Raw genomic sequence first — 922,746 nt, forward strand, 5'->3', positions numbered from 1 at the left:
GATTTTTGGCTGCATGCCTAGCGGCATATGCGGCACTGCGATCTACCTTACTGGGATCTTTTCCACTAAACGCACCCCCACCATGGGCTCCCTTGCCCCCATAGGTATCCACAATAATCTTTCTTCCAGTTAGACCGGTATCACCGTGGGGACCTCCAATTACAAATTTCCCCGTAGGATTAATATGGTACTTTATAGTATCGTTAAAAAGCTTTTGTATTGCCACTGGCAATTGTTCCTTGACCCTTGGAATAAGAATAGAGATAATATCCTTCTTAATTTTGGCCAACATTACATCATCATCCTTATCAAACTCGTCATGTTGGGTAGAAACAACAATAGTATCTATACGTTGCGGAACATTATCATCGGAATATTCGATGGTCACTTGTGCCTTGGCATCTGGCCTTAGATAAGAAATTGCATCTCCTACCCTTCTCAAATCTGCCAAAACCTGCAATATTTTATGGGAAATATCCAGGGCCAGGGGCATATAGTTTTCCGTTTCCTTAGTAGCATAGCCGAACATCATACCTTGATCTCCAGCCCCCTGATCTTCTTTTGCTCCACGATCCACTCCTTGGTTGATCTCTTTGGACTGCTCGTGTATCAAGGAAATAACACCACAGGAATCTCCGCTAAACTTATAATCACCATTGGTGTAGCCAATTTTATTGATAACATCCCTCGCAATTTGCTGAACATCAAGATAGGTGTGGCTTTTAACCTCCCCGGCCAATACCACCTGACCAGTAGTGACCAAAGTTTCGCAAGCCACCTTACTTTCCGAGTCAAAAGCCAAAAAATGATCCAATAACGCATCACTAATTTGATCCGCTATTTTATCTGGATGCCCTTCACTAACCGATTCCGAAGTAAATAAATATGCCATAAATCCTTTCTAAATAAAAATTAATAGGGATTTGACGAAGCACACTAGAGAAGAGTGGATGTTACAGTTCCAATGGAACAGAACAACTTAAACTGCTTTAGCATTTAGTTATGCCGAAACTAATTCAGCACATGAGGTTGCAATCAGTCAAATCCTTCCTCGATATTTTTTCGCGTACAAAAGTACAAGAATTCTTGACGTAACTAAAAATGTTTAACAACAATTTTAAAATTGACCCTAAAAACCTATAAATCGTATTTTACGGTAAATAGGATATAACGGGGTTGAATGAAATAAGAGGAGGTCGTAAAAAATAATTCGTTGGTGCTATCCCTATTCAAGGTATCCGTTCCGAGTAGGTTGGTACCCTTTATTCCAAATTCCCAATGACTATCCCTTTTCTGATAACTGAGGTTACCTTCCAAAAAACTATAAGTATTGTCTATGGTGTTTTCTTTGTCCATATACTTATAGTAATCGTAGTCCAAGGTAAAAATGAAACTTTTTAGAAAGTTGGCGTCAAATTTGGCATAGGGTTGGTTGGTATAAAAGGTAGTATTCCTACCCCCATTATCGTAGTTATTTACGGTATATCTATAACCCACCTCCAAATTAGGGGCATTCCTAAAATTAGTGGCTAAAGAGGAATTATAGTTTTGTGTAAAGGATTCCGATCTCCTTGGCTGAAGGTCAATAATATTATTGGTAGCAGACCATGAAACATTTGCTCCCACAGAGGCCTTTATTTTTCCAAAAGTCCGTTGATATCTACCGTTGGCACTTAAGGATTCGTCTTCCAAATTGGAGTTAATGGTAGTACCAATCCTGTTTATTCCAATAATTTCAGAAGCACTTTTAAGTGCGTCTATTCGTTTCGTATAGGTAATATTTCCAAAAATATTGGTGAAATTGAACATATTAAAACTGAAGAAGTTCAATGATAGATTGTGGTTCAAAGCACTCTCCAAGTCCCTGTTCCCGGAATAAACCGAGTTGTAGTTATTGAGCACGTAGGCCTCCGCAAAGCTATTGACATCTGTAAAAGATCTTGATACCCTGTAATTAAATCGAATGTTTTCGGATTTTTTAAGTTGAACATTTATGTACAAATCCGGCAGCAAAGCGGTTAAATTATCCTCAACAGTAGTTCCCAGCTGTTCGTTTTTGGTACCGTATTGATGCAAGGTAACACCAGGATTAAAGGTGAATATCCCGGCTATCACCTTATAATGAAAACCCAAATACAAATCCGAAACATTATAGGTTACATCGTTGTTGAAGGCGCTGTCGGTAAAAGTCAATGGGGGGCCACCATCCAATATTTGAAAAATACCGGAATTAAAATTCTGATGGCTCTGTGTAGTACCCAGTGTAAAATTTAAATTACTCTTTTGGCCCGTTACCCAATAATAATCCAGCTTCGCGTCCACTTTATTGGTTATGGTATTATTGCCCTGATTAAGGTCATAGATACTCTGATCTTCATCTACCGGAAAAATATCGGTAAAGGCAAAATTATCCCTGATAGCATTATAAAATGGATCTTCATCCTGATAAATATGTTGGGCTTCAAAGGCAAAAATATTTTTTGAATTTAAAGTAGTATAATAAATATTGGCATTTTGATTCACGGAAATAGGCTTTTGCCTCTTAGTTTCCGTAATTTCATCAGTAATCGTGGAAATTGATATAACATTCTCAATTTCATCATCGTCAGATTGCTTCAAAAGTATGTCGTAATCAAATTGGAACCTGTCATTAGGCTTATACTTAGAACTAAATTTTGCCAATCCCAAATGAGCGGTTTGATCTGTAGACGTGGTAGCATCCTCCGTTTCGTTGGAGGAAATATAAACCCTTCTCGTTTGGTCTTCCATTAAGGTCCCGGTATAGGAATAAATACCAAATCCGCTCAAATCCCAATTTTCTTTGGGGGAATAACTAAAATTCACGGCAGCAAACTTGGTATCTATATTTTTTGCCCTATTGTTCTGAAGGCTGGAAAGTCCCAAGCCATCCCCTCCTATATCTATGGAGCTTCCACTTGAGCTGCCCAGATTTCTAAATCCTCCGGTAAAACTCTGGTAATCCCTTCTATTAAAGGGTGCTTCCCCAATATTATTGAGATCGGTAATAATATTAATACTATAATCAGGGCTATAAAAAAAGAGTTTTGGATGTGCCAGATAACTATCATTAGTACCATAACCCGCCGTTATTTCCCCAAACCAAAATCTCTTTTTACCCTGCTTCAACTTAATATTGAGCGCTACATTATCAGTATCATTGGTCAGGCCCTGCATTTGGGTTACTTCGTTAAAATTTCTCAACACCTCTATCTTATCCAATGCATTGGCCGGAATATTATCTGCCGCCAACTTTGAGTCCCCGTCGAAAAAATCCTTCCCTTCTACCATTACCTTGGTCACTTTTTTTCCTTCCACCTCTATTTGCCCATCATCATTTATTTCTACCCCAGGCAAATTGGCAAGCACATCCTTAAGCTTCTTTTCCGTACCTGTAACAAAGGAATCCGTATCATAGACTATGGTATCACCTTTCACCGAAATAGGCATCTCATAGGTAACTTCAACCTCGTCCAATTGATTGGTTTGTTCATAAAGAACAATGTCCTTATTTACATCGGCCGTAGGTGCCGTAAAAGAGAATTCTTCCGTTTTAAAACCCAAATAGCTTACGCGGACGTTAAAATTTGAACCCGCTTTTAAATTTAGTTTATAGAGTCCACTATGGTTTGTAATACCGTAAGATTCCAAGGCCTTGGTTTCTGTATTTATGGCAATGACATTTGCCATATCTACCCCCACTCCGGTGGAATCCTTAACAATTCCCGTAAGGGTAATTTCTTGACCCAAAGCTGCAGAAAAAGCAAAAACAGCTACTAGTACGGAATAAAAACATTTATTGTACATCTAAAAAAAATTAAAATATCTAATGGTTGATAATAAAAAAGCAAAGAACTAAGGCCTGCCACCGCCTCCACCTCTATTTCCACCTCCGCCGCCACCACGACGGAAATTCTCCCGCATTTCGGCCATCTTGTCCTTGGATATTTTATCATATTCCTCCTGGGTAACGTTCTTACCTTTACTTGGAGCCTTTATCTCCTTCTTCTCTGTTGGGTTGAGCACTAATTTTGTACATAGTATAACCGTAACATCATCCTTGACCTCCAGAATTAGGCCTGGTAGTCCCCAATATTCTCCTGGACCTTGATTTACCGGAACATCCGGGGCATACCAAGCGGTTATTTCAATTTCCTTTTCTGTAAATTCCTCCTCCTTATTTTCATCGTTGTCCGCTCCCCTACGAAAAATAGCCCTCATATTGGGCCTCTTAATGGTTCTGGTTGCTGTAGCCTTAAAAGCAGTATAATTACCGATCTGTTTTGTTTCTCCACCGAGTTTCCATTCCAAGATTGGCAATTTATCATCCACCAAAAAAATCTTTCCAAAAAGTTCATTTTTAACCAAATATCTACCATCCCTTACATCTTTATAATAATCACCTCCGGCTCCGCTCATCATTCCAAATCGCCCACCACCCCTTTGGTTGCCAGGCTGCTCCAATCTTTCCTCCTCCTTATAAATAGATGTGGATTTGTCAAAGGTTAAAATATAGGTCCGCTCATTGGCTTCCTTCATCCTTTGCATTATTTCCTTCTTTCTATCCTCCGGTATTTGTCTTCCGCCAAAATCCATATTAACAGTAGTCTTACTAAAATAGGTAGCCTCTCCCTGAAAATCCTGGGCATAAATTCCGAATTGGGATGCAAATAGAATCAAAAAGAAAAAATGGAAATTTTTCATTATTTTACATTTTATATCAAGTTTAAGACTACAACAATTTGATTTGGTTTAATCCAAAATCAATAAAAAATACAAATATCCTGTCCTGTAAGTTTTTTATCGGATTATCATCCAAAGATTTTAACATGCACCCGATATCTTGTATATTGTACCTCTTTATTACAAGTGCAAAAAACACTAACCATAATTACAAACCTATGCATATCGCCGTTGCAGGAAATATTGGGGCTGGCAAAACAACCTTGACAAGATTATTATCCAAACACTACCAATGGGAGGCCCAATTTGAAGATGTGGTTGACAATCCCTATTTGGACGACTTTTACAATCAAATGGAAAGATGGAGCTTTAATCTCCAGATATACTTTTTAAACAATAGGTACAGACAAATTTTACAGATAAGGAAGGGCGGCAAAGACACTATTCAAGATAGGACTATCTACGAGGATGCCCATATTTTTGCCCCCAACCTCCATGCCATGGGTTTAATGACCAATAGGGATTTTAGCAATTACACCAGTCTATTCGAATTAATGGAAACATTGGTACAGCCTCCAGATCTATTAATTTATTTAAGAAGTTCCATCCCAAATTTGGTGAATCAAATCCACAAGCGAGGACGCGAATATGAAAACAGCATTTCTATCGACTACCTAAGCCGATTGAACGAACGTTATGAAGCATGGGCGCAAAGCTATGAAAAGGGCAACCTCTTGGTCATTGATGTAGACAAATTAAATTTTGTGGACGAACCGGAAGATTTGGGCTTGGTCATCAATAAAATTGATGCCGAGATCAATGGCCTTTTTTAAACCACGAACCTAAGAAACCTTATAGGCAATAGAAAAATTACACCTGCAATAGTTCTTATCTTATTTCATCTAAAGGTCTTTGATCACAATTTTTTAAACCCACTTGATCATAAATGCCAGGAAGCAGGCCATAGCCATATTAAAAATATGCCTACAATTATAGCTATTCCAAAGGAAAGCGCAATCCATTTCGCCAACTGTTTGGTACCCAAAATTCCTGCCATAACACCCTTAAAAACCAAATTTGACAAGCTGGCCAAAAGTATAAGTTTCCAACCCGTAGACACGTTTAAGGCATCGATTTTAATTAGCTGCGACAAAGATAGGGTTATGGCATCCACGTCTGTTAGTCCGCTTATTATAGCCACAATATATAGGGCGTCATCTCCAAACTCCTCATTGGCAAATGCTACCGCCAACAATATGGCCCCGTAAAGCAACCCAAATACCAACGCACTTTTAAATTCGGCAGGGTTTTCCGGTTCAGGCATTGTATCATCCTTGGAATCCTTGTTTATACTATAGAACATACCCAGACAAATAAGTGCCATGACTACAAATTCTACCATTAATGGCAGTAGAATTACAGGTAATTTTTCTGGTATTACCACCCCTATCTCTACCATTACCCTGGCCAGGGATATGGCAGAAGCAACGGTGATCACAAAGGCCGCCATTTTGCTTATGGATGCCGTATCTACAGTTTTACGGGCATAACTAACGGTGGTTGCCGTACTACTGATCAATCCCCCCAAAACACCATTGGAAATAATCCCCAACTTTTTCCCGACAAACTTATAAATAAAATATCCCAAGACACTCAGCCCTACTATGAGCGTAATCATTAACCAAATGTTTTGGGGATTAAGCACGTTGTAAGGCCCATAGGTTTTATTGGGAAGAATGGGAAGCACTACCAAGGAAATTCCTGCAAAGGTCATAATAGCGGAAAGATCCTTTTCCTGTAGTCTATTTATAAAACCATGAAGCCTTTCCTTTACATAAAGAAGTACAGACATGGAAACCCCAATTACAATGCCCAACACCCTATCCCCCATTACCAAATAAGCACCAATAGCAAACATCAATAAAGCGGCCACCTCCGTTGTCTGCCCAACATCCGGATTAGTAAATACCTTTATCTTTATAAAATTAGCGGCCACTAGAAGGGAGGTTAGGGCAACACCGAGAACAGGCAAAATAAAAGGGTTTTGATAGTCCCTACTTAAAAACCCCGCCAAAACTCCTAAAATTGCAATCAGGGTAAAGGTCCTTACCCCCGCCAACTCACTATTTGCCTTTTCCCGCTGAAGACCAACCAAAAGGCCCAATCCGAAAGCAATGCCGAGTGTAGTTAAATCGTGATAATCCATTTGCCGTTAAGTATTAACAACTTAAAATGTAAAAACCCCGTTTAAACGGGGTTTTTAATATAGTGCCAAAATATAAGTTTTGCAACTTACTTTTTAATATCTATTTTTTCAATAACCACTTTTTTATCATTTTCACCGCTTACTTGAGTAGTCTTTTCAAATGCTTCCAATTGGGATTTTACTTCCGCCTGGGTTCCTTTGAAGGTTTTTTCCTCAGTAGTGGTTTCACCATTTACCGTAGTGCTATAAGTAATTACAGCCTGTGCCAAATCTGCTGATTCCACATTCATTTCAATCTGCACATCTTGCTCCACTACCCCTGTTTCCATATGTCCTCCCAATATTGGGGCGATTACCAATCCAATTAAACAGGTAAGTTTTATAAGAATATTCATTGAAGGTCCAGAAGTATCCTTAAATGGATCTCCTACGGTATCCCCTGTTACTGCCGCTTTATGGGCATCAGACCCCTTGTAGGTCATTTCACCATTAATTTCCACTCCAGCCTCGAAAGATTTTTTAGCGTTATCCCAAGCACCACCGGCATTGTTTTGGAATATGGCCCAAAGCACCCCAGAAACGGTAACACCGGCCATATAACCTCCCAACATTTCGGCGATCAATTGATTATCACTTCCATAAACCAATTTTCCCAAAAGCACAATAGCAATTGGAAAACCTATGGTAAGTATACCAGGCAACATCATTTCACGTAGTGCAGCCTTGGTAGAAATATCCACACACTTGGCATAATCAGGCTTACCTGTACCTGCCATTATCCCTGGAATTTCCTTAAATTGTCTACGAACTTCATAAACCATATCCATAGCGGCCTTACCAACAGAATTCATAGCCAAGGCAGAAAAAACAACTGGAATCATACCCCCTACAAACAACATGGCCAATACCGGGGCTTTAAAAATGTTGATTCCGTCGATCCCCGTAAAGGTTACATAAGCTGCGAATAATGCCAAGGAAGTCAATGCTGCAGAGGCAATAGCAAATCCTTTTCCAGTAGCTGCCGTTGTATTTCCTACGGAATCCAATATATCCGTACGTTCCCTTACAATTGGATCCTGCTCGCTCATTTCTGCAATACCTCCTGCGTTATCGGAAATAGGTCCGAACGCATCAATTGCCAACTGCATGGCCGTAGTTGCCATCATTGCGGAAGCGGCCAATGCTACTCCATAAAAACCGGCAAAGGCGTAAGAAGACCAAATGGCAGCAGCGAACAAAAGAACCGTTGGAAAGGTAGAGATCATACCTGTTGCCAATCCGGCAATTACGTTGGTTCCCGCACCAGTACTTGATTTTTGAACTATGGCCAATACCGGCTTTGTTCCCAGACCTGTATAATATTCGGTAACGGAGGAGATAACTCCACCAACAACCAAACCTACAACCGTGGCATAAAACACCCTTATAGATGAAATATCCTTTAAACCTTCACCGAAAAACTCCATTTGCATGGTTTCTGGCAACATATATTTTACCAATACAAAACAGGCAATCAAGGTCAACGCAATAGAAACCCAGTTTCCTACGTTCAAGGCACCTTGTACTTCTTTTTCCTTAGCCTCATTGTTTTTTATTTTCACCAACATGGTACCAATAATCGAAAAAATAATTCCGAAACCGGCTATTGCCATGGGCAATAAAATTGGCCCTATTCCACCAAAGGCATCCTGAATGGCACCTCCCATATCCTTAATAACATAATTACCAAGGACCATGGCCGCCAATACGGTAGCTACATATGATCCAAATAAATCGGCTCCCATACCTGCAACATCACCCACATTATCCCCCACGTTGTCGGCAATGGTGGCCGGATTACGGGGATCATCTTCAGGAATACCTGCTTCTACCTTTCCAACCAAATCAGCCCCAACATCGGCAGCCTTAGTATAGATACCTCCACCAACTCTTGCAAACAAGGCAATGGATTCCGCTCCAAGGGAAAAACCGGCCAATGTTTCAAGAACAATTGTCATGTCCTCTGTAGAAGTCCAAGCACCGTTCATAAAAAACTGAAACAATAGAATAAAAGCCGTAGTCAGACCCAATACGGCCAGACCTGCAACACCAAGTCCCATTACGGTACCACCTCCAAAAGACACCTTTAATGCCTGTGGTAAACTGGTACGGGCAGCCTGCGTGGTCCTAACATTTGTTTTTGTGGCAATTTTCATTCCCATATTCCCTGCCAATGCAGAAAAGAATGCGCCAAAAATAAAAGCTACTACAATTAGTATATGGGTAGTAGGCACTATAAAAGAAATTGCGGCCAATGCAACACTGGCCCCTATAACGAAAAATGTCAATAATTTATACTCTGCTTTTAGAAAAGCCAAGGCCCCTTCATAGATATAATCTGAAATTTCTTTCATTTTACCGTCCCCGGCATTTTGTTTTAATACCCAAGACCTTTTTACCGCCATAAAAGCAAGACCTACCAATGCCATAATTACTGGCAAGTAAATAATTATTGATTCCATTTGTTTGATTGTTTGTTATATATTTTGAGGGGCAAAAGTAGTAAAATATGGCAGAATAAAAAAAGCAATATTACTTCCGCAATATTGCTTTTTAACTTTTTAAAAAATTAAGGCTTAATACTTTATACTAACATCCTGTTTTGGCACGTCGCTATCCTTAAACCTCTGTATACATTTTGCCACAATTTCCCTAGCTTCCTGTTGCTCTCCCCAACCACCAACATCAACTTTTTTCTTTTCAAGATCCTTGTAAACTTTAAAGAAATGTTCAATTTCCTTTATTAAATGGGGATTTAATTCGCTTAGATCATTGATCTTATTCCAGATCGGATCGGATACGGGCACACAGATCACCTTTTCATCGGGTCCTTTTTCATCGGTCATATGAAATACGCCAATAGGCTTTACCTCCATTACACAACCGGGAAATGTTGCTTCGGTCACCAACACAAGGACATCCAACGGATCGCCATCCAATGCCAAGGTTTCTGGGACAAACCCATAGTCGGCCGGATACATCATGGATGAAAAGATCATCCTATCGTACCTTATCTTCTTTAGGGCAAAATCGTATTCATATTTGTTTCTACTACCCTTTGGTATTTCGATCAATACATCGAACGACGTAATATCTTCACTGCTCATATGGTTATGTTTAATCTTATAATTTTTCTAAAATAACAAATTAATATCAGGTAGCGGTCAAAAAAGTATATCAGAAATGAAATCCGAAAGACCCAGTTACCCCAAAAGACCTTGCACCAGGGTTTTCCAAATAATTTCCCCTAAAATTAAAATCTATCCTTAAAATCTTTAATATATTCCCCACTCCTACCGAATACTCCCAATATATCTTATCATTTGGAGCTATTAAAGGAATATTTGCCGGAGCGCTCAAGGCCCTGTTTTCATCCGAAAGTTCTCCCCAGACTCCTCTTAGGCCAATTATTTCCCTCAGGTTCCATTTTCTCATAAAGGGAATTCTGGAAAAAAACCTTCCATTAAAATTATGTTCCAAATGTGCCGAAACATAAGTATCGGTAACGAATTCATAAAAATCGAGATTCGAGAAAGTATTGTAAACAGAGAAAAATGTTTGATTTCCCGGAATGGCATTAAGCAATCCCAGTGGAACCTCTCCAAAGGTCTTCCCTGTCTCCACTGTACTTAGTAACCTGCCAAGACCACCCACCTGCCAAGGCTGTGTATAGCTGAACTGAACCTTTTTATAATCGAAATCACTATCCAAGAAATTTTTAACTCCATTGGTATAGGACAAAAACAAGGTACTGTAGTTATCGTTTACATCACGCCTTTCCACGCCGTTTCCTATGGTTTTCTTTCCCGGGGTATATATAAGAATGGTAGAAAGGTCAAATTGATTAATTTCCGACGATATCCCTGTAGGCGCGGAAGGATCTATATAATCCAAACTAAAGGCATCGGGCAAGGCAGAACTGAGTGTCCTATAGGACCCGCCTACTCCTATCCTAAGGTTAGTGACCGGTTCCAGCTCCAGATTAAAAGTTGTAAGATCTATATTGGTAAGGCGGTCATTGGAGCCAACGGTAAACACGGAAGAAGAGGCTATACTCCTTCCCAGCACATCAGTAGTAGCCGTTAAACTAATCCCCAATTGTTCTATATCCCTTCTTTTACCACCCGAAATTATAAACCTAGATTTTTTGTCCACCAGCCATTTTCCGGAAATCCCATATTTAAACTTATCGTCTCCAAACCCATAAGCCAGATAACCCTGCAATCGCCACGGATCATTTTGCCCAAAATAAGTCCGGGCCCCTGCCCTTAGTCGGACACCCTCCGCTTCATTATAGCCAAAAATACTGTACACATCCCCCAGGTCCAAATTCCATTTATCTATTTCCAGATATCCGGACCCCAGGATACTCACTATGTTATAGTAGCTTTTAAACTTGGGCACTGTCTTTAAGGTATCCAACAATTTATAAATCCCTTTTTCATCAGCATTTAAGGACTCCAATCTATTGGCTTCCCAAAAGTCATCTTCCTTATTCAAGACCAAAGGGTCAAATGGGTCGGTTTTGGCCTTATAAAATTCATTGGGTTTGGGCTGATCAAATTTATAATCCCCGTAGACCGTAGTCCTCTTGCCATATACCCCTCTTGAATTTTCCTTTTTATTAAAGCTAAAATCAGACAACATATAATCCCGGGTCAAAAGAAAAACCGAATCATTGACCACATCGAACTCCTGTTCAATATAAATTTCCTTTACCCAGTTGATATTGGCGCTTTTGGTGACGGCCAAATTTATATTCTTCACCGCATAGGTGGAATCGTTCACCCAAAAATCCCCTTTAAACGTAAGTTCATTTTTTCGCCTGGGATAATAAATAATATTATAACACCATTTATTATCTATAAAGGCACTATCCGCCAAGACATAATTGTAGGTATCCACACCTGTCTTAGACAATGGACTGGTAAAACTCTTGTCGAAAAATTTTAAATAATTATTGTAAATATCGTAGTCAGAATAAAGATCCTCAATAAAGGCAATTATAGCCTGATTATTGCTGAAACCAGAGTTCTTGCTCCCCAAAACATCTTCCTTTACCACGGCTGTCTCATTATTGCCATAGACCTTGGAAAAAGTTTCGTTCAAAAAAATGGGCAAATAGGTCTTCCCTGTTATCCGCGAAGTATCCAAATCGTTGAAAACAAATTCCAACCCCCTAAAAACCCTACTCTTCATTAGGGCACTATCTATAGTATTTAGATCGAACTCTACTTTCTCATACTTGTCAAACTGATATTGTTTAAACATATGAACCCCGTTCTTACGCTTTTTGGCCCATATTTTTTTAAGTATATCTATCGCCGGATTATTTTTTTTGTCGGTTTTGCCAAAATAAACCACCACCTCATCCAACTGTTCGCTGGACTCTGTGAGTACAACATTCATGTTATAGGTAACCTTAGTTGTAAGAGTTATTTCCTTGGTTTCGTATCCAATAAAAGACACCAATAAAGTAGTATAGGTATTCTCCGATTCCATATAAAACCTACCGTTGTCATTGGTTATGGTACCTTCTGAAGAATCCTTGAACAGAACATTGGCAAATGAAACGGGTTCACCCGACTCATCCACTACAATACCCCCAACCTTGGTCTGGGAAACAGAGTATTGAACAATAAATAGAAATAAGATTAAAAGGATTCTTGTCATTTTCTCATTTAAAAAGACTTCTAATAAAAAAGCACCTCTCCATTATAGCAAGGAACCGAACGTATAGACGTAACCAAAAGTCCATACTTACCCTTTTAATTAGATTTATAATATAAAAGCTCCGTTAACCCAAAGTCAACGAAGCCATAACATCATTTTTCAGATATGTATTATAATTTGTACATAACCTTCTTTACCGCCTTAACAACATCCTCATGATTAGGCAACCATTCTGCCAATAGCACTGGGGAATATGGTGCGGGGGTATCGGCCGTATTGATCTTGACGATCGGAGCATCCAAATAATCGAATGCGTTGGACTGAACATGATAGGTAATCTCAGTGGCCACATTGCCAAAAGGCCAAGCCTCTTCCAAAATAACCAATCTATTGGTTTTCTTTACCGATTTTAAAACCGCCTCGTAATCCAATGGCTTAACCGTACGTAAATCAATAATTTCTACACTAATATTTTCCTTGGCCAATTCGTCGGCCGCTTTATCCGCTTCCTTAATTATTTTACCAAAGGAAACAATGGTGACATCCGTACCTTCCCTCCTAATATCGGCAACACCTAATGGGATGGTAAAATCTCCTTCGGGCACTTCGCCTTTATCGCCGTACATTTGTTCCGACTCCATAAATATTACCGGATCATTATCACGTATAGATGCTTTCAAAAGACCCTTGGCATCCCTTGGATTGGAAGGAACCACCACTTTTAGCCCAGGGCAGTTGGCATACCAACTTTCAAAAGCTTGGGAATGCGTTGCTGCCAATTGACCCGCAGAGGCAGTTGGACCGCGAAAAACAATAGGACAATTAAACTGGCCTCCGGACATTTGTCTGATCTTAGCTGCGTTATTGATAATTTGATCAATACCTACCAATGCGAAATTGAAAGTCATAAATTCTATAATGGGCCTATTGCCGATCATAGCCGACCCTACACCAATACCGGCAAAACCAAGCTCGGATATAGGGGTATCTATTACCCTTTCAGGTCCAAATTCATCCAACATTCCTTTGGAAGCCTTATAGGCTCCATTGTATTCAGCAACTTCCTCACCCATTAAATAAATGGTCTCATCCCTCCTCATCTCCTCGGACATTGCCTCCTGTATAGCCTCCCTAAACTGTAGTGTTTTCATCTTTAAAATGGAATCTTTATGTTAAAATGCTTAAAGCGCTAGCAAAAGTAGGAAATAATATATCAAAACTAAGAAGTTAATAATTAAAAATACCTCAAAAAAATACTATGCATGCATAGTATTTTAAAAAATTATTGAGTATCTTAGCCACCATTTCTTAATTAACGGTCAACAAAATATTAATATATGAAAATTTTAGTATGTCTAAGTAATGTCCCGGACACCACTTCAAAAATAAACTTCACGGATGGCGACACCAAATTTGACACCAATGGGGTTCAATTTGTAATTAATCCCAATGATGAATTTGGTCTGACACGTGCCATGTGGTTCAAGGAAAAACAAGGCGCCACTGTGCATGTAGCCACTGTGGGCGAGGCCAGCACCGAACCGACCATTAGAAAAGCGCTCGCCATAGGCGCAGATGAAGCAATACGTGTAAACGCAGTTCCCGTAGATGGCTTTTTTGTTGCCGAGCAGTTGGCAGAAATTGTTAAAAACGGAGAATACGACCTAGTAATCGCCGGGCGGGAATCCATTGATTACAATGGTGGCATGGTACCCGGTATTTTGGCCACCTTATTGGGCATGAACTTCGTTAACACCTGTATAAGTTTGGAAATTGACGGCAACAATACCACCGCTACTAGAGAGATCGATGGTGGAAAGGAAAAAATAGCAACTACTTTGCCATTGATAATAGGGGGACAAAAAGGACTTGTTGCGGAGAGCGACCTACGAATTCCGAACATGAGGGGTATTATGATGGCTCGCCAGAAGAAATTAAATGTAGTTGAACCCACTTCTTCCAATAGTGCAACTGCCGATGTTAAGTTCGAAAAACCTGAGCCAAAAGGCAAGGTTACATTGGTGGATGCCGATAATATAGACGAATTGATCAATTTATTGCACAATGAGGCGAAGGTTATCTAAAAGATCTTCCTGCCGTAGGACAGCATCCTATAAAAGCAATGTTTTTATCAATCCAAAAGAAAATAACTTATAGCGCCCATTACTATGTTTCCTTGGAACAGGGCACTTATTAAAAAACATTAACTCTATGTCAGTTTTAGTATATACAGAATCCGAAAACGGGAAATTTAAAAAGAATGCCCATGAGGTTGCCTCCTACGCCTATGAGGTAGCAAAGCAATTGGGAACCACGGCTACGGCCATTGCCATAAATGCCAGTAAGGCCGAAGAGCTGGGAGACTTTGGAATTTCCAAAGTGTTGAATGTTTCCAATGACCAATTGAAAACCTTTAACGCAAAAGCTTTTGCCCAGGTAATTGGGCAAGCGGCAGAAAAGGAAACCGCCAAAGTAATAATTCTCAGTTCCAGTGCGGACACTAAATTCTTAGCGCCAATCCTAACTGCACAATTAAAGGCAGGCTATGTACCCAATGTGGTATCTGCCCCGGAAAGTACCAGCCCGTTCAAGGTAAAAAGAACGGTCTTTAGCAATAAGGGTTTTGCCATTACCGAAATTAGTTCTGAAATTAAAATTGTTGGTGTTTCCAATAATGCTTTTGGGAGCGCAGAAAACAAAACTACTGCCGCTGTTGAAAGTTTTGAACCCAACCTTGGGGACGATTCCTTTACCAGCAAATCTATAGAAATAGATAAGGTAGTTGGAAAAGCCACTATTGCCGATGCCGATATTGTAGTTTCTGGAGGACGTGGTTTAAAAGGACCTGAAAACTGGGGAATGATAGAAGAATTGGCAGAAGTATTGGGAGCCGCAACAGCATGCTCCAAACCTGTCTCCGATCTAGGCTGGAGACCTCACGGGGAGCACGTTGGACAAACCGGAAAACCGGTAGCAAGTAATCTATACATAGCCATAGGCATCTCCGGGGCAATTCAACATTTGGCAGGAGTTAGTTCCTCCAAGGTAAAAGTGGTGATCAATACAGACCCGGAAGCCCCATTTTTCAAAGCTGCCGACTATGGTATAGTTGGCGATGCTTTTGAAGTGGTCCCCAAGCTAATCGAAAAATTAAAGGAATTTAAGGCGCAAAACGCTTAATTTTTGTTAAATTGTGCCCCTTAAAGGGCTGCTCAAACATACTTGGCCTGTCCTGTATTTTGAACAGCCTTTTTTAGTTGATAAATTTCTATGAGTTTAGTTAGATTAAAAATAAAGGGGATTTCCTATAGCCAAACGCAAAATGGCGCGTATGCCCTTATATTGAATGAAGTTGATGGTGACCGAAAACTACCTATTGTTATAGGAGCGTTTGAAGCCCAGTCCATAGCCATTGCCTTGGAGAAGGAAATTAAGCCTCCAAGACCACTGACCCATGATCTTTTTAAGAATTTTGCCGATCGCTTCGATATTGTAATCAAACAAGTCATCATCCACAAATTGGTTGATGGGGTTTTCTATTCCAGTATTATTTGTGAACGTGATAAAATAGAGGAGATCATAGATGCCAGGACCAGTGATGCAATTGCTCTGGCCCTAAGGTTCAATGCCCCTATTTTCACTTACAAGACCATATTGGACAAAGCGGGTATATTCCTTAAATTTTCTTCAAAAGAAAAGGACAAGGAAGATTCTGACGACAGTATAATGGTCGATGAAATTCTTCAGGAAGGAGAAACTGTAGAAATAAATCCAGGTGCTTCCGAAGCTTACAAAGAACTCAGTATCGAGGAATTATATGCCGAGCTGGACAAGGCCGTTGCCAGCGAAGATTATGAGAAGGCGGCAAAACTCAGGGACGAAATCTCCAAACGTAAATAGTTTAGGAATAAATAAGATTACTGGATGAGAAATAAGCTTTGGGTTTTATTTATTTTCTGCTTTATAGCATTTCCATCCCTGGCCCAAGAAATAAGCAACCCAAACTTACCGCAGAATTCTCCCGAAATCATCGCCAATCAAGGGGCATCATTTCAAAGTCTATGGAGAGGAATTCTTGGAATGATATCGTTGATTTTTATTGCCTACCTCTTTAGCAATAACAAGAAAGCCATTAATTGGAAAACGGCGGGAATTGGACTCTTTATCCAACTACTTTTGGCCATTTGTATTTTAATTGGCGAAAAAATAGGTTTCAATGCTTTCGGATATAGATTCGACCTCAGCTTTGTTTCAAAAATCTTCGAAGTTGGAGGAAAAATTTTTGTCAGCATTCTGGATTTCACGAGGGCTGGAAGCAAATTCCTGTTTGAAGGTCTGGTAGTGGACATGGATACTTTCGGTTTTATTTTTGCATTTCAAGTCCTCCCTACGATTATCTTCTTTTCGGCCTTGACATCGGTCCTGTTCTATTTGGGCATTATCCAAAAGGTAGTGCAAGCATTGGCTTGGTTACTGACCAAATCATTGGGGATTTCGGGTGCTGAAAGTTTAAGCGTAACAGGAAATATATTTTTAGGGCAAACAGAAGCTCCTTTATTAATCAAGGCCTATTTGGAAAAAATGACCCGATCGGAAATGCTTTTGGTGATGATCGGAGGCATGGCAACCGTTGCCGGGGCCGTTTTAGCGGCCTATATTGGTTTTTTAGGTGGAGACGACCCAATCCTAAGATTGCAGTTTGCAAAACACCTCCTGGCCGCATCGGTCATGGCCGCTCCGGGAGCCATTGTTATCTCCAAAATTTTATACCCGCAAACCGAAGCAATCAATACAGATGTACATGTTTCCAATGAAAAAATTGGTTCCAATATTCTGGATTCCATCTCCAACGGAACCACCGAAGGCTTAAAATTGGCCGTAAATGTCGGCGCCATGCTACTGGTATTTGTGGCCTTTATTGCCATGATAAATGGTATTTTAAATTGGACCGGCAACATTACAGATCTAAACTCATGGATTGCACTGAATTCGCCCTACGAGAATTTTTCCCTGGAAGCTATTCTGGGAACTATTTTTGCCCCCCTGACGTGGCTAATAGGAGTGGATTCGGTAGATATTATGCTAATGGGTCAGCTTTTGGGCATCAAATTGGCCGCAAGTGAATTTATTGGATACATACAATTGGCCGAACTAAAAAATATTGCCAGCAGCACCCATTTTACCTATAACAAATCGGTGATAATGGCTACTTATATGTTATGTGGTTTTGCCAATTTTGCTTCTATTGGCATTCAGATCGGGGGCATAGGTTCCCTGGCACCAGGACAGAGAAAAACGTTATCGGAATTTGGAATGAAAGCCGTTTTGGGCGGATCTATCGCCTCTTTGCTTTCGGCTACTATTGCCGGTATGATTTTGGGGTAACCATCCTCAATTTTTTACGACGAAATGGTTCGCTTAAGAAGTATTCTCCTATGAACCCCGTTAATAAAATTTAATAACTTAAAACGTTTCCCAATCGTACGGAAGCTAGTTTTGCCTAATTTCGTAATACATTTTTTTTGGATATAAATCTAAAATAGGTTCTCCATATTTTGAAGAGCGTACAGGCTGAAGCTTATGAAACAATACCACGATTTACTAAAACATGTATTGGAAAATGGAACCCAAAAGGGAGATAGGACCGGTACAGGTACCAAAAGTGTTTTTGGATATCAAATGCGTTTTGACCTGGCGGAGGGTTTCCCCATGGTCACAACGAAAAAACTCCACTTAAAATCCATTGTCCATGAATTGCTCTGGTTTTTAAAGGGCGATACCAATATTGGCTATTTACAGGAAAACGGGGTACGCATTTGGAACGAATGGGCAGATGAAAATGGAGATTTGGGTCCTGTTTATGGATATCAGTGGCGTAATTGGAATGGTGATGAGATAGACCAAATAAAAGAAATTGTACACGCCCTCAAAACTAACCCCAACAGTCGCCGCATGCTGGTTTCTGCTTGGAACCCGAGTGTTCTTCCCGACACCTCATTGTCATTTTCGGAAAATGTAGCCAATGGAAAAGCCGCATTGCCTCCTTGCCATGCCTTTTTTCAGTTCTATGTTGCCGATGGTAAGTTGTCCTGTCAATTATACCAAAGAAGCGCCGATATATTTTTAGGAGTACCCTTCAATATAGCATCCTATGCCCTGTTCACACTTATGATGGCACAGGTTTGCGGATTACAACCAGGCGAATTCATTCACACCTTTGGGGACGCACATATTTACAACAACCATTTTGAACAAGTAGAATTGCAATTAAGTAGAGAACCTAGACCCTTACCAAAAATGGTTTTAAATCCAGAGGTAAAGGATATATTCCACTTTAGTTTCGACGACTTTAGTTTGTTGGATTATGATCCACACCCACACATAAAGGGTATTGTGGCAGTCTAGCAAATTACACTAGGCCTGTACCGGGAAGCAAGATATTTAGAATATAATTGCCCCGTATAACGGCAGCAATAAAATAGCCCTTAAACATGGCTGTACATCCACCTTTACTTTTGGTATTCTGTCTAAAAGGTGGAGAAAATACCTTTATAAATCCGACACCATTGAAAGTTGGATTCCAATGGTATCGGATGTAATTTCGTTAAAGTTCCAATACTGAATTCTCAGTTCCGGCAAATTCGTTCCACTGGTAGCGATCGGCCTCAGCTTCGTTTACATAATTGCCATCCACTATATATTTAAACTCGTATGTACCTTCCTTTGGCAAATCGAAAGTCCCCTTGAAGGTTCCGTTTTTTAATTTTTTCAACGCACTACCTTTTGGGCTCCAATTATTAAAATCTCCAACTACAGCCACCTTCTTTGCATCCTCAGCAGGAACAGAAAAAGTTACCTTGCATATTGGCTTACTCTTTAAGTATTGTTTTGTAATTCCCATAACCTCTATATTTTAGATTAAAGCGCAAAATTACACCATTAAATGCCTCATTCCCAATGACCAATATCATTTTTATCATTTTCTTAAAATAAGTTTAACAATTGACCTTCTTTGATAATTTTACTAGGTAAAATTCCTAAGTAACTAACATTGCCTAACTACTTTTTAAGATTCCAATAATCTTATCTATCTCATTTTCTGTATTGTAGAAATGAAAACTTAAACGAATGCCATTTCCACGTTGTGCACAAACCACATCGTGCTCCATAAACTTGGCGAACAAATCCTTATTCCCCCGGATATTGAATATAGAACTATGTACTTTTCTTTTGACAACGGACTCTTCCAACAAACCTAAATTTTCCAGTTCACCCTTTGCCTTTAAAGCAAGTTTTTTGATCTGCTCGGAAATATTATCCATTCCAACTTCATTCAAAAACCCCAAGGAATAGTTTAAACTCCCGAAATTGAAGGTATCCAAATGTCCCGGTTCAAATTGTTTGGCAAAGGAAACTTTCTCCCTACCTTCTATATCCCAACCAGAGGCATTAAAACCTGTAGCTTTAACCTTGAATTTGGCCGGAGCGTCATCTGCAAACATCATAAAACCGTTGCCATAGCCACCTAGCAACCATTTATAGGAACTGGCACCCAGTACATCTATACCGGAGTCTTCAAAATTAAAGCTCTCGGTGCCCAAAAATTGCGTACCGTCCGCAATGATCAATAGATCGGGGAAATCTTTTTTCAAATTCCTCAGGAACCCCAGATCCACCTTAATCCCATTTAGCCACTGAACCAAACTAAGGGCCAAAACATTTATGTTGTCCAATTTTATCCTATCATAAATATTTTCCTCCAAAGCATCCGTTACTTTTAGAAAATAAGTGGCATGCCCCCTACTTTCAAATGGCCAGTTCAGAGAAGGATAATCGCCTTCCAACAGTAAAACCTTCCCTTTAGGTTCCAAGCCTTCCAACAATAGATTGAGTCCAATGGAAAAATTTGGTACCAAGGCCACATTATCGGTTTTGCAGCCAAAGAATTTTCCAACAGAATTTCTAGTTTCCGAGATAAGCCGGTGACCTTCCATCTTCATTGTGCTCCCGCCAATCAGAAAATCCAGGTCATGTTCTTGCCGCCAATCCAGAAGACCGTCATAAAGAAGGCCCGATGTAGCAGTGTTGACATAGGTATACTGACTTAAAACTGGGAATTGCTTGATAAACTTTTGCATATCCAAAGAGGTAAAATTTGTATTTATGGTATCTTTGTCTAAAGATAGGAATTAGGATGTTCTCCAAGAATAAAAAAAAATCACTTATAGAAATAGAACAGCATGAACTACTGGAACATGCCCAAACCAGAATAAAGCAAAAGAAGCGACTTTATAATCATTTTGTTGTGTTTTTGATCGGCAGTGTATTTATGATCATCATCAATAAAATATTAAAGTATGGTGTGGAGTACAACTGGTTTGTCTGGGCCATTACCTTTTGGGCCTTTTTGTTCGCAATCCACATATTTAACGTATTTGTCACCTCCAAATTTATGGGACTGGAGTGGGAAAGGACACAGAGGGAAAAATTGGTTCTGAAACAGAAACAGAAAATATCAGAATTGCAGAAGGAAATAGAAACGGAATTTCCATTGTCCAACATCAATAAAAAAAAAGAAGAGTGAACATTCTATCCATAATAGCCGCCGCTGCAGAGAACAATGCCTTGGGAAAAGACAACGACCTGTTGTGGCATCTACCCGACGATTTTAAACGCTTCAAAAGCATTACTTCAGGGCATAAAATAATCATGGGGCGCAAAACCTTCGAGAGCTTTCCCAAACCTCTACCCAACAGAACCCATATCATCATAACCAGAGATAAGAACTATACTGTAAAACATGAAGATTGCCTGATTGTACATTCCTTGCAAGATGCCTTGAATCTTGTAAAAGAGGACCCCTTATCCTTTATTATAGGTGGGGGTGAAATATACAAACTGGGATTGGAATACGCCAACCAAATTGAACTGACCAGGGTACATGGAACCTTTGAAGCGGATACCTTTTTTCCAGAATTTGACAAATCCAAATGGCAATTGATAAAAGAGGAATACCACCCCAAGGATGAGCGGCATAAATATGATTTTTCGTATTTGACCTACACAAAAAAACAATAAGGAATAAATGACCGCAAAAGGTTAGAAGCTAAAAATTCAGAAACTGTGCCTCATAAGGTACACTTACATCCTTTAAAAAGAATCTTAATACATTAACATCCCCATTGGTAAAAAACTGGTGCGAATTACTTTCACCATCCGGTCCTGCCAATAAATTATTTTGTTGCAATACATTTTTGGTATGTCTGGCCACTCCCTCGCCAGAATCGATAATACTAATATTTTCAGGTAAAATTTCCTTTATCAAGGGAATCAAATAGGGATAATGTGTGCAGCCCAAAACCAATTGATCCATCCCCTGACTCAACATGGGTTTCAGGTAGTTTTGCAACAACTCCCTTGTTTTGGCAGTATTGACCTCCCCTTTCTCGATCTGCTCAACCAGGCCAGTACCAACTTGATCAAGGACCTTTATGCCATTGGCATGTATTTCCGATGTATTATTGAATAGTGCGCTGGATAAAGTTCCCTTGGTAGCCAAAACACCTACTGTTTTGGTTTTAGAGTTTAGGGCGGCAGGCTTAATGGCCGGCTCAATCCCTATCATCGGCACATGGTATCTTTCCCTAAGCTCCTTAATAGCGTTGGTGGTAGCCGTGTTACAGGCAACCACTATAAGCTTACAACCCTTTTGCAGAAGTAGCTCAACGTTTTTTATACTAAGCTGAAGTATCTGTTCCTTTGATTTTTCCCCATAAGGGGCATTCTTACTGTCCGCGAGATAAATAGTAGATTCATAGGGAAGCACCCTGTTGATTTCCCTCCATATGGAGGTACCTCCAATGCCGGAATCAAAAATGCCTATGGGACCTTTATTCATTTAAAATAAAAAGATTAAACAGCCATAAAGTTACATTAATATTGTTTTTAGAAGCAGTTCTTTTCAGGAAATAAAACTGCTCCTTCCCTACAGTATATTTTATTTTCTATGGTTCAATACAACCGAAAGATCAGCTACCTAAAACTTTTTAACCAGCGCTTTTACCTCCTCGAGATCCAACCCGCCATAATTCCCAGAGCTCATTAAAAGAAGTACGGAATTATCATATTTCTGACCAAACACAAAATTTTTGAAATCCTCGGAATCGGTAAAAATCTTTAAATCGTCACGAACAAAGGCTTCAGATATTTGTTCAGGGGTAACCTCCTTAAGCTTCTTTATCCTGACCGATTCAGGCAAATAGAAAACCGCCGCTACATCTGCAGCCTCCAAGGCACCTTTATACTCCTTTAAAAATTCCGGGTTAAAACTGCTATAAGTGTGCAGCTCCAGACACGCAATTAATTTTCTGTCCGGATACTGCTCTTTAACGGCATTGGTCGTGGCCATTACTTTACTGGGTGAATGGGCAAAATCCTTATAGGCGACACAGATCCTACCTTCAGCAATTTTTTCCAATCTTTTGGAAGCGCCTTTAAAGGAGGCAATAGCCTCATAGAAGTCGTCTTCATCCACGCCCATATTTTGACATATCCATTTTGCCCCCGCCAGATTACTAAGGTTATGCCTTCCAAAAACTTCTATAGGCATAGGGCCCTCCGGGGTTTCCAAAATAGTCTGCCCATTTTCAACCGTATATTCAGGAGTGTTATAGGGGAGCTTGCGTATGGCATTTTCAGAGGCTTTTACCACCATATCTACCTCTGGGTCTTCCTCATTGTAGGTAATACTTCCTCCTTTTACAATACTATCCACAAAAATCCGGAATTGCTCCACATAATTGTCATAAGTAGGAAATACATTGATATGATCCCAAGCTATTCCGCTCAACAATGCAATATTGGGTTGGTAAAGGTGAAATTTCGGCCGCCTATCTATAGGAGAGGACAAATATTCATCACCTTCCAGCACTATAAAATCGTTCTCCTCGGTAAGATGTACCATACGGTCAAACCCTTCCAATTGGGCACCTACCATAAAATCTACAGCTTTGTCATGATAATTTAGAACATGCAATATCATGGAAGTAATGGTAGTCTTGCCGTGACTCCCCCCTATGACCACTCTGGTCTTATTCTTGGATTGCTCGTACAGGAACTCGGGATAGGAAAATATTTTCAATCCCAATTCCTGGGCCTTTAAAAGCTCAGGATTGTCGGCCTTGGCGTGCATACCCAAAATTACCGCATCCAAATTGGAATTCAATTTCTCTGGAAACCAACCAAATTGTTCCGGCAATAGCCCTTTGGCTGCCAACCTGGTTTTGGAAGGTTCAAAAATTACGTCATCACTACCTGAAACAGTATATCCTTTATGATGTAATGCCAAAGCCAAATTGTGCATAGCACTGCCCCCTATGGCAATAAAATGAATGTGCATGAAAAGATCGGTTTAAGGGGTAAAGATAATCATTGTTCAAGGCTATCAAAAAAGTTATTGAATGGTTTCAGTTATTCCAAGAACAAATACCGGAAATAGTATTAAAACAATAACTTAAACCTCAATATTTTTTTAATTTAGTGCCAAACAACACTATCCATGAAAATAAAACTTGCCGAAATCGTCCCCAAGGAAATTATGCCAGGCTACCACGGCAAACTCATTCATACCCAAAACATGAGTTTAGCTTTTTGGGAGGTGGAAGCCGGAGCCAAAGTTCCCGAACATGCACACATGAATGAACAGGTAATGCAGGTTTTGGAGGGAAAATTTGAATTTACCCTAGACGGCATTACCAAAACCTATGAACCGGGCGACCTGGTAATAATTCCACCCCACGTTCCACATAGCGGCTTAGCACTTACCCCCTGTAAATTAATGGATGTTTTTAGTCCCACAAGGGAAGAATATAGATAAACAAACCATTGTCCCAATGGGATAGTGTTAAAACCTATTAGCAAGATGAAGATATCACTCAAAAACAAAAAAGCATTGATCGGCGGCAGCAGTCGTGGAATTGGCAGGGCCATTGCCCAACAATTGGCTGCCAGTGGTGCAAGCGTTACCGTCATGGCCCGTAGCGAGGAACAGTTAAAATCCCTGGTTTCCAATTTACCTACGGACAGCGGACAGCAACACCAGTATTTGGCAGTAGATTATTCCAATTTTGAGGCCTATAAGAAAAGTATATCCACCTTCTTTAAAACGAACACGGTAGATATTTTAGTGAACAATACCCAAGGACCGTCCGCAGGGGGTGCCTTGGAGAAAAAGATCGATGATTACCAGGAAGCTTTTGACCTTCTTTTTAAGACTGTGGTATTTACCACAGAACAGGCGCTTAAGGGAATGATATCCCAGAAATACGGTCGTATTATCAATGTTGCCTCAGTTTCAGTAAAGGAACCCCTACCCTATTTGGCTCTTTCCAATAGCATACGTGCTGCTGTAGTTACCTGGTCCAAAACCTTGGCTTCCGATGTAGGCAAATACAACATTACTGCAAACTGTACCCTAACCGGATATTTCAACACGGAAAGACTAAAAAATCTTAACGGTGCAAAGGCCAAATCCTTGGGCATTCCTCTTTCTGAAGTCGAGAATCAAATGCTCTCCCATGTACCTGTGGGACGATTTGGAGACCCCACGGAATATGGCCACTTAGTTACTTTTTTGGCTTCTGATTACGCCTCTTTTATAACAGGGACCAATATTCCCATTGATGGCGGTTTGCTAAAGTCGCTTTAAATGGCCGGTAAATAAACAAAGAATAGTATAGAGGAGCCAAGGCTTCCAAGGGTACTAAAAAAATCCCTGCATTAATAAAGCAACGTTGGTATTCTTTTTGCATCTAGTCACTTCATGGCGTGTTTACTCACTTAAAAGTGTGTTTCACTCATTATGGATTGTAACGCCATGAAATAAACGCCAATTTTGTTATATATACTTATTCAGATGAAAAAAATAGCAACAATATTTACCTTAATCTTATTCTCTCAAATGGCACAATCCCAATCTCCCAACGATTCCTATTCTACCTTATGGCAAAGGGTACAAAAATTGGAGAACGAGGCCATGACCAAATCCGCATTGGACATAGTAGCTTTAATTTCAAAAAAGGCCACAAAAGAGCAGAATTCCGTTCAAATCATAAGATCACTTATCTACACCTCCAAATATGCACTAACCTTGGAGGAGGATGCCCAATTAAAAATTGTACGCGATTTTAAAGAAGAAATAGACCAAAGCCAATTCCCGACCAAAAATATCTTGGAAGGCTATTTGGCAAATATGTATTGGCAATACTTTCAACAAAACAGATATCGATTCTACGACAGGACAACAACAGAGGAAAAAGTAGACAGCATTGATTTTAGAACCTGGGACCTTAGCACTATTTTTCAAGAAATAAGTGTACATTTTGATGCCTCATTGCATAAGCCTTTAGAGTTACAGCAACTAAAAGTGGATGCTTTTAAAGAAATCCTCAATGAACAAAAAGGCTCCGAGACTTATCGGCCCACCCTATTTGATCTTTTGGCCCATTCGGCATTGGATTTTTATAAAACCAGTGAAAATAGCATTGCACGTCCGGCAGATAAATTTGAGTTGGACAATCCGGAATTATTATGCGAGGGAAAACAATTCGTAGAACAACAAATTAACACTAAGGACAAAACTTCCTTACAGCACAAGGCCATAACACTTTATCAGCAACTCTTGGATTTTCATGACACTGCAGGTGAAGCATATATCGATGTTGATATTGAACGTCTTAGGTTTATTAAGGAAAATGCGGTATTTCCCAACAAGGACCAACAATACCTGGAGGTTTTGCAAAATACCGCCGAATCTATAAAGGGCCATAAAAATTCGGCTTTATACCAGTATGAAATTGCCATATTGTACCGCGAATGGGGCAACAGTTATCAACCTAACATAAAGGATGAATACAGATGGAAGCAGAAAGAGGCTATGGCCATATGTGATACTGTATTGGATCAGTTTCCAAAAAGTAGGGGCGCTGAAAAATGTAAGGCACTAAAATCGGAGATTTTATCCAAAGACCTTCGATTGACCGCGGAAAGACATATACCGGTTAACCTACCTTCACGTTTACTATTGGAATATAAAAATCTCCACACACTTCAATTGTCGGCCCGTAAGATTTCCCAAAAGGACATAAAGCAGCTAAACACCCTTTATCCCGAGGAAAAAATATTGGCCTTTATTAAAAAACTCCCGGAAGTCAAGAGTTGGGATGCCCAACTTATTAACGAAAATGACTATCATTCGCACAAAATAGAAATCTTATTGCCAGAATTAAGTAACGGGTCCTACATTATATTGGCCACCCCTTATGCAGATTCGGGCATCAGCTTTGCCTATAGCCCTATCCAAGTCACCAATTTGGCATTGGTGGAGGGAGATACCAGCACGGAACATAACTTTCAAGTAATTGATCGTAACAACGGAAAACCCATATCCGGAGCCACCCTAAAATTCTCCTATCAACAGAACTACGAAAGACCCATCCTGACCAAGACTTTGATTTCCGATGAAAAAGGGATGGTAAACCTACCCCTAACCGATGAGCGCTGGACCAACGTTGATATCCTGATCAGCACCAAAAATGAAGAGGCTTTCTTTGAAGATTTTTATATTAATGCCAAATACGACCAAGGGGAGGAAGACGACCTCTATTCCTGTTTTTTGTTTACGGACCGTAGCATTTACAGGCCTGGTCAACCCCTATATTTTAAAGGGTTGGCTATGGTACAAAAAGACGATAAATCCGCCGTGCTTAACAAAACCAAAATAACGGTGAGCCTTATGGATGTCAATCATCAAGAAGTTTCCCTACAGGAATTTAAAACCAATGATTATGGCTCCATTTCAGGCACATTCATTTTACCCAATAATGGGCTTACCGGAAATTATTATTTGAAATTGGATTCTGACGAAGTTGAAATTAGCGGCAACAGCTATTTTTCAGTGGAAGAATACAAGCGTCCCAAATTTGAAACTTCATTGGAATCCATTACAGAGACCTTTAGGGTCAACGATACTATCTCCGTTAAGGGAAAGGCCAATGCCTACGCCGGAAGCCTTATTACAGATGCCAAGGTAAGCTATACGGTTAGGCGAGTGGTGTATTACCCTAAATGGTATTATTGGCACCTGCCCTATTTTGATGGGGTCCCCCAGGAAATTGCCCATGGCGAAACGATTACCGATGCCAACGGCAACTACGAGATTAACTTCAAGGCCATACCGGATCTAAGTATCGCCAAGGAAAATATGCCCACTTTTAACTATGAGGTTACGGCAGATGTCACGGACCTCAATGGCGAAACCCACAGTGCAACTACCATGGTCAATGTGGGCTATCATGCGCTTACGGCCGATATCCAAATTGAAGATCCATTGGACAAGGACGGCAAAAATCCTAAAATAACAATTTCCACCTATAACCTTAATGGTGAGAACGTTGCGGCACAGGGAAGCCTAAAAATGTACAAATTAAAAGCACCGGGCAATGTCCTAAGACCAAGACCTTGGGCCGCCCCTGATTATGATGGCTTTGGAGAAGCTAAATTCAGGGAACTATTCCCCCATGATGCCTTTGGCAAAGAAGACAACCCAGCCTTTTGGGGTAAAGGGGAATTGGTATGGGAATCTAGCTTTGACACAGGGAAATCCAGGGAAATTGACTTGGGCAACCTAAAAAAGTGGTTGTCCGGAAAATATATCATTGAATTGGAGACAAAGGATAAATTTGGTCAACTTGTAAAGGACATTACACAAACTACTATTTACAGTGGTAAGGACAAGATATTGGCAGACAATCAGCTTTTTCAAATAAAGACCGATAAAAACTCCTATGCCATTGGGGAAAAAGTGAAACTTACTTTGCGCAGCGCCGCGGAAGACCTTATCATATCCTTATTTATTGAAAAGGATCGGAAAATTGTGGCAACACAGCTAATTGGATTGGACAATAATTCAAAGACCATCGAAATTCCTGTTACTGCAGAAGACCAGGGAGGATTTGCCATAAATTATAGCTTCTCGGCATACAATTCCTTTCAATCTGGCAGCCTTTCCATTACTGTCCCCTATCCCAGTGCCGACCTAAAAATTGAAACAGTTACTTTCCGGGATAAGCTTCAGCCCGGAAAAGAAGAAACATGGTCCTTTAATATTAAAGGTCCCAAAGGTGATAAGGTAACAGCTGAACTATTGGCCAGTATGTATGATGCTTCATTGGATGCCTTTAAAGGACATCATTGGAATTTTTCCCCGAATTACAGGGGGCAATATTACTCGAACAGAAATTTGAATGCCTATAAAAGTTACGGTATCAACTCCTTTAATACCTATCTAAATTTTGGAGACAGGTTTACTTATACCCCTCAATATTATGACTCCTTTGATTGGTTCGGCCTACATTTTGGATATGGCTATGCCATGCGCGATAGAATGATGATGAAGAGCAGTGCAGCTGGTATACATAGGGAGGAATTAGCTGACAGCGAAGCCTTGGAAGAAACAGTTATTACCGGCAGTGCTGTACCGGCCCCAGAAAACAATGGGAACAACAACGCAGTTGCCCCTAAAGGGAATGATGGTAAAAGTGGCTTTGACGACATCCAAATCAGAAAAAACCTTCAGGAAACCGCCTTTTTCTTTCCCCAGCTCCTAACCGATAAAGACGGTAATGTCTCCTTTAGTTTCACTACTCCAGAGGCTTTGACCAAATGGAAACTACAGCTACTGGCACATACCAAGACCATGGAAAGTGCCACTTCCACCTTGCAAACCGTTACACAAAAGGAATTGATGGTTACCCCAAATGCACCACGTTTTTTGCGCGAGGGAGATAAAATAGTGATCAGCACCAAAATCGCGAACCTAACCAACAAATTGCTAAGTGGTAATGCCAGGTTGGAATTAGTGGATGCCTTCAGCGGAAGGGATATAACCCAAGAGCTATTGATCAGTGATCCAACTTCCGGAACTCTTATGTCCGAAAATAGTTTTACGATAAATTCCATGGGAAACACCCAAGTGTCTTGGAACTTAAAAATTCCTGAAGGTATTGGAGCTGTGCAGTACAAGATAATGGCCAAGGCCGGTGATTTTAGCGATGGGGAACAAAATGTACTTCCAGTACTTACAAACCGAATGTTAGTTACCGAAACCCTGCCAATGTGGGTGCGGGGCAATGAGAGCAAGACCTTTACTTTGGACAAATTAAAGAACGCCACCTCCACTACCCTAAAGCATCATCAACTTAGTCTGGAGATAACTTCCAATCCGGCATGGTATGCCGTTCAGGCCCTACCATACTTAATGGAATATCCCTATGACTGTAACGAGCAAATATTCTCGAGATACTACGCCAACACCTTGGGAGGATTTATTGCCAATTCCAATCCTAGAATACGACAAGTATTTGACCAATGGGCCAATTCCGATGCGCTGTTGAGCAATCTTGAGAAAAATGAAGAATTAAAATCGATTTTAATTCAGGAATCACCATGGCTGCGCGATGCCCAATCAGAAACCGAACAAAAGAAACGTATAGCAATGCTCTTCGATCTCAACAAATTGAAAAATGATCAAGGCAATACCTTTAATAAACTGGTTCAGAACCAAATGTCGTCCGGGGCTTGGGCATGGTTCAAGGGAGGCCCTGAAAACCGATTTATTACCCAACATATTGTTACCGGACTAGGACACCTTAAGAAATTAACATCGTCCAGTGGAAGTGAGGAAAAATCGGGGATTGGAAAGAGCGTTAATACCAAGGAACAGCAGGTAATAAAAAATGCGGTTGCCTATTTGGACGATGAGTTTGTGAAAGAATACGAACAAATGAAAAAATACGCCACGGACCTTAACGATGACCATTTGAGCCATACCCAAATACATTATTTGTACATGCGCAGTTATTATCCAGAAATAAAGGTTTCCAAAAAAGTAACCGAAATTATGGACTACTACACCCGGCAGGCACAAAAATATTGGGTAAAAAGGGATCTATATTCAAAAGGGTTACTTTCCCTAATTCTCTTTAGAGACGGAAGTACAGCTACCGCCAATAAAATAATTAAGTCCTTGGAGGAAAATAGTATTTTGAGTGATGAATTGGGAATGTACTGGAAAGAAAACAACAATTCCTGGTATTGGTACCAGGCACCAATTGAGACCCAATCCCTGTTAATAGAAGCCTTTTCCGAAATTAAGAATGACGATAAGTTAGTAGATAACCTAAAAATATGGTTGCTGAAAAACAAACAGACCAATCAATGGAAAACCACCAAAGCCACCACAGATGCAGTATATGCGCTACTTTTAGAGGGAAGTGAATGGTTGTCCGTAACCGAAGCTGTAGATGTATGGGTAGGAGGTGAAAAAATTGAACCCTCCAAACTCGAAAATGTTCAAGTGGAAGCAGGAACAGGATATTACAAAAACACTTGGAACAAAAACGAAATAAGTCCAAAAATGGCAGAGGTTCAGCTTAACAAAAAAGGGGATGGCATTGCTTGGGGCGCTTTGTACTGGCAATATTTTGAAGATTTGGACAAAATAACCCCTGCCGATACGCCTTTGAAATTAAAAAAGAAAGTCTTCTTAAAAAAGAACACGGATACTGGGGAGGTATTGTTTGAAATAAATGACAACACACCTTTACATGTTGGGGATCTGGTTCGTATAAGAATTGAATTAAGGGCAGATAGGCAAATGGAATATGTGCATATGAAGGATATGAGGGCAGCGGGGATGGAACCCATCAATGTGCTGTCCAGCTATAAATGGCAAGATGGTCTAGGATATTATGAAAGCACAAAAGATGCCAGTACCAATTTCTTTTTCGACTACCTGCCCAAGGGGATATATGTCTTTGAATACGACCTAAGGGTCAACAATGCCGGGGATTTCAGCAACGGAATTTCCACCATCCAGAGTATGTACGCCCCGGAATTTAGTAGTCATAGCGAAGGAGTGAGAATCCTTATCGAATGACAAAAAAATAAAATATTGTTAAAAAGGTATTGCTTTTTTTCATAAATTCATAAATAACTAACGTAAATTCAAAGAATTATGAACTCTACCTTTTTTATCGCCTTGCGCTTTGTTTTTGGAATTTTTCTGATCGTTTTCGGGACGAATAAATTCTTACATTTTATGCCGGCAGGACAAATGTCCGAAGCGGCTATGAACTATTTTTCAGCCTTAACGAGCACCAATACCCTTTATGTGGTTGCCATAGTGGAAATTCTTTCGGGACTTTCCTTATTGACGAACAAATTTGGAGCCTTAATGATGATCATACTGATGACCGTCTCTATTAATGCATTATTGTTCAATGCATTTTTGGAACCAGGTTCCATTGGCCTAACCTTGGTATTGCTTATTCTTAATATAGTAATGCTGTACGCCTACAAAGAAAGATATAAGGATATCCTGAGACCATAACCTCTATTGATTACATCTAAGAATATAAGAAGCGGGACCCATAGTGGATCCCGCTTCTTATTTATAATATTTTAGCCCTATAACAAATACACTTGCCATGGGTATTACTTTCTACTTTTTGGGGGATATTTTTCAAGAGTTTTGGTTACCAAAGCCTGTATTTTATTCTCCCTTTCACTAGGAGAACTGTTTTCCCTTAGACTACTTACCGCTATTGCCTGCCAAAAAAGTTCATCCTTCTGACTGTCAACAAAATCGAACTGAATCTCCCGTTCCACATTCGCTGCTCCCACAGGAATACCAATAGATACTCCACCACCAACGTTTCTCCCTGTACCGCCTATGCCCACCCCTACTGAATTGTTTCTAGGCGCCCTAAAAGAGCTGCTCAAAATATTTATTAAAAATTCTGGCTCTTCGGATAGCAAAAATCCTTTACCCCGCATAGTGGAATCAATGGCCCTTAATAATCGCCGGGTATCCAATTCGCTTAAACCGGTATCCATGTCCGAAAAGTAGTTATAGGTGGTATATTTAGTATAATCGGTGTCCCTATCATAGTCATAATTTACACGAATGGCACTACAGGAAGCTAAAAAGAGCAAGAGCAAGAGCAAGAATGGGATTATACTTTTCATTATTCCAATTTTTATAAGAGCCTGCTTAAGAAATTGTGATTGCAATTTCCTAAATAGACTCTAAAATAGTGAAAATTATTATTGCCGTTTTCTATGAGAGTAAGTATTCGTTAAAACGCAGGACATTATAACCAATAAAAACGGGCATATATATTCAATAAACCAATGGGACTATTTATTCAACATGGCCCACAATCTGTCCTTAAGCTCCACCAGCCCAATCTGGGCCACGGAGGATATGAACATATAAGGCACATCCTTGAAATCTTTGTCCAGCTCAATTCTCATTTCCGCAATAAGCTCCTCGTCCAGCATATCGGTTTTGGAGATGGCTATCAATCGGTCCTTGTCCAATAATTCCGGATTATATCTGCGCAGCTCGTCCAATAAAATTTCATATTCCTTGGAAATATCCTTGCTGTCTGCGGGGATCAAGAACAACAGGGTGGAATTACGCTCAATATGCCTTAAAAAATAATGTCCAAGTCCCTTTCCTTCGGCTGCCCCTTCAATGATACCGGGAATATCAGCAATAACAAAACTTTTAAAATCCCTGTATTCCACTATCCCCAGATTGGGCTTTAGGGTCGTAAATTCGTAATCCGCAATTTTGGGTTGGGCAGAAGTAAGCACGGATAGAAGGGTAGATTTACCGGCATTTGGAAAACCTACCAGGCCTACGTCGGCCAATACTTTCAACTCCAAAATAAGGTCCAATTCCTCGCCACTTTTTCCGGGTTGGGCGTATCTTGGCGTCTGATTGGTAGCCGTTCTAAAATGCCAGTTACCGCGACCTCCCATACCACCTTCCAAAAGAATTTTTTCCTCCTGATCCTCGGTAATCTCCATTAGAACTTCAAGGGTTTCAGCGTCTTTAATAACGGTCCCCAAGGGCACCTCCAGATAAACATCCTGTCCGTCTGCCCCACTACTGCGGTTCTTACTGCCATGCTCACCGTGGCCGGCCCTAAAGGTTCTGGTAAACTTAAACCCTAACAGGGTCCATAAATTCTTATTGCCACGGACAATTACGTGTCCGCCACGACCCCCGTCACCACCATCTGGTCCACCTTTTGTAATAAACTTTTCCCTATGCAAATGCACGGAACCTTTTCCTCCCTTACCGGATTCCAAGTGCACTTTTACATAATCCACAAAATTTCCTTCCGTCATTTTTTTAGTTTATTGTTCCAAGTTCTATAAACAGGACCACAAATTTTTATAGTCCCACTTTAAACCTAGAAATTATGAGTGGCCAATCCTAAGTACCACTGAGGAGCATTTAAAGCCAGTTCCCCTTAACAGCGAGCATCTATAATGCACCCCTGACTTAGACTGCCTGTAACTCCTCTATTACCTTTGCCAAGCGGCTTGTAATATCTTCTATGGAACCAATTCCGTTGACACTGTGAAATTTCCCCTGGTCATCATAGTAATCCTTTAAGGGAGCTGTTTTTTCATTGTATTCATCAAAACGGTTACGGATCATTTTTTCGTCCTGGTCGTCACTTCTACCACTAACCTTACCTCGTTCCAATAATCTTTGTATCAATACTTCATCATTGGCTTCCAAGGCAATGGTAGCATCGATCCTCATTTCCTTACTTACCAGAAAATCATCCAATGCTTTGGCCTGTGCCGTGGTCCTAGGGAAACCATCAAAGATAAATCCACTGGCATCGGGGTTTTTCTCTACCTCATCCTGTAACATTTTAATGGTAACCTCATCCGGTACCAATTCACCTTTGTCTATATACGACTTAGCCAGTGTTCCCAGTTCGGTACCATTCTTAATATTATAACGAAAGACATCCCCTGTGGAAATATGTTTTAAATTATATCTTTCCTTTAAAAATGAAGCCTGCGTGCCCTTTCCTGCACCAGGTTTTCCAAACAAAACTAGGTTTATCATGTGTTTTTGGTTTAGTTGATATACTGCTCTTAAATTTCTTCCCAATTCATTATAATCCAATCCGTAACCTACTATAAACTTATCCTCGATTTTCATACCGAAATAGTCTATATCATACTCCCCATTATACACTTCCGATTTGTAAAACAGAGTTGCAATTTTAAATTCCTTTACCTTGGTATTGGAAAATAGGTCTATTAATTTTTTAACGGTCCTACCTGTATCAATAATATCTTCGAGGATAATAACACTTCTGCCCTCAATATTTTCCGGAACATCCAATAGCGATTCCACAATTCCAGTGGAAGTAAGTCCTTGATAAGAGCTTAAACGCACAAACGATACCTCACAAGGATGTGGATAGGCCTTTAGAAAATCGGAAACGAACATAAATGCCCCGTTAAGGACACCCACAAAAATGGGTGTTTCCTTCTTGTAATCCACAGCGACCTGGTCCGCAATCTTTTTTATTGCGGCCATAATCTCACCTTCACTAATAAAAGGCTTAAAATATTTGTCGTGTAGCTTAATCAAGGCTAATGTTTTTATAATAAATTCAAGATGCCAAATATAGCACTTTGATTTCTCTTTTTTAAGTGTCCAGGCCTAGTTTCTAAGATTTAGCTGTATTTTTGTTCCTAATATACAATCTACTTTAATACAAGCGAATCATTTCCAATGAACTATTTTTCTTCTGAATTTAAATTAGGAATACTAGGAGGCGGTCAATTAGGTAAAATGCTTTTGTACGAAACAAGAAAATTTGATATCCATACCAAGGTATTGGACCCTTCTGACGAAGCTCCTTGCAAAATAGCCTGCAATGAATTTTTTAAGGGCGATTTAATGAATTTTGATGCGGTTTACGCCCTTGGTAAAAAAGTAGACGTGCTTACCATAGAAATCGAGAACGTAAACCTGGATGCCCTGGAAAAATTGGAGGACGAAGGTTTGAAGGTATTTCCGCCCACGCGTGCATTGCGCATTATACAGAACAAGGCAAAACAGAAACTGTTTTATGTGGACAATAATATTCCCACTGCAGATTTTCAACGCTTTGCCTATAAAAGTGAGATAGAAGACAGTGTTACCAACGGAGGCCTAAAATTTCCTTTTATCTGGAAAGCCACACAATTTGGATACGACGGCCAGGGCGTCAAGGTAGTCCGCAAACTGGAAGATCTAAACGGTCTGCCTTCCGGCGAATGCATTACCGAAGAAATGATAAATTTTAAGAATGAACTAGCGGTAATCGTGGCACGGAGCGCCGGTGGTGAAGTAAAAACATACCCCGTAGTGGAAATGGAATTCCACCCCGAAGCCAATCAAGTGGAATATGTTTTATGTCCGGCGCGTATTGATGCCAAAGTGGCTGAAAAAGCCCAGGAAATAGCACTACAACTCTCAAATAAAATTAAACATGTTGGGCTTTTGGCCGTGGAAATGTTCCAGACCAAGGACGACAAAATTCTGGTAAACGAGGTAGCCCCAAGACCCCATAACAGTGGCCATTACAGTATTGAAGCAAGTTATACCAACCAATTTGAACAACATGTCCGTGCCATTCTGGACCTTCCTTTAGGAAATACAGCCAGTAAAGTAGCCGGCATAATGGTGAATTTGGTCGGTGCAGAAGGGCATACTGGAAATGTGGTCTATGAAAATATGGAGGAAATCTTAAGCCTGGACGGTGTTACACCCCATATTTACGGTAAAAAACAGACCCGCCCTTTCAGAAAAATGGGTCATGTGACCATTGTGAACAACGACATTAAGGAGGCTAGAAAAATAGCCGAACAAGTCAAGAATACTATAAAAGTGATTAGTGAATAAAAATTTTCAATGATATGAGTAAAGTAGCCGTAGTTATGGGAAGCACCAGCGACCTCCCTGTTATGCAAGAAGCCATTGATATATTAAAAGGTTTTGATATTGAGGTAGATGTTGATATTGTCTCTGCCCACCGTACCCCGGAAAAATTGTTCGATTTTAGCAAGAATGCCCATAAAAATGGATATTCCGTAATCATTGCAGGTGCAGGTGGCGCAGCACATTTACCAGGAATGGTGGCATCCATGTCCCCACTGCCCGTAATAGGTGTTCCCGTAAAAAGCAGCAATTCCATTGATGGATGGGACTCTATTCTTTCCATACTACAAATGCCAGGCGGTGTTCCTGTTGCCACAGTAGCACTTAATGGCGCAAAAAATGCTGGAATTTTAGCTGCCCAGATTATTGGAAGCTCGGATAAATGTGTTCTGGACAAGATTATTTTTTACAAAGAAGGCCTTAAGCAAAAGGTCATTGAAGGAGCAGAGGAAATGAAAAAAGTGAACAGCGGACAGTGAACAGAAATCAGTAGGCAGTAATCAGTGGGCAGTAGCAGTTGACAGGTTGAATGATGAAAGTTAGTATATAATGGCAAAAAGAGGCGTTACCAATTACAACATCCAATGGTTCCATAATAATCTTGATTACAGGTCCCCAATATATTTTGAACTGGAATTGCACGGTATGCCAGTACTTAAAAAGGAAAACAATAACTATTTTTGATAATGAAATTTGCCCTAAAAGCGGTCAATGCTATATAGGCATGGACAAACCTTGAACCATGAACCATGAACCTTGAACCTTGAACCTTGAACCTTGAACCTTGAACCTTGAACAAAAATAGTCCTGCCCGCCTCGAAATCAAATATCGAATTAAAAAAATATAATACCCCAATATGAATCCATTATTGACCCCATTTGATACAGCACCATTCTCCAAAATAAAAAATGAACATTTTAAACCTGCATTTTTGCAGGCCATAGAGGATGCCAGGTTAGAAATCGATGCCATTGCAAACTCCAAGGAGGTTCCTACTTTTGAAAATACCATTGCCGCCTTGGATTTTGCGGGACAACAATTGGACAGGATATCCAGCGTATTTTTTAATTTGAATTCTGCAGAGACCAATCCAGAAATTCAGAAAATAGCCCAGGAGGTATCTCCCCTCTTGTCGGAATTCAGCAATGATATTACCCTGAACGAGGATTTGTTTAAGCGGGTCAAAGCAGTATACGACCAAAGGAACGCTCTGGAATTGACCACCGAGGAACAAACCCTTCTCGATAAAAAATACAAAAGTTTTAGCAGGAACGGCGCCAATTTGGCCTTGGAAAAAAAGAAGCGCCTTCGCGAAATTGATGCCGAACTGTCCAAACTTAAGCTTCAATTCGGGGAAAATGTTTTGGCCGAGACCAACAAGTACGAAATGCACCTTACCAATGAGGAAGATTTGGACGGTCTTCCTGAAGGGGAAAAAGAGGCAGCTGCGCAATTGGCAAAATCAAAGGAAAAGGAAGGCTGGTTGATTACCTTGGATTACCCCAGCTATATTCCCTTTATGAAATATTCCAGTAATAGAAAATTACGGAAGGAACTTTCCATAGCATTTGGCAGCAAAGGCTTTCATAATGATGAATTGGACAATCAGAAAAATATAATAAACATTGCCAACCTACGACACGAAAGGGCCAATCTGTTAGGCTATAAAACACATGCCCACTATGTGTTGGAGGAACGCATGGCCGAAACCCCGGAAAAAGTCCACCACTTTCTTCAGGAATTACTGGAAAAAGCAAAACCGGCAGCTGAGAGGGAATTTGCAGAGTTGGAAAATTTTGCCAAGCAATTGGATAAAATAGATCGATTGGAGAAATGGGACGGAGCTTATTATTCTGAAAAATTAAAACAAAAACTGTTCGATCTGGACGATGAAAAGCTTAAACCCTATTTTAAACTGGAGAATGTAATTGCCGGAGTATTTAAAGTAGCTACAAAATTATTCGGTCTGCAATTTGAAGAAGTTTTTGATATTGACAAATACCATCCGGATGTAAAGACGTATCGCATTTACGACAAGGACAAAAATCTAGTGTCCCTATTCTACGCGGATTTCCACCCTAGACCAGGAAAACGTGGGGGAGCTTGGATGACATCCTACAAAGCACAATATGTACAAAACGGGGTTAATGTACGGCCGCATATTTCCAATGTCTGCAATTTCACCAAACCCACTGCCAGTAAACCCTCCTTACTTACTTTTAATGAGGTTACCACCTTGTTCCATGAGTTTGGTCATGGCTTGCACGGTATGTTGGCAAATACGGTTTATCCAGGACTTTCAGGTACTTCGGTATATTGGGATTTTGTGGAGTTGCCCAGCCAAATAATGGAAAACTGGTGCTATGAAAAGGAAGCTCTGGAATTATTTGCCACACATTACCAAACAGGTGAAGTTATACCGATGGAATTGGTGCAGAAAATAAAAGACTCGGCCACCTTTCAAGAGGGAATGGCCACCTTAAGACAAATCAGTTTTGGACTGTTGGATATGTCCTGGCACGGTACGGATCCATCCGGTATCAGCAACGTAAAGGAACAGGAAGTAAAGGCTTTTGAACCAACAGATCTGTACCCAGAATGCCCCGAAACCTGCATGAGCACTTCTTTTTCCCATATATTTCAAGGCGGATACTCCTCTGGATATTACAGCTATAAGTGGGCTGAAGTATTGGACGCGGATGCCTTTGCCTACTTTAAGGAAAAAGGTATTTTCAATCAAGAAGTGGCCACAAAATTTAAGGACAATGTTCTGTCTAAAGGCGGAACTGAAAAGCCTATGGAATTGTACAAACGTTTTAGAGGTAGCGAACCCAAGATAGAGGCCTTGTTGAAAAGGGCCGGCCTGTTGTCCGAGACAGTGAATTAAATGAACAGACAGTATTAAGTGGGCAGTGGCAGTAAGCAGTTGTGGGCTAATTATATTGAAATCGATTTATAGCACTGACAAAAGCAATAACTTATGAAAATAGATGTCCCAGATTGGTTAATTATTCTTGGAGGTATAGGTCAGATTTTCACTGCATTAATCTATCCATACATACGCCACAATGTATTTGATTGGTACAATGATGTAAAACAATTAAAGCCATTAAACCAAGAAATAGCAAAAACCTATGGCTGATACATTCAAGGTCTTAATTTTTCATTTGGACTAATCGCAATCCTTTTAACAGCCGATTTGCAGAATGGTTCACGGTTAGCACTTGCAATGACCGGTTTGATTGCCGCCTATTGGATTGGCAAAGTTGCCACCCAAATTGCATACTACCCAATGTACCAAATCCCACAAAAGACACTGTTCAAAATTGGAAGTTATTTTATGAATGTATTATTTGTTCTATTCGCTTCTGTATTTGGTTGGCTCTTTATCAACAACCTCACACAGCATATCACATTACAATAACTGATTACAATCCCGTATTGTCCTGAATCTTGGGATTTAATTGTTTTAAATGGGCTATAAATGCGCGCTTCTCCTTAGGGGAAATGATGACACTTTCAAATTTATGGTAAAAAACCTCCAGCCTATCAAAGGAAGTGGCCGGTGCACTAATGGGATTTTTGGTAGCCTCAATTTTTGTAATGGAACTTATCAAAATGGAACGATTGAGCAGAAATCCACTCTTGATCCTTAACACGCCATTACCAATTTCATAATAGGTAGATACAAATATGTAACCAATAAAAAGTGCCGGCAACAATAAGTATATGGGGCCAATACTTACAGGGTTTTTTAACAGCTGGAAAATAGGTGTCAAAAGCAAAAGCAGGATTACAACCACCAGTATCCAACCTATTTTAGACTTATATCTTACCATAGCCACTATTTTACCCGGAACCATTTATGGTATGCCAAATTTGGTGATTATTCCAAACCTCTGCCCAGGGTTCAATTGTTGGCCTTAACGGCATCATATCCACCTTCCAGATTAACCACATGGGTAAAGCCCAAAGATTTTAATTTTTCCTGTGCCTTCGCACTGCGTCCGCCCATCTTGCAATAGAGGTATATGGTCTTATTTTTGTCCACTGTTTTAAATTGTTCCGAGAAATCAGCATCATACCAATTAATATTATCGGCATTCTCCAGGTGCCCCGCACTAAATTCTTCAGGGGTCCTAACATCTACCAAAATGGCATTATCCAATAATTCCTGTTTAAAGTCGCTTATTGGCATTTTGTCCTTATTTTCTTGGGAACAACCCGTCTGCAATACTAGTACTACCAAAAAAAGAAATATTGTTCTCATAACTTATTTGCTTTATCAAAAATAAGAATTCTTCTTCAGAAAAAAATCACTTATTTTTGAGACGACAAACAGGTATGACAAAACAAGAATTAAATCCGGACATTTGGGTCGATAGTTATTCCGATTACCTATTCAACTATGCGGTAAGTCGGGTAAGTGATTCTGAAATTGCCAAAGATTTGGTACAGGAGACTTTTTTTGCCGGATTAAAATCTGCAAAAAATTTTAAAGGGGAGGCCACTGAACGCACTTGGCTGATCTCTATCCTAAAAAGAAAAGTAATCGATCATTATCGCAAAATAAATTCCAAAAAGGCGAAATCTATGGTCCGCATCACCCAAAACCCAAATAGTGATGCCGATAGCAACTTTTTGGAAGAACAGGTTGCGGACCCAATGAGTCTGCTGGAAAACAGCCAAATAGAAAACGAAGAATTGGGCATGGCCATTCAGGACTGCATAGCCAAGCTCCCAAAAAAACACGCTTTGGCATTTACCCTAAAAACCATAAACGGACTCAGTACCGAGGAGGTATGTAAGGAGCTCGATATCAATCCGTCTAATCTTTGGGTTATCCTTCATAGAGCAAGAACTGTTCTCATGGATTGCCTGAACAACAATTGGTTCAAGATATGAAAAGCTGTAAGGACGTTGAAATAATTTGTACTAAAGTTCAGTATAAGGAAGCCTCTTTCTTGGAGAAAATCAAGATTAAACTTCACGTATTGTTTTGTAAAACCTGTAAAACATTTTCTAAAAAAAACACCGAACTAACCACTCTCTGCTCTCAAGCCAACATTAAGACGCTTCCTATTGAAGAGAAGGAAAAAATGAAAACGGAGTTAAAATCAAGAACCTAAAAAGACATCCATTACCAAAATACTGGCCCACCAAAAAATCGGAATTGCTTCGACCCAAAAGGAAGAAAAAAATTGGGATTGATTTCTTCTGGTCACCAACATTAATACTGCTAGACCAAGAAATGCCAGACCCTTGCCAAATACCTCAAAAAACGTCAGGTAATCTTTCATAAAAGTCAAAAAGAAAAAAACAACAGCTCCGGCTGCCCCGAAAATCTTTGTTTTTAGGTAACCAAATCTTTGCGGCAAAGTTCTTAGTTCCGGATCGTCATAATCCAAGTCCCTAATTTCGAATGGCAACATTAGAATCAGGACCATTAGAAATCGTTGCACCAACTCTATTGACACATCCCAATCCAATACCCTATCTGCAGCTACAACGGGCAAAACTACCGTTGTACCTGCCCAAACCATAGCCACTATAAAAATTTTGAGCCCCCCCAAACTTCTAAGATTTTTTGCGTTGGGCAACAACGGAACAGCATATAAACTCGTCAGAACCGACAAAACTGCAAGGCCGATCCAAGCTTCAAAGGACACAAAAAAAGAATGGTACAGAGCAAAGCCCCCCGCAATAAAACTTACGACCTGAATATTCTTATGGTAAGTATTGGACACTAGGAAATATTTCTTCGCCTCTACCCCATATTTCACAAAATTGTAGCATGCAATTGTTCCAAAAAATACCAGATACGAAATATGATTGTCCCTGGAAAGTCCAAAAAAAATGCAGGTAATTTCAATTAATGCAAACACTGATAATGCTACATGAATACTGGCATCCAAGTAAAAATGAAATAAGTATCTACGCCAGTTCATAAATCAAAATTAACCAAAGTGTTCATAACCTCTTATTTTAGTTAAAAACTTTGAAGGAGTTGAAGGTGAAAGCTGCAAAATAAACATAAATAATGAGTAATTTTGCTCACCTATATTTTAGATTAAAACTGCTTGAATTTATGAGGACAGACTTATTTGCCTTGCGCCATATCGGCATTAGAGAAGAAGACCTTCCACAGATGCTAAAAACCATCAATGTCAACTCTGTAGACCAGTTGATAAACGAAACTATTCCTGACGATATTCGTATTGCTAAACCCTTGGCCTTGGAGACGCCTATGAGTGAGCACGAGTATTTGTCCCATATTCAAGTTTTATCCGAGAAAAATAAAGTTTTTAAATCCTATATCGGTCTAGGTTACCATGAAAGTATAACCCCTTCAGTGATCAAAAGAAATATTCTGGAAAATGCAGGATGGTATACGGCCTACACCCCATACCAAGCTGAAATTGCCCAAGGGCGCCTAGAGGCCTTATTAAATTTCCAGACCGTAATAGCGGAACTCACTGGAATGGAATTGGCCAATGCCTCCCTTTTGGACGAAAGTACTGCCGCTGCAGAAGCCATGACCATGCTCTTTGATGTACGAAGTAGGGATCAAAAGAAAAACAACGTTTTAAAATTCTTTGTTTCCGAAGAGATACTACCCCAAACATTGTCCCTGTTAAAAACAAGGTCGACCCCACTGGACATAGAACTGATTGTAGGCAAGCACGAAAACTTTGAATTTGGCGATGATTATTTTGGTGCCCTACTGCAATATCCAGGAAAACATGGCCAAGTACATGATTATGCCCCATTTGTGGCCAAAGCGGTTGAAAAAAATATAAAAGTTGCCGTTGCTGCCGATATCTTGAGTTTGGCATTATTGACCCCTCCTGGTGAATTTGGAGCCGATGTGGTAGTCGGAACAACCCAACGATTTGGAATTCCCTTAGGCTACGGTGGGCCACATGCTGCCTTTTTTGCCACAAAGGAAGAGTACAAAAGAAGTATTCCCGGTAGAATAATCGGAGTTACAAAGGACACCGATGGCAAGCCGGCCTTAAGGATGGCTTTACAGACCAGGGAGCAGCACATTAAACGTGATAAAGCTACCTCCAACATCTGTACAGCTCAGGTCCTATTAGCTGTAATGGCCGGGATGTATGCCGTTTATCACGGCCCAAAAGGATTAAAATATATCGCAAACAAGGTTCATTCCACTGCGGTTACATTAGTGGATAGTCTTGAAAAATTGGGATTGTACCAAACAAACACTTCTTATTTTGACACCATAAACATAAAGGCAAGTTCCTCCAAAGTAAGGCCTATTGCCGAAAAATATGAGGTTAATTTCCTATACGTTGATGCAGATACCATATCGATCGCATTGAACGAAGCCACCTCCCTTAAGGATCTACAATTAATAGTAGATATTTTCGCCGAAGCTGTTGGAAAAGAAGCCGTTGTTATCAATGGTCTTTTACCTCAATCCCTTCTGGAGAACAAGCTTGTGCGTACTTCAACGTTTTTGGAGAACAACGTATTCAATTCCTATCACTCGGAAACCGAATTGATGCGTTATATAAAAAAATTGGAGCGAAAAGATTTGGCACTGAACCACTCCATGATTTCCTTGGGCTCATGTACCATGAAATTGAACGCGGCCTCCGAAATGTTACCATTGAGCATGGCGCGCTGGGGAAACATCCATCCTTTTGTACCTATTGACCAAGCGGAAGGCTATCAGATCATCCTTAAGGAATTGGAAAAAGATCTTAATATCATCACTGGATTTACAGGAACATCGTTACAACCAAATTCTGGAGCTCAAGGAGAATTTGCCGGCCTAATGGTCATAAGGGCATATCATGAGTCCAGAGGGGAAGGCCACAGGAATATTTGCCTTATACCTGCCTCGGCACATGGCACCAATCCTGCTTCAGCGGTTATGGCCGGAATGAAGGTAGTAGTTACAAAAACAGACGAAAACGGGAACATTGATGTGGCCGATCTTGCAGAAAAGGCCGAGTTGCACAAAGACAATCTGTCCGCCTTAATGGTTACCTACCCGTCTACCCATGGTGTTTTTGAATCTTCCATTAAGGAAATCACAAAATTGATCCATGATAACGGGGGTCAAGTTTATATGGACGGGGCCAATATGAATGCACAGGTAGGATTGACGAATCCTGCTACCATTGGTGCCGATGTCTGCCACCTAAATCTACATAAAACATTCGCCATACCTCACGGTGGTGGTGGCCCCGGAGTTGGACCTATTTGCGTGGCGGAACAATTGGCACCATTTTTACCAGGAAACCCCGTAATTAAAACGGGAGGAGACAAGGCCATTACGGCCATATCGGCAGCGCCTTGGGGAAGCTCGTTGGTATGTTTAATTTCTTATGGCTATATAAAAATGCTAGGGGAAAACGGATTGACCCAGTCTACAAAGACCGCTATCCTAAATGCGAACTACATTAAAAATAAGCTTAGCGGAAAATTCGATGTGCTCTATACAGGGGAAAGAGGAAGGGCTGCCCACGAAATGATTATAGACTGTAGGCCCTTTAAAGAAAATGGTATAGAAGTTACGGATATCGCAAAAAGATTAATGGATTATGGATTTCATGCACCTACGGTTTCTTTCCCTGTTGCCGGGACCCTTATGATAGAGCCTACCGAGAGCGAAAGCTTAGCTGAATTGGATCGATTCTGTAGCGCCATGCTATCCATTCGTGAAGAAATTGATGCCGCATCTGTTGAGGACAACAACAATGCTCTTAAAAATGCACCACACACCCTGGAAATGATTACCGCTGACAAATGGGAATTTCCATACAGTAGACAACAGGCGGCCTTCCCATTGCCCTATATATTGGAAAACAAATTTTGGCCAAGCGTAAGACGCGTGGACGACACATATGGAGACCGTAATTTAATTTGTACATGCGCTCCCATCGAAGCTTATGTGGAAGCCTAAAAACCTCAACAAAATCAAGCCTTTTAAAGCCTTTCCTTCAATTGTGAAAGGCTTTTTTTTTGGCAAATACAAAAGCGGAATTATCTTGAACATCATATCAAATCCAAAGGATATAAATTGCCGCGGCCCAATTGGTTTATATTTATACTATTAAATTTGCATATTATTATGAACATTGGCATTACTGGCACTGGTTCTTACCTACCATCTATCGTAACAAAGAATTCAGATTTTAAAAATCATGATTTTTTAAATGAGGATGGCACCCCCTTTAAGCATCCAAATGATGTTATTATTCAAAAATTCCAAGGCATTACCGGAATAAGCGAAAGACGCTATGCGGAAGATAATTTAAACACCTCCAATCTCGCTTTTTTTGCAGCAGAAAAGGCAATAGCCGATGCAAAAATTGACAAAGAGGAACTGGACTATATAATTTTTGCCCATAATTTTGGTGATGTTTCAGTTGGCCAAAATCAAGGGGACACCTTACCAAGTTTGGCCACGAGGGTAAAACACCAATTACAGATAAAGAATCCCAAATGTGTCGCCTATGACCTCCTATTTGGTTGCCCTGGCTGGATAGAAGGAGTAATCCAGGCAAATGCATTTATTAAAAGTGGAATTGCCAAAAAATGTCTTGTAATTGGAGCAGAGACCCTGTCAAGAATTGTGGATAAGCATGATCGCGACTCTATGATCTATTCGGATGGTGCCGGGGCCACAATTGTTGAAGCTAGGGAAAATGCCGGCCAAATCCTGTCGCACAATAGCGCAACCTATGCCAATGAGGAAGCCTTTTTTCTCTTCTTTGGTGAATCCTATTCCAAAACCCCCCAAGAAGACACCCGATACATAAAAATGTATGGCCGAAAAATATATGAATTTGCAGTAACCTACGTACCCCAAGCCATGAAAGATAGCCTGGACAATAGTGGGGTGCCTATCTCCGAGGTGAAAAAAATATTCATTCACCAGGCCAATGAAAAAATGGATGAGGCCATAGTAAAACGTTTTTATAAACTCTTCGACATGGAAATGCCCGATGGAATTATGCCCATGAGCATAGAAAAATTGGGAAATAGCTCAGTGGCTACCATACCTACCCTATTTGATATGGTGAAAAATGGAAAAATGGAAAATCAGTCGATAAAAAAAGGAGATGTTGTTATATTTGCCAGTGTTGGTGCAGGCATGAACATAAACGCCATTGTCTATAGGGTATAATCCATAGGCCACTTAACACTTTTTCAAATATCTTTGTTTCTGGTTTTAGGATTAAGCCCTATTAAGCCGTAAAAACATATTAAACAACAAACCAGATCATTGCCGATGTACGAAAGAACCTTCCCGAACAAACGTTTTAAGCATACCCTGGAATTTCTGCAAAAACACATCTCTACCGACCAATCCATTTTAGATCTTGGGGTGGAAAATCCCTTTTCAAAGATTATGAAGGAAAATGGATATCAAGTAGAGAACACAACAGGTGAAGATTTGGACCTGGATTTTTCGGCTGCCCTGACAACCAAGGCGGACGTTGTCACTGCCTTTGAAATTTTTGAACATCTTTTGGCTCCGTACAACATTCTTAGCCAAATTAGAACTGATAAATTGGTAGCCAGTATTCCACTAAGATTATGGTTTTCATCGGCCTATAAAAGCAAGACCGATCCGTGGGACAGACATTATCACGAGTTCGAAGATTGGCAATTTGATTGGTTGTTGGAAAAGGCAGGATGGGAAATTAAGGATAGGGCAAAATGGACCAATCCCGTAAAAAAAATAGGGATCAGACCACTGCTACGTAGTTTTACACCCAGATATTACATTGTTTATGCAGAAAGAAAGAACAGCTCCCAATAGAATCCCTATAGAAATGGAGGCGGAGTGTTCCAATCATTAAAACAAATAAATTTTTAGCGGTGAACTACTATATTATCATTCCTGCCCATAACGAAGGCCAGTATTTAATGGACGCCCTGCAATCCGTGGTTACACAAACCATGCCCCCCAAAAGGGTTGTTGTGGTAAATGATAATTCATCGGACAATACCGAGCAAATAATAGACAGCTTCACTGCCGAACACAATCGTATCTCAAAGATCAATACAAAATCGTCCACTGCCCATTTGCCCGGGAGCAAGGTTATCAATGCCTTTAACAAAGGCTTGGAGCAATTGGATGACGACTATGATTTTATAGTAAAGTTAGATGCCGATATAATTCTTCCCGATTCCTATTTTGAAAAAATAGCCAAAATATTTTCAACAGATGTAAAAATTGGGATAGCAGGTGGATTTGCTTATGAACAGGATAAAAACGGGGAATGGAAATTAAATCACCCTATGGACAAAGACCATGTTCGCGGTGCTTTTAAAGCGTATACAAAGAGATGTTTTAAGGCCATTGGCGGACTTAGAACTGCCATGGGATGGGATACAGTGGACGAGCTACTTGCCCAATACAACGGTTTCAATATCTATACCGATAACAACCTGAAGGTTAAACACTTGCGCCCATTGGGAAATGCTTATAACAAAAAAGCCAAATTACTTCAAGGAAAGGCTATGTACACCCTGAGGTATGGATTTCCAATAACCCTTATTGCCTCTATAAAAATGGCCTTGAAACAAAAAAAACCTAGGGCTTTTTTAGATAATCTTCAAGGATATTTTTTGGCCAGGAAAGAAAAATCGGATTTTCTCGTAAACCCCGCGGAGGGTAAGTTTATTCGCCAGCTACGATGGAGAAAAATAAAAGCCAAACTCTTCCAATAAGAAAAGCTTGGCTTTTTTGTTTTTACAAGAAAACTTACTTTTATTCTATAACCGCTTCAATCGGCTCTCCCGTAGTTCCAGAAGGAGCGTTCATTCCCATTAAGGCAGCTATTGTAGGAGCTATGTCCGGAATTTCGGTTCTATTTACCGTACTCCCCTTCTTAATACCTTTCCCATAAAATAACAAGGGTGCGTGAGTATCGTAGTTCCATGGGGACCCATGTGTTGAACCTGTATCACCGTATTTTCCACTTCCTGGATCGAAAACAAAAAGCACATCTCCTGAACGTTTTTGATTAAATCCGTTCTGAACGATATAAGGTATTCCAGTATTATATTGATTCTGCCACATTTGATTGGCCGTAAACACCTTATAAATACCATCATATTGAATCAACTCCAAAGCCAACTCTTCCTCAACATCATCTATATCCAAATCCAAACTTTTGATTACACTATAATCCAAAAACAACTGATTGTTGGAAGTCTTCTTCACAATATCCGTAGTTCCATAGGTATACTTTAAATATTCCGTTAGTCGGTCGTCCATTTTTTTTGATTCCACTACACCACCGGGAAGTTTCTGATCCCTTAAAAAAGCCGGAACATTGATAGCTGCATGATCTGCAGTTAGAAAAACGGTATATTCACCTGTTCCCACTTTTTTGTCCAAGGTATCAAAAAGACGTTCTAAATCTTGGTCCAAACGTAGATAGGTATCCTCTACCTCCTTTGAATTCACCCCCCATTTATGACCCACATAATCCGTACTTGAAAAGCTTATTGCCAGAAAGTCTGTAAAACTATCGGTTCCAAGAGACTCCTTTTCCACAGCTTCCAAAGCAAAATCAGCGGTTAGACTATTGCCATATGGGGTGCTTTTTAGAATGCTATATTTGCCATTCTTATCCCACAAGCCAACTAAATCGTGAGGAAAGGTTGGAGTGGCCTGACCTTCAAAAAGCCCTTCGTAATTATTGTCATCAACACCACTTTCTATATAGCTATTGATGTCCTTAAGGGTACTCCATGGTTTTTTGTATTTAGCTACACTTTTTTGCGTATTAAAATCAGTGACCCATGTAGGCAATTCATCCATATAATAAGAGCTGGTAATCCAATTGCCTTCAGCCCCACCATCAAACCAATAAGCGGCATTGGCAGTATGGCCACCAGGCAGAACCGCACCTCTATCCTTAATCGCTACAGCAATTACTTTACCCTTCATCTGGGTATGCAACCGTACTTGGTCTGTAATGGTCGTAGTTTGAATCCTATGCGGGGACATTTTTCCAGCATCGGAAGAGGTTCCAACCGAATTATAATTGGGATCTCCAGCGCAATAAACACTTTCATCCGCATATTTATCATACCAATCATTACCTATTATACCATGAACGGAAGGGGTTGTGCCCGTATAGACAGATGCATGTCCTGCACCGGTAACCGTTGGGGCATAATTAAAATGATTGTTTTTGCAATTAAAACCATCATTAACCAGACGCTTAAATCCACCATCACCGTATTGGTTCCAAAAACGTGTCAAATAATCGTACCGCATTTGATCTACCACAATACCCACAACTAATTTAGGGGTTGTTGCGATATTCTGACCAGTAACAGTTTCGCGATCGGATATGTCTTCTACCTTATTTTTTTTTGATTTTCTTTGGGCATTTACCTCAACAGGATTAAACCCTATTATAAGCAGTAAAAGCAATAGTAGCAGACTCTTATTTTGCATTTTCTTATGTTTTAAGGAGCAAAAATATAGAAATAAAACCTTTAAATTTTAATTGGAAGTTAAATGATTCTTAATATTGTTATTTTTACATTCCTAAGCAATATTTTATATTGAATGAATTATATAGCATCAATAGGCAGCTATTTTATAATGATCAAGGAGGTTTTTAAAAAACCCACCAAATGGTCCATTATGAAAACCCTAATATTAAAAGAAATAGACGAACTGGTTTATGGTTCCATGGGTATTATTATTTTCATTTCCTTCTTTATAGGAGGCGTAGTATCCATACAGACCGCCCTAAACATTACCAATCCACTAATACCTCGAAATCTTATTGGATTTGCCACCAGGCAATCGGTAATACTTGAATTTGCCCCTACCTTCACCTCTATAATTATGGCCGGTAAGGTGGGTTCATATATTACATCCAGTATTGGCACCATGCGGGTAACGGAACAAATTGATGCCTTGGAAATCATGGGGGTCAATTCTTTGAACTATCTCGTTTTCCCAAAAATAATAGCAATGTTGTTTTATCCTTTTGTGATTGCAATAGCTATGTACGTTGGTATCTTTGGAGGGTGGACAGCTGGTGTTTTTGGAGGATTTAGTTCCAGTGCGGACTTTGTTGAAGGCCTGCAATTGGACTTTATTCCGTTTCACGTCACCTATTCCTTTATAAAATCGATAGTTTTTGCACTGATTATTGCTACCATTCCATCCTTTCACGGATACTACATGAAAGGCGGGGCATTGGAAGTCGGCAAGGCCAGCACCACCGCTTTTGTTTGGACAAGTGTTGTAATCATCATTGTTAATTACATCTTAACACAATTACTTTTGGGCTAATGATAGAAGTAGACAACTTACACAAATCCTTCGGGGAAAGCCATGTTTTAAAAGGCATTAGTTCCAATTTTGAAAAAGGCAAGACCAATCTTATAATAGGACAAAGTGGTTCCGGTAAAACGGTTTTTTTGAAATGTCTTTTGGGCCTCTTTTCGCCTGATGAGGGCACCATTAGCTATGACGGAAAAATCTATTCCGAACTATCCGCAAGCGAACAACGTAACTTAAGGCAGGAGATGGGAATGGTATTTCAGGGTAGCGCGCTATTCGATTCCATGACCGTTCAGGGAAATGTTATGTTTCCCTTGGGCATGTTCACCAAACAATCAAAATCGGAAATGCAGGATCGGGTAGATTTTGTACTTAAACGTGTAAACCTAGTTGATGCACATAATAAATTTCCATCGGAAATATCGGGAGGAATGCAAAAGCGGGTTGCCATTGCCAGGGCTATTGTAATGAATCCAAAATACTTATTTTGTGATGAACCCAATTCGGGACTGGATCCAAAAACTGCTATCCTAATAGACAATCTTATTCATGAAATTACCCAGGAATACGATATTACTACGGTAATCAATACCCATGACATGAATTCTGTTATGGAAATTGGCGAAAAGATAATTTTCCTCAAAAATGGATTAAAGGAATGGGAAGGCAGTAATAAGGAAATTTTTAAAACGGATAATGAAGCCGTAACCGACTTCGTCTATTCCTCCGAATTATTTAAAAAAGTGCGGCAAATGTATATTGAGGAACGGAATTAACTCGGTTCTTCCCTGACTTGAATCTTGGAATTCTTTAACCTTAGGCGCAACCAATCCGTTAGTTTTTGGGAATCGGTTTTAATTTGCTTGTCAGGCACCCCCTTTTTCCACTTGACATTAAATACTGGGATGGTATCCAGTTTATTAAAATCAGTTGTAATAGTATAGGAAAATCCTAAACTGGTCATATTCTCATAATTGGTCTTGGCTTCGGCACTAATTTCTTGAAAAGGTATCTGCTGTTCAACAAGCTTGCTCATTTTTCCAACTTCCTCCTTTAAAACCTGAATCTGCTGTTCCTTGCTCAGTAATTCTGCCTTTTTGGATTCATAAAGTTCACTAACATACCTCATTTGATCCAATTCCTGATTTTTAGATCCCTGAACAATTTTTAATTCTATATTTTTAAGCTTGTCATAAGTATTTTTTTGGGTATTCCAAGTTGCAATAACATTGTCCGGTATGGTTTCGTTGCCCATAAACACCAGTTCAATAAACCCGTCATCTCCGTGATTGTATTGAATATCGGTCAAATTCTCCAAATATCTTCCTTCTCCAGGTAATTCATAAGGCACAATATTGCTTGCAACGAATTGATTGGCCTGCTTTCGAAACAAAGATTCCTGAAACACATCGTAAAAGGTAAATCCGGCCGGAATCATAACTAAAATCGCCACAGTAGAGGCCATTCTAGCAATAAACCTTCTACGCTGTGAATTGGCATAGCGCACCATAGGAAAACGCAATAGTTTTAGAACCAAAAAAGTAGCCAGGGCAATAAAAATAGTATTTATAGTGAAAAGGTACATGGCACCGGTAGCATAACCAAAATTACCAATGGCCAACCCAAAACCAACAGTGCATAAGGGTGGCATCAATGCCGTAGCAATTGCCACTCCATAGATAACGCTGGCAATAGTCCCTTTTTTGGCCCTGGCAATCACCAATGCCAAACCTCCAAAAAATGCAATAAGCACATCTCTGATGTCAGGAGCGGTCCTAGCCAGCAATTCCGATGATTCATCCCTTAAGGGGAATAAATAAAAGAATAAAAATGCGGTAATAACGCTTAAACCAACCATGACGGCAAAATTCTTCAATGAACGTCTCAAGGTATCTATGTCATTAATAGCCAAAGACAGCCCAATACCCAAAATAGGGCCCATTAAAGGTGAAATTAACATGGCACCGATAACTACTGCAGTGGAATTGGCATTAAGTCCAACAGATGCGATAAAAATAGAGCATATTAAAATCCAGGAGGTATGGCCCTTAAAAGGAATATCTGCAATAATAGATTCTTTGGTGGCCTCCTGATCCGTATTCTTGCGTATATCCAAAAGATCGGCCAGAAATACTTTAACCCCTTCCAAAAGACCCCTAAAATCCCTTTTTATATCTTGCCCGCTACCCTCAGGAAAATCCTGATTCTGGTCTTTATTTAAATTTTCCTCCATAATTAAGCCAGCTGATCTCCAAATTTATCTTTAATTTTCGCAAGTACCTTTTTAATGTCCTGTTCCTTGGATTTGGGATATATGAGCAAAACCTCCTCCTTGTCTACCACAATATAGTCTTTTAATCCGTCAATAACGATAATTTTTCCTTTGGGGGAACGAATCATATTCCCTTTGGAATCCTCCGCCAAAACTTGACAATTCACCAAGGCGTTGTCGTTATCGTCCTTATCCAACTTATCGTATAAAGAGCCCCAAGTACCAAGATCGTTCCAATCAAAAGTGGCCGGTAGAACAAAAATATTACTGGAAGGCTCCAAAATGGCATAGTCTATGGAAACATTCTCTGCCTTGGGATAATTTTCGATTATGAATGCCCTTTCCTCAACGGTGTTGTAATATTTCAATCCACTTAAAAATAAATTGTATTGTTCCGGTTGATATTTTTCAAAAGCATCCACTATAGTTTTTACACTCCACATAAAAATACCGGCATTCCACAAAAAATTACCTTGTTTTATGAAATCCTTTGCCGTTTCATAATCAGGTTTTTCCCTAAATTGAAGAACACTTTTAAGTGATTCCCCATCTTTCTTTTCAAATTCTATATACCCAAAACCAGTATTGGGAAAAGTAGGTTTTATTCCCAAGGTACAGAGCACATTTTCCTTTTCACATTTATTGAAACAGCTTATAACGTCCTTGGCAAATGCTTCCTCATCTTCTATCCAATGATCACTGGGGGCAACTATCATAACAGCATCAGGGTTCTGCTTCTGTATTTTTAAGGCCGCATATAGTATACATGGAGCAGTATTGCGCATTGCCGGTTCCAAAACCACTTGCTCTTGCTTAACCTCTGGCAATTGCTCCAAGACCAATTCGTTATATCTTTCATTGGTCAAGATCAAAATATTTTCAACCGGCACAAATTTTGCCAGCCTTTTAAAAGTCTTCTGTATCAATGTATCCCCTGTACCCAACATATCTTGAAACTGCTTGGGATAAGCAGTTGTACTTATAGGCCAAAATCTGGATCCAACTCCACCTGCCATTAAAACTGCATAATAATTTTTTTTCATAGTGTTTCCCTTAATCTTTTATTAATTCCACCTCTGCATTGGGCTGAAAAAGATAAACCCTGCCGGTAGCTACCTCGATACATTCGTATCGCTTAACTCTTTTATTCTTTTTTTGAAATAATTTTCCATTATATATCCTGAAAACACTACCATGTGGCAATTCAAAAATATAGGATTTTTCACTATCCTGTACATCAAACTGTTTTAGGGCCAAGGATAGGCTAGCGTCCGTATCGCTACTCGCCTTTGGATTTCTAAAATGTCTGGCCAACATGGGCAAAAGATTGGTTGGAAAAACTTCCGGCCTTAAAAACGGCAACATTAGATATTGAAATGTTCTTTTCCACTCCAATCCGTGTGGTTTTATTTTACGCCCATATTTTTCAAAAGCAACCAAATGCGCTATTTCATGAACCAAAGTAATCAAGAATCGATATTTATTCAAGGTGGCATTCACGGTAATCTGATGGGATCCGTTGGGCATTCGTCTATAATCCCCATGACGGGTAACCCGTTGATTCACAATCTTAAGGTGTACCCCGTTTTCCTTAATTAGCTCCATACTTAAACTTACCGCCCTTTCAGGAAGATACTTTTGCAAAGTGTCCTGCATAATAACAAAATTAGAAATTTTAAGATTCCATATAGCCGTAAGTAGAAATTTTATCCAAAATACAATTAACGATACCAAAAAAAATGTATTCAAAAGAATATTTACACTTTTATTAACGATTAAAGACAACTACTTTCCACTAACTTTGCATTCCCGCTGAACAAAGCGAAAAACAAACTATTAATATAATTATGAACGAGTTAAGAACCACCAATAAGTTATTGCTTATCATAGTAATCCCCTTAGTGTTTTACTTACTAAAGCTTCTGTCGTTTATCTTTATCCCCCTCATTTTCTCTATGTTCATAGCTTTATTGTTCCTTCCTATTATGCGTTGGCTCAATAAAAAGAATGTATCCAAGCCTATCAGTATTTTTATTGTTATCCTGATTTTTATCGGGGCCTTAAAAATAGGAGGAGAACTCATTCAACTTACCAGCAAGGAAATACTATCTGCAGACAACGCTTTTTTCCAAAAAGCAGAGACCAAATTGGAAGCCCTACTATTAGGTATGGAAGATTATCTTGGAATACCCTATGCCCAGGAAGAAAACATCATCAATAATTTTATTCCCAAAGAAAGTATGATGAAGAACTTTGGGACGACTCTGGATTTTATCGGCAATACGGTCACCATGATATTAATGACGGTGTTTTTTGTTGTGCTTTGGTTGGCAGAATCAATAAACGTTCAGAAATTAATGAACAATACCATTTTAAAACAAAAGCACACCTCGGTTAAAACATTTGTAAAAGTTGAAAAAGATCTTATAAAATTTATAAAGGTCAAATTTCTAGTAAGTCTTTTTACAGGAATTGGAATTGGATTGGCCTGTGTGTTTTTTGATGTAAGCTTTCCTATTTTCTGGGGACTCTTCGCCTTTGCCATCAATTTTGTCCAAATGGTCGGCTCCATTATTTCCGTAGTTCTATTGGCAGTATTTGCATTTGTAGAATTGGAGCCTACAAGCACACTCTTGTTCTTTGTTCTTTCCATTACCGGAGTACAAGTTTTGTTCGGATCCATACTGGAACCCGTATTTATGGGAAAATCTTTTTCCATTAACATAATTACCGTATTGGTTATGTTGATGCTATGGGGATATATTTGGGGGGTACCCGGATTGATCATGGCAATACCAATTACCGTTTTTATCAAGATTATTTTGGAACAATTCCCACAAACGAAAATAATAGCCAGTCTCATTTCAGGAAACCAACCCTTAAAACCCAAACCCCAAAAAGAAAGGTAGTTGGTTATAATTTAAGCAAGGAAATCAACTCATTCATTTGCTCAAAGGTTTTGGTAACCTCATTTTCAAAATCAGGATCCTCGTTTAAATGGGTATAACCATAAACATCAAATCCTCCTGAGGTAGCCGCCTTAGCTCCCTTTAAGGAATCCTCTATCACCAAGCATTCGTTGGGAGTATACCCCATGGATTCTGAAGCATACAAATAAATAGCCGGGTCCGGTTTCCATTTTCCAATATCATAACAACTGAATATATTGTCTATAAAAAATGAGGACAGACCGGCCGTTGCCAAATTCCTTTTAATTTTTTCCTGTGGCCCACTTGATGCCACACAAAATGGCACTGTCAGTTTACTCAATACCTGTTCAACCCCATCCACTGGTTTCAAATGGGTCGAAAACAATTGGTAAGACCTTTGGCGATATTCTTTTTCAAATCCCAAGGGCAATTGCTTTTGTATAATCGCCTCTACCTGCCTTATACTATCATTTAGAAACCCCCCTTTAAAATGTTGCATGGCATAGGAAATATCTATCCTAGCACCATGTTCATTGGCCATATCCACAAATACCTGGTTGCCGAGCAACTCACTATCTACCAACACCCCATCACAGTCGAAAATAACACACTTGTATTCTTTCATTGGCTATATAAAATTAGGGTGTTGAGTTGGACACCTGTAGTAATTTTCCATTGTAAAGCTTATGGCCGCTAAGTGCAAAGTCCTTGATATATGTAGCCATTTCCAAAGCGGTTGTTGGTGCCTTATAACCAGGAAAAGCTTCCTCCAACATTTCGGTCTGTACGGCCCCAAGAGCCAATACATTAAATGATGGCCCCGATTCCTTGAATTCCTCTGCCCACAATTCTGTCATGGTAATTACGGCACCTTTACTGGAACTATAGGCAGATAATCCAGCAAATTTCATACTGCCCTGAACACCTCCCATAGAACTAATGGTTACCACATGACCAGTTTTTGGCATTAAGGGAATGATTCTCTTAGTGATATTGGCGACCCCAAAAACATTCACTTTATAAACCTCTTCAAATGCCTTCATAGAAGTTTCCAAAAAAGGTTTGTTCAGCAATTTACCTGCATTGTTAATAAGGACATCTACCTGTTTCCAATTATTTTTTATGAACTCGTCCATTTGGAGGTAATCCGACTCATTGGCCAAATCAAACGAAAAGCTGGATATATTATCATGATTTAATTCGGCAATGGGGGTATTATTTCTGGATAGGGCCAACACTTTATGACCCTCATTGGCAAATAACTGTGCCATTTGAAAGCCAATCCCCCTACTACTCCCTGTAATTACAATATTCGCCATTATTTGTATTCTATCTCCCTCACTGGGGCATTAATAATATCTACCAAAACTGGAAGGGTTTTATTTACCAATAAGGCCATATGGTCGAAATCCATGATGGAAACCTCATCGCCCACCTTGTGGTAGTGATCAAAATTGGTAAAATCGAAGGTACAAAAGGTTTGTGAAGGAACCCCAAACTCTAAATGAAAGGGATAATTATCCGATCTTTTAAACAGATTGAATTCCTTTGCAGTTGGGAGAAAACCAACCAAATTCTCCTCGGCATAAGTATTGCAAACTTCCGCTAAATTGGATTGCTCATAACCCGTTACGTACATAAAATAATCCTTTCCTACCAGAGGCACCCCTACCATTTCAAAATTCAGCATGGCATAGAGATCCAAATTCTGATCTTTCAGCTTTTTTGCCAAGTGTTTAGATCCCAAGAGACCTTTTTCCTCACCACTGAATAGGGCAAAAATTACGCTCCGTTTATTATTTTTAAACTTACCAAAATAACGGGCAAACTCCAAAACCGCAGTAGTGCCAGAAGCATTATCATTGGCACCATTGGCAATATTATCTTCGGCCACCGGATCAGCAGTACCTATATGGTCATAATGGGCCCCGATTATTATGTATTCATTTTTTAAGTTTTCGTCAGTGCCTTCAATAAAGCCGACCAAATTGTAAGCCGGTTGTTCAAAATTGGTCAAAGTGTCCCTGTAAGTTTTAAAGAAGGGATCAACCCCATTACTTTTAAAAATAGTTTCAATATAGTCAGCGGCCATTTCTATTCCTTCGCTACCAGTTTCACGACCCTGCAGTTCATCCGATGCCAAATAGGAAATTATGCCCCCAACCCTTTTTTCAGTGGAAAAATCAGAAATTAACGAGGAAACTTCCCCGCTGCCCTGAGCTACGGCAACCTCCTTGGCTATTACACCAGAACCATTGGTCCCTTTTGCCAAACCAACCGACCGATTTATTTTGGCACTACCACAGCCTAATGCCATGGCCAATATGGCAAGACCCAAAATATTTTTCATAAATTGATTTTTATTTCCCATATAAACAAGTTGTATTTTAATCACGATTTATATTAAGGTCAAGATGAATGGTGAATTGGTTTAGCACAATTCACATAAACATCAAGAACCAGATATGGCTTAAAGTTAAAAAAGCATCCTGAAAATCAGGATGCTTTTTATATAATTGTTTAGAGTATTTGATTTAAGCCAACATGGTAACAGGATTCTCCAAATACGCCCTAAGTGTTTGTAAAAACTGGGCTCCGGTAGCTCCATCCACTGTTCGGTGATCGCAGGCCAATGTTACCTTCATAGTATTGCCAACTACGATCTGGCCATTTTTAACTACTGGTTTTTGGACAATGGCCCCTACTGATAATATTGCAGAATTGGGTTGGTTAATGATAGAGGTGAATTCAGAAATTCCAAACATTCCAAGATTAGAAACGGTAAAGGTACTACCCTCCATCTCCGCCGGACTTATTTTCTTATTTCTTGCCTTTCCAGCCAAATCCTTCACCGAAGCTCCTATTTGGGTAAGGGTCATTTGATCTGCAAATTTTAACACAGGAACCAAAAGGCCTTCATCAACGGCAACGGCAACTCCTATATGGACATGATGATTATATCTGGTAGTCTCATTGTTCCATGAGGTATTTACTTGTGGGTGCTTTTTTAGGGCCATAGCACAAGCCTTAACTACCATATCATTAAAGGACACCTTGGTATCCGGTAAGCTATTGATCTGCTCTCTTGAAACCTTGGCATAATCCATATCAACCTCAATGGTCAAATAATAATGTGGTGCGGAAAACTTTGATTCTCCCAAACGCTTGGCAATAACCTTACGCATTTGAGAATTCTTAACTTCCTCAGTCCCCTCTTGCCCTACCGGCAGATTAATTGGGGCCGCAACAGCTTGTGGAGAAGAAGCCTTTTCCTGGGCAGGAACAGCTTTCTCTGCAGCCTTCTGTTTAGGCTGATATTCCTCAATATCCTTCTTTATAATCCTTCCCTGGTCGCCACTACCTTTAACATCCTCTAGATTAATTCCCTTATCATGGGCAATTTTCTTGGCCAATGGCGATGCGAAAATTCGCTGACCATCACTGGCAGTAACCGGTGCAGTTTCCTGACCATTACTGGAAGAAGTTTCAGCCTTCTTTGCTTCTTCAGGAGCGCTTTCTTCTTTGGAATCGGAACCTGCTCCAGCACTCAATACGGCATCAACATCTGTCCCTTTGGGACCTATAACAGCAAGCACAGAATCTACAGCTGCAGTTTCCCCTTCATTGATCCCGACGTACAATAGGACACCTGAATAGAAAGATTCAAACTCCATTGTAGCCTTATCGGTCTCAATTTCTGCAAGGATATCCCCTTCTTCAACCTCATCCCCGACTTTTTTCAACCAAGTTGCTACGGTACCTTCTTCCATGGTATCACTAAGACGAGGCATCTTTATAATCTCTACCCCGTCAGGGATAGTTGCACCAGTAGCTTTAGGTGCTTCCTTCTTCTCCTCCTTCTTGGCAACAGCCTCTGCTTCTTTTTCCTCTTTGGCATCTGAAGATGCGCTGTCGATCAGTCCAGAGACATCCTCCCCTTTTTCACCAATTATGGCCAAAAGCGAATCCACAGGAGCTGTATCACCTTCTTTAATACCTATATATAATAAAGTTCCTTCATTGAAAGATTCGAACTCCATTGTTGCTTTGTCGGTTTCAATTTCCGCCAAAATATCACCTTCTTCAATCTTGTCGCCTACTTTTTTTAGCCACTTAGCAACGGTCCCCTCTTCCATGGTATCGCTAAGTCTTGGCATATTTATTACTTCTGCCATTTACTTATATTTTATGTTGTACAAATGGATAATCCTCTTGATCGTATACCATATCATATAATTGATTTACAGGTGGATAATCCGATTCCTCCGCAAATTTTTCGCATTCAGAAACCAACTTTTTAACCCGAGCATCTATCTCCTTTACCTGGGCATCCGTGGCATATTTGTTTTCCTTAATGGTAGCCAATACTTGGGATATTGGATCTATCTTCTTGTACTCCTCTACCTCCTCCTTAGTCCTATAATGCTGGGCATCCGACATGGAGTGTCCTCTGTACCTATAGGTCTTCATTTCCAAAAAAGTAGGACCTCCTCCGGATCTGGCACGCTCTATAGCCTTGCTCATTTCCTTGGCAACCGTTACCGGGTCCATTCCATCTACTGGTCCACATGGCATTTCATATCCCAATCCAAGTTTCCAAATTTCCGTTGAATGCGAGGTTCTAGCTACCGAGGTACCCATGGCATAACCATTGTTCTCACAGACAAAAACAACCGGCAATTGCCAAAGCATTGCCAAGTTAAAACTTTCATGGAGCGACCCTTGTCTTACTGCCCCATCTCCCATATAACAAAGGGTTACGGCATCCCTTTTAAAATACTTATCGGCAAAGGCCAATCCAGCACCTAAAGGGATCTGGCCACCAACTATACCATGGCCGCCATAAAAACGGTGCTCTTTGGAAAAAATATGCATGGATCCACCCATTCCTTTGGAAGTTCCCGTAACTTTACCATAGAGCTCGGCCATAACCTTTTTGGGATCAACTCCCATGCCTATTGGCTGAACGTGATTCCTATAAGCAGTAATCATTCTATCCTTGCTAAGGTCCATTGCATGCAATGCCCCTGCAAGAACAGCCTCCTGTCCATTGTAAAGATGTAAAAATCCACGAACTTTTTGTTGAATATAGACTGCAGCAAGTTTATCTTCAAACTTTCTCCAGAATAACATGTCCTCATACCACTTAAGGTAGACCTCTTTGGTTATTTTTTCCATTAATTGATGATTTATGTAGTAATTCGCTTTGATCAAAAACAAGTTTAAGATAAAAACGGAAAACAAAAATACATATATAAATCAATAGGAAAAAAATTTAAATCAAAAGCTTCGCATAAAGCGATTATATAAAACAAAATAAGGAATTGTTGAGAAATACCTAAAACTTAAAAATAGAAGGTCCTAAGTTGTTGTCCTAACCCAAGAATGTACTGTTAAAGGCTAAAGGAAGAATGTCGGAAACAGAGTTACATTTTAAGATCTCTCCCGTTTCCCCGGACATAATTATAGATATAGGTCTCTGTTGTTTTATTTCATATTCCGAAATGGACTGCCTACAATTTCCACAAGGGGCGGCAGGTTTATTTACTACAAAATTTTTGGAAGTGGCGCTTATGGCAATGGCCTTGATGCCAATACCCGGAAATTTTGCCGAAGCGTAGAATATGGCCACTCTCTCCGCGCACAGACCAGATGGATATGAGGCATTTTCCTGATTGTTACCAATTACAATTTCATCATTATCCAACAATACCGCCGTCCCAACATTAAATTTTGAATAAGGAGAATAAGCATTCTGCCTAGCCTTTACCGCTTCAAGCATTAAAACTTGGTCCTCCTGTTCCAGTTCACCCATAGATTCATAGACCATTAGATCGAACACCACCCTACGTAGTTTCATAGACAATTAGCGTTATATAATTTAGTAAAAATAAACAAAACCTGCTTGTGGGCAGGTTTTGTAGTAAAGCTATATATTTTTTTACACATTAATCGTTCAAAAATTCTTCTCCCAAATTGAATGTCAGAGAAAATCTAAGTGTATTCTCCAAAGGGTTTCTAACTTGGGAAGTAGAGAACAAATAAGACAGGTCTACCTGAGCCGATTTAAACCTAAAACCAGCACCTAAAGTGAAAAATTTTCTCGACCCCTTTAAATCGCTCTCATTAAAATATCCCGTTCTTAACATAAAGGCGTTCTGGTAGGTATATTCCGCTCCAAGTGCCCATGTAAATTCTTTTAACTCCTCACTAAAGCCATCGGGTGCATCACCAAACGACTTAAAAACCCCTTCAAAAAAAGTGGTTTGCTGATATTCGCCATTATCCGTCCCATCAATCACCCCGTCATCGTTATAATCCTGAGGGGTAGGCACCAATAGTTTATTAAATTCAGTGGTTAACCCAAGTACATTATCCTGGTCCAAAATAAAATCAAAACCTAAACCCCCTTTCAAATTGGTAGGGAGAAAATTTTCTTGTCCCGCATCGTCGTACTTTATCTTGCTTCCTAAATTTGAAATATTGAAGCCGGCCCTCCAACGACCATCAAAACTATTGTAGGCAATTTCCCTGGAACGATAGTACCCGGAAACATCCACAGCAAATGAACTTGCCGCCTTAGAATCCTCACTGCCATTATCCGGCAACTTAAGATTTGAACTAATAAATCTACCCGCAACGGCCATAGAAAAGGTTTCACTTAACTTTAAAGAATAGGAACCATCAAAAGCCAATTCGTTGGGCTTGGCCAATCTGGCCTGATCCCCCGCAAATTGCCTAAGTTCTATTTCCCCCAAGGTAAAGTACCGTATACTTAAGGCAAAGGCACTTCTATCATTGATCTTCTTGTGAAAATTTGCGCTCAACAACGCTATATCGGTAATTATACTTTCCAAATAAGGGGTATAACTAAGGCCAATTCCCATTTCTCTTTCTGCAAAGGCAAATTTTGCTGGATTCCATTGTTGGGAAAAAGCATCTGTAGAAGTAGCCACCCCCATATCACCCATACCGGATGCCCTGGCATCTGCAGCAATGGTCAAAAAAGGTACAGCAGTAGTAATCACCCTATCTTCCTGAGCAGAAACTTTAAACACAAAGAAAAGCAAGAAAAGTATTGATAATTTTTTCATTTTTACTTGTTAAAATTAAGATTTGGTTTCCATAGTTATCCAAAAGAACCCAAATAAAAATATTTCGGTTCATTATAGTCAAACGTCCTTTTTCTGAATATCTTATATAAACCATTAAAAAAAATAGGCATTTAAATACTTTTTACAACAAGATCTTATTTATAGGTATAATCCATGGCTTATATTGTTTCAATTGGATTGATTTTACTTGATATTTTTACAAAGAATTATCTATTATCCATACTATATTAAATTTTAAGTCGTTATTCATGTTAAGCGATGCTCTTTGCATGATAAATAAATGTTTAATTTTTTTTCTTTTAACAAAATATTATGCCTTAAACATCGTTCTAAATGCCGAAAGCGACACAAAATATTAATAAAATATGAATCGCAAACTCCTTTAAATAGAAGTTTGTCCTTTGAACTCAAGTCCTAATTATGAAAAAACAATTCATCAAAGTTGTACTCTCTTGCGCTATTGTAGCTGGTGGTTTTTCAAGCTGTAAAAACTCATCATCCTCTAAAAATGTCTCAAGGGCTACGGGCTGGAATATTAACGCCAAGGAAGGTGGATTTCAGTACAATTCAGACTTTAAAGAGCAGGAAACTGCACCAGGTTTAGTGTTTGTAGAGGGAGGAACCTTTACAAAAGGTCAGGTTCAAGATGATGTGATGCACGAATGGAACAACACCCCTACCTCACAGCACGTGCAGTCTTTCTATATGGATGAGACCGAAGTTACCAACGTTATGTATTTGGAATATTTGGATTACCTGAAAAGTGTTTACCCTCCGGAAGACCCTAAATATGTACATATATACACCGGGGCCTTACCAGATACATTGGTTTGGAGAAACAGGTTGGGATTCAACGAAACCATGACCAACAACTACCTTCGCCACCCAGCTTACGCTGAATATCCAGTGGTTGGTGTAAATTGGATACAGGCTACGCAATTTGCCGAATGGAGGACAGACCGTGTGAACGAGGTAATGCTGGAAAGAGAAGGCTATCTTTCAGAGGAGGCCAAATACAAAGTAATTAATGGTGAAGCAGAAGGTGGCTTTAGCACAGAGGCATATTTAAATAGACCGGAATCCGTATACAACGGACAGATAGACTCTTTACAGGGAAAAAAGAAAAAAGATTCAATTTCTGTGTTTGCCAAAAGAAGCTCTGGGGTTATTTTACCAGAATATAGACTGCCCACTGAGACTGAATGGGAATATGCAGCCCAGGCGCAGATTGGAAGTAGGGAATACAATAACTACAGAGGAAGAAAGAAATATCCTTGGGAAGGAGATTATACCAGAAATGGACAAAGAGTTGGTAGAGGAGATCAATTGGCCAACTTTAAACAAGGAAAAGGAGATTACGGCGGAATTGCAGGATGGTCAGATGACGGAGCAGATATTACTGCGGAAGTTAAGTCTTACAAACCCAATGATTTTGGATTATATGATATGGCAGGAAACGTAGCCGAATGGGTTGCGGATGTATACAGACCAATCGTAGACGACGAGGTTAGTGACTTCAACTATTTCCGAGGAAACGTTTATATGAAAACGGCCATTGGAAAGGACGGAAAAGTAAATGTAATTCGTGACTCCATTGTATATGACACCTTGCCAAACGGTAAAGTTGTAGCCGTAAATTTACCTGGAGAGATAAAAATGGTACCAGTAGATGAAGAAGAAACCTTCTTAAGGACCAACTTCTCATCCAGTGACAACAGAGGATATAGGGACGGTGAACCCGGATCTACAAGATTTTATGATAGATTTAGTGATGATGAGGACGAAAAAGACCAAAAGAAAATGTACGATGCTCCTGTGAGCAAGGTACAGGTAGACTCTACAGGAAATATTTTGAGAGCTTACGACAAATCCAACAACAGAACTTCATTGATCAATGATGAGGTAAGGGTCTTTAAAGGAGGTTCTTGGAGAGATAGGGCCTATTGGTTGGATCCAGCCCAAAGAAGATATTTACCACAATATATGTCAACTGATTATATTGGATTTAGATGCGCCATGTCCAGAGTAGGATCCAAATCCAAAACTAAAAACAAAACACCTAGAGGCAAGAAAGCCAAATAGTTCTAAAAGTTTATTAAATATAAAAAAAGCCCTTTTTAAAAAGGGCTTTTTTTATATCTTAGATTTATGACAATAGAACAATTGCACCAACTCTTTTTAGAGTTTCCCCAGGTCTGCACGGACACTAGAAAAATAAGCCCAAATTGCATATTTTTCGCCCTAAAGGGAGATAATTTTAACGGCAATAAGTATGCCGCCCAAGCCCTGGAAAAGGGTGCTTCATATGCTATAGTTGATGAAGAGGAATTTACCGGAAGCAATAACACCATATTGGTAAAAAATGTACTTACCACGCTTCAAAATTTATCCCAATTTCACCGGAATTATTGCAAAGCAATAGTAATTGGCCTTACAGGAAGTAATGGCAAAACCACCACAAAAGAACTAATTAGCGCTGTTCTATCTAAAAAATACAAAACTATTGCCACAAAGGGCAATTTAAACAATCATATTGGGGTACCGTTAACACTTCTGTCCATTACACCCGATACGGAAATGGCCATAGTAGAAATGGGTGCCAACCATCTTAAGGAAATAGAGTTCTTATGCAAGTTGGCCGAGCCGGATTTTGGTTATATTACCAATTTTGGAAAGGCGCACTTAGAGGGCTTTGGGAGTGAGGAAGGAGTAATAAAAGGCAAAAGTGAACTATACGACTTTTTAACAAGCCATAATAAATCCGTTTTTTTTAATGCGGACGATCCTATTCAAAAAGAGACATTATCCACCGTTATCAAGAAATTTGGATATAGTCAGAACGATAATGAATTCTTCAACATAAAACTTCTTGGTGCCGATCCATTTGTTAAAATTGCCGTAGGTGATATCCATATTACAACTCAGCTGGTGGGCAGCTATAATTTCACCAATTGCTGTGCCGCAATATTAATTGGAAAATACTTTAATGTGGAAATGGACGAAATAAAAAAAGGAATTGAAAATTACATTCCCCAAAATAACCGTTCGCAAATAATCGATAAAAATGGCCACCACATTATTTTGGATGCCTATAATGCCAACCCTACAAGCATGAAGGCCGCATTGGAAAACTTTCAGCAATTAAAGGCAGATTACAAGGTTGCATTCTTAGGGGATATGTTCGAATTAGGCAAAACTGCAAAAAAAGAGCATCAGGAAATTTGCAATATAGCCACCAATATGAATTTTGACCAGGTGTTTTTAATTGGGGAAAACTTTTTCAAGACAAAAAGTGACTATAGCAAATTCAAATCCTTTGACCATCTCAAGGAAACTCTCAACAACAAAACCCTGAAAAACGCCACCATCTTGATTAAAGGATCTAGGGGCATGGCTTTGGAAAGAATACTCGATTTGTTATAAACTTTAAAACCAAAGTATTTTTTGTGGGACATACTGGATTCGAACCAGTGACCTCTGCCCTGTCAAGGCAGCGCTCTAAACCAACTGAGCTAATACCCCATTATCTGCAACAACAGAAAAATAGTCCGCCAAAATTACACCAATTTTAAGAGTTTGAAACTACCTTGGAGAATTTTTTTCAATAAATTGACTCCTGCGGATTCAAAATCGATTTCTCAAACTTTAAAGCAAAAACAGTATACCTTCACAGCAGATTTAAGTTTCTACAGCAACTTGAGAAATAAAACTAAACCCTAATAGGTTGGAATGAAATCCATTACCCCCAAGCCTTCTATTTCGATTTCCCAAACTTAAACACCTCCGAAGGCGTCCTTGCCCTGTCCAAAATGTCTTCCATTTCAGCAACCACCTCTGGAAAATCGGCCGCCAAATTATTCTCCTCACCAGTATCCTTGGACAAATCATACAATTCTATCTTGGCATCCGGGTTCTTTAGAACATCATACTTTACCGCCTTCCAATCTCCCATTCTAACAGCTTGTCTACCCCCTTTTTCATGAAACTCCCAATACAAATACTCGTGTTCTTTCTGTTCACTCGACTTACCCAGCAAAGTGGGCAGTAAGGAAATTCCGTCCAAACCTGGAGTTTCCTTTATCCCCGCTATTTCTGCCAAAGTAGGAAAGACATCCCAAAATGCCGAAACATGGCCCGCAACACTTCCCGGCTTAATCTTGTTGGGCCATTTAACCATCATTGGGACACGGATCCCCCCTTCGTACAAATCTCTTTTATAGCCCTTTAAAAAACCATTGCTATCAAAATAATCGGGATCTGCCCCACCCTCTAAATGCGGGCCATTGTCTGAGGTAAAGATTATAATTGTATTATCCGCTATTCCCAAATCGTTGACCTTCCTAACAATTTCACCCACCTGTTCATCCAGGATACTCACCATGGCCGCAAAGGCCGCATGGCTTTCTGTTTGGGAACCATACCCCCCTATTTTATACTTTGGGCCATCATCTATTCCCTCATATACCTTTTCTGGTAAATATTTACCTCTAAATCTCTTCATCACCTCCTCCGGGGCCACCAACTCTGCATGTGGAATAATAGACGGCACATAGGCAAAAAATGGCCTGTCCTTATTCTCCTCAATAAACTGTAATGCTTTATCATGGATAAGATTAGGAGCATAAATACCTTTTTTCGTGCCAGCATTCTCCGGTAGCACTATGGAGTCTTGATTGGACCACAAATGATAGGGGTAATAATTATGCCCTATCGTCTGACAATTGTACCCAAAAAAGGTATCAAATCCCTGGTTATTGGGATCCCCTTCCGACCCTGGATATCCCAACCCCCATTTACCAAAAGCACCGGTACTATAACCAGCTTTCTTTAAAACTTCCGCAATGGTAAGGGTGCTATCGGGAATAGGAAATTGCCCTTCCGGTTTAATTCCATAATTCCCCCTAACTACCGTATGTCCGGTATGCATACCCGTCATAAGCGCCGATCTGGAGGGGGCACAAACAGTACTTCCGGAGTAATGCTGGGTAAAAAGCATACCCTCGGCCGCCAACTTGTCTATATTGGGTGTTTTAATCTTTTTTTGTCCATACACCCCTAGATCCCCATACCCCAAATCATCGGCAAGGATATAAATAATATTTGGTGGGCCAATTGTTTTTGATACTTCCGCAGAACCTAAATTGGAGGGGCTCTTTTCCATTTTACATGAAGTGAACCCAAAGGCAGCAATTAACATTAACCCAGAAACAACTTTAAAATCCATGACCTTTTCTATTTATTTCAAACATACGCAGAATTATAAAAAGTAGCGTGTTGAAAATATCAAAACCTATTTATAAAATCTCCTATGGTATTATCATTATAATGTAGCAGTCAGTTCTGCCTCGAACTGAACGATAAATTTAAGATCATGAAACCAATATACGGAGCTGATTATCTCTATAGTGATGGATGTATCGCTCAGTGACTCCCTACTGTACTGCCAAATTATATCCTTGGCATCAGGAAAAGCTTGGCCTTCCAATTGATCTGAAAACAATCTATTTAACAAAGTATTCTTAGGCATCCCTGCCACCAATAATCTAATTAGGGATGCTTCAAAATCGCACTTGAACACAGACATATTTTCCTTTTTGGCAGCTTCTATTTCAACCTTGAACCTTAGGGCTTCTGGCTGGGGAAATTTGCCATTAAAGGCCTGAAACAACAGTTGACCAACATTAAAAAATTGTTCGTGCAATGATAAATCCGCATACTCCTCCCACATTTTTTCATGGAGCATTTCATGTGATAAATTGGCAATCTGGCTTTTACTTAAAATATCCTTGAACAAATAGCCCAAAACAATTTCTGCTGCCTCAGGCGGCTCAAAATCTGTTAAGGACAACATGCACATTTCCTTCAAATCTGTAGACGGAATAGTGGCCGTATCCCCAAATTCCATAATATCCAACAGCTCCATATAATTGTTAGGGCTCCAAGCATTGGGCAATTCCCGAATGGTTTCAAACTTTTTAAGTTCAATTTTGAATTTCATAATTTTGTCTTTTCTTGCCGTCTAGGCAACCTAAGTTAAGCAAACGAGGGATATGTCAATACATTTTATTGATTCTAATTGACGTCTTCAAATTAATTCCAATTCCATATAACAATACGTAAAATTAAAAGTAAATTTATCCCTATCACAGGCCTTGGAAGAAACATATAAATGGACTTTAACTTGAAACCATACATCCTCTTTTTAATCAGTTTTATCAATTATTCCATCGTCTTCGGACAGCTGCAAAATACCAAAATAGTGTTTGTTATAGTTGATGGCATTTCTGCTGACGTATTGGAAAAAATAGAAACACCAACGCTCGATACCATTGCCAAGAAAGGTGGCTATACCCGTGCCTACGTTGGGGGTGAAAAAGATGGCTATTCAGAAACTCCGACTATTTCCGCCGTAGGTTATAACAGCCTGCTTACAGGCACTTGGGCCAATAAACACAATGTATGGGGCAACAGCATTAAAGATCCTAATTACAATTATTGGACTGTTTTCAGATATGCCAAAGAAAACAGGCCAGATTTGAAAACAGCTATTTTCTCAACCTGGCTGGACAATAGGACAAAATTAATCGGGGAAGGCCTTCCCCAAACCAACTACCTGAAATTAAATTATCATTTTGATGGGTTTGAATTGGACACGGTGAACTTTCCACATGACGAGGACCGACTTTACATTCATAAAATAGATGAAAAGGTAGTAGATGAAGCTGCCAGGTATATACAGGCTGAAAGTCCAGATCTTTCCTGGGTATATCTTGAATATACAGATGATATGGGGCATCGATATGGAGATAGCGAGCAATTTCACAACTCCATTGCCATAATGGACAACCAAATTGGACGCATATACAGAGCAATGGATTATAGACGAAAGGAATACGGCGAGGATTGGCAAATATTTATCACTACTGATCATGGCAGGGACAAAGAAACGGGCAAAGGACATGGAGGTCAATCCGATCGGGAACGCCTTACCTGGATCGTTACCGATGCCGACGATTTAAATGACTATTTTAAGAACGGAACCCCGGGTATAGTCGACATCTTACCAGCGATGCTCAGAAGCTTGGAAATCTCACCTGAGCCCAACAGGGCGTTTGAAATTGATGGAGTTTCCATCACCGGACCACTTTCCGTAAGTGATTTAAAAGCAAACATTCAGGGCAAGGATTTAACACTTAACTGGAAGAACCACAATAGGGAAAAAAAGCTCAAAGTTTACCTTAGTACGGAAAATGGTTTTAAAAATGGCATATACGACCACTACAAATTGGTTAAAAAAGTGAAGGGGAACACTAATAGTACCAAAATCGATTTAGACAAATATCCTTCCCATTTTTATAAGATTGTGATAGAAGGAAAGCATAATTCCATCAATGCATGGGTAATAGCTAAATAAATAGGACAATTATTCCATGCCCAATTGGACCACTATCCGGAGCACAGTGTTAACTATGGAATAGCACAATTCATTGAAACCGATTGTGCAGAAAATCCTACCATTTATACATTTCCAAATTAAACCATTGATTATAGTCCCTATCTTTATTGAAGATTAAAATGAAATGATAGCCAACTCCTCAAATCAAACTAATTTTTAAATTAAACTGGCAAGCCTTTTCTGTACTAAGGTTGTCCATTTTAGAATAATTATATAATCTATTGAAATAATTGTATAACATATTGCTTCCCCTATTTTCGACATTTGTATAACACCCAAAAAATTATTTATCATGTCACAGATCATAAGCATTATACTCGTATTGAATCTTTGCTTTGCAGGAGGCACCATTTTTGTAATCCTTCATGGAATGTATATTTCAAAAAAAACACGTTCACTGGATATGGACTCTATTCACAATTTGGAAAAAAGAAAAATCAGCGAAGGCCCAAAAAGTCAGTTTTAAGGTTTAAGGACCGAAAACGCCCTAAGCCAACCAATGTGAAGCAAACCCGTGGGGTACGCAATTATTAATCCGTAGTTCATATTAAGACGTAATTCCATCCTTTACACCTATGGTTCACGCTATTCTTACAGCGCCTAAGATTATGGATTTTGCATGCAGGGAAATTAATCATCCGATTTAACAGAACTTTCCCAATTTTACAGTACTTGGCTTATCAGAAACCAAAATGGCAGCCAATTAGTTTGGCACATCTTACCTATTAAGGAATTTCTTATCCAAACCCAGTTTCAGATCATTATATCCAATCAATCTTATTATCAAAACTTGTACGTACAAGTAAAATTCTTATATTTACTAAGTCACTTTTTCAATGACCGTTTGTTGTTTTCATTCAGGTGATGACATTTAGTTACCTGAAAATGCCCGCTTAAAGTGTATAACAGAAGATTCAGAACGGCCAAATTGAAATAAAAAAACACCAATATGAAAATAGCCATATTAGGCTCCGGCTTTATTGCCCGATTTTATGCCGATTCATTACATTCACAAAGACGAAAGGATTATTTGGTGATGGTCTATTCACGTAATGAAAAAAACGCAAAACGGTTTGCAGAGGATTATAACTTGCCACATTACACGACCTCTATGGAAGAAGCCATAGCCCATCCTGATGTTGAAGTAGTGCTCATATCCCTACCCAATCACCTACATGAGGCAGCCGTTCGTGAATGCGCCAAATATAAAAAGCATGTCATCTGCACCAAGCCCTTGGGCCGCACTGCTGAGGAAGCCAAATCTATGTTGGATATGGTTGAAGAAGCTGGAATTTTTGGAGGATACCTTGAAGACCTGTGTTACACGCCGAAATTCCTGAAATCCATGGCAAGCATTAAGCGCGGTGAAATTGGCAAAGTACTCTGGACAAAATCAAGGGAGGCCCACCCTGGCCCACATAGTGATTGGTTTTGGGATAAGGAAAAATCCGGCGGTGGTGCCATCATCGACCTGGGATGCCATTGTGTAGAAATAGGTCGCAATTTTATTGGCAAAAACATAAAACCAATAGAGGTGATGTGTTGGGCCGACACCCAAGTACATCCCATCGACGCCGAAGATCATGCCATAGGGCTGGTAAAATATGCCAATGGGGCCATAGGGCAATTCGAAGTTAGCTGGACCTTCCGCGGAGGAATGGATTTGCGAGACGAGGTAATGGGTACCGAAGGTACTATATGGATAAATAGCTTTTTGCGCACAGGATTTGAAATGTTCACAACCGGAAAAGGAGGTGAAGGCTACGTGGCCGAAAAGGCAGAGTCGAACACTGGTTGGCTATTTCCCGTTGGGGACGAGGCCCACGAACTGGGGTATCCCCATATGTTTACAGATATGTTTACGGCCATTGAAGAAAACAGACCGCCACTTGAAACATTTTATGACGGTTATGTGGTGAACGCCATTTTGGACGCCGCCTATAAATCTGCCGAAAGTAAATTATGGGAACCCGTTATTTTGGAAGATTGGCGAGGCGATGAGCCTATTGAACAACAAAAAAGCTGGAATTCCTATGACGAGGACCACTATATCATAAAAACAGAGGTCCTTCCCAACGGGGACAATAAAGTAATATTAAAACACAAAAAAACCGGTGTGGTAACACAAAAAGTAACCCAAGCCAATAAATAAAGGCCATTCCTTATAAACCCATGGAAAAGAACAATTGTAAAAAAAATATTCAGATTAACCTCCAAGGAACTATTTTGGTACAGCTCGGCTATTTATAGAAAGTATGTTCAGGGGATTAATGTGACTTCTATGCCTACTAACAAGCTAACTTTCCTTGACAATCATAAAAAACACTATGGACTTTAAAAACAGTACATATATAATAATGGGCGGAACCACAGGAATGGGTCTTGCCTCCGCTATCGCTTTAATGAAGAATGGAGCCAACCTTATGGTGGTAGGAAGAAACTTGGATAATAGCGAAAAAGCAAAGGAGATCCTTGGCAAGGGAAGCATTTCCCTGGAAGGTGATGCCACTGATCCAAAAACCATCAAAACAGCAATTAAAATGACGCATAAAGCCTTTGGACCTATCACTGGATTATTTCATGTTGCCGGCGGAAGTGGCCGAAAATGGGGCGATGGTCCATTGGATAAAATAAGTTTGGATGGATGGAACAAGACCATGGAGCTAAACCTGACCTCTTTGATGCTGTCCAACCAAGCTATAATAAACTATTTTTTGAAACATAAAAAATCGGGCACCATCTTAAATATGGGATCGGTATTGGGTTACTCACCTTCACCAAAATATTTCACCACCCATGCCTACGCTGCTGCCAAATCGGCCGTAATTGGGTTTTCCAAGTCCATCGCTGCTTATTATGCCGGGAACAACATTAGAATAAACGTCATTGCCCCCAGTCTTTTTATGACTCCCATGGCCCAAAGGGCCGTGAATGATGAAAGGATCATGGCGTTCCTTAAAACCAAGCAACCCTTGGACGGTGGGCGACCTGGGATTTCTGAAGACATCAACAATGCCGTACTAATGTTCCTACATCCTGATTCAAAGTTTATAACCGGACAAGTTTTGGCCGTGGACGGAGGCTGGACGATTAGCGAGGGCCAATATTCATAAGTTCTCGGAAAACTGTTAGGTACCAGGGGTATGCGGGGCCAAAGGCAAATTAAGCGTTGCCCAAAACCATAATAACTAAAACAATGTAATGAGCGTAACAAAAGAATATCTAGCAAAGGGAAAAGAAATAATCTCAGTTATAGGGGAACAAGAATCGAAGATTCAGGAAGTGGCCCAAATTTTTGCCCAATCCATTTTAAACGGACGGATGGTTCACCTTTTTGGATCTGGTCATAGCCGAATGATGGTAGAGGAAATGTGGCCAAGATACGGATCCTTCCCTGGTTTCAATCCCATTGTGGAACTTTCATTATCCTTTCATAATTTGGTGGTCGGGGCCAACGGGCAGCGCCAAGCTATGTTTCTTGAAAATGTATCAGGATTGGCGGCAAGGATACTTCGGAATTTTGACACTGACCCAAGGGACACGGCCCTGGTAATTTCTTCCAGTGGCTGTAATGTAGTGCCTATAGAAATGGCAGAAGAATTTCAAAAAAGGAAAATAAAAGTGGTTGCCTTGGTAAGCAAGCTTCATTTGGAGGGCAGTACCTCCAAAAAGTCGGACGGTAAAAAACTGACCGATTTTGCCAATATTGTATTGGATACCGGAGCACCTTTGGGCGATGCCATGATTTACTTGGACGGCTTGGATTCCCCTGTGTCCCCCGGCTCTACTTTAGGCGGGGTACTACTAGTAAATTGCATAAAGGCCGAGGTAGCCAAAATCTTGCATGAGAATGGCAAATCACCAAAAGTATTGAGCAGTGGAAAAATAGTTGGAGAAAAACGGGCAGTAGATCTTTTCGAATCTGCATATGATGAACATGCCCACTTAATGGCAAAATTATATCAAAATGTGGGAAACAAATCAGGTGAAAATTAATGGCACGTCATCCTTCTACCGTGTTTTTCAATACAATTTCCATTATTAGTAGATAACTAATTTAAAACATGAACTTTTCAACTGTAATTTCTAAATCGCTTCGTACAGACATCCTGGTTATTGGGAGTGGCAGCGCTGGTGCTACCGCCGCCATTGCTGCATCAAACGGGAAGTATAAAGTAACCCTAGTGGAACGCTACGGTTTTCCCGGTGGCACATCGACCCAAATGCTCGACACTTTTTACGGTTTTTTCACTCCATCGGAATCACCTAGAAAAATTGTTGGGGGCATCCCAGATAAAGTCGTGAATGAATTGGACAGATCGGGCAATATTTTTTTACGACCCAATACCTATGGAGCTGGCACAGGAGTGAATTACAACCCTGAAAAACTAAAACAGGTATGGGACCAACTTTTGATAAAAAGTGGTATTCAATTATTATATCATTCCACCCTAGTGGGAGTGGAAAGCACAGGAGAGGCATCAACCTGCATATTCTTCAATAAGGGAATGGGCTTTTTTTCCATAACGGCAAACCGGGTCATTGATGCCTCTGGTGATGCCGATTATTGTCATTGGGCAGATATCCCCTATGAACGTGCCGGGGAGAAGGAATCCGCCCAAAGTATGACCACCACCTTCCGTATGGCCAACGTAGAACAACAAGAGTATGAGTTGGCAGGAGGAAAAAAAATGTTGAAAGAAAGGATGGCGGAAGCCTTTGAAAAGGGAACTTATGGCCTTCCGCGTAAAGAAGGATCCGCACATGAAATGTGCCAGCCCAAATGCATTTCCACTGTAGCGGTAAAAGTAGTGGACCTGGACCCTTTGGACGTAGAGGGCATTACAAAAGCGGAAATTGAAGGGCGCCGACAAGCCTTTATATTTGAAGATTTTTTTAGGGCAGAGATACCTGGATACAAAAATTCCAAGATCATTGGACTCTCGCATCAAATTGGTGTTCGGGAAACTCGAAGGGTTTTTGGGGAATACCGTCTTACCAAGGAAGATTGTATTGGTGCCAAAACCTTCGAAGATCAGATTTTTCTCTGTGGCGCACCCATTGAAGATCATCGAAAATCGGACGAAGGAGAATCCGAAACTTTTTGGCAATATGTTCCCAACGGGGGAGCCTATGGAGTGCCTTACGGCACTATTGTACCCAAGGAAAGTCAGAACACTTGGGTCGTTGGCCGTTGTTTCTCGGCCACCCATGACGCCCATGCCTCCTGCCGATCAATGGCACAGACAATGAGTATGGGGCAGGCGGCCGGCCTGGCCGCTATAATCTCTATGGATACCGATCAGAACGCAAAAAACATCGATATTAACAAACTACAGGATGGTTTAATACAAATCGGGGCCATCTTGCAAATGCCCGAGAAAGTTGCAGATGCCTCAAGGCACGGATGGAAAAACAATTAACAATTATGTCTCAAGAGTTTTTTAGAACAGTTTTGGGCGATAAGCCAACTTCGGAAATGGGACTCACCTATTCCCATGAACATATCATTATAGACGATAGTTATGTAACTGCTGCCCATCCCGAATTTTTACTCAACGACGTGCATAAAATTTCCGAGGAGCTCAAGAACTTTTATAAGGCGGGAGGCAGAACCGTTGTAGACACCATGCCGGCCAATAGTGGGCGTAATGTTTTAAAATCGGTTGAAGTAAGTCACGTTAGTGGTGTTAATATAATTGTCCCAACAGGAATGCATTTGGAAATTTATTATCCTAAAAACCATTGGAGATATCACTATTCCGAAGATCAATTGACAGAGCTTTTTATAGATGATATTGAAAAAGGCATTGATCAATTTGATTATTCAGGACCATTTGTAAAAAGGACCCAGCATAAGGCTGGCCTTATTAAATTGGCTACCGGGGATGGACCGATAACTCCCCATCAGGAAAAAATCTTTAGGGCCGTCGTAAATGCACATTTGGAAACAGGAGCTCCTATATTAACACATACCAATTTTGGAAAACAGGCCTTGGAACAAGCGAAACTGTTCGAAAAATTGGGGGCAAATCTCCAACATGTAGTGCTTTCCCATGTGGACCGGGCCAAAGAGGAAGATTATAACAGGGCGGTGCTTGATACTGGAGTTCGGTTGGAGTACGACAGTGCCTTCCGCTGGAAAGATTCAGAACCCAATTATACCCTGAATCTTTTGGAAAATCTACTCCCCCAATATCCAGATCAAATTACACTGGGAATGGATATGGCAAAAAATGCTTACTGGAAAAGTTATGGAGGCAGTCCCGGGTTAAATTATCTTATAGAGACCATTCCCCAATTCTTAAAATCCAAAGGCTTGGAAGAGCATTACAAAAAAGTGTTTTTTGACAATCCGAAAAAATTATATGCCTTTTCCCAATCTTAAACCAATAGACTAGGGTCAACCTACAAAAAGTAACTATTTCGAATAGGATACTCCGTAGTATTGCAGTACAGATCGCCATATAAATTAAGATGGGGCCTACTGGTTCTGAACCTAATTGATATATGTAGAATAGGGGCACCAACTGCAATCCCCATTTTTTTGGCAATATCCCCGCTAGCCGGCACCGACCTCAGTTCCTGCTCCGCTCCCATAATCTCAATTAAGTATTCCTGACTAAGGGTCTTAAAAAAAGATCCCTCCACAAATTCTTCTGACCTTATAGGTTCCAAGGCGTTCAAAGCATACCAATTATTCTCCAATACTACAGGTTTGTCGTCTATGTAACGAACTCTTTGAAAATAGACACATTTAGAACTCTTTTCGTCCTCGGATAACGGGAAACCAATAATCGGGTCCCATTCCACAACTTTAGGCTCCACGGTCACTCTTGTCTTTACCTTATAATCCGTTGAGCCCGAAAAACCCTTGACAGACAAGAGTCCTAGATATTTGCCTCTCTCCAGCACTTTACTGCCCTTGCCCTGTTCCTTGGCTATAAAACCCTCTTTCAACAGTTCATCCAATGCCTTTCTAACCGTTGTTCTTGTGGTCCCAAATTGAACACAAAATTCGTTCTCCGAAGGCAAATAACTATCTGGAGGATATTTTTGTGTCTGTATCCGCTTCTTTATATACTCTTGTATCTGATGGTACTTTTTTATCTTTTTCAATTTCCAAGTTCAACTATGACTGACTAATTTACATTATCTTTTATCCATTATCATACTAAAATCCAATAGAATTTTTCCAAAACAAGCAGATATATTGTATGGACAAGTTAAAATAAGCAAAAAATTTAAAACATCTAATTTACCGCAAAAGCTTAGCAGGCATGGCCTGATCACCAAACTATTGTCAAGATAAAAAAACCGTCTATGGCAAAATCAATTATTGTACAGTGTATAAATGTATCCTTAATGAATTATAGTCCTTCAAATAGAAAACAGTCGATCGGTATTCCTTTTTCAGCAAGAAGACCCGTACTACCCTCTTCACTTCCACAAGAATGGATTTTTTCAGTAAAAAGAAACTACTGCTATATTAAAATATGAAAAAAAATCTTATTATTTAAAATTAAATTTTAACTTGTATGCACATGTTGTGAGCTATTTTATATTTTCTATGGGACTTATTAAAAAAATTGGAGGCAGTTTATTAACTAAAGGCAGCATCATGCTTATGATATTCTCATTTGTATGTTGCGCGGACAACAGAATAGCGGACTACCAAACCCCCGTACTTAATTATCAGACCAATATGGAGAATGACTTTATTGTACCGGAAGGTTGGCAGATAAGCCTATGGGCAGAATCCCCCTCCCTGTACAATCCAACAAATATGGATGTTGACGAAAAAGGAAGGGTTTGGGTTACGGAAGCAGTGAATTATAGGGATTTTAACAACGATCCAAAACACCGTTTAAACTTTGAAGAAGGAGATCGGATAATGATTCTGGAAGACACGGATGGCGATGGTATTAGTGACACCTCCAAGGTATTTGTCCAGGATAAAGATCTGGTTGCACCAATGGGGATTGCAGTTGTAGGGAATAAGGTATTCGTATCCTGCGCGCCCACTTTGTTTGTCTATACTGATGAAAATGGCGATGACGTACCCGACAAAAAGGAAGCCTTTCTTACTGGGTTCGGAGGCTTCGATCACGACCACAGTCTACATTCACTAGTAGTAGGTCCGGACGGAAAATGGTATTTCAATACGGGGAATGCCGGACCGCACCGAGTGACGGACAAAGGCGGTTGGCAACTACGTTCAGGTAGCGTTTATTCGGGCGGAACCCCTTACAACGATAAAAATGAACCAGCGCAAGTCAGTGATGACGGACGTATTTGGGTCGGGGGTCTGGCTTTAAGAATGAACAATAAAGGCAAAGACCTTGAGGTGGTAGGCCACAATTTTCGAAACTCCTACGAGGTTGCATTGGACTCATATGGAAATATGTGGCAAAACGACAACGATGATCAAGTGGTCACCTGCAGGGTAAGTTGGCTTATGGAAGGTGGCAACGCAGGATATTTCAACGCTAACGGCAAACGTACATGGCAGGCGGACCGTAAACCTGGACAGGATATTTTCACAGCCCATTGGCACCAGGACGACCCAGGGGTAATGCCGGCGGGAGACAACACTGGGGCAGGATCACCTACAGGAGTGGTCGTTTACGAAGGGGACGCCTTTGGTCCGGAGTATCGTGGAATGCTCCTAAGTGCCGATGCAGGCCGCAACGTAATATTTGCCTACCAGCCGTCTCCGAATGTGGCCGGATTTGATTTGAAAAGGCGCGATTTGATAACCTCTACCCAAGAATCTACAGAAGGTTATGTATGGAACGATATTGATGATGATAAACGCAAATGGTTTAGACCAAGCGATGTTGCCGTTGGAACCGATGGTGCCATTTACATTGCCGATTGGTACGATCCGGTAGTAGGGGGCCACCAGATGATGGACACCGTAGGCTATGGCCGAATCTATAGAATTAGCCCTAAAGGAAAAAATCTTACGATCCCAAAAATAGACCTAAGCACAGTTCAAGGTCAAATTGACGCTCTTCTAAATCCTGCTATAAATGTTCGAAGCCAAGGCTTTGAACAATTACTGGAGCAAGGTGAACGGGTTGTAGAAGATGTGAAGAAAATATTGGATTCAGACAATCCCTATCATCGATCAAGAGCCATCTGGTTGTTGTCCAAACTTGGCAACCAAGGAAATGCCATTGTGAAAAACGTATTAAAAAACGAACCGGACCCCCGATTAAGGACCGTGGCATTTAGGGCCCTGAAAGATGATGCTGAATCCTTTTTAAAATATGCCGCAACAGCGGCCAATGATCCTTCTCCACAAGTGAGAAGAGAAGTGGCCATTTCCCTTCGAGACATACCTTGGAAGGAAAGCAGCACCCTTATCAAGGAATTATTTAAGGGATATAGCGACAATGATCCCTGGTATCTGGAAGCCTTGGGAATGGCCATGGACGGTAAAGAGGAATCGGCCTATGCCGAATTGCTTTCAGATCAGCCCGATGACCCTGTAAAATGGCCCGATGCCTTTGCTTCGCTCGTATGGCGAATACACCCCAAATCTGCTGTCAATGCATTAAAAGAAAGGGCTCTGGCAGAAAGTTTATCCCCAAATCTTAAAATACAATCCGTAGATGCTTTGGCCTTTATTAATGACAGGGATGCAGTCGCAGCTATGCTGGCCATAAACAAATCAAGTACGGACAAAACGATAAAAGAAACCTCCCAATGGTGGCTGGACTTTAGAAAAAATAACGACTGGTTTGCTTTTTGGGACTGGGAAGCGGAAAATGGGGAAGGATTTAGTGTTCCGGATAATATTGCCGAACTCAATGAAATACTTTTGAACCAAGACACCTCTACAAAAAAAAGGATCGAGGCAGGAAAGGAAATGGCGGGCAGCTTGATAGGCGGACGCCTATTAATTAGTTTGGCCGCCAAGGATCAGCTTTCCAATGAAGTTATTAGCGGAATATCCGAGGCTATTTTTAACAATCCCGAATTGGAAATCCGGACATTGGCCAGTGAACACTTTAAAAAATCCGGGGAAAAGCAAATGGCCATACCGGCCATCTTAAAATTGACAGGGGATAGTGGTAAAGGTGAAAGTGTTTTTCTATCAAAATGCACAACCTGTCACAAAAATGGAATTACTGGTAACGATATAGGACCTGACCTGTCTTCAATCGGGGAAAAGTTCGACAAGACCGCCCTATTGGATGCCATTATTCATCCAAATGCCTCCATAGTCTTTGGATATGAACCACTTATGATAAAAACTAAAAGCGGTCAGGCCTTTTTCGGTTTTCTTCTGTCTGAGGGCGAAACCACAGTGCTGAAGGACTTGACCGGAAAACAGATTGTGATTGCCCCCGATGACATAGAGAGCAAGGAGAAAATGAAGATGGGCATTATGCCAAATGCCTTGGCCTTGGGCCTCACTGAACAAGATCTGGCCAATTTATCGGCCTACTTATTGACCTTAAAGAATAGTACACTATAGTTTGAACAATTATTAAAATAACCACATTATGGGTGCTGCAATAACCAGAAGGGAAGTGTTAAAATCCTCCGCCGGCATACTTGGCCTGGGTATGCTTGGGGCCTACGAGGCATTTGCAATGGACAAAAGAAATCGATTTAAGATTGGCGCCTGCGATTGGTCAATTCAGAAAATGTCCGAAGTGAAGGCGATAGAAGTGGGCAAAAAAATTGGCTTGGATGGCGTTCAGATAAGTCTAGGCAGCTTAGCTAATGATATGCACCTAAAGCAAACAAGCATTCAACAACAATATAAAGATGCTTGCCTTGAATATGGCATGACCATAGGTGGAATAGCCATTGGTGAAATGAACAACATCCCCTATAAATCGGATCCACGTGCCGAACTTTGGGTATCGGACAGTATAGATGTGGCCAAAAAAATGAATGTCAAAGTCGTGCTATTGGCTTTCTTCCACAACGGAGACCTTAAAAATGATTTAAAAGGCACACAGGAAACAATTCGAAGGCTAAAAAAAGTGTCAAGAAAAGCAGAGGACAATGGTATTATCTTGGGTATAGAATCTTGGTTGAGTGCCGAAGAACATATGGAAATCATAAGTGCAGTGGGTTCGCCCAACGTAAAAGTATATTATGATGTAGCCAATTCGAACAAAATGGGATACAATATTTATGAGGAGATCCGGTGGTTGGGCAAAAAGCACATCTGTGAATTTCATGCCAAGGAGAACGGTTATTTATTGGGACAGGGCAGAATAGATTTTGAAGAAGTAAAAAAAGCGATAGACGAGATAAAATATGAAGGATGGATACAGATAGAGGGTGCCGTTCCCGAAAATGCCGACATGTTTGATAGTTATGTTTTGAACAATAAATACCTTAGGTCGGTTTTAAAGATATAGCCTTAGGCTTCCCATGCCTCTGTTTTGACTTTTACTTTTCAGAGAAATTTAATAGAATTACCAGATTTCAAAATTCTTCTCCCATCAAGTGGAGTAGGCGAATACCATATTCAAATCCTCCAACAATGCTATACTTCTTAAGAATTCTTAAAAACCTGCTACGCCCCAACCTTTGCGATATTCCCGTTGAAGAAATTTATTGGCCTTAGGCTGATTGGGGAACGACATATTGACCGGATCCCATTTCAGGACCGTATCCGGCATACGTATTGCCACCGTACCCAATAGGATGGCTTCCGTCATAGGACCGGACTGAGCAAAATGTGAATCGTTCTTTTCACTGCCCAAACAAGCGTCCACAAAATGGTGGTAGTGATTACGGTCTTCCAAAGTTGGCATTTGGTAATCTACATATTTGTTTTCTGGCAACAGAACAGGCATTTCTTTATGGGGCATAAGCAGAGCCCCTTCGGTACCTATGAGTAGGGCCGATTCTGCTGGATACGGTTTTCCATGAAAAAGAGCTTGCACTTCCCAAGGCGGGTAAAACTCCCCGTCAAACCATTCTAGGGGTAGAATATCCGATGCTGTAAGCTCATTGCCAGGAAACATCCAGGTGATATGGTCACCCTGCGGCCATGTATCCCCATTTCGTTCCGAAGATTCCTGCCATGAATCCTGAACCCTGGCCATAACGGAAATAGGTGCTTTCAAATCCAAGCCTTTCCAAACAGCGTCCAATATGTGGCATCCGATATCTCCGGACCAACCTGTTCCGAAATCCTGCCATGCTCTCCATATGGCCGGATGATAAATGTTGGGCGCATAAGGGCGCATTGGAGCGGTTCCGGTCCAAAGATCCCAATTCAAATGGGAAGGCACATCCTGACCTTGAGGTGGGCGAGGGCCCGGAAGCCTATATCGCTCAATAGCCTCCGGACGATTAGAGCACAGATAGGCGTGTTTCACTTTTCCAATAACACCATCTTTTAGAATTTGAACCGCTGAACGATCACCCTTGCCCGAGGCATGCTGTGTGCCTAACTGAGTTATTACTCCAGCCTTAATTGCTACTTCAGTTAGCTTGCGAACCTCTGCCACATCATGGCATAAAGGCTTTTGACAATAAACATGTTTACCATTTTGGATTGCCCGATAAGCAATAGCAAAGTGGTTATGATCCGGGACAGTTACATTGACCGAGTCAATATTGTCCCCCTCCTTCTCAAGAAGTTCCCGCCAATCACTATATGTTCGCGCATCAGGAAAAACTTCTGCTGCCTTCTGCAAGTTTTTAGCATCCACATCACAAAGTGCAACAATCTGCACATTGGGATGTTCCTTAAAGTTTTGCAAATCGTGCCACCCCATACCTCCAACTCCTATACAAGCATGCCTTAGCTTCTTCTCTGTGGAGGTAAAACTAACGGCGGAATTCGCCAAAAAAGGAACCGCAAGTGCGGCTGTGGTAATTGAATCCAAGAATTTTCTTCTCGATACTGCAAGGTTCTCGTTAATCATCTGTATAAAAATTTAACCACTTTGGTTGACAAGCATCATAAAGGATTGAAAAATATTATTCCCTAATGGCTTAATAATTAAAAACCCCAAGTAATGGCAAGGTCATGTATTATATAAATTGATATAAGATAATAACTATTATTTAATTTTACCCAACTCCTAGGATATTCTTATTTAAATAATTTAGAATGAGATAGCCAAGAATAGCATAAATTATAGAGTCCCATTCAGAGGCTTTGTAAGCTTAAACTAAATTTAATAAATTAAAAATAATTTTGTTGTACCTATGTTGTACCCGTAAAAAAGAAAAAGCTTTCCAATTTCTTGAAAAGCTTATCTTTGTTACTGTGGGCCCTACTGGGTTCGAACCAGTGACCCCCTGCTTGTAAGGCAGGTGCTCTGAACCAGCTGAGCTAAGAGCCCTAATTAATCAGTATTTAATTCGCTTCTTGATTTCTCCAGAAGCACGCCTGTCTTTCGGTAGGCGGGTGCAAATATAGAATAGTTTTTACTTTCCCCAAAGGAAAAAATAAAAAAAATTACACAATTTCAGCTACAACAAAAGTACTCCCCCCAACAAACACAAAATCGGATTTTTTCGCAACCCTTAATGCAGATTTAAGCGCTTCATTTACAGAAGGATAAGACTCCCCCTCCAAACCAAATTCCATTGCCCGAGTTTTAAGTACCACTTCATCCAAACCTCTCTGAATGTTAGGCCTACAAAAATAATAATGGGCATTTTTTGGAAAAAGAGGTAAAATCTGTTCCAAATTCTTGTCTTTTACAAATCCAATGACCAAATGAAGAGAGGTGTATTCCTGTTGCTTCAATTGATCCAAAACAATGGACAATCCTTCAGTATTATGGGCCGTATCACAAACAACTGTTGGGTTTTCGCCAATAGTTTGCCATCTACCCAGCAATCCCGTATTAACAGAAACATTCAACAAGCCATCAACTATATGTTCCTCCCTAATTTCAAAACCCTTCAATTCCTTAATGGTGGCAACCACGCCCTTGACGTTTTTGGCCTGGTAACTCCCCAACAAGGAGGTTTTATAGTTTCCAGGGATTACTTCCCCTGCAAAAATTATTTTTGAGCCTCTTTCCCTTGCTATATTATTAAAAACAGTTGCTGTCTCTTCCTGCAATTCACTTATGACCACCGGTATCCCTGGTTTAATGATGCCCGCCTTCTCAAAGGCTATTTTGGCAATGGTATCTCCCAACATCTCCACATGATCATAGCCTATATTCGTAATCAAGGACACTTCGGGGATAATTATATTGGTAGAATCCAAACGACCTCCCAGTCCAACCTCTACAATGGCAATATCTATTTTCTCCTTTTCAAAATACTGAAAGGCCATTCCGACTGTCATTTCGAAAAACGAAAGGTCATGTGCCTCAAAAAAAAGCTTATTTTTTTTTATAAAATCGACAACGAATTTTTTGCTGACCGGTATTCCGTTAATTCTGATCCGCTCCCTGAAATCCTTTAAATGGGGAGACGTATACAAACCGACCTTATAACCAGCCTCCTGCAAAATAGAGGCCAGCATATGACTACTGGACCCTTTCCCGTTGGTTCCTGCCACATGTATGCTTTTAAATTTTCTTTCTGGATGCCCTAAATATGCGGAAAGGGCAAGTATATTGTCTAACTTACCCTTAAATGCAGAAATTCCCTTTTGCTGGTACATGGGCAGTTGCCCGAACATCCATTCCAAAGTTTCCTGATAAGTCATTTATAGTCGTCTGTTGAAGTTAGAACACAATGCCTTTGCGATACCTTCAATTAATCTAATTAAAAAAGCAAATGAAATTGTAAAATTACTTTAGGATAATTGATTTTGAGCAATGCGGGATAACTTTATTCCCCCAATTTAAAATTCACCACTACAAAACCAACTTGTTGACTAGGTGCATTGGAATCCAAGTTCCATTGATGCATAAAAGCTGTTTTCTTGGCAGGTTCCAACAAGCAGGGATGGGTATTAGTAGTCCCTCTTTGCCCAGGGGTAGCACTAACCACTTTACCATTTCGGTCCACAACGATTTTCACTACAACCCTTCCTTCTTCATTACATTCTTGTTGCACCTTGCCTTTATTCACCAAAGTTCGTCCATTGAGTCCATAACCTCCCGTACCACTGCCCGACCCGGGACTTCCGTAATAACTGGTTGCATACGGATCGCCGTCTGGCTGGCCTTTATCCCCGGCCTTATTATCGTCACCTTCTCCACCGGAAGCAGTTCCTTCGGATTTATTTATTCCTCCGATCAGCTCATCCAATTTGTTCTTTTTCGCCTGTTGCTCCCTTCTAACCTTTTCTTCGGCCTCCTTCTTTTCGCGGGCAACCCGCTCCGCTTCTACCTGGGCCTTTTTGGCAGCCTCGTCGGCTTTGCGTTTGGCTTCCTGCTGCTGTTTAATTTTTATGGATTCCTCGTTTTCCTGGGTAAGTAATTTTTCGGCAGGTTTCTCCTTGGCTACCTTTTCCTTCGGCACCTGCTCTACCACCTCTTCTACTTTCTCCTCCACAACCTTGGGTTCTTTAATGGGAGTGTTGAGGGGTTCTGATTTAATCTTTTCTTTGGGCTGTACCGTGCCACTACCAAAATTGGTTGTTCCAAAATTGACGGAAATGCCATTTTCTATTGGAGGATCCAAATAGGTGAGTCCAATATAAAAAAGCAATAGCAATAGTACACTCAACAGAATTGTGGTAAGTGTAAATGATTTTTTCTCGTGTCTCGTGTTAAGTAATGACATTAATTTGGTCGCACTGCCAAAATAACCTTGTAATTATTTCTATTGGCAATATCCATTACGTTAACCGCCTCTTTGATGGCAACGCTCTCTTCTGCCCTAAGAATAATAGTAGGTTTCTCCTGCCCTTTTAGTGCCTTTTTTAATTCAATTTCTATATACTGTCCGTTTATCTTCTCGTTGTTCACAAAATATTCCAGGTTCTTATTGATGCTTACAGATACATTTTGGGTATTTGTAGATTTCCCCTTTGCTTTAGGCAACAACAAATCCAACGCATTGGGCGAATTTGCAGTTAGCATAAAGAAGATAAGCAAAAGAAACACTATATCCGTCATAGAGGACATGCTAAAATCTGGGCTAACCTTATTTCTACCTTTTAGTTTCATTTGTTATGTTCTAAATAGGTTCGTTCAATAAATCCAAGAATTCCACCGCATTGGCTTCCATTTTATGCACTACCTTATCCGTCCTGTTTACCAAATGATTATATCCTATGTATGCTATAATACCTACAATAAGCCCGGCTACCGTAGTGGTCATTGCCGTATAAATACCTGAAGCCAAAGAACCCATTTCTGCCTGTCCACCACTGCTTGCCATTTGATGGAATGCCAAAATCATACCAATTACGGTTCCCAAAAACCCGATCATTGGGGCTGCTCCGGCAACGGTAGCCAAAACACTCACATTTTTTTCCAATTTATACACCTCCAGTGTACCCGCATTTTCTATAGCGGTGTTAATATCGTCCAAGGGCTTCCCTATTCTGGATATTCCCTTTTCCGTTAACCTAGCTACCGGCGAATCTGTTTGAGCACACAATATTTTGGCCGCATCCAATTTGCCATTGGTAACATGGTCCCGTATCTGGTTCATAAAATTGCTATCTATCTTAGAAGCTGCCTTGATCGCAAAAATCCGTTCAAAATAAATATACAATGCCACAAAAAGCATTACAAACAAAACACTTATGATCAAGATACTTCCAGTACCGCCATTTACTATTAAATCAATGACAGAAAGCGTCTTTTCCTCGGACACAACTCCCTCTAATCCTGTCTCTTGAGCCAGGTCTTGTATCAATAACATATATTTTCTTTATTTAAGTTGCCTTAATAACGGTCTTTTGTCGATTAAATTATGCGTTCAACACTAAATTTCTAATTAATATAAATCCAATGGCACCGGCAGCAAATCCTAGGAAAGCCAACCATGCTATTTTCTTCAAATACCAGAAGAAGTCAATTTTCTCCATTCCCATAGCAACAACACCTGCTGCAGAACCTATAATCAACATACTACCACCTGTTCCTGCAGAATATGCAATGAAATGCCAAACGGGGTCATCCATTCCTACGGAGAACATTCCTATACTTGCCGCGACCAGTGGCACGTTATCTATTACCGCTGAACCAACACCAAGGAAAAGTACCACCAAATCCGAAACCAATTCCCCGCCGGACTCTGTACCCAACATCGGCATTACCTCATCCAAAGTTCCAGCAAAATGGAACAACATCCCCAAAGATTCCAAAGCCGCAACAGCCATTAAAATACCTAAAAAGAAAAGAATACTTGGCAATTCAATTTTGGAAAGGGACTTATGTACAGGACTGTGATGTGATTCTGCCTCACTTTCACCATCAATGTTGGAGATACTGAATTTAGCACTACTATAAATCTCAGCAAAGGTAGCTACCAAAGCCAAAGAAAGCATCATACCAACGTAAGGTGGCAAATGGGTTATGGTCTTAAAAAAGGGAACAAAAATAATGGCGCCTAATCCCAAATAAAGCATGGTAGCCCCGTATTTGGACTTAGTTGGCTCCTCCTCATCCATGTCAGTATCAATATTCCCAGAAAATGCCTTGTACCTACTCGCAATAAAGGTAGGCACGACCATACATATAATTGAAGGTAAAAGAACGTGTTCTATCAATTGGGCCGCAGATACCTTGTTGGCGATCCAAAGCATGGTAGTGGTTACATCTCCAATGGGAGACCATGCACCACCCGCATTGGCTGCAATAATTATCATACCGGCAAACCAAAGTCTGGTTTCCCTGTCGTTGATCACTTTCTGAAGAATGGTTATCAAAACAATGGTAGCGGTTAGGTTATCAATAATAGCCGAAAGTATAAAGGCCAAAATAGAGAACAACCACAATAATTTTCTTTTGCTCCTAGTTTTTATAAAACCTTTTATGGTTGCGAAACCATCGAAGTAATCTATTATTTCCACAATGGTCATGGCACCTAGAAGGAAGACCAATATTTCTGCCGTTTTTCCAAGATGATGCAGCAAAATCTCATCTATGTGGGTCGCCTCCAACTCCCGGAGCTCGGCATTGACCTCAAAAACGGGCATATGCGCCAAAGCTATAACCGCCCACAACAGAGCCATCATAGCCAAAGCGGGGATTAATTTGTCTATTTTAAGATTATGCTCCAATGTTATTGCCAAGTAACCGGCAACGAATAAAATAATAATAATGGTCTCCATGCTATTATTGGTTTAAATTAATTGTTTCAAAGCAATCTCGAATCCGGTTTTACTGAGATTGACTTTTGTTTTATTTTGGTCAAATATATTTAAAATTGCGTTTCTAATGGTATTTGAAGTGTCATTAAAAATAAGTTCGTCATCCATTGCCACCCTTCCCTCCATAAAATAGGCAAAGACTCGGGCCATTCCGCAGTTGGATATAAAATCGGGAATTAGACTTACCCGCTCATCCGTATACTCCATTATTGGCCCAAAAAATATTTCTTTATCGGCAAAGGGCACATTGGCCCCACAACTAATCACACCTAACCCGGCATTGATCATTTCGGATACCTGATCCTTTGTCACCAAGCGGGATGCGGCACAGGGTACAAAAATCTCGGCAGGCAATTTCCATATTCTATCGTTCATTTCAGCAAACGGAATAATATTATCCGCAAAAAGCTCATTTCCCTTTTTATTTAGAAAGAATGTTCTTATTTCCTCCAAGGAATATCCGTCCTCATTGATCACCCCTCCTGCCCTATCTATAATCCCGACCACTTTAGCTCCCATTTTGGCCAAATAAAAGGCCGCTGCAGAACCTACATTGCCAAACCCCTGTACAATAGCCCTCTTGCCATATACAGAACCTCCATGTATATCATAATAATGTTTAATCGCTTCCGCCACTCCAAAACCGGTTATCATATCCGCAACCGTAAATTTTCTGGCCACCGAGGGCGAGTAGTCTTCTCCTTCCAACACCTTGACAACTCCTAATCTCAACTGACCGATCCTATTTATCTTGTCCGCTTCGGTAGGTCTAAAATGTCCGTTAAAAACACCCTCTTGCGGGTGCCAAACCCCAGCATCCTCCGTAATAGGGATAACCTCTTGGATCTCATCCACGTTCAAATCCCCTCCAGTACCATAATAACTTTTCAACAATGGTGCTACGGCGTGGTACCAACGCTTAAGCACCCCACTTTTTCTAGGATCTTGGGGATCAAAATTAATCCCAGATTTTGCACCTCCAATAGGAGGTCCCGAAACCGTAAATTTCACCTCCATTGTTTTTGCCAAAGACAAGACCTCGTTCATATCCAATCCTTTCCTCATTCTGGTACCGCCACCTGCGGCCCCTCCGCGAAGGGAATTTATTACCGTCCACCCTTCCGCCTCCGTTTCTGGGTCTTTCCAGTTGAAAACAATTTCAGGGGCTTTATTTTCATATATTTTTAATAACTCTTTCATTGCACTTCACAATTAATATATTTGATTTCATTTGCTATTAAGGGCGCCATTTTGCACCCTTCGGTTTATTTTACCAGCCTAGCTAATGTTGTCTCATAATTGTTAAGTTGTTTTACGGATAAAAAAGTTTAAGACCGAACAAATATAAAAATATAGATTAGGTTTTAATGTCTTTATTCCCCATTATTATTCCATTCTATACTCGTATATTTGTAACATTCTCATATTTTTTTCTACACAAATGGATTTTACACTTTCGGAAGAACAGTTGATGATACAAAGGGCTGCAAGGGATTTTGCCCAAAATGAATTGCTACCCAGGGTTATAGAAAGGGATGATGCCCAGAAATTCCCAGCAGAACAAGTAAAGAAAATGGGGGAACTGGGATTCATGGGAATGATGGTAGACCCTAAATACGGAGGCAGCGGCCTGGACACTATTTCCTACGCCCTGGTTATGGAGGAACTCTCCAAAATAGATGCCTCCGCCTCGGTAATCGTATCCGTGAATAATTCCTTGGTATGTTGGGGGTTGGAAACGTTTGGCAGTGAAGAACAAAAAGAAAAATATTTAACCCGTTTGTCCACAGGACAGAGCATAGGGGCGTTCTGTCTTTCCGAACCTGAAGCAGGCAGTGATGCCACTTCCCAAAAAACAACGGCTGAGGATCATGGGGACCACTATGTTCTAAATGGCACCAAAAACTGGATTACCAATGGAAATTCAGCCGAAATATATTTGGTAATTGCCCAGACCGACATCTCCAAGGGGCATAAGGGAATAAACGCCCTTATTGTTGAAAAGGGCATGCCCGGTTTTGAAATAGGCCCTAAGGAAAATAAATTGGGAATAAGGGGCAGTGACACCCACTCGCTAATCTTTAACGATGTAAAGGTTCCAAAAGAAAATAGAATTGGCGAAGACGGATTTGGTTTTAAATTTGCCATGAAAACTCTTGCCGGAGGCAGAATAGGAATAGCCGCGCAAGCTTTGGGCATTGCTGCAGGTGCCTATGAACTGGCACTAAAATATTCGAAAGAAAGAAAAGCATTTGGCACAGAAATAAGCAACCATCAGGCCATTGCATTTAAACTTGCAGATATGCACACGCAAATTGAAGCAGCCAGACATTTGGTCTACAAAGCCGCATGGGACAAGGATCAAGGCAATAGTTATGACTTATCGAGCGCCATGGCAAAACTTTATGCTTCCCAGGTGGCTATGGATACCACCGTAGAAGCAGTACAAATACACGGCGGGAATGGTTTTGTTAAGGATTATCATGTGGAAAGAATGATGAGGGACGCCAAGATCACCCAAATCTACGAAGGCACTTCCGAAATTCAGAAAATTGTAATTTCGCGTAGTATATTAAAAGGATAAAAATCATTAAATTATATTTACCCCTAATTTTTTAAGGGGTAAGACTTAAAAAAAATAAAATTATAAATAGCAGCCCCTAATCCAGACAGGGGAATTAACCAATAAAAACCAATTTTACATTATTAACCCCCTATTAATAGGAAAAAAATCAATATATAAAGCTTAATATTGAGGAAATCCCAATTTAATGGGCTCAAATATCAGAATATGCATTTTTTTTAACGTTGAATTATAAACGTTGAATTTCTTTCGCACTATTTAAGTTTGCACTGCATTAAATGTAAATATTTTGATATTTTTGAATAAATATGATAATTTATGAAGCTGAGAAAACAAGGATTGTACCTACCGGAATTTGAACATGATAACTGTGGCGCAGGATTTATTTGTAGTCTGAAAGGAAAAAAGTCGAATGATATTATTCATAAGGCTTTAGAGATATTGGAAAAACTAGAGCACAGGGGAGCTGTAAGTTCGGATGGAAAAACAGGTGATGGTGCTGGAATTCTAATAGATATCCCACATGATTTTTTTCAGGATGTTTGCAACTTTGAACTTCCTGAACCGGGCAGTTATGCCGTAGGTAATGTCTTTTTACCCCAAAAAGAAAACCAACGGGACTACTGTATCGATGTTTTTGAATCCAACATAAAAAAACAAGGGCTAAAATTATTGGGATGGAGAGATGTTCCTGTGAACAAATCCATACCTGGACGAATAGCTGCAGAGACCGAACCTTTCGTAAAGCAAGTATTTGTTGCTCGAGAGAATGATGAACAAGATTTCTTCCACTTTAATTTAAAATTATTTATAGCCAGAAAGGTTACTGAACATACTGTAAATGCTTCCAAATTGTCGGAAAGCAAATTTTTCTATGTACCCAGTCTTTCCACCAAAATTATAATCTTCAAAGGGCTGTTAATGCCGGAAGACATCAGTTTATATTATAAAGACCTAATGGACCCAAGGGTAGTCACCCGTTTGGCCCTTGTGCATCAACGATTTTCCACCAATACATTTCCTACTTGGGATTTGGCCCAGCCTTTCCGCTATATGTGTCATAACGGGGAAATAAACACTCTTAGAGGTAATGTCTCAAGAATGCGTTCCAGGGAAGAATTAATGAAAAGTGATTGGTTTGGAGACGAAATCAAAAATATTATCCCGATAATATTACCTGGGAAATCGGATTCCGCCACCATGGACATGGTTGTTGAACTGTTGTTAATGACAGGAAGATCTCTCCCTGAGGTAATGATGATATTGGTACCTGAGGCCTGGGAAAAGAATGAGGAAATGTCCGAAGCTAAAAAAGCATTCTATGAGTACCACTCCTGCTTAATGGAGCCATGGGACGGACCTGCTTCCATCCCCTTCACTGATGGAAACTACATAGGCGCCGTATTGGACAGAAATGGATTACGCCCATCCCGATACTCAGTGACCAAGGACGGTTATGTAATAATGTCTTCCGAAGTTGGGGTTGTGGACCTTGAACCGGAAAATATTGAAATGCACGGAAGATTGGAGCCAGGAAAAATGTTCTTGGTAAACATGGAGGAAGGACGCATTGTCAATGATGAGGAAATTAAGGAAGCAATTGCCGTTAAGCATCCCTATCAAAAATGGCTGAACAAGAATTTGGTTCACCTCAAGGATATTCCCTACAACGATTGTCCTCTTTTCTTAAATGAGGCATCGGTACAAAAGAGAAAAGCGGTATTTGGATACACCTTGGAAGATATAAATACCATTATACTTCCAATGGGAAAAACGGCCAAAGAACCATTGGGATCAATGGGGTCTGACACTCCTATCGCTATTTTATCCGATCGTCCGCAACTAATATACAATTACTTTAAGCAATTGTTCGCACAAGTTACCAACCCGCCATTGGATGGTATTCGTGAAGAGCTAATTACAGATATCAGCCTAACCTTGGGAAGCGATCATAATATTTTTGAATTTTCCGAACTTCACTGTAGAAAATTAAAGATTAAAAATCCCGTAATATCCAAGGAGGATTTGGATAAAATAAAAAACTACGATGCAAGTCCAGACTATAAGGTAGTTTCCATTCCAATGCTTTACGACATTGAAAAGGGGCATAATGGCCTTGAAGATGCCTTAGAATCGATTTTGCACCAAGCGGAACAAGCCATTGATGAGGGCGCCAATATCATTATACTATCGGATAGAAACGTTAGTAAGGAAAAAGCCCCTATCCCGGCTTTATTGGCATGTTCATTTGTAAACAGCGGACTTCAAAGGTTGGGCAAACGTTCCAAATTAAGTGTTATTATTGAATCTGCAGAACCAAGGGAAGTACATCATTTTGCCTTACTATTTGGATTTGGCGCCAGCGCAATAAACCCTTATTTGGTAAACGAAATTATAGCGGAACAAATTGAAGAGCAAGATATTACCCAATATTCTTTTGAAGAAGCCATTAGCAACTACAACAAAGCCGTAGGCAAGGGCATTCTTAAGGTGATGAACAAAATTGGAATTTCCACCCTAAATTCGTATAGGGGGTCACAATTGTTCGAATGTATTGGAATAAACACCTCAACTGTAGACAAGTACTTCCCTAACACACCAACAAGAATTCAGGGTATTGGGCTATATGAAATAGAGAAGGAAATTGCAAAGCGTCATCACAGGGCCTACCTAGATAAAGAAATAGCCGCAAATCTAGATTTGGAAATCGGCGGGCAATATCGCTGGAGAAGGGATGGTGAAAAACATCTTTTCAACCCCTTAAGTATTGCCAAACTGCAAAAGGCGGTTAGAAACAATGAGCCGGAATCCTATAATGACTTTGCCAAAATGGTGAACGAGCAATCCAAGGATTTGATGACCATACGCGGTCTTTTTGAATTCTCCAATTACGACCCTATTCCTTTGGACGAAGTGGAGCCATGGACAGAAATAGTAAAGCGCTTTAAAACTGGCGCAATGTCTTATGGATCCATTAGCAAGGAAGCTCATGAAAATTTGGCTATCGCCATGAACAGGATAGGCGGGAAAAGTAATTCCGGTGAAGGTGGAGAAGATGCAGAACGTTTTTACAAGAACCAAACAGGGGACTGGAAAAACAGTGCCATAAAGCAGGTCGCTTCCGGAAGATTCGGGGTTACCTCAAATTATTTGACCAACGCCCAAGAAATTCAGATTAAAATGGCACAAGGGGCCAAACCAGGCGAAGGTGGGCAATTACCCGGACCAAAAGTAAATCCGTCCATTGCGAAAACCAGGAATTCCACGCCATATGTGGGATTGATTTCACCTCCTCCCCACCATGATATATACTCGATAGAGGATTTATCCCAATTGATTTTCGATTTAAAATCTGCAAATCGCGAGGCAAGGATAAACGTTAAATTGGTATCTGAAGTGGGAGTAGGAACGGTAGCAGCGGGTGTATCCAAAGCAAAGGCGGACGTTATTCTTATATCTGGCCATGATGGGGGTACAGGGGCTTCCCCATTAACCTCATTAAAGCATGCCGGACTTCCATGGGAATTGGGAATTGCCGAAGCACAACAAACCTTGGTACTAAACGACCTTAGGAACAGGATAGTCTTGGAATGTGATGGTCAGTTAAAAACTGGAAGGGATGTAGCAATAGCTTGTCTATTGGGTGCAGAAGAGTTTGGATTTGCCACAGCACCCTTAGTAGCCTCAGGATGTATCATGATGCGTGTATGTCATTTAAATACCTGCCCAGTAGGAATTGCCACTCAAAATCCGGAACTGCGCAAAAAGTTTGAAGGCAAGCCAGAGCACGTTGTCAACTATATGTATTTTGTAGCCCAGGAACTAAGGGAAATAATGGCCCAATTAGGGTTTAGGACTATAGACGAAATGGTGGGACAGGTACAGAAATTGGACCGTAAAAAAGCCTTGGAACACTACAAAGCTGCAGGTATAGACCTTACTCCAATTTTATATCAGGTTGATGTTCCAAAAGGAACCAAATTCTACAATACCCAGAAGCAGCAACATGATATTGACAAGTCCATTGAGTTTGAAATTTTGGAAAAAGCGCATCCCGCCTTATTCAGAAAAGAAAAGATCACTTTGGATTTCCCTATCCATAATACCGATAGGGCAGTTGGAGCGATTACCAGTAATGAAATTTCAAAGATTTATGGTGTAGATGGTTTACCCGAAAACACCTTAAAACTTAATTTCACAGGTTCGGCCGGACAAAGTTTTGGCGCATTTGCCACCAAAGGCCTTACTATGATCGTGAATGGCAACACCAACGATTATTTAGGAAAAGGTCTTTCCGGAGCTAAGTTGATTATAAAAGTACCGTACAAGTCCACTCTAAAACCAGAGGAAAACGTAATTACCGGAAATGTTACACTTTATGGCGCAACCTCAGGTGAAGCCTATATAAACGGAAAAGCAGGTGAACGATTCTGCGTAAGAAATTCAGGAGCCCAAGCTGTCGTAGAAGGTATTGGCGACCATGGCTGTGAGTATATGACAGGAGGTACAGCGGTTATTCTTGGTGAAGTGGGAAGAAACTTCGGAGCTGGAATGAGTGGAGGTATTGCGTATATCTTTGATGAAAAAAATACCTTTAGAAAAAATTGCAATACGGAGTCTTTAAACCTTTTAAAAGTAGAGGACGATAATGATATTGCTGAATTGAAAGGTCTCATAGAAAATCACTATAATGCCACACTTAGCCCAATAGCCCAAAGGATTTTGGAAAATTGGGAAGATTGCCTACCAAAATTTATCAGGATTTTCCCTGAAGAATACAAGCAGGCATTGATACGTTTAGAAAAAGAAAAATTAGAAACGATATAATCGAAATATGGGAAAGATAACAGGATTTTTGGAATTCGATAGAAAAGTAGAAGAATACGCACCTGTAGAGGATAGGGTAAAAAACTACAAGGAATTTACGCTCCCAATGAAAGAAAAGGAGCTAAAGGACCAAGGTGCCAGATGTATGGACTGTGGTATTCCTTTTTGTCACAGTGGGTGTCCATTAGGGAATTTAATACCCGATTTCAACGACGCAGTTTACCTTGGCAAATGGGAAAAAGCCGCAGAAATATTGCACTCCACAAACAACTTCCCGGAGTTTACGGGTAGGCTTTGTCCAGCTCCTTGCGAGGAAGCCTGTGTACTGGGTATCAATGAAGACCCGGTAACTATAGAGAACATTGAGAAAAACATTGTTGAGACAGCTTTCAAAAAAGGCTGGGTAGTAGCGGAACCTCCTGCTAGCAGGACTGGAAAAACAGTTGCCGTTATCGGATCGGGACCTGCAGGACTTGCAGCGGCCCAACAGTTGAACAGAGCAGGACACTTGGTTACCCTTTTTGAAAGGGACGAAAAAGTTGGAGGTCTTCTTAGATATGGTATTCCTGATTTTAAGATGGAAAAAAATATCATAGACAGAAGGGTTAAGATTTTAGAGGAGGAAGGAATTATCATTAAGACCGGGGTTCATGTGGGCGTTGATGTTTTGGCCACAGAACTTAAAGATCAATTTGATGCCATTGTACTTTCCGGCGGCGCCACCGTTAGAAGAGGATTGCCTATAGAAGGAGCAGACCTTAAAGGAGTAGTACAGGCCATGGATTTCTTAAAACAAAATAATAAGCGCGTAGACGGAATTAAAGATCTGGGCGAAGAAATAAAAGCTACTGGCAAGAACGTTGTGGTTATAGGCGGGGGAGATACTGGATCTGACTGTATTGGAACCTCTATTAGACACGGTGCCACTTCGGTATCCAACTTTGAAATATTAGGAAAACCTCCAGTAGGACGTCCGGAAGATCAACCTTGGCCATTTTGGCCTATGCGCTTGAGAACCAGTTCCTCACACAAAGAAGGTGTAGAGCGATTTTTTAGCATTTCCACCAAAAAATTTATTGGTGATAAAAACGGTAATTTAAAAGGACTTATTACTTCAGAAGTAGAGTGGATTACACAACCAGGGCAACGACCAATTCTTAAGGAAGTTCCTGGCACGGAAAAGGAGTGGAAATGTGAATTGGCCCTATTGGCCATGGGCTTTACAGGTTCGGAAATGACGGTTGCCGAGCAATTGGGGCTTGAAGCCGATCCACGTACCAACATTAAAGCCAGTGAAGCAGATTATAAGACCAACGTTCCCGGTGTATTTGTTGCCGGTGACCAAAGAAGAGGACAATCCTTAATAGTTTGGGCTATTTCCGAAGGTAGGCAAGCGGCTTATCATGTGGATACTTACCTCATGGGAACGTCCTATTTACCGTTAAAAGGAGAGGGAGACCTACCAAGGGTTTAATATATTTACCGAATATCGGAATAGATCAAGAAATTCCAACCCAATAAATGGGTTGGAATTTTTTTTTGCTTATGTCAAAAGTTAAGGCAAAACATTGCCCAAACTTTTCAAAAATGACTTTGGTGATAAAGACAATTTGCCTTATTAAATCTAGGAAGCTTCTTCGCCTATGTTGATCTCCAAATCGGGGTTTTTTGCCTTAAGGTTTTCAACTTTTTCCGAAGTAACCTGAGTATTCCATAAGTATATGCGATTTAATTTCTGCAACAATTCCAGCCTCTCCAATCCATTGTCCCCTATTTGAGTGCCGTAAAGGTTTAAAACCTCTAAATTTTCAAGTTTCGCCAAAAAGGACAGGCCTTCATCGGTTATGGGATTGGAATGAATGTTTAATCTAACCATGTTTTCAAACTGTCCAATAACCTCAAGATCTTTATCCCCTAGGTTGCGGTTATTCAAATTTAAATATACAATTTGATCTTTTAATGGCAACAGCTGTTCAATACTTACATTTTCCAGGTTCTTTTGGGCCACAAAGCTGACATCCAATAAATAACTCCCTTCACTTATTGTCCTTATAACATAACCCTTGGCATTCAAGGAAGCCACAATCAAAGAATCGGCCGGTTCCACTTTCCTTGCCAAAGAATTCCCCCCATGCCCTTCCAATCCAAGAACCTTGTTCGCAGCCGACAAATAATCGCCCTCGATTTGAAAATCACCCATTTGCCCCTTTTCTGGAGCACCGTTCATTATCCATAATTCCAATAATTTTATCTGCTCCGGGGAAAGTGGTTTTTTGCCATCTGGCGGCATAAAATCATCATGATGCTCCGGAAGGTTTACCCTTCTATAAAGTTCACTTTCTTTCAAATCCCCTATAACAACACCTTGTCCGTTTTCCCCACCTTTTATAATGCGGTCATAAGAGGAAAGAACCAGATCACCTTTAGACTTTCCTGGGTTATGACAACTTACACAATAGTCCGAAAGCATTGGAGAAACAACATCCAGAAATATATCGGCAGAATCCAAGACTGTAACCGGGGGTCTTTTTTCGGGCTTAGGTGGAAGTCCCACCAACTTTCGCAACGGATCAGGGGAGTACTGTGTAAGATAAGAAGCACCATGGGTTAAATTACCCCCCATATGACCGGTATATCCCAGTCCCACTAATAGAAATACCATAAGCCCGGACTGTAATACCACAATCCGTTTTGTTTTTTCCCATACCATAAAAACAAATGCCAATACGGCAAAAACGGCCAGTGCCACCCCCATCCACTGATGGGAATTTAAGGCCTCCGCGTCATAGCCCCCCTGAAAGGACAGCATATAACCAAATACGCATGACAAAATAGCGCTAACTGCTCCTGCACCCATCAAGAAAGGCACCGCGCCCTTCAATTGTGAAAACTTCTTTTTTTTGGCCAGAAAATACATAGAAATACCAACCAAAATAATCCCAATGGGAAGATGGACTATTAAGGGATGAAACCTTCCTATAAAAATAACCCAATCCGATACTTCTGTAATCTGATCCATACTTAAATCCTATGTAATTTATAAGGGTAAACTCCATTGGCATTCCATTGACAGACATATAAATTTTTATCCCCATCCACACAAACGTCATGACAATTCTTGAATACCGTTTGATCTTGCAACATCAACTTAAGTTTTCCATTTTTATATTTCGGTTTGGTCCCGCCTGGATTGGACACTACCTTGTTTTCCCTATCCAAAATAGTAACAAACCCTTTGTTTAAGGCCAAATTATAGTTCCCCTTTTCCATTCCGAAACAGACCCCTGAGTAAATATTATCCCCATCTATGACAGGCCTACTTACAAAGGCGCCTGGCAAATAAAATGTTTCTAAATATTTTCCGTCCAGACTAAACCTCTTAAAGGAATTTTTTATTCGGGCAGTACACAATAAGCTTGGGTTATTGGGATCTCTGGTATCCAAGGTCACCCCATGCACTTGCTTAAACTTATCGGGCTGCAAAAAACTATCACCTCCAAATTTTCTGATAAATTCACCCTGTGAGTTATACTGCAAAATATATTGTGAACCATATCCATCTGCAACATAAATATCCCCATTGGAGCCAATAGCGGTTTCTGTAGGCCTAAAGAACATCTTCCTATCATATTCCCCTATTTTATCTGGAGAATCCAGTTCAAAAACAACATCGCCCTCAAGTGTACTTTTTAGTACCCTTCCACTCCCTGGATCGGTAATATAAAGGTATTCTTCCCCACCTGCCTCATGAATGGTCAGGCCGTGTGCACTGGACAAATTCAATGTCCAACTCCCCAACAACTTCCCAGATCTATCGTAAATCAATACATTATTCTTAGGGTGATCTGTCAACATAAAAAGTCTCCCCTTTCTGTCCATGACCATTTCATGACAGTTATTAACAGGGAAGACCTTGGGATCCAAATTGCCCCATTGGGTTTCCACTTTATATTTAAAATCGCCATGTCCCAAAATTTGTTCCCCAAGTTTGGGTTTTGACGGCAATATATAAAAGGGCACCACTGCTGCTGCCAATAGGGCACTTCCTCCCATAGAGGACTTTTTGACAAATTTTCTTCGCGTAATCATTATGGCCAATTTTATGAAAGAATGTCTTTGACTACATGGCCGTGAACATCTGTTAATCTAAATCTTCTCCCCTGGTGTTTAAAAGTAAGTCGCTCATGGTCTATTCCCAGTAGGTGCAGCAAGGTGGCTTGAAAGTCATGAACATGCACTTCATTCTGGACTACGTTATAGCTAAATTCGTCGGTTTTACCATAGACCATACCTGCCTTGACACCTGCCCCGGCCATCCACATTGTAAAACAACCAGGATGATGGTCCCTACCATAATTATCGGCTGTTAATCTACCTTGGGAAAAACTGGTCCGGCCAAATTCTCCGCCCCAGACCACCAGGGTATCTTCCAACAAGCCTCTTTGTTTTAAATCCTTTATCAGGCCGGCAGTCGCTTGATCTGTACCAAGTGCCTGTTTTTTAATCCCTCCGGGAAGGCCACCATGTTGATCCCAACCCATATGGTACAATTGTATAAATTTCACATCCCTTTCCGCCAAGCGTCTGGCTTGCAAACAATTGGCAGCGTATGTACCAGGTATTTTGGCATCTTCCCCGTATAATTTATAAATATGATCGGGCTCCTCCCTGGTATCCACTGCATCAGGAACCGAATTTTGCATCTTATAGGCCATTTCATACTGATTGATTTTGGACTGTATCTCTGGATCCTTCCAAACATCAAATTGATGGTTATTCAATTGTGAAACGTAATCCAAAGCCCTTCTTCGATCTTCATCATGTACACCGTGGGGGTTGTTCAAATATAGTACAGGATCCTTGCCCGACCTAAATTGAACACCTTGATGATGGGATGGCAAAAAACCATTTCCCCAAGCAGCCGAACTCAAAGGTTGGGCTCCTCCACCTTTGGACAATAGGACTACAAAATTCGGAAGGTTTTTATTGTCACTGGCCAATCCGTAACTAAGCCATGAACCTATGGACGGCCGTCCACTCTGCTGACTACCGGTTTGCAGAAACATTACGGCAGGTTCATGGTTTATGGCATCGGTTCGCATGGAGTTAATAATGCATAGATCATCCACTACTTGGGCGGTATAGGGAAAAATTTCACTAACCCACGCACCCGATTGTCCGTATTGTTTAAAGTCGTATATAGATTTAACCAATGGGAAGGTAGATTGGCTGGACACCATACCGGAATTACGTTGGGTTCCTTGGACAGATGGAGGTATTTCCTTCCCGTGCCATTTTGCCAATTCCGGTTTATAATCAAAGGTTTCCAATTGCGAGGGACCACCGCTTTGAAACAGATAAATTACCCGTTTTGCCTTGGCCGGAAAATGCGTACTGCCCAAAGAGCCGCCCAATAGGTTTTGCGCACCGCCTCCCAAAAGTTCATTCCCATATAAGGATGATGGCCCCATTAGGCTGGCAAGCGCTACAGACCCGAACCCAAGTGCAGATTTCTTTAAAAATCCCCTACGGGTCTCCATAAATTCCATGTGCTTTTTAAAATCTTCCATATTAAATATCTATCTAATCGTATAACCTTCATATGTATTCATCACCCCGTTTACTACCGTAGCCAATGCGGCCAACTTCACCGGGTCTATACCTGCCTTTACTTCAGAGCTTCCTATATTGGTATAGCCTATAGCATCTTCCTTGGCTTTGGAAAAACGCTCCAATTCCTCCTTATGGAATTTACTTAAAACCCCTAGTTCACTATCATTGGGGTTTCTGCCGGTACACATAACAAATGCTTTTTGCAATTGAGCATCTACATCCCCACTATAATTTTCAATTAAATTTTCTGCCACTACCCTAGAAGCTTCCAAATACTGGGGATCATTGAGAAGAACCAATGCCTGTAACGGGGTACTCGTCTGCCTCCGCTTTACAGTACAGACCCCTCTTTCGCCAACATCAAAAATCAACATGGATGGCGGACCCGATGTTCTTTTCCATATGGTATACAAGCTCCTTCTATATAGCCCCTCCCCTGGTTGCTGTAGATATTTATAGCGCCATGGTTTATTGCTTATTTCGTCCCAAAGTCCGTCCGGTTGATACGGATAAACACTTGGACCACCGATCTTGGGGGATAAATGGCCACTTATGGCCAACGCATTGTCCCGCACCATTTCAGCAGACATACGAAAACTTGGCCCCCGTGCCAACAATGCATTTTCTTTATCCCTTTCCAATAGTTCGGGTGTTAATACCGAGCTTTGCTGATAGGTAGCAGACATTACAATTAATTTGTTCATAGCTTTTATATCCCATCCAGATTCAATGAATTTAACCGCCAACCAATCCAACAATTTTGGATGCGACGGCAAATTACCCTGATTTCCAAAATCATCAGATGACGACACCAATCCCGTCCCAAAATGCATCTGCCACAATCTATTCACATAGACCCGGGCAGTTAGGGGATTATTTTCATCAAACAACCATTTAACAAGGCCCAGTCTATTCTTTGGCAGACTATCGCTAAAAGGAAGTACAACTTCGGGCACATCCGGGTACACCTCCGTCCCATGGGAATCGTAAACCCCTCTATCCAAAACATAAGTAGGGCGCGGTTCAGGCAAATCTCCCATGACCATAATTTCCGAAATAGTATCGATCACCTTATTTTTCTTCCTGTTTAGTTCGCGAATATTTTCCTTTACCTTCTCAAGTCCACTATTCTCCCTCAAGGAGTAATGGGATTTTAAAAGGGACCAATTCCTGGTGCTGGAACTATTATTAATAATTTCTGATAGGGTATTGGAATCATAACCATAACTTACTTCCAATGCAGAAAGTTCAGAATTGTGAATTTTAAGCTCATCGATACCTCCATTTATAAAGGTCTTCATATGATTCCTGATTCCCATTCCGAAACCATTGAACCCATAGGTATGCAGATCCGGCTTAAACAATATGGACTTATAAAGGTGGTCTATTTCTACCTCTACCGGTATTTCTTTGCCATTGAGATACATATGAAGTCCGTTTGCTTTCCCCAGTCCATCGTAGGTCACTGCAATATTTGTCCATTCCTTTACCGGTATTTCCTCTTTAGCCTTAATCTGGATGGCATTGGTTGGCCAAGAAAATGCCATAATAAACTTTGGGCGGTTGTTTTCCAAGAACATAGAGTACCCTTTTAGCCCCAATCGCAAATCTTCACAATGATAAAATAAGGCAGCGTCGTCGTATTGGGTATCCGGAAACACACTCAAGGAAATAGAAAAGGGATCGGTCTGGTCAAACCATCCTACCTTCTCCGGCAAGCTAATAGATGTAAAATCATTCAAGAATATACCATTGTTCTTGGCAGCTTTTTTAATATTTGGTTCATTGATAACCGCAGGACCAGAACCGACTACCCTATTTGGACTGACATACTTTTTATTTCCTTTTCCCACGAAAGAATCAAATGGATAATAGGCCGTAAGACTTTTGGAATAATTATTTTCAATTGAACTTCTTATAACAGACGGATTTGCCGACCACTTTTTGAACCCCTCCGGTTCCGAGGATTTCGGAGAATCGAGTTTCTTCTCCGCACTGTTAATATCACTATCAATATATGCCAGAACCTTATCCGCCTCACTGTCCGTTAGAAGAAGTGAAGGTCCCGGTACCTGACCTGGACCGTAGACAGCGGAACCAAATTCATTGGTGCTATTAAAAAAGGCGGACATCTCGTAATAGTTTTTCCGACTTATAGGATCGTACTTATGGTCATGACACCTTGCGCATTCCATACTAAGCCCCATAAAGGCCTTTCCAACACTTAATACCCTATCTGCAACATATTCCACACGATACTCTTCAAAAATAATTCCGGCTTCGGAATTTCTTTTATGCAGCCTATTGAACGCTGTTGCCAAAATGCTTTCCTTGGTCGGTTCCGGTATAAGATCTCCCGCCAATTGTAAGCTGGAAAATTCTTTGTAGGACATATTCTCGTTAAAGGCCTTGATCACCCAATCTCGATATGCACTAAAATCCCTATGCTTGTCATCCAGATAGCCATCACTCTCCGCATATCGCGCCACGTCCATCCAATCCGCTGCCATCCGCTCTCCATAAGCAGGGCTCTGCAATAGCCTATCTACCAACTTTTCATAGGCATACTCTGAGGTATCCTTTTTAAAACTTTCAATTTGTTCCAAGCTTGGAGGTAGCCCAATTAAGTCAAAACTTAACCTTCGAATTAAAGTTTCCTTTGATGCCCGTTCGGACGGATTGAGCTTTTCCTTTTTCAGCCTATCCAGGATAAAATAATCCAGTTCATTATTTGCCCAGTTGTTATCCTTTATCAATGGCAATTCCGGCTTATTAGGCTTTATGAAAGACCAATGAGGCTTATATTCCGCTCCCTGCTCGATCCATTTGGCCAAAATGGCAATTTCTTTTGTTGTCAAGGATAGATTAGACTCCGGAGGTGGCATTTTGTCTGATGGATTATCAGAAAGTATACGTTTAATAAGATCACTGGATGCAGGTCTCCCAGGAACAATAGCAACAGTATTGGATTCTCCATGGGCAGACAAAGCGCTTTCGGCAATATCCAACCTTAGATCAGATTTTTGGTTATCCGTATCCGGGCCATGGCATGCAAAACATTTATCGGAAAGTATAGGTTTCACATGATAGTTAAAATCAATAATATCGGGTGTCTGCGCAAGAGCCAACTCCACTTCCTCCGGAGCACTCCATCCACAGCCACTGAAAACCAATGCCAGATTAATTAATAAATAAACGGTACTATGCTTCATGAAAATATTTGTTGGTTCTTGATCTATTATTCCCTTTAGGACAACGGCCACCATAAAATCTAAGTTTTAGCTCAATAAGTACCAAAAGCATTTACATGCCGGTACAAAAAAGTCTAAACTCTATAATTACCGATATACTTCACCCGCTGTCGCCAGAGCTAAATTCATAATTAAATTCTCGCTCAAATCAAATATATGCATCATTTTTAACTGTTAATGGGTTAATAAACTGTTTTATTAACTGTTAATAATAATTGATTACCTTTATATTTTTAGGGATAATCAATGGAAAATAACAAAGCATATGATAAAACAACTGCCAAAATAATAAACAGTAAATCGTTTGGACATTCCAATACCTATGCCAACCTTCTGCTCTTTTTGGTAGCTAGCACCCTAGAGGAAGACATTCCGAAGGAAACCACCATCGCTTCGGAAATTCTTGGGAAACCCAATTTTGACCCTTCCCAAAGTACCTTGGTAAGGGTTTACATCTATAACCTCCGTAAAAAACTGGCCAAGTACTACTCAAAGGAAGGCAAAGAAGACAAGATTATTGTTCAAATCCCCAAAGGGAGCTACGAAGTTAGATTTGTAGAAAAAAAAATATTGGCACCCAAGAAATCCTATTCCTGGTCCAAGGGCATAACCTTAACCCTTTTATTACTATTCACCATATCCTTGGCATATAATATTTCCCTGTATCCAGGGAAGCACAACACCAACCCAATCAACGAGAATGGTTTATGGAAGGATTTATTTATGGACCAAAAGCCATTAATGGTGTTACTGGGAGACCTTTTTATATACCAAGAGGATAATCCCAAAACAGGTACTCAAAAAATTATTAGGGATCCCTTTATCAATTCTTTAGAGGACTATGACAAATTTATCTTGGAGCAGTCCGAAACCAATATAATCTATGAGCCTTTAAGCTACAGTCTACTTATTTACAATAGCGCATTATGGATCAAAGATCTTAGCGAAATATTTTCGCACAACCAGAAAGATTTTACTATTCGAAATATGGTGCGCTTTAATCCGAAAGAACTCCCAGACAATAATTTTATAGTGATTGGGATGATGAAAACTTTTGGACTATTCAAGGACTACCTAGCAGGTCCCTCGCTATACTACAACAATCAGGATCAGAGTATTGTTTACAGGAATGAGCAAAATGGAAGTGAAACGGTTTACCGTCCGTACGGTGACCCCAATGGACACCATACAGATTACGGTTTTATAACGAAAGCACCAGGACCCAATAATAACAACATTTATTTATTTGGCGGAATATGGGATACGGCAGCTTCGCAGAGTTTAAAATATTTTACCTCCCCAAAACTACTTAAGGAACTGGAATCGGCCTTAATTGAAAAATATGGAAGCCTTCCAAAATATTATCAGATCGTTTTAGAAGTAAAAGGAGTGGACCGAATGGAACTAAGTTCTAAAATAATTCTAATGGAAGAGATTGTACCCTAACAATAGTATATATCTAGATATTCCACAATAAATACACCATTCAAAAACCGCGCAAAAGCAATTGACCAAAGTATGCAACCAATCGAGTAGCCCCTATACTAGGTACCATTACATTTATAGGTACTGAAAGATTGGGGGCATCACATTTTCCAAGTGCCGCTCTCTGCCGTAATTTCCACATCCCACTCCTGTGGTGGATTGTTCTTATATTGCGGATCACTGTCCTCCAATGGAAAAGATTTAACAATCTCCATAAAGTTTTTAAAGCTATTTTCAATTTCTCCAGACTTCAGAATGTCTGCAAGGTTAGAGCGCTCAAAGGGATCTTGTATCAAATCGAAAAATTTTTCAGGTTTACGGTTAGCACCTATGTATAATTTGTACCGTTCGTCACGGAGTACCCTATCCCTGAATTTAAATTGATTTTCCACCCCATTTTCGGTAAGTCGCGCATTGTTTCCGCCACCCATTCCCAATATCCATTTTCTTTCGGAAGCTTCATCCCCCTGCAGCAAAACATTCTTAAAAGACTTACCATCGATTATATGTGAAGCATTCAAATCTGTCCATTTATCCTTTGAGTTAACCCCGGCAATGTCTAAAAATGTTGGAAGAATATCTGTAAAATCGATAAGCGCATTAGATTCTTGATCTGCTTTTATACGTCCGGGCCAACTTACAATAAATGGCTCACATATTCCAGACTCCAAGGTTTTGGATTTACCCCCTTTTACTTGTTCACCTTTGTAAGTACCGGTAATGGATTGTGCAGTACCGTTATCCGTAGTAAAGACAATCATAGTGTTTTCCAACAGACCATTTTGCTTAAGGGCATTAACCAGTTGCCCAACAATCTTATCGGTATAGCGGACCATAGCCTTGTGCTTGCCCAAATTATCATCTGCAGATTCGTCTGGGGTATTTACCAAGGGCGTATGGGTCAATACCATGGGATAATATACGAACATGGGACCTTCCTTGTTTTCTTGTAGAAAGTCGATTATAAAATCCCGAAAAATATCCGGACCAAAAGCGCCGGGATAAGTCTTGCTACCCTCTTTGGTAAAAACATAGGGATCCCAGTATCTTTCAGCGCTCGCCTCGATGCCCGCTTCATAACCTGTCCACATACAATATTCATCAAATCCCACTTTCTCCAACGCATCCGGTTCTACCCGAAAATCATCAATCTGCCATTTACCGGCTATACAGGTCTTGTAACCAGCCCTTTTCATTTCATTTACCAGGGTAGGGTTCTCTGTTTCATCAAAATGGGCACCCCCACCCCAACGCGGCACATCCCAATGGTTGACCCACCCATGCCTAAACGGGTATTGACCAGTAAGCAATGTGACCCTTGTTGGAGTACACTGTGGCATGGAATACACGTTATTGAATTTGAGGCCAGACCTGGCCAATGCATCTATATTTGGAGTCTCTATATCCTCCGCCCCATAGCTACTAATCCATTCCTTGCCCAGATCGTCGACCAAAATGAACAGTATGTTAGGAGGTCCTTGATCCTCGGTGGATTTTGTTTTTACTGCTTCGCCACAACCAACTAAAAAAACAAGGGCAAAAGCACTAAGAATACGTTGTATCAACATGATTGGTTATTTCCTTTATTCTAACATTTTATCATATAAACCACTAAGATCGAGCTCATCATCCATTGTTTTTTGAAGTTCCAATAGATCGGCAAAAAGTGATTTAACCTTTTCCTTGTACTCCGGATTAGCGGCCAGGTCGTTCATTTCGTTCGGATCTTTTTCCATATCGAACAATAGCACCTTATCAATTTTAGGGTAGATCAAAAGTTTGAAACCATCCTTACGGATCATACGCTGTACATTTATATAGGCGCCATAAATACCATTGTAGTGGCTCTCCGCTCTTTCCCCTTTAATGATATCCATAAAACTATTGAACTGTACATAGTCTGGCTTCTCCACACCAGCCAATTCCAAGGAAGTGGCCATAATATCCTGTAAATACACATCCTGGTCCAAAGTTTTTCCCTTGGGAATACCAGGGCCTACCACCATCATTGGAATACGCACACTATGGTCGAACATGCTCTGTTTCCCTATCAAGCCGTGATGCCCAACAGACAGACCATGGTCCGCACCGAAAAAGATATAGGTATTGTCCATCTTACCGCTAGCCTCCAAAGAATCCAAAATCATCCCTATCTGCTCATCCATATGGCTCAACAAGGCATAGTATTCCTGGCGGTGAACCTTTACGGCATATTCCGTTCTAGGAAATGGAGCCAGCGCCTCATCCCGAAGACCTGGTGGATTGCCCATATCATCCTTATATGGATATTCCGGCAAAAAGTTTTCGGGTACCTTAATATTCTCAAGAGGGTACATATCCAAAAAGCGTTGGGGTGCCTGCCGCGGATCATGGGTTGCATTAAAGGCCAGGTACATAAAAAAGGGATCATCCTTTTTGGTGGCCAAATCTATAAATGACAGGGCGTCATCACGGACCACTTCGCTCCAATGTTTGCCCCCTTCCCAAAAACCTCCTTGTAAGGTATCAGTTGGAGACCACTCGGTATCGTCCGGACCCGTTGGCCTGCCATAGCCAACCGGCATATAGTTGTTCCAGTCCTTCATATCCCCAGATTCCGCCTTCCATTTTTTTATGGCAGCACCCAATTCATTACCACGATCTACAGGCATTCCAGGACGTATGTGCCGTGCATCGTTAAAAATAGTTCCAGCAGGGGCCAGTACATGCCATTTACCGGTCATATAGGTGTCATACCCCTGTTTTTGGAGCAGCCTGCTCCAGGTCTGGTTCAAAGCTGTGCTATCCCCTTTGGACCACAATGCGCTTTTATCCTGTGCATTCCAAATATAGGATCCGGAAATGATCATGGCCCGTGATGCCACACAGATGGCCCCATTCCAACCGCCCATATTGTACGCATGGGTAAAAGTAGTGCCTTCGTTTACCAAGCGATCCAAATTTGGGGTATGGACCTCATCAAAACCCAGGGCCCTAATACTTTCAAAGGTCTGATCATCGGCAAATAAAAAAACGATATTGGGCTTGTCCTCAGTCTCGGAGACCTTTTCAGATCCAGATGGTTTACAGGATCCAAGCAAAAATATAGCAAGTAAGGGTACGCAATAAAGTAATCTCATAAAGGTTATTTTTGGTAAGTAAAAATTAATCTCAAAATATTATTTGATAGTGCAGTCGCATATTAGTCCTAGTCGCTAAAATAGTCAATAATCCTTGCCAGAAGCACTCATTAACTGAGATTCCTTCCATTGATTCCAATAGGCAACCATTTCGTTCAACTTTTCGGGCTGCTCATTTACCAGGTTATTACTTTCGCTCATATCATTCCGAATATTATAAAGGGCAAAATGCTGTCCGCCATCATCGCTATAAATCTTGTACTCATTATCTATTAGAGCTGCCTGTCCCTGAAAATCGAAGGCCAACGGTTCCGTTCTTCGCATTACTTCGCCATTTACAATGGGCAACATATCCACCCCATCATAGGGCCTATTACTTTTCTTAAGGTCCACCCCCAAGATATTGGCGATCGTCGGAAAATAATCGGAAGTAAAGCAGGGGATATTCACCTTTGTTCCCGGGCCGATTTTTCCTTCCCATTCCATGATACCTGGGACCCTGATACCGCCTTCATTCAAGCTTCTTTTCCTACCCGTGAGTCCTTTGGTAAGGCCTTGGGTCCTACCAGTAACAGATTTCCCCTCGGGACCATTATCGCTGGTATAGAAGAGTACCGTATTTTCAGCAATTCCCAATTCCCGCAGCTTATCGCGCAAACGCCCCACTTGTTTGTCCAAGGCGGTCAAAACCCCATAATAATGCTGTTGGTCTTCTGAAAGGTCAGCGTAGGGAGCTCTGTCATCATCCCCTGCCAAAACGGGCAAATGGGGAGTATGGAACCAAATAATACTTAAAAATGGTTTATCGTTTTTTACGGCATTTTCTATAAAGGGGATGGCCCTGTCCATGATCACTCTAGAGTCGTCCCCTTCCAGATTTTCCTTGGCAATTTTACCAGGTCCGGTCCAGTAGGAGGTATTGAAAGGTTCCCCTTCTATTAAATTCCCATTTACATCACCTGATGATTGGGGAGGCGTAACCATAGGGTCCCATGTGGGTACTTTGGATTCCGTTACAAAACTAACATCGAAACCATGATCCCAGGGCGGGGCATAGTCCCCATCAAATTTTTCCCTTCCTCCCCTATTGGCCTCCACAATATCGCGCGTCAGGGTGCCCAAATGCCATTTACCAAAATGGCCAGTGGTATAGTCCAGATCTTTGACCATTTCCCCCAAGGTGATTTCCTCAGGTTTTATATGGCCGCAGTTGGCATGGCAAATTCCATAACGTAGTGGATGCCTGCCCGTCATTACGCTTCCACGTGTAGGGGAACAGACCGCAGATGCCGAATAGAAACGTTCAAAAACTGCCCCATTTGCGGCCATGGCATCCAAATTAGGCGTTTTTAGGTGGGGATGGCCGTTATACGCCATATCTCCCCAGCCCTGGTCATCGGCCATGAGCAGGATGATGTTGGGGGTAGGATTTTCTTCTGGACTGGTTTCACTTTTTTTCCGCTCATCTGCGCAACCCAAAAACAAGCTAGCTGTGAATAGCCAACAAAAAACAAATACAAAGTTGCTCGATTTCTGTAAGAATGTTTCTCCCAATTTCTTATTAACCTTTAGATTTTTCGATAGATTTCAACTATAATTTCTCAATATAGACATAATAGGCCGGATGCACCCTATTGTCCTTGTCTATCAATTGGGCTTCCATATCATATTTCCCCGCTGAAACTTTAGCCGTAAAGGATACTTCCTTTATCCCCTTTTCTATCTTAGCGGTTTGATCTATGTCCGCAACATACAGATAGGCCTCTTCAAAATCGGATTTTACGCTGGCCGGCATAGTCCTATCCAGCTCTACGATTTTTTCCTGTGCGGGGAAGGTTGCATTAATTTCCAATCCACTCTCCCTTGGAAATCGGCATAGGCTTATTTTATATTCCCCATCTTCCACGAATTCAATTTTCCATCTTCCAGTAGCCTGGACTGCGCTTGCAGCACCATATTGATGCCACATACCATTAAATTTTCCCGTTAGCATATCATGAGAAGAAATACGACTTGGATTTTCTTGGGGCGACCCCACTTTTATATAGGCATATCTTTCGTTAACGCCCTCATCCATAAAGGACTGCCACCATCTCTCGTAACCTTCGGCCAGTTTTTCCACCACCTCAGGATATTGTTCTATTACATTTTTAGTCTGACTGAGATCATCGTTCATATTATAGAGTTCCGTACCGTTCACAAACCTCCAATTATCATCCATAACAGAGTATTTTCTGTATTTTACCAAGTTTTGAAGTCTTTGTGTATCTATATATAGTGTTCTATTGGGCCAATTTTCGGCGTTACCATAAAGCAATGGCTTTAAACTTGTGCCATCCAAGGGTTTTACCGGATTAAAATCCAGTCCCAATACGTCAACAAAAGTAGGCAACAAATCATACGCCGCAACCAATTTGTCTATGTCCTTTCCACCAGTAAGTTGTCCGTCCGGCCAGCGGATGAAAAGTGGCACTCTATGGCCACCTTCGTATTCACTACCTTTTGAACCCCTTAAACCGGCATCGAAAACCCTATTCCCTCCTGCGGTACCATTATCTGTCATAAAGATCAAGACGGTATTGTCCGCTATCTTCAACTCGTCCAATTTCTTTTGCAACAACTTAAAATTGTCGTCGATATTGGTGATCATCCCATAGAAGCGTTGAAATTGCTCCTGAAGGCCATCGATCCCCTTGTACATATCCAAATATTTCTTTGGCAGGTTCAAAGGACCATGGGGAGCGTTAGTGGCGATATAACAGAAAAATGGGTCATCCTTATTTTCTTCTATAAAGTCCATAGCTTCGGAAAAGAAGACATCGGTACAGTATCCCTTGTATTTTTGGGTTTCCCCATTATGCCAATACGTATCGTCAAAATAATCGTTCCCCCAATAGTCAGGGCCTTGGGTGATACCTCCCCCACCATGCCTAACAACCTCATGAAAACCTCGATCCTCAGGGCGGTATGGATAATTATCCCCTAAATGCCACTTTCCGAACATACCGTTGGTATATCCATTTTGAGCTAATACTTGTGGCAAAATAACTTCGTCCTCAAAAAGCAGGGAACGTCCGGTTATTGTGTGGAATACGTTTATCCTATTGGTATGTCTACCGGTCATTATGGCGCCACGGGTAGGGGCGCAGGTGGTGGACACATGAAAATTGGTAAATCGCACCGACTCTTTATAAAATTCATCGATGCTGGGCGTCTTAATGTAGGGGTTTCCATAGCAACCCAAGTCGCCCATACCTTGGTCATCTGTAATTACAATGATGACGTTGGGTTTTTTCTTTACCGTGCTTTGGGCGTTTGAGGTTAGTGGAAGGACAAATAAGGCTAAAACAAAAACCTGAAAATATCTCATCAAATAACCGTCTGGACGTATCTTGTCTTTAAACATAAATAGATCTAATTTAATTATCATTTCTTTTCGTTTTCATAAATATACTATTCAATTCTAATACTATTTCGTGTTAACAACATCTACTAAATATTGGTTTAAAGAATCCCAAATAATCGCAATCTACTTTAAAAAAGATTCTAAAGTCTATAAATTGGGATTCTTAACCATAAAAATGTTAAACTGCCATTAAATTAATATCCTGGGTTCTGAACAAGGTTTTCATTGTTTCTCAATTCATCCGTAGGTATGGGGAACAATAATTCCCTTGCAGTAAGTGTTGGTCCATACGCAAATGTATGTCCTACAAAGTCCTCAAAGCTTCCTGTGGTCACGTTAAAAGCCTTTCTTAGACGGACCATATCGAACCAGGTTACATTTTCATAGCTTAATTCGTGCCATTTCTCCTTCCAGACTGCTTCCCTAAATTGCTCTTTGCTTAGTCCTGAATATTCAGGAAGTTCAGCTCTCCTTCTAATTTTGTTCAAGGCTTCTTCAGTATCAATGGTAGGTCCGGAAATCTCGTTCTGGGCTTCGGCATAGATCAAAAGTACCTCCGCATAGCGAATTAAGTCCCAATTAAGGTCGCTACTAGCCGTTTCAAGATTGGCCACTATATCAAAATGTTTGTATAAAAAATACCCCCCTAAAACAATGGTTTCGTTCCTATCAAATTTTGAGGTATAGGTAGTATAGTAAAATTCCTTCTCTTCAACCCTTTTATCACCAGCTTCATAGGACTGTATAAAATTCTGATTTGCATAAATAGCCCCAGTCTGCTCAGAATACGCTGAAATGTTCATATTGTAAGGGATTATTAATGGTTGCCAATTTGAGGGGTCCACAAAAGCTTCATATTGCACCATAAAAATATTCTCCCCTATATTGTTACTGGCCGGGTCGTGAAGGTCTGCATAGGTTGGAAATAAACTATATTGATCGGAATCGATTACCTCTTTGGCCTTATCTGCAGCCTTTTGATAATATTCATTTCCTTTTTGTAAAGGATAGCCGGCCATGGTGAGATATACACTTGACAATAGCGATTTAACGGCGCCCAAAGTAACTTTTCCAGTAGTATCATTAAATGGTAATCCAGAAGCCTCTGCCAATGTAAGATCTTCTTCAATTGAAGCATAGATATTCTCAACAGATTCCGGAGAAGCATATAGATTTTCGGAACCTAAATCAATAGGATCTGTAATCAATGGCACTGAACCAAAAATTCTAACCAGGTTATAGTAATAATAGGCCCTTAAAAATCTGGCCTCGCCCATAAGTCTATTTTTCTTGGCTTCGTCCATTGCAATATCAGGAATGTTTGCAATGGCCAAATTGGCATTGGCAATTCCCTTATAGCTACTATCCCAATACGCTTTACCATATGCATTATCAGAGGTATTGGTCAAATTTCTAATAATATTGCTATTGTCGGCCTGTCCCAAATCACTATCGGCAAGTCCTGTTGCAAATTCCAACATTAGCCATGGACTACCCCCATAACTACCTCCTCTAACCGATCTTAAACTGGAATATATGGAAATAACGGCCGATTCGGCATGCTCGGCAGTCTCAAAATAACTTTCTGCCGTAATATTGGTAGGATCAGATTCTTCAAGAAAATCGGAACATCCTGTAGTAAGGAATAGTGAAAAGGCCATAGTAAATAAACCAATTCGTGTTTTTATAGTATTTTTCATTTTTGTCTTTTTTTAATTAGAATGTTGCATTCAACCCGATCATAAATACCCTGGGTTTCGGATATTGATCAAAATTAACCTCTCCTTGTCCAAAAGTATTGTCACTGGTCTGCACCTCAGGGTCATAACCTTGATATTTTGTGCTAACAAAGAAGTTTTGTGCAGAAGTATATACCTTAAGCCTATTGAGTTTTATTTTTTCGGTCATTTCGGAAGGAAAATTGTAACCCAACAAAAGGTTTCTGCCCCTAATAAAAGACCCATCCTGAATCATATGGGAGGTGTCCAAGTTATCATAACCTGCCGATACAGGTCTCCACTGGGCAATTGGTGTATCCTGATTATCAGGGGTCCAACCGTTTAAGACAGTGGATAAGCTATTTGCAATACCTTGGCGATTTTCCTGCGGACGCGTGGTAATATACATGATATCATTACCATACTGGAATTGCAGATCCACCAACAATTCAAAATTCTTATAACGGAAGGTATTGATAAAACTACCGTAGCCGTCCGGTATACCTTTCCCTATAATTGTACGGTCTGCCTGATTGATGACACCATCGTTATTTCTGTCCTCTATTTTTACATCCCCTGGCAACCTGAAATACTTTGCGGCTTCAGCTTCCTCATCGGTACCCCAAGTTCCAAGGTGAACCAATCCAAAGAATGAACCTACAGGTTCCCCTTCCCTAATTATAGTACGGCTAGAGAATATATCACTACCCCCGGAAAGGGCTACCACTTTATTCTTGTTCATGGCGATATTAAAATCGGTTTCCCATGAGAAATCAGTATTTATTATATTCTTGGTATTCAAGGAAAATTCGAATCCTTTATTTTCCATACTACCTATATTACGAAATACCGAAGCATAGCCACTACTTGTTGGTACCGGAGAATTTAAAAGCATATCCGTGGTCAACTTTCTATAGACATCTGCCTCCATGGAAACCCTTCCATTAAAAAGACCCAACTCTATCCCGGCATCTACCTGTTCTGTTTTTTCCCATTGTAAGTTAGGATTGGCCAACCTGTCTATCCCAATACCATTTACTATAGAATTATTAACTACATAAGCGTAGTTTCCAAGACCTGAAAGTGCACCGTATGCCGGAATTTCCGAGTTACCTGTAACACCATAACTAGTACGTAATTTAAGGTTTGAAATTAAAGAAGATTCCCTCATGAAATTTTCCTCGGAGACTTTCCAAGCCAATGCTGCAGAAGGAAAGAACGCATATTTATTGGTAGCTCCAAACTTTGAGGATCCATCTACACGCCCTGTAACCGTAAGTAAATATTTATTTAACAAGCCGTAGTTGATTCTTCCAAAATAAGAATTAAGACCATAAGCATAAGCGCTTGAACTTGGCGTACGTACAACAGACCCCGCTCCCAAATTATCATAACTAAAAAAATCATCTGAAAAATTTTGAGAACCGGCACTAAAACTGGAACTGTTTACATGTTGCCAAGAAATACCCAATAAACCAGTTAGTGAATGAATTTCTGCAATCTCCTTCTGATATGTCAAATAATTTTCAAATTGCCATGACAAATACTCGTTTAATGATCTAGTCGCATATCCGTTGGTGTTAGTCCCTATAAAACTTAGTTCCCTACCTGCGTATTCATTAATTTTTTGGTCGATACTATTAATCCCCAATGATGTCCTTAGGTCCAATCCTTTGGCCAAAGTAATATTGGCAAATATATTTCCAAGCACAGTATTGGTTTTTAGGTATCTCTTGTATTCTTCTGCAACCCTTACTGGATTGGGACCACCTTCCATACCCGGATAATCTGCATTACTGGCCCATGTACCATCAGGGTACTTAACTGGAATAATAGGTATATTTTCTATCATATTCCTTCCTACCCATGAAGCGTGTATAACCCTTTCGTTTTGATTATTATAACTTAAACTACCACCAACCTTTAACCAATCCTTAATGTTGGAGTCAAAAACAAATCGCCCGGAATATCTCTTTAACCAAGAATCCTTCATGATACCCTCTTCGTTCATGTAGCCTAAAAAGGCCCCATAACTTCCATTCTCATTTCCTCCTGTAAAAGATAATTGATGATTCTGGGTAAATGCCGGTCTGGTAACTTCATCCTGCCAGTCCGTATCGTATATTGGATCTCCATTTGCATCGAACAATCTTGGATCGTTCCTTTTTAAGGCAGGATCGGTATATTTACCGTTTGCAAAACCAACGGCATCATACTTTTCTGCGTTCTGGTAAGCAACTTCCTCGATCATTAAGAATTCCTCGGAGTTGAGTACCCCTACTTTTTTGGCGAGCGTACCCAAACTGTAATAACTGTCATAACTAATTCTACCACCTGCATTGCTTCCTCTTTTAGTAGTAACCAAAACAACCCCGTTGGCCCCCCTTGAACCATAAATAGCGGTGGCCGAGGCATCTTTTAACACTTCGACAGAAGCAATATCATTTGGATTGATATAATCGATAGGAGTGCTGTTGTCTGCAAGGCCTGTTGAAACCAATATAACCCCATCTACAACGTACAAAGGATCATTGGCAAGACTTACGGAGGAATTTCCTCGGATTCTTATATTGGATTTACCCCCTGGTCTACCAGAATTAATGGAAACGCTAACCCCGGGCATTTTACCGGATAATGATTGTGTAAGGTTTGAAGTCGGCCGCTCTTGAAGCTCTTCCGAAGAGACAGAACCTACAGCACCCGTTAAATCACTTTTCTTTTGGGTTCCGTACCCTATCAGTACTACTTCATCCAATCCTGCAGCACTTTCTTCCAAACTGACCGCAATAGTCGTTTTTCCATTTAGAGCAATTTCCTTGGTAGCATACCCTATATAAGACACCACAAGAGTTGCATTTTCATTGGCTACCTCAATGGTAAAATTACCATCAAAATCGGCAGTAACACCATTGGAAGTCCCTTTTTCAACGATATTGGCCCCTGGTAAGGGAACACCATCGGCATCCGTTATTACACCGGAAACCTGAAATTGAAATGAGCTTAACTCTTTTGTTGGCTCAACACCCATAATCAAGGACGATAATTCAGAATTAGATTTCTTTGAAAGTATTACTTGTCGGTCATAAGTCTTGTAACTGATATTGGTATTGGCGAAAAGCAAGGCCAACACCTCCGATATTTTTCTTTTTTTGATGCGTAAAGTTACTTTTCGATCCAGATCTATCTGTGCACTCTCATATAAAAACCGAAACTCAGATATTGCTTCTATTTCACTAAAAACCTGTTCTACTGGAACATTATCTAGTTCTAAGGTTATTTTGGTGCCTTGGGCGTAGGTATTTGCCTGAATCTCAAATAACGAAACTATAAGTAAAAAGGTGGTCAGTTTCATCTTCAAGTCGAATTTAGGGAATTGCCAATACGTCAATACCCCCATAAATTTATTTTTCATAATTTTGGTTTGATTAAATGATTTTGAAAAGGTCGTTTGATTATTAGTTCTTAAATCGGGAAATGGTCTCAAGCATTTTCCGATTTTTTTTTTGAACTTCTATATTACATTCAAAAAGTTATGGCATACACAATTGGTTTATTTGGTTAATATTAGTCTATAGTTATCTTTCCGTTTTTTATAGTGTATTGAAAAGAATGTAGCTCCCCAATAGATTTCATTACATCGTCTATGCTCTCAATGTCCACATGAAACCGTGCATTTAAAATCTTCCCGCTCAGAGGTTCATTATTATTTTCAATGACCACATTATAACTACGCTCCAGCTTTTTGGCCATATCCAAAAAGCTAATGTCTCTAAAAACCAGTTCCCCCTTAATCCAACCTGTATAAAGATCTACATCTACTTTCTCTTCATGTGTATCATGGGATACCCTGTTCCAAGCCCCCTTAGTTCCCGGAACTAACACCAATTGATCTTCCGGTCTTAGGGAATTGCTCATACTAACAGATCCCTCTACCAAAACTGTCTTGATTTCGGTGTCCTCTTTATAGGAAGAAAAATTAAATTCGGTTCCCAAAACCTCTACATCCACTTGATCGGAATGTACCACGAATGGATGGTTCTTATCTTTGGCAACCTTAAAATAAGCTTCACCTTCAATAAATACTTCCCTCTTACCTGTGTTTAGGAACTTTACAGGATATTTTATTTTTGTTCCGGAATTCAAATGCACCAAAGTGCCATCTGAAAGCTCTACTTCAAATATTTTCCCAAACGGTATCTCCAATTCATTATAAACCAGATCTTTAATTTCAGAGTCGGTATTATAGCTTATACGGTTACCTGTCTGTATCCCCAATACTTTTCCTGAAGAAGAAACTATCTGCTGGCTATCTCCCTCTTTAATTACTTTGACATTATCCTCTCCAATTTTGAGCTTTATGGTAGATTCAGTGATGGGCAATACATCAACCGAGGGATTTTGCCGAAACATCATATAGCCCAACATTGTGACGCCAACAAAAATTGCCGCATATTTTAGTATAGGTCGCCAAAATGGAAATTTTTGTTTTTTGGGAACCATGGCCCTTTCCATAAACAAGTGCCACTCGGCATCCGTATCCATTTCTTCTAAAAACACCAAAGCCTCTGACACCAGATTCTCATGGAAAAGAGTATTGACAATCTCCTTCTCATCATGGGTAAGATGTTGAAGGACATCAACCTCTATTTGACCGGATTGTTCAATACTTGCCAAAACAGATTTCAACTTTTGCATAAGGCTTATTTGTGGTTCTTTTTTATAAGTTGTCCTGAGCTGTTAATAGGGTGACAGATATTTATATTTTTTTTAGAATTTGATAAATATTTATGACAAATGAAATTAAATTAGTATAATTGACGATACTATTTAACCAATTACACAATTCACCAGACATTAATTGGGCAATAAAGTCCTATATGACCATGACCAAAACCAAGAAAAATTGCACCCAGGAAATGGAGAAGCTCTTTAAAGAGCATTTTCCTATGTTGTGCCTAATCGCTTTTGGAATTGTCAAGGATAAGGACACGGCCAAAGATATCGTACAAGAATTTTATATCTCTTACTGGCAACGAAGGGAAACGGTTTCCATAACCATCTCCTTTAAGGCGTATGCCATTAAGGCAGTAAAAAACTTGAGCTTACAGTCTTTGGATAAAGCTAAAAAAGAAAAATCGCTGCTTCAGAGTCTTGCCTCACCTAAATACGAAGATCCGGAAGATATGGCTGTTTCCCATACCAATGGGAAAATACAGGCACTTCTGAACGAGCTTCCAGAAAGTCGAAAACAAATTTTTATTTCCGCGATTATCAATGGGCAGAGTTACGCTGAAATAGCGGAAACCAAAGGAATTTCCATTAATACGGTAAAAACCCAAATGAAAAGGGCTTACGCATTTTTAAGATCAGAGGCCACAGAAAATTTGTTAAACATTTTTATTTATACTGCCTTTATTTCTCTTCTAATAACAAAGTGAAATTATAGAAAAGAAGGTGTAACGTGGCTTAGCCATGAATGCCTAATCCAAAAATTGATACCTAGTCGGTCGTTACTTTACTACCCCACCAGTCTTCGTTGGGCTCAAAATCTTTGGACAAGAATTTTAGTCGTTCAGCTTCCAAAGCCGGCCAACTTTCGTTTACAATTCGATCATGTCGCTTTTGTGCCAGTTTGGCATTGTATTCAGGATCTTCTGACGGCATATTGGCCCCTACCTCCTTAAGCCATTCATGAAGCTTTTTGCTTAACTTTTTGGCAATATTAGGATATTGTGCTATTACATTGGACTGCTCCCCTGCATCCTTAGCCAAGTCATAAAGTTCTTGGCTCCCATCTTCCCAGTAATGGATAAGTTTCCAGTTTTCTTCGCGTATAATTGACGATGGATTTCCGCCTTGATTGCCATAATGGGGATAATGCCAAAACAAAGGTCTAACAACATCCATTTTCTTACCTTCCAAAATAGTTTTTAGACTTATACCATCTATATGTTGTTCCGATAAGGCATCAATATTGGCCAAATCCAAGATTGTCGGGTAAAAATCGGTACCTATAACCGGAAAATCGCTTTCCGAGCCTCCATTTTGTAGCCAGGGTACTTTAATAAAATAAGGTTCCCGAATACCACCTTCCCATTGATATCCTTTGCCTCCCCTTAAAGGAAGATTACTGGTGGAAAAAGAATCCCCCGAGGCCACTCCACCGTTATCGGATGTAAAGATCACAATTGTATTGTCCTCAAGTCCGGTATCCTTTAATGCCTGAAGCACCACTCCTACAGCATCGTCCATGCTTTCTACAAGCCCGGCATAAATAGGATTATCCTGTACCTGTCTAATAGGTAGGACCCGCTCCATTTTATAACCATTTTCGGCTATGCCCAATGCTTCAGCCTTGCCCCTATATTTGTTCCATTTTTCTTGGGTGGTCTGAATTGGCCCATGTACTGCATAAAAGGAAAGAAAAGCGAAAAAAGTGGAATCCTTATGCTGTTTAATAAAATCTGCGGTTTCGACACCCAAGCGCATACTAAGATTCTCCCCATCAACTTTATTGGGCAATGCCGGATTGTCCCAAGGCGAAAAGTAACCTCCCATAGGACTTCCCTTCTCCCATCCGCCTTTATTGATTTCAAATCCATGATCCTCGGGATAAGATCCTTCAGACCCCAAATGCCATTTACCAGCAAAGAAGGTTTTATACCCCTCCTTCTTCATGGCCTCTGCGATGGTCACATCATTCGCCGGTAGGCTATGTACGTAGTCGGCGGGAAGCAATTTGTCATGACGATTATGGGAACGCCATGCAGTTCCGGATGCAGCTCCTATCCAGTCCGTAATTCCGTGTCTTGCCGTAAATTTACCGGTCATGATACTGGCCCTAGACGGACTACAAACACGGCTGGCAGCATAACCTTGCGTAAACACCATACCTTCTTTTGCCAATGAATCAATATTTGGTGTCTCATAATAACTACTTCCGGTTATACCAAGGTCTACCAAACCCAGATCATCGACCAATATAAAAACTACATTGGGTTTTTGTTTTGGGCTTTCCGGCTGTTGTTGACAGCCAAATAATAAAAATCCTAGAATAAGACAATAGCTAATATTGGATAAAGGCATGTACAAGCGTATTTCTTATGATATTAGTACTTATTAAGGCAAGGGTTTCACCATAATATCCTTGTAATAAACAATACTTTTGGGATCATGGCCTTGTAATGCAAATGTTCCTCCTTTAAGAACCCTGTGCTGGCGTTCACCTTCTGCACGTTTAGGATTTTCTGGTTCCGTATAATCTACCACCACAATATCGTTTATCTTTATTATAATTCTTTTGCCTTCCACTTTAATATATTCGGTATACCATTCATCATCGCCCACATAAGTTTCTATAACATTTACGATGTCGTATAAACTACCTGTTCGTTTCCAATCACTTTGTGAATTATTCACTTGCACCTCATAACCATATACTGGCCAACTGGCCTCTTGGTAGCGGGTATGTATATAAATACCCGAATTGGAGCCAGGCTTGGTCATCACTGAGGCCTTGAATTCAAAATTGTCAAAATCATGGTTTTCAACATCACCTATATAAAATAAATGTGCTTTGGGCCCCTCTACTTTAATAGCCCCGTCCTCTATGGAAAAGGTTTGGGCATTTTCACCTACTTTCCATCCATCCAAATTTTTACCATTGAACAAGGAAATCCAACCCTCATTGTTTTTATCACCCCCGGTTTGCCCTGTAATTGTATTCAAAATTCCTAGGCAGAATACTAGGCTCATTAGATATGCGAAACTATTTTTCATTTTGCCGATTATTTTAGAAGAGACAAGATATTAAAAAATGGGTTACTCAAAAGATATTGTTGGAACTAATTTTGGGAGGTTGTGCGTTTATTGCTGTAATAACCTAAAGGTCAATTTATTTCGGGTAGCAATTGTTCAATTTGAAAATGTACCAATTATTCAATGTAGCAATGTATCAATTGGATAATTTGAAGATGAGACAATTTGATGATTTGAAAATGTGGAAATCCCATTAATACGGAAATGTGGTGATTGTTCGATCTACCAATATAGCAATCGATCAGTAAAACAATTAGGCAATTTGAAGATGGAGCTACGATGTAATAATTATTCAATGTAGCAATGTATCAATTGGATAATTTGAAGATGAGACAATTTGATGATTTGAAGATGTGGAAATTCCATTAATACGGAAATGTGGTGATTGTTCGATCTACCAATATAGCAATTGGTCAATATATCAATTGTTTAATTTGGAAATTTGACAATTGATTGATTTGAAGATGGAGCTACGATGTAATAATTGTTCAATGTAGCAATGTATCAGTTGGATAATTTGAAGATGAGACAATTTGATGATTTGAAAATGTTGAATTTTTCTTAGTACAGCCATGGATCAATTAAAAAATGTACCAATGGACCAATTTGTAAATGGGACAATCTGTTGATTTGAAAATGTAGAAATTCCGCAATAGGGGTGGTTGCTGGAACTGATCACTGCTGCTGCGCAAAGACTCGTGGTCTTGTACGCTGCTGCGCAAAGTCTCCCGACTTTGAGCTCTCTTCCCTTGCAGGGGCGTGCCCATGCTGGGTTTAGTGCAAAAAAAAGCACCTACCGTAAAACGGTAAGTGCTTTCAAAAAAAGGCGGCGGCCTATTAGTGACTGCCCGATACTGCAAGCTTGGCGAAGCAGGAACGGCTGCAGGAACCAATCACGCCATCGGCGTGCCTATTTGGATATATTGCAAAAAAAAATCCCCCCATCGTAAGATGAAGGGACTTCAAAAAAAGGCGGCGGCCTACTCTCCCACTTGGTGTAGCAGTACCATCGGCGCAGACGGGCTTAACTTCCCTGTTCGGAATGGTAAGGGGTGGGCCCCGTCGCCATGGCCACCTAAAACTGTCAGTGTTTTTCCATAACCCTTGGGCCATGGTCTGCCCGAACTGCATTGCAGGGCGGGCCACCTAAAAACTTCTATACTTTAATGTCCGGTACCCTACAGCGGGTGCTGAGCGTAGCCGAAGCATGACATAATAATGGGACAGGGCGGCCTTTTCGGTCGCACTTATGTAAGGTAATCTACAAGAGACGTGTTGTTAAAAAAAGGTTTGTTGCGCCCCGCGGTTTCCCGCGGGACGGCGTTTGCGCAAGCCAACGGGCAATTAGTACCACTCGGCTACGGACATTGCTGCCCTTCCACCTATGGCCTATCGACGTGGTCATCTCCCACGGCCCTTTAAAGAAATCTCATCTTGTGGCGGGTTTCGCGCTTATATGCTTTCAGCGCTTATCCCATCCCGACATAGCTACCCAGCAATGCCCCTGGCGGGACAACTGGTGCACCAGCGGTCGGTCCAACCCGGTCCTCTCGTACTAGGGTCAGGTCCACTCAAATTTCTAACGCCCGCAGTAGATAGAGACCGAACTGTCTCACGACGTTCTGAACCCAGCTCGCGTGCCACTTTAATGGGCGAACAGCCCAACCCTTGGGACCTTCTCCAGCCCCAGGATGTGACGAGCCGACATCGAGGTGCCAAACCCCCCCGTCGATATGAGCTCTTGGGGGAGATCAGCCTGTTATCCCCGGCGTACCTTTTATCCTTTGAGCGATGGCCCTTCCATGCGGAACCACCGGATCACTATGCTCTACTTTCGTACCTGGTCGACCTGTATGTCTCTCAGTCAAGCGCCCTTGTGCCATTGCACTCTGCACACGATTGCCAACCGTATTGAGGGCACCTTTAGAAGCCTCCGTTACTCTTTTGGAGGCGACCACCCCAGTCAAACTACCCACCACGCACTGTCCTCCCATTAGGGAGTTAGGCCCCGGACAAACAAAGGCTGGTATTTCAACAATGACTCCACCACACCTGGCGATGCAGCTTCAAAGTCTCCCAGCTATCCTACACATTGGTTGCCCAAGGTCAATACGAAGCTATAGTAAAGGTGCACGGGGTCTTTTCGTCCCACTGCGGGTAACCGGCATCTTCACCGATACTACAATTTCACCGAGCTCATGGCCGAGACAGTGTCCAGATCGTTGCACCATTCGTGCAGGTCGGAACTTACCCGACAAGGAATTTCGCTACCTTAGGACCGTTATAGTTACGGCCGCCGTTTACTGGGGCTTCAATTCAATGCTTCTCCTTGCGAATGACATCTCCTCTTAACCTTCCAGCACCGGGCAGGTGTCAGGCCCTATACTTCATCTCTCGATTTTGCAGAGCCCTGTGTTTTTGATAAACAGTCGCCTGGACCTCTTCACTGCGGCCACGCTAGAAGCGTGGCGACCCTTCTCCCGAAGTTACGGGTCTATTTTGCCTAGTTCCTTAGCCATGAATCTCTCGAGCGCCTTAGAATACTCATCCCAACCACCTGTGTCGGTTTGCGGTACGGGCTGCTTCACTTGGTTTTCTCGGAGGATGTTAAGCTGGATTATCACCTTGGCCGGAGCCTCAGTGTACTATCGGGGCGTCACCGCTCCCTTCAACGTACTATTCCGTCAGTACGCACCAACGCCACATCCCCGTCACTTTTAATGTGAGCAGGTACAGAAATATTAATCTGTTGTCCATCCACTGCCCCTTTCGGGTTCGTGTTAGGTCCCGACTGACCCCCAGCTGATTAGCATAGCTGGGGAAACCTTGGTCTTTCGGCGTGCGGGTTTCTCGCCCGCATTATCGTTACTTATGCCTACATTTTCGTTTGTAGCTCCTCCAGCAACCCTTACAGATCGCCTTCAGCGGCACTACAATGCTCCCCTACCCCTCTGTACCGAGTACAGAAGTCACAGCTTCGGTGATATGCTTATGCCCGATTATTATCCATGCGGAACCGCTCGACCAGTGAGCTGTTACGCACTCTTTAAATGAATGGCTGCTTCCAAGCCAACATCCTGGCTGTCAGTGCAGTTCCACCGCGTTATATCAACTTAGCATATACTTTGGGACCTTAGCTGGTGATCTGGGTTCTTTCCCTCTCGGACATGGACCTTAGCACCCATGCCCTCACTGCGCACAATCATTTCATAGCATTCGGAGTTTGTCAGGAATTGGTAGGCGGTGAAGCCCCCGCATCCAATCAGTAGCTCTACCTCTATAAAACTATGTACACGCTGCACCTAAATGCATTTCGGGGAGTACGAGCTATTTCCGAGTTTGATTGGCCTTTCACCCCTACCCACAGGTCATCCCAAGACTTTTCAACGTCAACGGGTTCGGTCCTCCACTGTGTGTTACCACAGCTTCAACCTGCCCATGGGTAGATCACACGGTTTCGCGTCTACTACTACTGACTATGGCGCCCTGTTCAGACTCGCTTTCGCTACGGATCCGCACCTGAAGTGCTTAACCTTGCCAGTAAAAGTAACTCGTAGGCTCATTATGCAAAAGGCACGCCGTCATCCCGCCGAGGCGGGACTCCGACCGCTTGTAGGCGTATGGTTTCAGGATCTTTTTCACTCCCTTGTTCAGGGTTCTTTTCACCTTTCCCTCACGGTACTGGTTCACTATCGGTCTCTCAGGAGTATTTAGTCTTGGCGGATGGTCCCGCCGGATTCACACAGGGTTTCACGTGCCCCGCGCTACTCAGGATACCACTATGGATAACGTCCTTTGCCTGTACCGGGCTATCACCGTCTACGGCCCCTCTTTCCAAAGGGTTCCAGTTCATCGCGCATCCAATATCGTGGTCCTACAACCCCACAAATGCCGAAACAGTTATGGTTTGGACTAATCCGCTTTCGCTCGCCACTACTCACGGAATCACTTTTGTTTTCTCCTCCTCCGGCTACTTAGATGTTTCAGTTCACCGGGTTTGCCTCCCTTACGGGATACCATACCTTCAATATGGTGGGTTGCCCCATTCGGATACCTGCGGATCATATCGTATGTGCCGATCCCCGCAGCTTTTCGCAGCTTATCGCGTCCTTCTTCGCCTCTGAGAGCCTAGGCATTCCCCATACGCCCTTATCCAGCTTGTCGCCAGACCTTTATGTTATTCGCGGGCCCAAATTCCGCGGCAGCGTCCTAAGGGCCCTCTCTCGTATTCTTGTACTTTACTTTACTTTTGTGTTTCTTTTTCAGCGTACGCAAAGACCTGAATCTTTTGCGCACCCTGTCCCAATATGTCAATGAACGTTTATCAGTCCGCAGTAACGGTATCCAGACAGCAGTACAAAACTGCTTACTGTAAACCGATTTCTGTTTACTGTTTTGTGGAGAATATCGGAGTCGAACCGATGACCTCCTGCGTGCAAGGCAGGCGCTCTAGCCAGCTGAGCTAATCCCCCGTTTTCCTATAAGTCGGCAGTTGCCAGTCAATAGTCGGCAGGTTTCCCAACTTCTAGAATTTCCAATACTTCAATCTTAATGAACGTTTCAAAACTTTAAACTTTTAAACTTAAAACCTTGAACTTGCAGCATCGCTGCATCGTAGTCTCAGGCAGACTCGAACTGCCGACCTCTACATTATCAGTGTAGCGCTCTAACCAGCTGAGCTATGAGACTCACTATAGTTTTTTATGTTGTAAAAACAGAAATCGAAAAAACGGGCCCTTGAAAAAGCCGACATGGGCAAATTCTCTAGAAAGGAGGTGTTCCAGCCGCACCTTCCGGTACGGCTACCTTGTTACGACTTAGCCCTAGTTACCGATCTTGCCCTAGGCCGCTCCTTGCGGTGACGGACTTCAGGCACTCCCGGCTTCCATGGCTTGACGGGCGGTGTGTACAAGGCCCGGGAACGTATTCACCGGATCATGGCTGATATCCGATTACTAGCGATTCCAGCTTCACGGGGTCGAGTTGCAGACCCCGATCCGAACTGTGACCGGTTTTATAGATTCGCTCCTGGTTGCCCAGTGGCTGCTCTCTGTACCGGCCATTGTAGCACGTGTGTGGCCCAGGACGTAAGGGCCGTGATGATTTGACGTCATCCCCACCTTCCTCGCGGTTTGCACCGGCAGTCCCGTTAGAGTCCCCATCTTTACATGCTGGCAACTAACGGCAGGGGTTGCGCTCGTTATAGGACTTAACCTGACACCTCACGGCACGAGCTGACGACAACCATGCAGCACCTTGTGATCTGCCCGAAGGAGGCTCTATCTCTAAAGCTGTCAGACCACATTTAAGCCCTGGTAAGGTTCCTCGCGTATCATCGAATTAAACCACATGCTCCACCGCTTGTGCGGGCCCCCGTCAATTCCTTTGAGTTTCATCCTTGCGGACGTACTCCCCAGGTGGGATACTTATCACTTTCGCTTGGCCGCCCAGATTTGCATCCGGACAGCTAGTATCCATCGTTTACGGCGTGGACTACCAGGGTATCTAATCCTGTTCGCTCCCCACGCTTTCGTCCATCAGCGTCAGTATATGGTTAGTAACCTGCCTTCGCAATCGGTATTCTATGTAATATCTATGCATTTCACCGCTACACTACATATTCTAGTTACTTCACCATAACTCAAGACCACCAGTATCAAGGGCAATTCTACGGTTGAGCCGCAGACTTTCACCCCTGACTTAATGGCCCGCCTACGGACCCTTTAAACCCAATGATTCCGGATAACGCTCGGATCCTCCGTATTACCGCGGCTGCTGGCACGGAGTTAGCCGATCCTTATTCTTACGGTACCGTCAGAGGGGCACACGTGCCCCTTGTTCTTCCCGTACAAAAGCAGTTTACAATCCATAGGACCGTCTTCCTGCACGCGGCATGGCTGGATCAGACTCCCGCCCATTGTCCAATATTCCTCACTGCTGCCTCCCGTAGGAGTCTGGTCCGTGTCTCAGTACCAGTGTGGGGGATCCCCCTCTCAGGGCCCCTACCCATCGCTGCCTTGGTAAGCCGTTACCTTACCAACTAACTAATGGGACGCATAGTCATCCTGTACCGTAGCCTTTAATGTACAAGCGATGCCGCTAATACATACCATGGGGCATTAATCCAAATTTCTCTGGGCTATTCCCCAGTACAGGGCAGATTCTATACGCGTTGCGCACCCGTGCGCCGGTCGCCGGCGGATAAGCAAGCTTATCCCCGCTGCCCCTCGACTTGCATGTGTTAGGCCTGCCGCTAGCGTTCATCCTGAGCCAGGATCAAACTCTTCATCGTTGATTCTTATATAACTTCGATCAACCCATAAAGGCATTTTTCCCGGCCCGTTATTTCGATTTCTTTTTCTGTGCCGCCTCCCCGTTTCCAAGAAGGCGGCACGCTGTCTTTACAATATATCAATGAACTTTTCTACTTATTTTTTACTATCGCTCTTTCTCTAAGCGGGTGCAAATGTAGCATACTTTTTTTGTTTACACAAAACCTTTTTCGAATTATTTTTAAAAGATTTTTTGTTTCCCCCGTAACAAGCTGATTTGCAGCTAAAATATTTATATAATTTTTTTTGCGTTTTCAGAGACCACCCTAAAAACTCCAGAAAAAATAAACATTGAGCTATGAGAAGAAATTCCAAACCAATCCAAATCGTATCACAAAATCCCTGTAAGGATAATTGGGAGCGGCATAAAAATTATTGCCAGAAAAAGAAGAGTTAAAATGTTCTGCCTTTAAGAATATCCTTGTTTGCTGCACTCGGGCATTAATAAAAAAGTCCAGCATAGGAAAACCTCCCAATTCCTCCTGGTTCTGGGAATAGAATTCTCCCAATACCGGATTATAGGCATCTGCATTATAGGATGTAAAATATTTGAGGGTCACCCCTGTTTGGAAGTATAGGGCCTTTTTAAACCCGAAGTTGGAATAATACAAGGTGTTTCTTGTAACTACTTCCGGCACGTTTAAAACACTATTGCTCTGGGAAACATTTTGATACATTACCGTATTGTTCAGCGCAAACCCCTTCCATTTAAATTCCTTTTCATATTTGACCTTAATAATATTAATGGTACTTCCCTCCTGAAAGGGTTTAATAAACGCCTGTTCCTCTCCTTCAGCCACAGTTTGGGACGGATCCGAAGCAAAGTAGGTGTAATTGTCCAAAGAAGTATATTTAGCCATTAAATCGCCAAAAACCTTGGATTCCAGATCAAATTGAAAACCGTTGTTGTTTATCTTATTAAAATCCCCAGTATGTTGCCAATTGTAATTACTGTAATCACTCTGATATAACAGAACATTAAAATTGGGCATATGCGAAGACGAGTGTATAGAAAATTTAAACTTGTTGTTCTCATTAATGTCATAACTGGCAAAGGCATCCAATAAATTTCCGGACAGATCCCCTGAGATATTGGCCTGGGCCGAACCATTCAACCGAAAACCACCAATCTTCTTTACATATTTGGCCCCGGCAGCGATTTCATCACCCTTTAACTGGCTTTGGATAAGCTGGGTAGGTGTTTGCAATACCGAATTAAAAAAATAATTGTACCCATAATGATTAACAAACCCTGTCAATTCCCCTAATGTCTTATTGGAGAATTGGGCATAGACCTGATTATAGGTAGTTTTTAAACTGGCCTTATCCGATATACCGGAGTCATAGGCCTCTCCAAAATAATCGTTTTGGGCGGTTTGTTTATATTGATAGTATTTGGTCTCATAACTAAACTCATGCCCAAGCGCCAAAGAAGTTGTCCTGATCTTACCCGAATCCTTTTTACTGCCAAACAAAATGTATTGATGATCCAAATAATACCTCTTTCCCAATAGCCGGTTGCTGGCATCTGTAAAAAGTACATCCAACCTGGAACGGTCGCTAAAATCGGAGTCCCCGGATTCAAACTGCAATTCCTTATTGGACAATCCCCCATTTTCCTCAAACAAGGAGTTTTGGGCCGCCCCATGCGCTCTAAAATTGTAGCGCTTATCCTTGGATTCATAATTGGCCGTCATCTTGAAATTCCCGGACTCGGCCTCACTATACTGATATTTGCCCAAGGACCTAAAACCTTTAAATGCTATAGAAAAATTTAATCTTGGTGAGGTATTAAAAGCCAATAAGGCATCCAGTAGCTGTCCTTGTTCAAAAGTGGTCTTGAACATTAGGTCGCTCATAGGGGTCGCCACATTGTAATAATCAATATCCCTAACTTCCATATAGTTATAATGCTTCGCACTGGCACCCAACTTGGGATAGGTATCCTTTACATCAAAATCAACTCCCAATTTATTATAAGGCTGCCCTACGTTGGCAAATGGCATCAGCTCAAAATCGTCCCTCCGCAAAAAATTGTACTTATATTCCTTCTGTATGGAGATCGTAGTATCAAGAAAAGTAGTATCCCTTTCGTAACTTATAATCTTGTAATCCCTAATGGTCACCTCCTGACTCTTATCTTCCCCATTTTTTTTAGGTGGAAGATTTCTGACTCTACGGTCCATTCCGGCCTCCTCGTTCCTTGAGGGGGGAATAGAATCTTCTTGTGCACTAATGGCCTGACCAAAAAACACTATTAAAAGTGTCAACAAATATCTCATGCTACAAACTTACGTCGACAAAGTTAATTTTTTTGTCCTTAATGAAATGTGAAAGTTTGTTTTAACTCATTAAAGTATCAATTTCGATCCATTACATTAATGAAAACAATTGAAGTAATTATCTTCGCCAAAAACATTCAATATCATTATGGAACAATTTTGCCATTCTTACTTTGAAGCCGGAACGGATGAAGCCGGTCGTGGTTGTTTGGCAGGACCTGTAACCGCTGCGGCCGTTATTCTGCCTAAAGATTTTACGAATGACATCATTAACGACTCAAAAATTCTGTCTGCTACAAAAAGGGATATATTGAGGCCAATTATTGAAACAAATGCCTCCAGCTTTGGAATTGCCCATATATTTCCAGATGAAATTGACAAAATCAATATTTTGAACGCGTCTTTTCTCGCAATGCACAAAGCCCTAGATCAATTGGAGACCAAGCCCGAATTTATCATTGTGGATGGGAACAGGTTTACCCCCTACCACAACATCCCCCATGCCTGCATTGTAAAAGGGGACGGCAAATACCTCAGCATTGCCGCTGCATCCATCCTGGCCAAAACCTTCAGGGATGCCTACATGGAGAAAATTCATTTGGAATACCCCATGTACAATTGGTTAAAAAACAAAGGCTACCCCACCAAGGAACACAGAGAGGCCATACGTAAGTACGGTATCACCAAATATCATCGAAAAACTTTTAGACAATTACCAGATCAATTAAAACTGGACGTTTAAAAATCCTAAATTTGTTCAAAGCTTTATTTATGAAATTCAAATTACTTACTGTACTCTTTATACTCTTGATCGCATGCACAGAACAAAGCACTAAGACCTCACCAATACTCTACTACGTTCCCCATAACAGTGCCATTATTATTAAATTAAACGACAAGCCCTCTTTTTCCAGTGAACTGGAGAACAGTGACCTTCTCAAGACCTTATCCCTTACACCCCCCTATACCTCCATACTGGAAAAACTAGAATCCTTAAAATATATCCAGCCCAATGGAGAGAGTATTCTGGCCTTCGTGGAATTGGGAAAGGCAAATTTTGAACTGCTATTAATTGCCCAAAACAGTGATGATCTTTTTCAAATTGAGGATGGCAAGAATAAAGTGGTTGAAAACATAAGTTATGAAGGGAAAAACTTTGACAGCTACACCGTGGACGGGGCCAATTTCTTTTCCACGGTTTTGGAAGACAAAATAATTGTAAGCTCCGCGCAGATGCTGATCGAAAACATTCTTCGCAATGAAAGGGACTTAACAGCTGACGAATCCTTGAATAAATTGTATCAAATCGCCAATAATCAGAGTAGTGCCAATATATTTATAAACACCAATAAAAGTAATCCCTTGCTTAACCACATTTTGTCCGATGGGCATAAAGTGGATATATCCAAGTTTACGGACTGGGTATCCCTGGATTTTAACACCAATAAGGACCACCTAAAACTAAATGGCATTAGCATGGCCAACGATTCTATTATCAATTACAGCAATCTTTTTAAAAACAGTCATGCCCTAACTCCCAAGACGCCCGCTCTGGCCCCAATGGCCTCCGATGCCATTATGGCCTTTACTTTTGACAATTACGAAAACTTTGCCCTAAACCAAAAAAGATATTTGGACAGATCCATTGTTATAGATACCACCTTTAATGCTGTGGAAGAAATTGGATTTGTATACATGAACAAGGAGAAAGCGGTTATTCTGCATACCTACGGTTCCGAGAATATCCTGAACTACCTGGATAAGTTGGAAAAAACTTCGGAAGAATACCAAGGTAATGAAATTGTTGGGCTCTCCAAGTCGGATTTTCTTAATCATTATTTCAACCCACTAATACAGGATTTTGAGGCCAATTATTATACCATCATAGAAAATGCGTTTGTTTTCTCCCCGAATCCGGAGACCTTAAAGACCTTCATTGGAAATTTTAAAAATGTTTCCACTTTTGAAAAAACATCGGTTTACAAAACAGCAAAAGAACAGTTGGCAGACGAATCGTCCATGCTTTTTGTATCCAATGCAGATGGTATTGAATATTTTTTGGATCAATACACGGACAAGGGCATTTCCAAAAACGTTAAAATCAAAGAACTATCCCAGTATTCCTTTGCCGCGCAAATGGTTGCGGATGACAATTTTCATCACACCAACATACTTTTCCAAAAAATTGCCCACGAAACTACATTGAACAAAACCATTCCCTATTTCACCCTGCAGCTGGATACAGAAATAGTGACACCACCTCAATTTGTAAAAAACCACAGGACAAATAAGGACGAAATTATAGTCCAGGACCAAGACAACAACCTCTATCTAATTTCTACGGACGGCAAGGTAATTTGGAAAAAACAATTAAGCGGTAGAATACAAGGACGTGTAGAGCAAGTAGACCTTTACAAAAATGGAAGACTGCAATTGGCCTTCACTACGGATAATCAGTTTATGATTGTAGATAGAAATGGTAAGGACGTGCCTCCCTTTACCTTCTCATACGAAGGTGGCAATTTAAACCCCTTGGCCGTATTTGATTACGACCGCAAAAAAGATTACCGGTTTTTGGTCACCCAGGGAACAAAACTATTTTTGTACAATAGCGCGGGCCAGATTGTAAAAGGCTTTAAGTACACTAAGGCAGCAAACCCCATACTGGGGACACCCAAGCATTTAAGGGTAGGAAAAAAGGATTATTTGGTCATGAAACAGGAAGGTGGAGAATTGAAAATATTATCCAGGACCGGTGACACACGGGTGAATGTATCCAATAAAATAAATTTTTCAGACAATGAGGTTCTTCTGCATAAAAACAAGTTTACGGTTACCGACACCAAAGGCCATCTTTTCCAAATAGATGAAAAAGGAAAAACAACCACAGCCAATCTAAACCTACTCCCAGACCATGGTTTGGATGCCACAAGTAACACCTTGGCGATTATGAACGACAATGTACTGACCATAAGGAGCAAAAAAGTGGAATTGGATCTTGGGGTATATTCCAAACCGAGGATTTTCTATTTGAACGACAAGATATACATCAGTGTTACTGATATTCAGAACCAAAAGATTTATCTTTTCGACAGTCAGGCAGAAGCCGTTTCCAATTTTCCTGTACCCGGGAATTCCAGTATTGATCTCATTGATATGGACAACGACCATAAGCTGGAACTTGTAGCAAAGGACCAGGACAACTCCATCATCGTATACAAAATAAATTAGGAAAAATAAGGAAGCAATATCTCAACCATAATCCTGGATTAAGTAAGCTTTTTCGATTTTTTCGATAGGAAAAATATTCTTTTAATTTCTCATTAATCTTACATTTTAGGGCTTCACTATCCCCTGCCGTATCTCTTTTCTTGCAAACTTTTTTAATGTAAATGTTAACCATTGGTTTTAACGCACCATTAATACATAAAAACAGGCAAGATATACACCTCTGAAGGCACAAGCCTTAAATTTTGTTAATTTTAGTTAATATACTGACCTAAAGTTGATTGAGGTAAAAAACACTGCGAGAACATTAAAATTAAAGATTATGAATCCTTTCAAAATATTCCCCAGAGCAATTCCCGCTTTTCTATTGCTATTCTTCTTTTCCACCGCCCTTCAAGGACAAATATTGAAAAAACTGGGAAAGCGGGCAGAAAGGGCTGTAGAACGGACTGTAGAAAACAGGGTAGACAGGGAAGCCTCAAAAAAGACAGATGAAGTATTGGACAGCATCTTGGAGCCCGGCAGCAAGGGTCCTTCCACCAACCCTCAGGTTGAGAACCCACTACCTCCAGCTGGACAGGAAAATCCGGGAGGTAATATTGGCAATAGTAAAGATATGCCCTCTACGGGTGGCGTAAAAACCATTGAGGTATACAGTAAGTTTGACTATGTACCCGGTGACAAACCTCTGTTTTATGATGATTTCTCGAATGAGTTCATTGGAGATTTTCCTTCCAAATGGAATACCAACGGTGGCGGGGAAGTTGTATCCATAAATGACTCCAGTGAAAAGTGGTTAGAATTGATTTCTGGATACAACATTTATTTTATTCCAGACATACCAAATCTACCTGAGGAATACACCATTGAATTTGATGTAATGGCCCTTGGATTGGACAACAAGACTTCTTCTACGGCATTTCTTAGAGTAGCACTAAGTGATGACGACAAATTTAAGGACGGTGCCAATTTCGTACATGCCCATATCCCTTTTTGCTTATATTCCCCAATAGGCATCACCATGGCCAATCACATTAATAACAAAAGGGAAATATACAGTGTAGTCAAGGCCGATCTAAGAGATGAGATTGTGGACAGACCACATATTTCCGTCGCCGTGAATAAGCAGCGGTTTCGATTATGGGTCAACGAAGAAAAACATATCGATATCCCTAGGATGGTTCCTCAAGGAGCTATATTGAAATCTTTAAAATTTCATATGAACAATTTTAAGGATGGAAAGGAACGTATTTTTATCTCCAATTTGAAAGTTGCAGAAGGAGGGGTAGACCTTAGACGGAAATTGATTTCCGAGGGGGAAGTCTCCACCAATGGTATTTTGTTCGATTCAGGATCGGCCAACATCCAACCACAATCCATGGGAATCATTCGACAAATTTCTCAAGTTTTACAGGAAGAAAACGGAATGAACCTAATGATCATTGGACATACAGACGCCGATGGCCCAGAAGATACCAATTTAAGCCTGTCCCAAAAGCGAGCTGCAGCAGTGAAAAACGCCTTGGTTAGCGTTTATGGTATTTCAGACAGCCGTTTGCAAACCCAAGGCAAGGGAGAAAACGAACCCATAGGGGACAATAATACTCCCGACGGCAAAGCCCAAAACAGGCGTGTAGTTTTCAAAAAAATATAACGTTAAACATATCCATCTTAAATAAAAAATATGAGAACACTTATCCTAATTTATAGCCTTTTCCTTGTTTCCTCAACAGCATTGTCCCAGAACTGTAGTAAATACTACCCAATGGAAGAAGGTACAAGTTTTCAATATACCATGACCAACAAAAAAGGAAAGACAGAAGGAATAACCGACTACTCCATTACAAATGTTGAAAATTCAGGTGGCGTTACTACCGCCACAATGAATATGAAGTTTACCGATGAAAAAGGAAAGGAAATATTTGTATCCGATTACAAGCTTAACTGTACAGGGGATGTAGTCAAGATAGACTACAATTCACTGGTACCGGCACAAATGATGAAACAATATACGGATATGGGGATGGAAATGGAGATTAGTGGAACAGACATAGAGTTGCCCAACGACCTTAGTGTCGGACAGGGCTTAGACGACGCCAATGTAGCCATGTCCATCAAAATGACTGGCATGAACATGAATATTAAAGTGGACCAGCTAAATAGGATAGTGGAAAAAAAAGAAAGTGTCAACACGCCAGCAGGAACCTATGAGTGTTACGTGATAACCCAGGACAATGTTTCTGAGACCATGGGCGTAAAACAAACAATGCAATCCAAGTTATGGCTTGCAGAAGGAGTAGGAATGGTAAAGCAGGAAACCTACAATAAAAAAGGTGATCTTACCACCCAAATGCTTCTCACCAAGTTCAATAACTAAATTGGTAGAATTTAAGAAAAACAAAAAACCGAGGCTTACACCTCGGTTTTTTGTTTTATAATTTCTGCTTCAAAAAGCGTTTCAAAATGCTTCAGCAGCTTTTGTTTCACCTCGTTCATATCCACTTCCTTTTTACCTAGCTCTACATTCAACGAAGTTACCGCTTTGCCTTTGATCCCACAGGGAATCATCAGATCAAAATAGCCCAGATCGGCATTTACGTTCAAGGCAAAACCATGCATGGTAACCCACCTACTGGCTCGTACGCCCATGGCACAGATCTTTCTGGCGAATGGGGTACCTACGTCCAACCAAACTCCGGTTTCCCCGTTGGATCGCTCTGCGTTTAGCCCGTAGTCGGCCAAGGTAAGAATCACCATCTCTTCCAAAAACCTGAGGTATTTATGAATGTCTGTAAAGAAATTATCAAGATCAAGAATAGGGTAGCCCACAATCTGTCCAGGCCCGTGATAGGTGATGTCCCCACCCCTGTTTATTTTGTAGAATTTTGCGCCTTTTTCGGTAAGTACGTTTTCATCTACCAATAGGTTATCCATATCCCCGCTTTTACCCAAAGTATATACATGCGGATGCTCTACAAACAAAAAATGATTGGGCGTTTCCAGCTGGGAGCCCTCCCTCCTATTCTTAATTTTTAAGTCCAAAATAGACTGGAACAATTCTTCCTGGTAATCCCAAGTTTCCTTGTAATCCTTGTGCCCCAAATCTTCTAAGAGAATACTTTTGTTCATCCTGCAAAGATACAAACTCCCACCATAAAGCAAACTACACGCTTTTAGTTCGGATTGTTAAGGATGATCAAGGCGGCGATAACACCGGGCACCCACCCGCAAAGGGTAAGCAGAAAAACGATAATAAAAGATCCGCACCCCTTGCCAATTACGGCCAAGGGTGGGAAAATAATGGCCAACAAGACCCTAAAACAGCCCATGCTTTTTTCGATTTTTGATTGATGCCGTCCTTTGGCGGGACAGATGTACCAATAAGACTAAAAAACAGACATTTTGTTACAAGGAATTGGGAATATTTTGAATACACTGTTTTGAAAACAATCAATTCCAATTTTTGGATTGATAGATTAACGCAGAGTGCCTATATTTGCAGCCTTAATTTATAAGAATATGCAACTTTCGGAACAAGAAGTAATTAGAAGGGAAAAACTTGGCAAGTTACGGGAATTGGGCATCGACCCCTATCCCGCAGCACTTTACCCAGTAAATAGCACTTCTAAAAATGCCAAGGAGAATTATGAGGAAGGCAAAAAGGTAGTTCTTTCCGGAAGGCTTATGTCCAGAAGAATCCAAGGCAAGGCTTCCTTTGCGGAACTACAGGACAGCGAAGGCCGTATACAGGTCTATTTCAACAGGGACGAAATTTGTACTGGGGATGACAAGACCTTGTACAATGATGTGTATAAGAAATTATTGGACATTGGTGACATTATTGGCGTAGAAGGGGAGCTTTTCACCACTCAGGTGGGCGAGAAAACCGTCATGGTCAGGAATTTTACCTTGCTGAGTAAATCCCTACGTCCTTTACCCTTGCCAAAAGTGGATGCCGAAGGAAAAGTCTACGATGAATTTAACGACCCAGAATTGCGTTATCGCCAACGATACGTGGATTTGGTAGTGAATCCAAGCGTTAAGAAAAATTTTATAAAGCGTACCAAGATCACCAATAGTATGCGTCAGTTTTTTAACGATGCCGGCTATTTGGAGGTAGAGACCCCTATATTGCAACCCATTCCGGGCGGGGCTGCGGCACGTCCGTTTATGACCCACCATAACGCCTTGAACATCCCTTTATATTTAAGGGTAGCGAATGAACTTTACCTAAAAAGATTGATTGTTGGTGGCTTTGATGGTGTTTACGAATTTGCCAAGGATTTTAGGAACGAAGGTATGGATCGTACCCATAACCCCGAGTTTACGGTTATGGAGCTTTATGTGGCCTACAAGGATTACAATTGGATGATGGACATGACCGAAAAGCTTTTGGAAAAGGTGGCTATCGATTCCAACGGCACATCCAAAGTAACCGTAGGCAAAAATGAGATAGAATTTAAGGCCCCTTACCCTAGGGTTCCCATTTTGGAAGCCATTAAAATCCATACCGGTTTTGATGTAGCCGGGATGAACGAGGTGGAACTTAGGGAGGTTGCCAAAAAATTAAATATTGAGGTGGATGATAGTATGGGAGTTGGCAAGCTTATCGATGAAATTTTCGGTGAAAAATGTGAACATCACTACGTACAGCCCACCTTTATCACAGATTACCCCAAAGAAATGAGTCCATTGTGCAAGGAGCACAGGGACAATCCCGCATTAACGGAACGTTTTGAACTGATGGTAAACGGAAAGGAATTGGCCAATGCCTATTCCGAGCTAAACGATCCCATTGACCAGCGTGAAAGGTTTGAGGAACAACTTCAACTTTCGGAAAAAGGGGACGACGAGGCCATGTTCATTGATCAAGATTTCCTAAGGGCCCTGGAATACGGAATGCCTCCAACAAGTGGCATCGGTATCGGCATCGATCGATTGGTAATGTTGATGACCAACAATGCCTCTATACAAGAAGTTCTTTTCTTCCCACAAATGAGACCGGAGAAGAAACAAGTAGAGCTTAGCGAGGAAGAAAAAGAAATCCTTGCCATTTTAAAGCCGGAAGGCAAAATGGCACTGGATGAGCTTAAGACCAAAGCAGGCTTAAGTGGAAAAAAATGGGACAAATCCATGAAGGCCCTTTCCAAGCACGAGTTGATCAAGGTAGCCACCGAGGGCGATACTAAAATGGTGCTGCTAAAGAAATAATTAGGCAAAGTTTTCCTTAAACCAATTTTAAAAATCTTTAATGCTTGCAGATCCTTTACCTCTAGGTTGGGATATGTAGGCATTTTTTTATTGTTTAACCTATAAATTTCCCGGCAAACAAATAATTCAACTTAACAATTCTCAAAATAGGCCTTATTTAACAATTCCATGTTCTATTCTTAATTAATACATTTTTTGACAATATTATCTATAGATTCGCATAATTATTCTTATTATTAGTGGAGTTTTATTCAACAAAGTAAAAACCATGAAAAATAAGGCATATTTATTCCTATTGATATTGGGGGCAGTTGTGCTTGTTGTTTCCGTTTGGAATATGTTGCAACCTTCCGATACGGTTGATTTTAGTGCCGATATAAAACCCATCTTAAACAAGAACTGTATTACCTGTCACGGCGGGGTTAAAAAAAGTGGTGGTTTTAGTCTTTTATTCGAAGATGAGGCCTTTGCCAATACAGAATCCGGGACTCCGGCCATTATACCTGGTAATGCTGCCAAAAGTCCGTTTATCCAACGATTAAAGGAAGATGACCCAGAATTACGGATGCCCTATAAGAAGTCCAAACTATCAAAAGAGGAAATTGACCTATTGACCAAATGGGTAGATCAAGGCGCTAAATGGGGCAAGCATTGGGCCTATTCTTTGCCTGAAAAAGTGGAAATTCCGGAAACAACGCAATCCGCAGGTATCTCTTCAGGGGATTCTCAGGGTTTTATCCAAAATGACATAGACCACTTTATTTTAAGGACTTTGGAAAATAACAACTTGGAACCTAGTCCTGCAGCAGAGCGCAATGTAATAGCCAGAAGACTTTCCATGGACATAACCGGACTTCCACCAGACGATTCCTTGTTTAATGATTTTACCGCCGGAAAGATTACCTATGAAAATATGGTGGACGAGCTGTTGTCCCAAGATGGTTATGGTGAAAAGTGGGCCAGTTGGTGGTTGGACCAAGCCCGCTATGCCGATACCAAAGGTTATGAAAGTGATATGGGGAGGACTATGTGGCAATATCGTGATTGGGTAATAAGGGCCTTCAATCAGGATATGCCCTATGACCAGTTTACCATTGAGCAGTTGGCCGGTGATCTTTTACCTCAACCATCCGTTGACCAACTCATTGCAACGGCTTTCCATAGAAACACCATGAATAACGGAGAAGGAGGAACAGATGATGAAGAGTTTAGGGTAGCTGCGGTAATAGACAGAGTAAATACCACTTTTGAGGTATGGCAGAGCACCACTATAGGCTGCGTACAATGTCATAGTCATACTTATGACCCCTTTAAAAATAAAGAGTATTACAATCTCATGGCATTTTTCAACAATTCCAGGGATGAAGATACTTCTGAAGATGAACCTACTCTAAAATTTTATACTCCGGACCAAAAAATGGAGATAAAAAAGATAGTAGATTGGATTTCCAACCACGGCAGTCCCCAAATTGCCGAAAAATATCAGAACTTCCTCACCTACACCGAACCAATTTACCATTCGCATTTAATAAAAAAATTCGAAAATGGTAACGTAGAAGGAAGGCTTTCCTTAAGGGATAATGGTTTCTGTTTTTTAAATAATGTATACACTCAAGGTGCGGGGTATATGTATTTAAAATATTCTTCGGGATTAGACGGCACTACTATGACGATAAGAAAGGATAATGCCGAGGGAGAAATTCTATCCCAGTTTGTCATTAACAAAACTTCTGGCAACTTAGTACGAAAAGTTCCATTTAAAAAAACCAACGAAAAGCTAAACCTTTATATAGAAACGGATAACAATAGTGTCTCACCTAAATCTGCCTTGGGATATTTTACATGGTTTGCCTTTCTTCCCGATATGCCTGATGATCCGGTAGCCGAATATTCTACCATTGAAGATACCTTATTAAAATTATTAAATACAGATACAGCCTCCTTACCTATAATGGTTGAAAACCCGGACTATAGAAACCGGATCACCCAAGTTTTTGAGCGGGGTAGTTGGCTTATGAAAACCGATACAGTACAACCAGGAACTCCCAAAAGCCTCAACGCTTGGAACGATGCCTGGCCAAAAAATAGGTTGGGACTCTCCAGATGGCTTGTCAGTAAGGAGAACCCGCTAACGGCTAGGACTTTGGTCAATAAGGTGTGGCAGCAAATTTATGGCCGGGGCATAGTAGCTTCCTTAGAGGATATGGGCTCCCAATCCGATCCGCCTTCCCATCCAGAATTATTCGATTGGCTGGCTTTAAGATTTATGAACGAGCACAATTGGAGTATAAAAGCCTTGGTGAAAGATATTGTGATGAGCGGCACTTACAGGCAGAGTTCCAAAAACAACGCCAAATTATACAATTTGGATCCTGAAAACCGACTCTATGCCCGCGGCCCTAGAATACGCTTAAGTGCAGAGCAAATTCGCGATCAGGCCCTGGCCGTATCAGGGCTTTTAAGCACCAAAATGTACGGTCCAAGTGTTATGCCACCCCAACCGGATGGTATTTGGCAAACGGTATACAATGGTGGTAATTGGGTGGAAAGTAAAGGAGAGGACAAGTATAGGAAAGGCGTATACACCTATTTAAAAAGAACCAGCCCCTACCCTTCCTTCCTCACTTTTGACGCAGGCAGCAGAGAGGTATCAACGGTACGTAGAACGGTGACCAATACCCCATTACAGGCCTTGGTTACCCTAAACGATCCAGTATATCTGGAAACTGCCTATCATTTGGCTAAATTTATGGGCCAGAGCAAAGGTGTAGACAAAAGCATACGGGAGGGATACAAGAAAGCCGTTTTGGCGGACATTAGCGAAGAAAAATTAAGCGCCTTAAAAGAATTGTACAACAGTTCCCTTTCCGATTTTCAAGAAAAACCAAAGAATGTTAAGGAATTTATTCCTTTTGAAACCGATACAGATGCCAATTTAGCAGCATTGACCGTAGTGGCCAATGCCATTATGAACTTGGATGAGTTTTTAACAAAATCGTAGTTATGAACAGTTTGGACCGATTAATAAAAGAAAAGTTACAACGGGAAATACAGGCAAAGACCCGAAGGCATTTTATAAAGGATTGTGTTGCCGGGATGGGAGGTTTGGCCTTAGGTTCCCTTTTTATGTCCTGTAACTCTTTTCTTGGCAACAATGACAAAGCTAAAATTGCACTAACCGAAAGGGACATCAACCCCTTAGCTTCCATGGCTCCCCCTTTCCCTGCCAAGGTAAAATCAGTTATTTATTTGCATATGGCGGGAGCTCCCTCCCAACTGGAAATGTTCGATTACAAGCCTACCCTTCATAAGCTGAACAATCAGGCCTGTCCGCAATCCTTGTTGGAAGGTCGAAAATTTGCCTTCATCCGCGGAGTTCCCAAATTACTTGGACCACAGGCGGAATTTAAGCAGCACGGGGAATCCGGTAATTGGGTCTCCAACTTTCTGCCCCACTTTTCAAAAGTAGTGGATGAAGTTGCCTTCCTTAAAGCGGTAAATACAGATCAATTCAATCACGGGCCCGCCCAATTGTTCATGCATACCGGAAGTCCCAGATTGGGCAGGCCAAGTATAGGATCTTGGGTCACCTACGGTTTGGGGTCCGAAAATCAGAATTTGCCAGGCTTTGTGGTACTTACCTCCGGAGGAAAAACACCGGATGCCGGAAAAAGTGTCTGGGGCAGTGGTTTTTTACCCTCGGTGTACCAAGGAGTCCAATGCCGATCCAAAGGAGATCCGGTACTTTATATAGACGACCCTAAAGGCATTACCCGAAACCTTAAAAAAAGTACCATAGATGCTATAAACAACATCAATAAAAAAGAATTTGACGAATATTCCGATCCAGAGATCCTGGCCAGGATCAATCAGTACGAAATGGCCTACCGTATGCAGACTGCAGTACCAGAGGTCATGAACATCAACAATGAACCAGAGCATATAAAGGAAATGTACGGGGTGCAACCCGGAAAGGAATCCTTTGCCAACAATTGTCTATTGGCCAGAAAACTCGTTGAGGACGGGGTACGATTTGTACAATTATTCGATTGGGGATGGGACAGCCATGGCGACAGTCATTCCAATGCCGTTGATCTTGGGTTAAGAAATAAATGTACAGAAATAGACAGGCCAATTTCAGCACTACTTCTAGACCTTAAACAAAGAGGATTATTGGAAGAAACCTTGGTGGTCTGGGGAAGTGAGTTCGGAAGGACGCCTATGCAGGAAAACAGGGAAGGAAAAGAAATGGCCTTTAAGGGAAGGGACCATCACGGGGATGCCTTCACCATGTGGATGGCCGGAGGGGGCATTAAAAAAGGTGCTAGCTGGGGACTCACCGATGAAATTGGATTTTCCGCTTTGGAAGGACAGGTCTCGGTACACGATGTGCACGCCACTATGATGCACCTTCTGGGTTTTGACCACGAACAATTTACTTTTGACTTTCAAGGAAGGCCCTTCCGTCTTACCGATGTGGAAGGTCATGTAATACACGAAATTCTTGCCTAAAACACAAATCAACCAAACCAATAAAATGCAATTATCTATCCTCCTCTTTCAGAACTTATCATCTTACCATAGCCAGGTAGCATTTAAAAAAATAGCCCAAAATTGAATAAATAGCTGATCTATGGATGTTATTCAACAATTAATAGGGCGCTTACACCCCCTTGTAGTGCATTTACCAATAGGATTCATTCTTGCCGCCTTACTGTTGCAATGGTATGATAGAAAGAATAATGAATGGTCCAAAATAATTGGAATCCTATTTCAATGGGCATTTATTTTCGCGACCATAGCCTGTATTAGTGGCTATCTGCTTTATAAAGGCGAAGGATATTCCTTTGATACTGTAAAATTTCATTTATGGCTGGGTATTGTTACCGCCCTGTTTTCTCTGTTGATGTATCTTAGGTTGGCAGCACCCTCAAAAATCGATTTTATAAAGCGAGTGCCGGTGGTCCTTTTTTCCTACTCACTATTATTTCTAATATCGTTCACCGGGCATCTTGGGGGAAATATTACCCACGGATCGGACTACCTCATTGAACCTCTGCCCAACAGTATAAAATCCCTATTGGGCGTTGGCCCGGAAGTTTATGAAATGCCTACCCTGGAAGAAGAAAATTGGGAAGAGGCAATACTTTACACAGACCTTGTACAACCCATCCTCAATACTAGATGCGTAAGCTGTCACAACACCAAAAAAGAAAAGGGGGAATTGCTATTGGAGGAAGAAATTGGAATTCTTAAGGGAGGTGAAAATGGGGCGATTATTGAGCCGAACGACCCCGAGAACAGCGCCCTCTACGCCAGATTAATATTGCCACTGGACCATGAAGACCACATGCCACCAAAAGATAAGGATCAGCCCTCCAAGGAAGAATTGGATATTATTAAAACTTGGATAGCCAATGGCAATTCTTTTGACAAGAGTATTGGGGAAATGGGCTTAAAAAAGGAATTGTTCCACTCGTTTTTTCCAAAGAAAAAAGATGACACCTACCCGGACGTAGTGGTTGCAGAAGTATCTGCAGATACCATTTCGGCCATAAAGAATAAAGGCTTCCACGTAGAAAGAGTCAACGAAGAAAGTAAGTTCCTAAAGGTGTCCTGTATCAACAAACCTACTTTTTCGGATGGAGATTTTGAGCTGCTGACTTCGCTTATAAATCAGATCGTATACCTAGACCTGGGTGAAACCCAAGTTACGGATGCCATTTTTGAGAAACTAAGCACCTTGCCCCACCTAACGGTATTAAAGTTGGACAATACTGCGGTAACAGGAAGAAATATAGAAACTTTGGAAAAACTGGAGTATCTTAAAAACTTGAACCTTATGGGAACAAATTTTGAAGAGGTACATCTCCCAAAATTAAAAGAGTTTAAAAAATTACAGATTGTATATCTGTTCAATACCCCTGTTAAAAAACCAGATCAAGTAAGCAAACCGAAAGAAGGGGAATTATTTATAGATTACGGAGGTTACGACCTTCCGAAAATAGCCACAGATTCCATAGTTTTTTAGTTTGCCACTAACCTGGCACTATCAACGTTAAATCCCTGTATTACATCGAAATACTGAAATAAGAGCGGCATTTCCACGTTAGTACTAATAGATCCCAAATCTATTTGTATGAAAAACTTCTACGCAATTGTTTTCATGTCATTTTTTGCACTATCCTGTACCAAAGAGGACGATAAGGAGGGCAACACTCCCGATGAGGAGATAGATTTGACGGCCTGTTTTACGTCAAGCACGGATACCATAGCCCTTGGAGAAGCTTTACAATTGACCAATTGTTCCGAAAATGCCGTTATTTTTTCCTATGATTTTGGTAATAATGAAATAAGCAACCAAGAAAGCCCTTCCGTAACCTATCAGCAAGGAGGCAGTTTTACAATTACCCTAGTTGTCTACGATGACCAAAAACATAGTAAAACCTTTACCAAAACAATTTTTGTGGAAACCCCAGTGGAATCCTATTACCTGTTCCCCGAAATTCCCCTAGGATATAATGGGCTACCAATAGAACTGGGCATTGACCCCCTAAATGGCAATATTTTCTATCTGGAAAAAATCGAGGATCTAGTAAACCTGACCATTTCCAAATTCTACTACAAAGAATTGGGAACCAACCTTATACCTACCTCAAATTATATTGCCGACCAACAGTTCAATACTGAAAATGCCTATGTAAATTTTCTGGGCAACGGTAACAAGAACATCCATTTTTCCCGTACCCTTCCGGAGTTATACGGGTCTCAGGAAGTAACCCTAAATAACAACTGGGCCCTAACAGCTACCTTAAGTTCTGCTACCAAATACCTTTATGGCTATTTAAAAGAAGGTGCAAATTCCATATTCTTCGGAACACAAAAAGACAATGGCACCTATAAAGCAGTTATTGAAAACAGGAATGCCAATGGCGATGCCTTCGATGTACAGTTTAAAACTGTTGGATCCAACAATGCCGTGCTGACCGACATGATCAAGACAAGCACTGGTTATATTGCTTTTGGAGCCACATTCGACAAGAATATCATCCTACCCTTCATTAGCAACTATAGCCCGATTCTAGTGTTTTTCGATTCCAATTTGACCGTTACAAAAACGGCAGAACTTAGTAATTCCGTCTTGGGGACGCAAATCACCGAAGCCAACCATCTAAACGGTGCTTACCACCTCATACAATTGTCCAATAGCAGCTTGGTTGCCTACGGCAATGGCGAGCTCAGCATTACAGATTCGGAAGGAAACCTTATCAAAACCCACTATTTTGATGTAGACAATAAAATCCAAGCAATGATCTCCTTGGGAGATTCTTTTATAATCTCAACAGGCGATGGCTATTTGCGCAAATTCGACCCTACCGGTACGGAAATCAAAAAATTAAATTACAAGGGGAGCTTTATTCCAGAAATATTGGAAATAAACAATAAACTATTTTTTGTTGCCGGTTACCGGACCAAGGATACGATTCTTAACATAGGAGAGCTATCGGTTGTAAAAACATTTTACGGTGCGGTGGACAAAGACCTTAATTTGATAAGCGTGGAGTCCATTTTCAACTAATTGGAAACAATATCACAAAAACTAAAACTACATATCAGTTTACATTTTTATAACTGCCGGAAATAACCTAGTTTAGAACACCATAAACCTCCCATATGGATTTGAGCAAAAAATTAGGATTATTATTAGGCCCTATCTTCTTTTTTATTCTTCTAAATTTACCTAATACCCTAGTCTCCGAAAAAGGCGATGCGGTAATCGCCGTGGCGGTCTGGATGGTAGTTTGGTGGATAACCGAAGCCGTATCCATTTCGGTGGCGGCCCTGTTGCCCCTTATTTTGTTTCCCCTCCTAAAGATTATGCCCATCAACGACGTAGGCGCCAACTATGGAAGTCCCATCATTTTTCTGTTTTTTGGAGGCTTTGTAATGGCCCTGGCTCTGGAAAAAGTGAACTTACATAAACGTATTGCCCTCAACATCATAAGAATTACCGGAACTACACCGAACAAGGTAGTCCTAGGGTTTATGATCGCTACGGCTGCTTTAAGCATGTGGATCAGCAATACCGCAAGTACTGTGGTTATGCTCCCCATTGCCATGTCCGTTATCGGACTTTTGGTAAACGATGCCGATGGCTTTACCAAGGATGATCGCAATTTTGCCCTCAATGTAATGTTGGGAATCGCCTTTTCCGCAAACGCCGGGGGCATAGCAACCGTTATCGGAACCCCGCCAAATTCAATTCTAATTGGTTTACTGGAAAACGAATACAATATTGAAATCTCCTTTCTTAAATGGATGGTTGTTGGATTGCCATTTTCAACCATTCTGGTAACCATTTGTTATCTAGTCCTTGTAAAATGGTTTTTTCCCAATAAGCAATTAAAATTTACAGGTTCCAAACAGATTATTCAGGAAGAATTAAAAAAATTGGGACCTACGAGCCGTAAAGAAAAAATGGTGCTCACTATCTTTGGAATAACGGTTTTCCTATGGATATTTAGAACATTGATCAACAGTATTTTTCCGTCCTTAGGATTATCGGACACCATCATAAGTATGATAGCCGCGGTTTCCCTCTTTGCGATTCCCTTTAACTTTAAAAAAGGTGATTTTATAATTGGCTGGAGTGATACCGAAAAATTGGCCTGGGGAATTCTAATATTGTTTGGAGGTGGACTTGCCCTGGCCGAAGGAATGTCTACAAGTGGTATTGTAGATATGGTGGCAAACGCAATTTCTACTAGCGATATAAGTATATTATTTACAGCATCCCTGTTAATACTATTGATGCTCTTCATGACAGAATTAATGAGCAATGTAGCTTTGGTTGCAGTCCTTGCTCCTGTTGTTGCAGGTATAGCAATAGGTCTTGGGGTTCCTGTACTTTATTTATTGATTCCGGTAACCATTGCCAGTAGCTGCGCCTTTATGTTGCCCATGGCCACGCCCCCCAATGCCATAGTTTTTGCCAGTGGATACATAAAGGTATATCAAATGGCAAGGGTGGGAATAGTTCTTAACCTAATCTCGGTGGTATTGCTTATACTATTGTTCCAATTCGTAATTCCCCTGCTCTTCTAATTTATAGGTTCTATTTAGACGACGGTGCCGGAAAAATCTTAAAAAAAGTAAAGCCTTTGTTTCCACAAAGGCCTTACAAAGCTTAATTCCATTAAACTATAAAAAGAAATTCTCTAATCTAATAGACTTGTACTATGTGAAAATGTTACAACCTCTATGTTATTTTTTTCTTTGCTCCAATAGAATACTGGAATTGGGGCCCTAAGATTCCAAAAGACCTATAATTCCGTTAATTATTTTGTAATTGGGCAATAATTCCAAACCACTTCCAGAATTTAAATTATTTTTAGTTCTTTGAAAGATTAGATGTATTCATAAAAATTGCCCGAAATATGATTAAAAATTTACTCGCGAAAGCGTTATTTACATTTGTACTTATAGGATGCTTCCATACTGTAGAAGCACAAATTTTTAAAAAGAAGGATGCGAAATCTGAATCGTCCGACACCAAGGAAAAATCCAAAAAAGGAGAAATAGAACCCTATGAAAAGGTAATCACCAAAGATGCCAAAACGGATAAGGGCCTTTTTGATGTGCATGTAGTAGATGAAAGTCATTACTACGAAATACCGGACTCCCTTTTTAACAAGGAAATGCTAATGGTAAGCAGAATTTCCAAAACAGCTACGGGTATTGGCTTCGGAGGTGGAAAAATAAATACCAAGGTGCTAAGATGGGAGAAGTTGCCCAAAAAAGTCCTGCTTAGGGTAGTAAGCTATGATATTGTTGCCGCCGATTCACTCCCGGTTAGTGAAGCCGTGGTAAACTCCAATTTTGAACCTGTATTATATTCATTCGATATCAAGGCTTTTAAGAAAGACAGCTTGCATCCTGCTACGGTTATCCAAGTGAACGATCTCTTTGAGAAAGATGTAAATGCCCTGGGCATGCCGGAACATTATCGCAAGGAATATAAGGTTTCACGTTTGGACGACTCCAGAAGCTATATAAGCACCCTAAAAAGTTATCCCTTAAATATTGAGGCAAGACATGTAAAGACCTATGTGGCCAGTAACCCTCCTTCCAATGGAAGTTTGGGGTCTATTTCGATTGAAATAAACAATTCCATGATTTTGCTCCCGGAAGAACCAATGAAACGCCGTTATTTCGATAAACGAGTTGGTTGGTTTGCCAGGGGTCAGGTGGATTATGGCCTGGATGCCCAGGAGAGCAAAACCGTGCGCTTTCTTGACCGTTGGAGGCTGGAAGTGAAAGAAGAGGATATTGAAAAATTTAAAAACGGAGAACTTGTAGAGCCCAAAAAGCCCATTGTATATTATGTAGACAGGGCTACACCAAAAAGTTGGGTTCCCTTTATAAAACAGGGCATTGAGGACTGGCAGATTGCTTTTGAGGCTGCCGGCTTCAAAAATGCTATTTTGGCCAAAGACCCCCCAACTCCCGAAGAAGATCCAGAATGGTCCCCAGAAGACGTGCGTTATTCCGTAGTTCGCTATTTGGCGTCCCCTATTCCCAATGCGAACGGACCCCATGTAAGTGACCCCAGGACCGGTGAAATATTGGAATCCGATATCAATTGGTACCATAATGTAATGACCTTGTTAAGAAACTGGTTTTTTGTACAAACTGCTGCCATTAACCCCGATGCCAGGGGTGTTGCTTTTAAGGAGGAGGTCATGGGCCGCCTAATTAGATTTGTGTCTGCGCACGAAGTTGGCCATACGCTAGGTTTGCCCCACAACATGGGCAGTAGTGTAGCCTATCCAGTCGATTCGCTCCGCTCCGCTTCCTTCACCAAAAAGTACGGTACGGCGCCATCTATAATGGACTATGCCAGATTCAACTATATTGCCCAACCAGGAGACGAGGGTGTAGCCCTTATGCCAGAAATAGGCATATACGACAAGTATGCCATTGGTTGGGGATACCGACCCATTTTGGATAAATCGGACAAAGAGGAAAAGCAAACCTTGGATAGCTGGATCCTAAAACACGCCGGTGATCCATTATACAGATTTGGTCACCAACAAGTAGGAGATGTGGTTGATCCAAGTTCGCAGACCGAAGATTTGGGAGACGACGCCATAAAGGCAAGTGCCTACGGTATTGAAAATCTTAAGCGAATAACTCCAAAACTAATTGAATGGACGGCCGAAAACGGAAAGGAATATGACGATCTAAACACCATGTACGGCCAGGTAATTTCCCAATTTAATAGATATATGGGGCATGTTAGCAATAATATTGGCGGTGTTTATGAGCAGTATAAGACCTATGATCAGGAAGGGGCTGTCTATACCCCTGTTGACAGGGAGCATCAAAGAAACTGCCTGCTATTTGTTCAGGAACAATTATTCCAAACTCCAGAATGGTTGATCGTTCCAAACATTTTTAATAAAATAGAGTATTCAGGTTCAGTAGAGCGCATAAGAAGCCTGCAAGTTAGAACACTGGACAATATATTGAGTTTAGGCAAAATGGCCAGGATGATCGAGAACCAAACTCTGAACGGTACAGAGGCCTATTCCCTGTTGGAAATGATGGGCGACCTTAGAAAAGGGCTGTGGTCCGAAACACGAAATGGGAGCAAAATTGACACCTATAGAAGAAATCTACAAAAGGCACATATTGAAAGGTTGGCCTTTTTGATGACCGCTGACAACGAAAGCAAAAAGGGAGATTCTGGAGGATATCAAAAATCCACGCCGATCAACACCGGTCAGTCCGATATTCGCTCAATTGCAAGAGCGGAATTGAATATTCTTAGAAAAGACCTAAAAAATGCAATCAATAGAACAATAGATCCCATGACTAAGTATCATTTACAAGATGCAGTGGACCGGATAGAATTGATTTTGGACCCCAACGCTTAGATCGATCACAATATAAGATCCACCTGAAATGTTTTAAAAATAACATTCAATATAATTAAAAAGGGCTATTTTAATAGATAGCCCTTTTTTAAACCTAAATTCTATATTTTTCCGTTGAACGGATACCTTTTGACGATTAAATGTAAAATTTAACAATATTTATTTTCCGGCATTTAATATTTTTCCTACTTTCAGACCTTTATTAATACCCCCCAATCTATGTCCTATAAAATAAAAAGCTTATTGTATTTTATTTGTTTTGTAGCTTCAGCTGTTTTGTACTATGCCTTGGAGCCCGAAAATAACAATAAAAACAATAGGGATTCGGCAGAAATCATTGAGCTCCCATCCGATAATTTGGATCTTGACTATCAGTTGGCAAAACTGGAGAAAATTCAGGAATAAGTCCACTTCTGCTCTCTTTTAAAATTCACGACCACATTTATTGGTCATTTTACAACAACTTTAAATAGGTTTCACAACATTGGCCAATTTGGAGGCAATAGATTATATATCTTAGAGGTATAATAAAAACCCCAAATCTATGTCCTACAAAATAAAAAGTCTCTTATATTTTATTTGTTTTTTCGTATCCGCATTGGTTTATAATAATCTGACTGACAATACTGAAGCAAATAAAGACTTGATCTCAATTGAAAAATCGGAAGTTACTACAGAAGCTTTGGCCAGTAACTCTGAAAACCACTTGATAAACGTACAATAACAACAATCCAATAATTTGTTTTGAAAAAGGGCATAAACCAAGGTTTATGCCCTTTTTAAATTTGCCAATACACCTATCCCTAATCCGTTAGGGACTAAATAATTTGCCTTCAACATTACTTATCCTCCCCTCACATCCATATATGACAGCTGTTAAAATTGCCATAAAATAAACCTTCCCGTTAAACCAATCCAATATCATATTGTCCTATATACAAAACAGTAAATAATAAATAATATGAAAAAGATAGTTGTATTAATTGTATTGATGGCCGGTATAACCGCCATGGCACAAAAACCAGAACGAGAAAGAGGCCACAGAGGCGATATGAAGGATATGAGCCCTGAACAAATTGCCACCCTGCAAACGAAGCAGATGACCCTGGCCCTGGACCTTAGCGATGCCCAACAAAAGGAAATTCAAAGTATAAACCTGGAAAATGCCGTGAAACGTTCGGAGAAAATGGATGAAATGAAGGCGAGAAAAGAAAGTGGCGAGGCTAAAAAATTAACTTCTGAAGAGCGTTATGCCATGAAAACTGCCATGCTGGATCATCAGATAGCCCAAAAAGAAAAGATGAAGAAAATATTGAACAAGGAGCAATATGAGAAATGGGAAAAGATGAAAAAAAACCGGGAAGGCCATAGAAAAGGTAGAGGAATGGAGGAAAAGGGCAAAAGGTCTGGAAAATAAAACTTCTTCCCCTCTTTAATACAGAAGGCTAAATAGGCAGATTGGTGTCTATTTAGCCTTCTTACTTTTATTGATCAATGTAGATCCTTGGCAATATTGGCGAGCGCGGCGATGGTCTCGTCCAAATCTTCATAACTTAGGGCATCGTTTAAGAAGTAACTTTCAAACGCACTTGGCGGCAAGTATATCCCCTGGTTGAGCATACCGTGGAAATATTTCTTAAAAACGGCATTGTTGCCTTTGGCCGATGTTTCAAAATCTACCACTGGTTCTTCTGTAAAATGTATAGAGATCATGGAGCCGAACCTATTCATCTGAAAAGGAATATGATTATCCGTCAACACCTTTGCCATTCCTTTTCCCAAGTATTTGGTCTTATCGGCCAAACTCCTAAAAACTTCAGGGTTATTGTTCAATTCGGTCAACATTGCCAATCCGGCACTCATTGCCAAGGGGTTTCCGCTTAAAGTTCCCGCTTGATACACTGGACCATCAGGAGCCAAATGCCCCATGATCTCCTCTCTGGCCGCAAAAGCACCAACAGGCAATCCTCCTCCAATAACCTTCCCAAAAGTAACAATATCGGCATCTACCCCCAATACTTCCTGGGCACCTCCTTTTGCCAATCTGAACCCGGTCATAACCTCATCAAAAATCAGCAATATATCCTCTTGGTCACAAAGTTCACGCAACCCCTTAATAAAATTTTCTTCCGGAATAATACATCCCATATTACCGGCTACGGGCTCAATAATAATGGCGGCAATTTCTCCTTTATTGGCAGCAGCCAAGGCCTTTACACTTTCCAGATTATTATACGCCGCCAAAAGGGTATCCTTTGCAGTGCCCTGGGTAACCCCGGGACTATTTGGACTACCAAAGGTAACCGCCCCACTTCCGGCTTGAATTAAAAAGGAATCCGAATGACCGTGGTAGCATCCTGCAAACTTTATTATTTTGTCCTTTCCCGTAAATCCCCTGGCCAAACGCACAGCACTCATGCAGGCTTCCGTTCCACTGTTTACAAAACGTATCTTATCTATATTGGGGACCATGGAAACCGCCAGCTTTGCCAATTGGGTTTCTATTTCCGTTGGCATTCCGAACGAAGTTCCCTTTTTTGCCTTCTCAATAACCGCATCTATTACGGGAGCATAGGCATGGCCCAAGATGAGCGGCCCCCAGGATGCAATGTAATCTATTAATCTGTTGCCATCCTCATCATACAAATATGCCCCTTTGGCCTCCTTCACAAATACAGGATTACCTCCAACGGCCTTAAAGGCCCTAACAGGGGAATTTACCCCTCCAGGAATATAACGCTGTGCTTCAGCAAATAAAGCACTGCTTCTTCTATAAATCATAGATTATCTAATTTTTTCAGATTTAACCGTCAATTTTTGGCCCTCGGCCAAATTACTATTGTTCATATTGTTCAACTTCATCAATTCCGGGATGGAGACAAAATAGCGCTTGGAAATGGAATATAGGGTATCTCCCTTTTGAACCACATGAATTTTATGTTCGTACTGTTTCGGTTCCTTTTTTACAATTGCCCCAGACTTTACAACCGTCCTGTCATATTTATCCAATTCATAACGCTCTATAAGCGCGATCAACTTATGGGGATATTTACGGTCCGTTGCATAACCGGCCTCTTTTAAACCATAGGCCCACGCCTTATAATCATCGTGATCCAAGTCGAACAAAAAAGCATATCTGGCACGGGAGGACAAGAATATACTATGATCCCTAAAGGAATACATGGGATGGTTATATTTCCTAAAACATTCCCCTTTTTCATCGTCATCATGAAAATCATAATCCCCTTCCCAACCGGTATGGCATTTTATTCCAAAATGATTATTGGTCTTGGCGCCCAGGACGCCTCTCCCTGCACCACTTTCCAGGATGCCCTGTGCCAAGGTAATACTGGCAGGTATACCATAAGCTTTCATTTCAAATTGGGCTATTTCCGCAAAGGTCTCTATATATTCCTCAGTAGAATTAACCGTGAACTTTACAAATTTGCCATTGTCCTCCGGCAAGGCATAGGCTGCCTCAGTTTTGGATTCGTCTAGCGGTTTGGACTCCGGTCCGGTAGTAACTGTAGTGGTCCTTGGATCTGGTTTTTTAGCATAAGTGGTTCGCTTTTTAACACCGCAACTCACTAGAAACAAACCCAATATTGTTGTTAACGCTATTCTTTTTATCATACTTTTATTAATGGAAGATTCTTCTTTTTTAAAACTAAATTCATTCCTGCTATCCCCTGCAGACCACCACTGTGTATCGCCAAAATTTTGGTTCCTGGTTTAAAATAATCATTTTTTACCAAATCCAAAATACCATACAAAAGCTTCCCTGTATAAATAGGATCTGTAGGAATATTGGTCTTGTCCTTAAAATAATTAATAAACCCTATAAGCGCTTCAGAAACTTTGGCATAACCCCCAAAATGATAATCGGTATTGATTTCCCAGTTTTCTTTGGCCGTAAAATTACGAATATCTTTTTTCAAAAAATCACCTTTTAGGGAAGGAAAGCCTATAATTCTCTGATAATGAAGTGAAGAATTAATAATTCCGGCCAAGGTTCCACCGGTTCCTACACTGGAGCAAAGCACGTTAAAATCCTTGTCCTCTGGAGTCAATATCTCCTCACACCCCTTAACGGCAAGCGAATTAGTGCCGCCCTCGGGAATCAGGTAATAGGGTCCCAATTCCTTGTCCAAAAGCTCCAAAAAAGAAGGTTCTGTCTTGCGCCTATACGCCTCCCTTGAAATAAACTTAAAATCCATACCATGTCTATGAGCCTGTGACAAGGTTGGATTAAGCATCCAATTTTGACTTAGTTCCTCCCCCCTGATAACCCCAATGGTCTTAATCCCGAACAAATTTCCGGCATATGCAGTCGCGGCAATATGGTTGGAATAGGCCCCACCAAAAGTTAAAATGGTATCCAAGCCCTTTTGCTTGGCATCTAAAATATTATACTTAAGTTTTCGGTATTTATTTCCGGAAATAAACGGGTGTATCAGGTCTTCCCTTTTTACCACCAAGGAAACCTGTTTTTTGTTTAGAATAGAAAGGTCTACTTCCTGATTTATTGCCTGCACTCCTAGGGCTTTTGACCCCAAAGATATTTAATAAAACTAAAAGTACTTCTCTCTTGCAGATAATATAAATTAGTTTCATTAGCGTAGGCCTCCCTTTCAAAGCTTATATTTTGATAGGCCTTGTAAGCATCAAAATGAATGAGGTACCTTATAATGCCTTCCAATAAATACAAGAAATAAAAGGGGACAATCAATAGTTCCCTTTGTTGCCTTAGGTGTATTTTTTCGTGATTAAGAAGCGTAGCATCCTTTTTTAAAGAAGAGTTCTTCAAAATAATGAAGGGCCACAGGGAGAGACCAACATAGTTCTTGTAAAATAAATGTTTAAAAACTAAAATCATTCTTTCGGATAAATATCACGCATATCAAAGATAAATGGGCAATTCGTAAAAACTTTCCATAATCGACTTACTACGAACAAAATAGGTTCAAATACAAAAAGTATGCTAAACTTTGTTAAATGGATCCCAACTTAAATGACCAGCTTAAATTATTTGGTATAAATCCCATAAATTTACATCGATGAAGAAATTTATACCACTGGAGGAAGGGGATTTTTACCTTTCAGAGGAAGGATACAAGGTTTTTACAAAACAATATCATCTAAAAAGGGGGTATTGTTGCGAAAGTGGCTGCAGACATTGTCCTTACGGCTATAATCAAAAAACGAATGCACGGGGCCATAATTAAGGTATTCGGCATGATTTTTGAGTTTGGTTACATTGAATATTACAAGTACTAATTCAAATATAATAGCTATGAAAAAGATTAAATTTTTAGTCGTTCCGATCATGGTACTGCTCTTCGCCAGTTCCTGCACATCGGTACGTGTATTATCGGATTATGATAAAGAAGCAAATTTTAATTCGTTCAAAACCTATGCCTTTTATAAAACTGGGATAGACAAGGCCCAGATTTCAGATTTGGACAAAAAGAGAATATTAAAGGCCATTGATGCAGAAATGAGCTCTAGAGGTTACGTAAAATCTGAAAATCCTGATATGCTATTGAGCATTTTTACCAAGGAAAGACAACAGGTAGATGTGTACAGCAACTATTGGGGCGCAGGCTTTTATGGTTGGGGCTGGTCCCCCTTTTACTGGGGATCTCCATTTTACGGAGGAAACAATGTTAGCACCAGGACCGAAGGCTCTTTATATATAGACATCATAGATGCCCAGAACAAGGAACTGGTTTGGCAAGGAAGGGGTGTTGGCACCTTGAACAACATTAGAAATATGGAAAAGAAAGAGAAAAGGATCAAAGAATTCGTTTCTGAAATATTGGAAGCCTATCCTCCCGGATCAGCTGTGAATTAAATATTTTACATAGAAAACACTTAATACCTAGAGCATCTTTAGTTGATTTTTTAGATTAAATTCTCCCTAATTCCCTTCCCATTCAGGAAGGGATTTTTTTTTGATTCCCCTCCAAAAGATAGGTTATCCAAAACTGCCATTAAACCATTTTTTAAGTGCCTTTTTACTTTCTTTAGCCATGTAATTACAAAAGGTCATTCTTGGGAGACACGGGCGCATTTTGTATCTTTAAAAGGAATAAAACACAATCTATGTCCTTTGAAAGCAACTTCATATTGGATAAGCTTCCCGAGCATTTGAAGCAATACATAAAACCGCAAAATTATGAGGATTATTCCCCTATAGATCAGGCGGTATGGCGATACGTAATGCGAAAAAATGTAGATTATCTAAGTAAGGTGGCCCATAAAAGTTATTTGGAAGGCCTAAACAAAACGGGGATTTCCATAGACTATATTCCCAATATGTACGGTATGAACCGTATTTTAAAAGAAATTGGGTGGGCTGCCGTGGCCGTGGATGGCTTTATTCCCCCTTCTGCCTTTATGGAATTCCAGGCCTACAATGTCTTGGTCATTGCGTCGGATATTCGACAATTGGAGCATATTGAATATACCCCCGCACCCGATATTATTCATGAAGGAGCTGGGCACGCCCCTATAATAGCCAATCCTGAATATGCGGAATACCTGCGTAGGTTTGGGGAGATTGGATGCAAGGCCATTTCCAGTGCCAAAGATTACGAACTATACGAAGCCGTAAGACATTTGTCCATTATAAAAGAAGCCGAAGGCACCCCTCAAGAGGACATAGATAAGGCCCAAAAGAAAATTGAGGACCTGCAATTGAATATGGGGGAACCCAGTGAAATGGCCCTGATTCGAAATCTTCATTGGTGGACCGTGGAATACGGGCTGATTGGTACTGTGGAGCGACCAAAAATATATGGTGCGGGTCTACTATCCTCTATTGGAGAAAGTGCCTGGTGCATGACCGACAAGGTCAAAAAAATTCCATATTCCCTAGAAGCAGCACATACTTCCTTTGATATAACCCAACCACAGCCCCAACTTTTTGTTACCCCGGACTTTGCCTACCTCAACCAAGTGTTGGAGGAGTTTGCCAACACCATGTCCTTGAGACAAGGTGGCTTAAGTGGCTTGGAAAAGCTTATCAACTCCAAGGAAATGGGCACCGTAGAGCTAAGTACTGGCCTGCAAATATCAGGACATTTTGAGAGTGCCATTGCCCATGAAGGAAAACCGGTCTATTTACAGACCAAAGGCAATACGGCCCTTGCCTACCGTGAAAAGGAATTGATAGGACACAGTATTAAGCAACATCCCAACGGTTTTGGTGCGCCAATAGGAAAATTGAAAGGCATAAATCTTGCTATAGAGGATATGAGTCCCCGCGACTTAAAGGCCTATAATATCTATGAAGGCGAAAAAGTGGACCTTGAATTTATAGGAGACATAAAAGTTTCAGGGGAAATTATTACGGGTACCAGAAACCTAAAGGGAGAAATTATTCTGATTACCTTGGCAAATTGCACGGTTACCCATAATGATAAAATCCTCTTCCATCCGCACCAGGGCTTATACCATATGGCTGTGGGGGAAAATATTGTTTCTGTATTTAATGGTCCTGCGGATTTAAAAAGTTTTGACCTGGTTACGCACAAAGTAACCGACACCACCTTAAAATCGGCCAAAACTGAAAAAAGAAAACAATTGGAACAATTATACAAGCAGGTCAGGGAATTTAGGGAAGGTAAAAATGTAACTATCTCCAGAAACAAAGTCTTCCAGGAAATAAAAGCCAACCACCCAGAAGATTGGTTGCTTTCGGTTGAATTGTACGAATTGGCAAAAAATAATGGCGACGGAATTTTTGCCAAAGATCTGAAAGCACACTTGGAAGCCCTTAAGTTCCAAAAACCACAATTAGGCCATCTGATAGACGACGGACTGGAGTTGGTAGACAAAAGTTTGGTTGTATAAACTAGGTCATTAGTTTCATTTGGATTCCCTATATTTATGCCGCTACCTTTAATAGATCTAAAATGAAGCTCTTAACTTGTTTTGTGTGTGCCTTTTTTATTTTGTCCATGTCCCCTCTGCTATCCCAAACCAATTATGACGAAAGCAAGGTCCCTTACTTTGAGGTGCCAGATCCGCTGACGACATTTAAAGGAAAAAAGATCAAATCGGTTAAAAAATGGGAAAAAGCAAGACGGCCGGAGCTACTTCATTTTTTTGAAAACAATGTATACGGCAAGATCCCCAAAACCCTTAAGATAGACTCCTATAACATTTTGGAACAGGACGACAATGCTCTTAACGGAAAAGCCAAGCGCAAGCAGGTAGAACTTACTTTTAAGAACAATGGCAAAACCTTGAGCTATACCATTTTGCTTTATCTGCCCAAGAATATAGCAAAGGCAGCCGTTTTTTTGGGCTATAATTTTTATGGCAACCATACGATTACGGAAGACAAGGCCGTATTGATTTCATCTGCCTGGGCCAATAACAATGAATCATTCCAAATTGAAAACAACACCTTGACCGAAGAGTCGAGGGGAAAAAGAACGAATCGTTGGGCAGTGGAAAAAATATTGGAAGCCGGTTACGGCCTAGCCACCATTTACTATGGCGAAGTAGATCCGGACAAAAATGATTTCTCGGACGGTATACACAGTCTCCTGTATCAACAAGACCAGAGTCGGCCCAAGCTGGACGAATGGGGCAGTATTGCGGCTTGGAGCTGGGGTATGGTAAGAGCGTTGGATTATTTTGAAAAGGATCCTGACGTAGATGCCTCCAAGGTAATATCTTTTGGCCATTCCCGATTGGGCAAAACATCGCTTTGGGCCGGGGTCATGGATAAAAGGTTTGCAGGGGTAATTTCGAACGACTCTGGCTGCGGGGGCGCAGCCATGTCCAAAAGAGAATTCGGAGAGACCCTAGCGGTTATAAACGAAAGGTTCCCACATTGGTTTTGCGATAATTTTAACCAGTACAGCAACAATGAGGAAGCCTTGCCGGTAGACCAACATCAATTATTGGCTCTTATTGCGCCGAGACCCCTTTATGTGGCCAGCGCCCAAGAAGACCAATGGGCAGACCCCAGGGGCGAGTTCCTTTCCGCTCATTATGCTACACAGGTTTACCACTTATACGATATGGAAGGAATAGAAACCATGGAAATGCCCAAGGTAAACGAGCCCATCCACAATACGGTCTCCTACCACATTCGCACCGGCAAGCATGATGTTACCGACTATGACTGGGAGAACTATATTAAGTGGGCAAATGCTTTTGTGAAATAATGGTCAACAATTCTATTCCGACCCAATTTAATTCAGCAACTTTAATTCATCAAAATTTTGGATGTTCCTATCCCCATAGGACAGTGTCCAACCCATTGAATTGGTAAGTACCAAAAATTTGGAAAGCTCGCTGAACAATCGGTTCTGTGCATTGGACTTTAAGGTAGAGGCCTCTATTTTTTTCAGGAGGGACGCATTAACATTCCGCTTAATTTTGTTGTAGTCCTCGGCATTGAACTGGTTTAAATAGTCTGCAGTAACATCGTAGTATTCAAAATCGGGGTTTATCTTAATTTCAGGTTCCGGGATACTTATTATCCGTAGGGTCTTGGTATCCTCGTTGATTTCGAATTTTACCAAACTTAAATCGTACCCCACAGTTACCTCGGCATTGACCACCACCAGTGCCTTTTTATCGGCAGTAATCAACGGGCCAAATAATTGCTGGGAATCCTTATAATTGTAAACTTCGGCAAAGTGCCCTTCGGTAACGATCAATTTGGAAACGTTATTGATCTGCTCTTGAATAAGCATGGAATTCTCTTTTAAAATCGACTTCTTTTCTTTCTCCTCAGAACAGGAACGAAAAATTAAAACAACAGCCAACGTAAGGATTACCCCGATAAATACTTTCTTCATGCACTAAAATTTCATATAAGGATACTTCTTTTGAAGGTACGTAATTTTTTGATCAAGTGCCTTAAGGAAATCCTGATGCTTTAGTGATTCAGGATTAAAAGGCCTGTGATTTAAGCCACTTTGCACAGCAGCCACCTTTTCCATAGTTGGCCACGCCTCTTGGGCGATCCATACAGAAACAAACTTTTCCCAGATATAGGTAATCGCCAGATCATTGGGATGCACCAGATCATTCCCGTAAAAGCGATAATCCCGAAGTTCGTCCATCATTAGTTCATAACTGGGGAAATACAAGGCATTCCCTTTTTTTATTATTTGATGAACAGCACTGATTAAATGTGCCTTACTTAGTTGATTTTCCAGAATTCCATCCTTTAAATGACGCACTGGCGAAACTGTAAAAACAATCTGGGTTTTTGTATTTATGGTTTGAATCTGGTGTATAATAGCTTCCAAACTTTGTACGATTTTTTCAATTGAAAGTAATTCTTTCTTAAAGGCCAACTGTGGAACCTTATGGCAATTGGCAACTTCTTTTCCACTCTCCTTCAATTGATAGGTCCATGCGGTCCCTAAAGTAATGAAGATGTGGGAAGCCTTGTTTATATATAATTTTGTTTCCGATAAACCCGAGTTTAAGCTACCGAGCAAATCTTCTTTTGCAACAGAGGACAAATCGGAATGTGCATCATAGCATTGCCAGCGCTCATTCAAAAAAAACACTTCTTCCTCTGTGTATGACTCTTCTTGAATTGCCCTGGAAATCAAGTTTTCAATTGCCAAAGGATGAAATAAAACTCCAAACGGATTTTGAAGTGCCCGGAATTTATAATACGCCAGCTTGTCCCCTATATTATTGGCAAAACAAGACCCCAACACTACTAATTGACTGTTATAATCAATCTGATTTTCAGCCTTTTTTAGAGGTATCTGTGTTTGAAGTTTCATTATTTAATTTTAAGCATTACCCTCCTTAAGCAACTCTAAAGCCTTCTTAAGATAATACAACTATTCAGATTCTTACTGCCGCCCTAAACTATATAAGCTTTGGCTTTCTCCAGCACCTCGCCAATCCCAGCTGGATTTTTACCTCCGGCGGTAGCAAAAAACGGTTGTCCGCCCCCGCCACCTTGAATGTACTTTCCAAGCTCCCGAACTATGGTTCCGGCATTCAATTTCCTCTGCTCTACCAATTCTTTGGAGATATAACAGGACAAAAGTGCTTTGCCCTCGTTCTCCGAGGCGAAAAGTAAAAATAGATCCTTTCTGTTCTGGCCCATCTCAAAGGAGATGTCCTTTATTCCTGCGGCATCCAAATCCACCTTCTTGGCCAAGAATTGAATTCCGTTCACTTTGGTAAGTTCATTGAGCAACTCGCCCTTCAAATTTTTAGCCTTCTCTTTTAATAGGTTCTCCAACTCTTTTTTCAACCTCAAATTTTCATCTTGCAAGGCCGTCAAAGCCTTAACTGGTTCCTGGGAATTGTTCAAGAGTTCCTTAATTTCCAAAAGGGTATTATTACTTTCGGAAAAGAAATCCTTGACCGCATCGGAGGTTATGGCCTCTATTCTCCGTATGCCCGCTGCCACAGCCCCTTCCGACCTAATTCTAAAATGCCAGATATCGGCAGTATTCTTCACATGGGTACCCCCACAAAGTTCTATGGATTGTCCAAAACGAATGGTCCTGACCGCATCGCCATATTTTTCCCCAAAAAGGGCCATTGCCCCTTGTTCCAAGGCCTTTTCCATGGGCACATTGCGCTGTTCCTCCAAAGGCAGGCCATTACTTATGCGGGCATTTACAAAACTTTCTATAGATGTAAGTTCATCCGTACTAAGTTTGGCAAAATGGGAAAAATCGAAACGCAGGTATTTGGAATGTACAGCAGAACCTTTTTGTTCCACATGGGTCCCCAGAATTTCACGTAGTGCCTGGTGCAATAAATGCGTGGCCGTATGGTTACATTCGGTTCTCTTGCGTTGCTTTGCATCTACCACAGCCTTAAATTTGCCCCCAGTGTCCTTGGGTAAATTTTTTGCAAAATGGACAATCTCGTTATTTTCTTTTTTGGTATCCAATATATATACCACATCGCCATTGGGGGCTTCCAAATACCCTTTGTCACCAACCTGCCCTCCCCCTTCGGGATAAAACGGGGTTAGGTTGAATACAATCTGATATTGCTCTCCCTCCTTCTTGGAAGTAACTTTTCTGTATTTTACAATTTTTACCGAGGTCTCCAAATTATCATAACCCACAAATTCCTGCTGCGGATCCTCGGCAAGAACGATCCAATCTTCTTTGGACACTTCAGATGCCGATCTGGAACGGTCCTTTTGCTCCTTCATGGCAGTCTCGAAACCTCTTTCATCCAGATCATATCCTCTTTCACTTAAAATAAGTGCTGTTAAATCGATAGGAAATCCGAAGGTATCATAAAGCTCGAAGGCTTTTCTACCATCTATTTTTTTGTCCTTGTTTTCGGCAACTATATTATCCAACAACAATAATCCCTGGTCCAAAGTCTTTAAAAAAGAATGTTCTTCTTCCTTGACCACATTTTCAATTAACTGTTGCTGGTCCTTAAGTTCTGGAAAGGATTTCCCCATGGTATCGGAAAGCACCTTTACCAATAGAAACATAAAAGGTTCCTTGGTGTTCAAAAAGGTGAAACCGTAACGAATGGCCCTTCGCAAAATTCTGCGGATTACATAGCCCGCGCCCGTATTACTGGGCAATTGTCCGTCCGCAATGGAAAATGAAACCGCACGTATATGATCGGCAATTACCCTTATGGCAATATTTATTTCTTCATCCTTCCCATATTTGGAATTGGTAATAGTCTCTATCTCCCTGATTATAGGGGTAAATACATCGGTATCGTAATTGGACTGCACACCCTGCATTACCATGCACAAACGTTCAAAGCCCATTCCGGTATCCACATGTTTGGCCGGCAAGGATTCCAATTGTCCGTTGGCCTTCCTATTGTACTGCATAAAAACCAGGTTCCAGATCTCAACGACCTGGGGGTGATCATTATTCACTAGCGAAGCACCGGATACTTTGGCCTTTTCCTCGGCCGAACGGATATCCACATGTATCTCCGAACATGGTCCACAGGGTCCTTGGTCTCCCATTTCCCAAAAATTATCTTTCTTGTTCCCAAAAAGAATCTTGTCCTTGGCGACTATCTTAGTCCAAAGCTCCAAGGCTTCCGTATCTTGGTCCAATTTATCGGCATCCTCACTTCCCTCAAAGACCGTTACGTAAAGGCTGTCCTTATCAATCTTGCACACTTCTGTTAAAAACTCCCACGCCCAGGCAATGGCCTCGGCCTTAAAGTAGTCCCCAAAACTCCAATTCCCCAACATTTCGAACATGGTATGGTGGTAGGTATCCTTCCCCACCTCTTCCAAATCGTTATGCTTGCCGCTAACCCTCAGACATTTTTGAGTGTCGGCCACACGAGTGTACTTAGGAATTGAATTTCCCAAGAAAAACTCCTTAAACTGATTCATGCCCGCATTGGTAAACATTAATGTTGGATCATCTTTGATGACCATAGGTGCAGAAGGAACAATTTTATGGTTTTTTTCCTTAAAAAATTCTAAAAACTTGGCTCTAATTTCTTGGGATTTCATGTAAATTGGTAAGCTTTTTATATATTTAACGGTTGTTAGAAAACATTTTGCAAATTTGCAAGTTATCTATAAACACGACCACAAAAATAGGATAAATTAGATACATGTCTAAGGTAAAATATTATTACGACCCGGACACCCTATCTTACCGTAAGATAGAACCCAGAAAATCCAGAAGATATAGAAATATTGCTCTATTTTTTCTAGGGTCATTTCTATTTGGATTTTTAGGCCTTATATTGCTCTTAAATACTAATTTGGTAAACACCCCACGCGAACTTTCCTTGGCCAGGGAGGTAAAAAATTACGAACTTCAATTCGAATTGCTGGGCAAAAAAATGGAGCAGATAGAAAATGTACTGGCCAATATTGAGGACAGGGACAACAACATCTACAGATTGTATTTCGAGGCCAACCCCATTCCTGAAGAACAGAGAAGAGCAGGATTTGGAGGTGTAAACAGGTACAAATCCCTTGAAGGCTTCAACAATTCCGATATGATCATCGCCACTACCAAAAGGCTGGATATTATCCAAAAACAAATGGTAATACAATCCAAATCACTTGATGAAATTACCAAACTGGCAGAGGAAAAAGAGAAGTTATTGGCGGCAATTCCTGCCATACAACCTATAAAAAACGAAGATCTTACGCGGATGGCATCTGGTTACGGTTGGCGATCCGACCCATTTACCAAAGCTAGGAAAATGCACTGGGGAATGGATTTCACTTCCCCTAAAGGTACTCCTATTTATGCCTCGGGCGACGGAACTATTACGCGGGCAGACAACAATGCCTCAGGCTACGGGAAACACATAAGAATAGATCACGGTTATGGATATATGAGCCTTTACGGTCATTTAAGTCAGTACAACGTCAAAGCCCGCCAAAAAGTAAAAAGGGGCGACCTCATCGGTTTTGTGGGCAACACTGGAAGATCAGAGGCGCCACACCTTCATTATGAGGTTTGGAAAGATGACGAACGCATTAACCCCATCAACTTCTACTACGGCAGTTTAACCGCTGAGGAATTCGAAAATATGTTGAAATACGCGAACCAAGAAAACCAATCCCTGGATTAATGCACATAGATCTTCCGGAAAAACGATATTATGGCATTGGTGAAGTGGCCGATGCCTTTGATGTGAACACCTCACTTATCCGTTTTTGGGAGAAGGAGTTCGATGTGCTCAAGCCTAAAAAAAACGCAAAGGGCAATAGAAAATTCACACCCCAGGACATTAAAAACCTGCAACTTATCTACCATTTGGTAAAAGAGCGCGGTTTTACCCTGGAAGGTGCCAAAACCCATTTAAAGGAAGATAAATTAAAGACTTTATCTACCTTTGATGTAATCCAAAAATTGGAAAAGGTTAAGGCAGAACTGATCAAAATTAAGAACCAACTATAAATAACACTAAATACACTGATCATGAAAAAATGGTTAATTCCAGTAATTATCCTTGCCGTTATAGGAATAGGTTTGTACCAATGGGCCGTAGGCTTTAACAACACAGCTATTAAACTTAAAGAAACCTCTACCCAGACATGGGCCAATGTGGAGAGCGCATACCAAAGACGAAACGATCTTATTGGCAACCTGGTCAAGACGGTACAAGGTGCAGCGGATTTCGAAAAAGGCACCCTTACAGCGGTGATAGAAGCTAGGGCAAAAGCCACCTCCGTTAGTATAGACCCCACGAACATAACCCCTGAGCAACTGGCAAAATTCAATGAGGTCCAGGGCGGACTTAGCGGTGCCCTAAAAAGTCTTTTGGTAACCGTGGAGCGTTATCCTGACCTGAAAGCCAACCAAAATTTCCTGGAACTGCAGTCCCAATTGGAAGGTACGGAAAACAGAATAAACATAGAACGAAATCGCTTTAACGAAAGCGTTCTGCCTTATAACAATCACATAAAAACCTTCCCCAATTCGGTATTGGCAGGCCTATTTAATTTTAATGAACTGGCTTACTTTAAATCGGAAGCCGGTGCAGAGCAGGCTCCAGACGTGAACTTCGAATTCAACTAAAAACAAGATGTCCAAAGTAGAAGATTTTTTAACGGCCAATGAGGAATTGGAAATAGTGAATGCTATTGTAGAGGCCGAAAAAAATACTTCCGGGGAAATAAGGGTCCATATTGAACCTATGTCCAAAAAACCCCATTTTGAACGGGCCCAAGAAGTATTCCACTATTTAAAAATGGACAATACCAAAGAAGAAAATGGGGTATTGATCTACATTGCAGTACATGACAAGAAGTTTGTTATTTATGGCGATAAGGGCATAGACCGGGTAGTACCCGATAATTTTTGGGACAATACCAAAACGATTCTGGAAAATCATTTTAAAAAGGGAGATTTTAAGCAAGGTATCATAGCAGGAATACTCATGGCCGGCAAGGAATTGGAGACCCATTTCCCTTGGCGACATAATAACACCAACGAATTAAGCAATGAAGTATCTAAAGGGTAGTCTCTTATTCCTGGTATTATGCAGCTTCTCCATAACTGTTGCCCAATTTAAAATTCCCGAAAAACCTAAGCTTCAGGAACAAACTAGCGTTTATGATTATATAAATTTACTCTCTACCGAACAAAAAACCAGTCTGGAACAAAAGCTTATCCGTTATTCGGACAGCACTTCCACCCAGATCGTAACGGCCATTATCTCCTCTACCCAAGGAGAAAATATAAACTTTTTAGGTGCCAACTGGGGCCATGCCTGGGGAATTGGTCAGGCCAAAGAGGACAACGGTATTTTAATTTTATTGGCCAGGGACGACAGGAAAATTGCCATTAATACAGGCTATGGAATAGAGCCCCTGCTAACAGATGCCCTTTCCAAACGCATTATAGAAACTGTCATTATACCAGAATTCAAATTGGGCAACTATTACGACGGACTCAACAAAGGGGCGGATGCCATTTTTGATGTGCTCAATGGAGAATTCAAGGAAGAGCGCAGTTTCGACAAAAGCCCAGGGTTTCCATTTCAGACCTTACTCCCTTTCATTATTTTTATAGTAATCCTCATTATACTTTCCAACAAAGGAAGAAGAGGTGGCGGTAAAGGAGGCAACCGAAAGGGCATGGACCTTTGGGACATTATTGTACTCAGCAATATGGGCCGGGGCGGCTATAGATCAGGGTCTTCAGGAGGTGGCTTTGGCAGCGGAGGCGGTGGTTTCGGAGGAGGCTTCGGCGGTGGCGGCTTTGGTGGCGGTGGCTCCTCTGGGGGATGGTGATTTTTCAATGTTTCAATGTACCAATGTTTCAATGTACCAATGTACCAATGTACCAATGTTTTAATGTAACAATTGCTTAATTTGAAAATGGGTCGATTTGGCGATTTGAAACACATATAACCACAAAATCCACAATCCAGAAACAATTCAAACTAGAGACTAGAAGTAAAAAAAGGCGGAAGTGACCAGTGTCCAAAAGAATGTAACAATGGTTTAATGTGATGATTTGGAAATGGAACAATGAATCAATGTAACAATTTACCAATGTAGTAATGTAGCAATGACTTAATTTGAAAATGGGTCGATTTGGCGATTTGAAACACGTAGAACCACATAATCTTCAATACAGAAACAATTCAAATTAGAAACTAGAGACTAGAAGTAAAAAAAGGCGGAAGTGGCCCATATCCAAAAGAATGCAACAATGGTTTAATGTGATGATTTGGAAATGGAACAATGAATCAATGTACCAATGTACCAATGTACCAATGTTTTAATGTAGCAATGGCTTAATTTGAAAATGGGTCAATTTGGCGATTTGAAACACCTCGAACCACAAAATCTTCAATACAGAAACCCTTCAAACCAGGTACACCTCAAAAACATTAATTGTAATGACCTCTTCTACCTCCAACATCAGGTTTTTTGCCCCCAAACTGATCAAACTTATAGGTAAAGCTTGCCATAAAATATTGCTGCAGCACAGTACCTTGAAAATCCTGAATAAAATCTTCCCCTGTAGTCCTACGGGTATTTATATTTTGATCTAGCAAGTCATAGGCCAAAACCTTTAAAGTGCCCTTGTCATCCAGCACTTGAAGTCCCAAGCTCATATTCCAAAAAAGGGCATCCTTTCTAAATCCTGGACCCACATTGCCATTATAACTATATTTTAAATCATTGCCCCAAATTAAATTTTTGGGCCAATAGGTCGTAACCCTTAGACTGGCATTCTGGGAGGTGAATTTTATATCCTCAACACTTTCCAAATTATAGGTGGTATTGTTAAAGCCTATACCATATCCGGGTTCAATCTCTAACTGTTCCTTATAATTATAGGTAGTTGAAACATAGGGCGTAACATCAAAACTTTTTGCCTTTAATTCCACTCCATTGGTGAAACTTACCTGCCTACCATAACTCAATCTTGGCCTTACATTGAATTTAAGGGTATATAGACTGTCTTTCTTTATTTGCTTGGAATACCCTACACCCCCGTATCCGCTATAATTGCCATCCACATTGGTATAACGGGTAGTCCTTAAAAAATTATCGTCCGTTGTGGAGATAGCAGACACCCTATCCTTTTGGATATCAAATCCGGTATAAAGAAAAATTCCGGTTCTATCCTTCCAATTATAATTATTGTAATTAAAATCAACGCCATGGTTAATACTCGGCAGTAAATTGGGATTCCCTATTACCACGTTCAATGGATCGTTGATATTGGGCACAGGTTGTAATTGATTTACAGATGGCACATTTAGACTGGAGTTATACCTAAGGTAAATACGTTTGTTCTTACCTAAATTATACCTTACTCTAGTCCTGAACAATAAATTCTTATAAGAATTGGAAAAAGAGGTATTCTGAAGAAAGTCTTCATTCTTAAGTTCCGTCATCACATAGGAGGCATCGGCCCTAATATTCAATTTTTCTCCATCACTACGCACTCCAAAAGATGGTGACTGTTGAATATTTCCGAAAGTAAAATCAGAACTCAAGGCGGTATTAAAATCGGTATAACCATTAGTATTGGTATCAAAATCCATTACTTCCTTGGCATTGTCCCTTTGGTCGTTTCTATATTCATAGCCAAATTCCAAAAACAACTTGCTGGTCAAGGGCTGTCTATATTCCACCTCCAGTTCATAGGAATTTCTTTTATTGTCTATCTCCGAAAGTTGATCCAAGTTTTCTACACTTGGGTCGTCTCCAAATATCTCCCGGATAGAATTTAGGTTTGTAGTATTTACATTTTCAGAATTGTCATTGGAAAAATTAAAGCTGACCATTTTTCCAATGGTATCCAGCTTTTTCATAATGCCAAAACGGTTGGAAAAATTTCTTTGATGTCCGTCACTGACCGTTATCCTATCATTTCTGTTGATCAAATCCCCATTTTCATCCGTGGAAATCCTGTTATTACTATTAACGGAATTGGTCCTATTGATGCTCATGGAAGGCTCAACGGTAACCCGAAGGGTTTCATCCACGTCATAGTCTATATTTGCCGCCCCTCGGTTGGAATTGGTAGAACCCTCGAAATTGGATACGTTGTCCGTAAAATATCTACTATCGGGCAAGATGTTTTCCCTACTTGTTCTTTGGTCGTTATAGGAATCGCTATATCCAAAAAAGTAATTGGCATCGATCTTATATTCCCCCTTTTCAGAATTGGCATAACTGGTCCCTACGTTGGATGAAGTGGTTATTCCATTACCGAAATTATTGATTAGACCAGATTCCCGGGCTCCCGAATAGCCCCCGCTGGTATTTCCCACCATATCATAGATCTCATCAAAAGAAAATCCTGAATTGTTAATGTTGTTGGAGCTAGCAATAAAACTTACCCGCTTCTTATCGCTAAAGTAATTGAGCAGTCCGTTTACTTGATATCTTTCATCGGTACCATAACCTGCAGCCATTCTTCCCAAATAGCCTTTATTTTTATCCTCCTTTATGGTTAGATTAATGGTCTTATTTTCACCATCCCCGGCTTCCCCCGTAAACTCCTCGGTTTTGGTTTTGGTATCCATGATCTGGATCTTGCTTATAATGTCTTTGGGTAAGCTTTTGGTTGCTACCTTGGGGTCGTTACTAAAAAAAACCTGTCCGTTTACCAGTACTTGGTCTACTTCCTTGCCGTTCACGGTAATCTTACCGTCACTATCCACCTCTACCCCGGGCAACTTCTTCAGGACATCCTCTACAGAGGCATCTGGCTTTGTCTTAAAAGAATCCGCATTGAATTCCAAGGTGTCTTTTTTTATAGTGATCGGCACCCTATCGCCCACAACAAGAACAGCATCCAATTCCTGCGCCTGTTCCTCCAATTGCACATTCCCCAAATCTACCTGAGCCCCTAGTTTAACTTTAATATAATGAGGTTTGTACCCATTGTAGGAGAAAAATACATTTACCTCCTTGAGACTGGTATCCCCTTCCAGTTCAAACACTCCTTTTTGATCGGATACCGTATAGGAGACCAAAGTACTATCCTTTATAGATTCCGCATAAACCGTGGAGGCTTCCAATGGTGCCTTGGTCATTGCATCTACAATGGTCCCGCTCAACACAAAATCCTGGGAAAATGAAAGGCTAAAAAATAAAATGGAAAATAGAATAGAAAAGTGAAATTTCTTCATTTGGCAATACGGTCTTGGATTTTTGGTTGTATGGTAAGTCCCCAAAAATAACCCTTGACCTACTACTGCCCAAATGGTTAACAGAACTTTAAGACCGTAATAAAAAATTCTTGAAACCGATTTTCACTGAGCCAAGCCTTAGGTGCATTTCATGGGTTTCATTTTGGCCAAATGGACAAAACACCAAATTTTTATATTTCACAGCACCCCGAACAGCCTAAAGAAACAGTTCTGACCCTGCCTGACGAACAGGCAGGCCCGAAACAAAACCATCGGGGAATTTTAGAAAGAAGAAAAATCCAATTTAAATAAGGATATCTATTTCTTTCTCATAAATACCGTAACCGGCACTCCTGTAAAATCGAAATTCTCCCTTAATTTATTCTCCAAAAAGCGCTTATACGGCTCCCTTACATACTGCGGAAGATTACAGAAAAAAGCAAACTGTGGATAGGGAGTAGGTAATTGGGTGCAGAATTTAATTTTCACATACTTGTCCTTATAGGCGGGCGGTGGGTAGTTTTCTATAATGGGCAACATAATATCGTTCAATTTTCTGGTCACTACCTTTTTTTGTCTATTTTCATATACCTGAACCGCGGTTTCAATAGCCTTATAGATACGCTGTTTTGTAAGTACGGAGATAAATAGAATGGGCACATCGGTAAAAGGGGAAATGGCCTCCTTAATTTTCTGGGTGTATTCCTTAATGGTATTGGTTTCTTTATCCTCGACCAAATCCCATTTGTTCACCAAGATCACAATCCCCTTATTGTTTCGTTGTGCCAGCCAGAATATATTTTCCACCTGTCCGTCAAAACCACGGGTAGCATCCAACATAAGAATACAGACATCCGAGTGCTCAATAGCCCTTACAGACCGCATTACGGAATAAAACTCAAGATCTTCGCGAACTTTCGACTTACGACGGATTCCAGCAGTATCTACCAGATTAAACTCAAAGCCAAATCTATTGTATTTTGTATCTATACTATCTCTGGTTGTACCGGCAATGTCGGTAACGATATATCTTTCTTCCCCTATAAGGGCATTAATAAATGAGGATTTTCCGGCATTTGGCCTTCCAACCACTGCAAAACGCGGCAAGTCGTCCTTCTCCTTTTCCTTTTCCGGCAATACCTTTACCAAATCGTCCAGTAGGTCGCCCGTTCCACTACCATTTATACTGGCAATGGTATAATATTCACCAAGACCCAAGGAATAGAACTCCACTGCATCTTCCGCTCTTTTGCTGTTATCTACCTTATTGACCACCAAGAATACAGGCTTATTTACACGCCTCAACAAATTGGCTACATCCTCATCCATTCCGGTAACCCCAGACTCCACGTCCACCATAAAGATGATGGCATCGGCCTCATCAATGGCCAATTCTACCTGCTTATCTATTTCTTTTTCAAAAACATCATCGCTCCCCAGCACATATCCGCCGGTATCGATCAAAGAAAACTCCACCCCGTTCCAATCACTCTTTCCGTAATGACGATCTCGCGTAACCCCACTCACGGCATCAACAATGGCCTCTCTTCTTTGAATTAATCGATTGAAAAAGGTTGATTTGCCTACATTAGGTCTTCCTACAATGGCTACTATAGCACTCATACTTTTAATTTGATGCAAAAGTACTATTTATATCCGAAGAAAAAACAGTATCTTTTATCCTAATTATCAGCCGAATAGTTTGAAAGCCCTACCCAACGAAATTGTACTTAGACCCAGGTTCCAACTTAACCTAAAAGGTCCGGCCCAACCCTTTCTACAATTGTTTCAAGAAGCAGACGAGCCCCCTTTTATTGTTAAAATATCCGATCATCATGTTTTTATAAAGTTCAATAGGGCCGAAACCCATTTTTGGTCACCACAGTTACAAATCGAGATAGTGGACCAGGAGGACGGTAACAGTACTATTTACGGATTGTTTGGTCCTAACCCCACCTTATGGACCTTCTTTATGTTTGTCCATTTTGGAGTTGCCACCCTATTTATCATATTTGGGATTTGGGCCTATTCCAATAAAGCCCTGGGCAAAGAAATAGGCCTTCAGATGGGGTTAATGGCCTTAATGGTCGTAACCTGGATAGTTCTTTATGTATTTGGTAGGATAGGAAGAAAAAAGGGGAAGCCCCAAATGCATCAATTGCATGAGTTTATGCTAAGGCATATTCAGGTTCAAAGTTGAAAGTTTCAGGTCTAATGGAGTTGGCAGTCGCGGTAGACAGTGGGCAGAAACTGGGTCAAAGTTCCTAATTCTAGACTCTGGGCTAAGAAATTTGATCCATTATATTCCTATGAAGTTCCTTCCACCGAGAAGGCCTGTCCCGCGATTTAGGCAAGAGGTTAATGTGGATTCTCCGGCAAATGGCTCTGGAATATAGTCCCCTCCCTAACCCTCCCCCTAAGGGAGGGAACTTGTTGTGAGATATTAAAAATGTTCGTTGTAGGGATTTTCATTGATAATCAATTAGCCCCCCAAGCCCATCTATCAGAAGGCAAGTTACCTACAAATTCAAAAAAAGCTCCTTCCCCTACCAAGGGAAGGTGGATTCTCCGGCAAATGGCTCTGGAATATAGTCCCCTCCCTAACCCTCCCCCTAAGGGAGGGAACTTGTGGCGATTTTTTAAAAATGTTCGTTGCAGGGATTTTCGTTGATAATCAATTAGCCCCCAAGCCCATCTATCAGAAGGCAAGTTACCTACAAATTCAAAAAAACTCCTTCCCCTATTAGGGGAAGGTGGATTCTCCGGCAAATGGCTCTGGAATATAGTCCCCTCCCTAACCCTCCCCCTAAGGGAGGGAACTTGTTGTTAGATATTAAAAATGTTCGTTGCGGGATTTTCATTGATAATCAATTAGCCCCCCAAGCCCATCTATCTAAAGGCAGGTTCACTACAACTTCAAGAAAAACTCCTTCCCCTATTAGGGGAAGGTGGATTCTCCGGCAAATGACGGAGAAGACGGAAGGGGTGCCAGTTAATGGCTCCGAAATATAGTCCCCTCCCTAACCCTCCCCCTAAGGGAGGGAACTTGTTGTGAGTTATTAAAAATGTTCGTTGCAGGGATTTTCGTTGATAATCAATTAGCCCCCCAAGCCCATCTATCAGAAGACAAGTTCACTACAACTTCAAAAAAAAGTTCCTTCCCCTACCAGGGGAAGGTGGATTCTCCGGCAAATGGCTCTGGAATATAGTCCCCTCCCTAACCCTCCCCCTAAGGGAGGGAACTTGTGGCGACATTTTAAAAATGTTCGTTGTAAGGTTTTGATCTATCATCTCCTGCCAAATAGGTGTGTCCACCCTCCCGATATGTATAGGGAGCCCCTAAAAAGGGACTCTGTTGAAGTGAATATTACAAAAAATAATCCCCGAGTATACAAGGCAGATACTCAGGGACTACTTTCAATATAGAATTTATCTACTATTTTATTTCATAGAACGCTATAGTATTGGAGACCTCATTAGTCACTACCACCAAGGCATTTCCGGTAGGACTATCTTCCTTGGAAACGGCCAACAAACCTTCCGGAGCAATATCTGAGGCATCAAAAAGCCAATTCAAATATTCCGGACTGTTGGGGTTGGTGATATCATATACCAAAACTCCGCCAGTGCGCTCCAAACCAACAAACAACAAGGTAGAATTACCCACCTTTAAAGTAGTTACAGATTCTGGCTCGGCACCTTTATCATCACTTCTTCCATCGGCTTTGCCCTCGTCGGCATTAAAATAAGCCGGTTTAAGCTCCAAAGTCTTTCTTCCAATTTCATCCGCACTATCATACACCAAAGCTCCTGAAGTAGACCAGATAGTAAACGATCTGCCACCGTAGGCATAAATTTTATCAAAGTCACCATCACCGTCGGTATCTCCATTGGCGGTAGTAATTTTTAACCTTCCCAAATTTTCCTCCATTTGCAGATCGGCGGCATTGGGGAAAGCTGTTGGGTCCAAGATAATATCCCCTACCCTTTCCTCTTCGGAATATCCATCATAATCCCTGGAATCCCCTTCATTGGCAGTAATAATATAATCCATACCATCCAGCTCGGCAAAAGTAATGGCATCCGGCATATAAAAACCAAGTACCGGCCAATTCTGAAAATTCCCTACTATGCCATCCTTATTACTGGCGTCCATCTTATTTTCCTCAAAAGAATAATCCTTTACCCCTAGACCAAAAACATTGGTTATGGCCTTATTTTTTAAATCCACTACCGCAATACCATTATTTTCCTGAAGCGTAACATAAGCGAACTTACTATCGTCCGAAACCGCCACATATTCTGGCTCCACATCCTGGGCAATACTGGCCGAAGGACCAAATACCCTAAAGTCGCCACCAATTGAAGCTGCATTAAAAGCAGTGAAAAACATAGTGTTAACTTCATTCTTTTGAACGTCCACCACAGAAATAGACCCCTCCGGATCAACAGAATAATCAGCATTCGGTTCCCCTTCATTGGCAGATATAATATATTTCCCATCAGGACTAAAAGCAACCATGTCCGGCAATGCCCCTACATTATATGTGTTTACCAAGGCTTGGGTTTCAGTATGGTAAGTCTGTACGGTACCATTCATCTGCTTATTGGCATTTTCGACAGCCACGGCCAAAAGTCCGTCGTGAACAGCAACACTGTTTGGAGTTCCGGATAATGTAATTGAAGTTAATTTAACCGAGGACGAAGGAGTTGAAATATCCCAAACGGATACTTCGGACTGCACAGGGTTTACGATAAATAATTTATTGGTCTTGGGATCAAAGGTACTGATTTCAGCAAAACCTTCCTCTCCGGCACCGTTGGAAAACCCAGCAATTTTGGCAAAAGTCAGGGTTGATACATCTACATCGTCATTACCGCCACCATGGCCGATATGATCTTTAATACAAGAGGTGAACAGCATTCCACCTACGAAAAGGGTTAAAAGTGATTTTTTCATTTTCTTTGGTTATTTATTTAAGAACCAAAGATGTAAACCCGCTATGAGCTAAGCGTAAAATAAATAATAACTAATTGTTAAGGATCAGAATTGAAGTTAAAGTTAAAGTAAACTAAGAGCGGTAAACGAACTTTTGCTTATAGAAATACATTTAACGGAGTATTAATTGGGTCTCGACTGCTTTTGTGGAAGTATTGTTATACGGTAGCAGATATTTCCCCTCTAAAAGCCCAGTTATAAGGAAATAAACATTAATTTATAGCATTGTCCGGTCGAGCGCAGTCGAGACCTCTTTCTTTTGCGACTTATGAAACTATATTATGTATACATATTACTGTGTTCTGACGGATTAACCTATACAGGCATAACAAATGATTTGGCAAGAAGGTTACAGGAACACCAAATGGGATTAAATAGAACTTGTTTCACCTTTAAAAGGAGACCGCTCAAATTAATCTTTGAACAAGAATTCAATGACGTTATACAAGCCATATATTTTGAAAAAAAGTTGAAAAAATGGAGTAGTAAAAAGAAATTGGCATTGGCCAAAGGCCAATTCAATCTTCTACAAATTTTAGCAGAATGCCGAAACGCTACACATTCCGATTATAAACCAGAAAATGGAAATTAATTAGGTCTCGACTGCGCTCGACCTGACAAACCTCGACTGCGCTCGACCTGACAAACCTCGACTGCGCTACCATTGACGTCTATCATAGAAAACTGTTAATCAGCACTTTGCATTTTCAATGGAGTTATCCCCAACCCTAGTTCTTGTGCCATTCTTGTTACCGCCCTTTGTTTGTTCAAGAGCATTTTCTCTTGGTATTTTTGGATACCGTTCTCCACATACTCCAGTCCCTTTACAAACAATTTCCAGTACAGTTCGGCCAATTTCCTGGCCACTGCCTTTATGGCCACCAATCCTCCCTTTTTGGCCCGTATCTTTCTGCCGAAAGCGCCCAATGCAATGTGCTTGCTGTTGAGCAGGCCTACTGCTGCCTGTTTGAAGATCAGACCTGCCCTTGGGGCTCCCTTGGGTTTGTAATTGCGTTTCATTTTTCCCGAATTGTGTTGTTTTGGGGCAAGTCCCAACCAAGAGGTGAAATGTTTTTCCGATTTCCATTTCCCAAGATCGGTGCCCACCTCCGACAGCAGTTGCATCCAGTTATAATCCGTAATTCCGGGCAGGACGGTAGCATCCTTTCCCTCAAAGATCCCCAACAAGTGTCCTCCCATATTCTCTATATCCGGTCTATTGTGACGGATTGCTTTTCTTGTTCCCTTGGACCTTGGCTTTGGTGTACCGTCCAGGTCCATCTTCTTCAACACCTCTTCCAGCTTTATGTCGCACATGGCAATTTGTTCCCCATAGAAATCATAACAGGCCACGGCTTGGCCCAGTTCGAACAATGCGGCTTCCGAATAATGCCCCTTTAATGATCTTATCACCCATTCCTTTTTTGTTTTAAGTATCCTTTGATCACATAGCAATGCCAGTTTTTCGGCATTCCTTTCGCCTGATAGGATAGCGCGGACAATCCGCATCCCACTTGTCCCGTGGATCTGGCTTATTACTTCCTTCAGCCGGATATTCATCAGTATCAATGCCTTTTGCATATGGCCGATGTGCATCGCACCACTACGGATGTGGTCCTCGCGAAGGCGTTGATAGGCGCGCAGTTCCTGTATCCGGATATCGGGCACGAAACATTTGTTCAGCAGCCCATAACTATGTAATTGCTGTATCCATTGGCAATCCTTTACGTCGGTCTTTCTGCCGGGAACCTGTTTGGTGCCCGCTCCATCGACCAGCCAAACATCCAGACCTTGGGACACCAGTATATCGTACAAAATGACCCAATAGACGCCCGTAGCCTCCATGGCCACAGTTTCTATGCCATGGGCCACCAGATAAACGCCCAGAGCCTCCAGGTCCTGGGTAAAGGTATCGAAGCTTTTTACAGGCAGGTCCTCGATACTCACATACACTTTTTTTGCCCCAATGTCGATACCTGCGGCATGGGTTCTGATCTTTTTCATAGCTATATGATTATAAAACCAAATTGCCTTCAAAAAAAACAAGCTTGCAAGACTACCATACGGACATCAATTATAGAAATTGAGTACCAGATTCGCTTTCCAAATTTTTGAAAATCATGCTCGAACACAGGTAAATAACACTATTCCGACTACGATTATTTTGCAATTCGGTAGATTATGATCCAATTTACGTCATTATTACCGCTTGAAAAATAAAATTTCTTGGGTCTCGACCTGACAAACCTCGACTGCGCTCGACCTGACATAGTTTGTTTAAATCTACCACCTTCCCAAGAGAGTAGTCATTAGAAAAAAAAAGACTGATTCCAGATCCCCATTAATAATAATTTTCTTATCGAATAAGATCTCTACCAAGCAATGTTGGTATGGTTGCAAACATCAAATCATGTTCTATGATTTGAACGATTAAATACACCCTACCCCTGATTATAGCCGAAGCGCTTCAACTGATTGGGATCACTTCTCCAATTCTTGTTTACCTTAACATAGAGTTCCAAATGCACCTGTTTGTCGAAGAATTTTTCCAAGTCCTTACGGGCTTCCACCCCTACCCTTTTTAATGCAGCTCCTTTGTGGCCAATTATAATCCCCTTTTGGGAATCGCGCTCCACCATGATAACAGATCGCATGCGGATAATGTCGTCATCCTCAAAAAATTCCTCGGTATCTATCTCCACAGAGTATGGAATTTCCTTTTTATAAAATTGAAGGATTTTCTCCCTTATGGTTTCGTTTACAAAAAAGCGTTCCGGCTTATCCGTTAATTGATCCTTGGGATAATAGGGCGGGGCTTCCGGCAATAATTCCAAAATCCGTAAAAAGACTTCCTTCACATTAAAATTCTGAAGGGCGGATATGGGATGTATTTCAGCTGTAGGTAATTGTTCCTGCCAATATTGTACCTGTTCCTCTAGAATACCTTGTTCAGAAACATCAATTTTGTTCAACAGAAGCAAAACGGGAATGGTACTATTTTTAATTTTTTCGAAAAAGCGTTCGTCCTTCAGGGCCTTCTCCCCAATTTCCACCATATATAGCAGCACATCGGCATCTTCAAAGGCCGACTTTACAAAGTCCATCATAGACGACTGCAATTCATAGGCGGGTTTAATGATCCCTGGGGTATCGGAAAGTACCACTTGAAAATCGTCCCCGTTGACGATTCCCAAAATACGGTGCCGGGTAGTTTGTGCCTTAGAGGTAATAATGGATAATTTCTCCCCTACAAAGGCATTCATGAGTGTGGATTTCCCCACATTGGGATTTCCTATAATATTTACAAAACCAGCTTTATGCGACATCTTCCCTTTTTAACTTTAATAGGTGCAAAGGTAGTGGAATCCTTCCAGCTATATCATAAATTGCCCTAAAATTACGTAAAGAGTTACGGTGATCAGGCCACCGATCAAGGCATAGGGCAATTGGGTATTAACATGATCTATATGGTCACTGGCAGAAGCCATGGAGGAAATAATGGAAGTATCGGAAATGGGAGAACAGTGATCCCCAAAGACTCCGCCCCCCAACGTCGCCGCCACCACCAAAGCCAGAGGTGCCCCATGAATCTCGGCCATAGGTATGGCAATCGCCATCATTATGGCAAAAGTCCCCCAAGAAGTCCCTGTGGAAAAAGCAATAAAGGAGCTGATCACAAAAATTACGGCAGGCAAAAAGGCCGGCGACAACCAGTCTTTGGACCAATTGGCCACGAACTGTCCTGTTCCCAAGGCATTACAGGCGTCCCCAATGGCAAAGGCCAATAGCATCAACAAGGCGAGGGGCATCAATTCACTAATTCCTTTCAGCACTAGATCTATCATTTCTTTGGTCTTCATGATTTTTTGGGACCTGTACATCACCATAGCTACTAAAATAGCCGTGAGTACGGCGTACAGTACAGAGGAGGAACCGGAACCTTGGCCGATGGCCTTAAAAAGATGGTCCGTAAAAGAGCCCGAGTCCTCCACGGCATCCCAACCCGTATAAGCCAAATTAATCGGCATCATGAATACCATGGTCGCCAGGGGCACTATCATATTATAAGCCTTGGCCTTGATACCTTCTTTGGCCCCATAAGAGGTTACCTCACTGGACAACATAGGTTGAGCGGTGTCGCTAAGCAATTTCCCCGTTTCCCTGGTCCGTTTTTCCGCTTTCGCCATTGATCCAATATCTTTTTTGGTAACTATAACCACAAAAACAATGGCTATGGCCAGGATGGGGTAAAAATTATAGGCTATGGAAGAAAGCATGGTGCTGAAAGGGTTTTCGATGCCCTGGGTAAGCAATAACCCCATGATAAAAGCCCCCCATGCATTAAAGGGAATCAATATGGAGGACGGGGCCGAACTGGAGTCGGCTATATAGGCCAATTTTTCCCTTGGAATCTTTAGTTTATCAAAAACTGGGCGGTAGAGCGTTCCTACCGTTAAGGAACTGATACTGGTCTCCACGAACAACACAATGCCGGTAATCATGGCCATGAGCTGTACTACTACCCTACTGTAGCCACTTTGTTTTTTTTCGAAATAGGCTATTACCTTATTCAGCTCGTTTATAAAACCCTCCACCCCTTTAGAATATTGTATAAACAACAACAAGGCCCCTACCAGGGCGCTGAACATGATAGTCCTGGTATTGCCGGGAGATTTAAAAACATCCACCAATCCTTCAATGGCGGCAAGGGAACCGGTGAGAAAATTAAAGTCGTTGATGATGATCCAGGAAAACCAAATTCCAAAAAGCAGGGCTATATAAACTTGTTTTGTTCTGAGTGCCAGAATAATAGCAATGACTGGAGGTAAGATTGAGAGAAAACCATAGTTATCCATAAATGATCGGGCGAATTAAAGGTGACGGATTTTACTTAAAATCGATACAAAATAGAAAGATTTTGGAAATGGCAAGCTACAACTATAGCTTTTTAAATGTTTGGTAAAAAATTAAACTTATTTTTATTATTTAATTGAAAATAGATTTGGGAAATCATAAAAAGCATGTATCTTTGCAGTCCGAAATAATTCAGTCAGCATTATGGACTGAGGGTTTAGAGCCAAGTTGAATGTTTTGGAAACGCACATCGCGGGATAGAGCAGTAGGTAGCTCGTCGGGCTCATAACCCGAAGGTCACTGGTTCGAGTCCAGTTCCCGCTACTAGGAAAGACAAGGCTTCACAGAAATGTGAGGCCTTTCTTCTTTTATAGGGTAAAACATAGGTAAAACAAATATAGGATCAAGAACAATTGTTGTGTTTATGCAAATATTGTGGTTAATCTATAAAGGAAGAATTCTACGTTTTTGACTCCTCTGAATTGCGCTCTAAAAGCTTTTATTTTTGCATTGAATGATTCCGCCGATGCATTTGTACTCCTGTTTATAAAATAGTTCAGGATCGACCTATAATTGAGCGATATCGTATTAGCAATAGTATTGAAGGCCCTAAAGCCTGTGTTCTCTACGTCTTTGTACCAATGTGCCAGCTTTGTATATGCTGTTTGTATAGAAGTTGCCGTATTGAATATGTTCCTGAGCCCCTGTACCAGGTCGAAGGCCACCTTTATATCCGGATATTGGGCGAACAATATTTTGCTCCTTTCGGATTGGTTTTGTGTCCAATTGTTGGGCGATTTATAAAGGAGATACCTACTTCTGGCCAAGAGCTGTTTTCTAGTGTCCCCATTGCTAAATTCTTTTGGGACGAATGTCCCGTTCTTTGCCCTTGCCTGCTTTATCTGTTGGTTCTCCCGGTCTATGGCGTCCCACCTATGTTTGATGCGGATGTCCTGAAGGGCCTCCAGTGCCAGCTTCTGTACATGGAACCTGTCCGTTACCTGTATTGCTTTTGGGAAGCATTGTTTGGCGATGGTCTTCATGGAGTTGGCCATATCCAGGGTAATTTCCTTGACCTTGGCCCTTTTTTTGGCCGATATCTTTAGCAGCTGCTCAATGATCGGTCCCACCTTGGTGCCGGCGAATATGGCCACTATGGAACCTTTTTTGCCCTTGGCCTTTTTGTTGGTAATTATGGTGTAGAGCTCCCCCTTGGAGAGTGCCGTTTCGTCAATGGACAGATAAGGTCCTATATTCTCTGGAAATATGAGCCACTCCTTGGCATGTGGTCTCTCCTCCCATTGTTTGAACTCGCTTAAATAATCCCGAAACTGTCGCTGTAGTTTTTTGCCGTTGACCCCATAAAATCCGCCAATGGTATGGCAGTCATTAGCCTTGGTACTGACCAAGTACTTTTAAAAAAGCAGCGAACTCAACGGTCATACGAGTCCCCTGTGCCACTAGATCCCAATCTCTTTGCACGGCTTGGCCAGTGGCCTTGTCCAGCCAACGGCGGCGCTTAATGTGGAGATAAACTGACTTTCCCCTTAACGGAAAATCCTGGACGACGATCTCTTTGTGAAAACCATGGGCTATTAAAGTGCGATGTTTTTCCTCTTTCGGGGTATCTTTTTTTTCTTCAAAATATAAATGAAGCGCACCCTCTTGCATATTATGGGAGACTAGGTCAAAATGGGTCGTTAATACTTCTGGCAGTATAAACTTTAATAGGTCCAATGATAATTCCAATGCGATCGTTTTTCTGCAAAGATCTTATTCTATTTTCAATTCACACACAACTTTTAGGATTGATCCCAAATATACCCGAAAATTGATCCATTCATTTTATTTACCTCTAGCTTCCATCCGTAGAAAAAATTAGTGCGCATTAATAAATATTCTACATTCTTCAACTGCAACCACAAAAAAATCACGCGTTAGGCGCAAAATTTTGTATCAAAAATCAAAATAATTACGGCAGGTTTTTATGACCGACATGAATATCGCCGATATGGATTTAAGTCCGGCATTTGTTTTCACTTCGTCAGAAGTAGGGTTTTAAGATGCTTAAAACATAACTTGCTATCTTCTCCGAAGATAATAATATCCAATTCCTTTTAATGATATTTTACTCAAAACGGTTGGGTCGAATTTGTTCCTAATCAAAAGTGAAAATAACTTGCGATTGCGCAAATCCTATGTACCTATATACATATACCCATATATTTATATTGACATATTTGCATATATAGTGACTGGTATTAACATATTTGCGTACATAGTGACTGGAGCAATCCTGGATCAAGTCCAAAATCTGGGTTTTTACCATTTTAAGAATATAATTTAATCAAGCGATATAAGAAGTATTCCGTATTCCTGACTCCCCTAAATTGTGATCTAAAAGCCTTTACTTTGGCATTAAAGGATTCTGCTGAAGCATTTGTACTTCTGTTTAAAAAATAGTTGAGTACAGAGCGGTAATTTAAAGCAATACTATTGGCTACCGTTTGGAAGCTCTTAAATCCTGACTCCTCTACATCTTTGTACCAGTGGGCTAGTTTGGTGTAAGCTACTTTAATATCTATGGCTTGGTTAAAAATATTCCTCAAGCCTTGAACAAGTCCATAAGCTTTCTTTAATTCTGGGTATTCATTAAACAATATCTGTCCCCTCTCTTTCTGATTTGGAGTCCATTTATCTGGGGATTTATACAGTAGATATCTACTCCTGGCCAGGAGTTGTTTTGAGCTGTCACCATTAGAAAAAGTTACAGGTTTAAATTCTTTGTCGGCTACTCTAGATAGCTTTATCTGTTCATTTTCTTGATCCAAAGCTTCCCATCGGTATTTGATACGAAGATCTTGGAGCGCCTCTATTGCCAGCTTCTGTACGTGGAACCTGTCGGTGACCTGTACGGCTTTGGGGAAGCATTTTTTGGCGATGGTCTTCATGGAGTTTGCCATATCCAGGGTGATTTCCTTGACCCTGGCCCTTTTCTTGGTGGGTATCTTCATTAGTTGTTCTATGATAGGTTCCACCTTGGTGCCGGAGAATATGGCCACTATGGACCCTTTTTTTCCCTTGGCCTTTTTGTTGGTGATTATGGTGTAGAGCTCCCCTTTGGAGAGTGCCGTTTCGTCAATGGACAGGTAAGGTCCCATATTTTCGGGAAAGACGAGCCATTGTTTGGCATGCCCCTTTTGCTCCCAGTCCTTGAACTCGCTCAGATAATCCCTGTACTGTCGCTGGAGTTTCTTGCCATTTACCCCGAAGAGAGACCCCAGTTGTTGGCCGCTCAGGGCCGTATTATCCGTTGATCTCTTTTAAAAAAGCAGCGAACTCCTTTGACATGCGGGTCCCCTGTGCAATAAAATCATCCCAATCACGGCTGGTCTTGGTCCACTTTCCATCCACCAGGACATCCCAGCGCCTGCGCTTGAGGCTCAAGCTGACCAGATTGCTGCGGATCGGATAATCATCGATGACCCTGGGCTCCATAAAGCCACTGGCCTTAAAGGTGTGCTCTTTGTAACGCTCCGGTATCTGCTTTTTCTCCTCTAAAAATACAGTCAACCGATTGTCGTACAAGGGATTCTTTATCGGTTTTTGTTCAAAGCCGACGATATCAAAAAAGTCGAGTAATCCCTCTGGTAAAAATAAGCTCAATAACGATAAATCGGTTCCTTTGTCCATCCCTTAAATTTAAAGTGCAAAGAAATAAATTATTCACTTTAGACCCAACTTTTGTTCTTGATCCGTCTTTCCCCCGGACTGGGCCGGGATTGTGAACAAAATCTAACGGAGATCGATTAACTTTAGGTAAAACAGTGAAACAAGAATCCAGACCTTATTGCCCATTGGTTCCCTTGAGCCCTTAGGAAAGTTTGGGCGTGCATGTCCTTGGATAGGGAATTGAATCAACAACTTCTAATGTTAGACTATGATCTGAATGAGCATGCTGAATTCCATTTTCCACAAAATCAAATTGCCATTACAAAGATAATAGATCCCAACGCTGAAAGAATTGATATTTGCTACCGTGAATATTATGTGGCCGGTCTCGAGGACAGGTCAAAAGAACCGGTACGCCGTTTCGCCTGCTTTACCAGGGACCTTCACGAACTGGCAAGGTTCCTCAGGAAATGCCGGATCGAGACCGTGGCCATGGAATCCACAGGCGTGTAATGGTACCACCTCTACACCGTCCTACTGGATCATGGCTTCGAGGTATTCTTGGTGAACGCCCGCCATGTGAAGAACGTGCCCGGAAGGAAGAGCGACGTGAGCGATGCCCAGTGGTTACAGGAACTGCGTGGACTTACAACAAAAAAAAGGAACCACCATTACGGTAATTCCGCTTTTGAATCAAACTTACATTTGCTTCTTTCAAGGTAAAGATACTATATTCATTTTACTTCTTTTGCTTTATCCTTCTCAACATTAGCCCTTTAGTAGTTCACTTTAAAGTCCTATTTCTGCTCAAAAGCAATTATTCAATTTTATTCATAATATTTTCATAAAAGACTAAAAAGTATGATATTTATCATCTTTTAGTAAAACAGGAATTGTCAACTTTGTGAGTTATTTAATTTTCAAAAAAATCAAAAGATGACTTTATCTAAATCTCTACACTCATTTCATATTCCAGTTATGGGATTGGCTTATACGATTGACAGTCCCATTCGTGTGGCCCAATTTGGAATTTCGTCCGTAATATCTATTATTGACGATGAACTTATTGAAAAAATGAATGCCTTTTACAGTAAAAAGTTTAACTTACCATATCAGGAAATATCAAAAAAAGCAGAAGATTATCGAGCCGAACGTATTACGTCCTATTTAAATTTGGTGGATAATATTGTAAAGAGAAAATTCTCAAAATTTAAAACTGAATTATCTGAAAGCAAATTAGCCCTGGATAATTTCATAGCTACTTTACCTAATAAGTCCAGTATTAAAGAGGGGCTTTCCAATTTAATGGATGAAGGATCCGCCTTAAAGGAAAATATAAAAAACTACTTAGAAACACATCTAACAGCTGGGGATATTGATGTGAATATTATGACCAAAATCGATAAGGATAACTTTGTTAAAGGTGAACAATTACATGTAGAATTTAATGATGCACATGCTTCACTACGTGGTTTTGCCAAGAGTAATCTAAGTTCTTCCGTCGTGCTTTCGGCAGGAATGAATCCAAGATTATATAGCTATATCGAAAATTTCAAGGATTTCTTTCCAGATAGTCAAGGGTTTTTAAAAAAGAAAATTATCCTGAAGGTCAGCGATTATCGTTCGGCAACCATTCAAGGAAAATTTTTAGCCAAAAAGGGGCTTTGGGTTTCGGAATACAGAATTGAATCTGGGTTAAACTGTGGCGGACATGCTTTTGCAACAGAAGGGTATTTATTAGGACCCATTTTGGAGGAATTCAAAAACAAAAAGTCTGAATTAATCCATGACACTCACGATGTTTTTGCAAAAGGCTTAAGTGTAAAAGGTTTAACCGTTCCAGAACATCCTTTAGATTTAAAATTCACCGTTCAAGGTGGTGTTGGTACAGCCGAGGAACACGAGTTTTTACTTGAAAATTACCAAGTGGACTCAGTAGGCTGGGGAACCCCATTTCTATTAGTGCCAGAAGCTACCTCTGTAGATAAACAAACACGGGATTTAATGGCAAAAGCCCAGGAAAAGGATTTGTATTTAAGTGGAATTTCACCTTTAGGAGTTCCTTTTAATACTATTAAGGGAACCACCAACGAATTTTTCAAACAAAAACGTATAAACGATAATAAAGCAGGAAGTTCTTGTCCGAAGAAATTTTTGGCCTTGAGCAAAGAGTTTGGTCCAGAGGGTATTTGTACTGCTTCAAAAAAATATCAAGATGTAAAATTAGCGGAATTAGAGGCTAAAAGACTTGAAGTATCTACAAGTATGTATGAAAATGCCAAAGCTAAAATTACCGAAAAAGCTTGTCTTTGTGTTGGTTTGGCCAATGCATCTTATTTAGAAAATGATATTCCCATTAAAGGTCAGGAGCAAGGTGTTGTTATTTGTCCTGGACCGAATTTGGCTTATTTTGATAAGGAAGTCCCACTTTCTACAATGATGCAACATATTTATGGAAATGCGTCTGTGCTTTCCAATGTAAACCGCCCAAACATGTTTGTGAAGGAATTGAAAATGTATGTGGATTATTTAAAAAATGAAATAGCTGCAATTTCAGAAGAAGTAACAACCAAACAAATTAAAAAATGGGTTGCTTTTAAAATAAATTTGTTTGAAGGCATTGCCTACTATCAAAATTTGTTTTTATGTTCACTTTCTAATAAAAACATAAAGATTCAAAATGATCTTCAGTTTTATAAAGAAGAACTAATTGCTGTTGCGATTCCTGAATTAGAAATGGCTTAATTTGAATAGAAGAATGTCAGCTCTGAAATAGGCTAACTATTTCATTTTCCTTTTTTGACCTTACTTAATTCAATACTGGCTGGTCTGTATGGTACAATACATTTCTCTGTAAGTATTCATTCCCATAGAACGGGTCGGAGTAACAAGTCGTAATAACCTACTCATTTTTTGACTCTTTACAAAATCGGTAATTTGTAAAGAGTCTTATTTTTGAAGTATAATTCAGGGGGTCTAAACACAATCCTTGCCCCATGTTCTAAGGGCGAATAGCCAGGAGTTAATATTTTATCGCGAACGGCATATTGAAAAGTTGTGTGGGTAGGATTCATTATTGTCAGCTAATTACACACAATAGCCTATCATTTAGTATACCAAATTCTTTGCACGATTATAGTTTTAAGTAAAATTGTTAGTAGTACCGCCAATAGAATTAAAAAATCTGCACCGATTTTGGTAACTTTACAAAAGTTGTCAATTGACAATACACAGCCTCAATCCATTTTCATGCTAGCTCTGAAACCCAATACAAAAATTCAGCAAGAACTCGTAAACAGTATCGTACATGGCTTTGGAATTATTTTTGGTATTGTTAGTATTCCTATTCTGATAGCCTTTGCCATAAAAAGTAACAATACACCTGGGGTTATAGGCGCAGCTATATATGGATTTTGTTTTTTACAACTTTTTACTTTTTCTACACTCTACCATGGATTTCAGCATGCACAGGCAAAACATATATTTCATATCCTTGACCACATCAGTATTTATTTCCTGATTTCTGGCACCTACACTCCCTTTTTATTAATTTATATGAATAATGCCTTTGGTATTACATTGCTATCTGTATTGTGGGGCCTGACTGCCTTGGGAATTGTTTTTAAGGTTTTTTTTACTGGCAAATGGAATATTATTTCGACGCTCGTTTACATAGCAATGGGATGCATTATGATAGTAGGAGGACGTACTTTTTTTGAATCTATTCCAAGAAGCATATTGACCATGATTCTTATCGGAGGTGTGCTTTACCTTTTGGGAGTCATCTTTTACCTATGGAAAAAATATCCCTATAACCATGCTGTCTGGCATTTTTTTGTTCTGGCAGCTGCTGTTTGTCATTACGTAGCCATTTTGTTGGCAGTGTAACGATGGATAATTTTAACTTACCATCATCTTGTTGGATATTAAATGAAACAGGTAATGAAAATTCTTGAATAGAAATTCAAAGACCCAAGATGATATTATTATCCTCCACAAAGGAATCTTTCAGACAATAGTTCTAATTGTGATTCAGCTTTCGATAAATCAGTTTGAAGTTTCTTATTGTTGTTTACCTATAGTAAGTTGGGTGAATCCATCAACCTTCGACATTATTTTATTCATTACATAATTGATGATTAAATAAGATGGAATTTAATTAAGGTAAATGATGTTAACAAAGTGTCCTAAAAAATGTTCGTGGCTGTTGCAGAACTCGAATGAACATTAATTTTTGCTTTTATAAATGTGCTAAAATCCATAAATTAAAGACATGGAAGGCAGAAAAAATTATACCGTAAAACTCTTCTCCGGTTTCCAGTTGTCGAACCGGATTCCAAAGGAAAATCGTAACAGAAGGCTCCTCGAAACACTTGATCTGAGTTTTCTTTATAAGGATAGGAAAAAACTTTATGGCAAGGCGGGTAACCCTTCGATTGACCCCGTAGTATTTTTTAAGCTACTAATCATGGGATACCTTGAGAACCTGCCGGTATTACCTCCGACCGAAAACTGGTAGAACATTGCTGCATGCGAATGGACGTGCTGTACTTCCTAGTTTTGGTGCCTGCCTAAAGGCCGGCAGGCAGGTAGACGAGGATCTTCCATGGCATACAACGATCGGCAGAACGAGGCAACTTTACCCGGTTTACCTTTTCGGGACATTGTTCATCAAAGTATTTGCCTTATGTGTCAATAGCGGAATGGTATCCGGCCATACCCAGGCGGTAAATTCGGCCCAGATAAAAGCAAATTCATCAATGGAAATTGTAGTGTTTAAAGTGCCGGCCAACTCCCTAGGCAACCACTTGAAAATCCAATGTTACCGGCTGATATTCCTTCTTTTTTATTTAAATAAAACTTAAATAATCTACAATTAATAAAAAATGAAATATCTTGCATCTAATGGGATTATTTGACTTTAGAGATCTAAGCAAAAGAAAAAAGAAAGGCACTATTACTATAGAATGTGAACCTGATGGGGTGCGAATCAATAGTTCATCAATTAGTTTTCCGACAAGTTATAAAACTCTCAAAAACATATTGGGAGATGCCACACGTGTTGAACCTATTAATCAAACCAACAGCAAGGTGTATCTTTGGGATGAATTGGGCATTTACTGCTCATCTGCCGATCCAGATAAGATGCTAATGCTCCTTCTTGTAGAGGACAATAGGTACGGTCTAGGTCACCAACCTAAAAACAACTTCACAGGAACAGTTTTAATTGATGGTGAGGCCATGGACATCTCGTTGGAAAAGGTAAGTAATGATAGACCATATATCATAAGGTCTGTAATCAAAGAAAAGAAGCAGGTTGCCATAGCTCTCGGATGGAATCCTGGTATTTAAAACGAGGATGACCACATTAACTGCGTAAATAAAAACAAGACTTAATCAAAAATAAATCCTTGTAGCAGTTCTAGCCAGAATAGGTGTTCAGCCACTTTTCACAAGACACTCCAGAATCAAGGTATTTACAAGACACTGTAAGGCAACATTGTTGGGTACCTGGATATAACAAGAAAAACAAAGAAGACAGCGACTATTTCAGCAATGGCCCTTCTATCCAGAAGATGTTTATCTCCCACGAAAAATTGAGATTCCAACTCAAAATGCATTTTCTTAATCTTAGAACTCACCTTTTTCTTATCTGGCAATACAAAATAAGCTACAATGTCTCCAACAAGACAATTACCAAAATCCATCAATCTTTTAGATATCAAGATCGAGATATTCCCCATCCGATTCATTTTTTGAACAAACCAAACATTATATCCATTCTAGTACAAAGCTAACTTCTTTAGATTGGCGATGACTTTTATCATCTTTATTTACAAAATGCTGTCTTAATTTTATTAAATTGTTAGTGCAAATGCTAAAGATGATATATTCCCATATTAAAAAAATTGTTTTGCATGCCAATTAAAAGTTACCTGGCCCTTCCTGTAGCCGGAAGAAAAGATGAGTTGATGACCGCCTTAAAAAGTTTTCATCAATGTGAGGTCGTCCCGGCCCAGAATCAAGATGTCCTTGCCTTGGTAACCGATACTTCCAACGAAATGGAGGAAGAAATTCTTAAAGAAAAAATTGAAGCCATAGACAGTCTCAAAATGTTATCCCTAGTCTCCGGTTTTAATACACCGCCTAATTAATATAACTATGTACAAGTCTGCAACAAATAGAAGAAATTTTATTAAGAAAATGGCCATGTTATCAGCCATGACCGCCGCTGCATCCATGTTTCCCGGAATTATATTTGCAAGTGAACAGGAAAAAGGAATTCCTGAAGGTGCCAACCTGGATTGGAAAAAAGGCCCTTGTAGATTCTGTGGCGTGGGATGCGGAATACTTGTGGGCACTGAAAACGGAAGGGCTGTTGCAGTAAAAGGAGATCCCAACTCATCGGTCAATAAAGGATTACTTTGTGTAAAGGGGTATCACCAGATTATGTGCATACAATCCAAGGATAGACTTACACATGCGTTGGTCAAGAAAAATGGCAAGTATGTTCAGACCCCTATCAACGAGGCTTTGGACCTTGTGGCTTCTAAAATGAAAGGAACTATTGAAAGGCATGGTAAGGATTCGGTCGCTATGTACACCTCCGGACAATCCACAATTCCAGAAGGATATATAGCTTCAAAACTAATGAAAGGAGCCATAGGCACCAATAATCTGGATTGCAATGCGCGCCTATGTATGGCAAGTGCCGTAACAGGCTTCCTGACCAGCTTTGGTGCGGATGAACCAATGGGTTGCTATGAAGATATTGATCATGCAGATTACTTTGTAACTTGGGGTAATAATATGGCCGAAATGCACCCTGTATTATTCTCGAGAATGCTGGAGCAGAAATCACAACGCGGTGCCAAAATTATTGATTTTGCCACAAGAACAACACGCTCCAGTACGGCATCGGACAAGTCCATTCTATTTGAGCCCCAAACCGATCTAGCAGTTGCCAATGCCATTTGTTATGAGATTATCAAGAATGGCTGGGTAAACAAATCCTTTGTTGAAAATCACTGTAGTTTTAGCAAAGGGCTCACCAATATGGGATACGGCCTGGAAGACCATTATGAATTTACGGATAAGCCAGAAAAAATAAACTTTGATGCCTATAAGGAGTTTCTGAAAGATTACAGTCCGGAAAAGGTTTCAAAATATTCTAAAGTCTCCGTGAAGGACATTAAATATTTAGCCTCTATTTATGGTGATCCAAATAAAAAGGTAGTTTCCTATTGGTGTATGGGAATGAACCAACATACGCGCGGAACTTGGATAAATAATTTAGTATACAATATACATTTACTAACCGGAAAAATTTCCCAACCGGGGAATGGCCCATTTTCCCTAACTGGGCAACCTTCCGCTTGTGGCACTGCCCGCGAGGTGGGCACTTTTACCCATAAATTACCTCACGGTGTCGTAACCAATAAGGAAGATAGGGAGATGGCCGCAAGAATTTGGAAGGTCCCTGTCGACAATATTCCAGCCAAACCCACCTATCACGCAACTGAAATGTTTAGGGCCGTAGACAGAGGGGATATCAAGTTTATATGGATCCAAGCCACTAATCCGTTGGTTTCACTACCAAAAACGAGCCGTTACAGGCCAGGAATGGAAAAGGATTCTTGTTTTATTGTTGTTTCAGATGTGTTTCCAACGCCTACCTCGGATGTCGCAGATGTTATTCTTCCTGCGTCCTGGCATATCGAGAAAAGTGGACTTTATGGCAACTCTGAAAGAAGAACCCAACATTGGGACAAAATGGTGGAAGGTCCTGGTGAGTCTACAGCAGATGCCTGGATGTTTATCGAAGTAGCAAAACGAATGGGATATGGAAATCTGTTTCCCTATAGCAAAGAAAACCACGTAGAGGAAATATACAACGAATACAGACAGTTCCATGAAGGTGCCAAACACGGTATGGCACCATTGGAAGTTCTGAAAAAAGAATCTGGCGCCATTTGGCCCTATGTAAACGGAAAATCGACCCAATGGCGATTTAACGCGAAATATGATCCTGCCTGTTCCAATGGCAAAGACTTTCATTTTTATGGAAAACCAGATGGAAAAGCTGTGATATGGCAACGCCCTTTTGAAGAAGCTCCGGAAAAACCAGATCAAGAATATCCATTCTGGTTGAATACAGGACGTGTAATTGAACACTGGCACACCGGTTCCATGACCCGCAGAATCCCCGTATTACATCAAGCCATGCCCCATGCCTATGTGGAGTTTCATCCGGATGATGCCAAGTCATTAGGCATAAGAAATGGCGAAAATATCAAAATAACCTCCCGTAGGGGCTCTTGTAAATTACCCGCTTCTATTAACGAAAGAGGACTGCCCACCAAAGGACAGGTATTTGTTCCGTTCTTTGACGAAAATATGCTTATTAACGATGTGACTCTTGATGCTTTCTGTCCCATTTCCAAAGAACCTGATTACAAGAAATGCGCTGTTAAAGTTGAAAAAGCATAAAATATGAAAAAGAGACTGGGAATCATATCATTTTTTGTAATCATCTTCATAGCGTTTATAATCACTTGGAACTATAGTTACCAAGAAGGATTGGAAGAAGCAGACATCCCTACTATTGATACTCCCACTGGAAATTTTATTCCTTCGGAAAGTAATGTTTTTAAGAGGTTCGACAATAAAGGCATGGATTACTCAAATATGCCAATAGACCAGAACCATCAACGTACACTTGAAAGTTACTATGACAACAGGGCTTATCCCGGAGCTCCACCAAGTATTCCACATCCGGTAGCGAAGGATCGAAGCCTGGGAGGTAACACCTGCTTGCAATGTCACCAGAATGGCGGATTTGTAGAAAAATTCAATGCATACGCCCCTGTAACCCCGCATCCTGAGATGATAAATTGTCGGCAATGCCATGTTGCCATAAACTCTAATGATACCTTTAGGGAATTTGCTTTCGCGAAAGTACAACCTCCAAAAGTAGGTGTCGGCGCCAACAATGCCATGCCCGGAAGTCCGCCTATGATCCCCCACCAATTACAGATGAGGGAAAACTGCATTTCCTGTCATTCCGGACCAAGCGCTCCTAAAGAAATTAGAGTCTCACATCCGGAGCGCATTAATTGTAGACAATGCCATTTACCCATAAAAAATGAGAAACTCCAAATGGATGCCAGCACCTTCCTAAGACAATTTAATAGTTCATATGAAGAATAAAACCCTTACATATTATTTTATAGTCCTATTCATTCTGGGGTTCTACTCTTGCAAAGAAGAAGGGGAATATCATTCCATTTCAGATAAGATTGAAGCAGAGGGCAAACCTTACCACGGAAAGCTTAGCTCAGACCCATTATTGGTCGATTCTGAATTAATTACAATTACCGAAGGAGAACATACATTCCTGATACCGGAAAGAAAAGGACAAATAAAATCATTTGCATGTACGGAGTGTCATACAAGACCTGTTGCACAAATGAAGAACTCCGATGCTCAAAAAGCCCACTGGGACATTAAATTGAATCACGCAAATAGTGAGGTAATGAATTGTGCTACCTGCCATAACGGAAATGATATGAACAATCTAAATGCCCTAACTGGCCAAAACATAGATTTCAACCTTAGCTATAAACTTTGTGCACAATGCCACTTTAGTCAGTTCGAAGATTGGAAAGGAGGTGCCCACGGTAAAAAAGTTGCTGGATGGGCACCGCCACGAGCTTCAATGACCTGCGTAAATTGTCATAATCCGCACAGTCCCGGTTTTGAAAAAAGGTGGCCGGTACAATTTAATACCCAAACATTGGAAGAACGAAAAGAAGGTTTAGATCATTAAAAACAAAGGTATGAGTGTTAGTAAAAAATGGTATTCCCTAGATCTAGGTTCAAATAAGAAAAAAGAGTCTTCCGGATCTTGTGGATGTGGTAAGGCCCAAGGTAGTTGCAATAGCCAGAAAGAAGAACTCAGCGCCGATGAATTTTATGAGGCTGCCATCAATGCTTCAATAGGCGAGGAAAGACATAGAGATGGTTTTGAGCAGGTTTTTGATGTAAAGATGGACAGAAGGACTGCCTTTAGAAAATTAACAGCTAGCCTCCTTATAGGAGCCGGAGCAGTTAGCACCTCTTGTAGTGTTATAGTTGACGATGAAACTAAAGAAAAAGCACAAATTGATTGGGAAGAACAGTTTAAGGGAAACTATAAGCTAATGACCGATGACGAGAAGCAAAGTACAATTAATAGACTTATGCGATCGTATGAATTACGTACCGGCAAGAATATTAGTATGACGGCAGAAAATGCCGCAGAAGACGTTCTCTTTGGATATGCTTTTAATATTTCGAAATGTCAGGGGTATATGAACTGTGTAACTGCCTGCGTGGAGGAGAACAATCAAGATAGAAATTCACAAATGCAGTACATCCGTATCCACGAAATGAAAGATGGGGAAGGATTTAAGTTTGATAAGGCAGATGACAATTACTATCACGAAGTTCCTGCAGAAGGTCATTTTTATATGGGTACCCAATGCTTTCATTGCGACAATCCACCTTGTGTGGAAGTATGCCCGGTGCAAGCCACTTGGAAAGAAGAAGATGGTCTGGTAGTCATAGATTATGATTGGTGTGTAGGGTGCCGCTATTGCATGGCCGCCTGTCCTTATGACGGCAGAAGGTTTAACTGGAGCAAACCTGAAGTTCCAGAAAATGAAATCAATAAAAATCAGCACTATCTAGGGAATAGAATGCGCAAAAAAGGCGTAATGGAAAAGTGCACCTTTTGCGTGCAACGTACTAGGAAAGGAAAGAATCCGGCCTGTGCCGAAGCTTGCCCAACGGGAGCAAGAATTTTTGGCAACCTCTTAGACCCTAACAGTACCATCAGATGGGTATTGGAAAACAAAAAAGTCTTTAGGCTGAAGGAAGATTTAGGAACAGAACCCAAGTTCTGGTACTTTATGGATTAACCACCAAAAGGGTAGCAATAGGAAAATTGTAAACAGAACGCTGAGTATAATGATTACGGCCTCTGAGATTGATTTTCAAATCAATATATAATATATAATGGGACAACTAAAAGTATTAAAGAGTTTAGTAATCGATAGTCTGGATACCATTACCAAAGGATCTATGAAGTATCATATTTGGATGGGATTTCTGACCTTGGTGATGCTCATAGGCATGTATTGCTATTCCATTCAATTGGATGAGGGACTCAGTGTTACAGGAATGTCCGACCGGGTAAGTTGGGGACTTTATATTTCAAATTTCACCTTTTTAGTAGGAGTTGCCGCAGCCGCGGTTATGCTGGTAATGCCTACTTATGTTCTTAAGGATATAGACTTTAAACAGGCCGTCCTAATTGGCGAAGGATTGGCCGTAGCTGCCTTAATAATGTGTTTGGCCTTTGTGGTGGCCGATATGGGCGGGCCATCTGTACTTTGGCATATGATTCCTGGAATAGGAGTTTTTAATTTTCCCAATTCGATGTTGACATGGGACGTCATAGTTTTAAACGGGTATCTTTTTATAAATATTAGTATTCCCTTTTATATACTCTTTAGACATTATCAAGGTAAGGAAGCCAAGCAAAAAGTATACGTCCCAGGGGCCGTTTTGTCCGTTTTCTGGGCCGTTGGCATTCACCTTGTGACCGCTTTTCTATACCAAGGTTTACAAGCGCGACCATTTTGGAATAATGCATTGTTAGGTCCTCGCTTCTTGGCATCGGCCTTTGCAGCTGGACCGGCATTGATAATTTTGGTCTTGGCCGTTATCCGATCTTTTACTGCGTTTAAAATAGAAGATAAAACCATCAAAAAAATTGCAATGATCGTGACCGTAGCAGCTCAAATAAATTTAATAATGCTAGTCTCAGAATTGTTCAAGGAATTCTACGCACCCACCCATCATAGCGAAAGTGCCTATTATCTTTTTTTTGGATTACACGGCAAGAACGCCTTGCTTCCATGGATATGGACCGCAATACCTTTAAATATTTTGGCCACGGTAATCCTAACCTTTGGTAAATTTAGAAATAATCTAAAAGTATTGTACTTCTGCTGTTTTATCCTCTTTGTGGCCATATGGATCGAGAAAGGATTTGGCTTAATAGTCCCTGGGTTTATTCCAGGACCTTACGGTAAAATAGTAGAATACCTACCCACTAAAATAGAAATAGGGGTTACAATAGGAATTTGGGCATTGGGAGCATTTGTATTCACTATCCTTGCTAAAACCGCAATAGGTATTGAGTTGGGAGAGTTGAGTTACAAAAACAAAAATTCTTCCGGTTCCTAATTGCCCACTATGAAAAGGTAATCCAGCTATTAGGCCTCTAGACTTTTATATAAAATAAAAAATATTGACATCAGCTGAGCTCAGTACAAGTTTCAACAAACCTACCTGTTGGTCTCATTTTAGCCCAGGGGCTAAAAGCCTTCCCCACCCAGAACTTACATTAATGACAAGCCCGGCCCGACCTCATAATGTGAGAGAATCCTTAGATTGAATGAACACTTATACCATACCCTCCTAACCAAGATGATAGGCAAAACCTAAAGTACAAGACATTTATCCTATAATGCTGATTATTCAACGAATATTAATTCACCGGCACTAATAAATTTCTCTAGTTTTAACACTTTAATCTTTAACCATTCAAGCACCATGTCCGTAATTAATTCCAGGTTTTAAACCAAAACATGATAAAAAGGTCATTTTATAGTTTTATTTGAAAAAAATTGTTTTTCTTTGAGTTTTAATCGTAGACCAACGAGGTCTTCAACGTCCTAAAATGAGAGCACTAAACCAATAAAAAAACTTACCAAATACTATTTTCCTATGGATACAACCAAATCCAAGAACAGCCCTGAGATAAAAAAGAATATCGATTATTTCATGAATACAAAAAACTGGTGGGGGCCACTGGTCTTCATCCTAATTATAAGTTTAGCAGGTGTTGGTATGATAGGCTACCAGACCTACAACGAGGCGCCCCCTATGACAGGCTTCACAACATCTTCTGGAGAAGTTTTAATTGACAAGTCTACCATAGTACAAGGACAAATAGTTTTTCATAAATATGCCTTGATGGAATATGGTTCTTTTTTTGGCGACGGTGCACAACGAGGACCTGATTTCACCGCCGAGGCCATGCACCAGATTAATGTGTACATGAATGAATATTATCAAAAACAATTTGAAGAGTCAGAAAATAGACCGGCTACTGAATACGAGAAACAAGTAATCAATGAAAAGGTAAAACAAGAACTCAAGTCAAACACTTATGATGAAACAGTAAACACCGTAATTTTATCCGATGCTTACGAATTTGCACTGGGAAAGCTGAAGGAATACTACTTAGAAGTCTTCGCAAGTAAAAATCCAGAAAATTCCTTTTCGCTCCCAAATTATATTACAAATACACAAGAAATCGAAAGTTTATCCAACTTTTTCTTTTGGGGAGCATGGGTCTGTGTTACCCAAAGACCTGGGGAGAGCTTTAGCTATACCCATAATTGGCCTTTCGACCCTATAGCTGGCAATACACCAACTTCTCCAGTGATACTTTGGAGTGTTTTAGGGATGTTGGCCTTTATGTTGGTCTGTGGTGTTGTGCTCTATTTTATCGGACAGTACAATCAGTTGTCCAATAAATTCTTTAAACCTTCAACAAAAGAATTGTTGACCCTAAAACGAGTACAAGATTTTGTACCAACAAAAACCCAAAAGGCGTCCTACAAATTTTTCTTGGTTGCCATTATTCTTTTCTTCGTTCAGGTGTCCAGCGGATTTATAACCATAAATGAATTTATTGATTATCTGGGTTATTTTGGGATTAACTTTTCCGAGTATTTTCCAGTGACCGTTTCCAGAAGCTGGCATTTGATGTTATCGCTTTATTGGATATCAACCTGTTGGATCGCATCCTCGATTTTTATTCTTCCCATATTGGCCAAAAAGGAAGTGAAGGGCCAACTCCCCCTTATCAACATTCTTTTTGTACTTCTTTTTATATTGGTTGCCGGATCATTGACTGGAATGGTGTTGGGTCCATTGGGACTTCTTGGAGATTGGTGGCATACTTTTGGACATCAAGGTTGGGAGTTTGTCGATTTTGGGCAGGCCTTTCAAGCATTGTTAATGGTCATTTTCGTGCTTTGGGGAATTGTGGTATACCGAGGTGTGAGACCTGCTTTTATTAAGGGAATGCCATGGAATCTGCCAAATTGGATTTTGTATTCGGTAGTTGGAATTCCGTTATTGTTCATTTCTGGATTTGTTGCCCGGCCGGAAACTAATTTTGTAATCGCCGATTTTTGGCGCTGGATGGTCGTTCATATGTGGGTAGAAGCGTTTTTTGAAGTATTTATAACCGTCATCGTAAGTTACCTAATGGTATTAATGGGTCTGGTGAACCGCAATGCAGCCATTCGGGTAATTTATTTTGCAATAATCCTATTTCTTGGAACGGGACTTCTCGGAATTTCCCATAACTTTTACTGGAATGCAAAACCTGTGGCTACTATGGCACTAGGAAGCATATTCTCCACCCTGCAATTTGTTCCCCTTATACTATTAACCGTTGAGGCATGGCGATTCAAGAATATGCCCCGGATTGCACTAAATGGCGTCAAGCCAAGTGAACTGGGTGATTTTGGGTTTCCAGAGGTCTTCTCCTTTTTAATAGCCGTAAATTTTTGGAACTTTTTTGGTGCTGGAGTATTGGGGATAATCATCAACCTTCCTATTATGAATTATTATGAACATGGCACATATCTGACCGTTAATCACGCACATGCAGCATTAATGGGGGTTTACGGGAATATATCGCTTGCCGCAATGTTGTTCGCTTCCCGGTTATTGTTTAAATCAAACCGTTGGAATAAAAAATTGGTTAAAACAGCATTCTGGTCCATAAATATTGGACTAATGCTTATGGTAATTTTGGATCTTCTCCCAGCAGGAATTATACAATTTAAGGAAGTGGTGGAAAACGGGTTATGGTTTGCCAGATCGGAACAGTTCATCGGGGGAGGTATCTTTAAATCACTAACCTGGTTACGAGCTATTGGGGCCTGTGTTTTTCTATTTGTGGGAGTAATACCGTTGGTATATTTTATGGGTTCAAGGGCAAAATCCTTAAAATCCAGTTCAGATTCAGTAACCCTTCTAGACGATGGGCAATAGAGCTAAGCATAGGCTATTGGGCTACTTGCTATATGCATCAAAGATGCATAACACAACTCTAAATTAAAATAAATGGAGAAAAAAACTTTGTTATCCTTGTGAGTTTGATAATTGCAAGTTTTAAGGTTATTCGAAATCACAATTTGCTTTTTGCAATCTTCAGTAGAAGTTGTTTGAAATTATGAGGCTGTTTTAAATTTTAATCACAAATTTCAAAATAGTCTAATAGTAGTATCGATTTTTATATTTCAAAAGTTATGCAATTATTTTCAATTATTATTGGACTTCTCTTAATGTGCAGCTGTAATAGGGATAATAAATCAAAAAAAGCCTCAGACAATGCCGTGCCCGAACGTGGAGAATTGAGCATAGAATCCCAATTACTTCTTGGCAATAGGCTGTTTTCCGAAAAGACATGTATTACCTGCCATGATCTAAACAAGAATAATATAGGGCCTTCCATCAGAGAAATTATGACTATTTATAAAGAAAAAAATGGGGACATAACCGCATTTTTAAAGGGCCAGGCCAAACCAATTGTAGACACCACCTCTAGCCAAGTGGCCATTATGCAAGCTAATATTGATGGATTTTTAAAAATTGTTTCTGATGAAGAAATGAAAACCATAGCCATCTATATGCTACATGTCGATGAATTAAACCAATAATGACTTAGATTCTAGAATATTGATTTCCAGTCCCTGTGGAGCTCCCCGGAACGTATAATAAAAATGGATTGCACACGGAACTTTCAATGATAAATTGAATGATGCTCCGTCTTTAGGAAAATTTAGTTTTGTAGCTGAATCAAACGTTGATGGAGCCGATATGGGCTATATCGTCTTTGATCAAGGAATTAAAGAAGAATTGAAAATCATAGGTTATTTTTATGACTGGAAACTCTACGATGAAGAGTGGATAAATTGAAGAATGTTGTACCTTTAAATACTGTATCTTATACCTTCGGCCACCACAGTATGGACACAATGTGGGCCTATAGCCAAGACAAAGTTTGGTTGTTCCTAAAGAATTCCATAGAAGAATAACAGATTGCTTCAAAATCCGGTTATGTTTACACTCGACGATTGTGCATTGATGCGAAACCACTTTTAAAAAAATAGGCAACTATTCACCCTTAGTTCAAAAGCTCCCCTTGTTCTGTACCAACACTAAAAGGAAACAACGCGACTTTGAGTAACGGTTGGTTAGCTGAGCGTTCTTTTTCTTTCGGTAAACTTGGGAATAATGTATTGTTAGTAACATTTTTGATAACTCTTTTGAGCAAGTCAGAAAAAACTTGTTGAATAAAAGTATTTTTATAAAAGATAAAATAATCTTTTACTATTTAATTATGTACTGTTATGATTTTCATGTAGTGATGCAAGAAGTACCGGGAGAGATAAGCCTTTGTTTTACCATTTCCGGTTGTCCCCTCCGTTGTGAAGGATGCCACTCTCCCTTTTTATGGAAAGAAGGGAGCGGATCCAAAATATCGACTAGTGCCTATAAGGATATTCTCCATCGCTACTTTGGCTTTGCGTCATGCGTAGTTTTTATGGGAGGCGAATGGCACAAGTACGAATTGATAAAAAAACTGAAATATGCACAAGAACAAGGTTATAAAACATGCCTCTATACCGGATACGAAGAAGTTGATAGCAAAATTATAAAACATCTAACATGGATAAAAACAGGGAGATGGAATAGGAAGTTAGGAGGTCTGAACAGCAAAACCACCAATCAAGTATTCAGAGAGGTTAAAACAAATAAAATTCTCAATCATTTATTCATTTCAAACTAAATAACAGTATGATACGGCTTACAAATAAACAAATTGTAAAAAAAAATGAAATTTATAACCCATTATTTGAAATCAACTAATGCGGCAGATGGCTCCAAGGTAGATTCAAACGCTAATGTAACTTCAAAAAACATTGCGACCATGGAAGCCGAACTGAATAAGGATATAAATATTCAAGTAAATAGGGCTTTGGTGAAACAAAAGATAGCATCCCTTTTCGGAGATGAACTGGCCGTGGAGTATACCCGACAAATAGAATCACATGAAATTTATGTACACGATGAAACCTCGTTAAAACCTTATTGCGCCTCAATAAGTATGTATCCTTTTCTCTTGGATGGCCTTACCACATTGGGCGGTGAAAGTCGGGCCCCAAAACATTTGGAGAGTTATTGTGGGGAGTTTGTAAATCTGGTATTTGCGGTAAGTTCCCAGTTTGCTGGTGCTCTTGCCACGGTAGAGTTTTTGCTATACTTTGACCATTTTGCCTCCAAAGATTATGGAGAAAACTATCTTTCAGAGCATGAAAAACTGATTGCTAACCATCTGCAGCATGTGGTCTATGCAGTAAATCAACCTGCCGCTGCCCGTGGCTATCAATCCGTTTTTTGGAATATCTCTCTCTATGACGACGTTTACTTTGAAAGTATGTTTGGGAATTTTGTCTTTCCTGATATGACCAAACCGAAATGGGAAAGTGTAAAACGCATACAGGCTTTCTTTATGAAATGGTTCAACGAAGAACGAAAAAAGGCGGTACTGACTTTTCCAGTGGTCACTGCAGCGATGTTGGTAAAGGACGGCATTCCGGTTGATACGGATTTTACCGAAATGTGTGCACAGGAACTAAGTGAGGGTAATTCTTTTTTTATCTACCAATCCGAGAACGCCGATAGTCTGGCATCCTGTTGTCGTCTGCGCAACGAAATCAGCGATAATACCTTTAGTTACTCTTTGGGTGCAGGTGGCGTAGCCACAGGGTCTATAAATGTCATCACCCTAAACATGAACCGATTGGTACAACAGGATGCAAATATTGTGGAAGAGGTCAGAAAAGTACATAAATATCAGGTCGCTTTCAGACAGCTTATGGATGAATATGAAAATGCGGGAATGCTTCCGGTGCATCAATCAGGATTTATTTCTTTAGAGAAACAATTCTTGACAATTGGAATAAATGGCATGGCGGAAGCTGCCGAAAGTCGTGGCATTGAGGTGGGCAATAACCCATCCTATAAAAATTTCGTCAATAAATATCTGAAAGCAATCTATCAAGAGAACAGAGCGGCCAAACAAGAATACGGCTATATGTTCAACACAGAGTTCGTGCCAGCAGAAAATTTGGGTATTAAAAATGCCAAATGGGACAGGGAGGATGGCCTATTCGTGCCAAGGGATTGTTACAACTCCTATTTCTATGTAGTAGAGGACGAGAATATTACTTCGTTAGATAAGATAATGCTACATGGCAAAGAAATCATCCAGTATCTGGATGGTGGTTCGGCCTTACATCTGAATCTAGAAGAGACCCCGAACAAAGATGGGTTCATAAAGCTCATACATGCCACGGCCAAGGCCGGGTGCAACTACTTTTGCTTTAATATACGAATTACCATCTGCAATGAATGTGAACATATTGATAAGCGCTCCCTAGATGAATGTAGCAAGTGCAACTCGCAAAATGTAGACCATGCAACCCGGGTCATCGGCTATCTCAAACGGGTTTCCAATTTTAGCTCGGGCAGGCAAAAAGAACATCGATTAAGACATTACCATTTGCAGCATAATGAACGCAATCCGGCAAATAAAAAGATGGAAGAAAAGGCAGAAAGATTGCAAGGACACCAAATTGCTGATTCTGTAAAAAATGAGAAAGTTCTTGAAATATGATGATTATCATCATATTAAATCCCAGGCACATGATTTAATCTTGTCGAAAATTGTTTGAAATAACGAATGATGGCAGTTTCATGGGAAATGGGCAACGTATAAGCATAAAATCCATTTGCCAATAAAAAGCCTTTTAGCCTGCAAGCCATGATTCGTTATTTCAAAAAAGACATTAATAAGTAAAGGTATAATTACTAAATTCTAAATAAAACTGGACGATATTTACCTAGAAATTATTTTGGTTAGTAGTAAATCGTTCCTCGTTGAAAGACCCTCCGATGAAGAATCGGGGCCAAAAGACCGTTTGTTCCAATACAGAGTTGATAATCATCTCAAATATATTTTGAAATATTGACGTAATAGACCTATAATACGATTTGATCAACTGAGAATAAATAAGGTTATTTTACTAAGAAAACTCCCCTTTTAATTCATGCCAAGAAAAGAATTGGTTATATTTAGTTAGCAGTAACGTCATCTATAATGATTCCCGTAAAAGAGGCCATTGAAGTCATAGACAAAAATATAATACCACTTGAGGAAAAGGAAAAAATAAATGTCCAATTCTCTAATGGCCATGTATTGTTCCAGGATGTTTCTTCCCCCATAAATATGCCGCCGTTTCGGCAATCGGCCATGGATGGCTATGCACTTTTACTACAGAATGACGTTACTTATACGATTATTGATGAAGTCAAGGCAGGGGATAATCACAACCCAGTTCTAAAGCCTGGTGAAGCTGTACGGATATTTACCGGAGCAGCTGTTCCAAATTCTGCCAATGCTGTCATCATGCAGGAAAGCGTTATCGTTGAGAATAATAGATTAATACTTCAAAAACCTGTGGTTTTTGGAGAAAATATTCGCCCGTTAGGTGAACAGGTAAAAAAAGGGGGCGTTGCTTTAAGGAAGGGAACTAAGATATCTCCTGCCGCCGTTGGGTATTTGACCTCTTTGGGTATAACGGAGGTAGTAGTTTTTAAAGGACCCTCAATTGCTATTGTGGTCACCGGAAGCGAACTCGTTGAAGCAGGGCATGCACTGACCTATGGAAAAATTTATGAAAGTAATTCCGGGATGCTCCTAAGTGCCTTGAATAGTATTGGGCATACCGATGTAATTATCCATAAGGTAAGCGATGATTATGCCCAAACATATTCCGTTTTGGAAAAGGTGATCGCCCAACATGATGTCATACTAATAACGGGAGGCATTTCAGTAGGTGACTATGATGTAGTGGGCAAAGTACTTCAGGGATTATCCGTGGAACAACTCTTTTATAAGATAAAGCAAAAACCTGGGAAACCATTCTTCTTTGGTAAAAAGAACAAGACCATTGTCTTTGGGCTACCGGGGAATCCAGCGGCCGTATTGAGCTGTTTTTATATTTATATATACCCTGCACTACAAAAGATAAGCGGGGATATTGGTTTTAAATTACCTAGAATAACAGTAAAATCAGGTTCCAATTTTATAAAAAAAGGTGATAATGCCCAGTTTTTAAAGGCAATACTGAAAGATGGCGAAGCAACTATTTTGAAAGGCCAGAGTTCTGCCATGCTACAGACTTTTGCATTGGCAAATGCGATGGTCTATATGCCTGAAGAACAAAAGGAAATTTCAATGGGAGATTTGGTCGAAGTTATTCGACTACCCATTTGAATCAAAAAAATATACTCTATGGATGGAGAATCCATTGGTTTGGATGCGCACTGAAATTACAGTTTTTAAAAGTTGAAGGCCAACAGTCGATATTTGGAACGATCCACCTATTGCTTTTGGAAAGTAAATTTCCAATGATGCCACGCATCATTAAATAATTAATACCATGATGGATATTACCTTTAAAACCCAGACTCTCAGAACTGCCACTGCGCAAGCAATAGTTAGGGTAAGTGTGCCCGAAACCATTAATGCCATTCAAAACAAAACCGTTCCTAAAGGTGATGTTTTTGCCATGAGCAAAGCTGCGGGCTTGTTAGGAATAAAAAGAACGCCGGATTTACTGCCGGATTGCCATCCCCTTCCCATTGAATACGCCGATATAGAATACAGTATAAACGGAATGGAAATTACCATTCTATGTACCGTCAAGACCATTTATAAGACTGGTGTTGAGGTGGAAGCAATGCACGGGGCAAGTGTGGTTGCATTGAATATGTACGATATGTTAAAGCCTATTGATAAAGGGATAGAAATCCATCATCTTAAACTTCTATTAAAAAAAGGGGGCAGATCGTACTTTAAAAACCGGCATGGTAAAGATCTAAAGGCCGCGGTTATTGTATGTTCGGATTCTGTGTCGGCAGGCAGAAAAGAGGATAAGGCAGGAAAAGCAGTGGTTAAAAAGCTCGAAGAGTGCGATGTTGCCATTTTGGATTATATCATTATTCCCGATGAAAAGGAACTCATTCAGGAAAAGGCCAAAGCCTATCAAGTACAGGGAATAGATGTTATTATTTTTACGGGGGGTACAGGTCTCTCCAAAAGAGACTTAACACCCGAAGCATTGATACCTATTCTAGATAGAAGGATTCCGGGTATTGAGGAGGCCATTCGCAACTATGGGCAAGATAGGACACCCTATTCCATGCTATCCAGAAGTGTAGCGGGCACCATTAAAAATAGTTTGGTCTTGGCATTGCCGGGTTCAACCAATGGTGCAAAGGAATCAATGGACTCTATTTTTCCTTCGGTGTTACATATTTTTGGTATGTTGAAAGGGGAGAGTCACGACTGAACTTTAATAAAGAAACGATGATAGCAACCAATTTCGATGAAAAGTATTTTATGTATGAAAACATGGCAATTTGGGAAATTAACTCTATGGAGGATTTCTTCAGCAGCCATACTATGATGTTGGAAATCTTTGAAAATGAATATGGATTTCCATATTCAAAAGAAACCGCCAAGGGAATTAGTTTATTAGACTCAGGTTTTGCAATTGTTGAAAAACTATTGGATTGTTTTAGGGATAAACATTTTCTTGTTTTCTCTGCTAATGATGAAAACCATACCGTTCTCAGAGGTTTGCAGGATAAAAAGGTAATCAATTTCGGAATGGATATTTATGTCCTTAACCCAAAACGGATCTATGTTTTGGAAATGGACAAGACCAAAGACCTACAGAAGTATGATACGTAAGAAATTTATTGTCAATCCATATGACAGACCGTTCGCTAGTCAAAAATAATTTGCGTTACCATAAAATAATTATGGTTTTTGTGGTGCTCATCTATATTTGGGTGCAATACGAATTCAGTTCAGGAAATTGGACTTATAACGATGGTACTCCCAAGATTGTTGGGGAACAGGTGAATGGGCGGGACGAAGGGACTTGGACCTGGTATTATGAAAACGGGAAAATGCAGATGCAGGGAACCTTTCATAAAGGGAAACGCAACGGGTCATGGATAATTTGGGATAGCAAAGAAAATAAAATCAGTGAAAGTTCATATGAGAATGATAAGTTAAACGGAAAGTTCACGCATTGGTATCCAAACGGTAAAATGAAAAGTAATGGATATTATAGGGACGATAGACTTATCGGAAATGTCACATATTACAATGATGATGGCAGCATAAGGGAAATAAAAAATTACTCCGGGGACGAGTAACCAAATTGATTACTCTGGCAGTTCAAATTCTGTTTCCCATTCTTTTCCCGAATCGATAGACTTTAGTTTTACGTTCAGAAAAGAATGATCGCCACGCCTTAAATGCTGTCGGCCAATAATCCTGCTTTCCCCATTGGGAGCATCCTTCGGGTTGATGATATCTCCAATCCGCGGCATAAAGGGATAGAGTATGGTGAGCTTTTCGTCTTCGGTAGAAACCAGTTCGGATGCAATTTCAAAAAGGATTTCCTCAAACTTTTCGGCAAGAATTTCGTCATTGATTTCCTTTTTGGCGCGCTCCGAAATATCGGAAGTCCAGTCGGAAAATTTAACAGTTGTTTTTTCTTTTAGTATTTCCCTGATATAAACGGGAAAAGGCGAACGGATATGCCCGCTGTCGTTGAACCAGTAATTAAATGCCGTTTCAATCATTCCACTATCAGTTATTGGCTTGGTTTTATTATTCATTTTTTAAATTGTATTAAAAAACTGGGGCAACCCAGTGCAATAAACGCCGGATACTTTATGATGGGGTAATTTGTTCCTATTTTTTATAATGTTTTTATGTTTTCAATTTCTCGTTATTTGAGCCACTTATTATCCTCGAAATTATTCCTTTTTGATCTGTGAATTCAGCTATTAGGACACCCGCCAAATGAATTACAATAAATGCTGTTAAATAGTAAATGCCAAGTATATGGATTTCTTCCATTGGCTTTTTTAACCCTTTGGGCCCTATTTCTATTATAAGTCCTGTCGTCAGTGAAGCAATAACGCATAAATAAAAAATGATATACGTCCACTTTTGAAATTTCACCTTTGCCGATAAACCTTTGCCTAGTGGATTTTGAAACTTCATATGTCCAAATGGGGGAAGCATAAAACGAATACTAAATAATCCGACCAGCATATAACCAATATAAATATGCCAATTCCACATAGGTTGTCTTATCCTTTTTGCTAAGTCTATGAGTTCTTCTTGAGATAAGGATTGGCCGGTACCATTAAGATAATCCTGAATGATAGCTGCTACATTATACTTGTTCATCCACGTTAATCGCAAAAATATAGTAATTAATAACAGTAGGAATGAAATAGCTATTGCCCAATGAATTATTCGATAGACTTTGGGATACTCCTTCTTCTCCATAACATACTTTTTTTCAATGATGTACCACGCAAAATAAAAACAATCAACCCCCGATGGATACCATACTTCTATTTTTTTGAAAGCGGGAAGGGTCGGAAAAGTCCTCGAACGAATTCATTCCGCCCCGAATCCTTTTTTTATTCCAAATGGATTCCAATATCAGAGGAACAATGTCTTCCCCGTTTCTCATTGCCGAAAGCAGGTCTGTTTCAGTTCCAGAGAAAAGGCAATTTTTTATTTTTCCGTCAGCCGTGAGACGCATTCGGTTGCAAGTGTCACAGAAAGGATTTGTAACGGAGCTGATGATGGCAAAAGTCCCCATATGGTTCTTCACCGAATAATTTTTGGCGGTATCGTTCACTGCATCCTTCAATTTTATGACATCATCTCCATACTGTTTTTCAATTTTCGTAATAATTTCCTTAAAGGAAACACCTTTGCTCCAGTCCCATTTATTCCCTAAGAAGGGCATAAATTCGATAAAGCGCAGGTGTACATTTTTATCACGGGTCCATGCTACGAAATCGCAGATTTCATCGTCATTTACACCTTTTATAACTACCGCATTAATTTTGACATGAAAGTTTTCCTTCAACAACAAATTGATATTCGAGGTTACCTTATCAAAATAATTCCTCCTACTAATGGAATTGAACCTTTCCTTTTTAAGCGAATCCAAGCTCACGTTGATGGACTTTATACCACTGGATTTAAAGGTACAAAGGCAATCATCTATCAAAATTCCGTTTGTAGTAATTGCAAGCTCAACGGGGAGAAGGGCGAGGTCAGCTATAATTTTTTTTGCATCTTTCCTGACCAAAGGTTCTCCGCCCGTCAGGCGGATTTTCTTTACACCGAGCGAAACAAAAACTTTCGCCATCTCGATTACCTCTTCGGCCGACATAAATTCTGAACGTGGGCGAAGAAGAATTCCTTCTTCGGGCATACAATAAAAACATCGAAGGTTGCATCGCTCCGTTAATGAAATACGAAGGTAATCGTGAACCCGGTTGAACTGGTCAATTATCATAATCAGAATTTTTCCATTTCCTCCCGAATCACTTCAAACTCTTCCTTAGAAATATATTTCAGGGCCAGGGGAAAAAGGGTTTCATCTTCACGATAGATGTGAAGTTTGATAAGCTCTACCAACTCTCGAGAAGTTTCATAGGCAGTATCAAGCACAAAAATCCTGGAACGCTCATCTGCCATGCGGGTTGCCAGACCAAGCAGATTGAAGGCAAGTGCGCCCAATTGAATAAATTTCACATGGTCATCTTCCATCACGTCAATAGCAGTAACCTGTTTTACCCCTTTACTATGCTCGCCTGCCAAGATCAATTTATTATGAAGGATGGGGAACAAAACTTTTTCTTCCTTTCTGTTGTGCGGAAGAAGATCTTCGTCAAAACATTTAAAAAATTTTGAAAACGATCCATTTATTTCTTTGGTGAGATTGTACCCATTAGTTTTGTAGGCAACAATTCCTTTTTCAAATTCCTCGACCACTTTTAGCAGCTCCCTGTGCTCGTCCATAAAGGTTATTATAGCATTGGCCATATTTGCTTCCTGTATAGTAACTTTCCCAGGTTCCTCGTAAGCGTTTGGCGGATCCATAGGTGAATCCTCCTGATCGTCCAATCCTTTCTCGCTCTGCTTTTTTACAGGATCGATTTTTTGCAGTTCTTTAAGATCAAGTCCATTATCTTTTTTTTGATTCCTTTTTAGGATTTCAGGGGGTAATTGCTGCTTTTCTGATTTTCCGGCATTGATCATAACATTATGTTTATTGAACTCAAGACTAGTTAACTATTAAATTTCGGTACTATAATTGAATAGAAAAATGATATTTATCACATTTGTCCTTTCCTATAAAAAAGTTCCTTCGCCAGTTTACGGACCAGTCCGATGAAGGTTGCTGCCCAAGCTAGGAGCGCTACATAGATAAAATATCTTGGGATAGGCAATAAAAAGTCCAGATCCATTGCTGTGGCCATCATATAGGTGCAAGCCGTGTACATGCCCAAAGGGAACACCGCTCCCCAGTATAAGGGATCATACGTTAGAGGGAATTTTTTGTAAAGATGTCTCCACCCGGCCAAAATAATCAACATGGGAATCCACCACGTTCCTGTTGCCCAATAGAAAATAGAAAATCCTTTAAGGAAGGCAAGCGTAGAAAGCAAAAATGGTGCATGTGGGGTGTTGATGATAAGTAAAGAGCCTGCCAATGTCGAAATAGCCATGGCCCCCATATTGATCCAGTAAGGCGGAGAAAGATCACTGGGAGAAAATTTAAAAAATGTATAACGATAAAAGATAAGGGAGATCATCCAAATATATTGCATGCCGCCCCAAAGCCACATGGAAAAAGCAAAGAAATTTATGATAAGTTTATAGGATTCAAAGTGCATGGACAGTTGTGCACTCAAAACTGCGAGTGCCTGTGTAGAGACAACGGCAAGTAGCCAGGCACCGTTTATTCCTTCTTCAAGTGGTGGTTTGTTTTTCTTGATGGTAAAGGTTGTGAAAATGGTATAAGTAATTATCAACCAAAGAACAATTCCGAGGTACCAAAGTATCACTGCAACCTGAAAATTTTCCCATAAAAGGATAAATTGCCCACCCAATATGCAGGTAGCCGCAACAGTTGTGAAAAAACCAACTCCTTGGGTATGGCTGAATAGATCTGCGAGAAATTCTTTCCTGAACAGTATAAAACGCAATAAAGTGAGACTGCACAAAATCACATAGGCAAAAATATTCAACCAAAACAAGCCCATGGCAATCAACGGCATTTCTAAAAAATCAGCGGCAATGGAAACTATACCCGTTGCCATCACCATTGCAAAATAGGATGGTGCTAAATTTTTTATTATTCCTTGCATACCGGTCAAAAAATTATTTTTTGTTTGATCGGACAAGTTGCCTGCAGCCTTTTGTAATTCTTGATCCATAGAAAAGTTTAGAGATGACATTCAACCTTCGCCATTTATATTTTGCGATTATACTATTTTTGATGTGGAGTTAGGTTGGCCTTTTTGATGGCAATACGTTGAAAGATGATGCAAATGATCGCTATCACGGCAAGATACATCCAACAAGTTGTCCATACCCCTGTCCCCTCTAACAGAAAACCGAAAAAAATGGGGTTGAAAAATCCACCTAGCCCACCGATTACACCTACAATACCTCCTACCGTTCCAATACTGCTGGGGTAATAATCAGAAATATGCTTATAAACGGCCGCTGTGCCTATCCCCATCATAATGCCTAGGATAAAGACCAAACTAAAGAAAATCCATTTATTGGCCTGAAAATAAATATGCGTAAAACCCTTTGCCAGCAATTGTCCCTTACTCACTATATCGCCTTTTTGAACCTGTGGTTCCTGCCAAAAGGAAGAAGTAGGGAAGGGAGTGAAGTCCTCGTCTGCATTGTGGAAAATACCCAAACGAACTTCAGTCTGGACGATGTCGCCACCTTGTGTCTGAAGTGTATATACAACGTCATCTATGGTGATGGCATTGGCAGAAACATCAGTGACAATCCCAGGTTTACTGGCCATAATGCCCTGCCCGGGTGCCCGGATTTCCATGCGTGGGGGGAAAAGAAAAAATAAACACACAAGACAAACTCCGAACACCCATATAAGGACCAGGCGTGCTCCCAATTTATCGGAAAGCCAGCCGCCAACTGCTCTAATCAGACCGGCAGGCAAGCTGAAAACAGAAACCATTATTCCCGCGGTAACAATGGACAGGGAATACATGTTCACATAATAGGGAATGAGCCATTGTGCCAAGGTTACAATGCTCCCGAAAACAAAAAAATAATACAGCCCGAAACGCCACACCCTCATTTCTTTTAAAGGTGCCAAACGCTGTAGCATTGTTTTTACTTCGGTCGTTTTTTTGTTTTTAGTGGCTAAAAGAAAAATAATGGCCATGGCCACCAGCATTGCAGCATACAGCTGCGGTAGAATTCGCCATCTTTCTGGATCAGCTCCGTGTTCCGTAAGTTTATTGAGGATACTTGGCGCAAACAATGTTGTCAAAGCCGCCCCCGCATTGCCGATCCCAAAAATTCCGAGTACAGTGCCCTGTTTTTCTTTTGGATACCATAAAGAAGTATAGGCCACCCCTGCCGCGAAAATGCTTCCGGCCATTCCAAAGCCAAAACTCAACAAAAGAAACGATGTAAAACTATTAGCCTGCGATAAAAAGAACATCGGGACAGCACAGAATAACATTATAGCCCCCATTACCCACTTGCCCCCGTATTTGTCGGTGAGTATTCCAATAGGCAACCGAAAAATAGAGCCAACCAATACCGGAACACCCAATAACCAACCTATCTGGACCGGATTCCATTTAAATATATCATTATTGACAAGAAAAGTGACCAGTACACCATTGGTCATCCAGGCAGCAAAACAAACCGTAAACGCAAGTGTGTTAAAAAACAAGATTCTATGCGCTTTACCTGTAGCTACCGTTTCCATGTATATTTTTCGCTTTTTAATTCACAAAAAGTTACCTGCAAAAGTGGAAAAAATGGTACCAACACTTTTTCCATTCACCCATTACCCGCTCCCAATAAAGGCCACCATCGTCATTTCACTTTGTAGGTAACCACCAAATATATTCCCCACAAGACGAGAAGAATCATTATGATAGCTACAATTCCGCTGGATTTGGCCATTCTTTTAAAAATAGGAAAATCAATATCGAACAATTGCAAACCCTCTTCGCCCGCTATCTTAGCTACTTTTCGCATTACAAAAATCGTAGCTATGAATACAACAAGTATTGCCCCTCCAAGAACATAGTACATTACCTCTATGTCCAAAGGAGTGCTGGCCGTACTTTGAGCAAAAGCATCCTGGTAGCTTAACGAAAGAGTTAAACACATTAAAACGGCCAATAATTTCAGTGAGGGATTAAGTGTGGCTTTCATAACTGATTATTTAGATAATTAATTATTCCTTGATTTGTGCCCTTGGCGATGTGCTTTCGAAACCCGGATACGTTTCCTATTCCAATTCCACATTACCTGCTGATAACTTCTCCATGTATAATCAAGTGGGTAGACCAAAAAGTGCATAAATCGTGTGAAAGGAATAATACCGATAAGGCTGAAAGCAGCAATCACATGGATTTTAAGCGAAAGGGAGGTTACGCTGGAAATAGCATCAATTTGTGGGTCGAAAACAAAAATTGAACGGAGATAAGGTGTAAGGAATGCTGCAAACCATGCCGAACCCCAACGGCTTGTGTATGCCACCACCAATCCAGAAATAATTTGCACCAACAGCACTATATATACCACAAAATCCATTTTATTGGTAACCATCTGCACACGTCTATCTGTCAACCGTCTATAAATAAGAAGCATTAGGCCGAAGAAAGCTGACAGACCAAAAACAAAAGCAGTTATTTCCAATATCAGAAGCCTGACGGGCTGTCCGGTCCATAACAAAACACTGGCTGGAAACAAAAAGGCAATCAAATGCCCGAAGAACAGGATTAACAAACCCCAGTGAAACAACTGGCTTCCAAGAAAAAGTTTTTTCCCTTCGAGAAATTGCGAGGAAAGTGAGGAAACCGAGAATGCCCTGTTTTTATATCGGTAAATGGACCCGATGAGAAAGATGGCGAGACTGGTGTAAGGAAATACAACAAATAACAAATAGTCCATAGTTAGTCGAGTTTTTGCAAAGACTCAAAATCCTGCGCCTCTGAGTTTTGCGTATGGTTAAAAGTTTGCAGTGCGGTTTGTTTATTGAAAAAAGAGCGGTGATATGAAGAAGTGAGAACTGTATCGCCCTCCACAACCATTTCTTTCTCACCGAAATCTTTTCTTAAGACTTCGAGCAACGCAGTAAAACAATTTTTATAAACGTTTCCGTGATTGAGTTCTTCTTGGATAATTGCCCTGTGCTTTTTTCGAAGTATTCTCATTTTCATGTCAACTCTTGCGGAATTAAATTCTGTAATCATCTTTTTTACACAGGGAATAAAAATTCTCCATACTAGATCTTCAATAAACCGATCATCTTCGGATTTTGTCATCAAAACGAGAACATTGCAGATATTATCAGGAAGGTCCGTCCCGCAATCATTGTTTATCTTTTGTTGTTCCCCTTGCATGTTCAAAAGAAACGCGCCCCTTTTATAATCTTCGCCAAACATCACATAGCCAAGATCAAGATAGCAGATAGGCTGCACATCAAATGTTTTTGTGAAGAGCTCCTCCCTTTCATCAAGAGGGCAATTGTTCATGAATTTGGAAAATGGATGTAGTTCTTTTCCTGCTTCAGGATAAAACCCGTCAAGAAAATCCTGGACCTCTTTTAGGTGAAGAACGAAATCTTCTTCAGGATATCTAAAAAGGTTTGCGAGTAACGAATAATGTTTCCTGTCTTTCATCTGTCATTAATTTTACCAGCCTCTCTTGGGTTTTTCTTTAAATCCAAATCCGGCCGAACCTTTTACGTCAGCCGTACTTTCAAGCATTTCAATTGATTCTTCCCTGTGTGCGGGCGGAATTACAAACCGCTCATCAAATGTTGCCAAAGACGTCAGCCTAAAAATCGCATCGGCCGTATCGGCTTCCAAACTCACTTCGCCCATTGCCTTATCTACGATTTCCTGCTCCACATCGCCAACGGTAATCTGCCTTCTGTGCCAGCGGACGGCCATCAAACGTTTGAGCACCTCAACAATTTTATCAGCATTCCCGGCCGTAAAAAGATTGGCGAGATATTTTATCGGTAGACGATTGTTTTCAATTCCTCCCCAAAGAAACTGGGTGTTTGATTCTTCATAAACTCCGTCCTTAACGGTTGCCATTCCTGGCATAAGCGCTGGGACATAGAATAAATTCGGCAGTGTCCTGAATTCAGGATGGAGCGGTAGAGCAATTTTCCATTCCTTCACAAATTTATAAACAGGGGATTTCTGGGCCGCTTCAAGGGTCGAGTCGGCAATCCCGTTTTTCCTTGCTTCTTTTATGATTTCCGGGTCGAAAGGGTCCAGATAGATTCCTAATTGTGCATCTACCAATTGGTCGTCCGGTACGGAAGCAGCTTCCTGAATTCTATCGGCATCATACAGCAAAACCCCTAAGTAGCGGATCCTTCCTACGCACTGATGCATACAGGCAGGTGCTTGTCCTGATTCCAGCCGTGGGTAGCACAAAATACATTTCTCTGATTTTCCCGTGTGCCAGTTGTAATACGATTTTTTATAGGGACAAGCAGTAACACACATTCTCCATGCGCGGCAAACCTGTTGATTGATAAGCACCACCCCATCTTCCCCTCTTTTGTAAATGGCACCGGAAGGGCAGGACGCAACGCAGGCAGGATTTAAACAATGATTACAGATTCGAGGCAGGTAAAAAAACGTCATTCTTTCCAACTGGAACATCACCTCCTGCTCTGAAGGGCTGAGGTTTTTAAAGTTTACATCCTGACGTGCATAATCTGGCGAGCCTCCCAAATCATCGTCCCAATTGGGACCTGCCTTGACATCCATGTGTTCTCCCGTTACAAGGGACACAGGACGTGCCGTAGGCTGATCATCGCCTTCGGGGGCCGTGAACAAATCTTCATACTTATAGGTCCAAGGCTCGTAGTAATCGTCCAGGACAGGAAGATGGGGATTGTGAAAAATATTCTTCAGTCCCCTTAACTTTCCGGCTCCCTTGAGCGATACTGAGTTTCCATTTTTCTCCCATCCCCCTTTGTATATATCCTGGTTTTCCCATTTGGTAGGATAGCCGGTACCCGGTTTTGTTTCAACATTGTTCCACCACATATACTCCGCACCTTTCCTATCTGTCCAAACATTTTTACAGGCGATGGAACAGGTATGGCATCCGATACATTTATCGAGATGAAAAACCATTGATACTTGTGACCTGATGTCCATAGTTCTATTTATTAGTATGTTAAAATTCTACTTTGTTCATTTTTCTTACAAGCACGTGGGTATCGCGGTTTGCACCAACGGGTCCCCAATAATTAAGGTGAAATGAAAACTGTGCATAACCGCCCACCATCAAACTTGGCTTTAGGTGCACCCGTGTAAAACTATTGTGGCCACCAGCCCTTCTGCCTCCCCTTTCCTGGGACTTTGGAACGGAGTAGGTTCTTTCGGGGGAGTGATACACAATACAAACTCCGTTGGGAATCCTTGAACTTACGCAGGCGCGAGTACAATAAACCCCGTGATCGTTGTACACTTCGACCCAATCATTGTCCTTGACCCCGATTGCTACTGCATCTTCCTCACTCATCCAGCAGGGTTCCATTCCTCTTGAAAGTGTAAGCATCCTTAGGGTATCCCCGTATGTAGAATGTATATGCCATTTTCCGTGAGGAGTTAAGCAGTTGAACATTTTTGCCTTTCCGTCATTCAGTGTTTTGCGGATGTCTCCATAAACAGTGGGGAGTGGTGAAGGTTTGTAGGTTGGTAGGTTTTCCCCAAAAGCGATATACCCCTCATGATCGAGATACATGGACTGTCTTCCTGTGAGCGTTCTCCAAGGAACAAGACGGTCCACATTATAGGTATAGGCGCAATAGGCCCGTCCATTATTCATTAATCCGGACCAAAGGGCGGCCGTGTTGTATCGTCTCGGCTGCGCTAGTAGATCATTGAAATCGATACGCACATCTTTGCTTCCGGCGCCAAGATCCGCAAGAACAAGCCCTGTTTTCTTTTCCATGTTCTCATATGCACGGACATTCAAATGTCCGTTGGTGAGGGTGGAAAGCGTAAGCACAGCATTTACAGCTTCAATATCTTCTTTTAGCGAAGGATACTCAATCCCATTGATTTTCTGGACATGGCGCTTGTCCTGGTGCATTTGTTCATACACATCATCTACCATAAAAGAAACGCCGTGCGCACCAATCGGTTTTGTTTTTAAATTCGGGCCAAGGGTAATGTATTTATTGTATATCTGTGTGTAATCGCGTTCTACCATTACGATCTTGTGCATAGATTTTCCCGGAACCGGTTCGCATTCCCCTTTGCCCCAATCCTTGATCGTTGGCTGGGAGATCTCGTCTATTGAGTCGTGGGAGAGCGGTACGTTCACGGTATCTTTTACCGGATGGGGCATATATTGCTGTGCCAATTCACTGACTTTCTTGGCGATCAATTGAAATATCTGCCAATCGCTTTTGGATTCCCAGACAGGGGCGACCGCGGGCGAAAGTGGGTGGATGAACGAGTGCATATCGGTTGAATTGAGATCCGCCTTCTCATACCAAGAAGCTGTTGGCAAAACAATATCCGAATAGAGAGCGGAGGTGTCCATCCGGAAATTGATATCGACCACCAAATCCATTTTCCCCTTCGGGGCTTCCCTCCAGATAATTTCTGAAACGTGCTCCTGTGCCACTTCATCGGCTATATCGTTGTGATGGGTGCCGAGATAATGGTTGAGCATATACTCGTGCCCTTTTGCAGAAGACATCAGCGCATTGCCTCTCCAGATAAACCAGTTGCGGGGAAAAGTTATTTCATTATCGCAGTCTGCAATGGCGTAGTTCAGCTTTTTTGATTTCAACTGGTCTACAATGTAATTTTGTATCTCCTCGTCGGTCTTAGCGCCGCTTTTCTCGGCATCTGTAACTACTTCAAGATTATTTTTATCATACTGTGGATAAAAAGGCATCCATCCATTTCTCACCGCCATCACCGCCATATCGGCCGAGTGCATGCCTCCGTATTTGCTGTTATCGGGAATGGAATTGTACTGTGCCTGATTGGCATCGTATCTCCACTGATCGGAATTGATATAGTGCCAGATAGGAGCCTGCTGCATCCTATTGGCACTCTGCCAATCTTTTGCCGCCATGATCGTTCCCCAGGAATCTACGGGGGCTAATTTTTCCTGCCCTACGTAATGGTTCATTCCCCCACCGTTCACTCCGTTACAACCGGTGAACAACTGGGCCTGGATCGCGGCACGGTACATAAGGTTTCCATGGAACCAGTGATTGATGCCGGCACCGGTAATGACCATACATTTTCCTTTGGTCGTCTCAGCAGTGTCCGCCCATTCACGGGCAAACTTAATGACTGTATTTCGTCCAATGCCTGTGAAGATTTCGTTCCACGCTGGGGTATATGCTGCTTTTTCATCCTCGTAATCCTTTGGATAATCACCTGCAAGACCACGCCCCACTCCATAATGCCCCATCATAATATCATAACTGGTGGCGACCGGAACTTTTTTACCGTCAATAGTCTCAATATATTTTACCGGAACCCCTCGATTGGATTTTTTCTTTAACCCAAACTCGGTGTATTCTACTTGCAATACATCATCGCTTTTACTTAAGAGTGTAAGTTCGGGGTCGTACTCCTTGTTGTCTACACCATCCTCATAAAGTAAATTCCATTTTGCGATATTGTCTTTTTCTTTATCCCAGCGCTGTCCCATACCTCCTTTCGGCATTACCGGTTTTCCTGTCTTGGTATCGAGATTTAAAAATTTCCAGTCTCCATTTTCCACCCCTTTATAAGCAGATATCCTATTTGCCCTTAGAAATTTACCCGGCAAATAATGATCTCCTTCTTTGGTGAGTTCCACAAGAAATGGACAATCAGTATAGCGTTTCACATATTCCATAAAATAAGGCACCTGCCTATCAACATGGTATTCCTTTAAGATGACGTGGGTCACGGCCATCCAAAAAGCGCCATCAGATCCGGCATGGCAGGGAATCCATTGATCCGCATGTTTTGCCACCATACTAAAGTCGGGCGACATCACCACCGTTTTGGTCCCATTGTGTTTTGATTCGGAAAAAAAGTGAATGTCAGGTGTTCGTGTCATCCCCAGGTTGGCACCCATAGAAACACAGAATTTGGAGTTGTACCAATCGGCACTTTCACAAACATCGGTCTGTTCTCCCCATACCTCGGGGAAAGCAGGTGGCAAGTCACAATACCAATCATAGAAACTTAGACACGTACCGCCCATCAATTGAAGATATCTGAAACCCGAAGCAAAACTAATCATGGACATTGCCGGAATCGGGGAAAATCCAATAATACGGTCGGGACCATATTTTTTTACGGTATAAAGATTGGCGGCAGCAATCAGTTCAATGACTTCCTCCCAATTTGTCCTTCTAAATCCACCTTTCCCCCTGGCTCTTTGGTAACGGGCCCTGTTGGTTGAATTACTCTGAAGGTTTGCCCATGCTTTAATTGGGTCGCCTCCAGCAGCCATTTTCTCTTCCTTGAACAAGTCCATCAATGCCCCCCTCATCAAAGGATATTTTACACGAATCGGGCTGTAGAGATACCAGGAATAGGAAATTCCCCTTTGGCAACCACGTGGTTCGTACGGAGGAAGGCCTTCTTCAAGCAACGGATAATCAAGCGCTTGTGTTTCCCACACAACGATTCCATCCTTCACATGGATATTCCAGGAGCATCCGCCAGTGCAGTTTACTCCGTGTGTGCTGCGTATCACTTTGTCATACTGCCAGCGGTTGCGGTAGAACTCTTCCCACTTGCGGGTTTTCGGAGAAATAATGTCTTCGATCCAACTCATCTTTTTTATTTTTAGACTTTTATTTTACTCTTTTTTATTTGCTCATCTTGAGTTCAATACGATTTTAGCTGTCGTTCAAATATTCTTTTGTTAACCGCATATTTTTTCCTGTGAAGCCATACCAATAACACTACACCGACCCAAATTAAAAAAGCGATAAACCCATATACCAATAATGGGCTTATCGCTGTTGCTGATTCCGTTCCACTTTCTTTTTCCACTTGGTTGAGAAAAGCAGTCACTGCGAAAATTTCAGCTCTGGTCATGGATTTGTTTTTGTACGCTTCTGTCATGGCAGGAAATGGAGGGGCGTTCAGAATTGCCGTAAGGCCAGCATCTCCACCCATTCGACTGAAAACGGTCGTCAAATCCTTTGCCAGCAACCCACCTGGGATAATTCTGTCCGTTGCAAGATTATGGCAGTAAATGCAGGAAGGTCCCCCATTTTCAAATCTTTGTTCACCGGAAAACAAATCTTGTCCCATTGCGATATCCGATTCCGTTGGTTCAAAAGGAATTACTTCTTCCTCTACGGTTTCTTGAGCGGTCACTTCCGATATTGCCGGACTTTTAATTTTTATGAAGTCAAAAACCGCATTTATTTCGGCATCGGATAACCCCTGATCGGGCATAACTACTTTATTGTATTCCTCAAATATTCTTACGGCCTCGGCATCTCCACTATTTATCAACGTTTGGGATGACCTTACGAACTTTGTAAACCATTCTATGGTAACCCTATCCTGTATATTGGCCAATCCGGGACCAACCAGCCTTTTACTGGTTGTGGTATGACAAGCAGCACAAGTAGATTTAAAAATTGCTTCACCATCCTGTGCTTCGGATAATAGACTTAGAAATAAAAAGGATATCAATAAAAGCGGAGTTGAAGTATTACGTCCCATTGCTATAACTGATTAAAATCACTACTATTTTAATAACCTTTTATCAGAAAAAATATGATAAATATCAGGGTTTCAGCTATTTATAACAATTATAAATAATAAAAGACCTTTTACTATTTTATAAGGACCAGAGGTAGTTTTTAGATATGGTTCTCCCTATTGATTCCAGTTCAAAAAAATACTAAAACCCAAAAGTTTATATGGGAGGAGTTCGTAATATTGTTTTTAATTTTTCCCAATCTATTGGAAAAAACCACAATTCTTCGCCTTTGGCCACCTATTGAAGGTTTTTTAATAACATTGGCACCTTTCCCCCAAGGTATTCTGTTTTGGGCAAAAATGTCATAATTCAGCTCAAAATGCTAAAATAACAGTTATGGGAAAGACTTAAAATAGCTACTAAAACTAAATAAGTATAATCGTATTAATCCCTCAGGGCATCAAAATCTTTTAAGGAAATTACAGTTCCATTGTTTTCAACTTCCTGCACAAGCTTTGAAATCGATTTATCCTTAAAATCGTTCAATATTTTATTCTTAAATGGGGATACAATATAATGTGCCGGACAAGGATTAATGTCATTACATTGGGTAAGTCCCAAAAAACATTCGTCGAACCTGTGGCTTCCATCGATCGAACATATGATATCCCAAAGCGAGTTCTCCTTGTTCCCTTCGTCCAAAAAAAATCCTCCTCCAGGGCCTTTTGTAGAAGATACCAGTCTATCTATTACCAAATTTCTTAATAATTGGGCCAAAAATGGTTGGGGTACTTCAAGCTCTTCCGCAATTTTCTTGGCACCTATCTTATGAGTTTTATCACTTTTTAAAGCCAAGTATAATATCGCCCGAATTCCATATTTACATGCGTTGGAAAGCATACTTATTGTTGATTTGTTCTCAAAGATAATAAAAAGATAATTTTATATGCTTTTATGACATTTATCATTTTTTACGGGGGCTGGAACATCTAACTTTTCCGGTTCAAAATTACTTTTAATCTTATGGATTTAAAAGAGAGAATAAATGAGTTAAGGCAAGAAAAGAATGCCGTAATTCTGGCACATTACTACCAGCGCGATGAGATACAAGAAATCGCTGATTACGTTGGGGATAGTTTGGGGCTTTCACAAAGGGCCGCTGAAACAGATGCATCCATTATCGTGTTTGCTGGGGTACATTTTATGGCTGAGACCGCTAAAATCCTCAATCCAACAAAAAAGGTGCTACTGCCCGACCTAAATGCAGGTTGTTCGTTGGCGGATTCTTGTCCACCTGAGGCATTTTCAAAATTCATAAAGGCGCACCCCGATCACTTGGTTATTACATATATTAATTGTTCTGCAGAAATTAAAGCAATGAGCGACATTGTATGTACCTCCTCCAATGCCCTTAAAATAGTGGAGTCAGTACCTAAGGACAAACCAATTATTTTTGCCCCCGACAAAAACTTGGGACGCTATATAAGTAAAAAAACGGGACGAGACCTATTGCTGTGGGATGGTTCCTGTGTAGTTCATGAGGCTTTTTCCGTAGATAAGCTCTTGGCCCTCTATAAGACCTATCCCGAATCAAAAATAATAGCCCATCCGGAATCAGAGGAGCACATCCTAGATCTAGCTACCTATATTGGCTCCACTTCAGGTATGATAAATTATGTAAAAACCCACCCCAAGGAACAGTTTATTGTTGCCACGGAAGCCGGTATATTACACAAAATGCAACTAGAGGTCCCCACTACCGTTCTTATTCCGGCCCCTGCAGAGGAAGATAACACCTGTGCCTGCAGTGAATGTGCTTATATGAAAGTCAATACTCTTCAAAAAATTTATGATTGTCTTTTAAATGAAACGCCGCAAATTGAAGTTCAAGAAGACATAAGGTTGCGTGCACTACAACCTATTCAAAGAATGTTGGAATTATCTAAATAAAATGGTAAATGCAAATTTTCTTGTTATAGGCTCGGGCGTGGCAGGATTGACCTACGCCGTAAAAATTGCCCAGAGGTTTCCCAATAAGACGGTAATTATAGTCACTAAGGCAGATGAGCAGGAATCCAACACAAAATATGCCCAAGGTGGTGTTGCCGTAGTATTGGATTTAGAGGAAGATTCTTTTCAAAAACACATTCAAGATACTTTGGTTGCGGGAGACGGATTGTGTGATGAAGCCGTGGTTGAAATGGTTATAAAGGAAGGTCCACAACGGCTCAAGGAATTAATGCTCTGGGGTGCCAGTTTTGATATTAATGATTCCGGTAAGCTGGATTTAGGAATTGAAGGTGGACACTCTGAATACCGTGTCGTGCACCATAAGGATATTACAGGGTTCGAGATAGAGCGAGCATTGCTGCAACAAGTTCATAAATTGTCCAATGTCACTGTTTTATCCTATCATTTTGCAATGGACCTGATTACTGAACATCATCTTAATACCCCGGAATCAAAAAATATAACATGCTACGGGGCTTACGTATTAGATCAAAAGACGGGAGATATTATTACGATTAGAGCAGATAGTACGTTATTGGCATCGGGTGGTATTGGTCGGGTATACGGTCATACCACAAATCCAATAATAGCAACAGGGGACGGCATAGCAATGGCCTATAGAGCAAAAGCTGAAATTAAGGATATGGAGATTGTACAGTTTCATCCCACGGCGCTGTATAACAATAAAGATGGACGCTCATTTCTGATTTCCGAAGCGGTCAGGGGGTTAGGTGCCGTTTTACGAAATAAAAACGGACATAGATTTATGCCAGATTATGATAAAAGAGCAGAATTAGCTTCGAGGGATATCGTATCCCAAAGCATAGACAAAGAGTTGAAAAAATCAGGGGATACCCATGTCTTTTTAGACTGCACCCACCTGGATATAGATGTCTTCAAAAATCATTTTCCAAATATTTATCAAGAATGCCTGATCAACCATATTGATGTTGAAAAAGATTGGATTCCCGTTGTTCCCGCTTCACATTACCTATGTGGTGGCATTGTTGTGGATAAGAACGGAAAAACTTCGGTCACCAACCTATTTGCCTGCGGTGAGTGCTCAAGAACAGGATTGCACGGGGCCAATAGATTGGCTTCGAACTCCTTATTGGAAGCTTTGGTTTATGCCCATAATATATTTGAATATCACACTGCACATCCGGTTGATTCGAGATGCACAACCATTCCTGAATGGAATGATGACGGCACAAGCATTCCCAAAGAATATGTTCTAATACAACACAATCTTACACAGTTGCAGGCACTAATGCGGGATTATGTGGGAATTGTAAGAAGCAATAGTCGTTTAACAAAAGCAGTTCGGCATCTTGACCTGATTTACAATGAGGTCGAGGAACTTTATAAAAGCGTAAAAATTAACACTTCGCTCTGTGAATTAAGAAACATGGTGAATGTAGCTCATTTAATTATTCGCCAATCCTTGGAACGAAAGCATAACAAAGGTGGTTATTACAATGTGGACAATGTACATACCGATAAGGATAGTCGGATAAAAGATCTATTGTAAATCTTTACAAAAATTGTAACCATGGAAAAGCATAAGCAAAGTACGGTACCTTTAATATATTCCTGTTCAGGTTGTAGCAATGTGGCGCAATTGGCGAACGATATTGCCGTAAAAATAAATTTCGATGGTATCGCTGAGATGTCTTGTATAGCTGGGGTAGGCGGCAAGGTCAAATCACTTGTTAAAAAGGCCAGGTCCAGTAGGCCGATCATTGTTATTGACGGATGCCCCCTTCAATGTGCCAAAGAGTGTCTGAAGAACATTGACATCGAACCCAATGAGCATATCATTTTAACGGACTATGATCTAAAGAAAAAATATAATACCCGTTTAAAATTAGAGGATGAAACAGATATTTTTGAGCAAATCGTAAAAAAAATAAAAAAGATGTAAACCACAGATACCATTGGCAATCGACAATTACAGTGAACTGTAGTTCACCTTTCCCTAAAATGGACTTCCTCCCCCTCGTTTTTTAGCAAGCAATTGTCCTTATAGGCTATTTGCCTGTCTTAATAAATTCTGATATTCTGACTTGTTAGGGTATAATGCTATTATTCTTTTGGCAGTTTGCAATGCGTTCTCTTTTTGTTTTTCCTGTAAGTACAAAAAGGCCAGGGCATAAAGTATATCCTCATTTTCGGCGTCGACCCATAGACCGCTGGAAAGGATATTTTCTGCTTCCTTTGGTTTTCCAACCTTTTGATATAACAAGCCTAAATTATATATGGCCCTGATATTGGACGGCATTAATCTATGTGCATGTTCCATTTCGATTACAGCATCATTCATTCGTCCCAATTCGGATAGTAGCAGCGCCAAGGAGTAGTAGGAGCCGCCAAATTCTGGTTCCTGTTCAATGATTTCCCTAAAGGCCTTTTCAGCATTCTGGGTATCCCCCAACCTATAATAGAGATTTGCAAGATTACTTCTGATCATGTTGTTGTCTTTGTCGATTTTTAAGGCCTCAACGTATGCCTCCATTGCAAGGTCTAAATCACCCTTCCTTTCGTAATAGGCCGCCTTCCTTCCCTGCCCTCCTGAAAAATCACCATTTATCCGCAAATACGCCATAAACTCCTTTTCAACTTTTCCATATTCCGTCTTGTATTCATTGGGAATTTGAAATTCTCCAACCGATGCAAGTGCATAAAATGCCTTTACCCTGTTGGCCCTTTTCCCGTCCTTCAATCTTGGCAATAAATATTCTGTATAATTCATGGAATTTATTTGGCCCAAAACATCCAAGGCAGCTCCTCGTACCAAGGGTGATTGGTCACTTAGAAGGGCTATAAAAGTATTGAGGTCGTCTTGCACCTGGTAATTTACCAAAACCTTTACCGCGGATGCCCGTGCCATTTCGGGCAGGTCTTGGTCGTGTGCAAGCTCCAATAGGCCATTAGCGGCATCCGGATCCCCAATAATTCCGGGAACCAGCTTTTCCGAAAAATGAACGTAGTCCGGCACTCCATAATTTTTCTTGAACGCCTGCCATGCCCATTGCTCAGTTTTATCCGTATGACATTGGGTGCAGGCATTTGGCGTACTATATTTGATACTTAGGTCGGGCCTTGGGATTCTAAAACTATGATCTCTCCTAAAATCGTTGCCCATATAAAATTTTCCCGGCATATGGCAATTGATACATTTGGCACCTTCCCCCCCGCTTTTGTGGCGGTGGTGATCAACATGATCATATTTGGGCTGATGGCACTGAAGGCATAGTTTGTTCCCTTCAAATTTTAATTTGAGGGAGTGACTATCGTGGCAATCTTTACAGGATACGTTGTTCTGGTACATTTTACTCTGTATAAACGAACCATACACATAATCTTCATCAGAAATTTGGCCATCGGGATAATAGATCGGTGATTCTATCAATTGTGGGAAATAGTGGTCCATCATTGTCCCTTCAAAATTAAACCCTTCAGAAATCTGCTCTCTTCGCATATGGCACCTGGCACATTCATCCACCAGTTTGTGGGCGTTGGTCTTAGCCGTCATTTGCATATACCCTGAAAGGGAGTCATAGGTAGAGCCCAAGGACTTCACTTCGTTTATATGCCTTTTACCTGGGCCATGGCATGTTTCACAACTCACGTTGATTTCAGAAAATTTTGTGCTGTACGATCGGTCGTTAGGATTATAATTTTTTCGGACATTTGTCGAGTGGCAATCCGAACACATATTGTTCCAATTCATCCCCCCCCTAGACCAATGCAACCATTCCGAATGAACTATCTTAAAATTCGGGTACAGATCGAACCATTTATTTTTCTGGGTGTCCCAAGCCGTTCTCAGGCATTGATATCTTCCTTTTGGGAACTGGACAATATATTGTTGAAGCGGCCTGATTCCAAAAACATATACAATTTTGTAATCGTGGTATTCGCCATCGGGACCTTCCGTATTTACATAAAACTCCTTTTCCTTTTGGAAGAACCGGGATGTTATGCCCTGGCTCTTAAACCGTTCCCCTTCAAATTTTGCCAGAATGGTTTTCCTGTTCGCGACCTGCATGGAGTTGTCATGGTCCGAACCCTTCCATGTTTCAAATTCCTTGACATGGCACTCCTTGCAGTTTTTGTTCCCAACAAAATTATTATCATCTATAGATTCTGTCGACGTAAAGACGTCATGGACGATTCCCTCTGTAACCGGAATGTATTTTGAGCTTTGGTCCCTACAGGAATATTGAATAAAAGAAAGGATAAGAAGTAGGTATAGTAAATGCCTTCGGCAAAAAATGAATATATTTTGTAAGTTGGCCATATTTATTCAAAAAATCATCTAGCTCGGATAAAATATGCAATTTCGAAATTACCACGGTCCAATCGTCTCAATTTTTCAAAATGGATATCATCAAACCAAGAATTAAGGAATCTACCCCAATGGGATACCTTTAAAAGTGCATCAACGCAGCCGTAATTCCGATTCCACTTACCGGGATTTGGATCGATTGCAATTTTACCATCTTCTTTTTTTTATTACTCCTAAATAGTTTTGTTTTTTTAGGCAAATATTTTTAATTCCATTCCAAAAGCCGTTTTTGACCTTCCAATTTTTTGATATCAGTAATATCTTGGGACATTTCAACTACTCCCTTATAATTTTTGTCCTTGTCGCGTACAGCGAAATACCTGATGTAAATAGTTCTTTCCTTAAAATTGATCCAAAAACTGGCCTCATCCTTGGTCCCTTTCTTGAATTCTTCCAGTATCCGAAGTACGGTCTGAACACTTTTTGGCGGATGGCAAAACCGAACCTCACGGCCAATAATTCCTTTACTTCGCGGAAAGACCCTTTCTTCCCCTCGGTTATAGAAAATTACCTTGTCGTTCTCATCAACATAAGTAAGGTCTACAGGTAATACCCGCAATAACAAATTTACTTGATCAGGGGTCAAGTATCCCTCATCGTAGTGGAAGGTGTCTTTTAATGAAAAAGTCAACTTTTGTTCACTAAAATCCTGACTTGGATGTACATATCCTTCATTTTCAAGAGGCGGGAAGGGCTTTGGGCGCTGGTGCAACATCCATCCGATTTCTTCATCACCTAGGTAGAATTCCTTCCATTCCTCTTCGGTCAATAATTCCATGGCCTTTGGAAACAACCGTACATCCTCAATCGTCAAAAGGCGTTTGATACCTTCAATTAAATAGGGGGTATTTTCCTTGATCAAAGAGGTATTTCGCTCTTTGTTATATTGATTTATCAAACGAATTTGGTGCCGTAAATTATCATGGAACGACCACATTCCCTGGCTAGGTCCCGTCCATCCGTGTTTTTCCAAATACGGAAATAATTGGTTTTCTTTCCGGGCAAAGCGCTTTTCAATAGTCGCCAATTCATTGAATATGTTAAAATACTTTTGAAAATCCTCAGTTGGATCTGCCTGGTACAATGCCATTAATAATTCCTGGATCAAAGAACTTTCCTCGTAATAGACTTTTAAGGGATGACCTTCCTGTAGTTCCTTTATCACTGGCATAAATGAATTCATAAACTAAATCTTAACCTGTTAGTATTGCCGTTGAGCTTGGTGTTTAATGTTTGTAGTATCTGTTATTACCATGTTCCTTTTGTTCAAGTTTATATTTCGGATTTTAAATACGGAGCCGACCTAAAAGTTTTATATAAGAATATTGACGAATTGTATTCTTCCTCTAATACACTATTATGACTTCGTCGATATTTTATACCAGATATATTTCCCTATACATTCTTGTTCAGACAATACCTTCAATTACCAAAATGAGAAAAATAAAAGACTTTCCTCTTAATTAATTCTTTCGATTCTCTTAAATATTATCTACACAAAGATTCAAAAGAAAAAAAAATTATAATATGATAGTTATCAGGAAATTCAGAAAATATTGGATTTAATTTTGCGCGTTTCTCTGAGTGCCTGGATCTACTTTTTCGATTACGCAGAATACTAAACTGAGTGACCCAGTTGCTGCATGTGATGTATTCAAGGGATTCAATTATCTGGATATTTGGTATTTCAAAATGATTTTTAACATTTACTTCATGTTAACGAAACCAGTAGAATGTCTTTGGATTTGAAAGAAGCCAAAATATAATAGTTACTTCATTACGAACAATCATGTCAACATCAAAGAAGCTTAAAACTAGGGGAACATGTTGCCAAAAATAATTGAATCAAGTATTTCAAAAGGGTTTATCTATCAAGAAAAAAAGTCGACAAATCGGACCATTTAAGCCCATAAAAATCCAAAATATGAGTGCAAATTGAGTGCAAATAAAAAAGCTTCAGAGATTTTAAATTCCTAAAGCTCCATTTTTACTAGTGATGGCAGAAGGATTCGAACCTTCGACCGCCTGCTTAGAAGGTAAATCACAAATTATCTTAAATAATATTGTTACCTTAAAAATAAGATAACGACAAAATTATATCTTATAAAACGTCCATTTGTTTAACCAAAACAAAAAAAGCGACTCCTAAAAATAAGATTTCTTGAGTTGTACAGTCCCTACGACCGAGCCACAGAAAAAAATCCTAGGTTCAATTTTTCATACCTCATAGTGCTAGATCCAAAGTATATTTAGAAGATTACAAATTACTTTTCTAAAAATTTACAACAGCATCCAATGCATCATCAGCTTCCTTGTGAATGAAGTTCGCTTGGTACCCTATCGTAGTTTTAAGATCACTGTGACGGTATAGCTTTTGAAGCATATGCGGACTAATAGAATCTCCGGCAATATTCCCGAAACTGTGACGGGCAATATGATTCGATAGGTTCTTTTCGATACCGCACTGCTTTGCTATACGCTTTAAATATTTATCGAACAACCTACTTGCGTTTCTGATTTTGACAAATTTATCATATTCATTTTTTGGGTTTACATTGTGCAAAAACGGAAAGATATAATCCGAAGATTTGCGCTTCCTTTTATATAGTTCAATAATTATCTTCGCTTTTTCAGGTATTTTAAGGCTAACCGGTTTTTCATTTTTATTCATAGTATAGAACAGACGCCCATCTTTAAAGTCGGACCATCTCATCTCTAACACGTCAGATATTCTGATTCCGGCAAAGTAAAAAGAAAATAACCATACGTTCCGGGTATGCCAGATACTTGTTTGATCCTCCAATTTCAAATCTTCTATCATTAAGACTTCTTCTTTTGTCAATCCTATTTTATGGCCGGAGGTAATTTTAATTTTTTCCTTCTCTCCTGCAAATGGATAATACTTTCTATCAACTTCACCATCAGTAATGACTTGATTAAAAAGGGTGCGAATAAAAATCAATTGGTTTGTAATTGTGCGTGTTTTTTGACCCAAATATGCAGCACAAAAAGATTTATATTTATTCAAAAAAGCCGTGTCGATTTCCTCAAAAGAAAGTGTTTTCTTCTTGGCATAAGCTTTAATGCTGTTAACCATGGAATTTTCCGGTTTACGTCTGAGAACCATTCTTTTTTTACGACGTTCCTTTATCTGTTCGATTACAGATTCCATAGGCTCACTAGAATTTAAATTTAAAAACTCTTCTATGTTGCAAAGAATGGACAGTTCTGATTTCGCAACGGAAAACGTTCCAGCTTTATACTTACGTTCGATTCGCTCTGCTGCAACTTCAAAAAATGAAACTCTATTTCCCTTGCGCTTTACTTTATTCGATATTTGTTTTGTTGATAGATTATCGTCGCTCGTTTCCGCATCAAGAAGACTGGCATGAGCTTCACTCAACTTTTTTTGCAGTAAATTATTTAATCTTGTCGAATTCGGATGCGACTTTTTTATATATCGATCTGTAGGATTCCAATCCTTTTCAAGAACGTAATTCCCTGTAAAGATATAACTAGGTTTACGATTTTTTATCAAGCGAACGGCAATAGGGGCTGAACCATCTTTCTTCTTTTTATGCTTGACAAGTACTATCTTTACTGACGCCATAAGCTTTACTGTTTAGTTAAAGATATATAAAACTTGTCAAAAAAGGGTAAAACATAGGTAAAACATTTACTGCTTTTTAGTGATTTTTTATGGTTTAACATAAAATACAAACCCCAATAAACACTAGCTTTTACTACATATCAGACCATATCCAACCATTACCCCCAAGGCTCATAACCCGAAGGTCACTGGTTCGAGTCCAGTTCCCGCTACTAAAAAAACCAGCTATTTCTAGCTGGTTTTTTTGTTCTAATCAAAAGTGAGGTTTGCTTTGACTTAATCAAACAATTTTGGAATTTTAACATTTTTTATCTACCTTAAGAATCATCTCCCGTGTAATCCAGACATTTCGAACTGGTCAATTTCATGGATCATGACCAATTGTTGTGTTTATGCAAAAATTGTGGTCAATCTATAAAGGAAGAATTCTACATTTTTCACACCTCTAAACTGAGCTCTAAAAGCTTTTATTTTAGCATTAAATGATTCAGCGGATGCGTTTGTACTTCTATTTATAAAATAGTTTAGGATCGATCTATAATTGAGGGATATAGTGTTGGCAATTGTATTGAAGGCCCTGAAGCCCGTGTTTTCTACGTCCTTGTACCAATGTGCCAGCTTTGTATATGCTATTTGTATAGAAGTTGCCGTATTGAATATGTTCCTTAGCCCCTGTACCAGGTCGAAGGCGACCTTTATATCGGGATATTGATCGAACAATATTTTGCTTCTTTCGGATTGGTTTTGCGTCCAATTGTTTGGCGATTTATAAAGGAGGTATCTACTTCTGGCCAATAGCTGTTTCCTTGTGTCCCCATTGCTGAACTCTTTTGGGGCGAATGTTCCGTTCTTTGCCCTTGCCTGTTTTATCTGTTCGTTCTCCTGGTCTATGGCGTCCCACCTGTGCTTGATCCTGATATCCTGAAGGGCTTCCAGTGCAAGTTTCTGTACGTGGAACCTGTCCGTCACCTGTATCGCTTTTGGGAAGCATTGTTTGGCGATGGTCTTCATGGAGTTGGCCATATCCAGGGTAATTTCCTTGACCTCGGATCTTTTCTTGGCCGATATCTTTAGCAGTTGCTCTATGATCGGCCCCACCTTGGTGCCGGAGAATATGGCCACTATAGCTCCTTTCTTGCCCTTGGCCTTTTTATTGGTGATAATGGTATAGAGTTCCCCCTTGGAGAGGGCCGTTTCGTCAATGGACAGATAAGGTCCTATATTCTCAGGAAATATGAGCCACTCCTTGGCATGTGGTCTCTCCTTCCATTGTTTGAACTCGCTTAAGTAATCACGAAACTGTCGCTGTAGTCTTTTGCCGTTGACCCCATAAAACCCGCCAATGGTATGACAGTCATTAGCTTTGGTACTGACCAAGTACTTTTAAAAAAGCAGCGAACTCTACGGTCATACGAGTCCCCTGTGCCACTAGATCCCAATCTCTTTGCACGGCCTGGCCCGTGGCCCTGTCCAGCCAACGGCGCCGCTTAATATGGAGATACACCGACTTTCCCCGTAATGGAAAGTCCTGGACGACGATCTCTTTGTGAAAACCATGGGCTATTAAAGTGCGATGCCTTTCCTCTTTAGGGGTATCCTTTTTTTCTTCAAAATAAAAATGAAGCGTACCACCTTCTGTTTTATGGGCGACCAGGTCGAAGTGGGTTATTAATAGTTCGGGCAGTATAAGCTTTAATAGGTCTATAGATAATTCCAATGTTGATCGTTTTTTTGCAAAGATCTTATTCTATTTTCATTTCACACACAACTTTTGATCTTGATCCAATTTCATTTCAATCCCCCTAACATATTTTGATTGACAATCAGGTAGATGAAGAATCAAAAAAATTGTCCATTGCATTCTTCATATGCCATAATATTCCTTAGGCATGAAAATATTAAGACCTTATTTAATTTTTGCTCTATCATTTTTTATTGCAGCTTGTTCCAAAGAAAGCACGGTTGCTGAAGAGTCCCAAATTCAAAATTTCACGTTAACCGTGGCAGCCAATGAGGGTGGCTCTGTTTCCACCACTGGAGGAACCTATAAGAAAGGGACAGAAGTTACCATAACCGCAACGCCCAACTCAGAATTTTTATTTGATAAATGGTCCAATGGCTCAACGGATAATCCTTTAAAAATCATCATCACCACGGCAATGGATTTGACCGCAACTTTTGAAAAGAAAAATTACACATTGACAATAAATATTGTTGGTGAGGGCACAATAAACGAGGAGGTTGTGAACACTAATAAAGTTGCAACAGATTATGAATCGGGAAGTACCGTTAAACTAACACCTGAACCTTCCGAGGAGTGGATATTCGTAGGTTGGACAGGGGCAGTCGAATCTACCGAAAGTCCTATAGAGATTTTGGTTGATAAAGCCAAACAAATTACGGCCACCTTTGTGCCAGTTCAATATAACCTAATGGTTACTTCAGGGCAAGGAGGGACGGTAGATAATGTTAGTGGTCAATATGATGCTGGTTCACAAATTACAATAACGGCAACAACTGAGAGTGACTTCATTTTTTCACATTGGTCCGATGACTTAGAAGAAAACCCCCGGACAATCACAATTACTTCCGATTTGGAGATTTCAGCCATGTTTCAAGACAAGTCTCAAATAGAAGATGGGTTTTATTTACATATTGGAACTATCATTGAAGGCGAATTTTATGGCTACGATTCAACCTTCGTTTTTGAATATTTAAATAATGAAGCAATTTCATGCGGAACGGCCTATACCGATTTAGCATCCTTTCCCATCTTTAAGGATATTGGTTATGTGCCAGGCCAACCTGATGAAGCACTTTCAGACGTTTTGATCTCTAGAAATAGAATTAATAGGGAATATTTAAATGCTGGCATATTAAATTCTTGGGTTTTAGAAAAAATTGATGAAAGCGAAATTCCAAATAAAAGAACGCATGAAGAAATAATGGCATTGGTCCAAGGCAAAGGCTTTTGGAGTGATCCCGTTTACTCACAGATAGACCCCTTGGTTCCCGAGTCCTATGTACGTGCTTTTTTAGCTGATGCCGAACGGCATGGGCTTGATCTCTCCTTTGTAGATGTAAATCAAATATTAATAGAATTTAGAGAAGAGGGTACAGCAGGAGCTTCACATCTTTCTTGTGTTGATGATGAACGAGTACACCTAAGTTATACAACAGCATTTTGGAAAAGCACCTCCTATTTTGATATTCAGAATGAAAGGTTGACCGTAATGTACCATGAACTCGGGCACGATATTTTAAACTCTGGCCATCCGTCCACAGGTGACATGAAACAATTCATGAATCAGGCATTAGGGGATGTCGGCCCTATAGTATGGGACGACTCAAAACCTATGTTTTCTTTCAGACGCATGGTAGATGATATGTTCTCGGGAGTGGGATTGGATTACCCATGTACCAATGGAGCTATTGATTACTCATCAAATTCCACTAAAAGTTCCAAATCCACGAGGTACTCGGGAGAATGCTTTCCCTTTAAAAAGCAAGACTTACCAATTTTTAAATAGACAAGTAATTACAAAGAAAATGAATTTACTGGCTTATAAGGATGTATTATTTGTAAGCCAATTAGATTAAGTAAAATCAACCGATATTAATGCATCCAAATTCCAGAAGAAATTCCTGTTCCAAAAGAGAAACCAATGCTTTCGGATCAGGATACGATTGAATATTTATTGGCGAATGTCTTCAACATAAAATAGTAGTAAGGCAAGAAACTTTTTTAAGGTTAAGTTGTGGTGCACCCAATGGTGATAATGGAATCTTGAAAAGACAGACCAACATCAAGGCCGGCAGCAACAGCTACAAGGAGATGCTAAAATGGATAGTGCACCTAAGGACCTTATAAGAAATCTTGTCCTATTGCTCGAGGTAGGATTTGTTTCCTATGGTAACAATACCGAACTGAAAATGGTCTTTATGGGCCTCAACACCAGTAATGTTGTGAATAAAAAGGACCAATAGCCCCGTAAGCGGCATAAATTATTAGCTGCTTATAAATCTGGGGCTATAGGAATTCAAGATGAGTTTTAATTGTTAACTTTATAAAGGCCAATAGTTAAACCACCGAAAATGAACCCACTGAAATTAGTCCTTGTTTTTTTATGTTTTACTTTTTCGTTCAATTGTCTTTGCCAAAATAGTACAGCTTCCATTAAGGTTACGGTTACGGATCAAAATACAGGAAAGCCAACGGCGGTACGAGCTAAAATCACCAATTCTGATGGATATGTGGCAGGCATACCAAAGGAGGCTATTTCTATTATGTACGGAAGGGACGACAAAGCGGAACGTTACGGTTTTCAACCAGATAGCACCTATTATATTGATGGCCATTTTAATCTTGATCTACGTCCTGGAAAGTATAAAATTAGCCTATCAAAAGGATTTGAATATCTAGATCAGGCGCACACTATAGAAGTAAAGGAAGGTGGAGGTAATGCTTTTAGCTTTGAAATGAAAAGGTGGGTTAAAATGTCAGATTTAGGTTGGTATTCCGCCGATGACCACATTCATATTCGCCGGTCTCCAAGGGAAAACCCACTAATCTTGAAATGGGTCGAAGCCGAAGGACTAAATGTGGGGATCTTACTTCAAATGGGAGATTTCTGGGCAACTTATTTTTCCCAATATGCATTTGGGGAAGATGGAACATATGGACAGAATGAAAGCTTACTATCTACGGGCCAGGAGGACCCAAGAACCCACCAAATTGGTCATACTATCGCTTTGGTAGCAGATGATTTTGTTAGGCAACAAAAAGACTATTACGAATACGATAAAATATTTGATAAGGTTCATGAATTGAACGGGATAACTGGCTATGCCCATCAAGGTATGTCCTTTAATGGCTCAAGGGGTATGACCTTAGATGTGCTAAGCGGCAAAGTGGACTTTCTTGAACTGCTCCAATTTTGTGTCAATGGGGGCCCTCTGCTTACCCAAAATTACTACCACTTCCTGGATTTGGGCTATAAACTTACGGCCACGGCAGGATCTGATTTTCCGTGGTGTGGTCTTGGCCCTTTATTTGGCACCGAGGATCCTAGTTGGAATGCCCGAATTGGCAATGTCAGGTTTTATACTTGGATAGATGGAAAATTTGAGTATGCATCTTGGAAGAAAAATCTAAAGGAAGGACACACCTTTGTTTCGTCCGGCCCAATGCTTGTTTTTAGTATCGATGATCATCTCCCAGGTGATGAAATTAAATTATCGGCACCCAAAAAAGTCTCCATTAAGGCAAAAGCTTTAGGAAATAAAGACCAAATTCCACTTTCAAAGCTAGAGATTATAGCCCATGGAAAAGTGTTGAAAGAAATAACGCCTAATGGGGATGTTCAATCTTTGGAAAACATGGAATTGAACTTTGAACTAGAAGTAGAAAAAGGAACTTGGATAGCAGCCCGCTGTTTTGCAGGCCCAAATCAAGTTGCCCATACTACACCTATTTATATTACTGTAAATGACGGGGGTTTTCACAACCCAGAAACATTCAATGATTATTTGTCATTAAATGAAAAGTATCTGGATGAACTGGAAACGGAATTGGAGCAACCCAACGATCGGGTAGATATGCGCGCCTGGTGGTATCGAGACCCGTTACAAAAAAGAATTGCCGAAACACGAAAAATCATTGAAACATTGAGGAAGAAATAAAAATCCGAATTAAATAATGATCTTCAGGAGTTCCTATTCGACACGCCCAGAAATGTTTTTTCAACGTAAACGTCATTTTTTTTGTTTGCTTACACCTGCGCTAACTCATTAGCTCAAAGCATATCGGTTTAGTGCCTAATAAAAAATAAAGCAAAGTTGTACCGACTTTTGCATTTAGATGCCAAGATCAAGGCGGAACCAAATACACCATAATTAACCATACATACACCCTAGGCTGAAATAACATTCACGTCAGATAATAAATAAAAAGCCACTTACCCTAAGAGGATTATGCTGTGGTGCAGCTGTGTTGAATTTCACGGAATTCCATGGTTAAACTAGGGGTTTACAACACAACATTAAATATTAAATGCTGATTAACAGCGATTTATATTTCCATTAAATCGTTTAAGTACTGGGTGAGGGGGTGGTGCAGCCGTGGAATTTTTTGCAACTTTGGTATTTTTTACATTATACTTTTAGGGGCCATATACTCATTGGTCCAGCATATAAGTTTACACTTCAACCTAACACAAAGCATTTTTAACCTCCAAAATAAAACTAAACAACTGACCAACAATTTATTATAAACATAAATTGAATATAAAAACCACACTCATTTCTATTACATTTTCTCATAAGGCCAATGGGTATCCACTCCTTGATTGCGAATGAGGCTTTGGAATTTCCGAACCTCTGCGCATCTTGATAAACCACTTATAATTAGTGAAGCCTACTAACAGAGTCCTTAAATAATTTTACAATTTTTTAACCCTATGTAAAAAAAATATAACTTAGGCCTAAAATGCTTTTGCTTCCTAAAAAATATTTTAGCTACTATAAACTGCGTCTCTATGAAAACCTTCTTAAAACACCTCTTAGCCCTTTTTATTGTAGTCAATTTGGGTAGTGCGCTCTACGCGCAAAACGAAAACCCAAGCTTCTCCCATACTATAAAGGAAGAATTGAAGCCATGGACGAACAAGCCATTTTACAATAATCCCAATAATTTTCAATTTGCCATTGTAAGTGATAGAACAGGGGGGCATCGTAAAGGAGTATTTGGAAAGGGAGTTGAAAAAATAAACCTGTTGTATCCGGAATTCGTTATGAGTGTGGGCGACTTAATTGAAGGATATTCCAAGGACAATACCTTGCTAGATGCGCAATGGAAGGAATTTGACAGTATCCTAAATCCGCTCTCCACCCGCTTTTTCTATGTGGCAGGGAACCATGATTATTCCAACGAGGTAATGGCAAAACAGTGGAAGGAACGCTATGGCAAGGACTACTATCACTTTATCTACAAAGATGTGCTTTTCCTTATCCTAAATAGTAACGATGGTGACGGGGTTATGATGAGCAAGGACCAAATTGCATTTTTAAAGGAAGCCATCGCCCAGAACACCGGAGTAAGGTGGACCATGGTTTTTACGCACCACCCTATGTGGGCCTACGGGGACGCCAGTGGGTTCGATGAAGTGGAGGCAGCCTTGAGCAATCGGAAATATACGGTATTCGCCGGTCATACCCACCGATATTTATTCGACGTAAGAAACGATCAAAATCATTATGTCCTGGCTACCACCGGCGGTGGAAGTAGGCTTAGGGGCCCCAAATTTGGAGAGTTTGATCACATAGGATGGGTCACCATGACGGACAAGGGACCCAAACTCGTCAACCTTGCCCTTTCCGGAATTCATGATCATAACGTGAGTACTATGCAAACAAAAGAGCAGGCCGTTTCACTCATTAATGCAACAGATTTTAAAACCTTGGTCATGGCCAAGGAAAGAGAAAGAAAAGCCATTCTACTGCTGAACAATACCTCCGACAAACCCATCCATTTTAAGGGACAATTGTACCATCATCATCAGGTACAGCCCGACTCTTCTCGTTTTCAGCTTAGTCTGCCGCCCATGACTTCCTCTGAAATAGTGATAAAAACTACCCCCTTGGACGTTTCCAAAGCATCCATTTGGGATCCTATGGAACTTGAATGGGAAATGGGTTACGACAATGAATTTATGGAACCGGAATTCAGTTTGAGCGGTACCGAAATAATTGAACTTATGCCCTCCCAAGCCGGTATATCCATGACAGAACAAGACATTTTTATACAGGAGCTACAAGTAGCTTTATCACATCCCTATAATAAAGTTTCCGCAAAATTTACCTTGGATGGTACAGAGATCAATGCCAATACTCCCGAATTTCCGGGGAATCTGACCTTGGATAAAACCTCAATTATTAATGTAAAACTTACGGATGCCGAAGGTTTTGAAAGTGCGGGCTTCCAAAAAACTTATAAAAAGGTAAAGCCGACAGCGGCAACAAGAAAACCAAGGAATACCAAAAAGGGACTCCAGTATACCTATTACGAAGGCAATTTTGATTCTATACCTGATTTTAGTAGCTTGAAACCATTAAAAAGCGGCTCTGTCACCGTATTGGACCCAGAAGAAATCGGAGAAAGATTGGACCACTTTGCCATTCAATATAAAGGCTTTATCAGCGTACCGGAAACGGGAATCTACACCTTTTATTTAAAGTCCGACGATGGGTCCAAACTTTATTTGGATGGTGAACTTTTAATAGATAATGATGGCTCGCACGATACGGCAACAAAAACAGGTATGAAAGCGCTCAAAAAGGGCATGCATCCCGTTCAAATCGATTATTTTGAAGACTTTTTAGGGGAGCATTTGCAATTGGACTTCTCTGGCCCTAATGTGGAAAAGTCGCCCGCAGTGTTTAGGCATTAAGGCCTACTTGTGGTTAGATAATAATCCCATAAATACTTCATTACCATAAACGACTATTGTAAATAGACAAAACACAATTAATCCCATTACATTTTCTCATAAGGCCAATGGGTATCCACTCCTTGTTTGCGAATGAGGCTTTGGAATTTCCGAACCTCTGCGGCATCCTTGTAAACCTCTTGTGGGCTGCTGCCCGTTTTCATTAAAAAGGGCACAAACATCCCTATGGCCTCCCCTATGCTCCATTCCACAGGGTGCAGTCGGTAGCAGCCGTTGGTAAGGTGGGTGGTGCCAATATTTTTATTGACGGGAAATATATTTTCCATCCTTTGCGGTATTAGGGCTCCCAAGGGTATCTGAAATGGAAGGGAAGCAAAGTCGATATAATTATCCCCTCCACTACTTGGGTGCAGATCAATATGATAATATCCTATCCCCACACTATCCCCAAAATCTTTGGCACGGGCTTCGGATTCCGTTACTCCCTGTATACTTGCTCTTTGGGCTTTCCCCACATGATGTTCGGTGATCCTAAACAAAGGCTTTATTCTTCTAGCTTCCCTGATATAGGGATATTTTGCCAGTCCGTCTGTAGTTCCCATTACGTCCGGCCTCAATCTAATTCCCGGCCAACCTTTGCCACCATCGGCCCTGGGGGCTTCGGTTTGTAGCCAATACAAGAGGGACAAACTTAATTGTTTGGCCCTGTCAATATGATATTTTAGTTCTTCATCACTCACATCCACCACATTGCCCAGAAAATAATCGTTCTGGGGGTAATTCACCAAGGTGATATCCCCTGTAAGAAAACCTTCTTTAAAATTATCCTTGGCCAATATTCTGCGATAGTTCCATAGGTTCAGTACCTCCCCCAAGCTATTGCCCTTAGGATCGAACCCTAAATTCTTTGGCTGAAGGGTGCGCGGGTTGGAATAGTTGAGCTCTAACAGTTTCCCTGCCCATGGTTTTTTCATTTCGGGCCTATAGTCGCGCCAAAACCCGTACTCCTCAGGTTTGTCTATGGTCCAATCCTCATTGGGTCTATAATCCATTGCAAAACAGACCGTAAAGGCCTGATTATTGGTTGGGTCGGCTATTTCCGCCGCGTGAAGCTCCCCGGTATCGGATTTGGCTTCCGCCCCGCACACATACTCGGTTCCTGTCATGGGCAATAAATCGCCCAATTCCGTAGCGTCCGCAAAGTAAGTACCCTTTAAATTCCTAATCTCTCCAGATCGAAGGTTTTTAACCCTAACCGATTGTACCCTATTCCCCTTGGTAGAGGCGTCCAAGGCCACCGTTTCCTTTAAAAGGACCAGTTTACCGGCACTGATGTAGGGATCGATCATGGTTTCCAACACCCGTAACGAAATTTTGGGCTCATGGCTAATTTCGGAAACCGATGCATTACCGGGATTGAACCGGTCGTTTTCTGCAAGCTCTGGTTTTATAGGATAGTTATTGCGATAATATCCCCTGACTTTTTTTCTGAATTCCCTATATAATGCTGTGGCACCAAAGTCGTTGATCCATTTATGCTCATCCGGTGGTACGCCCTGTTGTGTTAATTGTCCCCCTATCCAATCGGTTTCCTCGGTCATGATAACGGTAAGGCCATTGCGAAGTGCCCCCAAAGCGGTGGCACAGCCACCGGTTCCCCCACCAATTATTACAAGATCTGCCTCTAATGTCCTCCCTTCTACAATTATATTGTCGACCTTTTTAGAATTTGTTTTCCCATGGGATGCATAAATTGGGTTTAACACCACCAACCCACTGCCTGCAGCCAAATTGCCCAAAAAATTTCTTCTTTTCATAGGTATTAAATTGTGATAATAGCTGTACTGCTTTATATTGAGCAGTTAACAATATTAACAAGAAAGAAAAAATGGTTTCCCAATGTTCCTTTTAATCTAAACTGACTCAAACTATTTTGAGACTAGCTAAAAACGAATATAAAATTGGCTACTGCTTCATTTCTGAACGAACCGATTTAATCCAAGAAGTGTGCAACTGTAATAGTTCATTCAACTTTTCTGGATCGGACTTGGCCAAATTGTTCTTTTCACCAATGTCATTATCCAGGTTCACTAAATACAATTTATCTAAATCTATTTTCTCCCCTTTACCAATGGGCTCCCTTACATTACCTATAAGTTTCCAAGGACCCTTACGTATTGCCCATTGGGCCATTTTGTCATCATAATTATCCAATTGCCAGTGCACCACCTCATGTACGGACTCCTTTTTGTTATCCAGAATAATGGGCATAAGACTTTTCCCATCCAAATCTGCCGCCACTTTGGAATTGGTCAATTCTGCAAGGGTAGGAAACCAATCCATCTCCATACTAAGCTGATCCCTAACTTCATTTGCGGGGATTACTCCTGGATAGCGAATAATGGCCGGTACACGGATTCCACCTTCGAACAGACTAAATTTACTTCCCCTATAGGGTCCTGCATTACCCCCTCCCCAAAAGGCTCTTTCCTCCAAGGAATGTCCATGATCGGATTGAAAAACAACTATGGTATTATCCGCTATACCCATCTCATCCAGATAATCCAGAACTTGGCCAATTTTCTCATCGGTATTGGACACAAAGGCGGCATATTCTTTTCTAGGTGTTGAAAGATCTTTGTAATGGTCCAACCACTTTGTAGTTCCTTGGTAGGGATAATGGGGCGCATTGAACGCCCAATAAATAAAAAACGGCTTGTCCTGCCTGTGGTTGATGACCTGCTTGACTTCTTCCACCATTAGATCTGAAAAATGTTGACCATCATAATATACCTCCTCTGAATTTCTATATAAATCGTGCTTATTGGGGCCAGCCCAATAAAAAGTGTGGGAATAATTATCGATACACCCCCGCTGATGCCCGAAGAAATAATCGAACCCCTGTCCGTTGGGCAAGTTTTGCTCCCTGTGCCCAAGATGCCATTTACCAATTAAGGCGGTATAGTAGCCACTGGGTTTGAGCATCTCCGCCATGGTAATTTGTTCTGTTGGTAGACCGTATTCTCCGCTCCTTTCCGCGTGTTCCGGAATAGGGACATTGCCTTCCAGACCGGCCCGCAAATTGGTCTTACCTGTCATTAGGGCCGCACGAGATGGGGAACAGACCGGCGCTCCTGCATAGAATTGGGTAAACCTTACCCCCTCTTTGGCCAACCTATCCATATTTGGGGTATGAAGGTCGGTAGCCCCATAACTATTTAAATCTATGGACCCCTGGTCATCGGTCATAATAACAATTACGTTGGGTCTGCTTTTTACGGAGGTTTGAGAAAAAACTGCCTGGCAAACAATTAAAAAAAGCAATGTCAACTTAATGCCTTTAGGTTTTTTAAATACGCTCATTTGGTTGATTTAATTATTTTAAAATTTAGCTGTCGCATAAAGATTGTAAAAAATAAATAAACTCTAACAATGAAATGTGGATTTGTTGTGGTGTTTGTCTCCGGCTTAAATATTTAAGGAATTGCATTTACCAAAATACGAGAGGCTTTTAAAGAAGACTATGCGCTTTGGTTTTTACTTTTCAAGTGATTCTCAATCCGAAATTTATCTTTTTATAGTAAAGTGACCTTTGCGTTGACCCTGGGTGAGCCCAACCCAATAATCGGAAGAAGGTAAATTTGCTCTGTTGTATGTTCCTTACCGAGAAGATCTGGCATTAATTTTTTCCACACAAACCCAATATTTTATATCTTAGAAATCAGGAAGTTGGTAACAAATTTTGGTTGCAGTACTTCCAGCCACTCTAACCCAAAGAGATTAGAGGCCAAAAACGTAACAGACATTTAACGCTGGAACCCTTGGAGATTAGGGATGAAAATCTCTTTTACAGTAGCAACATAAAACTTTGTGCATCAACAAGCATTCTTACTTTGGACAGCCATATGGAACTACAACTATAAGATAAACGCTATGACAACAACACCGGAACACGACGAACGAATCGCCACTCTGACTTTTGCCTCGGTATATCCCCATTATATCACAAAAGTGGAACGCAAGGGAAGAACTAAGGAAGAATTACACCGGGTAATAACATGGTTAACAGGCTTTGATGACAAAAAACTGCAAGACCTGATCAACGCTAAAGCGAACTTTAAGGATTTCTTTGCGAAGGCAAAATTGAACCCCAACGCCCCTCTAATAACAGGAGTAATCTGTGGCTATAGGATAGAAGAAATTGAAACTCCCTTGACAAAACAAGTAAGGTACTTGGACAAGTTGGTAGACGAATTGGCAAAAGGTCGAAAGATGGAGAAGATCTTGCGTCAAGGTTAAAAATCAATACCCATTGCCCGCACAAAAAGTAACACTGTCACCACTAAAAGCTAAGTAAACTACCTCGGGGCAAGCCCACGAGACATTGAAAGGAAATTCAATTTTGATTTCGACGCCTGCCTGAATGGAACGGGCAGGCCCGCCTGAACAAATAGGGCAGGCAAGCGTCGGAGCATTTAAATCTCGATTATCGAGTAAATTATACAACCCTAAACCCATAAGGCATCGGATGGAAACTATATAAACTTTGAACGACATCATATAGAACCTTAAAAAAATGAAACCCATAGCCTATATAATTCTAATAGTTTTGAGCATACAGGTAACAAATTCCCAAGAAGTTACTATAGCCGACAGTTTGGAAATCGTGAATAAAATAAATGACTGGAACAAAGCATGGAAAACCAAGGACGTGGCATTGGCCTGCAAATGGTATTCGGAAAATGCCGACTTTACCAACGCATTTGGGTTTAATAGAATTGGAAAATCTGATATTCAAACCTATCTGGGAGAAGTGTTCGGGTTCGACTTTGTAATGGAGGGCAATACGGAACAGACCTCCTTAAAACTCAGAAGGATATCGGACAAAGCAATTTTGGCCATTACCGCAGTTGAAAGAACAGGACAAAAAACAGTGGGTAATAAAAGTTTGGGAACTAGGAATACCACCCATTATCGCTTATTTGAAAAAACCGACCAATGGAAAATTACGGCTCATTTAATCTCTGATGCCCGGAGTACCGAATCTGAAAAACATTAGAAAAAGTTTTTATATCCTATTTTAAATTAAAAGTTAGCCTATATGAGAAAAATAATTTCGTTTATGCACATTTCACTTGACGGTTTTGTAGCCGGACTAGGCGGAGAAATGGATTGGATTAAAGTTGATGAAGAAATATTTGACCATGTCGGTAAGCGCATAAGTCAAGGCGACACTGCAATGTATGGGCGATTAACTTATCAGATGATGGAAAATTACTGGCCTACCGCAGCGGATAAGCCAACGGCGACCAAGCACGACATTGAACATTCAAAGTGGTATGGCAAAGTTCACAAAGTAGTTTTATCAAAAACAATGAAAGACTCGGTCCTTCCTAGCGCACAGGCAGCTTTTGCCAACACTAGTATTATTAACGAAAACCTTATGGACCATATCAATGAAATAAAACAATCCCGCCAAGGCGAGAGTAAGGAAATCTTGCTTTTTGGCAGCCCCACTGCAACACATTCCCTTATGAAACTAAACCTAATTGACGGCTACTGGCTATTTGTCAATCCAATTATTCTTGGGCGGGGCATTCCATTGTTTGCCGACATCAAAGACAAAACAAAACTAAAACTATTGACAACCAAACAATTTAGTTGCGGGGTAACCGAACTGAATTATGTAGTGGACAATACATAGCAACCAACCGAAACTAACAAAGGGAAATTACGGTTACAATAAAATCATGAATGCAATAAATATTTTAAATGCAACAAATAAGTGTTATAAATTCTATTGAAGTGCCGGTGGGCTTTGAAGAAAAAGCAATAAAAGTGAGAGATTTACATTGAATATTTTAAGACTAAACCGGGCTTTGTAAGTTCAACCTTTTACAGAACGATCAACAAGGAGAATAAATTCAATTTTATCAACATAGTGGTGTGGGATTCGTACGAATCGTTTCAAGCGGTGGTAAATAGTGGATTTGCAAATGAAGAGGGGCTTAACGCAGACCATATGAAAGTGTTGGGCAAGGGCTTCCCTCCCCCTATAAAGGTATCACCCGGACAATTTGAAATTATACGGAACGACTAAAAAAATCTGACAATAACTAAGACTTCGTGTGGTCGGTACGGCCAAACATGAAGACCGTGTTGACTGAACCGGGTCCTGTTTTCCCTTACTATGGGGATTGCTAAGGTTTGAGGGAGTCTTTTACATATACCTTGTTGTCGGAGCTGGCCCCTTAATTTGGTGGTCACCTCTTTCGTAGCCCGTTCCGGTGCCCTTTTTGATTTCCTTGGCCCATTTTACTCTCCGGAACGGCCTTTTCCATCCCGCTATTTTAATTTTGGCCACGGGTATCCCGTTACGCTGTTTCGGGCGTTCTTCTTGGGGCGCTATTTTTCAGTCGATCGGACCATGCTTTGGGCGGGCCACGGCTGTCGAATACCGCTACGGTCACCATAATCCCGATCTGGCAGTAAGGACATCGGCAATGTTTCAAGGGAGGCCGTCCATTGGGCACGGGACCGCCCAGGACCTGTTGCAGCAAAGGAAGCAGTGCCTTCTTCCTGGAACTGCTCAGGATCCCATAATGGCGTATACGCACGAACCCCTTGGGCAGGATGTGCAGAGCGAACCTGCGGACGAATTCGGCATCGGTTAATCGCAGTAAGGATATCCTTCCCCCATGCCGGTAATCCTTGACGGTAAAAGTGACGTTATTATTATCTAGGCTCTTTATACGGTGGTCACTGATGGCAATCTTGTGGGTATAGCGGCCAAGATATTCTACTACTTGTGCCGGACCTAAAAATGGACGTTTGCAATAAATTACCCAATTGTGCTTGAACAGGTTTTCGTAGAAGGCCGTGGGTTGTGGTGGAAATTCCTTGCGAAGGGATGCTACAAAACGAGCTCTAAAAACCTTGCTCATTGCCTTTACAGGAAACAAATACTTTCCTTTGTTCCTAGCGGATTTCCATTTGCCCGACCTTGTGGTCCCTCCTCCGGGAACAATGCAATGCAGATGCGGGTGAAGGGACAGATTTTGGCCCCAGGTGTGCAGGATGGCGACCATTCCCGGGTCGGCCCCCAAAAACTTGGGATTGGATGAAAAGCCTTTGATTACCTGCCAGGCCGTCCCGAACAAAAGGCCATAGATCGTTTTGGGGCTATAAAGGCATACCCTGTTAAGCTGCGAAGGAAGGGTAAAGACCATATGGAAATACGGCACGTTCAGCAGTTCGGCCTCCCTTGCCCTTATCCATTGTTCCCTTTTATGCCCCTGGCACTTGGGGCAATGACGGTTCCGGCAACTGTTGTAGCTAAGGTGCAGCTTATGGCAGCCAGGGTTGTCGCAACGGTCTATATGCCCGCCCAATACTGCGGTGCGGCATTTGCGCAGGGCGTGCAGGGTCCTTGACTGCCAGCTATTGGCACAAAGGCCGGCGAGCTGTTCCCTGTTGCGTTCCAATACCTGGGCCACTTCGTAAGTGGCGCGTGACACCGTTACAGATTATAAAGCCGCTCCAACGGGCTGAACGGCCTTTGTCTGCCCAGTTGTGCCACATGCAGGTAGGCAAGCGTGGTCTGGATATCGGCGTGCCCCAACAGGTCCTTTACGCTGATGATGTCCAGACCCATTTCCAAAAGATGGGTCGCATAGCTATGCCGCAGGCTATGGGTGGTGACCTCTTTTTGGATACCGCTGTGTTTGCGTGCCTCGCGAACGATCCATCGCACTCCCGTGGTGGACAGTGCAACGGGATTGCCTTCCCTGTCATTGCCGTTAAAGCACCAGGTGACGGGCCTTTCCGCCCTGATGTACTTCCTTAGGCCCCGGACCTGCATCGCGCACAATGGGACATAGCGGTCCTTCCTCCCCTTGCCCTGGCGTACGTGCAGCATCTTTCTCTCAAGGTCCAGGTCCTTCAGCTGGAGGTTGCAGAGTTCAAAGCTGCGAAGGCCACAGCCATAGAGCATGGCCAGTACCAAACGGTGTTTGAGAAGTTTTGGGGCCTTTAGAAGCTGCCTTACCTCGTTATGGCCTAATACTACCGGTAGCTTCTTGGGCCGTTCTATAGAAGGCAATATGACCCGCATCTCCTTCATTCCCGAGATACGGTAGGCATATCTCAGACCATAGACGGTATGCTTGAAGAAACTCTCCGATGGCGTCTTGTGCTGGGATTTCAGAACGTGCAGGTAATCCAGGACCTGCTCCTGGTCAAGGTCCAGCGGACTGCATTTGAAATGGAGTGCAATGTGTGCCAGGCATCTGGCGTAATTGGTAAGTGTACTTTGGCTTTTGCCGGAAAGCTCGATAGATCGTCTTAACTTATGGTACAGTTCATTAAATCCAGGAACGGAATTACAGGCCCTATCAATAAGGGTACTACTTTTTTTTCATAACTTTAAACTTTATGATTAAACCTATCCTAAAGGTAGTGAACAGCAGGCTAATAACTGCTTGAAGCTACCTTTAGGTTTAGTTCAACAACGTGTTCCACGCTAAGCGAAATCTCCTGATTTCGAACCCAGTTGTGCGAAGTCTCCTGATTTCGAACTCCAATCCACCCATGCACTTCTTAAACCGTAAGGCTTCATTTCCATAGGGCCATTTAATCCAAAGTACTATCTTTAAAGTTTTATTTTAAGCCTAAGCGCAGAACATTATTTTACAAGAAGTACCTCCTATGAAAAACAGCACCCTATTAGCCCTTCTATTACTTATTTGCCACACCTCCTTTTCACAGGAAAAAGAAGAACCCAAAAAAGACAAATGGGATGTAAACACCCCTGCCCTGCCCTTTAAAAATGTATCCATTACTACCAATGAGGGCTCTTGGATAAGTCTGGACGTAAGTCCGGACGGGAGTCAGATCGTTTTTGATATGCTTGGCGATATTTATACCATGCCCATCAGCGGAGGCACTGCCACTTTAATCAGGGGCGGCCATGCCTTTGAAGTACAGCCAAGGTACAGCCCAGACGGCAAACACATCAGCTTTACCAGTGATGCCGGTGGGGGCGATAATATTTGGGTGATGAACACAGACGGTTCCGATGCCGAACAGATAACCAAAGAAGACTTTAGATTGGTAAACAATGCGGTCTGGTCCGTGGATGGGAACTATATTTTTTGCAGAAAACATTTTACCTCGGGACGTTCTCTAGGTGCCGGTGAAATATGGATGTACCATAAAAGCGGAGGAAAGGGCATTCAGCTTACCAAAAAGAAAAACGATCAACAGGATGTTGGGGAGCCTTGGGCTTCGCCAGATGGCAAATATGTATATTATAGCGAAGACGTTTATCCAGGTGGGGAATTTCAGTACAACAAAGACCCCAATAGCCAGATATATGTCATAAACCGTTATAATCTGGAAGATGGGGAAATAGAAAGGGTTACCGGTGGACCTGGAGGTGCCATACGCCCTGTAATTTCACATAAGGGAGATGTAATGGCCTTTGTAAAAAGAGTAAGGGAAAAAACAGTACTCTACCTGCACGACCTTAAAACCGGGAGGGAATGGCCTATTTACGATCAACTCAGCAAAGACCAACAAGAAGCATGGGCCATTTTTGGACCATATACAGGATTCAATTTTACCCCAGATGATAGCTCCATCGTTATCTGGGCCCAAGGAAAAATCAAAAAAATTGACATCAATTCTTTGGACGCTGCCGATATTCCCTTTGAGGCCACGGCAGAACACAAGATTGTGAATGCCCTAAAATTTAAAAACGATGCCGCACCGGATACCTTTACCCCAAAGGCTATCCGAAATGCCGTAACCTCCCCCGATGGGAAAACACTTATATTCAACGCGGCAGGTTACCTGTGGAAAAAATCACTTCCCAATGGTACCCCTGCCCGACTCACCACCGGAACGGATCTGGAATATGAACCCGCATTTTCAAAAGACGGCAAATACCTGGTGTATGTAACTTGGAACGATGAGCATATGGGAGCCATCCATAGGTTGGATCTAACAAATAGCAAAAGCAGCCCTGTAAAATTGACTACTGAAAAAGCCATTTATAGGGAGCCTAACTTTTCCCCCATAAACAATGACCAAATTGTATACCGCGAAGAAGATGGCAATCAGCATCAGGGCTATGTACATACAAAAGAGCATGGAATCTATCTTATTGAAGTAAGTGAATCCAGAAGATCTGGCATTAGCTCCACTAAAAAATTAGTGGTAAAAGAGGGCGAATTTCCGTCTTTCAATAAAGATGCTACTAGGATCTATTACCAAACTGGGGGGTATCTTTTTGGAAAACTGACCAAAACCCTAAAATCGGTCAACCTAGACGGCAAGGAGCCCCGAGAACTGGTAAAATCAAAATATGCCCAACGCCTTATCCCCAGTCTGGACGACAATTGGGTGGCTTTTACCAATTTGTACAAAGTATATATTGCAGCAATGCCCAAGACAGGGAATACCATTGAATTGGATGGGAAGGCCACCAATGTTCCAGTTGCGCAGGTAGCACGCGATGCAGGTATTAGCCTACATTGGTCTTCCAAAAGCGAAAAACTAAATTGGACCTTGGGCGATACCTATTTTAATACCGCCATCAATCAACGATTTAGCTTTTTGGAAGGTGCTCCTGATAGTATTCCGGCAATGGACACTCTAGGCCTTAAAATCGACCTAAGCCTAACATCGGACAAACCCAAGGGTAGAATTGCCCTAAAAGGTGCTAGGCTCATTACCATGAACAATGATAAAGTTATAGAGAACGGTACCATCATTATCCAAGGCAATAAAATTACTGACCTGGGTTCCAGCGATGTGGTCAACATCCCCGCCGATGCCAAAATTTTGGATGTTAGCGGTAAAACCATAATGCCAGGAATAGTGGATGCGCATGCACATCTTAGTCATTTTAGATTTGGCCTGAGTGCCCAAAAACACTGGCCCTATTATGCCAATTTGGCCTATGGGGTAACCACGGCCCACGACCCTTCTGCCAATACCGAAATGGTATTCTCCCAATCGGAAATGGTAAAGGCCGGCACCATGGTGGGGCCAAGAATATTCTCTACCGGGGTAATTCTATATGGAGCAGATGGCGACTTTAAGGCAACGGTAAACAATTTGGAGGATGCAAGATCGGCCATTCTTAGAACCAAAGCTTTTGGCGCTTTTTCGGTAAAAAGCTACAATCAGCCCAGACGGGACCAAAGACAGCAGATTATTAAGGCGGCCTATGAGAAGCAGATAGAAGTAGTGCCGGAAGGCGGGTCAACCTTCTTTCACAATATGTCAATGATTTTGGACGGACACACAGGTATAGAACACAATATACCGGTAGCACCCATTTATGATGATGTACTGCAATTATGGTCGGCCAGCGAAACGGCCTACACCCCCACCCTGATCGTTAATTACGGCGGATTGAACGGGGAGTACTTTTGGTACCAGACTACCAATGTATGGGAAAATGAGAAGCTTTTAAAGTACACCCCAAGAAGCGTTATAGATGCACGCTCCAGACATCGTACCATGGCACCAATAAAAGAATATGAAAACGGTCACATTCTGGTTGCACAAGCTACCAAAAAATTGGCCGATGCCGGAGTAAAAATAAACCTCGGCGCCCATGGCCAATTGCAAGGTCTTGGCGCACATTGGGAACTTTGGATGTTGGCCCAAGGGGGAATGAGCAATATGGAAGCTTTGAAAGCAGCCACTATTAATGGGGCCTCCTATCTGGGAATGGAGGAGCAACTGGGTTCCTTGGAAGAAGGAAAGTTGGCCGACCTTATCGTTTTGGACAAAAATCCTTTGGAGGATATTCAGAATTCCAACTCGGTTAAATACACCATGATCAACGGACGCTTATACGATACTGAGACCATGAACGAGGTAGGAAACTATAACAAGCCTAGAAGCCCTTTCTATTGGGAGATGAGCGACTACGCCCCTGCTTTTGATTGGCATGGGGAAACACATACTGGATGTTCTTGTGAGGTAGGAAACTGATATTGTAGGTATAGGATGGGCTATGCATTGGGTTCGTGTCGGCACGAGCCGAGCTGAGCCAGCAGTGGTTATGGCCAGAAAGCAACCCATTATAATAAATAAAGGCTTGTGGGCCCCACCCCTTCCGGCTTCTCCGATGTCGAAGCCACCTTCCCCTAACCAGGGGAAGGAACAGTTTTTACTTTTCTATCTGTTAATTGAACTAGCAGTTTAATATTAAGTAGGACCCTTCGCTAACAGTGGATGAGACAGAAGGGATTGCAAGCCAAAGATTAATACAAATGCCAATTGTCCCAAAAAATAACTCCGTTGAAGTGACCAATTCGGTCATTTCGAACGAGCGACAGTGAGGAGAAATCACACATATAGCTCAACCAAAACATGATATAATCTCCATACTTATCAACAAACCCATACCTCGACAGCACAGCCATAACTTTAAAAAATCCACTATTTCCGAAAATTTTCAATCCCCAAATAGGCTACATCCTTCTTTTTCAGTAATTTAATAGAAAACATTTTGTGACATGGCTACCTTTCAACTAGATATTAATAATTCTAAACATAAAGTAGAAGTTAACGAAGGTACTTCCCTACTCTGGGTCTTGCGGGAACATTTAGGCCTTACTGGCACTAAATACAGTTGTGGCATAGGTCAATGTGGGGCCTGTATGGTGCATATCGACAATCAGCCTGTCCGGGCCTGTCTTCTTCAAGTGGACAATTATGCGGACGGACAAAAAATTAAGACCATAGAAGGTTTGTCCCAAAATGGGGATCATCCACTACAAAAGGCATGGATCGAAGCCCAGGCACCACAATGCGGCTATTGCCAGTCTGGACAGATCATGCAAGCCGTAGGCCTTTTGGAAACCAATCCCAATCCCACGAGGGAGGAAATAAAAGCCCATATGAACGGTATCCTTTGCCGTTGCGGTACCTACCTACGCATAATTAAGGCTATTGAACTCGCCGCGAAAACTCCAACATCCATTGAAAAATAAAGCCATGATCCCAATAAAAACCGATATCAGTAGAAGGAAGTTTCTAAAATCATCCTCCGGGGTAGCCCTCTTCATTGGAGTAGCTGGTATCCTGCCGCAGTTGATATCCTGCAAAGACCCCAATAAAATTAAAAAACAACTAGCCCAACAGCCCATTACAGCCTGGGTGAAATTGTCCGAGGATGGTCTAATCACCATTTATAATCCGGCCGCCGAAATGGGGCAGGGATCCATGACCTCCTTACCACTTATTTTTGCCGAAGAGATGGATGCGGACTGGTCTATGGTTAAGGTGGAATTTTCACCCCAGGAATCGGAGACCTACGGTTCCCCGGGATGGGCCCCTGGAAGTAAGCTCATGTTTACGGTAGGCAGCAGAACAACTAATAGTTACTACAATGTAATGCGAAAAGCAGGCGCCCAGGCCCGCTATGTCTTAATGAACAGTGCCGCCAAACATTGGGAAGTGCCGATTTCGGAGCTAACAACATCCAATAGTCATGTGCATCACGGTAAGACAAATCAAAAAATCAGTTACGGAGACTTGGTGCCCTTTTTGGAAATGCCCGAGACCCTGCCCGACTACAGCGAAGCACAATTAAAAAATCCCAAGGAATTCCAGCTGATCGGAAAAGACATTCCCCGTACGGAAATCCCTGCCAAAGTGGATGGCAGTGCCATATTTGCGATAGACATCCGTCTGCCAGAAATGATTTATGGCGTTTTGGAAAGAGGTAAACTACACGGTTCCAAACCCAGCCTGACCAATGAAGCCGAGATCCTCGCCATGGAGGGGGTTTTAAGAATAATCCCCTTGGATTATGCCATTGGAATTGTGGCCAAGACCCTGGAACAGGCCTTGAATGCAAAACAAAGCCTAAAAATAGATTGGAGCGAGTCCAAGGCAAGCGGACACAATTCCCAAGAAGTATACGCTACCTATGAAAAAATAGCCTCACAAAATGAAAAAGGCAAGGTGATCATCGAGATTGGGGATGTTGCCAAGGCCAGAAGAACCGCCGCCAAAACTTATGAGGTGGACTATAAGAACGATTATGTATACCACGCCCAAATGGAACCTCTGAATGCAGTAGTGCAGGTTGCCGAAGATGGTGGCAGTGCCGAAGTTTGGGTAGGCAGCCAACAAGGGACGGATACCAAGTTGGGAGTACCTAAAATCCTGGGTATTGCCCCGGAAAAGGTAAACGTACACCTACAATATTTGGGAGGTGGATTTGGGAGAAGAAGCATGAACGATTTTGTAGAGGAATGTACCATACTCGCAAAAGAAATGGCACCACTTCCGGTAAAACTTATTTGGACCAGGGAGGACGATGTTACCTATGGGGCATTCCGGCCGCTTTCCCTACAACGACTAACGGCCAGCACAGATGCTGAAGGGAATATTACTGCGTTTTCGCACTCTGTGGTAGGGGACGGTGGAAACCTAGTGGCCAGTGCCGTGGCCAATGATCATTATGACATCCCCAACCAATTTGCGGAATGGCGGGAAGCCTCCAATGGCATTCGCCTAAAACATTGGCGTGCCGTGGGCCATGGCCCCAATAAGTTTGCCATTGAATCTATGCTGGATGAAATTGCCTGGAAGCAGGGCACAGATCCTTTGGAGCTTAGAAGAAAGTTAATGGCAAAAGCCCCTAGGGCATTGGCTACCTTAGAAAAGGCAGCTGAAATCTCCCATTGGAGCAAGCCTTCAGAGGAGGGCAGGGCCAAAGGCATGGCATTTGTAGAACATGGATCTTTGGGAACGGGGGTCTGTGAAATATCTGTGGACCGTAGTACTGGCATTATCAAAGTGCATCATTTTTGGATCGCCTTGGATGCTGGGGTGGTGGTACAGCCAGACAATGTAAAAGCCCAAATGGAAGGCGGCATCATCATGGGCATGAGCAGCGTGCTCAAAGAACAAATTACCATCGTGGATGGCCAAGTGCAACAATCCAATTACCACGATTACCAACTACTTAGGATTCAGGACATCCCTGATAGTATTGAAACTGTAATTCTAGAATCCTCTGAAATCCCAGAAGGGGTAGGCGAAACGGCTACACCTATGGTGGCCTGTGCCATAGCCAATGCCTTTCTGAAATTGACAGGGAAACCCCTACGCCACCTACCTTTCTCCCCAGAGCGTGTACTTCAAGCCTTGAACAGTTAAATCGTTCCAATAACAGCAGCTTAAAACCCTGGGGCATTATAAAATGGATTTATTTTGATCCCTAAATCGGAAATGTCCTCAAATAATTTGAAGGCTTTTTGTATTTTGGAGGGATGAAATTTAAGTTCGGCCTGCCTCTACTTTTTATCCTTGCTTACATGTACTGCCATGCAGGCTCAAACCTTAAAAATAACTTTGAACACAAGCGATACGATTATTCCTTTACCTTAAAACAGGCAAATGACTCCTTGGCCTCCCTTAAAAAACAAATAGGGAATTTTGCCAAAAAGAGTGACTACAAAAATGCAATTGCCCTCTCCAAGAAATTACTTGAAAAGGCCATAGTTATATCCGATAGCAGCCACATAACCAATGCCTATTGGAGACAAGGATATTATTTCAAAAGACTGGATCAATTGGATTCGTCTTATTTCTACATTGACAAAGCATATTCTATAAATCTCAAATTAAAGGATAGCATAGGTGCGGGAGACCGACTGCTGGACATGGCCAACATCCAAAAGAGTTTGGGCGATTACAACGGAGGGATGATCACTGCTACCGAAGGATTAAAATATTTGGAAGGTTCCAATGAAATAGAATCCATCTCCGGTCTCTACCAAAACATTGCTGTATGCCAAAAGGAGTTGGGACACCCTAAAGAAGCCTTGCGGTGGAGCGATAAAATTTTTAGTCTTCTAAACAAACAGCCCGCAGTTGATATCAGCACCGAAAATCTATACAACATTAAAACCACCAGGGCGAATATCCTGGCAACACTAAAAGATTACGGTACCAGCCTTAAAATTTTGGACAGTATTGCCGCGAACACCCAAGCTAGCAACGCCTCGCAATTTGCACGTGCTATTTGCAATAAGGGCTATTATATGTGGTTGGAAAACAAAAATAACCCTGAGAGCGAGCCCCTACAGTTGGAAGCCTTAAGAATACGGCAAGAACTTAACACGGTTCCCGGATTAATATCCAGCACTATACATTTGGCAGAATATTACTTTGAGACCAATAAGCCATTGGCGTTGGATTTTGCCCAAAAAGCTCTTGCCAACTCGAAAAAAACAAATAATTCTGTCGCTATTTTGGAAGCTTTGGATCTACTATTGCCCCTGAAAAAATCCTTGGACCAGGATGTTTCCGAAGAGGCCATATTTTATTCCAATGTGCAGAATACCCTTGAAAAAACAAAACAAGCCGTTCGCGCTATCTATGCCGCCACAAAATATGACAATGATGCATTGGAAAAAAAGAACCTTATGCTTTTGGCGCAAGTCGCTATTAAAGAGAAACAAAATATTTTGGCCATTTCTGCCACAATTATTTCATTGATCCTGATAGTCTTTGTTGTCCTGTATAAAAATCAGCAAAAAAAGAAAGAACAGCTGGAGATGGCCTATAAGACCGAGTTGCGCCTTTCCAAAAAATTGCATGACGAACTGGGTAATGACATTTTTTACCTTATGACACAGGTTCAAAAAGAGGGCCAGGATATAGCTAACCCACAGAAAATAATAATTTTAGAAGGTCTGGATAGTATTTACCAAAGAATAAGGGATATTTCCAAAGAATTTACGGCCATTGATACCGGAGATAACTTTGGCAAGGAATTCTTCTCCCTTTTAAATTCCTATAGCTCCACTAAAACAAAGTTGATCACCAAGGAATTACCCTCCAACTTCTGGGATAATGTTTCGGCAGAGGCCAAAATTGAAGTATATAGGGTTCTACAGGAATTACTGGTGAATATGAAAAAACACAGCAATGCCTCTTTGGTTGCCATTACCTGCAGTAAGAGCAGCAAACAGGTTGTTATAAAGTATGTGGACAATGGAGTGGGATTTTCCTTAAAAGGAAATTATTTGGGAAATGGGCTTAAGAATGTGGAAAACCGCATAAAAGGTATAAAAGGAAGTATTATTTTCGATTCGAAACCAAACGAAGGTGTCACTGCCACCATAACGTTTGCCATATAAAACACATATGCAATTCAATAGGATATTCGTTTCGGAAGACATAGATAGCAATAACCTAGGGGTTATTACTATGCTTCAAAATTTGGGGTATCCCCAAATTGGCCATTCACAATACTGCGATGAAGCCTTGCTAAAATTAAAAAGGGCTTTGTTGGATGGGAATCCTTTTCAACTTTTGATAACCGATCTTTCTTTTGATAATCCCAGAGATAAAAAAGGCCTACAAAACGGGCAAGATCTCATCGCCGCCATAAAAGAAGTCCAACCCGAAATAAAGGTGATTGTTTTTTCTGTGGAGGACAACCAAAACACCATAAAATCCTTATTCGAGAACCAAAAAATTGAAGGCTATGTCTGCAAGGGATTGAACGGTCTTAAAGAACTAAAGAATAGTATTGAAGCGCTGTCCCAAAACAAACCATTCACCTGCCCCATAGCCACGGCCGTATTACAACAGAAAAACCTTTTGGAATTGGATGACTATGAACAGCAGCTGCTCTTATTCTTGGCCCAAGGACACAAACAAAATGAAATAAGTGCCTTACTAAAAGCAAAGGGAATTGCACCCAACAGTATACGATCTGTAGAAGCCAACATTAGTAAGTTAAAGGATTACTTCAATGCTTCAAACACTACCCAATTGGTCTATATAGCGACAAGTATGGGGGTTATTTAAAATGTACCATCTTTTTACTTCTTTGTTGACCCAACATAATAATTAGAGGGTTTTCTCATTTCCATCCAAATGCACTTGGAAGAATATAATTAAACCTCGAAATCCCTATCAGACATTTTATGCTTCCCTAAAAAGGTAGAGGGGAAACAATTCACAATCAACCTAAACTGTCGGTCAAAGTAGGAAAAAATGTTAAGGCCGGTTTCACAACATACCCCACTAATACTATCGTCCCCTCCCATCCACAATTTGCTGGAGTATCCAATTCCAAATCTGTTATTTAAGGCGCAATTGTCTTGCACCTTGATCTTTTAAAGAATCTATTAAAAGGAGTAATATTCACATCGGCATTAAAATTATCCAAACTCTTATTTTCAGATTTTTTAGTTAAATTCCCTGGAGTTAGACTTATTTTTAATGTGCCTTCCATTTCGGGAACCCTAAAAGAAAAACAACTGATTTACCCGCAATGTGCTTTCCGTATTGGGCTGCCCTACTACCTTATAGTATTTTGCGGTTGACTCCGGAAACTTTATAGAGATTTCATTAAGTTTATCAGGATTAGCCACCTTGGCCAGGTTCAACTTTTTTAATAGGGTCCAATTCTCCTTATTATTGGAGGACCAAACCTCAACATACATCACCGATGATTTCTTTGCTCCGTTACGACTACCACAACTAAGCACCACTTCCTTGATTTTAGGATTTGACGCACTAAAATCAGCAATAGCTATGAGAGGTTTACTATTGAAAGAAGCATAAAATTTCGAAAAATAATAAGTATTGGCGTCATATTTGGCATCGTCGTTCAATATTCTTTCTGCCTCCCCGGTGTAAGAACTTAAAATTCCGGGATGCACCACTTCCAGTCCGTCGGGAACAAGGCCTTTGTCATAAAATACAAAGGTTGAAACCTCACTTGGCAGCCAATTATCCTTGTAAGCTATTGCCTTTACTGTTTTAGATCTTTCTCCCTGCAAATCCATAGTAATTCCTGATTCATAAAGTTCAGATTTTTCATTGGGTTCGGTTTCATCCAAGGTATATCGAATACTAACTCCATTCATTTTATGCCTCAATGAAATACGGTCTCCTGAATTTATTATATTCCTCTCCCCTATTAAGGTTGGTGGTGTCAGGTTCATTTTTTCTTCCGGGTCCGGAATGTACCCCTCATTTATGGTTGCGCCTGGTAATTCCTTAGCCAGTTGCGAAATATCGGCGTCGGTCAATTGGGTGTTCCAGACAAACAATTCCTTCAAACTTTTAATCTCCTTTAAATACTTTAGTGCGGCTACATCAACCGAGGTACCTGCCAAAGAAAGCGACTGTAATTTGGTGTTGGCAACAAGGGCTGCCAAAGCCTCATTGGTAACCTCTGTAAAATTCAATACTAAATGCTCTAAATTATTAAGCTCCCCAACAAATTTTAAGCTATTGTCATCCAGAGGCAAATTGGCTAGATTTAGGTATATCACCTGCTCCTTTATTTTAGCCAAATCGGTCAAAAATTCAGCTTTGTAACTACTTCTGCCATAAATGGCTACTTCAATAGCCGGCGAAGTGGGGGATTTTTGAACTACCGTCCTATAGGGGTTATTTAGATCATCTATAAGTTTAGTGTCCACAAAATCAAATGCATATGCCTCTTTCCCACTATCTCCTTTCAGCCATTTTTCGGTGAGCAGTTGCTTTAAACCGTCTTCAATGTTCAATTGGGCGAACGAAATTTCAGTATCCGCGCCATGGCCAATCCAGCTTTCTATAAGCTCAATTTCGCGACTGGTCAATTGGACCTTACCATCTGGCGGCATATGCTCTTCATCTTCCAACGGCAGTGCTACACGCTGCAGCAACAAACTTTCTTCAGGATTATGTGCCAACCAAACCTCACCATTCTCTCCGCCCCTGGTTATAGCTTCAACATTTGTTAAGTCCAACTCCCCCTTGCTTTTCTGTGGATTGTGGCAACCAGTGCACTTTTTTTCTAAAATAGGTGCAACATAGGCTGTATATATCGGCGTATTTTCATCAATTTTTTTAACCGCTGCACTGGTTATGGGTTCCATTAAAAAATGACTACCATGTGTTAGCCCGGCCCCAAAATGTCCACCAAAAACAACTCCCACAAAGCTGGTGTACAACAAGATTTGGTACACTTTTTTGTGTAGATACGTCAAAACCATTGCATACACCGCAAAACTGATCCCTATTCCAATCCATTTATGCAAGCTCATGAGTTCGGACTCATACCCTTCCAGGGAGAGCAATAGGCCCATTATGGTTGCCAGTACAGTTGTAAAGGAGGTCAGCAATAATAGAAAGTAGTTGATCTTTTCAAAGGAAGGGGGATCTATTTGTTTTCTAAACAGGTTAAGCAATACCATAAGCGCAATAAAGGCTACGGGAAAATGTAACAGCAATGGATGCATTCTGCCTAGCGGCTGTAACCAAAATGGAATTTCCAGATAACTTTCAAAAACCACTAAAAAGGCTAAAAAAATATGCAGAAAGAACAATGTGTTCAAAAAAAAGGGAACGGATTTTTTCATGTTTTTATGCCAAAATATCATTTACTACATGGCCATGTACATCGGTCAAACGAAACCTTCTGCCCAAGTGTTTATAAGTCAACTTCTCATGATCTAGGCCCATTAAATGCATAATGGTGGCATGTAAGTCATGAATGTGTACCGGGTTTTCGGTAATATTATAGCCCAATTCGTCGGTTTTGCCATAGGAAATGCCCGATTTTACACCGCCTCCGGCTACAAAAATGCTGAAGCACCTAGGATGATGGTCCCGACCGTAATTATCCTTGGTCAATTTTCCTTGGCAGTAGTTTGTCCTCCCGAATTCCCCACTCCAAATAACCAAGGTTTCATCCAACAATCCCCTTTGTTTTAAATCGGTAATCAATGCTGCAGAAGCCATATCGACATCTTTGGCCTGACCCTGCATTTCACCTACCAAATTGGAATGCTGGTCCCAACCCTGGTGGTACAATTGTACAAAACGTACGCCAGACTCCGACAGCTTTCTAGCCAATAAACAATTGGCGGCATAGGTGCCTGGTACCATACAATCGGGGCCATACATTTTTTTGATATGGTCCGGTTCTTTGGAAACGTCGGTAATTTCAGGTACCGCGGTCTGCATTCGAAAAGCCATTTCATACTGTTTTATCTTTGCCGGAATTTCAGGATCTCCAAACTCGTCATAACCCAGTTGGTTCAATGAAGCCAAATGATCCAACATGGTACGGCGCGTTTTTCTATCCATCCCATCAGGATTGTTCAAATACAAAATAGGATCCTCACTGGCACTTAATTGTACTCCTTGGTGGGAACTGTCCAAAAAGCCGTTCGACCACAGTTTTGAATATACGCCCTGTCCGTTGCCCTTGCCTTTTGACAGCAATACGCAATAGGCAGGTAAGTTTTTATTTTCACTACCAAGGCCGTAGCTGAACCAAGACCCCATACTGGGGCGATTGCCCACCTGGGCACCCGTTTGCATAAATGTTAGGGCGGGATCGTGGTTAATGGCATCGGTATGCATACTTTTTATGACGCAGATATCATCGGTAATCTTGGCTATGTTCGGAAACAGATCACTTACCCAGGTTCCTGAATTGCCATATTGCTTAAATCCAAACTTTGAGCCCACCAAGGGAAATGATTCCTGCCCAGCCGTCATGCCTGTCAACTTTTGATCTCCTCTTACAGAAGGAGGCAGATCTTGCCCGAACATATCGTTCAACTTGGGTTTATAGTCAAAACTTTCCAATTGGGAAGGGGCGCCATTCTGAACCAAGAGGATAATCCGCTTTGCCTTGGCGGCAAAATGTTTTAAACCTAAGGGCAATTGTTCTTCGACGACTTGTTTACCGGACAACAAATCCGGCATTAACAAGGACCCCAAAGCCACCCCCCCAAAGCCCAGTGCCATTTTACCTAAAAAATGCCTTCGGTTAGTGTTTAGATGGTGTTCAAAAATTTCCTTTTCCATTAGTATTATTTTTTGAGAAGTTGGTTAACTTTTAACTATAGTTTCCTCTAGGTTATATATCGTGTGAATAATTTGCATGAGGGCGGCTACCTTTACGACATCCCTATCTTTAGAGGCCGGAAATTCCCCGACATTTATAAATGCCTCAGCCTGTTTCGTCTCTTTCATGAAGGCGGATTCCTGTTCATTGTAATAGCCCAATAACATTTCCTTTTCTTCGGGCTTGATAGTCCTACATACTATTGTACCAAATGCTTTCTCAATTTTTTCGGCAACCGTACTTTCCTCTTGCATTAAATTTTCGGAAAACACCCGTGCAGATTCTAAAATAGTAGGGTCGTTGAGCGTAATCAAAGCTTGTAAAGGAGTCATTGTAGATTGTCTTTGTACCTCGCACTGATCACGTGTAGCAGCATCAAAAGTAAGCTGTACCGGCGGTAAGGTGGTACGCTTTATAAAAATGTATATACCTCTTTTATAAAGATTACTTCCGTGATCCTGTACATAATTGGCCAAAACACCTCTTCCCGAACTGGCAGCTTCCCACAATCCGTCTGGTTGGTACACTTTAACACTTCGTCCACCTATTTCAGGGTTTAGCAAGCCACTGGTAGCCAAGGCATGGTCACGTACCATTTCCGCATTAAATCGCAAGCGCGACATTCTTGACAGGTATTTATTCTCTGGGTCAACAGCCAGTTTATCCTTACTTATGACCGATGATTGCTTATATGTGGCAGACATGACAATTTTCTTGATCATGCGTTTCATATCCCAGCCGTTCTCCATAAAATCTGCCGACAACCAATTCAACAGATGGACATTGGTAGGCAAATCCCCTTGCATACCAAAATCGCCGGATGATCTTACGATTCCTGCCCCAAAAATCTCTTGCCACATTCGGTTTACAAATACCCTACTGGTCAAAGGGTTTTTGGCATCGAACAACCACTTTGTCAAACCTAAGCGGTTGCGCTCATAGGCACTATCATCATAGGCCAAAACCGATGCAGGAGCTTGGGCCTTTACTTCTTCGCCAACATCGTCATATACGCCTCTATTTAGAATATGTGTGGTTCTAACATCCGGCCTTTCTTCAATGACCATAACGTCTACATCCTCTTCTTCCTTTTTATTAATGAAAGGAAGTTCTTTTTGGACAAGCTCGTCAGTAATTGTAATTATAGGAGCCTCCGCCAATATTTCCCCTTTGTTTTGCCTAGGGGGCATTCTATCAAAAAATGCAAATGTGCTGAAATAGTCCTTTTGTGAAATAGGATCATATTTATGGTCGTGACATTTGGCACATTCCAATGTCAATCCCAAAAATGCCTTTCCAAAGGTATTGGTTCTATCGGTTACATTTTCGACCCTAAATTCTTCTTCGATGATACCAGCTTCCTGGTTAATTTTATGGTTTCTATTGAATCCTGTAGCCAAAATTGTCTCCATATTCTTCTGGGGAACCAGATCGCCCGCCAATTGGTAGGTGACAAATTTCTCATAACTGTAATTTTCATTAAAGGCGTGAATCACCCAATCCCGCCAAGGCCACATGGTTCTCAACTGATCGTTTTGAAACCCGTGCGAATCGGCGTAGCGGGCAACATCCAACCAGTGGCTAGCCATCTTTTCACCATAATGATCGCTGGCCAATAGCTCGTCGACAACTTTCTCGTAGGCATCGGCAGCATCATTCTGGATAAATTTTTTCTGCATTTCGGGTGTTGGAGGCAGTCCTGTTATATCCAAGGAAACTCTTTTTAAGAGTCGTTCTTTATCCGCCATGGGATTGGGAGTCAGGCCCACGTCCTGTAATTTTTGTAGAACAAAATAATCTATTTCATTATTGACCCAATCTGCATTTTTCAACTTGGGCAGCTCGGGTTTGTCAACGGCCACAAAAGCCCAATGAGGTTCATAGGCCGCCCCTTGCTCTATCCACTTTTTTAAAATTTGGATTTCATAGGAAGACAATTTTAAATTGGAATCTAAGGGAGGCATGAGCTCGGTACTGTCCTTTGCCGTTATTTTTTGATAGAGGACCGACTTTTCCAAATTATTGGGAACAATGGCGAATTCGTTTTTCCTGTCCTTGAGCGCCTTAAAGGCCCCTTCAGGAGTGTCTAACCGCAAATCTTCGGCTCTTTTATTGACATCTGGCCCATGACAGGCAAAACATTTATCGGATAGTATGGGACGGACATCAAAATTATAATCCACTACCTCAGGAATTTTTTTCGATGGAATTGCTGCATATTCACCTTTTTGTTTGCAAGAGATTAAGAAAATGAAGAGTAATCCGAGGTATAGTATAATTGACTTTCCCCTGGAATTAAATTTTTGTATCTCGGTATTGCATGCCAATATGGCCAACAAGAACATAATAAGGGTTTTCTTCATTTTGAAATCTTTTTTAAATTCTCATTTAGAATCAGTATTAACTTCAGTCATACTTTGACAAATTAAAAGATTCTGTTCGCAACTATAGTTTGCTGAACCACAGCTATGTATTTAAGCGTTAAAATTCAATGTTCTATTATAATTTTTAAAAAGGTAATGCACTCTTTCAAGTGCATTACCACAATTAACTCAAACTAACTCAACTTTACAAAAAATATACAATTTATTGTTCCAAAAATTAATACCCGGGATTTTGTTGCAAATTTGGATTTACGTCCATTTCAGATTGTGGAAATGGCCATAAATAATGTTTTGCTGGATTAAAAACACGCGGCACACCACTATCAGGCTCAACCAAGGTATTAAGATAGGTTTCGGCCAATTTCCATCGCTTGATATCTCCAAATCTTCTTCCTTCCAAAGCAAATTCGACCCTTCTCTCATTCCAAATTCGGGCTCTCATTTCGTCTTTTGTCAATCCATCCGGGAGGGGTGGCATTTCAATTCCTGGCCTTCCGCGCACAGTGTTGACCGCATCATACACTTCAGTCGTAGGGCCGCTAATTTCGTTTGTTGCTTCAGCGTAATTCAACAACACCTCTGCGTATCTAATTAATATCCAATCCTGTTCGCTCAAAGTAGAATAATCTACTGGAAGTTCTTCTACATCAGCTCCCTTCGTTGGCATATATCCTGTAGATGAGGGCGTATTATAAGCATATGAAACAACCTCGCCCGATGCTTTTATGGCTGGGTCATCGAATGGTTTCAACGTCAATTCAAGCCGTGGATCACGGTTTAATTTATAATTCGCAGGGTCATACAAAGGAGATTCACTAATCGGCAGGCCATCTGTGCATTCAAAGGCATCCCTCAATTCCTCGCGAGGATGCCAGGCTCCCCACCATTCCATTTGAATATCCTGTTGGCTAGAATTATCAGGATTTAAATATCTTGTCGAAAACATAATTTCAGGATTTCCGTCTTGACCGTAAACTAAGAACATGTTTTTAAAATCATCGGAAAGACTAAATTTTCCTTCGGTCATTACCTGATTTGCCGCTGCTGCTGCACCTGACCAATCACCCTGAAAAAGCAGCACCCTTGATTTAAGCGCCAATGCAGAACCTTTTACGGCATGTCCGGTACTACTGTAATCCGTATTGGGCAATTGAGCAATAGCAACATCCAAATCCGCAATAACCTGAGCAATTACCTCAGCCTTTGAACTTTGCGCAACCTTGGCCTCGTCAATGTTTTCAAAAGGTTCGGTATATAGTGGTACACCCCCATAATAATCGGTCAACGTAAAATAAAACAAAGCCCTTAAAAATAGCACCTCTGCCTTATAAACATCTATGGTACTGGCAGGAATAGGAGTTTTATCAATATTGGCCAAGAAAAAATTACATGAAGCAATGCCTCTATAACAATCGGTAAAGACAGATGAAATAAGTCCCCCCGATGTAGCTTCAATAAGGCCTAAGGCCATATTTTGTGCATTCCCGTCACCCCTACTGGCCTCGCCACCAAGTACGTCAAAACTCAGGTTATGAAAATTGAATGTATTAGTATTCAACCGTGAATAACACCCGGCCAAGGCCATGTCGGCATCGTTCTGTGTATTCCAGAATGTAGGGCTGGATATTTCCGTCAAAGGGTTTTTATCCAAAAAATCATTCTCGCATGACATTGTAAAAAGTGCTAATAAGACAATTGTGTAACTTATAACCTTGCCCCTATTTATATATATCTTCATAATATTGTATTTTAAGATTAAATTTTCAATTTAACTCCCATGGTGTATGTTGTCAGCTGAGGGTAAGCCGTAAACCAACCCGTATTGGCTTTTTCAGGATCGGATCCCGGCCACTTGGTGAAAGTAAATAAATTGTCGCCGGACATATACACATTAACGCCTTGCAAACCAATCGTTTGGCATAATTCTTTAGGTATATTATATCCAATAGACAGATTCTTCAATCTGAGATAGGACGAATCCAACAACCAGTAGGTGTTTGGTGTTCCTGTGACAGGTCCATATCCGGTAACAAACATGGCAGGATGAGAATTGGTAGAACCTTCACCTGTCCATCTATTGTTTACAAAATCAACGGTTGGGGGCGATCCCTGCATGTATGGCGTAAGTCCCCAAGCCAAGGTCTGGACATGTGCTTTGGATCCTTCGACTCCCTGAAAAAATAACGATAAATCAAAGTTTTTGTAAGAAAGGTCTACTGTACCTCCATAAAAGGACTTAGGGTATGCTCCTTCTATTACAACCCTGTCATCAGCATTTATGGTACCATTGTTATCCGCATCCTTAAATTTCAGGTCTCCCGGTTTTGGATTGAAAGGATGTATGGGAGCTGCATCGATTTCAGCCTGGTTTTGAAATATTCCGTCGAATTCCACCAAATAATGGGAGTTAAAAGGAAGACCTACCTGAGTAGTGGTATTTCCATAGGTCGGAGACAATATTTCCAATACTTCATTTTTGTAACTGGAATAATTAATACTAGCGCTATAAGAGAAATCGCCAAAACTTTTCTGGCTGCCTACCACAAGATCGATACCGGTGTTTTTCATTTTACCGAAGTTTACTGTTGGTGCCGACAGACCTATACTTGCAGGTACCGGAATCTGATAAAGGATATCATCGGTAACTTTGTTATACCAGTCAAAAGTAAAGCTAAACAAACCATTAAGCATACTAAAGTCAACCCCAATGTCGGTCATGGTGGTTGTTTCCCATTTCAGATTCCGATCTACCATGCGGTTCTGAATAACGCCTGGTTCGGAAGATATAAACGGGTAGGAAGTAGTTGATAAAACTTCTTGATAAGGATATAGTCCAACATTTTGGTTGCCCAATTGGCCCCAAGAAGCTCTTATTTTAAAATTGTCCAACCAATCCACATTTTCCATAAACGCTTCTTCTGAAACCCTCCATCCAGCAGATAAGGAAGGAAAGAATCCCCATCGCGTATCTGGTGAAATTCTAGAAGTGCCATCGTATCTTGCATTGGCCTCAAGTAAATATTTGCCCTGATAATCATAGGTGGCACGACCAAAATATGATTGTATCGCCCATTCCGTTGCCCCTCCTCCGGTAGATTGACCATTGGAAGCGCCGGCATCAAGTTCCTTTAGATCGTTGGTTGGAAAATTAATTCTCTGACCTCTAAGATATCTGTCTTTAAATCCTTCTTGATTATATCCTATCAATACGCTAAGGTTGTGATCTTCAAAGTTCTTGGTAAAATTCAAGGTCGAATAAAATGTAGACAACTTGCTAGTGGTCCATATATCATTTACCCCCAGTCGCCAAGTAGCATTATTATGGGCATATGAACCATCTTTAAAGTAATAGTTATCAACCGCATGCTCGTGATTCTTATATTGATTGTTGTCGATAGTAAGTGCATATTTGGAATTCCAAGTCAAATCTTTGGTTAGATTAATCTCACTGTAAAACTGAGGCAGAACATTGTACCGGGTCTCTGTCATAAGACCACTTGCATCTTGCGCATCAGGGTTTCTTACTGTCCATTCAGCAATATCGGAACTATATCGGGCCACATATCCTGTACTACCATCCGGTAAAGTCATCGTAGGCGTATAATTAGGAGCCGCACCGTATATGGCAAGTATTTGATAGTCCACGTTATTGTCCCAGTTACTTCTGGTTATGTCCTTGTTGACAAACTGTATATCACCCCCGATCTTAATCCAATCATTCAATCTTGAATCAACGGTCACTCGTCCGTTGAATCTTTGATATTCGTAATTACTTGTAATACCGGGTTGGTCCAGATAACCAAGGGATACACTGAAAACAGTGTTTTCATTTCCCCCACTTATGCGAAAAGACTGGTTATTCACAATGGCGGTATTAAAGGTATGGTCGATCCAATTAAAATTGGGATAATTAACCGGGTCGTTAGGATTGTTCCTAAAGCCATCAATTTCCGCTTGGGTAAAGTGTGGGGCTTGACCATTCCTTGCCCTAGCTTCGTTCCAAAATTGCATGTAGTCCGCTGAATTATATAACAATTCAGGTAATCTGCTAGCGCTCTGCGCCTGAATATTTCCGTGATAGTCAATTACTAGACTGCCTGCCTTGCCTTGTTTTGTTGTTATCAGGATAACCCCATTTGCGGCACGGGCACCGTAAATGGCACTTGACGCGGCATCCTTTAAAACGGAAACCGATTCAATGTCATTTGGATCAAGATTGGTCATGTCACCACTTATACCGTTTATTAGCACCAATGGATTACTTCCTGCTCCACTAAATGTGCCTATTCCCCTTATGCGCAAAGTATTGCCTTCATCTCCGGGTTTACCGGAAGACGATGAAACTTGAAGACCAGGAACTCTACCTTGGAGTAAATTCTCAACATTGGCAGATGGCCTTTTGATAAGTTCCTCGGAACTAACCGTTGCTACAGAACCTGTAAGATTTTCCTTTTTTTGCGTGCCATAACCAACCACAACCACTTCTTCCAAACCAGCGGCATCTTCCTCCATACTAACAACAATATCAGTCTGTCCACTTAGAGTAACTTCTTTGGTTGAAAATCCAATATAGGAAACAATCAATACAGCATTTTCGCTTGCTATTTCCATTGAAAATTTACCATCAAAGTCAGCTGTAACGCCATTGCTCGTTCCTTTTTCAATGATATTAGCTCCCGGTAAGGGGGAGCCGTCCACATCTGTCACAGTACCACTTACTTGAAATTGTAATTTCTTGTCCAAAATCTTAATTGAACTACTTTCCACGGAATTCGTTGGACTTTTTTTAACCACGATAGTTCCGTCATCTGTAAAGTTATAAGTAAAACTTAAAGGCGATAAGGCTTTGTCCAATAAGTCCCCAGCTTTAATTACACCTTTTTTTAGGTCAATATTAGGCGAGGTTTTGATTAGGTCATGGCGATAAATAAACTTATAGTCAGTTTGCTTATTTATTAGCCGAAATACCTGTTTGACGTTTAAGGTAACATCAGAATCGATGATGATCTCGGCATTTTGAGCCTCTCCATTTAAAGGACTGAGTGCAAATGAAATCGAACAAAAGAGGAAAATAATGGATTTCATAAAAAGGCGTAAAAGAACTTTGCCAAATAGGCAAGGTGGTCGGTTGGTTAATTTAATTTTCATAAATTTGTAATGGTTTAGTTAAACATAGTTTTAATTAATCTACTTGGACAAAGGCCGTTGCTGTGGAAGGTGCTGGCCTTTTCCTTTTTTATTTAATAATAATTGTTTTATTGGCAATTTCAAATTTTAACTGGCCCTCACTGGTAGCTTCAATAAGTTTAAGAATATCTTCTACCGCATTGGTTCTTTCCAATATTCCCGTAAAGACAAAATTCTTTTGTTTGGCATTCTCAAAAATAACCTCAGTATCATACCATCTTGAAAGTACCGTCATTATTTCCTCCAAGGGTTTTTCATTAAAGGCAAACAAACCTTTTACCCATGAAATTTCCTGGGACACATCAATTTCCTCAATATCTATTTTATCACTTTCATGACTAATTCTAGCCTGTTGGTTGGGCATTAGGGTTTCACTAAACTCACCTTTTTTTATTTTGATTTTCCCTTCAACCAAGGTGGTAGCCATAACCGGGTCATTATTATAGGCCTTAATGTTAAATTCCGTACCCAAAACATCAATCTCTTGGGATTTTGTAAGGACTTGAAATGCAGCGCCTTTGTGTGCGGTACTTGGCGAAACCTTAAAATAAGCCTCACCATATATTAGTTCTACCTTCCGGGTTAGACCTTCGGCAAATGTCACTGGATATTTTAATTTGGTTTCTGAATTCAGCCACACTTCCGTACCATCCGACAATTTGATAAAAAATTGGCCACCTCGAGGAATGGTCAAATAATTGTACAACTGTTCTTTTTCAACTTCATTATTATGCTTTTTTTCAGCATAGACCAATTCCTCCCCGTTACTACTTACCCCACCGGTTTGAAATTTTTTCCCTTTTTCCAGCGCCACCTCATCCCCATTTTCCAGGGTAAGGATGGCCTTATCCGTCCCAGCTACTATAGTTTGTGGCTGTTTAACATCTACTGTCGCAATTTTGTCATCAGTAATATAAGCTAGGTAAAAGACCGTGCCTATTACTAGTAAAACAGAAGCAGTGAAGGCTATTCTCTTGTACAGGTTCATTCTTGCTATCCGCTTGTCCTTTTTAAGCCTGTCCTTAATAGATTCCTTGGCTTTATTAACATCGTATTCTGTCATGGAAAGTGTACTTATATATTGTGTTTTAACAAGACTATTAAAGACTCGCAACCCTTCTGCCGTTTTTAGCAAATCTTCCAATCTTTCCAACTCGGAATGATTGGCCTCCTGATTTAGAAACTTGACGATTATTTTTTCTACTTCGGCCATCTTTAACTCAACAATTATGCATCTAATACGCTCAAATTTTACATACCCCTCTATTTTTTGTGTATTTTTTTTCGATATTCAAAAAAAAATTTTTGTAATATTGAGAATAACCAATTTTAATGGACCACCTAAAAAACCAATATTTAGCCGAAAGATTAATTTCTGGGGATTGCAAAGCCTACGATTTTTTAATGGATACATATTACCAAAGCTTGTGCGCCTATGCCCAGTCTTTGTGCCATGATCATGCCTTGGCCGAAGATATAGTTCAAAACGTATTTGTTAAGATTTGGGTTAAGAGAAAAAAAATTAATCCAGATTTTTCCATCAAGAGTTATTTGTATAAATCCGTCTATAATGAGTTTATTAGTCAATACAGAAAAACTAAACCTGTTCTGTATTTGGAGAAAAAATATTTTGAGGCTATCGATGTGGTGGCGGAAATAGAACCGGAAGAATTGGAGGGCTTAATAAAATTAATGAATGCCGAAATTGATAATTTACCGTCCAAATGCAAAGAAATATTTTTAATGAATAAGAAGGAAGGACTTACCCATACCGAAATCTCGGAATACCTCAACATCTCCATTAAAACCGTAGAAGGCCATATTACACGGGCCTTTAAAATATTGACAGAAAAACTGGGCACCAAAGTGGAAGCCGTGTTATTCTTACTTTTCGATTTCAAAAAACAAAAAAGAAGGTCTTCTTTGGGGTAAAGTCTTAGCAGTCTTTATAATTTGCAGCCGGAAATCAATGAAAACCCGGCATTGGTAAATTAAGATCGGCATTTTCCAAGATCAGTACCCAATCCTGCCCTCTTCCAGAAGTAGGCGGCTTATAGGTCTGAATACCATCGGTGTCCGATGTGCCCAAATGATGGGACACACCATATCTGGGATCGTACCAAATAGCCTTTTTATTTAAACCTGAAATCATTCCCTTGTCCACCGTAAAGGCCTTCCCACTGGGGGTATAGATCATTGCAAAAGAGGCATCCAGTGCCAATACCGCCCTTATGGGCTCACCATTTATTTCCATGCTATTTTTGATCAACTCGGGCTTGGGAGTCAATTTAGAAAAGGAACGTGCCTCCATTAAGGTTTTAAGATGTTTCATTTGAAAGGCCCCAGGATGGTCCAAGGCATCTTTCCACGGTATTGCGGCCCCAATAATTGGACTATTATCCGGCGAATACATCTGCCAAATATTATTATTCCCATAGGTATGTCCGCAAGCCCCTGCAAAAACAGACCAATAGGCCGCCTGCCGTGCGTCATAATCGTCAAAGCGATCCTTTGGATCCGTACCTTTAAAATAAAACCCTACCGGTATACTTTCGTATCTCGGTTCTCCGTCCAAGGTCGGTTTCATGGGCTCTAAAGCATAATCATGCTCCGCATAAAGTCCGTTGTCATGCCCATGTTGACCATGGGAAGATTGATACATATTAAAATCAAGCCACTCGGCATCATGAAAATAATCCGACGACATTCCGGGTCCCCTGGGATGGAAAGTGATAAGCTGTTGGTCATTACTTCCCTGCTTCAGCCCTAGCGCCATTGCCTCCACAATTTTGCGATCATTTTCCGTTCGTATATTTCTATCTCCACCCAATATCCAAATAACAGGTTTGCCCTTATATCTTTTCCCTAAAAACAGTCCAAATTCCTCAGCACTTTCTGCTGTAAAAATGATGTCCTTTTCACTTAGGGAACTCCAATAACTTCCCCAGGTGGGAAGCATTCCCATAACCAATCCCAAAGAACTTGCCTTATCCACTATGGCGTCTACATGCTTAAAATAAGCCTCATTGGGTCTTTTTGGGTCTTTATTGAATAAGGGCAGGTCCCCATTGGCATTAGGAACGGAAATACCGTTCAGTTCTGATAAAATAACTGCCTGTATAACCGTAAAACCTTTATCTGCCCTATTATTTAGATAATGATCTGCCTCCTTCATATCCAGTCTATGAAACAACTCCCAAGCGGTATCTCCCAGGTAGAAGAATGGTGTGCCATCTGATTTTTTAATAAATCTGCCGTTATCACTTATTTGAAGGGATTGCCCAATAACGGATTGAAAATGCAAAAACACCAAAACCAGTTTAACATAAAAAAGTAGTTTTCCCATAACATTACCTAGTAGAATTTTGTAATAACCTCCTAATATCTGAAAATTAAACATTTATTATACAATAAGTGCATAATCCCAAAAATATAAGTCCCCAGTTATTAGAAAAATTTCGGTACATACTTTTCAATAGGATTGTCCCAGCCAAAAAAACAACACTTTTTAATAGCCTATTTTTAAGTCATTGGTTTACTTGCCACAATCATCCTAAGGCTAAGGGCATGGGAATTTTAATTTTTCCTGCCGCCATTAAGACCAACCCTTCCCAACTAATTTATTAGTAATTGTTTCCATCACTCAAATAGGCGGGCAAGTAGTATCTGTGCACTACTCTTAGGTTAATTTTTAGGTTTAAAAAATGCATTGGCCGGAATAGTTTCCCGTTCCAGGCTTGGACCGCTCCATTCCAATTTCAGGGATGATTTTCCCTTCCTAGGGCTCTTGTAGTAAATCCTATAAGGATGAAGTCCGGCTTTTAGTTTAATGCTTCCGCTTTTGGGCGAGTTTTGAAAATATTCATAATCGGCATCAACTACTGCTGCATCGTGGATCCTAAGAAATGCCGCCGAATTTGCCGACATGTAAAAGGTATAATCACCGTCCGAAGGGACTCGGATATACCCCTCAAAGAACATGGCCCCGGAGCCATTACCGACATTTATCACACCGTTTAGCTGATCTACCTTACCTGTTTCAAACTGGTATAGCGTGGCCACTTCAGGTACCCAAGGAAAATCGCCCTTAAAGGCCTTCCACTGAATGCCGCTTTTCATTTCCCCTTCTGGTATAGAAGGAACTGGAACATCATCATATGGTCTTAAAGCAGTACTATTTGGAATTCGGGACCCTAGGACCTTGTCCTTCATCTTTTGCTGCAAACTAGCAAGTTTAGGATCCTTGGCCAAATTTTGGGTCTGCTGTGGGTCCTTTAAAACATCATAAATTTCAAAAGGATCGTTATGCGATTTGATGTCGTAACGCAGTCCAACATAATTTTCAATGCGTACCATCTGCATTTGATTACGTGCACGTCCTTGATGTTCCGGTATAAAATCTGCATAGTCCGGTGTCTTTCCCGGCTGAAAGTACTCTATATAAATATTGCTCTCGGGCTGTGTTCCTTTTCCTAGTAAGGAAGGTAATAAGGATACCCCATCCGAAATAGCAGGTGCAGGAAGTCCAGCCATTTGCGCAAAAGTGGGCATCCAATCATAGGAAATACTAGGAGTTTCAATATGGTTACCTGCCGGGATATTCCCTGGCCATAATGCCAATGTTGGCATTCGTACTCCCCCCTCCAAACAATCGCGCTTTATTCCATCGAAAGGCCCATAACTCTTAAAAAATGTGGGATCTATAGGTTCATTGGCCAAATAGGATTCCTTGGACGGGCCATTGTCCGAGGTAAATACCACCATGGTATTTTCATCAATTTTTAAATCCTTGAGCAGTTGCAGTATATCGCCCACTGCATCATCTATCCGCCTAGTGTCCGTAGCATAACGCTTATACACCTCTGGCCAGGCCAATTGTGCTGTTGCGGGATCCCCGTCATCGTCATAGGTGGCATTGGCATAATCTGGATGCATCCAAGAATCCACTTCTCCCAAAGCGGTATTGATCATTTTCCCCGGCTCTCCCAACCATTGCAGTCCGCCATTCAATCCACCACCTGCCGGATAGGCCTGGGTAGGCAACTCAAGAACGGCATGGGGCGTATCATAGGCCAGATACATAAAAAAGGGTTTGTCGGCATCCTCACTTTTTTTAAAATCAACGATCCATTTCTTAGCAGCGGCCGTAAATAAGTCTGTAGTGTAACACTTGTCAAGGTCATCGGCTATATTAACCCTATTTTCATACACCTCTTTCTTGCCTCTATAAATGCCTTCTTTGGGATAGTGTTCATGGCCATCACCATGGCGTATATACCCCAAGTAATAGTCGAATCCTCTATTAAGGGGGTGTGCCGTCCAGTTAGGTGCCTTGCCTCCCTTGCCCTGCAAGCCCCATTTGCCTATGGCCGCTGTGGTATAGCCCGCGGTCTGCAATACCGACCCCAAGGTATGGTTATTGTCCAAGGCCTTGTCAAACTGATTGTCCCTGATATTGGCATGACCCTGACTACGGCCCAATAACAGCGAGGCCCTGGATGGTGCACATACCGGGGCGGCGGAATAATGCTGCGACATCAAGGCGCCTTCAGCTGCCATTTGATCCAGATTGGGCGTATACTCCCGTGGATGCGCCGCCCCTTTTTCCTTGGCCTTCATATTCTGAAAAAGTACCCCCAGATCCCCATAACCCAAATCGTCGGTAAGGATAAAAATGATATTGGGCTTTTTGTTTTCCCTATCAACTTCCGCTGTTACATTGCTTTGGGCAATTAGCCTATTTATGCCCACAATGAGCATTAGGGCGAATATAATTTTTGAAGTCACTGTTTTATGAAGCATGAGCGGTTTATTTTTCTTGTCCGATTAAAAATGGTTTGGGCAAATTAGCATTAATCTGCTTTATTGAAAACAAATGTGGTCAGCGATTTACCTAAGACCTGTATTTTACTTTTTCCAAATTGAGCATCTGGCATTTTACTAAGATTGTAAGATTCACTGGTAACATAACTCTCGATTTTGGAATTTGATGGTATGTCTATATTTAATTCTAAATGCACAGCAGCAACCTGTTGATTAACTACAACCAGTACTATACTGTCATCAGCATTTTTATAGGCGGATAGCAACACCCCATCCTTTAGGTTTTCCTCTGTACTATAATTATCGTAGGTAACCGAGATCCTTTTGGCCCCGGGCCTGATGAATCTAGAGTAATTGCCAAAGGCCCATAGCAATTTTGAGCCGTAGAAATTCCCATCCTCACTTTCCTTATCAACATAAATAAGTCCATCCTTAAAGTCGTAAGGACTCATAGCCAACCACCAGTGCCAAGCACTGGCATTCGCAATAGTAAGATCGGCATGGATGAGGCGGGCTACATATAGCGCCGTGGGCATGCCCAGATCCCTGCCTTTTCCCTTAATCTCCTCATTGTTCTCCAAAATGCAGTATTCGCTCATCCAATATTCCAAGGAAGGGTATTCCCCTAATTTTTCGATTATTCGTTCCCTTTCCTTTTTAAGCTTCGATATATCCCAGGTAGTAAAATAACTATGGGCCGCGATCTTTGGTGCTACGGATTTTAGATCCCCCACATAATTAGGACTTTCAGGACTAAAAAAAGATGCTATCTGATCGCTTCTATTAGGATGCTTTTCTTTATCCCCTGTTAAATAGTCAATTTGACCGGCTTCGGTAATTTCTATTTTGGAATCTATTTTCTGTTGAGCGAAAACGGAATCGATTACCCTTGTGGCATTGGCCAATTCATTATTGTTCCAAGGGGAACCTTCCTGTCCGCCTTTCCATTCCCATTGTGGTTCATTGAACGGACTTATATAATCAAAATCTACTGTAAGACTGTCCTTAAAATGCTTTAGCACCTTCGCTAGAAAGTTGGCATAATCCACATAATTGTCCGGGGATAAATTTGCGGCCAAGCCATCATTGGAATGTGCCTTATTGTTTCTGGTCATTTGTATGGGCGGACTATTGACAAATGCAATGAATTGATTTACGCCACTTTCCTTTGCCGCCTGAAGAAACCACTGTTGCCCTGCCTGCTTTTGCCAATTGTAACTTCCGTCATCCTGTAAAAAGCCCTCGGCTCTTCTCCATGGATCCTTTATGCAACTTTCTTCAGCTTGGGCCGTACTTCCTGCCCCGATATTAAATCGCCAGGCAGACAAACCGATTCCTCTTGGTGATCCATCCGGATTATTTTCCTTACTAAACAACCACTCGGCCATTTGTTCCTTTTTTTTATGGGGCCATAAACCCGTATACTGTGCGGCCCATGCATCGGAGGCCGCAAAATTGTAAATGGTCTGGAAATGGATATTCTTATTTATGCAAACTTCAATAGCCAGGTCTTGCTGTGCACCCGCCCAATTAAAGGCGCAACAAAGGAAATATATATTCAACCAATTTTTCATCTCTGCTATTTATGGATTTTATAGTAGAAAAAAATACCCCTTTTCATCCTTACCAGCTGGCATACATCTATGAATCGGGATAACACAAATTAATAAAAAGAACCCTATGCAAATGATAGGGCCCTTTAAAAACTAAACTAATCTAACTACTAACTATTTTTTATTCTACACTTAAATAGGTACCTTGATCAAAAGTAAACACTTCGGAAGGTGTCCTAGCTTCCTTAAAAAGCAATTTCATTTCGGCTACTATTTCCGGATAATCCTTGGCAATATTGTTCTCTTCTCCCAGATCGGCATCCAGATCATAAAGTTCCATCTGATCTTCGGTCGATTCAAAAACATTATACTTTACAGCTTTCCAATTGCCTTTTCTAATAGCTTGTCTGCCGCCTTTCTCATGAAACTCCCAATACAAATATTCGTGTTCCTTTTGCTCTTTTTCCTCTCCCAAAAGGGTAGGCAAAAAGGAAACACCATCTAAAGAAGGAGGTACTTCCATATTTGCAATACCTGCAAATGTTGGAAATATGTCCCAGAATGCAGAAACGTGATCTGTTCTGGTATTTGGTTTAACATGTCCTGGCCACTTAACTATAAGGGGAACCCGGATTCCTCCTTCATAAAGATCCCGTTTGGTTCCCTTAAATGGACCGTTGCTATTAAAATAATCAGGATCGGCACCACCTTCAGTGTGTGGACCGTTGTCCGAGGTAAACATAACTATGGTATTGTCGGCAATGCCCAACTGTTCCAATTTGGCCATGATCTCCCCAACTTGATTGTCCAATATATGAATCATAGACACAAATGCGGCATGGGTTTCTTTCTGTGATTCGTAAGGACCATTTCTGTATTCCGGTCCATCATCCACCCCTTCATAAGCTTTTTCTGGAGGAAATTTACCCCTGTATTTTTCCATGATTTCCTCTGGAGCTGCAAGCTCTGCATGTGGTATAATAGATGCTACATAAAGAAAGAAGGGATTATCCTTATTGAACTCTATAAAATCGAGCGTTTTTTCATGTATTAGTTGTGGTGCATAAATCCCTTTCTTTGTTCCTGCATTTTCTTCCAGAACTAAAGAGTCCGTATTGGCCCATAGGTGGCGGGGGTAGTAATTATGCCCCAAGCGTTGGCAATTGTATCCAAAAAAAGTATCGAAACCTTGGTTCAATGGATCCCCTTCCGAACCTGGATATCCTAGCCCCCATTTACCAAAAACTCCAGTGGCATAGCCAGCTTTTTTCATGGCCTCCGCCAAGGTGTAGGTATTATCGGGTATGGGATACTGCCCCTCTGGTTGTATTTCCTTATTGCCACGTACAAAGGTATGTCCTGTGTGCATACCAGTCAACAATGCAGATCTAGACGGAGCACATACCGTACTACCGGAATAATGTTCGGTAAAAAGCATTCCTTGCCTGGCTAATTTATCTATGTTGGGTGTTGTAAACTTTTGCTGTCCATAGGCACTTAAATCCCCATAACCCAAGTCATCGGCCAAGATGTAAATAATATTGGGTTTGGCTACATTTTCCTGAGTGCTGTCTGTTTTGGAGGCCTCAGTTAGCTGACCTTTGTTTTTGCATGCAAATGCACAGGAAATAAGGAATATAAGTAATCCTAAATGGAGAAATTTTTTAGTCATGGTGTTATTATCAATTACATTGGGGCAAGAATACCTAACCCCAAAGTAATTAAAAATTATGCTACTACCTATGGACTTATTATATTTAACTGGATATAAAGTTATATGCCAAATACCTTCCTAAATATGAAGCACTCAATACATCACGCCATTATTGTCGTTTTGGCAATAATCTATTCCATACACTCCTGCAAATCCCCCAAAGAGAACGAGCCAAACAAGGCTCTTCCCAATATAGTTCTAATAAATGTAGATGATTTGGGCTGGAAGGATTTAGGGTTTATGGGCAGTGAGTATTATGAAACACCCCATTTGGACGCTTTGGCAAAAGAAGGTATGGTATTTTACAATGCTTACGCAGGAGCTGCAAATTGCGCCCCCAGCCGCGCCTGCCTCCTATCCGGACTTAATACTCCGCGTCACGGCGTTTATACTGTGAGCCCTTCGGATAGAGGCAATCCAAAGACACGAAAACTTATTCCAATAAAAAACACAGACCACCTAAATGACAGCATATACACACTCCCCCACATGCTAAAGTCGGCCGGATATATTACCGGAAGTTTCGGGAAATGGCACGTAGGGAACGACCCTAAAGAACAGGGGATAGATGTAAATGTTGGCGGAAGTGCCAGAGGAAACCCAGGAAGCGGGGGCTACTTTTCGCCATATAAAATAGATCATATCACCAATGGCCCCGATGGGGAGTATTTAACGGACCGCATTACCAAAGAGGCCATCTCTTTTGTAGAAAAATACAAGGACACCACCTTTTTTCTCTACCTCCCCTACTATACCGTACATACCCCAATTATGGGGAAAGAGGAACTGATTGAAAAATTTAAGGACAAAAAGGGATCCAATGGACAAAATAGGGCCGATTATGCCGCTATGGTGGCCTCTATGGATGAAAACGTGGGCAAACTACTTTCCACACTAAAAGCAAACGGACTGGAAAAGAATACTTTGGTAATATTTACCTCGGACAATGGTGGAATCAGGGCCATATCCGAACAAAACCCCTTACGTGCAGGAAAAGGTTCTTATTATGAAGGAGGAATACGCGTACCTTTACTGATAAAATGGCCTGGAAAAATAGAACCCAATTCCAGCTCTGCCACCCGTGTAAGTAATCTGGACTTTTACCCCACCCTACAAAATATTGTAAGCCCAGAGAAAAAGGCTCTGCTACTGGACGGAATTGACCTTAAACCCATTTTTGAGGACAAAACCCAAGTGGAAAGGGACCTATTCTTTCATTTTCCTATCTACCTTCAGGAATACCAGGGTTTACAGGATGGTAGTCGCGACCCATTGTTCCGTACCCGTCCTGGCTCAGTAGTTATTTCGGGTGATTGGAAACTGCATGAATATTTTGAAGACGGCGCGTTGGAACTTTACCATTTAATAGATGACCCAAGTGAAGAAAATAATGTTGCCGAACAAAATCCGGATAAAACACAGGAACTCCGTAAGAAATTAATGGAATGGCGTGCCACAACCAATGCCAAGGTTCCAAGCCAAAGCAATCCAGAATACGATGCCGCTTTTGAACAACAGAAAATCAAAGAAAAAAGTCTGCGATAAAAATTCCTACTTTCTAGATTGCACGGTCATTTGTTTTAGAAAAGCAATTCATTATCTTAGAAGCTAAACAAATTACCATGCCAACCTACCACCTCAACGTCAACAGTTCCCGAAAAATGGTCGAGACGGAAGCCGACACCCCTTTACTATATGTCCTACGAGACTATCTGGAACTTAATGGTCCAAAATTTGGTTGTGGACTTGCACAATGTGGGTCGTGCAAAATCCTCGTGAACGGAAAGTCCACCAACAGCTGTATGATTCCAATATCCTCTATTGGGGATGCTGAAATAATCACCTTGGAAGGACTTACTACCAATAAAGGTAAGCTACATGCCGTGCAGCAGGCTTTTGTGGACGAGCAGGCTGCCCAATGCGGTTATTGCCTCAATGGTATGGTGATGACCGCGGTTGGACTTTTAAATTCCAACTCAAACCCAGATGAGATGGAAATCAAAACTGCACTGCAGGGTAACCTCTGTCGCTGCGGAACCCATACTAGGATCATCCGAGCTATTAAGACCGCAGCCAAAAGCCTATAATTTAAATCTGCCATGACAGCAATACCACTTACAACCAGAAGAAAATTTATCAAAGACTTGGGCTATATCAGCGTGGGATTTACATTGTTTGGAGCCTGCTCGGGTGTGGAAGACCCCATAATGGCCGCCCGACTAGATTATGATGGGAAACTACCAGGCAGCATGGGCCGTGCCAAAACCGTAAACGCCTGGTTGGAATTATTGGAGGATGGCACTATTAGGGTACTATCTGGAAAAGTAGAATTGGGACAGGGCATCCGCACTGCTATCCAGCAGGTGGCTGCCGAAGAACTGGATATGGATCTGGAGAAGGTACAAATTCATCTGGCAGAGACTGGTGTCACCCCTAATGAGGGCTATACCGGTGCCAGCGCTTCCATTCAGAACAGTGCCATGTCTGTTCGCTATGCAGCAGCTACAGCTAGACAGGAATTATTGCTCTTGGCGAGTAAAAAACTGAATACTGCTGTTGATAATCTATTGCTTTACAACGGCCTAGTTAAATCTAAACAAAACAAAGAATCCTTGACTTTTGCCGAGATACTTGATGGCGAACAGATAGAAAAAGAAGTAATGCTTCCAATTCCCATAAAAGACAACAGGGAACATCGCTATGTTGGCAAAGCCATACCAAGACCAGATATAGAAGAAATGGTAAGGGGGCAGTCGACCTACATTCAAGACCTACGCTTCCCCGGTATGGTGCATGCCAGAGTAGTGAGACCTCCGGGATATACTTCCCAACTGATTTCTTTGGATGACACCGGTTTAAAATCAGAAGTTTCAGGAATCATTAAAACGGTAAGAAAAGGAAGTTTTGTGGGCGTAATTACCGAAAGGGAATACCAAGCTGTAAAGGCAGAACAATATCTGAAGGACCACTCGATATGGACGGCCCCCATACCCTTCCCTAAATCTGAAAATCTCTACGCACATATTAAATTGATTGCCTCCAGCCCGGAAACAGTGAAAAACGAAGGTGATGTGGCAGCAGCATTTGAAGGCAATGAAACCCTTAAAGCAACATATACCAAACCCTATATTAAACACGCCTCTATGGGCCCCGCCTGTGGAATAGCGATGTTTGACGGTGAAATATTGCATATCTGGTCCCACAGTCAAGGAATATATCCCATGAGGGAAGCCCTGGCGACCATGTTGAATATGGAACCCGATAAAATTCATATTACGAGTGTCCCTGGAGCGGGGTGTTTTGGCCATAGCACTGCCGATGATGCCGCCGCCGATGCAGCACTATTGGCCCTGCAACAACCCAACACCCATGTTAGGGTACAATGGTCCAGACATGATGAGCACTTGTGGGATCCCTATGGTCCGGCCATGATCACCGAATTGGAAGCCAGTCTGGATAAAAACAATAAAATAAACTCGTGGAAAACCGAGGTGTGGACCGACTCCCATAGCACACGCCCGAACAAGGATGCCGGAACGGTATTGGCCGCCAGGTATTTGGAAAACCCATACCAGATGAAGTCGAGAGGGTATTTGGGAGGAGGACATAGAAATGCCGATCCATATTACGGCATTCCCAATATTACCGTGAATGCACACTACTATGATGGACCCTTTCGCACATCCTCTTTGCGTAGCCTAGGATCGTTTACCAATATTTTTGCCATAGAATCGTTTATGGACACTTTGGCCGAAAAGGCGGGCCAAGACCCCTTGGAATTCCGACTAAACCACTTGGAAGATAAAAGGGCCATAGGAGTAATCCAAAAAGTGCAAGCCCTTACCAGCGCACAAAATAACGAGGATGGCAAAGGGATTGGGTATGCCTTTATGAGGTATAAAAATACGGACGCCTATATTGCCGTTGCGGCCAAGGTTACGGTGGATAAAAATAACGGTAATGTGGGTCTTATTAAAATGTGGGCAGCTGTAGACGTAGGGGAGGTAATCAATATGGATGGACTCACCAATCAAATTGAAGGCGGGATGATCCAAGCAGCCAGCTGGACCCTAAAAGAGGAGGTAACGTTCAATACAACAGAAATAACTAGTACAGATTGGATAAAATATCCCATTCTAAAATTTTCTGAAGTCCCTGAAGTGGAGGTGGCCATTATAAACCGTCCAAGCGAAGACGCCAAAGGTGCCGGGGAAGTCCCCGTTCCGCCAACGGCTGCGGCAATAGCCAATGCCATCTATAATGCCTCTGCCATACGTATTTATGATCTACCGATAACGCCAGAGAAAATTTTGAAATCCTAAACAGGGAGATGGTCTAGAAAAATCAAGACAGGAGACACCTCTATTTTAGGAATAGCTTTTGATATTACTACCCTAACACCATTAAACTAGGACCTTACCAGGTAATTTCGCTTTCCCAGACTTCAGTCTGATCAGCTTAAAGGCCTGCCCAAGCAGGGATAAATCCGCTTAAAAGACAAAAGGAGCATTCCGTAATTATATAGGAACACTCCTTGGCAGCTATAAAAGCTTCCACATTATGTCAAGGAAGATATTAAATGGGGGAACTTAGTTTATTTCATAACCGTATTTATAATCTATAACAATATCATCGGCATATAATTTACCGTCTTTTTCCTTAACTTTTGCGGATGCCGGTATCATAACCAATAAACGCGAGGACTCCCCTTCAATATTAAAAGTAAAATCGAATTTCGTCTTTTGGGAAATAAACTTACGCTCAACAGCATCGTAAATCTTTAAATCTTTGTCTCCAATTGAGATGATGACCTCTTTACTTTCCGCATTGGGATTGTAATATAAATAACTTGGGTATGCTTCTTCACGATAAAAATCGGTAGCCAATAAATCCAATTGAAGTATATTTTCAATATTGGTTTTGGAAATAATAGCCCCGGCAACACCCACATGACCACTACCGTAAACACTGAATTGGGAAACTTTCGGATTGTCCTTATTCCATTTCATTCCATCACCAATAGCTACTGGTGCCGCTATATCCAAATACAACCCCTCTTCTTCATAATGCGAACTTTTTATAAGGCCTTCATAAGCAATTACGCCTTTAGTGTGTTCTTTCTCTTCAGGTATCGTTTGATGGTCATCCGGTATTTCGTATGGGTAAAACAACCTAGAAGCATTTGCGGCATTTAGCATCCATTTACCGATGGTATTGGCGTACCGTTGATCATAACGCACCAAAGGAACCAGTGGCCACATAGCGTCATAGGTATTCATTAAAAAAGCAAAACCTCCATTATGGGTTGTACTGCCCACTAGCCCGGAAACGTCATATCCATTCCAATTATCCACAAGTACACCCCAACCCTCCCGGCAAGCGGAATTGCCATCAAAGGTCCAATCCAAAACTTCTGAAAAATCATAATTGGTCCCTTGCTCCGCATTCATTCTAGCGGCAACATAAGCCCCAAAAGGCATCAAAATTTCATAGAAATAGTTTTCCTTCTGATTTAAAAGTGCTTCCAAGGATGATTTGGCCCCCTCCAAATATTTTGGATCATTAAATTTTTGGTAAGCTGAATAAAGTACAAAGGCATGACCCGCCGCCGCATCTTGCTGAGTACATATCCATGTCTTATTGGGTTGCATGGTAGCATAATCAAAAAAGGAATAATCGTAGTTACCGTTTAGTACGGAGTCCGCTTCATAAAACTTATCTGCCACTGACTTTAATATGGTATCGTATTCAGTTGCCTGTGGATAAAGATCGGCAACGGCATAGAACATAACATTTGGATAAACATCATACCACCAATCCCTGGCATAGCCACCACCAAGCTGAGCCACTTCGGGTCCGGTATTGTTCATCATTATGTTCCAATTGGTTTCACTATTGTAGTAGTTCTTTAACATCCTTAAATAGTTTTCACCGTTTTGGTTGGTCTTGTCAATGCCCACCAAGCTTGCCCCTAGTACAGACCCAATACTTGCAAGCGATTCGTGAAAAATACCGTCATAATGTTCCTGGCCCTGTCTAACATCGCCCATAGCAGTATAAATCCCGTAGGTTTCTTGGTCAAAATTTTTTCTAGAATTATCCTTCCAAACTAAAGGCCAATATTCCCCTGTTTGATTTTCATCGTATACCTTTTTGTCATAATCTTTTGCCAAGCTGTTAAAATCCAAAATTTTGAAGGGCTTTGGCAGGTTAGGCATGGAATCGATCCTTAGAACACCAACCTGGGCTATCGGATTGGGAACCTCAAACAGATCGGCTTTACTTGCATTTTTACATGAATTAAGTCCAAGAGTTAAAGTTAATAAAAGGACTATATAACGATTAAATATTTTCATTTTCTAGTTTATTTTGTTGCGTTAATAATTGTTTTGCAATTACTATGGCCAATAGTTGCAATGTCCCTATTATTAATAGAGCATATCGTAAAGCGATATCGGCATCACCAAAAAATGCGATACCTAGGAATGTACCAGCTCCTATAAGCCTGCCCACGTACAATCCAAATTCATGATTTAGTATATAGGCAAATTCGTTTCTGTTCTCCAGTTCGGAAAGTAAATCAATAACTTTAAGTTGAATTGGAAAATAGGCTATATCCAAAATAGGTCTAGCGATCAAAAGTAGAAATATAAAAATGATCACTCCAATGGAACTAAACAATAAGGCATTGAACAAGGAAGCCAAAAAGAAACATATTAGACCAAAACTAAAAATAATGTGGCGGTGCTTTGGCTTGGATAATTTCCCTAAAATAAGCATTATAATGGCTGCTATTATTGCTCCTATGGATTGGGCCGTGCCCAATGCCCCTTCCGATGCAAAAAATTTCATCATTAAAATGGCTGGGGCCGTAACTATAAAACCCTGGGCCAACCCTTTTAACAAGGCCATTTGGAGCATTTTATTCCAAAGTTTATGAAACTTGAAATACAGGAACTTCTCGTTCTTCGGCTTTTCGTAGGTTCCAAAATGAAAAATAATTGAAGCAATAATGGTAAAAATAAAGACAGCAACCGTTACAACCTTATATCCTGAATTTACCCCTTCATTAGTACTACCATTGCCAGTCATTAGATACCATCCTATAACAATAGGTACCAAAACTGCGGTGGTGGTATAAAAGAACGTGTCAAGTCCATAATAAAAATTTCTAGTTCTATCCGATGTAGTCGCAAGTACTAGATAATCCCTATTGGACCAATAAAGACCAAAAGACATCCCCATTATAAGTCCAGCCGAAACCAATCCTGAATAAGAAATCTCTTTTAGCGACATCATAAAAACCATGGATACCCCGCTTAGCAACATCCCCAAAGAAAATAATCTTTTAATGTTTACACGGTTAAGTAAATACCCGTTAATATAAAAAGTAATGGGTATACCCGTATATATGGCCAATTGATACAACATCACCTTTGATGGATCATTGGAGTTCCTCATGATGTAGGATGCCACAAAAATATCTATAACAGGCATAACAAATGCATAGACCAAATTTGTTAGGATCAATATTTTAGCACTCCTTGAAAAATCCTTTATTCCAATTTTAGCAACAACTCCCATTATTTCTTAAGTGATTTTAGTATTGATTCGATAGAAAGAGTTGCCAGGCATACGTGTTCATCCGAAGCTCCGTAGTAAACACTTATTTCGTCCCCATTCACCAAATGGCCGTTGGTAAAAACTACATTGCCAAAAAAACCTGTTTTTTCATACTCGGCCAATGGTTCCATTATAGGTTCCTCAGACCTTGCAATTACAATTGAGGGATCCTTTAAATCCAGCAACAAAGCCCCCAAACAATATCTATTTTTTTCCGTTGCCCCATGATAGATAGCCAACCACCCATCTTTGGTTTTAATAGGTGAGGCTCCAGCCCCTAGCCTTTTGCTATCAAATTTGGAGGTTCTGGTTTTGGAAATGCATTTGTGATTTCCCCAATGAATACCATCAGGCGATTCAGCTATCCAAATATAATTACCGCCCAATTCCGGACTACTAGGCCTATGCAGCGCATAGAACTTATTATTAATTTTTTCTTCAAAAATGGTACAGTCCTTATTGTGCGGACTAAATATCATGCCTTTCTTATCAAAATCCTTCCAATCCCTGGTAGTTCTCAACCCTACACCCACCCCATTGGGGCTGACCATGGTATATGTCAGGTAATAGACCCCATCAACTTTTGAAACCCTACAGTCTTCAATACCATAACTTTCGTATTCCCCTTCACCGAACAGTGCCGGATATTCCTCCAGCTCTGAGAATGTTATTCCATCATCGCTAAAAAGTAATCTAAGATGGGAAATGGTAGTTAGGTAATCCACTCCGTCATAATTGATGACCCTGGCATCTGAAGCATCCAACTTGGGGTCATCCAGCTTAAAATCCAAAATTTCTACCTTTCCAAAATCGTTATAAAAAGGGACGGATATTAGACCGTCTTTTTTGACAGTTCTTTCGGCAACACGAACTAGTAGTCCAATTTTTCCATTAAATTCGAATGTCCCCGGATTAAGCAAACATTCAATAAGCATATTCTTATTGCTTGGCTTTAAATCTTTGGGCGACAATAATGGATTTTCACTATATCTATTTGCAATATCTGTCATATTCCGTTCAGTTCTAGGTTGGGTAAAGTTTTTGAAAAGAGAAGTAGTATATAGAATTCATACTACTTCTCAACTCCAACAAAACTTAACAATCAACTCAATAATTTATGTTTTTGATTTGTTTTAATAACCTGGGTTCTGGGTAATTGTTCCTCCAGACTTATCAATATCCCTTTGTGGTATTGGGAATAAATAATTATAGTCTTGGAAATTTCTCCCCAAATCGGATAATACGGTTTTTGCCGTTCCCCATCTTTTTAAATCATTGAACCTATGGGATTCAAAACCTAGCTCCACTCTTCTTTCAGACATTATCCATCCTAAAATTTCGACTGCATTTGTTGACGCAGGTCTATCTGTTAATGTACCTAGAGGTACTATAGAACCGTCTGCAGTAGCGCTGTTCCTAGCCCTAGTTCTAATTTGGTTTATAATGTCGACCGCTCCTACATAATCCCCTGTTTCATTGAGTGCTTCTGCTTTCCATAGCAGGACATCGGCGTAGCGGATATAGACTTTATTGCCATAATCTATCATATCTGTGGTAGATCCTATTATCTTGAAAGAACGTTTATCGTCAGGATTGGCAGTAGTGGTATATAGCAATCTTGGGTCATTTGCTTCAAAGGCCGCCACAAAATCATCCGTTGGTGCAAAAAATCCCCAACCAATAACAAATCTCAATCCATTAGTATTGTTAGGCGTTTCGTCTGAACGATGATCGTAGGCAAAAATCACTTCATTGTCAGCGAATTCCATTTCGGCGTTAAAACTATCAAAATAATTAGCATTAAGACTGTAATTTCCAAGGGCATCCAATTCCGCAATCGTGCTTAGCACCGAGGACCAATTCTCATTAAATAATGCAACTTTTGCCTGCAATGCAATTATGGCTCCTTTGGAAACTCTCCATGGTTCTGCCGGATCGGGGTACTTGGCGTTGGTTGCCAATGATTTTGCCAGGGCAATATCGGAGTTCACCTGGTTCATAACCTCTTCTTTTGGTGCTCTAATGGCTACGGCCAAGGCTTCCTCAAAAGAATCTGGAGTTGCACTAATTAAAGGTACATCGCCAAAATTATTCACTAAATCAAAATAGTAGTAGGCCCTTAAAAAATGTGCTTCTGACAAAAGTTGATTTTTTCGGGCATCGGTCATGCCTGCCGATTGGACGGTAGCCGCATCGGATAAAAACCCTATTGCCAAATTGGCCCTGTTTATTCCAATATAGTCATAAACCCAAATTCCGTTAAAAGCTTGGTTTTCCGGTGTAAAAGTGTAGTTGCCCACTTCATCCATCCAGGGCTGATCTCCATCCGGATTCCATTTTTTATTCATGTCATTGGATGCGATATCCTGCAATACAATGTCATTTCTAAATACGGTCCCCAAATCCCATCTCCAACCTGGAATAACACCGTTCAGAGTGTTTTTTAAAGGTTGGTATATTGAGCTTACCGAAGCTTCAAGGGTCACCAAAGCCAAGTCATTGTCCACGATGTCCTCCGTTAGTAGCCCAATTGGCTCTTTTTCCAATTCATCCATACAACCCACTGCAAGTGATGATATGAAAAGGACAATTAGTATTCTGTTAAATATATTTTTCATGATTACTATTTTTTTAAATTAAAATTTAACGTTTACACCAAACATGAAGGATGTAGAAAGTGGGTAGGTACCCTTATCTACTAAATCCGATGCTTCGGGATCCAAACCTGTATAATTGGTAGAGGTAAGGAGATTTCTACCGGATATATAAAGTCGTGCGCTGTCAAACCCTTGAACGCCATCTATGGTATAGCCAATTTCAATATTTTTCAAACGGAAATAGGATGCGTCTTCAACAAAAATACTTGAGACCTTGCTACTACCATTATCCTCAAAAGCAACCCTTGGAATACTATTGGTGCTGCCTTCTCCGTCCCAAGCCCCTAAAATAGCCGCGGTGTAATTAAAAGGCCTTGTATCAAAATCTATGATCTTTTTCCCGTCATTATACCTGTCAATACCCTCTACTCCCTGAAAAAGCATGGACATGTCAAATCCTTTGTATTCTCCTGTTAGGAAGATACCATAGGTAAGATCCGGGATAGAGGATCCTATAAATTCGCGATCAAAATCCGGACTTATTTTCCCATCCCCATTAATATCCTTGAACCTAATGTCCCCTGGTTTGGAATTCCCTTCCAAAAATAAATGACTATCTATTTCTGCCTGATTCTGGTAAATCCCTTCCATTCTATATCCGTAATAAGCATCCAAAGGCTGACCAACTACCGTTCTGGATTCGTTATTGACTATATTGGGCACATTTGGATGCAATTTTTCAACATTATTTGTTACTGTTGAAAGGTTAGCGTTGATATTATATTTAAACTCTCGTTCTGAATTTCTAAAATTGACTGAAAATTCAAATCCCTTATTGCTCACCTCACCGGCATTGACTATGGTTGGCTGCAAATCGCCAAGGAAACCAGGTAAGCCTATAGGTAACAATATGTCCGTTGTGCTTTTGTCAAAATATTCCGCTGTAACACCGACTTTGTTATTAAAAAGACCCAAGTCGATTCCAAAGTTGGCCTGAGTGGTAGTTTCCCATTTTAGATCGGGATTACCATAGCGTACTTTTCTAACAATGCCTTCCGTTTGTTCTATTAATTCAGCGTAAGTGTAATTGTCTATATTTTGATTCCCCAGTTGACCCCAACTAGCTCTTAATTTTAAATCGGACAGCCAATCTACTTCGCTTAAAAAATCCTCCCTTGATAGTGTCCAACCTCCAGAAACCGATGGAAAATATCCCCATCGATTATTTTCGGCAAACCTTGATGAGGCATCCGCTCTTAAATTGGCGGTTATCATGTATTTATTGTCATAGGAATATGTAGTAGACCCAAAATAGGAGAACAGAGCAGATTCAGTACCTGCACCTGCGTTATTTTCGTCCAAGCCTTCACCTCCATAGGACAAATATCTAAACTCGTCTATGGAATATGGGAAACGCGCCCTGCTGGCAACGATGTCCGACTCTGTCTGTGTAACATATTCGGTACCGACCATAGCACTGAAGTCGTGTTTTTCACCGAACGACTTATTGTAATTTAAGGTATTACTAAAAGTTAGGGCCAAAGATTCCCCTCTTCTTTCACTTAGATTATTGGGCCTGTTCCTTCTTCCCAATCCTTGATCTATTGCACTTCCACCACCATCATCATCTCCGTAATTCTCATTAAATGTTTTGTCATGAAAAAAGGTAAGGTCTACCCCTACATTGGATCTAAAGGTTAATTCTTTATCCTTTAAAAAAGAATACTGACCATATATGTTGCCGAAAGTTTTGAATATTCTGGTCTGGTCATCTGAAAAATAAGCTTGCGCAATGGGATTTCCGACCATTTCGTACATAGTTCTGTTCAATCCTTGATCATAACCGGTAGCTGTAAAGAAAGGCATATCGGTAAAAGGATCTCTTTCGGAATAGGTTGGATCATTTACATCTTTAAAAACGGGTATTACGGGAGCCCTTAACAGCGCAAATCGTATTAAACTTTCTCCTGTAGAAGGAACTTTGTCCTGGGTTGATGAAGACAATTGAACATTGGTCCCAATCTTTAATCTATCCGTTAGGTCGGCGTTGATATTAGATCTAAAATTCAATCTTCGGAATTTGTCATTATCATAAACCACTATACCATTTTCCCCATAGTATCCCAAGGATGTCAAAAATTGAACATTTTCACTACCTCCGCTGGCAGACAACTGTAGGTTTTGGGAACTTCCTCCCTCGAAGAGTTCATCCAGCCAATCGGTATCACCAAAATCTGCCCTGCCCCTATCCGCAGTATATGGATTTGCTCCGGTATATGTATTGTTCCAAGCTTTCTCAGTAGTGTTTATATATTGTTCGGCATTGAGCATGGTAGGTAAGTTTGAAGCGGATTGAACACCATACCAGTACTCGGCCTCAAGCTTCATTTTTCCTGCTGAACCACTTTTAGTGGTAATCAGGACAACACCAGCAGATGCCCTTGAACCGTAGATGGATGCAGCCGCAGCATCTTTTAAAACCGACATGGTTTTTATATCGGACTGGTTCAAAAAGGTAATATCCCGAGACGGTACCCCATCCACAATATATAATGGATCGTTATTTCCAATAGTACCTACTCCACGGATACGAACTTGAATCCCACCACCTGGGGCTCCGCTACTGGAGGCAACCTGTACCCCAGCAACTTGCCCCTGTAATGCTTGGGCAACATTGGAGGTTCTGGCTTTGTTCAAATCATCCACATCCACTACGGAAATTGCCCCGGTTAAAGTAGATTTCTTTAAAGTGGAATACCCTACAAGAACAACTTCATCCAAAGCATTTGCATCTACGGACATGGTAACATTAATTTGGGTTTGTCCATTGACCGGAATCGCCTGGGTCTTATAGCCTATATAGCTAAACAACAATACCGCATTGGTATCCACATTCGAAATGGTGTAATTGCCGTCAAAATCTGTAGAAGTTCCTATGGAGGTTCCTTCTATAATTACGTTTACCCCTGGCAGGGGACCTTCATCATCCGAGACGACGCCGGTAATGTTTTGTGCCAGCAGGGAGCTTCCAAAAAGAATGGCTCCGAGAAAAGTTAGCTTACTAATACAATTTTTCATCATCATAAGAATTGTTTTAAATTTGGTTAATCAAGTTGAGCACTTTTTTTACTCCTAAAAGCAAGTCGGAATAAATTATAACCTGCCTATAAATAGCCAGTTTCAAGTTGAAGTAAAATTAGAAGTAGGGTACACCAAAATGTGTACACTATTTAATCAAAAGTGTACACCAAATTGTAAAACGTTTAAAATGAGAAGATTACATATGTTCTACAAACTAGACATAGCCTTAAGCTGATAATTTTTTGGAGTGATACTATACATTTTCTTAAATTCCCTATAAAAATAGGAACGGTTGTTGAACCCGGATTGATAGCAAACCTCCGAGACCGTAAGTGTATTTTTTCTCAAGAGCGCCGCCGCATGTTTTAATCTTACGGTTCGTATAAGGTCCCCGGGAGAAAAGCCGTATATATATTTAATTTTTCTATAGAGCTGTGAACTACTAATTCCTAATTCTTTCTCTATGAACAAACTTTGAAGGTTTTCATTTTCTATATTGTTATGAATAATTTTCAAAACCTTTTTCATGAAGTCCTTATGTTCATCATGCTCTAAAACATTCGTAAAGCTATCCATTGGTGTTTCCTTGGATAGATATTTTAGCATCACCTCCTTTTCTTCCAGGAGATTTTGAACTTTCACCTGCAAATAATCTGGATGAAAGGGTTTGGGAATATATGAATTTGCTCCACTTTCCAATCCTTCAATACTATGAATGACAGAATTTTTGGATGTAAGCATAATAAAAGGAATATGACATGTAAGGTTGTTGTTCCTTATTTTTTTACATAATTCCATTCCATCCATTTCCGGCATCATAAGGTCACTTATAATCAGATCTGGCATTTCCTTTTTCATTAATTCCAAAGCCTCGGCCCCATTATTGGCTGTTAGAACATTATATTTATCTATCAATAGTTCTTTTAAAAATACCCTTACATCTTTTTCGTCCTCAACAATCAAAACAATTTTACGTTTATTTTGAAGAACATCAAGTGATGTTAATTTATTTGAAATATCTTCAGAATTGCCAGATCCATCTTCCAAAATGTTTTTTAGGTGATAGGATATATTTACCTGCCCGGAATGCTCTTCCAATTCAGTATCCTTAAAGCTCCCCTTGTTACAGGGAAGCAAAACCTTAAATGAGGTCTCTTTCTTGACTTCGCTCGTAACCGTAATCTCACCTTTCAAAACTGTCACCAAACTTTTTACATATGCCAATCCTATCCCAGTCCTAAACTTATCGGTATCCGTATCCTTACTCTCATCCAACAATACAAATCTTGTAAATACGCGCTCCAATTTTTCTTTGGCAATACCCTCTCCAGAATTGGATACTATAATATTAAGAATATCGTAATCGTCCTCAATAAATAACTTTAGATTAATATTTCCATTTTCTGGAGTATATTTAAAGGCATTGGACAAAAGGTTAAATACGATCTTCTCAATTTTATCCTTGTCGAACCACCCCTGCAATAAGGATGGCATTTCCAATTCGTATTCAATATTTTTCTGAATGGCCCATTCATCAAATAATTCGGCAATTTGCTCTATTAAATTCACTAGATCGAATTGCTTTACTCGCACCTCCACATAATTGCTTTCCGCTTTTCTAAATTCGAGTAATTGTTGTGTTAAAAAGAGTAATCTAGATGAGTTCCTTTCTATCATATTTATAAACCTCTGGTTCTTTTCACTTAAACCCACCATTTCTGATAGTTTTTGAACAGGTCCGGTAATCAAAGTCAAAGGAGTTTGGAATTCGTGTGCTACATTGGTAAAGAAAGTAAGACGGTTTTGATGAATTTCTTCTTCTCTTTTTTGATTGATAATATTTTGTTTTAAAGATTGTTTTTTTTGATAGTAACTGTAAATCAAAACAAGCAATAGAAGGAAAAGTAGCAAATAGACAGCGTATGCCACATTTGTTCGCCAAATAATGGGATCGATCTTAATATCTATTGCTTTTGTGGGATTGCTCCAAATACCATCGCTATTGGTCCATTTTAACAATAGTGAATATTTACCAGGTGGTACATTCGTAAAGGAAATATTTCTTCGGTTGTTGATGTACACCCATTCGTTGTCAAAACCTATAAGCTGATAGGCATATGTGCATTTTTCACTGTGAATAAAGGTTAGGGCTGCAATGTCAATGTCGAAATAATTCTCATCGTGCTCCAAATTAATAGATGGAAAGCTGTTGCCGTTTGGGGAGACCACCAGATTTTGATAGTATGGCTCCTTCATATTTTGACCACTTATTTTATCAATAAGAATATCGGGAACAAACGGATCTTCTTCTATTTCCGAAGGCAAAAAATAGTTAAATCCTTTAATTCCCCCCATAAATACGTAATCAGAGTCGGCACCTTTATAAAAGGCTCCATCCGCAAACTCATTGTTTTGTAAACCCTCATTTTCGGTAAAATTGATAAATCTGGATTCATCGACTACAAAATTGGAAAGACCATAATTAGTGCTTATCCAGAGGTTTGATTTTTTGTCGGAAATAATTCCATGGATAGTATTATTCGGCAGGCCTTCATTTACGGTATAACGTCTAAAATATGCTTCCCCATCACTTCCTATTTCCTGCAATAAATTCAACCCGAAACTTGTCCCTACCCATAGATTATCTTTTAAATCATTATAGAGGCATAAAATATCATCATTGGATAGGCTGCGCAGTTCGTTCCTTTTATTTTTGAAAACCTGGAATGAGTCTGATTCCTTATTAAAAAGGTTCAACCCCCCTAACCGTGTACCTATCCATAGTTCCCTGTCGTTCCTTGGAAGGATTGAGAAAATAATATTACTGCTTAGCCTGTTTTCTTCATATTCCCCTGCGACATACTTCTTGAATTCAGAAACTTTTAGTTTATCTCCATAGCGCTGAATCTTCAGGCGAATCATTCCATAACCATTGGTACCCAACCATATAAAGCCATTTTTATCCTGAAAAATAGCATAGGTCGACTTAAAGTATTCACACTGATTACTTTGCAAGATTTGGGACCAATTTACAAGTTTTGACCTTTTCAAATCAAAAACATCAATTCCCTCTCCATCCGTTCCGATAAAAATTAAGTCATCTTGTCCTTTATGCAATGCATAAACTGAATTGTTGATCCCGCTATTATTTTGATTATAATTTTCATACGGCAAGGACTCATTTGAATTCTCATAAAATTGGGGAGGAAAGCGGAACAATCCTTTTCCTTTAGTGCCTATCCAAAAAGAATTTCCCTCAGACTCTGTAAATGTTCTAATAATACCATCACTGAATTCCGGAACTTGCGACTTGGTAACTAAATGAAAGGATTTTCTGAGCGGATATAACTTAAAAATACCCTCCCCATCGGTACCTACCCAAATAACGTTTTCATTACCTTGAAAGACAGTAGTTATCTTTTGCTCTTTAAGATATTTTTGCCAAGGAAGATTTACTCTTTTTCCTAAACTATCAATAATTAAAAACTCCGATTTATTGGACAGTAGGAGTCCCTCGGATATAGATCCTATTATGTTTTTAACATTCCTTTCATCAACTTCAACCGATCCTTGATCCAACAATGAGGAAATGTCCATCTCACCTGTCTTTGAGATAATACATAACTTTTCATTTTGTAGGATTTCGAACCCATTTACATTTTCAGCAACCAACTCACTATTTGATATCCTTTTTTGAGCATTTTCCCCGGGAGTTATTTCCAATTGGTACAATTCACTATTGTCATATAGAAGAAGTAGATCCCCTGAAGGTGTGAACACCATCTTTTTAACCGCCTCGGAGGGAAGATTAAAAGAATTCAATTGTATAAAACCATCCTCGAAAAAGTAGCCTATACCCCAGTCCTTTATTGCACAGAATACTGTTTTGGAGGAATCCAAAGCAATCGTAAATTCTGATTCCGAGACTGGAGGGTTGTTTATTCTTGAAAAATAAAAACGCCTAAAGGTATTTGTTCTCTTATCATAACTATTTATTCCATGAATGGTCGACACCCATATTTGACCCGTCTTGTCCTCAAGAATATTAAGTATTACCTGATTACTTAAGCTATTCTCATTATTCAATTCGGGGCGAAATATTTTGAATTTACTCCCGTCATAGCGATTTAAGCCATCCCAGGTCCCAATCCAAAGCAAGTTGTCCGAATCTTGAAAAATTGCATTGATGGAACTGTTTGATAGGCCGAGGGAATTATCTATTTGCTGTAATTTGTATTTTCTTTCTGGATGGATTAGAGCACTTTTTGGGTTATTTTGGCTAGCTGCAGAGGAATTATTCCAAATTTTAATCGTAGAATTATCGGAATTAGAAGTTGCATTTTGAGCAAAACCGATCGTTGTGCAAAAAATAAAAACGAATAGGGGGGTTGTTCTTACATTAAAAAATCGCATAAAACAATATAAACTAAAAATGATAAGGAATAAGGGCAAGAATTAAGAAAATCGTAAAATAGGCACGAATATAACCTGATTTTGGCTTTAAAACATCCCCACAGCCATTTTAATGAAAATCTTCAACAGTTATCTTTGCCCTACCAACCAATTTCTTATGTAACAATGAATAAGCCATTTAACAAAAAAATTGGGCGGGATTATACCCCGCCTAATTTTTAAGAGTGCCCTAAATGAGTGTTTCTAATACTTCTTGCTCTGTTCAACATACTTATCATCCAGCTCTTTGGAATCCTTATATTTTACCCTAAGCTGGGCGAGTTTTTCCTTGAGCTCTTTCACGATTTCCGCATATTCCGGATCATCATAAACATTGTTCAATTCCTTTGGATCTTTTTTGCGATCATATAATTCCCATTCATCTACATCATAATAAAAATGGGCCAGTTTGTATTCCTTGGTCACTATACCGTAATGGCGTTTTACCATATGCACACTGGGATATTCATAATAGTGGTAATAAACGGCTTCCCGATTCCATTGGTCAGATTTTCCTTTTAACAATGGCATAAGGCTTTCACCTTGCATATCTTCCGGTGCAGTGATTTGGGCCGCCTCCAAAAAGGTTTGGGCAAAATCCAGATTCTGTACCATTTCCTCCTCTGTGGTTCCCTGTTTAATTTCATTGGGCCAACGGATCAACAAGGGAGTCTTAAAGGACTCATCGTAAATAAAGCGCTTGTCGAACCAACCATGCTCCCCTAAATAGAACCCTTGGTCTGAGGTGTAGACCACTATGGTATTTTCGGCCAAGCCATTCTCGTCCAAGTAATCCAGTACCCTGCCCACATTGTCATCCACAGAGGAAATACTTCCCAAATAGTCCTGCATATACCGCTGGTATTTCCATATCATTTTTTCCTCGTCCGTCATGGTAGGCCATTTCTCTTTAAATTCTTGGTTTATTGCGTCTATAATAGGTTTGTACTGCCTCTTTTGTTCCTCGTTTCCGCGATTGAATTCATTGTTCACATCGGCTTGGGACCCTTCAACAAATGGCTCCACGTCTCCCATGGCCTCCAAGGTTTCTGGCCATATCTTGCTGTCATGACTATATTGCATATGGTACAACAAATTCATTTCGGCAGTTTTGGCAGCGGTACCTCTATTGGAATAATCATCAAATAAAGTTTCCGGTAGGGGAAAGGTTTTTTGGGTGTACTCCTTAAACTTATCTGCCCTTGGCCACCAAGGTCTGTGCGGGGCTTTGTGCAAATACATTAAAAAGAAGGGCTTGTTGGGATCGCGTTTTTTATCCAACCATTCCAAACTCATATCCGTAATGATATCCGTTACATAGCCAGTAATAGTGGTATCTCCCTTTTGGGTAATAAAGTCGGGGTTAATATAATGTCCTTGGCCCGGTAAGATCATAAAATCGTCCACTCCCTTGGGATTGTTCCCAAAATGAAGCTTCCCGAACATGGCCGTTTGGTACCCCGCCTTCTGAAAAATTTGCGGAAAGGTAACCTGGGTGGTATCAAAGGGATTGTGATTATCTATTTTCCCATTAATATGGGTATGTTTTCCGGTAAGTATAGTGGCCCTGGAGGGTGCACAGATAGAATTGGTAACGCTGGCATTTCTGAACAACATGCCCTCCTTGGCCAAACGATCAATATTTGGGGTTTGTATCAAATGATCGCTATAGGCACTAATGGCCTGATAGGCGTGATCATCGGACATGATAAACAGGAAGTTGGGCTTCAGTGGCTTCTGCTCTTCTTTCTCTGCACAGCTATGCAAACTCAAAAGACATAATGTAAAAAGGGAAAATAATGGTAGTACTTTCATAAAGAATGATGGTTTAAATAAGATCACTAATATAGGAAACAAAAAATATATTTGATTTTGACTTAAGGTCTTACAAAAATTAAAGAACCAGCCAAAACTGTATGCCCTTCTAACGGAACCTCTTTAATTTCTTCCTTCGGAAATCGAATAGATACACGGTGAATAAGAATGGGATAATTTTATGAAACAACCTTTTTATGTTGAAAATACGGTACTCTTTAGATTTTTTCACCATTAAATAAACCAATTAAAAATCAGCATCATAAATGGTAAAGCTTCGAATAGCACCTTTATGTTCCACGCTCTTATAGGAAAGCCTAAGTTTATTTGTTCTGATTTTTTCAAATGTCTGAATTCGTTTCCTTCCAACACTTTGTCCTTTTGCGATACTTACCCATTTCCCCTTAATATAGGCTTCCACATTGTACTCCTTTATAAATTGTCCTAACCGCAGTTGTTCTTCAATTACCAAAAGGTTGATGGTTTTCTTTTTAGGAAGATTAATAAAAATTTCACTGTTCTGTGAAAGATCTGTTGATTCTGCCCTGCCCATGGGGTTGGAATACACTTTGTCTATTGATACACCCAAATCCTTTAATCGTTGTACTTCCGGTTCAGGAATTAATCCATTGGTATCCGGTGTCATATTGATTAGGATATTGGACCCTCTGCCTATGGTTTCCAGATATACTTTTTTTAAGTAGTCCAAACTCCTTAAAGTACTATCGGAATTAGGGGTCCAAAACCACTTCTCCCTAGGATGTATATTGGCCTCAGCTGGTATCCAACCTGCATTTTGCGGCCCTACCCAGTGGTCAAATCCCTCCCCGGGCTCCAGAACATTCCAAAGCGGGTAAGCAGCCCAACCTTGCTCGCTGCCCGACCATCGCACATCTGGTTTTGTACCGCCCATAACCACCGCATTGGGCTGCAAATGTTCCACCATAGTTCTAATGGCATCGCCATAAGCGGTACCTAATGGCTTCATGGTTTTGGGATCCACAACATCCCAGCCGAAAGGATCATAGGCACCATCAAACCACACATAAGATACTTCACCATAGTTGGTCAACAATTCCCTCAATTGTTCCAGAAATACAGGGAAGTATTGATGAATATCACCTACCAACTTTCTTTCCCCTTGGGGATCGGGAGTACTGGTTACCCCAAAATGTTTATCCCCTCCAGATATATATAGTCCAATTTTAATATAATTGTTCCTACAGGCCTCAACAAATTCCGCAACAACATCTCCCTTACCATTTTTCCATGGTGATTTTTTAACGGAGTAATCAGTGGTTTTCGTGGGCCATAAACAATACCCATTATGGTGTTTGGCAGTTAGAACAATGTGTTTTGCCCCAAAGGATTTGGCCGTCTTTACCCATTGTTCGGCATTTAATTGCGACGGATTAAAAAGATCCGCAGCCGGCACACTCATAAAATCCGATGCTATATACGTAGCTGGACCAAAGTGAACAAAAGCACCCATCTGTCTTTCTTGATAGTCTAATTGCTGGGGAGTAGGTTTTCTGCGTATCCCTATATTGGAAGCTTTGGTATTCTCCAGATTGTTCTGGGGCGATATCAGAACCGGAGTCCAATCCCCTTCATGTTCTGGGGGCTCTGAGGAATCTTCATCGGTTTTTTTAAAAAAATGCTCAAATAATTGTCTGGGTGCCCCATCATAGGTTGCCCATTGTAAATCTCCTGCTGTAGTCTGGTCACTTCCTGTAAAATAAAGAATAGTTCGCCCTTCAAAATAGCACAGTTCAACATCGGAAGCATTACTTTCACTAATACTTGGGTCTATTAAAGGAATATTTTTATGGGTAGGATCAAAGCTTATAAATGGTCTCCCAGCCGGTGCATCCTCCCAATGAACCAAATCTTTGGAGCGTGTAATTCGGGTTTCATATCCAGGCTTCAAAGCCTCCAAATAAAGTGTATAATACCAGTCCCCTTCGTAATATAGGGCAGGGCCGCCCACATATTTATCCACACCATACAGGGCTTCGGGAATTGCTTCCCATTTTGTAAGGTCGGTCGATTTCATATACCTGAAGGTAAACGGCTTCCACCGCTTATCATTGGTTTCATAAAGCAGAATAAACTCATTTTTGCCCCGGCAGACTGCAGTGTTAAAAAAAAATTCTCCCTCGGCCGCCCGCAGTACCACTTGGGGTTTGGTCCAATTTTTTAGATCTGAAGAACTTGTCATGGTAATCTCTGTAATATGCCGCCAAGGCTTGCCCTCTCCGTAGTTACCGGCAAAAACATAAACACGATCGTTCCAAACCAGAGCGGTACCAAACCCGTGGTTCTTTAATGGCACCGAAACAATATTGCCGGATTCCACCTCCCTGATACGTACCTCATCCTCATGAAAATAATCCCCTGGCTTGGTCCCTGCAATGTCCCAAAACCGCTGGTTATTCTCCAAGAGGTAAAGTTTGTTCCCAAAAACAAAGGGGGAGGTTTCTACCAAGGGAGACCCCAGTCGCCCCCTCTTTTGAATAGGATTTTGAAAGGTATTTTGGGCCAACGAAGTACCGCCCAGCAATGCCATCATTAAACCACAAAGGATATGTTTAAATAAGACCATAATATGATTATTTATAGAAAATAAAGCTAAGGCTAAAACCAGTAATTATCTACATAGATTTAACCTTATAACAATGTATTTTTTACCCAACCATATATACTATTGGCCTCTATCAAAAATTAATGGTCCTCCAAAACTATTGTAAACCAATACCTTTTTTAAACAGAAAAAAGGGCGTCTAAAAAGTATTTCAACCCCTCCATAATTAGCGTATTTGAGAATAGTTCTCCGTTACCTACCCGAATAAAAAAGAGGCTGTCTTGACTTTTTAGACAGCCTCTTTCTTTTAGAGATAGACCATTTGGTTTTATCTATCCCAACCTCCTCCCAAGGCCCTATACATGCCTACCTTGGCCAACATTTGGTCCTTTTTGGTCTCTACAAGTTCCTCACTGGATTCGAGGGCATCCCGCTGGGTCAAAAGTACCTCCATATAGTCTGCCCTGGCCGACTGAAAAAGTCGAATGGAAATATCGATAGACTCCGTAAGTGCTTGAACCTGCCCTACTTTTAAGTCATAGCTCTTGTTAAGATTATCAATATTGGACAGTTGATTGGCTACCTCGATATACGCATTTAAAATAGCCTTTTCATACTCATACACTGCCTGTATTTGCCTAGCGTTGGCATTGCCATAGGCTGCCTTAATTGCATTTCTATTGATTAAAGGAGCCACTACATCCCCCACTACGTTATACAACAAAGATTGTGGTGTACTAGTCAAAAATTTCGGTTTAAAGGCCTCCAATCCAACACCTGCCTTTATCCCTAAGGAAGGGTAGAAATTGGCCTTGGCCACTTTAACATCCAACTTAGCTGCAGCCAGTTCATATTCTGCCTGCCTTATATCCGGTCGGTTCTGCAACAATTGGGATGGTATGCCAGGATTAACGGCAGCAATCTCTTTATCTACAAAACCTTCGGAATTCCTCAAAATAGGCTGTGGCGACCTACCGATTAAAAAATTAATCTTATTCTCAGTCTCTACGATCTGCTGTTGTATGCCGTATTTTTGACTTTGATTCTTTAGCACCTCTGCCTCAAACCTTCGTACGGCCAACTCCGTTGCCCTCGCCGCTGTTTTCTGAAGCTTCACCATGGCAAGGGCATTTGTTTGAATGGCCAAGTTTTCTTCAACAATAGCCAATCGACTGTCCAAAGCCACTAGCTCGTAATAGGAAGCGGCTACTTCGGAAACCAGGTTGGTCACCATAAAATTCTTTCCCTCAATAGAGGAGAGATATTCGAAAACAGCAGCTTTTTTAGCGTTTCTCAGCTTTTTCCAAACATCCACCTCCCAAGAAGCGTAAGCACCGACCATAAAATTTGATAGAGGTTCTGGAAACTCCTCCCCCTCCTTAATTTCAAGTTGCTCCTCTACAGCACCATTTCTAGTATAAGCACCCACTTTTTCAACTTCAGCTCCGGCCTGAATATTCACAGAGGGCAGATATTCCCCTTTTCTGATCCTGACCTCATTTTTAGCAATCTCTACCTGTTGAAGCATTATATTCAGCTCCTGATTTTTCATCAAGGCTGTATCTATCAGCGCGCTTAGATGGGGGTCCGAAAAAAAATCCTTCCATTGGATACTTGCACTGTTCAGGCTATCTTCCAATTGATTTTGATACCTCTCCGGCACATCTGAATTCTCTTCCAACATCGTTTTTGATGGTACACAGGAATACAATGTTATAACGGCGAGTATATTTAGCCCGCACACCCCGATCTTTTTTATGGATAATATTCTCCTATTTTTCATCCTCTTGTCCTTTGGTTAGTTTTTTCAAAAGTTTAGTAATCTCCCTTATTTTGGCCCTAGTCCTACTTTCTCCCTCACTGGTACGCATTAATTCTTCGGAAAAAGGTTCACTGGCCTCATCTTTGATCAGATTCCTTCCTTCTGCCATACTGCCAAAAATGTAATAAAGTCCTGGTATAACCAACACCCCGAATAGTGTACCTATGAGCATTCCGCCCAAGGCCGACCCACCGATGGTCCTGTTTCCAATGGCTCCAGCTCCGGTAGCAACGACCAAGGGAATCAAACCAGCAATAAACGCGAATGACGTCATTAAAATGGGCCTAAAACGGGCGCGGGAACCTTCTATGGCCGCTTCAAGAATACTGGCACCCTGCCTATGTTTTTGCACGGCAAACTCAACTATAAGCACCGCGTTCTTGCCCAATAGACCCACTAACATAATTACCCCTATCTGGGCATAGACATCATTGGCCAAGCCCATCATTCGCAATAACGCAAATGAACCAAAAACACCGACAGGCAACGATAGAATAACGGCAAAAGGCAATAGAAAGCTCTCATATTGAGCCGCTAGCACGAAATACACAAATATCAATACAATGATAAAAATGTATAGGGATTCATTTCCTCTTTTGGCCTCATCGAACGAAAGCCCTTCCCAAGCAATGTCATAGCCCCTGGGCAGGGTTTGGGCGGCGACCTCTTTTATGGCATTGATAGCGTTCCCAGTAGTATATCCGGGCGCAGGAAGCCCATTGATCGTGGCCGAATTATACAAATTGTAGCGCGTAATCTCATTGGGGCCCAAACGTTTTTCCATGGTCATAAAGGCAGAATAAGGTACCATTTCCCCTTCTTCATTTTTTACGAACAATTTTTCCAAATCAGATGGAAGTGCCCTATACTCAGGGGCCGACTGGGTGTAGACCTTAAAGAACCTTCCGAACAGTATAAAGCCCTGTTCATAGGTACTTCCGATCAAAATATTCAGGTTTTCCATGGCCTTACCTATAGAAACCCCTTTTTGCATAGCAATCTTATTATTGATTTTAAGTTCGTATTGGGGATAGTTGGCCGAGAAAAAAGAGAACAATCCTGTTAATTCTTCCCTTTTGGCCAAAGCGTCCATAAAATCATCATTTATCTTTCCAAAACCATGATAATCCGTGGAATTGGTCTTATCCAATAAACGCATGGAAAATCCGCCCGAAGAGCCAAAGCCGGGTACCGCTGGCGGCTCAAAATATTCAATCCTAGCACCAAGATTTTGGGTTTCCTCTTCCAATTCCTCCATGATTTCATGTACGGAATGATGGCGCTCGGACCATGGTTTTAAATTGATGAGACAGGTACCGGCATTGGATCCCCTACCCTCCGTCATAATCTCATAACCCGCCAAAGAGGAAACAGATTCCACCCCGTCCATTTCTTCACAGATCTGCTGCAATTTACGGGCAACATCATTGGTCCTTTCCAAAGTGGCTCCTGGTGGCGTCTGTATAATGGCATAAATCATCCCTTGATCTTCATTGGGAATAAATCCTGCTGGCAGCGATTCGTTCGTAAAAAATATCCCCGCGCAAAAGGCTAACAAAATTCCAAATGTGACGATCCTTCTGGTTACGATTTTATCCAATAGTTTTACATAGGTTCCCGTAAGACGTTCAAAGCCCTTATTAAACCATGCAATAAACTTATCCACGGGCGATTTCCTCTTGGGTTTCCCATGATTGTTTTTTAACATTATAGCACATAATACTGGGGTAAGGGTAAGGGCCACAACCGCCGATATTACAATGGATCCGGCCATAGTAATGGAAAACTGTCTGTAAAACACCCCTACGGGACCGGTCATAAAGGAAATGGGGATAAATACGGACACCATAACTAAGGTAATGGCGATAATAGCTCCACCAATCTCACTCAACACCTCTGTGGATGCCTTATAAGGGCTTAGATTCTGCTCCTCCATTTTAACATGTACCGCCTCGACCACAACGATGGCATTATCAACAACGATACCAATGGCCAGTACCAAAGCAAATAAGGTAATAAGGTTAATGGACAGCCCGAATAGCTGCATTACAAAAAAAGCACCAATCAATGATACCGGCACCGCGATGATAGGGATCAGAGTAGAACGCCAATCGCCCAAGAAAAGGAAAACAACTATGGCAACCAAAATAAAAGCATCGCGAAGCGTATGGAGTACCTGTTCGATTGAGGCATCCAAGAAGTTGGCAACATCATAGCTGATCTTATAGTCCAATCCGGGAGGAAGGTCTTCTTTAAGCTCCAGTAATTTTGATTTAACCTCGTCAATAACATCCTTTCCATTGCTGCCCAAAGTCTGTTTTAAGATAATGGATGCTGATGGGCGACCATCCAAATTGGAATAAATATCGAAGAATTCGCTACCAAGTTCCACATCGGCCAAATCACCCAAGGTAATGGTCTCCCCCTCCGCATTAGCACGAACTATAATATCCTTGTATTGTTCCGGTTGATTGTATCGCCCTACGTAGGTAAGGACATATTCCAAAGACTGGGATTTAATTCCGGAACTTTGCCCGATCCTTCCTGGCCTGGCAATTATGCTCTGGTCCTGCATGGCCTCCATGATTTCTTCGGCAGATACATTGTAGGCACGCATACGATCCGGTTTTAACCACACCCGCATGGCGTACTTTCTACTACCCAATATCTGCGCACTGGCAATACCGTTGATACGTTGTATTTCGGGTATAATTTTAGTATAGGCATAATTGTAAAGAAACTTTTCATCGTTATGCTCGTCTTCGGCAAACAGGTTTACGTACATCAACATACTGGGTTGTACGGGGGTTATAATCACCCCTTCCTTTTGCACCAATTCGGGTAGGTTCGGCATTACCTGATCCACCCTTGTCTTTACCATTACTACCGCCGTATTGGGGTCGGTTCCGGGTTCAAAAATAACACGAAGTGTACCTTCCCCCGCACTAGTGGCATCCGATGCCAGATAGCGCATGCCCTGAACACCGTTAATGGCCGTTTCTAATGGAATAAGCGTTGAATTTACCAATACATCTGCGCTTGCACCTGGATACGCTATAAATATATTAACGGTAGTAGGTGCTATTTCGGGGAATTGGGAAATAGGTAATTGTTTAATGGCCAAAAGGCCGGTAAAAACTATCATGACTGATATGACTATGGCCAATACCGGTCTTTTTATAAATTTTTTAAACATTTTTTGTGAAATTAGGTTAGGTATAAAAATTAATTACCGAAGGGGTTTTTCTTGTCCTCCTTGCCCTTGGATGGGATAAAGACCTATACTTTGTGCAATTAATCTTTAAGTTTCCTATAGGTTATAATTACTCGGCGTAAAGTGATAAGTTGTTTATAACCGATTTTGGTTCAATAAATTCGGTTTCTACATGGTCCCCGTCCTTTACCATACGAATGCCGTCAAGAATTATTCTATCTTTCTCAGAAAGTCCCTTTTCAATGATAAAAAGATTAGGTAGTTCTCCGGCGATAGCTATTTCCTTCTGTTTTACTACTGCCTTATCATCAACTACAAAAACATATTTTTTATCCAAAACCTCAAAGGTGGCCTTTTGCGGAATAATAAGCGCGTTGGTATGGGGTACCTGCATAATTATGCTACCTGTTTCCCCATGGCGTAAAATACCCTCGGGATTGTCAAAAGTTGCCCTAAAAGCAATGTTACCGGTCTCATGGCTAAACTCTCCTTCAATGGTTTCAACAATACCAGTCTGATTAAAGCGTTTATTGTTGGCCATTAAAAGTGCCACCTCTTTTTTACTATTTCGATCAACACTGGTAATGTAATCCAAATACTCTGCCTCGGGCACATTGAAATAAACCCACATTTTACTATTGTCCGATAGGGTAGTCAACAATTCCCCTTCATCCAAAAGACTGCCTTCCCTAACATGCAAGTGATCCATAATACCATCAAACGGAGCTTTAATATTAGTGAACCCTAGATGGGTCTCCGCAAGCATAACTTCTGCTTTGGCCTTTTCAAAATTAGCCTTTGCCATGGCCAGCTCATTTGCAGAAACTACATTGCCATCGGCCAATAATTTAGTATTCTCATATTCAATTTCGGCCACCCGAGCTTCCGCCGTGGCCTTTTGAAATTCCGCCTCATATACATTGGGCATAATATGGAACATTTGTTGACCCTTTTTTACGGATTGACCTTCATCAACCGAGATTTCCTGTAAATAGCCCTTTTCCAGTGCACGGACCTCAATATTTCGAATGCTATGTATTTGGCAGACATAGTCTTTTACAACCGCGGTATCTTTTTTTATTGGACTGGTCACGAGATATTTGGTTTCCTCTCGTTTTTCATGTTTTTCGGAGTTACAGCTTAATTGGCTCAGTAGTAAACACACGCCAATAATCATGGGGGATTTCCTCATAATCTTAATTTTTTAAAATGAATAATTGGTTTTTTAGCAAATAAAATGCCCAGTAAGTCCTTCTAAAATAGCTTCGGGCTTACTCAATTTTGATTAAGAACAGTACTTAAAAAAAAGGGGGGACAGCCCCAATAGAATTAGGTACTGTCAGATTTCCTAAATTCTGAAAACTTGGAATCTAATGTACCGCTTATAAGGAGTAGTAAAAGCGTGGGTGTCAATGTAAGCGAGGTCATTTTCCAGATTGGAAGACAAATACTCCCATATTTGGGCATAAAAAATGGCAGTTGCTAGACCACCATAAATTAAATTTGTTTCCGGAGATAAAACAATTTCATCGCTCTCCTCCTCCTCTTCCTCGAAATCCGCAACTTCCGCCACAAGTAGCTTTTGAACTTCAAGTACAGAAGTATCCGCAAAAACAACAGGGGCCAATTCTTCCTCAAACTCACAGGGAAAGCTTTCGGAAGCTGCTAAATTTAAAATTGAAAAATAACGATCAACTTCAAAATTTGTATGGGCATAAATAGTGTTGAATCCATTTATTAAAAGGATACAGGGAAGTAGAATATATTTTTGTAATGCCCGATTCATACGGGAATCAAAACTAGAACTTGAATTTAACACTCACAAGTGGTAGTTGTTAAAATTAAAACGAGACACATTATTTTTATGAAAAACGAAGGCCTTTCATCTTGAAAATCAATTAATACTAATTTCAGATTCCAACTTTTAACAATTAATCATAATAATCTATCAAAAGCCTACTTATCCAATCCAATAACCCAAAAACAGTATTATCACTCTTTTTTCACTGCCCATTTTATTCCTTCTATAAGATGCTGACGTCCAAAATCAGTATTTAATGAACGTATATCGTGCCCCAACTCAGTATAGAAAAATCTTCCTCCGCCCCAAACCCTGGTCCATGCTATAGGATGATCTTTTCCCATGGCCACGCCTCCTCTAGTCTTGAAGTACTCCCTAACTGGTTCGTAAGTTGACTCGTCTACCCGGAGTAACACCTGAACACCCGGCATACCGGTAACAGACTGGGTATGGTTGGTCCAATCCGCCTCGTACCAAAACTCTTTGCCCATCCCCTTAACTGCAGGATGATCCATAGCTTTTGAATCGACCACCACTTTCGCTTTTAGGAATTCAGAATCACTATTAAAATCACAACCGCCCAATTCCATTATCCAGGGCCAATTTTCCTGATGCACCAACAATGCATGTAAACCAACAATTGCTCCTCCGTCTTTATACCATTCCTCTATGGCATTGCGTTGATCTTCATTGAAAACTTTGTCCAGTACATTTGCATTGTTAAACAGCAATACATCATAATAGCTCAGCTTTTCCTTGGATATATCATTTCCAGTTTCACTTACATCTATCTGCATATTGTGTTCGGCACCGAGCCTTACGATCCACCCATTTACAATGGGAATGTCAGGATGACGGAACCAACCTGTACCAGAAAAAAGTAAAACCTTTAATGTTGTTCCCTCTCCCATGGCATTGCGTTCATGCATTTTCTTTTGATGGTCAACATCAAAATGCTCTTGCGCAAACAATTGAAAGGTTGACAAAAAGATTAACCATAAAAAGATGGTTGAAACAATATGGGTTCTTTCGCTTTTCATAATTCTTTTGATGTAAGCAGATGTTTACTTAACATCTGTTTCAATAAAAATAAGTGTTTTAAATAAGATATTACTTATGATTTCTAAAGATAAAAATACTTCATTCATAGACCTTAAAACTGCTAAAAAAAAACAATACGGATATAGAAGATTTGCTATATTGGGAACTTTAACAACAATCAAGTACCAAAAATAACCTGCCATAAACTCAAACCGTACAACCTAATGTTTAAAATTAATCATAGCATAATTCTCAACACTTGTGCAATCCTTTTTTGCACCATCACTATCATAAGTTGCCAAACAACACCGAAAGAGGAGCTGCCCCCCAATATTGTATGGATCACTTCTGAGGATAATTCCAAACACTATCTAAAGCTTTTTGACGAGAATGGTATTGCCACCCCGAATATTGAATCCTTGGCAGAACATGGCCTGATATTTAATCGTGCATTTTCCAATGCCCCGGTCTGCAGTGTTGCTCGGTCCGCGATTATATCCGGTTGCTACGGACCGCGTATAGGAGCTCAATTTCATAGAAAGATCGCTACTGTCCCCATGCCCGATTCACTAAAAATGTTTCCTGCCTATCTAAGGGAGGCAGGTTATTACACTACCAATAATAGCAAGGAAGATTATAATATATACAAAACCGAAGGAGTTTGGGACGAGTCTTCAAAGAAGGCAAGTTGGAGAAACAGGGGTGAAAATCAACCTTTTTTCCATGTTTTTAATATTGGGGTCTCTCATGAATCCAGTATGCACTTTTCCGCCGAAGACATGGAAACCAACACTCCTGAAACGGATCAAAACTCTTTTGAAATTCAACCCAACCACCCCAATACTGATTTATTTAAATACACCAATGCCCTATACCGCGACAAAATTAGGGAAATGGACCGCCAGGTTGGGGAAATAATCAAGGAACTAAAGGAAGATGGCCGCTTGGATGATACCTTCATTTTTTACTATGGGGACCATGGAGGTGTACTACCGGGAAGCAAGGGTTACCTCTATGAAACGGGACTCCATGTTCCCATGGTAGTCCACGTTCCCGAAAAATACAAACACCTTGTAAATAGTCCTGTTGGCAGCTCCGTAAACGGTTTTGTAAGCTTTATTGATTTGGCACCAACAGTATTAAACCTTGCAGGCATTGATATCCCGAAAGAAATAGATGGAAAGGCCTTTTTAGGCAAGGATATAAATGCTGAAGAGTTAAACTCACGGGATGAGACCTATAGTTATGCAGATAGGTTCGACGAAAAATATGATATGGTAAGGGCCGTACGAAAAGGGAAGTATAAATATATTAGAAACTATCAGCCCTTTAATTTTGATGGCTTAATGAACAATTATCGTTACAAGCAATTGGCTTACCAAGAATGGCAGTCTTTGTATGACAAGGGAGAGCTCAACGAAATACAGTCGGCCTTTTTTGAAAACCGTTCGCCAGAAATGCTTTTTGATATTGATACCGACCCCTATGAAACCAAAAATCTGGCCAATGATCCAGAACATAAGGCTACACTATTGGACCTTCGAAACAGACTCAACACATGGTTAAAAGGAATGCCAGATCTTTCTTTCTACCCTGAACACCATCTGATCGGCGAGGCGTTTAACAACCCGGTGGCCTTTGGACAAAAACACAAAAAGGAAATTGAAAAATATATGGAAATTGCCGATCTAGGCCTTTTGAACTTTAGGGAGGCAGAAAACTCTTTAACCCAAGCCTTGGATTCATCCGATCCCTGGGAAAGATATTGGGCCATTATTGTCTGTAGTACATTTGGGGAACGGGCTATTGGTATGGAGGCAACAATAAAGGAAATCTCTACCATAGACTCGGAACTCATCAACAAGGTGCGTGCTGCCGAATTCCTGGGTATCGTAAAGAAATTGGACCCATCCTTGGTAATGACAAATGCTTTGTACGCTTCAGAAAAACCAAGTGAAGCCCTACTGATCTTAAATTCGATCGTGTTGATGACATCGAGCAATTACAACTATAATTTTGATATTGAGCGCGATAAGATGTCCAAAGTGGTTACCGAGGATCCTGAGGTTATGCGTAGATTGGAATTCCTAATCGTCCAATAGAAATATCAATTGATTTTGTTGACTTGGTTAAATTAATAAAAAAGAGGCATTATCACGGTTTTACAATATTTCCAAATGCCGCCAAAGGACAACTTACGGTAGTCATATACAAAGGATTTTGTGTGTGTCCTGAAGGATGAAAACATTCATAGGGAGCTCCGTATTCCGGGCCCTTTCTAAAATCGTTCTGACGTAGATCATCTATGTACTCCTTGGCCAATTGCTGGGCAAGTCTAAAATTGGTTTTGGCTATGGCATAACAAACCCATCCTGTGGGAGTGCCCCAATAGGCCCCATTCTGGTAAGTGTTTTTCTTTACCATTGAATATTCCCAGGCTGTGGAATCACTATAGTCATCCGTAGTCAAAATATGTCTAATATTGCCATTATAGGACAAGTGGCCATTTTCATAGGCTTGGGATAAGAATCGGCTTGTTTTTTCCGTTTCCTCTTGGCTCAAGATATCGTAATATAGGGCCAAGGCCGTAGACCATACGTCAGGCTGATTTCCTTTTCCTGTTGACGCTTTTAGCATACCCCTTTCATCCATAAACAATAGCGGTATTGCCTCTTTGATCTTCCCGGCGATTAATTGATATTTATCCGCTTTTTGTTGGTTGTTCAGTTTTTCAAACAATTCGGAAAGCTCCAAGGCCGCCTTAAATTTCAATATGGACGGATAACAAAGATCGCCCGTAATGGTCATAACATCCCTAAACCCAAAATCGATGCCCCTAAAGTTGTCAGTGGTGGTAACAATATGATCTTCCAATCTCGATGGTGGCACATTAAATGCAATTTCGAGTCGGTCCATAAGGCTCATTCCATTTATTTTCTGTTCTAAAATGGTTAATTCCGACGTGGTTTTAATAAAGTAAAAGGCCATATGCACAAAGAAAAACTGATCGCCATAGGGTGGGGTCCTACCAAACTCTGGAGTGCCCTGTTCTTCAAAACTATAGGTACCCGGAAAATATATGGGCAGTCCGTCGTCCATACGGATATGATCTGCTATGGCGCCAAAGGGAATTAAAGCCCCATTTTTGGTAATCCATGTCCTATCCGCTTGGGTAGACGCTGTTAACAGTAAGATATGTCTTTGTTCCTCCCTAGAAATAAATCCAGACTCCAAAGACATGGCATAATCCCTGATCCAGAAGGCCGGATAACTCCCCCTACCTCCTGGCTTAACAAGTATTCCCCCTGTATTGTTATTGCCCATTTGATCCGCAACCCGTTCTCCGGGGTAAATGCGGGAACTATCAATAATGGTTTCGGTTAGTGTTTTTAAAAATTCTAAATCCCCATCATTCAAAATAGCGTCCTTGGGCGTAACCATGGATTGTCCATGTCCAAGTAATATTATTGTTAGGAATAATAAGGGGAAAACTGTGCGCTTCATATGATTTGTTAGAGTATTTAAATTAAATTCCATTGACCCCTGAATTACAAGGATCAAACTCCAAATAGAAATTATATTCCCAAAACTTATTAGGGATTGTATCACACTAAAAATAAGCCAACTAAAATTTATTATCTTAACCTAAGAAAAGGGAATTTTCCTAAATTTAACCAAACAATTTTTATCCGTGTGCAAATCTTGGAGAACAAGCGTCACCAAGCTGCCCCGCTAAATTTATTTAGGCAACAGATAATGACGATATTCTGGGTTTGGCACATATCAAACAAAAAAGAATAAGCATGCAGACTATATTGGGTGCCGGAGGACCAATAGGTATTGAACTGGCCAAAGCACTAACAGCATATACCAGCAAAATAAGGTTGGTAAACAGAAATCCCGTAAAGGTAAATGAAACCGATCAGCTATTAGCTGCAGACCTTTCGGACAGAAAAAAAGTCTTTGAAGCCGTCCAAGGTTCTTCCGTTGTTTATGTCACGGTCGGATTTCCTTATAATCTTAAAATTTGGCAGCAAAACTGGCCAAAATTCATTAAAAATGTCATCGACGCCTGTATAGAAAACAACAGTAAATTGGTGTTTTTTGACAATATCTACATGTACGATGCCAATTTTTTGGATGGAATGGATGAGGAGACACCAATAAATCCTTCTAGCAAGAAAGGCAAAGTACGTGCAGAAATTGCTGCCATGATCATGGACAAAGTCAAAGAAGGTCAACTAGAAGCTTTGATTGCCCGTTCAGCGGATTTTTATGGCCCCAGTATCAAAAATTCCAGTATGTTGACGGAGACCGTATTTAAACCCTTAAGTACAGGTAAAAAAGCCAATTGGATGGCTTCCTTAAACCACAAACATTCCTTTACATACACGCCTGACGCGGGCAAGGCCACTGCCCTTCTGGGAAATTCAGCGGAGGCCTACAATAAGGTTTGGCATTTACCCACCGCAAAGAATCCGTATACAGGAAAAGAGTGGATAACAGCCATTGCAAATGAAATGGGGGTAAAGCCCCGATTTCAGGTTGCCAGTAGCTTAATTGTAAAGATACTAGGGATTTTTATGCCCATAATGAGGGAAATGCCCGAGATGATGTATCAATACGACAGGGACTACGTTTTTAATTCGGATAAATTCAATAGCCATTTTGAATTTAAAACAACTAGCTATTTGGAAGGCATCAAAGCAATTGTAAAATCTGATTATAAAAAAGAACCTGTAAAAAATGATTCCTGATTTTATGCTTTTTATCAAGTTTGGGTGAAGAATAATTACGGTGCCATTCACTTGTATGTTTGGCTCTCAATTTTTTAACAATTGTAGAATGGCACCGTTGCAATCCAAAATAATCCTTAAAATTTATGGTTGAAAAATTGTCTATATTCCGGGCAAGATTGCCTGTGGCACTATATTCTTAACGGGCTTTATGCTTTTTAAATAGGCGTATATAGCCTTTAGATCCTCATCTGGCAATTTCGAATATCCTTCCCATGGCATTGGGGGCAATAGTGACCTACTATTGTCCAGTCCTTTGTATTTCCCCTCTTTTATGGACTTTACAAATTGCTCCTCGGACCAAAACCCTATACCCGTAGCATCCGGGGTTAAATTACCGGCAAAGGAGGTGCCCCAAGGTCCAATTGCTGCAGTTCCGTTCATATTGAAAAGCACGTATCCCCCTACCGACTGGGGATCATATTCAGGCAAAGTTTCATTGGAATCATGTCCAGACAGCAATCTGTTGGGATCCGGTACAGGACCCCTTGGGGTCATAACTTTTGGGGAGTGGCAATCGTTGCACCCTAAGGTAGCCACCAAAAACTCCCCGCGTTCTATCCTATCGGCGGCGCTGGGCAGATCTGCTTTTGCCAATTCCTTTTGTTTGGGAGAGTTGCAAGCGATTGCCATTATACCAAGAACGACAAACGCAAAAATTGTTTTTTTCATGAACTTTTAATTTTGATTTTACATTAAGGATATTTGGGCATTTAGTTTTTAATCCGACGCCCATATAAACATGGTACAGAGATTTAAATACACTTGACAAAGGAATAAAGAAAGTGTGATGCCGACAATCACATATTTATGTGAAAATTAATAGCCAAAAACCAAAGAAGGAAAACTCCGAAGAAGTACAACAATAAAATTGCTATCTTACCATATTGAACAAACCTCTATCAATGAGCCGTAATATCCCACTTCTCCAAGACAATTTTAACGGGCTACAGCACCTTGGTGTGCCCGTTTCAAATCTTGAGGCTTCCATAGCGTTTTATAGATCGCTAGGATTTAAAAGAATTATGGCCTCACAAGTAGATGTGCCTGAAGAAAATGACACCATACTCGTAGCCATGATGGAACAAAAGGGAGTAATTATTGAACTATATCAGGTGACCAGGAAGGAGATGGACGAACTTAGATCGAGGAAAGATGGCCATGTAGACCATATTGCCTTTGATGTGGCCGATGTGGACAAGGCTTTTCACGAACTAAAGGAAGCCGGTTTTACCATGGTAGAGGAGAAACCCGTTTTCCTGGACTTTTGGGAAAAGGGCTGCAAATATTTCGCAATAAGGGGTTTGGATGGGGAAAAACTGGAATTCAACCAGATTATGTGAAACTTCTTTACTCTCCGAATTTATTTGAGTGAAACGCCCTTAAAAATAGGAACCAAAAATTCCTAATTGGAAATATTAGTCTACTCGTATTGACATAGATAGGAAGTTTGACCTACCGATTTCACTTTAAAAGAAGTATTTGCCGCTACTTTAAAAGAAGTGCCCGACTTAAAGGATTTCCATTCCGTTTCATTTGGCAGTAGGGCTATTAGTTCCCCTTCTACTACAATCATATTTTCTTTTGCGGAAGTGCCAAATTCATATTCGCCGGGCTCCATTACCCCTATGGTAGATTTTCCTGTAGCGGAGGTGTACCCTAACGATTTTACCGTTCCTTCAAAATATTCGTTGCTCGAGATCATATACTTTCTTTTTATCAAATAGGTCGCAAAGATAAAGAAAGGAAGTTCAGAATAGCAATATCCTCTATTTTTTAAACCTGCCAAGCCACTACTTTGGGGTATATAATTTCAATCCTTAAAAATACTACTCATAATTAGAACCTTATTATTGACAGGCATAGCAAGGGCCGTTTTTTAGATTTTTCAGATACAAAATACTGTTTGCCAATTGATTATTAGTTTATACAGAGCTTACAGAAAGTAGGCGCAAAAATTTAAACACTGGCGTAACAACACAAAAATTCCCTACATTTAAACAAGCAATTCCATAAAATAGAGAATTTATTTAAAAAATAAGAATGAAATACATTTTCACTGTGGCTATACTATTATCCACAATTAGCCTATGTTCCTTTACCTACAAACCCACTAAAACTTCTGTAAGTATCCAAGGAGAGCAGTTTTACATCAACAATCAAATAACCTATAAAAATAGATACTGGAAAGGCAATAAAATTGAAGGCTTACTTTTTAATTCGCGAATGGTCCAAGGAATATTCGATGATCTTAATAGCAACACCCGGGATAATTTTAAATATCCGGATTCGGGCAAATGGGATGCGGATAGGAACACCACAGAATTTGTCAACGCCATGAAGGATTGGAAGGCCCATGGCCTGTTATCCTTTACCCTTAACCTGCAAGGCGGAAGTCCGTTGGGCTATGGCAATCACGGGTGGATCAACTCAACCTTCGACAGTTTGGGCAACCTAAGGGAAGATTACCTGACTAGACTTGAAAAAATATTGAATAAGTCCAATGAACTTGGCATGGTAGTTATATTGGGCTATTTTTATTTTGGTCAGGATGAACAATTAAAAGATGAACAAGCTGTAGTAAATGCAGTTGATAACATATCAAATTGGATTTTACAAAAAGGCTATAAAAACATTCTGATAGAGATTAATAACGAATGTGATGTTAAATATGACCATACCATATTGCAGCCGCAACGCGTCCATGAATTAATAAAAAGGGTTCAGGAAATAAGTGGGAACAAACTCTTGGTAAGCACCAGTTATGGCGGTAATAAAATTCCCTCCTCAGAGGTTATTGCCGCCTCGGATTTTGTGCTATTACATGGCAACGGGGTAAATGATCCAAAAAGAATAGAAGAGATGGTTGCATTGGTTAGACAATCCGAAAGTTATTCTGCCAAGCCCATACTATTCAATGAGGACGATCATTTTGATTTTGACAAGGAGTCCTATAATTTTCTCTCTGCCACAGAATCGTACACTTCATGGGGTTACTTCGATTTTAGAATGAAAGGGGAGGATTATTCTGCAGGTTTTCAAAGTGTCCCAGTGGATTGGACTATTAGTTCAGATCGAAAAAAGGCTTTTTTCAACAAACTAAAAGAAATTACCGGGTATTAACGAATCGTTATTTTACTGCTAGATCAGAAAAGCCATTTCCAAAAACAGCATGAATTTAGATAACACCAATAGGTCTTTATTACCCTGATATTAGGAATTGTCTATTTGAAGCATTGCCCACAGTTAATAACTTAAAAAAATGACGGAGAAAATAGAAAAGAATTCCAAAGAAACGGAATTAAATAATACGGCATGCAAAAACTGTAAAACTCAATTTAAGGGTAAATTTTGCCCCAATTGTGGCCAATCTGTCTATGAATTTGAAAAGCCATTTCGTTTTTTGATCGTTGATCTCGTAGGGAATATTTTCGCCTTCGATACTAGGTTATGGAAATCCATGTCATCCTTAATTTTTCGTCCAGGTAAATTTGTAGAGGAATATCTCAATGGCCATAGGGCAAGGTATATGTCCCCCTTTAGGCTCTATATATTTGTAAGTTTCTTATTCTTTTTATTATTGTCTATTTATGCCGGAAGTCAAATTCAGATCAGTGAAAAAGTCAGAAATGAAATAAATTTATCATTCAACGGTCAAATAGACTCACTTAATCCAGAGACCGATTCCCTAAAAACTAACGAAATAAATATTAGCGATAGATCTGTTAGCCCAAAGAAATTGACCAATGCCCTTTCAAAGGTTCTAAATAACCCCAAAATGTACATGGACAGTTTTCTTAAGTTTGTATCATGGTCCCTGTTTTTTCTTATGCCCGTTTACGCCTTCTTCCTATGGCTGTTATTTAGAAAAAGTAAAAAGTATTATTACAGCCATCTTGTCCTTGCCATTAATCAACATACTTTTGTTTTTCTCCTATTTGTACTTATAATTTGCTTTAAACTTATATTCCCAATTCGGGCATATTATCCCGAGAATTACCTAATAGCCTCCATTCCTATTTACTTATTTTTCGGCAAATTACATCTCTATAAAAGGAGCTGGTCAAAAACTCTATTAAGAATGATTACCATTCTTATTTTTTATGGAATCGCACTTTTCATAACCTTATTTATAACATGGAATTTTTGGATAAAAATGGAGTTACTATAATAAGTATTTATTGTAGTTTATTAGTGACTTAGACTTTTATACCCAAATTGATGGAACACATATTAAAATGAAAAAATTGAACTTCATCTTATTACTATTGATATTATTTTCATGGCATACGTACGCTCAAAATGAGATAGCATCGAATTCAGATTACTTGAAGGACATTAAAGTAGAACTCACCAAAAAATGGCCCAACAATAGGACTATCAATTTGGTTTTTCACGGTCATTCGGTTCCAGCGGGCTATTTTAAGACCCCAATTGTCAACACCTTGGAATCCTACCCTTTTCTAGTGTTACAAACAATAAAGCAACACTACCCCTTTGCAGTAGTTAACATGATTAATACTTCCATTGGCGGAGAGAATTCTGTTTGCGGGGCGGAACGATTTGAGCCCGAAGTCCTGATCCACAACCCAGATGTGCTTTTCTTGGATTATGCCTTAAACGATACCGGGATCGGACTGGAAAAGTCCTATGAGGCCTGGAACAATATGATCCAAAAAGCTTTGAAGAGAAACATTAAAATAATACTTTTAACTCCCTCCCCTGACCAACGCATAAACATGTTGGAAGCAAATAATGTACTGGAACAGCATCAAAAACAAATTCAAAGCTTAGCAAAGGAAAATGGGATCGGCCTTGTGGATAGTTTCGAAATATTCAAAGAAAAAGCGATTGCTGGAGACAGTATTTCAAAATTTATGTCGCAAGTAAATCATCCAAATGCTGAAGGGCATAGACTCATTGCTGATGAGATCAACATGTATTTTGAATAACAGGTAAAATACTTGAGTGGGCCTTCATATAGTTTGAAACAAAAAATAATACCCCTCCTGAATGGAATACAGCACTAATAATTTGCTGAAAAAATGAATTCACCAATAATTAATTCCTTTAACGTTATGACCAATAATCGAGATTCAGCACTGGAAATAAAAAAAGAACAGTTCAAAAATCTCGGTTATCAGCTAATAGATAAGATAGCTGGATTCTTGGACACAATTGATGAAAAACCTGTTACCCTGGGAGAGGGACCCCAAGCACTACAAAAAATACTGGGCGTTTCTTCCCTTCCGGACAACGGTAGTGACGCAAAAGATATTATTTCCAATGCCACCGATTTATTGATGGACCATTCCCTGCTCAACGGGCATCCAAAATTTATGGGCTATATTACCTCCTCCCCTACACCTATCGGCATGCTGGCCGATTTATTGGCGGCTTCGGTAAACCCCAATGTGGGTGCACATATTTTGAGCCCCATGGCCACAGAAATTGAAAGGCAAACCGTACAATGGCTGGCTGAATTTATTGGGGTCGGGCCAGACTATGGCGGAATATTGGTAAGTGGAGGCAACATGGCCAATTTTACTGCATTTTTAGCAGCGCGAACTGCCAAGGCCCCAAAAAACATAAAGGAAGACGGCCTGACCTCAACTTCAAAAAAATTATTGATCTATTGTTCAAAAACTACACATACCTGGGTGGAAAAAGCAGCTATTCTTTTTGGCCATGGTTCAAAGTCTACCAGATGGATCCCAACCGACGCCTCCAATAAAATGGACAACGATCTCTTGGAAAAAGCCATAAAAAAGGATTTGAAAGATGGCCATCAACCATTTATGATTGTAGGAACTGCAGGAGATGTAAGTACAGGGGCTGTAGATAACCTAAACGGCATTGCATCTATATGTAAGACTTATAATTTATGGTTCCATATAGATGGGGCCTATGGCATACCTGCCGCTATTGTTCCAGAATTAAAACAAATGTTCCAAGGCATTAAAGAGGCAGATTCCTTAGCACTGGACCCGCATAAATGGCTCTATAGTCCCTTAGAAGCTGGGTGTACCCTGGTCAAAAACCCCAAACACCTTACAGACACCTATAGTTCGCATCCCGAATATTATAATTTTAGCAAAAACGAACAGGGAACAGCTCAGAATTTTTATGAATATGGACTTCAAAACTCACGTGGATTTAGAGCTTTAAAAGTTTGGATGGCATTAAAACAATTAGGAAGAAATGGATATTTAAAAATAATTCGAGAAGATATTGAACTGTCCCAATTACTTTTCCAATTGGCAGTAAATCATGAGGAATTGGAAGCTATAACCCAGAATTTGAGTATTACCACCCTGAGGTATGTGCCATTTGGTTACGGGGATAAATCCGATGGGAATGAAAAATATTTAAACACCTTAAATGAGGCCCTATTGGATAAGCTGCAACTAGGTGGCCAGGTATTTCTCTCCAACGCCATAGTAAATCATAAATATTGCTTACGCGGCTGTATTGTAAATTTTAGGACCTCTAAAAAAGACATAGAGGAAATCATTGAAATAATAGTTAGGGAAGGAAAGGAAATGCATCAAAAATTAACCACAAAATAAGTTAAGATTGAATCAATGGGTTTGGTCCCAACCTAAATGGAAACTAAATTTAACTATCATTCAAACTGCATTCAAAAAAACCTAATTAAATGACAGCAAAAGACAACCACATCAACTATGTAGAGCTCAAGGCCAAAGACCTTGAAAAAACTAAAAAATTCTACACTGCAGCCTTTAATTGGACCTTTACGGACTATGGCCCTACCTATATCGCCTTTTCGGATAGTGGATTGGAAGGAGGATTTGAAAAGACTGAAAATGAAATAGTGAACGGTGCCCTGGTAATTTTATATCACAAAAATCTTGTGTTCGTAAGGGATAAAATAATCGAGGCTGGTGGTGATATTACCAAGGATATTTTTTCTTTTCCAGGAGGTCGTAGGTTCCATTTTAGTGACCCTTCCGGCAATGAGCTTGCAGTATGGTCGGATCAATAGAGGTATCATCGACATTCTATAACAACCGGTTACAAAAGGTCGATTCTAAGTAGATATGATTCCCCAACCTTGTTAATCCCCCAAAGTTTTCGCATATTTATATATGGGATTTTTTAATCATTAAACAAGTTTCCAAAAATGATTCCATTTAACACGGCCTAAAGCCGACTTTATGAATCCAGAAGCCATAAAAATATCGAGAATAACAAATAAGACCGTTTCTGAAAAGGACGGAAAATATTATTCTGTTTTTTGGATTCAGAACGGAGTAAAATCCCTTGAAATAGACAGGGTTTCCTACAATAATGTATCTAATTCAATTTTCTTTCTTCACCCTAGTATCAATTGGAAAATTTCAAAAGAAAATAGCACCACATCTTCCGGATATATACTGTACTTGTCTAAGGAAATACTGGACAATCCCTTATTGAGCAAACTACATATAAATGAAATCAGGCTTTTTACCACGGAGGAAATCCCCAAAATCAATTTATCCCCGGGTATTGAAAAAAGAATTCAGTCTATTTTGGAAATGCTTGATGAACTGATCGGTTCTGAACTGAACCATAAGGACGATGCCATAATTTCCCTCTTGAATACCATTTTTGTCTATTGTGATGGTCAGTGCAATATCAAATCCGTTATTTCGGAAAACGATGCAAAAAAGGCAATCGTCTATAAATTCAAAAAACTGGTGGACAAGTGGTTTGCCAAGTACCATAAAGTGAGTGACTATGCGGATCTGCTCAATGTTTCAGACAACTATTTAAATGAATGCATAAAAGAAACCATTGGTGTAAATGCCAAGGCGGTTATAACCGAGAAAAGAATAATGACTTCAAGGCACGCTTTAAAATTTACGGATAAGACCGTAAAAGAAATATGTTTTGAATTGGGCTTCTCCTCCCCTGATTATTTCAGCTATTTCTTTAAAAAGCACACTGGGGTCACTCCGTCTATGCTCAGACAGAACTAAATCCTATAAAATCTAAGGATTTACCCCGTTTTTCGCATTCCCTTGCGCTACCTAATATTGTAAGTTGCTACTACTAAAAACAATATTATGGACAGGAAAAAATTTTTAAAGACAACAGGAGTAGGATTGGGATTTGCGTTGGTCCCAGGATTGGTACAATGTCAATCATCAACTGGAGATGGCGACTATTCGGATAAATTGGTACCCAAGGTCATCAGGGACGAAGAAGGAAATGCTTTAAATGTAATAGGGGATATACAAACACATAAACTTGTTGGTAGCGAAACTGGAAACCAGATTGTGGAATGGGTAGACAATGTTGAACCAGGGGTAGGTATACCTCCGCACATCCATACCCGCGAAGATGAAATCTTTAGAGTCATTAAAGGGCAGGTAGAAATAATGGTTGATGGAACCACCACAATTTTAAATGAGGGCGATGTGGCCTTTGCCCCAAAAAACATCCCTCATTCCTGGACAGTTGTGGGTACGGAAAAGGCCAAAATGATTACCTCTGCCTTCCCTGCAGGGATAGAACATATGTTCACTGAATTATCCCAATTACCACCTGGACCCCCAGACTTTCCGAAGGTTGCAGAGATATGTGCAAAACAGGGCATTACCTTTGTTTAATTTCAGAATAAAACAGAACTAAGGTCTATTAGCACCTTCTAAAAACACAAGCGCGAAGGGTTTAAAACCAAAATATTTTATTCATAAAAACCGTAGTCAAGCAGCCCAAGGCGCGACTATGGTTTTTTACTTTTTGCCCACCTTGTCATTACCGCACATTAGCCATTTCCAATGAACATATAATGTATTGGAATGTCAGTGGAATTAAGAATTCTACTTAATTGGAAGAGTTGTTTTCAAGGCTCGATTGCCCACAATGGAAGCTCTGAATTTACCTAAATTCTACTTTACGGAAATTTGCCTAAGCTGCCCTAAAAATTCCGCACTGAGCCCAAAATAAGTTTGCCAAGTTAAAAGTGATTGAGAAAAACTTCTTAAACCTTACAAAATATTTAATACGTTCCCCAACTTTGCACGCTAGATATTACGTACATTTAATAATCTATTTTTTACAATGGAAAATTGTTTCTTTTCCCATGACGCAGATACTACACCAATGTAGCCATGGCATTATTATGGGGATAATTTTACCCCAAACACAGTACTAATTACCACCCTTTCACCTTATTTTCAACTGGAGCAAATAAGATACAATTCAATTATGATGGACAGGTTAATCGAAATAATATTGCATACAGATGATGCACTTTTGGCCTTGGTGGCCGATAATGTTTTTAATGCCTATCTTCTACTTTTTTTTATAATCATGCTCGAGACCGGCCTTATATTCTTTCCATTTCTACCGGGGGACGGCCTTTTATTTTCCGCTGGAGTGGTAGCCGCCTCTACGAATTTAAATATTTGGATATTGCTGGTAATACTTATTATAGCCGCCATTATCGGAAACCATTTAAATTTTACCGCTGGAAAATATTTGGGCGAAAAGTTGGAACGAAGTAATAATTATTTTCTAAAAAACTACTTGATGAAAAGCTTGCCCAAAGCACAGAAATTTTATGACAAACACGGGGGAAGAGCCATAATTATAGGTCGCTTTTTCCCGATCATTAGAACCTATATTCCTTTTTTGGCCGGTATGGTCTATATGGATCGCCGTTTATTCTTAAAAAATACCATTTTAGGTGCAGTATTATGGATAAGCCTTTTCTTATTAACAGGTTTTTTTGTCGGAGAAATTACTTGGGTCAAGAATAATTATGGACTAATCTTCCTATCCTTAATAATAATTACTACTGTGCCACTAGTATTTTCCTTATTATTAAGGAAGAAATCAAATTCTAATTAATTCAATTAAGTAAGCATGGGATTTTATCAATTTAAAAAAACACAGGAAATCAATGCCAGTTTGGAAGAAGTATGGAAATTTATTTCCGACCCCGCCAATCTAAAAAAAATAACCCCGGATTATATGGGCTTTGATATCATTTCAAACGATGTACCATCCGAAATGTACGCCGGTATGATTATAAGCTACAAGGTTTCACCCTTGTTCGGAATAAAGACAACATGGGTAACCGAAATTACCCATTTAAAGGAAAATAGTTATTTTGTGGACGAACAACGGGTTGGACCATACAAGATATGGCATCATCAGCATATGATACAGCCAATGGAAAAGGGGACCCTAATGACAGATATTGTAAGCTACCAACCTCCTTTGGGACTCTTGGGGAGTGTTGCCAACACCCTTATTATAAAGGGAAAGCTTAACGAAATATTCGACTATAGGACCAAGGCATTGGATGAAATATTTTAAAAAGTGTCTCTCACTTAATTATTGAATTAAGCTAAATTTGGGGTGTTCTGTCATCATAGTATTTGGCAAAGAAATCTTCGTCAAGACACCTTGAAATGGACTTTATTCACAACAAATTTGATTAAAGGGAAGCAACGCTCTTCTTCAATATAAATTATATCTTATTAATTATCAATATTTTAGGTTGTAAGCAAATGAACGGAAAATCCACTATAAAAATCCAAGAAGGCAAAGTAGGAATGATCGGATACGGTATGTTATCCTCATTGGAGAGCCTCGAGGAAATTCTAGGTAGAAAATATGAAGATCCTATCTATTGGATACATCTTAGCGGTCTGCAGCGTGCATGGAATTTTGTAGCCCCCAATAACGATCCAAATTTTCCCGCAGAATATATAAACTATGAATCCTTTTATCTAAAAAATAACAGCGCCATACCTTACGAAAAGTCTATTTTTTTAAATATTATAGAGAATAAGGACATACGATTAAACTGTACTTTGTATTTCTTGACCCATGAGGAATTGGCATTGTTCGATCAATTTGAATTAGGGTATACTCGAATTGATGTAACGGATCGTGTTGAAGAATATAATTTTGAAAATGGCAAAGTCTATGCCTACAAGGCGCTGCCTGAATACGAGTATGATGACATTAATGACGGTGACAAAAGCATCATAGAAAAACGTTATTTAGATTTAGTATTGGCATCCTATGATAAATTGGGAAAAGAACACAAACTGGAATTTGAACAATCCACATTACCCCATGACCCCAAATTGGTGGCACCTGTAATACATAGGAAGATAAGGGAATAGGGTTTACAGGATTACGAAACACCTATTCGTATACTTAAGAATAAGGAACGCTTATTTTAATTCCTATGTTGAGCATAAAATACTGCTTAGCAAACCATTACATATGGAATCATTCCGTTCTAACAGAATAATTTACGGCGCTGTTTTAATATGATATATTTAAAAAATAGCTACATTTAATAGGCTCTATTCTCTAACAAAAAAATTGGGCCAACTCCCTCCCTCAGTATTAGAGCATCTCCCTTTTTGAATTTTACATTTAAACGTCATAAAATGAAAAAAATGAAATTCGCCCTGTTAGGTGCAATGGTTTTTTTGGGTCTTATATTTATTGGCACTAGGCCATCCAATGGTCACTTTAGGGAGATAAAGGAAAGGACAATTACCAATCTCTATGATGCCTTTGGTAATAATCCGAAACTTACAAAAGACTTTGGATTCTCCTGTATCACAAATTATAGGGGCAAGACCATACTATTTGATGCTGGTGGGAATGCCGACATTTTCAAGGACAATATTTCCAAACTAAATATAGATTTATCCCAGATAGATATAGTGGTTGTCTCCCATGGACATTTTGATCATTTAAACGGACTTGATTATTTGTTAAAAATTAATCCAACAGTAAAAATCTATTTTCCATTTGATATTTTTTGGGGTGCCGATGTAGCATTTGATGCTACAGGTCAAGAACCGCTAATAAAAGATTCCTTGCCAACGCGTATGCAGTATTTTGACGGAGGGGACACCAAATTCACCATTGAACAAACTGGCAGATTTTGGAATTCTAACATGGAATACATAAAATCCTCCAAAGAAATTCTTCCAGGATTAACGTTAATTGTAACCAATTCATCCTATATGGGATATTTTTCTTGCTATCCTGGAAAAGGTTTTGTGGAAGGCGGATTCGACCAGGAAAAAGAGGCTTGTAAAAACACCAATCTTCCTGAATTGTCCTTGGCCTTGAAAACGGCAGATGGACAAGTGCTTATTGTTGGCTGTTCGCATACAGGGATAGAAAATATCCTTCAGAAAACACAAGAGGTAACCCAGGACAAAATAAGTTTGGCCTATGGAGGCTTACATATGCTACCATTTAATAGAGAACAAACAACTAAACTGGTGAAAGTAATAAAGAATGAATTTAAGGTAGAAAAAATTGCCCCCGCACATTGTACAGGCCATCTCGCCTTTAAAATTTTGTCCAACTTTTATGGCGAAGACTATATTTACGCAGGTTTAGGCGAAACAATAGAGTATTAATTAACAAAGAAACAATAGAGCAATCCAGACTTGATCCGATCCCTTTTTAAGCCTTGGATTACCGCTTAAGATTCGGTATCCCTGTTATCCTAGAGATGATCACCCTTTTCCAACTTGATCTTTTTTCAAATACAATTTGTCAAAAATATTAATCAAAAAGTGGACGGACACGATGAACAAAAGTATAAAGAGATATTCATTAAAAAAGTTATCCTTGGGAGGGAAACTGGGGACGTATATTTTAAAGGAAACTAGATAGTTTATATAACAGCTGAACCCCAAAAGCAGCAAAAACCGCCAATCTTTTAGACCTCTTAGATATACTCTGACTCTCAAAAGCGATAACAATTCCTTTCCAAACAATTGCCCGGCCATAGGCAATAAAAAAATAAGTGGCAAGGCATATAATCTGGTTTCCCTGGCCAAGGCAGCTACCATTACAATAGGTGTATTAATTACCACTGCCAGTAAAAAAGCCTGAACGTAATTTTTTTCCAATGCAGTAAAGACCTTGGGCTTATTGCTCATATAAAGAAAATATAGACCAGGACCTAAAACCAAGAAAAAAGAGACTATAGATTCTACAGAACTGGCATAAGTCCCAAAATTTTGAAAATAACAGCTCAGCCTGTTGGCGGCCACCTCTGACGTTTCTTTCCAAATATCTGTAGTCCACAAAAATGTCCCCAAATAAATTGCGTATAGCGGAAGGGGAACAAATAGCAGGAGCAATTTTCTTTTTACGGACATGGACCACATATTCTTGGCCTTTAAACTAAAACCTGAAAAAATAATGGCCAATCCGGGCATAAGAAATACAGTACTTTCCCTGGCAATAATTGCCAATAAAAATATAGGAATATAATATAACCACTTTTCACGGATCAAGGTCAAAATACCAAGCATGATCAAACAATACTGAAGAGGCTCATCATAACTGAAGACGGGTGGAAAAAAGGCGAATAGAATAGAAAATGTCAAAAAATAAGACACTTGGTTAAATAATGCCTGCCCCTTGGAAGCATTAAGTGCAATGGAAAGGATATATACCAACAATCCACTGAAAAACAGCAATAACAGGTTTACCAGTACAAAGGACTCCCCTAGGGTAATTCCAAAAATACCCGAGGACCCTTCGATTAACATGGATGTCAGCGGGCGTCTGGCAAAGGGTGCAAATTCCTGATGATATCTAATTTGGGAAGCTAAAAAAACATTGGAAAGTTCGGTGTTGTTTTCATTCAACATACTATCTGAAACTGGTAACATGTGAATACCGTAGATCAGTAGCACAAACAGAAAACTAATAAAATACTGCAAATAGTTTTTCATACTATAATTACCAATGGTAAGGCTTAAAAGTAATCAAAACATTAGTTGGTTGTCATTATGCCAAAAATTTATTCTATCCTTAACTTGAAAACATAGTTATCACCTGGGGCATATTAAAAGGTGGGATTTCCATTACCTTGGCATCGGGACATTTTCTTGATCATTACCTATGTTGTTGTCTTTTCTATACTGGTGCAGGGTTTAACTGTAGGAAAACTGGTGAACAGGTTATCCCAACTGAACTAATTTTTCGGTTATAGCAGTGACTGCAAAGCCAGCCAGGCCATTAATCCACCTCCTGTTTCCAATGCCGATTCATCTATATTGAAGGTTGGGGTATGTAAGCCAGAGGTAATGCCCTTTTCCGTATTCCCTACGCCCAACAAATAAAAACAGGCCTTATTTTGTTGGGAATAATAAGCAAAATCCTCGGCAGCCATCCATAAATCCAGGTCTTCCACATTGTTAGACCCAAGGTAGTCTATTGCTCCCTTCTTCATAGCATTCGTCAATTCCACATCATTTTTTAAATGTGGGTATCCCCTTGGTATATCTACTATGCATTCTGCTCCCATACCTTCTACGATGGATTTCACCAAATTAGTGAGTTTTTCAATCGCCTCTGTCCTCCATACCTCATCATAGGTCCTAAAAGTACCCTCAATGGTTACCTTGTCCGGGATAACATTATTGGCACCATCCCCAATAATACGACCAAAGGACAAGACGCTGGGAGTTTTGGGCGATGCCATTCTGCTAACCACCTGCTGGGCCGCCACAATAACATGGGATGCAATGAGAATAGGGTCTATACATTCTTCTGGCACGGCGGCATGACCGCCTTTTCCAATAATGGTGATATAAATCTCATCCATACTGGCCATAAATAGTCCAGATCTAAAACCTACTTTCCCGGCAGGAAGGTTGGGCATTACGTGTTGTCCTAAATGGGGAATTGGCCCCAAGGCATTATAGGCAGTCTCTTTCATTACCAAGGTAGCCCCACCGGGCATCAATTCCTCCCCTGGTTGAAATAATAATTTTACCGTTCCAGAAAAATCTTTCCTAAGCTCCCAAAGAATTTTAGTGGTCAGCAAGAGGGAAGTCATGTGTACATCATGTCCACAGGCATGCATAATCCCATTATTTTGGGAGGCGTATTCCACAGTATTTTCTTCTTGTATGGGAAGGGCATCCATATCTGCCCTTAAAAGGATGGTTTTGCCCGAAGCCTTTCCATTTATTGTAGCCATTAAACCAGTTTTGGCAACAGATTCAATTTCGGTGATCCCAATTTCCAAAAGCCGTTCCCGCACATAGGCACAGGTGTGGTGCTCTTGAAAGGAAAGTTCGGGGTACTGGTGCAGATGCCTCCTTACCTTAACAAACTCTGAAGAGTGTGCCTGGGCCAATTGTTTTATTCTGTCCTTAATATTCATATAACTACTGTTATGCTACAATATTACAATATAAATCCGTGCATTTTCAGGGACAAAAGACGGAAGGGATCCAGCACAGAACATAAATCCTTCCAACATTATTCACCCCTTCCGTCCAACTCCACTAAAACGTGGACCGGGACACCTTCCCCTTCTAGGGGAAGGAACCCATTATTCCATATTATTTCTAACATTATCCCGTATTTTATTAAAAACAAGAATAACATAACTTATGCTCCTACCCTTGCCAAGGGAAGGCGGCTTTTGGACCTTTTTCAGGGACAAAAGACGGAAGGGATCCAGCACTTAACAAAAATCCACCCACCGTTCATCACCCCTTCCGTTCCTCTTCACTTGAGGTGAAGCGGAACACCTTCCCCTAGAAGGGGAAGGAACCATATATTTTTATTCATTAATAAAATACTCGCATATTTCTTGTAAAACACTTGGCAAATTTTCAAAAACCATTTTATTTTCAAATCGCACAACCTTGAAACCATTTACATTGAAAAAGGCAGTTCTTTTCTCGTCATAATCAATAGCTATTAAATTGTTATGAACCTCCCCATCCAATTCTATTATCAAATTTTCCCGTGCACAATAGAAATCTGTAATATAATCCCCAATACTATGTTGTCTCCTAAATTTCCTGCCTTCCAATTTTTTACCCTTTAATTCATTCCAAAGAAAGGCCTCTGCAGAAGTCAGGCTTTTTCGAAGCTTTAATCTATTGATTTTGGTTTCAGGTCTATTATGTATTTTTTTAGGCTTCATATCTATCCCAAATATAATAATCCTTTTGCTCCTTCCCTTGGCAAGGGAAGGTGGATTTTGGACCTTTTTCAGGGACAAAAGACGGAAGGGATCCAAGACAGTACATAAATTCTTCCAACATTCATCACCCCTTCCGTCCCCTTCTAGGGGAAGGAACCCATTATTCCATATTTTTTCTAACATTATCCCCTATTTTATTAAAAACAACAATATCTTTTGCTCCTTCCCTTGGCAAGGGAAGGTGGATTTTGGACCTTTTTCAGGGACAAAAGACGGAAGGGATCCAAGACAGTACATAAATTCTTCCAACATTCATCACCCCTTCCGTCCCCTTCTAGGGGAAGGAACCCATTATTCCATATTTTTTCTAGAATTATCCCGTATTTTCTTAAAAACAACAATATCTTTTGCTCCTTCCCTTGGCAAGGGAAGGTGGATTTTGGGCCTTTTTCAGGGACAAAAGACGGAAGGGATCCAAGACAGAACATAAATCCTTCCAACGTTCTTCACCCCTTCCGTCCCACTCCACTAAACGTGGACCGGGACACCTTCCCCTTCTAGGGGAAGGAACTTTTTAATTTATTACAAGTGAAAAATTCTCTTTAATCTTCAACAATAGATTTGACAAATCCTGGACTGTTCCACTTCTTGTATTCTCCAGGGATGTCTTCTACCATAAACGCCTCCAAATCAGGTGTTTTTTTGACAATATTCATACCTTCCTCAATTCCCAAAACACTTAAAGCGGAAGCATATGCATCTGCCATGGTCCCATTGGGTGCTACAACAGTTACCTGGATATTATTGCTCAACGCCATACCATTTTTAGGATTGATGATATGCGAGTACCGCTTCCCATCTATTACCGCATACTGATATAAATCTCCCGAGGTGGCTACGGCCTGATTTTTAAGCTTAACTTTTTGGAATACTTCTTCCCCGTTTTCACTGTAATAACTAAACCCCAAAACCCAAAATTCCCTATTGGGCGGGGGCCCACTTACCGTAACGTCTCCACCCATATCTACCAAAGCCGCATTTACACCATTCCTCTTCAACAGGCTAATGGCCTCATCGGCAGCAAATCCTTTTCCTATCCCGCCAACGTCCAATTGCATTCCTTCTTGTTTTAACCTTACCGTATTGCCGGTCGGGAATTCCACCTTGCCGTAACCGGTTCTTTGTTGTGCGGTCTTTATTTCAGCTATTGAAGGAACTTGCCTGTTTTCCCTAGCTTTTTTCCATAGTTCAATGAGTGGGCCAAGGGTAATATCAAATGCCCCATTTGTCCTTTTGGCATAGTCCCCTGAAATACTCATGAGGCGAAATAGGTCTTCACTCACAGCCACATTCATATTTGGACTTTTACCAAGGAGGTTGATTTCGCTTTGTGGAAGATAATTGCTTAGAGTGGCATTCAATTCATCTATCCTCCCGAATACCAGCTGTGCTATGGAATCCGCCTTTTGCCTGTCATTATAATAAAACACCAGACCAATTTGGGTCCCCATTTGTTGGTGGGTATACTCATACCTTGTCTGGGCCGTCAGTAACGAATGAAAGATAAAAAGACTAATGAAAAAATGAAGATGCAAAGCTTTAGACATAGTTCTGATGGTAAATTGTAAATCCGATTACGAAATTACTCTTTACTCTCCACAATAGTATCTTTCTCTATAAATTCAATTTTTAGTTCTGGATCAATTCCGTAGTCCAAATGTAAATTGGGCAATGCTTCTTTCAGCTCAGTGAGTCCCCCTTCAGAAATTTTGGTCTCCCATACATAAAGACTTCTAAGACCCTTGAAATCCTTTAGAACAGCAACACTTTCATCACTAATGTTCGTTTCATATGCCTTTAGGACCCTTAAACCCGTATTACCAATTAACTTCTTGAACTCTGTATCTGTTACAGGAGTTCTATCTATCTCCAACCATTCCAAATTCTTGCACATGGCCACTAGGTCCATTTCCTTTTGACCAATAGGGATTCCGCTCAGATCCAATTCTATGATATTATTGGAAATCCGCTTTAAATCTGTAATATTTTTAGGATCGTATTCTGGAGGTAAGTACACGGAAACGCTCAGCGCCTGGGAATTACTGGCTATCCTTTTAATGGTAACATAATCCGAGGCCAAATTTTGAAGGGTACTGTCCGCTACCTTGGGAAGTTTTGCCCATGAATTTATTGTTCCGGGTTCCATCATCTTTCTAACCATTCCTACCAATGGTTCATCGTTATCCAAATGGCTTAATTTTAGGGTATCAGAGGCTCCCAAGGCTATCCAACGTTCCAATATTTGTATTTCGTTATCGGACAATGGTTTCTTGCCCTCAGGCGGCATATGTTCCTCATCTTCCATTGGCAAATGTAAGCGCCTGATAAGTTCACTCTCCCCTGGATTTCCAACCACCAAAGCGGGGCCACTTTCACCTCCTTTGATAAGCTCGCTTATACTGGTCATTAAAAGCTCCCCCTTAATTTTATTCGGATTATGGCAGGCTACACAATTATTGTCCAACACCCTGTATACTATATGCTCATAAATCAACGGGTTTTCTGGAATCTTCTCCAATTTTTCACTTCTAGGCAAAGCCAAAAAGTCTTCCCCATGTGTAATCATTCCCCCGTAGTGGCCCGTGAGTCCTATTAAAACAATCAATACCACCTGTATTCCCTTCACCAAATAAGTCTGCTGTAAATGATTGGTACTCACCCAATACCACACAACTGCCAAAATAGCCACCCCGGCCCCCATCCATTGGTGCCAAAAAAGAAGGTCGCCCTTGGGTACGGATTCAGTCCCCAAAAAGAATCCCGTAATGGCGGTAACCAGCGCGGAAAGTGTGGCAACCGTAAGTAACAATTTAGGAACTATTTGATTGAAAAGACCAATAACAGCGGCCATTAATAATAATACAATTGGAAAATGCAGGATTAAAGGATGCCAGCGACCCAACCAGGCTACGAGGCTTGGAAGATCAATAAAAGATTCAAAAATTAAACAGAAAACTAGAAATACAGTAAGACCGAAAATAACATAATCGACCCAAGGAGAACTATTTTTTTGAGCCATATACTATGTTAAGATATCATTTACAACATTACCGGCAACGTCTGTAAGCCTAAAGCGACGTCCCTGATATTTATAAATCAATTGTTCGTGATCCAGTCCTAAATTATTCATGATAGTGGCATGGAAATCATTGATATGAACAGGATTTTTAACAATATTGTATCCAAATTCATCAGTCTCCCCATAAGTTATACCGGGCTTTATACCGCCACCGGCCATCCAGATACTGAAGGCCCTAGGGTGATGGTCCCTACCGTAATTTTTTGGATCAAAATTACCTTGACAATAATTGGTCCTTCCAAACTCCCCGCCCCAAATAACCAAGGTGTCCTCCAACATGCCACGTTGTTTTAAATCCAGGATAAGGGCAGCAGATGCCTGATCCACATCCTTGGCCTGTCCGGCCATTTCATTCGGTAGATTACCGTGTTGGTCCCAACCTTGGTGGTATAACTGTATAAAGCGCACCCCATTCTCAGCCAGCCTACGGGCCTGAAGGCAATTGGCCGCATAAGTCCCGGGTACTTGGGAATCCTCCCCATATAATTTAATGATGGATTCCGGTTCTTTTTTAATATCCATAACATCGGGCACCGACATTTGCATCCTATAGGCCATTTCATATTGGGCAATCCTTGATTCTATCTCGTCGTCGCCCGTTTCAACATGATGTATTTTATTCAATGAAGAAACATGGTCCAACAAATGGCGCTTATCGGAACGCGAAATTCCATCGGGATCGTTCAAATAGAGAACAGGATCCTTCCCTGAGCGCAACAGTACCCCTTGATGCTTGGAGTCCAAGAATCCACTGGACCAAAGCTTGGAATATAAGCCTTGGCTATTTCCCTTGCCCCTTGAAGTAAGCACAACAAAAGAAGGCAAATTTTGATTTTCACTTCCCAACCCATAGCTCATCCAGGAGCCCATACTCGGCCTCCCCGATTGCTGACTTCCCGTTTGAAAAAAAGTGATGGCCGGATCGTGGTTTATGGCCTCGGTATGCATACTTCTTACTATACAGATCTCATCGGAAATTTTGGCAATATGCGGAAAAAACTCGCTTACCCATGCTCCACTTTTACCATGTTGGGCAAACTTGGCGGCCGAAGGCATTAAGGGAAATTTATCCTGGCCAGAGGTCATACCGGTAAGCCGTTGGCCGTTACGGATAGATTCTGGCAAATCTTCACCCATACGTTTGGTAAGGGTAGGTTTATAATCAAAGGATTCCAACTGGGACGGAGCCCCGGATTGAAACAAGTAGATTACCCGTTTCGCTTTTGGGGCAAAATGGGGAATTCCTAATGGCTGACTCGCCAAAGGTTTAGGGCCACCCTTAAAAAGGTCCGGGATCAACAAAGAGCCCAAAGCCAAAGAACCGATTCCTACACTTAATTGCGAAAAGAAATGTCTACGGTTTACCTTGAGCGGATTTTCAGAATTTGTTTTGTCGTCTTCCATGATCATTATTCTTTGGTAATTGTTTCATCTAGATTGTAGATTACCTGGGCCGTCAACATCAGCGCGGCCGTTTTTGCCGGATCGGTATCCAATCTTTTATATTCTCCCTGGGCAAGCAATTTTTCCGCATTCTCCCTGTCGTTCAAGAACTTGTCCAGGGCATCGGTATAATATTCCTCCAAGACCTTTTTTTCCTCTTCCTTGGGGTTCCTTACCAAGATACGCTGAAATACGGTGGTGACCCACTGTTCCGCATCTTTTGTATCAGTAATGGTATTCTCCGATAGTACCCGGGCCGCCTCCAACATCTGCACATCGTTCTGCAATGCCAGGGCCTGCAATGGGGTATTGGTCTTTTGGCGCCTCACCTCACAGATATCCCTGTTGGGCGCATCAAAAATGGACATGCTCGGTGGTGGAAGGGTCCTTTTCCACAAAGTATACAGGGAACGCCTGTACAATTTATCGCCTTCGTCGGCAGTATAAGTCGTAAGAACACCTCTATTGCCACCTGCATTGGTTTCCTCCCATAGTCCTGGGGGCTGGTAGGGCTTTACACTTGGCCCGCCTATTTCCCTGTTCAGCAGACCACTGGTGGCCAAAACGTAATCCCGTATGATCTCACCGCTCATCCTGAACCTGGGGGCCCTGGAAAGCCATTTATTATCCGGATCCGCCTTTTTGGATTCCTCGGTAGCAATGGAGCTTTGCTGGTAGGTAGCGGAGAGCATTATTTTCTTCAAAAGGTATTTTATGTCCCAATCGTGCTCCATAAAATCCTTGGCCAGCCAGTCCAACAATTGCGGATGGGTGGGCAGACTGCCCTGCACCCCAAAATCTTCGGAAGTTTCTACAAGTCCCCTCCCGAACAACATCCCCCAGATCCTGTTCACAAAGACCCTTGCCGTTAGGGGATTGTTCTCATCGGTCACCCATTGGGCCAGTCCCAATCTGTTTTTGGGAAGATTTTCGGAATATGGAAGTATTATTTCCGGGGCATTGGGCGTTACTTCCTCTCCCGGACTATCATATTCCCCACGGTCGAAAATATAGGTCGTTCTGGGCATGGAATCGTTCATGACCATCACCTTGACGTCTTCACCTTCGGCCTTGTTGATAAAGGACAGGACCCCATTGGTCTCCTCATCGGTAATGGTTATATAGGGTGCGTCAGCAAAATATTTCTGATTTGCAGCCTGTACAGCATCCATACGTAACCCCTTTTCATCCACATTGTTGAAAAAGGAATAGATCTGATAATAGTCCCTTTGGGATAGCTGGTCGTATTTGTGGTCATGGCATTTGGCACATTCCAAAGTAAGCCCCAAGATGCCCTTGCCCAAGGTATTGGTGCGGTCCACCACATAATAGGACTGGTACTCCTCCTGGATGACCCCGCCCTCCTGGGTGATAGGGTGGTTCCTGTTGAAACCCGTGGCCAGCACCTGTTCCTTGGTGGCATTGGGCATCAGGTCGCCAGCCAATTGCTCCGTCAAAAACTCATCATAGGGCATGTTGTTGTTAAAGGCATGGATCACCCAATCGCGCCAGGGCCACATGCTCCTATAGCTATCGTCCTGGTAGCCGTGGGAGTCCGCATACCTGGCCACATCCAGCCAGACCTGCGTCATACGTTCCCCATAGCTCGGGGAGGCCAAAAACTCATCTATGGCCCGTTCCAATATGTCCCCGGAGGTATTGTTGAGATATCTTTTCACCTGGTCCGCATTGGGGGGCAGGCCCGTAAGGTCCAGGGCCATTCTTCTGATCAGCGTATGCTCCTCCGCTTTCAGGGAAGGGACCAGGGCGTTCTCCTCCAGTTTCTCCATGATAAAGGCATCGATCTCATTTTGTGCCCAATCCGCCGATTCGGTCTTGGGCAGCTCCGCCTTCTTGGGAGGGATAAAGGCCCAGTGCTTATCGAACTTGGCACCCTGTTCTATCCATTTCTTCAAGAGTTTCTTTTCATAGGAATTAAGTGCCAATTGTGAATCCGGTGGGGGCATCAGCTGTTTTGGATCGTCCGAGACCACGTGCTGGTACAAGAGACTGTTGGCGGGCTTTCCCGCTACAACGGCATATTTTCCGGGATTCTCCGGTAGTTCCGAAAGCGCGGCCTGTTCAAGGTCCAGACGCAGGCCCGCCTTTCGCTTGTTGGCATCAGGACCATGGCAGGTATAGCAGTTGTCCGACAGTATGGGCTTTATATGAAAGTTATAGTCTACGACCTCAGGCAGCTTCTGATCGGCATACCCATCCCCAGAGGATTTGAAAAGCCCCGATTTGAAGGCGAACAACAGTGCCACCAGGCCCAATAAAATTAATCCTATGATAATTTTTTGTTTCATTTGGGAACTTTATTTTCATCTATTGAAATTCCAAGAAGTAAAAGCCAAAAGCCCAAAATCCTCAGTTAAGAAGATACAACTTCTCATTTTACATATATTACATTATTTATACTAAAATAGTAACATCTTTTTAAATAAGGGTTTAAAATTTTCATAATTAACTTGGCTATTTTAATAATATTCAAGAAAACTCTACTTAACATTCCTGATTCAACACTATCTTCCTATTCCCAATATTTTTGATAAACGATATTAATTGGTCTACGACTAAAAAAATGAATCCTTTCAAAACTTAATAATTTCAATTTCAGTCATCATCACTCTTTGGTAATTGTTTCATCTAGATTGTAGATTACCTGGGCCGTCAACATCAGCGCGGCCGTTTTTGCCGGATCGGTATCCAATCTTTTATATTCTCCCTGGGCAAGCAATTTTTCCGCATTCTCCCTGTCGTTCAAGAACTTGTCCAGGGCATCGGTATAATATTCCTCCAAGACCTTTTTTTCCTCTTCCTTGGGGTTCCTTACCAAGATACGCTGAAATACGGTGGTGACCCACTTTTCCGCATCTTTTGTATCCGTAATGGTATTCTCCGATAGTACCCGGGCCGCCTCCAACATCTGCACATCGTTCTGCAATGCCAGGGCCTGTAATGGCGTATTGGTCTTTTGGCGCCTCACCTCACAGATATCTCTATTGGGCGCATCAAAAATGGACATGCTCGGTGGTGGAAGGGTCCTTTTCCATAAGGTGTACAGGGAACGCCTGTACAATTTATCGCCCTCATCCTGTACATAACTGGTTAGTCCGCCTCTGTTATTCCCTGCATTAGTCTCCTCCCACAGCCCTGGGGGCTGGTAGGGCTTTACACTTGGCCCGCCTATTTCCCTGTTCAGCAGACCACTGGTGGCCAGCACATAGTCACGTATGATCTCCCCGCTCATCCTGAACCTGGGGGCCCTGGAAAGCCATTTATTATCCGGATCCGCCTTTTTGGATTCCTCGGTAGCAATGGAGCTTTGCTGGTAGGTAGCGGAGAGCATTATTTTCTTCAAAAGATATTTTATGTCCCAATCGTGCTCCATAAAATCCTTGGCCAGCCAGTCCAACAATTGCGGATGGGTGGGCAGACTGCCCTGCACCCCAAAATCTTCGGAAGTTTCCACAAGTCCCCTCCCGAACAACATCCCCCAGATCCTGTTCACAAAGACCCTGGAGGTCAAGGGATTGTTCTCATCGGTCACCCATTGGGCCAGTCCCAATCTGTTTTTGGGAAGATTTTCGGAAAAGGGAAGTATTATTCCCGGGGCATTGGGCGATACTTCCTCTCCCGGACTGTCATATTCCCCACGGTCGAAAATATAGGTTGTTCTGGGCATGGAATCGTTCATGACCATCACCTTTACATCTTTACCTTCGGGCTTATTGATGAAGGACAGCACGCCCTTGGTCTCCTGATCGGTGATGGCGATAAAGGGGTCGTCCGCAAAATATTCCTTTCTATAGGCATCGCCAGCGGTTTTCTGAAGACCTTTCTCAGCAACATTGTTGAAAAAGGAATAGATTTCAAAATAGTCCCTTTGGGACAGCTGGTCGTATTTATGGTCATGGCATTTGGCACATTCCAGGGTAAGGCCCAATATTCCCTTGCCCAAGGTATTGGTGCGGTCCACCACATAATAGGACTGGTACTCCTCCTGGATGACCCCGCCCTCCTGGGTGATAGGGTGGTTCCTGTTGAAACCCGTGGCCAGCACCTGTTCCTTGGTGGCATTGGGCATCAGGTCGCCAGCCAATTGCTCCGTCAAAAACTCATCATAGGGCATGTTGTTGTTAAAGGCATGGATCACCCAATCGCGCCAGGGCCACATGCTCCTATAGCTATCGTCCTGGTAGCCGTGGGAGTCCGCATACCTGGCCACATCCAGCCAGACCTGCGTCATACGTTCCCCATAGCTCGGGGAGGCCAAAAACTCATCTATGGCCCGTTCCAATATGTCCCCGGAGGTATTGTTGAGATATCTTTTCACCTGGTCCGCATTGGGGGGCAGGCCCGTAAGGTCCAGGGCCATCCGCCTGATCAACGTATGGTCCTCCGCCTTTTGGGAGGGGGCCAGGGCGTTCTCCTCCAGTTTCTCCATGATAAAGGCATCGATCTCATTTTGTGCCCAATCCGCCGATTCGGTCTTGGGCAGCTCCGCCTTCTTGGGAGGGATAAAGGCCCAGTGCTTATCGAACTTGGCACCCTGTTCTATCCATTTCTTCAAGAGTTTCTTTTCATAGGAATTAAGTGCCAATTGTGAATCCGGTGGGGGCATCAGCTGTTTTGGATCGTCCGAGACCACGTGCTGGTACAAGAGACTGTTGGCGGGCTTTCCCGCTACAACGGCATATTTTCCGGGATTCCCCGGTAGTTCCGAAAGCGCGGCCTGTTCAAGGTCCAGACGCAGGCCGGCCTTTCGCTTGTTGGCATCAGGTCCATGGCAGGTATAGCAATTATCCGATAGTATGGGCTTTATATGAAAGTTATAGTCAACCACCTCAGGCAGCTTCTGATCGGCATACACATCCCCAGAGGATTTGAAAAGCCCCGATTTGAAGGCGAACAACAGTGCCACCAGGCCCAATAAAATCAATACTATGCTAACTTTTTGTCTCATAAGGAAACTATCTTATTATATGGGCTATTTCATAGTTTTAACATCTTTAATAATGCATTTTATATATTGAAATAAATTAATCATTAATATACCGTCATTACATCCCCATTATTATGGCGGGTCGATTTTCTTTTTTGGCAAAACTTGCCACCTCATCTTCGGTTATTGCTGTTCCCCAAGCGTATACCCGTTCCAATCCTTTCATTTTTATAAAATTCTCAAAACTGGATGCGGTAATTTTAGTCTGATATAGATTAAGGCCAGTTATACTTTGAATCCCTGTAATTTCAGAAATACCTACGTCTGTTATCGGATTTTTTTCCAGCTCAACTTTTTGAAGGTTTTGAAATTGACCGATGGTTTTTAAATGCCTGTCCTGCACATCATTGTCCTTGAGGGAAAGCCAGATAATGTTGTCCTTCATTGGAAGAAGCTTTTCCAGCTTTCCGTCCAATTCAGTCCTGTTCCCGGAACTAATAAAATTAGGGGGCAGCACAACCTCGTACAGACCGGATTCAAATATTAATTCCCGAACTTTGAACCCTTCACCCATAATACCCTTCAATATTTCCTCATTTATTTGGCTCACTTTAGGCAAGGGTATTCCACTTTTACCGGTCACATCTTCCAAGCCCAACATGTTAGAGGCAATACTCGTTATCTCTTCAGGAGTTTCCAAATCCCCCATTTTTATCTTAAAGTCCGCATTGGCCTTTTCTATCCAGAATGACAGAATTGATTTCTCCTCATCAGTAAGGGGAGTCTTACCTTCAGGAGGCATATAATCCTCATGGTGGGGATCCAGCATTGTACGTCTAACCATCTCGGACTTAGCAACATTTCCAGCTATAAAAACCTCCCCATTCTTACCTCCTTTTTTGATAGCAACGGAATCCTGAAAGGAGAGTCCTCCCTTTTTCTTGCTGGAATTATGACAACTATTGCACTTTGTTTCAAGGATAGGGTTTACCAGATAATCATAGACAGCGGCTTCCTCCAATTTTGCAATTGGGGGCAGCACCACTTTTTCCGTTCTTCCAAAAGGAGCATATTTAACCAAATAATCGCTTCCATGGGTCAAATTACCCCCATAATGACCGGTAATAGCCACCAAAATAACCACAAGGGTCAGACCAGCTATATTGGCCTTTAAACCTTTTAATTTTGGTATATGAAGCTTGCCTGAAAGAATGGACCATGCTAGAAATGCGACCAGAGTAGTTGCTATTCCAAACCAAAAATGAGTATCCAACATATCCTGCTCATAGTCCCCGCTCAAGGAGAGCATATACCCCAGGACACTGGCTACAGCGGCACTTATGGCTCCACCCAACAAGGCAAATTCAATTGCCATGGAAACCGCGAAATCCCTTTTCCAACGCCCATAAAGTTCCAAGACAAAGGCAAAAATTAAGAATCCAATGGGTAAATGCACCACTAGTGGGTGAAATCTACCTAAAAACAATATAAAATCCGGTACGTTACTTTCCATTCCTAATTTTTAAAAAATACAGCCAACATGTTTTTACTTTTTGCATCAAGTAAGAATATCTTTCACCACATCCCCATGTACATCAGTAAGTCTAAACCTACGTCCTTGATGTTTATAGGTCAATCTTTCGTGATCTATTCCAAATAAATGTAATAAGGTAGCCTGAAAATCGTGGGTATGTACTGGATCTTTGATAATGTTATAGCCAAAATCATCGGTCTCGCCATAGGTGAATCCCGGTTTCACCCCTGCCCCTGCCATGAACATGGTAAAGGCCTTCGGATGGTGGTCACGTCCGTAGTTCGTTTCAGTGAGCTGACCTTGGGAATAGACTGTACGTCCAAACTCTCCGCCCCACACCACCAAGGTATCTTCCAGCATGCCCCGTTGTTTTAAATCCTTTATCAAGGCCGCGGTTCCCTGATCTGTATTTTTGCTCTGGTATTTTACTCCCCCTGGGCAATTGCCATGTTGATCCCAACCTTGATGGTATAATTGAACAAATTTCACATCCTTTTCCAATAATTTACGGGCCATCAAACAATTTGCCGCATAAGTTCCGGGGTTTCTACTATCGGGACCGTACATATCAAAAATATGGTCGGGCTCGTCCGAGGTATCCGTTACCTCGGGTACGGAGGTCTGCATTCTATAGGCCATTTCATACTGTGCTATCCTAGCATTGATTTCGGGATCTCCAAAGGCGTCATAGGCCATCCCATTCAATTTTTTCAAATAATCCAGCATTTGTCGGCGGTCATTTCCGTCATAATTCTCAGGGTCTCCCAAATAAAGTACCGGGTCCTTGCCCGATCGGAACTGTACCCCCTGATGTTCTGTAGGCAAAAAGCCGTTGCCCCATAAACGGGAGTACAAGGGCTGCCCAGAACCATTTTTGGAAACCAAGGAAATAAAAGTAGGCAAATTATCATTGTCCGACCCTAATCCGTAGCTGATCCAGGAACCTATGGATGGTCTTCCCGGTTGTTGACTTCCGGTTTGAAAAAAGGTTATTGCCGGATCATGGTTAATGGCATCGGTATGCATTCCCTTAATAAAGCAAAGATCATCCACAACCTCGGACAAATAGGGCATTGCATCACTGACCCACGCCCTAGATTCCCCATACTGCTTAAAATTTAGGGTAGATGCGGCAATGGGAAAGGCCGTTTGATCGGCGCTCATCCCAGTAAGGCGCTGCCCGGCCCTTATGGAATCTGGCAAGTCCTTACCAAACATATCCTTTAGCTTAGGCTTGTAATCGAAAAGATCCAATTGCGAAGGACCACCACTTTGAAAAAGGTACACTATGCGCTTTGCTTTTGGCAGATGATGTGGCAAACCCAATTTATTTTTAGTGAAGGCACTCAAGGAATTCCTTTGGGCAGAGGCTGGATCCACAGCACTCCACATCTTTTCCGTATTCAATAGGGAACCAAGGGCCATGGCCCCAATACCAAGGGAGGTCTTTTTAAAGAACTCCCTTCTATCCCATTGTTTTTCGATGCTCTGAAGATCCCGATTATTAGATCTTAATTTATCATGATGATCGCACATACCCTCCTATTTAATTCTGCAATTCTTTAACTTTTTATCTTTTAGTAATACAGGCGTCGGCATTCATAATGGTGTTGGCCACCACGGCATTGGCGGCAACCAAAGCCTTATCATCAACATTCTCCAATTTAAATTCACCTGTATTCAGCCATCCTTTTGTTCTTTCCAAGTTGGCCGCAAATTTCTTATATTCATTCTCCTGAAGTTCAACCAGCAATCGCAGCTCATCCTCCTTAATTTTCCTCCCGGTAAGCTGCCTAAAAACATTGGAGATGGCCAATTTTAAATCTCCCAAATCGCTCATACGCTTGCCCAAGACCCTGGATGCTTCAATATAAGTTGGATCATTCAGCAATACCAAAGCCTGTAACGGGGTATTGGTCTCCTGTCGCTGAATGGTACATACATCCCGCGCTGGAGCATCAAAGGTGGCTAAAGTAGGATGGGGTACGGAACGTTTCCATATGGTGTACATACTTCTTCGGTAAAGTTTATCCCCGGTATCCTGCCTGTAGGTAGCGTTGTTCACCCTCCATAGCCCTTCCGGTTGGTACGGACTTACACTTTCCCCTCCTATGGTTTTGTTCAGCAATCCGGAACTGGCCAGGGCATTATCGCGTAGCATCTCTCCGGATAGCCTTTTAGAAGGTCCTCTTGCCAAAAGTCTGTTGTCGATATCCATTTCCATCAATTCCTCACTTACCATGGAAGATTGTTGATAGGTATGCGACATCACTATCAATTTTTGAAATGCCTTAACATCCCATCCCGAATCTCTAAATTCCAAGGCCAGCCAATCCAGTAATTTGGGGTGACTTGGCATTTCGCCCTGGTTCCCAAAATCCTCCGAAGTCTTTACCAGACCATACCCAAAGTAATGTTGCCAAAACCTGTTCACCGCCACTCTTGCAGTAAGGGGATGGTCCTCATGAAACAACCATTGGGCAAATCCCAATCGGTTTTTTGGATAATCCTCGGGCATGGGTAAAATAGCTTTAGGGGTATTGGGAAACACTTCCTCTCCCCTGGCGTTATACACTCCCCTATCCAAAATGTAGGACGGCACCGGTTCAGCGGTTTCCTCCATGACCATTACCTCTTTTACCTTTTCTACACTATCCACATAACTCTTGCGCAATTCTGCCAGTTTCTGGTGCTGTAATGTGGTGGCTTGGGAAACCGACTTCAAATAGTGCTCCTGCAGTAATTTTTTATCATTGGAGGCAAGACTTGCTTTCTCCCTTTTTAGCAATTCATCTAGTAGAGGATTATTGGCAAGTTGCATTACCTCCACGGCCGACAAATCCCTATCATACACCCTTATCTCATCTACCACAGCTCCTTTTATTCCCTTACCCCTTAATCTTGCCCCCAATTGCAAGCCTGGTTCATTGTTATTCCTAAATAGAATGTCCTTGTACAGATTATCCGTTTTCACAGTGGTCTCCATCTCCTTACTATTAACAAACAACCTATAACCTTCGGCCTTGCTGGAACCATCATAAGTAATGGCAAAATGCACCCATTCATCCCTGGGAAACCCTTCTTTTGTAAGCTCTACAATGGCATTATTGGGTGCCGTATGCGCCATCATGAGTTCCAATTTATTGTCCACAATCTTTAGATGATAGCCGCGCCAATTGTACAAAATGGCTCCATCGCCCTTGTGGAAAATGTTCCCATTCTCGATATTCGAGGGTATATTTGCCCATAGGCCTATACTGAAGGCATCATTTCTTCCGAAAACAGCTGTCTTTCTCAAATCAAGCCAAGTATCTCCATCCAACAATACTCCTTTGCCCTGTTTTCCTTCGGATAAATTTATTTTTTGTCCTTCCGTACCTTCCCGCTTCATGGTTCCCCTATGCTTTGGGTTGATGACATTTTGCAAACTTTGATCATTTAGATTGAAATAAGCTGTTAATCCGTTTGAAGGAATTTTTATATCTATGGATTGGTATTGCTCTTCCAATAGCCATTTATCAAAATTGACAGCCACTTCCTTCTCTTCCATTTTTTTGATCTCCCCTTCGGTTTCTTCAATTAAACTTTCCATATAGGACAGTACCTTTTCCTCTTCTTCGGTGGTCAACATCAAGGTTGGAACCGGAGTGGCATCATTCCAAGAAATCTGCCCCGATTCGTTCACATTATTGAAAAAACTGGTGAGTTCATAAAAATCCTTATGTGATATGGGATCATATTTATGATCGTGGCATCTGGCACAGGCTACGGTTAACCCCATAAAGGCTTGCCCGGCCGTACTTGCCCGGTCTACCGCATATTCTACCAAAAACTCTTCACTTACAATACCCCCCTCCATATTTTGCGGATGAACACGGTTGAAGGCTGTTGCCAAAATAGTTTCCCGAGTAGGATTTTCAATAAGATCACCTGCCATTTGCCAGGTTATAAACTGTTCATAGGACATATTTTTATTGAAGGCATCAATAACCCAATCACGCCAAGGGGACATATCCCGATATCGATCAACACTATATCCGTGAGTATCCGCAAACCTCGACAAGTCCATCCAATCCAAGGCCATTTGCTCTCCAAAGTGGGGAGAGTCCAATAATTTGTCCACTACCTTTTCGTAAGCCTCGGGAGAAGGATCTTTCATAAAAGAATCCATCTCCTCCAAAGTTGGCGGTAATCCCGTCAGATCCAGATAAAGTCTTCTCAACAATAATTCTTTGTCCGCTTTTGGAGAGAACTCCAATTTACCCTGCTCCAAACGTGCCAAAACAAAATTGTCGATAGGATTTTGTACCACACCTGCCCTATCCTGGACTTTTGGGACATCGTATTCTTTCGGCTTTATAAAAGCCCAATGATCTTTATATTCTGCACCCTGTTCTATCCACTTGATCAAGATTGCCTTCTCATGGTCCGATAACGAAAGATGGGAATCCGGTTCCGGCATTACATAGTTGGGGTCATCTGACATAATTCTGTGGAAAACCTCACTTTTATTTAAATTCCCAGGCTTTAAGGCAAATTTTCCTGGAGATTCCTTCAGCTCCTTATAGGCAGCTTCAGAAGTATGCAATTGAAGGTCGGCCTTTATTTTTGCCTTATCCGGGCCATGGCATATAAAACATTTATCCGAAAGAATGGGCTTTACATGTAGATTGAAATCCACTTTCTTAGGTAATTTATCATATTCAAGAGATACCAATTCAGGTATTTCCGGACCTCCACAGGAAAAAAATAATAAAACCCAAGTGAAAATTAAAAGCTTCTTAATTATTACCATATTCGACCTGTCTATTTGCTACCTTTTCAAAGATAAAATTTAAGGATTCATAACGCAGGTCCAAATCAGTTTAAGTATTGCACATTTCCGACATTAACATCCTGACAAAACCTATTCCTTACTATAAAATTTATTAAATTAGTAGTGAATTAATCGGTTTTTGGATAAACATATATTGATTAATACTGTTCTAAATCCGACAAAAGACTGAGCTATGTCCAAAATTCTTCAATCCCTAAAATTAGCCCTATTGAATGTAGGTTATGCAAAACTTGGGCCCCTATGGGATTATGATGATGTTATTAGCCCATTTATCAGACTATATTACATTACTGAGGGAAGTGCCATGGTTTATCACAGCAATGAAGCAATTGAATTGAAACCTGGGCATATATACATCATCCCAAGCTATACCTTTGGCAGATACAAATGTGATGAATATCACGAACAATATTATATCAGTTGTTTGGAAGAGATAAAAAATGGCTATTCCATATTTAATTTTAGCAGTTTTATTTTCGAGTCAAAAGCCAATCCAATGGACTTGTATTATTTTAAGCGCTTGTTGGAACTAAATCCGAATAGGCAGTTGGAAAATAACAACCCAAAAGTATATGACAACAGACCCACCTTGATGGATTTTGAAAAGAGGAACGAAGAATTAAGTCCTTCAGCCTATATGGAAACCCATGCCATTTTGGAGATATTGATATCCAGGTTTATAAAGGATATGAACACCCAATCCACTAAGAGTAATGTGAAAAAAGAATTTGGTATGGTCTTAAACTATATCCATGAAAATCTCCACGAAAATTTGACCGTGAAGCAGCTGGCCGACTTTTGCCATCTAAATACAGATTATTTTTCAAGGGTCTTCAATGAAAGTTTTGGCATGCGCCCCAATAAATACATTCAATCCAAACGTATAGAAAGAGCACAATTGCTATTGCTTTCCACCAACAATTCCCTGAAGCAAATTGCAGAAAAAGTGGGATTGGAAAATCTCTCCTATTTCAATAGGATCTTTAAGAGTCATACCGGGGTAACGCCAGGAATTTTTAGGGAAGAGCGATTGCAAAAATAATATTGCACACGCGCCCACCTATTCATTTCAGAACCAAGGATTATCACAATACAAATAAATCCAGAAATATAAATTCAATAAAAGAGCCAATCCAAATATCTGGAGTAGGCATCCCTATCCTTTGGCAAAGACCAAATCGAAATCGATAGTAACATTATCACCCACTATTATTTGACCAAACATTGCCGTTGGCGGCTCCATATCGTAATCCTGTAATTTTATCTCCTTGCTTCCCTTAAACATATATTTCCCGCCAACTTCCTGAAATTCCGATGTTATTTCCACCGCTTTTTCAACACCGGCAATATTAAGCATCCCATGAATCTTAAAAGTATTTTCCGAATCGGCGGTTTTCTTTATTTCCTGAAATTTAAAGGACACTTCAGGATGCTCTTCCATCTTCAGTGCAGCATGCATCTTTTTATCCATCGCCGCTCCACGTTCACTTTTAATTTGGGCCACCTCCACTTGAAACAAGAGATTATTTACAACACCAGCCTTCACTTTCATGGATCCCTTCATTGAATTGGCCGTTACGGTCCAATCGTGAATGGTAGACGAACCATTAATTTTGAGGACACTTTCTTTGGACAGCGTATATGATTCTTGGGCATAACCGGCTAAAACCAGAAATGATAATAGTATGAACAGTGTATTTTTCATGTGCTAAATTTAATGATTTGTTTTCAAAAGGTTTCTACGGTTGTTCCTACTCGTCCAGCACAATTTGCCAAAACTGTTTTTGCTCCTCTTTTGAAGGCTGAACTTTAGGACTTACCAATCTAAATCCAATAAAGTTGGAATCCGTGTTCCACCAAAAACTTTTTGGGATCTGTGGATCCCTTTTTTGTAATTTTAAACTGGACACGATCCTGGCAGACGACCTAAGTGTCTTTGCGTCATCGTCCCAAGACCCTCCTTTGATTACCCTGGGATGTATTACGGTAGGTTTTACCCAAGGGTTCTTGGATTCGGTAATAGCCAAGGCATTTTCCTTGTATTCATCCAAAGTCCATTCCGAGACATTTCCGTGCATATCATACAATCCCCAAGGATTTGGCAGTTTGCTTCCCACCTTGGCATAATGATTATCGGAGTTTTTATAATACACGGCATATTCATCAATTTTGGAAATATCATCACCAAAGGAATAGGCCGTATTGGTCCCGGCTTTGGCGGCGTATTCCCATTCCGCTTCTGTTGGCAATCTATAGAACCTGCCTGTAACGGTACTCAACCACTTACAGAACACCAAGGCGGAATACGCGGACATACTTATGGCAGGATACCCAACCTTTCCCATACCATAGGAAGGATCCTCGTAGGGAGGACTGGGCCTTGTAATGGCATCTATGCCTTTTAACTTGTCAGCTTCCAAGTTCTCGAACAAATTTTTATTCTGCTTAAAGAAAAGCTCAAAAACCTCCCAACCCAGTTCATATTTTCCCATATAAAAGGCATCCAATTCCACAGTCTTCATTGGCCCTTCATCGGCCTTTCTGTTTACTTGGTTTTCTGGGCTTCCCATCATAAATGTCCCTTCGGGTATCAATACCATATCAAAAGAAATATCGGTAGCCGGAATTTTCTCAGTAAAGGCCTCGCTAACGGATGTTTTGTTATCCGTTTCGGCCACAACCGCCTGTGCCGATTTACAGGACTGCAAGGAAATCAACAAGAAACATAGTGAAAGAAAATTAAATAGATGCAGATTAAATAATCTAGAGGTAAGTTTTAGCATTTGATAAATTAGTTTAGGTTGATGGGCTAAAAATATTACAATTTTTCTAAAGAGCCATCCATATGACGTAATATACCTCCAAAACTCAAAATTTATAAGGTTATAACCCCTAAAACACCTATTAATTTTTGTATTATTGAATATCAAAAAACTACACTGTCATGAGAATAAAAATCATATCTCTTATACTAATCTTCCTGATTTGCAATAGTCTTTCCTATGGGCAATTACAAAAAATAGCCTCTGTGGAAGGAATAACGGAATACCAAATGGATAATGGCCTTAAAGTACTTCTATTTCCCGATAATTCGTCACAGACCATAACGGTCAACATTACCTATCTTGTAGGGTCCAGACATGAAGGTTACGGAGAAAAAGGCATGGCCCACCTTTTGGAACACATGGTTTTTAAAGGTACCCCCAACCATCCGGATATTCCCAAAGAGTTGAGCTCGCATGGTGCGCGCCCCAATGGGACCACCTGGTTCGACAGGACCAATTACTTTGAAACCTTTAATGCCACTGATGAAAACCTGGATTGGGCCTTGGACCTGGAGGCCGATCGTATGGTGAATTCCTATATAGCCAAAAAAGATTTGGAATCAGAATTCAGTGTGGTACGCAATGAATTTGAAAGTGGCGAAAACGACCCATCACGTGTTCTTATGCAGAACGTTATCAATGCCGGTTTTATATGGCACAACTATGGTAACAGCACTATTGGAAATAGATCCGATATAGAACGCGTTCCCATTGAAAACCTACAGGCATTTTATAAAAAATTCTACCGTCCGGACAATGCCGTTTTAATGGTTACGGGCAAATTCGATGAAGCCAAAACACTGGACTTGATCGAAAAAAAGTTCGGTAAAATTGAAAAACCAACCACTCCATTAAGGGACTCCTATACCGAGGAACCGGCACAGGATGGTGAAAAAACGGTACATCTCAATCGCGTTGGCGATCTACAGATAGTATCCACCATGTACCATACCCCGGCAGGCTCACATGAGGATTATGCCGCCATTTCCATTATTGAAGATGTACTGGCAGACGAACCCTCGGGAAGGCTCTACAAAGCCTTGATCGAGACAAATAAAGCCTCCTCTATATGGTCTTTCTCCCCTTTTACCAAAGAACCGGGTTTTTTATATATCAACGTAGATGTACCTTCGGACAAGAATGCCGACGAAGTGGAAAAAGTACTAAAGGAAACTTTAGATGCCGTAAAAACCACACCCATCACCCAAGAGGAACTGGATCGAGCCAAAGCCAATCTTTTAAAACGAACCGATCAAATCTTTAGAAATTCTTCCTACTTAGGAACCTATATGAGCGAATTTATTGGTGCTGGTGATTGGCGATTGGCATTTATACAGCGGGATAGAATTGAAAATACCAGTCTTGAAACCGTAAATGAAGTTGCCAAGAAATACCTGATTACCACAAATAGAACCATAGGCCGATTTAATCCTACCAAAAAGCCCGAAAGAATAGAAATTGAACATACGCAAAATCTTGATGCCCTTGTATCAAACTATAAAGGCAAGGAGGACATGGGTACAGGTGAGGCCTTCGATGTTTCCTATGATGCCATACAATCCAGATTGGACCAAGGCCAACTTTCCAATGGCATTGCCTACGGTATTATAAAAAAGAGCAACCGCGGCAAAACCGTCCGACTTAGTTTTAGCATTAGAAACGGAAATGAGGAATCGCTTATGAACAAAGGGGTTATCCCCTCTTTTACCGCTAGTCTACTTAACAAGGGTACCCGATCCAAGTCTAGGCAACAGATCGAGGACGAATTGAGCAAACTAAAATCTTCGGTATCCTTTAGAGCCAGTAATGGGAATGTTTATGCCAATGTAGTTTCTACCGAAGAAAACCTAATGGCCACCTTGGCCCTAATGTCGGAAATGCTCAAAACCCCTTCCTTCGAGGCCTCGGAATTGGAAAAATTAAAAACAGAGTCCTTGGCATATTTGGAAAGTAATAAGACAGAACCACAATTTTTGGCTTCTAAAAGACTATCCGTAATAAACAATACATTTCCAAAGGGACATCCTTTATATGCCATGACCGTTGAGGAAGAGGAGGCCGCCATAAGGGTGATCACCGTAGAGGACATTAAAAGCTTCCACAAGGCATTTTATGGTTTGGGCAAATCCATTCTAGTAGGTATAGGGGACATGCAGCCGGAGCAAATAAAAACCTATATGCAAAAAGAGTATGCCAACTTCAAGAGCAAAAATACCTACGCCAGGCTAAAAGATCCTTTTACCGAATCCCCGGAAGTAAATGAAGACATTCTTACCCCAGACAAGAAGAATGCTATGACGCTTGGAAACCTTAACGTTAAAATTAGCCAAGAGGATGAAGATTATGCCGCATTAAATATGGCAGCCACCATACTGGGAGGCGGTTTTCTTAATTCGAGGATTGCGGACAGGTTAAGACAGAAGGACGGCGTTAGTTATGGTGCAGGTGCCGGATTCCAAGCAGATTACAATGCGGACGACCAAAATTCATCCATGTACCTCTACGCCATATACGCCCCGGAGAACTATGACAAGGTACAATTAGGCTTTAAGGAGGAATTGGATCGTTTTATTAAAGACGGAATTACGGAGGAAGAATTGAAGAATGCCGTAAACGGCTGGGTGCAGGAGGAAAATGTTTCCAGAGCAAAAGATGCCGAACTGGCCGGCCTGGTAAACAACAACATTTATTACAATCGCACCATGGAATTCCAAAAAAACTTGGAAGAAAAAGTGAAGAGTCTAAGCGTAAGCGATATCAACAATGCCATTCTTAAATACATTAAACCCTATAAGAATTGGACGGTAATCAACGCCGGGGACTACAAGAAATAAGCATAAACTATTTTACCTGCTTCTAATTGGACAGTTTAAAAACCAACATTTTTAGACTGTCTTTTTTTTGAAGGAATATCAGGTTTGAGAATGAAACTATTGTCCAATATTCAAAGCCTCAAATGCAATTAGCTCCCCCTCGTCAAAAACCGGTGTAACCGAGATAGGATTACAACAAACCTCACAATCTTCCACATAGGTCTGTCGGGAAATGGAAGGATCCAACAGCATGGATATTTCTTCCCAGCAATAGGGACATTGAAAGAAGTGTTCGTACATGGATCAATAGTTTAATTACTTAAACTTTCTAGCTATTAATGAGAGCTTTGCTCCAATTGGAAATGAATATAATTGGATTAAAATTCTACCGATAACAACTGTCCTGTTAATTGTAACAGCTGTAATTCGGCCAACTTGGCATCGTATTTGGCCAAATTCTTATTGGTCTGGGCGTTGAGCAAGTTTATTTGTGCCTGCCTAAATTCTATGGACGTTATCCGTCCCAATTGAAATTGTTCCTTGGACCGCTCAAAATTATTTTGGTTGGTCACTACGTTCTGTTCCTGGATTTTAAATATCTGTAACCTGTTCTCATAGATCCCCAAGGCATTTAAAATATCCCTATCCACTTCAAGTATTACCTGTTCCTTAAATATTTCCTGATTTTCATAGGCTATTTTGGCATTTTTAACCCTTACGGTTGTACCGCCTCCATCGAACAAATTCCATGTAAGACTGGCCCCCAATGCAAAATTTAAACTGTTCCTATTGCTTCCAGGTATAATTTGTCCCGGAAGAAATGAGGTGGCAGCACTTTGGTTCAAATTCCACCCATAGCTACCGCTTAGCCCCAAAGTAGGCAGATATCCAGATCTGTTGACCTTAATATCATACTCGTTTATGGTTATATTGCGCTCTGTTTGAAGTATGGCCACATTGTTTTCTTTCGATTGGGCAATATAATCCTCCAACTGTAATTTAGGAATAAAACTCACCAAGGTATCCACTACGAATATTTCATTGAGATTTTGATCGAGAACCACATTTAAATCCCTTTTTGCATTGGCCAAGTTCTGCTGAACGTTCATTAAACTAATACTATCATTGGTAACATCTACCTGGGCATTAAGGATATCCAATTTTGTATTCTGTCCATATTCAAAGGAATATTCCGCCCTTTTGATCCGGTCTTTGGAAATTTCCAAGGCCTGCCTTAGAACATTCTCGTTTTCGGTAAGCCTGGCAATTTCATAATACACACTAAATAATTGGAGAATGGTATTTTCTATGGTTTCCCTAGCTTGTAATTCTGATAATTGATACTGCTCTTTTAATCGCTTAAAATTATAGAGTCTGCCCATACCATCAAACAGCGTATAATCTAAACGAAGAGCGGCATTGTAGGATTGTGATTCAGCATCATTGATCTCCAAATCTGGCCTGGGGCTCCCATTGGATTCAAATTGACCAGGGTACTCCGTATTACTGTTCAATTCGTTGTACGTGGCACCAGCTGTACCCGTAAGGGAAGGCAAGTAACCAGAGTTGAGGATACCCGCATTATTATCCGCCATGGCCACCTGATTTTTGGCAACCTTAATTCCAAAATTGTTTTCCAAGGCCAATGATACAGCTGCATCTTTGGACAATAACCTCTCCTGAGCACTTACAACTCCGCAAAAACCAATTAGCAGGCCTGCGATTATATATTTATATCCCATTTACTTCTTGTCTTCCAATTCGTTAGATATTGCGATGTCATCCTCTAACGAAGTTGATATTTCCGGAGAATGACCATTCTGCTCATGTTTTTCAAAATTTTGCATATGACTTTCTTCCATTTGTTCCTTTATTGCCCGTTCAACTTCTTCTTTGGTCACTTTTTTTCCAGTAATCAACCATTTGGTGCCAACTTTCATTTTATTGCTAAAGGCCAGAAACAAAGGCAGCATCAATAAGGTCAATACGGTCGCGTACCCAATTCCATAGGCAATGGATATAGCCATGGGTTTCAAAAATTGTGCTTGTCGACTTTTTTCCAATAACAAAGGTGCCAAACCGGCAATAGTCGTAATGGAAGTAAGAAATATAGCCCTAAACCTAGATTTACCGGCTTCATAAATGGCATCATCAAACTTCATTCCTTCCCTAAGATTACCATTAAATTTTCCAATAAGCACCAAGCCATCATTTACCATAATTCCTATTAAGGCAATAATCCCCAACATAGACAAAACGTTGATAGGAAAATCATGGATCCAGTGGCCCCAGGCCACGGCAGTGATACTAAAAGGCACCAAAATAATCAAAAGTAGAGGTTGACTAAAACTCCTGAAGGTAAAGGCTATAGTAATATAGATCAACAGCAAAACGGAAAGGCCCACAAATTTTAAAGACCCAAAAAGCTTTTGGGTTTCTCTGTTCTGCCCTTCATAGGATGCAGTTACAGTAGGATATCTAGAATGGATATCCGGCATAATAACCGTCCTTATTTCATTCATAATATCGGTGGCACTGGTAGTCTTATCATCTTTAATATCAGCAGAAACCTGAATTTCGCGCTGACCCTCCAAATGGTTAATAGCCACATCTCCCCGCACTATAACGTAACTTGCAATTTCCTTTAAGGGTACCTTACTTCCACTGGGAGTACTAATCCTCATATCGTCCAAATCGTTGATGGACGAGCGATCGGAGCGGTCGTAACGCACCCAGACCCGGATTTCATCCTGTCCCCGTTGAAAACGTTGCGCCTGGGCCCCAAAAAATCCTGCACGCACCTGATTCATAACACTTCTAAGATCCAACCCCATTAAATAGGCATTCTCCTTCAGCTCCAGCCGTATTTCCTTTATTCCTGCAGGATCATTGTCCGCAACATCCTTTAAAAGGGCATTGTTCTGCAAAATAGCTTTAAGCTCCTTTTTGGCCTCTTTTAATTCCACAATATTATTGCCCAATAGGGAAACAGAAACAGGGCTACCCCCAAAATTACCCCCAGAACCATAGATGAGACTTTCTACCCCAATAACAGGACCTACCAGTTCCTGCAATCTATTGGTAATCAAATCCGACCGTATCTCGTCTGGCCTTTCTTCCCCAGGCAAAAGATTAATGTCCAGCGAGGCCGTGGAGGAGCCGGGCCCTACTTTCCTAATCATGTTTTCAAAAAGCTTTTTACCAGTACCCTTTAAGTATTTTTCCGTCAGCTCCTGATCCACAATTTTGGCCTTCTCCTCAATTAGGCTAATTATGGAATCGGTTACCCTTTCATGGGTCCCATTCGGCATAAGCAAGTCTACGGATACCCGATCACTTGCCACCCGTGGAAAAAACGCAGTTCTGATTATTCCACCCCCAATGGAACCGAAACTTAAAAACAGTAACATTACGAATATAGAAAACATCAGAATTTTATAGCGGAGCGAAAAACGCAGAACGGGGCCATATAACTTATCCCTCATCCATACCATAAGTTTATCTCCCCATTCATTGATGACCCTTAATTTTGCAAATACCTTAGCTATTCCCTTTTTAGGCTTATTGTCCAAGGGCTGTAGGGCTTTTGAATGGGCCAAATGGGCAGGTAGAATAATCAAGGCCTCCACCAAGGAAACCACCAAAGTAAGTATCACGATTACGGATACCTCACCAAAAAATTCGCCAATCCTACTATCCAAGAACAGGAAAATAGAAAATGCCAATATCGTAGTAATGATGGCCGAAATAATTGGAGGCAGTACCTCCATAACACCATCAACAGCCGCTTGTATGGGGGGCTTCCCCTTCTCGTAGTTCTGATAAATGTTTTCGGCGATCACAATACCGTCATCCACCAAAATACCGATTACGATAATCATTCCAAAAAGGGACAAAACATTGATGGTTACATCAAAGAATCCGGCAAATACAAACATTCCCAAAAATGCTACCGGTAAGCCAAAGGCCACCCAAAACGCCAATCTGGTATTAAGAAACAGCGAAAGGAAGATGAGTACCAAAATCATCCCCATAATCGCATTTTCGGTCAACAATTGAGTACGTTGTGTTAGTGTAACGGACTGATCACTGACCACACTCAATTTTACGTTGTTATGTTTTTGATTATACTCCTCTATATATTCCTTTACCTTTTCGGATGATGTTATTAAATCTTCCGTATTGGTACTTGTAATAGCAATATTTACAGCTAGATTTCCATTAAAATATGTAGCATTGGGCGTTTCCGAAAACCGATCCCTTATGACTGCCACATCCTTGAGGCGTACTGTTTGTCCGGACGCATTGGCCCTGACGATGACATTTGATAATTCATTTCCATAATACGACCTATTGTTGGCCCTGATCAGAAATTCCTCCGCATTAGTCTTAATATTACCCCCGGTAACCAAAATATTGGCATTAGAGACGGCTTGGGCTACCTCGTCAAATGACACATTATAAGCCAAAAGGCTATTCTCGTTCACCGCAATCTCTATTTCCTCAGCAGGATATCCGGTAATTCCGATCTGGGAGATGCCCTCCATAGCCCTAATATCGTTCTCCACCTGCCTGCCTATCTGCTTCAATGCAGACAAACTTATATTTTCACCACTTATGGCAAAACTAATGGTCTGTCTTACCGCCTCCAACTTGGAGACCACCAAAGGCTCCATACCCGTTGGGAACGAAGGCACCCTATCAACGGCATTTTTAACTTCCAAGAGCATAAAATCTATATCCCTGCCCTTCTCTATCTCGACATTTATAATACCACTGTTTTCCCTTGAAGTGGAAGTAACCCGGTCCACACCCTCCAAACCTTTTAGGTTATCCTCTATCTTAAGAACAATACCTTCCTCCACTTCTTGTGGGGAAGCACCTGGATAGGTTACATTTATACTAATATTTTTGGAATCAGTAAGCGGGAAATATGAGGATTTTAATGACAATGCCCCTACTATACCAAAAATAAGGAAAGCCACAATTATGACATTTACGGCTACATGGTACTTAATAAAATAGGCTATAATATTCCTCATTAGTTTTGATTGTTGGTTACTTGGTCTTTAAATACTTTTACCAACATTCCAGCATAGGCTCCCATTACCGGTTTGGATAGAATTGTTATTCCCTCGGGAACATCCTTTAAAACTACACTATTATCCGAATAATAAACAGGTTTAACCGGTATCAAATCCAGCACGGAGTCCCTGACCACAAATATTTCTTGGGTTTCCAGCAATAAACTTCTGTTTATTTCAATGGCATTTGGCTCTTCCTTGGCTTTTAGATGGGCCTCTAGGTACATCCCTTCCCTAAGGTCCGGATCCTTCACCTCTATAAAAGCCGTAATGGTCTGGGAAGCCAGATCTACCCGACCGTTAATTCTCGTAACTTTCCCTTGATAGGTTTTGTTATTATCAATACTTTTTAACTGCACTACCTCACCAACATTCAATAGATCGCTGTAGGTCTTGCTGATGGCGACTTCCAATTCGTAATCATTGGTATTGATAAATTCTCCCAATTTTTGCCCAGACCTGACCAAGGTACCCTCTGTGACCAATGCTTCGGTCAAAACCCCATTAAAAGGTGCCGCAATAGTATACTTGGCCAAACGTTGCTCTAAATTTTTTATAGTGTAGTAATTGGTCAATATACCTCGCCCGGAAATAAAATATTTTTCTTTGTCCGTATTCATTTCCGGAAGGGGAGGAACACTTTTATTTATATCAAAATTGGCCAGAAATGATTGCCATTTATCAAATATCTCCGGATAGTCCAATCTAAGATCGGGCATTATGGAAGTGATTAAATTGTATAAATTACTTTTGGAGGATTGAACGTTGGCGTAATATTCAGCAGCGTCTATCCTTATAAGTATTTCTCCCGCCCTATATTCCTGTCCTGGTTTAAATAGTTTATTCCCAGATTTAAAAACCCCTTGGACTTCAGCATAGAGCTCCACCCTTCTTTTGGCTACAAGATTTCCGTTTGCCGGAACAATAATTGGCACATTACCATTCTTGACCGTCTCAACCATAACCGTTTTTACCACCTTCTCTGGTCGTGGCTTTGGAGTAGTCTTACTATTGACAATATATTTTGCACCAAAAAAGGAGCCTATTATTAGGAGGCCCCCAATAATAGATAATGCAATTTTTCTAGAATTCATATAGGGTTTATAAGTTGGTTTGACTGCAAAACTATCTATTAGTTTAAGGGATACTTGTTAAATGTATCTTAAAGTTCCGAAATACGGCATTAATCCAAAAAAAAAGGAATACAAATTGTATTCCTTCTAACCAAACCAACTTATTTTTAAGTAATTACTATTCCTCCATTTCATCCTCAAACTTCGTATCTGCCATTCTTGTTTTAATGACATCAAAATCCTTATACTTATTTTCTTTTTCTACTTCTACCTTATCGTAATCAAAGACAAGGAACTGACCAGAATTCATGCTTTCCAAATTATCAAAAGAGAAAATATTGTTATTCTGAATTTGAAGGACCTTTAGGCTGCCCAATTGCCCAAACTCTTTGGGAATTTCCCCGCCAAGTTCATTGTTTGCCAGTACCAGCTCTTTTAATTGTCCCAATTTGCCCAATTCACCAGGGATAGAACCGTACAATTTATTTTCAAAAAGTCCCAGACTCTCCAATTTTGATAGTTCTCCCAAAGAGTTAGGTATGCGCCCTGTAAGTTCATTGCTGGACAAATTAAGCTCCTTTAAGGTTTGAATATTTCCAAGACTTTCGGGTATTCTTCCACTTAAGAAGTTATTGAAGGCAGAAAGTTTAACCAAGGATTTCATATTCCCAATTTCTGATGGTATTTCACCCTCCAACCTGTTCATCTCCAGTTTCAACACCTCCAATTTACTTAATTGGGCTATACTTTTTGGAATTTCCCCACTTATGACATTAAAGGCAAGGTTTAGATTTACCAAGTGTTTCAAATCCCCTATACTTTCTGGTAGGCTACCGACAAGGTTATTCCTGAAAAGGTTAATATCCACCACATGCCCGTTTTGGACCGTCACCCCAAACCAGGTGTCAACTGGGGCATTAACATCCCATGTAGTATTCCATTTTTGACCTTGGGTGCTTTTGTAAAGTTCCAATAACACGTTTTTTTCGCTTTTTGGAACCATGGCATTTGCCGCAGTGGCAAATACTATACAAAATACAATCACTCCAAAAAAGCACGCTCTATGTAATTTTTGTTGTATCATATAAATAATCTTTTAATTAAAACTATCCTCAAATCTGGTATCAGCCGTTCTAACGTCCTTATTACTATTTATTTTATTAAGATCAAAGTTTCTGTGATTACCTCCATCAAAATCAAAAAGGGCAAAATTATTATTGGCTGCATCGTTGCTGAAATCATTTCCGCCAAATCTATTATTTTGAAGTTGTACCAATTTTAGATTGGGAAGGCTCAAGATATCCTCAGGGAATTCTCCACGGAATCGGTTCTCCGCCAAAACAAGCATTTTTAGATTGGTCAGGTTTTCCAGACTCTCTGGCACTTCACCACTAAAATTGTTATCGCCCAACTCCAAACGTTCTAAATATTTTAAATTTCCAAAGGTCAAAGGAATAGAACCACTTAATCCGTTATGGGAAAGCAATATTACCCTTAGCCTTTTAATCTCACTCATGCTTTGGGGCAATTCTCCAGAAAGGTCATTATAAAACAGATCCAGTACAAGAAGTTTTTCCAGACTCCCAATATTTTTAGGTATCCCTCCTGTTATCTTGTTTTTACCCAACCTTAGCACAACCAATTTTTTTAATTCCGTTATACCTTCCGGAATACTCCCTCCTATATTATTTAGAGCAAGGTTCAATACCTTTAAATTCTTTAGGTCGCCTATTGAATTTGGTATGCTCCCCCTAAGATTGTTATTCATTAAATTAACGGATACCACCTTATTGTTCTCTAGGGTTATACCCTCCCAGCTAGCAACCGGGGCATTCAGATCCCACCCCTTGGTCCAGGTATCGCCCTTAGCACTGTTATAGAGGTCTATAAGCGCATTTTTTTCCAGATCAGAAACCTGCCCGGACAAAAATTGCCCAATTATAACCATAAATAGCATAAATATGCTTTTTCTCATATTTTCACTTTTATCCTAAATAAGGAATAAGATTTACCCTACAAAATAAGGTTATTGTCCGTCAAACAGCAAAAATACTCGATGAAAAAAGCTAGAAAGGCCCATATTTGTTGTGAAAGTGCCAAAAGTTGTGGTGAGAGAAATTCAACCACTTGGATTTATTTCCTACAAAGAGATTTCTTCGAGTTCCAAAGTGATATTTTCCCAAGTTTTCATTAGGCTTTCGAGGTTCTTTTTTTTCTTTTGATATGAATCGAAAAAATTGGCCTTTGCAATTGTTGCATCATAATTCATAAGTAGGTCATGATCAATTGCAGCTATCTCTTTTTCTAAGCTGGCAATGTCACTTTCCGTTGAACTGAGCCTATTTTTTAAGGATTTTATCTTTTTTTGATCTTCGAAATCGATGTGTTTCTCCTGGGGTTTTTCTTTTTTATGAACTACTGTTTGCTTCTTTTCTATAGCCCTGAAATCATCAACTTTCCTCTGTTCCAAATAGAAATCGATATCCCCAAGATATTCTTTGATGCTACCATCCTTAAATTCATATACCTTGTTGGTAAGGCCTTGCAAAAAATCCCTATCGTGACTCACCAATATCAATGTTCCATCAAAATTCTGAAGTGCCTGCTTAAGCACATTCTTGGATTTAATATCCAAATGGTTTGTTGGCTCATCCATAACCAACACATTAAAGGGCTGTAGTAACATTTTAGCAAGGGCCAATCTATTCCGCTCACCTCCGGATAGTACTTTTACATATTTCTCCACCTCATCGCCCCTAAATAAAAAAGACCCTAATATATCCCTAACTTTACTTCTGTTCTTTTCATTGGCCGCATCTATCATGGTATCCAAAATAGTCTTTTCCCCATCCAAATATTCTGCCTGATTTTGTGCGAAATAACCGATTTGAACATTATGCCCTAATTTTAGATGCCCCTTATGATTCAAATCTCCCACCATTATTTTAGCGAGAGTGGATTTCCCTTGCCCATTTTGTCCAACAAAGGCCGTCTTGGAGTCGCGCTCTATCAATAGGTCTATTTTCTTTAAAACATGGTTATCCCCATAACTCTTGGACAGACCTTCTATTTCTGTTACAACTTTACCAGGGGTAACGGAAATTTGAAATCTTAGGTTCATTACACTATTGTCATCCTCATCAACCTCTATCCGCTCCATTTTATCGAGCTTCTTGATCAGGGACTGTGCCATGGAAGCCTTTGTGGATTTGGCCCTGAACTTTTCAATCAGTCTTTCCGCCTGCTGTATTTCCTTCTCTTGGTTTTTCTGGGCATTTAGCTGCTGTTGCTTTATTTCGTTCCTTAGTACCAAATATTTGGAGTAGGGCTTATTGTAATCATATATCCTTCCCAAGGAAATTTCAATAGTCCTATTGGTAACATTATCCAAAAACATTTTATCGTGGGAGACTATCATTACACCCCCTGGATAATTCTTCAGGAAATTTTCCAACCAAATAATTGATTCTATATCCAGGTGGTTTGTTGGCTCATCCAACAAGAGCACGTCATTGCTCTGTAACAAAAGTTTTGCCAATTCTATCCGCATCCTCCAACCTCCGGAAAAGGTTTCTGTTTTACGATCAAAATCCTCACGTTTAAAACCCAGACCCAACAATACTTTTTCGGTTTCGCCCTGATAGTTGTACCCTCCCAATATCTCATAATGATGGGTTACATCGTTCAAGTCTATAATTAATTGATTATAGGCCTCACTTTCATAGTCGGTACGTTCTGCCAACTGATGGTTAATCTCGTCCAACCTCAACTCCAAAGCTTTTATTTCCTCAAAGGCCTGATGCGCCTCTTCCTGCACCGTCCTACCTAGATCAAAATCGATATCCTGTCTCAAGAATCCCATTTTAAGATCCTTATCAGAGGCTATAGTACCCGAATCTATGGGCATATCCTTTGATAAAATTTTCAAAAGCGTAGATTTCCCTGCTCCATTTTTTCCTATTAGACCAACTCGATCTCCGGAATTTAAACGGAAAGATATTTCTTCAAACAGATATTCTCCTCCAAAAGAAACGGAGAGATTGTGGATATTAAGCATATTCGGTGACTATTGTTACACTAATTAATGCTACAAAAATGTAATTTTGTAGAAACTTTTTGCAAATGTTAAAAAAAGGAAACAAACTCTACAGCATTTTAACAGGAACTTGTCCTAAATGTCATGAAGAGAGTATGTATCAGGACAAAAACCCATATCATTTGGGCAATATCTTCAAAATGAACGAGCGTTGTTCGCATTGCGGAACCAAATATAAAATAGAACCCTCTTTTTTTTACGGGGCCATGTATGTTAGTTACGGTGTAGGTGTAGCCTTTGCCGTAGCCGCTTTCGTAATTGCCTTTTTATTTTTCAAAGCTACCTTGATAAATACATTTATTGCAATCATTGCTACAATGATCGTATTTATGCCATTTATCATTAGGGTATCGCGAAACATCTGGATCAATTTCTTCATAAAATACGACCCAAAGGCCACCACTAAGATCAATTCCTAAAATGCTTCTTGGTAAAACGGCATAGGTCCATTTCGGGCACAATAGCCTCTTTATTTTCTATTAAGGCATAAAGTTGCATGGACGCCATTGGGGCGATCATTACCCCACGTGAACCCAGACCATTGAGCAAATACATATTTTCATGTTCGGGATGCCTGCCTACTAATGGCTTCCTATCACTTACCGTTGGCCTAATTCCCGCCACATGGTCAACAACTTCATAAGGGCATTTTAGAAAAGTATTCAACTTTTGCAAAAGCTCCTGTTTACATTCTTCAGTGGGAGTATTGCTTTTATCTTTCCATTTATAGGTAGCCCCCACCCTATACATATCACTGCCCAAGGGAATAATAAAAACGGACGATTTTATAACCCTCTCCTCTTTTAAGGCCGGTGCCTTGATCGTCAGTAATTCACCTTTGGTACCGTTGAGCGGCAAATAATTAAAATACGGGTTGTTTTTTAACCCAAATCCTGTTGCAAAAACTATGTTTTTAGCCTTTGTACCTTGATATTCCACAAATCCGTCCTTTAACGTTAGGGCCTTAAAATCAAAGGTTTCCCTGAGCAATACATCTTTATCCCTCAGATACTTGCCGTAGTGCAATAGTAAAACGGCAGTATCTATCCTTCCCGTATGCATTACCTCCCCATAGCCATAGGGCGCTTCAATATTGGGATTATGGTTGGTAAGTATTTTTGGGGCCACAAAGAGGCCCAAATTTGGTTTGTCCGAAGCTTCAAACCAAAGGTTCTGTTCGTTTATACTGGCAAAACGCCTCAAGATCGGAATTTTGTAATCCAGCTGGATATTTAATTTCTTTTCCAATTCGGAATAGAAAGGAATAGCCAAATCCAACTGTTCTTTGGCATTCCATGCCAATGTAAAACGTTTAAGGGTTACAGGATTATAAAGTCCGCCTGCTACCACGGAAGAGGTTTGGGAATCATCACTGATTACTTTAAACGATTTTTTATTGCTCTCCAATACTTCGCAAAAGGAAATACCGGCCAAGCCCAGACCCACAATTAGATAATCTACCATTTTGCAAAAGTAGAGAAGGAATTCCAAACCTTCATCAAATTGAATTATTAATCATCCTACTTTCTAGAAAAGCAACTTTCTTAACGGCTCAGTGATTTAAAGTAATCTCCAAATCCATTAAAAAAAGAAGCGCCACATCTTACGAAGTGGCGCTTTGCTTTATATGTGAATTGGAATATTATTAAGGCTAGTAGGCCCACATATCTTGTTCCCTATCTCGGATAACCTCCTTAATACGTTTGGATTCCAATAATTGGAACAAGGCATTATCTGCAATATAGTCCTTAACCTCACGGTCTCCATGCACGTTATCTTCTTTATAGATCGTTGCATTGAATCTTCTTGCGTTCAACAACATATCAAAAGAAATAGGCTGCGCGGAATTCCGTTGGTTAAACACTTTGGCTTCATGTAATATCTGTCTGGCACTAGGATACCATACCCAGAACAATGGAACTTTTGCCTCGGCCAAATCCATAGATTCATCATCTATAAAGTTAACGTCTGGAGCTACAGGTGCAATACCCAACAATCGGTATTTTAGTTCACCCAATCTTTTGTCGAAATACCAGATTCCTTTAATAAGGTATTCCTCCAAATCGGCAGCAGTAAGGTTCCTACGATTAATATATTCAGGAGAAATAGGCTCTCCTGCATTAAATTGCTCGTATCCGTAGTCCGTAGTATCTACTTTTTGTAAAGTTGCAGCCAAATCGCTGAACTTTCTTTTTTCGGTAAAATAAGAGTCTACATAAACATCTGTCAATTTACCATTCTTAATGTTTTTGATCAACACATCATACAATGACCTTCTGTCCGGACCTATATCAATAGTATCCAAAGGATAATACAGCGGAAAGTTAACACGCTCGTCCAAGTCGATTACCTCCCAAACGGTTTTGGACCAGAGAATGTCCCTGTCATCCACGTAAGCGTAAGGTAAAGGAGCGTCATTATCTTTAGCAATTTGTGCTTCTGTCTTCTTCCCTATCTCTTCCGGTAATTTGGCATTTAAAATATTTGCCTGGGCGGAAATAGACAATGGCAACAGGACCACTACTCCAATTAATAAAACATTTTTCCAATTCATCTGTTTAAATTTATTGTTTTTAATCTTCAGCCCCACTAAGGTTGGACTGGTGAATTAGCCATAGCAAACATTCTTTATTTGCCATGGCCATTTCACAACATTTTTACTAGTTTGTAATCTCCACAACAACAGGAGATACCTTTTTAAGCTTATAGCTTTTGTTATTTGTAATATACGCTTCGATATCGAAAATCTGTACGGCATCACCTCGGCTTGCTCTTTTAAGGGCAGACTTGGCTCTAGCGTCCAATTTGTTACCATTAACATCTACCGTTGGCTGTCCTGGAACTTTAAATTTAAATCCACTAACCGCAAGGTTAAGATCAAAATCAAAGTCTTCCAATAGAGCTCCAATAGTAGATATCTCTAGGTTGTTTTTACCCATTTTAGCACTTCCGGATTCTCCTCTTACAGAACCTGAAGGTCTTGGAATATCCTTAATCCTAAACTCGGATGAAGTTTTGATCATTTGACCATCAGGCAATTTACCGGAAGCAGTTATAGAAACAGTTCTTCCTGTACCAGGATTCATAGCGTATTTACTTCCACTCTGCTTACTAAGTCCTGGAGCGGATGCGGATACATTGTTATCCGGAATACCAGGAATGGATATGGTTATAGGGTTGGAAACACCACGATAAACAACATTCATTTTATCAGCAGAAATTACAGCTGCATTGGGCTTGGTAATAGTGGCAAATGTAGAGGATACTGGCACTTCTGTACGCTCTCCATCCTGCATAAACACCAAGTTACCTTCAATCTTATGATCACCAGCACTTCCAGCACTTACGGTCAACCTTACCTTACCGTCCTCGATTACATAATCGGTACCTTCACTTAATTTTCTACCATCTAGGGTCAAGTTAACTTCGTTAGGTTTTGTAGTAGCATCTTTACGACCCAATACAATATTTCCTGCAAATTTTTCACCTGCATAAAAAGCAGATTTTTCTTGCTCCAACAAAGTGGTATAATTGGTCATGGAAACCTCACTGCTCAACTGTCCTTGAAGCATAGCTTTTAAAGCATCTTCCTCGGTAGCCTTAATATCGGCCTGAAGTGAAGTGATCTTGGTCAAAGAAGCAACCAAAGGATAACCTTCAAAGTTATAGTTCAACCAATCTTGTTTGGAACCATCCCTTTTAGTAACCTTACCATTATCATCTCCAGTTTCGAACCTAGAATTTACAGAAGACTTTACAGACTCCAATTCCTTAGGCATTACTGCAGCGATCTGGGTACGATAGTTTACCAAGCGATCCAAGAACTCTTTACCATCCGCTCCAAGTTGGTCTCCTTGGAAAAAACGTTGATCCAAATAATCGGTCTTGTCCATAACTTGATAATCTTTTGGATCCTCAACATCGGCCATCATCTCCTTTTTCAAGTTTTCCAAGTATTGGTAATACTCAGCAGACAATTCCTTTATTTTCCTGGCATCCTCCAAAAGAGGGCCAAATTTCTCAGCATTTTCAGATGCTTTGGTTTCAAGACCACTTAGGAAAGCCGTATTGTTTTCCGTGGTTTTTATGTTAGAAGCTTCTAACTTTTCGTTCATAAGACCGAAAGCCGATAGAACTTCTTTTCCCATATTTAAGGCCAACATCGCGATGAAGATCAAGTACATTAGGTTGATCATCTTCTGACGTGGTGTTGCTTTTCCTCCTGCCATTTTTCTAATTAGTTTTAATTATTAATTGATTTGGGTTTGGTTATTGAATTGTAACTAATTAGTTTCTATTCATTGCAGATAACATACCACCGTAAACTCCGTTCAATGAAGAAAGGTTGGTAGCCAAAGATTCCATTTGCTCTTTAAGGGCGCTAGAATTCTGTACCACTTCCTCGTTGATAGAAGCTTGTCTGCTTGCACTTTCCAATTGTACTTTGTAAAGACTGTTCAAAGATTCCATTTGAGCGGCAGCCTGTACCATTTCATCAGAATACTTCTTAGTAGATTCCATAGCATCAACAGTTGGAGCTATACCTTTGGCAGCACCTTCAAAGTTTCTAATGCTAGATCCAAGACTTTCCATAAGGTTGGCATCTACACCGGCTTCTTTTAACAAATCATCCAATTTTTTGGATAAAGAAGCTTCTGCCTCTTTCATTTCAGCTTTGGAATTGGATTTTCCAGAAGCAGCACCTCCGTTTAATTCCGGGTACACCAATGACCAATCGTATTCGTCATCTACTGGTTCAAATGCACTGATAGCAAAAATTAATGCTTCGGTAATAAGACCGATTGCCAATAACAATCCTCCCGTAAGTGGGCCAAATTGCCAGTGAAGGATCTTAAACAATGCTCCTATAATTACTACAGATGCACCAAGGCCGTAGGCCATGTTAAATAATTTCTTAGTTGATTTTGACTGTGCCATAATTTTAAATTTAATTAAGTAATGTTAATAATAAGTATTTGGTTTAACGTTTGATTCAATATAAAGGTCTTCTTTATTTTATATTTTAATTGGTAGAGTCTTCCTCTCCCATGTAATCCTGTACGGTTCTAAAACCGATATAACTACGTGCCGAATCCTGGTATTCGTAATCCCTGGTGCTTACCTGTAGGAAATAAGCAACATCTTTCCAAGATCCACCTCTTATAACTTTTCTTGCGTTTTGGGTAGATTCCGCATTGGGGTTCATAGTGGACACATATTCATAGGAATTTGGGTCATAGCTACTATTGGTCCATTCGGAAACGTTACCTGCCATATTGTAAAGGTTATAATCGTTGGGCTCATAGGCCTTTGCCTCTACTGTATACAAGGCTTGATCTGCCGCGTAATCCCCACGTTGTGGTTTAAAGTTGGCCATAAAACACCCGGTATCACTAATTACATACGGTCCACCCCAAGGGTAAGTTCCTCCTTCTATACCTCCTCTTGCAGCATATTCCCATTCCGCTTCGGTAGGTAATCTAAAGCGGTTGACAAATTGCTTGCCCCTACTTTTTTGATCATCGTTCTTGAACTTGGTCCTCCAGTTACAAAAGGCCTGTGCCTGTTGCCATGTAACCCCAACTACAGGGTAGTCACTATAAGCATCGTGCCAGAAATAATCATTGTGCATTGGCTCATTATAGGAGTAGGAGAAATCCTTTATCCATACCGTAGTATCCGGATAAATTTCAAGTTCTTCCTGTTTTATAAAATTCTTTCTACTTCCCTTTTTGGCACGGGCCGCAGCCTCAATATCCATCCAGGTATATTTGTATTTCAATTTGGTAACATCTACATGGCGTTGGCCATTATAGGATTCCTCTTGGGAAATATACAATGAATCCATTACCTCGGCATAATACTCGTCCGGATATTTGGATGTATCCCAGATTAAGTTCTGTTTTCTGTCCAATGCCCTACCTTCGTAGCCTGTTTCTCCCATACCTGCATAATTGTTCAACATGTACTTATCGTAGGCAGACAATCTTGTGGTATCGGCATCCTTAAAGGCATAGTCCCCTATACCTCCATCTTCAGGTCCCAAGCCCAACTCATCGGCCAAAATAGCCAAACGGGTTCTTGCAATGGAGTCTTTTACCCATTCTACAAATTGACGATATTCACTATTCGTAATTTCAGTATCATCCATGTAGAAAGATCGAACAGTTACAGTCTTTGTCGGGGCGTTTAGTACCTTAGCCTGATCTTCCTCACTCTTACCCATGATGAATGCTCCTCTAGGAATCAATTCCATACCATAGGGTTTTTCGGGATACCATTTTTTTCCTTGAGCTCCGACCAGCTCTCCTTTTGTTTTGGACCCACAACTTGAGAGTAAAAAAACAAATGCTATAGATGACAACAATAGCTTCTTCATACGTTAGGTTAAATTTCGATTATGATTATAAATGCAAACACAAGTATTATTCTCTAAAACTTATTTTTAAATAATTTATTGTATAAAAATTGTTTTTATACAATAAATTTATTATTTCAATTAAACCCTTTTTTGTAGGCTTTAAACCACCGCTCAGGAATATTTTGATTACATGCATCCAGATAATCCAATTCAGTGCATGGTAATAACGCGGGTGAATTTGTTTTAGTATGTGAAGTTAAAATTGAAGGTACCTCTACCCACCATCTTTCGCTGAGATGGCTTTTATAAAAGATAAGGGACTCATCTTCCGTAGGTACGGTATACTTGGTGAAGTCGTTACTATTACTATTGGGAGTCTCTTGGATCCTAAAGTTTAGGCCCTCTATAAAATACCATATTATTTGGGCAACAAGTTGAAAGGATTGATTGCTATTTTCGCATTCGTATATCCCAAAAACCGATACATTGTCACTAATTCCGGCATATCTTGCTATGGCACAGATTTCCCTTCCGGTAAAACCATTGGGAGAAAAGTTTCTGGAATACCCTATATCTGCCGCACGTATGGCACGTGCATCCAAACTAACCACATGGGCATTCCGTAGCACCGGCTCCGCCAAGGTTATATTGGAAATTAATTCACCCAACCTATAGGAATCAAAGAAAAGACGCTCCATTAGGTCCAATTCTTCTTGGGAATTAAAATAACTTTGATAGCCAATATTGGAGAAATTAAATAAATTATTAGGCTTTTCGGTAATTATTTTACTCATATAGGAATGGGAAGAAATAAGATCTTCGTCCATCCCAAAGTCGAACCTACTGTCTATGGACACTAGATTAACCATATTTTTAAGACCGTCAAAGGCCCTGTATGTAGGATAGGTAATGTCTTGTGTTGCACCAATGACAATGGGGATAATATTCTCTTCCAGTAGGCCGGCAACTATTTCCTTTACCACAAAATAGGTATCCTCTACAGTCTCCCCCTCTTCAATATCTCCCAAATCTATGATGGAGGAATTCCAGTTCCCCATCATCAAATTATACAACTGTAGTCTAATTTCGGAAATATCCAGGCGCTCCGGTTTTTTCTCAAAAGCATTTCTAGATTCATTGACCCCTAATATAGCTACACTTACATTTGCCAGCACCGGAAGACCATGCCGTGCAGTGTGCATATATATGTGTTTCCCCAATGCTTGGGCCGGAAGTAATTCGCAGTGGGCCAATACCCTGTCACTTACGGGTACTAAAAAATCGAATGCCATATTATTTTTTAGCCTTAGGTTTTGCTTTGGTTTTTTTCTTAGGTGTCTTTTTCTCTATTAATTCCTGCGCATCCTTAAGGGAAATCTTGGTAGCATCCACATCCTTGGAAACCTCCACCTTGATCTTGCCCTTGATAATACTATGCCTGCCCCATCTGGCCTTTTCTATTCGAATCCCTTCTTCTGGCCATTCTTGGACCAATTTATCGATTTCTTTTTGTTTTTTGGCCTCTATAATCTCTTCGATATCCTGTTTTGAAAGAGTATCAAAATCATATTTCTTACTAACATTAATGAACATTCCGTCCCATTTAATAAATGGACCAAATCTTCCGACCCCTTTGGTAACCTCTTTATTCTCATAAATTGCAATAGGGGCATCCGCTTTTTGTTTTTCCTTGATCAGTTCCACGGCCCGATCCATGTCTATCTCCATGGCATTTTCATCCTTGCCCAGAGAAACAAACTTTTTACCAAACCTTATATAAGGACCAAATCGGCCCACATTGGCTTCTACATCTTCCCCTTCATAAACCCCAAGTTTTCTTGGCAATTTAAACAGGTCCATAGCTTCTTCGTAGCTAATAGTATTCAATGACTGGTCCGGTAACAAACTGGCAAACAATGGTTTTTCCTCATCATCTACGGTACCTACCTGTACCATAGGCCCAAAACGGCCCAATCTAACCGAAACCTGTCTTCCCGTCTTGGGATCTGTCCCCAAAACGCGCTCGCCACTGGCCCTATCCGCATTCTCCTCCACATCCAAAACCTTGGGATGAAAATCCCCATAAAAATTCTTCAATACTTTTTGCCAATCCTCATCACCCGAAGCAATCTCATCAAAGTCTTCTTCCACTTTAGCAGTAAAATGATAATCCAAAATTGTCTCAAAATGTCCTACCAAAAAGTCGGTTACTATTATTCCAATATCCGTAGGCACCATTTTCCCTTTATCGGAACCCACATTCTCCTTTAAATCCTTTGTGGTCAGCTTATCGGATTTCAGCAGTAGCTGTACATAATTTCTTTCGGTGCCTTCAACGGTTCCCTTTTCTACGTAACCCCTATTCTGAATAGTGGAAATCGTAGGCGCATAGGTAGACGGTCTTCCTATTCCAAGTTCTTCCAATTTCTTTACCAAGGAAGCCTCTGTAAATCTATAAGGTGCCCTGGAAAAACGTTCTGTTGCCGTTATATAATTATTGTGGAGTTTTTCACCCTCTTTCAGAGCCGGAAGCATTCCTTCCTGCTCTTCACTTATATCCTCATCATCGGTACCTTCCAAATAGACCTTCAGGAAACCATCAAATTTAATTACCTCCCCGTTGGCCGTAAATTCTTCCTTGTGGGTATTGGCCTTTATTTTAACATTGGTACGCTCCAATTCGGCATCACTCATTTGAGAAGCCAAGGTACGTTTCCATATAAGTTCGTATAATTTGGATTGATCCCTTTCCAATGATGGGGACTGATTGGTCATCTCCGTAGGACGGATGGCCTCATGTGCCTCCTGTGCTCCTTTGGATTTCCCTGTAAAATTTCTGACCTTACTGTATTCCTTACCGTAATTGCTTATAATAGCATCCTTTGCAGCATCAATGGCATCTTTGGATAGGTTAACGCTATCCGTTCTCATATAGGTTATTAACCCAGCCTCATATAAGCGTTGTGCCACTTGCATGGTCCTTGAAACTGAAAAATACAATTTCCTGGAAGCTTCCTGCTGCAATGTTGAAGTTGTAAATGGTGCTGCAGGCGATTTTTTAGCAGGTTTCTTATCTAGGCTGGCAACTGAAAAATTTGCCCCAATATTTTCTTTTAAGAAAGCTTCAGCCTCTTTCTGGCTGACATAGGTCTTGTTTAACTTGGCAGTAAAAATACTACCCTCATTGGTTTTAAACTCCGCCGATATCTTAAAGGCTGCTTCTGGATTAAAAGCTTCAATTTCCCGTTCCCTTTCTACTATTAATCTCACCGCAACGGATTGAACCCTACCCGCAGATAAACCGGGTTTAATTTTTTTCCACAAGACTGGGGAAAGTTCGTATCCCACCAATCTGTCCAAAATCCGCCTTGCCTGTTGGGCGTTCACCAAATCGTAATTAATTTCCCTAGGATTTTCAATCGCCTTTTGAATGGCAGATTTGGTAATAGAGTTAAAAACTATCCGCTTTGTTTTATTCTTGTCCAATTTTAACTCCTCTGCCAAGTGCCAGGAAATTGCCTCCCCTTCACGGTCTTCATCACTGGCAAGCCATATAGTATCCGCTTTGTCCGCCAAGTCCTTAAGCTTTTTAACAAGGGCCTTTTTGTCCTTGTCAACAATATATTTAGGCGCAAAATTATTGTCCACATCCACTCCTAATTCCTTGGAAGGCAAATCGGCAATATGTCCAAAACTGGACTCTACCTTATATTCCTTACCTAAAAATTTCTCAATTGTTTTTGCTTTAGCCGGGGACTCTACGATTACTAAATTCTTTGCCATTAACTAGTTTTTGGTGACACAAAAGTAATTGAATTTTTTAATTTGATGCCATACCCTAGTTAGTATGACCAAAAATTAGCAATGGTGGGAAGTTAATTTAAGATTGAAAGTTCATGGTTTAAGGTTCAAAAAATAGTAGGCAGTAGCGGGTTGAAAGTAGACAGACTTTGTACAGCAGGTTGTCCTTCCCCAAACTTCCCGCCCAAAAGTGGGACAGGCACACCCAAGGAGGGGGAGTTAAAATTTTCCGTCATTGCGAGCCTGCCCGGTCGGACAGGGAGCTATGGCGACGAAGCAATCTCTTCAAACAATTGACAGATTGCCAGGCTTCGCTCGCAATGACGAAATCAAAAAGGCTCCTTCCATTGGCAAGGGAAGGTGACTTCTCCGACCTGAGGAGGAAGGACTACAACCAATAGTTTGCCATAGACTATCTATGTTAGGAAATAACAAGTAGCAGTTGGTAGTGACAGTTGGCAGCTTTAAAATTCAAGGTTTCAGGTATAAAGTCTAAACCCAAAATCTAAGGTCTCATTGTCCAATATTTTAATTCTCAATTCCAACATCCAGTATGTGGCTTCGACTACGCTCAGCCACCAAATAGGTGTTCGGAAATAGACCGAAGTCGAAATCGGAAGATGTTCCAACTTACAACTAATGTCTCAATTCTAATATCTAGTATCTAGCACCTCAAACCCAGTATCCCATTCTACAGGGATTAGTTAAGCTTAAATGTGCTGATCAGCTTTATTTTATTCTCCAGATACTCATATTGATATAGAACTTCTTCCCCGATCATCAGTAAATTATCCTCCATGGGAATAACATCAAAAGTATCTATATCCTTAAAATGGTTAAGTTGTACCAAATCCTGAACATTGGACTTATCATAGACCTTAAGTCCTGATGCCCCATCGCACACAAATAATTTTTCATCCTTTACTCCAAGGCCATAAGGACCGTCCATAGGATAGCTCTTTACCAATTCAGGGTTGGTGATATCCGAAATGTCCACAATAAAAAGTCCACTCTCCGTTGCACCGCACATATTGCCGCCCCTTAAGGTTACATAGGCGTAATCCCCATCAACCACAACAGGATCACAGGCCGTACCGTGTTCAAATTCGGAAATCAAGCTAGGAGTGGCCGGAGAAGAAATATCATAAATATACATCCCCCTCATACTTCCTAAAAATAATTGGTCTCCCCTGTTAAAAATAGTTTCAATATCAAAACCGGCATATACGTCATCCAGATCCTTGGGGTTTTCCAGATCCTCAATATTGAATACGTTTATATTATGACTGTCCACAGCGTACAAATAATCATTTACGATCTTAAAGCGTGCCAAGGATCCGCCCTGCCCTGTTGGGGCCGAATTCTGGGCGGCATTGGACAGCATTACATCAAACTCACGTGAAAAATCCACCTGCACTTCTTCAATCAACCTTCTCTCCTTCACCGTTTCCCATCCGATCACAATGTCATTTTCATAATCTATATCCTGCCACTCATAAATATCTACCTCAAACGGAAAAATCACGTTGTCCCTCAAAACATTTTCCAAGCGGTTAACCGTTTTAATATTATTGATGTCCGATATATCCAATACGATCAAATCCGTAATACTATCCGCATATAGGTAATTACCCTTTACAGAAACATCTACGTTGCCCGGTATTTTAATAAAGGCTATTTTCTGGGGAGCTTTGGGATCGGAATTATCAACTACATGAACCCCTTCATATTTCTCATTGACAAATATATAATGGCCGTAAACATAAATTTTTCCGGATTCATCCATGGGAATAGGAGCTATAACATCTATGGCCTTTTTAAAATCGGCCTTACTCATCTTTAAAGGTTTGGCCACCAAGTACTCCGCATATTTACCGTCATCCTCGTCATTACAGGAAATAAACCCAAAGGCAGTCAACACAAACAAAAGTAGAATCATCCTTCTCATACCAATATAATTTTGCGGGGTCACCATTAGTGAGATGTCCCCTGACCCAAAAAGTTGCGTGGATTTTTGATAAATATTTAACTGTCAATATGTCATATTTAGCCATATAATACTATCTTTGCACACTCTTAAAGATGAGGTTGAATGCATAATAAAATGGAGAAGATTATAGATGAATCCGTACAGGGAACTGCCATAACCCTTGCTAAAAAAGAAAATAGCACTAGAAAACTATACATAGAAAGCTATGGCTGTGCCATGAATTTTTCGGATAGTGAAATTGTTGCCTCCATTCTTTCAAATGAAGGCTTTAGTACGACACAGGAATTGGAAGATGCCGACTTGGTATTGGTCAACACCTGTTCTATTCGGGAAAAAGCAGAACTTACCATTCGCAAGAGGTTGGAAAAATTCAATGCCGTAAAACGGCACAGGCCGCACATGAAGGTGGGGGTTCTTGGATGCATGGCCGAAAGGCTAAAAACCAAATTGTTGGAAGAGGAGAAAATTGTGGACATGGTAGTAGGTCCGGACGCCTACAAGGACCTACCCAACCTTATCCAAGAGGTGGACGATGGCAGAAATGCCGTAAACGTTATCCTGTCCAAAGAAGAAACCTATGGGGATATATCGCCGGTACGCCTCAATTCGAATGGGGTTACCGCCTTTGTATCCATTACCCGTGGATGTGACAATATGTGTACTTTTTGTGTAGTGCCCTTTACACGTGGACGTGAACGCAGCAGGGACCCACAATCCATACTGCAGGAAGTAAACGACCTTGCCGATAAGGGGTTTAAAGAAATTACCCTATTAGGGCAAAATGTGGACAGCTACCTTTGGTACGGCGGCGGATTGAAAAAAGGATTCGAAAAAGCGTCGGAAATGCAAAAAGCCACAGCTGTTGATTTCTCGAACTTATTGGAGATGGTAGCCTTGGCGCAACCAAAAGTACGTATCCGATTTTCCACTTCCAACCCTCAGGACATGACATTGGATGTGGTTAGAGTAGTAGCAAAATATCCAAACATCTGTAATTATATTCATTTACCGGTGCAAAGTGGCAGTAACAGGATCTTAAAGGAAATGAACAGATTGCACACTAGGGAGGAATATCTTGAACTGGTGAGGAATATTAAGGAAATAATCCCAGATTGCACTGTCTCACAGGACATGATTACAGGATTCCCTACCGAAACGGAAGAAGATCATCAGGATACCCTTTCCTTAATGAAAGAGATTAAGTATGATTATGGTTATATGTACGCCTATTCGGAAAGGCCAGGGACGGCCGCAGCCAGAAATATGAAAGATGACGTACCCCAAGAGGTAAAAAATAGACGACTCACCGAAATTATTGCCCTTCAAAGGGAACACAGCCATTTTAGAAGCAAACAACAGCTTGGAAAAACAGTTGAAGTTCTAGTAGAGGGATCCTCCAAAAAATCCGATTTGGATTGGATGGGAAGGAACTCCCAAAGTTTTGTGGTGGTATTTCCAAAGGAAAACTATAAAATAGGCGATTTTGTGAATGTCGAAATTACAGATTGTACCTCCGGCACCTTAATAGGAAGGCCATTGGGGCTATCCAATAACAATTAAATAATGGAATCGATTCAATCAATAAAACAGCGCTTTGAAATCATTGGCAATGATGTAAAACTTAATCGTGCCATTGAAAAGGCCATTCAGGTGGCACCAACGGACATTTCCGTATTGGTTACCGGGGAAAGCGGTGTTGGTAAGGAGGCCATTCCAAAAATCATACACTCCCTTTCCCATAGAAAACATGCCAAATACATTGCGGTAAACTGTGGGGCCATTCCCGAAGGCACTATAGACAGTGAACTTTTTGGTCACGAAAAAGGGGCTTTTACAGGAGCAACAGCTACTAGAAGTGGATATTTTGAGGTAGCCGATGGCGGTACCATTTTTTTGGATGAGGTCGGGGAACTTCCCCTTACCACCCAAGTCCGTCTCTTGAGGGTTTTGGAAAATGGCGAATTTTTAAAAGTAGGATCTTCCCAGGTCCAAAAAACAGACGTCAGAATAGTGGCCGCTACCAATGTTAATATGTTTGAGGCCATAAAAAAGGAAAAATTCAGGGAAGACCTGTATTATCGTCTTAGCACCGTAGAAATCAACATACCGCCCTTACGGGAACGCAAAGAGGACATCCATCTATTATTTCGGAAATTTGCTTCGGATTTTGGGCAGAAATATAAAATGCCTACGATTCGCTTGGATGACGATGCGGTGCAACTCCTTTTAAAGTACAGATGGCCGGGAAACATCCGTCAGTTAAGGAATATTGCGGAACAGGTTTCTGTATTGGAGGAAAGCAGGCTCATAACTTTGGCCACCTTAAATAGTTACCTGCCCAATTCAAGCAATAGCAACTTGCCCGCCGTAATAGGCAATGAAAAAAAAGAAGGCGATTTTAGTACCGAAAGGGAAATATTGTACAAGGTACTTTTTGATATGAAAAGCGACTTGAACGATCTAAAAAAATTGACACTGGAGCTGCTCAAGCACGACAGCGAAAAAGTACAGGAAGAAAACGAAAATCTTATCCGAAAAATCTACGGGGATGAGGAGGAGGAATATACCGAACAAGAGGAAAGCCCCAATAAAATTTTACAGCTTCCTGAACCCTATACAGAAAAACCGATAGTCAAAACTCCCCAGCAAGAAGACAAGTATCATTTCGCTGAGGAAATACAAGAGGAAGAAACCCTATCTTTACAGGACAAGGAAATAGAGCTCATTAAAAAATCCCTGGAGAGGAATAAAGGGAAAAGAAAGGCCGCTTCTGCGGAATTGGGCATCTCGGAACGCACGCTGTATAGAAAAATAAAACAGTACGACCTTTAACAGTAGGCAGTAGGCAGTAGGCAGTAGGCAGTAGGCAGTAGGCAGTAGGCAGTAGGCAAAAAAATAAAAACAGAGAATCCAGAAAAAAACTAATGAATGTTTAAAGCAAAAAATATTATAATTCTACTGGTATTAACAAGCTGTATTTCTGGTTGTGGTATTTACAACTTTACCGGAGGCGATGTGGGAACAGCCAAAACCTTCCAGGTCCCATATTTTCAGAACTACGCTTCCCAAAATCCGGGATCTACCTTTGAACCGGGAATGGATAGGGATTTTACCTTGGCCCTGCAGGATTTAATTTTAAATCAGACCAGTTTGGATCTTGTTAAATCCAATGGGGATTTATTGTACGAAGGAGAAATTGTGGAGTACCGAATTTCTCCCATGTCGGCTACCTCCCAACAAACCGCGGCGCAAAACAGGTTGAGCATTGCGGTAAATGTAAGGTTCTTTAACAACACCAAAGAGGATGTGGATTTTGAACAACGATTTTCATTCTTCTACGATTATCCGGCCAATTCCCAATTGGCGAGTGTTAAGGATGAGGCCCATCAGGTTATATTTGAACGTATTACCCAGGACATTTTTAATAAATCATTGGCAGATTGGTAAATTATGAACGTACAGGACTTTACATATTTATTACAAAACCCAGACGAAGTGGTTTCCCCTGTGCAGACCAACCAACTGGAAGATGTGCTGGCAGAGTATCCATATTTCCAAGCGGCAAGGGCCATGCACCTTAAAGGCCTTAAGAATCTCAACAGTTTTAAATACAACAACGCCCTTAAATTAACTGCCGCCTATACCGCAGATAGGGATATTCTTTTCGATTTTATTACCTCAATAGATTTTCTGCAAAATACAATCGCCGATTCTATTTTGGGAAAATCCACTGCTTTAAATGATACGCCAACAATTTCCGAAGAGATCGTATCGGAATTTAAAAAGGAAAGTGCGCTAATAGAAGAGTCGGAAGACGAACCCTTGCCAAGGACGGTAAAGGACGCCGATGACATTTTGGATCCTTCACTTTTTTCCTCCAAAGACCCAAAAATAGACAAGTCTATTTCGGAGAATAAAAAAAAAGCTGAAGAGACACTGGAAATCGGGAAACCTTTAAATTTCACCAAAAAAGAGAAATATTCCTTTGGGGAATGGCTTCAATTGACTTCACACAAGCCACCAAAGCCAAAATCCGAACCCAATACCCCGAAAAAAGAAGCCTCTAAACCCGAGGTGAAACCAACTCCAAAAGCAGATAAACTAAAAAAGAAAAAATTTGACCTAATCGATAAGTTCATTGAAACAAACCCTAAAATTGTACCCAAAGAAAGCACGGCAAAAGTCCCTATAAAAGACTCCCTTAGCTTTGATAAAAACGAGTTGATGACAGCCACTTTGGCCAAAGTATATTTGGAACAAAAGAAGTACAAAAAGGCTATTCAGGCCTATAAAATTTTAAGTTTGAAATATCCAGAAAAAAGTAGTTTCTTTGCAGACCGAATTAAAGCGGTAGAAAAGATACAACAAGAAAATAATTAAATAATGAATACGACATTTACAATATTCTTGGTCCTGATCATCTTAGTTTGCATCCTATTGATGCTCGTAATTATGGTGCAAAACCCTAAAGGTGGCGGATTGTCCTCATCCTTTGGCGGAAGCGGCAACCAAGTTGTTGGAGGAGTAAAGAAAACAGGCGACTTTTTGGATAAGAGTACTTGGACATTGGCAACCATATTGGTTGTCCTAATTTTACTTTCCAATGTAGCAATAAAGGGAAGCTTCAGTGATTCCGATTCGAAATTGCTTAACGGCGACCCTATTGAAACTACTGCGCCGGATGCTTTACCAGAAACACCAATAACTGCCCCTGCCACTAATGGTACAAATACTACTGACAGTGCCCAGTAAGAAGAAAAAACAAATTTAAAATATAAAAAATGCCAGCTTAAGTGACAAGCTGGCATTTTTGTTTAACAAAGTGTCAGTTTTAAGGTAATGGCATAATTTCTGCCTACAATAATCAAACTTAAAAACATAAAATCTAAATAATATGGCTAAAGTTAGCATTAAACCATTAGCAGATAGAGTTCTAGTAGAACCTATGGCTGCCGAAACAAAGACTGCATCTGGTCTTTACATCCCTGATACCGCAAAGGAAAAGCCGCAAAAAGGCAAGGTAGTTGCCGTTGGACCTGGTACTAAAGATGAAAAAGTGACCGTTAAAGTTGGCGATACGGTGCTATACGGTAAGTATGCCGGTACTGAGCTTAAGCTTGAAGGTACCGAATATCTTATGATGCGCGAGAGCGACATATTAGCAATTATATAATATTGCTCTTGTTCCCTGAATGATGGGAATAATTCCAAACAACAAACTAAAGAGTATAACTAATTTCATTCCTTTTTACTTAGGAATGATAAATGAAATTAAATTATGGCAAAAGATATAAAATTTGATATCGATGCAAGAGACGGCCTAAAAAGAGGTGTCGATGCATTGGCTAACGCAGTAAAAGTAACTTTGGGACCTAAAGGTAGAAATGTAATCATCAGTAAATCGTTTGGCGCACCAAACATTACCAAGGATGGTGTTACCGTAGCCAAAGAGATTGAATTGGCTGATCCTCTTGAGAATATGGGTGCCCAAATGGTAAAGGAAGTTGCTTCCAAAACCAATGATTTGGCAGGTGATGGTACTACTACCGCAACCGTACTTGCACAAGCTATCGTAAAAGAAGGCTTAAAGAACGTTGCTGCAGGTGCCAATCCAATGGACCTCAAAAGAGGTATAGACAAAGCTGTGGAAGTTATTGTTGAAGACTTGGCAAAACAAACCAAAAAAGTGGGCGATTCTTCAGAAAAGATAAAACAAGTAGCCGCTATTTCGTCCAATAATGACGAAACTATTGGTGACCTTATTGCCCAAGCTTTCGGAAAAGTAGGTAAAGAAGGAGTTATCACTGTAGAGGAGGCCAAAGGAACGGATACTTATGTTGATGTTGTAGAAGGTATGCAATTCGACAGAGGATACCTTTCTCCATACTTTGTTACCGATTCTGAAAAAATGACAGCCGATTTGGAGAATCCTTACATATTACTATATGATAAGAAGATTTCTTCCATGAAGGATTTGTTGCCAGTTTTGGAGCCAGTAGCACAATCAGGAAAACCTCTTTTAATTATTGCAGAAGATGTTGACGGAGAAGCTTTAGCTACTTTGGTAGTGAACAAATTAAGGGGATCTTTAAAGATTGCTGCTGTTAAGGCACCAGGATTTGGGGACAGAAGAAAGGCAATGTTGGAAGACATAGCTATCCTTACAGGTGGAACCGTAATAGCCGAAGAAAGAGGCTTTACAATGGAAAATGCTACCTTGGACATGCTAGGTACTTGTGAAAAAATAACAATTGACAAGGACAATACAACAATTGTAAATGGCTCAGGTGACCCAAAAACAATTAAGACAAGGGTTAACCAGATCAAATCCCAAATAGAATCTACCACTTCCGATTACGACAAGGAAAAATTACAGGAGCGTTTGGCCAAATTGGCCGGTGGTGTTGCTGTTCTTTATGTTGGTGCTGCTTCTGAAGTGGAAATGAAAGAGAAAAAAGACAGGGTAGATGATGCCCTTCACGCAACAAGAGCTGCTGTTGAAGAGGGAATAGTTGCCGGTGGAGGCGTTGCTTTGGTTAGGGCCAAATCTGTACTTGCCAAAATCAAGACCGAAAATGCTGACGAGGAAACAGGAGTTCAAATCGTTGCCAGAGCAATAGAATCACCTTTGAGAACCATCGTTGAAAACGCTGGAGGAGAAGGATCGGTAGTAGTTGCCAAAGTTTTGGAAGGCAAAGGAGATTTTGGTTATGATGCCAAGTCGGAAAAATATGTGGAAATGATCAAAGCGGGTATTATTGACCCTAAGAAAGTAACAAGGATTGCATTGGAAAATGCCGCTTCTGTTGCTGGAATGATCTTGACTACAGAATGTGCCTTGACCGATATTAAGGAAGATGCTCCTGCAGGCCCACCAATGGGTGGCGGTATGCCAGGAATGATGTAAATATTAAAATTTACATCCATAAAAAAAACCGCATTTGGAATACCAAATGCGGTTTTTTCTTTTTAGTAGGATCGTACAAACAACTTACTTTTTTTAATGATGCTGCCCATCATCGGTATTGTCCTCACGATACTTGCAACAAGGGTGCACTCTTTCATAAGCCTCTTCGGTAGCCTTTAACTCCTTGGTATCATGACCTACCCCAACTATTGCGGTTTTTATTTCCATTGAATTCGTTTTTCGCTCATCGATTATCAATGACAATTGATGTGTAGGAATATCCCATAAGGCATATTTAACCCCTTTTACGGCCAAGGCCGCTTCCTCGATTCTCTCCTTGCACATAGCACATTTTCCATTGACCTCGAAACTCATCTTCTTGTTTTTCTCTTGGCCATAGCCCGATAAGGTAAACAAGGCAAAAACGGCTCCTAAAATTATATTTCTCATATCTCTACTTTTTAAGTTGAATAATTGATTTTAAATAATACTATAATTTATACCTGAATCCGGTATAAAACATCCTGCCCATTATGGGCGCATATATTATGCTGGTATCAAAATTGGTACCAAAAGGGTCATCGGCACCTACCACAGGGTTATCCTGCATAAAATTAGTCAAATTTTCCCCTCCCAGATATATTTCAAATTTGTTGTTAAATACTTTAGTGATCTGTGCATTCATTAAACTATAGGATGGCGAATACTCCATGGAACTATTCGCGATATATGGCAAACGCTGCCTACCCAGGGCATGAACCGTATAATCCATACGCCATTGGGACCCGTTTTCTTTAGGAACTGTTATATACCCAAGATTGGCAAAAAATCGATGTTGGGCCTGTAAAGGTTTTTGCAGGGCGCCGCTTATGTAATCGGTTTCCACATCATAAAATTTATACGCCGTCCTTAATTCTAAATTCTTTAAAGCCTCATAATTTATTTCAAATTGAAAGCTTTTGGCCAAACTCTTTCCCTCCAGGTTATAAAACGACACTTCCAAAGGATTCTCCCAATCCACCACCACTTGATTTTTAAAGTTGGTAACGTAATAATCCAATGTTATGTTTCCTGTTCTACCGAACAAATTAAATCCCTGTATATAACTGGCACCGTAATTCCACGCATCTTCGGGATCCAACCCATAAATACTGCTATCATCCCCAAGAACCCTTATCTGTCTTGCGGAGGCAAATAATTGTTGGTTTTCCGCAAAGATGTTGGCCGCCCGTTTTCCACGGCCAAAAGACCCCCTGAAGCTCCCTCTATCCCATGGCATATAGCGCAGGTGCAATCTGGGCGTAACAAAAGTGCCTAAATTATTGTGGTTGTCCACCCTTATGCCCGCAGTTAAGCTCAATTCTTTTAAATTGTCATAACTATATTCAAAAAAGGCTCCAATAGATTTATCCACCCTCGAATAATCTTGAGTTTTCACCATTTCCCCATAGCCATCATAAGCAAAGGTAAGGCCTGTTTTAAATTTGCTCTTGGTATCTCCAATTATGGAGTTGAACAGTAAGTTGGAGTAGACACTTTCGTGATCGATATTATATTCATTAAAACCAAAATAAGAATCCTGTTTATGGATATTGTAGGCCGTTTGAAAACCAAGGCTCTGAAAGGGTAGCTCTGGAAAAACATAACCCAATTTCAACGAAGTATCAAACCTTCTGGTATTTATTTCACCTCCCCATGAATTGGTAGTGAATTTATCAGTGCCGGGCACAAAATTTGTCTGTCCCACCTGTTTTTCATCATTCAAAAAACGAAGGTTGATAAAACTAACCCAACCGGTACTTGGGTTTTGGTATTGCCACCTATTCAAAACATTAATTTGATTGCCCAAGGGCGCGTCCAAAAACCCGTCCCCATTACCATCTTCCTTGGCATCCCTTCGGTTGCCATGGAGATAAAGTCCTGTACTCCAATTATCAGTCAACTGCTTGTTCAAATGGGTGTTTAACTCTAACCTGCCATTCAAATTGGCATACCCGTTAACAAATACAGCCTTATCCGTTAAGGGTTTTACCAATTCCGTATTTATCTGACCAGAAATACTTTCGTAGCCATTGACCACACTGCCCGCCCCCTTAGTTATCTGAATACTCTCTACCCAAGTTCCAGGGGTAAAGGTAAGTCCATAGGCCTGGGAGGCACCCCGTACCATTGGGATATTCTCTTGGGTAATCAATAAATAAGGACTGGTAAGTCCCAACATTTGTATTTGCTTGGTACCGGTCAAGGCATCAGAAAAGTTAACATCTATGGCCGGATTGGTTTCAAAGCTCTCGGAGAGATTGCAGCAGGCCGCTTTTAGTAATTCGGCACTATTAATGGTAACCACATTCTGTGGGCTAAAATAGGATTTCTGTACGGCATCCCGCTTTTTTTTAACCACCACCTCGTTTAAGGCATTGGAGGGTTTTAGCCAGTGATTTACCGTTTTAGGGGAATCAATGAACAAGGTGTCCGACTCAAATCCCACATAGCTGATGACCAGTTGGTTATTCTCCTTTTTGAATGGAATTGCAAAGCTCCCGTCCGTCTTGGTAATGGTACCTGTCTGGGAATTCAACCAGTAAACATTGGCTCCCGCTAGACCCAGGCGCCTATTTTCAGGATTGTCCTCCATGACCATACCCTCAATATTGTTCTGGGAGATGGCCAATAATGGAAGCCATAAAAACATACTTACAAAAAAATTCTTCACTTGATATATTTTAATATTAGTAGATAATTGAAATCAACAAACCATCGAATTCTCCAATTACACAAAATGGAAAACCGAGGTCACTACCAATAAAAAAATCAAATGAGAAAAACTTGGTCCAAGACATGGATATCTTTTACCAGTATGGGCGGTGGATAATCGGCATGGGGAACATAGCGCTGCTCCCTTGGCTGAAATAAGTTTAAATAATAGGAAGTAATGGCCACCAATAAATACTGTTGACCCAAACTAAGGTCATCATAGGAAATACTTAATTCGTCCTGTCCCTGAACCGAAATAATTTCATCACTACAGCAACTATTGGAATCTTTATTAAGGGCTACATTATCTTTTGACAAAGGCCTTTCCATCCCGCATGTGTCCGCTTCATGAAAGAAAGCAATATCAACCAAGTAGCCAAAGCAAAAATGCTTCTCCACGGTCCAGGAAACGGTGGAGACCAGCATAAAAAATGCCATTAACAGGGCCAATATTTTATGGATCATTACTTTCATCAAGGCAAAAATAATCAAAAGTTACAACTCTATATTTTCCTTCTACAACATTAACTAAAATTTAGGGCAAAAATTGTCCAGATCAACAACAGATCATAAGTTTCAATAGCTTATGGTCCAAAGGCTTTATAAATAGCCCTATTTTTGCAAAAAATTATCACATGCTTAGCACACTAAGACCAAAAGTTTCGGGAATTATAAACAGTACCCAAAATAGTACAACCGAAAAAATGCAGGCCATTTGCGAATTGTTAAAAGAGAATGTCCCCCATTACGATTGGGTAGGGTTCTATTTCAGAAACGGGGATAAGGAAGAGCTTAAACTGGGTCCATATGCCGGGGAACCTACAGACCACACCATAATTCCTTTTGGCAAAGGAATTTGCGGACAGGTAGCAGTCTCCAACCAAAACTTTGTAGTTCCGGATGTAAAGGCCCAGGACAACTATATAGCATGTAGTATAACCGTTAAGGCGGAAATAGTAATTCCGCTATTTTTAAAAGGTGTAAATATTGGCCAAATCGACATAGATTCCAACACTCCGGACCCATTTTCCGAAGAGGACGAGCGCTTTTTGGAATTCGTAAACCAAGAGGTGTCAAAAATTCTTTAAAACTTTAGGGCGATTGTTAATAAACGTGCTGATTTTTAAGCACAAAAAAATTACTTTTGTGTCCTTATAATCCATAACAACAATCACAACAAAATGAGTACCACTAAAAAAGCTTCCTCAGCCTTAATATCTGTTTTTCATAAAGATGGCCTAGAACCATTGGTAAAAAAGTTTAATGAATTGGGAATTACCATCTATTCTACAGGCGGCACCGAAACATTCATTAAGGATTTAGGGATTGATGTAGTACCCGTGGAGGACGTTACAAGCTATCCGTCCATATTGGGCGGTAGGGTTAAAACATTGCACCCAAAGGTATTTGGTGGTATTTTGAACCGTCAGGACAATAAAAGTGATCAGGAACAATTGAAGGAATTTGAAATTCCCCAATTGGATATAGTCATTGTAGACCTCTATCCTTTTGAAAAAACTGTTGCCAGTGGAGCTTCAGAACAGGATATTATTGAAAAAATAGATATAGGCGGTATCTCTTTAATACGTGCGGCCGCCAAGAATTACAAGGATACACTCTGCGTTTCCTCTATGAACGATTATGACGAAGTTCTGGAAATGATTACCAAAGGAAATGGCAGCACTACTTTGGAAGACCGCAGACGTTTTGCTACAAAATCTTTCAATGTGTCATCACATTACGATTCTGCCATCTTTAACTATTTCAACAAGAACCATGAAGAGGCCGCGTTTAAATTAAGTGAAACCAACGGACAGGTGTTGCGCTATGGAGAAAATCCCCATCAAAAAGGATTTTTCTTTGGTGATTTCGAAGCAATGTTCAACAAACTTCACGGAAAGGAACTTTCCTATAACAATTTATTGGATGTGGATGCCGCGGTTAACCTTATCCAGGAATTCAAGAACGATGCCCCCACCTTCGCCATATTAAAACACAATAATGCCTGTGGTCTTGCAACCAGGCCTACAATTCACCAGGCCTATGTTGATGCTTTGGCTGGAGATCCGGTTTCGGCTTTTGGCGGAATATTGATCAGCAATGTTGAAATAGACAAACCAACGGCCGAAGAAATACACAATCTGTTTTGCGAAGTAGTGATTGCCCCTAGCTATACCCCAGTGGCCCTTGACATCTTAAAAGGGAAGAAAAACAGAATCATTTTGGTACAGAATGAGGTTGACCTTCCAAAAATGACGGTTAGAACTTGTTTGAATGGCGTTTTAGTGCAGGAAAAAGATGAAAAGACCGACAAAATTGCCGACCTTACCAATGCTACCAATAAAAAACCTACGGATAGGGAACTGGAAGATCTAATCTTTGCTTCAAAATTGTGTAAACACACCAAGAGTAACACTATTGTTCTTGCTAAAAACAAACAATTGTGCGCCAGTGGAACAGGCCAAACTTCTCGTGTAGATGCCCTAAACCAAGCTATCCACAAAGCCCAGTCCTTCAATTTTGATCTAAATGGAGCGGTATTGGCCAGTGATGCCTTCTTTCCTTTCCCGGATTGTGTAGAAATTGCGCATAAAAGTGGAGTAACCAGCGTTATACAGCCTGGAGGTTCCATCAAGGATCAACTTAGTATCGATTATTGTAATGAAAATGGAATTGCAATGGTAATGACTGGCACACGTCATTTTAAACATTAATTTTATTACTTTTAACGATCAAACTGACATTTAAACCGAAATATAACAACATATAATGGGATTCTTTGATTTCTTAACCGAGGAGATTGCAATAGACTTAGGTACTGCCAACACCCTCATCATTCACAACGACAAAGTGGTGGTAGACAGTCCATCTATTGTAGCCAGGGACAGAATAAGTGGCAAAATCATTGCCGTTGGCAAGGAAGCCAATATGATGCAAGGAAAGACCCATGAAAATATAAAGACCATCCGTCCCTTAAAGGATGGGGTTATTGCCGATTTTGATGCCTCTGAAAAGATGATCAATATGTTCATCAAGAACATACCTGCGCTAAAGAAAAAGTGGTTTCCACCGGCCTTGAGAATGGTTATCTGCATCCCTTCGGGAATTACAGAGGTTGAAATGCGTGCCGTTAAGGAATCCGCTGAACGTGTTAACGGTAAAGAGGTCTACCTTATTCATGAGCCTATGGCGGCTGCCATAGGTATCGGCTTGGATATAATACAACCCAAAGGGAACATGATCGTTGACATAGGGGGTGGTACAACTGAAATTGCAGTAATTGCCCTGGGCGGAATTGTTTGCGACAAATCGGTCAAGATTGCAGGAGACGTTTTCACAAACGACATTATCTATTACATGCGTACGCAACATAACCTTTATGTTGGGGAAAGTACAGCAGAGAACATAAAAATTACCATTGGTTCGGCTACCGAAGATCTACAGACCCCTCCGGACGAAATGTCCGTTCAAGGAAGGGATCTACTAACCGGTAAACCAAAACAAGTATCCATATCATACCGGGAAATAGCCAAGGCCTTGGATAAATCCATACTAAGGGTAGAAGATGCCGTTATGGAAACCCTATCGCAAACCCCTCCGGAACTGGCAGCGGATATCTATAATACAGGTATTTATTTGGCCGGTGGCGGATCCATGTTAAGGGGACTTGACAGGCGTTTGTCCCAAAAAACCGATCTACCGGTATATATAGCCGAAGATCCTCTTAGGGCAGTAGTAAGGGGTACCGGTATTGCTTTAAAAAACTTGGAGCGATATAAGAGTATTTTAATTAAATAGTTTATTTACCCCCTACAATCAGCACTACCTTTTTAAAAGGTTACGAATAGCAAACAGGCTTTAATTCCTTATTGGGCAGTTGCCCAAATAAGGTTTTACAAAACAATTTAAGTGAATGCGGCAGATTATCAACTTTATATTAAGATATAAAAATTTCTTGCTCTATCTTTTCTTGTTGATCATATCCTTGGCGCTTACCGTACAATCCCATTCCTATCACCGTTCCAAATACTTTAATTCCTCGAACTGGTTAACAGGAAATATCTATGAGACCACAAGCAATATAACCACCTATTTTGGCCTTGGAGAGGAGAATAAAAAATTAGTAGAGGAAAATAAGCGATTGCGGAAGCTTCTTTTTAACCAAAAAAAGGAAGATTCCATGAAATTGGACACGACCAATATTACTTACAGAGTGGTAGCTTCCCAAGTAATAAAGAACAGTTATAGCCTGCCAAGAAACTATATTACGATCAAGAAAGGAAGTGCAGATGGGATAAAACCCGATATGGGCGTAATAACCGCCAATGGCATCCTTGGAATAGTAGAAAATACGTCTAAAAATTTTGCCACGGTACAGAGTATTTTGAATACCAAATCCAGGATCAACGCAAAAATTAAGAACACCAACCATTACGGTTCATTGGTTTGGGATACCAAGGACTATAACACCGTACAACTTGCCGACGTTGAAAGATTGGTACCTGTAAAAATTGGGGACACCATAGTTACGGGTGCCAGTTCCAGTATCTTCCCGGAAAACATACCCATAGGAGTCATCAAGAATTTTGATCTCAACAATTCACAAAGCTCATATAGTATAGACATTAAGCTCTTTAACAACATGGCCGCAGTCAGGAGCATTTATATCATAGAAAACGTTCAACGGGAGGAAATAATAGAATTAGAAGCCAAGACCAATAATGATTCGCAATAGCTACTTTATTAACATAATTAGATTTGTACTATTAATTTTGGTACAGGTATTGGTTTTTAATAAGCTCAATTTTTTTGGATATATAAACCCTATGGTGTATATTCTATTTCTCTATTGGTATCCCATTAAGGAAAAAAGACAATTGTTCCTACTGTTAAGTTTTCTCCTGGGTTTCTTAATAGATTTATTTTCGGACACCGTTGCCATTCATGCAGCAGCCACCGTTACCATTGCCTATTTAAGACCAACCATAATGCGCTTTTGTTTTGGGGTAAATTACGAATTTCAAAATTTTAAACTAACCAACACAACTAGGGCACAACAAATTACATTTTTAACGTTATTAATTATAATACACCATTTAGTTTTCTTTACCCTGGAAATTTTCAGTTTTGAAAATACACTGTTAATTTTGAGGAAAGTATTGGCTATCAGTATTGCCACCTTAATATTGTGTTTACTATTAAATTCACTTTTTAGTGTTAAAAAAGAATGAGAAAAATCCTTTTGTCCTCCATTATATTACTGGTTGGAATAACTTTTATCGGCAGATTGTCCTATCTCCAGATATTTAGTTTTTCCCCCAATCAGATATTGGAAGATCCGGCGATAAAAGCAGTTTATGATTATCCGGAAAGGGGTTATATATACGATAGAAACGGAAAACTTCTGGTGGCAAACCAACCGGCCTATGACGTAATGGTCATTCCAAGGGAGGTAAAGCCATTGGACACCCTAGAATTTTGCAAGCTATTGGGAATTGACAAAGATAGGTTTGTGTCCCAACTAAGAAAAGCCAGGGTCTATTCCCCTAGACTTCCCTCTGTTTTGGTACCTCAGCTATCCAAAGAGGACTACGGAAGGCTTCAGGAAAAAATGAGGAGATTTGAAGGGTTCTACATTCAAAAAAGATCACTTAGATATTACGACACCAATAGTGGCGCCAACGTTTTGGGATACATCAGCGAAGTCAACGAATGGGATCTGGAAAGAAACCCGTCCTACGCTGCGGGAGAATTAAAGGGAACTACAGGCATTGAAAAGGAATACGAGACCATCCTAAGGGGACGAAAAGGCGTAAAATACATACAAAAAGACCGGTTTAATAGAGATATTGGCCCCTATAAGACCGGCACACTGGATACACTCCCAGAGCAGGGAAAACAAATAACCGTTACCATAGACAAAATTCTACAGGAATACGGCGAAAAGTTGATGACAGGGAAACATGGGGGAATAGTAGCTCTAGAACCGGCCTCCGGTGAGATATTGGCCTTAATTTCAGGACCAACATACGACCCGGCACTATTGGTAGGCAGGGAAAGATCAAGGAACTACAGCAAATTGCATTATGATACCATTTCAAAGCCCACATTTGACCGTTCCATCTTGGCCTCTCAATCCCCTGGATCGCCATTTAAGACCATAAACGCCCTTGTTGCCCTACAAGAAGGTGCCATTACTCCCGAAACTACTTTTCATTGCTACAACGGTTTCTACGTAGGCAAAAGAAAAAGAGGCTGCCATTGCGGAGGAGGAACACGAAATTTAAATTCTGGCATATACCTATCATGTAATGCCTATTTTGCAGGGGCTTTCCGCAAAATCTATGACCAATTTCCAACTTCTGCAGAAGGTATGGATGCATGGGAAAAACATGTAAAAAGTTTTGGATTGGGAACCTTTTTGGGATATGACCTCCCCACGGGTAGACCGGGACGAATACCCAACAAGGAATATTACAACCGAATTTATGGAGAAAATAGATGGTCGTCCTCCACTATAATATCCAATTCCATAGGGCAAGGAGAGGTAGAGGTTACCCCTATTCAACTGGCCAATATGACCGCTGCCATCGCCAATAGAGGACATTATTTTACCCCACATGTGCTTAAAAAAATAGGGGGCGACGCTATCAGTATCCCAGAATTCACAGAGGCCAAACATACTTCTATTGATAAGAAATATTTTGAACCTGTTGTACAGGGAATGGCCGAAGTATACAAAAAAGGTACGGCCGCAAGGCTCCAAATAGAGGGAATAGAAATTGCTGGCAAAACAGGAACGGTAGAAAACTTCACAAGAATCAATGGGGAACGCACCCAACTAACGGACAACTCTGTTTTTGTTGCCTTTGCACCCGTGGACAATCCAAAAATAGCCATAGCCGTGTACATTGAGAACGGATACTTTGGATCGCGGTATGCGGGTCACATTGCTTCCCTTATGATTGAAAAATATCTAAAGGGGGAAATAACGAGGGTAGACTTGGAAAAAAGAATGCTTGAAAAAACATTGGAAGAAGAATATGCGAAGCCCTATAGCGGACAACCCTTTAAAATAAATGAGCGTGTCTGGTAAAAGTGTCCTTAAGCGCTTGGATTGGTTTAGCGTTCTAATTTACATTGCCCTAGTTTTTATTGGTTGGATAAATATTTATTCCAGTACCTTTACCGACGACAACCCCTCCATATTCAATTTTTCCTCATTACATGGAAAACAATTGTTTTTTATAGGAACAAGTGCGCTCTCCATTATTATTATCCTGGCTTTGGAAGCCAATTTTTACGAACGATTTTCCAGTCTGTTCTACATTATATCCATAGTATTGCTCTTGGGCCTTTTTATATTTGGCAAGACCATTGCCGGGGCGACCTCTTGGTACGACCTCGGTTTTTTTAACCTTCAACCCTCTGAATTTGCCAAAGTTGCGACCGCACTTGCCCTGGCAAAATATTTAAGTGACATACAGACAGATATAAAGCGGCAGAAAGATCAATTGATTGCAATTTTAATTATTTTGATTCCCGCATTCTTGATCATTCCCCAGCCAGATCCAGGAAGTGCCCTTGTCTTTTTTGCCTTGATCTTTGTAATTTTTAGGGAAGGCCTTCCCCTATACTATCTCGGAATAGGGTTTATGGTAATTCTTATATTTATCTTGACGCTGATGTTCGGTACTATTTGGGTAGCCATAATCCTTGGACTTTTATTGGCGCTGTTCCTATTGTTAAAAAAGCCTTCCTTCAAGGTACCTATAATACCGGTTGCCCTTATCTATGTGGCTATTGTTCTATTCTCCCTTTCAGTCAATTTTGTATTTAATTCCGTTTTTGAACAAAGGCATAGGGATCGTTTCAGTCTTTGGCTTCGATTGGAAAAGGACCCCAAGAAATTGGAAGAGATTCGTAAGGACATAGGCTATAATACCTATCAATCTGAAAAAGCCATTGAATCCGGCGGCCTATCGGGCAAAGGATTTTTAGAGGGAACGCGCACCAAAGGCGATTTTGTCCCCGAACAACATACAGATTACATTTTTAGCACCGTAGGCGAGGAATGGGGATTTATGGGTACTGCCACTGTGGTAATTCTTTTCACAACATTACTATTACGACTGGTCTACCTATCCGAACGCCAAAAAAATGACTTTAGCCGTATGTACGGTTATGGGGTCATCTCCATATTGTTTGTACACTATTTCATAAATATTGGTATGGTTACAGGGGTTTTGCCCACCATTGGAATACCCCTGCCTTTTTTTAGTTATGGAGGTTCCGGATTGTTATTTTTTACTGCACTATTGTTCATTTTCCTAAAATTGGATGCCAATAGACTAAACGAACTGACTTAAAATCTCCAACCGCTGGTATTTAAACCAGCCTCCAAAAAATCCTCTTGTTCATCGGGCAAATCGGTAAAGAAATCTATCCCCGTCATTTTTTCAAGAGAATCCACAGGAACCGCAAATTGATACAATTTTGCGCTACTCTCCTTATTGGGAAAGAGAAACCCTATAATCTTTAGATTATCCCCCTGTCCTTTGGCCACGATCTTATAAAAATATTTTGGAACGGCCACATCCTCCTCCCCTATACTGGGCAACCCCCTTTCCAAAACTCCCGCAGTTACAACAAATAATGGACCATCCTTCTTGGCCCAATACCTCACCTGCTGCTCCAACCTATTCCAGACTCCTGCGTTAAATTCCCTATCCTGTGGAGTAATATTGCTCGTGTAAAAAGTTTCGTTATAGGCATTTTTGGAGAATCTGCGATCCCCGGCCGGACATAAATGCCCCCTATCATATCCCGAGCCTTTGTAGTTCCTCCAATCTGCCGATCTACTACTCACCTTAGGATCCTCAAGAAAAAGTGGTCTTTTCCTATCATCATAGGTTAAGTGCGATTTCTCCAATACATAGGCCACCCACTCCGCCTGTTCATAACCTTCATTATAGGACAGGGCAAAATGGGCATGCTGTACTATTTCACCAGTGGTGGAACTAGGCCATAGCCATTGCGGAATTTCCGTCCTATCTCCCTCTCCTTCAGGCAAGGAATAAGGGGCGGGCGTATAAAAATTATCGAATATCCAAAATAGGACCACACAAACCAGCAACAGGGTGGTATAAATTATCCTATTTTTCCTATATTTATTCATAGTGTAAATATAGATTAAAACTACCATTCGGGAATTTCCATAGGTGTAAGTATTGGTCTTTTTGTACGACCAATTTTGTGCATAAAAATGTTGATGGACCAATCATTTCAACACTCCCAATGCCACTAAAGACAAATATTTTATACAATACCGATTACTATATAAACAATAAAAAAGAAAGGAAAATATACATGTTAACTTGGAAAGATATTATTAATTATAGTGTTAAGGGAAACCCACTGCCCGATAAAAGAGTGGAAAAAACAGAAGAGGAATGGCAAGACCTACTAACTCCGGAACAATTTAGGATTACAAGAAACAAGGGAACCGAAGCACCACATAGCGGTGCGCTTTGCAGTAGCCATGAGGCGGGGAAATATAGTTGTATATGTTGTGAAACCCCCTTATTCGATTCCACCATAAAATTTAATTCGGGCACGGGCTGGCCAAGTTTTACACAGCCTATAAAAGAAAACGCCATTAAATACCACAAGGACACTTCTTTTGGTATGCTAAGGGTAGAAGTAATGTGCAATACCTGTGATGCCCATTTGGGGCATGTGTTTCCGGACGGACCAGAACCCAGTGGCTTGCGTTATTGTATTAATTCAGAATCTATGAAAATAGTTAAAGAAAGGGTATCAGATGAGCAGTAAAAAATTAGAGATCGCTACCGTAGGAGGTGGATGCTTTTGGTGCGTTGAAGCCATTTTCCAGGAAGTGCGTGGTGTACAAAAGGTAATTTCGGGATATACCGGCGGAAATGCGCCGGGCAAGCCTACCTATAGGGAAGTATGTTCCGGCCTAACTGGCCATGCGGAAGTGGTACAAATAACCTATGACGCCAATATCATCTCCTATGAGGACATCTTGGTCATTTTTATGACCACCCATGACCCTACCACCTTAAATAGACAGGGAGCAGATATAGGGACTCAATACAGATCTGTAATATACTATCATAACGACTCCCAAAAAGAAATTGCCGGGTTGGTCCTAAAGGAAGTGGCGCCATATTACGAGCAGGCCATTGTTACGGAAATAAGTCCTTTGGAAACTTTTTATGAGGCCGAAGAATATCATCAGGATTATTATAGAAATAATCAGTCGCAGGGCTACTGTAGCGCCGTTATTTCCCCAAAAATAAGCAAGCTTAGAAAAATGCATGCCGATAAAATTAAAAGAACAAAAGTTTAGGCACACCAACTATTGGCATAGCCTATTTTGGGAATAATTACAAGGGCATCATATAGGAGATAAGGTAAGGCCAATAATTAATCGTGGCCCGTTCCATATTTATCCAATACAGCGGGCATTCTAAAACAATTCCGCTTAATTTGGAAATTACAATCATCAAAATTTATAGGGAGTATTGAATGCAAAATAACATTAACACAGATAATTTGACCGTAGTGCACGAAAAAGATAACAATAGATTTACCATGGCTATTAATGGCGAAATTGCCAAGGTGGTATACCAGTTACGGGATCATAAAATGTATTTGACCTATTCCGAGGTACCCTTTAAACTTAGGGGCAAAGGATATGGCAAGGAACTAGTGGAGCGCAGCTTTGAGCAGTTGACCAAAGAAGGATATAAGGCAGTAGCGGTATGCTCATATATAAAGGCTGTTGCCAGAAGAAGTGAAAAATGGAACTCGATAATTGAATAAACATCTTATGAACCTTAACATTAAGGATACCTTTAATACTGAACTCCCTGCCGACCCTGTCCGCGAAAATACAAGAAGACAGGTCATGCAGGCATGCTATTCCTATGTAAAACCAAAATCGACTGCAAACCCTAGTTTGATCCATGCCTCCAATGAATTGGCCGAAGATCTGGGGCTGACCCAAGACGATCTAAGGTCCGAGGAGTTCATTAGTATTTTTAGTGGAAACTCGGTAGTACCTGGCACCAATCCTTATGCCATGTGCTACGGTGGTCACCAATTTGGTAATTGGGCCGGACAGCTGGGAGATGGCCGTGCCATTAATTTATTCGAAGTTAACCACAATAATAATCAATGGGCGCTACAACTTAAGGGCGCAGGGGAAACCCCTTATTCCAGAACCGCCGACGGACTGGCGGTATTGCGTTCCTCTATTAGGGAATACCTTTGCAGCGAAGCTATGTATCACTTGGGAGTACCCACTACAAGAGCACTATCACTAGTACTTACAGGAGACCAAGTACTAAGGGATGTACTATATAATGGCAATCCTGAATACGAAAAGGGAGCCGTGGTTTGCAGGGTGGCACCCTCTTTTATACGCTTTGGAAATTTTGAAATTCTTGCGGCCAGACAGGATAAAAAAACCTTAAGAACACTCACGGATTACACCATAAGGCATTTCTTTCCTAGTATAAAGGAGGGTAGCAAGGAAGCTTATCTCCAATTTTTTAAGGAGGTTACCAACAACACCCTTGATATGATCATCCACTGGCAACGCGTAGGTTTTGTGCATGGGGTAATGAATACAGATAATATGTCAATTCTTGGTCTCACTATAGATTACGGCCCCTATGGATGGCTGGAAGGTTACGAAGATGGTTGGACCCCCAATACCACAGACCGGCAGTATAAGCGCTATAGATATGGGAATCAAATAAACATTGGCCTATGGAACCTTTATCAATTGGCAAATGCCCTTTTCCCCTTAATAGAGGATGCCAAAGCGCTTGAAGGAATATTAACGGAATACCGTAATAATTATTCCACAAAATATCTCTCGATGATGAAATCTAAAATTGGGCTTTTCAATAATGATGAAAATGACGCAGAGCTTTTGGGCAGATTGGAAGACAACTTACAATTGACCGAAACGGATATGACCATATTTTTTAGAAATCTAAACCGTATTACAATAGATAGTTCTACAAATGAAGACTTTTTGAACCCAGTGATGGATGCCTTTTACGTAAAAGAAGAAGTCAAGGGCGATATCTTGAAAAAATGGAAGTTATGGTTTACCAAATACGTAGATAGATTACAAAAGGAAAATATAAGCGACCGGCAGAGAGCGGAAAAAATGAACGAAGTAAACCCAAAATATGTCCTGAGAAATTACATGGCTCAACTGGCCATAGATGCTGCGGACAAAGGGGACTACTCCCTCTTGGATGAATTTTTCCAATTATTAAAAAATCCGTATCAAGAGCAAAAGCAAGCAGAAAAATGGTTTGTTAAGCGACCGGAATGGGCCAGGCACAAAGTAGGATGTTCCATGCTGTCCTGTAGCTCATAGACTAAGAACACCATTAACGCCTTGGAAATAATATGCTCTTAAAATATATAAAAGCCATTCCATTGGGCTACTCTATCGTCCTGTTCCAAAGCAAAAAATATGCCCTTACCCGAACAGATTTCAATGAAGGAAGGAGTACCAAAGTCTATGCAGAGGAGTTGGGCGGCAAAGATTTCATCAGTTTTAACTTTTATATTTCGGAAAAGGGTGAGCAGTTAAAGCCCTGTGAAATGCCGGCCGAAAAGGTGATCTATTTTTTAACCAATTACCACTTATTGCAATAAGTAACAAGATAGAAAATTCATAAAAAAAGAAGCTGTCTCATTAATAGAGGCAGCTTTTTTTTTTTGGATCATTCTTTGAAATAGCTTGATTATCTTGTATAAATGCTAGGTTTTTGCTACATTACTGTTGCAATATTACTACCAAATGAAGCGCAATTTCAAGGAGTACAATCAACAACAAAATTGGCTTTTTCCTCCCTCTATTGAAGAATTAATTCCAGAAGACCATCCGGTTCGGATTGTCAATGGAGTTATCGAACATCTGGATCTAAAGCCACTAATTAGAGCCTATAGTAAAGACGGTCAGCCAAGTTATCATCCAAAGATGATGTTGAAGGTAATGGTCTATGCGTATATGGACAATACCTATTCTACCCGTAAGATAGAAAAGGCCATGCGGGAGAACATTAACTTCATGTGGCTCTCCAATAAGCAGGTGGCTGACCATAATACCATAGCCAGGTTTAGAAGCCAAAAGCTAAAGGATGTTTTCAAAGATATTTTTAAGCAAGTGGTATTATTGCTGGCCCAGGAAGGCCTTGTGAAGTTAAAAGAAGTTTATACCGATGGCACCAAAATAGAATCCGTAGCCGGCCGTTACACCTTTGTTTGGGGCAATGCCCTTAAAACCCAAAAAGAAAAGATGGCCCGGCAGCTCGAAGAGATGTGGGAGTATGCTCAAAGCATTGCTGATGAAGAGGATACCGATCCTACTCCTCCAGATTTTAAAAAAGTCGATAAGGAGAAGGTAGAAAAAACAGCTCAAAAGATTGACAAGATCCTCAAAGGGAATCCTAAAGCCAGCTCTAAAGCAAAAGCAAAAGCCCGCTATATTGCGAAAAATTTTCCTGCCAACCTGGAAAAATATGAGCAACAGGAGCAACTCCTTGGCAACCGAAGCAGTTATAGCAAAACAGATCCCGATGCTACTTTCATGCGAATGAAAGAAGACCATATGAAAAACGGGCAGCTTAAGCCAGGCTACAATGTACAGATCAGTTCCGAAGATCAGTTCATCCTAAATTATACCCTACACCAGGACACCAATGATATTCATACCCTACGGCCTCATCTTGAGAATTATGAATACCTCTATCAAAATCTTCCAGAAACTCTTACTGCTGATGCTGGTTACGGAAGCCAGGAAAACTATGGACTACTCTCTGAAAAAGGAATCAAAGGCTATGTAAAATTCAACACTTTTGATAAAGAACAAAATAAGGCAGGAAAAAAGCGTAAGGAAAAGGCTCCCTTCCACCGGGACCAACTTTATTACAATGAAAAGGAAGATCATTATGTATGTCCGATGGGACAGCGGATGGAGAAAATAGCCCAAGCAACAAAGACCACCAAATCAGGCTACAGGCAAACAGTAAGTAAGTATAGTGCAAAAAATTGCAATGGGTGTCCAATAAGGAATGTTTGTTTTAAAGGAAAATACAATCGGGTAATAGAACGTAACCATGCCCTGGAGCATTACAAACAGAAGGCTAGAGAGCATCTTTTATCTGAACTAGGAGAAATAAAGCGTAGAAAAAGAACGGCTGATGTGGAGCCGGTCTTTGCCCATATCAAATCTAACCGAAATTTTAAACGATTTACCCATCGCGGGTTGGATAAAGTGGAATTAGAGTTCGGATTACATGCCCTGGCGCATAATATGAGAAAGAAAAGTGCCTAAAGCACTTAAAATCTCCTTCCAAAAAATTAAAATGGCCTACTTCATGAAAAAATTCAGATGAAAATCTATAAAAAATAAAAACCGCCTCATTTTAGTAAACGAGACGGCTTCTTTAATTTATTATGATTATCTACAATTAGCCTTTTACACTGGCCAATTTAGAATTCTTTATGTTATTCAATTTAAGATCCTGCAAAACGTTAACAGCCTCCTCTACATAAACATCCTTGGCCAAATCTTTATGCCAACGATCACGCTTTTCCCTTAGTACAGAGTCTTGCGTAAACAACTCCTTTTCATATTGCAAAGATTCAAAGCTTAAGTGAGAATCGTAATCCGAGATGGTCTTAAAATACTTGGCTTTTTCCTTATCCAATTCCAAGCCCTTCTTATATTCGTCATATTTCAAAGAGACTACGGTTTCATCCTGTGCTTTTTTGATCCACTGGGCATTTTCCTCTATCAATTTTATTTGATTGTTCTGGGCCATTCTTTTAGTGCTGCTGGCAATAGTGGCCTCGTAATCAATATAGCCATCCCAAGGAGTATACTCCGCTGGGGAAATTTTATCCCAGGTCAAGGGATTTTCCTGATCCCTTTCCCCTAGGTCTATATAACTATAACGATCTGGAACAACAACATCGCTCTTAACCCCTTCCAATTGGGTAGATCCCCCATTTATTCTATAGAATTTTTGGGTAGTCAACTTAATAGCCCCAAGATCACCGTGCTCATTGCCTCTTACAATATTCTCCAAGGGAATTACATTTTGAACAGTTCCCTTACCGAAGGTTTGTTTGCTACCTATAACTACACCTCTTTTATAATCCTGAATGGCCGCAGCCAAAATCTCGGATGCAGAAGCAGACAATTCATTTACCAAAACTACCAATGGACCGTCCCATTGAATACGTTCGTCCTTATCATTGTAAACTTCAGGTTTTTTATCGGTAGACCTTACCTGTACAATTGGTCCGTCCTTAATAAACAACCCAGCCATTTCAACCACTGTTTTAAGGGATCCGCCACCATTATCACGAAGATCCAAGATCAACCCCTCCGCTCCTGCTTCTTTTAGTCTTTCTACTTCCTGCGCCACATCCGTAGCGGCGTTTCTTTCATTATAGTCCTCAAAATCCACATAAAACTTGGGTAGATTGATAAGTCCATATTTTTGATTACCCTTAATTATGGCGGCAGATTTGGCATAGGACTCTTCCAATTCCACCACATCCCTCGTAAGGGAAATTACCACAAGGGAACCATCTACTTTTCTAACCGTCAAATCTACGATAGTACCTTTAGGGCCTTTTATAAACTTTATGGCATCATCCAAACGCATACCAACAATATCCACTGGTGCTTCCCCATTTTGACCTACTTTTAATATCTCATCACCAACTTCCAATTGCTGATCTCTCCATACGGGTCCACCGGAAATAATTTCTACAATTTTGGTCTGATCTTTTTTCTTTTGAAGTCGGGCACCAATACCTTCAAATTTACCAGACATACTGGTATCAAATTTTTCTTTGTCGTCCGGAGCAAAATAGAAGGTATGTGGATCAAATACTTCAACTATGGTGTTCAAGTATTGTACAAACCAATCCTTACGTTCCAAATCATCTACAAAATCGAAATAATCATCCAGGGTATTCTTGGTAGATTCCCTTGCTGCCTTTTCAGCCTGCTCCGGAGTTAATGGTCCGGCAGCTCTGTTTTCGTCTTCAAAAGCCACAGGCTCATCCCCATCAGTTCCCGCCTTGGCAGATTCCTTGTTCAAATTAAGTTTGGAATCGTAAGTGCCCAAAGTGGCATATTTTAACTGCTTTCTCCAACGTTCTTTCAAATCTTTGCGAGAGTCCACATATCCTTGACCATCGTAATTGATTTCAATGGTTTCGTCCACCGAGTAATCAAAAGGTTCATCCAAAACCTCTTTATAGATCTCCTTGGCATCTTCCATTCGCTTCAATAGGCGTTGGTAGACCATATCAAAAAAAGTTATATCGGTATTCTTTATCTGATCATCCAACTGAAACTTATATTTTTCAAATTCCTGAATATCGCTTTCCAAAAAATATCTTTTTGTGGGATCTAAAATATCCAAAAAGCCTTCAAAAACATTAACAGAAAAATCATCGTCAATATCTTTTGGCTGGTAATGGCCGCGTTCCAATACATAGGTAATAAGATCCAACAATAATTTGTCCTTGTCATCAGTTTCAAAAGATTTGTTGGTAAAACTGCATGAAGCTACGGCAACAAGCATTACAATCAATGCGTAGGCTAAATTTCTTTTCATCTATTCTTTTTTATTGTTTTTCCACATTTGGAGTAATTTTTTAAATAGAAACCACCCCTCCTTTTTGTTATCTTACAATCATCTAAAATTAATCAAACCACCTCTGCAATCCAAGTTTTGCCTTTTAAAAGTGGTCTAATATGCCAATTACTCTAAGATAACGAAAAAATCGTGCCATATTATACCTATATGCCATTAATCTTTTGTTAATATCTCAATTGCCTAGGACACTGACAAAGGTTGGAAGTATACTGCCATTTCCATAAATTCAGTGCAAAATTTCATCATACACCCTTCTTAATACAAAAAGCGATAATAGATTAAAAACGTATTTTTGCAGCATAAATTATATACCATGACGAAACCTTTGATCCTTGTGACCAACGACGACGGAATTACAGCCCCTGGCTTAAGGGCATTGATTGGATTTATGATGGAATTGGGAGAGGTAGTCGTAGTGGCCCCCGACAGTCCGCAATCGGGGATGGGGCATGCCATAACTATAGACAACACCCTTTATATAAAAAAGATCAAAGTAGATCTGGAAAACGGTGCAACTGAAGAATACAGTTGTAGCGGAACTCCGGCCGACTGTGTAAAACTTGGCCTTCAGGAACTCCTGGAAAGAAAACCCGATCTATGTGTAAGCGGTATAAACCATGGATCCAATTCCTCTATCAATGTTATTTACTCCGGTACTATGAGTGCCGCTATTGAAGCCGGAATTGAAGGTATACCTGCCATAGGCTTTTCCCTTTGTGATTATTCCTGGAACGCCAACTTTGAGGCCAGCAAGGAGGCAGTTCAAAAAATAGTCCGGGAGGCCCTAAGCAATGGCATTCCCAATGGGGTTGTGCTCAACGTTAATATTCCCAAAACCGACAATAAGGCACCCAAGGGTATAAAAATTTGCAGGCAGGCCAGAGCCAACTGGAAAGAAAAATTTGACAAAAGAACCAACCCCAGTGGAAAGGAATATTATTGGCTTACAGGCGAGTTTGAACTTTTGGACAAGGGAGAGGACACGGACGAATATGCCCTGTCCCAAGACTATGTTTCAGTAGTCCCCACGCAATTTGACCTAACGGCACACCACGCAATTCAAAATATTAACAATTGGAAACTAAATGATTAAAAAAGAAATATTAATTGGATTAATAGTTGGTCTAATTGCCAATACGCTTGGAACTTTATTATATATATTGATCTTTTCGGACTTTGGCATCGTAGAAACCTACCAGGCCGCCGTTCAACAGGGACATATAGGAAGTTTATTGGCGCTAGGGGCCATTCTAAACTTAGTTGCCTTTTTTGGTTTTTTAAAAATTCGTAGGGATTATAGGGCAAGGGGTGTTATGATCGCCACCCTATTAACCGCTATGCTAATATTGTATTACAAAGTTTTTTAGCATCGGGCTTGGGGCTATCCAAAGCAATAAATGGCAGAACTACTAATGAACCACAGAAACTGAACAGATGAAATACTATATCATCGCTGGCGAGGCATCGGGCGACCTGCATGGCTCCAACCTCATAAAAGCCCTTAAAAAACAGGATTCGGATGCCGACATTCGCTGTTGGGGCGGCGATCTAATGAAGGCCGCAGGAGGCGACTTGGTAAAGCATTACAAGGAAATGGCCTTTATGGGCTTCCTCGAGGTGATATCAAATATCAACCAAATTTTTAAAAATATCGCCTTTTGCAAAGAAGATATCAGCGATTTTAATCCTGATGTAATTGTCTTTATAGACTATTCCGGCTTTAATCTTAGAATAGCCTCTTGGGCAAAAAAGAACAAATTTAGGACCAATTATTATATTTCTCCGCAAATATGGGCCTCTCGGGAGGGCAGAATACATAAGATAAAAAACGATATTGATGCCATGCACGTAATTCTTCCTTTTGAAAAGGAGTTTTATGAAAAAAAACACCACTATCCTGTTAATTTTGTTGGCCATCCCCTTATAGACGCCATAGGTGATATTCCCAGGACCAGCGATAAAAAATTTAGGGAAGAGAATAATTTGGATTTGCAAAAACCTATTATTGCCCTTTTGCCGGGAAGCAGAAAACAGGAGGTTCAAAAAATGCTTACCCTTATGTTATCGGTTACAAAATCTTTCCCAAAATTTCAATTTGTAATTGCAGGGGCTCCCAGTTTGGATCTGGAATTTTACCAGCCCTTTCTGAAATCGTCCCAAGTAAGTCTTATTTCCAACAAGACCTATGACTTATTAAGCCTATCCTATGCCGCCCTGGTGACCAGCGGCACGGCCACCTTGGAAACGGCCCTTTTTAAGATTCCACAAGTAGTCTGTTACCGTGCCAATTGGATATCCTATCAAATTGCCAAAAGGATCATTACCCTTAAGTTTATTTCCCTTGTTAATCTTATAATGGATAAAGAAGTAGTAAAGGAACTTATCCAAGGTGATTTGAATACCAAAAACCTAACCAAAGAGCTCGATAAAATTTTGAACGGACCCGAAAGAAAGAAACAATTTGAAGCTTATTACGAATTGGAAAAAAAACTAGGAGGCAAGGGCGCCAGTGAAAAAGCAGCATCACTAATAATCCAAAGTGCCCAAATGGATCATTGAAAATTTTTGTTGGTTCGTTGAACAATGGTTTACCCTAATTTTAACCACCGCAAAACCCAAAATCTTATAGATGGAAAAGGCAATTATTGACGATTTAATTGGAAGTAGTCATAAGGGTTTTCCGAAAAAAATGACGGATTTTAAATTAATTATTTAAATTTGATATCCAAGAGCACTAACTTTTACTTGGATGATCCAAAGATTTCTTTCTTTATTCCTAATTACATTACTGGTTGGCTGCGGAGCGGCTAAGAAAAAAACTACCTCGCGCGAAGAAAGAAAAATAACCGTGGAAGCTTCCGAAAGACCAACCGAAATAAAAGGCGAGACTCCTTTAGGCGGTGAATCCATAAACAAACCCGCGAACAAAATAAGTGAGCAAATCATAAATACTGCCCTGACGTTTTCGGGCACCCGCTATAAATTTGGAGGCACTACCAACAAAGGTATGGATTGCTCCGGATTACTTTACGTTGCTTTCGGGGAACATGATATTCAATTGCCACGAGCCTCTTATCAAATGGCAGAGGAAGGACAAAAAATAAATTTAAAGGAGGTCAGCAAGGGCGACCTACTTTTTTTTGGGACCTCCAGAAGAAAGAACAACATAAACCATGTAGGCCTGGTAGTACAGGTAGACGGGGATGATATAAAATTCATCCATTCCACCTCATCCCGAGGTGTTATAGTTTCCTCTTTGCAGGAGGGTTATTGGAACTATGCCTTTATCAAGGCTGCCCGGATCCTCTAGGATGCGTCTGCTGCAGTTTACAACCGTAAAGCTTACCTTGTGCCTGATCTGTGGAATCTTAATTGGATATTACCTGGGTCCGTCTCTTCCACTATCTCTTTCCTTAACCGCAGCTTCATTAATCCTATTGGGAGTTGTATTTGCCTATTACCATAAACTGCCCACCTTCCTTTTTGCATTTTTCACTGGACTTTTGGCCATAGCCATAGGCATATTAAGTTTAACCCTAAGGGAGTCCCACAATCTTGGCCGGCACTACAGCCAACAAAATCTTGACAAAAATAGGGCCTACACTTATAAAATTCGTGAAGTATTAAAACCCAATGGCTATTCGGATAGATATGTGGCCAATGTTATTGGCATGGACAGCTTAAAGGTTAGCGGTAAAATACTATTGAATATAGCGGTAGATTCTTCGGTTAAGCCCCTTATGGTAGATGATGAAATATTGGCCTACACCACCCTCTACCCTATTGCCCCACCACTAAACCCACATCAGTTCAATTACAAAAAATACCTTTCCAATATTGGGATAGAACATCAGGTAAAACTTGAAGGGCATGAATACTATTTAAGGCCACAGGCTTCCACAACCATCTTTGGAACAGCTTACAGAATAAGGGACCATATCATTCATAATTTAAAAAAAGAGGACTTTGGTGCTGAAGAATTAGGTGTTATCCAGGCACTTCTACTTGGGCAACGGAATGAAATAACGGCAGAAGTCGACACGGAATATAAAGCTGCAGGAGCCTATCACATCTTGGCATTGTCCGGTTTACATATCGGAATCCTTTTGGGATTGTTCCATTTTTTACTTAGGCCATTGGAACTCCTGCCAAAAGGGAGAACCATAAAATTGGTTGTTATTGTCCTGCTATTATGGGCATTTGCGCTCTTGGCCGGACTTTCTGCCTCCATTCTAAGGGCAACAACCATGTTCACCTTTGTAGCCTATGCCCTGTACTTGAACAGGCCTACAAGTCATTTTAATATTCTGGCCCTGTCACTGTTCTTTATTTTACTGCTGTTGGATCCGCTACTACTATTTCAGGTAGGGTTTCAATTAAGTTATGCCGCTGTTTTTGCAATTGTATGGATATATCCCTTATTGCAAAAACTTTGGATTCCCCAATACTGGATTATAAAAAAAGGATGGGAGCTGGTTTCCGTAAGTATTGCCGCCCAACTTGGGGTATTCCCTATAAGTCTATTTTACTTTCATCAATTCCCAGGACTGTTTTTAATTTCAAGTCTATTGATCCTTCCTTTTTTGACATTCATTTTAGGGTTTGGAATATTGGTAATAGTTCTGTCCCTGGCCAACAGTTTACCACCTGTTCTAGTAACCATCTACGATACTGTAATACGCTGGATGAATTCGATTATTGGACTGGTTGCCCAGCAGGAAAATTTTCTCTTTAGAAATATTTCTTTTGATACGATTCAGTTAATTCTCAGTTATGCCATTATAATATCAATGGTAACCGTCTTTATTAAAGTCTCCTACAAAAGGGTAGTCGTCTTCCTAGTGTTTGTCCTTTGCTTTCAATCTTATGTCTTGGGCATTGGACATCTTGCACAAGACAAGGAATCCTTGGTGATAGGACATCTTGGCCGTAATAGTGGCCTAATCCATCAAACAGGACAAAAACTTACGGTATTTAGCACCAACCCCGAAGCCACTGCTCGAATGGCCAACGATTATGCCATTGCCCAAAACATCATAGAGATGCAACATCGACCTATAAAAAACAGCTATCTAATTGGAGGGAAGAGAATGGTTATTCTGGATAGTGCCAATATGGCCCTTCCAAAAAATTATGAGGTATCTACCTTAGTATTGACCCAATCCCCAAAAATAAATTTAGAGAGGCTTTTGGATTCTATTGCACCCAATATTATTATTGCAGATGGCAGCAACTATAAAAGTTATATATCTCGATGGAAAGCCACATGCCATAAAAAAAAGCTGCCCTTTCACCATACGGGCGAAAAAGGTGCATTTATATATACTTGGCAGTAGTTATCTTATGCCGTGCATTAATTTCTTCAAGAGTGGGTTTAAAACGATTGAAATAAGTCCAACTCCCACGGGAACCAAGGTGAAAATCAAAAAGAAGGTACCCATGGAGTATTGTTCGGAAATCCTATCGATCATCCCGCCCATAGTTCCAGCAGCCTTTTGCCCGATAGCAATGGCCAAATACCAGATCCCGAACATAAACCCGATCATACGTGCAGGCACAAGTTTGCTTAAATAGGAAAGTCCTACCGGGGAGATACACAACTCACCCATGGTATGTAACAAATACGCCAAAATTAAAAATATCATGCTGACAGATGCGGTCTGTGCCCCAGAAGGTATCCCCGATGCTCCAAATGACAGAACTGCGAAGCCCAATCCCAATAAAATAAGACCTATACCATATTTCATAGCGGCACTGGGATTATATTTACTTTCCCACCATCTGGAAAAAAATGGTGCCAGGGTAATAATAAAAAATGAATTTAGAATACCAAACCAAGTGGCATCTACCTGATTACCTTCTTGGGAAAATTTATCCATAATCCTATAGATAACCAATACCCAGAGCCCAATAAAAGCAATGGCCAATACAATATTTGACAAGCCTATACGGGTGAAAGTCTTTTTTGCCAATAGTAGCAGCACCCAACTTATTATTGCCAAAGGAACTGTAGTTAACAATGCATCTACTACCTTAAATATCATGGCCGACTGACCAACGAGTTCCCTATTGGTATAATCTCTGGCAAAAATGGTCATAGACCCCAAGGATTGCTCAAAAAAAGCAAAAAAGAAGACCGTAAAAAACCCAAAAATCGACACAGCTATAATTCGATCCCTTACCACAGGTAGGTATCTGGCTATTCTGGTAACCAACAAAACTAAAAATAACAACAAGGAAAAAAGGATTACCACATTGGTACCACTAAGATTCCCTAGGCTAAATGGCATCAAGTTGGTACCTTGTATTTTTTCAAAGGGATCGTTGAACAAATAGAGCAGTCCTCCAATGGACGATAAAACGATCAACACCTTATCGAAAAGGGTGAAGGGATTCAATTTGGTTTCTACCTCATTGTTCCCTTGCTTTCCTTCTTTACTATCAGCTTCATTTGCGGATATGTCTGTTTCCCCTTTTTTAAGGGGTTTGGCACCAATATTCCCAAACAAATCCTTGGCCAACCAAAATTGGAACATACCCAGCATCATAAAAATACCTGCTAACCCAAAGCCCCAGGACCAACCGAAGTTTTCGGCCAAATACCCACAAAGCATCATTCCAAAAAATGCGCCAGCGTTAACACCCATGTAGAATATAGTATAGGCACCATCCTTTTTGGATTCCTTACCGTGGTACATTTCGGAAATAATAGAAGTAATGTTGGGCTTAAAGAACCCTGTACCAATTACCAACAGGGCAAGGCCCAAATAGAAAGCGGCGGTAGTTTCAATGGCCATAGCGGCATGGCCCAAGGTCATTATTAAACACCCAATAACCACTGCCACCCTATAACCGGTTATTTTATCTGCTATCCAGCCGCCTATAATAGGAGTTAAATACAAAAGTGAAGCATAGGTGCCTATTAAGGCCAAAGCGTGTTCCCTTGGCCATTCCCAGCCAGGATTATCACTTATAATGGGCGCCGTTAAAAACAACACCAATAAAATACGCATCCCATAAAACGAGAAACGCTCCCACATTTCGGTAAAAAACAATACAAATAGTCCTGCTGGATGCCCAAGAACCTTGTCCTTAAATAGATTTTCAATATCGGTATTCATATACAACAGAATTACAAATTATTAATTTTGGGATCAACAACAACTTACTACTGTATTGAATAATAGAACAAGTTTTACAGCCTATTCATAAAATCCAAGGGACTAATATACAAATTGCCGATTTAAGTCATTATTGTGCAATTCTCTTCTCATTATCTTCGGCACCATGTGTCAAGGCCTTTAATTTTTTCAAGAAAAGTCTAATAAGCAATCCGAAAAGAATACAGAAAATGGCTATTCCTGTAAATACGCTATACTCTCCAAGATGTGAAGCGGATTCTCCCAGTAATCCTGCAAGTTTATTTCCTAAGCCTGTTGTTGCAAAATATAGGCCCATCATTAGGGAAGCGTATTTGGCCGGTGCCAATTTGGTAACAAATGATAAAGAAACAGGAGAAAGACTCAACTCGCCCACTGTATGGAACATATAAGCCAATACCAACCAATACATGGCTGATGACCCAGAGCTTTCAAACTGGGCTGTTGCCGCAGTCATAAACAAAAATCCAGCCCCCATAATGATCAGTCCAGCGATCATTTTAAAAAGTGAGGAAGCTTCCTTTCCTTTCAATTTACGATTGGCCCAGAAGTTGGCAACCGCAGCACCAAGCACAATAATGAAAAAAGCGTTCAGGGATTGGAACCAAGAAGCGGGTACCTCCCAACCCATCAACATTCTATTGGTCTTTTCCGACGCATATATATTCATTAACCCCCCTGCTTGTTCAAACGCTCCGAAAAATACGATTACCATTAAGAAAGATAGGATCAAAACAATTACCCTGTCCTTTTCCATTTTATTAAGAGGTCTCTTCAAAGCCTCCTGATCTTCAACATTCGTAGATTTCCCGAGAAAGTCGCCCACTCCCACTAGATATTTCTGACCAAGAACAAACTGTAAAAGGCCCAACAGCATACAGATACCAGCCAATCCGAATCCATAATGCCAGCCATAGACCTCTCCTACATACCCTACAATTAAACTGGAAAGGAAAGCGCCTATATTTATACCAATATAAAATATGGTAAATCCTTTATCCCTTCTAATATCACCTTTAGGGTAAAGACCACCCACCATAGTGGAAATATTTGGCTTTAACATGCCCACTCCGGCGATAATAAAACCAAGTCCAGTATAAAAAGCCCACATCTGTTCTATTGCCAATATACTGTGACCTATAACCAATAGCACCGCACCCACAATAACCGCTTTCTTCTGCCCAAGCATCCTATCCGCTATAATTCCTCCAGGAATAGAAGCCACATAGACCAGCATAGTATACCAACCATAAAGTGCCAGAGCTTCCATATTGGTCCAACCCAAACCAGGATTTCTATCGGTAGTTTCGGTAATTAAATACAATACCAGAATGGCCCTCATCCCATAATAGGAAAATCGTTCCCACATTTCAGTAAAGAATAGGATGTAAAGTCCGACCGGATGGCCGAATAATTCTTTTCGATGCACTTGTTTTGCGGTTGTTTGCATAAGTATGATTTATGGATTATAGATTTTCTTTTATGAAATCGGTCATTTTTGTGTACAGGTGTAGGCGGGTGTTGCCTCCAAATATACTGTGATTTTTATCAGGGTAAATCGCCCAGTCGAATTGCTTGTTGGCCTGCACGAAAGCTTCTACCATCCGCATCGTATTTTGAACATGCACATTATCATCCGCTGAACCATGAACCAATAAATACTTGCCCTTTAAAAGTTCTGGATAATTAAAAGGGGAGTTTTCATCATAACCACTTGGATTTTCATGAGGTGTACGCATAAAACGCTCCGTATAAATGGTATCATAGAACCTCCACGAGGTAACCGGTGCCACCGCAATTGCCATTTCGAAGGTATCATTCCCTTTTAACAAACAATTGGTAGACATAAACCCTCCATAACTCCAGCCCCAAATTCCTGTCCTTGATTCGTCAATATACGACAGTTCACTTAACTTTTTGGCTGCCGCTATTTGATCTTCCACCTCATATTTTCCTAATTCCTTATAAGTTACCTTTTTAAAATCAGCTCCTTTATACCCGGTACCCCTTCCATCTACACATACAACAATATACCCTTCATTGGCCAACATTTGAAACCAATAATCATTGGAATCCATCCAGCTATTCGAAACCTTTTGAGAACCTGGACCGCTATATTGGGTCATAAATAAGGGGTATTTTTTAGTAGGATCGAAATCATGTGGTTTTATCATCCACATATTCAGCTCATGACCATTAATGGCGATGGTGGAAAATTCCTTTGAGTTAATCCTATAATCCTCCAATTTAGATATTAACCCCTGGTTATTTAATATATCCTTTACTTTTTTTCCATTCAGGGCATCATGTAAGGTATATTCCGGAGGGGTGGATGCATTGGAGAACGCATTGACAAAATAGGTAAAATCAGCACTAAAATCGGCAGTATTCTGCCCTAATTTGGTAGTCAGACGTCTTTTATTCTTTCCATTGCTACGGACACTGTAGACATCTCGATTTATTGATCCATTTTCCGTGGATTGATAATAAATTAGATCTTCATTTTGATCATAACCATAAAATTTGGTTACCTCCCACGGACCTTTGGTAACCTGATTCATTAACTTACCTTCAACATTATACAGATAAATATGTTTAAACCCATCCTTCTCACTGGTCCAGATAAAGCTGTCATCGGCCAAAAAAGTAAGATCATCAGTAACGCTGACATAGGCATCATCCGTTTCCTCCAGTATAATACTAACGGTATTATTCCTTGCATTTACAGCATATAACCTGAGTTTGTTTTGATGTCGGTTCAAGGTCTGAACGCTAAGAAAATTGGGGTCGTTCATCCATTTAATTCTAGGGATATAATATGGATCATCCAAATCGACCTTGGTAATGTCGTATGTGTCCACATCCACAATATGGAGTGAAACTTCCGAATTGACCTCTCCTGCCTTGGGATATTTAAATTTTGTTTGTGTCTGGTAAAGATTGGCGCCGTAAACATCCATAGAAAATTCAGGAACCTTGGTTTCATCAAATCGAATGAATGCCAATTTAGAACCATCTGAATTCCACTCAAATGCCCTTACAAAGGCAAATTCTTCCTCGTAGACCCAGTCCGTTATCCCATTGAGTATCTTATTTTTTACACCATCCAATGTAAGTTGCTTGGTATAATTGGCAGCTATATCCCAGACAAAAATATTATTGTTATATACATAGGCCACCTTGCTGCCATCAGGAGAAAGGGAAGGTTCCTGAATTTTTAAATTTGAAACAGCGGAGATTTTTTTTGATTTCAGGTCGTATACATAGAAATATCCCAAGGTAGATCGCCTGAAGATAGGCTCTATTGCCGTGGCCAACAATAATTTGGATTCGTCCTCACTAAACTCATATGAGCTAAAAAACGGGACCGAGGCGGAAGAAGAAACAATGGTTTCCAGTTTTTTTTGCGTTTTGTAATCGTACTTCTCAATAGTTGATATTCCTAGACTCCTGTCTATATTCAAAATGGTATATTGCTTCCCATTATCCATGGACTGCAATTTATCCAAGCTTTCCACTGTAAAGGTACCATCATAAATTTCGCCAATAGCAATCTGTTTGTTTTGGGCTGAGAGTATTGAAAAATTGCACAGTAATAAAACAATTATCAATAGCACGGGGAATTTTCTCACAAATAAATAGGTTTAATTCAATTATTATTAGTTGAAAAACACGATACAGGATTTCAGTATTTTCAAAAATTTATTCAAATCTCCAAGTTTACTAAAAAAATAACAAAAGATGACTGTTTATAATGAAAAAATAACATTTTGTAATGGATATTTATCCTTTATTGGAGCTCGAAAGTTTTGACACCTTATTACTATCTTTGCCCAAAGTAACTATAAGCTCAATGACCAAACCAATTGAAGGATTCTCCAAACTGTCCAAAGAGGATAAAATTAACTGGATTGCCGAACATTATACCCAAGATAGTGCGAAAAGCGTCGCTATTTTAAAACAGTATTGGAACGATGATGAAAAATTGCAGAAATTACATGACGAATTCATTGAAAACACCATCACCAATTTTTATTTACCCCTAGGAATTGCACCCAATTTTCTCATAAACAACAAGCTCTACGCTATTCCAATGGCCATTGAAGAAAGTTCTGTGGTAGCAGCCGCCAGTAAAGCGGCAAAATTTTGGCAGTACCGTGGGGGTTTTAAGACTACCGTTCTGGGAACGGAAAAAGTAGGTCAGGTACATTTTATGTATCACGGCGATACAGAAAAACTCATCGCATTTTTTAAGCTTGTACGACCAAGATTGATCAACAGTGTTGCCCCCATTGTTAAAAACATGGAAAAACGGGGAGGGGGAATCAAGAGTATTGAATTAAGGAATAAAACATCGGATTTGGATGATTATTTCCAATTGCATTGCACTTTTGAAACCTTGGATGCCATGGGTGCCAATTTCATAAACTCCTGCCTGGAAGGGTTTGCCCATTGCCTAAAGGAGGAAGCTCAGCAATATGCAGAATTTACGGATAGTGAGAAAGATATTGAAATAGTCATGAGTATTCTTTCCAATTACATCCCCAACTGTGTGGCAAAGGCAGAGGTTAGTTGTCCTGTTTCCGATTTAAAAGGCCACCACGGAATTTCCGCCGAGGATTTTGCAAAAAAAATGGTCCGTGCCGTTAATATTGCTAAAGTGGAACCCTATAGGGCCGTTACCCATAACAAGGGGATCATGAATGGAATTGATGCCGTAGTTTTGGCTACAGGAAACGATTTTAGGGCTATAGAAGCAGGTGCCCATGCCTATGCATCAAAAGATGGACGCTATACCAGCCTTACGCACGCCAGTATGGACAACGGAATCTTTAAATTCTGGATAGAGATTCCCTTGGCCCTGGGAACTGTCGGTGGCCTAACCACCTTACATCCACTGGTAAAACTCGCCTTGGAAATATTACAAAATCCTACTGCACAAGAACTAATGCAAATTGTAGCGGTAGCAGGCCTTGCTCAAAACTTTGGTGCCGTGCGCTCCTTGGTAACCACAGGCATTCAACAAGGACATATGAAAATGCATTTATTGAATATATTGAACCAGTTAGGAGCTACGGAAGAAGAAAAAATAAGATTGGTGGACTATTTTAAAAAGCATACGGCCTCCCACAGCGCAGTAGTGGTAGCTTTTGAAGAGTTGAGAAATAAAAAATGACAAAACAATATTATAGTAACGGAAAACTATTGATTACTGGGGAATATCTGGTTTTGGATGGTGCCCAAAGTTTAGCGGTACCTACCCTTTACGGACAATCACTTTCTGTAAAAGAGACCCAGGATAAGTTGCTGACTTGGAAAAGTTTGGACGATAAAGGAAAACCCTGGTTTGAAAGTGATTATGAATTGGAGGACTTTGACCCAGTTACCAAAAACACAGTTTCCGAGGAGGCATTGGCTATTTCGGTTACCCTCAAAAAAATTCTCTTGGAAGCAAGAAAATTGAACCCTAGTTTTTTGAGCACTTCCCAAGGCTATGAAATTACCACGGCGCTGAACTTTCCAAGGGAATGGGGTTTAGGGTCATCGTCTACCTTGATCAACAACATTGCCCAATGGGCCCAAATAGATGCCTATGTGCTTCTGTGGAACGCTTTTTCGGGCAGCGGGTACGACATTGCCTGTGCTCAAAACAACTCACCTATTATTTACCAATTAAAGAACAGCAGACCAATTGTACATTCAGCATCCTTCAACCCTACATTTAAGAGCGACCTTTTCTTTGTATATCTAAATCAAAAACAAAACAGTAGGGACGGCATTGCGCAGTATCGGAACAATGAATTCAACGCCTTTTCCGCCATATCTCAAATTAATAGTATTACCCAGCGAATATTGACCTGCACGCGGCTGTCCCAATTTGATAAGCTTATTAAAAAACATGAATCAATTTTAAGCGAGATCCTAGGAACGCCCACAGTTAAAGAACGATTGTTTCCTGACTTTAAGGGGGCAATAAAAAGTCTAGGGGCCTGGGGAGGAGATTTTATATTGGCAACGGGCAACAAGACCACTCCGGATTATTTTAAGGAAAAGGGATATGCCACAGTTATTCCTTATTCAAAAATGGTAAAATAGCCAGACTACGTACGTAGGGATAAAACCGAAATTCCAAAAACAACAAAGCCTCCCGTTCGGGAGGCTTTGTTGTTTTATAAGGAACTTACGTTCTACTAATAAAATGTTGCTCTTTTATCCTCTATTGTGGACGACTCCTTTAAGGCATTGTACACGGCGAAGTTTACTCTGCCGGCAGCACTGGCCTGTAAATTATTGGCATAGGTACTGTAGTTATCCAATTTGGCAGCTTCTTCTTTTTTGGTGACCGTCAACATATATACGCCACTATCTCCTTTAATTAAACCAGAGGTTGCCCCTTGCTCCATGGCAAAGGCAGTACCCACTACAAAAGCCTCCGATCCTGCACCTGGAATAATAGGTGACTTCATGGTCAAGGCAGAAGCCGTGGAAGCTATAACATTATTATCCTTAGCGAAATCTTCCATAGATTTACCTTTATTGGCTTCTATGATTTGTGCCGCCTTTTTTTCCTTTCGTATTTTTGGAAGTACCAAAGCCGAAGCGTCTTCCACGCTCATAAGTCCTTCAGCATACTTTGCAGTCAACCTCACAACGGCATATCCGTTGTTTATATTGAACCTTTTAACCTCGCCCAATTTGGTGTCATCGTTAAAAGCCCATTGAACAATGGCACGTTGTGCCGAAAGTCCTGGTAGGTTTTCATCCATTTCCTTAATTTTATTTACCGGCCTTACCACAAAATTACTTTCCTTGGCAGCAACGGCAAAATCCTTATCCGAGATAGTTTCCATTTCAAATTTGGTAGCCTCGGTGAACAAAGTATTGATAGTTTCTTCGGACGGCTCTATTTCCCTAGCCAAAGTAGCTATTCTAACAATATCCTGTTTGTCATCTATCTTAACGATGTGGAATCCAAAATCTGTCTCTACCAAACCTATGGCTCCAACAGGATTACTAAATGTGAAATCGTTGAACGGTGCTACCATTACCCCTTCCTGATTATATCCAAGGTCACCACCTTGGGGCGCAGAAGGTCCGTCTGAATTATCCCTGGCCAATTCGGCAAAAACAGTCCCAGCCCGCTTTGCCTCTGCCAACAATTCCTTAGCCTTTGCCTCAGCTTCCTCTTTGGTGCGGGTAACCTCTGGATTGGCACGTTGGGCGCCTGCATAAGAAATTAGGATATGACTTGATTTTACTGTACCATTTGCCTTTCTATCCATCATTTTGGAAACCTTAAAGTAATCCCCATCGCGATAAGTACCGAACATACTTCCCTTTTCCAAGGTCATAAGTGTATCCGCAAATTTAGCAGGTAAATCTTTCTTTGCCTTATAAATGGTATCGTATTTAATATCCGAATTTCTATCCAAAAAGGCAATCATATCAGTTGTATTCCTGAAACCTTTAATGGTATCGTTTGCGTCTTTTTGAGCATTGTACTCAACGCGATCCTCCATAAGTTTGTTAATTTCTTCCTTTACGGCATTCTCATCTTCCAAGGAAGGCTTTTCCTCGAAATATACGAACTCCACATCCCTTGACCTATCTTGTTTATAATCTTTCTTATGATCATTGATATAGGCCTCGATCTCTTTCTTGGTAACCGCTATGGACGAATCCGGAATAGAGGAAAAAGGCACACGCACATACTTAATATCCACTTTATCATTGGCCAATTTATAATCCAATTCCCCTTCTTTCAAGGTTGAGCCTACACCTGCTTTTATTAGGTTAAAATAGGTCTGTTCCTTTGCATTCTGAATTATAGCCTGTTCATCCTGTAACCACAAAGCGTAACGACTTGGATTGTTAGCTTTCCAATCGGCCACAGCCTCCCTAAACTTATTTTCATCGAAAACGCCACTGGCGTTGTGAAATTCAGGGTTTTGAACATATGAAGGAATAGTTTTAATGTAGTTTATTATCTGATCCTGTTCTATATTGATACCCAACTCCTCAAATTGCTGAGCAAGAATGGTATTCCTAACTTGTCTATCCCAAACTTGATTGACCAGTTGCATTGAAGAAGCAGTTGGACCGGCCATTCTAGAATACGCCTCCACATCCCTTCTAAATTGATCTATGGAAATTTCGTCCCCATTGATCTCCGCTACGGAAGAACCAACCTTTCCACCCCCCAAATCATTGCTGCTGAACACTCCTGAAATTACGAATGCAAACAAAGCCAAACCAATGATTAAAATTAAAACGGTAGTTCGTTTCCTTATATTCTCTAAAATTGCCATTATGTAAACTGTTTAAATTTATCCCGTTACTATCGGGAGGCGAAATTACTACTTTCTTTTGAAATAATAAAAACTAAAAAAAACCAAAAAAAATCCCTCAAATGCCTATTCATCGTCAAGCACCACCAAGGATACCATATCTATTTTATTACTCGAAACTTCCAACACCACAAAAAGGAAACGGCCGATCTTAATCTCGGAGTTTTTTTCTGGAATCTCTCCGGTTTCATTAATGATCAAGCCTCCCAATGTTTCGTACTCATCGCTTTCCGGAAGCTCCAATTTATATTGTTCATTAATATAATCTACTTCCAGTCTCCCAGAAAACTTATAGGAATTATCATTTATCTGCTCCTCATGCAGGTCTGTAGTGTCATGCTCATCCTCTATGTCACCAAACAGTACTTCCACAATATCTTCGACAGTCATTACTCCCGAAGTGCCCCCATACTCATCCAGAACTACCGCGATACTCTTCCTTTTTTTGGTCAATATATTTAGGATATCATTGATTAGCATTGTTTCCGGAACAAATTCTACGGGCAACAGGATACTTTTGATGGTTTTGGGTTTCTTAAAAAGCTCATAAGAATGCACATAACCAATAATGTTATCTATGGTATCCTTGAACACCAATATTTTAGAATAGCCCGTTTCCGTAAAAAGCTTTGCCAAATTTTTAGGGGTCTCGTGAAGTTCCACCGCCGCAATCTCTGTTCTTGGCACCATTACTTCCCTAGCCTTGACTCCTGAGAACTCCAAGGCATTCTGGAAAATTTGTATCTCGGAATCCACCTCATCTTCCTTTTCCACAGCTTCCATTTGTTCGGTAATATAATCTCCCAATTCTATTTTGCTAAAGGCCAATTGCACCTCGTCCCCATCTGTCTTAAAAAGCACCTTTAGAATTATATCGGAAATCCAAATAACGAAATCCGAAATTACAGAAAATAATACATAGAAAATATAGGCAGGTATTGCCAATAACCTAAGCATAGTGTTGCTGTAGATCTGGAATAATACCTTGGGCAAAAACTCTGCGGTCAATAAAATAATCAGGGTAGATATAACGGTTTGGGTCACCAAACTGAAATCGGTAAGCATTAAACTTAAAAAGCCACCGGGGGTCGACTCGATTCCCGCAAATAGGCCCATAAGAAGATCTCCCATAAAAAGTCCGTAGACCACAAGGGCAATGTTATTGCCAATAAGCATGGTGGCAATGAACTTGGAAGGTTTTTTGGTAAGGCGGGTCAGTACTTTGGGCAAAAACCCATCCTGCTTTTTTTCTATTTCTATGTGAATTTTATTCGCAGAAATAAAGGCTATTTCCATTCCTGAGAAAAAAGCCGAAAACAGCAATGAAATAACAATGATAATGACAATATATGCCTCCAAGACTATTGTTTATTGTTTTTTTGACGCTCTTCGAACCTTTTTCTATAGGTTTTCTTAAAAATAAACATACCTATGGAAACAATTCCGAAGAAAACAAACAAATAGGCCCTTTGCCTATCTATGTTCCACTGTTCATAAACCTCAAAAACGGATACTACCGCCACAGCCAAATAAAGGTATTCCGTATATCTTAAAATCTTAATCATTCTTTTTTTCTTTTATACTCATATAACCATAGGTCTTATTAGCATTAAAAAAACTAAAATCCCTATTAAAGTCCATTCCCTCACCATCCATTATAGTTCCTTCCTCCGGATTGGTATATTTAAATTTCCGTTGGGTAAAAATCCAATCATTGGACCTATCCCAATATAATTGCGGTGCCTCCAATTTTTTACCATCACTGGATTCCATAACCACATTACCCTGCAAATCTATTAAATTAGTACTGGAATAAATAATTCCGTAATCTGCGGTAACCGTATTCTTTTCTCCTTTTTCATCAAAAAACTCCAAAATGAGTCCATTGGGAAAAGTTGTATAAGGAAAAGTCAGGTTGTCAAATTCATTACTGACGGGGCTTTTAAGTACAGCAATTACATGTGCAGTAACAACCCCTTCATTTTTTTCAAGTTCATCGGTCTCCGTATAAGTTAAGGTAAATTCCTCCGCAACAGCACTTGGAAATATCTTTTTTATTGCCTCGTCTCCAACCCTCTTATAATTGTCTGCGCAGGAATAAAAAAGCATTGCCATAGAAAATACTATGGCAATGCTACTTAAATTATATAAACCTTTTTTTTTCATCTTATAGGTTGGGCACTTTTACACTACCACCTACCCAACAAGAGAAACTTACTGTTTTACCGGCCATTCCGGAATTAAATATATCCGTTTTAGACGGTGCCTTGGCTGAATAACTTGCAGCTGCCTGACCTGCCCTACCACTTAAAGCTGGATCCACACGACCTGCTTGACGGGCCAATTCAGCAGCTTTCCAATAGATAGCCCTTTTCTCGAAAGGAGTACTACCACATTCATTGGCACTACCGGCATACAAACTGGCAATCAACAAATAGGCCTTACCATTGGAAGGATTGGCATCTATAGCCTTTTGCGCATAACTCCTTGCTGTAGATTTACTGCCTCTTCTGTAGCTAGTTGCTATTTTATAGGCGATGTTGGATTTCTTCCTGGAATCGGTTTCCAGCTCCAAAGCCTTGTTGAAATCCGCAATGGCACCACTGGTATCCCCAGCATTGTTCTTAAGGGCACCACCATACATATATGCACTGGCGGAAGGCTCCAAGGCCAATTGCACCTCAAATAGTTTCTTGAACATTGGATCTTCGGTACACTCTTTACTGTACATTCTACCAACAGCTCTCTTAACCCATGTAATATCTCCCTTTTTGGAATCAAAATTCTTTTGATATAAAGGAATTAAGTTTTCACAATTCGCCAAAGCTCCCAATTTACTGTCTATACTTTCCGCTATTTTACCATAGCTTTCAGAATAACTGTTATAAGAACTCAATTGCTTTTTCTCTTTTGAGGTCAATGTACCGGCATCTTCCTTAGGAAGAAGTTTGGTTATAACCTCTGTAAGCTTATCATTTTCTTCATCTATCTTTTCGGTAATGTTGTCGTATTTTTCAAATACTTCCTCCAATTCCCTTTTGCCGGCGCTGTTTAAATCTACCAAGCTAGAGAAATATAAATATAAGGCCTTAGGGTTTTTAAAATTTGCTTTATCCTCTGTAAAGGCTTTGTCCAGCTGAGTGTAGATTTCCTCATCGGTAATCATTTTCTCATCGTACTTCAACAATACCTTATCTATAATGGTCTCCGCAACGTCTGTTTTGGCTGGAAAGTACTTCATCCTATTATCATAAAGTTCCATTAAGGCATTAATATTGGCAGTTTTATCTGCCCCGGTGGATTTTTCAAGCCTATCCTTTAGAATTCGCTCACCGTATAATATATTGGCCCAATTTAAGGTAGGACAATTATCATATACCATTTTCCATGGCGTATAAGCAGCCTCATAGTTCTTAACTTTTACATGCTCTGTGTAAATGGAAAGATTGGTCATACACTCCGGGTTTTGAGCTTGGGAATGCCCTAAACCCACAAATCCCATGGCGGCTATCGCTGTGATGTAGAGTTTCTTTTTCATCTGTCTGTTTATTTTAAGGTGGTTAAAGTAATAATTTTTAATTAATTTTTCTCGGTATGAACCATTTATCGTTTAAAGATAAGCCCACATTAACTTTGAAATAACTTTCTTCTACTAAATCCCCATATTTGGTTCCTCTTTTACCAAGTTCAAAGCCGATGTTAATATTTGAAAGACTACGACTCATACTACTCAGTGGTAAACCTAATCCAAAAGTTATGCCAAAATCATTAATCTCCTTATTATCTACCACTATTCCCGATTTGGATACCTTTGCTCCGGCCCTGTAGGTCAATCTTTTCATATAACTGGTAAAAGAGGTGTAATCAGGAATATAATATCCTCCAAGCCTATAGGTCTGTGCATTTTGGTATTCCAAATTACTGGCGGGTGTAAGTTCGTTCTCAAAAGAGCTTAACTCCTGAAAACTGTACTCTGCCCCTAAAAACCACTTTTTATCTTGACCATAACCCACCCCCAATGTGGCGGTAGTTGGAATCTGCACCCCTGTACGTGCCAAGCCCTGAGCTTCCAAATCCACTTCCGTCACTTCAATATCCCTACCACTAACGGTGGAGAAGGAACCTATGGTCCTAGTATTTTCAGAAACCAAATTGGCCTGGGTATTTACTACAATGCTGGTAAAAAGAGTATGTTTTTCTGTTATGGCCGGTGTAAAACTGGCTCCAAAGTTAAAATCGAAGCCTTTAATTCTAGATTCAATCTTATTGAAAGAACCAAACTGTACATCTTCAATAGTCTGATAACTATTGGTATTCTGGTTCCCAAAATTAAAATTACTGGTTACCCCTAAACTAAAGTTTTTGAAAAGTTCATATCCTACAGAGATATAAACCCTGTTCAACCCTCCTTCTCCATTAAACGATTCGGTTACAAGTCCTTGGTCGGTGTTTCTTTCGGAGAGAAAATTGTACCCTACGGAGGAATACGGCATAATACCAAAACCAAGACCAAAGCCTTTGCCCAAATTAACCCCTAAAGACAGGTAGTCCAAATTTGAAATGGAGGCATTTTCCTTGGAATCGTTACTTTCAAACCTGTACTCCTTACGCGATAGTCCCGCTGTGTAGGTCGTTAATCCCAATTTACTGTATGCTGCGGGATTATTAAGATTGATGTGAATACTATCTGTATAAACACTCAACCCGCCCATCATTTGATTCTCCACTGTGCCGGTAGCCCTTAAATCCCCAACACCAAAATAAGAATAGGGGGAGGCAGTACTATTCTGAGCATATATGCCTACCGAAGTTACGCATAAAATTGCAATAATAAAATTTTTGATCATCTAGCGCTTGTTGTATTCTAACAAATGGTATAACCCCAACAGGAGAAATTTAGAATGCGCAAATATGGTATTTTTTAATCGTTTTGACAAAAATTGAGCATCACCTCCTGTTAAAATAACTGTTAAATCGACAAATCTACTTCTATATTGATCAATTGTACCGTCAATTTCGTTGCAAATTCCATTAATTACACCACTATGCATACTAGTTTCAGTACTATTTCCAATAAAGTCTATTATGGCCTTTTTTTTCAACATGGGCAATTTGGACGTTTGTTCGTGCATAGCTTTGTACCTCATAGCTATTCCAGGCGAAATGGCCCCTCCCAAATATTCCCCATAGTCGTTAACCGCATCATAGGTAACACAGGTACCCGCATCTATGACCAGGGTATTTCCTTTGGGGTTATGATAAAAGGCTGCAGTTGCAAGGGCAATACGGTCCACACCTAGGGTCTGGGGAGTAGCATATGAATTCTTAAAGGGGGTTTTGGAGGTGTGACTCAGGACATGAACTTTACAAAAAACGCATAACATGGCTATTTCCTCATGGCTCATGCCTCCTACGTTGGATACAATGGCATTTTGAATGAGAACGTACTCGGCAAAAATAGATTTAACATTTTTTGCATAATCCGCATTGGGAATTTTTCGATAGGAAATAATTTTACCATTATCGAAAACCGCCATTTTTACTAGGGAATTACCCACATCTACAATCAAGTTCATACTGTAAAGATCAAAAAACTTTAAAAAACAAAAACCTTTTTTTTCATTTTTGTTTGTATATCCTAAAATTGAATTTATATTTGCACCCGCTTACAGCATTTGGTGCCTTAGCTCAGTTGGTAGAGCAATGGACTGAAAATCCATGTGTCCCTGGTTCGATTCCTGGAGGCACCACTTAGAAAAACCGCATTTATCTGACATACAAGATATTGCGGTTTTCTCCGTTATATAGGGTGCTCGCAAGGGTGCTATTAACTCTTTTTTGACTGCAACTAAAAACAAATTACGAATTATATTTATTATTCTTCAGGACATTTCAGTTAGTATTTTTTCTAGAACCAAGGGGGTACCTAAAAAAAGGATCAAATTTTAAACTTTTAGCTAGGGGGTACCTTCATAAGTTGTAACAGAGCCTACTATCAAAACCGAATTATTAAAAAATCCTAAATTTTTTTACTAGTTTCAAATCCCGTAATTTGAGTAAATTGTAATACAATGTATTACTACATCCAAATGCTCATCAGTTTTGGATAAATAAATAGTCTTTTTCCAATACCTCAGGAAAGGAAAACAGATATTGGCTATTTCGGAGTGATGGTGCCACCTGTTTCGGTCAAACAGTGCCACTTTGAAAGATCTTTCAATAATACAAAAAAAATGTGTTAGACGTTTTTTATAATTCCTTTTCTTAAGCTTTCCCCTTTTAGGTCCAACCTATGTGAGGAGTTCACGATTCTGTCCAATATGGCATCCGCAATGGTACTTTCCCCTATAATATCATACCACGCGGATACGGGTATCTGGGAGGCTATAATGGTGGAGGCCTTTTTGTAACGGTCGTCGATGATATCCATCAGGGCCTCCCGGGCGTGGTTGTCAAAGCTCTGCAGCCCAAAGTCGTCCAGGATCAACAGGTCCGTTTTCAGGATCTTGTCCAGTTCCTTGAGATAGGTACCGTCCACTTTGCAGAGTTTCAGTCTTTTGAGGAGCCTGGCCGTATTGGCGTATATGGCCCTGTGTTCCATCATACATGCCTGGTGCCCCAGTGCCTGTGCCAGATAGCTCTTGCCCGTTCCAGAGGCCCCGGTGAGGATGATGTTTTCCTTCCGGGCCATAAAATCCAAGGTTCCCAGGCGCGCGAACATGTTCCTGTCCAGGTTGCGCTGTTGGGCATAGTTCACCTCGGCCAGGTTGGCGGACTGAGCGAACCCCGCCTGTTTCAACAACCGTTGGATCTTCCTGTTCTGGCGGTCCTCCCACTGGTGGTCCGTGAGCAGGGCCAGGTATTCGTCCGCGGTAATGTCGGCCACGGCGTTGTCCCTTACATGTTGTAAGTGCAGTTGGGCCATGGCCGTAAGGCGCATCTGTTTCAATTTTTCGATTGTCTGTTCATTGTTCATAATATATCGGCTTTAAGTTAATCATCATTGATAAGCGGAGGCGCCACGTATGTTCCCGTGGTCCGGGATGTGGCTCTTGTCCTCTTCGAGGTCCCGGTAGAACAGGGAGCTTTTGTCCAAATTGTTCCTCAGTATGTTCCTGATACGAATATATGTGGCGGCATCCGCCTGCAGGGCCCTTTTGCAGGCATTGTCCAGGCGTTCCGAGCCATAGGCCCTATGGAGCTGTATGACTCCCATTGCCCTTTTGTATCCTATTTCCGGATAGTCCCCCTTGGCAAGTATTTCCTCCACACAGCCCAGTACATGGTCGCCATGGCGGGCCGCTTTCCTTTTAAAGAACTCCGGGCTCCAGTCACTGTAGTATTTATGGGTGCTGCTAAGGTGTTCTTTATTGGTATTATAGCTGCCTTTTTCCGGATGGCGCCCGTGCAGCGCGATCCGCCGCTGGTGGTAGTACACCTCCACCATGGAACCCGTATAGTGGATGGTGGTCTCCTTTCCGATATAACGGTAGGGCACGCTGTAATAGCTCTTGTCCGGGGAGAAGTATACATAGCCCATCTTCTGGACCTTGGCCCTGCGGTAATCCTTTAGCTCGTACGCACTCCCGGGCAGGGGCTTGAGGTATTCCCGTTCCACGGATTGGAACAGCTCCCTGCGGCTGGCCTCCTTTCGTTTGAACAATAGATCGTTATAGGCCCCCAACAGGCGTTTTATCTCCCGGTTCAGGTCGGCCAGGGAGAAGAACACCATTTCCCGTATCGGGTAATAGATGCGCTGATAGGCAAGGTGCACGGCGTTCTCCACCAGGGCCTTGTCCTGCGGGGAATACCCCCGGGCGGGGTTTATGGCGCAGTTGTAATGGCGTGCAAAATCCTTGAAGCTCCGGTTGATATCGGCCTCATATCTGCTGGCCCTGGTCACCGCGGATTTCAGGTTGTCCGATACGATGGCCTTGGGCACGCCACCGTAATAGTTCAGGGCATTGGTGCAACAAGCGATCAGGTCTCCCCGTTTTTGGCTCCTGCAGGCCTCCACATAGGTATACTGGCTATTGGGAAGGATGGCCACGAACACTTCCACCGGGATTACTTCCCCTGTGGCCCTGTCGACGATATGGAGCTTCTTGCCCGCGAAGTCGATGAACAGTTCCTTGCCGGGGTCGTGCTCGAGCTTCATCGAACCTTTGGCCTTGGCATATTTGCGACGGTAATGTTCCAGGAACTGGGTATAGCCATAGGGGTCCTTGGCCGTTTGCACATAATCCCGGTAATGGTGGAGGAAGGTAAATCCGGGATGGTTCCTAGCTTTGTTGATTCCCTCAAAAGACCGCATGAGCTCTTCGTAGCGCTCATTGTCTATGGTCGTATGGGATGGGAAGAGGGCCTCCAGGGCCCCATTGTCAAGGGCCAACAGTTCCTTAAGGGAACGGTCGCAGGCCACGAAAAGGCGCATATAGGTATTTACCGTATTACGGGATATCCCCAGGGTTGCACCTATCTTTCGGTTGCTCAGCCCATCGAGGTGCAAAGAAATAATCTGTTTCAGGTCCATTGGATCAAGTGTATTGGCCATATCGCTTGTTTTTAAGCGACAAGGTAATTGTTACTTGATCTTTCAAAGTGGCACAAAACGAAACGTTATACGTCCCGTTCCCGACAAAGGTGGCACGGATAGAACCGAAATCACTGGCACAAAACGAACCGAAACGGATCGGGCCGCAGACTAAAAGTGGCACAGTTCAAACCGAAATGCCTGGCACTATAACTCCGAAATGGGTGGCACAAAACGAACCGAAGTATCCAGATATCAATCTTCAAATTTAAAGAACAATTAAATATCCTTTAATGGCATAAAACATCCTTTAATTCATAAACCATTGCCGTTGATCTAATATATATTCCGTAATTAGGATTACCATTATTATTTTCCAATATTGAAGGCATAATTAGCAATTAAAATTCGATATGGAACTAATTAAATTAAAAGTAAAGGAAGTTGCGGCCAAAGGTGATTGCGCAAAAAGAATTGTTGATAGCTTTATTGAGTCCTGCATTAGGCTAGATGCCTCGATAATCGAACCTTTAATAGCTGAAGACCAGTATTTCGACGAAATTGACAAGTACCGTTTTTTGATTTCTTTAAAACAGCAATTTGATTGGGCTGTCCAACGGGGCGCTAAAGAAATAAAAATGACTAAAGGGAAGTGTGAGATGTGTGTTATAGGCCACTCAACTTACGAATTTCATGCCCACCGTCATGTTCCTGAATTTGCATACATTATTAATACAAAACAAGATAAAATTCAAGATATCTTTCTATGCAATCTAAGTTCAGGATGGAAAACGTTTTCGAAATGAAACAGCCAATTGAATACATTTCATGGCAATCCGAATAAATCCAAAAACTTTATTTATCACAGTCTAAAGCTAATTGCAACACATTAACAAATGCTTTACAGGACATATGTAGGTGATTTTTGAAGTAATCTGGCATATTCTTCTTCCATTCCCATAGCTCTTTAATCTTAATTTCATCTCGGCAGTTTTCTTCAAGAACATCCCTAAATGTAGTTTCAAACTGATAATAATGAACTATTTCTTTACGATGCTTGTTAAATTCAACAAAGTCACCATGACGAAATTCCTTCAGTTCCAGAAAATTAGTATTATTTTGCAATTCTGGCCTTTTATTTAACTCATCAATACATTTCGCAAAATTCATTTGATATTCCGCCAAATCCACCTCCAGATAATATCCTAAAACATCACCTATTCTATCCCAAAAATTATACAATTTTTCGAAACTGCAACTAACGTTCATTGAAAAGAGCCAATCACAACCCTTTTGATTATAAGTAAAAAGCTTTTCCCCTTCAAACATTGTCCATTCATTGAGGGGATTATTTATATATGGAAGATAACAATATAAAGATGCAACAAAATATTTAAGGTCATTATTACAATTCAGTAAATCATTAAAAACCTTATTCTTTTCAAGCTTTGGGAAATTTGGATTCTCCTTTTTCAATGATAAGAATTCCATAATATTTGAATCTTCAAAGACGTAGCCGTTATCTGTAAGGCTTATTAAATTCTTTGTTACAAAATAGGATGAAACCTCATTATAAAAACTCTCTATATTCTTCATTATTCTAGTATTAACATTAAGGCAGAGAGGCTTTATTGTTGGCACTCATACCAATAATTTCAATTGCCCTTAAATAACTTTCATACACCAAATCTAATTTAGCACCTAACAATTTAAATTCTTGCTTTATTGTATTATCGGTTATGCGAAATAATTTCATTTCAATTTGACCTTTTAGCAAATAGAAAAACACTTTTGTTGCTTCTTGCTGAAACTTATCATCAGTCAAATGGCACTTTAAATTAATCTGCTTTAAAAAATTTACAGCTGTTCGAATAGTCTCCGTTCCTGGCAACAAGCTCAAGGATATGCAATGCACACAATGATCATATTTATTTGGTTTGGATTTCAATTTGTTTTTAAACTCATTAAAAAGCATCTTAGAATCTACCGTAAATCCAATGTACTTGTTTTCAATAAATGAACTCAGACAATCACCTTCTTTACCCTCACAAGACTTCACATATATTTCTGAACTTATGTTCCTTAATGAATTCAACGGAAATAACTTCAAATAGAACGTGTCATCAGTAATCAAGATTCTGTTTTCATTTTCAATTGCCAATGAATAATTTTCAATAATTATTGTATCGAATATTTCATTTTCGATTGGATGTTTTAATTTTCTGATTATATCCAATTTACTTTCCACAACCGATTCAATACAATTCAATTTTATCCAATTGAGTAGTTTATTAAGATACTCGATATTACTGTTAGTGGCATTTTCCGAATGGAGATAAGGCTTGACTTCATCATGTGTAATTCTTAGACTCATCTTTTCCTTCGGTTCCGTAATTTCTCTTTTCAATACTCCCCTAATAAAATCTACACTCCCTTTTGCAATAAAGAATTTATTTTGGAAGTTTGTTTTCAATTTCTCTGAAATCTTTTGAAGTATTATTAATGAACTAAAGTCAATTACAAATTCTTTTCTTTCATAATCATGTTCAGAAGGATACATAGTTATGGGCAATTGAACTATCCCGTCACGAGACAAAACTAAGTCAAAATAGCCGCCAATATAATTTGAAGAATAAACCTGAATTATCAACTCAGTGAATGAAAGTTCATAGTTGTAATACTTTTTTAGAGCACTTTCAGTTTCATCCTTAATAATGGTTCCCTTAGCCCCAAAAAGGCTTTTAAATGTTTCATGCATGCCCTCAATGGTGCCATCTTTGAAATCAAATGACTGCAGTGGAATGCCAGAATATGGATTTGACTTTACCTCCTCTAATATCAAATCATGCAGGTAAAGATACTTATCCATTATTCTAACAACCTTTATCGTTTCAAGTGTGTTAACGATTGGTCTTTGCATACTTACTGTATCACCTACTTTTCGTCCCAATAACTTATCTGCTAAATCATTACCCTCTTGAATTTTTACAAAATTAGTTTTACCATCTAATATGTATTTTACATAACACCCCTTTTTAACTACTTCAAATTCTTTAATAATTCCACTGGGTATTTTAATAGTAGAAAAAATAAAATCCAATCGAGCCTGTATATTTTCTGTTTTGAAAGCTGCATTGAAAATTAACTTTAAACCTTCCTCATAAAATTCATTCTCGATTAAAATGCTACTAACGATTCGAACATGTTGATATATTTTAAAATCATAATTCTGCAGGAACTCCGCTAATTCAGCTATCTCTTTTTTAAATTTTTTAGGATTAATTTCATTCAATGCAATTAACTGTAATGTCATAAACCCCTCATCATCTTTTTTATTCTCTAAAAAGTACTCACAGATTTCTTTACACTCAATCCAATTAGGAAGTTGCCTGTTTAAATCAGCCTCTATCCCAAGAAGCATATCATCAAAAGGAAAAGAAACACGCCATTTTTTCAGCAGATATAATAGCTTACTATGATTACCACATGATTTTTCTAAACTTAAAATATAATAGTATAAATCCCTTGATTCATATTCCTCGGATACATATTTGGAAAAAACCTCATTAGCTAAATCATACTTTTCACTTTTATAATAAATGAACGGTAAATAGAATAGAATAATTGATTGAGATTTAAGTAATGGCTCCTCTATAGATTGAAGGAATTCGAATTGCTCCGAATCTAACCTACCCTTTTCGAAATCGATAAAGCACTTAATAAACTTTCTTAAAAAATCCAATTCATAACTTTTTGATTCTACAAAAAGGGTTTCGTCAAACTCGTCAAGTTTTTGTATTAAACTCAACATATGAATTATATTAAATACCAATTCCGCATTGTTTAAATCTACATGCTTTATTAACAACAACAACTCCTTTACTGTGACAATATAATCCTCATAATATTCACGCTCCAGCTCACAAAGTGCTTTAATATTTAATAAATCTATATCCCCATTATTTTGATCACCAGCAATTTCAATAGCACCGTCCAAATCCTTAATTTTATATAACGAATTCACCATTAAAATTGTCACAAATCTATCACGCTCCTTCAATTTTGAATATGCAATTTTCATGTTAAATACAGGGTCATTTTTTTTATTTATGGAAAACTCTGTGAACCAATAAAAAAAATATAACCGATTTATATCCTTTTGCATTTCGGCAGAAGACATCTGTTCTAAAAAATGATTTAGAAATCCATTCAACAATTTAATCTGGTTTGATCTTGTTTTAGGATTTGGTTGTGAATTAATAATAGTACTCCTAAATAATTCAGACAAAACGGTCTGGATAATAAAATACCAATTCTTATAATTTTCTAAAGTAACTTTTGGAAAGGTTTCAAAATATTTGGTTTCTGGAAATATTCTATATTTCTGATATAGCTCACCTGTGACTTCAAAATTTGAATTTGCGATAATATTAAAGTAGACTATCCTTTTAAAGTCTAAATTTTGAATAACTTGATGTGGGATTTTGGAAAATACTTCGGCAAGATTCAAATCTCCAGATAATATAACTTCTGTAGCCCAAGCTGTTGGATTATATTCGTCAATTGATTTTAATTTAAGAATCAGTTTTCTAGCTTCACTAAAATTATTGGTTTTAGCGTATGAATAACATGCTCGCTCAATCACTTCGATGGAAGTATTGCCTAAACTATGCGCCATAATACTGCACTCGTACATCTCTGTGGCAGAACCAAGCATTCCGAAGCACTGGGCTTTTAAAAAATTTAAAGTTGAAAGCAAGTTATTGGATGGTTTAACATTATGGAATATGAAGCTTTCTTCCATTTTATTTAATAAATCCAGAGCCGTTTTTGGCTTGAATTTGGAAATACTTTCTTTATATGCTCCAATTTGTCTTTTCCACTCTTCCTCCAACTTCCCACCATTAGAAGGAAGGTTATTCTCTAACATCTGAGCCATATCAGATATTTTCTGAAGTATGACCACGTTATCATCCTTAATCGTCCCGAGTTGAGAATTTATGATACCAAAATTAGTATTTGATCTTATTCCTGAAACATAATTAAATGCCGCACTATGAGCCGCTAAATGCTTTGCATAGTTTTCACAAAAGCTTTTAAATTCCCTATCTTCAATTAAGTCTATGTCACTATCGAATTCCAAATATTTTTCTACTTTCTGCTTGACAAATTGTCTTTTCCGTTTACGAATACTTTCGTTGGGAGCCCAACTTTTTAATGCCTTTTCAAAAGTTTTGTCTAACTCATCCGCCACCAAATTACCTGTGTGAAACTGAGATACAATTTGAGGTATTTTAAGAGCAATACCAATACCTTTTAATATAACTGACGTAGAAAGAGGCTCCATGAAACACTGACTTATTTGTTATCAATAAATTTTGATTGAGTGGAACAACCAATACCGATAAATTTATAATTAACTACATTATTAAACAATCTTATAACAACAGAAAAGGCATAGATATATAAAAATTATTTACCTATTAATAACAGTTACTAATCCATCTAGATAATACAGATGAATAAAAAGTAACATGTATTATATATTACATTCTCCCCTAAGCCGTCATTGGATATGAATGACCATAACAGTTCATTAAATGTATAAATTTATTTTTTAGAAGTATCATAATCTCGCTTTTGGATTTATTCAACTGTAATGAATCTAAATATTCATGGCATTGTCTTCTCCTCTTATAATATGTATTAGTACTTACCCGCTGTTTAAGGTTTATCCAATAGTGAGGATTTGTGTAGTTCTTTAGCATATTTATTTGCCCTGTTTTAAGGGCGTTTCTCATTATTTGGCTATCAACTATCAGAAGTTTATTGAAACGATCTACAAGAAAGCCATAAAGACTATAGTAAGACTCAATGTCTCTTAAGTCTGCCAACGAAAATATTCCCAATCTTTCTAAAACTCTTTTCTTTATAATTTTAACTTCTACTCTCAATATAAAATCCTTACATCCGTATTGTTTAGATTTATTGTAAATCTTAATCGAATAATCACTTTTTCTAAATTCCTTATAATCGCCTCTATTATTAAATTTTTCACTTACATTATGGTCTTCAAAATCAAACATCAAAAGACTATTCTCTATAAATACTTTTGGATCATAACTTAATGGAATATTAAGCCCAAATTCTAGATTTGTTAATTTCGTATACTGGGGCTTAATATTCAGTTCAGAACATAGTATCTCAATTGAATCAAGGGTTTGGCAATAATCAAAATCGTTATAATTTTGCATCCCCCTCAGACAATAGGAGTTGTACATTTTATGTAAACTCCCTTTGATATAACTATAATTTTCTGTCATTTTAATTTCCATATTGTGGAATCGTCCAGATTTAGGGTATTCTTTGGCCTCTCCTGTAACTATGTCATAAATTGACATTAATTTCGTTTTTTCATTTGTAATTGTTGTATGGTCAAAACGTTCCTTGTCCAACAAATAAAATCTTATAAAATCCATATCTAGGTTATAGTTTTATAATTAGACAATTGAATTTTCTCCATTATGTCTTCTAAAAGATATAGCGGTTTTCTCCCAATTTTATGTGTGGGTTTTAGAATTCCCTTCTTGTTGTGGTTGTGTAATGTTACCAAAGAGATGCCTAACATCTCTGCGACTTGTTGCCGACTTAAAAACTGTTTTTTCATAGTAATTATTTTAATAATTTATTACGAAATTAGGTTTAGCAAATCGAATAGAAAACTAAGGAGTAGCAAGGAGTAGCAGTTAATTCAATCTGCTAATATATGAGCGTAAAACGAATCTGTTTTGGAGTACAAAGGAGTAGAGCAAATTAGAAGAGATCAACTATTGCGTCTATTTCAATAGCATTTGCAGGAACGCTTTTATTATTTTTGAGTCCAGAAAATAACTCCCCATTGTTATTTGACAATAATTTTTCAGCTGTTTGAAAATAAGTATGCTTTAGAAGCTTTTCTTTAGCATTCAACTGTCGCAGAAAATAGCTTAATGAATTGGTAGCCCCTACCCAAATTAATGGATTGGCAAAAATTTGCAATCCTCCCTTGAACAACTTAAACAGGTCTTCCGCAGTTGTGTCTTTATGAAAATAATTAGGAATTAATTTTTGACTTATTTTATCAAAATTTGCAACAAATGACTTCGAATCGTATAACCTAAAAGTATTGGCCAAAATGGCATCAAAAAAGGTTTTCAACTCTTCATCAGTAAGATTACAAACTAGATAGTTATTGGGATTCAATCTACTTATTCTCCAATCCAACTCCGCTATCAATTCAGTGGTACTCCTTTTAACACGCATTAAAAGACTATTCCAATCTAAACTAGGTGCAATTATCCTTCCTTCTTTGTATGGGCTTACTTCTAAACTTCCTTTTAAATAGTATATACATCGTGCATAGGTATGCACTAAATCAAAATCATTTTTATTAACGAAAAACAGATGGGATTTTCTCAATTCTAAATGAAATCGTTCAAACAAATAATCTATTTCCTTAGCTAATTTATCATTATTAACAAAACTTATTTCCTCTTTAGTAAGAGTATAAACTTCATCAACAATCTTTCTTTTATAGAATGGTGGGTTACCGAATCTATCCGATATACCCATTATTGATGGGGCGGACTGCGTCAAAAAGTAATTGAACAACCACCCTTCAAAAAAAAAGACACTAGGTATAGTAAACAAACTACCTAGTAATTGATTTTCTGTAATTCTATAATCGTTAGATGACGGAAATTGATAGACACTTGCTTTTGATTTATCCAATGTTACTATATGTTTAAGCCAGATTAAAATAACCACTTTGAGCAATTTTTATTGCTCTTTGCTCCTTTTCAATTCTGATATATTTGTAGAACTCCCTTTCTGTAGAATGACCACTAAAGTGCATAATATCATAAATGGACATTCCTTTTTTATACATATTAGTGCAAAAAGAACGTCTAGCGGTGTGCGTACCGATTAGTTTGTATTTCATGACTTCATCAACATGCTCTACACCCCCTTTTGTATATGAATTGCTAACCATATCATTTAGACCAACTTTACGACCAACTTCTTTAATAAACTCATTGATATCCTGTTCGTTCATTTTAGGAGGTGGGTTATTATCATATTTTGATAGAATCGCCTGTGTTTCATGTGTTATAGGGCAAAAAACTTCCCTTCCTGTCTTTTTCTGCTTTATTTTAAAGAATCGTACACCATCTTTTATAAGATAGTTGGCTTTGGTCAACCCATTGTAATCACTCACCCTTTGACCTGTATAACACCCTATAAGAAATATATCTCTGGCATGACCCCAATTGCGATAACCCGAAAAATCATAATCAGCCATTTTTTTCAACTCCAGTTCATCTAAATATATTGCTGTTGTCTGTTCTTTGGGGGCTTTAAAAGCACTATTGGTATAAAATAAGTTTTTATTTAACCCATCTTGGGTAGCACTATTTAAAAATGACTTTAAATTCTTAATATGTTTACCAATTGTATTTAAAGACTTATCATCATTTTCTAAAAACTCCAAAAAACCATAGTAAAAATCAATATCAATATCCTCGAATCGCAAAGCATTATTATATTCTTTTAATAGCCTGTTAGTCTGTTTATAGGAACGAAGTGTGACCTTTGCAATCTTTCCTTCCTTTCTGTCTAAAAACTTATCTATATACTCATAAAAGGATAATTCTCTAATTTCTTCTTCTTGTGTTTTATTGGTTATTTCATCCAACTTCCGTCGTAATACTTCTTTATTGATAATACCCTGCCTTGATTCTATAGCACTTACCGTCTTATATAATTCGGTTTCAAGGGTGTTCAATAAATCATTTACATAACCACTATTTATGAGATGCGCCTTATTCCTTACTCGCTGTTTTTGATAATCCCAGTCATTATAGCATGAAGAATACCCTGTCGAGTATTTAAATCTCAGTTTTCCATAGCTAAAATGTAACATCAACAAGGATTCCTTTTTAGGATTCTTAACCAATTCTTTCAGTGCATCCTTGAATGCAAATCGTATCCGCCCCTTTGACCTTTCTACAATTGCCATAGTATAATCTTTCCACAAATATAGGGATTAAACTACTCAAGGGTGCTAATAAGGGTGCTATTTTCGACGAACGAATTGGAATTCAGATAAACTCTAATTAATCGAAAAACTCCGTTAACTCCTAATAATGTTAACTCTATTAGACAATACTAATAAATCAAAATTAATCAGCATTAAGGCAGAAGTGGTACTGGAGGCACCACCTCAAAAGCCCTTGATTTTCAAGGGCTTTTTTTATTTTACTCCTTCTATTGCTTCGCTTTAAGGGCGGCTACCGTAACTACTGAACACTTAATTAATTGGAACTGGATATTTGTCCAAGTATACTGTTTCACTTTTCCAAAAGTTCCGTTAGGCTCAATGTCTCCCAAATTATGCCTTCATAAGCACTTTCTTGGCCACCTTCGTAAAAGATACCAATATTTTTTCCATCCATAGCGGTTAAATCGGAATAAGCCGAAGGGCCGGAATAAATTTGTTTGGCAAAGGGCCAAGATTTTCCATCGTCCTTACTTAGCCTAATCGTCATATTTGCTCTTTTTTTATCATCGGCAGGATTGGCAAAAAGGACATATATCTGCTCCTCTACGTCCAGACGCAAGGTACTGGCCTGACAAATAGGCTCAACCAGCGCTTCATGATGGTGCATGTCTTTCCAAGATTCACCGCCGTCATTGCTGTAGGCCAATTGCCTACTAACCATTTTTCGATCGTAATTGCGCATATTCAACATTAGACTATGATCTGAAAGTTCCACCACTTCACATTCATTAACCTGATCCCGAGGACTAATTCCTCCCAACTCCCATGTGCTCCCATGATCATCGGAAAAAATAACATGGGAGTAATATTTCTTGGTAACAGCCTCAATATGATCGCATGCAATCACCAGCCTACCCTTGTATTTGCCCCCTAGAATTTGGATCCCAGACCCCGGACCTGTGGCATACCATGTCCAATTGGGCAATTTTACATCCGAAGTAATTTCTTTTGGTTTACTCCAACTTTTACCATCATTGGTAGATTTCAAAATAAAAACCCTTCTAGTATCCCCACTCTTTTGGTCAATAATATCCGACTCGTGATCCGTTCCCAAATTCCAGGTAGACAATAAGAAAATATTCCCTGTAACCCTATCCACTACAGGGGAAGGATTTCCACAGGTATTTCCCTCATCGTGCCAAAGCACTTCCAATTTGCCCCAGGTTTTTCCACCATCCGTTGACCGTTTCATTACCAGATCAATATCTCCGGTATCACTACAACCATTTTTTCTACCTTCCGCAAAGGCCAACAATGTGCCATTATTGGTTGTAACTACAGCGGGAATACGAAAACATTTATAATCTTCATTACCTCCTTCAAAAACAAAATTCAATGCCTCCAAACTTTCCTGTTTTTCTTTTGGAGCCTGGGAAAATAAGGGAGATACCCAGAATATTAACAAGAGAATTAATAAACATCTATTTTTTAATCTGTTGGAATAAATCATTCTGTTACTTCTTATAGGTTTTAATAATTAAAATATTGTATCATAAAATAATACAAGTCCTATTTTTTTTCCAAAATCTGCCCCTTGGCCAACAGGACGCCCCTTAATTTATCATAGTCCACTTCCTGTACCACGGCATTTTCATCGATAGCCAGCACTGCTGCCGCGGCAGCCGATTGCCCCAAGATCATGAACACTGGCTCCATACGTATAGATCCAAAGGCGATATGACTGGAAGATAAACAAACCGGCACCAAGAGATTCTTACACTCTTCCTTTTTTGGCACCAAGGTCTCATAGGAAATAGAGTAAGGCCCTTTGGTACTTACCCCTATATCCCCTTCGTTTTGGACAAAACCATCTGGTTTCACATAGCGCTGCACGTTATGGGAATCCATGGCATAAGATCCCATTCCTACTGGTTTTGGGGTAGGACTTCTCTTCAATAGTTCATTTTCCGTCATAACGAACTCCCCTATCATCCGCCTTGCTTCCCTAACATAGATCTGGTGTGGCCAGTTACCGTTATCAGTAAATTCATCCTTTGCCAATCCCCATTTTTGCATCTCGGTCTGTATGTCCTCTGGGACCCTGGGGTCGTTGGCCACAAACCAAAGCAAGCCTTTTTGGTAATTTACATGCTCCTCTATGATTTCCTTCCTTCTTTCGTAACTTCCCTCTGGGTAATCATAGTTCATACCTATATTATCGCTGCTAAGCGGTCCGTGGTTGTTGGTATCCGTTTTATGGTTGGGGACGGCATCAAATTTCTCGAACCAATCCTTTCTTCCTGTTTCGAAGACCCTGGCCAAGAGTTCATAATTCAAGGGATCATAATTGTCTGGTTTTGGAAAAGGAATCCTATTTTCAGGATGATTGGTCATGCACATACGGAAACAATAGGCTTGGATTTTATCGTCTCCACTATACTTTTCGCCTGGGTCCTCTCCCGAAACCCTAGGAAGGAGGCCGCTGCTTGGGTCGCCCGGCACTACATAAGGGGATATATCTGACGCAAACCAGTGTTTGTGGTGCAAGACCCCGGTTTGAACCCCGTTCCACTCCTCACCATATACCTCTTTACCTTCACGGCCCACGTGATAACTTACGCCTGCCGCGGCCATAAGGTCTCCTTCATAAGTAGTGTCCAAGAACATTTTCCCAGAGTACTTTTTACCTGACAAGGTGGTAATTGAAACTATATTCCCATCCTTCATCTGTACCCCGTTTTTCCTATCCAGCCATTCATCGCGGTCTACGCGGATCTGCTCCTCGGCCACCAAATCTTCAAACACTTTTTCCGCTACATGGGGCTCAAAAATCCACATGGTCCTGTTCTCACCATCCATGGCAATAGTACCCTGGCCTTTGTTCCCGTACTCCTCTTTTTTCTGCCAGTTCCATGCTTCAGTAGTGTTGTAATGTTGCCAGACCCTGTGGTAAAATTCCCTGGCCAGACCCCCTATCACACTTTTGTCACCTGTATCCGTATAGCCCAAGCCACCTGATGACAAGCCTCCCAAATGGATATCCGGGGAAACCACAATAACCGATTTTCCGGAGCGCTTTGCTTCTACCGCTGCGGAAATGGCAGCAGAGGTACCGCCATAGATAATAATATCGGCCGTTGCTATTGGTTTAGTCTCTTCTCCCGACTCTTTACATCCAGTTAGGCCCATAATTCCAAATATGAACAGGGCAAGGGTTAAATTAATAATCTTTCTTTTTTGCTTCATTCTGTTTGGTAGTTAAATTTGATCTAAGAAAATTATAATTTATTTTAGCCTTTGACGATCTTTTAGAAGTTGCTCCTTTAAATTAGGGTAAGGCACTTCCTGAACACTAACATTGGCATCTATGGCAAGTACTGCCGCCGTGGCCGCTGATTGCCCCAGGACCATAAATACAGGCTCCATACGGATGGATCCAAAGGCAATGTGCGTGGAACTTACACAGACAGGGACGATAAGATTTTGGCATTCCTCCTTTTTGGGTACCAATGCTCCATAGCTAATGGGATAGGGCTTAAAACCATGTGCCTCCACATTGCCCTCATTCTGCACATATCCATTGGCATCCACATATCGTTGTACGTTGTGCGAATCCATACCGTAGGCGGCCAACCCAATGGCATCCTCTGCCACTGTTAATGCCTCGCAGTTTTTCTGGGTCATAACATAATCACTGACCATCCTCCTTGCCTCACGCACATAAAGCTGTTGTTGCCAACCATCGGCCCTTTCAAATTCGTCCTTGGTAGTACCCCATCTGGATGCCTCCTCCCTGACCTCGGCAGGTATCCTTGGATGATTGGCCAGGGTCCACATAAGTCCCATCTGGTAGTTCCTATGGTCCTCGATGATCCTTTCTCTTTCCGCATAGCTGGCCTCAGGATAATCATAGTTCCTGCCAATATAGTCGGTAGAAAAGCCGAACTTGTTGTTCGTATCCGTTTTTCTATTGGGCATACTGGAATTGATCCAGGGCAATAATGAATTGCCATAGCTGTACATCTCCCTTATGGGCCCCTTTCTGGCTTCGTAATTACGGAAAAGAAGTTCATAATTTACCTCGTCATAATTTGCCGGTTTCTGGAAAGGTATACGGTTTTCAGGGTGATCCGTAAGACACATCCTAAAACAGTAGGCCTGTATTTTCTTATCGCCTTCCCCCTCCAGGCCCGGCTTTTCGTTAACATTTGGCAGGAGTCCGGATATGGGGTCCCCTTTTACAACGTATGGATCTACCCCTGGGATAAAGTTGTGGTTGAACGCATTTCTGGAAACAAGGCCAGTCAAGGAGGTATTTATGCTATTGGCCTGTACCCCGTTCAAGGTTTCCCCATACTCTTCGTTGCTTTCCCTGCCCACGGCATAGGAAACCCCGGCCGAGGCCATCAGATCCCCTTCATAGGTGGCATCCAGAAATACCTTGCCTTTAAAAATCTTACCACTTTCCATGGTGATCGACTCTATCTTACCAGCTACTTTTTTGACCCCGGATTCCCTGTTGAGCCTTTCGTTGTAGACCATCTTAATTTTCTCCTTGTCCATCATGGACTTATAGACGGAAAGGGCAGCAGAGGGCTCAAAGGTCCACATGGTAGCCTCTCCTTCCTCGGTACGGGTTTGGCCCCCATCCTTATAATCAGATCTTTTTTCCCATTTCCAATTTTCAGGATCATCGTAATATTTTTTTATGTTCTCATAGAACTCTCTGGAAATCCCGCCAATGGCCTGTTTGTTCCCAATATCGGTCTGGCCCAGGCCTCCGGTGGTAAGTCCGCCAATGCGATTGGTTGGCTCTATGAGCACAACGGACTTGCCCATTCTACTACTTTGTATGGCAGCGGATACCCCGGCAGAAGTACCCCCATATATAACAATATCATACTTTTTGGTCTGACCATTAACTACCATGGTCACAAAACTCAATAACAAACACCAAATTAATTTCATAGAATAATTTATTACTTTTTTAAGGGAATTTTATACAAATATCTCTGCCCTTCAATTTTATATATGCCACAACTAAAACCTAAATTCCATTAACAGTAAACTAAAAAATTAGGGATTGGTCCTTGGGTTCCAAGGGTAAAAAATCGACATCCAAAAAACCTCCACTGGCATTATCATCGGTTACTATTTGCGGTTTTCCTTTAATCGATTCCACTGAAAAACGATGGATATGACCTGCAAATACACCCAATAGATTTGGAGCGGAAAAGACTGCCCTATGAAAATCGAAGGTAGTTTCCGAATGACCTGCTTCTGGCCATTTTAATCGTCCTTCCAACTCAAAATTCTGATCGGAAGAAGCCCCCCAATCAGGATTGCCGCATCCGAAGGAAATAGATCTCCCTGGGGCGTACATTGGTATATGCACCAAAAGCACTAGCGGTACCTCGCTTGAAACCTGTTCTTTAAAAAAGTCCAACTGCTCCTTATTTATCTGATAGGTGGAATTGTCGATCGCCAAGAATCGAATTCCTTTTATATCGTATGCCGCCATTAACGGATGATTGCCTTGATATAAGGGAAGCAATCTTTCCTTGATCCATTTGTCCCTCAAATCTTCCAGTGTTCCCTCCATGCCCTCATAATGCCAATCGTGATTGCCAGCGACATAAATATAGGGGATATCCACTTCTTTTAATTTGGCCAGCACCCATTCAACGGCAGCTTCCGATGGAAAACTAAAAATATCTCCAATTAAAGTGATCAAATCCGCCTTGGATTCTTTAGCGAAATCCAAAGCTGCTGCGAATGCCAGTTCCGGGTTTGTCGCTTCTCCAGTTTTAAAATGTTTGGTCTGATTGTAGGCCTTGGCCATACGTCCACTGTACATGGCGTACGGAACACCGCGCTCGTCGTCCATAAAGAGGTGAGTGTCGGCTATATGAACAATCTTTATAGATTCCTTGATAGCCTCTGAAAAAAATTGAAGCTTGTTTTCCGAAACAGTAACACAAAATGGGATACCTTTTTCGAAGGGCTGCACAGGCATATCCTTTGACGAATACTTGGTAAGCCCCAACCCTATTGATGCTGTGGCTGCATTCTTAAAAAATAATCGACGTTTCATCTATTCGCAATTGTTATTTTATACCATCCAGGAAAGGCTCTAAAAATTGGCCCAAGCTGTATTTAATGGTTAAAATAACATAAATAACAATACCTCCGAATTTCAGAAGATCATAAAACTAAATTCCCTGCAAGCTGCTTCAAGATAATTTCGGACAACTTTGCTTGAAATTTGGCATTGCTATGACGCACCTTTGCATTGATATAATTTAATTGTGCCGTCCTAAATTCGATGGTTGGGATGATACCGATTCTGTATTTCTCTACAGTAATCTCCATATTTTCCTGGGCAATGGCCTCATTTTTGCCTTCCAATTCTATGAGGCTAATATTGGTCAGGTAGGTTTGATAAGTGGTATTCACCAGGGACATTAGTTCTTGTGTTCTTTGGGCAATGGCCACTTCCGAGTTTTCAATTTGAATCTTGGCTATTTTCTCATTTCGATTTTGATTAAAACCATCAAAAACATTCAGGCTTGCACCAAAACCATAGTTCCACCCCCTTGAATTTGAATTGGTGGTAAAACCCAAACTGGATTCGGTACGTCCAAAATTATAGCCTGTACTGGCAAAAATGGTAGGATAGCGCAACGCCTTGGTTTGTTTTAATTCCAGTTCACTTATCCTTTTGTTGATCTGTTCCACCTGAAGGGTCGGGTTTTCTTTCTCCACTAGGGTTTCTAGTTCGGGCAATTGCAGTGCTTGATCTACAAAAATTTCGGGTACTACCTCAAAATCGATCTTTAGATCACGTGCCAGATATTCGTTCAATTGAACCTTGGTATTAACATATAACTCCTTTTGCCGCTGCATTAAGGTTTCATCCGTATTTAAATCTACCTGGGCGTTAAGCACTTCCAATTTTGAGGCTTTCCCAATGGTAAAGCGATTATGGGCCAGATCCACCCTTTGTTCAGAAATAATAATGGTACTGTCCAAAGCCGTAAGTTGCTGTTTCTGCTGTACAAGGTCAAAGTAGGTAATCATCACCTCTCCTACCTTGTTAAGGATTACCTGTTTTAATTGGGCCTCTCCCAATTTCTGGGTTTCTTTTAGCTGCTCATAATCCGCAAACATTCTTAAACCATCAAACAAGGTCCAATCCATGGCAATTCCGTAGTTGAGACTATTGTTTTTGGCATTGTCCCTTTCCACAACACTTCCATCAGATCTGGTCTGGCTTAAATACTGCACGCTATTATTATCGATTAAATTTAGGCCTACCTGAGGAAGCATCCCTGCATTTCCCACACTTACCGAAACCTCATCTATTTGCAGTTCATTGGCCGCAATCTTTATCTGATAATTGTTCTCCAAGGCAATTTGGACGGCTTCCTCTACTGTAAGAATATCCTGCGCATTAATGAGGTTGGTTAAGCTAAGGAAAACAAATAGTATGGTAGCGTAATTATAGTTGTACATTTTAATAGGATTCGAGGACTTTAAACTCAGGATGTTGTTTTTTCTCCCTGGACCATAGGAAATACAAGGCCGGGATAACAAATAATGTCAGCACCAAGGAAAACATGGTTCCGCCAATAATTACGACCCCCATACCTATACGGCTGGTTGAGGCCGCACCTAAGGACAAGGCTATGGGCAAGGCTCCCAAGGCAATGGTTAGACTGGTCATGAGAATGGGTCTTAATCTGGATTCCGAGGCTTTTAAAACGGCCTCCAATTTAGACATCCCTTCTTCCCTAAGTTGATTGGCAAATTCAACTATCAAAATACCATTCTTGGTAACCAGTCCAATCAACATTATGGTACCTATTTGGCTAAAGATATTCCAGGTCTGGCCAAAAAGCCATAGGGAAAACATAGCCCCGGCCACGGCCATAGGCACTGTTAGAATTATAATTATTGGATCTATAAAACTTTCAAATTGGGCAGCCAATATCAGAAATATTAGAAGCAGGGCAAGGCCAAAAGCAAACAGGGTATTGGAACTGCTCTCCACAAAATCCCTGGATTCCCCACCTAAATCCGTAGTAAAGCTTTCATCCAGTACTTTTTCCTTAATTTCTTCCATGGCGGCTATCCCATCGCTAAGGCTTTTCCCGGGAGCAAGGTTTGCAAAAACCGTTGCCGAAGTATACCTGTTGTTGTGAAATAACTGGGGCGGACTACTATGTTCTGTTGTGGCAACGAGATTGTCCAATTGAATTAAGAGACCGTCCTTGTTCTTTACAAATATGGAAGTAAGATCCAAAGGTGCGTCTCGGTCCTTTTTGTCGAATTGGCCAATAACCTGATATTGCTTACCATTCATTAAAAAATATCCAAACCGTTGCCCGCTGAGGGATAATTGCAAAGTTTGGGCCACGTCCAGTACCGAAACCCCTAAGCTTTCCGCTTTTTCCCTATTTATGGTTACATAGAGTTCGGGTTTATCAAATTTCAGGTTTACATCGGTAAAGGAAAAAGTTTCACTTTTTTCCGCTTCCTCCATGAATTCCGGAATTTTTTCCTTGAGCTTTTCAAAATTCTGCGCTTGTATTATATATTGTATTGGCGCTCCTCCACGGCGATTTACTGCTATTGTTGGCCTCTCTGACACATTGGATTTTCCGCCAACATAAGCTTTTGCCCATCTCCCAAGATCCTCTGCTATTTCCTTTTGTGACCGCTCCCTTTCATTTGGTTCTACAAGTGCAATATTTGCACGGCCACTATTCACCGAGGAAGTTGTGCCGAAGCCGGGGGAAGTGAGTACCAAACTCACCTTTTTTTCCGGGATAGAGTCGTTGATCAGGTTTGTAATATCATCCATTAGGCGATCCATATATTCATAGGAAGAACCTTCCGGCGCTGTAACGCTCAAACGAATAAAACTACGATCGTCATAAGGGGCGGTTTCTTTTTGAAGCAGTCCATAGAAAAGGGCAATAAGGCCTATACATGCCAATAATATTGGAAAACTCATCCATTTCCTTTTCATAAAAGCGCCCAATGCATTTGCATAGGATTCATTCATTTTCACAAAATAGCGCTCCGTGAAATTATAGAATTTGGAATGGCTCTGCTTCCCTGGTTTTATTAGATATGCGTTTAGCATTGGAGTCAAGGTAAGGGAGACAAAGGCAGACACCAATACCGCCGAACCCAGGACGACTCCAAATTCCCTGAACAACCTTCCCACAAAACCCTCTAGGAATATAACGGGGAGGAAAACCGCCGCAAGGGTAATGGATATGGATATTACCGCAAAGAAAATCTCGTTGGATCCTTTTATAGCAGCCTCGATGGGGCTCATCCCGGCCTCGACCTTCCGATATATATTTTCAGTTACCACAATTCCGTCATCCACAACAAGTCCGGTGGCCAGAACAATGGCCAAAAGGGTAAGGACATTTATAGAAAATCCGAACAACCACATAATAAAGAATGTAGCTATCAAAGATACCGGTATATCTATCAACGGACGCATTGCCATTGACCAGTTTCTAAAAAACAGATATATGACCAAAATTACCAAGATAATCGATATCAACAAGGTTTCTGCTACTTCGGTAACCGCCTTTCTTACAAATACAGTATCGTCTATTACAATGTTTAATTTAAACCCTTCGGGCAAATCCTTTTTTAGCTTTTCATATTCCAGATAGAATCTGTCGGCAATTTCAAGATAATTGGTGCCGGGTTGTGGTACAACGGCTATAGCGACCATAGGCTGACCGGAATCGCTCATCTTGGTTTCCATGTTTTCCCCTTCCAAAGAAGCCTTACCAATATCGCTCAGTCGCACTAATTTTTCACCATCGGCCCTGATAATAATATTATTGAAGCCTTCCTCAGAATCCAAGTTACCAATGGTCTTTACCGTTATTTCCGTGTTATCACCTGTCAATTTCCCTGAAGGCAGTTCCACATTCTGCGCCAACAACGCAGTCCGTACTTCTGCCACGGTTAAACCGTAGGACGCCAATTTAAAAGGGTCTATCCACAGGCGCATGGCATATCTACGTTGCCCCCATATTTGAACACTACTGACCCCTGGGATGGTCTCTATTCTTTGTGATATCACATTTTCGGCATAATCCGAAAGCTCCAGTATATTTTTACTATCGCTCTGAATGGTCATTGAAAGTATCCTATCCGCATCGGCATCGGATTTGGAGACCACTGGAGGGGCATCAAGATCATCGGGAAGACTTCTTACCGCTTGGGATACCTTATCCCGGACATCATTGGCAGCGTCCTCTAGGTTTTTATCGAGATTAAATTCTATACTTATGGAACTAGATCCCTGAATACTGGAAGATGTAATGTTCCTAATTCCATCAATGGAATTTATGGCCTTCTCCAAGGGTTCCGTAATCTGGGATTCAATAATATCGGCATTGGCCCCGGAATAATTGGTACGCACAGATACTTGGGCGGGATCTATGGATGGAAATTCACGAACTCCCAAATAGGTAAAGCCAATAATTCCAAATAAAATTATGACCAAATTCATTACAATGGTAAGTACCGGGCGCTTAATGCTTAATGTTGATAAACTCATTGTTCCGCAGTAAGAGATTCAGTTTCCTTTAACAATACCTTTACCGGAGTACCATCCTTCAAGGCCATAACCCCATAGGTAAGTACAGTATCCCCAACCTTTAACCCTGAAACGACGCGCACGGAACTGCCTGTCCTAGCCCCAATTTCAACATCTATCTCTTTGGCCTTGCCATTCACGACGATAAAGATTTTTTTACCATTCTGAACAGGAATCAAAGATTCACTAGGTACCAATAAGGCATCGTTGACCGTTTCCAAGGGTAAAATTACATTGGCAAAAGCGCCAGGAAAAAGTTTGCCCCCAGGGTTTTCGGCCGTTGCCCTCATTTTTAAGGTTCTGGTGGCAACCTCCACCTCTGGTTCAATTGCATATATTTTTGCACTGTATTCCTCTTTGGAATCGGCCGTTGTGAAAGTAAAAGAAGTACCAACCTTTATCTGGGTAGCATATTTCTCTGGAATTGAAAAAGTGATCTTTAGTTGATCCGTATTCACCAGTTTTGCTACGGCCGTTGCCGGATTAACATAGGTGCCTTTGGAAATAGATCGAAGTCCTATAATTCCAGAAAATGGGGCTCGGACGGTTGCCTTTGATAATTGGGCAGCTATCAATTCCGATTCTGCACTGGCCGATTGAAAATCGGCACTGGCAATGTCATATTCCTCTTGACTAATGGCTTGCTTTTCCAATAAAAGTTTTGCCCTTCTTTCATTTTCGGCAGCCAGCTTCTGGGCGGTCCGCACTTTGGACAATTGCGCTTGCAATTCAATATCGTTCACCCTGAACAATACCTGACCTTGGGAGACCTTAGTCCCCTCCACAAAATTTATACTTTCAACAACGCCTGATACCTCACTTCTTATCTCTATTTGCTCATTGGCCTCCAAGGTACCTGAAAGGGAAACATTGTCATTAAATTCTTGGGGACGAAGGACCATGCCCGAAACAATCGGGACTGAACTGGTGCTGGCCGAACTTCCTGATTTTCCTGCTTCGCTATTCTGCAAAATACGATAGGCTACCAAGCTCCCTAGTCCAAATAGCAATAAGGTATAAACGAAGTATTTTATTTTCATAATTTTTCGGAGATAGCAACCAATATTAAAAACATGAACAACACTCTAACAAATCTAATTCTTATGACCAATTTTTAAGAATAGTTAAACTTTATTTAACAGTGATTAACATAAAAAGAAACTTTTATATAAGATGTTTGCGATAAACCTAAAAAAACACAAAGTTTCTTGAAGATTTCTAGTCAGATTTATCTGCCATTCAATAACATTGAATATAAAATGCGATATGAAAGTTTGAAAAGAGGAGCACTTTATTTATCTCCACCCAAAAATTACCCCTGCCCCAATCATGACAGACCTAGACCAATATTTAGTATTAACTGAGATTTTATCGTTACCAAATAGATTTTATGGGGCTTATAGAAAATTCTTTCAATTTCAATTCCATTTCCCCTGGATTTGAAATCAATAAGGTCCGGTAAAATTCGTTGGGAAAGAACTGGCAGGTCATCACGTATTGCCCACGATTAATAAAAATCTCATCAAAGGAAGTTTTCCCCGAAAGTGACCTATCCATAATAAATTGTTGGCCCCCCATACGATATCCTCTGGGTAATATTGATAAAACAGATGGTACACCCCTAGGTGATAGACCAAACCATTTGGATCGTAAATCCATTTTCCGGTGGGCTAAAATGAAATTGTGGGCGGTGGGTTTCCTGATAAAGTCCCAGTTCGGTATCAACATCTTTTACAGGACCTAGTTTTTTCTCACCCTTGCACGACAAAAGTGCCAACCCCAGAACAACCCAAAACAACTTGATACGGTACTTTTTCAAAGCTACAGTTTTAATAATAATAGGGAAAATATAGCCGTCCTGAAACGTTCCATAAACGAATTTATATCCAAGACCCAATATTGCACTCTTTTTCAAATTAATAAGCACCGCAACCTACAGAAGGAAATATGCAAAAACTGATCTATGTCATATGAATTCATATAAATACATGGTAACTTATATTTAAAATACTGTGTCATGGAACCAAAAAAATATCCTAGGGCAGATTTAAACAGAAAAAGTGGACTTTTCTTTGTAATTGGCCTAGTTATAGTACTGTTTGTAGTATGGAGGGCTTTGGAATTAAAAACGTATCCCAAGGCAAATACTGCCATTGAGCAATTGACGGTAACAGATTACTTGGACGAGAAAGTACCGGTTACCGAGGCTTTGAATGTTCCACCACCTCCCCCTCCTCCAGCAGCGCCCGAAGTTATAGAAATTGTTGAGGATGTGGCCGAAATAGAGGAAACGGTGATTCAGAGTACAGAAATAAATCAGGAAACAATAGTGGAGGAGGCTCCATTGAAAGTTGAAGATATAGCAGTGGTGGAGGAAGAAGAGGAAGATGTTGAAGTGCCTTTTGCCGTAATCGAAAATGTCCCTGTTTTTCCCGGATGTAAAGAAAGCTCCAACGAAGCTCAGAAAGCCTGTTTCCAGAAAAAAATCCAAGAACATATTATGAAACAGTTTACCTATCCCGATGTCGCAGTTGAGTTGGGCATTGAAGGAAAGGTATATGTTCAATTTATTATAGACAACACCGGTTATATAACCAATATAAGAACAAGGGGGCCGGACAAATTATTGGAAAAGGAAGCCCACCGGATTATTGCCGCGTTACCGCAAATGACACCAGGAAAACAACGGGGCAGGGCCGTAAAGGTTCCCTATACCATTCCTATAACTTTTAGGCTGCAATAAGGAAAATAACAAGTCAGCTTCATTTTTGAAAATCCATTTTTATTTGAATTAAGAACCTAGGATTTGGCCCTCTTATAACTGCTAAGTTGTTGAGGCCCGTCCAGTAATATCCTAACAATCTGAAGGGTGCCATCGTCCTTTGTAGCTATTTCCCATTTTATTAGGGAAATGGTTCCCTTTTGGATCTCCAGCCCGGTAATACTCCGCGGATGAACACAGCTACCGTCATTGAAAAATGGAATTTCCCCGGGAGCAGGAAATCGGGGCCTGTGGGTATGGCCCACAATCGTCAGCATTTCATTGTTGGCCAAAATCCATTTTTTTATGCGCCTTTCAATTTTAATAAGCTCCTTGTAATTTTTTGCGGGACTTGTAGGATCGGCAATACCCCATACTTGCAATGGCTTCCATAAAACACGCACCAAGAACCTGCCCCAGCGCCAAAAAGTATAGTTCCACCAATCTGCCTGGTGCCCATGGGTCAAAAACAACTCTTGACCACTATCGTTATGTTTTAAAATTATAGCTTCGTGATAGTTAATGTCTTCAAACAATTCTTTATTGCAATTATCAATAGGCTCAAAATAGGATGATAGATTCCTTTTTACATACAATGGATCTTTATAAACCATGTCATGGTTCCCCCAAATCATATGGAGTCTTTTTTCTAGATGAAATTGCTTTAAAAGCTTATAAACGTTCTTGTGTGCAGTAAAAATGGAATCAAAGTTGATATTTTCCCAAAGTTCATCTCCGTCCCCCAATTCACAGTACATAAAGCCTTCTTTAAAGTAATGCCTTAGGGCATGAAAATATATATTGCGGTTATTGGCAAATTCGTCCGCAAAACTACTATCTCCCCTATGGCAGTCACTGAAAAGAATAATTTTGGAGCTATCGTCAAAAGGCAGGACTTTAGCATTTTTATAAGCCCTGGACAATCTGGCAGATGAGGTCATTTCTTTTAGGTTAATAGTTCATACTAATATGTGTTGGGACATGAGGAATACTCTGAACAACATCAACAAATTACCCATACATTTATTCCAAATGTACTTGAAAGGATAAATATCCACAAAAAAGAAGGATATTCCATAAGTGTCGAAAAAATGAAAAAAAGCATTTTCTTTTGTAACTTTACGCCCTTAACAAGGACTAAGGTGAGTAATGAAGGGATTATCTGAAAAAATATCACCATTGGAACATCATTTAAGCTTTAATAAATTATTGAAGCAGTACGATGAAATGGCAGAAAGCGAGGATTCGTTTTTGGCCACCAAGGCACGATATATTTTGAATGCCCAAGCTCCATATCCGGAATTGCGTGATGGTTTCAAAGACATCACCCTGTTGGAAAAATATAAGGACGTAATTCAAATAATTTTACAGGATTTGTTTTCGTCCGTACTTACCACCAACGAAATAAAAACAGCTTCTTCTCCATATACGGACATCATATTTAATTCCAGTAAGCGCTTTGAAAAAATATTGGCAGCTGCCGGACCAAATTATCTACCGAAAATCAGGAACCAAGAAGAAGAGGTGAATTATATCATGGCCTGTGTAGTCATCCTTAACTTTTATTACGGATTCAACTTAGATTTCAAGAGACCATTTTTCTACGATATCCCGGATGCCAATGGCGTAATGAGACATTACCGCATTTTGTACAATGCCGATTTTATAGAAATCCTTCCCAATGGGACCCCATTGGAAATTACCCAGGAAGACGTAGACAAGTTATTGGAAAATATAGACAATGTGGATCTTTGGAAACAAAAGATACCGCCCAATAGTTTTATGAGCAAAGGTTTTGTAATCTCGAATATGTTCGATGTTACTGCGGAGCATTCTATCTCCGAAATAAAATCCAACTTGATCATTAATGATAAGAGTGGGGGTAATTTCATTAAAGGGGTGGAAGAGACCTTTAAGTCTTTATTTGGCTTGCCAAATATGCGTATTGGCTTCTCGGTCTACAATTCCAAAGAAGAACAATTTGAGAGGGTTTCAGTAAATGGAATAAATAGTTTTATTTTACAAGAGAAGCAAGTTGAAACGTGCAATGAGGCCCTTTGCAAGTCCTCATATAGTAAATTAATTGATCAAAATCACTGTTTTGTAATAAGTGATGTAGACAAGTATTACAAGCTTTCAAATGGTATGCCTCCATATAAATGTTTGCACGATCAAAAAATTAAAAGTGCCCTTTTATCTCCCATTGCCAAAGATGGACAGTTACTGGGGGTATTGGAGCTGGTCTCTGATAAGGCCAATGACCTGAACAGCGTAAATGCCACGAAATTGGACGATGTAATTCCCTATATCGTTTCCGCGGTATTACGTTCATTACAAGAGGAGGAAAATTTGATCGATGCGGTTATCCAAAACGAATGTACTTCTGTGCACCCTTCCGTTTACTGGAAATTTAAGGAAGAGGCAAAGCGCTTCATATTGGATGATATGGAAGGCCTGCAGCCCTCTTTCCGCGAAATTGTTTTTGATGAAGTATATCCCTTATACGGACAGGTAGATATCCAGAATTCCTCCCAGGAAAGAAATATGGCAATCCAAAGGGATCTTATGATCCAGTTGTCCGAAATTAAACAAATAATGACCGAGGTTTGGCAAAAATATGGTTTGCCAATTTACGAAGAACTTATATTCAGGGTAGACAATCACCTAGATGAGATAAAAGAGGTCTTACATACCAATAGCGAACAGGCCATTTTCGATTTTGTACAAGAAGAAATAAACCCAGTGTTCTCCCATATCAAAAAATCCGATACCCACATTCAAAATCTTTTGCTTTCCTATGAGACCAAAATAGATAAGGGAACTGGTTCCTACTATGATCACAGAAAAAATTATGACCAAAGCGTAATGCTGATCAACAAAAAGTTGGCATCTGTAATCGACAGCAAGCAGGAAGAGGCACAGCAAATGTACCCACATTATTTTGAGCGTTACAAGACCGATGGTGTAGAGCACAATATGTACATAGGGGATTCCATAACAGGATCAAGGGCCTTTGACCTACTTTACCTTAACAACCTTAGGTTGTGGCAGTTACAGGTTATCTGCGAAATGGAAAATAAGCATTACGACCTTAAATCCAAGTTGCAGGTACAATTAAATGTGGCATCACTTATTCTAGTCTATAACGGCTCTTTATCCATTCGATTCAGGATGGATGAAAAACGTTTTGATGTTGACGGCACCTACAATGCCAGGTATGAGATTATAAAAAAACGAATCGATAAATCCTATATTAAAGGCACCAATGAAAGATTGACCCAAGCCGGTAAAATAGCCATTGTCTATTCACAAAAAAAGGATGAGCTGGAATACTTGCGATATATTAGGTTCCTTAAGTCCAAAGGTTATTTCAGCGGCAAGGTAGAAATTGTTGAACTGGAAGGACTCCAAGGAGTTTCCGGCCTAAAGGCCATAAGAGCTTCCATTTTATACAAATCCCACAAAGAAAAAGGCAAGACCTATACCTACGAGGACTTAATGCTGGAATTGAACAAATAACATTGGTCATAAACCGCGATCCGGACCAAAATACTTAAAAGATACGACAAAGGCAATTACAGAAACAATCATTCCTATAATAAAAATAGTATAGGTCCAACGCAGTATTTTATACTTCCTGTTCAATACCAATCCAAGATAATATAAATCCTTGGTCAGTGAGGAATAGATATAATCCTTGTCCTGTACCAATTCGTTTATAGCCCATTGATAGTCCTCCAATTTCATTTTGTGAAAATTTCCAAAAAACAACAAGTTTACCTTGCGTTGCTTTACATCCTCCTTGGTAAACTCGCCCTGGGTAACATTTGGTCTTGTTGCAAGAACGGCAAGTACCATTGAAACTACACTAAAAACAACAAATAACAAGGTGGGATAGATTAAGTAATTGTTGGACGGATTGTCCAGTTTGGTCATAAGGTTGGACAACACCAAAGATATAATAATCGCATTAACCGAGAGCAGGATATTAGCCTTGGTATCAGCAATATCACTGAGCATTAAATGATTTTTTAGAGTCACCCGAAACAAGGTCTGTATACCCCTATCCGGACTTTCGCTCTTGTATTTGGCCTTTAACTTTTCCTTCTTCACTAAATTTTCCTCCGCTTTTTTTCCCTTAATAAGCCTTCTTATATTTTTATTCTTTTCTTCCTGCCAATTTTGGAGGGCATAATCAGTATAAAAACGCTGTTCCGTTTGAAACATCTTGAGGTTGGCCTCCCGCCATTCCTTTTGTGTATAGGTTGCCAATCCTAAAATATCCAACTCTTCCCTAAGTAGTTCAGCAGTTTCCAAATAACTCTTCTTTCCGAAATGGGAGCAATCAGCGTCCCTGATAATTTCTTCCAAGAGGTTTTGGGGCTCATAGAACCTTTTGGTGGCCATAATGAGGCTACATACACGATCTACTTTTTGTTTATCGTATTCCTGCCTACCTAAAAATTCGCGTGTTATATCACAACTGGTCTCTTCGTGATTCTCCGAACCTTCTGTATATCCAGTATCATGCAACCAAGCGGCCAATAGCGCTATTTCGTTTTCCTTCTCTCCCAAATCATAGAAGTTCAATAATTCTTTAGTACTTTTAACAACCCGTTGCGTATGGCTTAAATTGTGATATAAATAACTGGAGTCTAGCTTAGTAGACAATAAATCAACAACAAAATTTTCAGTTTTTTCGAGGATTTCCGACATAAGAGTTAATTATGACCCACAAATTACAAAATTTTGATTTCTAAACAGATGTACATGAGGAAACATTACTTACTTATAATAATACTTTTTCTATTGGTAGGCTGTGCCACATATAAAACGAAATATGTGGAGAGTTCCACCGTTGGGAACATATCAGGCGACAGTGAATTATTGCACACTTTTTATTTGATAGGGGATGCGGGTAAATCTCCAATGAACGATCAAAGTGAAGCACTGAAGGCTTTCCAAAAGGCCTTGGGAAAAGCCGGCAAAAATAGTACTGCCCTATTTTTGGGCGATAATATCTACCCTGCCGGAATGCCCAACAAAAAGGATTCCACCCAAGCCTATCTGGAAGCTAAAAACAACTTGGATGCCCAACTGGAGACCCTGTCCCAATTCAAGGGCAATCCCATATTTATTCCTGGAAACCATGATTGGTACAATGAAGGTCTGGAAGGACTTGAAAGACAGCAAAAATACATCCAAAAAAAATTAGATAGCAAAGAAGTCTTTTTTCCCGAAGATGGCTGCCCGATAGAGAAAATATATATCAACGATAAAATAGTGCTTATCGCCATTGATTCTGAATGGTACTTGACCAATTGGGACAAACACCCCAAGATGAACGATAAATGCGAAATAAAGGACCGTGAAACCTTCTTTGAGGAATTGGAAAGCCTTATCAAAAAAAACCGGGACCGGACTACCATATTGGCCATACACCACCCCATGTTCAGTTACGGGCCACACGGCGGACAGTATTCGGCAAAGCTTCATCTAAACCCTGCAGGCGGCAAATTTCCCTTCCCCGTTTTAGGTTCTTTTGTAAACCTTATCAGAAAAACAAGCGGAGCCTCCTATGCCGATCTCCAGAATAAAAGATATACAGAATTAAGGAATCGTCTGGTAACCTTGGCCCAGTATTCGCAGAAAGTTATCTTGACTTCGGGCCATGAACATACCCTTCAATATATTGTGGAGGACAATACCCCCCAGATCGTTAGTGGTTCCGGGGCCAAGGAAGGGGCCACAAGGCTATTGAACGGCTCTAAATTCTCTACTGGAAGAATGGGTTTTGCAGAATTAAAAGTATACAAAGATGGTTCCTCCGAAGTAAGATATTTCGGTGTTGGGGAAAATAATGATCCCGACCTTCTGTTTTCTACACAGGTACTGCCTCCGGATAGAAACGAAAATTACATATTTAACGGCAATGATTTTCCAAGGGAGGTAAAAGCGTATGTTTACTCTAAGGAAGACATTGAAAAAAGTAAGTTTTTCAAAACTATTTGGGGCGAAAGGTATAGGAAGTACTACGCCATGGAAGTAAACGCCCCTACCCTTAGACTGGATACTTTGTTTGGAGGTTTAAAACCTGTCCGTAAAGGCGGTGGCAACCAATCCAAATCCCTGAGATTGTCAGATAAAAATGGAAAGGAATACGTAATTAGGGCAGTTAAAAAAAGTGCGGAAGTATATCTACAGGCCATGGCCTTTAAGGATAAATACGTTTTGGGAGAATTTAAGGATACCTATACCGAGAAACTTTTAATGGACTTTTATACCGGGGCTCTACCGTACGGCCTTCTTACAGTGGGAACCCTTTCGGACGCCATTGACCTCTACCATACCAACCCTAAATTATACTATATCCCAAAGCAATCTGCCTTAGCAGAATTTAATGGGGAATTTGGGGATGAGCTTTATATTTTGGAAGAACAGGTGGGCGACGGTCATGGGGAATTGGGCAGTTTCGGATATGCCGATAAAATTGAAAGTACCTGGGACATGATCGATAAAATTAAGCGGGACGAAAAATATGTAGTCAATACGGACAGATACTTAAGGACGCGATTATTTGATATGGTCATGGGCGATTGGGATAGGCACGACGACCAATGGCGCTGGGGGGAAGTGAAGGATAAGGAAATAGGAAAGATTGTTTTTGAGGCCATCCCAAGAGATCGGGATCAGGTGTATTCCATTTGGGGAGATGGGGCGCTGATGGGGGTTGCAACAAGAATAATTCCTGCCCTTCAAATGATGGAAGGATTTAATAATGACATTAGAAATGTGGAAGCATTTAACAAGAGTGCCTATGGGCTGGATGTAACCTTATTGGCCGAAACCACAAAAACCGATTGGGAGAAGGAAGTACAATATATACAGCAAAACCTAACCCCAGCGGTAATAGACGAAGCATTTAAAGCCTTTCCCCTAGAGATTTTGGACGAAAATATCCTTAACTTAAAGAGCATACTTCTATCCCGGATAAACAACCTTCCCAAAATTGCCGAGGACTACTTTTTGGCACTCAACCAGTATGTTGTCATAAAAGGTACCGATAAGGATGATTGGTTCGAAATTAACAATTTGGCCGAGCAAGAAGTGGAAATCAAAGCTTATAGAAAAATAGACGGAAAAAAGGAAAAGCTTTTTTTTCAGAAGAAATTCAACCATAATATAACCAAGGAAATTTGGATCTATGGTTTGGACGATGATGACATCTTCGAAGTCGAAGGCGGTAAGGGGAACAAAATAAAAATTAGGCTTATCGGCGGACAAAACAATGATGTTTATGACATATCTGAAGGCAGCAATACTTGGATTTATGACCATAGGTCCAAAAAAAACACCTTCAAGGAAATCAAGGGGGCAAAGCTGCGACTTACCAACGATTACGAGACCAACACTTATCAGCCACTTAAACTTAGGACTAGCACACGCCAGATAATACCGACCATCGGATTCAATCCCGATGATGGTATGAAGCTTGGTTTTAATGCCTCAAATACCTTTTATGGACTACGACAAAACCCTTATACTACCCAACACAGTTACAATGCCGCCTATTATTTTGCCACCAATGGCTTTGAGTTGGGCTATAAAGGAGAGTTTGCCCATATATTAGAAAACTGGAATTTGGAACTGGCCGCCCGCTTTACAAGCCCCAATTTTAGCGTTAACTTTTTTGGAATCGGAAATGAGACCGAAAATTTCGACGATACTTTGGAGATGGATTACAATAGGGTAAAAATTCAAAACTTAAGTTTTTCTCCTTCCTTGATTTGGCGTGGACAGCTGGGGGCAAAATTCAGAACTGGAATTTCTCTTGAAAGTCTGGAAGTGGAAGAAACCGAAGACAGGTTCGTGAACACCTTTTACCTGGCCAACGGGGAGGAGAACAGGAACAGTTTTATAGGAGTTGATGCGGAATACACCTATGAAAATTTGGACAATGACGCTTTCCCTACTATGGGAATGACAACTGGACTGCTCTTGGGTTACAAGGCCAGTTTGGAGAACCAGGATCAGGCCTATGCCTATATAGTTCCCAGTCTTTCCTTGGATCATAAATTAGTATCCAATGGTAGATTGGTCCTTGCCTCCAAATGGAAGGCCCATTTTAATTTAGGGGACGACTACGAATTTTACCAGGCAGCCAGTATAGGTGGGATAGATGGACTTAGAGGTTTTAGAAACCAACGATTTTCCGGTAAGAGCAGTTATTACCAGAATACAGACCTTAGATACAGTCTTAAAAGCCTAAAAACAGGATTATTGCCCGTTACCGTGGGAGTATATGGCGGTTTTGACTACGGAAGGGTCTGGACTCCCAACGAAAATTCCGATCTATGGCACACCTCCTACGGAGGAGGATTTTTTCTTAATGGAGCGGATGTGATGACGGCGAGGGTAGCCTTGTTCAACAGTGTTGATGGGCCAAGATTTTCCTTCGGTATTGGTTTTGGCTTTTAATTTAGAACGGTAGATTTTTTGATTTCGGGTTAGTTGCCCAACACAAAAGAATATAGATTTCTTCCCGTTTTCGCAGACTCCTCGTCCGATAGCAATAAGGTATTGTTATTGGTAAAGGAAACGGATTCCAATTGTGTATATACGCCCAGATCTATCGTTTTTAGTGTCCCACTGGAAATAAAATTGTCCATTACAAAATTCGTAAACACCCATAATGTACCATTGCCCAACAGCACTATAGTCTTACCATCAGGAGATATATCGGCAGAGGTTATTTGCCTATTCCTCTTGCCTTTCGGAGGAATAAAGGAACCCAAATATTGGGCTTTGTGCTTGCCCTCTAAAGCAGGTACTTTGTACAATAAGGCTTCTCCGTTAAATGGCTGGGTCCTGTTTTTGGTGATGATGTAGAAATTGTTCCGGTAATAAAAAAAAGCCTCGGCATCATAAAGCATTTTATTCTTTTTGGGAGGAAAATCTTTCTGCTCAGGGTAATTAAATTCAATCTTTTCCGCCTTAATATCATCCCCATTTTCTTCATTGGGATCGGGAATTTTATAGATAGCCAAATTCTTTCTGTCGTTGCCATTATTGCCAAAATCCCCAATAAAAACATTACCATTTTCATCATTTGCCATATCTTCCCAATCATGGTTTTTGGCATTCTTTACTTTTAATTCCTTTACTAAGTCACCTTTATAATTCACCTGATAAATTTTATCGGGATTACCTCTGTCCATAACGAACCAAACCGTTGAGTCCTTGGCAGGGACCATTCCTGAATTCTCGGTCAATTTATGGGGAAGTTTGGTAACATAGGTCAGTTGTCCATAATTACTGGCACAGCTGATTATTGTTCCCCAAAGCAGCAATAACAAGTATTTTTTCATGCAATTAAAAATTTAATCATCTAAATGGGGAACTAGCAAATTAGTCCTGCTTATGCGTATATTCTATCATTCTTTTAAGGGCATATAGATTTCAGCTATCCAATCCAATTCGTTTCCTCCGAAATTTGGGTTGCTAAAAAATACCTCAATAGGCCTTTCCCGCACCTCCATCCCATTCTTCTTGGCATAATCCAACAAGGCGTACCAAGCACGATCAGAGGTAATATAGTTTCCGTTATAAATGGCTTTTATCGCCCTAAGGCCCTCAAATTTCTTATACTTTATAATGTCATTTTGGGGAAGGCTATCACTCTTAATAATGGGATAACAAAAATTATAGCTAATACTGTCCAATTTCCTGTTCCAATCGGTAATTTCCAGAAATGGTCTTCCGTTTAGTTCAACATTGTTGTCCACAAGCACAGTACTTAAAATTGGATAATTCTGCATCATTCCTTTCGCTTTGCCCAACTGTGAAGCCTTTATGGGTATATAGGCACAATAGGTATCCGGAAGCTGTTGTAGCGTATCAACAACAGTAACCTTAAATTTTTCCAAATGTTCCGTTAGCGCATTGTTGAAATCCAACACAGTACTCTTGGTCCGTTTTTCGAAACCCGTATCGAAAAAAGGAATTTTCAATCTATTCCCCAAACTATGATCTACATCCTTTATGTACACCTTTATCTTAGTAGTTGAATCATTGACAGGGGTTATTTTCCATTGATATTGGAATATGGAATCATTGAATTTTAATTGCTGATCGATATTCAAAAAATCCTTTTCTTGCAATAGCACAGTATTCTTATTGGTATTGCCCCACACTTTTATGCTCTGATTAATGGTCCCAGGGAATGTCTTGGATACAATGGATACCGAATAATCATAGGGTTTTATAAACAAATACCAAACCAATGATCCCAGAAGAAGGAAAGCTACTAAATAAACAATTTTGTTTCTCACTAATTGTAATTTTATGCTGGGTAAGTAATTCTTGAAACCTTTGGGAATGCTGATTTGAATCCAGTCTAAAAACTTACTTGGACACCAGTTCCTGATTCCCGTTCATTTCCAGTTTATCCACAATAAATTTGCCCAAACTCCTGCCTTGTCCTACCCCGACTTCCACTGCGGCCCTATAGTGTATGCCCCCGTACATTCTACTAATGGCAGCTTCATCTGCAGCCTGATTAAAAGAGGTGAAACTTCTTATAGGCAGACCAAAAGGTATTTCGGTATCGTCATCAAATGCAAAATTATCCCCAAAAATACTGGTCAAGGCCGTAGCTGCCGCACCAGAAACCACGGAGTGTCCGCTGGTGTACTCAGGGAATGGTGGCGTTTGAAGCACAGGTGCCCAGTTTTCATCTATATACTGATTTATTACAGTTTCCGGACGTATTAAATTAGAGCGGTATTTTTCGTCCCAACAACTTATAAAGGCATCGGCTATTGCCATTGAGGTTTTGGTATAGGCAAATACGGTTTTATCAAAATCCGAGTTTGTTTTTTCGCAGGCAATTTTGGTAATCCCAATCCAATGGGCCCCTGGTGTAATCTTCTTTGTTGCGAACATTAAATGCCCCCTGGTTACGGAGACATAGGGGTTACAATCCCAGAATTTTGCAATAGCTATCTCTTCCGAACTATCCCCTTTGGCAGTAATCTCTTTACTAATATCGTACACCTCTTTTACTTCCCTGTAAAAGTCGGACCCTTTATCCATAGAAAATGCCGGTGGTGGTGCTGGTACAAATTGATTTGCAGAGTCAATAACAAACGGCCTTATTTTACTCCAATGAGGCTCTATCCCGTCCATATAAGCCGGTGGGGTGGGTTGCCAACGCGAATCATCGTCCGTGTTAATAGTAAACTTGGGCATAGTCCTAGTCTGCTTGTAATTGTCCTTGTCCAACCAATCCCCTATATGTTTTGCCACGGCCAGACCATATTCCTCAGAGTTCTTAAAGATGGTCAAGTTTTTTTCCTGCCAATTTGCATATAAACTATCTCGATGCACCTCAATCTTATCCTCGGAAAAAATTAAACGCTTACTTATTTCCATATGCGCTATTAGGGCCGCCATTTGATAATTGACAGGCTTATCCTCCACTGGAACAGGAATAGGGGTCAAATCTGTAACCTGCCCTACCAACGATTTGTAATCACTATTGTTAAGGGCCACAATTTCATATGCCGCTATATTGGGATAAGCAAAAATTCTACTGGCCACTGGGGGTGAAAAAATATCATGGATCATAACTTCCGTGACCTTATGGATAGACCTATGGAGATCCTGGGAAGTAATAATTATAGGCTCTTCCTTTTTGTTGCATGATATTACAACCGCAAATAATACAAATAATCTTAAATATAGTTTCATCTTAATCTTTTTATCCAAATAATAATATTAGATCTCCCTTAATCGCCCAAGTCATAAACCTGAGCCTTATCATCATTAAAGGTAACCAAGAGATAGGTCTTACCGTTTAAATCTATCATCTTCAAATGTCTAACAGACTTAAGTTCCAGTTCCAGTCCTAATTTGTTCCCCAAAATTACATCATTTTTATCCTTTATCAGTGCTCCTGAGAAGGAATCCAACCTGCCGTGATATGGCTTAATCCCAAAATAGTTCCCTGCTGCCAGAATTTCCGTATTCCCGTCCTTATCAAAGTCATACTCTACAAATGCCCTTATTGGGGCAACCTGTAATTCCGATTTAAAGGGAACAAATGAATATTTCCCATCATTATTCTCCAAATAACCAGATTCTAGGGTATTTACTTCTAGAACGGTACTATTTTTAAGGGCATTTTCATCTAGAACCTCTTCTATGGATTTTCCGGCAAAGGACTTATAGGTCAAAAATTTCTTTCTCAGGCCTACCATTTGGGCCGATAGTTCATCCAACCCTTCCAAAGGATAATATTGGCCATTTTTTTCAATAGCCACTACAGTCTCCGTACTTCCGTTCTGGTCAAAATCCGAATAAAACATTTTCATTGGATATTTATCCGATGCTTTAAATTTGGTGTTGCCTCCCCAATTTCCCAGTAGATAATCCATATCCCCGTCCTTATCTATATCAAATGGGATTATACATTCCCATAGTCCGTTATAAGGACGGTCCAAAGGTGAAGTTTCTATCAATTGCCCCTTATTGTTCTTAAAGAATTTTGGCATCATCCACTCCCCTACCACTATTAAATCCAACACGCCATCATTATCAAAATCTGTCCAAACTGCATCCGTGACCATTCCCAGCTTTTGCAGTTCCTTGTTTTCTACAACAGTGAACCGACCTTGATTGTTTCTTAGCAAAAAGGAATTGGGGATATTTCCAAAATCGTTGGTTATGGCGTTATTGCCTATAAATAAATCCAAGTCCCCATCATTGTCAAAATCACTTTCCCTAATTACAGCTGCATTTTCAAAATATTCCGGCAGAACAGCAGCTTCAAAGCCTGTACTATTTTGAAGGTAATAACTATCTGTTAAGGGAGGCATTTCGTTATAAAAATCCCCCCCTCCGGTACCTATAACCAGATCGGCCATCCCGTCTTTGTTGAGGTCCGCTATTAGGGCCGTAATATCCTCCTTTATGGAATCGTTCGCAATATTATCTATTCGCTTTTCCAGATAGGTAGTATCCCCTTGTAAAAATATTCTGGACGGAATGTATTTGGAACCTCCAAAGAATAAATCTTTTTTTCCATCCCCGTTCAAATCCCCAAAGGCCAATGCCGGACCACGATCCGATATTTGATAGGGGATCAATTTTTGTCTGTTGATATCCAGATAATTGTCCTCCACATGCTCAAAATTGATTCCCAAATTACCTGTAACCTTATGGAACATCTTTTCGGAAGTAGGCGATAGCGAATTATAATTGAAGGGTTTTGTATTTTCCGGGGAAATAACCAAGGTTTGATTGGTAGCCACTTCTTTTATGACCTGAAAGGTCTTATTGGGCCAAACAATTTTTATGGAGTCTATCTTCTCCTGTTTTCCAAAACCAAAATGGACCATAGGTTCGGAAGAGGCCTGGAACCCCCTAACGGTATACAATTCCTTATACTGCAATTGCCCATTTATATAGGCAAAAACTTTGGTGCCTATACCTAATTTATTCTTTTCCGTATAATTAAACCTGAGTTTTAAATAATTGGCTTTGGTGTCCGTTTTATTGATATACAATGCCGCTGGACTGTTAAGGGTATTGGTTATAAGGTCCAGATCACCATCATTGTCCAAATCTGCCATGGCCGTAGCCCCGGAAATCAGGGTGTCCTTTGCGGTCCATATTCCGGACATATCCTGATACTTCATGTCCTCCCCGCCTTTAAAAACATAATTATGCGTCACCCCGGACGGCATCATATTAATGGCTTGTTGGTCCACAAGTTTGGTATTGTTAAGCTTGTTTTTTATTTGTTCGTCCGAGGCGAATTTTATAAAGTCGAGGTCGTTGGGTCTTTTGGGAATCCCATTGGAAATAAAGATATCCTGTTCCCCATCTTGGTCATAATCCCCAAAAAGTGCACTCCAACTCCAATCGGTCGCTGCAATTCCGCTTTGTATTGCCGTTTCGGAATAGGGCGCATTTTGCTGGTTTACAAACAGCATATTCCTGGAATATTGGTAATGGTACCCAAAACGGGATACCCTTAGAATCTGGGTTTGGGTAAGGTCGTCCCCCTCAGATGACTTTAGGACCTTTTCATCTTCAGGGAGCATGTCCAAAGAAATAATATCTGGCCAACCATCATGGTTAATATCGGCTACGTCATTCCCCATGGAAAATTTGGTAGTATGTCCAAAATAGCTCCGCAATTGTTCGGAAAATGTTCCATTACCGTTGTTGATGTAATAATAATCGTCCTCGTGAAAATCGTTCCCAACATAGATATCCGGATATCCATCCTGATTAAAATCGGCTATGGCAATGCCCAGTCCGTATCCATTGGCACCACCGTATATGCCAGCTTCCTCGCTAACATCTACAAAAATACCCCCATCATTGCGCAACAGCCTGTCCCCGGATTGGGCATTTCTCTTTTGCCGTACTTCGGCCTTTCCATAAGATTCCTGGGTATGTACGGCATGATTGAGCAGATACATATCCAAATCCCCATCCAAATCATAATCCAATAAGGCGGCGGAACTGCTGTAAGTATCAAAATCGAGTCCAAATTCGGCTGCACTTTCCGTAAAGGTATTATCCCCATTGTTAATATACAGCTCGTTGTGTCCGTTAAAGCCATTAATACCCACAACGGCGCAGACGTAGATATCCAGGAGTCCGTCCCCATTAATATCCCCCATAATGGCCCCCGTATTCCAGGTACTGCCCCCAGCTACACCCGCAGTGTCCGTAATATCCCGAAACTTTAGGTTCCCCTCATTGAGGTACAATCTATTTTTGACTTGGTTTCCGGAAAGAAAAACATCGGGCAGTCCGTCCCCATTAATATCCCCAATGGCTACTCCGCCACCATTGTAGAAATAGAGATAGTCAAGAATATTCAGATCATCCGACTCCGTAACGGTATTCTGAAAGTTAATCCCCGTTTCACTTGGCGATGGGTTCCTGAAAACTTCACCTTCCCTAGGGCCACAACCCAAGAGAACCACTGTGAATAAAACAAAAAAGTTATATCTACTCATCCAGTGCAAAAACTTTTGGTTTGTTATCATTAATGGCGGCAATTACGAACCGTTTACCATTGCTGTCCTGAAACTGTTCAATATGTTTCACCTCCTCTTTTATTAAAAACCCGCTTTCATCGTAATTCTGCCATTTAAAATCCAATTTTTCATTGCCCAAAAGTATACTTCCAAAATTGGCATCCAGGCGTGAATATTGAGGTTTGAATTCAAAATTATTACCGCCCATAATCAGGTCCAAATAGCCGTCGCCATTAACATCGGTACAGGTAATTCCGCAAACGCAGGACAATTGTACCCGCCCTGGTAACTTTTTTATGGTAAATTTTCCTCCCCCTTCATTAATGGCAATTACCGATTCCTGTATAGTGCCCTCCTTTACTATGGATTTATCAAAGGTTTCGCCAGAAAACAATTCCCCGATCGTTCTTTTCGCATATTCGGAAGCTTTGAGGTTTTGCTTTTTCAAGGCCACCATTTGGGTCGTCAACTCTTTCTTTTGATGAATGGGATAGTCCTTCCCTTCAAAATTTCGCGTGGTAATTTGTTCAATGGTCCCATTATTATCAAAATCATTGACCCACAATTTCATGGGATTTTCCCTAGAGCAGGAATAGGGCACATTATTCCCCTGATTTCCCAAAATCAAATCATAATCGCCATCATTGTCCAAATCTTCTGCACTTACTACATTCCACCATCCTGTTAAACTATCCAATGCAGTATTCATCTTGGACATTCTCTTGCCGGAGTTTTTATAGATTATGGGCCTGCCCCAATCTGCCACGGTTATTAAATCTTTCTTCTTGTCACCGTCCATATCTACCCATATAGCGTCTGTTACCATGCCAGCCTGTTTGGTATCGTAAGCCAGACGTTCTGTAGCATCCGCAAAAGTACCGTCTCCCTTATTTTCAAGGAATAAATGGTCCGGATCCAAACCATAATTCCCTACAACATTCCTAGAACCTATAAAGACGTCCATATCCCCATCATTATCAAAATCATGGGGCGCAATCACGGCTATATTTTTAAAGGTACTTGGCAAAATTTGGGATGAAGCCTCAAAAACCCCTTTTCCATTGTTAATATATAGCCTAGCCCTATAGAGTTTTTCATCACCTACCTGATTTCCGCCATTACCTACCAAAAGATCCATATCCCCATCACCATCTACATCCAAAAAAGCCGCCGCGGTATCCTCTAGTGCCACATCTTTTTCAAAGGCTTTTTGCACGCTGGCCGTTAAATTTCCATTGCCCTTATGAAGATAGAGTACCCCTGCCTGGTTGGCCCCACCTCCAATAAAAACATCCTCATTACCATCACCATTAACGTCCGCCACAGCCAAGGCCGGTCCTTCTTGGGAAAGCATTTTAGAAATCAGCCCCTCGTAATCAAAGTCATTGTAATTATTCTCTTTGTGCACCAAAAGCTTGGAACTGGCCAATTCTTTTAGGAGTGGATTAACACTTTTATTATTCGGCACAAATATATCCTGGGCCTCGGAATTCTTAAGGGTCAGGAATTGATTGGTTTTAATATTGTTGAATTTTTGGGTCTGGTCGTCGGGCCAAATTACCTGTAGGGAATCAATGGAGGTATTCTTCCCCAGACCAATGGTCATTACATAGTCTACCGAAGATTGAAACCCTCTGGAAGGCATTAATTCCTGTACAATTACCTGGTTGTCAAAATAAAGTTTTACGGTAGTACCAATGGCAAATTTGTTCCCGTCCCTGCCTTCAAATTTTAATTTAAGATAATTGTTTCCGGACTTTTTTTCGCTGTGGTTCTCATAGACAAAGGCCTCCATATTAACATTATTTACCACAATATCCAGATCTCCATCATTATCTAGATCACCATATGCAGCTCCATTGGACATACTGGGCAATTCCAAGCCCCAATTTTTGGTTTCATTGGAAAATGTTATGTCACCATTGTTCCTATAGGCGTAGTTAGGCTGGGGGGCAATGGGCATTTTGGCTATAATGGAATCTATGGATTGCTTCTCCCCTGTGAGTGCCATTTCCTGGATAATTTCGTTGGCAAAGAAGTCAACAAAATCCAGATCCGTTAGATCGTGATTAATCCCATTGGTTATATAAATATCCTTTAAACCATCATTGTCCATATCGAACATTAGTCCGGCCCAGCTCCAATCGGTTTTGGCAACGCCACTGTAATAGGCTATCTCGGAAAACGTATTATTTCCATTATTTAATTGAAGGGTGTTCTGTATGTACTGCTGGTAAAAATCCTTGCTCTGCTTTAATTTAAAAACGTTGTAGCCTTCAAACTCCATGACAGATTTCACCCTTTGGTCCCCTTCGGGCAACATATCCGTAATAAAGATATCCGCATAGCCGTCATTGTTTATATCGGCCATGTCTATTCCCATTGCGGATAAACTTAAATGGGAGGTCCATTGTTCAATTTCCTCCTTAAAAGTTCCATCCTTTTGATTGATATAGAGGTAATCCCTTTCGTAAAAATCATTTGAAACATAGATATCCGGATAGAGGTCCCCATTTATATCACTGACCATTACCCCAAGTCCAAAGCCTATTAAACTTCCATAAATGCCAGCTTTTTCACTAACATCCACAAACTTGCCGTTGTCATTTCTAAGGAGCATATCACCCACACCCTTAAAGATATCGGGTACTCCGGCCCAATCCTGGGCCCTTACCTCGCGTTGTTCCGCATAGCCAAGACTACTTACGGGTACATTACTGTTATTTAGGATATAGGCATCCAGATCCCCGTCCTTATCGTAATCAAAAAATGTGGCGTGTGTAGAAAAACCGGTCTTGGCCAAATTATACTCAGCTGCCTTCTCGGTAAAGGTAAGATCTCCATTATTTATATACAGGTCATTGTCATGGTTATTACCCTCCATATTACCCGCATTACTTACATAAAGATCCAATAAGCCATCATTATTAATATCTACCATGGTTACCCCTGTAGACCAAGGTTTATTACCCTGTACCCCCGCTTTCTCGGAAATATCCTCAAATTGGAGCCCCCCTTTGTTCAAATACAGTTTATTGGGAACCATATTCCCGGTAAGATAAATATCGGGCAGGCCATCGTTGTTAATATCACCAATTGCCACTCCGCCGCCATTGTAGAAATTTCGATACTTAAAAATATTAAAGTTTTTCTGGTTCACCACCTTGTTTACAAAGTCGATACCTGTTTTTTCCGAGGCCAATAAAGAGAATAAGGAATCCCCGTTACCCTCGACCACTTTATCAACTTCTTTTTTTTGGGAACAAGACCCCAACAATAGTGCTACCGTTAAAATAAGGCTTCCCCTTATTATAAGTTTACCCATATATCTTTGTGATTATTTTTTTGAGATGGCCTTAATATCCATTCAATATTTTCTACGGCTACTTACCATTTTAATTTCAATCCATTTTGCCAATATTTTTTCCAGCCAGTAAGGAAAAATAAATTCCATAAAGTACATGGCCTTTTTGGACCTCCATTCAAAAGATCTAAAATCGTTATGAAAGCTGGTATTCAAAGGGAAAAAACCACCCTTTAAACATAGGGACCAAGATAAATAAAGTTGAATAATTTACAGGTGTAATCAATGTTAATAATTGATATTTTTTTGCGCTTCCCCGATAGAATTTTGATTCACCCTGTAAGTGGATTTTGTGATAAAGTAAATATACATGCCATATATTATAAATAATCCAATATATTTAGCCCAACAATCAATTAAACTCGAAACTATAATGTTAGGAATTCTTTCTTTCGTAGGCTTTACCCTTTTAGTGGCACTTATAGCCTACTTGGCTACCCGAAAAACTGATGAAAGTTCCTCCGACGGTTATTTCTTGGGAGGCAGAAGCCTTACCGCCGGAGTAATAGCAGGTTCTTTACTGTTAACAAATCTTTCTACGGAACAAATTGTAGGTCTTAACGGGAGTGCCTATACCGATGGTTTATCGGTAATGGCCTGGGAAACCTTGGCCGCAATTGCCATGGTAGTAACGGCCGTATTTCTCTTGCCAAGGTATTTAAAAGGAGGACTTACCACCATTCCACAATTCTTGGCAAAAAGATTTGATGTAACTACCAAAACCATTACCTCCGGTCTCTTTTTAACCGGCTATGTGGTAGTACTTTTACCTGTTATCCTATATTCCGGATCCGTAGCAATAAGTGGTATGTTCAATGTTCCCGAACTTTTGGGGGTTTCAGATTCCACCGCCTTGGTATTGTGTATTTGGGGAATTGGAGTCATTGGGTCTATTTACGCAGTTTTTGGTGGACTTAAAGCTGTTGCAGTTTCGGATAGTATTAATGCCGTTGGCCTCATTGTTGGGGGGATCTTAATACCCATTTTTGGATTGATGGCCATAGGGGACGGAAATATGTTTACCGGTCTTGATAATTTAATTACTTCGGATGCGGCTCGATTTGACTCTACCGGTGAAGCCGGACAGGAAGTGCCATTTTCTACGATTTTCACAGGAATGATGCTGGTACAGCTTTTTTATTGGGGCACCAACCAACAGATTATCCAAAGAGCTTTGGGAGCCAAAAATTTGGCCGAGGGTCAAAAGGGATTATTGTTGGCTTCTTTTTTAAAGATTCTGGGTCCCTTAATTTTGGTGTTGCCCGGAATGATTGCCTACTATTATTTTGATGGCAGTTTAGCTTCCAGTGACCTTGCCTATCCAGAATTGGTACGTGCCGTATTGCCTAAACCTTTGGTCGGATTTTTTGCAGCTGTCCTGTTCGGGGCCATATTGAGCTCCTTTAACAGTGTGCTCAACAGTTCGGTAACCTTGTTCGGAATTGATATATACAAACAGCATATAAATAAGGAAGCCCCTGAAAAAACGGTGGTAAAATACGGTAAGATATTTGGTATTTGTTTGGCATTGGCCGCCATGTTCATAGCGCCAATGATAGCCAATGCAGGTAGCCTGTTCAATTACCTTCAGGAAATAAACGGTATATACAGTATTCCTATTTTCACGATTATTGTGGTGGGCTATTTAACCAAGAGAGTGCCTGCCATAGCGGCCAAAATAGGGATCTTTTCAGGATCTTTATTATATATTATAAGTCAGTTTATCCTTAAGGGCCAGTTTGTGGAAAAAGCGCTGGAATCGGCCAAGGCCTCAGGCATTACCGACCCTGCCGCATTGAAATTAGTAGAGGCCGATGCTTATCCGCACTTTTTACACATCATGGCTATTTTGTTCGTTACCAATGCCGCAATAATGCTTGTTATTGGAAAATTTTACCCAAGAAAAGAAGACTTTGAATTGGAATACACCAAACAGGTTTCTATAGAGCCCTACAAATATGTAAACCATGTAGGGATTGCCATTTGCGTTATAGTAATTGGAATTTATATTTATTTTGCCAAATAGTTTCTTGGCAATTGCGCCAAACAACTTTACCGCATAAAAAAGAGGGCTGTTCAAATGAACAGCCCTCTTTTTAGTATAAACCTAAACCAAATTTTTAGTAACCTGGATTCTGAACCAAATTGGGATTGGAAAGCAAAGCCGTTTCCGGGATAGGGAAAAGATTCAGATTTGGATCTCCCGTTACTTCCTTTAAACCCCAAGGAGCGGTAAATTTATCAAATCGAACCAAATCGTTCCTTCTCCAAAATTCTATATATAGCTCCCTACCTCTTTCTGCCAATAATACATCCTCTGTAACACTGGGTAAATCTGGGGTATTCGTTCTAGCTTGTCTCAATTCATTGACCATTGAAGTTATATCCCCTCCCATACGCATCATGGCCTCTGCCTTCATCAAATGGGCATCGGAATATCTAAAAAGAATCTGATGTTGTCTAAAAGAGTTAATTTCCCCTCCATCATTCGGGTGGTATTTTAGAATTCTTACACCATCAGCTTCTCCATTTCCTACCAAGGAGGTCAACTCTTTTTTCAATATTAGATCGCCACCCTGTCTATTTTTCAATTTAGTCCCGTCTTCATTGTACTGTTGATTGATCAAAAAGCCGTATCCCAGACCTAAATTAATATTATCCGCATTGGACGCATCTGGCACCCATCCTCTACGTTCCTCTTGGCCATCACCTACATAATTGGTATTGGGATCGCCTTCAAAAGAGTCATAGAATTCGGCCAAGGTAGAAAACCCATTCCAGCCACCACCTGTATTGTCAGGGGAGTTCATATTGTAATGCATACTGTTCCATATCCTCGCTCCAATATCACTCTTTAAAAAGAAAATGGTCTCAATATCATCCGAGGATTCGAATATTTGAAAATACCCCGTTTCTATTCCAAAGCCCAAATCCGCTATTTCGTCAACAGCATCTATTACTTTTTGCATATTGGCATCATCCGCGGTGCCCCCGTTATAGATATGGGAATTCAAGTATAATTTGGCCAAAAGAAAATTTGCCGCCGCCTTTGTAGCTGTTCCCGTATTAGCAGTACCTGGACTACCATCGGGCAAGCCTGGCAATGCCGCCAATAAATCCGACTCTACAAAGCTGAAAGCCTCACTTCTAGTCAACACCCTTGGATTAATTTCAGGACCTTCGTCCACTTCCCTAAAAGGCACGGATCCAAAAAAGTCCATAAGAAAAAACATATTAAATGCCCTTAGGTATTTGGCTTCCGCCAATACTTCTGCACTCGGACTACTTTCTATAATCTCGCTTGCCCTAAATACATTCTGATTTAAATTGTTCCAGGCATTTTTTATAAACAAATGCGCAGGGGTCCAGGTATGGGTATGCAACTGTCTCCAAATTCCATTATCACCCCAGTCGGTTCCACGTGTTGGAATCAACAACTCGTCCGTTGTTACTTCGGACATGGCGTACATGGTTTCTTGGGATGCAAAATCTCCACCCACTTTGTTATAAAGGTCACTAAGAGAGGAGGCCGGATTGGCCACTGGTGTAAAACCGCCACTAGTGGCCTTAGTTATGATCGAATCCGTTTCTTCTATCTCCAAATTGGTACAGCCAACAAGGCCTACCAATACAAATATGGAGCCGAAAAAGGGTTTCATATATTTTTGTATGTTCATAATGCTATGATTAAAAAGTTACGTTAAATCCTAATGTGTATGTTCTGGGTCTTGGGAAGGCACTATAGTCTATACCCGCAATAGGCAGACCATTTAATAGGGCAGCACTTGCAGGCGCCACACTCACCTCTGGATCAAGACCGGAATAATCTGTAATCACAAAAAGGTTCTGACCTGTAAGACTAAGTCTCATAGACTTGAACAAGCCATCCTTTAAGGGAACATCATACGAAATGGAAGCTGTTTGCAGTCTCACAAAATCTCCTTTCTCCAAGAATCTTGTAGAAACCGAAGCTTCTGCAAATCTGCCTTCCTGTCCTGCCAATTCCACCACATTCTGGGTTACATTATTACCACTCCCAATGGCACCTCCCGTAAAAAAGGCGTTGGCGGTGTTATTATAAATGTAGTTGCCAAACTGACCATTAAAATACATGGAGGCCGACCAGTTTTTATAATTCGCAGAGGTAGAGAAACCTCCTGTGAAATCCGGTAATGCACTTTTACCCACGAACTGTTGGTTATCCACCCCGCCTTCATGTACTGGGTTACCGTTAGCATCGAAGCCTGTAAACTCCCTTAAATAAAAGGAATACAAGGGTTGTCCTGAGGCCAAGCGTTGGGCGAAAGCGTTGGATAGACCGGCGCCACGAATGGTTCCTGCGGCAATCTCTCCATCGAAATCTGTAATTTCATTTTTATTATATGCTACATTAAACCCAGCAGTCCAACTGTAGTCTTCTCCTTGTAAAATATCGTAATTTAGGGAGAATTCAGCTCCTTGATTCAACACAACGGCATCCAAATTCTGGAAAAAAGTAGGCTGAGGGGAAGGTTGTGCTGCCTCTATATTAAGCAGTAAGTCCCTAGTCTCCTTACGATATACATCAATCGATCCGTTAAAGCGATCATTGGCAAACCCAAAATCCAAACCTACGTTATATTGGGTAGTCTCCTCCCACTTTAAATCGGGGTTGGCAAACTCCACGGTTGAAATACCAGGAACGTTAACGGCCCCTCCATCACTTATATTTGGATCACCGTTGGTAGTAGTGGAATATCTTTCCCTACGAGCGAAACGACCATATCCCAAACCATCCTGGTTACCTGTAATACCATAACTCAACCTAAGTTTTAAGGTAGACATGGCATCGCCCATAAAATCTTCTTCATTTATCTTCCAACCAAAAGCTGCGGATGGAAAAATACCATATCGGTTATTTTCACCAAAACGAGAAGAACCATCGGCCCTTACCGTTGCCGTAAACAGATACTTACTAGCTATACTATAATTGGCCCTGGCAAAAAAGGATTGCAACTCGTCCGTATTATCAAAAGTATTGGTAAAAATAGATTTTACTGGAATGGTAATCTCCCCAAGGCGATCTGAAACCGGCTCTGGAAAAAGTCTGTTTACAAAAAGATCGGCATCACCACCAGAAGAATAACCATATTGCTGGTAAGAGCCAGAAATCATGGATTCAATCTTGCTGGCCGCGTCAGTTAAATTCCTGGCCATGCTGTTCAAATTGGTTGTGGAATAACCCCAACCTTCAACATTTCTACCTTGGGTATTGAAATCCTGATAGGAGAAACCTCCCAGCACATCCAGTACCGAATTATCGAATTCTTTTTTGTAAGACAATGTCAATTCCAATAACCTATTCTCCAAATCAAGGTCGTTTATGGTACCTCTACCATTACCACCGGCACCACGGCCTACATTAAAGGATTTACTCCCCAATTCAGCTTCACGTGTAGAATTGGATTTATCGTAACCTACGGTAGCTTTGGCCGTCAAGTCTTCAACAATATCATATGAGGCCGAAAAATTGATCAGAAAACGATCTGTATAGGTTAAACTCTGCCAGTTCTCCAACAAGTTTAATGGGTTGATCCTATCCCCTGGGTTGAAGCTACTGCTAGCAGGCCAGGTAGGATTGGCAGAATAAGCTGCACCCAGCATATCCCCAGTAGATCCAGCACTACCACTCAATGGCGGTGCCTCGTCATTTACCCTTGAAAGGGTAGTTTGCAAATCCAACCTTAACTTATCGTCAAAAACTCTTTGGGAAAGATTAATTCTACCAGTAACCCTCTCCTGTGAGGATTTTGGTACAATCCCAAATTGTTTCCCATAGTTGAATGTAGCCCTCACATTACCCGATCCATAATTTTGGGAGTAGGCAAGGTTGTTATTGGTAGAAGATGAATTTCTAGTTACCAATGATTGCCAATCCGTGTCATTCCCCAAATCGGTAGCAGTTCCTCCAAAGGCAGAAACAGCAGATAGGAATTCGCTCCTATTCAATAAATCGAAATCATTGGCGGGGGAAGAAAAACTTAGATCGGAAGAAAACTCCCAAGTACCTCCCTGTGCTCCGCCTTTACCGCTCTTGGTAGTAATGATAACCACCCCATTGGCACCTCTGGAACCATAAATAGCAGTTGATGATGCATCCTTTAAGATACTCATGCTCTCAATATCATTTGGATTCAAAAAGCTTAGCGGGTTTCTCGCCGAACTAGATCCTACACCAATATCCGTACCTTCAGAAGAACTGCCTCCAGAAGGAAGTGGAACACCATCGACCACGAACAAGGGATCGTTATTGGATCTAACCGAAGAAGTACCCCTAATCCTGATAGCAACACCAGAACCAGGCTCACCACTTCCTTGGGAAATTTGAACCCCAGCGGTTTTACCCTGAATCAATTGTTCGGGAGACGAAATAACCCCTCCGTTAAAATCCTCGGAAGTTACTGCGGAAACAGCACCGGTAGCATCCTTAACAGTTGTAGTACCATAACCAATGATCACTACTTCCTGCAAGGCCTGTGCATCTTCTTCCATCATAATATTTAAAGTGGTCTGGTTACCTACTGCCACCTCCTGTGTTTTGTAGCCGATATAGCTAAAAACAAGGATGGCACTTGCATCCACATCACTTATGGTAAAATTACCATCAAAATCCGTTTGTGCGCCAGTGGTAGTTCCCTTTACCACGACACTGGCTCCCGGTAAGGGGCCACTGGAATCAGATACAGTACCTGACACCTCTTGAGCTGAAGCTAATCCAAAACACAAAAATGTTCCAAATAGCAAAAAGCTTTTAAGTAATTTAAGCTTCATACATTGTTAGTTTTAATTGAGTTAAATAATTGATAGTTGTAATTGAGTTTAATAGTAATTGAGTTCAATATGTCATAAAATTTACCTTTCCATTATCGAAGATAAATAATAAAAAGTCGATTTATTGTGATATTTCTATTTTTAACGTCTAAAATTTAACTAAAACGTTTTCGTTATATTTCGTTCTTTCCAGTTTAAAATAAAAAGCAAAACAACCTACCATTGCCCCTTTGGTGATGTATCAATTGTTTAATATTGTACGAATATACACCATTTTTTATTTCAATGGTATTTTGACAAAAATATGTACTATTTAAACAAATGCTCAAAATAGATTTCAATCCTTAGCTGAATATACTATTTTTACATCTTGTTATTTAATATTCCAATTTGTGCCTAAGGAGTACAAATACTTTTGTGTTTTTAGTAGTATATTCACTTGAAAAAAAATTCACCTTTGAAAAGAAAAATCACCCTCAAACATATTGCAAGGGAATTAGGGGTTTCCATTTCTACGGTTTCCAAAGCATTGAAAAATAGTGAGGAAATTGGATCGGACACAAAAGAGAAGGTCCAGGCTTTTGCCAAGTTATACAATTACAAGCCCAACAATATTGCTATCAGTTTAAAAAACAAGCGGACTAAAAATATTGGGGTCATTATTCCGGATATTGTACATCATTTTTTTACCACAGTTTTCAGGGGAATTGAAAAATACGCCAATGCCAAAGGCTATAATGTCATCGTCTGTGTCTCCGATGAATCTTTCGACAAGGAGGTTATAAATATGGAACTGCTTGCCAATGGGAGTATAGACGGGTTTATTATGGCCCTTTCTTCCGGTACACAATTGAAGAACGACTACAACCATTTAAAGGAGGTTACCGAACAGGGCATACCCTTGGTATTATTTGATCGTGTTGCCGAAGATATAAAATGCGACAAGGTAATCATCAATGATAAAAAGGGTGCATATAACGCAGTAACCAAATTTATAAAGGACGGCAGGAAAAGAATAGCCCTAATTACTTCTGAGGACTACATAAGTGTAAGCAGGGAAAGAGCTGCGGGGTATAAGGAAGCATTGTCCGACAATGGCATAGAATACAATGAAGATCTGATATTAAAATTTCCTTCCATGGAAATCAATGAAAACACCATTGAAGATTTCTTTGAAAGGGAAAAAGTAGACGCCGTGTTGAGCGTAAATGAAATATTTGCCATTCACAGTATGCGCTATGTACAAAGTAAAGGCTTAAAAATTCCTGAGGATATTTCCTTTATTGGTTTTACAGATGGGCTTCTCTCTAAATATGCCTCCCCTGGACTTACCGCTATTGCCCAACACGGTGAACAAATGGGAGAAATAGCGGCAGAAATTCTTATAGACAAGGTAGAAAACGATATGGAGGAAGAAACCTATGTTACAAGGGTTTTGGAACCCACCATGATAGAACGCGGATCAACCGTTAATTAGGAACCAAACACTTAGTTGCAAGACCAAAATTATCCATTTACTGCAGGAAATTTGGCAACATTGCCCTTAAGCCCATATACTGCCCACCTAAGGTCATTTTCCCTACATTAAACATTACTTTTTATGGGCCGACCAAATTTTAATTAATATCTTAAACCAATGAAGAAAACTGGATTTATATTTGATTTGGATGGTGTTATTGTGGATACTGCCAAATACCATTACCTGGCCTGGAAAAAATTGGCCAATGAATTGGGCTTTGAATTTACGCAAGAGCAAAATGAACTATTTAAAGGGGTAAGTCGCAAAAGATGCCTGGAAATCCTATTGGAAATTGGGAAAATCAAGGCATCACAAGAACAGTTCAACAGATGGTTGGTGGAGAAGAATGAGGATTATTTATCACTAATAGAAAAAATGGACGCATCGGAAATATTGCCCGATGTACAAAGGGTACTGAAGTTCCTTAAAAAGCACAACATGCCAATAGCCTTGGGGTCTGCCAGCAAAAATGCCCGTCCAATTTTGGAAAAAGTAAACCTAATGGATTATTTTGATGCCATTGTAGATGGCACACAAGTAACCAAGGCCAAGCCCGATCCCGAAGTTTTTTTGTTGGCCGCAGTACAAATGGGCGTAAATCCCAAGGAATGCGTAGTCTTTGAAGATGCGGTTGCCGGAATAGAGGCCGCTAACAATGCAGGAATGTTAAGCATAGGCATTGGAGAAGAAAAAGTGCTTTCCGAGGCAAAATTTGTGTTCGCAGATTTCACTGAAATGGATGATAATTTCCTAAATCGGCTATTAGCACAAACTCCGTGACGAACATTCACAATAATTAATTAATTTGGTGTCTTTCTATTTGGAATCTGATATTGATCAACAAAACCCCATTGAGATAACCGAGAAACACTAGCACAATGAATCAAGATTATATAAAGCCCGATAACTGGTCTATCATAGAAGAAGGATTTGAAAAAGAAAGAGTAAAATCCTCGGAAAGTTTATTCAGTCTTGGAAACGGTGCTATGGGGCAACGCGCCAATTTTGAAGAAAAATACACTGGTCCTACTTTTCAAGGTAGTTATATTGGTGGGGTGTATTACCCGGATAAAACACGGGTAGGCTGGTGGAAAAACGGCTATCCGGAATATTTTGCCAAGGTATTGAACGCTCCTAACTGGATCGGCATCAATGTTCTTGTCAATGGAGAGACCTTAGATCTGAATACCTGTAAAAATGTACAGAATTTTCGCAGGGAATTAAACATGCAGGAAGGTTGGTATACGCGGAGCTTTATGGCTACTTTGCCCAATGATACCACTATAGAGGTATTGATTACCCGTTTCCTTAGTTTGGACCATGATGAAGTTGGCGCCATTAAATACCAAATTAGGGCCATAAACCAAGATAGCTCTATGGCCTTCCACCCCTATCTAGATAGTGGAATTACCAATGAGGATACCAATTGGGACGACCAATTTTGGAACACCACAGGGGTTACAACGGAAGGTTCCCAAGCCTTTATTGAGGCACATACCATGAAGACCAACTTCGCTACCTGTACTTTTATGGAATCCAGATTGTACCATAATAACGAAATGGTAACGGAAAAACCCTTGGAAGCTTTATCAGATACTACCGCAGTACATCACTTTAAAAAGGATATTAAAAAGGGAGACACCCTTACACTTGTAAAATTTGGGGGCTATACGGTTTCTACCAATCATAAGCCCAGTGAACTGGTATCGGCTGCCAAAGAAGCTTTGCAAAAGGTAATCGAAATAGGATTTGAGGCTTTGTTGGAGCAACAAAAGAAATCCTGGGCCAAAATCTGGGAAATGAGCGACATTACCATTGAGGGCGATGTAAAGGCACAACAGGGAATTCGCTTCAATATTTTTCATTTAAACCAAACCTATCTGGGCAAGGATTCCAGACTTAATATTGGCCCAAAGGGATTTACCGGGGAAAAATACGGCGGAAGTACCTACTGGGATACCGAGGCCTATTGTATTCCCTTTTACATGGCCACCAAAAATAAAAAGGTGGCAAGAAACTTATTGACATACAGGTACAACCATTTGGAAAAGGCCATTGAAAATGCCAGAAAATTAGGTTTTGTAAATGGAGCGGCCCTATATCCCATGGTAACCATGAACGGCGAGGAGTGCCATAACGAATGGGAAATAACTTTTGAGGAAATACATCGTAATGGGGCCATAGCCTTTGCCATTTATAACTATTACCGCTTTACAAGTGATTATACCTATATCCCGGAAATGGGGCTGGAGGTCTTGATCGGAATTGCCCGCTTTTGGCATCAAAGAGCCACATTTTCTACCCAAAAGAACAAATATGTAATTCTTGGGGTCACCGGTCCCAATGAATACGAAAACAATGTAAACAATAACTTTTACACCAATTATATTGCAAAGTGGTGCATTAATTATACGTTGCAGGAACTACAAAAAGTTAAGGATGGCTATCCGGATGATTACCACAGAATAATAGGAGTGACCAAACTTTCAGAAAATGAGACCGAGGATTGGGCCAAGGTGGCGAAAAAAATGTACTTCCCCTTCGATGAAAAATTGGGCATTTATTTGCAGCAAGATGGCTTTTTGGACAAAGAGCTTATCCCTGTGAAGAAATTAAATCAAAAAGAGCGCCCTATAAACCAAAAATGGAGTTGGGATAGGATTTTAAGGTCCCCATACATAAAACAGGCAGATACCCTTCAGGGATTTTATTTCTTTGAAGACCATTTTACTACGGAAGAATTGGAAAAACACTTCGATTTTTACGAACCTTTTACCGTACATGAATCTTCGTTATCACCATGTGTCCATAGTATTCAGGCTGCAAAGCTGAACAGAATGGACCAGGCATATGCTTTTTATCTGAGAACTTCCAGATTGGATCTAGACGATTATAATAAGGAAGTAAAAGAAGGACTCCATATTACCTCCATGGCCGGTACCTGGATGAGCATAGTGGAAGGTTTTGGAGGTATGCGGATATTGGAAGACAAACTATCCTTTACCCCAAGAATACCAAAGCAATGGAAATCCTATTCCTTCAAGGTAAATTTCAGGAATAGAATTCTCAAGGTAAAGGTTACGGAAAACGAAACCACATTTGACCTGGAAGGTACGGACGAGATGTCTATTCGGGTAAATGGAAAACGTGTGGTGTTGACTGCTGGCCAGAAAACTTATTCCTTGGTCAACTAAGTTCTCCGTAGTACCAAGAGCCCCTAAAAATTAAAAAATTCGGATTATTTTTTAAGAAACTTTAAATATTATAGCCAAAAGTTGCTCCCAGTTAAAAATTTTTGACAAAATTGACTCTAATTCCAAAAACAAGTATCATTATTGCACTGAAAAGCTAAGCAGCACATAGGTTAGGCTTTTTGTTCCGAAAAGAAAGCACAAAATGAAAGAGACCACTGAAATTAGAAAAACAGTTGTTTATCAAGTATTTACCAGATTGTTCGGGAATACCAATACCACCAATAAACCATGGGGGACCATTGAGGAAAATGGAGTGGGCAAATTTAGTGACTTTACACCAAAGGCTTTAAAAGAAATCAAGGATCTGGGGGTAAGCCATATTTGGTATACGGGTATACCCCATCATGCCCTTATAAGGGATTATACCGCATACGGCATCTCCAATGACGACCCGGATATTGTTAAGGGCAGGGCGGGTTCGCCATATGCCGTTAAGGATTACTACAGCGTTAACCCCGATTTGGCCAATGATCCGAACAATAGAAATCAGGAATTCAAGGAACTGTTAACAAGAAGCCATAAGGCGGGCCTAAAAGTTATCATAGATATAGTTCCCAACCATATTGCCAGAAAATACGAAGGGAAAAACAACCCCAAAGGGGTGGTGGATTTTGGCGCCAAGGACAATACCAATGTGGTCTACCACAAAGACAATAATTTTTATTACAATCCAGGGGAATCATTTTCGGTCCCGGATTGGAGGAATGGCTACCTGCCTTTGGGAGGGGAGAAAAGCAACATGCCCGATGGAAAATATACCGAATCCCCGGCAAAATGGACTGGAAATGGTTCCCGCATGTCCAAACCCGATTTTAATGATTGGTATGAGACTGTAAAGATCAACTATGGTATTAGCCCGCACGGCCATAGGGATTTTACCACGCTGCCAGAAGATTTTGGCCATAAAAGCTTTTCTGAACATTTTGAATTCTGGAAAAACAAAGAAGTGCCAGATTCCTGGATAAAATTTAGGGATATTGCCCTGTACTGGTTGGACGAAGGAGTGGACGGATTTCGTTATGATATGGCCGAAATGGTTCCTGTAGAATTCTGGAGCTTCATGAACTCGTCCATAAAAATGAAAAACCCGGATGCATTTTTAATGGCGGAAGTCTATAATCCACAGCTGTACAGGGATTATATATTTAAAGGAAAAATGGACTATCTCTACGACAAGGTAGAGTTCTATGACTCCTTAAAGCACATTATGCAGGGACACGGGTGGACAGACCATATCCCTGTGGTACAAAACGGACTCATGGATATTGAGCACCAAATGCTACATTTTCTGGAAAACCATGACGAGCAGCGTATTGCCTGTCCAGAATTTTTGGGAAATGCCGAAAAAGCAAAACCTGGTATGGTGGTTTCCGCAACCATAAGTACCTCCCCTACCATGATCTATTTTGGGCAGGAAGTAGGTGAGCCGGCTGCCGAAAGTCCTGGATTTGGATCCCCAAGTAGAACCTCTATCTTCGATTATGTTGGGGTTCCCCATTTTCAACGCTGGGTAAACAATAAAAAATTTGATGGAGGGCAATTATCCCCGAAAGAAAAAGAATTAAGGACATTTTACAAGAACTTGCTCAATTTCACCATTAACAGTAGTGCTTTAATGGGAAAATACAAGGATATTCATTTTTATAACAAAGATCATACGGAATATTATAATCATCGGGTTTTATCATTTGTTAGGTGGTCCAAGAATGAAAAACTCATAATTATTTCTAATTTTGATGCTGGTCAAACCTTTGGGTTCGATCTAAAACTACCGAGGGAAATTATTAGGGAATGGGGGTTACAGAATAGCACCTACCTATTTAAGGACGCATTGTTCAAAGAAAAAGAGTTGTCCCTAAATGTAGATAACGAAATAGGCCATATAAGAATAGATATACAACCCTTGGAATCCTTAATATTAAGTTTAAATTAGATTTATAGTATTACATTATGAAAACATCATCAATAGTTGGAACTTTCTTCTTATTTCTATTAATTATAAGTTGTGACAATATGAACAAACCCTTGGTTATTGGCCATAGAGGTGCCATGGGGCATGAAACGGAAAACACCTTGGCGTCCATACAAAAAGCAATGGATCTGGGTGTAGACATGATAGAAATAGATGTCTTTAAAATAAAAAGTGGCGAAACGGTAGTCTTCCACGATAAGGAGGTGGAAAGGCTAACGGATAGCATTGGAAATATAGAAGATTATAATTTTGAAGACCTGCAGAAATTAACTTTGATCGGCAATCATAAAATACCTACCCTGCAGGATGTCCTAAACTTAATAGATAAAAAAGTACAGTTAAATATAGAACTCAAAGGTGCCAATACAGCCGACAGGGTAAATTTTATAATGAACTACTACGTAAAGGAAAAGGGGTGGCCTATGGATAAATTTATAATTTCCAGCTTTAGATGGGACGAACTTAAGACTATGCGTACGCTCAATGCCGAAGTACCTATTGCAATCCTTATAAGCGGTGACCCATTGAAAGCTTTGGATATTGCGCAAGAATTGGAGGCGGTGGCCATAAACCCTTATTTTGAGGACCTGACCCTAGAGAACGTAAACGAAATAAAAAAAGCAGGATTCAAGATTTATCCTTGGACGGTAAATGAGCCCGAAGAAATTGAAGCCGTAGAGAGATTAGGAGTGGATGGTATTATCACCAATTATCCAGAACGCATTAATTAATGTTCGATGTAATAGTTTTAGGAGGAGGTGCCGCAGGTTTCTATGGTGCCATACATATAGCGGAACGCAACCCCAAGTTGAAAATAGCCATCTTGGAACGAGGCAAAGAGGTGCTTACCAAGGTAAAAGTATCCGGTGGAGGGCGCTGCAATGTTGCCCATGCCGAATTTGACCCTAAGGAAATAACCAAAAATTATCCTAGGGGGGAGCGGGAACTTGTAGGACCATTTCACACCTATTGTAGCGGTGACACCATGGCCTTCTTTGAAAAAAGGGGCATCCAATTGAATATTGAGGGGGATGGGCGAATGTTTCCCGCTACCAATTCGTCCCAAACAATTATAGACTGCTTTCTTCAGGAAACGGAGCGTTTGGGCATTAAAGTCCTAAAGAACAGTTCCATTGTTGGGATAACATCACTGAACGAAAATGAGGAAAATGGGGATTACGCCTGGGCAATCAAAACAATTCGAAACACCTACCAAGCCAAAAAAATACTGGTCGCTACGGGCAGCAATCCTAAAATATGGGAACTATTAAGACAAATGGGTCATACAATAGTAGCCCCTGTTCCTTCGCTTTTTACCTTTAATATCCAGGATGAAAGAATAACTGGCATACAAGGGGTAAGTACCAATGCCAGTATCAAGATAATTCCCTCCAAGGTCAACAACGGAAAATTTAAGGCGGCCTTAAAAAAATATTCCATCCAAACGAGCGATCTGGAATCCGAAGGGCCACTATTGATTACACATTGGGGAATGAGCGGTCCGGGTATCTTGAGGTTGTCAGCCTGGGGGGCGCGGATATTGAATGATTTGAATTATAAGTTTTCTATAAAAGTAAACTGGCTTCCTGCCTATCATGAGGAAGGATTATTGAGACAGCTTCAACAAATTAAGGAAGTTGAAGGAAAGAAAACCATTTTGCGCACCAAAGCATTTGACCTGCCAAAACGCTTGTGGGGCAGTTTGGTAAAGGCAGCGCAAATTTCCGACACGGATAAATGGGCCGATATTTCCAAAATTCAACTACAAAACTTAGCAAAGCAGTTAACTGGTTCCAAGTTTAGGGTAGATGGAAAAAGTACGTTTAAGGAGGAATTTGTCACTGCCGGAGGGGTGGACCTAAAGGAAATAAATTTTAAGACCTACGAAAGCAAAATACTCCCTGGGCTCTATTTTGCCGGGGAGGTAATAAATGTAGATGCCATTACAGGCGGATTCAACTTTCAAAATGCCTGGACCGGAGCCTATATTGCCGCCCAGGCAATTGCCAAACCCTAATTAAAGGGCTAACTCAACAATAGCATCAGCAAAGCGGCCAAAATAGCTCCAATAACTGGACCTACAATGGGAATCCAAGCGTAGCCCCAGTCGCTGCCGCCCTTGCCCTTAATGGGCATTATAGCGTGCATTATTCGGGGACCCAGATCCCTTGCCGGATTAATGGCGTAACCTGTGGTACCCCCCAAGGAAAGCCCAATTCCCCAAACCAAAAAAGCAACCGGCAGGGCGCCCAAAGACCCTAGTCCGATAACCGTTTCCGTATCGGTTATGGTAGCATCTGTAAAATATAGTACTACAAATACCAAGGTAAAAGTACCTACTACTTCACTAAATAGATTGTTAATGGGATTTCTTATGGCCGGAGCTGTACAAAATACAGCTTTCTTGGTGTCCTGGTCCTCTGTGGCATCAAAGTGATCCTTGTAGAAGAGCCAAACGATCAAAGCCCCCAACATGGCCCCTATGAATTGTCCCAAAACATAAATGGGAACCACAGCCCATTCAAATTTTTCGGCCATGGCAAGGCCTATGCTTACGGCCGGATTTAAATGTGCCCCGCTATAGGGTGCCGCCACTGCCACCCCAACGTACACGGCCAGTCCCCAAGCGGTGGTAATGACCATCCAGCCGGCATCGTTGGATTTTGTTTTGTTCAGGATTACGTTGGCAACAACCCCGCCCCCTAAAAGGATCAGGAAAAAAGTGCCGATAATTTCAGCAATAAATGGAGTCATAGTTGGTTGGTTTTATATTTAATCGTTTAGTTTGGACCAATATTCTACAGCATCAATGGCCCTGTACCAGCCTTTAATATTTTGTTCTATTTCTTTTCTTTCCGTTGTGGGATCAAAATTGGCATCGATTTGCCAAATTTCCTGAATCTCTTCCAGACTTTCCCAGAATCCGACTGCCAAACCGGCCAAATAAGCCGCTCCCATAACCGTAGTCTCTATCACTTTTGGCCGTACAGTGGAGGTATTGAGCACATCGGCCTGAAACTGCATCAGTAAATTATTGACGGTAGCTCCCCCATCTACCCTTAATTCTTTTATGGAAATTTTGGAATCTGCTTCCATAGCCTTTAAAACATCCATGGTCTGAAACGCAATGGATTCCAAAGCCGCTCTAGCAATATGGGCATCCGTACTGCCCCTGGTAAGTCCAAAAATACTTCCTTTGGCATGTTGGTTCCAATAGGGCGCTCCTAAACCTGCAAAGGCAGGCACCAAATAGACTCCCTCGGTACTGTCTACAGAAGCAGCCAGCTCTTCTACATCTTCGGACTTCTTTATAATTTTTAAGCTGTCCCTTAGCCATTGTACCACGGCACCAGCAATAAAAATACTTCCCTCAAGGGCATAATGGGTTTTTCCATTAATGGACCATGCCACTGTAGTTAGGAGATTATTCTCCGAAACAATGGGTTTTTCACCAATATTCATTAACATAAAACAACCGGTACCATAGGTATTTTTGACCATTCCCGGTTTGGTACACATTTGTCCAAATAGTGCCGCCTGTTGATCCCCTGCGATTCCGGCAATGGGTATTTTACTGGCAAAGAAATTGGGATTGGTGCTACCGTATATTTCACTGGACTGTTTTACCTGTGGCAGCATACTCTTTGGAATGTTAAAAAGCTCCAACAGCTCATCGTCCCATTCCAATGTATTTATATTGAAAAGCAATGTTCTAGAGGCATTCGTAACATCCGTAATGTGCAATTCCCCCTTGGTCATGTTCCAAATTAGCCAAGAGTCTATGGTTCCCATAATCAAGTCTCCAGCTTCCGCCTTTTTTCGGGCACCTTCCACATTGTCCAATATCCATTTTACTTTGGTACCTGAAAAGTAGGAGTCTATGACCAAGCCGGTTTTTTCCCTTATCAGCTTGGATTTCCCTTGACTTTTTAATTCATCGCAGTAATTGGAAGTCCTCTTGTCCTGCCAAACGATGGCATTGTATACTGGCTTTCCAGTTTTCCTATCCCAAACTACTACCGTTTCCCTTTGGTTGGTAATTCCTATAGCCGCTATATCGGCACCATAGATTCCTTTTTTTGTAGTTGCCTCCGCTGCCGTGCTGGCTTGGGAAGACCAAATTTCCAGTGGATCGTGCTCAACCCAACCGGGTTTCGGAAAATATTGGGTAAATTCTTTTTGGGCCACCGAAACGATGTTACCTTTTTTATCAAAAACAACGGAACGGGAACTCGTTGTACCTTGATCCAGCGCCAAAATATATTTTTCCATATTGGTAGGGTATATTTTAAATGGGTATCAAGATAACAAAATATAGGCACTAAATTTGAAAAATTAATAATCAAACCTATTACATTTCAACAAACCTGTTTATTGGCACCAAACCAAAAAGTGGTGGTTATGCCATAAACCCCCGAATATTTCCATTCCAAAATATTGTTATTTTTATCCATCAGTGGTAAAAAAGGGTAATGATGACAAACTATATTGTACTGCTTAGGGGAATCAATGTAAGTGGACAAAAAAAAATTAAGATGTCCCAGTTAAAAGCAATGCTGGAATCCATGGATTTTTCTGCGGTAAGCACCTATATCCAAAGCGGTAATATTGTTCTAAAAAGTTCAGCTTCATCTTCCAATGAAGTTTCCAAAATCATCAAAAATGGCATATACAAGGCTTTTGGCTTTGTGGTCCCTGTTTTGACCTTGACCCTGCCTGAGCTGGATGAAATCCTTAAACAATCCCCATTTAGGACACTCGATGAATCAGAATCCAAAAAATGGTACTATGTGCTCTTGCAAGAAACTCCCAACAGGGAATTGACCCATAGTCTACAACAGCAACAATTTCCCAGTGAACGGTTTATAATTACCAATAGCTGTGTCTACCTCAGTTGTGACCAAGGCTATGGCAAAACAAAATGCGACAATAATTTTTTTGAAAAAAAGCTTCAGGTGACCGCTACCACAAGAAACCACAGGACCATGATGAAGCTATTGGAAATGGGGAGTCAAATCAGTAATCAGTGGTCAGTAGTCAGTGGTCAGTGGTCAGGGGTCAGTGGTCAGTGGTCAGGGGTCAGTAAAAAGAACAATTATCCATTTGGAGTTTTCATTTACCCCACTTCATATATAGCAAGGAAAATAATGTTAATTCATTTCCCAAATCTTATAATTAAGGGCCGTGGCAAAACATACCCAAAGCAGGTACGGAATCAATAACAAGGCGGCAGTCTGGCTCACCACTTTAAACCATTTTATGGTAAAGATCAAAAGCACCAAAAGTGCCAATATAACCAGTAAGGCAGCGAAAGGGTTCTTAAATCCAAAGAAAATTATACTCCAGAGGGCATTGAACAGCAACTGTATCCCGAAATGGTATAAGGCTGTTTTTACCCAAATATGATAAAACCCTTTTGCCCAAACAATCCCGGCGGCCACTCCCATCATAATGTAAAGTACGGTCCAGACCGGGGCAAAAATCCAATTGGGCGGATTAAAACTTGGTTTATTCAATTCCAAATACCAGTCATTTACAGAAGATTGTGTAGCAAAACTGGATAAAAAGCCAATGGTTAAACATACGGTTACTGAAATTGCTATATAAGTAAGTTGCTTTTTCAAGGGTTGGTTGTTTACGCTCTAAATTAACAATTTATTTTAACAGGATCTACAGTAAAACTACTTAAAACCTATCTTTGCACAAATTGTTTGCAATATGACCGATAAAGACTTTATCCCTTCCATTTATACTACAGACAAGTCGGAAGGAAAAGTTACTTATAAATCGCCCAGTAATATCGCCTTGGTAAAATACTGGGGGAAAAAGGAACATCAGATTCCCGCCAACCCATCCATCAGTTTTACCCTGGATACCTGTGCTACCACTACAACGGTCAGCTATAAAAAATTAAAAAACAAGGCATCCAACTTTTCTTTTGACCTTCTTTTCGATGGCAAGCCCAAAGAGGATTTTAAACCCAAAATAAATACCTTTCTTAAGAGGACTGAAGCCTATTTGCCCTTTTTAAAGGCCTATCATTTTACCATAGAAACCTCCAATTCCTTTCCCCACAGCAGTGGCATAGCCTCCTCGGCCAGTGGAATGTCGGCCCTGGCACTGTGCCTTATGGAACTGGAAAGGGAACTGAACCCCAATATGGATGCTGATTTTTTTAAAAGAAAGGCTTCCTTTTTGGCACGATTGGGATCTGGGAGTGCCTGCCGGAGTATTGAAGGGAATATAATGCAATGGGGAGCACATAAAGACACCCAGGAGAGCTCCGATCTCTACGCCATTAAATATCCCAACAAGGTACACCCGATTTTTAAGAACTATCAGGATTCCATCCTCTTGGTGGACAAAGGATCCAAACAAGTGAGCAGTAGTGTTGGCCATAATTTAATGCACGATCATCCTTTTGCGGAACAACGGTTCGACCAAGCGCATAAAAATCTGACCAAATTAAAAAAGGCTTTTGAAGAGGGAAATTTATTGGAATTTATCAAAATAGTAGAAAGTGAAGCCCTCACCCTACACGCCATGATGATGACCAGTATGCCGTATTTTATATTGATGAAACCCAAGACCTTGGAGATCATCAATAAAATATGGGCCTTTAGGGCCTCGTCCAAAACCCATGTATGTTTTACATTGGATGCAGGGGCAAATGTTCATGTGCTATATCCTGAAAACGAAAAGGAAGAAGTTTATCAATTTATTAATAATGAGTTGGTTGCATATTGTGAAAACGGGCAGTATATTTGCGATCAAATTGGAAATGGGGCAAAAAAGCTGTAATTTTCATATGGAAAAGGAATAATTAATAGTGGTATATTACGTTAATTATTCAATTGCAATTGCTGTTATTTTAATGCCTTTGCAAGAATTTAAATTATTTATGTTTATCTTAAAGAAATGAAAGGACCGTTATTTTACTCTAAAATTTTACTTTTTGGGGAATATGGAATCATCAAGGATTCCAAAGGACTTTCCATACCCTATAATTTTTTTAAGGGGGCACTAAAATCTAAAAACAAGAATTCTGAGGCGGCAAAGAAGTCGAACGCCAGCCTTAGGGCCTTTGCAGAATATTTAGAAGACCTACAGCAGAAGGACCATGAATTGGTAACTTTTGATCTGGAGGCATTGAATAAGGATGTAGCCGACGGAATGTATTTTGACAGTTCCATTCCGCAGGGATATGGCGTAGGTAGTAGTGGCGCCCTAGTGGCGGCCATTTACGATAAGTATGCCATTGAAAAAATTACCGTTTTAGAAAACCTTACCAGGGAGAAATTGTTAAAATTGAAGACTATTTTCGGAAAAATGGAATCGTTTTTCCACGGTAAATCTTCAGGCCTTGACCCTCTAAACAGTTATTTAAGCCTACCCATTCTTATAAATTCCCAAGACAATATAGAATCTACCAGCATTCCATCCCAAAACTTGGATGGCAAGGGAGCAGTATTCCTGTTGGACAGTGGCAGTACGGGTGAAACCGCGCCCATGGTACATTTGTTTATGGAACAAATGAAGCACGAAGGATTCCGGGCCATGCTAAAGGACCAGTTTATTAAGCATACGGATGCCTGCGTGGAGGACTTTATAAATGGGAATGTTAAATCCCTTTTCGGAAACTTAAAACAGTTGTCCCATGTGGTACTGGACAATTTTAAGCCCATGATACCGGTGGAATTCCATAAACTTTGGAAGCAGGGAATAGATACCAACGACTATTATTTAAAACTATGTGGTTCCGGTGGCGGAGGTTACATTTTAGGGTTTACCGAAGACATCAATAAAGCCAAAAAAGCCCTGAAGGGCTATAATTTAGAAGTAGTATACAACTTCTAACCATCTCCTTTATGCTTAGTAGAAAAAACAAGCTCTTGCTATTAAAGTTTCTGAGCCTGTTTTCTGTGGTCAGGGGATACAACATTCTTATGATCATTTTGGCTCAGTACCTGGCCTCCATTTATATATTAGCTCCCCATTTGCCCTTGCGCAAGGTGGTTTTTGATGGCAACCTGTTCGTTATTGTGCTCAGTTCTGCCCTGGTCATAGCGGCAGGATATATCATCAACAATTTCTACGATGCGGAAAAAGACCTCATCAACAAACCTAGAAAGAGTATGCTGGATCGTTTGGTAAGCCAACGGACCAAGCTCAGCACTTATTTTGTATTGAATTTTCTTTCTGTATTTTTTGCCAGCTATGTTTCCTTTAAGGCGGTTGTATTCTTTTCTGCCTATATTTTTGGCATTTGGTTCTATTCCCACAAATTAAAAAAAGTTCCTTTTTTGGGCAATTTCGTTTCCGCCACTCTGGCCATTGCTCCATTTTTTGCTGTTTTTGTGTACTACAAGAACTTTGACACTGTAATTTTTGTGCATGCCCTTTTTCTTTTCCTTTTGATTTTGGCCAGGGAAATGATCAAAGACCTAGAAAATATGGCCGGGGATATGGCCCAGAACTATAAGACCATCCCCATATTGTACGGGGCAAAATTCTCCAAGACCTGTATCTCCATTTTAATAGGACTAACACTGCTTCCCGCCTTTCTCCTGATCGAATATTTTGATGTAGGTTATATGTACCTCTATTTTATAGGCTGTATTTTTTTTCTTTTGGGGTTTTTGATCCTATTGGTAAAATCCAACAGCAAAAAACACTACGTATGGTTGCACAACATCCTTAAGTTGATCATCATACTGGGAGTGTTCAGTATTTTATTGATCAATGTTGACCTGGTATTGAACAGAATACTCTAAGAATCACTAATAACCTCTTCAATAGCTTATACATACCATTTCCTTTGCTACCTTTGCAATAAATTATAGTACATATGAGTAGGTCAGATTCAAATAACGACAAAAAAGCATCAGGAAGACAAGGAGGCACTTTTAGAAAAAAGAGCCATGCACGGGGCAACGCACCTATAAGAAAGAAGACGGAAGCAAAAGCACCGTCCGATCCCAATGTAATGCGACTAAATCGTTATGTAGCCAACTCTGGCGTATGTTCGCGTAGGGACGCGGATATTTATATCTCTGCCGGAAACGTCACTGTAAATGGCAAGCCAATTACCGAAATGGGCTACAAGGTAAAACTAACCGATGAAGTAAAATTTGATGGCCGTTTGTTAAATCCGGAGAAAAAGGAATATGTACTGCTGAACAAACCCAAGGATTTTGTTACCTCACCAAAGGACGAGCACGGAAAAAGAACTGTAGCCTCTTTAATTTCCAATGCCTCCAAATCCAAACTCTCGGTTGTAGGGAGAATGGACAAGAATACTACCGGACTACTGTTGTTTACCAATGATGGGGAAATGACGAAGCGACTTACAAAACCTAAAAATGGACTTCGTAAAATATACCATGTAGAGCTTAACAAAAACTTAAGGGGCGAAGACCTTATTAAGATCAAGGAAGGCATTACTATAGACGAAAGCGTGGTTAGGGTAGATGACATTAGTTTTATTGAAAACGCCCCCAAGCGCGAAGTAGGCATAGAACTTAAGAGCACCCGTAACAAAATTGTACGCCGTATTTTTGAGGAATTGGAATACGAGGTCGTAAAATTGGATAGGGTAGTTTACGCCGGATTAACCAAAAAAGATCTTCCCCGTGGGCACTGGAGACATCTTACACCACAGGAAGTTATTAATTTGGGGATGATCAAATAAGGACAAAAGTCCTTTTCAACAGCTTTATTTATTCAATTATTGGGCACATCCCATTTTTAATTTTCAAAAGTGGTATTTGTTGATGCTTTGTTGTTCCCTAATTTGAGCTTGAATTTTGTTTCCTGAGTAGTGTGGTAAGCTGTTTTTGATTGAAGGGATTGCTTCGATAATGGCGATAATCATCTTGCCATTAAGTCCTCCCCCGCTGTGCAAAGTCTCCCGACTTTGCACTTCATAAACCCATCTGCGTAAAACAACTGGCTTTTCGTTTCAATCCCTTCCGTCTTCTCCTCCTTTGGTCAGAGAAGCCACCTTCCCTTTACTTCGGCTCCGCTCAGCACAGGTCCAAGGGAAGGAAACTTTTGTGATCTTCATTGCAAGTCAAGCTGCATATCGACAGGCGAAGTGCAGCAAGCTGTTTTGATTGAAGGGATTGCTTCGATAATGGCGATAATCATCTTGCCATTAAGTCCTCCCCCTAGCCCCCTCCCAAGGAGGGGGATTTGATTTGTAACATAATTATCCAATACGTTCACACTTCTTGAAGAAAGTTATAAGGTGACTTTTCTCCAGAATAATAAGATTTCTACATTGCGAAGAAGGTCGATTTCTAATAGCTCCCCCTCCTTGGGAGGGGGCCGGGGGGAGGTCCAAGGAAAGAACTTTTAGTCACGTGTATCCAAATTTACTTATCGTCGTAGAGAGTTTATTAAGACTTGGTTCCATATTAAGTTACCAAAAATTGTAATTGACTATTTTTGGATTATAGTGAAATACTTTAAAACATTCCAGATTAATGCCCTGCGAATAAGGGTCTGACACTAATGACGTAAACATGTCGTATAAGAGACGTTATTAAAACTATTAACGTGGATTACTTTTACATCAAATAAAAATCATATTAAATGAGCAATTTGAATATATCACAACGAGTTAAAGAATTGAGAGGTAGTAAAGGTATGTCCCAAGAATTACTGGCCGAAGAGTCTGGTTTGAGCCTAAGAACTATTCAAAGAATAGAGAATAGCGAATCGGAACCTCGAGGGGATACTTTAAAAAGATTAGCAATTGCACTGGATACTTCTCCCGATGAAATTATAGACTGGAAAATTCTCGAAGACAAAGGTTATTTGACACTAATGAGTTTATCGGCACTGGGATTTTTGTTCTTCCCGATTTTAGGGATTATTCTTCCCTTAGTTTTTTGGATACTGAAAAAAGATAAATTGAAAAATGTAAATGAACTTGGCAAGTCGATTTTAAATTTCGAAATCACATGGTGCCTACTTCTATTCTCCTATTTTATTATACTATTTTCTGGGTTCTTGGGGGTTATAATGGGATATTTAGACAACCCCGTAGGACCAGCAAGTATCTTAAAACTATATCTTCCGGTAATAGTTCTTTACAGTTATAACATTACCATAATAATTTTAAGCACTATCAAAGTCTCTAAAAACAAAAGACACAGCTACATACCTGCCCTTAAGATTTTCAAATAAATTTCCATTAACGAGACGCTTTTCAACTGTTATGCGAAGTGCAGCAATCTGATTTTTTTGAAGGGATTACTGCACTTCAAACTATCTGTTATAGTCACTTCAGCAGAGTCTCTTTTTCGGACTCCCGATAGCTATCGGGAGAGAAGTCGCACACAATTGGTCTTTCCCGAGATCTCTAGATGCCAGTAGGTCTCGACTTCGCCTGCCTTGCCTGCAGGCAGGCTCGACCGGACAACTTTCATGTCATTGCGAGCCTGTTTGCCCTCAGGCTGTTGAAACACTACACTCCATTGTTTTATGGAAGAGATAGCTAGAAGAAGGCAACTCACGGATCCCCTTAAAACAGAAATGACATGAGCTAAATTGCACAAGTAGCAATTACCATATCGTGTGCGACTTCTCAATCGCCCTGAAATTGGGCTCATGTCGAAGTGACTAATACGTCCACTTTTCACTGTACACTTACCACTGACTTCTGTTAACTCAATACTGTCTACTGCACGCTCTATATTGTTAATTGTTGATTGCAAATCGTCCATTACCCAAAGTTGAACCTTGATGCAATAATGGATGAAAAGGAATTGCTATATTAGATATCTTATTAGGAATTTTATTCCTCAAAGCCGTGTCTTTTAAAGAACCAATGATCCAAAAAATAGACCATTCCGAAATTTCCTATGCAGCAAAAATTCACGGACTTTTTCAAGCATCCTACAGCATAGAGGCCGAATTATTGGGTGTAACGGATTTCCCTCCTTTAAAAAGAAGCATTGTAGATTTTCTAAATAGCGACACCCTATTCTACGGAATATGGAAAGGGGGTGTTTTGGCCGCTGCAGTTGAGATAGACCTTCTTGAAAACACGCTTGATATCTGTAGCCTGGTAGTACATCCAAAATATTTTAGACAGGGCATAGCCCAAAAACTAATGTTGTTCCTAGAAAATTATGACGATTCGGAGACCCTTATTGTGGAAACCGGTTGGGCCAATACTCCGGCAATAGCTTTGTACAAGAAGTTTGGCTTTAATGAGACAAGTCAATATACAAATACCGGAGGCATCAAAAAAATATGTTTTAGAAAAACAAAATTGGAAAAATGACAGGAATTAAAACTGTAACTAGCTTCAAAATTCTAGCGCTGATTTTTACGAATTTTTGCGTTGGTAACGCCATCGGCCAGAGTCTGACCAATACCAAAATCAACGGCTATAGGGGCATTTGGTTCCAATTAAATCAGAAGTACGAGTATGGGGACAAATACTCGGGTGCCCTAGGCACCTATACCGCAAAGCATGTGCCTTTGGCCATTTATGCTCCCGAAGTTGATAAAACCTTCTTTGTCTATGGGGGAACTCCTTCAGAAGACCAACGTTACTTGCTCTGTATGATCGGGGAGTTTGACCATAAAACGGAAATGGTTTCCAAACCCACGGTAGTCTATGACAAAAATGGGGTAGACGACCCCCATGACAACCCCTCCATCTTAATCGATAATGCTGGGTATATTTGGGTATTTATCAGTGGAAGGGGCACCACACGACCAGGTTATAAATACAAAAGCAAGATGCCATATTCCATAAAGGAATTTGTGCAGATTACGGAAGAGGAAATGACCTACCCACAACCTAGGTACACCGATTTTGGCTTTTTTCACTTTTTTACAAAATATACCGGGGTACGCCAACTATATTTTGAAACCAGTAAGGATGGAATCACTTGGACCGATGATAAATTACTTGCCGCTATCCCGGAAAAAGAAGGGGAAAAGTCCGGTCATTATCAAGTCAGCGATATTTATAATGGCAAGCTTTTGGGTACCTTCATTAATAGGCACCCCAATGGCAATGTGGACAAAAGAACCGACCTGTATTATATGCAATCAATGGACTTTGGCTCCAGCTGGACCACCGTCAATAGCATAGAAACACCTCTTCCTTTGATAGATCTGGACAGTCCGGCCAAAGCGGTAGACTACGCATCCCTAGAAAAAAATGTGTATCTAAAGGATATGGGCTACGATGCCAACGGAAATCCAGCCTGCCTCTATATTAGAAGCAACGGACATGAACCGGGTCCAAAAAGCGCCCCTTACGAATGGTGTATTACCAAATGGAACGGTGAGCAATGGCAAACTGCTGTGGTAACCACATCCGACCATAATTATGATATGGGGAGTCTCTTTATTGGAGAGGACGATTGGAAAATTGTTGGTCCAACGGAAAAAGGTACCCAGGATTGGGGCGTTGGAGGGGAATTGGCCCTATGGCAGTCCCAAGACCAAGGGGAAACTTGGAAAAAGATCAAAATATTAACGGAGCATAGTGCCTTGAGTCATTCCTATGTACGAAGACCTGTAAATTATAAAGCGCCGTTTTCCTTTTTCTGGGCGGACGGACATTCGCACCAACCTAGCAAATCCCAACTCTATTTTGGCAATTTTGATGGCGACATATGGAAAATGCCCTATAATATGACTGAAGAATATGAAATGCCAATTAAGGTCAAATGATTAACTTAGGGCATCAATAGAACCAAATGAAAGCTATAATATGTGAGGCCTATGGTCCTCCCGAAAAGGTGGTTAGAATAACCGAAAGGCCAACACCCTCACCCAAGGACAATGAGGTCCTCATAAAGATCAACGCCACTGCGGTGAACGACTACGACTGGAGCCTGGCTTTGGGCAAGCCTTATTTGATCCGGTTAATGTTTGGCCTCCTTAAGCACAAACAAGGGCTTTTGGGAATGGAATTGTCGGGCATCGTTGTGGCCCTGGGTGCAAAGGCTACGAAATTCAAGATTGGGGATGCGGTTATGGGAGACACCTCGGAATATGGATTTGGTACCTTTTCTGAATATATCAGCATCAATGAAAAGGCGGTAATCCCGAAACCCCAAGCTTTAAGTTTTGAGGAAGCCGCAGCCATTCCCCATGCCTCCTGTCTGGCGTTACAGGCTCTAAGGGACCTAGGGAAAATAAAGGAAGGCCAAAAAATTCTGATCAATGGCGGTGGCGGTGGTGTAGGAACCATCGGCCTTCAACTGGCCAGACTTTATAATTGTGAGGTTACCGGAGTGGATTCCCAAGAGAAATTGGCCATGATGACATCGCTCGGTTATGATTATGTAATCGACTATAAAAAGGTAAATTTCACCAAAGCGGGGGAAACCTACGACCTCATCCTGGATTGTAAGACCAATAAGGCTGCCCTCTCCTACCTCAAAGCCTTAAAACCTAATGGAAAATATGTGACTATTGGCGGCAAATTGTCCGGTTTATTAAAAGTACTGCTGTGGGGCAAGATTATACCACTATTCTCTTCCAAAAAATTAAAGGTACTCGCCTTAAAATCGAACTTTGGTTTAGAATATATCTATGAACTATTGGAACAGGGAAAAATCAAATGCCAAATAGATGGTCCTTATCCTTTGGAAGATGCATTGCGATTGATCCAATATTTTGGAGATGGAAAGCATAAGGGAAAAATAGTAATGAACATCAATCCCTAATCCACAAAAAATGAATCCTATTACCGACCTCGTTGGGAACATAGAACGTAAAGGGTTATGGACCAAACAGCTGGAACTGGACAGGAACCACTTTTTAAAGAAACAGGGCAGCATAGACACCAACCTCTACTGGGTGGTACAGGGGAGTTTAAGAATTTATGTGGTGGAGGAAAATGAGGAACACACCATTAGGTTCGGCTATACCCATAATTTCATAGCCGCACTGGATTCCTATTTGGATGAGAAACCTTCCGATCTCCATATACAGGCACTAAAAAAAACCACCGTTAAAGTCATTGACAAGGCCACTTTTATGGAGTTTATGCAATCCTCCCCAGAGAATAGTACCACCTGGCAACTAATGCTGGAGCAATTGGTATTACAGCAGATGGAAAGGGAACGGGATATTTTAACCGTGTCTCCCTTGGAAAGGTATAAACGGGTTCTGAAACGTTCTCCCCAACTCTTTCAGGAAATACCACACAAATACATAGCCTCCTATTTAAGAATGACCCCTGAAACGCTTTCCAGAATTAAAAAATCTTGATTTCGATCAATGTTTTAAAATAATTAAATGCCAAATTTTGCCATAAAAAATAAAGTCATGCTTTCTAAGAATTTATTGCAGGATTTGTTGGAGCGTACACAGGAAATTAAACATAAGGCCGAAGGCTTCAAAACCTTGCCCTTGGAAACCTTGAACTGGAAATCCTCCCCTGATAGTTGGAGTATTTTGGAATGTTTGGAACATTTAAACCGCTATGGGGATTACTATATTCCCGAAATTGAGAAGCGGATAACAGCATCCCAGTACAGGCCTGCGGAAATATTCAAAAGTGGCTGGTTGGGCAACTATTTTGCCAATGCTATGCTTCCCAAGGAAAAGCTGAACAAAATGAAAACCTTTACCTCCATGAATCCCAAGGGCAGCAGCCTGGACAAGGAGGTCATCACCAAATTCATTGCCCAACAACAAGACTTAATCAATGTATTAAAACTGGCCTCACAGGCAGACCTCACCAAAACCAAAACAGGCATATCAATTTCCAAATGGATCAAACTTAGGTTGGGCGATACCTTTAGGGTGGTCATCTACCACAACCAACGTCATATGGCACAGGCGGAGAAGGTATTGAAGGAGGCTGGCAGCATGTTATCTGTTTAAATCAAATTCCCTCCCTTTAGGCCCCGACTTCGCATTCCTTATGGTAGGCAAGCCTGACTGAAGATAGGCAGGTGCAGCGCTGCAATCTGTTTTTTGAATACCGAGACTGCTAATAATTTGAGATGAACATATTACTGTAAAGTCCTCCCCCTAACCCCCTCCCAAGGAGGGGGAACTTGATTATCGACAAAATTATCCCTGCTGTGCAAAGTCTCCTGACTTCGCACTGGAAAAACCAAGACTGTACAAGGTCTCGACTCCGCCTGCCTTGCCGTCAGGCAGGCGACCGGACATTAATTGGTCCTTGAGAGTATGATTTCCGCCAGGCAGGCATAGCGTGGCAATCTGTTTTTAGTTTATCGAGACTGCTAATAATTGGAGAAGAACATCCTACTGTGAAGTCCTCCCCCTAACCCCCTCCCAAGGAGAGGGAACTTGATTCTCGACAAAATTATCCAAGGCGTTCTCATTTAATGAAGAAGGTATTAAGGAGGTCTTTTACAAGTGTAATAACATTATTATAATGTGAGGAACGTCGATTTACAGAAGCTCCCCCTCCTTGGGAGTGCTTGTCCCGCTTTAGGGCTGGAGGGCCAGTGGGAGGTCAGTCCGACTCAGGTCCAAGGGAAAGAGCTCTTGTTTTGTCATCCCCACATGAACTTTGAACCTGGCCCCTTGAACCCCTTATAATGCCAACAAAACAACAAAAGTGTATTAAAAGAAGGTTAATTTTTGAAAAACCACTTCCATTTAAACAACTCAAAAACAACACTTTATATCCTTACACTAAACAATTTTGAAAATAACAAAGGTTTATCCAAACCAAATATTTACTAACTTGAAGGTTGAATTTTAAGTACAGGGCAATCGGCCTTCTTCCTGAGGATCTTAAATACCGAATAACAGCGCATATAATTTTTTAACCCAAAATAATAACAATGAAAAAAGTATTGTTTTTAACTGGAGATTTCACTGAAGATTATGAAACCATGGTCCCATTTCAAATGCTGGAAATGGTAGGGTACACCGTACATACCGTTTGCCCGGACAAGAAAAAGGGGGACATCGTTAAAACGGCCATACACGACTTTGAGGGAGACCAGACCTACACGGAAAAGCCAGGCCATAATTTTGCCTTGAACTACAGCTTTGCAGATGTAAATGTGGACGATTATGACGGTTTGGTAATTGCCGGAGGTAGGGCTCCGGAGTATTTGAGATTGAACAAAAAAGTGCTGGAAATTGTACAACACTTTTTCACCACCAACAAGCCTGTTGCCGCTATCTGCCATGGTATCCAAATTTTGACCGCTGCAGGAGTTGTAAAAGGGAGAAAACTTACCGCCTACCCTGCTGTGGGGCCAGAAGTAACATTGGCAGGAGGGGAATTTCAATCCATTCCCGTAGACGGGGCCTTTGTAGATGGCAACCTTGTTACCTCCCCTGCCTGGCCGGCCCACCCCAGTTTTATAAGGGAATTTTTAAAAGTAATGGGCGCTAAGATCCAATTATAAAGAGTTTAAATAATAGTGACCTAGGCCCAAAGGGTTTGGGACTTGCAAAATAGTAAATATCCAATAGGCCCACTTGTTTAAGTGGGCCTTGCGGATTTAAGAAAACGAACGCACAATATCCTTTTCAACATATTTATTTTATTAGGAAACAATGAAAAAAATAGTTCTTTTGGCTGCTGTTTTAATCTGCAGTTTTTTCTTCGTATTTGGTCAGGAGAACCTGTCTCAACCTTTCAAAGATTGCAATATAAAAGGAAGCACAACCATTTATGATTACCAGGCCAAAAAATGGATTTCAAGCGATATTGAGAATAGCCACAAGGGCACTTTGCCCGCTTCCACCTTTAAAATCATCAACACTTTGATTGCCTTGGAGACCGCTGTGGTTAAAAATGAAAATGAAATAATTAATTGGCCCGGGGCAACGGACACCATTAAATACGGTTATCGCCCAGATATTTATCACGATATGTCCATGAAAGAGGCTTTTAAAACCTCGGCTGGTTGGGTATATGTAGAATTGGCAAAAAAAATTGGAAAGAAAAAATACAGGTAATATTTGGAGGCCTCCAATTATGGCAATGCCAGCCTGTCCATAAACGATGACGATTTCTGGAATTTTGGAGGTTTGGCCATTTCTCCTGCCAATCAGATAGCCATTTTAATCGGGGTGTATGAGGAAACCCTACCCTTTAAAAAGACTTCCTTTCAGATCTTAAAAGATATGATGGTAGAAGAACACACAGCAGATTATACATTACGCGCCAAAACTGGCTGGACCAGGGAAGGCGGCAAAGATACCGGTTGGTGGGTGGGTTATTTGGAACGAAGTGATAATGTCTATTTTTTCGCTACCAGATTGATCAAAAATAGGGCCGATAAAAATTCCGATTTTGGGGCTTGTAGAAAAGAAATTACCAAGACTATCCTTCGGCAATTGAAGATGTTGTAATAAGTTTCTTAAGATAGGTGAAGCCTACCGCCTGATACGTCAATGTAGTCACCTGATTTGCGAAGTCCCCGCGCTGGCGCGAGCGTCACGCTCGTGCCAACAAAACTTCCTGCTGTGCAAAGTCTCCTGTCTTGGCACTTCCGCACAAAACAACCAGCCTTTGGTTTCAATCCCTTCCGTCTTCTCCTCCTATCGTCAGAGAAGCCACCTTCCCTTAACCAAGGGAAGGAGCCCTTTGATTTCGACAATGGACATTTGACAAAAGACCTTCATGCTGTGCAAAGTCTCCTGACTTGGCACTCCATAAAACCAAACTCTACAAGGTCTCGACTCCGCCTGCCTACCGTCCTTTAGATTTGTATTATAAATATAATCTATAATAATGTTGAAAAGAGGGGGTCCGGGGGAGACTCATAACTTTTAAAATGTTCATAAATTTAATGTAAAACAAAAAAGAACGGGGTGAACTTTCCTGCCGCAAAGGTTTGTGACCTATTGCCTGTATCAGTCCCCGTTCTTCTAACCGGTTGCCAAGAACCATATAGGATTTCAGCCAGATCTTTTAAAGGTCTTAGTTTAGGCAACCATATTAAAACATTATAAAATTATGAAAATAAAAGATGTAATCGGTATCGATGCCAGTAAATTGACACTGGATTGTTGCCTTCACAAAAGTGGGGCCCAAGAGGTTTTTGAAAATACTCCCGAAGCTATCGTGTTTTTGGTGGATTGGTCTATAAAAATTAGTGGCCTGGCCAAAAATGAGCTTTTGTTCGTTTTTGAGCACACGGGCCTTTACACCCATCAACTTGTCCGTTATCTGAGCGAACAGGGCTATTACTTTCTCTTGGTCCCTGGGCTGGAGATCAAACGGTCCCTGGGCATTGCCAGGGGGAAGGATGATAGAGCGGATGCAAAACGTATCGCCCTTTACGGATATCGCATCCGGGAAGAGGCAAGGCCCTATCAAATGCCAAAGGAATCTTTGATAAGCCTGAAACGGTTGATGTCCATGCGCAGAAAACTGGTTTCACAGCGCGCAGGGCATATTGCCACTCTAGGGGAACAAATAAGAGTGCTGAACAATGATCTGGGGCCCATATTGCTACAGGTACAGCGCGATATTATCGGGGTACTGGATGTGCAGATAACCAAAATAGAAAAAGAACTCGATAGGCTTATCGAGCAGGATCCAGAACTGCAGATTATATATCGGTTATTGGTCAGCATCAAGGGCATCGGAGCGGTAACGGCCCGGTTCATGATCGTTCATACCGTTGGCTTCACAGCTTTTAAATCGTGGAGGAAATTCGCCTCCTATTGTGGCATTGCCCCTTTTCCCAACAGATCGGGGACCAGTATAAGGGGAAGGACCAAGGTAAGCCAACTGGCCAATAAGGAAGGCAAGACATTGCTGAATCTTTGCGCCGGTTCCGCCATTCAATGTAATCCAGAGATGAAGGCCTATTATACCCGAAGAATAGATGCGGGAAAAAATAAAATGAGTACCCTGAATATAATAAGAAACAAATTATTGGCCAGGGCATTTGCAGTAGTGGTAAGAGGGACACCGTATGTCAACACCATGGGGTATATATCCTGAACTATAGAAAAAATTTATGAGAAAAAATTTGTTTTAACCATAGGATACAGGCAGACTCGTGCCTAAGTAACTTGGTGTACAAAATACCTTGGCTTACGTTTTCAATCCCTTCCGTCTTCTCCTCCTATCGTCAGAGAAGCCACCTTCCCTTAACCAAGGGAAGGAGCCCTTTGATTTCGACAATGGACATTTGACAAAAGACCTTCATGCTTTGCGAAGTCTCCCGACTTCGCACTGGAAAAACCAAGACTGTACAAGGTCTCGAATCCGCCTGTCTTGCCGTCAGGCAGGCTCTCAATGACGGATTGATTTTGAGTGCAAATAATCACAATAAATCTTGAGACTTGAGACCCCGCGCTGGCGCGAGCCTGCCTTAGTAACTTGGTGTACAAAATGCCTTGGCTTAGGTTTTCAATCCCTTCCGTCTTCTTCTCCTATTGTCGGAGAATCCACCTTCCCTTGCTAAGGGAAGGAGCCTCTTATTTTTTACATTGCAAGCTTTTTACTATTTACTGCTCACTGACCACTGTTTATTATTTAAGAAATCTTGTCCATTTTCTTTCTGATCTCTGACAGACACAGATTGCCAAAACTACCTTCATGGCTGTGACGTATATCCCTTTTGGGAGTAAAGGTGCCCTCGTTGATTTCCTTGCCCATTTTCTTATAGGCATCACGGAAGGGCATACCGCTCAATACCAGCTCGTTCAGGGTATCCACACTAAACAGATAATCGTATTTGGGATCGTCCAGGATACTTTCGTTAACCCGAATCTCCTTTAAACTAAAGGTCATAATTTCCAAACAGGCCTTTAGGTCCTGAATGGCGGGTACTATAACCTCTTTCACCAATTGCAGGTCCCGGTGATAGCCACTGGGCAGGTTGTTGGTGATCAAGATCAATTGGTTGGGTATGGTCTGGAGTCGGTTACATTTACCCCTCACCAGTTCAAACACATCCGGGTTTTTTTTATGGGGCATAATGCTGGAGCCTGTAGTAAGCTCATCCGGAAAGGAGACAAAATTAAAGTTCTGGCTCATATACAAACAGATGTCCATCGCCATTTTGGACAGGGTGGCGGCTATACTGCTCATCCCAAAGGCTGCTGCCTTCTCAACCTTGCCCCGGCCCATCTGGGCAGCCACCACATTATATTTCATGGTTTCAAAGCCCATTTCCTCGGTAGTAAAACTACGGTCTATAGGGAAGGAACTTCCGTAACCGGCGGCACTACCCAAGGGGTTTTGGTCGGCTACCTTATAGGCGGCATCCACAAAGTAAAGATCGTCTACCAAACTTTCGGCATAAGCAGAAAACCAGAGTCCAAAGGAAGAGGGCATGGCAATCTGCAAGTGTGTATAGCCCGGCAGCATCACCTTCTTATGCTTGTCCGCCAAATTTAATAAGAGGTGGAACAAATCCTTGGTTTGGTCCTTGATCTCTGTTAATTCGTTCTTTAGGTACAAATGCATGGCCACCAAAACCTGATCGTTCCTGGAACGGGCAGTGTGGATTTTTTTACCGGCATCGCCCAACCTTAGGGTAAGCAAAAACTCGATCTTGGAGTGCATGTCCTCAAAACTGTCCTCTATGGTAAAAGTGCCGTCCTCTATGGCCTTGGCAATCTTATCCAGTTCAGTTACCAGAGAATCGGTCTCCTTAAGGGTCAAGAGACCAATTTTGCCCAGCATTTTGGCATGCGCCTTGGAGGCGATTACGTCGTATTTTGCCAAAAGCAAATCCAGTTCCCTATCATTGCCCACCGTGAAATGGTCTATTTTTTTGTCGGTGCTAAATCCTTTGTCCCAAAGTTTCATCTCTTGTCTTTTATAGTTTTTTATTGGTCAATTACAATAACAAATCTACATTGTTAATTGTTAATTGCTTATTGATCATTGTTTATTGATCATTGTTTCAGAAATCCTTGCAAGATCTTAATATACAAATCTATTCCTTCTTCTATTTCTGCTACATAAATAAATTCGTCAGCAGAGTGACTACGGGTGCTATCGCCAGGTCCTAATTTTAGGGACTGACAATATAATGCTGCCTGATCCGACAGGGTAGGCGAACCATAGCTGCTTCTGCCCAAAGCCAAGCCCGATTTTACCAAGGGGTGGTCCTTATTAATGGAAGAAGAGTTTAAACGCAAGGAACGGGGCTTTACCTCACAGGGAGCTTCGGCAGTAAGTATGTCCGCTATTTCCTTGTTGGAGTAACAGTCGTTTACCCGTACATCTATCACCAAGTCCACATTTCCTGGCACAACATTGTGCTGATTACCGGCACTTATCTGTGTTACCGTAAGCTTTACTTCGCCCAATACTTCCGATACCTTGGGGAACTTATAGTCCTTAAACCACTGCAATACCTCTATGGTATTGTAAATGGCATTATTATCGTTCGGGTGGGCAGCATGGGATGGTGTTCCGCTCACCTTGCCTTCAAAAACCACCAAACCTTTTTCAGCAATGGCTAAATTCATCAAGGTAGGTTCCCCTACTATGGCTACATCTATTTTTGGAAGTATCAACAACATACTGTTGAGTCCGTTAGGGCCGGAACTTTCCTCTTCCGCAGAGGCCACGATCACTATATTATGGCTAAGGTTTTCCTGGGCATAAAAATGGGTAAAGGTAGCGATCAGGGATACCAGGCAGCCCCCGGCATCATTACTTCCCAGACCGAATAATTTGCCATCCTCAATATGTGGCAGAAAAGGATCCTTGGTATAGGCCGAATTGGGCTTTACCGTATCGTGGTGGGAGTTGAGCAGCAGCAAAGGCTTGCTCTCGTCATAGAATTTGTTAAAGGCATATACATTGTTCTTCTCCCTTTTAAAAGGGATATCAAAGTGGTTAAACCATGCTTCAATGGCATCTGCCGTCTTATCTTCTTCGGAGGAAAACGACTGAATTGAAATCAGTTCCTGTAACAATGCAATAGCCTTTTCCGTAAGTTTTTGTTGATCCATGTTTATAAGGTAATGGTGGTAAATAAAGTAGCTTTAGGGTTTAACATATCCAAATCCCCAATACAGACCTTGCCCACATTTTTATTTAGCGCATGGAAGCAGTTTTCCAATTTTGGAAGCATGCCATCCGCTATAATTTTCTGTTTCAATAATTCTTGATAGTTGCCCGGTTCCAGGTGTTTTACCACAGAGGTCTCGTCCGTAATATCCATCAGCACCCCTTTCTTTTCAAAGCAGTAGTAGAGGGTGGTGTCATAGTTTGCGCTCATGCCAATGGCCACTTCCGAGGCAATGGTATCAGCATTGGTATTCAGCAATTGCCCTTCCTTGTTATGGGTAATGGCACAAAATACAGGCACAAAGTCGGCCTGCAACAATTTGTCTATAGCCCCTGCATTTACTTCCTCCACATCCCCGGCAAAACCGTAGTCTATTTCCCGTACTGGTCTTTTTACGGCGCGGATGGTATTGCCATCGGCCCCGCTAAGTCCTATGGCGTTGGTACCCCTGGCCTGCAATTGGGCCACAATATTTTTGTTGGCCAAGCCGCCGTAGACCATGGTGATTACTTTTAGCCCCTCTTCATCGGTAATACGTCTCCCGCCTACCAATTTGGATTCTATCCCCAATTTTTCAGCGATTTGGGTGGCCAGTTTTCCGCCCCCGTGCACCAAAATTTTAGGTCCTTCCATGGCTGAAAAGGAATCTAGGAATTTGTTGAGTTCGGTTTCGTTCTCAATAACGTTCCCGCCAATTTTTATTATAGATAATTTTTGTTTCATCTCTTTTTTTACTTTCTGCTTGGGACGCTTGATCGTTTTGTCCTTAGTTTAGGGTTTCAATCCCTTCCGTCCTCTCCTCCTATCGTCGGAGAAGCCACCTTCCCTTGCTAAGGGAAGGAGCCTGTTAGTATTTCAAAATATTTTATTACTCAAATTAATCAGCTCACACTTCGTAAAGTCTCCTGACTTGGCACTCCATAAAACCAAACTCTACAAGGTCTCGACTCCGCCTGCCTACCGTCAGGCAGGTTTGAAATCCCTTACTTTTAATCTAATCAAGAGTTATCTCATTACTCCTTAATCCTGGCTTTCAGAACCCTCCGGCTTCGCTTGTGGCGAAGCCACCTCCCTTCGTCTGAAGGGAGGAGCCGTGTTAACATTTTAAAATCATATTTTTTACTCTAACCAAACAGCTCCCCTCTTGGAACGAAGAGGGGAATGAATTTTCTGCTTTTTGGCAGAAAAGAAAGGGGAGTTTGAAATCCCCCACTTCTGATTTTATCTCGACACCTCTTTATTCATAAATACTGACTATCAGAACCCCTCCGTCTTCTCCTCCTATGGTCGGAGAAGCCACCTTCCCTTTACTTCACTTCGACACAGCTCAGCACAGGGCCAAGGGGAGGAGCCTGTTAGTATTTCAAATTATATTTATTACTCAAATTAATCAGTTCCCCTCTTGGAACGAAAACCCGAATTACCTCCTTATTCCTTATTCCAAGTCTTCAAAACCCTCCATCTGAAAGGAGGAGCTTTTATTAGGCTTTAAAATTATCTTTTATTTCACTTAATACCGATTCTAAATGATCAAATACCATTTTGTTTTCAAATCTTATCACTTTGTAACCCATTTTATTGAAATAGGCAGTTCTTTTTTCATCATAGTCCATGGCCTGGGGATTGTTGTGGATTTCTCCATCCAACTCCACAATTAAACGCTCTGCCGCACAATAGAAATCCACCACATATTTTGAAATACTATGCTGCCTAGTAAATCTTCTGCCCTCTAGTTTACGCGAACTTAATTACTTCCAAAGAAAGGCCTCGGCCGGAGTAAGTTTTGAACGTAGCTCACTCCTGAATCCCGCAAGTTCTTTTTTCGTATGTAGCTTATCCTTTGTCATTGCATTTTTACAGCTCGCCAAACTTTCGTCCTTATTCCAAAATCCGCGCTTTCAAAACCCTCCGGCTTCGCTTGTGGTGAATCCACCTCCCTTCGCACTTCGACTCCGCTCAGCACAGGTCTGAAGGGAGGAGCCCCTTATTTTCGTCATTCACTGTTCACTGCCACTGTATACTGACTACTGCTCACTGTTTACTGTTTACTGCCAACTGACTACTGTTCACTGCCAACTGTGCCTAAGCACCCAGACTCTCCAGCAACTTCTTTAACACAATTTGTGCGGAAAAGGTCCTATTGTTGGCCTGTTGTATGACCAAGGAATTGGGCCCGTCAAGAACCTCATCGGCTACCACTACATTACGTCTTACGGGCAGACAGTGCATAAACTTGGCCTTTCCCAATTTTTTATTGGTCATGGTCCAATTTTTATCCTGGTTCACCACCTTGCCATAATCCTGGTAGCTGCTCCAATTTTTAACATAGACAAAATCGGCATCTTCCAAAGCCTTGTCCTGATCGTATTCTATTTTGGCCCCCTTGGTTACCTCAGGGTTTAAATCGTATCCTTTGGGGTGGGTAATCGCAAAATCGGCATCCTGCAAATGCATCATCTCCACAAAGGAATTGGCCACCGCATGCGGCAATGCCTTTGGGTGCGGTGCCCATGATAAAACCACTTTTGGCCTTTTCTTTGTATTGTTTTCCGCCAAGGTAATGGCATCTGCCAAAGCCTGTAAAGGATGGCCCACCGAACTTTCCATATTCACCACCGGTATGCCCGCATATTTCTTAAAACCGTTCATCACCACTTCGGCCTCGTCTTTTTCCTTGTCGGTCAAAGAGGCAAAGGCCCTAATAGCTACTATATCGCAATATTGCGCCACTACCTGGGCCGCTTCCTTAATGTGTTCGGAGGTGCCCTGATCCATGATAGTACCATCGCCATATTCCAACGCCCATCCTTCACTTCCAAAGTTCATTACTATAACTTCCATCCCCAAGTTCATGGCCGCTTTTTGCGTACTTAAACGGGTTCTTAGGCTGTTGTTAAAGAATAACAAACATATGGTCTTGGCCTCTCCCAAGGCTTTAAATTGAAGCGGATTCGCCTTTAATGATCTAGCTTCTTCTACCCATTGTGGTAGGGAATCGATATCTTTTAAGGATAAATAGTGTTGCATTTTTTTATTTTATGGTTGTAAAAGCGGTTTTGTTTTCTAGGGCATCAATAATAAAATTGTCCTGTAGGCCATTTACGATCCAGGTCTCTACATTGGCCTGTCTGGCTATATTGGCCGCCTCGATCTTGGATTCCATTCCCCCGGTACCATGGGAGGATTTGGAGCTGCTGACCTCCTTTTGCAGATCGTCCAAGTTGCTCACCAACCTAATGGTTTCGGGCTTCTTATTAATAAACGACTCCTTGGTGTAAATGCCATCGGTATTGGTAGCAATGATCAAAAGATCTACCTTCATCAAGGCTGCAGTCAATGCCGCCAATTTATCATTGTCTCCAAACTTGATCTCATCGGTCGCTACCGTATCGTTCTCATTAATGATGGGGATAAAATTATTGGCTACCAGTACGTTGATGGTATTGCAGATATTTTCTTTGGAAACTTCCCTTTCAAAGTCGGAATAGGACAAAAGGCATTGGGAGGTAAACAATCCCAACTCCCTGAAGTTCTCCTGAAAAATCCGCATTAAATGAGGTTGTCCAATGGATGCCAAGGCCTGTTTAACAGTAATCTCCTGCCCATTGTGTTCCAATTTCACGAATTGCTTGGCTGCGGCAATGGCCCCGGAACTTACAATGATGAATTCGTAACTGTCCTTAAGTTTTGCGATCTGCCTACCAATATCCTCAATTTTTCCCCTGGAGATATGGTCCGTTTCCTTGGTGAGGGTATTGGATCCTATTTTTAATAATATTCTTTTCTTCTGCATGCTCTTTTTTTTAGACCTATTGTTCAGGTCTGGCTACTACCTTATTTGTCCATCGCCCTTTACATACCATTTGTTGGTCACCAAATGCTGTAGGCCAATGGGCCCCCTTTGGTGCAATTTATCGGTGCTGATGGCCAATTCTCCGCCCAGTCCAAATTGTCCCCCATCCGTAAAACGGGTAGAAACATTATGATATACTGCCGCGGAATCTACGGAATTCATAAAAAGATCGGCCTCTGGCCCTTCTTCCGTAACAATAACGGCGGAATGCCCCCCACCATAGGTATTTATTTTCTCAATGGCTTCTTCGGTACTGCCCACTTCCCCAATGAGGATCTTATAATCCAAAAATTCTTCAAACCAGCTTTCCTCTCCAGTAATTTCGGAAGTACCCTCTGTTTTGGCCAGGCTGCTATCTACCAGTATTTCTACTTTCTTCGCCTTTAATTCAGCTATCAAATCTTTTATAAAAGCTTCCTTGTTGGGCAATTCACTATCTACCAACACCTTATCCAAGGCATTACAGGCCGAGATCTTTGTGGTTTTGGCGTTGAGGATGATGGACATTGCCTTTTTTAGGTCCGCCTTTGGATGAACGTAAAGAAAGTTATTTCCCCTACCACTGACAATCACGGGGCAGGTAGCATGTTTTTTGGTAAAAGCGATCAGCTTTTCCCCTCCACGAGGTACAATCAGGTCCAGCTTTTGGCTAGGTTTTTCCAAAAATGCCTGGGTCTGCTCCCTGTTGAATTCCAAATAAGTGACCCATTCCTTGGAAATACCGTGTTGCTCCAAGGATTTATGCCAAAAATTCACCAACACCAGATTGCTCTGTAGTGATTCCTTGCCACCCTTCAACAGAATCTTATTGCCCGATTTAAAGGCAATGGCTGCAGCTTCTATGGTAACGTCGGGCCTGGATTCATAAATGATCAGGACCGTACCAAAAGGGGCCGTTTTATTACTTACCTGCATCCCATTTTCATGGGTAAAATTAAATCGCTCCAAGCCCAAGGGATCCTCTTGTACTGCCAATTGTTGCAAGGATAGGATCATGCCGTCAATTTTGGCATCATCCACTTTGAGTCGGTCGTACATGGCCAAATCATCTCCCTTATAGGCCTCCAGGTCATTTTTATTGACCTCGAGAATGGTATTTCGTTCCCCATCTATAAGCTGTGCCATAGTACTGAGCACCGCATTACGTTGGGATATGTCTAAATACAAACTCATGCCAATTCCCTTTTTAGGGCATCAAAAAAATGATCCAAATTTTCCTTGGTAATATTCAATGCCGGCAACACCCTCAATACATGTTTGTCACTGGCACCGCCGGTGAACATATGTTGGTTATGAATGAGTTTTTTTCTCAGTTCTGCCACTTCAAAATCAAATTCCAATCCCAGCATCAGTCCCATTCCCTTTACTCTTTTTACTTGTGGGATAGCAGCTGCCTTTTCCTTGAAGTATTCAAAGAGATGGGCAGCATTTTCTATTAAATTTTCCTTTTCAATGACTTCCAATACGGCCAATCCTGCGGCACATGCCAAGTGATTGCCCCCAAAGGTGGTTCCCAACATGCCGTAGGAAGCCTTGATGCTTTCATGGATCAGGACCCCACCAATAGGAAATCCGTTGCCCATTCCCTTGGCTACGGTAACAATATCCGGTTTGATGCCGTAATGTTGGAAGGCAAAAAATTTACCACTTCTGCCATAACCACATTGCACCTCGTCCGCAATCAGCAAAGCCCCGTTTTCCTTAGAAAGTGAAGCTATATTTTGATAAAACTCCTGGGACGGCTGATCCAGACCTCCAACCCCTTGAATGGTCTCTATAATTACACAACATACATCCCCTTTGGAAATTTCGTTTTTAAAAGCGGCCAAATCCTCGAAAGGAAGTATGGTTACCTTTTGTTGCTTGTTGATGGGTGCATTTATTTTTTCGTTGTCCGTGGCGGCCACGGCAGCAGAAGTTCTCCCATGGAATCCGTGTTTAAAGGCAATTACACGTGATTTTCCTGTTTGGAACGATGCCAATTTTAAGGCATTTTCGTTGGCCTCTGCCCCAGAATTACAAAGAAACAGATTGTAATCCTCACAGCCAGAAAGTTTTCCCAGTTTATTTGCCAAGGCCTCCTGAACAGGATTCTGGACGGCATTGCTATAAAAACCGATCTTATCCAACTGCTCCTTTAATCTTTGTACATAATGCGGATGGGAATGCCCTATGGAAATTACGGCATGTCCACCGTAAAAATCCAAATACTCCTGGCCTTTTTCATCGGTAACTACGATTCCCTTGGCCGAAACGGGAGTAACGTTATATAATGGGTATACATCAAATAATTCCATCTTCTATATTGTATTATGAACCTCCCTTGTATAAAAACCTTGCAGGTCCAAGGTAGAGGTTATCCTTTTTTTATTTCGTTTATCTTGTCAAATGAGGCTACTATTCCCCTGATCAGTGAGGAGCTTAACCCTTGGTGTTCCATTTCGTTCAATCCGGAAATGGTACATCCCCTTGGAGTAGTTACCTTATCTATTTCATTTTCCGGGTGACTGTCAGATTCTATCAACAAACTAGCAGCCCCATTACAGGTATGCATGGCCAATTCCTGTGCTTCCTTGGCATCGAATCCCAATTGAATGGCCCCTTGAGTGGTAGCCCGTATCAATCGCATCCAAAACGCAATTCCACTGGCACAAATCACGGTAGCGGCCTGCATCTGGTCTTCCGGAATTTGCATGGAATGCCCCATACGGTTAAAAATGGCCTTGGCCAGGTCTATCCGCTTGGCACCTTTCTCATTACTACAGATACAGGTCATGGATTTGCCTACGGAAATAGCCGTATTGGGCATGGCACGGATAATATAGTGATCCGGCCCAATGACTTCTTCCATTATGGCAATACTAAAACCGGTAATGGTAGAAATTATAACATGCTTGTCTGTAAGGATGTCCTTTACCTCCCCCAAAATCTTTACAAATTGCCCGGGTTGTACCGCAAAAATAAGGATGTCCGATTTGGCCACCGCTTCCCTATTATCCGTAGTGGTGCTAACAATTCCATATTTTTCAATTTCCTTAAGCCCACTAAGATTTCTCTTGGTAAGGACCATGGAAGTGGCCCCATTAGTGCTCAAAATGCCCTTGGCGATGGAAAGACCTAAATTACCTGCTCCAATAATGGCTATTTTCATTCCTTATTCGTTATTTGCTTCATTCCCTAAACCTAGGGAATTCAATGATTGGTTAATTTATATTTTGGTCGGTTTTAATAATGTTCATAACCCTAATTGGACCACCACACTAAAATACGCCTGCTTTTAATTGCAGCCCTTCCGTTTCCTTAAAGCCGAACGCCAAGTTCATATTCTGTACAGCCTGCCCTGAAGCCCCTTTCAACAAATTGTCTATGGCCGAGGTAATCAGCAGGGTATTATTGTGCTTGTGCAAATGAATATGGCATTGATTGGTATTCACCACCTGTTTTAGGTTGATGTCTTCCTCCGTCACCTGGGTGAAGGCGGCATCCTTGTAAAATTCGCTATACAATTCATAGGCCTCTTCCAAACTCCCATCAAAATCGGTATAGGCCGTAGCCAAAATCCCCCTGGTAAAATTCCCCCTGTTCGGCAGGAAGAAAATTTCCCCGGTATTTTCCTGAAGACTGTGGAGACTTTCATTTATTTCCCCTAAGTGCTGATGCGTGAATGGCTTGTACCAGGATACGTTATTGTTCCTCCAGCTAAAATGTGAGGTAGCCGAAAGGCTTACCCCCGCCCCTGTACTACCGGTTACGGCATTGACATGTACTGGCCTGTCCAATTTATGGGCCTTTGCCAAGGGTAAAAGCGCCAATTGGATTGCAGTGGCAAAACAACCAGGGTTGGCAATATATTTTGCCTTTTTAATTTCTTCCTTTTTCAGTTCGGGCAAGCCGTAAATAAAAGTTTTTCCGTCTAGAACGGCATCGACCTCCAACCTAAAATCATTACTTAAATCTATGATTTTGGTGTCTTTGGAGAACTCGTTTTCCTTTAGAAAACTGGTGGAGTTCCCATGCCCAAGACATAGAAATACCACATCCACATCCTTATTGATCTCCCCTGTAAATACAAGATCGGTTACCCCCAACAAATCCGGGTGGGCCGTGGTAATCTTTTTACCCGCCCTAGTGGTACTAAAAACAAAATCTATAGTTGCATTGGGATGGTTAAGTAGAATTCTGATGAGTTCCCCACCAGTATACCCTGAACCACCTATAATTCCTGCCTTAATCATTATTCTGATTTACGTGATTGTATATTTTTCCGGAATTGGAAAGTATTTTTATAAAGCCTTTGGCATCATCCGCAGACCATCCTTTGTTCATCTCACCATAGCTGCCAAAGGAGGCGTTCATAAGATCGTGCGGAGAGGATATCCCGTCCAGTTCAAAACGATATGGGTGCAGGCTAACAAAGACATCACCGCTTACGTTCTTCTGGGTATCGGTCAAAAATGCTTCGATATTTCGCATAACCTCATCCAAATAATTCCCTTCGTGCAACAACATGCCGTAGAAATTGCCCTGCATTTCCTTTTGGTACTGTTGCCATTTGGTTAAGGTGTGTTTTTCCAACAAATGATGGGCTTTGATAATGATCAGGGAAGCAGGTGCTTCAAACCCTACCCTACCTTTAATGCCAATAATGGTATCCCCAACGTGGATATCCCTACCAATGGCGTATTTGGAAGCGATGGCCTCCAATTTTACGATGTTGTTCACAGGGGTATCGTTATCGCCATCCAACGCAATTAATTCCCCCTTATGGAAAGTAAGCTTTACTTGAGTGGGCTCTGTTTCTTGCAATTGGCTTGGATAGGCAGTATCCGGTAAAGACTTGTGGGAGGTAAGCGTTTCCTCGCCTCCAACGGAAGTACCCCATAAACCTTTATTGATGGAGTATTTTGCCTTTTCCCAAGGGTAATCTACCCCATTCTGCTTTAAATATTCAATTTCTACCTCCCTGGCCAATTTATTATCGCGTATTGGGGTAATAATTTCGATCTCCGGCGCAATGATCTGGAAGATCATATCAAACCTAACCTGATCGTTCCCTGCTCCTGTACTACCGTGGGCAATATATTTGGCACCAACTTTTTTGGCGTAATTAACAATTTCAATGGCCTGAACAATTCGCTCCGCACTTACCGATAAAGGATAGGTATTGTTCTTTAATACATTTCCAAAAATCAAGTACTTTACTACTTTTTCATAAAAAGTGTTTACAGCATCTATGGAAGTGTAGGAAGTGGCCCCCAATTCCAAGGCCTTTTTATGAATGCTATCTATTTCTTCCTTTGAAAACCCCCCAGTATTTACACTTACGGCATGTACTTCAAAACCTTGATCCTTTGACAAATACTTGGCACAATAGGAAGTATCCAAGCCACCGCTATACGCTAAAACTAATTTCTTCATGCTAAACTATTATTATTTATATTTTCACAGCAGTACTTTACAACTACTTTGTTTTCTTATTTAGGAACAGACTTTCCTTTATACTTTTTAATCTTTGAAAGGCTTTGGAATTCAATTTTTCCTTGGGCTCCTTCTGAGCCTCCTTGGCTTTGGTTTCCGGATCGTACAGCATTCCGGTACAAAGACACATTTTCTGTTCTGTCCTGGTAAGGATATCGAAATTCTTACAGGTCTGACAACCTTTCCAAAACTCCGGATCGGTAGTAAGTTCCGAAAAAGTGACCGGCTTATAGCCCAGTTCATAGTTCATCTTCATCACTGCCAAGCCCGTAGTGATCCCAAAAATTTTGGCATTGGGAAATTTACTTCTGGAAAGTTCGAAAATCTCTTTCTTTATTTTCTTGGCCAAACCTTGATTCCTGTAATCAGGATGCACTATAAGACCCGAATTTGCTACAAATTTTTCATGTCCCCATACCTCAATATAACAGAAACCGGCAAACTTATCGCCGTCCAGGGCAATAATGGCATTGCCATTATGCAGTCTTTTTTGAATATATTCAGGAGTACGCTTGGCTATCCCTGTACCGCGCACTTTGGCCGACTCTGCAATGGTTTCGCAGATGACCTCGGCATATTTAAAATGGGAATCATTAGCAATAACAATCTTCATTGAATGTTGCTTTTAAAATTAAAATTATAATTTATTTTTTTTGAGAGGGAAATGGACTCACCTATTTCCATAAAAGAAGCGCACCCTTACGGGCGACGACGTGTAGGCGTAAATGAATAAGCAAGGTTGGACACCTTGTTTACGTTAAGTATGTAATATGAGTTATTCATTATACCATCAAAAGTACAAATAAAAATGAATTATTGGGATTGATGTGTCAATTTTTACTAAAAAGTATCTTTTTGTTATGTAATCTAACAATTTCATAAAACATAAAACCATATACTGCAATATATTCAACAGATAACAACCAATAATTCTCCTTAAACCCTGCATTGGAATAGGCCCAGTAACTTAATATCACAGTCAAGGACCAGACCAAGGGAAATCTAAACTCGGTAAACAGGCTTAAGACCACCAAGAAAATAATATACCAGGGGTGCACGGTAGCGGACAGAAAATAATAAATAGTCAGCACCCACAACATTGAAGTCAATAGGCTTGAAATCTTTTTATTGTCCCTAAAAAACGTAAACAAGGCCACAGAGGCAATGACGACTATAGGTGTAATTTTCCCATAATCCTTGATGAGTTCCCACGGCTTGGCATCAAAACTTACAGCCACCTTTTTTATGGCATTGTATAGACCGGCATTGAATTCAAAATTGGAGAACCATAGCCCTACAGTCTCCATATAATTGTCGGCAAAATCAGGGGAATAGAACGGAAGCACCAAAAGTGCGGTTGTTATACCCACAACAGCATAGAAGAGCATGCTTTTCTTAAACCCAAAATATTTTAGAAACAAGGGCAGAAATAGTAAAGGCACCAATTTTATAGAGATCGATAGCGCATAAACAATAGCCGCCAACAGCCATTTTTTACTGCATAAAAGATACATGGACCATATGAAAAAGAACAACATTACCCCTTCAAAATGCAGATTCCCGGTAAGTTCCAAAACAACCAATGGGTTTAGGAAATACCAAAAGATGAGATGGGTAGATTTATTGAGCTTCTGCAATAATTTGCGACCGAAATACAGAATTCCCAAATCGGAAATAATTATAACGGTCCTCATGACCAATACACTTCCTACCACGCTCTTTCCTGACAGCCAGGTGGACATGGCAAAAATAAACTGGTTCAATGGAGGATAATTACTGTAATTTGATGCGCTGAGGCTTCCCATGCCACTTACCAATTCTGCAGCATTGTGCATAAGTTGGCCATTCTGAATTATCAAGTCCTTGGGAAGATGAAGATAAGGACTCAACCCATTGTTTATCAACTGCCCATCCCATATAAATCTATAAAAATCCTGGGAAAGATTGGGTTCGGCAAAAAGTAGCATTAATCGGAAGATCGTTCCGGAAATTGTCAAAAATTTGAAGTTCCATTTTTCAAACTGAATCAGTTTATAGCACAAAAAGAACAAGGCCAAATATAAACTCAGCAGCTTCACAAAATCGGTCCGATCCAAATGATGACCAAAGGAAATATAAAAGAGGATACTAAGCAGCACCATTAAAATTGGAATCCTGTGAAGTTTCCAATAAGAAATGGCCCTTTGGATCATAGAAGTCTGGTAGTTTTTGGTCACTTTAATAATTCAGCAATCTCCCAAATTTAAATGAAATTATCAAATAACAGCGCTTTCAATTTTGATTTTAGCAATGAAACCCTTGTTTTTCTGAAATTCACGAATGTAAGTAGCCGAGATAGCGGCTCCAATAACCGCGTTGGAGTAGGCCTATCTCTTTCTTAACTAATGGTTTAAGGATCTAAACCTGTTCAAGGATTTCAAAATTAAAAAAGCCCTGTTCCTTAAAAAGGACAGGGCTTTTAAATAGCTTTTGTAAATTTTATTTAGGCTCTTGCCATAAGGGATTTGAAGAATACATAACCAAAGCCCAAAAATAACATGAAATGAAATGGGAAAAGCCCGAAATCGTTCAAAGGAATGGCACTATACATTCCAAAAAGGAAGTAAAGCATTAGGGCCGCTTCCAAAATCATATTGGGAGAAAGTTTGGTAGCCAAATATTTATTCCCTTTCCAGCTATCCGTTATACTGTTCAAATTGAATTTTGGGGTCCTGACAAACTCAGATCTTTTGCCCATATGCCCTTCCAGGACCGCAATGGAGTTGTGTAAAGAAAATCCGAGCGCCACAGAGAAAAACGTAAAGAAGATTCTTATATAGTCCACAAAATTATCAAAACTACTGCCCTGTATACTCTTATAGGTAAACCAATAACAAACGAATAGGATTACGGTACTCAGAATAAAGAAGGAGGTAGCCTCAAAAACCCATCCTAAGTGACCATAGGTATTCTTTATATACATCATGGGAATACTTAAAAGTGCCACCAAAAATACGCATAGGAACATGGAGCTATTCAACAAGTGCATTACCCCGTGAAACTTGGTCTTGAACGAAATGTTCTTGGCAGAAATAACGCTCCAAACAGTTTTTCTGAAGTTTTCGGCCCCACCTTTGTTCCAACGAAATTGCTGGGAACGGGCAGCACTGATTACTACAGGAAGTTCTGCAGGTGTCTCTACATCCTCCAAATACTTAAACTTCCAATTCTTTAATTGGGCACGGTAGCTAAGATCCAAATCCTCGGTCAGGGTATCACCTTCCCAGTTACCAGCATCCAGAATACATTCTTTTCTCCAGATACCAGCGGTACCATTGAAATTTATAAAATGTCCTTTGGCATTACGTCCTACCTGTTCCAATGTAAAGTGGGCGTCCAAGGCAAAAGCCTGTATACGGGTCAAAGTGGAATACTCCCTGTTTATATGCCCCCATCTTGTCTGCACCACACCAATTTCCTGATCTTTAAAATAGATAACAGTTTTCTTCAACCAATCACTGGAAGGCAAGAAATCCGCATCAAAAATGGCAATAAACTCCCCTTTGGCCATATCCAGACCTTCCTTTAAGGCACCTGCCTTATAGCCTTGCCTATTGGTCCGTCTAATATGCTGTATATCCAGTCCTGTTTCCTGAAGCGCTTTTATTCTCTTGGCAGTGTCATGTACGGAATCGTCCGTAGAATCGTCCAAAACCTGGATTTCCAACTTGCTCATGGGATATTCTATTTTGGAAATATTGTCCAATAAACGCTCTACTACATACTCCTCATTATATATAGGAAGTTGAATGGTAACAAATGGTATTTCTTTTGGATCCAATAAATTGTATTTTGGAGCCTCCTTATTTCTCCTTTTATATCCTAAATAGTTGACCAGTAAATTAAGCTGGGCCAGACTATAAAAGAATATCAATAGTAATGAAATACTGTAAATCGCAATGATAAAGTAAGTAATTGTTAGTCCCATATTATTTTAAACTGTATTTAAATATCCAACCTAGGATTTTTACGCCTGCAAAGATAGTACCTTTTACCGTACCTGATACTTTTGATATGCCAATTCTTTTTTTATAACGCACTGGTACTTCGGTATATGTAAAACCCTTTTTTAGAACCTTCAACTGCATTTCCACGGTCCAACCGTAGGTCTTATCCTCCATTTCCAGCTCCAAAAGCTTGTTGTACTTTATGGCCCTAAACGGACCCAAATCAGTATACGAAGCTCCAAAGAACCATTTCATTAAAGTGGTGGCCAAGGCATTTCCAAAAACCTGTTGTGGGGTCATTGATCCTTCTTCCCTCAACGCCTTTGTCCTGGCCCCAATAACGAAATCCACATCGTTTTCCACTATGGGTTTTACCACTTTGGAAAGTTCTTCGGGATAATCCGAATAGTCTCCGTCCATAAATACGATAATATCGGGTGTTTTGGATTGTTTGGAAATATAATTAATTCCCATAAGGCAGGCATAACCATATCCCATCCTATCTTCGGTGAGAACAGTGGCCCCGGCCTCCCTTGCATTCAGAGCCGTATCGTCCGTGGAATTATTATTTACAACAATAATTTCAGAAACATTTTTTGGGATCTCTTTTATGACATTCGCAATGGAATCAGCTTCATTGTAGGCAGGGATAATTACTTTTATATCGGTCATTAGCGTATTTGAAGGGTCATTCTTATTTATCCAATATTACGTCTTGGGCATCCATAACTTTAACAAGCCAAAAAACAGCGCAAAGGTATCAATACTTTCATCAATCCAAGGAGCTCCCCCATAGGATTGCAACAATTATTTCAACACCCTCAAAAGGATTATTTTTTATTGACCAGATCCATTAGATCAACATCGTTCCCCAACAGAATTTCAGTAGGGTTTATTCTTCCTTTTAGTGGTCCGTTTTCCAATTTTAGGACCCCTCTTGGACAAACCGCGGAACAAATACCGCAACCCACACAACTGGACCTAATAATGTTTTCCCCTTTTTGGGCGTAGGCCCTGACGTCTATCCCTTGCTCACAGTAGGTAGAACAATTACCGCAGGAAATACATTGGCCCCCATTGGTGGTAATCCTAAAGCGCGATTTAAAGCGTTGTACAAATCCCAAATAAGCGGCTAAGGGACAACCAAACCTACACCATACCCTATTTCCAAAAATGGGATAAAACCCGGTACCTATTACTCCTGCAAAAAATGCACCGATCAATAGACTATAGGTATTCTGTACAGTCTGTGTTTTTAAACCCAACACCGTGCCAGACCCTGTAAAAAAACTATAGAGCGTCATCACGGTCATTACCACGGCAAAGACCAATACCCCGTGCACCAACCATCTTTCAACTTTCCATGAAAAAAGGGATTTGCTGGAATGCTGCCTGTAAGGATCCCCCAGGGTTTCAGCCAAGCCGCCACAACCGCACACCCAAGAACAGTACCATCGTTTTCCAAAAAAATAGACCATGACAGGCACAATTACCAAGGTAAGTGCAATACCCCAAACTAGAATAAATAGTCCGATGCCCCCACTGTTCAACAAGGATTTTAAATTCCATTGAAAAAAGAAATCGTAATCCAACGGAAAGGCATTTTTAAAATCGTAGTACGGCATTTGTAGCCTTACCATTATTTCCGGAATCAAAAAGGCAAAGACTATTTGAAAGAACAGGACCGAGGTTGTACGCACCGTTTGATATATATTATGCCTATACTTAATATACATGCGCACGGCCATTACGGACATTACCGTACAATACATAAATCCGTACACAAACCAATGTCCGGCAGGATTTCCGCTTAAAAATTCGCTGATGGGATCCACTAGGTAAGTCCAGTTTACGGCATATTCCGAACGAAAATATAGTACCAAATAAAAGGAAACCAGAAAAACAAAGACCATCCAGGCAATCCACCCCCTATTGGTGGCATTCTCATGGTAAATACCATTATTCTTAATCCCTTTTTTACCCAATAAAACTATATTGGGAACAATAAAAAGCAAGGATCCCAGTATCCCAAGACCGAAGGTCAAGAACCACATAAGCCCCTTGTTTTCCACAATAAAACCATTTCCCGAGACTTTGCCCACTGCGGCGGCCATATCATGCGCCGCCGTATAAATTATCTTTTTATATTCCTTCTCTTTTCTATGCTGGGCATTGGTCGCTTCAAGAATCTGGGTTATTTGGGGCGATAAAGAAAGCATGCCATGGAACTCTTGCCCCACCACATCTTCTTGAATACGCTGAATAAAGAGTTCGCTCGAAATTCCCTTTTCCTGAATTATTTGATCCAAAGCTGCAGGGGTTACCTTAAAATCACCCATAAAAGGCAAAACGGTAAATATGGTAAGACCGATTAAAAAAATGAAAAGCCCTATTTTTTTTATTATTTGCATCTTAAAATCTTATACATTGCTAAAAATTCGTTTCCAACTTTTCTTCCTGGGGGTAATATTGGCACTGTATAGTGCATTATAATGGGAAACGATGTCTTCCTCGTATTGGGCATAGAATTCAGGATCAAAATTGGCGTCCTTTAAATATTCCATCACATAATCCAAGCTTCTTTTCTCTGTAAGCCATCGGTCCAAAATTTCGTGACGCATCCTAATTCCAAAAGTATTGATCCCCAAAAACTGTTTGGTATCCTTGTTGAAGGCGATGGTGACACATATCTTCTCCTTGGAATGCCGCCAATGAAAATGTTGTTCCTGGTCCTTTTTGGATTTTTCGCTAAATACCCAACCATAAGTTTGATACTCTATGTCCAAAAATTTGGCTGAATTAAACCAATGCCCGGGGTTATAGGCCCTTTTGTTTCCGCAAATGGTCTGTGCCAAAACTTCTCCCATCATTCTGCCCGTATACCAAACTGCCTCCACCGGCCTACGGTTGCCAATGGCCTCATGTTGCTCGGCGCAGTCCCCTATAGCATAGACATCCACAATATTGGTTTCCAAAAAATTATTGACCTTTACCCCTTTCCCTGTCTCTATTCCTGAGCCTTTTAGGAAGTCGATGTTTGGACTAACCCCCGCTGTTAAACCCACCACTGTACATGGGATTGTTTCCCCCTTGTCCGTAACCACGGCTTTTGCCCAACCATTTTCATCCGAAATAATTTCCTTTAGATTGGTATCCAGTTTCAGGTCTATATGGTGTTCCAGAATGTGTTCATTGATCATTTGCGATTCCCCTTCGGGCAGGACCCCGTTCCAAAAGCTGCTTTCGCGTACCAAAAAAGTTACTGGTATATCCCTGCTCTTAAGCATTTCTGCCAATTCGATCCCAATTAATCCACCCCCTACGATTACCGCCCTTTTACAGACTTTATTGTTAGGCGCATTGGCCTCCAACAATTCCAGATCCTGTTTGGAATACAATCCCTGCACCCCCTTCAAATCCTGTCCGGGCCACCCAAATTTATTGGGTTTGGAACCTGTGGCAATAATCAGTTTATCGTACTTAATTTCCTTTGTGCTTTTTAATATGAGGGTTTTATTGGCCGTATCTACTTTTGATACATATCCATTGACCAAATCCAAACGATTTTTCTTCCAAAACCAATTCTCGTAAGGCTGGGTATGCTCAAACTTCATATGGCCCATGTACACATACATCAATGCCGTTCTGGAGAAAAAATATTCGCTCTCAGCTGAAATAATGGTGATTTTTTTGTCGGATAGTTTTCGAATATGGCGCGCTGCCGTAATTCCAGAAATTCCATTACCAATAATAACAATGTGCTCCATAGGATTTCGGTTGATAAGTACTAGGTCGTAGTTAAAGATAATAACTTAATTGTTCTTCTTTAATTTAGAATTATTTAAGACTACGGAAATCACCTTTGATCAGGCCAGGAAGTAAAGTTTCTACAACAAAATTGGCTGGGAAGCCCAATAGTCCTTATACAGGACATTATATATATACAAACAGCCTTGAGATATGGAAGTAGTTTAATACGACGGCAGGATTTACTAGCTTGCCTTCTCCAAGGTAAAGGAAAATTCGGACCCTATATCGAGTACACTTTCTACGTAAATCTTCTCGTTGTGGGCCTCAATAATATGCTTAACAATGGCCAATCCCAGACCAGAACCACCTTCGGCCCTACTCCCACTTTTATCGACCCTGTAAAATCTTTCGAAAATTCGGGCAAGGTGTTGCTTGGATATCCCCTCGCCGTTGTCGGTCACCCGTATAATGACCTTGTTTTTAATTAAATTCTCTACACTTACCTCGGTGGTACCGTTCTGCTGCCCATATTTAATGGAATTGACCACTAGGTTGGTGACTACCTGTTGTATTTTCTCCTTATCCGCCTTAACGTAGATGGGATTCTTATAATCCATATCAAAAGTCAGGGTAATATTCTTTTTAGCGGCCTTCATTTCCAAAAGATCAAAAACATTCTGTACCAGTTCCAAAATGTCAAAATCTTCTATCTTCAAATTTAGGTCACCAACTTCCAATTTGGTTATAAGATCCAAATCCTTGACAATGTAAATAAGTCGCTCCACACCCTTGTTGGCCCGTTGAAGATATTTTTTTCTAAGGCTTTTATCATCCATGGCACCATCCAAGAGGGTTAAAATATATCCCTGTACCGTAAATAATGGTGTTTTTAATTCATGGGACACGTTACCCAAAAAATCCTTTCTATATTCTTCCCGGATTTTTAACGTATCTATTTCAATCTTTTTGTCCTTGGCAAACTTCTCTATTTCATCTGTCAAGGACCGCATGTCGGTCGTAATGGTCTTGGGGGCCAAAGAGGTGGACTCCAATAGGGATACGTCGTTATAAATACGCTCAATGTTACGGTAGATAAATTTTTCTATCCTCAATTGTACTACGAGAAATGAAATAAAGCAGGAAGTCACCAAAATGACCGCTAGGAGCCCCCAATCCATGGAACCACTGTTCCACAAATAAATCCCCAAGACTGTAGTTAATAGAAATGAAATTAGAATTGTGGTACGTAGGGCAAACCTATACGATTTTTTAATCCTCGTTACCATTATAGCACAAACTTATACCCTACCCCTTTTACCGTTTTAAAATGATCATCACCAATTTTTTCGCGCAATTTTCTAATATGGACATCAATGGTCCTACCGCCTACTACCACTTCATTGCCCCAAACCTTGTCCAGGATAACCTCCCTTTTAAAGACCTTATTTGGCTTGGAAGTCAATAGTGCCAAGAGTTCAAACTCCTTTCTGGGAAGAATAATTTCCTCTCCCTGGTTAACAATTTTATATTCCTCCCTATTTATGGTAATCTCACCAACTTTAAAGATATCCTCTACCTCTTGCTCCTCATTCTTAAGCCTTCTAAGCAAAGCCTTTACCTTGCTTACCAAAACCTTTGGCTTAATGGGCTTTGTTATATAATCGTCCGCACCCGCATCAAATCCGGCCATTTGGGAATAGTCTTCGCCCCTGGCCGTGAGGAAGGTAATCAAGGTATCCTCCAAACCTTCGGTTCTTCTTATGATCTCACAAGCCTCAATGCCATCCATCTCGGGCATCATTACATCTAAAATAATTAAGTGGGGTTTCTTCTTTTTTGCCTTGGCAACCCCTTCAGCACCATTTTTTGCAGTGAAAACTTCATACCCTTCGGCAGATAAATTATAACCTACAATTTCTAGAATATCCGGTTCATCATCCACCAAAAGTATCTTAATGTCCTTTTTTTTCATGCCTTAATTTTTTTGTCTTTAAACGGCCATATGCAACCTACATTCCTTTGGAGGCGGTTACTGTAATCTATCACAACATATAATTGTGACCTATTTAAACATGCCCGTTTAACCATAATATTTATTGGTTATTCGCGCCAAAAGTAAAGATAATACTATTACACGAAACCTCTTAACATGGATTTAATATAGTAACATTTAGATAACATTAAGTCAACAAACTATTAATCTGAGGGTAACAGGACTTTTACAGTTAGGTTATTTATTTGCCATGTTTAAATAAAACAAGTGAACTCGAAAAAAATGAAACCGAAAAATTCAATTGAAATGAAAAAACTATTATTATCCGCGTTGGCCATAGTTGCCTTAGCATTTACATCTTGTACCAATGATGATGAGCCACCAATAGCGGAAGCAACGGCTACCTGTAATGATGGAATTCAAAACCAAGGAGAAACCGGTGTTGATTGTGGTGGACCTAACTGTCAGCCATGTACCGTGGCAACAGCCACCTGTGATGATGGAATCCAGAACGGAGACGAAACTGGTGTGGACATAGGAGGTTCTTGTGCAGAAATAATTACAGTATCCGGAGAAATATCTGCCGATACCACATGGACTGCAGACAATATATATATATTGGCCGGTAAAGTAGTTGTTGGGGTAGGAAAGACCTTGACCATAGAGCCAGGTACAATCATTAAAGGTAAGGCAGGTTCAGGTTCCTTGGCTTCTGCTCTAATTGTGCAAAGAGGATCCAAGATTATGGCCGTAGGTACTGCCGAAAAGCCAATTATCTTTACCTCCGAAGAAGACAATATAGGTGTTGGACAAACCGCCGGAACCAATTTGGACGAAACTGCTAGAGGAAAATGGGGAGGATTAATTGTATTGGGAAGAGCTACAGGTTCTTTTAAAAACGATGTTACTGAAGTACAAATAGAAGGTATTCCTGCCGATGATACCTTTGGACTTTACGGTCCTGGTGATGCATTGAACGACGATGATAATTCAGGTGAATTGGAATACATCTCTATACGTCACGGTGGTGCCCTTATTGGAGAAGGAAACGAGATAAACGGTTTAACCTTAGGTTCTGTAGGTCGTGGTACAAAAATAAACCACATAGAAGTTGTAGGTAACGTTGATGATGGTATCGAGTTCTTCGGTGGAACCGTTGACGCATCCAACCTAGTAGTTTGGGCACAAGGAGATGATGGTTTGGACATTGACCAAGCATATTCGGGTACCATAGACAATTCGCTAGTAATTGCAGGAGAGGCTTCTGACCACGCCTTTGAAATTGACGGTCCAGAAGGTTCCATTACAGGTTCTTTTACTCTTCAGAACACTACTATTGTAGGAAGCGCAACAGCCGCTGACGGTGAATATGCAGATTACAGAAGTAATGCTATGGGTACTACCAAGAACATCTATGCCATTGGATTCCAAGCTGGAAAAGATGTGGAATTGGATGCCAACGATGTAGCCCAGAACTTCTTGGATGGCAAATTGACCTTTGAAGCTTGGCAAGTTGTAGGTTTCAACAACAGTATTTTCTCAGAGAAGGTATTGAAAGATGACGCCGGAAACGATGTGCAATCAACTATCATCTTAGATCCAACATTTACGGAAAGAGCTGCCACTTGGACTACCCAAGTTACCGCTGGTGCCGAGACTGTAGGTGCAGATCTTAGTGTTTTTTCTTGGACCTATGCATATGCCAAAACAGGTTTGAGTTTCTAATTAGGAATAAAACACCCCTATAAAATAACAACCATGCTCGCCATATTCATTGGCGGGCATTTGGTTTATTACGATTTAATTATCATTTACTTATGAAATATTCACTTAGACTTTCAACTTTTGCTTTTCTTTTTTTTCAATTCATTTTTTCACAAACTGGCGAAGTAACCGGAACATTGATCGACGCAGATTTTCAAGATCCAATACCTTTTGCCAACATACTGGTCCAAGGGACCACTAAAGGTACCACCTCAGATTTTGACGGTAATTACAAACTTGCCCTTGAAGAAGGTACCCACACCCTTACTTTTTCATTCCTAGGTTATAAAACCGTGGAAATAACAGATGTGCTTATCAAAGCGGACGAGATTACCACTGTAAACGTAACCATGGAAACCTTGGCCGAAGGCCTGGATGAGGTAGTGGTATCCGTAAGCGTTAAAAAGAATACCGAAACCGCTGTATTGGGCATCCAAAAAAAGGCGGTAAACCTTTTGGACGGACTATCGGCCGAAGCCTTTAAAAAATCGGGTTCCAGTGACGTGGCAAGTGCCATAAAATCGGTGCCAGGGGTATCGGTTCAAGGTGGAAAATACGTTTATGTACGAGGTTTGGGCGATCGCTATACCAAATCCATATTGAACGGAGTGGATATTCCAGGATTGGATCCGGACAGAAACACCATACAATTGGACATTTTCCCTACCAATATCATAGACAACATCCTGGTTCTTAAATCTGCATCTGCAGACTTACCTGCAGACTTTACAGGTGGTATAGTTGATATTGTTACGAAAGACTATCCTACCAAAAAAGAGCACAGTATTTCGTTAGGTGGCAGTTATAATCCGGACATGCACTTTAATGAAAACTATTTGGACTATAAAGGAAGTTCTACCGATTTCTTAGGATTCGACAACGGTAACCGAAGCGTTCCCATTAACCGAAATCAGGATATCCCCAGTACTTTTGAATATGATCCGTTATTAACGGCCATTACCAAAAAATTTAATCCAGTACTATCCGCGATGAAAGCAAATAGTGCAATGGACTATAGTTTTGGGTTCACTACGGGCAATCAATACAACGTGGGCGAAGGAGAGAACAGGTTGGGCTTTTTGGCTTCCCTTTCCTATAAGAACACCACCACCTTTTACGAAGGGGCCGAAAACAATTTTTATAGAAGAAACGCGGACACTTCTGTATTTGAACTGGAAACGGATAGAACACAAACAGGTGATCTAGGTCGAAACAATGTATTGGTAAGCGGCCTATTGGGAACCTCTTTTAAGACAGAAAAATCCAAATACAAACTTAATCTCCTTCATATTCAGAACGGAGAATCTACAGCAGGTTATTTTAGCCAGACCCTGAATTTCACGGATTTTATCAATTTCTCAAAAGATAACCTGGAATATACCCAACGTTCCATCACCAACGCATTGCTTAGTGGAATACATTCTAGCGAAGATGCATCATGGACAACAGAATGGGCACTTTCCCCTACCATGTCCAAGATCCAGGACAAGGATATAAGAACAACATCTTTTAGGGTAGAGGATGGCGTATACTCCATACCCCAGAACAGCCAGCCAAAAAGAATCTGGAGGGATCTGGAAGAGATCAATGCAGTTGCCAAATTGGATTTTACCAAAAAATATGACTTTCTGGAAAAAGATGCCAAACTAAAATTTGGTGCCTATGGCTCTTACAAAACCAGGGATTTTAGCATATTGAACTTCGAAATTGAAAACAATGGTTCAACTACCAAGTTTAATGGTGTTGCGGACAATATCCTTTTGGAAGAAAACCTTTGGACAGTAGACAACAACTCCGGATCGTATATTGATCCCGACCTCTCGGTTGCCGAACCGGCCAATACCTATGAGGCGGCTCAACAAAATATAGCGGGTTATGTATCCAATGAGTTTAAACTTGGACAGAAACTGAGAACTATCCTGGGTGTTAGGGTTGAAAAATTTGAATCCAAATATACCGGTGAGGACAATAAGGATGTTAATGACCCTGAAAAGGTTATTTATGACAATGAGACCATTATAGACAAGTTTGACCTTTTCCCAACAGCCAATTTAATATATGAACTTACGGAAGACGTTAACCTAAGAGGATCCTATTCCAGAACTACTGCTAGACCTTCCTTTAAGGAAGCTTCCATAGCCAAGATTTTCGATCCCTTGTCCAATAATACCTTCATCGGAAACATTAACCTTGATCCAACCTACATCAACAATTTCGATTTTAGGGTTGAATGGTTTGGTGAAAGTGCCGAGATGATTGCATTGAGCAGCTTTTATAAAAAATTCACCGACCCCATTGAACTTACGTACTTTGAATCGTCATCCGATAACTTTACCCCACAAAACCTTGGTGATGCGGACGTGATCGGATTGGAATTTGAACTAAGAAAAAATCTAGGTTTCATTGCAGCACCACTTCAGAATTTTAGTCTAAATGTAAACACCTCGATCATTAAATCTACCCAAGTTTATAGCGAAAGTGAGCGTAATCTTAGAACGCTAGGACTGAGGGATGGTGAAACTTTGGGCAATGACAGGGAGTTGCAGGGGCAGTCGCCTTTCCTAATCAATTCCGGGTTAAACTACGAAGGAGCCGAAAACGGGATCCAAATGGGTGTAAACTACAATGTACAGGGAAAAACATTGCAGGTAGTGGGCAACGGATTTGTACCGGACGTGTATACCATGCCCTTTCACAACCTAAACTTTAACTTCTCCAAGAGCTTTGGCGAAAACCAAAATCAGAGTGTTAGTTTTAAAATAAGCAATCTTTTGGATGATGACGTGGAAAGTGAATATGAGTCCTACAAGGCTGAAAATAAGACCTTTTCCAAAAGAAGTCCTGGAAGATCATTCTCATTGGGATACAACATTAAGTTCTAAATTTAGATAGTTATATTTAATAAAAAGAGGTCGGATTCTATGTTTTTTAACTTGGAATTCGGCCTCTTTTTGCATTTCATCGAATTTTTAAGTATAATTTTAGCTGCCGCCAACGTGCTGCACCTAAAATTCTTACATTTACGGTATATTATTTGTTGTAAAAGTTTCTATGAAGCAACTCTACTTAGTTATAGCCTTACTTTTTATCTCTATTTCCTTTGGACAGGATCCTAAAGGCAATGTGGGTGGAGGGGATATTCCTGGGTTTAAGATATATCCCAATCCTGTGACCAATGGCAGGGTATATATCAGTACTTCCCTGAACGCTCCAAAACAGATTTTAATTTTCGATATATTTGGATCCCAAGTACTGGAAACTACCATTATTGGTTCGGAACTAAATGTAAATGATTTGGATGCCGGTGTTTACATGCTAAGAGTAAACGAAAAAAACAAAGTAGCCACAAGAAAGCTGATTATTAAATAGTGTTTCCAACTTTTAACAGCTACACAACTTACCTAATGATCTGATTTATAACCCTTATTACCTTAATTCAATACTTTTAATAAGGATACACATACAAAAATCACTCCTTTACAACATTTATTATTACTTCCTTATTTATTTTCCTACGTTTACTGTATTGATCCCAAATCAATACTAACCTATGAAAATATTTTACACCCTACTGTTCATGGTATTTTCTATGGCCGTTTCTGCACAGGAATTCGTTGAAGAGCCGTTAGACAGAACTACCCAAGCAAATACTTTCAAATTATACCCCAATCCGGCCTATCAGGATGTGGTCTATATTACCACAAAGCATAATGGGGTAAAGGATGTAGTAATCTATGATGTCTTCGGAACCATAGTTTTAAAGGACCGGATAACCCATACCCTTTTGAACATATCAAAATTGGCTCCGGGAGTTTACGTATTACAAATTACCGAAAACAGGGTAACGATGACCAGAAAGTTGGTCGTGAAATAAACCCTCTTAATGGTACTTTTTTCTTTCTATGCACCTCTTCATCACAAATATTTGACTATAACCTCTTAATCTTCATTTACTGAAGTTAGGTAAGGCCGGCTTCATGCATCTCCCAAAGGGAGATTTAAGTCTATGCCAATAACAGGTATTAAACCTCAGGGCAAGCCTTGAACCCAATAATAGGAATCGACCCAAGGATCGAGGTATTGAACCTAGATCCCGCCGAAAAAGGCGGGATTAGTTCAACTTGCAATTTTCAGTGCGTCTTACTGACTTCTCAAAATTGAGTTTCACTAATAAAACCATAAAATAAGGTTTCCACTCTGTTGTTATCATTACTTTTGTAGAAGTGATTAAGCATATGCCTCTCGAAAATATTTTTACAATTTCAACGGACGAAGAATTCAATGCCATGGCATTGAAAACATTTCAGGTCCAATATAATGAAAACTTGGTGTATCAGGAATTTTGCCGTCACTTAGGGAAGAATGTGTCCACCGTTAAGACCCTTGAAGATATTCCCTTTCTGCCGATAGAATTTTTTAAATCCAAAAAAGTAATATGTGGTTCATTTACGCCCCAGATTACCTTTACCAGTAGTGGCACTACGGGAAGTGAGGTAAGCAAGCATCACGTAAAAAACTTGGAACTATACGAGAATAGCTATCTAACCGCATTCAGACACTTTTATGGGGATATAGACGACTATTGTGTGCTGGCATTGTTGCCCTCTTATCTGGAAAGGGAGGGTTCTTCCTTGATCTATATGGCCAACGACCTTATCCACAAAAGCAAGCATCCAGACAGCGGCTTTTATTTGGATAATCTTGACAGTTTGCAAAAGACCTTGGTTGAATTGGATGCCCGTAACACTAAAATATTACTGCTAGGTGTTTCCTTTGCCTTATTGGATATGGTGGAAGAATTCCAATTGAAACTAAAGAATACGGTAGTTATGGAAACAGGTGGCATGAAAGGGCGCAAAAAGGAATTGATACGTGAGGAGTTGCACCAACTATTAAAAAACGGTTTTGGAGTGGAGGCCATCCATTCGGAATATGGCATGACAGAGCTTTTGTCCCAGGCCTATTCCCAAGGCAATGGACGCTTCTTTGCCCCTAAATGGATGAAAGTCTTGATACGTGAAACCGAAGATCCTTTAACCTTGCAAAAAGCAGGTAAAACGGGAGGTGTAAATATCATTGACCTGGCAAATATTCACTCCTGCAGCTTTATTGCCACTCAAGACTTGGGAAAAGTGCATACCGACGGAAGTTTTGAGATATTGGGAAGGTTTGACCATTCCGATATTAGAGGCTGTAATTTAATGGTATTATAAGCCCAAAATCTTGGCATCCACAAAAAAGGTTGTGGCTATATTTATTTCATAATCGGACGATAAAAACTCATCGGTAACCGTTTTTAGCCTTAAAGTATAGGAATCCTTTTTAATATATTCCTTTAAATCTTCGGCCGTGGTTACCAGTTCCAATTGTTCCCCAACAGTAGCCGCTACTTCCTCGTTCCATGCTATCTTAATCTCCGGCAAATCGTCTGCGGACATATAAATGATGATCGATTCCAAAAAACTAAAGTCCTCCCCATCAGGAACCTCAACGGTCATAATCAATTTCTTCAGGACAATTTCCTCTATAAGGTCTTTTCTGGTGTCGTTTACCTCAAACTCGGCTGAAGAATTGGTCTCTGTTTCAGGGGTAAAGACATCAAAAGGTAAATCTACTCCTGTTGATGAAGGTATAACCACTGTTTGATCATAATCCATTTCAAATTTGGTAAGCTCATCCAGTTTGTCACAAGAAACAAAAAGAGATACTAAGGCAAAAAACAAAAAATACTTCTTCATAGGATCCAATTTATTAGGCTAACGGGTTTCTCCTAATTTTATTGGGGTAACCAAAAAAAATATAGTGTTTATTTAATTACCAGTACAAAATAATTCTTCTTCCCGCGCTGCAGCAAAACAAATTTATTGTTGATCAGATCTTCTGTAGAAATGATATAATCTTCTTTGACTTTTTCCTTGTTAACAGAAATGGAATTTTGCTTCAATTCGCGTCTAGCTTCCCCATTAGACCCTAAAAAACCGGTTTTTGCCGCCAAGGCCCCAATCATATCCAGGCCAATATCAATGTCCTCCTTGGATACCTCCGCCTGTGGCACGCCTTCAAACACATCTAAAAATGTCTTTTCATTCAGTTTTTTTAAGTCGCTCGAGGTCGATTTTCCAAAAAGAATATCACTTGCCTTTACAGCATTATCCAGATCTTCCTGCGAATGTACCATTACCGTTACCTCATCGGCCAAACGCTTTTGAAGCACCCTTAAATGAGGGGCATCCTGATGCATATTAACCAAATTTTCTATTTCTTCCTTAGGTAAAAAAGTGAAGATTTTGATATATTTTTCGGCATCCTCATCCGAGGTATTCAACCAATATTGATAGAATTTATAAGGGGATGTTCTTTCAGAATCCAACCAAATATTGCCCCCTTCCGACTTCCCAAATTTGGTGCCATCGGCCTTTGTAATCAAAGGACAGGTAAGGGCAAATCCTTTACCGCCTCCAATTCTACGGATAAGTTCGGTACCTGTGGTAATATTTCCCCATTGGTCACTACCTCCCATTTGCAGGGTGCAATTGTGCTCCCTATAGAGATGTAAAAAATCATATCCCTGCACCAATTGATAGGTGAATTCCGTAAAGGACATTCCTTCCTTAGCTTCGGCCGATAATCGTTTTTTTACGGAATCCTTGGCCATCATATAATTCACCGTAATGTGCTTCCCTACATCCCGAATAAATTCCAAAAAGGAAAAATCCTTCATCCAATCATAGTTGTTCACCAGTACAGCACTGTTATCCATTCCACTATTAAAATCCAAAAAACGGGAAAGTTGTTCTTTTATAGCGGCCTGGTTATGCGCCAAGGTAGCCTCATCCAGCAAATTCCGCTCTGTAGATTTCCCTGAAGGATCACCGATCATCCCGGTTGCTCCCCCGATCAGCGCATAAGGTTTATGGCCTGCCAACTGAAAATGACGAAGCATCATAACCCCAACCAAATGTCCAATATGTAGTGAGTCTGCCGTTGGGTCAATTCCCACATAGGCAGATTGCATTCCGCTTAACAAATGTTCTTCCGTACCGGGCATTGCATCGTGCAACATTCCTCTCCAAGTTAATTCTTCTACAAAGTTCGTAGTCATGCTTTAGATCTTCTAATTCAATAATAGTCGCAAATATAAAATAATAGGTCGTTTAACTCCTGCCAAAAAAGGAATAAATTGGAGCCAATTGAGTAAATTTGCGCCATGATTTTAGTCACAGGAGGAACTGGTTTGGTAGGAGCACACCTTCTTTTGCACTTGTTGCAGTCGGGTGCCACGGTAAAAGCCATCCATAGAGAAAATAGCAACCTAAAAGAGGTTGAAAAGGTATTTGGGTATTATACCGACCAATCCCACAAACTGTTTCAAAAAATTAATTGGGTAAAGGCCGATCTTAATGACCTCCCAGCCTTGGAAATTGCTTTTGAAAATGTGACACATGTTTATCATTGTGCGGCCTTAATTTCCTTTAACCCCAATGATTATGATCTATTGCGTAAAGTAAATTATGAAGGCACTAAAAACATTGTCAATCTTTGTATTGCCAAGGGTATCCAAAAATTGTGCTATACCAGTTCCATAGGTGCCATAGGGCGGACGGTAGGTAACCAAGAGGCTACTGAAGAAACGGATTGGAATTCCCAACAAAGCAATGTGTACGCTATGACCAAGATGGATGCGGAACTGGAAGTTTGGAGGGGTGCTCAGGAAAATGTTCCTGCAGTTATAGTAAATCCAGGGGTTATCTTGGGCCCTGGGTTCTGGGAAACGGGAACAGGGATTTTATTTAAAACCGCTTATAAGGCCCGTAAATACTATCCGCCAGGAGGAACAGGCTTCGTTACAGTAAATGACGTGGTCCAAATAATGACCCAATTAATGCAGTCGTCCATAACCAATGAAAAGTATATCCTTGTGGCCAAAAACCTGACCTATAAAGAAATACTACGCACGATTACGGCAGCCTTCGGCAAACCAGAACCTAGCAAAGCCATTAAATTTTGGCAACTGGAGGTGTTTAGAAGATGGGATTGGCTAAGGAATATTTTCTGGAACAGTGGAAGAAAACTAACCAAAAACTCGGTTGAATCCTTACGTAAGAACCAATTGTTCAATGCCGACAAAATACAAAAACAACTAGGCTATTCCTTTGAGGCCTTGGACGGCATTATAGAATTTTCCTGCAAAAAGTTTATGGAAGAGAATCCTTAGTATTAACTGGTTTTTTTTTGAGTTCGGGGTTCGACTTTTCTTTGGCTTCCATTAAAGAATCCTGCTTCTGCTGCCTTTCATCTTCAAAAAACTTTTCATCCTTCTCCAACCTATCTTTTACCTTGGTGTAGATGGTCTCGTATACAGTGGGCATAGAGGCATAGTAAGTGTCGCTTTTTACAAATTGGACGCTGTCTATCCCATACTTGGTATAGATATACCCCATTGGCTCAATGTCATATTCGTTTAAAATGCTTTCGTTAATTATCTTACCGGCATTTAACAATGAAATATCGTATAAAATGGTGGCCATTTTATCTTCCGGAATAAGGTTTTCCGGCTTCTCAACTACCTTTTCATTACATGAAAACAACAGCCCCAAAAAAATGACAACTATATATTTTAGCATTACTCTCTATTAAAAGTTAACCTCCTGGCTTTTCGCTCTTCCGAAAAATTGCCATTCTCATAGGCCAAATGCCCATTTACAAATGTATGGGTTATCCTGGATTTAAACGAGTTACCTTCAAAGGGAGACCAACCACATTTATAGGCTATATTTTCCTTGGTCACGGTCCAGGAATCATTAAGATCCAACACCACTAAATCGGCATAAAATCCTTCCCGAATAAAACCACGTTTTTTTATCTGAAACAACTTTGCCGGATTATGGCACATTTTCTCCACAATTTTCTCCAAGCTTATCTTTCCATCATGATATTTCTCCAACATTGCGGGCAAGGCATGTTGCACCAATGGGCCTCCCGAGGGAGCGGAAGTGTAAACGTTGTTCTTCTCTTCTAAAGTATGTGGTGCATGGTCCGTGGCAATGACATCTATACGATCATCCAATAAAGCCTCCCAAAGTTGGTCCCTATCCGCAGCAGTTTTAACAGCCGGATTCCATTTAATTAGAGTTCCTTTGGTATCGTAATCCTCTTCCGAAAACCAAAGATGGTGAATACAGACCTCAGCAGTAATTTTTTTATCCTCCAATGGAATATCGTTCCTAAAAAGCTCGGTTTCCTTTCCTGTAGATAGGTGAAAGACATGAAATCTTGCCCCTGTTTTTTTTGCCAAGGCAATGGCTCTGGAAGAAGAAAGATAACAGGCTTCGGCACTCCTGATCAAAGGATGGTATTTTACGGGAATATCATCCCCATATTGCGCCTTATATTTGGCAAAATTTGCCTTAATGGTGGACTCATCTTCGCAATGTGCGGAAATGACCATCTCCGTATTTCTAAATATTTTTTCGATCACCTCTTCATTGTCTACCAACATATTGCCCGTAGAGGAACCTAAAAAGAGTTTAATCCCAGAACAGGCATTCTTATCCAATTTTTTTATCTCTTCCAAATTGTCGTTGGTACCGCCAAATAAAAAAGAGTAATTGGCAAAAGCAGAATTTCTAGCCATTTCAAACTTATCCTCCAAAGCCTTAATGGTAGTTGTTTGGGGATTGGTATTGGGCTGTTCCATAAAGGAGGTTATTCCCCCGGCAACGGCTGCCCGACTTTCCGTGGCAATAGTGCCCTTATGGGTTAGACCAGGCTCCCTAAAATGTACTTGATCGTCTATGGCTCCAGGTATTACATATTTCCCTTCCAAATCCATTACCTTGGCGGCACTATCCGATGAAATTTGATCCTCAATTTTAAGAATAAAATCGTCCTCCAACAGTATATCTGCAGGGAATATTTTATTGTCATTAACGATTTTAGCGTTTTTTAAAAGTATTCTTCCCATCTTAAAATTTCTTTTTGTGAAACAAACTGCGCAACTTCATCTGTAGTACCCCAAAAACGGCCTCATTAATAATGGAAGCACTCATTTTTGATTTTCCCCTTATTCTATCGGTAAAAATAATAGGCACCTCTTCAATCTTATAATCTTGAAGATGGGCCCTGAACTTCATTTCGATTTGAAATGCATATCCAATAAATTTAATGGAATCCAAATTGATGGTTTCCAAAACCTTTCTCCTGTAACAAACAAATCCGGCAGTAGGGTCGTGCACCCTCATTCCGGTTATCAATTTCACATAAAATGAAGCACCATAGGACAACAGTATTCTATGCAAGGGCCAATTTACTACATTAATTCCCTTTTTGTAACGCGATCCCACAGCTACATCCGCCCCTTCAATACAGGCTTGCCGCAGCTTTATAAGATCTGTTGGTGCATGTGAAAAATCGGCATCCATCTCAAAAATATATTCATATTTCTTTTCTATGGCCCATTTAAACCCATGGATATAGGCCGTTCCCAAACCAGATTTATCCCGTCTTACCTCTAAAAATAACTTATTTAAATATTGCTCCTGTAGAGCTTTTACCGCATCGGCCGTACCGTCAGGAGAATTATCGTCAACGACAAGGATATGAAAATCCTGCTCCAAAGCAAAGACGGAATGAATTATGAGCTCAATGTTTTCAATTTCATTGAAGGTAGGAATAATGACCAAGCTATCCGCCATCTAGGTATTGCAATTTTAGCAAAAATAGTATTTTAAAAACTGTAGTGAAATATCCGGAACGTTTTATGATTTTTTTAAAGACTCCATATATTTACGAATGTATGGTTTTGGTCTTTAAATTGAACCGCTTAACAGTACTGTCTTAGGACTTCCGAGAAAAAATTGGAAGCACTATATATATTGAATTCAATAAATGGCGGGATTGGATAACACAGTGTGCAAGGGTAGACTTACAAGTCCTTTTTATAAGGGGATAGCACTATTAAAGTTAAGGGTATATTAATTAACGGAATATAATACCCAACTAATAGGTTTCTTATCTTTAGCGCGGAATTGGTTCTAAAAAAGCTTAGGTTTGGACTGATTTTTTGTTCGATATAAAAAACAATAATTACACCATACTTGAATTGAAGGATTCAATTACATTACTTGCAACACTAAAGGGAATGAAATTTACGTTGTTAGCAATAATATCACCCAAGAATAAGGCCGTATAAATGGAAGCTATATTAAGAAATGATTATACTGTAGATTGGATAACCATTATCCTATTTTCCAGTATCTTTTTTATGGTACTTGCAAAAACTACTTTTTATAGCCGTTTCTTGAACTATATCATCTTACCGTTCAACAACAAATATATCTTTCTTTACCAAAAGAAAGACAAACTATTTAATTGGTTCAGTATTTTTTTCAGTATTTTTCAATTGCTAAATTTCTCTCTTTTCCTATACTTTGCTTATACCATTTTTTTCAAGATTCCGGAAGGGCAACAGTTCGTTGCCTATAGTATTATTTTTATATCGCTTTTTCTATTTTTTACCATTAAAATACTCTTGCAATTGGGCAACGGTTTTATATTTAATATCAACAAGATTATTGCCGAAATAATTTTCAAGAAACTCTCCTATCTCAACTACAGTGGCATTGTAATGCTATTTGCCAATCTTCTGTTAAATTTTGTTTTCAGGGAGTCAAAAGCAGTAGTTTTTATAAGTCTTTTGTTAGTATTCCTTATAAACGCTATTGGTTGGACTACAACATTGAGAAATCATCAAAAATTCATCGCCAGTAATTTTGTGTATTTTATTTTGTACCTTTGCGCTCTTGAAATAGCACCAATTATTATAGTTGGAAACTATCTAATAGATCGAAACCTATGAAAGTAAAAACGATTTTGGTTTCACAGCCAGAACCTAAGATGGAAAACTCCCCCTATTCCAAGCTTATTGATAAGGAGAAAATAAAGGTAGATTTTAGACCTTTTATCCACGTGGAAGGCGTTGATGCGAAAATGGTACGACAACAAAAAATTGACCTTAAGAATTTTACCGCCATTATTCTAACCAGTAGGAATGCAGTGGATCACTTCTTTAGGATCGCGGAGGAAATGAGGTTCAAGGTTCCCGATACGATGAAATATTTTTGTCAGTCAGAGGCAGTAGCCTACTATTTACAAAAATACGTTGTATACCGCAAGCGTAAAATTTATGTTGGGAAAATGAATTTTCCAGATTTAAATACTTTGTTCAAAAAATATAAGGACGAAAAATTTTTATTACCATCCTCTGACGTTCTTAAACCTATTGTTCCCGAAACACTAAATAGTTTGGGAATAGATTGGACCAGGGGCATTTTTTACAGAACGGTAATCAGTGACCTTTCAGATTTAAGGGATGTGTATTATGATGTATTGGTATTCTTTAGCCCTTCCGGAATTGAATCGCTATTAAAGAATTTCCCTGATTTTAAACAGAACGAAACCAGAATAGCGGTTTTTGGAAATTCAACGGTTAAAGCAGCCACGGAAGCAGGGTTAAGAATAGACATTCAGGCCCCCACCCCGGAAACGCCTTCTATGACCATGGCACTACAGAGATACATTACCAGTGTAAACAAGAAATAGTTATTGCCAAAAAATTAATTTAGCAATACCAGATTATAAAAAACCCCGAGGCAAGCCTCAGGGTTTTTCTTTTAGAATGCATATCGCTGCGGTCCTCCACGCCTTATTTCCTCATTGGCATAGACCTCGAATTTCTTAAAGTTTTCTCTAAAGGCATTGGTCAACTTAAAGGCGGTTTTGTAATAGGCCTCGTCATTGTTCCATGTTGCCCTTGGACTTAGCACACTTGTAGGGACTCCAGGACACTCCCTAGGCTGTGCCACTCCAAAAACGGAGTGGATATGGTATTTATCATAACTGTACAGTCCCAGTTCGCCACTTAAGGCCGCATGGATCATGGCCCTGGTATATTTCAATTTCATTCTGGTACCCACCCCATATGGGCCACCGGTCCATCCTGTATTTACCAACCATACATTTACCCCTGCATCCAACATTTTTTTACTCAGCATCTCTGCGTATTTGGTTGGATGCAATGGCATAAACGGCGCTCCAAAACAAGCCGAAAAACTTGGTACTGGTTCTACCACCCCTGCCTCGGTACCGGCCACCTTGGCCGTATATCCCGAAATAAAATGATAGGCTGCCTGACTAGGGGTCAACTTGGAAATAGGAGGCAATACCCCAAAGGCATCCGCAGTTAAAAAGAAAATATTTTTTGGGTTCTTACCAATAGATGGCACCTGTATATTGTCTATATTATAAATTGGATAACTTACTCTGGTATTTTGGGTAATGGAGGTATTGGCAAAGTCGACCACCCCATTGGCATCCAATACCACGTTCTCCAAAAGGGCTCCTTTCTTTATGGCTCCGTAAATTTCAGGCTCATTTTCTTCCGAAAGATTAATGACCTTGGCATAACAACCTCCCTCAAAATTAAATACGGTATTTTCTTTGGTCCACCCATGTTCATCATCTCCGATCAATTTTCTATGTGGGTCTGCCGATAATGTAGTCTTTCCAGTTCCGGAAAGGCCAAAAAAGATTGCGGTATCCCCATCCTCGCCCACGTTTGCCGAACAGTGCATGGGAAGGCAATTCTTAAATACCGGAAGAATAAAATTCAGCGCAGAAAATATTCCTTTTTTAATTTCCCCCGTATATCCGGTACCTCCTATCAGGGCAATTTTACGGGTGAAATTAAGAATGGCAAAATTATGCTGCCTTGTCCCATCTTCCTCTGCCTTTGCCATAAATCCAGGTGCATTAACCACAGTCCATTCCGGATCAAAACCTACCAACTCTTCTTCGGTAGGCCTTAAAAACATATTGTAGGCAAACATATTGGACCAGGGATATTCATTAATTACCCTGATGTTCGTCTTGTAATCATCGTCGGCGCATGCAAAACAATCCCTTACATAAAGTTCCTTTTCATTGAGATATTTTATGACCTTGTTGTAAAGAGCATCAAACTTTTCGCTTTCAAAGGGTATATTTACATTTCCCCACCAAATTTTATCGGCCGTAATCTCATCCTTTACAATAAATCTGTCCATTGGAGACCTACCCGTAAATTCGCCTGTATTAATTGCTAAAGCCCCGGTAGAGGAGGTTACGCCCATACCCTTTTCCACTGTAATTTCATGTAGTCTTGACGGTGCCAATTGATAGTGAATTTTTTTACTTGTTATACCATACGTCTCCAACGCAATCGATTTAGTTGAGGGTGTTGATGAATTCATAATAGTTGAGTTTTATTAGAAAAATATAAGTGCTCTTAGAGCTTGTTAGTTTTATGTGATGGTTTTTGATTAAGAACCCTAATGCCCAAAAGTATCCAGCCCGTAACCAGGAGAACACCGCCCAGGGGAGTCAATAGTGCTATTTTCTTAAAATCAAAACTCGACAATTCATTGATTGCCAAAAGGTAAATTGAAAAAGAAAAACATACAATTCCAACCACTATAAAGTAATAAATCAGCTTTTTACGCTCATTGACCAATAAGTTGCTACCTCCCAAAAGCAATAGGAACAGAGCGTGGTACATCTGGTACCGCACCCCGGTCTCAAAAGTCTCAATTGCCTTGGCATCTACCATTTTTTCCAAACCATGTGCCCCAAAAGCACCTAAAAGAACCGCCGTTAGACCGAAAAATATACCAGTGACGAAAATTGTTTTGTTCATAACTTATTAAGGCTTATTCCTTACAAATATAACAATTTGATACCTTAGTATCCGTGAAATAGAAAAGTAAAAAACCAATGCGTAGAAAAATACTTGTTGTGGGCACCGGAAAATCCACTGCATATTTGTTGGATTATTTATTACAAAAAGCAGAGGCGGAAAATTTACATATTACTATTTGTGACTTAAATCCGGAAGTCCTTCCCGAAAGGATAAAATTACATACCTCCTGTACTATTCTTAAATTGGATATCTTCAATGATAAGGAAAGAAGTAATGCCATAGAACAAGCGGATATAGTCATTTCCATGCTCCCTGCCCGTTTTCATATCAAGGTAGCAGTGGATTGCATTCAATTTACAAAACATTTGGTTACGGCTTCTTATATAAGCGATGAAATAATGGCCTTGGACCAACAAGCGAAAGAAAAAGGCCTGGTTTTTATGAACGAAATTGGACTGGATCCCGGTATAGACCACATGAGTGCCATGCAGGTGATAGATAATATTAGGGAACGCGGTGGCAAAATTATACTTTTCGAATCTTTCACAGGGGGGTTGGTAGCCCCTGAAAGCGACAATAACCTGTGGAACTATAAATTTACCTGGAACCCCAGAAATGTTGTAGTGGCCGGTCAGGGCGGGGTAGCCAAATTTATTCAGGAAGGCACCTATAAATATATTCCCTACCACAAATTATTTAGAAGAACAGAGTTCTTGGATGTAGAAGGCTATGGGAAATTTGAAGTATACGCCAACAGGGACTCTCTAAAATACAGGGAAGCCTACGGGCTGGAGAACGTACTTACACTGTATAGGGGAACCATGAGGCGGGTAGGTTTTTCCAAAGCTTGGAATATGTTCGTGCAATTGGGCATGACCGATGACAGCTATACCATTGAAAATTCTGAAGGAATGTCTTACCGGGAATTTGTAAACTTATTTCTACCTTATTCACCTACCAATACGGTAGAATTAAAGCTGCGGCATTATCTTAAGATAGACCAGGATGATATAATGTGGGATAAATTAATGGAACTGCACTTATTCGATTCCAAAAGGAAAATTGAATTAAAAAACGCCACTCCCGCACAAATATTACAAAGAATACTGGAGGATAGCTGGACCTTGGACAGTACGGACAAGGATATGATTGTTATGTACCACAAATTTGGGTACGAAATTAACGGTAAAAAAAAACAGATAGATTCCAATACAGTCGTTATAGGGGAAGACCGGACCTATACGGCAATGGCCAAGACCGTTGGGTTACCGGTAGCCATGGCCACGATATTAATATTAAATAAAAAAATCACCACTCCAGGTGTACAATTACCAATAAGACGCGAGGTCTACGAGCCTATTTTAGAGCAACTTAAAAGCTATGGAATTCGCTTTAAAGAATACCAGGTACCTTACATGGGCTATAACCCCGACTCTGTTGCTAGTTAAGATGTAAAAGCATTTTGGTATCTTTATATAGAAATTGAAGTAGAACCCATGAAATCCAATAACGAAAACATAAAAATTGATGGTATCGACAAAAAGATACTAAGATTTTTGATGGCCGATGCCAGAAAGCCCGTTTTGGAAATTGCCAGAAAAATTGGAATTTCAGGTGCTGCCATTCATCAGAGGTTACGAAAATTGGAAGCTTCAGGTTTAATTGCAGGCTCTAAATTCATTATCAACCCCAAAGTTCTGGGATATACCACCATGGCCTACATTGGTATTTACTTGGACAAGGCCATGAGCAATCCGGTGGCGGTTAAGGAACTTGAAAAAATTCCGGAAGTACTGGAATGCCATTATACTACAGGAAATTGGTCCATTCTTATAAAAGTGCTTTGCAGGGACAACGAACACCTTATGCACGTACTTAACAGGGATATACAGCAGATTGAAGGGGTATCAAGAACTGAGACCTTTATTTCTTTGGACCAACAAATAGACAGACAAATAACGATATAAAAAAAAGGACATCTAAAGAAGTCCTTTTTTTTATATAATTTATCATAAGTCTTAGTCCCTACCTCCTAGAACCTGCATAGCCCAATAGACCAAGGTTGCCAAAGATCCTATGGCGGCTACCAAGTAAGTTCTGGCAGCCCATTTTAAGGCATCCTCAGATCCTTTGTACTCTTCTTGGCTCACCATATTCTTGTTCTTTAACCAGGCTAGGGCACGGTTACTGGCATCGTATTCAACCGGCAAAGTAATAAAGCTAAACAAAGTAGCCAGCCCCATCATTATTAGACCTGCAACGGCCACCCAATATCCAAGACCAACTCCTGCTGCGGCTCCCAACATAAGCCCCCCAAAGACTACCCACATAGACATGCCTGAGGTAACACTTACCACCGGCACCAATTTGGAACGCAAGGTCAACCATTCATATGCCGTAGCATGTTGTACCGCATGTCCACATTCGTGGGCCGCAACAGCGGCTGCCGAAGCGTTTCTTTGATTGTACACCCCTTCACTTAAATTTACCGTTTTATTTACCGGATTGTAGTGGTCCGTTAGCATTCCTGGTGTAGAAATAACCTTTACATCCCTGATTCCGTGGTCTGCCAACATTTTCTCGGCAATTTCGGCACCGCTCATACCATTGCGCAAATGCACCTTGGAATAGTGCTTAAATTTGCTTTTTAGTTTATTACTAACCAACCAACTTACCAAGGCAATAGCACCCAGCAATATATAATACATCATCATAACAATTCTATTTTTAAGATTAATCCAATATACTAAAGTTTCCTTTTCTTAATACCAAGTAATTCTTTCTTTTCTAACAATCAAAAACCCCGCCAAATTATGACGGGGTTATATATATGACAAAATGTACGGTCTAGTCATTTATTGCTTGCCATTTAAAGGCTTCCAAAATCTCTTTACGTATTACCTTTGCCCTTAATATATTCAACCCTTTTTGCAGGGAGGCATCCTCCTGACAGGCCTTTTCCCAACCCAAATTGGCCAATTTTAATACGTAGGGCAAAGTTACATTGGTCAAGGCCATGGTTGAAGTATATGGAACTGCCCCTGGCATATTGGTAACGCAGTAATGTACCACATCATCTATAATATATACCGGGTTCTCATGCGTAGTGGGCCTCGTGGTTTCCACACATCCCCCTTGATCTACTGCTACATCCACAATTACGGTACCTGGGCGCATATCCTTAAGCATATCGCGAGTAATGATCTTTGGGGCTTTGGCTCCCTTTAACAAGATGCCCCCAACAATTAGATCATGGTCCTTAATGTGTTTCCTTATATTAAATTCATTTGAAAATTCCGTGACTACATGGCTCGGCATTACATCATTTACATAACGAAGTCGTTTCATGTTAACATCCAAAATAGTAACATGTGCCCCAAGTCCGGCTGCCATTTTAGCAGCTTGAATTCCTACCACACCGGCCCCAAGTACCAAAACCCTTCCCGGTGCCACTCCAGGAACTCCACCAAGTAGCACCCCTCTTCCTTTTTCTGGTTTCTCCAAGTATTTTGCCCCCTGCTGTATGGCCATTCTGCCAGCGACTTCGGACATGGGTGTCAATAAAGGCAAGGTGCCATCTTCATCTTCCACGGTTTCATAGGCTATGCAAATAGCTTTACGATCTATCATGGCTTCGGTAAGGACCTCACTAGAGGCAAAATGAAAATAGGTAAAAACCACCTGCCCCCTTTGTACAAGTGCATACTCCTCCTTTATAGGCTCTTTTACCTTAACAATCATATCGCTCATAGCATAAACATGGCCTATAGTGTCCAAAACAATGGCGCCCACCTGTTGATAATCGCTATTTGAAAATCCGCTGCCATCACCGGCACCGGTCTGCACGTATACCGTATGATTATTTCTCACCAGTTCAAAAACCCCCGCAGGCGTCATGCCCACCCTGCTTTCATTGTTTATAATTTCTTTAGGAATCCCGACTTTCATTTTCAATTCTTTTTTTAAACTAAATGGAGCTAACACCTCTTCCACTTAAGTGGCATTATTCCTGACCATTATTACATGATGGCAAGAATTCCAAAAATGGAACAAAAAAATATAAGAAAAAAAGAAAACCCCTTAAATAAGGGACAAGAATATAGATTATTGCACTTTTCACATTATGTGTACGAACCCATTAAAAATGGCGCACTATTAACAGTACCATATAACAAGAAATTTTAATTGGGAAATTACCTGCTATTTGTATTTTAACTTAAGGACAATCATTACAAAAAGTAATACCGCAGTAATAAAATTGGCCAATATCATAGGCACACTTTCATGGTAAATACCATAAATCAACCATAGCACCACACCAAGAAACATGGCCATATACATGGTCAGCGAGATATCCTTGGTAGATTTATTCCTCCACGTCTTATGTACCTGTGGCACTATAGAGTAGGTAGTAAGTACGGCCGCCACGAGCCCCATGATTTCTATGTTCTCCATGCCACTAGATACAATTTTGTGGGCAGACCCCACAATGCGAATTTTTATCCAATACTATTACCAAAATCAACTTAAGCCCTGGAACAATCTCCTTATCCAACTATATTGACAATTTTTCCTGGGACCACAATCACCTTTTTAGGGGCACGCCCCTGGAGTTGTTCCTGTGTTTTGTCATTGGCCATAACGGCAGCCTCAATTTCCTCTTTGGAAAGATCTGCCGGCAATTCCAATTTAAAGCGTACTTTTCCATTGAAAGAAATAGGATACTCCTTACTACTCTCTACCAAATACTTCCCTTCAAATTTAGGGAATGGGGCAGTTGCTATAGAGGTCGTGTGTCCCAATTTACTCCAAAGTTCCTCCGCTATATGCGGAGCATATGGTGAGACCAACAGGGCCAACGGTTCCAATATTTTTTTACTATTACATTTTTGGGCGGCCAACTCGTTTACACATATCATAAAGGTAGCCACCGAGGTATTAAAGGAGAAATTTTCTATATCCTCCTCTACCTTCTTGATAGTCTTGTGCAAAGTCTTTAAATTATCTGCTGTAGGTTCGGCATCGGTCACAGTAAAAGCTCCTTCATTTCCCCCGTGGAACAAACGCCACATTTTCTTAAGAAAACTGTGGACCCCTGTAATACCCGCAGTATTCCAAGGTTTGGATTGCTCCAATGGCCCTAGGAACATCTCGTACAAACGCAGGGAATCTGCTCCGTACTCCTGACAGATACTATCCGGACTTACCACATTGTATTTGGACTTGGACATTTTCTCTACCTCGCGACCTACAATATATTTCCCGTCCTCCAAAATAAACTCGGCATCCTTAAAATCGGCATAAAGAGGATTTTCCTTGAACTTTATCAAATCCAATTCATCTGATGGATTAACCAAAGCCACATCTACATGAAGTGGTTGTACCGTTTTGTTGTCTATTCCTATCAAGTTTTTCGATACCAGGGTATTTTCACCTTCCAACCTATAGACAAAAGCACTGGTTCCCGTAATCATCCCCTGATTGATCAATTTCTTGGCAAACTCGGGTTTTGGCACGATGCCTTTATCGAACAAAAACTTCTGCCAGAAACGGCTGTACAGCAAATGTCCGGTAGCATGTTCACTACCCCCAATATATAAGTCCACATCCTTCCAATAGTCAATTGCCTCTCTGGAAAATATGTCATTTCCATTATTGGGATCCATATAACGGTTAAAGTAGTACGAACTTCCCGCCCAACCTGGCATGGTATTCAACTCCAATGGAAATATGGTTTTATGATCTATTAACTCATTACTTACCACTGCCGACTTCTCTACGTCCCAGGCCCAAACCGTGGCATTGCCCAATGGGGGCTCCCCGGTTTCAGTAGGTAAGTATTTTTCAACTTCAGGTAATACAATAGGCAAATGCTCCGCACTGATCATTTGGGGCATTCCGTCCACATAGTATACTGGAAATGGCTCCCCCCAATAGCGTTGGCGACTAAATACGGCATCGCGCAACCTGTAGTTGATCTTTCCTATTCCCTGTTCCAATTTTTCCAATTCGAAAATGACACGTTTTACGGCCTTTTTATAAGGTAGTCCATTTAAGAAGTCGGAATTGGCAATAACGGTCTTTTCCTTATCAGTAAAGGCCTCTTCGGAAATGTCCACTCCTTCAAAAATATTGGGAATGGGAATATTGAAATGCTTCGCAAAATCGTAATCGCGTTGATCTCCACAGGGAACGGACATTACCGCCCCAGTACCATAACCGGCCAACACATAATCCCCTATCCAAATTGGAATGGGCTCCTTGCTAAATGGGTGTTCCGCATAAGCTCCCGTAAAGGCTCCCGTAATGGTCTTTACATCGGCCATACGATCGCGCTCACTGCGTTTGGCCGTAGCCGCAATATACGCCTCCACTTCCTCCTCTTGCTCAGAAGTGGTTATTTTGGCAACCAATTCGTGCTCCGGGGCCAAGGTCATAAAACTTACCCCAAAAATGGTATCGGGCCGAGTGGTGAAAACCGAAATTTCCATTTCTTTCGAATTGACCTCCCCCCGGCCCCCTCCCAAGGAGGGGGAGTTTAGTACCGTCTCAATTTTTGAAATTACCTCATCAATATTGTTGAGTACTTCATCATTGGTAAACCTTATTACGGTATAGCCTTTTTTCTGTTCCAACAACAATTGCCTTTCCGCATCCTCGTTCAATTGATATTGGTGAATTTCTCCATCAACCTCCACGATCAATTCCTTTTCAAGGCAAACGAAATCAACTATATACCTAGAAATTGGATGCTGTCTCCTAAATTTCGAATTCAAATTTCTATTTCTTAGAGCTTCCCATAGTAAAGCTTCAGCCTTTGTGGGATTCTTACGCATTTCTTGAGCCCTTTCCAATAAAACTCCGTAAATGTCAGAATCGGCCGTATGAAATTTTGGTGAAGACGAATCCGCCCCCCCTCCTTGGGAGGGGGCAGGGGGGAGGACCCTAAACGTAACTTCTGCCCCTTCTGACCTGCCTATCCAATTGGTTTGGGAGTCCTTTAAGGGCTGTGGCCAATCTACCATAGCCAAATCGTCCAACAACCTCTGGGCATAGGCGGAGATACGCATACTCCACTGGGTCATTTTTTTACGCATAACAGGATGGCCCCCTCGCTCGGAAACTCCATTGACAATCTCGTCGTTTGCTAAAACCGTACCCAAGGCCGGACACCAATTCACTTCGGTCTCCGCCAAATACGTTAACCTATATTCCAATAAAACTTCCTGTTGTTCCTTTATTGTAAAGGCTTTCCAATCGGCTGCCGAAAATAGGGTTACATCTTCATCACAAACAGCATTTACACTTTGGTTGCCCTCTTTTTCAAAAATAGCGATCAGACTGGAAATATCTTCCGCCTTATCGTTGTCCTTATTGTACCAAGAATTAAAAAGTTGGATAAATATCCACTGTGTCCATTTGTAATAATTGGGATCGGAGGTACGTACTTCCCGACTCCAATCAAAAGAAAAGCCAATTTTATCCAACTGCTCCCTATATCTGTTGATATTGGCCTCTGTGGTAATGGCTGGATGCTGTCCTGTCTGAATGGCATATTGCTCCGCAGGCAGTCCAAAAGAATCGTACCCCATTGGATGCAGTACATTAAATCCTTTGTGCCTCTTATAACGAGCATAAATATCGCTGGCTATATAACCCAAGGGATGCCCTACATGCAAACCGGCACCTGAAGGATAGGGAAACATATCCAGTACATAAAACTTTTCCTTTTGGGAATCATTTTCTGCTTTAAAAGTGTGGTTTTCAGCCCAAAATCTCTGCCACTTTTCTTCAATCTTCCTGAAATCGTAAGTCATCCTATATTGTTTGTCTTTAAATCCGGCGCACTAAGGGTACACACTCCATTTATTTAATGCAGGGCAAAAATAAGTTTAATCTATGAAAGCAAAAAGATATTATCGACATACCTACCAAAGCAAAAGTGCTGCATTGATCGTATCATATAAACCACCCCTAGAGATAGCAGCATTAAACTTTTGTGCCTGGAATATTCATTGCCCTACTACTGGCAAGGACAAAAATTGCAATTGAATTTCCCAAACACTGAAATTTCGTAGGACAACACTTTATATTGAAATTGATTATGAAACAAGCCTCAACCATTTCTAATTCAATTTACTTTCCTATTTTTACATATTGATTTTCAACTATGAGTACATCTTTTGAACGTTTTCAAAAAAGAAAGCTTATCTCCTCTTATTTTTCTGTGGTCCTAAGTATTGGCTTGGTACTTTTTCTATTGGGTATATTGGGACTTTTGGTACTGAATACCAAGAAACTGGCCGATCATTTTAAAGAACAGATCACTATATCCGTATTTCTTAAGGACAATGCCAAAGAAGTAGAGGTTGACCAATTGCAAAAAAGCTTGGCCATGGCAGAATATACCAAAAAAGCCACCTATGTTTCCAAGGAACAGGCAGCAGAACAGCACAGTGAGGAAATTGGAGAGAATTTTTTGGATTTCTTGGGGTATAACCCACTTAAGAACTCCATAGATGTGCAACTTAAGGCCGATTATGTTTCTACAGAGAAGATTGCCGAAATAGCAGAGGAGATTTCCAGTAGGGACTATATTGAAGAAGTAAGCTACGACAAACCTTTGATTACACTGTTAAACGATAATGTAAAAAAAATTAGTTTCTGGATACTGGTCGCCAGTGGCGTTTTTACTTTTATCGCGGTCTTATTGATCAACAGTTCCATCCGACTTTCCATTTACTCCAAGCGCTTTATCATAAAAACCATGCAAATGGTTGGGGCCACTAAGACTTTTATACGCAGACCCTTTATTTGGACCAACATTAAACTGGGGGTTCTTGGAGCGGTCATAGCCTTAATTGCACTAGGCTTTGTAATATATTATGTAGATATAAATTTTCCGGAGCTCAACCTTTTTCAAGACCCGACAATTTTGGTATTTCTTTTTGCAAGTGTCTTCTTTTTAGGGGTCTTGATTTCCTTTATTAGCACATTTTTTGCAACACAACGTTTCTTAAATCTTAGAACAGACGATTTATATTATTAACTTTGCGGCATGAGTAAAAAACAAAATAGTAATCAACCACAAAAGCCTAGACAGGAATTTATTTTTCAGAAGAAAAATTACCTTTTTATGTTTATTGGTTTGGCATTGATTAGCCTAGGATTTATCCTTATGAGCGGTGGCGGAAGTGACGATCCCAATGTTTTTAATCCTGAGATTTATAATTTCAGAAGAATACGCTTGGCCCCTACATTGGTGTTGATAGGCCTGGGAATAGAAGTTTACGCCATTCTGTTGAATCCGCATAAGAAGAAATAAATTTTGGACATATTTGAGGCTATTATACTTGCCATTATTGAAGGCATAACCGAGTATTTACCGGTTTCTTCAACTGGACACATGATTATTACATCTTCCTTTTTTGGTATTGCACAGGAAGATTTCACCAAATTATTTACTATCGTTATCCAATTGGGCACCATACTTTCTGTTGTGGTACTGTACTTTAAGCGATTCTTCCAAAGCATCGATTTTTATTATAAGCTATTGGTCGCTTTTATTCCTGCGGTGGTCTTGGGCCTGCTCTTGAGTGACGTAATAGATGCCTTACTGGAAAGTCCGCTTGTAGTGGCCTTTTCCTTGGTCATAGGGGGATTGATCCTTCTTAGAGTGGATGAGTTATTCGGAAATTCGGAGAACACCGATATTTCATATGCTACGGCTTTTAAAATTGGACTCTTCCAGTGTTTGGCAATGATTCCTGGTGTATCCAGAAGTGGTGCCAGTATTGTTGGAGGTATGACCCAAAAACTAACCAGGACTGCAGCGGCAGAATTTTCATTCTTTCTGGCCTTGCCCACCATGTTGGGGGCTACCCTTAAAAAGAGTTATGACTATTACGATGCCGGCTTTACCCTTACCACCGAACAAATAAACCTATTGATTATAGGAAACGTAGTTGGTTTTATAGTGGCCCTTTTCGCAATTAAGACCTTTATTGGGTATTTGAGCAAACACGGCTTTAAGATATTTGGCTACTACAGAATAGTAGTAGGCATCGCAATCATTGTCATCCATTATTTTATAAGTCCGTTAACGGTAATGTAATGACAAAGGAAGACTTTTTAGAGGGGCAGGTATTATTGATAGACAAACCGCTTGGTTGGTCATCTTTCCAGGCTGTCAATTCCTTAAAATGGAAAATCAGAAAGAAATTTCAACTTAAAAAAATTAAGATAGGCCATGCCGGGACCCTGGATCCGTTGGCGACAGGATTATTACTCATCTGTACAGGAAAAGCCACCAAAACCATAAACGAACTACAGGGTCAGGAAAAAGAATATACGGGAACTATTACCCTTGGCGGCACAACCCCGTCCTATGATCTGGAAACCGAAATAAACGAAAACTTCCCCATAGATCATATTACCAATGAATTGATCCACAATACTACTGCCAAATTTATAGGGGACATAGAACAAATTCCACCCGTTTTCTCGGCTCTAAAAAAAGACGGCAAAAGACTTTACGAGTACGCCAGGGAAGGTAAGGAAGTAGAGATAAAAAAAAGAGGGGTCACCATTACAGAATTTGAAATTACCTCTATAGAACTGCCAATGGTACAGTTTAGGGTGGTCTGCAGTAAAGGCACCTATATTAGATCTTTGGCGCATGATTTTGGAAAAGCACTGCAATCCGGAGCGCATTTATCCTCGTTGAAAAGAACCAAAATAGGGGATTACAACGTAAATAAAGCCATAACCCCCGAGGAATTTGGTAAATTACTGCAAATCGACAGTTAAACTTCGATATTACAAGTGGTAACCTAACCGTTCGTCGATAATTTGAAATATTTTTGATAAAACGTGGTTATATCACTATGAATTTAAACCGTAAACAACTTTCTTTCTTAATAACATTCTTTTCCATGGCCTTGGTGGTGTTGGGTTTATACAACATCCATTTGGGACAGGAAGAAAAAGAAGAGTATGTTATTGAATTAAGTTTGTTGGAAGAGGAGGATCTAGAAAAGCCAATTGAAGAAGAATTAAAGGAAATGCAAGAAATGGCCAAGGCAGATCCCGTTAAAAGTCATATGGCCTATAATGAGGCCAATAAACCAAGTTTCGGCAATCCTGAACCACTCAAAACATTGGAGGAAATATTGGAAGAACAAGAGCTGTCCTCCGATAGTGATGATCCTACGGACTATCTTAGCTCCGACTCAGAATATGCCGCAAGAGTAAAGGAATTGGCCAAGAGAAGAAGGGAAAAACAAGAACTATTGGGAGAAAAGGAAGCCAGTAAGGAAGTAATGACCAACAATTTGGCCAAAAGAAGAACTTCCATTTCCTACTCCTTGGTGGACAGAAGGCATACCAGCCTTCCCATACCCATTTACACCTGTATAGAAGGGGGTAAAGTAGTCATTAATATTAAGGTCGACCCACTAGGAAAGGTCATAGAGGCCGATGTAAACAAAAAAAGTTCCAGTACCCTGAATGGCTGTCTTGTGGATAACGCCATTGAATACGCCTTAAAATCCAAATTTAATACTGGAGAAAAGGCTGAACAAATGGGCACCATTACCTATCTATTCCAAGAAAAGCAAAGATAAAAGGTCGCTCACGGTATTTTGTCCCTTATCCTTATTATACCAGAGCTGTAGATCCTGTTTAAATTCTGCCGTCAACTTCCCGTGCTTACTTTTGTAGTCCTGCACCATTTTGGCAGCAATGGAGGGCCGGGAACCCCATTCCCCTATAACCTTGCCCGTAGTATCATCAATGGAAATCAGTTTTGGAATGGCCATAGCCCCATTGGACAAAAACTGCTCCATTAGGTCCAGATTTTCATCGCGCAATACAAGTCGTAACGAAATATTCTTGTTTAAATCCGTAATCTTATTCATTACAGGTAGTGTCTGGGCAGCATCGCCACACCAACTCTCAGTAAGCACCAACCAGGTAGTTTTTTTTACTATCCCTTTTATTTTGGCCTCGGAATCAGCATCAATCTTAATGGTTTTGTCCAAACGTTTCATTCGTTGATCGTTCAGACGTGTAAAATCATTATGTTCCTGACTTTCTATTGATCCAGTGGATTTTCCCTCCAAAGCCAAATTGGTTACCATTAACCTGTAATCTAAATAAGCCATGGAAGAGTTTATACCCTCCCGAACCAATTGTTGTTTTGTTTTCCGTATTGTTTGTTCCATAAAATGTAAAAACTATTTGCTTCAAAATTAGCCCTTCCCAAGGCAGCATTTGGTAACAATAGTTACATTGGTAGTATAACCCATGCAATACTTACATAGACAAATGGTAAAGGGAAATATTAGTGGTTCAAAGCCCGTTTTTTGATCATCCCACCTTTAGTGTCATTTATACTATTCATGACAACAAAAGCGTTTGGGTCTATCTTTTCCAGTTCGGTGTTTAATTTACTAATCTCCAATCTGGTAATTACGGCATAAATAATGTCGTACTCATTGTGGACACCACTCTTGCCGTAACCGCCATGACCCTTATAAATGGTAAGGCCCCTTCCTAGTTTTTCCGTAATCATTAGTCTAATCTCCTCACTACGGGCAGAAATGATTGTGACCCCAGTGTACTCCTCGATCCCATCCACCACGAAATCCAAAGTTTTCGAAGCCGATAAATAGGTCAACATGGAATAAAGGGCTGTCTCCAAAGAAAGGAAATAGGCAGCCGCCAAGAATATTATAATATTTATCACAATAATATTATCCCCAATTTTGGTCCTTAATTTCCTGCTCAGATAAATGGCCAGTACTTCAGTGCCATCCAAGACACCACCTCCCCTAATGGAAAGACCTATTCCGGCCCCCAGGAAGAAACCTCCAAAAACCGCTACCAACAGTTTGTCCTCTGTCACTTCCGGGAAGTGTACCGTGGCCAAAACTATGGCCAGACCAATAATTGCCAAAGAGGCCTTGATGGCAAATTGTTTGCCTATCACCTTAAAACCAAGAAATATAAATGGAATATTAACAAGAATAATCAATATGTATAAGGGTATTGACGAGATTTCGGAGATCAAAAGTGAAATTCCCGTTGCCCCACCATCAATAAAGCTATTGGGCAATAGAAAACTCTCCAAACCAAAGGCTGCAGAAAAAATCCCCGCAATTATAAACAGGGCATCATGTATGTCCGCAAAAATCCCAACCCTAAACCTCCGGGATTTCTTCCAATAGGAATAGAGGTTGGATCTAAAGTCATGACTCTTTTTCTTTTTATCGGGCATATTCTAAAATTAAAATAAGATTTATTAAAAACAAAGACAGATTATAACGCTGCCTTCCATAAAAAATTCAATGTTTTAAAAGAAAACAAACTGCGTAATTACTGCGCTGTGAAATTAGAAAATCAAATTTTAATAATGGAGATCCCTTGGGTCATAAATGAATTTAATTTGCACCCCACTGATTCTCCCACATGGTTATGCTACCAATATACTATCTTTACCAAGCGATTATAACTTCCCATGAAAAATCTGTTCCATATACTTATAAGCCTTTTTTGCCTTTGCGCAATGCGCGGTCAAAGTGAGATAGACCAAGCTTTAAGGAAGTTCAACAATAAGAGCGTGCCTTATATAACAGCGGAAAACTTAAGGGGAAATACCCCGTTTCTGCTCTTGGACACCAGAGAAAAAGAGGAATTTGAGGTAAGCCATTTAGCAAAGGCCGTATGGGTGGGCAATAGGAATCCTGATGTGGACAAAATAATATCGATTGTTCCCAACAAAAATAAGCCTATCGTTGTCTATTGTTCCATAGGGGTTCGATCTGAAAAAGTTGGGGAAAAGCTTTTAAAAAAAGGCTATACCGAAGTCTACAACCTTTATGGCGGTATTTTTGAATGGAAAATTAAGGGTTTTCCCGTTTATGATTCCATTGGACAAGAAACGGATAGGGTGCATGCCTATAACAGGCATTGGGGCAAAATGTTGAACAATGCCACTAAAGTTTATGGACACAGAAAACACAACAACTAAAAACCTATAATGACTAAAGGCATTATCCGGGCCTAGAGGGTAGGAAAAGGGCATATCCCATCAAATTCTCAATTTCCAACCTATAATTAAGTAATGAACACCAACCCATAACGACCATTAAGTTCAAGTCCATTATATTAAAGAGATATTCGATAGTCAAAATGAACCACCGCAAAGATTTGCTTATCATATTTACACGCAATCCCGAACTGGGCAAGTGCAAAACCAGATTAGCGGCAACAGTGGGCGACGGGATTGCCCTAAACATATATAAATTTTTACTTGATCACACCAAGAATATTACCCAGGGTTTAAATTTCAGGAAATGGGTTTGCTATTCCGATGATATATGGGAAAATGATATTTGGGATAAATCCGTTTATGAAAAAAAAGTACAATCCGGCAATGACTTGGGAGAGCGCATGTACAATGCCTTTAAAGAGGGATTTAATGCAGGCCATGAAAGAATAATTATCATTGGAAGTGATATGTACGATTTGAACGAAAATGATTTGTTGGAAGCCTTTCAATTATTGGATCAGCATGATTATGTAATAGGTCCTGCCATTGATGGCGGCTATTATTTATTGGGGATGAAAGTCTTGAGCCCCAATCTGTTTAAAGATAAAACCTGGGGCACTGATACTGTATTGAAGGCCACCTTAGAGGATTTGAAAAATAAAAACTACAGCCTGTTAGCTCCTAAAAACGATATTGACTATTTTGAAGATATCAAGGATATTGAAATCTTCCGAACCTTTTTAAAAAATTGAAATTATATGACAGGTAAACTACTTAAGGAATCTACTGATTATCTAATAGGAAAAGGCTTTGAAGCTCCTGAAATTGGCATTGTACTGGGAACAGGTTTGGGCAAACTGGCAGATGAAATTGAGAATCCTATAGAAGCACATTACAACCATATTCCCTATTTTCCCTTGGCTACCGTAGAATTCCATTCCGGTAAATTAATCTATGGAATCTTGGAGGGCAAAAAAGTTGTAGTAATGCAGGGAAGGTTCCACTTTTACGAAGGATATGACCTTTTGGACGTTACCTACCCTATTAGGGTAATGGAAATGCTGGGAATAAAAAAACTATTTATATCCAATGCTGCCGGGGCCATAAACCAAGATTTTAAGAAAGGTGACCTTATGCTCATCGAAGACCACATTAACCTTCAAGGTGGATCTCCCTTAGCATTTAAAAACGTGAGCCAATTTGGAGATCGTTTTACCGATATGAGTGAGCCATATGACGTTCCTATGCGCAAAAGTTTGGAAAAAATAGCCGAAAAGGAAAACATAAGCCTGCAGAAGGGGGTTTACGCTTCTGTTGTTGGACCTCAACTGGAAACCAAGGCAGAATACCGAATGCTAAAAATTATTGGGGCCGATGCCGTAGGAATGAGCACCGTGCCAGAGGTAATTGTGGCCAATCACCTAAAATTGCCGGTAGTGGCCGTATCCGTACTAACGGACGAATGTGACCCTGACAATCTAAAACCCGTAAATATTGCAGAGATAATTGCCATTGCAGGGAAAACGGAACCAAAAATGATAAAATTATTTAGGGAACTGATCAAGGTAATATAATTAGTAGTGAGTAGTGAGTAGTGAGTAGTGAGTAGTGAGTAGTGAGTAGTGAGTAGTGAGTAGTGAGTAGTGAGTAGTGAGTAGTGAAGAAAAAAAATCATAATCCTGAGGACAAATTTTTAAGCATACAGACATGAGTTATTTAGAAGCAACAAATGAATTATATAAGAATGCGGCATTGACCCCAGATGTTGGACTGTGCTGTACCACCAATCCAATTTGGCAATTCCCAGGATTGTCCATCCCAAAAATTATGCAGAAGATGAACTACGGTTGTGGAAGTACGGTTTCTGCCCAGGATCTGGTCAACAATCCAAAGGTGCTATATGTAGGGGTCGGAGGTGGAATGGAGTTGTTACAATTTTCATATTTTTCCAGGCAAGTAGGCGGGGTAACTGGAGTTGATGTTGTGGATGAGATGCTGGAAGCTTCCAAAGAAAACTTCAAAATTGCGGAACAGGAAAACCCATGGTTCAAGAGCGAGTTTGTAAACTTGGTAAAAGGAGATGCCCTACACCTGCCTATTGAGGACGAAAGTATTGATGTTGCGGCTCAGAACTGTCTGTTTAACATCTTTAAGACGGAAGAGTTGAAGAAAGCGGTTGCGGAAATGTATCGCGTATTAAAACCTCATGGAAGATTGGTTATGAGCGACCCCATATGTGAACAGCCTATGAACGAAACCCTGCGTAACGATGACCGACTAAGGGCTCTGTGTTTAAGCGGTAGTATCCCTTTGAAAGAGTACATAAAGGTATTGACGGATGCCGGTTTTGGAACCATTGAAATTAGGGCGCGAAAATCTTACCGCGTTCTCTCTCCCAATCACTATCCTACGGAGGATTTAATCTTTATTGAGTCTATTGAAATTGCCGCGATAAAAGACCCCATGCCCCAAGATGGCCCCTGCGTTTTTACAGGCAAAACAGCCATTTATTACGGTAATGAAGAATATTTTGATGATGAAAACGGCCATGTTCTAATGCAAAACCAGCCTCTGGCGGTATGTGACAAAACTGCAGCTGCCTTAGAAAAAAGCAATGCCGAAATTCATATAAGTAACAGTACTTGGCATTATAATGGTGGAGGCTGCTGTTAATCATGATATTGATGTAAGGTTTAATGGGCCGGGCACACTAATTAGAGGTAAATAATATTTCCATGCATCTTAAATTATCGATACTTCTGATCCTTCTACTAACGAAAAGTGTTGTTAGTTTTGTGCCTTTACCAAGGTCTATTGAAAATTTTCCCATGGATATGGTTTGGCAATTAGACCATTCCCAATGGGATATTTTACTTAAAAAGCATGTAGACGATACAGGAAATGTTGACTATAAAGGCTTTGCGCAGGATATAAATGCCTTACAGGATTATTTGGATTATTTGGCCAAGAACCAGTCAACGGATAAGGCACACAAACCCGAAAAACTTGCTTATTACATTAACCTTTACAATGCCGCTACCGTAAAACTTATTTTGGACAATTATCCTACCAAAAGTATTAAGGACATAAAAAATCCTTGGGGGAAAGATATAGTGCAAATGGGTACTGAGAAGATTTCTTTGGGCAATCTGGAACACAAAATACTACGCAAAATGGATGAACCGCGAATTCATTTTGCCATTAACTGCGCCTCTTTTTCCTGTCCAAAATTATTGAACACGGCTTTTACTGCTACCAATCTTGAAAAACTTCTGGAACAAACGGCCATAGATTTTATAAACGACCCCAAAAGAAATGTGCTCACAAAGGAAAAAGCCTCCCTGTCCGAAATTTTTAACTGGTACAAAAAAGATTTCACCAAAAATGGCTCCTTAATAGATTACCTTAATAAGTATGCCTCCCAAAAATTGACTTCCGATACCAAAATAAGTTATTTGAACTATAATTGGGGACTAAATGAAATTGAGTAATTCCATAACCCTGAGCATCATAATCCCAACCCTAAATGAGGCTGCCCATATTGGCCATTTGTTAGAACATTTAAAAAAGAACAGCAGTCCCAAGAACATCAAGGAAATAATTGTGGTTGATGGCGGCAGTACGGATGGCACCCCAAGCTTGGCAAAAACTTTGGGGGCAAAGACCATAACCTCAGAAATGGGGCGTGCAAAACAAATGAACAAGGGCGCGGAATTGGCCACAGGCCATGTCCTTTACTTTTTGCATGCCGACACCTATCCGCCAAAAAATTTTGACCTTTATATTCTAAATGCAATTCATAACAATATGTCTTCGGGTTGCTTTAGGATGAAGTTTGATACCTCCAAAAAGTTTTTACGATTCTTCGCCTGGTTTAGCAGAATAAACAACCAACTATGTAGGGGCGGTGACCAATCTCTATTTGTTCTCAAGGACCTTTTCCAAAAAACAGGAGGCTTTAATGAGAAGTATATTATCTACGAGGATACGGAATTTATCGGCCGCCTTTACAAAACATCAAAATTCAAGGTATTGCCGCAACATGTAGTAACCTCGGCCAGAAAATATGAACAGATTGGAACCCTTAAATTACAATATCATTTTGGGATAATCCACCTGAAGAATTTGCTGGGTGTTGGCCCCGACCAATTGTACCGCTATTACAATAAAAATATTGCCTCTTAAATTTCCTTAATTTTTAGTGTCAAAATCCAATAAGACCCCTTCTGAAATCCATTTGGCAAGGGCTTGTCTATTGTCAGGGTCCAAGATTCGCTTTTGGTCCTTTTTGTTTTTAATATTCCCAATTTCTATATAGGCCATAGCCGGCAAGGTGTTCTTGACCAAATATAACCCACTTCGGTCTGCAAAGGTACCTTCATAGTTCCTATTGGGTTGATATTGTCTGTATTTATTTAAAAAAGTCTCATGGATACTTTCCGCCAATCGCTTGCCGTTCTTACTGTTCTCATGATGATAGAAAAAGACGTCTATATTCTGTCCCCTGCTACGACTATCTACATGGGTCACTATTAACCTTTGATATTTACCAGCATTTTCCTTATAGAGTTTGTTCACTATATCAACACGCTGCTTTAACCGCAATAATTGGTTTAAAGGTATTTCCTCATTGGGATAGGCCACCTCATCCCTATCTATTTCCAGAACGCGCTGATCCCTTATGCCATCATTGGAATCCCTGATAATAATGTAGGTCTTGGCCCCATGGGATATAAGCTCCTTGGCCAAACGCAGCGTAATATCATAGGCATACTCGTCCTCGGCTATAATTTTGCCCTCATATTTTTCAATGGCACCAGGGTCCGGTCCGCCGTGACCCGATATTAAATAATAGATGGCACCCTCTAACTTATTACTTTTTATTTCCGTGGAAGCGTAATCCTTACCAAAAATATCATCGTTGAGGATATTGGATACCGTTTTAATTTCGGTGGCCTTTTTTACAACGGATTCTTCTATGGGAACTGTATCTACAGGTACGGGAGGTATAATGTATTCCCGTCCCTCATAAAGATGCATACTATCCCGTAAATTATCTTGATTAAGATCTACAAAATGTCCGTAATGCCTAACCGGATTCATCCCTTGTTTCCTGAGAATGGAATAAATACCATCTCCCCTTTCCGCAATTACGGTTTTAACCGAAGTTTGGGAAATTAAAGGGAGCCATATTAAAGCCCCGATCCACGATAAAATAAAAGTTCTTTTGGCAGACACGATGTATATTTTGTACAAATATTATCAAAAATACTGCCCAATTCCAAAAACAATCCAAAATGAGGGAATTCTTGGGCTGTTTCTGCCCAGAATTTAGCTTTAGCTTCTTATAGCAAAGCAATTATTAATCAAAGACCCGATAAATTTGGAATAGGGCTTCAATAAATCTTGTAAAAACTCTTTATTACCTCTTGTGCCGGTTTATTTTGGGGGGTAAATCGATTGTCATTAATACCGCCGGCCTTTTCATGATCAATAAACCATTTCCAAACGAATCCTCCTGCAAACCAATCTTCGCTCCAAAATTCTTCAAAAATAGCCTTGGTTGCGTTGGTTTGGGCCTCAAGATTTACATCGTCCTGGCTATGGTCTACCAACCAAGGTTTCTTGGCAGCATAATTATTGCTCCTATAGCCGTATTCCGTAAATATAATTGGTTTATTTTTCGCCATGGATAAGGATTTTATTTTCTCCTTGTGCGGTTGCCACCCCTTTCTCAATTGTTCCACGGTGGGAGTTTTCTCATCGCTCAGCGGAAAGTAGGCATCTATCCCAATAAAATCCAAATCCTCCCAAAAAGGGGTTCTTCCATATTCGTCCCAATTGGCAGCATAGGTAAGTTTTCCTTTATAAACACTTTTGATCTTTTTGATCAGTTCCGTCCAGTATTCCGGCCTGTGACTAACAAATTGCTCCAACTCGGTCCCAATACAAAATGCGTCCGCATTTGTTTCCTGGGCTAAAGTAGCATAAGCAAGTATAAATTTATCATAAGACGCTTCCAAGGCCCTCCATTTTTCTTCTGAATCCATTTTTAAATTACCGGTAAATGCTCCCCTGGAGATCCAAATCTGTGGTTTCAACATTACTCTTAAACCATTCTGGTGTAATATATCTATGTATTGCCTGGCTCCGGTCCTTGTTTCCCCGAACCATTGTCTGGAGGTGTCGAATATTATTTCTGGCGAGCCTGTATCCCTAATAAATCCAAAGGGCATAACCGCTGCACATTTGGCGTTTACATTCCTAACGGCATCCACGTGTTCTTGGGCTACCTTTTCCCGAGAAGCAACAAAGCTAACACCATTGAATTTCTCCATTGCTTGGCCACTACAACCAAGTTGTAATAACAATAAGAAAAGAAGTCCTAATTTTTTCATTTAAATAGTTTATAGCCCTAATTTACTCCTTTTCTAATTCATTATAAAAATTAACTGGTTAAGCTTTATTAAATGTTGGCTGCAACTTTAAAAATTTATGCTTCCCCATTAATTACGGATAACATTGAATAACGAACCACTACTTCCTAAGAAACAAACTTAGATTTCCTTAGCTTTGCCAAATATTTAAACTAATAGTACGAGTGGGAAGTAAGAATAAGCTGAAGCGATTCAAGGAGAATGAAACTTTTAGGAATGTAATTCAACCCACTAGGGAAGAAATTACCAATGGTTCTTTTTCACTAAAGGGGCAATGGAATGAATTTTTTGGCAATAACAATCCCTTGGTTTTGGAATTGGGCTGTGGAAAAGGCGAATATACCATTGGGATGGCCAAGCAAAACAAAAACAAAAACTTCATTGGTATAGATATCAAGGGAGCCCGCTTTTGGAGAGGTGCCAAAACGGCTATTGAAGATAATGTATCCAATGCTGCTTTTTTAAGAACCCAAATAGAATTAATTGACGGTCTTTTTGCTCCCGATGAAGTTTCTGAAATCTGGATTACCTTTCCAGATCCCCAAATCAAATATAAACGTACCAAACATAGACTTACCAATGAGGTCTTTTTGGATAAATATAAATTGATTCTTAAGCAAGATGGTACCGTTAACCTAAAAACCGATAGCGAATTTATGCATGGCTATACCTTGGGCCTTTTACACGGTAAAGGTCATGAAGTGCTCTATGCCAATCACGACATCTATAAAAACGAAGGTAGCCCCAAGGAAGTATTGGAAATACAGACTTTCTATGAAAAACAGTATCTTGATAAAGGAAAGCCAATCACCTATATCAAATTTAGAATAAGGTAAACCATGGAGCATTTGCTTACCCTTTTTTTTGCTACTTTCTCTGCGGCCTTCATGGCCACGGTACCACCCGGTCTATTGAATATGAACGCTGCCAAGATAAGTGTGGAAAAGGGTAAGACCAACGGTATTATTTTTAGCTTGGGGGTGTCTACCATGATCATTATCCAGGCCTATATTTCTGTTCTGATTTCCAAGTTTCTATTCAAAAACCCGGAGATCATAGACCTACTCTTAAAAATTGCCCTAATTGTCTTCGCTTTTTTTGCCATCTACTTCTTTGTAAAAGCCAAGAAAAAAAAGCTGAATCGACCTAAAATTGTAAAGGTTAGCAAGAAAAATAGTTTCTTTAAAGGAATATTATTGGCGGCCCTAAATTTATTGACCATTCCTTATTACAGTGGCCTAAACGCCATGTGGAACGCCTCAGGATGGATACAATTCCAATTTCGTGATATAGCCACATTTATCCTCGCTGCTGGTTGTGGTACTTTTACGGTACTCTATCTCTATACGGTCTACTTCACCAAATTGGAGACCAAAAACAATGGGTTTTCAAAAAATTCAAATTATATATTAAGCGCCTTAATGATGCTTTTATTGGTAATTACCTTAATCCGTATTTTTTATACCTGATGAAACCCGAAAATGAGAACTTCTTTGAAAAAGTATATGCAGTGGCCAGGCAAATACCATTTGGGCGGGTTACCTCTTATGGAGCCATCGCCAAATATCTAGGAACCGCCAGAAGTGCCAGAATGGTAGGCTGGGCCATGAACGGCTCCCATAAAATTGGAGATATCCCGGCACATAGGGTAGTTAACAGAAAAGGGCTCTTAACAGGGAAACATCATTTTGAAGGCACCAATTTAATGCAGCAGCTATTGGAAAATGAGGGAATTAAAGTGGTGGATAATCAAATCGAGGATTTTGAAAATCTCTTTTGGGATCCCTGGCAGGAATTGAAGTAATTTTCTTGATTACAATTACCGATAATATTGGATAAATCGCAACATATAAAGCTTACTTATTGCCTTATTTTACTTTTCAATTACCTTCCTTCCTAATCTCGCTCCTAAGCCCTATCTTTGTAATTTAGAATCAGTTTTAATAATAACTGAATAAGAATGGTTTAGGATGAAAATAGATAAGAAAGACATACTTAAAGCCCTTGAAAACATAACTGTGCCTGGAGAAGGACAGAATATGGTGGAGAGTGGCGCGGTTAAAAATATTATGGTTTTTGGGGACGAGGTAGTTGTTGATATTACCATTTCCAACCCTAGTTTGCAGGCGCGAAAGAAAACCGAAGTTGAAATTTTGAAAGTGATACACGAGAAGGTATACAACAAGGCCAAGATCACCGTTAACGTAAAAGTTGATGCCCCTGCTGCCAAGCCTAAGGTGAATGAGATAAAAGGAAAACCCATCCCAGGGATCAAAAATATTATTGCGGTCGCTTCCGGAAAAGGAGGCGTAGGGAAATCCACGGTCACGGCAAATTTGGCCGTCACATTGGCTAAAATGGGGTTTAAAGTGGGACTATTGGACGCGGACATTTATGGTCCTTCCATGCCCATCATGTTCGATGTTGCCCAAGAAAAACCTTTGGCCGTAAATATTGAAGGAAAATCCAAAATGAAGCCCATAGAAAACTATGGCGTAAAACTCCTGTCCATTGGCTTTTTTACCCAGCCCAATCAGGCAGTAATCTGGAGAGGCCCAATGGCAGCCAAAGCGCTCAATCAAATGATTTTCGATGCCCATTGGGGAGAGTTGGATTTTATGTTGCTGGATCTTCCTCCCGGAACAGGGGATATACATTTAAGCATTATGCAATCCTTACCAATAACGGGTGCCGTGGTAGTAAGTACTCCGCAGGAAGTAGCCCTGGCAGATGCCCGTAAAGGTGTGGCCATGTTCCAACAAGATTCCATAAATGTACCCGTGTTGGGAATAGTAGAAAATATGGCGTATTTTACACCAGAGGAATTGCCCAACAACAAATACTATATTTTTGGAAAAGAAGGTGCCAAGCACCTGTCCGAGGATTTAAATGTTCCTTTTTTAGGCGAGATACCTTTGGTACAAAGTATTAGGGAGGCCGGAGATGTAGGAAGGCCAGCGGCACTGCAAACGGCAACAGCAATTGAAACCGCTTTTGAGGAACTTACAAAAAATGTGGTACAGGAAGTGGTAGATAGAAACAAAAGTTTACCTCCAACAGAGGCTATTAAAATAACTACAATGGCAGGTTGTTCGGCTGTTAAAAAGAAGTAATTATGACATCAATAGAACTTAAAAACAACGTTGAAAAGGCTTTGGAGGAAATCCGTCCTTTTTTGCAAAGTGATGGAGGGGATATTTCCCTAATTTCCATAGACAATGATAATTCGGTTAAGGTAAAATTGGAAGGAGCCTGTGTAGGCTGTTCGGTAAACCAAATGACCCTAAAAAGCGGGGTGGAAATGACCATAAAAAAGTATGCCCCTCAAATACAAGAAGTCATAAATGTGGTGTAATAAGCTGACTTTTGTCATAATCCAATCCTAATTCCTTTTTTAGCTTTGTAGCTATTTTAAGTTCCTTTTTCCATGATTAAAACAGATATTCTGATTATAGGTGCAGGCCCAACCGGTCTTTTTGCTGTTTTTGAAGCAGGCCTGTTGCAGCTTAAATGCCATCTAATAGACGCATTACCACAAGCAGGTGGACAGTGTTCCGAAATATATCCAAAAAAGCCTATTTACGATATCCCGGGATTCCCAGAAGTTTTGGCTGGAGATCTGGTAAATAATCTTATGGAACAGATAAAAGCGTTCCAGCCCGGATTTACCTTAGGAGAGCGGGCAAATACTATTGAAAAATTGGAAGATGGAACCTTTTTGGTAACTACCAATAAAGGCACCAAGCACAATGCCCCAATCGTGGCAATTGCCGGGGGCCTTGGCAGTTTTGAACCTAGAAAACCCTTGATAGACAGAATAAAGGATTATGAAGACAAGGGTGTTTCCTATTTTATAAAAGATCCCGAAGTATATCGCAATAAAAAAGTATTGATTGCCGGTGGTGGTGATTCTGCCCTGGACTGGAGTATCTTTTTGGCCGATGTTGCTTCGGAAGTAACTTTGGTACATAGAAGAAATGAATTTAGAGGTGCTTTGGATTCTGTAGAGAAGGTACAGTCCTTAAAAAATCTTGGAAAAATAAATCTTATTACCCCTGCAGAAGTGGTGGGCCTAAAAGGCTCAGGGAAATTAGAAGCCGTAGTAATCAATAAATCCGGTGATCAGGACGAAGAAATTATCAAGGAAGTAGACCACTTTATCCCCTTGTTCGGGCTATCTCCCAAGCTGGGACCCATTGCGGATTGGGGATTGGAAATTGAAAAGAATGCCATAAAAGTGGACACTTTCGATTATCAGACCAACGTTCCAGGAATTTATGCCATTGGGGACGTAAATACCTATCCTGGAAAACTAAAATTGATCCTTTGTGGTTTTCACGAGGCAACCCTAATGTGCCAAAGTGCCTACCAGCGTATTTTCCCGGACAAAAAATATGTTATGAAATATACCACCGTAGGCGGTGTATCCGGTTTTGATGGCAGCAAAAAAGAAGCCCCCAAGGCAGTAGTAAAGGCCATTGATTAAAAAAAACCCTTAAATCCTAAAGTAAATCCCTTAAATTTGCTGGCTATTAGCAAAAAAGAATATTTCTGGCATGAGCGATGTTAAAATAAAAATTAAGGACAGGGATGGGGTTGTACACGAGGTAGACGCACCCACAGACATGAATATGAATCTTATGGAAATAGTTCGTTCCTACGAACTAGCTCCCGAGGGAACCATTGGAATATGTGGTGGTATGGCCATGTGTGCCTCCTGCCAATGTTATGTGGAATCTGACCACCAATTGCCCGAAATGTCAGATGATGAGGACGCCATGCTTGCCGAAGCTTTCAATGTAAAGGACAACAGCCGCCTAGGTTGCCAAATTCATATAACAGAGGATTTGGAAGGCCTGGAAGTGGAGTTGGCCCCTGAGAGTTAATTGTTAAAATGTATGCGCATCTCCGGGAATGTAAGGTTCTCGGATCCTACAATCCAAAATGTTTTCTGCAAGGCGTTTGGGTGCTAAATATTAGCATCCTAATATTAACCTGGGAACCTAATACTGCCCATAGCCATTAAATCCTGGCCTGGTAGGTAAATAAGTTAAAGTACCTTCCTTCTTTTGCAATAAGCTCATCATGAGTCCCTTTTTCTGCAATACGACCATCTTCTATAACCAATATTTGATTGGCTTTTCTAATGGTGCTCAATCTGTGGGCGATGACAAAAGTAGTCCTACCCTCGGTAAGGGTGGCCAAACTTTTCTGAATCAGTGCCTCACTTTCCGTATCCAGATTGGAAGTAGCTTCGTCCAATATCAAAATTTTTGGATTGGCCAAGACCGCCCTAGCTATAGCGATACGTTGCCGCTGTCCGCCGGAGAGCTTCACTCCGCGTTCCCCAATTAGCGTATCCAACCCTTTTTCAAACCTATCAGTGAATTCATCCACATAAGCCGCCTTAACAGCCTTTAATACTTCTTCCTCAGTTGCATTGGGCCTAGGGAACATAATATTTTCCCTAATGGTACCTTCAAACAAAAACTCATCCTGCAAAACAACCCCCAAGTTTCGGCGAAAGCTGCTCAAATCAACTTTAGAAAGATCCTGACCGTCCACGGTTATGGTCCCTGAAAGGGGATTTAAAAAGGTTGCCGCCAAACCGGCAATGGTAGATTTTCCTGAACCGGAGCTACCCACTAGAGCTACCACATTGCCCGATTTCACTTCGAAACTAACGTTGTGTAATACATCCTTATCCTCCTCGTAGGCGAAAGAAACATCATTAAATGCTATATCCCCTTTTATTTTTTCAAGAACAATCGTTCTTTCCTCTTCATTGGCTTCCGGCACCATATTCATTAGTTCTTCCGTACGGTCCAGACCTGCAAGTGCCTCAGTAAGCTGGCTCCCTATGTTGCTCATTTGCACAATAGGCGCTATCATAATTCCCAAGACAAAGGTGAAGGACAAAAAATCCCCTAGACTCAAGCCTTCATACATTATTTTATATCCACCGATACCCATAATTCCAGTAGTGGCAATTCCAATAAGAAAAGTGGATGAACTGGTCATAAAAGCAGTTGCCGTTAGACTCTTTTTTACATTTTGAAACAACAGCTCCACCCCGCTCTCAAAAACCTTGGTCTCCTGCTCCTCCGCATTAAAGCCTTTAATAACCCTGATTCCGCTCAAGGTTTCTGTAAGCCTCCCTGTAACCTCGGCGTTTATTTTACCCCTATTTCTAAATATTGGTCTTATAATCTTAAAGGCTTTTAAGGCTATAAAGGCAAAAATGGCCAATGGAATAAAGGTAAAGAAGGTCATAGACGGACTAATCCACAACATGTAAACCAAGGCGCCTATGGCCGTAATACTTCCCCCTACCAATTGTACCAATCCTGTTCCAATAAGATTACGGACCCCTTCCACGTCCGACATTATTCGAGAGACCAAAGCCCCAGATTTTGCATTATCAAAAAAACGGATCGGGAGCGAAAGAACTTTCTTTTGTACCTGTGCCCTTAATTCCGAGATAAGGTATTGTGCCTGTACACTCAATATTTTTGTCAACAAAAATGATGTTACGGCCCGCACCAAAATAGACAGTATTACCAAACCGACCAATATTTTGAGCATGGTCATATCCTTGTTCGGAATAACATCGTCCATAAAATATTTTAGGGAGATAGGGCCAACAAAATTTGCGGCGTTGCTTATGACGATCAAGAACAGACCTATAAAAACTAAATTGCGTCGAGGCCAAATTATTGTTTTAAAGGCGGTAAGAATACTAACTTTTTTATTGGACATTATGAATTATATTTTGATTGCGGGGATTTGTAAGGTATAAATGTAATTAAAGTTATTGGTAGGCGAACCATGAAAACTATCACTGTTACCAACTTAATTATGGCCAACAGTTAACATTAAAAAAGTAAAAATAACCTAAGATTTGATCTTGAATAAGAATAGAAGGAAATTATCATCAATCAAAAACAGGAAGTACTACCGGATAAATTACATCTACAAATCTCTTATAGGCCTCCCGGGAAGGATGCAGGCCATCCCCTGCCACTAAATCGGGATTGGACAATCCATTTCGTGTAATGTCCGTAATATTTACAAAAGGCACACCCTTCTGAAGGGCAGTAGCTTCCGCAAAGCCATTATATTCATCAATTTCTTTGGAAATTTTATCGGTATTTCTGCCTTCTCCAAAGGGGGTATACGCATAATCTGGAATGGAAACAACAACAACATTTTTTGGATTGCCATAAGCCAGGGCAATGGCCCGTTCCAACAGTTGGGGAAACTCCTTTTTATATATTCTGAAAGGTTTACCTTGGTATTGGTTATTGACCCCAATCAAAAGGCTTACCAAATCATAGGAAGGCAATGCGGTTCCCCTGTTTATAGCATCCCATAAGTTGTCTGTGCGCCATCCTGTAACGGCTATTATTTCGGTATTGACCGTTACTTTTAGACCCTGCTCCAATCTATGCTTCAACTGTATTGGAAAGCTTTCTGCAGTAGTAACGCTGGCACCAATGGTATAACTATCGCCCAAGGCCAAATAATTATATGTCCCCGATTCGTTTAAATGTGGTCCATTCAAATCATTGGAAATGGTCGAAGGCAGCTCTGTATCCAAAATATTGTCCGTGGAAGGTTCAAAAGCGGACAACTCCCTTTCTTGGGAACATCCAAAGAAAACAATAGCAATGACAAATAACAATGATAACCGCATCAAAAGTGTTTTACATTATTTACGAAAGACAGGCTTAAGAGGTTTGTTCTAATCTAGAAAAGATGAAATCTTCTTCTAAATCCCTTAAAGACGAACTCAAAAAAGAAATGCTCAATTAAAAAAACCAACCATTTGGGATGATGACTAAAATCCGGAACCTTGTTGTATAAGTGCTTTTTAATTAATCCTTATTTCTTTTAGAATTCCTAAGCAATCTTAAGGAATAAGGGATTAGGATAAGCAGTAGGTTAATAATCAACAAATAGTAATATCCTTTCATATTGGTCAGTGTTTGTGTTTACTTATTGCCTTATTCCTTTATAATAATAATGGTGGCTTTAGACCCTGTGGATAAATTCCACATATTGGAATGAATCATTTTACCTTCATCATCATAAACATTAACTTGGGCCGTATTGGGACCTGAGGTACCTTGATTAAGTGCCTCGAAATCAATTCTATTAAAACCCTTCTGCAAATCTAGGTTAATTCCTTTAAAGGAACCTGTTAAAAAAATATTGGGTTCCACCACCTTATCGTTGAGCAATATTCTTACCCTGTCACCATCAACATATTCATGGTCGCGGCAAACAATACCTACAAATTTCCCATTGCTTTTAATATCTCCCAAATACATGTTCCCAAAAAACGTTGAAGAACCTTCCTTTTCCTTTTCACCAACTTTTGGATCTATTTTTAAACCATAGCCAGCCTGTACCAATTCCCTGTCCGGAAGCATCTTGACATTTCTGGCGGTAAGGGAATCCCTAAGATTGGTAGTAGGTTTTAAGGTAATAATGGATGGCATTTTCAAAGCTGTACCCTGATTGGGATTTTCCCTAACCCCTCTATCCCCTTCTATTTTTAGAGGATTGGTGGTAGGAAGATCGGTTTGGGACATACCCAAGTGCGAAAATAGAAATAGAACGCAAAATAAAAATACTATTCTCATATGGCCATTTAATGTACCTATCAATTGCAAAAATATCAAATACCTTGCCATGTGTCACTAAAATGCTGTTAAATTCACTGCATAACAAAAAACCGGTTTAAGGACAAGCTTAAACCGGCATTAACAATCCAGGGGGAAATTCCCTAAGTTTTGACCGTATCTACAGGACCCAATTGGGCATGTTCGTTCTCAGTAAACAAACGGGACTTTATAACAAAGCGCAATCCCAACGGTATTTCCAAGGAAAAACTGGAGCCGCGGCCTTTGGTTACATCTATGGTCAATTGGGTATGTTTCCAATATTCAAATTGATCCTTCGACATATAAAAAGGACAATCTGCAATATCGCCCAGATAAACATCGGTTTCGTTAAGCATTAATTCCCCTTTCGGAAAGCACATGGGCGATGACCCATCGCAACAACCTCCACTCTGATGGAACATTAACTCCCCATGCTGGGACTTTAGCTCCTCCAATACCTGCCTTGCATCTTCTGAAATCAATACCCTTTTGACCATAATTATTTTACTCTATTTCTTAAAAGAATCCCAGTGCTTTTTTGTCGTAGGAAATAAGCATATTTTTAGTTTGCCTGTAGTGGTTCAACATCATTTTATGGGTTTCCCTACCTATTCCTGATTTCTTATATCCTCCAAAGGGAGCATGTGCCGGATAGGTATGATAGCTATTTACCCAAACGCGACCGGCTTTAATTGCCCTGGCCACCTTGTACGCCTGATGGGTATCCCTTGTCCATACGCCAGCGCCCAGACCATATAATGTATCATTGGCAATTTCAATAGCCTCTGCCTCATCCTTAAAGGTTGTTAGGCACACAACAGGACCAAAGATCTCTTCCTGAAAGACCCTCATTTTATTGTTTCCTTTTAGAATAGTCGGCTGAATATAATAACCCCCTTCCAAACCTTCATTATAGGCTGCATCACCACCGGTTAGTACTTCACAGCCCTCCTCCTTTCCAATTTTGATATAATTCAGGATTTTTTCATATTGATCATTGGAAGCCTGTGCACCCATCATAGTTTCAGGATCCAGTGGATGTCCCAGCCTTATTTTGTTGGTACGGGCCACAACTCGCTCAATAAATTTTTCGTAAATACTTTCCTGTACCAAAATACGGGATGGGGAGGTACATACTTCGCCCTGATTAAAGGCAAACATTGCCGCTCCTTCCAAACATTTGTCGAAGAATTCATCATCTGCTTCCATAATGCTTTCAAAAAACACGTTGGGCGATTTACCCCCCAATTCCAAAGTAACCGGAATAATGTTTTTGGAGGCGTACTGCATAATCAACTGCCCGGTAGTTGTCTCGCCAGTAAATGCAATCTTGTTTATTCTGGGATTGGAAGCCAATGGTTTACCTGCCTCAATACCAAATCCGTTCACCACATTAAGTACCCCTGCCGGCAATACATTTTCTATAAGTTCCATTAGCACCAGGATTCCCACCGGAGTTTGTTCCGCCGGCTTTAGGACTACGCAGTTTCCGGCTGCCAGTGCAGGTGCTACCTTCCAAGCTGCCATAAGAAGTGGAAAGTTCCAAGGAATAATTTGTCCAACAACCCCTAAAGGTTCAGGAATGTTCAAAGATACCGTATTGGCATCCAATTCACTTGCAGTGCCCTCCTCTGCCCTTATAACCCCCGCAAAATAGCGAAAATGGTCTATGGCCAAAGGTAAATCTGCAGCCATGGTTTCCCTGATGGGTTTTCCGTTATCCCAGGTTTCGGCCCGTGCCAAAACCTCCAGGTTTTGCTCCATTATATCCGCAATCTTCAACAATAAATTACTTCTTGATGCTGCGGAGGAATTATTCCATTCCGGGGCTGCAGCCCATGCGGCATCCAACGCCAGTTCAATATCCTCAGCGGTAGATCGGGCTATCTTGGTAAAACTATTGCCATCTACAGGTGAAATATTATCAAAATACTCCCCTTTGATGGGCGACACCCATTTACCGCCTATAAAATTTTCATACTGACTTTTAAATACTGGTCTTTCGACCCTATTCTGTGTTGTGGTCTTTACATCTCCCATGATCGTATATTTTAAATTAATATTAAATTTCATTTTGCCAATCGTATTGGCCGAGCCATATTGTAAGTGTAAGTGGCTTGTTTTCAAATGTATGAAGCGTTTTCGTTAAAATTCTGACCCATTCTATCAATAACATGAACTATCCTATCAATAATTGTTTATATCCCAATTTGAGGTGATTAATTTTGTATTTTTAACAAAATAAGCTCATTGAATAATAATTAATGACAATTTAAATATCTCTGGGATGCAGCTATCCAACGCCTACTTTAACCATAGAAGATTGGAAACTTTGGTCGAGAATCAAACGACCTATACGTTGAACAATGCTGCCATGCACGTTTTTGAAACCCATCAGCAAGCGGAACAAATATTGCTCCAATTTGATCAGCCAGTCCTGGCAAGTATGCTAAGTGGCAAGAAAATTATGCACCTTAGGGACCATGAGTCATTTAACTTTTTACCTGGTGAATCTCTTATACTGCCATCCAAAGAAATAATGTGTATAGATTTTCCCGAAGCAAAGGCTACCAACCCTACCCGTTGCTTGGCCATGGCCATTTCTGAGGATAAAATAAAACAGATGTTGAGGGTAATGAACGAAACCATGCCCAAATTGGATGGGAAGGAATGGGCATTGATGGATTATAATTTTCATTTTACAAATGATATTGGCCTCTATCAAATTTTACAACGATTGCTCTTTCTATTCACAGAAAACCATCCGTCCAAGGATCTCTTTGTAGACAATATGCTAAGCGAACTAATTGTTCGGATTTTACAGAGCAATGAGCGCAAAATTTACACGGAACAAACGTTGGAGGTCAGTAGCAACAGTAGGTTGGGGTTTATAGTCTCCTTTATTCGCGAAAACATATACAAGCCCTTAAGTATTGAAACATTGAGCAAAAAGGCCCATATGAGCGAGTCCCATTTTTACAGGGTCTTTAAAAATGAACTTGGCATTTCTCCTGTAGAATTCATTAATAATGAACGAATTAAACTAGCTGTCAGTCTTTTACAAGATCCAAAACGCACTATAAAAGAAGTATTCATGGAATGCGGTTTTGAAAGCAGATCGTATTTTAACCGTGTGTTCAAGAGAAAGAAAAATGTTTCCCCTAGCGAATATCAAGCCAATGTGGTTAGGGAAAAGAGATATTGAAATTGGCGGATCGGCCTGTTGATTACCCCCACACCTTTCTTAGAAACCGAATAAAATTTTTATACATTATATTCTCTATATCCATTTCCGAATAACCTTTTCTTAATAGTAATCCAGGTATCTTCTGTAGATCTGCTATCGTATTTATGTCACTAGGACATTGCTCTTTTCCAAACCCTCCATCCAGATCGGTCCCTATACCAACGTGCAGGGAATTTCCTGCCAGCTGGCAAATATGGTCTATGTTGTTGATCATTTGGTCCAAGGAAACATCCATTCCCTTTGGGGTTGAAGTACCCCTCACCCAATTGGGAACCATCATCCAAGCGTCCAGGGCTATACCTATTACACCGTCCCTGCCAATAAGTTCCAATATTTGCCCATCAGAAAACTGTCTGTTATGATCCACAAATTTTCGACAATTGTTGTGGCTTGCCCAAACGGGACCATTGTATACCTTCATGGTTTCCCAAAAGCTAAGATCGCATAAATGGGTAGCATCTAGAATTAGGTTTAACCGCTCTATTTCTTTTAATAGCTCCTTGCCTTTATGGCCAATGCCTCCAACCGAATCCGTACCATGCGCGTAGGTGCCGGGACCATAATGGGCCGGTCCAATGGCCCTCAGGCCTTGCTCATAGGAACGCTCCAAATGACTTGGGGTAATTATGGAATCTGCCCCTTCCAAACTAAGGATATAGCCGATCGGCTTTTTGTCCATCCCATTTTCCCATAGCTCCAAATGTGCATTCAATTCTTCCGTATTCCTAATTTGGACCATTTCCCCAATTTCTTCCATGGCCCTGTACCAAGCCAACTGCCCCTGGGTCTGGGCCCAGGCCTGGTAGGGAGAGCTCCACCCGGGCAAGGGGTTTTCCTTCTTTACATACCTAGCTATTTGGGTACCCACACATAGGCCAATATTTCCCTTTCGCATAGCATCAAAAGACACCGTATTATTGGCCCTATCCGGTTTATCGGTCATACCCAGTTCACTTTCCCTAATATCGGCCACGGTCCTTGTTAGGTCCCTGTTCCATTCCATGGCATTCATGGCCAGATCCAAATGGGCATCAAATACGAACATATTATAAAATTTATCCCAACTTAAGGCCAATCCGTTAATTATTGGTCCATTTAAAAGAGAGGTTTATATATTTATTTTAAGGTTTCTTGCAGCTACCTGCCAGGCACCGATTATCCTCCTATCAACTGCCGTTAGGACTTCCTTATATTTGGCAACAGTTGGGCAAATATGCACCGGAATGGCATAGGCGGCGTCCCCTACTGTAAACATTTCATCATTGGGGCATTGTACAATTAAATGTTCTTCGCTTTGCCCTATTTGGGTGCAACCATCCCCTTCCAAAAACATTACCCTAGGAAAATTCATTTCTGAAGCCAAATGCTTATGTCCCAAATCGAAACAGACCAAATTTGAGCTTGGCTTACTGATTACCCTGGTCAACAAAACAGCGGCCGGCAGGAAATCCATATCCTTATAGGAGGCAGCATACCCAGCATCCCATAAAAGTGTAGTTCCTGGGCTAGTTTCCACACCTTCGCGCTTTAAATGGATGGGGAAAGTTGGAGAACCGCCGGCCACAATGGTGGGAATGGGGAAACCCAATTCCTCCAAAGATTTTTTCAAATCCAAAACCGCTTCAAAATCCTCATTGCATTTCTGCTCTCTTTCAAACAGATCTTTGTTGTGGATATGTCCGTCGTACACATGCAATCCTGCAGCCTGCAAATTAGGGTCCTTATATATTTTTTTATACAATTCCACAGCATCGGCATTGGGCAGAATACCGGATCTATTCATCCCATTGTTAATATCTAACCAAAGTGACACAGAAATGCCTTTGTCCCTTGCAATTTTACCGATTTTTTCAACAATCCGGGTATCATCAACAATTGCCGAAAAAGTACTATTGGGGAATTCCGAAATCAGTCTAAAAAATCGGTTTATATTGGGACCTACCGGTTGTAATGCTATTAGAATGTCTGCTGCACCGCAATTTCCCAAAAGTTCGGCCTCGGCAATGGCGGCACACTTAAATTTTTGAATACCGTGCTTTAACTGTAGCTGAACAATCTCTGCGGTTTTATGTGTTTTTATATGGGGCCTAAGGTGACGGGTACCACCGGCCATGGCAATCATGGTCTTAATGTTTTGTTCTATCCGCTCCGGATAAACCAAAAGGGCAGGGGTAACTATATTCTCCGTGTCCTTAATTCTATACCATTCTTTGTTCATTACAACATTGGGGTTATCATCAATGAAGCTCAAACATTGCCTCTACCTCTACAGGAATATTACCGGGTAACATCATCCCAACAGCACTGCGTACGCCAATACCATTTTCTTGTCCAAAAACATCGGCCATCAATTCACTAAACCCATTTATAACAAAGGGTTGTTTTCCAAAATCCGGAGTAGAATTTACCATCCCAAGGACCTTTACAACCCGTTTTATTTTGTCCAAGCTTCCAAAATGTGTCATAATCGTGGAAAGCATAGTAAGGCCCACCTGTCTCGCTGCCAGTTTGGCTTCATCGGCATTCATATCAAAACCTGCTATCCCGATCATTAAAGATCCATCGTTTTGAATTGGACCCTGGCCCGAAACATATAAAAACTTGTCTACTACCAAAATAGGCCTGTAAACACCCGCCGGTTTTGGTGCCGGGGGAAAAACCAATCCTAATTCCTTAATCTTTTCTGTGGGTGAACTACTCATAACTGATACATTAATTAAACAAACAAACTCAAAATCATTACTCCGATCAATCCCATTACACCCACGGTGGTTTCCATAACTGTCCATGTTTTTAAAGTATCCTTGATGGAAAGGTTAAAATATTCCTTGAACAACCAGAATCCTCCATCGTTTACATGGGAAAGCATTAGACTCCCGGATCCTATGGCGAGGACCATTAATTCCGGACTTACCCCGGCAGCGCCAATAAGTGGCATTACTATACCTGCAGTCGTTAAACCGGCCACCGTTGCCGAACCCACACACACCCTAATAACCGTGGCCACAAACCAGGCCAACAAAAGCGGTGAAACACTGGAATCCTTTAAACTGTCTGCAATATACAAACTTACCCCACTATCTATTAAAACCTCTTTTAGCGCCCCTGCTCCTGCAATAATAAGAAGAACCATGGTAATCCCCGAAATAGAGCTGGACATAGACCCCATAATATCGGTCATACGTTTGCCCCGGGCCAAGCCCAAGGTATAAATGGCCACCAATACAGAAATCAACATTGCTATTACTGGATTTCCCAAAAAGTTGACAAAAGGCATAAATCCATAATCCTTGGGAAATAATAGATCGGCTATGGTGGAAAACATTATTAAAATAATGGGAAGAAGGGCCGTAAAAATACTGATGTTTATCCCTGGCATTTCTTCTTCAGTAAGAACAGTAGGGTTTACAAAATCCTTTAAGGGAGTAGCCTTGACATTTTTAATGGTACGCGAAAACCATGGTCCGGCAACCGTAATGGCGGGAATTGCAATGATAATGCCATACAAAAGTGTCTTCCCCATATCTGCCTCGAACATGGCGGTAATGGCTGTTGGGGCTGGATGTGGCGGAAGATAGCCATGTGTCACGGACAAGGAGGCTATCATTGGAAGGCCCACATATAAAAGTGGCAATCCCGTTGAGGCGGTAATAGTGAATATCAAGGGGATCAATATCACAAAACCAACCTCATAGAACAGAGGAATACCCACAATAAATCCGGTCAACACCAATGCCCATTGAATATTTTTAACACCAAATTTGGCCACCAACTTGGTGGTTATCTGCTGGGCAGCGCCGCTATCTGCCACCAGCTTGCCCAACATGGCTCCCAATCCTAAAATCATCACCAAGAAACCAAGGGTATTACCTATTCCGTGTTCTATGGATTTTACCACCTGGTCCAGATCCATTCCTTCCGCGATCCCTACGGCAAGCGATACGATTATAAATGCTATAAAGGCGTTAAGTTTAAATTTTGCAATGAGTAAAAAGAGGAGAAATAACCCCAGAATAACAATAAGTAATGGCATAGTATTGGTTTGGTATTTAATTGAATACAATTCTTAAATATACTATATCGACCAAAAAATTAATATCCTTTTTAATAATAAATTAAAATTTATACAAAAAACTTAAGGAATAGGTATCCCGATAATTGGAAAAACCAAGAGACATTTGTTCCTTTTTAGGTGGTTTTGTAAAAATATAAGTGCTGCCAATGCCAATGGCAGCACCGGCAAATACATCCCAAAAATCATGGTAACCGTCCGGGCCTTCCGTTCTACTTACAGCAACGATACTTGCCAGTAGATAGACCGGGATACCATAGTTCCAACCATACCTGCGCTGTATAAATGATGCTCCGGAAAAAGCGGATGAAGTATGACCGGAAGGAAAGGAATCATACAGTTTTCTACCTTCAGGCCTTTCTTTTTTGGTGAAATGTTTTAAGGAATACGTCAAGGCCATAGTAGTACCGTACGAGAAAGCCAATTTTTTGGTACCCTTGTAATCCTTATTTATCAAAGTCATGACCCCCGCGGTTAAAGGCAGTGCCAATTGAAGTACGTCGCCGGTATCTTCCAAAACATATTCCCATTTCTCATGTCCCCCCTCTGTATCCTGGGAATAACAGGCAATGGTTATAAAAAAATATGCACATACAAAGATTAAGGACAATTTTTCCATCGATCTCTATTATTGTAACAGCTTCAAGATAACTAAACCACTCTGCACTGAAAGTGCAGAGGTTTTCTTTACAAGGGACTGAAAGTCCCTGGGACTATTCCAATATAAAATTGGAATTATCCGAACCGTCCCGTCTATGATGCTCCAAATAATCATTGACCATCTTATCGGTTACATTGCCCGTACTCCAGACTCCATAACCGCTCGCCCAAAAATGCTGACCCCAATAGCGCTCCTTTAAATGAGGAAACTCCTGTTGGAGCTTTCTCGATGTCCTGCCTTTCATTTGTTTGACCATCGAACTTACATTCATCCTAGGGGCGTATTCAACGTGCATATGAACATGATCGGAGCTCACCACTCCTTTCATAATCTCAATCCCTTCAGCTTCACATATTTGCATGAGAAGCTCACGACAACGCTTCTGAACATCCCCACTTAATACCTTATATCTATACTTGGTAACCCAAACCAGATGACAAGTCAACCGGATAACGGTATGCGATCCCTTTCTCAATGTATGACCCATACCCCTAAATTATGTATTTTTTCGCAGTACTAAAGTGCTGCAATAAATTGCAGGGTTTTACTCCCTAACCTGAGACCAATAAAAGTTATTAAACCTCAGGGCAATCCCTGAACCCAACAATCGGAATCGACTCTAGGTTCGAGGTATTGAACCTAGATCCCGCCGAAAAAGGCGGGATTAGTTCAACTTGCAATTTTAAGTGCGTCTTACTGACTTCTCAAAATTGAGTTTCACTAATAAATAATCCTTGCCATTATCTGCAGATTAAATTAAGCGCATTATTATTTTCAGCTGCTTTGTAATTTTCGTAACTTTAAGTATATCTGCCCTTTACAGAATTGGGAATTTAGAATTCAATTCTGATGTTGACAATGGACTGTGGAAAATAACAACTAGTTTCCCTAGCGTCCAAATAGTTTTATAGGAGTTTATTACAAATTTTACACCGCAATTATCATGGCACCACCTTTCGTTCTTAGTATCCTTATTGTATTGTTTTTATTGGCTGGAATACGAGTAGTCTTCGAATACAAAAGAGCATTAAAATTTAGATTTGGCAAGTACATAAAGACCTTACAACCTGGTTTTAGGTGGATTATCCCCATAGTGGAGACCATTCAGATTGTTGATATCCGTGTTATTACCATCAATATTATATCCCAAGAAGTAATGACAGAGGACAATGTCCCCTGTAGTATTGACGGTGTGGTCTTCTTCAAGATAAACGATCCGGAAAAAGCCGTTTTGGAAGTGGAAGAATATCGCTTTGCTATTACCCAATTGGCCCAAGCGGCATTAAGGGATGTTTGCGGAAAGGTTGAACTGGATACCATTTTATCCAAACGTGAGGAAATGGGAAAGAACATCAAGGCCATTGTTGAATTGGAGACCAAAGAATGGGGTATAGAAATTATAGATGTTAAAATTAAGGACATTCAATTACCTGAAAACATGAAGCGTATGATGGCCAACCAAGCAGAGGCCGAAAGGTCAAGAAGAGCCCGAATTATCTTGGCCCTTGCCGAGGAACAGGCCGCAGGTAAATTATTGGAAGCGGGTAAATTGATAGATCAGTCGCCTTCCGCTATAAAACTAAGGCTTTACCAAACCCTGTCCAATATAGCGGCAGAAAAAAATTCCACCATCCTATTCCCCTTCCCTGAAGAGGTTTTGCCCAGAAACCCTGTGAAAAAACCCAAAAACAAAAAGTAGGTAAATCCCATTATTAAAATTGATCTTTCTTTATCTTTAGAAAAAGTTTGAATATTAAAAATGGAAAAACATAGATGTGGCTGGTGCAAGGGCGATGCACTTTACGAAAAGTACCACGACGAGGAATGGGGAGTCCCCATAAAGGAAGATGACCTGCTTTTCGAATTTTTGATTTTGGAAACATTCCAGGCCGGTTTAAGCTGGATTACCATCTTGCGAAAAAGGGAGAATTTTAGACAGGCATTTGATCATTTTGATTACAAAAAAATAGCTAAATACGGGGAACCGAAAATTGATTCCTTGTTACAGGATGCCGGAATTATTAGGAACAAGCTCAAAATAAGGGCCACTGTTACCAATGCCCAAGCTTATATTGCCATCCAAAAGGAATTTGGAAGTTTTAGTAATTATATCTGGGGATTTGTCAATGGCCAGCCCATTAAGAACAATCATAAGGATTATAAAAAAGCCCCGGCGCATACCCCATTGTCCGACACTATAAGTAAAGATTTAAAAAAGAGGGGGTTCAAATTTGTGGGAAGCACCGTTATTTATGCCCACATGCAGGCGACCGGCATGGTAAACGACCACGAAATAAATTGTTTTAGATATAATGAAGTATAGCTATATCACCTTAATGCTATTATTGATGCTTGGCTTAAAATGTTTTTCCCAGACAAAATTTGAACGGGAGCATCGTATTAAAAAATCGCAATTTCCTACTATTAACATGGACAGCCTGCCCTTGGAGAACACTAAATACATAAGGTACTACCGAGAAGTGGACACCTCCAAAATTACCTATACCCTAAAATTTATGAAAGGAAAAATGCAGTACCATATAGATTACAACGAAAAGGGAGCCCTTCAAAATACAGGATTCATGGTAAAGGAAGTTGATATACCAACAGATACCTATGCCAGGATACGTTCTGAATTGAATACAAATTTCCAAAAAACAAAAATTAAATATATCCAACAACGGTACCCTGGATCCTTGGAGAATGTTCTAAAAAACACTTTTCAAAATCTAATGTTGCCCAGTAATACCTACAAAGTAATGGTCAGGGGCAATAAAACGGAAAAAAGGGAAGACTATATTGCAATTTTTGATGCGGAGGGAAATTTGGAGCATATAGCGAGGGCCTTACCACCCAATTATGATCATGTGCTTTATTAAAAGGGCAAGGAATTAAATGTAACACCCTAGCCTTTAAGTATTTTTATAAATTGCTTCCTTGGTATTTCTTCAGCTCCAAGGCTTTCCAAATGTGCCGTGTAAACCTGGCAATCGATAAGTTTATATTCCTTTTGCTGCAACTCCTTGGCCAGACTTATAAATGCGAATTTGGAGGCATTACTCTTTCTACTGAACATACTTTCTCCACAAAATACATTTCCAAGGTCTATGCCATAAAGGCCTCCTACCAAATTATCGCTTTCCCATACTTCAATGGACTTGGCAATTCCCATTTGATGCAGTTTTAAATAGGCACTTTTCATTTCAGGGGTAATCCATGTTCCTGCCTGCCCTTTGCGCTTTATGGCAGAACATGCATTAACCACCTCTTCAAATTGTGTATTCCAAGTAATCCCAAACTTATTGGATTTTATAACTTGGGCCATACTTTTCGAAATCTTTATTTTGTTCGGAAATAGCACCATTCGTGGATCAGGACTCCACCAAAGTATCATGGAATCCTCATTAAACCAAGGAAATATTCCATTCTTATAGGCTAATAACAATCGCTCCGGGGACAAATCGCCCCCCACGGCCAATAATCCGTCATCATCGGCTTTTTCAACATCCGGAAACAGTAAACGATGATTAAGGAGAAACATTTTGAAGTTGATTTATGACCCTAAAATTAAGAAAACCTATCCGGTTACAAACTGAATAGGTTTTCCTTTTTTTGAAATTACACCCCCGTTATAAACGGGTATAATTCTGCTCCATAAAACTTTCGACCACTAATTAAAATGGCAAATCGTCATGATCATCATCATTGATATTGTCCGCTGGTTCAAAAGCATCCATCGGAGGTACCGGAGGCATTCCTGGTGCATTTGCTTCCTCCTGTAAACTTTCTATTCTCCAACCTTGTATGGAATTAAAATATTTGGTTTCCCCTTGTGGATTCACCCATTCCCTACCTCTTAGGTTAATACTTATTTTGACAGCCTGACCAACTCCAAAATTATTTAAAAGGTCGCATTTATCCTGTACAAATTCAACCATAATATGTTGTGGATACTGCTCCTCCGTAGTCACCACTACTTCCCTCTTTCTAAATCCGTTGCTCCCAAATGTTTGGGTCTCACCTACCATTTTAATTTTCCCTTGTACTTCCATTTTGCTATTTATATAATTCTACTTTGTATTCTTTTTTTGTCAATATTAAGCATTTTGATCAGGAACACCTAAAACAAAATATCCCATCTCGATTTTTAGGGGTTCAGCCCTTAATATAATGCTGGCATCATTCTGTCCAATTCCCTATCCCTATTACTATCCAGAGAAATCAATCCTAAAGACCTCATGATAATTCTGCTAGGTGGGCATCTCTGCCAATAAAACCTTCCACGCAGAGAGCACATCCTTATTTTTTAACAACTCTTGGGCCCGTGCATGGAGTAAAGCTTCATCACCTGAACTCAATATGGATCTTAGATCCACATTGGTATCAACGTATTGCCTTACCTCTTCCTGGGAGGGCAATTTTTCTATGTTGCCCAACATACCCAAATCGTTGCCGGTAAGTATATTGCTCAACCTAATGTGTTCAGGGATTTGATCAACCCCAATTCCTAAATTGGAAACCGGTTTGGGCACTTCAAACAATCCCATATTGGCCCTGCTGTACCAGTTACCCCCCATCCGGGCTACTTGATCTATTTTAAATTGATCAATGGCCCCATTTTCATCCAAAATATCGGCATCTACATGTATTTTCAACACCTCTGAAAAGATAAGGTTACCTGCTCCGCCCTCCTTTCCCAGAGGTTCTACCTTAACGACCTTGCACTCAAACTGTACAGGTGATTCCGCCACCCTAAATGGTTTTACCAAATCTGAAGACAACATGGTTAACCCGGACTTGATAAATTCGTTCTCGCCCTCCATGTACTCCGTGCTAGCCAAGGACATTTGCTGCACCATATCATAGTTCACTACATTAATGACCACTTCCCTATTTTTAAGCACATTCTCCAAGGTATGTTTAGTGCTATTGTCCCTTACCCTACGGGAAGGAGAAAATATTAAAATAGGAGGATTGGAACCAAAGACATTGAAAAAACTAAAAGGTGATAAATTAGGTCTGTTCCTATCATCAATAGTACTGGCAAAAGCAATGGGTCTTGGTCCAACGGCACCCAATAAATACCCATGCAATTTAGCTGTAGGTACTTCTGAAGCCGTTATGGAAACCATTTTTTTCATAGCGGATAAAGGTACATAAAATGTAGGCAAAATGAAATAAAGAGGCAGATATCAAAATAGAATATCTTTGTCCAAATTGCGTTATATTTAAGTATAATTTTATAGATGGATGGATTTTAGTCCTAAAAAGAAAACTTCGAACCTTCTGTTATTAATAGCATCCTTTGCTATTGTGAGCTTAATACTGTGGAACACCAACAGTTTTTTCAAGAAGTTTAAGGAAGAAGAGCGCCATAAAATGGAAATTTGGGCCACGGCACAATCCGAATTTTTATCCCTTCCCGTTGACGCCGACCCAGGTAATCTGCACATCAAAATATTTCAGAACAACACTTCCACTCCCATGATACTGGTAAACAAGGACAGTACCATAAAAGTGAACAATATGCCGGGAATCCAGAAAACGGACACTGCTTTTATCCACGGAAAAATTAACAAATTCAAGTCGGAAAACAAACCTATCTCCATTGAGTACAAGGGAGAAAATTTGGCCACCCTTTATTACGGGAATTCCGAAGTACTCACCAAGTTAAAGTATTACCCCATTGCCCTTTTGTTGATCATCTTCCTTTTTGGAACGGTAATCTATTTTTTGTTCAAGACCAATAAAACCTCTGAGCAGAATAAACTTTGGGCCGGAATGGCCAAAGAAACGGCCCACCAGATAGGAACCCCCCTTTCCTCGCTCTTGGGATGGAACGAATTATTGAGGTCCGAAAATATTAATCCAGAAATTACCAAGGAAATAGACAAGGATATAAACCGATTGGAAACCATAACGGAACGTTTTTCAAAAATTGGCTCCCTGCCCATCCTTAACGAATACGACATTGTTGAAGAAACAAAAAATGCATTTGATTATTTAAAATTAAGGAGTTCCAAACTCATTCAGTTTTCGTTTAATTCACAAGTAGACCATGTACCTGTGCTTTTAAATAAGGCTTTGTACAATTGGACCATTGAAAATTTAGTGAAGAACGGTATAGACGCCATGAGGGGCAAGGGTAGCATTGCCATTGAAATAGTTCCAAACGGCAACTGGGTAAAGGTCTTAATTTCGGATACAGGAAGTGGTATCCCAAAAAAGAATTTTCAGACCATATTTAATCCAGGGGTCACCTCTAAAAAAAGGGGATGGGGCTTAGGGCTTTCCTTGGTAAAAAGAATTGTAGAAGAATACCACAAAGGCAAAATTAAAGTACTGAACTCCACAAAGGACGGTACTATAATGCAAATTACATTTAAAGTTAAAAATTAAGGTGATGGCAAAGGAGAAATTAGTTGTAATTAAGCAAGCGGATTTAACGAACAATTGTCCCGAATGTTTTAATCAGGAATTGAAGTTGACCTTTTATCAAAGACATACCTATGGTAAACTTTATGACAGGACCACTAAGGACATCACCCACGAAATTAAATGCAAGAAATGCGGTTCCATGATCTATCCGGTAACCTGGACCGAGGACATAGAACGGGTTTATGATTATTACCAAAAAATGATTGCCCCGGACCGTGCCTCCATACGTTTTACAGCACTGTTTTATATCTTAACACTTCTACTACTAATAGTAGTTGCCGCCGGGGTTTATATTGTCTTGGAAGGGATTATATAATATTGGCCTTAATTTTTTCCGCTATAGCCGTAAAATCCTTTGGCGTCAACGAAGCTTTATGCTGAAAAGTGGCATCCCTCATTCCGTTCAAAGGAATTAAATGTACATGCACGTGGGGAACTTCCAAACCTATTACAGTTAGACCTACTCTATTGCAAGGTACACTAGCTTCAATGGCCAAGCCTATTTTCCGGGAAAAGGCCATCAGCCCCAGATAGGTTTCCTCATCCAGGTCCAAAAGTTTGTCCACCTCTTTTTTGGGGACACATAAAGTATGCCCCAGTGCATTGGGATTAATATCCAAAAAGGCATAATAATTATCGTCTTCGGCAATTTTATAGGACGGGATTTCCCCGTTTATAATTCTCGTAAAAATTGATGACATATATCTGAACTTAAATCAAATTAAAAGATAGTACAAATATTTTAAACCATACCTAACTACCTATACATTGTATGCTTTAAAGCGCCTTGCCCCAACAATGAAATTAAATACAAGCGCATTAAAAAACAAAGACCTCAACTGAAAAAATCAATTGAGGCCCTATCTTATTTTTAATATGTTCTATCTGGAAATTTCCAAAATTTCAAATTTCAATGTTCCATTGGGAACTGTGATTTCTGCGGTTTCCCCTACTTTTTTGCCCAACAGCCCCTTACCTATGGGCGAACTCACAGAAATTTTTGCCGTTTTTAGATCAGCTTCACTTTCTGCCACAAGGGTATATTTCATTTCCATTCCGTTATTCATGTTCTTCAGTTTAACGGTAGACAGCACCAGCACCTTGGAGGTGTCCAGTTGCGATTCATCTATTAACCTTGCATTGGCCAAAGTCTCTTCCATCTTGGAAATTTTCATCTCCAACAAACCTTGTGCCTCCTTGGCGGCATCATACTCGGCATTTTCAGACAAATCCCCTTTATCCCTGGCCTCTCCAATTGCTTGCGACGCTTTTGGACGCTCAACATCCTTAAGGTAATTAAGTTCATCTCTCAATTTTTTTAGCCCCTCTGCTGTATAATAAGATACCTTACTCATAAGTTCTACATTAAATAAATAGGAAAATCCTCTTTTTTTAAAGAGGATTTAAGACAAATATACATAAATTTTGTTCAATTTTGTTTAAGTTATTTAAATAGGCACAGCGGTATGAAACGCATATTGGGATTATTATTTTTATTTTTTTTATTGTCCTGCGACAAGAACTCCACCAATAGAAATCCGTACCTACAGGAAATTAGCTTTAGGTTTGATCTTAATCTTAACCTACCCCTATACAGTTCATTGACCAACACAGGTAGCGCCGTATATGTGGGAAACGCCGCAGTAGGTACCCGAGGGGCATTTGTCATCAATACCGGATTTAATTCGTATATGGCCTGGGAAGCCAGTTGCCCCAACCATGCCCCCAACGACTGTTCCACAATGTCATTAAATGGACAGCTGGTTACCTGCTCCTGTGAAGGTTATCAATACCATTTGTTTACAGGACAACTAATTGACAGGCCGGAGGACGGCAAGACTTATCACGACCTACTTTTTTACCGCGCCACCTATAGCGGCAATTCCGTAATCATCTCCAATTAACAACCCTTAGATCTGACCTAATATTTTGTCCATTATCCAGCTGGTATGCAATCCCGACTTCCCAGTTGAAGGATGCTCCCTGTTTTCCAATAAATGCGCCCGTATGTTTTCCACATGGAATTGTTGCACGTGCTTAGGATGATCAATAAAGAGATTTTGAGTACCCTTATCATTGCTTAGGACGACATCCCCTTCATCAAACACGGGAAAGGATATTTTACCGGTACTGCCAATAATCTCCACATTATCCACCCTTTCATAAGTGCCAAAATTCCAACTGCCTTCGCCAGTAACTCCATTTTTGTATATCCAACAAGCAGCGATGGCATCTTTTGCGGTATATAATTTTTGCTGATTTGTACTTACCCCAAAGGCATTTTCAATATCCCCAAGATAAAACGAAAACAAGTCCAACCCATGGCTGGCCAAATCATCAAAATAACCCCCAGGTGCCATTTCACCATCAGTCCTCCAATTGTATGTTTTGTCAAGATCTTCCGTACTTGGAGGTTTGGACAGATGCCAACGGATATGTCTTACATCTCCAATCTCACCCTTATCCAGCCATTCCTTAATTTTTAAAAACCTTGGCAAGGAGCGCCTATAATACGCCACAAAAAGTGGCAATTTTCTTTCACTAAAAACATTGTATATCTCCAAACTGTCCGCATAGCTTGGTGCCATGGGCTTCTCTACGCAGCAAGGCTTCCCGGCCTCTGCCACCATTAAGGCATAATGCTTATGGGTGTCCGGGGGTGTAGCAATGTACACCGCATCTACCTCTGGATCCCCGATCAAGTCCTCTGCTTTTGAGTAAAATTTTGGAACACCATGTCTTTTGGCATAGTCCTCCGCCTTTTCTTTATCCCTGCGCATAACGGCAATCAATTGAAAATCTTTGGTCTGTTGATAAGGTGGTCCGCTTTTTACCTCAGTAACCGCTCCACAACCAATTATTCCCCATCGCATTGGTTTCGCGTAACTAGTATTGTTCATTATTTAGAATTTTCAGGTTTTTGGTTATCTACATGCATCACAAAAATAAGGGTTAAAATATGAATAAATCGACCCAAATTCCCTGATTCATCATAAATATGTAAAGAATGTTCCAATATTATGAAAGATAAAATAATAAAGGACAATCTTCCAATTGAATCTATAAGAATACCGGCTAAAATATCTGGCAAGAAAGACAACATATAGCATTTTTAATTAACCGGCCATAATCAACTTCACAATTCTTAACTCTACTTAATGGTATTTTACCAATACTTAGGGTTGCTCTAAATTTTGGCAGATAAAATTGGAAAAAGACATAGTTTTTAAATAGATTTATAAAAAAACGGGGTAACATTAAGAATACTTCAATGTACTTCTTAATAATTTAAGAACTGTTTTGTTAATCATAGACCAAATTCCAATTTATAATATCACCCTTAAAACCTTAATAAAATGAAAGCCAAAATAATTTGTACGTTTCTGATAGTGAATTTTATTACGTTAAACATGTTTGCACAAGATCCCGTACTTAAAAGTGCTTTTAACGGAAAAAATCTGAAAGGGTGGGTTGTTCCTGAAAACAACATATGGTGGTCCGTGGAAAACGGAATATTACGAGCCAAAAGTGGTCCCGATAAAAAGGGATCTATTCTATGGACCGACAAGGAATATACCGATTTTGTAATAGAAACCGACTTCAGATATGATGAAGGAACGGTAGATACAGGGATTTTCCTCAGAAACGACAAGGAACAGATACAAATGGGGATTTCGGGCTCCTTAAAGCGTGATATGACCGGCTCTCCCTATATTGTAGGAAAAAAATATCCCGTAGAAGCCCAAAACGTCAAGGAAATTCTAAAGCCCAACGACTGGAATACCATAAAAGTGATAGCTATTGCAGGGTATTATGAAGTTTGGCTCAACAACAAGCATGTCATGAGCTACACCTCCGACAGTTATGTTAAATCTGGACCCATAGGGTTGCAACTACATCCAAACACCGAAATGACCGCCAGCTTCCGTAACATAAAGATTGGAAAAATGTAATTGAATTATTAGCTCTAGGAACAAATTAATCTAATCAAATATCGACCAACAAGAATGAACACAAGAACATTACTTCTTAAATCTGGTTTAAGCAGTGTTTTAGCCCTCTTATTTATGGTGTCCTGTAAACAGGCCAAGTCTGATAAAACGGCCGGGGCCAACATTCAACCCAAGGCAGAAAAAAGGATAAAACTGGTCCGCAACGACCAAGAAAAAAAGGTGGATGTATTTATAGATGACAATCTATTTACCTCCTACATCTACCCTACCAACATTAAAAAACCCGTGCTATATCCTTTGGTCACCCCAAAGGGCACCAAGATTACCAGAAAATATCCCTTAGAGCCGTCTGTGGGCGAAAGAGTGGACCATCCGCATCACGTAGGGGTCTGGTTTAATTACGGCGATGTTAACGGATTGGATTTTTGGAACAATTCAGATTCCATTAAAGTAGAAAAGAGAGGAAGTTACGGTACTATTCTTCACAAGGAAATACTGGGCATGGAAGACGGCAATGAGGAAGCAAGCCTAAAGGTTTCCATGGATTGGGTTTCCAACGAAGGAAAAGTATTGCTTAAAGAAAACACCACTTTTATTTTTAGAGGTGATCACGATGAATATTCCATAGATCGCATCACCAGGCTTTCTGCCCCCAACGAAAAAGTAATTTTCAAGGACAATAAGGAAGGGGTCCTCGGCATTCGGGTTACACGCGAATTGGAACATCCCTCCGACAAGCCCGATATTTTTACCGATTCCAATGGAATCCCTACCGGTGTCCCTGTACTAAACAATGAAGGTGTTAATGGAAATTACATTAATAGTGAAAATATTGAAGGGAACGACTGTTGGGGAAAAAGATCGAATTGGGTAAATTTAAGATCCAACATTGGTGATGAAAAAATTTCCCTTGCCATCTTGGACCATACTTCCAATGCCGGCTATCCTACCTATTGGCACACCCGCGGCTATGGCCTTTTTGCCGCCAATCCCCTAGGACAGGAAGTCTTTAGCGATGGAAAGGAAGCCTTAAACCTAAGCCTGGACCAAGGTGAGGAAGTTACCTTTAGACATAGAATTATAGTAGCTAGTAAGAATTTGGAAAAGGCCGAGCTTGATGCGGAATTTGACAAATTTTCAGCACAATAAATTGCTGCACGTCTTATCAAAAAAATAATCATCAATACCATTAATAAAACTTAAATATGGACAACAGAAGAGACTTTATTAAAAAAACTACCCTTGCCAGTACAGGCGTTGTTGTGGGGGCATCTGCCTTTTCCGCAAAATCTTACGGGAACATTATGGGTGCCAACGACCGTGTGGTCCTAGGGTCTATTGGTGTCAGGGGTCGTGGAAGTAATTTGTTGGAAAATTTTTCCGAGATGTACAATGATGGAGTACATATTAAAACCGTTTGTGATGTTGACTCTGCCGTTTTGGGCGACAATGTAAAAATGGCTGCCAAAAACCAAAAAGGCAACAAACCAGGTACGGAGGAAGATATGCGCCGTGTATTTGAGGACAAGGAAATAGACGCTGTAGTCGTGGCTGTTCCAAATCATTGGCATGCACTGGCCACCATCTGGGCCTGTCAGGCCGGAAAACATGTATATGTTGAAAAACCTAGTTCCCATAATGTATGGGAGGGAAGAAAAATGGTAGAGGCCGCACGAAAATACAATCGGGTAGTCCAGGTAGGATTCCAAAACAGATCCATAAGCAATGTTATGCAGGCTATGGATTTCTTACATCGTGGTGGTATTGGGGAAGTATTTTTATCCCGAGGCACATGTTTTAAACCCAGGGATTCTTTTGGAATTACCCCAGATAGTGTATCACCTTCAACCTTGAACTACGATCTTTGGCTGGGCCCGGCCACCTATAGGCCTTATAATGAAAAAAAGGGACACTATAATTGGCACTGGCACTGGGATACCGGCAATGGCGACACAGGCAACCAAGGGCCACACCAATTTGATATTGCCCGATGGGGCCTGAATAAAAAAATACATCCGGTAAAGGTTCAGTCTATGGGAGGTATTTTTGGATTTACACCACAGGAATGTTCGCAGGAAACACCAAACACCCAAACTTCCGTATTTGAGTATGGGGACGGAAAAATATTGGAATTTGAAACTAGGGGCAGATACACCAATCATGAGGCCAATTTAGGAGTTAAAATTGGTAATATGTTTTACGGAACGGAAGGGTGGATGGAAGTAAACGGATCTACCTGGAAAGCATACAAAGGCAAGGAGACCGAACCTTTTGCAGGTTCTGAAATGGCCGGAAGTGCTGCCGTTGGTGGTGACACCTCCTTTTTGACCGCCCCCGATAGCAAGGGACATTATGGCAATTTTATAGACGGGGTACGCTCAGGAAACCATCATGATTTAAATTGCGATATAGAGACAGGGCATATGTCCACTGTGCTGCCATTGATAGCAAATATTGCCCTGAGGGTCGGGGAAACCTTAAAATTTAATGGGGAGTTCGAGAAATTTATAAACAATGAAGAAGCCGATCTTATGCTTACCAGAAAGTATAGATATCCCTATATAGTGCCGGAAAATGTATAATAGTCACGAACTTCTTTTATAGAAATAAATCCTATTTAATTTAATAATACTATTCTTGGGCGTATTATTAAAAATGAAAAAACCACGATGTTGGTACAATTGTACTAACATCGGGGTTTTAAGTTTCCGAATAAAGCGGTATACCTCCCTTAAAAACTTATGGATGCCCCTAAGAGAAAATTAATCCCTGCCTGTGGGTAATAACCGGCTCCTTCATAGGTCGTAATGGTATCGGGCACTGAATAATCGTCATCAAAAGTATAAAAGTATCCATTGGACACAAATAAGGAATCGAAGATATTATTGACCAGTCCAGATAAAACGATGCTCTTAAAAAACCCGTTGGTAGTGATCTCATACTGTACATTAAAATCGGTTTGCGAATACGAATCCAACTTGGAACCTTCGGAATCTATATTACCCATATATTGCTCTCCAACAAACTTGGTCAACACGCTAAATTGAACATTTTCCTTAGGCTGATAGGTTAAAACGTTTCCTACAATAATATCTGGCGAAAAGGAAATACGGGTATCCCCAAGTTCTTCTAGTTCTCCATCCCGCTGAAACACAAAATCCCTGTTTCTGTTTCTGCTCAATGCCACATTGGGCCGTATTTTAAATTGATTCCCCAAAGCTATGGTGGCATCCACTTCCAAACCTAAACGGTAACTGTCCCCAACATTGGCTCGTAAAGGGGCTCCAACATCATTTAATTCGCCAGTGAGCACCAATTGATCCTTATAACCCATAAAGTAAACATTGGTATTCAATTGCACATCTGGGGAAATATAGCGCCATCCCAACTCATAATCGTTCAATTTCTCCGGCTTTGGGCTACCACTTTCATAGTCATTTCTATTAGGCTCACGATTGGCCCTGGCATAAGAGAGATAAAAATTATTGTTCATGTTTAGATCGTAGGTAATCCCAACCTTTGGGTTGAAAAAATTAAAGGTATCATCTACGATTCCTGTGTCTTCCCCATTGGCTGTATAGCCTATGGTCCTATACTGTAAATCCCCATAAGCACTCCATTGGTCGCTAAATTTATAATTCGCCTTGGCAAAAAGATTTAGATCCGTTTTAGTGGAACTATCATCATAATATCTGTCTTCATAATCCTTATTGTTGGAAAAACGGGCCCAAATAATTTCCCCAAAATGGCTTCCTTCATATTTGTTCCAACCTCCTCCAAGAATTAAATTCAAACTCTCTTGGTCATAATTGACAGAAAAAGTGGTACCGTAAAAATCATTGTCCAGCCAACGCCTTCTTATTAGATCGGTCTTATCCACTTCTTCCCCATCAACCATTATAGGCTCAATTCCATAGGTGCTAAAGTCATCGTTTTCCTTGTACTGTTCAAAAAAACCTCTTCCCTTGGTAAAATGAAATGCCAGATTGGTATTCCAATTATCCGCAATTTGTTCATTCCAATGCAATTGAAAATGATTTTGCCTATAATTATCCTCTTCGTGGTCGTAGAATTGGGTATTTCCATTTTCATCGGTATAGATTCCCGCAGAATTAAAGGTTCTGTCAGACTCCAATGTTTCTGCATCTATCCCGTTCCAAGCCTGATAGGTAATTTCATGTCCCCCGAACAACAATGCCTTTACCAAAGTATTGTCATCCACATAGGACCCTTGCAGAAAGTAGGAATCCAATTCGGAAGAAGCCCTATCAATATAACCGTCCGAGGTTATTCTGGACAAACGTCCTGCAATTTCAACATGATCGTTCAAAAGACCGGTGCTAAACTTCAAATTGTTCCTGAGTGTTCCAAAGCTGCCTATAGAAGACGAAATTTGACCAAAGGCCTCGTCGGAAACGGCATCGGTCAACAAATTTAAACTGGCTCCAAAGGCTCCTGATCCGTTTGTTGATGTTCCTACCCCACGCTGCAATTGCAAACTTTCTGTGGAAGAGGCAAAATCGGGCATGTTTACCCAAAACGAACCGTGTGATTCCGCATCGTTGTAGGGAATCCCATTAATGGTAACATTTACCCGTGTACCATCACTACCACGGACTCGGATTCCTGTGTAGCCTATACCGGCCCCGGCATCGGAAGTGGTAACCACTGCTGGCAGAAAATTCATAAGGATAGGAATATCCTGCCCTAAATTTCTAGGTTTGATCTGGTCTTTGGTCAGGTTGGTGAAAGTTACCGGAGATTGTTTGGTAACCCGAACAGCGGATACCAATACCTCATCCAAGGCAATTTCTTTTCCTTCCAAAGAATCTTTGGGTTTCTCTTGGCCAATCGCCAAAAGCGTAGTCGCTACGATAGCGACAGTTGTGAACATAGTTTTCATCCGTAATACATTTGTTACGAATAAAAGGGGCTATTATTCTTGTTAAAAATTGATTTTTGTTTTTTTCCGATTACAAAATTGTATCGAAAATAAAACGTTGGAAATTCCAAAACGCGATTTTCGCATCCCTTGGCAGCATTACCTGCCCAGGTTCCTTGGGTATAATCTCAGCCTGACCTAACAAGCACCCCTTTGAGACGGGCGCAAATTTACATACGACCATTCTAATATCATAATAAAAAGCAATAAATAATTAACTATAATTTATAGACCAATGGGACTTGAAATACGTAAATTAGAATAAGGGCCGCAAAAAATGGAATCATTAATGAACAAGACAAAGAACAAATTCACCTTTAAAATAATGTTCAGCTATCTAATGCTTGGGATATTGACCCTGGTAGTGGCCTATTTTATATTTTCTGAAATAAAGGTATTTGTATCTACAGACACAGCAACGGAAAACGATGCCAAATTACTAAAAACAGGCTCCCTATTAACAGAACTATATGAGGCGGAAAGTCTTTCCAAACTGGCACTCCAAAAAAAGACCCCAAAAAGCTTTACGGCCTATGCCCAAAAGATAGATTCCATTTTTATCACCATAGACTCCCTTAAACTTCTTACAGTTAATGACTACCAAAAGGAGATGTTGGATAGTGTGCAGGGGCTTCTTAAAAAAAAGGTATTCAACAGTAATGAATTGCTGCGCTTAAAAAGAAAAAGCGAAACCAACAATTCCATAGACAATGCCCTCAAGGAATTTAGCAAAATTGAAGAGTCTCTTGGAAAAATTACTCCGGAAAGCCTAAATCCCAATTATTCGGACTTACCTCCTGATGCTCAGAATACCTTAAAAAAATGGGCAGAATACCTAAGTGAAAACGTCCCAAAAGACACCAGTAACATTCCTGTTGCCCAACGGGTAGATTCTGTTTTAACGGTTTCCAAATCGCTTTTGGCAGAGGCCAAACAGAGCAATACCAAGGCCTTGCGTTCGGTAGCACAGAAAGAATTGCAATTAAGCAGGGCCGATCTGGAAATTTCACAACAACTACGCAGTATTATTTCGGCCTTTGAACAGGAGGTAATTACAAAATCCTACAACGACAACCTAAAAAAACAAACCGCCCTAAAAAGAAGCCTGCGTGTGGCAGGTTTTGCCAGCTTGCTGGGTATAGCTATTGTGGGACTCTTCACTTTCCTAATTACCAAAGATTATTGGAAGGTACAACTGTACAGACAACAACTGGAGAAAGAAAAGAAATTTTCCGAATCCCTTTTAAGAAGTCGGGAACAATTAATTTCTACGGTTAGCCATGACCTGCGAACGCCATTGAATACCATAACAGGTTATTCCGAATTAATGGAAAATACCGGGCTTTCCGGCAAACAGGTGTCCTATTTAAAGAATGTAAAATCCGCTTCCAAATATGTGGATAGTCTGGTAAACGATCTATTGGATTTTTCCAAATTGGAGGCAGGAAAAATAAAAATAGACCAGACGGCATTTATACTTTCCGACCTTATCAGGGAAACTGCCGAAAACCTCAAGGAAATACATTTGAAGAAACCCATAGAACTACAGGTAATAATCGACAGGCAATTGGATAAGCCCGTTTTGGGAGATCCATTTAGGATAAGACAAATTTTGACCAACCTAATCGGCAATGCCTATAAATTTACCAATGAAGGTTTCATAAAGGTTGAAGCCAAGGTGCTAAACGAAGCGAACGGAAACTATCACACCTTAATCCAGGTCACTGATACTGGCATAGGGATTAAAAAAGAAAAACAAGAACACATTTTTAAAGAGTTTACCCAGGCAGAGGACCATACGGATAAAAAATATGGCGGTTATGGTCTAGGTCTTACCATTTCCAAGAAACTGACCGAACTATTGGGTGGAGAAATTAGCCTCCATAGCGAGGAAAATAAAGGAAGTACATTTTCGGTTGAAATTCCTCTCGAGATATCAAAAAAACCTTTGAACTCCCCTAAGAAAATGGAAATCAGCCCAAAAGTGGAGTTGTCCCTTCTTATCATTGATGATGACCCTGCCATGCTAAAACTGCTCAAGGAAGTCTGTCAACATTTGGGACTCGCTGCCCATACCTACAATAGTTTTGATGATGTTTCAAAAACAGGGACACTTGGGTACAACATGGTTTTGACCGATATACAAATGCCCAATATAACGGGTTTTGAAGTATTGGGCAAACTACAAAACGGCACCTATTCGCATTATGCCGGGCAACCCATAGTAGCCATGACGGGGCGGAAAGATCTAAAAAGGAAGCAGTATATTGAAGCAGGTTTTTCAGATATCCTTCAAAAACCCTTTACCAAAGATATGTTCTTGGAAGTATTGAGCAACTTGTTCCCCCAAGCAGTTCGTAAAAAAGCTGAAAATACAGAAAAACCTAATATCGCCTCCGGTTCAAACTTATTCCACTTGGGGGTTATTTCCTCTTTTTTAGGAGATGATGATGAAGGCATAGCCGAAGTTTTGCAGACCTTTATTACCGATACCAAAACCAACATGGAAAAACTGAAAGTGGCGGTAGATGATATGGATATTAAGACGGTGAATGTTGTTTCACATCGAATGCTCCCCATGTTCAGACAATTAAACAGTAAGGAGATAGTTCCAATATTAGAGCAATTGGAGATTTTGGAAATTGGCCAATGGGAACCTAAGGTCTTGAAACAAACCTACAGGGACCTTCAGAATAAGTCCACCGTTTTGATCCTGGCCATTAAATCATATTTGGCTACAAGTCCAAATTATAGTGATTAATTTTGTTGTATAGTGTTTTTCTTGTGATCTGAAGGAGTTTGGCCGCTTTGGATTTATTAAAATTTGATTGTTTCAAGGCCTTTACTATTTGTTCCTTCTCATAATCGGCCTTGGAAAAGTTATCGACTTTAGCATTGCTTTCCTTACTCTTATATACTTCTTTGGGCAAGGCAGCTTTCTCTACCATATCCCCACTGGTCAACAGAACCGCCCTTTTTATAACATTCTGCAATTCACGTAGATTTCCGGGCCAATGATATTGCTTAAATATATCCTTTACATCCCCCGAAAAACCTTGCACTACTTTTCCCAAGGATCGGTTGGCCTTTTTCAAAAAGAAATCAGCGAAAAGTGGTAGGTCTTCAAAGCGTTCCTCCAAGGACGGGATTTCTACAGAAAATTCGTTGATCCTATGAAAAAGATCTTCCCTAAAACTACCGTTTTCAACAGCCTCTGTTAGGTCTTCGTTTGTGGCCGTTACAATTCGGATATCTACCTCTATCTCCTTGTTACTACCAACTCTTTTAATTTTTCTTTCCTGTAGGGCCCTTAACAACTGTATCTGGTTTTCATAGGAAAGGTTCCCTATTTCGTCCAAAAATAAGGTACCCCCATTGGCCGCCTCAAAATGTCCCTTTTTATCCTCCACTGCTCCAGTAAAACTTCCTTTAACATGCCCAAAAAATTCACTAGTGGCAATTTCTTTGGGAATGGCACCGCAATCTACGGCCACAAAATTGTGTTCATTGCGCTTACTATTATCGTGTATCGCCCTTGCAGTTACCTCCTTTCCTGTCCCACTTTCCCCTGTAATTAAAACGGACATGTCCGTAGGGGCCACCAGCTTTATGTACTCGTGCAATTTTTTGGAAGCCTCACTTATTCCAATAACAACCCTATCGTCCTGGGGATCAACTACCAAATTTTCGCTTTTATGGCTATCCTTTGGCGCACTATCCAATTGCCTCTCGGTCTCTTGGTTTAAGGCGCTTTTAATCTGCATTAGAATTTCCTCTGGAGTAAATGGTTTGGAGATGTAGTCGTAGGCACCTTTTTTCATAGCCTCCACGGCAGAACCAACCTCGGCATAACCGGTCATAACAATAACCTGTGTCTTTGGATTTACCTCCTTGATATCGGATAAAAGTTGAAGCCCATCATAATTGGGAAGTCGCAAATCTGTTAAAACTAGATCATAGGTGCTTGCCTTGAATTTGGTCTTGGCATCCTGGGCAGTAAAACTTTCGTCGACATCGTAACCGTTTCTAATCAAAAACTTTTGAAGCATTTGACAAAAAGCGGCGTCATCTTCAATGATAAGGAGTTTGGGCATACCTTTCTATTACAATTTACTATAGATAGTAAAAATACCATAAGAAAGTTAGTTGCCTTTAAAAATTTTCATAAAAAAAAGAGGGGGATTGTATAAAACAATCCCCTCTTACCAAACCAACTTGATACAAAACAAATAATTCAAGTTTTACTATAGTTCTATCCAGTTACCGTCTTTATCGGCATACAAAGTACCTGTAGTACCATCCTCCAAAGTTACTTCCAACTTATATTGCTCCTGTTTATTTACATAAGCTTTACTGATGGTCCCCGAAGGATAGTCAGTAGAAACAGCTGTTGCAACCGCTTCTGGTAAATCACTTGTTTCTATTTCAGAGAAGTCGTCCTGAGCTATTGCAGTCTGTGTAGTTACTTGTGCTACATCTTCACCTGCTTGAGCAAATGCGGTTAGACTTCCGAATGATAATACTGCTACAAAAAATAATTTTTTCATGATTTTCATTTTAATAGTTAAACTTGTTATACCTATTGAAAATATGATACCAAAATTCAACGAACACTTAAAATATACGTAACCACCTATATATGTGTGTGTTATGATTTGTGCACAAAAAATTGAACTGTGTATTTATGGGTATCAAACTTTTTTAATGGGTAAAAACTAAACACTATTTCTCATGTATCCTTTTTGTATGCCAGAAACAGATTCTTTATTACCTAATAATTAATTGTGCCAAATCGCCAATCAAATGACAATGCCATCAAGTTACCGCCATATTTCACCTTATAAAACACCAAAAACAAAAATTGGGATCGTTTAAACGATCCCATTATCATTGGTATGCCCAATAATATCATAATAAACACATCCTATCTTTCTATCCAATCCCCATCCTTATCGGCATATATGGTACCGCTATTGCCTTCCTTCAAAATTATATCCAACCTGAATTGTTGGAAATTGTTAACATAGGCCTTATTGATAACCGCAGAAGGATAATAGGTGTCTATTGCCTTGGTCACTGCTTCGGGCAATTCTGCAGCACCTATTTCGGAGAATTTATCTTGGTTAATGCTCATTTCCGTAACCGCCCCTGTTGCTGCTTTGTTCTCTTGAGCACAGGCGGTTAAACTTGTTATTGATAATGCAATTCCAAAAAATAGCTTTCTCATGATTCTTATTTTAATAATTATTACCATTACCAATGGAAAAACGATACCGAAATCAACAAAAAACCTTCATTACCCTGACTTTCAATAACTTAAAGTAGTTTTGCTATTACACAAAGACTGTGTAATAATGGGTATTAAGGGATTCAATTGTGTTAAAATTACACACCATAACCTCAGATAGGGGAACAATGACAACTTGAAAACCCATGAACAGGACTAAATATGGCAACGGCCAACACTATTCTACTAAGACTTAAATAATAGTTGGGTGCCACTTTCCAATAGAAACGCATAAGGGCCACCATAAGGTAGCCCTGCTAATTCAAATAACTCATATAACTCACTTTACCAATGCATTACATATCTATCCAGTTGCCTGAAGCATCGGCATATAATTCGGAATTGGTTCCATCTGAAAAAGTAACCTCCAACTTATATTCAGCCTCTTCATTTACATATGCTTTGTTTATTACGGCTCCGGCATGATCCTTCTCCAAAGCCTTTGTAATTGTGTCGGGCAATTGATCAAGATCTATTTCAGTAAATTCTTGAGCAATAATTACTTCCATAATTCCATCGTGAAATATTGGAGGTGAGGCCAAAACTGGACTTAAACTTCCCATTGCCATCGCTGTGGCAAAAACCAAGCTTTTCATATCATTTTTCATATCTCTAGTGTTTTGTGTGAATACTATTTGTTTCTCACAGCAGATAGAAGGAAAATTATGCCAACAATCAAATTTCAATAATTAAATATACAAGACATTGACAATCAGTCATTTATGCAAAATCTATTATTTATAGGGAATGTATAAATATGTATAGCACCGCAAAAAGTGTATAAAAATTATACACTTTTTGGGTACAATACCTGATATATTTGTGGGAATGGGAAATAGTCCCATATGTGGTCCATAAATCTATTTTACCTGATGAGCAGGTTTTAATAGGTCGTTGACCGTTTTTACAGGATTAAAGGTCACCAAGGGAACTTCTACAAAAATAGTATTCCAAAAGGCCATGGCACCGTTCCATAGACCTGGCAATTCCAAAGCCTTTAGATCTTTTCCTTCTTTTGTTTTTTGGGTGATAAAACCTTGTTTGGCATCTACATAATTGAGCAAATTAAATTTCTCTCCCTTATAATTTCTTACCCCGCAGACCAAATCTACCGGGTTAAAGTGGGTAGAGTTCTTTAAGATATCGACCTGTGCCGGATTATCCATATCTACTTGTGCAGATTCTATAATTTGAAGTGAAATATGACCGTGGGCATCCCTTATCCAAAACGGACCGCCTCCAGGTTCGCCTTCATTCTTGACCATTCCACATATACGAATGGGACGGCTTATCTTATCCTTTAAAATTTCTATTTGCTGTCCTATACTAAAACCCCCAAATTTATCTGAGAATCGGACATTTAAATCCTTTTCCAAAAACGATTTTATAGTTTCCAATATTTCAGAAGTTAGATTATCCCCGTCCAATAGCTTGGCATATTCAAACGCCTTGCTTTGTAATTCCAACAACAGTCCGGCCAATATCTTTTTGCTTTTGGCAACATCGTCAGAAAATCTTGGAACCACCACATTATCAATATTCTTTATAAAAATAATGTCCGCATCCTGCTCGTTCAGGTTCTCTATCAAGGAACCGTGACCAGCTGGCCTGAACAACAGGGAGCCATCCGAATTTCTGAAAGGTTTGTTGTCCAAAGTTACAGCGATAGTATCCGTAGAAGGCTTCTGAAAGGAATAGTTAACCGTAAAGGAGGTTTTAGCATCCTTTGCCACACGCTCCCCGGCAGTCTTAAATTCTTTGTTGAACATTTCGCCATGCTGCTCAGAAATGGTAAAATGTAGATTTGCCTCGTTATTCACCTGGGCGTAGGCAATAGCCTCCTTTAAATGTTCCTCGAAAGGTGTGGCGGTGTGCTTGCCATAGTCATGAAAGGGCAAAAGGCCTTTTGGGTAAAATCCGAAATCCAAGCCTTCAGGCAATAACATCTCCTTTACAAAAAGGTACTTTTCCTCATCCTTGGAGCTTGTCTTACCAGCTATCCTTTTTTGAATAAGGTCATAAAAGGCAAAATTTTTATACCCATCAAAGAAGGCCTTCACATCCTTATCCTTGGTTCTGTCCAAATAGGCCTCGAATTTTTCGGCTTTGGGATCATAGGTATCCAAAAAATTGAACATTGCCTTGAACATTCGGGATGCAGCACCGGAAGCCGGTACAAATTTCAGAAGTGAAATTTTCTTCTTTGCATCCTCAAATTTTTTAATAAGCCCTTGCTCCTCAGCCTCGGAAAATTTGGAAATGCCATCGGATACTACCGCGGCCTTTTCCAATCTCACAAAAGGAATACCCTCCTTAAATGTCTCAATTTGACCAAGAACTTTTTCTTTAGAAATACCCTTCTTTTCTAATTGTTTTTTGTCTGCTTCCGTTAATTCCATTATTTTCTCAATAGTTGGTTAATGTAGTTCTGGGCCGTTATCAGCCTTGTTTTTTTATCACCCTTTAAGATAATAAAATTCCTGTTATATTTTTCCAAAGTATCCTTGAAATAAAGAAACATTCGTTCACGGTCATTTGGTTTATCCCTTAGGTCATCCTTTTCCCACGGAATGTCTATATAGGTCAGAAAATAGATATCGTAAGTGTTCTGCAATGCGTAAGTCTCCAAAACTGGATCACAATATCCCAAATAGTAGGCTTCGGAATAAACTTTGGTCTCCAAAAGATCGGTATCGCATATTAAGACTTCATTAGCCTTCTTGGTCAGGGAATTTTCCAATTTGATCTGTCCCTCAGCTATGGGCAATAAATCTTTTGGCTCACAGGTTTTCCTTTCTTTATCCCATTTGTCCTGAAGGTATTCACGTGCATATTCCGGTACCCAAACGGTATTGTAATGCTTGGCCAAATCTTGGGACAAGGTTGTCTTTCCCGTAGATTCCGGTCCAAATAACACTACTTTAATAATACTTGAGGGCTCTTGTTTAAACTTTTCTTCCATGCAAGGTATCCGAAAATGGCAATAATAGTGAACAATAAATATTGCAGAGATGTAAATATAAGTCCTTTATAAAAATATAATGGAACCGATATTACATCACCTATAATCCAATATACCCAATTTTCAAGTTTTTTCTTGGCCATGAGCCACATTCCTACAAAGAATACGGCCGTTGTAAAGGTGTCTATATAAGCTGTCCAACTATCCAACTTATCAAATACCACGTATACAAAAACAACAAATAAAATAGTAGCAACAAATAAAAAAACCGTCCATTTTTTCTCTTTGGGGGTCGTTGTAGTTATGGGAATAAAATGGGTCTCATCTACCTTTCTAGTCCATATATACCATCCGTAGACACTCATGGCGAAGTAATAGGCATTGATCAGCATATCTCCCAATAACCCAAAAACAAAAAGGATATATACAAACAGCCCCGTACTAAGGATTCCTGTAGGGAAAACCAATATATTTTCCCTCATGGAGTACCAAACACTTAAAAATCCGAAAAACACCCCTACCATTTCCAAAATTATCAAATGGGTAGAAGTATCTTGGTACTGGGCAAAAATCCATTCAAAAATGGGGCTCATAGTTACTCCGGTCAGATTTTAGAATTTTCATTTTTATCAAACCACTTTCCAACAATCCCAATGAAGATTTGTTTCCACATTCAAACCTTACTTAAACACTGAAGTTATATACGTGATCCAATAGGTTTATTTTGGTGATTTTAGCAAGGCTTTAAACAATTAATGTTGATCAAAAATAGCCTTTCCCAATAAAAATATTAGGGTTTTTCAGAAAAAATACTTCGGAATTGGTAGGATTATCGCATTTATTCCCGAACAGACAACTAACTAAATCCAAGATTATGAAGCAGTAATATTGGCTATAATAAGACTGGCTGTAAAGATTGCAGCCCACTAATTTTTAATGGCATACACACAGGTATATCCCTCAAACTCCAAAAATATAATATTGTAGTGGGAGGCCTTTCCCTTATATAGAATGGTGCCAGTAGTCTCTGAGTCGGACAAAGAAAAATCCGTAATATCTATATGGTGCAAAAAACTTAGGCCATGTTGGGCATATATCTTGTACAAGGATTCCTTTGCTCCCCAAACAATGGTAAGTTTTCTTACCAAGGCATCCGCATTTGCCACGGTTTTGTATTCCTCCAATGGGGTATACTTGTTTGCTATCCTTAGAATCTTATCACGTTGCATTTCAATGTCGATTCCTACCTCTTTGGTATCCGAAATAATAATTCCCGTAAATTCGTGTGAATGTGTAATGGAGATAAACTTGCCATCTGTCAAATGCGGTTTGCCCGCATCATCATAAAATAGATCGTGATCAACATAACCCTCTATTGCCATTAAATGTCTTATACTCAGGAACCCCCTTCTATGCAATTCCGACTTCATTCCCATCATACGTTTTTGGCAATGCGGAGTAAGCACAACCCCTTCAGAAAGTTGGGATTCCGTTTCTTCAACTTTCCAAATCAAGACTTTAGCATCGTCCCCAACTGTTATTGTTTTGTAAAGAGGCATTAGATTATTTAAGTTATTACTACCTTTGCAAATGCAAAATACAAGTATATTGTTCTATTACTAAAATAAAAATAAAAAAGGAGAAGAAATAGGCTATTCGAAGATATTCTTCATTTAAATTGTTTTTAATTTATTCTTCCGATTTATTTTCAAACGAATACGAGCAACTAACTATAACAAAAAAAGTTTATGAGTACTAAAACCATTCCTTACGTACCCTATAAAGTAAAAGACATTGGCTTGGCCAAATGGGGAAGAAAAGAAATTGAACTTGCGGAAGCCGAAATGCCCGGACTAATGTCCTTAAGGGAAGAGTACGGAAAAGAACAGCCTCTTAAAGGCGCCCGTATTGCCGGGTGTTTGCATATGACCATACAAACAGCGGTACTCATCGAGACCTTGGTTGCCCTTGGCGCAGAGGTGACTTGGAGTTCATGTAATATTTTCTCTACCCAAGATCAGGCTGCTGCTGCTATAGCCGCAGCCGGGGTTCCTGTATATGCATGGAAGGGAATGAACGAAGAAGAATTTAATTGGGCCATTGAACAGACCTTGTTTTTCGGAGAAGATCGTCAACCCTTAAACATGATCTTGGATGATGGGGGAGATCTTACCAACATGGTATTGGACAAATACCCAGAATTGGCTTCAGGTATCAAAGGCCTTTCCGAAGAGACTACCACTGGTGTTCATAGGCTTTATGAAAGGGTAAAAAAAGGAACCTTGCCAATGCCCGCCATCAATGTTAACGATTCTGTTACAAAATCCAAATTCGACAACAAATACGGTTGCAGGGAAAGTGCCGTAGATGCTATTCGCAGGGCTACGGATACAATGCTTGCGGGCAAAAGAGTTGTAGTTGCCGGATACGGTGATGTAGGAAAAGGTACAGCAGCTTCTTTTAAAGGAGCGGGTTCTATTGTTACAGTTACCGAAATTGATCCAATTTGTGCCTTACAGGCAGCTATGGACGGTTTTGAGGTAAAGAAAATGGATACAGTGGTTGGAAATGCCGATATCGTAATAACCACTACCGGAAATAAGGATATTATTCAGTCGCAGCATTTTAAAGCGATGAAAGACAAAGTAATAGTGTGTAATATTGGCCATTTCGACAATGAAATAGACATGTCATGGCTGAACAAAAATTACGGCCATACCAAGGATGAAATAAAACCACAGGTTGACAAATATACCCTTGAAGGAAAGGATATTATTGTTTTGGCAGAAGGTAGGTTGGTAAACTTGGGATGCGCTACCGGTCATCCAAGTTTTGTAATGAGCAACTCCTTCACCAACCAAACCTTGGCGCAAATGGAACTTTGGAACCATAGTGACAAATACAATAATGACGTATATATGCTTCCAAAACATTTGGACGAAAAAGTGGCCGCTTTGCACCTATCCCGATTGGGAGTGGAATTGGAAACTTTAAGACCGGAACAGGCAGAATATATTGGAGTAACCGTTGAGGGTCCTTTTAAGCCCGATTATTATAGGTACTAGACTGCCTTCTTGTTTGGAAAGATTCAAGAATCCATTATAATACAAAACCAAAATCCTTATCACTCAAACAGATAAGGATTTTGATTTTTTAATTCCTACACCAACTTAATGAACATACTCTTAACCGGAGCTACTGGAACCTTAGGTTCTAGAGTATTATTTTCGCTTTTGGAACTTCGCTTTCAAAGTATAGACAACATTTACCTCCCCGTTCGTAAGAAAACTTCTGTTGGACCTGAACAACGAATCATAAATGTAGTTTCAAGTGAGTTCGCAACAGATTTTGTAAAAAAGAACCTTCCTGAAGTCTTAAAAAAAATAGTCACGGTAGATGCGGAAAAATTATTAAATCCGGCTTCTTTTCTAGGAAATAATAAGTTGGATTATTTTATACACTCGGCCGGGTATGTCAATTTATCAACTGATCCTGCCGCCAAGGAGGAAATATTCAATCAAAATTTACAGTTTACCAAAGATATATTCGATACCTATTGCAGCCATATTGTAAAATTCGTCTATATAAGTACGGCATTTGCCGCAGGAAATATAGGTGGATTATTGCACAACGATTATACCAACATAAAAAACGGTAATTACCGCAATCATTACGAAGCCTCCAAACACGCTTCGGAAAAGTTCCTGTTAAAAGCTGGTAGGGCAAAAAATATTCCAATTCAAATTTTGCGGCCCAGTGTGCTTGGGGGAAATATTTATGGGAGCCCAAATTATTTTATATCAAAATACATGGTCTTTTACCTTTTTGCGAAGTTTTTTCACAATAGCAGCTCGAAGGACGCCATACGTATTACTACCAAAACGGACACTGGGTTAAATATTATTCCAACGGACTATGCCGCTCAGGTAATTGCCATGGTGATTTCTAAAGAAATTCAACAATTGAACATTGTTAATTCCAAAGAGACGAACATGAAAAAAGGCATTGCCAAAATTTTGAAGGTCGTAGGCTTCTCCAATTTTAGTTTTACCGAAGATCAAATTAATACCTCAACAGGATTTTCTTCAAAGTTGGAAGAGTTTTACTACGAAACCATTGGACTGCATTTACACCCCTACATGACCTCTAAACCCAATGAATGGGACACAAGCCTATTGGAGAGTATCTTGCCCATACCTAACTACAACCTAGTGGATTATTTATCTGAAACAGTTGCTTTTGCCAAGGCCAAGAATTTTAGAAATCAGAAGTGGTAAAACAAATATAGTATTCAGTATAGTATGTAAAAACAAAAAACTCTTTCCAACTAAGGAAAGAGTTTTTTAATACTTAAAAGCTGGAATGTATTAAGCCTCAAAAGGCTCAATAGAAACATAGGATTTACCTCCTGCTTTCTTTTGGAATTTTACAAGACCGTCTACCCTTGCATGCAAGGTATGATCTTTTCCAGCATAAACATTTTCACCTGGGTTATGTTTAGTACCACGTTGTCTTACAATGATGTTCCCAGCAATGGCAGCTTGTCCACCATAAATCTTAACGCCCAAGCGTTTTGATTCTGATTCCCTACCGTTTTTAGAACTACCTACACCTTTCTTATGTGCCATGATATATTGTTTTAATTCTTGTTATTAACTTAAAGCGGCAATCAATTCTGCTTTTTTCATTGAAGAATAACCTTCAACTCCCTTAGCTTTTGCCAATTCTCTTAGCTCTGCAACCGTATTTTTACTCAAATCCTCGGTAGCTTTAGCTTCCTCCTTCTTTGGAGCTTCTGCTTTTACCTCTGCTTTTTTAGCAGCAGGTTTAGCTTCTTTTTTTGGTTCCGCCTTTTTCTCAGATTTTTTGGCTCCAGAGGCAATAATACCTTCTATTACCAATTCAGTCAAATATTGACGGTGACCGTTTTTCTTTTTGTAACCTTTACGTCTTTTCTTTTTAAAGACAATTACCTTATCACCTTTTAGGTGCTTAATGACTTTAGCCTCAACAGCGGCTCCGTCTATAGCTGGGGCGCCAATTGTTATGTTACTACCATCTTCCAACAAAAGAACGTTATCAAAGGTTACTTTGCTACCTTCTTCGTCTTGTAAACGGTGAACATACACTTTTTGGTCTTTCGCAACTTTAAATTGCTGCCCTGCTATCTCTACAATTGCGTACATAGCTTGTGTTATTTATAAATTTAAGAACAAGCCTAATATTTACTTAGGCGGGTGCAAATATACTCCTAAATCCTTAATCCACAAGTGATTTTTGAGATTTTTAAACCGATTTTCTTTTGAGGTTGTTCGAAGTCTTGAACAACTGCATAAATGACAGGGTCAGAACCAAGGTAGTTGCAAAGCCCATAATGGCCACGGTAAAGAAAACAATACCCTCCGATGTGTTATAATCGCGGAACCATACTTTGGAGAGTTCATCCAAAAATCCCAGATTAATCTCCGTAGCATAAAAGGCGAAAAACAATGTAAAGATCAATGTCCCTACAAAACCGGTAACAATCCCCGCCGTAAAACCTTTGCCATAATTAAAGGATGGCCCTTCCTTGAGCCTAAAATATTTTATGGCCTCATATATCCCGAATCCCGTAATTACACCATTAAAAAGACTATAAAAAATATTGGTGTGAAGATTAAAAAGGGACAACAATAAGAAATAGGCAATTAATGAGCCGCTAACAGCTATGCCAAACCTAATAGGGAGTGCAAATTGTTTCATTGTATAGAATTTTCTAGGTTATGCATTTAATTTACAGAATTTTAATGATTTATGCACGCAAATTAACAAGGAATTGATTTTATAGTCGATTTTAGCCCCGAATCACATTAAACCCTCCGCACAATTCCTTTATTTAAAGGTTAAGTGGATTATTCCTTGCTCAAAAGCTTGTTAATGAAATTGATATTATTGGGGATATGGGCCAAAATTTGGTTGAATTATCATCAAAATAATTCAAGTGTACAAAATAACACCTGTCGATTTTCGCGAAAATGGGATTCGATTGCAGTTATAAAACGTTCACAATTCAGTATCTTTGATATCTTATAAAGTAATGGTGCCGACCATTTAAAAAAACGTCCGCCCAACTTAAAAAATTATCTTAAAAGGCCACTTTAGCCACGCGTAACAACATTAAACTTTACCTGATGATAAAAAAATTAACCCTTATCCTATCCGTCGTAATAGCGGTTGCCTACTCCTGTAAAGATGAAAACAAGGAGAATTCACAAATGAAAGGCGTAATGGCTATCCATGATGAGGTAATGCCAAAAATGGGGACTATAGGCAAATTAGTGGCACAATTGGACGAAAAAATTACGAACGATGCCTCTTCCGACGACTATGTAGCTGCCAGAGAGGAATTAAAGGCTGCACACAAGGCTATGATGGACTGGATGAAAAGCTTTGGCGATAGATTTGATGGCGACGAGATACTGAACGGAAAAGCGTTGACGGAAGAAAAACAAAAATGGCTGGATGAGGAAGAGACCAAAGTCAAGGCCCTTAAGGATCAAATAAATTCCAGTATTAAGCAAGCGGAGGACTTATTACAAAACAATTAAAGCAATACTACTCCGTCCAGCGTAAGGATTCAATAATTTTGCGAATATCCTTTTGCAGATGTACCGCAGCTGGCAAAATAGAATCATAATTAGGTTGGGCATAAAAATACAATGACCCGGTTACGAAGTGCTTTGTACTGTCCGTTACATAAAACTGGGATTGCGAAGCTGCATTACCCTTTACTTCATAATACATTCCATATACCTTGTGAGGTTCGTTAACAACGGGTTCCTCATAAATACCGTCGGCCTTCACAACGTGCTCGTAGCTTAGTTTTTGAGCATCGGTAAGCAGTTTGTCCAAATTGCCGTTCACCGCCTTATAATTAATAAAAATAGAACCTTTCATAAGGGGGTAGTCCAATGTAAAGGAGGTATTGGACTCGGATTTCAATTTGGCCATTTCATTGTATTTGACAGAAAAGTGTTCTGTTTCCAAGATTGCTTCCTTACCCGCGGGATATTCCAGCCTAAGCATTGCCTTAGGTTTCGGCAAAACGTCGTCCTTACATGACGATGCAAGACACAATAATAAAACAATAAGTCCGAGGTTAAGCTTCATGGGGCAATGTAATTTTTATTTGTTTCAATCGCTTTTTATCCAAGCTCTCCACAATAAATTGATACTCTTTGAACATTACCACCTCACCTCTTTTAGGAAAACTTCCTGCAATTTCCAGGACAAAACCTGCTACCGTTTCGGACTCGCCCTTTTTCTCCTCAAAATCGTCCTCATCCTCAATTTTGGCCACTCTATAAAAATCCTTCAAAGCAGTTTTGCCATCGAAGACAAAGTTAAAATCGTCCAGCTTAGAGAAAATTAAGTCCTCATCATCAAACTCATCACTGATATCCCCTACAATTTCCTCAATAATATCTTCAAGGGTAACTATTCCCGAAGTACCCCCGTACTCATCTACCACAATGGCCAAATGATTTTTCTTGGTCTGAAAATCCAGCAACAGGTTGTCCAGTTTCTTGTTCTCAGGGACAAAATAGGGCTCCCTGATCAACGACATCCAATTAAAGGTTTTTCGGTCTATATAAGGCAGGAGATCCTTAACATAAAGTACCCCCAGTACGTTGTCCATATTCTGGGAAAAAACTGGTATCCTTGAGTAGCCATGGGTTTTTATCTCCGCCAAAACTTCCAAAAACTTCATTTCTTCATTAAGGGCAAAAATATCAATCCTAGGTCGCATCACCTGTTTGGTATCCGTATTTCCAAAAGAAACGATCCCTTCAAGTATTTTCTGCTCTTCCACGGTAGTATCCCCCTCGGAGGTGAGCTCCAATGCCTGGGACAAATGACCCACGTTAAGATTGGATTTCTGTTTGCCCAATTTGTTATATAGGAAAATGGTAGCGGACCTCATTGGCAAACTTAAAGGCGAAAACAGAAAATCCAGTACCTTTAAAGGAAAAGCCATGAAAAAGGCGAAGGTAAATCTATTGCGATTGGCGTATACTTTGGGTAAAATCTCCCCAAACATCAATATTAAAAAGGTAACCACTACTACCTCCAAAAGAAAGCGTACCGGAACAAGTCCTAAAATAACATAGGTAATATCGGCGAAAATGGTGTCGCCAATATTATTGAACAATAATACCACCCCAATATTTATGGCATTGTTGGCAATCAATATGGTGGCCAAAAGTTTTTTGGGGCGATCCAAGAGGGCTACAATAATTTTTCCTTTGGCCGTCTTTTTTTCCTCTATCTCATTAACATCGGTTTGGGATAGGCCAAAAAAAGCCACTTCAGCCCCAGAAATAAGGGCAGAAAAAGACAATAAAATAAAAAGGAATGCGATTTTAAAAGCAAAACCGCTATCGACTGCAATAAAATTCAATAATAAACTAAGGGGGTCTGGGTCCAATAGTCAGTCTTTAAATTTAATTAATCTAGAATGGTAAATCATCTTCCTCTTCAGGTCCGTTGTTACCTAACGGCTCATTAACCTTATTTGTTGTGGCAGTTGTACCTTGCTGTGGTTGATTCTGGCTGCTTGCCTGGGCATTGGCCATACTTTCCTTTTTGGTGGTCAAAAAGGTAAAATCCTGAACATGAACCTCGGTAGTATACCTGGTATTCCCATCTTCCCCTTGCCATTGACGGTTTTTAAGTCGGCCTTCCACGTAAATCTTGTCCCCTTTACTTAGGTATTTTTCACATATTTCAGCTGCCTTGTTCCGAACCACTATGTTATGCCAATCAGTATTGGTTACCCTTTCCCCTGTCTGCTTATTGGTATAGGTCTCATTGGTAGCCAATGGAAATCTCCCAATACAGTTTCCACCTTCAAAAAAGTGAATTTTAACCTCATCTCCCAAATGCCCAATCAGCATTACCTTATTTAGTGTTCCGCTCATAACTCAAATTAAAGTTCAAAAGTACTAAATTTTAAACGTTTTTATAAAATCTGCAATTAAAACTGGAACAGGATATTTATGAAGTTCAGCTATTTGTATTCCATTTTCAAGATTGGATTCAAAGGTGATGATCCAAAACCGGGTATGCAAATGTTGGTGCGAAAGTTTATGAACTATTTTACTTTCATTGTAAAGGTATATTTCCGAGGGTTCCTGCAACGATACCAATTCTTTCAAATTCCCCGCAACTTCTCCCTGATCAATATACTTTTCGGATTCCAGCAATGGAAACTCATATAAGTTTTGCCAAATACCATTTCCCTTTCGCTGTTGCAGTAAAGTCTGTTTATTTTCGTCTACCAATACCAAATAATTGAAATACCGATTGCGCACCTTATTCTTTTTTATTTTTACCGGTAGATTATCAATGCTATTGGTAGCGAAGGCCACACATGATTTTTGCAGGGGACAGCTACCGCAGTCCGGATTCCTTGGCGCACATTGCAGGGCTCCGAATTCCATAATTCCCTGGTTGTAGTCCCTTATATTTTTGGCATCCATAATGCCTTTTGCCAATTCTTTAAAGTATAAAATACCCTCCGAACTGTTTATGGGCAGGTCTATACCATAATATCTGGCCAAGACCCTATAGACATTTCCATCTACTACAGCTTCTGGACGGCCAAAGCAAATTGAGGCTATTGCAGAGGCGGTATAATCGCCAATACCTTTCAACTGCAACAGCTCCTTATAGGTATCTGGAAATTTTCCATTATATTTTTCTGTAATTATTTTTGCAGTGGCATGTAAATTTCTTGCCCTTGAATAATACCCCAACCCTTGCCACAACTTAAGCACCTGCTCTTCGGATGCCGCAGCCAAATCCTGCACTTTGGGGAAAGCCTCCACAAACTTCATATAATAAGGTATACCTTGCGCTACACGGGTCTGTTGCAGCATAATTTCCGACAGCCATATGCGGTAAGGCTCCTTGGTTCTACGCCAAGGCAGAAGCCTTTTATTTTGCTCGTACCACTCTAAAATAATTCTGGAAAAGTTCATTTACTAGGGCCTAATTTACAAAAGTAATGGTTTACCCACTTAAAATTAAGTTCCTTAGCAAGGAAAGATTGAATTTAATTCATATATTTGCATCCCGAAAAAAAAATTCTTTAGAAATTTATTTAGTTAAAATGACGAAAGCGGAAATTGTAACGAAAATCTCAGAAAAACTGGGAATTGAAAAAGGAGATGTGCAAGCAACTGTGGAATCTTTCATGGATGAGGTAAAAACATCTTTAGAAAGCGGAGACAACGTATACTTAAGAGGTTTCGGCAGTTTTATCATTAAAACAAGAGCTGAAAAAACAGGTAGGAACATATCCAAAAATACTACCATTAAAATCCCCGCACACAACATCCCTGCCTTTAAACCGGCAAAGGTTTTTGTAGAAGGTGTAAAAAGTAATGTACAAGTCAAATAAAATATTATTAATCTAAAAAAGTAGACCTCTATGCCTAGTGGTAAAAAAAGAAAAAGACATAAGGTAGCTACCCACAAGCGTAAAAAACGCAGGAGAGCTAACCGACACAAGAAAAAGTAGTTGTAACAACTACTTTTTCCTTTTATACGTTCCTTGACATAGAAATTCGTAAAAGAATTTCGACGGGTTTATACAACCTGTACAAATTATTGTTTAATCATTTATCCCCACTTGATCTATTGAGTGGCGGGATGAATATAAATTAATTCAGGTGAATAGAGAATTAATCGTAAGATCTAGTTCCAATGCCGTTGATTTTGCCTTGCTAAAGGATGGAAAACTCACTGAATTACACAAAGAAGAAGACAGTAACGACTTTGCCGTTGGCGATATTTTAATTGCCAAGGTGAGAAAGCCGGTAACTGGACTAAATGCAGCCTTCGTAAATGTAGGGTACGAGAAAGATGCCTTTCTACATTACCACGATTTAGGGCCGCAACTAGCTTCTATGTTGAAATTCATTAAAAAAGTTAGCACTGGGAAACTTAAGGACTATTCTTTAAGTAATTTTCAGTTTGAAGAAGATATTGACAAAAATGGTAGCATCAATGATGTTATTAAAGCCAATCAATCCTTACTCGTACAAATAGTAAAGGAACCCATTTCCACAAAAGGACCACGAATAAGCTCTGAACTTTCCATAGCTGGCCGATACTTGGTCATGGTCCCTTTTTCCGACCGCGTTTCCGTTTCACAAAAAATTGAGAGCAAAGAAGAAAAAGATAGGTTAAAAAGACTCGTAAGGAGTATTAAACCAAAAGGGTTTGGCGTTATTATCCGAACAGTAGCAGAAGGCAAAAAAGTAGCAGAACTAGACAAAGACTTGCAGAATTTACTGAACAAATGGTCAGTAATGTGCAATAAGATCCAAAGAGCACCGCATCCATCCAAGGTTTTGGTAGAGCTTACAAGGGCTTCCTCCATACTTAGGGATGTTTTTAACGATTCCTTTACAGGAATCCATGTTGATGACGAAACGCTTTTTGAGCAAGTAAAAGATTATGTGCATGAAATTGCACCAGAAAAAGAATCTATTGTAAAATTGTATAATTCTACTGTTCCCATATTTGAAAAATTTGGGATAGAAAGACAAATAAAAACTTCATTCGGCCGCACGGCCTCCATGAGCAAAGGTGCCTATTTAATTATTGAACATACGGAAGCGCTACACGTTATAGACGTTAACAGCGGTAACCGTTCCAATAAGGCCAAAAATCAGGAAGACACAGCCCTAGAAGTAAATTTATTGGCCGCCTCCGAAATCGCAAGGCAATTACGTCTGCGGGATATGGGAGGAATCATCGTGGTAGACTTTATCGACATGGGTAAGGGCGAACACAGAAGACGCCTTTTTGATCATCTTAGGGATGAGATGAAGGACGACAGGGCCAAACACAAAATACTACCCCCAAGTAAGTTTGGACTTATACAAATTACAAGACAACGGGTCAGACCCGAAATGAACATTAAAACAAGTGAGGAAAATCCAAATGGCTCCGGCCAGGAGGTAGAGGCCCCAATTGTTTTGATAGACAAGATAAATGCAGATCTGGAAAAACTCTTAAAAGGTCCGGCAAAGGATAATGGAATTATCTTAAACATACATCCATTTATTGCCGCCTATTTAACCAAAGGGTTTCCATCCATACGTTCCAAATGGTTTTTGGAACACAAAAGATGGGTTAAAATTCAACCCAGGGATGCCTATACGTATCTTGAATATCGTTTTAAGAATAAAGACGGTAAAACTATATACTAACAAAAAAGCGACTTCCGAAACGGAGTCGCTTTTTTTTGTTTTAAGGCATTAAATTGCCCAAACTTCCTTATAAAATCAATCTACCCTTGGAGTAACAATTATATTCCTAAATTCTATAGGACCGTGATCGCCTTGAAAGTACAATGGTCCTGGCTCACCTTCCTTGCTGTCCAGTGCTCCTCCGGTAATTCCAGGGATAATTTGATCACTGATCACCGTGGTTCCGTTGGCCACCACAGTCACCCTTCTACCGATCAAGGTAATATCGTATTCCTGCCATTCTCCAGGTCCCTTGGCCGCAACCTCACTAGGCGTAAGAAAGCCGTATACGCCACTGTATTCCACATCCGAGGGCTCAGCCCCTTTGCTATCCATAATCTGCACCTCGTAGCGCCCACGTAGATAAACCCCACTATTACTTCCTTGGGGATATTTAAACTCCAAATGCAATTTAAAATCGTTGAACTTTTGATCGGAAACCAAATTGGAACCCGATTTAGGGCTTTTTAACACCCCTGATTCCGCGATCCACTGGTTTTCTCCCATAGCCTGCCATCCACTTAAATCCTTTCCGTTAAACAATTTAATGGGCTTGCCCCACTTTGGGTTCTTGGTATACTCCAATTGAGGGGCACGCGTAGCCACCCAATTATATGTTTGGCCGTTGGTATACAACATAGTACCTTTTAAGACATCCCCGTTCATACTTCCTTCAAACTCCATATAGGTATTGCCATCTTCCCATTGGGGAGGAATGGCAAAACTAAATTTTCCGTCCTTCATTTTTACCTCGGAAATTGGTCTGGCACTACCCATGGCATAAACAAAACGGCCTACCAAAGTTCTTGAACCTGAGTGGCGGATTTCCAGCCAAGAAGGAAGTTCTTCCCCCTCTGGGGAAATAACCATATCCCAACGCCCCTCTATTGGATTTATTTGTTGGGCAAAGGACAAAGTAGTAGAAGCCAGTATAAGGCCAAACGCTACCACGTACATCTTAAATCTATTCATTACAAAGATTGTTTTTTATGAATCGTAAATATAATTACAATATGCCTATTGCACCAATTAACGTCCCCAAAAAAACCTAACTGATAACCCAGGAATTTTAGGGCCTTGAATTAAATAACGGGCTGGATTTTTCAATTCCACAAACCACCGTATATTTACAGAAATACTCCGAAGAATTTACAGGAGCAATTGTGCATCCAGAGCCTTATTAACCTAATGATTTCACCAAAAAATTCCTTTTCCGTAGACGAAGCCACCAGAAAATTGGAAGGGTATTGCGCCTATCAGGACCGTTGCCATAAAGAGGTAATTTCCAAACTAAGGGAAATGAATATGATTCCCCAGGCCATAGACCTAATTGTGGGACACTTGATTCAAGAGAATTTTTTAAATGAGGAACGTTTTGCCCGTAGTTTCGCCAGGGGGAAATTCAAAATAAAAAAATGGGGTAAAAACAGAATTGTAAACGAGTTGAAGCAAAGGGATATTTCCAAATATAATATTACCATGGCCCTGAAGGAAATAGAGTCCAAAGAATACTTAAATACCTTTAATGTATTGGCCAAAAAACGTTTGTCGGAAATAAGGGAGAAGGACCTACAAAAAAGGCGAAAAAAACTTGCCGATTATCTTTTGTACCGTGGATGGGAAAGTGGAATGGTCTATGAAAAAGTTTATGAATTGGTTCCCAATAACTAAAATAGACCTTCAGCCCCCTCTTTAGAGAGAGGGCGAAAGATCATATACTTTAATTAAGATTAAAGGAAGCTCCCAAACTGAATACAAACTGATTGTGCAGTTCTTCGGCAGGGGTTAAAGTTTCGGTTTTATATTTTGCAAGTGGTGCGCCTATTTCGGTAAATACTCCAAAACCATCGCTAAAAAAGTAGCGGATACCCAAATGACCACCAAAATTCTTAAGCCCTAGGTCCAATCCAGGGTATATATCAACGTTGTCCCCTAACTGAAAAACACTGCCCAAATTGGCATTGAACCTTGCTTTAAGGTCTATTCTGTCCCCAAAATCGGCATTGATCAATTCTTCCACCCCCAAAACATAAGAGGACGACAGACCCAGTGAGAAGTTTTCTCCCAAACCATAATCATAGGCAACTACAATTCCGGTACCATTGTCCTGAAAATTGGCCCCTATCTGAAATTTCATATCTTCTTTACCCTCAAAAGCCTGTGCATTAACAGATAACACTGCCAAAACAAATACCAATGCAAACAATAATTTTCTCATAATTATCTACTTAATATAATTTTATTTAAAGGGGACAAAGATATTCCTTTCCTTACACATAACACCTAGGACAACTGTTTATTTGTCCTTTCTATGGCCTGTTTGTTCTTCCAATCTATCCACTCCTGCCCTTTTATTTTTCGCATCATATTATCGTAGTAGCGCATAACCAATACATTGTAGAAGGCCCGTCCCAAATTCGCCGGATTTCTGGGTATAGCCCTTAAACTCATAGAAAATCCCGGGCTAATGTATTTCATATAATGCCAATACCCTTCCGGCATATACAAGACCTCCCCATGTACCAAATTAGTTTTGTATCCCGTGGCATTTTGTAATGCCGGCCACATGTCATAATCCGGATTGGAAAAATCTATACTCTCATGGGTAATCAACGAATGTGGTACTTTATACAAGTACTTGTTTTCCGACTGGGGGAATAGAATAATTTCTTTCCTCCCCGCGAAATGAAAATGAAAAATGTTGGCCAGATCAATGTCGTAGTGCATAAAGGTATGGGAATTGGTCCCTCCAAAAAAAAGCATGGGCAGACCTTTCATTAAGTTAAGGCCAAAATCTGGAAATGTATAGTCCTTTTGAAGCTCAGGAACCTCCTTAAGAATATTCCATAAAAAAATTCGGTATTTTGTAGGCTCCTTTTGCAAAAGATCCAAATAATCGGACATTTTCATGGTGGCGTGGGGCTCGTTAAATCCGTCCTTATGATGTACAGGTCGATCATCATACAGCGGAACTACCTTGTTTCCGGCCACCTGTCGCATATATTCAAAACTCCATTTGGAATAGGCTGGCCATTCCTCAATACACTTTTCTATAACCACCGGTCTCTGTGGCCTAAAATAGTTGTTGAGAAACTCTTCTTTGGTAATATTCGCTACCCTTGGAATCTCCTTTAAGTTCAAAATAACTTGATTGATTAATCTAGCAAAGTTAAAAAACCAAAAATAATTTTCTTGGTAATTTAATCTAACACAGGATTACTCCGTTAGATTGGCCTTCTTTTTAGCGGCTTCGTTCCTATCTATGGTATGTCCCGGCCTGGTCCATTTTGGCTTTTCGCCCTTGGCCTGGTATTGGGAATCCTGGGCTTCAACAGTTTTAGGTTGGGAAACCTTAGTAAAAGCCTTTTGTGGGTTTAGCCCCAAAAGTTTAAACATAGCCATATCCTCATTTACGTCTGGATTGGGGGTAGTTAACAATTTGTCCCCAGCAAAAATAGAGTTGGCGCCTGCAAAGAAACACATGGCCTGCCCTTCCCTACTCATTTGTGTACGCCCGGCTGACAAACGTACCTGGGTTTCGGGCATTACAATACGGGTAGTGGCCACCATACGTACCATATCCCATATTGGAATAGGAGGCAAATCGGCCATAGGGGTACCCTCTACGGCCACTAGTGCATTTATAGGCACAGATTCGGGTTGCGGATCCAAGGTGGATAGCGCCACCAACATACCGGCCCTATCTTCCAAAGCCTCGCCCATACCAATAATACCACCGCTGCAAACCGTAACATTACTTTTACGTACATTGTCTATGGTATCCAAACGGTCTTTAAAAGCACGGGTAGAAATTACATCTTTATAATAATCCTCTGAAGTATCCAAATTATGGTTGTAAGCATAAAGTCCGGCTTCTGCCAAACGATGCGCTTGGTTCTCGGTAATCATTCCCAAGGTACAGCAAACCTCCATATCCAGTTTGTTAATGGTACGTACCATCTCCAATACTTGATCAAACTCCGGTCCGTCCTTAACATTTCTCCATGCAGCCCCCATGCACACTCTGGAGCTTCCAGCCGTTTTGGCACGTAACGCTTGGGCCTTTACCTGGGAAACGGACATTAGGTCGTTGCCCTCTACCTTGGTATGGTAACGTGCTGCCTGTGGACAATATCCACAATCTTCGGGGCAACCGCCTGTTTTAATAGACAACAAGGTAGACACCTGCACCGTATTGGGATCATGGTTTTTCCTGTGTACAGTGGCCGCCTCGTAAAGGAGCTCCATAAACGGTTTATTGTAAATATCCAGTATTTCCTGTTTGGTCCAGTTATGTCTTACTTCGCTCATACTTTTTAGTTCTTGGGGCTTTCCCCGACTTCCTTTTCCTGTCCTGCAAGGTGTAGACCTACAAGGTCATTAAGACCTTGCAGGTCCTCCTTTTAGGTATCAAAGGAAGTCGGGGTCGGGCTTTTCGCTTTATCTTTTTTGTTCACCTTCGCAAAGCTTGGTAAACATAAAAAGGATGCCGCTTCAATCCCTAAGCCAACATTTATTTAGGGGTCAAAAATAACCTAATATCTGCAGAAATTACAATATTCCATTCCTTAATTCATCGATTATTGCATTTTTCAACCGCTTTTAAAACTTTAGTTAGCCAGGAACGGACACAGAAATAGCTTGTATAAATAATAAAAACCCTCTTAAAAAGAATTAAGGAATACCTACAAGAACACTCACCGCATTTCCCCCAAAGCCCACTGCATTGACCATTACTTTCTTAATATGTTTCGGCATAGCATCGTACTTCACATATGGCACTCCTATAAACTCTTGGTGTAGCAACATCAACACCGCCAATTCCAAACTCAACATCCCAGAGGCACCAAATGAATGCCCTACTTTCCACTTATTGGTGGTCAGGGCAGGCATGTCCTTTCCAAATATTTTTTTGATAGCCGCTACTTCGGACAAATCCCCTTTAATGGTTCCAGGGGCATGCATTACCACCGCATCCACCTCATTGGGAGCGGTCTTTCCCAATGCCATTGCCATAGACCTTTGAAAACATACGGCATCAGAGGAAATGGAAATATTATGCTCCAATATTTCGGTAGCATATCCCAAACCTTCAATGCGGGCAAGGGCATTATCCAAATTACCTTTCTCCAAACAGGCCATAGAGGCCGCCTCTCCCAGAACCATACTGTTCTGTTTTTTGTCCAGGTCAAAAGCGCGACAGGGATAACCTTCCGGATCGTTCCGTTCAAACCTGGAATATATCTTAAGTGCTTTCATTTGTGCAATGGTAAAGGGTGTCAAAGGTGCCTCGCTACCCCCTACCAAAAATTTATTGGCCATGCCGCTTTTTAGCCATGCCACCCCGTTCAAAAGGGAATGTAAGGCCGTGGAACAGGTAATAGAATGGGAAATTTCCGGACCTTGGGTCTGCAGATCATGCGCCACCCAAGAGGAAATATTTCCCAAAGTGGTGGTAGGGGAAGACAAGGTAGAGGCTTCGCCCTTTTGAATAAATTCTTTGTGATACTTTTCAAAAAGGGCAGTTGCCCCTCTGGATGAACCAATGTTTACCCCAAAATCGCCTTCCTCCCATCCCGCTTGCGAAATGGTTTCCCTAGCTGCATAAATAGCGTATAACACGGTTGGGTCCAAATTCTTATACTTGGTATCCGAGTTGGCCAAAGTCAATATCCTATGCTGCGTATCCTCCGTCAAGGAAGCTCCCCAAGCGGTTATATTTTCATAGATTTTCTCCCCTAAAAAATGGTCCGGACGTTTATAGTTTTCCCATACCTCCTTTAGGGATGTTCCCAAAGGAGAGATAGAGGACAATGCCGTGATATAAATAGGCTCGTGTTGCATTAATTAAAATTTTTCAAGTACATCCCTTATACTGTCGTATATTCTTTGCATTTGATCTTTGGTAATAATGTAAGGTGCCGAAATATAGATGGTATTGCCCAAAGGGCGCAAAAATACCCCGGCATCCATAAAATGCTTAAACAGTTTATCCCTAACATTTCCATAACGCTCCATAACAATATTAAGATCCAAGGCGTATATTATTCCGGTCTGTCTGGTGGCAGCTACCTTGGGATGATCTTTTATTTGGGCATCAAACTCTTGGTGCCATTGTATTATTTGACCTATATTTTTCTGAATCTCTTCAGACTTAAGCAGTTCAATACCCGCCAAGGCCGCGGCACATGCCAAGGGATTTGCGGTATAGGTATGCCCATGAAAGAGTCCCTTGGCAATGTCATCGCTATAAAAAGCATCGTAAACATTCTGGGTACAACTTGTTACGGCCATAGGCAGCATTCCCGCCGTCAAAGCCTTGGACATACAGATTATATCGGGCTTTTCCGTCATATAATCCGAAGCAAAATGCCTTCCGGTCTTCCCGAAGCCTGTCATTACCTCATCGGCAATAGCCAAAACCCCATGCGATTTTATCACTTTTAAAATTTTTTCCAAATGCTCCGCTTTGTGCATTTTCATGGCTGCAGCTCCCTGAACCAATGGCTCATATATAAATCCGGCCACTGCATCAAGATCCATGGTATTTTCCAATTCATGCAAAAGGCCCTCCAAATTGGCATCCGTAGGAACTGGAATCCTTTTTACCTCAATAAAATAATCCTCAAAGGGACCATTATATACCGATAGGCCGGAAACGGACATGGCGCCAAAGGTATCCCCATGGAAACCATCTTCAAAAGCCATCAGAACAGCCCGCTTTTTTCCCAAATTATGATGGTACTGTAAGGCCATCTTTATCCCTATCTCCGTTGCAGTGGAACCGTTATCGGAAAAAAACAATTTCTCCTGGTTTTCCGGCAGCAGTGAAATCAGGGCTTCAGAAAGTGCTATGGCCGGTTCATGGGTAAATCCGCTAAAGACCACCTGATCCAATTGCTGCATTTGCGCATACACCTTAGCAATAATGGCATCATTGCAATGACCATAGACGCTGGTATACCAAGAAGATATGGCATCTATGTATTCCTTGCCGTGCTCATCAAATAAAACCGCCCCTTTTGCCTTGACAATGCCAAGCATTTTGGGATGCAGTTTATGTTGGGTAAGTGGGTGCCAAAGGTGTTTTTGATCCCTTTCCGAAAGACTTTTCAATTGAATATCCTTTTTAAATAGAGGTGCAAAGATGGGGAATAATGAGTAAAAACACTATCCCTATCCCAATTCATTTAAGGTGAATATACATCCCATTATCCCCTTTGGATCCAAGGAATAAATTTTTCGGCCAACGCTCTTACCAGGCCATAAGAGCGGGCCTTAATTGTTCTGCGTATTTTTTGACCACTTCCTTTGTTAAGGTAGCTTCTTGACCAATTCTGCCCAGGACAGGCACTCCTGTAATTTTAGTAATAATATCTTCAGACGCCTTATTAGGCTCCCCATTAAATAGTATGGCAACATCATAGCCCTTCAGCAACAGCCATTTAATAGTCAACAGAGAATGATTGATACTGCCCAAATAATGCTTCACCACAACAACTACATGATAGGTAGGCATAATAATATCCAATAAGGTATCGGAATCGTTCAGCGGCACCAAAACGCCACCCGCCCCTTCGATCACCATATGGTTCTCCGTTTTGGGCTCCTGTATTTTATTGTGATCTATATAAACCCCTTCCAAGGCAGCGGCAGCATGTGGACTCATTGGCGCCTTTAACGAGTAGCTACTCTTATGCAATACCGTTTTGGTATTGGAGATTAGGTTGGAAATGGTTTCACTATCGGAATCGTCCCCAGTTTGAACGGGTTTCCAGTAATCTGCTTCCAAGGCCTCGACCAAGACTGCCGAGGTAATTGTCTTTCCTACATCTGTTGATATTCCTGTTACAAAAAATTGTTTCATTCTAGCTTGGTTCTGTTATAAACTCACAATTTAGACATTTATACTTTCTTTTTTCAAAAAATGGAAAAAGTTTATAAAAAATCCCTTTCCTGTTATAATAAATCTCCATTCTCTCTGCCTTGCAGTTGGGACAACGCCTAAAATTACCATGGTCATCCATGGCATAGGCCCTAATTTCATTGTAGATTTCCGTAGCTTTTTCCTTATCGGAATAATATACTTGCAGCTTCACACCGCCTATGGCATTACTGATCAGGGGGTCGGAATTGAGGGTATTCTCATCCCTTAGAAATACGGGGATACCATCGGCCTCCAATCGACCTTTTAAAATCTGAACGTCGGCTACATACTCAAAGGCAGCCAAGGTGTAAAATTCTGGATTCATCTCTTATCAAATAATTCGGCCAATATTAAAAGTACATCCTTAATTTCATTTTTTGTATTAAAACTATGCAAACAAAACCGCAATCGTTCCTGACCTTTTGGTACGGTAGGCGACATAATGGGTTTTACATCAAAACCTCTATCCTGCAACTGTAGCGACCAATTTTTCACCTTTTCATTGCCTTCCACCAGACAACAATGTACGGCCGAATTACTGGGAATAAAACAGGCTTCAAGGTCATAATTCTTTAACTGATCCTTAAAAAAACTAATATTGGCACTAAGTTCCTGCTGCTCCCTGCCTGAGGCAGATAAATGTTCACAAGCCGCCAATATCGTTGCCAACGAATGAGGGGGCATTCCGGTAGTATAAATAAAACTGCGTGCAAAATTTACCAAATAACTTTTAAGCGCATCGCTCCCCAATATTGCAGCGCCATGGCAGCCCATGGCCTTGCCGAAAGTGACAATCCTGGCAAATACCATGTCCTGCAATCCCAATTCATTTAGAAGTCCCTCTCCCCTTTTACCAAATACCCCAACTGCATGGGCTTCGTCCACTACCAAATAGGCTCCTTTGGAAGCACACAATTCCACCAATGCTTTTAAATCCGGAGTATCCCCATCCATGGAAAAGACTGATTCCGTAACCACATAAATATCGCTACCAATTTTTATTTCCCGGACACGGTCTATCTGCCGACTTAGAACTTCCAATTGGTTGTGTTTAAACTTATAGCTCTGTGCAAGGCCCATTCCAATACCATCCCTTATACTGGCATGTGAGAGTTCGTCATAAAAAACAACATCTGTACGCTGTGGCACGGCACTAAAAAACCCTATGTTGGCATCGTATCCCGAATTGAAGACCAATGCCGATTCCGAGCCGAAAAAGCTGGCCAGCACCTCTTCCAATTGCCTATAAAGTCCGTTATTACCGGTTAACAGCCTGGATCCAGTAGCGCCATTGGCCCAGGCACCCTTTTTTTCCAAAAGTTTGGACGCCTTAATAAATATGGCCTCATTTCTGGCAAGTCCCAAATAGTCGTTGGAGGAAAAATCGATCAGGCCCTTGGGCATAGGCAACATCCGAAGGGCGTTATTGTCCTGCCTTTCGGTTAGTTTTGCCATCAATTTTTTTGGGAATTCCGTCATATTGCAAATGTAGCATATCCTGTATTTATATAGTATATTCGTTTATACAAAGCCTTGGAAAATAATAATGCGGGAACCTTATCCTTGTCCAGGTTTCCCGACAATAAAAAAGTATCGAAATCAATTTGTATGAAAATCAATATTTTAAGCCTCTTTTTTCTTGCCATTAGCCTTGGCCTACAGGGCCAAACAAATCAATATAGTATATCTTTTGAAAATGCCGAACACCACGAAGCGGAAATTACAGCCTCCTTTCCATCACTGAATCCCGGTGTACTTTCTGTGCGTATGGGCCGCTCCTCCCCTGGACGCTATGCCCTGCACGAATTTGCGAAAAATGTATACAATTTCAAGGCCACGGACAGCAAGGGAAAGGCTTTGGAAATTACCAGACCCAATCCCTATCAGTGGAATATTACTGGCCATGATGGAGAAGTAAACATAAGCTATACCATTTTTGCCAATCGAGGGGATGGCACCTATGCCCAAATTGATGAGACCCATGCGCATCTGAATATCCCTGCCACCTTTATGTACGTGACCAATTTGAGCGATCGGAAAATAGAAGTGGATTTTAAGGTAAGAAAAGACCTCAACTGGATGGTGGCCACCCAAATGCCGCATGTTTCGGGCAATATTTATACGGCACCCAACTTACAGTACTTTATGGACAGTCCCACAGAGATCAGCAATTACAGCATTCGCCAATTTGTGGTAGACAATAACGGTACCCCACAGAACATACAATTTGTATTGCACCACAACGGAACGGAAGCGGAGCTGGACACCTATTTTGAGCAGGTAAAAAAAGTGGTTTTGGCCGAAAAGGAGGTCTTTGGTGAACTCCCCAACTACGACTATGGAACTTACACCTTTTTGGCCTGTTATATCCCCAATGCCTCAGGGGATGGCATGGAACACAGGAATTCTACCATTCTTACGGACAGGGAAGGCTTGGCCGAAGGTGGAATGAAGAACAATATTGGCACCGTTGCCCATGAATTTTTTCACTGCTGGAACGTGGAACGTATCCGGCCAAAGGCCTTGGAACCCTTCAATTTTGCCGAGGCCAATATGAGCGGGGAACTCTGGTTTGCGGAAGGTTTTACAAGCTATTATACCAATTTTATTCTTTGTCGCGCGGGCATCATCACCCCAGAGGATTATGTAGAAGGCCTAACCGGAACTTTCAACTATGTTTGGAACTCTCCGGCCAGGCAATTCTTTAACCCTATTGAAATGAGCTACCAAGCTCCTTTTGTGGACGCTGCCACTTCTGTGGATCCGGTGAACAGGGAAAACACCTTTATTTCGTACTATTCCTATGGCAGTGTATTGGGACTGGCCCTGGATCTTTCGTTGCGACAAAACGGACTCAATTTGGACGATTATATGAAATTGGTGTGGCAGACCTATGGCAAGAAGGAAATTCCATATACGCTACAAGACCTACATCAAACATTAGTGCTATATGCGGGAAAGGAATTTGGAAATGCATTCTTTGATAGTTACATATTTAAAAGTGAAATGCCTGATTATGCTGTATTGTTTGCCTCGGTAGGAGTAGTTTTGAAACAAGCTATGGACAAGCCTTATTTTGGAGCGAGTGTAAGTATCAACCAATTTGGATCTGGAGTTATTCAACGGAACACCCCAATAGGGAGTCCGGCCTATACCGCAGGGTTGGACTCCGGGGATGTTATTACCGCTATCAACAACGTTCCGCTGACTGCAACACAGAGTTTTAACGACATTATAAACCAATATAAAGTAGGAGACACGCTACTAGTAGCCTATACCCGCTATGGCCTTCCAAAAACTACTTCTGTAATTCTCTCAGGAAACCCAACCTATAGCATACAGTTAATAGAAAAGGATGGTGGCAAACCGAACAAACAAGTGTTAAAAAATAGAAAGGACTGGTTAAAACTGGATTAAATGGAAATAAAATTCACCCGCTGCACCTCAAAATCGGAATTGCAGCAAATCTTGGACCTGCAACAAAAAAACCATTTACAAAATGTGAATGCAGAAGAAAAGATTAAGGAAGGCTTTGTCACTGTTTCCCACACCTTGAAAATCTTATCGGAAATGAATGACGCCTGTCCACACATCATTGCCAAGGACCAAGAAAAGGTAGTGGGCTATGCCCTTTGCATGCACCCCCGTTTTGGTAATGACATTGAGGTATTGAAGCCCATGTTCTTGGAGATAGCTTCCGTGGTACCCAAAACTGAATCCTTTATAGCCATGGGTCAAATCTGTATAGACAAGGAGTACCGGCGACAGGGCATTTTTAGAAAGCTGTACGAAACCATGAAGAAATCCATACAACCTGAATTTAACAGCATCATTACAGAGGTTGACGCCACCAACCTGCGTTCCCTTGAGGCCCATTACGCAGTTGGGTTCAAGGAACTGAAAGCCTACCATGCCGGGGGACAGGATTGGAAGTTGATTGTTTTGAAATAATGACTTTTTGAGAAATTAAGAAGGAATAGGGCACGAGCCGGAGTTCCTGGGGCCCGCCCGTGCCATTCAGTCAGGCGTGACACTGAAGCCTGAGGGTATAACCTAAGAATTGTCTATGTTACCAATTTTTGGTATTTTTAAAATAAAAATAGTTAAGATGAGTAAGAACACATCAATATCACTCGGAAATCATTTTGAAGAATTTGTCAATGATGAAGTTAAATCTGGGAGATACAGTTCTGTTAGTGAAGTAATACGCTCCGCATTAAGGTTATTGGAGCATGAAGAAAAAAAAGAAAGGGAATTGATTAAGGCTCTCGAGATTGGAGAAAGAAGTGGGTTTGTGGACAACTTCGATCCTGAACAACATCTGAAAGACTTACATCAGCGACACTTATGAGTAACAACAGATTTCGAATCAGTAAACAAGCAACTAATGATTTAAACGACATTTGGATCTATACATTCCGAAAATGGTCCAAAGACCAGGCAGATAGATACTATAATTTAATTATTGAAGAAATTGAGTTTGTTGCAGACAATTTTATGACTGGAAAATCTGTGGAGCAGACTCGCAAGGGCTATCGGGTAACCAAAATAAAATCGCATCTAATTTTTTACAAAAAAGCTGAAGACGGCATTGTGGAAATCATCAGAATTCTACATCAAAGAATGGATATTAAAAAGAGGCAGTCATAACGATATACACATTATAATAATCCAGTGAAAATATTCATGTTTCTTACAAATTTTAAGAGCTTTAGGATTAATTTTTAAATCGATTCACATTTCTATCCCACTAATCGGAATCCACATAAGTCCCGCGCAAGCGCGAGCCTGTATTAGCCAGGTAGGCATGTATTTGCCATATTATAAATCAAAAACTCAATTCCCTAACCGGCACTACTACGGAGCTTGAGAATAACGAATTCCCTTCCCGCAACATGGACATTGATGTTTAATGCCAAGTTTTTATATATTTATAAGGTCTGCAAGATTTTTTCTCAAAATGCTGACCCAAAGCTTGTGCCCATGATAAAATATTCCTTTTTAACAATCTTCTTCTTCTCATGTTTATTTTTAGCATATGGACAGGCAGAAAATGTAATTATCACCTCCAAAAAGAAAAAAACCCAAGTAAAAGCAGACAAAAATGGGAAATTGCTTGTAAATGTATCCCCAAAGGATGTCCTCGAATTCAAAGCCCAAGGCTGGGTGAGGTATAGCGACTTCGGGGCCACAGGTGACGGAAAAACAGATGATATGAACGCCATTGCGGCCACCCATGCCTTTGCCAATCTTCACGGCCTTATGGTGAAAGCTGACGGGGGTTATATCTATTACATTGGAGGAAGAGAGCGTACAGCGGAGATCCGAACGGATACAGATTTCGGTACAGCTTCCTTTATTATTGATGACACCGAAGTCCAGAACCACAGGGCCTCTGTTTTTTTAGTGTCCTCCCAGCTGCAGCCCTTTAAACTGGATGGCATAACCTCACTTAGGAGAAACCAGGAGAAAATAGACATTATCCTGCCCCAAACCTGTCTTATTACGGTCACGAATTCCAACGTAAAGCACTATATACGCTATGGGCGGAACCAAGACAATGGCTCCCAACAAACGGATATCTTTGTTGTTGACAAAAACGGCAATGTGGATTTGGATGCCCCGATTATTTGGGACTTCGAACAGATTACCAAAGTAACCGCCATTCCCTTGGACACCACAACGCTTAACATAAGGGGAGGACGTTTTACTACCATTGCCAATAAGGCCGAATCCAAGTACAACTATTATAGCAGAAACATTGCCGTTACCCGTTCCAATGTGGTGATCGATGGGCTGGAGCACCACGTTATTGGAGAAGGAGATCAGGGTGCGCCCTATGGCGGCTTTATAAATATCAGTGACTGCGCCTATGTAAGGATGAAGAATACGATCCTCACCGGACGCAAAACCTACCGCACAATCGGCTCGGCCGGGAAACCGGTCTCCATGGGTTCCTACGACCTACTGGTAAACCGTGCCCTCAATGTAACTTTAGAGAACTGCGGGCAAACCAATGATATCAATGACAATACCTATTGGGGGGTAATGAGTTCCAACTACTCCAAGAACCTGGTCTATGACCATTGCACCTTTTCCCGCTTCGATGCCCATAAGGGGGTGGCGAATGCCACGATCCGAAACTCCACCCTTGGCCATATGGGGATCAATGCCATTGGTAGCGGTGTCCTGACCGTTGAAAACAGTACCATTCGAGGTAGAACCCTGATCAATTTGCGCGAGGATTATGGCAGTACGTGGCAGGGAGAAGTAGTGATTCGCAACTGCGCATTTGTACCCGAAGGGGGCAAGCCCTCCAGCGCCAACATTATAGGAGGCTCCCACTCCGGGCAGCACAATTTTGGCTACCCCTGTTATATGCCGGAAAGGATTACCATAGAAAACCTTCATATAGATGACACCAATCACAAGGAAGATTATCAAGGGCCTGCCATTTTTAAAGATTTCAACGAAGAAATGACGGACGATTCGTATATAGAGGAATTTCCCTATATCAGAACCAATGAAATAATTCTAAAGAATGTAACCACGGCAAGCGGCAAGGACCTAATTATTAGTAGTAATCCATACATGTTCAAGGATGTGAAGGTGCATACTGATTAAGGAGCTCAATATTAGAATATTTTATTCCATGGCGTTAACATACTTGAGTCGGCTGAAATACTTGCCTAAATGCGAGTACACTCTTGAACTTCAACATTATAACAATGACCTAAATTGAAATTTTTCATCAATTTTGCGGACTGTCTTGCTATTCCAATTTGGAAAATTGAACCATAGTTGTAAATAGGGAATAAATTTTGATATTTAACTAACATGTATTTACTTTGTAATAACATTTAATAAAATTATGGAAGCAACTATAATCAAAATAGGAAATTCAAAAGGACTTCGTCTAAGCAAGACAATTTTGGAAAAATACAATATAAAAGACAAGGTGGAACTTATTCTTGAAAAAGGACATATCATTCTCAAACCTATTACTATACCTAGAAAAAACTGGGACAAAGAATTTAAAAAAATGAACGATAATGGAGATGACAAATTACTCATGAATGATGTTTTCGAAGATGAAAATCTAGAAGAATGGATTTAAAGCAATATAACATCGTTCTAGTAAATTTAGATCCGACAATTGGAAGTGAAATAAAAAAAACAAGACCTTGTGTTATTATCTCTCCAGATGAAATGAACAAATATTTAAATACAATTGTCCTTGCACCAATGACAACTATTTTGAAAAAATATCCAACAAGAGTTTCGGTAAAACACCATGGTAAAAAGGGAATGGTTGCAATCGACCAAATCAGGTCCGTTGACAAAACAAGAATAATCCGAGTTTTTGAAAGCCTAACCCAAACAGAAATAGAAAAATGTAAGGAGATAATAAAAGAAACCTTTGTTGACTAACAATATAGACCAAATGCACTTGAATGGATCAATACATCAATCCTAACTGCTAAAATGAAAACAGCCTACCTCAAAATACATGAAAACAGATACTAGAAGAATACAACCAACTAATCAAAAACTAAACCGCGACTCAAATTCCCCTGCTAGCGCGAGCATCATGCTCGTGCTATTCCCAATAATCGACTTAAGATTAAAAGGATTAATAGCACCAATTACCAAATCATTACGTTTAGCTAGCAGTGTAAGTAAGAAAACCTCATCAATGAGGTTTGAACATCTTATTATATGTAAAAGAATATAAATATTGAATTTTTAATACTTTTATATTTAATTGCATATAATTAAGTACTATTACAAAATTTTATATCTAATTACATATAATGAAACAGTTGGCGGAATTTGTGAAAGAACGCAGAAAAAAAGTTAATCTTACTCAGGAAGAATTCGCGGAACGTGCAGGTGTTGCATTAACGGTAGTGCGCAAAATTGAACAAGGAAAAACAAATCTAAATTTAGATAAGGTAAACCTAGTACTCCGCATGTTTGGGCATGAATTAGGTCCTGTGAATAGTAGAATATTTAATAAATGAACTAATAAAGACACTTTTATGTGAGACAATATGAATTGGCCAACAGAAGTGATGTTCGCACCTCACCGCACAAAGTGTTATGCCTTTGCGCTATACTCGCCATGAGTTTAGCGATGAAATCCAGACTATGTTAAGCCCCTGTACTCCATAATCCCGTGCCGTTATTTCAAGAAACCCAAAAGCACTGCACATACGGTTATCCGCAAGGCAAACATGCGCGGATTTTATTTCTTTACCATCATAAGACAATAGCCCATTCTTATGCTTGTCAAAAGTTTGATCAATAATCAACAATATTTGAGTTCAAGGGATATTTTGGAACTTGATCTACGTACTGAACATGAATAATAAAAATTACTATATTAGAAGTTTGTAAACACACTTGGTTGTAGTATTCCCCCCATTGTACACCACAGAAATTTAATAGAAAAACGATAAATTGTACGTTGTAGTAAATATTTGATGCCGCTATAATAGAAATATAGCAACAAATAACTTTATTCCTACGTTACCCGCAAGCTAAAAAAAACAAAATATGGAATCATCTGACTGGATTTCTTTAGGAGCAATTATCGTTTCAACGATAGCACTTGGAGTTTCAATAATTGCAATCTGGAATACCCATTTCAAAAAGTTCACACCAATTTTGACAGTTGGTAACTGCAAGTTCAGAATTTATCCTATAAAAAGTGAAGGCGAAAAATGGTATTTACCAAGTTTTAATATTCCCATCAGTTTTACAAATAATGGAGCTCAAATTGGAAAGATTGAAGATATTAGAATAAAAATATCATTTCCTGAACTTCCAATACCTAATCATTATGAAATTTTTGAACCTAAATGGATTGTAGATGGTAAAAAACTAACGAATAATAGATTTGAATGGATTGATAATGCTGTTCTCGAAGATTGGATGCCAACAGTTATAGTTTCAAAAGAAACTAAAATAAAAGAAATTGTTTTTGAAACAAGATGGGAAGAACCAGTTATTCAAAAAAAGATGCTCTGTATTTTAGAAATAAAAATTGACGATAAGCCTAAATGGATAAAAGCAGCTGAATGGAATTACTTTTTGGATGAGAAAAGATGGTTGAATTTAGCGGAAAGAGGAACCGCATACATATCGTCGCCAAAGCCGACACAAACTAAAGATGTTTCAATTCAACCTGCTGATTTACATAAATATACCGGAACTAAAGAACCATTACCTAAATTGGATTTGAATCACGCACCTTCCTATCTTGATTACAAAAAAGACGAAAAAGCCAGCGGGTAATTGAGTAGACGGCTCCGCCGTTGACTGACGGAGTGCGCCTCTCACACCACCGTACGTACGGGTCTCGTATACGGCGGTTCGTAAATTGATGGGTTCAATTCCATGTAAAGCTTTAACATTGCTTGGTAGCCCCTGTTTTGAAGTCTTTTGAGGGTAATAGTGGAGTTCAAAATTGGACTCTGGGCTACTGCCCAACCTCCTTTTCTTGTTCTACTCCACGCATATGCATGGTCTTGGTCTACACCCAATCGGATTAGGTTTTTCCTTTTCCTCTCGGGCTTCTTCCAGTCTGTCCATATGCAATAGCGCAAACGATTCCTAAGCCATCCATCCAAATCACGAAGTTTGCCATGGATACTTGTTCCCCGGAAATAGTTTAACCATCCCCGTTGGATTTCGTTTATCTTGGCAACCCGCTCATCGAAACTCATGGGCTTGGTTTTAGCGGTTATCGTCTTTACCCTCATTTTTAAACTCTTCCATGCTTTTTCACTCACTACCAATTGGTATTTGCCCTTCTCCCCTTTGATATAGGTGGGTACGAAACCAAAACCCAAGATGGTGAACTGCACTGGCTTCCTTACGCCACTTTTCTCCCGGTTTACCGCGAGTTTAAGTTTCGTCTTTAGGTACTTTGAGATTGCTCCCATCGTTGCCGTTGCATCACTTCTTCGTCTGGTGTAGACACTGAAATCGTCGGCATAGCGAACGAACCGAAGTTTCCGTCTGGTCAGTTCTTTATCCAGCTCGTTGAGCAGGATGTTGGACAATAACGGACTGATCGGGCTTCCCTGTGGGACGCCTTTTCTCCTCTTTTCAAGTTTGCCATTGATCAAGATCGGTGCTCGTAACCATTTACGTATCAATTGGAGCGTAATTTGACATTTTACCTTTTGGTAGAGCAAGTTCAAAAGCAGGCAATGGTCTACTTCATCGAAAAATGTCTTTAGGTCTATATCTACGATAAAACTATACCCCTCATGGATATATTCCAGAGCCTTGCCAACTGCTTGGCGGGCATTTCTGTTGGGGCGGAATCCATAACTATAGGCACTGAAACCATTTTCAAATTTAGGCATCACAACTTGTGATACCGCTTGTTGGAGCAACCTGTCGGTTACTGTTGGGATTCCCAAGAGACGGGATTTCCCGTTTGCCTTGGGAATTTCCACACCAAGAATGGCTTGGGGTCGGTACTTTCCTTGCTTTACCGTTTGGAGTATGTGCAACTTGTTCTCTCGCAGATACTCTGTGAGTTCCGTTGTTTTCATTCCATCGATTCCTGCACTGCCCTTGTTCGCAATTACTTGTTCTAGGGCTTTTTGCAGATTGTAAGGATGTACTACTTGTCCAATCATTTTTTTGGTTTACATTTTCTTTGACCTGTCTTCGTTACAGAGGGCTATCCGCCTAGGGCGGATTCCGTTCTGCATTGAAGACCAATTTACGTTTGGCCCTTCCTTTGCTTGTGAGACCTCGGATTTATCCATCCGCTCGTTTCTGTAAAGTACTATGACCTCTGCTGACTTCTCTACCTAACCAACTCGTAGTTGTAGAGACCTCCCCAGGTAATGGCATCTTCTTTCCCCCGATTCCTGCCGTATCTACATAAATGCACCTTTTGTACTCATTGGGCGTTACAATGATGTGCTTGCTTACCCATGCATAAATGCCTCATATACGGTTCCTGTCCGTCAGTACCGAGCTTTGTAGTCTCGCTTCCTTCAGATGTAACCTCGCAGTTACCACCCTTGCGACTTACTAATGGTTCAAGGAGTTACCCCTGCCCATAAGGGACTTGCACCCTCTAGATTAATACCATATCTTAGATATGATAAAGATGCCCATGCTGGGCACACACACCGTGTATAATTAATGGCTAGTTTTAGCTTGCTTACGAAAATCCTCGCGGATTTTCTATTCCGTTTGTATTTGCTAAATTAGGTGCTTAAACACGCCACTAATTATACACATCAACGTTCTCGGTAAGCAAAAGAAAAAAAATGACCACACTAAAAGATAAAGTTGAATGGCATATAGATAATGGAAGTCCTGAAGATTTAAGCAGGATGATAATTGAACTATACGAAAAAAACAACCAAGAAGCTTTATCTCATGTAATCATGCTTTCATTATGTGATTTTGGTGGAATCACTCAAAAAATGGAATATCAGAATATCGCAGCATTAGGAACATTGCATTGGGGTATTGAAGGATTGCAAGAATTGACGAAAGCTACGATAGAAAAAGGTGGTTTTAGGGCTTTAAATAATATTTCGAGGTTGATTAGTCATATTTCAAGTAGAACTCTAAATGATTTCCTTTTCTCGAAATTTAATTTCGAATCAATTAAGAAATTGGAATTGGAATCTGATAATTACAAAAATACTGAATGGGTAAAAACAGCTAAAGAATGTTTAATTACATTGGCAAGAGAAGCGGAAAAAGATGATAAATTTCCGATTGGATTAATGCAGAATCTTGGATTTTCAATAAATGAACAAGCTCAAGAACACATGTTTGCGGCATTAATGGCAAGGTGGTTCAACTTAGATAGGCATGGCATAGAGAATTATTTAGAACTTGTAAATCTAATCGGCAAAGATGAAATCGACTATCAAAATTACTTAAAAAAGAACCCATACATTCTTGAACCATTTCATTCACAAATATGGTCAAAGCCAAGATTTGGAGAATCCTTAATTCCTGATTTTTTAATTCGCTCAATGGACGATTCATATACAGTTGTTGAAATAGAAAAAGCAGATTTTCAAATAATGACAAAGGCTGGAGAGTTATCTTCTAAAGCCACTCATGCTAAAAGACAAGCTCTTGATTTCAGAGATTGGGCAATCAATAATAATCTATATGCCATCAAAAGATTTCCTGAAATTTACAGACCATTTTGTCTTGTTGTTATTGGTAGAGAATCTGAATTAGATGAAATGCAAACTTTACGTTTAAAACAAGAAAATGAATCAACACAGGGAATATTGAAAATAGTTGGATTCGATTGGTTGTACAAAAGAGCAAAAGCCACTTTCGATAATATCGTAAATTATGGGTTTGAAAGAGATAAATATAACGAAACAATAGAAGAAGAATGAAGCCAGCCGAGAACAAAGCATACAACGGTCATGTCGGCTAAACGCCGCCACGCCGTGTATGCGGGACGTTGGCAATAATGTGAATAAACTCAAGAACAATCATTGAATGAAAGTACTTCTAGATACTAACATAATTATTCACAGAGAAGCCAACAGAGTAGTAGAACACGCAATTGGACAACTTTTCAATTGGATTGATAAATTGCATTATGAAAAATACATTCATCCAATTACAATCTCTGAAATTGATTCTTACCAAAACAAACAAGTAGTTGCAGCTTTTGCAATAAAATTAGATAGCTATAATAGAATTAGACATCAACTTCCATTTTCGGAAAATGTACAAAGAGTAAGTACAGAATTTGATGTTAATGACAATGACATTAATGACACTCATCTATTAAACGAAATCTATGAGAGAAGGATAGATTTATTAATAACGCAGGACAAAAAAATACATGCCAAAGCTTCTAAACTTGGACTTTCAGACAAAGTATTTAAAATTCAATCATTTCTCGAAAAGGCCACATCTGAAAACCCTGAATTAGTTCAATACAATGTCCTTGCTGTTAAAAAAGCTGACTTTGCAGAAGTTGACATTAATGACAACTTTTTTGATAGTTTCCGAGAAGACTATAATGAATTTAATAATTGGTTTAAATCAAAATTTGATAAAGTTTGTTATGTATGTTACAGCGACAATAACTTAACTGCATTTCTTTACATAAAAGTTGAGGAAAAAACGGAAAACTACTCTGAAATAAAACCAACATTTGATAAGAAAAAAAGACTGAAAATTGGAACCTTAAAAGTAATTAGCAATGGATATAAAATTGGGGAAAGATTCTTGAAAATTGTCTTTGATAATGCTATTCAATATAAAGTTGATGAAATATATGTTACGATATTTGATAAAAGACCAGAGCAAGGACAGTTAATAGAAATGCTTAAAGGTTGGGGATTCAGAGAACACGGAATAAAATCCACTAAAAATGGAGATGAAATCGTTTTAACAAGACCTTTTGGAAAATCACAACCAATTAACATTAACAAACCAAAACTAACTTTTCCATTCTTTTCTAGAAATACAAGAAAATACATAATCAAAATAGAACCTGAATATCACACGGAATTATTTCCCGATAGTATTAATACAAGAGAAGATGAGACTAAATATACAGAAAACGAACCACATCGTAATAGAATTGGCAAGGTGTATATCTCACATTCTCAAGACAGACATCTTCTAGCAGGAGATATTGTAATTATTTACAGAATGGGAGACACAAAGCCAAAAAAATATTCAAGTACTGTAACATCAATATGCATTGTAGAGGAAGTTATCGATGGATTTTCAGACTTTGACGAATTCTATAAGGCTTGCTATAGAAGAACAATGATTAAAAAGGCAGATTTAGAGAAAGACTGGTGGAATAAATATCCCAAATATAGACCTTTTGTAATAAAATTTCTTTATGCTCACTCTTTTCCGACGCCAAAGCCAACACTCAATGATTTGAACAGAATTGGCATAATTCCTGACATCATGAATATGCCACGTGGATTTATAGAATTAAATAACAATCAATTTAACAAATTAGTTAATTTTGCTTACAACCGAAAATAATATATGAAAGTCGTTTTATCAATTAAACCAGAATATGCCTTTAAGATTTTTGATGGCTCTAAAAAATTTGAATTTAGAAAAACCATATTTAAAAATAATAACGTAAAATCAATAATAGTTTATGCATCATCGCCAGTGCAAAAAGTAATTGGCGAATTTGAAATCGGTAAAATCTTCAATAATGACCTCGAAACACTTTGGAACTTGACAAAAGAACATTCGGGAATTTCAGAAGATTTTTTTTATGATTATTTTTCGGAAAGAGAAAAAGGGTTCGCTATTCAAGTTAAGAACATGAAAAAATATAAAGTACCTAAATGCTTAAAAACAGATTTTAATTTACATCCTCCACAATCTTTTGCATACGTGAAATAAAATACTATTGTCAAAACCATGTATATAATTAATTGTTTGGTTGTAATCTACATAAGAAAATCCTTCCGGATTTTCTATTCGGTTCTTATTTCTTAAATCACATGCTAAACCACTCAACTAAGCATTGACAATGACGTTCCCACCAATGTACTAAATCTGTAAAAACTTTATTAGGAAATTATCACAAAAATTGGGGACTGTTGGGCTCAACAGACCAAAAAAGTACTGGTAATAGAAAATGAAGCTTTTACTTCAGGAGAGGGCGAAGTGGATCCTAGAAAACTTATAGAAGACTTTATCATTTACCCCAATCCAACCAGTGGGGAATTCATTGCCGATATAACCCTATCTGAAAGAGGAAACATAAGCATCAAAATCTTCAACTTCACCAACAACGCCCTAATGGCTTCTCAAAAAGCCAGAGGGGAATCTTCCTATACCATTCCTTTTGATATCTCTGGATTGCCCTCTGGGGTATATGCAGTTCTGCTGGAGACCCCATTTGGCAATTCCCTAAGAAAAGTAATCCTAAAATAAAATATTCAAAAGAAGAGATAAGGACCGATTTTTTTCCTGTCAAGTTTTACATGTTGTAACTATAGTTGTATATCCCTATATGGTTGTTTAAACAGGGAAAATCATATAGTTGGATATATTATAACCCTGTTTAAAAGAAGTGGAATCCAAAATTTAAGGCCAATGCAACCAATTCTAGTATTGATTTGAAAAGGCCCAAAAAATAAGGCCCTAATTAGGGATGCCCCAAAAAATGTAGGAAAGAACTCTAAAATTCATGAATTTTAGAGTTCTTTTTTTACTAATCCGCAACAATCCATTTTCCTTAAGATATATTTAACGATTGTATGTTCTATGCTTTTAACTCGGCCGGGCATGCAATTAAAAACAATTAACTAACTAAAAAATTTATTTATGAAGATTACACTAGGTAAATGCCTATTGCTGGCGGGAGCATTTTTATGTTTCGGTCTGGCGGGGGCACAAACAGTGACAGGAAATGTTTCGGATGGATCCGGACCCTTGCCTGGGGCGAACGTGTTGGTAAAAGGTACAACCAACGGAACCCAAACAGATTTTGACGGTAACTACACATTGGACAATGTAAGTAGTAATGCCACCTTGGTTTTCAGTTATATTGGTTTCAAAACCATGGAAATTGGTGTAAACGGAAGAACAACAGTTGACGCCGTTATGGAAGAAGATGCCAGCGAACTGGAAGAAGTGGTATTGATCGGTTACGGTAGTCAGCGAAAATCGGATCTTACCGGTGCCGTAGGGCAAGTAGACGCCGATCAGCTTCAGGAACGTCCTGCCACATCCCTAAATCAAGCCTTATCAGGTAAGATTGCCGGGGTGCAGGTGAACACCAACTCGGGTCGCCCAGGTGGTAAATCCAACATTAGGGTTAGGGGTTTTAGTTCTATAAACTCTTCCAATAACCCGCTATATGTTATAGATGGGGTTCAGTTACCTCAAGGTAATCAAGCTAACTTTAGTTCGGCTATTGATTATCTAAACCCGAATGATGTAGTGTCTATTGAAGTATTAAAAGATGCTTCCTCAACTGCTATCTACGGTGCTCGTGGTGCCAATGGTGTTATTCTGGTGACCACTAAAAGAGGTCGCGCTGGACAAGGTAGGGTTACTTACGATGTGGAGTACAGTGTAAACCAATTTGGTCCCAATAGGGCCAAGGTTTTGAATTCCGAGCAATATGCCATGATAGAACAACTTTCATGGGAAAACACCCAGAAATTTGATCCTGCTGGATGGGCTGCTGGGAACTATGCACAGTACGAGCCAAGACTAAAAAGAGCAAATCCCAATGTGGCTTATTTGTTTGATAGTGACGGCAAGGCAATCTATGATACGGATTGGTCCAAAGAAGTGGTACAACATAAATTATCACAAAACCATCAGGTTGGTTTTTCAGGGGGTAATGAAAGAACAACATATGCCATCTCCCTTGGTATTAGGGATGAACAAGGTCTTTTGAAAAACACATATCTAAAGCGCTATTCAGGACGTTTTTCTATTGATGATCAGATTAAGACCTGGTTAAAGATCGGAGGTTCCTTAAGCTATAATAACCAGACAGAGAATTTGGCCGATACCAATGACCAAGTTCCACGTAGAATGGTGGAAGATTATCCTTTTTACCCCGCTCCTTTTCATACGGGAGGCCCCTTGGAAGGCTTATATGCCAATAACAGAGACTATCCCTATGCAGAAGGTACCCGAAATTCCGTGAACTGGCTAGATAATAATGAGTATATCTTAAATACCCAGACAACGGCCGGAAGTTTTTATACCAATCTTAACTTTACCAAAGAACTGGAAATGAGAACTGTAATCGGTGCCAATATCCTTACCCAGGAAAACAATGAATTCCGAAACAGTGTACTGGACAACAATGCGGTAGCAAGAGCTCAAGCAAGCAACGAAAAGCAGACATTTTGGTCTATTGAAAACTACTTGACCTATAATAAGGAAATCAACGAGAACAATTCCTTGACCGCTTTATTGGGGGTGTCTTGGCAACAATCCAATGAGTTCTTTGTAAATGCTGATTCCAGAAACTTCCCTACAGATTTCTTTCAATATAACAACCTGGGTGCAGGATCGGATAATATAGCAGTACAATCCAATGCAAACAGGGAAGCATTGAATTCCTATTTTGGACGATTGAATTATAATCTCTATGGCAAGTATCTATTTACGGTTACGGGTAGGGCAGATGGTTCCTCAAAATTTGGAGACAACAATAAGTTTTCCTTTTTCCCCTCAGCAGCAGTTGCCTGGAGGATTTCGGACGAGGATTTTCTTGTAGACAATGCCCTTATTTCCAATCTAAAACTTAGGACCAGTTATGGGGTTACAGGTAACTCTGAAATACCACCCTATTCTTCCTTGTCTCTTTTAAGCTCTAACTACGCTACCATATGGAACGATAGCCGTGTTGGTGGAACCGGTCTAAATAGATTGGCGAATCCAGATTTGAAATGGGAAAAGACCGCGCAGTATGATGTTGGATTAGAATTAGGTTTATTTGACAATAGAATTAGCTTGGAAGCTGATTATTACTACAGGAAAACCACAGATATGCTTTTGGATGCCCCTGTACCACAATCCAGTGGGTATGCTACCATTAGGAGAAATGTAGGGTCCATGGAGAACAAAGGTCTTGAACTAGGGCTTTCCACTAAGAACATAGCCACGGCAAATGTAACATGGAATACCAACTTTAATATTTCCATGAACAGAAATAAAGTACTTTCCTTGGCTACACCATCGGATATCTTTGGTGTTGGTGGACCTGGAATAACCAACGAAACCAGTATTATTAGGGTAGGTGAGCCAGTAGGTGCCTTCTGGGGCCTTACCCGTTTGGGTACTTGGGGTACAGATGAGGCCGCTGAAGCCGCTAAATTTGTTAGTTATAGAAACGGACTTACCATTTTACCTGGAGATATAAAGTATAAGGATTTTAATGGGGATTATATTATTAATGATGAGGATAGGTCCATTATAGGAAACGGTTACCCAACAGCATGGGGAACACTTACCAACTATGTTTCCTATAAGAACATAGATTTTACCTTGGAACTTCAATATTCATGGGGTAACGATGTCATGGATATGAACCTTCACTCCAGTGAGGATAGGCAGGCGCTTGCCAATAGTTACACTACAGTATTGGATGCCTGGACTCCTGATAATCAAGACACCATGATTGCCCAAGTTAGGGATACACGTGCTGGTTATGTGACCAATGTGGATTCGCATTGGGTAAAGGATGGTTCCTTTGTTCGTGGAAGGAATATTATGTTAGGATATACTTTTGATCAAAATTTGGTTGAGAGTATGCATTTGAATAAATTGAGACTGTATGCTTCGGCACAAAATTTCTTTTTGTTGGTGAATGATGAACTACTTGGAGATCCCGAGGTAACCCCTATTCGTGGTGGTGAGGGCAACAATGTCTTCTCTCAAGGAATGAAGTGGCATGAATATCCCAAATCGACAACATTCGTTATTGGTCTGCAAGTCGGTCTGTAATTAATAAAATTTAAAATAAGATATTATGAAATTTGATATAACAAAACACATTGGAAAGTTTTACCTCTGTTCGCTAATGTTGCTTACAACAGTGGGTTGTTCCGATTTTTTGGATGAATCCGATCCATCAAATCTAACGCCGGACAGTTTTTACACTACGGCCAAACATGCCGAATCGGCTATTGCTGCTGTATATGCGGATGCTAGGTTTGTGGGTGATGGTGCGGGAATCTTCTCGTCTAACTGGCAATTATTGGAAGCGGTTACAGGTACGTCTACCACGCAGACGGCCCAGAACTCAGATTTGAACAACTTGTATTCCCTTTCCTACGATGCAAATACATTACATATCAGGAATTGGTGGAGAGGAGTTTACAAACTTATTGCCAATGCCAATTTGGTACTAGAAAATGTCCCCGGTATTGATATGGATGAGGCGCAAAAGAACAAGGTCTTGGGAGAGGCACGATTTTTTAGGGCCTGGGGTTATTTTTATGCAGTTAGACTTTGGGGTGATGTTCCTCTAATTACCTTGCCGCAGAGCGCAACGTCTGAAGATTTTAATCCTACCCGTAGTCCACAGAGTGCGGTCTACGATCAAATTGTGGCCGATCTGTTGGCTGCTGAAGGTGCAGGATTATCATGGACTGATGACAGTGGCAGGGTATCCCAAGCTGCGGTAAAATCTTTATTGGCCAAGGTGTATCTTACCATGGCGGGAAGTCCGTTAAATGAAACGGCCCGCTATGCCGATGCCGCCAGTAAGGCCAAAGAGGTAATCGACAATGCTGGAACATTAGGTCTTTTTGATACCTACGGCGAGGTTCACGATGAAAATTTGGAGAACATGGTTGAACATGTTTTCAGCCTACAATACAATGATGAGGTGGCAGGAAACCCTATGGGCAATATGTTCCCTAATTTCCAACCAGTAACCTATAGAGGACCATCCGGAACGGGAAGTACCGTACCCGAAATTGAGTTTTATAACTCCTATGAGGCCGGTGATCTAAGGACAGTCGACCGTGAAGGCTGGTTTTACAGCAGTTACTATACCAATGGTAGTGGTGAACTTTTTGATTTGGGTGCCCCTTATATATTCAAGCACTTCAACGTTACTGCCAACGGAACCTTTGGTGTTCCGGGTACTGCAAAGGACAACCTGAATATGCCGATAATTCGCTTTGCCGAGGTGCTATTGATCTATGCGGAGGCTTCCAATGAGGCAACAGGTCCCAATCAGGATGCGGTTGATGCCTTGACTAGGATAAGGGATCGTGCCGAGTTGACAACCCCTCTTCTAGGAGCTTTCACCCAAGCTTCCTTAAGGGAGGCCGTATGGAAGGAAAGATGGCATGAGCTGTGCTATGAGCAGATTACATGGTTCGATATGGTGCGCCTTAGAAAAGTGTTGAACAGTGAAACCGGTACTTTTGATGATTTTGTAGGACATGTTAACCTTAGTTCGGATCAGACGCTGCAGGAGAAACATTTGTTGTTCCCTCTTCCTGAACAGGAAATGATCAACAATCCAAATTTAACACCACAGAACCCTGGTTATAATTAATAAACCCTATGGCTATATGGTTTGACAATTTTGTTTGAGTTAATTAGTTTTTGTAATTTTAAAAGGCAGTATCCTCACGGATACTGCCTTTTTGTTTTGCTTAAGATTTGGAAAAATATACTGTGGGCATGGCTAATAAACAAAGGCCCTATATTGGCTTAAATATTGTCTACAGCTCATTGTGTTCTAGTCTCTTTGCACCTTATATATGATCATATTATGATACTAGATTCTTTTTGCCAAATGGGTCCATTATTAAAAGGCAGTAATATCTGGCCTGAGCGCAAAGTATTAATATATCCACCATTGGTCGTAGGACCAACAGCTAACACTAAAATGCACAAGATAACGTGCTACCCTATCTTTTTTAGTTTATAAGAAGGTAGTTTCGGAGATTTGCTTTTAATTTCAAAAGCGTTATTAAGTTCATTGATAAAGTTGGAAGGAAGAATACCCAATCGCTTTTTAAAAGCGGCATTAAAGGTGTTCAAGTTGTTGTATCCTAGGGAAAAGGCAATATAACTTAATTTGCTGTTTCTGAACTCTATATCCTTTAGTAATTTTGGGAGTAAATAGTTTATTCTTAGTTCGTTGATATAGTTATTGAAATTTGATTTTTTTTCTTGATTTATGACCTGGGATAGGTATTTGGGATTGGTTTTTAGTTGTTCCGAAAGTTGATGTAAATTACAATTTGGATCTAAGAAAAAACTTTCCTTTTCCAATTTATCCAATTTGGTCAGAATAATATTCTTAATATCCTTATCTATTCTAGGTTGTGTTTTAGGGATATCCGCACTTTTTCTTTCAACGGACCATTGGGTTTCCATATTTTGGAACCCACTTATTTTTTCGCTCATTCTTAGCTGTATTTCCGCCAGATCTATAGTTCTTAGCAATAGTAGTCTATTTTTCTTCCTTACTTTAAGGTAAGAATAAATGGAAATAGTACTAATAATAAAAAGTAAAATGAGTACAATGATAATGGCCCGGAACTTTGCCCTCTGGGCTTGATTTTCCAATTCCAATATTTTTTTATTCTGCAATACCTCCTTTATTTTTCTTTTAGTCTCCAGAATAATGATCTTTTGTTCCTTTTCATTGGTAAACAATGAATCGTTTATGGCCTTATATAGGGATTTATAATCATTGGACTTCGAGATTTGATTGGTTTTTTCATACAGTTGGCCCAAAACATAACTATTTCGTTTTACTACATCAAAAGCATCAATGTTTTCGGCAGCTTCAATGCTTTTTTCATAATTGGATATCGCCTGGGCAGTGTCTTTGGCCTGCAAATATAATTCCGCCTGTACGGTAAGTGCCCGTGGTATCCTAAAAAGGTAATTATTTTCAAAATTAATTTCCAAGGCCTTTGAAATGTGGGTCAATGCCTTTTCGTGTTCCCCTATGGACATGTAAATATTGGCCATATTGCTGTGTACGGATGCCAATATGTAGCTCCCGGCAGGAGGGAGTTTTTTTTCTATTTCCAGGAAAAATGCATAAATTTTCAGGGCTCCCTTAGGGTCGTTCAATTTCGCCGTCATACGGGCAATTTCATCTATTTTGGGGTAGATATATTGCGTTTTTTTGAGTTTAAGGATGTAGTGTAGTCCTTTTAAGCAATAACTTAGGGATTTTGAATAGTTCTCTATTCTGAGGTAATAATGGGATAAAGCGGAATTGGCCTTCATCAAAAGATAATCGTTTTTGCTTTTTTCTGCGCTATCCAATAGTCTAAGACCCGTTTCCAATGCTCTGTCATACTCCCCTCGCTCCGAATAGATGTATGACTTTAGAGTCATAATATCAGCATAGATTTCTGGGTATGTTGCAGCGCCAACTACTTTTTGAGTTTCAAGGACCATTTTCATGGACTCCTCAAAATCACCTAGGACAAACAAGAAATAGGCCCTGTTGTAGTTCGCCTTGAGTACTCCTTCCTTATATGCCAATTTCTCCGACAGGACCATGGCCTGATCGTTATATTTGTTGGCCATTTCGGCAGATTTATAAATGTAGGCAGTGTATAAGCTTAGTAAGGTTAACACTTTTTCCTTGCCTTGGGCATATTCATTTTTGTCGAGCAAAAACTCAATATCTAAAAAATCCTCCTTGTAGCTATCCTTATTTTTTACAAGACTATGTACTGCATTTAAATAGGAGTCTACGGAATCTACAGGGGTTTCATTTGCGCTTAAAGTATTAAACAGAAAAAATAGAATAATAAAAACTGTAGTTTTGGTTAAGTTATTCATGGTTTATTTTTTTTATACTAATTGCATTTGGGGGATTTTGATTGTAAAAGACCCTTGTCTTCAATTTTGCGTTTATAATGGGACCGCCTTGGAGGTGGAACAATTAAAGCCTAAAATAGAATTGGGCCTTTTATAACAAAAGGCAATATAGTATTGATAAATATAGTAATAGATATTTAAATATAATATAAATATAAAGATAGGTCTGTATTAATTATGCAAAGGTTTGCACAAACTCCTATTGGGATAAAATGGGAGTCTTGGTCTCGAAGTCAATGATATCTTGTATATAATTGGTTGACCGAGCCCTTTTTTTAACATATTTAGGAACCCATTATAGTTAACCCAGTCCCTAATCCCGCCACATATCTTTGTTATAGATAGCTATTAAATGGGTCCTGATATTAAAGGAGGTTTCCAAACTATCTCGGTCCAACTGCACCATCATGGCCTGGGAAGGGGTGGTGGGCATATGGCAGGTAATACAATTATTGGCCTTTATATGCTTATCCATCACTGTATTGGAACAGACCGTTTCCCCTTCTGTATGGCAGCTTATACATTTACTATTAAAATAATCGGTATTCCCCCTTTCTTTCCTATGGGGGTCGTGGCAGGTGCTGCAATCCATAGTTGCCGTTTGTTTAAAACATTCACTAATGGTTAGAAGGCCGTATTGATTGCCATGAACGTCCAACTTTTGATCTGGGTTACTGTTGTCCACATTTTTGGTATATTGGTTCAGGTCCTCCCCCGGAAAATAAGAAAAAGAATTTCCTTTCAAGACAATGCTTCTTGGTCCTGAATGGCATTGGGCACATAGATCCAAGCGCTGTTGGCGGTTTAGATCCTCTATTTTTAGGGTAAATTTGGCCTCCATTGCCTCGGGATTCTCCCTGTGAAATATTACATGCTTGGCAGACGGGCCGTGGCAACGCTCACAATCTATCCCGTAAATCATTTGAGATTTGTCAAACCGATTTCCTTTGGGTGACGGTTCTACACTTTTAGCAAAGGTGATATGGCATTTAAGACAGGCATCCCTTATGGGTCTTGGCTCATCGTAATAGGTAGGATATCCCGGACTGTTAACCCAACTGTCCGTAGGAGTATAATAGGAAGCTTGCAATTGATATAATTCGTCATTATCCCAGGTGAGGTACGACTGCCCCCTAACTCCGGATCCAATAACAATATCGAATTTTGAAGGCGCAATTTCGGTGCTCCTATTCTTTATCTTGGTATGTTGATAAAAATATTCCCCATTCTTCAACATTTGAAACTCCACCGCCTTTAGGTCCAAAATATTTGTACCCTCCTTGAAACTTCCCTTAATATTGGATGAATCCGCTATGGCCCCACTATTAAAATGTGCCGTATTCAAATGAGCGTTATAAATGTCCGCATGGCACTCCATACAGGTTTTGGAACCTACAAAATGTTCCCCGTTTCCATGGGTTGCCAGGACTTGGGGATTGAAATATTCCGATTCCTTTGTTCCATTTTTACAATGGAACACCAAAGTAGTTAGCCCCAACAGCATAATAACCATTATGGAATTCCTAAAGAACTTTCTATTGATTATAGCCATATAAAACCCCTGCCCTTTACTTTTCTATATTGAAATAGACCCAACATTTTAGTGTTGGGCCTATCGATAATATCATTTGACTAATTCACCTTGATCATTTGCAGGAAATCATCATTTTTGGCCACCAGCAAATGCTTTTGTCCATTTACGGTAAGGAGTTCCATTCCCCTTACATCACCTACTATTTTAAGGCCGGACTCCATCATGGTCTTGGCCATAAAATTTCCACTGCCATCCCCTTGAAGGTAGAGTCCAAAACTAGCATCTCCCCTGGGCGTTTCCACCTCGGCATTATACAAATTACCTGCCAAGACCACATCCAAGTTTCCGTCCTTGTTGAAATCGTCTACCACAAATTTGTTGATACTTGAAATCTGCGCCAATTGGGGCAATGGCCTTGCGGTAAACACCCCATTATTGTTCTCCAGATAAATACTGGCAAAGGAAGTAATCTCATAGCTCAAGGACTCCTCCAATAATTTGTCCGTGTAAATCTGATTTAAGGTAGCGCTTGCAAACGAGTTATAATCCTGGAACTTCACCTTTATTGCTGGCATTTGTTCTGAAGAACATTGTCTTCCCCGTACAGGGAATTCCGTTTCCCCTTTCTTATAGCTCAGTACTATGTCCGAAGTTTCATTGCTGTCAAAATCATTTAAATACACTTTAAAGGGCGACTTGGAACTGGCCTGATATTTATAGTTTTTACCCAAATTCCCTACTACCAAGTCCAAATCCCCATCATTGTCAAAATCCCCTTTTTCTACCGAGAACCACCAGCCCGAAGTATTGCCTTGAACCAGTTGATCGGATACATCTTCAAAAACACCTTTTACATTCCTATAGAATTTGATGGGCATCCATTCCCCAACGATTACCAAGTCTTCCCATCCGTCATTGTCAAAATCTATCCAGCTTGAAGAGGTTACCAGTCCCAAGGACTTCAACCCTGGAAGTACTTTTTGGGTAGCATCCACAAATTTCACCCCTTCTGGGGTACTTACATTTTCCAAAATATAGGAGTCTGCCGGGTATGGATATTTCTTGGGAACCAATCTTCCACCTACAAACAAGTCCAAATCCCCATCCTTATCATAATCGGATACAGAAACATTGAGCCCACTAATTTTGGTATCCGGAATGGCCTGCTTGTTGCGCTGAAATTTACCATTGCCCAAATTCTCATAAAAGCGATCTTCATAGCCCAAGGAATTGGGTTTAAATTCATTGCCTCCGCTGGCAATATAAAAATCATTGTCCCCATCATTGTCAGCATCAAAAATTACAATTCCAAGATCCTCATAGTACTTATCACCAGCCAGATCTGGAATAACCAATTCAGAAAAATCACCCATGGTATCCTGTATGAAAACAGATACAGGCTGACCTACAGCTCCTCCAACAATATAATCGTCCAATCCGTCCCCATTTAAATCCCCAGTAGCCAGTGAAGGACCCAAGGTAGAATTTTTGTGTGGTAACAGTACTTCTACTTCAAAATCATTGAAAATGTTTTCGGTATGTTTAAAAATATTCGGCGTATCCAATGTTTCAAACTGCGTTGAGCCCTCCGCCTTTATTTTCTGGGAAGAGGCAACCCCAGATTCCCCATACCTAATGGCAAGCCTTTGATTGGCCTTGACTTGATCAAGTTTGGTCGTTGTCCCATTTGGCCAAGCAACCACTATACTATCTACCTGCTTAACTTGCCCCAATCCAAAATGAAGTAAAGGCGTTACGGATGACAGATACCCGCGTACTGTATTGTGCTCTTGAACCTGCAGACCATCAGTTGTATATACGGAGACCTTGCTTCCATTGGGCAGCACCTTCCCCTGACCTTTTAGATCCAAGGTCAATTGATTGCTGCCAGAGGAATTATTGCGGTAAATACTGGCAGTATCTTCCAAATTGTTGATAACCAAGTCCAAATCCCCATCATTGTCCAGATCAGAATAGGCCACCCCATTGGAAAAAGTTTTTTCCTGAAAACCCCATTCTTCCGTCTTCTTGGTAAAAGTTAAGTCCTTATTATTGTGGAATATATAATTGCTCAATTTTTCGGAGGGCAACTCTTCCAAATATTTCAAAAGCCCCACTTCCTCCTCTTTGTTCTTGTAGTTGGGATCCTTCTCCATTTTATTAAAGAACTCCCTATGCTTGGCATAAAAATCCTTGTTATTTACATCCCTACGGATGCCATTGGTAACAAATAGATCCTTCCATCCATCATTATCAAAATCGGCCATAAGTCCGCCCCAACTCCAATCGGTAGAGGAAACCCCGGCCATTCTGGCCACATTACTGAACAAGGGTAGCTCACCAGCACTATTTCCATTATTCATTTGCAGGGAATTCTGCATGTATTGGTGGTGAAGACCAACATTAACAGATTTATAAAAAGCTGCAGGGTCCATGGAAGACATATTGGCCTTAGATCTAAAGTTGTCTTCGGCGGACATATCCAATTGAAAAATGTCCATGAATCCATCGTTATTGAAATCTGCAATATCAGCACCCATTCCAAAGAAGGAGATTTGTTGTAAACTGGTATTGATCTGATTGGTAAAAGTTCCGTCCTGGTTATTGATAAACAAAAAATCGGGGGCATTGAAATCGTTGGATACAAAGATATCCGTATAGCCGTCATTGTTAACATCCGATGCCACAACACCCAAACTAAGCCCAAAGGAACTTAATCCCGCTTCCACGGTAACATCTGTAAACTTGCCATTGTCATTGCGATATAGTCTGTCGGAATCCTTTATTTCATGATTGTCCAGCATATATTGATAATATTCCACCGGAGCTGTAAAGCTTGTAGGAGGATAATTAATGACGTATAAATCCAGATCTCCGTCCTTGTCATAGTCAAAAAAGGTAGACTGCATACTAATCCCATCACAGTCAATTCCGTATTCCGCTGCCTTTTCGATAAAGGTGTTATCTTGATTATTAATGTACAGCACATTATTATTAGGGCCATTTTTTCCGCCTACAGAGCAATAGATATCCAAATACCCATCCTGATTGATATCTACAAAAGTGGTTCCGGAATACCAACGTTCGTCACCCGTTATTCCAGCACTTTCAGAAATATCCTCAAACTCAAGATTTCCCTTGTTCAAATACAGCTTATTGGCTACCATATTACCTGTGAAAAAGATATCCTCTAGTCCATCATTATTTACATCACCCACTGAAACGCCTCCCCCGAGATACATGTAAGGGTAGGTAAAATAGTTATACTTATGGGTTTCTGTAAGTTTATTTTTAAAATCTACACCGGTCTTGGCAGCGTCCAATTTGGAAAACAATTGTGTTGACTTTGGTTCACAGGATACTACCAACAGTGCCAAAAAAATAAAATAAATAAATTTCTTCATCATAAATCTGAATTGACATAATACTCCTAAAATAAGAATAACCCCGCACATAAGTGCTAAGGGTTATTCAATATAATTGTTAATTAATATTTATTGTTACTAATAACCCGGATTCTGGATTATTGAAGGATCCTTATCGATCTCTTCCTGTTTAATAGGCATAAAATAAACGTGATCCCGCCAAATTCTATTTTCAAAAACAATGTTTGTGGGCCTGTAGACATAATTAAATAAGGACGTATCCTTTCTGTAATCCGTTACAGTGGTTCCCGGCTTTTGAGTGGCCTGAATCAATATTTGCTGTACCTGTTTATTAAGGGATTGTGGACCTTCCAACCATCGTTTCATGTCAAAGAGCCTTGCATCCTCATTTACTAATTCCTTATCCCGTTCCCTTTTATAGAGTTCCAATAATGCCGAACCTGATGCCGTCACCGCTGGTAAGCCATTTCTAAATCGGAGTTTGTTCAACCAAGTTATGGCTTCCCCTTCTTCCCCCAGATTGATATTGGCCTCCACATAATTCAGTAATACCTCGGTATATCTAATATATGGCGCATCTACTTTTTGAAGGTCGTTCGGCCATGAAGCAGGTGTTCTAGGGTCAGAAAATTTCCTGAAATAATACCCAGTTCGGGAACCGTTCCAATCCTCTATAGGACCTTGACGGGTATCAACACCATTTATAATGGTACCATCGGACAAGGTATAATAACCGGTCTGGAGTTCATTAAATTTATCAAATCTAACTACGTCATCAGTTCTTTGCTTCCAGCCACCACCATCATAAAGGAAGGTGGAATAGAAACGTGCTTCACGATTGTCATAAGGCGCTGCGGCATGTGCAGGATTGTCCCAATCAAACTTAGTGCCATCGGCAAAATCGTATTTGGAAACCAAGGCTTCTGTAGGTGTAGTTCCTGCCCATTCGTGATAACCGTTAGGTCCATGGTACAAGGCCACCATTCCAGGTCCTTGGGACCATCCGTCCCCTCCTGGATAGGTCCTGGAACCAAATCCAAATTCCTCAACCAATCTTCCCCAAATAAAATCTTGATTCTCATCTCCCTGAAGCCAAATATCCTCATAATTTTGAATGGCCTCTTCCTGTGAGGCTGGAGAAGTATAATCCAATTTATATCCTATTGTGGCATCCAATAAGGCCTTGGAAGCCACTTTAGCAGCTTCCCACCGTTGCAATTGGGAACCACTAGTCCATCCGATCAATTCAGGATTGCTATAGGAAGCAATGGTAGAAACCCCAGAGTTTTTGGAAGGCTCGTACAAATCACTTGCTACATGGGTCAGTACTCTGGACTTCATAGCCAAAGCAGTAATCTTATCTGCCCTTGCAGGATCTCTAGGTGCCTCTTCCAATAAATCTATAGCCCGGTCCAAATCCGATAAAATTTGGTTCACGGTTTCCGCAAAGGTAGCCCTAGGGTTGTTGGATTCGCTTTCCAAGGTCAAAGGCTCCAAAGTTAAAACCACGCCACCGAACTGTCTCATTAATTGGGTATAAAAGTAGCCTCTCATAAAATAAGCTTCACCAAGCAATCTATTTACCAACGCGGCTTCCATCCCTGCCTCATTAAGGGTAAGTTTTTGGATAGCATTATTGGCACTTCTTATAAAGGGATACAATTGTGGCCAACTGAACCATTGCATGTCCATAAAGTTACCCGCTGGGTTCATTTTACCTTCCGTATAACCATCCACTCCCCTACCTGGGTGTGTAAAAACGGCCTGATCCGTAAAGGCATCCGTAGTCTCCTCACGGGTAAGGGTTCCTGCCCATGTTCCTTGGTACAGATCCAGGACCGCGGCCTCCGCTAATTTAGGATCGGACCATACACTTGTATCCGCAACTTCACTCAGCGGGGTAGTTTCCAGAAAATCCTCGTTACATCCCACAAAAAGAAATCCGAAGGCCAATAAGGCTGTAATTTTTAAAACATTCTTCTTCATCTTTATATTTTTTTAAAACGTTATTTGCAATCCGGTCATTATTGTTTTCAACATGGGGTATGCACCACCATTATTGACCGCTCCTCCACTAGCATTCCTAGTATTACCTACGTCAACACCACCCTGGGTTACCTCTGGATCAAAGGGGAAGTCGGTAATCGTAATCAAGTTAGTACCCGACACTGAAATACGCAAACTTTTAATTCCAAATTGTTTAATTAAATCCTCATCTATACTATAGCCAAATTCCAAGGTTTTTAACCGGAAAAAATCCCTGGTTATAAGATAGGCATCAGTTTGTCCAGAATACCATTGATCACCACGATCCGCCAGTCTAGGACCATAGGCATCTGGATTATCCAAGGACCAGGCACGATCACGAACATCCCGTTGAACATTGGCTAGGGTACCGGACATAAAACTCCACTCGTACGTATTGTATCCACCGGCCGAACCTGTCCAATACATATTAAAGTCCAAGTTCTTATAATTAATCGCCGTATTCCATCCAAATTGGGTATCCGCAAAGGCACTACCCCCAACTCGGGTCTTGTCCTCCGGTCCTATCTTTCCATCACCGCTAATATCCCGAACTCTAGCATCACCTGGCTTTAACAGCGGAGTTACCCCACTGTAATCCAAGGTTTCGGCATCAATTTCAGCCTGGGTACGAAAAACCCCGTCAAATTTATAAAGAAGAGGTCTTCCAATCTCCCCGCCAGTTTCACGCTGCCAAGGCCTGTCAGCTAAATCGGGCTCATCAAAGAATACTAACTTGTTGTTGGAATCACTAAAGTTAAACGTTAAATTATAACTAAACCCAGAATCATTTGCCCCGTTAAGCCCCATGGTAATCTCGTAACCAGTGTTTTCAAACTCCCCTATGTTTACGGCCGGTGCGGCAATACCACTATATTCCGGCAATGTTTTTAAAGGGGTGGTTAAAATATCAGTCCTTGAGTTTTTGTAGATATCAAAACCAAGTGTTAATTTGTTGTTCCAGGTTCTCAAATCGATACCAGCGTTTTGTGAGACGGCCGTTTCCCAAGAAATATCGGGATTTGCCACTTTGCTCTCATATGCCGTAGTATAAACAGGACCTAAACCTGTAGCAGACAATTCATAGGTTGCAAGATACTGAAAAGGCTCCACATTATCATTACCCAACTCTCCATAAGAACCTCTTAGCTTTAAGTAATCAATAAAAGGCAATGCCTTTTTAATGAAGGATTCTTCGGAAACAACCCAACCTACAGATACTCCTGGAAAGAATCCAAACCTATTATTTTCAGGGAATAGGTAAGAACCATCATACCTAAACAAACCTTCAACTAAATACTTGTTCTTGTAGGTATAATTTAGACGGCCATAATAGTTTAAACGGGCGGTCTCATAACCATTTCCAAAGCTATTTTGCCCCTCATTACCGCCTAAGTCCAATTGTGCCAAATCACTGGAAAGGAAAAACCTTCTGAAGGCTCCAAAGAAACTCTGCTCGGATTCCTCACGGGTAACACCCCCCAGCAGTTTAAGATAATGATTACCAAAATCCTTCTCATAAGAGGCATTCAATGATGCCGTAAAATCCGTTAAAGTAGTATGCTGTTGGTTTAAACTTGGATCACCTGGACCACGCTGGGCGGCGGTCAAACCAGAGGAGTTTCTATTTACCCCATCCCAGGTATAAAGCGTCCATGGACGATTCCAGTTCTTGTAATCATAATTCATTTTATCATAAGAAATGGTACTCATTAACTGCAGGCCTTCCACTCCAGGAACTTCAAAAGTTATTCCCATATTACTTTGAACATAGTTGGTGCTTCTATCTGTATATCCAGGACCATCCGTAACCCTTATAGCCGGGTTGTTACCGTTTTCAATATCAGGCCCATATTCACCGGAAGGCCAGAAAGCCGGGAACCAAGGATATTGTCTTACCAAATCGTTGAAAACATTCCCTGGTGAATTGGTAGCTGTATAATTCTCCTCCTGACGGGAATAAAGTCCAACATTCATACTTAAATGATCATTGATCTTTGCATCTAGATTCAACCTAAGATCGTACTGTGTATACCCTTTTGGGGCATTTTTAAAGTTTACATCCTGTCTCAAGTGGCCTAAGGAGGCAAGATATTTAACGTGCTCCGTACCTCCGGAAACCTGTAGGTTCTGACGCTGAATAGGCGCTCCCCTTGTAGTTACCTCCTTCATCCAATCGGTATCTGGATACAACCATGGGTCGTTTCCTGCGGCCGTCTGTTGAATTCGATCGTTGGTAAAGGTTGGATTCACGGTCTCACCATTGTCAGATCTTACGTATGGTGCACCTCTGCCGGCATGGGCAGCATTCCATTCCCCTACGGGTAATTTATACACATTAAGTACGTTTACCAAATCCATATATTCTGCACCCGTTAACATATCAGGGGTTGTAGTGAAACTTTGCAGACCATAATTAGTGGTAATTTTTACCTCAGGCGCACCCACTTTACCGCGTTTGGTAGTTACCAAGATTACCCCATTCGCAGCCCTTGCTCCATAAATGGCCGCAGAGGCATCCTTAAGTACCGAGATGCTTTCTATATCGGCAGGGTTGATCCTAGTAATACCTCCTGCCCTATCTGGGATACCATCAATAACCACCAAGGCCGAAGAGTTGTTAAAGGTATTGGTACCACGCACCCTAATCCCCGTATTTTCCGCTCCCGGAGCAGCGTTACCAGTATCAATGTACAGCCCGGCAACCTTACCCGCAAGTGCCGTTCCCAAGTTGGGGGATGAAGATTTTTCCAGTGCTTCCCCACCTACCGTAGCTACAGATCCAGTTAAAGTTGACTTTTTCTGGGTGCCGTAACCAACTACTACTACTTCCTCCAACTGACTTGCATCCTCTTCCAAGGTAACACTTATTGTAGATTGACCATTAACAGCTACTTCCTGGGTTTTAAAACCAATATAGCTAAATATCAACACCGCATTGTTGGCAACACCCGAGAGGGTATAGTTCCCATCAAAATCGGTTTGGGTACCATTGGTGGTACCTTTTACCACAACACTGGCCCCAGGCAATGGTCCGTTAGCATCGGATACTACCCCTGAAATAGTTTGTTGTACCTCAGCCAAATTAATTGGCTCCTCGGTCCTAAAATTTGCAAATGCCTGCACACTGCTCAGCGCCATGGCAAACATCAAAACCAAAAGCTTTCCTTTGAGCTTCCCTCTTTGAATGATTTCTGTTTGAACAGAAAACCAGGTTTTTTTCTCCATAATGTTAATTGTTTTGTTAGTTAGTTAGTTACAAGCGGTTTAATAAAATTATCATTATTAATTATTTCAAATTGGCGCATAAAAGCTCCCAAAACAAATTGTCATTACACCCTCTAAAGCGAGGTACTATACGTTAAATGTCTGTGGAAATCCTATTATTCCAAAAATGAATATTAAAATCAAAGCCATGCCACTTCAACCTGGATTTTAAATCAATAAATAATAACTGTAAAAAAAACACTTACTTAGCAAATATATTAATTAATATTAAACTTTTGTTAAGATACCACAATTTTATGTTAAAAAAAATTGCAAGATGTTAAATATCCTCATAATAATTTGAGGGGACAGCCATTTAACAAGCTCTTGAGAGCCTCCAATCTCCTTAGGGCGAGTAGGCATACCATAAATCCCATTTATTGCCTATATTAGTGGTATAGCCACTCCCCTATAGGCCGTCCCCAAGCCTTTTATTGAAGAAGATATTATCCATAAAAACTAAAAAAAATTGAAACTAGGTGCCTTTTCAATTAGTCTTAATGTTAAAAATATTAACAATTCCAAAGCATTTTATGAAAAACTCGGATTCTCCGTTTTCGCAGGGGATATCACCATGAATTATCTGATCATGAAAAATGGAAATGCCTTGGTGGGGCTATTTCAAGGCATGTTTCCTAACAACATCCTTACCTTTAATCCAGGCTGGGACGAGAACGCCACAGCTCTACCCTCTTTTGACGATGTTAGAAAAATTCAGGCCCATCTAAAAAGCAAAAATCTAAAATTGGAGCAGGAGGCAGATGAAAAATCGACCGGACCGGCAAGTATTATGCTGACGGATCCCGATGGCAACCAGATTTTGATAGACCAACATGTTTAATTTAGCCAATGGTCAATTCTAATATGTAGGCAATGGACTTAAACTTTACCACCAACACCATCCCATAAAAATGAAACCTCTAATAGTCCTGCTAGCCTCGTTTTTAATAGTCTTGCTCGTTTTATATTTTAGGCGGAAGCAAATAAAATGGCAATTGGCCGGACAAATCGCCATGGCCGCTATGTTGCTTTTTACCTCTTTGGGACATTTTATGTTTACCGAAGGGATGGCCGCCATGATGCCAGAATTTATCCCCCTAAAAAAGGAAATGGTCTATTTTACTGGAGTCATGGAAATTCTATTTGCCATTGGATTGCTTATTCCAAGATTGACGACCCCTACGGCATGGTTGCTAATGCTATTTTTTATCCTCATACTTCCGGCCAATATTAAAGCGGCCGTGGAAAATATAAATTATCAGACCGGGGAACTGAATGGTAGCGGCATTGATTATTTGTGGTTCCGAGTGCCACTACAGATAATTTTTATCCTCTGGGTCTATTTCACCACTTTAAAAAAAATTGAATAGTGCCTTACACTTTAGAGTCTTGGCCTCTGATTAAAATAAATATAATTGATCATAATACCCATGAAAAAATATCTTCCCATTGTATTGCTATTACTAATTAGTGGGTGCAACAAAGCCAAAGTAGCTTTTAACGGTCAAAAAGATTACGCTCCAAACATCACGGAAGTCCAGTCCCAAAATATTTTTGCGGAGACCAAAGACTTCCCAAACAATACCCAGTTGTCCTTAGCCATCATAAAGGACGGGACTACTAAATTCTATGGTGTAAAGCGTGAGAACGACACTATATTTACTATTAATAATCATGATGGGGTTTTTGAAATTGGCTCTATTTCCAAGGTATTTACAGCTACCTTATTGGCGGATATGGTGGTAAACAATCAACTTGGCCTGGATGACAATATCAACGATTATTTGGAATGGCCTTTAAAAGATGGTGTAGAAATAACCTTTAAACAGTTGTCCAATCATACCTCAGGACTTCCAAGACTGCCTACCAACCTTCTATTGGATTCGGTGGACCTGGAGAATCCATATAAGGACTACGATGATCTAAAATTGAAACAATATTTGACCCAAGAGCTACAACTCAGCCAAAATCCAGGGGAGAAATCGGAATATTCCAACCTGGGCGTAGGATTGTTGGGTTTTATTTTGAGTGAAATAGATAGTACCTCCTATGAAAACCTACTCCAGTCCAAAATATGTAGTAAGTACAATATGGGCCATACTACAACAAATAGAAACCTTATTAAGGCCCAACTGATCAATGGCCTGGATGTAAATGGCAAAGAAACTCCCAACTGGGATTTAAATGTTCTAATGGGTGCTGGCGGGATTGTATCTTCGGTTACCGACTTGTCAAAATTTGCGCAAGCGCAATTCAATGATTCCAACCAAGTATTGGCATTGACCAGAGAACCTACCTTTAACCTACAGGCCAATAAAGCCGATATTGGATTGGGCTGGTTCATTCAAAAGAAAATAGAGGAGGACTGGATTATGCATAGCGGTGGAACTGGGGGCTATAGATCCCATATGGTTCTTGATATAGCGAACAAAAATGGCGTAATTATTCTCTCCAATATTTCAGCCGCAGATAAAAACAGTATGAACATCGATAACCTTGGCACACGCCTAATGGGAACACTTAAAAAATCCCATTTAATGGCCCAACAATAACGCATAAGGGAAATACGACAACCCAAAGGCAAAAAAGGATTTTCCTTACTTAATAGTTTTTATATATTTTTAAGTCTCCTACCTATAATAATTATTGAATACCTGCCAATAATATGTTTATGTCAACCTAAAAAAATATGAACCATTTTTTTATTCCTTTTCTCTTATTTCTATCCGTTAGCAGTACAGCCTATGCACAAAAAGAAAAACTGAACATCATAGTTTTTATAGCTGATGATGTTAGCTGGGACGACCTTGGTTGTTACGGGAACACACAGGTTAAAACCCCGAACATTGACCAACTTGCAAAAAACGGATTAAAGTTTGATAATTTCTATTTAACGGCAAGCTCATGTAGCCCCAGCAGAAATTCCATAATTACAGGGAGATACCCACATAATACCGGAGCTGCCGAATTACATACCACGCCTCCCTTAAACATGGTATCCTTTCCTGAGTTATTGAGGAACAACAACTATTATTCGGTCATGGCCGGGAAGTTTCATATGGGCCCTTATGCCAGACGTGGATTTGATATGATGTTTGAGCATCGCAATGAGAATGGGGATGGGGGTGAAGAAAGTTGGCTAAACTCCCTTAAGAAAAGACCAAAAACCAAACCCTTTTTTATGTGGTTCGCATCCTATGATGCCCACCGGGATTGGGGACCCAACAAATTTTCGGGAACACACCAACCCAACCAATTGGAACCCCCATTCTATTTATCCAATGGAGACGAAACAAAAGCCGATTTGGCCAAATACTATGACGAAATTTCAAGGTTCGATTTCTATATTGGAGAGGTGGTCAAGGAACTGAAATCACAAAAGGAGCTGGACAATACCTTAATAATTATTATGTCCGATAATGGACGGCCATTTCCCCACAGTAAGACAAGGGTCAATGACCGTGGTATGAAGACTCCCTTTGTTATGCATTGGCCCAACGGAATAAAAAATAAAAATACCTCGAGTAAAAGCCTAATAAGTGCCGTGGATATCGCCCCCACAATATTGACACTTGCGGGCATTGATAGCCCCGACCATTTTCAGGGCCATAGTTTCGACCGACTTCTAACCGAACCAGACCTCCCTTTCCGCAATTATCTTTTTGCCGAGCACAATTGGCACGACTATGAAGCTCACGAGCGTATGGTCAGGAACGAAAATTATATGTATATATTAAATTCGAGACCCATGCAACCACAAAACGGACCGTTGGATGCCGTGGGCAGTCCGTCCTTTAAGGAATTGGAAATCTTAAAAGACCAAGGACAACTTTCTGCCATACAGGCAGATGTGTTTATGGCACCCAGACCCCATGAAGAACTTTATGATTACAGTAGGGACCCCCTACAATTGCTCAATGTGGCCTCGCTACCCGAGTACGCGGAAACACTAAAAAGCATGAGAAATATTTTAAGCGAGTGGATGACGGAAACTGGAGATAATATCCCCAAAAACCTAACCAAGGACTGGTATCTTAAAGAAGCCGGATTAATAAAAACGGAGTTTCATAATATTAGGGGAGAAATGCCCGGTCAGAAGTTAAATGCTACAAAAAATAATGCAAAAGGGGCATTTTAGGCTAGATTATTTGCAAAAATATTATTTCCCAAAGAAATATGGAAAGTAATGGCCTAAAGGTCTTGTCCATAATTCCAACGATAAATGGCAAAGAATATAGAATGGCTTTCCCAATGGCCCATAAGTTCCATATATTTAAAGAATAAAATTCACATTAAAAATGAGCAACAAGCAATTGACCATCACCGCCAGTATTTTGGCAAAAACCGAAAAACGCGAATTTGTAAAGCAAGCCCTATTAAAACTTATACCTCCTACCCTTAAGGAGGAAGGCTGCCTAAACTATGATCTGCACCAGGACAATGAAAACCCTGATCGTTTTTTCTTCTATGAAAATTGGAACAGTTATGACCATTGGCAACAACATAACAACAGTGCACATATAGCAGCACACAGAAAGGCTACCGAAGGCGCCGTAGTGGAAGTAATTATAGGTCAGTTAACTCCGGTTAGTTAAATGTTTTGCATTTAAAAATGTAGTATCTTTCAAGGACCACGGTAAACACATTTACTGTGGTCCTTAAGTAATTTATAAACATGAAAAAATACGCTACACTATCCCTTTGTTTCATTCTATTGACGCTTACGAGCGCTTTGGCCCAAAAAGAACCAATAAAATTGGGAGTGGTTGGCCTTACCCATGGGCATGTTGGCTGGATATTAAATAGGGAAGCCAATGAGGATATCATTATGGTAGGTATTGTAGAAACCGATCGAAATCTGGCCCAGCGTTTATCGGAAAAGCACGGCTTTCCCATGGAAATGGTATTTAATACCATGGAGGAAATGATCGCTGCAGTTAAGCCCGAGGCCGTAGCCGGCTTTGGTAACATTTACGACCACCTTGCCATTGTGGAAGCCTGCGCTCCCAAAGGCATCCATGTAATGGTAGAAAAACCCTTGGCCGTTAGCTTGGATCACGCCAAAAAGATGGAGGCCCTTGCCAAAAAACATAAGATTCATCTTCTCACCAATTATGAAACCTCTTGGTATCCCACCAATGTAAAGGCCTATGAACTGCTCCATAAGGGCACTATAGGCGCTCTTAGAAAGGTTATTGTAAGGGACGGACACAAGGGGCCGAAAAAAATTGGGGTGAGCCCCGAATTTTTAAATTTCCTGACCGATCCCAAACTCAATGGAGGTGGTGCCATTATGGACTTTGGGTGCTACGGAGCCAACCTTATGACCTGGATACAACAAGGCAAAAGGCCCAACTCGGTTACCGCAGTAACCCAACAGCTACAGCCAGAGAACAACCCCAAGGTCGACGATGATGCAACCATAATACTTACCTATGATAGTGCCATGGCTATTCTGGAGCCTTCATGGAACTGGCCTATTGGCCGTAAGGATATGGAGATCTATGGAGAAAAAGGAGCAATATATGCCGATAACAGACATGACCTGCGATTACGGATTTCGGAAGGATACAGTGGTTATGATGAGGAAACTTTTAAACTAGGGGAAAGGGATGCCCCTTATGACGAACCCTTCGCCCTGTTCGCTTCCGTGATTAGAGGAGAAACCACCTTGGATAGGTACGACCCCTATACTTTGGAAAACAATATGATTACCATGGAAATCTTGGAGGCTGCCGTTCAAAGTTCAAAATCGCAACGCACCATCCAACTTAAAAAATAATTTTCTTGAAAAGCGATATCAGAAAACAAAATCGAAAAAAAGTTGTATCTTATTGAAAATTAGGTTCGTATATCCTACACCCTCTTCCCGACCGGCATAAATTACCTTTATACCCCCATTGTTGTGTTGAATTCTAAAGCAATTGGAAATGAGGATTACGATTCTTTTACCTGTGGTGCTTTTTGCAATTACAGGTTTTGCCCAGAACAAACTCCCTATAATAGATATGCACTTGCATGCCCTCCCTGCTGCACTTAACGGACCGCCGCCTACTGCCATCTGTGCGCCTCCGGAAGAAATGCCCGTTCATGACCCTGCAAAATCCTGGGCAGAGGGCTTCAATCAATATCTCAAAAATCCCAAATGCGAAAATGCAGTGTGGGGCCCCGTAACCGATAAAGAAGTTATGGACAATACCTTGGAGATTTTAGAAAAAAACAATATTTATGGAGTAACCAGCGGGTCCTTGATAGATGATTATATGTCCGTTGGTGGAGATCGTATAATACCAGCATTACATTTCAATTTTTTTATGACCGATAAGACTCCAGAAAAAGTACGGGAATTCCTGTCGTCTGGAAAATACAAGGTATTTGCTGAAGTAGCCATCCAATATAACGGTGTTTCGCCCAGTGACCTAAGATTTGATCCTTATGCCAAAATTGCCGAAGAATTGGACATTCCCATAGGAATACATTTGGGTACCGGACCTCCCGGTGCGGCCTACCTACCGGGAGTTGGGAATTACAGGGCCAAACTACACAGTCCCTTAGTGGTAGAAGAACTGCTAATGCGCCATCCAAAACTAAGAATCTATTTAATGCATGCAGGGTATCCTATGATAGATGATCTTTTGGCCGTGCTTTGGACCCATCCGCAGGTTTATGTTGATGTAGGGGTAATTTGTTTCGCTATTCCCAGGAAAGCCTTTCACGAATATCTTAGACGTATTTTTGATGCAGGATTTGGAAAAAGGGTAATGTTTGGGTCGGACCAAATGAATTGGCCCAAAACTATAGAGGTTGGTCTAGAAGCTATCAACACAGCTGATTTTCTGGATATCCAACAAAAAAGGGACATTCTTTATAACAATGCAGCAAAATTTCTCCGCCTTAGTGATGAGGAAATTGCCATACATCACGGAAAAAAAACTGATTAACCACACAACACTGCCTAAGATGAATTCAACATAAAAAATAATTACAAGACATTGATTTCGTGTAAATTAAAAAAATACTACTGTCCCCTCGAGAGCCTTCCTAGAGAAGGCAGGCGGAGTCGAGAGGTTATTGTACTGTGACGATTTTTAATTGAGGTCTCTCCCGATAACCATTGGGATGCGCCTGTCTACTTACAGGCAAGCTAGACAAAAAAAATAATCATAAATAGCTCATTAACCATTAAATATAAATCGAACTAACGTTGCCTAATGTATTTTTTGGGCGTTCCCTCCTTCGTCGGGCGGGCCCTTGGCTATATCCCTGGCCTTGCTGCGGGGATGCCGCCGCGGTCCCTAACGCTTTTCAAAAAACCTAAAGTTATCACTTGTAAAATTCCAAGTTTATTGGAGGATATAGATGAAATAAAACTTCGAAATCACAACACAACCCAAATCTAAAAAAGTTGCAAATACCGAAATCTAAAGATCTACCCACTTAAAATCATTGGGCACTGTTGCATCAAACAACTCAACGTTCAAGGTCTTGGCCGTAGTTTTCCCCATAGCAAATGTGGCTCCCAGATCCAGCCCCTCATAAATGGTAAAGCTTCTGTTGCCCTTTGTCCACAAATTTACCTCATAGGTATAAGACTTATTTTCCTTTAATTGTCTAAAAACGGATACATATATTATTTTGGGCAATGTTTTCCATCTACCCAGACCTATAGGTCCCACACGATACTCTTCCTTGTATTTCTGATTTTCAAGATCGAAGAAAATACTCTTTATATTTGAAAATATAATTCCCTGGGCCATACAAACTGTGGCAATATAAAGTACACCAAAATTCCGGCTGTCGTGCCTTCCGTCCGATGGGACAATTTCGTACCCAAAAAAGAACATGGCCAGCAAAATAATGGCCAAGGTATAGAAAACGGAAGCTATCACGGTCTGCCATAAGGGCCTTACTCCCTCAGAAATTATGATCTTACTCTTGTCCATAGGCCTTAAAACGACAAAAGCCATACGAAACGTACAGCTTTTGCTTAATTTATTTTTGGCATTAAACTATGTTAATCTGCCAGTACTATTACTTTATTGTTCTTCATTTCAACAGTACCACTGCTAATTGCAAGGATGGTGTCGCCATTGGAAGCTTTGGAAAATTTGTCCCCATAAACTTCGTCCATTACTACATTACCCTTTATCCTTACCTTTCCTTCTTGTAGCAGGGAAACGATAGGGGCGTGGTTGTTCAACATTTGAAATTCACCATCAATTCCAGGAACCGTTACTGCAGTAACTTCTCCGGCAAACAAAGTAGCCTCTGGTGATACAATTTCTAGATACATATTTTTATCGGTATTCAGTATTCAGCACTCAGTATTCAATGGTATCATGCCAATTGTTAACTGATTACTGCCTACTCATTTACGCTTCAGCAAGCATTTTCTCTCCAGCTTCAATAGCCTCTTCTATGGTACCTTTAAGGTTAAAAGCAGATTCTGGAAGATGATCCAACTCGCCATCCATAATCATATTAAATCCTTTAATAGTTTCCTTAATATCTACCAATACCCCTGGGATACCTGTAAATTGCTCCGCTACGTGGAATGGCTGGGAAAGGAAACGTTGTACACGTCTTGCCCTACCTACGGCCAATTTATCCTCTTCGGACAATTCTTCCATCCCCAAGATGGCAATAATATCCTGAAGTTCTTTATAACGTTGCAATAACTCCTTTACCCTTTGGGCACAGGCGTAATGATCTTTCCCTAAAATTTCGGCGGTCAAAATCCTTGAAGTTGAATCCAAAGGATCCACCGCTGGATAAATACCCAACTCAGCAATTTTACGTGACAATACCGTAGTAGCATCCAAGTGGGCAAAGGTTGTTGCCGGAGCTGGATCCGTTAAATCATCCGCAGGTACGTATACCGCCTGTACGGAAGTAATGGAACCTCTTTTGGTTGATGTAATACGCTCCTGCATGGCGCCCATTTCTGTTGCCAAAGTTGGTTGGTAACCTACCGCTGATGGCATACGTCCTAAAAGGGCCGATACCTCGGAACCTGCTTGCGTAAAACGGAATATATTATCTACGAAGAATAGAACATCCTTTCCTTGGCCTTCACCTGCACCATCACGGAAATATTCTGCAATTGTCAAACCAGACAAGGCCACACGTGCACGTGCTCCAGGAGGTTCGTTCATTTGTCCAAAAACGAATGTCGCTTTGGAATCCTTCATTACTTTTTTATCTACTTTGGATAAATCCCATCCGCCTTCTTCCATAGAATGCAAGAAATCATCCCCGTATTTTATAATACCGGACTCCAACATCTCGCGAAGCAAATCGTTCCCTTCACGGGTACGTTCCCCAACTCCTGCGAATACAGAAAGTCCACCATGTCCTTTTGCAATGTTGTTGATCAATTCTTGGATAAGTACCGTTTTACCAACACCCGCACCACCAAATAAACCAATCTTACCACCTTTTGCATAAGGCTCTATCAAATCGATTACTTTAATTCCAGTAAACAATACTTCCGTAGAAGTAGATAAATCCTCAAATTTAGGAGCATCCCTGTGAATTGGAAGACCGTCTTTACCAGCTTTGGGCAAATCCCCAAGACCATCAATCGCATCTCCAATTACATTAAATAGACGACCATATACATCGTCACCTATTGGCATCTGGATTGCGCTTCCTGTTGCTTCAACGGCAACTCCCCTACTTAATCCATCTGTAGAATCCATAGAAATAGTCCTTACCGTATTTTCACCTACATGGGACTGTACTTCCAAAATCAACTTGGAACCATCTTTATTAATGATTTCCAAAGAATCATAAATCTTGGGAAGGTCCGCTCCGGACTGAAATTCAACATCAACTACCGGGCCGATGATTTGGGAAACTTTACCTGTAACTTTAGACATTACTTGAGTATTTACGTTTTACTGTTATCTTTAAAATAAAAACAGCGCGACATACCGCTTTGTTTTTAAGGCTGCAAAGATATGTTTTCCATTCTTAAAAAGAAATTGTTTTTTTAATTTTTATGGAAGAACTGAGGTATCCTTTTTACGTTTGCCAAAAAATACTACTTTCCACTCCTTTCTTAGCTTTTGCTATTCAACATGAATAAGTTTTCAAATACTAACCAATATTAACTTAAACACAAAAAAAGCACCTTAAATAAGGTGCTGTATATCTGTTTAAATTAACTATATTCTATTGAAGTGTTGAAGAATAATTTGTTGGATAGTCACCTATATCCAACAAAGAACCAGATGCCTCAAAATTAGAACCATAAGTAACATCTATGGCTTTCATAAATTCATTAGCTATCAAAGCATAACCTCTAGATGTTGGATGAACACCATCTAGAGAAAATGCCCCACCCGTAACCAATTCGGCCGTTAATATAAAATTACCACTGCTAAATCCTCCATCTGCCAATTTGTTCATTAAACCATTGGCATCAACCAAACCTAAACCTGCTTGAGTAGCAGTTGCTGCGATAGTTGCATTAAATGCAGTCGTTGCTGCTGCTATCTCTGCTTGTTCACTTGGCAATAAAACCCATTTATCAGCTAATGGTAAGGACACCCCTTCTACCGAAAATTGCCCTGCCAATGCTTGGGATAGTCCCTGGGACATTAAAAATGCTACTGAACTGGTGTTTACCGTACCAATAATAGATGAACTAGGCAACACCAACAAATCGTCTGCTGTAGCCTGCCTTGCTTGTCCGTAAGCTAAACCAAAAAGATCGGCTACCACAGGGGCGGCTTCAACAGGCAAACCAAATGATTGCACAAAGGCAGGAAAGGTAGGACTTGCCTTCAATACTCCTGCAATTTGAGCTGATAAATTAATTAAGGATTCATCGTTAACCACAACCGCACTTGCCTCAGTCGTTGAAAAAACAATCTGTCGGTCTGTTGCGTTTGGAATTCCTTGACTCTCCAAAAAAGCAAAAACCTGATTCAACTGACCAAATACACCATTTAACGTAGGTATTTGATCAGTATAAGATTGTAAACATTCATCATTAGGGTCTAAGGGATTATAGGGTACTGTTGTAAAATGTGGAATACTTGATACATCTGGAATATTTGCCACAACACCTTTTGCGCCACCTGCCGTAACTGCTCCGACCAAGGTTGCATAAGTTTGATTGAAACCAACTCCAGGTGCTCCATCCAATGGGGTGATAGCACTAGATCCGTCTCCGCCAGAAAGCGCATAACCTAAAACATCATTAATCCCAACCCAAAGTGTAAAAAAGGTCGGTGATTGTGCAATAACATCACCTAAAACGCTAGCACTGGGATCTGAAGCCATTCTTATAAAATAAGGATTTGCCAAGCCTAAGGAAAGATTTGCCAAACTGCCATATCCTGGAGCCAATAAATGGAAACTTTTTGCGCCAGGAACACCCATATTATTAAATGGCCCGGTTGGATTATTTAATACAAAATCTGTAGTAGAACCAGTTGCCTGAGTATTGGGATTGTTAGGATCAATTCCAAGAACAACAGGGCCAGTATTATCAGGGCATGCTGAATTGGTATCAGAATAAAAATAGAGTCTTGGAGCGAATAGGTTCTTTCCAGATTGTGGATCTAAAACAGGATTTCCTCCTAATAAAAGTCCTCCAATATTATCATTCGTCAACGGTTGGGAAAAATTACCACCGCCAACCAATGAAAATTTTTGCGACAATAGATTAGGAAAAGAATTTTGCTGTGATGCAATAAATAATGCATTATCGGAGAAACCAGCCGTAAATGAATTTCCTATAGCTACATATTTGGAAAAATCGGCAGAACCAGCGGTCAATGCGGGCTTTGCCTCCTCTTCCGCAACAGCGTTCAAATCTACATCTTCTGGATCGTTACAATTAGTAAACAAAATCAGTAAAGATGCTAAGAATATATATTTTAAATTTTTCATGTCAAATTATGATTTGATTTTAGTTTAGTTATTAATTGTCCAAGATAGGTAGTACATAGACCCAATAAAACCTGTTCCGAAGGCAGTAAAATACTCCTTGCCGGTAATGTTGGTTCCACCTAACTTAAAGGAAGATTTGATGCTTGGAACAGTGTAGCTAATTTGAGCATCAAGTGTATGGAATTCCGGCACAACACCATTGCCAAAAGTGGCTTCCCAAAAATAATCATCACTAAATCTGTATGCTAGATTAAAGCCAAAGTTTTTGAATAATTCCTCATTCCCAAAATTGGCTTTAAACTTATGTTCCGGGGTATTAAAATTCAACATAACATCTGGATTTGCTTCTCTATCAAAATCCAACTTTGTAAAAGTATAACTACCTCCTAAATCAAAATTACCTAGTACTTTCATGTCCAAACCAATAGAAGCTCCGTAAGAGTTAACATCGGCATCAGTATTGGTATAGGCACTATAGCGCTGAATATCATCGTTTCGGATAGCATCTATAGAGAGATTGCCATCACCTGCAATACCATAAAAAGGTGCATCAACAACCTCTTGAGAAATGAAGTCTTTATAACTATTGTAATAGGCACTAAAATCAACTACAAGTTTATCTATCTTTCCTCTATACCCAACCTCAATAGACGTAACCTGTTCGGGTTTTACCAATTCCGGATTTGAAACCTTTAAATCAGCCACGTTATCCGTAATCTTAAAGGTCTCCACTGACTGCGCTGAATAGGCATTTTCATATGCCGCTCTTCCTGTTTGTACTACTGATGCGGGCTGGCCTGACAATTGACCGGTTGAACTTACATCATAGGTGTCAGAATAACGGTTCAAGTTTTCAGGTGCGGAACCAACTAAAATTGCTCTTCCTGCATCTAACCCAATAAATAAATCTTGCGTGGTCGGGTTTCTAAATCCTGTTTGCACAGAGGCTCTAATGTTGTGATCTCTATTAAGTGTTAAACCAGCAGAAATACGTGGTGATATGAAGCCATCAAAAAATTCTGATTTATCATAACGTGCCGATCCTGTCAATTTTATGCTTTTCACATCGGAAAGTTCAATCTTTTTTTGAATTTGGGTATAAATACCATATTCCGAATAATCTATTGGGCCATCAGTATCAGTATATATTGTACCGCCAGAATTTAAACTGTATTTTCTATAGGATCCTCCAATTTGAATTTCAGCAACATCAATCAAATGGCTAAAATTATAATTACCATCAGCATGGTAATATTTAGAGGCATCTTGAAACTTAGAACCCGTTGATAAATCGGGATCATTTATGCTTTTATTAAATGCCGCATCAAATTGCGGTGTTCCTGGTAGGTAACGCCCCGTGTCTGCAACGGCTCTAGCCTGTGCATGTTTTTGATCAACTGTTAAACCAGAAGGGTTGCCAGACAATTCTATTCCAGCATAAGTTGCTATATAATCCCCAAACCAATCTTCATCGGATTTCCAAGATCTGTTAATGTTAATCCCAGTAAACACCATATCATAAGAGTCTCCTGCTTTGTCCCCTACAACATATCCTCGTAAAAAGAAATTGTCATTTTTAATTTCCAACTTATGTTGCTCTTGAAAAAAACCATTGATATTATAGCGGTTTGTTCCTTGATAAATAGTAGTACCAGTACCCACTTTACCCACATAAGAAAGCTCAAGGCTGTTGTCTTCAATTGGGCGATAGTATAATCCCCAATCTGCTTTAATACTTTCTGCGTTATAGTTGGTTAAATCACCCTCATTGTAACCTGTTCTACTTACCTCTACATCTGGAATAATTCCCAAGCCAGAGGCAGATCTAATGTTCGTGGAAACTTCATCTCCGTATACATTAATTCCATCATAGTTATAATTGGCCCTTGTCCTAGATGGATCGAATTTATCAACCTCACTAGTTGCGGCCCAATCTGTACCTTTTAAATATCCGAAATTTACTTTACCAGCGAATTTGTCCGAGAATTTATGAGCCGCACGAATACCAAAATCAGTATACGGATTAGTTCCTGCCGACTCTTGAGAGGTGACACCTCTTTTTATAGATACACTAATTCCTTCATGATCAAAAGGGCTTTTACTACGCATAAAAAGTATCCCGTTAAAGGCATTGGCACCATAAAGTGCCGAGGATGCCCCGGGTAGTAATTCAACACTAAGAACATCTGTCTCAATCATCCCTACTAAGTTTCCAATAGGAAAATTTAATGCCGGAGTAGAATTATCCATCCCATCCACCAATTGCATAAATCGAGTATTGGCAAATGAAGCAAAGCCCCTAGTGTTTACGGATTTAAAAGTTAAACTGTTAGTGTTTACGTCTACACCTTTTAAATTTTCCAGGCCATCATAGAAATCGGCCGAAGCAGTATTCTGGATTTCACTAAGCCCAAATCTTTCCACCGTAACCGGGGATTCAAAAACGCGCTCTGGAGTCCTTGAAGCTGAAATTACCACCTCGTCCAAACTTGTCTGTTCCTCGTTTAAAACAACCGAAATAGTCTGATTGTTTTGGGTAATATTAGCAGTAGAAGCCACAAATCCAATACTGGTAATATTCAATGTAAACGGGGGGTTCTCAGAAGTGTTCAATATAAAATTCCCGTCAAAATCGGATACAGTTCCGATGGCTTTGCCCATAATTACAATGTTGGCTCCAGGTACTGGGTCATTATTTTGATCCACCACATTCCCTTTAATAATTGTTTGTGAATGCGCCAACATTCCAAACATGAAAAAGAATAATAGAAGCGTTGATCTCATAAAGTCTTGAGTTAAATTAGTATCAGTTAATGGTAAGATATCACCAATAGCCAATATACACTAAATTTCAATTTGACAATAAGAAAATCAAATAAATTATGCATGCATAGTATTTTTTAATCAAAATTTAACATTTTTTAATAAAAATTTGCCAAAATATTAGTCGATAAAAAATGACATCCATAAATAACAGCCCTTTTTGGCCATCATCTATGGATGTCATTATAGTTTTATTAAGAAGTAATCTATTCCACCGTAACCGACTTGGCCAAGTTACGGGGCTGATCTACATTACAGCCTCTCATTACCGCAATGTGATAAGATAATAACTGAAGCGGAATAGTAGTCAATAGAGGCGTTAAACTCTCCAAGGTTTCCGGGATTTCAATGACATGGTCCGCCAGTTCCTTAACCTGAACGTCGCCCTCTGTAACTACAGCAATAATTTTGCCTTTTCTAGATTTAATCTCCTGTATATTACTTACCACCTTTTCATAATGCCCCTTATTGGTTGCAATAACCACTACGGGCATATGTTCATCTATAAGGGCAATGGGCCCGTGCTTCATTTCCGCCGCAGGATAGCCCTCGGCATGTATGTAACTAATTTCCTTTAATTTCAAAGCACCTTCCAAAGCAACGGGAAAATTGTACCCCCTTCCCAAATAAAGGCAGTTCGTGGAATCTTTATAAACATTGGATATTATTTCTACCAAAGGATTGGAAAGCAAAGCCTTTTCAACCTTGGAAGGAATATTTTCCAATTCGCTCAAGTGCTCATGGAATCTCCTATTATCAAATATTCCCTTTTCCTTGGCCAATTTTAATGCCAAAAGGGTGAGTACCGTTATTTGTGTTGTAAATGCCTTGGTCGAGGCCACCCCAATTTCGGGCCCGGCATGGGTATAGGCACCAGCATCGGTTTCCCTAGCTATGGAGGAACCAACAACATTACAGACTCCAAATACAAAGGCCCCCTTTTCCTTTGCCAGTTTAATGGCCGCCAGTGTGTCTGCCGTTTCCCCAGATTGGGAAATGGCAATAAGAACATCCTTATCGGTTATGACCGGGTTTCTATAGCGGAACTCTGAAGCGTATTCCACTTCTACAGGAATCCTGGCCAAATCTTCAAAAATATATTCTGCCACCAATCCGGCATGCCAAGAAGTCCCACAGGCCACAATAATAATACGATTGGCATTCAGGAACTTTTCCAGATTATCATCTACGCCCGCCATTTTGATAATCCCTTCCTTAGCCCTAAGTCGGCCACGATAGGTATCTAAAATAGCCCTAGGCTGTTCGTAAATCTCCTTTAACATAAAGTGATCAAAACCGCCCTTTTCAATTTCCTCAAGATTAAGTGCCAATTCTTGGATAGAAGGATAGGCAATTGCATCGTTTTTTATTTTTCTCAATTTAATTTCCTTCCCCAATCTAATGACCGCCATTTCCTCATCCTCCAAATAAATGGCATTGTTGGTGAATTCTATAAAAGGCGATGCATCGGAGGCAATAAAAAATTCGTTCTCCCCAACACCTATGGCCAACGGACTACCTAATTTGGCTACTACTATTTCATCTGGTTTTTGCTTGTCAAAAACTGCAATGGCATATGCCCCGACCACCTCATTCAAAGCAATCTGCACAGCCTTACCAAGCTTAACCCCTTCCTTGCGCTTTACTTCCTCTATAAGGTTTACCAACACTTCCGTATCGGTTTCTGAAGAAAAAGTATAGCCCCTTTTTGTTAATTCCTTCTTTATAGCATCATAATTCTCTATAATCCCATTATGGATAATTACCAAATCTCCGGAATTGGAATAATGTGGATGTGAATTAACATCATTTGGGACACCGTGTGTTGCCCATCTTGTATGGCCTATACCCAGTTTCCCCTCTAAGGAAATGGTACTTTTGGCCTTATTATTTAGATCCTCTACCTTCCCCTTGGTCTTGGATAGGTTTATTTCGTTGCCGTCATACAAGGCTATACCCGCACTGTCATAGCCTCTGTACTCTAAACGTTGAAGTCCTTTTATAATAATGGGATAAGCATCCCTATACCCAATATATCCTACGATTCCACACATATTTTAAAGTTTAATGGTTAGTAATTAACAAAAGGTTATATATAACAAAGTTAGCACCTTGTTATATAAAACCTTTTATCTTTTAGTTAATTAACGTAAAAATACTATAAGTGGTATTTTTCTGGCTTTTAATTTGCCCGGGTATAGAAAATTTCGAGTTTTAATTTTTTCCCCTCCTGCCCACTGGGTAAGTTATCACTACCATAAAGGACTGTCCCAAATGGGTTAATTGAGGACATTACAGGTACCTGTCCCTCCGTATTATTGGCAAGCATGGCCTTTCCGGTGGTTGAAATCCTTATGTCCGAGGTCAATGTCAAATTAAGTGTGGTATTGGTAGAATCCCGCACTATTAGGTCGTTGATATAATTGGTAATCTTTATTTTATATGTCTGTCCTTTGCCGCTTACCCTGTTTAGACCTCCATCATAGTTCGTAAAATTGCCAGCGTTGTAATCCTCTTCAGATTCCAAAAATTGATTATAGACTGGTCCATTGGTATTGTCCTTGAACAAATACAACTTTGAAGGTTCAATAACACTACCGGCGGCGTCCAAAGTATTTCGATCTACGTAAAACACCAAATTTGCTTCATTTATGATCCAATTCTTGGATTTGATCTGATTGATGATCTCGTCTCCATTTATTTCGTCGAAAAGTTTAATTTGGGCAAAGCTTCCCGCCCCACCTTTTAGGTAGATCTTGGAAGCATTTTCCCCATTGTCCAGTCCGCTTGTAATTTCATCGGGATAGGCCTCATTAATGAAGGTATTTACGGCATTCCCTATAACTGCTCCTGTACTAGTATCGCGCCTAATGAAATTTAGAACAAATTCCTGCTCGTTCTCAATAATAGTATCATCTGCAGAACTGGTTACACTATCATATTTATATTTTATGGTAATATTTCCCCGTGTTATATCCAACAACACTAAAACATCATCAGGAACCGATAAATGGACACCTCTGAAAAATTCCGAAAAATTCGCCTGGCTCAACAACTCCGAATCACCTTCCTTATCCAATATATTTTGTTGAAAAAATGCCGGATTTAAAGCTACCCTAATTCCAGGGGCAATCCTAGTTGGTGCTTCCTCGGATTCATCTACATCCTCGGTTTCTGGATCGTCTTCCTTAAAGATCAATTCTTCTACATTCTTAACCTCCACAGTACCATCGAACAAAAGGTCGGATACAAAGGTGGGCGAAAACTGTTGTGATGAATAATATTGTTGCGCTTCCTGAAAATTGGTGTTGGGATCCAAATCCCTCAAGAAATAGGTAGATCTTTCAACTTTAAAATTAAATGATTCCGGAATATTTCCGTTGGCATCAAAAATACTATCCAAGTCATATTTTACAGGAAATCTGTTCACTGCAGTATCGTCGTCCAAATTGTCATTGATGCCATCGCCGTCCGTATCCTGGTTTAAGGGATCCGTCCCAAGCGATTTTTCCTGGATATCTGTTAAGGTATCCCCATCACTATCACTATTGGGATCCTCTGGGTCGGCATCATAGGCATCGGCCACACCATCAAGGTCGAGGTCTCCCCTTGGATTTGTCAAAAAAGGTATGAAAAGAATAACCTCTTCCACCGTCTCATTTTCTTTTATGGTAAGGGTACTGGAATCTGTATCGGCAGTTTCTTCCACTGATGCCGAATAATTTCCAAAACTGGGATTGGCAAAGGACAACTGTACCTGAGTGGTTATACTGGCCTCGGTCTTTCCATATATTGGGTCTGTATAATTCCCTAATTGATAAGCCGGTAATTTATTGGTCCTTACCGCCTCTATCTTTTTATTGTAGGCAAAAACATCGTAAACTGCCTTGCCGGCCGTAAATGGTTCACCACCTACTACACCACTACCTACGGTAGTCAAGTCCTCCTCACAGGACCCCAAGACCACAACAAGCAATATACCCACCATTGTAGGCAATTTTAATCTGTTCAGTAAATTCATTTAGATTATTTTAAAACTTTGGTGTTATAAAAATTCACGTAAGCTTCCTCAAACTCCTGTAAAGGAACAAATGGCAAAACAGGTTTTTCGAGCTTGGATATGTAGTCTTCCAAGTCGGCCGGAATATTTTCTGCGGCTAAAATAACAGCATCGGCATAATCCACAGCAACTTTTAACAAATTATTATAATTGGGCTCCTCAAGCGCTTTTATACTTTCTTCAGGAACACCGTCGAAGGCAATCTTTTTAATGAGGTCTTTATCCAATGTACCATCAAAACCTTGCCCATAAACAGACATGATGATCTTGCTTTCGGAAAACAAAGGCTCGTCGGCATAGAATTTTTTCAGATATAGTGGCAACAAAGATGCCATCCATCCATGAACATGAATAATATCCGGAGACCAATTCAATTTCTTGACCGTTTCCACCACACCTTTGGCAAAGAAAATAGCCCTTTCGTCATTATCTGGAAATAATTTCCCATCCTCATCGGTAAAAGTTGCCTTTCTTTTAAAGTATTCATCATTATCAATGAAATAAACCTGAATACGCTCTCTAGGGATAGAGGCCACTTTTATGATCAATGGCATATCCATATCATTAATCACCAAATTCATTCCGGATAATCTAATTACCTCGTGCAATTGATGTCTACGTTCATTGATATTCCCAAACCTTGGCATAAAAATCCTTATCTGGCCACCATTGCTATTGACCATTCTTGGGGTTTCGTAAGACATTAAGGAAACTTCGTTCTCCGGAAGATAGGGTACTAATTCTGAAGATACAAACAATATCTTTTTGCCATTCATAAAAGCAATATTTTATTAATAGAGTAAGAGAAAGTGCAAAATTACAAAAATTATGCAGATTAGCAGTAATTATAGTAAGTTTGCTCTCTTTTAAGTAAAACGAATGCAGCTAATTACCACTAAAAAGGAACTTAAGTCCTATCTAGACTCCCATGAAAAAACCAAAACAATTGGTTTTGTCCCAACCATGGGGGCATTGCACATGGGACATATGGCCTTGGTTAAAAGGTCGGTCGAAGAAAATGACCTTACCTTGGTTAGTATTTTTGTTAACCCTACCCAATTCAACAACAAGGAAGATCTGGACAAGTACCCAAGCACTTTGGAGGCCGATATGGCCCTATTAAAAAGAGTTTCCGATAGGATAACGATTTTTGTCCCTTCCGCCTCCGAAATTTATTCTGGAGAAATAACCTCTAAAACTTACGATTTTGAGGGTTTGGAGAATGTTATGGAAGGTGAATTTAGAAAAGGACATTTTGACGGTGTAGGAACTATAGTTGAAAAGCTATTGCGCATAATATCACCAACCAGGGCATATTTTGGGGAAAAGGATTTTCAACAATTGCAAATCATCAAAAAACTAGTAGAAATCACAAATTTACCCATAGAAATTATAGGCTGCCCCATAGTAAGGGAAGCCAACGGACTGGCCATGAGTTCCAGAAACGAGCGATTGGACACAGAATTGAGGCAAGAGGCCGGTTTTATATACAAAACCTTAAAAGCTGCCAAACAAAAATTTGGCACGAAAAGTGCTAATTTTACAGTGGATTGGGTAAAAAAGCAATTTAATTCCCATCCAAAACTAAACTTGGAATATGTTAAAATTGCAGATGTAGACCAATTGAAACCTGTTAAAAGAAAAAACAGAAATGTGAAATATAGAGCCTTTATCGCCGTTTATGCGGGAGATGTTAGGCTTATAGATAACATTGCCCTTTAAAATTGAAAACCAATTCCATAATGCCGACCATAATTAAATTGGAAATCCAATTGGCATAAATGCTTAACTTTGTCCCATGCAAATAGAAGTAGTAAAATCTAAAATACACCGCGTGAAAGTAACGGGTGCTGACCTTAACTATATAGGCAGTATTACCATTGATGAAGATCTAATGGATGCGGCCAATATTATTAGAGGCGAAAAGGTACAAATTGTCAATAACGACAACGGAGAAAGGCTGGAGACCTATGCTATTCCCGGAACCAGAGGTAGTGGCGAGGTAACCTTGAATGGCGCTGCCGCCAGAAAGGTGGCTGTTGGCGATGTTTTAATTCTAATAACTTACGCTACCATGGATATTGAATTGGCCAAAAAATTCAATCCATCCTTGGTTTTCCCCAATGAGGAAACCAATCTATTGTCCTAATTTTGAAGTCTTCCATCAAGAATACGTTAAAAACAATTCTCCCCATCCTGCTGGGAGTTTTTTTAGTATGGTATTCCTATTATTCCACCTCTGAAAAGGATAGGTCGGAAATAATACATTACATAAAAAATGCAGATCTTTTTTGGGTCGGGGTATCCGTTTTTTTAGGGATCCTTACACACCTTTCCAGAGCTTTAAGATGGAATTATCTGTTGCAGCCATTAGGCTATAAGCCAAAACTATTCAACAATATATTGATCATATTAACGGCCTATTTTACAAACCTGGGGATCCCTAGGTCCGGAGAAATATTGAGGGCCACGGCCCTGGCCACCTACGAGCATGTTCCTTTCCAAAAAGGATTTGGAACCATAGTCACAGAAAGGGTCATCGATTTGGTAATGCTATTCCTGATTGTGGCCATTGCGCTCTTCCTTCAAACCGATATAATATGGGGTTTTCTTCAACAAAAAGGTTTTAATCTAATATACTTGCTAGCACTAATTGGTTCAGGGCTATTGACCCTATCCCTGGGGATGTACGTAGTAAAAAAATCAAATTCAAAATTTGCCCTAAAACTAAAAACATTTTTGCGAGGCCTTTTGGAGGGTATCCTCAGTATTTTTAGAATGAAGAATAAATGGAGTTTTGTTTTACACACCTTATTCATTTGGCTAGCCTATATAGCAATGTTTTGGGTAATAAAATATACGGTTCTGGAAACCGTGGACCTAAGCGTAAGTCAGCTACTGGTTGCCTTTGTGGCAGGTGCATTTGCCATGTCTGCCACCAATGGCGGTATAGGCATTTATCCTATTGCCGTTAGTAGCGCCCTGGCAATTTTTGGTATTAGTAAGGTTTCAGGGGATGCCTTTGGATGGATTATGTGGATTTCACAAACTTTAATGATAGTAGTTTTTGGCGCAATATCTTTTCTGATTTTACCGTTATGGAACAGAAACAAATAGTCTTCTATTGCCCAAATTCTGTTCTATGCAACGTTTTTTTACTCTATTGGCCTTATTCGTCTACTTTGGCAGCAATGCACAGGTAACCCAAGAAATATTCGAATCCTTTAAGTTACAGGAGCGCAGGGATGTACAATACTACTTCCCAGAAACCTACACCGCAGAAAAAAAATATCCTATCATTGTTGTTTTGGATGGGGAATACCTATTTGATCAGGTGGTGGCCAACGCAAAATTTTACAGTAATTTCCATGGCATGCCCGAAGCTATTGTAGTAGGCGTAAATCAATCCAAAAATAACCTAAGAAATCAGGATTGTGGCTTTGAGCCCGATAGTGGGCTGCCCACCGAAAAAGGCAAACTGTTCTTCGAATTTTTGGGAATGGAACTTATTCCCTATTTGGAAACCAAATTCAGTACGGCTCCCTTTAAAATGTTCGTGGGATACGATATCACTGCTAATTTTGGTAATTTTTATCTCTTTAAGGACGATTCCCTTTTTAACGCCTATATAAGTATTTCACCTTATTTGGCCCCAGAAATGGAAACAAGGGTGCCTTCGCGACTATCTGTGATGAAAAAGAAAATATTCTACCAATTGATCTTGGAGGGCGAAAAAAGTGAAAATAGTAATAGAGTATTGGCGCTGAACCAAACATTAAAAGGTATGGAATCTGATAATCTCCGTTATTTCTTTGATCAGTATGAGAATGCCGACCACATTTCAGTAGCCACCTACGGTATTGGAAAAGCCTTCGACAATATCTTCGGCATGTTCAAGCCCATAAGCCCAAAAGAATACAAAGAAAAGATTCTAACCCAGATTGGACCTGTATTTGATTATTTGGCGGACAAACAGGCTTCTATAGAAAATCTATTTGGCTTTAGAAAAACAACCAGTCTAAACGACATTATGGCCATTTATGCCGCCTCCAGAAAAAAGGAGGATTTTGAATCCTTGAAGCCCTTATCAGACCTCTGTAAAAAAGAGTATCCCAATACCATGTTGGGCTTTTACTTTGAAGCTGAATATTACGAGCAATTGGGCGAACCTAAAAAGGCCCTTAGGACTTTTGAAAAGGCTTTTGGCATGGAAGAAATAGATTTTCTTACCAAAGAAATGGCTTTGGAAAAAATTGATGCCCTTAAAGCAGATTTTGGTTACTAAAAAGGCTTTTGCACAAAGGCTTGGATAATATAAAAAACTTCAAGCCTGAAAGCTTGCAGTGCTGCATTGGTTGTTATCCACATGGCCATCAATCCCTCTTGTTGGGGAATACTTCTTCCTATTACTTATTTAACTTAAATGCACATGGTATCATTTTAGACTAAGCGTGCAAAACCCTACCTCCTTTTCAAACTTCTTATTACCTTAGCGCAAACCATAATTTAAAGAATGGCCAAAACAAAGACCGCTTTTTTTTGTCAGAACTGTGGAACCCAATATGCCAAGTGGGTAGGACAATGTGGAGCATGCAAGCAATGGAACACCGTTGTGGAAGAAGTAATCCAGAAAGAGGAAAAAGTATCCTGGAAAAGTACTACCCAGCCCTCAAAAAAAATTGCAAAGCCATTAAGGGTCAATGAAATTAGTACCGACAAGGAAATAAGGCTCAACACTTTCGATTTGGAGTTCAATAGGGTCCTAGGAGGTGGATTGGTCCCTGGCTCCCTTACCCTTTTAGGAGGGGAACCGGGTGTAGGCAAAAGTACTTTATTACTGCAGATAGCCCTAAAGCTCCCTTACAAAACCTTATATGTTTCCGGAGAGGAGAGCCAAAAACAAATTAAAATGCGGGCCGATCGCATTCACCCCAATAGTGAAACTTGTTTTATCCTTACCGAGACCAAAACACAGAATATCTTTCAACAAATAGAAGCTACTGAGCCCGATATTGTGGTCATAGATTCCATACAAACCCTTCATACAGATTATATTGAGTCTACTGCAGGCAGTATTTCCCAAATACGGGAATGCACGGCAGAACTCATCAAATTTGCCAAGGAAACGAATACCCCCGTTATCCTCATTGGCCATATCACAAAAGATGGCACCATTGCCGGACCCAAAATATTGGAACATATGGTAGATACCGTATTGCAATTTGAGGGCGATAGAAATTACGTATACCGTATCCTAAGATCTTTAAAAAACCGCTTTGGATCTACTTCGGAATTGGGAATATATGAGATGCAGGGAAGTGGTTTGAGGGAGGTCAACAATCCGTCCGAAATCCTAATTTCCAAGAACGATGAAGGATTAAGTGGTACATCCATTGCATCTACCGTAGAGGGCATGCGCCCACTAATGATAGAAATACAAGCCTTGGTAAGCACCGCCGTGTATGGCACGCCACAGCGTTCTACCACAGGTTACAATGCCAAGCGATTAAACATGCTTTTGGCCGTTCTGGAAAAAAGGGCCGGATTTAAGTTGGCGGCGAAGGACGTTTTTCTCAACATCACCGGAGGAATTTCTGTGGACGACCCCGCCATTGATCTTGCCGTTATTGCGGCCATCCTCTCCAGTAACGAGGACATTCCTATAGAAAAAGGGGTGTGTTTTGCTGCCGAGGTAGGTCTTGCCGGTGAAATAAGGCCGGTACAACGTATAGATCAGCGTATTTTGGAAGCCGAAAAATTGGGTTTCAGCACTATCTATGTTTCCAAAAACAATAAGATCACCTTAAAAAACACCCAAATTAGAATACAATTGGCCTCCAAGATCGAAGATGTAGCCAATAGTCTATTCTCCTAGTGCCCGCTTAAGTATTCGCTATTTTTTTGAATTGAACATTCTTGCCAAAACCATCATCAGAACAACAACTACAACAATTAAGCCTAGTTGCCAGAAACCTACTTTTAAAAAATTTATCGCTATCATATCCTCAGGGAGCTGGGTTTGGAATTTCATTATGTATGGCCTCAATACCCTTAAGTACTTCCTCGCTTAATTGCACCTCTATACTCCCTATATTTTCCTTAAGCTGATCCATTGTGGTAGCACCAATTATATTGGAAGTCAAAAATGGTCTCGAATTTACAAAGGCCAATGCCATTTGTGCCAATGACAAGCCGTTTGCCTGAGCCAGGTCATAATATTTTTCGGTAGCCCGGACGGCCGGTTCACTACTATACCTATTGTAATTTGGAAAAAGGGTTACACGGGCATTCTCGGGCTTTCTTCCTCCGAGGTACTTGCCGCTCAAAGTTCCAAAGCCCAATGGCGAATAGGCCAACAAGCCTAAATTCTCACGATGCGATATTTCTGCCAATCCAACTTCAAAAAGCCTATTTAAAAGACTATATGGATTCTGTATGGTAATCATTCTAGGCAAACTGGCATGTACCTTACTTTCTTCCAAGTACCGCATAGCTCCCCATGGGGTTTCATTGGAAATACCCACATGTCTAATTTTTCCCTCTCTCACAAGATCTCTTAAGGCTTCCAATATCTGATGGATATTGTCCTCCCAATGGTCATTGATACTGTGCTTATATCCTCTTTTTCCAAAATAATTGGTTGTCCGATCTGGCCAGTGCAGCTGATAAAGATCCAGATAGTCTGTTTGCAAACGGGAGAGGCTTCCCTCAACGGCCAATTTAATAGTGTCGCGATTAATGCCCGTGGTTCTGATGAACTTGGTCATTTCAGCTTTTCCTGCAATCTTGGATGCCAAAATTATCTTATCGCGATTCTTTTTCTTTTTAAACCAATTTCCTATAATTCTTTCGGTGTCCGCATATCGCTCCTTTGTGGCTGGAATGGGATATAATTCTGCCGTGTCAAAAAAATTAATTCCCTGCTCCAAGGCATAGTCCATCTGCTCGTGACCTTCTTCTTCTGTATTCTGTCGGCCCCAGGTCATGGTACCAAGACATATATTACTTACTTCAATATCGGTATGGGGGAGATTGGTATACTTCATTCAGGTGATTTTTGAGTGTAAAAAAAATAATTAATAATAACTAAAGCAAATAAATGTCCCAACTCTTGTTATATCACTCAATTTGGGTCAACAATAATACCTGCGGAAATGAAGATATACCAGTAGTAGCCACCACCTTGGCCATTTCATTGAAATTAAACATAAAGGACCCCAGCATTACATCTGGCCTCCTATCTCCATTAAAATCCGCTACTTCCATAGTTAACCATTTACCATATAAGGCGTCTGGATGAAAAGATGCGGTATATTTCATATCTCCGTTGTTCAATAAATAGACGAAGCTTTCTCTTGGGTCTTTAAGATCGGCATAAAACGATACGCCCACTATGTCCAAATCCCCATCATTATCAAAATCCCTAGCCACGGCCTTACTGCACCCGTACATGGGATAAAAGAATGTCTCCTTAAAATTGTTATGTCCGTCGTTCAAATATATTCTAAGTCCTTGGTAAGGTTTATCCACATTGGAATAATCCCAGTTGTCTCCATTGGTAAGCAAAATATCTTGAAATCCGTCATTATTAAAATCGGCCAATTCAAAATAACTCACTCCATGGACCGGGGAGAATTCCAATACCTTCTTTTCCTCAAATTCTCCCTGTCCCTTGTTGTAATAAATGGAAATTTGTTCATAGGCTTGGGCCATCAAGACAACGATATCAGGTTTTTGATCCCCATTTAGATCTTTGATCGCTACCATTCGGGCCCCAGGCAAATTACTTAATACATGTTCCTTAGAGGGTTCAAAATTATCGAACCATGATAATTTTCCGCCGTAATTCCCAAAGCTACAAACCACTACATCCTTTTTATTATCTCCGTTTAGATCGGCCGAAGCAAAGTGAACCGGTCTTCTTAGTTTTGAAATAGCTATAGTAGCACTTTGGTTATTCTCCCTTATTTTTAAATTGGCCAACCTTCCCAACTCCTGATCGGAAGGTCTAAATTGCCCTATGGTCAAGAGCAAGGGATCTGAATTTTCGTTAAATTCAATGTGCGAGGCAGGACTATTCAATAACCAACTATTACTTATTTCACCCGTATTTTTAAGGGCGTAAAGATTATTGTTGTCGCCAATATATAGTTCCGACGATGCTTCATTAAAGTTGAGCAATGACACTTTTGGAAGCTTGTTGTCCCCGATGGTTATAAATTGTGATTTAAAAGGGGCCTTTTCTTTGGTATGACTAACGGTTACTTGCTGCGACTCCAGTTTAATCGGGGCATTTTGAACATAATAATCTACAATCCTGTCCCAATCTTCCTTTAGAATTAATGGAGCATCGGGATATATATTTAGATTCCTTACAATACTTTCATCTATAGGATCAAGGTCTTCAAAAGGATCGGTTCCATTTGTCTTAATGCCCAAGCGCATACCCATATTGGGCAGAACACTCTTCTCCCAAGTATTCCTATCCAATAAACCTGGCTCCGGAAATGTATGGCACATTTGACAATACCGTACCGCCAATTCCTTGCCTGATGACTTTAATTTGGGTTTTTGATTCTGTGGAGGGAATATGCTTTCACCTTGAAAAAAAATAGCTAAACAAATTAATGATAGGCATAGCGCATAAATCAATCGAGTAACACTAAACATTTTCATGCCCGCTCTTTTTAGTCAAATTAAATTAGCAATATTCCCTTGCCGATCAAAGTACCAAGGATGGAAGATTAGGCCTAAAATTATAATTTAATTCTAATATACTCCCCGTTCCAATATACTTTAATAAAGCAATCACTTCACAATTGAATGACTACAAAATCTATGTTCCAAGCCTTTATTCTCCTAACCCAACTCCACGAGAATAGGACAATGGTCACTATGAACGGCCTGCGACAAAATAACGGAACGTTTTAGGCGGCTCTCCAATGGCCTGCTTACCAATCCATAATCCAATCTCCATCCCTTATTATTGGTACGGGAGTTTGCCCTATAGCTCCACCAGGTATAATTATCGGGTTCCTTGTTAAAATGCCTGAAGCTATCTATAAACCCACTATCCATAAAATTGCCGATCCACTCCCTTTCCACGGGTAAAAACCCCGAAACATTTTTGTTCCTAACCGGATCATGGATATCTATTGCCTCATGACATATATTATAATCCCCGCAAATAACAAGATTAGGTTTGTCCTTTTTTAAATGATCTACATAGTCTTGAAAATCGGCCATATATTGCAGTTTATGATCCAATCGGGCTATATTGGTTCCTGAGGGCAAATAAAGGCTCATGACAGAAACCCCATTAAAATCGGCCCTAAGATTTCGCCCTTCAAAATCCATATAGTCTATTCCCGTTCCGTACTCTACATGGTCCGGTTGTAATTTGGCAAGAATTGCCACACCACTATATCCTTTCTTTTGGGCACTGTACCAGTAATGATAGTGGTAACCCAAGGCCTCAAAAACTGCCAGGTCCAATTGATCCCGATTGGCCTTGATTTCTTGCAAACAGACCACATCCGGATTTACTGTTTTTAGCCAATCCAAAAATCCTTTGTTCACCGCAGCCCTGATTCCATTTACGTTATAAGAAACAATTTTCATTTAAATATATTTATCCGGCACCTACCTTTCTTAAATTCCAAAGGAAAGCCAGTGACCTTTAATTTACTTCAATATCAATTTTTCCAAAATAAGGCTAAAAATAGCCAATGTTTTTTGTAACCGAAAAGACGGAGCAAAATAGTTGATATTTATACTTATTTTAAAGTACCCAATTCATGGACCCTTTTAATTTCAATAGAAAAAATCAGATAATATTCCTTAAGTTTGAGACTTAAAATAAATGCATGAAATCCTCCTTACAATTTCTATTTGCCATAATTTTTCCATTTGTATCAAATGCACAGGAACCCATACAAAGAGATAGCATCACTGAATTGGACGAAGTAATACTTTTGGATTCCCTTCAATCGGCCACAGATAATGGCATTATAGCTACTAAAATTATTGGCCCCAAGGTATTTCAGAACTATAGTCCCGTAGATATGGTTTCGGCAATAAATCAAATATCCGGAGTTTATATATTATCCGGGGCATTGAACACCAATAGGATTACCATAAGGGGGGTAGGCGCAAGAACATTGTTCGGAACCGATAAATTAAGACTTTACTATAATGATATCCCAATTACAAACGGTTCAGGTTTCTCAACCATTGAATCTTTCGATTTGGAAAATCTAAGTTCGGTAGAGGTAATCAAAGGTCCAAAAGCGACTAATTATGGTGCTAATTTGGGAGGTGCAATTTTACTGAATTCGAAACAGCCTACCAACAAGTCCACCTATTTCAGAAATAACTTTACAATAGGCTCCTACAACCTAGTTAAGAACAATCTCCAGTTTAGCCTTAAAGAGAACAAGATCGCTCTAAACCTACATTATGGCTATTTGGAGACCGATGGCTATAGGGAAAACAACAAATTTAAACGCGAAGGTCTACTTCTGGATTTAAATTATCAAATAAATCCCAAAACCAACATTGGCCTTCTCTTCAACCATGTTGATTACAACGCCCAGATACCTAGTTCTTTGGGAGAGACCGATTTTAAGGAAAACCCCACCAAGGCCGCATTTACATGGAAATCTGCCAAAGGATACGAGGATAACAAATATAGTCTGGCAGGCCTGACCTTAAATCATGCCTTTTCAGATAAATTGAAAAACACCAGCAGTATTTTCTATTCCTATTTGGATCATTACGAGCCCAGACCATTTGGAATTCTGGAAGAATACACCAACGGTTATGGTTTCCGGACAAAGTTCGCCGGTGCTTGGACTACCAATGAATCCAGGATCGACTACAATTTTGGTGCAGAATTATACAAGGATGAATACCAATGGAGCGAATTTGAAAATCTATATCAAGATAACAACGGACAAGGAAGTTTACAGGGCGATCAATTTGCCGATAACAAGGAGTTTAGGCGACAGTTCAATGCTTTTGGGAATCTACTTATCCCTTTTGGGAAGGCTTTTTCTACCCAAATTGGGTTAAATGTAAATAAAACCTATTACGACTTCAGGGACGAATTTAATCAAGGGGCGGACAATAAGAGTGCAGAAAGGGATTTTGACGCCATTGTGCTACCCAGCCTAAACCTCAACTATAGTTTTTCAGCAGTAAATTCAATTTATGCCAATATAAGTAGAGGTTTTTCCAATCCCACAGTGGAGGAAACACTAACACCGGAGGGCGTTATTAACCCTGATATAGCCCAAGAAACGGGTATGAACTATGAAATAGGCACTAGATTTCGCCTTCTAGATCGAAGATTAAATCTAAATATGGCCATTTACAGGATGGATATCAAAAATTTATTGGTGGCTCAACGAGTAGGCGAGGATCAATATATTGGCAAGAATGCGGGCAAGACGCAACATCAGGGTTTGGAGTTGGATATGGAATATAATTGGGATATTACCTCCAAGCTAAGGGTAACCCCTTTTATTAGTTATACTTACAACGATCACAGTTTTGTGACCTTTGTAGACGAGGACAACAATTATTCTGGAAATCCATTGACAGGGGTACCCAAAAACAGGTTGAACTCTGGTCTACAAGCCCAACTTAATAATAAATTTTATTGGTATTCCACCCATCAATATGTAGGGGAAATTCCTATGACGGATGCCAATAGTCTCTACAGTGAAGCCTTTAATGTAGTGAACAGTAAAGTGGGATATAAAAATCAGTTGGGTAAAAAGCTATCGATGGACATAGCCTTTGGGGTCAACAATATCTTCGATGTCAACTATGCCCAATCCGTACTTATCAACACAACGGGATTTGGCGGGGCCGAGCCTAGGTACTACTATCCCGGAAACGATAGAAATTACTATGGTAGTCTGAGGTTGGGATATTCCTTGTAAAAGAAAAGGTCTAAAAAGTTGAAAAAAATTGGGTTAAACCAACAAGTCAACTTAATAGACCTTAAATATCCTATCTTCTGAAATTAAGCCATTCGCTGTAGCCAACTTTTCATATCCACTTCCTTATGGATAATTGCCTTGACATCCGCAATGGCCACACGTTGTTGTTCCATGGTGTCCCTATAGCGTATGGTCACTGTTTTATCTTCTAGAGACTGGTGGTCTACGGTGATACAAAAAGGCGTACCATTGGCGTCCTGTCTTCTGTAACGACGGCCTACGGCATCTTTTTCGTCGTATACCACATTAAAGTCCCATTTAAGGTCATCTATGATTTCCTGGGCCAATTCGGGCAAACCGTCTTTTTTTACCAAAGGCAATACTGCAGCCTTCATAGGTGCCAAAACAGCCGGTAATTTAAGTACTGTTCTAGTAGTGTTGTTATCCAACTCCTCTTCTACCAAGGAATTTGAAAAAACGGCCAAGAACATACGATCCAGACCTATGGAAGTTTCAACCACGTAAGGAACATAACTTTCATTAAGTTCAGGATCGAAATACTGTAATTTTTTACCAGAGTATTTTTCGTGGCTTCCCAAGTCAAAATCGGTTCTGGAATGAATCCCTTCCAATTCCTTAAATCCAAAAGGAAATTTAAATTCTATATCGGCCGCGGCATCTGCGTAATGCGCCAATTTCTCGTGATCGTGAAATCTATAGTTCTCGGGCCCCATGCCCAAGGACAAATGCCAGGCCATCCTTTTTTCCTTCCAGGTTTCGTACCATTCCTTTTGAGATCCGGGACGAATAAAAAATTGCATTTCCATTTGTTCAAACTCCCTTTGACGAAAGATAAACTGTCTTGCAACGATCTCGTTTCTAAAGGCCTTGCCTACTTGGGCAATCCCGAAAGGAATCTTCATTCTTCCGGTTTTTTGAACATTTAGGAAGTTTACAAAAATACCTTGAGCTGTTTCTGGTCTAAGGTACAGATCCATGGCACTATCGGCGGAAGCCCCCAATTTGGTGCCGAACATTAGATTAAATTGCTTTACGTCCGTCCAATTCCTTGATCCGGACAAGGGACATGCAATTTCCAGTTCCTCAATTAGATTTTTCACATCTGCCAAATCCTCGTTCTCCAAGGATTTTCCCAAACGCTTCAAGATGGTATTGATCTGTTCTTGGTAACCGACCACTCTTGGATTGGTTTCCAAAAATTGTTTTTTATCAAAGGCATCCCCAAAGCGTTTTTCCGCCTTGGCTACTTCCTTATCTATTTTAGCTTCAATTTTAGCGGTATAATCCTCCACCAAAACATCTGCGCGATATCTTTTCTTGGAATCTTTGTTATCTATTAATGGATCGTTAAATGCATCTACGTGCCCGGATGCCTTCCAAACGGTTGGGTGCATAAATATTGCGGAATCGAGCCCCACAATATTATCGTTCATCTGAACCATGGCTTTCCACCAATATTCGCGGATATTCTTTTTTAACTCGGCCCCATTTTGGGCATAGTCGTATACGGCACTTAGTCCGTCGTAAATTTCGCTGGATTGGAAAACGTATCCATACTCCTTTGCATGCGAGATTACTTTTTTAAAATCGTCTTCTTGTTTCACCATTTGGCAAAAATATAATATTAGTGGAAAATGAAGAGATTTATTTCAATTGAAATTCAGAAGTCGCCAATAATTTTTCATTCTCGAAAACATTTAGGGTATAGGTTCCTTCCGCCAAAGATCCTTCCGGTACGGAAATAGCATCGCATACGCTAAATTCCTGCCCCATAAAGACCAGTTCTACGCGTTTGCTATAGATATTTCCGTTTACGGAAATGGTATTGGCATTATCCTCTATAACTCCCATATTAGGGCTTAAGAATTGAAAGTATATTACCCGTTCCTCATTTTTGGAATTGGGATTTCCCATAACGGTAACACAGCCCCTTAGTTTGGATATGATATTCGCCTTATTTGTCTTTATATGTTTGCCAGATCGAAACCTAAAACCACTACCCTCCGAGTTTTCCAATTTTAGATAGCTTTTGGTCTTAAGCTCCTGACTAAGTTCTTTATTCTTTCTCCTAAGTGCAGCTTCGGCCTCCGCCAATGAACTGCTCTTTCCCCTGAGTTCCTCGATCATCTTCCTAGTTTCCTCATATTTGTCCCCAAGGAGCATATTGTTATACTTAAGGAAATTATTTTTTAATTTAAGGCTATCATTTTTAGCCTCGAGCTTTCTAAGTTCGGTTTTGTATTCCTTTAATTTTTCGACCGTAAAATTTAAACGTCCCACGGAATCCAACAACTGTTGCACCCTATATTTTGAATCCTGTAATTCTATTTCATTTACCTCATTAAGCGCGGAGAGCCTATCTACATCAGATTTCATCAAAGTAAGGTCCTTAACAAGCAATTCCTTCTCTTGCTCCAAAAAACTAATGCGACTTTTGGATTGGGCATAACTATAATAGAAGGCAATAAGAATACCCAGTATAATAGCTGCCAAAGCGGCAAGTATTATCTTATAATTAAATTTATTATCTTCAGTATCCATCTAAAAGCATGCGTATTAAGTAGGTTAATAGTAATATAGATTTGTGTATTCCAAGATCTCAAATATACTAAACGATATCAACACGGTCCTTCTACCTAGGCTATGTTTTGGATGTAATGCTCTATTATATAGAGGAGAAGAACATGTGTGTACCGTTTGTCGAAATCAATTACCACTCACCGAGTATACTTTTAACGCTGTAAACCCTGTTGACCGTATATTTTATGGAAGAATTAACATTGTTAAGGCCAGTTCTTTTCTGTTTTTTACTGAAAAGGGAATTGTAAAAAGTATAATTCACTACCTAAAATACAAAAACCAAGAGCAAATAGGTGCATTTTTAGGGAATTGGTATGGTCTTATATTGAAGCAAAACAACTTTCTTAACAACATTGATTACGTAGTGCCCGTTCCGCTTCACCAAAAAAAACTAAAAAAAAGAGGTTACAACCAAGTTTCCCTGTTTGCCAAATCTATAGCGGAACACATTGGCGCCCAATACCTTGAAGGCGTACTAATTAAAACGGCCAACACTAGGACCCAAACCAAAAAATCAAGAATACTAAGGTGGCAGAACAAACAGGCTCTTTATGTTTTAACAGACCACGATATATTAAAGGATAAAAATGTGTTATTATTGGACGATGTAATTACCACAGGGGCTACCATGGAGGCCTGTGCCACAGCCTTATCTTCAACAAAGGGAATTAATATATATGTTGGCTCCATGGCCATAGTACCTTAATTTTACAATTCTCCAAATTAGTTGTTTCTTTGTTGAACATTTTCATTACTGCTATGATCCAACGCATTTTAGGGTTTTTATTTCTGCTTTTAACCGTATCTGCCCTTGTACAGTGTGCTCGTAGAGGTGCACCCAGTGGAGGTGATAAGGATATTACGCCGCCAAAATTGGTAAAGGCAGAGCCCAAGAACATGTCCATAAACTTTGATTCAAAAAAAATTCGATTATATTTTGACGAATACGTTAAGCTCAAGGATATTGAAAAGCAACTTATCGTTTCCCCGCCTTTAAAGTACACTCCCTTAATATCCCCACAAGGATCGGCCAACAGATATGTGGAGGTTATCATAAAGGATACCCTAAAAGCAAATACCACCTATACCTTAAATTTCGGCCAAAGTATAATTGACAATAACGAGGGCAACCCCCTTAGCTATTTTACTTATGTGTTTTCAACAGGGCACTATATAGATTCCCTAACAGTATCTGGCGTGGTCAAGGATGCATTTAACAAGAACGCCGACACATTTATTAGTATAATGCTATATGAAATAGATAGTGTTTACACCGATTCTACCATCTATCGGCAACCACCAAATTATATTACCAACACCTTGGACAGTACTCCCATTTTTCATTTAAAAAATCTCAAGGAGGGAAAATATGCCATGTTTGGGGTAAAAGATGAGGCCAAAAACAACATATTCGATCAAAAAGTCGATAAAATTGCCTTTATAAAGGACACCATAAACCTTCCAACAGATTCCGTTTATTTACTGACCATGTTTAAGGAATTGCCCGACTATAGTATTTCAGTTCCCAATTTTGCAGCTAAAAACAAGATCATTTTTGGGTATCAGGGCAATGCAAAAGATATATCGATTAGAGCCCTGAGCAACATTCCGGATACTGTAAAGACCAAAATCACCAAAGAGCGGGAAAAGGACACCTTAAACTTTTGGTTTACTCCCTTCGCAGCAGATTCCTTGGTTTTTACAGTTGCCAATGAGAAAGAAAGCCTAATTGATACCTTTACCGTTAAAACAAAAAAAGTTGGTTTGGATACCCTTGTTGTACAGCCCAACCAAAGAGGGAGCCTGGAGTTTGGAACACCTTATTTTATAGGGGCCAATACTCCAATTTCCCGTATAGACAGTTCAAAAATCAGTTTGTCACGCAAGGATTCGACCCAGGTAAAATTCATGACGGCCTTGGATACTGTGGGCAATAAAATTGATTTTGATTTTGAAGTGGAGCCCAACGAAAATTACAACCTGGAACTACTCCCAGGAGCAGTAGTCGATTTTTTTGAAACCGAAAATGACACCATATCCATTAAACTGTCTACCAAAAGTTATGCAGATTTCGGGAATTTAAGACTTACCTTGGACGGGGCTGTCAACTACCCTTTGATAGTACAATTAACAGACGAAAAAGGGGCTACCGTAAAGGAATTGTTCGCCAATGAAGAAAAGGTCTTTGAATTCACCAATATTAAACCGGCAAAATATCTTATCCGGGTCATATTCGATAGTAACGGTAATCAAAAATGGGATACTGGAAATTACCTTCAAAGAATTCAGCCAGAAAAAGTCACCTACTACCCCAATGTATTGGAGGTAAGGGCCAATTGGGAATTGGAACAAACCTTTACCCTTTCAAACTAAAAAGGTCCCGATCTTCCAAAAACTTTAGTTTTTCCCTCGCCTCGGAAATATGTTTTTTATCCAAAGAAACATAAAGTACCTTTTCCTCCTTCGAAAACACTATTGGTTCGCCAAAGACATCGTTTACAGTGGAGTGGCCTGGATAACTATGTCCGGTATTATCCGTTCCCGTCCTGTTTACCCCTATTACATATGCCATATTTTCAATGGCACGTGCTTTTAACAGGGCATCCCAGGCATTAATTCTTGGCTGCGGCCAATTGGCAACATAAATAAGTATATCATAGTTCTCCGTATTCCTTGCCCAAACAGGAAAGCGAAGATCATAACAAATAAGCGGGCAGATCCTAAAACCTTTGAAGTTGATCACGATCCTTTTTTCACCTTTGTTATATATCTTATCCTCACCGGCCAGGGTGAAGGTGTGTCGCTTGTCGTAAAAGGTCGATTTTCCGTCGGGCTCCACAAACCAAAGTCGGTTATAATAATGCCCGTCATCAAAATAGACTAAACTACCGGCTAAGGCCACATTTTTTCTCTCCGCTTCCTTTTGCATCCATTTTACCGTTTCTTCCCCTTCCTCCTTGGGGACATTCCAAGGAGTCATGGTAAAGGCCGTGGTAAACATTTCAGGAAGTATCACCAAGTCTACCTCCCCGTTTAAGGTGTCGAGCTTTTTGGAAAAGTGTTCCCTATTCTTTGTTGGATTTTCCCATGCTAACGGGGATTGTATAAGTGCTACTTTAAGTTCCATTTCTATCTGCTATTGCTCTAATAAAAATATTCTTACGGATAATTCCAAATGACCAGTTTATACAAATACAGAAATTCTGATATCAAGCATGAACTGCTCCCGTAAATCTTTAAATCTATTCTAGGCCTTTTCCAGTAAAGCAATAAGCGATGGCATTCCTTGCATTTTGGCATGATCAAAAGCGGTAAGCCCCCTTACGTCTTTGATTGTCGTATCTGCTCCTTTGGCCAAAAGCATTTTAGCAATCTCCTCCCTATTGAATGTTGCAGCATAAATGAGACAGGTAGCCCCCATGGTATTGCGTTCATTAACACTGGCCCCTTTATCTATGAGCTTCTTGGCAGTATCTGTATAGCCTTTAAAGCATACACCCATCAAGGCCGTATTGCCAGAGGCATCCTTGGCATCTATTTTAGCGCCCATTTCCAATAAAAGATCGGTAATTTCCTCTTGATCGTAATATGTAGAAAGAATAAGGGGAGTAGACCCCCTTTGGTCTTTACTATCCAAGAGCAAAGGGTTTTTCTTCAACATGGCCTTTACCTCATCGAAGTTACCGTTTCTAATTTCGTTAAAGAAAAATTCGTTCATATGTAAATGCCATTAGTTAAATGTATAAAAAAACAATCACTTTAGTGAATTGAAATTATAGTTTAAAATTGTAATTCCTATTAAAACGAATAAAACACATAACATACGCTATAAAGCACCTTATACAGAAAAGGAATAATACTTATTCCTTAATAGTTCATAACCTTTTGCCCCTTGGCCAAACATTCGATAAAAACTCCAATTCATTTATAATTTGGATCCACAGGGAACATTTCACATATTCAATACAAGAAATTCGTAGTCTTATAGGAATTTTTTCGCCATTCACAATTTATAGGCATATTCCTACGTTTTCTTAATAAATTCCCCTAAAAGCTTAACAATTTTGGACACATTAACGCGTACGATTACAATAGAAGAAGCCCCTATTGCCATTGCCACATTAGATACTAATCTCTGTTTTATAAATTGTTCCACTCCATGGCAACAAGAGTTTACAACCCATGATAAAAATATTTTTGGAAAATATTTTTTTGACGTTGTCCCAAGTACCCCTGCGTTATTTCGAAAAATCCTAGAAAATAGTTTTTCCATTGACGATAACATTGTTGAGGAACAAAAACATATTATGCCGGACGGTAGCAATAAATGGTATCAATGGAATATTAAACCTTGGAAAGATACAGACGGTACAATTGGTGGCCTAATAATAACCTGTACCAACATTACCAAGATAAAACGCTCTAAAGACTTATTGATCGCGGCCGAAAATGTAGCCAAAATGGGAGGTTGGGATTTGGATATGATTACCAATACCATTCATTGGTCCAGAATTACAAAGCAGATACATGAAGTGCCCTTAGATTATGTACCGTGTTTGGAGACAGGTATAAATTTCTATAAGGAAGGGGAACATAGGGAAAAAATTACCGAGTTGATTCAAAACGCCATTACCAACGGAGAAGAATGGGATACCGAATTACAGATTGTTACCGCAAGAGGTAAAGAATTGTGGGTAAGGGCCAAGGGAATGCCAGAGTTTGTCAATGGAAAATGTGTTAGACTTTATGGAATATTTCAAGATATAGACAAAAAGAAAAAAGCCGAAATCAAGAATGCCCAAATTAAGGAAAGGCTAGATTTGGCTACAGAAGTGGCCAATATAGGAATTTGGGAATACAATTTGCATAAAGATGAGCTTGAGTGGAACGATGAAATGTTCCCTCTATTTGGAGTAAAACGCAAAGACTTCAAGGGCAATTTCGAATCCTGGAAAGCCACCGTACATCCAGATGACCTAGAGCGATGCTTACAGGAATTTGACCTGGCCGTGTCCGGAATAAAAGATTTTAAAACCGTGTTTCGAATCGTCCATCCAGATGGCACTATAAAACACATTAAGGCCAATGCCGGTATTTTCAAGGACAATGAGGGAAAAATAATTAAAATGGTTGGGACCAATTGGGATATTACTAAATTGGTGAATACTCAATTAAAATTAAACAAGAATGAGGAGTCTTTTAAGGGGTCCTTTAAATCCTCTGCGGTAGGAATGGCACTGGTGGCAAAGGATGGTACTTGGATGGATGTAAATGACAGTCTCTGTAATAGTCTAGGCTACACTAGAAACGAACTGTTAAAACTTACCTTTCAAGATATTACACATCCCGAAGATCTAAAGAATGATTTATCCCAACTACAAAGGTTATTGGATGGGAAGATTAATAGTTACCAATTGGAAAAAAGATACTTCCATAAAAAGGGAACAATCGTATACGTTGTGCTCACTGTTACTGCCGTTAAGGATATAGAAGGTAATATTTCCCATTTTATTTCCCAAGTCGTGGATATTACAGCAAAAATTGAAGCCCAAAAGAAATCCGAAGAGTTCTTGGAATTAACTAAAAGTCAAAATGATAGCTTATTAAATTTTGCCCATATTGTTTCCCACAATCTACGCTCACACTCTTCCAATCTTTCCATGTTGTCCACTTATTTACTAGAGGAGCAAGGAGAAAGTGAAAAGAAGGAAATTGAAGCAATGATAATGAACGCATCGGAAAGTTTAAACGAAACGGTAATGCACCTAAATGAAGTTGTACAGATTACCACCGAAGCAAAAGGCCAATTACAGGATGTTAATTTAAATCACATAGTTAAAAGCGTTGAGAAGAATATTAGTGCCCTCCTAAATCAAAAAAATGTAGAATGCCACATCTCCATAGACCAGTCAATTAAAGTAAAAGGCATACATGCCTATCTAGACAGTGTTCTTCTAAATCTTTTTACCAACAGTATAAAATACAGCAGCCCCAATAGAATTCCAAAGATTATGATTGAGGCCACCAAGACCGGAAAGTTCATTACCTTAAACTTCAGGGATAATGGACTGGGAATCAACCTTGAGCGACATGGAAAAAAGCTGTTCGGAATGTACAAAACGTTTCATGAACATGAGGATTCCAAGGGAATAGGACTATTTATCACCAAAAATCAAATAGAGGCAATGAACGGAAAAATTGAAGTGGAAAGTGCCGTTGACAAGGGAACACTTTTTAGAATCACCTTGGTTGCCGCATAAAAATGAATCAACAATGGGAAAAATTGAAAGTAGTTGTATCATAGATGATGACCCAATTGCCATATATGGCATTAAAAAGTCGATGAAGGAAATCGATTTCTGCAACACGATAGTAGTCTATAAAAATGGACAGGATGCCATAGACGGATTGAACAATATGGTCGCCGAAGGGATAGCGCTACCTTCCATTATTTTATTGGACCTGAATATGCCCATTATGGATGGATGGGAATTTCTGGATGATTTTATTAAAATTCCGAATAACAATACCAAAGCAGTAACTATTTATATTATCAGTTCCTCTATAGATCCAAGGGATGTAATTAAGGTCCAGGATTATAGTTTGGTAAGCAACTACATATTGAAACCAATAAAATCCGCAGATCTGCTTAAATTACTGTCTGATGGTAGTAACAGTTAAAATTACCTAATGCCCGGATTAAAATTGTCTGGAGCGTTTTGAGGTTCATTGATAGTACCCGCTTCTCCGGTATCATTATATATTGTCCATTCGCTGGGAGTATAAATTGGATTAGCTTCCATGACATCTCCATTTCGTATTGCCCTGCCATCTTCAAATTCATGGTTGGTGCCAGACCCATCCTCGCCAATAACTCCAAAAATGTCTATTACAGTCCCAAAAGGATCCACCAATTCCAAATTATCATCCCCGTTGGAATCTGCAGGACTATTAATAGATACACTATGGCTGGGAGGGAAACCGTATACGTTTTCGAACTCTGAGGCATTGGGAGAAATAACAAAGGTACTATTGCCTTCAATTACAAATCCCGACAAATCTATGGTAGAACTTATTTCCGTATTATCATTAGTGTACCTTCTTAGAGTCCATCCCTTTAGATCAAGAGGTTCCGAATCCGAATTATAGAGCTCTACGAACCTTGCTCCCACATTGTTATCCGGATCCGCCAACTCGGAGATAAAAATCTTTGTTGACGTAAATTCATCCACCAAATCCTCACACCGAATATCCGTAAAAGCAATATCCAAAGTATCCCTTATTACCAATTGATAATCTTTATTGTCCTTTATTAAAACCCCGGTTATGGTTCCATTCCCTTCTGGCAAAAGCTTGGCCTGAAAATCGGAATACCCACTGTTCAGTAGTTCAAGTTCCAAATCCTCACAATTGATCAAGTTCCTTATGGTTTCCTCCTCTTTAATCGCAAAGGTTTGTCCCAATTCTGCCAACAAAATTTCCATATTCTCAAACTGTACCAAGGTGCTTATCATGGAATCCTCCAAATCATTAATACCGACTTTTTTTGGTTGGAGCCCTCCCAATGGATCACAGGATTTAAACAAATGCTCCCCAACTATGGCCGCAGGTAAACGCCCCACAGCGGGGTTGCCAAAAGCACTAAAAACGCCCCCCAATTTAAATACCCCTTTGCTCATCCCCAAATAAAGCCCCTTGGTTTTTATAAGAATTTTAGAGCCCACTTCATAAAACAAATGCGAATCCCTTATATCAATTTCCAATTGCAGGCCCTGAGTGGGATTGACTAAATTGTCCTGGATGTGCAATGTTCCAAAAAAGTTGCCTGCCAGGTCTGAAGATACTACATACCCTTCTATAACCCAATCTTCCTGAATTTGTATCAATTCATCCACATACAGCGCCTTAAAATCCCCTATGCTTAAATTGGCCGAAAGCTCAGATGTACAATCGCTTTTGGGAGTCTCAAAATTTGCATCCTTAACACAGGCCATTAGCAGGTATAAACCCAGAAGGGAAGCAACGCATTTAATATTGTTGATCCTGAAATTCATTGTTCCATTATTTCTCTCCAGTCCAATTACAAAAGGGAATTTTAAAAACTAATAGCAAAATTTATAAAATACGTACGTCCATAGCCATACCAATATTTGGGTGCAAATGAAGGGCTGCCGCTTAAGTTATCCTGTTGCAACTGTCCAAAATTACCGTTCCTGCTTTGTTCGTATCCTCCTGTTCTAAAAACTGCATCAAAAACATTGTTAATACTCGCAAAAACACTTATATACTTCCCCTTTTTCAACCAAGATTTACCCCCTACCATATTCAACAAATAGAAATTATCCAATTTATTTTGGGACAATAAGCGTTCTACATTTTCATCCGTAGCCTCTGGAAATGCCGAACCAGTATCTGGATCCAAATAAAAACTCTGTGTCCTTGTTATCGTAGAAATACTGGCATAATTATTCCCCAAATAATTAGCGGTAGCTCCTATCCACCAATATTTGGGATCTCGGTATTCCACCCCTAGGGCAAATGCCTTTTGAGGCCCTTGGGGCAACTTGTAATCCTTCACCTTTGCAATTCCTAAATCTATATTGCCTTCAGGGCCAAGGATATCTTCCTCTGCTCCGGCCGTATCAAAATTTATGGTTACAAAAGGGTCACTGGCATAAAGAAATTTGCCTAGGGCAGCCACTAGGGATAGTTTCACGGCTGAAGAAAGCTGATACTCCAATCCTATTTCCGTCCCTAAATGAAGTTTGTCCAAATCCGTAAGGACTTCCTGAACAAAATCGCTGCCCACCCCTGCATCTACAAAGAAAAAATTAATATCTGTAATATTCTGAAATCGGGTATAATAGCCGGATACGCGTCCGGTTAAATTAGGTAGTCTTATATAATAGTTGAGATCTGTAGTTGTAATTGTTTCGCTTTGAATATCATTTACCACCTGGTTATTCTCCCTAGGATTTATAAAAACATTTTGATAAACCGGGGGCTTGGTCAGATACGCCCCGTTCAAAGCAACCCAATGCCTACCGTTAAATTTATAGGTTAAACCCCCTTTGGCCCCAAAATTGGAAAATTCAACTTTTTCACCCTTTCCGAAGGAGGTATTCAAAAAACGCTCATTCCTAAATTGGCCGTCCCTTTGATAATTGGTTGAGGTATAATTAGCCCCAAAAAACCCGTCCCACTTGGGATACCGTATAGCAAATTGGGCAAAAGCGTCATAGACTTCAGCTTTAATATGATAATGGTAGTTGAATAGATTGGATGTTGTTTTATTTAGACTACCATCCAGATCATTTTTTGTGTTGGAAAACGGATCTATATCCTCATGATATTCAGCCCCCAACAAATCGCTGATTTCCGCATAGTTATCCGAGTCCAAATTGGTATAATGCCCGCCAAAATCAATTTTCAGGTGATCATTTAGGGCGTAATTACCAATCGTGGAGACATTAAACTGTTGGTCCTCATTGGTATCCTCATAGTAAATATAAGCCGCTTTGCCCTGGACAGACAAACTGGAATTTGCCTGGTATAGATCGTTCCAATTTAACTGTGGATTATTCAGGAATCCGTCTTTGGCCCTATTAGCGCCAATAAAATTGGCTCCAATAGGACTATTGATATAATAACTTGGTAAATATCTGTAATAAGTCTTATCCGGATTTGGGGCATTATAGTATCCCAACCTACCCTTGGAATTGGTTCCAAATTGATAGGATAACCCCGTATTTAAAGTAAATCTTTTGGTGGTATAAAAATGATTCAACATAAAAATGGGATCCACAATTTTCCGCTCCCTGGAGTTCCTAATTTTATCGTTTTGAGTACCCCAATAAGGGTTATATCTATTCCCGGCCAATTGAAAAACTTCCTCGGTTATAGCGGAAGACCTTCCCCGACGATTGGAAGCCCAAATGCCTGTTAGATTGATGCTGTTTTTGTCATTCAATTTGTATTCAAAAGCACCAAAAAAAGAATATGCATCGTACAAGGTACCATCAATATAACCCTCCTTTGCCCATCTTCTAGAGGCCGAGACACTGTAATTGATGCCTTTTTGAGGCACACCGGAGGAATAGGTAGCCATAAATCGGCCCGCATAAGTTCTGTTGGAGGCCGAAGAAGACAAACGCATCCCTTTCCTAAAAGTGGATGGCCTGGTACTAATATTTGTTGTACCCAAAATACCTCCAAAGGAGTAATCCGATGCCTGTAACCCATGGGTAAATTCCTGATTTCTTGTAACATCGTTAAGGCCTCCCCAATTATTCCATTGAGGACGACCGTCCATTAATTTGTTCATGGGAATACCGTTTAGGAGGATAACACCATTTTCCGATCCATAGCCCCTTACACGAAAAAATGCCTGACCAAAATCGAATGCCGCCCTATTTAGAAAAATATCCTTGGTCGCCTGTAACATGCCCGATGTCATTGAAATGCTTTCATCTTCCAACAAGTCAGAATCCGTTAACGTAATTAAGTTGTCTGTTTTCTCCTGGACAATATCACGATCCAAAAAAATAATTCCCAGATCCAAATCTTCAGAACCTATAGAAATGGGCATTCTTTTGATTAGATAATCTTGGGCGGTAATAGATAGTATATAATCTCCGGGCTGTTTTAGCGAAAGCACAAATTTCCCATCGACGGGATCAGGTTTTACAGGAGCAGACCCTGAAATTTCAATTTTTGCATATTCAATGGTTTCTTGGGTTACCATATCCCTTACAAAACCCTTAACATAGTAGATTTCCTGTGCATAACCCCAGATGCCCTGCAGTAATAAAAAGGATATTGCCAAACCATTTTTCATTCCTGAAGATGAAATATTTTAACAATTTGGTTATAAGATATTAATAATTAACAGTATATTCTTATTTTATTTCAAGAAAAGTTAATGTATTGCTTACAGTATTCAAGAAATAATGTAATCCATGAGTATTACTTACACCTTATTTGTGACCTTTTTTACATTTAGCGGTGTCCTAGCACAGGAGGCTAAGACGTATAAGATTAGAACTGTGGCCTTTTACAATTTGGAGAACTTATTTGATACCGTTAACGACTCATTGACCTTTGACGACGACCGCACTCCGGATGGAAAGGATAATTGGACCATTGAACGCTATAACCATAAAATTTACAATATGTCCAAGGTATTGTCGGAAATAGGGAATCCCGACACCCAAACTTCCCCAGATATTATTGGGCTATGTGAACTGGAAAATAGACAGGTAGTGGAGGACCTGATAAACCATCCCCATCTTAGGGAGAAGGATTATGGAATAATTCATTACGATTCCCCAGATGAGCGAGGCATAGATGTGGCCCTTTTATATAAAACAGAAGCCTTTTTGCCCACTTCATTTGTCAGTCTCCGATTATTGCTCACCAATGAAAACGACTATAGGGATTACACCAGGGATCAATTGGTAGTAAGTGGCCTTTTAGACGGGGAGGAAATGCATTTCATTGTAAATCACTGGCCTTCAAGAAGCGGAGGGGAAGCTAGGAGCAAGCCCAATAGAATAGAGGCTGCCCGACTAAATAAGAGGATTATAGATTCCATTTCAGAGTTGAGTCCAAAAGCAAAAATCATTAGCATGGGCGATCTTAACGACGACCCAATAGATGACAGTTTAAAAAAAATATTGAAAACCAAGGGAAAGGTCGCAGACTTGGAAAATAGCGATCTTTATAATCCTATGGAAATACTCTATAAAAAAGGAATAGGCTCCTTGGCCTATAGGGACCGATGGAACCTATTTGATCAGATTTATTTCACTGCCAATATTGTTCAAGAATCACCGGACCAATACCGTTTTTGGAAAGCAGGGGTTTATAGTCCGTCTTACCTAATCGACAAAAAGGGCCAATACAAGGGATATCCATTACGTACCTATGCAGGAGGAAACTATATTGGTGGTTACAGTGACCATTTTCCTGTATATATCCACCTAATAAAGGCTGTAGACTAGATAATTATTGCGGAAGCACAATATTGATATTTCTCCACTTTACCTTAATTCCGCCCCCGTCATGGATCTGAAGGGCAATAGAACCTTTACCTGCACCAATTTTATCATCGGTAATGCTTACCATTTCCGTACCATTGAGCCATGAAGTTAATTTATTGCCAGAGAGCTTTATTTTCATCGTATTCCACTCCCCTTCCTTGAGTACCTTATCCTTTTCGGGATCGGGTTTAATTAGCCATCCCCTGCCATAGGACTCATAGACACCACCTGTATCATGGCCCGGGGGTGCAACTTCTACCTGCCAACCACTAACTTTGGTGCCGTCCACAGTAGACCTCACGAACACGCCACTGTTCCCATTTGCTTCCTGCTTAAACTCCAAGGTAAGTTCAAAATCATCGTAATATTTATCCGTGGCCAAATAACCATATTGTTTGTCCGGTCCACTCTCGGAAACAAGAAGTCCATCTTCCACGTACCATTTTTCTGTGCCGTAGATCGTCCAGCCCGATAAATCTTTGCCATTAAACAGCGACATTTCCTGAGAGATGGCAGGAATGGCCATAAGGGCCAGAACAACAACTACTAAATTTTTCATGTGGTACATAAATTAGGTTTATGATTTATTGATATTTCTAATTTGTTAGGATTATTACAACGGCCAATAGTCCGTCATTTGTCCAAGGAACCTTAATACCCCCAAGGACAATTGATCAATTGAGCCATTGTGCCCAGGGAATTCTGCTAAGGATGAGGATCAATCCCAAACCATAAAAAATGGTAATGGTCTTAAATTTTCTTTTGCCTTCCAAAACTTTCTTGTGTTTGGACCAGCCAACCGTAATAAAGACAACTGCAATTATGTTGATAAATGGATGTTCTACGGCCAATAAACGGGATGCAGAGTTTAACCCACCCATGCCCAATGTTTTAATGGCATTCAATCCATTCGAAGACACAAAATAGAGTACCAGGCCCACCAAGAGTTGCAGATGTGATAAAATTAGCGCAAATAGGCTAATTCTAAAATCCTTTCTCAGTGTGAAATCCTTATTTCCTGTCCACCCCAAAATACCATTGGCCACGGCTAAAAATAATACAGCCAATACCACATAGGCAAAATAAGAATGTAAGGCGAGAATCCATTGATGTGCTAATCCGTAATCTTCCATAGTTTTTATTTTAATTTATAAATGTAAGGAATTTTGGGAATAAAAAAACCCCGCTTAATAGCGGGGTCGTCATTTTTTGCTTTTATTGATACTTAGAAGTTATAGCGCAAATTAAAGTTCCAAGTCCTACCATAACCAAACCTAACTCTGTTATCGGTATTTACACCGTTCCAAACATCATCTCCCGGTTCAACATGTGTGTTATCACTTGAACTTTCCAAATATACCTCATCAAAGACATTGTTAATGTTTAAACGGAACTGAATGGATTTATTGTTGTCCTTTCCGACCAACATACGGTAAGAGAGTCCGGCATCCATAGTGTCATAAGATGGCAATTTAATAGCACCTCTGTTGTTGGCAGTCGAAAATTCGGAATCCCCAAAAAGTGTAGAACCGTATAAATTGTCATAAAGATTCCAGTTGGCATCCAATTTAAGTCTTGGCAATATTTCGTAGTCTCCACTAATACCTGCAGTAAACTGTGCAGCCTGACCTATTTTTACACCATCTATATAACTAGGGTCTCCCGTAGAAATTATATTTCCGTTTTCATCAGAGGTGGTGGTGGTAACATTCCCGTCATACTCCCAATTTCCAATGGACACAAATCCCTGAAAATTCAACCCGTCCGCAGGGCGTGCAAACACTTCCAATTCTACACCGGAATGTACCTGCTTTAAAGGACTTGTCTGAGTGAACTCGTCCACGATATTATCATTATTGGTATCATCGGAACTATATTGTATCCTATTGTCCCAAATAGTGTAATACACGTTCAGGTTGGCAGATAAAATATCGCCCATAAACTTATATCCACCTTCCAATCCTGTAATCTTCTGATTTTCGGTTGCCAAAGGATTCAATTCATTTGAATTTCTATCGTCTATATACAGATCACTGTGATAGGGCTGACGCGAGTAGTAACCAGCATTGGCAAATATTGCGTTTTGCTCGGATAGGTTATAGGCCACACCGGCCTTAACGTTAAATCCTGGGTTGTTTACTTTTTCCGATTCTTCGGATTGCCCTTCATTGGCTGCATTCAAAAATTCCTCCCTGATATGGGATTGTGTAGAGGCGGACCCTTGAAAGAAGGTAGAAAAAGCACCTTTGGAATACTCCAATTGTCCAAAAACACCTGCGTAGTTTATCCTTTCCTCATAATCATAACCAAATCTTTGGGAGTGGTCATCATTGGGGTTAAAGGTTATATTCCAAGGATTAATACCTCCATAGGCATTGGTAAGTTCGTAGGCACCTCCGTTGTAATTGCTGGAAGCTGATACCGAATTAACCCCTATAAATTCCCTTACATCCCTAAAGTGGATTCCGTTGTACAAACGAACATCCGCCCCAATGTTGAAATTAAGGTTTTCATTGATTTGCTTATTGAAGTTGGTTACCAAACCTCCCCAGTTATGGTTGTTGTTGGAACCTCTGGCATATAGTGCTTCCCCTGTATTTCTATCTGTAATTAATTGGGCAAAACTCCCCCTTCCTATTGAACCATACAATACGGTAGACAAAGAGGCAGTATCGTTAAAAGTCAAGTCCCAGCTTAGGTTGGCTACCGGTTTGTGGTAAATATTTCTACCACCTGGGTAAGCGCCCCCATTTAAGGTGTTAGGACTGTTGACATCTGGAGTATTCCAAGAATTGTATTTTCTTCCATTATCCAAAAAAGTCCTAAGATTGTCGGATCCAGCGGCTGCATGCCATTGTGGAGCACCTGTTATCAAAAAGTTGAAGATGTTATTTTCATTGGGAACATAACCAAAGGACAAGAAATAAGTCTGACCTTGACCTCCTGTATTATTCACATAACCATCTCCTTGCCAATGGCCCAACATTGCAGCAACAGACAAGCCATTTTCCATTATCCCGGTTGAATAATATCCTGTGGTCTTAATATAATTATCATTGGCAATCATAGATTGAAAAAAACCTCCTTCGCGTTTGTCCAAAGTTTTGGTCACAATGTTTACCGTACCTCCAACAGATGAAATGGCCAATTTAGAAGATCCCAATCCCCTCTGTACCTGTACGGCATTGGCAATATCCAATACTCCGGACCAGTTGGACCAGTACATTTTTCCATCTTCCATCCCGTTGATAGGCTGTCCGTTTAACAGGAATGCCGTATTGGTCTGATCAAACCCCCTTAAGAACATTTGACCATCTCCAAAACCACCTCCCTTAACGTTCTGAACTGAAGGCGTAGACTTTAATAACTCAGGTAAATCCCAGTTTCCTGTTTTCTCCCTAATTTCCCTTGCCTTTATGGTAGACACTGCTATGGGCGTTTGTCTGTCCTCGGCCAAATCAATAATTCCAGAGCCCACAATAACCACTCCTTCCAATTCCTGTGCGTCCGGATTTAGGGATATGGTACCGATGTTGCCGACTGTTGTGAAATTTACTTTCTTACTTATAAATCCGATATAGGAAATTACCAAAGTCCCAGAACTTTGGGATACCTCAATGGTAAAATTACCATCAAAGTCTGCGGCAACCCCAGTGGTGGTTCCCTGAACCATAATATTCGCTCCGGGTAAGGGATCACCAAAATCGCCATCTACTACAGAACCAGTAATGGTTCCTTGGGAAAACCCTATCGCCGTTAACAAAAATGCGGCAATAGCAAAGTACATTTTTTTCATTTTTCTAAGAGTTAATTAGTTTCAAATAATGGCTGCAAAAGTGAGTAAATTTTTACAACAATACATTACTTTAATGTTAAATTAGTAGGTGCAAATTTAACATTAAAAACCTTAATAACTCCTGAAAGACAGTAAGTTAATACTGTTTATTGGGAATTGGCAAAATTGCCAATTATTTCTTAAATAAATTTAAAAGATTTAACGTAGAAGCGTCATGATTCGCAATTGTGGACCCCTCAATATCGTTCAATATGGCAGTAGCCAATTGCTTGCCCAATTCTACACCCCACTGATCGTAACTAAATATGTTCCAAACAATGCCCTGAACAAATATTTTATGTTCGTACATGGCAATTAGGGACCCCAAACTCTTGGGGGTTAGCTTATCTATTAATAAGGTATTGGTAGGTTTGTTTCCTTCAAAAACTTTAAATGGCAGGATTTCCGAAATCTCTTTTTCCGAAACCTTTTTATCCTCCAATTCCTTTCTGACCTCTTCAGCAGTCTTGCCGTTCATTAGTGCCTCGGTTTGCGCAAAGAAGTTGGCCATTAATTTATTATGGTGGTCTTTGTCTCCGTGCAAGGATTCCTTGAATCCAATAAAATCGGTAGGAATTAATTTAGTCCCTTGATGGATCAATTGAAAAAAGGCGTGCTGGGAATTGGTACCAGGCTCTCCCCATATAATGGTTCCGGTCTCATAAGTTACCCTATTTCCGTTCCTGTCCATACTTTTCCCATTGCTCTCCATGATCCCTTGCTGTAAATAGGCCGAAAACCTACTTAAATATTGGGTATAGGGAATAATGGCTTCTGTCTCGGCCCCGTAAAAATTATTATACCAAACGCTTATGAGCGCAAGGATAACCGGTATGTTCCCTTCAAAATCGGCAGTTGCAAAATGCTGATCCATTTCATTGGCTCCAACCAACATGGCATCAAAATTTTCGTATCCCACGGCCAGGCCAATAGATAATCCCACGGCACTCCAAAGTGAAAACCTTCCGCCAACCCAGTCCCACATAGGGAACACATTATCTGCGTCAATCCCAAATTCCGAAATCTTCTCAGCATTGGTTGAGACCGCGGCAAAATGCTTGGCTACATCTGCCTGAGTAGCATGTTTTAGAAACCATTTTTTTATCGTTGTGGCATTGCTTAGGGTTTCTTGGGTAGTGAAAGTCTTGGAAACCACAACGAACAATGTTGTCTCAGGATTTAGTCCCTTTAGGGTTTCGTAAACATGATCACCATCCACATTGCTAACAAAATGCATTTTTAAATGGTTGCCATAAAATTTTAGGGCTTCCACTACCATGGCAGGACCCAAATCCGATCCGCCAATACCAATATTGACCACATCGGTAAAGGCTTTTCCGGTATATCCCTTTTTAGATCCGGAAATTACCGACTCCGTAAAAGATTTTATCTTTTGTTTCACCTCGTAAACTTCCGGGACAATGTTAACCCCATCTACTTTGATGATATCAGATTTTTTTGCCCTCAAGGCCGTATGAAGAACCGCCCTTCCTTCCGTTTGGTTTATAATACCGCCTTCAAACTGTTTCTGGATAGCGTCCTTCAATCCAACTTCATTTGCCAATTGCAAAAGTAGTTGAAGGGTTTCTTCAGTAATCCTATTCTTTGAAAAGTCTACGAAAAATTCGTTCCAGCGAATGCTGTGTTTCTTAGCCCTATCAGAATTCATAGCAAACAAATGCTTTAAAGAAAGATCGGTATTCTCTTTATAATGTTGTGAAAGTTTTTTCCAAGCTTCTGTTTTGGTCGGGTCGGTATTCTGTAAAGCCATTTTAGTCGTTGAGTGTTAGCAAATCTTCTTCTGGTAATTCTATATATTCAATACAATCCAATTGACTTTTCTTAGGCCCTACAAAATCCAAATAAGCTGTTTTTAGGCTATCCGCTATGGGTTCGGCAGCCGGTAATTTTTCCTTCAACGGATCTACCTGGTGCCCATTTTTCCAGAATCTATAGCAGACGTGCGGGCCACCGGTATTGCCAGTCATTCCTATCCAACCTATGACATCGCCCTGCTTCACAAAATCCCCTTTCTTCACCTTCTGGTTCTTCATATGAAGATACTGGGTACTGTAGGTGCCATTGTGCTGAATTTTGACATATTTCCCATTGCCACCTCTTCTAGTAGATTCGGTAACCGTGCCATTGGCCGTGGCCAGGATAGGTGTTCCAATTGGAGCTGCATAATCCGTTCCCCTATGTGGCCTTACCTTATAACCATAATAGGCAATTCTTCTGTTTAAATTATACCTGGATGATATTCTGCTAAACTGAACTGGCGACTGCAAAAATGTACGTCTAAGGTTTTTGGCCTGATCGTCATAATAGTCATTGATGTTTTTGGTAGAATCTGACACAAAATTAAAGGCGTAAAATGGCTCCCCATTGTGCTCAAAATAAGCAGCCTCTATTCCGCTGGCACCTGCATAAATGGTATCGTTAATATACTTTTCCTTGTAGATTACCTTGAACCTGTCCCCTTTTTGAAGTCTAAAGAAATCTATGGTCCATGCGTAAATTTCAGATAAACTGTTCGTAACGTTGTAATCAATACCCTGTTTCAATATTGCTTCGGACAAAGAGGATTCAATAATTCCAGAAGCTTCACGCTCCACATATTTTACCTTTTGCTTTTTCCTATAGGCCAGGACGCTGTCCCTAAAATCGACCACCGTATAGTTAATGGGATCATTTTGATAGATAAACACCTGTGCATTATTAAGGGTGTCCTTGGACTTCAAAATAAGATAAGGTTTTCCAACAACTATTTTTCTAACATCGAAAGTATCCCGAAAGTGTTCTGAAACTCTTGCTATCTTGGGATATTCAACACTATTCCTCAGCATTAGCTCACCGAAGCTGTCTCCATTTTTAACCGTATCCCGCAAGACCTCAAAATCGTCAAGGTTAAACCCAAACTCTTTTACAACAACAGGTTTTTTTATGGTTACCACCTCTGCTATTTCCTCATTAACAGGTTTGTCGTCCTTACATGAAAAAATTAATACTAAACTAAAAATTAGGCCCCAATATTTTTGCATTGTTATTCTATACTTTTTCTGGGTTAAAGATATGGTCTACCCATTGTTTTCCCCAATTATTTAACTCTTGTTTTGTATACAATTCCGGAAAAAATACAACTTTCTGGAAACTTGGAGGCAAATATTCCTTCCAATTTGTTCCACCGGTGGCATCAATTTGTGCGTTGTCCTTGGTCAAATAACGATATGCCGACCCCATGTGCATCAGTGGCCAATTTATATTAGCATTAACGTCTAAAGCTTTTAACGCTTCAACCAAGGTTTTATTATCCTTACTTTTCTGTGGCAATTGTTGGTATTTATGATATATAGTACTGTTGTTCACCTCATTGGCTATACGTATCAACCTGGGAGTGTAACGATATTCGAATTGCTTTAAGGTCAAAGTTTTCTCACCTGTAACCACATCCGTAGCCCCTTTTTTCCAATAAATATGCTCATATAATTCCTCAATTGAATTTTTTGAGGAAAAATTATCCCGTTCTGAGAAATGCACTAGATTCTCCATAGGGGTAGCATATAGCTCTATCATTCTATATTGTGCAGATTGAAACCCACTGGCCGGAAGTAGCGCCATTCTGTACTGCATAAACTGTTCCCGCTGCATACCTTTTATCATAACACTAAAGGAAGATATCAAAACCTTGTAGTAACTATTGATACGATTTGCCTTCTCAATAAAAAAGTCAACATCCTGGGTCTTATCATCCACAATTTGCTTTTGCTCATGCAGGATAAGTTTAAAGTACAATTCGGTAATCTGATGGTACATTATAAAAATCTCCTCGTCCGGAAAATGTGTTCTGGGCACTTGGATGCTGAGCAGGGTATCCAAATGTATGTAATCCCAATAAGTAAGATATCGCTGGTATAAAAGACCGTCCAAATAAGAGCTTAAGTCCTGTCCAGAATCCTTATATTTTTCTTCTAGTTTGGAAATCTGGGAATCAATATGCTCTTTATTCATTTTAATCCATTATTATTTTAAATTGATGTTTGAGTCCGTTATATCCGTCCAAATCCGCCTTTATGGACCCAACACTCAAATCCGCCTGTATTCTTATGGGGATTCTATTACTGTCATTGGACACCCAAAGCGACAGACTTTCCTGTTCCTTAAATACCCGTCCGGATTGTACATAAGGCCTAAACTTTAAACATTCGACCTTCCCATACTTTGTTCTTAAGACCTCCTTGCCCAAGTATTTAAGCTTAAACTTAAAGACACCGTCATCATCGTACAAGAGATCCAATTCAATAGACTCACCTTCTATAAGATCTTCTACCTTGTAGTTGTTACGGAGAAAATAAAAGGCCGAAACCAAATCCTGAATACCCTCTTGAATGGTAAAATTAAACTTTTTATCCTTTTTTTTATCGTTTAAGACAGCAATATCCTTGTTGTGGTCAAAATTAACCTCAATATCCTTGGTATATCCGCCTTCATCAATTTTTCTTATAAATTTATAGGGCTTGCCATCCTTTTTATCAAAAAAGCTCTCATAGGTGTCATCCACCTTAAAAAATATACTGGCAAAACCAGTAGTTTTACCGTTCCCGACCACATGATAGACCGGAACCCCGTCCAATTCATGGGATTTTACCTGTAGTGTGGCGTAACTTGCATTTAAAAATCCATAATGTATTCTAAACTTTAGCCATTCCCCTATTTTAAAAGCCGATGTATTTTCTGTATTTTCAGGTATAAGAAACCCGCCTTCATTTTCCAGTTGTTGAACCTGGGAATTGATAGTTAATCCAAATATTAAAACCAGTACAATGCAAATCTTTTTCATCTGTTCAAATTGATCTAATTACAGTAGGCATTAATGTACTTTCTGCCTATCAAATACATAGGCGATCTTGATTTTGATGGCTAAGGCCTTTAATTGCAATAGCCTATGTAACACCTCATTACTCCTGTAAAATTAATAAAAACGATTTTACTTTTCTTTTATTTGATATTACTAAAACAAAATTTGTTCCAAAAATTAGCTCACAAAAAAAGCCCAGTCGTAAAACTGGGCTTTTCCTAAATAACCAACCAAACTTTAAATTATGAAAAACCAATACTTAAAGTTGTAAGGGAACCACCCCTTACGAGGACAAATTTAATACATGATTCGCTTTAAAAATAAGATTTAACTTACTTTAACGATTCTATTAACACTATTTAATAATTAGATACCTAAAATTAGCAAAAAGTTAAGAAAAAGGGGCTTTTTATAAGGTTCCTCGGGACTCTTGTTCCCGCTCAATAGCTTCGAACAATGCCTTAAAATTACCCTTCCCAAAAGATTTTGCTCCTTTCCGCTGGATTATTTCAATGAACATGGTTGGCCTGTCCAAAATAGGTTTAGTAAAAATTTGGAGCAAATACCCCTCATCATCCCTATCTATTAATATTCCGAGCTCACTCAAAGGTACCAAGTCCTCGTCTATGGCACCCACCCTATCCAAAACATCTTCATAATAACTGGAAGGTACATTAAGGAACTCAACCCCCCTATTTTTTAGAGCGCTCACTGTTTCAATAATATTGTCGGTCGCCAAGGCCATATGCTGTACCCCTGCACCGTTATAAAATTCTATATATTCCTCGATTTGGGATTTCTTTTTTCCGTCTGCCGGCTCATTTATCGGGAATTTGATCCTTCCGTTTCCATTGCTCATTACCTTGCTCATAAGAGCGGTATATTCTGTTGATATATCCTTATCGTCAAAGGATACCAATTGGGCAAAGCCCATTACTTTGGCGTAGAACTGGCACCACTTGTTCATTTCGTTCCAGCCTACATTGCCCACTATATGGTCTATATACTTCAACCCAACATCCGCTGGTCTATAAAAGGGTTTCCAAGGCCTAAATCCCGGCATAAATGCCCCCTTATAGTTCTTGCGTTCCACAAAAACATGCACCGTTTCCCCATAAGTATGGATGCCGGATGTAACCACCTCCCCGTCTTTATCCCTTTTTGCCCGGGGCTCAAAGTAACTTTCGGCCCCGCGTTTCATTGTTTCCACGTAACTCTCCCGAGCATCATCTACCCACAATGCGATTACCTTTACCCCGTCACCATGAGCATCTATATGCCTATTGATATCCCCGCCAGATTTTAAGGGTGAAGTTAATACCAGTCTAATTTTGTCCTGTTGTACCACGTAGGAAACCCTATCTTTTAATCCTGTTTCCAATCCTGAATAAGCCAGGGGCTGAAAACCCCATGCCGCCATGTAGTAATAAGCGGCTTGTTTTGCGTTGCCCACATACAGTTCTACGTAATCTGTGCCCAGCAGTGGCAGAAAATCCTGAGCTTCCAGATTTTCCTTTGTTAGTTTTAAAGAGGTATTATCAGTAGTTGCCATAGTAATAGATTTTTGAATAGAATTAATACATAATTAGCCAAGTCCTTAGCCAGTAAAAGAAGGTAGTCCAAACGGTCTAAAACAAAAGTTGGACAACCTCCAAATCGTGTTAAATTACCACATAGCCCTAAGATGGGCCGTAATATCAATTCTAAATTGTAGCATGATCTGAATCGTGTTTAACAAATATCGGAATAAATGTTGGCTTTAAGTGTTAAGAGTCTTCCTTTGATGTCAAAAAACCCACCCAAAGACCAAATTTAAAACCAATAACCAATACTAAAAAAGAAGTGGTTTTCCTTAATTTGGGGAGAATAGGAATAAATCACCTGGATTGGCCCAATAAAGGATTCGAACCCATATCCGAGTGCATAACCTGAAAACTCAGGAGCTTTGAACCAATCTGCTGTTCTAAAAAGGTCATCGCCCACATTGGCCACATTTGCTGCCAACAGTATATGGTTCTTGGGAACAAACTCAAAATCCAGCCTGCCGTATGCCTTTACATAACTATTACCAACCAAACTTAAAAAATCGTATCCGTAAAAAGGCACAAAATTATTTATTAAATGGTTCCCAAATCCCCCCAACACAAAATCGAGAGAGGTAATCGGAGATATGCCCCACTTAAACCCTCCTTCAGTCTCCAGGTTTAGATATAGGTTTCTCGCCAATGAAAATGCTCCGCCCATCCTTGCCTTGCCTATTGAAAATTCCTTAAAATTATCGTTAAAATCAGATGACAGGATATAAAAATGAAAGTCCCCGTCAAAGAATAACCCTTTGGTGGGAAAATAAATATCATCATAGGTATCAAAGGTCAGCTGTCCGTAGGTACTATAATAATTACTATTTTCAAAATAGGTTCTCTTATTTGTGGAGGTAGAAGTACTAATGGTGTCCAATTGCCCTAAAGTTTTAGTACTCAATTTCAGTAATTTATGTTCCAGCCCTATGGTAAAGGCAAACTCTTCCTCTATTACAGTCTGTAAATACACCTGATTGGTTAGATCTGAGGCACTTAGGTTTATTTTTCTGATATTGGAACTATTATCTACATCAAAGTTGGATTTAATAAGATCAAAATTTATTTCCTTATTAAAATCATCAAACCTAGAGTTTATTCCAAAACTCCAATAAAAGCCCTTGTCCACATAATACTCCAAATTGTACCTTAGATTGTCACCAATGATAAAATCTACCGAGGCCACATCATCATCCATTAAAACATTCTTCCTGGTTAGATTTACGATACCTGCACTTTTGTAGAGATCATCAAAATGAACCCCTAGACGAATGAACATCTTATCAGGATTTTCTTTTACATTCAATAGCAGACCCACTCCGTTCCCATTATCGAGCAATTGATATTTTATGCTTCTAAAATTACCAGTGGCAGACAAATTATTGACCCCCTGCTGCAATTTTTCAAATGTTATATTATCATCGACGTTAAATCTTAATTTACCCTTGATATATGCCCTGGAATAATTGTAATTCCCTTGAATCATCAATTCATTGACTAACAGCGTGTCCTTTACCCCGGCAGCTATAATCTTCGGCCACTTAATATTGGGGGCTTTGGAAATTTTCATCAATTCATCCATATGCAATCTAGCCGCTTCCTCACCCCTATCTATTATTACTTTTCCCATGTCAAAATCGATTACCGAGTAATCTTTGATATCCGGGGTAATATAAATATCGGTTTGGGCCGATTTCTTTTGCATATCCCTAACCGTTCTGTAATTATTGATCTGTAGTAGTATTTCCGTAGCACTCAACAAGGATTCCCTATCGGACAGGCCATGCTGTACATCCACACCTATTACCACATCGGCGCCCATCTTCTTCAATTCGCCTATGGGGTAGTTATTTACCACACCCCCGTCTATCAATACTCTTCCATTGATCTCTACTGGTCTAAAAAGTGAGGGAAACGTACCACTGGCTAGAATTGCCTCGGGCAAATAGCCTTTATCCAACAATATCTGATCCCCAGTTTCCACATCGGTGGCAACACATAAAAAAGGGATTGGAAGTTCGCTAAAATCATCAACTTCCTTAACATGGTACAACAACCTAACAAACTCATTGTAAATACTTTGCCCTCCCGATATGGCCTGGGGAATGGAAATTTTAAACTTGTTGAACGGAAGAGTAAGGGCATATCTTTCCGAATCTTCCTTCTCGTAAAATGTTTTGGCGCTTCTGGGAACGTTGTCCTGGATCAATGACTCGAAATCGGTACTTTTAAATATAGAATCCAATTCCTTTGCAGAATAACCCGAAGCGTAGAGCGCCCCAACAATGGCACCCATACTGGTTCCTGTTATATAGTCTATTTTAACCCCGGCCTCTTCAATAACCTTAAGGGCCCCAATATGCGCCAACCCTTTGGCGCCGCCCCCACTCAAGACCAGCCCAACTTTTACATCCTTATTTTCCAACCGTTCCTGGGAAAGGATGAGCAACGGAAAAATCAACACACAATATATAAGAAGCGACTTTAGCATAAAGTTAATAAAGTGGTTTAATGAAAGGTTTCATAAATTTTCTTGGCTTTGGACATTCCAATGGTTTGGGCCAAATTCTCTAAACTGGCCTCTTTTATCCTTTTTACCGATTTATAGTTTTTCAACAACTCTTCCACGGTTTTATTCCCTATCCCTTCTATACTTTCCAATTCCGAATTAATGGCAGCCTTACTTCTCTTGTTCCTGTGAAAGGTTATCCCAAATCTATGGGCTTCATTCCGCAACTGCTGAATTATTTTCAGGGATTCGGACTTTTTATCCAAATATAAAGGAATAGGATCTTCCGGGAAGTAAATTTCCTCCAATCTTTTGGCGATTCCTATAATGGCTATCTTCCTTCTTAATCCAAGGGCATCCAAACTTTTAAGGGCAGATGACAGCTGCCCCTTGCCTCCATCAATAACAATAAGTTGTGGCAAAGACTGTTCCTCTTCCAAAAGTCGCTTATAGCGTCTAAAAACAACTTCCTCCATCGAGGCAAAGTCATCCGGACCTTCAACCGTCTTAATATTGTAATGCCTGTACTCCTTTTTTGAAGGTTTTCCATCCCTAAATACAACACATGCCGCCACTGGGTTGCTACCCTGGATGTTGGAATTATCAAAACACTCTATATGTCTGGGTTCCATTGAAAGTCGCAAATCCTTTTTCATTTGCCCCATTATCCTATTGGTATGTCTGTCCGGGTCAATAATCTTTATTTGCTTAAACCTATCCTGTCTAAAAAATTTGGCGTTGCGTTCCGATAGCTCCAAGATCTTTTTTTTATCTCCCAGTTTAGGTACTACCACCTTCAGGTGCGACTCCAAGGTAACCTCAAACGGCACGTAAATCTCCTTTGAATGGGAATTGAAACGCTGCCTAATTTCAATAATTGCCAATTGAAGTAAATCCTCATCCGTTTCATCCAATTTCTTCTTGATTTCCAAAGTATGGGAACGTATAATGGAGCCATGGGACAATTGCAGAAAATTTACATAAGCAAAAGCCTCATCGGAAATTATAGTAAACACATCCACATTATTGATTTTAGGATTTACAATGGTGGTCTTTACCTGATAGTTTTCCAGAACCTCTATCTTATCCTTTATGAGCTGTGCCTCTTCAAACTTCATCTCTTGGGCCAGTAATTTCATTCGACTTTTAAAATAGTAGAGTGATGACTTAAAATTACCCTTTATAATCTCCCTGATCTCCTGTATTTGCCGGTTATACTCCTCCTCGGATTGATACCCTTCACAAGGCCCCTTACAATTTCCCAAGTGGTACTCCAGACAGACCTTATATTTGCCACCGGCGACTTTATCATGCGCAAGGTCATAGCTACAGGTCCGCAGAGGGTAAACACTTTTTATCAGATCCAACAAAGTATGAATGGTTTTCATACTTGTATACGGTCCAAAATACTCCGATCCATCTTTGATTAATTTCCTAGTGGGAAAGATTCTTGGAAACTTTTCATTTTTTATACAAATCCATGGAAAAGTCTTATCATCCTTAAGCAAAACATTGTACCTAGGACGGTATTTTTTAATTAGATTATTTTCCAACAATAGCGCATCGGACTCGGTAGGCACCACTATGTGCCTAATACTTCTAATTTTCTTTACCAGAACACGGGTCTTTCCTTGCTCGTGCGTTTTATTAAAATAGGAGCTAACCCTTTTTTTTAAATTTTTAGCCTTGCCAACATATAAAATCTTGTCCTCCACATCATAAAACTGATATACCCCGGGAGTGGTAGGAAGCGAACTTAGCTGTACTTCAATAGGTATATGGGCCATGTATTCAAATAAATTTATGCTTCACTAAGGAAAATTACTGTGTTTTTCCCAAAGGACACAAAGATTATAGTATTTTAACTCCGCAGCTAGGAACCCTAGGAGAAATTTTGATAACCTTCCACTTTATGATTGCATTCCTCTAGCAAAAAGTAAAACTTCCCATAGTCTAAATCCAACCTTCAATCCAACAAAATTCGATAAGTCAAAAATAAATATCGATTAAATACACCATTTCAAAAAATTAACGTTATCGTACACTATTTTATAACAAGTTGATAAACAGCATTTTACGTAAAATAGAAGGCAAAATACTTTTGACAAATAATTCAGAATCCAAAATATTTGTTAAAAATGATGCATTTCATCGATAAAACGATACCCTTTGTGGAGCTTTTTATATTTTTTTATTTATATTTAGAAAATTAAAATTATTTAACGCATGGACAACTATATAATAACCTTGGGCACATACTTAATTCTTATGCTTTTTTTCAAAATTTATTACGCAGTGGCCTCCAAGGAATAGTTTTCCTAATTAAACCCTTTCCCCAAGAGCCCCGAGTTTAACCAACCCCCTATGTTGAAAAAAGATTTGCGTTTAATCTACTCCGAACGCCGAGAAAATCTTACTTCACAAACAATATTAGATTCAAGCTTATTGATAGCTAACCGGCTGCTTCAAATACCCATTTGGAATTATTCCTATTATCATCTATTCCTTTCCATAACCGAGAAAAAGGAAGTCGACACCAGTTTTATAATGTCCATTTTACAAGGTAAGGACAAAAATATACTGCTTCCAAAAATTGTGGATAGCCAAAATCTTGTCAATTATTTACTTACCGATAGTACACCTATAAAAAAAAATCGCTGGAACATCCCTGAACCGGTAGACGGAATTGAAGTGCCTCCTGAAAAAATAGATGTTGTCTTTCTACCGTTAATGGCTTTTGACGAAAAGGGTCACAGAGTTGGTTACGGCAAAGGATTTTATGATGTGCTACTGAACAAGTGCAGGCCTGATGTTGTGAAAGTAGGACTCTCGTTTTTTAAGGCTGAAGAAAAAATTGTGGATATAGAACCCCACGATATTCCTTTAAATTTTTGCGTTACTCCTGATCGGACTTATCAGTTTTAGCTTCCTCAGAACTTTCTCCAAAAGCTTTTTTATTAAATACAATTAGTATACCCACACCGGTACTAATTGCGGTATCCGCAATATTAAAAACGGGTTCGAAAAAACGAAAATTATTTCCGCCAACCACTGGCACCCAATCTGGCCACACGGAGTCTATCATAGGAAAGTAGAGCATATCTACCACCTTGCCGTGAAATATACTACCATAGGGTTCTGAAGAAAATGCCGTGGCTACCTGGGAATAGCTATCGTTAAAGATCATGCCGTAAAAAACAGAATCCAATATGTTCCCGAGGGCCCCTGCAAAAATGAGGGATACCGCCAGTATTAAGGTTTTGGAAGAATTCTTTTTTATGGTATCGAACAACCAATAACCTATCCCAACAATAGCAAACAATCTAAATATAGTAAGTACCAGTTTTCCTACTTCATCAGATATGGGCAATAAATCGCTTAGTTTGGTTCCCCAAGCAGCCCCTTCGTTTTCTATAAACAAAATCTTGAACCAACTAAAGACATCTACCGACTCGCCCAAAACAAAGTTTGTCTTAATATATACTTTGCTTATCTGGTCTATAGCCAGAATTGCTATTATGATTATTAGGGATTTCTTTAAACTCATTATTTAAAAAATAGATTCGGCAAAAATAAACATATTATTCGGTTTTCCTTATGCTGATATTTCCTGTTACCGAATTCAAGGTAAAATGATCATCTCCAGAGGCAATCACTTCCCGTTTAATTTTACCATATTTTGTGGAAGCCATAATTTGGGCGTTATTAGTAATTAGCTCAATATTTCCACTTTGGGTATTGATTTCCACATTTTCCCCTCTTCCATTTAAGATGCATTTGCCATCGGACAAACTAATTTTTAGCTTGGCATAATCCCCTGTAACACCAACATTGGTGCTGGTACCATATACGTTAACATCTAGGTCTTTGGGGATTGATATCTTCAAGGAAATGGAAATGACCTTGTGGGCACTTAATTTATCATTTGGAAAAACAAAATTGGGCTGAAAACCGGTACTGACCAATACTGTTGTTCCCTGTTGTTTTACACTTACCAATAAATCCTGTAAATACTCGCCATCTATTGAAGCCTCAACCGTTATTTTTGGACTATCCACAGTTTCCAAAGCAAGGGAAAAACAATTCCTGACATCGATCTGAACAAAAGAGAAATTGGGATTTTCAATGGCTTTGACGACCTTTTTTTGGGCCTGTAAAGTACAACTTCCCAATAGGAAGAAAACAAAGGCAACTAGTCTCATATAATAAAAAAACGCCTATGAAGGCGTTTTTATTTAGGATTGCATATTTTTCGCTTCAATACTCAGCGTTGCATGTGGCACTAGCTTAAGTCGCTCTTTGCTGATCAGCTTTCCAGTAACTCGGCAAATGCCATAGGTTTTGTTCTCTATACGCAACAAGGCGTTCTTTAAATCCCTGATAAATTTCTCCTGACGAATGGCCAATTGCGTATTTGCTTCCTTGCTCATTGTTTCAGAGCCTTCTTCAAAAGCCTTGAATGTTGGGGACGTATCATCCGTTCCGTTATTGCCATCATTCATATAGGAACTCTTTAAAAGTTCCAAGTGACTTTTAGCTTTTTCAATTTTTTCCTCGATAAGTACTTTAAACTCGTTTAAATCCTTATCCGCGTACCTTACTTTTAATTCTTCGGCCATAATCTTAATGTTTTACTATAAACAATCTGGTATTAACTTCGTCAAAAGCCACTTCAATTCCATTGTCCATGCTTTCTTCAAAATTAAGTTCTGCTGCCAAGGTTTCGGTCTTAATATATGCCATATTACTTTCTACCGCGTCCTGGACAAATCCATTTTTCAATAATTTAATATCTATTTTATCTGTCACTTCAAAACCGGATTCCTTTCTAAGGTTTTGAATTCTATTGACTAGTTCCCTAGCAATACCTTCCTTTCTAAGGTCCTCATTGATAGATATATCCAAGGCCACCGTTATTGGACCTGAACTTGCTACCAACCAACCTTCAATATCTTGGGAGGAAATTTCTACATCTTGTAACTGTAAAGTAATACTTTTATTATCAAAATGCAGTAAAATTTCGCCTTCCTGTTCAATTTTCTGGATATCATTTTGATTTAATAGCGCTACAGCACTTGCAATCAGCTTCATATCCTTACCAAACTTTGGTCCTAAAGTTTTAAAGTTTGGCTTTATTTGCTTAACCAAAATTCCGGATGCATCATCCAAGAGTTCTATCTCCTTCACGTTCACTTCGGACTTTATTAAACCGGCCACAGCTTCAATTTCCAACCTTTGTTTATTATCCAATACCGGAATCATTATCTTTTGCAAGGGTTGCCGTACTTTAATCTTCTCCTTCTGACGAATGGACAGGACCAAGGATGAAATAGTCTGCGCCTTTGCCATTTTACTTTCCAATTCCTTATTTACCAATGAGGCATCATATTTAGGAAAATCGGCCAAATGTACACTTTCAAAAGGCTCTTTCTGTGTCGTAATTGTTAAATCTTTGTATAGTCTATCCATGTAAAATGGAGCTACTGGTGCAGAGAGCTTTGCCACGGTGGTCAAACAGGTATACAATGTTTGGTAAGCCGATATCTTATCTTGTTGATAGTCCCCCTTCCAAAAACGCCTTCTACTTAAACGCACATACCAATTGCTCAGGTTCTCCTGCACATAGTCCGATATGGCCCTTGTTGCTCTGGTGGGCTCGTAATCTCCATAGGCCTCATCCACTGTTTTGATCAGGGAATGCAATTCCGATAAAATCCATTGGTCTATTTCCGGTCTTTCATGCAAGGGAATATCCGCTTCCGAATAATCAAAACCATCTATGTTGGTATAAAGGGCAAAGAAAGAATAGGTGTTGTACAAGGTACCAAAAAACTTACGTTTTACCTCTGCGATACCCTCTACGTCGAACTTTAGATTATCCCACGGATTTGCATTGGATATCATATACCAGCGAGTGGCATCTGCCCCAAATTCATCCATGGTTTCAAAAGGATCCACTGCATTGCCCAAGCGCTTGGACATTTTCTTACCTTCTTTATCCAGCACCAAGCCATTGGAAACAACATTTTTATAGGCTACAGAATCGAATACCATGGTGGCTATAGCATGCAGGGTGTAAAACCAACCACGGGTCTGATCGACCCCTTCGGCTATAAAATCGGCCGGAAAAGTCTTTCCCTCATCTATTAAATCCTTATTCTCAAAAGGGTAGTGCCATTGGGCATACGGCATGGAACCACTATCGAACCAAACATCTATAAGGTCGCTTTCGCGTTTCATTGGTTTTCCAGAGGGCGACACCAAGGTTATTTGGTCCACAATATTTTTATGCAGGTCTATTTTGTCATAATTGTCCTCGCCCATGTCGCCTACAACAAAATCTTCAAAAATATCCTTTTCAAGAATTCCTGCCTTTAAGGCTTTTTGCATTTCTTCCTTAAGTTCGGCCACAGAACCTATCATCAATTCTTCCTTGCCATCTTCCGTACGCCATATAGGTAGCGGAATTCCCCAATAACGGGAACGGGACAGGTTCCAATCATTGGCATTGGCCAGCCAATTGCCAAATCTTCCCTCTCCGGTAGCCTTTGGCTTCCAATTGATGTTCTGGTTTAGATCGAACATCCTATCCTTGATATCAGTGACCTTTATAAACCAAGAATCCAAGGGATAGTAAAGTATAGGTTTATCCGTACGCCAGCAGTTTGGATAACTGTGAACGTATTTTTCCACCTTAAAGGCCCTGTTCTCTTCCTTTAATTTAATGGCTATTTCAACATCTACGGACCGCTCCGGGGCCTCGCCATCATCATAATATTCATTTTTTACATACTTACCGGCGTACTCTCCCATTTCTGGCCTAAATCTACCCTGTAGATCTACCAAAGGAACTGGATTATTATTTTCATCCAAAACCAACATAGGGGGCACCTCCGGTTCAGCGAGTTTGGCCACCAAGGCATCATCTGCCCCAAAAGTTGGTGCCGTATGAACAATCCCCGTACCGTCTTCCGTGGTAACAAAATCTCCAGTGATGACCCTAAAAGCATTTTCTGGATTTTGATAAGGCAGTGCATAGTCCAACAGTTGCTCGTATCTTGTCCCAACCAAGTCCAGTCCTTTTGTTTCAGCTACTATTTGGTAAGGGATTTTCTTGTCCTTTGATGAAAAGTTTTCAAAATCGGCATCGCTTTCCGCTACAAAAAATTTGCCGCTAAATTGTTTTCCTACCAAAGATTTGGCCAAGACAACATGCATGGGCTCAAAGGTATATTGATTGAAGGTCTTCACTACAACATAATCAATCTTAGGACCAACGGTCAATGCCGTATTGGATGGCAGGGTCCAAGGTGTGGTGGTCCATGCCAACAAGAAAACATCACCACTTACTTCCTGCAAATTCTGAGGCAAGGTAGTTTTATCCGCTTTAAACTGTGCTACTACGGTAGTGTCCGTAACATCTTGATAGGTACCTGGTTGATTTAACTCGTGCGAACTTAATCCGGTTCCTGCCTTTGGAGAATAGGGTTGAATGGTATAACCCTTATAAATAAGTCCTTTGTCGTAAATCTGCTTGAGCAACCACCAAACAGATTCCATATATTTGGATTTGTAGGTGATATATGGATCCTCCATATCTACCCAATATCCTACCTTTTCGGTCATGGCATTCCAAACATCGGTATACCTCATTACCGCCTTCTTACAGGCTGCGTTGTATTCTTCAACGGATATTTTGGTGCCAATATCTTCCTTGGTAATTCCCAATTCCTTCTCCACACCCAATTCTATAGGGAGTCCGTGGGTATCCCATCCGGCCTTGCGTCTAACCTGAAACCCCTTCATGGTCTTATAACGTGGAAAAATATCCTTGATGGTCCTGGCCATTACATGGTGAATACCAGGCAATCCATTTGCAGAAGGTGGTCCTTCATAAAAAACAAAACTATCCTTGCCTTCCCTGCTTGTAACACTTTTCTCAAAAACATTGTTCTCCTTCCAATAGTGCAATACTTCCTCAGCGACTTTCGGTAAATCTAATCCCTTGTATTCTGCAAACTTCATAATAACAGCTTCTAATGCTACATTTTAAGTTTGCAAAACTAATGATTTTTAGCGTAAAATGATTCTGTTAAAAGCAAAAAGCCCCTTTGAAAAGGAGCTTTTTAAATATTTTAGTTGTTGTTAAAATTATTTTGTCCCGGTTACGGTAACATTTGCGCTTATTTGAAGGGCCGAGCTTACCTCTATAGCCCCTAAATTAAGACCTGTGGTCGACTCTACATTCAACAAAGCATTGAAGTAGAACTCGCTATTGTCATCTTCCTTGTAGGATGCAAAAATTAATTCGTATTCCCCTTCCTCCAAGAAATCCAGACTATAGGAGCCACTTAAGTTTTTTACTTCTGCACTGGTTACGGCATTGGCAAAGGTAACTTCGCTCTCCCCTTTTCCCTGTGTTTCAACATCGGCGTTGAATGTTCCTTTTTCATAGGCATAAACAATAATCTTGTCCGATGTGTTATTGGCATCGTTGGCACTCCCTGAAATTTTTCCGGTCAATTCTGCGTTTACCGTTCTAATTCCTGCAGTAAGCTCTGCCATGGTAACAAAATTGAAATCGCTGGACAATCCATCCTTCTCTTCCTTAATAGTTTTCCTAAGGTCAAAATCTATCACGATCACATTGGTAGCATTTGCCAAAACTTCAAACTTATCAGTAATGGTAATTTTGTTGGAAGAGGCCATTAAAGCATCTTTTTCCCCATTGGCCTTTTCTACGTAACAACCTGGAGCATCCCCGTTCACATCCTTGTCAAAATCCAATTCGAAAACGATACTGGAATAAGATTTTGCCTGTAGGTCCAAGTTCCCTAAAGCTTCGGTTTTACCATTTACCAAAGCGGCAAGGTTTATTGTTGTTGCAGTGAATCCCTCTAGAGACTTTCCGTCTACGGAAACGTTGGCAATGGTAACAAAAACCGCTTCAACCTCGGCGTTATCTATTGGTGCATCGGTAACTTCAAAGGATGTATTATACGATTCCCCCTCCATGGCAGCATCGTCGTTTTTGCTACATGACATCATCCCTACTAAAGCTATTAAAGCTAATCCTGAAATCTTTAAATAATTCTTCATAATAATTTAGTTTTAAACATTTGCCTATATAACAATCAAGACCTGTCTTCCCCTACCTACAAAATCTCCTCCAAAAATTGATTCTTACCTAGAAACCTGATTTACAGAAACCTAAACGCTTAATTTTCTTACATATTTTTTTAGTATTGGAGCCATAAATATGGTCTTTATCTCCAATTTTTACGTATATATCGGTATCAGGTTCACATTAATTTCTAAAACTAACAACATGAAAAAAGTAATTTTAAGTTCAATTTTGATGATAGCTCTCAGCATTTCATTTGTATCGTGTAGAGAAACAAAGGATAAGGCCAAAGATGCCATGGAAGAAACTAATGAAGCTTTAAAAGAAGTTGGAGAGGATATGAAGAAAGTCGGGGAAGAGGTAAAAGGTGCTGCCTCAGAAGCCATGGATGATGCCAAAGAAATGGGAGAAGATATGAAAGAGGCCGGTAAAGAGGCCATGGATAAGACAGGTGATGCTGCCAAGGAAGTAGGTGAGGATATTAAGGGTGCCGCTACTAAGGCTGCGGACAAGACCAAGGCAGCTGCCAAGGAGGCAAAAGAGAAAATACAGGAATAGTTATCCTATTTTCATTAAAACTTAAGTCCGGTATTCATGTACCGGACTTTTTTTAGAACGTATAGCCCACACCCAAAATTAAATTGATTCCCGGCGCCACGATTCCGGAGGAATAGGAACGATATCTTTGATCCGTAAAATTTTCCAAATTTGCGGTAAATTTTAAGGCGTGGGAGAGTTGATACTGTGATCTAAAATTTAAGGTATACCAGGATGGGGAATAAGGATTGCCATCCGCATCAACTGCATATATATAGTCCTTTGTTTTTTCGGACATGGCCAAATCCCCAAAACTAATTTCTCCGTTAAAGTTGGCAAAGAGATCGGTTTTCAGTTTTTGGTTCTTCCAAACAATATGGAAATCGCCAAAAGTTGGAGCCACATGTCTACCCGGTGTATCCGTACCGTCCTGCTCTTCCTCTATCCCTTCTGTAAAGGTAAGGTTGGCGTTCACAGACAGGTTTTCGGTTAAAAAAGCGTCCAATCCAAATTCAAAACCATATACATAGGCCTTTGCCGCATTCTGTATTGCCTGGACATTATGTAATTCCCCATTGTACATAATTTCACTGTTCCCATTAAATTGAAAGTCCCGACGTACAAGGGCATCTACCAAATAAGTATAGAAGGAGGCTCCTTTTAACATAAGTCTATCATTAAAATTCTTCTGGATTCCTACCTCCAAGTTATAGGCATACTCCGGCTCCAAATCTGGATTGGGAACTACCACGGACCCAGGCTCCGAATCAAATATCTTACCAACATCATCTATGTTCGGGGCCCTAAATCCTGTAGATCCATTGAAGGTCAACTGCAAATCCGCTTTTGGAAACCAACTAAATCCCAAGCTTCCTGTTAAAGCCCCCGTACTAAGATCGGCATCATTAAAAGGAAAAGAATAAAAGGTTTGGTCAAAAATTGCATCGATCCAAACATGGCTATATCTAAGCCCGGAAAGAAAGGTAAAGTTGGGCTTGGCCCTTAGTTCACCACTAATATAGCCCGCAAGAGTTTGCCAGGTAGAATTGTCGGGGTACCTGGATGCACTAGGTGAGGTAACCATGGTCTCTAAATTAAACTCATTTCCTGCAGATCCAATTTTATTAAATACGTATTCCCCCCCATAGTAAAGCCTAAGATTTCCAATACGTTTATTTTCAAAATCGACGTTAGCAGAAATAGCATCCACATTCTCCTTGCTTCCATACCTTATATCATCCCCAAAACCCCTATCGTTCCTACTTTCCACAAAATTTTGATAGGCAGTGGTTATTTTTAATCCATCATAGAACTTCCCCTTGCCGTTTTTATAAAATTGCAGGTTCCCCATAAACCATTTCTGAGGACCATAGGACCATTCCGCCGAACGTAGGCCAAGTCCATCCTTGGACGGTCTAATAAGCCTGTCATATCTGGAATAATCGGAAGTTTCGGAATAATATGCGCTTAGATTTATATTCCAATTGCTATTGGGCCTAAAGAGCACTTTTTGCATTACATTGATTTGATCATACCCAGTGGGTACCTGCTTTTTGGCGTTATCATTTTCCTGTAACCTGTCCTGCCCATTTTCCGTAACCACGTAATTGTTCCTTAAGTAGGAATTTGGCCCATGGGAACCCATTTTAAGATCTCCAAAGTTGTTATAGGTAAGGCTGCTCAAGAACGCCCATTCCCTTTTGCCCAAATTGAAATCTACATGAACCGTATTTTCGTTATTCGCGGAAGAATACCTGTAATTTGATTTTCCGAAGACCTCTAAACTATCGGTCTTGGAAAATTGAGGATTGTTGGTGTAAAAATTCATGACCCCTCCAATGGCATCAGAACCGTAAATTACAGATCCAGGACCAAAAATCACTTCAGTACTCTTAATGGTAAAGGGATCTATTGAAATCACATTTTGAATATTACCTCCCCTGAATATGGCATTGTTCATGCGGACTCCGTCTACGGAAAGCAACAATCTATTGGTGGCAAAACCCCTTATCATAGGGCTACCACCCCCAAGCTGACTTTTCTGGACAAAGACTTTGCCGCTATTTTGAAGGAGATCTGCCGAAGTTTGGGAAGCCGTAAACTCTATGGTTTTGGCATTCATCAGCGATATTTTTTGAGGAATGTCCTTTTTCTGCTGCTCCCATTTAGAGATAGACATCACCACCTCATCCAACTGCTCCGCAATCAAAGCCAGGTAGAGCTTTCCCTTTCTGACTGCGTGGGACTTGGTGCTTCTATAGTTTTGGTAGCCAATATGCGTGAAGGTGATCCGTTCGCCCAGATCAAATTTAGAAAGGTCACATTTGCCGTCAAAATCGGAAAGGACCGTTCTGGATTTATCCCAATTATAAACAATAACGTTGGGAATCGGCTGATGGTCTTCCTCGTCCAAAATAACAATTTCCTGCCCCGATGCACCTGTAAATATTAGGAGGACAACTATGAAAACTATTTTTTGCATATCAGCTAAAAACTTCATTTAACACGGCCAATGACTTCGGTTTTCTAAATCCCTGCAAATGTAATTCAAAATAAAGGACAAGATTTTTCAAGAGCTCCTGACGGTTCTTTTTGTTAAGTTTAATAGTATGTATTGCATCAAAATTTATGCCCAAAAGCTTTTTAAAGTGTTTTAAATTCTCCCCTTCCACGATTGGGTTTAATGATGGCGCTATTATAAACTCTCCTTCCAAAAGGTCAAAGTACATATAGGCCATATTATTGGTGTCCGGATAAAAACCAAAATACTTGGTCAAAGACAGTAAAAAATAGAGGTGAAAATTGGCAAATTCATCATGGGCGTCCAACCACTGCAAGGCCGCTTCAATAAAGTTGAACAGACCTTCATTGGCCTCTTCCTCATGAATACTGTTGCCCAACATTTCTGCCAAAAAAAATGTTAGGGCATTCTTGGCAATATCCGTATGCAGGGACTGATAATGATAACTAACCTTGGCTTCGGTAATCCTTTCCAAGGTTCCCTTGTTCTTATGGGACGCAATCAGATCCAGTTGAAGCAAAGGCTGAAAGTAAGCAGTTTTCAACTTCCCTTTTTTTGAAGCAAGAATCCCTCTCAATAGATAGGATTTTATTCCATCAGAAAAAGTAAATATCCGGACAATTAAACTGGTATCCCCATATTTAATAGATGTTAAAACAATTCCTTTGGTAGCAACCTGCATTACAAATATATATTGGAACAAAGATAATACAAAGAGACCCTTAAGGTCATGAAAACCTTAAGGGTCTTGGAAATCACTTGGATTTCATTTTCAAATACTGGCCAATGCCGTGATACTTTGTAGACTTATAGAACCTTAAATTACTCCCTGCGCCAACATGGCGTCGGCAACTTTTACGAACCCGGCAATATTTGCCCCTTTTACATAGTTGCAATAGCCATCTTCGTCCATTCCATAATCTATGCAGGAATCATGAATATCCTTCATTATTTTTTGAAGACGTTCATCTACCTCTTCACGGGTCCAACTAATACGCAATGAGTTCTGCGACATTTCCAAACCTGAGGTGGCCACCCCACCTGCATTGGATGCCTTTCCCGGAGCAAATAGTATTCTAGCTTCATGAAAGGCATGTATTGCTTCAGGGGTCGATGGCATATTTGCTCCTTCGGCCACACAGATACATCCATTCTTTAGTAAAGTCTTGGCATCATTCCCATCCAACTCATTTTGGGTTGCACACGGCAAGGCTATAGCGCATGGCACTTCCCAAGGCGTCTTTCCTTTATGGAATTCTGCAGAGGTATACTTATCCAGATAATCGGATATTCTTCCTCGATTTTTATTTTTGATTTCCATAACGAAGGCCAGTTTTTCCTCATCAATACCCTCTTTGTCGTAAATATAACCGCCAGAATCCGAAAGGGTAACTACCTTACCTCCCAATTGGATTACTTTTTCAGCGGCATATTGGGCTACGTTTCCAGAGCCGGAAATAACCACGGTCTTCCCTTTAACATCATCCTTCTTGGATTGCAACATACTCTGGGCAAAATAAACGGTACCATATCCTGTTGCTTCAGGTCGTATTTTGGACCCCCCCCAAGAAAGACCCTTCCCGGTCAAAACCCCGGTAAACTCATTTCTGATTTTTTTATACATCCCGAACAGGAACCCTATTTCCCTTGCACCAACACCTATATCGCCAGCAGGAACGTCTGTATTAGGTCCAATGTGCCTACAAAGTTCCGTCATAAAGGCGTGACAAAAGCGCATTACTTCATCATCCGATTTTCCTTTCGGATCAAAATCGGACCCTCCTTTTCCACCCCCCATAGGCAAGGTGGTTAGGCTATTTTTGAAAACCTGTTCAAAGGCCAGGAATTTTAGAACACTTGCATTTACAGTAGGATGAAACCTAAGCCCCCCTTTATAAGGACCAATGGCAGAATTCATTTGAATCCTATATCCTCTATTTACATGTATTTCACCGTCATCATCTACCCAGGAAACCCTAAAGGAAATTAACCTTTCCGGCTCCACCATTCTTAATAATATATTCTTGCCATTGTAAATTTCATGATTACTAATGTAGGGAATAACTGTTTCTGCAACTTCTTGCACAGCTTGTATGAATTCCGGCTCATGGCTATTACGGCCTTTTACCTCTTCCATAAAAGCATTTATCTTGTCTTCCATAAAATGTGATTTATTGCTAATTGTTGATAAATATTGAGTTTGAAGGCAAAATTATAGTATTTCTATAATGTAAACCCTATTTTTTTCAAAATTTGGCAAAATATTTATTCTATAGCCTGACGCAAATCCTCAATTAAATCTTCCTTATCCTCTATACCCACACTAAGTCTAATTAAAGCATCTACCACTCCACTTTTTTCCCTTTCCTCCTTCGGAATGCTGGCATGGGTCATGCTGGCCGGATGCCCGGCCAAACTTTCCACCCCGCCCAAGGATTCCGCAAGGGTAAACAGCTCTAGTTTTTCAACAATTTTAATGGCATCTTGAAAATTGCCCCCTTTTGGAACAAAGGATATCATTCCCCCAAAATCCTTCATTTGGCTTTTTGCCACTTCATGATTGGGGTGATCAATAAACCCAGGCCAAAAGACTTTTTCAATTTTTGGATGATTTGCTAAATACTCCGCCACCGCTCTTCCGTTTTCGCAATGTCGCTGCATCCTTACGTGCAAGGTTTTTATTCCCCTAAGTACCAAAAAGCTGTCCATTGGCCCGCACACCGCACCGCTTGCATTCTGAATAAAATACAATTGTTCCGCAAGTTCCTTGTCTTTGACCACCAGAGCTCCCAGGACAACGTCGCTATGTCCCCCAAGATATTTTGTTGCCGAGTGCATTACAATGTCGGCCCCCAGATCCAAGGGCAGTTGCAGATAAGGCGTCGCAAAAGTATTGTCGACCGCCAGTAGAATTTTATGTTTTCTTGCCAATAGGGAAACCGACATAATATCAATAATATTCATCATTGGATTAGTGGGGGTCTCCACCCAAATAAGCTTGGTTTTAGCACTAATGTGTTTGGCTATCTCCTCCGTATCCTGCATCCCAACAAAATGGAAAACGATGCCAAACTTTTCAAATATTTTTTTAAAAATCCTATAGCTGCCCCCATAAAGGTCACTGGTGGAAATAACCTCATCCCCAGGGCTCAATAATTTAATAACCGCATCAATAGCCGCCAATCCACTGCCGAAAGCCAAACCATAATTCCCGTTTTCAATACTGGCCAAGGAATTCTCCAGTGCCGTCCTAGTTGGATTGGCACTTCTGGAGTATTCGTATCCCTTATGGCCGCCAGGTGTACTTTGGGCGTAGGTAGATGTCTGATAGATGGGGGGCATAACAGCACCATAGGCCTCATCGGGAGCCTGACCTCCATGAATTGTCCTGCTATTGAATTTTAATTGTCTTTTACCCATAACTAAATTTCTATACACAAATGTACCTTTATCTTTTTGGGAATACAATGATATTGTAGCTTTGTACCTTTCTAAAACAATCGCTTTAATGAAGATTAGATTCGCCTGTTTATTGCTCGTTTTATTTTTATGGAATTGTGAAAAGGATGATCGGCTCACTTTTGAACCCGTCGATTTTATAACTGAAAATTGTAACAGTTGTCCAAAGGTAACCATCCACATTCCGAGAGCTCTGGACGACAAGCCTATAAGCAACATTATAAACAGTTCGGTACAAGAAGAGGTAATATCCTTGCTTATTTATGATGATGAAATAGAAGCTACCAATATAGAGGAGGCTATCCAATCCTTTAAGAACGGATATTTGGAATTAAAAAAAATGTATCCCGATGAGCCGGTTGGCTGGGAAGCCGATATTGAAGGCAAAGTAACCTATGAGGATAAAAATATCCTGACCATTCAGGTCAATTCCTATTCCTTTACCGGTGGGGCACACGGTTTTTCCTCCACCCGATTTTTAAATTTTGATAAAGTAAAAGGCCTGGAAATGGAAACCATGGAATTATTTAAGGATCCCTTGGAATTTCAAAGTTTTGCCGAGGCCAAATTTAGGAAACAAGAAAAAATTCCAGATACAGGCTCAATAAACGCCACTGGGTTTATGTTTGAGGACGACATGTTTTACCTTCCGGAAAATATTGGGTTTACCCAAGAAGGCCTACAGTTGTTCTACGAACAATATGAAATTGCCTCCTATGCGGACGGCCCAATTATTTTAACCCTGAAATACCAAGAAATTGAGCCGTACATAAAATTTAAAAAGGAATTATAATAGCGGCCTTAAGATACAAGCTTCATCAAGGATAAAATAGCCCCAAGATGAAGTCCTTCGTGATACACATTGAAAATAATGGCATCATCCACTGAGCTTAAGGTAACATTGGCACTGGTGGTATATTCCGTATAACCCTTAAATAGTCCTTTCCCATAGTCTTCTTGCATCCATTCAACAGTGGCCAATAACAAATCTGAAACTTCATTAATCTCCTCCTCTGTAGCAGTACCATCCGGCAAAGTGCCCTTCTTAAATTTTTCCACCAAGGCATCATTCACCCTCATGGGTTGTCCACTGAATTTATAGACCAATAGTTGTTGGGTAACCACCACATGGGCAATATTCCACCAAATATTGTTGCGGAAGCCTTTGGGAATTTGAAGAAGAACCTCCTTTGGAGTCTCCTTTAAAAATTTATATAGCCTTTTTCTGTTTTGAAGTGTTACTTCAAATGCGTTTTCCAAAGTTGACATATTTTTTGGTTATAATTTTTTTACAATTGCCGCTAAAAATAGTACAATTCAATGTAATTGGGTTTCTTTGCAGGGCGAAAATATATGGAGGAACAGATTTACAGGATGAAACCGACATGATTAAAATAATCCTTTCCCATGGCATTCGATAGTTATTTTAATCATAAACGGTTACATGTGACCTCTAAATACTATAAAAAATACACATGAAAAAGATATTTCACCTGAGTACTTGTGATACCTGCCAAAGGATTTTAAAAGAGTTGGAACCACCCAGCAATTTTATACTTCAAGATATAAAAAACGAGACTATTACACAGGACCAACTGGAAAGCATGGCCCAATTGTCAGGGAGCTACGAAAGCTTGTTCAGTAAGCGGGCGCGACTTTATAAGGAGCGAAATTTAAAAGAACAAAAATTATCCGAAGAAGACTATAAAAACCTTATCCTTGAGCACTATACCTTTATAAAACGCCCGGTTGTCATTATTGACAACGATATTTTTGTGGGAAATAGCAAGGCTGTTGTGGCTGCAGCCAAAGCAAAAATTAATTCGTGAGTAGACGAACCCTTGCTATCTTGGCCGCCTTGGGGGCGACCACCATTTATGGTATTAACCATACCATCGCCAAGGGGGTGATGCCTACCTATGTAAAGCCATTTGGATTTATTTTCCTGCGACTTTTCGGAGCAACCCTGTTATTCTGGGGAATTTCTTTTTTCGGTCCAAAAGAAAAACTGGAACGGAGGGACTGGGGCAGATTACTCGTTTGTGCCTTTTTTGGAATGGGCATTAATATGCTTTCTTTCTTTAAGGGATTGGACCTTTCCACCCCAATCAATAGTGCTGTACTCATTACCATTACTCCAATACTTGTTGTGATATTATCTGCACTATTTATCAAGGAAAAAATTACCCTTCAGCGGGGCATTGGTGTTTTCTTGGGCTTAATAGGAGCCTTGGCATTAATTTTATTTGGTGCTGAAATTAGACAGGATGCCACTAATATACCTTTGGGCAACATGCTTTTTATTGTTAATGCCACTTCCTACGGGCTGTACCTTATTCTAGTAAAGAAATTACTGGAAAAATACCACCCGTTCACCCTTATGAAATGGATGTTTGGAATCGGATTTATCATTACACTTCCCATAACATACACAGAATTTAAGGAGATACAATGGAGCAATCTTCCTGTGGAGGCACTTGGTGCCATTGCTTTCGTAATCATTGGAACTACCTTTTTGACCTATTTGTTCAATGTATTTGCACTTACACAACTAAAGGCCTCAACAGTTGGTGTTTTTATGTACCTGCAACCCTTGATAGGAATTATATTTGCAATTGTGGCCGGCAAGGACCATCTTACTTTGGTTAAGTTTTTGGCAATAGTCTTGGTATTGATCGGTGTATATCTTGTAAGCAAAAAAGTTAGACCAGGTCCTTAGGACGCACCGAAAACTTACGGGTATCCTCTTTGGTAAGTACTTTAAATCCGTCTCCCTTTGGCACCTTGTTAAAAGCCCCAAGAAACTCATGACCCAAACCGGTAAGGGTTCTTGTTTTTAAATCTATCCAAGCGCCCATAATCTGACAATGGGCAAAGTTCTTTCCATGGCCATCGTAAAAATTATGATGAAATTCAAAGAACATACCGTCCTCACTAAGTCCCACCAACTCCAAGGAAACCTTTACCGGCTTTCCTAAAAATGCTTCCTTAAAATAATAGACATGCTCATGGAAAACCACGGGACCAATATTGTTCTGCGACATTGTCTTTTGGTTAAAGCCTATTTCCAACAAGAAAGACATCCTTGTATGGCTCATAAAATTTAAATAGGCCGAATTGGCCATATGGCGATTGGCATCTACATCGCTCCATCGAATTTCGAATTCTTTTAAATACATCCTTTTTATTTAGTACATTTGAATTATTATGCATGCATAATAATTCAAATGTACTGTTTTTTACAAAAATTTAAATATAATAGTCACTAACTTTTAGGTTATCCAAGTATATCCAATTCTTTAAAAACATAATCCAAATGAGCAAAAAAGCTGCTTTTATAAAAGAACTAGCGTTACCCGTGGTAGCAGCACCCATGTTTCTTATATCTGGCCCGCAATTGGTCATTGAATGCTGTAAAAATGGAATAGTCGGTACTTTTCCCGCTCTCAATCAGCGAAGTACGGAAGGTTTTGAGGATTGGTTGGTAGAAATTAAAACCGAATTAAAGAAATATGAAGAGGAAACTGGCAAGAAAGCCGCCCCCTATGGCGTGAATCTAATTGTACACCCTACAAATCCAAGATTGGAAGCGGATTTAAAAGTTTGTGTAAAACATAAAGTCCCTTTAATAATTACCTCGCTAGGAGCAGTGTCCCAGTTAGTCAACGCCATACATAGTTATGGCGGTCTGGTATTTCATGATATCATTAAAAAAAGACATGCCGAAAAAGCTGCCGAAGCTGGGGCAGACGGATTAATATTGGTTTCCGCTGGAGCTGGAGGCCATGCAGGCACCATAAACCCCATGTCCTTGGTTGCAGAAATAAAGAAATTTTACGACAAAACCATTTTACTATCTGGCTGTATCAGTACCGGAAGGGATATTGCCTCGGCCCTACAAATGGGAGCGGATTTGGCCTATATGGGCACTAGGTTTATAAACACCAAAGAAAGTAAGGCCTCGGAGGAATATAGACAAATGATCATAAACGCCGGGGCCAGTGATGTGGTCTATACTGCTGCAATATCAGGGGTACACGCCAACTTTTTGGGAGCCAGCTTAAAGGCTGCAGGAATTACGGAAGAAGATTTAAAAAAAGATAGAAAGATAGATTTTGGGAAAGAGCTGAATACCGAAGCCAAAGCCTGGAAAACAATTTGGTCTGCCGGACAGGGAGTCACCACTATTAACAACGTAGAATCCGTATCAGAACTGGTAGCCAATCTTAAATCCGAATTCAAATCGGCCATTGAAGACCAGATCAAGGTTTTGGAAATTTATCCAAAAGAATAAATTTCGCTTCTAAAAATATAGTACTCAGGATACTTCCTATAAAAGTAATTCGTAGATTAAACGTTGAATTGTGGCATAGACGATACTATACTTAAGTACAAAAACCATCAATTCTAATATTGATACAACTTCCCTACACCATTTAAACCCGATAAACAGGACCAAAACCCCACTGCCCTAAGTACAAATAGCGGACTTCACCCCCTGCGCAAAACATTAAGTTAATTTATGTTAAAAAATACCAATTCATCAATAAAATGTGATATACAATACACATTATAGAAATTTAACATTGAATTTTTATCAAAAAACTTTTCTTGTAAAAATATATCACTATATTCGTTAACGTTAACGAGCAAAAGTTAACGTTTAATGTTTAACTAACTTTTCAAAACTCAAATTATGAAAAAACAAATGAATGAAGCAATTCATGCGCGACGGGGTGTTCCTGTTTGGAAGAAAATCTTTCTGCAGCTATCCTTACTGGCGTTTTTAGGAGTGCACAGCACCTCTTATGCAATTACGGACCCAGACCTGTCCATTCAACAACAGGTTAGCGGTACCGTAACAGATGATGCAGGCATACCTCTGCCTGGTGCAAGTATTGTAGTTAAAGGAACAACTGTTGGTACAGTGGCCGATTTTGATGGTAAATATACCATTAATGTTGCCTCCAATGGCGTATTGGTATTTAGCTATGTAGGCTTTCAGCCCAAAGAAATTGCCGTTAACGGCAAAACCACCCTCAACGCATCCTTGGAAGTTGATTCCAGCTTATTGGATGAAGTGGTAGTGGTGGGATATGGTACCCAAAAGAAGGGCGAGGTTACAGCGGCAATTGCCTCTGTAGATGCCGAACAATTGGGTATTGTCCAAACCTCTAGTAGTATTGATGCCGTTAAAGGGCAAATTTCCGGGGTAGACATTCAGGCTTCTGGAGGAAGACCTGGACAAACCTCAACTGTGCGGATTAGGGGTAGAAGATCTATAACCGCCTCCAATGACCCGCTATACGTAGTGGATGGAATTCCATTAATTGACGGTTCGGAATCAATGTCCGATATTAACCCCCAAGATATTGCATCTATGCAAATTCTAAAGGATGCGGCCGCTACAGCTGTTTATGGATCTAGAGGGGCAAACGGAGTTATCCTAGTATCTACCAACCGTGGAAAAGTTGGTAAGACCCAAGTTCGTTACAGTAGCCAGATTGGACTTACCTCTGCTGCTCGATTGGTAGACATGATGAACGGACAAGAGTACGCGGAAATGAAAAGGGAAGCTAGACGTTCATCTTGGAACGGAACCATCCCTGCAGATGTTGACGTGTTTTTTGATCCAGTGGAATTAAAGTCCATTGAAGAAGGAAGATCAACTGATTGGATTGATTTGGTAGTAGGGAATGGATATCAGACCAATCACCAATTGGGTGTGAGCGGAGGATCAGAGAATACCACTTTCAATTCTTCAATTGGTTATTTTAAAGAACAAGGTATTATAAGTAACCAAGATTATGAGCGATTTTCCGGAAGGATCAACATCGATCACAGAATCAATGATATATTTAAAGTTGGGGCATCCTTTCTAATTTCGAATTCTATACAGAATTGGGGTTCCAACGCCACTATGGGTGAAGCCTTGGCCATAAATCCTCTGGGGGTTCCCTATGATGATGAGGGCAATCTATTATTCTTGCCCACCAATGATGGGATACGAACCAACCCTTTGAATGAACTGGTAGATGGTGCCTACATAGATGAAAGAAAGTTTACACGTATTTTTGCGCCTATCTTCTTGGATATAAATATTGCCGAGGGATTAAATTGGACCACCACCTTTGGTCCTGATATTCGTCTAGGAAGACGAGGACAATTTAGGGGTAGTTTAACCAATGACAACAGAGGTGGCCCAGGAGATGCTTCAATTACGCATTTTGATACTTTTGGATATACCTTGGAGAATTTATTGACTTTCGATAAGGCCATTACAGACAATCAAAATTTAAAAGTAACCTTGTTACAGAGTACGCAAAATTCGCGATCTGAATTTTCCATCGCATCCGTGACAGGCATACCCTATGAATCACAAGCTTTTTATAATTTAGGATCTGCAGATAACAGTATTGTAGATTCTTCCTTATCAGAATGGACGTTGAATTCATTTATGGGTAGAATAAATTACGATATTGCTGGCAAGTATCTGTTCCAGGCCTCTTTAAGGGCGGATGGCTCCTCAAGACTGGCGGAAGGTAACAAATGGAAATACTTCCCTGGCGTTTCCGCGGGTTGGAGAATATCACAAGAGGACTTTATGGCAGAATCGGCCATCTCCGAGTTAAAACTTAGAGCTTCTTATGGGGAAGTGGGTAACACTTCCGTTGCTCCCTATCAAACTGCCGGAAGGCTGCAAGGAACCGCCTATGCCTTTGGAGAGGAATCCGCCCTTGGTTTTGCACTTTCGGAAATACCCAATGCAGCTTTGGGCTGGGAAGTATCGAAAACCTTGGATATAGGTGTTGATTACGGCCTCTTTAATGGACGTATCAATGGTGCAATAGATTGGTTTAGAACAAACACAGTGGACATCCTGTTAGACAGAAGTCTGCCATTTACCTCAGGTTACAACAGTGTTTTACAGAACATTGGCGCCACACGTACCCAAGGTTTGGAATTTGCGGTAAGTGCCGGTATCTTGGACAATCCAAATGGATTCTCCTGGAAAATGGATTTTAACGTAGCCGGTTATAAAGAAGAAATTGTTGAATTGGCCTTAAAGGATGAAAATGGAAATCCGGTAGATGACATTGGGAACAATTGGTTTATAGGGCAACCGATCAGAGTTTGGTACGACTATGAGAAAATAGGCATTTATCAAGCGGACGAAGAGGCTTTGGCCAATTCCCAAGAGCAAAAAGTACCCGGGGAAATCCGACTTAATGATTTAGATGGCGATGGACTTATCACCCCTGATGATCGTAAAATTTTAGGCACAGATACCCCTGATTTTTACGGAGGTTTTAACAATAAGTTCTCTTATAAAGGGTTGGAACTAGGCGTTTTCTTCTATTTCCGTCAAGGTCAAACAATACGATCGGACTTTCATGCCAGCAACAATTCCTTGTTTGCCCGTTATAACAATTTGGATGTGGATTATTGGACAATAGACAATCCTACCAATGCCAATCCAAGACCCAACGAGAATCAGGAAAGCCCAAGAAACGGGTCTACCCTTAGGTATTTTGATTCTAGTTTTATCAAACTTCGTAACGTGTCATTAGGGTACAACCTCCCAAATTCAATTACGGAGAAACTAGGGATGCAAGAACTAAAATTAACACTTTCGGGCCAGAATCTCTTGATTATTACAGATTACGAAACCTTTGATCCAGAAGTTTCCGAAGATGCTGTTTCGGCAGGTAGCGGGATAGTACCTAGCAACAAAATGTATTCCTTATCCTTAAGCGCCAAGTTTTAATGTCTAGCATAAACACGGTTAAAAAAATATAAATTTAAAATATCATGAAAAGAAAAATATATTATATATGGTTTTTGGCCCTTGGGCTCTTGACCCATTCCTGCTCCGATTCACTCGATGAGGAATTGGTAACCGACGTCTCGGCAGCATCCTACTATACTACGGAAAAAGGACTCGAAGATGCCGTTAAAGCAACTTACTCCTTCTTAAAACCCTTTTATGGACAAGAGATGGGCTTTGCGATGACTACTTTTGGAACAGACATCTGGACAAACGGTGCAGATGGTGGCCATAAAGTTTTCAACTTTTACGATACTGGGCTTAACAGTGCCGAGAGTTATGTGCAGGAATCTTGGGCCACTTGGTACAGGGGAATAAATCAAGCCAATGGTGTTATCAATCGTTCTGCAGATGTAGACATGGATGAAACGCAGAAAAACCTGCGAATAGCGGAGGTCCGTTTTTTAAGGGCATTGTATTATTTTCAAGTAGTGACTACATTTGGTGATGCCCATCTTAGCTTGGAGGAAACAGAAGGCGTACAAGTCGAGGCCAATAAAACTGCCCAAGCAGAAATTTATAGCCAAGCCATTGTACCTGATCTGGAATTTGCCATTGGCAACCTTCCCAACTCACAGTCGGACTACGGACGAGCTACAAAGGCTGCCGCAGAATTCCTTTTAGGGAAAGCATTATTGACACGCAGCTACACCTCATTTGCAGATGGTAATGACGCATCTAGAGCGGAAACACTTTTCAGTAACGTCATCAACAATTATGGTTTTTCCCTATTGGACAACTATGCCGATCTATGGGATATTACAAATGAAGGAAATAGTGAAATGGTTTTTGTTATTCCTAATTCCAAGGCGCAGGTAGACAGCGATATTGACCCTTATGGTCATCGCGGGCACTTGTATTTCCTAATGGAATATGATGTTAGGCGTGGAATGACCAGAGATACTGAAAATGGCAGACCATGGAAAAGACACCGCCCTACGGATTTTATGCTTACCCTATGGGATAGAGACATAGATACGCGCTATGACGCTTCGTTTAAACATGTATGGTACGCCAATAAGAATGAACCGGCTGCCGAAGCCAGTGGAAGTGAACCAGCAAGGGCTGCCTTATCTATTGGTGATACGGCCATTTATATTCCAGGCCCTGGAAAGGACATGGATTGGCCACAAACGTTGCAAGACACTAAGCCATATATAGTTATTACCAACGACGAATATTCCGAAAGGTTATTTCCTTCCATGAACAAATGGATAGACCCGACCCGACCTGATCGTCAGAAAGTAAATGGGCAACGAGATTTTATCTTGATGAGATTGGGTGATGCCTATCTGCTGCGTGCAGAAGCAAGACTAAAACAAAGTGATCCTTCCGGTGCTGCACAAGATATTAATGTAGTAAGAATGCGGGCTGCCGTACCTGGACAAGAAGTGGCAAGTCAGATAACCGCAAGTGATGTAGACCTGGACTTTCTCTTGGACGAAAGAGCACGAGAGTTAACTGGCGAAGGCTGGAGATGGTGGGATCTGGCCCGTACCGGAAAATTAGTGGAACGCACTAGGATGCACAATCCAGGCGCTGCTCCCAACATACAGGATTATCATGTTGTAAGACCTATTCCACAGGAACAAATAGACAGGACCTTGGGAGGTTATCCACAAAATCCCGGATATCCACAATAATTATAAGTAGCCTTTGAGTTAGTACTGAAATAGGCCTCCAAATATTTGGAGGCCTATTATTTTTGTTGATATTTGAACAAAACTTAAAGTGTTGGGGTGAGATGGTTTCCTAATTCAACTCACTATTCTCCTGCACAATTATTTCTACAGGGACATCCATATTTAAATCTGTAGGGTCCTGTTCCGTAAGGAATTTAAACATTCCCTTAATAGCAGTATACCCTTGAACATCCGGCTTTTGATTGATCAAAAAATCAATCTCCTTCTTTCTGAGACATTCCAGATTATCCTGATGTAGGTCAAAGCCCACCACAGAAACATTGGAAACATTATAGGTCTTAAGAATATCCGGTATTAAATAAGATCTTGAATTGGTCACAAAAATGCCTTTGCGCCTCGGATCCTTGAACCAGTTCTCTATTTCAGGATTAATTTCGAAAGGGCGATCTATAGGATGATTTATGGTCATAATAGAAATTGGCTTTCCCTTGAAATTCGTTGCAAAGAATTCCCTAAAGCCATTTTCCCTTTGTTGATTATTGGCGTGCAATCCCCTATCCGTTACAATATTGATTACAAAATAGCGTCCCTCGGTCCCAACCAGCCCATGTAAAAGCCTAGCCCCCACCATTCCGGCTTTATGTGAGTTCTGCCGAATAAAGTAGGAAGGATAGTCCAGTTTTATCTCCGTGTCCATAAAGACTACAGGAATCTTTTCGGCCTTGGCCTTACTTAAAAGATTGTTGCATTCCACCATAAAAAATGGAACCGTCACCAGGGCGTCATATTTTTTATTTATAATGGCATCGCCCATTTTTATAAAGGAGAAAGGATCGGTAAAATAGTAATATGAAACAAGAATACCCATCTCACTTAATTCCTCCACTGCCTTTTCAATGCCTTTTTTAGGAAGTTCCCAATAACTCCAATTACTGGAGACCTCTGGTATAAGCACCGCAATTTTTAGTTTCTTACGGCCTGCCAAATTAAGGCGACTGGCCACCGTATTCTTTTTATAACCGGTTTCCTTTATAATGGCCTTTATTTTTTCGCGTGTTGCCTTGGATACCCCGGGCCTATCATGTAACACCCTATCTACAGTACCAATGGAGACATTGGCCAGCTTGGCAATTTGTTTAATTCCTATTAGATCGTCCATAAAAGGGGGTATCTTTAATTTACAATGGTATCATTGCAAAAAATAAGGGCTAAATTACAATTTGTATTTATTCACAGCCTGCCTAAAACTATTTTTTTAAAGTGTATTTCCATTTCTCTTCCTGGGTGCAATTGCAACCCAACCGGACCTTGCAGATTGGCGTTATCCATTGTATAATTCATAACTTCCTCTCCATTTAACCAAACGGTGTACTTATTGTTCATTGCACGTGCCTTGATCGTATTCCAGCCCTTTAAACGGAGCAACTTATTTACATTCTTAGCCTCCACTGGATAACTGGCACCTGGTACATATGGCGACCCGGTCATATCCCTTTTTAGGGAGCCAGATATGCCAATTTGTATCTGAGGGTTATTTTTATCCTCGCCCCGCATAAATATGCCGGAATCAATGTTCCCACTTATCATTTTAAAATCCAATTGTACTACAAAGTCATTATAACTCTCCTTGGTCCAAAGTATGGAACCCTTTTTTCCCGGATTATTCTTGGCTATTATCTTTCCGTTCTTGACGGTCCATTCCCCTCCATCCGGAATTTTCCAAGATTCCAATGCCTTGCCGTTGAACAAGCTATACATGGTTGTCCCTTCAGAATTCTGGGCCATTCCAATGTTGCCAAAAGTCAGAAAAAGCAATAAAATTACAATATATTTCATAGTAGAATTATTAGATTTTGCTAAAATCAGAAAAATATCCGTTCAGTGAATCTTCTGTCAATTGCTCCCCGTTGTGCACCAAAATGGTGTATCTAAAAGTAACGGATTCCCCTTTGGCCAAGGTGAAATTCAATTTTTCCTTACCTTCCGAAAACACCTCTTGTCCCAAGGGATTGGCCGCAAAAAGTCCGTATCCTCGAGCATGCCAATAGGTAGGATACCCCACATTACCGGGATGATCCATTATGGTTACCGAAACAGGCTCATCCGCAATCTTTCCGTATAAAGTAGTCCATTTGGCCCTAGTTCCCCAGGCCTCTTCTCCCGTCTTTCCTTCGCTGGTTAAATAATTGCCATTAACACCTTCGTTGTTCAAAACCTTTACTTCTGTCGGTATCCCGTTGGCATCCATAAATATATCGGGTCGATCGGAAGGAAGCTCTAGCCCTCTGGTCACCCTGATGGCAATCATTCCCTCTTTATTGTCCTTAAAGGATACATCTTCCAAGGCTTTCAGGGTAGTGGTCCTAATAATCTTCCTGGTATCCCCGTTTTGACTAAAGGCAAATTCCGTTGTTTCTTCCAATAGATTTTTATTATCGGAAGTATCCCAGCTAGCCTTGGTGACTAGGATACCCTTTTCTGCATCGGTTTCCACGATCTGCCGATGGTTGATGGTTCCATATTTATGTTTATCCTCTTCTTTTATGGCATAGGAATTGTTCCAAAAATCCAATCCGTTTACATCTCCGTAATTAAACCATATCCCCACATGGTGCGGATGGTCCACCCTTTCCCCCTCTACAGGCTCTATCGGGAATCCCCTGGTTATTTTTTTACCGCTTTTGGTAATTACCGGATACAGAACGGGTTTAGGAGTTTTTCCATCGTATATGTAGCTTGTAAATAAATTTCCATCTATTAGTACGTTTACCTTTTGGTTGTTTTCATCTGTAGTAAAGGTGACTTGATCCATCTTTGGTGAAGATTCCTCAACATTCCCCTTTTCTACCTTATCCTTACAGGAAGAAATTACCATTAAAATGAGAATACAACCTATATTGATTTTATTCATGCTATTGATGTTTTAAGATTAATATTTGAAGACATTATCACCGGCCAAAACATCCTGAGCCTTCTCATCGAAAGTGGATTTTAATCCCGTCCTAAGGGCTGCGGTAGTCATTATGTTGGCAATGGAATGATTGTAGGCAGCATCTATTGGACCATTTGTTTCCTTTCTGCTCCTTACACATTCCATCCAATTCAACATGTGCAAAGAGGTCATATTATCTGCACCAGTATCTGCAGAGGTGACCACTTGTACAGCACTATCCGATAGATCAAATTCTGGTAATTTATTCTCTTGCATTCCCATTTTATTGGCATGGGAAGCATTTAATCCACCATTGGGACTCACCTTATTGGTATCCAAGTTCAATTCTCCCCCATTGGAATAATATATTTCCTTGGTACCTCCTGCGGAATTGGTAAACCTGGAAGAATATACCACTTGGAAACCTTTGGAAAGGTCATCCAATGGGCCATAATCGAATACCGCCGTCATGGTATCGTAATTTTTTCTTCCGTCTTTCCATAGATAGATTCCTCCATTCGCAGCAACACTACGCGGATGGTTTAATCCCGTAAACCAGTGAACAGTATCGATCTGGTGGGACATCCATTGTCCTGGAATTCCTGAAGAAAAAGGCCAAAACAATCTATACTCCAAATATTTTCTAGGATCCCAGGCCTCATAAGGTCTGTTCATTAAATAACGCTTCCAATCCGTATCCGATTCCTTGATTTGACTGGTCAATTCAGGCAATCGCCATCTGTCAGGCTGATTTACGTTCCAACTCATTTCAACCATCACAATATCACCAAATTTACCCGATTTAATATAGTCGTTGGCCGCGTGGTAATTTTTCCCGCTTCGCCTTTGTGAACCAATTTGAAATACGATTCCCGAATCTTGGACTGCCTTTTTACCTACCCTGGCATCATCCATAGTTTCGGCAAAGGGTTTTTCTACATAAACATCCTTTTTTGCATTGGCAGCTTGCACGGTGTGCAAGGCGTGTTGGAAATCTGGAGTGGAGATTATGACGGCATCAATTTTATTTTCGTCATACATTTCGTCATGGTTTCTCCAAATCCTCATCTTTTCCCCGGTCTTTTCCTTTAGGAAAGCAGCTCCTTCATCCCTTCTGCGGTTCCAAATATCGGAAACGCCAACAATTTCAAAGTTCTGTTTTTTGTGATGGCCCAGGAATGCTGGTATCAATGCCCCTTTGGCCCTATTGGAAAACCCTGCAATTCCTACCCTTACCCTATCATTGGCGCCAATGATCTTACTGTAACTTTTGGCACTCATTGAATTAACCCCTAAGGCTATGCCTCCTGAGGCCAAAGCCGTTTTCTTAATAAAATTTCTACGTCCCTCACTCATAATTCTAATATTTTCAATTGAACCTAATTTAAAACTCACGTACTTTTATACTTCTAAAAGAAACATTGTCCCCATGATCCTGTAACAGGATCAAACCTTCTGGGATAACCCCAAAATTTTCCCATTTCTCGTATTTACTTTTTTCCACCAATGCCTTAAACATTTGACTAAACCTGTCAAATTCCACAACCTTCACATTATTTAGCCAATGCTCAACATGGCCGTCCTTAACAACAATTCGCGCATTGTTCCATTTATCTACCCCATTAAAGTTCTTGCCCCTAGAGTTTTCCAAGTTTTCTGCACGGATAAGATCATATAAGGATCCCACGGTCCTATTACCATTTTTTCCCATTTTTGCATCAGGATGCTCCTTATCGTCCAATACTTGAAATTCCAGACCAATGGCCGAACCTTCGCCCTTATTAAGCTCAGGATCTACAAAATATTTAATTCCGCTGTTGGCACCTTTGGTCAATTTAAAATCCACACTTAACTCAAAATTGATAAAAGCCGCCGTTGTTACAATATCCCCTCCATTACGCGACTCTGCACCTCCAGATGAAAGAACACTTAAAGTACCGTCTTCCATTACCCAACCTTTCTCTGGAAATGAATTCAGTTTGGCACCTCGCCATCCTTCCGAAGTTTTTCCATCCCATAACAATCGCCATCCCTTTCTAACTTCATTTGGGGTTAGCTCATTTTGCAAATAGCTTATTTCCGGGGCATATAGGGCCACATTATTACGCTCCTCTTCCAGATCGGAAGTTTTGATCCTAATATTCTTCCATTTCACTATTTTGCCTTCCAAACTGGCATTATGAATGGAATGTACCTGAAAAGCAATGAATCCACTTGCGGTAACATCATCTACAAGATTTGCACACTGTATTCCGTTTATCCAAGTCCTTATATTGTTACCGATGGCTTCAATTCTATAATGATTCCATTCCCCAGGTTTAAAAGCATTTTGCCCCTTAACGTTCCTGGATAATGGATATAACCACCCGCGTCTTGCCTCGTCATAAATTCCCCCAGCCCATTTTCTATCGCTGGTTTCAATTTCACATTGGTATCCATGTACCCTCCCATCCATATATTCGGGAAGGCTCAAACTTCTAAATTGAACTCCGGAATTGAGTCCGTTTTCCACAAACACATCAAACTCCAAAACAAAATCACCATAGGCCTTTTTGGTGGCCATAAAACTATTGGGGGTATTCAACCTGGAGGTCCCAATCATTTCCCCATTTTCAATTTTATACTTTGCGTTCCCGTTCAATTGTTCAAAATTGGAGAAATCCTTCCCATTAAAAAGTGTTTCCCACCCATCTTGGGCAAAAGCATTGAAAAAAGCAAAGTGAAGCATTGCTACCAAGACTATCTTGGTCAGTTTCCTATTAGCCATAACATTTAAGTATTATTTTCGTTAACGTTAACGAAAATATAAAAATATGTTGAAACAACAATATTATAATTCACAAATTCATACATATAATTTATAATAAGAATGAATTTGGTAAAATAACCATCCAATTAATTTCATATTCCAAAAATATAGGCCCCTAAAATGACAACCCTGTTTATACAGTCAACCGATCTTTGATAAATTATGGGATTAACTTATCTTGTCAACCAATCCATAAAATAACACCCCAAATTCATTCAGAATTCCATTAATGCCAATAATCACATCTACATACAACCCTCCATTGCTTTTTAAAAGTGGCCATTTCTCCACAATCTATTCCGGATTGATCAGAAAGGTCAATGGACTGGCCCAAATAAGGGAACGCTTAGAGCTGAGCGATGGGGATTTTTTGGATTTGGATTGGAGCTACGCCCAAAGGCCCTCAAAAGGAGTGGTAATACTTCTGCACGGTCTGGAAGGCAATGCACAAAGACACTATATTACCGGTAGCGCTAAACAGTTCAATGCTATTGGCATAGATGCCTGTGCCGTTAACTATAGAGGTTGCAGTGGTGAAACCAATAGGCTTTTCCAATCTTATCATTCCGGTGCCACGGAAGATTTGGAAGCCGTAATAAACCACATACTTAAAGAAAAAAAATACGCTAATATTTACTTAAAGGGGTTTAGCCTAGGTGGTAATCTAACCCTAAAGTATTTGGGGGAAGGAAGGTCCGTACCTAAAGAAATAAAAGGGGCGGTCGCAATCTCTGTTCCCTGCAACCTGCATAGTTCATTATTGGAGCTATTGAAACCAAAAAACGTAGTGTATGCCAAACGTTTTAAGAAACATCTTATAGAAAAACTGCGTGCAAAACAGCTGCTTTTTCCAGATAAAATAAGCGATCCGGATATCGCCAATATAAACAACCTAAAGGATTTTGACGACGTCTATACCAGTCGGGCACATGGATTTAAGGATGCCATTGATTATTATCAAAAATCCAGTTCACTTCAATTTATACATGCCATTAGAATCCCCACACTTATTATAAATGCACAAAATGATTCCTTTTTAGGGGACCAATGTTATCCTTACAAGGAAGCTGAACAAAATAATAGTGTACATTTTGAACTCCCCCAATACGGAGGCCATGTTGGCTTTTATGGCGAAAAAAATATCACCTATACTGAAAAAAGGGCATTAAAATTCGTTGAAGAATTATAATAAAATAATCTATTTATTATCTTCGTGAAATAATATACCTAAACGATGAGAAAATTATTTATCCCTTTGGCCTTAGCTGGATTAATCCTTAGCTGTGGCGAAAAAAAAGAAGAAAAGAAGGAAGGTTTTGAAATGAACCGTACCAAAAAAGAAGTCAAAGCGGAACCTGTAAGTGAGGGAGTACCTGTAGACATGAACAACAAAGGTGTTGGACCTATTAAATCTGTAACATTCGCAGATGAAATAGATGCCGAGCTGGCAGCCAAAGGACAAAAAACATTTAGTACCATTTGTGTAGCCTGCCATATGGCCGAGCAGCGGTTGATTGGACCTGCACTTAAAGGTGTTTTTGAAAGGAGAAGCCCAGAATGGGTTATGAACATGATCTTGAATCCAGATGGTATGCTTAAGGAAGACCCAATAGCCAAGGCCTTACTGAAGGAGTATAACAATGCCGTTATGTTAAACCAGAATCTTTCCGAAGATGATGCCCGTGCGGTAGCAGAGTATTTAAGGACTCTATAGTACAAGATTCATAAAAAACAAAAAGCGCTTGCATCAATAATTAAGTTGTTGCAAACGCTTTTTTTATATAGAATTATTATTCTGTAATAAATATCATAAGGGTAAAACTATAGCTTATCCACCACCACCTTGTAAGTAGGATCTTCTATTACATTGACATCTATAATTTCGTTGGCATTCTCCAATAACCTTATACAGTCGCGACTTAGATGTTTTAGATGCACTTTTTTACCCACCTTGGCGTAGCGTTCCGTTAATTTGTTCAGGGCCTCAATTCCAGACATATCTGCCACCCTACTTTCCTTAAAATCGATAATTACTTCGTTGGGGTCGTTCTGTATATCAAACTTCTCGGCAAAGGCGGTTGTGGATCCAAAAAACAATGGTCCATAAATTTCATAATGTTTTATACCGTTTTCATCTATAGATTTTCTGGCTCTAATACGTTTTGCATTTTCCCAGGAATAGGCCAAGGCGGAAATAATTACCCCGAACAATACGGCAACGGCCAAATTATGGGTAATGGCAGTAATCAAGGTCACCAAAACCATTACGACAACATCGGAGGTAGGCATTTTTCTAAATGTCTTAAAACTTGCCCACTCAAAAGTTCCAATGGCTACCATAAACATTAGTCCAACCAAGGCGGCCATAGGCAATTGTTCTATTAAATTGGAACCGAACATTATAAACACCAACAACATTACCGCAGCGGTGATTCCCGACAATCGGGCCCTGGCGCCGGCCGAAGTATTGATCAGACTTTGTCCGATCATAGCACAACCACCCATCCCGGATAAGAATCCGGAAAAAATATTGGCTGTTCCCTGGGCTATACATTCTTTGTTACCACTTCCCCGAGTATCGGTAATTTCGTCTATTATATTTAAGGTAAGTAAACTCTCAATTAAACCAACTCCTGCTACAATGGCCGCAAAAGGTAAGATTATTTTTAAGGTTTCCAGTGTAAATGGCAAATTGGGTATGGACAAGGGAGGAAATCCTCCTTTAATGGATTCGCCTTCAGCCATTGTATCCGCTACTGTAAGTGTATCTATTCCAAAGCCCAAAACAATGGCCGATACTACAACGATCGCCAACAAGGAAGAGGGAACTGCCTTGGTTATTTTTGGGAAGCCCCAAATGATCAACATTGTTAAAAGGGTTAATCCGAGCATGGTCCAAAAAGGCATCCCCGACATCAATTCGGAAGTTCCCTTTACATAAAAATTAGGGAACTGGGCCATAAAAATTATAATGGCCAGTCCGTTTACAAATCCGAACATAACAGGATGTGGCACCAGGCGTATAAATTTACCCAACTTTAAAACTCCGGCCATTATTTGCAATAGCCCGGCAATGATTACGGTAGCAAAAACATAATTCAAAATAGTCTCTGGAGTAATCCCTGGGAAAGTATTCTTCAATTCCAAAATTAATCCCACAAAAATAACCGCCACGGCACCTGTAGCCCCGGAAATCATTCCTGGTCTACCCCCTAAAATAGAAGTTACCAATGCTAGCACAAATGCTGCATATAATCCTGTTAACGGAGAAAACCCAGGAATCAGTGCAAAAGCAATTGCCTCGGGAACCAAAGCTAGGGCCACGGTTAAACCGGACAAAATCTCGGTCTTATAATCTACTTTTTGCTTAAAATCGAATAGATTTAAATACTTCTTCACGTTTTTGTTTTTGAGGGGGCAAAAGTAGTGGATTTTCTTGTTTTACAGACCATGATATGCCTAAATGTGACATTTACAACAAATTACCAGGATTGAAGCCCTAATAGTTTCTCACCCAAAGTAGTTAATTCAGCAGTTTTATATTTGGTTTGTTCCCAATTCCTGGGATCTCCGGGAAAGGCATAACCTTCTGGAGCCAATCTATTTCTCCAAGCGTTGATACGCCAGGCCCGGAGAGGCCCGTTGTCTTCTTCCGCCGGCATCATAGAAATATACTGGGCAATACGCACCTTGTCTTTAGAAAGATTGGGCCTTATTCCATGAGGTTGGGTACTATTAAAAATCAAAAGATCCCCTGCTTCCATTTTAACCTTAACTATTTTGTCCTGTAAGGCGCTTACGTCTGGCTTAAAACGATCCCTTTCGTTGGGCTGGGTCAGTTTCCAAGTATCATAATTCCTGTATAACCAGGGGATGCATTGAAATCCTCCCATATTTTCATCGGTCTGGTCTACCAAGGCTAAAACGCCCTGCACATTCTGGGGCCTTGTTTCCGGGTCGTAGTCCCAGTGTATAAACCCTTTTTGTTGAAATCCAGGTCTAATTGGGAAATTTAGATTGGCCCTGTCTATGGTTACCCAAAGTTTTTCAGTTCCCCAGACATCCACGAAGGCATCATATATCTTCGGTTGCTGTCTATTGTTCCATAAATGCTGGTGATTGTACACTTCTACCATTCCAGTTCCCGTTAATTCCTTCATTTTCATCTCTGCACGTGGTAGAGTATACCATGTCTCCGGATCGTCGGGATCCTTTTCTTCAAACTCCCATATAAAATTGGCTGTTATCTGTGCTTGATCTTTAGAAATGACATTTTTGACAACGATGTATCCGTTGTGCAACCAAAATTTCCAATCCTCCTCACTAAGTATCCGTAAAGGTTTTCCATTACTTCTGTCGCTCAAAATAATTTTGCTGGTGGTTGAGGTAGATGGGTTGCCCGGTATCTCCGCATGGGGATTCCCCTTTTTCGAATTAGTATCCTTGGATTTCATTTCCTTTACTTTTTAAGGTAGCGTATAGTACCTTAAATTAAGGAATTTAATTGAAAAAAACTTAGTTGGACGCTAAACGGATTGTGGAATTGCTCCTATGGAATGTTCAGAGAAAATGATGAATAAAAAAACCGCCTTGGGCAATTACTCCAAGACGGTCTTTAACTAAATAACCAACCAAAAACTTCCTTATATTGTCACCGTATAACCTTACGGCAATAATTATATCTTTCTTTTTCTGACCACCTTCATGGTCCCATATTGGGTTTTAGTCCTCTTTCTGTCCACTTGGGAAATTCCAGATTTCAAATAGGTAATAAATCCCCTTCCCTTAAACTTGTAAACTGTTCCACTAGAGGAATGATACAGCTCTATTGTACTATCATTAATAACGTACAACTCAAAGTAATCATTGCCCATAAAGTCATAATCCAGTGTTAAAGTTTTGAGCGTTTCATCGTTATAAACGTCGAATAATGAATACTCCCCACTATAATCCCATAAAACATCGTCCAAATGCATCCCACTGGGGTCTACCGAGGAATTAAACATACTTCTGTTTCCGTCAATATAGAACTGTAAATAATTTTCCGAATCGAAATCGTTCACTAATCCTTCCTTACTCGTAGCTACCTTTTCCCAAACATCATATTCCTGCAATAGATATTCAATATTGTCATAAAATACCATGTCATAATCAAAGTTATTTCTTTGATATCCCTCCAAATAATATGAAGTTCGGCTATGGGAATCATATAATTCAATGGTATTGTTATCCACAACGAATACCTCCAAGCTCCAAAATCCGTCCACATCATGGTTAATTTGCAGCCTTTCACTGGCCGTATTGAAATAACCAACATCGAGTCCAAAGCCGTTTCCTGTTTTCCCAATACCCACTATATTATTATTGGCAAAAACGGTTTCACCCACAAATGAGATGGTGAATGCACGTTGTAAAAAAGGAACCTCCCCATTACCGGAAGTAGCATTTATATCTACATACCAAAGCTCGTGGGATTTTAATAAGGCATTGACATTGAGAAAGGGTTCATCAATATATTCGTCTTCAATAATAACTTCGGTTTAACAACCTGTAGCCAAAACAGCCAGGGTTAAAGTTGTAAAGAGTAGTTTTGTAGTTCTCATTTTATATAGTTTGATGTTACCTATACCAGTAAAACAATCATTATGCCAACAATATAAACTATTGTTAATCAACAAATTATAATCATCAAACACTTAAAAATATTTACAGGAACAAAAACTTGGGTTTCCAATTTAACACCAAAACTTATACCGATGGTAATAAATTCTTGTTTTGAATCTCCAAAAAACAGTCCTACATTGCCATAGATTTTAATGAGCCACGTACTCTTCCATATTAATACCGGAAAACTGATGGTCCATTGATTTTTTTAATTAGGAGATAACTTGGTTATTGGGTCTTGGCATACAACAAGAAATATTAAATAAATGAAAAACAATATAAAATTTGCAATGTTGGGTGGTGGTAGTTGGGCAACTGCCATTGTTAAAATGTTGACAGAGAATGCCGATGTGGTTAATTGGTATATGCGCAATACCGATGCTATTGAACACATTAGGACACAGAAACACAACCCCAATTACTTAAGTTCGGTAGAATTTCATACAGAACAATTAAACCTCACGGACAATATTAACGAGGCTGTTGCCAATGCCGATGTCCTTATTTTTGCCATTCCCTCCGCTTTCTTAGAAAACGAATTGAAGCATTTGACCGTAGATATCAAGGACAAAATTATTTTTTCCGCAATAAAGGGTATTGTGCCGGAATCCAGTTTGATCGTGGGAGAGCATTTTCATGTCAACTATAACATTCCTTTCGAAAATATTGGGGTCATTACAGGACCATGCCATGCCGAAGAAGTTGCTTTGGAACGTTTGTCATATTTAACCATAGCCTGTGCAGATACAGAAAAAGCCAAATTAGTGGCCAAGCACCTAAGTAGCGACTATATTAAAACCAAAATATCCGACGATATTATAGGTACGGAATATGCAGCCATGCTAAAGAATATTTATGCCATTGCTGCAGGTATCGCCCATGGCTTGGGTTACGGAGACAACTTTCAAAGCGTACTCATGAGCAACTCCATAAGAGAAATGAAGCGGTTTATAAAACGGGTACATAAAATGAAGCGTAACATTAACGACTCTGCCTATTTAGGAGACCTTTTGGTAACGGGCTACTCCGTTTTTAGCCGTAACCGTATGTTTGGAAATATGATCGGTAAAGGTTACACCGTAAAAAGTGCCATGATGGAAATGAAAATGGTGGCCGAAGGTTACTATGCTACCAATAGTGCACATCTAATAGTTTCCAAACACAAGAATAAATCAAAAACGCCCATTCTAAATGCCGTTTATGAAGTGCTATATGAAAATAAAAGCCCGAAAAAGGTTTTTAAGGAGCTCACCGAAAAGCTGGATTAGCCTTATTATTTAACTCCCTTGGGCCTCCAAAGATTACTTTAACCACTGCCCCTAAATTCGGTCCAGCGAAAAATTGGAATGCTCATCCATTTCTCTTTCCAAGGTTTTCCGGTAGGAGTTAATGACCTCATCGTCCAGTTTATATATAGTCTTGAACTCTGCCAGGATGGGTTCCATCAAATTCCTAATACTATCTATATCAAAATATAATCTTCCAGTTCTTCGTATAAAAAAATCCATAGGAGTTTGTACCATTTCATTTTCTATGGTAAACTTTAACTCGGCCTTTGCCATACCCAACACATGATCATCTTCCTTCTGTTTTGCATAGTACTGCAAAATTGTTTCGGTCTGCTTTCCATAATTGGTTACCAAATACCAGGCATCATAATGGGAAAATCCCTCAGGGGTTAGTCTTTCATGGATTTCGGCAATATATTTCTTAACATATTTATACTTTTTAAAATCATTTCCACATAGAGGAATATGATCCGTATCCGAATCCTTTACACTAATACCATAATCTTCTTCCATTTTTTTGGCCACCCTGTTCACTACACGCTCCGCCATTTTACGATAGCCCGTTAGCTTTCCACCGGCAATACTTATGAGGCCGGTATCTGAGGTAAAAATTTCATCCTTTCGCGATAATTCCGAGGCAGACTTACCTTCTTCATGTATAAGTGGCCGTAGTCCTGCCCATGAAGAGATAATATCTTCCATTTCCAAATTTATCTTTGGAAACATATTATTTACGGCAGATATCAAATAAATAGCATCGGCCACATCCGTTCTTACGCTATCCTTGTTCTCATTAAAATTGGTGTCCGTAGTGCCTATATAGGTAATCTTGCCCCTAGGAATCGCAAACATCATGCGTCCGTCCGGGATATCAAAATAAACGGATTGCTTTATAGGCAATTTTTCATAAGGAAAAACCAAATGTACTCCTTTGGTTAGGTGCAGACGCTTTCCTTTTTTGGAATTGTTAATCCCCCTAAGTTCATCTACCCATGGTCCTGCTGCGCTTATGACATATTTGGCCTTTATTGGGAATTCAGTATCCAAGACCGTGTCCTTTACTTTAACCCCTGCAACCATATCCTCCTCATAAATAAAGTCCGTAACCTCTGCATAGTTTAGGGGCATGGCACCATATTGTAGGCTGGTCTTTATGGTCTCCATGGTGAGTCTGGAATCATCTGTCCTATACTCCGCATAATACCCAGCGCCTTTCAATATTTTTTTTGGCAACAAAGGTTCCAATTTCAGGGCTTCCTTCTTTTCCAACATTTTGCGTTTATCATCTCCCGTTACCTGGGCCAAAATATCATAAACCTTTAACCCAATGGAAGTAAGCCATTTGCCATAAGATCCATTTTCTATCAATGGTAGCAACATTTTCTCCGGCAGCACTAAATGTGGTGCCAAATTATGTACTATGGCCCTTTCGGAACCCACTTCTTTTACCAACCAAAAGTCGAATTGTTTTAGATATCGCAATCCGCCATGAATCAGTTTTGTTGATTTACTACTTGTGCCAGATGCAAAGTCGTTTTTTTCAACCAAGGCTACTTTTAAGCCTCTGGATGCAGCATCCAAGGCAATCCCACCACCTGTAATACCTCCACCTATAACCACCAGATCAAAGGTCTCCCCCTTTAGTTTGGCAATTGTTTTTTTTCTATCCAAATTAGAAAAGCGAATATTTTTTGTCATCTTTTTATACGGTATCGGTTTATTGCGGCTATATTAATCTTAGTTTGACCAATGTCATTAAAGGTAATTGATTATAGACCCAAATCAAAGGACAATTGTTATTCTATGGTTATTATTATAACAACTTCATTACCTAGGGCATCAACTGCCATAATTCCATGTTCTCCAGGTATGGGCATCAATCCTATTTCGTGATAGTCTGTGGTTTGTCCAATAAATTTCTCATCCAAATACCAATAAACCGGTGTTTCCGGTTTAACATGGGCCAACTTAACTACCAATTCATTCTTCTTACCTTCAAAATTTCTTGCCAAAGTAATTCTACTTCCGTTCCTTGGATATATGAACTCCATTGCCGCAGTATTGGTTTCCCTACAATTTTCTAGAAAGGGAGGCAAGGTCTTATAGGAAGGATGTCCCTTTTTATAATAGTATTCCATTAGCGGGGGCAATACAAACCATGATTCGCTGAACATTTCTGACAAATCTGCACAGGAGGAATTGACCCTGAACTGCTTTTGAACATTTAAATGCACCCATTGATGATAAGCACATGCCTGGACAAAATTTTGCTTTCTTGGGATAGAAATAACTGTTTTAGGGCATATGTCGGTAGCCAGGTAACCGCTTTCCGAACATACTTTAATTTCAGTAAACTCATCCTCAGGCTTTTGAAACCAGGTAGACCTGGGCAGCAGATCGAACACATCGAATAAAATTGGTGCGGCACTGCTAAGCCCGGTTACATTTGGTCTTCCTTCGCCATCCGCATTTCCTGCCCAAATCCCAACTACGTAGTCTTTGGTAATGCCAATGGCCCAGGCATCCTTGTTTCCAAAACTGGTACCCGTTTTCCAAGCTATCTGCCTGGAGGAATCAAAAAACTCCCAGGATTCACTGCCCTCGGGCCTATTGACCTTCTTCATGGCCTCAAAGGTAAGATAGATACTGGCCGCATCAAAGATGGTCACCTCGGTAGATTTGGCACCGAAATCTACTTTGGTTTCAGATGTTGGAATTGGTTCTACAAATTCCTTTGTATAGTATTCACTGGAGGTGGCATTAAAATGGTTTACGGTTGATGCCAAGGAGGCGTAGGTCTTGCACAAATCCCATAGATTACTTTCTGCCCCGCCTAGAATTAACGTTAATCCATAATGATCGGCAGACTTATCCAGGCCCCTTAAATTAAAGAAATCCAGTTGATCCCTGAATTTTTGAAGTCCGTAGGAACGTAGCAAGCGGACCGCAGGGATATTTAGGGACTTGGCCAAAGCTTTATCGGCCTCCACGGCGCCACTATAGCTTTCGTTAAAATTCTCAGGGGTATAACCTGCAATTTGGGTCGGAACATCCGGTATTAGCATACCGGGCAACAATTCTCCCGCATTCATCATGGCGGTATACAACAAAGGCTTTAGTACACTCCCGGTACTGCGATTGGCCTGCACCATATCCACATCCTTTTCGTGTTCGTTGTCCGTTGGTGTGTTACCTACATATGAAAGTACCTCCCTGGTTTTGACATCCATCAACAGAACTGCCGCATTGTAAACCTGATTCTGCTTCAAGCTTTTGTAGTGCTTGTTTATAATATTGTTTATACTGCCCTGTAGGTTTTCATCCACATGGGTAGAAATTCTCTTCCCCTTATATTTTTTGGCCAAATATTGAACCAGATGGGGAGCTGTATCCGGCAGTTGAAAAGGCTTTTTGGGCAATTCTTCCAAAAGCGAAAGCCGGTAAGTAGTACTATCTATATAATTATTATCCAATAATTTATGAAGTAACCTATTTCTCTTGTACAGCAGTTTTGAATGATTCTTTCCAGGGTAAATCAAACTTGGGGCATTGGGCAATACGGCCAAAGTAGCTGCTTCTGCCCATGACAATTGATTGGGCTGCATACCAAAGTAACGCCAAGCTGCTGCCTCCAAGCCTACGACATTCCCACCAAATGGGGCATGACTGGCATATAATTTTAGTATATATTTCTTGGAATATCCCAGTTCCAACCTTGTAGCCAAAACCAGTTCCCTAACTTTTTCCCAATAGGTCCGTTTTTTGTGGTTACGGGACAAACGTATCACCTGTTGGGTAAGGGTACTGCCCCCCCTTACTGTTTTCCCTGCCAAAATATTAGCTAAAAAAGCTTTGCCTATGGAAATAGGATTAAAACCGGGATGCCAATAAAAATGGGCGTCCTCAAAATTTAAAATACAGGTCTCAAATTTGTAGGGCACACTATCCACCACTGGGAATCTCCATTGCCCGTCCTCGGCAATAAGTGCTCCCAAAAGTTTGCCCGATCTACTCTCAACAACGGTAGCATGGGGGGTACGGAATAGTTGTTTGGGCAAACAGAAATAATAGGCAATCAACAGTAATATAAGGATAAGTAACTTCTTGGGATGCCTTTGAATTAGCCCCTTCAACCGTTGTAAGGTTGTTGCTGCCTTGTCTGGACCCTTATCCGTTCCCAAATTCATATTCCCTTTCCACCAGACAAATACGGACCTTATACCATTTGTACCATTCTTCCCTTCCCTTTTTTTGGGCAAATAAATGATCTGCCTGCATTTTCCAATTCGCAATGGCACCCAAACTATCCCAATAACTTACGCTGATCCCCATTTGGCCCCTGGCGCTTTCAAAGCCTAGAAAGCCTGTCTGACTTTTTGCCAATGACTCCATCTGATGGGCCATTTCCAAATACCCTTTATCTTCTTCCGTAGTGATAGAAGTAAATATTACAGCGTAATATGGATTATTAAGTTCCATATCTATATAATGTACTCCTTTTCCAAGAAATAGCTTACCAAAGCTTCTTTCATTAATACGGATTGTTCGCCGGCCTTTAAAGGGGGCAACTCTTCCTTTATGCTATAATGTGGCCAGCCATCTTCATCAAAAAAATCGAATTCATAGTACCCGTATGGTTCCAACAACCTACATATAGCTATGTGCATTAGATTTAATTTTTCATCCTTCTTATAGGTTTTATGAATTTGACCCAATTCCTGGACTCCAACCAGATATATAATGGCATCCAATTCCAAGGGATCGTTGTCCGCAAATTGGGCAGACAATTTTTTTACCAAAATCTCCCATCTATCTTTTAATTGTGTATCTCTAGACATCGTAATTTATCTTAATTTAAATCTATTGTTGGATTCACTTATCCAGACAGAATAGAATTGTTCAAAGGTACAAATCAAAGTTTTATATTTGTCAAAAGACTTTTGTATGGGTGTATTGGATATTATTATTGGACTACTATTACTATATGGCCTATACAAAGGAATTAGAAATGGTCTACTCGTGGAATTGGCATCATTGATTGCCCTTATTGCAGGTTTGTACGGCGCCATTCACTTTTCCTACATCGTGGGGGAATATCTTTCAGAAAAAATGGAGTGGAACGAGAGATACATGAACACTATCTCGTTTTTGATCACCTTCTGTATTATTGTCCTTGTGGTAAATATTGCTGGAAAACTATTGACCAAAATTGCCGATTTTGCCATGTTGGGATTACTAAATAAAATAGCTGGAGGAATATTTGGAGCACTCAAGGTTGCTGTAATCCTAGGCGCCCTATTGATATTTTTTGACAGGACCAACAATCAACTTGGGTTTATTAAACAAGAATCAATTGACGAATCCAGACTTTATATGCCCGTAAAGGAAATAGGGGCCCTTGTTTTTAGCAAGGTGCTTAAGGAAAACGGGCCTCTTGATGTTGAACCACCACAAGATAAGGATAAAAACACCTTCATAAAGGTGGGTGTGTAATTATATCATCCTAAGGCACCAAAAAAATAATTTGGCAACCATAGGATGATATAATACTTCACTCAATAACAATTAATCGGTAGCTTCCATTTTGGTATAGGTAAATGTAACGTCTGTTTGTACAGTTAGCCCATTCACATCTGTTATGTTATAGTTGGAAGTAGTGGTAAATGCCGTTTTGCCTTCATTGAAAACAATTTTCAAATTTTGAGCGGAACAATTTCCAATCAGACCTAGGATATCACCGGAATGCTTCCAGGTACCCTCAATCTTAAGCTTGTTACTACAGTTGGACGCATTTTGACCTTGGGCAAATTCGTAGGCACGCCCTGGTCCGAAAGTATATTCCGCATCCTTTTCGCAGTCCGTATATTGCACATAAATATCCTTTTTAGGATTCTGCACATCGTCTTTGGTAATATCTACTTCCTTTACCGCCACAATGGCCGTCAATTCCCAGGTTCCGAGCAACCCATTTTCCGCCTCAGTGAGCGCTCCTTCATAATCAGCAGGACATTCAACGGTATTATCCGTGCTACAACCTACCAATAAGACGTTAAATGCAATTGCCCCAAAGAGCCCAAACCAAATTATTTTTTTCATATGATATCATTTATATTTTATTCATAAATGCAAAAAATACAAAATGGTTGCGTAAAGGAACATTCATTTTTTTAGGACCAACACAAGTAATTACTGCACAACTTCTACCCATTGGCCCTTGGCACGAACGGCATAATCATAGTCGTACATGGCCTCTGCCTGTATGCCGGGCAAGTAATATCTTCCCAAGTAAGAGGCGTTCAACAATACCCTGAACACTTTTGTTTCGTTCTTCTTCATGTCAAAATAAAAATTGGCCCTATCATCCCTCAAATCCGTATAAGTCACTTCGTTTTCATCAAAATCGCCAAAATCCGTGAACCTGGTATTTACTATTTCCCAGCCGCTAGGGAATATTTCGGACAGTGCCACATTTTTGATCAATTCTGCCTTGGTATTGGTAAGCGATACTTCCGCGACAAAATCCGTGCCCTGCATCATGGAAGATGGGTCCAACTTAATGCCGTTCCTTCCCTTAAAGACCACATTGGCCACCAAATTTCTTTGCAACTCCCTCTCCTCACCTACAGGCAAAATACCACTCTTTATTAAACTCACATAAAGCAAATTTTCACCAGTATTTTTTATATTAATGGAATTGGTCCCCGTTTTAATGCCCAATCCGGTATTGGCCAAGGTTTTGTCCGTGTTAATAGTGATATTGCCTCCATTAACAGCTATGCTGGCCTTAATTCCCTTGCCCCCTATCATATCGGCAAATTTTGCCAGTGCCAAGAGGCAATAGGCAGTACTCTGGGTACTCATCCATTGATCCGAACTTAAACGCTGAGCCAAATTTCTGGCCATTTCCTGCGCCTTTACCTTATCATTTAAAAGCACAAAGGTTTCCAAGGCCATGGCCCTATTGCGATCGGAGGATCCATAGGTCTGGTATTCATATTTACCTTCTGAAAAATCATAGTTTGCAGATTTAATTATTTGTTGGGCCACAGATTCCTGGCCAACAAGTCCGTAGGCCGCCGCCAAGCGGAATTTTCCTTCATTGGACAGGTTGGTTGTTTCCCTTAATCTGTTCATTGACGCAATATCCGCATTCCCTGAAAGAGCCAAGGTATATAGGCGATATGCCTGGGCCAAATCGGAATACACTGTTCCTGATCTCCATTGTCTAGCTATATCCTGTTGATAATTCACCCAGGAGGACTTAAATCCTAAAGGCAAGACATATCCTTTTTTATCGGCTTCCAACAAAAAGTGGCCCACATAGGATGAACTCCAATCATCGGCATAATTTTGCCCCGGCCAATAGGCAAACCCGCCATTAGGGGTTTGATAGCTACCAACCCTTTTTATGGCACTTTCAATATTTTGCTGTACCTCTTTTTTCTTAGCTGTGTTAATATCGAAGATATCAGCAATAAACAGCTGGGGAAAAGCACTAGAGGTGGTCTGCTCCAGACACCCATGCGGATATTGGATCAAATATTGCATTCTTCCATTAAAATTCATGGGTGGCAGGGTAGAGAATTCCACCTCTGCATTATTACTTCCGGGAATACCAAAAGTTTCAAGGTCTATTTTTCTGCTACTGCCGGCCTCCAAAACCATATCCTCCGTAACCGTAGTCAATGGATTAGGGTTTACCACATCTATAGGCACCTCAAAAGATGCCCTTTCCCCATTACCCGAAGCCTCAACCACAACCTTGCCGGTACCTTTAAAATCGGCTACCTTTAACTGAAAATAGGCCATTTTTTCATCAGGTTGGGTGAAAGAAACACTTTGTACGGTCTTCCCTTCTATTGTAAAAGAAGGATCCGGTTTTATTTGTAAAGTCACTTCCTTTACTTTGTTTTCCATAGCAAAAACCGTTATCGGTAAGGTTACCGTCTCCCCTGGAGTGATTTTCCTTGGTAAGGAAGCCAATACCATAAGTGGTTTTCTTACGGGGGTTGCTTTTTCTGCCATGCCATAGGCGGCTTCCCCTGAATTTCCAGCTATGACCATAGTCCGGACTGAACCAACATATTTAGGGATGTCTATTTTATGTGATTTTGTCTCCCCTTTATTCAAGCTAAAGGGACCCAAATAAACCACCATAGGTTCAAAGCGGTTGGCCTTTTTATTTTTGGCACCGGCCAATTCTCCGTCCCCACCTATAGCAAAGACCTGATTTATTCTTCCACCAAAGGCACCGATGACATCATCGTACACGTCCCAACTCCTTACACCAAGTGCTTCCCGTGCATAAAAAGTATTCCATGGATTTGGAGTTTTATAACGGGTAAGGTCCAGCAAGCCTTCATCTACCATGGCAATACTATAGGTCATGGCCCTACCTTGTTTCTCATATACTTTGAGGGTTATACTTTCCTCAGGCTTTAAGACATCCGGCATAGCAATTTCCGGTTGCAGTCTGGTCAAAGGATCTTCTACCAATATTGGAACTACCCCATACATCCGTATAGGGGAATCGTTTAAGGTAGTGGAATGCGGCTGAAGCAAACTAATATTGATATAAACATTGGGTGTATACAATTCGGATATAGGAATTTCAAATTTTGTCTCACCATTGTCGGATTCCACCCATTGCGAATGCAATACTTCACTACCATTTTCAACGGTAACCAATGCCCTGCCTCCTTCCGAACTAGGAAAGGTTACGGTAGCCGTTTCCCCTACCTTATAAACTTCCTTGTCTGTAGAGAACACCAACATAGTGGCGGCAGAAGGATCGTTTTTCATACTTTTTCCGGCCCATCCCGGCCAGTCTACATAAATTGTTTTACCAGTTGCATGCCCTCCCTTTGGGTCTTCCACCCTCACCAAATAGCGGCCCCAATCGGGATATTTTAACTCAAAATTAAATGATGCCTTACCACTGGAATCGGTACTTACGGTTTCCTCCAATACTCTTTCCTGATATTCACTACTGCTAAAATTGGAAAGATTATCGGCTGAAGTCTCCCACCACCATCTCCAACCTACTTTATAAATAGTTACTTTTAAATTGCTGGTGGCTTTGGCCTTGCCCATTTCATCTACCGTTACCACCTCAAATTTATGGGGCTGATCTGTGAGCAACATTCCCCTTGTTTTGTAGCCTTTGGGCACATTAAGGCCAACATAGGTATTAAAGGGCGAAAATTGTTTTGTAAAGACGTCCGTACTAAAATCGCCCCCATTTTCATAAACCTTGGTAATAAATGCTGCCGTAAGCATTCCCGGGGCCTGACTATTAATTTGTGGATTTAACGAAAAGGCTGCTTTACCTTCGGCGTTGACGGCACTATTAAAAACTAATTGATCCTCTGTGGCAAACGCCCTTGTAGGATCATCAAAAACATAAGCCGGAAAGTTCTTAAAAGTTGTAGTCTGTACATTGAACTTTGCCGTAATATCCGCTTTTAGGTTTTTGGCCACCGCACCGTGAAGCCAAGCCACTTCCAGCATACCTTTAATGGGTTTACCACCGGACAAGATCTCATTCTCAAATGCTGTCTTAATCTTTAATCTATTTGGCTTGATGGTTTCAATCTTGATCGTTTTTGAAAAAGTTGCCCCTCCCACTGAAACTTTCGCCATCCAATTACCAGTAGGTGCATTTTCATCAGTCTTTAAAACGAAACTATAAAAATTGTTCAGGGAATTTGTCCTCACTTCCCGGTGCACCACCTTGTTATAGGGATCCATCAATTCCAATTTCACGGGATGCCCTACAGGGAGTTTATTGGCCTTATCATTCAGCATAAACGAAAGAAAAAGTTTGTCGCCAGGGCGCCAGACTCCCCTTTCCCCAAAAATAAAACCTTTTATTCCCTTTTGTAGTGCAACCCCATCAACGTTAAACTTACTTACGGACAGGGCGTTGCCATCATTTAATTTAACATAGGTCTTTTGACCACTGCTCTCAGCTACCGCAAAGTAAGCCAATTGATCGGTATCAAATAGAGACGTACCATCCAACTCCGTTATTACCTGCCCAATGGACTGTTGTTGGTAATTATAAAAAGTTACCTTGGCCCCGGCAATGGGTTCAGTGTTTACAATATTATTGACCGCTACAAAATAACTCTTGTTCAACCCTTGTTTTACAGTTACCCCCAGATCCGAGGCCAATACATTGGCTCCTACCGTTTTATCATAGTAATAGGAAGTATGGCAAGGGTTATCCCGTTGATTCCAGTCATAATCAAAGTAATAATCTTCATAGTAGGATTCCACTCCGTCCCATGAGCTGTTTTCAGTTTCCTGATCAAAATCATCTTCCGATGGGGCTTGCTGTTCAAAATTGGTGTCCTCGCATTTGTACAGACTATAAGAGGGTTTAAAATCAAATTCGACCCTATAAATAGCCCCTACCTCAGGTGTAATAAGTGTTCTTAAATCAATAGCATGTGCCGACCATTTACCACTATTACTTCCAAGACCGTTTTCTAAATCCAATTTCTTGGTGGCTATGGGCCGTGCCACTGTTTTTAGGTTGTAACTGCCGTTAAGATCATTGCCTTGTAAGAACTGAAGAATATTGCTCTCAAAAATTTTATAGACGCTTAGGTCGACCGACTTCAGATTAACCGCCTCAAAATTAATTTTTAGATTATTCGAGGATGGTAAAATTGTTCCATTGGATAACAAACGAACCTCCGGTTTTATTTGTTCAAAGGCTACTCTTTCTGTAAGCTTTGTTTTAAGCTTGTACCCATCTACACTTTCAATACCCTCAAAAACCTCGAGCCTTAGTGTTGTGCTCAACTCTTTGGAAGGATATATCTTTAGAGTATTGCCCTCTACATTGTATTTTAGGTTGCCATCGCCTTCCAGCACTACTAGCCCCTTGAAGTTCTGTCCTTTTTTTAAGGGATCCGAGAAATTGATGTTTATGATCTGATTTTCCCCTGTTTCCAAGCCAACATCGAGTATAGTAAAATTACTCTTGCCCGATATTTTTATAGTATTTTTTCCTGCACTTTCAATATCCATACCGGTTCCGTCCCACACAACCTCCAAATCCGTATCCTCTGTGAATCGCTGAATGCTATCTATCTTAAAATGAAATTGGGTTCCTTCTGCTATGGATGAATCAAATTTAACAGGGACCATTTTCCCTTTCTGTTTTACATCCAACAATTGCTTGGCCTTTTCCAAACTTAATTGATCGGCACTTTTCAATTGTCCTTCCAAATATTGATAATCCTTGGAATAGGACTGTAGGGCCTGGGTATACACATTAAACTGTTGTTTCAATGTTTTCACCTCGAAATTAAACTTGCGCAACTCTTTTGGGACCCCGGAAATAACAGATCCCAGATCCAATGTAAACCCATAACTACTATCTTGCTGAAAACCGGCCTTGGGTACAAAAGCAATGGTTCTACTATCCAAGGCTATCACCTTGCCACTTGTCTTGGGAAATACAACCAATAAATCGCCATCCAATTCCTTTCCGCTTTCCCATGAATCAACAGGACGGCTCAGCACAACCCGTACATCTGCCCTTACAGAAATTATTCCATGGGACACTTCCGTTATATATTCCTGATAAAGATTTAAGTTATCTGCTGGAGTTTTGCCGGTCTCTTTTTTCGGGTTACAACCAAGGATGAAAAGAAATATTAGGGCACGGAAAATTACTTTCATGAAAAGAACCAATTTAGTACAGTAAAGATAAAAGGTTTTCCTTTTGTGGAATATTTTTTGATCCAATTAAGCGCTGCAAAAATTTATTTACCTCTCATTTCAATTCCAAGCTTAGCCCCGAAATCCCAAATACTATATGTGCATCGAAAATATAACTCTAAGTCCATTATATAAGTAATCCTTGGATTACAGGATGTATATTGTGCTATGCATTTCGTCGAATAAATCACTTAATTCAACTTCTTGCTAAATAATTTTTTTAATATTACAACCGTTGGTTACGAGAAGCCGATTACGAGAACACAAGAATTCCCCATTCTTCCCTTTCTTCCTACTTACAAATAGAACATTATATGAAAATGAAATTGCATTATTTTGCAATGCTTTTGTTCGCATTTGTAGTATTCTCTTGTAGCACAGAGTCTATAGGACCGGCAATTAGTCCCGAAGTCGAAAATGCGGTTGAAGTGGAGCAGGAATTACTGGGAATCGTCAACGACCATCGTATTTCCTTGGGCTATAACGATTTGGATTTCAGCTCAGTGGCATATCAGTTTGCCAACAAACATACAGACTACATGATAGCCAAAGGATCTATCAACCATGACAATTTTAGCGCGCGTGCATCGGATATTTCCCAAGCAGTGAATGCCTCTTTTGTCTCTGAAAATGTAGCAAAAGACTACGATTCCGCCCATGAGGCCTTTCAAAAATGGTTGGCCAGTTCTGAGCATAGAAAAACTATGGAAGGTGAATTTACGCACACCGCTGTAAGTGTAAAGAGGAACACAGACGGCAAACTATATTTTACACAACTCTTCTACCGATAGTCCTCTTAAAAGCAGTTTACTTTTATTATTTTTGATGTTATACCGTGTTTTAATATTTGATAGCGTATCAGTTGCTATTGAAAGTTAATGGGCGGCAGCATAATATTAACTTCAATTTGATAGACTATGTCCATAAAGCAACCATTCAATCTAAATAAATGGATTTCCGAGAACAGGGATACTTTAAAGCCTCCCGTAGGAAATAAAAACCTCTACACGGAATCGGGAGACTACATTGTTATGGTTGTTGCCGGCCCCAATGCCAGAAAAGATTATCATTACAATGAAACAGAGGAGCTGTTCTATCAATTAGAAGGCAATATTGAGGTACATATTCAAGAAAACGGCCAAAAAAAGACCATGCAATTGGGACCTGGTGACATGTACCTGCACCCGGCCAAAATACCTCATTCCCCCGTTAGGAAAGAAGGGTCTATAGGTTTGGTTATAGAACGTAAGCGGGCCGAGATGAACGTTGATGATGGCTTACTTTGGTTTTGCGATAACTGCAACAATAAACTTTATGAGGTATACTTCACCTTAAATAATATTGAAAAGGACTTTTTGGGGCATTTCAAAACCTTCTATGGTTCTGAAGAACTTAGAACCTGCAGCAATTGTGGCACTGTAATGCCCGTTGACGAAAGATTTATTGCCAAGGAAGACCAATAGACGACATCCCTATTTAGTGTTACTTCCCATATCCTGAGATGGGCTAAAAAACCGCAAATCCGGTTTTAAAACATTTATGGTTGGTTATACCATAGACTGCACATTAATTTGTAAATTTGAAAAATATAACAATTAACGATAAAATAGTTATAAATGTCAAGAATTGCGCAAGAATTTGGAATCCAAGAAGCCCTGAAAAAATTAGGCGTCGAAGCTATAAATAATGGAACCTCAACAGGTTCGGATAATTTTTCTTCCGGAGAGGAGTTAAGCTCATACTCTCCAGTGGATGGTGTTCTAATTGCCAAAGTAAGAACCACCTCCAAGCAGGACTACGAAAAAGTAATGGATGCGGCCACCAATGCATTTAAAATTTGGAGAACAAAACCCGCACCCCAAAGGGGGGAAATAGTGCGACAGTTTGGAGATAAACTTCGTGAACTTAAGGAACCTTTGGGAAAATTGGTTTCCTATGAAATGGGAAAATCATATCAAGAAGGCTTGGGAGAGGTACAGGAAATGATTGATATCTGCGATTTCGCCGTAGGTCTATCCAGACAATTGCACGGACTTACCATGCACTCGGAAAGACCTGGACATAGAATGTACGAGCAATATCATCCTCTAGGGGTGGTCGGCATAATCTCGGCGTTCAATTTCCCAGTGGCGGTATGGGCCTGGAATACAGCCTTGGCATGGATAGCCGGAGATGTATGTATATGGAAACCCAGTGAAAAAACGCCCTTATGCGGTGTGGCATGTCAAAACATAGCCGCAGCAGTATTTAAGGAAAATAACCTTCCCGAAGGTATTTCCTGTTTGATCAATGGCGACTATAAGGTAGGCGAATTTATGACCCATGACAAAAGGGTGCCTCTAATTTCTGCCACAGGGTCTATACGCATGGGAAAAATAGTAGCCCAGGCAGTGGCCGCCCGATTGGGAAAATCACTTCTTGAACTTGGAGGAAACAATGCCATTATCGTAACCCCTGACGCGGACATAAAAATGACCGTTATCGGAGCTGTTTTTGGGGCCGTTGGCACGGCAGGCCAACGCTGTACCTCCACACGAAGATTAATCATACACGACTCTATTTATGACAGGGTAAAAGATGCAATAGTTACTGCCTACAAACAATTGCGAATAGGCAATCCATTGGATCAAAAGAACCACGTAGGTCCCTTGATAGACACCGATGCCGTAAAAATGTACCAAAAGGCACTTAAAAAAGTGGTGGAAGAAGGAGGCAAGCTAATTGTTGAAGGAGGGGTGCTGCAAGGGGAAGGATTTGAAAGCGGATGCTATGTAAAACCAGCAATTGCCGAAGCAAACAACAATTTTGAGATCGTGCAACACGAGACCTTTGCCCCAGTGCTTTACCTATTAAAGTATTCAGGGGATGTTGAAAATGCCATTGCCATACAGAACGGAGTGGTCCAAGGACTATCTTCGGCAATAATGACAAATAATCTAAGGGAGGCGGAACGCTTTTTATCAGCTCAAGGTAGCGATTGCGGTATAGCGAATGTCAACATTGGAACTTCAGGAGCCGAAATAGGAGGAGCTTTTGGAGGGGAAAAAGAAACTGGTGGAGGCCGTGAGTCTGGCTCGGATGCCTGGAAAATCTATATGAGAAGACAGACCAACACCATTAACTACACTACCGAATTACCTTTAGCCCAAGGGATAAAGTTTGATCTTTAGAATTCAACCTATGAAAAAACCCGCTATGTACTGGTTTGTATCCAGTACATAGCGGGTTTTAAACTAACCAACCAAATTACATCCTGAAGAATAGCTCTATACTCCAAGACAAAACGTTTATAATTGATCGTTGGCTAAAATATAAACCCGTAGCCACTTGAAAATTTCCCCTCCCCCCGAATAGGTCCATTAGAAATAGCTGCGGGTTTAACCAAACTAACTCAAATAATTATGGTGAAAAAGACCTATTTCAATGCCGGAACTTAGTCGGGAGAAATAAGGTCTTTATAATTCTAATATTTGCGCTAAAGTCTACATTTCATTCCATGATTAAAAGCAAAACTATATGGATGGTAATAAAATGTGTATAATTGGTACATTTTGCAACTGCTGCCCTAAATTTTCGTACCGACATTCCAGAATAAAGTAGTTTAATCATAGGGCGGAAACATTTTTTTACAACCGGCCCTAAACAACATTATCTTTCTAAATTTTGCCAGAAATTGAGTTAACTTCCCTTAGGCGAATTATTTTGCTAACTATTTGATACGGAATATTTAATAACATTTTTTTAACATTTAAGGGAATTTTTTAATACATTTAGGCAAAACCCTAACAGCTATTCGAAATGTCCAAAAAAACAACCAATTTATTGGGTATTGTTATTGCCATTGTTGCTGGAACCTATTTTAACCTTATGTTGTGCAATACATGCATAACCAAAACAGAGGATACTCCCTCGGTTGAAAATACAGAGGATATCACTAAAAATAGTATCCTGGCTGATAAAAAGAATGAGCCTCAGAACCTTGAACAAAATAACTAACCCAAAACAATAAAGCATATGGAAAACCTTAGTATTTGGTGCTGGTTTATACCCGCCGTGGTAGGCATAGTCTGCGCACTATTTGGCTATTTAATTGGAAAAGGCAAGAATTCCCAAATAGACCACACTTCAGAATTAAATTTACTAAAGGACAAAAACGCAAAACTGGAAACCGATCTGGCGGCATGCAACAAACAACTATCCCAAAAAGTGGAGCTTGTTGTTCCTGCCAAACCCGTGGCCCCAATAGCCGCCGCAGAAGCCCTACTTCCATTTAATGCACAGGCAGCAAAAGCTGCCTTAGGAAAAACTGTAAAGCGAGACGACCTAAAGATCGTGGAAGGAATTGGACCTAAAATTCAACAACTTTTCAATTCTTTTGATATTAAAACATGGAAGGATCTGTCCGAAACTGCCGTCGCCAAATGTCAGGAGATACTGGACAGTGGAGGTGCGCGTTATAAAATTCACGATCCTGCCTCATGGCCTATGCAGGCAAAAATGGCCTACGAAGGCAAATGGAAAGAATTGCACAAATGGCAGGAAGAACACAAAAGAGGAAAACTATAATAAATACAGTCTTCTTAATACTGGGCTTCAGTTAAATCATAAAAATTGTACATATACATATTACAATTATGTCATAGGTCTATTGGCGGTAAAAAATATAATAAAAACACACCCCATTCAGGTGCCTAAATGGGGTGTTTTTGTCTTTTAGCACTCTAATTGCTAGACCATTCTTCCGTTGGCTTCCACCCACTTGAACCTATAATTGTCCTCAGGGAATTTCATCCTGCTAGCGATTCGCTCCAATCTATCCGGTAATTTCATTAAATAGTCCCTTGCCCTTTCCGCATCATCGTTAAGACTTCTAATACTATCCAATTCCCAATAGCTGTTCAATTTTTTCAAGATATCAATATAGTCCTGAGCAGTATAAACCCCTAATCTTTGTGCACAATTTGAGAAATTCTCAAAAGCAGTCCCTATGCTACCTCCAGACTCCCTTAGGAAATGGGCCGGCATTACAATTTTCTTCTTCATCATATCGGCAAAGGCCAACATCATTTGACTAGGGTCGTTTTCAAATATTACCTTAACAAATTCCCTATAGGCCAAATGATGGCGCATTTCGTCTCCTGCGATAATAGTACACATTTTACCAAGAAGCGTATTGCCTCCCTTTTTACACATTTGACCCACCCTTTTATGCGAAATATTGGTGGCCAACTCTTGAAAAGAGGTGTATACAAAGTTTTTATAAGGATCTCTATCCGTTCCTATATCAAAACCATCGGCAATAAGATGCTGGGTGGTTATTTCCATTTCCCTCATATTTACCCTTCCGGCCAAATAAAGGTATTTGTTAAGCACATCTCCATGTCTATTTTCCTCGGCGGTCCAATGACGCACCCATTTGGACCAACCATTCTTGTTTTCACCATGTTGATCTATTCCTTCTACGTCCATTAACCAAGATTCATAGGTAGGCAATGCCTCCTCGGTAATGGTATCCGCTACCAAGGTGACCCAAAGATCATACCCCAATTCCTTGGCTTCCTCACGTATCTGGGTTACGTGATCCATAAAGCCTTCACTTTGTGTGTCAGGCAAAAAATCCGTGGGTTGCCAAATGTCTTGTATTGGAATAAGGTACTGGTCTATAAAACCATCCACCTTACCCTCAATGGACTTCATCACTTCTATTCTAACGTTCTTATTAGACATTCTTCAAATTTTATGTAAATATCCTTAATAATCTTGATAATCTGTGCCAAAGGAATGTAAAATTTAGTTTCTTCCCGTTTCGGAGGGATAAAACAAATATACCGGATCACTTTGCCAATATTGCTTTGAGGCTACGTCCATTATCGTCAATGGCCCTCTAAAGGCCGCCCCCGTATCCACATTCCAAATATTGGCAGCATTCTTTGGAGTTGTCCTCCCAATCCTTGTTACCGGAGTATGGCCAATAAAAATCTCCTTGTAATGTGTTAACCTTTGAGGGTAAAATTCATCCTCTTTGGTCAGCGATGGGTCCAAAGACAATGCCAATTCCCAAAGGGTCCTATCCCAATAATAGGTTTTGGTAAAATACTCGTGGCCCACACCCCTTAAGTTAGTAAATCCTGCGTGGATAAACAAGCGATTTTCAGCGTCCAGAATATAATTATCCAAATTATCGTAAAACTCAATGTGGGCTTCCTTAATATCATCCCCCACCAACCGATAAGAATTCTGGGTAGCACTCCCTCCATGTTGCAGCCAAACGGGATTATGATCGCCACTTTTTAACCAATCGTTGCATAGTTCATCATGATTTCCCCTTATGAACGAGCAATTATGTGTTAGCCTAAGCTCCATCAAAAAATTTACCGTGTTCACAGCATCACTCCAGCCATCAACATAATCCCCCAAAAAAATAAGATGGTCACTGGGACTAACTTTCGCCCTTAACAATACTTGTTGCAAGGCCTTTAACCCAGAATGTAGGTCTCCGATTACCAATGTTCTCATTTGGCAAAAATCGCAAATACCACTTTAATATCCATAGCAAATGAACTAAAAATGGATTTACAGGGATAATTTAAGTACAAATCATATAATCAATGGATAATTCGCAGTAAATTAACAATGCAGTTAACCAGATTGAACCGATTGAAAACATATAGCCCAAAATAAAAGACCTGCAAGCCTCCAGAAGCGGGAATTCCATTTAAATCCATAGTTGTCAAAAAATATAATTTGACAAAAAGTATAATTTATTTGTTAACTTTTTCCTGTTGATAAATCACTAACTACTTGATTATCAATTATTTGATACTATTTTCTTGTAAACTTCTATGATAATTATCATGTTTTGCTTTCTACTTTTTTTAATACTTTTGTTCTTAATTCCAATTTTATTACAACCCTTAAAAATCATTATATGCCAACTAAAATCGCCCAAGGACCGCAAAAGACCTACAGTCAGGAAGAAGCCTTTAATGCTTCATTAGAATATTTCAAAGGTGATGACCTTGCGGCCAGGGTATGGGTAAATAAATATGCTCTGAAAGATTCCCAAGGGAATATTTATGAGCTGACCCCAGATGATATGCACCACAGGATAGCGAACGAGATTTCCAGAATTGAACAAAAATATCCAAACCCTCTTAAAGAAGAGCAAATTTTTGACCTCATCAAAAATTTTAAATATATAGTCCCCCAAGGTAGCCCAATGGCGGGCATTGGTAATCCTTTTCAGATTGCATCCCTATCCAATTGTTTTGTAATAGGCAATGAGGGGCAGTCCGATTCGTACGGGGGAATCATGAAAATAGACCAGGAACAGGTACAGCTTATGAAGCGCCGCGGCGGAGTTGGTCATGATCTATCCCATATACGCCCCAAGGGATCTCCTGTAAAAAACTCGGCCTTGACCTCGACCGGCCTGGTGCCATTTATGGAAAGGTATTCCAATACTACCAGGGAAGTGGCCCAAGATGGTAGAAGGGGAGCGCTAATGTTATCGGTCTCCATAAATCATCCGGATGCCGAAGATTTTATAGACGCTAAAATGGAACAGGGTAAGGTAACGGGAGCCAATGTTTCCGTGAGAATGGACGATGATTTTATGACAGCAGTTGAAAGTGGACAAGCTTACACCCAAAAATTTCCTATCCATAGCCCCAACCCTAAAGTTTCCAAAACAATAGATGCGCAAAAACTATGGAGCAAGATAGTACATAACGCTTGGCGATCGGCAGAACCGGGTATTTTGTTCTGGGATACCATAATAAAGGAATCCGTACCGGATTGTTATTCAGATTTGGGTTATAACACCGTATCTACCAATCCCTGTGGCGAAATTCCACTATGTCCTTATGATTCCTGTCGTTTGTTGGCTATTAACCTCTTCTCCTATGTAGATCAACCTTTTACAGATAATGCAAGCTTTAATTTTAAACTATTTAAGGAGCATATTGCGGCGGCCCAACGTATTATGGACGATATTATTGACCTTGAATTGGAGAAGGTAGATGTGATCCTGAAAAAAATAAAAGAGGATCCGGAATTGGATGAAACAAAAGCTGTGGAATACAACTTATGGACCAACATCAAAGAAAAGGCCGAACAAGGAAGGCGAACAGGAATAGGCATTACCGCAGAAGGAGATATGCTGGCAGCACTTGGCCTACGTTATGGCAGTGAAGAGGCCAACCAATTTTCAATTGAAGTACACAAGACTATTGCCCTGGAAGCCTATAGGGCCTCGGTACATACCGCCAAGGATAGAGGTGCCTTTCAAATTTTTGATGCGGAAAGGGAAAAAAACAACCCCTTTATCCTGAGACTGAAGGAAGCCGACGAAAAACTGTATTACGAAATGTTGGAATACGGCCGAAGAAATATAGCGCTATTGACCATTGCACCCACGGGTACCACAAGTTTAATGACCCAAACCACCTCTGGTATAGAACCGGTTTTCCTACCTGTATACAAGCGCCGTAGAAAAGTTAACCCTAATGACAAGAATGTTCGTATTGATTTTGTGGATGAAGTTGGGGATTCTTGGGAAGAATATTTGGTTTTCCATCATAAATTTAAACAATGGATGTCCGTCAAGGGAATTGATACAGAAAAAAATTATTCCCAAGAAGAGTTACAGAAGATTGTAGAAAGTTCGCCTTATTTTAAAGCCACTTCCAACGATGTGGATTGGCTGAGCAAAGTCCGTTTACAAGGTGCGGTTCAAAAATGGGTAGACCATTCTATAAGTGTCACTATAAACCTTCCAAACGATGTATCCGAAGAATTGGTCGGCAAACTCTACTTGGAAGCTTGGAAAGCAGGTTGCAAGGGTGTCACTGTTTACCGGGATGGTTCCAGATCTGGTGTTCTGATCTCCAATGACCAAAAAAAATCGGAAAATGAGGAATCCCTCACCCATTTCCCCACAAAACGTCCCCAAATTTTGGAGGCCGATGTGGTGCGACTTCAAAATAACAAAGAAAAATGGATCGCTTTTATTGGCTTGATAAACGACCAGCCCTATGAAATTTTTACCGGTATGGCCGATGATGAGGACGGTATATTAATTCCTAGATGGGTGAACAACGGATTGATCATAAAAAGTAGAAATGAGGACGGTTCCTCAAGATATGATTTTCAGTATAAGAACAAAAGAGGCTATAAGACGACCATAGAAGGACTATCCCATAAATTTAATCCCGAATATTGGAACTATGCCAAATTAATTTCGAGTACCCTTCGTCATGGCATGCCTATTGAAAAAGTGGTAGACCTTATCAATAGCCTACAACTGGACAGTGAATCTATCAATACCTGGAAGAATGGGGTAGCAAGATCGTTGAAAAGATATGTTGCCGATGGCACGGAGGCCAAGGGCCAAAAATGTGATTCCTGTAATTCCAAAAATCTGATATACCAAGAAGGATGCCTTACCTGTAAGGATTGTGGTTCGTCCAAATGCGGATAAATCATTTTAATTTATAGTCTTAATTCAAAAAGTTACGCCCCTAAATACTAGCATTTGGGGGCGTTTTTAGTATAACTCCGTATTTCTATCTATTTTAGATCAATCATTTAAAAACAAGGCATGAAAAACGTTTTCTGTATTGGGGAATTATTAATAGATTTTGTAGCGGAAAAACAAGGGAGCGATCTAGCAAAAGCCCATAATTTTACCAAAAAAGCAGGGGGTGCCCCGGCCAATGTGGCCTCGGCTATAGCCAAGCTGGGGGGCAAAAGTTTTTTCATTGGCTGTGTAGGCAAAGATCCCTTTGGCACTTTTCTAATCAACACCCTAACGGAGGGGCAAGTGGACGTTTCCCTGGCGCAGCGTTCCGATACTTTCACTACCTTGGCCTTTGTTTCCATTGCAGAGGACGGGGAGCGCGATTTTGTTTTTAGCCGTGGGGCGGACAAAGAATTAACGCACGACATTAGATTGAAAAATCTATTTAAGGACCAGATTGTACATTTTGGGGCAGCAACCTCCTTCCTAGGCGGTAGTTTGGAAGAGGCTTATTCGCTCTATTTACAAGAAGCTATATCCCACAATAGTTTTATATGTTTCGACCCTAATTTCAGGGCAGACCTATGGAAAGGAACTGAGGAAATTTTTATCCAAAAATGTCTCCCTTTTGTAGAAAAATCGGATTTGTGCAAATTTAGTTTGGAAGAGGCCCAATTGCTTTCAAAAAAAGAAGATTTAAAAGAGGCCTGTACTTTTTTACACCAGTTGGGCACAAAAATAATTACAGTTACCCTAGGTGGGGAGGGGACCTATTTAAGCACACCTTCAATTCAAAAAATAATTCCAAGTATAAAGGTAAAACCGGTTGATACCACGGGGGCGGGAGATGCATTTATCGGATGTTTATTAAAACAGATTTCCCTTACTACCAATCTGGACGCACTCCTAGCCGATTCCGGATTGTTGGAAAAAATGGTTCAGGATGCCAACAAGGCCGGAGCTATTACCACCCTTAACTATGGGGCCATAGAATCCTTGCCTTCCCAAGAACAAATAAATCAGGTTTAAATATAATGGTCGTCACCCCCTAATTATACTTCATCTTTCTAATGATACGTAGCGATTCCTTTATGGATTGATACACGGGAAGATTATATTTTTTCATGATAGGCTTTACGTTTTCCATGATATCCTTGGCTTCTTCAAAGCCATTGACATAGCAAATTAGAAAAGTATCGGACAACAGATCCAAATCCCTTACTTCGTTAGGGGTCAAAGGAATTTCCTTTTCAATTTTTTTAAGCATGGCCACATTGGCGTTGTATATATGATGAAGTGTTTTCTTGTCATATAAGGGAGGTTCAAATATTAAATCGCTTTGAATGGTATAGGTGCCATTATCCATGAAAGTTATGACAACTTTTTCCAAGGGGTAATATTTCTGTTGACTACTTAAGCCCAACTGCACATATTCTATGGTAGTAAAGGAATTTTCATCATAAGCTATCGTAATTTCGTCGAATTCCGAAAAAAACAACTTTACCTGTTCATTGATCAATTCTATGTCGACACGGGAATAATAGGTTTCATTTTTTACTTTTTTTTGATGCCCCGCCCAACAAACCACAAATTGCTCCTTAAAAACCTTGTAATTACTTGTAAGATCTTTGTGCCTTTCGTTCAAAAAATCGATTACCCCATCCAAGGTAAGTTCAATATTATTTTTGGCATGCTTTTCTATGGTTGCCACAATACCCGCATTAACATCCGTCAATTGAATGCCATAAGCCTTTGGCATACTTATGCTACCGTCCCTAAAAAATACCGATCCCCCATAATACTTCCAGATGTTCTTTCTCAGGGAACAAACCATCCCATTGGACTTTATAGTTACCAGACCAACCACTTTGCCCATGGGCAAATGCGGAAATGGAATGTTTTCATATGTAATCCGTGGGGGATTGTCCAAATAGGCGTTTACCAAATTCTGAATCTTGCTGTCATCAAAAAAATCGACCCCTATAATTTCATTGTCCTCATCCTCGACCCCAATAACGATAAAAGAATTGTTTTGAGGGTTGCTATTGGCAAGTGCACAGACATGCTTTAAAAATTTAGCCTTTCCTTCCCTCTGTCCAATATCAATAAAGCGCTTTTTATCATAAAAACTATTTTCATCATTATGGGCAAGTAGGTTTTTAACGAGCAGGCGTTTATTGATCATAATTCCTTATTGACAATAGTGGCACTCGCTTGTGCCGTAGGCAAAATTAATAAATCAGCAATGTTAACATGGGAGGGTCTGGTAACCATAAAATGGATGACATCTGCAATATCTTCCGGTTGCAGCGGCTTATATCCCTTGTAGGTGGCCTCGGCCCTGCCATCATCGCCCTTAAACCGCACCTTGCTGAATTCCGTTTCCACCAATCCCGGATTAATGGCCCCAACGCGAATGCCGTGTTTATTTAAATCTATTCTCATCCCTTGGTTTAGGGCATCTACAGCATATTTACTGGCGCAGTATACATTCCCCATTGGATACACTTCCTTCCCCGCAATGGAACCAATGTTTATAATATGTCCCGCTTTGTTTTTGATCATTTTTGGCATAATGGCTTTGGAAACATACAAAAGGCCTTTAACGTTTATGTCCAACATAGCTTCCCAATCATCAATATTTCCCTCCTCAATAGAGTCCAGACCATGGGCATTGCCGGCATTATTGATTAGAATATCAATATTGGAAAACTCCTCCGGAAGAGAAGCAATGGCTTCAAAAACTGCTTTTTTATCCTGTACATCAAATTCCAAAATGAAAACTTTGGTATGTCTGGACAGTTCCTTTTTAAGTTCGTTCAAGCGCTCTTTTCGCCTGCCACAAATAACTAAATTAATCTTATTGGAGGCAAAGAGTTTGGCGGTAGCAAGTCCAATTCCGCTTGTAGCCCCGGTTATAAATGCTGTTGGTTTATCATTACTAGTAATACTCATAAAAATTAGTTCTATATTTTATTTCTTTCAATGCTTTTAATAGGCAGCCAATAGTTCATTTGCCCTTCGCTCCATGTAGGGAACAAAACCATTCTTTCTGTCTTTGGTCTTTGTTTACAGCCTTTGCAACATGAGTCATCAAATTAGCAAGAGCGACACTTAATAGCTGAATTTACACTCAGCTATTTCAGATATGGAAAAGACATTTTTAAAAGCCGATTCATAGCCAAGTGCTCCATAAAAATCAGCCCAATTAAAAGTAGTATTTCCCTGTGCCCAGCTATGACCAATTAACATAGATCCTTCCCTGTAGAACGCTTCTTACCCCAATTGACACAAGTAATTGTCCCTGTAACGATTTTGAAATAAGATGTTTTATTTTTCATATGTTTGTGAAATTATGAATAATTCCCTTAAATAGTTCATAAAACTGGACCCATTGCTTAACTTTTAACCATACATTAACAGCCAATAACTAAATAAATTTTCAATTTGCATCCACTTTTGGAGTAAACCACTGAAAACAAAACAAAACAAAGGATTATATGGAAGAAAATACTTCGGTAGATATCAGTGCCGTGAACGAGAAAATTGCCCAGGAAAGTGCTTTTATAGACCTACTTATTTTAGAAATGAACAAAGTAATCGTAGGTCAAAAACATATGGTTGAACGATTGCTCATTGGACTTTTAGGGCAGGGCCATATTCTTCTGGAAGGTGTCCCTGGTTTGGCCAAAACCTTAGCTATAAACACCTTGGCAAAAGCGGTACAAGGAAGCTTTAGTAGAATTCAGTTCACTCCCGATCTTCTACCGGCAGATGTTGTTGGTACTATGATCTACAACATGAAATTGAACGATTTTTCCATTAAGAAAGGTCCCATATTCGCCAATTTTGTTCTGGCAGATGAAATTAACCGTGCTCCTGCAAAAGTGCAATCGGCCCTTTTGGAAGCCATGCAGGAAAAACAGGTCACCATAGGTGATGAAACTTTTACACTGGACAAGCCTTTTCTGGTAATGGCTACCCAAAACCCGGTGGAACAAGAAGGAACTTACCCCTTACCGGAAGCCCAGGTGGATCGTTTTATGCTAAAGACAGTTATAGATTACCCCAAACTTAGCGAGGAGCAATTAATTATTAGGCAAAACCTTAAAGGTGCCTATGAAGAGGTAAAACCTGTGGTTAGTGTTAAGCAGATTCTTAGTGCCCAAAAGGCGGTTAGGGATGTGTATATGGACGAAAAAATTGAGAAATACATTCTGGATATTGTTTTTGCCACCCGATACCCGGAAAAATATAATTTAGAAAGCCTAAAGCCTTTGATCAGTTTTGGAGCTTCGCCAAGGGGTAGTATAAATTTAGCCGTTGCTGCCAAATGCTATGCCTTTATTAAAAGACGGGGCTATGTAGTTCCCGAAGATGTACGGGCCGTGATCCATGACGTTTTACGCCACAGGATTGGCATAACCTATGAGGCCGAGGCAGAAAACATTACTTCGGAAGAAATAATAAACAAGATCGTAAACGAAATTGAAGTACCTTAATCAGTCTACAGTTATCCGTCTACAGCTTTGGGTCCTTAACCCCTAAAACTGTAACTGAATACTTTTTACTGCAAACTGCAAACTGAAAATGGATACCAAGGAATTATTAAAAAAAGTTCGCAAGATCGAAATAAAGACGAGGCGTCTTTCCGACCATATTTTTGGCGGGGAATACCACTCGACCTTTAAGGGAAGGGGTATGACTTTTAGTGAGGTGCGCCAATATCAATTCGGTGATGATGTTAGATCCATAGACTGGAACGTAACAGCGCGCTATAACGAACCTTATGTAAAGGTATTTGAGGAGGAAAGGGAACTTACCATGATGCTTATGGTAGATGTGAGCGGCTCGGAACTTTTTGGAACCAGCAATCAGTTTAAAAAGGAAATTATTACCGAAATTTCGGCTACGCTGGCATTTTCGGCACTTCAGAACAATGATAAAGTTGGACTTCTTTTGTTTACCAATGAAGTGGAACTTTACATTCCGCCTAAAAAAGGAAAAAGTCACGCCCTTAGAATAATACGGGAATTGCTGGAGTTTTCACCCAAAAGCAACGAGACCGATTTGGGAACTGCCTTGAAATTCCTTACCAACGTAATGAAAAAGAAGGCCATCGTTTTTGTACTCTCGGATTTTATTACCGAGGACTACCTTCAAACCTTGCGTATTACAGGTAAAAAGCACGATCTTACCGGAATTAGGGTATTTGATGAAAGGGAAGAGACCATCCCAAATTTAGGTATGGTACAAATGCAGGATGCCGAAACGGGGGCTATTCAATTGGTGAATACCCAGTCCAAAAAAGTAAGGATGGCCTATGGCAAACACTATAGTGAGCGCGTTGCCTATTTTCAGGAGACTTTTACCAAATCTGGTTGTGGGGTGTTGAGTTGTAGGGTGGATGAAAGTTATGTAAAGAAATTATTGGGCTATTTTAAGAGAAGAGGTTGATTTAAATGAGGAACTTAAATTTGAGCATTATAAATAGTTATTCGTATTTTCTACGATATATTACATTGTGTCTACTATTTGCCTCGACACAAGGTTTTTCCCAAAATACCCCCACCATTGTGTCTGGGGTGGATACTACCTATATAAAGATAGGAGAACAGATCAATTTTAAGGTCACCGTAGAAACAGATTCTACCGCCCAGGTAATCTTCCCGGAAGGCCAAACCTTTTCACCATTGGAAACCGTGGAAGCATTAAAGACCGATACGGTAAAAAAATTGGATAGGATGACCCTGCAAAAAATCTATGCCCTTACCCAATTTGATTCCGGTTCCTATACCCTTCCAAGACAACAGATTATGGTAAACGGAAAACCGTTCTTTACCGATTCTATAAAAATTGATGTTGCCACCGTAGCTGTCGATACCTTGGCACAGAAGATGTACGACATAAAACCCATTATAAATGTAGAAAAATCGAACGGGGCACTTTGGAGAATTCTCCTATGGGTGCTCGGCATTTTAATTTTGGTCGGGGCAGCATTATATTGGTTCGTTTTCAGAAAAAAGCCATTGAGCGAGGAGGAAAAAGTAGCCCTATTACCTCCTTTTGACCGGGCTATCCTTGGTTTAAAACAATTGGAAAAATCAAAATATTTAATTCAGGACGATTATAAATCCTATTATTCCGAGTTAACGGACATTGTAAGATCCTATCTGGAAGAAGACGTTCATGTCACCGCACTGGAAAGTACTACGGACCAATTGATAGAAAAATTGGAAATGATGAAGGATGCTGGACAGTTGAAACTGGACCAAGAGACCATACAACAGTTTAAAAAGGTATTACAGACCTCCGATTTGGTGAAATTTGCAAAATCCAAGCCGGAGTCCTCCGTAGCCGAACAGGATAGAAAATCTGTGGAGCAGATTGTGATAAAGACCAAAGAGGCCATTCCGGAACCCACCGAAGAGGAGTTATTGCAAAGGGAAGAATATTTAGAAGAGCTGGAACGCAAAAAACAGAAGAAAAAAATAGTAATTGTTGCTGTCACTGCGGTCCTTGTGTTATTATTTTCCACTGTAGCGGCAATAGGTTACTACGGATTTGGACAGGTAAAGGATACCGTTTTGGGCCACCCGACCAAGGAATTACTTGAAGGTGAATGGGTACAAAGCGATTACGGTTTCCCCCCGATAAGTTTAAACACCCCAAAAGTTTTGTTGCGACAAGCGGTAAAACTTCCGCCGGAAGCCCAAGCTTCTATTAAAGAAATGCAGGCATTTGCCTATAGGAGCTCTATTGGACTGTTTACCATTGGCGCCACCTCTATTACTTTGGCACAACCCGAGGAACCGGATTTTGAAAAGGCCTCCGAACAGATTTTGAAAAATTTTGAAAATCAAGGTGCCAGGAACATCACTACCAAGCAAGAAGCTTTTTCTACCCTTACAGGGGTTAAAGGGGTTAAACTTTACGGAAGTGGAAAATTTGCAGTGCCCGAATCCAAAGAATTGATTTCCGGGAACTATGTGGTCCTATTTTTTGGAGGAAAGGGTTTTCAGCAAAATGTAATCTTGACGTGGTTGGAAGATGACCACTATGCAGACCAGATAGTTGACCGAATTTTAAACTCAGTAGAAGTAAAAACGAGCTTATAGATGTTTGAGAATATTTCCTTTGCGAACCCACAATTTTTCTGGTTGTTACTACTACTTCCAGTGGCAATGCTCTGGTATTTCTTTAAAAGAAGGGAACAGACTGCTTCCTTAAAAATGTCCAGCATCAAGGGCTTTCCCAAAGGTAGCATCTTGCCCAAATTAAAACCGGCGCTGTTTGTTATGCGCTTGTTGGCATTGGCCGCCATCATAGTTGCCATGGCGCGACCACAGACCGAGGATATCTCCACAAGGACCAAGACCACTAAAGGAATCGATATTGTTATGGCCATCGATGTTTCCTCTAGTATGTTGGCAAAAGATCTAAAGCCGTATAGATTGGCAGCACTCAAAAAAGTAGCGGCCGATTTTATTAACGAAAGACCCAACGATAGGATAGGCTTGGTGGCCTACGCAGGGGAAAGTTATACCAAAACGCCAATTACAAGTGATAAATCTATAGTTCTAAGGGCTTTGGACGAAATAACCTATGGGCAATTAAATGATGGGACAGCTATTGGAATGGGACTTGCCACCTCTGTCAACAGACTTAAGGAAAGCAAGGCCCTGAGCAAAGTAATTATACTTCTCACAGACGGAGTAAACAATTCGGGATTTATAGAACCCCAAACTGCCGCAGATTTGGCGGTGGAGTTCGGCATAAAAACCTACACTATAGGCATTGGCACCAACGGAAATGCCATGACGCCCATTGCATATAATGCCGACGGATCCTTTAGATATGGGATGCGGGAGGTGGAAATTGACGAAAGCCTTTTAAAATCTATAGCGGAAACAACGGGCGGGCAGTATTTTAGGGCCACCGACAATGAAAAACTGGAGGCCATTTACGAGGAGATAAATAAGTTGGAAAAAACAGAGGTAGAGGAGTTTAAGTACTACAAATACGAAGAAAGATTTAGACCTTGGGTCTATTTGGCAGGGGTTTTGCTGTTGTTGGAATGGCTGGCAAGGAACACTTTGTTCAGGAGTTTTATTTAATATCAAGTATCTAGATTTAGAGGGAATTGATTTAAAAAGGAAGAATACAAAATGATTCAGTTAGACGAAAAATCATATTTATATCTGTTATCCATCATTCCTGTGATGGTAGTTCTTTTTGTGCTCCTACAAATCTGGAAAAAAAGAACACAGAGAAAATTTGCGGACCTTAGCCTTTTAAAGCGATTGACCCCGGACAGGTCCAATTTTAAATCCACATTAAAACTAATTTTTGTTCTCTTGGGGATAGCCTCTTTGACCATGGCATTGGTGAACCCAAAGATAGGTACCAAATTGGAAACAGTTAAAAGGGAAGGGGTCGACATAGTGTTTGCAGTAGATGTTTCCAAAAGTATGTTGGCCGAGGATATAGCCCCCAATAGGCTGGAAAAGGCCAAACGTCTGGTTTCCGAGATTATCAATCAACTGGCGAGTGACCGAATAGGGATTATTGCATATGCCGGACAGGCATTTCCCCAACTCCCTATAACGACCGATTATGGGGCTGCCAAAATGTTCTTGCAAAACATGAACACGGATATGCTTTCCTCCCAAGGAACGGCTATTGATCAGGCTATTGAATTGGCATCGACCTATTATGACGATGAGGAACAGACCAACCGTGTACTTTTTATTATCTCGGACGGGGAGGACCATTCTGAAGGAAATGTATCCAATGCCGTTGAGAATGCCACTAATGAAGGCATAAGGGTATTTAGCATTGGGGTCGGAAAAACAAAAGGAGCACCCATACCCCTTAAAAGAAACGGTATTGTTGAAAGTCTAAAAAAAGACAACCAAGGCGAAGTGGTCATTACAAAATTAAACGAACAAGTACTTCAAGAAATTGCCGATGAGGGCAATGGAGAATACATAAACGGGGAAAACACGGAAGAGGCTGTTGCTTTTATTAAAGAGCAATTAAACCAGATGGACAAGAAAGAATTTGAGGCCAAACAATTTGCCGAATTCAAAGATCAGTTCCAGTGGTTTTTGGCCGCGGGCCTTTTATTCTTATTTTTAGACATTTTTGTCCTGGATAGAAAAACGAAGTGGCTTAAAAAATTAAATCTGTTTAACGAGCGATAAACGCAGTAGGAATATGAAAAAGATAGCATTTATCATTATTTTGATCGGAAGCCTTGTCCAAGCGCAGGAAGTGGATAAGGAAAAGGAAAAATCACTTAAAATTGCCACCAACTATACTTGGGAGGGAAATAAGGACCTGTCCGAAAGCAATTTTGTAAATGCCGAAGCCAATTATAGAAGGGCTATCTCCAAGAGTGCGGAAAACAGTATTGCTCCCTATAATTTGGGAAACGCCTATTATGAAAACGAAACCTACAGCGAGGCCTTTGGCAGATTTAAGCAGGCGGGAGAAAATGCCACTAACAAAAAGGAGAAGCACATGGCCTACCACAACATGGGCAACGTCTTTATGAAAAACAAAGAATACCAAAAAGCGGTAGACGCCTATAAAGAAGCATTAAGGAATGATCCTACGGATGAAGAGACCCGCTACAATTTGGCCCTGGCCAAAGAAATGCTAAAAAAGCAACAGGAAGAAGAACAAAAAAACGATCAGAATAAGGACGACCAGAACCAGGATGACCAAAAAGATCAGAAGGACCAGAACCAGGATAAAAAGGAAGGGGACCAGAACGAAGACAATAAAGGTGATCAAGAAGAGGAGAACCAGGGCGACAAGAAGGAAGAGGGGGATAAAGGTGAGCAAGAGAAAGAAGACAATAAAGAAGGCGAAGGAGATAATGAAGAGAAAAACGACGAACCCTATAAAGCAGAAGAACAGAAACAACAACAGCCAAGACCTAACCAATTATCTCCTCAACAAGTAAAAAATTTGTTGGAGGCCATGCAGAACGAAGAGAAAAAAGTACAGGAAAAAATTGATGCTCAAAAAGTAAAAGGAGCAAAAATCCAAAATGAAAAAGACTGGTAATCCCCGTGAATATTAAAAGATACATATCGTTATTTTCATTGTTGTTTCTCGGCATACTCTCGTATGCCCAAAATGATGAAACCGTTACCTTCGAAATGAATCTCAGCAAGGATGTGTTGGGCATTAACGAACGTCTAAGGGTAGACTTTACCATGAACAGGGATGGGGATAATTTTGTTCCTCCGGATTTTGAAGGTTTCAGGGTGCTTATGGGTCCTTCCCAATCCATTAGCTCCTCATGGGTGAACGGGGTAAGAAGCTTTTCCAAAACATACACCTACACCCTGGCACCTACGGCAAGGGGAAAATTTACCATTAAGCAGGCCACGATTGTTATTAAGGGTGAAACTTATAAATCCCTCCCCAAAGAGGTGGAGGTTACCGCCGCAGTCGAAAGACCGGACGGCGAAAAAACGGTAGATGATGTTGCGGACGAAAGCTTGCATTTAGTAGCTGAAATATCCAAAACCAGCCCATACTTAAATGAAGCTGTTACTGTAGTTTACAAACTTTACGCAAGTCCTTCTATAGACGTCACTAATTTTAGGGCGTTGGACAACCCTAAATACAACAATTTCTGGAGCCAGGATATTCCGGTTACCAAATACGATGTACAGAATACCACCTTTGACGGCAAGTCATATAGATCCGTAATCTTAAAAAGGGTAGTTTTATATCCGCAGAAAACTGGAGAATTGGAAATTGAGCCACTTTCCCTGGATGTAAGTCTACAGATTCCTACCAATAAGCGGGATTTCTTTGGAGGAAGGATATTTGCCCAAACCAACAAGACCGTATCCGCTGGCAATAGGAAAATTAATGTGAAACCTTTACCTACAGAAGGAAAACCGGCAGATTTTAGTGGTGCCGTAGGAGAATTCCAATTTTCTGTAACCACAAGTAAGACCCATCTTAATGCATCAGAATCCCTGCAGGCCAAAGTTGCCATAAATGGTAAGGGCAATTTAAAACTTTTTGAAATTCCAGGTTTAAATCTTCCAAGCTCCTTGGAAGTATATGATCCAGAGTTCAACGAAAGTGTTCGTACTACCCTGTCCGGTATGGAAGGAAATGTAAGCAATAGCTACACTGTAGTCCCCACATTCAAGGGCAAGTATCCCATTCCCAGTATAGCTTTTAGCTTTTTTAATCCTAAGACTGAAAAATACCAAACCTTGAGTTCAGGAGAAATTATGATTAATGTACTGGAAGGCCCCTCAAGCGGAGCCGCAGATATCACTGGTCCTATTTCCAATAATAAACAAAGGGTTGTGGCTACGGGGGATCAATTTGTTTTCAATAAAATAAAACCAAATCTAACTGCCATCAATAATCAATACTTTTTTGGTTCTACCAGCTTCTTTCTTTGGTGGCTACTACCGGTTTTATTAATTCCTTTGGCCATCCTATTTGGCAAAAAAAGAGAGGCCATTGCCAGTGACGTGGAAGGAAACAAAATTAAACGTGCCAATAAATTGGCGAAGAAATACCTATCTGCGGCCAAAAAGGCATTAGGGTCCAAGGACTCGTTTTACGTGGCCCTGGAAAAGGCATTGCACAATTATTTGAAGGCCAAACTTAAAATTGAGACATCAGAATTCAGCAAGGATAAAATAGCCTCATTACTAAATGAAAAAAATGTAGACGAAGCAACACGGGAGGGCTTTGTAGGATTACTGAAAAATTGTGAAATGGCTAGATACAGTCCTTTCTCTGATGTTCAGATGCAACAGGATTACAATAAAGCGAGTGAGGTTATTTCACAACTGGATAAACAAATTTAAGCAATGGTACGTGTATTAACTATTTTAGCCTATTTGGTATGTACCTTGGGATTTTCCCAGAACGAACAGCTATTTGAAGAAGGTACGGCCTTGTACAACCAAGGAGAGTATACAAAGGCTGCGGATAATTATTTAAAGATATTAGAGAATGGGGAGCATTCGGCCGAACTCTATTTTAATTTGGGAAATACCTATTATAAACTTAACAAAATTGCCCCTAGTATATATTACTATGAGAAGGCATTATTATTAAAACCAAATGATCAGGATATTAGGAACAACCTGGCCTATGCCCAAAATATGACTTTGGATGCCATTGAACCCCTGCCACAGACCGCTATTTCCAAAATGTACAATAAACTTACATCATATCTCTCGTTTGACCAGTGGGCCTATGTAGCAATTGGCTTTATGATGCTCTTTGTATGCTGTTATATAGCATTTTATTATTTTAAATTTTCTACCCAAAAACGAATAGCCTTTATAAGCAGCCTAATTTTTCTGCTCTTCACGGTATTGGCTGTAGTTTTGGCCTATTTACAATTCTCCAAATTTGAATCGGAACAACCTGCTATCGTATTTACGGAAGAAGTTGGTATTAAATCCGAGCCCAACAACAGGAGTCAGGCTATTTTTACATTGCATGCGGGTACAAAGGTCAATGTACTTGAACAATTAAATGACTGGAAAAAAATTGAAATTGCCGATGGCACCACGGGCTGGATTCCATCAGATGATATAAAAGTACTCAAAGATTTTTAATATTTCTTTAACGTCTAATAAAACCGTTGGTGTTATATTTGTCATAATTAGTAATACTATGAAAGTTTTCGCTCGTGTTCTTTTGCTTTCCCTTTGGCTATTTGCCATAGTGGCTCCGAGCGCAATTACTTTACTAGATATTGACAATCCCGTTATTGTAACCAACCTTAACGAAGAAGAACAGCAAGAAACCGGTAAGAAATCTCCCTTACAGGAAAAGTTCGTAAACGATAGTTTTACAGATTTTTCTTTAATAGCCCTGTCCCAAAAATCTTTATTGGGTGTATACCACCCTATGGGACATGTTAACTTCACCCAAAAAATCCTTCTACCACCACCTGAACATATTAGTTAATCCTATCAGTTAAGTAAAACTTTTTCGATTAATTAAAAACTTGTCCTTGATTCCCATTAAGGACTAAATTATTTTTTATATATGTTCAAAAATATTAAGAGCGACCTTCCCGCAAGTGTCGTAGTATTCTTTGTTGCACTGCCCCTATGTTTGGGTATTGCCTTGGCCAGTGGCGCCCCCTTGTTTTCAGGTTTAATTGCCGGTATAATCGGCGGTATTGTAGTTGGAGCGCTTAGTGGCTCTAATATTGGTGTTAGTGGGCCAGCAGCCGGTTTGGCCGCTATAGTGCTAACTGCCATTGGAGCATTGGGAAGTTTTGAAAACTTCTTGGTTGCCGTTGTACTAGGCGGAATCATTCAGTTGATATTCGGAATTCTAAAAGCTGGAATTATTGGTTATTATTTCCCTTCATCTGTAATAAAAGGTATGCTGACCGGTATAGGTATCATTATAATACTTAAACAAATTCCACATTTTTTTGGTTATGATCCGGACCCCGAGGGCGATTGGGCCTTCTTTCAAGTGGATGGGGAAAACACCTTCTCGGGAATCCTAAATACCGTAAACAATATTAGCCCTGGCGCAACGCTAGTGGCCATAGTGGGCTTATCCATATTATTGTTATGGGATAAGGTACTTTCCAAAAAAGGAAAGATTTTTCAGCTTATCCAAGGACCTTTGGTTGCCGTTGCAATAGGTATTATTTTCTTTGTCCTTACACAGAACAGTTCAGTTTTGGCTATTTCTTCCGATCACTTGGTAAGTGTACCCATTCCTGAAGATGCCGCCTCATTTTTCGGACAGTTCAGTTTCCCAAATTTCGCTGCAATCACAAACCCTGATGTATGGATTACTGCCTTTACCATTGCTTTGGTTGCCAGTCTAGAAACCCTTTTATGTGTTGAGGCCACCGATAAGTTGGACCCGCAAAAAAACGTAACCCCTACCAACCGTGAGCTACTTGCACAAGGCACAGGCAATATTATATCCGGATTAATTGGGGGACTACCAATAACCCAGGTAATAGTTAGAAGTTCGGCCAACATTCAATCTGGTGGAAAATCAAAACTATCGGCCATATTCCACGGTTTCCTGTTACTTATTTCGGTTATTCTTATTCCAAGATTATTGAATATGATTCCGCTATCGGTTTTAGCGGCCATACTCTTTATCGTAGGCTTTAAATTGGCTAAACCGGCCCTTTTTGTTAAAATGTACAAATTGGGATGGAAGCAGTTCGTTCCCTTTTCGGTTACCGTATTTGGTATCATATTTACCGATTTGTTGGTTGGTATCAGCTTGGGTCTTGCAGTAGGTATTGTGGTTATCCTATTGAAAAACTATCAGAACTCACATTTCCTTCATATTGAAGATGTAAGTAATGGAAAGCACAAGATAAAAATGACCCTTGCAGAAGAGGTTACCTTTTTTAACAAAGGAGCCATTCTTAAAGAATTGGATAGCCTGCCTAGGGATACCTACTTAGAGATTAATCTACTAAAGACAAGATATCTTGATCTTGATGTAATTGAAATTCTAGATGATTTTTCGGTTAAGGCAAAAGAGCGCAATATAGATATACAATTAATCTCGAAGCGCGGGGTAGTTGAAAACCCACCGAGTTTTACAGAATTCTTTAGAACAAGACCAAAATCTAAACTAAGTTTAAGCTAAAGGGTATGAAAAAAAATAAACATAAAATAGCAATATTCACGGATTTACAAGGAGACATATCCAGTCTAATAAAAAGTGCCGTTAGTTTGGCCCAAGTGATCAAGGGGGAAATTGAAATCCTCAAGGTAACAAAGCCTTCGGCAGTTATTGGAAAGGAAAACCAATTATCGGCCATGCGATCATTAAATCGTGAATATATTCTGACGGATAAAAAAATGAAGGATATTTTGTCTCCTATAATTGATAATTACGGGATACCTGTTAATTATTCCAGTACCTTTGGGAATATTAGAAATGAGATTGATAGGTATCTACGCGAAAACAACCCTGACATTATAGTCTTGGGAAGACATAAGAGCAAACATTTTAATACGGCCGAAAACAGAATAATCAACTTTGTTCTAAGTGTTTTTAAGGGCACAGTCTTGATCGTTTCACATGACAAAGGTCTTGAACCGGGTACGAAGATAAGTATAGGGTCCCTTAATTGTTCCGAAGCGGTATTTAACTCGTCCTTTATTGATGAACTCTTTTTACATGCAAACAGTACTTTGAAGGCCTTCAATATTGTTGAATCTTCAGATGTTCTGCCACAAAAAGGCAGTTCCATAGGGCGGAAGACCATAAACTATGTTTTTGATCATAACGAAAATACGGTGAATAATCTTCCTGTCTATCTATCCATAAGTAATATTGATCTCTTGCTTTTGGATGGAGGCATTAAGGAAAAAGACGATATTTCCAGATTGTTAAATACATACGATATGGTAAGGAAATCGGATATTAATCTTTTGGTAACAGGGGAAAAACACACCCATTATAACTTTAACACAACACTAAAAATTGCATAATTAAAATATATAAATATGAAAGCACATACAAGAGAGACCCAAGCAACAATGACACCTAACAAGGCGTTGCAATATTTAAAAGAAGGCAACCAAAGATTTCAAGGCAACTTGAAAGCCAATAGAAACCTACTTGAACAAGTTAACGATACAAGTGAAGGCCAATTTCCGTTTGCAACCATTTTAAGTTGTATCGACTCCAGAGTTTCTGCAGAATTGGTCTTTGACCAAGGCCTAGGTGATATCTTTAGTATTCGAATAGCCGGTAACTTTGTAAATGAAGATATTTTAGGTAGTATGGAATTTGCCTGCAAACTTGCAGGAACCAAACTGATCGTTGTTTTGGGACACACAAGCTGTGGTGCCGTGAAAGGAGCTTGTGATCATGCAAGATTGGGTAATCTTACCGCCTTGATCAACAAGATAGAACCAGCAGTGGAGGCCGTTACGGAACCATCTGATGAGAATTTAAGAAATTCCAAAAACCTTGAATTTGTAGATAGAGTTGCTGAAAAGAACGTACATTTAACCATAGGAAATATACGCAAGCATAGCCCAGTTTTAACCGAAATGGAAGATAATGGGGAAATAAAGGTTGTTGGTGCCATGTACGATGTGTCCAATGGTGAAGTTGTTTTCTACGATTAATACACCCAAGGACAAGGAAGGCCAATGTTGCTATATTGGCCTTCTTCCAATTGAAACCAAAAGTTGGTTTTAATCTTAAGTGATTGTCGCTTAAACTAACCTAGCATTAAATATAAGTTTATGAAAAATCTTTTTTCAAATTTTAGAGGAGACCTTTTTGGTGGAATTACCGCAGGTATTGTAGCCCTTCCCTTGGCATTGGCCTTTGGTGTTAGTTCCGGGCTCGGGCCAAGTGCCGGACTCTATGGAGCTATATTCATCAGTTTTTTTGCCGCACTTTTTGGAGGAACCAACACTCAGATATCTGGTCCCACAGCCCCAATGACTGCCGTGAGTATGGTAGTTATTGCCGGTATCGTGGCAATTAATGACGGAAGTATAGAAAAGGCACTTCCTGCCATTCTAATTGTATTTCTATTGGCAGGCCTTATGCAGATAGGCCTTGGTCTCTTAGGTATTGGCAAGTACATTCGCTACATCCCATACCCGGTAGTTTCCGGTTTTATGACCGCAATTGGTGTAATCATTTTGGTAACCCAAATTTTACCGGCTGTAGGGTATTATCCTAAAGAAGATGAAGAGTATGTATCACAATACAAACCAATGGCCGAAGAAATCATATTGGAAAATATTCTTAAAGAAGAGGCTGGCGAAGGCATTCTAGTTTTGGAAGATTTTGAAGAAACAATCAAACGCTCGGAAGGAATTACCCAAGATGATATAAACAAAGAAGCAAGCACCCTGGCCAAAAGTGAGGCATCAGGGGTTTTCGGGACCCTAAAAGTCCTTCCCAGGGCCTTACAAAACATCAATTGGCTGGAACTTATCTTGGCACTATCCACAATTGCCATTATTTACGGTTTTAAAAGAATTACAACTGCCATACCAAGTGCATTGGTAGCCCTAATCGTCGTTTCGGGCGTGGCATACGGATTCGGATTCAACTACCGGCCTATTGAAGAAATACCTAGCGGTTTCCCAGTTCCTTATCTTGAAATATTCACAGGATTTAAACTCAGCTCCGTAACTCCATATATCTTTACTGCATTGACCTTGGCCTTATTGGGAGCCATAGATTCTCTCTTGACCTCTGTAGTAGCCGATAACATGACCAAAACAAAACACCAACCCAACAAAGAGCTTGTAGGTCAGGGTATAGGTAACAGTGTAGCAGCTATTTTTGGGGGTATTCCAGGAGCTGGCGCCACCATTCGTACGGTAGTAAATATAAACGCTGGAGGTAAAACCAAACTATCGGGTATGGTTGCGGGTGTACTGCTTTTAATAATTCTTTTAGGCCTAGGCCCAGTTGCATCTCAAATACCTGCAGCTGTACTTGCCGGTATATTGGTTACTGTAGGTATAGGCGTTATGGACTATAAAGGCTTAAAAGCCATTCCAAGCTTACCAAAAGACGTGAGCGTTGGTCCAATAAAGTTAAGTTCTGAAGTTATCATAATGCTTGTTGTACTTGTTCTTTCTTCTGTATGGAATTTGGTTTATGCAGTAGGTGTTGGTCTGGTAATTGCTTCACTAATGTTCATGAAAAAAATGGGAGATCTAACCGCTGAAAGGTCAGATGTAAAAACCCTGGAACATGAAAAAGGGTGGGCAGATGAAGCCAATTTTCCGAAACATTTAAAGGAAAAAGTTTTTATTAAGCACATCAAAGGTCCACTATTCTTTGGTTCCACAAGTGAATTTCAAGTATTGGCTGACCAAATTCCAAGATCGGCTTCAACGGTTATTATCCGAATGGACCGTATGCAGTATATGGATCAATCCGGACTCTATACTTTAGAAGATGTACTTATAGATTTACTTAATTCCAACATCGAGGTATTATTGGTAGATGTACTGGATCAGCCACGTTACATGATGGAGCGTGTAGATCTAATACCCGATTTGATACCAAAAGAACGTATTTTTGACACCTTCGATGAATGTATAAAGTACTTGGACAAAAAGAATAATTTTAAGAAGGTGGAAGCTTCAGCGTAGGTTCTACGCCAATTTATGATGAAATATGTAGTCGGTAATGCCGTAAATATCTTAAATTTGCGGCATTAGCCGAACAGCATGATCGATACCATAAAAAAGCACATTACCGAGGTAGAAAATTTTTCTTCTACCGATATAGAGGCCATAGAGGCCTTCCGTATTAAATACCTAGGAAAGAAAGGATTGTTCAATCATTTTTTTTCAGATTTTAAGAACGTTCCGAACGAGCAAAAAAAAGAGTTTGGAAAAACTGTCAATTTACTCAAAACCGTTGCTACCGAAAAGGTAAATGCCTTAAAGGAAGCCCTTGAAAACAAGAAAGAGGAAAAAGGGATTTATGGCGATTTAACAAGACCCGGAGAACCTTTGGGACTTGGAACACGCCATCCAATATCGATAGTCAAAAATCAGATTATAGACATCTTTTCGCGCATTGGCTTCAATGTCTCGGAAGGTCCGGAAATAGAGGATGATTGGCATAATTTTACCGCTTTGAACCTTCCGGAATACCATCCGGCAAGGGATATGCAGGACACCTTTTTTATACAAACCGATCCGGATATTTTATTGCGTACCCATACCTCATCGGTACAAGTGCGCTATATGGAAAACAACAAACCCCCTATAAGGACCATTTCTCCAGGCAGGGTTTATAGGAACGAAGCAATATCCGCACGTTCCCATTGCTTCTTTCATCAAGTGGAAGGGCTCTATATAGATAAGGACGTTTCTTTTGCGGATTTAAAGCAAACGCTACAATTTTTTACTACCGAATTGTTCGGAAAATCTAAAATAAGGCTTAGGCCTTCCTACTTCCCATTTACCGAGCCCAGTGCCGAAGTAGATGTTTATTGGGGGTTGGAAACCGAAACGGATTATAAAATGACCAAAGGAACTGGGTGGTTGGAAATCATGGGCTGTGGTATGGTAGACCCCAATGTACTTACCAATTGCGGCATAGATGCCAATGAATACTCCGGTTTCGCTTTTGGTATGGGGATAGATAGAATTGCGCTTTTGTTACATCAAATATCGGATATTCGACTATTGAGCGAAAATGATATGCGCTTTTTGGAGCAGTTTAAGAGTGCTTTCTAATGCTAAACCCGGAATTCCAACAAATGATGTGACAATCACATAATAGGGTACACAATTTGGACAAGAGGTCCACAATTAGAATGTAGTATTAACATAATTTCACCAACCACTATAGTCGGTAAAATTCTGAATTATTCTCTCTACAATTGAAAAAAGATATAGAAATTCCTATTGCGAAAAATGTACATGTCGCCATTATACATGAATGGAACGATGAATTCTTGGAAAAAAATTGGAATGCCTACCTTATCAACGACCGGGATTCCAAGATTGAAGCTGTCATAGCTGTTTCCAACGGCTATGAAGGAGACCGGAAAACTTCCACCATGAGACATGGACTAGGAGACATTCCGGCCAAAAGCTTTCGCAAAATAGAAATACTCCAAGAAGATATACTGGCTTTTAACAATGAATTCTTTGTTACTTTTTTCGCCGATGACAAACTTTACGAGAAACGCTTCCTCTTTGAAAAATACTCCATAAGCGAATCCAATCTAGGTCCTGTCCCCGTTATGGAATTGGAGGGTATTATGCCAAATAATATTTAAAACACCTACATTTTCGCATTAACAAAATATTAACCCCTTATTGGTTCGGTTTTTACCGAACCAATTGTACATTTACCAAAAATTTTCATCTATAGTGGAACAAAACTCCGAAATAAAGCAACTTACAGAAGAATTAGGCGTTTATTTTGAAAAAAACAAACAGTTATCTCCCTTGTCAGCCAGAATATTTTCCATGTTGATTCTTACTGAAAAAGATGGATTGGGCTTTGATGAGCTTGTAGATGGCTTGGATTCCTGCAAAAGCTCCGTATCTACCAATTTACAGCTTTTACAAACCCAGGGAAGAGTGGTATATTTTACCAAACCTGGAGATCGTAAACGTTACTTTAAAATTGCCCCCAATGACATTTATGTACAATTGGACAAAAAGATAGCGCAATGGGAAAAAGAAAAAAACATCCATCTTAAAGTTCATAATTTCAAGAGAAAGCTATATCAAGAAAAGGATATTCCCAAGGAAAAAAACCGCGGTCTTGAATACACCAAAAATTACGCCTTATTTATAGACGATTTTATTAAAAACCTCATTCAACTTAAAGAAAACCTTCAAAAAACATTTAATTCCGATACCCTATGAAAAAAATATTTTTTCTGATTGCGCCAGTAATGTGCCTTGTTTTATTCGTCAATTGTGGCGAAGACAAGACCGCTCAACAACCACCGGCGGCGCTGCCCTTTCCTACTATTAAAGTGGTGAGGACCTCCGTAGATAATTTTGTGAGTTATCCTGCCAGTATAGAAGGCATCGTGAATAGCCAAATAAGGGCCAAGGTAGCGGGTTATGTACAGGAAGTATTTGTTGATGAAGGAGAAATGGTTAAAAAGGGGCAGCCCTTGTTCAGGTTGGAAACCCAGTCCCTATCACAGGATGCCGCAGCCGCCAAGGCCCAAATTAATGTAGCCCAGGTTGAAGTAGACAAACTAAAACCCCTGGTGGAAAAAAATATAATTAGCAAAGTACAACTGCAGACCGCTATGGCCAATTTAGAACAGGCCAAAAGCAATTATAAGAGTATTACCGCCAATATAGATTATGCCAACATTAAAAGCCCTGTAAACGGCGTAGTGGGTTCCATCCCGTTTAGAAAAGGAAATTTGGTAAGTGGGCAGGATTCCCAGCCTTTGACAACCGTATCGAACATTGAACAAGTTTATGCCTTTTTTTCAATGAATGAAAAGGATCTTTTAGGTTTTATCAAAAGTATAGCAGGAGAAACTTTGGACGAAAAAGCCAAAAACCTTCCCAAGGTACAATTGAAATTAGCCGATGGTTCCATTTATGGTCATTTGGGTCAAATAGAGACCATTGGTGGCGAAATAAATCCTAATACGGGTACTGTACAATTTAGGGCAACGTTTCCAAATCCACAGGGACTTCTTAGAAACGGCAGCAGCGCCACCCTACTCTTATCTGAAAAATTAGAAAATGTATTGGCTGTACCGGCACTTTCCACCTTTGAGCAGCAGAATAAAAATTTTGTATATCTGGTACAGGGCGATACCTTGGTCACCAAAGCTATAGTTCCTCTTGCCAATGTAAAGGGATTAACTATTTTGGAGGGTCTGAACGAAGGCGATCAGATCTTGGCCAAGGGTGTTGGCTCCGTGCGTCCGGGAACAAAAATTATTCCCCAATTAACAAGCTTGGATAGTATTTTAAACTCCTTCGATAAAGTTTTTAAATAACGCAATATGCTCAAAACATTTATTGAAAGGCCAGTCCTTTCAACAGTCATATCAATTATAATAATGCTGTTGGGTATTTTAGGCCTATCCAGCTTACCCGTTACGCAATATCCTGATATTGCTCCACCTACTGTGCAGGTTTCCGCCAACTACCCTGGTGCCAACGCCGAGACAATTTTGGAAAGCGTAATTGTCCCGATAGAGGAACAAATCAACGGAGTGGAAGGTATGACCTATTTAACGTCTTCTGCGAGTAATGACGGTAGTGCCAACATAACTGTATATTTTGAACAAGGAGTTGAACCGGACATTGCGGCGGTGAATGTTCAAAACAGGGTTTCCAGGGCAAATTCGCTTTTACCCTCAGAGGTAATAAGATCTGGGGTAATTACCCAAAAACAGCAGAGTTCCGCACTAATGTACGTTGCCCTGTATTCTACCAATCCCGATTACGATGATACTTTTGTACAGAACTACCTAAACATTAATGTTAAACCAGAAATTCAACGAATTAATGGCGTAGGTGCCGTAAGTGTTTTCGGTGCAAAAGACTACTCCATGAGGGTGTGGATAGACCCGGTAAAACTAGCTTCCTATGGCCTTACAACTACCGAGGTAGTCCAGGCCATTAATGAACAGAGTTTGGAAGCAGCTGCAGGGTCCCTAGGTCAAAATACTGGGCAGTCCTTCGAATATGTTATTAAATACAAAGGTCGATACAAGTCCGCGGAAGAATATCAAGACATCATAATTAAAGCGCTTGATAACGGCCAATTTTTGCGTTTAAAGGATGTTGCAAAAGTTGAACTTGAAGCGTTTTCATATAGTTCTACATCGAGATCCAAGGGTTATCCCGGAATCAACTTTGGAGTTTTCCAAACCCCTGGTTCCAATGCACAGGAGATTATAGAAAAACTCTATGTTGAACTAGATCGCTTACAGGAAAGTTTCCCCGAAGGGGTGGAGTATCTTATTAATTACGATACCAATAAATTTCTTACTGCGTCCATCAACAAGGTGAAAACAACACTCATTGAAGCCTTTATCTTGGTATTTTTGGTGGTATTTATCTTTTTGCAAGATTTTAAATCCACACTTATCCCGGCCATCTCGGTTCCGGTTTCCATCATTGGAACATTTTTCTTTCTGGGGGTTTTGGGTTATTCCATAAATCTACTTACGCTATTTGCACTTATTTTGGCCATTGGAATTGTAGTGGACGATGCCATTGTGGTCGTTGAGGCCGTTCATGCCAAATTGGAAGAAGGATACAATGATGCCAAGACCGCTACGGTTTCTGCCATGAGTGAAATTAGCGGGGCTATTATCTCCATTACCCTTGTAATGGCAGCGGTATTCATTCCAATTACATTTATTAAGGGTCCTTCCGGAGTATTTTATGAACAATTTGGTATAACCCTAATCATTGCCATTCTCATATCGGCAGTAAACGCCTTGACTTTGAGTCCAGCCTTGTGTGCCATTCTATTAAAACCGCACTCCGAAAAAGACAAAAGAAAAGGATTTCTACAACGTTTCTATACAGCTTTCAACATAGCATTTAAAGCCACCTCAGACAAATACATAAAATCACTCGGCTTTTTGGTAAAACACAAATGGATTACTGCAGTTATACTTGTAATAGCCGGTGCCGCCATTTGGTGGGCCAACGAAACAACCAGAACCGGTTTTGTACCTACAGAGGACAGAGGTGTGGTATTTATGAATATGGAACTGCCCCAAGCGGCCTCACTGGACAGGACTTACAGTGCTACTCAAGAACTATATGAGCAAATAAGCAGTATTAAGGGTATCCGTACAGCATCCCTAATTAACGGAAGAAACTTTTTTTCGGGTTCAGGAAGTTCTTATGGTATGGGCTTTATTATTCTGGAAGACTGGGAAAATAGGGATACCGAAGATACTTCAATTGATGCCATTTTAGGGCAACTCTATGCTAAAGCAACTTCCATTCCCGATGCCAAAATTATATTTTTTACCCCGCCAAGTATCCCCGGATTTGGGGCGGTAGAAGGGTTTGAAATGCGATTACTGGATCGTTCTTCCGGTAGTTTAAAGGACTTGGACAATGCCGCCAATGAGTTTATTTCTAATTTAATACAACGTCCGGAAGTAAGTTTTGCCTCCAACTCATTTAGCACCAATTTTCCTCAACTTCAAATGGATATTAATATCCCGAAAGCCAAGGAAGCCGGAGTCGGTGTGAGCAATATACTTACTACCCTACAGGGTTATATAGGCGGATTTTATGCTGCCGACTTCAGCAGGTTCGGGAAGCAATTTAGAGTATTCGTGCAAGCTGACCCCGAGGATAGAAAAGACATTGCCAGTTTAAACAGTATGTTTGTTAAGAACGATAAAGGGGAAATGGCACCGGTTTCAGAATTTGTTACCTTAAATAGAGTCTATGGCCCACAAACTGTTAGTCGTTTCAACTTATTTAATGCCGTGACCATCAACGGTTCCGCAGCCAAAGGATTCAGTTCCGGTGACGCCATTAAAGCGGTAAACGAAGTAGCCAAGGAACATCTTCCAAATAACTATGAGGTTGCCTTTTCGGGTATTACCCGTGAGGAAATTGCCTCAGCGGGTCAATCGGGCGTAATATTCCTACTTAGCATCGTGTTTGTATATTTCTTTCTGTCGGCACAATATGAAAGTTATTTATTGCCATTATCTGTACTATTATCCTTGCCGATTGGGGTAATGGGCGCCTTCCTGTCGACAAAATTTGCCGGTTTGGAAAACAATATTTACTTCCAAATCGCCTTAATTATGTTGATTGGGCTCTTGGCAAAAAATGCCATCCTTATCGTGGAGTTCGCACTTCAAAGAAGAAGGCAAGGACTTTCATTATCCGAATCGGCCATTCAGGGAGCCAAAGCTAGATTAAGACCAATTTTAATGACTTCTTTTGCCTTTATTCTCGGGTTGATGCCTCTTGTACTGGCAAAAGGTGTGGGAGCAGCCGGAAATAACGCCATTGGAACAGGTGCCGCGGGAGGTATGTTAATAGGGACTGTATTTGGTGTCTTTATTATCCCTGTTCTCTTTATAGTCTTTCAGTGGTTACAAGAGAAAATTACAGGAGTACCTGTTGCCGTTAAGGAAACGGGGCCAGCCAAATCATTACCAAAAGAATCATAAAATTAGAAGTGGGTATGATTTAGGTTTGTCCAAAATCAAAGGAAATTTACCTTAAAAACAATAATTATCAGTTAATGAAAAATATATTTGCCTATAAACTTTCCGTACTCCTGCTGCTTGCATTTACATTGCAATCCTGTTTTGTTGCGAAAAACTATGACCGGCCCGATTTACACGAAATTGACAGGCTGTACCGAACAGACCATGTTGCTACCGACAGCGCTTTAACTGCTGTACTTTCCTGGAAGGAACTTTTTACGGACCCGTTGCTTTCCGAATATATAGAAGAAGGGCTCCAGAACAATTTGGATATCCGAATAGCCTTACAGCAAATCGCTGCGGCCGAATCGTATATGAAGCAGGGTAAAATGGGCTATTTGCCCTCCTTGGATGCTAAAGCCTCCATGACCCATCAGGAACTGGCCCCGAACAGTCAATTTGGATCATTTTTTAGTGGGTCCATTGAACAGTTCGAACTCACGGGAAATTTATCCTGGGAAGCCGACATTTGGGGCAAGATCCGAAGTAACCAAAGGGCTACCCAAGCGTCCCACCTGCAAAGTATGGCAGCCCACCAGGCAGTAAAAACAAGGCTAATTTCGCAGCTTGCGTCCAATTACTATCTGCTGTTGGCCCTGGACCAACAGCATAAAATTACCGAGGAGACCATAGAAAACAGAAAGAAAAGTCTACAAACAATACAGGCGCTCAAAGAAGCAGGCAATGTAACCCAAGTAGCAGTAGATCAAACAGCGGCTCAATTATACAATGCCCAAGCCCTGCTTATCGATATTGAAAAGAACATTTTTAGAACAGAAAATGCGTTTGCCATACTGTTGGGCAAGCCCGCCACGCATATAGATCGCACTTACTTGGGAAACCAAACCCTAACCCGGGATCTAAACATTGGCCTTCCTGCCCATTTATTGGCTAACCGGCCAGATGTGCTTGCTGCGGAATTCAGACTAATGAATACATTTGAACTAACCAATGTGGCCAAGAGCAGTTTCTATCCTTCCCTGACCTTAACAGGAACTGGAGGACTACAAAGTTTGGAATTCAAAGAATGGTTTAGTTCCGGATCCTTGTTTGCTACTCTTGTGGGTGGAATTACCCAACCTATCTTTAACAAAAGAAGGATAAGAACCCAATACGAAGTAGCCAAGGCCCAGCAAGAAGAAAGCCTATTGAACTTCAAGAAAACACTTTTGACTGCAGGACAGGAGGTATCAAATGCGCTATACGAATATGAAGCTGAAACCAAAAAATACGAATTCAGACAAAATGAGGTAGAATCTTTACGCAAAGCAGAACTTAATTCCGAAATACTTTTAAACAATGGGTTTGGAACTTATCTCGATTTGTTGACCGCTAGACAAAATGCCTTGAATGCCGAACTAAACACCATTGACAATAAATTACAACAACTGCAGGCAGTAGTGGAGCTATATAGGGCTTTGGGTGGTGGTTGGAAATAAACTGGCCTACGTATGGAAAGCAAAGAAGAGTTCTTGGAATTTGCCATTTCCAAATTTTTGAGATATGGGAGTAAACGATTTACCCTGGATGACCTCTCCCATGAAATCGGAATTTCCAAAAAAACCATCTATCAGCACTTTACCAACAAGGAGGCCTTGGTCTATGAAAGCCTTGGGTTTTTATTGGACAAGATAAAAGCCGAGGTAACCCAGAGTGTGGAACAAGTCAGATCCAATCCTATTTTGGGAATCATTATGATATATAAAATAGGGTTGGAATATTTAAAGTTGTTTAGTCCCACCTTTTTGGAAGGAATTAAAAAATACTACCCCAAGGTTAATGAGCAGTACCATAACTTTAAAAATCGGGAAATAAACGGGCTAGTACTTTCACTACTGAAAACCGCCCAAAAAAATGGCCAGATCAGGCAAAACGTTAATGTTGAACTCAGCTGCCAACTGTATCTGAACCACTTGGAATCTTTACTTTTTCAATCCAATAACCTGTTCGATCAGTACAGCAATAGGGAACTTTTAGAAAATTTGATCATAAATTATATCAGTGGAATTGCAACAGATAGCCACCTTGTAATGGAGCTATCTTAACTTAAATCCCTTGGCAGCCCACCAAGGATGTATTTCTATGGCCAAGCGTCCCGCCTTCACCATGGGATCCATATTGGCCAGGCTATCTGCCATTTCTTGGGTAGGCACATTGTAAATGGTAATACCACGTATATCCCCATTATCACCAAAAGGACCCGAAATATCGGCATAACCTTCCTCGTACATTCTTCCCAAATGGGCCAAATGAAGGGACTGTAGACTATCTGCCTCCGCCTTGGATTGGGAGCGATTTGGACCACTTTTTAAAAAGGCAATGAAATATTGCTGCATCAAAATGGTATCCATGGTCTTTTCATCTATATAATCGAAAGTTTGAAATCCCTGTGATTCCAAACGCTTCTTCAATTGAGCCACGGAAATCTCCGGTTCAGCAACTTGCTGGGCTATTTTTACGCTTGGCAGCCCTCCCGAATCCTTACAGGAAAATAACTGCCCGAACAATAGTACAACCAATAACAAGCTTATTTTTTCCATGTCTTAAAAGGGTTTTTACTCAACTGTGAATTGTAGTATCTGACATCTGCAGTAACCTCATCACCCAACCATTGGGGCTTCAAAAAGTCCTCATCTTCATGTTCCAATTCAATTTCTGCTATTATCAATCCCGAATTATCACCAAAAAACTCGTCCACCTCAAATATGTGTTTTCCAACCTCAATATAGTATCTCAGCTTATCTATTACCCCAGGCTCGGACAATTTAATCAAGGCATCCGCCTCCTTAACAGATATTTCCTTTTCCCACTCAAAACGTGTGGTGCCATTGTGATTGCCCTTTCCCTTTACGGTCATATATCCCTTGTCTCCCTTGATCCTTACCCTTACCGTTCGTAAGGGATCCGTATTTAAAAAACCTTGTACAATTCTTTCCTTTTGAACAGCGTCCGTTTTATAAGCTTCGGACTTAACCAAAAATTTACGCTCTATTTCTATCATGTATACTAGTCGGTTTCGGATGTATTGGAATGGCTTTGGTATATCTTTTTAATTTCATCAGATTGAATCCTAACACTGTCATAATTATTGTTGGCCAACCAAACCATGCTGCCCGCAATAACTTCTGGGTCAATGGACCTATATTTTTCCAAGGGTCCTACCAATACAAAATTAAGAACCTTCATAAACTGCTTGGCCAGCCATTCCCCTATCCGTTTCTCCTCCCGCTTACCTCCTATTAGCGAGGGTTGTAAAATATAGGTATTTGGAATGCCACACTTTAAAACGGCTTCTTCCATTTCCCCTTTTATCCTGTTGTAGCTAACACCGCTTTTGGAATTGGCCCCCATGGACGAGATGACCATGAATGTTTCAATCCCATTTATACGGCTTATTTTGGCCGCCGAAACCGGAATCCCAAAATCGATCTTTCTGTACATCTCCGTATCCGGGGTTTTAGCCTTGGTAGTACCGATACAACAAAACACTTCATCCGCAAGAAAATTGGTCTTATAGCTCTCCAAATTTAAGAGGTCTACCAAATGTTCTTCCAATTTTGGGTGGGAAAATCCAATACTGCTCCTAGAAAAGAGTCTTATTTTTATATATCGTTCATCATTGAGCAACATCTGCAATAAACACCCACCTGTTAAGCCGGTAGCCCCCAATATAATAGCCGTTTTCTCCTTTAATTTAATTTGTCCTTTCCCCATGGAGCATGTTTAACATTTTAGGTGGGGCCTTATAGCACCAACTTGTTATAAATTTACGGTATGAAATTGGATTTTCCACAACGAAAAATAATCCATGTAGATATGGACGCGTTTTACGCCTCCGTGGAACAAATGGACAACCCTGCTTTAAAAGGCAGGCCTTTGGCCGTTGGTGGGGCCGAAAAAAGGGGTGTGGTTTCCGCTGCCAGTTACGAGGCAAGGAAATTTGGGGTCAGGAGCGCAATGAGCGGTTATTTGGCGAAAAAGAACTGTCCAGATTTAATATTTGTACCTCCGCGTTTTGAACGTTATAAGGAGATTTCCCTTAAAATTAGAAATATATTTTTCGATTATACGGATTTGGTGGAACCGCTTTCATTGGACGAGGCCTATTTGGACGTAACAACGAACAAAAAAGGTAATCCATCGGCCTCCCTGATAGCAGAAGAGATTAGACAGCGAATTTTTAACGAAGTGGGCCTCACCGCATCGGCAGGAATATCCATTAACAAATTCCTGGCCAAGGTTGCAAGCGACTACAATAAGCCAAATGGTCAAAAAACGGTTAATCCAGAAGAGGTAATATCTTTTTTGGAAGAATTGGAAATTAGAAAATTCTATGGTGTGGGAAAGGTTACGGCGGACAAAATGTATCATCTCGGTATTTTTACAGGTAAAGATCTTAAGCAGAAATCGGTTGAATTTCTAAGGGAGAATTTTGGTAAAAGCGGCGATTACTATTACCATGTGGTAAGAGGAATCCACAATAGCGAAGTAAAGCCCAATAGAATCCCCAAATCTGTAGGTGCGGAACGTACTTTCGATGAAAACCTGAGCAGTGAGGTCTTTATGCTCCAAAGATTGGAAAACATTGCCACGGAACTGGAAAAGCGCCTAAAAAAATCGAAGATATCGGGGAAAACGGTAACCTTAAAAATAAAATATAGCGATTTCACCCTTCAAACACGGAGCAAGACCCTACCCTATTATATTGCCGACAAATCCTTGATATTGGAGACTACCAAAGAACTGCTTTACCAAGAGAAATTGGAAAATTCCGTTCGCCTTTTGGGTATATCCCTGTCCAATTTAAACACGGAAAAAAATGAACCTTTGGAGCAAAAGGTGCTTACCGTACAACTCAAATTCGACTTGTAACGATAAAAAAAACCTGTCCGGTTAAAAAATCCAGACAGGCAGGCCTTTATAAATATATTAGGTATACCGATTCTAAAAATTGCAGCTTTCTATTTGTGAAACACGCAAGGTATTCACCATACCCTTATCCTTTATTGGCATCGCTGCCAAACTGATCAACATGTCCCCTACTTCTAAAAACCCTTTCTGACAGGCCATTTTATTGACATCCTCAATAGTTTCGTCCGTAGACACATACTTATCGTAATAAAAGGCCTTTACTCCCCATAACAAATTAAGCTGTGTAAGGATTCTTTTATTGGAGGTAAATACCAAAATGTGGGCCTTTGGTCTCCAAGCAGATATTTGGAAAGCTGTATATCCACTGTTGGTCAAGGTCGAAATAGCCTTGGCTTTAATTTCATTGGCCATATTGGCGGCATGGAAACAAATGGATTTGGTAATATATCTATTTGTCCTAACCTGAGGTGGTTCATGCGGCACCTTAATTAGGTCTGAATTTTCTACACTTTCCAAGATACTGGACATCTTTTGTATTACCTGCACAGGATAATTTCCAACGGATGTCTCCCCTGAAAGCATTACGGCATCTGCCCCATCCATTACCGAGTTGGCCACATCATTCACCTCTGCACGGGTAGGTGTAAGGCTGGTAATCATAGTTTCCATCATCTGGGTAGCAATAATCACAGGTATCCTGGCCTTTTTGGCCCTTAGCACCAATTGCTTTTGAATAAGGGGTACTTCCTGTGCCGGAACCTCAACTCCCAAATCCCCTCTTGCAACCATTAATCCATCACAATACGCTACAATCTTATCGATGTTTTCTACTGCTTCAGGTTTTTCAATTTTTGCAATAATTGGAATTTTGTGCTCGGAATGTTCCTTTATAATATTCTGTAGGTCTATTAAATCCTGACTAAACCTTACGAAAGAAAGTGCTATCCAATCCACATCTTGTGAAATGGCGAAAATAGCATCCTTAATATCTTTTTCTGTTAGAGCTGGTAAAGAGATGTTGGTATTTGGCAAATTCACCCCTTTTTTGGACTTTAAAGGCCCACCTTGGATCACTTTAGCCTTAACTTCATCCTTAGAATTGGTAGAAATAACCTCGAACATCAACTTTCCATCATCTAGCAAGATACGCTCACCCGCTTTAACATCTTTTGGAAAATTGGTGTAGTTCATATACACTTTCTCCGCATTTCCTTCAAAAGGTTTCCCCGTAACAAAAGTTATTTCGTCTCCCGGGGCAACTACCACTTCACCTGCCATTACTCCGACCCTTAATTTTGGTCCTTGTAAATCCGCAAGAATAGAGGTGTAGGTACCTAATTCCTCATTTAAATCGCGAATCATCTGTATGCGTTCTGCAACATCCTTATAATCGGCATGGGAAAAGTTTATCCTAAAGACATCCACTCCAGCCTCAATCATGTCCTTTAGAACACTCTTCGTACTAGTAGCTGGTCCGAGGGTCGCTACTATTTTTGTCTTTTTATTTATTGGCATTATTTTAAAATATTAAATTATTTTTAGATTTTAGTTTACTTGCATCAACCAAATAGGCTGTTATGACCTTCGGGATAGTTAGTACAGACTTCAAAATATAATCTTCCACGTCCAATTCGTCGTGTTCTATCTTTAAAAAGTAGTCCACATCCCTATATTCAGGAACCAAATGATATTTTGTTAAAGTTGGCTGATCCTGAAATAGATTTGCTACACTTAACACCTCTTCCTTTACATCATTATTGCTAACAAATGTGTAATAGCGATCATTAACTTCATCCCTCCAATCAAAAATTGGGAAGGAGCCACCTTGCGACAAATCCAAATCGCTCACGGACCTCTTCAAATTTGTTTTAAGGCAAGAATTAAGTGCATATACCAGCATAAAATCTTCTATACTGCTGTGCAAAGCGATTAAAGTAAAAGTTTCTTCATAAAAATCTTCCGAAATTTTGTGTATCGCTGCCATACTTTCCGTGAAAGGCGTAAATATAGGATTAATAACGAAACTAGCCTATCCAATCCAAGTATAAAACGTTGTTCAAACTACGAAAACGTTGGAGTTTGATAAAATTTTATAAGCCTTGGTCAATTGTCAAGTTTTTCGTCCAAATTTTAGCCGTGATACATTAATTTGGGGATTTTCACTCATTGGATTTATCCATTTTGTCCTGTAAGGCAAAATAAGCCCTCTTGGAAGCACGTTCCTCAGCCTTCTTTTTTGAGGTTGCCCTGGCTTTGGCCACAATTTTGCCCCCAATGGATAACTTTACTGCAAAATGCTTAATAACATCATTTCCCGTATCCTCGTAGATATCGTAATTAAAAGATTTTTTTTGTTTTTGGCACCATTCTATTACCAAGCTTTTATAGCTTATGACCTTACCCTCCAATTGTTCAATATCCACATAGGGGTCTATAATTCTTTTGCTAATAAACTTTTCGCAGAATTTATACCCTCTATCCAAGTATATGGCGCCTACCAAGGCTTCAAAAACATTTCCGTGTATATTATCCCCAAAACGGGATTTGGGAATTCTACTCTCTACAAAATCGATTAGTTTAAGATCCTTCCCCAACTCATTCAGGTGTTCCCTACTAACAATTTTAGATCTCATCTTGGTAAGATATCCTTCGTCCCCATCCGGAACCTTGCTATATAAGTGCTTGGAAATTATGGTCCCCAGCATGGCATCCCCTAAAAATTCCAAGCGCTCATAATTCATAGGAAAGCCAACCTTATCCTTTCTGTTGGCAGAGCGATGAACGAACGCTTTTTGATAAATTTCCAGGTTTTTTGGCTTAAAACCCAAAATTTTTTTCATTCCCAAAAAAAAATCCCCATCCTTTTTTGAATGGGAATTAAATAAATTGGAAAAAGCGTTCATATTATGAATTAGCTAATTTTTTTAAATATCACACATGCATTATGTCCCCCAAATCCGAAAGTGTTGCTCAATGCAACGTTTACCTCTCTTTTTTGTGCCTTATTAAGGGTAAGGTTCAATTTGGGATCAATATTGTCGTCTACAGTAGTATGGTTGATGGTAGGGGGTACCAATCCATGCTCCATGGCCAATATAGAAGCAATGGCCTCAATAGCACCGGCAGCACCTAGAAGATGACCTGTCATGGATTTTGTAGAGTTTATGTTTATCTGGTGCGCATGCTCTCCGAAAACCTTGGTTATCGCCTTTAACTCGGCAACATCACCTAAGGGAGTAGAAGTACCATGTGTATTTATGGCATCCACATCTTCAGGTTTTAATCCGGCATCCTTTAAGCAATTCTCCATTACCCTAACAACTCCAATTCCGTCAGGATGTGGTGCCGTCATATGGTAGGCATCACTGGATAAACCTCCACCAGCTACTTCCGCATATATTTTTGCTCCCCTGGCTTTTGCGTGCTCATATTCTTCAAGGATCAAGGCTCCCGCCCCTTCGCCCAGAACAAATCCGTCCCTAGTGGCATCAAATGGCCTTGAAGCTGTTTCTGGGCTCTCATTACGTGTGGAAAGTGCATGCATTGCTCCAAAACCGCCCATTCCGGCTATGGTAACCGCTGCCTCACTACCACCAGTAACTACAACATCACAATATCCCAAACGTATAGTGTTCAAGGCATCGATTATGGCATTGGCAGAGGACGCACAGGCCGATACCGTAGTATAGTTAGGACCCATAAAACCATGCTTAATAGATATATTTCCAGGAGCAATATCAGCAATCATTTTTGGGATAAAGAATGGATTAAAACGTGGCGTTCCATCTCCAGCAGCAAAATTTAAAACTTCGTTTTGAAAAGTTTCCAATCCTCCTATGCCAGCTCCCCAGATTACCCCAGTTCGAAACTTATCTATCTTATCAAGATCCAATCCTGAGTCTTTTATGGCTTCATCTGATGAAATGAGTGCATATTGGGCAAACCTGTCCAACTTGCGGGCCTCTTTTCTATCAAAATAATCTTCAGCATTATAGTTCTTTAATTCGCATGCAAATTTTACCTTAAACTTCTCTGTATCATAATAAGTAATAGGGGCCGAACCACTTTTTCCGTTCTTTAGGCCTTCCCAATACTCTTCAATATTATTGCCAATAGGTGTCAAAGCACCTAGACCAGTAACCACAACTCGCTTTAATTGCATTGAACTAAATTTTTGTTTAACTTATTAAGTTAGGTGTAAATTAAAAAAAATTATCCATGCAGCGTCTTTACCACATGGATAATTTTGAAACTTGTTCAAGAAATCATAAAATTACTTGGCTTCTTCTATATAACTTATAGCTTGACCAACTGTAGCAATGTTTTCTGCTTGATCGTCCGGAATTTGAATATCAAATTCTTTTTCGAACTCCATTATCAACTCAACAGTATCCAATGAATCTGCCCCTAGGTCGTTGGTAAAGCTAGCTTCGGTTACAACTTCGTTCTCATCAACACCTAATTTATCTACGATGATAGCTTTTACTCTTGATGCAATGTCTGACATAATAATATCGGTTTTAAAAATTTAAATTGATGGCAAAAATAAAAAACTTTGGTTTAATAACACTATTTGTCGTTAAAATGTGATGTAATTTAATAAAATTAAATACAAGAGTGCTATTTTAGCCCAAAATTATTTTCTGTCCTAACCCCAAAATTATACATGAAAAGGATTGTCCTATTTGCTTCCGGCTCTGGTTCCAACGTTGAAAACATAGAACAATATTTTCGCGACAATTCCGAGGTTTCCATTAGCTGTGTACTATCCAATAAAAAGGACGCCAAAGTTTTTGAAAGGTGTAACCGGTTAAATTTGAATGCCTTATATTTTAATAGACATGCCTTCTATAGCTCGGACTGTGTTTTAAATATCCTTAAATCCCTTAACCCGGACCTTATTGTTTTGGCAGGATTTCTTTGGAAGATTCCAGATAACCTTATCTGCAGTTATCCCAATAAAATAATTAATATTCATCCCGCATTGCTCCCCAAATACGGAGGTAAGGGAATGTACGGCATGCATGTTCATGAAGCGGTTAAAAGCAATAATGAGACGGAAACGGGAATAACCATCCACTATGTAAACGAGAATTATGACGAAGGAGCCATCATTAAGCAGGCAAAGGTTGCTTTAAGCCCAAATGATACCCCTGAAATGATTGCAGAAAAGGTCCATCAATTGGAATATGGGCATTTCCCGAAAGTGATAGAACAGGTTTTAATGGGGACATAATGGCCAAAAAAGAAAAATTCTATACCGTGTGGAAGGGAAGTCGACCAGGAATATACACCAGCTGGAAAGACTGCAAAGCTGCTATCTCCAACTACAAGGGAACCCAATATAAATCCTTCCCAACATTTGAGGAAGCAAAAAAGGCCTACAATGGCAATTACGATGATTATAAGGGCAAAAAAAACACCTCCTCCACACTGAGCAAGGAGCAAATTAGTAAAATAGGCGATCCCAATTACAATTCCATTTCGGTTGATGCTGCCTCTAGCGGTAATCCGGGTATCATGGAATACAGGGGAGTAGATACAAAAACCAAAAAAGAACTTTTTAAACAGGGACCATTTAAACAAGGTACCAATAATATTGGCGAGTTTTTGGCCTTGGTACATGGGCTGGCTTTTCTAAAGAAACAGAATAGCGACAGGATAATATATACTGATTCCAAAACGGCCATGAGCTGGGTCCGGAAAAAAAGCTGTAATTCCAAATTGCCAGAAACCCCTGAAAACAAAGTGGTCTTCGATCTGGTAAGACGCGCCATTAGCTGGCTTGAAAAAAACACCTACACCACTACCATAGTTAAGTGGGAAACCAAGGCCTGGGGTGAAATTCCTGCAGATTTTGGTAGAAAATAGGGATATCATCATTTTTTAAAATTTGATTTCCAATGCTGTGGATTTGGCAGTTCAAAAACCTATCTTTGCAGCAAATTTCAAAATTTAATGGGTAAACTTTTAATCGTAGGAACAGTCGCATTTGACGCTATAGAAACCCCTTTCGGCAAAACCGATAAAATTTTGGGAGGGGCAGCCACCTTTATTGGTCTGGCAGCTTCCCAGTTTAGAGTAAAATCTGCCATTGTTTCTGTTGTGGGCGAAGATTTTCCCCAAGATTATTTGGATCTTTTGACCGAAAAGAATATTGATATTTCAGGCCTACAGGTTATTAAAGGTGGTAAAACCTTCTTTTGGAGTGGCAAATATCACAACGATCTTAATTCCAGGGATACCTTATCCACAGAATTGAATGTACTGGCCGACTTTGCTCCGGTAGTTCCAAACAATTTTAAGGACGCAGACGTATTAATGTTGGGAAATTTACACCCGGACACACAACTGAGCGTAATTAATCAGATGGAAGAACGACCAAAGCTAATAGTACTGGATACCATGAACTTTTGGATGGACCATGCCCTTGATGAATTGAAGGAAGTTGTAAAACACATAGACGTGATCACCATTAACGATGAAGAGGCCAGACAGCTAACCGGAGAGCACTCCTTGCTAAAGGCTGCGGAGAAAATACATCTTATGGGCCCTAAATTTGTGGTCATAAAAAAAGGGGAACACGGCGCATTGTTGTTTCACAATTCCCAGGTATTTTTTGCCCCAGCGCTGCCCTTGGAGGAGGTTTTTGATCCAACAGGTGCAGGAGATACCTTTGCAGGAGGCTTTTCTGGATATTTGGCGGAATCCGAAAACATTAGTTTCAACAATCTAAAGAGTGCGGTTATACACGGTTCCAATTTAGCCTCATTTTGTGTTGAACGATTTGGCACTGAAAGAATGGAAAAATTAGATAAGAAAGAGGTCAACGACAGGTTGCTCCAATTTAAGGAGCTTACCCAATTTGATATTGAATTACAATAAATATGTGCCCTAATTTTACAGGGCATTTTTAATTTAAAGTTACCATGAGCGACGCTATAAAGCATGAATGTGGAATTTCCCTGATTCGGTTATTGAAGCCGTTGGAATATTATCAAGAAAAGTACGGTTCTGCCTTTTACGGGGTAAACAAGATGTACTTGATGATGGAAAAACAGCATAACCGTGGCCAGGATGGTGCAGGTTTTGCCAGTATTAAATTGGATATGGAAGCTGGCGAACGGTATATGAGTCGGGTACGCTCCATAGACCAACAACCCATACAGGATATTTTTGCCCAAATAAACGATCGTATAAACACTTCTTTTAAAGAAAATCCGGAATACATCAATGATGTGGCCAAACAGAAAAAGCATATTCCCTACATTGGGGAAGTTCTTTTGGGTCACGTACGTTACGGAACTTTTGGAAAAAACAGTATAGAGAGTGTACATCCCTTTTTAAGACAAAACAATTGGATGCACCGTAACCTGATCGTTGCCGGAAATTTTAACATGACCAATGTTAATGAACTTTTCGACAACCTTGTACAAATTGGACAACACCCGAAGGAAAAAGCCGATACCGTTACGGTAATGGAAAAAATTGGGCATTTTCTAGACGATGCAGTTGCTCAACTTTATAAGGATATTAAAAAAGAAGGCTTTAACAAGAGGGAAGCCTCCCCATTGATTGCGGAAAGATTAAATGTTGCTAAGATTTTGAGAAGAGCGGCCAAAAATTTTGATGGTGGTTATGCCATGGCCGGCCTTTTGGGACATGGCGATTCCTTTGTTCTAAGAGACCCTGCAGGAATTAGACCTGCGTATTACTATAAAGACGATGAGATTGCTGTGGTAGCCTCCGAAAGGCCTGCAATACAGACAGTATTCAACGTTAATTTTGACGACGTTAAGGAATTGGACCCGGGACACGCCATCATCATCAAAAAAAATGGCAAGGTTAAGATCAAGAGAATTTTAGAACCTACCGAAAGAAAGGCCTGTTCTTTTGAACGTATTTATTTCTCTAGGGGAAGTGACAAGGAAATATATCAGGAAAGAAAAATGTTGGGAAAACTGCTTTTCCCACTAATCCTGAAATCGATAGATAACGATATAAAAAATACCGTATTCTCCTATATCCCCAATACTGCGGAAACCTCCTTTTTCGGAATGGTAATCGCAGCACAGAACTACATGAACAAAAAGAAAGAAGAACAGATTCTTTCTATTGGAAGAAAAATAACACGGGAAGAACTACATGAGATCTTGGAAGTGAGGCCAAGAATAGAGAAAGTGGCCATAAAAGATGCCAAACTCAGAACCTTCATAACACAGGACAGCAGTAGGGACGATTTGGTGGCACACGTCTATGATATCTCCTATGGATCTGTGAAGGAAAACGACAATTTGGTAATCATAGATGATAGTATCGTGAGAGGAACCACTCTTCAAAAGAGTATCCTAAGAATTTTAGACCGACTATTGCCGAAGAAAATTATAGTTGTCTCATCGGCACCTCAAATCCGATATCCTGACTGCTACGGAATAGATATGGCCAAACTGGAAGATTTTGTTGCATTTAAGGCCGCTTTGGCCCTTCATGAAGAAAGGAATACTATGCACCTTGTAGAGGAAATCTACAAAAAATGTCTGCAACAAACCAGTACACATGATTCTGAGGTAGTAAATTACGTAAAGGAATTCTATGCCCCTTTTACGGCAGATGAGATTTCGGACAAAATTGGACAATTATTAAGTCCGCCAGATATTAAAGCCCAGGTTCAGGTAATTTATCAAAATATTGAAAACCTACATGAAGCCTGTCCCAAAAACCTGGGAGATTGGTACTTTACCGGCAATTATCCCACACCCGGTGGTAACCGCGTAGTAAACAGGGCGTTCATTAACTTTTTCGAAGGCAAGAACGAACGGGCATACTAAACATTTCATCGATGAAGGGTAGGTTTTTATGCACTTAATCGATGAAATACACTCTTTAACGTCTTTTTGATCAGAAACCTGCAGTGCACTTGTACTTTAGTAGTGCCATAGCATAAGTAGGTTAAGTTCATGGTAAGATTTGGGGCAAAAAAGGTGGAGACTTCTCCACCTTTTTTATTGGTACCAATTCTATATACAGACCCCGCTGTATTACATCCTATATAATCTACTGTTTATCGAATAAGAAGTATTTCAACTTATTAAAGAGACATTCATCTAAAACCTTTTTTCCACAGCATACATTACTCTACTTTTGGAGGACCATAGCATAAGTAGGTTAAGTTCATGGTAAGATTTGGGGAAAAAGGTAGAGCTATGCTCTGCCTTTTTATTTTTGCCCAAATCTGTAATGATATTATAGAATAACGAACTTCCCCAAAAAACAAATTGATTTTTATGGGACGGTTCCCTAATTGCAACAGAAAGTATTTTCGCTAAAGGTGTTTGCCCCTCTCCCATCCATATTTTTCCAAATACTGCTTCCCACTCTCTATGGCACCATCCTCTAAGCTAGTGCCCATGGTGTCGTTCCAACGATTTAAAAATCCGAACAAAGAAATGACCCCCAACATTTCCACTATCTCTCCTTCATCCCAATGTTTATATAAGGCTTTTTTTATTTTAGAATTCATGGTATTGGGTACCTGGGAAGCCGCCAATGCAAAATCCAAGGCCGCCCGTTAGGCCTCTGAGAATGCAGAATGCGTCCTGTACTCCCAAATATTATCCAGTTGCTCCTGCTCCGCCCCATAACGTTCTGCGGCACTTATTGCATGCGCTTGACAATACCGACAACCAGTGGCGTTACTGCTTACCCAGGCCATCATTCTTTTCAAAGCCGAGCTTACCCTTCCTTCATTTGCCATCACCGCCATATTTAAATTAATAAATGCCTTGGAAATAGCGGGCCGATGCTGCATGGTCAATACCGAATTAGGACAGAAACCCAAAGTTTCATTAAAAATTTCAGCCAACTTTTTGGTCGCTGAATCATGATCGGCATCTAAAGGGTCTACAAGGGACATGATTTGTGAATTATGCGTATTTTTGACCTATACAAGTAACGAAAAAAACACCTACATGACAAATCAAATCACTACCAAATGGCTTGGTAATATGGCCTTTGAAAGCAATAATCCGTCCGGAAACAACCTAATTATAGATGTAGCCCCTGAAAATGGGGGAGAAGGCATGGGATACAGGCCTAAAGCCCTTATGTTGACCGCTTTGGCCGGCTGTTCCGGTCTGGATGTTGCTTCCCTAATTAAAAAAATGAAATTGGAGGTGGAAGAGTTTAGAATAGAGACTATTGCCAACCTAACCGAGGAGGACCCTAAATTTTACGACAAGGTAGTGGTAGAGTATCATTTTACTGGAGCTAACCTCAACGAAAAAAAATTGCAAAGAGCGGTTGATCTTTCCGTTGAAAAATATTGTGGGGTAATGGAAATGTTCCGTCAATTCGCAACCTTGGAGATTAAGACTTATTTTGATAAATAATAGTTTCCTTTCTTCTTTTTACTATGATCCAAAGATTTCTATATCTGTTAGCCGGTTTTATACTGGTACAACAAAACTTGCATGCCCAAGCTACAGAAAATATAATATCCCACATCCAGGAAACCATTGTTACCGATCCGTCAAAAGGTGAAAATAGTTATAAGCATTGGGCCGTTTTTCCTCCCAAAAACAAGGAAATTCGGCAGATAATCTTAAATCTTACTTTTGAATGCCCTGACAATATGCGCTGTGCAGACTGGGATTATGTTGACCATATTAAAGTGAGGCAAAAGAATGACACCACCAACTATGAAATTGCTAGAATGCTTACACCCTATGGCGGCAGATTTCAGGAAGATTGGCGATTTGATTGGAAAGTGGACATTACGGATTTTAGTCCCATTTTAAGGGATAGCCTCGAGGTAGATTATATACATACAGGTTACGAAGACAATAAGACCCGCGGATGGAAGGTTACCGTAGATTTTGAAATTACTTATGGGACTCCCGTTGCCGAGCAACTGGCCATACATAAGGTCTACGATGGCAATTATAGTTATGGAGATAAATCAGATCCCATTGAAAATCACTTGGTACCAGTTGCTTTAAAGGCCAGTACCCAATCCTCCTTTGGAAAGGTAAAAATTCATCAGACAGGACATGGGATGGATGCCAATGGCTGTGGGGAATTTTGTGACAAATACCGTGACATACTGTATAACGGCAAGGTAATCGATAGAAAACAATTATGGATGGAATGTGGAGATAACCCCTTATATCCACAAGCCGGGACCTGGATCTTTGACCGGGCCAATTGGTGCCCCGGTTATTTATTGCAACCAGATGAGGTAAGTTTTGACTTAAATTCAGGACAAGAATTTACCATTGACCTTAATATGGAACCCTATGAAACGGAAAAGCCAAGTGCAAAAGAACTTTTAGTGGCCTATGTTCTGGAATATGGCAAGATAAATTCCGAAAATGACGTTGCTTTAGTGGATATCATATCCCCTTCCAACGAAAAAATACACAGTAGAAAAAATGAAACGGGAGCTTTTCCCATTATCCGGATAAAGAATAATGGCCAGAACAATTTAAAATCTTTGGTAATAAATTATTTTCTAGAGGGGCAGAAACCAAAAGAATTTAAATGGAAAGGAGACATTCCTTTTGGGGAAACCGCCCTATTAACCTTGCCCGAAGAGATATTTAGTGATAAAGAGTCTACCCGCTTTTTTGTAGAATTAAAAAGGCCTAATGGCAAAAAAGATGGTTACGGTTTGGATAATTCCAAAAGCTCAGTCTATACCAAACCCAATATCTTGCCCGAGTCCGTTATTATCTATTTTAAGACGAATAAAAAGCCCGGCCAAAATGAATATTCCGTTACCGATAGCTACGGAAAGCCAATATTCAAAAGAGATAGTGTAGATCTTAAACCTTACACCATCTATTCGGATACCCTGAGACTTCGAAAGGGTAACTATACTTTTAAGTTACATGATAAAGGAGGGGATGGACTTGAGTTTTGGTTCAGGGCAAAGGATGGCAATGGTAGCGTTAAACTATTGGATACTTTGGGGCAGGCCATAAAACATTTCAATTCCGACTTTGGGAGCCATATTATGTATAACTTTAGAGTAGAACCTGGGGTTACCTATCATTTGGACAATGAACCATCCATAAATATGTTCCCTGCCAGAACCGAGGGTCCAGTAACATTGGATTATTTTGCCAATGACGAAAAAAATGTGGAGGTCATTATTACCCAACAGGAAGATGAGACAAAAATAGTGGAAACCCATACCTACTTAAATTTCAAAAAGGGTATTTTTACATATGACCTCTCCTATTTGCCTAAAATGCGCTACTATCTAAAAGTTGTAATAGACGGCAAAGAAGTATTTAAAAATAGAATTAGGCTAAAGGAGTAATTACCATGCGATGGACCATTAAACCAAAACCCGAACAACCACAAATTGACGCGTTAGCCGCGGCCCTAAACGTGGAAGATCTGGTAGCGCAACTATTATTACAGCGTGGCATTGCCAACTATGAGGATGCCAAAAGGTTTTTTAGGCCACAGCTTTCAGACCTTCACGATCCTTTTTTAATGAAGGATATGGACAAGGCCGTGGAACGAATAGAAAGGGCCATTGCAGAGCAGGAAAATATTTTGATTTTTGGTGACTACGACGTGGATGGCACTACGGCAGTAGCCTTGGTTTCCTCCTATTTGGAAAGCACCTACCCCAACGTGGCCACCTATATCCCGGACCGATATAACGAAGGCTATGGGGTTTCCTATCAAGGTATAGATTTTGCCGAGGATAACAGCTTTTCCCTAATAATTGCCTTGGATTGTGGGGTTAAGGCCATTGAGAAGGTAGAATATGCAAAGGAAAAGGGTATCGACTTTATTATCTGTGATCACCACAGGCCAGGGAATACTTTACCAAATGCAGTAGCTGTTTTGGACCCTAAAAGAGCGGATTGTTCCTATCCTTATGACGAACTTTGTGGCTGTGGGGTAGGATTTAAATTGATCCAGGCATTGGGGAGCAATAAAGGGGAAACTATTGAAGATTTAGTTCCTTATTTGGATTTGGTTGCTACAGCCATAGGGGCAGATATAGTGCCCATTACAGGGGAAAACCGGGTTATGGCCTATTGGGGGCTGCAAGTAATCAACCAAGATCCGAGAGCCGGTTTTAAGGCGATCATCAATCAGATAAAAAAACAAGTCCTTACCATTACAGACGTGGTTTTTATAATTGCTCCGCGAATTAATGCTGCAGGGCGCATGGAGCACGGGCAACACGCGGTTAATCTGTTAAAGGAAACCGATTTGGCACGGGCCGAATTTTTTGCCGCCGAAATAGAGAAATACAATACGGACAGAAGAAACCTAGACCAGATCATTGCCCAAGAAGCCCTATTACAGATACAAGAAAACAAAGAAGAGGAAGGTTTTACCTCAGTGGTATACAATGAAACCTGGCATAAGGGGGTAATCGGAATTGTAGCCTCCCGTCTCATTGAAACTTATTATAGGCCCACTTTGGTCTTTACAAAGAGCGGCAATAAATTGGCAGCCTCTGCGCGATCCATCAAAGGTTTCGACGTATATGAGGCATTGGAGGGCTGTTCCGATACCATTGAACAATTTGGTGGGCATATGTATGCCGCCGGATTAACTTTACTTGAAGAGAATTACGAGGCCTTTAAAGCCAAATTTGAGGAAGTGGTTGCCAATACCATGGATCCAAATCTAATGTCTCCTGAAATTATGGTAGACGCCATAATTAACTTGGATCAAATTACTCCAAAGCTGATGCGCATTATTAAACAATTTGCCCCCTTTGGCCCAGGAAATATGACCCCTACTTTCATGGTAGAAAATCTTAACGATACCGGCTACGCAAAAGTGGTAGGACAAGAAGGAAAACATTTAAAATGTAAGCTTTTTGATAAAAATAACGGCTCCAGGAGGTCGGGAATTGATGCAATTGGGTTTAATTTAGGTAAGCATTTACCTACGGTATCAAGCAAAACCGTTAGCGCCGTTTTTACATTGGATGAAAACGAATGGCAGGGTAAAATAGCCCTTCAAATGAAGTTAAAGGATCTAAAAGAACATGATAGTTATCAATTTTAATTTTTTGATAACTAAAATGCATCAATAAATTGTACAATTAACAGGCTGCAACTACAAATTTTAGTACGAATTGTACTATGCCAAGCAGGTAAATCAACAGTATTCCGATTTTCCCTCTAGATGGACCGAAAAATCTCTTGTATTTCAGCTTAAGGAAGACTCATATTTCTTCAGGGATAAGGAAGACCCATCAAATTCGCCGTAAGTAAAATAGGAAATCCAATCCCCTAGATTCACATAGATTGAATTATCATTTAAGGGTATTTCCAAAGGCAGGTGCCGATGCCCAAAAACAAAATAATCATAGTGCTGCTGTTCCAGTTTCCGTCTACAGTATTGCACCAGCCATTCGTTCTCCTCCCCAAGAAATTTAATATCCTCATCCCCGGAAATCATTTTGTTCTTTACGGAAAGATATTGGGCCAGTTTTACGCCAAAATCGGGATGCAACCAATTATACAGCCATTTGGATACGGGGTTGGTGAATACTTTTTTCATCCGCTTGTACCCTTTGTCCCCAGGACCCAAACCATCACCATGTCCAATTAAAAATGACTTACCATTTAATAAAAAGGATTGTGGTTCGTGATATACAGGAATGTTCAACTCCTCTTCAAAATATCCGTTCATCCATAAATCATGGTTCCCCACAAAATAGTATACCGGAATGCCCGAATCGGTAATTTCTGCCAATTTCCCCAAGGTACGGGTAAAGCCCTTGGGCACTACCGTTTTATACTCGAACCAAAAATCGAAAAGATCCCCAAGGAGAAAAATAGCGGAAGCATCCTCTTTTACGGTATCCAACCAAGCCACAAACCTCTTTTCTCGTGGAAAACTAAGGTCCTTGGTAGGAGCCCCCAAATGATTATCACTAGAGAAGTATATTTTCTTGCCCGCGGGAACGTCAATAGTTTTCATGCAGGCCTTTTTAATTATCAGAAGCGTACCACTCTGCAAAGGAGGTGTCGGTTTCCTGTAGCTTTAAAGAATGTAGGCTGATGTTTTTTGGCAATCTGGCCTTTATTCTATCTGCAAAATCCAAAACCATATTTTCACTGGTAGGTTGATAATTGGCCAATATTACATTGTGCCCCCTATCCGTTAGTTCCTGTGCCAATTCCACATGCGGAGTATTTTTATTAAAAACTGTAGCATGGTCAAATTGATCCACAATCTCTTCCTTCACAATTCTCTTCAAATCCCCAAAATCTATGACCATTCCCAATTTTACGTGTGCAGTATCGGTAATAGGCTTCCCTATTACGGTTACTGAAAGCTTATAACTATGCCCATGTACATTTCTACATTTACCATCATAACCGAACAAGGCATGTCCAGTTTCAAAATTAAACTGTTTGGTAATACGAATGTTGCCCATATTATTTATTTGGACTGCAAAGGTAATTTATTCTGGGAAACTAATCATTGAGTATGGGCTGTGTCCAAGCAGATTCGTATTTGATGTCCTCTATTGGGTTTTTCTGAAGTTTTGTAGAAGATATTTTACTCCTTACAAAGAGTATATCATCCGTTAGCTCGAAACTGGCAGAACCGCCCTTCACAGCCTTCAACTCCTTGACTTCGGTTTCCCCTTTAAGACATCCAAGAAAAGTTATATTATATTCAATACCTGTTTCCGGTTCCACTTCCACCTTCAAGGTCTTGTCTCCAAATTCCAAAGTTTTAAGGGTAACCCCAGTGGTAGAATAGAAGTCGCCCCTTTCCATAGCCTCTATCAATGAGGGAGCAGACAAGGTATCGGACTGTACCATTACCCAACCCCTGCCGGAATTACTCCATTTATTACCCATTTTATGGTAATTATGGGAATCATCGGTTGCCAAACCATACATAATGGGTTTTTTGGCCGTTATATAGGATATATTGATCTGATCCCACATTTCCTCCGTAGAAATATGTGTTGAATCTCCCATATTATGAACCATGGGATGACCGTTGTACACTTCAAAAAAGCGCTCTCCCTTCAAGGATATCATGTCGTCAAGACTAATACTGTAATAAAAGTTGGGATGATTTATATGTGGCATAATAGGAACTCCCGTTTCTTTCCGTTGTTTAAGTACCGCATCCAGATTGTTCTGCATGACTTCCGAAATACTATTACCCCCCTGGGGATCTATTTTTTCCTGAATATTGCTAGCGTTCATATGTACATGTTTGTCCTCGTACCTGTCCGTAATTTCTTCCGAATGAATGACTAAAAATTCTTCCGCTTTCTCAAAAAGATCCCTATACTCCGTATACGTCTTTAATTTTACATGCACCTTTCCGGAGTCCGTTTTATGCTCTACCCAATCCTCCCCATAAGTTGCCAAATAGTTCTCAAAGCTTTTTTGATAAATGGAATCTTCCCTGACCTGTATCCATTTTTCCTCCATAGAAACGGTATTATGGTCCGATAGGGCAATGAATTGATAGTCGTGCGACTTATACCACTCCAGAATAGTCTCAGGAAACTCGTCCCCATCGCTCCAGAACGAATGGGTATGAAGATTACCTTTGTACCACTTTTTATTTACAGCTGTATCAGTACTTTTATTACTATCTCCACAGCTTTCCATTAGAAAAGCCATAATTAACAAAATAGAGGGTAAAACATGTTTCATTTATAGAGTAATTTGGAAATTGAAGCCCAAAAGTTAATGAAAATGTATTAGAAATCAGGGAATAAGCTAAAAATCAATAATAAACATTACAATTAAATAATAAACGTTTAGGGACAATTAAGACACACTTAACATGCTGTGTAAAACCAATAGCATTTTCGTCTATTTTTGTCCGATTTTTAAAACCATACAAACTTGGCAGAACTATTTGAACAACTGGAGTTTAAGGAGAATCCTCTTTTTGAAAAAGTGATAGATGATATCCTAATACAGAAATACAGTATTGTAGATGATTTTTTCTCTCCGGAGGATGTGGCCCAATTAAGGGATTCACTCCTGGCCAAATATGAGGAGGATCAATTTAAAAAAGCAGCTATAGGAAATCGTGTCAATGAATTGATCATAAAGGCAATCCGTGGCGATTTTATCCTGTGGATGGATGAAAGCAGTAAGGATATACTGGAACAACAGTTTTTTCTAAAAATTAATGAATTGGCCAATTATCTGAACAAGACCTGTTTTATGGGAATCCTATTCAAGGAATTTCACTATGCCATATATCCTGAAGGCACTTTTTACAAAAGGCATTTGGACACTTTTCAGAATGATGATAGGCGTAAACTTTCCATGGTCTGTTATCTAAATGAACCAGATTGGGTGGCAGATAAAGATGGTGGTGAATTGGTACTATACTTACCCACGGAAAATGGGGAAGAGGCAAAACATATTGCCCCCTTTCCGGGAAGGGTCGTTATTTTTGAAAGTCAAGAATTGGAGCACGAGGTAAAACCTGCCCATCGCGAACGACTTAGCATCACTGGGTGGTTAAAGACCAGATAACCGACTTATCTTTTATATTTTCTATTGTTTTTAATTCGATTAACGAAATAAACTACCAATAAAACCAAGGCTAGTAGAGGGAAAACGAAGTTCCCGTTCAAGAACGATAAAATATCCATTAGAAAAGTTTTAAAAAATAAAACGGTGAACTGTTCCAGTTATTGCTTCTTCACAAAAAACGCCACAATCGCCGAAGTAACGATTCCCATGGTCAATGCACCAAAAAGACTTTGAATGATATAGCTATTCAAATTAAAATAACTCTCCGCAGCTTCTTGATCCATTTTCCCCGAATCCACCACAAAATTAATAATATTTGTAAAATATTCAGGTGTAATAAAATTACTCGTAATGTATTGTGTCAACGGACTTATTACGGCAATGATCACACTTAAAATGATACCACTGATAAATCCCTGTTTCCAACTCATTTTTCCATTGTAATCCACCTTTCTTTTGTCCAATAGGGCCAATACATAAACTGCTATAGCTATGATAGCAAAAAAGTTGGTATATATAGCGTGCTTTTCTATGAGTACATCGTGCCAGCCCATAGATTTCTCAAAGGCCATCCAAAGCAGGGTTGCCAATGCAAAAATAATGGCCCATTTAATTTCAATGCGGAACTTGCTCATAATCTATTTATTTTTGAATTTTTCCAATGCTTGCTTAGTTTCTTCAGAGATTGCCAAACGTCCGGTTATTTCTGCCCTGTTGGTCAATAAAGTGTCCCAATGTCCCGTACCTTCCCAGAGCACTTTTTTCCATTCCTCCATAGCCTCGGGATTATACTTGGCCAATTTTTCCGTAAAAATATCCAATTCCTTGTCCATTTCATCCTGTTTATCAAAGACCTTGGAAAACAGCCCCTTTTCCTTTGCCCAGTAGGCATTTTTCCACTCATTGGGGGAAAGCGACAGTTCCGACAAGCCGGCAACACCAATTTTTCGCTGTACCGCTGGTGCAATCACCAAAGGCGCTATACCGATGGTTAGTTCTGATAAGCGAATGGAAGCCGCTTCTACGGCAAATACGTAATCGCAGGCAGCTATAATTCCTACCCCTCCGCCAACGGCTTTACCTTGTACCCTGCCCACTATAAGCTTTTTACAGGTCCGCATGGCATTGATAAGATGGGCAAACCCACTGAAAAATATTTTACCTTCGGATAAATTGTCCACTTCCAATAATTCATCAAAGGAGGCTCCGGCACAGAATGCCCTATTCCCTTCAGATTTTATTAGAATTACCGAGACCTCCTCCTTATTGGATAATTCCACCAAGGTCTTGGTGAGCCTTTCCAATAGTTCCGATACAAATGAATTGCTGGCAGGATGTCCAAATTCTACTGTGGCCACACCATTGACGATGCTGGTATATAAACTTCCGTTAGATCGGCTAGTGCCCATATTATTATGGTTAGTGGTATTCAAATTAAATATTCCTACACCTTCGAAATTTTTCTAAAAAAACAAAGTGCGGTGTTTCAAATTTAAACGTTTTGAAGTAGCGGACGAAACTTTCGCCTAAATTTCCATACCAAGGCCCCACCACGAATAAACATCCAAAGAGTAAAGGCTATCCATATGCCATAGAGGCCCCAACCCAGGAATTTTCCAAGAAAGAGTATAGGAACAAAGCCTAGGAAAGTGGCCACCAATAAAACATTCCTAAGGTATTTCATTTCCCCTAAACCTTTAAAAAGTCCGTCGAAAACAAAGGCTACCATATTCATTGGAATCCCAAGAATAAGGATAAAAAATATGGAATAGAAGGCTTGCAATACCGTTAGGTCATTGGAAAATATACGCCCAATGGGCCTATAGAACAAGAAGCCCACCGCAGCAAGTATCAAGCTTATCACAAAACCGTAGAGCATTATTTTTTTCGCCAAATCCCAAAGTCCGTCATAGTTTTTGGCACCCAATAGCTTACCTCCCATAATATTCCCGGCAGCACCATAGCCATCAATAAAAAAAGCCGAAAAAAGCCAAAGATTAATAGCAATGGTATGTGCCCCTATATACTTGTCCCCTAGGGCAGTTGCCTCCCTAACTGCCAAAATTAAGGCAATGTTCAAGGCAAGAGCCCTTACAAAAAGGTTTAGGCTCATGACCACCAATCTACCCAATTCCGGGTGTAGGGGGAATTTAAGTCTAAGGCTGATATTTGTTTTTGTAACCAGGAGTACAAAGGCCATGACAGCCATTATACCTTGGGCAATTAAACTGGCCCATGCCGCCCCTTCCAAATACATGGGGGAAATAATCCCTTCCACCCCATATACCAAAATAAAATCCAATATTATATTTAAAACAGCTCCGGTAATGGCAATCAACATAGGATAATAGGTATTCTGCAAACCTCTAAAAATTCCCATAACGGCAAATACGAACAAGGTTAAGGGAAAACCCCATACCCTTATGGAGTAGTAAGAAATACAGAGCTCCAGAATTTTACCGGAAGCGTTGAGCAAAACAAATATTTCCTCCACGACAAAAACGGTAGAAAGGAGAATCACAATACTCAACACAATGTTCAGGAAAATGGCTTGTGCCGGAAGGGTTTTAACCCTTTCCAACTTGTCCGCGCCCAAGTATTGTGAAATTATAGCGGAAATGGCGCTACGTGTCTGCCCCAATATCCAAATCAACATAGACAAAAACGAACCCACTATTCCTGCTGCCGCCAAGGACTCCATGCCGTCTTGGGGAATGTTGCCTACTATGGCCGTATCGGTTATAGATAGTATTGGTTCTGCAATGCCCGCAATAGTAGCGGGAATGGCAAGATTATTAATCGTTTTAAAATTGATCGGGGTCTTCAAAAAAGAAATATTTTATAAAATTAGCTCATAACAATGAAAGGGAAATTCACTCTGTTTGGGGAAATATATATCCCCAAGCTGCTGATACCCCCGGGCCTAATAGAATTTATTATTGCGGCTATTTTTACTAAAGGTATCAAGCCTTACGGAAATAAACCCGCCTTTACGGGCATAATCCTCTGCAAAATTCATTAAATCCTGGGCATAGCCTTTTCTTTGTTTTTTAGGATGCACTGCCAAGCGATGAATGTAAACATTGTTTCTATTGGGCGTTAACCAATTAATGGGATAATATTCCACATCCATTAGCGTGGACACTACTATTGTCCCAATTATTTCATCATTTTCCTCCAAAACATAAAGTTCCTTACGGGCAACATCCTTTTCAAAGGCTTCTTTAGAAGGATAATACTCGTTCCACTGATAAATGCCCTGGTCTATCATGCTTTTTCCACATGCCTGTGTAATATTCAGAATATCCGGAATTTCCAATATCTTTGCCAATCGAATCATGAACGGTTGAATTTAATTTGTAAATTTATGCTATTCATGAATAATGATATCAAAATAAGGGAAGATACCCTTATTTGGTAATAACCAAGATGTTTAACTACGCCATGTCTGACCAACAAACAAGTATAGGCGCTAAAAACAATTAATACTGAACCGATGAAAAATATCCTTGTTCCTATAGGAACCTCTGAAAATGCCCATGAAACATTACAATATGCGGTGGATTTTGCTACCGAATTTGACTCCAACATTTATGTAATGGAAGTATTTAGTGTAAGTTCCAGTGCCAGCAGTTTGGCCAATATCAGGGAAAAACTGGACGAGCGCACCAAGGAGCACATAAAAGGGGTCATAGACAAAGTGGATGCGAGGAATATTAACATAAAGATTGCCACATATAATGGTGATATTGTTGATGGACTTAAGGATATTGACAGGGATTTGGGGATTGATCTAATTATTTTGGCCCCCAGGAGTAATGACATCCAAGAAGAATATTACCTAGGAAATACTTCCGGAAAAATAGTTAAACAAACCGATATCCCTACCCTTATTGTACCAAAAGGGACCGTTTTTAAACCGTTTAAAACAATTTTGACCGCCTTTAAATCCGGAGTATTAAAGCAGAAAAGTATTTTATACCCATTGGTTGAAATCAAGAAAAAATTCGATTCCAAGGTGAGCCTGTTGTTTGTAAAAACCCCTGGCTACACTAAGGAAGACCTTAAAATAAACATGTCCTTAATGGGCCTGAGTTCTGAACTTACCCAATCTGAAAACCCATCGACCTATTTGGGGGTTCTGCAGCATTTTGAGGCCAAACATCCAGACTTATTATGTGTTTTTAGGAGAAAAAGGGGATTCTTTAAAAAGCTATGGGAAAGGAACACAATCCTTAAATCGGAATTTTATGCCCCGGTACCTGTTTTGGTCCTAAGTGTAAAGAAAGATTAAGAAATTTGGAATTAGCTGTAATTGTACTTTGATTATGTTGGAAAAAGTATTTTCTTTGCGGCAGCCAAATTTGGGGGATTAGCTCAGCTGGCTAGAGCGCTTGCCTGGCAGGCAAGAGGTCACCGGTTCGACTCCGGTATTCTCCACTCAACAAACACAGGGCTTCCAAGAGATTGGGAGCTTTTTTATTTTCCCTAAAATTGAAAAAAGGCTCACTTTAGGCTCACTTTTTATTTTTAACAGAACTTTAACTATTTCTTACTCCATTTGATATTGTTTATTATCGTTTAATTGAAGATTTTAAGATTGCATGAAGATGAAACCTTAAAATTTAGAGTTCAATCAATGTCTTGAAAATTATTTAGTTTGCACTTGCCTTATCCTATTCGATAAGAAATCCGATTTTTATACCAGTCAAAATTTTAACAATATACAATCGATGTACTTTAAATATAATTCACTTGACTTACCCATTTCTCGGCATATATTTTAATTAACCCGCTAATTTGGATCAGTTATTTTGAATTTTTTACACAACATTGTTTTATTTCCTACATTTATTGTATCTTTTTACAGGTTAATTCCAATTGTTCCTTTTTTCTCCCCGTTAATTATTCTTGGTCCATACCATCCAAGAATCACATTTACTGTTAAATGCGATAATTACGAGCCAAGTGTAGTTCATGTAAAGAATATTCAAGACTAATCGGTCTTCATTTATAAACCATCTTCAAAGCCTAAAATTTCATCTGGATTTTTGGGTTATTTTGAGATATTGTAATTGGAATACAGATGATGTTTGGTACCAACCATTTTCCGAATTACCGACAGCTCGATCAAATGGATTGTGGGCCAACATGTGTCAAGATCATTGCCAAACATTATGGAAAGGAATACAGTTTAGATTATCTCAGACAGATTTCAAACTTACGAACGGGTGGTGTATCCTTGGCCGGAATATCTGAAGCTTTGGATAATATAGGATTCGACACTGTCGGAATACGAGCTGACTTTGTAGAGTTGGTAAAAGATGTTCCGCTACCGGCCATAGCTCATTGGGAAAACAATCATTTTATTGTAGTCCATGGCACGTCCAAAAAGCTTATTTATGTATCCGATCCCGCTATTGGGTTGGTTAAATATAGCTACAGAGAATTTGTTGAGAAATGGGTTGGAAAACAACATGGCAAGGGCATTCTTCTACTTATTGAACCTAATCGCCAATTCCTTAACAATCAAGAGGATGGTACTTCTCCATTAGGGCTGCAATATCTTTATCATTATCTGTTGCCCTATAAAAAGTACATAGGGCAATTGTGTCTTGGCCTTTTACTAGCAACGATAATACAGTTATTACTTCCCTTTCTAACCCAAAGCCTTGTAGATTATGGCATAGACTATGAAAATTTAAGTTTCATCTACCTTGTAGTAATAGCCCAGGTTTTTCTTTTTTCGACTCGGCTGGCATCCGAAATTATCCGGGATTGGCTTCTGTTGCATATGTCTACGCAAATCAACATTGCAATGATTTCTGATTTTCTGGATAAATTGTTACTTCTGCCCATTACCTATTTCGATTCGAAGACCAAGGGCGATTTTATGCAGCGAATCTATGATCACCATCGAATTGATGAATTTTTAGGTGGTCGTTCCCTTTCCATTGCCTTCGATCTGTTCAGCATACTGGTCTTCGGATTGGTGTTAGGTTACTTCAATACCGATGTTTTGTTGATTTTCATGATAGGAACATTCCTATTTGGGTTTTGGACGCTCTTGTTTTTAAAGAGAAAGGCCTTCTTGGATCATAAACTGTTTAACCTGAACAGACAAGATCAGTCACTTTTAATTCAATTGATATCTGCAATTAGAGAAATTAAGCTCAATGGATCTGAGCAACGGCGGAAATTGGAATGGAAAAAGGTTCAGGCAAAGTTGTACCGTTTAAAAACCAATATTTTAAAAGTTGATCAAGTTCAGTTAAAGGGAGGCTATTTGCTAAATGAAATGACCAGTATTTTAATAATATTTTGGTCGGCAAAGGCAGTGGTTTATGGGGAAATTACGCTGGGGACTATGTTGGCCATTCAATTTATTGTAGGCAGTCTTTCCATCCCAATATCAAACACTTTAGACTTTATAGTTGGGCTACAACGTGCCACTCTGTCCCTTAAGCGCCTGTCGGAAGTCCATTCCCGGCATATTGAAGTTTCCCCAAATGGAACCAATGTCATAGTTTCTGGAGATATTGTCATTTCCAATGTGGACTTTGGATATGGAGAGAGTGCCTCAAAAAAGGTTTTGGATGACGTATCTATCATCATACCCAAGGGGAAGACTACGGCTATTGTCGGGCAAAGTGGTTCAGGAAAAACAACCTTATTGAAATTATTGCTCAAATTATATGAACCTAAAAAGGGTAACATTAAAATAGGAGAAGAGCACTTGAAATTTGTAAATGCTAAAAAGTGGAGGGAACATTGTGGCGCAGTTCTTCAAGATGGCAGTTTATTCAATGATACTTTGGAAAGGAATATAACCGAATCGGGAGGAAACAAACCTACAAATAGGAAACGTTTGATAGAAGCTGCGGCTATTGCAAATCTTACCGACTTGTTAGAAAATCTACCCCTAGGGTATGATGCCCTAATTGGAGAACAGGGCAGTATACTAAGTGGAGGTGAAAAACAACGCTTGCTAATTGCGAGGGCTATTTATAAAAATCCTGACTATATCTTTTTTGATGAGGCAACAAGTGCCTTGGATGCCGAAAATGAGAAGGTCATTTCCGAGAACCTAAAATCTTTTTGCATGGATAAGACCGTTGTAATTGTTGCCCACCGACTTTCAACTGTGCGTAAGGCAGATCAGATAATAGTCATGGACAAAGGAAAGATTGTGGAAAAAGGTTGCCATCACGAGCTCATAAAGTTGCAAGGAAGATATCATGAACTAATCATAAACCAATTATAGGTCTTATGAAAGACTACGGTATGTACATATACGAGGAGGAAGTTTACTTAAAAAAAGATCCCAACTGGATATTAAGATGGGGTATAGTTTTGGTATTTGGTTTTTTTGTCTTTGCAGTTGGGTTTGCTTACTTATTTTCCTATAATGAGAGTATAACGGCATCAGTGATATTGACGACTACTGAACCTCCAGTACATATAAGGGCAAAAAGGACGGGAAGAGTGGTGGAAGTAACCTTTGATGCAGGTGATATTGTTACCAAGGGTGCAGTTTTAGGAGTTATGGAAAACACTGGGGATGTCACTGATATTATCGCACTAAAAGAAAAACTTTCAGAGGAATATCCCCTGGTTATGAATTTAAAGTCCTTGTCAGATCAATTTCCAAGTCATCTGAGGTTAGGCAGTCAAATCCGTCCTTTTTATAATAGATTTCTCAATGCCTACCGCAACCTAATTTTTTATAATGCCTTTGGTAATGAGGCTTTGGAGGAATCTCAATTACAACAACAGCTTATAGGGCAAACCAAAAGCATTGAAAACAAAATAAAAGAAATTAATGGTATACAGCGGGATCTTGAGATAGCCAAAACCGACTTTGATCGTTATCAAGACCTTTTCAAAAAGGGAGTGATATCCATGCAGGATCTTGAAAATAAGGAAATTGGATATTTGAAAACCCAACGGGAATATGGTAACCAAGAACAACAATTGAACCAATTGCGACTGCTTTGGGCTAGTACTCAAAACCGTAAAATGCAGTTTGATAATTCCCATATAAAAAATGAGGGCATTTATAGTTCCAAGTTAGAGTTGGAGCAAGAGGAGTTAATTTCTGCCTTATACGAATGGGAGGAACAGAATCTTTTGAAGAGCCCTATACAAGGTCGAATCTCTTTTTTCGAGGTTTGGGGCAAACATCAAAACATAAAAGAAAATCAAGTGGTATTTACAGTGGCCCCGAAAGAGAGCCAAGAGCTGTTGGGTAGGTGTCAAGTTCCTATTCGCAACTCTGGAAAAATAAAACCGGGGCAACGTGTCATTATAAAATTGGAGAATTACCCATATAGGGAATGGGGCACACTTGATGGAGAAGTGAAAATAATTTCGGAGGTGCCCACCAAAGGTGAAAACGAGGGCTATGTGGTGTATGTACAGATTATGGATCTAGAAACATCATATGGAAAGATATTGGAATTTAAACAGGAAATGATTGGAAGTGCGGAAATAATTTTAGAGGAAATTACACTTCTTGAACGAATTTTTTATCAATTCAGACACCTCTGGTCACATACGAAACAATGATGGGAGATAGCGTAAAATATCGAATTCTAGGATTAGACTTTATGATAGGTTCGGTATTCTTATGTTCAATTTTAACATTGTCTTTTGCCCAGGAAGCCGGAACGCCTCAGGATACACTTTTTTGGGATGTGGATTATTTATTAAGCAGGAGCTATGAAAGTCTTATGGATATGCAAGATGAGGCTTATGGAAACAAATCTCTACAAAGACTTCGAGTTCTTACAGAAGTTCATGCCCGTAAAGCTAAAAATGAGGCCAATCCTATTGAATTGGCCAATGCTTATTATTATAGAACCATTATTGAGGAGCCTGAATTGGCGGTTTCCTATGCGGATTCAATTATTCTAGCGACCAAGGATAGTGACCATTCGGAACATCCAACCTTTGGCTATATTCTTAAGGCAATTATCTATTATGATAAACGGGATTATCAATTGGCAATGCAAAATTATATAACCGCATATAACCATGCCGTGAACAAAATGAATTTAGAGGACCAAATTACCTGCTCTATGGCCATTGCTGCCATACGCAACCTTAACGGTCAACCTCATGCCGCAGCAGATATTTATACCAGAACGTTGAAATTATTAAAAAAGGAGAAAGATTATGAACATACACATTACGAGGATTATATGCTATTGATGTATAACCTTACCCTTGCACACCTACGATTGTCCCAGTTGGACTCGTCACGTCTGTATTATAATATTGGAATAAAAAAGGCAATAACAAATAATGACAGCATGGAATATCGTGATTTCGTCCTGGTAGGTGCGCAGTTGGACTACTATGGGGATGATTTTCAAAAAGCTAAAGATACTTTGTTAAAATATACCCATTTGTTGGATGGAAATAGCCAGGCCATGAAACTTTATTATTTAGCTAAAATTGCCCAGCAAACGGGAAACAATAACTTGGCCATTCGCTACTTTCAACAAGTCGATTCAATTGTAGAGGAAACCAATAAACCATTTGATGCTATAAAAGATGTATATCAACAATTGGTTATGCATTATGGATTAAATGATGATCAGCAACGGGAAATTGAGTCCATCGAAAAACTTATTTATTTTGATAGTTTGATGACAACTGAGCAAAAAGGAATTATTCAACAGGCTACGGTAGCATATGATCTTCCCTATCTGAAACAACAAAAGAAAAGGGCTGAGGAGCAGCTTAAGGCCAAAAATTCCATGAATCTTGTATTGGGTATTATGACGTGTCTAGCTTTTTTGGCCGGAATACACTTTTATGTTAGGGCTAGAAAGACCAAAAAAATAGTCAGAAGATTGTTGCAAGATTCCAAGTCGGTTAAATCTTCTTCCAAAAAGGTAGGTGTCCACCCAAATTCCGTTCCCGAAGATATCCGGAACGACCTTCTATTGAAATTGGAGGCATTTGAAAAGTCCGACCTTTATTTGAGCAAAGATTTGGATATGGCCCAATTGGCTCAAGATATGGACAGTAATACCACTTATTTGTCCACGATTGTAAATCATTACAAAGAAATGAGTTTCCCCAATTATTTAAAGGATCTAAAAATTACTTTCGCAATTGAAATGCTTTCCAAGGATCCCCAACTCTTGAAATACAATTATCAGGGATTGGCCGACACCTTTGGATTCAAAACTGGGGAATCTTTCTCTAAAGCATTTTATGCCAAGACGGGGGTATATCCTTCCAAGTTATTGAAGGAACTAAAGAATAGAGAAAATGCACGTCATTTATAAATGGTGGTTTATGTTATCTGGAGTATATGTAAAATCGGACTAACTTGGTTTGGCACAATTATTTGTTAATCTATAAATTCAATGTCATGAGAAAAAAAATGGAAGACTACAAGAAAAGAGCTTTAAAGTCACTTACCAAAATCAAGGGAGGTGTAGATGGACCTATAGATACGGATAAAATAAAAAGGCCAAAAAGAGGGCACAGAGATTAAGGCTAAGATATAATTTATGATTAGGGACCAATTCAACCGGTCTTAACTTTCTATGTTGAAATGTGAAAATTATGGGAAGACCAACATTATTATTTTGTGGACTATTTTGCTTCCTACTTTCATGTAGCCAAAAGAAGCCTATGCCCATATGGAAATATCCTGAAATTTCCCCCACACCTGAGGTTCAAGACTACTTTGGAAGAACGGTTACAGATAGTTACCATAATCTAATGGATCTAGAGGATAGCCTTGTGCAGAACTGGTTCAAGGTCCAAGATTCCTTGGCGGAAGCATACTTTTTAAACAATGACCTTACCACCCAATTTAAAACTCGCTTTCATGAATTGGAAGGCAGGACAAGCGGTGATATCCGCATGATCCGAACAGATGAAAATGAAAATTACTACTATTTGCGCTATGATGAATATAAGGATATCGATGTGCTTTTTTACAGAGAAAAGGGAGGCAATTTAGAAACTGAACTTTTTGATCCAAGCAGCTATACTAACGAAAAGCGAAATATAAGTTATTTGGAACCCTCCTATGATGGCACAAAAATAGCTATTGGCTTGGACCCAAAAGAGGAATTTACCTCCACAATTCTAATTTATGATGTGATAAACAAAAAGTTCTTAAAAGACAAAATAATCCATATAAATCCGGATTTTGGTGAAATTGAATGGCTGCCTGATAACTCTGGTGTAATCTACCTTTATTTTCCTATTGTTGAAAAATCCGATCCCAATTACAAAAAACACTCGTTTTCTGTTATCCATTATTTAGGAGATAATCCTGAAAAACGAACTCCAATATTTGGTTGGGATAAGACCTTGGAAATAGCATCTGATTATTATCCTAAAGTAAAAATAGGGTCGAGTTTGGACTCCTATATTGTTGGGTATGCTGCAAAATCTGGAATTTTTTATGATAGTTTTATTGCCAAGATGACAGATGTAATGCTTGGCAAGCCCAAATGGAAACCGTTTTTTAAAGCATCCGATAAGATTTATTACAATCAAGGGGAGATAAGAGAACAATATTTTATTTATCGCAGAGCTACGCCTAACGGTAATGAACTTTGCCAAGTTGAAATAGGTAATCCCAATTTCAATAATCCACTAATTCTCGCGACCGGAAGCAGGGAAAATCCCATTACCCAATTTGAGGTCACTAAGGACCATATATATTTTGTTCGTGAAAAATTTGGGGTCGAAATTTCAATTTTTAAGATTGATAATCAGGTAAATATTACTCAACTGAACCCACCTTTTGTTCCTGGATATGCAGCTTTTTTTGGAGAGTCGGTTGCACATAAAAATATTGGTATAGGTATGGATGGATGGACTTCCAATTATATTCGTTATTGTATAAATGACGAAGGAGATTTTACTAATGAGGGCATTTTGGATTCCCCTCAATTCCCGGAATTTGAAGATTTGGTAAGCGAACAAATTATGATCAATTCCCATGATGAGGTTGCGATTCCATTGTCTTTGGTTTATAGAAAGGATATGAAACTTGATTCCAATAACGATGTGTTTATCTATGTTTATGGGGCTTATGGTGAAAGTATGAGTCCATTCTTCTCGCCTACATATCTAGAATGGGTTAAGCAAGGGGGTATTCTTGCTTTTCCACATGTTCGAGGGGGAGGTGAAAAGGGGGAAGACTGGCATACTCAGGGGATGAAAGAATTAAAATACAATTCTTGGAAGGACCTTATTGCTTGTACGGAAGCCTTGATAAACAAGGGGTATACCCGCAAGGGATTGATATCCCTTTATACCAACAGCGCCGGGGGGATTACTGCTGGGATGGCCGTTAATGAACGTCCTGAACTTTATACTTCCTTTATTGCGGAAGTACCAAGGATGCATCCCTTTGGTCTAGAATCTGCCACTACGGCCAGTAGCACTAGCTATATTGAATACGGTACAATAAAAGATAGCCTGGAGTGTCTTGGTCTTATACAAATGGACCCCTATATAAATCTAAAACAAGACAAATACTACCCGGCAACCTTACTTATGCCAAGCAACAGTGATGACCGGATACCCCTATGGGATAGTGGTAAATATATTGCCAAACTTCAAAAATACAACCTCGCCGAAACTCCCATAATAATGGATATTGACTATCAGTCAGGACATGAGAATTCATCGAACTACGACCATGCAATAGAGGCCAACGCTCGGATATTTAGCTTTGCGAAGACTATTATGAAGCATTAGTTAAATCGTTTTTCTTTGTTTTCTTCGGTTGGTTGATAATTTTAAGGTAAACATAGTATGTTCTTGTGGTACTTTTAATTTCTTCAGTGAGGTCTTCATAAGACCATTTAAATAAGGATTAATCTTATGCTTTATATTGATGATTAACAGATAATTTGATTGAGAATCGATATTTTTTTAGTTAATATTTTGACCATATAATTATTTTGTTATATTTGTAGGACAAAAGGGATTTATAGGAATAATATGAAGTCGAAACTAACAGTTACAACACTCACCGATCAGGTTGAGGCAAGTATTATCGAATATATTAAGGATAACAAACTTGTTCCTGGTGATCCCCTTCCCAATGAAAAAGAATTTGTTGAAATGTTCAGTGTGGGTCGAAATGTGGTAAGAGAAGCCATGAGCCGTTTGAGAATGTTGGGAATTCTGGAATCACGCACGAAACGAGGTATAATAGTGAAGGAGCCTCCTTTGTTAAACGGATTCAAGAAGGTATTGGACCCTCAGCTTCTAAGTGTGCCTACCATTAAGGAACTGATGGGGATGAGGATAGCAATGGAAGTTGGGATTGCGGAGTTTTTATTCACAAATGTTACGGATAGGGATATTGCAGAACTGGAAAATATTATTTCAAGGCAACAGGCAATAGGCATAAATAATTTGTCCATTGAGGATGAAATGCAATTTCACCAAAAAATCTATGAGATAGCCGGAAACAATTTTATTCTGCATTTCTATGAATTAATGCAACCTGTTTTTGTATTCGCCAAACATAATTATGAGAGCTATTTTGAACCGATAAACAAGAAACTTCAGGAAAGTGATGGAGTCGTTACCCATAGTGATTTATTACAGGCCATAAAGAATAAGGATAAAAATTTATATCAGGAAAGAATCAGAAGGCACTTAAGACCTTATTGGGAGTTCTTGTATAATTATAATAATATAAAATGACAATAAAGAAAACTAAAGGATTAATTGCCGCACCGTTTACTGGAATGAACGCGCAGGGAGGAATTAATATAAACAAGGTTTCATCCTATGCTGCCCACTTGAAAAAAATGAAAGTAAAGGGTGCATTTGTGGCAGGAACCACAGGGGAAGGATTGTTTTTGAGCGATAATGAGAGGTTGGACGTGATCAATGCTTGGGTTGCGTGTAAGGAAAATGATTTTCGTGTAATAGCACATGCCGGAAGCACGAGCTTGGCGAGTGCAAAAACTTTAGCCTACGAATCCGCCAGGGCGGGAGCTGATGCGATTGCAATAATGGGCCCGCCTTTTCTTGGGCCTAACCAAGAGGAAAATTTAGTAGAATTTTGTGCTGATGTGGCATTGTCAGCTCCTGAGATCCCTTTTTATTATTACCACATGCCTTCTCTTTCTCGTGTAAATGTTTCGATGGCAAAATTCTTGAGCCAAGCCAAAAATAGAATTCCAAACCTTGCAGGAATTAAATTCACAGACAATAATTTGATGGAAATGTCCAATTGTCTTTCCGTGGATAATGGTAAATGGGATATTCTCCATGGTTATGATGAATTGCTTTTAGCAGGATTGTCCTTTGGAGCGGAAGGTGCCGTTGGGAGTACCTACAATTTTTTAGCACCATTGTATTATGGTATTATTGAAGATTTTGAAAATGGTAAAATAAATGAGGCAAGGGAAAAGCAGCGTAAGTCAATTGAATTTATTGGCATACTAATCCGATATCATGGAGCATTGGTTTCGGGTAAAGCAATTATGGGATTAATCGGGGTAAGTTGTGGGCCATGTAGAAAGCCCCTTGGGAATTTAACTCCCGAAGAAACGCGGAATTTGGAACGTGAACTTAGTGATTTGGGATTCTTTGAAATGATCGAATCTTATTAGTAAAGCTTTGCAGGTAATTATTAAAGCTAGATTATAAAAACAGTAAAAGTTTTTATAATAAAAAAGCCCCACGTTGGAGCGTAGGGCCAGTATTAACTCAAAAAAAGTATGAATTAATTTAAACACTTCAAATTTATGAAAAATATTACTTATTCAACTTCGAATAGGTACTTTGTTCTTTCTGCATTGAGAAAGACAATACCTATTAACTTGCCTTTAATTATATTTTGTTTTTTGACCTCGGGTCTATTCGCACAGGAAACTATTACTGTGAATGGTTCGGTTTCTGATAGCCAAGGGGTTCCTTTGCCTGGAGTGAGTATTGTTCAGAAGGGCACTACCAATGGGGTTACTACCGATTTTGATGGGCAATATAGTATTAATGCACCATCAAACGCCACATTGATTTATACTTATATAGGTATGTCTTCCCAGGAAATACAAATTAACGGTAGACAGGTGGTCAATGTGGGTCTTCAGGAATCCACAGAAAGTCTTGATGAAGTGGTAGTTGTTGGTTTTGGTACCCAATCCAGATCACTCATGTCAAGTTCAGTATCTAAAATCAAACAAACCGAAATTCAAAATAGTCCTGCAGTTAATCCAGTTCAGCTATTGCAGGGTAAGGTGGCAGGCCTAAGTGTAAATGTTGACTCGGGCCAGCCTGGTTCCGGAGCAGCTGTTTACATTAGGGGAGGTACCCAAACGGATCCACGTTCAGGAGCCAATGAACCTCTTTATATAATTGATGGCGTTTTTAGGGAAGATCTTAATGGTGTTAGCCCTAGTGACATCAAATCCATTGAAGTTCTAAAAGATGCGGCCTCGACAGCTATATATGGTGCCCGTGCTGCCAACGGTGTTATCTTGGTTACAACTGTTACTGGGAAGGAATCTGGAAAAGGGCGTATTAACATACGTTATTCAACAGGAGTTGATCAGCAAGCCAAAGACTATAATTGGACAAGTGTAGAGGATTATCTAAGGGTATCAAGATTAGCTGCCCAGAAAGGGGTGAGTTTAAACAGTCCGGGAGCTAGGCTGACAAATGCAAACTTTGGATATTCTGTTCAGGAACTATCGGAAAAAGGGGAATTTGGTTTTGAACGTATTGCTCTGACCTATTTGGACGATTTGACTTCTTTGGAAGGGCAGGCATATGTAGATGGTTTATTGGCCAATGGCTATAGAACCATGACGGATCCAGTCACAGGCAGGGAGCTGATATTTATTGATAATAAACTTAATGAAATTAGGGTCAGATCTGCAATTACACATGATATAAATGTAGGAATGTCAGGTTCGTCGGAAATGGGTAATTATAACATTAGTGCCGGTTATTTGGATCAAGAAGGTGTCGTAATCGGAACAGGTGCGACTAGATTTAATACTTTAATGAATGGTACTTTTAATATTAATAATAATCTAGCTGTTAATGGACAATTCACCTATCAATTCAACGATATTGACCAGCCCAGGAGCACCAACAATACCATCAATAGATCTTCTAGGTTGCCGCACACCTATAGAATTTGGAATGATGATGGTACTCCGGCATTAGGAGAAAGTACTGGTTCACCAAGAAATATTTTCCATGAATTGTACTATCAGGATGACGAAAGAAAACAATTTAGGACGAGCAGTAAAATTGGCCTGGACTGGAATATTATAAAAGGACTTTCTTTTTCACCAAGTGCTTCTGTTTATAGGTTGGAAAGCAACGGGAATTTATTTGAACGGGCTTCCAGAGAAGTTACCAATCGGGCAATGTCCAGATTTAATGATACGCAAAACCAGGTGATGCTCGATGGTTTATTGAAGTATACGAATACTTTTAATGAAAAGCACAATTTGGATGTGTTGCTGGGAACCCAATATGTTAAAAATCATTTTGAAAGTTTTAGTGGTAGTGGAAGTAATGCCCCTACTGACCTAATATCAACGCTAAATGCCTCGGAGACGGAAAGAGAAAGAGTAACTTCCGATATTTCTACCAACAAGTTGATGAGCTTTTTTGGAAAACTGGATTATAATTTTGCAAGGAAATACCTTGTAGGTTTTAGCATCAGGCGAGATGGATCCTCAAGATTCTCAGAAAATAATAGGTTTGGTATTTTTCCTGCGGTATCCGCGGGTTGGAATTTGCATCAAGAAGAATTCTGGAAATCGGATTTGTTAAGTAAGGTAAAAATTAGGGGTAGCTGGGGTAAAGCCGGTAATGACAACTTAGCTCTTTCGGACACTCAAGGTGGGTTTTCTTCAACTTCCTACGCCTTGGGCAGTGCTGTTAGGATTTCCAAACTTCCAAATCTGAACCTAAAGTGGGAAACGACTACACAAACTAATATCGGTTTGGACCTGGGCATAGCCAAGGACCGTTTCAATATTTTAATCGACTACTACAATAAGGTTACTTCGGACAGATTGCTAAATATGCCTCTTCCGGCGCAAACAGGATTTAGTAGTATCAGAAGTAATTTTGGGTCCCTAACCAATCAAGGGGTGGAAATGGAACTGAGTGGAACCATTATAGCCAAAGAAAATTTTTCATGGAACTTGGCCGGGAACCTTGCATATAATAAAAGTGAAGTTACCAAATTACCTGATAACGAGTTTGATAAAAACCGGAATGGAGGGCTTATTATTTGGGATGAAAATGGCAACGAAACCAGGGTTGGAGGTCTTGCGGAGGGTGAAAGACCCAATGGAGTTTGGGCCTACGAAATGATCGGTGTTTATGCAACGGACGAAGAAGCGGCAAATGCACCTGATGATCAAGTAATGTCAGGATACTATAGGTCACAATATGGAGGAGCTAAAAACGGCGGTGATGCAATTTGGAAAGATGTCAATGGTGACAACATTATAGATTCTAGAGACCAGGTATTTATGGGGTATGTCGATCCAAATTTTCGTGGGGGAATGGTGAATACTATATCCTATAAAGGGCTTTCGTTGCGATTGGTGCAAGATTGGGCTACTGGTCACGTCATTTGGAACAATTTTAGAGCGAGATCAAATGCAAATTCCAGAAATAATGTGGTAACCAATACCGATGTTCTAAGTGATGCCATGTGGAAAGAACAAGGAGATATTGCTACTTTACCCAGATATGATAACGCTTCTGGTGCTGATAACGGACCGGGCAATCATCATAGACAATCCAATATATATACAAAAAAAGGTGATTATTTGTCATTCAGGGAAGTATCTCTAAGCTATTCATTTCCTAAGGATATAAGCTCAAAATTAGGGATGAGCAATACTAGTCTCGGATTGGAATTTTACAATTTGGGATATATAACCCAATATGACGGTCTAACACCAGAACAGTTTGATGGCACGGACGAGGGAATATATCCAAGACCCTTTCAAATAAGGCTAAGACTAAATGCTTCATTTTAAGTAAAACGAAAAAAATAATTTGATTATGAAACACGTATATAGATTTTTTATGTTTCCCATTCTTTGTGGGCTTTTAATCGGGCTTGTGGGATGTGAGGATGTTTTGGACACAGAAGTACCTTCAGATATCGTTTTTGGAAATTTCCCGGCCAACGGACAAGAGGCTCAGGCTTTATTGCTAGGAGCTTACAGAGATCTTAAGGACGATTACAATAGTACAGCATATCACGAAGATCGGGGAGATGGTTTTGATGTTGGGGTAATTGGCACGGTATCAAATGCCTGGGGTCAAAATATTACTTCAACCAATGGCCCTTCATGGACGGGTTATTACGGTGCCTTGAATAATATCAATTTCTTGTTGTCGGTAGCGGATGACATTTCTTTTTCAAATGAAAACGATAGGGATAAATTAAAGGCAGAGGCTTTGTTCTTGAGAGCTACATATTATTTTTATATGGCCAGAATTTGGGGTGATGTTCCACTGCTCACTGAACCAGTTCTATCACCTGATGCAGAGGTAATAGGAAGAACACCAGTTGGTCAGGTATTTACTCAAATAAATCAAGATATTTCAGAGGCCATAACATTATTTCCCAATGATGGTTTCGGGGACAAAAATTTTGCTTCCAAACCGGCCGCATATGCATTGCAGGCGGATGTAAAAATGTGGACAGGCAAAGTTTTGGGTGGAGGTGTCGCCGATTTTGATGCGGCTTTATCTGCTATTCAGAAAATTCAGGATCAAGGCGCTTCACTATTGGATTCCTTTAATGATGTATTTGACACCAAGAAGAATGATGAAATAATTTTCGCAATTTTCAATGACAGGGACGAAGTCAATAACCACTATGCTAGTACATTGTCCGTTAGGGATGTTAATTATGATCCTGTAGCCAGTCCCGATATTCCTGGTAGCAGTGCTAATGTTAGGCATAATTATTCACCAAGTGAGAGGACTCGGGATTTATTTACAAGTAGTACCGATGTTAGGACAGATAGAACCTTTTTGCCATTTTATTTGGAAGTGGATGGACCTATAATTTCTTATTCCCAAACCAGGTATTATGGAGAAATTATTGATGGAGTCCGCTTATTTACAAATGACTTTATCATTTACAGATGGGCGGATATGTTATTGTTAAGGGCTGAGGCTTACGCTGCAAAAAACGATTTAGAAAATGCCGTCATTGCTTTAGACTTGGTGCGAAATAGAGCGCAAAATGAGGACTATTCAGGTCCTTTGGATCAAAATTCTGTAAATCTTGAGATATTGGCAGAAAGGGGCAGGGAACTCTTTTTGGAGCCAAAAAGATGGTGGGATCTAAGAAGATTCCATGCAGACGGTACCATTGACGTGTATGATTTTGTTCCCAATTTACAAGGGCTAACAACGCCATTGTATTGGTCTGTGAGTCAATCAGTAATGGCTGAAAATACTCTAATTGAACAAACAGAAGGGTATGATTAATTACCGATTCCTTCCTTTAATGGGTAGAATATTGAAAACTAGTAATGGTCCTAAAATTGATGAAAAATGAAAAAATTTCTAAAGTTGTCCTCCTTTATCATTACTCTTTTGATGGTCACAAGTGGATTATCTCAAGTTTCTGGTAAACTAGGTTTTGATATACCTATAATTGATTTGGATGGTGAAGATAGCATCCAAATTGTCGTAGACAGGGAAAAAGACCAATATCTTGGACATCCGACAACTGTTCTCCTGGAAGATGGTAAGACAATTATCTGTGTGTATCCGAAAGGTCATGGAAAAGGTGGAATCGTAATGAAAAAATCCATCGACGGAGGCAAAACATGGTCTGATCGCTTAAAGACTCCTGAAAACTGGTCCACGAGTAAGGAGGTTCCAACCATCTATCCAACAACCGATGCTAATGGAAAGGATAGGTTAATTATGTTCAGTGGTGCCCAACATCGTTTTCAGGAAGTTATTCGAATGGCGGTATCAGAGGATCAGGGTGAAACTTGGAGCGAATTGAAGGCTATTGGGGATTATTCCGGAATCGTGGCCATGGCGGATTGTATTCCCTTAAAAGATGCTGGACATTATCTGGCTACTTTCCATACCCAGGGTCCAGAAAAATCCATGATCTTATATCAGGTTGAAAGTATGGATGGTGGACTTACTTGGGAAGAACCTAAAGAGTTGTATAGGGCTTCAAGCCATCATCTTTGTGAAGCTGGATTGATTTATAGTCCTGACAAAAGTGAAATAGCCATGTTGTTACGGGAGAATGCCAGAAACTACAATAGTCAGATCATGTTCAGTTCCGATGAAGGAAAGACTTGGAGCAAACCAAAACCGATGCCTGGAGCTCTCAACGGAGATCGTCATCAAGGGATTTATATGCCTGACGGGAGGTTATTGATACAGTTTAGGGACAATACCCCGCGCAATAGACCAGGAAATGTGCTTAGTCCTACCGAGGGTGATTGGGTTGGATGGGTAGGAACTTGGAGTGATTTAAAAAATGGATATGAAGGTCAGTTCCGAATTCGGTTTAAGGATAATAAAAAAGGTTGGGACACTACCTACCCTTCAGCTGAACTATTGCCTGATGGTACTTTGGTCTGTACAACATACGGGCACTGGGACGAAGGGGAACAACCTTATATACTATCCTTTAGATTTAAAACAGACTTATTGAATAAAAAACTGATGGAGCACAGCAAGAGCGCATTGGACAAAATCCAAAATGTCATGGAATAGGCTATATTTTGTTTTAACATTAAGATATATAAACACAATATTGGAAAAACATGCCAGACATTATTGGAATTGAAATTACCGTTGAGTTGATATAAGTGATAATGGTAATTGTCGAATTTAGATTTCAGAATTGAATAGATTGAGTTGAGTTAGGTTAGTTTGTTTAATTGAAGCAGAGGGTAACTTCTGCTTCAATATTCTCACACGGATTTTTTTGTTAGTTTTCCAAGTTTTGTATTTGATAACTTGATTGAAACTAAGTTGATCTAAAGACTATGGGTAGGCATTACTTTATGAATTTATTAGTTGTAATAATATGGGATGGAGAAATAGATACAATATGAAAATTACATCGAGAATTTTTAGTATAATCATGGGCTCACTTGTGTTAACCCTCTCATCTTGTCTGTCTAAAAACCCAGAGAAAGGAATACAAAAAGATTCAAGACCCAATATATTGATAGTGATGGTGGATGACCTTGGGTTTTCGGATATTGGCTGCTATGGAAGTGAAATACCCACACCTAATATTGATCGCCTTGCGTTTAATGGATTATTATATACCCAATTCCGTAATGCAGCAAGATGTTGCCCTACGAGAGCAAGTTTAATGACCGGTTTATATCCGCACCAGGCCGGTATAGGACATATGATGAACGATTTGGGACATGAAGGTTATAGAGGAGATTTGAGTCCCAACACTGTAACTATTGCCGAAGCCCTGAAATTAGTTGGATATAATACCTATATGGCCGGCAAATGGCACCTGACGCGTTTTACGGATCCAAAGGGGGCTTCCCATAATTGGCCGCTTCAAAGAGGGTTTGATAAATTTTATGGTACATTGCCTGGTTATGGCAGTCAATACAATCCTGCAGGATTAATGGAGAACAATGATTTCAAGGAGCCTAAAGGGGATTTTTATTACACGGAAGCGCTAACTCAGAAATCAATTTCTTATCTAGAAGAAGCAAGCATGAGCAAAAGCCCTTTTTTTCTGTATTTGTCCTATTCGGCCCCTCACTATCCTCTCCACGCCAAGGAAGAGTTTATAGCTAGGCATAGAGGAAGATTTTCAAAGGGCTGGGACAGTTTGCGCATCCGACGATTTAATAATTTAAAAGACAATGGTATACTTGCCTTAACCACAAAATTATCGGAGCGGGATGGAATGGGAATACCTTGGGAGGAAGAACCGAATAAGGCTTGGCAAGAATCTAGAATGGAGGCATACGCGGGCATGATTGGGCATGTAGATCAAGGTATTGGAAGTATTTTATCTGTACTTGAGAAGAATGGACAATTGGGTAATACCATTATTTTTTTTCTTTCGGACAATGGAGGTTCGGCCGAAGGCCATCTAAATAACACAGTGGAACGATGGGGAACTCCTTGGGAAAGTTCGTTGATTCCAGAAAAAACTAGAGATGGTGAAAGGGTTATCTCCGGTGATTTTGTTGGTTTGGAATTGGGGCCAGAAAACACCTTTGGAAGCTATGGCCCTAAATGGTCCAATTTATCCAACACTCCATTTAGAATGCATAAGAATTGGGTCCACGAAGGGGGAATATCCACTCCGTTTATAGTTCATTGGCCAAATGGAATAGTTGATCAGGGAAAATTACGTAATCAGCCCGGGCATATCATGGATATAATGGCAACATGTCTGGAAGTCTCGGGGGGAACACATCCTTCGGAATATAATGGACATTTTATAAAACCGTTGCAAGGAGTAAGTCTTGTGCCAACATTTGATGATAATCCCCTGAACAGAAATGAGCCTTTATTCTGGGAACATGAAGGAAATAGGGCAGTTATCAAAGGAAAATGGAAATTGGTTTCCGCTTATCCGGGCAGTTGGTCCAATATGATGGAATTTAAAAATAAAGGAAATTGGGAGTTGTACAATTTGGATACAGATCGAACAGAAACCAATAACCTATCCAAGTTGTATCCTGATCTTGTAGAGGAGCTATCCAATGCTTGGCAGCATTGGGCCAATAAGAATGGTGTTGTAGATTATAAGGAACTGGACTTGGAGATTTATTAAAAACAATTCAAACTAAACAATGATATTGATGAAACTAAAAAATACAAATTCGGTAATAAAAATGATGCCACTATTTCTTCTTACAATCTTAGGGAGTTGTAAAGAGCAAGTGGAAATAAGCCAAAATCTTACTGTCAAAACGTTTAACTATCCTGTGTTAAAGGAAAAAAACGATAATCCAATATTAAGAATTCAAATGGATTCAGAGAAGGAGGGAGAAACTGTAAAAGCCATACAGTTGAATATGGGAAATACAAAACCAGAAAACCTTAAAAATATTCGGGTTTATTATACAGAAAGGGATTCGTTGTTTAATGAAAAGGTATTGTATGGAGCCTCTGCAACAATTCAAAAATCCTCACTAATTAACGGAAACCAAAACCTTCAAAAGGGAACCAATTATTTTTGGGTATCCTACGAATTGGCCGATAATGTTGATCTGACCGATAAGGTATATGCCAATCTAGATTATGTCACCATCGGGGAGAAAAAACTTGGAGTATCAAATAATAAGGAAACAAAAGCCTTACGCCTTGGAGTGGCAGTCAGACAACATTGGGATGATAATGTACATACCTATCGCATTCCCGGGCTTACCACAACTAAGGATGGTTCTTTGTTAGCTGTTTATGATGTTCGTAGGGAATCAGGAAGGGATTTACAGGGGCATATGGATATTGGTGTTAGTAGATCCATTGATGGCGGAAATTCCTGGGAACCTATGCGCATAGCTTTGGATATGGGAGAATGGGGCGGACTGCCTCAAAAGTTCAATGGGGTTAGCGATGCCAATATTTTGGTAGATAAGAATACTGGGACGATTTATTTGGCCGGGCTATGGATGCATGGCGTTATCAACGTTGAAGGCGTTTGGCAAGAAAACCTAAATAAAGAAAGTGATGCATGGAACCATCAGTGGCGGACCAAGGGTTCCCAACCTGGTTTCGGTGTTAAACAGACCAGTCAATTTCTGATCACTAAAAGTACTGATGACGGAAGGACATGGAGTGATCCCATTAATTTAACAGAGATGTGCAAAGATCCCAAATGGTGGTTATGGGCACCGGCACCTGGTCATGGAATAACGCTAAAAGATGGAACTTTGGTTATTCCAACCCAAGGCAGGGATGAAAATGGATTGCCATTTTCAAATATTACCTACAGTAAGGATGGTGGGGAAACATGGAAAACAAGTAATCCCGCATCCCATAATACTACCGAATGTATGGCAGTTGAACTTTCAAGTGGAGAAATTATGCTGAACATTAGGGATAACCGTAATGGGGAGAACAAATCGGAAACCAATGGTCGCGCCATTATGATTACCGATGATCTTGGTGAAACTTGGACCGAACACCCTACATCCCATGGTGCTCTCATAGAACCCAAGTGCATGGCCAGTATCCATCGTCATGATTATACGGATAATAAAGGGGATTCAAAGAGTATTTTAGTGTTTTCCAATCCTAATTCCAAGTACAAGAGAATCAAGCAGACCATCAAAGTAAGTTTGGACGATGGTAAAACATGGCCCAAGGAGTACTGGATAGAATTGGATGAAGGACGTGGTGCTGGATATTCTTGTATAACTTCGATAGATAATGACCATATTGGAATTCTGTACGAAGGTAGCCAAGCCCATATGACCTTTCAAAAGATCAACATTAATGAACTAATCAAAAAGTATGACTAAAAAGGTCTTATTGAATAATAATAAGAATATTCAGTTTTGGGGCTATTTATTATCTATCATATGTTTTTTCATTTACTTTAAAGCCAATTCACAGGATAGGTATTTTGAGTATTCCCATTTTCCGAACCTGCCGCCAAACACAGGACAAAAAGTTCAGCCAGGTCTTGCCGGGGCATATACTGGTATAGACGATGATTTCTTGATTGTGGCAGGAGGAGCCAATTTTCCAGATAAACTTCCATGGGAAGGTGGAACAAAAACCTATTATGACGAAATTTTTATTTTAAAGAAAAAAACGGACGGCACTTTTCAATGGGAAACTAATTCAAAAAGAATACCATTTTCTTCAGGATATGGTGGAGCAATATCCACTAACAGGGGCTTGCTTTGCTTTGGTGGAAACAACTCTGATAGCACTATATCAGACAGTTGGTTTATTGATTATATTCCTGAAACAGGAGAAATAGAAATCAGTCAAGGACCTATTTTACCAGTGCCGCTAACCAATTTCGCTTTTGCCAAAGTTGACAATGATATCTACGTTGCTGGTGGAATTTCTGAATTTGGCGGAGCGTCAACCAACAGTTTTTACAGATTGTCTATAGGGGATAATAATTTTAAAGACTGGAAATGGGAATTACTGTCGTCATGGGATGGTGATCCTAGAGCCTTTTCAGTCGGTGTTGGCCAAAGCAATGGTTTAGAGAATTGCTTTTACCTTTTTTCCGGAAGGAATATTGATCCACAAGGGGAATGGAAAGTACTTGCTGATGCACATGTGTACAACCCCACTATAAAAAAATGGCAAATTATATCTAAGGGTATAGACAAAGAATTTAAGGTCATGGCGGGCACTGCTTTTCCAGTAGGTGCAAGTTCTATTATTTTCCCATCAGGATCTGATGGCAATCTGGCAATTGAGGAAATTGATATTAAGAAAAGAATAGAACACTTGGAAAGTCGATTGGTAAATGGCGAAGATGTTGGTGAAGTGTTACAACTGGCTAAACTGAAATTGACCAACCATCTGAATAATCACCCTGGATTCGGAAATAAAGTATACGGTTTTAACACCATATCCCAAGAGTTCTATGAAATAGAAGAAATACCACAAACTGGTCAGGTAACAACTAGTGCAGTGGCATGGGGCGGGGATATCGTAGTGCCATCAGGGGAGGTAAGGCCTGGTGTTAGAACTCCAGAAGTACTAAAAATTACAATTAACAAGGATGCAAAGCATCTTGGAATAATCGATATGTTGGTCATTGGTCTTTATTTTTTAACCCTAGCTTGGATGGGATATTTTTTTTCCAAACGTCAAAAGAGTACTGAAGATTATTTTAAAGGCGGAGGTCGAATTCCTTGGTGGGCAGCCGGATTGAGTATTTTTGGGACCGCTTTGAGCGCAATAACGTTTATGGCTGTACCGGCAAAAACATTTGCTACAGATTGGTCTTATTTCATGCTCAATATGACCATTTTTTTGGTGGCACCTGTCATTGTGTTTTGGTTCATTCCTTTTTTTAGGAAGCTCAATGTTACTACAGCATATGAATTTTTGGAATCTAGATTTAATCTTACCATAAGGCTTCTGGGTAGCCTGTCCTTTATATTGTTTCAAATTGGTCGTATGGGAGTGGTCATGTTTCTTCCTTCCATTGCCCTGAATGTGGTTACTGGTATCGATATTTTTGTGTGTATTTCCTTGATGGGAGTAGTTAGTATGATTTATACCATTTATGGTGGAATAGAAGCTGTAATATGGACTGATGTTGTTCAGGTTATCGTTCTACTTGGTGGAGCTATATTGTCTTTGGTTTTAATGGTCACCTCTATAGATGGTGGGTTGAAAGAAATCCTTGAAATGGCAAAGGAAAATGACAAATTCAATATAATAGATTTGGATTTGTCCCTTAAACAGCCAACTGTATGGGTTATGTTATTGGGGGGGATATTTGCAAATATAACTACCTATGGTTCGGATCAAACTATGGTACAGCGTTACTTGACCACCAAGACCCAAAAAGAAGCCCAAAAAAGTGTTTGGACCAATGCCATTTTGACCATACCGGCGACTCTTATATTCTTTTTCGTTGGCACAACTCTGTTCGCTTTTTTTAAGAATTATCCTAGTGAACTCAATCCGACTTTTGAAAATAATGATGCTATATTTCCTTGGTATATTGTTTCCGAGTTACCTACTGGTATTTCAGGATTATTGATCGCTGCAATATTCGCGGCGGCAATGAGCAGTTTGAGTAGTAGTATGAATTCGGCTGCCACCTCATATGCTACGGATATTCATTTTCGGTTTGGATGGAATAAGAAGACCAATGAATTGAAAATTGCTAGAAAAGCAACATTAATGATAGGGATAATTGGGACAATTTTTGCCATTATGATGGCCACGGTGGATGTAAAATCTCTTTGGGATGAATTTCAAAAGGTTCTAGGCTTGGTTATAGGAAGTTTGGGTGGTGTTTTTCTACTCGGAATTTTTACCAAAAGAGCGAATTCAATTGGAGTTTTGATCGGTATTGTTGTAAGTATTATGGTTCAGGTTTATGTTGGGGTTACTGAACCCGTTCACATATTAGTGTATTCAGCCACAGGGGTGATTTCATGTTTTTTCGTGGGATACGTAGCAAGTTTATTTTTTGCCAAAGATTAATGTTTATCAATTTTTCAAAGTGGTTCCCCACTAATAAATCTTTGAAGTTACGGAATCTTCAAGAGGTGATAAGGAGCTCAAAATATAAAAGTGGTTCTTTAAATCTGTTTATTCTTTGTCATGCTATTCATCTTTATGGGATGGATCCACTTAGTAATTTTTGTTCACGAAATATTAAACACTTATACCTTTTGCAATATTCCGGAAACTATAGACACATCAATGCCAAGTTTAATTCATTTGCCAATCGCCCTTGATTTATAAATGGCAACATAGCCTTTATAAATGACGCCTTGGAGAACTTTTTTTTCCTTACTTTTTTCATGAAATTTAGAAAGTATTGAAGGGATACTTGTATTTAAATATTCTTTCTATCCTATTGGTAAAAGCTTTTCTAAAGGCAATTAAATGGAGTGGATTAGGTCACAGGAGCAAATTGAATCGGAACTGTTTCAGATTGAACAGTCCTTCTTCAATTCAATGGTTTCCTACGATAAGGCTATTTCTTATTGCCAACATATTTTGGAGGAATATCGTATTGCTGTTGTTTCCAATGGCTTCCCTGACGAAGAAGCTGAAATTCAGTTTTTTAAAAAGGATAAACCGTTCCTTTTTGGTCTTCTTCTACAATATAATCACCAGCTTTCTTTTGAATTGAATTTCCCTAATATCCCCTATGGCGGGAATGATGATATTGTCAATAAAAAAATAGAGGAAGTAACTGCCTTTCTCTCAAGCCATAAGGATATGGTCCTATACCTTGAACTGCAAAGTAAAACATTCGATTCTCAATTTTTCCTAAGAAAGAACAGGGGACTTTTTACTTACCCAGGTCGTCATGACCATAGTTTTGATTCCGAATTTTGTACTTCCCATGATGGACTGATTGCCAATATAGTTGGATATCAAGGTTTCCTGCAATTTCTTCAACAAAAAATGAGTACTTCTATGCCCTTTCCAGAAACACGTCATTCCAAAATTAATTGGACAGGATCCAAGATTGCCCTTACGGAACTTGGCTTTGCCCTGTTTTATAGTGGTGCCGTTAATCACGGCAATGCCAGTTTAAAATCTATAATTCAATTGTTGGAGCAGGTAACGGGAACAGATCTAGGGGATTATCACCATACCGCAATTCGAATCAGGAACCGGTCCCAACGCACCAAATTTATGGATAAACTTAAAATTTCCTTGCAGAATTGGATGGCCAATCTGGACGAATAAAAAATGTCAGGTCATAGTCAATTGACTGTTTAACATTTCAGGACGAAATAACTCAAATTATGCCAAATTTTGTCCGGATTAGGGGTATTTTTCTGCTCATTTCTTCATATTTAATGCAATAATCAGTTATGTCAACTGGCTATGACTTGGCAATTTATTCCAAAACTCCTTTTCAACTTTGTATCCGAACCACAGACAACTACAATTAGGTAGCATCTGTATTAAATCATTCACTATGCCAACAGCTATTATCACTACGGACGATCTGCGGGAATTTAAACTAGAGCTTCTCGCCGAGATCAAGGAATTGTTGAACGCCAACCAGGCTAAAATAACAAAGAAGGTATGGCTTAGAAGTACTCAAGTTATGGACATGTTACAGATCAGTATGACCACCCTTCATGGTCTCCGGGTTAAAGGAACCCTACCTTTTATCAAAATAGGGGGGCTTATTTTCTATGAAGCTGGGGACATTGAAAAAGTACTTATGGAGAATGCCGTGAAACCCATAAAGAAAAAGAGATGAATTATATAAAACATTTAAATTCTGTCTTTAAACTATTTACACGGGATTCACGTCTAAATCCAACACATATCAGTCTTTATATGGCACTGTTCCAGTTTTGGAATATCAATCGTTTTCCTGAGGTTTTTTATATCAACCGGGAAGAAGTTATGGTTATGGCAAAAATAGGATCTAAAGCTACTTATCACCGCTGTCTACGAAGATTGCATGATTGGAAATACATTAGGTATTTGCCCTCGCATAATCCCTATAAAGGAAGCCAAATACAGATGCTCAAATTTGGGACAAGTAGTGGTTCAAATACTGGTACAAGTAGTGAACAAGTAGAGGGACAAGCATTAGTACCTTATATAAACATTAATAAACAAAATAAAAACATTAATAAACATAAGCTACCCAAAAATGAAAATGAGGTTTTGGATTTTTTTAAAAAAGAGAAATGGCCCGCTAATGAAGCAAAAAAATTCTTCAACCATTACAATTCTATCGGGTGGAAAGTGGGCGGAAAAATACCGATACTGGATTGGCATTCTACGGCCAAGAACTGGATGTTAAAGGGCGAAGAAATACAAAAAGAAAAAACGGTGCCCGGACCGTCCCAAAAACGGGACAACTTAAAAACCACTAAAGACAAGGACTATGGACAACCCCTCTAAAATAATCGAAGACGGTACGGAATATACCCTTGGTGTGTTCGACGGGAAAGAAGTGCTCTATGATTTCGACAAGATCTTGATTTACTTGAACGCCAAAGGAAAACTGCTCTTTGGCACGCAATTCCAGATTTTTGACCGGGATAGGGACATCGTATTCAAACTGTGCAATTACTTCATCAATGACAAGGACTTTTGCAATAAAGAGAATATCGACCCCACAAAAGGTGTTCTTCTTACCGGTCCAGTGGGCTGTGGCAAGACAAGCCTAATGAAGTTGATCCGCCATCTTGTACCGAAGCAACGCCCTTACCAAGTGATTCCCTCAAGGAATATTACATTCAGTTTCAACCATTTGGGCTATAAGACCATCGAAGAGTTTGGGAACGGTAGATCCTACTGCTTCGATGATCTGGGGATAGAGCCGATTGGCCGCTACTATGGCAGGGACTGCAACGTGATGGGCGAAGTGCTATTATCCCGATATGAACTGTTTCTTCAGACCAAGGGGAAGGTCAAGACCCACGCCACCACAAACCTTAACGCCGAGGAACTGGAAGAGCTTTACGGCAACCGTGTCCGCAGTCGGATGCGCGATATTTTTAACCTGATCGCATTTGATAAGAATACTAACGACAAACGCAAGTAATTATGAAACTGGCCACATTTAATATCCAAAACCTTTTCCATCGGGACCGGACCAATTCGGAAAGAACATTCGGCAAATGTATGTCCGACTGGGTCAATGAACTCGATGGCCTTCTCAAGAAAAACGATCGGCACGGATCAAATGCCGAGCGTATACAAGAACTTAGCTTTTTGCTCGGGTTCGACAAAACATATCACCAACCTTATGCGGTTATGCGCAGCAGGGCCGGCTATCTTTTTCTAAAGGGCAAAAATTACTCCAAGGAGCTGGCGGCCAATGAGATTACCGATTGGAACGGTTGGGTCTCCCTCCGGACCGTCCCTATCAAAACATTGGCCGTAAAAAATAAGGCAAGGGTGATAGCGGATATCGATCCCGACATTTTACTGTTGCAGGAAATTGAGGACAGGGCGTCCTTGGAAGAGTTTAACCAGGAGTTCCTCCCCGAGATGGGTTGTCGTCCTTTTGACGAGATTTTCGTGGTGCAGGGGAACGATAAACGTGGGCTGGAAATGGCCATAATGACCAAGAACGGATATAGATTGCAATCTATTAGAAGCCATATCTACGATCAAGATGAAAATGGAAATCCACTCTTTAAAAAAGACCTATTGGAGTATGAGGTCAAGACCCCGTCCGGTACTACATACCATCTTATTTCCGCGCATTTTCAGGAGCTCACGACAGATATCGATAAAACCGATCGTATGCGAAAGGCCCAGGCTAAGAAAGTAGCAGAGGTTTATAAGGGTTTGCAAGAAGATGGTAAAACTAATATTTCCATTGCTGGGACCCTGAACGACGTCCCTTACAGTGACTGCCTCTCCCCCCTACTCCGAGATACCGATCTTAGGGATATTACCAAACACCAATCGTTTAACGTTGATATTGACAAGGGAAAGGATGCTAGTTACTTTCGTCTTGGGGCATATCGAATGGGGGTCAATATTAAGCAGAAAGATTATCTCTTGCTCTCCCCGGAACTCTTTGGAAAAGCCGAGGCAGGTGGTCTCAATCGTAAGGCCATATGGCCATTAGAAAAACCGATGTGGTCCGTGTATTCAACCGTCCAGGAAAAGTCACAGGAAGCAAGTGGGCATCCTGCGCTTTGGGCGGATATCAAGATTTAGGTTTTCTAATGCCATTGATAGCAGCTTTGAGTTCCAAGGCTATCGTTAGGAGCAATACTCTAATATTCCGGAATACGGCAGTAAACATTTCTTGCATACCATTATTTTGATAGGATTAAACTTTGAAGAACCGACAATGCAAGTGCACGGATATTTCCTTCCTCGCCCATATGCATTGCCTCAACTGAGTTGGATAAAAAACCAAACTCCACAAGCACGCAAGGAATCTGCCGGGACCCTTCCCTAAGAACCTGAAAGTTGGCAAACTTTACGCCACGGCTTTTAAAGCCTAGATTTTTTTGATTGGCTTTTTGAATGTTATATGCCAATAAAATAGATTCATTGGTATGTTCCCCCTTTCGATCGGAAACATAGACTTCAATACCCTTTGCATTGGGGTTTTCCGAATGATTGCAATGCAGGGAAATAAATATATCGGCATTCAGCCTTTTTGCCAATTTTGTCCTTTCACCCAAAGAAATCAAGGTATCCGTATATCTGCTCAGGTATATTTCAAGGGCATTATCAAAGAGATTTTGGTTATATCGCACCATTTCCTTGGCAACTTTCAGCACGACATTCTTTTCAATAATGCCATTGGTTCCCGTAGCACCGGAATCCGTTCCTCCATGACCCGGGTCTATGACCACTACCTTTTTGGAACTTTCTTTGAATTGGGAAAATAATGCTCTTGGGCTCCATAAAATACCTGCCACAATCAACCCTATAAAAAATCGACTTTGAATGGTCATCACACTTTTATTTTTGAACAATTTGCAACGTTTTTCTCCTTTCCTTAGGAATCTTCCAAAGTTTAACAAGATTTCGAGTTAAAGTTTAGAGATTTCCTTCTCTAAGCTTCTTTTCTCAATAGATTTCACAAAATTTATATATCACGTCCAACTCGGACGGCAAACTAAACAGGCATAGGGATTTAATAACAAAAAACGAACAGTTATGAAAAAATCACTTTTTATGTTAATGGGATTGCTGCTTATGGCAATGCCCACTTTTGCACAGATCGGTGGTATCGAGGATTCTGTAAACGATGTTTCGGACACCATCAGGACCATCTTTCCAATAATTTTAGGCGTCATCTTCCTTGTCGGTTTCCTTTTCAATGCAGGACACTTCTTTGGCGAAAACGCAGATCTAAAAAAGGGAATTACTAGAGTTCTTGTATTTGTCCTTATCGCCGGTGCGGTAGTGGGCATATTTACCTATCTAATTTCAATCGTGGTATAGTGAAGCGGTTCGAAGTATATAAGAATATCAGGAAACAGGCGGTCATTTTTGGACTGCCCATTTCACTTTTTGCCCTAATGATGATGTCCATACTTGCGTCATTGATGGTCATCATCTTCTCGTTCAGCTTCGGGATGATTATAGGCATATTTATTTTTAATGCTGCGCTCTACGTGGCATTGACCCGAATTACCAATAATCCACAGCTATTTCAGACGGGGAAGGTTTTCCCAAGAATTATAAGTAATAAACGAAATTCCGACCTCGGTTATGAATAAGATCAATCTTTCGGCATATCGGCCAATTGTAGATATTAAGGACCATATCGTTTTTGCCAATAATGGCAATGTAGTCCTATGCTATGAAGGAAATCTACCGGAAATCTACACCTTGTCTGAAAAGGATTTTGAGGATATGCACGGTGCCTGGTTTCAGGCCTTAAAATCTTTGCCCGTTGGAACTGTAGTTCACAAACAGGATGTCTACCTCAAAAAATCCTATTCCTCGGAGCAACTTCCGAATGCAACTTTTTTGGAAAAGGCCACACACGAGTATTTTAAGGGACGTGGTCATATTGAACATCGTTGCTATTTGTTCTTCATATTGACCAAAAACAAAGCACTTAACAACCCAAAATACGTCAATCCCTTCCGAAAAGTTGCAAATGGAATTGTACAGGAACTGGATGGCAACATTAAAAGCTTCGTCAACTCCGTAAGCGACTCGGTTTCCTTTATAAACAATAGCCGGAAAGTATCTCTCAGAACATTGAATGAAAATGAAATCGTAGGTCTCACAGAGACTTATTTCAATGGCTTCAACGAAGGCTTTGATACCGATATTTTACTGGATAAGAAAAGTGTCAATATTGGTGAAAACCATTTTGATGCCCTGGCCATCAATAGTGAACTGTGCTTTGGCGAAAGCGTACAGAGCAGTAAGACCAATGAAAAATTCACTTCTGACGATTTTGTGTTTCATCAAGGGTTTATTGATGGCCTAGGGCTTACGCTAAATGAAAACCATATCGTCAACCAAATCCTGTATTTGGATGACAAACAAAAGTGGCACAAGCTGCTCGATAAGAAAATTGAGGAACTGAACAAGAGTTCGAATTTTGGTTCACAGAACAAAGTGGTTCTTGGAAAGATCCAGCACATTCTTGACCAAATCAATGCCGATGATAATGCGCGGATTATCCGTGGTCATCTCAATATTGTCTATTGGGCCAAAGAATCCAAAGAGCTCGACAAAATAACGTCAATGATAAAGACCGAATTCAAGGAACTGGATATTATCCCCTACTATCCCCGTGGCGAAGAGCGCAAAAATTATATATTGAACAGTTACTGTTGCTTCTCGTCCAATTTCTCGAACAACGATCTGTACGTTACCGATTTGAAACACGCGCTGTGCCTGTTCATAAACAACACGAATTATAAATCTGATACTACCGGCATCATCTTTAATGACAGGGAACATAATATTCCAGTTCTAAAGGATGTTTGGGACGAAAGAAAGAAACGCATAAAGGCAAGGAACTTTGCCATTTTCGCACCCACAGGCGAGGGAAAATCCTTTTTGGCCAATAACATCCTGCGTCAATATTTTGAAAGTGGCGTTCGTCTGGTCATTATAGATTTGGGGGGCTCGTATACCAAATTCGCAAAACTCTATCCCGAAAAATACACGGTGCTTCGCTACGAGAGCGGAAAGAATTTGGGCATCAATCCATTTTATATCAGTAACCAAAATGACCTGACACCGGAACGTCTTGAAGATCTGTCCGTGTTCCTTTTTGAATTGTTCGCTTCGGATCTAAAAGTGACCAAGGCACAATCGGTTTCTATCAAGAAAATACTGCGCCATTATTACGATAGCACTGTGGAAAATCATTCATTGGAAGGTTTCTATAACTTTATCGAAAAGAATCGGGAAGACCTTCTAAATACCCTTAAAATCCATCCCGACTACTTCAATGTTATAAGCTTCCTGCACGTAATGTCCGAGTACGTCGGCGATGGTCTATATAGTTTTCTTTTTGAGGTAAGTGAAGACCAAACCTACAAAATCGAAGACAAACGATTGATAGTTTTTGAACTGGATGAAGTCAAGGACAACAAGGAAATTCTGTCCGTAATGTTGAAACTGATAAAATCCGCTATCCAAAGAACTATATGGAAAAACAGAGCAGAAAAAGGAATTATCCTTTTCGACGAGTTTGCCAAACAACTGAAATTTGAAAATGTACTGGAAAGTGTGGAATTCTATTATCAAGCTATCCGTAAACAGAACGGTGCAATTGGTATTATACTGCAATCCATTAATCAGCTGCCCAACAATTCTACCTCTGCAAGTATTCTGGAAAACACACAAATCATTTATAGCCTTAACAATGAGAAAGGATATAACGAACTGGTCAAAAGGCTTAACCTTTCCAGCCACGACCTGAACCAATTAAAATCCATTAAGAACAATCTTTCCGGGCCAAGGAAGTACACCGAAATGTTCATCAAAATAGGAAAGGAAAGCAACATTTTTCGGCTCGAAGTCCCAAAGGAGGTCTATGCTGCCTATCTAACGGATGGACAGGAAAACGAGGCCATAATGGCGATTTACGAAAGGACCCAGAATATGGAAGAAGCCATTAAAGAATTCACATCTAAAACATAATAAAATGAAATCACAGATTCACGAATACCAAAATAAATTTTTAGCGATGAGTAAAACAAAAATCCTAATTATCGCAATGGCATTTATTTTTTTATTGCCTGCACCTGCCATGTGCCAAGGAATACCGACTTATGACAACACCAATTTCATCAGCTTGGTAAAACAACTTATAGAATCTGGTAAGCAGACCGCGAACATTATCAAAACCGTAAAGTTCTTGAAAGCACAAAAAGAAAATTTTGAAAAGGTCAACGATGTGGTCAAGCAATTAAGAGCCGTGCGACAAATAGGACGCAATAATCAGCGCCTTATCGATGTGATGCAGGATGATTTAAGAAACATCCTTGATAGCCCCTACATCAAACCCGAGGAAGTGGCAAGGGTTTCGGAATCGTTCACTGCAATAATAGAAAATTCTTTGGACACCATGGATTTTATAGACGAAATCCTATCCAGTGATTATCTTAAAATGAGCGATGCCGAACGCGCCGAAATTCTAAAGGAAAAAGAGCTGGAATCTAAAGAAATGGTTTCCAATATCACTACTAAAACAAGACGCTACAAGGATATTATTTCCTTCAGGAAAATGCAGGATAAAATCAATAACCGCGAAACCGAATATTAAAGATGACGGCGACCATCATATTAGGGATAGGACTGGAATATATAGATACTGTTTTCCAGACCATACAGAACAGCAGCTTCTCGGAATACACTATTGCAGGAATCAAAGCGCTTGCTGTTCTGTTCTTTCTGGTCAATATCCTTAAAAAATATAATGAAGGGATTGCGGATAAGGATGGCTACACCTGGGGATTAAACCCTGGAGAATTGGCTAAGAATTTTGCAATAGTTGTATTGGTCATTTTTTCATCACAAGTATTGGGATTATTTGATGGCATTTTAGTAGCAATTGAAGGGCAATATCGCGGCACAGCACCAGCACTATTGCCATTACAGATGCAGGACATTCCCATAGAGGAGGATATCAACTTTATAGGAGCAGCGCAAGCAGCTATGGCATTGCTCTATGAAGCCCTTATAACGCCACTATATGGTTTTAAAATATTCGCCTTTATCATAAGTATCATTCTTTGGATTTTGGATTTGTTTATCTATCCATTATTTCTTGCAGAACGATATTTTCTATTGGGAATAATGCAGGCATTGTTCCCATTGGTCATAAGCTTGGCAGTATTTGAAAAATTTCGATCACTGGCCTACACGTTTTTCAAATTGTATGCTGCAGTTTATATGCTCGTACCCGCCTTCTTTTTGGTCAACATATTTGTGAATGCCATTTACACCGAAATCAATACCAATTTCTGGACAAATCTTTTTGGTACGGATGTAGGTCAAGGCTTTTTTGCCCCTGTGGTACAGCTTGGATCTGTGGGTTTCATTGTCTTCCTGAAATTCAAATTATACAGGCGCGCCACGTCTTTTACCCTTAGATTGTTTACTAGCTAATTTAACTTAAAATGAAAACAGCATACAAGAATATTTATAACGTCCTAAAGCTAAACCGATTCATCGTTTTGACGGTCGTCTTTTTTGCTTTGTTGTCCAGCACCTTTTCGGTTTGGATGGCTTTTACGGCCAATAAAAATGCGCTTAATAGTGCGTTTGCCATCAATACCGATGGGAGTATCATTCCGTTAAAGCTTGTAACCCAAAAAGAGAATATCAGGGTCGAAGCTTTGGCCCATTTGGAACTGTTCCACAATTACTTCTATAATATTGATGCCAGTAACTATGAACGTAATTTAAAAAAAGCACTTTGGCTAGGTAATAGTTCGGTGGATAATCTCTATCGCCAAAAAAAAGCTGATGGTGTCTATAATCGATTATTGCAATATTCCTTGGTTCAAAAAGTGCTGAGCATCGATTCACGGATAACAGAAAATAATGGTTCCTATGGCTTTACGACTACGACCATTTTTGAAATCAATAGAGGGTCTATAATCGACACCTATGAACTTGTTTCCACTGGCAACCTAGCTATGGTCGATCGAAACTTTCCAAACAATCCACATGGCCTATTGATTACTGACTTTTTCGAGAACACTTTAAAAAAACTTAACGATGAAAATAGAAAAAAATAAAATTGTCTTTGCTGCAGTCCTGGCTGTGATATTCCTGTTTCTAATTTCCTATTCGGTAATGGTAATGGGCGATGATGAAAGTGAAAATGAAAACCTGGAGCAAACCTTAGTGCCCGATTTGGAAGAGAATCAAAAAGAATACAATTCCAAACTGGATGCCATCAATGATTTGAAAGAAGTGCGTGAGAACAATGCGCCGAGTATTTATAATGAAAAACTGATTGATTCCCTTGGCTATTATAATCCAGATCTCCCTGAACTTGAAAAAGAGCATATTGTGGATAGCATCTATGCAGCAGGGAAAATTAAATATTCTAAATCGTCCTATCAGAATCTTGGGGAAAGAAAAATAGGCCCCAAAAAAGTTCAGGAAATAGATTCCGCGGAAATAAAACGGGAACAAAAGATTGAAAGCAAAGAACTGGGTTTGGAGCATCAATTATTCTTTGCTGCTTCGCCTAAACCAAACGACATTTCAATTATCGGGAATACGGATGCTACGATTTATGCAGTGGTCGACGGCGACCAAGTAGTCCAGGCCAATTCACGATTGCAGATGCGGTTGACCAACAGAGCGACTATCAATGGCAAGGTAATTACTAAGAATACACCTGTTTTTGGTTTCATCAGCTTTCAGCCCAATCGTGCCCTGATCGAAATTGAAAATATTGACCATCTTCCTACCAAATTAAAGGCCTTTGATGTTCAGGATGGTAGTGAGGGGATCTATATAGAAAATAGTTTTCGGGAAGAAGTAGGCACCGAAGTCCTGAACGATATTATTCATGACATTAATATCCCCAGCGTTCCCCAGGTGAGCGGTGTGACCAAAGTACTTCGACGAAAGAATCGAAACGTAAAAGTTACCGTACTGAACAACTACAAACTGATTTTAAAACCAAAGCTATGAGAACATTTATATTAATATCTACTATACTAATTTTCGCTTTTGCATTTCGATTATGCTTTGCGCAAGCTCCAGCACAACAGGCAATAGTATTGGATACTATCTACGCTAATGACCAAAAGAATGTGGCACTCTTTTTTCCCGATCCCATTCGCCAAGGAATTACTGGGTCCGATAACTTCATCTTTACCTACAATCGGGAAAAAGAACAATATTTCGGTTTGCTTCAGGCAAAGCCCGGAAAGGAAAGCAACTTGCTGGTAGTCAATAGAAATGGTTCAATTTTTTCGTATATTGTAAGGTATAAAAAGGAGCTTTCCAAGCTGAATTATTTTATACCGGATTCCAGTAGTATAGGCAATGAAAAGCCTCAGGCCCAAGTAATTGTCAGTAAAGATTCACTTGTGGATACCATTGACAACAAAACGTTTTATTACAAGAAAATTTGCGCATACCTTCTAAACCAAAAGCAGAAAATAGGGAAGTTAAAAAAGGGTGGCGAAGATATCCTTTTAAGTGTTGAAAATATTGTTTTTGATACCGAAGAACTCTACTTCGTTATCCAGATTGAAAACAAATCTACTTTGGATTACGATTTGAATTTCTTAAAACTCTCGGTTGAAACAAGACAGAAGGGAAAAAGGAAATCTTTACAGAAACTATTCTTGAAACCACTGTTTAAACACCACCTGCCTTCAAGGATCAAGAAAAGCGAAACGGCAAGATTGGTGTACGTCGTTTCCAAATTCTCTTTGAGTGATGACCGCATCGCTGTCCTTGAGTTAAATGAAAAGAAAGGAGAACGAAATATCGAGCTAAAAGTCTCACATAGATATATTAATAACCCAAATTAAAATATTATGAAAACATTGATCACTTCCATATTGGCATTCTTGCTGATCGCCTGTTCTAATAAACAAGACCTATCTCATACAGAGACAGTGAAGATAGTTGTAGAAAGTTTCTACGCCAAAGACAACACTACTTTAAAAAAGCATACCACCTCTGATGGTTATAGTGGTTTAATAATGATTCAGAATTTGGTTCCCGATGAGGAAAAAGGTGCCAAAGTTGAAATCCTGGATGAGGCCATTGAAGGTGATTTGGCTTGGGTGAAATACAATACTTCCTATGACAAAAATCCTGGGGTTTTTAAACTGATTAAAGAGAATGGCCATTGGAAGGTAACCAGTAAAGGACCTAGGGAAAAGGGTCCCTTTTGAAGGCACTAACAAATTATTTAAATACATCCTTTATTTGAATGGATATTTCGGAGTGATGGTTTCAAACAGGAACCAAAAGTGGCACTATTGCACCGAAACCGGAAGCACAAAACGAAAACCGAAGTATCCACAAGGGAGGAGACCAACAAGTGGTCCATGCCAGTAAGGAACTGGGGAATCATTCTATATCAGTTCCTGACGATCCCTGCTCGGCCCGTCAGGCGGATATGAAAAAGGGTCAGACTTTAGATAAAAGTCCAACCCCTGTTATTTTAAACGTGCACATGTTTACGGGATAGTGTCCTTTTCACCATCATCAATTTCAAGCCTTGCTAAAAGAAGTATTTGAACTTAAAAACATTTGCGAATCTTCCGTCATGAACTAAAGCTTCAAAAATATCACCCGGGGTTAACTCTTTAAATAAGTTCATATCCTTCTCTCCAAATACCATTAATGTACAATCCTCACAGCGGATCTTGATTAATGTGGGGTTCACCTTATCCCACCCAGTATACCTGTCAATTGCATCATTGCCATGAATGATCTCCCGTATTTGTAACCTCACTTTGTGTACACCGGGATTAATAGTTTCTAAAATCATCCTTAATTTGAATTTTTATAAACCTCACTTTGTAGTTAGTTCCTCTTATTTTTTAATTTTCAGTCCTTTTGGTCTATTTGTAATATCAAATATTCCGGTATTTCCAAGAATTAATATAATTCCTGAAGAAGCTCTATCTTCATATTCTTCATTTATGAACGTCCGAGTAATCTTCCCGTTTTCGAGTAAATGGTTTATTGTCTTCTTGAAAATCTCAATCTTAATTTTTTGAGACCTTTTATTTGATGTAATTCGTTTAATTCCTGACCAATCTACCTTTTCGATTTTGTTTGTTTTTCCATCATCTCTTTTAATTGTTTTTCCTTCCAAGGGCATTACATAATTTTCCCAAATGTTTTCAAACGAGTTTGATTTAGTACTTCTTTTAGTTTTTTTGGAATTCTGAACTGCAGGAACGTGAATAATCTCAATTTTCAACTTCTTGGCAACTTCAAGGGCATTATAAATTGTCCTGCCATCTGTTGCAATGATTGCTTTAGTACAGTCAAAATAGTCCTTTGCACCGTGAAGTTCCATTACCATTTGTCTGTTTATTGGTCGATTCGAGCCACCATACATCTTTACTTGAATTGCAATTTTTTCTTTGCTTTTGGTTGCAAATACATCAACACCGTAGTCGTTTGAATATTGAGAAACGGTAGTTTTGTAACCTTTGGTTTCAAAGTGCTCTGCTACAATATGTTCATATTCATCAGGTCTCATCCCGTCAAGTTTGCAAATGGCCTTACACCGAATTGTTTAATGTATTCGCTCAATAGTTGTTTTTCAATTTCTCTTGGGTCGTCATTCGGTGTTGGCTTCCAACAAAAGATTAATTCGCTATGGTTTTTAAGTTGCCAAATTAGCCTCCCTCCCCAATGTCCAACATTTTTAGTTTCTCCAAATCTCAGGTATTGACCAAGTCTTGAATTTAATGTTGCCGTTCCTGTTAGACTTCCTGCCTTGCCGATATAAACTACTTGGGAGTTCTCGACATGGTTGCTTTTTAGTACTGAAATCGAAACATTTGGGTCTTTTCCCTTAAAAAAACCTCCTACTCCTGGATTAATGAATTCTACTTTCTCAGAAGTCGGATTAATTATAAGATAAACCCCTTTAATTTTTGGAATGCAGGACTTATCACTCCATAATTCATGCACTGTTCTAAAGCCTATAAATCCGTTTCTCTTGATACTATTAATGTCATTGAAATTCACAATCCTTATACTTGAATTTTTGAATCTAAATTCTTTTCATTTTACCATTAAGCTGGAAGACGTAGCCAAAAGGTCTTTTTTCTTCAGATGCAATTCTGCAAATATCATCCCAATTTTTAGCAAGAGCCTGCACCATTTGCCAAACACTTAGTCCGTGCTTTTTAGACGGGCCACGAAGAAAGAACATTCCAACACCATTCTTTTGATATAATTCCAATTCGTCTTTTCTTCTTGAAATGTTTAAATCTTGGGTAATTACACAACTACGTTCCTTACCTACTTTTGGAATCCATTCCTTATCCTCAGCCCCATAGTTAAATGCCTCTGGCAAAAATTTAACCGTAATATCATACCCGGTTTTTAAACCCTCTGGAGATTGAATGGTATCAAAACCATGGGCCAAATGTCTGGGCATATTTTCATCCAAATAAACAATCATGCCGCTTTACAATATTCTAATGCATGATTTACCTCCGCTTCCGAAATCTGATATACATGTGCTATATAAGCTATGGGATCGCCAGCCTTATGATGATTATATATTATTTCTGGATAAATATTTTTACCATCAATTACTGGATGGCCAAATCGTCTTTTAGGGTCTACTAAAATTGATTTATCCTTTCCTATTGGCCAAAATCTCGATGCAAGGTTGTCTTTGTCAAATTCAAGATTAATAAAGAATATTTCTATTAAGTCTAGATTAAATTGTTTGGTTCCGTTTAACTCAATTATACCATCGATAGTTTTTAAAAAAATATGTTTTCCATCTGAGTTTATTCCTTTAAGAACTTCTTTTCTGGCAAATGGAAAAGCGGTTGAATACATTTTACTTAATTCCCTATGAGCTTCTAAAACCTGCCTAGGTTTCACACCTGCTTCAGAGAAACGCATCATCACATAAAATTCGATAAAAGTATGAAAGCTTACTGCTCGTTTACCATTGATGTCCCACGAATATTTTGAACCGAATTCCTTGCCAATTCGTCCATCCCAATATTTGTTCATCCAAGTATAAACCTTACGATATGGAACACGAAGAATTATCGCTATCTCACTAGCGGAGTAAATGCCTGACCCTATTTTTGGTTTATTCTCGAAGTTCATTGTTTTATTTATAACTCAAATTTACAAAATAAATGAACTCAATAGACTCATTACACCGAGGTAGAGAATCTCCTATATTTTTATTTTGTTCATGCTCACAAGATGACGCTTTAAAAAGACCAAAATATTCTGACCCTACATTATATATTAATTTGTCGGGTAGTCCGTATTCATTTCAACTCCTTGATAGCATCAATTAAACCGTAATACAACAAATTATCTGCCACCCTAGCTTCAGGGTGCGCATATTTAATAAAGAACTTACCTGTTTCATACTCATAGTATTTCACACCTCTAGTTGTATGCATCCATAATTTGTCCTGTGCGAAAGGAATTAGCGTGTGGAAAAAATTAGAGGTTTGAGTTCCACATGCAATTATTAAATCAGGTTTTAGTTGAGGATTGTTATAATACAATTTAAATTGCCTATTTAAAAACTCTTTGTCTTTTGATGAGTCCTCCCAAAGGGACTTAGCATTGGATGTATGCCCACCAGGTGTTTTCTTAATGTTCATTACACCAATAAACCTTAACCACTCTTTTCTAATCTTTATATTTTTAATAGGCTCAATTTCATCCCATTTGAATTCCTTTTTCATGTTATGAATGCCGCATGTCCATTTGGCAATATTATCCCAAGTCTGGGTTCTGCCTCCATTTCTAACAAATTCCTTTAGGTTAAAGCCTTCCTTAGAGTTTACCTCCTTTAGTAAAAATAGAATCTTTATGTCCGCATTTAAATAAGATTTTGGTTCTACAATACCATCCTCACTTAAATTAGGGGTAGTCTTTCTCCATTCGTTAAATAATTCTTTTTCCTGTTTCTCTATGGAGGCTATCATAATTTCATTTTTAAGCCTTTTCCGGCAATCGATCTGAATGTTTTAGTTTTCTATCTAATTCCCTTAAATGATTGGCTGTAATTGTAGTCCATATATCTCTATAGGATTTTCGATTATTATCTTTTAAAAATTTATTTATATACTCACCTGGGCCATTATATAGCACCTCCAATGTACCGTCAGGCTCTAAATGTACAGCTATAAAATGTTCCAAATCTATATTATGCGGGTAGCTGAAATTGTATGCCATACTGGCCTTTATTTGAACCTTTTTATTAGTTGGCCTATGAAAGCCATCATATCGGTGTTCATTCTTACCATAAAGTTCAATATCAAATTTTTCACTTACCAAGGCTTCACCAATATCCCCGACCAAACGACCATCTAAGGAGAAATCTAGCTTGCCTTTATATCTCTCTTTTAAAGAAGCTGTAATATCTAATAATTCCTGTATTTCTTTCACTACTCAAAAGTAATTTTATGGACTAAGTTAGATTCTCCTGAAGCATAGCTGAAAATTTTGAGGTTTTAACTTTTGCATTTTTAACTATGTCAGCTGCCATAACTATTTCATTAGTTGTGAGATCTCCTCCTGGTTTTTTTTGACTAATTTTATGAGTAGTTGCAATTAAAATTAAATAATCTCGTCGTTCTTCTAGTAAATCCTTGTATGCTCCATTTTTACTTCTTCTATTTAACCCTATGGTTGCAATAGTTTTTTTTCCTCTATGCCTTCTATCCTTTCCGTAAGCGACTTCTTTTCTAAATCCAATTAATTGTCGAGGATTTTCAAAGTACGGATTGATAAAAAATGGTTTCTCCAATCTAATATCATAATGATGATTTAAAGCTCTTCTTTCAGGATTTCTAACAGGAAAATAATTTTTTTTATGTCTTTGATTGCAAATTTGACAAACAAGCAATAAATTACTCCAATCGTAAGCTAGCCAGTAATAACCAGGCCTATTGAAGTCATCGGTTTCATTTTGACGATAACCACCTTTAGGCCGAAAGTGTTCAACATCACCATAGGATATACTAATAATATTTTGTTCACAAAATGCACATTTCCCATTTTGATCAATTCTTAATTGTTCTTTGATATTCGCGCTTGCATAAATATTATTTTCAAAAGTAAATGTTTCAGTACCCTGGTCAAAATCATTTGGGGTCATATCATAATTATTGCACATATTATATGTCCCATTGCTTAATTTACAATTTCCTTGTTGGTCTAAAACGGATGGAATAGCTCGGTTTTTTTTAAGTTTTATCATCTATTTTTTCTGTTATTTTTCTAATAAGTAACATCGCTTTTATGTCATTTACTGTTTCACCTGTTGGAAACACCCCAAAATCATTTTGAAATTCTTTTAATTTTAATTCATCACTTTCAGTGATTTCTTCCTTTTTCAGTATTTCCTCACGTGTTTCCATGTATATATCAAGATTGGAAGGACGTGCAGTCGGCAGATCAAAGTATTCACTTACTAGAACCTGGTCAATTCTCCAATTCTCTACAATGTGATTTCCATCATCAATAACCACATTATCACCTTCTTTTCTAAGTAGGAGTAAATTTGCATTTTTGGTGTTTTGTACAATCAATGGACTATGGGTTGCAACCAAAATTTGACTATTAGCGTCATCAAGATTAAACTCCTTTAAAAGATTTATAAATTGACGTTGCCAAATAGGGTTTAGATGAGTGTCAGGTTCATCAAAAATATAGAGACTATCAGATTTTCCGGTAAGCAATAACAGACCTAAAATAGTTAGGATTTGTTGCTCACCTTCGCTTAATTCTTTAAAATTATGATTAATGCGAGCTCCATTTTTACTGATAACTGAGTCAATTTCCTTAATTATTCCAATGGTATCAGCGGCATGTAATACATCAAATAAATCAGCTGGAGTTGGAAAATCTTTAGCCAGGTCATCTTTTAAACTGTCAAAGTTTATTTTATCCAATAGCAGAATTTCTTCATTATTTTTATCGTCAACATAGGCCGTTGGTAAACTGGTAGAAGAGTTGTTATCATATAAGAGTCTTAGAAACTTATCGAGTTTACCCTGAATTCCCCAAAATGGATTTTCAACATCATTTTGTATATTTTCAACAAGTAAGTCTGCATTTTTATCTGGATAATTTTTAGAAAACTCCGGATTTTTAAATGTAATATTTACTTTAGTATTGGCTTCAACTCCAACATATTTTTGGAATAGCTCCTTTATTTTTTCAGCATATTCCTTATCGTTTTGAAACACCCAAAGTGTAAAGAATAATAATTCTCCAAGGTTCTGGTCAGTAAAGAAAAACTTACCCAATGTTGGGAATTTGGAGTTCTTATTATTTTTGATATTGTTAATTCTTTTCTCTGCGTGTTTTCCGAATAAACCTTTAATTCTTTTGTTTTCTCCGGAGTAATATCCAATAACAAAGTCAGGTAGATATAGATGCTTATTTACTTTTAATTGATTAAAGGTCAGTTTAATGTCGCGATTTATATTTAAGTCATGCCTTTCAATTAAAAGAGAACTACTGTTTTTTTCTATTGTAAGTATAGAATCACGACACTCATATTGAATTTTAAATAGAAAGTAGATATTGGTTTTGGCAGAAAAAAAATAGTCCTCATTTGCAGCTAGGTCTAATTCCTTTAATATTAAAACAATAATCTCCAATAGGTTAGATTTTCCCAAACCATTTTGTCCTATTATTAAAGATGTTAGCCCTTTATTAAACGTAAAGGTTTGATTCTTTAAATTTTTATATTCAGATACCCAAAGACTTTTTATTTTCACTTTCTCCCTTTGTTTTTCTTTAATTCTTCTATCTCTTTTAAAAGATTAACTGCATCTCCATCACTATCCAACTGCGCTACCAACTCCCCTTTAAAGGCTTTATGCAGTATAGCTTGTGGCAATGTATCTATTTTAGTTTTTAAGGATTGGTATTGTTGTTCAATGGCATCTGCTTTGGTAAATAAACTTTCTACGCGACGGACGATTTCCTCTTGCTCTTCTATGGGTGGAATTGGTATTTCAAATGATCTACATTGAGTTAATGAAATATTTACTTGCCCTACAACCCCTCTTGTTTCATTAACCAATTTATTTACTGATGAACCTTCACAGAGGAAATAGTACAAAAATTTATTATTCAAACACTCTTTGACTCTAAATAAGGTGATAGCTTGGTTAATATTACATTCAGGAAATTCTTCAGGTACAATTGCAACTTTATTTAATGGTGGACCTACAATATTCATCAATACATCATTTGGAAAACAAATTGACTTTTTACATTGTGAATTTTGAATTTCTTCAGAAATAAATTGAGGCTTATAATCAAATGAAATTTGTTGATTTACAATATTATAAACTTTAAAAAATGGAATTCCAGATTCAGCAAAATTACTTCCTCTTGGAGTTCCCCCACTTTGTACCTTTTCACAACAATCTTTTGCAAATTCTACTTTCCAGTCATTTAATTGTTTCCCCTCACGCCATTCCTCCGTCAACTTACCGGTAACTGCTTGTGTCAACACCTGCTGCCTAAAATCTTTTAAAAGTTGTGGTATGTGCTCCAAGCTTTTTTGCATGGTCGCCACCTGAGCCATTAATGTATCGACTTTGGCAACGATACGGTCTTGCTCAGGGCGTGGTGGGAGAGGAATTTTAACTTCCTTTAGGATTTTATAATGTCGGCTGTATCCCAAGTCTGGTATAGATAAAGCTTTGAGGTAATGAAAAAAAAATTTTGAGTTGAAATTTTCATTTGGTTTCAAAATCTTAGTTCCATCAGCTCCAACTGCGAACTGGAAGTCTACATATTTTATTATCCTTGTGTGGTCACCGAATATTACGATGGGTAATTTTCCTTGATATATTTTTTCAGCATCCTCAATATAACCAGAAATTAAATCTTCTCCTTGGTCTACCACAGGAAATGTTCCTGACAATGCTAGACCTTTGGTTTTATGCTTAATATATTTTGGTGTTTTTTCTAATGAAACTTCAAAAGGAATTGTATCCCATTTCTTGTGTAGTATTGGTTGTACTTTTTGAAAATCAATATCTCCTCTACTAGCCATTATCCCAATTCCTTTATCATCGCCTGCAACTGCCGGGTAATGGTTTCTAACTCCGTTAAGGCCTCTTTGGCAATCTGTACTGGTTCCCCCAAATGTTCTCCATTGCTAACACTATCATCCGCTATTAGCCCTAAATCCAAGGAATCGTTCTTTTTGGCTATGGTTTCGAGGTCAATATATTGCCAGCGCTCGTTGGTAATCCTTTTTCTAGAAGTCTCGTCAACGGTACCGTCAAATTCATTCGATAACTTTTCGGGTTTTACCCCTCCTGTATAAGCCTCTATAAACTCATTAAAAGCCGTTCGGGTAAACGGGGTACGTTTGCCATAACTGGGCACATTGGTACGCATATCATAAAACCATACCCCCTTGGTATTTTCTGTTTCAGTAGTGCCCCTGGTAAAAAATAGTACATTGGTCTTTACCCCTGCAGCATAAAATATCCCTGTGGGTAGCCTTAGAATGGTATGTAGGTTACATTTGTCCATTAAATCACGACGTATTTTTTGTCCGTCGCCATCCTCAAACAATACATTATCAGGTAGCACAACGGCAGCTCTTGCCTTACCGTCTTTCTTTAAACTTCTATAGATATGCTGCAAAAAGTTGAGCTGTTTGTTACTCGTAGGGTAGGTAAAGTCGTCCCGAGTAGGGCGTTCACCCCCTTTTTTGGTACCAAAGGGTGGGTTGGCCAATACACCATCAAAATTATTAAGGTCTTTGCCCATTTCAGTAAGCGTATCACCTAAAATAATTTCACTTTCCATGCCGTGTAAACGGGCATTCATCAAGGCCAAACGGTGGGCATCGCCTACCAACTCTACCCCACTAAAGGCCTTTTCTACCTGAAACTTTCGGTCCTTTTCACTTAAATTGAAATAGTTGTCATACTTGGTCCGAAGGTATTCATCGGCAGATATCATAAAACCAAAAGTACCTGCTGCAGGGTCGTTCCATCGTTCTCCCAATTTTGGAGACATGAGTTCTACCATAACATTGATCAATGGTCGTGGCGTAAAGTATTGTCCGGCACCACTTTTCTTTTCACCAGCATTTTTCTCCAATAGGCTTTCGTATATGTCGCCCATAACATCACGGTCTGTCTCCTCATACCAGTCCAAATCATCAATGGCCTGTACAAGGGTGTTAAAATTTACGGGTTTGCGAAGACTGGTAGAAGCGTTGGCATAGATTTCTTTAATGCCAGCACTGGTGGTTTCATTACTCACTTCCGCCAAAAAGCTGCGATACCTTTGAAAAGCCTCGTTATTATCGGTCTCTTCCACAAAAGAACGCCATCTATAATGTTCCGGAATATGCTGCTCAAAGTCCTTAACTTCGCTTAACTTAAGGAATAGGATATAGGTTAATTCGTTCAAATACTGGTGATAGGTAACACCATCATCCCGCAATACATTGCAAAGGTTCCAAAGTTTATTTGCTATTTCGTCTGCACTCATTTATAATCTTCTTGTATTAAGTTAGGCAACATATAAATTATCATTGATGGTCTTTAATAAGTCATCCAATTGTTGCTCAAATTGTTTGTTTATTCTGTTGTAGCCACCTTCACTTTTAAAAGGTTCCTTGTCCAAATCTTCCTTGGTCAGTATGGTTTCGGCCAAAAGTTGTTTTTGAAATCGATCCAACCATTTTTGTTGAATTCTGTTCCATGGTTTCATGTTATTCACCTTCTCAAAAGCACGGTTTACCCGTTCTTCATGCCCCACTAGATCAATATCCAAGGAAAGTGTGCGAATGTAAGCAATAATATCTGCCGCTATGTCCTGATTCTTTACATCTCGCCACGCGGCATTAAGCGTTTTTGCATTATAACCTTCTTGGTCCAATAATAACCGTAGTTCCTTTAATGATTGCCTGTCCAAAGTACTGGGGCTGGAAACGATCACCTTCAGGGCGGCTATCTTGTTTTGATTTTCCTTTAGGAACTTTTTGAAATTCTCAATATAATCTTCTGGTTTTTTGGCATTGCCATAGTCCCTATCCGTTCCCAGATATTCATCGGCATGGTCTGAGATAAGCTGATGTTTTGGACGATACACTTTCTTGTCCAAATAATTCCAAAGCCCTTTAAATTCTTTGATAATTGCCTTTACTTCTTGGGCACTGGCATTTTTAATGGCTTGTATCACTTCTTTAGGCTCCTTACCACCTGCCATATAGATAAATTCCTCTAGACTATCCTCCTCAATTTTTTTTCGTTTACGTTGCAATTTCGCAATCAGTTGCTCCCCTTGTGTTTTTATCCGTTCGTCTGAACTGATATCGTCCAGTTCGTTTACCAACTGGGTAAAAGAGGTATTGGGGTTAGAGACGGGTTTCATTTGGGTGTAGTCCTGAAGGGCTTCGTGTACCCTGACAGCATCGAATATCTTAAAGTCTTCTTTATTAATTTCGGGACACAAACGGGTTGCGCGGCCAATCATTTGTTCATATAAAATACGGCTTCCTACACGGCGTAAAAACACCAGATTACAGATTTTGGGAACATCTATACCAGTGGTCAATAGATCTACAGTTACCGCAATATTAGGAAACTTCTCATTTTTATATTCCTTGGTCAATTGTTCTGGATCATAAGCTGCACCCGTAATTTTTTGAATGGCCTTTTGAGGGACTTCCAAACCGATGTTTTCAAATTCTTCATAAAGCATATCCACGATCATATCGGCATGGGAATCACGAACGGCAAAAATCAAAGTTTTTTCCTCGCTATCAGGATCAAGGTGTTTCACTAATTCCTGTAACACCTTTCGGTTATATTCTGGGGTAATAACAAGTTTATTGAATTGTTCTATTTCTACCAAAAGATCGTCCTCTAATTCAGCCAGTTCCTCAATTTTGTTGGTTTCTGGATTAAATACCTTGGGTCGCTCCCCTTTTTTCCAAAGGATACCTTCTTCGCTTAAGCGTGTTTTGATACGGTATGGTGGCTCATGATCTGATAGAAAACCATCAATAACTGCTTGGCGATAAGAATAAGAGAAAACAGGTTTCCCGAAAATCTCTGTGGTATGCAAAGCAGGTGTAGCCGTAAGACCGATAATGTAAGCGTTAAAATATTCGATGACCTTTTTATATTGACTTACGTAATCATCTTGATTTTTAAATTCTAGGTCTTCCTCATCCAACTCTTTGTCCAGATTATATCCTCTGTGAGCTTCATCTATGATTATGCAATCATAGGTATCAATTGAAAGACCATCATTTTCTCCATAGAATAATCTCTTAACCATACTTTGAACGGTTGCAAAATGTAAACGGGTCTCTGAGTCCGGTATAAGGGTTTTTGTATATTCCATTTTATAGACCTCAGAAAAGGTATTGATGCCCTCAACTTTATTGTCCTGGTAACTTCCAAATGCCTGTTGAGCTAATAGCTTTCTATCCGTAAGGAACAGGATGCGCTTGAATCTATTCGATTTTATAAGTCGGTACGAAAGTCCAATCACTGTTCTGGTCTTCCCTGTTCCTGTTGCCATTACTAACAAGGAACGATGCTCCTCGAAATTGGTGGTAATATTTTTTTCTACATTTTTAATGGCTTCTATCTGATAATCCCTAAGTCCTAAACCATTGGTATCTTGTAAATAATCATAATCACTAAGTTCAAGCTTTTTATTTTCTGCTTCAATATCACGCTCGTATAGGTCAACCAATCCTTTGGGTGAGAACCAACCCCGAAGCGGTTTGGCGTGACTGCGTTCGTTGCGTATATCCAGAAACCAAATACCACTTTTTGTTCTAATTTGTTCTAGATAGTCACGGCCGTTCGTCGAGAATAAAAACGGGACCTTATACTCTTGCCATTTCCCTAAAGTTTCAAAATCTTCCGATTCAACCAAGCGTTTAGCATAAATGTTTGACTGCCTTAAATTGGTAGAGATGTCACTGGCGTATTTTTTTGCTTCAACAATTGCATATAATGTTGTACCTACAAACAGAGCATAGTCCGCCCATTTACCATCACAGGGCCATTCGGCTATGGCCATATTTCTCCCTTTCTGCGGTAGTGTTTTATTTGTTTTGTTATTCAATAATAGGGTGTCGCACTCCCAACCCGCTTCCTTCAGTTTCGGGTCTATCAATGTAATACGGGTATCTTCTTCGGTCAAATCAAGATTTCGAGCCCTATTATCACTGCGTTGTTTTCTAGATTCAACCTCCTCCTTACTCTTATTGAGTTCTGCAATCTTGTTCTTATAATTCGTTAATTCCTTTGATAGCTTTTCAAGCTTTTCTGAAAGTGCATCTGATGCAGTGTCTTCCTTTTCAGGAAGGGTATAGGACGTTATTTCTATATAATCCTGTTCATAGGTTTCATAGAACCATTTGGCCAACTGAAAGCATTTTTTTAGGATAAAATGTGCCTCTTGAAAGGAGCCAATACCATCATGACTGGCTTTGTTGCCCGATTTGCGAACGGTATGCAGAATGCTTGCAATAATATCCGGGGCAACATTCACATTGGCCAAACGATATATTCTATCGTTCTGTGAGCCTGAAAACTCGCCTAATTCTTCAAATTCCCAAACTAATTGGCTCAGTTTTTCAGAAAATAAGCGGGACTTAGCCAATGAAGAACTGGGGTCAATATAGATTAACTTCTCGGAAAGTTCGCTGATAGCGAATAGGTTTGGGTATTGCTGTTGAAGAAAACTAAAATTGGTATTCATTAAGTTGGTCTGCCCTGATATAATATTACTAAAACTACATTTTATATGGTTTAGGGGGAACTTCGTTTATTGTGAGAATAAATATACAATTCTAAACTATAGAATCATCTGATTTTTCATTTTCTTCTAAAATGAATCGCCTGGGTAGTCTTAACCAACAGAATGGTTTATTAGAATTATGATTTCTTTAAGTGTAGCCCTACCCGTTTTTTGGACTTTTAAAAAATCAAACTTAGGTGCTGTTCTTTTTTATTGCAATATTGGCGATTATTTTTATTTTACGAAATAATCCGATAGTTGCCCGTTATGTCTTAATTCTTCCAATAATTCATGCTTATATTTTTTAATTTTATTGTAAATTTCAATAGCATAGTCATCTTCATCAGACCTAAAACTTATCATTTGACTATCAGAATTAAGATATCTTAATGTAATTCTAGAAAATTGTTTGTTATCCCTACCAAATCCATTTTTGTCAATTTGAATTGATTGCAAACCTAAGATCAAAACTGTGATTAATTCTGAATTTCTCGGCTTTATTTCTAAAGTGTATTCCATAATTGCCTTATCCTCAAAAATTCTACAACGTTATTAACTAAATATTTTTTCTATGTCTAATATAGTCAATCTTTGGTTTCGTGAATTGCTTGTTGATCAATTGGATTAATACAATTGATTTTGATAGGAATTCACCAAATTTTCCTTCTTGTAATAAGGTCTTTTTTTTGCTAACCTCGGGCAAGCACCGCTCAACATCTGATTTCGCGTTGAACAAGAGTTTCCTTCCTTTTGTGATATTAGTAATTTGATCCTGGAGGCGTAAATGGTGGTCTTGATTAAATTTAAATAGGTGGATGCCTAGTCAATATTTGTGTTCTTTTATGCTTCTTTTTCAGTTTTAGATTTAATAGGCTGGAGTTATGAAAAGGAGCTCAATTTGGTGTGCTTCTTTTCTAGGATAATTTTTAAAGGCTTTCCATATCTTTTAATCTTAGGGTTAAAGTTACACATCTGGACGCAGGTTGTAGGTGTGGTGAGCCTGTGGTGCATCTATGGTGTTTTTATATCCACATGGGGTTCTTAGTGATGTAATACCAATGAATCTTTGGTAAAAGGCAGGGGTATCCAAGTGGTTCAGGTGTGGTGTTTTTAAATATCCTTTTTTGTTATAACCCTATACTCAAGTTCTTTAAACCTTGTAGTAATCCTTTTTATTTTATTAAGGATTGTATCAATTCCTCTTAATGAAAATTCATTGTCTTGTAAAGCTTCAAAAACTAGAAGGTCGTTAGCCGTAGATTTAACCCAATCTACATCTGTTTTATACCCAAAAAGAGCTAGGGCATCCGTTTTAATCACGAAATTTTTTAGATGTCTCTTGTCGATATTCATGGTGCTACATGAACCTATAATTATAATTCTGCCTGAACATTTGTCCTCCAATATTTCAGCTAATTCATTAAGGGTGATAGCACGATCTACCAGGTGTACTAGATTTTCGGTACCATGAAAGGCGAGGTATAGAATTGGGTAATCAGAATAGGCCTTCAGGCTCCATCGTTCCAAATAATACTCCAATTCAGTTGTGGTGGCGCAATTTTTATGTATATATTTTAAAGTTTGGTGACTTTCTAGTAATTGTAGTACGGGCTCTATGGTAGACCGTTGTTTGAGATTGCTGTCCCACAAGCCTTCTAGGCAAAAAACATTTTTTGTCTCTGTGTTTTTCCTCATAATAGTCTGAAAAGTGTAAGGTAGTTAAAATAGGGTTGGCCCTTATATTAAACACGTTTTGACATATAAATTACTACTATGTCGTTCTTATTGCATAAGCGATCTGTCAATAAAGGTGAACAATTCTTGATTAACTTGTATGTAGGCTGAATTCAAAATATTTTTTGCTGTTCTGTAGCCACCGGTATTTGGACGCGAGGTAATTTGTCCAAATTCTTCCGTTATTCTTTCTTTCATTCCATTTTCATAGTTATAAATCATAACAGAATAACCTGCTACTGCATTCCATTTCCCTTCTGGAAAAATTCCCCATGCAAATTTGCCATTTGAACTTCCTATGCCAACTTTCACGTCAGCCCCGAATGCAGCGTGATAAGCGGAAATTGCAATTTTAATTGTGAGTCTGTTGTCTTCTGGGTTTTGGTAAAATCTATCACTACCTAATACATTGAAATTAGCTGAAGGATATGTTTTACGAATAAGGTTTGTGAGATTTTCAACTATTATCTCACTTTCACATTCTACTCTACTATTGGTTGTAATAATCCTTGTATCGAATAGAACAAGGTCAATCTCCTTGTTTTCAAGAAATCCAGTTCTCTGAGTAGCTATTTGTTCTTTTTGACACCACACATACATTTTCTGGGAAAATAAACTGGTAGATAGGAATAATGATAATAGGGTAAGTTTAACAATTTTTTTCATATTATAATTATGGTCGTAGTTGAAATTTGGTTGTTTGAATCATCCTCTTATTAAAGATTCATTTAGCTGATAGACAATCATTTGTTAGCAATGATTTAAATATTGTTTTAAAGATTCAATACAATCATCTAGCTTTTTGAAGCTCATATTCTTGTCATATGTGGAATACGAATAGTGATTATTTTTTGAACTATAAATTATGCTACCTTCTCTTTCTCCTGGGAATTGAATTCGATATTCAATAAATTTTCCAGTTGTAAATGACCATCCATTGGTTTCTCTATCTATTTTGTATCCAGACGAAAGTTCAGTATTAGACCAATTTTTTAAATCAATAGTTATTTGTCCTTGAATACTTCTTTTTGTCTCACTGTTAATGTAATTGGAATTTAAGAATTCTATAATACTCTCAATAGAGTTAAGTTCACTACCATATTTTGTTTCATTTACTAAAAAAACATATTCCTCATTACTATCAATTTTTAAAGCAAGTATGTTTTCATCTAAAAAACCGTGTTTGAATAAAAAACTGCCGTCACTGCTATCAATTAAAAGAGCTTCCTTTCCTAAGTACTCCCATTTTGCTTTAGAGACTAAACCATTTTTAGAAATCAATAATTCACAATTATCTCTAAAAATATAGACCATTTTAATATTGTCATTATTGTCAATGACCACCCAATGGTTATTGGTTAACATAGTTGTGTTATCTAGCTTTTGAGAAAATCTCTGAATTTTAGGTATTATATCTGCTAAATAGGTTTTCATTTTTCTTTTATTTCAGCTAAAAATTGAGCACTGCTTTTGATTATCCTAATCAATAGAACTTCTAATATAGCAAATCTTTAATCTGCGAGAATGACTATCGTTTATTTGAACTTTTCAATTTTATCAATCTCAACGATTATTTTATCTGGAATCACACTATCATCAAACATTCTGAAAAAATGAATTGCAGTTGTATGAGCAATTTGATTTGCGCTTATTGTTTTGTCAGGTATGTCCCCATCCTGTTGCCAAGTAAAACATGAATGCTGAATTGCATTAATTCCGGGGTACTTAGCTCTAAATATTGCGATGAACTTTTTCATAATTATATCCTTTATTTGAACTTTTATAAAGATAATGATTTTGAGTTTTGAACTGTGCGAGAAAAAGCGAAGGCTACATTAAAGTCTGACCGATTGAAAGAACATACCCCAAGTACAACGCCCCAAATCAAGGTGACGGGCCAGGAAAATCGGCCTGGACAGGAAAAACGATACAAGAAGATCGAAAAGGAACCCGGACTGACAAGGGAAAATGATCTTTGATCACTTTAGGGACCCCACGGGACCTCGATAGCCATCTGGGAAACTCCTTTAAACCATGGCAATACCCATAGTACGGGGAAACCGGACCCGGTTCAGTCAACACGGCCTTCATGTTTGGCCGTACCGACCACACGAAGACTTAGTTATTGTGTACAGTTTTTACCAGTCATCTTTTTTCTCTTTACCAAGGATATAATTTTTCAGACTTTCATTAAGTACATTGAAATAATTCTCTATTCTTTGGGGTGATTCACCAAAGTTTTTGACAAGTTTTTTGTCGGTTTTAAAATTCGGTATTTTCTTGTAATCAGCTGTTCCGTATTCATTGGAAGTAGTCAGTGATATTAAGTCAAATTTATATTTACCATCTTTAAATGCTATTTCAATAACATAGTCGAGTGGCATATTCATTTTTTTTACGACAAGCAAATCAGATGAAATTCCATTAATTCGGACTTTTTCATTTTCAATTTTCATTTTTAGAACTTTATCAGGATTCTTATATGTTTCTTTTATCCAATTTATTGTTTTACTATAAATTTCGTTTGCGGTCTTTCCTTCAACTTTAGTAACGATGTAGTCATTTATTCCGTTCTCCGAATATTCAAATTTTTCAGGATATTCTGTTTGTCCAAATGTGAATAACGAAAGCGTTAGAAATACTGCGGTTGTAATTAGTTTATTCATCCTTTTTGTTTTTCAAAATTGTACACAACGTTCAGGCTATGATTTCGGTCTGGGAAATCCAATAGGATTTTTCAAGATTGGAATCGGGCCAGATTGAAAGTAGTAATTTTTTTTAGACTAAAAAGCAAGACTGAATTATAGGCATTGTTGAACTAAACCTAAAGGTAGCTTCAAGCAGTTATTAGCCTGCTGTTCACTACCTTTAGGATAGGTTTAATCATAAAGTTTAAAGTTATGAAAAAAAAGTAGTACCCTTATTGATAGGGCCTGTAATTCCGTTCCTGGATTTAATGAACTGTACCATAAGTTAAGACGATCTATCGAGCTTTCCGGCAAAAGCCAAAGTACACTTACCAATTACGCCAGATGCCTGGCACACATTGCACTCCATTTCAAATGCAGTCCGCTGGACCTTGACCAGGAGCAGGTCCTGGATTACCTGCACGTTCTGAAATCCCAGCACAAGACGCCATCGGAGAGTTTCTTCAAGCATACCGTCTATGGTCTGAGATATGCCTACCGTATCTCGGGAATGAAGGAGATGCGGGTCATATTGCCTTCTATAGAACGGCCCAAGAAGCTACCGGTAGTATTAGGCCATAACGAGGTAAGGCAGCTTCTAAAGGCCCCAAAACTTCTCAAACACCGTTTGGTACTGGCCATGCTCTATGGCTGTGGCCTTCGCAGCTTTGAACTCTGCAACCTCCAGCTGAAGGACCTGGACCTTGAGAGAAAGATGCTGCACGTACGCCAGGGCAAGGGGAGGAAGGACCGCTATGTCCCATTGTGCGCGATGCAGGTCCGGGGCCTAAGGAAGTACATCAGGGCGGAAAGGCCCGTCACCTGGTGCTTTAACGGCAATGACAGGGAAGGCAATCCCGTTGCACTGTCCACCACGGGAGTGCGATGGATCGTTCGCGAGGCACGCAAACACAGCGGTATCCAAAAAGAGGTCACCACCCATAGCCTGCGGCATAGCTATGCGACCCATCTTTTGGAAATGGGTCTGGACATCATCAGCGTAAAGGACCTGTTGGGGCACGCCGATATCCAGACCACGCTTGCCTACCTGCATGTGGCACAACTGGGCAGACAAAGGCCGTTCAGCCCGTTGGAGCGGCTTTATAATCTGTAACGGTGTCACGCGCCACTTACGAAGTGGCCCAGGTATTGGAACGCAACAGGGAACAGCTCGCCGGCCTTTGTGCCAATAGCTGGCAGTCAAGGACCCTGCACGCCCTGCGCAAATGCCGCACCGCAGTATTGGGCGGGCATATAGACCGTTGCGACAACCCTGGCTGCCATAAGCTGCACCTTAGCTACAACAGTTGCCGGAACCGTCATTGCCCCAAGTGCCAGGGGCATAAAAGGGAACAATGGATAAGGGCAAGGGAGGCCGAACTGCTGAACGTGCCGTATTTCCATATGGTCTTTACCCTTCCTTCGCAGCTTAACAGGGTATGCCTTTATAGCCCCAAAACGATCTATGGCCTTTTGTTCGGGACGGCCTGGCAGGTAATCAAAGGCTTTTCATCCAATCCCAAGTTTTTGGGGGCCGACCCGGGAATGGTCGCCATCCTGCACACCTGGGGCCAAAATCTGTCCCTTCACCCGCATCTGCATTGCATTGTTCCCGGAGGAGGGACCACAAGGTCGGGCAAATGGAAATCCGCTAGGAACAAAGGAAAGTATTTGTTTCCTGTAAAGGCAATGAGCAAGGTTTTTAGAGCTCGTTTTGTAGCATCCCTTCGCAAGGAATTTCCACCACAACCCACGGCCTTCTACGAAAACCTGTTCAAGCACAATTGGGTAATTTATTGCAAACGTCCATTTTTAGGTCCGGCACAAGTAGTAGAATATCTTGGCCGCTATACCCACAAGATTGCCATCAGTGACCACCGTATAAAGAGCCTAGATAATAATAACGTCACTTTTACCGTCAAGGATTACCGGCATGGGGGAAGGATATCCTTACTGCGATTAACCGATGCCGAATTCGTCCGCAGGTTCGCTCTGCACATCCTGCCCAAGGGGTTCGTGCGTATACGCCATTATGGGATCCTGAGCAGTTCCAGGAAGAAGGCACTGCTTCCTTTGCTGCAACAGGTCCTGGGCGGTCCCGTGCCCAATGGACGGCCTCCCTTGAAACATTGCCGATGTCCTTACTGCCAGATCGGGATTATGGTGACCGTAGCGGTATTCGACAGCCGTGGCCCGCCCAAAGCATGGTCCGATCGACTGAAAAATAGCGCCCCAAGAAGAACGCCCGAAACAGCGTAACGGGATACCCGTGGCCAAAATTAAAATAGCGGGATGGAAAAGGCCGTTCCGGAGAGTAAAATGGGCCAAGGAAATCAAAAAGGGCACCGGAACGGGCTACGAAAGAGGTGACCACCAAATTAAGGGGCCAGCTCCGACAACAAGGTATATGTAAAAGACTCCCTCAAACCTTAGCAATCCCCATAGTAAGGGAAAACAGGACCCGGTTCAGTCAACACGGTCTTCATGTTTGGCCGTACCGACCACACGAAGTCTTAGTTATTACCACACGTTTTTAATTAAATATTTCATTAAAAATGTCATTAACGTCCTTAGCAACTGAAATGTCTAATTTATTGTCGGTTATCTGTAGTTTATTGATGTTTTTTCTAGCTGACCAGTCAACAAAAAACTTACTTTCGACTCTCTCTCCATTTAAAGTCTCTTCGTATTTCTCATTAAGTTCTTTTATTCTAGAGTCAAACAATTCCATTTTTTCACTTGATTCAGTTCCATAAAGTAATTCAGATAAATTTTTCATATAATTTTTGTATTATGATTATAGGACAAAGATATGAAAAAAAGGAATACGATAGATTTTAACTATTGAAAGTAATTTCATAATAGTATTTAGCTATTCATCTCCTTGGTGGGGTAATGCAACATTTAGACTGAATTTTATGCGAGATGTTGTTTCATTCGTCAAGTTTTCAGAAGTTGATGCGCCAAGGTTAAGGACTTGTATCTTAAGTCCTCCGCCGATTTTACTTTCTTCTTCGTTCGATGCTGTAACTGCTACATCAAAATCAATATTCGTTAAACTCCGTCTACCATCTTTTCCGTCTTTTCTCCAAATCGATGTTGTCAGGTCGTGGTCTTCTATGCGTTCCATTATAACGGGATTAATAATTGCTCCATTAGATTCAGCAAATTCCTTTGTATCATTAACGGATTTTATAATAGATTTTATAGTAGTTGTTATAAATTGGTCTAATTCCATAATGTTTTTCTCAAATGTGTGGTAACGTACGGATATAGTAACAAGTTACTATATTTCTGTTTTGTGAGTACTTCTAGTTTGTTGATTTATTAATCCTTTATTTGAACTTCTACTGCTCGTTATGATCATTCTCCCATTCTTTAATATAAATATCCAGTTGTAACAATACCCAATTTACTTTTTCCATATGGAATTTTTCAGGATCATATTTGCCATTGATAGCGACAAGCTTACTTTTTACCCATTTTTTATACTCTTTATATTCAGGGTGCTTGGGCTTGCCCATAATCTTCAAAAAGTCATAAAAACCTGGTAGGCCGCCAACATCCTCCGGGGGGCAGCCCAGCTCGCCAGCGCAACAGACTGGAAATGGAATTGTCAAATCAACTATGATCATTTCCAGAGTCAAGGAATGTTCCCAGTAATCCCCGAAATCATATAGATAATGCAATTCCTGGCCTTTGGATTTTAGAACGTCACAGATTTTTATCCTTTGAGAATCTATTACTTCATGGGGACCATTAAATCCATCGTCCTCAAATTGTTGGCCGATACGATAGCTATCAATAGTGAATTCGTATAGGTGATAGTTCTCCCACCCCATAACAATTTGAACAATATGGTGAAGCCTGTAAAAAGTGATATCGGATGGCACCAAAAATTCCCGCCATATTTTGGGATTACTACCTTCTAACTCAATTCGAAATTTAAAAACTCTACTCAATTGTCAATCCTTTATTTGAACTTTAACCGACTATTTTTAAATACTCTCTCCGAAAGTTAGCAAATTATTGTCTGGGTCAAGAATTGAAAATTCCCTTTGTCCCCAAGGTTTTATTTGAAGACTTGCATTTGGATGAATACTCGTTCCGTTGTCCAACAATAATTGGTGAAATTTTTCAATGCCATCTACTCTTATATAAACTTGCCCGTAATTTTCTTCCGGATTCAGTGCTTTGAACTCAAAAAAGTGGATTTGAATATTGTCTTTTTTAAGCATCAAGTAACCATCATAGTCTGCACTTCCAAATTCTTGAAAATCTAATCTGTTTAAATAGAAATTCTTGGTAATCGTTTTATTGCGCATTGGTAATTTTGGATTGATGTCTGTAAGCATAATATCGTTTATTTGAACTTTTCAATTTTATCAATCTCAACGATTATTTTATCTGGAATCACACTATCATCAAACATTCTGAAAAAATGAATTGCAGTTGTATGAGCAATTTGATTTGCGCTTATTGTTTTGTCAGGTATGTCCCCATCCTGTTGCCAAGTAAAACATGAATGCTGAATTGCATTAATTCCGGGGTACTTAGCTCTAAATATTGCGATGAACTTTTTCATAATTATATCGTTTATTTGAACTTTCGATAACTATTTAGCTCTCTCCTTATATACAATTTTGATTATTTGATTTTTTTTGCGGGTATTTTATTCCCATTTTGAATTACCTCTAAACTTTTAACTTGTTGTTCTTCAATTTGAAAAGTTATTTCAATGCCGTCTATAGGTGAGAAAAAATTGACATTACTTTCGGGATATATGGTCGATTTTTCTTGTCCGGTACCTCGAGCAAATAATTGTGACCCCTCTAATGTTAATGTGATAAAGAAGTTAGGTTCAATCTCATAAACTCCAATATATCTTTTTAGTATCTTTTCTGGTAATTCAATCGCATCACTTTTGAATTTTAATTCAGCTAAATCTGATTCAGGATCGAGCAGGTTCAAACCAACATCATCTGCACCATTTGTTGAATTAGTTAGCAGTACCACTCCCTGCCCCGACTCTTTTACGAATCCAGCAAATGCTCTGTATCCACCTGTTCCTCCATTATGCCATATAATATCACCATTGGACCCCTCCTTAATATGCCACCCAAGACCAACCGACATTTCACCAGCTTTATGGTGTCTAACTTTATGTGTTAACTCCATTGCTTTAGTTAATTCAGTATTTGTATACCCTATATTGGCAGAAATAAAATTAGCCATATCAAATGTAGAACTTCTGATTCCTCCTGCACCCGCCAAAGTTGGTATATCCCAATTTTCAACTATTTGCCCACCACTATGACCTAATGCCAAATTCTCTCTCATTTTCTCTGTAAGTACGATTCTGGTATCTTTCAATTCTAACGGGCCAGCGATAGTTTTAACCATCAGTTCTTCATAGGTAGTATTCTTGTTTCTTGCAAGGAGATTACCCAAAAGCCCCTGAGCAAGATTTGAATATTCATATTCAGAACCTACTGCTCTGATTGGCGTATAGTTTGAGATGAACTCGTACATCTGTTCAATTGTATAATCCAAGTAGGGATTGTTAGGATTTGATGGTGCGAAATTGTCTGGCATTCTAGGAAGCCCAGAAGTATGGTCTGATAGATTTCCAAAAGTAATTTCCGTATCACCCATTACCGGAATCTTTATACTATCCGGGAGAAAGTCATTAATTTCATCATTAAGCTTAAGTTCATCATCCAAAACTTGTTGTGCCAGGAGTATTGCTGTAAAAACTTTTGAGATTGATCCTATTTCATAAACAGTGTTTCTATTGACCTCCATCCCGTCATCCGCAGTTTTACCAAAATTGAAATATTGAATGCCTGATGAATCGATTAAAGCTAAAGCCATACTGTGATTAATACCTTCTTCAATTCTTTTTTCAATAGCCTCAACTACTGCTACCGGTAGATTTTTATTGTATAACTGTTTTGATTTTTTTTGGCAATTATAGTTAACAATTGCCAATAGAATAAACACTAGAATGATTTTATATTTCCTCATAATTTATATCATAAAGCATATCCCCCTTTCCAGAAAATCTAAAAGAGGATTGTAGCTCAATAATTTATTTACACTGGATTATCCTTTATTTGAACTTTTGCATTGCATCAATTACCAACTTCGCTTTAGATGGATCTAGTTTCTTTAAAGATTCTAGCACTTCACCATTAAAGTTAAACTCCGATAATAAATCATCCGATTCAGATCCACTTATTTTACCCTGTTCTTTCAAAGAAAAAAGTAAGTCTCTAAATTTCTTAAAATTATAATCACTCATATTTAGCTATTTGCTTTGTGAATTCTTCGTTTATTTGAACTTTTCTTTTCTCCGAATATCCGTTTTATTTTAACTTTACACGAAGAGGAGGTATATTTAAAGAGGCTTGTCATAGAAAGCATCATCAATATTTCCAACCCAATCATTTAATGCTTTATAATGATGATGAAATATTTCTTGAATACTGTTTTCATCATTGTTCATTATATTTTCAACATCATGTAGTTCTTCCCAAATCCCTTGATTATATACCCCTATAATCTTAAAAGCGATTCGTCCGCTTGCATTATAAACCATTGCGCTTGTCTCAAAAGGCAGTATTTTGCCTAAATCTTCAAATAATGACAATGATTTCTTAAACGTTATTCCGGCAGTAGTAATCATATTTCCGGATTTGAAGTCCAATCTTTCAAATAATACAGGGACTGTTTGCCCCTTTGCCTTTTCCAAAAAAACTTTTTTCAAAAGAACGGGGATTTTGAATACGATTTGACCGTCAAACTTATCTACACCGCTGACGGGTGGAATTAAACGAAAGTCCATAGTTGTTGCTAAAAATTAAATGTTGTTTTAATATAATCACGTGAAAACATTTTTGGGCTTTATACCAGTTTAGTTCTGCTAAGTCTAATGAAAAAAGATAAACGTTTGACATATCAGTTGTATAAACTTTAGTGACTTCATAACCTCCATGTCTCACACTTTCCTTAATGGAAAACGTACTAGCAGTGTTTATCAAAAAAATCTCCCGCCAAAATATCCCTTATTTATGTAAATGTTCAGTGACCTTCTTGTACTGTTGCCCCATCAACAGAATTGTATGTTATTTTATATTGCTACATTGTCTTTTTTTTTGAACTTTGAAGGAAGATACTAAAAATTCCGTCACAAATTAAACTCTTTACAAAAGGTGCGATCTTTAAAGAGTTTAGATAATATTTAAAAAAAATCAGATATACTTGAGGTCAATAATCAGTTTTAGTGTTGGACATTTGATTCTTATAAGGTTAAACAATGACGCTGATTGCTATTCGGAGGTACTTGATTCGGTTGCTTCTTGATTAATATGGAAACAAATAATTAGTGCCACTCAGGTTTTTGTTTTTAAAGTAAAATTTACTTAACCATTTATCTTAGTTTATTAAAAATTCAATTTTCTTTTTATCAATTAAAACGTTTGGTGTATTTGTAGTATATTACTGAAATAGATTGATTGTTGAAACCAAAAAGCTAATAAATAAACTGTTATATGAGATATTTACTATTTGAATATGGAGAGTCACCAACTTATATGACGGACATCCCTCCTGTAAAATATGATTATGACAAAAATTTAAATGTTTTGGAATCTAACAATACGCCTGCCATAAGTGTTTTGGATAATTGTGTTACTGAGACAGGTACTAAGGTTCATAATGAGTCCGCAGATAGTGATAATAACTTCCCTCTGAATTTCGGAACTGAAACTTTTACATTAGTTGATACTGAGCAATCTGATTCTGATGAGGATTCTATTTTACTTTCATCTTCTTTAATAACAATGACGACTACAAGGGTGGAAATGGAGAGCACAGATTCTGATTAAAAATGATATTAATAATATCACATAAAGAGGATTACACTTCCGACTACCTAATCAATATTTTAAACAAGAGAGAAATTCCTTATCATAGGTTAAATACAGATGATATTGGTATAAAACACGATATAAACTATCAATCTGGTTCAAATATTAGAATATCGATAGATGGCTATGAAAATTTTAAATCCATTTGGTTCAGAAGAACCAAGTCTCCAGATTTTTCATTTTCAAATGAGAATGAAAGGGCTTTTTTCGTTAAGGACTTCAAAGCATTTCTAAATAACCTATGGTCCTCCCTTGATATAAAAAACTGGATTAGTCACCCTAATAATATTGATAAGGCAGAAAATAAGCTATATCAATTAAAGATAGCTAAGAGTATTGGTTTTGACATCCCTCAAACTATCGTTTCTACGGATAAGGAAAAAATTGAATTATTCTTCAAGGAAAATAATGAACAAGTTATCATAAAACCTTTATTTGGTGGTCGATTTTTTGAAAATGGAAAAGCAAAACTCATTTTCACAAATAAGGTAAAAAAAGAGCATATATTGAATAGGAAAGATTTCATTTCTTTTCCAATGATTTTTCAACAAGAAATAATTAAAGAATATGAGCTCAGAGTTACTGTCGTAGATGACAAGGTGTTTTCTGCTAAAGTAGATTCTCAATCAAATGTTAGTACACAACTTGATTGGAGAAAAGATAGAACACAGTTCACCAAATATAATTTACCGGAGAGTATTACCGAAAAATGCAAAGAAATTGTAAGAACATTGAATCTGAAATTTGGCGCTATAGATTTGATAAAAACAGATTCAGGCTATGTTTTTTTGGAGATTAACCCAAATGGTCAATGGGTTTGGATCGAAAACGATACAGGACTGAAAATCTCTGACGAGATAATTAAGCTTTTAACTAAATAATATGTTTGAAAAAGAAGATAAAAAAGAGTTTATGTATAACAAGGATTTGCTAGATGATTATATCAATTATCTACTGAGACTATTTCAAAACGAGGATAGTCGATTGAATATTATTGAGAATAAAGTATCACAATTAATAAGTCAATCAGGATTAATAATTTCTATTATTTCATTCATTATTCCGTTGTTTTACGATAAACTTAATTGTCTAGATTTAGGATTCAAGATTGTTTTAGGGTTAATGTTTGTTCTAACAATAATTTTTTTAGGACTGTCCATATTTAAAGCAAGTGGTATATTTAAAATATATAAATTTAAGTATTCTGATAGTTCAGTAGAAACTCTGAAAAAGAATTTCGAAAAAAGCGAAAGTTTTAAGGAAGAGTATATTTCAGACTTAATTTATAGTATCAACAATAATAAGGCTTTAAATAACACTAAAGGTTCAATACTAATTTGGGCAAATAGATTTTTTATTTATGGAATTTATAGCTTAATTCTATTATCATTTTTGCTCATCATTGGATACTACTTTGTTTAATTTCTGTTCGTTACATCTCGTAAAGAAATACAAAAGAAAAAGTATGAGAAAGGTGTTTTTCATTGATCCTTTATTAGAACTTTAACCGACTATTTTAAATACTGTCTCCGAAAGCTAGCAAATTTAAGAAAGCATCCTTTTTTTTTTTTTTGAACTTTCAACGTATCGGTGATATGTAGTGGACGCAGCGATAGCAAGTCTGATCTTATATCACTTGTTACACCTCGTTATTCAAGTGTTTCCATTCCAAATAGGGCTTGAGTTATTAACCGATTTAAAGATTCCAAATTTCCTTGATGCCCTTCGTTCAGAGCTAAATAATATAAATCAGTGTCATCAATTATAATCTTGTGTTCAATTTCAAATAGTTCAGATGCTTGTTGATTTAGAATGAATCTTGCGACTCTCCCGTTACCATCAAGAAAAGGGTGAATTCTTAAAAATTGGTGATGAAAATGGACTAATGCACTTATTTTGTTAGTTGGACTATCTTTCTTAATCTCTGTATAATTAGTTCTCCACCATTCCAGAAGTCCAGTTGTTTCATCAGCTACTATTTCTGGTTCTGGCGGTATAAAAGTGGCATTTTCTATTCCAGTTGCAGTTGGACTTCCAATCCAAACTTTTTGTGTCCTTAATTCTCCTAATTGTGTTCCTTGTTCTCCAAATAGAAGTAATTTATGGAGTGTGCAAAGTTCCGCTAAATCTAATTCACTCGAATTTATGTCACCTTTAGGAAATACTACTTTTATTTTATCTCTTCCACTTCTATCATTCTTCTTCACTAAGTCACTTGTACTTAGAGTGGTTTCATATGTCATGTTTGCGACTCGCTCAATTCTTTTAAGAGGAGACTTTATTGAGCTGAATCTTTTTCCAATTTCATCTAAAAGATATTCAGATTGTTTGTCAAGTAACTTTTTCAAAAAGTTGTTTTGTTGCGAGAAAAAACTTGTTTGTTCTTCCTTATTCATTTCAATTCCAAAAAGTTCAAGCCTAATCCCGTACCCCATTGGACTATTTAAGAGAGCTACTATTCTTTCTTTATGGTATATTATGGCTTTCTTATCTTGCTGTGATGCTAATTCAATTAATTCTGTTCGTTCTCCTGGAGTAATATGTTGGTTAGTTATAAATACTATTCCATCTGCATCGTTTTTGTGGACTCCTTCCAAATCATGGTTGAATTTATCTTTAATATCCTTAAATGCCTTTTGATCAATCCCAAAATAGCATGCAGCAATATAGTCCCATCCATTCTTTTCACAAATGATATCCTTAAGTCCGTCTGGACCCCCTAATGGACATTGAGGATCGACAGATTCAAAGCCTTCCATGATTAGAATTTTGGCTCCCAATCTCTCAGCTTGGACATTTCCTCCTCTCCAGTTTATTAAATGTATTTCAGTACGCATATATATTTTCTAATGAGGTGTAACAACGGGATAGCATCAATGATGCCATCGTTTATTTGAACCTTGACTTCAGCTTAGTTCTATATTGTCACCAGTGCTTTCTATAATTTAATTTCGTAATAGTCAATTTCATATCGATTACATAATTGCCTTTCCGAATCGTTTAATTTCCATGCAACAATAGTTGCCTTAATTTTAGAATATGTCAAAGGCTTCTTGAGTTGAGAGCACCTTAAAACTCGATACTTAATTGCTTGTTGTATTCCGGGCAAAACATTGTCAAGTTCAATTTCCACAACTGTATTGGTCTGTCCATTTAGAGGTTCAAACAAGATGTCAACAAGGTCACCAGAAGTAAATTGATGCTCTATTTTTGCAATAAAATTTTTGGAGGATAATCCAATAAGAGAAGGGTTTTTGGCTATGTATTCCTTTAATTTTTTATGAGCAGGGCTTTCTCCTCCTTTTCCATATTTTCGTTTTAACATGACCTTCTTTGTATAACTGCCCTTTATCGCTCCTTCTACTATGGGTCTTTCAATTGCATAATCTGGGAAGTCCGATTCCAATAGCTTTAAAATCATTGACTGTGTCGATGCATTTTGAACTACTTGAACTAAATCATGTAAGATTGTTGCAACCTGCTCATCGGCTAAGTATCTGAATCGTCCTTGTTTCCAGTCAGGTTTGGATGAATTATTATTGTTTTTGTGATAAAGCCAAAAATCAAGTTCCTTTGCTTCGTCCAATGTTAATCTCAATGATTGGTTTTTCTGTCCAATGATTTGATGGTGGTCATCAACCAGATCTTTAATCTTAAGAAATCCAACAATTTTTCTCTCCGATTCCGAAGTAGAGGGAAAACAGGTCGTTAATATGGCGATTTTTCCTTTGCCCGTTCTCAACATTCTAAATGGTTCACCTGTCTTGAATTTATTTCCGGGATTCCAAGTCCATGTTTCAAATAATGTACTTTCATTACATGGGTAATCCTCAACTGGTCCTTTGAAACCTCTCTTATAGTACTTTTTGCACGAGCATGCAGGTTGACTGCACCATCGTCCTCTCCCTTTTTCTACATTGTAAATGATGTTTTGTATTTCACATCTTTGCTTAAAACCAACAAAAATGTCCTCATCACCATTGTTGTAAATTAAATTACATGCTATATTTTCCATTATCGATATCTATGGTATCTGTGCTTTTCATCCTTGATTTTAATGCATTCTATTTCAGAAATTATGCGCACATGAATAGGCTTTTTTTCTCCAAACTACAACATATACATAAATTAACACTAACTATTCTATTATGGAAATATGTTAATTTGAACTTTTACGTATCTATGTTAATAATCCTTTTTTGAACTTTAGTCTTTCTGTTTTCTTAAATAAAAACCATAAATGATACTCAGAATTAAGTAAATACCAATCCCTAGAACAAATGCATTGATATTTACATTGCCATCTGTTGAGATATTCAAAGCTTCTGTTATAATACCTCCAGATAATAAACTAACTATTAACCTTACCCACCATTTCTTTATTAGAATCATCCTTTATTTGAACTTTTAGTTAGGAGTTCTTTGTTGTAAACTGTGCTTATAAGTCCGATACTTTTCTTTTTAACCAATTCATAAAATCCTCTCTATGATATTCTTTCCATTCATTTGTCAGAAGGTACTCAGTTTCTCGGGTTTTAATTGGTTTTGCATAATATCTCGGATTTCCGTTTATCAGTCCGTTTTCTTTCAGAGATATTTTTTTGTCCACTTTTTTTAGAATAGGAAAGATTACGTTAAAAGTAAATTTAGAGTAGTCTTTTTTCATTAAGTTTTGAATTTCATTTTCAGAAATTAAATCCTTTTCTAATATTATAGACATTGTATTCTTAACTAATTTTCCAATTTTTAATTTGTCAAGTTCTTTCTTTTCACTTTCTGATATTTCCATAATTCGGCTTTACTTTCTATGATTTTTTCAAATACGTACTGTTTTCGGCATGTTTACAACGTTTCAACTAAAAACTGGACGGGTAAAGTAAACCATTGCTTGCTGTCTCGAACTAAGCCTAATCTTATTTTTTTGATTTAATTTTTGCTTAGCAAAAAGGATAAGATTCTGCGTCTTCATAAAATTAGGAAAAGCTTTCGACTAAGACCGAGCCCCGTATTGTTTTTAGTTGTTGTTATGTTGTAACCAGTTTAATTTAATAATTCAATACGTTTTTTACATTCCCGTTTTTACAATACTCAATTGTTTCTCCTTTCAATTGACCATTTTTAAATCTCCATTCAAATATCTTTTCCCCACTTTCATAGTATTCAGTTGAAATTCCTTCTTGTATGCCATTTTTATAACCAATGTCAACATTTTTCTCGCCAGTTGGATAATAGCCAATACCACTAATTATAATATCATTCTTAAATTCCCAAATGATTGCTTTTTCTCCAGTCTTAAAGAATCTGGTTGCAGTTCCGTTTTTTTCTCCATTTTCATAATGCCATTCAGAATATGTTCCGTCCTTATGGTATTCTTTTGTAATTCCATTCAACTGGTTGTTTTTGTGATTCCATTCAAATTTTAAATCTCCGTTTTCATAGAATTCTTTTGTAATTCAGATTACGTTTGAGTAAAAAGTCCAGAATAGTTTAAGATTAATTAAAAATAAACTCAACCGCTTTTTTTCCAAAAGGAGAAAGGTAGAGATGTTGAAAGGCATTGCTGCCTTTATAGGAATTTGATGTAGTGTCATGTTCAAAAACCCCTAAATTTCTCAAATCATGAGCCCAAAAATCAAATTCGTCAATTTCAAAGCTTTCTAATAAGTTCTTTCGTTTAACTTTTATGGAATCCCTAACCCCTTCATTATCTATCAAATCATAATCTAACAATCTTGTTTGGTAATCTGAGTATGTTTCGTTCTTACTAGATTTATTCATTCCGTTGTCAAAATCTTCTCTTAGGCGTCTTCTTTCATTGTCAAATTTTCCGATTATAGATTTATATTTTAGTTCTTCAAAGTACCAATGCTTGAGTAAGATTATGTGGTTTTCATTCAAGTTTGAAACTAGGTCCAAATATTTATCTACTAGGTTATAAGAAACAGGATTTAAAATTTGGTTCGCAGCCAGTTTCTTGAATCCTTTTAGTTTGAATTGAGAATTTGTTTGACTTACTTTTATTAACACTCGTTCAAAGAAATCTCCAAAATCTTCACTATCAACAATCTCAATATCAAAATCTGGTTTAACTTTTTTTATATAATCAGAAAATGCTAGAATGAAGTTTTCTGAGCGTTTTAGTTTAAGTCTGCCTCTAATTCCAAAAAATGTCTCCGTTATTAATGTTACTGCTCCAGTACCTAAAATAGGGTCTCCAGTAAGAACTCCAGCAGAAGCTGCGATTAAAACTTTAGACAATGTAGTCGCACTTTCTGGTAAAATATCTTTGTCCTTGTTTTTATTGGATTTCATTAATTATTTGAAGTTTTGGCTATTTTAAAAATAGTTGGTAACGGGAGTCTGCGCAGCAACCCCATTTTTGATAAAAATAATAACTTCTAGGTTAGTTTAAGTGGATTATGGGAAGTATTGTCGTACCATAAATTTGGGACCTGAAGATTTGGTATATGGACCAGTAGGCTTAAATGGTCCAGAATTGGATGGTATATGGTCAACAATGGAAGTCCAAGCCCTTTTAGCCTGTTCTTTAGCTCTTTTGAGCCAAGTATGGACATAAGTCTTTTAAGGTTGTAGCAGATCATGATCAGGTTAACCTCGGAGAGGACATTTTCTTTACCCTTTATCAGGGTATAGGTGAAACCCCATTGTCTTTTCAGGGTCCCGAACTGGTGTTCCGTAATCTGTTGCCTAAGTCTATAGTATCCTGGATTTTCTTCCACTCTTTTTTGATTTTCTTCCAGGGCCTCTTGATAAATGGACCGCTCGATAAATCGTCCGTTCCTGTTTTTTGTACAGAGGTCCCTGAGGCCACAAGTTTTGCACGCCAGTCTGTTCTTGTAGTGTTTTATCCTGTGTCCCGCCTTATTGTAAATGGTACCATTGGTGTCCAAGGTCTTGCCAGCCGGGCAGGTGTAGGTGTCCTTTTCCTTATCGTAAACAAAGTCGATCATCGGGTAAAGTCCGTTGTGCTGTGAGGAGTGTTCCTTTGGCGAGGAGTAGGGCGTTATCCCGTTTTTGGTACATATGTCCAAATGCTTTGCCGTGGTATACCCCTTGTCGGTCAGGGTATTCATGTTCTCTACGCCCAATAGTGCTTTGGCGTCCAATGCCATGGGGGAAAGTGCATGGGTGTCGTTCACGGTCCCGGTATCGTTGTTTACAAAGAGCTTGTGCCTTGCATCACAGCCCGCTTGTACGCAATAGCCCACATTGATGATATTGCGGTGTAGAACCACGGCCTTGGCATCGGGGTCGGTCAGGCTGATCTGGCGCTCACCGCTCCCTTGCAATTGTCTTTCGATGTTACGGTAATTTTCTTTTTTGGATTCTTGGAACGCTAGCTTGTTCTCGATTTCCTCTTGGTCCGCACCACAGTCCCCTTGGTCCAGCTGTTGTTGGTACTCCGTTATCTTGGCGTCGATATATTCGATGTGGCGGTCGATCTTGTTCTGGTTGAAATTGTTCTTGAGGGCATTTTGGGCCCTGATCTTGAAAGAGTCGATGGCAATGGTCTGCCCCTCGATGAGTTTCCAATCTTTTAACAGCACCACAAAATATCGAAAGGCCTGCTTAAAGGCCTTGGGATTGTCCTTTCTGAAATAGGCGATTTTCCTGGCCGATGGCCTTAGTCCCCTCAAGAGCCAAATAATCTCAAGGTTCACCTTGCAGGCATGTTCCAATTGGCGCGAGGTGCGCAGTCTGTTCTTATATCCGTAGAGATAGAGTTTGAGCATATCGGAGGAACGATAGGGCGGCCTTCCCTCGTCATTTAGAATGGCCTTGAAGCCCAGTTGGGCAAGTGGCAGGATATCCACGAACATATCCACTATCCGCGCCCACGAATTGGGGCCCACTTCGGATTCGAAGTCCATCATTATAAGTTGGTCCCTATTGAAACCATTGATAAAATCCATAATTAAAGTGTTGGTTTACAATACTTTAAGATAATTAATTTTTGGATTTTTCACAAGTAAAAAGGGAGGTTTTTGCGCAGTCTGACGGTTTGTGTATGAATCTGTAGCTTTGGTTTGCGTGATGGCTTTGCGGGGCTATGATTTCATACATATTGTTAGGTGCTTTTTTTTATTTTCTCTTTTAATTTCTTTACATATTTAACAAGTTCCATAACATCCTTCTCTTTTGTCACTATTCTTTGGTTAACTTGGTATGATTCATCTTTAGATCTTTCAATGTATTTTGAATCTACGATTCCTTCAGTATGTTGAAGTAGGTGCCTTCTCTGGAATAGAATATTGATTCTTTCCAATTCGTTAGAAGATAGCCAGTCTGAATAAGATTCATTTATAATCTCTTTCCATAATGCCTCACCAACATCCAATTTTTGAAATGCATTAAATGGAATTTTTGATTTTGCATAAGGGTGCTTAGAATATGTTACTTCACAAAATCTTTGAAAAGCGACAACACAATCTAAAAGTCCTTTCTCAATTAATGACCGACAAGTGTTTTCAGCTTCGTCCTCACTAACTGCGGTTACAGCAGTTCTAACTATTTCAATGTTTTCAATGGTCTTTTCTATCGTACTAACCGTGTTATTAAATGTTTCTTCAGCGGAATTGTGTCCACAGCAAGGACAGAAAAAACCACTTCCGATTACAGCGTATCTGGTTTCACATTCAGAGCAAGTGATTTCCTGTTCAAGTTCTTCAAGAGCGGGTATTGGCAATATGTAAGTGTTAGAATTACCTGAAACATTCATGGTCATTTTAATAAATGAATTTCTGGACTGCTGTCTATTGAAAGCCCTAGCATCATCCTTCATTGCCTTATTAATTCGCCCAGTAATTTGTCTAATTGCATTTTGGTTGGCCTCCTCTAGTTGTTCTGATGTCCACCAACTATCTGAATTGGCTTTATGTCCGCACTTTGGACAAAAAACTTCCTCGTCACTTACCTTGTTGACCCAATCCTCCTCGTAAACTTTAAACCTATAAAGACATTCTTCATTTGGACATTCTTTATCCAAGTAACCTTTGTCATCAGCGTTAATAGTAACGGAGACTTTTCCTTCTTTTTGTATTTTATCCAGTTCTTTTAGAAGTTTCTCAAACATGGTTATAAAAGCTTGATTGTAATTAATGTGATGATAATTATTAGGATTGCAATTCCAATAATTCCTTTTAGTCTATCGGACTTCTTAAGAGAATCAATGTGATCAATACATCTGTCATACGGTAGAAAGAACCCTCTCCAAGCATGATCAGGGGTGGATAAACACCAAAGTGTTTCACTTTCTTTACATTTATACGTATCGAAATAAACAGATTTATGAGACTTTCCCTGATCATTAGCTCTGATGGATTTACCATTACCCAATTTGAATGTCAATTTTTTATCGAATTCTAAAAATTGAGCTTCCGAATCAAAATTACTTATCTCTATGTTGAAGCAATTGTCACACATTTGATTTTCCTTATTGCACCTAACGTACGAATATAGTAACAAGTTACTATATTTCTGTTTTGTGAGTACTTCTAGTTAGTTGATTTATAAATCCTTAATTTATTGTCTGCATTGTAAGGACGAAGCTTCCCTTTAAGCCCTCTATGCCTTAAATACTTGTAATATGTTGCTCTAGAAATATTCACTCTCTGGCAGATTTCAGAAACAGTTAATATACCCTCTTTAAAGTACTGTTCGCAAATTATGGCTTTTTGTTGATTTTTATTACTAATTCCCGTAGGTGCACCTAATATTTTACCCCTTGCTCTCGCAGAGGCCAAACCGGCCTTCGTTCGTTCAATGATAATATCCCGTTCTAACTGTGCTAGGGCAGCGAACATGTTTACAATGAATTGGGAATGCGAAGACTTGTCCGTAGTGTCCAAAAAAGGTTCGGTAATGCTCCGGAACTTGACCCCTTTTTCATCGAGTTGGTTGATGAAGTTTGTAAAATGAATCAAGCTTCTGGCCAGGCGGTCTAATTTCCAAACGACAATAGTGTCCCCTTCACGGGCATAGTCCAGAAGTTTGCTTAAGCTTTTACGTTCTTCTTGAGAACTGGAAACCTTATCCGTATAAATGTTCTTTGTATCAATGCCTTCTTTTAAAAAGGCATCCAATTGCAAATCTAAATTCTGCTCTGCAGTACTTACCCTAGCGTATCCAAAAACCATGACCCAAAGTTTAAATAAACCTCAAAATACAAACTAATTATTTAGTATGGTACTTTAAACTATTTAAAATCAATAAATAATGTAAGGCTATAAAGTTCAATAAAAGGGTCGTTTAAATTTACTTGACTCGTTCTATAAAGGGTGAATTAGCGAAACTAAATGTGGTAGTAGTGTAACCCTCAATTTAAGCACATCATAAAGTATTATCTGGCAATCTTACTCAAATATCGATCTGGCCTCATTGTAGATTCTATCAAAATTAGCTTCCAGATCAGATTTGGAAAATTGTTTGGAAGGTTTAGGAAGCTCCCGTTGAATGTCCTGTAATTTAAATTGGACCTTTTTGTCCTTTCCATCTGCATAAGTGATAAACTCGCCTTGTTCCAATCGAAAAAATACATCCGCTCTATTTTTTGGAATTTCCTTTTCTCCTGTGGTTACTCGTGTATCAAAGTCGAGACTATGGCCTCGACTAACACTCTTGGTCGGGTCTTTGATAATCTCAAAAAATCGTTCATAATATTTTGCGGTGTCAGGGTCATTGACTTTGCCAAAGAACTGATAGGAAAGATTGCTCAAAATGGCCCTGCTTGCCTTATCACCGTACATCATATCATTTTGAATCTTGTCCTGCATTACATAGATTGTTGTTATGTCATAACTCCTTAACGTTGCCGGAATACGGTGCATGTTCAGAAGTTTGATGGTAGGGGCTTCCTCCATCAACAAAAAAGAAGGTCTTGAATTTCGAACGCTCATTTGTTTGGTTATGGTGTGGATAATAGTGGCAATTATAGGGGAATACGAGGTTTCAAACCTAGGATTGTTCACCACGGAAATAACGGCAGGATTATCCTTGTGATTGATATTGAGCGGCACTTCATCCGCTGACAGGGCCATAAATATTCGTGGGGTACTTATCCTTTTTAATGCATTACTTAACGTACCTTTCACCCCTGCGGTCTGCCTGTCCGAATCCATACCACTGATAAAAGCATCGGCCATTCCTTTTGAGATTATATTGGACTCCAAAAATGTAATAAGGCTCTCAGTATCCAGATAATGGTATATGGCGATGACATGTGGCAAAGTGCAATATTCGGGATAGGAAGATTTCAGTCTCCAGATCAATCCACCTATCAAACCTTCCGCAGCATCGTGGAAAAACTTGGTAGCGCCAATCGAAACGGAATCTTTCTGTTCCAATAGGTTTTCTATCAGCACCCTGGAAACCTCGTTTACACTTTCCGGATTCTCCAAATATCGAGGTGCTATGGGATTCACCCGATGAATGATTTTATCAAAGGAGATTACTTTAAACGGGATATCGGAATCCTTGAAAATTGGATACGCCATTTCGGTAATCTCAAAATCCTTATAATCATGAATGATGCCACTGAAACCATGTCTTTGAAAATGTTGTAAGAAGCCATAGACCACACTTTCGGTCTTACCACTTCCGGCAGATCCTATAATGGAAACGCCCCGTTTGATATTATTGATTTTAAAACTTCCCTTGGTAGTTTTGAAATTGACTCGATATTTATCATTAATGGAGACAGGGTTATCCGTTTTATGAAGAAAAACATACATCACTGTATTGATCAGTAACAAAGGACATGCTAAATAAAGTATCCCAGAAATCAATGGCATTAAATGGGTAACTTCTGCCAAAATCCAAAAAACGAGTAAGGTATTTAGGCCAAAGGCAAATCTGATGGTCTTAAACAGCATATAGAATACAATACTGACTAGGCCTATGATGATGATTATCATAAAAGGATGCACTGCTTCCATACCCTTCTTTTAGATTCCTATGGAACTCGATTTGATGGCCACCTCTACCCCTTGTCTAAGTTTATTGAAAACTTTTAATGCCATTTGAGCCTTATTGATAGGGATGCTGCCCATTATAGGTAGGCCGGTCTCCCGTATTATTTTAAAGGCAATAGCCTTTTCGTTAGTGGGCAACCTCATCAAGGAATTAAAGTAAATTTTCGGATTATTGATAAACTCCTTTCGGGCACTATATTTCTCTGAAAAGCTTCTTTGGTAATCAAAGGTCTTATCAAAGGTCTTTTCGGCCCTATCAAAAAATTGGTCCCTATCAAATCCTCTTTTGACCATCTTGCCGTTCAATTCCGATTCGGATGCCTTGTATTTGCTCCCTGGTGATAAACTAAAGGAATTGGAAGCATCCCTTCGGCTCATGACGATATGGATATGGCTTTGGCTCCCCTCCTTAAGCATTCCCTGTACGATCCGTTGACCATTTTGTTGGTGCGGGGCCTCGTGTTCCAATCTATTGATCTGCCTTTCCATTTTTTTGATGTTCCCCTGCATGGTCCCGTTTTCCACCTTTCCGATGTTATTCTTTAACTGAAGTATTTTTGTAGCATAAGGCTGGTTTTCCCGAATCTGCTTATCCGTTCCCTTAAATGTCCGTTGATGCTCAATCTTAGCGTAGTATTTTATATCATTGACCGTAACGGGCTGTCCGTTTATTTCCCGGTTGAAGCATACCACATAATCCTTCATCAGTTCCCGGGTATATACCTTAAGGTCTTCATTTGGGTTTTGTAATGCTTTAAGTTCATACCTGGATGGGCTCACCGTAATGGAATAAAACCTTGGTTCGGTCTTTTCCAATTTAGCGGTGTTGCCATCGATTTCCCTTACTACTTCTTCAGCGGAAATTTCTTCGTCGTGTTGATTGAAGAAATGTTCCATGTCCTCCTGCTCCACCCCTTGGTTTTCCTTTCCTAGATAATCGACGAAACCTGCCGAACTTGGGGAATAGGAACCCCCGAGTTTTTGTGCCGTAATAGTGATGTACATAGTGCTCTTTATTATTGATTTTATTTATTACGCTTGTGAAATTTTGGTTGATTCTCCTCTTCTTTTTTCTTCTCCAAAATCAAAATTTTCTTTTTAGGCTCTTCAATTTCGAATAAGGATTGGATCATTGCCACGGTAGGTTTGGTCTGGTTCTTTTCCATATCCCGCATAATGGCTATGGCCGCATTGATGCGCTTCTTCAAGGCCTGTTCAATGGTCCTTCCCGTCGGTCCAAATTTTTCCCTAGGGGAGATTTCGTTATAAAAGAAAAAATCGAGCATAGTGGTCATGGCTTCCGTATGGGATCTAAAATGGGTGCGTGAAAACGTTTGAAAACGCTTGGCTGTTTTTCGCTTGAACCTGATTGTGATAAAAGAATCCATTTTATAGTTTTTTCAAAGCATTTGACGCAATTACACCCCTGTTTATAGGCTATTTCAAACCATTTGACGCAAATAGTAAAAATCCTATAAACTTCAAAATTTTTAAACAACTGACAATCAATGGTATGAGTGAAAAATTAAATATGTAACGCGGCTTTGCCCGTTACCCTCTTGCTTCTCCTTTTTGTCATGCTAAAGCGTGACAAACTTTCGAACCATTCAATAGTAATTTAATGGCTCTTTATGGTAACTGAAAACAGTTAGGATTTTTTAAGATTTAAAAAACTGGAATACCCTGATATCCATAATAAAATGGCGAAACCTTTACGAATACCTCATTGCTATAGCCCAAAAAAGCCCTTGAGTTTCAAGGGCCTTTCCAATTCAATAGTTGAATTACAGGGTTGAATTAAATACTGAAAGTGTAATGATAGGAATATAAATCTAGTATCGCTTCTTTGGAAGATACAAGCAAACGTTCCAGGGTTTCCTTGCTCAAATCGGTAAAATTAAGATAGACCATAGCATGGGATTTAATATTCGCTCGGGAGCATCAATGTATTGTCTACAAAGTACAACCGCAATTCGTCCAGTGGAAAATCCGTAATCCGGTACCGGTGCGATTCAAGAATATTGTCGTTGCCATCACTGTAAATTATTTCTGCCTCATATCCAGAATGATCCTGTTTTTCCTGGGATAGTCTTTTAAAGTCCACGGTTATAAAACTGCTTAGATTCATGAGGCTTTTTGCCATGATCGAAGCATCGGTAATCAGCCAATAGCATTCAGTGGCATTTGCCAAATACTTGATTCCTTCCGTATATCTTGTTCCCGTCAATGGGATTTGGTACAACATTTCCGAACCGTGAAAATGTTGCAATCCCCCTAATATTTCATTAATTTGTGCTTTCATTGTAATTTCGTTTTAGAAGTTAATAATGAAAAGATCAAGAGGGCGTTTAATTTCGGGAACGCCCTCTTTTGTTTAAAGGTTACTCGGCATCATTGCCGATCTTGGTTCCCAACAAAAGGATCTCTTTTGCTTCCACCTCGGTGACATACCCTTGGTTCCCATCGTCAGTAGTGTAAGTTCGGGTCTTTAGTTTCCCCACTACACCGATTTCATTGCCCTTACGGGCATATTTCTCGATAATTTCGGCAGTCCTTCCCCAAGCTACGACCCTATGCCATTCCGTGCTTTGGGTTTTCTCGCCTTTTTCATTTTTGTAATACTCATTGGTGGCAAGAGAAAAACGGGCTACTTTCTTCCCACTTTCCAAAACGGTTATTTTGGGATCCTCTCCCAGGTTCCCGATCAACTGAACATGATTTCTGATAGTACTCATAATAAAAGATTTATAGATTAAATTGGCTGCCCGACCCTCAGACAGTTTACGTTTATATTTTTTCAAATGATTTACTTATTATATCTGAAGCGTTTTCCTTTTATAGTTTCTTTAACTTTGTTCCCGATTCCTTTTTGATGTTTTCGTAAGATTTCATAAGATTCGTTTTAGATTTACTTCCCATAGAGCCGCAGCTGTTACCTTTTTTTGTTGCTTACAGGCTTACAATATTCAGGCTAGGTAAGGCGTATAAATAGTGGAGCGAAGCAAAACGGTTTATGCCGCCGCCCTAGAATGAATGTTGTTTTTTTGCTGTCAAAAAAAGGTAGGGACTGTCGCGGTTATGGAAGGAAGTCTAATTGTCCTTGTGAATTAGGAAAACTTTGGAAGTGGAGCCTAATGCAAAAATGCAATTCCGATTAGGCGAACGCTATTCACGATTTTGGCTAGGTAATGAAGTGTTCCTTCCCAGCATAGCGGGAAGGATTAACGGAATGGACAGCCGAAATTGGGGATTGTGTTCAAGACATTTGTAGAGAAGCTCTTTGCCCTAAATGGAGTGAAACGCAATGAAGTGGCAATGTGCTGAACGGGTTATGTGAGCGGATCATTCTTTTGACTTAGGAATTAAAGGACGGCAAAATTCCTTTTTTATTCCGGGGCAATAGGGTAGAAGGAGATATCTTAAAATAATTATGTCTTCAATCACTTACAATCTTAATTTTAAAATAACGTGAGTTCGATATAAGGATTACCCAATTCTCTGGAGGTTATCGATATTAATGTTCGGTTTTGTAAGCCACATGATTTAAATTATGTGCCCAAACGAACATTAATAAAAAAAATCGTGACTGAAAAAGAGAAAATGCTTAAAGGAGATTATTACGATTCAAGAGATTCGGAATTGTTAAAAATGTATCATAAAGCAAGAAAATTATTAAAAGAATACAATAATCTCAATTCAGAATTAACCCCCGAACGTGAACGAATTTTAAGCTAACTTTTTGAATTTAAAGGGTCGGGAGTTTGGATTGAGACACCATTTTTCTGTGATTATGGAGAAAATATTTCAATCGGAGAAAACACATTCATCAATACGAACTGTATGTTTTTGGATAATAATAAATTAACCATCGGAAAAAATGGGCTGATTGCACCTTATGTTCAAATATATACTGCGACTCATCCATTAAAAGCATCAGAACGAATAATTGGAAACGGAAACGAATCTCGTTATCTGACTTCAGCAAAACCAGTTACAATTGGCGACAATGTTTGGATTGGTGGGAATTCTGTGATTTTTCCAGGCGTAACGATCGGTAACAATGTGACAATTGGAGCGGGAAGTGTTGTAACGAAAGATATTCCTTACAACGTTTTAGCATTTGGAAATCCTTGTGAAGTGAAAAAGGAATTAAAATGAAAACGTGTGACAGTCGAGTAGGTAAAGGGGAAAGGACTAAGACTTTACTCAATCTTTGACCGTTTTCTCCTTCATCCATACTGGTGTTGTGTCCGATTTGTGATTTGCGCCAATTATGTCTTTGTAAAGTTCAGGTCTTCGAGCATTCTTGTATCTCCAACCTCCTGATAGTTGAATTTTTTCTTTTGTGATTTTTGAAATCGTTATGTCGTTTTCAAAGGATTTTATTTCGGATAAAACTTCTCCAAATGGGTCGATTATCATCGAATTACCATTTTTCAGATGTTCACCATCATAGCCAATCGGGTTCGTAAACGCATAGTAAACTCCATTGTCGTAAGCCCTTGCAGGTAGCCAACGCATTAACCAGCGCCGACCTTTTGGCCCGTCAAATTCCATTCGTAATGAAACAGGGTCGTCCTCACGATTTTGCCAATATTTGTCGGCTACATAATCCCGATGTGGCATTGCGGATGGTGTACAGCCTGTAACATGTGGCGCGAAAATTAATTCCGCTCCCAAAAGGCTTGTTGCCCTAACGTTTTCAATGACGTTATTGTCATAGCAAATCAAAATCCCGCATTTCCAACCGAGTAAGTCGAATACGCAATATTCCTCGCCAGCGGACATATATTTATTTATAAAAGGATGTATTTTTCGATACTTCGCGACCAGTCCATCTCCCGTAACGCAGATATAAGTATTGTAAATTTTATCGCCAGATCTTTCCACTAGACCTGCTAAAATCGGTATGTCCAATTCTTTGGAAATCTGAATCAATTCCTGTGTGCTTTTTCCATTTGGCACTTCTTCCGCTAAGTCTGTTATTTGTTCCAGGCTTAAATCCTTTGTATAGGTGTAAGCGGTAATTGACATTTCGTGAAAACTGATTAAGTCCGCTCCTTTGGATTTTGCTTTTTTCGCAAGTTTACGGATTACCGATAAGTTGTATGCTTTAGCTCCATCCTTCGGTTGAAATTGTGCTACTGATATGTTCATGTTCTGATGTATATTTTATTTTTGTGGTAGTAATTGAGCTATCCTATATTTGAACTTTTAAATCTTCTTAAGAATCACATCTCCACTATTTGCTATGGCTTTAGTGTATTGAATGTATTACACAGAAGATGAATTTCGAAGTTACCAAAAAGATTTAAGAATCGTACTTGAAGTTAACCTACACAATCCTTAATGAACCTAAAGTATCATAAGGAGATATTCTCCCAAGCCTCATCTATCATTTGCTCTAACCCGTATTCTGGCCGCCATCCAAGTAAAAATTTTGCTTTAGTGTTATCAAGCCAGGTAGAATGATATTTCGTTTCCATCTTTACCGATTTAATCTTACAAGTTTTTAAAAGGTAATCGGCTGCTTTCCTATAATTAAATGGCTCATCCATAGATATATTAAAAGTTTGCTGTTTTGCCTCGATGTGATCCAAGGAGATGCATATAGCGGAAACAAGGTCGTTTAGATGCACAATATTCCTTTTCATTGGGTTTCCATTAATATCGAGCATGAGAGGAATGATATTCGCTTTTTGATATTCCAACGCGGTTTGGGCCTTAATCATTTTATGCCATTCAGGTACACCTAATACCTGTTTCCCAAATGAAAGGTGCTTCTTTAAATCTTCACCTTGCATTATCCATGGCGCACGAAGACAGGTGCCATCAAGGTTGTATTGCACGTAATATTGTTGCAGCATGGTTTCCTCAAGTACTTTTGACAATGCATAACATCCAGGATAGGCTGAATGGGTCTGCTGCTCATTTATTGGGCTTTTGTACGGATAAAAATAATGTCCCACGGATGCATCTCCACCAATCAATATAAAACGTTTGAAACCACTGGCATTCCTACAACTTTCCAGTAACCAGAATAATCCCTTTATCGCAACATCCATAATTGTTTCAGGATCTTCCTTAGTGGTGGCCAGGTGGACCACATGGGTGATATCCTTCATGGCCTTTTGCACAGTTGCCATGTCTGAAATTGAACCATGGATAACCTCCAAACGGTTATTTGGAGTTAAACTGCGATGATGACATAAGGCTCTTATGGTTCCTTTTTGTTTTGGGTCACCAAAAAAAGCACTTATAAAAGCCCGTCCTACCTTTCCGGTGGCTCCGGTAACCAGTATTTTTTTTTCAAACGCTTTCATACTTATTTGATATTGTTTGTCCCAACGTTATGCTCTTAAAAATTTCCATTTACAGAGCCTATCGACAATAGGGTCGCTGGTTGCGTCCAAGATCTCTATTTAGGATATATGTCTTCAAACGGAGAGATAATTTAACGGTTCAAAAAGAACTATTAAGTAATTCTTCATTATCATTTTGATAATGGTATGAGCTCTACACGTCTAAAAAAGATTTCAGCTGCTTCGGATTGTATTTGGATGCGTCCTCTAGAAGGCTTTACATTAGTTGCTTTGTTAACCAAGGTCCCGTTAAGAAAAATAGTGATTTCATCATCTTTGACCTCACATTCCAAAAGGTTCCATTCCCCCACTGATTTTTCAACATCGTTTATGCCCCTAAAATCGATTACGTCTCTCCAATTTGGGTCACGGCCAAACCAGTTGATTCGATTTTCATTTATTGTCACCAAACGGCCGTTTGGTTGAAAAACAAATGAACTTCCTTGTTTTTTGTTTGCCACGGCACATGTAATTTGAAATTTATCACTCCCATCGCCCACCACTATAAAATCACCGGTACCGCCTTCAATTATTTGGCATTCTATGGAGGTCATCCATATTCCCTGCTTACTACCGTCCTCTCCTTGTGAGTGCAATAAAATACCACAGTCTCTTGCATTTTCCAGCCTAGGTTCGTGGGTTGCCATACCCCATTTAAATTCTGTGATAAGCCTATAATCTTTATATTCTTTATCAGTAGTAATACATCCCCATTCTTCTCCAGAAATCCGTATCATCCCATCTTGGACCGTAAAGACTTTCTTTGGGTCATTGTCGCGGCCACGATTTTGAAGAAAAGGATACCATCCGTCTAAATTTTCCCCATTAAATAATTCTATAGAAGCATTTTTCACAATGCTATCCATATAAGTTGACTGTTGGTTATCTTGTGCAAAAGATATGGCGCAGTTGCTAAAAATTGCAAAAATAAATATTAAAGTTAATTGTTTCATAAGTTGAACATTTATGGTTATAACTTATTAATAATGAGTACTTAGGGGTTAGTAAAAATTGGATAACCACATACGGTTATAACTCATATGTCTAAAAGAAATATCAATTCTAATAAGTGACATTAAAAGTATGATAAATTTAGTAGATTGGACGATGCCAAACTAATAAGATGACCTATGTTAACAGATGTTTGAGTCGTTTTGAATTAAAAAATATTAAAAATCAATGAGGCTGCCTAAGTGCCTTACGGTTTTTTTACGCTCTCTCATTGGGGCCTCAAGAAACCAGGTTTCTATAAAATTTACTGTAGTTGGATACATCCCAATTGAATTGAATGTCTAAAAGGATTGATAGCCACACAAGGTTAAGACAACAACAAAAAGGCTCCTAAAGGTAGGAGCCCTTCTTCTCAAAACTAACTCAACAACTAATTATAAAAATTCTTCAATTTGGAACAATTTCCCAGTACCTATCCTGACTTCTAAAGATTACACCTTAGCTTTTTTTCAGCACTATTGGCTTGTGTCCTTCTTTGGTCCTGAAATAAAAGATCAATATCAGATAGCAAGCCAACATGATAATTGGAAACACAATGACCTTGGCCAAGGCTCTTTGTGTTCCCTTAATTTTTTAGATCACCGACTAGGAAATTCGTTTCCATAAGTTACCGTTTTAACCAACAATCCCCAATGGCTTGGTTGTTTTCCAATTTCCTCTAGTAAAATCCGGAAACTCCTGTGGTGCCCCATTCTGGGCCACGGACACCTCACTAAGAGTCCCCACTGCACTCCAATAGCAACCTTCATAAACGTTTTGATCCAAGGGTTCACCTTTTCTTAAGCATTCTATTATGCGGTAACGCATAATAAAATCCATACCGCCATGGCCTCCCATTTTGGTGGCCAATTCTCCCAAACGTACATATAATGGATGTTCGTACTTTTCAAAAATCTTTTGTAATTGTTCCCCTTCTGCATACTCATGATGGCTATCAGGACCTCCTTCTACCCCGCCCTCCAAGGCAATTCTGGTGGGGAAACCTGTTAAGGTTCCTTTTGTTCCCTGTATTAGATTATGTCTGGTGTATGGTCTGGGGCTAGTTTCGTCCCATTGTACCATAATAGTCCTTCCCAGGTCAGTTTTAACGATCGATGTATTTATATCCCCCCCTTTGAAATCTAGCTTATTCCATTGGTGATCTGACTGGAAATTTTTAGCGGCATATAGGTTGCGTCCTTTGCCTGGTGACGAAAAGGAGTTTATGAATTTAAAATTATCCTCGCCTCTGGCCAAATTCATGTACTGGGCAACAGGCCCAAGTCCATGAGTAGAGTATAGATTACCATCGCGATTGGCATAATGGTAAGTTCGCCATGATCCTGTTCCCCGTTCTACCTCATTCATTTGCGATCGTAATTCGTGAATATAGGAAGCTTCCCCATGAAGCAATTCTCCAATAACCCCTTGTCTGCACATATTTAAGTAGAGGAGTTCTTCCCGGCCATAATTAACGTTTTCCATCATCATACAATGCTTCTGAGTCTTCTCTGATGTGTCCACTATATCCCACATTTCTTCCAAGGTCAGGGCAAGAGGTACTTCCACAAAAACGTGTGCACCACTATTCATGGCTTCAATCGCCATGGGCGCATGTAAATCCCAAGGAGTGCAGACGAAGACCGCATCCGGTTTTTCCTTTTTTAACATTTTTTTCCAATCGTTTTCCCCTTTGGTGTATAAGGTGATATCCTTATGGCGGGTACCTCCGCCGTTCTCTTTACAAATGACTGCGGATTTTTCGGCCAGATCCTGATATAAATCGCAAATGGCTACCACTTCAGTACCTTCGATTGCGGCAATTTGCTGGGCATGCCCAGATCCGCGACCTCCAACACCTATAAATGCACATTTCACAGTTTCCAATTTAGGGGCGGAAAAACTGCCCATATAAATAGCTCCCGGCTTAGGGTTAGAAATTTTATTTAAATTGTTGTCAGTTATGGAATTTGACCATGCAGGGGCCATCGCCAAACCCATTCCTGCTATGGATGTTTTTTTTATAAAGTTTCTCCTGTTTGAATTCATAGTCAATATTTAATTATTATTAATTTTATGATTTTTGTATTTCCGGTATTTTAGTATCGCCATAAACAAATACTTAACACTCTATCAAAGCACTTCCTAGTTGTTATGTGCATATGTATATTGGGTTGCCTCATGCTCATAGACCCTTTACTCACAATTCCCAAAGAAAGCCCTTCCTTGGGTAGGCATACCCTCCAATTCTTACCCTAAAAAATTTAGAGATGGAGCATTTCCAAATTTTATAATTTACTTTAACTTCCAAATTTCATTTCCTAAAAACTGATATTCTTGGCAGACTTAAGAATCCAAAGACCTAATTGAAAATCTTGGAGGTTCTCGTTTAAAAAAAGTTATATCTGGCACTGTTCATTTTATCTATATATTTTACTGGATACTACTTGAAAATTGTCCATAATTTAGTCTCCATTATCCTATGCTGATAACTTCGGTGTTTTAACTTTCTTAGGTAGCACAAAACATTAAATTCCATTAGCGGAAAACATCTTTAACCATTTTTTTGCATTGTGCGAAAATATTTTGTCCACAACTTCCTTCGGAAGTTTTAGTCCCTGAAATTCTCCATTTACCAAATCACTCGCTATCTTGTCATCAGTAACGAAATATTGCCAGTCGGACAACCATCTTTCATGTATTATCCGCTGAATTTCATTAGCATTACCTTCTCCATCATCTTGCAAATCCGTGGCGTATAGAAGACGATCTTGATATGTTATAAAAAATGCACGTACCTTTTCTCTATTTTCGATAGTTTGATAAAAAACTTGACCCATTCTGGCCGCGAGATCTACACTCATGTTAGGAAACCTGTCCAATCGTTTGGCCAGTTCGTCTACACTCCACTCTATACTCCCGATGTGAGCACCCATAAAAACCAGATTGGGGTGTTTTTCCAGCATTCGATCTCGGGCCGCAATCTGTTCCTCATAGGAGGGCAGTTCCGGATGTTTATACATGTGGTACTGTGGATGTTCTGCAAAGTAGCTCCGATCGTTGTTCGTTGTCATTTCATCTAGCGGAAGCCAACAGTTTTTAGGTTCGCCCAAATGTCCCACTAGAGGTATTTTTTTACTTGCCAAATAATTGAAAATAGTATCTAGCTTAGGGTTATCGACCATTATCAGTTGATCGTTCTTATCTCGAAAAACCATCCCTATATTCTTCCAGACCTTAACCGCAATTGCTCCTTCTGAAAAACACTTGTCAAGCCATGCAATGGTGTTCTTTGTAAAGTCCGGATTGTCCCAATCTTCTATAGAAAAGGAAGTGGCAATCTCAAATTCTTCAGGGTTATTTTTTTTCTGTGCTATACAATAATCGTACTGTTCTTTGATGTATTCCTCACCTTGGGAAAGATCGACCACAATATTTAGAAGACGAAAATTATCCTTCTTTGCCTGGTTTGCAAAACTGTTCCTATCCGTCATAACATGGGTATGCACATCAATTTTATCTATTTTGCCAAAGTCGTTCAAGGAATAAAATTCCTTATTCTCCTTACAGGATTGATGTAACACGAACAATGCTAAACACCCTATTATTTTCATAGTTCCAAAAAATTTCATTTTCTGCTTAAAACGAATAATTTCCATAACAAATTTTTTATACTTTAACAATAATACCATGACCAATATCACTAATCCCATAAATTGCTTTTCTTTCCATGAATATATCCTGGGCTTATTTAATTCTATAAATGGACCGTCTTTCCAGTAAGAACAGATTCATCACAAGCAAAGGCAATTCGCAAACTATTTACAGCATCCTCTAAATGAAGTGATAAATCTATATCTTCTTGTATAGCTTTATAGAAATAGCGTTGTTCCCTCGTACAGAGTTCTTGATGATCAGGCTCATCCTTCAAATTTATCCAAGTATCCTCCTTTATAAATTGATTAGTATCATCTAATGATGCATAATGACAACGTATCGATTCGGTTTTGGTATGTGATTCCACCGAGTCAGATTTTCCTGTACCAGAAGCTTCCTTGGCCAAAATGGAAACCGACCCTTTTGGCCCAAAAACATCCTTTATAAAAAAAGCAGTTTCACTAATCATTGGTCCCCAACCCGCTTCATACCAGCCAACCGACCCGTCTTCAAACCTAATTTGTAACTGACCATAATTATAATTGTCTTTGGGAATATCTTCTGTCAATCTAGCGCCAATGGCACTTACTTGAATGGGTTTAGAACCGGTCATTTGACACATGACATCTATATAATGCACTCCACAATCCACTATTGGGCTTAGACTTTTCATTAAATTACGATGTACATCCCACATTGTACCCTTGCTTTGCTGATTAAGGTTCATCCGCATTACCAAAGGTTTACCTAAATTATGGCTTAATTCCACAAAACGCACCCAAGAAGGATGGTGCCTAAGTATATAGCCTACAACTACCTTTTTTCCCGTCATTAAGGCTACATCCGCTACACGCTTGGCACCTGCTACCGTATCGGCCAGGGGCTTCTCAATAAATACATGACAACCCCTATTTAAGGCTTCTATAGCAAATTCTTCATGAGTATCGGGATAGGTAGATATACATACTGCATCGGGATTACTTGTTTCCAATGCCACTTTTAAATCAGTGAACAGTGGATATCCCCCCCCTAACTTATGGTTTAGGACTTCTTTACTCATACCGGTGGAAACTAACCCGCAAATTTCAAATTCTTCTAAAGTATGATAAGCTGTTGCATGCGATGCACCCATATTTCCACAACCAACTACTAGAACTTTTACTGGCCCGCTTTTATTAATCATAATATTTTATTTTTAATTATAATGGCGCTCATCATATGGATAACTTAAATTTCTGTTTTTAGATCAGACCCATCGACCAACTCCTTTTAAACTTTTTTTTCCGCTTTGGATAAAATGTTCTGCTCCTTGTAATCTTCTTTTATATATCCAACTAATTTTTCCTTAAAGAAAAATAAGAACGTTAAACCGACCATTAATGCAATTATTGCCGGTACTAGCCAAATGGTTTCCCATTGGTAGCTCATTTTGCCTTTGATGTTTACAAGAAAGTTATCGGTTATCGCACCGGAAACAAAAGAACCTATAAACATTCCAACACCATAAGTAGCAAAAGTTATAAGTCCTTGGGCAGCGTTTCTAAAAGCCGGTTTGGCCTTTTTATCAATGTAAATCTGACCAGAAACAAAAAAGAAATCATAACATATACCATGCAAAATAATCCCAAAATATAGCATCCAAATTCCTGAACCTATATCCCCATATGCAAACAATAGATAACGTACTACCCAAGCAAACATACCTATAAGCATCATTTTTTTAATTCCGAGCTTCATAAAGGCAAGGGGCATTAATAACATAAATAAGAATTCGGATACTTGACCCATGGTCATCTTGCCCGCAGCATTTTCCATACCGATATCATTCAGAAAAGGATTGGCAAAATTGTAGTAAAAAGCTAATGGAATACAAATGATTATTGAGCTTAAAAAGAATACAACAAAAGAACTCTGTTTAAATAAAACCAAGGCATCCAGTCCCAGGATGGAGGAAATACTAGCACTTTTCCCCGAAGGAGGGGTGCTTGGCAAAAAGAAGCTTATGATTCCTATGAGGACAGAACAATATGCCGCTATACGAAACGTCATATAGGAATACTCCAATTCCATGAATCCTATTAAGAGCCCGGCAGCGATCCATCCTACAGTACCCAAAACCCTAATGCTTGGAAACTCTTTTCCTGGATCCTTCATTTGAGAAAAGGAGATGGAATTCGCCAGTGACATTGTGGGCATGTACAGCAATGTATAAAGTAAGATCAACCACCAGAAATTTTGAAAATTGTCTATCGTACTTATATAGTATAAGGTAACAGCACCCATTAAATGTAAAATTCCCAATACCCTCTGGGCGGCGAAGAACCGATCAGCTATAAGCCCAACGAAAAAAGGCGAAAAAATAGCTGCAATAGATAAATTTGCGTAAGCAGCTCCAACTTGAGAAGGATTGGCATCCAATGAGGACAATAGATATGTCCCCATTGTAACATACCAAGCTCCCCAAACAAAATATTGAAGTAGCATCAGTACGGATAAACGTAGTCTGATTGATTTATTCATTGTGGTTTTTAGGTAGCAATTTTAAACTTATGGACTTTGTTTCCGGAAAGGAAACGGCTATTATTTTAGTTCTTGAATATTGATATTCTTCCACCTCACTTTTATTCCTCCTCCACTATGAATTTGTAAAGCAATAGACCCTCTTCCTTCTCCAATTTTATCATCGGTTAGTTCAACCATTTGCTTGCCGTTCAACCAAGTGACAATTTTATCTCCCTTGGCCTCTATACGCATATGGTTCCAACCATCTGGATTAAGGTTTTTCTCATCCTTGGGGTCGGGTTTAATAATCCATCCCCTACCGCCTTCCGTAGATTCATAAATTCCTCCAGTATGTAAATCTGGCGGTGCCACCTCTACCTGCCAACCTCTAATAGTTGTTCCATCTTTACCTCCAACATGCGAGCGTATAAAAATTCCGCTATTGCCATTGGCTTCCAATTTAAAATCAAGATCTAAAATAAAGTTCTTATAAGGCTTGTTTGTAGAGAGATATCCATACTTTTTTTCAGGACCACTCTCACAAACTAACTCTCCACTATCTACATACCAATACTCCGTACCGTGTTTAGTCCATCCAGATAGGTCTTTACCATTGAACAAACTCTTACTCCCTTGTGCGTAAAAAAAACCTGTGCTAAATAAAAATGCAAAAATTAAATACTTCATGATTTATTGTTTTTATGTTTATACTTTAAAAATCATCCATTACTTTGACCCAATATTTTTCTATCTCCTCTTTGGAGGGCACTTCCTTTGGTCTAACAAGCCTAAAACCTACGAATGGCGCATCCGTTAACCACCAAATACTTTTTGGCATTTGGGGATCTCGCTGTTTCCATTTGTTGGAGGAACCGCGGCGATTTGCGGAACGTAGATCAGTACCATTATCCATCCATGAGCCCCCGCGAACGGATCGGGGATACAGTGTGGTAGGCTTGAAATAGGGGTTTTCCACAGTGTTTCCTTTCATTTTTTTGAAGTAATCCTGGCTGTATTGGTCTGCAGTCCATTCTGATACGTTCCCGTGCATATCGTATAAACCAAAGGCATTCGGTGCCTTGGTCCCTACTTTTTTATATCCTTCTCCACTGTTCGCCTTAAACCATGCAAATTTGTCGAGTTCCTTTGGGTCATTTCCAAAATAGTACACGGTTTTAGATCCTGCGCGGCAGGCATATTCCCACTCGGCTTCCGTAGGTAAACGATAAAAATGACCCGTTTTTGTAAAAAGCCATCTGGCGTACATCATGGCAGCATACTGGGTCATGTTAATCGCCGGAAATCCCTGTCTTCCCATCCCAAAGCTCATATCTATGTACATCGGAGTAGCGCCAGACACCCCATCTACCATAGTCTTGGAACCATCTTTCAGCGTGACTTCCCTTGAATTCATATTTACAGACTTCTCGTCTAGGAATTGACTGTACTGTTCCCATGTTATCTCATAGGCTCCCATCCAAAATGAATTTACCTTAACCTCCTTTTGAGGTCCTTCATCACTGCTTCGACCAACTTCATTAGGAGGACTTCCCATTAAAAAGGTTCCTCCATTTATAGGAACCATATTGATAGTTATTTCCGATCCTGGAATTTTTTCCGCATAACGCCCGAATCCGGAACTTTGCGATTCATTAAGAATTGTGCTGCCTATTAAAAAATAATTGACCACCGCCAAACCAATAAGCCATGAAAAATAACGCATATATCTTTTATCAACTTTAAATTGAACATATTACCTAAACCAAGGGTCAATGACCCTTTATAATTACTACCCAAAAAATTGAGCTCAATGTATGCTGTACTAATCAGGCAAAGACCTTTTCATTTGTGTCCATACACGAAGTGCGTGATAATCCTAAAAACGGATTTCAAACTGCTAACGAAAATTACTTAACTTGATTTTGAATTGAATCTACTCAATTCAATCGATAGATCGTTGGTGTATTGTATGGGTCATACAAAAATGAAATTATACTTCAGCTAATTATATTTTTTGAAATTTCTACTTATTTATTAAGTTCACGGGCCATTTGCTCTGCAGAAGTTACCCCTGGAGGAAGCTCTATCACTTTAAAATTCCTGAAATGAATTTCCGCTCCCTCCGATTCAAGACACAGATAGCCTTTCTTTTGCGTGGATTTAGAAATACCATTTACAAATTTTCCGTTGACGGAAAGCTTTATAACCCCATCTACGCATACTACATCATACGTATTCCATTCTCCTTTTCCCTTACACCGGTTTTCAATGGACTTGCTCCGTTCCCCTCTTGGATTATCTGGAATGGTAACGACTCCGCCTACTCCCCAAACTTCACCATGAACGTAGGCAATTGGTGGCATAATACCGTCTTTTACGTGTAGGTCCACCCAATCCAGTTCCAACATTTGAATTTCAACGCCATCCGGCAAAACCGAATCTCCTTTAGGGTCAGCACCACTCCAAGCAAAAACACCAGAGTTGCCTCCTGCCTCCATATGTTTCCATTCTACGTGTAGAATGAAATTCTCATATTGTTTCTCCGATCGTACAACACCTATAGGGTGTCCCAAGTTTACCAATACGCCATCCGCACCCACGGTCCATCCTTTTTTTACGGTATTAACATTTATCCATTTAATGATGGATTCATCTTCTGATTTCCCCGATATCATATTTTCCCAGGTGTTCGATTTACCAAATTCAAATTCAAACTTTTCATTCTGGGCGTTGGCATGGTAAGCCGTTATTAAGAGCAAAAAGGCCGATAAATGGGCAACGGTACACTTTCTTATACTATTCATGTTCTTTATAATTAACATTAGTTTTATCAATAATAAATGTAAATTGGACTTCACTTAGTAAACACTTTTCGTCCAAAATAAAATAGTTAATTTTGAAACGAAAAGTGGCACCAAATTGTTAACACGTCAAATTCACGAGACCTACAATTTTTATACCGGCTTGGCGGGACCGGGAATTGCTATTCCGGGTCCCTCAAATTTTAAATCCCAACTGTATTCGTTATTATCCGGACCTAGGGAGACCATAGAATTAATGGCCTCATCCCAAGTAATAATTTGACCTGAATAGGCGGCATCCCTGCTCATTATGGCCATCAATGTACTATTAGCAGCCATTTCGCCATCGTTGATAGCATCTCCCTTACGAATAGAACTAAAAAAAGCATCATGTTCCGATTGGTACATATCGTTTCTCTCCCCTTCGTACTTCCAAGCATTTTTACCCCATATTTCGTGTCGATTTCCCTCATAAAAAGCATTACCTTCTGAACCAGCGACTTCTACAGAATTTCTAGATGACCCTCCAGTTAATTGCCGTGTAGCCACATTTCCTTTTAAACCGCCTCCGTAATCCAATTCTACAGAAAAATGATCATATATATTGCCATACTTTTCATCGGTACGCCACTGCCTTCCACCTACACCAGAAGCGGATAGCGGCATTCTTTCTCCCATAGCCCACGAAATCATATCCGTGCTATGAACGAACATTTCAACAATAAAATCACCGCCCAACCAATTGTAATAATACCAGTTGCGCATTTTATACTGCATATCGTTCCAATCCGGTTGTCGGTCTTTATACCACAATTCTCCGCCGTATCTTGTTGAAGAAATGGATTTAACTTCCCCTATTTCTCCATTTAGAACTTTTCCGAAAAGCGCTTGTTTCTGAAGGTCATATCTAAAGCACAGGCCAGAAACTATAGATAGATTCTTTTCTTTGGCCTTTTTTGCTGCTTCCAAGACTTTTCGTATACCCGGACCATCCACAGCAACCGGTTTCTCATAGAACACATGCTTACCGGCGTCTATGGCTGCAGTGAGGTGCGCTGGTCGAAATCCCGGGGGAGTGGCCAAAAGTACCACATCTACACCGGAATCGATTAATTTCTGATAAGCATCAAAACCTACAAATTGAAAGTTTTTTTTCACTTCTGCTCTTTGTCCATGAGCTTTTTTTAAAATTTCTAGGGAACTTACCAACCTATCTTCGAAAGCGTCCGCCATGGCATGCAAAACGGTGTCGGGATCAGCCCTTAAGGCCTGTACGGCCGCACCGGTACCTCTCCCCCCACAACCTACCAATCCTACTTTCAATACTTTATTCTTTGTAAGGAATGGATTTGCAAAGCCAGCGTTTAGGGTCGCCGCACTAAAAAGTGTAGCGGCCCCTGCCTTTTTTATGAACGCTCTTCTGTCTGTGCCATCTATTGATACAATATCTTTCATAGCCATAATATTTATTTAGTATAACCCGGATTCTGGGTAATTACGTCGTTAATATCCATTTCGCTCTGAGGAATAGGCCAGCAATAGTCTCTATTTTCATTGAAAGTAGCAACCCTTCCATAGTCCAAAATTACCCATTGTCCTGAATCATCCTTATAATACATTCCTTGCACCAACCCGGCCTTTACGTTACCAATCTTCCAACGATTAATATCAAATAAACGCAAACCTTCAAAAGCCAATTCCCGTGCTCGCTCATCCCTAACAATTTCTCTTAATTCCACTTGCGACTTTCCCTCTGGAATTGCAGGCATATTAACAGTTTGTCTTTGTCTTACTGCATTTATAGCATCATATACCGATTTATCTATTTCGTCCAACTCTATTTTAGACTCTGCATACATCAATAAAACATCTGCATAACGCATCAAAATCATATTTATGTCACCAAGATTTGAATTAGCAGCAAACGACTCATAGTCCACCCACTTCTTTAAATTGTAACCATTAACCGTAGCAAATTCAGTACTATTTGTCTTATCCGGGGTAGTACTACTTGGCCAAGAATTATATATGCCATTTCCTACAGGCTGTCCCGTATAATACGCAATATAGTTCCATCTTGGGTCTTTGTTCTCAAAAGGATTATCAGGATTCACAGGTCCTATGTACTCATACTTTTCAAAAAGACCGTTCATTGGCTCAACTCCAGAACTTCCCCCCAAAGAAGCTGCAGAATAACCAAATGCATTATAAGTATCTCCACCTACTGCGAATTGCCTGTCAAAAATTACCTCTGAGGAATTTTGTCCTATGACTTGGAACAATTCTTGATAATTAGGGTAGAGATCATAAATACCCAAATTCATTACCGCCATGGAGGCGTCTCGGGCAACCTGAAAATTATTGTTACGGATCGCCACTCTCGCCAGCAAGGTTAAAGCAGCTCCCTTGGTAACTCTGCCTACGTTATCTCCCGTATAGCTTAATGGCAATGCATTGGAATCTATAATATCATTCAGTTCATTTGTAATAAAAGTGACAATCTCTTCCCTTGAATTGGTAGGGCGTTGATCATTTATATCAATTACTTCAGTGATCAAAGGTACATTACACCATAAACTAGAGAGTTGCGTATAATAATAGGCCCTAAGAAATCTGGCTTCCGCGGTTATTCTTGCAATTTCAGCTTGATCACCATTTACAACTTTAACAATATTTGCAACAACATCGTTTGCCCTTCTGACACCTATATAATACCGATTCCAAATGCCCGTAATTGTACTGTTGGAAGGGTCAATTTCACCAAAACGTACATCATTAAATGTAGGAACATTGGAATATTTGTGATATCCAATATCAGTAACACCATCCAAAGCCATAACCATTTGCGTACCATCCAATTGGGCATACACGGCATTAACAGCTAATTCCGCATCGTTTACTGTAGACCAATATGTAGTTTCCGAAACTGCACCCGTTGGTTCTAAATCTAAACCATCATTAAACCCTTCACTACATCCCGTTAACAAGGCAATAACAGCGAGGAATAATAAACTTTTTATATTATTATATCTTTTCATAATTTTTTTTTAAAATACTATGTTTAAACCTAAGCTCATGGTCTTTGTTTGTGGAAAGAACTGACTTCTACCTCTAGGGGTTTCAGGATCAAAAAGATTTTGGGCGGAAAATGTGACCATATTTTCTCCAGTTACATAAATTCTAAAGTTCGAAAAAATATTCTGGTCAATCGTATATCCCAATTGAAAGTTTTTTAGTCTTGCATATTTAGTATCTATCAACCAGAAATTCGATTTTACAATATCCCAATTGTTACCAGCTCTCGCTATCGGCCATGTTCCATTAGGATTTGTAACTGCGTCATAAGCGTTATCTGCCATTTCCTTAGGTATAAAGTTCTGATAAGCAGGCCCTTCCACTAAAGCACCATCCAACGTATGATATTGCTTTAGCACACCTTGCCAAAACATAGAAAAGTCAAAGCCTTTGTAGGAACCATTAAACCTAAAACCAAATTCATACCTAGGATCTTCATTTCCAATAATAATCTGATCTCCTCCGGGAGCAAGTGATTGTGATATAACCCCGTCGTTATTCACATCTTTGTAAATGATATTGCCAATTCCTGCAAGGGAACTTAAACGAGCGGGATACTGATCTAAATCGGCTTGGGTACGGTAAAGACCTGGTGAATCCAACCCTCTTAACGTATTAATAGAGTAACCCTCTTGCCATACCGTAAAACCATCAGGGAAATAAGGCCCTGCTCCATTCAAATCTTCAATCTTATTGATTACATCGGTAAAGTTAACACCAACTGAGTAATTGAAGCCATTGTCTGGTTTATAGGCACCCTGGTAATTTAAACTAATCTCGTAACCGTTATTTGAGACTGCCGCTGCATTTTGAACAGGAGCTCCTACCCCAATTGTACTGGAAATAGGCAATTGCAATAAAATATCATCTGTATATTTCCAAAAATACTCAGCCACAAATTCCAATCTGTTCTGCATAAAAGAAACATCAAGTCCAATATTTGTAACTGTTGCCGTTTCCCAAGTAATATTTGGATTTCCGGCCTGGGTTACAGCTGACCCGGAAACAGGGGTGCCACCAAATTGATAACCCTGATTCAGGTTGTATGTGTTTCTAAATTTATTGAGGCCAATATTCTGATTTCCCAATTGTCCCCAAGACCCTCTTAATTTGAGATTGCTGAGGACCGCACCATCTGACAAGTTTTCCATAAAAGACTCATTGGTTATATCCCAACCTGCCGAAACCGAAGGGAAGAAACCGTATCTATTACCATCTCCAAACCTTGATGAACCGTCAATTCTCAAATTAGCTTGCAACAAATAACGATCGCCAAAGGAATAGTTTACTCTGCCAAAAAAGGAACGAAGACGCCATTCTTCACGATATCCACTTATCTGTTGATTATCGGCTCCTCCGGCATTCAAATCTCTAAGATCATTGTTGAAGAAACCTTCCCTTTTTGCCGACACATATTTTAAGTTATTGTATATTTCCTCGTATCCAATAAGAGAACTAAGATCATGGGCACCAAATGTTTTTTCATAATCCAAGAATAACCGCTGGCTCAATTCACTTTCCTTAACATTAGCTTCGGTCAAACTATTGGTAGCAAACCAGCCTGATACCGTAGTGGGCTCCCCAGTAACGTAATTTTTCATTCCAGCTAGGCTATTCATAAAGGTCGATGTTCCTTGGTTATTATTTTTGAAGGTTACATTTCCCTTAAGGGTAAGGTCATCTGTGATCGTGTAATCAAATCCACCCTGTGCCACCACATCGTTCGAAATCCTTTTTGTTTCGCCCTCACTGGCCATTGCAGCGGCATTCCACTGTCCTGAAATTAGATCATAGGTACCATCAGGATACTCCATCACCACATTCCTGTTCATATGAAGTAGCGCCTGAACAATCTGTTGTCCTGCTATTCCGGAAGAGTTGATTGCATGTCCTGGCCCAGAAAAATCTCCGTTCCGGTACATAAGTCCAACCTTAAAGGTCAGTCTATCATTTGCATACAAATCCGCATTGATAAGCATACTAGTCCTTTTATTGTTGAAGTTTTTGATGACACCATCGGTATCGCTATAATTTAGTGAAGCAAAGATTTTTCCAATATCACCTCCACTAGAAATTGAAAAACCTTGTTGGTTCATTAGAGCACCGTTTCTGAAAATTCCTTCTTCCCATTTGGCAAATGGGTATTGTAAAGGATTGGTACCAGCAAGTACATTCGAAATATACTCCTCGGAATAAGTGGGATTTGCCCCTGCATTTATCTGTGCAGTGTTTTCCAACCTCATCCATGACTCATCATCGGCTTTTTCTGGAAAAAAACTTGGCTGCTGAAAACCAAATAAAGTGTTATAGGACAACGTTACCCCAGTTGAAGCTCCGCGTTTTGTAGTCACAAGAATAACTCCGTTTGCCGCTCTGGATCCGTAAATAGCAGCAGAAGCTGCATCTTTCAAAACTGAAATCGATTCTATATTTTGGGGTTCGACAGTACCAAGGGCCTGCTCAATACCATCTACCAAAACTAGGGGATTGGAATTGTTAAGTGTACCAACCCCACGAATCCTTATTTTTACATCTTCCACGCCAGGTGCACCTCCCGAATTAAAGACAGTTAAACCTGGCACTTGTCCTTGTAAGGCATTCGCTGTATTCGTTACAGGGCGTTGGGCAAGTTGATCCGTTGGTATAGTACTGATTGCCCCAGTAATCTTTTTCCTACTTTGGGTTCCATAACCCACTAAGATTACCTCATCCAATCCGGCAGCACTCTCCTCCAATGATATATTGATACTAGATTGGCCATTAAGACCTATTTCTTTAGTAGCAAAACCAAGGTACGAAATCACCAAAATGGCATTATCATCATTTATGGAAATAGAAAAATTCCCGTCAAAATCAGCCTGTGTACCATTAGTTGTACCTTTTTCAAGAATGTTTGCACCCGAAAGTGGTGCCCCGTTACTGTCTACAACAGTCCCACTTATAAATTTTTGTGGTTTCTCAATCTTATCAATTTTAGGAATTAGAGCGGACTTAATCTGCATGCCCGAATCCATTTTTTTTAAGATAATCTGTCTATCTATTATTTTATAGGAAATGTTTTTACCACGAAACAAATCAGTCAAAATCTTATCGATTTGTTGTTTGTTGACATGTAGGGAAACGAACGTTCCAGAATAGATAACATCTTGGTTGCCCAAAAACTTAAATTCACTTTTGGCCTCAATCTCTTCTAGTACCGCCATCAATTCTACCGAATCTAAGTCCAGCGAAATCCTTGCATTTTGGGAATAGCTATTGGCCTGAATCTTAAAAAGGGCGATAATTAAAAAAAGAGTGGTCAATTTCATTTTTAAACTGATATTGGGAAATAATGGATATATTTTGCCCAAACGAATAATATTTTTATTCATACTTTTGTATAGGTTATGTGGTTATTAAATTAATCACCTTTTACTATCGGGATATGTTAGAGCATATTCCGATTTTTTTTGTTTTAAGGTGTGCTAAAAATGAATTTCAATCATAGGCATTAAGTTTTTATGGTTTATTAATTATAATTTCATCCCCTACCCTTGTGAATGTAAAGGGAATACTACTCTGAAAATAAGTCATTACCTGTTCGATTGTTTCCGTATCGAACTTTGCAAAAAATCGTTGACTATCTAGAAAATTGTAATTATTTGTAATCGATACATTATAATGTCTTTCCAATACTTTTAAAATTTCAGGGAATGGCCTTACCTTAAAAATGATTTGTCCATTTATCCAAGACGTATATTCATTAACGTCGATTATGGCAATTTCCATGCTATTTTTAGATTTATTCCATGTGGCAATATGTCCCGGAGACAGTAAGAATTTATTGTTATCTGCACCTAATTCACCTACCTTATACACTTCGACAGATCCTTCAACCAACACTGCACTAGCAGCTTCATCGTCTTGATATGCACTTATATTAAACTTGGTTCCCAACACGCGAATATCAATTTCATCAGTATTAACTATAAATGGAGCCGTTTTGCTTTTGGTCACTTCAAAGAAGGCCTCACCCTTCAAAAAAACCTTTCTATCACCATCTTTTAAGAATTTAACAGGATACTTAAAACTTGTACCTGAATTGACGTGGACTACTGTGCTGTCTGATAAAACCAACTTTATTTTCTTTCCATAGGGAACAACCAATTCATTATAAGTAAGAGTTTGATTTAATGGATTCTCCGAGTCTCTTTCCTTCACATTCTTATAATCTAATTCGCCTCCATTTTGTTTACCTATGACCTTGCCGGCACTATTAACAATTTCTAGACTACCATCCTCCTTGATCACTTGAATTTTGCCATTCTCTTGTTTTAAAGTAATAGAGTTCTCATCAATATAGGTTTCATCCGAATTTCCAATAGTTAAATACATAATATAACCTAGGCCCAACATACCTATGAGAACGGCTGCCCTTTGAAACCATACAGAATTTGAACGTCTTTTGTTTATACTATGGCCTTCTAGTTTATTCAAAAGTAAAGAATACTCCTTTTTCAAATCTACCTCTTGCAAACCCAAGTTGATATAATAGTGCCTTTCTAAAATAGCTTTAAATTTGGTTTGGTTTTTTTCTTTTTCCAACCAAATCCTTAATTTCTCTCTTTCGACACCATCAATGGAATCGTTTAAATATTTGTCTATTAATTTTATCAATTTACTTTTCTGTTAATTATTTGACACATTAAATTGCGTATTCATATCTAGAACGAATAGAAAACAAATAACCCTTAAAAAAATTGAAAATATTGTTCATATTTGTAAAAAACTAGGTAAATTTATAAACCAAACCTTATATTCAAAGGAGACATTTCATCAAATATGCTGCACAAAAAAGATGTCTTTAAAATAGTATTTGAGAAACTTTACGGACCATTGCTAGCGTATACCAAAACACTTACCAACAATCAGGAACAAGCCAAGGACATTGTCCAAAATTGTTTTATTACTTTATGGCAAAAACGTCCCGATTTATTGGAAAGTCCCACATTGAAGAGCTTTTTATTCACCTCCGCATATAATTCCTTCATAGATCTATACCGAAAAAATCAACGAAAAAATAAAATCTTGGATGATCTGAAATATAGCATGGCCAAGGAAAGTATAATTGAAGAAGACACTAACGTTGATTTAAAGATTAAAAAATTATTACGAATTATTAGCGAATTGCCGCCCAAGTGCAAGGAAATATTAATACTTAATAAAAGGGATGGTTTAAAATATAAGGAGATTGCTTTGATACTTAATGTGTCCGAAAAAACCGTGGAAAGTCAGATGCGTATTGCATTTAAAAAGATTAGGGAAGAATTTAAAAATGATAAGCAATTTTTTATAGTAATTATAAATGGGGTTTCTAAGTATTTAGGTTAACTACCACTACTTTATTTTCCAATGTGCTAAACACTAATTGCGCTTTTGAAATGAGATTGTTAGGTCCTGAAAACTTAAAGTTTTTCGACCTTATTAATGAAAACTGCTTGTAGATTGCATTGAAATTATAACTAACAATAGTGAACACAAAACTGAACACGTTTTGGAACACCTTTTTATAAATTAGCAATTGGGAGGTCCCGTATTTAGGGAGTTGTGAAAAACAAGCGGAAATTCACAAATCGTCAACCAAAAAATAGCACTTTGCAAAGACACATGATACTGGCCTACACTTTACTGGTTTGAATCCCCTAGAAAATTGTCGATTATCAGAAGAAATATGGTTTCCCAAATAAAAACTACGATAACTACACAGATTTTGATGAAATTAAAGAAAATAAGGACAATGATGCAGTATACATCATAATCCCTAATGTGCTCCATAAAGATTTCACTATTAGGGTTTCTAAGGCCGGAAAGCATGTGATATGCAAAAACCATTGGCCATCAACGCCAAAGAAAACTTAGAAATGGTAGATGCTTGCAAAATGGCCTAAGCAAAATTGTTGATAGGATATTTAGGATGAACTTTGAGCCCAAAACTTTAGAGGTGATACGTATATACAAAGCGGAAGAATTCGGAAAAATCATTTCTTTCAAGACCTATCAAGCTTTCGGATTGGTGATCCAAGACATGTCGGTTAAATTAGAAATTGGCCGAAGAAGGTTCTATGATGGACATTGGAATTTACTTCATTAACGGTGCGAGATATATGGTGTACGTGGAGCCCATATGGGTTACGGCTCAGGAAACAAAGACCGATCCAATAAAATTCAAGGAAGTTGTTGACTAGACCATAAAGTACCCAAGGGGCTTCCATCAAAACGTGCAAATGGATGAAATAGCCCGTAAATATTGGAGAACAACTTGCCAAATGTGCCACTTGACCATGAAGAAGGGGTTAAGGGCATGAAGAAAGTGGACGACATATCTAAAGTGGCAAAAATGGGAGAAAATATTATTTTTATAAAACATGAATAGCACCGAATTAATTTCACTATTTTGGCATCTATTTAAGTATAAAATGCCGTTCCTACCGAGGGAGCAGAAATCAGTAAACAACTACTAAATGAAAAGAAGAAAATTCATGTATGCCGCTATGGCGGCAGGCGCCTTACCCATGACCACGATGGCCAATCCCACCGTTTTAGCAATGGAAAATGAAAAGGAACTATATGAAATCAGGACTTATGAGGCTAAGTTCGGGGGTAATAAACAATTGCTCAAGGATTATTTAAATCAAGTACTCGGTCCATCCTTGAAAAGACTGGGGGCGAATAACTTTATGATTTTGGGCGAATTGGGTAATTCGGACCCAACCAAACTTTGGGTAATTATTGGATATCCCAACGGTAATGCCTTTCTAAAAGCCCAAAACTTGCAAAATGATGCAGGATACAAGGCAACCGCAGCCGAATATAATGCTTTGACCCAAGATCAAACCCTTTACAACCGATTTAACTCGTCCTTGTTATTGGCTTTCGACGGAATGCCTAAAATGGTGGATCCGATTAATGGGGCGCCCCTATTCGAGTTAAGAACTTATGAGGGATACAGTGAAGATGCAGTACGGCGTAAGATAAAGATGTTTAATGAGGGGGAAATTGACATATTTTTGGAGACAGGTCTCCATCCGGTATTTTTCGGAGAAATGATTATAGGTCCTTACAGGCCTTGTTTAACCTATATGATTAATTTCAAGGATATGGAAGAACACGACGCCAACTGGAAGAAGTTTGGTTTACATCCGGATTGGAAAGCTATGAGCGGTATGGATGAATACTCCAATACGGTATCCAATATCAGAAAAGTGTTTTTGAAGCCTTTATAGTACAGCAAATTTAAACCTAAAATAATGAGTATATTTTCGTCCAAAACATTTCTATTTATAAAATATTTAGGCTATATGCTGATGGTGTTACTACTGCTTGCCTCCTGCAAGGAGAATGGTAAAAATGGGGACAAGTCATCCAATTTAATTATAAGTCCCGATAATGCAGGTTTAACGGTTCCAAAAGGATTTAAGGTAATCAAGGTTGCCGATTCCATAGGGAAGCCTAGACATATCGCAGTTGGTGCCAACGGAGGTATTTATGTTAAATTAAGGCAACCGATCAATGGCAAGGGCATCCTATATTTAGAGGACAACAATGGTGACGGTATTGTCGATACGGAAGAAGGATTTGGGGATTATGGTGGTACAGGAATTTATTTGGACAATAATTTCCTTTATGCATCCTCCGATGAGGCCGTTTTTCGCTACCCGATTAATAGTGCGGGAAAAGTATCCAACACCACTCCAGATACTTTGATAACAAATTTGATTGCAGGAAGGACTCACGCCACCAAATCAATTACCCTTGACGGTGCTGGAAATATTTATGTCAATATCGGGGCGTATTCAAATGCCTGCCAGGAACAGGATAGAACTATTGGTTCCCCAGCCATGATGCCTTGCAAGATCCTTGATTCGGCAGGGGGGATTTGGCGATTCCGTGCAGATAAATTTAACCAATCCTATGGAGAAGGCTTAAGATTTGCTACAGGCCTGCGTAACGTAATGGGATTGGATTGGAACAAGGAGATAAATAAGTTATTCGTGGCCCAACATGGCAGGGACATGCTGAATACACTTTTTCCAGATCTTTATGATAGTAAAACCTCCGCAGAACTTCCTGCCGAAACCATGTATATGCTCGAGGAAGGCGATGATGCAGGCTGGCCTTATATATACTACGACCATCTCCAGAAAAAAAAGATACTGGCACCTGAGTATGGGGGCGACGGCACAAAAACCGGTGGAGAGAACGCCTTAGATCCCGTGGCAGCTTTCCCTGCCCATTTGGCGCCTAACGCCCTACTTTTTTATACTGGTGACATGTTTCCTCCAAAATACAAGAATGGTGCTTTTATAGCCTTTCATGGTTCATGGAACCGAGCACCGGAGAAGCAAGCAGGTTATATGGTTGCTTTCGTACCCTTTGAAAATGGAAAACCAAATGGTGATTGGGAAGTTTTCGCTGACGGTTTTGCAGGCCAAGACGAAATTTTTGCCCCAGATTCTGCTAACCATAGGCCAACTGGCTTGGCGCAAGGACCTGATGGATCATTATACGTTTCTGATGATCAAGGAGGGACATTGTTCAGAATTATTTATAACGATAATTAGTTAATGCTTCTAAATGTAAATCTTGGATGGCGTTGTTTTTTTGTTTTTTTGCTCTGTATTATTATGGGATGCAATGAAGTAAAAAAAGGAAAAACGAACATTTCTGGAAATGATAATCCGATTATTCTAGAAGTTCCTGAACCTGAGATCGAAGCCAAGGTTGTTGCGCAAATATTACAGGGTGAAAAAGTGTATATGCAATACTGTTTGGTATGTCATCAGGAGACTGGGGGCGGTGTTTCTGGGGATCAAGAACAAAAGTTGGGTCTAAAGTGAATAATTTATTTCTTTGCACTTTAAATTTAAGGGATGGACAAAGGAACCGATTTATCGTTATTGAGCTTATTTTTACCAGAGGGATTACTCGACTTTTTTGATATCGTCGGCTTTGAACAAAAACCGATAAAGAATCCCTTGTACGACAATCGGTTGACTGTATTTTTAGAGGAGAAAAAGCAGATACCGGAGCGTTACAAAGAGCACACCTTTAAGGCCAGTGGCTTTATGGAGCCCAGGGTCATCGATGATTATCCGATCCGCAGCAATCTGGTCAGCTTGAGCCTCAAGCGCAGGCGCTGGGATGTCCTGGTGGATGGAAAGTGGACCAAGACCAGCCGTGATTGGGATGATTTTATTGCACAGGGGACCCGCATGTCAAAGGAGTTCGCTGCTTTTTTAAAAGAGATCAACGGATAATACGGCCCTGAGCGGCCAACAACTGGGGTCTCTCTTCGGGGTAAATGGCAAGAAACTCCAGCGACAGTACAGGGATTATCTGAGCGAGTTCAAGGACTGGGAGCAAAAGGGGCATGCCAAACAATGGCTCGTCTTTCCCGAAAATATGGGACCTTACCTGTCCATTGACGAAACGGCACTCTCCAAAGGGGAGCTCTACACCATAATCACCAACAAAAAGGCCAAGGGAAAAAAAGGGTCCATAGTGGCCATATTCTCCGGCACCAAGGTGGAACCTATCATAGAACAACTAATGAAGATACCCACCAAGAAAAGGGCCAGGGTCAAGGAAATCACCCTGGATATGGCAAACTCCATGAAGACCATCGCCAAAAAATGCTTCCCCAAAGCCGTACAGGTCACCGACAGGTTCCACGTACAGAAGCTGGCAATAGAGGCGCTCCAAGATCTTCGTATCAAATACCGATGGGAAGCTTTGGATCAAGAAAATGAACAGATAAAGCTATCTAGAGTAGCCGACAAAGAATTTAAACCTGTAACTTTTTCTAATGGTGACAGCTCAAAACAACTCCTGGCCAGGAGTAGATATCTACTGTATAAATCCCCAGATAAATGGACTCCAAATCAGAAAGAGAGGGGACAGATATTGTTTAATGAATACCCAGAATTAAAGAAAGCTTATGGACTTGTTCAAGGCTTGAGGAATATTTTTAACCAAGCCATAGATATTAAAGTAGCTTACACCAAACTAGCCCACTGGTACAAAGATGTAGAGGAGTCAGGATTTAAGAGCTTCCAAACGGTAGCCAATAGTATTGCTTTAAATTACCGCTCTGTACTCAACTATTTTTTAAACAGAAGTACAAATGCTTCAGCAGAATCCTTTAATGCCAAAGTAAAGGCTTTTAGATCACAATTTAGGGGAGTCAGGAATACGGAATACTTCTTATATCGCTTGATTAAATTATATTCTTAAAATGGTAAAAACCCAGATTTTGGACTTGATCCGTTTCTGGCCTTAATCCTCCCTTGCAGGACACTGAATATGTCTTAGGAGAAAAAAATCGGTTGATTGAAATTTTAACTAAAGGGTCCAATGTTGGTTTGTCAATAAAAGGAAACACCTATTCCAACGCCATGCCTGGGTTTGGAAACTTAAGTGATGATGATATTGCGAATGTGGCAACTTACATACGCAATAGTTTTGGAAATAGGGCTGACCCGATTACAAAAGAAGAAGTATCCCAGTATAAGCTTGTGTACGATTAAATGCCAATAAACTTTGCGCAAGTGTCCTTTTAATTTTATTTGGCCTCAAACATGATAATCAAAAATCAGCGTAGTTTTATAAAAAGAATGCTCGCTTTTACAAGATGCCAAATTTCAAATTTAGAACAATAAATCACCAAATTGACGAATTTTCTTTAGAACATTAAGAATAAAGAATAGTTCACCTAAAAGATTAATTTCAAAATCTATATCATGGATCTAACGACTTTTAAATTATTAGAATCCAATTTTCATTGAATAACTACTTAGGAAACAACAAGCTCATTTGCCTCATCCAACACATTATTTGTAAAGCTTTTCAAATAAATTTCTGTAGTCCTTAAAGAATTATGCCCTAAGCCTTCACTTATAATCTCGGTTGATATCCCCATATATTTGGCTATAGTGGCCCAAGAATGACGGATTGTATAGGTAGTAAATGCCTCTTCTATACCCGCATCATTGGCGATGATTTTAAGGTAACCGTTCATTCTTCTTCGTAAGGATTTGTATTTTTCATAACTCTTTGTACTTCCATCATAATTCGCAGGGAATAAATAATCATTTTCCGTTTTGTCCCGTAAATAGAAACATAAAATTTCTTTAAGTTCATCCGTAATACGAACAGAGAGCTGGTCTCCCGTTTTACTCCTTCCATAGAATATACGGTCATTGACAAGGTCCTTTACCTGAAGTTTTACCAAATCTACAAAATTCATTCCCCTACAGTTAAACATGATAAGGGTATAATTTTTGGCATGCCAGATTGGAGATCCTTTTTTATAGTTCAGATTCCTAATCTTCATGAAATTCATTTTTACAATTGCCTTCTTTTTAGTGCGTCGGGTAGTAGGTATTCTAAAGTGTTCGAAGGGATTTTTTTTTGTCACAAATTGATCTTCTTTGATAGCACTATTATAAATTGCCCTTATAGCCCGCATATAGGAGCTAATAGCATTATTTGAATTGCCTTTTGACTCATGTTCTATTTGAAAATCTTTTAAAAATGTGACATTGATTTCATCCAATCTCAGTACTTTATTAAGGTTAAATTTGTTGAAAGCATTTATCCCATTATTGTACCATTCGGCAGTACCAGGTTTATTGGATTTCAATTTTCTGTCGATTATTACCTTTCCCCATTCAGATAAGGTAAGTCCATTTTCCACTTCTTGCCGTATAGTGATATCATTGGTTTTTTTCCAAGCTTTTCTTATAAATCCAACTAGAATATCAGGTCCAATCAAATCTATACTTTCATCAAGTTCAACAATAAGCTTTCTTGCAATATGCAGTTTGTCATAAATAATTTCGTTGACTTCGGAACAGTCAAAATGTTCATTATTGGCAGCAGATTTTTTAATTTTCATCAATTTATCATCCCAGGCACTGGGTGAGGTACTATATGATAGACGAATAATTCTTGTTTTACGATGAAATAGACGAATCGCTATTGGAAATAGTCCAGTACTTGCACTTTTTGCCGATTTTCTTGTGTCCAAAACTAATCTTACCTTGGCCATTTTTCTTGCTCTTTTCTTAAAGTTAATGAAAAATAAGGCTCACTTTAGGCTCACTTTTTCTTCATACCATTTGATATCAAATGATAAATAATAATTCTAAATGCTTATAATTTATTGACAATCAATAACTTATATAATTATTTAGAATAAAACATATTAGATAATTTGAGTCTGGCAGGCAAGAGGTCACCGGTTCGACTCCGGTATTCTCCACCAATAAACACGAAGCTTCAAGAGTTTTTAACTTTTGAAGCTTTTTTCATTTGCACGCAATTTGCACGCGCAATATGTTAAAAATTAATTTGATATCAAATGATATTATTTGGTGTCTAATTATAACAAATGTGTTTCATAGCCTTTTTGTTTTCGATATTCAATACATATTTTAGATCCTTCAAAGGTTAAAATGGGATTTACTAAACAACTCCAATGGCCTCAAGAAATTCTATGTGAACTTAATGATAAATACATTTTGAAAAGTTTGAACCTACTACCATATTTAGTTCCGTAAAAGGTGAATTAACGAAACTACTAAATGCAACGACAAATGGAAC

General features: G+C 40.0%; 736 protein-coding genes, 7 tRNA genes, 3 rRNA genes and 9 pseudogenes (1 of these 755 running past the window's edge). 346 read left to right on the forward strand and 409 right to left on the reverse strand.

Features of this window, described 5'->3' with window-relative positions; translation table 11 throughout:
- The 3 genes from metK to U735_RS0118025 all read right to left on the reverse strand — a co-directional run.
- Nucleotides 1–892, reverse strand: partial view of a methionine adenosyltransferase gene (metK, locus tag U735_RS0118015; RefSeq protein ID WP_031445160.1) — the 5' portion only. The gene continues 365 nt to the left of window position 1, outside the view; the window shows 892 of its 1,257 coding nt (coding positions 1–892); it begins with the start codon at nucleotides 890–892; the stop codon falls past the left edge of the window.
- Between the two features lie 245 nt (nucleotides 893–1,137).
- The gene (locus U735_RS0118020; RefSeq protein ID WP_031445161.1) at nucleotides 1,138–3,825 is read right to left on the reverse strand and encodes a TonB-dependent receptor; all 2,688 of its coding nucleotides are present in this window, start codon (nucleotides 3,823–3,825) and stop codon (nucleotides 1,138–1,140) included.
- 48 nt (nucleotides 3,826–3,873) lie between these two features.
- Complete coding sequence (locus U735_RS0118025; protein WP_031445162.1) at nucleotides 3,874–4,722, reverse strand: GLPGLI family protein; 849 nt, start codon at nucleotides 4,720–4,722, stop codon at nucleotides 3,874–3,876.
- A gap of 197 nt (nucleotides 4,723–4,919) precedes the next feature.
- Between U735_RS0118025 and U735_RS0118035 the strand changes: the two genes are divergently transcribed.
- The gene (locus tag U735_RS0118035) at nucleotides 4,920–5,534 is read left to right on the forward strand and encodes a deoxynucleoside kinase (protein ID WP_031445163.1); all 615 of its coding nucleotides are present in this window, start codon (nucleotides 4,920–4,922) and stop codon (nucleotides 5,532–5,534) included.
- 107 nt (nucleotides 5,535–5,641) lie between these two features.
- On the opposite strand, the gene U735_RS0118040 is transcribed toward U735_RS0118035, so the two are convergent.
- From U735_RS0118040 to U735_RS0118060, 5 genes are all read right to left on the reverse strand, one after another.
- A complete protein-coding gene (locus U735_RS0118040) occupies nucleotides 5,642–6,907 on the reverse strand; it encodes an MgtC/SapB family protein (RefSeq protein ID WP_031445164.1) in 1,266 nt (421 codons plus the stop codon).
- 86 nt (nucleotides 6,908–6,993) lie between these two features.
- Nucleotides 6,994–9,408, reverse strand: coding sequence for a sodium-translocating pyrophosphatase (locus U735_RS0118045; protein ID WP_031445165.1), 2,415 nt, complete (start codon nucleotides 9,406–9,408; stop codon nucleotides 6,994–6,996).
- Between the two features lie 114 nt (nucleotides 9,409–9,522).
- The gene (locus U735_RS0118050; protein WP_031445166.1) at nucleotides 9,523–10,053 is read right to left on the reverse strand and encodes an inorganic diphosphatase; all 531 of its coding nucleotides are present in this window, start codon (nucleotides 10,051–10,053) and stop codon (nucleotides 9,523–9,525) included.
- Between the two features lie 70 nt (nucleotides 10,054–10,123).
- A complete protein-coding gene (locus U735_RS0118055) occupies nucleotides 10,124–12,619 on the reverse strand; it encodes a DUF5686 family protein (RefSeq protein WP_031445167.1) in 2,496 nt (831 codons plus the stop codon).
- A 170-nt stretch (nucleotides 12,620–12,789) separates the two neighbouring features.
- On the reverse strand, nucleotides 12,790–13,770 hold the full coding sequence (locus U735_RS0118060) for a pyruvate dehydrogenase complex E1 component subunit beta (RefSeq protein WP_031445168.1): 981 nt from the start codon (nucleotides 13,768–13,770) through the stop codon (nucleotides 12,790–12,792).
- A gap of 186 nt (nucleotides 13,771–13,956) precedes the next feature.
- Between U735_RS0118060 and U735_RS0118065 the strand changes: the two genes are divergently transcribed.
- The 5 genes from U735_RS0118065 to U735_RS0118085 all read left to right on the forward strand — a co-directional run bounded on the left by U735_RS0118065 (nucleotide 13,957) and on the right by U735_RS0118085 (nucleotide 19,024).
- Nucleotides 13,957–14,703: an electron transfer flavoprotein subunit beta/FixA family protein gene (locus tag U735_RS0118065; RefSeq protein ID WP_031445169.1), complete on the forward strand. Its 747-nt coding sequence runs from the start codon at nucleotides 13,957–13,959 to the stop codon at nucleotides 14,701–14,703.
- Between the two features lie 127 nt (nucleotides 14,704–14,830).
- Complete coding sequence (locus tag U735_RS0118070) at nucleotides 14,831–15,799, forward strand: electron transfer flavoprotein subunit alpha/FixB family protein (RefSeq protein WP_031445170.1); 969 nt, start codon at nucleotides 14,831–14,833, stop codon at nucleotides 15,797–15,799.
- 90 nt (nucleotides 15,800–15,889) lie between these two features.
- Complete coding sequence (locus tag U735_RS0118075) at nucleotides 15,890–16,519, forward strand: bifunctional nuclease family protein (RefSeq protein ID WP_031445171.1); 630 nt, start codon at nucleotides 15,890–15,892, stop codon at nucleotides 16,517–16,519.
- 24 nt (nucleotides 16,520–16,543) lie between these two features.
- A complete protein-coding gene (locus tag U735_RS0118080; RefSeq protein ID WP_031445172.1) occupies nucleotides 16,544–18,004 on the forward strand; it encodes a NupC/NupG family nucleoside CNT transporter in 1,461 nt (486 codons plus the stop codon).
- A 195-nt stretch (nucleotides 18,005–18,199) separates the two neighbouring features.
- Entirely contained in the window at nucleotides 18,200–19,024 is an 825-nt protein-coding gene (locus U735_RS0118085; protein WP_031445173.1) for a thymidylate synthase, read from the forward strand.
- 199 nt (nucleotides 19,025–19,223) lie between these two features.
- Here U735_RS0118085 and U735_RS0118090 read toward each other — a convergent pair whose 3' ends face one another.
- Together U735_RS0118090 and U735_RS0118095 are read right to left on the reverse strand one after the other, a co-directional pair.
- A complete protein-coding gene (locus U735_RS0118090; RefSeq protein ID WP_031445174.1) occupies nucleotides 19,224–19,520 on the reverse strand; it encodes an isoamylase early set domain-containing protein in 297 nt (98 codons plus the stop codon).
- Nucleotides 19,521–19,674: 154 nt separating this feature from the next.
- Entirely contained in the window at nucleotides 19,675–20,757 is a 1,083-nt protein-coding gene (locus U735_RS0118095; protein WP_031445175.1) for an aminotransferase class V-fold PLP-dependent enzyme, read from the reverse strand.
- A gap of 56 nt (nucleotides 20,758–20,813) precedes the next feature.
- Between U735_RS0118095 and U735_RS0118100 the strand changes: the two genes are divergently transcribed.
- Both U735_RS0118100 and U735_RS0118105 read left to right on the forward strand, forming a co-directional pair.
- Nucleotides 20,814–21,203: a 2TM domain-containing protein gene (locus U735_RS0118100; protein ID WP_031445176.1), complete on the forward strand. Its 390-nt coding sequence runs from the start codon at nucleotides 20,814–20,816 to the stop codon at nucleotides 21,201–21,203.
- Entirely contained in the window at nucleotides 21,200–21,697 is a 498-nt protein-coding gene (locus tag U735_RS0118105; RefSeq protein ID WP_031445177.1) for a dihydrofolate reductase, read from the forward strand. The genes U735_RS0118100 and U735_RS0118105 overlap by 4 nt, the downstream gene beginning before the upstream one ends.
- Before the next feature lie 28 nt (nucleotides 21,698–21,725).
- On the opposite strand, the gene murI is transcribed toward U735_RS0118105, so the two are convergent.
- Together murI and U735_RS0118115 are read right to left on the reverse strand one after the other, a co-directional pair.
- Nucleotides 21,726–22,517: a glutamate racemase gene (gene murI, locus U735_RS0118110; protein WP_031445178.1), complete on the reverse strand. Its 792-nt coding sequence runs from the start codon at nucleotides 22,515–22,517 to the stop codon at nucleotides 21,726–21,728.
- 138 nt (nucleotides 22,518–22,655) lie between these two features.
- Complete coding sequence (locus U735_RS0118115; RefSeq protein ID WP_031445179.1) at nucleotides 22,656–24,017, reverse strand: UDP-N-acetylmuramate--L-alanine ligase; 1,362 nt, start codon at nucleotides 24,015–24,017, stop codon at nucleotides 22,656–22,658.
- Between the two features lie 159 nt (nucleotides 24,018–24,176).
- On the opposite strand from U735_RS0118115, the gene U735_RS0118120 reads away from it, so the two are divergent.
- The 4 genes from U735_RS0118120 to U735_RS0118135 all read left to right on the forward strand — a co-directional run bounded on the left by U735_RS0118120 (nucleotide 24,177) and on the right by U735_RS0118135 (nucleotide 32,066).
- Complete coding sequence (locus U735_RS0118120) at nucleotides 24,177–24,494, forward strand: cupin domain-containing protein (RefSeq protein ID WP_031445180.1); 318 nt, start codon at nucleotides 24,177–24,179, stop codon at nucleotides 24,492–24,494.
- A gap of 45 nt (nucleotides 24,495–24,539) precedes the next feature.
- Nucleotides 24,540–25,325: an SDR family oxidoreductase gene (locus U735_RS0118125; RefSeq protein WP_031445181.1), complete on the forward strand. Its 786-nt coding sequence runs from the start codon at nucleotides 24,540–24,542 to the stop codon at nucleotides 25,323–25,325.
- 207 nt (nucleotides 25,326–25,532) lie between these two features.
- Nucleotides 25,533–31,613, forward strand: a complete 6,081-nt coding sequence (locus U735_RS0118130) for an alpha-2-macroglobulin family protein (RefSeq protein WP_031445182.1) — start codon at nucleotides 25,533–25,535, stop codon at nucleotides 31,611–31,613.
- A 78-nt stretch (nucleotides 31,614–31,691) separates the two neighbouring features.
- A complete protein-coding gene (locus U735_RS0118135; protein WP_031445183.1) occupies nucleotides 31,692–32,066 on the forward strand; it encodes a DoxX family membrane protein in 375 nt (124 codons plus the stop codon).
- Between the two features lie 104 nt (nucleotides 32,067–32,170).
- Here the strand turns inward: U735_RS0118135 and U735_RS0118140 are convergent, their stop codons facing one another.
- From U735_RS0118140 to U735_RS25365, 3 genes are all read right to left on the reverse strand, one after another.
- On the reverse strand, nucleotides 32,171–32,704 hold the full coding sequence (locus U735_RS0118140) for a DUF4136 domain-containing protein (protein WP_031445184.1): 534 nt from the start codon (nucleotides 32,702–32,704) through the stop codon (nucleotides 32,171–32,173).
- Nucleotides 32,705–32,875: 171 nt separating this feature from the next.
- The gene (obgE, locus tag U735_RS0118145; protein WP_031445185.1) at nucleotides 32,876–33,877 is read right to left on the reverse strand and encodes a GTPase ObgE; all 1,002 of its coding nucleotides are present in this window, start codon (nucleotides 33,875–33,877) and stop codon (nucleotides 32,876–32,878) included.
- Between the two features lie 157 nt (nucleotides 33,878–34,034).
- A complete protein-coding gene (locus tag U735_RS25365; protein ID WP_083260643.1) occupies nucleotides 34,035–35,150 on the reverse strand; it encodes an adenylate kinase in 1,116 nt (371 codons plus the stop codon).
- Nucleotides 35,151–35,294: 144 nt separating this feature from the next.
- Here U735_RS25365 and U735_RS0118155 point away from each other — a divergent pair, with 144 nt between their 5' ends.
- From U735_RS0118155 to U735_RS25610, 5 genes are all read left to right on the forward strand, one after another.
- Nucleotides 35,295–36,449 (forward strand): 5-(carboxyamino)imidazole ribonucleotide synthase, encoded by a 1,155-nt coding sequence (locus U735_RS0118155; RefSeq protein ID WP_031445187.1) that lies wholly within the window; start codon nucleotides 35,295–35,297, stop codon nucleotides 36,447–36,449.
- Between the two features lie 14 nt (nucleotides 36,450–36,463).
- Nucleotides 36,464–36,964 (forward strand): 5-(carboxyamino)imidazole ribonucleotide mutase, encoded by a 501-nt coding sequence (purE, locus tag U735_RS0118160; RefSeq protein WP_031445188.1) that lies wholly within the window; start codon nucleotides 36,464–36,466, stop codon nucleotides 36,962–36,964.
- 70 nt (nucleotides 36,965–37,034) lie between these two features.
- Entirely contained in the window at nucleotides 37,035–37,169 is a 135-nt protein-coding gene (locus U735_RS26090; RefSeq protein ID WP_262482705.1) for a hypothetical protein, read from the forward strand.
- A 173-nt stretch (nucleotides 37,170–37,342) separates the two neighbouring features.
- The gene (locus U735_RS0118170) at nucleotides 37,343–39,373 is read left to right on the forward strand and encodes a M3 family metallopeptidase (RefSeq protein ID WP_031445189.1); all 2,031 of its coding nucleotides are present in this window, start codon (nucleotides 37,343–37,345) and stop codon (nucleotides 39,371–39,373) included.
- 93 nt (nucleotides 39,374–39,466) lie between these two features.
- Complete coding sequence (locus U735_RS25610; RefSeq protein ID WP_157365031.1) at nucleotides 39,467–39,628, forward strand: hypothetical protein; 162 nt, start codon at nucleotides 39,467–39,469, stop codon at nucleotides 39,626–39,628.
- A 286-nt stretch (nucleotides 39,629–39,914) separates the two neighbouring features.
- Here the strand turns inward: U735_RS25610 and U735_RS24700 are convergent, their stop codons facing one another.
- Together U735_RS24700 and U735_RS0118190 are read right to left on the reverse strand one after the other, a co-directional pair.
- Complete coding sequence (locus U735_RS24700) at nucleotides 39,915–40,325, reverse strand: PH domain-containing protein (RefSeq protein WP_034248834.1); 411 nt, start codon at nucleotides 40,323–40,325, stop codon at nucleotides 39,915–39,917.
- Between the two features lie 71 nt (nucleotides 40,326–40,396).
- Nucleotides 40,397–40,756: a rhodanese-like domain-containing protein gene (locus U735_RS0118190; RefSeq protein ID WP_031445192.1), complete on the reverse strand. Its 360-nt coding sequence runs from the start codon at nucleotides 40,754–40,756 to the stop codon at nucleotides 40,397–40,399.
- Nucleotides 40,757–40,830: 74 nt separating this feature from the next.
- Between U735_RS0118190 and U735_RS0118195 the strand changes: the two genes are divergently transcribed.
- Nucleotides 40,831–41,391 carry a sigma-70 family RNA polymerase sigma factor gene (locus U735_RS0118195; protein WP_031445193.1) on the forward strand — a complete coding sequence of 187 codons (561 nt, stop codon included), beginning with the start codon at nucleotides 40,831–40,833 and terminating at the stop codon, nucleotides 41,389–41,391.
- Between the two features lie 212 nt (nucleotides 41,392–41,603).
- Here the strand turns inward: U735_RS0118195 and U735_RS0118205 are convergent, their stop codons facing one another.
- Entirely contained in the window at nucleotides 41,604–42,434 is an 831-nt protein-coding gene (locus tag U735_RS0118205) for a UbiA prenyltransferase family protein (protein ID WP_031445195.1), read from the reverse strand.
- 140 nt (nucleotides 42,435–42,574) lie between these two features.
- On the opposite strand from U735_RS0118205, the gene gcvP reads away from it, so the two are divergent.
- The 4 genes from gcvP (at nucleotide 42,575) to U735_RS0118230 (ending at nucleotide 48,204) form a co-directional block, all read left to right on the forward strand.
- On the forward strand, nucleotides 42,575–45,424 hold the full coding sequence (gene gcvP / locus U735_RS0118210) for an aminomethyl-transferring glycine dehydrogenase (RefSeq protein WP_031445196.1): 2,850 nt from the start codon (nucleotides 42,575–42,577) through the stop codon (nucleotides 45,422–45,424).
- Nucleotides 45,425–45,592: 168 nt separating this feature from the next.
- Nucleotides 45,593–46,651, forward strand: a complete 1,059-nt coding sequence (locus tag U735_RS0118220) for a 3-oxoacyl-ACP synthase III family protein (protein WP_031445197.1) — start codon at nucleotides 45,593–45,595, stop codon at nucleotides 46,649–46,651.
- Nucleotides 46,652–46,756: 105 nt separating this feature from the next.
- The gene (locus U735_RS0118225; RefSeq protein WP_031445198.1) at nucleotides 46,757–47,290 is read left to right on the forward strand and encodes a class I SAM-dependent methyltransferase; all 534 of its coding nucleotides are present in this window, start codon (nucleotides 46,757–46,759) and stop codon (nucleotides 47,288–47,290) included.
- A 59-nt stretch (nucleotides 47,291–47,349) separates the two neighbouring features.
- On the forward strand, nucleotides 47,350–48,204 hold the full coding sequence (locus tag U735_RS0118230) for a glycosyltransferase (RefSeq protein ID WP_031445199.1): 855 nt from the start codon (nucleotides 47,350–47,352) through the stop codon (nucleotides 48,202–48,204).
- A 40-nt stretch (nucleotides 48,205–48,244) separates the two neighbouring features.
- Here U735_RS0118230 and pafA read toward each other — a convergent pair whose 3' ends face one another.
- On the reverse strand, nucleotides 48,245–49,948 hold the full coding sequence (gene pafA / locus U735_RS0118235; RefSeq protein WP_031445200.1) for an alkaline phosphatase PafA: 1,704 nt from the start codon (nucleotides 49,946–49,948) through the stop codon (nucleotides 48,245–48,247).
- 114 nt (nucleotides 49,949–50,062) lie between these two features.
- Here pafA and U735_RS0118240 point away from each other — a divergent pair, with 114 nt between their 5' ends.
- Both U735_RS0118240 and U735_RS0118245 read left to right on the forward strand, forming a co-directional pair.
- On the forward strand, nucleotides 50,063–50,800 hold the full coding sequence (locus tag U735_RS0118240; RefSeq protein ID WP_031445201.1) for an MlaE family ABC transporter permease: 738 nt from the start codon (nucleotides 50,063–50,065) through the stop codon (nucleotides 50,798–50,800).
- Nucleotides 50,800–51,567 carry an ABC transporter ATP-binding protein gene (locus U735_RS0118245; protein ID WP_031445202.1) on the forward strand — a complete coding sequence of 256 codons (768 nt, stop codon included), beginning with the start codon at nucleotides 50,800–50,802 and terminating at the stop codon, nucleotides 51,565–51,567. The genes U735_RS0118240 and U735_RS0118245 overlap by 1 nt, the downstream gene beginning before the upstream one ends.
- Here U735_RS0118245 and U735_RS0118250 read toward each other — a convergent pair.
- Genes U735_RS0118250 through U735_RS0118260 form a run of 3 tightly spaced genes read right to left on the reverse strand, consistent with a single transcriptional unit; the run spans nucleotide 51,564 to nucleotide 54,719 of the window.
- On the reverse strand, nucleotides 51,564–53,024 hold the full coding sequence (locus U735_RS0118250) for a DUF389 domain-containing protein (RefSeq protein WP_031445203.1): 1,461 nt from the start codon (nucleotides 53,022–53,024) through the stop codon (nucleotides 51,564–51,566). The two genes, U735_RS0118245 and U735_RS0118250, sit on opposite strands and share 4 nt — an antisense overlap.
- A gap of 2 nt (nucleotides 53,025–53,026) precedes the next feature.
- A complete protein-coding gene (locus U735_RS0118255) occupies nucleotides 53,027–54,106 on the reverse strand; it encodes a mannose-1-phosphate guanylyltransferase (protein WP_031445204.1) in 1,080 nt (359 codons plus the stop codon).
- 10 nt (nucleotides 54,107–54,116) lie between these two features.
- Nucleotides 54,117–54,719 (reverse strand): SprT-like domain-containing protein, encoded by a 603-nt coding sequence (locus U735_RS0118260; protein WP_031445205.1) that lies wholly within the window; start codon nucleotides 54,717–54,719, stop codon nucleotides 54,117–54,119.
- Nucleotides 54,720–54,910: 191 nt separating this feature from the next.
- Here U735_RS0118260 and U735_RS0118265 point away from each other — a divergent pair, with 191 nt between their 5' ends.
- A complete protein-coding gene (locus U735_RS0118265; protein WP_031445206.1) occupies nucleotides 54,911–55,972 on the forward strand; it encodes an AI-2E family transporter in 1,062 nt (353 codons plus the stop codon).
- A 4-nt stretch (nucleotides 55,973–55,976) separates the two neighbouring features.
- On the opposite strand, the gene U735_RS0118270 is transcribed toward U735_RS0118265, so the two are convergent.
- The 7 genes from U735_RS0118270 to porV all read right to left on the reverse strand — a co-directional run bounded on the left by U735_RS0118270 (nucleotide 55,977) and on the right by porV (nucleotide 63,087).
- The gene (locus U735_RS0118270) at nucleotides 55,977–56,618 is read right to left on the reverse strand and encodes an HAD family hydrolase (RefSeq protein WP_031445207.1); all 642 of its coding nucleotides are present in this window, start codon (nucleotides 56,616–56,618) and stop codon (nucleotides 55,977–55,979) included.
- Between the two features lie 13 nt (nucleotides 56,619–56,631).
- Entirely contained in the window at nucleotides 56,632–57,312 is a 681-nt protein-coding gene (locus tag U735_RS0118275) for an SDR family NAD(P)-dependent oxidoreductase (RefSeq protein ID WP_031445208.1), read from the reverse strand.
- Nucleotides 57,312–58,343, reverse strand: coding sequence for a M28 family metallopeptidase (locus U735_RS0118280; protein WP_031445209.1), 1,032 nt, complete (start codon nucleotides 58,341–58,343; stop codon nucleotides 57,312–57,314). The genes U735_RS0118275 and U735_RS0118280 overlap by 1 nt, the downstream gene beginning before the upstream one ends.
- Before the next feature lie 184 nt (nucleotides 58,344–58,527).
- A complete protein-coding gene (locus U735_RS0118285) occupies nucleotides 58,528–60,168 on the reverse strand; it encodes a pyruvate dehydrogenase complex dihydrolipoamide acetyltransferase (RefSeq protein WP_031445210.1) in 1,641 nt (546 codons plus the stop codon).
- 4 nt (nucleotides 60,169–60,172) lie between these two features.
- Nucleotides 60,173–61,171, reverse strand: a complete 999-nt coding sequence (pdhA, locus tag U735_RS0118290; protein ID WP_031445211.1) for a pyruvate dehydrogenase (acetyl-transferring) E1 component subunit alpha — start codon at nucleotides 61,169–61,171, stop codon at nucleotides 60,173–60,175.
- A 196-nt stretch (nucleotides 61,172–61,367) separates the two neighbouring features.
- Nucleotides 61,368–61,853: a cytidine deaminase gene (cdd, locus tag U735_RS0118295; protein WP_031445212.1), complete on the reverse strand. Its 486-nt coding sequence runs from the start codon at nucleotides 61,851–61,853 to the stop codon at nucleotides 61,368–61,370.
- Nucleotides 61,854–61,941: 88 nt separating this feature from the next.
- On the reverse strand, nucleotides 61,942–63,087 hold the full coding sequence (gene porV / locus U735_RS0118300; protein WP_031445213.1) for a type IX secretion system outer membrane channel protein PorV: 1,146 nt from the start codon (nucleotides 63,085–63,087) through the stop codon (nucleotides 61,942–61,944).
- Between the two features lie 441 nt (nucleotides 63,088–63,528).
- On the opposite strand from porV, the gene gldJ reads away from it, so the two are divergent.
- Nucleotides 63,529–65,190, forward strand: a complete 1,662-nt coding sequence (gldJ, locus tag U735_RS0118305; RefSeq protein WP_031445214.1) for a gliding motility lipoprotein GldJ — start codon at nucleotides 63,529–63,531, stop codon at nucleotides 65,188–65,190.
- A 66-nt stretch (nucleotides 65,191–65,256) separates the two neighbouring features.
- Complete coding sequence (locus tag U735_RS0118310) at nucleotides 65,257–66,531, forward strand: UDP-N-acetylmuramoyl-tripeptide--D-alanyl-D-alanine ligase (RefSeq protein WP_031445215.1); 1,275 nt, start codon at nucleotides 65,257–65,259, stop codon at nucleotides 66,529–66,531.
- Between the two features lie 24 nt (nucleotides 66,532–66,555).
- On the opposite strand, the gene U735_RS0118315 is transcribed toward U735_RS0118310, so the two are convergent.
- The 3 genes from U735_RS0118315 to U735_RS0118325 all read right to left on the reverse strand — a co-directional run bounded on the left by U735_RS0118315 (nucleotide 66,556) and on the right by U735_RS0118325 (nucleotide 69,106).
- A tRNA-Val gene (locus tag U735_RS0118315) sits at nucleotides 66,556–66,630 on the reverse strand.
- Between the two features lie 232 nt (nucleotides 66,631–66,862).
- Nucleotides 66,863–68,332 (reverse strand): arylsulfatase, encoded by a 1,470-nt coding sequence (locus tag U735_RS0118320; protein WP_031445216.1) that lies wholly within the window; start codon nucleotides 68,330–68,332, stop codon nucleotides 66,863–66,865.
- 96 nt (nucleotides 68,333–68,428) lie between these two features.
- The gene (locus U735_RS0118325) at nucleotides 68,429–69,106 is read right to left on the reverse strand and encodes a hypothetical protein (RefSeq protein WP_031445217.1); all 678 of its coding nucleotides are present in this window, start codon (nucleotides 69,104–69,106) and stop codon (nucleotides 68,429–68,431) included.
- Nucleotides 69,107–69,367: 261 nt separating this feature from the next.
- Here U735_RS0118325 and U735_RS0118330 point away from each other — a divergent pair, with 261 nt between their 5' ends.
- The 7 genes from U735_RS0118330 to U735_RS0118365 all read left to right on the forward strand — a co-directional run bounded on the left by U735_RS0118330 (nucleotide 69,368) and on the right by U735_RS0118365 (nucleotide 76,952).
- A complete protein-coding gene (locus U735_RS0118330) occupies nucleotides 69,368–70,522 on the forward strand; it encodes an alkaline phosphatase family protein (protein WP_232233285.1) in 1,155 nt (384 codons plus the stop codon).
- A gap of 334 nt (nucleotides 70,523–70,856) precedes the next feature.
- Entirely contained in the window at nucleotides 70,857–71,030 is a 174-nt protein-coding gene (locus tag U735_RS25615; RefSeq protein WP_157365032.1) for a hypothetical protein, read from the forward strand.
- A gap of 483 nt (nucleotides 71,031–71,513) precedes the next feature.
- Nucleotides 71,514–72,716 carry a Gfo/Idh/MocA family protein gene (locus tag U735_RS0118345; protein WP_031445220.1) on the forward strand — a complete coding sequence of 401 codons (1,203 nt, stop codon included), beginning with the start codon at nucleotides 71,514–71,516 and terminating at the stop codon, nucleotides 72,714–72,716.
- A 175-nt stretch (nucleotides 72,717–72,891) separates the two neighbouring features.
- Nucleotides 72,892–73,677, forward strand: a complete 786-nt coding sequence (locus U735_RS0118350; RefSeq protein ID WP_031445221.1) for an SDR family NAD(P)-dependent oxidoreductase — start codon at nucleotides 72,892–72,894, stop codon at nucleotides 73,675–73,677.
- An 88-nt stretch (nucleotides 73,678–73,765) separates the two neighbouring features.
- A complete protein-coding gene (locus U735_RS0118355; RefSeq protein WP_031445222.1) occupies nucleotides 73,766–74,560 on the forward strand; it encodes a sugar isomerase domain-containing protein in 795 nt (264 codons plus the stop codon).
- A 68-nt stretch (nucleotides 74,561–74,628) separates the two neighbouring features.
- Nucleotides 74,629–75,987, forward strand: coding sequence for an FAD-dependent oxidoreductase (locus U735_RS0118360; protein WP_051892235.1), 1,359 nt, complete (start codon nucleotides 74,629–74,631; stop codon nucleotides 75,985–75,987).
- Nucleotides 75,988–75,992: 5 nt separating this feature from the next.
- Nucleotides 75,993–76,952 (forward strand): phosphotriesterase family protein, encoded by a 960-nt coding sequence (locus tag U735_RS0118365; RefSeq protein WP_031445224.1) that lies wholly within the window; start codon nucleotides 75,993–75,995, stop codon nucleotides 76,950–76,952.
- A 20-nt stretch (nucleotides 76,953–76,972) separates the two neighbouring features.
- Here U735_RS0118365 and U735_RS0118370 read toward each other — a convergent pair whose 3' ends face one another.
- Nucleotides 76,973–77,683, reverse strand: coding sequence for a GntR family transcriptional regulator (locus U735_RS0118370; protein WP_031445225.1), 711 nt, complete (start codon nucleotides 77,681–77,683; stop codon nucleotides 76,973–76,975).
- A gap of 502 nt (nucleotides 77,684–78,185) precedes the next feature.
- Between U735_RS0118370 and U735_RS0118375 the strand changes: the two genes are divergently transcribed.
- Together U735_RS0118375 and U735_RS0118380 are read left to right on the forward strand one after the other, a co-directional pair.
- Nucleotides 78,186–81,053, forward strand: a complete 2,868-nt coding sequence (locus tag U735_RS0118375) for a PVC-type heme-binding CxxCH protein (RefSeq protein WP_232233286.1) — start codon at nucleotides 78,186–78,188, stop codon at nucleotides 81,051–81,053.
- A gap of 28 nt (nucleotides 81,054–81,081) precedes the next feature.
- Entirely contained in the window at nucleotides 81,082–81,954 is an 873-nt protein-coding gene (locus U735_RS0118380) for a sugar phosphate isomerase/epimerase family protein (protein ID WP_031445227.1), read from the forward strand.
- A gap of 147 nt (nucleotides 81,955–82,101) precedes the next feature.
- Here the strand turns inward: U735_RS0118380 and U735_RS0118385 are convergent, their stop codons facing one another.
- The 8 genes from U735_RS0118385 to U735_RS0118420 all read right to left on the reverse strand — a co-directional run bounded on the left by U735_RS0118385 (nucleotide 82,102) and on the right by U735_RS0118420 (nucleotide 89,993).
- The gene (locus U735_RS0118385; RefSeq protein WP_031445228.1) at nucleotides 82,102–83,475 is read right to left on the reverse strand and encodes a Gfo/Idh/MocA family protein; all 1,374 of its coding nucleotides are present in this window, start codon (nucleotides 83,473–83,475) and stop codon (nucleotides 82,102–82,104) included.
- Between the two features lie 348 nt (nucleotides 83,476–83,823).
- Nucleotides 83,824–83,898: transfer RNA gene (locus U735_RS0118390), tRNA-Val, on the reverse strand.
- 116 nt (nucleotides 83,899–84,014) lie between these two features.
- Nucleotides 84,015–85,226 (reverse strand): bifunctional folylpolyglutamate synthase/dihydrofolate synthase, encoded by a 1,212-nt coding sequence (locus tag U735_RS0118395; RefSeq protein ID WP_031445229.1) that lies wholly within the window; start codon nucleotides 85,224–85,226, stop codon nucleotides 84,015–84,017.
- A 125-nt stretch (nucleotides 85,227–85,351) separates the two neighbouring features.
- Nucleotides 85,352–86,251, reverse strand: a complete 900-nt coding sequence (locus U735_RS0118400; RefSeq protein WP_031445230.1) for an energy transducer TonB — start codon at nucleotides 86,249–86,251, stop codon at nucleotides 85,352–85,354.
- Nucleotides 86,251–86,637 carry an ExbD/TolR family protein gene (locus U735_RS0118405; RefSeq protein WP_031445231.1) on the reverse strand — a complete coding sequence of 129 codons (387 nt, stop codon included), beginning with the start codon at nucleotides 86,635–86,637 and terminating at the stop codon, nucleotides 86,251–86,253. Before U735_RS0118405 ends, U735_RS0118400 begins: the two co-directional genes overlap by 1 nt.
- A 10-nt stretch (nucleotides 86,638–86,647) precedes the next feature.
- Complete coding sequence (locus tag U735_RS0118410) at nucleotides 86,648–87,340, reverse strand: MotA/TolQ/ExbB proton channel family protein (protein ID WP_031445232.1); 693 nt, start codon at nucleotides 87,338–87,340, stop codon at nucleotides 86,648–86,650.
- Nucleotides 87,341–87,389: 49 nt separating this feature from the next.
- Nucleotides 87,390–88,754, reverse strand: coding sequence for a sodium:proton antiporter NhaD (gene nhaD, locus U735_RS0118415; RefSeq protein ID WP_031445233.1), 1,365 nt, complete (start codon nucleotides 88,752–88,754; stop codon nucleotides 87,390–87,392).
- Between the two features lie 12 nt (nucleotides 88,755–88,766).
- Nucleotides 88,767–89,993 (reverse strand): Glu/Leu/Phe/Val dehydrogenase dimerization domain-containing protein, encoded by a 1,227-nt coding sequence (locus U735_RS0118420; RefSeq protein WP_031445234.1) that lies wholly within the window; start codon nucleotides 89,991–89,993, stop codon nucleotides 88,767–88,769.
- 241 nt (nucleotides 89,994–90,234) lie between these two features.
- Between U735_RS0118420 and U735_RS0118425 the strand changes: the two genes are divergently transcribed.
- The 3 genes from U735_RS0118425 to U735_RS0118435 all read left to right on the forward strand — a co-directional run bounded on the left by U735_RS0118425 (nucleotide 90,235) and on the right by U735_RS0118435 (nucleotide 97,678).
- Nucleotides 90,235–91,377: an acyl-CoA dehydrogenase gene (locus U735_RS0118425; RefSeq protein ID WP_031445235.1), complete on the forward strand. Its 1,143-nt coding sequence runs from the start codon at nucleotides 90,235–90,237 to the stop codon at nucleotides 91,375–91,377.
- Between the two features lie 318 nt (nucleotides 91,378–91,695).
- Nucleotides 91,696–96,204 (forward strand): glutamate synthase large subunit, encoded by a 4,509-nt coding sequence (gene gltB / locus U735_RS0118430; protein ID WP_031445236.1) that lies wholly within the window; start codon nucleotides 91,696–91,698, stop codon nucleotides 96,202–96,204.
- Between the two features lie 7 nt (nucleotides 96,205–96,211).
- Nucleotides 96,212–97,678 (forward strand): glutamate synthase subunit beta, encoded by a 1,467-nt coding sequence (locus tag U735_RS0118435; RefSeq protein WP_031445237.1) that lies wholly within the window; start codon nucleotides 96,212–96,214, stop codon nucleotides 97,676–97,678.
- Between the two features lie 150 nt (nucleotides 97,679–97,828).
- On the opposite strand, the gene U735_RS0118440 is transcribed toward U735_RS0118435, so the two are convergent.
- Genes U735_RS0118440 through U735_RS0118455 form a run of 4 tightly spaced genes read right to left on the reverse strand, consistent with a single transcriptional unit; the run spans nucleotide 97,829 to nucleotide 105,083 of the window.
- Complete coding sequence (locus tag U735_RS0118440; protein WP_031445238.1) at nucleotides 97,829–99,223, reverse strand: c-type cytochrome domain-containing protein; 1,395 nt, start codon at nucleotides 99,221–99,223, stop codon at nucleotides 97,829–97,831.
- Nucleotides 99,224–99,225: 2 nt separating this feature from the next.
- A complete protein-coding gene (locus U735_RS0118445; RefSeq protein ID WP_031445239.1) occupies nucleotides 99,226–100,293 on the reverse strand; it encodes a twin-arginine translocation signal domain-containing protein in 1,068 nt (355 codons plus the stop codon).
- Nucleotides 100,294–100,304: 11 nt separating this feature from the next.
- On the reverse strand, nucleotides 100,305–101,774 hold the full coding sequence (locus U735_RS0118450) for a DUF1501 domain-containing protein (RefSeq protein ID WP_031445240.1): 1,470 nt from the start codon (nucleotides 101,772–101,774) through the stop codon (nucleotides 100,305–100,307).
- Nucleotides 101,775–101,783: 9 nt separating this feature from the next.
- A complete protein-coding gene (locus U735_RS0118455; protein WP_232233287.1) occupies nucleotides 101,784–105,083 on the reverse strand; it encodes a DUF1553 domain-containing protein in 3,300 nt (1,099 codons plus the stop codon).
- A gap of 231 nt (nucleotides 105,084–105,314) precedes the next feature.
- Between U735_RS0118455 and U735_RS0118460 the strand changes: the two genes are divergently transcribed.
- On the forward strand, nucleotides 105,315–106,514 hold the full coding sequence (locus U735_RS0118460) for a hypothetical protein (protein ID WP_031445242.1): 1,200 nt from the start codon (nucleotides 105,315–105,317) through the stop codon (nucleotides 106,512–106,514).
- A gap of 140 nt (nucleotides 106,515–106,654) precedes the next feature.
- On the opposite strand, the gene U735_RS0118465 is transcribed toward U735_RS0118460, so the two are convergent.
- The 7 genes from U735_RS0118465 to U735_RS0118495 form a co-directional block, all read right to left on the reverse strand.
- Complete coding sequence (locus tag U735_RS0118465) at nucleotides 106,655–108,121, reverse strand: sulfatase-like hydrolase/transferase (protein ID WP_031445243.1); 1,467 nt, start codon at nucleotides 108,119–108,121, stop codon at nucleotides 106,655–106,657.
- 15 nt (nucleotides 108,122–108,136) lie between these two features.
- Nucleotides 108,137–109,672 carry a sulfatase-like hydrolase/transferase gene (locus U735_RS0118470; protein WP_031445244.1) on the reverse strand — a complete coding sequence of 512 codons (1,536 nt, stop codon included), beginning with the start codon at nucleotides 109,670–109,672 and terminating at the stop codon, nucleotides 108,137–108,139.
- 84 nt (nucleotides 109,673–109,756) lie between these two features.
- Nucleotides 109,757–111,226 carry a sulfatase-like hydrolase/transferase gene (locus U735_RS0118475; protein ID WP_198036664.1) on the reverse strand — a complete coding sequence of 490 codons (1,470 nt, stop codon included), beginning with the start codon at nucleotides 111,224–111,226 and terminating at the stop codon, nucleotides 109,757–109,759.
- 37 nt (nucleotides 111,227–111,263) lie between these two features.
- Nucleotides 111,264–113,102 carry an arylsulfatase gene (locus U735_RS0118480; RefSeq protein ID WP_198036665.1) on the reverse strand — a complete coding sequence of 613 codons (1,839 nt, stop codon included), beginning with the start codon at nucleotides 113,100–113,102 and terminating at the stop codon, nucleotides 111,264–111,266.
- Nucleotides 113,103–113,272: 170 nt separating this feature from the next.
- On the reverse strand, nucleotides 113,273–114,778 hold the full coding sequence (locus U735_RS0118485) for a RagB/SusD family nutrient uptake outer membrane protein (protein WP_031445247.1): 1,506 nt from the start codon (nucleotides 114,776–114,778) through the stop codon (nucleotides 113,273–113,275).
- A gap of 16 nt (nucleotides 114,779–114,794) precedes the next feature.
- Nucleotides 114,795–118,208, reverse strand: coding sequence for a TonB-dependent receptor (locus U735_RS0118490; protein WP_198036666.1), 3,414 nt, complete (start codon nucleotides 118,206–118,208; stop codon nucleotides 114,795–114,797).
- Nucleotides 118,209–118,360: 152 nt separating this feature from the next.
- On the reverse strand, nucleotides 118,361–119,491 hold the full coding sequence (locus U735_RS0118495) for a FecR family protein (protein WP_051892237.1): 1,131 nt from the start codon (nucleotides 119,489–119,491) through the stop codon (nucleotides 118,361–118,363).
- A 182-nt stretch (nucleotides 119,492–119,673) separates the two neighbouring features.
- Between U735_RS0118495 and U735_RS0118500 the strand changes: the two genes are divergently transcribed.
- On the forward strand, nucleotides 119,674–120,234 hold the full coding sequence (locus U735_RS0118500) for an RNA polymerase sigma-70 factor (protein WP_031445250.1): 561 nt from the start codon (nucleotides 119,674–119,676) through the stop codon (nucleotides 120,232–120,234).
- Nucleotides 120,235–120,295: 61 nt separating this feature from the next.
- Here the strand turns inward: U735_RS0118500 and U735_RS0118505 are convergent, their stop codons facing one another.
- The 8 genes from U735_RS0118505 to U735_RS0118545 all read right to left on the reverse strand — a co-directional run bounded on the left by U735_RS0118505 (nucleotide 120,296) and on the right by U735_RS0118545 (nucleotide 131,228).
- A complete protein-coding gene (locus U735_RS0118505; protein ID WP_031445251.1) occupies nucleotides 120,296–121,882 on the reverse strand; it encodes a sulfatase in 1,587 nt (528 codons plus the stop codon).
- Between the two features lie 33 nt (nucleotides 121,883–121,915).
- Nucleotides 121,916–122,575: a 3-keto-disaccharide hydrolase gene (locus U735_RS0118510; protein WP_031445252.1), complete on the reverse strand. Its 660-nt coding sequence runs from the start codon at nucleotides 122,573–122,575 to the stop codon at nucleotides 121,916–121,918.
- Between the two features lie 1,006 nt (nucleotides 122,576–123,581).
- A 5S ribosomal RNA gene (rrf, locus tag U735_RS0118515) occupies nucleotides 123,582–123,693 on the reverse strand.
- A 245-nt stretch (nucleotides 123,694–123,938) separates the two neighbouring features.
- Nucleotides 123,939–126,779 (reverse strand): 23S ribosomal RNA (locus U735_RS0118520).
- A 233-nt stretch (nucleotides 126,780–127,012) separates the two neighbouring features.
- Nucleotides 127,013–127,086, reverse strand: a tRNA-Ala gene (locus U735_RS0118525).
- Nucleotides 127,087–127,229: 143 nt separating this feature from the next.
- Nucleotides 127,230–127,303, reverse strand: a tRNA-Ile gene (locus tag U735_RS0118530).
- 79 nt (nucleotides 127,304–127,382) lie between these two features.
- Nucleotides 127,383–128,906: ribosomal RNA gene (locus U735_RS0118535) — 16S ribosomal RNA — on the reverse strand.
- The 16S, 23S and 5S rRNA genes sit together here with 2 tRNA genes alongside, the layout of an rRNA operon.
- Nucleotides 128,907–129,242: 336 nt before the next feature.
- Nucleotides 129,243–131,228 (reverse strand): putative porin, encoded by a 1,986-nt coding sequence (locus tag U735_RS0118545; RefSeq protein WP_031445254.1) that lies wholly within the window; start codon nucleotides 131,226–131,228, stop codon nucleotides 129,243–129,245.
- 148 nt (nucleotides 131,229–131,376) lie between these two features.
- On the opposite strand from U735_RS0118545, the gene U735_RS0118550 reads away from it, so the two are divergent.
- The 4 genes from U735_RS0118550 (at nucleotide 131,377) to U735_RS0118570 (ending at nucleotide 136,833) form a co-directional block, all read left to right on the forward strand.
- Nucleotides 131,377–131,970 carry a ribonuclease HII gene (locus U735_RS0118550; RefSeq protein WP_031445255.1) on the forward strand — a complete coding sequence of 198 codons (594 nt, stop codon included), beginning with the start codon at nucleotides 131,377–131,379 and terminating at the stop codon, nucleotides 131,968–131,970.
- Nucleotides 131,971–131,999: 29 nt separating this feature from the next.
- The gene (locus U735_RS0118555) at nucleotides 132,000–134,459 is read left to right on the forward strand and encodes a hypothetical protein (RefSeq protein WP_031445256.1); all 2,460 of its coding nucleotides are present in this window, start codon (nucleotides 132,000–132,002) and stop codon (nucleotides 134,457–134,459) included.
- A 319-nt stretch (nucleotides 134,460–134,778) separates the two neighbouring features.
- Nucleotides 134,779–136,110, forward strand: coding sequence for an OmpA family protein (locus tag U735_RS0118565; protein WP_051892239.1), 1,332 nt, complete (start codon nucleotides 134,779–134,781; stop codon nucleotides 136,108–136,110).
- 30 nt (nucleotides 136,111–136,140) lie between these two features.
- Nucleotides 136,141–136,833 carry a TapB family protein gene (locus U735_RS0118570; protein WP_031445259.1) on the forward strand — a complete coding sequence of 231 codons (693 nt, stop codon included), beginning with the start codon at nucleotides 136,141–136,143 and terminating at the stop codon, nucleotides 136,831–136,833.
- Nucleotides 136,834–136,868: 35 nt separating this feature from the next.
- Here U735_RS0118570 and lipB read toward each other — a convergent pair whose 3' ends face one another.
- Complete coding sequence (gene lipB, locus U735_RS0118575; RefSeq protein ID WP_031445260.1) at nucleotides 136,869–137,585, reverse strand: lipoyl(octanoyl) transferase LipB; 717 nt, start codon at nucleotides 137,583–137,585, stop codon at nucleotides 136,869–136,871.
- A 44-nt stretch (nucleotides 137,586–137,629) separates the two neighbouring features.
- Nucleotides 137,630–137,785 (reverse strand): YqaE/Pmp3 family membrane protein, encoded by a 156-nt coding sequence (locus tag U735_RS25370; protein WP_072860763.1) that lies wholly within the window; start codon nucleotides 137,783–137,785, stop codon nucleotides 137,630–137,632.
- Between the two features lie 190 nt (nucleotides 137,786–137,975).
- Here U735_RS25370 and lysS point away from each other — a divergent pair, with 190 nt between their 5' ends.
- The 9 genes from lysS (at nucleotide 137,976) to U735_RS0118640 (ending at nucleotide 153,023) form a co-directional block, all read left to right on the forward strand.
- Nucleotides 137,976–139,667, forward strand: a complete 1,692-nt coding sequence (lysS, locus tag U735_RS0118590; protein ID WP_031445261.1) for a lysine--tRNA ligase — start codon at nucleotides 137,976–137,978, stop codon at nucleotides 139,665–139,667.
- Nucleotides 139,668–139,935: 268 nt separating this feature from the next.
- Complete coding sequence (locus tag U735_RS0118595; RefSeq protein ID WP_031445262.1) at nucleotides 139,936–142,668, forward strand: PSD1 and planctomycete cytochrome C domain-containing protein; 2,733 nt, start codon at nucleotides 139,936–139,938, stop codon at nucleotides 142,666–142,668.
- Between the two features lie 2 nt (nucleotides 142,669–142,670).
- Complete coding sequence (locus U735_RS0118600) at nucleotides 142,671–144,179, forward strand: DUF1501 domain-containing protein (RefSeq protein WP_031445263.1); 1,509 nt, start codon at nucleotides 142,671–142,673, stop codon at nucleotides 144,177–144,179.
- A gap of 121 nt (nucleotides 144,180–144,300) precedes the next feature.
- The gene (locus U735_RS0118605) at nucleotides 144,301–145,698 is read left to right on the forward strand and encodes a c-type cytochrome domain-containing protein (protein WP_031445264.1); all 1,398 of its coding nucleotides are present in this window, start codon (nucleotides 144,301–144,303) and stop codon (nucleotides 145,696–145,698) included.
- 108 nt (nucleotides 145,699–145,806) lie between these two features.
- Entirely contained in the window at nucleotides 145,807–147,246 is a 1,440-nt protein-coding gene (locus U735_RS0118610) for a PKD domain-containing protein (protein WP_146032830.1), read from the forward strand.
- 95 nt (nucleotides 147,247–147,341) lie between these two features.
- Nucleotides 147,342–148,772, forward strand: a complete 1,431-nt coding sequence (locus U735_RS0118615) for an SLC13 family permease (RefSeq protein ID WP_031445266.1) — start codon at nucleotides 147,342–147,344, stop codon at nucleotides 148,770–148,772.
- A 332-nt stretch (nucleotides 148,773–149,104) separates the two neighbouring features.
- Nucleotides 149,105–151,606, forward strand: coding sequence for a zinc-dependent metalloprotease (locus U735_RS0118620; protein ID WP_031445267.1), 2,502 nt, complete (start codon nucleotides 149,105–149,107; stop codon nucleotides 151,604–151,606).
- A 219-nt stretch (nucleotides 151,607–151,825) separates the two neighbouring features.
- Nucleotides 151,826–152,011, forward strand: coding sequence for a hypothetical protein (locus U735_RS0118625; protein ID WP_031445268.1), 186 nt, complete (start codon nucleotides 151,826–151,828; stop codon nucleotides 152,009–152,011).
- A 556-nt stretch (nucleotides 152,012–152,567) separates the two neighbouring features.
- Entirely contained in the window at nucleotides 152,568–153,023 is a 456-nt protein-coding gene (locus U735_RS0118640) for a DUF4890 domain-containing protein (protein WP_031445270.1), read from the forward strand.
- A 74-nt stretch (nucleotides 153,024–153,097) separates the two neighbouring features.
- Here U735_RS0118640 and hemL read toward each other — a convergent pair whose 3' ends face one another.
- Genes hemL through U735_RS0118655 form a run of 3 tightly spaced genes read right to left on the reverse strand, consistent with a single transcriptional unit; the run spans nucleotide 153,098 to nucleotide 156,141 of the window.
- A complete protein-coding gene (hemL, locus tag U735_RS0118645) occupies nucleotides 153,098–154,387 on the reverse strand; it encodes a glutamate-1-semialdehyde 2,1-aminomutase (protein ID WP_031445271.1) in 1,290 nt (429 codons plus the stop codon).
- A 3-nt stretch (nucleotides 154,388–154,390) separates the two neighbouring features.
- Nucleotides 154,391–155,239 (reverse strand): glucosaminidase domain-containing protein, encoded by an 849-nt coding sequence (locus U735_RS0118650; RefSeq protein ID WP_031445272.1) that lies wholly within the window; start codon nucleotides 155,237–155,239, stop codon nucleotides 154,391–154,393.
- Complete coding sequence (locus tag U735_RS0118655; protein ID WP_034248595.1) at nucleotides 155,236–156,141, reverse strand: 1-aminocyclopropane-1-carboxylate deaminase/D-cysteine desulfhydrase; 906 nt, start codon at nucleotides 156,139–156,141, stop codon at nucleotides 155,236–155,238. The genes U735_RS0118650 and U735_RS0118655 overlap by 4 nt, the downstream gene beginning before the upstream one ends.
- Nucleotides 156,142–156,663: 522 nt before the next feature.
- On the opposite strand from U735_RS0118655, the gene U735_RS25795 reads away from it, so the two are divergent.
- The 4 genes from U735_RS25795 (at nucleotide 156,664) to U735_RS0118685 (ending at nucleotide 160,791) form a co-directional block, all read left to right on the forward strand.
- Nucleotides 156,664–156,831 carry a DUF5522 domain-containing protein gene (locus U735_RS25795; RefSeq protein WP_180994043.1) on the forward strand — a complete coding sequence of 56 codons (168 nt, stop codon included), beginning with the start codon at nucleotides 156,664–156,666 and terminating at the stop codon, nucleotides 156,829–156,831.
- A 68-nt stretch (nucleotides 156,832–156,899) separates the two neighbouring features.
- The gene (locus U735_RS0118670; RefSeq protein ID WP_031445275.1) at nucleotides 156,900–157,460 is read left to right on the forward strand and encodes a DUF4136 domain-containing protein; all 561 of its coding nucleotides are present in this window, start codon (nucleotides 156,900–156,902) and stop codon (nucleotides 157,458–157,460) included.
- Nucleotides 157,461–157,711: 251 nt separating this feature from the next.
- Nucleotides 157,712–159,463 (forward strand): aromatic amino acid hydroxylase, encoded by a 1,752-nt coding sequence (locus tag U735_RS0118680; protein WP_031445276.1) that lies wholly within the window; start codon nucleotides 157,712–157,714, stop codon nucleotides 159,461–159,463.
- A 62-nt stretch (nucleotides 159,464–159,525) separates the two neighbouring features.
- Nucleotides 159,526–160,791, forward strand: coding sequence for a glucuronyl esterase domain-containing protein (locus tag U735_RS0118685; RefSeq protein WP_031445277.1), 1,266 nt, complete (start codon nucleotides 159,526–159,528; stop codon nucleotides 160,789–160,791).
- Between the two features lie 27 nt (nucleotides 160,792–160,818).
- On the opposite strand, the gene U735_RS0118690 is transcribed toward U735_RS0118685, so the two are convergent.
- The 3 genes from U735_RS0118690 to alaS all read right to left on the reverse strand — a co-directional run bounded on the left by U735_RS0118690 (nucleotide 160,819) and on the right by alaS (nucleotide 165,077).
- Entirely contained in the window at nucleotides 160,819–161,430 is a 612-nt protein-coding gene (locus U735_RS0118690) for a DUF4230 domain-containing protein (protein ID WP_031445278.1), read from the reverse strand.
- A gap of 3 nt (nucleotides 161,431–161,433) precedes the next feature.
- Nucleotides 161,434–162,378 carry a GSCFA domain-containing protein gene (locus U735_RS0118695; protein ID WP_031445279.1) on the reverse strand — a complete coding sequence of 315 codons (945 nt, stop codon included), beginning with the start codon at nucleotides 162,376–162,378 and terminating at the stop codon, nucleotides 161,434–161,436.
- A gap of 83 nt (nucleotides 162,379–162,461) precedes the next feature.
- On the reverse strand, nucleotides 162,462–165,077 hold the full coding sequence (gene alaS / locus U735_RS0118700; protein ID WP_031445280.1) for an alanine--tRNA ligase: 2,616 nt from the start codon (nucleotides 165,075–165,077) through the stop codon (nucleotides 162,462–162,464).
- Between the two features lie 104 nt (nucleotides 165,078–165,181).
- Here alaS and U735_RS0118705 point away from each other — a divergent pair, with 104 nt between their 5' ends.
- The 5 genes from U735_RS0118705 to U735_RS0118725 are packed head-to-tail and all read left to right on the forward strand — an operon-like array spanning nucleotide 165,182 to nucleotide 168,326.
- Nucleotides 165,182–166,159, forward strand: coding sequence for a M23 family metallopeptidase (locus U735_RS0118705; protein ID WP_031445281.1), 978 nt, complete (start codon nucleotides 165,182–165,184; stop codon nucleotides 166,157–166,159).
- Nucleotides 166,159–166,488: a MerR family transcriptional regulator gene (locus tag U735_RS0118710; protein WP_031445282.1), complete on the forward strand. Its 330-nt coding sequence runs from the start codon at nucleotides 166,159–166,161 to the stop codon at nucleotides 166,486–166,488. The genes U735_RS0118705 and U735_RS0118710 overlap by 1 nt, the downstream gene beginning before the upstream one ends.
- Before the next feature lie 21 nt (nucleotides 166,489–166,509).
- Nucleotides 166,510–167,109: a LemA family protein gene (locus U735_RS0118715; protein WP_031445283.1), complete on the forward strand. Its 600-nt coding sequence runs from the start codon at nucleotides 166,510–166,512 to the stop codon at nucleotides 167,107–167,109.
- Nucleotides 167,110–167,116: 7 nt separating this feature from the next.
- Nucleotides 167,117–167,554, forward strand: a complete 438-nt coding sequence (locus tag U735_RS0118720; RefSeq protein WP_031445284.1) for a TPM domain-containing protein — start codon at nucleotides 167,117–167,119, stop codon at nucleotides 167,552–167,554.
- A complete protein-coding gene (locus U735_RS0118725) occupies nucleotides 167,535–168,326 on the forward strand; it encodes a TPM domain-containing protein (protein ID WP_031445285.1) in 792 nt (263 codons plus the stop codon). The genes U735_RS0118720 and U735_RS0118725 overlap by 20 nt, the downstream gene beginning before the upstream one ends.
- A 605-nt stretch (nucleotides 168,327–168,931) precedes the next feature.
- Here the strand turns inward: U735_RS0118725 and U735_RS0118730 are convergent.
- Entirely contained in the window at nucleotides 168,932–171,694 is a 2,763-nt protein-coding gene (locus U735_RS0118730) for an outer membrane beta-barrel protein (RefSeq protein WP_031445286.1), read from the reverse strand.
- A 171-nt stretch (nucleotides 171,695–171,865) separates the two neighbouring features.
- Between U735_RS0118730 and U735_RS25620 the strand changes: the two genes are divergently transcribed.
- Entirely contained in the window at nucleotides 171,866–172,006 is a 141-nt protein-coding gene (locus U735_RS25620; protein WP_157365033.1) for a hypothetical protein, read from the forward strand.
- A 6-nt stretch (nucleotides 172,007–172,012) separates the two neighbouring features.
- Here the strand turns inward: U735_RS25620 and der are convergent, their stop codons facing one another.
- Nucleotides 172,013–173,317: a ribosome biogenesis GTPase Der gene (der, locus tag U735_RS0118740; protein WP_031445287.1), complete on the reverse strand. Its 1,305-nt coding sequence runs from the start codon at nucleotides 173,315–173,317 to the stop codon at nucleotides 172,013–172,015.
- Nucleotides 173,318–173,396: 79 nt separating this feature from the next.
- Here der and U735_RS0118745 point away from each other — a divergent pair, with 79 nt between their 5' ends.
- On the forward strand, nucleotides 173,397–173,894 hold the full coding sequence (locus U735_RS0118745) for a hypothetical protein (protein ID WP_031445288.1): 498 nt from the start codon (nucleotides 173,397–173,399) through the stop codon (nucleotides 173,892–173,894).
- Between the two features lie 1,236 nt (nucleotides 173,895–175,130).
- On the opposite strand, the gene U735_RS0118765 is transcribed toward U735_RS0118745, so the two are convergent.
- A complete protein-coding gene (locus U735_RS0118765) occupies nucleotides 175,131–176,654 on the reverse strand; it encodes a choice-of-anchor I family protein (protein ID WP_031445291.1) in 1,524 nt (507 codons plus the stop codon).
- A gap of 307 nt (nucleotides 176,655–176,961) precedes the next feature.
- Here U735_RS0118765 and U735_RS0118770 point away from each other — a divergent pair, with 307 nt between their 5' ends.
- The gene (locus U735_RS0118770) at nucleotides 176,962–177,285 is read left to right on the forward strand and encodes a GIY-YIG nuclease family protein (RefSeq protein ID WP_031445292.1); all 324 of its coding nucleotides are present in this window, start codon (nucleotides 176,962–176,964) and stop codon (nucleotides 177,283–177,285) included.
- A gap of 95 nt (nucleotides 177,286–177,380) precedes the next feature.
- Here U735_RS0118770 and U735_RS0118775 read toward each other — a convergent pair whose 3' ends face one another.
- From U735_RS0118775 to U735_RS0118785, 3 genes are all read right to left on the reverse strand, one after another.
- A complete protein-coding gene (locus U735_RS0118775) occupies nucleotides 177,381–178,697 on the reverse strand; it encodes an IS110 family RNA-guided transposase (RefSeq protein WP_031443213.1) in 1,317 nt (438 codons plus the stop codon).
- A 437-nt stretch (nucleotides 178,698–179,134) separates the two neighbouring features.
- Nucleotides 179,135–180,019 carry a GTPase Era gene (gene era / locus U735_RS0118780; protein ID WP_031445293.1) on the reverse strand — a complete coding sequence of 295 codons (885 nt, stop codon included), beginning with the start codon at nucleotides 180,017–180,019 and terminating at the stop codon, nucleotides 179,135–179,137.
- Nucleotides 180,020–180,067: 48 nt separating this feature from the next.
- Nucleotides 180,068–181,549 (reverse strand): Na+/H+ antiporter NhaC family protein, encoded by a 1,482-nt coding sequence (locus U735_RS0118785; RefSeq protein ID WP_031445294.1) that lies wholly within the window; start codon nucleotides 181,547–181,549, stop codon nucleotides 180,068–180,070.
- Between the two features lie 249 nt (nucleotides 181,550–181,798).
- Between U735_RS0118785 and U735_RS0118790 the strand changes: the two genes are divergently transcribed.
- Nucleotides 181,799–181,871, forward strand: a tRNA-Met gene (locus U735_RS0118790).
- A 98-nt stretch (nucleotides 181,872–181,969) separates the two neighbouring features.
- Here U735_RS0118790 and U735_RS0118795 read toward each other — a convergent pair.
- The 4 genes from U735_RS0118795 to U735_RS0118815 all read right to left on the reverse strand — a co-directional run bounded on the left by U735_RS0118795 (nucleotide 181,970) and on the right by U735_RS0118815 (nucleotide 185,240).
- The gene (locus U735_RS0118795) at nucleotides 181,970–182,956 is read right to left on the reverse strand and encodes an ISAon1 family transposase (protein ID WP_051891851.1); all 987 of its coding nucleotides are present in this window, start codon (nucleotides 182,954–182,956) and stop codon (nucleotides 181,970–181,972) included.
- Nucleotides 182,937–183,296: an ISAon1 family transposase N-terminal region protein gene (locus U735_RS0118800; RefSeq protein WP_031442440.1), complete on the reverse strand. Its 360-nt coding sequence runs from the start codon at nucleotides 183,294–183,296 to the stop codon at nucleotides 182,937–182,939. Before U735_RS0118800 ends, U735_RS0118795 begins: the two co-directional genes overlap by 20 nt.
- Before the next feature lie 581 nt (nucleotides 183,297–183,877).
- Nucleotides 183,878–184,846 (reverse strand): ISAon1 family transposase, encoded by a 969-nt coding sequence (locus U735_RS0118810; protein ID WP_455550045.1) that lies wholly within the window; start codon nucleotides 184,844–184,846, stop codon nucleotides 183,878–183,880.
- Between the two features lie 7 nt (nucleotides 184,847–184,853).
- Entirely contained in the window at nucleotides 184,854–185,240 is a 387-nt protein-coding gene (locus U735_RS0118815; protein WP_031443504.1) for an ISAon1 family transposase N-terminal region protein, read from the reverse strand.
- A 291-nt stretch (nucleotides 185,241–185,531) separates the two neighbouring features.
- Here U735_RS0118815 and U735_RS26025 point away from each other — a divergent pair.
- The 5 genes and pseudogenes from U735_RS26025 to U735_RS0118845 all read left to right on the forward strand — a co-directional run.
- Nucleotides 185,532–185,858 (forward strand): annotated as a pseudogene (locus U735_RS26025) (IS110 family transposase); the annotation flags it as partial.
- Nucleotides 185,859–186,155: 297 nt separating this feature from the next.
- Nucleotides 186,156–187,964: a hypothetical protein gene (locus tag U735_RS0118825; RefSeq protein ID WP_031445295.1), complete on the forward strand. Its 1,809-nt coding sequence runs from the start codon at nucleotides 186,156–186,158 to the stop codon at nucleotides 187,962–187,964.
- Between the two features lie 504 nt (nucleotides 187,965–188,468).
- Nucleotides 188,469–189,107: a PAQR family membrane homeostasis protein TrhA gene (trhA, locus tag U735_RS0118830; protein WP_031445296.1), complete on the forward strand. Its 639-nt coding sequence runs from the start codon at nucleotides 188,469–188,471 to the stop codon at nucleotides 189,105–189,107.
- A gap of 385 nt (nucleotides 189,108–189,492) precedes the next feature.
- Nucleotides 189,493–189,738 (forward strand): transposase, encoded by a 246-nt coding sequence (locus U735_RS0118835; protein ID WP_031445297.1) that lies wholly within the window; start codon nucleotides 189,493–189,495, stop codon nucleotides 189,736–189,738.
- A gap of 386 nt (nucleotides 189,739–190,124) precedes the next feature.
- Complete coding sequence (locus tag U735_RS0118845) at nucleotides 190,125–190,571, forward strand: DUF7738 domain-containing protein (RefSeq protein WP_031445299.1); 447 nt, start codon at nucleotides 190,125–190,127, stop codon at nucleotides 190,569–190,571.
- Nucleotides 190,572–190,696: 125 nt separating this feature from the next.
- Here U735_RS0118845 and U735_RS0118850 read toward each other — a convergent pair whose 3' ends face one another.
- Complete coding sequence (locus tag U735_RS0118850; RefSeq protein ID WP_031445300.1) at nucleotides 190,697–190,963, reverse strand: hypothetical protein; 267 nt, start codon at nucleotides 190,961–190,963, stop codon at nucleotides 190,697–190,699.
- Nucleotides 190,964–191,137: 174 nt separating this feature from the next.
- Here U735_RS0118850 and U735_RS0118855 point away from each other — a divergent pair, with 174 nt between their 5' ends.
- The 14 genes and pseudogenes from U735_RS0118855 to U735_RS0118930 all read left to right on the forward strand — a co-directional run bounded on the left by U735_RS0118855 (nucleotide 191,138) and on the right by U735_RS0118930 (nucleotide 207,713).
- Nucleotides 191,138–191,374 (forward strand): hypothetical protein, encoded by a 237-nt coding sequence (locus U735_RS0118855; RefSeq protein WP_031445301.1) that lies wholly within the window; start codon nucleotides 191,138–191,140, stop codon nucleotides 191,372–191,374.
- Nucleotides 191,375–191,381: 7 nt separating this feature from the next.
- The gene (locus U735_RS0118860) at nucleotides 191,382–193,709 is read left to right on the forward strand and encodes a molybdopterin-dependent oxidoreductase (protein ID WP_031445302.1); all 2,328 of its coding nucleotides are present in this window, start codon (nucleotides 191,382–191,384) and stop codon (nucleotides 193,707–193,709) included.
- A 3-nt stretch (nucleotides 193,710–193,712) separates the two neighbouring features.
- Complete coding sequence (locus U735_RS0118865; protein WP_031445303.1) at nucleotides 193,713–194,429, forward strand: nitrate reductase cytochrome c-type subunit; 717 nt, start codon at nucleotides 193,713–193,715, stop codon at nucleotides 194,427–194,429.
- On the forward strand, nucleotides 194,419–195,048 hold the full coding sequence (locus U735_RS0118870; RefSeq protein WP_031445304.1) for a cytochrome c3 family protein: 630 nt from the start codon (nucleotides 194,419–194,421) through the stop codon (nucleotides 195,046–195,048). The genes U735_RS0118865 and U735_RS0118870 overlap by 11 nt, the downstream gene beginning before the upstream one ends.
- A 10-nt stretch (nucleotides 195,049–195,058) precedes the next feature.
- On the forward strand, nucleotides 195,059–196,180 hold the full coding sequence (locus tag U735_RS0118875; protein WP_031445305.1) for a 4Fe-4S dicluster domain-containing protein: 1,122 nt from the start codon (nucleotides 195,059–195,061) through the stop codon (nucleotides 196,178–196,180).
- A gap of 97 nt (nucleotides 196,181–196,277) precedes the next feature.
- On the forward strand, nucleotides 196,278–197,513 hold the full coding sequence (gene dsrP, locus U735_RS0118880; RefSeq protein ID WP_031445306.1) for a sulfate reduction electron transfer complex DsrMKJOP subunit DsrP: 1,236 nt from the start codon (nucleotides 196,278–196,280) through the stop codon (nucleotides 197,511–197,513).
- Between the two features lie 543 nt (nucleotides 197,514–198,056).
- Nucleotides 198,057–200,405 carry a nitric-oxide reductase large subunit gene (locus tag U735_RS0118890; RefSeq protein WP_031445307.1) on the forward strand — a complete coding sequence of 783 codons (2,349 nt, stop codon included), beginning with the start codon at nucleotides 198,057–198,059 and terminating at the stop codon, nucleotides 200,403–200,405.
- A 257-nt stretch (nucleotides 200,406–200,662) separates the two neighbouring features.
- Nucleotides 200,663–201,073, forward strand: a complete 411-nt coding sequence (locus U735_RS0118895; RefSeq protein ID WP_031445308.1) for a c-type cytochrome — start codon at nucleotides 200,663–200,665, stop codon at nucleotides 201,071–201,073.
- Nucleotides 201,074–201,705: 632 nt separating this feature from the next.
- Entirely contained in the window at nucleotides 201,706–202,206 is a 501-nt protein-coding gene (gene nrdG, locus U735_RS0118905) for an anaerobic ribonucleoside-triphosphate reductase activating protein (protein WP_316933023.1), read from the forward strand.
- An 8-nt stretch (nucleotides 202,207–202,214) separates the two neighbouring features.
- Nucleotides 202,215–204,096: pseudogene (gene nrdD / locus U735_RS24710) on the forward strand (anaerobic ribonucleoside-triphosphate reductase).
- Between the two features lie 483 nt (nucleotides 204,097–204,579).
- Nucleotides 204,580–205,758, forward strand: coding sequence for a molybdopterin molybdotransferase MoeA (locus tag U735_RS0118915; protein WP_031445310.1), 1,179 nt, complete (start codon nucleotides 204,580–204,582; stop codon nucleotides 205,756–205,758).
- 166 nt (nucleotides 205,759–205,924) lie between these two features.
- Nucleotides 205,925–206,836, forward strand: coding sequence for a bifunctional molybdenum cofactor biosynthesis protein MoaC/MoaB (gene moaCB, locus U735_RS0118920; protein WP_031445311.1), 912 nt, complete (start codon nucleotides 205,925–205,927; stop codon nucleotides 206,834–206,836).
- 17 nt (nucleotides 206,837–206,853) lie between these two features.
- On the forward strand, nucleotides 206,854–207,240 hold the full coding sequence (locus tag U735_RS0118925; protein ID WP_031445312.1) for a hypothetical protein: 387 nt from the start codon (nucleotides 206,854–206,856) through the stop codon (nucleotides 207,238–207,240).
- A 20-nt stretch (nucleotides 207,241–207,260) separates the two neighbouring features.
- Nucleotides 207,261–207,713 (forward strand): toxin-antitoxin system YwqK family antitoxin, encoded by a 453-nt coding sequence (locus tag U735_RS0118930; protein ID WP_084681119.1) that lies wholly within the window; start codon nucleotides 207,261–207,263, stop codon nucleotides 207,711–207,713.
- Between the two features lie 9 nt (nucleotides 207,714–207,722).
- Here the strand turns inward: U735_RS0118930 and U735_RS0118935 are convergent, their stop codons facing one another.
- The 13 genes from U735_RS0118935 to U735_RS0119000 form a co-directional block, all read right to left on the reverse strand.
- A complete protein-coding gene (locus tag U735_RS0118935) occupies nucleotides 207,723–208,181 on the reverse strand; it encodes a hypothetical protein (protein ID WP_031445314.1) in 459 nt (152 codons plus the stop codon).
- A 94-nt stretch (nucleotides 208,182–208,275) separates the two neighbouring features.
- Nucleotides 208,276–208,863, reverse strand: coding sequence for a cytochrome b/b6 domain-containing protein (locus tag U735_RS0118940; protein ID WP_031445315.1), 588 nt, complete (start codon nucleotides 208,861–208,863; stop codon nucleotides 208,276–208,278).
- Nucleotides 208,864–208,906: 43 nt separating this feature from the next.
- On the reverse strand, nucleotides 208,907–209,893 hold the full coding sequence (gene moaA / locus U735_RS0118945; protein WP_031445316.1) for a GTP 3',8-cyclase MoaA: 987 nt from the start codon (nucleotides 209,891–209,893) through the stop codon (nucleotides 208,907–208,909).
- 2 nt (nucleotides 209,894–209,895) lie between these two features.
- Nucleotides 209,896–210,639, reverse strand: a complete 744-nt coding sequence (locus tag U735_RS0118950; RefSeq protein ID WP_031445317.1) for a hemerythrin domain-containing protein — start codon at nucleotides 210,637–210,639, stop codon at nucleotides 209,896–209,898.
- A 77-nt stretch (nucleotides 210,640–210,716) separates the two neighbouring features.
- Nucleotides 210,717–211,820 carry a tellurite resistance/C4-dicarboxylate transporter family protein gene (locus U735_RS0118955; RefSeq protein ID WP_198036667.1) on the reverse strand — a complete coding sequence of 368 codons (1,104 nt, stop codon included), beginning with the start codon at nucleotides 211,818–211,820 and terminating at the stop codon, nucleotides 210,717–210,719.
- A 53-nt stretch (nucleotides 211,821–211,873) separates the two neighbouring features.
- Nucleotides 211,874–213,367, reverse strand: coding sequence for an MFS transporter (locus U735_RS0118960; protein ID WP_031445319.1), 1,494 nt, complete (start codon nucleotides 213,365–213,367; stop codon nucleotides 211,874–211,876).
- Between the two features lie 110 nt (nucleotides 213,368–213,477).
- Nucleotides 213,478–213,822, reverse strand: coding sequence for a hypothetical protein (locus U735_RS0118965; protein ID WP_031445320.1), 345 nt, complete (start codon nucleotides 213,820–213,822; stop codon nucleotides 213,478–213,480).
- 18 nt (nucleotides 213,823–213,840) lie between these two features.
- Nucleotides 213,841–214,563 carry a respiratory nitrate reductase subunit gamma gene (gene narI, locus U735_RS0118970; RefSeq protein ID WP_051892244.1) on the reverse strand — a complete coding sequence of 241 codons (723 nt, stop codon included), beginning with the start codon at nucleotides 214,561–214,563 and terminating at the stop codon, nucleotides 213,841–213,843.
- Between the two features lie 2 nt (nucleotides 214,564–214,565).
- Nucleotides 214,566–215,294 carry a hypothetical protein gene (locus U735_RS0118975; RefSeq protein ID WP_031445322.1) on the reverse strand — a complete coding sequence of 243 codons (729 nt, stop codon included), beginning with the start codon at nucleotides 215,292–215,294 and terminating at the stop codon, nucleotides 214,566–214,568.
- Nucleotides 215,295–215,306: 12 nt separating this feature from the next.
- Nucleotides 215,307–216,800, reverse strand: a complete 1,494-nt coding sequence (gene narH, locus U735_RS0118980; protein WP_031445323.1) for a nitrate reductase subunit beta — start codon at nucleotides 216,798–216,800, stop codon at nucleotides 215,307–215,309.
- Nucleotides 216,801–216,819: 19 nt separating this feature from the next.
- Nucleotides 216,820–220,449 carry a nitrate reductase subunit alpha gene (locus U735_RS0118985; RefSeq protein ID WP_031445324.1) on the reverse strand — a complete coding sequence of 1,210 codons (3,630 nt, stop codon included), beginning with the start codon at nucleotides 220,447–220,449 and terminating at the stop codon, nucleotides 216,820–216,822.
- 53 nt (nucleotides 220,450–220,502) lie between these two features.
- Nucleotides 220,503–221,354 carry a c-type cytochrome gene (locus U735_RS25090; protein WP_031445325.1) on the reverse strand — a complete coding sequence of 284 codons (852 nt, stop codon included), beginning with the start codon at nucleotides 221,352–221,354 and terminating at the stop codon, nucleotides 220,503–220,505.
- Nucleotides 221,355–221,778: 424 nt separating this feature from the next.
- Complete coding sequence (locus tag U735_RS0119000; protein ID WP_031445327.1) at nucleotides 221,779–222,234, reverse strand: RrF2 family transcriptional regulator; 456 nt, start codon at nucleotides 222,232–222,234, stop codon at nucleotides 221,779–221,781.
- Between the two features lie 123 nt (nucleotides 222,235–222,357).
- Here U735_RS0119000 and nadA point away from each other — a divergent pair, with 123 nt between their 5' ends.
- From nadA to U735_RS0119015, 3 genes are read left to right on the forward strand one after another with little or no spacing between them, the layout of a single operon-like run.
- Entirely contained in the window at nucleotides 222,358–223,284 is a 927-nt protein-coding gene (gene nadA, locus U735_RS0119005; protein WP_031445328.1) for a quinolinate synthase NadA, read from the forward strand.
- Between the two features lies 1 nt (nucleotide 223,285).
- Nucleotides 223,286–224,875, forward strand: coding sequence for an L-aspartate oxidase (nadB, locus tag U735_RS0119010; protein WP_031445329.1), 1,590 nt, complete (start codon nucleotides 223,286–223,288; stop codon nucleotides 224,873–224,875).
- Nucleotides 224,876–224,896: 21 nt separating this feature from the next.
- Nucleotides 224,897–225,268 (forward strand): putative zinc-binding protein, encoded by a 372-nt coding sequence (locus tag U735_RS0119015; protein WP_031445330.1) that lies wholly within the window; start codon nucleotides 224,897–224,899, stop codon nucleotides 225,266–225,268.
- Between the two features lie 99 nt (nucleotides 225,269–225,367).
- Here the strand turns inward: U735_RS0119015 and U735_RS0119020 are convergent, their stop codons facing one another.
- From U735_RS0119020 to U735_RS0119040, 5 genes are all read right to left on the reverse strand, one after another.
- Complete coding sequence (locus U735_RS0119020) at nucleotides 225,368–227,647, reverse strand: tetratricopeptide repeat protein (protein WP_051892246.1); 2,280 nt, start codon at nucleotides 227,645–227,647, stop codon at nucleotides 225,368–225,370.
- A gap of 253 nt (nucleotides 227,648–227,900) precedes the next feature.
- Nucleotides 227,901–228,878, reverse strand: a complete 978-nt coding sequence (locus tag U735_RS0119025; protein ID WP_031445332.1) for a DUF438 domain-containing protein — start codon at nucleotides 228,876–228,878, stop codon at nucleotides 227,901–227,903.
- 1,089 nt (nucleotides 228,879–229,967) lie between these two features.
- A complete protein-coding gene (locus tag U735_RS0119030) occupies nucleotides 229,968–231,305 on the reverse strand; it encodes a tyrosine-type recombinase/integrase (protein WP_031445333.1) in 1,338 nt (445 codons plus the stop codon).
- Nucleotides 231,306–231,695: 390 nt separating this feature from the next.
- Complete coding sequence (locus tag U735_RS0119035; protein WP_051891802.1) at nucleotides 231,696–232,682, reverse strand: ISAon1 family transposase; 987 nt, start codon at nucleotides 232,680–232,682, stop codon at nucleotides 231,696–231,698.
- Nucleotides 232,663–233,022, reverse strand: coding sequence for an ISAon1 family transposase N-terminal region protein (locus tag U735_RS0119040; protein WP_031441962.1), 360 nt, complete (start codon nucleotides 233,020–233,022; stop codon nucleotides 232,663–232,665). The genes U735_RS0119035 and U735_RS0119040 overlap by 20 nt, the downstream gene beginning before the upstream one ends.
- Before the next feature lie 172 nt (nucleotides 233,023–233,194).
- On the opposite strand from U735_RS0119040, the gene U735_RS0119045 reads away from it, so the two are divergent.
- The 4 genes from U735_RS0119045 (at nucleotide 233,195) to U735_RS0119060 (ending at nucleotide 239,752) form a co-directional block, all read left to right on the forward strand.
- The gene (locus tag U735_RS0119045) at nucleotides 233,195–234,835 is read left to right on the forward strand and encodes an InlB B-repeat-containing protein (RefSeq protein WP_031445334.1); all 1,641 of its coding nucleotides are present in this window, start codon (nucleotides 233,195–233,197) and stop codon (nucleotides 234,833–234,835) included.
- 313 nt (nucleotides 234,836–235,148) lie between these two features.
- Entirely contained in the window at nucleotides 235,149–235,292 is a 144-nt protein-coding gene (locus tag U735_RS25625; protein ID WP_157365034.1) for a hypothetical protein, read from the forward strand.
- Between the two features lie 108 nt (nucleotides 235,293–235,400).
- Nucleotides 235,401–236,987, forward strand: a complete 1,587-nt coding sequence (locus tag U735_RS0119055; RefSeq protein ID WP_034248601.1) for a CehA/McbA family metallohydrolase — start codon at nucleotides 235,401–235,403, stop codon at nucleotides 236,985–236,987.
- An 854-nt stretch (nucleotides 236,988–237,841) separates the two neighbouring features.
- Nucleotides 237,842–239,752 carry a PA14 domain-containing protein gene (locus U735_RS0119060; protein ID WP_031445336.1) on the forward strand — a complete coding sequence of 637 codons (1,911 nt, stop codon included), beginning with the start codon at nucleotides 237,842–237,844 and terminating at the stop codon, nucleotides 239,750–239,752.
- A gap of 86 nt (nucleotides 239,753–239,838) precedes the next feature.
- On the opposite strand, the gene U735_RS0119065 is transcribed toward U735_RS0119060, so the two are convergent.
- Both U735_RS0119065 and U735_RS0119070 read right to left on the reverse strand, forming a co-directional pair.
- Complete coding sequence (locus U735_RS0119065; protein ID WP_031445337.1) at nucleotides 239,839–241,569, reverse strand: FAD-dependent oxidoreductase; 1,731 nt, start codon at nucleotides 241,567–241,569, stop codon at nucleotides 239,839–239,841.
- A gap of 148 nt (nucleotides 241,570–241,717) precedes the next feature.
- A complete protein-coding gene (locus U735_RS0119070) occupies nucleotides 241,718–243,115 on the reverse strand; it encodes a sulfatase family protein (protein WP_051892248.1) in 1,398 nt (465 codons plus the stop codon).
- A gap of 570 nt (nucleotides 243,116–243,685) precedes the next feature.
- Here U735_RS0119070 and U735_RS0119075 point away from each other — a divergent pair.
- The 3 genes from U735_RS0119075 (at nucleotide 243,686) to U735_RS0119090 (ending at nucleotide 245,456) form a co-directional block, all read left to right on the forward strand.
- Nucleotides 243,686–244,051 (forward strand): DUF2200 domain-containing protein, encoded by a 366-nt coding sequence (locus U735_RS0119075; RefSeq protein ID WP_031445339.1) that lies wholly within the window; start codon nucleotides 243,686–243,688, stop codon nucleotides 244,049–244,051.
- Nucleotides 244,052–244,328: 277 nt separating this feature from the next.
- A complete protein-coding gene (locus U735_RS0119085; RefSeq protein ID WP_031445341.1) occupies nucleotides 244,329–244,811 on the forward strand; it encodes a YybH family protein in 483 nt (160 codons plus the stop codon).
- Between the two features lie 42 nt (nucleotides 244,812–244,853).
- The gene (locus tag U735_RS0119090; RefSeq protein WP_031445342.1) at nucleotides 244,854–245,456 is read left to right on the forward strand and encodes a dihydrofolate reductase family protein; all 603 of its coding nucleotides are present in this window, start codon (nucleotides 244,854–244,856) and stop codon (nucleotides 245,454–245,456) included.
- Nucleotides 245,457–246,126: 670 nt separating this feature from the next.
- Here U735_RS0119090 and U735_RS0119095 read toward each other — a convergent pair.
- Together U735_RS0119095 and U735_RS25380 are read right to left on the reverse strand one after the other, a co-directional pair.
- Nucleotides 246,127–247,269, reverse strand: a complete 1,143-nt coding sequence (locus tag U735_RS0119095; RefSeq protein WP_031443686.1) for an IS91 family transposase — start codon at nucleotides 247,267–247,269, stop codon at nucleotides 246,127–246,129.
- A gap of 2 nt (nucleotides 247,270–247,271) precedes the next feature.
- A complete protein-coding gene (locus tag U735_RS25380) occupies nucleotides 247,272–247,874 on the reverse strand; it encodes a tyrosine-type recombinase/integrase (RefSeq protein ID WP_316933024.1) in 603 nt (200 codons plus the stop codon).
- A 584-nt stretch (nucleotides 247,875–248,458) separates the two neighbouring features.
- Between U735_RS25380 and U735_RS0119105 the strand changes: the two genes are divergently transcribed.
- The 5 genes from U735_RS0119105 (at nucleotide 248,459) to U735_RS0119130 (ending at nucleotide 257,608) form a co-directional block, all read left to right on the forward strand.
- Complete coding sequence (locus U735_RS0119105) at nucleotides 248,459–251,761, forward strand: amidohydrolase family protein (RefSeq protein ID WP_031445343.1); 3,303 nt, start codon at nucleotides 248,459–248,461, stop codon at nucleotides 251,759–251,761.
- A 527-nt stretch (nucleotides 251,762–252,288) separates the two neighbouring features.
- Nucleotides 252,289–252,765, forward strand: coding sequence for a (2Fe-2S)-binding protein (locus U735_RS0119115; protein ID WP_031445345.1), 477 nt, complete (start codon nucleotides 252,289–252,291; stop codon nucleotides 252,763–252,765).
- Nucleotides 252,766–252,769: 4 nt separating this feature from the next.
- Nucleotides 252,770–254,944, forward strand: a complete 2,175-nt coding sequence (locus U735_RS0119120) for a xanthine dehydrogenase family protein molybdopterin-binding subunit (protein WP_031445346.1) — start codon at nucleotides 252,770–252,772, stop codon at nucleotides 254,942–254,944.
- 113 nt (nucleotides 254,945–255,057) lie between these two features.
- Entirely contained in the window at nucleotides 255,058–256,932 is a 1,875-nt protein-coding gene (locus U735_RS0119125) for a sensor histidine kinase (protein ID WP_031445347.1), read from the forward strand.
- A gap of 7 nt (nucleotides 256,933–256,939) precedes the next feature.
- Nucleotides 256,940–257,608 (forward strand): DNA-binding response regulator, encoded by a 669-nt coding sequence (locus tag U735_RS0119130; protein ID WP_031445348.1) that lies wholly within the window; start codon nucleotides 256,940–256,942, stop codon nucleotides 257,606–257,608.
- 440 nt (nucleotides 257,609–258,048) lie between these two features.
- Here the strand turns inward: U735_RS0119130 and U735_RS0119140 are convergent, their stop codons facing one another.
- The 6 genes from U735_RS0119140 to U735_RS0119165 form a co-directional block, all read right to left on the reverse strand.
- On the reverse strand, nucleotides 258,049–260,160 hold the full coding sequence (locus U735_RS0119140; RefSeq protein ID WP_180994037.1) for a c-type cytochrome domain-containing protein: 2,112 nt from the start codon (nucleotides 260,158–260,160) through the stop codon (nucleotides 258,049–258,051).
- Nucleotides 260,161–260,164: 4 nt separating this feature from the next.
- Nucleotides 260,165–261,619, reverse strand: coding sequence for a DUF1501 domain-containing protein (locus tag U735_RS0119145; RefSeq protein WP_031445350.1), 1,455 nt, complete (start codon nucleotides 261,617–261,619; stop codon nucleotides 260,165–260,167).
- A gap of 24 nt (nucleotides 261,620–261,643) precedes the next feature.
- Nucleotides 261,644–264,022 (reverse strand): PSD1 and planctomycete cytochrome C domain-containing protein, encoded by a 2,379-nt coding sequence (locus U735_RS0119150; protein WP_083260602.1) that lies wholly within the window; start codon nucleotides 264,020–264,022, stop codon nucleotides 261,644–261,646.
- A gap of 238 nt (nucleotides 264,023–264,260) precedes the next feature.
- Nucleotides 264,261–265,781 (reverse strand): RagB/SusD family nutrient uptake outer membrane protein, encoded by a 1,521-nt coding sequence (locus U735_RS0119155; RefSeq protein WP_051892251.1) that lies wholly within the window; start codon nucleotides 265,779–265,781, stop codon nucleotides 264,261–264,263.
- A gap of 17 nt (nucleotides 265,782–265,798) precedes the next feature.
- The gene (locus tag U735_RS0119160; protein ID WP_083260603.1) at nucleotides 265,799–269,191 is read right to left on the reverse strand and encodes a SusC/RagA family TonB-linked outer membrane protein; all 3,393 of its coding nucleotides are present in this window, start codon (nucleotides 269,189–269,191) and stop codon (nucleotides 265,799–265,801) included.
- 88 nt (nucleotides 269,192–269,279) lie between these two features.
- Nucleotides 269,280–270,443 carry a FecR family protein gene (locus tag U735_RS0119165; RefSeq protein WP_031445354.1) on the reverse strand — a complete coding sequence of 388 codons (1,164 nt, stop codon included), beginning with the start codon at nucleotides 270,441–270,443 and terminating at the stop codon, nucleotides 269,280–269,282.
- Between the two features lie 119 nt (nucleotides 270,444–270,562).
- Between U735_RS0119165 and U735_RS0119170 the strand changes: the two genes are divergently transcribed.
- Complete coding sequence (locus U735_RS0119170; RefSeq protein WP_031445355.1) at nucleotides 270,563–271,162, forward strand: RNA polymerase sigma factor; 600 nt, start codon at nucleotides 270,563–270,565, stop codon at nucleotides 271,160–271,162.
- Between the two features lie 34 nt (nucleotides 271,163–271,196).
- Here U735_RS0119170 and U735_RS0119175 read toward each other — a convergent pair whose 3' ends face one another.
- The 4 genes from U735_RS0119175 to U735_RS0119195 form a co-directional block, all read right to left on the reverse strand.
- On the reverse strand, nucleotides 271,197–272,576 hold the full coding sequence (locus U735_RS0119175) for a glycoside hydrolase family 140 protein (RefSeq protein WP_083260607.1): 1,380 nt from the start codon (nucleotides 272,574–272,576) through the stop codon (nucleotides 271,197–271,199).
- A gap of 338 nt (nucleotides 272,577–272,914) precedes the next feature.
- On the reverse strand, nucleotides 272,915–275,032 hold the full coding sequence (locus tag U735_RS0119185) for a sulfatase-like hydrolase/transferase (protein ID WP_031445358.1): 2,118 nt from the start codon (nucleotides 275,030–275,032) through the stop codon (nucleotides 272,915–272,917).
- A 50-nt stretch (nucleotides 275,033–275,082) separates the two neighbouring features.
- The gene (locus tag U735_RS0119190) at nucleotides 275,083–276,627 is read right to left on the reverse strand and encodes a glycoside hydrolase (protein WP_034248609.1); all 1,545 of its coding nucleotides are present in this window, start codon (nucleotides 276,625–276,627) and stop codon (nucleotides 275,083–275,085) included.
- Between the two features lie 160 nt (nucleotides 276,628–276,787).
- Nucleotides 276,788–278,278: an arylsulfatase gene (locus U735_RS0119195; protein WP_034248612.1), complete on the reverse strand. Its 1,491-nt coding sequence runs from the start codon at nucleotides 278,276–278,278 to the stop codon at nucleotides 276,788–276,790.
- A gap of 126 nt (nucleotides 278,279–278,404) precedes the next feature.
- On the opposite strand from U735_RS0119195, the gene U735_RS0119200 reads away from it, so the two are divergent.
- From U735_RS0119200 to U735_RS0119210, 3 genes are all read left to right on the forward strand, one after another.
- Nucleotides 278,405–279,865, forward strand: coding sequence for a sulfatase (locus U735_RS0119200; protein WP_031445361.1), 1,461 nt, complete (start codon nucleotides 278,405–278,407; stop codon nucleotides 279,863–279,865).
- A 77-nt stretch (nucleotides 279,866–279,942) separates the two neighbouring features.
- Nucleotides 279,943–280,407: a (2Fe-2S)-binding protein gene (locus tag U735_RS0119205; protein WP_031445362.1), complete on the forward strand. Its 465-nt coding sequence runs from the start codon at nucleotides 279,943–279,945 to the stop codon at nucleotides 280,405–280,407.
- 12 nt (nucleotides 280,408–280,419) lie between these two features.
- The gene (locus U735_RS0119210) at nucleotides 280,420–282,642 is read left to right on the forward strand and encodes a xanthine dehydrogenase family protein molybdopterin-binding subunit (protein ID WP_031445363.1); all 2,223 of its coding nucleotides are present in this window, start codon (nucleotides 280,420–280,422) and stop codon (nucleotides 282,640–282,642) included.
- 267 nt (nucleotides 282,643–282,909) lie between these two features.
- Here the strand turns inward: U735_RS0119210 and U735_RS0119215 are convergent, their stop codons facing one another.
- The 13 genes from U735_RS0119215 to U735_RS0119275 form a co-directional block, all read right to left on the reverse strand.
- Nucleotides 282,910–284,676: a hypothetical protein gene (locus tag U735_RS0119215; protein WP_031445364.1), complete on the reverse strand. Its 1,767-nt coding sequence runs from the start codon at nucleotides 284,674–284,676 to the stop codon at nucleotides 282,910–282,912.
- On the reverse strand, nucleotides 284,663–285,904 hold the full coding sequence (locus U735_RS0119220; RefSeq protein WP_051892253.1) for an MFS transporter: 1,242 nt from the start codon (nucleotides 285,902–285,904) through the stop codon (nucleotides 284,663–284,665). The genes U735_RS0119215 and U735_RS0119220 overlap by 14 nt, the downstream gene beginning before the upstream one ends.
- The gene (locus tag U735_RS0119225; RefSeq protein ID WP_031445366.1) at nucleotides 285,904–286,953 is read right to left on the reverse strand and encodes a glycoside hydrolase family 130 protein; all 1,050 of its coding nucleotides are present in this window, start codon (nucleotides 286,951–286,953) and stop codon (nucleotides 285,904–285,906) included. The genes U735_RS0119220 and U735_RS0119225 overlap by 1 nt, the downstream gene beginning before the upstream one ends.
- 123 nt (nucleotides 286,954–287,076) lie before the next feature.
- Nucleotides 287,077–288,561, reverse strand: coding sequence for a RagB/SusD family nutrient uptake outer membrane protein (locus U735_RS0119230; RefSeq protein ID WP_031445367.1), 1,485 nt, complete (start codon nucleotides 288,559–288,561; stop codon nucleotides 287,077–287,079).
- Between the two features lie 18 nt (nucleotides 288,562–288,579).
- The gene (locus tag U735_RS0119235; RefSeq protein ID WP_031445368.1) at nucleotides 288,580–291,624 is read right to left on the reverse strand and encodes a SusC/RagA family TonB-linked outer membrane protein; all 3,045 of its coding nucleotides are present in this window, start codon (nucleotides 291,622–291,624) and stop codon (nucleotides 288,580–288,582) included.
- Nucleotides 291,625–291,828: 204 nt separating this feature from the next.
- Entirely contained in the window at nucleotides 291,829–296,034 is a 4,206-nt protein-coding gene (locus U735_RS0119240; RefSeq protein ID WP_051892254.1) for a hybrid sensor histidine kinase/response regulator transcription factor, read from the reverse strand.
- 243 nt (nucleotides 296,035–296,277) lie between these two features.
- On the reverse strand, nucleotides 296,278–297,888 hold the full coding sequence (locus tag U735_RS0119245; protein WP_031445370.1) for a sulfatase/phosphatase domain-containing protein: 1,611 nt from the start codon (nucleotides 297,886–297,888) through the stop codon (nucleotides 296,278–296,280).
- Nucleotides 297,889–298,135: 247 nt separating this feature from the next.
- Entirely contained in the window at nucleotides 298,136–300,493 is a 2,358-nt protein-coding gene (locus U735_RS0119250) for an alpha-L-fucosidase (protein ID WP_084681121.1), read from the reverse strand.
- A 307-nt stretch (nucleotides 300,494–300,800) separates the two neighbouring features.
- Nucleotides 300,801–302,255 carry a TolC family protein gene (locus tag U735_RS0119255; protein WP_031445372.1) on the reverse strand — a complete coding sequence of 485 codons (1,455 nt, stop codon included), beginning with the start codon at nucleotides 302,253–302,255 and terminating at the stop codon, nucleotides 300,801–300,803.
- Complete coding sequence (locus U735_RS0119260; protein ID WP_031445373.1) at nucleotides 302,245–305,490, reverse strand: efflux RND transporter permease subunit; 3,246 nt, start codon at nucleotides 305,488–305,490, stop codon at nucleotides 302,245–302,247. The genes U735_RS0119255 and U735_RS0119260 overlap by 11 nt, the downstream gene beginning before the upstream one ends.
- A gap of 127 nt (nucleotides 305,491–305,617) precedes the next feature.
- Nucleotides 305,618–306,700 carry an efflux RND transporter periplasmic adaptor subunit gene (locus U735_RS0119265; RefSeq protein ID WP_031445374.1) on the reverse strand — a complete coding sequence of 361 codons (1,083 nt, stop codon included), beginning with the start codon at nucleotides 306,698–306,700 and terminating at the stop codon, nucleotides 305,618–305,620.
- A gap of 156 nt (nucleotides 306,701–306,856) precedes the next feature.
- A complete protein-coding gene (locus tag U735_RS0119270; protein WP_031445375.1) occupies nucleotides 306,857–307,294 on the reverse strand; it encodes a hypothetical protein in 438 nt (145 codons plus the stop codon).
- A 206-nt stretch (nucleotides 307,295–307,500) separates the two neighbouring features.
- The gene (locus tag U735_RS0119275; protein ID WP_031445376.1) at nucleotides 307,501–308,349 is read right to left on the reverse strand and encodes a ThuA domain-containing protein; all 849 of its coding nucleotides are present in this window, start codon (nucleotides 308,347–308,349) and stop codon (nucleotides 307,501–307,503) included.
- A gap of 225 nt (nucleotides 308,350–308,574) precedes the next feature.
- Here U735_RS0119275 and U735_RS0119285 point away from each other — a divergent pair, with 225 nt between their 5' ends.
- A complete protein-coding gene (locus tag U735_RS0119285; protein ID WP_034248614.1) occupies nucleotides 308,575–310,452 on the forward strand; it encodes a sulfatase family protein in 1,878 nt (625 codons plus the stop codon).
- A 52-nt stretch (nucleotides 310,453–310,504) separates the two neighbouring features.
- On the opposite strand, the gene U735_RS0119290 is transcribed toward U735_RS0119285, so the two are convergent.
- Entirely contained in the window at nucleotides 310,505–311,854 is a 1,350-nt protein-coding gene (locus tag U735_RS0119290; protein ID WP_146032824.1) for a hypothetical protein, read from the reverse strand.
- A gap of 299 nt (nucleotides 311,855–312,153) precedes the next feature.
- Here U735_RS0119290 and U735_RS0119295 point away from each other — a divergent pair, with 299 nt between their 5' ends.
- Nucleotides 312,154–313,107, forward strand: coding sequence for an NAD-dependent epimerase/dehydratase family protein (locus U735_RS0119295; protein ID WP_031445380.1), 954 nt, complete (start codon nucleotides 312,154–312,156; stop codon nucleotides 313,105–313,107).
- 141 nt (nucleotides 313,108–313,248) lie between these two features.
- On the opposite strand, the gene U735_RS0119300 is transcribed toward U735_RS0119295, so the two are convergent.
- Nucleotides 313,249–313,818 (reverse strand): c-type cytochrome, encoded by a 570-nt coding sequence (locus tag U735_RS0119300; protein WP_031445381.1) that lies wholly within the window; start codon nucleotides 313,816–313,818, stop codon nucleotides 313,249–313,251.
- A 233-nt stretch (nucleotides 313,819–314,051) separates the two neighbouring features.
- Here U735_RS0119300 and U735_RS0119305 point away from each other — a divergent pair, with 233 nt between their 5' ends.
- Complete coding sequence (locus U735_RS0119305; protein ID WP_031445382.1) at nucleotides 314,052–314,489, forward strand: VOC family protein; 438 nt, start codon at nucleotides 314,052–314,054, stop codon at nucleotides 314,487–314,489.
- A gap of 80 nt (nucleotides 314,490–314,569) precedes the next feature.
- Here the strand turns inward: U735_RS0119305 and ppnP are convergent, their stop codons facing one another.
- Nucleotides 314,570–314,851 (reverse strand): pyrimidine/purine nucleoside phosphorylase, encoded by a 282-nt coding sequence (gene ppnP / locus U735_RS0119310; protein ID WP_031445383.1) that lies wholly within the window; start codon nucleotides 314,849–314,851, stop codon nucleotides 314,570–314,572.
- A 338-nt stretch (nucleotides 314,852–315,189) separates the two neighbouring features.
- On the opposite strand from ppnP, the gene U735_RS0119315 reads away from it, so the two are divergent.
- From U735_RS0119315 to U735_RS0119365, 11 genes are all read left to right on the forward strand, one after another.
- Nucleotides 315,190–316,269, forward strand: a complete 1,080-nt coding sequence (locus U735_RS0119315; RefSeq protein WP_031445384.1) for a hypothetical protein — start codon at nucleotides 315,190–315,192, stop codon at nucleotides 316,267–316,269.
- A gap of 139 nt (nucleotides 316,270–316,408) precedes the next feature.
- Nucleotides 316,409–317,317, forward strand: a complete 909-nt coding sequence (locus U735_RS0119320; protein ID WP_031445385.1) for a DUF3667 domain-containing protein — start codon at nucleotides 316,409–316,411, stop codon at nucleotides 317,315–317,317.
- 67 nt (nucleotides 317,318–317,384) lie between these two features.
- The gene (locus U735_RS0119325) at nucleotides 317,385–318,098 is read left to right on the forward strand and encodes an SGNH/GDSL hydrolase family protein (protein WP_031445386.1); all 714 of its coding nucleotides are present in this window, start codon (nucleotides 317,385–317,387) and stop codon (nucleotides 318,096–318,098) included.
- A gap of 93 nt (nucleotides 318,099–318,191) precedes the next feature.
- Nucleotides 318,192–319,715: a pyridoxal phosphate-dependent decarboxylase family protein gene (locus U735_RS0119330; protein ID WP_232233292.1), complete on the forward strand. Its 1,524-nt coding sequence runs from the start codon at nucleotides 318,192–318,194 to the stop codon at nucleotides 319,713–319,715.
- A gap of 89 nt (nucleotides 319,716–319,804) precedes the next feature.
- Entirely contained in the window at nucleotides 319,805–320,152 is a 348-nt protein-coding gene (locus tag U735_RS0119335) for a VOC family protein (RefSeq protein ID WP_031445388.1), read from the forward strand.
- A gap of 172 nt (nucleotides 320,153–320,324) precedes the next feature.
- Nucleotides 320,325–321,128: a helix-turn-helix domain-containing protein gene (locus U735_RS0119340; RefSeq protein WP_031445389.1), complete on the forward strand. Its 804-nt coding sequence runs from the start codon at nucleotides 320,325–320,327 to the stop codon at nucleotides 321,126–321,128.
- Nucleotides 321,129–321,215: 87 nt separating this feature from the next.
- Nucleotides 321,216–321,761: a cupin domain-containing protein gene (locus tag U735_RS0119345; protein ID WP_031445390.1), complete on the forward strand. Its 546-nt coding sequence runs from the start codon at nucleotides 321,216–321,218 to the stop codon at nucleotides 321,759–321,761.
- A 601-nt stretch (nucleotides 321,762–322,362) separates the two neighbouring features.
- Entirely contained in the window at nucleotides 322,363–323,007 is a 645-nt protein-coding gene (locus U735_RS0119350) for a VTT domain-containing protein (protein WP_031445391.1), read from the forward strand.
- A 15-nt stretch (nucleotides 323,008–323,022) separates the two neighbouring features.
- Nucleotides 323,023–323,478, forward strand: a complete 456-nt coding sequence (locus U735_RS0119355) for an SRPBCC family protein (RefSeq protein WP_031445392.1) — start codon at nucleotides 323,023–323,025, stop codon at nucleotides 323,476–323,478.
- Between the two features lie 194 nt (nucleotides 323,479–323,672).
- Nucleotides 323,673–324,296, forward strand: a complete 624-nt coding sequence (locus U735_RS0119360) for a hypothetical protein (protein ID WP_031445393.1) — start codon at nucleotides 323,673–323,675, stop codon at nucleotides 324,294–324,296.
- A gap of 273 nt (nucleotides 324,297–324,569) precedes the next feature.
- On the forward strand, nucleotides 324,570–325,562 hold the full coding sequence (locus U735_RS0119365; RefSeq protein WP_051892255.1) for an MBL fold metallo-hydrolase: 993 nt from the start codon (nucleotides 324,570–324,572) through the stop codon (nucleotides 325,560–325,562).
- 99 nt (nucleotides 325,563–325,661) lie between these two features.
- Here U735_RS0119365 and U735_RS0119370 read toward each other — a convergent pair whose 3' ends face one another.
- A complete protein-coding gene (locus U735_RS0119370) occupies nucleotides 325,662–326,894 on the reverse strand; it encodes a hypothetical protein (RefSeq protein ID WP_031445395.1) in 1,233 nt (410 codons plus the stop codon).
- 89 nt (nucleotides 326,895–326,983) lie between these two features.
- Between U735_RS0119370 and U735_RS26030 the strand changes: the two are divergent.
- A pseudogene (locus tag U735_RS26030) lies at nucleotides 326,984–327,140 on the forward strand (cation:proton antiporter); the annotation flags it as partial.
- An 8-nt stretch (nucleotides 327,141–327,148) separates the two neighbouring features.
- Here the strand turns inward: U735_RS26030 and U735_RS0119375 are convergent.
- The 10 genes from U735_RS0119375 to U735_RS0119430 form a co-directional block, all read right to left on the reverse strand.
- A complete protein-coding gene (locus tag U735_RS0119375; protein WP_031445396.1) occupies nucleotides 327,149–328,333 on the reverse strand; it encodes a M20 metallopeptidase family protein in 1,185 nt (394 codons plus the stop codon).
- Nucleotides 328,334–328,738: 405 nt separating this feature from the next.
- A complete protein-coding gene (locus tag U735_RS0119385; protein ID WP_316933025.1) occupies nucleotides 328,739–329,290 on the reverse strand; it encodes an endonuclease domain-containing protein in 552 nt (183 codons plus the stop codon).
- A gap of 419 nt (nucleotides 329,291–329,709) precedes the next feature.
- Nucleotides 329,710–330,714: an FAD:protein FMN transferase gene (locus tag U735_RS0119395; RefSeq protein WP_051892256.1), complete on the reverse strand. Its 1,005-nt coding sequence runs from the start codon at nucleotides 330,712–330,714 to the stop codon at nucleotides 329,710–329,712.
- Between the two features lie 35 nt (nucleotides 330,715–330,749).
- Nucleotides 330,750–332,018: a c-type cytochrome domain-containing protein gene (locus U735_RS0119400; protein ID WP_031445401.1), complete on the reverse strand. Its 1,269-nt coding sequence runs from the start codon at nucleotides 332,016–332,018 to the stop codon at nucleotides 330,750–330,752.
- 171 nt (nucleotides 332,019–332,189) lie between these two features.
- Nucleotides 332,190–333,650: a DUF1501 domain-containing protein gene (locus U735_RS0119405; RefSeq protein ID WP_031445402.1), complete on the reverse strand. Its 1,461-nt coding sequence runs from the start codon at nucleotides 333,648–333,650 to the stop codon at nucleotides 332,190–332,192.
- 5 nt (nucleotides 333,651–333,655) lie between these two features.
- Nucleotides 333,656–335,998 (reverse strand): PSD1 and planctomycete cytochrome C domain-containing protein, encoded by a 2,343-nt coding sequence (locus U735_RS0119410; protein ID WP_031445403.1) that lies wholly within the window; start codon nucleotides 335,996–335,998, stop codon nucleotides 333,656–333,658.
- A gap of 317 nt (nucleotides 335,999–336,315) precedes the next feature.
- A complete protein-coding gene (locus U735_RS0119415; RefSeq protein WP_031445404.1) occupies nucleotides 336,316–338,658 on the reverse strand; it encodes a PSD1 and planctomycete cytochrome C domain-containing protein in 2,343 nt (780 codons plus the stop codon).
- 97 nt (nucleotides 338,659–338,755) lie between these two features.
- Nucleotides 338,756–340,150, reverse strand: coding sequence for a DUF2231 domain-containing protein (locus U735_RS0119420; RefSeq protein WP_031445405.1), 1,395 nt, complete (start codon nucleotides 340,148–340,150; stop codon nucleotides 338,756–338,758).
- 45 nt (nucleotides 340,151–340,195) lie between these two features.
- On the reverse strand, nucleotides 340,196–341,707 hold the full coding sequence (locus tag U735_RS0119425) for a DUF1501 domain-containing protein (protein ID WP_031445406.1): 1,512 nt from the start codon (nucleotides 341,705–341,707) through the stop codon (nucleotides 340,196–340,198).
- 34 nt (nucleotides 341,708–341,741) lie between these two features.
- Nucleotides 341,742–344,966, reverse strand: coding sequence for a DUF1553 domain-containing protein (locus U735_RS0119430; protein WP_031445407.1), 3,225 nt, complete (start codon nucleotides 344,964–344,966; stop codon nucleotides 341,742–341,744).
- A gap of 214 nt (nucleotides 344,967–345,180) precedes the next feature.
- On the opposite strand from U735_RS0119430, the gene U735_RS0119435 reads away from it, so the two are divergent.
- Nucleotides 345,181–346,050 carry a helix-turn-helix domain-containing protein gene (locus tag U735_RS0119435; protein WP_031445408.1) on the forward strand — a complete coding sequence of 290 codons (870 nt, stop codon included), beginning with the start codon at nucleotides 345,181–345,183 and terminating at the stop codon, nucleotides 346,048–346,050.
- A gap of 114 nt (nucleotides 346,051–346,164) precedes the next feature.
- Here U735_RS0119435 and U735_RS0119440 read toward each other — a convergent pair whose 3' ends face one another.
- Nucleotides 346,165–346,713 carry a YceI family protein gene (locus U735_RS0119440; RefSeq protein WP_031445409.1) on the reverse strand — a complete coding sequence of 183 codons (549 nt, stop codon included), beginning with the start codon at nucleotides 346,711–346,713 and terminating at the stop codon, nucleotides 346,165–346,167.
- 46 nt (nucleotides 346,714–346,759) lie between these two features.
- Nucleotides 346,760–347,791, reverse strand: a complete 1,032-nt coding sequence (locus U735_RS0119445; protein ID WP_034248617.1) for a formylglycine-generating enzyme family protein — start codon at nucleotides 347,789–347,791, stop codon at nucleotides 346,760–346,762.
- A 161-nt stretch (nucleotides 347,792–347,952) separates the two neighbouring features.
- Between U735_RS0119445 and U735_RS0119450 the strand changes: the two genes are divergently transcribed.
- Nucleotides 347,953–350,667, forward strand: a complete 2,715-nt coding sequence (locus U735_RS0119450; protein WP_083260605.1) for a M16 family metallopeptidase — start codon at nucleotides 347,953–347,955, stop codon at nucleotides 350,665–350,667.
- A gap of 96 nt (nucleotides 350,668–350,763) precedes the next feature.
- On the opposite strand, the gene U735_RS0119455 is transcribed toward U735_RS0119450, so the two are convergent.
- From U735_RS0119455 to U735_RS0119485, 7 genes are all read right to left on the reverse strand, one after another.
- Complete coding sequence (locus tag U735_RS0119455) at nucleotides 350,764–350,946, reverse strand: CPXCG motif-containing cysteine-rich protein (protein WP_031445412.1); 183 nt, start codon at nucleotides 350,944–350,946, stop codon at nucleotides 350,764–350,766.
- A 77-nt stretch (nucleotides 350,947–351,023) separates the two neighbouring features.
- On the reverse strand, nucleotides 351,024–352,388 hold the full coding sequence (locus U735_RS0119460; RefSeq protein WP_031445413.1) for a TolC family protein: 1,365 nt from the start codon (nucleotides 352,386–352,388) through the stop codon (nucleotides 351,024–351,026).
- A complete protein-coding gene (locus U735_RS0119465; RefSeq protein ID WP_034248619.1) occupies nucleotides 352,389–355,688 on the reverse strand; it encodes an efflux RND transporter permease subunit in 3,300 nt (1,099 codons plus the stop codon).
- Nucleotides 355,688–356,824, reverse strand: coding sequence for an efflux RND transporter periplasmic adaptor subunit (locus U735_RS0119470; protein ID WP_031445415.1), 1,137 nt, complete (start codon nucleotides 356,822–356,824; stop codon nucleotides 355,688–355,690). Before U735_RS0119470 ends, U735_RS0119465 begins: the two co-directional genes overlap by 1 nt.
- Before the next feature lie 157 nt (nucleotides 356,825–356,981).
- Nucleotides 356,982–357,887 (reverse strand): leucine-rich repeat domain-containing protein, encoded by a 906-nt coding sequence (locus tag U735_RS0119475; RefSeq protein WP_034248622.1) that lies wholly within the window; start codon nucleotides 357,885–357,887, stop codon nucleotides 356,982–356,984.
- 12 nt (nucleotides 357,888–357,899) lie between these two features.
- Nucleotides 357,900–358,778 carry a leucine-rich repeat domain-containing protein gene (locus tag U735_RS0119480; RefSeq protein ID WP_031445417.1) on the reverse strand — a complete coding sequence of 293 codons (879 nt, stop codon included), beginning with the start codon at nucleotides 358,776–358,778 and terminating at the stop codon, nucleotides 357,900–357,902.
- Nucleotides 358,779–358,943: 165 nt separating this feature from the next.
- Complete coding sequence (locus tag U735_RS0119485; RefSeq protein ID WP_031445418.1) at nucleotides 358,944–360,860, reverse strand: ABC-F family ATP-binding cassette domain-containing protein; 1,917 nt, start codon at nucleotides 360,858–360,860, stop codon at nucleotides 358,944–358,946.
- A gap of 65 nt (nucleotides 360,861–360,925) precedes the next feature.
- Between U735_RS0119485 and U735_RS0119490 the strand changes: the two genes are divergently transcribed.
- Nucleotides 360,926–361,318 (forward strand): DUF983 domain-containing protein, encoded by a 393-nt coding sequence (locus U735_RS0119490; RefSeq protein ID WP_031445419.1) that lies wholly within the window; start codon nucleotides 360,926–360,928, stop codon nucleotides 361,316–361,318.
- Here the strand turns inward: U735_RS0119490 and U735_RS0119495 are convergent.
- From U735_RS0119495 to U735_RS0119530, 8 genes are all read right to left on the reverse strand, one after another.
- Nucleotides 361,308–362,363, reverse strand: a complete 1,056-nt coding sequence (locus U735_RS0119495) for an NAD(P)/FAD-dependent oxidoreductase (protein ID WP_031445420.1) — start codon at nucleotides 362,361–362,363, stop codon at nucleotides 361,308–361,310. The two genes, U735_RS0119490 and U735_RS0119495, sit on opposite strands and share 11 nt — an antisense overlap.
- Nucleotides 362,364–362,550: 187 nt before the next feature.
- Nucleotides 362,551–363,453 (reverse strand): type IX secretion system ring subunit PorN/GldN, encoded by a 903-nt coding sequence (gene porN / locus U735_RS0119500; RefSeq protein WP_031445421.1) that lies wholly within the window; start codon nucleotides 363,451–363,453, stop codon nucleotides 362,551–362,553.
- A 106-nt stretch (nucleotides 363,454–363,559) separates the two neighbouring features.
- The gene (gene porM / locus U735_RS0119505) at nucleotides 363,560–365,128 is read right to left on the reverse strand and encodes a type IX secretion system motor protein PorM/GldM (RefSeq protein WP_031445422.1); all 1,569 of its coding nucleotides are present in this window, start codon (nucleotides 365,126–365,128) and stop codon (nucleotides 363,560–363,562) included.
- 58 nt (nucleotides 365,129–365,186) lie between these two features.
- Nucleotides 365,187–365,837, reverse strand: coding sequence for a type IX secretion system motor protein PorL/GldL (gene porL / locus U735_RS0119510; protein WP_031445423.1), 651 nt, complete (start codon nucleotides 365,835–365,837; stop codon nucleotides 365,187–365,189).
- Nucleotides 365,838–365,922: 85 nt separating this feature from the next.
- The gene (gene porK, locus U735_RS0119515; RefSeq protein WP_031445424.1) at nucleotides 365,923–367,278 is read right to left on the reverse strand and encodes a T9SS ring complex lipoprotein PorK/GldK; all 1,356 of its coding nucleotides are present in this window, start codon (nucleotides 367,276–367,278) and stop codon (nucleotides 365,923–365,925) included.
- Between the two features lie 116 nt (nucleotides 367,279–367,394).
- Complete coding sequence (locus U735_RS0119520; RefSeq protein ID WP_031445425.1) at nucleotides 367,395–368,552, reverse strand: formimidoylglutamase; 1,158 nt, start codon at nucleotides 368,550–368,552, stop codon at nucleotides 367,395–367,397.
- A gap of 1 nt (nucleotide 368,553) precedes the next feature.
- Entirely contained in the window at nucleotides 368,554–371,043 is a 2,490-nt protein-coding gene (topA, locus tag U735_RS0119525; protein ID WP_031445426.1) for a type I DNA topoisomerase, read from the reverse strand.
- A gap of 718 nt (nucleotides 371,044–371,761) precedes the next feature.
- The gene (locus U735_RS0119530; protein ID WP_031445427.1) at nucleotides 371,762–373,009 is read right to left on the reverse strand and encodes an LVIVD repeat-containing protein; all 1,248 of its coding nucleotides are present in this window, start codon (nucleotides 373,007–373,009) and stop codon (nucleotides 371,762–371,764) included.
- A 156-nt stretch (nucleotides 373,010–373,165) separates the two neighbouring features.
- Here U735_RS0119530 and miaB point away from each other — a divergent pair, with 156 nt between their 5' ends.
- From miaB to groL, 7 genes are all read left to right on the forward strand, one after another.
- On the forward strand, nucleotides 373,166–374,611 hold the full coding sequence (gene miaB, locus U735_RS0119535) for a tRNA (N6-isopentenyl adenosine(37)-C2)-methylthiotransferase MiaB (protein WP_031445428.1): 1,446 nt from the start codon (nucleotides 373,166–373,168) through the stop codon (nucleotides 374,609–374,611).
- Nucleotides 374,612–374,614: 3 nt separating this feature from the next.
- Nucleotides 374,615–375,883 carry a sigma-54 interaction domain-containing protein gene (locus U735_RS0119540; RefSeq protein WP_031445429.1) on the forward strand — a complete coding sequence of 423 codons (1,269 nt, stop codon included), beginning with the start codon at nucleotides 374,615–374,617 and terminating at the stop codon, nucleotides 375,881–375,883.
- Between the two features lie 96 nt (nucleotides 375,884–375,979).
- Nucleotides 375,980–376,498 (forward strand): LptE family protein, encoded by a 519-nt coding sequence (locus U735_RS0119545; RefSeq protein WP_031445430.1) that lies wholly within the window; start codon nucleotides 375,980–375,982, stop codon nucleotides 376,496–376,498.
- Nucleotides 376,499–376,501: 3 nt separating this feature from the next.
- The gene (locus U735_RS0119550) at nucleotides 376,502–377,431 is read left to right on the forward strand and encodes a hypothetical protein (RefSeq protein ID WP_031445431.1); all 930 of its coding nucleotides are present in this window, start codon (nucleotides 376,502–376,504) and stop codon (nucleotides 377,429–377,431) included.
- Between the two features lie 3 nt (nucleotides 377,432–377,434).
- Nucleotides 377,435–377,803, forward strand: coding sequence for a preprotein translocase subunit SecG (secG, locus tag U735_RS0119555; protein ID WP_031445432.1), 369 nt, complete (start codon nucleotides 377,435–377,437; stop codon nucleotides 377,801–377,803).
- 142 nt (nucleotides 377,804–377,945) lie between these two features.
- Entirely contained in the window at nucleotides 377,946–378,224 is a 279-nt protein-coding gene (locus tag U735_RS0119560; protein ID WP_031445433.1) for a co-chaperone GroES, read from the forward strand.
- Nucleotides 378,225–378,329: 105 nt separating this feature from the next.
- Nucleotides 378,330–379,958, forward strand: a complete 1,629-nt coding sequence (groL, locus tag U735_RS0119565) for a chaperonin GroEL (protein WP_031445434.1) — start codon at nucleotides 378,330–378,332, stop codon at nucleotides 379,956–379,958.
- Between the two features lie 93 nt (nucleotides 379,959–380,051).
- On the opposite strand, the gene U735_RS0119570 is transcribed toward groL, so the two are convergent.
- The 3 genes from U735_RS0119570 to U735_RS0119580 form a co-directional block, all read right to left on the reverse strand.
- On the reverse strand, nucleotides 380,052–380,408 hold the full coding sequence (locus tag U735_RS0119570) for a heavy-metal-associated domain-containing protein (protein WP_031445435.1): 357 nt from the start codon (nucleotides 380,406–380,408) through the stop codon (nucleotides 380,052–380,054).
- Nucleotides 380,409–380,448: 40 nt separating this feature from the next.
- A complete protein-coding gene (locus U735_RS0119575; protein WP_051892258.1) occupies nucleotides 380,449–382,650 on the reverse strand; it encodes a TonB-dependent receptor in 2,202 nt (733 codons plus the stop codon).
- A gap of 119 nt (nucleotides 382,651–382,769) precedes the next feature.
- Nucleotides 382,770–383,186: an HYC_CC_PP family protein gene (locus U735_RS0119580; RefSeq protein WP_031445437.1), complete on the reverse strand. Its 417-nt coding sequence runs from the start codon at nucleotides 383,184–383,186 to the stop codon at nucleotides 382,770–382,772.
- A gap of 161 nt (nucleotides 383,187–383,347) precedes the next feature.
- On the opposite strand from U735_RS0119580, the gene U735_RS0119585 reads away from it, so the two are divergent.
- From U735_RS0119585 to rodA, 7 genes are all read left to right on the forward strand, one after another.
- Nucleotides 383,348–383,800 (forward strand): GAF domain-containing protein, encoded by a 453-nt coding sequence (locus tag U735_RS0119585; protein ID WP_031445438.1) that lies wholly within the window; start codon nucleotides 383,348–383,350, stop codon nucleotides 383,798–383,800.
- A gap of 93 nt (nucleotides 383,801–383,893) precedes the next feature.
- A complete protein-coding gene (gene purH, locus U735_RS0119590; protein ID WP_031445439.1) occupies nucleotides 383,894–385,426 on the forward strand; it encodes a bifunctional phosphoribosylaminoimidazolecarboxamide formyltransferase/IMP cyclohydrolase in 1,533 nt (510 codons plus the stop codon).
- Nucleotides 385,427–385,481: 55 nt separating this feature from the next.
- Nucleotides 385,482–386,510 (forward strand): rod shape-determining protein, encoded by a 1,029-nt coding sequence (locus U735_RS0119595; protein ID WP_031445440.1) that lies wholly within the window; start codon nucleotides 385,482–385,484, stop codon nucleotides 386,508–386,510.
- Nucleotides 386,511–386,625: 115 nt separating this feature from the next.
- A complete protein-coding gene (mreC, locus tag U735_RS0119600; protein WP_031445441.1) occupies nucleotides 386,626–387,447 on the forward strand; it encodes a rod shape-determining protein MreC in 822 nt (273 codons plus the stop codon).
- Nucleotides 387,434–387,943, forward strand: coding sequence for a rod shape-determining protein MreD (gene mreD, locus U735_RS0119605; RefSeq protein ID WP_031445442.1), 510 nt, complete (start codon nucleotides 387,434–387,436; stop codon nucleotides 387,941–387,943). The genes mreC and mreD overlap by 14 nt, the downstream gene beginning before the upstream one ends.
- Entirely contained in the window at nucleotides 387,940–389,808 is a 1,869-nt protein-coding gene (locus tag U735_RS0119610) for a peptidoglycan D,D-transpeptidase FtsI family protein (protein WP_031445443.1), read from the forward strand. Before mreD ends, U735_RS0119610 begins: the two co-directional genes overlap by 4 nt.
- The gene (gene rodA, locus U735_RS0119615) at nucleotides 389,798–391,081 is read left to right on the forward strand and encodes a rod shape-determining protein RodA (RefSeq protein ID WP_031445444.1); all 1,284 of its coding nucleotides are present in this window, start codon (nucleotides 389,798–389,800) and stop codon (nucleotides 391,079–391,081) included. Before U735_RS0119610 ends, rodA begins: the two co-directional genes overlap by 11 nt.
- Here rodA and U735_RS0119620 read toward each other — a convergent pair.
- The gene (locus U735_RS0119620; protein WP_031445445.1) at nucleotides 391,078–391,890 is read right to left on the reverse strand and encodes a DNA/RNA non-specific endonuclease; all 813 of its coding nucleotides are present in this window, start codon (nucleotides 391,888–391,890) and stop codon (nucleotides 391,078–391,080) included. The two genes, rodA and U735_RS0119620, sit on opposite strands and share 4 nt — an antisense overlap.
- A gap of 191 nt (nucleotides 391,891–392,081) precedes the next feature.
- On the opposite strand from U735_RS0119620, the gene msrB reads away from it, so the two are divergent.
- The 6 genes from msrB to U735_RS0119655 all read left to right on the forward strand — a co-directional run bounded on the left by msrB (nucleotide 392,082) and on the right by U735_RS0119655 (nucleotide 397,104).
- Nucleotides 392,082–392,546 (forward strand): peptide-methionine (R)-S-oxide reductase MsrB, encoded by a 465-nt coding sequence (gene msrB / locus U735_RS0119625; RefSeq protein WP_031445446.1) that lies wholly within the window; start codon nucleotides 392,082–392,084, stop codon nucleotides 392,544–392,546.
- A complete protein-coding gene (gene msrA / locus U735_RS0119630; RefSeq protein WP_031445447.1) occupies nucleotides 392,536–393,087 on the forward strand; it encodes a peptide-methionine (S)-S-oxide reductase MsrA in 552 nt (183 codons plus the stop codon). The genes msrB and msrA overlap by 11 nt, the downstream gene beginning before the upstream one ends.
- A 179-nt stretch (nucleotides 393,088–393,266) precedes the next feature.
- Nucleotides 393,267–393,563, forward strand: a complete 297-nt coding sequence (locus tag U735_RS0119640; RefSeq protein ID WP_227021031.1) for a GNAT family N-acetyltransferase — start codon at nucleotides 393,267–393,269, stop codon at nucleotides 393,561–393,563.
- A gap of 7 nt (nucleotides 393,564–393,570) precedes the next feature.
- Nucleotides 393,571–395,139 (forward strand): protein adenylyltransferase SelO, encoded by a 1,569-nt coding sequence (locus U735_RS0119645; RefSeq protein ID WP_031445449.1) that lies wholly within the window; start codon nucleotides 393,571–393,573, stop codon nucleotides 395,137–395,139.
- Between the two features lie 32 nt (nucleotides 395,140–395,171).
- Complete coding sequence (locus U735_RS0119650; RefSeq protein WP_031445450.1) at nucleotides 395,172–395,423, forward strand: hypothetical protein; 252 nt, start codon at nucleotides 395,172–395,174, stop codon at nucleotides 395,421–395,423.
- Nucleotides 395,424–395,568: 145 nt separating this feature from the next.
- Nucleotides 395,569–397,104: an IS1182 family transposase gene (locus U735_RS0119655; RefSeq protein ID WP_031445451.1), complete on the forward strand. Its 1,536-nt coding sequence runs from the start codon at nucleotides 395,569–395,571 to the stop codon at nucleotides 397,102–397,104.
- Between the two features lie 136 nt (nucleotides 397,105–397,240).
- Here U735_RS0119655 and U735_RS0119660 read toward each other — a convergent pair whose 3' ends face one another.
- On the reverse strand, nucleotides 397,241–399,409 hold the full coding sequence (locus U735_RS0119660) for a carboxy terminal-processing peptidase (protein ID WP_031445452.1): 2,169 nt from the start codon (nucleotides 399,407–399,409) through the stop codon (nucleotides 397,241–397,243).
- Between the two features lie 355 nt (nucleotides 399,410–399,764).
- Between U735_RS0119660 and surE the strand changes: the two genes are divergently transcribed.
- The 5 genes from surE (at nucleotide 399,765) to U735_RS0119690 (ending at nucleotide 404,787) form a co-directional block, all read left to right on the forward strand.
- Nucleotides 399,765–400,544: a 5'/3'-nucleotidase SurE gene (gene surE / locus U735_RS0119665; protein WP_031445453.1), complete on the forward strand. Its 780-nt coding sequence runs from the start codon at nucleotides 399,765–399,767 to the stop codon at nucleotides 400,542–400,544.
- Nucleotides 400,537–400,818 carry a hypothetical protein gene (locus tag U735_RS0119670; RefSeq protein WP_031445454.1) on the forward strand — a complete coding sequence of 94 codons (282 nt, stop codon included), beginning with the start codon at nucleotides 400,537–400,539 and terminating at the stop codon, nucleotides 400,816–400,818. Before surE ends, U735_RS0119670 begins: the two co-directional genes overlap by 8 nt.
- Nucleotides 400,819–400,885: 67 nt before the next feature.
- Nucleotides 400,886–402,010, forward strand: a complete 1,125-nt coding sequence (lpxB, locus tag U735_RS0119675) for a lipid-A-disaccharide synthase (RefSeq protein WP_031445455.1) — start codon at nucleotides 400,886–400,888, stop codon at nucleotides 402,008–402,010.
- A 190-nt stretch (nucleotides 402,011–402,200) separates the two neighbouring features.
- Nucleotides 402,201–402,761, forward strand: coding sequence for a C40 family peptidase (locus U735_RS0119685; protein WP_031445456.1), 561 nt, complete (start codon nucleotides 402,201–402,203; stop codon nucleotides 402,759–402,761).
- Nucleotides 402,730–404,787 (forward strand): ComEC/Rec2 family competence protein, encoded by a 2,058-nt coding sequence (locus U735_RS0119690; protein WP_232233293.1) that lies wholly within the window; start codon nucleotides 402,730–402,732, stop codon nucleotides 404,785–404,787. Before U735_RS0119685 ends, U735_RS0119690 begins: the two co-directional genes overlap by 32 nt.
- Here U735_RS0119690 and U735_RS0119695 read toward each other — a convergent pair whose 3' ends face one another.
- From U735_RS0119695 to U735_RS0119705, 3 genes are all read right to left on the reverse strand, one after another.
- On the reverse strand, nucleotides 404,788–406,572 hold the full coding sequence (locus U735_RS0119695) for a peptide MFS transporter (RefSeq protein ID WP_031445458.1): 1,785 nt from the start codon (nucleotides 406,570–406,572) through the stop codon (nucleotides 404,788–404,790).
- 130 nt (nucleotides 406,573–406,702) lie between these two features.
- Entirely contained in the window at nucleotides 406,703–408,061 is a 1,359-nt protein-coding gene (locus U735_RS0119700) for a peptide MFS transporter (protein WP_031445459.1), read from the reverse strand.
- A 16-nt stretch (nucleotides 408,062–408,077) separates the two neighbouring features.
- The gene (locus tag U735_RS0119705) at nucleotides 408,078–410,243 is read right to left on the reverse strand and encodes a S9 family peptidase (RefSeq protein ID WP_031445460.1); all 2,166 of its coding nucleotides are present in this window, start codon (nucleotides 410,241–410,243) and stop codon (nucleotides 408,078–408,080) included.
- Between the two features lie 221 nt (nucleotides 410,244–410,464).
- Between U735_RS0119705 and U735_RS0119710 the strand changes: the two genes are divergently transcribed.
- Both U735_RS0119710 and U735_RS0119715 read left to right on the forward strand, forming a co-directional pair.
- Nucleotides 410,465–411,787, forward strand: coding sequence for a hydroxymethylglutaryl-CoA reductase, degradative (locus U735_RS0119710; RefSeq protein WP_031445461.1), 1,323 nt, complete (start codon nucleotides 410,465–410,467; stop codon nucleotides 411,785–411,787).
- Nucleotides 411,784–412,707, forward strand: coding sequence for a GYDIA family GHMP kinase (locus U735_RS0119715; protein WP_031445462.1), 924 nt, complete (start codon nucleotides 411,784–411,786; stop codon nucleotides 412,705–412,707). Before U735_RS0119710 ends, U735_RS0119715 begins: the two co-directional genes overlap by 4 nt.
- A 95-nt stretch (nucleotides 412,708–412,802) precedes the next feature.
- Here U735_RS0119715 and U735_RS0119720 read toward each other — a convergent pair whose 3' ends face one another.
- The 7 genes from U735_RS0119720 to U735_RS0119750 all read right to left on the reverse strand — a co-directional run bounded on the left by U735_RS0119720 (nucleotide 412,803) and on the right by U735_RS0119750 (nucleotide 420,535).
- Entirely contained in the window at nucleotides 412,803–414,920 is a 2,118-nt protein-coding gene (locus U735_RS0119720) for a peptidylprolyl isomerase (RefSeq protein WP_031445463.1), read from the reverse strand.
- A 105-nt stretch (nucleotides 414,921–415,025) separates the two neighbouring features.
- A complete protein-coding gene (locus U735_RS0119725) occupies nucleotides 415,026–416,318 on the reverse strand; it encodes a hemolysin family protein (protein ID WP_083260695.1) in 1,293 nt (430 codons plus the stop codon).
- A 2-nt stretch (nucleotides 416,319–416,320) separates the two neighbouring features.
- Nucleotides 416,321–416,524 (reverse strand): hypothetical protein, encoded by a 204-nt coding sequence (locus U735_RS0119730; protein ID WP_031445465.1) that lies wholly within the window; start codon nucleotides 416,522–416,524, stop codon nucleotides 416,321–416,323.
- The gene (gene lptC, locus U735_RS0119735) at nucleotides 416,517–417,125 is read right to left on the reverse strand and encodes an LPS export ABC transporter periplasmic protein LptC (RefSeq protein ID WP_031445466.1); all 609 of its coding nucleotides are present in this window, start codon (nucleotides 417,123–417,125) and stop codon (nucleotides 416,517–416,519) included. The genes U735_RS0119730 and lptC overlap by 8 nt, the downstream gene beginning before the upstream one ends.
- A gap of 1 nt (nucleotide 417,126) precedes the next feature.
- The gene (locus U735_RS0119740; RefSeq protein WP_031445467.1) at nucleotides 417,127–418,497 is read right to left on the reverse strand and encodes a tetratricopeptide repeat protein; all 1,371 of its coding nucleotides are present in this window, start codon (nucleotides 418,495–418,497) and stop codon (nucleotides 417,127–417,129) included.
- Nucleotides 418,498–418,534: 37 nt separating this feature from the next.
- On the reverse strand, nucleotides 418,535–419,806 hold the full coding sequence (locus tag U735_RS0119745) for a membrane protein (RefSeq protein ID WP_031445468.1): 1,272 nt from the start codon (nucleotides 419,804–419,806) through the stop codon (nucleotides 418,535–418,537).
- Entirely contained in the window at nucleotides 419,807–420,535 is a 729-nt protein-coding gene (locus tag U735_RS0119750; protein ID WP_031445469.1) for a type III pantothenate kinase, read from the reverse strand.
- Between the two features lie 101 nt (nucleotides 420,536–420,636).
- Here U735_RS0119750 and U735_RS0119755 point away from each other — a divergent pair.
- Nucleotides 420,637–420,709: transfer RNA gene (locus tag U735_RS0119755), tRNA-Phe, on the forward strand.
- A 488-nt stretch (nucleotides 420,710–421,197) separates the two neighbouring features.
- Here U735_RS0119755 and istB read toward each other — a convergent pair.
- Nucleotides 421,198–421,935, reverse strand: coding sequence for an IS21-like element helper ATPase IstB (gene istB / locus U735_RS0119760; RefSeq protein WP_031442494.1), 738 nt, complete (start codon nucleotides 421,933–421,935; stop codon nucleotides 421,198–421,200).
- Nucleotides 421,936–421,959: 24 nt separating this feature from the next.
- Entirely contained in the window at nucleotides 421,960–423,513 is a 1,554-nt protein-coding gene (gene istA, locus U735_RS0119765) for an IS21 family transposase (protein ID WP_031442493.1), read from the reverse strand.
- 392 nt (nucleotides 423,514–423,905) lie between these two features.
- Between istA and U735_RS0119775 the strand changes: the two genes are divergently transcribed.
- Nucleotides 423,906–424,298, forward strand: a complete 393-nt coding sequence (locus U735_RS0119775; protein ID WP_031445471.1) for a hypothetical protein — start codon at nucleotides 423,906–423,908, stop codon at nucleotides 424,296–424,298.
- Nucleotides 424,299–424,347: 49 nt separating this feature from the next.
- Here the strand turns inward: U735_RS0119775 and U735_RS0119780 are convergent, their stop codons facing one another.
- From U735_RS0119780 to U735_RS26150, 15 genes are all read right to left on the reverse strand, one after another.
- Nucleotides 424,348–425,088 carry a Cthe_2314 family HEPN domain-containing protein gene (locus tag U735_RS0119780; RefSeq protein ID WP_031445472.1) on the reverse strand — a complete coding sequence of 247 codons (741 nt, stop codon included), beginning with the start codon at nucleotides 425,086–425,088 and terminating at the stop codon, nucleotides 424,348–424,350.
- A gap of 16 nt (nucleotides 425,089–425,104) precedes the next feature.
- Nucleotides 425,105–428,839 (reverse strand): PIN domain-containing protein, encoded by a 3,735-nt coding sequence (locus U735_RS0119785; RefSeq protein WP_031445473.1) that lies wholly within the window; start codon nucleotides 428,837–428,839, stop codon nucleotides 425,105–425,107.
- 211 nt (nucleotides 428,840–429,050) lie between these two features.
- Nucleotides 429,051–429,971 carry a hypothetical protein gene (locus U735_RS0119790; RefSeq protein ID WP_031445474.1) on the reverse strand — a complete coding sequence of 307 codons (921 nt, stop codon included), beginning with the start codon at nucleotides 429,969–429,971 and terminating at the stop codon, nucleotides 429,051–429,053.
- 2 nt (nucleotides 429,972–429,973) lie between these two features.
- The gene (locus U735_RS26200; RefSeq protein ID WP_031445475.1) at nucleotides 429,974–430,159 is read right to left on the reverse strand and encodes a helix-turn-helix transcriptional regulator; all 186 of its coding nucleotides are present in this window, start codon (nucleotides 430,157–430,159) and stop codon (nucleotides 429,974–429,976) included.
- A gap of 146 nt (nucleotides 430,160–430,305) precedes the next feature.
- Nucleotides 430,306–431,262, reverse strand: a complete 957-nt coding sequence (locus U735_RS0119800) for a hypothetical protein (protein WP_157365035.1) — start codon at nucleotides 431,260–431,262, stop codon at nucleotides 430,306–430,308.
- 13 nt (nucleotides 431,263–431,275) lie between these two features.
- Nucleotides 431,276–432,550 carry a tyrosine-type recombinase/integrase gene (locus U735_RS0119805; RefSeq protein WP_031445477.1) on the reverse strand — a complete coding sequence of 425 codons (1,275 nt, stop codon included), beginning with the start codon at nucleotides 432,548–432,550 and terminating at the stop codon, nucleotides 431,276–431,278.
- 331 nt (nucleotides 432,551–432,881) lie between these two features.
- A complete protein-coding gene (locus U735_RS0119810) occupies nucleotides 432,882–434,042 on the reverse strand; it encodes a sialidase family protein (RefSeq protein ID WP_034248627.1) in 1,161 nt (386 codons plus the stop codon).
- Between the two features lie 59 nt (nucleotides 434,043–434,101).
- On the reverse strand, nucleotides 434,102–435,778 hold the full coding sequence (locus U735_RS0119815) for an FAD-dependent oxidoreductase (protein ID WP_034248631.1): 1,677 nt from the start codon (nucleotides 435,776–435,778) through the stop codon (nucleotides 434,102–434,104).
- Nucleotides 435,779–435,817: 39 nt separating this feature from the next.
- Nucleotides 435,818–437,500 (reverse strand): FAD-dependent oxidoreductase, encoded by a 1,683-nt coding sequence (locus U735_RS0119820; protein ID WP_031445480.1) that lies wholly within the window; start codon nucleotides 437,498–437,500, stop codon nucleotides 435,818–435,820.
- A gap of 100 nt (nucleotides 437,501–437,600) precedes the next feature.
- Nucleotides 437,601–438,626 carry a metallophosphoesterase family protein gene (locus tag U735_RS0119825; protein ID WP_034248633.1) on the reverse strand — a complete coding sequence of 342 codons (1,026 nt, stop codon included), beginning with the start codon at nucleotides 438,624–438,626 and terminating at the stop codon, nucleotides 437,601–437,603.
- 110 nt (nucleotides 438,627–438,736) lie between these two features.
- Nucleotides 438,737–440,047, reverse strand: a complete 1,311-nt coding sequence (locus U735_RS0119830; RefSeq protein ID WP_031445482.1) for a TolC family protein — start codon at nucleotides 440,045–440,047, stop codon at nucleotides 438,737–438,739.
- A gap of 1 nt (nucleotide 440,048) precedes the next feature.
- Nucleotides 440,049–443,132 carry an efflux RND transporter permease subunit gene (locus tag U735_RS0119835; protein ID WP_031445483.1) on the reverse strand — a complete coding sequence of 1,028 codons (3,084 nt, stop codon included), beginning with the start codon at nucleotides 443,130–443,132 and terminating at the stop codon, nucleotides 440,049–440,051.
- Nucleotides 443,129–444,211 (reverse strand): efflux RND transporter periplasmic adaptor subunit, encoded by a 1,083-nt coding sequence (locus U735_RS0119840; protein WP_031445484.1) that lies wholly within the window; start codon nucleotides 444,209–444,211, stop codon nucleotides 443,129–443,131. The genes U735_RS0119835 and U735_RS0119840 overlap by 4 nt, the downstream gene beginning before the upstream one ends.
- Before the next feature lie 450 nt (nucleotides 444,212–444,661).
- Nucleotides 444,662–444,790, reverse strand: a complete 129-nt coding sequence (locus U735_RS26145; RefSeq protein ID WP_305765141.1) for a hypothetical protein — start codon at nucleotides 444,788–444,790, stop codon at nucleotides 444,662–444,664.
- A gap of 2 nt (nucleotides 444,791–444,792) precedes the next feature.
- Nucleotides 444,793–444,990 carry a hypothetical protein gene (locus U735_RS26150; protein ID WP_305765140.1) on the reverse strand — a complete coding sequence of 66 codons (198 nt, stop codon included), beginning with the start codon at nucleotides 444,988–444,990 and terminating at the stop codon, nucleotides 444,793–444,795.
- Between the two features lie 198 nt (nucleotides 444,991–445,188).
- On the opposite strand from U735_RS26150, the gene U735_RS0119855 reads away from it, so the two are divergent.
- A complete protein-coding gene (locus U735_RS0119855) occupies nucleotides 445,189–445,914 on the forward strand; it encodes an energy transducer TonB (RefSeq protein WP_031445487.1) in 726 nt (241 codons plus the stop codon).
- A 56-nt stretch (nucleotides 445,915–445,970) separates the two neighbouring features.
- Here U735_RS0119855 and U735_RS0119860 read toward each other — a convergent pair whose 3' ends face one another.
- Nucleotides 445,971–446,873, reverse strand: coding sequence for a metallophosphoesterase (locus U735_RS0119860; protein ID WP_031445488.1), 903 nt, complete (start codon nucleotides 446,871–446,873; stop codon nucleotides 445,971–445,973).
- A 208-nt stretch (nucleotides 446,874–447,081) separates the two neighbouring features.
- Here U735_RS0119860 and U735_RS0119870 point away from each other — a divergent pair, with 208 nt between their 5' ends.
- Nucleotides 447,082–449,451, forward strand: a complete 2,370-nt coding sequence (locus U735_RS0119870) for a hypothetical protein (protein ID WP_031445490.1) — start codon at nucleotides 447,082–447,084, stop codon at nucleotides 449,449–449,451.
- 6 nt (nucleotides 449,452–449,457) lie between these two features.
- Here U735_RS0119870 and U735_RS0119875 read toward each other — a convergent pair whose 3' ends face one another.
- On the reverse strand, nucleotides 449,458–450,648 hold the full coding sequence (locus U735_RS0119875) for a Pycsar system effector family protein (protein ID WP_031445491.1): 1,191 nt from the start codon (nucleotides 450,646–450,648) through the stop codon (nucleotides 449,458–449,460).
- 54 nt (nucleotides 450,649–450,702) lie between these two features.
- On the opposite strand from U735_RS0119875, the gene U735_RS0119880 reads away from it, so the two are divergent.
- Entirely contained in the window at nucleotides 450,703–454,410 is a 3,708-nt protein-coding gene (locus tag U735_RS0119880) for a metallophosphoesterase (protein WP_103103998.1), read from the forward strand.
- A 29-nt stretch (nucleotides 454,411–454,439) separates the two neighbouring features.
- Here U735_RS0119880 and U735_RS0119885 read toward each other — a convergent pair whose 3' ends face one another.
- The 5 genes from U735_RS0119885 to U735_RS0119905 all read right to left on the reverse strand — a co-directional run bounded on the left by U735_RS0119885 (nucleotide 454,440) and on the right by U735_RS0119905 (nucleotide 464,316).
- Nucleotides 454,440–455,300, reverse strand: coding sequence for a hypothetical protein (locus U735_RS0119885; protein ID WP_031445493.1), 861 nt, complete (start codon nucleotides 455,298–455,300; stop codon nucleotides 454,440–454,442).
- Between the two features lie 66 nt (nucleotides 455,301–455,366).
- Nucleotides 455,367–456,263: a transcriptional regulator gene (locus tag U735_RS0119890; protein WP_031445494.1), complete on the reverse strand. Its 897-nt coding sequence runs from the start codon at nucleotides 456,261–456,263 to the stop codon at nucleotides 455,367–455,369.
- 73 nt (nucleotides 456,264–456,336) lie between these two features.
- Entirely contained in the window at nucleotides 456,337–457,683 is a 1,347-nt protein-coding gene (locus tag U735_RS0119895; protein WP_031445495.1) for a vanadium-dependent haloperoxidase, read from the reverse strand.
- A gap of 38 nt (nucleotides 457,684–457,721) precedes the next feature.
- Nucleotides 457,722–460,970, reverse strand: coding sequence for a VCBS repeat-containing protein (locus U735_RS0119900; RefSeq protein WP_031445496.1), 3,249 nt, complete (start codon nucleotides 460,968–460,970; stop codon nucleotides 457,722–457,724).
- Nucleotides 460,963–464,316: a VCBS repeat-containing protein gene (locus U735_RS0119905; RefSeq protein ID WP_031445497.1), complete on the reverse strand. Its 3,354-nt coding sequence runs from the start codon at nucleotides 464,314–464,316 to the stop codon at nucleotides 460,963–460,965. The genes U735_RS0119900 and U735_RS0119905 overlap by 8 nt, the downstream gene beginning before the upstream one ends.
- A 412-nt stretch (nucleotides 464,317–464,728) precedes the next feature.
- Here U735_RS0119905 and U735_RS0119915 point away from each other — a divergent pair, with 412 nt between their 5' ends.
- Nucleotides 464,729–466,381, forward strand: coding sequence for a solute:sodium symporter family transporter (locus tag U735_RS0119915; protein WP_031445498.1), 1,653 nt, complete (start codon nucleotides 464,729–464,731; stop codon nucleotides 466,379–466,381).
- A gap of 94 nt (nucleotides 466,382–466,475) precedes the next feature.
- On the opposite strand, the gene U735_RS0119920 is transcribed toward U735_RS0119915, so the two are convergent.
- Complete coding sequence (locus U735_RS0119920; RefSeq protein WP_051892259.1) at nucleotides 466,476–468,032, reverse strand: RagB/SusD family nutrient uptake outer membrane protein; 1,557 nt, start codon at nucleotides 468,030–468,032, stop codon at nucleotides 466,476–466,478.
- A gap of 10 nt (nucleotides 468,033–468,042) precedes the next feature.
- Nucleotides 468,043–471,165: a SusC/RagA family TonB-linked outer membrane protein gene (locus tag U735_RS0119925; protein WP_031445500.1), complete on the reverse strand. Its 3,123-nt coding sequence runs from the start codon at nucleotides 471,163–471,165 to the stop codon at nucleotides 468,043–468,045.
- A gap of 457 nt (nucleotides 471,166–471,622) precedes the next feature.
- On the opposite strand from U735_RS0119925, the gene U735_RS0119930 reads away from it, so the two are divergent.
- From U735_RS0119930 to U735_RS0119955, 6 genes are all read left to right on the forward strand, one after another.
- Nucleotides 471,623–472,642: a LacI family DNA-binding transcriptional regulator gene (locus tag U735_RS0119930; RefSeq protein ID WP_031445501.1), complete on the forward strand. Its 1,020-nt coding sequence runs from the start codon at nucleotides 471,623–471,625 to the stop codon at nucleotides 472,640–472,642.
- A gap of 159 nt (nucleotides 472,643–472,801) precedes the next feature.
- Nucleotides 472,802–473,464, forward strand: coding sequence for a beta-phosphoglucomutase (gene pgmB, locus U735_RS0119935; protein WP_031445502.1), 663 nt, complete (start codon nucleotides 472,802–472,804; stop codon nucleotides 473,462–473,464).
- A gap of 98 nt (nucleotides 473,465–473,562) precedes the next feature.
- Complete coding sequence (locus U735_RS0119940; protein WP_031445503.1) at nucleotides 473,563–475,878, forward strand: glycoside hydrolase family 65 protein; 2,316 nt, start codon at nucleotides 473,563–473,565, stop codon at nucleotides 475,876–475,878.
- Between the two features lie 202 nt (nucleotides 475,879–476,080).
- Nucleotides 476,081–477,871, forward strand: a complete 1,791-nt coding sequence (locus U735_RS0119945; protein WP_031445504.1) for an alpha-amylase family protein — start codon at nucleotides 476,081–476,083, stop codon at nucleotides 477,869–477,871.
- A 17-nt stretch (nucleotides 477,872–477,888) separates the two neighbouring features.
- Entirely contained in the window at nucleotides 477,889–478,641 is a 753-nt protein-coding gene (locus U735_RS0119950; protein ID WP_031445505.1) for a glycerophosphodiester phosphodiesterase, read from the forward strand.
- Complete coding sequence (locus U735_RS0119955) at nucleotides 478,641–479,927, forward strand: BaiN/RdsA family NAD(P)/FAD-dependent oxidoreductase (protein WP_031445506.1); 1,287 nt, start codon at nucleotides 478,641–478,643, stop codon at nucleotides 479,925–479,927. Before U735_RS0119950 ends, U735_RS0119955 begins: the two co-directional genes overlap by 1 nt.
- A gap of 8 nt (nucleotides 479,928–479,935) precedes the next feature.
- Here the strand turns inward: U735_RS0119955 and U735_RS0119960 are convergent, their stop codons facing one another.
- Nucleotides 479,936–480,664, reverse strand: coding sequence for an MIP/aquaporin family protein (locus U735_RS0119960; RefSeq protein WP_031445507.1), 729 nt, complete (start codon nucleotides 480,662–480,664; stop codon nucleotides 479,936–479,938).
- Nucleotides 480,665–480,682: 18 nt separating this feature from the next.
- Nucleotides 480,683–482,182 carry a glycerol kinase GlpK gene (gene glpK / locus U735_RS0119965; RefSeq protein ID WP_031445508.1) on the reverse strand — a complete coding sequence of 500 codons (1,500 nt, stop codon included), beginning with the start codon at nucleotides 482,180–482,182 and terminating at the stop codon, nucleotides 480,683–480,685.
- A gap of 200 nt (nucleotides 482,183–482,382) precedes the next feature.
- Between glpK and U735_RS0119975 the strand changes: the two genes are divergently transcribed.
- Nucleotides 482,383–483,132 carry a DUF1697 domain-containing protein gene (locus U735_RS0119975; RefSeq protein ID WP_083260530.1) on the forward strand — a complete coding sequence of 250 codons (750 nt, stop codon included), beginning with the start codon at nucleotides 482,383–482,385 and terminating at the stop codon, nucleotides 483,130–483,132.
- Here the strand turns inward: U735_RS0119975 and U735_RS25390 are convergent.
- Nucleotides 483,061–483,534, reverse strand: coding sequence for a TspO/MBR family protein (locus tag U735_RS25390; RefSeq protein WP_069857896.1), 474 nt, complete (start codon nucleotides 483,532–483,534; stop codon nucleotides 483,061–483,063). The two genes, U735_RS0119975 and U735_RS25390, sit on opposite strands and share 72 nt — an antisense overlap.
- Before the next feature lie 94 nt (nucleotides 483,535–483,628).
- Between U735_RS25390 and U735_RS0119985 the strand changes: the two genes are divergently transcribed.
- The 13 genes and pseudogenes from U735_RS0119985 to U735_RS0120050 all read left to right on the forward strand — a co-directional run bounded on the left by U735_RS0119985 (nucleotide 483,629) and on the right by U735_RS0120050 (nucleotide 497,849).
- A complete protein-coding gene (locus U735_RS0119985; protein ID WP_031445510.1) occupies nucleotides 483,629–484,711 on the forward strand; it encodes a diphosphomevalonate/mevalonate 3,5-bisphosphate decarboxylase family protein in 1,083 nt (360 codons plus the stop codon).
- Between the two features lie 117 nt (nucleotides 484,712–484,828).
- Nucleotides 484,829–485,767 carry a mevalonate kinase family protein gene (locus tag U735_RS0119990; RefSeq protein WP_031445511.1) on the forward strand — a complete coding sequence of 313 codons (939 nt, stop codon included), beginning with the start codon at nucleotides 484,829–484,831 and terminating at the stop codon, nucleotides 485,765–485,767.
- Nucleotides 485,768–485,778: 11 nt separating this feature from the next.
- Nucleotides 485,779–486,684, forward strand: a complete 906-nt coding sequence (locus tag U735_RS0119995; protein WP_031445512.1) for a geranylgeranylglycerol-phosphate geranylgeranyltransferase — start codon at nucleotides 485,779–485,781, stop codon at nucleotides 486,682–486,684.
- A gap of 74 nt (nucleotides 486,685–486,758) precedes the next feature.
- Nucleotides 486,759–487,601, forward strand: a complete 843-nt coding sequence (locus tag U735_RS0120000; RefSeq protein WP_031445513.1) for a pseudouridine synthase — start codon at nucleotides 486,759–486,761, stop codon at nucleotides 487,599–487,601.
- A 905-nt stretch (nucleotides 487,602–488,506) separates the two neighbouring features.
- Nucleotides 488,507–489,103, forward strand: a complete 597-nt coding sequence (locus U735_RS0120005) for a helix-turn-helix domain-containing protein (protein ID WP_031445514.1) — start codon at nucleotides 488,507–488,509, stop codon at nucleotides 489,101–489,103.
- 643 nt (nucleotides 489,104–489,746) lie between these two features.
- Nucleotides 489,747–490,205 (forward strand): GNAT family N-acetyltransferase, encoded by a 459-nt coding sequence (locus U735_RS0120015; protein WP_031445516.1) that lies wholly within the window; start codon nucleotides 489,747–489,749, stop codon nucleotides 490,203–490,205.
- A complete protein-coding gene (locus tag U735_RS0120020) occupies nucleotides 490,202–491,614 on the forward strand; it encodes a BNR-4 repeat-containing protein (protein WP_051892261.1) in 1,413 nt (470 codons plus the stop codon). Before U735_RS0120015 ends, U735_RS0120020 begins: the two co-directional genes overlap by 4 nt.
- Nucleotides 491,615–491,640: 26 nt before the next feature.
- Nucleotides 491,641–492,615 (forward strand): NAD(P)-dependent alcohol dehydrogenase, encoded by a 975-nt coding sequence (locus tag U735_RS0120025; protein ID WP_031445518.1) that lies wholly within the window; start codon nucleotides 491,641–491,643, stop codon nucleotides 492,613–492,615.
- A 10-nt stretch (nucleotides 492,616–492,625) separates the two neighbouring features.
- The gene (locus tag U735_RS0120030) at nucleotides 492,626–493,162 is read left to right on the forward strand and encodes a Crp/Fnr family transcriptional regulator (protein ID WP_031445519.1); all 537 of its coding nucleotides are present in this window, start codon (nucleotides 492,626–492,628) and stop codon (nucleotides 493,160–493,162) included.
- A gap of 57 nt (nucleotides 493,163–493,219) precedes the next feature.
- Entirely contained in the window at nucleotides 493,220–493,780 is a 561-nt protein-coding gene (locus U735_RS0120035; RefSeq protein ID WP_031445520.1) for a DinB family protein, read from the forward strand.
- Nucleotides 493,781–494,718: 938 nt separating this feature from the next.
- On the forward strand, nucleotides 494,719–495,294 hold the full coding sequence (locus tag U735_RS0120040) for a DJ-1/PfpI family protein (RefSeq protein WP_031445521.1): 576 nt from the start codon (nucleotides 494,719–494,721) through the stop codon (nucleotides 495,292–495,294).
- Nucleotides 495,295–495,445: 151 nt separating this feature from the next.
- A pseudogene (locus tag U735_RS26205) lies at nucleotides 495,446–496,246 on the forward strand (penicillin-binding transpeptidase domain-containing protein).
- A 607-nt stretch (nucleotides 496,247–496,853) separates the two neighbouring features.
- Complete coding sequence (locus U735_RS0120050; protein ID WP_031442240.1) at nucleotides 496,854–497,849, forward strand: IS110 family RNA-guided transposase; 996 nt, start codon at nucleotides 496,854–496,856, stop codon at nucleotides 497,847–497,849.
- A gap of 537 nt (nucleotides 497,850–498,386) precedes the next feature.
- Here the strand turns inward: U735_RS0120050 and argH are convergent.
- The 19 genes and pseudogenes from argH to U735_RS0120145 all read right to left on the reverse strand — a co-directional run bounded on the left by argH (nucleotide 498,387) and on the right by U735_RS0120145 (nucleotide 519,922).
- Entirely contained in the window at nucleotides 498,387–499,667 is a 1,281-nt protein-coding gene (gene argH, locus U735_RS0120055) for an argininosuccinate lyase (RefSeq protein ID WP_031445522.1), read from the reverse strand.
- 89 nt (nucleotides 499,668–499,756) lie between these two features.
- A complete protein-coding gene (locus U735_RS0120060; RefSeq protein WP_031445523.1) occupies nucleotides 499,757–500,824 on the reverse strand; it encodes a M20 family metallo-hydrolase in 1,068 nt (355 codons plus the stop codon).
- Nucleotides 500,825–500,826: 2 nt separating this feature from the next.
- Entirely contained in the window at nucleotides 500,827–501,606 is a 780-nt protein-coding gene (argB, locus tag U735_RS0120065) for an acetylglutamate kinase (protein ID WP_031445524.1), read from the reverse strand.
- A gap of 758 nt (nucleotides 501,607–502,364) precedes the next feature.
- Nucleotides 502,365–502,616, reverse strand: a pseudogene (locus U735_RS24725) (endonuclease domain-containing protein); the annotation flags it as partial.
- A gap of 349 nt (nucleotides 502,617–502,965) precedes the next feature.
- Entirely contained in the window at nucleotides 502,966–503,910 is a 945-nt protein-coding gene (locus tag U735_RS0120075; RefSeq protein ID WP_031445525.1) for a Rossmann-fold NAD(P)-binding domain-containing protein, read from the reverse strand.
- A gap of 4 nt (nucleotides 503,911–503,914) precedes the next feature.
- Nucleotides 503,915–504,676: a glutamate 5-kinase gene (gene proB / locus U735_RS0120080; protein ID WP_031445526.1), complete on the reverse strand. Its 762-nt coding sequence runs from the start codon at nucleotides 504,674–504,676 to the stop codon at nucleotides 503,915–503,917.
- Nucleotides 504,677–504,712: 36 nt separating this feature from the next.
- The gene (locus U735_RS0120085) at nucleotides 504,713–505,909 is read right to left on the reverse strand and encodes a glutamate-5-semialdehyde dehydrogenase (RefSeq protein ID WP_031445527.1); all 1,197 of its coding nucleotides are present in this window, start codon (nucleotides 505,907–505,909) and stop codon (nucleotides 504,713–504,715) included.
- Complete coding sequence (locus tag U735_RS0120090; protein ID WP_031445528.1) at nucleotides 505,906–507,033, reverse strand: aspartate aminotransferase family protein; 1,128 nt, start codon at nucleotides 507,031–507,033, stop codon at nucleotides 505,906–505,908. The genes U735_RS0120085 and U735_RS0120090 overlap by 4 nt, the downstream gene beginning before the upstream one ends.
- Nucleotides 507,034–507,092: 59 nt before the next feature.
- On the reverse strand, nucleotides 507,093–507,887 hold the full coding sequence (gene proC / locus U735_RS0120095; RefSeq protein WP_031445529.1) for a pyrroline-5-carboxylate reductase: 795 nt from the start codon (nucleotides 507,885–507,887) through the stop codon (nucleotides 507,093–507,095).
- A 109-nt stretch (nucleotides 507,888–507,996) separates the two neighbouring features.
- Nucleotides 507,997–508,971 (reverse strand): N-acetyl-gamma-glutamyl-phosphate reductase, encoded by a 975-nt coding sequence (argC, locus tag U735_RS0120100; RefSeq protein ID WP_031445530.1) that lies wholly within the window; start codon nucleotides 508,969–508,971, stop codon nucleotides 507,997–507,999.
- A complete protein-coding gene (gene argG / locus U735_RS0120105; RefSeq protein WP_031445531.1) occupies nucleotides 508,964–510,154 on the reverse strand; it encodes an argininosuccinate synthase in 1,191 nt (396 codons plus the stop codon). Before argG ends, argC begins: the two co-directional genes overlap by 8 nt.
- 43 nt (nucleotides 510,155–510,197) lie before the next feature.
- On the reverse strand, nucleotides 510,198–510,827 hold the full coding sequence (locus U735_RS0120110; protein WP_031445532.1) for a GNAT family N-acetyltransferase: 630 nt from the start codon (nucleotides 510,825–510,827) through the stop codon (nucleotides 510,198–510,200).
- A 217-nt stretch (nucleotides 510,828–511,044) separates the two neighbouring features.
- Complete coding sequence (gene mptB / locus U735_RS0120115; RefSeq protein ID WP_316933030.1) at nucleotides 511,045–512,430, reverse strand: polyprenol phosphomannose-dependent alpha 1,6 mannosyltransferase MptB; 1,386 nt, start codon at nucleotides 512,428–512,430, stop codon at nucleotides 511,045–511,047.
- Nucleotides 512,431–512,696: 266 nt separating this feature from the next.
- Nucleotides 512,697–514,181 (reverse strand): cellulose synthase family protein, encoded by a 1,485-nt coding sequence (locus U735_RS0120120; RefSeq protein ID WP_031445534.1) that lies wholly within the window; start codon nucleotides 514,179–514,181, stop codon nucleotides 512,697–512,699.
- A 1-nt stretch (nucleotide 514,182) separates the two neighbouring features.
- Complete coding sequence (locus U735_RS0120125) at nucleotides 514,183–514,872, reverse strand: glycosyltransferase family 2 protein (protein WP_031445535.1); 690 nt, start codon at nucleotides 514,870–514,872, stop codon at nucleotides 514,183–514,185.
- Nucleotides 514,873–515,030: 158 nt separating this feature from the next.
- Nucleotides 515,031–516,611 carry a 4Fe-4S binding protein gene (locus tag U735_RS0120130; RefSeq protein ID WP_031445536.1) on the reverse strand — a complete coding sequence of 527 codons (1,581 nt, stop codon included), beginning with the start codon at nucleotides 516,609–516,611 and terminating at the stop codon, nucleotides 515,031–515,033.
- A 9-nt stretch (nucleotides 516,612–516,620) separates the two neighbouring features.
- Nucleotides 516,621–517,967 (reverse strand): NAD(P)/FAD-dependent oxidoreductase, encoded by a 1,347-nt coding sequence (locus tag U735_RS0120135; RefSeq protein WP_031445537.1) that lies wholly within the window; start codon nucleotides 517,965–517,967, stop codon nucleotides 516,621–516,623.
- A gap of 225 nt (nucleotides 517,968–518,192) precedes the next feature.
- On the reverse strand, nucleotides 518,193–519,128 hold the full coding sequence (locus U735_RS0120140; protein WP_371514377.1) for a sensor histidine kinase: 936 nt from the start codon (nucleotides 519,126–519,128) through the stop codon (nucleotides 518,193–518,195).
- Between the two features lie 107 nt (nucleotides 519,129–519,235).
- Nucleotides 519,236–519,922, reverse strand: coding sequence for a response regulator transcription factor (locus U735_RS0120145; RefSeq protein ID WP_031445539.1), 687 nt, complete (start codon nucleotides 519,920–519,922; stop codon nucleotides 519,236–519,238).
- A gap of 327 nt (nucleotides 519,923–520,249) precedes the next feature.
- Here U735_RS0120145 and U735_RS0120150 point away from each other — a divergent pair, with 327 nt between their 5' ends.
- The 5 genes from U735_RS0120150 to U735_RS0120170 all read left to right on the forward strand — a co-directional run bounded on the left by U735_RS0120150 (nucleotide 520,250) and on the right by U735_RS0120170 (nucleotide 526,920).
- Entirely contained in the window at nucleotides 520,250–521,668 is a 1,419-nt protein-coding gene (locus tag U735_RS0120150) for a hypothetical protein (protein WP_031445540.1), read from the forward strand.
- Between the two features lie 92 nt (nucleotides 521,669–521,760).
- Nucleotides 521,761–524,589 carry a TonB-dependent receptor gene (locus tag U735_RS0120155; protein WP_031445541.1) on the forward strand — a complete coding sequence of 943 codons (2,829 nt, stop codon included), beginning with the start codon at nucleotides 521,761–521,763 and terminating at the stop codon, nucleotides 524,587–524,589.
- Nucleotides 524,590–524,758: 169 nt separating this feature from the next.
- Nucleotides 524,759–525,076, forward strand: coding sequence for a T9SS type A sorting domain-containing protein (locus U735_RS0120160; RefSeq protein WP_031445542.1), 318 nt, complete (start codon nucleotides 524,759–524,761; stop codon nucleotides 525,074–525,076).
- A 181-nt stretch (nucleotides 525,077–525,257) separates the two neighbouring features.
- A complete protein-coding gene (locus U735_RS0120165; RefSeq protein ID WP_031445543.1) occupies nucleotides 525,258–525,581 on the forward strand; it encodes a T9SS type A sorting domain-containing protein in 324 nt (107 codons plus the stop codon).
- A 361-nt stretch (nucleotides 525,582–525,942) separates the two neighbouring features.
- Nucleotides 525,943–526,920 carry a long-chain-fatty-acid--protein ligase gene (locus U735_RS0120170; RefSeq protein ID WP_031445544.1) on the forward strand — a complete coding sequence of 326 codons (978 nt, stop codon included), beginning with the start codon at nucleotides 525,943–525,945 and terminating at the stop codon, nucleotides 526,918–526,920.
- Here U735_RS0120170 and U735_RS0120175 read toward each other — a convergent pair.
- A complete protein-coding gene (locus tag U735_RS0120175; RefSeq protein ID WP_031445545.1) occupies nucleotides 526,915–527,445 on the reverse strand; it encodes a hypothetical protein in 531 nt (176 codons plus the stop codon). The two genes, U735_RS0120170 and U735_RS0120175, sit on opposite strands and share 6 nt — an antisense overlap.
- A 68-nt stretch (nucleotides 527,446–527,513) precedes the next feature.
- Nucleotides 527,514–528,809 carry a tyrosine--tRNA ligase gene (tyrS, locus tag U735_RS0120180; protein ID WP_031445546.1) on the reverse strand — a complete coding sequence of 432 codons (1,296 nt, stop codon included), beginning with the start codon at nucleotides 528,807–528,809 and terminating at the stop codon, nucleotides 527,514–527,516.
- Nucleotides 528,810–528,914: 105 nt separating this feature from the next.
- Between tyrS and U735_RS0120185 the strand changes: the two genes are divergently transcribed.
- Entirely contained in the window at nucleotides 528,915–529,922 is a 1,008-nt protein-coding gene (locus U735_RS0120185) for an NAD-dependent epimerase/dehydratase family protein (RefSeq protein WP_031445547.1), read from the forward strand.
- On the opposite strand, the gene U735_RS0120190 is transcribed toward U735_RS0120185, so the two are convergent.
- From U735_RS0120190 to U735_RS0120200, 3 genes are read right to left on the reverse strand one after another with little or no spacing between them, the layout of a single operon-like run.
- Nucleotides 529,903–530,331, reverse strand: coding sequence for a DUF4296 domain-containing protein (locus U735_RS0120190; RefSeq protein ID WP_034248647.1), 429 nt, complete (start codon nucleotides 530,329–530,331; stop codon nucleotides 529,903–529,905). The two genes, U735_RS0120185 and U735_RS0120190, sit on opposite strands and share 20 nt — an antisense overlap.
- On the reverse strand, nucleotides 530,331–531,671 hold the full coding sequence (locus U735_RS0120195; RefSeq protein WP_031445549.1) for a dihydroorotase: 1,341 nt from the start codon (nucleotides 531,669–531,671) through the stop codon (nucleotides 530,331–530,333). Before U735_RS0120195 ends, U735_RS0120190 begins: the two co-directional genes overlap by 1 nt.
- Before the next feature lies 1 nt (nucleotide 531,672).
- Nucleotides 531,673–532,401 (reverse strand): polyprenol monophosphomannose synthase, encoded by a 729-nt coding sequence (locus U735_RS0120200; protein ID WP_031445550.1) that lies wholly within the window; start codon nucleotides 532,399–532,401, stop codon nucleotides 531,673–531,675.
- A gap of 497 nt (nucleotides 532,402–532,898) precedes the next feature.
- Here U735_RS0120200 and U735_RS0120205 point away from each other — a divergent pair, with 497 nt between their 5' ends.
- Together U735_RS0120205 and U735_RS0120210 are read left to right on the forward strand one after the other, a co-directional pair.
- A complete protein-coding gene (locus U735_RS0120205; RefSeq protein WP_031445551.1) occupies nucleotides 532,899–533,564 on the forward strand; it encodes a DUF4271 domain-containing protein in 666 nt (221 codons plus the stop codon).
- Nucleotides 533,561–534,307, forward strand: a complete 747-nt coding sequence (locus U735_RS0120210) for a uroporphyrinogen-III synthase (protein WP_031445552.1) — start codon at nucleotides 533,561–533,563, stop codon at nucleotides 534,305–534,307. Before U735_RS0120205 ends, U735_RS0120210 begins: the two co-directional genes overlap by 4 nt.
- A 71-nt stretch (nucleotides 534,308–534,378) precedes the next feature.
- On the opposite strand, the gene pckA is transcribed toward U735_RS0120210, so the two are convergent.
- A complete protein-coding gene (gene pckA / locus U735_RS0120215; RefSeq protein ID WP_031445553.1) occupies nucleotides 534,379–535,995 on the reverse strand; it encodes a phosphoenolpyruvate carboxykinase (ATP) in 1,617 nt (538 codons plus the stop codon).
- A 35-nt stretch (nucleotides 535,996–536,030) separates the two neighbouring features.
- Nucleotides 536,031–536,438, reverse strand: coding sequence for a DUF423 domain-containing protein (locus U735_RS0120220; protein ID WP_031445554.1), 408 nt, complete (start codon nucleotides 536,436–536,438; stop codon nucleotides 536,031–536,033).
- A 77-nt stretch (nucleotides 536,439–536,515) separates the two neighbouring features.
- Between U735_RS0120220 and U735_RS0120225 the strand changes: the two genes are divergently transcribed.
- The gene (locus U735_RS0120225; protein ID WP_031445555.1) at nucleotides 536,516–537,889 is read left to right on the forward strand and encodes a saccharopine dehydrogenase family protein; all 1,374 of its coding nucleotides are present in this window, start codon (nucleotides 536,516–536,518) and stop codon (nucleotides 537,887–537,889) included.
- A 48-nt stretch (nucleotides 537,890–537,937) separates the two neighbouring features.
- Nucleotides 537,938–538,408 (forward strand): Lrp/AsnC ligand binding domain-containing protein, encoded by a 471-nt coding sequence (locus U735_RS0120230; RefSeq protein WP_031445556.1) that lies wholly within the window; start codon nucleotides 537,938–537,940, stop codon nucleotides 538,406–538,408.
- A 51-nt stretch (nucleotides 538,409–538,459) separates the two neighbouring features.
- On the opposite strand, the gene U735_RS0120235 is transcribed toward U735_RS0120230, so the two are convergent.
- The 4 genes from U735_RS0120235 to leuS form a co-directional block, all read right to left on the reverse strand.
- Nucleotides 538,460–539,155: a zinc metallopeptidase gene (locus tag U735_RS0120235; protein ID WP_031445557.1), complete on the reverse strand. Its 696-nt coding sequence runs from the start codon at nucleotides 539,153–539,155 to the stop codon at nucleotides 538,460–538,462.
- Between the two features lie 133 nt (nucleotides 539,156–539,288).
- The gene (ald, locus tag U735_RS0120240; protein WP_031445558.1) at nucleotides 539,289–540,389 is read right to left on the reverse strand and encodes an alanine dehydrogenase; all 1,101 of its coding nucleotides are present in this window, start codon (nucleotides 540,387–540,389) and stop codon (nucleotides 539,289–539,291) included.
- 252 nt (nucleotides 540,390–540,641) lie between these two features.
- Nucleotides 540,642–540,896 (reverse strand): SemiSWEET family sugar transporter, encoded by a 255-nt coding sequence (locus tag U735_RS0120250; RefSeq protein ID WP_031445559.1) that lies wholly within the window; start codon nucleotides 540,894–540,896, stop codon nucleotides 540,642–540,644.
- Nucleotides 540,897–540,988: 92 nt separating this feature from the next.
- Complete coding sequence (leuS, locus tag U735_RS0120255; protein WP_031445560.1) at nucleotides 540,989–544,258, reverse strand: leucine--tRNA ligase; 3,270 nt, start codon at nucleotides 544,256–544,258, stop codon at nucleotides 540,989–540,991.
- 353 nt (nucleotides 544,259–544,611) lie between these two features.
- Here leuS and U735_RS0120260 point away from each other — a divergent pair, with 353 nt between their 5' ends.
- The 5 genes from U735_RS0120260 to U735_RS0120280 all read left to right on the forward strand — a co-directional run bounded on the left by U735_RS0120260 (nucleotide 544,612) and on the right by U735_RS0120280 (nucleotide 548,065).
- A complete protein-coding gene (locus U735_RS0120260; RefSeq protein WP_031445561.1) occupies nucleotides 544,612–545,490 on the forward strand; it encodes a cell division protein FtsX in 879 nt (292 codons plus the stop codon).
- A gap of 9 nt (nucleotides 545,491–545,499) precedes the next feature.
- A complete protein-coding gene (locus tag U735_RS0120265) occupies nucleotides 545,500–545,766 on the forward strand; it encodes a DUF3098 domain-containing protein (protein WP_031445562.1) in 267 nt (88 codons plus the stop codon).
- 3 nt (nucleotides 545,767–545,769) lie between these two features.
- Nucleotides 545,770–546,555 carry an undecaprenyl-diphosphate phosphatase gene (locus U735_RS0120270; RefSeq protein WP_031445563.1) on the forward strand — a complete coding sequence of 262 codons (786 nt, stop codon included), beginning with the start codon at nucleotides 545,770–545,772 and terminating at the stop codon, nucleotides 546,553–546,555.
- On the forward strand, nucleotides 546,555–547,250 hold the full coding sequence (truB, locus tag U735_RS0120275) for a tRNA pseudouridine(55) synthase TruB (protein ID WP_031445564.1): 696 nt from the start codon (nucleotides 546,555–546,557) through the stop codon (nucleotides 547,248–547,250). The genes U735_RS0120270 and truB overlap by 1 nt, the downstream gene beginning before the upstream one ends.
- A gap of 77 nt (nucleotides 547,251–547,327) precedes the next feature.
- Nucleotides 547,328–548,065: a hypothetical protein gene (locus U735_RS0120280; RefSeq protein WP_031445565.1), complete on the forward strand. Its 738-nt coding sequence runs from the start codon at nucleotides 547,328–547,330 to the stop codon at nucleotides 548,063–548,065.
- Here the strand turns inward: U735_RS0120280 and U735_RS0120285 are convergent.
- Together U735_RS0120285 and U735_RS0120290 are read right to left on the reverse strand one after the other, a co-directional pair.
- On the reverse strand, nucleotides 548,042–548,665 hold the full coding sequence (locus U735_RS0120285) for a thioredoxin family protein (RefSeq protein ID WP_031445566.1): 624 nt from the start codon (nucleotides 548,663–548,665) through the stop codon (nucleotides 548,042–548,044). The two genes, U735_RS0120280 and U735_RS0120285, sit on opposite strands and share 24 nt — an antisense overlap.
- Before the next feature lie 119 nt (nucleotides 548,666–548,784).
- Nucleotides 548,785–549,720: a YitT family protein gene (locus U735_RS0120290; RefSeq protein WP_034248649.1), complete on the reverse strand. Its 936-nt coding sequence runs from the start codon at nucleotides 549,718–549,720 to the stop codon at nucleotides 548,785–548,787.
- 288 nt (nucleotides 549,721–550,008) lie between these two features.
- Here U735_RS0120290 and U735_RS0120295 point away from each other — a divergent pair, with 288 nt between their 5' ends.
- The 6 genes from U735_RS0120295 to U735_RS0120320 all read left to right on the forward strand — a co-directional run bounded on the left by U735_RS0120295 (nucleotide 550,009) and on the right by U735_RS0120320 (nucleotide 554,679).
- On the forward strand, nucleotides 550,009–550,473 hold the full coding sequence (locus U735_RS0120295) for a rhodanese-like domain-containing protein (RefSeq protein WP_232233294.1): 465 nt from the start codon (nucleotides 550,009–550,011) through the stop codon (nucleotides 550,471–550,473).
- Between the two features lie 161 nt (nucleotides 550,474–550,634).
- Entirely contained in the window at nucleotides 550,635–551,246 is a 612-nt protein-coding gene (locus tag U735_RS0120300) for a TIGR04282 family arsenosugar biosynthesis glycosyltransferase (RefSeq protein ID WP_031445569.1), read from the forward strand.
- 6 nt (nucleotides 551,247–551,252) lie between these two features.
- The gene (locus tag U735_RS0120305; RefSeq protein ID WP_031445570.1) at nucleotides 551,253–552,068 is read left to right on the forward strand and encodes a purine-nucleoside phosphorylase; all 816 of its coding nucleotides are present in this window, start codon (nucleotides 551,253–551,255) and stop codon (nucleotides 552,066–552,068) included.
- Nucleotides 552,069–552,201: 133 nt separating this feature from the next.
- Nucleotides 552,202–553,167 (forward strand): arsenosugar biosynthesis arsenite methyltransferase ArsM, encoded by a 966-nt coding sequence (gene arsM / locus U735_RS0120310; RefSeq protein WP_031445571.1) that lies wholly within the window; start codon nucleotides 552,202–552,204, stop codon nucleotides 553,165–553,167.
- Between the two features lie 62 nt (nucleotides 553,168–553,229).
- Nucleotides 553,230–553,985, forward strand: coding sequence for a DUF547 domain-containing protein (locus U735_RS0120315; RefSeq protein ID WP_031445572.1), 756 nt, complete (start codon nucleotides 553,230–553,232; stop codon nucleotides 553,983–553,985).
- Nucleotides 553,972–554,679 (forward strand): TIGR04283 family arsenosugar biosynthesis glycosyltransferase, encoded by a 708-nt coding sequence (locus tag U735_RS0120320; protein WP_031445573.1) that lies wholly within the window; start codon nucleotides 553,972–553,974, stop codon nucleotides 554,677–554,679. The genes U735_RS0120315 and U735_RS0120320 overlap by 14 nt, the downstream gene beginning before the upstream one ends.
- Nucleotides 554,680–554,685: 6 nt before the next feature.
- Here the strand turns inward: U735_RS0120320 and U735_RS0120325 are convergent, their stop codons facing one another.
- Together U735_RS0120325 and U735_RS0120330 are read right to left on the reverse strand one after the other, a co-directional pair.
- Nucleotides 554,686–555,732, reverse strand: a complete 1,047-nt coding sequence (locus U735_RS0120325; RefSeq protein WP_051892262.1) for an N-acetylmuramoyl-L-alanine amidase family protein — start codon at nucleotides 555,730–555,732, stop codon at nucleotides 554,686–554,688.
- A gap of 158 nt (nucleotides 555,733–555,890) precedes the next feature.
- Nucleotides 555,891–556,892: a glycoside hydrolase family 113 gene (locus U735_RS0120330; protein WP_031445575.1), complete on the reverse strand. Its 1,002-nt coding sequence runs from the start codon at nucleotides 556,890–556,892 to the stop codon at nucleotides 555,891–555,893.
- A 203-nt stretch (nucleotides 556,893–557,095) separates the two neighbouring features.
- Between U735_RS0120330 and trmB the strand changes: the two genes are divergently transcribed.
- From trmB to U735_RS0120365, 7 genes are all read left to right on the forward strand, one after another.
- Entirely contained in the window at nucleotides 557,096–557,767 is a 672-nt protein-coding gene (trmB, locus tag U735_RS0120335) for a tRNA (guanosine(46)-N7)-methyltransferase TrmB (protein WP_031445576.1), read from the forward strand.
- A gap of 3 nt (nucleotides 557,768–557,770) precedes the next feature.
- Complete coding sequence (locus U735_RS0120340) at nucleotides 557,771–558,400, forward strand: LysE family transporter (RefSeq protein WP_031445577.1); 630 nt, start codon at nucleotides 557,771–557,773, stop codon at nucleotides 558,398–558,400.
- On the forward strand, nucleotides 558,400–558,735 hold the full coding sequence (locus U735_RS0120345; RefSeq protein ID WP_031445578.1) for an MGMT family protein: 336 nt from the start codon (nucleotides 558,400–558,402) through the stop codon (nucleotides 558,733–558,735). The genes U735_RS0120340 and U735_RS0120345 overlap by 1 nt, the downstream gene beginning before the upstream one ends.
- A 166-nt stretch (nucleotides 558,736–558,901) precedes the next feature.
- Nucleotides 558,902–560,044 carry an Mrp/NBP35 family ATP-binding protein gene (locus tag U735_RS0120350; RefSeq protein ID WP_031445579.1) on the forward strand — a complete coding sequence of 381 codons (1,143 nt, stop codon included), beginning with the start codon at nucleotides 558,902–558,904 and terminating at the stop codon, nucleotides 560,042–560,044.
- Nucleotides 560,045–560,046: 2 nt separating this feature from the next.
- A complete protein-coding gene (locus U735_RS0120355) occupies nucleotides 560,047–560,286 on the forward strand; it encodes a NifU family protein (protein WP_031445580.1) in 240 nt (79 codons plus the stop codon).
- Between the two features lie 72 nt (nucleotides 560,287–560,358).
- A complete protein-coding gene (locus tag U735_RS0120360; RefSeq protein ID WP_031445581.1) occupies nucleotides 560,359–561,417 on the forward strand; it encodes an NAD(P)/FAD-dependent oxidoreductase in 1,059 nt (352 codons plus the stop codon).
- A gap of 70 nt (nucleotides 561,418–561,487) precedes the next feature.
- Nucleotides 561,488–561,817 (forward strand): 2Fe-2S iron-sulfur cluster-binding family protein, encoded by a 330-nt coding sequence (locus tag U735_RS0120365; RefSeq protein WP_031445582.1) that lies wholly within the window; start codon nucleotides 561,488–561,490, stop codon nucleotides 561,815–561,817.
- A 136-nt stretch (nucleotides 561,818–561,953) separates the two neighbouring features.
- Here the strand turns inward: U735_RS0120365 and U735_RS0120370 are convergent, their stop codons facing one another.
- The 5 genes from U735_RS0120370 to U735_RS0120390 all read right to left on the reverse strand — a co-directional run bounded on the left by U735_RS0120370 (nucleotide 561,954) and on the right by U735_RS0120390 (nucleotide 567,640).
- The gene (locus U735_RS0120370; protein WP_031445583.1) at nucleotides 561,954–563,690 is read right to left on the reverse strand and encodes an ABC transporter ATP-binding protein; all 1,737 of its coding nucleotides are present in this window, start codon (nucleotides 563,688–563,690) and stop codon (nucleotides 561,954–561,956) included.
- A 175-nt stretch (nucleotides 563,691–563,865) separates the two neighbouring features.
- Nucleotides 563,866–564,627, reverse strand: coding sequence for an SGNH/GDSL hydrolase family protein (locus U735_RS24730; RefSeq protein ID WP_034248651.1), 762 nt, complete (start codon nucleotides 564,625–564,627; stop codon nucleotides 563,866–563,868).
- A 310-nt stretch (nucleotides 564,628–564,937) separates the two neighbouring features.
- The gene (locus tag U735_RS0120380; RefSeq protein ID WP_031445585.1) at nucleotides 564,938–565,579 is read right to left on the reverse strand and encodes a hypothetical protein; all 642 of its coding nucleotides are present in this window, start codon (nucleotides 565,577–565,579) and stop codon (nucleotides 564,938–564,940) included.
- Between the two features lie 143 nt (nucleotides 565,580–565,722).
- Entirely contained in the window at nucleotides 565,723–566,097 is a 375-nt protein-coding gene (locus U735_RS0120385) for a DUF779 domain-containing protein (protein WP_031445586.1), read from the reverse strand.
- Nucleotides 566,098–566,116: 19 nt separating this feature from the next.
- The gene (locus U735_RS0120390; RefSeq protein ID WP_031445587.1) at nucleotides 566,117–567,640 is read right to left on the reverse strand and encodes an aldehyde dehydrogenase family protein; all 1,524 of its coding nucleotides are present in this window, start codon (nucleotides 567,638–567,640) and stop codon (nucleotides 566,117–566,119) included.
- Nucleotides 567,641–567,887: 247 nt separating this feature from the next.
- On the opposite strand from U735_RS0120390, the gene U735_RS0120395 reads away from it, so the two are divergent.
- Nucleotides 567,888–568,805, forward strand: a complete 918-nt coding sequence (locus U735_RS0120395) for an AraC family transcriptional regulator (protein ID WP_031445588.1) — start codon at nucleotides 567,888–567,890, stop codon at nucleotides 568,803–568,805.
- A 22-nt stretch (nucleotides 568,806–568,827) separates the two neighbouring features.
- On the opposite strand, the gene U735_RS0120400 is transcribed toward U735_RS0120395, so the two are convergent.
- The 6 genes from U735_RS0120400 to tnpA form a co-directional block, all read right to left on the reverse strand.
- A complete protein-coding gene (locus tag U735_RS0120400; RefSeq protein ID WP_031445589.1) occupies nucleotides 568,828–569,892 on the reverse strand; it encodes a dipeptidase in 1,065 nt (354 codons plus the stop codon).
- Nucleotides 569,893–569,955: 63 nt separating this feature from the next.
- Nucleotides 569,956–571,065 carry a D-TA family PLP-dependent enzyme gene (locus U735_RS0120405; RefSeq protein WP_031445590.1) on the reverse strand — a complete coding sequence of 370 codons (1,110 nt, stop codon included), beginning with the start codon at nucleotides 571,063–571,065 and terminating at the stop codon, nucleotides 569,956–569,958.
- 19 nt (nucleotides 571,066–571,084) lie between these two features.
- The gene (locus U735_RS0120410) at nucleotides 571,085–571,549 is read right to left on the reverse strand and encodes a RidA family protein (RefSeq protein ID WP_031445591.1); all 465 of its coding nucleotides are present in this window, start codon (nucleotides 571,547–571,549) and stop codon (nucleotides 571,085–571,087) included.
- A 14-nt stretch (nucleotides 571,550–571,563) separates the two neighbouring features.
- A complete protein-coding gene (locus tag U735_RS0120415; RefSeq protein ID WP_031445592.1) occupies nucleotides 571,564–572,880 on the reverse strand; it encodes a gluconate:H+ symporter in 1,317 nt (438 codons plus the stop codon).
- Between the two features lie 82 nt (nucleotides 572,881–572,962).
- Nucleotides 572,963–573,538, reverse strand: coding sequence for a phosphatase PAP2 family protein (locus tag U735_RS0120420; RefSeq protein ID WP_031445593.1), 576 nt, complete (start codon nucleotides 573,536–573,538; stop codon nucleotides 572,963–572,965).
- Nucleotides 573,539–573,632: 94 nt separating this feature from the next.
- Nucleotides 573,633–574,067, reverse strand: coding sequence for an IS200/IS605 family transposase (gene tnpA, locus U735_RS0120425; protein ID WP_031445594.1), 435 nt, complete (start codon nucleotides 574,065–574,067; stop codon nucleotides 573,633–573,635).
- 456 nt (nucleotides 574,068–574,523) lie between these two features.
- Between tnpA and U735_RS0120430 the strand changes: the two genes are divergently transcribed.
- The 3 genes from U735_RS0120430 to U735_RS0120440 are packed head-to-tail and all read left to right on the forward strand — an operon-like array spanning nucleotide 574,524 to nucleotide 576,459.
- A complete protein-coding gene (locus U735_RS0120430; protein ID WP_031445595.1) occupies nucleotides 574,524–575,279 on the forward strand; it encodes a slipin family protein in 756 nt (251 codons plus the stop codon).
- Between the two features lie 60 nt (nucleotides 575,280–575,339).
- The gene (locus U735_RS0120435; protein WP_031445596.1) at nucleotides 575,340–575,903 is read left to right on the forward strand and encodes a DNA-3-methyladenine glycosylase I; all 564 of its coding nucleotides are present in this window, start codon (nucleotides 575,340–575,342) and stop codon (nucleotides 575,901–575,903) included.
- Entirely contained in the window at nucleotides 575,893–576,459 is a 567-nt protein-coding gene (locus tag U735_RS0120440; RefSeq protein WP_031445597.1) for a hypothetical protein, read from the forward strand. Before U735_RS0120435 ends, U735_RS0120440 begins: the two co-directional genes overlap by 11 nt.
- 26 nt (nucleotides 576,460–576,485) lie before the next feature.
- On the opposite strand, the gene aat is transcribed toward U735_RS0120440, so the two are convergent.
- From aat to U735_RS0120455, 3 genes are all read right to left on the reverse strand, one after another.
- Complete coding sequence (gene aat, locus U735_RS0120445) at nucleotides 576,486–577,121, reverse strand: leucyl/phenylalanyl-tRNA--protein transferase (protein WP_031445598.1); 636 nt, start codon at nucleotides 577,119–577,121, stop codon at nucleotides 576,486–576,488.
- A 133-nt stretch (nucleotides 577,122–577,254) separates the two neighbouring features.
- The gene (locus U735_RS0120450) at nucleotides 577,255–577,632 is read right to left on the reverse strand and encodes a DUF3127 domain-containing protein (protein ID WP_031445599.1); all 378 of its coding nucleotides are present in this window, start codon (nucleotides 577,630–577,632) and stop codon (nucleotides 577,255–577,257) included.
- A 198-nt stretch (nucleotides 577,633–577,830) separates the two neighbouring features.
- Nucleotides 577,831–578,712: a flavin reductase family protein gene (locus U735_RS0120455; RefSeq protein WP_031445600.1), complete on the reverse strand. Its 882-nt coding sequence runs from the start codon at nucleotides 578,710–578,712 to the stop codon at nucleotides 577,831–577,833.
- 118 nt (nucleotides 578,713–578,830) lie between these two features.
- Between U735_RS0120455 and U735_RS0120460 the strand changes: the two genes are divergently transcribed.
- The gene (locus U735_RS0120460; protein WP_031445601.1) at nucleotides 578,831–579,979 is read left to right on the forward strand and encodes a sensor histidine kinase; all 1,149 of its coding nucleotides are present in this window, start codon (nucleotides 578,831–578,833) and stop codon (nucleotides 579,977–579,979) included.
- Nucleotides 579,980–579,983: 4 nt separating this feature from the next.
- A complete protein-coding gene (locus U735_RS0120465) occupies nucleotides 579,984–580,334 on the forward strand; it encodes a hypothetical protein (protein ID WP_031445602.1) in 351 nt (116 codons plus the stop codon).
- Here the strand turns inward: U735_RS0120465 and U735_RS0120470 are convergent.
- Nucleotides 580,327–580,719, reverse strand: a complete 393-nt coding sequence (locus U735_RS0120470) for an HIT family protein (RefSeq protein WP_031445603.1) — start codon at nucleotides 580,717–580,719, stop codon at nucleotides 580,327–580,329. The genes U735_RS0120465 and U735_RS0120470 overlap by 8 nt on opposite strands.
- 180 nt (nucleotides 580,720–580,899) lie before the next feature.
- Complete coding sequence (gene greA / locus U735_RS0120475) at nucleotides 580,900–581,373, reverse strand: transcription elongation factor GreA (RefSeq protein WP_031445604.1); 474 nt, start codon at nucleotides 581,371–581,373, stop codon at nucleotides 580,900–580,902.
- Nucleotides 581,374–581,484: 111 nt separating this feature from the next.
- On the opposite strand from greA, the gene U735_RS0120480 reads away from it, so the two are divergent.
- Nucleotides 581,485–581,922, forward strand: coding sequence for a Rieske (2Fe-2S) protein (locus tag U735_RS0120480; protein ID WP_031445605.1), 438 nt, complete (start codon nucleotides 581,485–581,487; stop codon nucleotides 581,920–581,922).
- 6 nt (nucleotides 581,923–581,928) lie between these two features.
- Here the strand turns inward: U735_RS0120480 and U735_RS0120485 are convergent, their stop codons facing one another.
- Nucleotides 581,929–582,918: a Gfo/Idh/MocA family protein gene (locus tag U735_RS0120485; protein ID WP_031445606.1), complete on the reverse strand. Its 990-nt coding sequence runs from the start codon at nucleotides 582,916–582,918 to the stop codon at nucleotides 581,929–581,931.
- A gap of 456 nt (nucleotides 582,919–583,374) precedes the next feature.
- On the opposite strand from U735_RS0120485, the gene U735_RS0120495 reads away from it, so the two are divergent.
- From U735_RS0120495 to U735_RS0120505, 3 genes are read left to right on the forward strand one after another with little or no spacing between them, the layout of a single operon-like run.
- A complete protein-coding gene (locus tag U735_RS0120495; protein ID WP_031445608.1) occupies nucleotides 583,375–583,971 on the forward strand; it encodes a 3-keto-disaccharide hydrolase in 597 nt (198 codons plus the stop codon).
- A 54-nt stretch (nucleotides 583,972–584,025) separates the two neighbouring features.
- Entirely contained in the window at nucleotides 584,026–585,120 is a 1,095-nt protein-coding gene (locus tag U735_RS0120500) for a DUF6807 domain-containing protein (RefSeq protein ID WP_198036670.1), read from the forward strand.
- A gap of 56 nt (nucleotides 585,121–585,176) precedes the next feature.
- Nucleotides 585,177–586,553, forward strand: a complete 1,377-nt coding sequence (locus U735_RS0120505; RefSeq protein WP_031445610.1) for a Gfo/Idh/MocA family protein — start codon at nucleotides 585,177–585,179, stop codon at nucleotides 586,551–586,553.
- Nucleotides 586,554–586,702: 149 nt separating this feature from the next.
- Here the strand turns inward: U735_RS0120505 and U735_RS0120510 are convergent, their stop codons facing one another.
- The gene (locus U735_RS0120510) at nucleotides 586,703–588,874 is read right to left on the reverse strand and encodes a TonB-dependent receptor (RefSeq protein ID WP_031445611.1); all 2,172 of its coding nucleotides are present in this window, start codon (nucleotides 588,872–588,874) and stop codon (nucleotides 586,703–586,705) included.
- A gap of 328 nt (nucleotides 588,875–589,202) precedes the next feature.
- Here U735_RS0120510 and U735_RS0120520 point away from each other — a divergent pair, with 328 nt between their 5' ends.
- On the forward strand, nucleotides 589,203–591,674 hold the full coding sequence (locus U735_RS0120520; protein WP_034248653.1) for a hybrid sensor histidine kinase/response regulator: 2,472 nt from the start codon (nucleotides 589,203–589,205) through the stop codon (nucleotides 591,672–591,674).
- On the opposite strand, the gene U735_RS0120525 is transcribed toward U735_RS0120520, so the two are convergent.
- The 8 genes from U735_RS0120525 to U735_RS0120560 all read right to left on the reverse strand — a co-directional run bounded on the left by U735_RS0120525 (nucleotide 591,649) and on the right by U735_RS0120560 (nucleotide 598,721).
- Entirely contained in the window at nucleotides 591,649–593,007 is a 1,359-nt protein-coding gene (locus tag U735_RS0120525) for a sigma-54-dependent transcriptional regulator (protein WP_031445613.1), read from the reverse strand. The two genes, U735_RS0120520 and U735_RS0120525, sit on opposite strands and share 26 nt — an antisense overlap.
- A 150-nt stretch (nucleotides 593,008–593,157) precedes the next feature.
- A complete protein-coding gene (locus tag U735_RS0120530; protein ID WP_031445614.1) occupies nucleotides 593,158–593,460 on the reverse strand; it encodes a hypothetical protein in 303 nt (100 codons plus the stop codon).
- A 377-nt stretch (nucleotides 593,461–593,837) separates the two neighbouring features.
- Entirely contained in the window at nucleotides 593,838–594,140 is a 303-nt protein-coding gene (locus U735_RS0120535) for a hypothetical protein (protein ID WP_031445615.1), read from the reverse strand.
- 356 nt (nucleotides 594,141–594,496) lie between these two features.
- Entirely contained in the window at nucleotides 594,497–594,808 is a 312-nt protein-coding gene (locus U735_RS0120540; protein ID WP_227021027.1) for a hypothetical protein, read from the reverse strand.
- 252 nt (nucleotides 594,809–595,060) lie between these two features.
- Entirely contained in the window at nucleotides 595,061–596,599 is a 1,539-nt protein-coding gene (locus tag U735_RS0120545; protein WP_031445617.1) for a DUF4301 family protein, read from the reverse strand.
- A complete protein-coding gene (locus U735_RS0120550; protein WP_031445618.1) occupies nucleotides 596,599–597,162 on the reverse strand; it encodes an AAA family ATPase in 564 nt (187 codons plus the stop codon). The genes U735_RS0120545 and U735_RS0120550 overlap by 1 nt, the downstream gene beginning before the upstream one ends.
- A complete protein-coding gene (pnuC, locus tag U735_RS0120555) occupies nucleotides 597,117–597,755 on the reverse strand; it encodes a nicotinamide riboside transporter PnuC (protein WP_031445619.1) in 639 nt (212 codons plus the stop codon). The genes U735_RS0120550 and pnuC overlap by 46 nt, the downstream gene beginning before the upstream one ends.
- Nucleotides 597,756–598,088: 333 nt before the next feature.
- A complete protein-coding gene (locus U735_RS0120560; protein WP_031445620.1) occupies nucleotides 598,089–598,721 on the reverse strand; it encodes a 4'-phosphopantetheinyl transferase family protein in 633 nt (210 codons plus the stop codon).
- Nucleotides 598,722–598,910: 189 nt separating this feature from the next.
- On the opposite strand from U735_RS0120560, the gene ahcY reads away from it, so the two are divergent.
- Together ahcY and U735_RS0120570 are read left to right on the forward strand one after the other, a co-directional pair.
- Nucleotides 598,911–600,227, forward strand: a complete 1,317-nt coding sequence (gene ahcY, locus U735_RS0120565) for an adenosylhomocysteinase (protein ID WP_031445621.1) — start codon at nucleotides 598,911–598,913, stop codon at nucleotides 600,225–600,227.
- A 108-nt stretch (nucleotides 600,228–600,335) separates the two neighbouring features.
- Entirely contained in the window at nucleotides 600,336–601,439 is a 1,104-nt protein-coding gene (locus tag U735_RS0120570) for an SDR family oxidoreductase (RefSeq protein ID WP_031445622.1), read from the forward strand.
- 90 nt (nucleotides 601,440–601,529) lie between these two features.
- Here U735_RS0120570 and rpmA read toward each other — a convergent pair whose 3' ends face one another.
- The 3 genes from rpmA to U735_RS0120585 form a co-directional block, all read right to left on the reverse strand.
- A complete protein-coding gene (rpmA, locus tag U735_RS0120575; protein ID WP_031445623.1) occupies nucleotides 601,530–601,790 on the reverse strand; it encodes a 50S ribosomal protein L27 in 261 nt (86 codons plus the stop codon).
- A gap of 24 nt (nucleotides 601,791–601,814) precedes the next feature.
- On the reverse strand, nucleotides 601,815–602,348 hold the full coding sequence (gene rplU, locus U735_RS0120580) for a 50S ribosomal protein L21 (RefSeq protein ID WP_031445624.1): 534 nt from the start codon (nucleotides 602,346–602,348) through the stop codon (nucleotides 601,815–601,817).
- A gap of 100 nt (nucleotides 602,349–602,448) precedes the next feature.
- On the reverse strand, nucleotides 602,449–602,904 hold the full coding sequence (locus U735_RS0120585) for a DUF4199 domain-containing protein (protein ID WP_031445625.1): 456 nt from the start codon (nucleotides 602,902–602,904) through the stop codon (nucleotides 602,449–602,451).
- Between the two features lie 428 nt (nucleotides 602,905–603,332).
- Between U735_RS0120585 and U735_RS0120590 the strand changes: the two genes are divergently transcribed.
- Nucleotides 603,333–603,749 (forward strand): hypothetical protein, encoded by a 417-nt coding sequence (locus tag U735_RS0120590; RefSeq protein ID WP_031445626.1) that lies wholly within the window; start codon nucleotides 603,333–603,335, stop codon nucleotides 603,747–603,749.
- Nucleotides 603,750–603,756: 7 nt separating this feature from the next.
- Here the strand turns inward: U735_RS0120590 and gldD are convergent, their stop codons facing one another.
- From gldD to mutY, 4 genes are read right to left on the reverse strand one after another with little or no spacing between them, the layout of a single operon-like run.
- Entirely contained in the window at nucleotides 603,757–604,311 is a 555-nt protein-coding gene (gldD, locus tag U735_RS0120595) for a gliding motility lipoprotein GldD (protein ID WP_031445627.1), read from the reverse strand.
- Nucleotides 604,301–605,629: a gliding motility-associated protein GldE gene (locus U735_RS0120600; protein ID WP_031445628.1), complete on the reverse strand. Its 1,329-nt coding sequence runs from the start codon at nucleotides 605,627–605,629 to the stop codon at nucleotides 604,301–604,303. The genes gldD and U735_RS0120600 overlap by 11 nt, the downstream gene beginning before the upstream one ends.
- Nucleotides 605,630–605,654: 25 nt before the next feature.
- Nucleotides 605,655–606,122, reverse strand: a complete 468-nt coding sequence (locus U735_RS0120605) for a single-stranded DNA-binding protein (protein WP_031445629.1) — start codon at nucleotides 606,120–606,122, stop codon at nucleotides 605,655–605,657.
- Nucleotides 606,123–606,146: 24 nt separating this feature from the next.
- A complete protein-coding gene (mutY, locus tag U735_RS0120610; protein ID WP_031445630.1) occupies nucleotides 606,147–607,184 on the reverse strand; it encodes an A/G-specific adenine glycosylase in 1,038 nt (345 codons plus the stop codon).
- 131 nt (nucleotides 607,185–607,315) lie between these two features.
- On the opposite strand from mutY, the gene U735_RS0120615 reads away from it, so the two are divergent.
- Both U735_RS0120615 and U735_RS0120620 read left to right on the forward strand, forming a co-directional pair.
- Nucleotides 607,316–607,606 carry an HU family DNA-binding protein gene (locus U735_RS0120615; RefSeq protein WP_031445631.1) on the forward strand — a complete coding sequence of 97 codons (291 nt, stop codon included), beginning with the start codon at nucleotides 607,316–607,318 and terminating at the stop codon, nucleotides 607,604–607,606.
- Between the two features lie 271 nt (nucleotides 607,607–607,877).
- Complete coding sequence (locus tag U735_RS0120620; protein WP_031445632.1) at nucleotides 607,878–609,425, forward strand: Rne/Rng family ribonuclease; 1,548 nt, start codon at nucleotides 607,878–607,880, stop codon at nucleotides 609,423–609,425.
- Nucleotides 609,426–609,500: 75 nt separating this feature from the next.
- Here the strand turns inward: U735_RS0120620 and U735_RS0120625 are convergent, their stop codons facing one another.
- Nucleotides 609,501–610,436, reverse strand: coding sequence for a 3-keto-disaccharide hydrolase (locus U735_RS0120625; RefSeq protein ID WP_031445633.1), 936 nt, complete (start codon nucleotides 610,434–610,436; stop codon nucleotides 609,501–609,503).
- 216 nt (nucleotides 610,437–610,652) lie between these two features.
- Between U735_RS0120625 and U735_RS0120630 the strand changes: the two genes are divergently transcribed.
- Nucleotides 610,653–611,135 (forward strand): regulatory protein RecX, encoded by a 483-nt coding sequence (locus U735_RS0120630; protein ID WP_031445634.1) that lies wholly within the window; start codon nucleotides 610,653–610,655, stop codon nucleotides 611,133–611,135.
- A gap of 49 nt (nucleotides 611,136–611,184) precedes the next feature.
- On the opposite strand, the gene U735_RS0120635 is transcribed toward U735_RS0120630, so the two are convergent.
- The 8 genes from U735_RS0120635 to U735_RS0120670 form a co-directional block, all read right to left on the reverse strand.
- Nucleotides 611,185–611,682: a DUF6646 family protein gene (locus tag U735_RS0120635; protein WP_031445635.1), complete on the reverse strand. Its 498-nt coding sequence runs from the start codon at nucleotides 611,680–611,682 to the stop codon at nucleotides 611,185–611,187.
- A 65-nt stretch (nucleotides 611,683–611,747) separates the two neighbouring features.
- Nucleotides 611,748–612,605 carry a cupin-like domain-containing protein gene (locus U735_RS0120640; protein WP_031445636.1) on the reverse strand — a complete coding sequence of 286 codons (858 nt, stop codon included), beginning with the start codon at nucleotides 612,603–612,605 and terminating at the stop codon, nucleotides 611,748–611,750.
- Nucleotides 612,606–612,680: 75 nt separating this feature from the next.
- Complete coding sequence (gene bioB, locus U735_RS0120645) at nucleotides 612,681–613,775, reverse strand: biotin synthase BioB (protein ID WP_031445637.1); 1,095 nt, start codon at nucleotides 613,773–613,775, stop codon at nucleotides 612,681–612,683.
- 363 nt (nucleotides 613,776–614,138) lie between these two features.
- Nucleotides 614,139–615,308, reverse strand: coding sequence for a beta-ketoacyl synthase N-terminal-like domain-containing protein (locus U735_RS0120650; protein ID WP_031445638.1), 1,170 nt, complete (start codon nucleotides 615,306–615,308; stop codon nucleotides 614,139–614,141).
- 3 nt (nucleotides 615,309–615,311) lie between these two features.
- The gene (gene bioA / locus U735_RS0120655) at nucleotides 615,312–616,580 is read right to left on the reverse strand and encodes an adenosylmethionine--8-amino-7-oxononanoate transaminase (protein ID WP_031445639.1); all 1,269 of its coding nucleotides are present in this window, start codon (nucleotides 616,578–616,580) and stop codon (nucleotides 615,312–615,314) included.
- Nucleotides 616,581–616,719: 139 nt separating this feature from the next.
- Complete coding sequence (gene bioD, locus U735_RS0120660) at nucleotides 616,720–617,331, reverse strand: dethiobiotin synthase (protein ID WP_031445640.1); 612 nt, start codon at nucleotides 617,329–617,331, stop codon at nucleotides 616,720–616,722.
- Between the two features lies 1 nt (nucleotide 617,332).
- A complete protein-coding gene (locus U735_RS0120665) occupies nucleotides 617,333–617,716 on the reverse strand; it encodes a putative signal transducing protein (protein WP_031445641.1) in 384 nt (127 codons plus the stop codon).
- A complete protein-coding gene (locus U735_RS0120670; protein WP_232233295.1) occupies nucleotides 617,713–618,846 on the reverse strand; it encodes an aminotransferase class I/II-fold pyridoxal phosphate-dependent enzyme in 1,134 nt (377 codons plus the stop codon). The genes U735_RS0120665 and U735_RS0120670 overlap by 4 nt, the downstream gene beginning before the upstream one ends.
- Nucleotides 618,847–618,999: 153 nt before the next feature.
- Between U735_RS0120670 and U735_RS0120680 the strand changes: the two genes are divergently transcribed.
- From U735_RS0120680 to U735_RS0120720, 9 genes are all read left to right on the forward strand, one after another.
- Nucleotides 619,000–620,808 (forward strand): M61 family metallopeptidase, encoded by a 1,809-nt coding sequence (locus U735_RS0120680; protein WP_031445643.1) that lies wholly within the window; start codon nucleotides 619,000–619,002, stop codon nucleotides 620,806–620,808.
- Nucleotides 620,809–621,342, forward strand: a complete 534-nt coding sequence (locus U735_RS0120685) for a GNAT family N-acetyltransferase (RefSeq protein WP_031445644.1) — start codon at nucleotides 620,809–620,811, stop codon at nucleotides 621,340–621,342.
- A 157-nt stretch (nucleotides 621,343–621,499) separates the two neighbouring features.
- Nucleotides 621,500–621,742, forward strand: a complete 243-nt coding sequence (locus U735_RS0120690; protein ID WP_031445645.1) for a type II toxin-antitoxin system ParD family antitoxin — start codon at nucleotides 621,500–621,502, stop codon at nucleotides 621,740–621,742.
- Complete coding sequence (locus U735_RS0120695) at nucleotides 621,739–622,041, forward strand: type II toxin-antitoxin system RelE/ParE family toxin (protein ID WP_031445646.1); 303 nt, start codon at nucleotides 621,739–621,741, stop codon at nucleotides 622,039–622,041. Before U735_RS0120690 ends, U735_RS0120695 begins: the two co-directional genes overlap by 4 nt.
- A 333-nt stretch (nucleotides 622,042–622,374) precedes the next feature.
- Nucleotides 622,375–624,015 carry a hypothetical protein gene (locus U735_RS0120700; protein ID WP_031445647.1) on the forward strand — a complete coding sequence of 547 codons (1,641 nt, stop codon included), beginning with the start codon at nucleotides 622,375–622,377 and terminating at the stop codon, nucleotides 624,013–624,015.
- Nucleotides 624,016–624,262: 247 nt separating this feature from the next.
- The gene (locus tag U735_RS0120705) at nucleotides 624,263–624,508 is read left to right on the forward strand and encodes an AbrB/MazE/SpoVT family DNA-binding domain-containing protein (RefSeq protein ID WP_031445648.1); all 246 of its coding nucleotides are present in this window, start codon (nucleotides 624,263–624,265) and stop codon (nucleotides 624,506–624,508) included.
- Nucleotides 624,499–624,822, forward strand: a complete 324-nt coding sequence (locus tag U735_RS0120710) for a type II toxin-antitoxin system PemK/MazF family toxin (RefSeq protein WP_031445649.1) — start codon at nucleotides 624,499–624,501, stop codon at nucleotides 624,820–624,822. Before U735_RS0120705 ends, U735_RS0120710 begins: the two co-directional genes overlap by 10 nt.
- Nucleotides 624,823–625,205: 383 nt before the next feature.
- A complete protein-coding gene (locus tag U735_RS0120715; RefSeq protein ID WP_031445650.1) occupies nucleotides 625,206–625,415 on the forward strand; it encodes a type II toxin-antitoxin system Y4mF family antitoxin in 210 nt (69 codons plus the stop codon).
- 535 nt (nucleotides 625,416–625,950) lie between these two features.
- On the forward strand, nucleotides 625,951–626,691 hold the full coding sequence (locus U735_RS0120720; RefSeq protein ID WP_031445651.1) for a hypothetical protein: 741 nt from the start codon (nucleotides 625,951–625,953) through the stop codon (nucleotides 626,689–626,691).
- 41 nt (nucleotides 626,692–626,732) lie between these two features.
- On the opposite strand, the gene ltrA is transcribed toward U735_RS0120720, so the two are convergent.
- Nucleotides 626,733–628,049, reverse strand: a complete 1,317-nt coding sequence (gene ltrA, locus U735_RS0120725; RefSeq protein WP_031445652.1) for a group II intron reverse transcriptase/maturase — start codon at nucleotides 628,047–628,049, stop codon at nucleotides 626,733–626,735.
- Between the two features lie 645 nt (nucleotides 628,050–628,694).
- On the opposite strand from ltrA, the gene U735_RS0120730 reads away from it, so the two are divergent.
- The 6 genes from U735_RS0120730 (at nucleotide 628,695) to U735_RS0120755 (ending at nucleotide 637,444) form a co-directional block, all read left to right on the forward strand.
- A complete protein-coding gene (locus U735_RS0120730) occupies nucleotides 628,695–629,798 on the forward strand; it encodes a Shedu anti-phage system protein SduA domain-containing protein (RefSeq protein WP_031445653.1) in 1,104 nt (367 codons plus the stop codon).
- Between the two features lie 106 nt (nucleotides 629,799–629,904).
- Entirely contained in the window at nucleotides 629,905–631,425 is a 1,521-nt protein-coding gene (locus U735_RS0120735) for a PIN domain-containing protein (protein ID WP_031445654.1), read from the forward strand.
- A 3-nt stretch (nucleotides 631,426–631,428) separates the two neighbouring features.
- Nucleotides 631,429–631,800: a hypothetical protein gene (locus tag U735_RS0120740; RefSeq protein ID WP_031445655.1), complete on the forward strand. Its 372-nt coding sequence runs from the start codon at nucleotides 631,429–631,431 to the stop codon at nucleotides 631,798–631,800.
- Between the two features lie 267 nt (nucleotides 631,801–632,067).
- Complete coding sequence (locus tag U735_RS0120745) at nucleotides 632,068–632,337, forward strand: T9SS type A sorting domain-containing protein (protein ID WP_031445656.1); 270 nt, start codon at nucleotides 632,068–632,070, stop codon at nucleotides 632,335–632,337.
- 393 nt (nucleotides 632,338–632,730) lie between these two features.
- A complete protein-coding gene (locus U735_RS0120750) occupies nucleotides 632,731–635,877 on the forward strand; it encodes a SusC/RagA family TonB-linked outer membrane protein (RefSeq protein ID WP_051892265.1) in 3,147 nt (1,048 codons plus the stop codon).
- Nucleotides 635,878–635,902: 25 nt separating this feature from the next.
- Nucleotides 635,903–637,444 (forward strand): RagB/SusD family nutrient uptake outer membrane protein, encoded by a 1,542-nt coding sequence (locus tag U735_RS0120755; protein WP_031445658.1) that lies wholly within the window; start codon nucleotides 635,903–635,905, stop codon nucleotides 637,442–637,444.
- Between the two features lie 353 nt (nucleotides 637,445–637,797).
- On the opposite strand, the gene U735_RS0120760 is transcribed toward U735_RS0120755, so the two are convergent.
- The 5 genes from U735_RS0120760 to U735_RS0120785 form a co-directional block, all read right to left on the reverse strand.
- Nucleotides 637,798–639,705 (reverse strand): AraC family transcriptional regulator, encoded by a 1,908-nt coding sequence (locus tag U735_RS0120760; protein ID WP_031445659.1) that lies wholly within the window; start codon nucleotides 639,703–639,705, stop codon nucleotides 637,798–637,800.
- A 352-nt stretch (nucleotides 639,706–640,057) separates the two neighbouring features.
- Nucleotides 640,058–641,296: a multiheme c-type cytochrome gene (locus U735_RS0120770; RefSeq protein WP_031445660.1), complete on the reverse strand. Its 1,239-nt coding sequence runs from the start codon at nucleotides 641,294–641,296 to the stop codon at nucleotides 640,058–640,060.
- An 80-nt stretch (nucleotides 641,297–641,376) separates the two neighbouring features.
- Nucleotides 641,377–644,685 (reverse strand): VCBS repeat-containing protein, encoded by a 3,309-nt coding sequence (locus tag U735_RS0120775; protein WP_232233296.1) that lies wholly within the window; start codon nucleotides 644,683–644,685, stop codon nucleotides 641,377–641,379.
- 96 nt (nucleotides 644,686–644,781) lie between these two features.
- Nucleotides 644,782–646,650: a RagB/SusD family nutrient uptake outer membrane protein gene (locus U735_RS0120780; protein WP_031445662.1), complete on the reverse strand. Its 1,869-nt coding sequence runs from the start codon at nucleotides 646,648–646,650 to the stop codon at nucleotides 644,782–644,784.
- Between the two features lie 12 nt (nucleotides 646,651–646,662).
- Nucleotides 646,663–649,917 carry a SusC/RagA family TonB-linked outer membrane protein gene (locus U735_RS0120785; RefSeq protein WP_051892267.1) on the reverse strand — a complete coding sequence of 1,085 codons (3,255 nt, stop codon included), beginning with the start codon at nucleotides 649,915–649,917 and terminating at the stop codon, nucleotides 646,663–646,665.
- A 508-nt stretch (nucleotides 649,918–650,425) separates the two neighbouring features.
- Between U735_RS0120785 and U735_RS0120790 the strand changes: the two genes are divergently transcribed.
- From U735_RS0120790 to U735_RS0120825, 7 genes are all read left to right on the forward strand, one after another.
- A complete protein-coding gene (locus U735_RS0120790; RefSeq protein WP_031445664.1) occupies nucleotides 650,426–650,797 on the forward strand; it encodes a VOC family protein in 372 nt (123 codons plus the stop codon).
- A 154-nt stretch (nucleotides 650,798–650,951) separates the two neighbouring features.
- Nucleotides 650,952–651,326, forward strand: coding sequence for a DoxX family protein (locus U735_RS0120795; RefSeq protein WP_316933031.1), 375 nt, complete (start codon nucleotides 650,952–650,954; stop codon nucleotides 651,324–651,326).
- A 60-nt stretch (nucleotides 651,327–651,386) separates the two neighbouring features.
- Complete coding sequence (locus U735_RS0120800; protein ID WP_051892268.1) at nucleotides 651,387–652,508, forward strand: serine hydrolase domain-containing protein; 1,122 nt, start codon at nucleotides 651,387–651,389, stop codon at nucleotides 652,506–652,508.
- A 137-nt stretch (nucleotides 652,509–652,645) separates the two neighbouring features.
- Nucleotides 652,646–654,094 carry a sulfatase family protein gene (locus U735_RS0120805; protein ID WP_031445667.1) on the forward strand — a complete coding sequence of 483 codons (1,449 nt, stop codon included), beginning with the start codon at nucleotides 652,646–652,648 and terminating at the stop codon, nucleotides 654,092–654,094.
- A gap of 160 nt (nucleotides 654,095–654,254) precedes the next feature.
- Nucleotides 654,255–654,551: a putative quinol monooxygenase gene (locus U735_RS0120815; RefSeq protein WP_031445668.1), complete on the forward strand. Its 297-nt coding sequence runs from the start codon at nucleotides 654,255–654,257 to the stop codon at nucleotides 654,549–654,551.
- Between the two features lie 80 nt (nucleotides 654,552–654,631).
- Nucleotides 654,632–655,738, forward strand: a complete 1,107-nt coding sequence (locus U735_RS0120820) for a Gfo/Idh/MocA family protein (protein ID WP_031445669.1) — start codon at nucleotides 654,632–654,634, stop codon at nucleotides 655,736–655,738.
- 148 nt (nucleotides 655,739–655,886) lie between these two features.
- Nucleotides 655,887–656,897: an amidohydrolase family protein gene (locus U735_RS0120825; RefSeq protein WP_051892269.1), complete on the forward strand. Its 1,011-nt coding sequence runs from the start codon at nucleotides 655,887–655,889 to the stop codon at nucleotides 656,895–656,897.
- A gap of 480 nt (nucleotides 656,898–657,377) precedes the next feature.
- Here the strand turns inward: U735_RS0120825 and U735_RS0120835 are convergent, their stop codons facing one another.
- From U735_RS0120835 to U735_RS0120870, 8 genes are all read right to left on the reverse strand, one after another.
- The gene (locus U735_RS0120835; protein ID WP_146032775.1) at nucleotides 657,378–657,923 is read right to left on the reverse strand and encodes a hypothetical protein; all 546 of its coding nucleotides are present in this window, start codon (nucleotides 657,921–657,923) and stop codon (nucleotides 657,378–657,380) included.
- Between the two features lie 47 nt (nucleotides 657,924–657,970).
- On the reverse strand, nucleotides 657,971–658,249 hold the full coding sequence (locus U735_RS0120840; protein WP_031445673.1) for a FoF1 ATP synthase subunit delta/epsilon: 279 nt from the start codon (nucleotides 658,247–658,249) through the stop codon (nucleotides 657,971–657,973).
- Between the two features lie 79 nt (nucleotides 658,250–658,328).
- Nucleotides 658,329–659,837, reverse strand: a complete 1,509-nt coding sequence (gene atpD / locus U735_RS0120845; RefSeq protein ID WP_031445674.1) for a F0F1 ATP synthase subunit beta — start codon at nucleotides 659,835–659,837, stop codon at nucleotides 658,329–658,331.
- 295 nt (nucleotides 659,838–660,132) lie between these two features.
- Entirely contained in the window at nucleotides 660,133–661,860 is a 1,728-nt protein-coding gene (locus U735_RS0120850; RefSeq protein WP_031445675.1) for a hypothetical protein, read from the reverse strand.
- A 24-nt stretch (nucleotides 661,861–661,884) separates the two neighbouring features.
- Complete coding sequence (locus tag U735_RS0120855) at nucleotides 661,885–664,644, reverse strand: TonB-dependent receptor (protein ID WP_031445676.1); 2,760 nt, start codon at nucleotides 664,642–664,644, stop codon at nucleotides 661,885–661,887.
- Nucleotides 664,645–664,889: 245 nt separating this feature from the next.
- Entirely contained in the window at nucleotides 664,890–666,737 is a 1,848-nt protein-coding gene (glmS, locus tag U735_RS0120860) for a glutamine--fructose-6-phosphate transaminase (isomerizing) (protein ID WP_031445677.1), read from the reverse strand.
- Nucleotides 666,738–666,865: 128 nt separating this feature from the next.
- Complete coding sequence (locus tag U735_RS0120865) at nucleotides 666,866–668,704, reverse strand: DUF4270 domain-containing protein (RefSeq protein ID WP_031445678.1); 1,839 nt, start codon at nucleotides 668,702–668,704, stop codon at nucleotides 666,866–666,868.
- A gap of 5 nt (nucleotides 668,705–668,709) precedes the next feature.
- Entirely contained in the window at nucleotides 668,710–669,519 is an 810-nt protein-coding gene (locus U735_RS0120870; RefSeq protein WP_031445679.1) for a glycogen/starch synthase, read from the reverse strand.
- Between the two features lie 103 nt (nucleotides 669,520–669,622).
- On the opposite strand from U735_RS0120870, the gene panC reads away from it, so the two are divergent.
- The 5 genes from panC (at nucleotide 669,623) to radA (ending at nucleotide 674,618) form a co-directional block, all read left to right on the forward strand.
- Complete coding sequence (panC, locus tag U735_RS0120875; protein ID WP_031445680.1) at nucleotides 669,623–670,465, forward strand: pantoate--beta-alanine ligase; 843 nt, start codon at nucleotides 669,623–669,625, stop codon at nucleotides 670,463–670,465.
- Between the two features lie 76 nt (nucleotides 670,466–670,541).
- Nucleotides 670,542–670,892 carry an aspartate 1-decarboxylase gene (panD, locus tag U735_RS0120880; RefSeq protein ID WP_031445681.1) on the forward strand — a complete coding sequence of 117 codons (351 nt, stop codon included), beginning with the start codon at nucleotides 670,542–670,544 and terminating at the stop codon, nucleotides 670,890–670,892.
- Between the two features lie 2 nt (nucleotides 670,893–670,894).
- Nucleotides 670,895–671,860 carry a lysylphosphatidylglycerol synthase transmembrane domain-containing protein gene (locus U735_RS0120885; protein WP_031445682.1) on the forward strand — a complete coding sequence of 322 codons (966 nt, stop codon included), beginning with the start codon at nucleotides 670,895–670,897 and terminating at the stop codon, nucleotides 671,858–671,860.
- A 25-nt stretch (nucleotides 671,861–671,885) separates the two neighbouring features.
- Nucleotides 671,886–673,028, forward strand: a complete 1,143-nt coding sequence (locus tag U735_RS0120890) for an alpha/beta hydrolase (RefSeq protein ID WP_031445683.1) — start codon at nucleotides 671,886–671,888, stop codon at nucleotides 673,026–673,028.
- 228 nt (nucleotides 673,029–673,256) lie between these two features.
- Nucleotides 673,257–674,618 (forward strand): DNA repair protein RadA, encoded by a 1,362-nt coding sequence (gene radA / locus U735_RS0120900; protein ID WP_031445684.1) that lies wholly within the window; start codon nucleotides 673,257–673,259, stop codon nucleotides 674,616–674,618.
- 130 nt (nucleotides 674,619–674,748) lie between these two features.
- Here the strand turns inward: radA and U735_RS0120910 are convergent, their stop codons facing one another.
- The 3 genes from U735_RS0120910 to U735_RS0120920 form a co-directional block, all read right to left on the reverse strand.
- Complete coding sequence (locus U735_RS0120910) at nucleotides 674,749–675,789, reverse strand: NADP(H)-dependent aldo-keto reductase (protein WP_031445685.1); 1,041 nt, start codon at nucleotides 675,787–675,789, stop codon at nucleotides 674,749–674,751.
- 73 nt (nucleotides 675,790–675,862) lie between these two features.
- Nucleotides 675,863–677,419: an FG-GAP repeat domain-containing protein gene (locus U735_RS0120915; RefSeq protein ID WP_232233298.1), complete on the reverse strand. Its 1,557-nt coding sequence runs from the start codon at nucleotides 677,417–677,419 to the stop codon at nucleotides 675,863–675,865.
- A 183-nt stretch (nucleotides 677,420–677,602) separates the two neighbouring features.
- A complete protein-coding gene (locus U735_RS0120920; RefSeq protein ID WP_031445687.1) occupies nucleotides 677,603–678,364 on the reverse strand; it encodes an exodeoxyribonuclease III in 762 nt (253 codons plus the stop codon).
- A 245-nt stretch (nucleotides 678,365–678,609) separates the two neighbouring features.
- Between U735_RS0120920 and U735_RS0120925 the strand changes: the two genes are divergently transcribed.
- Nucleotides 678,610–680,691 (forward strand): TonB-dependent receptor family protein, encoded by a 2,082-nt coding sequence (locus U735_RS0120925; RefSeq protein WP_031445688.1) that lies wholly within the window; start codon nucleotides 678,610–678,612, stop codon nucleotides 680,689–680,691.
- Nucleotides 680,692–680,774: 83 nt separating this feature from the next.
- On the opposite strand, the gene U735_RS0120930 is transcribed toward U735_RS0120925, so the two are convergent.
- Nucleotides 680,775–682,319, reverse strand: a complete 1,545-nt coding sequence (locus U735_RS0120930; RefSeq protein WP_031445689.1) for a glycine--tRNA ligase — start codon at nucleotides 682,317–682,319, stop codon at nucleotides 680,775–680,777.
- A 37-nt stretch (nucleotides 682,320–682,356) separates the two neighbouring features.
- Complete coding sequence (locus U735_RS0120935; protein WP_031445690.1) at nucleotides 682,357–683,253, reverse strand: AAA family ATPase; 897 nt, start codon at nucleotides 683,251–683,253, stop codon at nucleotides 682,357–682,359.
- 43 nt (nucleotides 683,254–683,296) lie between these two features.
- Here U735_RS0120935 and U735_RS0120940 point away from each other — a divergent pair, with 43 nt between their 5' ends.
- Nucleotides 683,297–683,998 (forward strand): ComF family protein, encoded by a 702-nt coding sequence (locus U735_RS0120940; RefSeq protein ID WP_051892271.1) that lies wholly within the window; start codon nucleotides 683,297–683,299, stop codon nucleotides 683,996–683,998.
- A gap of 29 nt (nucleotides 683,999–684,027) precedes the next feature.
- Nucleotides 684,028–685,665, forward strand: a complete 1,638-nt coding sequence (locus U735_RS0120945) for an Ig-like domain-containing protein (protein ID WP_316933032.1) — start codon at nucleotides 684,028–684,030, stop codon at nucleotides 685,663–685,665.
- Here the strand turns inward: U735_RS0120945 and U735_RS0120950 are convergent.
- Both U735_RS0120950 and U735_RS0120955 read right to left on the reverse strand, forming a co-directional pair.
- Nucleotides 685,649–686,419, reverse strand: coding sequence for an amidohydrolase (locus U735_RS0120950; protein WP_031445693.1), 771 nt, complete (start codon nucleotides 686,417–686,419; stop codon nucleotides 685,649–685,651). The two genes, U735_RS0120945 and U735_RS0120950, sit on opposite strands and share 17 nt — an antisense overlap.
- 120 nt (nucleotides 686,420–686,539) lie before the next feature.
- The gene (locus U735_RS0120955; RefSeq protein ID WP_031445694.1) at nucleotides 686,540–687,010 is read right to left on the reverse strand and encodes an ankyrin repeat domain-containing protein; all 471 of its coding nucleotides are present in this window, start codon (nucleotides 687,008–687,010) and stop codon (nucleotides 686,540–686,542) included.
- A gap of 346 nt (nucleotides 687,011–687,356) precedes the next feature.
- Here U735_RS0120955 and U735_RS25095 point away from each other — a divergent pair, with 346 nt between their 5' ends.
- Both U735_RS25095 and U735_RS0120965 read left to right on the forward strand, forming a co-directional pair.
- Complete coding sequence (locus tag U735_RS25095) at nucleotides 687,357–689,552, forward strand: PAS domain S-box protein (RefSeq protein ID WP_051892272.1); 2,196 nt, start codon at nucleotides 687,357–687,359, stop codon at nucleotides 689,550–689,552.
- Between the two features lie 13 nt (nucleotides 689,553–689,565).
- On the forward strand, nucleotides 689,566–689,973 hold the full coding sequence (locus U735_RS0120965) for a response regulator (protein ID WP_031445696.1): 408 nt from the start codon (nucleotides 689,566–689,568) through the stop codon (nucleotides 689,971–689,973).
- A gap of 2 nt (nucleotides 689,974–689,975) precedes the next feature.
- Here U735_RS0120965 and U735_RS0120970 read toward each other — a convergent pair whose 3' ends face one another.
- Both U735_RS0120970 and U735_RS0120975 read right to left on the reverse strand, forming a co-directional pair.
- Nucleotides 689,976–691,346, reverse strand: a complete 1,371-nt coding sequence (locus U735_RS0120970) for a DUF5689 domain-containing protein (protein WP_051892273.1) — start codon at nucleotides 691,344–691,346, stop codon at nucleotides 689,976–689,978.
- 41 nt (nucleotides 691,347–691,387) lie between these two features.
- The gene (locus U735_RS0120975; RefSeq protein ID WP_031445698.1) at nucleotides 691,388–694,129 is read right to left on the reverse strand and encodes a TonB-dependent receptor; all 2,742 of its coding nucleotides are present in this window, start codon (nucleotides 694,127–694,129) and stop codon (nucleotides 691,388–691,390) included.
- Between the two features lie 121 nt (nucleotides 694,130–694,250).
- Here U735_RS0120975 and U735_RS0120980 point away from each other — a divergent pair, with 121 nt between their 5' ends.
- Nucleotides 694,251–695,294, forward strand: a complete 1,044-nt coding sequence (locus U735_RS0120980; protein WP_031445699.1) for an endonuclease/exonuclease/phosphatase family protein — start codon at nucleotides 694,251–694,253, stop codon at nucleotides 695,292–695,294.
- 4 nt (nucleotides 695,295–695,298) lie between these two features.
- On the opposite strand, the gene U735_RS0120985 is transcribed toward U735_RS0120980, so the two are convergent.
- The 10 genes from U735_RS0120985 to uvrC form a co-directional block, all read right to left on the reverse strand.
- Nucleotides 695,299–695,892 (reverse strand): 3-keto-disaccharide hydrolase, encoded by a 594-nt coding sequence (locus U735_RS0120985; RefSeq protein WP_031445700.1) that lies wholly within the window; start codon nucleotides 695,890–695,892, stop codon nucleotides 695,299–695,301.
- Between the two features lie 115 nt (nucleotides 695,893–696,007).
- Nucleotides 696,008–696,466 (reverse strand): hypothetical protein, encoded by a 459-nt coding sequence (locus U735_RS0120990; RefSeq protein WP_031445701.1) that lies wholly within the window; start codon nucleotides 696,464–696,466, stop codon nucleotides 696,008–696,010.
- 92 nt (nucleotides 696,467–696,558) lie between these two features.
- Entirely contained in the window at nucleotides 696,559–699,129 is a 2,571-nt protein-coding gene (locus U735_RS0120995; RefSeq protein WP_031445702.1) for a TonB-dependent receptor, read from the reverse strand.
- A 172-nt stretch (nucleotides 699,130–699,301) separates the two neighbouring features.
- A complete protein-coding gene (pgi, locus tag U735_RS0121000) occupies nucleotides 699,302–700,939 on the reverse strand; it encodes a glucose-6-phosphate isomerase (protein WP_031445703.1) in 1,638 nt (545 codons plus the stop codon).
- 1 nt (nucleotide 700,940) lies between these two features.
- Nucleotides 700,941–702,209, reverse strand: a complete 1,269-nt coding sequence (locus tag U735_RS0121005) for a peptidoglycan DD-metalloendopeptidase family protein (protein WP_031445704.1) — start codon at nucleotides 702,207–702,209, stop codon at nucleotides 700,941–700,943.
- A gap of 7 nt (nucleotides 702,210–702,216) precedes the next feature.
- The gene (locus U735_RS0121010; RefSeq protein WP_031445705.1) at nucleotides 702,217–703,176 is read right to left on the reverse strand and encodes a tryptophan 2,3-dioxygenase family protein; all 960 of its coding nucleotides are present in this window, start codon (nucleotides 703,174–703,176) and stop codon (nucleotides 702,217–702,219) included.
- 1 nt (nucleotide 703,177) lies between these two features.
- Nucleotides 703,178–704,005 carry a DUF3108 domain-containing protein gene (locus U735_RS0121015; RefSeq protein WP_031445706.1) on the reverse strand — a complete coding sequence of 276 codons (828 nt, stop codon included), beginning with the start codon at nucleotides 704,003–704,005 and terminating at the stop codon, nucleotides 703,178–703,180.
- 427 nt (nucleotides 704,006–704,432) lie between these two features.
- A complete protein-coding gene (gene hppD / locus U735_RS0121020; RefSeq protein ID WP_031445707.1) occupies nucleotides 704,433–705,575 on the reverse strand; it encodes a 4-hydroxyphenylpyruvate dioxygenase in 1,143 nt (380 codons plus the stop codon).
- Between the two features lie 260 nt (nucleotides 705,576–705,835).
- Nucleotides 705,836–708,091: a patatin-like phospholipase family protein gene (locus U735_RS0121025; RefSeq protein ID WP_031445708.1), complete on the reverse strand. Its 2,256-nt coding sequence runs from the start codon at nucleotides 708,089–708,091 to the stop codon at nucleotides 705,836–705,838.
- 17 nt (nucleotides 708,092–708,108) lie between these two features.
- Nucleotides 708,109–709,896 carry an excinuclease ABC subunit UvrC gene (gene uvrC / locus U735_RS0121030; protein WP_031445709.1) on the reverse strand — a complete coding sequence of 596 codons (1,788 nt, stop codon included), beginning with the start codon at nucleotides 709,894–709,896 and terminating at the stop codon, nucleotides 708,109–708,111.
- Between the two features lie 577 nt (nucleotides 709,897–710,473).
- Here uvrC and U735_RS0121040 point away from each other — a divergent pair.
- The gene (locus tag U735_RS0121040) at nucleotides 710,474–711,034 is read left to right on the forward strand and encodes a 5-formyltetrahydrofolate cyclo-ligase (protein ID WP_031445710.1); all 561 of its coding nucleotides are present in this window, start codon (nucleotides 710,474–710,476) and stop codon (nucleotides 711,032–711,034) included.
- Here U735_RS0121040 and U735_RS0121045 read toward each other — a convergent pair.
- The 5 genes from U735_RS0121045 to U735_RS0121065 form a co-directional block, all read right to left on the reverse strand.
- Complete coding sequence (locus tag U735_RS0121045) at nucleotides 711,006–711,656, reverse strand: lipoprotein signal peptidase (protein ID WP_031445711.1); 651 nt, start codon at nucleotides 711,654–711,656, stop codon at nucleotides 711,006–711,008. The two genes, U735_RS0121040 and U735_RS0121045, sit on opposite strands and share 29 nt — an antisense overlap.
- Before the next feature lie 34 nt (nucleotides 711,657–711,690).
- Nucleotides 711,691–712,311 (reverse strand): DUF4097 family beta strand repeat-containing protein, encoded by a 621-nt coding sequence (locus U735_RS0121050; protein ID WP_031445712.1) that lies wholly within the window; start codon nucleotides 712,309–712,311, stop codon nucleotides 711,691–711,693.
- A 33-nt stretch (nucleotides 712,312–712,344) separates the two neighbouring features.
- On the reverse strand, nucleotides 712,345–712,728 hold the full coding sequence (locus U735_RS0121055) for a TraR/DksA family transcriptional regulator (protein ID WP_031445713.1): 384 nt from the start codon (nucleotides 712,726–712,728) through the stop codon (nucleotides 712,345–712,347).
- 4 nt (nucleotides 712,729–712,732) lie between these two features.
- A complete protein-coding gene (gene ileS, locus U735_RS0121060) occupies nucleotides 712,733–716,134 on the reverse strand; it encodes an isoleucine--tRNA ligase (RefSeq protein WP_031445714.1) in 3,402 nt (1,133 codons plus the stop codon).
- A gap of 126 nt (nucleotides 716,135–716,260) precedes the next feature.
- Nucleotides 716,261–717,208, reverse strand: coding sequence for a DUF4382 domain-containing protein (locus U735_RS0121065; protein WP_031445715.1), 948 nt, complete (start codon nucleotides 717,206–717,208; stop codon nucleotides 716,261–716,263).
- A gap of 229 nt (nucleotides 717,209–717,437) precedes the next feature.
- Between U735_RS0121065 and U735_RS0121070 the strand changes: the two genes are divergently transcribed.
- Nucleotides 717,438–717,791 (forward strand): hypothetical protein, encoded by a 354-nt coding sequence (locus tag U735_RS0121070; protein ID WP_083260589.1) that lies wholly within the window; start codon nucleotides 717,438–717,440, stop codon nucleotides 717,789–717,791.
- A gap of 52 nt (nucleotides 717,792–717,843) precedes the next feature.
- On the opposite strand, the gene U735_RS0121075 is transcribed toward U735_RS0121070, so the two are convergent.
- From U735_RS0121075 to U735_RS0121090, 4 genes are all read right to left on the reverse strand, one after another.
- A complete protein-coding gene (locus tag U735_RS0121075) occupies nucleotides 717,844–720,252 on the reverse strand; it encodes a TonB-dependent receptor plug domain-containing protein (RefSeq protein WP_031445717.1) in 2,409 nt (802 codons plus the stop codon).
- A gap of 1 nt (nucleotide 720,253) precedes the next feature.
- Complete coding sequence (gene recO / locus U735_RS0121080) at nucleotides 720,254–720,973, reverse strand: DNA repair protein RecO (protein ID WP_031445718.1); 720 nt, start codon at nucleotides 720,971–720,973, stop codon at nucleotides 720,254–720,256.
- A gap of 135 nt (nucleotides 720,974–721,108) precedes the next feature.
- Nucleotides 721,109–722,452 carry an NADP-specific glutamate dehydrogenase gene (gene gdhA / locus U735_RS0121085; protein ID WP_031445719.1) on the reverse strand — a complete coding sequence of 448 codons (1,344 nt, stop codon included), beginning with the start codon at nucleotides 722,450–722,452 and terminating at the stop codon, nucleotides 721,109–721,111.
- Nucleotides 722,453–722,556: 104 nt separating this feature from the next.
- Nucleotides 722,557–723,711 carry a cystathionine gamma-synthase gene (locus U735_RS0121090; protein ID WP_031445720.1) on the reverse strand — a complete coding sequence of 385 codons (1,155 nt, stop codon included), beginning with the start codon at nucleotides 723,709–723,711 and terminating at the stop codon, nucleotides 722,557–722,559.
- An 88-nt stretch (nucleotides 723,712–723,799) separates the two neighbouring features.
- On the opposite strand from U735_RS0121090, the gene U735_RS0121095 reads away from it, so the two are divergent.
- A complete protein-coding gene (locus tag U735_RS0121095; protein ID WP_031445721.1) occupies nucleotides 723,800–724,543 on the forward strand; it encodes a DUF3298 and DUF4163 domain-containing protein in 744 nt (247 codons plus the stop codon).
- Nucleotides 724,544–724,551: 8 nt separating this feature from the next.
- On the opposite strand, the gene U735_RS0121100 is transcribed toward U735_RS0121095, so the two are convergent.
- Nucleotides 724,552–725,019, reverse strand: coding sequence for a DinB family protein (locus U735_RS0121100; protein ID WP_227021015.1), 468 nt, complete (start codon nucleotides 725,017–725,019; stop codon nucleotides 724,552–724,554).
- A 206-nt stretch (nucleotides 725,020–725,225) separates the two neighbouring features.
- Here U735_RS0121100 and U735_RS0121110 point away from each other — a divergent pair, with 206 nt between their 5' ends.
- Nucleotides 725,226–725,579 (forward strand): arsenate reductase family protein, encoded by a 354-nt coding sequence (locus U735_RS0121110; RefSeq protein ID WP_031445723.1) that lies wholly within the window; start codon nucleotides 725,226–725,228, stop codon nucleotides 725,577–725,579.
- Nucleotides 725,576–726,469, forward strand: coding sequence for a DMT family transporter (locus tag U735_RS0121115; protein ID WP_031445724.1), 894 nt, complete (start codon nucleotides 725,576–725,578; stop codon nucleotides 726,467–726,469). Before U735_RS0121110 ends, U735_RS0121115 begins: the two co-directional genes overlap by 4 nt.
- Here U735_RS0121115 and U735_RS0121120 read toward each other — a convergent pair.
- Nucleotides 726,453–726,929: an acyl-CoA thioesterase gene (locus U735_RS0121120; RefSeq protein ID WP_031445725.1), complete on the reverse strand. Its 477-nt coding sequence runs from the start codon at nucleotides 726,927–726,929 to the stop codon at nucleotides 726,453–726,455. The two genes, U735_RS0121115 and U735_RS0121120, sit on opposite strands and share 17 nt — an antisense overlap.
- A 137-nt stretch (nucleotides 726,930–727,066) precedes the next feature.
- Here U735_RS0121120 and U735_RS0121125 point away from each other — a divergent pair, with 137 nt between their 5' ends.
- From U735_RS0121125 to U735_RS0121135, 3 genes are all read left to right on the forward strand, one after another.
- Nucleotides 727,067–728,044: an NAD(P)H-dependent flavin oxidoreductase gene (locus U735_RS0121125; RefSeq protein WP_031445726.1), complete on the forward strand. Its 978-nt coding sequence runs from the start codon at nucleotides 727,067–727,069 to the stop codon at nucleotides 728,042–728,044.
- 402 nt (nucleotides 728,045–728,446) lie between these two features.
- On the forward strand, nucleotides 728,447–731,518 hold the full coding sequence (locus U735_RS0121130) for a SusC/RagA family TonB-linked outer membrane protein (RefSeq protein WP_051892274.1): 3,072 nt from the start codon (nucleotides 728,447–728,449) through the stop codon (nucleotides 731,516–731,518).
- 44 nt (nucleotides 731,519–731,562) lie between these two features.
- On the forward strand, nucleotides 731,563–733,221 hold the full coding sequence (locus U735_RS0121135; protein WP_031445728.1) for a RagB/SusD family nutrient uptake outer membrane protein: 1,659 nt from the start codon (nucleotides 731,563–731,565) through the stop codon (nucleotides 733,219–733,221).
- Nucleotides 733,222–733,330: 109 nt separating this feature from the next.
- Here U735_RS0121135 and U735_RS0121140 read toward each other — a convergent pair whose 3' ends face one another.
- From U735_RS0121140 to U735_RS0121160, 5 genes are all read right to left on the reverse strand, one after another.
- Nucleotides 733,331–734,380 (reverse strand): LacI family DNA-binding transcriptional regulator, encoded by a 1,050-nt coding sequence (locus U735_RS0121140; protein ID WP_031445729.1) that lies wholly within the window; start codon nucleotides 734,378–734,380, stop codon nucleotides 733,331–733,333.
- A 71-nt stretch (nucleotides 734,381–734,451) separates the two neighbouring features.
- Nucleotides 734,452–735,057: a 3-keto-disaccharide hydrolase gene (locus tag U735_RS0121145; protein ID WP_034248658.1), complete on the reverse strand. Its 606-nt coding sequence runs from the start codon at nucleotides 735,055–735,057 to the stop codon at nucleotides 734,452–734,454.
- A gap of 10 nt (nucleotides 735,058–735,067) precedes the next feature.
- On the reverse strand, nucleotides 735,068–736,132 hold the full coding sequence (locus tag U735_RS0121150; RefSeq protein WP_034248660.1) for a DUF6807 domain-containing protein: 1,065 nt from the start codon (nucleotides 736,130–736,132) through the stop codon (nucleotides 735,068–735,070).
- Between the two features lie 18 nt (nucleotides 736,133–736,150).
- Complete coding sequence (locus U735_RS0121155) at nucleotides 736,151–737,509, reverse strand: Gfo/Idh/MocA family protein (protein ID WP_031445732.1); 1,359 nt, start codon at nucleotides 737,507–737,509, stop codon at nucleotides 736,151–736,153.
- 28 nt (nucleotides 737,510–737,537) lie between these two features.
- Nucleotides 737,538–738,920, reverse strand: coding sequence for a 3-keto-disaccharide hydrolase (locus tag U735_RS0121160; RefSeq protein WP_031445733.1), 1,383 nt, complete (start codon nucleotides 738,918–738,920; stop codon nucleotides 737,538–737,540).
- 271 nt (nucleotides 738,921–739,191) lie between these two features.
- Between U735_RS0121160 and U735_RS0121165 the strand changes: the two genes are divergently transcribed.
- Nucleotides 739,192–740,151, forward strand: a complete 960-nt coding sequence (locus U735_RS0121165) for a YheT family hydrolase (protein WP_031445734.1) — start codon at nucleotides 739,192–739,194, stop codon at nucleotides 740,149–740,151.
- Between the two features lie 45 nt (nucleotides 740,152–740,196).
- Nucleotides 740,197–740,676, forward strand: a complete 480-nt coding sequence (locus U735_RS0121170) for a c-type cytochrome (RefSeq protein ID WP_031445735.1) — start codon at nucleotides 740,197–740,199, stop codon at nucleotides 740,674–740,676.
- 107 nt (nucleotides 740,677–740,783) lie between these two features.
- Here the strand turns inward: U735_RS0121170 and U735_RS0121175 are convergent, their stop codons facing one another.
- The 3 genes from U735_RS0121175 to U735_RS24735 all read right to left on the reverse strand — a co-directional run bounded on the left by U735_RS0121175 (nucleotide 740,784) and on the right by U735_RS24735 (nucleotide 744,349).
- The gene (locus U735_RS0121175) at nucleotides 740,784–742,361 is read right to left on the reverse strand and encodes a SulP family inorganic anion transporter (protein WP_031445736.1); all 1,578 of its coding nucleotides are present in this window, start codon (nucleotides 742,359–742,361) and stop codon (nucleotides 740,784–740,786) included.
- A gap of 83 nt (nucleotides 742,362–742,444) precedes the next feature.
- A complete protein-coding gene (locus U735_RS0121180) occupies nucleotides 742,445–743,416 on the reverse strand; it encodes a phytanoyl-CoA dioxygenase family protein (RefSeq protein WP_031445737.1) in 972 nt (323 codons plus the stop codon).
- A 222-nt stretch (nucleotides 743,417–743,638) separates the two neighbouring features.
- A complete protein-coding gene (locus tag U735_RS24735; RefSeq protein WP_232233300.1) occupies nucleotides 743,639–744,349 on the reverse strand; it encodes a nicotinic acid mononucleotide adenyltransferase in 711 nt (236 codons plus the stop codon).
- A gap of 543 nt (nucleotides 744,350–744,892) precedes the next feature.
- On the opposite strand from U735_RS24735, the gene U735_RS0121190 reads away from it, so the two are divergent.
- A complete protein-coding gene (locus tag U735_RS0121190) occupies nucleotides 744,893–745,894 on the forward strand; it encodes an NAD(P)H-dependent glycerol-3-phosphate dehydrogenase (protein ID WP_031445738.1) in 1,002 nt (333 codons plus the stop codon).
- A 51-nt stretch (nucleotides 745,895–745,945) separates the two neighbouring features.
- On the opposite strand, the gene U735_RS0121195 is transcribed toward U735_RS0121190, so the two are convergent.
- The 4 genes from U735_RS0121195 to U735_RS0121210 form a co-directional block, all read right to left on the reverse strand.
- Nucleotides 745,946–747,613, reverse strand: coding sequence for a glycerol-3-phosphate dehydrogenase/oxidase (locus U735_RS0121195; protein ID WP_031445739.1), 1,668 nt, complete (start codon nucleotides 747,611–747,613; stop codon nucleotides 745,946–745,948).
- A 98-nt stretch (nucleotides 747,614–747,711) separates the two neighbouring features.
- Nucleotides 747,712–750,102 (reverse strand): penicillin-binding protein 1C, encoded by a 2,391-nt coding sequence (gene pbpC, locus U735_RS0121200; protein WP_051892275.1) that lies wholly within the window; start codon nucleotides 750,100–750,102, stop codon nucleotides 747,712–747,714.
- A complete protein-coding gene (locus U735_RS0121205) occupies nucleotides 750,083–750,394 on the reverse strand; it encodes an antibiotic biosynthesis monooxygenase family protein (RefSeq protein ID WP_031445741.1) in 312 nt (103 codons plus the stop codon). The genes pbpC and U735_RS0121205 overlap by 20 nt, the downstream gene beginning before the upstream one ends.
- Nucleotides 750,395–750,396: 2 nt before the next feature.
- Nucleotides 750,397–750,753, reverse strand: coding sequence for a hypothetical protein (locus tag U735_RS0121210; RefSeq protein WP_031445742.1), 357 nt, complete (start codon nucleotides 750,751–750,753; stop codon nucleotides 750,397–750,399).
- A 106-nt stretch (nucleotides 750,754–750,859) separates the two neighbouring features.
- Here U735_RS0121210 and U735_RS0121215 point away from each other — a divergent pair, with 106 nt between their 5' ends.
- Nucleotides 750,860–751,408 carry a CvpA family protein gene (locus U735_RS0121215; protein WP_031445743.1) on the forward strand — a complete coding sequence of 183 codons (549 nt, stop codon included), beginning with the start codon at nucleotides 750,860–750,862 and terminating at the stop codon, nucleotides 751,406–751,408.
- A 72-nt stretch (nucleotides 751,409–751,480) separates the two neighbouring features.
- On the opposite strand, the gene U735_RS0121220 is transcribed toward U735_RS0121215, so the two are convergent.
- The gene (locus tag U735_RS0121220) at nucleotides 751,481–752,011 is read right to left on the reverse strand and encodes a DUF5004 domain-containing protein (protein WP_031445744.1); all 531 of its coding nucleotides are present in this window, start codon (nucleotides 752,009–752,011) and stop codon (nucleotides 751,481–751,483) included.
- 90 nt (nucleotides 752,012–752,101) lie between these two features.
- Nucleotides 752,102–757,612, reverse strand: a complete 5,511-nt coding sequence (locus U735_RS0121225) for an alpha-2-macroglobulin family protein (protein WP_031445745.1) — start codon at nucleotides 757,610–757,612, stop codon at nucleotides 752,102–752,104.
- A gap of 353 nt (nucleotides 757,613–757,965) precedes the next feature.
- Here U735_RS0121225 and U735_RS0121230 point away from each other — a divergent pair, with 353 nt between their 5' ends.
- From U735_RS0121230 to U735_RS0121250, 5 genes are all read left to right on the forward strand, one after another.
- Nucleotides 757,966–758,442 carry a CAP domain-containing protein gene (locus tag U735_RS0121230; protein ID WP_031445746.1) on the forward strand — a complete coding sequence of 159 codons (477 nt, stop codon included), beginning with the start codon at nucleotides 757,966–757,968 and terminating at the stop codon, nucleotides 758,440–758,442.
- Nucleotides 758,443–758,568: 126 nt separating this feature from the next.
- On the forward strand, nucleotides 758,569–759,114 hold the full coding sequence (locus tag U735_RS0121235; protein WP_031445747.1) for a 3-hydroxyanthranilate 3,4-dioxygenase: 546 nt from the start codon (nucleotides 758,569–758,571) through the stop codon (nucleotides 759,112–759,114).
- A gap of 153 nt (nucleotides 759,115–759,267) precedes the next feature.
- Nucleotides 759,268–760,821, forward strand: coding sequence for an L-piperidine-6-carboxylate dehydrogenase (gene amaB / locus U735_RS0121240; protein ID WP_031445748.1), 1,554 nt, complete (start codon nucleotides 759,268–759,270; stop codon nucleotides 760,819–760,821).
- A gap of 628 nt (nucleotides 760,822–761,449) precedes the next feature.
- Complete coding sequence (locus tag U735_RS0121245) at nucleotides 761,450–761,647, forward strand: hypothetical protein (protein ID WP_031445749.1); 198 nt, start codon at nucleotides 761,450–761,452, stop codon at nucleotides 761,645–761,647.
- Nucleotides 761,648–761,665: 18 nt separating this feature from the next.
- Nucleotides 761,666–762,217: a hypothetical protein gene (locus tag U735_RS0121250; protein ID WP_031445750.1), complete on the forward strand. Its 552-nt coding sequence runs from the start codon at nucleotides 761,666–761,668 to the stop codon at nucleotides 762,215–762,217.
- 162 nt (nucleotides 762,218–762,379) lie between these two features.
- Here U735_RS0121250 and U735_RS0121255 read toward each other — a convergent pair whose 3' ends face one another.
- Both U735_RS0121255 and U735_RS0121260 read right to left on the reverse strand, forming a co-directional pair.
- On the reverse strand, nucleotides 762,380–763,378 hold the full coding sequence (locus tag U735_RS0121255; RefSeq protein ID WP_031445751.1) for an acyl-ACP desaturase: 999 nt from the start codon (nucleotides 763,376–763,378) through the stop codon (nucleotides 762,380–762,382).
- A 63-nt stretch (nucleotides 763,379–763,441) separates the two neighbouring features.
- Entirely contained in the window at nucleotides 763,442–764,167 is a 726-nt protein-coding gene (locus U735_RS0121260; protein WP_031445752.1) for a metallophosphoesterase, read from the reverse strand.
- 412 nt (nucleotides 764,168–764,579) lie between these two features.
- Between U735_RS0121260 and U735_RS0121270 the strand changes: the two genes are divergently transcribed.
- Nucleotides 764,580–767,132 (forward strand): adenosylcobalamin-dependent ribonucleoside-diphosphate reductase, encoded by a 2,553-nt coding sequence (locus tag U735_RS0121270; RefSeq protein WP_031445753.1) that lies wholly within the window; start codon nucleotides 764,580–764,582, stop codon nucleotides 767,130–767,132.
- 120 nt (nucleotides 767,133–767,252) lie between these two features.
- Nucleotides 767,253–768,200: a carbohydrate kinase family protein gene (locus tag U735_RS0121275; protein WP_031445754.1), complete on the forward strand. Its 948-nt coding sequence runs from the start codon at nucleotides 767,253–767,255 to the stop codon at nucleotides 768,198–768,200.
- A 19-nt stretch (nucleotides 768,201–768,219) separates the two neighbouring features.
- On the opposite strand, the gene U735_RS0121280 is transcribed toward U735_RS0121275, so the two are convergent.
- Both U735_RS0121280 and U735_RS0121285 read right to left on the reverse strand, forming a co-directional pair.
- Nucleotides 768,220–769,356, reverse strand: a complete 1,137-nt coding sequence (locus U735_RS0121280) for an ATP-binding protein (RefSeq protein ID WP_031445755.1) — start codon at nucleotides 769,354–769,356, stop codon at nucleotides 768,220–768,222.
- The gene (locus U735_RS0121285) at nucleotides 769,353–770,126 is read right to left on the reverse strand and encodes an SDR family NAD(P)-dependent oxidoreductase (protein ID WP_031445756.1); all 774 of its coding nucleotides are present in this window, start codon (nucleotides 770,124–770,126) and stop codon (nucleotides 769,353–769,355) included. Before U735_RS0121285 ends, U735_RS0121280 begins: the two co-directional genes overlap by 4 nt.
- A gap of 545 nt (nucleotides 770,127–770,671) precedes the next feature.
- On the opposite strand from U735_RS0121285, the gene U735_RS0121295 reads away from it, so the two are divergent.
- From U735_RS0121295 to U735_RS0121390, 20 genes are all read left to right on the forward strand, one after another.
- Nucleotides 770,672–771,673 carry an AAA family ATPase gene (locus tag U735_RS0121295; RefSeq protein WP_031445757.1) on the forward strand — a complete coding sequence of 334 codons (1,002 nt, stop codon included), beginning with the start codon at nucleotides 770,672–770,674 and terminating at the stop codon, nucleotides 771,671–771,673.
- 88 nt (nucleotides 771,674–771,761) lie between these two features.
- A complete protein-coding gene (locus tag U735_RS0121300; protein ID WP_031445758.1) occupies nucleotides 771,762–772,628 on the forward strand; it encodes a DUF58 domain-containing protein in 867 nt (288 codons plus the stop codon).
- A gap of 5 nt (nucleotides 772,629–772,633) precedes the next feature.
- Nucleotides 772,634–774,289 (forward strand): hypothetical protein, encoded by a 1,656-nt coding sequence (locus U735_RS0121305; protein WP_031445759.1) that lies wholly within the window; start codon nucleotides 772,634–772,636, stop codon nucleotides 774,287–774,289.
- Complete coding sequence (locus U735_RS0121310; RefSeq protein ID WP_031445760.1) at nucleotides 774,290–775,288, forward strand: vWA domain-containing protein; 999 nt, start codon at nucleotides 774,290–774,292, stop codon at nucleotides 775,286–775,288. It begins immediately after the preceding gene.
- A 51-nt stretch (nucleotides 775,289–775,339) separates the two neighbouring features.
- The gene (locus tag U735_RS0121315; protein ID WP_031445761.1) at nucleotides 775,340–776,377 is read left to right on the forward strand and encodes a VWA domain-containing protein; all 1,038 of its coding nucleotides are present in this window, start codon (nucleotides 775,340–775,342) and stop codon (nucleotides 776,375–776,377) included.
- 13 nt (nucleotides 776,378–776,390) lie between these two features.
- Nucleotides 776,391–777,248 (forward strand): tetratricopeptide repeat protein, encoded by an 858-nt coding sequence (locus tag U735_RS0121320; protein ID WP_031445762.1) that lies wholly within the window; start codon nucleotides 776,391–776,393, stop codon nucleotides 777,246–777,248.
- A gap of 5 nt (nucleotides 777,249–777,253) precedes the next feature.
- Nucleotides 777,254–779,032 carry a BatD family protein gene (locus tag U735_RS0121325; protein ID WP_031445763.1) on the forward strand — a complete coding sequence of 593 codons (1,779 nt, stop codon included), beginning with the start codon at nucleotides 777,254–777,256 and terminating at the stop codon, nucleotides 779,030–779,032.
- 3 nt (nucleotides 779,033–779,035) lie between these two features.
- Nucleotides 779,036–779,794, forward strand: a complete 759-nt coding sequence (locus U735_RS0121330; RefSeq protein ID WP_031445764.1) for an SH3 domain-containing protein — start codon at nucleotides 779,036–779,038, stop codon at nucleotides 779,792–779,794.
- A gap of 58 nt (nucleotides 779,795–779,852) precedes the next feature.
- Complete coding sequence (locus U735_RS0121335; protein ID WP_031445765.1) at nucleotides 779,853–780,149, forward strand: hypothetical protein; 297 nt, start codon at nucleotides 779,853–779,855, stop codon at nucleotides 780,147–780,149.
- Between the two features lie 81 nt (nucleotides 780,150–780,230).
- Nucleotides 780,231–781,823 (forward strand): SulP family inorganic anion transporter, encoded by a 1,593-nt coding sequence (locus tag U735_RS0121340; RefSeq protein ID WP_031445766.1) that lies wholly within the window; start codon nucleotides 780,231–780,233, stop codon nucleotides 781,821–781,823.
- 5 nt (nucleotides 781,824–781,828) lie between these two features.
- A complete protein-coding gene (locus U735_RS0121345) occupies nucleotides 781,829–782,674 on the forward strand; it encodes an adenine nucleotide alpha hydrolase family protein (RefSeq protein WP_031445767.1) in 846 nt (281 codons plus the stop codon).
- A gap of 15 nt (nucleotides 782,675–782,689) precedes the next feature.
- Nucleotides 782,690–783,319 (forward strand): carbonic anhydrase family protein, encoded by a 630-nt coding sequence (locus U735_RS0121350; RefSeq protein WP_031445768.1) that lies wholly within the window; start codon nucleotides 782,690–782,692, stop codon nucleotides 783,317–783,319.
- A 120-nt stretch (nucleotides 783,320–783,439) separates the two neighbouring features.
- Nucleotides 783,440–785,320 (forward strand): SulP family inorganic anion transporter, encoded by a 1,881-nt coding sequence (locus U735_RS0121355; protein ID WP_031445769.1) that lies wholly within the window; start codon nucleotides 783,440–783,442, stop codon nucleotides 785,318–785,320.
- Nucleotides 785,321–785,398: 78 nt separating this feature from the next.
- On the forward strand, nucleotides 785,399–786,418 hold the full coding sequence (pheS, locus tag U735_RS0121360; protein ID WP_031445770.1) for a phenylalanine--tRNA ligase subunit alpha: 1,020 nt from the start codon (nucleotides 785,399–785,401) through the stop codon (nucleotides 786,416–786,418).
- A gap of 146 nt (nucleotides 786,419–786,564) precedes the next feature.
- Nucleotides 786,565–786,966, forward strand: coding sequence for a hypothetical protein (locus tag U735_RS0121365; protein WP_031445771.1), 402 nt, complete (start codon nucleotides 786,565–786,567; stop codon nucleotides 786,964–786,966).
- A 94-nt stretch (nucleotides 786,967–787,060) separates the two neighbouring features.
- Nucleotides 787,061–787,564 carry a GbsR/MarR family transcriptional regulator gene (locus U735_RS0121370; RefSeq protein WP_031445772.1) on the forward strand — a complete coding sequence of 168 codons (504 nt, stop codon included), beginning with the start codon at nucleotides 787,061–787,063 and terminating at the stop codon, nucleotides 787,562–787,564.
- Entirely contained in the window at nucleotides 787,561–788,673 is a 1,113-nt protein-coding gene (locus U735_RS0121375; RefSeq protein WP_031445773.1) for an efflux RND transporter periplasmic adaptor subunit, read from the forward strand. Before U735_RS0121370 ends, U735_RS0121375 begins: the two co-directional genes overlap by 4 nt.
- A 6-nt stretch (nucleotides 788,674–788,679) precedes the next feature.
- Nucleotides 788,680–791,841, forward strand: a complete 3,162-nt coding sequence (locus tag U735_RS0121380) for an efflux RND transporter permease subunit (RefSeq protein WP_034248663.1) — start codon at nucleotides 788,680–788,682, stop codon at nucleotides 791,839–791,841.
- A gap of 74 nt (nucleotides 791,842–791,915) precedes the next feature.
- A complete protein-coding gene (locus U735_RS0121385; RefSeq protein ID WP_031445775.1) occupies nucleotides 791,916–793,319 on the forward strand; it encodes an efflux transporter outer membrane subunit in 1,404 nt (467 codons plus the stop codon).
- 12 nt (nucleotides 793,320–793,331) lie between these two features.
- On the forward strand, nucleotides 793,332–793,925 hold the full coding sequence (locus U735_RS0121390) for a TetR/AcrR family transcriptional regulator (RefSeq protein ID WP_034248665.1): 594 nt from the start codon (nucleotides 793,332–793,334) through the stop codon (nucleotides 793,923–793,925).
- Here the strand turns inward: U735_RS0121390 and U735_RS0121395 are convergent.
- The 3 genes from U735_RS0121395 to U735_RS0121405 are packed head-to-tail and all read right to left on the reverse strand — an operon-like array spanning nucleotide 793,917 to nucleotide 795,594.
- Complete coding sequence (locus U735_RS0121395) at nucleotides 793,917–794,420, reverse strand: YciI family protein (RefSeq protein WP_031445777.1); 504 nt, start codon at nucleotides 794,418–794,420, stop codon at nucleotides 793,917–793,919. The two genes, U735_RS0121390 and U735_RS0121395, sit on opposite strands and share 9 nt — an antisense overlap.
- Entirely contained in the window at nucleotides 794,408–794,881 is a 474-nt protein-coding gene (locus tag U735_RS0121400; protein WP_031445778.1) for a CYTH domain-containing protein, read from the reverse strand. The genes U735_RS0121395 and U735_RS0121400 overlap by 13 nt, the downstream gene beginning before the upstream one ends.
- A 5-nt stretch (nucleotides 794,882–794,886) precedes the next feature.
- Nucleotides 794,887–795,594 (reverse strand): Rossmann-fold NAD(P)-binding domain-containing protein, encoded by a 708-nt coding sequence (locus U735_RS0121405; protein ID WP_031445779.1) that lies wholly within the window; start codon nucleotides 795,592–795,594, stop codon nucleotides 794,887–794,889.
- 60 nt (nucleotides 795,595–795,654) lie between these two features.
- Between U735_RS0121405 and dinB the strand changes: the two genes are divergently transcribed.
- Nucleotides 795,655–796,752: a DNA polymerase IV gene (dinB, locus tag U735_RS0121410; protein WP_031445780.1), complete on the forward strand. Its 1,098-nt coding sequence runs from the start codon at nucleotides 795,655–795,657 to the stop codon at nucleotides 796,750–796,752.
- Between the two features lie 72 nt (nucleotides 796,753–796,824).
- Here the strand turns inward: dinB and pyk are convergent, their stop codons facing one another.
- The 5 genes from pyk to U735_RS0121435 all read right to left on the reverse strand — a co-directional run bounded on the left by pyk (nucleotide 796,825) and on the right by U735_RS0121435 (nucleotide 801,259).
- Nucleotides 796,825–798,267, reverse strand: coding sequence for a pyruvate kinase (pyk, locus tag U735_RS0121415; protein ID WP_031445781.1), 1,443 nt, complete (start codon nucleotides 798,265–798,267; stop codon nucleotides 796,825–796,827).
- Between the two features lie 4 nt (nucleotides 798,268–798,271).
- A complete protein-coding gene (locus U735_RS0121420) occupies nucleotides 798,272–798,736 on the reverse strand; it encodes an IPExxxVDY family protein (protein WP_031445782.1) in 465 nt (154 codons plus the stop codon).
- 175 nt (nucleotides 798,737–798,911) lie between these two features.
- A complete protein-coding gene (gene rnc, locus U735_RS0121425) occupies nucleotides 798,912–799,655 on the reverse strand; it encodes a ribonuclease III (protein WP_031445783.1) in 744 nt (247 codons plus the stop codon).
- Nucleotides 799,656–799,663: 8 nt separating this feature from the next.
- A complete protein-coding gene (fabF, locus tag U735_RS0121430; protein WP_031445784.1) occupies nucleotides 799,664–800,914 on the reverse strand; it encodes a beta-ketoacyl-ACP synthase II in 1,251 nt (416 codons plus the stop codon).
- 111 nt (nucleotides 800,915–801,025) lie between these two features.
- A complete protein-coding gene (locus tag U735_RS0121435) occupies nucleotides 801,026–801,259 on the reverse strand; it encodes an acyl carrier protein (protein ID WP_008269813.1) in 234 nt (77 codons plus the stop codon).
- A 159-nt stretch (nucleotides 801,260–801,418) separates the two neighbouring features.
- Between U735_RS0121435 and purN the strand changes: the two genes are divergently transcribed.
- The 4 genes from purN (at nucleotide 801,419) to U735_RS0121455 (ending at nucleotide 805,580) form a co-directional block, all read left to right on the forward strand.
- Nucleotides 801,419–801,988, forward strand: coding sequence for a phosphoribosylglycinamide formyltransferase (purN, locus tag U735_RS0121440; RefSeq protein ID WP_031445785.1), 570 nt, complete (start codon nucleotides 801,419–801,421; stop codon nucleotides 801,986–801,988).
- On the forward strand, nucleotides 801,988–802,623 hold the full coding sequence (locus U735_RS0121445) for a ribonuclease H1 domain-containing protein (RefSeq protein ID WP_031445786.1): 636 nt from the start codon (nucleotides 801,988–801,990) through the stop codon (nucleotides 802,621–802,623). The genes purN and U735_RS0121445 overlap by 1 nt, the downstream gene beginning before the upstream one ends.
- An 87-nt stretch (nucleotides 802,624–802,710) precedes the next feature.
- The gene (locus tag U735_RS0121450; RefSeq protein ID WP_031445787.1) at nucleotides 802,711–803,637 is read left to right on the forward strand and encodes a PfkB family carbohydrate kinase; all 927 of its coding nucleotides are present in this window, start codon (nucleotides 802,711–802,713) and stop codon (nucleotides 803,635–803,637) included.
- A 44-nt stretch (nucleotides 803,638–803,681) separates the two neighbouring features.
- Nucleotides 803,682–805,580, forward strand: coding sequence for an amidophosphoribosyltransferase (locus U735_RS0121455; RefSeq protein ID WP_031445788.1), 1,899 nt, complete (start codon nucleotides 803,682–803,684; stop codon nucleotides 805,578–805,580).
- Between the two features lie 494 nt (nucleotides 805,581–806,074).
- Here the strand turns inward: U735_RS0121455 and U735_RS24740 are convergent.
- Nucleotides 806,075–806,665 (reverse strand): annotated as a pseudogene (locus tag U735_RS24740) (carboxymuconolactone decarboxylase family protein).
- Between the two features lie 55 nt (nucleotides 806,666–806,720).
- On the opposite strand from U735_RS24740, the gene U735_RS0121470 reads away from it, so the two are divergent.
- The 3 genes from U735_RS0121470 to recJ are packed head-to-tail and all read left to right on the forward strand — an operon-like array spanning nucleotide 806,721 to nucleotide 810,798.
- Nucleotides 806,721–807,140, forward strand: coding sequence for an OsmC family protein (locus U735_RS0121470; RefSeq protein WP_031445790.1), 420 nt, complete (start codon nucleotides 806,721–806,723; stop codon nucleotides 807,138–807,140).
- Nucleotides 807,141–807,163: 23 nt separating this feature from the next.
- A complete protein-coding gene (locus U735_RS0121475; protein ID WP_031445791.1) occupies nucleotides 807,164–809,074 on the forward strand; it encodes a peptide-N-glycosidase F-related protein in 1,911 nt (636 codons plus the stop codon).
- 5 nt (nucleotides 809,075–809,079) lie between these two features.
- Complete coding sequence (gene recJ, locus U735_RS0121480) at nucleotides 809,080–810,798, forward strand: single-stranded-DNA-specific exonuclease RecJ (RefSeq protein ID WP_031445792.1); 1,719 nt, start codon at nucleotides 809,080–809,082, stop codon at nucleotides 810,796–810,798.
- 144 nt (nucleotides 810,799–810,942) lie between these two features.
- Here the strand turns inward: recJ and U735_RS0121485 are convergent, their stop codons facing one another.
- The 3 genes from U735_RS0121485 to U735_RS0121495 are packed head-to-tail and all read right to left on the reverse strand — an operon-like array spanning nucleotide 810,943 to nucleotide 813,428.
- Entirely contained in the window at nucleotides 810,943–811,710 is a 768-nt protein-coding gene (locus U735_RS0121485) for a UDP-2,3-diacylglucosamine diphosphatase (RefSeq protein ID WP_031445793.1), read from the reverse strand.
- A 19-nt stretch (nucleotides 811,711–811,729) separates the two neighbouring features.
- Complete coding sequence (locus U735_RS0121490) at nucleotides 811,730–812,179, reverse strand: 6-pyruvoyl trahydropterin synthase family protein (RefSeq protein WP_031445794.1); 450 nt, start codon at nucleotides 812,177–812,179, stop codon at nucleotides 811,730–811,732.
- 40 nt (nucleotides 812,180–812,219) lie between these two features.
- Nucleotides 812,220–813,428, reverse strand: coding sequence for a CehA/McbA family metallohydrolase domain-containing protein (locus tag U735_RS0121495; RefSeq protein ID WP_031445795.1), 1,209 nt, complete (start codon nucleotides 813,426–813,428; stop codon nucleotides 812,220–812,222).
- A gap of 195 nt (nucleotides 813,429–813,623) precedes the next feature.
- Between U735_RS0121495 and U735_RS0121500 the strand changes: the two genes are divergently transcribed.
- On the forward strand, nucleotides 813,624–814,268 hold the full coding sequence (locus U735_RS0121500; RefSeq protein ID WP_031445796.1) for a 2OG-Fe(II) oxygenase: 645 nt from the start codon (nucleotides 813,624–813,626) through the stop codon (nucleotides 814,266–814,268).
- 158 nt (nucleotides 814,269–814,426) lie between these two features.
- On the opposite strand, the gene U735_RS0121505 is transcribed toward U735_RS0121500, so the two are convergent.
- The 4 genes and pseudogenes from U735_RS0121505 to U735_RS24745 form a co-directional block, all read right to left on the reverse strand.
- Complete coding sequence (locus U735_RS0121505) at nucleotides 814,427–814,903, reverse strand: DUF4199 domain-containing protein (RefSeq protein WP_031445797.1); 477 nt, start codon at nucleotides 814,901–814,903, stop codon at nucleotides 814,427–814,429.
- 3 nt (nucleotides 814,904–814,906) lie between these two features.
- A complete protein-coding gene (locus tag U735_RS0121510) occupies nucleotides 814,907–815,677 on the reverse strand; it encodes an enoyl-CoA hydratase/isomerase family protein (RefSeq protein WP_031445798.1) in 771 nt (256 codons plus the stop codon).
- Between the two features lie 83 nt (nucleotides 815,678–815,760).
- Nucleotides 815,761–817,095 carry an MATE family efflux transporter gene (locus U735_RS0121520; RefSeq protein ID WP_031445799.1) on the reverse strand — a complete coding sequence of 445 codons (1,335 nt, stop codon included), beginning with the start codon at nucleotides 817,093–817,095 and terminating at the stop codon, nucleotides 815,761–815,763.
- A 12-nt stretch (nucleotides 817,096–817,107) separates the two neighbouring features.
- Nucleotides 817,108–817,608: pseudogene (locus U735_RS24745) on the reverse strand (GNAT family N-acetyltransferase).
- A gap of 156 nt (nucleotides 817,609–817,764) precedes the next feature.
- Between U735_RS24745 and U735_RS0121530 the strand changes: the two are divergent.
- The 20 genes from U735_RS0121530 to U735_RS0121630 all read left to right on the forward strand — a co-directional run bounded on the left by U735_RS0121530 (nucleotide 817,765) and on the right by U735_RS0121630 (nucleotide 845,621).
- Nucleotides 817,765–818,562: a universal stress protein gene (locus tag U735_RS0121530; protein ID WP_031445800.1), complete on the forward strand. Its 798-nt coding sequence runs from the start codon at nucleotides 817,765–817,767 to the stop codon at nucleotides 818,560–818,562.
- Nucleotides 818,563–818,634: 72 nt separating this feature from the next.
- Nucleotides 818,635–818,708 (forward strand) — tRNA-Ala (locus U735_RS0121535).
- 646 nt (nucleotides 818,709–819,354) lie between these two features.
- Nucleotides 819,355–821,532 carry a peptidase domain-containing ABC transporter gene (locus tag U735_RS0121540; protein ID WP_232233303.1) on the forward strand — a complete coding sequence of 726 codons (2,178 nt, stop codon included), beginning with the start codon at nucleotides 819,355–819,357 and terminating at the stop codon, nucleotides 821,530–821,532.
- A gap of 5 nt (nucleotides 821,533–821,537) precedes the next feature.
- Nucleotides 821,538–822,836, forward strand: coding sequence for an HlyD family secretion protein (locus U735_RS0121545; RefSeq protein ID WP_031445802.1), 1,299 nt, complete (start codon nucleotides 821,538–821,540; stop codon nucleotides 822,834–822,836).
- On the forward strand, nucleotides 822,833–824,569 hold the full coding sequence (locus tag U735_RS0121550) for a helix-turn-helix domain-containing protein (protein WP_031445803.1): 1,737 nt from the start codon (nucleotides 822,833–822,835) through the stop codon (nucleotides 824,567–824,569). The genes U735_RS0121545 and U735_RS0121550 overlap by 4 nt, the downstream gene beginning before the upstream one ends.
- An 86-nt stretch (nucleotides 824,570–824,655) precedes the next feature.
- Nucleotides 824,656–824,781: a hypothetical protein gene (locus U735_RS26095; RefSeq protein ID WP_262482706.1), complete on the forward strand. Its 126-nt coding sequence runs from the start codon at nucleotides 824,656–824,658 to the stop codon at nucleotides 824,779–824,781.
- Between the two features lie 140 nt (nucleotides 824,782–824,921).
- Entirely contained in the window at nucleotides 824,922–827,012 is a 2,091-nt protein-coding gene (locus U735_RS0121560) for a prolyl oligopeptidase family serine peptidase (protein ID WP_031445804.1), read from the forward strand.
- A 246-nt stretch (nucleotides 827,013–827,258) separates the two neighbouring features.
- Entirely contained in the window at nucleotides 827,259–827,972 is a 714-nt protein-coding gene (locus tag U735_RS0121565; RefSeq protein WP_031445805.1) for a FadR/GntR family transcriptional regulator, read from the forward strand.
- Complete coding sequence (locus U735_RS0121570; RefSeq protein WP_031445806.1) at nucleotides 827,969–828,889, forward strand: dihydrodipicolinate synthase family protein; 921 nt, start codon at nucleotides 827,969–827,971, stop codon at nucleotides 828,887–828,889. The genes U735_RS0121565 and U735_RS0121570 overlap by 4 nt, the downstream gene beginning before the upstream one ends.
- A 135-nt stretch (nucleotides 828,890–829,024) precedes the next feature.
- Nucleotides 829,025–832,294 (forward strand): SusC/RagA family TonB-linked outer membrane protein, encoded by a 3,270-nt coding sequence (locus U735_RS0121575; RefSeq protein ID WP_051892276.1) that lies wholly within the window; start codon nucleotides 829,025–829,027, stop codon nucleotides 832,292–832,294.
- Nucleotides 832,295–832,319: 25 nt separating this feature from the next.
- Complete coding sequence (locus U735_RS0121580; RefSeq protein WP_034248670.1) at nucleotides 832,320–833,765, forward strand: RagB/SusD family nutrient uptake outer membrane protein; 1,446 nt, start codon at nucleotides 832,320–832,322, stop codon at nucleotides 833,763–833,765.
- A gap of 66 nt (nucleotides 833,766–833,831) precedes the next feature.
- Nucleotides 833,832–835,025 (forward strand): sialidase family protein, encoded by a 1,194-nt coding sequence (locus U735_RS0121585; protein ID WP_051892278.1) that lies wholly within the window; start codon nucleotides 833,832–833,834, stop codon nucleotides 835,023–835,025.
- A 340-nt stretch (nucleotides 835,026–835,365) separates the two neighbouring features.
- Nucleotides 835,366–837,075: an arylsulfatase gene (locus U735_RS0121590; protein WP_034248864.1), complete on the forward strand. Its 1,710-nt coding sequence runs from the start codon at nucleotides 835,366–835,368 to the stop codon at nucleotides 837,073–837,075.
- Nucleotides 837,076–837,103: 28 nt separating this feature from the next.
- On the forward strand, nucleotides 837,104–838,768 hold the full coding sequence (locus U735_RS0121595; protein WP_069858442.1) for a sialidase family protein: 1,665 nt from the start codon (nucleotides 837,104–837,106) through the stop codon (nucleotides 838,766–838,768).
- Nucleotides 838,761–841,439: a sodium:solute symporter family transporter gene (locus U735_RS0121600; protein WP_084681129.1), complete on the forward strand. Its 2,679-nt coding sequence runs from the start codon at nucleotides 838,761–838,763 to the stop codon at nucleotides 841,437–841,439. Before U735_RS0121595 ends, U735_RS0121600 begins: the two co-directional genes overlap by 8 nt.
- 408 nt (nucleotides 841,440–841,847) lie before the next feature.
- Nucleotides 841,848–842,663 (forward strand): RteC domain-containing protein, encoded by an 816-nt coding sequence (locus U735_RS0121610; protein WP_031445813.1) that lies wholly within the window; start codon nucleotides 841,848–841,850, stop codon nucleotides 842,661–842,663.
- A gap of 235 nt (nucleotides 842,664–842,898) precedes the next feature.
- Nucleotides 842,899–843,189: a helix-turn-helix domain-containing protein gene (locus tag U735_RS0121615; RefSeq protein WP_031445814.1), complete on the forward strand. Its 291-nt coding sequence runs from the start codon at nucleotides 842,899–842,901 to the stop codon at nucleotides 843,187–843,189.
- A complete protein-coding gene (locus U735_RS0121620; protein ID WP_031445815.1) occupies nucleotides 843,186–843,845 on the forward strand; it encodes a hypothetical protein in 660 nt (219 codons plus the stop codon). The genes U735_RS0121615 and U735_RS0121620 overlap by 4 nt, the downstream gene beginning before the upstream one ends.
- Complete coding sequence (locus tag U735_RS0121625; RefSeq protein WP_031445816.1) at nucleotides 843,829–844,491, forward strand: P-loop NTPase family protein; 663 nt, start codon at nucleotides 843,829–843,831, stop codon at nucleotides 844,489–844,491. The genes U735_RS0121620 and U735_RS0121625 overlap by 17 nt, the downstream gene beginning before the upstream one ends.
- A gap of 2 nt (nucleotides 844,492–844,493) precedes the next feature.
- On the forward strand, nucleotides 844,494–845,621 hold the full coding sequence (locus U735_RS0121630) for an endonuclease/exonuclease/phosphatase family protein (protein ID WP_031445817.1): 1,128 nt from the start codon (nucleotides 844,494–844,496) through the stop codon (nucleotides 845,619–845,621).
- Nucleotides 845,622–845,722: 101 nt separating this feature from the next.
- On the opposite strand, the gene U735_RS0121635 is transcribed toward U735_RS0121630, so the two are convergent.
- Nucleotides 845,723–846,373, reverse strand: a complete 651-nt coding sequence (locus U735_RS0121635; RefSeq protein WP_083260591.1) for an N-acetylmuramoyl-L-alanine amidase family protein — start codon at nucleotides 846,371–846,373, stop codon at nucleotides 845,723–845,725.
- Between the two features lie 205 nt (nucleotides 846,374–846,578).
- On the opposite strand from U735_RS0121635, the gene U735_RS0121640 reads away from it, so the two are divergent.
- The 9 genes from U735_RS0121640 to U735_RS0121680 are packed head-to-tail and all read left to right on the forward strand — an operon-like array spanning nucleotide 846,579 to nucleotide 853,774.
- Nucleotides 846,579–846,866: a hypothetical protein gene (locus tag U735_RS0121640; RefSeq protein ID WP_031445819.1), complete on the forward strand. Its 288-nt coding sequence runs from the start codon at nucleotides 846,579–846,581 to the stop codon at nucleotides 846,864–846,866.
- The gene (locus U735_RS0121645) at nucleotides 846,866–847,144 is read left to right on the forward strand and encodes a hypothetical protein (protein WP_031445820.1); all 279 of its coding nucleotides are present in this window, start codon (nucleotides 846,866–846,868) and stop codon (nucleotides 847,142–847,144) included. Before U735_RS0121640 ends, U735_RS0121645 begins: the two co-directional genes overlap by 1 nt.
- Nucleotides 847,137–849,539: a TraG family conjugative transposon ATPase gene (locus U735_RS0121650; RefSeq protein WP_031445821.1), complete on the forward strand. Its 2,403-nt coding sequence runs from the start codon at nucleotides 847,137–847,139 to the stop codon at nucleotides 849,537–849,539. Before U735_RS0121645 ends, U735_RS0121650 begins: the two co-directional genes overlap by 8 nt.
- A 46-nt stretch (nucleotides 849,540–849,585) precedes the next feature.
- Entirely contained in the window at nucleotides 849,586–850,164 is a 579-nt protein-coding gene (locus U735_RS0121655) for a hypothetical protein (RefSeq protein ID WP_031445822.1), read from the forward strand.
- Nucleotides 850,165–850,166: 2 nt separating this feature from the next.
- Nucleotides 850,167–851,009 (forward strand): hypothetical protein, encoded by an 843-nt coding sequence (locus tag U735_RS0121660; RefSeq protein ID WP_031445823.1) that lies wholly within the window; start codon nucleotides 850,167–850,169, stop codon nucleotides 851,007–851,009.
- Between the two features lie 11 nt (nucleotides 851,010–851,020).
- A complete protein-coding gene (locus U735_RS0121665) occupies nucleotides 851,021–851,644 on the forward strand; it encodes a conjugal transfer protein TraK (RefSeq protein ID WP_031445824.1) in 624 nt (207 codons plus the stop codon).
- Entirely contained in the window at nucleotides 851,625–852,554 is a 930-nt protein-coding gene (traM, locus tag U735_RS0121670) for a conjugative transposon protein TraM (RefSeq protein ID WP_031445825.1), read from the forward strand. The genes U735_RS0121665 and traM overlap by 20 nt, the downstream gene beginning before the upstream one ends.
- Nucleotides 852,551–853,405, forward strand: a complete 855-nt coding sequence (locus tag U735_RS0121675; protein WP_031445826.1) for a DUF4138 domain-containing protein — start codon at nucleotides 852,551–852,553, stop codon at nucleotides 853,403–853,405. Before traM ends, U735_RS0121675 begins: the two co-directional genes overlap by 4 nt.
- 6 nt (nucleotides 853,406–853,411) lie before the next feature.
- Complete coding sequence (locus U735_RS0121680; protein ID WP_031445827.1) at nucleotides 853,412–853,774, forward strand: hypothetical protein; 363 nt, start codon at nucleotides 853,412–853,414, stop codon at nucleotides 853,772–853,774.
- A gap of 332 nt (nucleotides 853,775–854,106) precedes the next feature.
- On the opposite strand, the gene U735_RS0121685 is transcribed toward U735_RS0121680, so the two are convergent.
- From U735_RS0121685 to U735_RS0121775, 18 genes are all read right to left on the reverse strand, one after another.
- A complete protein-coding gene (locus U735_RS0121685) occupies nucleotides 854,107–854,376 on the reverse strand; it encodes a hypothetical protein (RefSeq protein ID WP_031445828.1) in 270 nt (89 codons plus the stop codon).
- A 45-nt stretch (nucleotides 854,377–854,421) separates the two neighbouring features.
- Nucleotides 854,422–855,099, reverse strand: coding sequence for a restriction endonuclease (locus U735_RS0121690; RefSeq protein WP_034248673.1), 678 nt, complete (start codon nucleotides 855,097–855,099; stop codon nucleotides 854,422–854,424).
- Entirely contained in the window at nucleotides 855,096–855,593 is a 498-nt protein-coding gene (locus U735_RS0121695) for a hypothetical protein (protein WP_031445830.1), read from the reverse strand. The genes U735_RS0121690 and U735_RS0121695 overlap by 4 nt, the downstream gene beginning before the upstream one ends.
- 25 nt (nucleotides 855,594–855,618) lie before the next feature.
- Entirely contained in the window at nucleotides 855,619–856,032 is a 414-nt protein-coding gene (locus tag U735_RS0121700) for a PIN-like domain-containing protein (protein ID WP_031445831.1), read from the reverse strand.
- A complete protein-coding gene (locus U735_RS0121705; RefSeq protein ID WP_031445832.1) occupies nucleotides 856,029–856,700 on the reverse strand; it encodes a DUF433 domain-containing protein in 672 nt (223 codons plus the stop codon). Before U735_RS0121705 ends, U735_RS0121700 begins: the two co-directional genes overlap by 4 nt.
- Before the next feature lie 170 nt (nucleotides 856,701–856,870).
- The gene (locus U735_RS0121710; RefSeq protein WP_031445833.1) at nucleotides 856,871–857,542 is read right to left on the reverse strand and encodes a hypothetical protein; all 672 of its coding nucleotides are present in this window, start codon (nucleotides 857,540–857,542) and stop codon (nucleotides 856,871–856,873) included.
- Between the two features lie 10 nt (nucleotides 857,543–857,552).
- Entirely contained in the window at nucleotides 857,553–858,005 is a 453-nt protein-coding gene (locus U735_RS0121715; protein WP_031445834.1) for a DUF6998 domain-containing protein, read from the reverse strand.
- A 22-nt stretch (nucleotides 858,006–858,027) separates the two neighbouring features.
- A complete protein-coding gene (locus U735_RS25100; RefSeq protein ID WP_051892280.1) occupies nucleotides 858,028–858,819 on the reverse strand; it encodes an HNH endonuclease family protein in 792 nt (263 codons plus the stop codon).
- On the reverse strand, nucleotides 858,806–860,347 hold the full coding sequence (locus U735_RS0121725; protein WP_031445836.1) for an AAA family ATPase: 1,542 nt from the start codon (nucleotides 860,345–860,347) through the stop codon (nucleotides 858,806–858,808). Before U735_RS0121725 ends, U735_RS25100 begins: the two co-directional genes overlap by 14 nt.
- A complete protein-coding gene (locus U735_RS0121730; protein ID WP_051892281.1) occupies nucleotides 860,344–861,639 on the reverse strand; it encodes a restriction endonuclease subunit S in 1,296 nt (431 codons plus the stop codon). Before U735_RS0121730 ends, U735_RS0121725 begins: the two co-directional genes overlap by 4 nt.
- A complete protein-coding gene (locus U735_RS0121735) occupies nucleotides 861,639–863,099 on the reverse strand; it encodes a class I SAM-dependent DNA methyltransferase (RefSeq protein ID WP_031445838.1) in 1,461 nt (486 codons plus the stop codon). The genes U735_RS0121730 and U735_RS0121735 overlap by 1 nt, the downstream gene beginning before the upstream one ends.
- 21 nt (nucleotides 863,100–863,120) lie before the next feature.
- The gene (hsdR, locus tag U735_RS0121740; protein WP_031445839.1) at nucleotides 863,121–866,336 is read right to left on the reverse strand and encodes a type I restriction-modification system endonuclease; all 3,216 of its coding nucleotides are present in this window, start codon (nucleotides 866,334–866,336) and stop codon (nucleotides 863,121–863,123) included.
- Between the two features lie 273 nt (nucleotides 866,337–866,609).
- A complete protein-coding gene (locus U735_RS0121745) occupies nucleotides 866,610–866,894 on the reverse strand; it encodes a hypothetical protein (protein WP_031445840.1) in 285 nt (94 codons plus the stop codon).
- Between the two features lie 591 nt (nucleotides 866,895–867,485).
- A complete protein-coding gene (locus tag U735_RS0121750) occupies nucleotides 867,486–868,070 on the reverse strand; it encodes a DUF6642 family protein (RefSeq protein WP_031445841.1) in 585 nt (194 codons plus the stop codon).
- Between the two features lie 87 nt (nucleotides 868,071–868,157).
- Nucleotides 868,158–868,775 carry a hypothetical protein gene (locus U735_RS0121755; protein WP_031445842.1) on the reverse strand — a complete coding sequence of 206 codons (618 nt, stop codon included), beginning with the start codon at nucleotides 868,773–868,775 and terminating at the stop codon, nucleotides 868,158–868,160.
- 84 nt (nucleotides 868,776–868,859) lie between these two features.
- Nucleotides 868,860–869,543 carry a hypothetical protein gene (locus U735_RS25105; protein ID WP_051892282.1) on the reverse strand — a complete coding sequence of 228 codons (684 nt, stop codon included), beginning with the start codon at nucleotides 869,541–869,543 and terminating at the stop codon, nucleotides 868,860–868,862.
- 101 nt (nucleotides 869,544–869,644) lie between these two features.
- Nucleotides 869,645–869,866 carry a hypothetical protein gene (locus U735_RS0121765; RefSeq protein ID WP_031445844.1) on the reverse strand — a complete coding sequence of 74 codons (222 nt, stop codon included), beginning with the start codon at nucleotides 869,864–869,866 and terminating at the stop codon, nucleotides 869,645–869,647.
- A gap of 381 nt (nucleotides 869,867–870,247) precedes the next feature.
- A complete protein-coding gene (locus U735_RS0121775) occupies nucleotides 870,248–870,775 on the reverse strand; it encodes a DUF4468 domain-containing protein (protein WP_031445845.1) in 528 nt (175 codons plus the stop codon).
- Between the two features lie 541 nt (nucleotides 870,776–871,316).
- On the opposite strand from U735_RS0121775, the gene U735_RS25395 reads away from it, so the two are divergent.
- Together U735_RS25395 and U735_RS0121785 are read left to right on the forward strand one after the other, a co-directional pair.
- Nucleotides 871,317–871,910 (forward strand): tyrosine-type recombinase/integrase, encoded by a 594-nt coding sequence (locus U735_RS25395; protein ID WP_316933012.1) that lies wholly within the window; start codon nucleotides 871,317–871,319, stop codon nucleotides 871,908–871,910.
- 2 nt (nucleotides 871,911–871,912) lie between these two features.
- Nucleotides 871,913–873,055, forward strand: coding sequence for an IS91 family transposase (locus tag U735_RS0121785; RefSeq protein ID WP_031443686.1), 1,143 nt, complete (start codon nucleotides 871,913–871,915; stop codon nucleotides 873,053–873,055).
- Between the two features lie 274 nt (nucleotides 873,056–873,329).
- On the opposite strand, the gene U735_RS0121790 is transcribed toward U735_RS0121785, so the two are convergent.
- The 8 genes from U735_RS0121790 to U735_RS0121825 all read right to left on the reverse strand — a co-directional run bounded on the left by U735_RS0121790 (nucleotide 873,330) and on the right by U735_RS0121825 (nucleotide 877,643).
- Nucleotides 873,330–873,575, reverse strand: a complete 246-nt coding sequence (locus tag U735_RS0121790) for a hypothetical protein (RefSeq protein WP_031445846.1) — start codon at nucleotides 873,573–873,575, stop codon at nucleotides 873,330–873,332.
- 93 nt (nucleotides 873,576–873,668) lie between these two features.
- Nucleotides 873,669–874,034, reverse strand: coding sequence for a hypothetical protein (locus tag U735_RS0121795; RefSeq protein WP_031445847.1), 366 nt, complete (start codon nucleotides 874,032–874,034; stop codon nucleotides 873,669–873,671).
- 109 nt (nucleotides 874,035–874,143) lie between these two features.
- Nucleotides 874,144–874,758, reverse strand: coding sequence for a plasmid pRiA4b ORF-3 family protein (locus U735_RS0121800; protein ID WP_084681131.1), 615 nt, complete (start codon nucleotides 874,756–874,758; stop codon nucleotides 874,144–874,146).
- Nucleotides 874,759–874,794: 36 nt separating this feature from the next.
- Entirely contained in the window at nucleotides 874,795–875,151 is a 357-nt protein-coding gene (locus U735_RS0121805) for a bleomycin resistance protein (RefSeq protein WP_031445849.1), read from the reverse strand.
- An 8-nt stretch (nucleotides 875,152–875,159) separates the two neighbouring features.
- The gene (locus tag U735_RS0121810) at nucleotides 875,160–875,381 is read right to left on the reverse strand and encodes a hypothetical protein (protein ID WP_031445844.1); all 222 of its coding nucleotides are present in this window, start codon (nucleotides 875,379–875,381) and stop codon (nucleotides 875,160–875,162) included.
- Nucleotides 875,382–875,443: 62 nt separating this feature from the next.
- Nucleotides 875,444–876,823, reverse strand: coding sequence for a serine hydrolase (locus tag U735_RS0121815; RefSeq protein ID WP_031445850.1), 1,380 nt, complete (start codon nucleotides 876,821–876,823; stop codon nucleotides 875,444–875,446).
- Between the two features lie 85 nt (nucleotides 876,824–876,908).
- On the reverse strand, nucleotides 876,909–877,100 hold the full coding sequence (locus U735_RS0121820) for a hypothetical protein (RefSeq protein ID WP_031445851.1): 192 nt from the start codon (nucleotides 877,098–877,100) through the stop codon (nucleotides 876,909–876,911).
- A 96-nt stretch (nucleotides 877,101–877,196) separates the two neighbouring features.
- On the reverse strand, nucleotides 877,197–877,643 hold the full coding sequence (locus tag U735_RS0121825) for a hypothetical protein (protein ID WP_031445852.1): 447 nt from the start codon (nucleotides 877,641–877,643) through the stop codon (nucleotides 877,197–877,199).
- A gap of 706 nt (nucleotides 877,644–878,349) precedes the next feature.
- Here U735_RS0121825 and U735_RS0121830 point away from each other — a divergent pair.
- Genes U735_RS0121830 through U735_RS0121840 form a run of 3 tightly spaced genes read left to right on the forward strand, consistent with a single transcriptional unit; the run spans nucleotide 878,350 to nucleotide 880,149 of the window.
- Nucleotides 878,350–878,685, forward strand: a complete 336-nt coding sequence (locus tag U735_RS0121830) for a hypothetical protein (RefSeq protein WP_157365036.1) — start codon at nucleotides 878,350–878,352, stop codon at nucleotides 878,683–878,685.
- A 2-nt stretch (nucleotides 878,686–878,687) separates the two neighbouring features.
- On the forward strand, nucleotides 878,688–879,608 hold the full coding sequence (locus tag U735_RS0121835) for an MvdC/MvdD family ATP grasp protein (protein ID WP_031445854.1): 921 nt from the start codon (nucleotides 878,688–878,690) through the stop codon (nucleotides 879,606–879,608).
- A 1-nt stretch (nucleotide 879,609) separates the two neighbouring features.
- The gene (locus U735_RS0121840; RefSeq protein ID WP_031445855.1) at nucleotides 879,610–880,149 is read left to right on the forward strand and encodes a hypothetical protein; all 540 of its coding nucleotides are present in this window, start codon (nucleotides 879,610–879,612) and stop codon (nucleotides 880,147–880,149) included.
- Between the two features lie 227 nt (nucleotides 880,150–880,376).
- Here the strand turns inward: U735_RS0121840 and U735_RS0121845 are convergent, their stop codons facing one another.
- From U735_RS0121845 to U735_RS0121915, 14 genes and pseudogenes are all read right to left on the reverse strand, one after another.
- Entirely contained in the window at nucleotides 880,377–881,564 is a 1,188-nt protein-coding gene (locus U735_RS0121845; protein ID WP_031445856.1) for a Fic family protein, read from the reverse strand.
- 101 nt (nucleotides 881,565–881,665) lie between these two features.
- Entirely contained in the window at nucleotides 881,666–882,742 is a 1,077-nt protein-coding gene (locus U735_RS0121850) for a hypothetical protein (RefSeq protein ID WP_031445857.1), read from the reverse strand.
- Between the two features lie 423 nt (nucleotides 882,743–883,165).
- A complete protein-coding gene (locus tag U735_RS0121855; RefSeq protein WP_031445858.1) occupies nucleotides 883,166–883,516 on the reverse strand; it encodes a hypothetical protein in 351 nt (116 codons plus the stop codon).
- A gap of 256 nt (nucleotides 883,517–883,772) precedes the next feature.
- On the reverse strand, nucleotides 883,773–884,117 hold the full coding sequence (locus U735_RS24750; RefSeq protein WP_031445859.1) for a toxin-antitoxin system YwqK family antitoxin: 345 nt from the start codon (nucleotides 884,115–884,117) through the stop codon (nucleotides 883,773–883,775).
- 6 nt (nucleotides 884,118–884,123) lie between these two features.
- A pseudogene (locus U735_RS26210) lies at nucleotides 884,124–884,180 on the reverse strand (hypothetical protein); the annotation flags it as partial.
- Between the two features lie 40 nt (nucleotides 884,181–884,220).
- Complete coding sequence (locus U735_RS0121865; protein WP_031445860.1) at nucleotides 884,221–885,039, reverse strand: hypothetical protein; 819 nt, start codon at nucleotides 885,037–885,039, stop codon at nucleotides 884,221–884,223.
- Between the two features lie 86 nt (nucleotides 885,040–885,125).
- Entirely contained in the window at nucleotides 885,126–886,661 is a 1,536-nt protein-coding gene (locus tag U735_RS0121870) for an IS1182 family transposase (protein WP_198036671.1), read from the reverse strand.
- 155 nt (nucleotides 886,662–886,816) lie between these two features.
- The gene (locus U735_RS0121875; protein WP_031445862.1) at nucleotides 886,817–887,821 is read right to left on the reverse strand and encodes a hypothetical protein; all 1,005 of its coding nucleotides are present in this window, start codon (nucleotides 887,819–887,821) and stop codon (nucleotides 886,817–886,819) included.
- Between the two features lie 421 nt (nucleotides 887,822–888,242).
- Nucleotides 888,243–888,884 carry a recombinase family protein gene (locus U735_RS0121885; RefSeq protein ID WP_051892284.1) on the reverse strand — a complete coding sequence of 214 codons (642 nt, stop codon included), beginning with the start codon at nucleotides 888,882–888,884 and terminating at the stop codon, nucleotides 888,243–888,245.
- A 216-nt stretch (nucleotides 888,885–889,100) separates the two neighbouring features.
- Nucleotides 889,101–890,681 (reverse strand): type IV secretory system conjugative DNA transfer family protein, encoded by a 1,581-nt coding sequence (locus tag U735_RS0121890; RefSeq protein ID WP_031445865.1) that lies wholly within the window; start codon nucleotides 890,679–890,681, stop codon nucleotides 889,101–889,103.
- 9 nt (nucleotides 890,682–890,690) lie between these two features.
- A complete protein-coding gene (mobB, locus tag U735_RS0121895) occupies nucleotides 890,691–891,722 on the reverse strand; it encodes a MobB family relaxase (RefSeq protein WP_031445866.1) in 1,032 nt (343 codons plus the stop codon).
- A 20-nt stretch (nucleotides 891,723–891,742) separates the two neighbouring features.
- Nucleotides 891,743–892,105 carry a BfmA/BtgA family mobilization protein gene (locus tag U735_RS0121900; RefSeq protein ID WP_031445867.1) on the reverse strand — a complete coding sequence of 121 codons (363 nt, stop codon included), beginning with the start codon at nucleotides 892,103–892,105 and terminating at the stop codon, nucleotides 891,743–891,745.
- A gap of 533 nt (nucleotides 892,106–892,638) precedes the next feature.
- The gene (locus U735_RS0121910; RefSeq protein ID WP_031445868.1) at nucleotides 892,639–893,019 is read right to left on the reverse strand and encodes a DUF6876 family protein; all 381 of its coding nucleotides are present in this window, start codon (nucleotides 893,017–893,019) and stop codon (nucleotides 892,639–892,641) included.
- 79 nt (nucleotides 893,020–893,098) lie between these two features.
- On the reverse strand, nucleotides 893,099–893,452 hold the full coding sequence (locus U735_RS0121915; RefSeq protein WP_031445869.1) for a single-stranded DNA-binding protein: 354 nt from the start codon (nucleotides 893,450–893,452) through the stop codon (nucleotides 893,099–893,101).
- Between the two features lie 847 nt (nucleotides 893,453–894,299).
- Between U735_RS0121915 and U735_RS24755 the strand changes: the two are divergent.
- Nucleotides 894,300–894,875 (forward strand): annotated as a pseudogene (locus U735_RS24755) (sugar O-acetyltransferase).
- A 48-nt stretch (nucleotides 894,876–894,923) separates the two neighbouring features.
- Here the strand turns inward: U735_RS24755 and U735_RS0121925 are convergent.
- The 14 genes from U735_RS0121925 to U735_RS0121990 all read right to left on the reverse strand — a co-directional run bounded on the left by U735_RS0121925 (nucleotide 894,924) and on the right by U735_RS0121990 (nucleotide 914,688).
- A complete protein-coding gene (locus U735_RS0121925) occupies nucleotides 894,924–895,874 on the reverse strand; it encodes a nitrilase family protein (protein WP_031445870.1) in 951 nt (316 codons plus the stop codon).
- 206 nt (nucleotides 895,875–896,080) lie between these two features.
- Entirely contained in the window at nucleotides 896,081–897,040 is a 960-nt protein-coding gene (locus U735_RS0121930; protein ID WP_031445871.1) for an NAD-dependent epimerase/dehydratase family protein, read from the reverse strand.
- Between the two features lie 170 nt (nucleotides 897,041–897,210).
- A complete protein-coding gene (locus tag U735_RS0121935) occupies nucleotides 897,211–898,032 on the reverse strand; it encodes a 3-keto-disaccharide hydrolase (protein ID WP_034248676.1) in 822 nt (273 codons plus the stop codon).
- A gap of 673 nt (nucleotides 898,033–898,705) precedes the next feature.
- The gene (locus U735_RS0121940; protein ID WP_031445873.1) at nucleotides 898,706–900,118 is read right to left on the reverse strand and encodes a Gfo/Idh/MocA family protein; all 1,413 of its coding nucleotides are present in this window, start codon (nucleotides 900,116–900,118) and stop codon (nucleotides 898,706–898,708) included.
- Nucleotides 900,119–900,597: 479 nt separating this feature from the next.
- Nucleotides 900,598–901,728 carry an amidohydrolase family protein gene (locus U735_RS0121945; protein WP_198036672.1) on the reverse strand — a complete coding sequence of 377 codons (1,131 nt, stop codon included), beginning with the start codon at nucleotides 901,726–901,728 and terminating at the stop codon, nucleotides 900,598–900,600.
- A gap of 98 nt (nucleotides 901,729–901,826) precedes the next feature.
- A complete protein-coding gene (locus U735_RS0121950; RefSeq protein WP_031445875.1) occupies nucleotides 901,827–902,909 on the reverse strand; it encodes a Gfo/Idh/MocA family protein in 1,083 nt (360 codons plus the stop codon).
- 86 nt (nucleotides 902,910–902,995) lie between these two features.
- Nucleotides 902,996–904,246 carry a nucleoside permease gene (locus tag U735_RS0121955; RefSeq protein WP_034248678.1) on the reverse strand — a complete coding sequence of 417 codons (1,251 nt, stop codon included), beginning with the start codon at nucleotides 904,244–904,246 and terminating at the stop codon, nucleotides 902,996–902,998.
- Between the two features lie 60 nt (nucleotides 904,247–904,306).
- Nucleotides 904,307–904,915: a 3-keto-disaccharide hydrolase gene (locus U735_RS0121960; protein WP_031445877.1), complete on the reverse strand. Its 609-nt coding sequence runs from the start codon at nucleotides 904,913–904,915 to the stop codon at nucleotides 904,307–904,309.
- 25 nt (nucleotides 904,916–904,940) lie between these two features.
- Entirely contained in the window at nucleotides 904,941–905,951 is a 1,011-nt protein-coding gene (locus U735_RS0121965) for a formylglycine-generating enzyme family protein (RefSeq protein WP_031445878.1), read from the reverse strand.
- Nucleotides 905,952–906,255: 304 nt separating this feature from the next.
- Nucleotides 906,256–907,032, reverse strand: coding sequence for a 3-keto-disaccharide hydrolase (locus tag U735_RS0121970; protein WP_031445879.1), 777 nt, complete (start codon nucleotides 907,030–907,032; stop codon nucleotides 906,256–906,258).
- 150 nt (nucleotides 907,033–907,182) lie between these two features.
- Nucleotides 907,183–908,484, reverse strand: a complete 1,302-nt coding sequence (locus U735_RS0121975; protein ID WP_031445880.1) for a Gfo/Idh/MocA family protein — start codon at nucleotides 908,482–908,484, stop codon at nucleotides 907,183–907,185.
- Between the two features lie 11 nt (nucleotides 908,485–908,495).
- Complete coding sequence (locus U735_RS0121980) at nucleotides 908,496–910,067, reverse strand: RagB/SusD family nutrient uptake outer membrane protein (protein ID WP_031445881.1); 1,572 nt, start codon at nucleotides 910,065–910,067, stop codon at nucleotides 908,496–908,498.
- A gap of 9 nt (nucleotides 910,068–910,076) precedes the next feature.
- Nucleotides 910,077–913,475 (reverse strand): TonB-dependent receptor, encoded by a 3,399-nt coding sequence (locus U735_RS0121985; RefSeq protein WP_051892285.1) that lies wholly within the window; start codon nucleotides 913,473–913,475, stop codon nucleotides 910,077–910,079.
- 127 nt (nucleotides 913,476–913,602) lie between these two features.
- Nucleotides 913,603–914,688, reverse strand: coding sequence for a FecR family protein (locus U735_RS0121990; RefSeq protein ID WP_146032774.1), 1,086 nt, complete (start codon nucleotides 914,686–914,688; stop codon nucleotides 913,603–913,605).
- Between the two features lie 237 nt (nucleotides 914,689–914,925).
- On the opposite strand from U735_RS0121990, the gene U735_RS0121995 reads away from it, so the two are divergent.
- The 9 genes from U735_RS0121995 to U735_RS0122035 all read left to right on the forward strand — a co-directional run bounded on the left by U735_RS0121995 (nucleotide 914,926) and on the right by U735_RS0122035 (nucleotide 920,669).
- Nucleotides 914,926–915,474 carry an RNA polymerase sigma factor gene (locus tag U735_RS0121995; RefSeq protein WP_031445884.1) on the forward strand — a complete coding sequence of 183 codons (549 nt, stop codon included), beginning with the start codon at nucleotides 914,926–914,928 and terminating at the stop codon, nucleotides 915,472–915,474.
- Nucleotides 915,475–915,897: 423 nt separating this feature from the next.
- Nucleotides 915,898–916,002 (forward strand): hypothetical protein, encoded by a 105-nt coding sequence (locus U735_RS26040; RefSeq protein ID WP_394357441.1) that lies wholly within the window; start codon nucleotides 915,898–915,900, stop codon nucleotides 916,000–916,002.
- Nucleotides 916,003–916,084: 82 nt separating this feature from the next.
- Nucleotides 916,085–916,234, forward strand: a complete 150-nt coding sequence (locus U735_RS26045; protein WP_232233307.1) for a hypothetical protein — start codon at nucleotides 916,085–916,087, stop codon at nucleotides 916,232–916,234.
- 370 nt (nucleotides 916,235–916,604) lie between these two features.
- Nucleotides 916,605–917,366, forward strand: a complete 762-nt coding sequence (locus U735_RS0122010; RefSeq protein WP_031445885.1) for an NIPSNAP family protein — start codon at nucleotides 916,605–916,607, stop codon at nucleotides 917,364–917,366.
- Nucleotides 917,367–917,390: 24 nt separating this feature from the next.
- Nucleotides 917,391–918,704, forward strand: coding sequence for a PQQ-dependent sugar dehydrogenase (locus U735_RS0122015; protein WP_051892288.1), 1,314 nt, complete (start codon nucleotides 917,391–917,393; stop codon nucleotides 918,702–918,704).
- 63 nt (nucleotides 918,705–918,767) lie between these two features.
- Nucleotides 918,768–918,980, forward strand: a complete 213-nt coding sequence (locus U735_RS0122020) for a c-type cytochrome (protein WP_157365038.1) — start codon at nucleotides 918,768–918,770, stop codon at nucleotides 918,978–918,980.
- A gap of 33 nt (nucleotides 918,981–919,013) precedes the next feature.
- Nucleotides 919,014–919,400, forward strand: a complete 387-nt coding sequence (locus U735_RS0122025) for an ISAon1 family transposase N-terminal region protein (protein ID WP_031443504.1) — start codon at nucleotides 919,014–919,016, stop codon at nucleotides 919,398–919,400.
- A 22-nt stretch (nucleotides 919,401–919,422) separates the two neighbouring features.
- Nucleotides 919,423–920,376, forward strand: a complete 954-nt coding sequence (locus tag U735_RS0122030) for an ISAon1 family transposase (protein WP_031443503.1) — start codon at nucleotides 919,423–919,425, stop codon at nucleotides 920,374–920,376.
- Between the two features lie 92 nt (nucleotides 920,377–920,468).
- Nucleotides 920,469–920,669 (forward strand): c-type cytochrome, encoded by a 201-nt coding sequence (locus tag U735_RS0122035; protein WP_157365039.1) that lies wholly within the window; start codon nucleotides 920,469–920,471, stop codon nucleotides 920,667–920,669.
- 266 nt (nucleotides 920,670–920,935) lie between these two features.
- Here U735_RS0122035 and U735_RS0122040 read toward each other — a convergent pair whose 3' ends face one another.
- A complete protein-coding gene (locus tag U735_RS0122040) occupies nucleotides 920,936–922,192 on the reverse strand; it encodes a tyrosine-type recombinase/integrase (protein ID WP_031445889.1) in 1,257 nt (418 codons plus the stop codon).
- Nucleotides 922,193–922,746: the final 554 nt, after the last annotated feature.

The organism is Arenibacter algicola, from assembly GCF_000733925.1.
In the GTDB taxonomy this organism is placed as follows: Bacteria; Bacteroidota; Bacteroidia; order Flavobacteriales; family Flavobacteriaceae; genus Arenibacter; species Arenibacter algicola.

Coding starts and splice junctions, on each gene's coding strand:
- U735_RS0121550 (WP_031445803.1), top strand. CDS start 822,833: ATGATGGGAGATAGCGTAAAATATCGAATTCTAGGATTAGACTTTATG.
- U735_RS0118225 (WP_031445198.1), top strand. CDS start 46,757: ATGTACGAAAGAACCTTCCCGAACAAACGTTTTAAGCATACCCTGGAA.
- U735_RS0121210 (WP_031445742.1), bottom strand. CDS start 750,753: ATGTCTAGAGATACACAATTAAAAGATAGATGGGAGATTTTGGTAAAA.
- U735_RS0119085 (WP_031445341.1), top strand. CDS start 244,329: ATGAAACCCATAGCCTATATAATTCTAATAGTTTTGAGCATACAGGTA.
- gldJ (WP_031445214.1), top strand. CDS start 63,529: ATGAAAAAACAATTCATCAAAGTTGTACTCTCTTGCGCTATTGTAGCT.
- U735_RS0118875 (WP_031445305.1), top strand. CDS start 195,059: ATGAGTGTTAGTAAAAAATGGTATTCCCTAGATCTAGGTTCAAATAAG.
- U735_RS0120370 (WP_031445583.1), bottom strand. CDS start 563,690: ATGTCCAATAAAAAAGTTAGTATTCTTACCGCCTTTAAAACAATAATT.
- U735_RS0121655 (WP_031445822.1), top strand. CDS start 849,586: ATGAGTAAAACAAAAATCCTAATTATCGCAATGGCATTTATTTTTTTA.
- U735_RS0119170 (WP_031445355.1), top strand. CDS start 270,563: ATGGACCACCTAAAAAACCAATATTTAGCCGAAAGATTAATTTCTGGG.
- U735_RS0121130 (WP_051892274.1), top strand. CDS start 728,447: ATGAAAAAACAAATGAATGAAGCAATTCATGCGCGACGGGGTGTTCCT.
- U735_RS0118220 (WP_031445197.1), top strand. CDS start 45,593: ATGAACATTGGCATTACTGGCACTGGTTCTTACCTACCATCTATCGTA.
- nhaD (WP_031445233.1), bottom strand. CDS start 88,754: ATGGAGACCATTATTATTATTTTATTCGTTGCCGGTTACTTGGCAATA.
- U735_RS0120975 (WP_031445698.1), bottom strand. CDS start 694,129: ATGAAAAATGGTTTGGCAATATCCTTTTTATTACTGCAGGGCATCTGG.
- U735_RS0119790 (WP_031445474.1), bottom strand. CDS start 429,971: ATGGATTTTATAAGATTTTATTTGTTGGACAAGGAACGTTTTGACCAT.
- U735_RS0118470 (WP_031445244.1), bottom strand. CDS start 109,672: ATGAGATTACTTTATTGCGTACCCTTACTTGCTATATTTTTGCTTGGA.
- U735_RS0118435 (WP_031445237.1), top strand. CDS start 96,212: ATGGGAAAGATAACAGGATTTTTGGAATTCGATAGAAAAGTAGAAGAA.
- U735_RS0118355 (WP_031445222.1), top strand. CDS start 73,766: ATGAGCGTAACAAAAGAATATCTAGCAAAGGGAAAAGAAATAATCTCA.
- glpK (WP_031445508.1), bottom strand. CDS start 482,182: ATGGAAAAATATATTTTGGCGCTGGATCAAGGTACAACGAGTTCCCGT.
- U735_RS0121245 (WP_031445749.1), top strand. CDS start 761,450: ATGTCCAAAAAAACAACCAATTTATTGGGTATTGTTATTGCCATTGTT.
- U735_RS0119670 (WP_031445454.1), top strand. CDS start 400,537: ATGATTAAAAAAGAAATATTAATTGGATTAATAGTTGGTCTAATTGCC.
- U735_RS0121595 (WP_069858442.1), top strand. CDS start 837,104: ATGAAACTAAAAAATACAAATTCGGTAATAAAAATGATGCCACTATTT.
- ppnP (WP_031445383.1), bottom strand. CDS start 314,851: ATGATCTCGAGCAACGAATATTTTGAAGGAACGGTAAAATCGTTAGGG.
- era (WP_031445293.1), bottom strand. CDS start 180,019: ATGTCGCATAAAGCTGGTTTTGTAAATATTATAGGAAATCCCAATGTG.
- U735_RS0119875 (WP_031445491.1), bottom strand. CDS start 450,648: ATGTCGGAAATCCTCGAAAAAACTGAAAATTTTGTTGTTGATTTATTG.
- U735_RS0121335 (WP_031445765.1), top strand. CDS start 779,853: ATGAAAGTTTTCGCTCGTGTTCTTTTGCTTTCCCTTTGGCTATTTGCC.
- U735_RS0120605 (WP_031445629.1), bottom strand. CDS start 606,122: ATGAGCGGAACACTAAATAAGGTAATGCTGATTGGGCATTTGGGAGAT.
- U735_RS0120155 (WP_031445541.1), top strand. CDS start 521,761: ATGAAATATTCACTTAGACTTTCAACTTTTGCTTTTCTTTTTTTTCAA.
- U735_RS0119400 (WP_031445401.1), bottom strand. CDS start 332,018: ATGGCCGCTGTTATTGGTCTTTTCAATCAAATAGTTCCTAAATTGTTA.
- uvrC (WP_031445709.1), bottom strand. CDS start 709,896: ATGGCCCATATACCTATTGAAGTACAGCTAAGTTCGCTTCCTACCACT.
- U735_RS0120970 (WP_051892273.1), bottom strand. CDS start 691,346: ATGAATTTCAGGATCAACAATATTAAATGCGTTGCTTCCCTTCTGGGT.
- U735_RS0119685 (WP_031445456.1), top strand. CDS start 402,201: ATGATCCAAAGATTTCTTTCTTTATTCCTAATTACATTACTGGTTGGC.
- U735_RS0120025 (WP_031445518.1), top strand. CDS start 491,641: ATGAAAGCTATAATATGTGAGGCCTATGGTCCTCCCGAAAAGGTGGTT.
- U735_RS0121255 (WP_031445751.1), bottom strand. CDS start 763,378: ATGTCTAATAAGAACGTTAGAATAGAAGTGATGAAGTCCATTGAGGGT.
- U735_RS0119275 (WP_031445376.1), bottom strand. CDS start 308,349: ATGAAAAGCGAAAGAACCCATATTGTTTCAACCATCTTTTTATGGTTA.
- U735_RS0120855 (WP_031445676.1), bottom strand. CDS start 664,644: ATGAGATCAACGCTTCTATTATTCTTTTTCATGTTTGGAATGTTGGCG.
- U735_RS0118680 (WP_031445276.1), top strand. CDS start 157,712: ATGTCCTTTGAAAGCAACTTCATATTGGATAAGCTTCCCGAGCATTTG.
- ileS (WP_031445714.1), bottom strand. CDS start 716,134: ATGAAGTTTGCAGAATACAAGGGATTAGATTTACCGAAAGTCGCTGAG.
- U735_RS0118845 (WP_031445299.1), top strand. CDS start 190,125: ATGGGATTATTTGACTTTAGAGATCTAAGCAAAAGAAAAAAGAAAGGC.
- U735_RS0120265 (WP_031445562.1), top strand. CDS start 545,500: ATGAGTAAAAAACAAAATAGTAATCAACCACAAAAGCCTAGACAGGAA.
- U735_RS0120785 (WP_051892267.1), bottom strand. CDS start 649,917: ATGGAGAAAAAAACCTGGTTTTCTGTTCAAACAGAAATCATTCAAAGA.
- U735_RS0118090 (WP_031445174.1), bottom strand. CDS start 19,520: ATGGGAATTACAAAACAATACTTAAAGAGTAAGCCAATATGCAAGGTA.
- U735_RS0118485 (WP_031445247.1), bottom strand. CDS start 114,778: ATGAAAAATACTATAAAAACACGAATTGGTTTATTTACTATGGCCTTT.
- U735_RS0121165 (WP_031445734.1), top strand. CDS start 739,192: ATGCCAATAATCACATCTACATACAACCCTCCATTGCTTTTTAAAAGT.
- U735_RS0121820 (WP_031445851.1), bottom strand. CDS start 877,100: ATGAGTGATTATAATTTTAAGAAATTTAGAGACTTACTTTTTTCTTTG.
- U735_RS0121295 (WP_031445757.1), top strand. CDS start 770,672: ATGGAAGAAAATACTTCGGTAGATATCAGTGCCGTGAACGAGAAAATT.
- U735_RS0120955 (WP_031445694.1), bottom strand. CDS start 687,010: ATGAACGAATTTTTCTTTAACGAAATTAGAAACGGTAACTTCGATGAG.
- U735_RS0118320 (WP_031445216.1), bottom strand. CDS start 68,332: ATGGATTTTAAAGTTGTTTCTGGGTTAATGTTAATTGCTGCCTTTGGG.
- U735_RS0121160 (WP_031445733.1), bottom strand. CDS start 738,920: ATGGCTAATAGGAAACTGACCAAGATAGTCTTGGTAGCAATGCTTCAC.
- U735_RS0118280 (WP_031445209.1), bottom strand. CDS start 58,343: ATGAAAAATATTTTGGGTCTTGCCATATTGGCCATGGCATTAGGCTGT.
- U735_RS0119420 (WP_031445405.1), bottom strand. CDS start 340,150: ATGGAAAGTAACGTACCGGATTTTATATTGTTTTTAGGTAGATTTCAC.
- U735_RS0120585 (WP_031445625.1), bottom strand. CDS start 602,904: ATGAAACAATTTGCACTCCCTATTAGGTTTGGCATAGCTGTTAGCGGC.
- U735_RS0118765 (WP_031445291.1), bottom strand. CDS start 176,654: ATGAAAAAATCACTTTTAACCCTTTTCGTAGGTGGAATGCTGTTCACC.
- U735_RS0118640 (WP_031445270.1), top strand. CDS start 152,568: ATGAAAAAGATAGTTGTATTAATTGTATTGATGGCCGGTATAACCGCC.
- U735_RS0121735 (WP_031445838.1), bottom strand. CDS start 863,099: ATGAGTGCAGACGAAATAGCAAATAAACTTTGGAACCTTTGCAATGTA.
- U735_RS0121345 (WP_031445767.1), top strand. CDS start 781,829: ATGAAAAAAAATAAACATAAAATAGCAATATTCACGGATTTACAAGGA.
- U735_RS0118405 (WP_031445231.1), bottom strand. CDS start 86,637: ATGAAACTAAAAGGTAGAAATAAGGTTAGCCCAGATTTTAGCATGTCC.
- U735_RS0120615 (WP_031445631.1), top strand. CDS start 607,316: ATGACGAAAGCGGAAATTGTAACGAAAATCTCAGAAAAACTGGGAATT.
- U735_RS0121810 (WP_031445844.1), bottom strand. CDS start 875,381: ATGAAAAAGTTCATCGCAATATTTAGAGCTAAGTACCCCGGAATTAAT.
- U735_RS0118870 (WP_031445304.1), top strand. CDS start 194,419: ATGAAGAATAAAACCCTTACATATTATTTTATAGTCCTATTCATTCTG.
- U735_RS0121285 (WP_031445756.1), bottom strand. CDS start 770,126: ATGAGTATTACTAGTAATGATAAACCAACAGCATTTATAACCGGGGCT.
- U735_RS0118620 (WP_031445267.1), top strand. CDS start 149,105: ATGATTAAAAATTTACTCGCGAAAGCGTTATTTACATTTGTACTTATA.
- U735_RS0121950 (WP_031445875.1), bottom strand. CDS start 902,909: ATGATTAATAAAAGCGGGCCAGTAAAAGTTCTAGTAGTTGGTTGTGGA.
- U735_RS0119975 (WP_083260530.1), top strand. CDS start 482,383: ATGATGACAAACTATATTGTACTGCTTAGGGGAATCAATGTAAGTGGA.
- U735_RS0121560 (WP_031445804.1), top strand. CDS start 824,922: ATGCCCATATGGAAATATCCTGAAATTTCCCCCACACCTGAGGTTCAA.
- U735_RS0119825 (WP_034248633.1), bottom strand. CDS start 438,626: ATGAAACGTCGATTATTTTTTAAGAATGCAGCCACAGCATCAATAGGG.
- obgE (WP_031445185.1), bottom strand. CDS start 33,877: ATGACGGAAGGAAATTTTGTGGATTATGTAAAAGTGCACTTGGAATCC.
- U735_RS0119405 (WP_031445402.1), bottom strand. CDS start 333,650: ATGGAAGACGACAAAACAAATTCTGAAAATCCGCTCAAGGTAAACCGT.
- pckA (WP_031445553.1), bottom strand. CDS start 535,995: ATGAATTCATCAACACCCTCAACTAAATCGATTGCGTTGGAGACGTAT.
- U735_RS0119245 (WP_031445370.1), bottom strand. CDS start 297,888: ATGAAAGTACTACCATTATTTTCCCTTTTTACATTATGTCTTTTGAGT.
- mutY (WP_031445630.1), bottom strand. CDS start 607,184: ATGAACTTTTCCAGAATTATTTTAGAGTGGTACGAGCAAAATAAAAGG.
- amaB (WP_031445748.1), top strand. CDS start 759,268: ATGTCAAGAATTGCGCAAGAATTTGGAATCCAAGAAGCCCTGAAAAAA.
- U735_RS0119650 (WP_031445450.1), top strand. CDS start 395,172: ATGCTCTTAAAATATATAAAAGCCATTCCATTGGGCTACTCTATCGTC.
- U735_RS25380 (WP_316933024.1), bottom strand. CDS start 247,874: ATGAAGGAGATGCGGGTCATATTGCCTTCTATAGAACGGCCCAAGAAG.
- U735_RS0119065 (WP_031445337.1), bottom strand. CDS start 241,569: ATGAAAAGAAGAAATTTTTTGGGCAATTTGGCTGCAGGCAGTGGGTTG.
- U735_RS0119015 (WP_031445330.1), top strand. CDS start 224,897: ATGGAAAAGCATAAGCAAAGTACGGTACCTTTAATATATTCCTGTTCA.
- U735_RS0119585 (WP_031445438.1), top strand. CDS start 383,348: ATGCTTAGCACACTAAGACCAAAAGTTTCGGGAATTATAAACAGTACC.
- U735_RS0120285 (WP_031445566.1), bottom strand. CDS start 548,665: ATGGAACAAACAATACGGAAAACAAAACAACAATTGGTTCGGGAGGGT.
- U735_RS0118095 (WP_031445175.1), bottom strand. CDS start 20,757: ATGCAAAAGTTTATCAAGCAATTCCCAGTTTTAAGTCAGTATACCTAT.
- topA (WP_031445426.1), bottom strand. CDS start 371,043: ATGGCAAAGAATTTAGTAATCGTAGAGTCCCCGGCTAAAGCAAAAACA.
- U735_RS0119775 (WP_031445471.1), top strand. CDS start 423,906: ATGGAACTAATTAAATTAAAAGTAAAGGAAGTTGCGGCCAAAGGTGAT.
- U735_RS0119235 (WP_031445368.1), bottom strand. CDS start 291,624: ATGATGATGAAAAATTGTATTAGTAAGCTAACTTTTCTCGGAGCCATT.
- ald (WP_031445558.1), bottom strand. CDS start 540,389: ATGAAAGTCGGGATTCCTAAAGAAATTATAAACAATGAAAGCAGGGTG.
- tnpA (WP_031445594.1), bottom strand. CDS start 574,067: ATGGGTCATACATTGAGAAAGGGATCGCATACCGTTATCCGGTTGACT.
- U735_RS0119860 (WP_031445488.1), bottom strand. CDS start 446,873: ATGACCTCATCTGCCAGATTGTCCAGGGCTTATAAAAATGCTAAAGTC.
- U735_RS26090 (WP_262482705.1), top strand. CDS start 37,035: ATGGCAAAAAGAGGCGTTACCAATTACAACATCCAATGGTTCCATAAT.
- pyk (WP_031445781.1), bottom strand. CDS start 798,267: ATGCCAATAAATAAAAAGACAAAAATAGTAGCGACCCTCGGACCAGCT.
- U735_RS0121260 (WP_031445752.1), bottom strand. CDS start 764,167: ATGAGAACATTGGTAATCGGAGACCTACATTCTGGGTTAAAGGCCTTG.
- U735_RS0121310 (WP_031445760.1), top strand. CDS start 774,290: ATGTTTGAGAATATTTCCTTTGCGAACCCACAATTTTTCTGGTTGTTA.
- U735_RS0120210 (WP_031445552.1), top strand. CDS start 533,561: ATGAAAGTAAAAACGATTTTGGTTTCACAGCCAGAACCTAAGATGGAA.
- U735_RS0118125 (WP_031445181.1), top strand. CDS start 24,540: ATGAAGATATCACTCAAAAACAAAAAAGCATTGATCGGCGGCAGCAGT.
- U735_RS0118195 (WP_031445193.1), top strand. CDS start 40,831: ATGACAAAACAAGAATTAAATCCGGACATTTGGGTCGATAGTTATTCC.
- U735_RS0120200 (WP_031445550.1), bottom strand. CDS start 532,401: ATGGCGGATAGCTTGGTCATTATTCCTACCTTCAATGAAATTGAAAAC.
- U735_RS0121765 (WP_031445844.1), bottom strand. CDS start 869,866: ATGAAAAAGTTCATCGCAATATTTAGAGCTAAGTACCCCGGAATTAAT.
- U735_RS0121015 (WP_031445706.1), bottom strand. CDS start 704,005: ATGAAAAAGATTTGCATTGTACTGGTTTTAATATTTGGATTAACTATC.
- U735_RS0119560 (WP_031445433.1), top strand. CDS start 377,946: ATGGCTAAAGTTAGCATTAAACCATTAGCAGATAGAGTTCTAGTAGAA.
- U735_RS0121510 (WP_031445798.1), bottom strand. CDS start 815,677: ATGGGCACTAGCCGATCTAACGGAAGTTTATATACCAGCATCGTCAAT.
- U735_RS0120395 (WP_031445588.1), top strand. CDS start 567,888: ATGCAGCTATCCAACGCCTACTTTAACCATAGAAGATTGGAAACTTTG.
- U735_RS0119780 (WP_031445472.1), bottom strand. CDS start 425,088: ATGAAGAATATAGAGAGTTTTTATAATGAGGTTTCATCCTATTTTGTA.
- U735_RS0119155 (WP_051892251.1), bottom strand. CDS start 265,781: ATGAAGATATATATAAATAGGGGCAAGGTTATAAGTTACACAATTGTC.
- U735_RS0120865 (WP_031445678.1), bottom strand. CDS start 668,704: ATGAATTTACTGAACAGATTAAAATTGCCTACAATGGTGGGTATATTG.
- U735_RS0121970 (WP_031445879.1), bottom strand. CDS start 907,032: ATGAATAGTATAAGAAAGTGTACCGTTGCCCATTTATCGGCCTTTTTG.
- U735_RS0120235 (WP_031445557.1), bottom strand. CDS start 539,155: ATGATGATGTATTATATATTGCTGGGTGCTATTGCCTTGGTAAGTTGG.
- U735_RS0121980 (WP_031445881.1), bottom strand. CDS start 910,067: ATGAAAAGATATAATAATATAAAAAGTTTATTATTCCTCGCTGTTATT.
- U735_RS0118985 (WP_031445324.1), bottom strand. CDS start 220,449: ATGAGTTGGATCGAAGACATTATTTCTCCGAAAACCCGCAAGTGGGAA.
- U735_RS0118770 (WP_031445292.1), top strand. CDS start 176,962: ATGAAACTATATTATGTATACATATTACTGTGTTCTGACGGATTAACC.
- U735_RS0120305 (WP_031445570.1), top strand. CDS start 551,253: ATGACAGGTAAACTACTTAAGGAATCTACTGATTATCTAATAGGAAAA.
- U735_RS0118035 (WP_031445163.1), top strand. CDS start 4,920: ATGCATATCGCCGTTGCAGGAAATATTGGGGCTGGCAAAACAACCTTG.
- U735_RS0118365 (WP_031445224.1), top strand. CDS start 75,993: ATGTCTCAAGAGTTTTTTAGAACAGTTTTGGGCGATAAGCCAACTTCG.
- U735_RS0119855 (WP_031445487.1), top strand. CDS start 445,189: ATGGAACCAAAAAAATATCCTAGGGCAGATTTAAACAGAAAAAGTGGA.
- U735_RS0118610 (WP_146032830.1), top strand. CDS start 145,807: ATGAAAAACTTCTACGCAATTGTTTTCATGTCATTTTTTGCACTATCC.
- U735_RS0120525 (WP_031445613.1), bottom strand. CDS start 593,007: ATGCCCAAACTCCTTATCATTGAAGATGACGCCGCTTTTTGTCAAATG.
- U735_RS0119165 (WP_031445354.1), bottom strand. CDS start 270,443: ATGGCCGAAGTAGAAAAAATAATCGTCAAGTTTCTAAATCAGGAGGCC.
- U735_RS0118075 (WP_031445171.1), top strand. CDS start 15,890: ATGAGTTTAGTTAGATTAAAAATAAAGGGGATTTCCTATAGCCAAACG.
- U735_RS0122010 (WP_031445885.1), top strand. CDS start 916,605: ATGAAAAGAAGAAAATTCATGTATGCCGCTATGGCGGCAGGCGCCTTA.
- narI (WP_051892244.1), bottom strand. CDS start 214,563: ATGGACTATTTGTTATTTGTTGTATTTCCTTACACCAGTCTCGCCATC.
- U735_RS0120990 (WP_031445701.1), bottom strand. CDS start 696,466: ATGGAAGATTACGGATTAGCACATCAATGGATTCTCGCCTTACATTCT.
- U735_RS0119835 (WP_031445483.1), bottom strand. CDS start 443,132: ATGAGTTTATCAACATTAAGCATTAAGCGCCCGGTACTTACCATTGTA.
- U735_RS0120110 (WP_031445532.1), bottom strand. CDS start 510,827: ATGAAGATTGTTATTGCTAATGATTCCCATTTTAAATATGCCGAGGTC.
- U735_RS0119950 (WP_031445505.1), top strand. CDS start 477,889: ATGAAAACATCATCAATAGTTGGAACTTTCTTCTTATTTCTATTAATT.
- U735_RS0121830 (WP_157365036.1), top strand. CDS start 878,350: ATGAGATATTTACTATTTGAATATGGAGAGTCACCAACTTATATGACG.
- U735_RS0121340 (WP_031445766.1), top strand. CDS start 780,231: ATGTTCAAAAATATTAAGAGCGACCTTCCCGCAAGTGTCGTAGTATTC.
- U735_RS0119830 (WP_031445482.1), bottom strand. CDS start 440,047: ATGTACAACTATAATTACGCTACCATACTATTTGTTTTCCTTAGCTTA.
- U735_RS0119410 (WP_031445403.1), bottom strand. CDS start 335,998: ATGAAACAAAAAATTATCATAGGATTAATTTTATTGGGCCTGGTGGCA.
- U735_RS26200 (WP_031445475.1), bottom strand. CDS start 430,159: ATGAAAAAACAGTTTTTAAGTCGGCAACAAGTCGCAGAGATGTTAGGC.
- U735_RS0120345 (WP_031445578.1), top strand. CDS start 558,400: ATGAAACCCGAAAATGAGAACTTCTTTGAAAAAGTATATGCAGTGGCC.
- U735_RS0120805 (WP_031445667.1), top strand. CDS start 652,646: ATGAACCATTTTTTTATTCCTTTTCTCTTATTTCTATCCGTTAGCAGT.
- U735_RS0119355 (WP_031445392.1), top strand. CDS start 323,023: ATGGGATTTTATCAATTTAAAAAAACACAGGAAATCAATGCCAGTTTG.
- U735_RS0119550 (WP_031445431.1), top strand. CDS start 376,502: ATGAACGTACAGGACTTTACATATTTATTACAAAACCCAGACGAAGTG.
- U735_RS0121010 (WP_031445705.1), bottom strand. CDS start 703,176: ATGAATAAAGAGCATATTGATTCCCAGATTTCCAAACTAGAAGAAAAA.
- U735_RS0119985 (WP_031445510.1), top strand. CDS start 483,629: ATGACCGATAAAGACTTTATCCCTTCCATTTATACTACAGACAAGTCG.
- U735_RS0121975 (WP_031445880.1), bottom strand. CDS start 908,484: ATGAAAGATATTGTATCAATAGATGGCACAGACAGAAGAGCGTTCATA.
- U735_RS0119475 (WP_034248622.1), bottom strand. CDS start 357,887: ATGATACAACAAAAATTACATAGAGCGTGCTTTTTTGGAGTGATTGTA.
- rplU (WP_031445624.1), bottom strand. CDS start 602,348: ATGTACGCAATTGTAGAGATAGCAGGGCAGCAATTTAAAGTTGCGAAA.
- U735_RS0118045 (WP_031445165.1), bottom strand. CDS start 9,408: ATGGAATCAATAATTATTTACTTGCCAGTAATTATGGCATTGGTAGGT.
- U735_RS0118505 (WP_031445251.1), bottom strand. CDS start 121,882: ATGCCTTTATCCAATATTAGCTATTGTCTTATTCTAGGATTTTTATTA.
- U735_RS0118710 (WP_031445282.1), top strand. CDS start 166,159: ATGCACATAGATCTTCCGGAAAAACGATATTATGGCATTGGTGAAGTG.
- U735_RS0121150 (WP_034248660.1), bottom strand. CDS start 736,132: ATGAATAAAATCAATATAGGTTGTATTCTCATTTTAATGGTAATTTCT.
- U735_RS0121250 (WP_031445750.1), top strand. CDS start 761,666: ATGGAAAACCTTAGTATTTGGTGCTGGTTTATACCCGCCGTGGTAGGC.
- pbpC (WP_051892275.1), bottom strand. CDS start 750,102: ATGAATTTGGGAACGGATAAGGGTCCAGACAAGGCAGCAACAACCTTA.
- U735_RS0120150 (WP_031445540.1), top strand. CDS start 520,250: ATGAAAAAACTATTATTATCCGCGTTGGCCATAGTTGCCTTAGCATTT.
- U735_RS0120695 (WP_031445646.1), top strand. CDS start 621,739: ATGAGTAACAACAGATTTCGAATCAGTAAACAAGCAACTAATGATTTA.
- U735_RS0120300 (WP_031445569.1), top strand. CDS start 550,635: ATGAACCACCGCAAAGATTTGCTTATCATATTTACACGCAATCCCGAA.
- U735_RS0120925 (WP_031445688.1), top strand. CDS start 678,610: ATGAAATCCTCCTTACAATTTCTATTTGCCATAATTTTTCCATTTGTA.
- arsM (WP_031445571.1), top strand. CDS start 552,202: ATGAGTTATTTAGAAGCAACAAATGAATTATATAAGAATGCGGCATTG.
- U735_RS0120510 (WP_031445611.1), bottom strand. CDS start 588,874: ATGAAAACTATGTTCACAACTGTCGCTATCGTAGCGACTACGCTTTTG.
- lptC (WP_031445466.1), bottom strand. CDS start 417,125: ATGAAAAAAAAAGGTTTATATAATTTAAGTAGCATTGCCATAGTATTT.
- U735_RS0119345 (WP_031445390.1), top strand. CDS start 321,216: ATGGACAGGAAAAAATTTTTAAAGACAACAGGAGTAGGATTGGGATTT.
- msrB (WP_031445446.1), top strand. CDS start 392,082: ATGTTAACTTGGAAAGATATTATTAATTATAGTGTTAAGGGAAACCCA.
- U735_RS0119920 (WP_051892259.1), bottom strand. CDS start 468,032: ATGAACATACAAAAATATATGAAACCCTTTTTCGGCTCCATATTTGTA.
- U735_RS0118480 (WP_198036665.1), bottom strand. CDS start 113,102: ATGATAATTAAATTAGATCTATTTATGTTTAAAGACAAGATACGTCCA.
- dinB (WP_031445780.1), top strand. CDS start 795,655: ATGAAATTGGATTTTCCACAACGAAAAATAATCCATGTAGATATGGAC.
- U735_RS0119335 (WP_031445388.1), top strand. CDS start 319,805: ATGACAGCAAAAGACAACCACATCAACTATGTAGAGCTCAAGGCCAAA.
- U735_RS0121835 (WP_031445854.1), top strand. CDS start 878,688: ATGATATTAATAATATCACATAAAGAGGATTACACTTCCGACTACCTA.
- traM (WP_031445825.1), top strand. CDS start 851,625: ATGAAAATAGAAAAAAATAAAATTGTCTTTGCTGCAGTCCTGGCTGTG.
- U735_RS0120465 (WP_031445602.1), top strand. CDS start 579,984: ATGGCAAAGGAGAAATTAGTTGTAATTAAGCAAGCGGATTTAACGAAC.
- U735_RS0119895 (WP_031445495.1), bottom strand. CDS start 457,683: ATGAAACTATATTTAAGATTATTTGTATTATTTGCGGTTGTAATATCA.
- U735_RS0121305 (WP_031445759.1), top strand. CDS start 772,634: ATGAGGAACTTAAATTTGAGCATTATAAATAGTTATTCGTATTTTCTA.
- U735_RS0121620 (WP_031445815.1), top strand. CDS start 843,186: ATGAATTATATAAAACATTTAAATTCTGTCTTTAAACTATTTACACGG.
- radA (WP_031445684.1), top strand. CDS start 673,257: ATGGCCAAAACAAAGACCGCTTTTTTTTGTCAGAACTGTGGAACCCAA.
- U735_RS0119220 (WP_051892253.1), bottom strand. CDS start 285,904: ATGGGAGTTGTTGCTAAAATTGGAATAAAGGATTTTTCAAGGAGTGCT.
- U735_RS0118245 (WP_031445202.1), top strand. CDS start 50,800: ATGATAGAAGTAGACAACTTACACAAATCCTTCGGGGAAAGCCATGTT.
- U735_RS0118420 (WP_031445234.1), bottom strand. CDS start 89,993: ATGAAAGAGTTATTAAAAATATATGAAAATAAAGCCCCTGAAATTGTT.
- U735_RS0120220 (WP_031445554.1), bottom strand. CDS start 536,438: ATGAACAAAACAATTTTCGTCACTGGTATATTTTTCGGTCTAACGGCG.
- U735_RS0121915 (WP_031445869.1), bottom strand. CDS start 893,452: ATGAGTACTATCAGAAATCATGTTCAGTTGATCGGGAACCTGGGAGAG.
- U735_RS0121270 (WP_031445753.1), top strand. CDS start 764,580: ATGCCAACTAAAATCGCCCAAGGACCGCAAAAGACCTACAGTCAGGAA.
- U735_RS0121610 (WP_031445813.1), top strand. CDS start 841,848: ATGGAGTGGATTAGGTCACAGGAGCAAATTGAATCGGAACTGTTTCAG.
- U735_RS0121220 (WP_031445744.1), bottom strand. CDS start 752,011: ATGAAAAAAATAATTTGGTTTGGGCTCTTTGGGGCAATTGCATTTAAC.
- lpxB (WP_031445455.1), top strand. CDS start 400,886: ATGAAATACTATATCATCGCTGGCGAGGCATCGGGCGACCTGCATGGC.
- U735_RS0119025 (WP_031445332.1), bottom strand. CDS start 228,878: ATGAATTCATTTATGCCAGTGATAAAGGAACTACAGGAAGGTCATCCC.
- U735_RS0119940 (WP_031445503.1), top strand. CDS start 473,563: ATGAATCAAGATTATATAAAGCCCGATAACTGGTCTATCATAGAAGAA.
- U735_RS0121635 (WP_083260591.1), bottom strand. CDS start 846,373: ATGACCATTCAAAGTCGATTTTTTATAGGGTTGATTGTGGCAGGTATT.
- U735_RS0121375 (WP_031445773.1), top strand. CDS start 787,561: ATGAAAAAAATATTTTTTCTGATTGCGCCAGTAATGTGCCTTGTTTTA.
- U735_RS0119340 (WP_031445389.1), top strand. CDS start 320,325: ATGAATCCAGAAGCCATAAAAATATCGAGAATAACAAATAAGACCGTT.
- gdhA (WP_031445719.1), bottom strand. CDS start 722,452: ATGGAAGACAAGATAAATGCTTTTATGGAAGAGGTAAAAGGCCGTAAT.
- porK (WP_031445424.1), bottom strand. CDS start 367,278: ATGAAGAAGCTATTGTTGTCATCTATAGCATTTGTTTTTTTACTCTCA.
- pnuC (WP_031445619.1), bottom strand. CDS start 597,755: ATGAGCCCCATTTTTGAATGGATTTTTGCCCAGTACCAAGATACTTCT.
- U735_RS0119430 (WP_031445407.1), bottom strand. CDS start 344,966: ATGGTAATAATTAAGAAGCTTTTAATTTTCACTTGGGTTTTATTATTT.
- U735_RS0121180 (WP_031445737.1), bottom strand. CDS start 743,416: ATGAAATCCAAGGATACTAATTCGAAAAAGGGGAATCCCCATGCGGAG.
- U735_RS0121910 (WP_031445868.1), bottom strand. CDS start 893,019: ATGAAAGCACAAATTAATGAAATATTAGGGGGATTGCAACATTTTCAC.
- U735_RS0120140 (WP_371514377.1), bottom strand. CDS start 519,128: ATGGATTGGGGGCTCCTAGCGGTCATTTTGGTGACTTCCTGCTTTATT.
- U735_RS0118940 (WP_031445315.1), bottom strand. CDS start 208,863: ATGGAGAAGAAGGAGTATCCCAAAGTCTATCGAATAATTCATTGGGCA.
- U735_RS0120420 (WP_031445593.1), bottom strand. CDS start 573,538: ATGGAAAAATTGTCCTTAATCTTTGTATGTGCATATTTTTTTATAACC.
- U735_RS0119710 (WP_031445461.1), top strand. CDS start 410,465: ATGACCAAACCAATTGAAGGATTCTCCAAACTGTCCAAAGAGGATAAA.
- U735_RS0120700 (WP_031445647.1), top strand. CDS start 622,375: ATGATAAAATATTCCTTTTTAACAATCTTCTTCTTCTCATGTTTATTT.
- U735_RS0121540 (WP_232233303.1), top strand. CDS start 819,355: ATGATGTTTGGTACCAACCATTTTCCGAATTACCGACAGCTCGATCAA.
- U735_RS0118725 (WP_031445285.1), top strand. CDS start 167,535: ATGAAGTATCTAAAGGGTAGTCTCTTATTCCTGGTATTATGCAGCTTC.
- aat (WP_031445598.1), bottom strand. CDS start 577,121: ATGTTTCTCCTTAATCATCGTTTACTGTTTCCGGATGTTGAAAAAGCC.
- U735_RS0119150 (WP_083260602.1), bottom strand. CDS start 264,022: ATGAAGAAAACCCTTATTATGTTCTTGTTGGCCATATTGGCATGCAAT.
- U735_RS0118205 (WP_031445195.1), bottom strand. CDS start 42,434: ATGAACTGGCGTAGATACTTATTTCATTTTTACTTGGATGCCAGTATT.
- U735_RS0120685 (WP_031445644.1), top strand. CDS start 620,809: ATGGAAATAAAATTCACCCGCTGCACCTCAAAATCGGAATTGCAGCAA.
- U735_RS0121615 (WP_031445814.1), top strand. CDS start 842,899: ATGCCAACAGCTATTATCACTACGGACGATCTGCGGGAATTTAAACTA.
- U735_RS0118490 (WP_198036666.1), bottom strand. CDS start 118,208: ATGAAAAATAAATTTATGGGGGTATTGACGTATTGGCAATTCCCTAAA.
- U735_RS0120935 (WP_031445690.1), bottom strand. CDS start 683,253: ATGGATACTGAAGATAATAAATTTAATTATAAGATAATACTTGCCGCT.
- U735_RS0121855 (WP_031445858.1), bottom strand. CDS start 883,516: ATGGAAATATCAGAAAGTGAAAAGAAAGAACTTGACAAATTAAAAATT.
- U735_RS0120075 (WP_031445525.1), bottom strand. CDS start 503,910: ATGCAACACTATTTATCCTTAAAAGATATCGATTCCCTACCACAATGG.
- U735_RS0119945 (WP_031445504.1), top strand. CDS start 476,081: ATGAAAGAGACCACTGAAATTAGAAAAACAGTTGTTTATCAAGTATTT.
- gltB (WP_031445236.1), top strand. CDS start 91,696: ATGAAGCTGAGAAAACAAGGATTGTACCTACCGGAATTTGAACATGAT.
- U735_RS0120145 (WP_031445539.1), bottom strand. CDS start 519,922: ATGAAAAAAAAGGACATTAAGATACTTTTGGTGGATGATGAACCGGAT.
- U735_RS0120035 (WP_031445520.1), top strand. CDS start 493,220: ATGCTTTCTAAGAATTTATTGCAGGATTTGTTGGAGCGTACACAGGAA.
- U735_RS0120705 (WP_031445648.1), top strand. CDS start 624,263: ATGGAAGCAACTATAATCAAAATAGGAAATTCAAAAGGACTTCGTCTA.
- recO (WP_031445718.1), bottom strand. CDS start 720,973: ATGCAGGTTGCTACCAAAGGAATTGTTTTAACATCTATTAAATATGGG.
- U735_RS0121825 (WP_031445852.1), bottom strand. CDS start 877,643: ATGGACTTTCGTTTAATTCCACCCGTCAGCGGTGTAGATAAGTTTGAC.
- der (WP_031445287.1), bottom strand. CDS start 173,317: ATGAGTGCTATAGTAGCCATTGTAGGAAGACCTAATGTAGGCAAATCA.
- U735_RS0120230 (WP_031445556.1), top strand. CDS start 537,938: ATGAAATCCAATAACGAAAACATAAAAATTGATGGTATCGACAAAAAG.
- U735_RS0119395 (WP_051892256.1), bottom strand. CDS start 330,714: ATGTCTAAAGCTTTGCATCTTCATTTTTTCATTAGTCTTTTTATCTTT.
- U735_RS24730 (WP_034248651.1), bottom strand. CDS start 564,627: ATGCGGTTATCATTGTTATTTGTCATTGCTATTGTTTTCTTTGGATGT.
- U735_RS0119260 (WP_031445373.1), bottom strand. CDS start 305,490: ATGTTTAAAAAATTTATAAAAAGACCGGTATTGGCCATAGTCATATCA.
- U735_RS0120840 (WP_031445673.1), bottom strand. CDS start 658,249: ATGTATCTAGAAATTGTATCACCAGAGGCTACTTTGTTTGCCGGAGAA.
- U735_RS0120380 (WP_031445585.1), bottom strand. CDS start 565,579: ATGAGAATAGTATTTTTATTTTGCGTTCTATTTCTATTTTCGCACTTG.
- U735_RS0118935 (WP_031445314.1), bottom strand. CDS start 208,181: ATGAATAATAAAACCAAGCCAATAACTGATAGTGGAATGATTGAAACG.
- U735_RS0121925 (WP_031445870.1), bottom strand. CDS start 895,874: ATGAACATATCAGTAGCACAATTTCAACCGAAGGATGGAGCTAAAGCA.
- U735_RS0118400 (WP_031445230.1), bottom strand. CDS start 86,251: ATGTCATTACTTAACACGAGACACGAGAAAAAATCATTTACACTTACC.
- U735_RS0119255 (WP_031445372.1), bottom strand. CDS start 302,255: ATGAAAAATAGGAGAATATTATCCATAAAAAAGATCGGGGTGTGCGGG.
- U735_RS0118850 (WP_031445300.1), bottom strand. CDS start 190,963: ATGGGGAATATCTCGATCTTGATATCTAAAAGATTGATGGATTTTGGT.
- U735_RS0120850 (WP_031445675.1), bottom strand. CDS start 661,860: ATGAAAAATTTAAAATATATATTCTTAGCATCTTTACTGATTTTGTTT.
- U735_RS0121945 (WP_198036672.1), bottom strand. CDS start 901,728: ATGGAAATTATTCGTTTTAAGCAGAAAATGAAATTTTTTGGAACTATG.
- gcvP (WP_031445196.1), top strand. CDS start 42,575: ATGAGGACAGACTTATTTGCCTTGCGCCATATCGGCATTAGAGAAGAA.
- U735_RS0119090 (WP_031445342.1), top strand. CDS start 244,854: ATGAGAAAAATAATTTCGTTTATGCACATTTCACTTGACGGTTTTGTA.
- glmS (WP_031445677.1), bottom strand. CDS start 666,737: ATGTGTGGAATCGTAGGATATATTGGGTATAGGGATGCTTATCCCATT.
- U735_RS0119955 (WP_031445506.1), top strand. CDS start 478,641: ATGTTCGATGTAATAGTTTTAGGAGGAGGTGCCGCAGGTTTCTATGGT.
- U735_RS0120350 (WP_031445579.1), top strand. CDS start 558,902: ATGAAAATAGATAAGAAAGACATACTTAAAGCCCTTGAAAACATAACT.
- U735_RS0120480 (WP_031445605.1), top strand. CDS start 581,485: ATGAAACGCATATTGGGATTATTATTTTTATTTTTTTTATTGTCCTGC.
- pdhA (WP_031445211.1), bottom strand. CDS start 61,171: ATGGAAAAAATAACCAAAGAGGTCTACCTTAAGTGGTATGAGGACATG.
- proC (WP_031445529.1), bottom strand. CDS start 507,887: ATGAAAATAGCCATTATTGGAGCAGGTAATTTAGGTCTTTCCATCGCC.
- U735_RS0119575 (WP_051892258.1), bottom strand. CDS start 382,650: ATGTTTTTATGGCTTCCATTATTGGCCATCTCCCAGAACAATATTGAG.
- U735_RS0119415 (WP_031445404.1), bottom strand. CDS start 338,658: ATGAGACAAAAAGTTAGCATAGTATTGATTTTATTGGGCCTGGTGGCA.
- U735_RS0120820 (WP_031445669.1), top strand. CDS start 654,632: ATGAAAAAATACGCTACACTATCCCTTTGTTTCATTCTATTGACGCTT.
- U735_RS0118050 (WP_031445166.1), bottom strand. CDS start 10,053: ATGAGCAGTGAAGATATTACGTCGTTCGATGTATTGATCGAAATACCA.
- lipB (WP_031445260.1), bottom strand. CDS start 137,585: ATGAACAAAAGTATTCTCTTAGAAGATTTGGGGCACAAGGATTACAAG.
- U735_RS0121885 (WP_051892284.1), bottom strand. CDS start 888,884: ATGGTTTTTGGATACGCTAGGGTAAGTACTGCAGAGCAGAATTTAGAT.
- U735_RS0118715 (WP_031445283.1), top strand. CDS start 166,510: ATGAAAAAATGGTTAATTCCAGTAATTATCCTTGCCGTTATAGGAATA.
- U735_RS0120185 (WP_031445547.1), top strand. CDS start 528,915: ATGATTTTAGTCACAGGAGGAACTGGTTTGGTAGGAGCACACCTTCTT.
- U735_RS0120980 (WP_031445699.1), top strand. CDS start 694,251: ATGAGTATTACTTACACCTTATTTGTGACCTTTTTTACATTTAGCGGT.
- U735_RS0120260 (WP_031445561.1), top strand. CDS start 544,612: ATGAGTACATCTTTTGAACGTTTTCAAAAAAGAAAGCTTATCTCCTCT.
- U735_RS0118975 (WP_031445322.1), bottom strand. CDS start 215,294: ATGAAAGACAGGAAACATTATTCGTTACTCGCAAACCTTTTTAGATAT.
- U735_RS0120570 (WP_031445622.1), top strand. CDS start 600,336: ATGAACATACTCTTAACCGGAGCTACTGGAACCTTAGGTTCTAGAGTA.
- U735_RS0118020 (WP_031445161.1), bottom strand. CDS start 3,825: ATGTACAATAAATGTTTTTATTCCGTACTAGTAGCTGTTTTTGCTTTT.
- U735_RS26095 (WP_262482706.1), top strand. CDS start 824,656: ATGAGAAAAAAAATGGAAGACTACAAGAAAAGAGCTTTAAAGTCACTT.
- U735_RS0119480 (WP_031445417.1), bottom strand. CDS start 358,778: ATGAGAAAAAGCATATTTATGCTATTTATGGTTATAATTGGGCAATTT.
- U735_RS0118455 (WP_232233287.1), bottom strand. CDS start 105,083: ATGGTGGCCGTTGTCCTAAAGGGAATAATAGATCAAGAACCAACAAAT.
- U735_RS0121095 (WP_031445721.1), top strand. CDS start 723,800: ATGAAGATTAGATTCGCCTGTTTATTGCTCGTTTTATTTTTATGGAAT.
- U735_RS0119885 (WP_031445493.1), bottom strand. CDS start 455,300: ATGAAAAAATACTTGTTATTGCTGCTTTGGGGAACAATAATCAGCTGT.
- moaCB (WP_031445311.1), top strand. CDS start 205,925: ATGATGGATATTACCTTTAAAACCCAGACTCTCAGAACTGCCACTGCG.
- U735_RS0118055 (WP_031445167.1), bottom strand. CDS start 12,619: ATGACAAGAATCCTTTTAATCTTATTTCTATTTATTGTTCAATACTCT.
- U735_RS0118460 (WP_031445242.1), top strand. CDS start 105,315: ATGGAAAATAACAAAGCATATGATAAAACAACTGCCAAAATAATAAAC.
- U735_RS0120740 (WP_031445655.1), top strand. CDS start 631,429: ATGAAAGTCGTTTTATCAATTAAACCAGAATATGCCTTTAAGATTTTT.
- U735_RS0118720 (WP_031445284.1), top strand. CDS start 167,117: ATGTCCAAAGTAGAAGATTTTTTAACGGCCAATGAGGAATTGGAAATA.
- U735_RS0120930 (WP_031445689.1), bottom strand. CDS start 682,319: ATGGTGAAACAAGAAGACGATTTTAAAAAAGTAATCTCGCATGCAAAG.
- U735_RS0119740 (WP_031445467.1), bottom strand. CDS start 418,497: ATGAAAAAGAAACTCTACATCACAGCGATAGCCGCCATGGGATTTGTG.
- U735_RS0121470 (WP_031445790.1), top strand. CDS start 806,721: ATGACAAATCAAATCACTACCAAATGGCTTGGTAATATGGCCTTTGAA.
- U735_RS0121795 (WP_031445847.1), bottom strand. CDS start 874,034: ATGGAATTAGACCAATTTATAACAACTACTATAAAATCTATTATAAAA.
- U735_RS0120560 (WP_031445620.1), bottom strand. CDS start 598,721: ATGCCTCTTTACAAAACAATAACAGTTGGGGACGATGCTAAAGTCTTG.
- U735_RS0121790 (WP_031445846.1), bottom strand. CDS start 873,575: ATGAAAAATTTATCTGAATTACTTTATGGAACTGAATCAAGTGAAAAA.
- U735_RS0118350 (WP_031445221.1), top strand. CDS start 72,892: ATGGACTTTAAAAACAGTACATATATAATAATGGGCGGAACCACAGGA.
- U735_RS0120280 (WP_031445565.1), top strand. CDS start 547,328: ATGAATTTAAACCGTAAACAACTTTCTTTCTTAATAACATTCTTTTCC.
- fabF (WP_031445784.1), bottom strand. CDS start 800,914: ATGCAATTAAAGCGAGTTGTGGTTACTGGTCTAGGTGCTTTGACACCT.
- groL (WP_031445434.1), top strand. CDS start 378,330: ATGGCAAAAGATATAAAATTTGATATCGATGCAAGAGACGGCCTAAAA.
- U735_RS0118915 (WP_031445310.1), top strand. CDS start 204,580: ATGATTCCCGTAAAAGAGGCCATTGAAGTCATAGACAAAAATATAATA.
- U735_RS0118670 (WP_031445275.1), top strand. CDS start 156,900: ATGAAAAAGATTAAATTTTTAGTCGTTCCGATCATGGTACTGCTCTTC.
- U735_RS0121400 (WP_031445778.1), bottom strand. CDS start 794,881: ATGATAGAAATAGAGCGTAAATTTTTGGTTAAGTCCGAAGCTTATAAA.
- U735_RS25090 (WP_031445325.1), bottom strand. CDS start 221,354: ATGGGACGTAATACTTCAACTCCGCTTTTATTGATATCCTTTTTATTT.
- secG (WP_031445432.1), top strand. CDS start 377,435: ATGAATACGACATTTACAATATTCTTGGTCCTGATCATCTTAGTTTGC.
- U735_RS0118395 (WP_031445229.1), bottom strand. CDS start 85,226: ATGACTTATCAGGAAACTTTGGAATGGATGTTCGGGCAACTGCCCATG.
- U735_RS0120755 (WP_031445658.1), top strand. CDS start 635,903: ATGAAATTTGATATAACAAAACACATTGGAAAGTTTTACCTCTGTTCG.
- U735_RS0121025 (WP_031445708.1), bottom strand. CDS start 708,091: ATGCTAAAGTCGCTTCTTATATATTGTGTGTTGATTTTTCCGTTGCTC.
- rpmA (WP_031445623.1), bottom strand. CDS start 601,790: ATGGCACATAAGAAAGGTGTAGGTAGTTCTAAAAACGGTAGGGAATCA.
- U735_RS0119450 (WP_083260605.1), top strand. CDS start 347,953: ATGAGAATAAAAATCATATCTCTTATACTAATCTTCCTGATTTGCAAT.
- U735_RS0121935 (WP_034248676.1), bottom strand. CDS start 898,032: ATGAAACAATTAACTTTAATATTTATTTTTGCAATTTTTAGCAACTGC.
- U735_RS0118690 (WP_031445278.1), bottom strand. CDS start 161,430: ATGAAGAAAGTATTTATCGGGGTAATCCTTACGTTGGCTGTTGTTTTA.
- U735_RS0119440 (WP_031445409.1), bottom strand. CDS start 346,713: ATGAAAAATACACTGTTCATACTATTATCATTTCTGGTTTTAGCCGGT.
- U735_RS0119620 (WP_031445445.1), bottom strand. CDS start 391,890: ATGAATAAATATAGGAAAAATAGGATAATTTATACCACCCTGTTGCTG.
- U735_RS0121420 (WP_031445782.1), bottom strand. CDS start 798,736: ATGGCAGCGATACACAAAATTTCGGAAGATTTTTATGAAGAAACTTTT.
- U735_RS0120590 (WP_031445626.1), top strand. CDS start 603,333: ATGATAAAAAAATTAACCCTTATCCTATCCGTCGTAATAGCGGTTGCC.
- U735_RS0119995 (WP_031445512.1), top strand. CDS start 485,779: ATGCTTAGTAGAAAAAACAAGCTCTTGCTATTAAAGTTTCTGAGCCTG.
- U735_RS0120835 (WP_146032775.1), bottom strand. CDS start 657,923: ATGGCTTTTGTCGTTTTAAGGCCTATGGACAAGAGTAAGATCATAATT.
- U735_RS0120125 (WP_031445535.1), bottom strand. CDS start 514,872: ATGACCGATATAAAAGTAATTATCCCTGCCTACAATGAAGCTGATTCC.
- U735_RS0118930 (WP_084681119.1), top strand. CDS start 207,261: ATGACAGACCGTTCGCTAGTCAAAAATAATTTGCGTTACCATAAAATA.
- U735_RS0118510 (WP_031445252.1), bottom strand. CDS start 122,575: ATGAAAAATAGTTTCGCATATCTAATGAGCCTAGTATTCTGCCTAGGA.
- U735_RS0118130 (WP_031445182.1), top strand. CDS start 25,533: ATGAAAAAAATAGCAACAATATTTACCTTAATCTTATTCTCTCAAATG.
- purH (WP_031445439.1), top strand. CDS start 383,894: ATGAGTACCACTAAAAAAGCTTCCTCAGCCTTAATATCTGTTTTTCAT.
- U735_RS0119880 (WP_103103998.1), top strand. CDS start 450,703: ATGAGGAAACATTACTTACTTATAATAATACTTTTTCTATTGGTAGGC.
- U735_RS0121455 (WP_031445788.1), top strand. CDS start 803,682: ATGAGCGACGCTATAAAGCATGAATGTGGAATTTCCCTGATTCGGTTA.
- dsrP (WP_031445306.1), top strand. CDS start 196,278: ATGGGACAACTAAAAGTATTAAAGAGTTTAGTAATCGATAGTCTGGAT.
- U735_RS0119195 (WP_034248612.1), bottom strand. CDS start 278,278: ATGACTAAAAAATTTCTCCATTTAGGATTACTTATATTCCTTATTTCC.
- U735_RS0119205 (WP_031445362.1), top strand. CDS start 279,943: ATGCCAACCTACCACCTCAACGTCAACAGTTCCCGAAAAATGGTCGAG.
- argG (WP_031445531.1), bottom strand. CDS start 510,154: ATGAAGAAATTAGTTTTAGCGTATAGCGGTGGCTTGGATACTTCCTAT.
- U735_RS0120410 (WP_031445591.1), bottom strand. CDS start 571,549: ATGAGTAGTTCACCCACAGAAAAGATTAAGGAATTAGGATTGGTTTTT.
- U735_RS0118285 (WP_031445210.1), bottom strand. CDS start 60,168: ATGGCAGAAGTAATAAATATGCCAAGACTTAGCGATACCATGGAAGAG.
- U735_RS0118705 (WP_031445281.1), top strand. CDS start 165,182: ATGTCTAAGGTAAAATATTATTACGACCCGGACACCCTATCTTACCGT.
- U735_RS0121350 (WP_031445768.1), top strand. CDS start 782,690: ATGAAAGCACATACAAGAGAGACCCAAGCAACAATGACACCTAACAAG.
- U735_RS0121700 (WP_031445831.1), bottom strand. CDS start 856,032: ATGATTGTTTATTTGGATGAAAATATGCCCAGACATTTGGCCCATGGT.
- hppD (WP_031445707.1), bottom strand. CDS start 705,575: ATGGCAACTACTGATAATACCTCTTTAAAACTAACAAAGGAAAATCTG.
- U735_RS0120710 (WP_031445649.1), top strand. CDS start 624,499: ATGGATTTAAAGCAATATAACATCGTTCTAGTAAATTTAGATCCGACA.
- cdd (WP_031445212.1), bottom strand. CDS start 61,853: ATGAAACTACGTAGGGTGGTGTTCGATCTAATGGTCTATGAATCTATG.
- U735_RS0119785 (WP_031445473.1), bottom strand. CDS start 428,839: ATGGAGCCTCTTTCTACGTCAGTTATATTAAAAGGTATTGGTATTGCT.
- U735_RS0121730 (WP_051892281.1), bottom strand. CDS start 861,639: ATGGCTAGTAGAGGAGATATTGATTTTCAAAAAGTACAACCAATACTA.
- U735_RS0121640 (WP_031445819.1), top strand. CDS start 846,579: ATGAAAAAATCACTTTTTATGTTAATGGGATTGCTGCTTATGGCAATG.
- proB (WP_031445526.1), bottom strand. CDS start 504,676: ATGCAGAAGAAAAGAATATTATTAAAAATAGGATCCAATACCCTCACC.
- U735_RS0120360 (WP_031445581.1), top strand. CDS start 560,359: ATGATTAAAACAGATATTCTGATTATAGGTGCAGGCCCAACCGGTCTT.
- U735_RS0121110 (WP_031445723.1), top strand. CDS start 725,226: ATGAAAAAGATATTTCACCTGAGTACTTGTGATACCTGCCAAAGGATT.
- U735_RS0119990 (WP_031445511.1), top strand. CDS start 484,829: ATGAAAGGACCGTTATTTTACTCTAAAATTTTACTTTTTGGGGAATAT.
- U735_RS0119520 (WP_031445425.1), bottom strand. CDS start 368,552: ATGGCATTCGATTTTTTAGTACCCGTAAGTGACAGGGTATTGGCCCAC.
- U735_RS0119145 (WP_031445350.1), bottom strand. CDS start 261,619: ATGGAAAAGGAAATTTTTGAACACCATCTAAACACTAACCGAAGGCAT.
- U735_RS0121300 (WP_031445758.1), top strand. CDS start 771,762: ATGGATACCAAGGAATTATTAAAAAAAGTTCGCAAGATCGAAATAAAG.
- U735_RS0121490 (WP_031445794.1), bottom strand. CDS start 812,179: ATGGGCAACATTCGTATTACCAAACAGTTTAATTTTGAAACTGGACAT.
- U735_RS0121280 (WP_031445755.1), bottom strand. CDS start 769,356: ATGATCAATAAACGCCTGCTCGTTAAAAACCTACTTGCCCATAATGAT.
- U735_RS0122025 (WP_031443504.1), top strand. CDS start 919,014: ATGGACAAAGGAACCGATTTATCGTTATTGAGCTTATTTTTACCAGAG.
- U735_RS0121710 (WP_031445833.1), bottom strand. CDS start 857,542: ATGATAGCCTCCATAGAGAAACAGGAAAAAGAATTATTTAACGAATGG.
- U735_RS0118270 (WP_031445207.1), bottom strand. CDS start 56,618: ATGAAAGAATACAAGTGTGTTATTTTCGACTGTGATGGGGTGTTGGTA.
- U735_RS0121865 (WP_031445860.1), bottom strand. CDS start 885,039: ATGAAATCCAATAAAAACAAGGACAAAGATATTTTACCAGAAAGTGCG.
- U735_RS0119595 (WP_031445440.1), top strand. CDS start 385,482: ATGGGATTCTTTGATTTCTTAACCGAGGAGATTGCAATAGACTTAGGT.
- leuS (WP_031445560.1), bottom strand. CDS start 544,258: ATGACTTACGATTTCAGGAAGATTGAAGAAAAGTGGCAGAGATTTTGG.
- U735_RS0121930 (WP_031445871.1), bottom strand. CDS start 897,040: ATGAAAGCGTTTGAAAAAAAAATACTGGTTACCGGAGCCACCGGAAAG.
- U735_RS0119750 (WP_031445469.1), bottom strand. CDS start 420,535: ATGAACTTGATTGTAGATGTGGGTAATTCCCTAGTAAAAATGGCGGTT.
- moaA (WP_031445316.1), bottom strand. CDS start 209,893: ATGATAATTGACCAGTTCAACCGGGTTCACGATTACCTTCGTATTTCA.
- U735_RS0118120 (WP_031445180.1), top strand. CDS start 24,177: ATGAAAATAAAACTTGCCGAAATCGTCCCCAAGGAAATTATGCCAGGC.
- miaB (WP_031445428.1), top strand. CDS start 373,166: ATGGAGAAGATTATAGATGAATCCGTACAGGGAACTGCCATAACCCTT.
- U735_RS0119270 (WP_031445375.1), bottom strand. CDS start 307,294: ATGAATCGGGCATTACAAAAATATATTCTACTTCCCTGTATCCTTTTA.
- U735_RS0121585 (WP_051892278.1), top strand. CDS start 833,832: ATGAAAAAATTTCTAAAGTTGTCCTCCTTTATCATTACTCTTTTGATG.
- U735_RS0119295 (WP_031445380.1), top strand. CDS start 312,154: ATGCAGACTATATTGGGTGCCGGAGGACCAATAGGTATTGAACTGGCC.
- U735_RS0119645 (WP_031445449.1), top strand. CDS start 393,571: ATGAACCTTAACATTAAGGATACCTTTAATACTGAACTCCCTGCCGAC.
- U735_RS0118425 (WP_031445235.1), top strand. CDS start 90,235: ATGGATTTTACACTTTCGGAAGAACAGTTGATGATACAAAGGGCTGCA.
- U735_RS0120135 (WP_031445537.1), bottom strand. CDS start 517,967: ATGGAGCACATTGTTATTATTGGTAATGGAATTTCTGGAATTACGGCA.
- U735_RS0118950 (WP_031445317.1), bottom strand. CDS start 210,639: ATGATCAATGCCGGAAAATCAGAAAAGCAGCAATTACCCCCTGAAATC.
- U735_RS0119185 (WP_031445358.1), bottom strand. CDS start 275,032: ATGCTTCATAAAACAGTGACTTCAAAAATTATATTCGCCCTAATGCTC.
- U735_RS0119460 (WP_031445413.1), bottom strand. CDS start 352,388: ATGGGATATAAATATATAATCGCAGGCCTGCTAATTGGTTTTTGCGGA.
- U735_RS0121750 (WP_031445841.1), bottom strand. CDS start 868,070: ATGAGGAAAAACACAGAGACAAAAAATGTTTTTTGCCTAGAAGGCTTG.
- U735_RS0118025 (WP_031445162.1), bottom strand. CDS start 4,722: ATGAAAAATTTCCATTTTTTCTTTTTGATTCTATTTGCATCCCAATTC.
- pgi (WP_031445703.1), bottom strand. CDS start 700,939: ATGGCTTTACAGAATACCGACCCGACCAAAACAGAAGCTTGGAAAAAA.
- U735_RS0118255 (WP_031445204.1), bottom strand. CDS start 54,106: ATGAAAAAAAATTATTATGCAGTTTTAATGGCAGGTGGAGTTGGATCC.
- gldD (WP_031445627.1), bottom strand. CDS start 604,311: ATGAAGCTTAACCTCGGACTTATTGTTTTATTATTGTGTCTTGCATCG.
- U735_RS0120165 (WP_031445543.1), top strand. CDS start 525,258: ATGAAAATATTTTACACCCTACTGTTCATGGTATTTTCTATGGCCGTT.
- U735_RS0118380 (WP_031445227.1), top strand. CDS start 81,082: ATGGGTGCTGCAATAACCAGAAGGGAAGTGTTAAAATCCTCCGCCGGC.
- U735_RS0120630 (WP_031445634.1), top strand. CDS start 610,653: ATGATTTCACCAAAAAATTCCTTTTCCGTAGACGAAGCCACCAGAAAA.
- U735_RS0121660 (WP_031445823.1), top strand. CDS start 850,167: ATGACGGCGACCATCATATTAGGGATAGGACTGGAATATATAGATACT.
- U735_RS0121755 (WP_031445842.1), bottom strand. CDS start 868,775: ATGAAAAAAATTGTTAAACTTACCCTATTATCATTATTCCTATCTACC.
- U735_RS0119695 (WP_031445458.1), bottom strand. CDS start 406,572: ATGAATACCGATATTGAAAATCTATTTAAGGACAAGGTTCTTGGGCAT.
- U735_RS0121745 (WP_031445840.1), bottom strand. CDS start 866,894: ATGGAATACACTTTAGAAATAAAGCCGAGAAATTCAGAATTAATCACA.
- U735_RS0120730 (WP_031445653.1), top strand. CDS start 628,695: ATGACCACACTAAAAGATAAAGTTGAATGGCATATAGATAATGGAAGT.
- U735_RS0119230 (WP_031445367.1), bottom strand. CDS start 288,561: ATGAAAAATATATTTAACAGAATACTAATTGTCCTTTTCATATCATCA.
- pheS (WP_031445770.1), top strand. CDS start 785,399: ATGATCGATACCATAAAAAAGCACATTACCGAGGTAGAAAATTTTTCT.
- U735_RS0120530 (WP_031445614.1), bottom strand. CDS start 593,460: ATGAAAAAATTATTTTTTGTAGCAGTATTATCATTCGGAAGTCTAACC.
- U735_RS0119925 (WP_031445500.1), bottom strand. CDS start 471,165: ATGAAGCTTAAATTACTTAAAAGCTTTTTGCTATTTGGAACATTTTTG.
- U735_RS0120670 (WP_232233295.1), bottom strand. CDS start 618,846: ATGGCAAAACTAACCGAAAGGCAGGACAATAACGCCCTTCGGATGTTG.
- mobB (WP_031445866.1), bottom strand. CDS start 891,722: ATGTACATCACTATTACGGCACAAAAACTCGGGGGTTCCTATTCCCCA.
- U735_RS0120965 (WP_031445696.1), top strand. CDS start 689,566: ATGGGAAAAATTGAAAGTAGTTGTATCATAGATGATGACCCAATTGCC.
- U735_RS0119365 (WP_051892255.1), top strand. CDS start 324,570: ATGAAAAAAATGAAATTCGCCCTGTTAGGTGCAATGGTTTTTTTGGGT.
- U735_RS0121040 (WP_031445710.1), top strand. CDS start 710,474: ATGTTGAAAAAAGATTTGCGTTTAATCTACTCCGAACGCCGAGAAAAT.
- U735_RS0120320 (WP_031445573.1), top strand. CDS start 553,972: ATGAAATTGAGTAATTCCATAACCCTGAGCATCATAATCCCAACCCTA.
- U735_RS0121195 (WP_031445739.1), bottom strand. CDS start 747,613: ATGACAAAAAATATTCGCTTTTCTAATTTGGATAGAAAAAAAACAATT.
- U735_RS0120400 (WP_031445589.1), bottom strand. CDS start 569,892: ATGTTCGTATTTGATGCCCATTTGGATCTGGCCATGAATGCCATGGAA.
- U735_RS0119020 (WP_051892246.1), bottom strand. CDS start 227,647: ATGGCCAACTTACAAAATATATTCATTTTTTGCCGAAGGCATTTACTA.
- U735_RS0121320 (WP_031445762.1), top strand. CDS start 776,391: ATGAAAAAGATAGCATTTATCATTATTTTGATCGGAAGCCTTGTCCAA.
- U735_RS0120005 (WP_031445514.1), top strand. CDS start 488,507: ATGAGCAATTTGAATATATCACAACGAGTTAAAGAATTGAGAGGTAGT.
- U735_RS0120440 (WP_031445597.1), top strand. CDS start 575,893: ATGAAGTATAGCTATATCACCTTAATGCTATTATTGATGCTTGGCTTA.
- U735_RS0121985 (WP_051892285.1), bottom strand. CDS start 913,475: ATGAATAAAAATATTATTCGTTTGGGCAAAATATATCCATTATTTCCC.
- U735_RS0119130 (WP_031445348.1), top strand. CDS start 256,940: ATGCAATTCAATAGGATATTCGTTTCGGAAGACATAGATAGCAATAAC.
- U735_RS0120485 (WP_031445606.1), bottom strand. CDS start 582,918: ATGAACAATACTAGTTACGCGAAACCAATGCGATGGGGAATAATTGGT.
- U735_RS0121955 (WP_034248678.1), bottom strand. CDS start 904,246: ATGAATAAATCAATCAGACTACGTTTATCCGTACTGATGCTACTTCAA.
- U735_RS0119370 (WP_031445395.1), bottom strand. CDS start 326,894: ATGAAAAACTATTTGCAGTATTTTATTAGTTTTCTGTTTGTGCTACTG.
- U735_RS0118550 (WP_031445255.1), top strand. CDS start 131,377: ATGGAACAATTTTGCCATTCTTACTTTGAAGCCGGAACGGATGAAGCC.
- argH (WP_031445522.1), bottom strand. CDS start 499,667: ATGAAACTTTGGGACAAAGGATTTAGCACCGACAAAAAAATAGACCAT.
- U735_RS0119240 (WP_051892254.1), bottom strand. CDS start 296,034: ATGCGATTTTTTAATGTAAGAACAACCCCCCTATTCGTTTTTATTTTT.
- U735_RS0120635 (WP_031445635.1), bottom strand. CDS start 611,682: ATGAGAAAATTATTGTTTGCATTGGTATTTGTTTTGGCAGTGTTATCT.
- U735_RS0118065 (WP_031445169.1), top strand. CDS start 13,957: ATGAAAATTTTAGTATGTCTAAGTAATGTCCCGGACACCACTTCAAAA.
- U735_RS0118060 (WP_031445168.1), bottom strand. CDS start 13,770: ATGAAAACACTACAGTTTAGGGAGGCTATACAGGAGGCAATGTCCGAG.
- U735_RS0119125 (WP_031445347.1), top strand. CDS start 255,058: ATGAAATTTAAGTTCGGCCTGCCTCTACTTTTTATCCTTGCTTACATG.
- U735_RS0120250 (WP_031445559.1), bottom strand. CDS start 540,896: ATGGAGAACATAGAAATCATGGGGCTCGTGGCGGCCGTACTTACTACC.
- U735_RS0121630 (WP_031445817.1), top strand. CDS start 844,494: ATGAAACTGGCCACATTTAATATCCAAAACCTTTTCCATCGGGACCGG.
- murI (WP_031445178.1), bottom strand. CDS start 22,517: ATGAATAAAGGTCCCATAGGCATTTTTGATTCCGGCATTGGAGGTACC.
- U735_RS0119385 (WP_316933025.1), bottom strand. CDS start 329,290: ATGTTAGAAAAAATATGGAATAATGGGTTCCTTCCCCTAGAAGGGGAC.
- narH (WP_031445323.1), bottom strand. CDS start 216,800: ATGGACATCAGGTCACAAGTATCAATGGTTTTTCATCTCGATAAATGT.
- U735_RS0120780 (WP_031445662.1), bottom strand. CDS start 646,650: ATGAAGAAGAATGTTTTAAAAATTACAGCCTTATTGGCCTTCGGATTT.
- U735_RS0120015 (WP_031445516.1), top strand. CDS start 489,747: ATGATCCAAAAAATAGACCATTCCGAAATTTCCTATGCAGCAAAAATT.
- U735_RS0119495 (WP_031445420.1), bottom strand. CDS start 362,363: ATGGTAGATTATCTAATTGTGGGTCTGGGCTTGGCCGGTATTTCCTTT.
- U735_RS0120060 (WP_031445523.1), bottom strand. CDS start 500,824: ATGGATCAACAAAAACTTACGGAAAAGGCTATTGCATTGTTACAGGAA.
- U735_RS0121435 (WP_008269813.1), bottom strand. CDS start 801,259: ATGTCAGACATTGCATCAAGAGTAAAAGCTATCATCGTAGATAAATTA.
- U735_RS0118600 (WP_031445263.1), top strand. CDS start 142,671: ATGAACAGTTTGGACCGATTAATAAAAGAAAAGTTACAACGGGAAATA.
- U735_RS0119580 (WP_031445437.1), bottom strand. CDS start 383,186: ATGAAAGTAATGATCCATAAAATATTGGCCCTGTTAATGGCATTTTTT.
- U735_RS0118385 (WP_031445228.1), bottom strand. CDS start 83,475: ATGATTAACGAGAACCTTGCAGTATCGAGAAGAAAATTCTTGGATTCA.
- U735_RS0119820 (WP_031445480.1), bottom strand. CDS start 437,500: ATGAAATTAATTTGGTGTTTGTTATTGAGTTTTGTGACCATGGTAGTT.
- U735_RS0121315 (WP_031445761.1), top strand. CDS start 775,340: ATGATTCAGTTAGACGAAAAATCATATTTATATCTGTTATCCATCATT.
- U735_RS0119320 (WP_031445385.1), top strand. CDS start 316,409: ATGACGGAGAAAATAGAAAAGAATTCCAAAGAAACGGAATTAAATAAT.
- U735_RS0121405 (WP_031445779.1), bottom strand. CDS start 795,594: ATGGGGAAAGGACAAATTAAATTAAAGGAGAAAACGGCTATTATATTG.
- U735_RS0121070 (WP_083260589.1), top strand. CDS start 717,438: ATGAAAAAAGTAATTTTAAGTTCAATTTTGATGATAGCTCTCAGCATT.
- U735_RS0121570 (WP_031445806.1), top strand. CDS start 827,969: ATGACAATAAAGAAAACTAAAGGATTAATTGCCGCACCGTTTACTGGA.
- greA (WP_031445604.1), bottom strand. CDS start 581,373: ATGAGTAAGGTATCTTATTATACAGCAGAGGGGCTAAAAAAATTGAGA.
- U735_RS0119315 (WP_031445384.1), top strand. CDS start 315,190: ATGAAATACATTTTCACTGTGGCTATACTATTATCCACAATTAGCCTA.
- alaS (WP_031445280.1), bottom strand. CDS start 165,077: ATGAAATCCCAAGAAATTAGAGCCAAGTTTTTAGAATTTTTTAAGGAA.
- U735_RS0119470 (WP_031445415.1), bottom strand. CDS start 356,824: ATGAATTCTAGAAAAATTGCATTATCTATTATTGGGGGCCTCCTAATA.
- U735_RS0120815 (WP_031445668.1), top strand. CDS start 654,255: ATGAGCAACAAGCAATTGACCATCACCGCCAGTATTTTGGCAAAAACC.
- U735_RS0118265 (WP_031445206.1), top strand. CDS start 54,911: ATGAACGAGTTAAGAACCACCAATAAGTTATTGCTTATCATAGTAATC.
- U735_RS0118605 (WP_031445264.1), top strand. CDS start 144,301: ATGGATGTTATTCAACAATTAATAGGGCGCTTACACCCCCTTGTAGTG.
- U735_RS0121815 (WP_031445850.1), bottom strand. CDS start 876,823: ATGAGGAAATATAAAATCATTCTAGTGTTTATTCTATTGGCAATTGTT.
- U735_RS0121205 (WP_031445741.1), bottom strand. CDS start 750,394: ATGGAACTTAATAATCCATATTACGCTGTAATATTTACTTCTATCACT.
- U735_RS0120920 (WP_031445687.1), bottom strand. CDS start 678,364: ATGAAAATTGTTTCTTATAACGTAAATGGAATCAGGGCTGCGGTGAAC.
- U735_RS0120290 (WP_034248649.1), bottom strand. CDS start 549,720: ATGCCCGATAAAAAGAAAAAGAGTCATGACTTTAGATCCAACCTCTAT.
- U735_RS0119330 (WP_232233292.1), top strand. CDS start 318,192: ATGAATTCACCAATAATTAATTCCTTTAACGTTATGACCAATAATCGA.
- U735_RS0121065 (WP_031445715.1), bottom strand. CDS start 717,208: ATGAAGAATTATTTAAAGATTTCAGGATTAGCTTTAATAGCTTTAGTA.
- U735_RS0118465 (WP_031445243.1), bottom strand. CDS start 108,121: ATGTTGATACAACGTATTCTTAGTGCTTTTGCCCTTGTTTTTTTAGTT.
- U735_RS0121580 (WP_034248670.1), top strand. CDS start 832,320: ATGAAACACGTATATAGATTTTTTATGTTTCCCATTCTTTGTGGGCTT.
- hemL (WP_031445271.1), bottom strand. CDS start 154,387: ATGATTTATAGAAGAAGCAGTGCTTTATTTGCTGAAGCACAGCGTTAT.
- U735_RS0121875 (WP_031445862.1), bottom strand. CDS start 887,821: ATGTTTGAGAAACTTCTAAAAGAACTGGATAAAATACAAAAAGAAGGA.
- U735_RS0121215 (WP_031445743.1), top strand. CDS start 750,860: ATGGGTGTATTGGATATTATTATTGGACTACTATTACTATATGGCCTA.
- U735_RS0121890 (WP_031445865.1), bottom strand. CDS start 890,681: ATGGAAGCAGTGCATCCTTTTATGATAATCATCATCATAGGCCTAGTC.
- U735_RS0119610 (WP_031445443.1), top strand. CDS start 387,940: ATGAGAAAAATCCTTTTGTCCTCCATTATATTACTGGTTGGAATAACT.
- U735_RS0121230 (WP_031445746.1), top strand. CDS start 757,966: ATGAAAATGAAATTGCATTATTTTGCAATGCTTTTGTTCGCATTTGTA.
- U735_RS0121145 (WP_034248658.1), bottom strand. CDS start 735,057: ATGAAATATATTGTAATTTTATTGCTTTTTCTGACTTTTGGCAACATT.
- U735_RS0120825 (WP_051892269.1), top strand. CDS start 655,887: ATGAGGATTACGATTCTTTTACCTGTGGTGCTTTTTGCAATTACAGGT.
- U735_RS0120130 (WP_031445536.1), bottom strand. CDS start 516,611: ATGCAAATAATAAAAAAAATAGGGCTTTTCATTTTTTTAATCGGTCTT.
- U735_RS0118955 (WP_198036667.1), bottom strand. CDS start 211,820: ATGGATCAAGAATTACAAAAGGCTGCAGGCAACTTGTCCGATCAAACA.
- panD (WP_031445681.1), top strand. CDS start 670,542: ATGCAAATAGAAGTAGTAAAATCTAAAATACACCGCGTGAAAGTAACG.
- U735_RS0119210 (WP_031445363.1), top strand. CDS start 280,420: ATGACAGCAATACCACTTACAACCAGAAGAAAATTTATCAAAGACTTG.
- U735_RS0121495 (WP_031445795.1), bottom strand. CDS start 813,428: ATGAAACATGTTTTACCCTCTATTTTGTTAATTATGGCTTTTCTAATG.
- purE (WP_031445188.1), top strand. CDS start 36,464: ATGAGTAAAGTAGCCGTAGTTATGGGAAGCACCAGCGACCTCCCTGTT.
- U735_RS0119490 (WP_031445419.1), top strand. CDS start 360,926: ATGTTAAAAAAAGGAAACAAACTCTACAGCATTTTAACAGGAACTTGT.
- hsdR (WP_031445839.1), bottom strand. CDS start 866,336: ATGAATACCAATTTTAGTTTTCTTCAACAGCAATACCCAAACCTATTC.
- U735_RS0120435 (WP_031445596.1), top strand. CDS start 575,340: ATGGAAAAACATAGATGTGGCTGGTGCAAGGGCGATGCACTTTACGAA.
- U735_RS0119325 (WP_031445386.1), top strand. CDS start 317,385: ATGAAAAAATTGAACTTCATCTTATTACTATTGATATTATTTTCATGG.
- U735_RS0119115 (WP_031445345.1), top strand. CDS start 252,289: ATGGCTACCTTTCAACTAGATATTAATAATTCTAAACATAAAGTAGAA.
- U735_RS0119465 (WP_034248619.1), bottom strand. CDS start 355,688: ATGAGGAATATTATAGCCTATTTTATTAAGTACCATGTAGCCGTAAAT.
- U735_RS0119900 (WP_031445496.1), bottom strand. CDS start 460,970: ATGAGTAGATATAACTTTTTTGTTTTATTCACAGTGGTTCTCTTGGGT.
- U735_RS0120195 (WP_031445549.1), bottom strand. CDS start 531,671: ATGGGAAGAATACTTTTAAAAAACGCTAAAATCGTTAATGACAATAAA.
- U735_RS0119915 (WP_031445498.1), top strand. CDS start 464,729: ATGTTAGGAATTCTTTCTTTCGTAGGCTTTACCCTTTTAGTGGCACTT.
- U735_RS0120455 (WP_031445600.1), bottom strand. CDS start 578,712: ATGGTTTCCATAACGGCTTCAGAAGTACCTACAGCTAAATTGCATGGG.
- bioD (WP_031445640.1), bottom strand. CDS start 617,331: ATGAAACAATTTTTTGTAACAGGAATATCAACAGATGTAGGAAAGACA.
- U735_RS0121475 (WP_031445791.1), top strand. CDS start 807,164: ATGATCCAAAGATTTCTATATCTGTTAGCCGGTTTTATACTGGTACAA.
- U735_RS0119815 (WP_034248631.1), bottom strand. CDS start 435,778: ATGAAGCAAAAAAGAAAGATTATTAATTTAACCCTTGCCCTGTTCATA.
- U735_RS0119140 (WP_180994037.1), bottom strand. CDS start 260,160: ATGAAAAAATCCGTTCCCTTTTTTTTGAACACATTGTTCTTTCTGCAT.
- U735_RS0119810 (WP_034248627.1), bottom strand. CDS start 434,042: ATGATTTATTCCAACAGATTAAAAAATAGATGTTTATTAATTCTCTTG.
- U735_RS25795 (WP_180994043.1), top strand. CDS start 156,664: ATGAAGAAATTTATACCACTGGAGGAAGGGGATTTTTACCTTTCAGAG.
- U735_RS0118085 (WP_031445173.1), top strand. CDS start 18,200: ATGAAACAATACCACGATTTACTAAAACATGTATTGGAAAATGGAACC.
- U735_RS0119305 (WP_031445382.1), top strand. CDS start 314,052: ATGAGCCGTAATATCCCACTTCTCCAAGACAATTTTAACGGGCTACAG.
- U735_RS0120870 (WP_031445679.1), bottom strand. CDS start 669,519: ATGAATGGCAAAAAGATATTGTTTGTATCTTCAGAATTAGTACCCTAT.
- U735_RS0120715 (WP_031445650.1), top strand. CDS start 625,206: ATGAAACAGTTGGCGGAATTTGTGAAAGAACGCAGAAAAAAAGTTAAT.
- U735_RS0120650 (WP_031445638.1), bottom strand. CDS start 615,308: ATGCAACACGAGCCTATTTATATCACGGCATTGTCCTCTATCTCTCCT.
- U735_RS0120085 (WP_031445527.1), bottom strand. CDS start 505,909: ATGAGTTTGTATTTAGACATATCCCAACGTAATGCGGTGCTCAGTACT.
- U735_RS0118345 (WP_031445220.1), top strand. CDS start 71,514: ATGAAAATAGCCATATTAGGCTCCGGCTTTATTGCCCGATTTTATGCC.
- U735_RS0120120 (WP_031445534.1), bottom strand. CDS start 514,181: ATGGGACTAACAATTACTTACTTTATCATTGCGATTTACAGTATTTCA.
- U735_RS0119000 (WP_031445327.1), bottom strand. CDS start 222,234: ATGCTTTCCAACGCATGTAAATATGGAATTCGGGCGATATTATACTTG.
- U735_RS0118925 (WP_031445312.1), top strand. CDS start 206,854: ATGATAGCAACCAATTTCGATGAAAAGTATTTTATGTATGAAAACATG.
- U735_RS0118360 (WP_051892235.1), top strand. CDS start 74,629: ATGAACTTTTCAACTGTAATTTCTAAATCGCTTCGTACAGACATCCTG.
- U735_RS0121775 (WP_031445845.1), bottom strand. CDS start 870,775: ATGAATAAACTAATTACAACCGCAGTATTTCTAACGCTTTCGTTATTC.
- panC (WP_031445680.1), top strand. CDS start 669,623: ATGCAGCTAATTACCACTAAAAAGGAACTTAAGTCCTATCTAGACTCC.
- U735_RS0118440 (WP_031445238.1), bottom strand. CDS start 99,223: ATGGATCAGATTACAGAAGTATCGGATTGGGTTATTTTTATAGGAAGG.
- U735_RS0118570 (WP_031445259.1), top strand. CDS start 136,141: ATGAGAACACTTATCCTAATTTATAGCCTTTTCCTTGTTTCCTCAACA.
- U735_RS0120985 (WP_031445700.1), bottom strand. CDS start 695,892: ATGAAAAATTTAGTAGTTGTTGTTCTGGCCCTTATGGCCATTCCTGCC.
- U735_RS0119075 (WP_031445339.1), top strand. CDS start 243,686: ATGACAACAACACCGGAACACGACGAACGAATCGCCACTCTGACTTTT.
- U735_RS0118155 (WP_031445187.1), top strand. CDS start 35,295: ATGAACTATTTTTCTTCTGAATTTAAATTAGGAATACTAGGAGGCGGT.
- nadB (WP_031445329.1), top strand. CDS start 223,286: ATGGTAAATGCAAATTTTCTTGTTATAGGCTCGGGCGTGGCAGGATTG.
- U735_RS0120050 (WP_031442240.1), top strand. CDS start 496,854: ATGAAAATAAAAGATGTAATCGGTATCGATGCCAGTAAATTGACACTG.
- U735_RS0119175 (WP_083260607.1), bottom strand. CDS start 272,576: ATGGGAAAACTACTTTTTTATGTTAAACTGGTTTTGGTGTTTTTGCAT.
- U735_RS0118260 (WP_031445205.1), bottom strand. CDS start 54,719: ATGCAGGACACTTTGCAAAAGTATCTTCCTGAAAGGGCGGTAAGTTTA.
- U735_RS0120020 (WP_051892261.1), top strand. CDS start 490,202: ATGACAGGAATTAAAACTGTAACTAGCTTCAAAATTCTAGCGCTGATT.
- U735_RS0121690 (WP_034248673.1), bottom strand. CDS start 855,099: ATGAGACCTGATGAATATGAACATATTGTAGCAGAGCACTTTGAAACC.
- U735_RS0121850 (WP_031445857.1), bottom strand. CDS start 882,742: ATGGAAAATATAGCATGTAATTTAATTTACAACAATGGTGATGAGGAC.
- U735_RS0120385 (WP_031445586.1), bottom strand. CDS start 566,097: ATGGTCAAAAGGGTATTGATTTCAGAAGATGCAAGGCAGGTATTGGAG.
- U735_RS0119715 (WP_031445462.1), top strand. CDS start 411,784: ATGACAAAACAATATTATAGTAACGGAAAACTATTGATTACTGGGGAA.
- U735_RS0118325 (WP_031445217.1), bottom strand. CDS start 69,106: ATGAAATTCAAAATTGAACTTAAAAAGTTTGAAACCATTCGGGAATTG.
- U735_RS0121235 (WP_031445747.1), top strand. CDS start 758,569: ATGTCCATAAAGCAACCATTCAATCTAAATAAATGGATTTCCGAGAAC.
- U735_RS0119960 (WP_031445507.1), bottom strand. CDS start 480,664: ATGACTCCATTTATTGCTGAAATTATCGGCACTTTTTTCCTGATCCTT.
- U735_RS0119540 (WP_031445429.1), top strand. CDS start 374,615: ATGGAATCGATTCAATCAATAAAACAGCGCTTTGAAATCATTGGCAAT.
- U735_RS0118965 (WP_031445320.1), bottom strand. CDS start 213,822: ATGAAAGCCACACTTAATCCCTCACTGAAATTATTGGCCGTTTTAATG.
- U735_RS0119215 (WP_031445364.1), bottom strand. CDS start 284,676: ATGAAAATATTTAATCGTTATATAGTCCTTTTATTAACTTTAACTCTT.
- U735_RS0121840 (WP_031445855.1), top strand. CDS start 879,610: ATGTTTGAAAAAGAAGATAAAAAAGAGTTTATGTATAACAAGGATTTG.
- U735_RS0120890 (WP_031445683.1), top strand. CDS start 671,886: ATGCAACGTTTTTTTACTCTATTGGCCTTATTCGTCTACTTTGGCAGC.
- U735_RS0118190 (WP_031445192.1), bottom strand. CDS start 40,756: ATGAGAACAATATTTCTTTTTTTGGTAGTACTAGTATTGCAGACGGGT.
- argC (WP_031445530.1), bottom strand. CDS start 508,971: ATGATTAAGGCAGGAATTATAGGTGGTTCAGGGTATACTGGTGGGGAA.
- U735_RS0120430 (WP_031445595.1), top strand. CDS start 574,524: ATGGCACCACCTTTCGTTCTTAGTATCCTTATTGTATTGTTTTTATTG.
- U735_RS25395 (WP_316933012.1), top strand. CDS start 871,317: ATGCGGGTCATATTGCCTTCTATAGAACGGCCCAAGAAGCTACCGGTA.
- U735_RS0120545 (WP_031445617.1), bottom strand. CDS start 596,599: ATGGAATTAACGGAAGCAGACAAAAAACAATTAGAAAAGAAGGGTATT.
- U735_RS0121565 (WP_031445805.1), top strand. CDS start 827,259: ATGAAGTCGAAACTAACAGTTACAACACTCACCGATCAGGTTGAGGCA.
- nadA (WP_031445328.1), top strand. CDS start 222,358: ATGGATTTAAAAGAGAGAATAAATGAGTTAAGGCAAGAAAAGAATGCC.
- U735_RS25105 (WP_051892282.1), bottom strand. CDS start 869,543: ATGAAAACCTATTTAGCAGATATAATACCTAAAATTCAGAGATTTTCT.
- U735_RS0121845 (WP_031445856.1), bottom strand. CDS start 881,564: ATGCGTACTGAAATACATTTAATAAACTGGAGAGGAGGAAATGTCCAA.
- U735_RS0121275 (WP_031445754.1), top strand. CDS start 767,253: ATGAAAAACGTTTTCTGTATTGGGGAATTATTAATAGATTTTGTAGCG.
- bioB (WP_031445637.1), bottom strand. CDS start 613,775: ATGAGCGAAGTAAGACATAACTGGACCAAACAGGAAATACTGGATATT.
- U735_RS0118410 (WP_031445232.1), bottom strand. CDS start 87,340: ATGTTATTGATACAAGACCTGGCTCAAGAGACAGGATTAGAGGGAGTT.
- U735_RS0121380 (WP_034248663.1), top strand. CDS start 788,680: ATGCTCAAAACATTTATTGAAAGGCCAGTCCTTTCAACAGTCATATCA.
- U735_RS0119120 (WP_031445346.1), top strand. CDS start 252,770: ATGATCCCAATAAAAACCGATATCAGTAGAAGGAAGTTTCTAAAATCA.
- U735_RS0120770 (WP_031445660.1), bottom strand. CDS start 641,296: ATGGCTATAATCAATAGAAAGTTCTTTAGGAATTCCATAATGGTTATT.
- U735_RS0120000 (WP_031445513.1), top strand. CDS start 486,759: ATGAGTAGGTCAGATTCAAATAACGACAAAAAAGCATCAGGAAGACAA.
- istB (WP_031442494.1), bottom strand. CDS start 421,935: ATGAACAATGAACAGACAATCGAAAAATTGAAACAGATGCGCCTTACG.
- U735_RS0119300 (WP_031445381.1), bottom strand. CDS start 313,818: ATGAAAAAAACAATTTTTGCGTTTGTCGTTCTTGGTATAATGGCAATC.
- U735_RS0118545 (WP_031445254.1), bottom strand. CDS start 131,228: ATGAGATATTTGTTGACACTTTTAATAGTGTTTTTTGGTCAGGCCATT.
- U735_RS0121390 (WP_034248665.1), top strand. CDS start 793,332: ATGGAAAGCAAAGAAGAGTTCTTGGAATTTGCCATTTCCAAATTTTTG.
- U735_RS0119360 (WP_031445393.1), top strand. CDS start 323,673: ATGAACGGAAAATCCACTATAAAAATCCAAGAAGGCAAAGTAGGAATG.
- U735_RS0121665 (WP_031445824.1), top strand. CDS start 851,021: ATGAAAACAGCATACAAGAATATTTATAACGTCCTAAAGCTAAACCGA.
- U735_RS0119045 (WP_031445334.1), top strand. CDS start 233,195: ATGAAAATATTAAGACCTTATTTAATTTTTGCTCTATCATTTTTTATT.
- U735_RS0118650 (WP_031445272.1), bottom strand. CDS start 155,239: ATGATAAAAAGAATAGCGTTAACAACAATATTGGGTTTGTTTCTAGTG.
- U735_RS24700 (WP_034248834.1), bottom strand. CDS start 40,325: ATGGTAAGATATAAGTCTAAAATAGGTTGGATACTGGTGGTTGTAATC.
- U735_RS0120225 (WP_031445555.1), top strand. CDS start 536,516: ATGCGTAGAAAAATACTTGTTGTGGGCACCGGAAAATCCACTGCATAT.
- U735_RS0119745 (WP_031445468.1), bottom strand. CDS start 419,806: ATGATCAAAAATTTTATTATTGCAATTTTATGCGTAACTTCGGTAGGC.
- U735_RS0119350 (WP_031445391.1), top strand. CDS start 322,363: ATGATGGACAGGTTAATCGAAATAATATTGCATACAGATGATGCACTT.
- U735_RS0118275 (WP_031445208.1), bottom strand. CDS start 57,312: ATGGCGAATATTGTAATTACAGGGAGTAGTAGGGGGATTGGCTTTCAA.
- U735_RS0119105 (WP_031445343.1), top strand. CDS start 248,459: ATGAAAAACAGCACCCTATTAGCCCTTCTATTACTTATTTGCCACACC.
- U735_RS0120505 (WP_031445610.1), top strand. CDS start 585,177: ATGGACAACAGAAGAGACTTTATTAAAAAAACTACCCTTGCCAGTACA.
- U735_RS0119730 (WP_031445465.1), bottom strand. CDS start 416,524: ATGATTAAGATTTTAAGATATACGGAATACCTTTATTTGGCTGTGGCG.
- U735_RS0121900 (WP_031445867.1), bottom strand. CDS start 892,105: ATGGATTCTTTTATCACAATCAGGTTCAAGCGAAAAACAGCCAAGCGT.
- U735_RS0119425 (WP_031445406.1), bottom strand. CDS start 341,707: ATGTGCGATCATCATGATAAATTAAGATCTAATAATCGGGATCTTCAG.
- U735_RS0118375 (WP_232233286.1), top strand. CDS start 78,186: ATGCTTATGATATTCTCATTTGTATGTTGCGCGGACAACAGAATAGCG.
- U735_RS0121545 (WP_031445802.1), top strand. CDS start 821,538: ATGAAAGACTACGGTATGTACATATACGAGGAGGAAGTTTACTTAAAA.
- atpD (WP_031445674.1), bottom strand. CDS start 659,837: ATGTCTAAAGTTACAGGTAAAGTTTCCCAAATCATCGGCCCGGTAGTT.
- U735_RS0119720 (WP_031445463.1), bottom strand. CDS start 414,920: ATGGCAATTTTAGAGAATATAAGGAAACGAACTACCGTTTTAATTTTA.
- U735_RS0120295 (WP_232233294.1), top strand. CDS start 550,009: ATGCGCGGTCAAAGTGAGATAGACCAAGCTTTAAGGAAGTTCAACAAT.
- U735_RS0121680 (WP_031445827.1), top strand. CDS start 853,412: ATGAAAACATTGATCACTTCCATATTGGCATTCTTGCTGATCGCCTGT.
- U735_RS0118695 (WP_031445279.1), bottom strand. CDS start 162,378: ATGAAACTTCAAACACAGATACCTCTAAAAAAGGCTGAAAATCAGATT.
- lysS (WP_031445261.1), top strand. CDS start 137,976: ATGCAACTTTCGGAACAAGAAGTAATTAGAAGGGAAAAACTTGGCAAG.
- U735_RS0120365 (WP_031445582.1), top strand. CDS start 561,488: ATGAGCGATGTTAAAATAAAAATTAAGGACAGGGATGGGGTTGTACAC.
- U735_RS0118135 (WP_031445183.1), top strand. CDS start 31,692: ATGAACTCTACCTTTTTTATCGCCTTGCGCTTTGTTTTTGGAATTTTT.
- U735_RS0120495 (WP_031445608.1), top strand. CDS start 583,375: ATGAAAGCCAAAATAATTTGTACGTTTCTGATAGTGAATTTTATTACG.
- U735_RS0119870 (WP_031445490.1), top strand. CDS start 447,082: ATGAAGGGATTATCTGAAAAAATATCACCATTGGAACATCATTTAAGC.
- U735_RS0120405 (WP_031445590.1), bottom strand. CDS start 571,065: ATGAACAAAGAATGGTATAGAATTAAGGACACGGAGAATATAGTTACC.
- U735_RS0121965 (WP_031445878.1), bottom strand. CDS start 905,951: ATGCGTTATTTTTCATGGCTTATTGGTTTGGCGGTGGTCAATTATTTT.
- U735_RS0119905 (WP_031445497.1), bottom strand. CDS start 464,316: ATGGGTAAACTTATAATAAGGGGAAGCCTTATTTTAACGGTAGCACTA.
- U735_RS0121590 (WP_034248864.1), top strand. CDS start 835,366: ATGAAAATTACATCGAGAATTTTTAGTATAATCATGGGCTCACTTGTG.
- U735_RS25615 (WP_157365032.1), top strand. CDS start 70,857: ATGTCACAGATCATAAGCATTATACTCGTATTGAATCTTTGCTTTGCA.
- U735_RS0121530 (WP_031445800.1), top strand. CDS start 817,765: ATGAAAAATATCCTTGTTCCTATAGGAACCTCTGAAAATGCCCATGAA.
- U735_RS0121170 (WP_031445735.1), top strand. CDS start 740,197: ATGAGAAAATTATTTATCCCTTTGGCCTTAGCTGGATTAATCCTTAGC.
- U735_RS0121600 (WP_084681129.1), top strand. CDS start 838,761: ATGACTAAAAAGGTCTTATTGAATAATAATAAGAATATTCAGTTTTGG.
- U735_RS0118775 (WP_031443213.1), bottom strand. CDS start 178,697: ATGAAAAAGATCAGAACCCATGCCGCAGGTATCGACATTGGGGCAAAA.
- U735_RS0121445 (WP_031445786.1), top strand. CDS start 801,988: ATGGCCAAAAAAGAAAAATTCTATACCGTGTGGAAGGGAAGTCGACCA.
- U735_RS0121870 (WP_198036671.1), bottom strand. CDS start 886,661: ATGGATTTTATCAATGGTTTCAATAGGGACCAACTTATAATGATGGAC.
- U735_RS0118310 (WP_031445215.1), top strand. CDS start 65,257: ATGACAATAGAACAATTGCACCAACTCTTTTTAGAGTTTCCCCAGGTC.
- U735_RS0118895 (WP_031445308.1), top strand. CDS start 200,663: ATGCAATTATTTTCAATTATTATTGGACTTCTCTTAATGTGCAGCTGT.
- U735_RS0119690 (WP_232233293.1), top strand. CDS start 402,730: ATGCCTTTATCAAGGCTGCCCGGATCCTCTAGGATGCGTCTGCTGCAG.
- U735_RS0120550 (WP_031445618.1), bottom strand. CDS start 597,162: ATGGAAGAAAAGTTTAAACAAGAGCCCTCAAGTATTATTAAAGTAGTG.
- U735_RS0121050 (WP_031445712.1), bottom strand. CDS start 712,311: ATGAGACTAGTTGCCTTTGTTTTCTTCCTATTGGGAAGTTGTACTTTA.
- U735_RS0121625 (WP_031445816.1), top strand. CDS start 843,829: ATGGACAACCCCTCTAAAATAATCGAAGACGGTACGGAATATACCCTT.
- U735_RS0118445 (WP_031445239.1), bottom strand. CDS start 100,293: ATGATTACGCGAAGAAAATTTGTCAAAAAGTCCTCTATGGGAGGAAGT.
- argB (WP_031445524.1), bottom strand. CDS start 501,606: ATGAAACAAAAATTATCTATAATAAAAATTGGCGGGAACGTTATTGAG.
- U735_RS0121395 (WP_031445777.1), bottom strand. CDS start 794,420: ATGGAAAAAATAAGCTTGTTATTGGTTGTACTATTGTTCGGGCAGTTA.
- U735_RS0120040 (WP_031445521.1), top strand. CDS start 494,719: ATGAAAAAAGTATTGTTTTTAACTGGAGATTTCACTGAAGATTATGAA.
- U735_RS0119640 (WP_227021031.1), top strand. CDS start 393,267: ATGCAAAATAACATTAACACAGATAATTTGACCGTAGTGCACGAAAAA.
- U735_RS0118730 (WP_031445286.1), bottom strand. CDS start 171,694: ATGAAGAAATTTCACTTTTCTATTCTATTTTCCATTTTATTTTTTAGC.
- U735_RS0118860 (WP_031445302.1), top strand. CDS start 191,382: ATGTACAAGTCTGCAACAAATAGAAGAAATTTTATTAAGAAAATGGCC.
- U735_RS0120680 (WP_031445643.1), top strand. CDS start 619,000: ATGAAAATCAATATTTTAAGCCTCTTTTTTCTTGCCATTAGCCTTGGC.
- U735_RS0118890 (WP_031445307.1), top strand. CDS start 198,057: ATGGATACAACCAAATCCAAGAACAGCCCTGAGATAAAAAAGAATATC.
- U735_RS0120760 (WP_031445659.1), bottom strand. CDS start 639,705: ATGAATAACTTAACCAAAACTACAGTTTTTATTATTCTATTTTTTCTG.
- U735_RS0120720 (WP_031445651.1), top strand. CDS start 625,951: ATGGAATCATCTGACTGGATTTCTTTAGGAGCAATTATCGTTTCAACG.
- mreD (WP_031445442.1), top strand. CDS start 387,434: ATGATTCGCAATAGCTACTTTATTAACATAATTAGATTTGTACTATTA.
- U735_RS0119225 (WP_031445366.1), bottom strand. CDS start 286,953: ATGACAGATATTGCAAATAGATATAGTGAAAATCCATTATTGTCGCCC.
- U735_RS0120330 (WP_031445575.1), bottom strand. CDS start 556,892: ATGAAAAAATTAGGACTTCTTTTCTTATTGTTATTACAACTTGGTTGT.
- U735_RS0119660 (WP_031445452.1), bottom strand. CDS start 399,409: ATGAAAAGAAATTTAGCCTACGCATTGATTGTAATGCTTGTTGCCGTA.
- U735_RS0119840 (WP_031445484.1), bottom strand. CDS start 444,211: ATGAAAATAAAATACTTCGTTTATACCTTATTGCTATTTGGACTAGGG.
- U735_RS0119455 (WP_031445412.1), bottom strand. CDS start 350,946: ATGTACGAACACTTCTTTCAATGTCCCTATTGCTGGGAAGAAATATCC.
- U735_RS0120205 (WP_031445551.1), top strand. CDS start 532,899: ATGGAAGCTATATTAAGAAATGATTATACTGTAGATTGGATAACCATT.
- U735_RS0120540 (WP_227021027.1), bottom strand. CDS start 594,808: ATGAAAAATGATATGAAAAGCTTGGTTTTTGCCACAGCGATGGCAATG.
- U735_RS25370 (WP_072860763.1), bottom strand. CDS start 137,785: ATGGGCTGTTTTAGGGTCTTGTTGGCCATTATTTTCCCACCCTTGGCC.
- U735_RS0121650 (WP_031445821.1), top strand. CDS start 847,137: ATGAATAAGATCAATCTTTCGGCATATCGGCCAATTGTAGATATTAAG.
- U735_RS0120950 (WP_031445693.1), bottom strand. CDS start 686,419: ATGGAACTTAAAGTAGCACTTATACAATCCCCGTTAGCATGGGAAAAT.
- U735_RS0120665 (WP_031445641.1), bottom strand. CDS start 617,716: ATGAATCCAGAATTTTACACCTTGGCTGCCTTTGAGTATGTAGCCGAC.
- U735_RS0118115 (WP_031445179.1), bottom strand. CDS start 24,017: ATGCACATTCATTTTATTGCCATAGGGGGCAGTGCTATGCACAATTTG.
- porM (WP_031445422.1), bottom strand. CDS start 365,128: ATGGCAGGAGGAAAAGCAACACCACGTCAGAAGATGATCAACCTAATG.
- surE (WP_031445453.1), top strand. CDS start 399,765: ATGACGAAACCTTTGATCCTTGTGACCAACGACGACGGAATTACAGCC.
- U735_RS25100 (WP_051892280.1), bottom strand. CDS start 858,819: ATGATAAAACTTAAAAAAAACCGAGCTATTCCATCCGTTTTAGACCAA.
- U735_RS0121190 (WP_031445738.1), top strand. CDS start 744,893: ATGAAAAACAATATAAAATTTGCAATGTTGGGTGGTGGTAGTTGGGCA.
- U735_RS0118250 (WP_031445203.1), bottom strand. CDS start 53,024: ATGGAGGAAAATTTAAATAAAGACCAGAATCAGGATTTTCCTGAGGGT.
- U735_RS0121450 (WP_031445787.1), top strand. CDS start 802,711: ATGGGTAAACTTTTAATCGTAGGAACAGTCGCATTTGACGCTATAGAA.
- U735_RS0121140 (WP_031445729.1), bottom strand. CDS start 734,380: ATGGACGATCTAATAGGAATTAAACAAATTGCCAAGCTGGCCAATGTC.
- ahcY (WP_031445621.1), top strand. CDS start 598,911: ATGAGTACTAAAACCATTCCTTACGTACCCTATAAAGTAAAAGACATT.
- U735_RS0120415 (WP_031445592.1), bottom strand. CDS start 572,880: ATGCCATTACTTATTGTTATTCTGGGGTTATTTCTCCTCTTTTTACTC.
- U735_RS0120170 (WP_031445544.1), top strand. CDS start 525,943: ATGCCTCTCGAAAATATTTTTACAATTTCAACGGACGAAGAATTCAAT.
- recJ (WP_031445792.1), top strand. CDS start 809,080: ATGCGATGGACCATTAAACCAAAACCCGAACAACCACAAATTGACGCG.
- porV (WP_031445213.1), bottom strand. CDS start 63,087: ATGAAAAAATTATCAATACTTTTCTTGCTTTTCTTTGTGTTTAAAGTT.
- U735_RS0118865 (WP_031445303.1), top strand. CDS start 193,713: ATGAAAAAGAGACTGGGAATCATATCATTTTTTGTAATCATCTTCATA.
- U735_RS0118495 (WP_051892237.1), bottom strand. CDS start 119,491: ATGCAAAAGTTGAAATCTGTTTTGGCAAGTATTGAACAATCCGGTCAA.
- U735_RS0118615 (WP_031445266.1), top strand. CDS start 147,342: ATGGATTTGAGCAAAAAATTAGGATTATTATTAGGCCCTATCTTCTTT.
- U735_RS0120175 (WP_031445545.1), bottom strand. CDS start 527,445: ATGAAGAAGTATTTTTTGTTTTTTGCCTTAGTATCTCTTTTTGTTTCT.
- trhA (WP_031445296.1), top strand. CDS start 188,469: ATGCTAGCTCTGAAACCCAATACAAAAATTCAGCAAGAACTCGTAAAC.
- pgmB (WP_031445502.1), top strand. CDS start 472,802: ATGAAGAAAACTGGATTTATATTTGATTTGGATGGTGTTATTGTGGAT.
- U735_RS0121330 (WP_031445764.1), top strand. CDS start 779,036: ATGGTACGTGTATTAACTATTTTAGCCTATTTGGTATGTACCTTGGGA.
- tyrS (WP_031445546.1), bottom strand. CDS start 528,809: ATGACTACGAACTTTGTAGAAGAATTAACTTGGAGAGGAATGTTGCAC.
- U735_RS0118825 (WP_031445295.1), top strand. CDS start 186,156: ATGACTTTATCTAAATCTCTACACTCATTTCATATTCCAGTTATGGGA.
- U735_RS0121135 (WP_031445728.1), top strand. CDS start 731,563: ATGAAAAGAAAAATATATTATATATGGTTTTTGGCCCTTGGGCTCTTG.
- U735_RS0119055 (WP_034248601.1), top strand. CDS start 235,401: ATGAACCCACTGAAATTAGTCCTTGTTTTTTTATGTTTTACTTTTTCG.
- U735_RS0121575 (WP_051892276.1), top strand. CDS start 829,025: ATGAAAAATATTACTTATTCAACTTCGAATAGGTACTTTGTTCTTTCT.
- rnc (WP_031445783.1), bottom strand. CDS start 799,655: ATGAACGCTTTTTCCAATTTATTTAATTCCCATTCAAAAAAGGATGGG.
- U735_RS0121355 (WP_031445769.1), top strand. CDS start 783,440: ATGAAAAATCTTTTTTCAAATTTTAGAGGAGACCTTTTTGGTGGAATT.
- U735_RS0119290 (WP_146032824.1), bottom strand. CDS start 311,854: ATGAAGCGCACAGTTTTCCCCTTATTATTCCTAACAATAATATTACTT.
- U735_RS0119435 (WP_031445408.1), top strand. CDS start 345,181: ATGTCCAAAATTCTTCAATCCCTAAAATTAGCCCTATTGAATGTAGGT.
- U735_RS0118040 (WP_031445164.1), bottom strand. CDS start 6,907: ATGGATTATCACGATTTAACTACACTCGGCATTGCTTTCGGATTGGGC.
- U735_RS25625 (WP_157365034.1), top strand. CDS start 235,149: ATGGATAGTGCACCTAAGGACCTTATAAGAAATCTTGTCCTATTGCTC.
- porL (WP_031445423.1), bottom strand. CDS start 365,837: ATGGCACAGTCAAAATCAACTAAGAAATTATTTAACATGGCCTACGGC.
- U735_RS0119570 (WP_031445435.1), bottom strand. CDS start 380,408: ATGAGAAATATAATTTTAGGAGCCGTTTTTGCCTTGTTTACCTTATCG.
- U735_RS0121075 (WP_031445717.1), bottom strand. CDS start 720,252: ATGCAAAAAATAGTTTTCATAGTTGTCCTCCTAATATTTACAGGTGCA.
- U735_RS0119250 (WP_084681121.1), bottom strand. CDS start 300,493: ATGGTCTTATTTAAACATATCCTTTGTGGTTTAATGATGGCATTGCTG.
- U735_RS0119445 (WP_034248617.1), bottom strand. CDS start 347,791: ATGCTAAAACTTACCTCTAGATTATTTAATCTGCATCTATTTAATTTT.
- U735_RS0121155 (WP_031445732.1), bottom strand. CDS start 737,509: ATGAGTGAGGGACGTAGAAATTTTATTAAGAAAACGGCTTTGGCCTCA.
- U735_RS25610 (WP_157365031.1), top strand. CDS start 39,467: ATGAAAATAGATGTCCCAGATTGGTTAATTATTCTTGGAGGTATAGGT.
- U735_RS0120500 (WP_198036670.1), top strand. CDS start 584,026: ATGAACACAAGAACATTACTTCTTAAATCTGGTTTAAGCAGTGTTTTA.
- U735_RS0120995 (WP_031445702.1), bottom strand. CDS start 699,129: ATGAAAAAAATGTACTTTGCTATTGCCGCATTTTTGTTAACGGCGATA.
- U735_RS0120535 (WP_031445615.1), bottom strand. CDS start 594,140: ATGAGAAAGCTATTTTTTGGAATTGCATTATCAATAACAAGTTTAACC.
- msrA (WP_031445447.1), top strand. CDS start 392,536: ATGAGCAGTAAAAAATTAGAGATCGCTACCGTAGGAGGTGGATGCTTT.
- U735_RS0118240 (WP_031445201.1), top strand. CDS start 50,063: ATGAATTATATAGCATCAATAGGCAGCTATTTTATAATGATCAAGGAG.
- pafA (WP_031445200.1), bottom strand. CDS start 49,948: ATGCAAAATAAGAGTCTGCTACTATTGCTTTTACTGCTTATAATAGGG.
- U735_RS0119545 (WP_031445430.1), top strand. CDS start 375,980: ATGTTTAAAGCAAAAAATATTATAATTCTACTGGTATTAACAAGCTGT.
- purN (WP_031445785.1), top strand. CDS start 801,419: ATGAAAAGGATTGTCCTATTTGCTTCCGGCTCTGGTTCCAACGTTGAA.
- U735_RS0120625 (WP_031445633.1), bottom strand. CDS start 610,436: ATGAATAGATTTAAGATGTACGTGGTAGCGTTTGGCCTTATACTGGCT.
- U735_RS0121045 (WP_031445711.1), bottom strand. CDS start 711,656: ATGAGTTTAAAGAAATCCCTAATAATCATAATAGCAATTCTGGCTATA.
- U735_RS0119200 (WP_031445361.1), top strand. CDS start 278,405: ATGAAGCACTCAATACATCACGCCATTATTGTCGTTTTGGCAATAATC.
- U735_RS0119030 (WP_031445333.1), bottom strand. CDS start 231,305: ATGGCGTCAGTAAAGATAGTACTTGTCAAGCATAAAAAGAAGAAAGAT.
- U735_RS0118595 (WP_031445262.1), top strand. CDS start 139,936: ATGAAAAATAAGGCATATTTATTCCTATTGATATTGGGGGCAGTTGTG.
- U735_RS0121995 (WP_031445884.1), top strand. CDS start 914,926: ATGCTGCACAAAAAAGATGTCTTTAAAATAGTATTTGAGAAACTTTAC.
- U735_RS0119530 (WP_031445427.1), bottom strand. CDS start 373,009: ATGAGAAGGATGATTCTACTTTTGTTTGTGTTGACTGCCTTTGGGTTT.
- U735_RS0122020 (WP_157365038.1), top strand. CDS start 918,768: ATGGGATGCAATGAAGTAAAAAAAGGAAAAACGAACATTTCTGGAAAT.
- U735_RS0118565 (WP_051892239.1), top strand. CDS start 134,779: ATGAATCCTTTCAAAATATTCCCCAGAGCAATTCCCGCTTTTCTATTG.
- U735_RS25620 (WP_157365033.1), top strand. CDS start 171,866: ATGGACAAAACACCAAATTTTTATATTTCACAGCACCCCGAACAGCCT.
- U735_RS0118835 (WP_031445297.1), top strand. CDS start 189,493: ATGGAAGGCAGAAAAAATTATACCGTAAAACTCTTCTCCGGTTTCCAG.
- U735_RS0120315 (WP_031445572.1), top strand. CDS start 553,230: ATGCATCTTAAATTATCGATACTTCTGATCCTTCTACTAACGAAAAGT.
- U735_RS0120460 (WP_031445601.1), top strand. CDS start 578,831: ATGGATTTTAGTCCTAAAAAGAAAACTTCGAACCTTCTGTTATTAATA.
- mreC (WP_031445441.1), top strand. CDS start 386,626: ATGCGGCAGATTATCAACTTTATATTAAGATATAAAAATTTCTTGCTC.
- istA (WP_031442493.1), bottom strand. CDS start 423,513: ATGGCCAATACACTTGATCCAATGGACCTGAAACAGATTATTTCTTTG.
- U735_RS0119375 (WP_031445396.1), bottom strand. CDS start 328,333: ATGAATATTAAGGACAGAATAAAACAATTGGCCCAGGCACACTCTTCA.
- U735_RS0122015 (WP_051892288.1), top strand. CDS start 917,391: ATGAGTATATTTTCGTCCAAAACATTTCTATTTATAAAATATTTAGGC.
- U735_RS0121055 (WP_031445713.1), bottom strand. CDS start 712,728: ATGGCCGAAGAATTAAAAGTAAGGTACGCGGATAAGGATTTAAACGAG.
- U735_RS0120340 (WP_031445577.1), top strand. CDS start 557,771: ATGGAGCATTTGCTTACCCTTTTTTTTGCTACTTTCTCTGCGGCCTTC.
- U735_RS0120160 (WP_031445542.1), top strand. CDS start 524,759: ATGAAGCAACTCTACTTAGTTATAGCCTTACTTTTTATCTCTATTTCC.
- U735_RS0119655 (WP_031445451.1), top strand. CDS start 395,569: ATGAAGCGCAATTTCAAGGAGTACAATCAACAACAAAATTGGCTTTTT.
- U735_RS0121940 (WP_031445873.1), bottom strand. CDS start 900,118: ATGAATTCAAACAGGAGAAACTTTATAAAAAAAACATCCATAGCAGGA.
- U735_RS0118500 (WP_031445250.1), top strand. CDS start 119,674: ATGACCATGACCAAAACCAAGAAAAATTGCACCCAGGAAATGGAGAAG.
- U735_RS0120355 (WP_031445580.1), top strand. CDS start 560,047: ATGACATCAATAGAACTTAAAAACAACGTTGAAAAGGCTTTGGAGGAA.
- U735_RS0118170 (WP_031445189.1), top strand. CDS start 37,343: ATGAATCCATTATTGACCCCATTTGATACAGCACCATTCTCCAAAATA.
- U735_RS0119265 (WP_031445374.1), bottom strand. CDS start 306,700: ATGAGGAAATCCCCCATGATTATTGGCGTGTGTTTACTACTGAGCCAA.
- U735_RS0118855 (WP_031445301.1), top strand. CDS start 191,138: ATGCCAATTAAAAGTTACCTGGCCCTTCCTGTAGCCGGAAGAAAAGAT.
- U735_RS0121125 (WP_031445726.1), top strand. CDS start 727,067: ATGAGCAAAAAAGCTGCTTTTATAAAAGAACTAGCGTTACCCGTGGTA.
- U735_RS0120735 (WP_031445654.1), top strand. CDS start 629,905: ATGAAAGTACTTCTAGATACTAACATAATTATTCACAGAGAAGCCAAC.
- U735_RS0121225 (WP_031445745.1), bottom strand. CDS start 757,612: ATGAAAGTAATTTTCCGTGCCCTAATATTTCTTTTCATCCTTGGTTGT.
- U735_RS0121090 (WP_031445720.1), bottom strand. CDS start 723,711: ATGGGTAAAAGACAATTAAAATTCAATAGCAGGACAATTCATGGAGGT.
- U735_RS0121120 (WP_031445725.1), bottom strand. CDS start 726,929: ATGTATTTAAAAGAATTCGAAATTCGATGGAGCGATGTAGATGCCAAT.
- U735_RS0120190 (WP_034248647.1), bottom strand. CDS start 530,331: ATGCTAAAATATATAGTTGTCATTTTTTTGGGGCTGTTGTTTTCATGT.
- U735_RS0119285 (WP_034248614.1), top strand. CDS start 308,575: ATGTTTAAAATTAATCATAGCATAATTCTCAACACTTGTGCAATCCTT.
- U735_RS0120390 (WP_031445587.1), bottom strand. CDS start 567,640: ATGGGAGATGTAAAGACCACAACACAGAATAGGGTCGAAAGACCAGTA.
- U735_RS0122040 (WP_031445889.1), bottom strand. CDS start 922,192: ATGGCCAAGGTAAGATTAGTTTTGGACACAAGAAAATCGGCAAAAAGT.
- ltrA (WP_031445652.1), bottom strand. CDS start 628,049: ATGATTGGACAAGTAGTACATCCTTACAATCTGCAAAAAGCCCTAGAA.
- U735_RS0120750 (WP_051892265.1), top strand. CDS start 632,731: ATGAAGATTACACTAGGTAAATGCCTATTGCTGGCGGGAGCATTTTTA.
- U735_RS0120450 (WP_031445599.1), bottom strand. CDS start 577,632: ATGGAAGTACAAGGGAAAATTAAAATGGTAGGTGAGACCCAAACATTT.
- porN (WP_031445421.1), bottom strand. CDS start 363,453: ATGAATTGGAAAAATGTTTTATTAATTGGAGTAGTGGTCCTGTTGCCA.
- U735_RS0118140 (WP_031445184.1), bottom strand. CDS start 32,704: ATGAAAAGTATAATCCCATTCTTGCTCTTGCTCTTGCTCTTTTTAGCT.
- U735_RS0120090 (WP_031445528.1), bottom strand. CDS start 507,033: ATGGAATTATTTGATGTATACCCATTATATAACGTTACTCCCGTTTCG.
- U735_RS0120910 (WP_031445685.1), bottom strand. CDS start 675,789: ATGAAGTATACCAATCTCCCCCATACCGATATTGAAGTAAGTAATATA.
- U735_RS0121685 (WP_031445828.1), bottom strand. CDS start 854,376: ATGATTTTAGAAACTATTAATCCCGGTGTACACAAAGTGAGGTTACAA.
- U735_RS0118555 (WP_031445256.1), top strand. CDS start 132,000: ATGAAATTCAAATTACTTACTGTACTCTTTATACTCTTGATCGCATGC.
- U735_RS0119070 (WP_051892248.1), bottom strand. CDS start 243,115: ATGAGCGTATTTAAAAAACCTAAAGGCATTAAGTTGACATTGCTTTTT.
- U735_RS0120470 (WP_031445603.1), bottom strand. CDS start 580,719: ATGTCATCAATTTTTACGAGAATTATAAACGGGGAAATCCCGTCCTAT.
- U735_RS0118785 (WP_031445294.1), bottom strand. CDS start 181,549: ATGGATAACTATGGTTTTCTCTCAATCTTACCTCCAGTCATTGCTATT.
- U735_RS0118960 (WP_031445319.1), bottom strand. CDS start 213,367: ATGGAAACGGTAGCTACAGGTAAAGCGCATAGAATCTTGTTTTTTAAC.
- U735_RS0119060 (WP_031445336.1), top strand. CDS start 237,842: ATGAAAACCTTCTTAAAACACCTCTTAGCCCTTTTTATTGTAGTCAAT.
- U735_RS0119805 (WP_031445477.1), bottom strand. CDS start 432,550: ATGGCAATTGTAGAAAGGTCAAAGGGGCGGATACGATTTGCATTCAAG.
- U735_RS0120915 (WP_232233298.1), bottom strand. CDS start 677,419: ATGAAAATGTTTAGTGTTACTCGATTGATTTATGCGCTATGCCTATCA.
- U735_RS0119190 (WP_034248609.1), bottom strand. CDS start 276,627: ATGAAAAATTGGTTGAATATATATTTCCTTTGTTGCGCCTTTAATTGG.
- U735_RS0118080 (WP_031445172.1), top strand. CDS start 16,544: ATGAGAAATAAGCTTTGGGTTTTATTTATTTTCTGCTTTATAGCATTT.
- U735_RS0120690 (WP_031445645.1), top strand. CDS start 621,500: ATGAGTAAGAACACATCAATATCACTCGGAAATCATTTTGAAGAATTT.
- U735_RS0121705 (WP_031445832.1), bottom strand. CDS start 856,700: ATGAACTTCGAGAATAAACCAAAAATAGGGTCAGGCATTTACTCCGCT.
- U735_RS0120800 (WP_051892268.1), top strand. CDS start 651,387: ATGAAAAAATATCTTCCCATTGTATTGCTATTACTAATTAGTGGGTGC.
- U735_RS0119160 (WP_083260603.1), bottom strand. CDS start 269,191: ATGAAAATTAAATTAACCAACCGACCACCTTGCCTATTTGGCAAAGTT.
- U735_RS0121805 (WP_031445849.1), bottom strand. CDS start 875,151: ATGCTTACAGACATCAATCCAAAATTACCAATGCGCAATAAAACGATT.
- U735_RS0120030 (WP_031445519.1), top strand. CDS start 492,626: ATGAATCCTATTACCGACCTCGTTGGGAACATAGAACGTAAAGGGTTA.
- U735_RS0118815 (WP_031443504.1), bottom strand. CDS start 185,240: ATGGACAAAGGAACCGATTTATCGTTATTGAGCTTATTTTTACCAGAG.
- U735_RS0118070 (WP_031445170.1), top strand. CDS start 14,831: ATGTCAGTTTTAGTATATACAGAATCCGAAAACGGGAAATTTAAAAAG.
- truB (WP_031445564.1), top strand. CDS start 546,555: ATGACAAAGGAAGACTTTTTAGAGGGGCAGGTATTATTGATAGACAAA.
- U735_RS0121100 (WP_227021015.1), bottom strand. CDS start 725,019: ATGTCAACTTTGGAAAACGCATTTGAAGTAACACTTCAAAACAGAAAA.
- U735_RS0118450 (WP_031445240.1), bottom strand. CDS start 101,774: ATGGAAGATTTTAAAAAGCACATGGAATTTATGGAGACCCGTAGGGGA.
- U735_RS0118625 (WP_031445268.1), top strand. CDS start 151,826: ATGTCCTATAAAATAAAAAGCTTATTGTATTTTATTTGTTTTGTAGCT.
- U735_RS0118100 (WP_031445176.1), top strand. CDS start 20,814: ATGTTCTCCAAGAATAAAAAAAAATCACTTATAGAAATAGAACAGCAT.
- U735_RS0121005 (WP_031445704.1), bottom strand. CDS start 702,209: ATGCAAAAATATTGGGGCCTAATTTTTAGTTTAGTATTAATTTTTTCA.
- U735_RS0119485 (WP_031445418.1), bottom strand. CDS start 360,860: ATGCTTAATATCCACAATCTCTCCGTTTCTTTTGGAGGAGAATATCTG.
- U735_RS0121505 (WP_031445797.1), bottom strand. CDS start 814,903: ATGAGCAAGTTCCGCATTGAAATTAAATGGGCCATTATTTTTGCATTG.
- U735_RS0121960 (WP_031445877.1), bottom strand. CDS start 904,915: ATGAAGTATTTAATTTTTGCATTTTTATTTAGCACAGGTTTTTTTTAC.
- U735_RS0119700 (WP_031445459.1), bottom strand. CDS start 408,061: ATGCAAACAACCGCAAAACAAGTGCATCGAAAAGAATTATTCGGCCAT.
- U735_RS0120520 (WP_034248653.1), top strand. CDS start 589,203: ATGAACAAGACAAAGAACAAATTCACCTTTAAAATAATGTTCAGCTAT.
- U735_RS0118685 (WP_031445277.1), top strand. CDS start 159,526: ATGAAGCTCTTAACTTGTTTTGTGTGTGCCTTTTTTATTTTGTCCATG.
- U735_RS0121385 (WP_031445775.1), top strand. CDS start 791,916: ATGAAAAATATATTTGCCTATAAACTTTCCGTACTCCTGCTGCTTGCA.
- U735_RS0121675 (WP_031445826.1), top strand. CDS start 852,551: ATGAGAACATTTATATTAATATCTACTATACTAATTTTCGCTTTTGCA.
- U735_RS0120775 (WP_232233296.1), bottom strand. CDS start 644,685: ATGATGAAGAAATTTATTTATTTTATTTTTTTGGCACTGTTGGTAGTA.